General features: G+C 39.2%; 840 protein-coding genes, 35 tRNA genes, 5 rRNA genes, 1 other RNA gene, 23 pseudogenes, 2 CRISPR repeat arrays, 7 riboswitches and 4 other annotated features (2 of these 917 running past the window's edge). Of the genes and pseudogenes, 670 read left to right on the top strand and 234 right to left on the bottom strand.

The genetic code is table 11. The features are described from left to right. The 8 genes and pseudogenes from NSU19_RS01670 to NSU19_RS01705 all read left to right on the top strand — a co-directional run. Nucleotides 1-506, top strand: the 3' portion of a protein-coding gene (locus tag NSU19_RS01670) for a MetQ/NlpA family ABC transporter substrate-binding protein (protein WP_063386546.1). Its footprint begins 385 nt before the window's first position; only the last 506 of its 891 coding nucleotides appear in the window; its start codon lies off the left edge, out of view; its stop codon occupies nucleotides 504-506. Nucleotides 507-614: 108 nt separating this feature from the next. Further along, nucleotides 615-1,397: pseudogene (locus NSU19_RS01675) on the top strand (NtaA/DmoA family FMN-dependent monooxygenase); the annotation flags it as partial. Nucleotides 1,398-1,537: 140 nt separating this feature from the next. Then, nucleotides 1,538-2,653 (top strand): IS4 family transposase, encoded by a 1,116-nt coding sequence (locus NSU19_RS01680; RefSeq protein WP_339193778.1) that lies wholly within the window; start codon nucleotides 1,538-1,540, stop codon nucleotides 2,651-2,653. Nucleotides 2,654-2,796: 143 nt separating this feature from the next. Then, nucleotides 2,797-3,396 (top strand): LLM class flavin-dependent oxidoreductase, encoded by a 600-nt coding sequence (locus tag NSU19_RS01685; RefSeq protein WP_339198415.1) that lies wholly within the window; start codon nucleotides 2,797-2,799, stop codon nucleotides 3,394-3,396. Nucleotides 3,397-3,444: 48 nt separating this feature from the next. After that, entirely contained in the window at nucleotides 3,445-4,437 is a 993-nt protein-coding gene (locus NSU19_RS01690; protein WP_339198417.1) for an aldo/keto reductase, read from the top strand. Between the two features lie 360 nt (nucleotides 4,438-4,797). Then, nucleotides 4,798-6,057, top strand: a complete 1,260-nt coding sequence (locus NSU19_RS01695) for an acyl-CoA dehydrogenase family protein (RefSeq protein WP_339198420.1) — start codon at nucleotides 4,798-4,800, stop codon at nucleotides 6,055-6,057. A 42-nt stretch (nucleotides 6,058-6,099) separates the two neighbouring features. Then, nucleotides 6,100-7,314, top strand: a complete 1,215-nt coding sequence (locus tag NSU19_RS01700; protein ID WP_063388388.1) for an acyl-CoA dehydrogenase family protein — start codon at nucleotides 6,100-6,102, stop codon at nucleotides 7,312-7,314. Nucleotides 7,315-7,929: 615 nt separating this feature from the next. Then, nucleotides 7,930-8,952: an LLM class flavin-dependent oxidoreductase gene (locus NSU19_RS01705; RefSeq protein WP_063388387.1), complete on the top strand. Its 1,023-nt coding sequence runs from the start codon at nucleotides 7,930-7,932 to the stop codon at nucleotides 8,950-8,952. A gap of 719 nt (nucleotides 8,953-9,671) precedes the next feature. On the opposite strand, the gene NSU19_RS01710 is transcribed toward NSU19_RS01705, so the two are convergent. The 7 genes from NSU19_RS01710 to NSU19_RS01740 all read right to left on the bottom strand — a co-directional run bounded on the left by NSU19_RS01710 (nucleotide 9,672) and on the right by NSU19_RS01740 (nucleotide 15,837). Then, nucleotides 9,672-10,505, bottom strand: coding sequence for an extradiol ring-cleavage dioxygenase (locus NSU19_RS01710; RefSeq protein WP_327863782.1), 834 nt, complete (start codon nucleotides 10,503-10,505; stop codon nucleotides 9,672-9,674). 22 nt (nucleotides 10,506-10,527) lie between these two features. Then, complete coding sequence (locus NSU19_RS01715; RefSeq protein WP_066247150.1) at nucleotides 10,528-10,719, bottom strand: 4-oxalocrotonate tautomerase; 192 nt, start codon at nucleotides 10,717-10,719, stop codon at nucleotides 10,528-10,530. A gap of 42 nt (nucleotides 10,720-10,761) precedes the next feature. Then, a complete protein-coding gene (locus tag NSU19_RS01720; protein ID WP_339198423.1) occupies nucleotides 10,762-11,547 on the bottom strand; it encodes a fumarylacetoacetate hydrolase family protein in 786 nt (261 codons plus the stop codon). Between the two features lie 14 nt (nucleotides 11,548-11,561). Then, nucleotides 11,562-12,587, bottom strand: coding sequence for a 4-hydroxy-2-oxovalerate aldolase (gene dmpG / locus NSU19_RS01725; RefSeq protein ID WP_232515727.1), 1,026 nt, complete (start codon nucleotides 12,585-12,587; stop codon nucleotides 11,562-11,564). A gap of 13 nt (nucleotides 12,588-12,600) precedes the next feature. Continuing rightward, nucleotides 12,601-13,485 (bottom strand): acetaldehyde dehydrogenase (acetylating), encoded by an 885-nt coding sequence (locus NSU19_RS01730; protein ID WP_063388382.1) that lies wholly within the window; start codon nucleotides 13,483-13,485, stop codon nucleotides 12,601-12,603. 20 nt (nucleotides 13,486-13,505) lie between these two features. Beyond that, complete coding sequence (locus NSU19_RS01735) at nucleotides 13,506-14,291, bottom strand: 2-keto-4-pentenoate hydratase (protein ID WP_117017461.1); 786 nt, start codon at nucleotides 14,289-14,291, stop codon at nucleotides 13,506-13,508. Between the two features lie 85 nt (nucleotides 14,292-14,376). Beyond that, nucleotides 14,377-15,837, bottom strand: coding sequence for an aldehyde dehydrogenase (locus NSU19_RS01740; protein ID WP_063388380.1), 1,461 nt, complete (start codon nucleotides 15,835-15,837; stop codon nucleotides 14,377-14,379). Between the two features lie 211 nt (nucleotides 15,838-16,048). Here NSU19_RS01740 and NSU19_RS01745 point away from each other — a divergent pair, with 211 nt between their 5' ends. Next, nucleotides 16,049-16,828 carry an IclR family transcriptional regulator gene (locus tag NSU19_RS01745; protein ID WP_311066782.1) on the top strand — a complete coding sequence of 260 codons (780 nt, stop codon included), beginning with the start codon at nucleotides 16,049-16,051 and terminating at the stop codon, nucleotides 16,826-16,828. Nucleotides 16,829-16,848: 20 nt separating this feature from the next. Beyond that, nucleotides 16,849-17,787, top strand: a complete 939-nt coding sequence (locus NSU19_RS01750) for an amidohydrolase family protein (protein ID WP_117017460.1) — start codon at nucleotides 16,849-16,851, stop codon at nucleotides 17,785-17,787. Between the two features lie 190 nt (nucleotides 17,788-17,977). Here the strand turns inward: NSU19_RS01750 and NSU19_RS01755 are convergent, their stop codons facing one another. Next, nucleotides 17,978-18,745 (bottom strand): inositol monophosphatase, encoded by a 768-nt coding sequence (locus NSU19_RS01755; protein ID WP_066247136.1) that lies wholly within the window; start codon nucleotides 18,743-18,745, stop codon nucleotides 17,978-17,980. 316 nt (nucleotides 18,746-19,061) lie between these two features. Here NSU19_RS01755 and NSU19_RS01760 point away from each other — a divergent pair, with 316 nt between their 5' ends. From NSU19_RS01760 to NSU19_RS01775, 4 genes are all read left to right on the top strand, one after another. Beyond that, the gene (locus NSU19_RS01760) at nucleotides 19,062-19,778 is read left to right on the top strand and encodes a FadR/GntR family transcriptional regulator (protein ID WP_063388391.1); all 717 of its coding nucleotides are present in this window, start codon (nucleotides 19,062-19,064) and stop codon (nucleotides 19,776-19,778) included. Between the two features lie 19 nt (nucleotides 19,779-19,797). Then, entirely contained in the window at nucleotides 19,798-21,006 is a 1,209-nt protein-coding gene (locus tag NSU19_RS01765) for a CoA transferase (protein WP_066247132.1), read from the top strand. Then, nucleotides 21,007-21,957, top strand: coding sequence for a hydroxymethylglutaryl-CoA lyase (locus NSU19_RS01770; protein ID WP_339198425.1), 951 nt, complete (start codon nucleotides 21,007-21,009; stop codon nucleotides 21,955-21,957). A 157-nt stretch (nucleotides 21,958-22,114) separates the two neighbouring features. After that, nucleotides 22,115-22,501: a hypothetical protein gene (locus NSU19_RS01775; protein WP_339198428.1), complete on the top strand. Its 387-nt coding sequence runs from the start codon at nucleotides 22,115-22,117 to the stop codon at nucleotides 22,499-22,501. A 182-nt stretch (nucleotides 22,502-22,683) separates the two neighbouring features. On the opposite strand, the gene NSU19_RS01780 is transcribed toward NSU19_RS01775, so the two are convergent. From NSU19_RS01780 to NSU19_RS01810, 7 genes are all read right to left on the bottom strand, one after another. After that, the gene (locus NSU19_RS01780; RefSeq protein ID WP_066247125.1) at nucleotides 22,684-23,619 is read right to left on the bottom strand and encodes a response regulator; all 936 of its coding nucleotides are present in this window, start codon (nucleotides 23,617-23,619) and stop codon (nucleotides 22,684-22,686) included. A gap of 31 nt (nucleotides 23,620-23,650) precedes the next feature. Beyond that, a complete protein-coding gene (locus tag NSU19_RS01785; protein WP_339198430.1) occupies nucleotides 23,651-24,916 on the bottom strand; it encodes an ATP-binding protein in 1,266 nt (421 codons plus the stop codon). Nucleotides 24,917-24,977: 61 nt separating this feature from the next. Further along, nucleotides 24,978-25,628 carry an amino acid ABC transporter permease gene (locus NSU19_RS01790; RefSeq protein WP_339198432.1) on the bottom strand — a complete coding sequence of 217 codons (651 nt, stop codon included), beginning with the start codon at nucleotides 25,626-25,628 and terminating at the stop codon, nucleotides 24,978-24,980. A gap of 122 nt (nucleotides 25,629-25,750) precedes the next feature. After that, nucleotides 25,751-26,404, bottom strand: coding sequence for an amino acid ABC transporter permease (locus tag NSU19_RS01795; protein ID WP_339198434.1), 654 nt, complete (start codon nucleotides 26,402-26,404; stop codon nucleotides 25,751-25,753). A 63-nt stretch (nucleotides 26,405-26,467) separates the two neighbouring features. Next, nucleotides 26,468-27,334, bottom strand: a complete 867-nt coding sequence (locus tag NSU19_RS01800; RefSeq protein WP_066247116.1) for a glutamate ABC transporter substrate-binding protein — start codon at nucleotides 27,332-27,334, stop codon at nucleotides 26,468-26,470. A 21-nt stretch (nucleotides 27,335-27,355) separates the two neighbouring features. After that, entirely contained in the window at nucleotides 27,356-28,084 is a 729-nt protein-coding gene (locus NSU19_RS01805; RefSeq protein WP_066247113.1) for an amino acid ABC transporter ATP-binding protein, read from the bottom strand. Between the two features lie 1,803 nt (nucleotides 28,085-29,887). Continuing rightward, nucleotides 29,888-30,067, bottom strand: a complete 180-nt coding sequence (locus tag NSU19_RS01810; RefSeq protein ID WP_063388738.1) for an SE1832 family protein — start codon at nucleotides 30,065-30,067, stop codon at nucleotides 29,888-29,890. Nucleotides 30,068-30,289: 222 nt separating this feature from the next. On the opposite strand from NSU19_RS01810, the gene NSU19_RS01815 reads away from it, so the two are divergent. The 3 genes from NSU19_RS01815 to NSU19_RS01825 all read left to right on the top strand — a co-directional run bounded on the left by NSU19_RS01815 (nucleotide 30,290) and on the right by NSU19_RS01825 (nucleotide 32,546). Then, nucleotides 30,290-30,493, top strand: a complete 204-nt coding sequence (locus tag NSU19_RS01815; protein WP_063388739.1) for a hypothetical protein — start codon at nucleotides 30,290-30,292, stop codon at nucleotides 30,491-30,493. Between the two features lie 93 nt (nucleotides 30,494-30,586). Further along, nucleotides 30,587-31,447 (top strand): fructosamine kinase family protein, encoded by an 861-nt coding sequence (locus NSU19_RS01820; RefSeq protein WP_339194019.1) that lies wholly within the window; start codon nucleotides 30,587-30,589, stop codon nucleotides 31,445-31,447. 574 nt (nucleotides 31,448-32,021) lie between these two features. Then, the gene (locus NSU19_RS01825; RefSeq protein WP_066247109.1) at nucleotides 32,022-32,546 is read left to right on the top strand and encodes a type 1 glutamine amidotransferase domain-containing protein; all 525 of its coding nucleotides are present in this window, start codon (nucleotides 32,022-32,024) and stop codon (nucleotides 32,544-32,546) included. 120 nt (nucleotides 32,547-32,666) lie between these two features. Here NSU19_RS01825 and NSU19_RS01830 read toward each other — a convergent pair. Next, nucleotides 32,667-34,016: pseudogene (locus tag NSU19_RS01830) on the bottom strand (peptide MFS transporter); the annotation flags it as partial. A gap of 102 nt (nucleotides 34,017-34,118) precedes the next feature. Between NSU19_RS01830 and NSU19_RS01835 the strand changes: the two are divergent. Further along, a complete protein-coding gene (locus NSU19_RS01835; protein WP_339196453.1) occupies nucleotides 34,119-34,997 on the top strand; it encodes an IS982 family transposase in 879 nt (292 codons plus the stop codon). Between the two features lie 20 nt (nucleotides 34,998-35,017). Here NSU19_RS01835 and NSU19_RS01840 read toward each other — a convergent pair whose 3' ends face one another. The 3 genes from NSU19_RS01840 to NSU19_RS01850 form a co-directional block, all read right to left on the bottom strand. Then, entirely contained in the window at nucleotides 35,018-35,167 is a 150-nt protein-coding gene (locus NSU19_RS01840) for a hypothetical protein (RefSeq protein ID WP_339200066.1), read from the bottom strand. Between the two features lie 288 nt (nucleotides 35,168-35,455). After that, on the bottom strand, nucleotides 35,456-36,448 hold the full coding sequence (locus NSU19_RS01845) for an LLM class flavin-dependent oxidoreductase (protein WP_339198437.1): 993 nt from the start codon (nucleotides 36,446-36,448) through the stop codon (nucleotides 35,456-35,458). 24 nt (nucleotides 36,449-36,472) lie between these two features. Then, nucleotides 36,473-37,117, bottom strand: a complete 645-nt coding sequence (locus NSU19_RS01850) for an SDR family oxidoreductase (protein WP_339198439.1) — start codon at nucleotides 37,115-37,117, stop codon at nucleotides 36,473-36,475. 163 nt (nucleotides 37,118-37,280) lie between these two features. Between NSU19_RS01850 and NSU19_RS01855 the strand changes: the two genes are divergently transcribed. After that, complete coding sequence (locus NSU19_RS01855; protein ID WP_339198441.1) at nucleotides 37,281-38,480, top strand: MFS transporter; 1,200 nt, start codon at nucleotides 37,281-37,283, stop codon at nucleotides 38,478-38,480. A gap of 298 nt (nucleotides 38,481-38,778) precedes the next feature. Here NSU19_RS01855 and NSU19_RS01860 read toward each other — a convergent pair whose 3' ends face one another. From NSU19_RS01860 to NSU19_RS01870, 3 genes and pseudogenes are all read right to left on the bottom strand, one after another. Then, complete coding sequence (locus NSU19_RS01860; RefSeq protein ID WP_094244976.1) at nucleotides 38,779-39,009, bottom strand: hypothetical protein; 231 nt, start codon at nucleotides 39,007-39,009, stop codon at nucleotides 38,779-38,781. Between the two features lie 123 nt (nucleotides 39,010-39,132). After that, nucleotides 39,133-39,417, bottom strand: a complete 285-nt coding sequence (locus NSU19_RS01865) for a hypothetical protein (protein ID WP_066247103.1) — start codon at nucleotides 39,415-39,417, stop codon at nucleotides 39,133-39,135. Nucleotides 39,418-40,059: 642 nt separating this feature from the next. Next, nucleotides 40,060-41,425: pseudogene (locus NSU19_RS01870) on the bottom strand (ISLre2 family transposase). A gap of 288 nt (nucleotides 41,426-41,713) precedes the next feature. Here NSU19_RS01870 and NSU19_RS01875 point away from each other — a divergent pair. The 13 genes from NSU19_RS01875 to NSU19_RS01935 all read left to right on the top strand — a co-directional run bounded on the left by NSU19_RS01875 (nucleotide 41,714) and on the right by NSU19_RS01935 (nucleotide 57,368). Then, nucleotides 41,714-42,937 carry an MFS transporter gene (locus NSU19_RS01875; protein ID WP_339198444.1) on the top strand — a complete coding sequence of 408 codons (1,224 nt, stop codon included), beginning with the start codon at nucleotides 41,714-41,716 and terminating at the stop codon, nucleotides 42,935-42,937. 194 nt (nucleotides 42,938-43,131) lie between these two features. Beyond that, nucleotides 43,132-44,253 carry a sn-glycerol-3-phosphate ABC transporter ATP-binding protein UgpC gene (ugpC, locus tag NSU19_RS01880; protein WP_094244978.1) on the top strand — a complete coding sequence of 374 codons (1,122 nt, stop codon included), beginning with the start codon at nucleotides 43,132-43,134 and terminating at the stop codon, nucleotides 44,251-44,253. Nucleotides 44,254-44,315: 62 nt separating this feature from the next. Next, complete coding sequence (locus tag NSU19_RS01885) at nucleotides 44,316-45,176, top strand: sugar ABC transporter permease (protein WP_339199941.1); 861 nt, start codon at nucleotides 44,316-44,318, stop codon at nucleotides 45,174-45,176. Further along, on the top strand, nucleotides 45,173-45,985 hold the full coding sequence (locus NSU19_RS01890) for a carbohydrate ABC transporter permease (protein WP_094244980.1): 813 nt from the start codon (nucleotides 45,173-45,175) through the stop codon (nucleotides 45,983-45,985). The genes NSU19_RS01885 and NSU19_RS01890 overlap by 4 nt, the downstream gene beginning before the upstream one ends. 16 nt (nucleotides 45,986-46,001) lie before the next feature. Continuing rightward, on the top strand, nucleotides 46,002-47,351 hold the full coding sequence (locus NSU19_RS01895; protein WP_339198448.1) for an ABC transporter substrate-binding protein: 1,350 nt from the start codon (nucleotides 46,002-46,004) through the stop codon (nucleotides 47,349-47,351). 50 nt (nucleotides 47,352-47,401) lie between these two features. Then, on the top strand, nucleotides 47,402-48,145 hold the full coding sequence (locus tag NSU19_RS01900; protein WP_198318557.1) for a glycerophosphodiester phosphodiesterase: 744 nt from the start codon (nucleotides 47,402-47,404) through the stop codon (nucleotides 48,143-48,145). Between the two features lie 630 nt (nucleotides 48,146-48,775). Beyond that, nucleotides 48,776-50,035: a group II intron reverse transcriptase/maturase gene (gene ltrA / locus NSU19_RS01905; RefSeq protein ID WP_339199942.1), complete on the top strand. Its 1,260-nt coding sequence runs from the start codon at nucleotides 48,776-48,778 to the stop codon at nucleotides 50,033-50,035. 450 nt (nucleotides 50,036-50,485) lie between these two features. After that, complete coding sequence (locus NSU19_RS01910) at nucleotides 50,486-51,184, top strand: response regulator transcription factor (RefSeq protein WP_063388212.1); 699 nt, start codon at nucleotides 50,486-50,488, stop codon at nucleotides 51,182-51,184. Then, on the top strand, nucleotides 51,174-52,583 hold the full coding sequence (locus tag NSU19_RS01915) for a HAMP domain-containing sensor histidine kinase (protein WP_339194025.1): 1,410 nt from the start codon (nucleotides 51,174-51,176) through the stop codon (nucleotides 52,581-52,583). The genes NSU19_RS01910 and NSU19_RS01915 overlap by 11 nt, the downstream gene beginning before the upstream one ends. A 29-nt stretch (nucleotides 52,584-52,612) precedes the next feature. Beyond that, nucleotides 52,613-53,476 (top strand): VOC family protein, encoded by an 864-nt coding sequence (locus NSU19_RS01920; RefSeq protein ID WP_339198451.1) that lies wholly within the window; start codon nucleotides 52,613-52,615, stop codon nucleotides 53,474-53,476. A gap of 124 nt (nucleotides 53,477-53,600) precedes the next feature. Next, a complete protein-coding gene (locus NSU19_RS01925) occupies nucleotides 53,601-54,797 on the top strand; it encodes a Ger(x)C family spore germination protein (RefSeq protein ID WP_339198453.1) in 1,197 nt (398 codons plus the stop codon). A 26-nt stretch (nucleotides 54,798-54,823) separates the two neighbouring features. Further along, nucleotides 54,824-55,960 carry a GerAB/ArcD/ProY family transporter gene (locus tag NSU19_RS01930; RefSeq protein WP_327873190.1) on the top strand — a complete coding sequence of 379 codons (1,137 nt, stop codon included), beginning with the start codon at nucleotides 54,824-54,826 and terminating at the stop codon, nucleotides 55,958-55,960. Beyond that, on the top strand, nucleotides 55,953-57,368 hold the full coding sequence (locus NSU19_RS01935; RefSeq protein WP_144596851.1) for an FMN-binding glutamate synthase family protein: 1,416 nt from the start codon (nucleotides 55,953-55,955) through the stop codon (nucleotides 57,366-57,368). Before NSU19_RS01930 ends, NSU19_RS01935 begins: the two co-directional genes overlap by 8 nt. A 6-nt stretch (nucleotides 57,369-57,374) precedes the next feature. On the opposite strand, the gene NSU19_RS01940 is transcribed toward NSU19_RS01935, so the two are convergent. Next, nucleotides 57,375-57,854: a ferritin-like domain-containing protein gene (locus tag NSU19_RS01940; protein WP_066247086.1), complete on the bottom strand. Its 480-nt coding sequence runs from the start codon at nucleotides 57,852-57,854 to the stop codon at nucleotides 57,375-57,377. Nucleotides 57,855-58,042: 188 nt separating this feature from the next. After that, nucleotides 58,043-58,292 (top strand) — a binding site (T-box leader). Between the two features lie 54 nt (nucleotides 58,293-58,346). Further along, nucleotides 58,347-58,599 (top strand) — a binding site (T-box leader). 185 nt (nucleotides 58,600-58,784) lie between these two features. On the opposite strand from NSU19_RS01940, the gene NSU19_RS01945 reads away from it, so the two are divergent. Both NSU19_RS01945 and NSU19_RS01950 read left to right on the top strand, forming a co-directional pair. Then, nucleotides 58,785-59,855, top strand: a complete 1,071-nt coding sequence (locus tag NSU19_RS01945) for a branched-chain amino acid aminotransferase (protein WP_063388219.1) — start codon at nucleotides 58,785-58,787, stop codon at nucleotides 59,853-59,855. Between the two features lie 141 nt (nucleotides 59,856-59,996). Beyond that, nucleotides 59,997-60,791 carry an HAD-IA family hydrolase gene (locus NSU19_RS01950; protein ID WP_339199943.1) on the top strand — a complete coding sequence of 265 codons (795 nt, stop codon included), beginning with the start codon at nucleotides 59,997-59,999 and terminating at the stop codon, nucleotides 60,789-60,791. Between the two features lie 223 nt (nucleotides 60,792-61,014). Here the strand turns inward: NSU19_RS01950 and NSU19_RS01955 are convergent, their stop codons facing one another. After that, nucleotides 61,015-61,335, bottom strand: coding sequence for a thioredoxin family protein (locus tag NSU19_RS01955; protein ID WP_063388220.1), 321 nt, complete (start codon nucleotides 61,333-61,335; stop codon nucleotides 61,015-61,017). A gap of 160 nt (nucleotides 61,336-61,495) precedes the next feature. Between NSU19_RS01955 and NSU19_RS01960 the strand changes: the two genes are divergently transcribed. After that, entirely contained in the window at nucleotides 61,496-62,593 is a 1,098-nt protein-coding gene (locus NSU19_RS01960; protein ID WP_339198457.1) for a D-alanine--D-alanine ligase, read from the top strand. Between the two features lie 56 nt (nucleotides 62,594-62,649). Further along, nucleotides 62,650-64,014, top strand: coding sequence for a UDP-N-acetylmuramoyl-tripeptide--D-alanyl-D-alanine ligase (gene murF, locus NSU19_RS01965; protein ID WP_339198460.1), 1,365 nt, complete (start codon nucleotides 62,650-62,652; stop codon nucleotides 64,012-64,014). Between the two features lie 63 nt (nucleotides 64,015-64,077). Here the strand turns inward: murF and tnpB (NSU19_RS01970) are convergent, their stop codons facing one another. Further along, entirely contained in the window at nucleotides 64,078-65,199 is a 1,122-nt protein-coding gene (gene tnpB, locus NSU19_RS01970; RefSeq protein WP_339198463.1) for an IS200/IS605 family element RNA-guided endonuclease TnpB, read from the bottom strand. 88 nt (nucleotides 65,200-65,287) lie between these two features. Between tnpB (NSU19_RS01970) and NSU19_RS01975 the strand changes: the two genes are divergently transcribed. The 4 genes from NSU19_RS01975 to NSU19_RS01990 all read left to right on the top strand — a co-directional run bounded on the left by NSU19_RS01975 (nucleotide 65,288) and on the right by NSU19_RS01990 (nucleotide 69,215). Beyond that, nucleotides 65,288-65,431, top strand: coding sequence for a ribbon-helix-helix domain-containing protein (locus NSU19_RS01975; protein ID WP_339198465.1), 144 nt, complete (start codon nucleotides 65,288-65,290; stop codon nucleotides 65,429-65,431). 371 nt (nucleotides 65,432-65,802) lie between these two features. Further along, a complete protein-coding gene (locus NSU19_RS01980) occupies nucleotides 65,803-67,182 on the top strand; it encodes a DEAD/DEAH box helicase (protein WP_063388241.1) in 1,380 nt (459 codons plus the stop codon). Nucleotides 67,183-67,318: 136 nt separating this feature from the next. Further along, nucleotides 67,319-67,798 (top strand): PH domain-containing protein, encoded by a 480-nt coding sequence (locus NSU19_RS01985; RefSeq protein ID WP_063388223.1) that lies wholly within the window; start codon nucleotides 67,319-67,321, stop codon nucleotides 67,796-67,798. After that, nucleotides 67,788-69,215 carry a PH domain-containing protein gene (locus NSU19_RS01990; RefSeq protein WP_063388224.1) on the top strand — a complete coding sequence of 476 codons (1,428 nt, stop codon included), beginning with the start codon at nucleotides 67,788-67,790 and terminating at the stop codon, nucleotides 69,213-69,215. Before NSU19_RS01985 ends, NSU19_RS01990 begins: the two co-directional genes overlap by 11 nt. Before the next feature lie 40 nt (nucleotides 69,216-69,255). On the opposite strand, the gene NSU19_RS01995 is transcribed toward NSU19_RS01990, so the two are convergent. Next, entirely contained in the window at nucleotides 69,256-69,972 is a 717-nt protein-coding gene (locus tag NSU19_RS01995; RefSeq protein ID WP_339194041.1) for a rhomboid family intramembrane serine protease, read from the bottom strand. Nucleotides 69,973-70,069: 97 nt separating this feature from the next. Here NSU19_RS01995 and acpS point away from each other — a divergent pair, with 97 nt between their 5' ends. The 5 genes from acpS to ndoA all read left to right on the top strand — a co-directional run bounded on the left by acpS (nucleotide 70,070) and on the right by ndoA (nucleotide 73,624). Continuing rightward, on the top strand, nucleotides 70,070-70,432 hold the full coding sequence (gene acpS, locus NSU19_RS02000) for a holo-ACP synthase (RefSeq protein WP_063388226.1): 363 nt from the start codon (nucleotides 70,070-70,072) through the stop codon (nucleotides 70,430-70,432). A 123-nt stretch (nucleotides 70,433-70,555) separates the two neighbouring features. Beyond that, nucleotides 70,556-71,572 carry an outer membrane lipoprotein carrier protein LolA gene (locus NSU19_RS02005; protein WP_165381955.1) on the top strand — a complete coding sequence of 339 codons (1,017 nt, stop codon included), beginning with the start codon at nucleotides 70,556-70,558 and terminating at the stop codon, nucleotides 71,570-71,572. 113 nt (nucleotides 71,573-71,685) lie between these two features. Next, nucleotides 71,686-72,840 (top strand): alanine racemase, encoded by a 1,155-nt coding sequence (gene alr, locus NSU19_RS02010; protein ID WP_144596845.1) that lies wholly within the window; start codon nucleotides 71,686-71,688, stop codon nucleotides 72,838-72,840. A gap of 147 nt (nucleotides 72,841-72,987) precedes the next feature. Then, nucleotides 72,988-73,269, top strand: a complete 282-nt coding sequence (locus tag NSU19_RS02015; RefSeq protein WP_063388229.1) for a hypothetical protein — start codon at nucleotides 72,988-72,990, stop codon at nucleotides 73,267-73,269. Nucleotides 73,270-73,273: 4 nt separating this feature from the next. Next, nucleotides 73,274-73,624, top strand: coding sequence for a type II toxin-antitoxin system endoribonuclease NdoA (ndoA, locus tag NSU19_RS02020; protein ID WP_063388230.1), 351 nt, complete (start codon nucleotides 73,274-73,276; stop codon nucleotides 73,622-73,624). A gap of 510 nt (nucleotides 73,625-74,134) precedes the next feature. Here ndoA and NSU19_RS02025 read toward each other — a convergent pair. Further along, the gene (locus NSU19_RS02025) at nucleotides 74,135-75,244 is read right to left on the bottom strand and encodes an IS4 family transposase (protein WP_144596560.1); all 1,110 of its coding nucleotides are present in this window, start codon (nucleotides 75,242-75,244) and stop codon (nucleotides 74,135-74,137) included. A gap of 254 nt (nucleotides 75,245-75,498) precedes the next feature. Between NSU19_RS02025 and NSU19_RS02030 the strand changes: the two genes are divergently transcribed. The 10 genes from NSU19_RS02030 (at nucleotide 75,499) to NSU19_RS02075 (ending at nucleotide 83,870) form a co-directional block, all read left to right on the top strand. Further along, on the top strand, nucleotides 75,499-76,680 hold the full coding sequence (locus NSU19_RS02030; RefSeq protein ID WP_339197155.1) for an IS701 family transposase: 1,182 nt from the start codon (nucleotides 75,499-75,501) through the stop codon (nucleotides 76,678-76,680). Between the two features lie 163 nt (nucleotides 76,681-76,843). Then, nucleotides 76,844-77,620 carry an STAS domain-containing protein gene (locus tag NSU19_RS02035; RefSeq protein WP_235600452.1) on the top strand — a complete coding sequence of 259 codons (777 nt, stop codon included), beginning with the start codon at nucleotides 76,844-76,846 and terminating at the stop codon, nucleotides 77,618-77,620. Further along, nucleotides 77,620-77,982: an STAS domain-containing protein gene (locus tag NSU19_RS02040; RefSeq protein WP_063388242.1), complete on the top strand. Its 363-nt coding sequence runs from the start codon at nucleotides 77,620-77,622 to the stop codon at nucleotides 77,980-77,982. Before NSU19_RS02035 ends, NSU19_RS02040 begins: the two co-directional genes overlap by 1 nt. A gap of 1 nt (nucleotide 77,983) precedes the next feature. Continuing rightward, nucleotides 77,984-78,385: an anti-sigma regulatory factor gene (locus NSU19_RS02045; protein ID WP_063388232.1), complete on the top strand. Its 402-nt coding sequence runs from the start codon at nucleotides 77,984-77,986 to the stop codon at nucleotides 78,383-78,385. 9 nt (nucleotides 78,386-78,394) lie between these two features. Then, complete coding sequence (locus tag NSU19_RS02050) at nucleotides 78,395-79,402, top strand: PP2C family protein-serine/threonine phosphatase (RefSeq protein ID WP_066247065.1); 1,008 nt, start codon at nucleotides 78,395-78,397, stop codon at nucleotides 79,400-79,402. A gap of 60 nt (nucleotides 79,403-79,462) precedes the next feature. After that, the gene (locus NSU19_RS02055; protein ID WP_339194049.1) at nucleotides 79,463-79,786 is read left to right on the top strand and encodes an anti-sigma factor antagonist; all 324 of its coding nucleotides are present in this window, start codon (nucleotides 79,463-79,465) and stop codon (nucleotides 79,784-79,786) included. Beyond that, nucleotides 79,786-80,268, top strand: a complete 483-nt coding sequence (gene rsbW / locus NSU19_RS02060; protein WP_063388235.1) for an anti-sigma B factor RsbW — start codon at nucleotides 79,786-79,788, stop codon at nucleotides 80,266-80,268. Before NSU19_RS02055 ends, rsbW begins: the two co-directional genes overlap by 1 nt. Next, nucleotides 80,234-81,016: an RNA polymerase sigma factor SigB gene (sigB, locus tag NSU19_RS02065; protein ID WP_339198467.1), complete on the top strand. Its 783-nt coding sequence runs from the start codon at nucleotides 80,234-80,236 to the stop codon at nucleotides 81,014-81,016. The genes rsbW and sigB overlap by 35 nt, the downstream gene beginning before the upstream one ends. After that, a complete protein-coding gene (locus tag NSU19_RS02070) occupies nucleotides 81,016-81,615 on the top strand; it encodes a PP2C family serine/threonine-protein phosphatase (protein WP_066247059.1) in 600 nt (199 codons plus the stop codon). Before sigB ends, NSU19_RS02070 begins: the two co-directional genes overlap by 1 nt. Nucleotides 81,616-81,713: 98 nt before the next feature. Further along, nucleotides 81,714-83,870, top strand: coding sequence for a Tex family protein (locus NSU19_RS02075; protein WP_066247056.1), 2,157 nt, complete (start codon nucleotides 81,714-81,716; stop codon nucleotides 83,868-83,870). Nucleotides 83,871-84,012: 142 nt separating this feature from the next. Here NSU19_RS02075 and cmpA read toward each other — a convergent pair whose 3' ends face one another. After that, nucleotides 84,013-84,126: a cortex morphogenetic protein CmpA gene (gene cmpA / locus NSU19_RS02080; RefSeq protein WP_094245000.1), complete on the bottom strand. Its 114-nt coding sequence runs from the start codon at nucleotides 84,124-84,126 to the stop codon at nucleotides 84,013-84,015. A 169-nt stretch (nucleotides 84,127-84,295) separates the two neighbouring features. Here cmpA and NSU19_RS02085 point away from each other — a divergent pair. Further along, nucleotides 84,296-84,622 (top strand): annotated as a pseudogene (locus tag NSU19_RS02085) (SprT family protein); the annotation flags it as partial. Between the two features lie 15 nt (nucleotides 84,623-84,637). On the opposite strand, the gene NSU19_RS02090 reads toward NSU19_RS02085, so the two are convergent. Further along, on the bottom strand, nucleotides 84,638-85,999 hold the full coding sequence (locus NSU19_RS02090; RefSeq protein ID WP_087960047.1) for a transposase: 1,362 nt from the start codon (nucleotides 85,997-85,999) through the stop codon (nucleotides 84,638-84,640). 173 nt (nucleotides 86,000-86,172) lie between these two features. Between NSU19_RS02090 and NSU19_RS02095 the strand changes: the two are divergent. The 21 genes and pseudogenes from NSU19_RS02095 to tsaD all read left to right on the top strand — a co-directional run. Continuing rightward, nucleotides 86,173-86,286 (top strand): annotated as a pseudogene (locus NSU19_RS02095) (zinc ribbon domain-containing protein); the annotation flags it as partial. 134 nt (nucleotides 86,287-86,420) lie between these two features. After that, nucleotides 86,421-86,495: transfer RNA gene (locus tag NSU19_RS02100), tRNA-Asn, on the top strand. A 4-nt stretch (nucleotides 86,496-86,499) separates the two neighbouring features. Further along, nucleotides 86,500-86,590: transfer RNA gene (locus NSU19_RS02105), tRNA-Ser, on the top strand. Between the two features lie 8 nt (nucleotides 86,591-86,598). Continuing rightward, nucleotides 86,599-86,670, top strand: a tRNA-Glu gene (locus NSU19_RS02110). A gap of 119 nt (nucleotides 86,671-86,789) precedes the next feature. After that, a tRNA-Gln gene (locus NSU19_RS02115) sits at nucleotides 86,790-86,864 on the top strand. Nucleotides 86,865-87,031: 167 nt separating this feature from the next. Continuing rightward, nucleotides 87,032-87,107 (top strand) — tRNA-Lys (locus NSU19_RS02120). Between the two features lie 6 nt (nucleotides 87,108-87,113). Continuing rightward, nucleotides 87,114-87,195: transfer RNA gene (locus NSU19_RS02125), tRNA-Leu, on the top strand. A gap of 5 nt (nucleotides 87,196-87,200) precedes the next feature. Then, nucleotides 87,201-87,286: transfer RNA gene (locus NSU19_RS02130), tRNA-Leu, on the top strand. A 53-nt stretch (nucleotides 87,287-87,339) separates the two neighbouring features. Beyond that, nucleotides 87,340-87,416, top strand: a tRNA-Arg gene (locus NSU19_RS02135). Nucleotides 87,417-87,419: 3 nt separating this feature from the next. Beyond that, nucleotides 87,420-87,493 (top strand) — tRNA-Pro (locus NSU19_RS02140). Between the two features lie 210 nt (nucleotides 87,494-87,703). Further along, nucleotides 87,704-87,777, top strand: a tRNA-Gly gene (locus NSU19_RS02145). A gap of 74 nt (nucleotides 87,778-87,851) precedes the next feature. After that, nucleotides 87,852-89,405 (top strand): 16S ribosomal RNA (locus tag NSU19_RS02150). 138 nt (nucleotides 89,406-89,543) lie between these two features. Beyond that, nucleotides 89,544-92,513, top strand: a 23S ribosomal RNA gene (locus tag NSU19_RS02155). A 139-nt stretch (nucleotides 92,514-92,652) separates the two neighbouring features. Continuing rightward, nucleotides 92,653-92,768, top strand: a 5S ribosomal RNA gene (rrf, locus tag NSU19_RS02160). The 16S, 23S and 5S rRNA genes sit together here with 12 tRNA genes alongside, the layout of an rRNA operon. Before the next feature lie 31 nt (nucleotides 92,769-92,799). Next, nucleotides 92,800-92,876: transfer RNA gene (locus NSU19_RS02165), tRNA-Met, on the top strand. A gap of 2 nt (nucleotides 92,877-92,878) precedes the next feature. Then, nucleotides 92,879-92,954 (top strand) — tRNA-Asp (locus NSU19_RS02170). A 152-nt stretch (nucleotides 92,955-93,106) separates the two neighbouring features. Then, nucleotides 93,107-94,114 (top strand): thiamine-phosphate kinase, encoded by a 1,008-nt coding sequence (gene thiL, locus NSU19_RS02175; RefSeq protein WP_063388678.1) that lies wholly within the window; start codon nucleotides 93,107-93,109, stop codon nucleotides 94,112-94,114. Then, on the top strand, nucleotides 94,101-94,577 hold the full coding sequence (gene tsaE, locus NSU19_RS02180) for a tRNA (adenosine(37)-N6)-threonylcarbamoyltransferase complex ATPase subunit type 1 TsaE (RefSeq protein ID WP_130158243.1): 477 nt from the start codon (nucleotides 94,101-94,103) through the stop codon (nucleotides 94,575-94,577). The genes thiL and tsaE overlap by 14 nt, the downstream gene beginning before the upstream one ends. Beyond that, nucleotides 94,558-95,253, top strand: coding sequence for a tRNA (adenosine(37)-N6)-threonylcarbamoyltransferase complex dimerization subunit type 1 TsaB (tsaB, locus tag NSU19_RS02185; protein WP_066248096.1), 696 nt, complete (start codon nucleotides 94,558-94,560; stop codon nucleotides 95,251-95,253). The genes tsaE and tsaB overlap by 20 nt, the downstream gene beginning before the upstream one ends. Next, the gene (gene rimI, locus NSU19_RS02190; RefSeq protein WP_063388681.1) at nucleotides 95,223-95,702 is read left to right on the top strand and encodes a ribosomal protein S18-alanine N-acetyltransferase; all 480 of its coding nucleotides are present in this window, start codon (nucleotides 95,223-95,225) and stop codon (nucleotides 95,700-95,702) included. The genes tsaB and rimI overlap by 31 nt, the downstream gene beginning before the upstream one ends. Further along, nucleotides 95,702-96,721, top strand: a complete 1,020-nt coding sequence (tsaD, locus tag NSU19_RS02195; protein WP_130158245.1) for a tRNA (adenosine(37)-N6)-threonylcarbamoyltransferase complex transferase subunit TsaD — start codon at nucleotides 95,702-95,704, stop codon at nucleotides 96,719-96,721. The genes rimI and tsaD overlap by 1 nt, the downstream gene beginning before the upstream one ends. A 274-nt stretch (nucleotides 96,722-96,995) precedes the next feature. On the opposite strand, the gene NSU19_RS02200 is transcribed toward tsaD, so the two are convergent. Continuing rightward, a complete protein-coding gene (locus NSU19_RS02200; RefSeq protein WP_144598516.1) occupies nucleotides 96,996-98,918 on the bottom strand; it encodes an ABC-F family ATP-binding cassette domain-containing protein in 1,923 nt (640 codons plus the stop codon). A 311-nt stretch (nucleotides 98,919-99,229) separates the two neighbouring features. Here NSU19_RS02200 and NSU19_RS02205 point away from each other — a divergent pair, with 311 nt between their 5' ends. The 3 genes from NSU19_RS02205 to tatC are packed head-to-tail and all read left to right on the top strand — an operon-like array spanning nucleotide 99,230 to nucleotide 100,828. Next, entirely contained in the window at nucleotides 99,230-99,871 is a 642-nt protein-coding gene (locus tag NSU19_RS02205; RefSeq protein ID WP_063388684.1) for a redox-sensing transcriptional repressor Rex, read from the top strand. Nucleotides 99,872-99,885: 14 nt separating this feature from the next. Beyond that, nucleotides 99,886-100,059 (top strand): twin-arginine translocase TatA/TatE family subunit, encoded by a 174-nt coding sequence (locus NSU19_RS02210; protein ID WP_063388685.1) that lies wholly within the window; start codon nucleotides 99,886-99,888, stop codon nucleotides 100,057-100,059. Between the two features lie 22 nt (nucleotides 100,060-100,081). After that, nucleotides 100,082-100,828: a twin-arginine translocase subunit TatC gene (gene tatC, locus NSU19_RS02215; RefSeq protein ID WP_130158248.1), complete on the top strand. Its 747-nt coding sequence runs from the start codon at nucleotides 100,082-100,084 to the stop codon at nucleotides 100,826-100,828. A gap of 92 nt (nucleotides 100,829-100,920) precedes the next feature. Here the strand turns inward: tatC and NSU19_RS02220 are convergent, their stop codons facing one another. Both NSU19_RS02220 and NSU19_RS02225 read right to left on the bottom strand, forming a co-directional pair. Then, nucleotides 100,921-101,124: a YdiK family protein gene (locus NSU19_RS02220; protein WP_063388687.1), complete on the bottom strand. Its 204-nt coding sequence runs from the start codon at nucleotides 101,122-101,124 to the stop codon at nucleotides 100,921-100,923. A 4-nt stretch (nucleotides 101,125-101,128) separates the two neighbouring features. Next, complete coding sequence (locus tag NSU19_RS02225; RefSeq protein ID WP_339198474.1) at nucleotides 101,129-101,860, bottom strand: type II CAAX endopeptidase family protein; 732 nt, start codon at nucleotides 101,858-101,860, stop codon at nucleotides 101,129-101,131. A gap of 248 nt (nucleotides 101,861-102,108) precedes the next feature. Between NSU19_RS02225 and groES the strand changes: the two genes are divergently transcribed. From groES to NSU19_RS02265, 8 genes are all read left to right on the top strand, one after another. Next, on the top strand, nucleotides 102,109-102,393 hold the full coding sequence (gene groES, locus NSU19_RS02230) for a co-chaperone GroES (protein WP_063388689.1): 285 nt from the start codon (nucleotides 102,109-102,111) through the stop codon (nucleotides 102,391-102,393). A 53-nt stretch (nucleotides 102,394-102,446) separates the two neighbouring features. Further along, nucleotides 102,447-104,069, top strand: coding sequence for a chaperonin GroEL (gene groL / locus NSU19_RS02235; RefSeq protein WP_063388690.1), 1,623 nt, complete (start codon nucleotides 102,447-102,449; stop codon nucleotides 104,067-104,069). A gap of 189 nt (nucleotides 104,070-104,258) precedes the next feature. Next, on the top strand, nucleotides 104,259-104,558 hold the full coding sequence (locus tag NSU19_RS02240; RefSeq protein ID WP_339194060.1) for a hypothetical protein: 300 nt from the start codon (nucleotides 104,259-104,261) through the stop codon (nucleotides 104,556-104,558). 21 nt (nucleotides 104,559-104,579) lie between these two features. Further along, a complete protein-coding gene (locus tag NSU19_RS02245; RefSeq protein WP_339198477.1) occupies nucleotides 104,580-104,867 on the top strand; it encodes a hypothetical protein in 288 nt (95 codons plus the stop codon). A 301-nt stretch (nucleotides 104,868-105,168) separates the two neighbouring features. Next, nucleotides 105,169-105,243, top strand: a tRNA-OTHER gene (locus NSU19_RS02250). Between the two features lie 96 nt (nucleotides 105,244-105,339). Next, on the top strand, nucleotides 105,340-105,507 hold the full coding sequence (locus NSU19_RS02255; protein ID WP_339194063.1) for a hypothetical protein: 168 nt from the start codon (nucleotides 105,340-105,342) through the stop codon (nucleotides 105,505-105,507). 67 nt (nucleotides 105,508-105,574) lie between these two features. Continuing rightward, the gene (locus NSU19_RS02260) at nucleotides 105,575-105,883 is read left to right on the top strand and encodes a type II toxin-antitoxin system PemK/MazF family toxin (RefSeq protein WP_339195643.1); all 309 of its coding nucleotides are present in this window, start codon (nucleotides 105,575-105,577) and stop codon (nucleotides 105,881-105,883) included. Between the two features lie 460 nt (nucleotides 105,884-106,343). Next, nucleotides 106,344-106,766: a hypothetical protein gene (locus tag NSU19_RS02265; protein WP_339198480.1), complete on the top strand. Its 423-nt coding sequence runs from the start codon at nucleotides 106,344-106,346 to the stop codon at nucleotides 106,764-106,766. 44 nt (nucleotides 106,767-106,810) lie between these two features. Here NSU19_RS02265 and NSU19_RS02270 read toward each other — a convergent pair whose 3' ends face one another. From NSU19_RS02270 to NSU19_RS02285, 4 genes are all read right to left on the bottom strand, one after another. Continuing rightward, nucleotides 106,811-108,388, bottom strand: coding sequence for an IS66 family transposase (locus NSU19_RS02270; RefSeq protein ID WP_094245431.1), 1,578 nt, complete (start codon nucleotides 108,386-108,388; stop codon nucleotides 106,811-106,813). A gap of 61 nt (nucleotides 108,389-108,449) precedes the next feature. Continuing rightward, nucleotides 108,450-108,806 carry an IS66 family insertion sequence element accessory protein TnpB gene (tnpB, locus tag NSU19_RS02275; RefSeq protein ID WP_003352857.1) on the bottom strand — a complete coding sequence of 119 codons (357 nt, stop codon included), beginning with the start codon at nucleotides 108,804-108,806 and terminating at the stop codon, nucleotides 108,450-108,452. Next, complete coding sequence (locus NSU19_RS02280) at nucleotides 108,800-109,120, bottom strand: hypothetical protein (protein WP_003352856.1); 321 nt, start codon at nucleotides 109,118-109,120, stop codon at nucleotides 108,800-108,802. The genes tnpB (NSU19_RS02275) and NSU19_RS02280 overlap by 7 nt, the downstream gene beginning before the upstream one ends. An 80-nt stretch (nucleotides 109,121-109,200) precedes the next feature. Next, nucleotides 109,201-109,461, bottom strand: a complete 261-nt coding sequence (locus tag NSU19_RS02285) for a hypothetical protein (protein ID WP_339198482.1) — start codon at nucleotides 109,459-109,461, stop codon at nucleotides 109,201-109,203. A gap of 517 nt (nucleotides 109,462-109,978) precedes the next feature. Here NSU19_RS02285 and NSU19_RS02290 point away from each other — a divergent pair. Continuing rightward, nucleotides 109,979-110,290, top strand: a complete 312-nt coding sequence (locus NSU19_RS02290) for a transposase (RefSeq protein WP_339194083.1) — start codon at nucleotides 109,979-109,981, stop codon at nucleotides 110,288-110,290. 95 nt (nucleotides 110,291-110,385) lie between these two features. Further along, entirely contained in the window at nucleotides 110,386-110,517 is a 132-nt protein-coding gene (locus tag NSU19_RS02295; protein WP_257790163.1) for a hypothetical protein, read from the top strand. 1,038 nt (nucleotides 110,518-111,555) lie between these two features. Here the strand turns inward: NSU19_RS02295 and NSU19_RS02300 are convergent. Further along, nucleotides 111,556-112,383, bottom strand: coding sequence for a sugar phosphate isomerase/epimerase family protein (locus tag NSU19_RS02300; protein ID WP_094245009.1), 828 nt, complete (start codon nucleotides 112,381-112,383; stop codon nucleotides 111,556-111,558). A gap of 791 nt (nucleotides 112,384-113,174) precedes the next feature. Between NSU19_RS02300 and NSU19_RS02305 the strand changes: the two genes are divergently transcribed. The 8 genes from NSU19_RS02305 (at nucleotide 113,175) to NSU19_RS02340 (ending at nucleotide 121,921) form a co-directional block, all read left to right on the top strand. Then, a complete protein-coding gene (locus NSU19_RS02305) occupies nucleotides 113,175-114,272 on the top strand; it encodes a hypothetical protein (RefSeq protein ID WP_339198485.1) in 1,098 nt (365 codons plus the stop codon). Next, nucleotides 114,184-115,353: an ISL3 family transposase gene (locus NSU19_RS02310; RefSeq protein ID WP_021292746.1), complete on the top strand. Its 1,170-nt coding sequence runs from the start codon at nucleotides 114,184-114,186 to the stop codon at nucleotides 115,351-115,353. Before NSU19_RS02305 ends, NSU19_RS02310 begins: the two co-directional genes overlap by 89 nt. 40 nt (nucleotides 115,354-115,393) lie before the next feature. Beyond that, nucleotides 115,394-116,104: a M48 family metallopeptidase gene (locus tag NSU19_RS02315; protein ID WP_339198488.1), complete on the top strand. Its 711-nt coding sequence runs from the start codon at nucleotides 115,394-115,396 to the stop codon at nucleotides 116,102-116,104. 1,093 nt (nucleotides 116,105-117,197) lie between these two features. Then, on the top strand, nucleotides 117,198-117,329 hold the full coding sequence (locus NSU19_RS02320) for a hypothetical protein (protein ID WP_232515647.1): 132 nt from the start codon (nucleotides 117,198-117,200) through the stop codon (nucleotides 117,327-117,329). 125 nt (nucleotides 117,330-117,454) lie between these two features. Continuing rightward, a complete protein-coding gene (locus NSU19_RS02325) occupies nucleotides 117,455-119,131 on the top strand; it encodes a hypothetical protein (protein ID WP_339198491.1) in 1,677 nt (558 codons plus the stop codon). Further along, a complete protein-coding gene (locus NSU19_RS02330; protein ID WP_339198495.1) occupies nucleotides 119,124-119,849 on the top strand; it encodes an ABC transporter ATP-binding protein in 726 nt (241 codons plus the stop codon). Before NSU19_RS02325 ends, NSU19_RS02330 begins: the two co-directional genes overlap by 8 nt. Continuing rightward, a complete protein-coding gene (locus NSU19_RS02335; protein ID WP_327856894.1) occupies nucleotides 119,846-120,400 on the top strand; it encodes a stage II sporulation protein M in 555 nt (184 codons plus the stop codon). Before NSU19_RS02330 ends, NSU19_RS02335 begins: the two co-directional genes overlap by 4 nt. 870 nt (nucleotides 120,401-121,270) lie before the next feature. Next, the gene (locus NSU19_RS02340) at nucleotides 121,271-121,921 is read left to right on the top strand and encodes a cupin domain-containing protein (RefSeq protein ID WP_063387638.1); all 651 of its coding nucleotides are present in this window, start codon (nucleotides 121,271-121,273) and stop codon (nucleotides 121,919-121,921) included. Nucleotides 121,922-122,366: 445 nt separating this feature from the next. Here NSU19_RS02340 and NSU19_RS02345 read toward each other — a convergent pair whose 3' ends face one another. Further along, the gene (locus NSU19_RS02345) at nucleotides 122,367-122,507 is read right to left on the bottom strand and encodes a hypothetical protein (RefSeq protein WP_339198498.1); all 141 of its coding nucleotides are present in this window, start codon (nucleotides 122,505-122,507) and stop codon (nucleotides 122,367-122,369) included. A gap of 230 nt (nucleotides 122,508-122,737) precedes the next feature. Then, nucleotides 122,738-123,502: a DeoR/GlpR family DNA-binding transcription regulator gene (locus NSU19_RS02350; RefSeq protein WP_063387636.1), complete on the bottom strand. Its 765-nt coding sequence runs from the start codon at nucleotides 123,500-123,502 to the stop codon at nucleotides 122,738-122,740. A 311-nt stretch (nucleotides 123,503-123,813) separates the two neighbouring features. Between NSU19_RS02350 and iolA the strand changes: the two genes are divergently transcribed. From iolA to NSU19_RS02420, 14 genes are all read left to right on the top strand, one after another. Further along, nucleotides 123,814-125,277: a methylmalonate-semialdehyde dehydrogenase gene (iolA, locus tag NSU19_RS02355; protein ID WP_063387635.1), complete on the top strand. Its 1,464-nt coding sequence runs from the start codon at nucleotides 123,814-123,816 to the stop codon at nucleotides 125,275-125,277. 177 nt (nucleotides 125,278-125,454) lie between these two features. Beyond that, nucleotides 125,455-126,270 (top strand): 5-deoxy-glucuronate isomerase, encoded by an 816-nt coding sequence (gene iolB, locus NSU19_RS02360; protein ID WP_094245021.1) that lies wholly within the window; start codon nucleotides 125,455-125,457, stop codon nucleotides 126,268-126,270. Between the two features lie 26 nt (nucleotides 126,271-126,296). Beyond that, complete coding sequence (iolC, locus tag NSU19_RS02365) at nucleotides 126,297-127,274, top strand: 5-dehydro-2-deoxygluconokinase (protein WP_117017316.1); 978 nt, start codon at nucleotides 126,297-126,299, stop codon at nucleotides 127,272-127,274. Nucleotides 127,275-127,299: 25 nt separating this feature from the next. After that, nucleotides 127,300-129,210, top strand: a complete 1,911-nt coding sequence (iolD, locus tag NSU19_RS02370; protein ID WP_066248127.1) for a 3D-(3,5/4)-trihydroxycyclohexane-1,2-dione acylhydrolase (decyclizing) — start codon at nucleotides 127,300-127,302, stop codon at nucleotides 129,208-129,210. A gap of 15 nt (nucleotides 129,211-129,225) precedes the next feature. Continuing rightward, entirely contained in the window at nucleotides 129,226-130,119 is an 894-nt protein-coding gene (gene iolE, locus NSU19_RS02375) for a myo-inosose-2 dehydratase (protein ID WP_339198503.1), read from the top strand. Between the two features lie 157 nt (nucleotides 130,120-130,276). Next, the gene (locus NSU19_RS02380) at nucleotides 130,277-131,275 is read left to right on the top strand and encodes a Gfo/Idh/MocA family oxidoreductase (protein WP_339198506.1); all 999 of its coding nucleotides are present in this window, start codon (nucleotides 130,277-130,279) and stop codon (nucleotides 131,273-131,275) included. 13 nt (nucleotides 131,276-131,288) lie between these two features. Next, nucleotides 131,289-132,308: an inositol 2-dehydrogenase gene (gene iolG / locus NSU19_RS02385; RefSeq protein WP_094245025.1), complete on the top strand. Its 1,020-nt coding sequence runs from the start codon at nucleotides 131,289-131,291 to the stop codon at nucleotides 132,306-132,308. A gap of 102 nt (nucleotides 132,309-132,410) precedes the next feature. Beyond that, complete coding sequence (locus tag NSU19_RS02390; protein ID WP_063387651.1) at nucleotides 132,411-133,895, top strand: sugar ABC transporter ATP-binding protein; 1,485 nt, start codon at nucleotides 132,411-132,413, stop codon at nucleotides 133,893-133,895. Continuing rightward, nucleotides 133,895-134,887, top strand: coding sequence for an ABC transporter permease (locus tag NSU19_RS02395; RefSeq protein WP_339198509.1), 993 nt, complete (start codon nucleotides 133,895-133,897; stop codon nucleotides 134,885-134,887). Before NSU19_RS02390 ends, NSU19_RS02395 begins: the two co-directional genes overlap by 1 nt. 60 nt (nucleotides 134,888-134,947) lie before the next feature. After that, nucleotides 134,948-135,934 carry a sugar ABC transporter substrate-binding protein gene (locus tag NSU19_RS02400; RefSeq protein WP_063387627.1) on the top strand — a complete coding sequence of 329 codons (987 nt, stop codon included), beginning with the start codon at nucleotides 134,948-134,950 and terminating at the stop codon, nucleotides 135,932-135,934. A gap of 210 nt (nucleotides 135,935-136,144) precedes the next feature. Then, the gene (gene iolG / locus NSU19_RS02405) at nucleotides 136,145-137,143 is read left to right on the top strand and encodes an inositol 2-dehydrogenase (protein WP_063387650.1); all 999 of its coding nucleotides are present in this window, start codon (nucleotides 136,145-136,147) and stop codon (nucleotides 137,141-137,143) included. A gap of 117 nt (nucleotides 137,144-137,260) precedes the next feature. Then, complete coding sequence (locus NSU19_RS02410) at nucleotides 137,261-138,127, top strand: class II fructose-bisphosphate aldolase (protein ID WP_339198512.1); 867 nt, start codon at nucleotides 137,261-137,263, stop codon at nucleotides 138,125-138,127. 787 nt (nucleotides 138,128-138,914) lie between these two features. Further along, complete coding sequence (locus NSU19_RS02415) at nucleotides 138,915-139,427, top strand: DUF3231 family protein (protein ID WP_311066814.1); 513 nt, start codon at nucleotides 138,915-138,917, stop codon at nucleotides 139,425-139,427. Nucleotides 139,428-139,756: 329 nt separating this feature from the next. Beyond that, nucleotides 139,757-139,999 (top strand): WGxxGxxG family protein, encoded by a 243-nt coding sequence (locus tag NSU19_RS02420; RefSeq protein WP_130158037.1) that lies wholly within the window; start codon nucleotides 139,757-139,759, stop codon nucleotides 139,997-139,999. A 522-nt stretch (nucleotides 140,000-140,521) separates the two neighbouring features. Here the strand turns inward: NSU19_RS02420 and NSU19_RS02425 are convergent. Together NSU19_RS02425 and NSU19_RS02430 are read right to left on the bottom strand one after the other, a co-directional pair. Next, a pseudogene (locus NSU19_RS02425) lies at nucleotides 140,522-141,664 on the bottom strand (IS3 family transposase). Nucleotides 141,665-141,700: 36 nt separating this feature from the next. Beyond that, entirely contained in the window at nucleotides 141,701-142,798 is a 1,098-nt protein-coding gene (locus NSU19_RS02430; protein ID WP_339198515.1) for a transposase, read from the bottom strand. 1,176 nt (nucleotides 142,799-143,974) lie between these two features. Between NSU19_RS02430 and NSU19_RS02435 the strand changes: the two are divergent. Beyond that, nucleotides 143,975-144,136: pseudogene (locus tag NSU19_RS02435) on the top strand (ATP-binding protein); the annotation flags it as partial. A 180-nt stretch (nucleotides 144,137-144,316) separates the two neighbouring features. On the opposite strand, the gene NSU19_RS02440 reads toward NSU19_RS02435, so the two are convergent. From NSU19_RS02440 to NSU19_RS02450, 3 genes are all read right to left on the bottom strand, one after another. Beyond that, complete coding sequence (locus tag NSU19_RS02440; protein WP_339198518.1) at nucleotides 144,317-144,715, bottom strand: DUF4064 domain-containing protein; 399 nt, start codon at nucleotides 144,713-144,715, stop codon at nucleotides 144,317-144,319. Nucleotides 144,716-144,874: 159 nt separating this feature from the next. Next, nucleotides 144,875-145,822 carry an ABC transporter permease subunit gene (locus tag NSU19_RS02445; protein ID WP_339198521.1) on the bottom strand — a complete coding sequence of 316 codons (948 nt, stop codon included), beginning with the start codon at nucleotides 145,820-145,822 and terminating at the stop codon, nucleotides 144,875-144,877. Between the two features lie 14 nt (nucleotides 145,823-145,836). Continuing rightward, a complete protein-coding gene (locus tag NSU19_RS02450; protein WP_339198525.1) occupies nucleotides 145,837-146,760 on the bottom strand; it encodes an ABC transporter ATP-binding protein in 924 nt (307 codons plus the stop codon). A 1,546-nt stretch (nucleotides 146,761-148,306) separates the two neighbouring features. Between NSU19_RS02450 and NSU19_RS02455 the strand changes: the two genes are divergently transcribed. Continuing rightward, entirely contained in the window at nucleotides 148,307-148,450 is a 144-nt protein-coding gene (locus NSU19_RS02455; protein WP_339199944.1) for an aureocin A53 family class IId bacteriocin, read from the top strand. Between the two features lie 287 nt (nucleotides 148,451-148,737). Here NSU19_RS02455 and NSU19_RS02460 read toward each other — a convergent pair whose 3' ends face one another. The 3 genes from NSU19_RS02460 to NSU19_RS02470 all read right to left on the bottom strand — a co-directional run bounded on the left by NSU19_RS02460 (nucleotide 148,738) and on the right by NSU19_RS02470 (nucleotide 149,738). Next, nucleotides 148,738-149,022 carry a hypothetical protein gene (locus NSU19_RS02460; RefSeq protein WP_339198529.1) on the bottom strand — a complete coding sequence of 95 codons (285 nt, stop codon included), beginning with the start codon at nucleotides 149,020-149,022 and terminating at the stop codon, nucleotides 148,738-148,740. Nucleotides 149,023-149,024: 2 nt separating this feature from the next. Further along, nucleotides 149,025-149,327, bottom strand: coding sequence for a DUF2089 family protein (locus NSU19_RS02465; RefSeq protein WP_013401959.1), 303 nt, complete (start codon nucleotides 149,325-149,327; stop codon nucleotides 149,025-149,027). A gap of 231 nt (nucleotides 149,328-149,558) precedes the next feature. Beyond that, a complete protein-coding gene (locus tag NSU19_RS02470) occupies nucleotides 149,559-149,738 on the bottom strand; it encodes a zinc ribbon domain-containing protein (RefSeq protein WP_339198533.1) in 180 nt (59 codons plus the stop codon). 156 nt (nucleotides 149,739-149,894) lie between these two features. Here NSU19_RS02470 and NSU19_RS02475 point away from each other — a divergent pair, with 156 nt between their 5' ends. Then, nucleotides 149,895-151,256 (top strand): transposase, encoded by a 1,362-nt coding sequence (locus tag NSU19_RS02475; protein WP_094245809.1) that lies wholly within the window; start codon nucleotides 149,895-149,897, stop codon nucleotides 151,254-151,256. Between the two features lie 60 nt (nucleotides 151,257-151,316). Here the strand turns inward: NSU19_RS02475 and NSU19_RS02480 are convergent, their stop codons facing one another. The 5 genes from NSU19_RS02480 to NSU19_RS02500 form a co-directional block, all read right to left on the bottom strand. Continuing rightward, the gene (locus NSU19_RS02480; RefSeq protein WP_157404848.1) at nucleotides 151,317-151,871 is read right to left on the bottom strand and encodes a hypothetical protein; all 555 of its coding nucleotides are present in this window, start codon (nucleotides 151,869-151,871) and stop codon (nucleotides 151,317-151,319) included. A gap of 25 nt (nucleotides 151,872-151,896) precedes the next feature. Continuing rightward, the gene (locus NSU19_RS02485; protein ID WP_152642860.1) at nucleotides 151,897-152,901 is read right to left on the bottom strand and encodes a transposase; all 1,005 of its coding nucleotides are present in this window, start codon (nucleotides 152,899-152,901) and stop codon (nucleotides 151,897-151,899) included. Between the two features lie 789 nt (nucleotides 152,902-153,690). After that, on the bottom strand, nucleotides 153,691-154,995 hold the full coding sequence (locus NSU19_RS02490) for a (Fe-S)-binding protein (RefSeq protein ID WP_066248135.1): 1,305 nt from the start codon (nucleotides 154,993-154,995) through the stop codon (nucleotides 153,691-153,693). Nucleotide 154,996: 1 nt separating this feature from the next. Beyond that, entirely contained in the window at nucleotides 154,997-156,406 is a 1,410-nt protein-coding gene (locus NSU19_RS02495) for an FAD-linked oxidase C-terminal domain-containing protein (RefSeq protein WP_339198541.1), read from the bottom strand. 24 nt (nucleotides 156,407-156,430) lie between these two features. Beyond that, on the bottom strand, nucleotides 156,431-157,138 hold the full coding sequence (locus tag NSU19_RS02500; protein WP_063387623.1) for a FadR/GntR family transcriptional regulator: 708 nt from the start codon (nucleotides 157,136-157,138) through the stop codon (nucleotides 156,431-156,433). Between the two features lie 458 nt (nucleotides 157,139-157,596). Between NSU19_RS02500 and NSU19_RS02505 the strand changes: the two genes are divergently transcribed. From NSU19_RS02505 to NSU19_RS02520, 4 genes and pseudogenes are all read left to right on the top strand, one after another. Next, nucleotides 157,597-158,325 carry an MFS transporter gene (locus tag NSU19_RS02505; RefSeq protein WP_339198543.1) on the top strand — a complete coding sequence of 243 codons (729 nt, stop codon included), beginning with the start codon at nucleotides 157,597-157,599 and terminating at the stop codon, nucleotides 158,323-158,325. 20 nt (nucleotides 158,326-158,345) lie between these two features. Next, a complete protein-coding gene (locus NSU19_RS02510) occupies nucleotides 158,346-158,918 on the top strand; it encodes an MFS transporter (protein WP_339198546.1) in 573 nt (190 codons plus the stop codon). A gap of 155 nt (nucleotides 158,919-159,073) precedes the next feature. Continuing rightward, nucleotides 159,074-159,232, top strand: a pseudogene (locus tag NSU19_RS02515) (IS5/IS1182 family transposase); the annotation flags it as partial. A 5-nt stretch (nucleotides 159,233-159,237) separates the two neighbouring features. Then, a pseudogene (locus tag NSU19_RS02520) lies at nucleotides 159,238-159,417 on the top strand (aldehyde dehydrogenase family protein); the annotation flags it as partial. A 368-nt stretch (nucleotides 159,418-159,785) separates the two neighbouring features. Here NSU19_RS02520 and hypF read toward each other — a convergent pair. From hypF to NSU19_RS02600, 16 genes are all read right to left on the bottom strand, one after another. Next, on the bottom strand, nucleotides 159,786-162,047 hold the full coding sequence (gene hypF, locus NSU19_RS02525) for a carbamoyltransferase HypF (protein WP_339198549.1): 2,262 nt from the start codon (nucleotides 162,045-162,047) through the stop codon (nucleotides 159,786-159,788). A 262-nt stretch (nucleotides 162,048-162,309) separates the two neighbouring features. Beyond that, complete coding sequence (locus tag NSU19_RS02530) at nucleotides 162,310-162,567, bottom strand: Uxx-star family glutaredoxin-like (seleno)protein (protein ID WP_242513756.1); 258 nt, start codon at nucleotides 162,565-162,567, stop codon at nucleotides 162,310-162,312. Between the two features lie 49 nt (nucleotides 162,568-162,616). Further along, nucleotides 162,617-163,651: a hydrogenase expression/formation protein HypE gene (hypE, locus tag NSU19_RS02535; protein WP_063387618.1), complete on the bottom strand. Its 1,035-nt coding sequence runs from the start codon at nucleotides 163,649-163,651 to the stop codon at nucleotides 162,617-162,619. 169 nt (nucleotides 163,652-163,820) lie between these two features. Further along, nucleotides 163,821-164,942 carry a hydrogenase formation protein HypD gene (hypD, locus tag NSU19_RS02540; RefSeq protein ID WP_327856903.1) on the bottom strand — a complete coding sequence of 374 codons (1,122 nt, stop codon included), beginning with the start codon at nucleotides 164,940-164,942 and terminating at the stop codon, nucleotides 163,821-163,823. A 131-nt stretch (nucleotides 164,943-165,073) separates the two neighbouring features. Beyond that, nucleotides 165,074-165,355, bottom strand: a complete 282-nt coding sequence (locus tag NSU19_RS02545) for a HypC/HybG/HupF family hydrogenase formation chaperone (RefSeq protein ID WP_063387617.1) — start codon at nucleotides 165,353-165,355, stop codon at nucleotides 165,074-165,076. A gap of 119 nt (nucleotides 165,356-165,474) precedes the next feature. Next, on the bottom strand, nucleotides 165,475-166,575 hold the full coding sequence (locus NSU19_RS02550; protein WP_339194115.1) for an NHL repeat-containing protein: 1,101 nt from the start codon (nucleotides 166,573-166,575) through the stop codon (nucleotides 165,475-165,477). Beyond that, nucleotides 166,557-167,408, bottom strand: a complete 852-nt coding sequence (locus NSU19_RS02555; RefSeq protein ID WP_339198553.1) for a NifU family protein — start codon at nucleotides 167,406-167,408, stop codon at nucleotides 166,557-166,559. The genes NSU19_RS02550 and NSU19_RS02555 overlap by 19 nt, the downstream gene beginning before the upstream one ends. Nucleotides 167,409-167,410: 2 nt before the next feature. Then, on the bottom strand, nucleotides 167,411-167,788 hold the full coding sequence (locus NSU19_RS02560; protein ID WP_063387614.1) for a hypothetical protein: 378 nt from the start codon (nucleotides 167,786-167,788) through the stop codon (nucleotides 167,411-167,413). Between the two features lie 26 nt (nucleotides 167,789-167,814). Next, nucleotides 167,815-169,170, bottom strand: a complete 1,356-nt coding sequence (locus NSU19_RS02565; RefSeq protein ID WP_339198557.1) for a tetratricopeptide repeat protein — start codon at nucleotides 169,168-169,170, stop codon at nucleotides 167,815-167,817. An 80-nt stretch (nucleotides 169,171-169,250) separates the two neighbouring features. Next, entirely contained in the window at nucleotides 169,251-169,553 is a 303-nt protein-coding gene (locus NSU19_RS02570) for a hypothetical protein (protein ID WP_063387613.1), read from the bottom strand. Next, nucleotides 169,543-170,013 carry a hydrogenase maturation protease gene (locus NSU19_RS02575; protein ID WP_339198560.1) on the bottom strand — a complete coding sequence of 157 codons (471 nt, stop codon included), beginning with the start codon at nucleotides 170,011-170,013 and terminating at the stop codon, nucleotides 169,543-169,545. The genes NSU19_RS02570 and NSU19_RS02575 overlap by 11 nt, the downstream gene beginning before the upstream one ends. 150 nt (nucleotides 170,014-170,163) lie before the next feature. After that, nucleotides 170,164-171,798 (bottom strand): nickel-dependent hydrogenase large subunit, encoded by a 1,635-nt coding sequence (locus NSU19_RS02580; RefSeq protein WP_066248150.1) that lies wholly within the window; start codon nucleotides 171,796-171,798, stop codon nucleotides 170,164-170,166. Nucleotides 171,799-172,698: 900 nt separating this feature from the next. After that, on the bottom strand, nucleotides 172,699-173,859 hold the full coding sequence (locus NSU19_RS02585) for a hydrogenase (protein ID WP_339194123.1): 1,161 nt from the start codon (nucleotides 173,857-173,859) through the stop codon (nucleotides 172,699-172,701). Nucleotides 173,860-173,901: 42 nt separating this feature from the next. Next, on the bottom strand, nucleotides 173,902-174,597 hold the full coding sequence (gene hypB / locus NSU19_RS02590; RefSeq protein ID WP_063387610.1) for a hydrogenase nickel incorporation protein HypB: 696 nt from the start codon (nucleotides 174,595-174,597) through the stop codon (nucleotides 173,902-173,904). Continuing rightward, complete coding sequence (gene hypA / locus NSU19_RS02595) at nucleotides 174,590-174,946, bottom strand: hydrogenase maturation nickel metallochaperone HypA (protein WP_063387609.1); 357 nt, start codon at nucleotides 174,944-174,946, stop codon at nucleotides 174,590-174,592. The genes hypB and hypA overlap by 8 nt, the downstream gene beginning before the upstream one ends. Continuing rightward, the gene (locus NSU19_RS02600; RefSeq protein ID WP_339198563.1) at nucleotides 174,939-175,466 is read right to left on the bottom strand and encodes a DUF1641 domain-containing protein; all 528 of its coding nucleotides are present in this window, start codon (nucleotides 175,464-175,466) and stop codon (nucleotides 174,939-174,941) included. The genes hypA and NSU19_RS02600 overlap by 8 nt, the downstream gene beginning before the upstream one ends. 491 nt (nucleotides 175,467-175,957) lie before the next feature. Between NSU19_RS02600 and NSU19_RS02605 the strand changes: the two genes are divergently transcribed. The 15 genes from NSU19_RS02605 (at nucleotide 175,958) to NSU19_RS02675 (ending at nucleotide 188,867) form a co-directional block, all read left to right on the top strand. Beyond that, nucleotides 175,958-176,011: a hypothetical protein gene (locus tag NSU19_RS02605; protein WP_339199945.1), complete on the top strand. Its 54-nt coding sequence runs from the start codon at nucleotides 175,958-175,960 to the stop codon at nucleotides 176,009-176,011. Nucleotides 176,012-176,224: 213 nt separating this feature from the next. After that, complete coding sequence (locus NSU19_RS02610; protein WP_066248152.1) at nucleotides 176,225-176,926, top strand: GntR family transcriptional regulator; 702 nt, start codon at nucleotides 176,225-176,227, stop codon at nucleotides 176,924-176,926. Nucleotides 176,927-177,847: 921 nt separating this feature from the next. Then, nucleotides 177,848-178,270 (top strand): phosphonate C-P lyase system protein PhnG, encoded by a 423-nt coding sequence (phnG, locus tag NSU19_RS02615; protein WP_063387918.1) that lies wholly within the window; start codon nucleotides 177,848-177,850, stop codon nucleotides 178,268-178,270. Nucleotides 178,271-178,286: 16 nt separating this feature from the next. Then, complete coding sequence (phnH, locus tag NSU19_RS02620) at nucleotides 178,287-178,886, top strand: phosphonate C-P lyase system protein PhnH (RefSeq protein ID WP_339198566.1); 600 nt, start codon at nucleotides 178,287-178,289, stop codon at nucleotides 178,884-178,886. Next, on the top strand, nucleotides 178,886-179,992 hold the full coding sequence (locus NSU19_RS02625; RefSeq protein WP_063387916.1) for a carbon-phosphorus lyase complex subunit PhnI: 1,107 nt from the start codon (nucleotides 178,886-178,888) through the stop codon (nucleotides 179,990-179,992). Before phnH ends, NSU19_RS02625 begins: the two co-directional genes overlap by 1 nt. A gap of 15 nt (nucleotides 179,993-180,007) precedes the next feature. Further along, nucleotides 180,008-180,871 carry an alpha-D-ribose 1-methylphosphonate 5-phosphate C-P-lyase PhnJ gene (locus NSU19_RS02630; RefSeq protein WP_063387915.1) on the top strand — a complete coding sequence of 288 codons (864 nt, stop codon included), beginning with the start codon at nucleotides 180,008-180,010 and terminating at the stop codon, nucleotides 180,869-180,871. Then, nucleotides 180,864-181,709: an ATP-binding cassette domain-containing protein gene (locus NSU19_RS02635; RefSeq protein WP_327847870.1), complete on the top strand. Its 846-nt coding sequence runs from the start codon at nucleotides 180,864-180,866 to the stop codon at nucleotides 181,707-181,709. Before NSU19_RS02630 ends, NSU19_RS02635 begins: the two co-directional genes overlap by 8 nt. Before the next feature lie 36 nt (nucleotides 181,710-181,745). Further along, a complete protein-coding gene (gene phnM / locus NSU19_RS02640) occupies nucleotides 181,746-182,924 on the top strand; it encodes a phosphonate metabolism protein PhnM (protein WP_339198571.1) in 1,179 nt (392 codons plus the stop codon). 22 nt (nucleotides 182,925-182,946) lie between these two features. After that, a complete protein-coding gene (locus tag NSU19_RS02645) occupies nucleotides 182,947-183,597 on the top strand; it encodes a DapH/DapD/GlmU-related protein (protein ID WP_339198575.1) in 651 nt (216 codons plus the stop codon). Next, complete coding sequence (locus NSU19_RS02650) at nucleotides 183,575-184,303, top strand: ATP-binding cassette domain-containing protein (protein ID WP_339198578.1); 729 nt, start codon at nucleotides 183,575-183,577, stop codon at nucleotides 184,301-184,303. Before NSU19_RS02645 ends, NSU19_RS02650 begins: the two co-directional genes overlap by 23 nt. Before the next feature lie 111 nt (nucleotides 184,304-184,414). Then, nucleotides 184,415-185,470, top strand: coding sequence for a phosphate/phosphite/phosphonate ABC transporter substrate-binding protein (phnD, locus tag NSU19_RS02655; RefSeq protein ID WP_130156532.1), 1,056 nt, complete (start codon nucleotides 184,415-184,417; stop codon nucleotides 185,468-185,470). Nucleotides 185,471-185,491: 21 nt separating this feature from the next. Next, nucleotides 185,492-186,256, top strand: coding sequence for a phosphonate ABC transporter ATP-binding protein (phnC, locus tag NSU19_RS02660; RefSeq protein WP_339198581.1), 765 nt, complete (start codon nucleotides 185,492-185,494; stop codon nucleotides 186,254-186,256). 14 nt (nucleotides 186,257-186,270) lie between these two features. After that, nucleotides 186,271-187,056, top strand: coding sequence for a phosphate/phosphonate ABC transporter permease (locus NSU19_RS02665; RefSeq protein ID WP_339198584.1), 786 nt, complete (start codon nucleotides 186,271-186,273; stop codon nucleotides 187,054-187,056). A 54-nt stretch (nucleotides 187,057-187,110) separates the two neighbouring features. Further along, nucleotides 187,111-187,962: an ABC transporter permease subunit gene (locus tag NSU19_RS02670; protein WP_339199946.1), complete on the top strand. Its 852-nt coding sequence runs from the start codon at nucleotides 187,111-187,113 to the stop codon at nucleotides 187,960-187,962. A gap of 38 nt (nucleotides 187,963-188,000) precedes the next feature. Next, nucleotides 188,001-188,867, top strand: a complete 867-nt coding sequence (locus tag NSU19_RS02675; RefSeq protein WP_339198586.1) for a PHP domain-containing protein — start codon at nucleotides 188,001-188,003, stop codon at nucleotides 188,865-188,867. 236 nt (nucleotides 188,868-189,103) lie between these two features. Here NSU19_RS02675 and NSU19_RS02680 read toward each other — a convergent pair whose 3' ends face one another. Further along, complete coding sequence (locus NSU19_RS02680; protein WP_339198589.1) at nucleotides 189,104-189,280, bottom strand: hypothetical protein; 177 nt, start codon at nucleotides 189,278-189,280, stop codon at nucleotides 189,104-189,106. A 491-nt stretch (nucleotides 189,281-189,771) separates the two neighbouring features. On the opposite strand from NSU19_RS02680, the gene NSU19_RS02685 reads away from it, so the two are divergent. The 4 genes from NSU19_RS02685 (at nucleotide 189,772) to NSU19_RS02700 (ending at nucleotide 192,935) form a co-directional block, all read left to right on the top strand. Next, nucleotides 189,772-191,397, top strand: a complete 1,626-nt coding sequence (locus NSU19_RS02685) for a hypothetical protein (protein ID WP_162877050.1) — start codon at nucleotides 189,772-189,774, stop codon at nucleotides 191,395-191,397. Next, nucleotides 191,394-192,098: an ABC transporter ATP-binding protein gene (locus NSU19_RS02690; protein WP_063387905.1), complete on the top strand. Its 705-nt coding sequence runs from the start codon at nucleotides 191,394-191,396 to the stop codon at nucleotides 192,096-192,098. Before NSU19_RS02685 ends, NSU19_RS02690 begins: the two co-directional genes overlap by 4 nt. A 72-nt stretch (nucleotides 192,099-192,170) precedes the next feature. After that, a complete protein-coding gene (locus NSU19_RS02695) occupies nucleotides 192,171-192,623 on the top strand; it encodes a stage II sporulation protein M (RefSeq protein WP_339198592.1) in 453 nt (150 codons plus the stop codon). A gap of 15 nt (nucleotides 192,624-192,638) precedes the next feature. Beyond that, nucleotides 192,639-192,935, top strand: a complete 297-nt coding sequence (locus NSU19_RS02700; RefSeq protein ID WP_063387903.1) for a hypothetical protein — start codon at nucleotides 192,639-192,641, stop codon at nucleotides 192,933-192,935. Between the two features lie 555 nt (nucleotides 192,936-193,490). Here the strand turns inward: NSU19_RS02700 and NSU19_RS02705 are convergent. Continuing rightward, nucleotides 193,491-194,696 carry a serine hydrolase domain-containing protein gene (locus tag NSU19_RS02705; RefSeq protein ID WP_066248177.1) on the bottom strand — a complete coding sequence of 402 codons (1,206 nt, stop codon included), beginning with the start codon at nucleotides 194,694-194,696 and terminating at the stop codon, nucleotides 193,491-193,493. Nucleotides 194,697-195,491: 795 nt separating this feature from the next. Here NSU19_RS02705 and NSU19_RS02710 point away from each other — a divergent pair. From NSU19_RS02710 to NSU19_RS02755, 10 genes are all read left to right on the top strand, one after another. Then, the gene (locus NSU19_RS02710) at nucleotides 195,492-196,286 is read left to right on the top strand and encodes a sugar phosphate isomerase/epimerase family protein (protein ID WP_066248178.1); all 795 of its coding nucleotides are present in this window, start codon (nucleotides 195,492-195,494) and stop codon (nucleotides 196,284-196,286) included. Continuing rightward, nucleotides 196,283-197,098, top strand: coding sequence for a 5'/3'-nucleotidase SurE (surE, locus tag NSU19_RS02715; protein ID WP_066248180.1), 816 nt, complete (start codon nucleotides 196,283-196,285; stop codon nucleotides 197,096-197,098). The genes NSU19_RS02710 and surE overlap by 4 nt, the downstream gene beginning before the upstream one ends. Next, nucleotides 197,091-198,134 carry an ABC transporter substrate-binding protein gene (locus NSU19_RS02720; protein ID WP_117017240.1) on the top strand — a complete coding sequence of 348 codons (1,044 nt, stop codon included), beginning with the start codon at nucleotides 197,091-197,093 and terminating at the stop codon, nucleotides 198,132-198,134. Before surE ends, NSU19_RS02720 begins: the two co-directional genes overlap by 8 nt. Before the next feature lie 17 nt (nucleotides 198,135-198,151). Beyond that, on the top strand, nucleotides 198,152-199,903 hold the full coding sequence (locus tag NSU19_RS02725; protein ID WP_339198595.1) for an iron ABC transporter permease: 1,752 nt from the start codon (nucleotides 198,152-198,154) through the stop codon (nucleotides 199,901-199,903). Beyond that, complete coding sequence (locus tag NSU19_RS02730; RefSeq protein WP_339198598.1) at nucleotides 199,890-200,960, top strand: ABC transporter ATP-binding protein; 1,071 nt, start codon at nucleotides 199,890-199,892, stop codon at nucleotides 200,958-200,960. The genes NSU19_RS02725 and NSU19_RS02730 overlap by 14 nt, the downstream gene beginning before the upstream one ends. Nucleotides 200,961-201,133: 173 nt before the next feature. Beyond that, complete coding sequence (locus tag NSU19_RS02735; protein WP_339198600.1) at nucleotides 201,134-201,526, top strand: hypothetical protein; 393 nt, start codon at nucleotides 201,134-201,136, stop codon at nucleotides 201,524-201,526. 785 nt (nucleotides 201,527-202,311) lie between these two features. Then, nucleotides 202,312-204,075: a hypothetical protein gene (locus NSU19_RS02740; RefSeq protein WP_339198603.1), complete on the top strand. Its 1,764-nt coding sequence runs from the start codon at nucleotides 202,312-202,314 to the stop codon at nucleotides 204,073-204,075. Nucleotides 204,076-204,511: 436 nt separating this feature from the next. Further along, nucleotides 204,512-205,183: an ABC transporter ATP-binding protein gene (locus NSU19_RS02745; RefSeq protein ID WP_339198606.1), complete on the top strand. Its 672-nt coding sequence runs from the start codon at nucleotides 204,512-204,514 to the stop codon at nucleotides 205,181-205,183. Continuing rightward, nucleotides 205,180-205,341 (top strand): hypothetical protein, encoded by a 162-nt coding sequence (locus NSU19_RS02750; RefSeq protein ID WP_162877049.1) that lies wholly within the window; start codon nucleotides 205,180-205,182, stop codon nucleotides 205,339-205,341. Before NSU19_RS02745 ends, NSU19_RS02750 begins: the two co-directional genes overlap by 4 nt. 243 nt (nucleotides 205,342-205,584) lie before the next feature. Then, nucleotides 205,585-205,893, top strand: coding sequence for a hypothetical protein (locus NSU19_RS02755; protein ID WP_339198609.1), 309 nt, complete (start codon nucleotides 205,585-205,587; stop codon nucleotides 205,891-205,893). A gap of 496 nt (nucleotides 205,894-206,389) precedes the next feature. On the opposite strand, the gene NSU19_RS02760 is transcribed toward NSU19_RS02755, so the two are convergent. Continuing rightward, on the bottom strand, nucleotides 206,390-207,325 hold the full coding sequence (locus tag NSU19_RS02760; protein ID WP_063387891.1) for an EamA family transporter: 936 nt from the start codon (nucleotides 207,323-207,325) through the stop codon (nucleotides 206,390-206,392). A 125-nt stretch (nucleotides 207,326-207,450) separates the two neighbouring features. On the opposite strand from NSU19_RS02760, the gene NSU19_RS02765 reads away from it, so the two are divergent. Then, on the top strand, nucleotides 207,451-208,905 hold the full coding sequence (locus NSU19_RS02765; protein ID WP_339198614.1) for a PLP-dependent aminotransferase family protein: 1,455 nt from the start codon (nucleotides 207,451-207,453) through the stop codon (nucleotides 208,903-208,905). Between the two features lie 55 nt (nucleotides 208,906-208,960). Here the strand turns inward: NSU19_RS02765 and NSU19_RS02770 are convergent, their stop codons facing one another. Next, nucleotides 208,961-209,863 (bottom strand): AEC family transporter, encoded by a 903-nt coding sequence (locus tag NSU19_RS02770; protein WP_063387889.1) that lies wholly within the window; start codon nucleotides 209,861-209,863, stop codon nucleotides 208,961-208,963. 653 nt (nucleotides 209,864-210,516) lie between these two features. Here NSU19_RS02770 and NSU19_RS02775 point away from each other — a divergent pair. Then, nucleotides 210,517-210,974: pseudogene (locus NSU19_RS02775) on the top strand (XdhC family protein). A 155-nt stretch (nucleotides 210,975-211,129) separates the two neighbouring features. Further along, a complete protein-coding gene (locus tag NSU19_RS02780; protein ID WP_339198617.1) occupies nucleotides 211,130-212,176 on the top strand; it encodes a molybdopterin cofactor-binding domain-containing protein in 1,047 nt (348 codons plus the stop codon). Here NSU19_RS02780 and NSU19_RS02785 read toward each other — a convergent pair. The 8 genes and pseudogenes from NSU19_RS02785 to NSU19_RS02820 form a co-directional block, all read right to left on the bottom strand. Then, nucleotides 212,164-212,304, bottom strand: coding sequence for a hypothetical protein (locus NSU19_RS02785; protein WP_212967284.1), 141 nt, complete (start codon nucleotides 212,302-212,304; stop codon nucleotides 212,164-212,166). The two genes, NSU19_RS02780 and NSU19_RS02785, sit on opposite strands and share 13 nt — an antisense overlap. Before the next feature lie 38 nt (nucleotides 212,305-212,342). Next, nucleotides 212,343-212,823 (bottom strand): annotated as a pseudogene (locus NSU19_RS02790) (ISL3 family transposase); the annotation flags it as partial. Between the two features lie 22 nt (nucleotides 212,824-212,845). Beyond that, nucleotides 212,846-213,715: a VanY-A/VanY-F/VanY-M family D-Ala-D-Ala carboxypeptidase gene (vanY, locus tag NSU19_RS02795; RefSeq protein ID WP_339198620.1), complete on the bottom strand. Its 870-nt coding sequence runs from the start codon at nucleotides 213,713-213,715 to the stop codon at nucleotides 212,846-212,848. Nucleotides 213,716-213,804: 89 nt separating this feature from the next. Further along, nucleotides 213,805-214,941: a HAMP domain-containing sensor histidine kinase gene (locus NSU19_RS02800; RefSeq protein WP_306068156.1), complete on the bottom strand. Its 1,137-nt coding sequence runs from the start codon at nucleotides 214,939-214,941 to the stop codon at nucleotides 213,805-213,807. After that, nucleotides 214,934-215,629, bottom strand: a complete 696-nt coding sequence (vanR, locus tag NSU19_RS02805; protein WP_212967287.1) for a vancomycin resistance response regulator transcription factor, VanR-F/VanR-M family — start codon at nucleotides 215,627-215,629, stop codon at nucleotides 214,934-214,936. Before vanR ends, NSU19_RS02800 begins: the two co-directional genes overlap by 8 nt. A gap of 254 nt (nucleotides 215,630-215,883) precedes the next feature. Continuing rightward, on the bottom strand, nucleotides 215,884-216,645 hold the full coding sequence (locus NSU19_RS02810) for a metallophosphoesterase (protein WP_339198627.1): 762 nt from the start codon (nucleotides 216,643-216,645) through the stop codon (nucleotides 215,884-215,886). Nucleotides 216,646-216,911: 266 nt separating this feature from the next. Further along, a complete protein-coding gene (locus NSU19_RS02815) occupies nucleotides 216,912-218,075 on the bottom strand; it encodes an MFS transporter (RefSeq protein ID WP_339198630.1) in 1,164 nt (387 codons plus the stop codon). A 94-nt stretch (nucleotides 218,076-218,169) separates the two neighbouring features. Next, nucleotides 218,170-218,472 carry a metalloregulator ArsR/SmtB family transcription factor gene (locus NSU19_RS02820; protein WP_339199948.1) on the bottom strand — a complete coding sequence of 101 codons (303 nt, stop codon included), beginning with the start codon at nucleotides 218,470-218,472 and terminating at the stop codon, nucleotides 218,170-218,172. A gap of 241 nt (nucleotides 218,473-218,713) precedes the next feature. On the opposite strand from NSU19_RS02820, the gene NSU19_RS02825 reads away from it, so the two are divergent. The 18 genes from NSU19_RS02825 (at nucleotide 218,714) to NSU19_RS02910 (ending at nucleotide 237,843) form a co-directional block, all read left to right on the top strand. After that, nucleotides 218,714-220,183, top strand: coding sequence for a molybdopterin cofactor-binding domain-containing protein (locus NSU19_RS02825; RefSeq protein ID WP_339198634.1), 1,470 nt, complete (start codon nucleotides 218,714-218,716; stop codon nucleotides 220,181-220,183). After that, nucleotides 220,170-220,982 carry an N-acyl homoserine lactonase family protein gene (locus NSU19_RS02830; RefSeq protein WP_339198637.1) on the top strand — a complete coding sequence of 271 codons (813 nt, stop codon included), beginning with the start codon at nucleotides 220,170-220,172 and terminating at the stop codon, nucleotides 220,980-220,982. The genes NSU19_RS02825 and NSU19_RS02830 overlap by 14 nt, the downstream gene beginning before the upstream one ends. After that, complete coding sequence (locus NSU19_RS02835; RefSeq protein WP_339198640.1) at nucleotides 220,972-221,358, top strand: VOC family protein; 387 nt, start codon at nucleotides 220,972-220,974, stop codon at nucleotides 221,356-221,358. Before NSU19_RS02830 ends, NSU19_RS02835 begins: the two co-directional genes overlap by 11 nt. 20 nt (nucleotides 221,359-221,378) lie before the next feature. Beyond that, nucleotides 221,379-222,320, top strand: a complete 942-nt coding sequence (locus NSU19_RS02840; protein ID WP_063386355.1) for a xanthine dehydrogenase family protein subunit M — start codon at nucleotides 221,379-221,381, stop codon at nucleotides 222,318-222,320. Between the two features lie 605 nt (nucleotides 222,321-222,925). After that, on the top strand, nucleotides 222,926-223,426 hold the full coding sequence (locus NSU19_RS02845; protein WP_063386354.1) for a (2Fe-2S)-binding protein: 501 nt from the start codon (nucleotides 222,926-222,928) through the stop codon (nucleotides 223,424-223,426). A gap of 246 nt (nucleotides 223,427-223,672) precedes the next feature. Next, nucleotides 223,673-224,671, top strand: a complete 999-nt coding sequence (locus NSU19_RS02850; RefSeq protein ID WP_144597185.1) for a thiamine pyrophosphate-dependent dehydrogenase E1 component subunit alpha — start codon at nucleotides 223,673-223,675, stop codon at nucleotides 224,669-224,671. Then, nucleotides 224,661-225,662, top strand: coding sequence for an alpha-ketoacid dehydrogenase subunit beta (locus NSU19_RS02855; RefSeq protein WP_339198644.1), 1,002 nt, complete (start codon nucleotides 224,661-224,663; stop codon nucleotides 225,660-225,662). The genes NSU19_RS02850 and NSU19_RS02855 overlap by 11 nt, the downstream gene beginning before the upstream one ends. 100 nt (nucleotides 225,663-225,762) lie before the next feature. Then, a complete protein-coding gene (locus NSU19_RS02860; protein WP_339198647.1) occupies nucleotides 225,763-226,974 on the top strand; it encodes a dihydrolipoamide acetyltransferase family protein in 1,212 nt (403 codons plus the stop codon). 543 nt (nucleotides 226,975-227,517) lie between these two features. Then, nucleotides 227,518-228,531, top strand: coding sequence for a GTP 3',8-cyclase MoaA (gene moaA, locus NSU19_RS02865; protein ID WP_094246421.1), 1,014 nt, complete (start codon nucleotides 227,518-227,520; stop codon nucleotides 228,529-228,531). Between the two features lie 146 nt (nucleotides 228,532-228,677). Next, entirely contained in the window at nucleotides 228,678-229,943 is a 1,266-nt protein-coding gene (gene glp, locus NSU19_RS02870) for a gephyrin-like molybdotransferase Glp (protein WP_066246947.1), read from the top strand. A gap of 24 nt (nucleotides 229,944-229,967) precedes the next feature. Continuing rightward, nucleotides 229,968-230,591, top strand: a complete 624-nt coding sequence (locus NSU19_RS02875; protein WP_082829357.1) for a nucleotidyltransferase family protein — start codon at nucleotides 229,968-229,970, stop codon at nucleotides 230,589-230,591. A gap of 921 nt (nucleotides 230,592-231,512) precedes the next feature. Next, complete coding sequence (locus tag NSU19_RS02880; RefSeq protein WP_339198650.1) at nucleotides 231,513-232,457, top strand: zinc ABC transporter substrate-binding protein; 945 nt, start codon at nucleotides 231,513-231,515, stop codon at nucleotides 232,455-232,457. Between the two features lies 1 nt (nucleotide 232,458). Then, nucleotides 232,459-233,220 (top strand): metal ABC transporter ATP-binding protein, encoded by a 762-nt coding sequence (locus tag NSU19_RS02885; protein ID WP_063386349.1) that lies wholly within the window; start codon nucleotides 232,459-232,461, stop codon nucleotides 233,218-233,220. Then, on the top strand, nucleotides 233,198-234,118 hold the full coding sequence (locus NSU19_RS02890; RefSeq protein ID WP_066246943.1) for an iron chelate uptake ABC transporter family permease subunit: 921 nt from the start codon (nucleotides 233,198-233,200) through the stop codon (nucleotides 234,116-234,118). Before NSU19_RS02885 ends, NSU19_RS02890 begins: the two co-directional genes overlap by 23 nt. A 2-nt stretch (nucleotides 234,119-234,120) precedes the next feature. Beyond that, nucleotides 234,121-235,008, top strand: a complete 888-nt coding sequence (locus tag NSU19_RS02895) for a metal ABC transporter permease (protein WP_066246941.1) — start codon at nucleotides 234,121-234,123, stop codon at nucleotides 235,006-235,008. Nucleotides 235,009-235,120: 112 nt separating this feature from the next. Further along, a complete protein-coding gene (gene mntR, locus NSU19_RS02900) occupies nucleotides 235,121-235,558 on the top strand; it encodes a transcriptional regulator MntR (RefSeq protein WP_063386346.1) in 438 nt (145 codons plus the stop codon). Nucleotides 235,559-235,790: 232 nt separating this feature from the next. Then, the gene (locus NSU19_RS02905; RefSeq protein WP_339198653.1) at nucleotides 235,791-237,200 is read left to right on the top strand and encodes a processed acidic surface protein; all 1,410 of its coding nucleotides are present in this window, start codon (nucleotides 235,791-235,793) and stop codon (nucleotides 237,198-237,200) included. 1 nt (nucleotide 237,201) lies between these two features. Further along, on the top strand, nucleotides 237,202-237,843 hold the full coding sequence (locus tag NSU19_RS02910; RefSeq protein WP_232515652.1) for a class D sortase: 642 nt from the start codon (nucleotides 237,202-237,204) through the stop codon (nucleotides 237,841-237,843). 338 nt (nucleotides 237,844-238,181) lie between these two features. On the opposite strand, the gene NSU19_RS02915 is transcribed toward NSU19_RS02910, so the two are convergent. Beyond that, nucleotides 238,182-239,558 (bottom strand): amino acid permease, encoded by a 1,377-nt coding sequence (locus NSU19_RS02915; protein ID WP_339199949.1) that lies wholly within the window; start codon nucleotides 239,556-239,558, stop codon nucleotides 238,182-238,184. Nucleotides 239,559-240,093: 535 nt separating this feature from the next. Here NSU19_RS02915 and NSU19_RS02920 point away from each other — a divergent pair. From NSU19_RS02920 to NSU19_RS02940, 5 genes are all read left to right on the top strand, one after another. Next, the gene (locus NSU19_RS02920) at nucleotides 240,094-242,523 is read left to right on the top strand and encodes a PBP1A family penicillin-binding protein (RefSeq protein WP_339198656.1); all 2,430 of its coding nucleotides are present in this window, start codon (nucleotides 240,094-240,096) and stop codon (nucleotides 242,521-242,523) included. A gap of 426 nt (nucleotides 242,524-242,949) precedes the next feature. Beyond that, nucleotides 242,950-243,534, top strand: a complete 585-nt coding sequence (locus NSU19_RS02925; RefSeq protein ID WP_094245059.1) for a CalY family protein — start codon at nucleotides 242,950-242,952, stop codon at nucleotides 243,532-243,534. Nucleotides 243,535-243,663: 129 nt separating this feature from the next. After that, nucleotides 243,664-244,470 (top strand): hypothetical protein, encoded by an 807-nt coding sequence (locus NSU19_RS02930; RefSeq protein WP_232515655.1) that lies wholly within the window; start codon nucleotides 243,664-243,666, stop codon nucleotides 244,468-244,470. A 63-nt stretch (nucleotides 244,471-244,533) separates the two neighbouring features. Continuing rightward, the gene (locus NSU19_RS02935; protein WP_094245061.1) at nucleotides 244,534-245,121 is read left to right on the top strand and encodes a signal peptidase I; all 588 of its coding nucleotides are present in this window, start codon (nucleotides 244,534-244,536) and stop codon (nucleotides 245,119-245,121) included. Between the two features lie 12 nt (nucleotides 245,122-245,133). Then, complete coding sequence (locus NSU19_RS02940; RefSeq protein ID WP_094245062.1) at nucleotides 245,134-245,766, top strand: LPXTG cell wall anchor domain-containing protein; 633 nt, start codon at nucleotides 245,134-245,136, stop codon at nucleotides 245,764-245,766. Between the two features lie 229 nt (nucleotides 245,767-245,995). On the opposite strand, the gene NSU19_RS02945 is transcribed toward NSU19_RS02940, so the two are convergent. The 4 genes and pseudogenes from NSU19_RS02945 to NSU19_RS02960 all read right to left on the bottom strand — a co-directional run bounded on the left by NSU19_RS02945 (nucleotide 245,996) and on the right by NSU19_RS02960 (nucleotide 248,483). After that, a complete protein-coding gene (locus tag NSU19_RS02945) occupies nucleotides 245,996-246,343 on the bottom strand; it encodes a helix-turn-helix domain-containing protein (protein ID WP_094246424.1) in 348 nt (115 codons plus the stop codon). A gap of 87 nt (nucleotides 246,344-246,430) precedes the next feature. After that, nucleotides 246,431-246,544 (bottom strand): annotated as a pseudogene (locus NSU19_RS02950) (transposase); the annotation flags it as partial. A 244-nt stretch (nucleotides 246,545-246,788) separates the two neighbouring features. Then, nucleotides 246,789-247,028: a transposase gene (locus NSU19_RS02955; RefSeq protein WP_158640164.1), complete on the bottom strand. Its 240-nt coding sequence runs from the start codon at nucleotides 247,026-247,028 to the stop codon at nucleotides 246,789-246,791. A 1,107-nt stretch (nucleotides 247,029-248,135) separates the two neighbouring features. After that, the gene (locus NSU19_RS02960) at nucleotides 248,136-248,483 is read right to left on the bottom strand and encodes a hypothetical protein (protein ID WP_063386339.1); all 348 of its coding nucleotides are present in this window, start codon (nucleotides 248,481-248,483) and stop codon (nucleotides 248,136-248,138) included. 335 nt (nucleotides 248,484-248,818) lie between these two features. On the opposite strand from NSU19_RS02960, the gene NSU19_RS02965 reads away from it, so the two are divergent. From NSU19_RS02965 to NSU19_RS03030, 14 genes are all read left to right on the top strand, one after another. Further along, nucleotides 248,819-250,066 carry an SAF domain-containing protein gene (locus NSU19_RS02965; RefSeq protein WP_094245066.1) on the top strand — a complete coding sequence of 416 codons (1,248 nt, stop codon included), beginning with the start codon at nucleotides 248,819-248,821 and terminating at the stop codon, nucleotides 250,064-250,066. 36 nt (nucleotides 250,067-250,102) lie between these two features. Continuing rightward, the gene (locus NSU19_RS02970) at nucleotides 250,103-250,528 is read left to right on the top strand and encodes a transcriptional regulator GutM (RefSeq protein WP_339198660.1); all 426 of its coding nucleotides are present in this window, start codon (nucleotides 250,103-250,105) and stop codon (nucleotides 250,526-250,528) included. A 25-nt stretch (nucleotides 250,529-250,553) separates the two neighbouring features. Continuing rightward, nucleotides 250,554-251,081, top strand: coding sequence for a PTS glucitol/sorbitol transporter subunit IIC (locus NSU19_RS02975; protein WP_066246929.1), 528 nt, complete (start codon nucleotides 250,554-250,556; stop codon nucleotides 251,079-251,081). A 51-nt stretch (nucleotides 251,082-251,132) separates the two neighbouring features. After that, nucleotides 251,133-252,167, top strand: a complete 1,035-nt coding sequence (locus NSU19_RS02980; RefSeq protein ID WP_327848374.1) for a PTS glucitol/sorbitol transporter subunit IIB — start codon at nucleotides 251,133-251,135, stop codon at nucleotides 252,165-252,167. Between the two features lie 28 nt (nucleotides 252,168-252,195). Then, on the top strand, nucleotides 252,196-252,555 hold the full coding sequence (locus tag NSU19_RS02985) for a PTS glucitol/sorbitol transporter subunit IIA (protein WP_063386335.1): 360 nt from the start codon (nucleotides 252,196-252,198) through the stop codon (nucleotides 252,553-252,555). A 68-nt stretch (nucleotides 252,556-252,623) separates the two neighbouring features. Then, complete coding sequence (locus NSU19_RS02990; protein WP_232515658.1) at nucleotides 252,624-253,547, top strand: sugar-binding transcriptional regulator; 924 nt, start codon at nucleotides 252,624-252,626, stop codon at nucleotides 253,545-253,547. A 356-nt stretch (nucleotides 253,548-253,903) separates the two neighbouring features. Next, nucleotides 253,904-254,884 (top strand): pyruvate dehydrogenase (acetyl-transferring) E1 component subunit alpha, encoded by a 981-nt coding sequence (gene pdhA / locus NSU19_RS02995; RefSeq protein ID WP_339198662.1) that lies wholly within the window; start codon nucleotides 253,904-253,906, stop codon nucleotides 254,882-254,884. A 20-nt stretch (nucleotides 254,885-254,904) separates the two neighbouring features. Then, complete coding sequence (locus tag NSU19_RS03000; RefSeq protein ID WP_339198665.1) at nucleotides 254,905-255,888, top strand: alpha-ketoacid dehydrogenase subunit beta; 984 nt, start codon at nucleotides 254,905-254,907, stop codon at nucleotides 255,886-255,888. A gap of 16 nt (nucleotides 255,889-255,904) precedes the next feature. Continuing rightward, nucleotides 255,905-257,236 (top strand): dihydrolipoamide acetyltransferase family protein, encoded by a 1,332-nt coding sequence (locus tag NSU19_RS03005; protein ID WP_339198667.1) that lies wholly within the window; start codon nucleotides 255,905-255,907, stop codon nucleotides 257,234-257,236. Between the two features lie 14 nt (nucleotides 257,237-257,250). Beyond that, on the top strand, nucleotides 257,251-258,633 hold the full coding sequence (gene lpdA / locus NSU19_RS03010) for a dihydrolipoyl dehydrogenase (protein ID WP_327848379.1): 1,383 nt from the start codon (nucleotides 257,251-257,253) through the stop codon (nucleotides 258,631-258,633). A gap of 219 nt (nucleotides 258,634-258,852) precedes the next feature. After that, a complete protein-coding gene (locus NSU19_RS03015; protein ID WP_339198670.1) occupies nucleotides 258,853-259,800 on the top strand; it encodes a sugar-binding transcriptional regulator in 948 nt (315 codons plus the stop codon). Between the two features lie 180 nt (nucleotides 259,801-259,980). Beyond that, nucleotides 259,981-260,448, top strand: coding sequence for a PTS sugar transporter subunit IIA (locus NSU19_RS03020; RefSeq protein WP_339198672.1), 468 nt, complete (start codon nucleotides 259,981-259,983; stop codon nucleotides 260,446-260,448). A gap of 38 nt (nucleotides 260,449-260,486) precedes the next feature. Continuing rightward, complete coding sequence (locus NSU19_RS03025; RefSeq protein ID WP_063386328.1) at nucleotides 260,487-260,762, top strand: PTS sugar transporter subunit IIB; 276 nt, start codon at nucleotides 260,487-260,489, stop codon at nucleotides 260,760-260,762. Nucleotides 260,763-260,783: 21 nt separating this feature from the next. Beyond that, on the top strand, nucleotides 260,784-262,109 hold the full coding sequence (locus NSU19_RS03030; protein WP_063386327.1) for a PTS transporter subunit IIC: 1,326 nt from the start codon (nucleotides 260,784-260,786) through the stop codon (nucleotides 262,107-262,109). A 623-nt stretch (nucleotides 262,110-262,732) separates the two neighbouring features. Here the strand turns inward: NSU19_RS03030 and NSU19_RS03035 are convergent. Beyond that, on the bottom strand, nucleotides 262,733-263,383 hold the full coding sequence (locus tag NSU19_RS03035; RefSeq protein ID WP_066247030.1) for a response regulator: 651 nt from the start codon (nucleotides 263,381-263,383) through the stop codon (nucleotides 262,733-262,735). Nucleotides 263,384-263,446: 63 nt separating this feature from the next. Beyond that, the gene (locus NSU19_RS03040; RefSeq protein ID WP_130157762.1) at nucleotides 263,447-265,024 is read right to left on the bottom strand and encodes a sensor histidine kinase; all 1,578 of its coding nucleotides are present in this window, start codon (nucleotides 265,022-265,024) and stop codon (nucleotides 263,447-263,449) included. 133 nt (nucleotides 265,025-265,157) lie between these two features. On the opposite strand from NSU19_RS03040, the gene NSU19_RS03045 reads away from it, so the two are divergent. The 3 genes from NSU19_RS03045 (at nucleotide 265,158) to manA (ending at nucleotide 269,334) form a co-directional block, all read left to right on the top strand. Continuing rightward, nucleotides 265,158-266,207, top strand: a complete 1,050-nt coding sequence (locus tag NSU19_RS03045) for a DctP family TRAP transporter solute-binding subunit (RefSeq protein ID WP_339198676.1) — start codon at nucleotides 265,158-265,160, stop codon at nucleotides 266,205-266,207. A 704-nt stretch (nucleotides 266,208-266,911) separates the two neighbouring features. After that, nucleotides 266,912-268,198, top strand: a complete 1,287-nt coding sequence (locus NSU19_RS03050; protein WP_066246904.1) for a dicarboxylate/amino acid:cation symporter — start codon at nucleotides 266,912-266,914, stop codon at nucleotides 268,196-268,198. Between the two features lie 185 nt (nucleotides 268,199-268,383). Continuing rightward, nucleotides 268,384-269,334, top strand: a complete 951-nt coding sequence (manA, locus tag NSU19_RS03055; protein ID WP_066247027.1) for a mannose-6-phosphate isomerase, class I — start codon at nucleotides 268,384-268,386, stop codon at nucleotides 269,332-269,334. A 101-nt stretch (nucleotides 269,335-269,435) separates the two neighbouring features. Here the strand turns inward: manA and NSU19_RS03060 are convergent, their stop codons facing one another. Next, nucleotides 269,436-270,296 carry an alpha/beta hydrolase gene (locus NSU19_RS03060; protein WP_339198678.1) on the bottom strand — a complete coding sequence of 287 codons (861 nt, stop codon included), beginning with the start codon at nucleotides 270,294-270,296 and terminating at the stop codon, nucleotides 269,436-269,438. Between the two features lie 197 nt (nucleotides 270,297-270,493). Between NSU19_RS03060 and NSU19_RS03065 the strand changes: the two genes are divergently transcribed. After that, on the top strand, nucleotides 270,494-271,024 hold the full coding sequence (locus NSU19_RS03065; protein ID WP_339198680.1) for a competence protein ComK: 531 nt from the start codon (nucleotides 270,494-270,496) through the stop codon (nucleotides 271,022-271,024). Nucleotides 271,025-271,119: 95 nt separating this feature from the next. Here NSU19_RS03065 and NSU19_RS03070 read toward each other — a convergent pair whose 3' ends face one another. Continuing rightward, nucleotides 271,120-272,070, bottom strand: coding sequence for a LytR family transcriptional regulator (locus tag NSU19_RS03070; RefSeq protein WP_063386321.1), 951 nt, complete (start codon nucleotides 272,068-272,070; stop codon nucleotides 271,120-271,122). 193 nt (nucleotides 272,071-272,263) lie between these two features. Here NSU19_RS03070 and NSU19_RS03075 point away from each other — a divergent pair, with 193 nt between their 5' ends. The 15 genes from NSU19_RS03075 to NSU19_RS03145 all read left to right on the top strand — a co-directional run bounded on the left by NSU19_RS03075 (nucleotide 272,264) and on the right by NSU19_RS03145 (nucleotide 291,350). Beyond that, complete coding sequence (locus tag NSU19_RS03075) at nucleotides 272,264-273,055, top strand: SGNH/GDSL hydrolase family protein (RefSeq protein ID WP_339198682.1); 792 nt, start codon at nucleotides 272,264-272,266, stop codon at nucleotides 273,053-273,055. A 721-nt stretch (nucleotides 273,056-273,776) separates the two neighbouring features. Further along, nucleotides 273,777-274,931: a UDP-N-acetylglucosamine 2-epimerase (non-hydrolyzing) gene (gene wecB / locus NSU19_RS03080; RefSeq protein WP_339198684.1), complete on the top strand. Its 1,155-nt coding sequence runs from the start codon at nucleotides 273,777-273,779 to the stop codon at nucleotides 274,929-274,931. A 172-nt stretch (nucleotides 274,932-275,103) separates the two neighbouring features. Continuing rightward, nucleotides 275,104-276,387 (top strand): nucleotide sugar dehydrogenase, encoded by a 1,284-nt coding sequence (locus tag NSU19_RS03085; RefSeq protein ID WP_094245076.1) that lies wholly within the window; start codon nucleotides 275,104-275,106, stop codon nucleotides 276,385-276,387. Between the two features lie 10 nt (nucleotides 276,388-276,397). Further along, nucleotides 276,398-277,105 carry a WecB/TagA/CpsF family glycosyltransferase gene (locus tag NSU19_RS03090; RefSeq protein WP_094245077.1) on the top strand — a complete coding sequence of 236 codons (708 nt, stop codon included), beginning with the start codon at nucleotides 276,398-276,400 and terminating at the stop codon, nucleotides 277,103-277,105. A 149-nt stretch (nucleotides 277,106-277,254) separates the two neighbouring features. Further along, nucleotides 277,255-278,631, top strand: coding sequence for an O-antigen ligase family protein (locus NSU19_RS03095; protein ID WP_339198687.1), 1,377 nt, complete (start codon nucleotides 277,255-277,257; stop codon nucleotides 278,629-278,631). Between the two features lie 171 nt (nucleotides 278,632-278,802). Then, the gene (locus NSU19_RS03100) at nucleotides 278,803-279,489 is read left to right on the top strand and encodes a glycosyltransferase family 2 protein (protein WP_094245079.1); all 687 of its coding nucleotides are present in this window, start codon (nucleotides 278,803-278,805) and stop codon (nucleotides 279,487-279,489) included. 11 nt (nucleotides 279,490-279,500) lie between these two features. Next, on the top strand, nucleotides 279,501-279,863 hold the full coding sequence (locus tag NSU19_RS03105; protein WP_094245080.1) for a DUF2304 domain-containing protein: 363 nt from the start codon (nucleotides 279,501-279,503) through the stop codon (nucleotides 279,861-279,863). Continuing rightward, complete coding sequence (locus tag NSU19_RS03110) at nucleotides 279,860-280,231, top strand: EamA family transporter (protein ID WP_094245081.1); 372 nt, start codon at nucleotides 279,860-279,862, stop codon at nucleotides 280,229-280,231. The genes NSU19_RS03105 and NSU19_RS03110 overlap by 4 nt, the downstream gene beginning before the upstream one ends. A gap of 18 nt (nucleotides 280,232-280,249) precedes the next feature. Further along, entirely contained in the window at nucleotides 280,250-281,524 is a 1,275-nt protein-coding gene (locus NSU19_RS03115) for a glycosyltransferase family 39 protein (RefSeq protein WP_339198690.1), read from the top strand. Nucleotides 281,525-281,611: 87 nt separating this feature from the next. Continuing rightward, on the top strand, nucleotides 281,612-284,881 hold the full coding sequence (locus tag NSU19_RS03120; RefSeq protein WP_339198692.1) for an N-acetylglucosaminidase: 3,270 nt from the start codon (nucleotides 281,612-281,614) through the stop codon (nucleotides 284,879-284,881). 475 nt (nucleotides 284,882-285,356) lie between these two features. Beyond that, a complete protein-coding gene (gene murJ, locus NSU19_RS03125; protein ID WP_339198695.1) occupies nucleotides 285,357-286,868 on the top strand; it encodes a murein biosynthesis integral membrane protein MurJ in 1,512 nt (503 codons plus the stop codon). A gap of 132 nt (nucleotides 286,869-287,000) precedes the next feature. Continuing rightward, nucleotides 287,001-288,086, top strand: a complete 1,086-nt coding sequence (locus NSU19_RS03130) for an MraY family glycosyltransferase (protein WP_339198698.1) — start codon at nucleotides 287,001-287,003, stop codon at nucleotides 288,084-288,086. A gap of 56 nt (nucleotides 288,087-288,142) precedes the next feature. Further along, the gene (locus NSU19_RS03135; protein ID WP_339198701.1) at nucleotides 288,143-289,270 is read left to right on the top strand and encodes a glycosyltransferase family 4 protein; all 1,128 of its coding nucleotides are present in this window, start codon (nucleotides 288,143-288,145) and stop codon (nucleotides 289,268-289,270) included. Next, nucleotides 289,257-290,141, top strand: a complete 885-nt coding sequence (galU, locus tag NSU19_RS03140) for a UTP--glucose-1-phosphate uridylyltransferase GalU (RefSeq protein WP_339198703.1) — start codon at nucleotides 289,257-289,259, stop codon at nucleotides 290,139-290,141. Before NSU19_RS03135 ends, galU begins: the two co-directional genes overlap by 14 nt. A 96-nt stretch (nucleotides 290,142-290,237) precedes the next feature. Then, nucleotides 290,238-291,350, top strand: a complete 1,113-nt coding sequence (locus NSU19_RS03145) for an MraY family glycosyltransferase (protein ID WP_339198706.1) — start codon at nucleotides 290,238-290,240, stop codon at nucleotides 291,348-291,350. Nucleotides 291,351-291,472: 122 nt separating this feature from the next. On the opposite strand, the gene NSU19_RS03150 is transcribed toward NSU19_RS03145, so the two are convergent. Further along, nucleotides 291,473-292,456, bottom strand: a complete 984-nt coding sequence (locus NSU19_RS03150) for an LCP family protein (RefSeq protein ID WP_339198709.1) — start codon at nucleotides 292,454-292,456, stop codon at nucleotides 291,473-291,475. A 23-nt stretch (nucleotides 292,457-292,479) separates the two neighbouring features. Continuing rightward, the gene (locus tag NSU19_RS03155; RefSeq protein ID WP_339198711.1) at nucleotides 292,480-293,118 is read right to left on the bottom strand and encodes a YigZ family protein; all 639 of its coding nucleotides are present in this window, start codon (nucleotides 293,116-293,118) and stop codon (nucleotides 292,480-292,482) included. A 169-nt stretch (nucleotides 293,119-293,287) separates the two neighbouring features. On the opposite strand from NSU19_RS03155, the gene NSU19_RS03160 reads away from it, so the two are divergent. The 20 genes and pseudogenes from NSU19_RS03160 (at nucleotide 293,288) to NSU19_RS03255 (ending at nucleotide 309,042) form a co-directional block, all read left to right on the top strand. Beyond that, complete coding sequence (locus NSU19_RS03160; protein ID WP_339198714.1) at nucleotides 293,288-294,445, top strand: ATP-binding protein; 1,158 nt, start codon at nucleotides 293,288-293,290, stop codon at nucleotides 294,443-294,445. A gap of 68 nt (nucleotides 294,446-294,513) precedes the next feature. Next, nucleotides 294,514-295,191, top strand: coding sequence for a response regulator transcription factor (locus NSU19_RS03165; RefSeq protein WP_063386301.1), 678 nt, complete (start codon nucleotides 294,514-294,516; stop codon nucleotides 295,189-295,191). A 695-nt stretch (nucleotides 295,192-295,886) separates the two neighbouring features. Continuing rightward, nucleotides 295,887-296,726 (top strand): DegV family protein, encoded by an 840-nt coding sequence (locus NSU19_RS03170; protein WP_063386367.1) that lies wholly within the window; start codon nucleotides 295,887-295,889, stop codon nucleotides 296,724-296,726. A gap of 300 nt (nucleotides 296,727-297,026) precedes the next feature. Continuing rightward, complete coding sequence (locus NSU19_RS03175) at nucleotides 297,027-298,403, top strand: DEAD/DEAH box helicase (RefSeq protein WP_339198718.1); 1,377 nt, start codon at nucleotides 297,027-297,029, stop codon at nucleotides 298,401-298,403. Between the two features lie 138 nt (nucleotides 298,404-298,541). Then, nucleotides 298,542-298,817 (top strand): annotated as a pseudogene (locus NSU19_RS03180) (late competence development ComFB family protein). After that, nucleotides 298,817-299,515, top strand: a complete 699-nt coding sequence (locus NSU19_RS03185) for a ComF family protein (RefSeq protein ID WP_314736872.1) — start codon at nucleotides 298,817-298,819, stop codon at nucleotides 299,513-299,515. Before NSU19_RS03180 ends, NSU19_RS03185 begins: the two are co-directional and overlap by 1 nt. A 65-nt stretch (nucleotides 299,516-299,580) precedes the next feature. Continuing rightward, a complete protein-coding gene (locus NSU19_RS03190) occupies nucleotides 299,581-300,003 on the top strand; it encodes a TIGR03826 family flagellar region protein (RefSeq protein WP_094245094.1) in 423 nt (140 codons plus the stop codon). A gap of 90 nt (nucleotides 300,004-300,093) precedes the next feature. Beyond that, the gene (flgM, locus tag NSU19_RS03195; protein ID WP_063386297.1) at nucleotides 300,094-300,363 is read left to right on the top strand and encodes a flagellar biosynthesis anti-sigma factor FlgM; all 270 of its coding nucleotides are present in this window, start codon (nucleotides 300,094-300,096) and stop codon (nucleotides 300,361-300,363) included. 241 nt (nucleotides 300,364-300,604) lie between these two features. Next, nucleotides 300,605-301,084 carry a flagellar protein FlgN gene (locus tag NSU19_RS03200; protein WP_158640168.1) on the top strand — a complete coding sequence of 160 codons (480 nt, stop codon included), beginning with the start codon at nucleotides 300,605-300,607 and terminating at the stop codon, nucleotides 301,082-301,084. 14 nt (nucleotides 301,085-301,098) lie between these two features. Next, on the top strand, nucleotides 301,099-302,604 hold the full coding sequence (gene flgK, locus NSU19_RS03205; protein WP_339198723.1) for a flagellar hook-associated protein FlgK: 1,506 nt from the start codon (nucleotides 301,099-301,101) through the stop codon (nucleotides 302,602-302,604). Between the two features lie 170 nt (nucleotides 302,605-302,774). Next, the gene (gene flgL, locus NSU19_RS03210) at nucleotides 302,775-303,647 is read left to right on the top strand and encodes a flagellar hook-associated protein FlgL (protein ID WP_339198726.1); all 873 of its coding nucleotides are present in this window, start codon (nucleotides 302,775-302,777) and stop codon (nucleotides 303,645-303,647) included. Between the two features lie 294 nt (nucleotides 303,648-303,941). Next, the gene (locus tag NSU19_RS03215; protein WP_339198728.1) at nucleotides 303,942-304,532 is read left to right on the top strand and encodes a DUF6470 family protein; all 591 of its coding nucleotides are present in this window, start codon (nucleotides 303,942-303,944) and stop codon (nucleotides 304,530-304,532) included. Nucleotides 304,533-304,545: 13 nt separating this feature from the next. Beyond that, nucleotides 304,546-304,980 (top strand): flagellar assembly protein FliW, encoded by a 435-nt coding sequence (fliW, locus tag NSU19_RS03220; RefSeq protein ID WP_339194229.1) that lies wholly within the window; start codon nucleotides 304,546-304,548, stop codon nucleotides 304,978-304,980. Between the two features lie 4 nt (nucleotides 304,981-304,984). Further along, on the top strand, nucleotides 304,985-305,227 hold the full coding sequence (csrA, locus tag NSU19_RS03225) for a carbon storage regulator CsrA (RefSeq protein WP_339198730.1): 243 nt from the start codon (nucleotides 304,985-304,987) through the stop codon (nucleotides 305,225-305,227). 195 nt (nucleotides 305,228-305,422) lie between these two features. Beyond that, nucleotides 305,423-306,151, top strand: a complete 729-nt coding sequence (locus tag NSU19_RS03230; RefSeq protein ID WP_339198732.1) for a flagellin — start codon at nucleotides 305,423-305,425, stop codon at nucleotides 306,149-306,151. A 353-nt stretch (nucleotides 306,152-306,504) separates the two neighbouring features. Next, nucleotides 306,505-306,618 (top strand): annotated as a pseudogene (locus NSU19_RS03235) (flagellin); the annotation flags it as partial. 333 nt (nucleotides 306,619-306,951) lie between these two features. Then, nucleotides 306,952-307,116: a hypothetical protein gene (locus NSU19_RS03240; RefSeq protein WP_339198734.1), complete on the top strand. Its 165-nt coding sequence runs from the start codon at nucleotides 306,952-306,954 to the stop codon at nucleotides 307,114-307,116. A gap of 331 nt (nucleotides 307,117-307,447) precedes the next feature. Next, nucleotides 307,448-307,675 (top strand): group II intron maturase-specific domain-containing protein, encoded by a 228-nt coding sequence (locus tag NSU19_RS03245; protein ID WP_327847939.1) that lies wholly within the window; start codon nucleotides 307,448-307,450, stop codon nucleotides 307,673-307,675. A gap of 183 nt (nucleotides 307,676-307,858) precedes the next feature. After that, a complete protein-coding gene (locus NSU19_RS03250; RefSeq protein ID WP_327847940.1) occupies nucleotides 307,859-308,215 on the top strand; it encodes a hypothetical protein in 357 nt (118 codons plus the stop codon). After that, a complete protein-coding gene (locus NSU19_RS03255; RefSeq protein WP_327847941.1) occupies nucleotides 308,203-309,042 on the top strand; it encodes a hypothetical protein in 840 nt (279 codons plus the stop codon). Before NSU19_RS03250 ends, NSU19_RS03255 begins: the two co-directional genes overlap by 13 nt. Before the next feature lie 10 nt (nucleotides 309,043-309,052). On the opposite strand, the gene NSU19_RS03260 is transcribed toward NSU19_RS03255, so the two are convergent. Both NSU19_RS03260 and NSU19_RS03265 read right to left on the bottom strand, forming a co-directional pair. Further along, the gene (locus tag NSU19_RS03260; RefSeq protein ID WP_327847942.1) at nucleotides 309,053-309,268 is read right to left on the bottom strand and encodes a hypothetical protein; all 216 of its coding nucleotides are present in this window, start codon (nucleotides 309,266-309,268) and stop codon (nucleotides 309,053-309,055) included. A gap of 517 nt (nucleotides 309,269-309,785) precedes the next feature. Next, nucleotides 309,786-310,703 carry an endonuclease gene (locus NSU19_RS03265; RefSeq protein ID WP_327847943.1) on the bottom strand — a complete coding sequence of 306 codons (918 nt, stop codon included), beginning with the start codon at nucleotides 310,701-310,703 and terminating at the stop codon, nucleotides 309,786-309,788. Nucleotides 310,704-310,952: 249 nt separating this feature from the next. Between NSU19_RS03265 and NSU19_RS03270 the strand changes: the two genes are divergently transcribed. The 14 genes from NSU19_RS03270 to NSU19_RS03335 all read left to right on the top strand — a co-directional run bounded on the left by NSU19_RS03270 (nucleotide 310,953) and on the right by NSU19_RS03335 (nucleotide 324,202). Further along, the gene (locus NSU19_RS03270) at nucleotides 310,953-311,531 is read left to right on the top strand and encodes a hypothetical protein (RefSeq protein WP_339198737.1); all 579 of its coding nucleotides are present in this window, start codon (nucleotides 310,953-310,955) and stop codon (nucleotides 311,529-311,531) included. Then, nucleotides 311,521-313,395: a 6-hydroxymethylpterin diphosphokinase MptE-like protein gene (locus NSU19_RS03275; protein ID WP_339198739.1), complete on the top strand. Its 1,875-nt coding sequence runs from the start codon at nucleotides 311,521-311,523 to the stop codon at nucleotides 313,393-313,395. Before NSU19_RS03270 ends, NSU19_RS03275 begins: the two co-directional genes overlap by 11 nt. After that, nucleotides 313,379-314,389, top strand: coding sequence for an NAD-dependent 4,6-dehydratase LegB (locus NSU19_RS03280; RefSeq protein ID WP_339198741.1), 1,011 nt, complete (start codon nucleotides 313,379-313,381; stop codon nucleotides 314,387-314,389). Before NSU19_RS03275 ends, NSU19_RS03280 begins: the two co-directional genes overlap by 17 nt. Next, entirely contained in the window at nucleotides 314,386-315,546 is a 1,161-nt protein-coding gene (locus NSU19_RS03285; protein ID WP_339198743.1) for a LegC family aminotransferase, read from the top strand. Before NSU19_RS03280 ends, NSU19_RS03285 begins: the two co-directional genes overlap by 4 nt. Nucleotides 315,547-315,580: 34 nt before the next feature. Next, on the top strand, nucleotides 315,581-316,255 hold the full coding sequence (locus tag NSU19_RS03290) for a class I SAM-dependent methyltransferase (RefSeq protein ID WP_339198745.1): 675 nt from the start codon (nucleotides 315,581-315,583) through the stop codon (nucleotides 316,253-316,255). A 107-nt stretch (nucleotides 316,256-316,362) separates the two neighbouring features. Further along, nucleotides 316,363-317,403: an ATP-grasp domain-containing protein gene (locus NSU19_RS03295; RefSeq protein WP_339198747.1), complete on the top strand. Its 1,041-nt coding sequence runs from the start codon at nucleotides 316,363-316,365 to the stop codon at nucleotides 317,401-317,403. Nucleotides 317,404-317,423: 20 nt separating this feature from the next. Next, nucleotides 317,424-318,320, top strand: coding sequence for an ATP-grasp domain-containing protein (locus NSU19_RS03300; protein ID WP_339198749.1), 897 nt, complete (start codon nucleotides 317,424-317,426; stop codon nucleotides 318,318-318,320). Further along, a complete protein-coding gene (locus NSU19_RS03305) occupies nucleotides 318,298-318,945 on the top strand; it encodes an HAD hydrolase-like protein (protein WP_339198751.1) in 648 nt (215 codons plus the stop codon). Before NSU19_RS03300 ends, NSU19_RS03305 begins: the two co-directional genes overlap by 23 nt. After that, entirely contained in the window at nucleotides 318,946-320,106 is a 1,161-nt protein-coding gene (gene neuC / locus NSU19_RS03310) for a UDP-N-acetylglucosamine 2-epimerase (RefSeq protein ID WP_339198754.1), read from the top strand. Next, the gene (locus tag NSU19_RS03315; RefSeq protein ID WP_339198757.1) at nucleotides 320,106-320,768 is read left to right on the top strand and encodes a PIG-L family deacetylase; all 663 of its coding nucleotides are present in this window, start codon (nucleotides 320,106-320,108) and stop codon (nucleotides 320,766-320,768) included. Before neuC ends, NSU19_RS03315 begins: the two co-directional genes overlap by 1 nt. A gap of 2 nt (nucleotides 320,769-320,770) precedes the next feature. Next, nucleotides 320,771-321,841 (top strand): N-acetylneuraminate synthase, encoded by a 1,071-nt coding sequence (neuB, locus tag NSU19_RS03320; protein WP_339198759.1) that lies wholly within the window; start codon nucleotides 320,771-320,773, stop codon nucleotides 321,839-321,841. Then, nucleotides 321,841-322,473, top strand: a complete 633-nt coding sequence (locus NSU19_RS03325) for an acetyltransferase (RefSeq protein ID WP_339198761.1) — start codon at nucleotides 321,841-321,843, stop codon at nucleotides 322,471-322,473. The genes neuB and NSU19_RS03325 overlap by 1 nt, the downstream gene beginning before the upstream one ends. Next, nucleotides 322,470-323,519 carry a nucleotidyltransferase family protein gene (locus tag NSU19_RS03330; RefSeq protein WP_339198763.1) on the top strand — a complete coding sequence of 350 codons (1,050 nt, stop codon included), beginning with the start codon at nucleotides 322,470-322,472 and terminating at the stop codon, nucleotides 323,517-323,519. The genes NSU19_RS03325 and NSU19_RS03330 overlap by 4 nt, the downstream gene beginning before the upstream one ends. After that, a complete protein-coding gene (locus tag NSU19_RS03335) occupies nucleotides 323,516-324,202 on the top strand; it encodes an acylneuraminate cytidylyltransferase family protein (RefSeq protein WP_339198766.1) in 687 nt (228 codons plus the stop codon). Before NSU19_RS03330 ends, NSU19_RS03335 begins: the two co-directional genes overlap by 4 nt. 634 nt (nucleotides 324,203-324,836) lie before the next feature. On the opposite strand, the gene NSU19_RS03340 is transcribed toward NSU19_RS03335, so the two are convergent. Continuing rightward, the gene (locus NSU19_RS03340) at nucleotides 324,837-325,829 is read right to left on the bottom strand and encodes an acryloyl-CoA reductase (protein ID WP_339198768.1); all 993 of its coding nucleotides are present in this window, start codon (nucleotides 325,827-325,829) and stop codon (nucleotides 324,837-324,839) included. Between the two features lie 131 nt (nucleotides 325,830-325,960). Between NSU19_RS03340 and NSU19_RS03345 the strand changes: the two genes are divergently transcribed. The 4 genes from NSU19_RS03345 (at nucleotide 325,961) to NSU19_RS03360 (ending at nucleotide 329,973) form a co-directional block, all read left to right on the top strand. Beyond that, a complete protein-coding gene (locus NSU19_RS03345) occupies nucleotides 325,961-326,548 on the top strand; it encodes a TetR/AcrR family transcriptional regulator (protein ID WP_339198771.1) in 588 nt (195 codons plus the stop codon). Nucleotides 326,549-326,803: 255 nt separating this feature from the next. Next, nucleotides 326,804-327,544, top strand: a complete 741-nt coding sequence (locus NSU19_RS03350; protein WP_339198775.1) for a YkgJ family cysteine cluster protein — start codon at nucleotides 326,804-326,806, stop codon at nucleotides 327,542-327,544. Nucleotides 327,545-327,938: 394 nt separating this feature from the next. Continuing rightward, nucleotides 327,939-328,466: a TetR/AcrR family transcriptional regulator gene (locus NSU19_RS03355; protein WP_339198777.1), complete on the top strand. Its 528-nt coding sequence runs from the start codon at nucleotides 327,939-327,941 to the stop codon at nucleotides 328,464-328,466. A 625-nt stretch (nucleotides 328,467-329,091) separates the two neighbouring features. After that, nucleotides 329,092-329,973, top strand: a complete 882-nt coding sequence (locus NSU19_RS03360; RefSeq protein WP_339198780.1) for a LysM peptidoglycan-binding domain-containing protein — start codon at nucleotides 329,092-329,094, stop codon at nucleotides 329,971-329,973. Nucleotides 329,974-330,123: 150 nt separating this feature from the next. On the opposite strand, the gene NSU19_RS03365 is transcribed toward NSU19_RS03360, so the two are convergent. Further along, nucleotides 330,124-330,429, bottom strand: a complete 306-nt coding sequence (locus NSU19_RS03365) for a hypothetical protein (RefSeq protein ID WP_339198783.1) — start codon at nucleotides 330,427-330,429, stop codon at nucleotides 330,124-330,126. Nucleotides 330,430-330,847: 418 nt separating this feature from the next. After that, entirely contained in the window at nucleotides 330,848-331,486 is a 639-nt protein-coding gene (locus NSU19_RS03370; protein ID WP_339198785.1) for a Bax inhibitor-1/YccA family protein, read from the bottom strand. 262 nt (nucleotides 331,487-331,748) lie between these two features. Here NSU19_RS03370 and NSU19_RS03375 point away from each other — a divergent pair, with 262 nt between their 5' ends. From NSU19_RS03375 to NSU19_RS03385, 3 genes and pseudogenes are all read left to right on the top strand, one after another. Next, nucleotides 331,749-332,459 carry an iron-containing alcohol dehydrogenase gene (locus NSU19_RS03375; RefSeq protein ID WP_339199952.1) on the top strand — a complete coding sequence of 237 codons (711 nt, stop codon included), beginning with the start codon at nucleotides 331,749-331,751 and terminating at the stop codon, nucleotides 332,457-332,459. Nucleotides 332,460-332,479: 20 nt separating this feature from the next. Continuing rightward, nucleotides 332,480-333,880: pseudogene (locus tag NSU19_RS03380) on the top strand (hypothetical protein). Continuing rightward, a complete protein-coding gene (locus tag NSU19_RS03385) occupies nucleotides 333,877-335,316 on the top strand; it encodes an NAD-dependent succinate-semialdehyde dehydrogenase (RefSeq protein WP_339198787.1) in 1,440 nt (479 codons plus the stop codon). The pseudogene NSU19_RS03380 and the gene NSU19_RS03385 overlap by 4 nt, the downstream one beginning before the upstream one ends. Nucleotides 335,317-336,035: 719 nt before the next feature. Here the strand turns inward: NSU19_RS03385 and NSU19_RS03390 are convergent. Further along, complete coding sequence (locus tag NSU19_RS03390) at nucleotides 336,036-337,214, bottom strand: MFS transporter (protein WP_339198790.1); 1,179 nt, start codon at nucleotides 337,212-337,214, stop codon at nucleotides 336,036-336,038. 209 nt (nucleotides 337,215-337,423) lie between these two features. On the opposite strand from NSU19_RS03390, the gene NSU19_RS03395 reads away from it, so the two are divergent. The 15 genes from NSU19_RS03395 (at nucleotide 337,424) to atzF (ending at nucleotide 359,363) form a co-directional block, all read left to right on the top strand. Continuing rightward, complete coding sequence (locus NSU19_RS03395; RefSeq protein ID WP_339198793.1) at nucleotides 337,424-337,648, top strand: hypothetical protein; 225 nt, start codon at nucleotides 337,424-337,426, stop codon at nucleotides 337,646-337,648. Nucleotides 337,649-337,818: 170 nt separating this feature from the next. Next, complete coding sequence (locus tag NSU19_RS03400) at nucleotides 337,819-338,811, top strand: Gfo/Idh/MocA family oxidoreductase (protein ID WP_339198796.1); 993 nt, start codon at nucleotides 337,819-337,821, stop codon at nucleotides 338,809-338,811. A 593-nt stretch (nucleotides 338,812-339,404) separates the two neighbouring features. Continuing rightward, complete coding sequence (ltrA, locus tag NSU19_RS03405) at nucleotides 339,405-340,664, top strand: group II intron reverse transcriptase/maturase (protein WP_339199954.1); 1,260 nt, start codon at nucleotides 339,405-339,407, stop codon at nucleotides 340,662-340,664. Nucleotides 340,665-340,994: 330 nt separating this feature from the next. Beyond that, complete coding sequence (locus tag NSU19_RS03410) at nucleotides 340,995-341,825, top strand: PRD domain-containing protein (protein ID WP_063389270.1); 831 nt, start codon at nucleotides 340,995-340,997, stop codon at nucleotides 341,823-341,825. Nucleotides 341,826-342,081: 256 nt separating this feature from the next. Beyond that, on the top strand, nucleotides 342,082-343,545 hold the full coding sequence (gene ascB / locus NSU19_RS03415) for a 6-phospho-beta-glucosidase (protein WP_063389269.1): 1,464 nt from the start codon (nucleotides 342,082-342,084) through the stop codon (nucleotides 343,543-343,545). A 56-nt stretch (nucleotides 343,546-343,601) separates the two neighbouring features. Further along, nucleotides 343,602-345,014 (top strand): glycoside hydrolase family 1 protein, encoded by a 1,413-nt coding sequence (locus tag NSU19_RS03420; protein WP_144598069.1) that lies wholly within the window; start codon nucleotides 343,602-343,604, stop codon nucleotides 345,012-345,014. Nucleotides 345,015-345,189: 175 nt separating this feature from the next. Next, nucleotides 345,190-347,127: a beta-glucoside-specific PTS transporter subunit IIABC gene (locus NSU19_RS03425; RefSeq protein WP_327847968.1), complete on the top strand. Its 1,938-nt coding sequence runs from the start codon at nucleotides 345,190-345,192 to the stop codon at nucleotides 347,125-347,127. Between the two features lie 349 nt (nucleotides 347,128-347,476). Next, a riboswitch (guanidine-I (ykkC/yxkD leader) is annotated at nucleotides 347,477-347,607 on the top strand. A 140-nt stretch (nucleotides 347,608-347,747) separates the two neighbouring features. Next, on the top strand, nucleotides 347,748-348,773 hold the full coding sequence (locus NSU19_RS03430) for an ABC transporter substrate-binding protein (RefSeq protein ID WP_066247003.1): 1,026 nt from the start codon (nucleotides 347,748-347,750) through the stop codon (nucleotides 348,771-348,773). Between the two features lie 13 nt (nucleotides 348,774-348,786). Next, on the top strand, nucleotides 348,787-349,605 hold the full coding sequence (locus NSU19_RS03435; protein WP_063389266.1) for an ABC transporter permease: 819 nt from the start codon (nucleotides 348,787-348,789) through the stop codon (nucleotides 349,603-349,605). After that, the gene (locus NSU19_RS03440) at nucleotides 349,606-350,400 is read left to right on the top strand and encodes an ABC transporter ATP-binding protein (protein ID WP_186439255.1); all 795 of its coding nucleotides are present in this window, start codon (nucleotides 349,606-349,608) and stop codon (nucleotides 350,398-350,400) included. 34 nt (nucleotides 350,401-350,434) lie between these two features. Continuing rightward, the gene (locus tag NSU19_RS03445; protein ID WP_339198801.1) at nucleotides 350,435-352,126 is read left to right on the top strand and encodes a methyl-accepting chemotaxis protein; all 1,692 of its coding nucleotides are present in this window, start codon (nucleotides 350,435-350,437) and stop codon (nucleotides 352,124-352,126) included. Nucleotides 352,127-352,262: 136 nt separating this feature from the next. Continuing rightward, a riboswitch (guanidine-I (ykkC/yxkD leader) is annotated at nucleotides 352,263-352,385 on the top strand. A 62-nt stretch (nucleotides 352,386-352,447) separates the two neighbouring features. Continuing rightward, nucleotides 352,448-353,161: an urea amidolyase associated protein UAAP1 gene (locus NSU19_RS03450; protein WP_063389264.1), complete on the top strand. Its 714-nt coding sequence runs from the start codon at nucleotides 352,448-352,450 to the stop codon at nucleotides 353,159-353,161. Between the two features lie 100 nt (nucleotides 353,162-353,261). Then, nucleotides 353,262-353,912 (top strand): urea amidolyase associated protein UAAP2, encoded by a 651-nt coding sequence (locus tag NSU19_RS03455; RefSeq protein WP_339198804.1) that lies wholly within the window; start codon nucleotides 353,262-353,264, stop codon nucleotides 353,910-353,912. Between the two features lie 43 nt (nucleotides 353,913-353,955). Further along, nucleotides 353,956-357,594: an urea carboxylase gene (gene uca / locus NSU19_RS03460; RefSeq protein WP_311066877.1), complete on the top strand. Its 3,639-nt coding sequence runs from the start codon at nucleotides 353,956-353,958 to the stop codon at nucleotides 357,592-357,594. Continuing rightward, complete coding sequence (gene atzF / locus NSU19_RS03465) at nucleotides 357,591-359,363, top strand: allophanate hydrolase (RefSeq protein ID WP_144598064.1); 1,773 nt, start codon at nucleotides 357,591-357,593, stop codon at nucleotides 359,361-359,363. Before uca ends, atzF begins: the two co-directional genes overlap by 4 nt. Nucleotides 359,364-359,713: 350 nt before the next feature. Here atzF and NSU19_RS03470 read toward each other — a convergent pair whose 3' ends face one another. Further along, nucleotides 359,714-360,883 carry an ISL3 family transposase gene (locus tag NSU19_RS03470; RefSeq protein ID WP_021292746.1) on the bottom strand — a complete coding sequence of 390 codons (1,170 nt, stop codon included), beginning with the start codon at nucleotides 360,881-360,883 and terminating at the stop codon, nucleotides 359,714-359,716. A 447-nt stretch (nucleotides 360,884-361,330) separates the two neighbouring features. On the opposite strand from NSU19_RS03470, the gene NSU19_RS03475 reads away from it, so the two are divergent. The 6 genes from NSU19_RS03475 to NSU19_RS03500 all read left to right on the top strand — a co-directional run bounded on the left by NSU19_RS03475 (nucleotide 361,331) and on the right by NSU19_RS03500 (nucleotide 366,157). Then, complete coding sequence (locus NSU19_RS03475; RefSeq protein WP_130156700.1) at nucleotides 361,331-361,879, top strand: SAR2788 family putative toxin; 549 nt, start codon at nucleotides 361,331-361,333, stop codon at nucleotides 361,877-361,879. A 28-nt stretch (nucleotides 361,880-361,907) separates the two neighbouring features. Beyond that, complete coding sequence (locus NSU19_RS03480; RefSeq protein WP_144598063.1) at nucleotides 361,908-362,426, top strand: hypothetical protein; 519 nt, start codon at nucleotides 361,908-361,910, stop codon at nucleotides 362,424-362,426. Between the two features lie 278 nt (nucleotides 362,427-362,704). Next, nucleotides 362,705-363,223 carry a hypothetical protein gene (locus NSU19_RS03485; RefSeq protein ID WP_144598062.1) on the top strand — a complete coding sequence of 173 codons (519 nt, stop codon included), beginning with the start codon at nucleotides 362,705-362,707 and terminating at the stop codon, nucleotides 363,221-363,223. Nucleotides 363,224-363,353: 130 nt separating this feature from the next. After that, a complete protein-coding gene (locus NSU19_RS03490; RefSeq protein WP_063389257.1) occupies nucleotides 363,354-363,671 on the top strand; it encodes a hypothetical protein in 318 nt (105 codons plus the stop codon). A gap of 340 nt (nucleotides 363,672-364,011) precedes the next feature. Then, on the top strand, nucleotides 364,012-364,911 hold the full coding sequence (locus NSU19_RS03495; protein WP_144598061.1) for an ABC transporter ATP-binding protein: 900 nt from the start codon (nucleotides 364,012-364,014) through the stop codon (nucleotides 364,909-364,911). Continuing rightward, entirely contained in the window at nucleotides 364,904-366,157 is a 1,254-nt protein-coding gene (locus tag NSU19_RS03500) for an ABC transporter permease (RefSeq protein ID WP_063389255.1), read from the top strand. Before NSU19_RS03495 ends, NSU19_RS03500 begins: the two co-directional genes overlap by 8 nt. Nucleotides 366,158-366,424: 267 nt before the next feature. On the opposite strand, the gene NSU19_RS03505 is transcribed toward NSU19_RS03500, so the two are convergent. Both NSU19_RS03505 and NSU19_RS03510 read right to left on the bottom strand, forming a co-directional pair. After that, on the bottom strand, nucleotides 366,425-368,050 hold the full coding sequence (locus tag NSU19_RS03505) for a methyl-accepting chemotaxis protein (protein WP_094245152.1): 1,626 nt from the start codon (nucleotides 368,048-368,050) through the stop codon (nucleotides 366,425-366,427). 257 nt (nucleotides 368,051-368,307) lie between these two features. Beyond that, entirely contained in the window at nucleotides 368,308-368,478 is a 171-nt protein-coding gene (locus NSU19_RS03510) for a hypothetical protein (RefSeq protein WP_158640191.1), read from the bottom strand. 292 nt (nucleotides 368,479-368,770) lie between these two features. Here NSU19_RS03510 and NSU19_RS03515 point away from each other — a divergent pair, with 292 nt between their 5' ends. From NSU19_RS03515 to NSU19_RS03570, 12 genes are all read left to right on the top strand, one after another. Next, nucleotides 368,771-370,840, top strand: coding sequence for a bifunctional aldolase/short-chain dehydrogenase (locus NSU19_RS03515; RefSeq protein ID WP_144598060.1), 2,070 nt, complete (start codon nucleotides 368,771-368,773; stop codon nucleotides 370,838-370,840). 417 nt (nucleotides 370,841-371,257) lie between these two features. After that, nucleotides 371,258-372,028, top strand: a complete 771-nt coding sequence (locus NSU19_RS03520) for a DeoR/GlpR family DNA-binding transcription regulator (RefSeq protein ID WP_130156710.1) — start codon at nucleotides 371,258-371,260, stop codon at nucleotides 372,026-372,028. Between the two features lie 126 nt (nucleotides 372,029-372,154). Next, complete coding sequence (locus NSU19_RS03525) at nucleotides 372,155-372,583, top strand: RbsD/FucU family protein (protein ID WP_063389250.1); 429 nt, start codon at nucleotides 372,155-372,157, stop codon at nucleotides 372,581-372,583. 66 nt (nucleotides 372,584-372,649) lie between these two features. Beyond that, on the top strand, nucleotides 372,650-374,179 hold the full coding sequence (gene xylB, locus NSU19_RS03530) for a xylulokinase (RefSeq protein WP_144598059.1): 1,530 nt from the start codon (nucleotides 372,650-372,652) through the stop codon (nucleotides 374,177-374,179). A gap of 35 nt (nucleotides 374,180-374,214) precedes the next feature. Further along, nucleotides 374,215-374,883, top strand: coding sequence for a transaldolase family protein (locus NSU19_RS03535; protein ID WP_066246789.1), 669 nt, complete (start codon nucleotides 374,215-374,217; stop codon nucleotides 374,881-374,883). A 60-nt stretch (nucleotides 374,884-374,943) separates the two neighbouring features. Then, the gene (locus tag NSU19_RS03540; protein WP_063389248.1) at nucleotides 374,944-376,449 is read left to right on the top strand and encodes a sugar ABC transporter ATP-binding protein; all 1,506 of its coding nucleotides are present in this window, start codon (nucleotides 374,944-374,946) and stop codon (nucleotides 376,447-376,449) included. 67 nt (nucleotides 376,450-376,516) lie between these two features. Further along, nucleotides 376,517-377,515 carry an ABC transporter permease gene (locus NSU19_RS03545; protein ID WP_063389247.1) on the top strand — a complete coding sequence of 333 codons (999 nt, stop codon included), beginning with the start codon at nucleotides 376,517-376,519 and terminating at the stop codon, nucleotides 377,513-377,515. A 104-nt stretch (nucleotides 377,516-377,619) separates the two neighbouring features. Continuing rightward, on the top strand, nucleotides 377,620-378,576 hold the full coding sequence (locus NSU19_RS03550; RefSeq protein ID WP_339199955.1) for an ABC transporter substrate-binding protein: 957 nt from the start codon (nucleotides 377,620-377,622) through the stop codon (nucleotides 378,574-378,576). Nucleotides 378,577-378,722: 146 nt separating this feature from the next. Then, nucleotides 378,723-379,373 carry a class II aldolase/adducin family protein gene (locus NSU19_RS03555; RefSeq protein ID WP_063389246.1) on the top strand — a complete coding sequence of 217 codons (651 nt, stop codon included), beginning with the start codon at nucleotides 378,723-378,725 and terminating at the stop codon, nucleotides 379,371-379,373. 30 nt (nucleotides 379,374-379,403) lie between these two features. Beyond that, complete coding sequence (locus NSU19_RS03560) at nucleotides 379,404-380,876, top strand: rhamnulokinase family protein (RefSeq protein ID WP_063389245.1); 1,473 nt, start codon at nucleotides 379,404-379,406, stop codon at nucleotides 380,874-380,876. Between the two features lie 23 nt (nucleotides 380,877-380,899). Then, the gene (locus NSU19_RS03565; RefSeq protein ID WP_063389244.1) at nucleotides 380,900-382,687 is read left to right on the top strand and encodes an L-fucose isomerase; all 1,788 of its coding nucleotides are present in this window, start codon (nucleotides 380,900-380,902) and stop codon (nucleotides 382,685-382,687) included. 25 nt (nucleotides 382,688-382,712) lie between these two features. Beyond that, nucleotides 382,713-384,362, top strand: coding sequence for a ribulokinase (locus tag NSU19_RS03570; RefSeq protein ID WP_130156712.1), 1,650 nt, complete (start codon nucleotides 382,713-382,715; stop codon nucleotides 384,360-384,362). A 287-nt stretch (nucleotides 384,363-384,649) separates the two neighbouring features. Here NSU19_RS03570 and NSU19_RS03575 read toward each other — a convergent pair whose 3' ends face one another. From NSU19_RS03575 to NSU19_RS03585, 3 genes are read right to left on the bottom strand one after another with little or no spacing between them, the layout of a single operon-like run. Continuing rightward, entirely contained in the window at nucleotides 384,650-385,831 is a 1,182-nt protein-coding gene (locus NSU19_RS03575) for an acetyl-CoA C-acetyltransferase (protein ID WP_063389242.1), read from the bottom strand. After that, nucleotides 385,832-386,485, bottom strand: a complete 654-nt coding sequence (locus NSU19_RS03580; RefSeq protein ID WP_063389241.1) for a CoA transferase subunit B — start codon at nucleotides 386,483-386,485, stop codon at nucleotides 385,832-385,834. It abuts the gene before it with no gap. 17 nt (nucleotides 386,486-386,502) lie between these two features. Continuing rightward, nucleotides 386,503-387,204, bottom strand: coding sequence for a CoA transferase subunit A (locus tag NSU19_RS03585; RefSeq protein ID WP_130156714.1), 702 nt, complete (start codon nucleotides 387,202-387,204; stop codon nucleotides 386,503-386,505). Nucleotides 387,205-387,314: 110 nt separating this feature from the next. Here NSU19_RS03585 and NSU19_RS03590 point away from each other — a divergent pair, with 110 nt between their 5' ends. The 7 genes from NSU19_RS03590 to NSU19_RS03620 all read left to right on the top strand — a co-directional run bounded on the left by NSU19_RS03590 (nucleotide 387,315) and on the right by NSU19_RS03620 (nucleotide 398,452). Continuing rightward, nucleotides 387,315-388,196 carry a LysR family transcriptional regulator gene (locus tag NSU19_RS03590; RefSeq protein ID WP_063389239.1) on the top strand — a complete coding sequence of 294 codons (882 nt, stop codon included), beginning with the start codon at nucleotides 387,315-387,317 and terminating at the stop codon, nucleotides 388,194-388,196. A gap of 553 nt (nucleotides 388,197-388,749) precedes the next feature. Continuing rightward, the gene (locus NSU19_RS03595; RefSeq protein WP_063389238.1) at nucleotides 388,750-390,897 is read left to right on the top strand and encodes a hydantoinase/oxoprolinase family protein; all 2,148 of its coding nucleotides are present in this window, start codon (nucleotides 388,750-388,752) and stop codon (nucleotides 390,895-390,897) included. Between the two features lie 22 nt (nucleotides 390,898-390,919). Beyond that, nucleotides 390,920-393,199, top strand: a complete 2,280-nt coding sequence (locus NSU19_RS03600) for a hydantoinase B/oxoprolinase family protein (protein WP_339198811.1) — start codon at nucleotides 390,920-390,922, stop codon at nucleotides 393,197-393,199. A 4-nt stretch (nucleotides 393,200-393,203) separates the two neighbouring features. Next, entirely contained in the window at nucleotides 393,204-393,704 is a 501-nt protein-coding gene (locus NSU19_RS03605; RefSeq protein WP_063389236.1) for an acetone carboxylase subunit gamma, read from the top strand. 518 nt (nucleotides 393,705-394,222) lie between these two features. Then, complete coding sequence (locus NSU19_RS03610) at nucleotides 394,223-396,211, top strand: sigma-54-dependent Fis family transcriptional regulator (protein WP_339198815.1); 1,989 nt, start codon at nucleotides 394,223-394,225, stop codon at nucleotides 396,209-396,211. A 232-nt stretch (nucleotides 396,212-396,443) separates the two neighbouring features. Then, entirely contained in the window at nucleotides 396,444-396,872 is a 429-nt protein-coding gene (locus NSU19_RS03615) for a DUF2935 domain-containing protein (RefSeq protein WP_339195668.1), read from the top strand. Between the two features lie 467 nt (nucleotides 396,873-397,339). Continuing rightward, complete coding sequence (locus NSU19_RS03620; protein WP_339198818.1) at nucleotides 397,340-398,452, top strand: sensor histidine kinase; 1,113 nt, start codon at nucleotides 397,340-397,342, stop codon at nucleotides 398,450-398,452. A gap of 127 nt (nucleotides 398,453-398,579) precedes the next feature. Here the strand turns inward: NSU19_RS03620 and NSU19_RS03625 are convergent, their stop codons facing one another. Continuing rightward, complete coding sequence (locus NSU19_RS03625; protein ID WP_027725928.1) at nucleotides 398,580-399,809, bottom strand: IS110 family transposase; 1,230 nt, start codon at nucleotides 399,807-399,809, stop codon at nucleotides 398,580-398,582. A gap of 432 nt (nucleotides 399,810-400,241) precedes the next feature. On the opposite strand from NSU19_RS03625, the gene NSU19_RS03630 reads away from it, so the two are divergent. The 4 genes from NSU19_RS03630 to NSU19_RS03645 all read left to right on the top strand — a co-directional run bounded on the left by NSU19_RS03630 (nucleotide 400,242) and on the right by NSU19_RS03645 (nucleotide 404,473). Next, entirely contained in the window at nucleotides 400,242-400,877 is a 636-nt protein-coding gene (locus NSU19_RS03630) for a response regulator transcription factor (protein WP_339199957.1), read from the top strand. Nucleotides 400,878-401,149: 272 nt separating this feature from the next. After that, nucleotides 401,150-402,082, top strand: a complete 933-nt coding sequence (locus NSU19_RS03635; protein ID WP_063389232.1) for an ABC transporter ATP-binding protein — start codon at nucleotides 401,150-401,152, stop codon at nucleotides 402,080-402,082. Nucleotides 402,083-402,095: 13 nt separating this feature from the next. Continuing rightward, on the top strand, nucleotides 402,096-403,361 hold the full coding sequence (locus tag NSU19_RS03640; protein ID WP_339198821.1) for an ABC transporter permease: 1,266 nt from the start codon (nucleotides 402,096-402,098) through the stop codon (nucleotides 403,359-403,361). Next, nucleotides 403,358-404,473, top strand: coding sequence for an ABC transporter permease (locus NSU19_RS03645; RefSeq protein WP_339198824.1), 1,116 nt, complete (start codon nucleotides 403,358-403,360; stop codon nucleotides 404,471-404,473). The genes NSU19_RS03640 and NSU19_RS03645 overlap by 4 nt, the downstream gene beginning before the upstream one ends. A 40-nt stretch (nucleotides 404,474-404,513) precedes the next feature. Here NSU19_RS03645 and NSU19_RS03650 read toward each other — a convergent pair whose 3' ends face one another. After that, nucleotides 404,514-406,211 (bottom strand): ABC transporter ATP-binding protein, encoded by a 1,698-nt coding sequence (locus tag NSU19_RS03650; RefSeq protein WP_339199959.1) that lies wholly within the window; start codon nucleotides 406,209-406,211, stop codon nucleotides 404,514-404,516. Between the two features lie 534 nt (nucleotides 406,212-406,745). Here NSU19_RS03650 and rraA point away from each other — a divergent pair. The 3 genes and pseudogenes from rraA (at nucleotide 406,746) to NSU19_RS03665 (ending at nucleotide 411,082) form a co-directional block, all read left to right on the top strand. Then, nucleotides 406,746-407,234, top strand: coding sequence for a ribonuclease E activity regulator RraA (gene rraA, locus NSU19_RS03655; RefSeq protein ID WP_066248830.1), 489 nt, complete (start codon nucleotides 406,746-406,748; stop codon nucleotides 407,232-407,234). A gap of 946 nt (nucleotides 407,235-408,180) precedes the next feature. Then, a pseudogene (locus NSU19_RS03660) lies at nucleotides 408,181-409,401 on the top strand (transposase). A 76-nt stretch (nucleotides 409,402-409,477) separates the two neighbouring features. Then, complete coding sequence (locus NSU19_RS03665) at nucleotides 409,478-411,082, top strand: MFS transporter (protein ID WP_066248868.1); 1,605 nt, start codon at nucleotides 409,478-409,480, stop codon at nucleotides 411,080-411,082. Between the two features lie 183 nt (nucleotides 411,083-411,265). Here NSU19_RS03665 and NSU19_RS03670 read toward each other — a convergent pair. Further along, nucleotides 411,266-412,144 (bottom strand): annotated as a pseudogene (locus NSU19_RS03670) (IS982 family transposase). 267 nt (nucleotides 412,145-412,411) lie between these two features. On the opposite strand from NSU19_RS03670, the gene NSU19_RS03675 reads away from it, so the two are divergent. Further along, nucleotides 412,412-414,190 carry an IS1182 family transposase gene (locus tag NSU19_RS03675; RefSeq protein WP_339198828.1) on the top strand — a complete coding sequence of 593 codons (1,779 nt, stop codon included), beginning with the start codon at nucleotides 412,412-412,414 and terminating at the stop codon, nucleotides 414,188-414,190. 623 nt (nucleotides 414,191-414,813) lie between these two features. On the opposite strand, the gene NSU19_RS03680 is transcribed toward NSU19_RS03675, so the two are convergent. Then, nucleotides 414,814-415,272 (bottom strand): ferritin-like domain-containing protein, encoded by a 459-nt coding sequence (locus NSU19_RS03680; RefSeq protein WP_339198830.1) that lies wholly within the window; start codon nucleotides 415,270-415,272, stop codon nucleotides 414,814-414,816. Between the two features lie 334 nt (nucleotides 415,273-415,606). On the opposite strand from NSU19_RS03680, the gene NSU19_RS03685 reads away from it, so the two are divergent. From NSU19_RS03685 to NSU19_RS03705, 5 genes are all read left to right on the top strand, one after another. After that, complete coding sequence (locus NSU19_RS03685) at nucleotides 415,607-416,146, top strand: O-acetyl-ADP-ribose deacetylase (protein ID WP_339198833.1); 540 nt, start codon at nucleotides 415,607-415,609, stop codon at nucleotides 416,144-416,146. A gap of 353 nt (nucleotides 416,147-416,499) precedes the next feature. Further along, nucleotides 416,500-417,210: an AAA family ATPase gene (locus tag NSU19_RS03690; RefSeq protein ID WP_339198836.1), complete on the top strand. Its 711-nt coding sequence runs from the start codon at nucleotides 416,500-416,502 to the stop codon at nucleotides 417,208-417,210. A 92-nt stretch (nucleotides 417,211-417,302) separates the two neighbouring features. Next, nucleotides 417,303-417,776 carry a Cys-tRNA(Pro) deacylase gene (gene ybaK / locus NSU19_RS03695; RefSeq protein ID WP_066248834.1) on the top strand — a complete coding sequence of 158 codons (474 nt, stop codon included), beginning with the start codon at nucleotides 417,303-417,305 and terminating at the stop codon, nucleotides 417,774-417,776. A 148-nt stretch (nucleotides 417,777-417,924) separates the two neighbouring features. Next, entirely contained in the window at nucleotides 417,925-418,215 is a 291-nt protein-coding gene (locus NSU19_RS03700; RefSeq protein WP_339198839.1) for a polyhydroxyalkanoate synthesis regulator, read from the top strand. Between the two features lie 45 nt (nucleotides 418,216-418,260). After that, nucleotides 418,261-419,940, top strand: a complete 1,680-nt coding sequence (locus NSU19_RS03705) for an AarF/UbiB family protein (protein WP_144597365.1) — start codon at nucleotides 418,261-418,263, stop codon at nucleotides 419,938-419,940. Between the two features lie 223 nt (nucleotides 419,941-420,163). Here the strand turns inward: NSU19_RS03705 and NSU19_RS03710 are convergent, their stop codons facing one another. Next, nucleotides 420,164-420,970 carry a glycosyltransferase family 8 protein gene (locus NSU19_RS03710; RefSeq protein WP_066248838.1) on the bottom strand — a complete coding sequence of 269 codons (807 nt, stop codon included), beginning with the start codon at nucleotides 420,968-420,970 and terminating at the stop codon, nucleotides 420,164-420,166. A gap of 201 nt (nucleotides 420,971-421,171) precedes the next feature. On the opposite strand from NSU19_RS03710, the gene NSU19_RS03715 reads away from it, so the two are divergent. The 7 genes from NSU19_RS03715 (at nucleotide 421,172) to NSU19_RS03745 (ending at nucleotide 432,005) form a co-directional block, all read left to right on the top strand. After that, entirely contained in the window at nucleotides 421,172-423,391 is a 2,220-nt protein-coding gene (locus tag NSU19_RS03715) for a helix-turn-helix domain-containing protein (RefSeq protein ID WP_130158384.1), read from the top strand. Between the two features lie 142 nt (nucleotides 423,392-423,533). Beyond that, the gene (locus tag NSU19_RS03720; RefSeq protein ID WP_063389218.1) at nucleotides 423,534-424,388 is read left to right on the top strand and encodes a 3-hydroxyacyl-CoA dehydrogenase family protein; all 855 of its coding nucleotides are present in this window, start codon (nucleotides 423,534-423,536) and stop codon (nucleotides 424,386-424,388) included. Nucleotides 424,389-424,410: 22 nt separating this feature from the next. Then, nucleotides 424,411-425,190, top strand: coding sequence for an enoyl-CoA hydratase-related protein (locus tag NSU19_RS03725; protein ID WP_063389217.1), 780 nt, complete (start codon nucleotides 424,411-424,413; stop codon nucleotides 425,188-425,190). 149 nt (nucleotides 425,191-425,339) lie between these two features. Next, complete coding sequence (locus NSU19_RS03730) at nucleotides 425,340-426,893, top strand: class I adenylate-forming enzyme family protein (RefSeq protein WP_130158388.1); 1,554 nt, start codon at nucleotides 425,340-425,342, stop codon at nucleotides 426,891-426,893. 808 nt (nucleotides 426,894-427,701) lie between these two features. After that, entirely contained in the window at nucleotides 427,702-429,420 is a 1,719-nt protein-coding gene (locus tag NSU19_RS03735; RefSeq protein ID WP_339198844.1) for an acyl-CoA dehydrogenase family protein, read from the top strand. A gap of 755 nt (nucleotides 429,421-430,175) precedes the next feature. Then, a complete protein-coding gene (locus NSU19_RS03740; RefSeq protein WP_066248852.1) occupies nucleotides 430,176-431,399 on the top strand; it encodes an NAD(P)/FAD-dependent oxidoreductase in 1,224 nt (407 codons plus the stop codon). Between the two features lie 33 nt (nucleotides 431,400-431,432). After that, nucleotides 431,433-432,005, top strand: coding sequence for a hypothetical protein (locus tag NSU19_RS03745; protein ID WP_339194334.1), 573 nt, complete (start codon nucleotides 431,433-431,435; stop codon nucleotides 432,003-432,005). Between the two features lie 283 nt (nucleotides 432,006-432,288). On the opposite strand, the gene NSU19_RS03750 is transcribed toward NSU19_RS03745, so the two are convergent. The 3 genes from NSU19_RS03750 to NSU19_RS03760 form a co-directional block, all read right to left on the bottom strand. After that, nucleotides 432,289-433,557 carry an AMP-binding protein gene (locus NSU19_RS03750; protein WP_339198847.1) on the bottom strand — a complete coding sequence of 423 codons (1,269 nt, stop codon included), beginning with the start codon at nucleotides 433,555-433,557 and terminating at the stop codon, nucleotides 432,289-432,291. A gap of 118 nt (nucleotides 433,558-433,675) precedes the next feature. Beyond that, nucleotides 433,676-434,446, bottom strand: coding sequence for an IclR family transcriptional regulator (locus NSU19_RS03755; protein ID WP_339198850.1), 771 nt, complete (start codon nucleotides 434,444-434,446; stop codon nucleotides 433,676-433,678). 14 nt (nucleotides 434,447-434,460) lie between these two features. After that, nucleotides 434,461-435,261, bottom strand: a complete 801-nt coding sequence (locus tag NSU19_RS03760) for an IclR family transcriptional regulator (RefSeq protein WP_063389209.1) — start codon at nucleotides 435,259-435,261, stop codon at nucleotides 434,461-434,463. A 138-nt stretch (nucleotides 435,262-435,399) separates the two neighbouring features. Between NSU19_RS03760 and NSU19_RS03765 the strand changes: the two genes are divergently transcribed. The 18 genes from NSU19_RS03765 (at nucleotide 435,400) to NSU19_RS03850 (ending at nucleotide 454,769) form a co-directional block, all read left to right on the top strand. Further along, nucleotides 435,400-436,350 carry a fumarylacetoacetate hydrolase family protein gene (locus NSU19_RS03765; protein WP_339198853.1) on the top strand — a complete coding sequence of 317 codons (951 nt, stop codon included), beginning with the start codon at nucleotides 435,400-435,402 and terminating at the stop codon, nucleotides 436,348-436,350. Next, a complete protein-coding gene (locus tag NSU19_RS03770) occupies nucleotides 436,347-436,826 on the top strand; it encodes a DinB family protein (protein ID WP_066248864.1) in 480 nt (159 codons plus the stop codon). The genes NSU19_RS03765 and NSU19_RS03770 overlap by 4 nt, the downstream gene beginning before the upstream one ends. A gap of 24 nt (nucleotides 436,827-436,850) precedes the next feature. Continuing rightward, nucleotides 436,851-437,963, top strand: coding sequence for a cupin domain-containing protein (locus tag NSU19_RS03775; RefSeq protein WP_063389206.1), 1,113 nt, complete (start codon nucleotides 436,851-436,853; stop codon nucleotides 437,961-437,963). A gap of 235 nt (nucleotides 437,964-438,198) precedes the next feature. Beyond that, the gene (locus NSU19_RS03780; protein ID WP_339198856.1) at nucleotides 438,199-438,474 is read left to right on the top strand and encodes a reverse transcriptase domain-containing protein; all 276 of its coding nucleotides are present in this window, start codon (nucleotides 438,199-438,201) and stop codon (nucleotides 438,472-438,474) included. 63 nt (nucleotides 438,475-438,537) lie between these two features. Next, nucleotides 438,538-438,765 carry a group II intron maturase-specific domain-containing protein gene (locus NSU19_RS03785; protein WP_066249848.1) on the top strand — a complete coding sequence of 76 codons (228 nt, stop codon included), beginning with the start codon at nucleotides 438,538-438,540 and terminating at the stop codon, nucleotides 438,763-438,765. 363 nt (nucleotides 438,766-439,128) lie between these two features. Further along, entirely contained in the window at nucleotides 439,129-439,473 is a 345-nt protein-coding gene (gene flaG / locus NSU19_RS03790) for a flagellar protein FlaG (protein WP_063389205.1), read from the top strand. Between the two features lie 15 nt (nucleotides 439,474-439,488). Next, entirely contained in the window at nucleotides 439,489-440,967 is a 1,479-nt protein-coding gene (locus NSU19_RS03795; protein WP_339198859.1) for a flagellar hook-associated protein 2, read from the top strand. Nucleotides 440,968-441,023: 56 nt separating this feature from the next. Further along, nucleotides 441,024-441,425 (top strand): flagellar export chaperone FliS, encoded by a 402-nt coding sequence (fliS, locus tag NSU19_RS03800; protein WP_063389203.1) that lies wholly within the window; start codon nucleotides 441,024-441,026, stop codon nucleotides 441,423-441,425. Continuing rightward, a complete protein-coding gene (locus NSU19_RS03805) occupies nucleotides 441,425-441,778 on the top strand; it encodes a hypothetical protein (protein WP_066249842.1) in 354 nt (117 codons plus the stop codon). Before fliS ends, NSU19_RS03805 begins: the two co-directional genes overlap by 1 nt. Nucleotides 441,779-441,953: 175 nt before the next feature. Then, a complete protein-coding gene (gene raiA / locus NSU19_RS03810; RefSeq protein ID WP_063389201.1) occupies nucleotides 441,954-442,505 on the top strand; it encodes a ribosome-associated translation inhibitor RaiA in 552 nt (183 codons plus the stop codon). A 189-nt stretch (nucleotides 442,506-442,694) separates the two neighbouring features. After that, nucleotides 442,695-445,205 (top strand): preprotein translocase subunit SecA, encoded by a 2,511-nt coding sequence (gene secA / locus NSU19_RS03815; protein WP_063389200.1) that lies wholly within the window; start codon nucleotides 442,695-442,697, stop codon nucleotides 445,203-445,205. A 137-nt stretch (nucleotides 445,206-445,342) separates the two neighbouring features. Then, a protein-coding gene (gene prfB / locus NSU19_RS03820; RefSeq protein WP_130158800.1) for a peptide chain release factor 2 occupies nucleotides 445,343-446,444 on the top strand; the annotation gives its coding sequence in 2 pieces (ribosomal slippage) (nucleotides 445,343-445,414 and nucleotides 445,416-446,444; 1,101 coding nt in all). 359 nt (nucleotides 446,445-446,803) lie between these two features. Continuing rightward, nucleotides 446,804-447,136 carry a cytochrome c551 gene (cccB, locus tag NSU19_RS03825; RefSeq protein ID WP_063389198.1) on the top strand — a complete coding sequence of 111 codons (333 nt, stop codon included), beginning with the start codon at nucleotides 446,804-446,806 and terminating at the stop codon, nucleotides 447,134-447,136. Between the two features lie 314 nt (nucleotides 447,137-447,450). Beyond that, nucleotides 447,451-448,137, top strand: coding sequence for a cell division ATP-binding protein FtsE (gene ftsE, locus NSU19_RS03830; RefSeq protein ID WP_094245188.1), 687 nt, complete (start codon nucleotides 447,451-447,453; stop codon nucleotides 448,135-448,137). Continuing rightward, on the top strand, nucleotides 448,130-449,020 hold the full coding sequence (gene ftsX, locus NSU19_RS03835) for a permease-like cell division protein FtsX (RefSeq protein WP_339198864.1): 891 nt from the start codon (nucleotides 448,130-448,132) through the stop codon (nucleotides 449,018-449,020). Before ftsE ends, ftsX begins: the two co-directional genes overlap by 8 nt. A gap of 72 nt (nucleotides 449,021-449,092) precedes the next feature. Then, nucleotides 449,093-450,430 (top strand): peptidoglycan DD-metalloendopeptidase family protein, encoded by a 1,338-nt coding sequence (locus NSU19_RS03840; protein WP_339198868.1) that lies wholly within the window; start codon nucleotides 449,093-449,095, stop codon nucleotides 450,428-450,430. 501 nt (nucleotides 450,431-450,931) lie between these two features. Continuing rightward, complete coding sequence (locus tag NSU19_RS03845) at nucleotides 450,932-452,377, top strand: S41 family peptidase (protein ID WP_339198871.1); 1,446 nt, start codon at nucleotides 450,932-450,934, stop codon at nucleotides 452,375-452,377. Nucleotides 452,378-453,578: 1,201 nt separating this feature from the next. Beyond that, nucleotides 453,579-454,769, top strand: a complete 1,191-nt coding sequence (locus tag NSU19_RS03850) for a PDZ domain-containing protein (protein WP_339198873.1) — start codon at nucleotides 453,579-453,581, stop codon at nucleotides 454,767-454,769. A 316-nt stretch (nucleotides 454,770-455,085) separates the two neighbouring features. Here the strand turns inward: NSU19_RS03850 and NSU19_RS03855 are convergent, their stop codons facing one another. From NSU19_RS03855 to NSU19_RS03875, 5 genes are all read right to left on the bottom strand, one after another. After that, entirely contained in the window at nucleotides 455,086-456,132 is a 1,047-nt protein-coding gene (locus NSU19_RS03855) for an NAD(P)/FAD-dependent oxidoreductase (RefSeq protein ID WP_339198875.1), read from the bottom strand. Between the two features lie 21 nt (nucleotides 456,133-456,153). Further along, nucleotides 456,154-457,065, bottom strand: coding sequence for a cation diffusion facilitator family transporter (locus NSU19_RS03860; RefSeq protein WP_339198878.1), 912 nt, complete (start codon nucleotides 457,063-457,065; stop codon nucleotides 456,154-456,156). Between the two features lie 14 nt (nucleotides 457,066-457,079). Continuing rightward, nucleotides 457,080-457,388 carry a metalloregulator ArsR/SmtB family transcription factor gene (locus NSU19_RS03865; protein ID WP_063389190.1) on the bottom strand — a complete coding sequence of 103 codons (309 nt, stop codon included), beginning with the start codon at nucleotides 457,386-457,388 and terminating at the stop codon, nucleotides 457,080-457,082. Nucleotides 457,389-458,049: 661 nt separating this feature from the next. Next, complete coding sequence (chrA, locus tag NSU19_RS03870) at nucleotides 458,050-459,222, bottom strand: chromate efflux transporter (RefSeq protein WP_339198881.1); 1,173 nt, start codon at nucleotides 459,220-459,222, stop codon at nucleotides 458,050-458,052. A 1-nt stretch (nucleotide 459,223) separates the two neighbouring features. After that, nucleotides 459,224-459,544 carry a PadR family transcriptional regulator gene (locus NSU19_RS03875; protein WP_063389188.1) on the bottom strand — a complete coding sequence of 107 codons (321 nt, stop codon included), beginning with the start codon at nucleotides 459,542-459,544 and terminating at the stop codon, nucleotides 459,224-459,226. Nucleotides 459,545-459,750: 206 nt separating this feature from the next. On the opposite strand from NSU19_RS03875, the gene NSU19_RS03880 reads away from it, so the two are divergent. The 6 genes from NSU19_RS03880 to uvrA all read left to right on the top strand — a co-directional run bounded on the left by NSU19_RS03880 (nucleotide 459,751) and on the right by uvrA (nucleotide 469,228). Then, nucleotides 459,751-461,829, top strand: coding sequence for a heavy metal translocating P-type ATPase (locus NSU19_RS03880; RefSeq protein ID WP_339198883.1), 2,079 nt, complete (start codon nucleotides 459,751-459,753; stop codon nucleotides 461,827-461,829). A 146-nt stretch (nucleotides 461,830-461,975) separates the two neighbouring features. Continuing rightward, nucleotides 461,976-462,863: an ROK family protein gene (locus NSU19_RS03885; protein WP_339198885.1), complete on the top strand. Its 888-nt coding sequence runs from the start codon at nucleotides 461,976-461,978 to the stop codon at nucleotides 462,861-462,863. Nucleotides 462,864-463,349: 486 nt separating this feature from the next. Continuing rightward, nucleotides 463,350-463,520, top strand: a complete 171-nt coding sequence (locus NSU19_RS03890) for a hypothetical protein (RefSeq protein ID WP_311066897.1) — start codon at nucleotides 463,350-463,352, stop codon at nucleotides 463,518-463,520. A gap of 486 nt (nucleotides 463,521-464,006) precedes the next feature. Beyond that, nucleotides 464,007-464,237, top strand: coding sequence for a DUF2198 family protein (locus tag NSU19_RS03895; RefSeq protein WP_063389185.1), 231 nt, complete (start codon nucleotides 464,007-464,009; stop codon nucleotides 464,235-464,237). A gap of 125 nt (nucleotides 464,238-464,362) precedes the next feature. Then, complete coding sequence (uvrB, locus tag NSU19_RS03900) at nucleotides 464,363-466,345, top strand: excinuclease ABC subunit UvrB (RefSeq protein WP_094245199.1); 1,983 nt, start codon at nucleotides 464,363-464,365, stop codon at nucleotides 466,343-466,345. A 6-nt stretch (nucleotides 466,346-466,351) separates the two neighbouring features. After that, on the top strand, nucleotides 466,352-469,228 hold the full coding sequence (uvrA, locus tag NSU19_RS03905) for an excinuclease ABC subunit UvrA (protein ID WP_339198887.1): 2,877 nt from the start codon (nucleotides 466,352-466,354) through the stop codon (nucleotides 469,226-469,228). A 1,083-nt stretch (nucleotides 469,229-470,311) separates the two neighbouring features. Here uvrA and NSU19_RS03910 read toward each other — a convergent pair. After that, nucleotides 470,312-471,475, bottom strand: coding sequence for an acyl-CoA dehydrogenase family protein (locus tag NSU19_RS03910; protein WP_339194354.1), 1,164 nt, complete (start codon nucleotides 471,473-471,475; stop codon nucleotides 470,312-470,314). 237 nt (nucleotides 471,476-471,712) lie between these two features. Between NSU19_RS03910 and NSU19_RS03915 the strand changes: the two are divergent. The 4 genes and pseudogenes from NSU19_RS03915 (at nucleotide 471,713) to NSU19_RS03930 (ending at nucleotide 474,825) form a co-directional block, all read left to right on the top strand. Beyond that, nucleotides 471,713-472,367 (top strand): annotated as a pseudogene (locus tag NSU19_RS03915) (amino acid ABC transporter ATP-binding protein). Nucleotides 472,368-472,430: 63 nt separating this feature from the next. Further along, entirely contained in the window at nucleotides 472,431-473,285 is an 855-nt protein-coding gene (locus NSU19_RS03920) for an amino acid ABC transporter substrate-binding protein (RefSeq protein ID WP_094245202.1), read from the top strand. An 86-nt stretch (nucleotides 473,286-473,371) separates the two neighbouring features. Then, nucleotides 473,372-474,070, top strand: coding sequence for an amino acid ABC transporter permease (locus NSU19_RS03925; protein ID WP_339199961.1), 699 nt, complete (start codon nucleotides 473,372-473,374; stop codon nucleotides 474,068-474,070). Nucleotides 474,071-474,096: 26 nt separating this feature from the next. Next, on the top strand, nucleotides 474,097-474,825 hold the full coding sequence (locus NSU19_RS03930) for an amino acid ABC transporter permease (RefSeq protein ID WP_339198890.1): 729 nt from the start codon (nucleotides 474,097-474,099) through the stop codon (nucleotides 474,823-474,825). Between the two features lie 703 nt (nucleotides 474,826-475,528). Here NSU19_RS03930 and sda read toward each other — a convergent pair. Next, nucleotides 475,529-475,684: a sporulation histidine kinase inhibitor Sda gene (sda, locus tag NSU19_RS03935; RefSeq protein WP_094245206.1), complete on the bottom strand. Its 156-nt coding sequence runs from the start codon at nucleotides 475,682-475,684 to the stop codon at nucleotides 475,529-475,531. 237 nt (nucleotides 475,685-475,921) lie between these two features. Between sda and NSU19_RS03940 the strand changes: the two genes are divergently transcribed. From NSU19_RS03940 to NSU19_RS04045, 22 genes are all read left to right on the top strand, one after another. Beyond that, nucleotides 475,922-476,281 carry a phage holin family protein gene (locus NSU19_RS03940; RefSeq protein ID WP_063389178.1) on the top strand — a complete coding sequence of 120 codons (360 nt, stop codon included), beginning with the start codon at nucleotides 475,922-475,924 and terminating at the stop codon, nucleotides 476,279-476,281. A 63-nt stretch (nucleotides 476,282-476,344) separates the two neighbouring features. Continuing rightward, the gene (locus tag NSU19_RS03945; RefSeq protein ID WP_066249048.1) at nucleotides 476,345-477,262 is read left to right on the top strand and encodes a metallophosphoesterase; all 918 of its coding nucleotides are present in this window, start codon (nucleotides 476,345-476,347) and stop codon (nucleotides 477,260-477,262) included. 138 nt (nucleotides 477,263-477,400) lie between these two features. Next, nucleotides 477,401-478,336 carry an HPr(Ser) kinase/phosphatase gene (gene hprK, locus NSU19_RS03950; RefSeq protein WP_066249051.1) on the top strand — a complete coding sequence of 312 codons (936 nt, stop codon included), beginning with the start codon at nucleotides 477,401-477,403 and terminating at the stop codon, nucleotides 478,334-478,336. Between the two features lie 25 nt (nucleotides 478,337-478,361). Continuing rightward, nucleotides 478,362-479,171: a prolipoprotein diacylglyceryl transferase gene (gene lgt / locus NSU19_RS03955; RefSeq protein WP_339194359.1), complete on the top strand. Its 810-nt coding sequence runs from the start codon at nucleotides 478,362-478,364 to the stop codon at nucleotides 479,169-479,171. Nucleotides 479,172-479,197: 26 nt separating this feature from the next. Next, nucleotides 479,198-480,142, top strand: coding sequence for a nucleoside recognition domain-containing protein (locus tag NSU19_RS03960; RefSeq protein WP_339194360.1), 945 nt, complete (start codon nucleotides 479,198-479,200; stop codon nucleotides 480,140-480,142). Next, nucleotides 480,132-480,770, top strand: a complete 639-nt coding sequence (ppaX, locus tag NSU19_RS03965) for a pyrophosphatase PpaX (RefSeq protein WP_339194361.1) — start codon at nucleotides 480,132-480,134, stop codon at nucleotides 480,768-480,770. The genes NSU19_RS03960 and ppaX overlap by 11 nt, the downstream gene beginning before the upstream one ends. Before the next feature lie 5 nt (nucleotides 480,771-480,775). Beyond that, nucleotides 480,776-481,282 carry an acyltransferase gene (locus NSU19_RS03970; RefSeq protein ID WP_066249061.1) on the top strand — a complete coding sequence of 169 codons (507 nt, stop codon included), beginning with the start codon at nucleotides 480,776-480,778 and terminating at the stop codon, nucleotides 481,280-481,282. 176 nt (nucleotides 481,283-481,458) lie between these two features. Then, nucleotides 481,459-482,631, top strand: coding sequence for an ATP phosphoribosyltransferase regulatory subunit (locus tag NSU19_RS03975; protein ID WP_327856540.1), 1,173 nt, complete (start codon nucleotides 481,459-481,461; stop codon nucleotides 482,629-482,631). Further along, nucleotides 482,628-483,275 (top strand): ATP phosphoribosyltransferase, encoded by a 648-nt coding sequence (gene hisG / locus NSU19_RS03980; protein ID WP_186439300.1) that lies wholly within the window; start codon nucleotides 482,628-482,630, stop codon nucleotides 483,273-483,275. Before NSU19_RS03975 ends, hisG begins: the two co-directional genes overlap by 4 nt. Next, the gene (gene hisD / locus NSU19_RS03985) at nucleotides 483,272-484,567 is read left to right on the top strand and encodes a histidinol dehydrogenase (RefSeq protein ID WP_339198893.1); all 1,296 of its coding nucleotides are present in this window, start codon (nucleotides 483,272-483,274) and stop codon (nucleotides 484,565-484,567) included. The genes hisG and hisD overlap by 4 nt, the downstream gene beginning before the upstream one ends. Beyond that, nucleotides 484,560-485,147, top strand: coding sequence for an imidazoleglycerol-phosphate dehydratase HisB (gene hisB, locus NSU19_RS03990; protein ID WP_063389171.1), 588 nt, complete (start codon nucleotides 484,560-484,562; stop codon nucleotides 485,145-485,147). The genes hisD and hisB overlap by 8 nt, the downstream gene beginning before the upstream one ends. Nucleotides 485,148-485,149: 2 nt before the next feature. After that, the gene (hisH, locus tag NSU19_RS03995) at nucleotides 485,150-485,761 is read left to right on the top strand and encodes an imidazole glycerol phosphate synthase subunit HisH (RefSeq protein ID WP_063389170.1); all 612 of its coding nucleotides are present in this window, start codon (nucleotides 485,150-485,152) and stop codon (nucleotides 485,759-485,761) included. A gap of 4 nt (nucleotides 485,762-485,765) precedes the next feature. Continuing rightward, nucleotides 485,766-486,503: a 1-(5-phosphoribosyl)-5-[(5-phosphoribosylamino)methylideneamino]imidazole-4-carboxamide isomerase gene (gene hisA / locus NSU19_RS04000; RefSeq protein WP_063389169.1), complete on the top strand. Its 738-nt coding sequence runs from the start codon at nucleotides 485,766-485,768 to the stop codon at nucleotides 486,501-486,503. Continuing rightward, on the top strand, nucleotides 486,500-487,258 hold the full coding sequence (hisF, locus tag NSU19_RS04005) for an imidazole glycerol phosphate synthase subunit HisF (protein WP_339198896.1): 759 nt from the start codon (nucleotides 486,500-486,502) through the stop codon (nucleotides 487,256-487,258). Before hisA ends, hisF begins: the two co-directional genes overlap by 4 nt. Next, nucleotides 487,255-487,872, top strand: coding sequence for a bifunctional phosphoribosyl-AMP cyclohydrolase/phosphoribosyl-ATP diphosphatase HisIE (gene hisIE, locus NSU19_RS04010; protein WP_063389167.1), 618 nt, complete (start codon nucleotides 487,255-487,257; stop codon nucleotides 487,870-487,872). The genes hisF and hisIE overlap by 4 nt, the downstream gene beginning before the upstream one ends. A gap of 81 nt (nucleotides 487,873-487,953) precedes the next feature. Continuing rightward, complete coding sequence (locus tag NSU19_RS04015) at nucleotides 487,954-489,384, top strand: tetratricopeptide repeat protein (protein ID WP_063389166.1); 1,431 nt, start codon at nucleotides 487,954-487,956, stop codon at nucleotides 489,382-489,384. A 99-nt stretch (nucleotides 489,385-489,483) separates the two neighbouring features. Beyond that, the gene (gene trxB, locus NSU19_RS04020; protein WP_063389165.1) at nucleotides 489,484-490,431 is read left to right on the top strand and encodes a thioredoxin-disulfide reductase; all 948 of its coding nucleotides are present in this window, start codon (nucleotides 489,484-489,486) and stop codon (nucleotides 490,429-490,431) included. 289 nt (nucleotides 490,432-490,720) lie between these two features. After that, nucleotides 490,721-491,179 (top strand): 8-oxo-dGTP diphosphatase, encoded by a 459-nt coding sequence (locus NSU19_RS04025; protein ID WP_063389164.1) that lies wholly within the window; start codon nucleotides 490,721-490,723, stop codon nucleotides 491,177-491,179. A gap of 207 nt (nucleotides 491,180-491,386) precedes the next feature. Continuing rightward, nucleotides 491,387-492,271 (top strand): RNase adapter RapZ, encoded by an 885-nt coding sequence (gene rapZ / locus NSU19_RS04030; protein ID WP_186439301.1) that lies wholly within the window; start codon nucleotides 491,387-491,389, stop codon nucleotides 492,269-492,271. A 2-nt stretch (nucleotides 492,272-492,273) separates the two neighbouring features. Then, nucleotides 492,274-493,230, top strand: coding sequence for a YvcK family protein (locus tag NSU19_RS04035; protein WP_063389163.1), 957 nt, complete (start codon nucleotides 492,274-492,276; stop codon nucleotides 493,228-493,230). Nucleotides 493,231-493,253: 23 nt separating this feature from the next. After that, a complete protein-coding gene (gene whiA, locus NSU19_RS04040; RefSeq protein ID WP_063389162.1) occupies nucleotides 493,254-494,204 on the top strand; it encodes a DNA-binding protein WhiA in 951 nt (316 codons plus the stop codon). A 26-nt stretch (nucleotides 494,205-494,230) separates the two neighbouring features. After that, nucleotides 494,231-494,488: an HPr family phosphocarrier protein gene (locus tag NSU19_RS04045; protein ID WP_063389161.1), complete on the top strand. Its 258-nt coding sequence runs from the start codon at nucleotides 494,231-494,233 to the stop codon at nucleotides 494,486-494,488. 706 nt (nucleotides 494,489-495,194) lie between these two features. Here NSU19_RS04045 and clpP read toward each other — a convergent pair. Then, nucleotides 495,195-495,773: an ATP-dependent Clp endopeptidase proteolytic subunit ClpP gene (gene clpP, locus NSU19_RS04050; protein ID WP_063389160.1), complete on the bottom strand. Its 579-nt coding sequence runs from the start codon at nucleotides 495,771-495,773 to the stop codon at nucleotides 495,195-495,197. Between the two features lie 263 nt (nucleotides 495,774-496,036). On the opposite strand from clpP, the gene NSU19_RS04055 reads away from it, so the two are divergent. The 5 genes from NSU19_RS04055 (at nucleotide 496,037) to NSU19_RS04075 (ending at nucleotide 501,206) form a co-directional block, all read left to right on the top strand. Beyond that, nucleotides 496,037-496,112 (top strand) — tRNA-Arg (locus NSU19_RS04055). A gap of 1,017 nt (nucleotides 496,113-497,129) precedes the next feature. After that, nucleotides 497,130-497,774 carry a LytTR family DNA-binding domain-containing protein gene (locus NSU19_RS04060; protein ID WP_066249117.1) on the top strand — a complete coding sequence of 215 codons (645 nt, stop codon included), beginning with the start codon at nucleotides 497,130-497,132 and terminating at the stop codon, nucleotides 497,772-497,774. Nucleotides 497,775-497,915: 141 nt separating this feature from the next. Continuing rightward, nucleotides 497,916-498,314, top strand: a complete 399-nt coding sequence (tnpA, locus tag NSU19_RS04065; protein WP_094245197.1) for an IS200/IS605 family transposase — start codon at nucleotides 497,916-497,918, stop codon at nucleotides 498,312-498,314. Nucleotides 498,315-498,325: 11 nt separating this feature from the next. Continuing rightward, nucleotides 498,326-499,438, top strand: a complete 1,113-nt coding sequence (locus tag NSU19_RS04070) for an RNA-guided endonuclease TnpB family protein (RefSeq protein WP_003353586.1) — start codon at nucleotides 498,326-498,328, stop codon at nucleotides 499,436-499,438. Nucleotides 499,439-499,691: 253 nt separating this feature from the next. Then, complete coding sequence (locus NSU19_RS04075; protein ID WP_339198902.1) at nucleotides 499,692-501,206, top strand: acetyl-CoA hydrolase/transferase family protein; 1,515 nt, start codon at nucleotides 499,692-499,694, stop codon at nucleotides 501,204-501,206. Nucleotides 501,207-502,254: 1,048 nt separating this feature from the next. Here NSU19_RS04075 and NSU19_RS04080 read toward each other — a convergent pair. Beyond that, complete coding sequence (locus NSU19_RS04080) at nucleotides 502,255-503,382, bottom strand: glycerate kinase (RefSeq protein WP_339198905.1); 1,128 nt, start codon at nucleotides 503,380-503,382, stop codon at nucleotides 502,255-502,257. Between the two features lies 1 nt (nucleotide 503,383). Then, nucleotides 503,384-504,214: a MurR/RpiR family transcriptional regulator gene (locus NSU19_RS04085; protein ID WP_339198907.1), complete on the bottom strand. Its 831-nt coding sequence runs from the start codon at nucleotides 504,212-504,214 to the stop codon at nucleotides 503,384-503,386. A 157-nt stretch (nucleotides 504,215-504,371) separates the two neighbouring features. Here NSU19_RS04085 and NSU19_RS04090 point away from each other — a divergent pair, with 157 nt between their 5' ends. The 15 genes and pseudogenes from NSU19_RS04090 to NSU19_RS04160 form a co-directional block, all read left to right on the top strand. Then, on the top strand, nucleotides 504,372-505,697 hold the full coding sequence (locus NSU19_RS04090; RefSeq protein ID WP_339198910.1) for a 6-phospho-alpha-glucosidase: 1,326 nt from the start codon (nucleotides 504,372-504,374) through the stop codon (nucleotides 505,695-505,697). A gap of 96 nt (nucleotides 505,698-505,793) precedes the next feature. Further along, nucleotides 505,794-507,854, top strand: coding sequence for a glucose-specific PTS transporter subunit IIBC (gene ptsG, locus NSU19_RS04095; RefSeq protein WP_339198913.1), 2,061 nt, complete (start codon nucleotides 505,794-505,796; stop codon nucleotides 507,852-507,854). 440 nt (nucleotides 507,855-508,294) lie between these two features. Then, a complete protein-coding gene (locus NSU19_RS04100) occupies nucleotides 508,295-509,410 on the top strand; it encodes an IS4 family transposase (protein WP_339198915.1) in 1,116 nt (371 codons plus the stop codon). Between the two features lie 982 nt (nucleotides 509,411-510,392). Further along, on the top strand, nucleotides 510,393-511,517 hold the full coding sequence (locus tag NSU19_RS04105; RefSeq protein ID WP_339198918.1) for an IS4 family transposase: 1,125 nt from the start codon (nucleotides 510,393-510,395) through the stop codon (nucleotides 511,515-511,517). 254 nt (nucleotides 511,518-511,771) lie between these two features. Then, nucleotides 511,772-513,742 (top strand): TIGR02556 family CRISPR-associated protein, encoded by a 1,971-nt coding sequence (locus NSU19_RS04110; RefSeq protein WP_339198920.1) that lies wholly within the window; start codon nucleotides 511,772-511,774, stop codon nucleotides 513,740-513,742. A 184-nt stretch (nucleotides 513,743-513,926) separates the two neighbouring features. Further along, nucleotides 513,927-514,865: a type I-B CRISPR-associated protein Cas7/Csh2 gene (gene cas7b, locus NSU19_RS04115; protein WP_339198922.1), complete on the top strand. Its 939-nt coding sequence runs from the start codon at nucleotides 513,927-513,929 to the stop codon at nucleotides 514,863-514,865. 15 nt (nucleotides 514,866-514,880) lie between these two features. Further along, complete coding sequence (cas5b, locus tag NSU19_RS04120) at nucleotides 514,881-515,615, top strand: type I-B CRISPR-associated protein Cas5b (RefSeq protein WP_339198925.1); 735 nt, start codon at nucleotides 514,881-514,883, stop codon at nucleotides 515,613-515,615. Between the two features lie 45 nt (nucleotides 515,616-515,660). After that, entirely contained in the window at nucleotides 515,661-518,144 is a 2,484-nt protein-coding gene (cas3, locus tag NSU19_RS04125) for a CRISPR-associated helicase Cas3' (protein WP_339198927.1), read from the top strand. Continuing rightward, nucleotides 518,132-518,644: a CRISPR-associated protein Cas4 gene (gene cas4, locus NSU19_RS04130; protein ID WP_339198929.1), complete on the top strand. Its 513-nt coding sequence runs from the start codon at nucleotides 518,132-518,134 to the stop codon at nucleotides 518,642-518,644. Before cas3 ends, cas4 begins: the two co-directional genes overlap by 13 nt. Further along, the gene (gene cas1b, locus NSU19_RS04135; protein WP_339198931.1) at nucleotides 518,644-519,651 is read left to right on the top strand and encodes a type I-B CRISPR-associated endonuclease Cas1b; all 1,008 of its coding nucleotides are present in this window, start codon (nucleotides 518,644-518,646) and stop codon (nucleotides 519,649-519,651) included. The genes cas4 and cas1b overlap by 1 nt, the downstream gene beginning before the upstream one ends. An 8-nt stretch (nucleotides 519,652-519,659) precedes the next feature. Then, on the top strand, nucleotides 519,660-519,923 hold the full coding sequence (cas2, locus tag NSU19_RS04140) for a CRISPR-associated endonuclease Cas2 (protein ID WP_144597293.1): 264 nt from the start codon (nucleotides 519,660-519,662) through the stop codon (nucleotides 519,921-519,923). 9 nt (nucleotides 519,924-519,932) lie between these two features. Then, nucleotides 519,933-520,679 carry a CRISPR-associated endoribonuclease Cas6 gene (cas6, locus tag NSU19_RS04145; RefSeq protein ID WP_339198934.1) on the top strand — a complete coding sequence of 249 codons (747 nt, stop codon included), beginning with the start codon at nucleotides 519,933-519,935 and terminating at the stop codon, nucleotides 520,677-520,679. Nucleotides 520,680-520,878: 199 nt separating this feature from the next. Then, nucleotides 520,879-521,304: direct repeats of the CRISPR family, unit length 28 nt; unit sequence GTTTTTATCTTAACTATGAGGGATTGAA. Between the two features lie 618 nt (nucleotides 521,305-521,922). Beyond that, nucleotides 521,923-522,243 (top strand): hypothetical protein, encoded by a 321-nt coding sequence (locus NSU19_RS04150; RefSeq protein WP_003352856.1) that lies wholly within the window; start codon nucleotides 521,923-521,925, stop codon nucleotides 522,241-522,243. After that, complete coding sequence (gene tnpB, locus NSU19_RS04155) at nucleotides 522,237-522,593, top strand: IS66 family insertion sequence element accessory protein TnpB (protein ID WP_003352857.1); 357 nt, start codon at nucleotides 522,237-522,239, stop codon at nucleotides 522,591-522,593. The genes NSU19_RS04150 and tnpB (NSU19_RS04155) overlap by 7 nt, the downstream gene beginning before the upstream one ends. A gap of 61 nt (nucleotides 522,594-522,654) precedes the next feature. After that, nucleotides 522,655-523,566: pseudogene (locus NSU19_RS04160) on the top strand (IS66 family transposase); the annotation flags it as partial. Here the strand turns inward: NSU19_RS04160 and NSU19_RS04165 are convergent. Beyond that, nucleotides 523,512-525,329 (bottom strand): IS1182 family transposase, encoded by a 1,818-nt coding sequence (locus NSU19_RS04165; protein ID WP_339198936.1) that lies wholly within the window; start codon nucleotides 525,327-525,329, stop codon nucleotides 523,512-523,514. The pseudogene NSU19_RS04160 and the gene NSU19_RS04165 overlap by 55 nt on opposite strands. Nucleotides 525,330-525,462: 133 nt before the next feature. Between NSU19_RS04165 and NSU19_RS04170 the strand changes: the two are divergent. From NSU19_RS04170 to NSU19_RS04180, 3 genes and pseudogenes are all read left to right on the top strand, one after another. Further along, nucleotides 525,463-526,101 (top strand): annotated as a pseudogene (locus tag NSU19_RS04170) (IS66 family transposase); the annotation flags it as partial. A 247-nt stretch (nucleotides 526,102-526,348) separates the two neighbouring features. Continuing rightward, nucleotides 526,349-527,218: a DUF4097 domain-containing protein gene (locus tag NSU19_RS04175; RefSeq protein WP_339198938.1), complete on the top strand. Its 870-nt coding sequence runs from the start codon at nucleotides 526,349-526,351 to the stop codon at nucleotides 527,216-527,218. 425 nt (nucleotides 527,219-527,643) lie between these two features. Further along, nucleotides 527,644-528,522, top strand: coding sequence for an IS982 family transposase (locus NSU19_RS04180; RefSeq protein WP_339196453.1), 879 nt, complete (start codon nucleotides 527,644-527,646; stop codon nucleotides 528,520-528,522). A gap of 176 nt (nucleotides 528,523-528,698) precedes the next feature. On the opposite strand, the gene NSU19_RS04185 is transcribed toward NSU19_RS04180, so the two are convergent. Beyond that, complete coding sequence (locus NSU19_RS04185) at nucleotides 528,699-530,060, bottom strand: transposase (protein WP_087960047.1); 1,362 nt, start codon at nucleotides 530,058-530,060, stop codon at nucleotides 528,699-528,701. A gap of 623 nt (nucleotides 530,061-530,683) precedes the next feature. On the opposite strand from NSU19_RS04185, the gene NSU19_RS04190 reads away from it, so the two are divergent. From NSU19_RS04190 to NSU19_RS04280, 19 genes are all read left to right on the top strand, one after another. Beyond that, the gene (locus tag NSU19_RS04190; protein ID WP_094245809.1) at nucleotides 530,684-532,045 is read left to right on the top strand and encodes a transposase; all 1,362 of its coding nucleotides are present in this window, start codon (nucleotides 530,684-530,686) and stop codon (nucleotides 532,043-532,045) included. A gap of 79 nt (nucleotides 532,046-532,124) precedes the next feature. Then, entirely contained in the window at nucleotides 532,125-533,024 is a 900-nt protein-coding gene (gene cmr1, locus NSU19_RS04195) for a type III-B CRISPR module RAMP protein Cmr1 (RefSeq protein ID WP_063386983.1), read from the top strand. Continuing rightward, nucleotides 533,021-534,679, top strand: coding sequence for a type III-B CRISPR-associated protein Cas10/Cmr2 (gene cas10 / locus NSU19_RS04200; RefSeq protein WP_339198940.1), 1,659 nt, complete (start codon nucleotides 533,021-533,023; stop codon nucleotides 534,677-534,679). The genes cmr1 and cas10 overlap by 4 nt, the downstream gene beginning before the upstream one ends. After that, nucleotides 534,651-535,790 (top strand): type III-B CRISPR module-associated Cmr3 family protein, encoded by a 1,140-nt coding sequence (locus NSU19_RS04205; RefSeq protein WP_339198942.1) that lies wholly within the window; start codon nucleotides 534,651-534,653, stop codon nucleotides 535,788-535,790. Before cas10 ends, NSU19_RS04205 begins: the two co-directional genes overlap by 29 nt. Further along, nucleotides 535,778-536,677 carry a type III-B CRISPR module RAMP protein Cmr4 gene (gene cmr4 / locus NSU19_RS04210; RefSeq protein WP_339198945.1) on the top strand — a complete coding sequence of 300 codons (900 nt, stop codon included), beginning with the start codon at nucleotides 535,778-535,780 and terminating at the stop codon, nucleotides 536,675-536,677. Before NSU19_RS04205 ends, cmr4 begins: the two co-directional genes overlap by 13 nt. A 13-nt stretch (nucleotides 536,678-536,690) precedes the next feature. Then, nucleotides 536,691-537,032, top strand: a complete 342-nt coding sequence (cmr5, locus tag NSU19_RS04215) for a type III-B CRISPR module-associated protein Cmr5 (RefSeq protein ID WP_339198947.1) — start codon at nucleotides 536,691-536,693, stop codon at nucleotides 537,030-537,032. Between the two features lie 63 nt (nucleotides 537,033-537,095). Next, nucleotides 537,096-538,256 carry a type III-B CRISPR module RAMP protein Cmr6 gene (cmr6, locus tag NSU19_RS04220; protein WP_339198950.1) on the top strand — a complete coding sequence of 387 codons (1,161 nt, stop codon included), beginning with the start codon at nucleotides 537,096-537,098 and terminating at the stop codon, nucleotides 538,254-538,256. A 940-nt stretch (nucleotides 538,257-539,196) separates the two neighbouring features. Continuing rightward, a complete protein-coding gene (locus NSU19_RS04225) occupies nucleotides 539,197-540,309 on the top strand; it encodes an extracellular solute-binding protein (protein WP_339198952.1) in 1,113 nt (370 codons plus the stop codon). Further along, nucleotides 540,299-541,135 carry an alkaline phosphatase family protein gene (locus NSU19_RS04230; protein WP_339194445.1) on the top strand — a complete coding sequence of 279 codons (837 nt, stop codon included), beginning with the start codon at nucleotides 540,299-540,301 and terminating at the stop codon, nucleotides 541,133-541,135. Before NSU19_RS04225 ends, NSU19_RS04230 begins: the two co-directional genes overlap by 11 nt. A 97-nt stretch (nucleotides 541,136-541,232) precedes the next feature. Then, on the top strand, nucleotides 541,233-542,087 hold the full coding sequence (locus tag NSU19_RS04235) for an ABC transporter permease subunit (protein WP_339194447.1): 855 nt from the start codon (nucleotides 541,233-541,235) through the stop codon (nucleotides 542,085-542,087). Next, nucleotides 542,084-542,950, top strand: a complete 867-nt coding sequence (locus NSU19_RS04240) for an ABC transporter permease subunit (RefSeq protein WP_063386972.1) — start codon at nucleotides 542,084-542,086, stop codon at nucleotides 542,948-542,950. Before NSU19_RS04235 ends, NSU19_RS04240 begins: the two co-directional genes overlap by 4 nt. Next, the gene (locus NSU19_RS04245) at nucleotides 542,947-543,966 is read left to right on the top strand and encodes an ABC transporter ATP-binding protein (protein WP_339198955.1); all 1,020 of its coding nucleotides are present in this window, start codon (nucleotides 542,947-542,949) and stop codon (nucleotides 543,964-543,966) included. The genes NSU19_RS04240 and NSU19_RS04245 overlap by 4 nt, the downstream gene beginning before the upstream one ends. 18 nt (nucleotides 543,967-543,984) lie before the next feature. Next, the gene (locus tag NSU19_RS04250; RefSeq protein WP_339194451.1) at nucleotides 543,985-544,770 is read left to right on the top strand and encodes a DeoR/GlpR family DNA-binding transcription regulator; all 786 of its coding nucleotides are present in this window, start codon (nucleotides 543,985-543,987) and stop codon (nucleotides 544,768-544,770) included. A 21-nt stretch (nucleotides 544,771-544,791) separates the two neighbouring features. Next, on the top strand, nucleotides 544,792-545,793 hold the full coding sequence (locus NSU19_RS04255) for a histidinol phosphate phosphatase domain-containing protein (RefSeq protein WP_339198957.1): 1,002 nt from the start codon (nucleotides 544,792-544,794) through the stop codon (nucleotides 545,791-545,793). A gap of 276 nt (nucleotides 545,794-546,069) precedes the next feature. Beyond that, a CRISPR array of direct repeats spans nucleotides 546,070-546,702; the repeat unit is 30 nt; unit sequence GTTTTTATCTTAACTATGAGGAATTGAAAC. A gap of 323 nt (nucleotides 546,703-547,025) precedes the next feature. Then, nucleotides 547,026-547,154, top strand: coding sequence for a hypothetical protein (locus NSU19_RS04260; protein WP_339198959.1), 129 nt, complete (start codon nucleotides 547,026-547,028; stop codon nucleotides 547,152-547,154). Nucleotides 547,155-547,862: 708 nt separating this feature from the next. Continuing rightward, nucleotides 547,863-549,287, top strand: coding sequence for an 8-oxoguanine deaminase (locus NSU19_RS04265; RefSeq protein WP_339194456.1), 1,425 nt, complete (start codon nucleotides 547,863-547,865; stop codon nucleotides 549,285-549,287). A gap of 17 nt (nucleotides 549,288-549,304) precedes the next feature. Further along, on the top strand, nucleotides 549,305-550,087 hold the full coding sequence (locus NSU19_RS04270; protein ID WP_066249138.1) for an ABC transporter ATP-binding protein: 783 nt from the start codon (nucleotides 549,305-549,307) through the stop codon (nucleotides 550,085-550,087). Next, nucleotides 550,088-550,948 (top strand): ABC transporter permease, encoded by an 861-nt coding sequence (locus NSU19_RS04275; RefSeq protein WP_063386965.1) that lies wholly within the window; start codon nucleotides 550,088-550,090, stop codon nucleotides 550,946-550,948. A gap of 151 nt (nucleotides 550,949-551,099) precedes the next feature. Next, the gene (locus NSU19_RS04280) at nucleotides 551,100-552,131 is read left to right on the top strand and encodes an ABC transporter substrate-binding protein (RefSeq protein WP_339198961.1); all 1,032 of its coding nucleotides are present in this window, start codon (nucleotides 551,100-551,102) and stop codon (nucleotides 552,129-552,131) included. 135 nt (nucleotides 552,132-552,266) lie between these two features. Here the strand turns inward: NSU19_RS04280 and yvfG are convergent, their stop codons facing one another. After that, the gene (yvfG, locus tag NSU19_RS04285; protein WP_063386963.1) at nucleotides 552,267-552,482 is read right to left on the bottom strand and encodes a protein YvfG; all 216 of its coding nucleotides are present in this window, start codon (nucleotides 552,480-552,482) and stop codon (nucleotides 552,267-552,269) included. A 74-nt stretch (nucleotides 552,483-552,556) separates the two neighbouring features. On the opposite strand from yvfG, the gene rpoN reads away from it, so the two are divergent. From rpoN to ssrA, 14 genes are all read left to right on the top strand, one after another. Then, nucleotides 552,557-553,861: an RNA polymerase factor sigma-54 gene (rpoN, locus tag NSU19_RS04290; RefSeq protein WP_144597284.1), complete on the top strand. Its 1,305-nt coding sequence runs from the start codon at nucleotides 552,557-552,559 to the stop codon at nucleotides 553,859-553,861. Between the two features lie 15 nt (nucleotides 553,862-553,876). Beyond that, a complete protein-coding gene (locus NSU19_RS04295) occupies nucleotides 553,877-554,128 on the top strand; it encodes a glutaredoxin family protein (RefSeq protein WP_063386962.1) in 252 nt (83 codons plus the stop codon). Between the two features lie 124 nt (nucleotides 554,129-554,252). Next, nucleotides 554,253-555,275 (top strand): sugar-binding transcriptional regulator, encoded by a 1,023-nt coding sequence (locus NSU19_RS04300; protein WP_339198963.1) that lies wholly within the window; start codon nucleotides 554,253-554,255, stop codon nucleotides 555,273-555,275. A gap of 49 nt (nucleotides 555,276-555,324) precedes the next feature. After that, complete coding sequence (gene gap / locus NSU19_RS04305) at nucleotides 555,325-556,332, top strand: type I glyceraldehyde-3-phosphate dehydrogenase (protein WP_063386960.1); 1,008 nt, start codon at nucleotides 555,325-555,327, stop codon at nucleotides 556,330-556,332. Nucleotides 556,333-556,478: 146 nt separating this feature from the next. After that, complete coding sequence (locus NSU19_RS04310; RefSeq protein ID WP_094245232.1) at nucleotides 556,479-557,663, top strand: phosphoglycerate kinase; 1,185 nt, start codon at nucleotides 556,479-556,481, stop codon at nucleotides 557,661-557,663. A gap of 34 nt (nucleotides 557,664-557,697) precedes the next feature. Continuing rightward, on the top strand, nucleotides 557,698-558,459 hold the full coding sequence (tpiA, locus tag NSU19_RS04315) for a triose-phosphate isomerase (RefSeq protein WP_066249154.1): 762 nt from the start codon (nucleotides 557,698-557,700) through the stop codon (nucleotides 558,457-558,459). Further along, a complete protein-coding gene (gpmI, locus tag NSU19_RS04320; RefSeq protein ID WP_339198966.1) occupies nucleotides 558,452-559,987 on the top strand; it encodes a 2,3-bisphosphoglycerate-independent phosphoglycerate mutase in 1,536 nt (511 codons plus the stop codon). Before tpiA ends, gpmI begins: the two co-directional genes overlap by 8 nt. Before the next feature lie 19 nt (nucleotides 559,988-560,006). Next, on the top strand, nucleotides 560,007-561,299 hold the full coding sequence (gene eno / locus NSU19_RS04325; RefSeq protein ID WP_066249160.1) for a phosphopyruvate hydratase: 1,293 nt from the start codon (nucleotides 560,007-560,009) through the stop codon (nucleotides 561,297-561,299). Between the two features lie 255 nt (nucleotides 561,300-561,554). Beyond that, nucleotides 561,555-562,058 carry a YjdF family protein gene (locus NSU19_RS04330; RefSeq protein WP_339198968.1) on the top strand — a complete coding sequence of 168 codons (504 nt, stop codon included), beginning with the start codon at nucleotides 561,555-561,557 and terminating at the stop codon, nucleotides 562,056-562,058. A gap of 40 nt (nucleotides 562,059-562,098) precedes the next feature. Next, nucleotides 562,099-562,332: a preprotein translocase subunit SecG gene (secG, locus tag NSU19_RS04335; RefSeq protein WP_063386955.1), complete on the top strand. Its 234-nt coding sequence runs from the start codon at nucleotides 562,099-562,101 to the stop codon at nucleotides 562,330-562,332. Nucleotides 562,333-562,486: 154 nt separating this feature from the next. Next, nucleotides 562,487-563,233, top strand: coding sequence for a carboxylesterase (locus NSU19_RS04340; RefSeq protein ID WP_066249166.1), 747 nt, complete (start codon nucleotides 562,487-562,489; stop codon nucleotides 563,231-563,233). Between the two features lie 30 nt (nucleotides 563,234-563,263). Then, nucleotides 563,264-565,546 (top strand): ribonuclease R, encoded by a 2,283-nt coding sequence (gene rnr, locus NSU19_RS04345; RefSeq protein WP_339199962.1) that lies wholly within the window; start codon nucleotides 563,264-563,266, stop codon nucleotides 565,544-565,546. A 135-nt stretch (nucleotides 565,547-565,681) separates the two neighbouring features. Further along, nucleotides 565,682-566,155 (top strand): SsrA-binding protein SmpB, encoded by a 474-nt coding sequence (gene smpB / locus NSU19_RS04350; protein WP_063386953.1) that lies wholly within the window; start codon nucleotides 565,682-565,684, stop codon nucleotides 566,153-566,155. Between the two features lie 109 nt (nucleotides 566,156-566,264). Beyond that, nucleotides 566,265-566,595: a transfer-messenger RNA gene (ssrA, locus tag NSU19_RS04355) on the top strand. Nucleotides 566,596-567,009: 414 nt separating this feature from the next. Here the strand turns inward: ssrA and NSU19_RS04360 are convergent. Together NSU19_RS04360 and purU are read right to left on the bottom strand one after the other, a co-directional pair. Continuing rightward, complete coding sequence (locus tag NSU19_RS04360) at nucleotides 567,010-567,282, bottom strand: phosphoethanolamine transferase CptA (protein WP_232515686.1); 273 nt, start codon at nucleotides 567,280-567,282, stop codon at nucleotides 567,010-567,012. Between the two features lie 95 nt (nucleotides 567,283-567,377). Next, entirely contained in the window at nucleotides 567,378-568,277 is a 900-nt protein-coding gene (purU, locus tag NSU19_RS04365) for a formyltetrahydrofolate deformylase (protein ID WP_063386952.1), read from the bottom strand. Nucleotides 568,278-568,492: 215 nt separating this feature from the next. Between purU and NSU19_RS04370 the strand changes: the two genes are divergently transcribed. The 3 genes from NSU19_RS04370 to NSU19_RS04380 all read left to right on the top strand — a co-directional run bounded on the left by NSU19_RS04370 (nucleotide 568,493) and on the right by NSU19_RS04380 (nucleotide 571,699). After that, the gene (locus tag NSU19_RS04370) at nucleotides 568,493-568,810 is read left to right on the top strand and encodes a MerR family transcriptional regulator (RefSeq protein ID WP_063386951.1); all 318 of its coding nucleotides are present in this window, start codon (nucleotides 568,493-568,495) and stop codon (nucleotides 568,808-568,810) included. A 144-nt stretch (nucleotides 568,811-568,954) separates the two neighbouring features. Then, complete coding sequence (gene fumC / locus NSU19_RS04375) at nucleotides 568,955-570,334, top strand: class II fumarate hydratase (RefSeq protein WP_130156803.1); 1,380 nt, start codon at nucleotides 568,955-568,957, stop codon at nucleotides 570,332-570,334. A 603-nt stretch (nucleotides 570,335-570,937) separates the two neighbouring features. After that, nucleotides 570,938-571,699 carry a FixH family protein gene (locus NSU19_RS04380; RefSeq protein ID WP_339198971.1) on the top strand — a complete coding sequence of 254 codons (762 nt, stop codon included), beginning with the start codon at nucleotides 570,938-570,940 and terminating at the stop codon, nucleotides 571,697-571,699. Between the two features lie 508 nt (nucleotides 571,700-572,207). Here NSU19_RS04380 and NSU19_RS04385 read toward each other — a convergent pair. Further along, complete coding sequence (locus tag NSU19_RS04385; protein ID WP_339198974.1) at nucleotides 572,208-573,200, bottom strand: iron-siderophore ABC transporter substrate-binding protein; 993 nt, start codon at nucleotides 573,198-573,200, stop codon at nucleotides 572,208-572,210. Nucleotides 573,201-573,361: 161 nt separating this feature from the next. Here NSU19_RS04385 and NSU19_RS04390 point away from each other — a divergent pair, with 161 nt between their 5' ends. From NSU19_RS04390 to NSU19_RS04410, 5 genes are read left to right on the top strand one after another with little or no spacing between them, the layout of a single operon-like run. Next, a complete protein-coding gene (locus NSU19_RS04390; protein ID WP_339198976.1) occupies nucleotides 573,362-574,363 on the top strand; it encodes an iron ABC transporter permease in 1,002 nt (333 codons plus the stop codon). Beyond that, complete coding sequence (locus NSU19_RS04395; RefSeq protein ID WP_130156797.1) at nucleotides 574,360-575,412, top strand: iron ABC transporter permease; 1,053 nt, start codon at nucleotides 574,360-574,362, stop codon at nucleotides 575,410-575,412. The genes NSU19_RS04390 and NSU19_RS04395 overlap by 4 nt, the downstream gene beginning before the upstream one ends. Before the next feature lie 11 nt (nucleotides 575,413-575,423). Further along, complete coding sequence (locus NSU19_RS04400) at nucleotides 575,424-576,245, top strand: ABC transporter ATP-binding protein (RefSeq protein ID WP_063386944.1); 822 nt, start codon at nucleotides 575,424-575,426, stop codon at nucleotides 576,243-576,245. Beyond that, nucleotides 576,233-576,997, top strand: a complete 765-nt coding sequence (locus NSU19_RS04405) for an IucA/IucC family C-terminal-domain containing protein (protein WP_082829501.1) — start codon at nucleotides 576,233-576,235, stop codon at nucleotides 576,995-576,997. The genes NSU19_RS04400 and NSU19_RS04405 overlap by 13 nt, the downstream gene beginning before the upstream one ends. 15 nt (nucleotides 576,998-577,012) lie before the next feature. Then, a complete protein-coding gene (locus NSU19_RS04410; RefSeq protein ID WP_063386943.1) occupies nucleotides 577,013-577,264 on the top strand; it encodes a DUF2573 family protein in 252 nt (83 codons plus the stop codon). Nucleotides 577,265-577,625: 361 nt separating this feature from the next. Here NSU19_RS04410 and NSU19_RS04415 read toward each other — a convergent pair whose 3' ends face one another. Together NSU19_RS04415 and NSU19_RS04420 are read right to left on the bottom strand one after the other, a co-directional pair. Beyond that, on the bottom strand, nucleotides 577,626-577,976 hold the full coding sequence (locus tag NSU19_RS04415) for a spore coat protein (protein WP_063386942.1): 351 nt from the start codon (nucleotides 577,974-577,976) through the stop codon (nucleotides 577,626-577,628). 14 nt (nucleotides 577,977-577,990) lie between these two features. After that, on the bottom strand, nucleotides 577,991-578,254 hold the full coding sequence (locus NSU19_RS04420; RefSeq protein WP_198318588.1) for a hypothetical protein: 264 nt from the start codon (nucleotides 578,252-578,254) through the stop codon (nucleotides 577,991-577,993). Between the two features lie 172 nt (nucleotides 578,255-578,426). Between NSU19_RS04420 and NSU19_RS04425 the strand changes: the two genes are divergently transcribed. The 16 genes from NSU19_RS04425 to sufB all read left to right on the top strand — a co-directional run bounded on the left by NSU19_RS04425 (nucleotide 578,427) and on the right by sufB (nucleotide 595,193). Then, complete coding sequence (locus NSU19_RS04425; protein WP_339198980.1) at nucleotides 578,427-580,808, top strand: 3-hydroxyacyl-CoA dehydrogenase NAD-binding domain-containing protein; 2,382 nt, start codon at nucleotides 578,427-578,429, stop codon at nucleotides 580,806-580,808. Between the two features lie 18 nt (nucleotides 580,809-580,826). Next, complete coding sequence (locus tag NSU19_RS04430; RefSeq protein ID WP_339198982.1) at nucleotides 580,827-582,002, top strand: acetyl-CoA C-acetyltransferase; 1,176 nt, start codon at nucleotides 580,827-580,829, stop codon at nucleotides 582,000-582,002. A gap of 133 nt (nucleotides 582,003-582,135) precedes the next feature. Next, nucleotides 582,136-583,875 (top strand): acyl-CoA dehydrogenase family protein, encoded by a 1,740-nt coding sequence (locus NSU19_RS04435; protein WP_339199964.1) that lies wholly within the window; start codon nucleotides 582,136-582,138, stop codon nucleotides 583,873-583,875. Nucleotides 583,876-584,094: 219 nt separating this feature from the next. Further along, nucleotides 584,095-584,454: an arsenate reductase family protein gene (locus tag NSU19_RS04440; protein ID WP_066249190.1), complete on the top strand. Its 360-nt coding sequence runs from the start codon at nucleotides 584,095-584,097 to the stop codon at nucleotides 584,452-584,454. A 63-nt stretch (nucleotides 584,455-584,517) separates the two neighbouring features. After that, on the top strand, nucleotides 584,518-584,901 hold the full coding sequence (gene gcvH / locus NSU19_RS04445) for a glycine cleavage system protein GcvH (protein WP_063386938.1): 384 nt from the start codon (nucleotides 584,518-584,520) through the stop codon (nucleotides 584,899-584,901). A gap of 149 nt (nucleotides 584,902-585,050) precedes the next feature. Then, on the top strand, nucleotides 585,051-585,401 hold the full coding sequence (locus tag NSU19_RS04450) for a toprim domain-containing protein (protein WP_063386937.1): 351 nt from the start codon (nucleotides 585,051-585,053) through the stop codon (nucleotides 585,399-585,401). A 16-nt stretch (nucleotides 585,402-585,417) separates the two neighbouring features. Continuing rightward, the gene (locus NSU19_RS04455) at nucleotides 585,418-585,729 is read left to right on the top strand and encodes a thioredoxin family protein (RefSeq protein ID WP_339198986.1); all 312 of its coding nucleotides are present in this window, start codon (nucleotides 585,418-585,420) and stop codon (nucleotides 585,727-585,729) included. A gap of 114 nt (nucleotides 585,730-585,843) precedes the next feature. Continuing rightward, nucleotides 585,844-586,158, top strand: coding sequence for an SCP2 sterol-binding domain-containing protein (locus NSU19_RS04460; protein ID WP_339194480.1), 315 nt, complete (start codon nucleotides 585,844-585,846; stop codon nucleotides 586,156-586,158). 265 nt (nucleotides 586,159-586,423) lie between these two features. Further along, nucleotides 586,424-587,449 carry a methionine ABC transporter ATP-binding protein gene (locus NSU19_RS04465; RefSeq protein ID WP_063386934.1) on the top strand — a complete coding sequence of 342 codons (1,026 nt, stop codon included), beginning with the start codon at nucleotides 586,424-586,426 and terminating at the stop codon, nucleotides 587,447-587,449. After that, entirely contained in the window at nucleotides 587,442-588,110 is a 669-nt protein-coding gene (locus NSU19_RS04470) for a methionine ABC transporter permease (RefSeq protein WP_066249196.1), read from the top strand. The genes NSU19_RS04465 and NSU19_RS04470 overlap by 8 nt, the downstream gene beginning before the upstream one ends. Nucleotides 588,111-588,128: 18 nt before the next feature. Beyond that, the gene (locus NSU19_RS04475) at nucleotides 588,129-588,974 is read left to right on the top strand and encodes a MetQ/NlpA family ABC transporter substrate-binding protein (protein WP_094245247.1); all 846 of its coding nucleotides are present in this window, start codon (nucleotides 588,129-588,131) and stop codon (nucleotides 588,972-588,974) included. 1,032 nt (nucleotides 588,975-590,006) lie between these two features. Beyond that, nucleotides 590,007-590,792, top strand: coding sequence for a Fe-S cluster assembly ATPase SufC (gene sufC / locus NSU19_RS04480; RefSeq protein ID WP_063386930.1), 786 nt, complete (start codon nucleotides 590,007-590,009; stop codon nucleotides 590,790-590,792). 17 nt (nucleotides 590,793-590,809) lie between these two features. Further along, nucleotides 590,810-592,120 carry a Fe-S cluster assembly protein SufD gene (gene sufD, locus NSU19_RS04485; protein ID WP_066249201.1) on the top strand — a complete coding sequence of 437 codons (1,311 nt, stop codon included), beginning with the start codon at nucleotides 590,810-590,812 and terminating at the stop codon, nucleotides 592,118-592,120. Then, nucleotides 592,120-593,340 carry a cysteine desulfurase gene (locus tag NSU19_RS04490; protein WP_339194488.1) on the top strand — a complete coding sequence of 407 codons (1,221 nt, stop codon included), beginning with the start codon at nucleotides 592,120-592,122 and terminating at the stop codon, nucleotides 593,338-593,340. Before sufD ends, NSU19_RS04490 begins: the two co-directional genes overlap by 1 nt. Further along, the gene (sufU, locus tag NSU19_RS04495; protein ID WP_063386927.1) at nucleotides 593,330-593,764 is read left to right on the top strand and encodes a Fe-S cluster assembly sulfur transfer protein SufU; all 435 of its coding nucleotides are present in this window, start codon (nucleotides 593,330-593,332) and stop codon (nucleotides 593,762-593,764) included. The genes NSU19_RS04490 and sufU overlap by 11 nt, the downstream gene beginning before the upstream one ends. Nucleotides 593,765-593,795: 31 nt before the next feature. Next, nucleotides 593,796-595,193 carry a Fe-S cluster assembly protein SufB gene (gene sufB, locus NSU19_RS04500; protein WP_063386926.1) on the top strand — a complete coding sequence of 466 codons (1,398 nt, stop codon included), beginning with the start codon at nucleotides 593,796-593,798 and terminating at the stop codon, nucleotides 595,191-595,193. A gap of 1,202 nt (nucleotides 595,194-596,395) precedes the next feature. Here sufB and NSU19_RS04505 read toward each other — a convergent pair. Next, a complete protein-coding gene (locus NSU19_RS04505) occupies nucleotides 596,396-596,581 on the bottom strand; it encodes a hypothetical protein (RefSeq protein WP_339198991.1) in 186 nt (61 codons plus the stop codon). Between the two features lie 471 nt (nucleotides 596,582-597,052). On the opposite strand from NSU19_RS04505, the gene NSU19_RS04510 reads away from it, so the two are divergent. The 3 genes from NSU19_RS04510 to NSU19_RS04520 are packed head-to-tail and all read left to right on the top strand — an operon-like array spanning nucleotide 597,053 to nucleotide 599,711. Beyond that, nucleotides 597,053-597,943, top strand: a complete 891-nt coding sequence (locus NSU19_RS04510) for a DUF72 domain-containing protein (protein WP_063387097.1) — start codon at nucleotides 597,053-597,055, stop codon at nucleotides 597,941-597,943. Continuing rightward, entirely contained in the window at nucleotides 597,936-599,345 is a 1,410-nt protein-coding gene (locus NSU19_RS04515; protein ID WP_339198994.1) for a bifunctional UDP-sugar hydrolase/5'-nucleotidase, read from the top strand. The genes NSU19_RS04510 and NSU19_RS04515 overlap by 8 nt, the downstream gene beginning before the upstream one ends. 57 nt (nucleotides 599,346-599,402) lie before the next feature. Next, nucleotides 599,403-599,711: a DUF1805 domain-containing protein gene (locus tag NSU19_RS04520; RefSeq protein ID WP_063387095.1), complete on the top strand. Its 309-nt coding sequence runs from the start codon at nucleotides 599,403-599,405 to the stop codon at nucleotides 599,709-599,711. A gap of 252 nt (nucleotides 599,712-599,963) precedes the next feature. Here the strand turns inward: NSU19_RS04520 and NSU19_RS04525 are convergent, their stop codons facing one another. Then, complete coding sequence (locus NSU19_RS04525; protein ID WP_130157080.1) at nucleotides 599,964-600,941, bottom strand: M23 family metallopeptidase; 978 nt, start codon at nucleotides 600,939-600,941, stop codon at nucleotides 599,964-599,966. Between the two features lie 196 nt (nucleotides 600,942-601,137). Here NSU19_RS04525 and lipA point away from each other — a divergent pair, with 196 nt between their 5' ends. Then, nucleotides 601,138-602,034: a lipoyl synthase gene (gene lipA / locus NSU19_RS04530; protein WP_063387093.1), complete on the top strand. Its 897-nt coding sequence runs from the start codon at nucleotides 601,138-601,140 to the stop codon at nucleotides 602,032-602,034. Between the two features lie 93 nt (nucleotides 602,035-602,127). On the opposite strand, the gene NSU19_RS04535 is transcribed toward lipA, so the two are convergent. Next, nucleotides 602,128-602,760, bottom strand: coding sequence for a YhcN/YlaJ family sporulation lipoprotein (locus tag NSU19_RS04535; protein ID WP_094245251.1), 633 nt, complete (start codon nucleotides 602,758-602,760; stop codon nucleotides 602,128-602,130). Between the two features lie 114 nt (nucleotides 602,761-602,874). Here NSU19_RS04535 and NSU19_RS04540 point away from each other — a divergent pair, with 114 nt between their 5' ends. Beyond that, nucleotides 602,875-603,150, top strand: coding sequence for a YutD family protein (locus tag NSU19_RS04540; protein WP_063387091.1), 276 nt, complete (start codon nucleotides 602,875-602,877; stop codon nucleotides 603,148-603,150). A gap of 62 nt (nucleotides 603,151-603,212) precedes the next feature. Here the strand turns inward: NSU19_RS04540 and NSU19_RS04545 are convergent, their stop codons facing one another. Together NSU19_RS04545 and NSU19_RS04550 are read right to left on the bottom strand one after the other, a co-directional pair. Then, nucleotides 603,213-603,494, bottom strand: coding sequence for a hypothetical protein (locus NSU19_RS04545; protein WP_063387090.1), 282 nt, complete (start codon nucleotides 603,492-603,494; stop codon nucleotides 603,213-603,215). A gap of 58 nt (nucleotides 603,495-603,552) precedes the next feature. Then, a complete protein-coding gene (locus NSU19_RS04550; RefSeq protein ID WP_063387089.1) occupies nucleotides 603,553-603,819 on the bottom strand; it encodes a DUF3055 domain-containing protein in 267 nt (88 codons plus the stop codon). A gap of 583 nt (nucleotides 603,820-604,402) precedes the next feature. Between NSU19_RS04550 and NSU19_RS04555 the strand changes: the two genes are divergently transcribed. Together NSU19_RS04555 and NSU19_RS04560 are read left to right on the top strand one after the other, a co-directional pair. Then, the gene (locus NSU19_RS04555) at nucleotides 604,403-604,840 is read left to right on the top strand and encodes a DUF86 domain-containing protein (RefSeq protein ID WP_094245252.1); all 438 of its coding nucleotides are present in this window, start codon (nucleotides 604,403-604,405) and stop codon (nucleotides 604,838-604,840) included. Nucleotides 604,841-604,866: 26 nt separating this feature from the next. After that, a complete protein-coding gene (locus NSU19_RS04560) occupies nucleotides 604,867-605,634 on the top strand; it encodes a TIGR01457 family HAD-type hydrolase (protein WP_339198996.1) in 768 nt (255 codons plus the stop codon). 50 nt (nucleotides 605,635-605,684) lie between these two features. Here NSU19_RS04560 and NSU19_RS04565 read toward each other — a convergent pair whose 3' ends face one another. Continuing rightward, the gene (locus tag NSU19_RS04565; RefSeq protein WP_063387086.1) at nucleotides 605,685-606,167 is read right to left on the bottom strand and encodes a phosphatidylglycerophosphatase A; all 483 of its coding nucleotides are present in this window, start codon (nucleotides 606,165-606,167) and stop codon (nucleotides 605,685-605,687) included. A gap of 213 nt (nucleotides 606,168-606,380) precedes the next feature. Here NSU19_RS04565 and yutH point away from each other — a divergent pair, with 213 nt between their 5' ends. From yutH to thrB, 5 genes are all read left to right on the top strand, one after another. Beyond that, nucleotides 606,381-607,364, top strand: coding sequence for a spore coat putative kinase YutH (gene yutH / locus NSU19_RS04570; RefSeq protein WP_339198999.1), 984 nt, complete (start codon nucleotides 606,381-606,383; stop codon nucleotides 607,362-607,364). 138 nt (nucleotides 607,365-607,502) lie between these two features. Further along, a complete protein-coding gene (locus tag NSU19_RS04575; RefSeq protein WP_066249221.1) occupies nucleotides 607,503-608,462 on the top strand; it encodes a D-glycerate dehydrogenase in 960 nt (319 codons plus the stop codon). A gap of 147 nt (nucleotides 608,463-608,609) precedes the next feature. Then, nucleotides 608,610-609,908 (top strand): homoserine dehydrogenase, encoded by a 1,299-nt coding sequence (locus NSU19_RS04580; RefSeq protein ID WP_186439305.1) that lies wholly within the window; start codon nucleotides 608,610-608,612, stop codon nucleotides 609,906-609,908. After that, nucleotides 609,905-610,966 (top strand): threonine synthase, encoded by a 1,062-nt coding sequence (gene thrC / locus NSU19_RS04585; protein WP_339199001.1) that lies wholly within the window; start codon nucleotides 609,905-609,907, stop codon nucleotides 610,964-610,966. The genes NSU19_RS04580 and thrC overlap by 4 nt, the downstream gene beginning before the upstream one ends. Beyond that, on the top strand, nucleotides 610,963-611,883 hold the full coding sequence (gene thrB, locus NSU19_RS04590; protein WP_063387081.1) for a homoserine kinase: 921 nt from the start codon (nucleotides 610,963-610,965) through the stop codon (nucleotides 611,881-611,883). The genes thrC and thrB overlap by 4 nt, the downstream gene beginning before the upstream one ends. A 33-nt stretch (nucleotides 611,884-611,916) precedes the next feature. On the opposite strand, the gene NSU19_RS04595 is transcribed toward thrB, so the two are convergent. Further along, nucleotides 611,917-612,177: a NifU family protein gene (locus NSU19_RS04595; protein ID WP_232515736.1), complete on the bottom strand. Its 261-nt coding sequence runs from the start codon at nucleotides 612,175-612,177 to the stop codon at nucleotides 611,917-611,919. 124 nt (nucleotides 612,178-612,301) lie between these two features. Here NSU19_RS04595 and NSU19_RS04600 point away from each other — a divergent pair, with 124 nt between their 5' ends. Continuing rightward, the gene (locus NSU19_RS04600; RefSeq protein ID WP_066249224.1) at nucleotides 612,302-612,625 is read left to right on the top strand and encodes a YuzD family protein; all 324 of its coding nucleotides are present in this window, start codon (nucleotides 612,302-612,304) and stop codon (nucleotides 612,623-612,625) included. A gap of 212 nt (nucleotides 612,626-612,837) precedes the next feature. On the opposite strand, the gene NSU19_RS04605 is transcribed toward NSU19_RS04600, so the two are convergent. Further along, nucleotides 612,838-613,908, bottom strand: coding sequence for an NAD(P)/FAD-dependent oxidoreductase (locus NSU19_RS04605; protein WP_117016971.1), 1,071 nt, complete (start codon nucleotides 613,906-613,908; stop codon nucleotides 612,838-612,840). Nucleotides 613,909-614,131: 223 nt separating this feature from the next. Between NSU19_RS04605 and NSU19_RS04610 the strand changes: the two genes are divergently transcribed. The 3 genes from NSU19_RS04610 (at nucleotide 614,132) to NSU19_RS04620 (ending at nucleotide 616,018) form a co-directional block, all read left to right on the top strand. Continuing rightward, nucleotides 614,132-614,368 carry a YuzB family protein gene (locus tag NSU19_RS04610; RefSeq protein ID WP_094245256.1) on the top strand — a complete coding sequence of 79 codons (237 nt, stop codon included), beginning with the start codon at nucleotides 614,132-614,134 and terminating at the stop codon, nucleotides 614,366-614,368. A gap of 351 nt (nucleotides 614,369-614,719) precedes the next feature. Further along, nucleotides 614,720-615,592: a diaminopimelate epimerase gene (gene dapF, locus NSU19_RS04615; protein WP_066249227.1), complete on the top strand. Its 873-nt coding sequence runs from the start codon at nucleotides 614,720-614,722 to the stop codon at nucleotides 615,590-615,592. Nucleotides 615,593-615,655: 63 nt separating this feature from the next. After that, nucleotides 615,656-616,018: an iron-sulfur cluster assembly accessory protein gene (locus NSU19_RS04620; protein WP_063387075.1), complete on the top strand. Its 363-nt coding sequence runs from the start codon at nucleotides 615,656-615,658 to the stop codon at nucleotides 616,016-616,018. Nucleotides 616,019-616,782: 764 nt separating this feature from the next. Here the strand turns inward: NSU19_RS04620 and NSU19_RS04625 are convergent. Beyond that, entirely contained in the window at nucleotides 616,783-617,775 is a 993-nt protein-coding gene (locus NSU19_RS04625; RefSeq protein ID WP_063387074.1) for an NAD(P)/FAD-dependent oxidoreductase, read from the bottom strand. Between the two features lie 284 nt (nucleotides 617,776-618,059). Between NSU19_RS04625 and NSU19_RS04630 the strand changes: the two genes are divergently transcribed. The 4 genes from NSU19_RS04630 (at nucleotide 618,060) to NSU19_RS04645 (ending at nucleotide 622,850) form a co-directional block, all read left to right on the top strand. Next, a complete protein-coding gene (locus NSU19_RS04630) occupies nucleotides 618,060-619,283 on the top strand; it encodes an NAD(P)/FAD-dependent oxidoreductase (protein WP_186439306.1) in 1,224 nt (407 codons plus the stop codon). An 826-nt stretch (nucleotides 619,284-620,109) separates the two neighbouring features. Continuing rightward, the gene (locus tag NSU19_RS04635) at nucleotides 620,110-620,427 is read left to right on the top strand and encodes a YuiB family protein (RefSeq protein WP_063387105.1); all 318 of its coding nucleotides are present in this window, start codon (nucleotides 620,110-620,112) and stop codon (nucleotides 620,425-620,427) included. 221 nt (nucleotides 620,428-620,648) lie between these two features. Next, complete coding sequence (locus NSU19_RS04640) at nucleotides 620,649-621,266, top strand: 3D domain-containing protein (protein WP_063387072.1); 618 nt, start codon at nucleotides 620,649-620,651, stop codon at nucleotides 621,264-621,266. Between the two features lie 90 nt (nucleotides 621,267-621,356). Next, a complete protein-coding gene (locus NSU19_RS04645) occupies nucleotides 621,357-622,850 on the top strand; it encodes a leucyl aminopeptidase (protein WP_339199003.1) in 1,494 nt (497 codons plus the stop codon). 427 nt (nucleotides 622,851-623,277) lie between these two features. Here NSU19_RS04645 and ald read toward each other — a convergent pair whose 3' ends face one another. Further along, nucleotides 623,278-624,420: an alanine dehydrogenase gene (gene ald / locus NSU19_RS04650; RefSeq protein ID WP_063387070.1), complete on the bottom strand. Its 1,143-nt coding sequence runs from the start codon at nucleotides 624,418-624,420 to the stop codon at nucleotides 623,278-623,280. 278 nt (nucleotides 624,421-624,698) lie between these two features. Here ald and NSU19_RS04655 point away from each other — a divergent pair, with 278 nt between their 5' ends. The 3 genes from NSU19_RS04655 (at nucleotide 624,699) to NSU19_RS04665 (ending at nucleotide 625,839) form a co-directional block, all read left to right on the top strand. After that, nucleotides 624,699-625,229, top strand: coding sequence for an HD domain-containing protein (locus NSU19_RS04655; RefSeq protein ID WP_339199005.1), 531 nt, complete (start codon nucleotides 624,699-624,701; stop codon nucleotides 625,227-625,229). Between the two features lie 63 nt (nucleotides 625,230-625,292). Continuing rightward, nucleotides 625,293-625,511, top strand: coding sequence for a spore germination protein (locus NSU19_RS04660; protein ID WP_063387068.1), 219 nt, complete (start codon nucleotides 625,293-625,295; stop codon nucleotides 625,509-625,511). Nucleotides 625,512-625,590: 79 nt separating this feature from the next. Then, nucleotides 625,591-625,839, top strand: coding sequence for a YueH family protein (locus NSU19_RS04665; protein ID WP_327873263.1), 249 nt, complete (start codon nucleotides 625,591-625,593; stop codon nucleotides 625,837-625,839). Between the two features lie 49 nt (nucleotides 625,840-625,888). On the opposite strand, the gene NSU19_RS04670 is transcribed toward NSU19_RS04665, so the two are convergent. Continuing rightward, a complete protein-coding gene (locus tag NSU19_RS04670) occupies nucleotides 625,889-626,128 on the bottom strand; it encodes a helix-turn-helix transcriptional regulator (protein WP_232515690.1) in 240 nt (79 codons plus the stop codon). A 337-nt stretch (nucleotides 626,129-626,465) separates the two neighbouring features. On the opposite strand from NSU19_RS04670, the gene NSU19_RS04675 reads away from it, so the two are divergent. The 5 genes from NSU19_RS04675 (at nucleotide 626,466) to NSU19_RS04695 (ending at nucleotide 630,894) form a co-directional block, all read left to right on the top strand. Further along, the gene (locus NSU19_RS04675; RefSeq protein ID WP_063387066.1) at nucleotides 626,466-626,606 is read left to right on the top strand and encodes a DegQ family regulator; all 141 of its coding nucleotides are present in this window, start codon (nucleotides 626,466-626,468) and stop codon (nucleotides 626,604-626,606) included. Between the two features lie 117 nt (nucleotides 626,607-626,723). Then, the gene (locus NSU19_RS04680) at nucleotides 626,724-627,656 is read left to right on the top strand and encodes a polyprenyl synthetase family protein (protein WP_339199008.1); all 933 of its coding nucleotides are present in this window, start codon (nucleotides 626,724-626,726) and stop codon (nucleotides 627,654-627,656) included. Nucleotides 627,657-627,672: 16 nt separating this feature from the next. After that, nucleotides 627,673-627,846: a competence pheromone ComX gene (gene comX / locus NSU19_RS04685; protein ID WP_327873262.1), complete on the top strand. Its 174-nt coding sequence runs from the start codon at nucleotides 627,673-627,675 to the stop codon at nucleotides 627,844-627,846. 18 nt (nucleotides 627,847-627,864) lie between these two features. Further along, the gene (locus NSU19_RS04690; RefSeq protein ID WP_339199010.1) at nucleotides 627,865-630,189 is read left to right on the top strand and encodes a histidine kinase; all 2,325 of its coding nucleotides are present in this window, start codon (nucleotides 627,865-627,867) and stop codon (nucleotides 630,187-630,189) included. A gap of 66 nt (nucleotides 630,190-630,255) precedes the next feature. Further along, nucleotides 630,256-630,894, top strand: a complete 639-nt coding sequence (locus NSU19_RS04695) for a response regulator transcription factor (protein WP_066249242.1) — start codon at nucleotides 630,256-630,258, stop codon at nucleotides 630,892-630,894. A 42-nt stretch (nucleotides 630,895-630,936) separates the two neighbouring features. Here NSU19_RS04695 and mnhG read toward each other — a convergent pair whose 3' ends face one another. The 7 genes from mnhG to NSU19_RS04730 are packed head-to-tail and all read right to left on the bottom strand — an operon-like array spanning nucleotide 630,937 to nucleotide 636,700. Further along, nucleotides 630,937-631,302 carry a monovalent cation/H(+) antiporter subunit G gene (mnhG, locus tag NSU19_RS04700; RefSeq protein ID WP_063387064.1) on the bottom strand — a complete coding sequence of 122 codons (366 nt, stop codon included), beginning with the start codon at nucleotides 631,300-631,302 and terminating at the stop codon, nucleotides 630,937-630,939. After that, a complete protein-coding gene (locus tag NSU19_RS04705; protein WP_066249245.1) occupies nucleotides 631,283-631,570 on the bottom strand; it encodes a Na(+)/H(+) antiporter subunit F1 in 288 nt (95 codons plus the stop codon). The genes mnhG and NSU19_RS04705 overlap by 20 nt, the downstream gene beginning before the upstream one ends. Continuing rightward, on the bottom strand, nucleotides 631,570-632,046 hold the full coding sequence (locus NSU19_RS04710) for a Na+/H+ antiporter subunit E (protein ID WP_339194515.1): 477 nt from the start codon (nucleotides 632,044-632,046) through the stop codon (nucleotides 631,570-631,572). Before NSU19_RS04710 ends, NSU19_RS04705 begins: the two co-directional genes overlap by 1 nt. Before the next feature lie 5 nt (nucleotides 632,047-632,051). Then, a complete protein-coding gene (locus NSU19_RS04715) occupies nucleotides 632,052-633,536 on the bottom strand; it encodes a Na+/H+ antiporter subunit D (RefSeq protein WP_339199013.1) in 1,485 nt (494 codons plus the stop codon). Beyond that, nucleotides 633,533-633,871, bottom strand: a complete 339-nt coding sequence (locus NSU19_RS04720; RefSeq protein ID WP_144597768.1) for a Na(+)/H(+) antiporter subunit C — start codon at nucleotides 633,869-633,871, stop codon at nucleotides 633,533-633,535. The genes NSU19_RS04715 and NSU19_RS04720 overlap by 4 nt, the downstream gene beginning before the upstream one ends. After that, nucleotides 633,871-634,308: a Na(+)/H(+) antiporter subunit B gene (locus tag NSU19_RS04725; protein WP_339199016.1), complete on the bottom strand. Its 438-nt coding sequence runs from the start codon at nucleotides 634,306-634,308 to the stop codon at nucleotides 633,871-633,873. Before NSU19_RS04725 ends, NSU19_RS04720 begins: the two co-directional genes overlap by 1 nt. Further along, nucleotides 634,280-636,700 (bottom strand): Na+/H+ antiporter subunit A, encoded by a 2,421-nt coding sequence (locus NSU19_RS04730; RefSeq protein ID WP_339199019.1) that lies wholly within the window; start codon nucleotides 636,698-636,700, stop codon nucleotides 634,280-634,282. Before NSU19_RS04730 ends, NSU19_RS04725 begins: the two co-directional genes overlap by 29 nt. Before the next feature lie 173 nt (nucleotides 636,701-636,873). Between NSU19_RS04730 and NSU19_RS04735 the strand changes: the two genes are divergently transcribed. Further along, nucleotides 636,874-637,071, top strand: coding sequence for a hypothetical protein (locus NSU19_RS04735; protein WP_339199023.1), 198 nt, complete (start codon nucleotides 636,874-636,876; stop codon nucleotides 637,069-637,071). Between the two features lie 134 nt (nucleotides 637,072-637,205). Here NSU19_RS04735 and NSU19_RS04740 read toward each other — a convergent pair whose 3' ends face one another. Next, nucleotides 637,206-637,607: a thiol-disulfide oxidoreductase DCC family protein gene (locus tag NSU19_RS04740; RefSeq protein WP_339199025.1), complete on the bottom strand. Its 402-nt coding sequence runs from the start codon at nucleotides 637,605-637,607 to the stop codon at nucleotides 637,206-637,208. 146 nt (nucleotides 637,608-637,753) lie between these two features. Here NSU19_RS04740 and kapD point away from each other — a divergent pair, with 146 nt between their 5' ends. Then, complete coding sequence (gene kapD, locus NSU19_RS04745; RefSeq protein ID WP_063387101.1) at nucleotides 637,754-638,374, top strand: 3'-5' exonuclease KapD; 621 nt, start codon at nucleotides 637,754-637,756, stop codon at nucleotides 638,372-638,374. Between the two features lie 30 nt (nucleotides 638,375-638,404). Here the strand turns inward: kapD and NSU19_RS04750 are convergent, their stop codons facing one another. After that, the gene (locus tag NSU19_RS04750) at nucleotides 638,405-638,788 is read right to left on the bottom strand and encodes a kinase-associated lipoprotein B (RefSeq protein WP_063387055.1); all 384 of its coding nucleotides are present in this window, start codon (nucleotides 638,786-638,788) and stop codon (nucleotides 638,405-638,407) included. A gap of 127 nt (nucleotides 638,789-638,915) precedes the next feature. Between NSU19_RS04750 and NSU19_RS04755 the strand changes: the two genes are divergently transcribed. After that, complete coding sequence (locus NSU19_RS04755; protein WP_063387054.1) at nucleotides 638,916-639,113, top strand: hypothetical protein; 198 nt, start codon at nucleotides 638,916-638,918, stop codon at nucleotides 639,111-639,113. Nucleotides 639,114-639,142: 29 nt separating this feature from the next. Here NSU19_RS04755 and NSU19_RS04760 read toward each other — a convergent pair whose 3' ends face one another. Then, a complete protein-coding gene (locus tag NSU19_RS04760; RefSeq protein WP_063387053.1) occupies nucleotides 639,143-640,309 on the bottom strand; it encodes a MalY/PatB family protein in 1,167 nt (388 codons plus the stop codon). A 75-nt stretch (nucleotides 640,310-640,384) separates the two neighbouring features. On the opposite strand from NSU19_RS04760, the gene NSU19_RS04765 reads away from it, so the two are divergent. Continuing rightward, nucleotides 640,385-640,648, top strand: a complete 264-nt coding sequence (locus tag NSU19_RS04765) for a DUF1871 family protein (protein ID WP_063387052.1) — start codon at nucleotides 640,385-640,387, stop codon at nucleotides 640,646-640,648. 14 nt (nucleotides 640,649-640,662) lie between these two features. Here NSU19_RS04765 and NSU19_RS04770 read toward each other — a convergent pair whose 3' ends face one another. Then, nucleotides 640,663-641,463 carry an alpha/beta hydrolase gene (locus NSU19_RS04770; RefSeq protein ID WP_063387100.1) on the bottom strand — a complete coding sequence of 267 codons (801 nt, stop codon included), beginning with the start codon at nucleotides 641,461-641,463 and terminating at the stop codon, nucleotides 640,663-640,665. Nucleotides 641,464-641,622: 159 nt separating this feature from the next. On the opposite strand from NSU19_RS04770, the gene NSU19_RS04775 reads away from it, so the two are divergent. From NSU19_RS04775 to yugI, 3 genes are all read left to right on the top strand, one after another. Then, complete coding sequence (locus NSU19_RS04775; RefSeq protein ID WP_063387051.1) at nucleotides 641,623-642,123, top strand: Lrp/AsnC family transcriptional regulator; 501 nt, start codon at nucleotides 641,623-641,625, stop codon at nucleotides 642,121-642,123. Further along, complete coding sequence (locus NSU19_RS04780; RefSeq protein WP_186439307.1) at nucleotides 642,120-643,289, top strand: aminotransferase; 1,170 nt, start codon at nucleotides 642,120-642,122, stop codon at nucleotides 643,287-643,289. The genes NSU19_RS04775 and NSU19_RS04780 overlap by 4 nt, the downstream gene beginning before the upstream one ends. Nucleotides 643,290-643,417: 128 nt before the next feature. Continuing rightward, a complete protein-coding gene (yugI, locus tag NSU19_RS04785; protein WP_063387050.1) occupies nucleotides 643,418-643,783 on the top strand; it encodes a S1 domain-containing post-transcriptional regulator GSP13 in 366 nt (121 codons plus the stop codon). 334 nt (nucleotides 643,784-644,117) lie between these two features. On the opposite strand, the gene NSU19_RS04790 is transcribed toward yugI, so the two are convergent. Beyond that, nucleotides 644,118-644,351 (bottom strand): DUF378 domain-containing protein, encoded by a 234-nt coding sequence (locus NSU19_RS04790; protein WP_063387049.1) that lies wholly within the window; start codon nucleotides 644,349-644,351, stop codon nucleotides 644,118-644,120. Nucleotides 644,352-644,530: 179 nt separating this feature from the next. Between NSU19_RS04790 and NSU19_RS04795 the strand changes: the two genes are divergently transcribed. Both NSU19_RS04795 and NSU19_RS04800 read left to right on the top strand, forming a co-directional pair. Continuing rightward, nucleotides 644,531-645,880, top strand: coding sequence for a glucose-6-phosphate isomerase (locus tag NSU19_RS04795; RefSeq protein WP_063387048.1), 1,350 nt, complete (start codon nucleotides 644,531-644,533; stop codon nucleotides 645,878-645,880). Nucleotides 645,881-646,393: 513 nt separating this feature from the next. Beyond that, nucleotides 646,394-646,795, top strand: coding sequence for a YugN-like family protein (locus NSU19_RS04800; protein ID WP_339199028.1), 402 nt, complete (start codon nucleotides 646,394-646,396; stop codon nucleotides 646,793-646,795). Here NSU19_RS04800 and NSU19_RS04805 read toward each other — a convergent pair. Next, the gene (locus NSU19_RS04805) at nucleotides 646,792-647,787 is read right to left on the bottom strand and encodes a potassium channel family protein (protein ID WP_066249275.1); all 996 of its coding nucleotides are present in this window, start codon (nucleotides 647,785-647,787) and stop codon (nucleotides 646,792-646,794) included. The two genes, NSU19_RS04800 and NSU19_RS04805, sit on opposite strands and share 4 nt — an antisense overlap. Beyond that, nucleotides 647,784-648,038 carry a hypothetical protein gene (locus NSU19_RS04810; RefSeq protein WP_063387045.1) on the bottom strand — a complete coding sequence of 85 codons (255 nt, stop codon included), beginning with the start codon at nucleotides 648,036-648,038 and terminating at the stop codon, nucleotides 647,784-647,786. The genes NSU19_RS04805 and NSU19_RS04810 overlap by 4 nt, the downstream gene beginning before the upstream one ends. A 263-nt stretch (nucleotides 648,039-648,301) precedes the next feature. Between NSU19_RS04810 and NSU19_RS04815 the strand changes: the two genes are divergently transcribed. Then, entirely contained in the window at nucleotides 648,302-648,985 is a 684-nt protein-coding gene (locus tag NSU19_RS04815) for a zinc metallopeptidase (RefSeq protein ID WP_063387044.1), read from the top strand. Nucleotides 648,986-649,065: 80 nt separating this feature from the next. After that, the gene (locus NSU19_RS04820; protein WP_063387043.1) at nucleotides 649,066-649,467 is read left to right on the top strand and encodes a secondary thiamine-phosphate synthase enzyme YjbQ; all 402 of its coding nucleotides are present in this window, start codon (nucleotides 649,066-649,068) and stop codon (nucleotides 649,465-649,467) included. A 7-nt stretch (nucleotides 649,468-649,474) separates the two neighbouring features. Here the strand turns inward: NSU19_RS04820 and NSU19_RS04825 are convergent, their stop codons facing one another. Then, complete coding sequence (locus NSU19_RS04825) at nucleotides 649,475-650,278, bottom strand: protein-glutamine gamma-glutamyltransferase (protein ID WP_063387042.1); 804 nt, start codon at nucleotides 650,276-650,278, stop codon at nucleotides 649,475-649,477. A gap of 236 nt (nucleotides 650,279-650,514) precedes the next feature. Beyond that, nucleotides 650,515-652,182: an IS1634 family transposase gene (locus tag NSU19_RS04830; RefSeq protein WP_044899596.1), complete on the bottom strand. Its 1,668-nt coding sequence runs from the start codon at nucleotides 652,180-652,182 to the stop codon at nucleotides 650,515-650,517. Nucleotides 652,183-652,415: 233 nt separating this feature from the next. Between NSU19_RS04830 and NSU19_RS04835 the strand changes: the two genes are divergently transcribed. After that, a tRNA-Ala gene (locus NSU19_RS04835) sits at nucleotides 652,416-652,488 on the top strand. Nucleotides 652,489-652,625: 137 nt separating this feature from the next. Here NSU19_RS04835 and NSU19_RS04840 read toward each other — a convergent pair. Then, entirely contained in the window at nucleotides 652,626-652,814 is a 189-nt protein-coding gene (locus tag NSU19_RS04840) for a hypothetical protein (protein WP_063387041.1), read from the bottom strand. Nucleotides 652,815-653,470: 656 nt separating this feature from the next. Here NSU19_RS04840 and NSU19_RS04845 point away from each other — a divergent pair. From NSU19_RS04845 to NSU19_RS04945, 21 genes are all read left to right on the top strand, one after another. Beyond that, nucleotides 653,471-655,024: ribosomal RNA gene (locus NSU19_RS04845) — 16S ribosomal RNA — on the top strand. A 138-nt stretch (nucleotides 655,025-655,162) separates the two neighbouring features. Continuing rightward, a 23S ribosomal RNA gene (locus NSU19_RS04850) occupies nucleotides 655,163-658,096 on the top strand. Nucleotides 658,097-658,192: 96 nt separating this feature from the next. Continuing rightward, a tRNA-Val gene (locus NSU19_RS04855) sits at nucleotides 658,193-658,268 on the top strand. 159 nt (nucleotides 658,269-658,427) lie between these two features. Continuing rightward, nucleotides 658,428-658,500, top strand: a tRNA-Thr gene (locus NSU19_RS04860). 176 nt (nucleotides 658,501-658,676) lie between these two features. Further along, nucleotides 658,677-658,752, top strand: a tRNA-Lys gene (locus tag NSU19_RS04865). Nucleotides 658,753-658,759: 7 nt separating this feature from the next. After that, nucleotides 658,760-658,841: transfer RNA gene (locus tag NSU19_RS04870), tRNA-Leu, on the top strand. A gap of 6 nt (nucleotides 658,842-658,847) precedes the next feature. Beyond that, a tRNA-Gly gene (locus NSU19_RS04875) sits at nucleotides 658,848-658,919 on the top strand. Nucleotides 658,920-658,926: 7 nt separating this feature from the next. Continuing rightward, nucleotides 658,927-659,015, top strand: a tRNA-Leu gene (locus NSU19_RS04880). Between the two features lie 5 nt (nucleotides 659,016-659,020). Continuing rightward, a tRNA-Arg gene (locus NSU19_RS04885) sits at nucleotides 659,021-659,097 on the top strand. Nucleotides 659,098-659,100: 3 nt separating this feature from the next. Continuing rightward, nucleotides 659,101-659,177, top strand: a tRNA-Pro gene (locus tag NSU19_RS04890). An 11-nt stretch (nucleotides 659,178-659,188) separates the two neighbouring features. Beyond that, a tRNA-Ala gene (locus NSU19_RS04895) sits at nucleotides 659,189-659,261 on the top strand. Nucleotides 659,262-659,271: 10 nt separating this feature from the next. Further along, nucleotides 659,272-659,345: transfer RNA gene (locus NSU19_RS04900), tRNA-Met, on the top strand. Nucleotides 659,346-659,351: 6 nt separating this feature from the next. Further along, nucleotides 659,352-659,428: transfer RNA gene (locus NSU19_RS04905), tRNA-Ile, on the top strand. A gap of 12 nt (nucleotides 659,429-659,440) precedes the next feature. Beyond that, nucleotides 659,441-659,530 (top strand) — tRNA-Ser (locus NSU19_RS04910). 10 nt (nucleotides 659,531-659,540) lie between these two features. Next, nucleotides 659,541-659,617: transfer RNA gene (locus NSU19_RS04915), tRNA-Met, on the top strand. Between the two features lie 2 nt (nucleotides 659,618-659,619). Further along, nucleotides 659,620-659,695 (top strand) — tRNA-Asp (locus NSU19_RS04920). Nucleotides 659,696-659,806: 111 nt separating this feature from the next. Continuing rightward, nucleotides 659,807-659,879 (top strand) — tRNA-Phe (locus NSU19_RS04925). 17 nt (nucleotides 659,880-659,896) lie between these two features. Further along, nucleotides 659,897-659,972 (top strand) — tRNA-His (locus tag NSU19_RS04930). Nucleotides 659,973-660,200: 228 nt separating this feature from the next. Further along, nucleotides 660,201-660,271, top strand: a tRNA-Gly gene (locus NSU19_RS04935). A gap of 6 nt (nucleotides 660,272-660,277) precedes the next feature. Then, nucleotides 660,278-660,351, top strand: a tRNA-Ile gene (locus tag NSU19_RS04940). A gap of 99 nt (nucleotides 660,352-660,450) precedes the next feature. Continuing rightward, nucleotides 660,451-660,522: transfer RNA gene (locus NSU19_RS04945), tRNA-Asn, on the top strand. Nucleotides 660,523-660,732: 210 nt separating this feature from the next. Here the strand turns inward: NSU19_RS04945 and NSU19_RS04950 are convergent. Further along, complete coding sequence (locus tag NSU19_RS04950; protein WP_327848797.1) at nucleotides 660,733-661,581, bottom strand: methyl-accepting chemotaxis protein; 849 nt, start codon at nucleotides 661,579-661,581, stop codon at nucleotides 660,733-660,735. 221 nt (nucleotides 661,582-661,802) lie between these two features. Then, nucleotides 661,803-663,053, bottom strand: coding sequence for an IS4 family transposase (locus NSU19_RS04955; protein ID WP_339192832.1), 1,251 nt, complete (start codon nucleotides 663,051-663,053; stop codon nucleotides 661,803-661,805). A 216-nt stretch (nucleotides 663,054-663,269) separates the two neighbouring features. On the opposite strand from NSU19_RS04955, the gene NSU19_RS04960 reads away from it, so the two are divergent. The 4 genes from NSU19_RS04960 (at nucleotide 663,270) to NSU19_RS04975 (ending at nucleotide 667,412) form a co-directional block, all read left to right on the top strand. Beyond that, nucleotides 663,270-664,439: an ISL3 family transposase gene (locus NSU19_RS04960; protein WP_021292746.1), complete on the top strand. Its 1,170-nt coding sequence runs from the start codon at nucleotides 663,270-663,272 to the stop codon at nucleotides 664,437-664,439. A 201-nt stretch (nucleotides 664,440-664,640) separates the two neighbouring features. Beyond that, on the top strand, nucleotides 664,641-665,399 hold the full coding sequence (locus NSU19_RS04965) for a glucose 1-dehydrogenase (protein ID WP_339199031.1): 759 nt from the start codon (nucleotides 664,641-664,643) through the stop codon (nucleotides 665,397-665,399). A 173-nt stretch (nucleotides 665,400-665,572) separates the two neighbouring features. Continuing rightward, nucleotides 665,573-666,433, top strand: coding sequence for a transposase (locus NSU19_RS04970; protein WP_339199033.1), 861 nt, complete (start codon nucleotides 665,573-665,575; stop codon nucleotides 666,431-666,433). A gap of 70 nt (nucleotides 666,434-666,503) precedes the next feature. Beyond that, nucleotides 666,504-667,412, top strand: coding sequence for a transposase (locus tag NSU19_RS04975; RefSeq protein ID WP_339199035.1), 909 nt, complete (start codon nucleotides 666,504-666,506; stop codon nucleotides 667,410-667,412). On the opposite strand, the gene NSU19_RS04980 is transcribed toward NSU19_RS04975, so the two are convergent. Then, on the bottom strand, nucleotides 667,377-668,129 hold the full coding sequence (locus NSU19_RS04980; protein WP_339194539.1) for a TraR/DksA C4-type zinc finger protein: 753 nt from the start codon (nucleotides 668,127-668,129) through the stop codon (nucleotides 667,377-667,379). The genes NSU19_RS04975 and NSU19_RS04980 overlap by 36 nt on opposite strands. Before the next feature lie 373 nt (nucleotides 668,130-668,502). Then, complete coding sequence (locus NSU19_RS04985; RefSeq protein ID WP_063386558.1) at nucleotides 668,503-669,444, bottom strand: 1,4-dihydroxy-2-naphthoate polyprenyltransferase; 942 nt, start codon at nucleotides 669,442-669,444, stop codon at nucleotides 668,503-668,505. A 240-nt stretch (nucleotides 669,445-669,684) separates the two neighbouring features. On the opposite strand from NSU19_RS04985, the gene NSU19_RS04990 reads away from it, so the two are divergent. The 5 genes from NSU19_RS04990 (at nucleotide 669,685) to NSU19_RS05010 (ending at nucleotide 675,997) form a co-directional block, all read left to right on the top strand. Next, nucleotides 669,685-671,106, top strand: a complete 1,422-nt coding sequence (locus tag NSU19_RS04990; protein ID WP_327855785.1) for an isochorismate synthase — start codon at nucleotides 669,685-669,687, stop codon at nucleotides 671,104-671,106. Next, nucleotides 671,096-672,826: a 2-succinyl-5-enolpyruvyl-6-hydroxy-3-cyclohexene-1-carboxylic-acid synthase gene (gene menD, locus NSU19_RS04995; RefSeq protein ID WP_339199037.1), complete on the top strand. Its 1,731-nt coding sequence runs from the start codon at nucleotides 671,096-671,098 to the stop codon at nucleotides 672,824-672,826. The genes NSU19_RS04990 and menD overlap by 11 nt, the downstream gene beginning before the upstream one ends. After that, on the top strand, nucleotides 672,826-673,644 hold the full coding sequence (menH, locus tag NSU19_RS05000; RefSeq protein ID WP_339199039.1) for a 2-succinyl-6-hydroxy-2,4-cyclohexadiene-1-carboxylate synthase: 819 nt from the start codon (nucleotides 672,826-672,828) through the stop codon (nucleotides 673,642-673,644). Before menD ends, menH begins: the two co-directional genes overlap by 1 nt. Before the next feature lie 12 nt (nucleotides 673,645-673,656). Then, entirely contained in the window at nucleotides 673,657-674,475 is an 819-nt protein-coding gene (gene menB / locus NSU19_RS05005; protein ID WP_063386561.1) for a 1,4-dihydroxy-2-naphthoyl-CoA synthase, read from the top strand. 67 nt (nucleotides 674,476-674,542) lie between these two features. Beyond that, nucleotides 674,543-675,997, top strand: a complete 1,455-nt coding sequence (locus NSU19_RS05010) for an o-succinylbenzoate--CoA ligase (RefSeq protein WP_339199041.1) — start codon at nucleotides 674,543-674,545, stop codon at nucleotides 675,995-675,997. 7 nt (nucleotides 675,998-676,004) lie between these two features. On the opposite strand, the gene NSU19_RS05015 is transcribed toward NSU19_RS05010, so the two are convergent. Together NSU19_RS05015 and yidD are read right to left on the bottom strand one after the other, a co-directional pair. Next, nucleotides 676,005-676,193 carry a hypothetical protein gene (locus NSU19_RS05015; RefSeq protein ID WP_063386563.1) on the bottom strand — a complete coding sequence of 63 codons (189 nt, stop codon included), beginning with the start codon at nucleotides 676,191-676,193 and terminating at the stop codon, nucleotides 676,005-676,007. 58 nt (nucleotides 676,194-676,251) lie between these two features. Beyond that, a complete protein-coding gene (yidD, locus tag NSU19_RS05020) occupies nucleotides 676,252-676,497 on the bottom strand; it encodes a membrane protein insertion efficiency factor YidD (RefSeq protein WP_063386564.1) in 246 nt (81 codons plus the stop codon). Nucleotides 676,498-676,603: 106 nt separating this feature from the next. On the opposite strand from yidD, the gene NSU19_RS05025 reads away from it, so the two are divergent. The 4 genes from NSU19_RS05025 (at nucleotide 676,604) to ytkD (ending at nucleotide 678,577) form a co-directional block, all read left to right on the top strand. After that, nucleotides 676,604-677,077 (top strand): S-ribosylhomocysteine lyase, encoded by a 474-nt coding sequence (locus NSU19_RS05025; protein ID WP_063386565.1) that lies wholly within the window; start codon nucleotides 676,604-676,606, stop codon nucleotides 677,075-677,077. A 96-nt stretch (nucleotides 677,078-677,173) separates the two neighbouring features. Beyond that, a complete protein-coding gene (locus NSU19_RS05030; RefSeq protein WP_063386566.1) occupies nucleotides 677,174-677,617 on the top strand; it encodes a Dps family protein in 444 nt (147 codons plus the stop codon). 94 nt (nucleotides 677,618-677,711) lie between these two features. Then, the gene (locus NSU19_RS05035; protein WP_063386567.1) at nucleotides 677,712-678,038 is read left to right on the top strand and encodes a hypothetical protein; all 327 of its coding nucleotides are present in this window, start codon (nucleotides 677,712-677,714) and stop codon (nucleotides 678,036-678,038) included. Nucleotides 678,039-678,103: 65 nt separating this feature from the next. Continuing rightward, entirely contained in the window at nucleotides 678,104-678,577 is a 474-nt protein-coding gene (ytkD, locus tag NSU19_RS05040; RefSeq protein ID WP_094245279.1) for an RNA deprotection pyrophosphohydrolase, read from the top strand. A gap of 161 nt (nucleotides 678,578-678,738) precedes the next feature. Here the strand turns inward: ytkD and NSU19_RS05045 are convergent, their stop codons facing one another. Genes NSU19_RS05045 through NSU19_RS05055 form a run of 3 tightly spaced genes read right to left on the bottom strand, consistent with a single transcriptional unit; the run spans nucleotide 678,739 to nucleotide 681,330 of the window. Next, complete coding sequence (locus tag NSU19_RS05045; RefSeq protein ID WP_240326839.1) at nucleotides 678,739-679,545, bottom strand: ABC transporter permease; 807 nt, start codon at nucleotides 679,543-679,545, stop codon at nucleotides 678,739-678,741. After that, complete coding sequence (locus NSU19_RS05050; protein WP_066249444.1) at nucleotides 679,523-680,302, bottom strand: ABC transporter ATP-binding protein; 780 nt, start codon at nucleotides 680,300-680,302, stop codon at nucleotides 679,523-679,525. Before NSU19_RS05050 ends, NSU19_RS05045 begins: the two co-directional genes overlap by 23 nt. Before the next feature lie 44 nt (nucleotides 680,303-680,346). Continuing rightward, nucleotides 680,347-681,330, bottom strand: coding sequence for an ABC transporter substrate-binding protein (locus tag NSU19_RS05055; RefSeq protein ID WP_339199044.1), 984 nt, complete (start codon nucleotides 681,328-681,330; stop codon nucleotides 680,347-680,349). 119 nt (nucleotides 681,331-681,449) lie between these two features. Between NSU19_RS05055 and NSU19_RS05060 the strand changes: the two genes are divergently transcribed. The 4 genes from NSU19_RS05060 (at nucleotide 681,450) to NSU19_RS05075 (ending at nucleotide 683,616) form a co-directional block, all read left to right on the top strand. After that, complete coding sequence (locus NSU19_RS05060) at nucleotides 681,450-682,232, top strand: prolyl oligopeptidase family serine peptidase (protein ID WP_066249449.1); 783 nt, start codon at nucleotides 681,450-681,452, stop codon at nucleotides 682,230-682,232. A gap of 64 nt (nucleotides 682,233-682,296) precedes the next feature. After that, nucleotides 682,297-682,539 carry a DUF2584 domain-containing protein gene (locus NSU19_RS05065; protein WP_063386573.1) on the top strand — a complete coding sequence of 81 codons (243 nt, stop codon included), beginning with the start codon at nucleotides 682,297-682,299 and terminating at the stop codon, nucleotides 682,537-682,539. Between the two features lie 402 nt (nucleotides 682,540-682,941). Next, a complete protein-coding gene (locus tag NSU19_RS05070; RefSeq protein WP_157727914.1) occupies nucleotides 682,942-683,097 on the top strand; it encodes a hypothetical protein in 156 nt (51 codons plus the stop codon). A gap of 285 nt (nucleotides 683,098-683,382) precedes the next feature. After that, the gene (locus NSU19_RS05075; RefSeq protein ID WP_339199046.1) at nucleotides 683,383-683,616 is read left to right on the top strand and encodes a DDE-type integrase/transposase/recombinase; all 234 of its coding nucleotides are present in this window, start codon (nucleotides 683,383-683,385) and stop codon (nucleotides 683,614-683,616) included. A 222-nt stretch (nucleotides 683,617-683,838) separates the two neighbouring features. On the opposite strand, the gene pckA is transcribed toward NSU19_RS05075, so the two are convergent. Continuing rightward, complete coding sequence (gene pckA / locus NSU19_RS05080) at nucleotides 683,839-685,428, bottom strand: phosphoenolpyruvate carboxykinase (ATP) (protein ID WP_063386648.1); 1,590 nt, start codon at nucleotides 685,426-685,428, stop codon at nucleotides 683,839-683,841. A 268-nt stretch (nucleotides 685,429-685,696) separates the two neighbouring features. Next, nucleotides 685,697-685,888, top strand: a riboswitch (SAM riboswitch). Nucleotides 685,889-686,093: 205 nt separating this feature from the next. Here pckA and metK point away from each other — a divergent pair. Further along, nucleotides 686,094-687,299: a methionine adenosyltransferase gene (gene metK, locus NSU19_RS05085; RefSeq protein WP_063386575.1), complete on the top strand. Its 1,206-nt coding sequence runs from the start codon at nucleotides 686,094-686,096 to the stop codon at nucleotides 687,297-687,299. Between the two features lie 690 nt (nucleotides 687,300-687,989). On the opposite strand, the gene NSU19_RS05090 is transcribed toward metK, so the two are convergent. Then, nucleotides 687,990-688,520 (bottom strand): phosphatase PAP2 family protein, encoded by a 531-nt coding sequence (locus NSU19_RS05090; RefSeq protein ID WP_066249451.1) that lies wholly within the window; start codon nucleotides 688,518-688,520, stop codon nucleotides 687,990-687,992. Nucleotides 688,521-688,692: 172 nt separating this feature from the next. Beyond that, nucleotides 688,693-689,220 (bottom strand): gamma carbonic anhydrase family protein, encoded by a 528-nt coding sequence (locus tag NSU19_RS05095; RefSeq protein ID WP_094245285.1) that lies wholly within the window; start codon nucleotides 689,218-689,220, stop codon nucleotides 688,693-688,695. Between the two features lie 68 nt (nucleotides 689,221-689,288). On the opposite strand from NSU19_RS05095, the gene NSU19_RS05100 reads away from it, so the two are divergent. Continuing rightward, the gene (locus tag NSU19_RS05100) at nucleotides 689,289-690,068 is read left to right on the top strand and encodes an alpha/beta hydrolase (RefSeq protein ID WP_339199049.1); all 780 of its coding nucleotides are present in this window, start codon (nucleotides 689,289-689,291) and stop codon (nucleotides 690,066-690,068) included. Between the two features lie 36 nt (nucleotides 690,069-690,104). Next, complete coding sequence (locus tag NSU19_RS05105) at nucleotides 690,105-691,184, top strand: tetraprenyl-beta-curcumene synthase family protein (RefSeq protein ID WP_063386578.1); 1,080 nt, start codon at nucleotides 690,105-690,107, stop codon at nucleotides 691,182-691,184. 660 nt (nucleotides 691,185-691,844) lie between these two features. On the opposite strand, the gene NSU19_RS05110 is transcribed toward NSU19_RS05105, so the two are convergent. Then, nucleotides 691,845-692,432 (bottom strand): class I SAM-dependent methyltransferase, encoded by a 588-nt coding sequence (locus NSU19_RS05110; protein ID WP_094245288.1) that lies wholly within the window; start codon nucleotides 692,430-692,432, stop codon nucleotides 691,845-691,847. Next, nucleotides 692,429-693,394 carry a TIGR01212 family radical SAM protein gene (locus NSU19_RS05115; RefSeq protein WP_339199052.1) on the bottom strand — a complete coding sequence of 322 codons (966 nt, stop codon included), beginning with the start codon at nucleotides 693,392-693,394 and terminating at the stop codon, nucleotides 692,429-692,431. Before NSU19_RS05115 ends, NSU19_RS05110 begins: the two co-directional genes overlap by 4 nt. Before the next feature lie 43 nt (nucleotides 693,395-693,437). Between NSU19_RS05115 and NSU19_RS05120 the strand changes: the two genes are divergently transcribed. The 8 genes from NSU19_RS05120 (at nucleotide 693,438) to NSU19_RS05155 (ending at nucleotide 701,594) form a co-directional block, all read left to right on the top strand. Beyond that, complete coding sequence (locus NSU19_RS05120) at nucleotides 693,438-693,563, top strand: hypothetical protein (RefSeq protein ID WP_339194565.1); 126 nt, start codon at nucleotides 693,438-693,440, stop codon at nucleotides 693,561-693,563. Beyond that, nucleotides 693,553-693,816 carry a YtzC family protein gene (locus NSU19_RS05125; protein WP_063386581.1) on the top strand — a complete coding sequence of 88 codons (264 nt, stop codon included), beginning with the start codon at nucleotides 693,553-693,555 and terminating at the stop codon, nucleotides 693,814-693,816. Before NSU19_RS05120 ends, NSU19_RS05125 begins: the two co-directional genes overlap by 11 nt. Before the next feature lie 452 nt (nucleotides 693,817-694,268). Beyond that, nucleotides 694,269-694,658 carry a GntR family transcriptional regulator gene (locus NSU19_RS05130; RefSeq protein ID WP_339199055.1) on the top strand — a complete coding sequence of 130 codons (390 nt, stop codon included), beginning with the start codon at nucleotides 694,269-694,271 and terminating at the stop codon, nucleotides 694,656-694,658. Between the two features lie 474 nt (nucleotides 694,659-695,132). Further along, complete coding sequence (locus tag NSU19_RS05135; protein WP_063386583.1) at nucleotides 695,133-696,284, top strand: diglucosyl diacylglycerol synthase; 1,152 nt, start codon at nucleotides 695,133-695,135, stop codon at nucleotides 696,282-696,284. Nucleotides 696,285-696,373: 89 nt separating this feature from the next. Further along, nucleotides 696,374-696,594: a binding site (T-box leader), on the top strand. Between the two features lie 67 nt (nucleotides 696,595-696,661). Continuing rightward, nucleotides 696,662-699,076: a leucine--tRNA ligase gene (gene leuS, locus NSU19_RS05140; RefSeq protein WP_063386584.1), complete on the top strand. Its 2,415-nt coding sequence runs from the start codon at nucleotides 696,662-696,664 to the stop codon at nucleotides 699,074-699,076. Nucleotides 699,077-699,106: 30 nt separating this feature from the next. Beyond that, nucleotides 699,107-699,427, top strand: a complete 321-nt coding sequence (locus NSU19_RS05145) for a rhodanese-like domain-containing protein (RefSeq protein WP_063386585.1) — start codon at nucleotides 699,107-699,109, stop codon at nucleotides 699,425-699,427. An 854-nt stretch (nucleotides 699,428-700,281) separates the two neighbouring features. Next, the gene (locus NSU19_RS05150; protein WP_063386586.1) at nucleotides 700,282-700,467 is read left to right on the top strand and encodes a sporulation protein Cse60; all 186 of its coding nucleotides are present in this window, start codon (nucleotides 700,282-700,284) and stop codon (nucleotides 700,465-700,467) included. Nucleotides 700,468-700,967: 500 nt separating this feature from the next. Next, complete coding sequence (locus tag NSU19_RS05155) at nucleotides 700,968-701,594, top strand: NAD(P)-binding protein (RefSeq protein WP_327855807.1); 627 nt, start codon at nucleotides 700,968-700,970, stop codon at nucleotides 701,592-701,594. A gap of 55 nt (nucleotides 701,595-701,649) precedes the next feature. On the opposite strand, the gene NSU19_RS05160 is transcribed toward NSU19_RS05155, so the two are convergent. After that, nucleotides 701,650-702,933, bottom strand: a complete 1,284-nt coding sequence (locus NSU19_RS05160) for an NAD(P)/FAD-dependent oxidoreductase (protein WP_339199058.1) — start codon at nucleotides 702,931-702,933, stop codon at nucleotides 701,650-701,652. Between the two features lie 208 nt (nucleotides 702,934-703,141). Between NSU19_RS05160 and NSU19_RS05165 the strand changes: the two genes are divergently transcribed. Continuing rightward, a complete protein-coding gene (locus NSU19_RS05165; protein ID WP_066249479.1) occupies nucleotides 703,142-704,755 on the top strand; it encodes a polysaccharide biosynthesis protein in 1,614 nt (537 codons plus the stop codon). 5 nt (nucleotides 704,756-704,760) lie between these two features. Then, a complete protein-coding gene (locus tag NSU19_RS05170) occupies nucleotides 704,761-705,507 on the top strand; it encodes a pseudouridine synthase (RefSeq protein ID WP_339199061.1) in 747 nt (248 codons plus the stop codon). Between the two features lie 179 nt (nucleotides 705,508-705,686). On the opposite strand, the gene NSU19_RS05175 is transcribed toward NSU19_RS05170, so the two are convergent. Together NSU19_RS05175 and NSU19_RS05180 are read right to left on the bottom strand one after the other, a co-directional pair. Then, the gene (locus tag NSU19_RS05175; RefSeq protein WP_327855809.1) at nucleotides 705,687-705,908 is read right to left on the bottom strand and encodes a DeoR family transcriptional regulator; all 222 of its coding nucleotides are present in this window, start codon (nucleotides 705,906-705,908) and stop codon (nucleotides 705,687-705,689) included. A 335-nt stretch (nucleotides 705,909-706,243) separates the two neighbouring features. Next, complete coding sequence (locus NSU19_RS05180; protein WP_339199064.1) at nucleotides 706,244-706,396, bottom strand: hypothetical protein; 153 nt, start codon at nucleotides 706,394-706,396, stop codon at nucleotides 706,244-706,246. Nucleotides 706,397-707,387: 991 nt separating this feature from the next. Between NSU19_RS05180 and NSU19_RS05185 the strand changes: the two genes are divergently transcribed. Continuing rightward, nucleotides 707,388-708,641: a Glu/Leu/Phe/Val dehydrogenase gene (locus NSU19_RS05185; protein WP_339199965.1), complete on the top strand. Its 1,254-nt coding sequence runs from the start codon at nucleotides 707,388-707,390 to the stop codon at nucleotides 708,639-708,641. Nucleotides 708,642-708,832: 191 nt separating this feature from the next. Here the strand turns inward: NSU19_RS05185 and NSU19_RS05190 are convergent, their stop codons facing one another. Further along, a complete protein-coding gene (locus NSU19_RS05190) occupies nucleotides 708,833-710,083 on the bottom strand; it encodes an IS4 family transposase (RefSeq protein WP_094244900.1) in 1,251 nt (416 codons plus the stop codon). A gap of 128 nt (nucleotides 710,084-710,211) precedes the next feature. On the opposite strand from NSU19_RS05190, the gene NSU19_RS05195 reads away from it, so the two are divergent. The 9 genes from NSU19_RS05195 to nhaC all read left to right on the top strand — a co-directional run bounded on the left by NSU19_RS05195 (nucleotide 710,212) and on the right by nhaC (nucleotide 722,675). Continuing rightward, entirely contained in the window at nucleotides 710,212-710,493 is a 282-nt protein-coding gene (locus tag NSU19_RS05195) for an SAV0927 family protein (protein WP_339199067.1), read from the top strand. A 17-nt stretch (nucleotides 710,494-710,510) separates the two neighbouring features. Continuing rightward, nucleotides 710,511-710,765, top strand: a complete 255-nt coding sequence (locus NSU19_RS05200) for a hypothetical protein (protein ID WP_082830222.1) — start codon at nucleotides 710,511-710,513, stop codon at nucleotides 710,763-710,765. A 205-nt stretch (nucleotides 710,766-710,970) separates the two neighbouring features. Continuing rightward, a complete protein-coding gene (locus NSU19_RS05205) occupies nucleotides 710,971-713,109 on the top strand; it encodes a sigma 54-interacting transcriptional regulator (protein WP_327855813.1) in 2,139 nt (712 codons plus the stop codon). Nucleotides 713,110-713,327: 218 nt separating this feature from the next. Next, a complete protein-coding gene (locus tag NSU19_RS05210) occupies nucleotides 713,328-714,800 on the top strand; it encodes an aldehyde dehydrogenase family protein (protein ID WP_130157134.1) in 1,473 nt (490 codons plus the stop codon). 24 nt (nucleotides 714,801-714,824) lie between these two features. After that, nucleotides 714,825-716,195, top strand: a complete 1,371-nt coding sequence (locus tag NSU19_RS05215) for a putrescine aminotransferase (RefSeq protein WP_339199072.1) — start codon at nucleotides 714,825-714,827, stop codon at nucleotides 716,193-716,195. A 112-nt stretch (nucleotides 716,196-716,307) separates the two neighbouring features. Next, nucleotides 716,308-717,657 (top strand): 4-aminobutyrate--2-oxoglutarate transaminase, encoded by a 1,350-nt coding sequence (gene gabT / locus NSU19_RS05220; RefSeq protein ID WP_130157138.1) that lies wholly within the window; start codon nucleotides 716,308-716,310, stop codon nucleotides 717,655-717,657. 22 nt (nucleotides 717,658-717,679) lie between these two features. Next, on the top strand, nucleotides 717,680-719,116 hold the full coding sequence (locus NSU19_RS05225; protein WP_339199967.1) for an NAD-dependent succinate-semialdehyde dehydrogenase: 1,437 nt from the start codon (nucleotides 717,680-717,682) through the stop codon (nucleotides 719,114-719,116). A 122-nt stretch (nucleotides 719,117-719,238) separates the two neighbouring features. After that, a complete protein-coding gene (locus NSU19_RS05230; RefSeq protein WP_339199075.1) occupies nucleotides 719,239-720,969 on the top strand; it encodes a methyl-accepting chemotaxis protein in 1,731 nt (576 codons plus the stop codon). A 275-nt stretch (nucleotides 720,970-721,244) separates the two neighbouring features. Next, on the top strand, nucleotides 721,245-722,675 hold the full coding sequence (gene nhaC, locus NSU19_RS05235; RefSeq protein WP_339199078.1) for a Na+/H+ antiporter NhaC: 1,431 nt from the start codon (nucleotides 721,245-721,247) through the stop codon (nucleotides 722,673-722,675). A 437-nt stretch (nucleotides 722,676-723,112) separates the two neighbouring features. Here nhaC and NSU19_RS05240 read toward each other — a convergent pair whose 3' ends face one another. Then, entirely contained in the window at nucleotides 723,113-724,414 is a 1,302-nt protein-coding gene (locus NSU19_RS05240; RefSeq protein ID WP_063386600.1) for an NCS2 family permease, read from the bottom strand. Between the two features lie 160 nt (nucleotides 724,415-724,574). Between NSU19_RS05240 and pepV the strand changes: the two genes are divergently transcribed. Continuing rightward, nucleotides 724,575-725,969 (top strand): dipeptidase PepV, encoded by a 1,395-nt coding sequence (gene pepV / locus NSU19_RS05245; protein WP_327855817.1) that lies wholly within the window; start codon nucleotides 724,575-724,577, stop codon nucleotides 725,967-725,969. 7 nt (nucleotides 725,970-725,976) lie between these two features. Here the strand turns inward: pepV and NSU19_RS05250 are convergent, their stop codons facing one another. The 3 genes from NSU19_RS05250 to cysK all read right to left on the bottom strand — a co-directional run bounded on the left by NSU19_RS05250 (nucleotide 725,977) and on the right by cysK (nucleotide 727,769). Continuing rightward, on the bottom strand, nucleotides 725,977-726,291 hold the full coding sequence (locus NSU19_RS05250) for a multidrug efflux SMR transporter (protein ID WP_130157144.1): 315 nt from the start codon (nucleotides 726,289-726,291) through the stop codon (nucleotides 725,977-725,979). Continuing rightward, complete coding sequence (locus tag NSU19_RS05255; RefSeq protein WP_130157146.1) at nucleotides 726,288-726,626, bottom strand: multidrug efflux SMR transporter; 339 nt, start codon at nucleotides 726,624-726,626, stop codon at nucleotides 726,288-726,290. Before NSU19_RS05255 ends, NSU19_RS05250 begins: the two co-directional genes overlap by 4 nt. A 57-nt stretch (nucleotides 726,627-726,683) precedes the next feature. Beyond that, nucleotides 726,684-726,784, bottom strand: a riboswitch (guanidine-I (ykkC/yxkD leader). 52 nt (nucleotides 726,785-726,836) lie between these two features. After that, nucleotides 726,837-727,769 (bottom strand): cysteine synthase A, encoded by a 933-nt coding sequence (cysK, locus tag NSU19_RS05260; RefSeq protein ID WP_063386604.1) that lies wholly within the window; start codon nucleotides 727,767-727,769, stop codon nucleotides 726,837-726,839. A gap of 126 nt (nucleotides 727,770-727,895) precedes the next feature. On the opposite strand from cysK, the gene thpR reads away from it, so the two are divergent. The 5 genes from thpR to NSU19_RS05285 all read left to right on the top strand — a co-directional run bounded on the left by thpR (nucleotide 727,896) and on the right by NSU19_RS05285 (nucleotide 731,330). Further along, nucleotides 727,896-728,450 (top strand): RNA 2',3'-cyclic phosphodiesterase, encoded by a 555-nt coding sequence (gene thpR, locus NSU19_RS05265; RefSeq protein WP_063386605.1) that lies wholly within the window; start codon nucleotides 727,896-727,898, stop codon nucleotides 728,448-728,450. A 24-nt stretch (nucleotides 728,451-728,474) separates the two neighbouring features. Continuing rightward, nucleotides 728,475-728,852: a CidA/LrgA family protein gene (locus NSU19_RS05270; RefSeq protein WP_311067008.1), complete on the top strand. Its 378-nt coding sequence runs from the start codon at nucleotides 728,475-728,477 to the stop codon at nucleotides 728,850-728,852. Between the two features lie 9 nt (nucleotides 728,853-728,861). After that, nucleotides 728,862-729,548, top strand: a complete 687-nt coding sequence (locus NSU19_RS05275; RefSeq protein ID WP_186439324.1) for an LrgB family protein — start codon at nucleotides 728,862-728,864, stop codon at nucleotides 729,546-729,548. A 24-nt stretch (nucleotides 729,549-729,572) separates the two neighbouring features. Further along, complete coding sequence (locus NSU19_RS05280) at nucleotides 729,573-730,337, top strand: NERD domain-containing protein (protein WP_339199081.1); 765 nt, start codon at nucleotides 729,573-729,575, stop codon at nucleotides 730,335-730,337. Between the two features lie 198 nt (nucleotides 730,338-730,535). Further along, nucleotides 730,536-731,330 carry a phosphotransferase family protein gene (locus NSU19_RS05285; RefSeq protein WP_082829584.1) on the top strand — a complete coding sequence of 265 codons (795 nt, stop codon included), beginning with the start codon at nucleotides 730,536-730,538 and terminating at the stop codon, nucleotides 731,328-731,330. On the opposite strand, the gene NSU19_RS05290 is transcribed toward NSU19_RS05285, so the two are convergent. Beyond that, a complete protein-coding gene (locus NSU19_RS05290) occupies nucleotides 731,314-731,592 on the bottom strand; it encodes a YtzH-like family protein (RefSeq protein WP_339194616.1) in 279 nt (92 codons plus the stop codon). The genes NSU19_RS05285 and NSU19_RS05290 overlap by 17 nt on opposite strands. Before the next feature lie 118 nt (nucleotides 731,593-731,710). Here NSU19_RS05290 and trmB point away from each other — a divergent pair, with 118 nt between their 5' ends. Continuing rightward, complete coding sequence (gene trmB, locus NSU19_RS05295) at nucleotides 731,711-732,352, top strand: tRNA (guanosine(46)-N7)-methyltransferase TrmB (protein ID WP_339194619.1); 642 nt, start codon at nucleotides 731,711-731,713, stop codon at nucleotides 732,350-732,352. A 119-nt stretch (nucleotides 732,353-732,471) separates the two neighbouring features. Here the strand turns inward: trmB and NSU19_RS05300 are convergent, their stop codons facing one another. Together NSU19_RS05300 and NSU19_RS05305 are read right to left on the bottom strand one after the other, a co-directional pair. Next, the gene (locus NSU19_RS05300; protein WP_339194622.1) at nucleotides 732,472-733,254 is read right to left on the bottom strand and encodes an arginase family protein; all 783 of its coding nucleotides are present in this window, start codon (nucleotides 733,252-733,254) and stop codon (nucleotides 732,472-732,474) included. A gap of 49 nt (nucleotides 733,255-733,303) precedes the next feature. Continuing rightward, nucleotides 733,304-733,618: a PepSY domain-containing protein gene (locus NSU19_RS05305; RefSeq protein ID WP_063386612.1), complete on the bottom strand. Its 315-nt coding sequence runs from the start codon at nucleotides 733,616-733,618 to the stop codon at nucleotides 733,304-733,306. A gap of 145 nt (nucleotides 733,619-733,763) precedes the next feature. Here NSU19_RS05305 and NSU19_RS05310 point away from each other — a divergent pair, with 145 nt between their 5' ends. From NSU19_RS05310 to ytpR, 5 genes are all read left to right on the top strand, one after another. Next, a complete protein-coding gene (locus NSU19_RS05310; protein ID WP_063386613.1) occupies nucleotides 733,764-734,837 on the top strand; it encodes a M42 family metallopeptidase in 1,074 nt (357 codons plus the stop codon). A gap of 24 nt (nucleotides 734,838-734,861) precedes the next feature. Beyond that, complete coding sequence (locus NSU19_RS05315; RefSeq protein ID WP_327855821.1) at nucleotides 734,862-735,383, top strand: DUF84 family protein; 522 nt, start codon at nucleotides 734,862-734,864, stop codon at nucleotides 735,381-735,383. A gap of 91 nt (nucleotides 735,384-735,474) precedes the next feature. Continuing rightward, nucleotides 735,475-735,792 carry a thioredoxin family protein gene (locus NSU19_RS05320; RefSeq protein WP_063386615.1) on the top strand — a complete coding sequence of 106 codons (318 nt, stop codon included), beginning with the start codon at nucleotides 735,475-735,477 and terminating at the stop codon, nucleotides 735,790-735,792. A 33-nt stretch (nucleotides 735,793-735,825) separates the two neighbouring features. Next, nucleotides 735,826-736,644: a DUF1444 domain-containing protein gene (locus NSU19_RS05325; RefSeq protein ID WP_063386616.1), complete on the top strand. Its 819-nt coding sequence runs from the start codon at nucleotides 735,826-735,828 to the stop codon at nucleotides 736,642-736,644. Then, nucleotides 736,641-737,246 carry a YtpR family tRNA-binding protein gene (gene ytpR / locus NSU19_RS05330; protein WP_063386617.1) on the top strand — a complete coding sequence of 202 codons (606 nt, stop codon included), beginning with the start codon at nucleotides 736,641-736,643 and terminating at the stop codon, nucleotides 737,244-737,246. The genes NSU19_RS05325 and ytpR overlap by 4 nt, the downstream gene beginning before the upstream one ends. Nucleotides 737,247-737,387: 141 nt before the next feature. On the opposite strand, the gene NSU19_RS05335 is transcribed toward ytpR, so the two are convergent. Then, the gene (locus NSU19_RS05335; protein ID WP_339192838.1) at nucleotides 737,388-738,590 is read right to left on the bottom strand and encodes a transposase; all 1,203 of its coding nucleotides are present in this window, start codon (nucleotides 738,588-738,590) and stop codon (nucleotides 737,388-737,390) included. A 234-nt stretch (nucleotides 738,591-738,824) separates the two neighbouring features. Continuing rightward, a complete protein-coding gene (locus tag NSU19_RS05340) occupies nucleotides 738,825-740,276 on the bottom strand; it encodes an AbgT family transporter (protein ID WP_339194629.1) in 1,452 nt (483 codons plus the stop codon). Between the two features lie 388 nt (nucleotides 740,277-740,664). Between NSU19_RS05340 and aceB the strand changes: the two genes are divergently transcribed. Both aceB and aceA read left to right on the top strand, forming a co-directional pair. Beyond that, on the top strand, nucleotides 740,665-742,257 hold the full coding sequence (gene aceB, locus NSU19_RS05345; RefSeq protein ID WP_063386618.1) for a malate synthase A: 1,593 nt from the start codon (nucleotides 740,665-740,667) through the stop codon (nucleotides 742,255-742,257). Nucleotides 742,258-742,286: 29 nt separating this feature from the next. Continuing rightward, entirely contained in the window at nucleotides 742,287-743,570 is a 1,284-nt protein-coding gene (aceA, locus tag NSU19_RS05350; protein ID WP_339194632.1) for an isocitrate lyase, read from the top strand. A gap of 68 nt (nucleotides 743,571-743,638) precedes the next feature. Here aceA and NSU19_RS05355 read toward each other — a convergent pair whose 3' ends face one another. After that, a complete protein-coding gene (locus NSU19_RS05355) occupies nucleotides 743,639-743,860 on the bottom strand; it encodes an IDEAL domain-containing protein (protein WP_063386620.1) in 222 nt (73 codons plus the stop codon). A 224-nt stretch (nucleotides 743,861-744,084) separates the two neighbouring features. On the opposite strand from NSU19_RS05355, the gene NSU19_RS05360 reads away from it, so the two are divergent. Further along, the gene (locus NSU19_RS05360) at nucleotides 744,085-744,663 is read left to right on the top strand and encodes a competence protein ComK (RefSeq protein WP_339199085.1); all 579 of its coding nucleotides are present in this window, start codon (nucleotides 744,085-744,087) and stop codon (nucleotides 744,661-744,663) included. A gap of 181 nt (nucleotides 744,664-744,844) precedes the next feature. Here the strand turns inward: NSU19_RS05360 and NSU19_RS05365 are convergent, their stop codons facing one another. Further along, nucleotides 744,845-745,225 (bottom strand): hypothetical protein, encoded by a 381-nt coding sequence (locus tag NSU19_RS05365; protein ID WP_063386621.1) that lies wholly within the window; start codon nucleotides 745,223-745,225, stop codon nucleotides 744,845-744,847. 153 nt (nucleotides 745,226-745,378) lie between these two features. Here NSU19_RS05365 and NSU19_RS05370 point away from each other — a divergent pair, with 153 nt between their 5' ends. The 6 genes from NSU19_RS05370 to NSU19_RS05395 all read left to right on the top strand — a co-directional run bounded on the left by NSU19_RS05370 (nucleotide 745,379) and on the right by NSU19_RS05395 (nucleotide 758,511). Further along, entirely contained in the window at nucleotides 745,379-745,996 is a 618-nt protein-coding gene (locus NSU19_RS05370; protein WP_063386622.1) for a TVP38/TMEM64 family protein, read from the top strand. 10 nt (nucleotides 745,997-746,006) lie between these two features. Then, nucleotides 746,007-746,513 carry a signal peptidase I gene (gene lepB, locus NSU19_RS05375; protein WP_063386623.1) on the top strand — a complete coding sequence of 169 codons (507 nt, stop codon included), beginning with the start codon at nucleotides 746,007-746,009 and terminating at the stop codon, nucleotides 746,511-746,513. Nucleotides 746,514-746,671: 158 nt separating this feature from the next. Beyond that, nucleotides 746,672-750,175, top strand: coding sequence for a helicase-exonuclease AddAB subunit AddB (gene addB / locus NSU19_RS05380; RefSeq protein WP_339194637.1), 3,504 nt, complete (start codon nucleotides 746,672-746,674; stop codon nucleotides 750,173-750,175). Then, nucleotides 750,165-753,896 carry a helicase-exonuclease AddAB subunit AddA gene (gene addA, locus NSU19_RS05385; protein ID WP_339194641.1) on the top strand — a complete coding sequence of 1,244 codons (3,732 nt, stop codon included), beginning with the start codon at nucleotides 750,165-750,167 and terminating at the stop codon, nucleotides 753,894-753,896. Before addB ends, addA begins: the two co-directional genes overlap by 11 nt. 29 nt (nucleotides 753,897-753,925) lie before the next feature. Further along, a complete protein-coding gene (locus tag NSU19_RS05390) occupies nucleotides 753,926-755,107 on the top strand; it encodes an exonuclease SbcCD subunit D (RefSeq protein WP_339199087.1) in 1,182 nt (393 codons plus the stop codon). Beyond that, nucleotides 755,104-758,511 carry an SMC family ATPase gene (locus NSU19_RS05395; RefSeq protein WP_339199089.1) on the top strand — a complete coding sequence of 1,136 codons (3,408 nt, stop codon included), beginning with the start codon at nucleotides 755,104-755,106 and terminating at the stop codon, nucleotides 758,509-758,511. Before NSU19_RS05390 ends, NSU19_RS05395 begins: the two co-directional genes overlap by 4 nt. Nucleotides 758,512-759,351: 840 nt before the next feature. Here the strand turns inward: NSU19_RS05395 and NSU19_RS05400 are convergent. From NSU19_RS05400 to NSU19_RS05425, 6 genes are all read right to left on the bottom strand, one after another. After that, the gene (locus NSU19_RS05400) at nucleotides 759,352-759,570 is read right to left on the bottom strand and encodes a spore germination protein (protein ID WP_063386628.1); all 219 of its coding nucleotides are present in this window, start codon (nucleotides 759,568-759,570) and stop codon (nucleotides 759,352-759,354) included. An 89-nt stretch (nucleotides 759,571-759,659) separates the two neighbouring features. Continuing rightward, nucleotides 759,660-760,052, bottom strand: coding sequence for a spore germination protein GerPE (locus NSU19_RS05405; RefSeq protein ID WP_339199091.1), 393 nt, complete (start codon nucleotides 760,050-760,052; stop codon nucleotides 759,660-759,662). Between the two features lie 5 nt (nucleotides 760,053-760,057). Beyond that, nucleotides 760,058-760,234, bottom strand: coding sequence for a spore gernimation protein GerPD (locus NSU19_RS05410; RefSeq protein ID WP_339199093.1), 177 nt, complete (start codon nucleotides 760,232-760,234; stop codon nucleotides 760,058-760,060). Next, nucleotides 760,231-760,854, bottom strand: coding sequence for a spore germination protein GerPC (gerPC, locus tag NSU19_RS05415; protein WP_339199095.1), 624 nt, complete (start codon nucleotides 760,852-760,854; stop codon nucleotides 760,231-760,233). Before gerPC ends, NSU19_RS05410 begins: the two co-directional genes overlap by 4 nt. A gap of 69 nt (nucleotides 760,855-760,923) precedes the next feature. Next, nucleotides 760,924-761,133, bottom strand: a complete 210-nt coding sequence (locus NSU19_RS05420; protein WP_063386632.1) for a spore germination protein GerPB — start codon at nucleotides 761,131-761,133, stop codon at nucleotides 760,924-760,926. A gap of 11 nt (nucleotides 761,134-761,144) precedes the next feature. Continuing rightward, nucleotides 761,145-761,366: a spore germination protein gene (locus NSU19_RS05425; protein ID WP_063386633.1), complete on the bottom strand. Its 222-nt coding sequence runs from the start codon at nucleotides 761,364-761,366 to the stop codon at nucleotides 761,145-761,147. A gap of 426 nt (nucleotides 761,367-761,792) precedes the next feature. Here NSU19_RS05425 and NSU19_RS05430 point away from each other — a divergent pair, with 426 nt between their 5' ends. The 15 genes from NSU19_RS05430 (at nucleotide 761,793) to NSU19_RS05500 (ending at nucleotide 774,778) form a co-directional block, all read left to right on the top strand. Further along, nucleotides 761,793-762,245 (top strand): Rrf2 family transcriptional regulator, encoded by a 453-nt coding sequence (locus tag NSU19_RS05430; RefSeq protein WP_339199097.1) that lies wholly within the window; start codon nucleotides 761,793-761,795, stop codon nucleotides 762,243-762,245. Beyond that, nucleotides 762,226-762,405 (top strand): YezD family protein, encoded by a 180-nt coding sequence (locus tag NSU19_RS05435; protein WP_094245314.1) that lies wholly within the window; start codon nucleotides 762,226-762,228, stop codon nucleotides 762,403-762,405. Before NSU19_RS05430 ends, NSU19_RS05435 begins: the two co-directional genes overlap by 20 nt. 139 nt (nucleotides 762,406-762,544) lie before the next feature. Beyond that, entirely contained in the window at nucleotides 762,545-763,612 is a 1,068-nt protein-coding gene (locus NSU19_RS05440) for a sulfate ABC transporter substrate-binding protein (protein WP_339199100.1), read from the top strand. A gap of 87 nt (nucleotides 763,613-763,699) precedes the next feature. Then, complete coding sequence (cysT, locus tag NSU19_RS05445; protein WP_235600405.1) at nucleotides 763,700-764,485, top strand: sulfate ABC transporter permease subunit CysT; 786 nt, start codon at nucleotides 763,700-763,702, stop codon at nucleotides 764,483-764,485. Nucleotides 764,486-764,511: 26 nt separating this feature from the next. Further along, a complete protein-coding gene (cysW, locus tag NSU19_RS05450; protein ID WP_094246455.1) occupies nucleotides 764,512-765,366 on the top strand; it encodes a sulfate ABC transporter permease subunit CysW in 855 nt (284 codons plus the stop codon). Between the two features lie 12 nt (nucleotides 765,367-765,378). Beyond that, nucleotides 765,379-766,449, top strand: a complete 1,071-nt coding sequence (locus tag NSU19_RS05455; RefSeq protein ID WP_063386638.1) for a sulfate/molybdate ABC transporter ATP-binding protein — start codon at nucleotides 765,379-765,381, stop codon at nucleotides 766,447-766,449. Nucleotides 766,450-766,554: 105 nt separating this feature from the next. Next, the gene (locus tag NSU19_RS05460; protein WP_066250610.1) at nucleotides 766,555-767,565 is read left to right on the top strand and encodes a sulfonate ABC transporter substrate-binding protein; all 1,011 of its coding nucleotides are present in this window, start codon (nucleotides 766,555-766,557) and stop codon (nucleotides 767,563-767,565) included. Between the two features lie 136 nt (nucleotides 767,566-767,701). Continuing rightward, nucleotides 767,702-768,850 (top strand): FMNH2-dependent alkanesulfonate monooxygenase, encoded by a 1,149-nt coding sequence (gene ssuD, locus NSU19_RS05465; RefSeq protein WP_066250608.1) that lies wholly within the window; start codon nucleotides 767,702-767,704, stop codon nucleotides 768,848-768,850. Beyond that, on the top strand, nucleotides 768,847-769,632 hold the full coding sequence (ssuC, locus tag NSU19_RS05470; protein ID WP_066250605.1) for an aliphatic sulfonate ABC transporter permease SsuC: 786 nt from the start codon (nucleotides 768,847-768,849) through the stop codon (nucleotides 769,630-769,632). The genes ssuD and ssuC overlap by 4 nt, the downstream gene beginning before the upstream one ends. A 17-nt stretch (nucleotides 769,633-769,649) precedes the next feature. Then, nucleotides 769,650-770,417 (top strand): ATP-binding cassette domain-containing protein, encoded by a 768-nt coding sequence (locus NSU19_RS05475; RefSeq protein ID WP_339194667.1) that lies wholly within the window; start codon nucleotides 769,650-769,652, stop codon nucleotides 770,415-770,417. A gap of 49 nt (nucleotides 770,418-770,466) precedes the next feature. After that, a complete protein-coding gene (locus tag NSU19_RS05480; protein WP_186439323.1) occupies nucleotides 770,467-771,465 on the top strand; it encodes an aliphatic sulfonate ABC transporter substrate-binding protein in 999 nt (332 codons plus the stop codon). A 292-nt stretch (nucleotides 771,466-771,757) separates the two neighbouring features. Then, nucleotides 771,758-772,591, top strand: a complete 834-nt coding sequence (locus NSU19_RS05485; RefSeq protein ID WP_311067021.1) for a radical SAM protein — start codon at nucleotides 771,758-771,760, stop codon at nucleotides 772,589-772,591. Further along, entirely contained in the window at nucleotides 772,588-773,361 is a 774-nt protein-coding gene (locus NSU19_RS05490) for a TatD family hydrolase (RefSeq protein WP_339199103.1), read from the top strand. Before NSU19_RS05485 ends, NSU19_RS05490 begins: the two co-directional genes overlap by 4 nt. Before the next feature lie 3 nt (nucleotides 773,362-773,364). Further along, entirely contained in the window at nucleotides 773,365-774,273 is a 909-nt protein-coding gene (locus NSU19_RS05495) for a fumarylacetoacetate hydrolase family protein (RefSeq protein ID WP_339199106.1), read from the top strand. Between the two features lie 163 nt (nucleotides 774,274-774,436). Continuing rightward, nucleotides 774,437-774,778: a YisL family protein gene (locus NSU19_RS05500; protein WP_063386645.1), complete on the top strand. Its 342-nt coding sequence runs from the start codon at nucleotides 774,437-774,439 to the stop codon at nucleotides 774,776-774,778. A 796-nt stretch (nucleotides 774,779-775,574) separates the two neighbouring features. Here NSU19_RS05500 and NSU19_RS05505 read toward each other — a convergent pair. After that, complete coding sequence (locus NSU19_RS05505) at nucleotides 775,575-776,108, bottom strand: DUF2777 family protein (RefSeq protein ID WP_066250595.1); 534 nt, start codon at nucleotides 776,106-776,108, stop codon at nucleotides 775,575-775,577. A 137-nt stretch (nucleotides 776,109-776,245) separates the two neighbouring features. On the opposite strand from NSU19_RS05505, the gene asnB reads away from it, so the two are divergent. The 3 genes from asnB to NSU19_RS05520 all read left to right on the top strand — a co-directional run bounded on the left by asnB (nucleotide 776,246) and on the right by NSU19_RS05520 (nucleotide 781,236). After that, a complete protein-coding gene (asnB, locus tag NSU19_RS05510; protein ID WP_339199108.1) occupies nucleotides 776,246-778,090 on the top strand; it encodes an asparagine synthase (glutamine-hydrolyzing) in 1,845 nt (614 codons plus the stop codon). A 799-nt stretch (nucleotides 778,091-778,889) separates the two neighbouring features. Beyond that, the gene (locus NSU19_RS05515; protein ID WP_063387036.1) at nucleotides 778,890-780,320 is read left to right on the top strand and encodes an alpha-amylase family glycosyl hydrolase; all 1,431 of its coding nucleotides are present in this window, start codon (nucleotides 778,890-778,892) and stop codon (nucleotides 780,318-780,320) included. Nucleotides 780,321-780,792: 472 nt separating this feature from the next. After that, nucleotides 780,793-781,236 carry a DUF1284 domain-containing protein gene (locus tag NSU19_RS05520; RefSeq protein ID WP_066250588.1) on the top strand — a complete coding sequence of 148 codons (444 nt, stop codon included), beginning with the start codon at nucleotides 780,793-780,795 and terminating at the stop codon, nucleotides 781,234-781,236. Nucleotides 781,237-781,946: 710 nt separating this feature from the next. Here the strand turns inward: NSU19_RS05520 and NSU19_RS05525 are convergent. Then, nucleotides 781,947-783,002, bottom strand: a complete 1,056-nt coding sequence (locus NSU19_RS05525; RefSeq protein ID WP_066251560.1) for a lactonase family protein — start codon at nucleotides 783,000-783,002, stop codon at nucleotides 781,947-781,949. A gap of 171 nt (nucleotides 783,003-783,173) precedes the next feature. Between NSU19_RS05525 and NSU19_RS05530 the strand changes: the two genes are divergently transcribed. The 6 genes from NSU19_RS05530 (at nucleotide 783,174) to NSU19_RS05555 (ending at nucleotide 794,676) form a co-directional block, all read left to right on the top strand. Beyond that, nucleotides 783,174-788,648, top strand: coding sequence for a lamin tail domain-containing protein (locus tag NSU19_RS05530; protein ID WP_339199112.1), 5,475 nt, complete (start codon nucleotides 783,174-783,176; stop codon nucleotides 788,646-788,648). Nucleotides 788,649-788,759: 111 nt separating this feature from the next. Continuing rightward, nucleotides 788,760-789,941 (top strand): IS701 family transposase, encoded by a 1,182-nt coding sequence (locus NSU19_RS05535; RefSeq protein ID WP_339197155.1) that lies wholly within the window; start codon nucleotides 788,760-788,762, stop codon nucleotides 789,939-789,941. 550 nt (nucleotides 789,942-790,491) lie between these two features. Further along, nucleotides 790,492-791,661 (top strand): ISL3 family transposase, encoded by a 1,170-nt coding sequence (locus NSU19_RS05540; protein ID WP_021292746.1) that lies wholly within the window; start codon nucleotides 790,492-790,494, stop codon nucleotides 791,659-791,661. Between the two features lie 288 nt (nucleotides 791,662-791,949). Next, nucleotides 791,950-792,747 (top strand): ABC transporter ATP-binding protein, encoded by a 798-nt coding sequence (locus NSU19_RS05545; RefSeq protein WP_066248413.1) that lies wholly within the window; start codon nucleotides 791,950-791,952, stop codon nucleotides 792,745-792,747. Further along, nucleotides 792,695-794,089: a hypothetical protein gene (locus tag NSU19_RS05550; RefSeq protein ID WP_339199114.1), complete on the top strand. Its 1,395-nt coding sequence runs from the start codon at nucleotides 792,695-792,697 to the stop codon at nucleotides 794,087-794,089. The genes NSU19_RS05545 and NSU19_RS05550 overlap by 53 nt, the downstream gene beginning before the upstream one ends. A gap of 314 nt (nucleotides 794,090-794,403) precedes the next feature. After that, on the top strand, nucleotides 794,404-794,676 hold the full coding sequence (locus NSU19_RS05555; protein ID WP_130158587.1) for a hypothetical protein: 273 nt from the start codon (nucleotides 794,404-794,406) through the stop codon (nucleotides 794,674-794,676). 319 nt (nucleotides 794,677-794,995) lie between these two features. On the opposite strand, the gene NSU19_RS05560 is transcribed toward NSU19_RS05555, so the two are convergent. Beyond that, nucleotides 794,996-795,865, bottom strand: a complete 870-nt coding sequence (locus tag NSU19_RS05560; RefSeq protein WP_066248403.1) for an SDR family oxidoreductase — start codon at nucleotides 795,863-795,865, stop codon at nucleotides 794,996-794,998. Nucleotides 795,866-796,060: 195 nt separating this feature from the next. On the opposite strand from NSU19_RS05560, the gene NSU19_RS05565 reads away from it, so the two are divergent. The 3 genes from NSU19_RS05565 (at nucleotide 796,061) to NSU19_RS05575 (ending at nucleotide 798,077) form a co-directional block, all read left to right on the top strand. After that, on the top strand, nucleotides 796,061-796,285 hold the full coding sequence (locus NSU19_RS05565) for a hypothetical protein (protein WP_339199117.1): 225 nt from the start codon (nucleotides 796,061-796,063) through the stop codon (nucleotides 796,283-796,285). A gap of 97 nt (nucleotides 796,286-796,382) precedes the next feature. Beyond that, nucleotides 796,383-797,498: an IS4 family transposase gene (locus NSU19_RS05570; RefSeq protein ID WP_094245572.1), complete on the top strand. Its 1,116-nt coding sequence runs from the start codon at nucleotides 796,383-796,385 to the stop codon at nucleotides 797,496-797,498. Nucleotides 797,499-797,798: 300 nt separating this feature from the next. Continuing rightward, the gene (locus NSU19_RS05575; protein WP_339199120.1) at nucleotides 797,799-798,077 is read left to right on the top strand and encodes a GH36 C-terminal domain-containing protein; all 279 of its coding nucleotides are present in this window, start codon (nucleotides 797,799-797,801) and stop codon (nucleotides 798,075-798,077) included. Nucleotides 798,078-798,276: 199 nt separating this feature from the next. On the opposite strand, the gene NSU19_RS05580 is transcribed toward NSU19_RS05575, so the two are convergent. After that, nucleotides 798,277-799,947, bottom strand: coding sequence for an ABC transporter ATP-binding protein (locus NSU19_RS05580; protein WP_327855894.1), 1,671 nt, complete (start codon nucleotides 799,945-799,947; stop codon nucleotides 798,277-798,279). A gap of 378 nt (nucleotides 799,948-800,325) precedes the next feature. Continuing rightward, nucleotides 800,326-800,493 carry a hypothetical protein gene (locus tag NSU19_RS05585; RefSeq protein ID WP_339199123.1) on the bottom strand — a complete coding sequence of 56 codons (168 nt, stop codon included), beginning with the start codon at nucleotides 800,491-800,493 and terminating at the stop codon, nucleotides 800,326-800,328. A gap of 146 nt (nucleotides 800,494-800,639) precedes the next feature. Between NSU19_RS05585 and NSU19_RS05590 the strand changes: the two are divergent. Both NSU19_RS05590 and NSU19_RS05595 read left to right on the top strand, forming a co-directional pair. After that, a pseudogene (locus NSU19_RS05590) lies at nucleotides 800,640-801,167 on the top strand (ATP-binding cassette domain-containing protein); the annotation flags it as partial. Between the two features lie 291 nt (nucleotides 801,168-801,458). Next, nucleotides 801,459-801,737: a hypothetical protein gene (locus NSU19_RS05595; protein WP_261308741.1), complete on the top strand. Its 279-nt coding sequence runs from the start codon at nucleotides 801,459-801,461 to the stop codon at nucleotides 801,735-801,737. A 234-nt stretch (nucleotides 801,738-801,971) separates the two neighbouring features. On the opposite strand, the gene metH is transcribed toward NSU19_RS05595, so the two are convergent. The 8 genes from metH to NSU19_RS05635 all read right to left on the bottom strand — a co-directional run bounded on the left by metH (nucleotide 801,972) and on the right by NSU19_RS05635 (nucleotide 811,274). Beyond that, a complete protein-coding gene (gene metH / locus NSU19_RS05600) occupies nucleotides 801,972-805,394 on the bottom strand; it encodes a methionine synthase (protein ID WP_144596634.1) in 3,423 nt (1,140 codons plus the stop codon). Further along, nucleotides 805,387-807,246 (bottom strand): bifunctional homocysteine S-methyltransferase/methylenetetrahydrofolate reductase, encoded by a 1,860-nt coding sequence (locus NSU19_RS05605; RefSeq protein ID WP_339199126.1) that lies wholly within the window; start codon nucleotides 807,244-807,246, stop codon nucleotides 805,387-805,389. Before NSU19_RS05605 ends, metH begins: the two co-directional genes overlap by 8 nt. Before the next feature lie 108 nt (nucleotides 807,247-807,354). Then, a riboswitch (SAM riboswitch) is annotated at nucleotides 807,355-807,476 on the bottom strand. Nucleotides 807,477-807,577: 101 nt separating this feature from the next. Further along, a complete protein-coding gene (locus tag NSU19_RS05610) occupies nucleotides 807,578-808,069 on the bottom strand; it encodes a YajQ family cyclic di-GMP-binding protein (protein ID WP_063387028.1) in 492 nt (163 codons plus the stop codon). A 144-nt stretch (nucleotides 808,070-808,213) separates the two neighbouring features. Next, nucleotides 808,214-808,492 carry an HPr family phosphocarrier protein gene (locus NSU19_RS05615; RefSeq protein ID WP_063387027.1) on the bottom strand — a complete coding sequence of 93 codons (279 nt, stop codon included), beginning with the start codon at nucleotides 808,490-808,492 and terminating at the stop codon, nucleotides 808,214-808,216. A 342-nt stretch (nucleotides 808,493-808,834) separates the two neighbouring features. Further along, nucleotides 808,835-808,966 (bottom strand): DUF3941 domain-containing protein, encoded by a 132-nt coding sequence (locus NSU19_RS05620; protein ID WP_082829462.1) that lies wholly within the window; start codon nucleotides 808,964-808,966, stop codon nucleotides 808,835-808,837. Nucleotides 808,967-808,997: 31 nt separating this feature from the next. Further along, on the bottom strand, nucleotides 808,998-809,876 hold the full coding sequence (locus tag NSU19_RS05625) for a DegV family protein (RefSeq protein ID WP_339199128.1): 879 nt from the start codon (nucleotides 809,874-809,876) through the stop codon (nucleotides 808,998-809,000). Nucleotides 809,877-810,191: 315 nt separating this feature from the next. Continuing rightward, nucleotides 810,192-810,332 (bottom strand): hypothetical protein, encoded by a 141-nt coding sequence (locus NSU19_RS05630; protein ID WP_063387024.1) that lies wholly within the window; start codon nucleotides 810,330-810,332, stop codon nucleotides 810,192-810,194. A 132-nt stretch (nucleotides 810,333-810,464) separates the two neighbouring features. Continuing rightward, nucleotides 810,465-811,274, bottom strand: a complete 810-nt coding sequence (locus NSU19_RS05635) for a Cof-type HAD-IIB family hydrolase (RefSeq protein ID WP_339199131.1) — start codon at nucleotides 811,272-811,274, stop codon at nucleotides 810,465-810,467. Between the two features lie 129 nt (nucleotides 811,275-811,403). Between NSU19_RS05635 and NSU19_RS05640 the strand changes: the two genes are divergently transcribed. The 11 genes from NSU19_RS05640 (at nucleotide 811,404) to clpB (ending at nucleotide 825,458) form a co-directional block, all read left to right on the top strand. Next, the gene (locus tag NSU19_RS05640; RefSeq protein WP_066248429.1) at nucleotides 811,404-812,153 is read left to right on the top strand and encodes an alpha/beta fold hydrolase; all 750 of its coding nucleotides are present in this window, start codon (nucleotides 811,404-811,406) and stop codon (nucleotides 812,151-812,153) included. Nucleotides 812,154-812,219: 66 nt separating this feature from the next. Next, complete coding sequence (locus tag NSU19_RS05645) at nucleotides 812,220-812,528, top strand: metal-sulfur cluster assembly factor (protein WP_063387022.1); 309 nt, start codon at nucleotides 812,220-812,222, stop codon at nucleotides 812,526-812,528. A gap of 328 nt (nucleotides 812,529-812,856) precedes the next feature. Then, on the top strand, nucleotides 812,857-813,894 hold the full coding sequence (argC, locus tag NSU19_RS05650) for an N-acetyl-gamma-glutamyl-phosphate reductase (protein ID WP_130158453.1): 1,038 nt from the start codon (nucleotides 812,857-812,859) through the stop codon (nucleotides 813,892-813,894). 18 nt (nucleotides 813,895-813,912) lie between these two features. Continuing rightward, nucleotides 813,913-815,133: a bifunctional ornithine acetyltransferase/N-acetylglutamate synthase gene (gene argJ, locus NSU19_RS05655; protein ID WP_339199133.1), complete on the top strand. Its 1,221-nt coding sequence runs from the start codon at nucleotides 813,913-813,915 to the stop codon at nucleotides 815,131-815,133. Continuing rightward, complete coding sequence (argB, locus tag NSU19_RS05660) at nucleotides 815,096-815,908, top strand: acetylglutamate kinase (protein WP_327856678.1); 813 nt, start codon at nucleotides 815,096-815,098, stop codon at nucleotides 815,906-815,908. Before argJ ends, argB begins: the two co-directional genes overlap by 38 nt. After that, a complete protein-coding gene (locus NSU19_RS05665) occupies nucleotides 815,905-817,062 on the top strand; it encodes an acetylornithine transaminase (RefSeq protein ID WP_066248379.1) in 1,158 nt (385 codons plus the stop codon). Before argB ends, NSU19_RS05665 begins: the two co-directional genes overlap by 4 nt. 57 nt (nucleotides 817,063-817,119) lie before the next feature. Further along, on the top strand, nucleotides 817,120-818,184 hold the full coding sequence (locus tag NSU19_RS05670) for a carbamoyl phosphate synthase small subunit (protein ID WP_063387018.1): 1,065 nt from the start codon (nucleotides 817,120-817,122) through the stop codon (nucleotides 818,182-818,184). Then, entirely contained in the window at nucleotides 818,177-821,254 is a 3,078-nt protein-coding gene (locus tag NSU19_RS05675) for a carbamoyl phosphate synthase large subunit (RefSeq protein ID WP_339199136.1), read from the top strand. The genes NSU19_RS05670 and NSU19_RS05675 overlap by 8 nt, the downstream gene beginning before the upstream one ends. Continuing rightward, the gene (gene argF / locus NSU19_RS05680) at nucleotides 821,251-822,171 is read left to right on the top strand and encodes an ornithine carbamoyltransferase (protein WP_339199139.1); all 921 of its coding nucleotides are present in this window, start codon (nucleotides 821,251-821,253) and stop codon (nucleotides 822,169-822,171) included. The genes NSU19_RS05675 and argF overlap by 4 nt, the downstream gene beginning before the upstream one ends. Before the next feature lie 358 nt (nucleotides 822,172-822,529). After that, a complete protein-coding gene (locus NSU19_RS05685) occupies nucleotides 822,530-822,709 on the top strand; it encodes a YjzC family protein (protein ID WP_063387015.1) in 180 nt (59 codons plus the stop codon). A gap of 109 nt (nucleotides 822,710-822,818) precedes the next feature. After that, the gene (gene clpB / locus NSU19_RS05690; protein WP_339199142.1) at nucleotides 822,819-825,458 is read left to right on the top strand and encodes an ATP-dependent chaperone ClpB; all 2,640 of its coding nucleotides are present in this window, start codon (nucleotides 822,819-822,821) and stop codon (nucleotides 825,456-825,458) included. A gap of 540 nt (nucleotides 825,459-825,998) precedes the next feature. On the opposite strand, the gene NSU19_RS05695 is transcribed toward clpB, so the two are convergent. Continuing rightward, entirely contained in the window at nucleotides 825,999-826,181 is a 183-nt protein-coding gene (locus NSU19_RS05695; protein WP_063387013.1) for a YjzD family protein, read from the bottom strand. 146 nt (nucleotides 826,182-826,327) lie between these two features. Between NSU19_RS05695 and NSU19_RS05700 the strand changes: the two genes are divergently transcribed. The 3 genes from NSU19_RS05700 (at nucleotide 826,328) to NSU19_RS05710 (ending at nucleotide 829,278) form a co-directional block, all read left to right on the top strand. Next, complete coding sequence (locus tag NSU19_RS05700; protein WP_311067038.1) at nucleotides 826,328-827,065, top strand: hypothetical protein; 738 nt, start codon at nucleotides 826,328-826,330, stop codon at nucleotides 827,063-827,065. Nucleotides 827,066-827,204: 139 nt separating this feature from the next. Further along, entirely contained in the window at nucleotides 827,205-828,053 is an 849-nt protein-coding gene (locus NSU19_RS05705; RefSeq protein ID WP_327873811.1) for a hypothetical protein, read from the top strand. Between the two features lie 274 nt (nucleotides 828,054-828,327). After that, the gene (locus NSU19_RS05710) at nucleotides 828,328-829,278 is read left to right on the top strand and encodes a BMP family ABC transporter substrate-binding protein (protein ID WP_339199146.1); all 951 of its coding nucleotides are present in this window, start codon (nucleotides 828,328-828,330) and stop codon (nucleotides 829,276-829,278) included. Between the two features lie 55 nt (nucleotides 829,279-829,333). Here NSU19_RS05710 and NSU19_RS05715 read toward each other — a convergent pair whose 3' ends face one another. Next, entirely contained in the window at nucleotides 829,334-829,606 is a 273-nt protein-coding gene (locus tag NSU19_RS05715; RefSeq protein WP_063387009.1) for a hypothetical protein, read from the bottom strand. Nucleotides 829,607-829,819: 213 nt separating this feature from the next. Here NSU19_RS05715 and NSU19_RS05720 point away from each other — a divergent pair, with 213 nt between their 5' ends. The 5 genes from NSU19_RS05720 (at nucleotide 829,820) to NSU19_RS05740 (ending at nucleotide 836,246) form a co-directional block, all read left to right on the top strand. After that, nucleotides 829,820-830,752: a beta-ketoacyl-ACP synthase III gene (locus tag NSU19_RS05720; protein ID WP_063387008.1), complete on the top strand. Its 933-nt coding sequence runs from the start codon at nucleotides 829,820-829,822 to the stop codon at nucleotides 830,750-830,752. 69 nt (nucleotides 830,753-830,821) lie between these two features. Continuing rightward, nucleotides 830,822-832,066 carry a beta-ketoacyl-ACP synthase II gene (gene fabF / locus NSU19_RS05725; protein WP_063387007.1) on the top strand — a complete coding sequence of 415 codons (1,245 nt, stop codon included), beginning with the start codon at nucleotides 830,822-830,824 and terminating at the stop codon, nucleotides 832,064-832,066. 773 nt (nucleotides 832,067-832,839) lie between these two features. Then, on the top strand, nucleotides 832,840-833,619 hold the full coding sequence (locus NSU19_RS05730) for a DUF2268 domain-containing protein (RefSeq protein ID WP_063387006.1): 780 nt from the start codon (nucleotides 832,840-832,842) through the stop codon (nucleotides 833,617-833,619). A gap of 91 nt (nucleotides 833,620-833,710) precedes the next feature. Next, on the top strand, nucleotides 833,711-835,357 hold the full coding sequence (locus NSU19_RS05735) for a peptide-binding protein (RefSeq protein ID WP_339199150.1): 1,647 nt from the start codon (nucleotides 833,711-833,713) through the stop codon (nucleotides 835,355-835,357). A gap of 136 nt (nucleotides 835,358-835,493) precedes the next feature. Next, the gene (locus tag NSU19_RS05740) at nucleotides 835,494-836,246 is read left to right on the top strand and encodes a YjbA family protein (protein WP_066248356.1); all 753 of its coding nucleotides are present in this window, start codon (nucleotides 835,494-835,496) and stop codon (nucleotides 836,244-836,246) included. Between the two features lie 114 nt (nucleotides 836,247-836,360). Here the strand turns inward: NSU19_RS05740 and trpS are convergent, their stop codons facing one another. Then, a complete protein-coding gene (trpS, locus tag NSU19_RS05745; RefSeq protein ID WP_066248353.1) occupies nucleotides 836,361-837,353 on the bottom strand; it encodes a tryptophan--tRNA ligase in 993 nt (330 codons plus the stop codon). A 47-nt stretch (nucleotides 837,354-837,400) separates the two neighbouring features. Next, nucleotides 837,401-837,619 (bottom strand) — a binding site (T-box leader). Between the two features lie 340 nt (nucleotides 837,620-837,959). Between trpS and spxA the strand changes: the two genes are divergently transcribed. Further along, nucleotides 837,960-838,355: a transcriptional regulator SpxA gene (spxA, locus tag NSU19_RS05750; protein WP_063387002.1), complete on the top strand. Its 396-nt coding sequence runs from the start codon at nucleotides 837,960-837,962 to the stop codon at nucleotides 838,353-838,355. Nucleotides 838,356-838,405: 50 nt separating this feature from the next. Here the strand turns inward: spxA and NSU19_RS05755 are convergent, their stop codons facing one another. Further along, on the bottom strand, nucleotides 838,406-839,062 hold the full coding sequence (locus tag NSU19_RS05755) for a TerC family protein (protein ID WP_144596613.1): 657 nt from the start codon (nucleotides 839,060-839,062) through the stop codon (nucleotides 838,406-838,408). 268 nt (nucleotides 839,063-839,330) lie between these two features. Here NSU19_RS05755 and mecA point away from each other — a divergent pair, with 268 nt between their 5' ends. From mecA to pepF, 4 genes are all read left to right on the top strand, one after another. Continuing rightward, nucleotides 839,331-839,993: an adaptor protein MecA gene (mecA, locus tag NSU19_RS05760; protein WP_144596611.1), complete on the top strand. Its 663-nt coding sequence runs from the start codon at nucleotides 839,331-839,333 to the stop codon at nucleotides 839,991-839,993. 118 nt (nucleotides 839,994-840,111) lie between these two features. Further along, nucleotides 840,112-841,623 carry a cardiolipin synthase gene (gene cls / locus NSU19_RS05765; RefSeq protein WP_339199154.1) on the top strand — a complete coding sequence of 504 codons (1,512 nt, stop codon included), beginning with the start codon at nucleotides 840,112-840,114 and terminating at the stop codon, nucleotides 841,621-841,623. A gap of 289 nt (nucleotides 841,624-841,912) precedes the next feature. After that, the gene (locus NSU19_RS05770; protein ID WP_339199157.1) at nucleotides 841,913-843,106 is read left to right on the top strand and encodes a competence protein CoiA family protein; all 1,194 of its coding nucleotides are present in this window, start codon (nucleotides 841,913-841,915) and stop codon (nucleotides 843,104-843,106) included. Nucleotides 843,107-843,189: 83 nt separating this feature from the next. Beyond that, nucleotides 843,190-845,007: an oligoendopeptidase F gene (gene pepF, locus NSU19_RS05775; RefSeq protein ID WP_144596605.1), complete on the top strand. Its 1,818-nt coding sequence runs from the start codon at nucleotides 843,190-843,192 to the stop codon at nucleotides 845,005-845,007. Nucleotides 845,008-845,177: 170 nt separating this feature from the next. On the opposite strand, the gene NSU19_RS05780 is transcribed toward pepF, so the two are convergent. The 6 genes from NSU19_RS05780 to NSU19_RS05805 form a co-directional block, all read right to left on the bottom strand. After that, nucleotides 845,178-845,351, bottom strand: a complete 174-nt coding sequence (locus NSU19_RS05780; protein WP_339199160.1) for a hypothetical protein — start codon at nucleotides 845,349-845,351, stop codon at nucleotides 845,178-845,180. A gap of 173 nt (nucleotides 845,352-845,524) precedes the next feature. Continuing rightward, entirely contained in the window at nucleotides 845,525-845,755 is a 231-nt protein-coding gene (locus NSU19_RS05785) for a hypothetical protein (protein ID WP_339199163.1), read from the bottom strand. Continuing rightward, nucleotides 845,724-846,584: a ClpXP adapter SpxH family protein gene (locus tag NSU19_RS05790; protein ID WP_311067325.1), complete on the bottom strand. Its 861-nt coding sequence runs from the start codon at nucleotides 846,582-846,584 to the stop codon at nucleotides 845,724-845,726. Before NSU19_RS05790 ends, NSU19_RS05785 begins: the two co-directional genes overlap by 32 nt. A gap of 13 nt (nucleotides 846,585-846,597) precedes the next feature. Further along, nucleotides 846,598-847,008, bottom strand: a complete 411-nt coding sequence (locus tag NSU19_RS05795) for a hypothetical protein (RefSeq protein WP_339199165.1) — start codon at nucleotides 847,006-847,008, stop codon at nucleotides 846,598-846,600. A 297-nt stretch (nucleotides 847,009-847,305) separates the two neighbouring features. Further along, nucleotides 847,306-847,908 (bottom strand): lytic transglycosylase domain-containing protein, encoded by a 603-nt coding sequence (locus NSU19_RS05800; protein ID WP_339199168.1) that lies wholly within the window; start codon nucleotides 847,906-847,908, stop codon nucleotides 847,306-847,308. Beyond that, entirely contained in the window at nucleotides 847,908-848,498 is a 591-nt protein-coding gene (locus NSU19_RS05805; protein WP_144596603.1) for a CYTH domain-containing protein, read from the bottom strand. Before NSU19_RS05805 ends, NSU19_RS05800 begins: the two co-directional genes overlap by 1 nt. A 112-nt stretch (nucleotides 848,499-848,610) precedes the next feature. Here NSU19_RS05805 and NSU19_RS05810 point away from each other — a divergent pair, with 112 nt between their 5' ends. From NSU19_RS05810 to NSU19_RS05880, 15 genes are all read left to right on the top strand, one after another. Further along, a complete protein-coding gene (locus tag NSU19_RS05810; RefSeq protein ID WP_130157355.1) occupies nucleotides 848,611-848,979 on the top strand; it encodes a hypothetical protein in 369 nt (122 codons plus the stop codon). A gap of 12 nt (nucleotides 848,980-848,991) precedes the next feature. Further along, nucleotides 848,992-849,621, top strand: coding sequence for a GTP pyrophosphokinase family protein (locus NSU19_RS05815; protein ID WP_339199171.1), 630 nt, complete (start codon nucleotides 848,992-848,994; stop codon nucleotides 849,619-849,621). 20 nt (nucleotides 849,622-849,641) lie between these two features. After that, nucleotides 849,642-850,436, top strand: coding sequence for an NAD kinase (locus NSU19_RS05820; RefSeq protein WP_066248330.1), 795 nt, complete (start codon nucleotides 849,642-849,644; stop codon nucleotides 850,434-850,436). Between the two features lie 15 nt (nucleotides 850,437-850,451). After that, the gene (locus NSU19_RS05825) at nucleotides 850,452-851,351 is read left to right on the top strand and encodes an RluA family pseudouridine synthase (protein WP_339199174.1); all 900 of its coding nucleotides are present in this window, start codon (nucleotides 850,452-850,454) and stop codon (nucleotides 851,349-851,351) included. Between the two features lie 104 nt (nucleotides 851,352-851,455). Next, entirely contained in the window at nucleotides 851,456-852,820 is a 1,365-nt protein-coding gene (mgtE, locus tag NSU19_RS05830; protein ID WP_311067044.1) for a magnesium transporter, read from the top strand. 25 nt (nucleotides 852,821-852,845) lie between these two features. Next, the gene (locus NSU19_RS05835; RefSeq protein WP_311067045.1) at nucleotides 852,846-854,699 is read left to right on the top strand and encodes a monovalent cation:proton antiporter family protein; all 1,854 of its coding nucleotides are present in this window, start codon (nucleotides 852,846-852,848) and stop codon (nucleotides 854,697-854,699) included. A 54-nt stretch (nucleotides 854,700-854,753) separates the two neighbouring features. Then, nucleotides 854,754-854,862: riboswitch (TPP riboswitch) on the top strand. A 139-nt stretch (nucleotides 854,863-855,001) separates the two neighbouring features. Continuing rightward, nucleotides 855,002-855,601, top strand: coding sequence for a thiazole tautomerase TenI (gene tenI / locus NSU19_RS05840; protein ID WP_311067046.1), 600 nt, complete (start codon nucleotides 855,002-855,004; stop codon nucleotides 855,599-855,601). A 1-nt stretch (nucleotide 855,602) separates the two neighbouring features. Next, a complete protein-coding gene (thiO, locus tag NSU19_RS05845; protein WP_339199178.1) occupies nucleotides 855,603-856,715 on the top strand; it encodes a glycine oxidase ThiO in 1,113 nt (370 codons plus the stop codon). A 7-nt stretch (nucleotides 856,716-856,722) separates the two neighbouring features. Continuing rightward, nucleotides 856,723-856,926 (top strand): sulfur carrier protein ThiS, encoded by a 204-nt coding sequence (thiS, locus tag NSU19_RS05850; RefSeq protein ID WP_339199181.1) that lies wholly within the window; start codon nucleotides 856,723-856,725, stop codon nucleotides 856,924-856,926. A gap of 6 nt (nucleotides 856,927-856,932) precedes the next feature. Continuing rightward, the gene (locus tag NSU19_RS05855; RefSeq protein WP_066248317.1) at nucleotides 856,933-857,700 is read left to right on the top strand and encodes a thiazole synthase; all 768 of its coding nucleotides are present in this window, start codon (nucleotides 856,933-856,935) and stop codon (nucleotides 857,698-857,700) included. After that, a complete protein-coding gene (locus NSU19_RS05860) occupies nucleotides 857,697-858,710 on the top strand; it encodes a ThiF family adenylyltransferase (protein ID WP_311067326.1) in 1,014 nt (337 codons plus the stop codon). Before NSU19_RS05855 ends, NSU19_RS05860 begins: the two co-directional genes overlap by 4 nt. Before the next feature lie 14 nt (nucleotides 858,711-858,724). Further along, complete coding sequence (gene thiD / locus NSU19_RS05865; RefSeq protein WP_339199183.1) at nucleotides 858,725-859,537, top strand: bifunctional hydroxymethylpyrimidine kinase/phosphomethylpyrimidine kinase; 813 nt, start codon at nucleotides 858,725-858,727, stop codon at nucleotides 859,535-859,537. 98 nt (nucleotides 859,538-859,635) lie between these two features. Further along, complete coding sequence (gene fabI, locus NSU19_RS05870) at nucleotides 859,636-860,412, top strand: enoyl-ACP reductase FabI (RefSeq protein ID WP_339199186.1); 777 nt, start codon at nucleotides 859,636-859,638, stop codon at nucleotides 860,410-860,412. Nucleotides 860,413-860,691: 279 nt separating this feature from the next. Continuing rightward, entirely contained in the window at nucleotides 860,692-861,078 is a 387-nt protein-coding gene (locus NSU19_RS05875) for a CotO family spore coat protein (protein WP_339194752.1), read from the top strand. A 94-nt stretch (nucleotides 861,079-861,172) separates the two neighbouring features. Further along, nucleotides 861,173-861,514, top strand: a complete 342-nt coding sequence (locus NSU19_RS05880; RefSeq protein WP_339199969.1) for a DUF1360 domain-containing protein — start codon at nucleotides 861,173-861,175, stop codon at nucleotides 861,512-861,514. A 205-nt stretch (nucleotides 861,515-861,719) separates the two neighbouring features. On the opposite strand, the gene NSU19_RS05885 is transcribed toward NSU19_RS05880, so the two are convergent. Continuing rightward, on the bottom strand, nucleotides 861,720-862,949 hold the full coding sequence (locus NSU19_RS05885) for an IS110 family transposase (protein WP_027725928.1): 1,230 nt from the start codon (nucleotides 862,947-862,949) through the stop codon (nucleotides 861,720-861,722). 434 nt (nucleotides 862,950-863,383) lie between these two features. Between NSU19_RS05885 and NSU19_RS05890 the strand changes: the two genes are divergently transcribed. Further along, a complete protein-coding gene (locus tag NSU19_RS05890) occupies nucleotides 863,384-864,115 on the top strand; it encodes a sugar nucleotidyltransferase (RefSeq protein ID WP_339199188.1) in 732 nt (243 codons plus the stop codon). Nucleotides 864,116-864,119: 4 nt separating this feature from the next. Then, entirely contained in the window at nucleotides 864,120-865,415 is a 1,296-nt protein-coding gene (locus NSU19_RS05895) for a glycosyltransferase (RefSeq protein WP_339199192.1), read from the top strand. 294 nt (nucleotides 865,416-865,709) lie between these two features. Here the strand turns inward: NSU19_RS05895 and NSU19_RS05900 are convergent, their stop codons facing one another. The 3 genes from NSU19_RS05900 to NSU19_RS05910 form a co-directional block, all read right to left on the bottom strand. Next, on the bottom strand, nucleotides 865,710-865,907 hold the full coding sequence (locus NSU19_RS05900) for a hypothetical protein (protein ID WP_339199195.1): 198 nt from the start codon (nucleotides 865,905-865,907) through the stop codon (nucleotides 865,710-865,712). Between the two features lie 27 nt (nucleotides 865,908-865,934). Beyond that, complete coding sequence (locus tag NSU19_RS05905; RefSeq protein WP_339199198.1) at nucleotides 865,935-866,099, bottom strand: hypothetical protein; 165 nt, start codon at nucleotides 866,097-866,099, stop codon at nucleotides 865,935-865,937. A 124-nt stretch (nucleotides 866,100-866,223) separates the two neighbouring features. Continuing rightward, nucleotides 866,224-867,303 (bottom strand): glycosyltransferase family 4 protein, encoded by a 1,080-nt coding sequence (locus NSU19_RS05910; protein WP_339199201.1) that lies wholly within the window; start codon nucleotides 867,301-867,303, stop codon nucleotides 866,224-866,226. Between the two features lie 258 nt (nucleotides 867,304-867,561). Between NSU19_RS05910 and NSU19_RS05915 the strand changes: the two genes are divergently transcribed. Then, nucleotides 867,562-868,566 (top strand): sugar phosphate nucleotidyltransferase, encoded by a 1,005-nt coding sequence (locus tag NSU19_RS05915; RefSeq protein ID WP_339199971.1) that lies wholly within the window; start codon nucleotides 867,562-867,564, stop codon nucleotides 868,564-868,566. Continuing rightward, nucleotides 868,563-869,678 carry a glycosyltransferase family 1 protein gene (locus tag NSU19_RS05920; protein ID WP_339199204.1) on the top strand — a complete coding sequence of 372 codons (1,116 nt, stop codon included), beginning with the start codon at nucleotides 868,563-868,565 and terminating at the stop codon, nucleotides 869,676-869,678. Before NSU19_RS05915 ends, NSU19_RS05920 begins: the two co-directional genes overlap by 4 nt. Here NSU19_RS05920 and NSU19_RS05925 read toward each other — a convergent pair. From NSU19_RS05925 to NSU19_RS05935, 3 genes and pseudogenes are all read right to left on the bottom strand, one after another. Beyond that, nucleotides 869,672-870,619 (bottom strand): GDP-L-fucose synthase, encoded by a 948-nt coding sequence (locus NSU19_RS05925; protein ID WP_327862821.1) that lies wholly within the window; start codon nucleotides 870,617-870,619, stop codon nucleotides 869,672-869,674. The genes NSU19_RS05920 and NSU19_RS05925 overlap by 7 nt on opposite strands. Next, nucleotides 870,616-871,839 carry a glycosyltransferase family 2 protein gene (locus NSU19_RS05930; protein WP_339199208.1) on the bottom strand — a complete coding sequence of 408 codons (1,224 nt, stop codon included), beginning with the start codon at nucleotides 871,837-871,839 and terminating at the stop codon, nucleotides 870,616-870,618. The genes NSU19_RS05925 and NSU19_RS05930 overlap by 4 nt, the downstream gene beginning before the upstream one ends. A 563-nt stretch (nucleotides 871,840-872,402) precedes the next feature. Continuing rightward, nucleotides 872,403-872,780 (bottom strand): annotated as a pseudogene (locus NSU19_RS05935) (transposase); the annotation flags it as partial. 246 nt (nucleotides 872,781-873,026) lie between these two features. Here NSU19_RS05935 and gmd point away from each other — a divergent pair. Genes gmd through NSU19_RS05975 form a run of 8 tightly spaced genes read left to right on the top strand, consistent with a single transcriptional unit; the run spans nucleotide 873,027 to nucleotide 881,507 of the window. Further along, nucleotides 873,027-874,007, top strand: coding sequence for a GDP-mannose 4,6-dehydratase (gmd, locus tag NSU19_RS05940; RefSeq protein ID WP_327862823.1), 981 nt, complete (start codon nucleotides 873,027-873,029; stop codon nucleotides 874,005-874,007). A 5-nt stretch (nucleotides 874,008-874,012) separates the two neighbouring features. Further along, the gene (locus tag NSU19_RS05945) at nucleotides 874,013-874,651 is read left to right on the top strand and encodes an acetyltransferase (protein ID WP_339199211.1); all 639 of its coding nucleotides are present in this window, start codon (nucleotides 874,013-874,015) and stop codon (nucleotides 874,649-874,651) included. A 41-nt stretch (nucleotides 874,652-874,692) separates the two neighbouring features. After that, entirely contained in the window at nucleotides 874,693-875,808 is a 1,116-nt protein-coding gene (locus tag NSU19_RS05950; RefSeq protein WP_339199214.1) for a DegT/DnrJ/EryC1/StrS family aminotransferase, read from the top strand. 6 nt (nucleotides 875,809-875,814) lie between these two features. After that, nucleotides 875,815-876,852 carry a glycosyltransferase family 4 protein gene (locus NSU19_RS05955; RefSeq protein ID WP_327862826.1) on the top strand — a complete coding sequence of 346 codons (1,038 nt, stop codon included), beginning with the start codon at nucleotides 875,815-875,817 and terminating at the stop codon, nucleotides 876,850-876,852. Then, entirely contained in the window at nucleotides 876,849-877,349 is a 501-nt protein-coding gene (locus tag NSU19_RS05960; protein ID WP_339199217.1) for a hypothetical protein, read from the top strand. The genes NSU19_RS05955 and NSU19_RS05960 overlap by 4 nt, the downstream gene beginning before the upstream one ends. A 34-nt stretch (nucleotides 877,350-877,383) precedes the next feature. Beyond that, nucleotides 877,384-879,018, top strand: a complete 1,635-nt coding sequence (locus tag NSU19_RS05965) for a hypothetical protein (protein ID WP_339199219.1) — start codon at nucleotides 877,384-877,386, stop codon at nucleotides 879,016-879,018. 21 nt (nucleotides 879,019-879,039) lie between these two features. Continuing rightward, nucleotides 879,040-879,744: a sulfotransferase family 2 domain-containing protein gene (locus NSU19_RS05970; protein ID WP_339199221.1), complete on the top strand. Its 705-nt coding sequence runs from the start codon at nucleotides 879,040-879,042 to the stop codon at nucleotides 879,742-879,744. Nucleotides 879,745-879,770: 26 nt separating this feature from the next. After that, nucleotides 879,771-881,507: a DUF4214 domain-containing protein gene (locus tag NSU19_RS05975; protein ID WP_339199224.1), complete on the top strand. Its 1,737-nt coding sequence runs from the start codon at nucleotides 879,771-879,773 to the stop codon at nucleotides 881,505-881,507. Nucleotides 881,508-881,554: 47 nt separating this feature from the next. On the opposite strand, the gene NSU19_RS05980 is transcribed toward NSU19_RS05975, so the two are convergent. Next, entirely contained in the window at nucleotides 881,555-882,328 is a 774-nt protein-coding gene (locus tag NSU19_RS05980) for a sulfotransferase family 2 domain-containing protein (RefSeq protein ID WP_339199227.1), read from the bottom strand. 179 nt (nucleotides 882,329-882,507) lie between these two features. Between NSU19_RS05980 and rfbC the strand changes: the two genes are divergently transcribed. Genes rfbC through rfbD form a run of 3 tightly spaced genes read left to right on the top strand, consistent with a single transcriptional unit; the run spans nucleotide 882,508 to nucleotide 884,896 of the window. Then, complete coding sequence (gene rfbC / locus NSU19_RS05985; protein ID WP_327862832.1) at nucleotides 882,508-883,071, top strand: dTDP-4-dehydrorhamnose 3,5-epimerase; 564 nt, start codon at nucleotides 882,508-882,510, stop codon at nucleotides 883,069-883,071. After that, the gene (gene rfbB, locus NSU19_RS05990) at nucleotides 883,068-884,048 is read left to right on the top strand and encodes a dTDP-glucose 4,6-dehydratase (RefSeq protein ID WP_339199230.1); all 981 of its coding nucleotides are present in this window, start codon (nucleotides 883,068-883,070) and stop codon (nucleotides 884,046-884,048) included. Before rfbC ends, rfbB begins: the two co-directional genes overlap by 4 nt. Beyond that, nucleotides 884,045-884,896, top strand: a complete 852-nt coding sequence (rfbD, locus tag NSU19_RS05995; protein WP_327862834.1) for a dTDP-4-dehydrorhamnose reductase — start codon at nucleotides 884,045-884,047, stop codon at nucleotides 884,894-884,896. Before rfbB ends, rfbD begins: the two co-directional genes overlap by 4 nt. A 130-nt stretch (nucleotides 884,897-885,026) precedes the next feature. Here rfbD and NSU19_RS06000 read toward each other — a convergent pair whose 3' ends face one another. From NSU19_RS06000 to NSU19_RS06015, 4 genes are all read right to left on the bottom strand, one after another. Beyond that, entirely contained in the window at nucleotides 885,027-885,773 is a 747-nt protein-coding gene (locus NSU19_RS06000) for a sulfotransferase family 2 domain-containing protein (RefSeq protein WP_339199232.1), read from the bottom strand. 83 nt (nucleotides 885,774-885,856) lie between these two features. Next, nucleotides 885,857-886,828 carry a glycosyltransferase gene (locus tag NSU19_RS06005; protein WP_339199234.1) on the bottom strand — a complete coding sequence of 324 codons (972 nt, stop codon included), beginning with the start codon at nucleotides 886,826-886,828 and terminating at the stop codon, nucleotides 885,857-885,859. A gap of 17 nt (nucleotides 886,829-886,845) precedes the next feature. Continuing rightward, nucleotides 886,846-887,883, bottom strand: a complete 1,038-nt coding sequence (locus NSU19_RS06010) for a hypothetical protein (protein WP_339199236.1) — start codon at nucleotides 887,881-887,883, stop codon at nucleotides 886,846-886,848. A gap of 397 nt (nucleotides 887,884-888,280) precedes the next feature. Further along, nucleotides 888,281-889,000 (bottom strand): hypothetical protein, encoded by a 720-nt coding sequence (locus tag NSU19_RS06015; RefSeq protein WP_339199238.1) that lies wholly within the window; start codon nucleotides 888,998-889,000, stop codon nucleotides 888,281-888,283. 272 nt (nucleotides 889,001-889,272) lie between these two features. On the opposite strand from NSU19_RS06015, the gene NSU19_RS06020 reads away from it, so the two are divergent. From NSU19_RS06020 to NSU19_RS06040, 5 genes are all read left to right on the top strand, one after another. Next, nucleotides 889,273-889,740: a hypothetical protein gene (locus NSU19_RS06020; protein ID WP_327862839.1), complete on the top strand. Its 468-nt coding sequence runs from the start codon at nucleotides 889,273-889,275 to the stop codon at nucleotides 889,738-889,740. 76 nt (nucleotides 889,741-889,816) lie between these two features. Continuing rightward, nucleotides 889,817-889,969: a hypothetical protein gene (locus NSU19_RS06025; protein ID WP_327862840.1), complete on the top strand. Its 153-nt coding sequence runs from the start codon at nucleotides 889,817-889,819 to the stop codon at nucleotides 889,967-889,969. Between the two features lie 10 nt (nucleotides 889,970-889,979). After that, nucleotides 889,980-890,156 (top strand): hypothetical protein, encoded by a 177-nt coding sequence (locus NSU19_RS06030; protein WP_339199241.1) that lies wholly within the window; start codon nucleotides 889,980-889,982, stop codon nucleotides 890,154-890,156. 135 nt (nucleotides 890,157-890,291) lie between these two features. After that, on the top strand, nucleotides 890,292-890,432 hold the full coding sequence (locus NSU19_RS06035; RefSeq protein WP_327862842.1) for a YjcZ family sporulation protein: 141 nt from the start codon (nucleotides 890,292-890,294) through the stop codon (nucleotides 890,430-890,432). Between the two features lie 169 nt (nucleotides 890,433-890,601). Next, the gene (locus NSU19_RS06040) at nucleotides 890,602-890,859 is read left to right on the top strand and encodes a stage VI sporulation protein F (RefSeq protein WP_327862843.1); all 258 of its coding nucleotides are present in this window, start codon (nucleotides 890,602-890,604) and stop codon (nucleotides 890,857-890,859) included. A gap of 332 nt (nucleotides 890,860-891,191) precedes the next feature. On the opposite strand, the gene NSU19_RS06045 is transcribed toward NSU19_RS06040, so the two are convergent. The 5 genes from NSU19_RS06045 to NSU19_RS06065 all read right to left on the bottom strand — a co-directional run bounded on the left by NSU19_RS06045 (nucleotide 891,192) and on the right by NSU19_RS06065 (nucleotide 894,581). Next, nucleotides 891,192-891,659: a hypothetical protein gene (locus tag NSU19_RS06045; protein WP_339199244.1), complete on the bottom strand. Its 468-nt coding sequence runs from the start codon at nucleotides 891,657-891,659 to the stop codon at nucleotides 891,192-891,194. Between the two features lie 284 nt (nucleotides 891,660-891,943). Beyond that, nucleotides 891,944-892,618 (bottom strand): DUF421 domain-containing protein, encoded by a 675-nt coding sequence (locus NSU19_RS06050; RefSeq protein ID WP_339199246.1) that lies wholly within the window; start codon nucleotides 892,616-892,618, stop codon nucleotides 891,944-891,946. A gap of 217 nt (nucleotides 892,619-892,835) precedes the next feature. Next, nucleotides 892,836-893,270, bottom strand: a complete 435-nt coding sequence (locus tag NSU19_RS06055; protein ID WP_339199249.1) for a GNAT family N-acetyltransferase — start codon at nucleotides 893,268-893,270, stop codon at nucleotides 892,836-892,838. Continuing rightward, complete coding sequence (locus NSU19_RS06060) at nucleotides 893,270-893,788, bottom strand: YjcG family protein (protein WP_094245364.1); 519 nt, start codon at nucleotides 893,786-893,788, stop codon at nucleotides 893,270-893,272. Before NSU19_RS06060 ends, NSU19_RS06055 begins: the two co-directional genes overlap by 1 nt. A gap of 61 nt (nucleotides 893,789-893,849) precedes the next feature. Next, nucleotides 893,850-894,581 carry an alpha/beta hydrolase-fold protein gene (locus NSU19_RS06065; RefSeq protein ID WP_339199251.1) on the bottom strand — a complete coding sequence of 244 codons (732 nt, stop codon included), beginning with the start codon at nucleotides 894,579-894,581 and terminating at the stop codon, nucleotides 893,850-893,852. A gap of 174 nt (nucleotides 894,582-894,755) precedes the next feature. Between NSU19_RS06065 and NSU19_RS06070 the strand changes: the two genes are divergently transcribed. The 8 genes from NSU19_RS06070 to NSU19_RS06105 all read left to right on the top strand — a co-directional run bounded on the left by NSU19_RS06070 (nucleotide 894,756) and on the right by NSU19_RS06105 (nucleotide 904,801). Then, on the top strand, nucleotides 894,756-895,541 hold the full coding sequence (locus tag NSU19_RS06070; RefSeq protein WP_063387523.1) for an ABC transporter ATP-binding protein: 786 nt from the start codon (nucleotides 894,756-894,758) through the stop codon (nucleotides 895,539-895,541). Next, entirely contained in the window at nucleotides 895,525-896,283 is a 759-nt protein-coding gene (locus NSU19_RS06075; RefSeq protein ID WP_094245366.1) for an ABC transporter permease, read from the top strand. The genes NSU19_RS06070 and NSU19_RS06075 overlap by 17 nt, the downstream gene beginning before the upstream one ends. A 17-nt stretch (nucleotides 896,284-896,300) precedes the next feature. Further along, nucleotides 896,301-897,311 carry an aliphatic sulfonate ABC transporter substrate-binding protein gene (locus tag NSU19_RS06080; RefSeq protein WP_339199254.1) on the top strand — a complete coding sequence of 337 codons (1,011 nt, stop codon included), beginning with the start codon at nucleotides 896,301-896,303 and terminating at the stop codon, nucleotides 897,309-897,311. A gap of 1,233 nt (nucleotides 897,312-898,544) precedes the next feature. Continuing rightward, a riboswitch (SAM riboswitch) is annotated at nucleotides 898,545-898,682 on the top strand. A gap of 116 nt (nucleotides 898,683-898,798) precedes the next feature. Continuing rightward, nucleotides 898,799-899,914 (top strand): methionine biosynthesis PLP-dependent protein, encoded by a 1,116-nt coding sequence (locus NSU19_RS06085; protein WP_339199257.1) that lies wholly within the window; start codon nucleotides 898,799-898,801, stop codon nucleotides 899,912-899,914. Beyond that, the gene (metC, locus tag NSU19_RS06090) at nucleotides 899,907-901,070 is read left to right on the top strand and encodes a cystathionine beta-lyase (protein WP_339199259.1); all 1,164 of its coding nucleotides are present in this window, start codon (nucleotides 899,907-899,909) and stop codon (nucleotides 901,068-901,070) included. The genes NSU19_RS06085 and metC overlap by 8 nt, the downstream gene beginning before the upstream one ends. A 168-nt stretch (nucleotides 901,071-901,238) precedes the next feature. After that, on the top strand, nucleotides 901,239-902,246 hold the full coding sequence (locus NSU19_RS06095; RefSeq protein WP_339199261.1) for a TAXI family TRAP transporter solute-binding subunit: 1,008 nt from the start codon (nucleotides 901,239-901,241) through the stop codon (nucleotides 902,244-902,246). Between the two features lie 73 nt (nucleotides 902,247-902,319). Beyond that, the gene (locus NSU19_RS06100; RefSeq protein ID WP_063387530.1) at nucleotides 902,320-902,838 is read left to right on the top strand and encodes a DUF1850 domain-containing protein; all 519 of its coding nucleotides are present in this window, start codon (nucleotides 902,320-902,322) and stop codon (nucleotides 902,836-902,838) included. A gap of 37 nt (nucleotides 902,839-902,875) precedes the next feature. Beyond that, nucleotides 902,876-904,801, top strand: coding sequence for a TRAP transporter permease (locus NSU19_RS06105; protein WP_339199972.1), 1,926 nt, complete (start codon nucleotides 902,876-902,878; stop codon nucleotides 904,799-904,801). Nucleotides 904,802-905,609: 808 nt separating this feature from the next. On the opposite strand, the gene NSU19_RS06110 is transcribed toward NSU19_RS06105, so the two are convergent. After that, nucleotides 905,610-905,682 (bottom strand) — tRNA-Val (locus tag NSU19_RS06110). Between the two features lie 466 nt (nucleotides 905,683-906,148). Here NSU19_RS06110 and moaA (NSU19_RS06115) point away from each other — a divergent pair. The 14 genes from moaA (NSU19_RS06115) to NSU19_RS06180 all read left to right on the top strand — a co-directional run bounded on the left by moaA (NSU19_RS06115) (nucleotide 906,149) and on the right by NSU19_RS06180 (nucleotide 922,220). Beyond that, nucleotides 906,149-907,168 carry a GTP 3',8-cyclase MoaA gene (gene moaA, locus NSU19_RS06115; RefSeq protein WP_339199265.1) on the top strand — a complete coding sequence of 340 codons (1,020 nt, stop codon included), beginning with the start codon at nucleotides 906,149-906,151 and terminating at the stop codon, nucleotides 907,166-907,168. Nucleotides 907,169-907,315: 147 nt separating this feature from the next. After that, entirely contained in the window at nucleotides 907,316-908,068 is a 753-nt protein-coding gene (locus tag NSU19_RS06120) for a helix-turn-helix domain-containing protein (protein WP_339199267.1), read from the top strand. Nucleotides 908,069-908,079: 11 nt separating this feature from the next. Next, a complete protein-coding gene (locus NSU19_RS06125) occupies nucleotides 908,080-909,168 on the top strand; it encodes an XdhC/CoxI family protein (RefSeq protein WP_339199269.1) in 1,089 nt (362 codons plus the stop codon). A gap of 537 nt (nucleotides 909,169-909,705) precedes the next feature. Next, a complete protein-coding gene (locus tag NSU19_RS06130; RefSeq protein ID WP_339199271.1) occupies nucleotides 909,706-912,123 on the top strand; it encodes a xanthine dehydrogenase family protein molybdopterin-binding subunit in 2,418 nt (805 codons plus the stop codon). Further along, a complete protein-coding gene (locus NSU19_RS06135) occupies nucleotides 912,120-912,575 on the top strand; it encodes a carbon monoxide dehydrogenase subunit G (RefSeq protein ID WP_144596576.1) in 456 nt (151 codons plus the stop codon). Before NSU19_RS06130 ends, NSU19_RS06135 begins: the two co-directional genes overlap by 4 nt. Nucleotides 912,576-913,183: 608 nt before the next feature. After that, nucleotides 913,184-914,071: a xanthine dehydrogenase family protein subunit M gene (locus NSU19_RS06140; RefSeq protein WP_339199273.1), complete on the top strand. Its 888-nt coding sequence runs from the start codon at nucleotides 913,184-913,186 to the stop codon at nucleotides 914,069-914,071. Further along, complete coding sequence (locus NSU19_RS06145) at nucleotides 914,058-914,549, top strand: (2Fe-2S)-binding protein (RefSeq protein ID WP_063387539.1); 492 nt, start codon at nucleotides 914,058-914,060, stop codon at nucleotides 914,547-914,549. The genes NSU19_RS06140 and NSU19_RS06145 overlap by 14 nt, the downstream gene beginning before the upstream one ends. A 7-nt stretch (nucleotides 914,550-914,556) precedes the next feature. Continuing rightward, nucleotides 914,557-916,116 carry an AMP-binding protein gene (locus NSU19_RS06150; RefSeq protein WP_339199275.1) on the top strand — a complete coding sequence of 520 codons (1,560 nt, stop codon included), beginning with the start codon at nucleotides 914,557-914,559 and terminating at the stop codon, nucleotides 916,114-916,116. Nucleotides 916,117-916,146: 30 nt separating this feature from the next. Then, on the top strand, nucleotides 916,147-916,935 hold the full coding sequence (locus NSU19_RS06155) for an enoyl-CoA hydratase-related protein (RefSeq protein ID WP_327847675.1): 789 nt from the start codon (nucleotides 916,147-916,149) through the stop codon (nucleotides 916,933-916,935). Between the two features lie 91 nt (nucleotides 916,936-917,026). Further along, nucleotides 917,027-918,364, top strand: coding sequence for an MFS transporter (locus tag NSU19_RS06160; RefSeq protein ID WP_311067059.1), 1,338 nt, complete (start codon nucleotides 917,027-917,029; stop codon nucleotides 918,362-918,364). 1,917 nt (nucleotides 918,365-920,281) lie between these two features. Then, on the top strand, nucleotides 920,282-920,680 hold the full coding sequence (locus NSU19_RS06165) for a hypothetical protein (protein WP_339199277.1): 399 nt from the start codon (nucleotides 920,282-920,284) through the stop codon (nucleotides 920,678-920,680). 522 nt (nucleotides 920,681-921,202) lie between these two features. Continuing rightward, a complete protein-coding gene (locus tag NSU19_RS06170; RefSeq protein ID WP_232515499.1) occupies nucleotides 921,203-921,346 on the top strand; it encodes a hypothetical protein in 144 nt (47 codons plus the stop codon). Next, complete coding sequence (locus NSU19_RS06175; RefSeq protein WP_232515741.1) at nucleotides 921,288-921,437, top strand: TetR/AcrR family transcriptional regulator; 150 nt, start codon at nucleotides 921,288-921,290, stop codon at nucleotides 921,435-921,437. Before NSU19_RS06170 ends, NSU19_RS06175 begins: the two co-directional genes overlap by 59 nt. A 204-nt stretch (nucleotides 921,438-921,641) precedes the next feature. After that, nucleotides 921,642-922,220 carry an HXXEE domain-containing protein gene (locus NSU19_RS06180; RefSeq protein ID WP_198318514.1) on the top strand — a complete coding sequence of 193 codons (579 nt, stop codon included), beginning with the start codon at nucleotides 921,642-921,644 and terminating at the stop codon, nucleotides 922,218-922,220. Between the two features lie 267 nt (nucleotides 922,221-922,487). On the opposite strand, the pseudogene NSU19_RS06185 reads toward NSU19_RS06180, so the two are convergent. Further along, nucleotides 922,488-922,746: pseudogene (locus NSU19_RS06185) on the bottom strand (multicopper oxidase domain-containing protein) (its annotated part continues 335 nt past the right edge of the window); the annotation flags it as partial.

Here is a 922,746-nt window from a genome sequence, read left to right on the forward strand (position 1 = left end):
TCCCAAATGGTTCAAAAATTGCGGTTCCAAATGATCCGGCTAATTTAGGAAGAGGGCTAAAGGTTCTGCAGCAAGCTGGATTAATTGAGTTAAGGGAAGATGTCGGTCTTTATCCAACAGTAAAAGATATCGTTAAAAATCCAAAAAATATTGAAATAGTAGAAGTCGTTGCCCAACAGACTCCTAGAGTGCTGCCTGATGTAGCCGCATCTATTATTAATGGCGGAATAGCTGGTCAAGCCGGCTACACTTTAGCAGATGCCATTTTTCATGATGATCCAAACAGCAAAGATACACTGCCGTATGTTAACGTTTTTGCCACTTTAGAAAAGAATAAAGACAATGAGGCATATAAGACCATTGCGGAAATTTATCAGACAGAAGAAGTAGCTAAAGCAGTAGAAGAAGATACGAAGGGTGCAAGCATTGTCACAAAGGTGCCAGTACCAGAACTGCAAAAAGAATTAGATCGCTTAGTTGAAAATATAAAACAAGGCAAAGAATAACATAAGAAAGGAATTGTTTATTTGCGAGCAAGGCTGCATTTGAATTTGTTGACAATCGACTGATAGAATCGGAATTTGTACTTTTGAAAAGATGCTGGAGTGAGAAATATGGCAAAGCAGATAATATTAAATCTTTTTGATATGGCAGGAGCTATGCATAATTCTCACGGATTATGGAAGCATCCTCAAAATAAACGCCATCTTTATTATAATGATCTACATTATTGGATTGAGTTAGGAAAATTGTTGGAAAAAGGGAAGTTTGACACCATTTTCTTTGCAGATGTAGCAGGAGTGTATGATGTCTATCAAAATAGTAAAGATGCTGCGATTCGAGACGGCGTTCAAGTTCCGTTAAATGATCCGGCCTTTATTGTACCAGCGGTGGCAGCTGTTACAGAGCATTTGTCATTTGTAGTAACGGTCAGCACAACGTATGAACATCCGTTTTCAAATGCACGTCGTTTCTCCACATTAGATCACTTTACAAACGGCAGAATTGGCTGGAATGTTGTCACCTCATATTTGCCAAATGCTGCGCAAAACTACGGCCATAAAGAAATTGTTAAACATGACGAGCGTTATGATATTGCCGATGAATTTATGGAGGTTTCCTATAAGCTTTGGGAAGGCAGCTGGGAGGAGCATGCGTTTGTTGGCGATGCAGAAAATGAAATTTTATTTGATCCCGAAAAGGTTCATGAAATAAACCATAAAGGGCGGTATTTCAGCGTAAAAGGCCCGCATTTAACATATCCTTCTGCACAGCGGACACCTGTTATTTTTCAGGCAGGTTCTTCTGAACGCGGCAGAGATTTCGCCGCCAAGCATGCAGAGTGTGTGTTTGTTGGCGGGTCGACGCCCGAAAAATTAAGATTTTATATTCAAGATCACTAGCATTGCAGTAATTAAATCTGATGATTCAAAATACTAAGAATGTTCAATTTTTTATTGATTTCGAAACAAAAAAATCCTTTACAATGGAAGTACAGGTGGTTCCTGCCCAAATCCAATCGTAAAGGATAACCATTATGGACAAGAATACACTAATTTCATCATTTGGTAAATGGGTTTCACCCATAAATATTCAAAAACTTAGCGAACAAGTCAAAGAATTGAAACAGGACTATTACACAAAAAAGCTGACAACAGAAGCCTATATTAAACTTTTATTGGTAGCCCAGCTGCTCGAATTTAAGAGCTTAGAGGAAATGAGTGATGCACTTGTAGACGAAGATCTTCAAAAAGCACTCGGATTTGAATCGATAAGTGCCTCTCAGCTATCCCGAAAAAACAATCAGATCAACCCACTAATTCTTGCAAATTTGTTCTTGGATCTTGTTTGGAAAATTCAACGGCACCATTATCAAAACGGAAAGAATATGCCACTGAAAATCATTGATTCAAGTACACTCCCGTTGAATTTGACCCATTATAAATGGGCAAAATTCCGGAAAACAAAAGCTGGTGTAAAGCTACACTTACGGCTCGTTTTCATGGATAAAGACACCGTCTATCCTGAAAAAGCAGTGATTACGACAGCAAAAGAACATGACCGAAATCAACTCGAAGTCCTAGTGGATGATCAAGAAGCCATGTATGTGTTTGACCGCGGTTATGTGGACTATGAACGTTTTGATCGGATGACAGATGATGGCTATTTCTTCGTTTCAAGACTGAAGAAAAACGCAGTCATTCGTGAAGTCTATACATTTTCACTTCCTGATGATTGTCACGTTCTATCCGATAAAATGGTCTACATTGGTACCACACAAAATCGTACTGAAAATGTCTTTCGTCTACTAGAAGTTATGGACACAAAAGGGAACTTACTTCGTTTCATCACCAACCGATTTGATTTAAAACCAGAAGAGATAAGTGATATTTACCGATCTCGCTGGGCTATTGAACTCTTTTTCAAATGGCTCAAGCAACACGTAGAAATTAAGCACTTTTATGGAATGAGTGAAACAGCTATTCAAAATCAAATTTTCTTAGCCCTGATCACGTATTGCTTACATGTTCTCATTCAATTGGAGATGAAAAGTAAGAAATCCCTACTTCGAATTACTCGTTGGTTAAAGAGAGCTCTGTGGAAACCAGCTTATGTTTGGTTGCGAAAATTTGATGGGCGAGCCAGTCCATAATCTCCCTTTTGTCGTTGTCGCTCTGGTTTAACTGTATATATTTACCAAATGGGCAGTGCCACCTTTCTTTAGGTTTTGTCTTTTTGGCACAAATTCACAAAAAATAATTAACAGAAAATTCTAACTATATTTATGCAATGCTAATGATTCAAGATATTAAAGAACGGGCTGAAAAATACGGACGGAATCCTGATAATATTAAAGCATTTACGTTTTTAAATGTCATTGTGGCAGAAACGACAGAAGAAGCTGAATTAAAATATGAGGAATACAATCGATTGTGGAGTGCTGAAGCGGCAAAAGCTCAATATAGCGGTTCAACAGGCTATGATTTATCTAAATATGAAGATAAAGACGCCTTTTTTGAATATAAGCATACGGAACATGGTCAGTCTCGAGCTGCTTCATTAACGAAAGATGCGCCAAGAAAATTAACTGTTCGAGAAGTGTTAAACAAGTTTGAAACGATCGGAAGGAGTAATGTATTAGTCGGCAATCCCGTTGAAATAGCTGACAGCATTCAATTCCAGATCGAACAAACTGGAATCGACGGGTATAATCTTGCACATCTTATAACGCCTCGAAGCATTGAAGAGTTCATTCATTTCGTTGTTCCGGAGCTGCAAAAACGTGGAATCTATAAAAAAGAATACGAGAAAGGAACACTGAGGGAGAAGCTGTTTGGTACAGGGAAAAAGCTGCTGCCAGATGATCATACAGGTGCAAAATATCGGAATTTTTAACAAATTTAAAGTTTGCTTCTCCTTCAGCTCATAATGTTGGAGGTAATAATGGAATTTCGTACAGTTGGAAGGACAGGCATTCATGTTTCAAATTTATGCTTTGGAACAATGTCATTCGGCGGCATTGCAGATGAAGAAACTTCCATTATGATGTATAAGCAATGTCGAGAAGCCGGGATAAACTTTTTTGATACAGCAAATGTTTATAATGATGGACGTGCTGAAGAAATTCTTGGAAAGTGTATTGCCGGTCATCGAGATGAGATTGTTTTAACCTCTAAAGCAGGCTTGCCTACAGGCAAAGATTTAAATAGCGGCGGTTTATCGAGAAGAAATCTTTTTTTATCAGTTGAACAAAGTTTAAAAAGATTGGGCACTGATCGGATTGAATTTTATTTTGTTCATCTGTTTGACGAGTATACAGATATTGAAGAAATCGTTAGAGCTTTAGATGATTTACAAAAACAAGGGAAGATTTTATTCCCCGCTGTAAGTAACTGGGCTGCCTGGCAAATTGCAAAAGCTCTAGGAATATCTGAAAGAAAACAGCTAGCACGATTTGAGTTAATTCAACCGATGTATAATCTCGTAAAACGGCAAGCGGAGGTAGAAATTTTTCCGTTAGCTCAATCAGAGCAATTAGGTGCCATAACTTACAGTCCGCTCGGCGGAGGCTTATTAACCGGAAAATATAACAGTACAAACAAGCCGGAGCAAGGAAGATTAGTAGAACAAAAGAATTATGAGAAAAGATATAGTCATCAGTATTATTTTACTGTTGCACATCAATTTACGGAGCTGGCGAAACAATTTGGATATCATCCTGCTTCTTTAGCAGTTTCATGGGTATTACATCATCCTGCTGTAACTGCTCCAATTATAGGAGCGCGTAATCCGGAACAACTGGCCCTATCGATTGCTGGGGCAGAAATCCCTTTAACTGCCAGTGAAAGAGAACAGATATCCGCATTGTCAGATGAGCCTCCATTACCAACGGATCATAGTCCAGATGAGGATTTATTTAGCAAATATAGAAAGTAATCCAGAGGAAACGGTGCTAGTGTTTTAAAAATCTAGCATAAGAATCGATTTCACACTTTGACAAATTTGAAATCAGAGAATGGTTATGCTGTCTTTTCCTTTAATGGCAATTTGTGAAAAGCTGTTGGAGCAATCTTTTCTTACGGGATGGTGGACTTAAGTATTCTAATGATGAACATCAGAGCTTGGTAAATGGACATCCATTTCCTGAATCAAAACAATCGTGGTGTAAGCTGCGGTGTAAAACAAACGGATTGATGAAACAGTTGAACGTTTGAACTTTCACATTATTTTTTGCGGTAATACAGCGAAAAAGATGTGGTTGGTAAATTTAAAAAACAAAACAGGAGTGTTTGATGAATGTCAAGCCAAAAACCATTAAATCAAAGGATTAACTTCAAAAATAAAGATGAATCAAATTCTCTAACTTTTACCAGCCCAGTAAAAGTTGATTCACCAGAATTAGAATACTTAATTGCTGCAATTGCAGAAGATGCTGAAAAACGCAGAAGTACTGGGAGTAAAGATCATCCATATTATGCCTTTGATTTAATCCGAAAATCTCGATTGGGTGCATTGCGATTACCTGTTGAACTTGGCGGCAGCGGTGCAAGTATTCGTGATCTTTTTCAAAGTTTAATACGTTTAGCGGAAGCTGATCCAGATGTCGCACACAGCCTTCGTTCACACTTTTCCCAAGTGGAGAAATTTTTGCTGCTTACGGATGAAAAACTCCGTGAAAAGTGGCTGCAAAGAGTAGCCAATGGAGAAATCATCGGCAATGCTTCTGCTGAAATTTCATCAAATAATGCTGGAAATTTGGTTTTTGAAACAACTTTATCACCGGATGGTGAAGGCTTCCTATTGAATGGCAAAAAATACTTTAGTACCGGCACACTGTATGCAGACTGGGTAGTTGTTACGGCATCAACTCATGAAGGAAGGCCTGCATCGGTAATAATTCCGACAAATCGTGAAGGTGTCATCATTGAAGATGACTGGGACGGCATCGGACAAAAATGGACAGGAAGCGGTACTACACGTCTTCACAATGTGTATGTCAATCAAGATGAAATTACATATATTGATGGCTCCAAAACGCCTTTCAACTCTTTTCTGCAGCTCTATTTGCATGGAGTGATAGCGGGCATCTTGCGGAATGTGGTGACAGACGCTAAAGCTTTAGTTCATGGAAGATCACGGACATTCAGTTTTGCTGCTGCGGATACACCTCGACAAGATCCGCAACTTCAGCATGTCATTGGACAGCTCTCAAGCAGCGCGTTTACCGCAGAAACTATTGTCCTAGCTGCCGCAGATGCAATTGATGCTGCTCTGAAAACAGCAGTTAATGGAGTGATCGATTATTCTCTGAGCCATGAAGCTTCCCTGCGAGCTGCACAGGCCAAGGTTATAATAGATCAACTTGCCTTACAGGCCTCGACGCTTCTTTTCGAGGTTGGAGGGGCATCCGCAACGAGACAATCAAAACATCTTGACCGTCACTGGCGTAATATTCGCACTCTTGCTTCACATAATCCAACAGTTTACAAAGCTAGAGCTATTGGCGACTACGTTGTGAACGGTACAGATCTTCCAATAAGAGAGGTTTACTTTTAAGGATGTTTTAAAAATTTTATATATAAAAAGGAGCGTTTAAAAATGAGTAACTATGAAACAATTAACAAAAAGTATTCAAGAGCATTTATTGAGGAAATTAGGGAGAAAGTTAAGCCAATTATTGAAGAAGTCATTAAACCAAGTGCTGAACGAATTGACAAGAGTGGGGAGTTCCCGCGTGAAAGTTTGTTAGCCCTTGCGAAAGAAGGATGGAATTCAGTAACATTTTCTGAAAAATGGGGAGGATTAGATTTAGGATATTTAGGATTTTCCATCGTGGCTGAAGAAATCGGGAAAGTTGATGCGTCAACAGCTTTAGTATATGCTATGCATGTTGGAGCAGCACAAGTAATTGTTTTATATGGAAACGATGATCAAAAGAAACGGTGGCTGCTCCCTATCAGAGATGGTGCGATCGGAACCTTTGCTGTTAGTGAAAAAGCTACAAGAGGTCATGTATGGTTTAGCTTAAGCCAGGCTGAGCGCGATGGCAGCGATTATATCATTAATGCTGAAAAATCCTTTACGACAAGCGGAGGCCAAGCAGATTTTTATATTTTGCAAACGAGAACACCTGATTCTGACGACCCTAGTAACATTAGCTTCTTTATCGTTGACGGCCATAATGACGGTATAGTTGCAAAGCCATGGAATGCATTAGGTGTAAGAGGAAGCCACAGTGGTCCAATTACGTTTAACAATATAAAAGTAAGCGGCCGCGATCTAGTGGGATACGAAGGGTTAGGAAGAGAAATCATGGATGAAGGCGCAAACCCTATTTATATACTGGGTATTGCATCTGTTTGGCTCGGTGTTGCCCAAGGTGCACTAGAACTGGCTGTTAAACATGTTAAGAATGCAGTTAACAAAGGATTTAATAATAGTTTGGCTGACCATCAAGTCATTCGTGAAAAATTGGCAGAAGTGAAAATAAGAATTGCAGGTTTAAAAGCATGGCAGATAGATTTAGCAAGACATTATGATGAATTGCTGGCAGAAGGGCAACCTATAAGCTCATTGGCATCCGAAGTCATAGAATTTAAAGTGAAAGCATCCGAAACAGCAGATTTTGCTGCACGAATTGCGATGGATGTAGCGGGCGGTTATGGCTATATTGAAGGACCTTTTGAACGGCTTTACCGCGATGCCCGGGCAGGAATCCCGATGGCTCCATCTAATAATATCGCCCGCGACCAAGTGGCAAAAATTTTATTAGAATTGCCGTTGAATCTTTGGAATGAGAATGAAAGAAAATAAACCAAACCAGCAATGCATTTTTATTTGGAGTCTGAAATCTGTAAGAACTTTACTGCCTATTTAGGATAATGATGAATGGATGAATCGGTAGGTCAATTGTCTGTAACGCTGTTAGAATAATTATGAATTAATGAATAAATGACCAATTGCTCAAAAAATCTGTTGTTTTTTACAATGTTTTAAAGACTTATTTTGCCAAACTTTAAAAACTCTAGATATAACCATTTCGATGAACTATATGAATAAGCCTCACACTTCTTTTTTATAGTAGGTGTGAGGTTTTATTTTGTGAAAAATAGAGGACATTCGCAATTTTAAGTGGCTGATCATTTACAAGGGAAGTAGACGAGAGTTTTGCCTGTCAGGGAAGCGTATAACAAACAACATTTCAACTTTAAAACAGAAGAAGCATTGGAAAACTGAAAGCGCGAGACTTAAAAGTTTTTTTTCAACGTTTATGGGAAAAGACAGATTTTCACGTTAGACTTCAATGAAACATAAAAAATCAAAAAGCATTTTTCACTGTGAGAAGTTGTGCGGCAGGCAAATTCCTTGTAATACCATTGAACAGTTTTTTACAATCCTTATAAGGAGAGTTTAAAAGGAGTTGAAAAAATGACGAATTCTCAGAAAAAAAGATTGGAAGAGATTGAATTCTCAGTTTTGGATTTGGCTCCTGTTTTATTAGGGAAAACGCCGGCTGACACATTCAAAAACAGTTTAGACCTTGCGCAAAATGTTGAACGATTTGGATATAAACGTTATTGGCTTGCAGAGCACCATAATATGGAGGGCATCGCAAGCTCAGCTACTTCTGTATTAATAGGCTATATTGCAGGAGGTACGAAAACGATTCGTGTAGGATCTGGAGGCGTCATGCTTCCGAACCATGCTCCTCTTGTGATTGCTGAACAATTCGGGACATTAGAGTCGTTGTATCCAGGTCGAATTGATTTAGGGATAGGACGTGCTCCTGGAACAGATCAGGTGACATCCATGGCATTGCGAAGAAATTTACATGGGTCAGTATCAGAATTTCCAAACGACGTCCAAGAACTCATCAATTATTTTGCTCCGAAAGAGAAGCGGAAAGGATATGTACGCGCAGTTCCTGGTGAGGGATTAAATGTTCCTGTTTGGCTGCTTGGATCAAGTACGTATAGCGCTCAGCTTGCAGCAAAGCTTGGACTTCCTTTTGGGTTTGCAAGCCATTTTGCACCGAATCACTTATATGAAGCACTGAAAATATATCGTGACCAGTTCCAGCCGTCAGAACATTTGAAGGAGCCGTATGCGTTGGCGTGTGTGAATGTCGTGGCAGCAGATACCGATGAAGAGGCGAAGTATCTTGCAACCAGCTTGTATCAAATGTTTTTGGGCGTGATCCGAGGAACTTCTAGATTGTTGCAGCCTCCTGTTGAAAGCATGGATGGAGAATGGAATGAATTTGAAAAAGAAGCGGTACGCCATCAGCTTTATTTTTCGTTTGTTGGATCTAAGCAAACAATAAAAGAGAAGCTTCAAAAATTTTTGGATGACACTCAGGTAGACGAAATAATGGTTGTTTCATATATATACGACCATTCGGCTCGCGTGCATTCGTACCGTATTTTATCTGAGATAAAGAATGAAATGTAGTTCTTTTATTTTAAATATGTTATTTTCGGTAACTATCAATACTGTTTAACTTTTTCAGTTCGGGAAGAGATCTGAGAGCGGCAGACTCCTTTTTCAGAAATGTTATTTATGCTGTCATAAAAGCAACGATGTTTATGAATTGCGGATTCTCGAAACAGGCTATCAGCTTTGCTGACAGCTTGCTATTATTTCTCTGATAGCAGATATTTGATGTAGTTATAACTTTTCTGAAATGGGCTGCCCGATGAGTTCCTAAAATGAAGGATTTTGGAGCAATACTACTGTGAAGGACAAAAAAATCCTGTCCTTCATAGAGGCATGAAGTCAACTAGAAGCAATTGTATGTGCTGAATGTCTGTCATAAAACTTTTGAAGAACGAATTCAGAAAGAGAGCATAAGAAAAGTCCTTCATAGACTTCTGAAGGATATAAACAAGATAGAAAAAATGACCTGTCCGATAAGTTCCTAAAATGAAGGGGCTCCAAAAAGTCAGTTAATCCTGACTTTTTGGACAGCCCCGCAACATTTTTTATATGATGCGATTTTAAGAGAATTGCTGAAACTAGGCAAAAAAAGATGCCATTTCAGGGAATATTCCAATTCTAATAGCCTTATATAATAACAGTAAACGCTTACAAAACAGGAGGTTCAAAATATTTTTTTTCAAAACGTTGTTGTTTTTTAAACGACGGCATGTTTCTTTATTATTGATTGAATGTTAGTTCTTAACTTTTGGGGCTGCCGGCTGACTTACTTTCTCAAATGTGATCAGTGCGTTCCAGCTGCCGGAAGATTGGCCGTCTGCCCAATATTTCGGTTGGTCATCGTCTTCAAGCATGCTTAATAGCATGGCGAGATGTCTTCCTCCTGATTCTACCTTTGCCAGACGGGCGTATTGAGGAAGCATTTGATAGGCTGCATCATATTCTTTGTTTACTATATAACTAATGAATTGTTTATCTAGTGCATGTTCTGAAGCGGTCGGTTTATTGTGTCTGCCGCGGACTAAATTGTGGGAAAGTGCGCCGCTTGAAACAAATACAATTTTCTTTTCGCTTTCTTTTAATACTTTTGCAATCAGCTGTCCCCATTTATACGTTTCATCTAAAGTGGCAGCCATCGTCACGGACAAATTCACAACAGGTATGTCTTCATTCGGCACAAGGTATCTAAGAGGCACAACCGTTCCGTAATCCCAAACATAGTAAGGGTCGTCTATTCCTACAACTTGCAGTCCAGCATCTTGACCGATTTTTACTAGTTCATCACCAAGCTGTTTATCTCCGGGATATTCATATGGAACATCACGAATTAAATCAGGACATTCAAAAGCGGTTAAAATGCCCTTATGGACAGGAGTGCAATCAACATAATGGAAAAAAGTCGACGGCCAATGGCAGGAAACAAGAACGATGGCATCCGGTTTTAAATCATAAATTGTCTTTGACATCTTTTGCATCTCAATGGCCATATCCTTTTGAAAGTCGGGGACTTGGTCAAAATGGCACATGCTTGGCACATGAGGCGCTAACAAAGCCAGCTCAATCGTCATAGCTACTTCTCCTCCTTTAAAATTATTTTCTTACTTCAGATGCGGGTTTGCCCGCAATTCCCCAATGGGTTTTTGGCACCTCTGTCACTAAAACGCGGATGTTTTCTTTTGGTGAATCGAGCGTTTCCGATACAGTATTTGTTATATTTTGAATTAACTCCTTTATTTTCTCTGGCGGCCTGCCCTCCATGATTTGAATAGTAACAAAAGGCATGTCATCCCTCCTATCAGGTAAGAAATTTTTTTCTTCCGCTATTTAAACAACATGGAAGCTTGCTTCGCCCAATCCGTCAAATTTTCCTGTGACATAGTCGCCTTTGTTTATCAAGACGGCGCTCGTGATTCCTCCTGTTAGAATAACATCACCTGCACGCAGCTTTTGTCCTTTTCGTGATAACATATTGGCAAGCAGAGCGACGGAATGGGCAGGATGGCCAAGCACAGCGGCTCCGGCTCCTAACTCTTTTATTTCGCCGTTTATGGAAAGAGTCGATCCAACTAAATCAAGTTCTAATCCTTCCGGCTTTTTCAAAGACGTTCCGAATACAACCCGGGATGTTGACGCATTGTCAGCGATTACATCAGGAAGCGTAAAATCAAAATTTTCATATCGGCTGTCGATGATCTCAAGAGCCGGCATCACGTATTCTGTTTTCGCAAGCACCTGTGCACCATTGACACCAGGTCCTTCAATATCTTCTTTTAATACAAAAGCGATTTCCGCCTCCACTTTTGGGTGGATTAAGTCATGAAAAGGCAATGCTCCGCCGTTATTGATCACCATATAATCGAATACATAGCCGTAAATAGGCTCATTGACCTTCATTTGCTTCATCTTAGCAAAACTTGTCAAACCCATTTTTGGACCGATGATACGGTGACCTTCATTTATTTTCATATTGACAATCTCTTGTTGAATGGCGTAGGCTTCTTCGACGGACAAATCCGGTTTTAATGAGGCCGTTACCTTTTTTACTTCACGTTTTTCCTTTTCCGCTGTTACTAAGTAGTCAGCAATTTTTTTTATATCTGCGCCAGCCATTTGCTGCATCCTCCTTAAGTATGTGCCGTTTGTTTTTGTTTTGAAATTTCAGCAGCTACATCAATAATCATATCCTCTTGACCGCCAACAACCTTTCTTTTGCCAAGCTCAACTAATATGTCGCGCGAATCAATTCCGAATTTTTTGCTGGCAGCTTGTGCATGCAACAGGAAGCTTGAATATACTCCAGCATATCCGAGTATTAGTCCATCTTTTGTAATTTCTTGCGGCTTTTCCAAAATGGGGGCTACTATGTTTTCGGCTACGTCCATAATTTTGTATAAATCGATTCCGGTGTTGATTCCTAAACGGTTGAGCACCGCGATTAATACTTCCGTTTGAGTGTTGCCTGCACCGGCGCCTAAGCAGCGGATGCTTCCGTCAATCCGCGTCGCTCCTTCTTCAATGGCTGCTAATGTATTGGCCATTGCTAGGGAAAGATTGTTATGGCCATGGAATCCGATTTCAATTGACAAGCTGTTTTTTAAAGCTTGAATCCTTTCTTTTACTTCATGCGGCAGAAAAGCGCCAGCTGAATCGACAACGTATACAACATCAGCTCCATAGCTCTCCATAAGCTTTGCTTGCTCAACCAGTTTTTCTGTTGGAACCATATGGGCCATCATCAAAAAACCGACAGTTTCCAATCCTAATTCTTTTGCGAAAGCAATATGCTGTGCTGAAATATCCGCTTCTGTTACATGAGTGGCGATTCTCGCCATTTTTACCCCCAGCTGTGCAGCTTGTTTTAATTCTTTCATTGTCCCGATTCCCGGCAAAAGCAAAACAGCAATTTTGGCATTCGTGACAGTAGATACAGCGGCTTCGATCAATTCCATTTCATTTGTTAAAGAAAGTCCGTATTGCAGAGATGAGCCACCTAAACCGTCTCCGTGCGAAACTTCAATATAAGGTACATTGGCATCATCCAACCCTTTTGCGACGGCTACGACTTGATCCACAGTATATTGATGTCGAATCGCGTGGCTGCCGTCTCTTAAAGCGACTTCAGTAATCAGTATGTTACGTTCTCCCACGATATTCACTCCTTCCTTAAACATTCACTTTAGAAGTAATATTTTTCGCCCATTCCTCCGCCACTTTCACTGCTGCGGCTGTCATGATATCCAAATTGCCTGAATAAGTCGGCAAATAGTCTCCAGCGCCTTCCACTTCGATAAAAACTGTTATTTTATTTCCGTCAAAGAGAGGTTCTTGTCTTAAGCGATAGCCCGGTACATAAGATTGGACTACTTCCACCATATCTTTGACGGATTGAGTAATCTTTTTTTGATCGACAAAATCATTTTCTACAAGGCAATATATCGTATCTCTCATCATAATCGGCGGTTCAGCAGGGTTTAAAATAATGATAGCCTTCCCTTTTTTAGCGCCGCCGATTTCCTCGATTCCGCGCGCTGTCGTTTCGGTAAACTCGTCAATATTTGCTCTAGTTCCGGGACCGGCGCTTTTGCTTGATATCGTTGCCACAATTTCTGCATATTTGACAGGCTGAACTTTGTTGATGGCATGAACGATCGGAATCGTCGCTTGGCCTCCGCATGTAATTAAATTAATGTTGTCGGCATCCAAATGTTTATCAATATTTACAGGAGGTATGACAGACGGACCGACGGCAGCAGGTGTTAAGTCAAGAACTTTTTTCCCTGCTTGCTTCAGCAATTTTGCATGGCGTATATGAGCTTTTGCGGAGGTGGCATCAAATAGAATATCCGCTAGATCGGGATTTTCTAAAAAACCTTTAATGCCGGTATCAATCGTGTAATATCCGAAATCTTTTGCTTTTTTTAATCCGTCCGATGAGGGGTCAATTCCGATGACCGTTGTAAGCTCCAACACATCTGATCGACGGATTTTGTACATTAAATCTGTTCCGATGTTGCCGGACCCTAAAATTCCAACCTTTACTTTATTCATAAAATTCTCCTTTCAATCTATTATTCTGTAAATGATACCGTTACATGCCCGAGATGAGCGAACCGCGCCGTAAAGACGTCTCCAGCTTGTGCATCAGCGGCTCTGGATAGAGCGCCTGATAAAATGATTTCTCCGGGACGTAAAGAAATATCAAAATCAGCCAGCCTGTTGGCGAGCCATGCGACACAGTTTGCCGGATTGCCTAATGCTGCTGCGCCGACACCGGTATTGACTAGTTCCCCGTTTTTTGTCAAGCTCATTCCAATTAATTCGAGATCAACATTTTCTATTTTTTCCGGTTTTCCTCCCAATAAGAAATATCCGGATGAAGCGTTGTCGGCAATGGTGTCAGCCAGCTTGATTTTCCAATCTTTAATGCGGCTGTCGACAATTTCTAATGCCGGAACAATATAGTCAGTTGCTAAGATCACGTCTAAAGCGGTTACGTTTGGACCTTTAAGCTCCTTTTTTAAAATGAAGGCAATTTCAGCTTCTACTCGCGGCTGCAAAACTTTTTTCATGGAAATGCTTCCGCCGTTTTCAACGACCATGTAATCTAATAAATGTCCATAGTCCGGTTCATCGACTCCAAGCAGCTTTTGCATTGCTAAAGATGTTAAGCCGATTTTTTTTCCGACAATTTTTTGACCTTGATCGACCTTTCTTTTTATATTTTCCAGTTGTATAAGATAAGCTTCTTCGGCAGTCAGATTCGGATCAACGGCAGTAAGAGGATCTGTCGCCCTGTTTAAAGCTTCAGCTTCCTGCAGTTGATTGGCAAAGTTGGCAATTTTCGTTGTTAACATTTTTTCCTTCCTTTCTCATTCAGACAGAATGATTTGGTAAGCAGGCTATTTTAACATACTCCTTATGTTTCAACGGCACCTGAAATTATAGCTTTATCGTTATGTTTGAAAGCTCTGTATAAAAATCTAAGCTGTGCATGCCGCCCGTTCTGCCAATTCCGCTGTGCTTCATTCCTCCAAACGGCGTTCGTAAATCACGCAGGAACCAGGTGTTGACCCAAATGATGCCTGCTTCAATTTGATGTGCCACCCTGTGTGCACGCCGTAAATTATTTGTCCAAATAGTTGCGCTTAATCCGTAATGTGTATCATTGGCTTGGGCTATAACTTCCTCCTCCATGTCAAACGGAGAGACAGTTACAACTGGGCCGAATATTTCTTCCCGTACGCAGCGGGAATTTCGATCCAAACCAGTTATGATTGTAGGTTCGAGATAATAACCCTTATCTAATCCGTCTGGACGCTTTCCGCCTGTTAAAATTTCTGCCCCATCTTGCTTGGCTATGTCGATGTAGCTGTTGACGCGTTCGTAATGTTCCTTGCTTACGAGTGCGCCGACATCTGTGCCATTTTCAAATGGATCGCCAATCTTTAATTCTTTTGTTTTCTTTACAAATTTTTCTAAAAACTCTTCGTAAGCTGGGCGCTCTACATAAATTCTTGAACCGCAAAGACAAACTTCGCCTTGGTTAATAAAGCTTGATTTGATGGTAGTTTCAATGACTTCATCTAAATCTGAATCGGCAAAAATAATGTTTGGATTCTTGCCGCCCAATTCATATGAAAGTTTTTTCAAGGAATTAGATGCTGCTTTCATAATGGCTGCTCCTGTACCGGGTTCACCGATAAAGGAAATGGCGTCAATGTCAGGATGTTCGGCAATTGCTGCCCCAGCGGAGTTTGGACCGAAGCCATGAACAAGGTTGACAACTCCGTCCGGAACACCGGCCTCTTTGCAAATTTCCATTAATGCAGTAGCGGTTAAAGGAGTCCACTCTGCAGGTTTAATAACAGCTGTGTTGCCCATTCCTAAACATGGAGCCAGCTTCCAAGTCAATAATAAAAGAGGTAAATTCCAAGGCTTGATAATTCCCACTACTCCGACTGGGCGTCTGTGTGCATAATGAATGGCCTGATCATCTTGCTGATAAGCTTCATTCGTAATCGAAATGATGTAGTCAGCGAAGAAGTGGAAGTTATAGGCAGCACGGGGAATGTCAATTTTTTTTGCAAGAGATAGCGGTTTTCCTGTATCCAATGATTCCAATCGTGCCAGCTCATCCTGTCTTTCTTGGATTAAATCGCCAATGCGCCGCAAAATTTTTGAACGCTCCGTTAATGTTATGTTTTTCCAAGGGCCGTTCAAAGCCCTTTTGGCAGCGGAAACGGCATAGTCGACTTCTTTTTTTCCTCCTTCAGCGACTGTTCCGATTACTTCCTCAGTTGCAGGATTAATATTGTCAAAGGTCCTTTTGTTATCGGATTCAACAAATTGTCCGTTAATAAAATGCAAGCAGTTAATCGTTCCGTTTGAGTTGATTGGCATGATTCACCCTCCCGAATATCATCATAAATTTCAACTGTGACTTTAATGGTAGTTTCCCTATGTTGCACTTTCAACTTCTAAATTGCTATATATGCAACAAATATAAAAATTTTTAAAAATATCGAAATATTTAATTTTTTACTTTTCAGTTGTTCATATATTTGATATATTCTCGTATAAAGAAAATTGATGTAGAGGGGGAGGGTGTACATTGAATGGAAAAGACGAGAAAAATCAGCTTTCTTCCATCAAAAATGCGCTGAAAATATTGAAAAGCTTTACAATGGAAGAGCCAGAAAAAAAAATAAGCGATTTATCCAATTCTCTAGGATTAAATAAAAGCACAGTCAGCAGGACAATGAAGACGTTGGCAAGTGAAGGATTTGTTTATAAAGATTCAGAAACGAAGAAATACAGATTGGGATTATCCATTTTATCTTTAAGCGGCGTGCTATTCAGCAATATGGATATTTACAGAGAATCGCAGCCTGTACTAAATAAACTGGTCGAAGCAACCGGTGAAACTGCCCATATTTCTGTATTGGACAATTTAGAAGTTGTTTATTTGCAAAAAGTAGAGTGCAATCACCCCGTAAGATTTTTAACCCATATCGGGAGACGCAATCCGCCTTATTGCACGAGCTCTGGAAAAGTTTTAATTGCATTTTCGGAAAATGAAACGGTCGAAAAAATTATATCTAAAGGGTTAAAGCGTTTTGCTAAAAATACGATTACGGATCCTGAGAAGCTGAGAGATCATTTAAAAAAAGTAAGGGAGAATGGGTATGCCGTTAGCATTGAAGAATTGTCCGAGGGAGTTAATTCCATTGCCGCCCCGATTTATGATTATACCGGAAAGGTTATTGCAGCACTTTCTGTAGTCGGTCCAAAACAACGAATCAATTCTTACAAGCTTAAGGCGATGGCGAAACAAGTGATCGCAGCAAGCAAGGAAATTTCTGAAAGAATGGGGTATTTGAATTTTTCATAATTTGGTGGGAGAGTGGAGAGATGTATGATTTTCATACACATTTCATCCCTGAAGGCGTGATGGAATGGGTAAAAGAACATAAAGAAACTATTCATGCTGAATGGGTGAAAAAAGAAAAGGATAAGGAAGAGTTTTTGATTGTTAATCAAAAATGGGGATTTGAATTAAAAAAATCTTTTTTAGATTTAACCCTTTTTTTAAACGAACAATTGAAAGCGGGAGTTCATCATTCCGTCATTTCACCGATACCGCAGCTTTTTATGTACGAGTTTCCGGAAGAAATCACTGCTGAACTATCCGGCGTGTATAATGATTCATTAGCGCGGCTTGTGCAATCGTTCCCGGAAAAATTGTCTGCGCTGGCAACGGTTCCGTTAAATAACCCGGATAAAGCTGCACAAATCTTGACAGATGCGATGGGAAAAGGGTTAAAAGGAGCCATTATCGGTCCTGGGGCAGCTAATCATATGCTGTCAGATGAATTTTTTATCCCATTTTTTGAAGAAGCCGATCGGTTGAAAGCGATTGTTTTCATTCATCCGTTATTGAGCGAAGATCCTCGCTTGAAAAGAAGAATGATGCCAAATTTAATCGGTGTTCCGTGGGAAACAACGATTTGTGCTACAGATCTTTTATTAAGCGGATTGATTGATCGATTTCCAAATGTGAAAATATTATTTGCCCATGGCGGAGGATTTTTGCCTTACCAAATCGGCAGAATAGAAAAAGGATACGAAGAATGGGAAGCGGTTTCAAAAAATTTAACATCCTCTCCGAAAGAATACTTAAAGCGTTTTTGGTATGACAATGTTTTGTGGGAGCAAGCAAGCATTGACTATTTAGTGCGAATAGTGGGAGAAGATCGAGTAGTGCCTGGCTCCGATTTTCCGTTCGACCTTTCTGTCTGGCCTCCAAATGAAAAGCATTGCAAAGGGGCAAGTTCATTAATAGATTTTTAAAAGCTTTTCGTCTTTTAAGCCAGCAGGCTGGACAATCAATCGCTAAATGATTTATCTTTTGAATCATCGTTCCGGTTTTTGTTAGCAAAACGTTATTTCACGAACGGGCCCAGCATCATGAAAACGGAAATGTCGTTGTATTATATGGCAGCAGAAAAGCATAAAAGCAGTCTAGACTTGCGGACTGCTTTTATGCCGTTGTGTGCTGAACAGGCAGTAAAGGTGCTATCTCGTCTATTATTTTTTGATCAGCAATGACAGTATAATTTCCGATCGTTTGTATAGCTCCGCCCGCTTCGCACACAAGCAGCTGTCCAGCAGCAATATCATAAAAATTAGGCTTATAGTAGACTGCGATATCAAGTTTGCCGCAAGCAATGTAGGCTAAAGTGACAGCAGCTGTTCCGATCATTCTGACTCGGTAAACGTCGTTTACAATGTTTTCAAGCAATGAAATGCGCTCTTTATTCGTTTGTTTATTGGCGTCCTTTGCAAAATCGCCAATGGAAATAAAAGCTTCCGCCAGGCTGGCATTTCGAATGTTTATAGCATTTCCATTTAAATAGGCTCCTTCTCCCTTTGCTGCCCAATACGTTTCCCCAAAAGCAGGCAATGATATAGCAGAGACGACTGGATCATTTTGATAGGTTAGGGCGATGGAAACTCCGTAAAGCGGAACGCCGAAGCTGTAGTTGATGGTCCCGTCAATAGGGTCAATCACCCATTCAAATTCATCCTTTCCCCCAATGCTGCCGGCTTCCTCACTGAATATGCGGTGATCAGGATATGTCTCCTGAATGCGATCAATGATCAGCTTTTCAGCTTTCAAATCCATTTCAGTCACAAAATCTTTTGCTGACTTTAATGTTTGCTGCCCAGCTTTTCCTGCATACGGCCGAATCAATTCACCGGCCTCTTTAGCTAACTTTATCGCAAAAGGCAAATATTGCTTATACATTGCGTTCCTCCTTCGGAAAAATGAATCACGGATTGATTGCTATTAATTAATCATAATATATTTCAAGAAATTTAGGAATAGATGGAATGTTAACACACACTTGCTTTAGAAGTGTAATGAAACGTTTCCACATGAGAAATGAAATGCCTTGGATAAGAAAAATCATCTTACATCTTGCATTGAACGCTTTTCTCTTCATATCTTACGGTGTTTTACATGTTCGATGGTGCAGCAGCTTGACGATTTAATGACAGAATATTATAATTTTAATAAAATTGGACTGCCCAACAGCCCAAAAAATGAAAGGAACATGTTTATGAAATCCAATATATTTAATGAGCTCACCAATACGAGAGTTTACGAAAAAATTGTTGATCAAATTAAGCAACTGATAGAAGAAGGAAAACTAAAACCAAATGACCGCCTGCCTCCGGAGCGTGAATTGGCGAAAATTCTCGGGTGCAGCAGGACTTCTTTGCGGGAAGCATGCAGAGTTTTAGAATCGGAAGGAATCATTATTTCAAAACCAGGCGGCGGACGGTTCGTTCAAAAAGTCGATCAAAGCTTGATTCTGAAATATCAGATCAACCCTATTGATGTACTCGAAAAAACAACAGTGATTCAATTTTTGGAGGCCCGGGAAGCATTGGAGCCAAAAATTGCTGAAATAGCATGCGAAAGGGCAACGAAAGAAGATATAGAAAAGATGGAAAAGGCATTGAAATTAATGGAAGAAAAGTTAAAAAATCCGGAAGAGGAAATAGATGCAGACAGCAACTTTCATTTATCTCTCGCCCAAGCGACACATAATTTTGTGTTCATCTCATTTATGGATACGAATTTGAATTTATACCGCCAAGTGCGAAAGCAAACGTTGCAGTCGCAAGCGCGTTATTCTGAATCTTTTTTTGAACATGAAGCGATTTTGGAAGCCGTGAAACAGAAAGATAAAGCAAAAGCATCGGAAGCGATGAAAGTCCATTTAAGCAATTTGCGAAGCAATGTATTAGGCATGCTGCCAGAGAAAAATTAATGTTTTGGAGGGGGATACGATGGAAAAAGGAAAATATGGTCCGTTAACAGGAGTAAATATTTTGGATATATCGACTATGATCGCTGCTCCTTTTGGGGCAACACTGTTAGCTGACCTTGGCGCCGAAGTGACGAAAATTGAATTGCCCAATAAAGGTGATACTTTGCGGACTGTAGGCCCTTGGAAGGGGAATGAGCCGCTCAGATGGCCAGGGCTTGCCCGCAACAAAAAATCAGTTACTTTAGATATACGGAAAGAAGAAGGAAAAGAAATTTTAAAAAAACTTATAAAAAATACGGATATTTTAATTGAAAACTTTCGCCCCGGTACTCTTGAAAAGTGGGGGCTAGGGTATGAAGAATTGAAAAAAGCAAATCCTAAATTGATTATGGTTCGAATCTCCGGCTACGGTCAAACAGGACCGTATCGCGAAAAAGCCGGGTTCGGAACTCCGTGCACCGCTTTCAGCGGCCATACTTATATCCAAGGGTATCCGGACAGACCGCCTGTCAGTCCATCTTATTCATTGCTTGATTATATCACTGGTGTATATACTGCATTTGCTGCGGTCAGTGCATTATATTACCGTGATAAAACTGATGATCCAGAAGGGCAAGTAGTCGAAATGGGATTATATGAATCGATTTTCCGAATGCTCGAATTTTTAGTAGCTGAATATGACCAAAACGGTATAGTAAGAGAAAGAACACCCGGGTTGGCCGGACATTCAAGTCCAGCAGGAACATATGAAACGAAGGATGGAAAATATGTTGTTCTTGTTTGCAGTACTGATTCAACTTTTAATCGGCTTGCAGAAGCAATGGAACGAACAGATATGCTTGAGGATGAACGTTATTATACAAATTCACAACGTTTAAAACATGACGATGAAGTACAAAAGATTGTCTCTGACTGGATACGCCAGTTTACGCTGAAGGAGCTGCAGGAAAAATTGGATTTGTACGGTGTGCCTGTCAGTCCGATTTTAAGTATTAAAGATATTTTTGAAAATGAACATTATCAAGCTAGGAAAAACATAGTAGAAGTTGAGCATCCTCGGCTTGGAAAAGTAAAAGTGCCGGGCGTCGTTCCTAATTTTTCAAAAACTCCTGGAACCATTCGTTACCGCGCTCCTGAGCTTGGAGAGCATAATGAAGAAATATTAGGCGGAAAATTAGGGTTATCAAAACAGGAGCTTGCCGAGTTAAAAGAGAAAGGAGTCATTTAAATGAGTGATGTCATGTTTCCTGCAAGGGTCATCATTTGCGAAGTTGCGCCGCGCGACGGGTTTCAATCAGAGGATCAATGGATTCCGACTGAACAAAAAATAAAAATTATCCGTGCGCTTGCGAACACAGGAGTTCAATCGATAGAAGTGACATCGTTCGTTCATCCAAAAGCAATTCCGCAGTTGAAAGACGCCGAGGAAGTTGTGAAAGGGATAGAAGATTTAACGCATATTAAATTTCGGGCTTTAGTGCCAAATGTAAAAGGGGCCCAAAGAGCAATTGCGGCTGGAATAAAGAAATTGAAGCTTATGCTCTCGGCAACAGATTCGCATAGTTTATCAAATGCAAACTGCCTTGTGGAAGAAGCGCAAAGAGGATTTGAACCTATTGTCGATTTGGCGCAAAAACATAATGTTGAAGTAGGAGGATCAATTTCCGTTGCATTTGGATGTCCATACGAAGGAAAAGTGCCTTTAGAAAAAATAGTAACAATTGTAGATCGATATAAGAAAATGGGGATAACTGAAGTTTCGCTTGCTGACACGACAGGAATGGCTAATCCAAAACAAGTCTATCAATATCTTGGCGTATTAAAAAAGGAATTTCCTCACATGACTTTCTCCATGCACTTCCATAATACGCGCGGAATGGCGTTGGCGAATGTGGTTGCCGCTTTGCTGCAAGGTGTCATCCATTTTGACAGTTCTGTCGCAGGTCTCGGCGGATGCCCATATGCACCAGGAGCAACGGGTAACATTGCAACAGAGGATTTAGTTCATTCACTAGAAGAGATGGGGATTGAGACTGGAATTCATTTAGATCGCATAATTGACGTTGCAAAAGATGTAAGAAACATGCTCGGTCATGATGGAGGAAGCTACATGCTTCAGGCAGGACCTTGTTCGAAATTGAGTCCAAAACCAACTGCTCAGGAAAAATTAGAAAAGTAAAATGATTGGTATGGAAAACATGTTTTTAGATCGATCTAATAAGATCGATCAATTTTTTGCCGTCAAAAAAAGAGCCAGTTGAAATGCGTAAACCCAATCTGTTAGGCATGAATAAAGAGTCGTAGCAGGGCAGAAAAGTGACAGGAGCTAAAGGTGGTTGTTGAAAACGAAAGAGCAAGAAACTCGAATGGTGAATTGGAAAACTCTGGCGATGACTCATTCGCTGTATCAAGGAGAACGTGGAATTCTGGGCAAGATCCCTGCCGCAACGTTCCTTGACAACATGATCATTTGTCCGGGAAGACGACCGACAGGAAGACTTGCCGGATTTACCTGCCACGTCAAGCCATCAGATCCATGTTTCTATCAAAGAGGGAAATTTACAAAAAAATTTGGACTTAACCGATTGTTACATTACCGATTGTTACATTATATGTTATCGAAGGCTTTCCACATAAAAATCCCTTCCATGAGCTTTCTTTTTTCGGTCAACTATAAAGGGTATCATATCATTCGTGCGGTGGTTCAGTTTTTTATTGTGTAGTAGACATAGTATGATGATCATTGCTTTCTTACAACTTTATATTCGGCGGATCATTTCCCTTATAAAAGAAAGGATTAAGATATAACATGTGTCAACAGATTGCCGGGAATAGATTCCAATTCATCGGTGGAGGTGGACAAGAGATGCTGATGAAAAATAATTTTTACTATATATGTAAGAAACTAGTGAAAATTCATTTCTTCTTTTGTCTCTAAATAAAGTGCAGTTATAAATTTTTTTATGCTCAATCGGCATTTTGTTGTCTTTTCTCCATTTTTTAGTTCCTCCATTCGTTGGCGGATTTCTTCAAAATCAAATAAACGAGGGGCGTAATGTTCGAAATTAGGATTTGTATAATCAGTTAATCCAATTGAAGCTAAATTGGTGAATGTTTGTAAAACTATTCGGCGAATACGCTGTTCCATGGCACGCAATTCCTTTTGTAGAGATTCTTCATCAAAATGATTGCCAGATTGCAGCAAAATTTGTTTGTATAAGTCTTTTAATTGAGGAAGGTCGTGTATATTTTTTCCATTCTGTTCTCGAGCCTCTAGCCATTTTATTACTGCTAATATGTCAGAAGTTCCCGTCTCGCCAGCAATGCCTAAAGTGAGAAGGAGATGGCAAGCTTTTTCCTCAATCGAATGCTTTGCAGAATATGTAGAAGCTTTTAAAAATGTTTGCTGATCTTTATCTTTATCATCCATTACTTCTAATAAATTGCGAATAGATATAAGTGAAGAAGATAAGGCAAGATGGTTGGCAACTCGTTTTAAAACGGAAACAACTTCGTATTTGTTAATAGGTTTTTGAATGTATGTGTCGACACCCTGCAAGTATGCTTCACCGACCATTTCTTTATTTTCAACTTGAGAAATCATAATAAAGGGACCGGTGAATCCTTCGCTTCTCAATTTTTTCATTGTTTGAATGCCGTCTAGTCGAGGCATCAATAGATCAATTAGAATAACATCCACATTTTTGAGTTGATCGATTGAAACATTAATCCCATCATCTGCTTGTCCGATAACTTTTCCAAGCCCGCTGTCTGTTATTATTTTTTCCAACATTCTTCTAACAACAGGATCGTCTTCAATTAGGAAGAAGCGAAGGTACATCATGTTCCCCCCTTTCTTTATTATGGAATACCTATGTAAGCGTTTTAAACAGCTGATCTTTTGGTATCGTTACTATAAATTGAGTAGGTGGTCCTTTTTCATTTGATAATTGTATTGAACCATTTAAATTTTGTACAATTTTTTGGGCGTGTGTCAAACCGATTCCTGTTGATGGATTCCCGTTTTTGTCAAATTTTGTTGTAAATCCGGGTTCAAAAATCCAGTCTTGATCTTCCTCGGATATACCAATACCGGAGTCGGTTACGAAAAATTTTATGTTATGATTATCTTCCACTACACGCAGTTCAACCCAACCTGAATGATGTATTGCTTCGACTGCGTTTGAAACAAGGTTGTTTAATACAGATAGAAGAGCATATACATGGTTAGTACATGAGTCAATATCACATTTTTTTTGGAATTGAATTGGCTTTTCTAAAGCTTCTGCATATTTTTGATTAGTTTTAATAACTAAATCGCAAATATCTGTAATGGAAATATGAAGGTTTAGTTGCTCTTGACTCATTAGTTTAGATAATCCTGCCAAAATCTTTTGTGAATCTTTTTTCACTTCATGAACATGTTCAGCAATATAAAGGGCTGTACTTGCCTCTTTATTTTCTAATTCCATTAAACGCATATATAGTTGATAGCTTTTTCTAGTAATATCTTCTAGATGGCTCATTGATTTCCGCAAAAAAAATGTTTCTTCATAAAGGCTTGTATTGATCATAACGAGACGTTCGAGTTCATGTTGTCGCGCTTCGCTTATGGCTTTTAATTGAGAAAAATTTAAAATATTGTAAAGCCCTACTGCGCAAAAACTTCTTAAAATCCCAAATAAAAGTAGCATCCAAATAGTTTCTAACGTGAGGGTAAATTGTTCTTGTATTAGTATGCGAAAAGATAATTCCACCATATTAGATGAAAAATCAATGCATGCTCCAATGATTCCTACACGAATGGGAGTTTTTAAATATTTTTGAATTTTTGTAACATAAACGAGTAAAGTAAAATTAAAATAGTAAAAGGCAGCGGGTAAATGGATAAAGAAACTGTCGATCCAAAAGACTCGCCCTAATATAAGATCGATCATCATCCGAAACAGCAAAACAAAAATGCCAGTACTAAATCCAGTTACAAGGATAGGAGCAGATCGAAAAGATAGTAATCCAAAGAAGAAAATTGCACTTCCTAATGAAAATCGAAAAAAATTATCAAAAGGATTGATTTTCATTTCTCCCAGAAGTGCAGTAGTGAAAACAAGGACAACAAGTGTCCAAAGGCGGTTATTCATCGCATTCTCCCTCATAGACAATTATAATACCATTATGGCCAGAAACCTACGAAACGTCTATTTAGATATATTTGTTTTCCAACCGTCTTGAAACTAATGATAATAAATAATTTACAGTAAAATACATGAGAGCAACTAAAATAAAGATCGGAATGACATAGTTGATATTTTTGCCATTAATGATTTGTGCATGATTCATTAATTCTGGTAAAGAGATCACGACAGCAAAAGAAGTATCCTTTAGTAGTGAAATGAATTGACTGACAATTGGCGGAACCATCCGGCGTAAAGCTTGCGGCAGTATAATATACCATAAAGTTTGCAAATAATTTAATCCAGAAGAACGAGCAGCTTCTATTTGACCTTTTTCAATGGAATTTAATCCACTTCGAACAATTTCTGACAACATAGTAGATTCAAAAACTACTAATGCTAAAATGGCAGCGGCCATTTTATCTAATTTTAACCCTATTTCTGGAAGAGCAAAAAACGTAAAGAAAATAATTAATAATAACGGTAAGTTTCGAATCGTTTCCACCCAAACGGCCAGTAGGTGACTAATGACCGGAACTTTTGTGTAACGCAATACACCGATCATGATGCCGAATATAAAACTAAGGGAAATGGATATAAAAGCAACAAGTAGGGTGACAGAAAATCCTTTCAAAAGAAATATGATATGACTGGGTGAATAAGCACCAATAAAATCCATTTTGTTTTCCCCTCCCTCTATAATTTCTCCCAATTCTTTAACACCTATAGATTCTTAACCTCATGTTAGTGGATACAAATTGAATTTATTCAATATATTTACATGGTAGAGGGCTATCCTCTTTATCTATTTTTTGCTAGTCTGCGTTCAAGAAAACTGACACTTAAGCTTAAAGGAATAGTTAACAGCAAGTAAAACATAGCAACAAAAATATATACATCAAATGTTACGAATGTTTCAGAAGATATTAAATCACCGAAATACATGAGATCTAAGCCAGCAATTACACCGAGTACAGACGAGTTTTTCACAAGATTAAGAAATTGATTTCCTAATGGAGGGATAACAATTTTAATTGCTTGTGGCAAAATAATATACCACATCGTTTGTACGTATGTTAAACCGGAAGAACGGGCAGCTTCCATTTGACCTTTCGGTACTGCTTGAATACCTGCACGTATCGACTCGGCGATAAATGCGGCTGTATAAGTTGTAAGACCTAGTGTTCCTGCCAAAAAAGAATTAATGCGTAACCCCAAAGCGGAAGGAGCGAAAAAGAATACAAATACTATTAACATCAACGGGATGTTTCGGATAAATTCCACGTACATCGTGCCAAGCCAATTGAGTGGTCGAAAGGGAGCTATACGGAAAATAGCGATAATTGTTCCTACAACTAAGCTTGCAATCATAGCGAATACACTAGCTTTTATTGTATAAAAAAAGCCTTCTATATACATATCCCAATGATCAATGAGTATGGAAAAATTCAACAAATATAATCACTCCTTTCAGGAAGAAACAGATGAGGGTGAAAAACCGCTCATCTGTTTATCAAATTATTTTTCATTTTTTGGTACGTCTCCGATCCATTTCTCATAAATTTTGTCATATTCACCGTTTTCTTTAATTTCTTTTAAATATTCATTAATTGTATTTACAAATTCTGTATCACCTTTGCGGACAGCAATTCCATAAGGTTCTTCTGTAAATGTTTCATCAACGACTCGGAAATTAGGATCTTGCTTTGCCATTCCTAGTAATAAAGCATTATCTGTTGTCAAAGCATCTCCTTGACCAGCTTTTAAAGCAGTAAAGGCTTCAGCATAATTTTCAAATTCTAATACAGTTGCTTCTGGTGCTTTTTCACGAATATTTTGAGCGGAAGTAGATCCTTTTGCCGTTAAAACGGTTACACCTTTTTTGACGTCAGAAATACCGTTGATTTTGCTGTCTTTCTTCACAAGTAAAGATTGTCCGGCCATAAAATAAACATCTGAAAAATCTACTTCTTTTTTGCGCTCTTCCGATATAGTCATTGTGGCAATGATACAGTCGATATCGCCATTGTTTAAAAGAGGAATTCGGGTTTTAGAAGTTACTTCTTTCAGTTCGATTTTATTTTCATCTCCTAATATTTTTTTAGCTAAACCTTTAGCAATATCGATATCAAACCCTTCCACCTTTCCGGTTTTAGGATCTTTAAGTCCGAAAAGATTTAAATCATATTTTACGCCGACAATCAATTTGTCCCTTTCTTTTATTTTTTCTAACGTATTTTGATTGTCGGAAGAATTTTCTGTTTTTTCTTGTTCTGCAGTAGTATTAGTAGTAGTTTTTCCGCCGCAGGCTGACAAAATAGATATACATAAAATAGAAATTAAAGAAATGGAAAGTATTTTCTTACAGAATGATCGAAAGCTCATATATAACATCCCCCTTCATATTTAATGATTTAATATTCTGTTTAGGAAATTTTTTGCTCTTTCTTCTTTTGGATTGGAGAAAAATTCTTCAGGTGTTGAAACCTCTAATATTTTCCCTTGATCAATAAACACAATTCGGTCTGCAACTTCTCGGGCAAAACCCATTTCGTGTGTTACAACCACCATGGTCATCCCTTCTTTCGCCAGCTTTTTCATGACGTCTAACACTTCTCCGATTGTTTCTGGATCCAGTGCAGAAGTTGGTTCATCAAACAACATGATTTTTGGTTTCATTGCAAGACCACGGGCAATTGCAACACGCTGTTGTTGTCCTCCGGATAGAGAGGATGGATAGGAATTTGCCTTATCAGGTATTCCTACTTTTTCTAAATAGTACATTGCAGTTCTTTCAGCCTCTTCTTTTGCAATTCCTAGCACTTTTATAGGAGCCAACGTAATGTTTTGTAGGACGGTTTTGTGAGGATAAAGATGAAAATGTTGAAATACCATCCCGATGTTGCGGCGTAATTTATTTATATCTGTTTTTTTGTCATGAACTTTTACATTATCTACTATTAATTCTCCACTAGAAATTGTTTCAAGCCTGTTAATACAACGAACGAGTGTACTTTTCCCGGATCCTGAAGGACCGATAATGACGACAACTTCCCCTTGTTTAATATGCAGATTGATATTTTGCAGAACATGGAATTTTCCGTAATGTTTATTTACTTCATGGAAAATGATCATTAATCAACCCCCTCCTTTCTATATGTAAATAATTTTTAAAATATTTAACAAATTTTAAATTAATATTAAATTAAATCTACGAAAATCTACAAAAAATTACAAAAACCAAATAAAAAACCTTGTCATATTTTTTTACAAAAGTAGAGAATGGTATAAATGGGTATACTGTTAAAAAATTTTATGTAATGCGGGGCAGATACAATATTTCTGAATGAGTTTGGAATTGATAGGGAACCGATTTCCTTTGCAGGAGACTGTCTAGAAAGTCAAATTCCAAAAATATTAACGTTTTAACCCATAAAAAAGAGGCATCAATAAGCAGTAAACACAATTAATCTGCCATATATGATTAATTGTTATGTTCTTCGAATTTTCGCTGGAGGGCTTCCTGCGCTTCTGCAAATCTTCGTAACTTTTCGTTCTGCTAAAAGTTTGAAAGGTCAAATATAATGCTTTTTCAGCGGATTCTTAACTGCTTAAACTGTTCATCGGCTTTAGACGTTTCCGAATCTCCTTGATCGCTCGTTGGATGGTATTTATCGTGTACATCACACTTCGATTACTGCTTAGGTTCATGAAGGCGAGACTCAAGATCGGGCTTCTCTTTTAAAATTTACTCAATTATTCCGATGCAAACTGCCGAAACAACTTCCATGCGTTTTCTTTACCCGGAGATCGATTAGACTGATGCCCTTTTGGTGCTAAGAACGAAACTCGGAATTTCAAACGCGAATTTCCCTTTTATAAACATTATACGGGCTCGCTTTAGGAAGCGATCATCAAGACACGGGAAATTAGCATGTGGATGGAAAGTCCCTATTCTCCTGACGATCAGTTGTATGACCAGAAAGAGAGGACATCAAAAATGGAGCAACCGTCCACTATCCAAGCGTTATGCTGTTTTATATTTGGACTACGACGGTTGAAAAAAGTCATTTATGTAGTGTTAGGAGTAAACGAAAAAGGATATCGCAAAATTTTGGATTTTTTCGTAGGTGGACAAAATTCTGTAAAACCTTTACACAAGAGGTGTCAAGAAGTGCTTTAAGCGTATTCGATGATTGCCAGGACTGGAGGAGCGCTTTATCCGAAAGGCGACGTACAGCGTTGTGTCGTTCACATTGTCTGTCATACTCTTAGCCGTGTAAATTAGAAATAAAAAAGGATCTGGAGATGAAAGTATATGGATTTCGTTACATATGGGATGTGTCCACCTGTTCGATTTGATCTCATCCAGCAATCAGTTCTAATTTTTTTTGATTTATCACATCATTGTGATTTAGAAAAAATGAAAGCATTTATGAAATCCTAAAAAAATGATCGCAACAAACATAAATGCTTTATCAATAATATGAAACCGATCGGCTTTTAGGACCACTTCTTCCCGTATAGATTTGGACGGCGCTTTTTAAGCAAATCGACTTGTGCTTTCTTCTTCTAAATTTTTAAATTGCATGTGTTTTCATACTTCCCGCCGATCGTAAAAACGCATCAAAAAGCCTCTACATTTTTTCATTTCTTAAATTTTGCGTATGCCGCTTAATTCCAAAGTGTTCATGAAGTTGCCGATAAGGGAGCCTCCTTTCATTTCAAACGAACGATTCACGCTTCAGATCTTCTGAATATGAGTTACATGTTTGATTTTTCACCATAAAAAATCCCCTCTCCGGCAGACTCCTAAGAACACTTTTTTTACTTTCCACCTGGAGGGGATAAAACCACACAGAACCTTCTTTTTTCCCATCCAATGGATCAATGAAAATGATTATGAAAGGAAACGGACAGCGGAATTTGATCTTGGTGTTAACGCTGCTTGTTCAGTGCCGTTCTAAGATTGGCCAACTCGTTTTCAATTTCCGTAAGCTGCTGTTCCGCTTTTTCTATATTTCCTCCGACTGATTCAAGCTTTTCGATGTCCCCTTGAATGCGGATATAGTCAGATTTTAATTCGGCGATTCTTTGTTCAATTTCTTGTTTTGTCATCCAATATTCACTCCAATGTATCTGATTTCCTTTTTACCATTTTATCATGAATGTCGGAATGACACCTTACACGATATGAGTGATTCCAACTAAAAATGTATGAGAAGTAACTATTATTTATGAAAGAGTCGAAAATATAATTATTTTTTCCGAAATAAAATAAGGAGAATTTTTGCGCCGTCTCTTTTAAGGGGTTTTTGGAAAAGGAGTAGGAAAAGGAGAATGAAAAATGTTTTGGTGCTGATGGAAAAAAATTTTGACCGAATCTACAAAAACTTTAACGATTTGTGCACAATGTTTGAAGAAAATCATCATTTAGACTACCAATCTTTTGAAACATATCAACAATTACGGAGAAAATTAATAGAAGATGTAAAAGCTCTTGAATATTTTATTGTTGGAACAATGAAATCTAAAGAAAAATAACTTTTCAATTAATAAAGGCTGCTTTGTTGATTTCGTTGCAAAAGATATATGATTTATGAAAAGATAAGTAAAAAAAGAAAAAGAGGAGGCAGGATGAAAAAAATTATAGCGGAAGCATTAAGGGCTGCTGGAGATTTTGGAGTAATCGAAAACATTCGGAAAGTAAGCGGAGGTGATATTAACGAAAGCTATTTTGTACAGACAGAAAACCAAACGTATTTTTTAAAGTACAATTTAGAAGCTCCCGAAGATTTTTTCCGTCTGGAAGCGGAAGGGCTTCAACTGATTAGGGATACTAACACCGTGCGCGTACCGAAGGTGTTTGCTTACTCCGAGAATTCCAACGAGGGATTTTTGATCATGGAATGGGTGAACGGTAATAAAGATGATAATACAGAAAAGCTGTTAGGCCAAAAGCTGGCAGCTTTACACAAAAGCCATTTTGTATATCACGGATATTCGAAAAATACATATATTGGAACGCTGCCTCAAAGAAACCGCCTTATGTCATCTTGGCTTGAATACTATCGGGACTACCGTTTAAGCGGACAAATGGAAATAGGAATCAAGAAAAATTATATACGTGGTGAACGTGGAAAAAGATTGGAAACTCTCCTTAATCGCTTGCATGAATGGATTCCAGCAAACGTGGAGGCTTCTCTTTTACACGGCGATTTATGGGGAGGGAATTGGATAGTTGGACCGAATGGGGAACCATTTTTAATTGATCCGTCCGTAATGTATGGAGATCGCCATTTTGAAATTGCCTTTACCGAATTATTTGGCGGCTTTTCCCAAGATTTTTACCGCTCATATGAAGAATATTACCCTCTTTCCGAAAGATATGAGGAAATCAAGCCTTTGTACCAGCTTTATTATTTGCTTGTCCATCTGAATTTGTTTGGGGAATCATATGGTGGAGCAGTAGACCGCATATTAAAAATGTATGTTTAAAAAAGATGAGGACTGAGAACCGTTAGTTTTTTCGGTTTAGACAACTGTTTCCCTTCGTTTTAAAGAGCTTGCAGCTCCCTAATTGTGCAAACGATCAAATGTTTTCTTCCAGAAAGAAAAGGATAGTTGTCGTCCCTCCCCGAAATTCTTATTTAAAAGCCCGCTCTTCTCAAATAAATTTATAAACGAACGTTTTCATTTTCTAATTCAACTGTAATGTCAAAGCTTCGCTGCCCGGCGCATTCGGTTTATTAGCTGAAAGAGGTTGGAATACTGAACTCAGCATCAAAATGCAAGGACTTGAAGCTGACAGCATTTCTATATTGAAGACAAATGAAACAGGCTTAATAGCTTGCTTGGTCCATTTTGTCTTGGTTGATTCGATTTATCTGAAAAATTCCGCCTCTAAACGCCGATGAAGGCAGCCGAATTGCGAGACTGCTGATTTTGGCAATCATATTTATTGTTAAACAAACGTTTGATTAGTAATATAGGTAATTGATAATAATATATGAAGCAAATAAATGTTTCCACAAAATTTTTTATGATAATCTAAAATAAAGGAGTTGATCACATGGCAAAAGTAGCTACTCTTATTACAGACTTGTTCGAAGACAGTGAGTTCACAAGTCCTGCAGAAGCATTTCAATCAGCAGGTCATGAAGTGGTCACAATTGAAAAAGAAGCTGGCAAAAAAGTTAAAGGAAAAAAAGGTGAAGCGGAAGTTAAAATTGACTATTCGATTGATGATGTAAAACCGGACGATTTTGATGCACTTCTTTTGCCGGGAGGTTTCTCGCCGGACATTTTGCGTGCGGATGACCGTTTTGTTTCTTTTGTAAAAGCTATGATGGATGCGAAAAAACCGGTATTTGCTATTTGTCATGGACCTCAGCTGCTAATTTCGGCAAAAGCATTGGAAGGTCGGGATGCAACTGGCTATAAATCAATTCGCGTAGATATGGAGTATGCAGGCGCCAACTATCATGACGAAGAAGTTGTCGTGTGCCAAAACCAATTGGTTACAAGCCGCACACCTGCTGACTTAGAAGCATTTAATAGAGAATCATTGAAGCTTTTGGATAAAGTATCAAAGTAAGCGGAGAGAAATTCAAAATTTTTTGCTGAGTGATTTTGGCAAAAACAAACTTCATATATGGCAAAAAACCTGCCTGTTTATGTTTGAACAGGCAGGTTTTTATCATGCAGCAAGACTTTATTATAGAACATCTTTCATCAAACGTTTAATCATAGGTGCCATGAAGAATAAAATAAGGCCAAGAATAATTGAAATCATGCCGATAATGCCAAAATAAACAATTTCTGTTTCAACTGTGTAGTATTTTACAAGCTGGGCATTAATGGCTTGAGCGGCTGCACTAGTTAAAAACCATAGGCTCATTGTTTGCGCTGAAAAAGCCGCTGGAGCAAGCTTTGTAGTTGCTGAAAGTCCTACTGGGGACAAGCACAGCTCTCCGATTACAACAAGGAAGAAGCTAAGTACGAGCCATAAAGGGCTAACTAATGACTCAGTACCGTTTACATAAGCAGGAATGATCATAACTAGAAATGATAGACCGCCAAAAATAAGTCCGAATGCAAACTTGCTCGGTGTTGATGGCTGACGCTTTCCAAGCTTCACCCAAAACCATGCAAAAACCGGCGCCAAAAAGATGATAAATAAAGGGTTCAATGATTGAAACCATGATGAGTGCAGTTCAAGTCCTGCATAGGATAATTGGGTGCGCTTATCTGCATAAGTGGCCAAAATAATAGCCCCTTGTTCTTGAATAGCCCAAAAAACTACTGCGGCAATAAAGAGCGGAATGTAAGCAATTACACGCGAACGCTCCACTTCTGTTGTTTTAGGACTCCGGTACATAAATATAAAATAACATGCAGGTATTACAATTCCGAGGATGCTGACAATCATAGTAAAGCTATTTATAGTCAAAAGTCCTGCAGGGATGGTGACAGCTAAAAAGGCGATAATTACTAAAGCGCCGATGCCGAAAATAGTGAATACTTTTTTTCGTTCTTCCGGTTGTAACGGGTTAGGCACCTGTGTTCCGGCGAGACCAAGGTTTTTCTTTTTTGTCAGGACAAATGTCAAAAGCCCGAAAAACATACCAATAGCAGCAAGAGCAAAGCCAAGATGAAAATTATATCCTTGTCCTAAAGTTCCAACAATAATGGGAGCTAAAAATCCACCTAAATTAATACCCATGTAAAAAATACTAAACCCTGAATCGCGGCGGGCATCGTTATCTGCATAAAGATCGCCGACAACACTTGATACATTCGGCTTTAAAAGTCCAGTACCAAGAACAATCAGCGTCATGGAAATGAATAAAGCTTCAATATTTCCAGGGAAGGATAAGACGATATGGCCGAGCATGATTAAAATTCCGCCGTAAAAAACAGTTTTGCTTGTCCCTAACAGGCGGTCTGCAATCCATCCTCCAATCGTTCCCGACATATACACAAGAGAACCGTAGATCGCCATAATCGATGCAGCGGTAGCTTCATCTATTCCCAAACCACCTTTAGAAACTTCATAATACATATAACCTGTGGTGCTAGATAAAGATCACAGGATATAAAAATAGCCCTTGCATGGAAAATTCCTTTAAAATGAAAGTGCTACCAAACATTTAAAAGGAGAAGTCCCATGCAAGAGCACTTTCATTTTACAACAGACGAAGCGAAAATTCAAAAACAATATGCAGCGATTTTGTTCTTTGTATCTGGACAATTGTCTTTGATTCAGATGTATTTACAACGCCGAAATCACCATTTGTTGAAGCAAGAAGATGAAGTCATCATCGCCGTCCATGTTCTTGGAAAGTTGTTAGGTTTTACATCCGAACGAGCTTGGCACCGATTTGTGATCGGAAACTTATTTTCGAAAGATTTATTTCCTGAACGTTCTCGATATAACCGCCGTTGTCGAAATCTTGGCTTTGCCGTCAAATGGATACGATATCAACTAGCCAAACGTGGGCAACATCACGCTTATGCGGTAGTGGATAGCTTACCTATTGAACTCTGCCACCACGCACGAATGTATCGCGTCAAACGGTTTCAAGGAATCGCAGATATCGGGTATTGTGCATCCAAAAAGATGGCTTACTATGGGTTTAAGCTTCATCTCCAGATCACTGACCAAGCGCTTCCGATGGGATATGTCGTCACCGAAGCATCCTGTCACGACCGGACAGCTGCGGAAACCGTGATGGCCCAACTTCCTCATCCGTATACACTTGGTGACAAAGGATATGTGAGCCAAGACTTGCAAAAGAAGCTGTATGATGAATACAAGATCACTTTTTGGACGCCCGTTCGGAAAAACCAGAAAATCCATCAATCGAAAGCATGGAAACGATGGATGAAACGAAAACGCAAAATCGTCGAAACCGCGTTCTCGGTTTTAGTGGATTCATTTCGGATCACGAAAATTCGCGCCAATTCGATCTCTGGATTTGAAACGGCGCTTGATGCCATTTTGTTGGCCTATTCGCTCGTTGTTCTTGGGCTAGTTGAGCGTTGACGCTCAACTAGCACCATGGGTTAATACATATAATAAAGAAGTATTGCTCTCATTCCGTAATAGGAAAAACGTTCCCAAAACTCCGTAAAAAACAGCGTAAATAATCCTTTTGGATGTCCGAAAAAACCTTTTTGCGGAAGGCTTTGGACAATCTGCTCCTTTGTTATCATAAAAAATAAACCTCCATTATTTTTATATAATTTTTAAGATGTTTTGAATTGTCCAAAAATAAAAAAATAACCGTACCACCGCTCTTTAAATAATATTTTAATATAATTAAAACGTCAACTATTAAAGGTATAAAATTATATATATATAATATTTAAAACAGTTGTAAGTTAGGGAATTTTTAAAAAAAGGGGAGGATACAATATGAAATTGGTGATTGGCAAAAGAAAAAATCGGTTCCCATATAGGTTAAACCGATTTTATCCATGGTCATATTGATTATATTAACGTTAAGATTTCTTTCTATTTATTTCCTCTGCTATCAATTGATACGATTTTGTGCGTTCTTCATAGCTTCCAGTTATTGTTATGATCATCATTTCATCTGCTTCATACCAATTTTTTAATTCATATAAACGGTGAACGACAAATTTTGGATCGCCAATGATCATATTCTTTTGAAACTGTTGAAACTCATCTGAATTCAGCAATTGCTGCTTTGCTTCTTCTTTTAAAGGAAAATCAAGTGTTTTTCCTTTATGATGCTGAAGATTCCATAAAAAGCTGCTGAAGGTGATTTGCTCCGCTTTTTCGTTAGTTTCAGCGCATATTGCCGAGACTGTGACAATTGTCTTTGGCTGCTGCTTTCTTTTTTTCTGAAATTGGTTTTTATATGTTTGAATAATTTGCCGCCCGTCTTCATTGCTCATAAATTGGCCAAATGCATAGGAAACGCCGTTTTCAGCTGCTAAAAAGGCGCTCTTTATGCTTGTGCCAAGGATCCAAGGTTCAGGAGGAATATTTGGCAAAGGAGAGGCTGAGATGCTTGAAAATAATTCATTTTTTGGATAGTCATTATATAAAAAATGAAGCAGCTCTTGAACGGTTTTCGGCATGTTTTTTACATTTTCGAGATAATTGCCGGATAACGCAATACTTGATTGAGCGTCTCCTCCGGGGGCCCGCCCGATCCCAAGATCAATGCGGTTAGGAAATAATGTTGCCAGCATATTAAACATTTCCGCAACTTTATACGGCTTATAGTGGGGGAGAAGCGTTGCGCCTGACCCGATGCGAATCGATTTTGTTTTTGCCCCTATAACTGGGAGCATAATTTCTGGAGCGGAGCAGGCAAGTCCGGAAAGATTGTGATGCTCCGCAATCCAGTAGCGGGTATAGCCTAGTTTTTCCGCCAATACGGCCAGTTGAATGGATTGCTCCAACGCCTCTTTTGCTGTTGAGTTGTTCAAAATCGGTGCTTGGTCTAAAATGCTAACCTGCATTATTCGCCAACCTTTCTTCGTATATTAAAAATTTTTTAATGCTTCGCGAATCGGGGTGTTTCCTGAGACTAGGTCAAATGAGCGACGAAAAGTGTTTTTCTCCATTATTGATGCAAAAATAACCGAAGCCACATCTTCTCTTGGAATGGCGGCTCTTTCAAGATTTTCGGCAATTTTTATTTTTCCGGTTCCTTTCTCATCCAACAGCGCCCCCGGCCGGACAATTGTATAGTTTAAACGGCTTTGGACAAGGAAACGGTCGGCATAATGCTTGGCAACATAATAATGTTTAATCTTTTCGTTCCAATTTTGTCTATTATGGGCTTGCAGAGCGCTGACCATTATAAACCGTTGAACGCCTGTCTTTTCTGCTGCTTCAATTGTTTTTACGGCACCGTCTAGATCTACTAAAAGAGTTTTATCTGCACCTGTATGTCCGCCTGAACCTGCGGTAAAGACGATCCCTTCCGCACCTTTGATCGCCTCGGCAATCTGATCGACTGTGCCTTCCAAATCAGCTAAAACCGTCTTGACTCCGATCGAGTCAAAATATTCTTTTTGGTTTTCGTTGCGGATCATTGCTTTCACTGTGTGCTCGTTGCTTTCTTTTAATAACTGAACAAGAATTTTTCCGATTTTTCCATTGGCGCCAACTACAACAATTTCCATAAACGGACTCTCCTTTCAAACATCGTTTATTAACATTATTCCAGAAGCTGGCTGTTTTCTCAAATGATCGATACATGGTATGTGGTTGATTTTCCCATCGATGGGGATTAGTATATTAATAATTGACTTTTAAGATGTTCAAGGGGGTAAAGGAGGGGTGAGTATGGAACGCTATACGGTAAGGGCAGAAAAAGAAATTTCTAGTAAAAAAATGCTCTTGATAGTTGGAATCATCTTTGCTGCTTTTAATTTGCGTCCTGCTATTACTTCGGTCGGACCGCTCATCGGTTATATTCGTGAAGATCTCGGAATCTCCAACGGGGTTGCGGGTTTACTAACGACTATCCCGTTAATCGTTTTTGCGGTTCTTTCGCCATTAGCTCCGAAATTTGCAAGCCGATATGGAAATGAAACGGCGATTTTTGCCGGGTTAGTCGTGCTTCTTGCAGGAATGATTATTCGAACATTCGGAGCGATGATCGGTCTGCTTTTAGGAACTGTATTGATTGGAGTAGGCATTGCCATTGGAAATGTGCTTCTTCCGGGTATTGTAAAAGAACGGTTCCCGGATAAAATCGGACTGATGACAAGCGTTTATTCAACAGCTATGGGTATGCTTGCAGGGATCGCTTCCGGTTTAGCAATTCCGTTGTCGGAAGGATTAAAATTTGGATGGAAAAATGCCTTATTATTTTGGGCAATTTTAGCAATTGTGGCGATATGTTTATGGTTTCCATTAATTAGTGGAAAACAGAGATCCGCGAAACCGCCAATTGAACATATTTCAAATGGTTTTTTGCTCCGGTCGCCGCTGGCATGGCAAGTCACATTTTTTATGGGTCTTCAATCGTTCTTATTTTATAGTATGGTTGCATGGCTCCCTGAAATTTTGCAGGCGGACGGATTAAGTGCTTCAACAGCTGGTTGGATGCTGTTTCTTGTGCAAATTGCTGGCTTGCCGGCAACATTTGTCGCTCCGGCACTGTCGGACAAATATGCAGATCAAAGGCGAATTGTAGCGGTTTTAGGAGCTATTTATTTAGCAGGTCTCGTTGGATTATTGTATGGCGGGCCTCTTTTACTGATTGTCTTTTGGATTATTTTAATCGGTATTGGACAAGGGGCAAGCATTGGGCTCGTATTAGCGCTATTTGGTTTAAGAACAAGAAGCTCCGAGCAAGCTTCCGCTTTATCGGGAATGGCGCAATCAATTGGTTATTTGCTTGCTGCTTTTGGGCCCATTTTAATTGGCGTTTTGTATGACAAAACTCATTCGTGGGTGGTGCCCATTTTATTGTTTATTGCTGTCTGTGTTTTGATGATCATTGCTGGATTGAATGCCGGACGAAATAAGTATGTGTAAAAAGAAACTAAATAAAAAGCCGGGGCAGTTCAAAGTCGTTTTTTCGGCTTATTGACTGCCCCTTTTAATGTTTTAGAAACGTTGATATATCGGTGTTTATGATTGTTTGTTTTCAATGGGGAATTGACTTTTTGGACAACCCCAAGCTTTTTATTGTATTTGGAAGGTTCCATTTGATAAATGAATGTTCACATCGGCGATGGATGCAATGTTTAAGAAGGGCTGTCAAGAAAGTCAGTGAAAAACGATTTTCTTGACAGCACCATTCCAGCTTGTTGATAGTGATTAATAATATTGATTATTCTTCCTCATAATTAACACCTATTGTAACCTCTTTATTTTCAATTGAAAAGTTTACATTCCATCTAGGATGTATTTTAACTTTATTATCTTCATCAAGTTCTAGGACCCCGTGTATTTCATCATTATTTTTAGAAATGAAAATAACTTGCTTTGTTTCTTCATTTACATAAACATTAATTGATTCATGATAATTAAGTGTAAAACCGTTAAAAGTCATTTTCTTCATAAACTAAATCTACTCCTATTCTTTATTTGGATAACACTTTCCCATTTTTATCTAAAGAAGCTATTCTTTTTCCATCTTTCTTTAATTTCCATACACGTCCACCATGTCCTGCTGTATCTTTTTCTACTGACCACTTCCCATTTTTAAAAGTACCAGAATTTTAGTTAGAGGTGTATTCCCGTGTTTATCTTTAAAAGAACCTAATTTCACTTTTCCGTTTGAATCTAACAATGATTGTGGTATTCCATAATTAGAAGCAATTACTCTTTTAGGATCATTAAAATAGTTAGAAATAGTTTTATAGAGCCAACTTCCAGCCTTAATAGTAACCCCACCAACTACTATTGCACCAGTCGCTAGTAATGCAACTTGACCAACACCAGGAACAAAATAAATAGCAGGAGCCAATGCAAAGAAAGGTTAAATAGAAGAACCACCATTACCATCACTTAAAACAACAATCTCAGGTGATTTTAAATACTCCTCAAATTCCTCTGGACTATAAAATTTTCCATCTATCAAAACACCATCTTCCAAACTTCAAAATTAGGAATATCTTGGTTATAAATGATCTCCTCATCTTTAAATTGAGAAGCTTTTAGAGTAGATATACCTGCAGTTCCTACAGATGAAAAAATTAAAGCAAAACTAAAATACATTTCATGCGGTTCATATCAAACGTTGCCTTTCAATTTTTGGTTCTTAAAATGTTTAAACAGGTAGAGAAATCACATATCCGATAAAAAACAGCATTGTTAAAAATATTTTTGATTTTCCAACCTTTTTAGCTGTTCTATAAAATCCCCCCTTTAAACTTCCAATTTTATGTAGGTTTTTAGCGATTGGGATACATTTCCATTAATGTTATTATAGTATTATGTTGTTTTCAACCCCTCTATATAACATGAGTCAGTCAAGACTTTGTGGGAACTTTTTGATTCGCTGAAAAAAGAAGTAAGTCATAGGTTAGCGAACCATTTTTTTGAATCATCCGTAAGCGCTTTTGGACTCTCATCTCTTGCCATGACGGACGAATATGTATACCTTTTTTTACCATCCCTTGAATTCAGACAGGGCATGATAGATCGGAGTCCCGGACGATTGCTGTAAATATGGCTTGTTTCCGCGTTACCTCTGGAAGAAGACGGCGGATGCGTTGTTTCGCCTTGTTCACGATCGTCTGTTTGGTAGATGCCGTTTCCTCCGCCGGATGCGACGATTCTTCTCCTAAACGATGTCCGAAAAGACGAATCCCATCCATCCGGGCAATCATTGCCTTGAAAAACGCCCTGAGTCCCTTGTCTGTCCAACTGCGGCGGTATTTCACCCGATATGCCAGCTGGCTCATCACGCTTTCAGCCCTCCCCATCGGATACATGCCCGTTGTGTCCACTCCTTGCTCCTTCAGCCATTCCCGGTAATCACGGATGCATCCCGGCATCGATTCGATCCGGTGGATCAAGGCAGCCAGCTGTTGTTCTTTCGCTTCGTCCCCCAGCGTGCCGAGGGCGCTGTTCAGTTCCACAAGCAGCTTCTCTTCATCCTGCTTCGCCAGCTTTTGCCGAATCGCCTGCCACCGTGGATGGCCCGAGAGGCATTGGCGCAACTCACGCGCCACGTGGAATCGATCCAATTGGAAGCAGACCCGTCCTTTGAAATACTCCCGGCACGCGGTAATCCATGGAGCGCCGTCCCCGTTGATGACAAGAAGATCCCGACACGGATCATAGGCATATTCGTTCATCAAAAATTCCTCGAAGCCTTCCCACACCTCCCCCTTGCCCTCATGGACGTAATGGCGCTGATTCACGAATTCGATCCGTGAGCCGTTGCGCTTCCACCCTTCGTGAACGGTCAGGATTTTGTCTTCCTTGGCCCGTTTTCCCTTCCCTTGGCGAGAGACAAACAGTCCATCGGCCTCCACAAACAGCACCCGTCCATATCGCTGGTCAACCGGGCAGTGCAGCGGAACTTCAGCCTCGAGCACCAACTGGCGGATCGCCTCATGGCTCATCACCGGATACCCGACCATCTGGGCAAGCGTATGAGCCGCTTTGCGATAGGAAGAGCACTCCACAGCCAATCCCACCGCCGTTTCTTCTAGACAAGGGCTGATTGACTGCGATCCATCAAACGCTAAAAAGGAATCAAGCAAAAACGTGTAACGGTTTTGTTCTCGGTCTAAATAGTAGTTTCGCTCAAAGGTAACTTCGCCAAACAAGGTTTGAATCGTGGTGCGTCGTTTGTCTTTCAAGTGGTACCGGCGCTTGTCCCGGGTTTCCGCCAATTGTCGGTCGATGTCCTCCAACAAAGCCGTAAACAGCTCGGTGAAGGCGTTTTGCAAGGCTCGAAACAAATCAAGTTCGATCTCTTTCCATGTCAACGAATTTGTGGTAAGATGTTGTTGAATATTCATGGGACTCTCTCCTCCTGTTTGTGGTGTGGTCAATGAACATCTTACCAGGGAGAGAGTCCTTTTTTCATGTTTCCTGCTTGGGATCCTACCGCGCTTTGCTTGGTGGCCCCGATGAGGGGGATTGCGAACCTACGTTCCCAACCCCCTCATCGGGGAATTCTAAGAATTTCTCCCACAAACATTTTACTCACACGGTTTTGTTTGTTTTATTGATTTTTTTGGTGATGGGGGATTAGTATATAAATATTGGTTGTTAAGGCAGGCTAAAGGAAATAAGGGGGGATTTTGATGGAGCACAATGCGTTGGAAAGTGCAAAAGCAATACATGCCCGGAATACGTTTTTCATTATCGGCATCATCCTTGTTGCGTTTAATTTGCGTCCGGCCATTACATCGGTGGGGCCGCTCGTCGGTTCTATTCGGGATGATCTAGGAATTACCAATGGGGCGGCAGGCCTTTTGACGACAATTCCGCTCATTGCATTTGCTGTTCTTTCGCCTCTTGCTCCGAAGATGGGAAATCGATACGGCAATGAAGCAGCTGTCTTTGGCGGGCTAGTTGTACTTTTTGCTGGGATGATTGTCAGATCCTTTGGTTCTACCGTTGGATTATTTTTAGGGACTGTTATGATCGGGATTGGTATTGCTGTTAGCAATGTCCTCCTGCCGGGGATTGTAAAAAAGAAATTCCCAGAAAGAGTTGGTTTGATGACAAGTGTTTATTCAACGGCGATGGGGATGCTGGCAGGCACTGCTTCAGGATTGAGCATTCCACTGTCGGAAGGTTTGGGGCTAGGATGGAGGAACGCTTTGCTTTTTTGGGCAGTATTGGCTATTTTGGCTTTATTTTTATGGCTTCCTCAAATACATTGGAAAGAAGGCCGTGCGCCTCGGCAAACTGGAAACGCAGCAGGTGGATTTTTGCTGCGCTCGCCTCTCGCTTGGCAGGTCACTTTTTTTATGGGGTTTCAATCATTTTTGTTTTATAGTTCCATTGCGTGGATTCCGGAAATTTTACAGGCGGATGGGCTGAATGCTGCAACTGCCGGCTGGATGTTATTTCTTATGCAGATTGCCGGTTTGCCTGCCACCTTTATGGCTCCGGCGCTTGCTGACAAGTTTGCAGATCAAAGATGGATTGTAGCCGTTTTAGGAGTGGTTTATATAGTTGGTTTGATTGGTCTGTTAAATGGAGGCGGTATTTTTTGGATCATCTTATGGATGACTTTCATTGGCATTGGCCAAGGAGCGAGCGTCGGGCTGGCTTTGGCTTTTTTCGGTCTTAGAACGAGAAGCGCCGAACATGCATCTGCATTGTCGGGGATGGCTCAGTCAATCGGTTATTTGCTGGCTGCTTTCGGCCCTATTTTGTTTGGCTTTTTGTATGATCAGACCCATTCTTGGACGATGACCATCATTTCATTTATTGCCGCTTGTGTTTTGATGACGGCGTTCGGTTTAGGAGCCGGGCGAAATAAATATGTTGAAATGGAAGCAGATGAACGGGAATGAAAGCGGATGTTGATTGCCGCTTTTTTTTTGTTGAAAAAATGTTTTTTACAAAAGATTCAAAGCAATTTTACAATTTTCCAATCTTTATTAACATTTCGTTAAAAGTTTCCGCTTAAAATGAAATGTATGGAATCCATGTAATTCCCTGTAAAAAAAGGTGGATTCGGCATGTTTCGCAGAAAGGAGATTCCGAAATGAAAAAAGTGGATTTACTCAATGTTTCAAAATCATACGACGGCCATCACTACGTCATTCACGAGATCTCTGTGTCAATCGAAACCGGAGAATTTTTTGTTCTTGTAGGGCCTTCCGGTTGTGGGAAAAGCACGATGTTAAGGATGATTGCAGGATTAGAAAATATATCCGAAGGTGAAATTTGGATAGAGGGGAGAAAGGCCAATCATTTGCTTCCTCATGAACGTGACATTTCAATGGTGTTTCAAAACTATGCGCTGTTTCCCCATTTAACTGTCGAAAAAAACATTCGCTTCGGCTTGCATACAAAGAAAATCAGCAAGCAAGAACAAAAAAGAAGATGCCAAGAAGCGGCTGAAATGCTTGGTTTGACGGAATTATTAGACCGCAAACCTCGCGAACTTTCCGGGGGACAGAGGCAGCGTGTTGCTTTAGCGAGAGCGATTGTCACGCAATCTTCAATTTGTTTAATGGATGAACCTTTGTCAAACCTTGATGCGAAGCTAAGAGCAAAAATGCGTTCGGAAATACGGCAAATCCAGCGGCAATTAGGCATTACGATGATTTATGTTACACACGACCAAATCGAAGCCATGACCATGGCCGACCGCATGATGGTTTTAAATAAGGGGGAAATCCAGCAAATCGGAAGGCCGCTTGATATTTATAATCGGCCTGCCAACACATTTGTCGCCTCCTTTATCGGTTCTCCCCCGATGAATCTTGCGAAGGTGAAGTTTGAAGGGAATGTGCTGATTTTTGAAGATGGGCGAGCCTTTGCCATTTCTGAAAAAGTGAGCAAAACTGTAAAAGAAAAAGATTTGCTGATCGGTATTCGGCCTGAAGCGATCCGATTGGCTCGAAACGGAGAAAATGCCCTAGTGGTCACAACAGTCAATAGTGAAATATTAGGTACTGAAACTTTTATTTCCTTTCAAATGGCAAATGTTCAGTGGGTGGCTCGTTGGAATGGGCAATGGAACATACCAATTGGCAAGAAAATACCAATTGTTGTCAATGAACAAGACATTTTTCTTTTTAGTGCAAAAAATGGCCAACGATTATATTCATCTCCACAAGAAAAAAGTTCATTTTCTTTGGAGGAGGAGATACTGCTATGAAAGCTGAGACAGAGCTGCCGGTAAAGGTTGAAGAAAAAGAAAAAGGGCGGCGGACATTGCCGATGTTTGTCCAAGGAGCACTTTATTTGTCGCCCTCGCTCGTGCTGTTTTCCATTTTTTTGTTTTATCCGATGGCTAGAACAATCTATTTGAGCTTGTTTTTGACCGATGGACAAGGAGAGCCGATCCGTTTTGTCGGGTTCGAAAATTTCACTTATTTATTCCAGTCGCCAAGCTTTCAAAATAGTATAAAAGCTACCGTCTTATTTGTTCTTTATACGGTGCCTGCGGGCATTTTGCTCGCTCTGTTTTTAGCAATTATTGCAAACGAAAAGTTAAAGGGGATCGGTTTTTTCCGAACAATTTTCTCTTCGACAATGGGGATGAGTGTCGCAGCGTCTTCTGTCATCTGGATGTTTATGTATAACCCGGCGATCGGCCTATTCAATCAAATTGTTCAAGTTTTTGGGCTTTCTGAAACGCAATGGCTGCTGGATCCGAAATATGCGCTGTTGGCCGTTTCGGCAGCAACGATTTGGATGAATACCGGTTTTGCTTTTCTTGTGCTGCTGGGAGGCCTGCAAAACATCGATCAACAATTATACGAGTATGCCAAAATTGCTGGTGTCGGCTATTTTTATCAATTAAGGAAGATTACTCTTCCGCTGTTGTCGCCCACTTTGTTTTTCATCATTACGGTTTCGCTGATCAATGCGTTCCAAACCTTTGGGCAGATCGATATGTTAACAAAAGGCGGACCGATTGAAACAACCAATGTGATTGTTTATTCCATTTACAAAGATGCTTTTATAAATCATAATATCGGCTCTGCAAGTGCTCAGGCGGTGCTGTTGTTCTTTGCCATTTTGCTAGTCACATTGCTGCAATTTAAGATTGGCGAGAAGAAGGTGCATTACCAATGAGAACGGCCAAAACCATCATTTTATACATCCTTTTGATCATGTCAGCGGCGGTTATGGTTTTTCCGATCTTTTATGCATTTATGATCAGCTTTATGGAAGGAAGAGAAGTTTTAGGAGGACGCATTATACCGCAATCTTTTACATTTGATAATTACATGTCCGCTTTTGAACGAGTGCCGCTTCTGCGTTATTTGTGGAACAGCTTTATCGTTTCGCTGGCGATCATGGTGGGCCAATTAGTTGTGTCAAGTTTAGCTGCGTTTGCTTTTGCTTTTTTGACGTTTCGTGGAAGAGATTTTCTGTTTTTCCTTTTTATCTCCACGATGATGATTCCATGGGAAGCAACGATGGTTCCGAATTTTATGACCGTGCAAAAATTGGGGTGGCTTAATACATATACAGGTTTGACCGTTCCATTTTTTGCTCTCGCATTTGGGACATTTTTGCTTCGGCAGCATTTCAAAACGATTCCAATCGAATTGTATGAAGCGTCACTGGTGGCCGGCATTTCCCGTTTTCGTTTTTTTTGGAGCGTCGTTCTTCCGGTTTCCAAAACTAGTTTAGTAACCTTAGGGATTTACAGCTTTTTAACGGCTTGGAATATGTATTTGTGGCCGCTTCTTGTGACAAACAATGATTCGGTCCGAACGGTGCAAATTGGTCTGAAGCAAATGCAGTCGCAAGAAATTTCTACTGAATGGGGGGTGGTTATGGCAGCTGTGGTCATCGTTATTTTGCCGACGTTAATTCTGCTGTTTGCTGGACAAAAAAGGTTGCAAAGCGGGTTGACACAGGGCGCAATTAAATAAGGGAGGTTGTCCAATTATGAAAAAACCAATGATGCTGCTTTTCTTTTGCCTACTGCTTTTTTTAAGTGCATGTTCAAGTTCCAACCAACCATCCAGTTCTGAAGCAAATGGGGAAAAGCAAAATCAGTCCGATGGAGAAAAAACGGAAGTAATTTTTTGGCATGCGATGGGTGGTGAATTAGAGCCTGTTCTCAATGAAATCGTGGACGAATTTAATAAAAAGCAGGAGAATATTGAAGTAAAGCCGATTTTTCAAGGTTCATATGAAGAAGCGCTGACAAAGTTTAATACTGTCGCAGGTACGAAAGATGCCCCTGCCATAATGCAAATTTTTGAAGTGGGGACGAAGTATATGATCGATAGCGGAAAAATACAACCGGTGCAAAAATTCATTGATGAGGAGAATTATGATACTTCCCAATGGGAAAAAAACATTTCAAACTATTATTCGGTTGGCGGAGTGCAATATTCGATGCCGTTTAATTCTTCAACCCCCGTATTGATTTACAATAAAGATGTCTTTAAAGAAGCCGGTTTGGATCCAGAAAAGCCGCCAATGACATACAGCGAGTTGAAAGACGCAGCCAAAAAATTGACGAAAGGCCAAGAACGCTACGGCTTTTCCATTTTAAATTACGGCTGGTTTTTTGAGGAGCTTTTAGCAGTTCAAGGCGGGCATTTCGTTGACCAAGAAAACGGACGCGAGGGCAATGCACAGAAAGCGGTTTTTAATAGTGAAGAAGGTTTAAGAGTTTTTGAATTGATAGCCGACATGTACAAAGAAGGTACATATTATAATGTTGGAACAAACTGGGATGATATCCGCGCCGCCTTTCAGTCAGGCAAAATCGCCATGTATTTGGATTCCTCCGCCGGCGTGAAAGCAATTGTAGACAACGCCCCATTTAATGTTGGCGTTTCATATTTGCCGGTGCCGGATAATGTTGAAAGACAAGGCGTCATTATTGGCGGGGCATCTATTTGGATGTCTGCGGGCATTGAGGAAGAAACACAAAAAGCGGCATGGGAATTTATGAAATATTTAACAACACCGGAAGTACAAGCAAAATGGCATGTAGAATCTGGTTATTTTGCAATCAATCCAAAAGCGTATGAAGAAGATATTGTGAAACAAGAATGGGAAAAATATCCGCAATTAAAAGTGACGGTTGACCAGCTTCATGATACAAAGCCAACGGCCGCTACTCAAGGTGCGCTTATTTCCGTATTTCCTGAAGCGCGGCAAAAGATTGTAACCGCAATGGAAAACATTTATCAAGGCATGGATCCGAAACAGGCTCTTGACCGGGCCGCCCAAGAAGTGGATCGTGCGTTGGAAGTTGCAAACAAAAAACAGGAAAATTAACATGCAGCGCGAAATGTTTTATAGATTTGTAGTTTTAAGGAGAGATGAAAATGGGTGAAACGATGCATATTTATGCTCATCGCGGGTTTAGCGGCAAATATCCTGAAAACACGATGGCTGCTTTCCGTGCAGCAGCCGAATTAAAAGTGGAGGGCATCGAATTGGACGTGCAGATGACAAAAGATGGTGAAGTTGTAGTGATTCATGATGAGCGAGTGGACAGAACGACAAACGGGACAGGTTTTGTGAAAGATTATACGTATCAAGAACTAAGCCGATTTGATGCAGGAAGCTGGTTTCACCCGGATTTTTCAAACGAAATGGTTCCGAGATTGGGAGAAGTTTTGCGGTTTATTTCGTCAATCGGCGATCCGATAACGGTAAACATCGAACTGAAAAACAGTCTGTTTCGCTATTTGAATTTAGAGGAAAATGTATTGCATGAGGTTTATCGCTATTCTTTGCAGGATCGCATTATTATTTCATCATTTTGCTACGAAAGTTTGGAAAAGGTTCGAAGTTTAGACGAGAACATTTCTTTAGCTTTTCTAATACAAGGCATCAAAAGAAATGCCGTTGAGAAAGCGAAAGCCATTCATGCGGACATCCATTGCCAAAAATCTTTTGCCTTAAGTAAATATGGAAAAGAAGCTGTCAATGAAGGATGCCGTTTAAGGGTTTACACTGTCAATCATGTAAAAGACTATATCCCCTTGAAGGAGGCCAATGTGTCTGCCATTATCACAGATGTTCCGGATGCATTTATAAGCCTTGTAAATGAAGGGGCTGTCTGAAAAAAGACCATTTTCGTATCATATGTTTCCAAATAAAAGGCCCAAGAATGTAGATATAACAACATTCTTGGGTTTTGTGTGCGCCCGGCATGGGTGTAATCTATAGGGTGAAAGTCCCGAGCTGCGAAGGCAGAAGTAGCAGTTAGCTTAACGCAAGGGTGTCCGTGGCGACGCGGAATCTGAAGGAAGCGAGCGGCAAACTTCCGGTCTGAGGAACACGAACTTCATATGAGGCTAGGTATCACTGGGTGAGTTTGCACAACAAAACAAAGCCCTTTCTGCCGAAGGTGATACAGAGTAAATGAAGCAGATGGATGGAAGGAAAGATTACACTCTTACCCGGGGAGGTCTGGCTGGCACGCCAAGTAACCTTGGTAACCTATCTAGTGATAGATAGCTGAACAGTCAGAAGTCAGCAGAAGTCATAGTACTCTTTCAAGCTCGAGATGGAAGAGGAAGGACTGAACAATTAAGGAGAACGAATCGCTAGGCGTTCATCTTCTGTGTGGAAGCAGACAATCCGATAGGACTTACTTGAAGGAGGAAGTGGTGAATCCCACGGGGGACTTCAAGAGGGTGGAGCAGAAGATGGCACAAATAGAAGAATTCGTTCACGTGGAGAGGATATCAATGTTGATGGAAATGATTTTGTCACGGGAAAATCTCCTGGCGGCACTGAAACGAGTCGAACAGAATAAAGGAAGTCACGGAGTAGATGGCATGTCCGTAAAAGACCTACGAAAACACCTCTACGAAAATTGGGACTCCATTCGACAGTCGTTGAGAGAAGGAACCTACAAGCCCTTACCCGTCCGTCGAGTCGAAATCCCGAAACCGAACGGTGGAGTAAGACTTCTAGGGATCCCTACCGTGACGGATCGTTTCATCCAACAAGCGATTGCCCAAGTGTTGACGAAAATCTTTGATCCGACCTTCTCGAACCATAGCTATGGTTTCCGCCCAGGCAGAAGGGGACATGATGCGGTTAGGGAAGCAAAGGGTTATATCAAAGAAGGATATCGTTGGGTAGTCGATATAGACCTAGAGAAATTCTTTGACAAGGTGAATCACGACAAACTGATGGGGATCTTGGCGAAAACGATCAAAGATCGAATTCTACTGAAGGTAATTCGCCGGTATCTTCAATCAGGCGTGATGATCAATGGAGTGGTAATGGAAACGGACATGGGAACGCCTCAAGGCGGCCCGCTTAGTCCACTTTTATCAAACGTCATGCTTCATGAATTGGATAAGGAGCTTGAGAAACGAGGACATAAGTTTGTTCGGTATGCGGATGACTGTAACATCTATGTGAAAACAAAGAAAGCAGGAATTCATGTCATGAATTCCATTACGAACTTTATCGAGAAGGAGTTAAAGCTCAAGGTAAATAAAGAGAAATCGGCGGTAGACCGTCCTTGGAAACGGAAGTTTCTCGGTTTCAGCTTCACACTCAATAAGACTCCAAAGGTACGGATTGCGAACGAAAGTGTGAAACGTTTGAAGAACAAGATCCGTGAAATTACATCAAGGTCGAAACCGTATCCAATGGAGAAAAGGATTGAGAAACTGAACAAGTATTTAATGGGATGGTGCGGATATTTTGCCTTGGCAGAAACACCAAGTAAGTTCAAAGAATTTGATGAATGGATTAGACGAAGGCTTCGGATGTGTTTGTGGAAAGAATGGAAAACCCCGAAAACAAGAATTCGGAAACTCAGAGGATTAGGGGTTCCAAGCCATAAAGCATTCGAATGGGGCAATACACGCAAGAAATATTGGCGGATTGCCTGCAGTCCCATTCTACACAAAACCCTCGACAACTCCTATTGGAAGCGTCGAGGGTTAAGAAGTCTATTCGAAAGATATCAAGCACTACGTCATACTTAATTGAACCGCCGTATACCGAACGGTACGTACGGTGGTGTGAGAGGTCGGGGGTTAGTCACCCCCTCCTACTCGATTTTTTATGATTAGGCTGAAACCCCATTTTTCAGGTTCAGCTTTTAGTTGAAAATGCCGCATATGCAATGGTTGCAATGGCCGGATCGTACGTCGCCAAGACTTTGAAAGGACAAGTACACATATATGATGGGAAAAATGATAATTTTAAAGGCTTTTGCCTTTTGGACGATATGCTCAACAGCGCCTTTAAAAAATTCATTTATCCTCTCCCTCCGTTGCTGTTTTTCATGAGTAAGCTTATCTAAAACAGATGAACAAATTATGACAAACTGTTATGGAAAAATTAATTTATCGGAACAGAGGCTGCGGCGGTTGATTCTGATTACCGGCTCGTTTATTTTGAAAATAGAGATTGTTTTTGCGGGAGGATAACGAATGAAAATATTGGTGATTGAAGATAATGAAAGCGTCTGTTCGATGCTAAATATGTTTTTTATAAAGGAAGGGATTGAAGGGGAATTTGTCCATGATGGACTTGAAGGCTACCAATCCGCTAAGAGTGGCAATTGGGACTTGCTCATCATCGATTGGATGCTTCCCGGAATGGATGGAGTCACGCTTTGCAGAAAATTAAGAGAAGAAGAACACTCCGTTCCGATCATCATGCTGACCGCTAAAGACAGTGAATCCGATCAAGTGATCGGACTTGAAATGGGAGCCGATGATTATGTCACGAAACCGTTTAGCCCGATTGCACTAATGGCGAGAATAAAGGCAGTGGCGAGAAGATATAACAAGCAAGAACCTCGTCAAAAAAACATTGTGACAACCAAACACTTTAAAGTGGACAAAGATGCAAGAGAAGCGTATTTTAAAGGACAATCGATTAATAACCTAACTCCAAAAGAGTTTGACCTCCTTTATCATTTTCTCACACATCCGCGCCAAGTATTTACGAGAGAGCAGTTGCTGGAAAGTATATGGGGGTATCAATTTTACGGGGATGAAAGAACAGTTGATGTCCACATGAAAAGGCTGAGAAAGAAGCTCGGGCCTGAAGCGCAAAACTTCCTTCACACGGTTTGGGGGGTGGGATATAAATTCGACGAATCGGTGAAGCACGATGAAACTTAAATATATGTATCAGCTGCTTATTAGCCATATAGGAGTTTTAGTCATTGCATTCTTGATTTTGAGCTTTTCCTTTGCAAAATATGTTGAAAACTATGTTTATCAAAATAAAGTAGAAGAATTGATTGCCTACGGCCAAAACATTTTACATGATTATAGCCGCGATAATTGGGGCGGAAACCGGATTTTGGATCAATACCGGCAGGTGCTGAGGACACGAAATATTATGTTCAGTGTGTTTAATCAACAAGGCGAAATTTTTTATCCGGAAGCTGGCTTTTTCCCGCGGTTCACAATGTCAGAAAAAGAATGGGAGAGTTTGGAGGATGGCAAAATTGTCGTGGTCAAGCAAGATTTAAAACGGTTTGATCAGGCGGTATCCTTCGTTTCTTTGCCATTCATCGTGAACGGGGAGCTGATGGGAGGAGTTCTCCTAGTTTCGCCGATAAGCGGTTCAAGAGAGACCATCAGCGACATTAATCAGTTTTTATTTTATACAATTTTAATTTCGTTGACGGTTTCATTTTTGCTAAGCGGTCTTTTATCGAAGCTGCATGTTCGGAGAATTCAGAGGATTCGTGAAGCAACGTCAATGGTGTCATCTGGAAACTATGACGTCCAGGTGAATGCCTCCAAAATCGATGAAATTGGTGAACTGGCAAGCGACTTTAATGAAATGGTAAAAAAGCTTAAAGCTTCTCAGGAGGAAATAAACAGGCTTGAAAAAAGAAGGAGACAGTTTATTGCAGATGTTTCTCATGAGTTGAAAACTCCTCTTACAACGATCAGCGGTGTCATTGAAGGATTAAAAAGCGATATGATTCCTGAAGAAGAAAAAGAAAGAGGCATTCAATTAGTAAGCCAAGAGGCAAAAAGGCTGATTCGGCTAGTTAATGAAAATTTGGACTATGAAAAAATTCGGTCGAATCAAGTAAAGCTAAATATAGAACCTATACAGTTAATTGATGTGTTTGAAATTGTGAAGGAACAGCTTCTTTCACAAGCTGAGGAGAAAAATAACATTATGATCATTGAAGCGGATGAAAATGAAATCATTTATGCTGATTATGATCGCCTCATTCAAATTTTGATCAATATTGTTAAAAATAGCATTCAGTTTACACAAAACGGAAAAATATTTTTGCGTGGGAAACCTGGATATAAGGAAACAATCATTGAAATCGAAGATACCGGGATCGGAATGGACGAAAAAGAAATTGAAAACATTTGGCAGAGATTTTACAAAGCAGATCTGTCAAGAACAAACAATAAATACGGGGAATTCGGGTTAGGACTCTCAATTGTGAAGCAGTTAGTGCTCCTGCATCAAGGAGAAATCAACGTGACAAGTAAAAAAGGCAAAGGAACGAAATTTGAGATTAAACTGCCTGTCAAAAGCTAAAGAATCTTGTAGAAGGGATTGGATAATACATGGAGCTTGAATTTCATCGTTCGCCCAATAAATATATCGGGGGAGTATCGATCAAAGTGGAGGATCTTAAGAGATCTATTGCGTTTTACCACAATTTATTGGGGTTTAAAATATTAGAGCAAAAGGAAAATAAAGTCGTTTTTTCTGCTGATGGAAAGAAGCCGCTATTGATTGTCGAACAACCGGATAATGTCATAAGAAAACAAGTCCGGACGACAGGGTTATATCATTTTGCCATTTTATTGCCGGAAAGGAAAGATTTAGCTAATGCCCTTTATCATCTCATTCAAATGAACTATCCGCTGCAGGGTGCTTCCGATCATTTGGTCAGTGAAGCGGTCTATTTGGCAGACCCGGATGGAAACGGCATTGAAATTTATGCTGATCGAAAGTCGGCGAATGGGGAATGGAATCAAAATCAAGTTGTGATGGACACGATTCCGTTAGATATAAACGATTTATTTTCTGAAAGAGATCCAGAGGGCTGGCAAGGGATGCCTGAAGCAACCATTATTGGTCATGTTCATTTGCATGTTGCCTATTTAGATGAAGCAGAACAATTTTATTGTAAAGGCCTCGGTTTTCAAATGACATCAAAATATGGATCTCATGCATTATTTATTTCTAGCGGCAAATACCATCACCATATTGCGTTAAATACTTGGAACGGTATAGGGGCTCCAAAGCCTCCTGAGAATAGTGTCGGGCTTAAATGGTTCACAATCATTTTGCCGAATAAGGAAGAAAAAGATCAGGTGATCAAGAGATTAAAAGAAATAAATGCACGTATAACTGAAAAAGATGGAAAAATATACACGATCGATCCTTCCGGAAATCAAATTGAAATAACGACAGCTCATTAAAAATCGATCATGAACATGGACGCATTGGCGTCTTTTTTTTTGTGCAAATTTTTCTTGCATTAAGAATAAAAAAACGAAAAATGCAAATATTAACAAGAAATAAAAATGCTGGAGTTAAGCAAAAATGAAATTCAAAAAGATGCTTTTATTTGCTGTTGTTTTGTTGTTGTTATCCGGCTGCTGGAACCGAAGAGAATTAAACACGATTGCCATTCAAGTGGGTTTAGGGATCGATAAAGAAGGAGACCAGTATGTGGTGACCTCGCAAATAGTAAACCCTAGTCAAATTGCCATGCTGATGAGTAAAGGGGATAAAACTCCTGTTATGACTTATCAAGAGAAAGGTCACACCATCATTGAAGCTATACGGCGAATGACCACTGCTGTTCCAAGGAGAATTTACTCGTCTCATTTGCGGATTTTAGTAATCGGTGAGGAATTAGCAAAAGAGGGAATTGGGGAGGTGCTTGATCTTTTGTCACGCGATCATGAAATGAGAACAGATTTTTATATAACTGTTGCAAAGGATGCCAAGGCAGGGGATATTTTAAAAGTTTTAACAGCGTTAGAAGATATCCCGGCGAACCAGCTTTTTAATTCTCTTGAATTATCAGATAAGCAATGGGCGCCGACAATATCTGTAACTCTTGATCAATTGTTATCGGATTTAAGCAGCGAAGGGATCGAAGTGAAACTGACAGGAATATCAGTAGAAGGCAATCAGCAAGTCGGTGAAACGAAAGCCAATTATGAACAAATTGACCCTGAAGCAAAATTAAAATTTAAAGGAATCGCTTTGTTTCACCAAGACCGATTAATAGGCTGGCTGGATGAACAACAGAGCAGAGGACTTCATTATATTATCGGCAAAGTGCATCGGACGATCGAAGAAATTTCATGCAAGAATGACGGAAAGATAAGCATTGACATTTTTTCTGCAAAAAGCCAGCTAAAAACAAAAATGCATAAAGGCAATCCCGTTGGTGAAGTTCATATAGAGGCTCAAGGAAATGTAGCGGATGTACAATGCAAGCATCTCACAATAACAAATACAAAAACGATAAGAAAGATAGAAAAAAAGACGGAAGAAGAAATAAAACAAGAAGTTGAAAAAGTTCTTTCGAATGTTCAGCAAGATTACCGAGTCGATGCTTTCGGTTTTGGAAAAGCGTTGTATCGGGACGATTATAAAAATTGGAAAAAAATAAAAAAACATTGGAAGGAAACGTTCACTGAACTTCCAATAAAAACTACTGTTGATGTCAAAATACGAAGAACAGGCACGATCAACAATCCTCCGCTTCACAAGCTGGAGGATTGAGAGCAGGGAAATGGAAGGAATTTTATATGGAAAAAGCAAAAATCGATGGGTTACAGATGTTTTCATTTATGTTTTTGTTTCAATTTGGAAGTCTGATTGTCACAGGGCTAGGATTGGAAGTAAAGCAAAATAATTGGATCGCCGTGTTAGTTGTTTCCGGAATTAACATTCTCCTTATTTTAATGATTTACGGTCCAATTTATAATCGTTTTCCAAACCTAACCTTGACAGGAATATTTTTGGAAAACACAGGGAAAATTGTTGGTACAGTGCTTTCAATCATATATAATTTTTATTTTATCTTAATCGCCGGCTTTATATTGCGGGATACTGGGGATAACATCATTAAATATCTTTTGCCTGAAACGCCTCTTGAAGTTGTTTTATTGATTGGAGTTTTACTTATTTCTTATTCATGCTTTTTAGGAATTGAAGTGTTCGCAAGAGTTGCCCAGCTGCTTTTCTTTATCATGATCACTCTAGGGATAATGGGAAATTTTTTAGTGTTTGCCTCCGGAATTGTTGATCCGATACATCTTTTGCCAATTTTAGAAGATGGCTTATTTCCTTTAATCAAAGCGGTGTTTCCGTCTATCATTTCTTATAGCGAAATGGTTGTCTTTTTCATGATACTTCCATACTTAAACAAACCTCAGAACGGTGTGCGAATTGAAACGTTATCGGTTTTATTCAGCGGTTTGGCCGTCTCATGGACTTTTGCATTAACTATTGCAGTGCTTGGGGTGTACGGAACGGAATTAGCCGATCTTCCTTTGCTTGATACAGCCCAAAAAATCAATGTCGGCGACTTTTTTCAGAGAATGGATCCGATTGTCATTTTAACTTTATTTATCGGCCTTTTCATAAAATTAAATATTTTTTTTTATGCAGGAGTTGTAGGAATGGCGGAGCTGTTTAAAAAACAAAAGCACCAGCCTTTTATACTACCTGCAGCGATTATGATTTTTGTCATTGCAATTGTAAGTGCGGAAAATGAGATCGAGAAAAAAGAACTTTTAAAGGAAAAGCTTCCATTGTTCATTGAGCTGCCGATTTTAATTATTATTCCTTGTATATTGCTGGTGATCATAGCCATTCGCGGCAAACGGCAAAAAAGAAAGCATCTACAACCATATTCAAAAGGATCGATGAAGGATGAATGAATTTTTGGTAATAGGTGCATTATTATTAAGTCCCCTTCTGACATATGTGATCGTGTTATTAACTATTCGCCCTCTTATTAAAAAGGCTGTTTCATCATTTACAAAAATTCTCATGGGTGATCCTTATGCGGAAAATGTCTGGGAAATGGTCAGTGCCTTTATGCGGATAAGCCCAAGGATTGTCGTTGAGAACAGCTTGAGGGCTGCAGAAGGGAAAATTATTGACCGCCCGTTTGGTAGCCCGCGAAAATTTCTAAACTTTGACGGACTTGTTTTTTCACCCGCTCAGCTCGCTGTTTTTCCAGCAAAAGAGGACGCAAAAGTGGAAATGAAAACGGTTATTGGTCCCTTGGCCAAAAAACCTCTCACAATTGATATACCTGTTTTGCTTGGCGGGATGGCATATGGTCTTGGCGTAAGCGAACAAGTTCGAATTGCCCAAGCCTGGGGAACAGCCGTTGTCGGAACAGCCTGTAACATCGGTGAAGGGGGATTTTTACAAGAGGAACGTGAACGGGCAAAGCATTTGATCGTTCAATACCACACTGCGAATTGGGGGAAAAATGCAGATGTATTAAAACAGGCAGATGCTGTGGAAATCCATATTGGGCAAGGAGCTTCAGCTGCTGTCCCGGCAAGAATTTCACCTGAATTTTTGCAAGGAAAAGCCCGTGATATATTAGGTTTAAAACCGGATGAGACCGCAGTTATTCCAAGAAGATTCAATGAATGGAACAGTCCGAACGATTTAAGAAAGGTTGTAAAAGAATTAAAACAACTCACTGGAGGAGTCCCGATCGGAATCAAAATTTGTGCAAGCAACAGGCTTGAAGAAGATATTGAATACGGACTTTTGGCAGGTGTGGATTTTATTTCGATTGATGGCGGTCAGGCAGGTACAAAAGGATCGGCGCCGATCATACAAGATGATTTCGGATTGCCGACGATTTATGCATTGACTAGGGCTGTCCACTATATAACAAAAAGAGAAATGAAAGGAAAAGTGAGCTTATTGATTGGCGGCGGAATCAATACACCCGGGGATGCATTGAAGGCTTTGGCGCTTGGAGCAGACGCTGTTTATATAGGAACTGCTGCTTTATGGGCAATGACGCATACACAGGTCGTAAAAACAATACCATTTGAGCCACCGACGGTATTGGCCTTTTATAGCGGAAGAATGGCGGATCAATTTAATAAAGAGGAGGCAGCATATTATTTATCTAATTTTTTAACGTCATTTTCGGAAGAAATACAGGTCGCTGTCAAAGGTTTAGGGAAAACAAATGTTCATGATGTGAACAAAAGTGATCTTGTCGCACTTGATGAAACAACAAGTAAAATTACAAAAGTCCCTTTAGCATTTGATCCAAATGAGACCGCTCATATGACTGGAAGCAAAAATTGATTTCGACTATTTCTTGTTTAGTACGTGGCTAAATCTTAACGCATGTTCAATTTCATCAGTCATGGCTCTAAAGAAAGCATCTCGAATCATTGGATCTTGTGTAGATAAATAATTATCGCGGTATGTCTCATATGCTTCCAATTCTTGTTCATAAGCGATCCGCAGACCTTCTTGGAAATTTCGGAATCGAGTTATTTTTGTTTGATAAACCGGTTTTTTTCCTGTTAATGTTTGATAAAGCTGCGTGAATGTTCGTAAATGTATTTTTTCGTCTTCTAGTGCATGTTCAATTGCCTGTCTCTGTTCAGAAGTTTCCGCCGCCTTTGCCAATCTTGTGTAAAAATCAATAGCACTTGCTTCAGAAGAAATTCCGTTTAAGATAGCCTTCAGTATATTGTCAATGGAGCTGTTGTTTCTATTTTGTCTAATGAAGCTGTGGTCGTAAACTGGATAATAGTAGTTTACATAATGTGTATTAGCATACATGCAAATATCCCACCTTTCATTTTTCTTATGTCAGTTTATTCAGATATAGAGAAAAAGTGATGAATTGGGTGAAATCGAGACGTGTCGGAAACAAATTTTTGTTAAAAACTAAATTCTTATTGACTTAAAACGAAAGAGGTTATATAATCATTTTCAAAATTATTTACTAAATAAATTATTTTCAGATAAGAAAAGCAAAGAAAAGGAGCAGTAAAAGAGGCCGGTGGCGCATAGAGAGCTGACCCGCAGGCTGAAAGGTCAGTCGTTCACCACTCTTTGAAGGTCACCTTGGAGCTTTGTTTTAGAAATAGCGCAAGCTAAAGTATAAAGCAACGGTTCTTCCGTTATCAAGAAAAGTCATGTACGTGACTTGCTGAGTCTGTATTTCGCGAGGAATACAGAAAAGTTGAGTGGTACCGCGAAAAACTCGCCTCAACAATCCAATATTTCTTTTTGGATTGGGGCGAGTTTTTATTTTGATAATTTCATATGAAAAAGGTGAGGAAAAGGAGCAGTAGAAGAGAGCGATGACGTATTAGAGAGCTGACCCATAGGCTGAAAGGCCAGCCGTTATCTCTCTTTGAAGATCGCCTTGGAGCCTTGTTTTAGAAATGGCTTTTTGCCAAAGTATAAAACAACGGATCTTCCGTTACGAAGAAAGTCATCTATGTGTGACTTGCTGAGTCTGTATTCTGTGAGGAATACAGAGAAGCTGGGTGGTACCGCGAAGCATCTCGCCCCAGCAATCAACCGATGTTTTATGCGTTGGTGATTGCTGGGGCATGTTTTTTTAATTGGCTATGTCGCCATGCTGCCCGCTAAAAGAAAAGCCCGATTTAGCCAATCAAGCATTCAATAAAAATTGGCAACCAAATAGGTCTAGTCAGCAGCGCACAATAAAATTAAAATAATGAGAAAGGATGGATGAACATGAATCAAGTTATTGAATTTATTAAATCGGACCGGTTAAAAGAGAAGCCTGATCTTGAGTCGTTAGGATTTGGAAAACATTTTACAGACCACATGTTTATATTGGATTATAATAAGGTGCAAGGGTGGCATTCCCCTCGTATAGTGCCGTTTGAACCGTTGGTGCTCTCGCCGTCAGCAATGGTATTTCATTACGGGCAAGCAATTTTTGAAGGGCTGAAAGCTTATAAAACGAATGACGGTCGCACATTGTTATTCAGACCGGATAAAAATATAGAGCGATTGAACCGCTCTTGCGAACGAATGTGTATTCCGCCCATTGACCCTGATTTAGTATTGGAAGCCATTGTGCGGCTTGTTGAAGTGGAAAGAGATTGGATTCCAAATAAAGAAGGCACTTCTTTATATATCAGACCGTTCATCATTGCAACGGAACCATATTTAGGAGTTAGACCAGCAAGCGAATACAAGTTTATGATTATCCTGTCGCCAGTTGGAGCTTACTATTCAGGCCGTCAGCTCGTTCCTGTAAAAATTTATGTTGAAGATGAATATGTTCGCGCTGTACCGGGAGGAGTTGGTCATGTTAAAACATCCGGAAACTATGCCGCTAGCTTATACGCCCAAAAAAAAGCGGAGGAATTAGGATACGATCAGGTGCTCTGGCTCGATGGAAAAGAAAATAAATATGTAGAAGAAGTTGGAAGCATGAACATTTTCTTCAAAATCAACGGTGAAGTGTACACGCCAAAATTAAACGGAAGCATTTTGAGCGGTATAACAAGAGACTCCGTTATCCAGCTAGTGAAAGATTGGGGAGTACCGGTGCATGAAGAACGCATTTCAATAGAAGATATCTTCAATGCCTACAAAAACGGGGAATTGGAAGAAGTTTTCGGAACAGGAACAGCAGCGGTAATTTCGCCGGTCGGAGAGCTGAAATGGAATGAGCATAAAATGCTATTGAATAATTCTGAAACAGGCGAGTTTTCTAAAAAGCTTTATGAAACGATCACGAACATTCAATACGGAAAAGCGGAAGACAAGTTCGGCTGGACGAAAGAGGTATAATTCAATTTTATATTGATTTCAAATAAAATTTATTAAGGTGCCATCCATCTTTATTTGCTTTCGAATCAGAAATATTGGCAGTGTCAAAAAATTGTTTTTAGGTAAGAATGGAACAGAATATGGAGAGGAGATAGATGATTGATTAAAGCTGTTTTTTTTGACTTAGATGATACACTTCTTTGGGATGAAAAAAGCGTCAGCGACACATTCCAATATGTTTGCACCACAGCCGAAGAACAATACGGGGTTGATTCAAAACAGCTTGAGGAAGCGGTTCGTCAAGAAGCGAGAAAATTGTATGAATCTTATGAAACATATCCATTTACAAAAATGATTGGCATCAATCCGTTTGAAGGCCTTTGGGCAAATTTTAGCGAAATCGTGCACGAACAGTTTGGGAAGCTTAATCAATTGGCGCCTGTTTACAGAAAAGATGCTTGGACGAACGGTTTGAAGGCGGTCGGTATAGATGATGCTGAATTCGGGGAAAAGCTGGCTGAGCTTTTTCATGCAGAACGGCGCAAAAGACCGCTCGTATATGAAGATACATTTGAAGTATTAGAACAGCTGAAACAAAACTATCGTTTGCTTCTTTTAACAAACGGGGATCCAAGCCTGCAAAAAGAAAAGATTGCTAGTGTTTCTGCTCTCTCATCGTATTTTGAGCATATTGTCATTTCAGGTGAGTTCGGCAAAGGTAAGCCTGATCCGTCAATTTTTGAACACGCACTAAACTTAATGGGTGTTCAAAGCAATGAAGTGGTAATGGTTGGAGACAAACTGAGCACTGACATACTTGGGGCATCACGGACAAATATCCGGTCTGTTTGGATAAATCGAAAGCAGTTGGAGCTTAGCGGAGATGTCACTCCAGACTATGAAATCAGCCAATTAAGAGATTTATTGACGGTTTTAGAGGATTTAAAAAAGGAATAGAAATACTTTGATAGGAAAAGAATGAGGCTGGACTGGATGAAAAAACATCCGAAGTCCAGTTTTTTTAGATTCGTGCTTTTTATGAAAGGGCTGTCTTAGAAAATCAAATCGCCATTGAAAACAAAAAATCATAAACACCGATATATCAACGTTTCTAAAACATTCATGGGGGCGTCAATAAGCCGTAAAAACGACTTATTAGACACCCCCAGCGGCTTTTTCTTTATTTAAGATGCGAGCCTAAAAATTCTTTCACTTCCTCAGGTGTTTTTGCGTATGCGCTGTGCAGATGAGCGATTTTTTCGTTGTTTTTAAAAATTAAAATGCTTGGAATTCCCATTACTTGATATTTTTCAGCTAGGTCGGGGAATTGATCTTTATTGATCTCATACCATTCATATTGACCGTATTCTTCTAAAATGTCGCCGATAAACATGTCCATTCTTTTGCAATCAGGGCACCAATCGGCAAAAAACTTGATGATGGTTTCTTGATTGCTCTGAATCACTTGTTCAAACTGTTCTGCTGTCTCTATTGGCTTCATTGGATAACCCCTCCTTCCTTCGTATTTATTTTAATTCATGGTAAAGAAGAAGTGAATTTTTTTCTCCCGCAAATAAATTGTTCGGCAATGATAACAAAAACAACCTATATAATGATAAAATAAAACAGATGATTTTTTTCAAAACGGGAGGAAAAAATAAATGGCAATCAAACTGGCGCTTGTATATGGGGGCAAATCTGCCGAGCATCAAGTATCATTACAAACAGCTCGGGCAGTAATAAACGCTCTCGATAAAAATAAATTTGACATACATCCAATTTACATTACGGAGCAAGGGCAATGGGTAAAAGGAAAGCAATTGAACGGTCCAGTTGAAAGAGTAGAAGACTTGAAGTTTCTAGCGGGAAATTCCGAAGCTGGAGAAAAAGGTGAACATTTGCCGGTACCTTTCAGTCAAGAGCTATTTAACGCTCCAGGAAGCGCTGATCCAGTCCATGTCGTATTTCCGCTATTGCATGGACCGAATGGTGAAGATGGAACGATACAAGGAATGCTGGAATTGCTGAATATACCTTATGTTGGGAATGGAGTTTTGGCTTCAGCAGCGGGAATGGATAAAATCATTATGAAAAATTTATTTGCCCAAGCAGGACTTGCTCAGGCAAAGTACGTTTGGTTTACGAGCAAAGACTGGGAAAAAGATAAAGAGAAGGTTTTTCAAAAAGTCGAGGAGCAGCTCGGGTATCCTTGCTTTGTAAAGCCAGCCAACCTCGGCTCAAGCGTAGGTATCAGCAAGGCAAAAGATCGGCAATCGCTCATTCAATCTATTGAAGAAGCGTTTCTGTATGATCGGAAGCTGATTATTGAAGAAAGTATTGATGGAAGGGAAGTTGAAATCGGAGTAATTGGAAATGACGAACCGATCTGCTCTGTTGTTGGGGAAATTGCTCCGAAAAAAGAGTTTTACGATTATAAAGCGAAATATGAAGACGGAGATACGGAGCTCATTATTCCAGCTGACATAACGGAAGAGCAATATGAACAAATCAAGAAAATGGCGCTGAAAGCATTTAAAGCTATCGATGGTTCTGGACTTGTTCGGGCAGACTTTTTCTTGAGAAAAGACGGAACACCGTTGATCAATGAAGTGAACACAATGCCTGGATTTACGCCGTTTAGCATGTTCCCTCTTTTATGGAAGCACAGCGGCATCGATTATCCGGCGTTGATTGAAAAATTGGTTCAGCTTGGAATCGAGCGATATGAACTAAAACAGAGAATCAAGTATACTATTTAAAGATCGTTCTTAGGGCGGCTGTGTAAAGCCGCCTTTTGAAAGGAGAACAAAAAAGCATGATAAAACGGCAATTATCAGCAATTAAGCAGATGGCAAACAACGCAGAATTAAAAGAGGAATTTGAGAAGATTACCATCGAAGGAGTAACGACTGATTCGCGGAATGTCCGTAAAGGAAACTTATTTGTACCCATTATTGGCGAAAAGTTTAATGGACATGACTTTGTCGAGAAAGCGTTCGAAAATGGTGCTCATGCCTCCTTATGGTCTAGATCAGTCCCGAATCCGCCGCAAGACAAACCATTGATCATTGTCGACGATACCTTGGCAGCATTGCAGCAGATTGCTTCTCACTATTTGTTGGCAGTAAACCCAAAAGTAGTAGGGATTACAGGCTCTAATGGCAAAACAACGACAAAAGATATGATCGCATCGGTTGTGGGCACTCGGTATCGCGTGCATAAAACGAAAGGGAATTTCAACAACCATATCGGTCTGCCTTTAACAATATTAGATATGCCTGAAGATACAGAAGTGGCCGTATTAGAAATGGGCATGAATGCTAAGGGAGAAATTGAATTATTATCATCAATTGCACGTCCTGATATAGCCGTCATTACCAATATCGGCGATGCTCATTTACAAGATTTAGGCTCTCGTGAAGGGATTGCGGAAGCAAAGCTTGAAATTATAAAGGGTTTAAAAGAGAATGGAACGCTCATTTATCATGGTGATGAGCCTTTGTTAAAAAAAGACTATTCATGTCAAACCGTAACGTTTGGAGAAAATAAAAACAATAATCTTTTTCCGACATCAATGGAGCTGTTGGGTGAAGGAACACGGTTTCGCGCCAATATAGCTGAACAGCCTTTTTTTATCCCTGTTTTAGGCCGTCACAATGTTTTAAACGCATTGGCAGCGATCGCTGTTGGAGAACTGCTAAAGATCGGACTGGATCGTATTGAAAAAGGGCTTCGCGATTTGAAAATAACAAACATGAGACTTGAATTGATTCAAACGAAGAACGGTCTGTCCATCATAAATGATGCATATAACGCGAATCCTACAGCGATGAAAGCAGCCATTGATCTAGTCCATGGTCTAAAAGGATATTCGCAAAAAATTCTTGTCTTAGGGGATATGCTGGAGCTTGGCGAAAGAGAAGTTGAACTTCATCAAGAAGTAGGAATGATGCTGTCTGATCAAGAAATTGATCACCTCTTTACATTTGGAAAACTCGGAAAAGAAATTGCCGTTGGTGCAAAGAAAGTTATAGATGAAAGAAAAATTCATGTGTTTTTTGACAAAGATGAACTCATTCATGAATTAAAGAAAGCTCTAGGCTCAAAAGATCTTGTGTTAGTGAAAGCGTCCAGAGGAATGAAGCTGGAAGATGTTGTTCATGCATTAATGAAAGATTGAACTACCACTAGGCTAAAGCCGCAGTGGATTCTTAGGTAGAAGGTTCTAACGAACCTTAATTTACTAAGCTATCCCCGTAGTTCCTACGGTTAGAAGCCTTATGGCTTCATTTTTGATATTGATACTTGCGTTAATATCTCGGTCATGATGGGTATAACAATTAGGGCACTCCCATTCACGCAACGCAAGATTTTTAACGTCTTTGTTTTGGTAGCCACAACACGAACAAAGCTGACTAGATGGAAAATTTTTCGCCACCGTTACAACTTGCTTTCCGTACCACTTTGCTTTGTACTCTAACATGGTTCTGAACTGTGACCATGATATTTCACTGATTGCCTTTGCAGGATTACCATTTTTAAGCATATTACTAACAGACAAATTTTCTATCCCGATAATGTCGTGGTTTTTGACAATCTCGGTTGAAATTTTGTCTAAATAATCCTTACGAGTATTGGCAATCTTTTCATGGATGCGAGCAACTTTAATTCGTTGCTTATTCCAATTAGAACTACCTTTCTTACGTCTTGAAAGAATACGTTGTGCTTTTGCTAATTTCTTTTCTAGCTTACGAAACCATTTAGGGTTTGTATATTTTGTTCCATCAGAAAGAATAGCGAAGTCCTTTAAGCCAACATCTATGCCAACGGCTGAACCTGTTTTCGGCAACTCTTGTACTTCTGTTTCAACCAAAATGGACACAAAGTATTTGCCACTTGGATTTCGTCTAACAGTCGCACTAAGAATACGACCTTCTACTTCTCGACTTTTGGCAAACTTAACAAGACCAAGTTTAGGTAGCTTAATTTTGTTATCTATAATGGCTATATTTCCGTTTGTATACTTAGTCGTGTAAGATTGAACCTTATTCTTCTTAGACTTGAAACGTGGTTTATCGTTTTGTTTCTTGAAAAAACGATTGTACGCATCCACAAGGTTTTTGAGTGATGATTGAAGAGCGATGCTGTCTACTTCTTTTAACCACACTAATTCCTTTTTTAGTTGTGTTAATTGAGAAGAACAAGCGTTATAAGTTAATCCTTTACCTGTTTCCTTGTAAATATCATTCCATTTTGCTAAAAAATGATTAAATACAAATCGACAGCAACCAAATGTTTTATTAATTAATATTTCTTGTTCTTTGTTTGGGTAGATTCTAAATTTATACACCTTATTTATCATCATTGATTTTCACCTCCCTGTTTGTGTATTATTATAATATACATTGATTATATCATGTATTATTTTAATACACAATGGGGGTTTTAAAAAAATGTCGCAAGTTTTGAATATGCGTTATCCAAAAGAGTTACTGAAACGAATTGACGAATTCAAAGAAAAGAAAGGTTTTACAACTCGTACCCAAACAATTATTTATCTCATTCAATATGCACTCGAACAGTTGGACAAAAATTAGGGCTTACATCCCCTAACCTAAAGGTATAGGGGTTTTACGCCCACCTTATAAAATAAAATAAAACATCATTTTGCTTGTGCTTTTGTTTTTATGCTTTTTTATCTATAGTGCGGTAAGTTGAAATAGATTGATGGAAATGGTATGATAACACCTGCGGTGAATGGATAAAAATCCCTATGCGTACTTTCCAGCAAAAATCGGAGTTTACACTATTCTCACGACTATGATAAGCTTACAGTTTCTAGAAAATACGCACAAGAGCCTTTTTATCCAGCAGCGCTTAATAAAAGTCTTAAAGGAGTTTGGAAAAATTGACAAATTTGTTTCACCAGTTCGGGTTGAGTCCGGAGCTGTTAAAATCAATAAAAAGAATGGGCTTTGAAGAAGCGACTCCCATTCAAATGCAGGCGATCCCTTTAGGCTTGAACAATAAAGACATCATTGGACAAGCGCAAACAGGGACAGGAAAAACAGCAGCTTTTGGCATCCCTTTAGTAGAAAAAATTAATGTTCATGATTCAGCTGTTCAAGCGATTGTGATAGCCCCAACACGGGAACTTGCTATACAAGTATCAGAAGAGTTATATAAAATCGGCTATGATAAACGGACAAGAGTATTGCCGATTTACGGAGGCCAGGACATTTCCAGGCAGATTCGGGCTTTGAAGAAGCCTCCCCACATCATTGTTGGAACACCTGGAAGGTTATTGGATCACATACGGCGCAATACGCTGCGGCTTGATTCTGTGCACACTGTCGTTTTAGATGAAGCGGATGAAATGCTCAACATGGGGTTTATTGATGATATTGAGCACATTCTTTCAAATATTCCTAGGGAGCGTCAAACCCTTCTATTTTCTGCGACAATGCCTGGTCCAATTAAATCAATTGCAGAACGCTTTATGAAAAATCCGACTCATGTCCGTGTAAAAGCGAAAGAAGTAACGGTTCCAAATGTGCAGCAATATTATTTAGAAGTGCCTGAAAAACAAAAATTTGACGTTTTGACAAGACTTCTTGATCTGCAATCACCGGAGCTTGCGATTGTGTTTGGCAGGACAAAGCGCCGAGTGGACGAACTTTCTGAAGCATTAAATGTCCGCGGCTATTCAGCAGAAGGAATTCATGGCGATTTAAGCCAAGCGAAACGCTTATCTGTTTTGAACAAATTTAAAAATGGAGCCATTGATGTACTTGTTGCAACAGACGTAGCAGCCAGAGGGCTTGATATATCTGGTATCACCCATATATATAATTTTGATGTACCTCAAGACCCTGAAAGCTATGTGCATAGAATTGGAAGAACAGGACGGGCTGGGAAGTCAGGAAAAGCGATGACGTTTATAACCGCAAGGGAACGCGGTATTTTGGAAACCATTGAGCATACAACAAAAAGAAAAATGGATCGAATGCGTCCTCCTACTTTAGATGAAGCACTAGTAGGAAAACAAAAAATGACGGTCGAAAAAATTTGCTCTGTAGTGGAAACTGAAAATTTAGATCAGTATAAAAATTTTGCTGCGGAGCTATTGGAAAAATATGATTCCGTCCCATTGCTTGCAGCAGCTATTAAAATGTTAACGAAGGAGCCGGATACGACACCTGTAAAATTGACGGAGGAACCTCCTCTCCCTATGAAGAAAGAAAAAAGCAGAAATAAACGAAAGCTTGATTTAAAAAACAAACGGGTTGGACGGAAACGCTCCTTTCATTCAGCAAGATCGACAAAAGGATCGGCTAGCCCAAAATAATTGGAATGAAAAAGAATAATCAGACATGGAAAAAGAGGCATTCCAAAACTTGGAGCTGCCTCCTTTTTATATATTTGAAACTTTTTGCCTAAATGAAACGTAATTTTTTACAGAAGGAGACAAGGGAGGGAAAAACTTGCGGCGCGAACCACAAAATCGCATTAGTCCTAAAGCTGTTACTGTATGGAAGATCACTGCGGCTATTTGGAGCATCGTTGAGTTGCTGGTGATCATAGGCATATCTTTATTGATATTTTTTTTCAACTGGCCGAAATGGATTATTCCTATATTGGCAATTATTTGGTTGGTGTCTTCTATTTGTTCCATTTTCATTTTTCCAAATATTCGGTTGAAAATATGGCGATATGAAGTTCATGAGAATGAACTGGATTTGCAGCATGGATTGTTTACAGTTACCCGTGTGCTTGTTCCAATGGTGAGAGTTCAGCATGTAGATACCTCACAAGGACCGATTTTAAGAAAATATAACTTGGCGACTGTAACTATTTCCACTGCAGCAACGGTTCACGAGATTCCTGCCCTGGAAATGGAAGAAGCGGATCAGCTTCGCGATTATATCTCGAAATTGGCACGGGAGGCGAAGGATGATGTATGATCAGAAAAGATTGCATCCCGTAGCTGTTTTAGTGAAAATTGCGAAGGCGATTAAAGAAATTATAGTAACGAATATTTTCTTGTTTGTCACAAACATAGGAAACATCCGGTCGTTTTTATTGATCGGAACGATTCTAGCACTTATACTCACGATCATTTCCAGTGTGTTAAATTGGTTGAAATTTACTTATCGCATTGAAGAAAATGAATTTCGTGTTGAGCAGGGCGTTTTTTTAAAAAAAAATCGATATATACCGATTGAAAGAATTCAATCCATAAATGTAACCGCCGGTTTCATCCAGCGCCTCTTCGGTGTAGTGAAGCTTGAAATCGAAACAGCGGGCGGCATGGGCGAAGCAGAGGTTGAACTTAGCGCCATACGGAAAGAAGAGGCAGAACAGATTCGGACAATCATCAAGGAGCAAAAAAGACAAATAGCACAAGGAGAAGCAGAGCAAGACAAACTGGAAGAAGGAAGGGTTCTTTACAAAATAAGCTTTAACGAACTGCTTATTACTGCAGCAACTTCAAGCGGCTTAGGGGTTGCTCTGTCAATCGTAGCCTTTTTAAGCCAATTTGATGAAATTATTCCGTACGAAAAAATATTTGACAAGCTGGAATGGATTGTCCATGCAAGTGTGACGATGATTGTCATCTTATGTTTGATTGGTTTGATCATTGCGTGGATTATAAGCTTTATCGGGGTTTTACTCCAGTACGGAGATTTTACAGTTCGAGAAGAAGCCGGACAAATTATTATTTCAAGTGGCATTTTTGAAAAAAAACAGATTTCTATACCAATAGATCGTATTCAAGCAATTAAAGTAACAGAAAATTGGCTGCGCCAGCCTTTTGGATATGCAACTGTACATATTGAATCGGCGGGAGGAGGAAGTGACAAGGATGTCGAGACCATTTTGTTTCCGTTAATTCGGAAGAAACAAGTTAAAGAAAAGGTTGAAAGCTTTTTCCATTTGACGATAAACGAGACACTGCACCCGGTTCCGCGGCGTGCGCTGTCCAGATTTTTGCTCCGTATGCTGATTTTATCACTTCTCATAGCCGTCCCTTTATGCTTGTTTTTTAAACCATGGGGCTACTTATCACTTATTCTCATTCCTTTTGCACTGGTGCTCGGATATTTTCAATATAAAGATACAGGTTGGTATTTAAATGGAAAAGAATTGACGCTGTCTTTCCGCGTGTTGAATAAGACAACCGTCTTTTTCGAAAAAAAGCGGATTCAATCATTGGAATTGAAACAATCCTATTTTCAGAGACAAAAAGATCTGACTTCTGTTCAGTGCAGTATTATTTCCAAGTCTACTGGAAGCTTTTTTGCTGTTAAAAACCTCGAGGAAAAGGACGGAATGGAAATTTATAAATGGTTTTCAAGAAGAAGTGAAGGACAAGTTTAGAAGCTCCCATCTCTCATGTGGATGGGAGTGATTTAAATTTTTACAACACATATAAAATAGCCGCAAGTATAAAAACGAAAACAAAAATCCATATCGACCATTTTTTGAAAAATAATTTCATTCCTTCCTGCCGAACCGGTTGATGATAATACGTATAATGAATGAAGCTTGGTTTTTTGCGGACAAACACTTTACCTAGCAAAAATCCAGCCAGAAGTCCTGTTACATGTGCAACTACATTGATATGGGCATCAATAAAGGACAGTACGAGAGCTATGGCTGTAACCGTTAAGATCATTTGAGAGTTTTTTTGATCCATATATTCCTTTCGGAAAAAACAGATGAACATGTACGTGCCCAAAATGCCAAAAATCGCCCCTGAAGCTCCTGCATGAGAATAATCCATTGGCATGATCAAATAGGTTGCAATGTTGGCTATAATGCCTGATGCACTGTAAATGACCAGAAAATAAATTGACTTTACCATTCGTTCCAGCGGCGGGGCAAAAATAACAAGTGTGATTGTATTAAACAAAAGATGGGAAAAGCTAGTATGCAAAAAAATTGGTGTAATGAGCCGCCACCATTCCCCTGAATGAACCCCTGCATTGTATCCGGTTAAAAAAGAAAATAGAAGCGTAAATATTGGGAAAGAAAGTTTCATCATAATCCATAACACAACATGTATGCAGCTTATGATCGTGACAGCAGGATAAAGGCGAATAAAAGTGTGAAGGCTTTCTGTTCTGCGAAACATGTGAATTCTCCTTTTCAACAGGACAAGTATTCTATAATCATTTGTATGATTTTCAATTTATAAATAGTACAGTAGAAAATTAAAGGGATGTGATGGTGTGATCGTTGGGATTGGACTTGATATCGTTGAAATGGACAGGATGAAAGATATTATGGAGCGGAGATCCAACATTATTGACAGAATCTTATCGTTTCGCGAAAAGGAAATCTTTAATAAATTGCGGGATTCAAGACAATTGGAGTTTTTGGCAGGCAGATTTGCCGCTAAAGAAGCATTTAGCAAAGCATTAGGGACAGGAATCGGAAAGACAGTGGGCTTTTTAGATATTGAAATTTTACATGATGAAAAAGGGAAACCGATCATTGTGCAAAATATTACATCAGACCGGGTGTTTGTGACAATCACTCATTCAAAAAATTTTGCTGCTGCGCAAGTAATCATTGAAAGCCTGTCAAGCTAGTCTGCATATTTGCTGACCTTGCCTCATATAGTTGTAATGCGGTAGGGGAGACAAGTCAGAAATTGTTCACTGACTCTTCAAAACTTCCTAGTGACGCTAATTGAGGCAAAGGGGTTGAAAAATTTGACGAGAGGCGTAAAGCTCGTGATTGTCTGTCTGCTTTTTGTGGGATTAATATCTGCATGTGGCGTAAAATCAAAAGAAGACGTTTCAAGTGCATTGAACAAAAAAATTGAAGAATTAAAAGGCTATAAGGTGAACGCCAAAATGACGATCAAAACAGCGGAAGAGCCGCATGTGTATGAAGTGGAAATTTGGCACAAAAAGCCCCATTATTATCGAGTGCTATTAAAAAATGATGACAGGGATCAAAGCCAAATTATTTTAAGAAATGATGATGGGGTATTTGTTCTGACTCCTGCTTTGAACAAAAGCTTCCGTTTCCAAAGCAATTGGCCGCAAAATTCGAGTCAAGCTTACCTGTATGAATCGCTTGTCCAAGATATATTGAAGGATAAAGAAGCGAAATTCGAAGTCGGGGAAAAGAACTATGTATTTGAAACAAAAACCAATTATCAAAACAATCAAATGCTCCCATACCAAAAAATTGCATTTCATAAGAAAAATTTGACACCTTCATATGTGAAAGTGATGGATGTTGATCGGAATGCGCTTGTTTCTGTTGAATTTTCCAATTTTGAATCGAATCCAAAATTTGATAAAAATGCCTTTGAAATAGAAAAAACGATGTCCAATGCCCAAGTGGATATTCCTGTTTTGGCTCAATCAGCGAACAAACAATTTGCTGTTCTTTATCCGCTTAAGGAAGACTTGCCGGAAGGTGTCGATCTCGTCCAAGAAAAAGAGCTGAATACAGATAGCGGAAAACGAGTAGTATTAACTTACGGAGGCGAAAAATCATTTACTCTTATTGAGGAGCTTGCGGAAGTTTCACCAGTTACCTCTTCAGAATTTGTCAGCGGAGAGCTGGTCGATTTAGGGTTTGCAGTTGGAGCGCTGACCGACAATTCTTTAACATGGACATATAATGGTGTGGATTATATGCTCGCTTCAAACGAACTGACGCAAGAAGAAATGATTGCAGTTGCTCGTTCTGTACAAAGCCAATCAGGGAAGTAGTAAAATTGAGCGGCAAAAGAAACGATCTTCTGCCGCCTTTTTTATGTACTATTGTTTAAAAAGAAACAGTGATATAAAATAAACAAAACGATATCGTTGGAGATGAAATTAAGATGCAGAACTATTTCCGAGATACATGGGCAGAAATTAATTTAGATCATATTGAAGCGAACATTCATGGATTAAAGGAACATTTGCCGAATGAAACTGAAATTATTGCTGTTGTGAAAGCTAATGCTTATGGTCATGGAGATGTGGAAGTTGCCCAAGCAGCATTGTCAGCAGGTGCTGCTAAATTAGCAGTCGCTTTTCTAGATGAAGCATTGAAATTGAGACAAGCAGGAATAAAGGCCCCTATCCTCGTTTTAGGAGCGGTAAGACCAGAAGATGTTACAGTTGCAGGAGAAAATGGGATAAGTGTGACTGCCTATTCAGCTGAATGGCTGGAAAGTGCTGGGAAATATTTAGGGAAAACATCAGTCAACATCCACTTGAAATTAGACACAGGTATGGGACGGATCGGAATAAGAGATAAAAAAGAACTCGAACAAGCCATTTCGCTCATAAAGGGACAGCAGTTATGTCGATTAGAAGGTATATTCACTCATTTTGCCACAGCAGACGAACACGATACAGCATATTTTGAACAGCAATATGAACGTTTCCTGGAATTATTGCAAATCGTGGATACAGACGGTTTGATTATTCATTGTGCTAACAGTGCTGCGACTCTTCGCTTTCCAACAAAAACTTTTAATGCGGTTCGCTTTGGCATTTCCATGTATGGTTTGGCGCCGTCGGAATTTATCAAAAGCACGCTGCCTTTTCCGTTATATGAAGCCTTTTCTTTACACTCAAAGATTGTTCATATTAAAAAAATAAAAAAAGGGGAAAAAGTAAGTTACGGAGCAACATACGCAGCGAAAGAGGAGGAATGGATTGGTACGGTTCCAATCGGTTATGCTGATGGATGGATTCGAAAATTGACTGGTTCGGAAGTTCTTGTCGATGGAAGGCGCGTTCCTATTATCGGGCGCATTTGCATGGATCAACTGATGATTAAGCTTCCGGAAAAAAAACCTGTCGGGACAAAAGTGACACTTATCGGTTCACAAGGCAATGACATGATTTCAGTCGATGAAGTGGCCAAACGGCTGGAAACGATTAATTATGAAATTCCATGCATGATCAATTGGCGGGTTCCTCGGATTTATATAAGAAATGGTGGCAAAACAAACGTAAGAAATCCTCTGCTTACTGAAAAATGAAGAAACTTGAATAAAATATTCATATCAATGCCGATAATATTGAAGAAATTATTTGAAAAATGGCTTTGCTTCAACGAATATAAATGTTAATATTAATATTGGAATAAAATGATTTCGGCTTTGTAGGAACGGTGGAGGTGTATTTTGGTGTCTGAATCCAGCTCAACAACGGAAATTATTGTTCGATTGCCACAAGCACTTGTTTCTGAATTAGATGGAATCGTGAAACAGGAAAACGGAAACAGAAGTGAATTTATTTATCAAGCAATGAAAATGTATTTGAGAGAGCGTAAAAAACGCCAAATTCGCGAGTCAATGAGACGCGGTTATATGGAAATGGCGAAGATCAATCTAAATATTGCATCGGAGGCTTTTCTGGCAGAGTATGAGGCTGAACACACCGTTGAACGCTTAGTTAGCGGGGGGTAATCTTTTGATTGTTAAACGCGGCGACGTTTATTTTGCTGATTTATCCCCTGTAGTTGGTTCAGAGCAAGGCGGCGTTCGTCCAGTTTTAATTATCCAAAATGATATAGGGAATCGTTTTAGTCCAACGGTGATCGTAGCCGCTATTACAGCACAAATTCAAAAAGCAAAATTGCCGACTCATGTTGAAATTGATGCGAAAAAATATGGATTTGAACGGGATTCGGTCATTTTGCTTGAGCAGATTAGAACGATTGATAAACAACGGTTAACGGATAAAATTACCCATCTTGATGATGAAATGATGGATAAAGTGGACGATGCCTTACAAATCAGTTTAGGCCTGATCGATTTCTAATATTTTTTACGTATATTTCAACGATCTTTTCAAAAGGACTGCCTGCAGGTAGAATGTTTAAAATAAATAAGATTGAAAAAATGTCCACAGTTGCGAAACTGTGGTATTTTTGATTTTTGCGCAAAAATGAACAGACGTGCTGACAAGCTGCATTCGCTTTTTTAAACGACGAAGCATTTAAAAACAGCATCTTCCATAGTCGAGAAGCGAAAGGAAGATTTGCCGCATTCCCTTTATAAAATAGCTGTAAGCAATGCATGCGACAGCATTAGCAGATATTGTGGAAGAAAAATGATAAAAACGGGAACATATCTATAATTTTTTTTTATTTTTCTACAGTAGCGTTGCATAAAAAATAAAAACATTTTATGCAGAATTTTCTGAATAAAATATTTTATAATAAACGAAAAACAAGGCAGTAACCAACTAAAGGTGATCACTATCCATTTGGTAATAAATGTATTTGTTTTATTGTTACATGGCTACTGCGCTTCGCCGACTTTTTTCAACTCATTCCCGTTGAATTCGTTCCACCCACACGGTACTTGGTTTCCAAAGAAAAACGCGAAGCCAACGATAAATCTGGGTGAGAGAATGTTTCGATTTCATTTCAAGTTGAATAAGAATGAGTAAACAGTAAGAAATCAGAGCTAAGTAAACCTGATTTTCTACAGCTTCTGGACTCGTTCCATAAAGATGTTTGAGTGTTAAACGTTGCTTAATCCACTTAAAAAATAGTTCAATGGCCCATCGAGAACGATAGATATCACCAAGTTCTTCTGGATCTAGGTCGAATCGGTTCGTAATGATTCGAATTCGATTCCCGTCCGAATCGAATGTTTCGATTAATCGAAAGACATTTTCCGTTCGTTTTTGTGGTGTCCCAATGACCACCATCGAATCAGATAAAATAGAGGAATTGGATGGGACAGAGAACGATTCAAGAAATCGAACATAGGCATTCTTTTTCAGACGGGAGGCGAAAAAGAGGCCTTTATCACAGTAATAATCGAACTTTTCGTAGTCTACATAACCACGATCAAACACGTACATGGCATCTGTTTCGTCGATCAGTTGTTCCATTTGTGTTCGATCATTGTTCCCTGCTGGGGTCATGACCATTTTTTCCGGATAAACCGTATCTTCATTGACAAACACCAGTCGTAAATGAACCTTAATTCCCGACTTCGTTTTGCGAAACGTAGCCCATTGATATTTTTTCAGATTCAGTGAAATGGTCGTAGAATCCACGATTTTTAAGCCACTCACCTGACTGGAGGAATTCGTGGACATCTGGCGGATTTGATTCACTAAATCCAGAAAGATTTCTGCGAGCAATTCGGGTTTTACTTGGCGATGTTTTCGAGAAAGTTGTGAAGCACTAATAGATGTCAATCCTAATTCTCGCTGAAAATCATCCAGTAACGCATCATCGGCGATGGCGCGCAGTCCTTCTCGTTGTTGAAGTTGAGCATGCAAAAACAAAAGTAAATACGCTTTTGTGGTTAATTTTTTCGTATATTTATCTTGTTTCATCTCTTCAATTCTTTGTGTAAATTTAACAGAATTGAGAGGAGTGACCCATTTACCAAATGAAGAAAATAGTGTATCCTTGTCCATAGGCTTCATCCTTTATATTGGATTTGGACAGGGACCACCTGTACCATCCATTATAAAGGATTTTTTTATGGACTTTTTTCAATTCGGAATTTTCGAATTAAATTAATGCAACGCTAGTGATTTTTCTATAAAACAGTAGATGAGCAAAATCACTAACATAAATTTACATCGAAACAAAAAAGGAGACATGAACCCGATTCCTTGGTTAGAATAGATGTGCCAACAAACCATTCACACAAGGAGGTTCATGTCTCATGAATAGATTAGCACATCATCAAGGAATCCACAAGTTTTTCACGATGTTGGGGTTGGCACTTTATTTTTCAAAACCTGTCATGAAGCATCTCGTTCATATCGTGGATGCGATGATCACGAAAGGCTTTTCTGGAACGTTGACCGATCTTCATCATTGGAGCTTTCACCCCAATCATCGAACGACACTCAGCCATTTTTTCACGAAAAGCCCTTGGGATGAAGAGACGCTGCTTGGCAAACTCCAGCAATGGATGCTTCATCGTGTCGAACGGATCGCCAAACAGAAAAATCAACCCCTTTTTGTTTCGATCGATGATACGATTTGCCAAAAAATCAAGCCTTCGTCACGGGCAACGCACGCCATTCAAGGGTGTGATTGGCACTATTCTCACACAGAGAAAAAGTCGATCTGGGGACATTCTCTTGTTTGGCTCATGGTTCATACGATGACCCAGGCTTTTCCCTTTGCGTTCCGCCTCTACGACAAGGCGGCTGGGAAAAGCAAGGGGGAACTCGCGATCGAGATGCTTTCTTCTTTGGATGTACGCCGTCCCGTTTATGTGCTGATGGATTCGTGGTATCCATCGCAAGCGCTCGTGGAAGCCTGTCTGAAAAAAGGATTTCACGTCATCGCGATGCTCAAAACGAACCGGATTCTCTATCCGAAAGGCATCGCCATCCAAGCCAAACAGTTTGCCCGCTATATCGAACCGAACGACACCCATCTCGTCACGGTGGGAGAAGAGCGTTATCGCGTGTATCGCTACGAGGGATCGCTGAAAGGTCTCGATGATGCCGTTGTGTTGTTGGCTTGGAAAGCCGATCAGCCGATGACACCCGAACATCTTCACTGCGTCTTGAGCACCGACCGGGAGCTAAGCGATGAAGAGATCTTGCGCTACTATGCCCAACGTTGGTCGATCGAATGCTTTTTTCGACAAGCGAAAGACCAGCTGAAGCTCGATGGGTACCGTGTTCGTCATCGTCGGGCGGTGAAACGGTATTGGATCTTGGTGCAACTCGCTTATGTGTACAGTATGGTCGAGTCCAACCGGGATTTCTCTACTGGGCTTGATCTTCTCCGAACGAAGAAAGGGCATAGTCTCGTCGAGTTCATTTACCATGCAGCGAAGCAAGATATTCCCATTGATGTTGTCAAAAAACAGCTCCATGTGGCATAAGGGGTACCCTGTTTGTCTCTTTTGGTATGGTAATTATTGTTATGAAAATTGCTCATCTACAGTATAAAAGTTGAAAAGGCAAAGTTTTTGAAAGGAGACATGCAACATGTCACTGAAAATTTCTGAAATAGTTGAATTTATCCGAATGCATCGAGACGAGATTATGAAGGATTGGATTGATCGCTTCAACAAGGCTGATGCCCAATCAATTTCCGCTGAGTCTGATCAAATTGATCAAGCAATTGCTGCAGAATATGTGAATATTCTCATCGAATGGAGCAAAAACAAAGAAGATGAATTTTCTGGAAAAATTCATGAATTTTCAAAACGGATTGTCCAGCTTGACTGGCCAATGGACAAAATTGCTCAATGCTTACATACTTTTGAAAAAATATTATTTGCTAAATTGCTTGAGAAACAAATACCGGGTGATCCGCTTGAATTATTATCGGAGATAGAGAAAGTTACCTCACCGGTTAATCGGGAAGTATTTCTGCAATATACCTCTTCATATGAAAGAACCATTAATCTCCAAAAAATGGCTCTGCAAGAATTGTCTGCGCCGTTGATTCCGGTTTTTGATAGCATCACTGTTATGCCATTGATTGGAACGATTGATACGGACCGTGCCAAAAGAATTATGGAAAATTTATTAAAAGGGGTCGTTAAATATCGTTCTGAAGTGGTGCTGATTGATATAACCGGTGTGCCTGTTGTGGATACGATGGTAGCCCATCACATTATACAAGCTGCAGAAGCAGTTCGTCTTGTAGGAGCAAAAAGTTTGCTTGTCGGCATTCGCCCTGAAATTGCGCAAACGATAGTGAATCTAGGCATTGATTTAAGTCAAATTACGACGAAAAATACCCTTCAAAAAGGCATCGAAGCTGCGCTTGAAATGACCAATCGAAAAATTGTTTCAATGGGTGAACGCAGATGATGAAAACGTCGAAAATACCTATTTTAAAACTGTATAATAATCTATTAATTTCAATACAGTGGGAGCTGGACGACAAAACAGCGATGCAATTTCAGGAAGATTTATTAAAGAAAATTCATGAAACAGGAGCAACAGGTGTTGTCATTGATTTAACTTCCGTTGATGTCATTGATTCATTTATCGCCAAGATTTTAGGGGACTGTGTCAACATGTCTAAGTTAATGGGGGCGACGGTCGTATTGACAGGTATTCAGCCTGCTGTGGCTATTACGCTGATCGAATTAGGCATTGAACTGGAAGATATTCATACTGCGCTTGACTTGGAAAAAGGGCTGGAATTGCTTAAGGAGCTGGAGGATTAGAATGGATGGCCAATCCTGTGTAATGATTATGAACGAATGGGATATTGTGGCTGCCCGCCAATTGGGTCGTCATGCTGCGAAAGAACTTGGATTCGGCGCAGTGGACCAAGCCCGGATTACCACCGCAATATCAGAATTAGCAAGGAACATTTATCATTATGCAAATGGTGGGAAAATTTACATCGATAAAATTGAAGAAAAAGAAAAAAAAGGAATTAAAATTACCGCCTCTGATCATGGGCCGGGAATTCCTGATATTCGCAAGGCAATGGAGGATGGATTTACGACGTCAGGAGGACTTGGGGCTGGATTGCCTGGTGTTAAGCGCTTAATGGACGAATTTTATATCGACTCAAAGACAGGCGAAGGGACCGTTGTACAAGTGGTGAAATGGCTTCGTTAGGAGGATTTTATGGCGTTTGATGATGATATTCAAATGAAATATAAAGAGATGTTAGCAAATTACATTCAAGAACTGACCGAACAAGCTTTATATGAAGGGCAGCGCTTCAGTTGGAAAGCAATTGAACATAAAATACCGCCTGAGGAAATCATCAACATCCATTTAAAAGTTTTAAAAGAATTATTTCCAGACATACCAAAAAAGATTTTAGATTCCTTTGACTTTTTATTGGAGGTAATGGTTGGTTATGGTCTGGCTTATCAAGAACATCAATTTTTGAGGGGCAGGCAGCTTGAGCTGAAATCCGAAATTGAAATTGCAGCAAACGTACAGCAGGCACTGCTGCAAACAAATATTCCAAAAGTCGAAGAATTGGACATAGGGGTCATCAGCGTTCCTGCCAAAATTATGAACGGAGATTATTACCAGTTTGCAGAACATGAAAACACAATGAGCGTTGCGATTGCGGATGTCATAGGCAAAGGCATACCTGCAGCATTGTGTATATCAATGATTAAATATGCGATGGACAGCCTCCTGGAATCAAGGCAAAATCCGAGCTACATATTAGAAAATTTAAATAGAGTTGTTGAACAAAACATCGATGTCAATATGTTTATTACCATGTTTTTTGGTAAGTACGATTTTCGGACGAATAAGATTACATATGCATCTGCAGGACATGAACCGGGCTTTTATTATTGCGCCAGCGAGGATCACTTTTATGACCTTCAATCAAAAGGGCTTGTTTTAGGTGTTGACCGGCAAGTGAAATATGAGCAATATGAATTAAATCTTTTCCAAAACGATATGATTATTCTTTTGTCAGATGGAGTAACTGAAACAAGAACGAAGGAAGGATTTATTGATAGAGCTGCAGTGACGAGCGCCATCCGAGCTCATTTACATTTGCCTGCTCAACAAATAGTAGAAAATATTTATAAAGATTTTGAGAAAATGCAAGGTTTTCAATTGCGGGATGATTTCACCTTAATCATTATGAAAAAAAATGTTTAAACGGCTTCGAAAAAGGGTATAAGTGAATGGATGATTTTGTCTTTTATGAGGGGGATCAGAATGAATCTTGAAATTGATATTAAAAAGGAAAAAAAGGTTTCGTATGTGCATCTAAAAGGAGAGATTGATGCCTATACTGCGCCAGCGCTAAAAAATAAACTTGCGCCCATTTCTGAGGAAAGCGAACCTTTTATTGAAGTCAACCTAAAAGATGTTGAATATATGGACTCAACCGGATTAGGAGTTTTTGTCGGATTGTTGAAAACGGTCAGAAAACAAGGCGGAAAGCTGAAATTGACAAATTTGTCGCCGCGGCTGGAGCGCTTATTTCATATTACCGGTTTGGACAGCATCATCGAGATTTCAAGAAAAGGTGAGGATTAATGGATAAATGTATTGATTACATTGAAATGAAAATACCTGCGAAAACTGAGTATATAGGGATTGTCAGATTGACTCTATCCGGTATCGCCAATAGAATGGGGTACACATATGATGACATTGAAGATTTAAAGATTGCCGTCAGTGAAGCGTGTACAAATGCGGTGCAGCATGCCTACGGTCATAATGAAAACGGTGAAGTGAGAATCGGCTTCAGCTTGTTTGAAAATCGATTAGAGATCACTGTTTCAGACGATGGAAAAAATTTCGATTTATCAAAAATGAAAGAAAACACCGGGCCTTATTCTCCTTCCATGCCGATTGAAAAATTGAGCGAGGGCGGTTTAGGTTTGTTTCTAATTAAAACGCTAATGGATGAAGTGACAATCGATATGAACTCAGGAGTAACTGTCAAGATGTCCAAGCTTTTAAATGAGGAGCGAATGAGAAATGAACAAACCTCATGGTCAAAAACGAAGCAATAACGAAATCCATGAACTCATTCGTCAAGTTCAGGAAAATAAAGATGAAAAAGCACAAGAACAAATTATTGAACTTTATCAGCCAATTGTTGTTGCACTGGCAAAAAAGTACTCAAGTTCGAAAATGTATCAGGAGGATTTGGTACAGGTCGGGATGATAGGTTTATTGGGAGCGATTGATCGCTTCGACCCAACAGTTGGGAAATCATTTGATGCGTTTGTTGTTCCAACGATTATTGGAGAAATCAAACGCTATCTTCGGGATAAAACGTGGAGCGTCCATGTGCCCCGCAGAATGAAAGAACTTGGACCAAAAATAAATGCAGCGGTGGAGCAGTTGACGAGTCAGCTGGAGCGCTCTCCGAAGGTCAAGGAAATAGCAGAATATTTAGGAGCAGCTGAGGAAGAAGTTTTGGAAGCTATGGAAATGGTCAAAAACTATCATACGCTTTCTGTTGATCACTCAATAGAAGCTGGACCGGATGGAACCGCGGTCACCATTTTAGATCTTGTCGGACAAAAAGACGAGGGCTTTGAACGCATTCTTCAAAAACTGACTATTGAAAACATTATGCACGTTTTAACTGAGAGAGAAAAAGAAATTATTCTACATTCTTTTTATCATAACCGCAGTCAAAAAGAAATAGGTGAAATTTTAGGTATCTCCCAAATGCATGTTTCCAGACTATTGCGCCAAGCATTAAAAAAATTAAAAAAAGCTGTTCACGCTGATCCAATGGAGATAGGGTAATGATTCAATATCAAGAAACTGAACATATTCAATTTTTGACATGTCAGGTTGGAAAAGTAGGCAGTGCTTATTGTGGAGACAGTTTTTTCACCTGTACGGACGAGCATAGATTTGTTTGTGTTGTCGCAGATGGGTTGGGAAGTGGACAAGCTGCGCGTGAATCATCTGAAATCATATGCCAAACGGTGAAGCAATACCAGCAGGAAACTGTACATGAGATTTTTAAACAGTGCCATAAGAAATTAAAAGGTAAAAGAGGCGCGACAGCCGGAATATTAAAGGTGGATTTCGTAGACAAAACTATTACATACGGCTCGGTAGGAAACGTTCGTTTCATCTTATATTTGCCTTCTGGGGAATACATTTATCCAATTCCAACCGCTGGATATTTACCTGGTAAAATGAAGAAATATCGCATCCGCACTTTTTCATATGAAAAAGGGTCAAAATTTATTATTCACACTGATGGCCTTTATGCTTCAAACATTAAAACGGCGTTAAAAGATCATTCTTCTATTCACGAGATTGCGAAAGGCTTCAATAAATTTCTTTCCGATCGGACAGATGATTTAACTTATATAATCGGGCAGCTTTTTTAATTGTTGGGACAATCGGATGGATAACGGTTGTCTTTTTATGTTGAAAAAATTTTTGATAAAATGTTTATGTAGATGGAAATAGTAGTGGAGGCTAAAGAATGTTAAATAATGAGAAAATTTTTCAAATGTTAAGCAGCGAATTATCAATATCCACCAAACAAATTCAAAATGTCATTGCATTGCTTGAAGACGGCAACACCGTTCCTTTTATTGCGCGGTACAGAAAAGAACAAACAGGCGCTTTAAATGAAGTGGAAATACGAAACATTAGTGAACGCTGGCAATACATACAAAACCTTGAAAAAAGAAAAGAAGAAGTTATTCGGTTAATTGAGGAACAAGGAAAACTAACAGAATCTTTGCGAAATGAAATACTGGCGGCTGAAAAATTGCAGCAAGTTGAAGACTTGTATCGGCCATACCGGCAAAAAAGAAGAACGAAAGCAACGATTGCAAAAGAAAGAGGGCTTGAGCCTTTAGCCAAATGGATATATTCCTTGCCGCTAGCGGGATCGATTGAAGAAGAAGCCGAAAAATACATCAATGAAGAGAAAGAAATCCATACGGTTGAAGATGCTCTCTCTGGTGCAAAAGATATTATTGCAGAATGGATTTCAGACGATCCGAATTATCGGCAATGGATAAGGGAGCAAACGTTGAAAGAAGGTATGGTCGTCTCAACGTGTAAAGACGAAGAAAAAGATGAGAAAAAAGTATTCGAAATGTATTACCAATATGAAGAACCGATCAAAAAAATCGTTCCCCATCGTGTTTTGGCGTTAAACAGAGGGGAGAAGGAAGGGATTTTAAGGGTGGCAATCGAGCCGCCGACAGAACAAATAGTAGCCTATTTGAAGAAAAAAGTTGTTTCGGATCAAAGGACAATTGCTGCTGATATTTTAATTGAAACGTTGGAGGATGCGTATAGACGGCTCATACAGCCTTCGATTGAGCGGGAGATTAGAAAAGAATTGACTGAAAAAGCTGAAGATCAGGCCATTCGTGTTTTTTCCGAAAATTTAAGAAAACTGCTCCTTCAACCTCCATTAAAAGGAACGATCGTTTTAGGAATCGACCCGGCTTACCGTACAGGATGCAAGCTTGCGGCAGTCGATGAAACTGGAAAAGTTCTTTATATTGATGTGATTTATCCTCATCCGCCAAAAAATGAAATAGAAAAATCAAAACAAAAGCTGATCGATATTATTCAACGCTTCCAAATTGAAGTAATCGCTATCGGCAATGGAACAGCTTCAAGAGAAACAGAACAATTTGTTGCAGATGTAATAAAAGAATTAAAAGAAGATATTTATTATTTAATTGTTAACGAGGCGGGAGCAAGTGTTTATTCAGCTTCTGATTTAGCCCGGGAAGAGTTCCCAGATCTTGAAGTCGAAGAACGCAGCGCAGTATCCATTGCTAGAAGGCTTCAAGATCCGCTTGCTGAATTGGTGAAAATTGATCCTAAATCAATCGGTGTTGGTCAATACCAGCATGATGTATCCCAAAAGAAATTGCATGACTCTTTAACGTTTGTTGTGGAAACAGTTGTCAACCAAGTCGGTGTCAACGTAAATACTGCTTCGCCGTCTCTGTTGCAATACGTATCTGGATTATCAAAAACAGTGGCTCATAATATTGTGAAACGGAGAGAAGAAATTGGAAAATTTGTGAATCGCAACGATTTAAAATCCATCCCACGGCTTGGGGAGAAAACGTATGAGCAATGTATCGGCTTTTTAAGAATATTGGACGGCGACGATCCGCTTGACAGGACGAGCATTCATCCTGAAAGCTATGAAGACGCTAGAAAACTGCTGTCAAGCCTTTCATTGACAGTCGATGATATCGGTACAGAACTGTTGAAAGATAAAATCAGATCGCTGAATATTCAAGAAACTTCAAAAGCCTTGCATATTGGCGAATATACATTGAAGGATATATGCGATGCTTTAATGAGACCGGAGCGCGATCCTCGTGATGAAGTTCCAAAACCTCTTTTGAAAAAAGATGTGCTGCAGCTTGAAGACTTGAAAGAAGGAATGGAGCTGCAAGGAACGGTTCGAAACGTAGTAGACTTTGGTGTATTTGTTGATATCGGCGTTAAACAGGATGGACTTGTGCACATTTCAAAATTAAGCAAACAATATGTAAAGCATCCTTTGGACGTTGTTTCGGTTGGGGACATCGTGACAGTCTGGGTGGAAAAAGTTGATGTTGATAAAGGAAGAGTCGCTTTAACAATGGTTAAATAAATAACAACAGAAATCACGGCTGTCGGCAAAGTCGACAGCTGATTTTTTATCAACCTTATATTGCATGCTGATGGAAGCAAACAACGATCTATCAACCAAAAAATTTTGAAAAAAGTTAGTCTGTTCTTTGAGAGCTGTTGAATTATGAGCAATGCTTTTTTCTATAGAAATACCAGCATTGATTTAATAACTTGATTTGATAAACGTTTTTTTCATAATATGCTTTCTTCATTTGATTTATAAGCCAATTCGGCATTGGTTAATACCTCCTTGGATGTATTGTTCTTTTTGGCTTGCCATTTTATGGTCAAGAAAAAAAGCATATGCTAAAATAAAATATGTGAGTCCGATTAGATGTAGTAATATTTATTGTATGCGTTAAGTTGTTGTCCTGTTCAACATGTTTTTAAAGTAGGTGCAGTACATTGAATGATGACCAGCTTCAAAAACTTGTGGAGCAAATTTCACTATCCTTTTTTGGGAAAAAATTTGTTCACAAAGCGTATTTTAATCACCGTCTTCGAACAACAGGCGGAAGATATTTATTAAACAGCCATGATATTGAAGTGAATAAAAAATATTATGAACAATACGGAATGGACGAATTAATAGGGATTATTAAGCATGAACTTTGCCACTACCATCTTCATATCGAAGGAAAAGGTTTTCGGCATCGGGACTCTGACTTTAAAATGCTTTTAAAAAAAGTAGGTGCACCTAGATTTTGCACACCATTAAGAGAAAAAAATAAAAATAATATTATTTACTCAACTTTCGCACACAGAAATATTTAAGCATTGCTTGATATAATTAGGTATAGTGGCCAACCATTTATTCATTTGATTTTTAAAGATGTCCATGTTCAAAGAAACCTCGGCTTCCGCCAAAGTTTGGAAAAGGTCAATAAGTGATTGAAGGGCAGTAATAAAATCTATGTCTTTTACATCTTCGCAAAGGATGTAAAAAAGGTTGCCAATCGTCTTAGGATCCTCCTCTTTTCGCATTTGCCAAGCAATGAGAATATATCGTGTAAAAACAATGGTTGTATGGCTAATTAACATGTCGTAGGAACGTCCCTGGAATTCTTTCTCTAAATTTAAAAGGGATTTATTGCATTTGAAGAAGACTTCAATGTCCCAACGCATGCCGTAAATACGAATGATCTCTTCATTTTCTAATGTTGTATCTGTGCTGAGAATGGCAAGCCATTCGCTCCGTTTATTACGGTTTCGTACAAATAGAATTTTTACTGGAATTCCATTGTCTAAAGTAGCATAAACGGATCCGCGAATGTCTTTTTTACCCATGTGAGGTTTTGCCAATTTGTAAAGTTGATTCAGTGTGAAACGTTCACCATTGTAAACGTATCGCTGCTTTAATTGCTTCACCAAGCCAATGACAAATAACCCTTTGTTCGTAATCTTCTCAATTAAAGGCGCTTGTGTAAACCAGGAATCCATGAGAACATAGTCAGCTATAATCCCTTTTTCAAGCGCATGATCAAGTAAAGCTGAAGCCACGTCCGGTTTTGATTTCAGAGCTTCCTGGCGACGCTTATAGCCAGATGTTCGTTTATCAATATTGGTATTGATTTCTTGCAGGCGATTTTCCTTTTTCGGTGAACTTAGAAGAGCAAAATCAACGGGAATAAAAGTAAAACTATCGGTCCAGCCAAGGGTAAGCATTTGAAACCCTTTCAAGTACTGATGGGTAGAGTGATCAAAAACCTTAGCCAACAGTTCAACCGACTTACTACGGTTTCTTGAAAAGACAGAATCATCAATCACAAAAGCTGTGACACGATCTTTTGAAGTTAATGGTTGAAGCAGACGGATCATTTCACTGCTTAATGAAAGCAGAAACTTTCTCCAATGATAGGTTGGTGTATTTAAAAAGCGATAGACTGTATCCTTTCCGGGCAGATCCTGAGATCGTTTACTCATAAAAGCACGAAACCAGTTCTTATATTGGAAGACTAAAAGAAAAATCAGTTTGAAAACAGTAAGACAAGAATACCCGGAAAGTTTCGTAATATTCGCTTTTCTTAAATGATATCCAATATTTAATTCGGAAAATCCTTGTTTAATTTCTTTTGGTAATTGCGCAAAGTAGTCTTTATTCGTTATCATAGTGGTGACACCTTTCTTTTGGATTTGGTTTCGTCACCAATATTTTACCAAAAGAATAGGTGTCTTTCTTTATGTTTTAAAAAATGTCAAATGATAATTTTGTACTTCCCAAGACCATTTACATCAAGCATTTAAACAAGATTTTGGACTGCGAAAGCTGAGTTATTTATATTTATAAATGCCTATCATGTATGAGCACTTTTATTCGCCGTAGAAAAATGAACCCAGAACGATATTTATGCGGAAAGTGCGGAGGAAAAATTCAATTTTATAAAAATAATGGTTGACGGAAAGGAGAAAGATATGATAAAGTATAAAAGCCGTCGCTAATTGGATGGTAGCGAAAAACAATATATAATGAACTGTTGACAAAATTATAAATGCTCATTACAATGGTTACAGTCGTCAATTTTTTCTTCATTCCGCAGTAGCTCAGTGGTAGAGCATTCGGCTGTTAACCGAACGGTCGCAGGTTCGAATCCTGCCTGCGGAGCCAATTTGGAGAAGTACCCAAGTGGCTGAAGGGGCTCCCCTGCTAAGGGAGTAGGTCGTGTAAGCGGCGCGAGGGTTCAAATCCCTCCTTCTCCGCCATGAAAAATGGCCCGTTGGTCAAGTGGTTAAGACACCGCCCTTTCACGGCGGTAACACGGGTTCGAATCCCGTACGGGTCATTCATATTCGCTGAAATAGGAAGTTGAAAAACTTCCTATTTCTAACTTTAAAAAATCCAAACCAAAAAGTCTTTACATAGCGTTCAAAAAATGTTACAATAAATTTTGTGACTTTTTGATGGGCTATAGCCAAGCGGTAAGGCAACGGACTTTGACTCCGTGATGCGCTGGTTCGAATCCAGCTAGCCCAGCCACTTATTATAAAAATAATAAGAGCCATTAGCTCAGTCGGTAGAGCAACGAGCAAGGCTTCGTTGAATAAGCAGCGAGTTGTCCCGACGCATCCAGCACCTTGAGAAAGCTGGAAGAGGAAGGGACATCTGACCGACTTTAAAACAGATTAGAAGAAATTACTTTTTATGAGCCATTAGCTCAGTCGGTAGAGCATCTGACTTTTAATCAGAGGGTCGGAGGTTCGAATCCTCCATGGCTCACCATTTAATGCGGGTGTGGCGGAATTGGCAGACGCACTAGACTTAGGATCTAGCGCCTTACGGCGTGGGGGTTCAAGTCCCTCCACCCGCATATTCGCGGTAGTGGCGGAATGGCAGACGCGCTAGGTTGAGGGCCTAGTGGGGGCGACCCCGTGGAGGTTCGAGTCCTCTCTACCGCACCAAAAAAGTGTTGACATCATATTTTAAGTGAGTTACAATAAAAAACCTGTGGAATGCGCCCGTAGCTCAATTGGATAGAGCGTTTGACTACGGATCAAAAGGTTAGGGGTTCGACTCCTCTCGGGCGCGCCATATCGGGAAGTAGCTCAGCTTGGTAGAGCACATGGTTTGGGACCATGGGGTCGCAGGTTCGAATCCTGTCTTCCCGATTTTGATCAATAAAGGCTTAAAAGCAAAATTGCATGAATAAATTAAGATATGCGGGTGTAGTTTAGTGGTAAAACCTCAGCCACGAGCGACACTTCAATGAATAATCTGCGAGTTGCCTCGACGCATTTACATCCTCGAACAATGCTGGAAGAGGAAGAGGCATGGAAAATGCGTGTTTATCATCTAAATAGAAAAACAAATATTTTCGCGCGGGTGTAGTTTAGTGGTAAAACCTCAGCCTTCCAAGCTGATGTCGTGGGTTCGATTCCCATCACCCGCTCCAAAATGATCTTTGAAAACTGAACAAAACGAAAAGCGTGCCTGTTGATTCTGACAAGAGCATTTGGTGACAAACTTTTTTTGGAGAGTTTGATCCTGGCTCAGGACGAACGCTGGCGGCGTGCCTAATACATGCAAGTCGAGCGGACCGAAGGGAGCTTGCTCCTTTAGGTTAGCGGCGGACGGGTGAGTAACACGTGGGCAACCTGCCCTGCAGACTGGGATAACTTCGGGAAACCGGAGCTAATACCGGATAACACCGAAAACCGCATGGTTTTCGGTTGAAAGGCGGCTTTTAGCTGTCACTGCAGGATGGGCCCGCGGCGCATTAGCTAGTTGGTGAGGTAACGGCTCACCAAGGCGACGATGCGTAGCCGACCTGAGAGGGTGACCGGCCACACTGGGACTGAGACACGGCCCAGACTCCTACGGGAGGCAGCAGTAGGGAATCTTCCGCAATGGACGAAAGTCTGACGGAGCAACGCCGCGTGAGCGAAGAAGGTCTTCGGATCGTAAAGCTCTGTTGTCAGGGAAGAACAAGTGCCGTTCGAACAGGGCGGTACCTTGACGGTACCTGACGAGGAAGCCACGGCTAACTACGTGCCAGCAGCCGCGGTAATACGTAGGTGGCAAGCGTTGTCCGGAATTATTGGGCGTAAAGCGCGCGCAGGCGGTTCCTTAAGTCTGATGTGAAATCTCGCGGCTCAACCGCGAGCGGCCATTGGAAACTGGGGAACTTGAGTGCAGGAGAGGGGAGCGGAATTCCACGTGTAGCGGTGAAATGCGTAGAGATGTGGAGGAACACCAGTGGCGAAGGCGGCTCTCTGGCCTGTAACTGACGCTGAGGCGCGAAAGCGTGGGGAGCGAACAGGATTAGATACCCTGGTAGTCCACGCCGTAAACGATGAGTGCTAAGTGTTAGAGGGTATCCACCCTTTAGTGCTGCAGCAAACGCATTAAGCACTCCGCCTGGGGAGTACGGCCGCAAGGCTGAAACTCAAAGGAATTGACGGGGACCCGCACAAGCGGTGGAGCATGTGGTTTAATTCGAAGCAACGCGAAGAACCTTACCAGGTCTTGACATCCCCTGACAACCCTAGAGATAGGGCGTTCCCCTTTCGGGGACAGGGTGACAGGTGGTGCATGGTTGTCGTCAGCTCGTGTCGTGAGATGTTGGGTTAAGTCCCGCAACGAGCGCAACCCTTGACCTTAGTTGCCAGCATTCAGTTGGGCACTCTAAGGTGACTGCCGGCTAAAAGTCGGAGGAAGGTGGGGATGACGTCAAATCATCATGCCCCTTATGACCTGGGCTACACACGTGCTACAATGGGTGGTACAAAGGGCAGCGAAACCGCGAGGTGGAGCGAATCCCAAAAAACCACTCTCAGTTCGGATTGCAGGCTGCAACTCGCCTGCATGAAGCCGGAATCGCTAGTAATCGCGGATCAGCATGCCGCGGTGAATACGTTCCCGGGTCTTGTACACACCGCCCGTCACACCACGAGAGTTTGTAACACCCGAAGTCGGTGGGGTAACCCTTACGGGAGCCAGCCGCCGAAGGTGGGACAAATGATTGGGGTGAAGTCGTAACAAGGTAGCCGTATCGGAAGGTGCGGCTGGATCACCTCCTTTCTAAGGATATATACATTGAAATAGGGTGCGCTTTTCCGTTTTGTTTAGTTTTGAAGGATCATATCCTTCTTGATTGTTCTTTGAAAACTGGATAACGGAAAGACATTCACGAATAGATCGCTCATGTTAGGAAGAAACGGTTAAGTTAGAAAGGGCGCACGGTGGATGCCTTGGCACTAGGAGCCGATGAAGGACGGGACAAACACCGAAATGCTTCGGGGAGCTGTAAGTAAGCGTCGATCCGGAGATGTCCGAATGGGGGAACCCACTGCCCGTAATGGGGCAGTATCCATACCTGAATCCATAGGGTATGGAGGGCAACCCGGGGAACTGAAACATCTAAGTACCCGGAGGAAGAGAAAGCAACAGCGATTCCCTGAGTAGCGGCGAGCGAAACGGGAACAGCCCAAACCAAGAGGCGTGCCTCTTGGGGTTGTAGGACACTCGATTAAGGAGTGACAAAGGAACGGGGTAGACGAAGAGGTCTGGAAAGGCCCGTCAGAGAAGGTAACAACCCTGTAGTCGAAACTCCGTTCCCTCCCGAGTGGATCCTGAGTACGGCGGGACACGTGAAATCCCGTCGGAAGCAGGGAGGACCATCTCCCAAGGCTAAATACTCCCTAGTGACCGATAGTGAACCAGTACCGTGAGGGAAAGGTGAAAAGCACCCCGGGAGGGGAGTGAAAGAGAACCTGAAACCGTGTGCCTACAAGTAGTCAGAGCCCTATTCCCACCCACAAAAGCAGGCTTTTGCGGGGACCCGGGATGGGTGATGGCGTGCCTTTTGTAGAATGAACCGGCGAGTTGCGATTTCGTGCAAGGTTAAGCCGAAAGGCGGAGCCGCAGCGAAAGCGAGTCTGAAGAGGGCGAAATAGTACGAGGTCGCAGACCCGAAACCAGGTGATCTACCCATGTCCAGGGTGAAGGCAAGGTAACACTTGCTGGAGGCCCGAACCCACGCACGTTGAAAAGTGCGGGGATGAGGTGTGGGTAGGGGTGAAATGCCAATCGAACTTGGAGATAGCTGGTTCTCTCCGAAATAGCTTTAGGGCTAGCCTCAAGGGAAGAGTCTTGGAGGTAGAGCACTGATTGGACGAGGGGCCCCCATCGGGTTACCGAATTCAGTCAAACTCCGAATGCCAATGACTTATCCTTGGGAGTCAGACTGCGAGTGATAAGATCCGTGGTCAAAAGGGAAACAGCCCAGACCGCCAGCTAAGGTCCCAAAGTATACGTTAAGTGGAAAAGGATGTGGAGCTGCTTAGACAACCAGGATGTTGGCTTAGAAGCAGCCACCATTTAAAGAGTGCGTAATAGCTCACTGGTCGAGTGGCTCTGCGCCGAAAATGTACCGGGGCTAAACGTATCACCGAAGCTGCGGGTTGACACCGTTGGTGTCAGCGGTAGGAGAGCGTTCTAAGGGCATCGAAGCCGGACCGGAAGGACCGGTGGAGCGCTTAGAAGTGAGAATGCCGGTATGAGTAGCGAAAGAGGGGTGAGAATCCCCTCCGCCGAAAGCCTAAGGTTTCCTGAGGAAGGCTCGTCCGCTCAGGGTTAGTCGGGACCTAAGCCGAGGCCGAAAGGCGTAGGTGATGGACAACAGGTTGATATTCCTGTACCACCTCCTCACCGTTTGAGCAATGGGGGGACGCAGGAGGATAGGGCAAGCGCGCGGCTGGATGTGCGCGTCCAAGCAGTTAGGGCTGGCAAGCAGGCAAATCCGCTTGCCGTGTGCTTGAGCTGTGATGGCGAGGGAAAGGAAGTACCGAAGTTCCCGATTCCACACTGCCAAGAAAAGCCTCTAGCGAGGTGAGAGGTGCCCGTACCGCAAACCGACACAGGTAGGCGAGGAGAGAATCCTAAGGTGAGCGAGAGAACTCTCGTTAAGGAACTCGGCAAAATGACCCCGTAACTTCGGGAGAAGGGGTGCTCATCAAGGTGATAAGCCATGATGAGCCGCAGTGAAAAGGCCCAGGCGACTGTTTAGCAAAAACACAGGTCTCTGCGAAACCGTAAGGTGAAGTATAGGGGCTGACGCCTGCCCGGTGCTGGAAGGTTAAGGGGAGCGCTTAAGCTGTAGCTGAAGGTGCGAACCGAAGCCCCAGTAAACGGCGGCCGTAACTATAACGGTCCTAAGGTAGCGAAATTCCTTGTCGGGTAAGTTCCGACCCGCACGAAAGGCGTAACGATCTGGGCACTGTCTCAACGAGAGACTCGGTGAAATTATAGTACCTGTGAAGATGCAGGTTACCCGCGACAGGACGGAAAGACCCCGTGGAGCTTTACTGCAGCCTGATATTGAATGTGGGTACAGCTTGTACAGGATAGGTAGGAGCCAGAGACGCGTGAGCGCCAGCTTGCGCTGAGGCGACGGTGGGATACTACCCTGGCTGTACTGACATTCTAACCCGCGCCCCTGATCGGGGCGGGAGACAGTGTCAGGTGGGCAGTTTGACTGGGGCGGTCGCCTCCTAAAAGGTAACGGAGGCGCCCAAAGGTTCCCTCAGAATGGTTGGAAATCATTCGGAGAGTGCAAAGGCAGAAGGGAGCTTGACTGCGAGACCTACAAGTCGAGCAGGGACGAAAGTCGGGCTTAGTGATCCGGTGGTTCCGCATGGAAGGGCCATCGCTCAACGGATAAAAGCTACCCCGGGGATAACAGGCTGATCTCCCCCAAGAGTCCACATCGACGGGGAGGTTTGGCACCTCGATGTCGGCTCATCGCATCCTGGGGCTGTAGTCGGTCCCAAGGGTTGGGCTGTTCGCCCATTAAAGCGGTACGCGAGCTGGGTTCAGAACGTCGTGAGACAGTTCGGTCCCTATCCGTCGCGGGCGCAGGAAATTTGAGAGGAGCTGTCCTTAGTACGAGAGGACCGGGATGGACGCACCGCTGGTGTACCAGTTGTCCCGCCAGGGGCACCGCTGGGTAGCTATGTGCGGAAGGGATAAGCGCTGAAAGCATCTAAGCGTGAAGCCCCCCTCAAGATGAGATTTCCCATCGCTAAACGCGAGTAAGATCCCTTGAAGATGACGAGGTAGATAGGTCCGAGGTGGAAGCGTGGTGACACGTGGAGCTGACGGATACTAATCGATCGAGGACTTAACCAAGAAAGAGCATCTATTCGTGAAGGAACCGTTATCTAGTTTTGAAAGAATGATATTCAAAAAAGTGTTGACAACTGCGATCAAAAAGTTATAATAGTAGTTGTCCATCGAACTGAATGGAACAATGAATAGAAAAAAATTGCTTGGTGGCAATGGCGAAGAGGTCACACCCGTTCCCATCCCGAACACGGAAGTTAAGCTCTTCAGCGCCGATGGTAGTGAGGGTTTGTCCCTTGCGAGAGTAGGACGCTGCCAGGCAATTCATTTGAATATAAGCTTTCTAAATTATCGCGGGGTGGAGCAGTCCGGTAGCTCGTCGGGCTCATAACCCGAAGGTCGCAGGTTCAAATCCTGCCCCCGCAACCAATGGTCCCGTAGTGTAGCGGTTAACATGCCTGCCTGTCACGCAGGAGATCGCGGGTTCGATTCCCGTCGGGACCGCCATTACAACAATATACGAACAACTAACGAAACGTTCAACGTTTCGTTTTTTTATTTTATGAATATCTTGGATAAGCTAAACATATGCGGTAAACTATACAAGAGGATTGAATTGGATTCTTTAGGAGAGCATCTTTTAAAGAAAGAGGTTTTATATGTCAATTCAGGATGAATTTGAGTTTATCCGAAGTATTCGGCCAGCACATTATTTTCATGAAGGCCTTGTTGTCGGAATAGGTGACGATGCCGCAGTTTACACACCGAATAAAGGTTTTCAGCAAATAGTCTGCACAGACACAATGGTCGAAGGGGTTCATTTTTTACGTAAAACAATGGAGCCTTTTGATATCGGCTTTAAATGTTTGGCAGTGAACATTAGTGATATTGCCGCAATGGGCGGGATTCCAAAGTATTTTTTAGTTTCCATTGCGATTCCCTCTCGATGGCACGAGAAAGACTTACAATCTATATACAAAGGAATGGCAGATGCCGCAGAAAAATATAAAGTGGATTTAATCGGTGGAGATACTGTTTCTATTGCTGATCACCTTGTCATCACCGTCACCTTGATTGGAGAAGTTGAACGCGGGAAAGCCCAATTGAGAAGCTCAGCAAGACCGGGGGATGTGGTTTTTGTTACGGGTACTCTGGGGGATTCAGCTGCTGGATTGCACCTTCTATTAAACGATGAGTTCAATTTGCCGGAGGACGATTATCAATATTTAGTATCTCGCCATAGACGTCCGAAGCCGCAAGTAAAAGCGGGCAGGATTATTTCTGAAGTGGATCGGGCGAGCCTTAATGATATTAGTGACGGTATTGCAAGCGAATTGAATGAGATAGCTGACATGAGCAACGTACAAATCGTCGTACATAAAGATCTTCTTCCATTAAGTGATTCAATACAATTATTGCCGTTAGAAAAGCAATTTGAGTGGGCTATCACTGGAGGAGAAGATTTTGAACTGGTAGGAACGACTTCTAAACATTCCTTTGAAGTATTGAAAAAAAAATGCGAGCAAGAAGGAATACGCATAACGAAGATCGGAGAAGTATTTGAAGGCAGCCCATCGGTTTATTTGCAAGAAAAAAATATTCGCAAACGGCTATTAAGCAAAGGCTACAATCATTTTAAAAAAGGTGATTCATTTGGATCAATTTGAAATAAAAACAACAAATCCTGAAGAGACAGGGAATATGGCGATGAAGCTGGCTCAGCACTTACAAGCGGGCGATGTGATTACGCTTGAAGGAGATCTTGGAGCAGGCAAAACTACATTTGTGAAAGGACTGGCAAAAGGTTTGGGCATTGGCAGAACAGTGAGCAGTCCTACTTTTACAATCATGAAGGAGTATACAGACGGCAGACTGCCGCTTTATCATATGGACGTTTATCGGATTGAAAATAGCGATGAGGATTTAGGGTTTGATGAGTTTTTTGATGGAGACGGTGTAACAGTTGTAGAGTGGGCGCATTATATAGAAGATCAACTGCCGGAGGAAAGACTGGATGTATTCATCCGTTACATTCAGGACAATACAAGATCTCTAATTTTTAGGCCGAAGGGAAAAAGATATATTAAGCTGTGTAAGGAGTTTTTTACTGATGACGGTATTAGCGATTGATACATCAAACGACTGTTTAGGCATTGCGTTAGTAGACGAAACTAAAATTATTGGCGAATATATGACGAACTTGAAAAAAAACCATTCTGTTCGTGCAATGCCGGCAGTTGATTATCTTTTGAAAGAGTGCCACGTTCAGCCCAGCGACTTAACAAAGATTGTGGTTGCCCAAGGTCCTGGCTCTTATACTGGTGTGCGAATCGGTGTAACAATTGCTAAGACGCTTGCATGGGCTAGAAACATTCCTTTAACGGGCGTTTCCAGTCTTGAAGTGCTTGCGCTGAACGGGCGTTTTTTTGACGGATTGATTTGCCCTTTATTTGATGCAAGAAGAGGACGAGTTTATACCGGGCTGTATGAATTTAAAGAAAACATACTTTGTGTGAAAGAAGACAGAAATATTCTGCTAGAAGATTGGTTGAATGAAATAAAACAGCTCAAAAAGCGGGTGCTCTTTTTAGGGAATGATGTTTCTCTTCATTTAGATCTGATCAAAGAAATAATGGGTGAGTTGGCAGTCATCGGGGATCCGTCATTGCACCAGCCGCGTCCGGGATTGCTAGGTTTGCTGGGAATGACTAGAGAAGCAGTCAATGTTCATCAGTTTGTGCCAAATTATTTAAGGTTAGCAGAGGCGGAAGCGAAATGGATCGAGCAGCAAAAAACGTCAACATGATTAATAATCAAGTAAATGTTCGAAAAATGACAGTTGAAGATATACATCGTGTTTATGAAATCGAACAGCTGTCATTTTCGGTTCCTTGGACAAAGGAATCATTTTATCGGGAATTGGTCCATAACCATTTTGCTACTTATTTAGTAATAGAATATGAAGGAAAAGTTGTAGGTTATTGCGGTTTATGGGTGATTGTTGATGATGGGCAGATTACCAATATTGCTATTTCTCCAGCGTATCGGGGAAAAAAGCTGGGAGAGACCCTGCTTAGAAGCGTTTTAAACGTAGCAAAAGAAAAAGGAGCCAAAACCGTTACATTAGAAGTCCGAGTTTCGAATACTGTTGCGCAATCATTATATAAGAAATTGAATTTTGAACCAATCGGAATCCGGGAAAACTATTATACGGATAACCAAGAAGATGCGATATTAATGCAGGTGAATTTATAATGAAAGATCGATTAATTTTAGGAATTGAAACAAGCTGTGATGAAACAGCAGCTGCCATTGTGAAAAACGGAAAAGAAATTGTTGCACAAGTCGTTGCTTCCCAAATTGAAAGCCATAAACGTTTTGGCGGAGTCGTTCCAGAAATCGCTTCACGCCATCATGTCGAGCAAATTACTCTCGTATTAGAAGAAACGTTAAAACAGGCGAATCTTTCGTATCACGATTTGAACGCCATAGCCGTGACAGAAGGACCGGGGCTGGTTGGTGCATTATTGATTGGAGTCAATGCCGCAAAGGCTTTAGCTTTTGCGTATGATCTTCCACTAATCGGAGTACATCATATTGCAGGACACATTTATGCGAACCGTCTTGTGAAAGAATTTTCTTTCCCGCTGATTGCATTAGTTGTTTCCGGCGGCCATACAGAGCTTGTCTATATGAAGGAGCACGGTTGTTTTGAGGTGATTGGGGAAACACTTGATGATGCAGCAGGAGAGGCTTATGATAAAGTAGCGCGAACATTAAACCTGCCTTATCCGGGCGGGCCTCATATCGACAGGCTAGCACATGAAGGAACTGCTTCCATTGATTTGCCGCGAGCATGGCTTGAAGAAGGCTCGTTTCATTTTAGTTTCAGCGGGCTGAAGTCAGCGGTGATTAACACTCTTCATAACGCGGCGCAAAGAGGGATCACGATAGATCCGAAAGATATGGCTGCAAGTTTTCAGCAAAGTGTTGTAGAAGTTTTAGTGGAAAAAACTGTTCGTGCCAGTGAGAAGTATCAAGCTAAGCAAGTTCTTTTATCAGGCGGAGTAGCGGCGAATAAAGGATTAAGAACTGCTATGGAGGAAGCATTCAAAAAGAAAAAAGGGATCGACCTCGTCATTCCACCATTGTCCTTATGCACAGATAATGCGGCCATGATTGCAGCTTTCGCTGATGTACTTTATGAAAAAGGAATTTTCGGTGATTATCGTATGAATGCTCATCCTGGATTGGAATTAACGTCATATATATAGAGGCAAAATAGGGTCGAATGAACAGCGGCCCTATTTTTTTGTTTTAACCACAGGTTATCCACAAAGAAAAGCTTCATTTTGGATAAATAAGACGAAACATTGAAATAGAAGAAGAAAAAACAAGGTGAAACATGTGGATAACTAAAGGGGTTTGTTGTGGATAATGTGAACAAATAAGAAAAATATTATAAGGTAAGGAACTAATGATGTGGATAACTGTTTGAGAGAAACATGCTGAAGGAAACAAAATAAATAAAAAACCGGCATGAGCCGGTTATTCAGAAAGAAGTGATTCCCATTCCTCCATCAGTTGATCTAGTTGTTCCGTTAACATGACATTTTGATCATGAAGTTTTTGAGCTTTTTCATGATCTTGGTATATATTTGGATCGCAAAGCATTTCATTGTTTTCAGCGATCGCTTCTTCAATTTCTGCTATTTTGTTTTCAAGTTCTTCAATGCGGCGCTGTCTTTGCCGTTCCTTTTTTTTCAATATTTTTTCTTGTTCATAAGATAATTTTCCTTGTTTTTGCTCTTTGGTTTCGATAGTTGGTTCTTTCAACTGTTCAAGCTCGATCATCTCCGCTTTTTTTGCAATGTAATAATCATAGTCCCCGATATATTCGGCAATGCCTTCTGTGGATAATTCAAAAATTTTGGTCGCGATTTTGTTGATAAAATAACGATCATGCGAAACAAACAAGATTGTTCCAGGAAAATTTATCAGAGCGTTTTCCAATACTTCTTTGCTGTCGAGATCCAGATGATTCGTAGGTTCATCCATGATGAGAAAGTTAGCTTTTTTTAGCATTAATTTCGCTAAAGCGAGCCGAGCTTTTTCTCCTCCGCTTAAAGACGAGACGGTTTTCAGCACTTCATCTCCGGAAAAAAGAAAATTCCCTAAAACCGTTCGGATTTCTTTTTCTGTTTTTTCGGGATAGTCATCCCACAATTCATCTAAAACCCGTTTAGATGAAGACAAATCCGCTTGTTCCTGGTCATAATATCCGATTTGGACATTAGATCCAAACTGAATTTTTCCGCTCAGCGGCTTTAAGCGGTTGATGATCGTTTTTAATAAGGTAGATTTTCCAACTCCGTTTGGCCCTATTAAGGCAATTGAGTCCTTCCTGTTGATCGAAAAGTTAATATTTTTCACGATCGGAGTTTTTTGATCGTAGGAAAGGGACAAATCAATGGCTTTTAACACGTCATTGCCGCTTTGCTTTTCGATTTCGAAGGAAAAGCTGGCTGACTTCTCGTCCCCAGCGGGTCTGTCCAGTATTTCCATTTTCTCAAGCATTTTCCTTCTGCTTTGCGCACGTTTCGTTGTCGATGCTCTTGCTAAGTTTCGTTGAATAAAATCTTTCATCCGCGCGATTTCTTCTTGCTGTTTTTCAAATTGTTTTAATTCCCTTTCGTACGCTTCCGCTTTTTGTTTTAAATAAGCGCTGTAATTCCCAACATACTTCGTACAAACTGTTCGTGATATTTCATAAACAGTGTTGACAACGCGATCTAAAAAGTACCGGTCGTGGGAAACAATTAGAACCGCTCCATTATAATGCTGTAAATATTGTTCGAGCCAGTTTAATGTTTCCATGTCAAGATGGTTTGTCGGCTCGTCGAGTATGAGCAGATCCGGTTTTTTCAACAGGAGCTTTCCGAGTGCTAACCGGGTTTTTTGTCCTCCGCTCAAAACCGAAATTTTAGTTGAATAGTCGTAATCAGCAAACCCTAATCCATGCAGCACAGAACGGATATCCGCCTCATATTGATATCCGCCATTTTCTTTATATAAATGTTGGAGTGAATCATATTCCTTCATTAAGCTTTGCAAAGCATGAGAATCTCCAGCTGAGGAGATAGCTGCCATTTTTTGTTCAATATTTCGCAGCTCAGCTTCGATGTTCCGCAGCTCTTCAAAAACGGTTAGCATTTCATCCCATATCGACTTAGTTGATTCTAATCCTGTGTTTTGTGCCAGATAGCCGATTGTTAAATCTTTTGGCTTCACAATTTCACCAGAATCAAAGGGCATTTCACCGGCAATGATTTTCAATAATGTTGATTTTCCGGCTCCATTGCGGCCTACAACGGCGATTTTATCTCCTGTTTGGATTTCCAGCTTAATATTCGATAAAATAAGGTCAGCACCATAATATTTTGTGATTTTGTTTAACTGCAATAAAATCATCCATAGTTCACCTCAATCTTTGCTAGAATAAGTGTAGCCTATATATTTGACTGCAGGCAACTGACCTGATGAACAAAAGGACAAGAAATTGTAACAATCGTTCAAAAGACACGAATAAAAAAATAGTGTATAGTTTTTATATAAGGAGAGTTTGGAGAAAAAACAAATAAAAAGAAATGTAGACGGAGAAGAAGATCAGGATGGAAGCGTTATCAGTCTGATATTGTTTCATACAGGCGAGCAGCCGCTTGCTAGAAAACATAGCTAAAAACAAAATTAGTCAGGTTGTTTTGGATTGCGAGGGATGAGCATTGAATCAAGATCAATCTAAGATACCGCAAGCAACTGCAAAAAGATTACCTCTATATTATCGGTTTTTGCAAAATTTACATGCCTCGGGAAAACAACGTGTTTCCTCTCAAGAACTGAGTGAAGCAGTAAAAGTAGATTCTGCGACAATTAGAAGGGACTTTTCATATTTCGGAGCGCTGGGCAAAAAAGGTTATGGATATAATGTCAATTATTTGTTATCATTTTTTAGAAAGACGCTTGACCAAGATGAGTTGACCAAAGTTGCCCTCATTGGCGTCGGAAATTTGGGAACAGCTTTTTTAAATTACAATTTTACAAAAAATAACAACACACAAATTGTTATTGCATTTGACATTAATAAACGAAAAGTAGGAATGAAAATTGGTGGAGTTCCAATTTATCATTTGGATCAGCTAGAAAGTGAATTGCCTGATGATGTGCCTGTTGCGATATTAACGGTCCCGGCAACCGCCGCTCAAGGAATAACGGATCGGTTAGTGGAAAAAGGCATAAAAGGCATTTTAAATTTTACGCCGGCTCGCTTAAATGTTCCGGATAAAATTCGGATTCATCATATCGATCTATCTGTTGAACTTCAGGCTCTTGCATATTTTTTAAAACATTATTCGAATGAAGATTGAAGGAGCGATATTAAATGCCAACAATTGGAATTGGAAGCTTGCTGTTGATTGTATTTGCAGCTCTGCTTGTTTTCGGGCCGAAAAAACTTCCTGAGCTTGGAAAAGCTATAGGAGAATCATTAAAGGAGTTTAAAAGTGCCACGAAGGGCTTAGCAGACGATGATGAAGAAAACAAGAAAAATGAATAGCAAGAAGAATGGATGAATAATGATGAGCGAAAAAAAAATGTCCGTGTTGGAGCATATAGCGGAGCTTAGAAAACGGCTGATTATTGTAGTCGTTTTCTTTTTCGTTGCTATGATTACTGGCTTTTTCATAGCGAAGCCAATTATTGTTTTTTTACAGCAAACTGATGAAGCAAAGCAATTCGCCTTAAATGCTTTTCGTCCTGCAGATCCATTGATCGTTTATATGCAGTTTACATTTATTATTGCTTTAATTCTAACTTTCCCTGTTTTATTGTACCAGCTTTGGGCGTTTATCAGCCCAGGACTGTATGAAAAAGAAAGGCGGGTCACATTAAGCTATATACCGTTGTCGGTTGCTTTATTTCTTTTAGGTATAAGCTTCTCTTATTTTATTTTGTTTCCTTTTGTCATCGATTTTATGGGGCGGCTTTCCAATGATTTAAACATTCAACAAATGATAGGAATAAATGAATACTTTCGTTTCCTGCTGCAGTTAACATTGCCTTTCGGACTGTTGTTTCAGCTTCCCGTTGTCATTATGTTTTTAACAAGACTCGGGATCATCAATCCGGCGTTTTTGGTAAAGGTTAGAAAATATGCGTATTTTGTATTGCTTGTTATCGCAGCGATCATTACGCCGCCTGAAATTGTGTCGCATTTAATGGTCACGATTCCGCTATTCATTTTGTATGAAATAAGTATCATTGTTTCAAGATTTGCTTACAAAAAAGCACAGTCTTCTCAAATAAAAGAATCAGATCAAAAGTAAAACCGATGGGCTGTTATAAACATATCCCTGTCAAGTAGACAGTATAGGCTTTTTTCCTACTGTCTACACAAGAGGGATAATATCATTACACCTCATCGGTTGTTTTTTGCTTTCCGAATTTTATATGAGAAAGTGAACATGCGGATGGAAACAGCAAAATCAAACGTGGCTAAAATCATTAAAATCATATTTGTAGCTGTCCACATACCATTTTCAGCATGATGAATTGCTAAATATGTAAATAGAACTCCCATGATAAAATAGAAGAGTCCCATGGAAACGGGATGAAAATTCATAATCTTAGCTGCCTCCAATAATGATTTGTATTTGTTCCATTTGCTTCATCATGTTTTCAATCTCATCATGATAAATTGTTTGAATGATGACTACGATTGTATTCATCATTGTATGGGCAAAAATAGGGACTAATATGCGTTTTGTTTTATAATATAAAAAAGCGAACGTAAATCCCATTGCTGTATAACGCAATAAAAGTTCAGGCTCCCCATGCACGATGCCGAATAATAGCGAACTGACAAGCGCGCCGATCCAAAAATTCGTTTTTTGATAAATCACCCCGAAAATAATTTTTCGGAAGATAATTTCTTCAAGAATCGGTCCTATTATTGATGTGACAATAATCAAATAAGGCGTTGCTTCAATTAAATCCATAATAACTTGAGTATTTTCCGACATCGGATTAACTTTAAGTACATATATTTCAATATTGCCAACGATTGTTTGAATGAAAAAAGCTAAAAAAACTCCGAAAACAGCCCATATGGCAGATTCGCCGAAAGAAGCTTTTTCAATCCGGACATTATTTTTTCGTTCATGACGAAGGAGAAATAAAATAATGACAAACGCAGCAGTAAAACTTGTAATCGACCAATATGCTTGCGCTTGAAAAAGTCCTGCATTGAGATTTCCATCGACGCCAACACCCAGTTCATAAAAAAGGGGAACTCCAATATAGGATGAGAGCTGCATAATGATGTACGTAATGATGATCCACCAATATTGCTTTTTCACGAATAGTTCTCCTTTATAAAAGATTCATATGACTATTTTAACACACAATGGTTTTAAGAAAGAAAAACAATTTTGACAAGGTAAGCACTTAATGGAGGATGTTAAAATTTTTTTAAAAGAGACTTGAAAAATAGAGGAGGTTTCTTTAATATAATAATTGGTGTTAGCACTCGATAGCAATGAGTGCTAATAATGAATAAGGAATAAATTTTGAAAATCTCAAAAGATATTTGAGGAGGTTGTTTCCCTTGTTAAAGCCATTAGGTGATCGCGTTGTAATTGAACTTGTTGAAACAGAAGAAAAAACAGCAAGCGGCATCGTATTGCCTGACACAGCTAAAGAAAAACCTCAAGAAGGTAAAGTAGTAGCAGTTGGTACTGGTCGTGTATTAGACAGCGGTGAACGTGTTGCAGTTGAAGTTGCTGTTGGCGATCGCATTATCTTCTCAAAATACGCCGGCACAGAAGTAAAATATGACGGCAAAGAATACTTAATTTTGCGTGAAAGCGACATTTTGGCTGTGATCGGCTAATAGAGACAGCCCAATATCATAGACAATTTAAATTTTGAGGAGGTTTTCGCAACATGGCAAAAGAAATTAAATTCAGTGAAGAAGCACGTCGTGCAATGCTGCGTGGTGTGGATAAATTAGCAGATGCGGTTAAAGTTACTTTAGGACCAAAAGGCCGTAACGTTGTTCTTGAGAAAAAATTCGGTTCTCCGTTAATTACAAACGATGGCGTTACGATTGCAAAAGAAATTGAATTAGAAGATCCATTTGAAAACATGGGTGCAAAATTAGTTGCAGAAGTTGCTAGCAAAACAAACGATGTTGCTGGGGACGGTACAACTACTGCAACAGTTTTAGCTCAAGCAATGATCCGCGAAGGACTTAAAAACGTAACAGCTGGCGCAAACCCAATGGGTGTGCGTAAAGGAATTGAAAAAGCAGTTGCTACAGCTGTTGAAGAATTAAAAGCAATTTCTAAACCAATTGAAGGAAAAGAATCAATTGCTCAAGTTGCTGCTATTTCTGCTGCGGATGATGAAGTAGGTAAATTAATTGCTGAAGCAATGGAACGTGTTGGTAACGATGGCGTTATCACTATTGAAGAATCTAAAGGTTTCACTACTGAGCTTGACGTTGTAGAAGGAATGCAGTTTGACCGCGGATATGCTTCTCCATACATGGTAACAGATTCTGATAAAATGGAAGCTGTTCTTGAAAATCCATACATTTTAATTACTGACAAGAAAATCTCTAACATCCAAGAAATCTTGCCAGTTCTTGAGCAAGTTGTACAACAAGGCAAACCTTTATTAATCATTGCTGAAGATGTTGAAGGCGAAGCTTTAGCAACATTAGTTGTGAACAAACTTCGCGGTACATTTAATGCTGTAGCTGTAAAAGCTCCTGGATTCGGTGACCGCCGCAAAGCAATGTTAGAAGATATCGCCATTTTAACAGATGGTGAAGTTATTACAGAAGATTTAGGTTTAGATCTTAAGAGCGCTACTATTTCTCAATTAGGCCGCGCTGCAAAAGTTGTTGTAACGAAAGAAACAACTACAATTGTTGAAGGCGCAGGCGCAAGCGACAAAATTGCAGCTCGCGTAAATCAAATTAAAGCTCAATTGGAAGAAACAACTTCTGAATTTGATAAAGAAAAACTTCAAGAGCGCTTAGCAAAATTAGCTGGCGGCGTAGCAGTTATCAAAGTTGGTGCCGCTACTGAAACAGAATTGAAAGAACGTAAACTTCGCATCGAAGACGCTCTTAACTCCACTCGTGCAGCAGTGGAAGAAGGAATTGTCTCCGGTGGTGGTACAGCTCTAGTTAACGTTTACAAAAAAGTTGCTGAAATTGAAGCAGAAGGCGACGTTCAAACTGGTGTAAACATCGTTCTTCGCGCTTTAGAAGAGCCAGTTCGCCAAATCGCTCACAACGCTGGTTTAGAAGGCTCTGTTATCGTTGAACGCTTGAAAAAAGAAGAAGTTGGAATCGGCTTTAACGCTGCTACAGGCGAATGGGTGAACATGATCGAAGCTGGTATCGTTGACCCAACAAAAGTAACTCGTTCTGCTCTTCAAAACGCAGCATCCGTTGCCGCTATGTTCTTAACAACTGAAGCAGTTGTTGCTGACAAACCAGAAGAAAACAAAGGTAACGGCAACCCAGGCATGCCTGACATGGGCGGAATGATGTAATAATTGCAGTGAACTAGTCACAGAAACAAATATATTCAATCGTAAGGACTACTTCCTATAAAAAGGAGGTAGTCCTTTTTTGTTGCTCAAATTTGCATATCAAGATTTTTTAGAAGATCGGAAATTCAAAAACACAACAAAAGCGAACATAAGAAATTATGAAACGCTTCTAGGTGAATTTATCAACTATTGATTGATGGTCAATATGCTTATAAGGAAGAAGAACTTTTTAAGCCGAATGAGGATATTTTAAAGAAATTTAATTATGATGAAAAAGCTGCACATGCCTACATAGACGAACAATGGAAAAAGAATGTGATTGAGTTTTTTAATGATAAACCTGAATATGCGGAAATGTATATGCATTACATAATTAATTTTAGGCAGTATAAAGAAGTTCCTTTTGATGATGATTTTTACCGTTATTGTACTTTGAAGTTGTTGCAGCAAGGCGATTGGATAGAGTTTGAGATTAAGAAGGTAATATAATCAATTAGAAAGGTGAATTGAATGAAAAAAATTGAAATTCCTAGTTTATTTAAATGTACTAAATGTGGTTTAAAAATCCCGTATGAGAAAGCTGGAGAAATGGAATGTGGACAGTGTTCGTTTGAGGATTGGGAGAATGGCTTTAAGGATAAACATGCTGTTTTTAGTGATTATTGTGATGCCGGGCAAGAAATATTTGATACATACGAGGAAGCAAAGGCAGAATTTGAACGAAGAAAAAATGATGAAAACGAAAATGGTGTAGATGTTTGCTTATGCAAGGTAATTGAAGAATATCATGCTAAGTGAAAGGGAATAAATCAAATGTTTAAAATGATAGATCACAAAAAGTTATCACAGCTATTATTTCTTTGATGTGGTGTACTGTATTTGCGGCTTTAGCGTGTGGAATTGCTTGGTTGATTGAAACGCTATTTAAAGTAAATGTTAATTATTATGTAGCTGGTGGAATTGGCGTGTTTATTTATGTGTTATTGTTTTTGATTGCGTTGAACCAATATTTGTTTATGAAGAAATTTAGTAATGAGATTGAAAAGAATTGGTGATGAAAACTACATTCTGGGAATGTGGTTTTTTATTTTTTCTTTTTGGACTCGTAGCTCAACGGTTAGAGCAGCCAGTTTGAATACTGTGCGGTTTGCAGGTTCGAATCCTGCCGAGTTCACCGTAAAATGTGTTTTCTCTTGTCGAAGTTACTAGGAAATTCCTCCTATCATTCTCGAAATATGGTAAAATATAGAGAAGATTGGAGGATGATAGAATGAGTATTGAAGAAAAAATGTCAAAACTTGTTAAGGAAGTTCAAGATCTAAAACCAAAAATGAAAGAAGAATACTTTCCTAAAGCAGAGGGGATTATAAAAAATATACCTATTGAATGCTCATTACATGAATTAGCAATTCAAAATCAAAAAAAAAAGAAATGCTAATCCTAATAAAATTCATCCTATTCAAGTTAAACGAGGTCAAATTTACAATGCTCTAATTGGAGAGAATATAGGTAGCGAACTCTGTGAAAATCATTTGGTCTTAATATTACAAAACGACACCGGAAATATGTTTGCTGATACCGTTAATGTATTAACGATTAAAGGTGATGGAAATAATATTAACGAAACGTTTCATGTCAAACTCACTAATAATGATATGTATTATGGCAAACTAGATAAAGATCCATCTAGAATAAATGTTACAGAAATACTAACAATTGATAAAGCTCGATTAGATAAAAGAGTAGGTAAGATAAAAAATGAATTATTCAAAGAAATAAATAAAAAAGTAAAAAATCAATTAGGTTTAAAATAAATCTATTGACAAACCCTTATATAATACTTTAAAATGGACTCATAAAATTTATTTAGCCTTAAACAAGGCAAATGGCTCAATCTTTTGAGTTTTGTTAGGGGGAGAAATTGTCTTCCCCAATTTCATTTAATAATCATATTTTTGTCAACAGTGCATAAAATATTTACACCATTTCAAAAAATTATTTAGTCACTTTAGTGACAATAGGCTTCCAAATGGAAGTTTTGTGTATCTTTGAAATGGGGCAGGAGTTTTGTCTCCTGCTTTTATCAGTCATTAAAGACCTCCTCAATAACCATATGGAGGTCTTTTTCGTTGTAAATTTTTTAAAAAAGAAGGAATTTTGTAATGCCCTATTGAATTATGCTAACGTATAATTCAATAGTTAATCAAAAAATTAATAAAAATTGTGTATAAGCATCCTTTTTTCAGGGTGCTTTTTTTATTTGGAGGGAAGAAGATGATAAAAGCCAGTGATTTGTTTGAAATAAAGACGGAAACAGTAAGTGAATCTGATTATAGTGTAACATTTGCTCATTATATAAAGCTAAAAGGAACAGATGAATGGCAGTACATTGGAGCAGTACAGTATTTTGCCAATGGCGATATTGATTTAGTGGTGATGCAATTTATCAGGAGGGAAGAAAATGAACGAAATAAAAATAAAGTAAGAAAATGTTACTTGAAATACTTTCTTAAATTAAATGAGAATCATTTGTTAATATTAAGAGTTCTTCGTGATATTTGTATTGCTAATGATTATAACCTTCGTCAAATTGTATCAGTACATGAAGATTATCGAAATAATAAAAAAGAATATGATTACCTTCATAAGAAGGGTTATATCGACCTTTATTGTGATACTGTGAATGAATCAAAGTAAGCGTAAAATAATCCCCACCTTTTAATGATAGGGATTAAATACTATTATTGTGATAAGTTATTAAAAACCCGACAATTCAAAGGAATTGTTTTGGACCAAGGAAGTAGTTGATCAAGCTCATCCATATTGCTTATATCCATATTGGGAAGCCTTTCAAATAAGTAGCGAAGATAATAAAATGGATTTAATTTATTCTCTTTTGCTGTCTCCACAATACTGTAAATGATTGAGCTGGCCTTAGCTCCTTTCGGAGTATTGCTAAAAATCCAGTTCTTCCTTCCGATCACAAATGGTTTAATGGATCGTTCACTTCGATTATTATCGATTTCTAATCGTCCATCCTCTAAAAATGCCACGAGTTTTTCCCATTGGTTGAGGCAGTATGTAATGGCTTGACCTAATAGACTCTTTGGTAAAACATTGCTTTTCTCTGTTTTTAGCCATGCTGAAAAAGCCTCCAACAATGGTTGGCTGTGTTTAAGTCGTTTTTTATATCGTTCTTCTGGTGTACATTCTTTCAAATCACGCTCGATGGCAAATAGCTGATTACAGAAATTGAGTCCTTCCCGAGCTGTGACTGCTGAATGACGTTTGGATTCAGGAAGTACGTTTAAAGCCTCATCGAACTTTCTGCGGGCATGAGCCCAACATCCAACTAATGTTACGCCGGATACCTTATGGTATCCTGCATATCCATCGACATGCAGGTATCCTTTAAACCCTTTTAGGAATTCTTTGGCATGTTCTCCTGCTCTAGTTTCCTGATAGTCATAAAGGACAAGTGGTGGATCCTCTCTTCCAGTCCGATAAAGCCACATGTAAGATTTCGATGTGCTTGACCTTCCAGGTTCATGTAAAACCTGAACAGTTGTTTCATCCGCATGTAGAATGTCTTTAGAGAGGAGATGCTCTTTCATTCGTTGATAAATTGGCGCAAGCCATTTTTCGGCACCATAAAGCATCCAATTGGCCATGGTTTGCCTGGATAAGATCACACCTAATCGTTTGAACTGTTGTTCTTGGCGATATAGAGGTAGCCCCTCTACATATTTTTGATTCATAATATATGCCATGCTTGACGGTGAAGCTAAACTTTTTGGATACACAGATTTTGGGGCAGGTGCTGTAACGATTGGTGTCTCTATTTCATTACGCTCACAATGACGGCATCCATAGACATATCGAACGTGTTTTAAAACTTTGACTTGAGCCGGAATAATCACTAATTCTTGTCGTACTTCTGTGCTCATTTCGTGTGTTTTTTCACCGCAACACGAACAGACCTGCTCTTCTTCGGGTAAACGATATTCAATCGTTTCCATAGGCAGGTTTTCAAACGTAGCTTGACGTTGACCACGTTTCTTTTTACGACGATATGTAATTGTTTCAACAGTTGGCTCTTCGGCTTTTACATTAGACTCTACCTCTGCTTCATTGAATAAAGGTAGTTCTAATTGATTAGGATTTGTTTTTTCGCTTGAAGAGCCAAATTTTCGTTTTTGACTAAGACGATACTGTTCTTCATACCATTGTAATTTCGCCGTCAATTCAACGATTTGCTGTTGAAGTTTTTCAATTAATTCAAATGGGTTTTGGTTAGGATTCTTTAAATTTTTCATCATGTAGTAATAATTCGACGGTTTTAGCTATTTTCCTCCAAGGTTTTTGTTAAAAGTAAAAAATTCATATAACTGTTCTAGCCTTTACTTCTGGGTGTGCTTTCTTTTGCTCCATTGCAAGACCATCCAATAACCAGCGTAATTGCCGATAACTAATTTGTATCGTTCCAGTGTCATTTTCATTTGGCCATTGAAATTTTCCTTTTTCCAATCGACGATAATAAAGCCAAAAACCATTATAGTCCCAGTGAAGAATTTTTAATTTATCTCGCTTTCGATTACAGAACACAAAATAGCTTGATGAAAAGGGATCTAAATCAAATCCCTCTTTCACCAAAGCAGCTAATCCATCAATGGATTTTCTCAAATCAGTACTTCCTTTTGCCAAGTAAACTCGTTCAGCTCTTGTACCAACTAACATGTTGATTTCAACGTCCTAACCACTTCTGAAAGAAAGGCCGGATCGAAACCAGGTTTTACTTCAATTGAAATCCCACTAATTTCAATCCGTAATGAATTTTCAACTGTTTGTGAATGATCTTCTAGGGTAACGGATGCCCATTTTGTAGACTTTCCTTGATTTTTTATTGGATTTTCAATTTTTCTTAACCAGTATTTAAACTGGTGAATACTCCATTGATTTTCCTTGCACCAGTTTACTTGAGTTTGACCGCTTTTACGATAGTCAGCGATTCGTTGTTCCCAAACCTTTCGTAATTCAGGATTCTTAGGCATAAAAAAACCTCCTTCAATTTCATCTTGAGGAGATTATCTCATGAAATTAGCACATCAAGAAGGTGTGCAAGATTTGACGCTTACTTTTCTGCAAACTTTTCTATAAGTTTGAAAAGCTTTGCTTTGTTTTTTAGTACAGCTCTAATAGCATCTTTGACAGGATTTTCAATGAGTAATTGAATCTTTGATGGTTGATTATCTATAGTATAAACAACAGATGAAGCTATTCCAGTGGGATTGGTATCATTTTCTTTAGTTTGAGGTGACTGGACAAAAGAAGTAGAGGCAGGGGCTAAAGAAGCAGTTACTATGAATCCTTTAGCTAGTCTATTGATGCTCATTTCCTCCCCTAATTAGTCGTATAATTAGTAGCAAACCAATGACCATGTATTTAGGTTACAACCTGTAATTGTTTGCTTTAGTATAAATTCCCACCTCCTCCTTGTTATCATTCTATCAACAGGAAAAATATAGGTGAATAGGAAAAAGGAACAATATTTATTTACATAATTTACACTCTTAAAAAAGTTCAAAAAGTGTAATTGCGGATAATAATGTATTTGTCATATCGGAGAAGTTTTAAGTATTAATAACAGAAACCATGTAAAAAACATAAAGATAACTTTTTAGAAAAAGTTTTCTAAGTGAAAAAACAATTACAGTAGAGGGAAAGATGGTAAAAGCCTTTTGCATCAATAAAATTATCTTTTTAAGGGTAAAACAGATAACAAAAAGGTAGCTAAATCCTTCTCTTAGCAGATAAGGAGAATTTACAATACCTATTTAGCCCCTAAATGAACTTGGACAATAAGAGTAAAAAATAATATACTGCTTAATGTACCAAGGAGGCTAAACAACATGACACGAACCAAACACTCCAAGGAGTTTAAATTACAAGTCATCAAAGAGGCACAGGAGACAGGCAATAACAGCCTTGTTGCCCGCCGTTATGAACTGAATTCCAACATGGTATCCCGTTGGGTGCGGGAATATAAAGATGGCAAATATGGTGATGTTGATGTCACTGTTTTGCCGGGCCTTGACCCGAAAGAAATATCCAAGGAAAATGAAAAGCTCAAAATATTGCTTGGTGAAAAAGACCTTGAAATCGCGATCTTACGCGACATGATAAAAAAGAAAAACCCTCACTTGCTGAAAAAATTGAAGTAGCCGACAACTGGATCCAAAAAGGCTATTCCATTTCCAAGGTGCTAAAGATTATAGGGATTGCTCGTTCCACCTACTATTATCAAAAGAGCTACCGAGTGGAAGAGAAAAAAGTGAGTGAGGGGCGTCCGGCACCAGGTTATTCCTTCACAGAAGACGGGCGAAAAGTATCAGACGAACAAATCAAAGAATTCCTGCTGGAGGAAATTGCAGGCGATGGCTTCAACTAGCAGGCATAATGCTTCTTTTTCGCGATATCCATGCCAACGACGAGCGTTTGATCGGTGACTTGATTAATCTTCTTGTTTGAGATAGAATTCATGTATAGTCCTCCTTGGTATCCAAATTAGGGGTCAATTCATCCGATTGACACCCCCGAATCATACCAAGAGGGCTTTTTTTATTCAAGTCCCCGAAAAAACTTCTAACAGGAATGCTCCTTTTATAGATTTATAAATAATCTTTACTTCGCTATTTCTTACTAATACGCAATAAATATGCATTAACTATTGTCATTATATGCCTTTATCGTAATCATCACAATATCTGTGCCAGAATACCTTAACCGTTTGACTTCTTCCTCTAACTCTTATATATGCTTGTTTTTAGCAACGATAAGGACATCTTTGCTTGCATCTGTCATTTCCCGTTTTAACTTGCATTCAGTATTGATATTTACTTATGTAAAAAAATAATAGATAGAGCATACACAAAATACCATGTAGCCTATCTATTATCATAGTTTAGATAAGAAATTCTGGATCGTTTTTTGATAATTTAGTTTTTTCAGAAGAAAGTTTGTTTAATAGTGATATGGAAGATTACAAAATACTTAAAAATACAGAAATTTGAATCAAATTTCAAAACGTATTGATTTATGTGGCTGCTTAAGCGGAGTGAATAACCAAATGGCGCTTTCGACGAAATCCATTGCTTTTAGTTAGCCCGCAAACGCTGTTCATTTGATTCCTATAAACTTGGTATGGAGTCCGTTTGAAAAACAAAAACATCCCCTTCCTGTATAACATTCATTTCTATATTCAGGCATGAGCTTTTGCAAAGAGGGGCAGGTGATAGGACTTTGCACGGCATACAGACCAGTCTATCACCACACCCGCCCCACAGGTTGAATATGATGCCACTGTACAAGGCTTTGATTGTATAAAAACTCAATGATTCACAAGTGATTTCAAAAGGTCTAAACAGGGATTAAAATGTTTTTGAAATCATATCAATCGAAATAAAACGACTTCTGTCAGGAGATTTCTTTATACTTGAACTTTCATTTCATCCCATTGTTTTAGTTGTCTTAAAGATTCTTTATAGTAATTGACCACCACATCTAAATAGTTTCCATGCTTAATCGGCGTAAATGGATTGGGTCCTTCTGCGACCATTTCCATTATAATCGGTCCTTTGAAACCAATTTCATCTAAAGCTTTTATTTGACCTCTAATATCAGAGTGTCCGTTACCTATAGCTTGCCTATTGGAATCAGCGACATGATAAACACCCAGCTTATTCCCTGCGTCCTTGATTGCCTGAATTGGACAAGCCTCCTCAATATTCATATGATATGCATCTAATAATATATAAAGGTTGTCGCTTTTTACTTCATTAATTAATGAAATCGCTTCCTTTGCTGTTAAGATTTGATGGTTCTCATACCGATTGAGTACTTCAAATACAACTTGAAGGCCAACTTCCTCCGCTTTATTTACAATCTCCTTCGTACTAGCTACAAGCAAATCCCAGTCTTTTGTTAAATCTCCGCATCCATGTATTTTCCCAACATCACCATGTAAGCAGATTCTGTTGGCGCCTAAATTTTTCGCCCAACTGATTAGGTCTAAAAAATATTGTACGGCACTAGCTCGAATATTTTCATCAGAACTGGAAATGTCTACATTTTCAGGTGTTACGGACAATACCTTCAAGTCATATTTTTTTAAAATCGCTGCTAACTCTTCCGGAGATTGTGACAAATCCCCTTGGACCTCCACTCCGTCAACACCAATCTCCTTGGATATTTTACATTTCTCTTCAAAATCTATATCTCCAAACGTCCATAAACAAAGACCATAATCTCTTTTCATATTATTTTCCCTCCGGCAAGTAGTAATTTATACAATTCTATTATTTATAGATTGTATCAAAATCTGAAATATTCTGAATACTATAAGTTGTAAGATTTTGAATCTGTTAAGCTTTCACAGATTCAATACTAGTTATTGCAATTTTGTTGAAACGGATCTAGTCCTATTATCTTAATTTTTCTTAGTTTTACAGTTGGCGGATCAAATATAATAGTAATTTCCGATTCAGAATCTATAACTTTAATTCCTTCTTCCATTCATTGTTTTGCAGCTTCAAACAGGTAAGTCCTCAGCTTGTTCTTTCTTCATTTACAAGATAGTCTAATTCTTCTTATATCAGATTTTCTGCTTCTTCCGGCCTATTATTTCATCTTTCTTTCCAATAGTTCATATTTCCTGTTTTACATGTAATAAAATTTACAATTAACCCTATATATGGTAATTGATAAATAAAGGGCATGTAAAAAAATTGTCGTCTCTTCATCATTTTCTGTAAACAATATCTTTTGCCACACTTGTTTTAATTACAGGAGAAGTATTTGAACCGGTAGGACTGCGGGTTCTGGTTCCAAATCTAGATCATGATGTGGCTGTTGCTCTTCTTAATCAAGTTGAGCCTTTTTTAATATGGCAGTTTGTTTTATTGTATTTTGGTGTTAAAGCATTATTGAAATCTGAAAGACGGGTTGCTCCTTTACTTATTGTAAGTATTATCTTTGTAGCAAACTTGACATTAAAAACAATTCCATCGATTATGACAAGTTTCCTATAAATTAAGGAGAGTAGTTATTATGAAAAAAAGAATGCTCATATTTTTATTGGTCACGGCGTTTTTTACAGTTTCGGTTATTATGGTTGAGTTAAGTATCCGTTCAGCTGTTTTATCGCCATTTATTCTTCTCGATTCAAAAAAAAATGTAGGAGTCCAGAAGCTTTTAACTGGCTATTCCATATACCAAGGGGACTATCTTTTAAATATTGAAAATACTGAAGAAGACTCTACCAATCGTCCGCTCGCTTTTCATATTGGACCTATTGATTATCAATTTATCAAAGTCAATACAGAAAACATTATCTTACCTGCTGGAGAAGAGCTGACTGTTATGACGAGAAGAGGGGTTGAACCGTCTTTTAGTAAGGAAGTGACGATTCAGTCTAGTAAGAGGAAATTTTTTTTTAATGAATATACAATACGTGCTGCAAAAAATGATGGATCATTCTCCATCCAATTGAAGACGGAGTTTAGTAAAACTCTTACTTTTTTGATATATGGTTGTTCATTTTTATTGCCTTTTCTTTTGGCATTGTTTATTAACAAGGTTCTTCCATGGCGCAATCTTTTTACATTGTTTGTTCCGTTTATCTTAGCTGGAATCCTTCCATTGATATTAAACTATCATTTTTCGATGGGTTACGCACTACTTTTAACAAAATCATACATTTGGAGCATTTTGTTATGTATCTTTCTCCCGACGTTTTTATCAGTTTCATTGACAACTGCTATATACCAATGGACGATAAAAAGTGATGAGGATATTGAAGGAGAGTCTGAAATGGAGGAATCAGATTTCCTTGAATTTTCAAAAAGGGAAAAAGTTATAATTTTTGTACTCACCATAGGAAGTCTTGCTTACTTTTTCTCATTTTTCCTTTTTCCACTATCCCTATATGTAAAAATTGTGGCTCTTCACCACAAAATGTACTTGACAATCAGGTTGTTTTCTGATCAAGGGTACAAAAAATGCGAAATTTCCTGTATGGTAAAGGTGACCAAACCATCAACCATGGAGGAAATTTCGCATGCAATCTCAGTTTATCAAAGATTTGATCACTTTACCAGGCTTTCTTATTCATGGAGAACGAAAAGAGGGAGAACGATGGATTTTTGAACTTTCCCTCCCTCCTCATTGTCCGATCTGCCCGACTTGCTTCGGACGGACAACCAAAATATCATCGAAACGAAAACAATGGATTCATGGCTATACAAATACGGTCGGTTTATTTTGGATTGAACTTCCCATAGAAAGACGGCGTTGCCAAGCCTGTTTTCTGACGTTCACCGTTTCTTATCCGGGACTTCCGTCTCACAGTATCGCGACGGAATCGTTTCAACATTGGGTCGCCCAGTTATGCATCGGAAAAACGATTCAAGAAGTCGCTCGCTTGTTACAACTCGCCTATACGACAGTAGAACGCTGGTTTTATCAATATGCCCCGGCTCTTTTACCAACATCGAATCCTACAGTAGTATGTGTGGATGAATTCGCTTTCCGAAAGGGACATGATTACGGAGTAGCGGTGATGGATACACAGACTCGGAATGTCCTTTCCATTGCTTCTGGAAAAAATGAAGAAGCCATTGTGGAGGCGCTTCAACCCGTCGCCTCCAAAGTGAAGTATGTTGTCAGCGACTTGGCTCCTGCCATGAGAAAAGCCATTGAAAAGGTATGTCCAAAAGCCATCCATGTTCTTGACCACTTCCATGTGATTCAGTTATTCACCGATGCACTGGAACGTTGTCGCAAATACCTTGCCAAAGGCGGAACCAAACATGGAAGCGTTCGCCGCGTGTGCCGATTGTTAAGCCAACGTCCAGAAAAATTAACAGAAGAAGAGAGACAGGAAGTTCGACAATGGTGCCAAGAAAGTGCTTATTTACGTGATGTCTATCAAGCACTTCAACATTTCCGTTACGTATCCAAAAGCCAAACAAGAAAGCAAGCCGAAACTCGTTTGACCCAATGGTTTGACCGGTACCTTTTTAGCGACTGTGCCGCCGTACGCAGTATTGCCAAGGCACTCATCACCCGAAGAGACGCAGTGCTTTCTTGCATCGTTTTTTCTTACTCAAATGGTCCAATGGAAGGAATCAACAACAAAATAAAATTGATCAAAAGGCGAGGATATGGGTATCGAAATATCCAGCGTTTTACTTTGCGTGTCCGTCTAGAGACCTCTATCACATTTTAACGTAAAAATCAAGTACATCTTTTGGTGATGAACCAAAATTGTGGACAAATGGTATTTATTTGCTGCTTGGTATTTATCGTTAACCCTTATTATAATGCTAGTTTATACTGTAATACATCGTTTCATGGGGAACTATGAAAATGTGGGATTCACCGAGCAATTTTACTCTTTGAAAAAAACGATAGAAGCTGCATGTAGTATAAACGTTAACCTATTTACGAAGAAAGAGTCCGAGAATGAGACGAATGCTTGGGTGTATAGTACTCCTTTTGCATCTAAAAAAAGCATTAACATTTACATGACAGAAGGTTTGATAAAAAAATTTACTTTAGATGAGGTAAAGGCAGTGTTATTTCACGAAATTGGACATATCAAACGAAAGCATGGTCGTTGGATACTGTTTATTACTTTTGGAGTAGCGACGCTTATTAGTTTGCTGATGTTCTTTACTAGAAAAATTATGCTAGGATTTGGATGGGGACAGTATATCCTTATTTTTCCAGTTGGTATAATCGCTTTAATAGGGCTCACAGAATGGCTTCCGAATAAAATTAGTAAAATGTTTGAACACCAAGCAGATGAATTTGCTGTAAGGCAATTGGGGAATAAGGAGTTATATATTCAAACATTAATGAAGTTAGAGCGAATCAGTGAAAAAGAGAATGACGAGTTTGACTTCAAAAGGAAAGAGTGGAAAGAAACTCATCCATCCTTCCAAAAAAGAATTAACTTTATCAAGGACTTGGTATGAACGTGAAAAATATATTTCGACTTAAGGCGTTTGGTATGGCATTTTTGGAAAGAAATCGAGATGTTTTTTTACTTTCACTTTTAATTGTTTTAATAAGTTTTTTGGACCAATGATTTATTTGCAGTTAACTGATGTAAGAGAAGCAACAGACATGGAACAGGAGGCTGTAGTAATAGTTTCAGAAAACCTCGATGATGAGGAGCTTACGTGGCAGTCTATATTTTTTCATAATTTCATGATTTTATTGCCAGCATGTATTGGTGTGTTTTCATTTGGTTTCGTTTCTTTTTGGTATATCCTTTTACAAGGATATTTATTAAGTACTAGTAGGGGCTGTCTTTGAAAGTCAAATCGCCATTGAAAACAAAAAATCATAAACACCGATATATTAACGTTTCTAAAGCATTAATGGGGGCGTCATAAGCCGTAAAAACGACTTATTAAACACCCCCATTCTCTTTTTGGTTTGTATTTAAATATACAATTTTTCATGGTGTTTTTGAAATCCTAGCAATTATACTTGTTGGGGCATTCGCACTAAAGCCTGCAGTAGTGACTTTTAAGTGCATTATATTAAAAAAGCCCTTTTTCCAAAAAAGAGATTTTAAAGATATGTCTATACTGTTTGTGCTCTATGTATTTTTTCTTTTCTTGGCAGCGTTAAATTGAAGGTCTTATAACAACAAGGCTTTGAGATGGGGACTTATATGAAAAAAATTTGGCTTATATGGAACAATCGGACACGGTTAACTATTAATAAAATTGTGTACCAGGATGAAAGCATGATAATAGTTAGTAGTTCCTATTTTACAAGTGTTATATGGAATTTAATTTACAATCAACCCTATATATGGTAATCTAGGGGGTTGAAGGGATTTGTATAAAATTGCTAATTTAGGAGATAGTAACAATGAAGCAATGTGTAGACCTGAAAAAAATTGTGATTTTAGGATTACTTGCTAGTCTTTTAACTTTTGCATTAGGTTAAATGGCAGCTCAAGTTACTACTGAAATAGGAACTGTAAATTCATCTTTCGCATGATTAGCTACTAAACTCGGAATTAAACAGGCTACAGCAGGGCTTATTATTGATTTGGTTTCTGGAGGTTCAACTCTTTGGTCGATTGTTGCGGCAGTAGCTGGACTTAGCGGCGCAATTGGAGGTATTACTGCAATTAAAGCCGTTATTCAAAATTCAGGAAGAAAATATGCTATTGCTTGGTAATTAAAGCTGAAAGAGTACAAGCACAAGCTGCGGAAATCCGGCAAAACTTGTATTCGCAGCTAATACTAAAATTAACAAGCCCCCTCTTTTTTCTGTTTACCTAGTCAGGAGGTGCCAGTTAAATAATGTTTACTAGTAATTCTGTCTTTTCTTTTTTAGATAAAATGATCAATATAATAAAATATAACAGAAAATCTGCTCTGCGAAAATTTTTAGCAGACTGGCAGCTGGATAAAATTGATCTTAGAAAGATATATAGATGGATTACACTCATTATGATTTTTATTATGAGTGCTTTGTTTTTTTTCACAGTATTTTTAACTGGTTATATCATCAAAGATCTAGATGCAAATACATGGTTAAATGTCTTTTTGAGCTTTGTAATATTTCTTGCTTTCTTCAACTCATTAAGTTTCTTTAATAAAAAATCTTCTGTTTTTTATTATGACACGACAAAAATGTTGTCTCAATTAAAAAGTTATAGAGTGTTGCAAGTCATTGCTTCTATTTATGGTGACTCATTGAAAAATACAGTGATAATGTGGTTCGTTTTGTTAATGCCTGTAGTTTTAGGGATACATATAAATTACCCAAGTTTTGAGCTGAAATTTTTGATTTACTATTTTCCGCTATTTAGTCTATTAAGTTTAATAATGACTATGTTTTTTTCATACTTCCGCTTTTTGTTTGCCCATTTTTTTTATATACAATCACTGCGTTTATTAAATCGCTTTTTTCTATTTATAGTCGTTGGGCTCTTATTTTTTTTATTACCCTTCACGATCGCTTCACTGTTATTCAATTCACAAAAATTTGGAATTAAATTAGCAAATATTGTGATAAAATATCAGTCTTTTTTAATGGAACTCGGTCTGCCTAAGGACATATATAATCTCGAGTTTCATAAACTTTTCATCGTTTTTCTTTTCATGCTATTCATAGCTGGTGTATTCACTTTGATATGGATCAAAACATTAAATCATTTAGATTTAATACCTTATTACCAAATTCGTACCCGTAAAAGCTCTATATCTGATAAAGATAAGTTCATAAATACGAATAAATATTTTTTTGTAAAAGACATACTTCATATTAAGCGTGTTAGTTCATGGTTTATTGGGCATATAGGAAAAACTATATTAGGCTTGCTAGTATTTATCGGAATCGCCTTGCCAGTCGTACAACATTTTATTGATTCAACATCACCGTTGTTTTTTTTATCCATTATAACAGTATTTGCTTTTGCCATATTTCAAATTGTTGGCGACTCACTAAAAATGATATTAGCGATTGATACAGAGGCCAAGAATATACACTTGCTTGTTTATACCAAATATACAATGTGGGATATTGTCAAAGAAAAATGGTATATATATTTTATTTTTACATTTCTAGTCACTTTTTTCGTCGTCTTATTATCTTCTGTTTTTATAAATGTAAATATTTTTCTGTATGCTTTATCAATCACTATTATGCTCACCTATGGTGGACTGAGTGGTTTATTTCAAATATTCTCAACAGCGTTATACCCACGGATAAATTGGGAGCATCCCTATGAAATTGGTGAATCCCATAAAGCTAATTTTATAGAAAGCATTTTAAATAATGGTCTAACTTATCTATACACGGTTTTCATAGGAGGATTACTGATCGCAGATCAATTTTTCGGATTAAAATTAAACACTGTGGTTGCATGTATTCTTATATTAATTCTCGTTGCTTTTTTCTTTTGCGCTTATGCCATCGTTGCTGCGTATACTAAACAAATTTCAGTCAGGGAGGTTTTCTTAAAAAATGATTAAGGTGAAAAATTTATCTAAAAGATATGATGAAAATATCGTTTTAGATAACCTTAATTTCCAAGTGGATACGGGTTGTATCTATGGGATTGTTGGTACGAATGGTGTTGGGAAAACTACCTTTCTACGTATCCTTGCAGGTTTATCCAAACCAGATCATGGTGAAATATACATTGATAACATAAAACGTGTTGGTAATAATAGTAATAAAAAAATAAGTTTTGTTCCTGATTCCGCTTCTTTATATGAATATTTAAGCGGGGAAGAATATCTTTTGTTCTTTGCATCTATTTTAGATGTTCCGAAAGAGTTGCGAAAAGATAAAGTTTCTTATTTACTTGACCTCTTCAATTTAACATCAGCAAAAGATGAATTGATTAAGACATATAGCCACGGAATGAAACAAAAGGTATCTATTGCATCAGCATTATTGAACGATCCAGATATATTATTATTAGATGAACCTTTGACAGGAATCGATTTAATCAATTCACATATTATAAGACAACATATAAAAAAGTTTGTAAAAGCAGATAAAACAGTTATTCTAACGACACATTTACTTGAATTGGCACATTCTCTATGCGATAAAATAGGGATTTTACATAAAGGTAAAATTGTCGAGGAATTTTCAACCAATAAATTAAGTCTCGATTCAATAGAAAAGCGTATTACATCAGTTTACTTAGGTAAAAATTCTGGAGAAATGATGAGCAAATGAATTTTCAGGGAAGGGGTATAAAAGATGTTGTTCGTAAGCTTGTATCGAATAACAAAATATTGTTTGTCATTTCTTTACTTTTATTTTTTGGGGGGATGGCAGGGGGGTATTTGTTTAGAATAGATGCAGTAAGAGGAGACTTAAACTATATACAGGCTTCTGATGTAGAAAACTTACTTTTTAATAATATAAAGGCATCACTAGTTATTGCTTCAGGATTACTTTCTCTTGGTATTTCTACTGTTATATTTTTGATAACTAATGGGTTAATAGTCGGTTCCTCTATTCAGCAGCAATTGGAGCTTGGATTGTCTATTTCAAGTATTTTTGTAAAGCTAATCCCGCATGGAATATTTGAGATACCTGCGATATTAATAAGTGGAATCATTGGATTAAAAGGCGTATCAATTATTATTGAATATTTCCGTACTTCTTTAAGTGCAAAACAGCTAATAAAACAGACGTTATTTGAAATAGCCCTATTAACCAGTATAATATTAATTTTCCTTACATTGGCAGCAATAATAGAATGGTATATAACCCCATTATAATATTGGAGGTCATGTCATGAGTGCAAAATTTGCAAATTTTCTATCAACTGCCCTTTTTTTCTTAGCATTGATCGTTATAGTACTAACTAAAAATCTATATTTAGGTTTATTCCCCTTAATTTTGTCTATGTTTATTCTTACTTGGCAATTAGAAGGAAAGATAAACAATAAAATGTTAAAATTCCTTTTTTTGGGCTTTGAATTACTGTTTCTTTTTATACTCTCATTTTTTTTAATTTATCATCTTCTTACGAGGGGGATATAAATGAATATTATTCATAAACCAAGTATCAAGTTGGTATGGTTTGGAATATTGGTAAATTAGTTATTGTTTAACATTTTATTTTTTACAATTAGGAAGTACTCTTCTTTCAAACAGAATGCTGAATTTATAACCATTGACCAAGGAAGGCTTAGGCAGTATGTGATTTGCTTATCCCAAAAAGTATAGTCTTACATTGGTCAGTTGTGCAACTATTTTCGAATTAAAACAAAGTCATTATTGTTTTCAAAAATGATTTTGACTGAAAAATAACTGGCCAAATCACAAAATAGAGATGACGTTGATATTGAGCTGCCTGATGTTTTTGCAACGATAAAAGTTCAACTATTTCGCTCCGATTAATGTGTACGTCTTCATGATCCTGCATAGATAGCGAATCGGTCAGGGGGAAAATTGCCTTTGGCTGCGAGAAAGCTCAAGGAAGTTTCGGCATATTACCCTTTCTGGAAAAGATTATCCCTAATTTTTTATATCGCCCATATTTTAGGTACAGGGAGATCTTTGGCTTTTTTATTTAGGTACTTGCACTACTAATACGTGTCTGCATAGATTATGGTGAAATATTTAAACACAAAGGATGAGTGCACATGGTTGCATATTTGGATTACACATCACCTAAAACGCAATTCACCTTCGATGTCAACAAGAGTAGATCGTTCACAAAGGATAAACACAACTTTATAAATATCTTGGGAATTAAACAGTTAAACACATTAGAAAACATATCTTTATTGGATATTTTTTTAAGCAAAAATAATGTTATAGAACCTCACTATCATCAAAATGCAGCTGAGCTGGTCTATTGTATTTCCGGTGCTGCCACTGTCTCGATGTTGAACCCATTTACAAAACAAATTCATAACTATCCAATTAAGCCGGGGCAGGTGGTAAATATTCCGCAAGCATGGTGGCATTACGAAGTAGCAACCAAGGATAATACACACCTTCTGGCAATATTTGATGCCCCGACTCCTGAGGTGATTTTAGGTTCAGATATCTTAAAGCTTACTCCGTCAAATATCATGGCGCATACTTATTGCCTGAATGAACAGGAATGGAAGAAAACTATAGCTCCTATTCAACCGAACACATTTATCGGCCCACATAAAAACTGTAAACGTAAGAAATATGAAAATGATCAAACTAGATCGACCCGCCAAAATCCAAATTATATCCATCATTATCATCATTACCCTTATAATTACCCATTCGCATCTTATAGTCCCAGCCTTTCCTAAGGCAGAACCTTTAAAGGAGGTATTTTTCCTTTGATAGGTTTTGTTTTGAGAATTTACTGAAAATTCCAGTCGTATGATACAGTTCCTGATTATAGAAATCTTATGGCAATTCTCTTTTTTTGTTGAAACCATCTCTTAGATAAGGAAAAGGTGGTTGGAAACATTGCTTCGTAAGCTGTTAGGGTATAATCACTGGAAGAATGTTTCAGGAAGAACTATGCTAAGCAAATATGCGGCGGTGAGCGACATGTGGTGTAACTCCTCAACTCATGAATTCGTTTCGCAAATATTCTTAAACCCTTGGGCAATCCAGTAAAGTAAAAGGATTTGTCCAAGGGTTTTATGTTTGCCGAAGGAGGTTTTCATGATTTGCCTTAAAAATCTTTATACATACTTTGCAACAGTTAGTTCCCAAAACGAAAAAAAGGCGGGGGTTTTTGCATAACTAAGTTGATTTTTGATCAAGCGGTGTTGAAGGGAGGGCTTCTCTGTTTGCAAATTGTCCAATTGTAACCGCAGGTTTAAATCCTTTTTGCCAATTGGTTCGACCAGCAGCTTGAAAATAGAATAATCGAATGGCTTTCACTCTGTTGTGTCCGTTAAAATAAAAACATTTACACTTATCTACTGAATGAATCAATTACTTCCTGTTCCATAGAACAGCAGGAACGATTTCGAAAATCTATTAAAATATGTCTCCATCGTTAAAAGGTGAACAAGCTTGAGGAAGTCATGATGAGAACAAGGATTCAGTCACCTCAAAAACAATTTGACAAAAGAAAAAGCTGCTAGCCGCTTGTCAACGATGTTTTATGTTTAATTTTCATTATCAGCAATGACAAGCTGGATATTGTGTTTTTTGGCAAATTCCTGGTATTGCTCGCTCGGAGCAGTGTCCGTAATAATATAATCAACCTCATCAAGACGGCAATAAGTCATTAAAGCGTATTTATCAAATTTATCATGATCTACCAATAAATAAACTTGTTCACTTCTTTTGACAATTGTTTGTTTTATTTCGCTTTCAAGCGGGGAAGAGTTCGTTACGCCATTTGAAATGGAGATGCCGGTTGATGCCATGAAAGCTTTATTAATATTGTAGCTTTGTAATATATCCATATTTTTGAGACTGACGAACGATTTCGTTTTACGTTCAAATACTCCACCTGTTGTCAGAACGTTTAAGTTTGGATAAGGGTACGAATTTATAATAAAGTCCAAGTTGTTTGTGATGATCGTAACCTGTTTTGTTTGCAAATATTCCACCATTTCCAATGTTGTTGTTCCCGAATCAATATAAATAATATCGCCGTCCTCAACATATTTTGCGGCTGCTTTGGCAACGGCTTTTTTCTGCTTTTGATTGCGGGTTTGTCTGACCGTAAATGATTCTAATGTTGTATGATTAACAGCAACTCCTCCGTACACCTTTTTGATCGTTCCCCGTTCAACTAATTGTTGAACATCGCGCCGGATGGTGTTTTTTGACACATTGAATTCCTTAACAAGTTCGTCCAACGAAACGGTTTGATGTTCAAAAACATATTTTTCTATTTGTTCTATTCGTTTAGATTTTAACATGTGGATCCCTCTTGCTTTCTTTAGTTTTCACTGGCTAATATTTGAAACAAATTATAAAGTTAACCAAAACTTAACCATCAACGTTAATTATATCTATATTACCCTATAAGTTCAATAATAATGAAGATTTAGCCGATTAGTCGCAGAAATATTTTTAAATTTTTGTTGACTGAAAACGCTTTTAATATTATCATAAAAATCGAGATATAACCAAAATATAACTAATATATAACAATAATATCATCAATTTTTTAAAAAACATACCAACTATTTATGATCAACTAGTGTTGATGAATTAAGGGGGACAGAAAATGTCTAACGCATTAAAATTAAAAAATTACATTAATGGCGAATGGGTTGAAAGTAAAGCAACAAAATATGAAGATGTTTACAATCCTGCTACAAAAGAAGTAATTGGCCAAGTTCCGCTTTCTACAAAAGAGGAAGTGGATGAAGCTGTAGAAGTTGCCAAAAAAGCTTTTGAGGAATGGAAAAACGTCCCTGTTCCTCGCCGTGCAAGAATTCTATTTAATTTTCAGCAGCTGTTAATAAAGCATAGGGAAGAATTAGCGCGGATCATTACGATTGAAAATGGAAAAAGTTATTCTGAAGCATTAGGAGAAGTTCAGCGCGGAATAGAAAATGTAGAGTTTGCGGCAGGAGCGCCTACTTTAATGATGGGGGATTCCTTATCAACGATTGCGACTGATATTGAGGCGACCAATTACCGCTATCCGATCGGCGTGGTCGGCGGGATTACTCCGTTTAACTTCCCGATGATGGTGCCTTGCTGGATGTTCCCAATGGCAATAGCGCTTGGCAATACTTTTATATTAAAACCATCTGAAAGAACACCGCTCTTAATCGAAAAATTAGTCAACTTGTTTACAGAAGCGGGTCTTCCAAAAGGTGTATTAAATGTGGTAAATGGAGCGCATGATGTTGTCAATGGAATTTTGGATCATCCGGATATCAAAGCGATTTCGTTCGTTGGCTCCAAACCGGTTGGCGAATACGTTTATAAACGGGCTAGTGAAAATTTAAAACGTGTTCAGGCGTTGACTGGAGCGAAAAACCATACGATTGTGTTAAAGGATGCCAACTTGGATGATGCTGTTACCAACATTATTTCTTCAGCATTCGGATCAGCAGGAGAACGATGCATGGCATGTTCAGTTGTGACGGTGGAAGAAGAAATTGCTGATCAATTTATCGCCAAGTTAAAAGAAGAAACAGAAAATATTAAAATGGGCAACGGCCTTGATGACGGTGTCTTGCTAGGACCGGTCATCCGAGAAGAAAATAAAAAACGCACGATCCGTTATATTGAAAAGGGTGTTGAAGAAGGCGCAACCTTGGTATGTGACGGACGCAATCGCGCAACAGACGACGGGTTTTTTATCGGACCTACGATTTTTGACAATGTTACAACCGATATGACCATTTGGAAAGATGAAATTTTTGCACCTGTCTTATCGATCATTCGGGTGAAACATTTAAAAGAAGCGATCGAAATTGCAAATAGATCTGAGTTTGCCAACGGCGCATGTATTTTTACAACGAACGCTCAAGCCATTCGCTATTTCCGCGAAAATATTGATGCAGGTATGTTAGGCGTTAACTTAGGAGTGCCGGCTCCAATGGCGTTTTTCCCGTTCTCCGGATGGAAGTCTTCGTTCTTTGGAACATTGCACGCCAACGGAAAAGACAGCGTTGATTTTTATACGCGCAAAAAGGTTGTCACAGCTCGCTATAAAACGCCAAGTTTTGAATAATAGATTGGTAATGTGATAGAAGATTCATCCTTCAGGCTCATTATTAGCTTCATGAGCCTGAAAATGAATCGGAAAAGAGAGCGCAACGGCTTTGTCAAAAGCTTTAAGAAAACAATTGTTTTTTCGGTTTTTTTCCTTTAAGAAAAAGAAAACCGCCGCCATGTGAGGGAGGTATATATGAGTCATTTGCTGCGAAAACCGAACAAGAAAGAAATCGAAAAGGGAGTAATGGTTGTTCATGAAGTAACATCAGAAAACTCTCCTTTGGAATATGTGGGATTTAAAGTCATCGATTTAGATCCGAACGCAAAATATTCGGAATTATTAGGAAACCAAGAATGCTGCATCGTCGCCTTAACGGGAAAAATTAATGTTTCAGTCGGTGATGAAAATTTCGAAAATTTAGGCACGCGGGAAAGTGTTTTTGAAAAGATCCCGACGGACAGCGTATATGTTTCCAATCAGCGCCATTTTGAGGTTGAAGGAGTAACAAAAGCGCGCGTTGCCTTATGCTATTCCCCGTCTGAACGTCAGCTGCCTACGAAATGGATTAAAGCAGAAAATGTAGGAATCGAGCATAGGGGGATACTTAACAATAAACGTTTTGTCCACAATATTTTGCCTGATTCAGATCCAAGTGCGAATAGTCTTTTAGTGGTGGAAGTGTTTACGGAAAGCGGCAATTGGTCAAGCTATCCTCCGCATAAGCATGACCGTGATAACTTGCCAAATGAGTCGCTATTGGAAGAGACCTATTATCATGAAATGGATCCGCCTCAAGGATTCGTTTTTCAGCGAGTTTATACGGACGATCGTTCACTAGATGAAACGATGACAGTTGAAAACGGCGATGTTGTCATCGTGCCGAAAGGATATCATCCGGTCGGCGTACCAGACGGTTATACCTCTTATTATTTAAATGTTATGGCAGGCCCGAAACGGATTTGGAAATTTTACAATGACCCTGATCATGAATGGATATTGAAACGTTAAAAAATACAAGGAGCTGTTTATCAAAGATGAGATATGATTTCAATACCGACAGAGAATTTGACATCATTGCAATTGGCCGTGCATGCATTGATTTAAACGCTGTGGAATACAACCGTCCGATGGAAGAAACGATGACTTTTACAAAATATGTTGGAGGCTCTCCGGCTAATATCGCCATTGGCTGTTCAAAATTAGGGCTGAAGGCTGGATTCATCGGAAAAATTTCAGACGATCAGCATGGCCGTTTTATTGAGCAGTATATGCGCAATGTTGGGGTTGACACATCCCATATGGTCGTTGATCAGGAGGGGCATAAAGCCGGATTGACTTTTACAGAAATTAAAAGTCCGGAAGACTGCAGCATCTTAATGTATCGTGAAAATGTAGCAGACCTCTATTTGAAACCGTCCGAGGTAGATGAGGAATATATCAAAAGATCCAAAATTTTGCTTGTTTCCGGTACGGCGCTATCTAAAAGCCCTTCGAGAGAAGCTGTTTTGAAAGCGATCTCTCTGGCGAAAAAACATGATGTGAAAGTCATATTTGAATTGGATTATCGCCCGTACACTTGGACATCTACTGATGAAACTTCTGTTTATTATTCATTGGTGGCGGAAAAGGCAGACGTTGTGATCGGCACCCGCGACGAATACGATATCATGGAAGGAACAAAAGACGGGAAAAACGAAGAGACCGTTCGCTATTTGTTTCAGCATTCGCCGGACCTGATTATCATTAAGCATGGCGTTGAAGGCTCTTATGCGTATGCGAAATCAGGTGAAACATTTCAAGCGAATGCTTATCGGACAAAAGTATTAAAAACGTTCGGTGCAGGGGATGCATACGCTTCAGCCTTCTTGTATGCGCTAATTACAGGCAAGGACATTGAGACGGCTTTAAAATACGGGAGCGCCTCAGCAGCTATTGTCGTCAGCAGACACAGCTCTTCTGATGCAATGCCGAAAGCAGAAGAAATCGAACAACTCATTGCCGAAAGATCATAATTGAATACGATCAGGGGTGAAAAAGATGGGAACTATCCGGTTGACAACAGCTCAAGCTTTAATCAAATTTTTGAACCAACAATACATTCACGTTGACGGTAAAGAATTTCCCTTTGTGGAAGGAATCTTCAATGTGTTCGGACATGGCAATGTTTTAGGAATTGGTCAGGCGCTTGAGCAAGATCCCGGCCATTTAAAAGTAATTCAAGGGAAAAATGAACAAGGAATGGCGCATGCAGCCATTGCTTACAGCAAACAAATGCTTCGGCAAAAAATATTTGCCGTCACCACGTCGGTTGGACCGGGGTCGGCCAACTTGGTCGCGGCAGCGGGTACAGCTCTTTCCAATAATATTCCCGTCCTTCTGCTCCCTGCAGATACGTTTGCTACCCGCCAGCCTGATCCTGTTTTGCAGCAAGTGGAACATGAATATAGTACGGCGGTGACAACCAATGATGCGCTCAAGCCCGTATCAAGATATTGGGATCGGATCACACGCCCTGAACAGTTGATGTCAAGTTTAATCAGAGCTTTTGAAGTGATGACAGATCCGGCCAAAGCGGGTCCTGCGACCATCTGCATTTCGCAAGATGCCGAAGGGGAAGCGTTTGATTTTGATGAGAAATTTTTTGAAAAACGGGTGCACTATCTTGACCGCAAATTGCCGACCGATCGAGAGCTAAAGGGAGCTGCAGAATTAATAAAATCAAGCAAAAAACCACTTATCATTGTGGGCGGCGGTGCAAAATATTCCCAAGCGAGGGATATTTTAATCAAGCTTTCCGAGAAGCATGATATTCCGCTTGTCGAAACGCAAGCCGGAAAATCGACAGTCGAATCAACATTTAAAAATAATTTGGGCGGAATCGGAGTAACCGGAACATTAGCTGCCAATAAAGCGGCTAAAGAAGCGGATTTGATTATTGGAGTGGGAACAAGATATACAGATTTTACAACTTCGTCGAAAACAGCGTTCAATTTTGAACAGGCAAAGTTTTTGAACATTAATGTCAGCCGTTTGCAGGCCTATAAAATGGATGGTTTTCAAGTAGTCGCAGATGCCAAAACAACTTTGGAGCTGTTATTCCCGCTGTTGGACGGGTATAAAAGCGAATTCGGAGATCAAATTGTCGAATTAAAAGAGGAGTGGCTGAGAGAGCGCGACCGTTTAAGCAAGATAGTGTTTGACAGGGAAAACTTTACACCGGAAATAAAAGATCAGTTTTCCCAAGAAGTGCTGAATGAATATGCAGATGCGTTAAATACAGAATTGGCGCAAACCACTGCATTATTGGCGATTAATGAAGCGGTTTCGCCTGACAGTATCATCATCGGTTCAGCTGGTTCATTGCCTGGAGATCTTCAACGCTTATGGCATTCAACAGAACCTAACACATACCATATGGAATACGGGTATTCGTGTATGGGATATGAAGTGTCGGGTGCTTTAGGAATCAAGCTTGCGCAGCCTGACAAAGAAGTTTATGCCATGGTCGGCGACGGCAGCTTCCTCATGCTGCATTCTGAATTGGTTACAGCCATTCAATATAATCATAAAATTAATATTTTGCTGTTTGACAACTCAGGATTTGGCTGTATTAGCAACCTGCAAATGGGCAATGGAATGGGAAGCTATTATTGCGAATTCCGAACACATGACAATCAAATTATGAACATTGATTATGCAAAAGTGGCTGAAGGCTACGGAGCCAAAACTTACCGTGCCAATACAGTCGAAGAATTGAAAGCAGCATTAGAAGATGCCAAGAAACAAAATGTATCTACTTTAATAGAAATGAAAGTGCTTCCAAAGACCATGACAAATGGCTATGAAAGCTGGTGGCATGTCGGGGTTGCGGAAGTCTCTGAAAAGGAAAGTGTGCAAAAAGCATTTAAAGAAAAACAAGAAAATTTAAAAACTGCCAAACAATATTAAAGAAGGAGACAAACAATGGGAGAGCAAGACATCTTATGGGGAATTTCGCCGATCGGCTGGAGAAATGATGATATACCGGAAATCGGAGCTGAAAATACGTTGCAGCACCTTTTAAGCGACATTGTTGTCGCAGGTTTTGAAGGCACCGAAGTTGGCGGCTTTTTCCCTGAGCCGAAAGTGTTAAACAAGGAATTGGAGCTGCGAAACTTAAAAATAGCAGGACGGTGGTTTAGCAGTTTTATTATCCGCGACGGCATAGAAGAAGCTAAACGGGCTTTCCATCAGCATTGTCAATACTTGTATGAAGTTCATGCAGATGTGGCAGTAGTTTCTGAGCAGACTTACAGCATTCAAGGTACCGATAAAAATGTTTTTTCCGAAAAGCCGCACTTTACAGATGCCGAGTGGACCCAATTATGCGAAGGCCTGAACGAACTGGGAAAAATCGCTGTGCAGTACGGTTTGAAATTAGTTTATCACCATCATATGGGAACGGGGGTTCAAACCCTTCCGGAGATTGATCGGTTAATGGAAAACACTGATGCAAACTACGTGCACCTGCTCTATGACACAGGCCACATCTATGTTTCCGATGAAGATTGCCAGCAGCTATTAAACAAGCATATTGACCGCATAAAACACGTGCACTTTAAAGATGTAAGAAAAAAGATAATGGAGGAGTGCAAAAAAGAAGGAAAATCATTCATGAATTCCTTCTTAAGCGGAATCTTTACGGTACCAGGGGATGGCTGCATTGATTTTACCGTACTTTATCAAAAACTATTGGACCATCAATACAAAGGATGGATTATCGTTGAAGCCGAACAAGATCCGTCAATAGCCCATCCATTGGAATACGCTTTAATTGCTCGTAAGTATATAAATGAAAAATTATTAAACAACTCTTAAGCAGGGCATGGGGGATGAAACAAACAACAGTTTCGCTCTTTAAAAAAATGTCACCCGTTAATCGAAACAATCGATTCGTAACTTTGATTGTAATGGGATGGTGGGCGGTCATGATTTTACCTTTGCCGTTCAGAAAATTTTGTGAAAGGTGATCAAAATGGAAAAAGTAAAGTGGGGAATTATGAGTGCAGCTAATATTGCTTACGAGCAGCTTCTTCCTGCCCTGAGACAATCCTCTCGTTCCGAAGTTGTAGCGATTGCGAGCAGAAGCAAAGAAAAAGTCGCCCGATTCAATATTCCAAAGGTTTATAGTGATTACGATCAATTGTTAGAAGATGAATCGATAGATGTAGTTTATATTCCTCTTCCAAATGCCCTGCACGCCGAATGGGCAATAAAAGCTGCACAGAAGGGAAAGCATATTTTAGTAGAAAAGCCTGCAGCTGTTAGTACGAAAGAATTATTGAAGGTAAAGGAAGCTGTAGAGCAAAACAACGTAATTTTTATGGAAGCCTTTATGTATCAATTCCATAAACAACATGCACGTGTAAAGGATTTATTGGCTTCGGGGATGATCGGAAGCATATTGCATGTAAAATCACATTTTTCTTGGAGTTTGCAAGACCGGGATGATATTCGTTTAAACCCCGCATTAGGCGGAGGAGCTATGTGGGATGTCGGGTGTTACGGAGTTCATGCGATGAGCCAGATCATCGGAATAAAACCAGAGAAAGTTGTTATGTTGGGGGAAGTTGACCCTGAACATAAAGTGGATATGTTATCAACTTGTATTTTTGTAGATGAGTTTGGAAGAACAGCCGAAATTACCGCCAGCATGAAGCTGCCATTTATTAATCGGTATGAAATTATAGGAGAGCGCGGAACCATTTTAGTAGATTCCTCTTTTCGGCCTGATGTGTCATCAGATCAAAAGGGCAAAGTAATTGTAAAAGATGACAATAACGAAATAATACTGTTTGAAACATATAAAGATAATCAGTATTTCAATCAAGTGGAGCATGTAAATGATTGCATTATCAACGGAAAACAACCAGTTTATGGAATCCGAAATTCTATTCAAGTTATTCATTATATAGAAAAAGGTTATGAATCTTTGCGCAATCAATCCGTAGTAGCAAGTCTAAATAAATTTTAGGAAGGTAATGAAAATGAACAGAAAAATTCGCTGTGCAGTGATCGGGCTGGGACGTCTTGGATATTGGCATGCCGTAAACGTTAAGACAAAAATCCAATCCGCCGAACTAGTATACATTTGTGATAGAAATGAAGAGCTTGCCAAAAAAGTTTCCATAGAATTAGATGTTCCTAACTTCACTACAAATCCAAGTGATATTTTTTCCAATGATCGGATTGAGGCTGTTATCATTGCTTCTCCTACGAGTACGCATTTTGAACTGTTGAAGGAAGCAGCTTTTAGCAATAAAGCAGTTTTTGTTGAAAAACCGCTTGTCAGCAATTTAGACGAAGCGAAAGAAATTTTTGCAATAATGAAGCGGCATAACACAATTTGTCAGGTCGGCTTTATGAGACGGTTCGATCCAGCATACGCTGAAGCCAAAAAAAGAATTTTAAGAGGAGATATCGGAAAACCAATTTATTTTCGGGGAATTTCCCGCGATCCAGCATCGCCTCCTGAAGAATTTATAAAAAATAGCGGCGGTATATTTATTGATATGGCCATTCATGATTTTGACATTGCAAGGTATTTAATGGAATCAGACGTTGAAGCAGTATCAGCTCACGGCAAAGTTTTAAAATATCCGTTTATGTCCAAATATCAAGATGTGGATCAATCTCTCTGTTATTTAGAATTTGAATCGGGAGCCGTTGGTGACGTTGAATCCAGCAGAAATGCCCATTATGGCTATGATATACGTGCGGAAGTAATAGGTACGGAAGGAACGATTTTTATTGGCGGCTTGCGTCAACATAACATTCAAGTTTTGACCAGTTCTGGCGCAGTTCATGATATTGTTCAAGATTTTCCGACTAGATTTAAAGACGCCTATTATCTCGAGCTGGAAGACTTTTTCAATGCTTTACTAGAGGGGTATCAACCTAAAGTAACTGTTGAAGATGGAGTAAAAGCTCAAGAAATTGCTGTTGCGGCACAAGAATCGTTTTTTAAGCAAGAAAAAGTTTCCTTGAAAACATCTAAAATATTATGATTTTGTCTTCAGAATAGCTGTTGATTCTCTTAATAGATTAGTTCCTATACGCAGAGAAAGGAGGAAAAAACATTGGCTAGTGCTGAAGGAAGCTTACTGGTGATGAAGGGCATTAAAAAAAGCTTTTCAAATAATCATGTTTTGAAGGGCATTGATTTTGAAGTGAAACCTGGGGAAGTTCATGTGCTGTTAGGTGAAAATGGGGCTGGTAAATCAACGTTGATTAAAATTTTGACGGGAGCCTATCAAAAAGATGAAGGAGAAATTTATTGGGAAGGCCAGCCGGTTCAAATCAGCTCACCTTTGGATGCCATGCAACTTGGAATAGCAACGATATACCAAGAACTAAACGTGATTCCAGAGCTGAAAGTCTATGAAAATATATTTTTAGGCCGGGAAATTAAAGGGAATGGAAAATTTTCATTTATCAACCACAAACAAATGAAAGAAAGCGCGAAGCAATTTTTGCAGATGCTTGGACAAGATCCAGCTATTGCAGAGCAGCCGCTCGGTTACTTAGGAATAGGTCAGCAGCAGCTAGTCGAAATTGCGAAAGCTCTTACTTTAGATGCGAAATTAATTATCATGGACGAACCAACAGCGAGTTTGAGCCAGTCGGAGGTAGAACAGTTATATAAAACGGTTGAACAATTAAAAGAAAAAGGAATTGCTATCATATTTATTTCTCATAGACTTGAAGAAATTAAACGAATTGGCGATCGAATCACTATTTTAAGAGACGGCTTTAAAATCGATACACTTCCAGTAAAGACAACGAGCACGGATCATTGGATTGAACTGATGGTAGGTAGAACTCTTGAAGAAAAATATCCAAAACAAACCTTTACGTTAGGGGAAGAAGGCTTTCGAGTCGAAGATTTAAAAGTTAGCGGCTTTAAAGAACCTGTCAGCTTTAGTATTCGCCGCGGCGAAATTGTCGGTATTTCCGGACTTGTTGGTGCCGGCAGAACGGAGCTGGCAAGAGCCATTTTTGGTGCAGATAAAAAGGAAAAAGGGAAGATCTATGTTGACGGAAAATTAGTCGACATTAAATCACCTAGGGACGCCATCTCTGCCGGAATAGCCTTTATTACAGAGGATAGAAAAAGTGAAGGTTTGCTGCTGGATCAACCGTTATACATGAACATTGTCCTTGCTAATATGGATAACTTTAGAAAAAAGAGCAAATTAATAGATTTGAAAAAAATCAAGCAGGGAGCCATGGACTATGTAAAAGAATTGAAAATCCGCCCGGGAAATATTGAACTGAATGCAAGAAAGCTGAGCGGAGGAAACCAGCAAAAAGTCGTTATAGCCAAATGGCTTTGTACAAAAGCGAAAGTCTTTATATTTGATGAACCGACACGTGGTATCGACGTTGGCGCTAAAGTGGAAGTATATCGGTTGATGAATCAATTAGTTGAAAATGGAGCCATCGTTTTAATGATTTCATCTGATTTGCCGGAAATTTTGGGAATGTGCGATCGCGTACTGGTGATGTCTGAAGGAAAAATAACAGCAGACTTTCCTATTAATGAAGCTTCGCAAGAGAAGATCATGAAAGCGGCTACAGGAGGGAGTAATTGATGAGAGAGTTAGCGGTGAACAGCTCGGAAACGAATGTTGAAAAGAAATCTGTCAAGCATTATCTTAGTAAGTTTGGCGCTCTGATCGGGCTTATCATTTTATGTACAGTTCTCACGATTCTATCGGATAAGTTTTTAACCATCAACAACATCATGAATATCGCCAGACAGTCATCCATTAATGCATTGTTGGCTTTAGGGATGCTCTTGCCGATTTTGACTGCAGGTATCGACTTATCGGTCGGATCCATTTTAGCTATTTCAATCATGTTAATGGGGATTGTTTCCGTTAATATGGGCATGCATCCCATTTTAGGAATTCTTGTATGCTTATTAGTTGGGTGTTTTTTTGGATGGTTAAACGGAATATTGCTGACAAAGCTTAAATTGCCTCATCCGTTTATTTCTACTCTTGGAACAATGAACATAGCACGTGGTTTAGCGCTGATTGTAACAGCAGCTGCACCAATTGCCGGATTTCCGTATTTAATTCAATTTTTGGGGAGAGAATTTGTCGGTCCAATTCCTGTGAGCTTTTTGCTAGTTATCGTGATGTATTTCATTTTCCATATATTTTTAACTAGAACAAAAACCGGAAGATATATTTATGCAATTGGAGGAAATAAAGAAGCAGCTCATTTATCTGGAATCAATGTTGATCGTGTTCTTGTCATTGTTTATACAATCAGTGGTTTTATGGCATCGCTGGCAGGATTAGTTATGGTAGGAAGAGTAAATTCTGCCTTCCCGCTTGCAGGTTTATCATATGAGTTGGATGCCATTGCAGCGGTAATTATTGGCGGAGCAAGCTTTTTTGGTGGAGTTGGAACAGTTTGGGGAACTCTGATAGGAGCTTTAATTATTGCTGTGTTGAGAAATGGCCTTAACTTATTGAATGTTTCAGCCGATTTTCAAATGGCAGTCATAGGATTTGTTATTATAGCGGCTGTTTATGTAGATGTGATTAGACAGAGAAAAAGCAAGAAAGACTAACTTTTTTAAAAATAGTGTTAATATTTAAAATTTATTTATAAATTCAAGGGGGATGATTTTATGAAAAAATGGGTGAAATCTTTAGGTGTTGTAGCAATGGCTGCTAGCATGATTATTGCATCCGGATGTGGGGGTGAAAAATCTTCAGGGGGAAGTAGTGAGAAAGAAGGCAACGATTTAGAAGGAAAAACAATATCAGTCGTTTTAAAAACGTTAAGCAGCCCATATTGGAAATATGTAGAGGCTGGTGCGAAAGCAGCTGGAAAAGAATTGGGTGTTGAAGTAAATGTTGTAGGACCAGCTTCAGAGTCTCAAGTGATCGAACAAGTAAATATGATTGAGGACCAAATCAATCAATCGCCGGGGGCATTAGTTGTTTCGCCAACTCAGCCTTCAACTGTTGTTCCTTCACTAGAACAGGCTACACAACAGGGCATTCCTGTATTGCTCATTGATACAGACGCAGAACTGAAAGATAAAACAACATTTATTGGAACAGAAAACTTCACAGCTGGTCAGGAAGCTGGAAAATTGCTTGCATCAATGTTGAATAAAGGGGATGAAGTAGCTCTTATTAGCGGTGCTCTTGGGAACACTGCAACAGATGAGCGTATAAAAGGAGCCAAAAAAGCTTTAGAAGATGCTGGGATGAAAGTAGTAGCTGAACAACCGGCAGATAGTGATAAATCAAAAGCGATGTCAGTAATGGAGAATATATTACAGAACAATAAAAATATTAAAGGTGTATTTGCTGCAAACGATGATATGGCACTTGGAGTGCTCCGGGCAGTTGAAGCTAAAGGAATGAAAATCCCGGTCATTGGCACAGACGGTACAGTTGAAGCTGTTGAATCGATTATAGCCGGAAAATTAGCCGGAACAATTGCTCAAAGCCCTTATGACATGGGATATTTAGGAGTTGAAAATGCAATTAAAGCTATAAAAGGTGAAAAAGTTGAAAAAAGAATTGACAGCGGCATTGATGTCATCACAAAAGAAAATGCGCAAGAAAAATTAGAATTCTTGAAAAGCATTACGAAAGAATAAATTTTTGTTAACTGATGAAAAGATGGTTGTTCGCAACAACAAGTCTGTCGGACACGTAAAAGCATTAAATAGCTCGAGCTTCTTTAGCTCGAGCTCATTAATATAATGATCCTTTATTTACTTAAATAAAAAACTTTTAATGATGAGCAAGCAGATTTCATCATGCCAAATGATGGTCATTTTCTTGGTGAAAATGGAGGAGATCGGAACATGATAAACATTGGAATTATTGGAGCAGGGAGAATCGGGCGGCTGCATGCAGAAAACATGCAGCATATACCAAATGTAAAGATTAAAGGAATATCGGATGTAATGATTGCTCAAATGGAAGATTGGGCAAAAGAAAAGAACATTTCAATAGTTACGGATAATTATGAGGATCTTTTACGTGATCCGGAAATCCATGCCATTTTTGTTTGCTCTCCAACTACTACGCATGCCGAAATTATTAAAAAGGCTGCGGCGGCCGGTAAGCATATCTTTTGTGAAAAACCGGTTAGTTTTTCAGTTGAAGAAACAGTAGAGGTAATTAATGAAGTTGAAAAGGCTGGCGTCAAATTTCAAGTAGGATTTAACAGACGCTTTGATCCGAATTTTAAAAGGCTACACGATCTTGTTCAACAAGGACAAATTGGAACACCTCATATTTTAAAAATTACTTCAAGGGATCCAAAACCGCCAACCATTGATTACGTGCGGACTTCAGGCGGTTTATTTATGGATATGATGATCCACGATTTCGATATGGCTCGTTATATTGTAAACAGTGAAGTAGTTGAAGTTTTTGCTCAAGGAGCCGTTTTAATAGATTCAGAAATTGGCAAAGCCGGTGATATCGACACGGCAGTTGTAACACTAAAATTTGAAAATGGTGCATTAGGTGTCATTGATAATAGCAGACAGGCCGTTTATGGATATGATCAGAGAGTAGAAATTTTTGGAGATAAAGGGGCGGCAACTGCTGATAATTGCCGGCCGACAACAGTTGAATTATCAACATCTGACCATGTTGTGAAGGATAAACCGCTCTATTTCTTTCTTGAACGTTATTCTGAAGCCTATATTGAAGAAGTTAAGCAATTTGTTCATGCTTGCATGGATAATGAATCTGTTTTGTGCAGTGGATTTGATGGCTTGCAAGCACAAAGAATTGCCAAAGCTGCGCAAGAGTCATTTGAAAAAGGAGTACCGGTGAAAGTCGAGTTTTAACAAACCATTTAAGAAAAAAATTCGTTGTTTTTCATTGAAGATCTTGTATAGAAAACGTAATAGCAAGTACAGATTTTCCCTAGAAAATAGTCGGTATAGGAAAAGGATGATGAATAAATGCCTTTAGTGACAATGCGAGAGATTTTCGCAAGTGCAGAAGAGGATAATTTTGGAATCGGTGCATTTAGTGTTGCAAATATGGAAATGGTTATGGGGGCGATCCAAGCGGCAGAGGAATTAAGATCGCCCATTATATTGCAAATTGCCGAAGTTCGTTTGAAGCATTCTCCACTTCATTTAATCGGCCCATTAATGGTTGAAGCTGCGAAACAATCTGTTGTCCCAGTAGCAGTTCATTTTGATCACGGTTTAACTTATGAAAAAATCAAGCAGGCACTTGATATCGGCTTTACATCTGTCATGTATGATGGATCACATTTACCTTTAAAAGAAAATATAGAAAAGACAAAAGAAATTGTTAAACTGGCGAACTTCTACGGTGCAACCGTTGAAGCTGAGATTGGAAGAGTCGGAGGAAGCGAAGATGGGTCAGAAGATATCGAAATAACTATTACAGGGGTTGAAGAAGCTGAGAAATTTGCTGAAGAAACAAAAGTAGATGCATTAGCAATTGCAATCGGGAACGCCCACGGCGTATATAAAGGTGAACCAAATTTGCGGTTTGACCGTTTGAAGGAAATTGATGATCGAGTTGAAATACCGCTTGTATTGCACGGTGGATCGGGAATCGAAGAGAATGATTTTAAAGAATGCATTAAGTTAGGAATTAGAAAAATTAATGTTGCTACTTCAACCTTCAACAATGTTATCAATCATATAAATAAAAATGTCCAATCTTCTTGCTATACAGATTATTTTGTGTTTCATCAAGATGTTATCCGTGCCGCATATGAAAATGTCAAATACCATATTGAGATTTTCGGAAGCTCCAATCGAATAGAAAAATTGATGCAAAAAATATAGTTTTCTGTACGCTTATTCCCAAAAGATTTATTCCTGCCGGGGAATCGAAAAGCTCATCCAAGAAAATATGGAGAAACTGGCAAATTTTCTTTACCCAAGCCGAAAGCAGTCATTGCGGATGCAGGATATGGCGGTGAAGAAAACTATATGCAGTTGGTGTTGAGAAAGAGCCTCGATTTGATTTTCTGATTTCTTATGGCACCTACGTACAAGAACAACACACAAATACAAAAAGACATCAAAATTGCGAAAAACTGGACGTATTGTGAGCAAGATAATTGTTTTATCTGCCCAAATGGAAGGAAAGTTGCGTTTAAAAAATACCAAAACAAAAAGGACCCGTCTGGTTATGAACAAAGCTTCAAAATCTATGAATGTGAAGACTGTAGTCATTGCCCTCTAAAATCAAAATGCACGAAAGTGAAAGGGAACTGTAAAATTATTACAATAAAAGGATATGTAGGGTGCATGTAATAAAATTGACCACTTTTTTTGAGAACTGGTCTATAGAATAAGTGAGGACTACTTCCTTACTAAGAAGAAAGGAGGTAGTCCTTTTTTGTAGTCAAATTTCCTATCGAGAAGTACTGTTAGAAGGATTGAAAATTTAACTAAATTTGATGATCTAATCAATGCATTACACAAACTTCTTTGTTCATCCTTCGTACAAAATTCCAATAACATAATAAGTTTTTTTAAAACTTCACTTTCCTTTGCATAATTGTATTTCAATCAATCCATATTATCTAAAGAATGGTGATATATGAATTTTGTTAGGAGGTTTATTATGGGAATTTTAAGCGGTAATCCAAAAGAAGAGCCAATGCACTACGGAGAAATATTTGGCGTATGGTCGTATTTACAAACGGCTAAAGGATTTGTTGCAGGATATCAAACATTGCTCAACCACACAGGCGATAAGGATTTAAAACGTTTTATAGAGGATAGCATCGAAAACGTTTTAAAACCGGAAATACAAGAAATAGAAAACTTGTTAAAAGAAAATGGAATAGCACTTCCGCCATCACCCCCAGAACGGCCAAAAGCATGTTTGGAAGATATTCCAGTTGGTGCGAGATTTGCCGACCCGGAAATAGCTGCAATGCTTAGCAAAGATATTTCTGCTGGTTTAGTGGCATGCAGTACAATTATAGGAGAGTGCATCAGGGAAGATATTGCTTTAATGTTTGGTCAATTTCACGTAAAAAAAGCGCAATATGGTGCTAAATTGCTTAGAATAAACAAAGAAAAAGGCTGGCTAGTTCCACCGCCGCTCAACGTGAAAAGTTCGGATTGCTAAATATGGAAAAGCTTGCGATGCCGCAAGCTTTTACTTTTTAAAAATCGTCTTTTGTATGCCAACCATTCATCACGTTTGTGGAATAACAGTAAATCCCCAATCCCTGCCTTAAAACATTTGATAATAGCTCCCCTTCTTTTATAGAAGATATATACCTTGTAATTGCATTCATTTCTCTTTTTTTACCATCTATTTTTTCTTTAACGCACTCGTTTATTGAATTGAATAGGTTTAAAAATGACGCCCTAAACGGCTTCTATATCTAAAGAATAATTGTTCTTTTGATGGACATATTAAATGTTAACAATTATTAAAAGGAGGTGAAAACCATGTTAAAAAAAATTCTCCATTCATTTTGCGCTCTATCAGTTGCGTTGATGCTTTTTGGGATAGTTGCCTACGCTGAAAATGACAGCATAGACGTCAATAACAACACAAACAAAATTACTCAAATGGCTCAAAATACAGATGTTGATAATAGCGATGATAATGAAGATACAGATTGGGGATGGATTGGTTTAGTTGGTCTTGCAGGACTGTTAGGGTTAAGAAGAAATGACAGAAGAGATTAGACCCAATATATTTATTACTCAACTTTCGCACACAGAAATATTTAAGCATTGCTTGATATAATTAGGTATAGTGGCCAACCATTTATTCATTTGATTTTTAAAGATGTCCATGTTCAAAGAAACCTCGGCTTCCGCCAAAGTTTGGAAAAGGTCAATAAGTGATTGAAGGGCAGTAATAAAATCTATGTCTTTTACATCTTCGCAAAGGATGTAAAAAAGGTTGCCAATCGTCTTAGGATCCTCCTCTTTTCGCATTTGCCAAGCAATGAGAATATATCGTGTAAAAACAATGGTTGTATGGCTAATTGTAATGCACCCCTTTGTCAAGACACAAATTGATAATATTTAAGTTATCCATTCTCTCCTTTCGCTATGAATGTGGTGCGTGTGCAAAAAAGGCTTGACATGGAGCCTCTACGGGCACGATTTTTTGCGCTGGAGCGATGGACAGATAACATCGCATGGCTAAAACAGCCTATCATGCCCGTCTCTCCATATAAAGCCTCTCATCACGTTCGATGGTTAGGATGCTTGAACCATCTTAGGTTGCTTGTACACTGTTGCTGGCGTCAAATAGTCCAAGGATTGGTGAGGTCGGTCTGTATTATAGAACGTAACATAGCGTCGAATGCCTTTTCGCAACTCTTTAGGATTCTCGAATTCATTGAGATAGATACATTCATACTTTAAAGCTCTAAAGAATCGTTCCGTACGACTATTGTCTGTTGCTCGTCCTTTGCCATCCATTGATACCTGGATGCCATACTCTTTCAACAGCCCGAGATAGTCAGCGTTTGTAAAATGGCTGCCCTGGTCACTATTGATGATGGCCGGCTTACCATGACGCAATGCCCGCTTCAGACAGTCGATGACAAATCCTTTCTCCAGCGTACTAGATAACTCGTAATCGATCACTTTGCGGCTGAACCAGTCGATGATGGTAAACAGGTACATAAAGCCCCGTCCCATACGAAGGTAGGTGATATCCACTCCCCATACATGGTTCGGACGGGTGATCTCCCATCCACGGAGCAGGTAAGGTCGGCAGTACTTGGCATGTAGCCTCTTACTAAGGTTGGGTTTAGGGTAAATAGCTTACCCATAAGGCGCATGAGACGGCGTACGCGTTTACGATTCACATCAAATCCTTTCTCACGAAGTTTCGCAGTCATGCGCCTGTAGCCAAAGTAGGGATGAGCTGTATAAAGCATATCCATTTCGTGCATGAGCATGATGTTTTCTGAGCTTTCTGTTTGCCCCTTTGATTGGCGATACACGCTAGTACGATGAATACCTAATAACTGTGCCTGACGCTTGATGCTGATCGATGGGTGATTGAATTCGACCATAGCCTTTCGTTCGTCAACAGACTTATTTGAGCCCAGATTTTTTTTTCAGCCAGTCAACTTCAACCGTTAACTGACCTACCAATTTCTCTAAATTTTCTTGTTTGGCCTCATATTCTTTACGGATTTTATCCACTTCGCTTGAGCCTTTTTCAAAGACCATCGAGGATCGTTCTAGAAATTCTGCTTTCCAACGACTGACCATGACTGGGCTTAATTCATATTTGGCGGCTATTTCATTGACGGTTTGCTCTTCACGCAACACCTCAAGAACCACCTTAGCTTTAAATTCTGCGGTATATCGGTTTCTTTTTTTCATGGTATCATTATAACTTATTTATCACGCTCATGTGTCTCACCTTATGGGAGCATTATAAATTAACATGTCGTAGGAACGTCCCTGGAATTCTTTCTCTAAATTTAAAAGGGATTTATTGCATTTGAAGAAGACTTCAATGTCCCAACGCATGCCGTAAATACGAATGATCTCTTCATTTTCTAATGTTGTATCTGTGCTGAGAATGGCAAGCCATTCGCTCCGTTTATTACGGTTTCGTACAAATAGAATTTTTACTGGAATTCCATTGTCTAAAGTAGCATAAACGGATCCGCGAATGTCTTTTTTACCCATGTGAGGTTTTGCCAATTTGTAAAGTTGATTCAGTGTGAAACGTTCACCATTGTAAACGTATCGCTGCTTTAATTGCTTCACCAAGCCAATGACAAATAACCCTTTGTTCGTAATCTTCTCAATTAAAGGCGCTTGTGTAAACCAGGAATCCATGAGAACATAGTCAGCTATAATCCCTTTTTCAAGCGCATGATCAAGTAAAGCTGAAGCCACGTCCGGTTTTGATTTCAGAGCTTCCTGGCGACGCTTATAGCCAGATGTTCGTTTATCAATATTGGTATTGATTTCTTGCAGGCGATTTTCCTTTTTCGGTGAACTTAGAAGAGCAAAATCAACGGGAATAAAAGTAAAACTATCGGTCCAGCCAAGGGTAAGCATTTGAAACCCTTTCAAGTACTGATGGGTAGAGTGATCAAAAACCTTAGCCAACAGTTCAACCGACTTACTACGGTTTCTTGAAAAGACAGAATCATCAATCACAAAAGCTGTGACACGATCTTTTGAAGTTAATGGTTGAAGCAGACGGATCATTTCACTGCTTAATGAAAGCAGAAACTTTCTCCAATGATAGGTTGGTGTATTTAAAAAGCGATAGACTGTATCCTTTCCGGGCAGATCCTGAGATCGTTTACTCATAAAAGCACGAAACCAGTTCTTATATTGGAAGACTAAAAGAAAAATCAGTTTGAAAACAGTAAGACAAGAATACCCGGAAAGTTTCGTAATATTCGCTTTTCTTAAATGATATCCAATATTTAATTCGGAAAATCCTTGTTTAATTTCTTTTGGTAATTGCGCAAAGTAGTCTTTATTCGTTATCATAGTGGTGACACCTTTCTTTTGGATTTGGTTTCGTCACCAATATTTTACCAAAAGAATAGGTGTCTTTCTTTATGTTTTAAAAAATGTCAAATGATAATTTTGTACTTCCCAAAACCATTTACATCAAGCATTTAAACAAGATTTTGGACTGCGAAAGCTGAGTATTTAATAAATGTTATTTCATTTCTTATTTTTTTGATTTTTTTTATATTTCTTGATAGTAACCATTACTTATTCTTCTATGTATGGATTTTTTTCGGGCAATGAATTTAATATTTTCGTTAATAAATTTTTACTAAATTCCAATTACGAGGAATATAACATTCCCTTAAAAAATAAGAAAAGACCAAATAGCTAAAAAAACCAATTGATCTTTTGTGTATAAATTTTACAAAACAAAGAAGAAGTAAACACAAGAAAGCGCAAAAGACATAGGGGAACAATGTCAGAAGGATCTAAGGTGTTATGATTTATCCTGACACTATTTATCAGTAAATCCCTTCTTTTTAAAAAGAAATTTGTTAACTATTTCTAGTCAATCTGGTTTTCTTTGATTCATATATGAATCCATTATACTTATAATTAATAATCGTTATTAATTATTTTTACAAGTGCATTATCATTAGTAGATACAAGACCTATAATTTGAAATAGATCCGTTTATTTCCATTCTCGTCTATGAAGACAATATTAAAATTCCTTTCCCTTCTTTCCTTAAGTTCCTTCCTTATAAAATTTAGAGGTATAAACCAACTCACAGAGCCGTAGAAATAAATAAAACTGTAGTTCCCCCATAAATCAGGTTGTCGGTGAACAAATAAATTAACAATCCAGCGAATGGACCAGTTATGTTAAACAAAGTAAGAGCTATCATATTCCAAATTCTATCGTTTTGATTTTTTGCCAAGATTACAACATGATCGTATAGAAATAAGTAGAATCGGTGAAATAAAACGCCACTGCTAATAAACACTGCAGCAAATGATAAAAAATAGGAAGCTGGGGTAAATTTTAAGGTAATATAATTGATTGGATAAAACATTACGGAACAAATAAAACAAAAAATAATTGACCACACCACATAAACAGTACAGAAATAAAGCGTTTATTTGAATTAATTTTTTCTTGTACATTTACTGAATTGTATTCTTCTGCATTTTGCAATTTGAATCACCTCTCTTTATTACATCTAACTTAGAATTTAGTCAATGGAACCGGATCTTTACAGATTCTCGATTAACAGCAGCGTTAGTGGACAGGCTAATTCATCACGCCCATATCATCTCTTTTCATGGCGAGAGCTATAGACTGTCCCACGCATTGTCGAAAAGGAATTAAATGGGTGGCAAACCTCTGCATTTTTAATTGCATTTCTCTGCACTTTTCTATTGCAAAATACATTATATGACTCTAAATTATTAATATTTTTATTATAATTTTGTCATTTCTTCAATAACAAAGAGTAGAAATAGTCAGTATAATGAAATTAGAGAGGGGAATATGTATGTTTAAAGCTACTCATCCTGTCACTTGAGGAGGCTTTCGAACAAAACACATAAGTCCAGCAATGAAATAAAAGATACCAGGAATAATACCAATCCCCGCTGTAATAATTGCAACCAAGACAGCTGTCACAATGAAGATAGTACCAGCTCCTTTTGGGCGTTTATTCCCTTTAATCGTGAAAATTGCTATAATACCTAATATGATCGCAAGAATGGATGCGATTATAAACATTGTTCCCCCTGTGCTCATTATCTTAACCACTGTTTCCAAATCATCCGCCCCATTGCTTGAAAATTCTTTAAGAAATTCTTCGTTATTTCGTAGAAAGAACATAAGCCCACCTAAAGCTATCACTAGTCCGTACGACAAAATCCCTAAAATAGCCAATATTACCTCTACTATTCTTTTCATTGATACTTTATCTCCCTTACTATTTACAAAATGTTATCCAACAAGTTACTAAAAATGCTACTCAACACTACAATAGAATATGTTATATAAAATACGTGAAGATCATGAATACAAGCATTGACATCATATCAAGGTTTACCGATTTGAACCTAAATTATTTTATATGCTAATATCCCTTTTTTGAAAAAAGGTAAATGTTATCAACAAGAATATAGTGTAGTACACCGCCAAAATGATTAAGGACATTGGCAATGTTACGTCTTGGAGTATTTTTTCTTGTAGAGCATAAACTGTTAGATCCAAGTGTGGAAAGATTAAAAATTTTGCCCAGGTATATTTTTCTGCTAATAACACAATCATACCGCCAATAGTTGAGGATAGGAACAAAACAAATATTCCGATACCCACGGCCAATGCTTGGCTTTTAAACAAGGTAGATAACATGAAAGCAATCGTTATGATAATCAATAGACTTGGAATATAATACATGACCTTTAAAAAGAATTGTGTCCCCACAACAGCTAACTTTTGTTGGCCATCAAGAGTGGTTTCAAAGATTTTTGCGTTAAAATCCCCGCTCCCGAAAAGAATCAAGCCTACAATATATCCTGATATAATAAGAACAATCAATAACACTATAGAATAGAGTAATACTGAGATATACTTAGACAGAAGGATGACCCATCTTTGATGGGGTCTAATTAATAGCTGTTTGATTGTCCCTTCGGCAAATTCTGATGATACACTTGCACTGCCTACAATAACTGCAAACAGAGTGACCAACATTGTCATGCCTATCACAGTTCCATTCATAAAATGCCAATTACTTACTGCATTTGGATTTATATTTTCATCAAGATAGCGTTGCTTTTGCTCTATTTGCTCCATAATCCATTCCTTATCTTCATTTGGAGCAGCTTCCAAATCCTTTTTTAATTGGTTCAATTCGGTTTGAGTTTCCTCGCGCCAATTATCGCTCGGTTCCCCATATATTTTTTGTTGAATGATGCCTCCAATGACTACAGCTAAAATCAGAATCAAGATGTATATCCAACTAGCCTTTTTCGCAAAAATCTTCACCATCTCATTTTTAATTAGAGAAAACACTAGTCTTTACCCTCCTACTTACCTTTGCCGGTTAATTCTAAGAAACGATCCTCAAGCGTTGTAGTTACTAGATTGATTCTATATACATTGACATTATTCTTCACTAATAGCTGATTAACTACTGCAATTGTCTCTTTGTCTATGTTAATTGAAAACTGTTGGTCACCTACTATTTTTAATTCATCGGTCAACTTATTTTCTTGGAGAAGCTGAACTGCTGTTTCTACATCACTAACCTCAAACACCACATTTTGTAATGATTGATCTTGTTCATTATGTAAGTCCATAGAAGAAACATGAATTAGTTTTCCTTGTTTAATAATGGCAAATCGGTCACACATTAATTGCATTTCTGATAATAAATGAGAGGATACGATAACAGAGATTCCCTCTTTCGTTAAAGAGCGCAAATAATCCCTGAATTCTCTAATCCCCTGAGGATCAAGTCCATTTGTTGGTTCATCCAGTATTAATAAAGATGGATTATGCAATAAAGCTTGTGCTAATCCTAATCGTTGCCGCATTCCAAGTGAATATGTCTTTACCTTTTGGTGAATAACTTGTTCAAGACCTACTACCCTTATTACTTCTTGAATACGTTCCTCAGTGACTTTGTGTCTTGCCATGTTTGCATAGTGCTTTAGATTTTTATATCCGTTCATATATTTATAGAATTCTGGATTCTCTACAATCGCTCCAATTTCACTCATTGCTTCTTTAAATTGCTCATCTAAATTGTAGCCATTCACATACACACTGCCCTTCGTGCGCCCTATCAAGCCCACGATCATCCGTATAATCGTCGTTTTTCCGGCACCATTAGGGCCAAGCAACCCAAATATTTCACCTTTTTCAACGGCGAAACTAACATCATCGACAATCACTTTATTTTTTACTTTTTTCGTTAAAGATCGAACTTCTAGGGCTTTTACTGCCATGTACTCTCTCCCTCTTTCTGCAAATTCCATACTATCAGTCACGATTTTTGACTCTAAAAGGTTACTTACTATTAAATTCTGAAGCATTCATGTTTCACATATCTTCCAATAATTTAAAAGAAGGTTTTAACAAAAGGAGCTACTTTAGATGTTTAAATAGCCTAGAGAAGCAAGCTCATTCCTTTTCTTTAGCTTCACGCATCTTACTAAGTAATAAAAGTAATAAAGGTAATAAAGGTACAACGATAAGTCTAATCATAAACACTTGCGTTTCTCCATGTCTCAAATCGGAGAAATACCCCCACACAATGGATATAATTAGTCCAAAATTATCGGCGGTAGTGCCGATTTCAAAAATACCCTCTCCTTTCCTAATGATTTACCAGTTCTCTAACTAGAGGTAGTACCCATAACGGAGTGACATCTCTTTCCATATCCCCCTTACTAAATTATATTAAACTAAAATTTAATTTTATTCAATTTTTTTTGAACAAAAATAAAATTTATATACCGAATTCATCCTTAGTTTTATTACTTTCTGTACCTTATATCCATTTAAATAAAGACACCTATAAAGCTATTAAGTGTCAATTATCAACCGGCTTTAATTATGAAGTTAACAAGGCAGTTGTCTGAGATTACTTTATAAAACCTCATATGATTTCAATGGTTGTCCTTATTTGCATACCATTGATAATAACGAATTGCTATATCATTAGGAATATCTGAAATTTTCAATACTTGAATTGATTTAGAACGTGTTGAAATTTCGAGACATTCGCTGTAATAGTGATTCCGTCACTTTTAACTCTTAAATTTCATTCGGGTTGTTATAAATAATTTTGTAGAAAAAGATCCAGTTTGAATTTGGATAAAGGAACAACATAGATTGTAGCAACTATACAAACCATTTAATAGTTGTGAAGTATTAATAAGAACAAACAAAGCCACTTATATATACCAGAAATTTGGCCAGAAGTAGAAATTAATCGCTGCAGCTATGATCCAAATATAGCTAGTAATACCGGACGATTTAAAAAAATTTGACAAATTTAATCCAAACACAAGTATACAAATTTCTACAAATCGATTTTATTAACAATAAGGTCGTTTAAAAATGAAGTGTACTACGGATATTTTTCTGGAAGCTTCGTTCCTTCTATAAAGTTGTATCATTTTGTTTATTCTGCACACCATAAACAGGTAATAATAGGAAAATAAAGTTGTTAAAAATATGATTTATCCAGCTTGATCTTCGTTTTTTCTGTTTGTTAAAGACGTTGGTGTTTAATAGATATTAATTAAAAAATAGGGCGCCCTTGTTCAAAACACATTAATATTGAATTTACACTTAACATTATAGAAAAAGTATATTTTTTATTAAATTATTTTACAAATTCAGATAATTTTTGTAAAAAATAAAATAAATGTAAAAACAATATAAAAACAGTAAAAAATCAGAACATTCTATAGACATTTTTTGTAATATATGTTATACCTAATTTCAACAATATTATATAAAATTGGAAATAAAGAGTAAAAATGGATACTTTTTTTGAAAATCGTTGCTCAATTAAGTTCTAAAGCTGCGAAATGGGCTTGGGATAACAAAGATAAAGTGTTAAAGTGGATCAGAGGTGGTATGGCAATTGACTGGATCATTGATAAAATTAATAACATTGTTGGTTAATACTTAATGTATCATTTTATTACTACATCATATAGATTTTGTTCTAGTCCAATTGTTAGGTTGGGATAGGATAGGATAGGATAGGAGAATATTTCAGAATATTTCCTACTCTGTAAGAACCTGAAAGAAAGGGCTACTGCCCTTTCTTTCTTTAATAAGTAATATGCCTTAATTCCTCTTTTTGTTTAACACTAATTGCTCATTCTATTCTGCTCTACCCTAGTAATGTTTTGATCTCATTAAATCATCCTTTAAAAATATACAAGTTTTTGTTACTATCTTTATTTTTATAGATCCCTTGCTTTTATTTTATCTAGTTCTTTCTTTCTTTTCCTAGATAAAGATTCTCTCCCACTAACCCATCCTGATACAAGAAGCACTGTTCCTCCTAATAATGCAAGTATCGCTTCCCCAGATCTTACAGGAAATATATTATTCAGATATCCGTATACAAAAAATCCAATATAAAGCAAGGGTAATATTGCACCTAAGAGCACATGCCCTCTTTTAGAAATTAAATATTGAAAAACTAAAACTAAAACAGCTATCGAGAATTGTAAAATATGTTCCATTTTTATTCTCCCTTTTCCTTTTCCCTTTTGTATTTATCAATAATAATTTTTGCAACATCTAAACTTATACGCTCATCAATGACGAGATTTTTAATCATGTTTACAAATTCGACGTCTTCTTCCTTGCTATGCAATTCGATTTTTTTTATCAATCTGTCTAACATCGTACGTACAGTAGGATAAGATACTTTATAATCGCGCGCCATAGCTTTCAATGATCCAGAATTCAAAATAAACTTTCTTATAAACTCTAATGATTCTTTATCTAGAGATAGTACCCATGATGGAATTTCATCTCTTTCCATATAACCACCCCTTTTAATTATATTAATTCATTTTTTAATTTTATTCAATAATTTTTAAATAAAAATAAATTAATATACCAATTTTTTAAACGATTAACATTCGGTATTTTTATATTCAGTGAACTATCCTCCACCTACGCTTCGTTTAGAAGGAAGACTTCTCGGATAATCTTATCTAACGATACGATATGGAGACAGAACTATCAAGCCGGTACCATGCTCTATATAGGATTATGCTAATAACCGCAATCTTTCCTTTTTGATGTTGAGTGCATTATCCCAATCTCTATCAGCTACAAAACCGCATTTGCATTGGAATGTACGTTCAAATGGGCAACGAATCTTTGACGCTACCACAACAAGAGGTTTGACAAAAATATAGCAAATTACTTTAAAACTCAACTTTCTCACAGTAAATTGGATTTCTAAGCCTTACGGTTAATGGGTTTGTTGGTTGTTTCGAATACTTCTTGACATAAAAATTTGCAAAAAAAAACACCTCAACTTTTGGTATAGTTTAATTGTCCAGAAAAAACATTACCAAAAGCAGGTGAGGTGTCTCTTATTATGATAACGAATAACAGACTGAACAATCAACTACCAAAAGAAGTAAAAGCTATATTTGATGAACTTGAAATCTTAAAATATTTAAGGAAAGTGGGAATTAACAAGGGTTTCGGTTATTCCTGCGCCTATTTATTCCAGCTAGTTTTTAGTTTAGTTTTTGAAGGCAAAAATTTGTTTCGACTTCTTCAAAGTAAAAAAGCTAAAGATTTGCCGGAAAAAAACGCTATTTATCGCTTCTTAAATAACCCTCAATACAATTGGCGCAGGTTTTTACTTGTTTTGAGTACTTTCACCATTATGAAGGTAAGTAGTTTAACGAGACACGACCGTCCGAAAGTGCTGATCGTGGACGACTCATCTTATGAACGAAATCGCAGTAAAAAGGTTGAACTGCTTGCTCGCTGTTTCGATCATTCTTCTCAAAAAATGCGTTATTACAAAGGATTTCGTATGCTTACACTCGGCTGGTCAGATGGTGCTACATTTTTGCCTATTGATTTTGCTTTATTAAGCTCTACGAATTCCCAAATCAATGGGATTGATAACCGAATCGATAAGCGTACATCCGGTTATAAGCGGCGTGTCGAAGCTTTACAAAAAGCGCCGGAAGTTATTCCCAATATGATTAAACGGGCACTTTCTCAAGGAATCGATGCCTCATACGTTTTAATGGATACATGGTTTACCCAACAGCCTTTGATCAAGTCCATTGTGGATCAAGGGTTGGATGTTATTGGAATGGTGAAGGATACAAAACAAAGATATCAAGTGAACGGTGAATGGGTGAGCCTAAAAAAACTATACCAAACAGCTAAACCATCACAACATCAAAAGGGTATTTTGCGCTCTATTCACACAACGATGGCAAATGGCGTACCTGTTAAAGTGGTATTTGTCCGTAATCGTAATAAAAAGAGACAGTGGCTAGCTATTTTGAGTACAGACTGTACTTTATCGGATCAAGAAATCATTCGTATTTATGGGATACGTTGGGATATTGAAGTATTCTTCAAAACAGTCAAATCCTTATTGAAACTCCAAAAAGAGTTCCAAGGAAGATCTTATGATTCCATGATCAGCCATACCACTATTGTGTTTACAAGGTACATTGTTTTGTCTTGGCAAAACCGAGTAAGTACAGATTATCGAACATTAGGCGGCATTTTTTATGAACTTTGTGATGAAATCGATGAACTAGATTGGGCCTTTGCACTTCAACTACTCATTGAAATTCTTGAAGATGCACTTCAAAATGTAAATCAAAAGATTAAAAAATTCATCGAAAGTCAATTACGTAAATGGATTGTAGTTTTGCCTAATTATATCAAGGCTTATTTACCAAAATTGAGCTGCGAAAGTTGAGTTTATTAAAAATCAATAAATGTTTTTTTTTTTCTTAGACGGCACAACCAACACAATAAATTAGTTGTGCCTTTTCCATTTCTCTTCAATAGTGTTTAAATATTCATTTGGTTCTTTTTTGAATCTTCTTTGTTTTATATGCTCGCCAATACGTTGTTCCCATTTATTCGCTTCAGTTTTATATGCTGAATAATTAACATTTTTTATCATTTGTAGCCCTTCCTGTTCATTAGAGACATTTTCTACAAATACAATGTTTTCACCGTGTCGGATAATATATCGATTCCAAGTCCGACTACCAGTGATTCTTCGGTGTTTTTGCTTTATTCTTCTAAAAAAGAGTTCTAAATCATTATTCGTTCTCGGTATAAGTGGATAATCATAAAAGGTGAAAAGTCCTTTCCAAAATCCTTTACTATACTTTAATAGGTTCTCTACAAACGGTTGATCTTCTTTCCGATTGAGCTCTTTTTCCATTTGGTTTAAATATTGCTTCAATCTGTTTTCGACCCAAAAACTTGTTTTATTCTCAGAAGGTTCCATAATGGTGGCAATCCTTTTAAATCGTGTATCCCAACGTTTTACGAGTTGATAATCTTCCTTATAGTTATCCACATTTCTGACTATTCTGAACAACTTTTCAAGTAGAGGAGTCCCCTTTTTTATCCAGGCATTTTTCAATCGAATCTTTAATCGCATTCGTTCGTTCAAAAACACAAGTGCCTGGTAATTCGAATGGTGGCTTACCATCTTCTAGAAGAACGGATCGAATAGCCGCAATATAGTCACTTGCTACCTCTTCTTCTATGTTTTTAGATGGAGAATTTTCAATTTTTCTTTCAACTTCCCTTATTCCCCTTAGCTTCTTTTTGATATTCGTTTTTAGTTTTCTATCTTTTTCAACTAATGGTTTGGCTATGTCTTTAAAGTAATGAAACTGACAATATTGATACGGAATATCTGGAGCTATTTGTTCAATTGCTAAACGAATGGATTGTTGCCCATCACTGATAAAACCTTGGATTGGATAACCCCAGTCTAAAATGGGTTGAATAATACCTATCAGTTCTTGAGAAGCACTGCTTTTTAAATTATGTGCAGCTAAAATAGTACCACTAAGAACTTCACGGATGACATACAATGTTTCGTTACCTTTTTCGGGTTGGACACCATCAATAGATAAGACAAGTCCTCCATGTTCTTTCACAATATTTTCTAATGTCTCTTTCATATTTTCTTTAACGCTTGCCCGCAGTAATAACGCATATCTTTCATAAAGTTTCTGTACTTGCCTCTCAGAAATTTTCACTTCTTTTTCCGATAATATAGTAGCTATCTCAGATCGAGTCTTATGTTCTTTAAACCGTAAATATCCGATATATGCGATGACATCCATTCCATAAGTAATGTGCTTCATACTTAATTGTTCGGCTTCAGCTGAACGATATACGGTGTCATTAGAACAGGAGTTATTCTCACATCGGTATCCTAGATTTATGATTTTAAATTCACCTTTTAGGGTAGAAATTGTTTTTCTCCAAACAGGGTGACAGTATACTAATTTATTACCACATTCTGGACAATTAGTTATCTCGGGTCTAAAGTATTTTGATTCGATTGGATTTAATCTATTTTTGGTACGCATAAATAATCACCAACTTAAATAAAATTCAGGTCTATTATAACCTAAATTTAATGTTGGTGTTATTTATTCCGTCTAAGTTTTTTTTTTTTTTTTTTTTTTTTTTTTTTTTTTTTTTTTTTTTTTTTTTTTTTTTTTTTTTTTTTTTTTTGATCTTTTTTAAATATTTCGAGAAATAAAAATTGGTCCGGTTTAGTTTGTTACCAAACTAGGGATTCTTTGGCTGAGAATGGCAATATCAAGGTGTTTATGACTTCGAATTAATCGTACTTGGCTGTTCTCGGATATGCGGAATTTACAAACCTATATGAATAAACAGAAACATTAATAAAACGTCATATAAAGCTTCATTTTCTTATTTTTACAGACAGATTCTCAATGGAAATACGAAAAACGTTGCTCTGAAACATCGTCCAATTCAATGTAACTGGACACATTTTGGAGATTTTCAGCGTGAAGAAAATCCGATTGTATTAGCGGATCGAATTCTTTTCCGGCTGACTTGATTACATCGGCTAACAATCAAAAGGGTTATTTGAACTTGAGGCTGGCTATAATCTTTCCTTTCCATCCGTGTGTCGGAGCAGGCAAAATAGATGATCGATGGAAATTATCGAAAAAAGAATGAAGGTGGAAGAAGTTGATTAAAAAGGAATTAAATGATAAGTGAAAACTTTTAAAAAACGCACCTGAAAAAAAGATGGAAGTTTTCCTTTCAGGTGCGGAATGTCATTTTTAATGCTTCCATCAAATGTACAATAAACACGTATCCATCATAAGTGTAAGCAAAATTTATGAAATTCCGGCAGCTTCGGCCAAATATTCGACTAGATGCAATGCCCGCACAGAATCAGACAGTTTTTCGCGTTCGATACCAAGCTTCATCTGTATGAGACATCCTGGGTTGGTCGTAATCACGACTGATGCTCCGGTCGCTTTCGTATGCTTCATTTTCTCATCAAGGATGTCCATTGAGGCATCATAGTTAATAATATTATAGATTCCTGCTGAACCGCAGCACATGTTTGCTTGCTCCATCTCAACAAAATTAATTCCTGAAATACTTTTTAGAAGGTTTAAAGGCTCCTCAGTCACTTTTTGAACATTGGTCATATGACACGAAGGCTGATATGTGACTCGTTCTTCCGGATTTGACCGAAGATTAGGCAGTCCGCCGCAAGCGACTAGCACTTGGCTGATATCTCTTGATTTTGCAGTGAACGCAGCCGCTCTATCAGCCCATTCTGGATCATCTGCGAGCAGGTGGTCATATTCATGCAGCATAGCTCCGCATCCTCCGGCATTATTCACAATAAAATCAACGTTCTCTTGTTCAAATGCGGCGATGTTTTGTTTTGCGAGACGCTTGGCTTCCTCTATTTCACCAGAGTGCGCATGCAGTGCGCCGCAGCATGTCTGATTAGGGATGACAATGACATCACAACCCGCTTCTGCAAGCAGCTGTACAGACAACCGGTTGATGCGATGGAACATAGCATCCATGATACATCCGGTGAAAAATGCAACTGTATATTTTTTTTCACCTTTTGCTTTCGCTTTGGAAGGAGCTTGTTTACGCTCTGCTGGTGAAACTGCCTGAGACATTGTCGCTTCGAATTCACCTAAATGATAAGGCAGCTTTTTCATAATACCAGTTTTGCGCATCGCTTTTTGCAATCCGCTTTTCTCATAAAGCCAAAACGTATTGCCGATCACATTCATGGCTGTTTTACTAGGGAATACGTTCTGAAACATTGTCTTTCTCAGCAGACGAACAGGAGCTTTAAATTTCTTGCGTTTCACAAGTGCAGCCCTTGCTGATTCAAGGATGGAACCATATTCCACTCCAGTCGGACAAGCCGTTTCACAAGCCCGGCATCCAAGGCATAAATCCAACGGCTCTTCAAGCACTGATAGATCCGTGATTTTTCCTTCGCCAACCATTTTGACTAAATTAATACGTCCGCGCGGTGAATGTGTTTCTATTCGCGTAGTTACATATGTCGGGCAGACGGGCAGACAATAACCGCACTGTACACAGCTGTTCGTTTTATTATATTGAAATTCTTCCCTTAGTTCTTCAAGAGATTCTTTCATGTTAACTCAACTCCAATTTCTGCCCCTTTTCGGGGAAAATTTTTCCTGGATTCATGATGTTATTTGGATCCCAAACTTTTTTAATCCGCTTCATCATATCCAGACCGACTGGTCCTAATTCCATTTCCATAAAAGGAGCCTTCATAGTTCCGATGCCGTGTTCGCCTGAAAGCGTTCCGCCAAGTTCAACTGCTGCTGTGAAAATTTCAGCGACAGCTTGTTCTACGCGGCGCATTTCTTCTTTGTCGTTTTTGTCGCAAATAATGTTTGGATGCAGGTTGCCATCACCTGCGTGACCGAATACGACGAGGTGAATATTATATTTATCTCGAATTTCCTGCAATCTTGCGCACATTTGAGGTATTTTGCTTCGTGGTACGGTGGTATCTTCTGAAATTTTGGTCGGTTTTATACGTACGATAGCCGGAGATACCAGCTTTCGAGCTTTCCAGATCTCCGCTTTTTCCGCTTCATTTTTTGGAATGCGAACAGCTCTTGCTCCGACAAGATAACATAGTTCCGCTGCTTGTTTGATCTCATCCTTTAAAGCTAAAGGATGGCCGTCGAGCTCAATGAGAATAATCGCTTCTGCATCTACAGGCAGGCCTAAAGGCTCGTAATTTTCGACCGCCACAATCGAAGCTTGATCCATTAACTCCATTTTGGCAGGCAAAATACCTGACGATAAAATTTTTGAAATGGCGCTTCCCGCATCAACAAGGCTGTCAAATACCGCCATAATGGTTTCGGAAGCGGGCGGCTTTGGAAGAAGGCGCAAAATTGCTTTTGTAATGATGCCTAAGGTTCCTTCTGATCCGACAATGAGTTTTGTTAAATCATAACCGGTTACATTTTTTACAGTGCGTCCGCCAGTATGAATGATTTCACCCTCAGGAGTGATAACCTCCAAACCAATCACATAATCTTTCGTTACTCCGTATTTTAATCCTCTTGGACCTCCAGAGTTCTCAGCTAAATTTCCGCCAATAGTAGACACATGTGAACTGCTTGGATCTGGAGGATACATTAATCCTTTTTTCTCGGCTGCTTTGTGAATATCCGCTGTTAATACTCCCGGGGATACAACGGCGATTAAGTCTTCTTCATGAATTTCAAGTACATCATCTAATACCGATAAATCCAATACCATACCGCCTTTGACAGGCAGCGGGCCGCCGCTTAATGATGTGGCCTGACCGCGAGGATAAACTGGGATCTTCTCGCGATTGGCAAGCTTCACAAGGGATGCTAATTCTTCCACGCTCTTTGTTTGAATGACCACATCCGGCAGAAATGTTCCGAAAGAGCCGTCAAATGAATAGCTGAAACGGTCGCTCTCATCAATGAGTACTTTACCGGTTTTAACTATTGATTTAATCTCTTCAATATGACTCGGTGTAACTACCTTCATATGAATCTCTCACTTTCCAATTTTCTATATCGTATAATCTCTTAAAAGCAGACTTAATTTTTTCTCAGCATTTTTTAAATGGATGAGACATTGGATTTTGGCGAGGTCCGGTTCTTCTGCTTCGATTGCTTGTAAAATATTGTAATGTTCTTGATATACAGCTTTTCGTTTTTGTTTTAACTCCACGTTAGGTCGCAACGTAATCTTTAATGTTTTTTCATAAAGAGAGGATAGATTTTCAAGTGTTTGAATTAAAACTGGATTATGTGTAGCCAAAATAATCGAACGATGGAATTCGATATCGGCCTCTGTTGAAATGTCTCCTTCTTCTAAAGATTCATTTTCCATTGTTTTTAAAATTCGTTTCATTTGCTCTAGCTGTTCAGGTGTACGTCGGAGTGCTGCTAAATATGCTGCTTCCGGCTCCAAAATTTTTCTCATTTCAAATAAATATTTAATGCTGTCCACATCATCGCTCTCAATTCGAATACGCTGTAATAATGATGAATTTGTTGATTCTTCTACATAACTCCCGCCGCCTTGACGCGAGGAAATGACACCTGCTGCACGCAGCATACTTAAAGCCTCGCGAATAGGTACTCTACTTACACCGAATTGAGCAGCCAACTCCATTTCTGTCGGCAGCTTAGAGCCTGGTGGAAATTTTCCGATTTCAATTTGTTTCAATAATTCACGAGATATCATTTGCGAAACTTTTTCTTTTTTGGCCATGACTCCCTCTCCTTTCGTAGTTCTAAAATAGGAATGGACGAAAATTGTATAACAAATTTATTAATTTATATAACAAATTTATAATAATTTTTCAGTAATTTTTTTGAATTTTTAATTTACAACACACTATTTTATGATTATAATAATCAAAAAAAATAAAAAACACAAGATATACAGTGAAATTTGTATTACTAATTTGTATTACAAATAACAAATTATTAGAACATGTTATTTACATTAGGATCCAACACAAGATGGGGAACCTTTATATTAGCCTGAAAATGTAAACACTTACATTTTTATAAGATTTTTGGCCTTCAGCCTGTGAAATTTAAGATGTGTTGATTCCTAATTGTAAATAAAGCGAAGTAATTTCGTTTCAATAATTTTCGGAACATTTACTTCATTCAATCTATACAGTTTTTTCTATATTCATTTTAAATTTAGGGGGAGTGGGTATGATGAATGACGCAGTGTCTTTGGAAAAGCAAACAGTGCGAAAAGTAACAAGGAGGATTATTCCATTTGTATTTTTCCTTTATATTATTTCGTATTTGGACCGGGCTAACATTGGTTATGCCGCTTTGGAGATGAATGATGCCCTTGGTTTGACCAGCCAGGTTTTCGGTCTGGCAACTGGTATATTCTTTATCGGCTATTTTCTTTTTGAAGTACCAAGTAATATTTTGATGGAGAAGTTTGGCGCCCGTGTCTGGATTGCGCGAATCCTCATTACATGGGGAATTATATCGATGGCGACTGGGTTTGTACAGGAAGCAAGTCATCTTTACATTATTAGATTTTTGCTCGGTGTTGCAGAAGCTGGCTTTTTCCCGGGAATTGTTTTGTACTTAACATATTGGTTTCGGGCAAAAGATCACGCAAAAACCATTGCCATGTTAATGAGTGCGATTCCTGTATCATATATTATCGGTGCTCCACTTTCGACATGGATTATGGACAACATTCATTGGTTCAATGTTGAAGGCTGGCGCTGGATGTTTTTAATTGAAGGTGCTCCGGCTGTGATTTTTGGGATCGTGACCCTATTTTATTTAGCGGATAAACCAGAGGATGCAAAATGGCTCACCGAAGAAGAAAAGAATTGGCTAATTGCTGAATTGGAAAAGGAAAGAGTAAAAGAAGCAGATGGCAAAAAGGTTCTGCAAAGCATAGCGGACATATAGAAGCTCTTCGTGATGCAAAAGTGTGGTACTTTGCCATTATTTATTTTGTTTATATTGCCGGTACTCTTGGTGTCAGTTACTGGATGCCGCAAATTATTGATGGAATGTCAGCGTCTTTATCTAATACACAAATTGGTCTAATTGCTACCATTCCTTATATTGTTGCTACTATTGCCATGAACTGGTGGTCAGCCCGCTCTGACCGCAAAGGAGAAAGATGGCTTCATGCTGCCTTGCCGCTCTTGGTAGGGGCAATAACATTGATAGGCGCTGGAGTAACACTCCAACCTGTATTGGGCATGTTATTCATCACTTTATCACTTACAGGCATGTATTGTTATAAAGGTCCTTTTTGGGCGCTGCCTACAACAATGCTTAATCCAGCAAAAGCAGCTGTTGGGATAGCTGTAGTAAATTCGATTGGCAATCTTGGCGGTTTTATCGGTCCATATGCAGTAGGAGCATTGAAAGATTTGACGGGAGGAACAAGTGCCGGGTTGTATTTCTTAAGCGGCTTACTTGTGTTTGCTTTCTTTATGTTACTTGTCAAACGAGAAAAACCTAGAGCTGACATCCAAAAACAAGCAGTATAAGTGATGTCTGGCACTGCTCGAAGAGGAAAAGGACAAGGGAGAAAATTCCTTATCCTCAGGCTGTCGAGAAACTTCGACAGCCATTATTTTTATTTATAATCTTTATCAGTTTACCGTGTTAATTTATTATAATATTAGTTAGGAGGATAATAACCATGTGAACTACAAATAAAGAGAGTCAAAATGAATATAAATTTGTTGTATTGAGGAACTTGTACCGGAAGATCACCTTTTACGAAAAATAGATCAATACATATATCACTGAAAAGGTTAAGGATTTGTATTGCCCGGATAACGGAAGACCTTCTATTGAGTCTGTTCTCGGTCCGTTAGAGTTTCGGAAGCATTGGAATTTGGCATCGTCGGTTTGAACGATTCGATTTCTGCTGTCGCCCAAGCGCCATTTGGAGGCGTGAAAGAGAGCGGAATAGGCCGAGAAGGGGGACACCATGGAATAGACGAATATTTAGAAGTTAAGTATATTTCGATGGGTGTTTAAACGGTTCTAATGCAAAAGGAAGACAAATAGATAAGAAGCAGATTCATCCGTTTAGGGCAGCAGCCTGGACAGCTTTCCTGCACATTTTTGGCATAGCAGACCTTGATGAATCTGCTTTTTTATTCATTTTTACAAATTGGACGGAAAAGGAATTTTCCTTATTTAAGTGCAGTCGCCGAAAGATGTCTTGTAAAAAATTTTTAATAGACGATGCGAAGAATGAAACATAAATTGATGTGGGGTCATACTTGGGCTTCCTCGAATTCGAGTCAGCGGTCTACAATACATTGAATGGAAAAATGAATGTAGAACAATTAAAACATAGCAAGTGATAGACCAATATTTACAGCTTTTGAAGCAATAACGACTCATAAATTCGAATGCGCTGCAGCTGCAAGCGCTGCCTGCCCGAGACTAATGCCGCCGTCGTTAGGCGGAACTTCTTCACCGACCCAGATATGCATATCGCTTTCAAAAAATAACTCTTTCAAATCAGCTAACAAAAGCGAATTTTGAAATACGCCGCCGGACAACACAACAGTGTCAATTTCATAGGCTGCTCCTAAAGAACGAACACTTCTAAATATGCCTTCTGCGACGCTTCGATGAAATGCGCGAGCAATCACCGCTGCATCTTTTCCTTTTAGACGGTCTTCTGCCATTTCCTTTAAAAAAGGACGGTAGTCTAGCTCTTTTCCATTCCACGGGAAAGAATATACCTTCTCTAATGGAGCTGTACGTGCTAAATGCTCCAGCCAAATGGCTGCCTGTCCTTCAAAAGAGATAGGACCGGTAAATCCTAAAAGGGCCGCTGCTGCATCAAACAAACGGCCGACGGACGTTGTTGGAAAGGTGCGCAATTGTTTCTCTACCATCTTCACTGCCGTGAAAAATCGTTCAGGAAACGAAAGCTGCTTGCCGACATTTATTGCCCATTTCGGATCATCCACAAAGAAACCAGCCAGCGCTTGAAGCGGCATGCGTGCCGCCGCATCTCCGCCAGGAAGCATGGCGTAACGAAGATGTCCGCGCCGTTTTAGACCTTCCGCAGCGCTTCCGACAAACAGCTCGCCGCCCCAGATCGCTCCATCGTCGCCAAAACCTGTTCCATCAAACGTCACTCCGATCACCCGTTTGTCCAATGCATTTCGCTCCGCCAGCACGGACGCCACATGAGCGCGGTGGTGCTGGATGCCAATATGTTGATAAGCTTCTAGATTGTGGGCAAAGGCGGTAGATTGGTAGTCGGGATGAAGATCGTACGCCACAATCGTTTCTTGCAATCGAACATCATACATCGACAAAAGATCATGGACCGTTTGCTCAAATGACATATATGCTTCGTATTTCATTAAATCTCCTAAATGTTGGCTCATGATCGCCTGTCCGTTGACCACTAATGTAATGGTATTTTTTAGGTCAGCTCCAACCGCAAGAACAGGCCGATCACTGGGCAATTGGGCAGCAGGAAGCGGCGCATACCCCCGCGCCCGCCGAAGTACAGTAGGGCCAAATGGGCTGACGCGAACGACGGAATCATCGACGCGGCGGGCAATAGGGCGCTCCCCAATAAGCCATGCGTCCGCGATGCCTTCAAGTGCCTTGATCGCTTCTTCATCATCATAGATGATCGGTTCACTGGAACGGTTAGCACTTGTCATTACAAGCACTTCTGGTGCGTCGAAATGAAACAGCAAATGATGGAGAGGGGTGTATGGAAGCATTACTCCTAAATCGGAATTATCAGGAGCTACTCCCGGCAGCAATCGGCGAGCCCGTGCCAACACGATGGGTCGGGCGGAAGATGTAAGGAGATTTTCTTCTTCCGCACATATATCGATAAACGCCCTTGCTGTCTCGAGATCTTTTACCATTAAGGCAAACGGCTTTTCCCCGCGTCGTTTCCGCCTTCTAAGCTCCCATACCGCTTCTTCGTTTTCAGCATCACACGCCAAAAGATAGCCGCCAAGCCCCTTGATCGCAACGATGCGCCCAGAACGAAGGAGCTCGGCCGTTTTTTTGATCGCTTTTTCATCACCATGTATTTCTCCATCCTGTCCCTGCACATGATAATGAGGACCGCAATCGGGGCAAGCAGTTGGCTGCGCATGAAACCGTCGATCCGCCGGATCATAATATTCCGCTGAACAAGCCGGACACATAGACCACATATGCATTGTCGTATAAGGCCGGTCATACGGCAGCCGCTCAATGACCGTATATCGTGGACCGCAATCCGTGCAATTGATGTATGGATAAAGGAATCGGCGGTTAGCTGGATCAAACAATTCTGACAAGCATTTCGGACAAACCGCAAGATCAGCAGGAATTTGCACTGTCGGCCGATTATGGAGCGTGCTGGCCAAAATTTCGAAATCAGCTGCTTCTTGTAAAGGCGCATCTTTAATTTCCAAATTGGTTATTTTAGCTGAGGAAGGGTATCGATCTGTAATGTCTTGAACAAATTGTTGAATGGCATCTGCGTCCCCTTCCACATGAATCTCCACGCCGCTTTCTCCATTGCGCACCCATCCGCTGAGCTTCCACCGCTTTGCTTTACGAAAGACAAAAGGACGAAAACCGACCCCTTGCACAACACCATATATTAGAATACGCTGCGCTATTTTCATGATGAATCACCTGCTTTCGTTATAAAACGGGAGATTTTGGAGCTTTCAAACAGATAAATAGAGCTCAGTGGACCGTCCGAACTTTGAATAAGAAAACATTGTCCGTTGAACTTAATGCGCTGGCATTTAGCTTTATTCTCGCATTCTGAACTGAAGGCGTATACATAACAGAACCTTTCATGCCGACATATTCCACTTTCCTAGAGATGTATCCGTTTATTTTGCATGTATCTTACCTAAAGAGAAGAGAGGGGGCGCCCGTTTAAGATAACGGCTTCTCCTCCTTTGCGGACGGCAATGCAACCATGCATCCGCGGCCGGAAACTCCTATTTGAATGACCTGCCCGTCTTCTACTAAGACTGGAACAGTACCTCCTCCCGTCAAAACAACAAGCTGCTTTAATGCCGCTTTGTCTTCTTCGACATCATACTCGACAAATTCTTTTCCGTCCCATAATAAACTTTCCCGCAATTCCTTCGTGTAAGGACATCCTTTCGCACCATAAAGCTCCAGCATCATTTCTCATCCTCCAAAGAGATGATTTATTATTAAGCATTTTCATGATTGATTAACAGATGCGAGGCAACGGATCGCCAATCAGCATATCGATCAAGCGTGTACCTCCATATTGAGAACGTGCTAAAACTGCTTTTTTTGGCTCTGCTTGTATTTCACCAATGCGCTTCGCATTCTCCCCGCCCGGCATGCTTCTAAGTGTTTTTAATGCGATATCGGCATATTCAGGCGAAATGACGGCAAGAAACTGCCCTTCATTGGCAATATGAAGGGGATCCAATCCTAAAATTTCGCAGGCACCGCGCACTGCCGGGCGAACTGGAATTGCCTCTTCATCGAGTATAACAGCTACTTGAGCGTCTCTTGCCAATTCGTTTAATGCCGTAGCTACACCGCCTCGGGTTGGATCGCGCAGCCATCTAAGCCCCGGCGCCGCCGCCTCAATAAGTGCCGATACGAACGGCCAAACCGCCCGAGTATCGGAAGTAAGGTCAGCTTCTAAATCCAACTCCCCTCTAGCCAAGAGAACGGTAATCCCATGATCACCAATTGCACCAGACAAAATGACATGATCACCCGGTTGAACGTTTCTGGACGAAAGAGAAACGCGCGGATCGGTAAGGCCGATACCGGCTGTCGTGATGTACAGACCGTCCGCTTTTCCGTGCTCCACTACTTTCGTATCTCCCCCGACCACAGGCACTCCGACACGTTGAGCTGCCTTGGCGATAGCCGCCACCTCCCGTTCCAACTCCGACGTTGTCAATCCCGCTTCGATAATAAGTGTTGTCACCAAAGCCAACGGCTTTGCTCCTCCCATCGCCAAGTCGTTTATAGTCCCATTGACGGCAAGTTCGCCGATAGATCCCCCTGGGAAGACGAGTGGATTGACAACAAAGCTGTCTGCAGTAAACGCCAATCGGCTCCCATTTGCCTCAACATATGCCGCATCATTTAATTCTGCTGGCTTGTCCCCCATCATATAGGGAACCAACAGTCCTTCGATCAGTCTTCTGCTGGCTTTCCCGCCAGCGCCATGAGCCAATTCGATATAAGAATCAGTAAAATTCACTTTGGCTGTCTTCATGCTTGTTCCTTCCTTTCTTCCTGATGCAACGATTAATTAAGAAGTTCAGTGAGAGTCTCCCAAATCATATAACGTCTGAAAGTAAGCTGATGAACCCTGCCACTGCCCGAAATCGAAACGCATTGTATTTCACCTAACAGGGAAACAATCTATATAATTTCCTCTTTTTTTATTCACCCACTGCTTCTTGCAAATGAACGTAATGATAATAGGCGGCGCATGCCCCTTCTGACGACACCATAAGAGCTCCCACCGGATGTTCCGGAGTGCATTCTTTGCCAAACAGCTGACATTGATGCGGCTTCAATATACCTTTTAATACTTGTCCGCAAGGCGCCATTTGCGGATCACTCACACGAGCTCCCTCGACTTGGAAACGAACTTCCGCATCCCACTTGGCGAATTCAGGCCGCAATTTGAGCGCAGACTGCTGAATAGCCCCAAGTCCCCTCCATTCAAAAAGAGAGCGGACTTCAAAAACTTCTTTCATTACATCAAGTGCAGACATATTTCCTTCGTAAGGAACGACGCGGCTATATTGATTTTCTACTTCAAACCGCCCCTCGCGCATTTGTTTTACAAGCATGAGGATCGATTGCAGTAAATCGAGCGGTTCAAAACCGGAGATAATTATCGGTTTTTGGTATTTTTTTGCGATGCTTTCATAAGGACGGGCGCCGATTACAGATGAAACATGACCAGGTCCGATAAACCCATCAATGCGCATATCCGGAGAATCCAATATTGCCTGCATTGCCGGTATAATTAGGACGTGATTGGAAAATACAGAGAAATTGGGCACATCCAATTCACGTGCGCGCATGAGCGTCAATGCTGTTGATGGGGCGGTAGTTTCAAAGCCAATCGCGAACAGCACAACTTGCCGGTCAGGATTCTTCATCGCTATGTTTAAAGCATCTAAAGGGGAGTACACCATACGTATATCAGCCCCTTTAGCTTTTAGTTCGAGAGGCGTTCCATGTTTCCCGGGAACGCGCATTACATCACCGAATGCGGTAAAAATGACGTCCTGCTGCTTGGCAATCGAAAGTCCATTGTCCATACGTCCCATTGGAAGAATACAGACAGGGCATCCCGGTCCATGGACAAGCTCAATGTTTTCAGGCAGCAGATTCTGCAATCCAAATCGAAAAATCGAAAAGGTATGTCCTCCGCAAACCTCCATAAAACGATAGTGATAATCTGGATCGACGAGACGGTGGATTTCTTCCGATATTTTGCGGATTAATTCCGGATTGCGAAACTCGTCAACATATTTCATCGTCGTCATTAAACTGCACCTCCTAAAATTAGATCAACAACGACTGCCTGCATGCATATCGTCTTTTTCGGAACGGGTTTTGATTGACCAATCATATGCCTTTTGTTGCCTTAAGTCTCCAGCGCTGTGTATTAACATGTTTAAACTTTTTCGTTATCAAATTGGTAACCTTGTACTTCCTCGATCGCTTCATCCGATTCATTTAACATGCTTAGCAAATTCAATTGTTCATTTGCTTGTTCTTCACTGATTTTGCTCATCGCAAATCCCACATGAATAAGCACCCAATCTCCAAGAAGGAGATGTTCATTTTTTAATAAGTCAATGTTAATTTTGCGGCGCACACCGCAAACATTCACCACAGCATAATGGCGGTCACCATCTAACATTTCTACAATTTGGCCTGGAATAGCTAAACACATGGATGAATCGCTCCCCCCGATTTGCAATAAATGTGAAAATTTAGATATGTTATTGTCCGTAAAGAAAACTAGAAGTTCATTCGAACACTGAAACTTTTGTTAGAGATTCTTTAGAACAATCATGTAAATTTAAGGCGCCAAATGATGACGCGGTTATTTCCTGAATCAGCAATTGCCAGACGATTTTGATGACACCAAATCCCGTACGGCCAGCAAAGTGAATCCCTTGTTACGGCTTTCCAGCGATTTTCTCCCATTCCTTCGAAATCTGCTTGGCCAATAACATACGAAGCAGGATGATACGCTCCTTTTCGCGGCGACTCAGTAAAAAGAAGGATGCGGTTGTTTGCCGTGTCAGCCACCGCTAGCAAATTGTCGTATTGTGCGATCCCGTAAGGAAACCGGAAGCGCCGGGGTCCTTGCGGTACATGGGGAAGTTCAAATGACTGAGTAAAATCTTGTTGACCGAGAACTAACTCAGCTGGGCGGTCCGTCTCTGGAGGCGGCGTATAACCAAGAATGCGGTGATTGCCCGCATCAGCAACGTATAACGTATTTCCGTCGCCGGCAAGAGCGTGAGGCCAGCGATACGTATCCGTTCCTACGCCTTTTCCCCTATTCTCACTGTTTACATAACCATTCGGTTGACCAAGAATGACATCAGGAACACGCCCATCTTCCGGTAAACCTTTCCATCCTAAAACTCGGCGATTCCCCGTATCCGCTACATAAAACCATTCATCAATGTATGCAAAATTATATGGCCAATAAAATCCAGTCGGACTAACTTTTCCTCCTCGATTCGGGGATGTCCCTGACAGATCCTCTTGTCCCAAGACATAATCGGGAGGCTGGTTATTTATTTTCGGCAATGTTTCCCAAATGAGCAGACGATGGTGCCAAGCATCTGCGACAAATAGCTTTCCTTCAATGACCGCAACGCCAGTTGGGAGATGAAACAGTTTTGGTCCTTCTGTTTCAAAATCAGGCTGACCTAACACGATGTCAGCTGGCGCATGATCATTTTCCGGCCAACTGTACCAAATGAGTACGCGATGGTTGCCGCTGTCGGCCGCTACTACAATATCATCGTCTACATATACTCCCCTTGGTGCATAAAGATGAATCCTGTTTGGATGGGCAGGGGGCAGCACAAGACCGCCTGGGGCCGATCCCCCTAACCACCGTTCGGGATATGCGGTTAACTTAATCGTATCCATATTTTTTCATCCTCTACCCGAACTGGAAAGGGTTCTAGCTGCACGTGAGGTGCCGTCATGCATTCCCCGGTGGATAAATCAAAACGGAAGCCGTGCCATGGACAAGTAATAATAGAGTTGTCCACCAGTCCTCCGTCAAGAGACATCCCCATATGAGGGCATTGATTGCGAAATGCCATTACTTTTCCTTCTGAGCGAACCAGCAAAACATCGAGCTCCTCATGCGAAAAGCGAACAGGACTCCCTTCTTCCAGTTCCGAAGCGGATGGACCTTGCACCCATCCGTTTTGTTCTAAATTTCCAGTATCATTCATAGCGTGAAATGGCATGTAGCCGGAGGTCACTTCCTCTTCGACCATGACAACATGTTCAATTTCTGGAACGCGGGCTTTAATTGCTTCCTCAATCCCATTTTTCAACGTCATAGCGGATAGCGAGCAACCGGAACAAGCTCCTTGAAGGCGGACATAAACTGTATTTCCTTCCACTTTAACTAGCTCCACGCCACCTCCGTGGGAACGCATATAAGGACGCACTTCTTCTAACGCGGCGGCGGTACGGGTAAATAAATCTTGTTTAATGATTCCGTGCATCAAAAACATCGCATAAATAGAAGGGTCTTCTGCAGCTTTCAGCAGCAATTCTTTTCCCGCCTCCGTTTCACGAAACGTGCGAACGAGCTTTCTAAGAGCATGTTCGTGAAAGGCTTCAATGGCTTTTTTCAATTCCATTGCTTTCATCCGGGCGTCTTCTGGCAGACCCTTTATTGAGTCCAGCACGCGATCCACCCGTCCAGCCAAAGCTTGAAAATCCTCTTCCTGCTGAACTTTCATGATCACTCACCTCCAAAAGCCAATGTTTGCTCTAGAGCTTCTTCGGTTTTCCGATACAATAAAGCGGCAAATGTTTGTTTGGCCATCTCCTGCAGCATTTCTTCAACCGTATTACGGTCAACAATGTTAGTAAAATCATTGACGCGATGATTGGCTAAAGCCTGCAAAATGAGGCAAGAGCCCGCTGGATTATCAAGAAGGGCATCGCGAAAGAAAGCGTCCACAAATTCGTTCAGCCAAATTCCCTCACTTTGAGGATTTGCGCGAAGCCGTTCCAGCGCTTTTTGAGCTCCTTCATTGCGCTGGATGATACGTTCACAAAAGCGGTCAACCGCCATACCCAACAAAAGATTAAAGTATTGCTGTTCGTGGGGATTCATGCTATCCTTCCTCTCTTTCGCACATTTTACTGTTCCATTTTTTCATTGACTGCTGCTTGTTTCCGCTTAAGGGCAATTTCCGCTAATACGTCTTCGATGGCACTCGCTGCCTCATGCTCTCCATATTTACGAAACAATTGACTGGCCTCTTCCAACCGAGGTACCGCTCGGGAAAACGCACCTAGATGTGCCAACGCATTCCCTTGATTAGCTAAAACGCGGGCATATGCTATTGGATCGTCTTTAGAGCGGCGTACTTCGAGCACATCTTCATAAAGAGCTACTGCTTCCCAAAGATTATCTTCAAGATGAGAGGATTTTACATGTTGCAGCGCATTGGCTAGATTGACCGTGGCGCTTGCCCAAAGCTCCGGGTGTTTATCTTTTTTAAAAATGCGTAAAGACTCTCTTAATGACTGGATCGCTGTCGCTGTGCGCAAATAGGCGCTGCGGTCTAAAGACGGAATGGCTAAATACGCTAAAGCAAGATTCATATGAACGGTAGCATACTCTTCTGGATAAGTGACTTTCCGATATACTTTCAGTGCTTCATGATAACATCTGACTGCTTCTAGAAGAGAACCTTTCCGTCCATCGGCGCCAGTTTGATGTACTGTGCCTAATTGAAACCACAGTTCAGCCCTTGCTTCCTGAAAGGAAGACGTTTCTAAAAGAGAGAGGGCTTTCCGGTATCCTTCTACTGTCTCCTTCCCGCAATCACCAAGCATTTGTTTTGTCGCCGCATATTCCGCGTAAAGGCGAGCGGAAAAAACTGGTGACACGTTTTCTACTGTAGCGGCGGCTTCAGAAAGTAGCGAAAGCCCAGTCGGCCAATCTTTTCGTTGAAACGCGTCGTACGCTTGAGTTGCCAATAAAAACGCCCGTATTTCTCCTGACGTATCGCCAAGCGGTGGGGGAGTTTCATACAGTTTCAGGCGCCACGCCGCTGCGTCCAAAAGCAAGGAGAAATCGTCTGGGAGCATTTCTTTGGCTAAAGTGTATGTATATGTTTGTGGATCCAAAATAAAACGGTTATAAGCAGCTTCCGGTCCTTCCGGCAATAATGTTAGCACCTCGTCTTCGCTTTTTCCCTCAATCGCCGCAGCAAAAAAACGCCAGTTCTCCGGCCAACGATCAGGAAAATGTCCGCGGAGAAGAAGGGATATGAATTGATCTGCATTTGGAACAGGTGGTAGAAGAAAAAAACCTGCCGCTCCAGGAAAAACACCGATTGGCTGTGGCTGCAGCACTGTTATTCCCCCTTTTAAAAACTGTAATTGGAAAGACAACGAAACCTCTAAATAACTAAGATCGGCATGTTCTAACGTACTAACGATTATTGTGCAATTACTCACTCTCGTTTCATTTAGTATGGATATCATCTTATCGTCCTGTCGGCCAGGTCCAAAATTTTTCTTCATCATGACCATTCAAGTCAAGGGATGAAGCGGCTTATATACTTTTACTTCTCCGACATCGCACAGGAACAAAAAAGTGGCATGCGAAGCGCTCCATATCGTTCATCCCATACAGCGTCACGAATTCCCGGCTGCACACCTTCAGGCAAAATTTCTTGGACAAACATGCTTCGATCTCCACGAGAATTGCGCAGTTTTAACAGTAATCCGCCCGCTCCCAAATGACTTACCGGCATCACCCACAGTTCTTCGTCACGTATTAAAACGATGGCTGTTCCTGTAGGGAACCGCACCGTTTCTTCGGCGGGAATATGAAGATAGCCAGTTGGTGTCAGTTCAAGCTTCACTTTTTTTCCCTCCTAAGCGATGAAGCAGCTCATCCGCTAAACGATCTAAGGCATTGTCCACCGTTGGAGACAATCCAAATCCGTACGATATGTTTTCGGCTTCGATCAGGAAAACGGTCACTTTCTTCGGGAAGCGGCTTTTTAAAAGCCATCGGCCTAAGGCAATCGCATGATCCCAGCGGAAATCGTGAAGATTAACATCTTTTAGCGGAGGAGTTTCCACCTCTTCACCTGGAATTTCAAAAATCGTGCCCGGTTCATCTCCTGATTTACAGGCATCTACTAGAATCAGTTCCTCTGCATCCCCGATTTGAAAAGCTACATCCATGCCAGCAGTTCCGCCATCAGCCAAACGGACTCCCGGTGGGACCCCATGTTCCCACAATTTGCGGATCAACATGGGTCCCGCCCCATCATCACTTCGCAGCAAATTGCCACATCCAATAATCATAACGTTCATACAAAATTCCTCCTTCTGCAGGCGTACCGTTCCCATTACCATTCTTTGTCTGTTTTACTCGACTATTAGTTTTACAGTTGTATATGAAATGTCTGCTGATATGCTTGCACTGCAGAAAAACACGTCACTTAAAGTTGCATATTAGAGATATCAGCATATATTTATCACTTTATATTTGGCTAACTCTTTATGCGACTTGGCATCATAAGCATGAACGGTGCAAACAAGGCATGAATCATAGCTTTGGGCAATATGAGCCAATTCGACCGGATCTTCAGGATTCTTAATAGGTACGCCGATCATCGCTGTTTCGATAGGTCCGCGCTGACCGTGACGATCACGCGGTCCAATGTTCCATGCTGTCGGAGTGACGACTTGATAATTTTCAATTTTTCCATCTTTAATTTGAATCCAGTCAGCCAAAGCGCCGCGGGCTGCTTCCGTAGCTCCGAATCCGCGTCCTTCAGGCAATTCTTTCGGCTTGATGTAAAATTTTTCGTTTAAATCGATTTGCTTCAACCACTTCTTCATGCGCAAATAATATTTCGCGGCTTCGTGAAGGCGAGCCAACACACGCACCATCGAACTTGGCCCGATTTCTTTAATCAAGTTCAAAAAGAGAGGATCATAATCTTGCCACTCCTCAGCACCAGAGCGGCCAGCAATTACTTGGCGGGCCAACGGACCTACCTCCAGAGGAGTTTCTCCGATGCCTGGAATATCATACCGCGGTGCTTTAGCAAACGTATATTTTCCTTCTTTTTGCCCTTCGATTGGATCCACCGGATCGGTTACTCCTTCAAATGGGTGGTAAGAACCGCTGCCGCGATAGAAAGAATGGGTATGATCCTCGCGTATCCGTGCTTGATCAAAATCATGGAAATTTTCCCCATCAAATATTCCCGAACGGGAAACCAGCGCTGCGTTGCGTCCTTCAATCGTCGGATAGCGGTATTGCTGCGGGTTAAAAAAGCTTCCAGTGGCTAAATAGCGGCCCGGCCCCGCTCCGTATTTGTCCAATCCGATTTCCATGCTATAGCGAATGAATAAGCCAAGATCAGAATTGCGATGCTCCGGCTTCTCATCCAGCCATGCAAGAACATCGTCCCAAGTCTTGTTTTCCAGCCAGCGTTCAGCGGAACAGCCAAGAAGAACTTTCTCCAGCCAGTTTTCCCGATAATATTCCAAAATCGAGATAGAGCGAGTAATATCGGACAATGTCGGCGAGCTGACAACGCCTCCCGGAACCATGAAGCTGGAATGCGGCCATTGTCCGCCAAAGATCGCGTAAATTTCCACCGGCTTAGCTGAAACAGTGACGCCAATCTCATAATGCTCTCCCTCAAAAGGAGCCCAACGGCGAACCACTTCATCGTACAGCTTAGAAGAAGCGTAATGTCGATGAGTTAAACCAATTGCGAACAAAGCATAAAACCAACGCGGAATGCTTTGAATCGTTTCCGCCGCTTGAGCAATATTGCGGATGAGCGTAGCATTCGGCGGTACTTCCGTCCCCCAAGCCGTATCGAGCGCATAAACTGCTTTCGTTAGATGGCTGCCGCCGCAAATGCCGCAGATCCGAGGAGTAACAATCAAACCGGCCTGCGGATCTTTTCCTTTTAAAATCATCTCGAAACCGCGGAACATCGTTGCTTCCGTCCAAGCATCTACAACAACGCCATCATCAATGGCTACTTTTACATCCAAATCTCCTTCTACACGACCGAGGGAATGTACTTTAATTTCCAGTTTGTTTGTTTTTACAATAGCCTCTTGCTTTTTCATGTTCTTTAGGCACCTCGTTTCTAAAATGGTTTCCATTAAAAGATATCCGAATCGCAGTAAATGGAAATCGCCGATTTCAAACATACAAAATAACTTTCTTCATGCCTTTGTGTAGACGAGACGGTCACTTTTACCGTTAAGCAACATCAACAAACGGCTTATTCGTGCTTCACTCATATCCGGTTCCACTTCATCTTGATGACAAAAGTTGCGAATTTCGTTAATATCACGGAACAAGCTTCACGTCTTTGTGGAGATGTCACTTTTTCCGTTAAGCAACATCAACAAACGGCTTATTGGTGCTTCGCTCATATCCGGTTCCCACTAGATGCTGATGACAAAAGTCGTGATTTTCGTTAATGATCACGGAAAGCTTCACGTCTTTGTGTAGATAGTCACTTTTTCCGTTAAGTAAGATCACAAACGGTTTATTGGTGCTTCGCTCATATCCGGTTCCACTTCATCCTGATGACAAAAGTTGCGAATTTCGTTAATATCACGGAACAAGCTTCACGTCTTTGTGGAGATGTCACTTTTTCCGTTAAGCAACATCAACAAACGGCTTATTGGTGCTTCGCTCATATCCGGTTCCCACTAGATGCTGATGACAAAAGTCGTGATTTTCGTTAATGATCACGGAAAGCTTCACGTCTTTGTGTAGATAGTCACTTTTTCCGTTAAGTAAGATCACAAACGGTTTATTGGTGCTTCGCTCATATCCGGTTCCACTTCATCCTGATGACAAAAGTTGCGAATTTTGTTAATGATCACGGAACAAGCTTCACGTCTTTGTGGAGATGTCACTTTTTCCGTTAAGTAACATCACAAACGGTTTATTGGTGCTTCACTCATATCTGATTCCACTTCATCTTGATGACAAAAATCCGAATTTCGTTAATATCACGGAACAAACATATCTTCTTTCGCCCATTTCGGCGCCACAGCACGTGCCAATGCCGCATTCACAGAGTAGCTGAGCGGATCGGTGCCTTGTGGTACTTCTTTTGGAATTGAGCCGAGAACTTTTTGCGTTTTAAAAACTGTTCCAGGTGCTAGGTCAAAGAACGGGAACTGAGGCTCCGTACAGCCAATACAAGGCATTCCTGCCCGAGTTTTGGAAGATTGACGGTTCCAAAGAATGCGGTTGCATGGCGAATGAGTCATTGGACCTCGACAGCCTTGCTCATAAAAGAGACATCCTTTTCGCGTACCTTGTCCGAACTCTTCCACCGGCTCTTTCCACTCGAAATACTGCACACGCGTACAGCCCGTTTGGGTAAACGTTTTAAAGAACGTTTGCGGACGTTGAAGATCGTCTAAAACAACATCTTCCAAACGGCCAGTAGCAATGGCTACAAGAATTTGCGTCACCCAGTCGGGATGAGCCGGACAACCAGGAATGTTAATGACTGGGAGTCCACCTTTCGAACGGAACTGTGTACCAAGAAATCCCCCGCGTTCTTCTTTCATATATTGAAGACCAATCGATTCAGACGGATTCGGTTTTGTCGCCGGAATTCCACCCCAGCACGCACAATCACCGATTGCGACAACGTATTGCGCTTTATGGGCGAAATCCCAAATCCAGTTTTTTTTCGGACGGTCCATAAGCATATCATAGTGCCCTGTTCCGTCAGGTCCCTGAATAATTGTCCCTTCTACCACCAAGATATCCAGTGGGATTTCGTCATTGAGAATTTGCTCATAAAGGCGGCGAACTTGCTCACCGAACTCCATCGACAAAGAATGGTGATACAAAATGTTAATGCCAAAATCGGTTACTAAATCAATGACCGTTGGCTCTTCCGCATTTAAAAATGATTGAGTGTTTCCATTGCACGCACCGCCGTGCATCCAAAGGAGATTCACCATTTTCTCCACCTCCAAAAAGTTTTGGGCAAGATTTTTCAATTTCAATACCTTTGCGCAACGAAAGTCAGAAGGTTCTGATATTTTAAAATACATCTTCGTATAGACGCTCTCCTGTTTAGATGTCTCACTGGTGTTTGGCGACTTGTCGGCTTGATTCAAATCGTTTTCTATTTCAACCAAACGACTCAAAATCATAGTCTTTCGCAGCGTTCTATTCATCTAAAATTTTGCTTATAGAGAGCCGGACGAATGAATAAATGCTGATTTATCCGCTTCCAGCTGTGAAATCCATTCGTCAATTCCTTCTCCTGTGCGAGCAGAAACTTCGTGAATGCGAATGCCTGGGCGCACCTCATTCAATGCTTCATAAAATCGTTTTCGCTGAAAATCTACCGCTTCCGCTAAATCAATTTTTGTGATAATCGCCGTATCAGCACTGTTGACAATAGTCGGATATTTTACCGGTTTATCCTCGCCCTCTGTCACGGAAAAAAGAACTACACGCTGGTTTTCTCCCAAGTCATAACTTGCGGGACAGACGAGATTTCCAACATTTTCGATAAAAAGGAAATCAAATGTTTCCAACTCCCAATCTTGCAACGTTCGCTCAATCATTTCCGCTTCCAGATGGCAAACTGTGCCAGTAGTAATTTGACGCACTTTTGCTCCACTTTGCCGCAAGCGGTCCGCGTCGTTTTCAGTTGCTAAATCGCCAACTAAAGCGGCTGTTCGATAGCGTTTGCCAAGGCGGGTAAGCACTTCTGTAAGCAGCGTCGTTTTTCCCGCTCCAGGACTGGAAACGAGATTGACGACATAAACGCCCACATTTTGAAACCGCTTTCTTAATTCTCTAGCAAGGAGATCATTTTTCTTCAAAACATTCTGGCGAATTTCAACAATTCGAGGATTTAAGGTCAAATCATGCATTTTCTTCTCCACCTTCCAATGCGTACAATTCCATCTCTCTTCCCGCAAGGACTTGGCCAGTTTTTGTGCCGCACGTAGGACAGCGCATAGGAAGCGGTTCAGGCAAAATCCGTTCTTCTTGGCAGTTGGGACAGAAAATGGTCACGGGGACATCTTCAATAATAAGTTTAGCCCCTTCCAACGAAGTTCCCTGAACAACCACATCAAAAGAAAATTCTAAGGCTTCTTTTACGACACCTGATAATACTCCAAGCTTTAAAAACAGCGCTTTAACTTTCTTTATTCCCGAATTTTCCGCCGCTTCTGCCGCCAATTCAACTAAGCTTTGGGCAATAGACAACTCATGCATCGCTGATCTCCTTCGATAAGTTTCGTGCAAAATTAAGGACGAAATTAAGTGCAGGCTGTACTTCCGGATCGCTTAATGTCCGCATCAGACCAATAATTCCCACACGTTTCGTTCCCGTTTCCGCTGCTTCTTTAGAGGCTTGATACAATGAACGCGACACCTTTCCAATTACTTGCACCGAGCGCACGTCCAAAACATCGGACTTGAACAGCTCTTGGATTTGCGGAGAATCGAGGAATTCTTGCATTTTATGCAACGCGGTTAAAGCATTCTCAAAACGCGTAACATATTCTGGTCTAGATATGCCTTGTCGCAAAAGAACGACAAGTTCATTGATCGAATCAGCAAATTCCGGTCCGCGTTGAAGAAAATTTTCCAGCATATCCAAAAGGAACGTTACATTCTCCAGCTTATCAAGCAAGTGGATTAGCTGCTCCATCGTTCGCGGATCTGAAAGCTTTTCAACCAACAAGTGATCAATGGACGTCTCCATAACCGCTCCTTTCCCAGCTTCCCCCATTTTGATTCCTCCTTCTTGATTTTTACAGAAAAAAGTGTGTCATTTTGGGAATATTGTTGTCTTTTTTTGCTAGCTGTTAAAATAATAATACAACAATTCAGAATTTTTTAACACTATATTTTATAAAAACTATTTTAAGTTTTTGCTTCTTCGCTAATAGAATTATTCGTTGATCATACAGGATATGAATAGGTGAACGAAATGAAAAACTATCAAGTAAAGTTGTTTCAAGAATCGTGGCAAGTTGTGGAATAAAATGATGAAAACTGATCAATACCTTTACCGATAAGGGTTAACTAGAATAGGTTTAGTAAAGAGTTTGAAAATTTTAGTATTTTTTGATTCATATTTTCCAAAACCGATCCGGCTCTACACAAGAAACAGAAAGGAATTTTATGGAACTGGGATGGAAGGAACGTATTTCAACTTGATTTAAACGTTCTTAATGCTTTCCAGGAGGTTTTACACATTGCGTTTGCAAGCTTCTAGAAGTGTTTCACATAAGTCAGCCGTCGATTAGCAAGCATCTTCGCAAATTAGATTAATATAATGCAGCAAAACTTTATTTATCAGTATCTAAAGCAAACTAGCAGATGGATCCTCTATAGGCTATAAAATGGGCTTGGACAGTTCCAGTTACATAAACTATACTGAATGTAACCAATAGAAAGTGTAGCAAAAAATATTTTTCAAAGCGCAGTTTTTGAGCTGCCGTGTGAAAAAATAGCAGGTCAATTTCAAAGCGGGGTAGAATGCAGATGGCAGAAGAAATGGAGATCATTGATAAAATCATATCAGATATTCATTCTGGCAGGTATGAAGCCAATGATAAATTACCATCCGAAAATGAGCTTGCTGACTATTTTAACGTTCCGCGAATGACAATCCGCAAAGTATACGAAAGGCTTCAGGAGATGGGATATATTTATTCAAGACAAGGAAAGGGCAGCTATGTAAAAGATCGGCAAATGCAGATTCCGCTTGTTCTTTCCGGGGATGAAAGCTTCAGCAGGAAAATGATTAGACTTGGGCACCATTTCCGATCGAAAAACATTTTTTGCGAAGAAATCGGCTATAATAAAGCAATCTTTCATTCTCTCGGTGTTGAGGAAACGGATCGAGTATTTAAAATAGGCAGGCTGCGCATTGTCAATAATCGACCAATTGCCTTGCATATTTCCTACGTGGCGAAATCCGTATTTGATGATATTGATTTGTACGGCAAGGAAATCACGTCCATGTTTGATTATTATCAAAAGAAAGGCTTCACTGAATTTGAATCGAAGTCAAGCGTGTTAAAGGTTTTATTTCCGACTAAATTCTTATGGGAAATTCTTGAATGCACGAGCTTAATTCCGCTTTTAGTGTTGGAGACAGGATGTATCGATAAAAAAACCGGAACGGTGCTTGAACATACAGAAATTTTTTATCGGAGTGATTGCTTTAACTTTGTTATATAAAAAACTTTTGCTTTCGGGTATGTCCGATAAGTCCCTAAAATCCAACAAGTAGAGGAAAACATGCGTTTTTCTCTGCTTGTTTTTATATGCTTTCGATTTTGGATTGAAAGCAGCAGAGAGATTCATTCAAGGAATCTCTCTTTTTTTGTGCGCCCGGCATGTATATGAACTATAGGGTGTAAGTCCCGAACCCCGAAGACAGAAGTAGAGGTTAGCCAAGAGCAAGGGTGTCCGTGGTGACGCGGAATCTGAAGGAAGCTGGAGGCAAAACACCGGTCCGAGGAACACGAACCTCATATAAGGCTAGGTATGATTGAGTGAGTTTGCAAAACAAAACAAAGCTCTTTCTGTCGAAGGTCATATCGAGTAAATGAGGCGGATAGATGGTGTGAAAGTGCATGTACTTACCCGGGGAGGTCTGGTGGATATGTGAAGTACGCTTCATAACCTACTTAGTGATAAGTAGCTGAACCGTCAGAAGTCAGCAGAGGTCATAGTATTAGTTGGTCTAGAACAACTAAGAAGGACCGAACAATTAAGAGAGAATAGCCCTTGGCATTCAGTGAGTCATGATGAACACAGAAAACGTAGTACCTCACTTGAGGGAGGAAGCGGTGAATCCCGTGGGAGACCTCTTGGAGGGTGGAGTGACCACTGGCATAAAGAGAACAGCTATTCACGGAAGTTATGAAAACTTGCGTCAATTATCTTAATTGAACCGCCGTATACGGAACCGTACGTACGGTGGTGTGAGAGGACGGGAGTTAATCGCTCCCTCCTACTCGATTGTGCTCATTAACATTTTCTTAAAAATGCGTTTGCAAAAAATTAATAGAATTTACTTTTTTTTAAATTTTTTCTACTTGGCAACAAGATATGCTTAAATCAACGGAAGCAAAAAATCATGATGGAGGGGCGGAAATGGAAAGAAGGCGAAGAACAGAAATTTTAATCAACGGAAATAAGAACGTTGCCGCCACATTGGCACAACAAATTTTAGCTAAGTATGAGGTAAAAACGATTGAAAAGCCGAACAACGGTTTAGTAATGGTAAAAGTTCGGGAAACGGCAAAGAACAGTTTGTTCTACTTAGGAGAAGTTTTTGTAACAGAATGTAAAGTGGAAATTAGCGGGTATATCGGCATCGGCATATTAAAAGGACATGAGCCGGAATTAGCATACCATTTGGCTGTGGTCGATGCAGCTTACAATGCACAATTGCCAGAAACGGAACGATGGAATGAAGTTTTGTTGAAGGAGGAAGCAGCAATTCATGAGCAAAGAAAGAACTCCTTCATGAAAATTTTGAAGACAAAAGTAAATTTTGAAACGATGGATGTTTAAAAGGAGCAGAGGTTGAATGAAATTAGATTTTATTCACGATATTCAACGTGCATATCGAAAAGTTGTCGATTCCATGTCTAGGCCCGGATTGATAACAAATTTAAAAGATGAAGCGGCCAAAGTAGATCTTGAGGCTGGCTGTTTTCCCTCGACACTTGTTCTGGCTGCAATGCTTCTAGATACTGAAGTGACCTTTAAGGTAGTTTCCGAGAAGGAAGAAGAGACAACTCGCTGGATAAACCAACTAACCTATGCAAAAGCTGATGCAGCAGAACGCGCTGATTTCGTTTTTGTACTTTATGACAAAGCTGAAGATGAACTTGGGCAAATATTACAGCGAGTAAAAACCGGCAGTCTCATCGATCCCCATGATTCAGCAACCATTATTGTTGAGGCAGATGCTGTTACGGATGGATGCGATTTCAAATTAACAGGTCCGGGCATTGAAGAAGCAAATTATGTAAATGTTTCAGTAAATGGGAATTGGATGGAAGTTCGACAGCAACAAAACGCTGAATTTCCAATGGGGGTTGATTTAATTTTTGTGGACAAAAATCATCATCTCTTATGTCTGCCAAGGACGACGCAAATTTTATCAGAAGGGAGGAAGCTTTGATGGGATATGTGGCAGTGAAAGGCGGAACAATTGCCATTGAGGAGTCGATTAAACGGCTGAAATATGAGCGGTTAAAAAAAGGAGTTGTTCTTGACATTGGCAGAATTGAAGCTGGCCTGCGGGGATTGATTGATCAGGTGATGTCAGAGAGCAGTCTATATGACGAAACCCTTGCGGCGCTAGCGATCAAACATGCTGAAGGCAATCTTGAAGAAGCGGTTTTTCTGCTTCGTGCATATCGATCCACTTTACCGCGCAAGCATTATTCGCAAATAGTTAATACAAAGGACATGAGTATCGAAAGAAGGATTTCAGCTAGTTTTAAAGATATACCAGGCGGCCAAATTTTAGGAGCTACAACTGACTACACTCATCGTTTGCTCGACTTTGACCTCATGGAGGAAACAGATGAAGATGCAGTAAATTGGCTTTCGGCCTATGAGAAGGAAATGCTCGATGAAGTGGATGAAAAACATTTTGGCAAACTGCCAAAAGTAAGTGATTACTTAAGAAAAGAAGGTTTGTTCTCGGAGTGTGTAATGGACAATACAGAGCCTGATGATGTAACGAGAAAAAGCTTGACGTTTCCTTCCACCCGCAGTCAGCGTCTCCAAGTTTTAACAAGAGGCCAGACAGGGGCGGTGACTTCATTAGCTTATGCCGTCATTCGCGGATATGGAAGTCTTCATCCAACAGTAGGTGAACTGCGTGTCGGCTATTTGCCGGTTTACATCGATAGCCCTTTTCATTCATTTAATAGAGAAGACGATGCTTATTATATTGGGGAAATTAAAGCAACCGAAGTCGAAATGTTAATTCCGGAAACAGTTGAGATCGGGGACGGGAAAAAGGAAATTAAGTTTGAAATCGGATATGGTCTTTGCTTTGGTCAAAATGAAACGAAAGCAATCGCAATGGGAATTTTAGACAATAGTTTGGAGAAAGGAAATAGGGACTATCCGACAGGAGACGAGGAATTTGTCCTTTATCATATTGATTCGGTTGAATCCACCGGGTTTATTTCACATTTGAAGCTGCCTCACTATGTCACTTTCCAATCGAAGCTTGATATTGTACGCAAATCAAAAAGCAAGCAAGAAATGTAAAAAGGAGAGGAATTCATGCAAATCCATTATAATTTTGCTTTTTTCGATGAAGGTTCCAAACGGGAAATTCGAAGAGCCACATTAAAAGCAATTGCCATTCCGGGCTATCAAGTTCCATTTGCATCAAGAGAAATGCCGATTGCACGCGGCTGGGGAACAGGTGGACTGCAATTAACCCTTTCTCTCATTGGCAAAGATGATGTTTTAAAAGTAATCGACCAAGGCTCTGATGAATCCGTTAATGCGGTAAACATTAAAAAATTGGTGATGAAAACGGCGGGCATTAAAACGACGGAGGAGACGCAAGAAGCAACGATCATTCAATCAAGACATCGAATTCCAGAAATTCCTCTTACAGAAGGCCAGATACTTGTATTACAAGTACCACTGCCTGAACCGCTGCGCGATTATGAACCGAGCGAATATAATACGAAAAGGCTTCATGCGGAGAAAGAATACAGCGGCGCATGGCTGATGCTTTTTGAACAAATCATGAAATACGGGCATATGGCTTCGGATTTTGATCATCCTGTGATGGTGGAAAATCGGTATGTCATGGCGCCGAGTCCTATACCAAGGTTTGATAATCCGAAAATGCACTATTCAAAGGCATTAATTTTGCTTGGAGCCGGTCGTGAAAAGAAGATATACGCTGTACCACCATACACGAAAGTCGTTTCACTTGCGTTTGACGATTATCCGTTTGAAGTGGAGAGCTTTGAAGATAAACATTGCAGACTGTGCGGCGCTACGGGAGTATATTTGGATGAATTGTTTAATGAGGAAACAGGTGAAACCTATTACCAATGCAATGATACAAGCTATTGTTTATCAAGATTAAATGAGCAATCAGAATCAAGAGGTGTTCAACATGGATGATTTAAGCAATCCAGTATTATCGGTCAAAAAGTTAAACAAACAATTCGGACCTGGATGCAGCCAATGCGGAAAGGCGGATTCCGCCGTTTTGGTGAAAAACTTTTGCCCTGTCTGCGGTACGGTATATGTTTGCCGTGATATTTCGTTTGATCTCTATCCCGGTGAAGTATTAGGCATTGTAGGTGAAAGCGGCAGCGGTAAATCAACATTAATGAGACAGCTATATTTTGATCAAGAGGCCACAAGCGGTGAAGTGTATATCCGATTTTATCATGATGGAAAAAAAAACGTATTAAACGAGTCCTCCCAACAAAAACGGTACATTCGCAACCATCTGATGGGGAAAGTTTACCAAAATCCGCTTCTCGGCTTGCGCATGAACTTTTCCTCCATCGGCAATATTGCTGAAAAATTAATTGCGGCAGGGAACAGGAATGTTGGACAGATGGTGTTAAGAGGACAAGTGCTGCTTGAGGAGGTAAACATTCCGCTATTTAGGATGAAGGAGGAGCCCCAAAAATTTTCGGGGGGCATGCAGCAAAGAGTTCAAATCGCCAAAGCATTGTCGAATAATCCGCCGATTCTTCTTCTCGATGAAGTAACGACCGGTCTTGATTTGTCCGTTCAAGCAAATGTTTTAGATTTGATACGGAATTTACAGAGGGAACTGAAGATAAGCATGATCGTTGTTTCCCATGATTTAGGCGTTATCAGAATGCTTGCAGACAGAACGTTCGTCATGCTGGAAGGAAAAATTATCGAGCAAGGGTTGACCGATCAAATTTTGGAAGATCCACAGCATCCTTATACACAGCAGCTCGTCCATTCATTATTATGATCAATTTTTTGGACTTGTGAGAATGGAGGAAAAAACGTGTATCTCATAACAAACGGAAGAATTATAACGGAAGAAACCATTCTCGATGGTTACGATCTTCTTATTGAAGGAGATAAAATTAGCAAAATTGATGGCAAAGGGAAAATCGCTTGGAAGGAAGGAATGGAAGTAATCGATGCGGCGGGCGGATATGTCTCTCCTGGGTTTATCGATCTTCATTCTGACTATATTGAACATATGGCAGCACCAAGACCGACATCGTTAATGAATTTTCATTTAAGTCTTCGCGAAGCGGAAAAAGAATTAATCACCCATGGGATTACAACAATATTTCATTCACTTTCTATTTATAAAAGCTCGGAATTTTCACATAAACCGATCCGTGAGCCGGAAAATGTCCGGAAATTTATTGAAATGATCCACCAAACTCATCATACAAAGCATTTAATACGACATCGGTTCCATGCACGGTTTGAAATTGACAGCATCGAAGAAGTTGAAAACTTAAAATCGTACATTGCTGAGTGCAAGGTGCACTTAATTTCGTTTATGGATCATACCCCTGGTCAAGGACAATATAGAGATTTAGAAATTTACAGAAAAACGATAAAAGGCTACCAAGAGCTCAGTGATGAAGAGATTGATAGAGTCATTACAAAACATCAGCATAAGGAAAAATTAACACTTGAGGGAATAAAGGAAATTGCAACGCTGGCACAACAAAAAGGTATTGCTATCGCTTCTCATGACGATGACACGTTGGAAAAACTTGAGCTTGTGCAAAGCTTTGGGGCTTCGATCAGTGAATTTCCAATCACCTTGGAAATTGCTAAAAATGCGAAAAAGAAAGGAATGCTGACGGTAGCCGGGGCTCCGAACGTTCTTTTGGGAGGGTCCCACAGCGGAAATTTATCTGCACAAGAAGCCATTCAACACGGGTGTATCGATATTTTATGTAGTGACTATTATCCTCCATCGCTGCTTCATGCTGTTTTTAAAATGAGCGAAAAAAGCGATATCGACCTAGTCGAAATGTTTAAGCTTGTGACGATTAACCCGGCCAAAGCTGTCAAACTGGATGATCAAATTGGATCAATTAAGGAAGGAAAAAAAGCGGATATAGTCATCATCGAAAAAATAGACTTAGATTTTCCGGTTATCACGTCTTGTTTTGTGGACGGCCGTTTAATCTTGAAAACAAATTATAGAATTTAAAGATGATGGAAAGGGAGTTTCTATGATCGAGAAAAAGCTGTCAAAAAAACCTTATATCCATGAACATTGCCAGTTGTTTCATACAGAATTAGGTGAATACACAGAAATAGGGGCTCACAATTATTTAGAAAATGTAAAAATGGGGGATTTTTCTTATACAGGGCAGTTTTGCATCCTGCAAAATGTTGAAGTTGGAAAATTTTCCAATATTGCTGCGATGGTGCGAATCGGTCCAACCGCTCACCCGATGAATCGCCCTACTTTGCACCATATTACGTATCGGAGAAAAATGTATGGAGTTGATATTCATGACGATGAAGCGTTTTTATCATGGCGTAAAGCACAAATCACCTATATCGGCCATGACACATGGATTGGCCATGGGGCCATCATCATGCCTGGTGTAAAAATCGGCAATGGTGCAGTAGTCGGCAGCGGAGCTATTGTGACAAAGGATGTAGAGCCTTATACAATCGTTGCTGGAATACCAGCCAAACCGTTAAGGCGCCGATTTGATGAGCAAACGGTTAAACGATTGGAACAAATCAAGTGGTGGGATTGGTCGTATGAAACGTTGAAAGAACGAATCGACGACTTGTCTCAACATATTGAAACATTTCTAGATAAGTATGAGGGAAGAAGGGAATTCAGTGGAAAACATTTTAACGGTTGAGAATCTGTCCAAAACATTTCGATTGCACAACGTAAACAAGGAAATCCACGCAATTAACAAGATTAGCTTTGTTGTAAAAGAAGGAGAATTTGTCGGTATTACCGGTAAAAGCGGCAGCGGAAAATCAACCATTTTAAAATGCATCTACCGCACGTATTTGCCTGAAAGTGGAGACATCTGGTACAACTCAAAAAAGTTTGGCCTAATCAATTTGCGAGAAGCGACGGAAAGAGAAATGATTTATTTACGAAAGCATGAGATCGGATACGTATCACAGTTTTTAAATGCTTTGCCTCGTATAACGGCCAGGGAAATAGTCAAACAAGCGATATTAGAAATGGGGCATAACGATAAGTATGCGGAGGAAGAGACAGAAAAAATATTGACGCATTTTGAACTGGATCCTCAGCTTTGGGATAGTTATGTTGCTACTTTTTCCGGAGGTGAAAAACTGCGGTTGAACATCGCTAGAGCAATGGTAAAGCGTCCGAGACTACTTTTATTGGATGAACCGACGGCAAGTTTAGATGATGAATCGAAGGAAAAAGTAAGAGTATTGATGGAGCAGCTCGTTCGCGAAGGGACAACAATGCTGGGAATTTTTCATGATTTGTTGTTCATGCAAAACTTATGTGATGTAGAATACCGAATGTTGGACGGGGAAATCATCAAGTATTCTGAAAAAAATCCCTTTACAAAACATTAAAAATTCTTTAGTAATTCAACGATATGAATTAACAGTTCCTTTACATTCATCCTTTATATTCAATTATAAATGGAAAAATAATCTATTTTGAAAGGAAAAGGGGTAATGAATATGAAAAAAATGTTGAGGTTTATGAGCATCGCTTTCATCTTGGTCATCTTTTTATCAGGTTGTTCATCATCAGCAGGAACAGAAAGCGATTCCGCTCAAAAAAGCGGCGACGATACGCTTACAATTGCATGGTACCCGAATGAATCCGGCGAAGATTTGAAAGCGGCACGTGACGAAATCGCTAAGTTGATTGAAGAAGCAACTGGAAAGAAAGTCGAGCATAAGACGACAACTGATTACATTATTGCCATTGAGGCGATTGCAAACGGAAATGCTGATTTAGCGTTTATGGGTGCACAGGGATACATAGAGGCTCATGACAAAAATGAAAAAGTGCTTCCTCTCGTCGTTCCGAGCGGTGAATCCGGCACACTTGATGATGCCATGTACTACAGCTGGCTTGCCGTAAATAAAGGGGATGAAGACGAGTACAAAAGCGGCTCCGGGTTTTCCATTGATAATATAGCTGGAAAGAAATTTTCATTTGTGTCTAACAGCTCCACATCAGGCTTTAAAGTTCCATCGACCGAAATCGTTTCGTACTTTAGCCAAAAGGAAGAGTACAAAGATTTAACTGTTGACGACTTATTAGAAGGCGGCGAGGGCAAGTTTTTCAGCGAAGTGCAATATGGAGGCTCTCATCAAGGGTCTGCGGTTAACTTACTGTCTGGAAAAGTAGATGTAGCAGCATTTTGCGACACATGTGTGAACAACTATATTGAATTAGTTGACGGTGAGCAAAATAAACCGGGAGCGGTATATAAAGTCAAAAAAGATGCTGCTGAGCCGTTTCATACTGTGCCTGGAAAGGAATTTGTCTTAATTTCAGTCACACCGGTATTGAATGCTCCGTTTGTTGTCAATACGGAAACCGTATCTGAAGAAGATCGCAAAAAGCTTGTGGAAGCTTTTGTTTCTGATGAAGTAGCCAACAATACGAAGATTTTCGTGCCGGAGGATTCTGATTTTAGCGGTTTGTTTACGAAAAAAGCTAATGAGCGTTTCGTTGAAGTAGAGGATTCTTGGTTTGATCCGATCAGAGAATTGTCTAAATAAGGATTTGGTGAGGGATAAACGATGACAGCCATTTTAACATTAAATAACGTGTCAAAACGTTATGGAACCAATACAATGGCGATTCAAGACATGAACTTTTCTGTAAAAGAAGGGGAATTCGTTTCGATCATTGGTCCATCGGGGGCGGGGAAATCAACCCTCCTCCGGTGTATTAACCGCATGATCGAAGCGTCTAGCGGTGAAATCATATTTGATGGTGTCGACATTTTAAAGCTTGGCAAAAAAAGCTTAAGAAAAGTGAGAGCAACCATTGGAATGGTCTTTCAGCATTACAATCTTGTCACTAGATTAAGCGTAATTGAAAACGTGCTCCACGGCAGGCTCGGCTATAAGTCAACTTTGGCAGGAGCATTCGGTTTATACAGCGAGGAGGAGAAAAAGCAGGCGGTTCATATTCTCGGATTGTTGGGGCTGGAGGATCAAGTGTATAAACGGTGTGATCAGCTAAGCGGCGGACAAAAACAGCGCGTCGGAATTGCCAGAGCCTTAATTCAAAATCCGAGAATGCTATTGTGTGATGAGCCGATTGCCTCTTTAGATCCGAACTCTGCCAAAATCATCATGGATCATTTAAAAAATATTTCTTCTACACTCGGAATTACTTGTATTGTCAACCTGCACCAAGTCGATGTCGCTTTGAAGTACTCTGATCGAATTATCGGTATTAATAATGGAAAGAAAGTGTACGATGGTCCTCCGAAAGAAATAACGGAAGATATTGTTCGCAATATTTATGGCTCTGAAGTAAAGAATCTGATTCTTTAATGTAGGTGAAGATCATGCAAGCAGATATCTTTGTAAAAAGAAGAAGAAGCTTCTCCTTATTTTTTTTATTGTTAATTGTGTTAACGTATCTTTCTATGTTTATAACCGATTTTCAGCTTGTGAAAGGACTCGCCTCTGTCGCAAAGGCAGTAGAGTGGGGAGTGACAAATTTTTTTCCTGATGCAAAAGCGATGGAAAAGCTTCCGGATATTTTAAGTAAATTACAAGAAACAGTTTTAATATCAGTCGCTTCCACGACAACTGCAGCTATTTTTGCTACTTTTTTCGCAATATGTGGTTCGAAGACGACGAAAGTGAATGGTTTATTAAGTGCAATAAGCAGAGGAATTGCAACTGTTTCTCGTAATATTCCGGTAGCTGCATGGGCATTGATTCTGCTCTTTTCTTTTGGACAAAGCTCCATTACCGGATTTTTTGCTTTGTTCTTCGCCTCCTTTGGTTTTTTAACGCGAGCATTTATAGAAACGATCGATGAAGTTAGCAATAGTTCCGTTGAAGCATTGCGTGCAACCGGCGCCCAATTTTTTCCGATCATCTTCCAGTCGGTCATTCCATCCAGCCTTCCCCAGATGATCAGTTGGGTATTATTTGAAATTGAAACGAATATTCGCAGCGCGACTTTAGTTGGAGTTTTAACCGGTACAGGAATTGGTTTTTCTTTTGACTTGTATTATAAAAGCTCCAATTATAGTGCAGCGAGTTTGGTTGTCATGACTATCGTACTGACGGTATTTGTCATTGAATATCTTTCGAATTTGATAAGAAGGGTCATTTTATAACGATGAATGAAAATTTAAGGAAGAAAGGGTGATGATATGAATAATGAATGGTTGATGAAAACTGGAAGCACTCTGAAAGACAGCGGAAAATTAACGCATTCTTCGAGAATAAAAGTGAAACCGTTGACGAAGCAGGCAATTGCCATCCGGCTGACATTGACAGCATTATTCGTTATTACTGTTTATGGCTTTACCGTGTTTGATTATGGCGATACAAATTTCATGTCTGGATTAAAAGAAACGTTTGCGAATTTTAAAACAATGTTTTTCGAAGCAAGCTTTTCGCGTTTAACTATAACAGAAGCAATCTATCAAGTGTTGATAACTTTGGGGCTTGCTTTTTTGACGACAGTGTTCGGAGCTGTTATTGCACTTTTTCTAGGGCTGTTGGCAGCACAAAACTTATCAAATAAAGTTGTTTCCAATAGCATTAAAGCTTTTGTCGCATTTATTCGCGCCGTTCCTACTGTTTTGTGGGTGCTGATTTTCTCCGTTGCTGCTGGTCTGGGAAGTGTTGCAGCTGTTATTGGCATGACGTTTCACTCCATTGGCTATTTGATTAAAGCATATTCTGAATCATTCGAAGAGCTGGATGAAGGTGTGATCGAAGCATTAAAGGGCTGCGGGGCCAATTGGTGGCAAATTGTGTTTCAGACGGTAATCCCCTCGTCAATGACATATTTAATTTCTTGGACGTTTATGAGATTTGAGATTAACTTTTCCGTTGCCGTTGCGATGGGTGCTGCCGCAGGAGCAGGCGGGATCGGATTTGATTTGTTTATGGCGAGCGGATTTTATTTTGATTTAAGGGAAATTGGAATGATTACTTACTTCATTCTTGTTTTAGCGATCATTTTCGAATTTGTTTCGACAAGAATGAAGGTAAATTTGCGTGAAACTCATTAATTATTTTATAAAAACAGTGAAAGCAGGTGTTGACCGTAATGATTGATTTACATTGTCATTCAAATATATCAGATGGCTCAATGAGTCTATTTGAAGTAATTTCTCTTGCGAAAGAAAAAGGAATCACCCATTTGGCAATTACGGACCATGATACGACAAAAGGATTAAAGGAAGCGAAATATATAGGAGAGCAGCTCGGAGTAACCATTATTCCAGGGATCGAGATTTCGGCTTATGACTATAAAAGACAACGGAGAGCCCATATTTTAGGCTTTTTTGTGGAACCGCATCACGAAGCGATTGAAAACCTGTGCAGCCCGCTGTTAAAGATGAGACACCTAGCATCATATGAAATGACGAAAAGAATTATGAAAGCAGGTTTTAACATTTCATGGGAAGAAGTAGAACAATTCGCCAAAGACGGCACAGGGGTATACAAACAGCATATTATGCATGCTTTAATAAACAAAGGATACGCTGACAAAATCTATGGCGATCTATATGATAAGCTTTTTTCAAAAGGCGGGGAAGGAAAGCCGCAAGGATTAGCGCACATACCTATACAGTATGTCGATGTGGAAGATGCGATTGTTGCCATCCGCGAGGCGGGCGGTCTGCCGGTACTTGCCCATCCAAAACAATTCAACAATTTTGATGCAATCCCCGAGTGGGTTGAGATTGGCTTAGAAGGCATCGAAGCAGTTCACCCTTTGCATGGACCTAAGGACGAAGAACTTGTCAAATATTATGCGGACCAATTCGAGCTGATCGAAACAGGAGGATCTGATTTTCACGGCTTTTATGGAAATTTTGAACTAGGCAGCAAAGATGCCGGAATGGTTCGATATGAAAAACTTCTCGAACGCTATCAAAAGCTATGTGAAAGCAAGAAAACATTATCGTAAATGTAAGAAGCTCTCAACTTTCATTTTTTTTGGAGCCAAGTTAGGAATATAATTCGGGCATAAAACGCTTCTCTTTTCAATAATAATATGTTCCGTCATTAACAGTGGGAAACAGATGAATATTAAATTGATTCTTTATTTCGGCGATTATTTTAACAACAATTTACAGCCTTTTGCCTTCCGATTATTATCGTTTTGAACGGATAAAGGACTTACATATAAAAAAAGTCCTTTATTCAATTTCTTTTCTCCCTTTTCATTTTTCCTGCCAAATTGCAGCGTGCAAGAGCTCCCTCAGCAATGAGAACAATAACTGCGGCTTTTTTGACAATTTTTACTTTTTTGCCTATCATTAGGCTTTCGGCTTTTCGGTTTGGAAGATAGAATACAGAAACTGACAACTTATTAAACATTCCGTTTTGCGTTCATCCTTCAATTATGATTTTCTGTAAGGGCTTCAACAAAATTACTGGTAAAAGAATCTCATGTTAAAGAGAAGCTCTGTCAATCTATTCCCCCTCATCTTTCAGCGCTTGAAGCTACTTCAACGGCAAAAGGCAACCTGCTCCAGTTCACTTTTTGTAACTCTCTCATGTAATCGTCAAATCATCTCTGTAAAATGGACGCTTATTAAAAAAGCGCGAGCATTTCCCCTAAAATAAAATTTATCAGAATATGGGATTTTTTCTATTATTTATGATATATTCAATTTAGATAAAGAATGGGCTCGAAATGGTAAATTAAAAAAATCGAGTGATGGCGAAATAAGTTTTTGCCATCGCCCTAGATTTTAAATTCAGGGGGCAGTATGTTAAAGTCTAATCTATTTTATTCGAATTTCAAGTTAAATTTTAGACGCTATGTCAATAGATTTCTTTTTTTCTTTCCGTTTGGGGAAAATTTATTGAATCAAAAAATATTACTAGTTTTATTTGTTTTCATTTTTGGAGTATACAATTTTATCCTATATCATTTAGTAGAACTGATCATTCCTTATTTTTCTCAAGCAGCTGTTTTGTTAGTCAATTTGCTAGTATTATGGAATTTAATCAGCAATCTTCGTTCTTCTCATGATATTTTGCAAAGGTTTGTCTATCCGGAAGATTTTCTCTTACTATACTCCGTGAAAACAGATCCAAATGATATATTATTGGTAAGATTTTTTACGCAAATCATTTTCAAGTCACTGTTTTCGACTCTTTTCTTTTTATATCCAATCCTGTTCTACGTTTTAAATTTTGCAGAAGAATCAATAACTTCTAGGCTATTGTTATTTGTATCTTTTCCATTTTATGTTCTTTTTTTAATTGGGGTCATCAGTTTTTATTCTTCAGGATTATACATAATATATTCAAAGTTTTTGCATGTTGTTTTTCAGTCAGCTGTGAAAAGTGTACTTTCTTTTGTTTTTGTTATGCTGCTATCATTTCTGTCTACGACTGTATTTGGCTGGTTAGGCTTTAGCTACTTTTATGAGGAAAACTTTATAGAATCAATCATTCATTCTATTTCTAGATTCAATCTTGATGTGATTTTGACTGGTTATGTGCTGCCTACTAATTGGTTATTTAATACACTAATGGAAGTAGATTACTTTATCTATTATCAACCATTGTTGTTAATTATTGGAATAATTCTAATTTATATTTCGTTTCTTATTGTAAATAAATATTTAGACGTAAAAGATATGTCGCAGCTTTCCAATGAAAAAACAAATGTCAAAATAATAAAAAACAGATCTTTTCATAACTTTATTGATAGAAAACTAAAAAAGCTTTTATCAAGGAAAGTTTTGGCGGTTATGAAAAAAGATTTCATCGCTTTCACTCGAGCGAATTTTTTAATAAAAAAGAGGTTTTATTTATCTATCTATATGCTGGCTTCCGAAATCGGAATATTGTTCGGGTTAGGAATGATGCAAAATTGGTTTGAATTCCCGGCTCTTTTCGTAATATATCCGATCATCTTTGCAGTTTCATTAAATGTCTCGTTTTTAGGAGACGGATTATTAGGGATTACATCAGCTGATGCTGAAAGGGAGAACTTGCTTTTATATAAAGGGTCAGGCTCTTCTTTGAACCAGTTAGTCGTAAGCAAGGCGATTTTACATGTTATTCCTATTTTGATTGTCATGAACGTTTTATTTATATGTGTTGTCTCGTTATTTCATCTGAAACTAAGTACTGTCATTATGATATTTGTCCTTGTAAATACTACCGCTATTATCATCAGCAGTGCTCAAATTATTGGAACGTTTTTGTATCCGCGTCTGGATTGGGAACATATTGAAGATGTTGGCTCTTCCGTTAAAGCTTCTGTTTTTGAACACACGATTCTTGGAATTGTTTTAATATTAAATTTAGAAATATATGGACTGTTAGGGGTTCTTTACTGGAAAAACTACATCAGCAGCATTCTTTTTAATGTGTTGGCAATCTTAGGTTCTTTCTTGCTATTCATAAGCTTTTTTATATTCTTTTACTTTTGGATTAAACGAGTCGGTACTTCTCATTGGGAGATGAGCAGATGATTATAAAAGATGTTTCGAAAAGGTATAAGGAGTATGATGTATTAAAATCAATTAATATTACATTAAAAAGAGGAGAAATATATGGATTATTAGGGCCAAACGGTGCTGGGAAGTCCACTTTGCTTAAATGTATAATCGGATTGGTCACTCCAGACTCTGGAAAAATATTTATTGATGGTAAGACAATTGATGATGATCGATCTGAATTTTTACAATATATAGGTTATGTGCCGGACACACCTTTTATTTATAATTATCTTACTCCAAAGGAATATTTAGATTTTATAGCTGATCTGCAGCAAGTACCCGATTCGCAAAAAACTGACCGTATTCAAATGTTGTTAAAAAATTTTTCACTAAAAGATAAGGAAAATGAAATGATTTCAACTCTTTCCTTTGGTATGAAGCATAAGCTGTCTGTTGCCGGTGCTATCATTCATGAACCAGATGTGCTTTTACTAGATGAGCCGCTAAGCTCATTTGATCCTCCGACAACAATGTTTATGAAAAAGTTTTTAAGGGAATACGCAGATAGTGGAAAAATTATTTTCATGTCTACTCATTTAGTGCATGTTGCTCAAAATCTATGCGATCGTGTAGGAGTTTTAATCAATGGGGAAATATTAAAGGAATACACGAACATGAAAAACATAATAAATTTCGAAAATATGATTATTAACGATATGGAAGAGATTGGTTAAATAAAAAACGTTCTACTGCGAAATAAGCGGGTTTTATCAGTAGCGTTTATAATATACGTGATTGGAATTATCATGGGTACTTTTTTTAGCAATATCTTACCTGTAGAAAGACAGGAACCAAATGTTGGGCGTACTATATTTGATTATTTTATACATAACGTACTTGCGGATGTTTTCATAAGCTTTACTATATTTACGTTTGGAATTTTTACTGCTGCTTTATTACTAGTCAATGGTTTTTTAGTTGGTGTATCTATCATGCACAGTCTTCAACATGGGAACGATCTAATTTATATTGTAACAGCCCTAGTTCCACATGGTATATTTGAGATTCCTGCTATGATTATTGCGGGTTCTATTGGGTTTAAACTGATTGATGCGGTCATTGCCAAAATTAGGGGAGAATCAAATTCCGTTTTTTTAAAGGACATCTTTACATTCTTTTTTCTAATGATCATTTTGACATTTATCGCTGCCGTTGTAGAGGCTAAGATCACTCCATATTTAATGGCCCAACTTTCATGAGGAGGTGTAAAGCATATGCTATGGGAAAAACTAAACTTAGAAAAATTGCTGAATGATTCGAATAATGGGTCAGATGATGAAGAAAATGAAAAAAGCACATGGTTTATACCCGTTTTTTACGTTTCCATATTATTAGCTTTATGTATAGCATTTATTGAGATAAAACTCATTTTAATCACTCTGTTTGCTCCTGCCATTATCGTCATAATGTGGAAGCCGCCGTTTAAAAATAAAAAAAGGCTCTTCCGAATTATATCATTCATATATCTTTTATTTCTAACTATAGTTACGATATGGTGGTTCCAAGGTTGAATTTCTAACGAAAGTTGTAAAGATTGTATCTTTTGATGCTTACGAATTTTCATTTCATCTAATATATTGAAGTCTAATTCGCGATTTTGATAGAAATATACATTTCTGACAGATTTCGCCGCAGCCATAATGTAAAAGACAATAAAGGCTGTTCGAAGCACAAACAGGGGCTGTCCAGCAAGTCAAAATCCACTGAAATCGAAGCATCATAAGCGTCGATATATCAACGTTTCTAAAACATTAAAGGGGCGTCTATAAGCCGGAAAATCGACTTATTAGACAGCCCCTTAAAAATTTGTTTCAGTTTGCTGGATAGGCAAAAAGATTGGCCCGGAAAATCTCCGATATTCAATGATTGATATTGATAAATGCAGTACAATAAAGGATTCTTAAAGAAAGCGCTATCGAATATATTTCTAACAAACTCTTAAGCTATGGCGTCCGCCGCTGAAGTGTATGTTAGAAAGAAAATACTTTATATGATCATCCATCCGCACTTTGTGACATTATACGGAGTAAGCGGGGGAGTCATCTGTATAGTCTCCATTCCCTAGATCAAGTCGTAATCTGACCGAACCGTTTCAACGTACTATAGACTGCTGACTCGAATTCGAGGAAGCCTAAGTATGAACCCACATCTTGGAACGGAAATATTTGCGTAGCCCAATATCCGCCAATCCCGTTTTTGTGATCAATCCAGTAAAACAGGTTAGCCAATCCCGACCACATCAATTGGCCTGCTGGACGACCTGTAGGGGTAGGTTCATCGTTTACCTGGAATGTATAAGACCACGACTTTTGTACGCCGGGGTAGAACTCGCCGTCATTAGCCAGCGTTGGATCGGACGAAATCCATCCGCCGCTCTTCAATTCCCCAAGTCCGTTTTGAGACATTTGCGCGACTGTTTCTGGTTTGAGTACACCCGCACCGTCATTCAGAATCATTCGGATAAACTTCGTGTATTCGCCAATGCTCGCATACAAACCATGTCCTCCCATATCCATTTCTGGAGATTGCGGGAGAATAAGCTCAGGTTTTGGTGTGAGTTGACCATCCTGACTGCGGCTGTGGATGGTTGCGCGGCGTTCCATCATCGAAGGTGATAACGTGAAACCGATGTCGGACATGCCGAGTGGGGCAAAAATACGCTCTGCCATCACTTCGCCCAGTCGTTTACCGGATACGGCTTCAACAACTTTACCAACCCAGTCGATGTTGACGCCATAGTTCCAGCGTTCACCTGGCTCGAATAGAAGCACGCTCTTTACAGAATCAAATGTACTAGTGAGAATGGAAGGTACTCCCTTTGCTTCACGGTATTTTCGATCTTCATGACTGAAGAACTCGTAGCCGAAGCCGGCAGTGTGAAGCATCAACATGTTGATCGTAACGTCGGTTTTTGCTTCCCTTAGTTTTGGCTGCCCGTCTTTGTCAAACCCTTCGAGAACTGGAATCTCGGCAATCTCAGGTACATACTTCTTGACCGGATCGTCGAGACTGACTTTTCCTTCCTCGACCAATTTCATCAATGCCGTACCGGTGATGGCCTTCGTGGTCGAAAAAAGAGCGAACACTGTATCGGTGGTCATCGGTGTTTTCTTTCCGAGATCGCGTACACCGGCTGCCCCCTCATAGATGTTTCCGTCCCGGTCAGTTACCATTGCAACTACACCAGGGGCTCCTCCAGCCCTGCCTACAGCGGTATCCAACACCTTGTCAAGAGTTTCCTTGAGAGCATCCTTTACTGCTTGTCTTGTCATATCTTTACCCCCTTTAAGCGCTTACAATTTTAATTATTTAAATAATTTTCTGTATTTTCAAAACAAACTATATCACGCTCAAACAGAGCCTGTCAAATTTTATTGTGTTGAGCGCTTTTTCATTGTCTTTTTTGAAGTTGTATCAGCAGCGAATTCAGCATTGAAGGCTAAGTTCAAGTACTACAACCGAAGAGGCAGAGAATTTTTAGATTCCACTGTCGGCAAGGATTTTCGCATTGAACGAAATGTCCTTTAGCGTCCTCAAAAGGGGGCATATAAAATATTTTGCGATTATTTCCGGGATCAATCTCATTTGGAAAAACAAACTGAATTTTTTCATCTGTGTGGGAAACTGCTAGTAAACTCGGAAAATATCACGTCCGCAATGATTTTTATAATATGACAACACATGTGATATCTAAACAAAAAAGAGTGTATTTAGCAAAGAATATGAATAAATCGTAAAAAATTTACAAACAATTTACATTCTAAGTTGGGAATGATGCATAATTGCGATTTGAAGCCGCTTTTTCATTTCTTATTTTTATTTTTTCATTTACAGAATGTTTACAAAAGTTCAAACCGCCTTTAAGTGTTCCTTAACAAATCTTTTCTAAACTTAAGATAGATGAAAAGGAAGTGGACATACATATTCCAATTGCTTGTCAGAATCAATTGTTGATTCAGGAGGAAGTGATTTTCATGGACTTAACTCACGAAATCTTTCTCTAATCGGCAATGTAAAAATGAATCTCTCCATTTCATTAAAAAATAAGAAAGGAGGAAATCAGTTCGATGAATATACGCTTTGCTTCTACACTTGCATGGGCATTTCCGGTTGAGGAAGTGATTAGGCTGGCAAAAGAGTTAAAATTTGTCGGTGTTGAGGTTTGGGCAGAGCATGTGTGGAAATATGAAAGCATGCCTAAACGAATCCGGCAGGTCAAAGAAGAAACAAACATGCAACTGACGATGCACGCAGCAAGCTGGGATTTAAACTTAAGCTCTCTAAATAATGGCATTCGCAAGCAGTCCGTTCATGAAATTATTCGATCTATTGAGCTGGCTTCACAAATTGGGGCTGATAATATTACATTTCATCCAGGAAAGCTGACTCTTGCGGATTCAGACGTTTCTATCCATGAAGAGCTTTTGTTCGAATCAATGGAAGAACTTGATCGAAAAGCTAGACAAGAAGGACTCACGTTATCGTTAGAAATGATGGAATGGAAGGCGAAAGAGTTTATTATTAAACCAGCCGCCGTAAAAAAAGTGATTGTACCTTTTTTCCCGCAAATTCAAACGACATTTGATGTCGCCCACATTCCATTACACGCAGACATTTTTTCTATCTGGAATGAAATGCCGGAGGTAAACAAAATTCATATTAGTGATGCAACAAAAGAAATTCTTCATTTACCGTTAGGTGACGGTGATATCGGAGAAGAAATATTAAACAAATTTTTAACTATCGAGAATATTCCAGTAATTATTGAAGGGTTTGATGCTTCAAAAGATTTGATGGTGTTAAAGAAAAATGTACTGTATATAAAACGGAACGGAAATCGATTGAAGGAGGTCGTCCGTTGAGAATTTTAGTTACAAACGATGACGGAATTTTTGCGCCAGGAGTCGAAGCACTTGTAGAAGTTCTTCAGCATTTTGGTGAAGTTTATGTCGTTTGTCCTGACCAAGAGCGAAGCGCAGTCGGCCATTCCATTACTCTCAGAACACCATTAAAAGTGAAACCTGTGGAAATATTCTCTGGAACGAAAGGGGCATGGGCCGTAAACGGTACTCCGGCCGATTGCGTCAAACTTGGGATGGAAGTACTGTTAAAGACTCCGCCTGATATTTTGTTTTCAGGTATTAATCTTGGTCCGAATTTAGGAAGGGATTTATATTACTCTGGTACATTGGCAGGTGCGGTTGAGGCTTCTCTTTACAACGTTCCAGCCGTATCAGTATCGTTGAACGAATTTGATGAAGCGAAGGTAAATTATTTAAAAACAAAACAGCTTTTGTATAAAGCGGTTGAAATTATTTTACAAAACCGAATTCCTAAAGGAGTTTTTTTAAACATCAATTTACCGAATATTCCGATTTATCTTTGTAAAGGTGTTGAGGTAGTTCCTTTAGATTTGACAGTTTCCCGTTATCGATACGTAGGGCTAAACGATCCGCACGGTCAAGTATATTTTTGGTTAAAGGATGAATTAAACCAATTAGTAAACCTCAACGAAAACAGTGATTATTTAAAGCTAAAGGAAGGTTATATTACCGTTTCACCTGTGGAGTTTCCCGTTCATCACAAACGGAAAATGGAACAGATTGAACGCTGGTTTCGAAAATGCTCTTTAAATTTCTTAAAAGAGGGTAAGGAGGAACATTCCAATGCGTAAATGGTTGTCCGCTTTCACTATATTCACATTACTTTTTGTATTAGCTGCCTGTGGCAGCAGCAATAATGCCTCATCAAGCAATGATGTAGAAACGCAGTCAGAACAAAAGAAGGAAGTCTCAGGGGAACTTAATTTCTATACTTCACAGCCTGATGAAGATGCTCAAAGATTAGTGACAGCTTTTAATGAAAAATATCCTGATGTAAAAGTCAATACTTTCCGGTCAGGAACGGAAGAAGTGATTGCAAAATTACAAGCTGAAAAAGAAGCTGGAAACATTCAAGCAGATGTTTTGCTTGTTGCAGACGCTGTAACGTTTGAAAGTTTAAAAAATGACGATCTTTTACTTTCTTACAAATCAAAAGAAGCAGAACAAATTCCGGGTCAGTTTATTGACAGCGACGACATGTACACAGGCACAAAAGTGATGGCAACTGTTCTTGCAGTGAACACAAATAGTGTGCAAAACATACCTGATAGCTGGAATGTATTGACGGAAAGCGACGCAAAAGGAAAAGCAATTATGCCAAGCCCGTTTTATTCAGGAGCAGCTGCATACAATCTTGGAGTGTTTACAAGACAAAACGATTTAGGATGGGATTTCTTCAAGCGTTTAAAAGAAAACGGAATGGCTGTTACGAAAGGGAATGGCGGTGTGTTAAAATCGGTTGCTTCAGGGGAAAAGCCATACGGAATCGTTGTTGATTATCTCGCTGCGCGAGCCAAAAAAGAAGGTTCACCTGTAGAATTCATCTATCCGAAAGAAGGCGTTCCTGTCATTACTGAACCGATCGGTATTATGAAGGATACAAAAAATGAAGAAGCAGCTAAAGCTTTCGTAGATTTCGTTTTATCAGAAGAAGGACAAAAATTAGCAGCTGAACTTGGATATACACCGATTCGCCAAGACGTTAATGCTCCAGAGGGATTAAAAACGATTGATGAGTTGAACGTACTGAATGCAGACATATCTGAGCTTTATCAATCTCGTGAAGAAGATAAAGCAAAATTTGGTGAAATATTTGGTCAACAATAATTAAAGGAGAGAGGACGATGTTTCCTGGTAAAGAGCAAACAAAAGGGATGACGAGGAGCACGTCCTCGTTTTCTCGTTTCTTCCCATTGAAAAACTTGTGGATGGGTTTCGGGTTTTTACTGATTATTTTATTTTTTATAGTTCCCGTTTTTCGCCTTATCTTATTAAGTTTAACAGAAGAGGGTGCCGTCTCACTTTCGAATTACTCAGAAGTGCTGAAAGAAGAACAAACATGGATCACTGTGAAAAATACGCTTTATATCGTCATCGGTTCTACTTTGGTTTCACTTATTTTAGGGATTGCGATGGCATGGGTTATCGCCTATTTAAACATTAGCGGGAAAAAATGGATGCAGCTGTTTATCTTTCTTCCGTTTATTATTCCTTCATACATTACAACACTTGCATGGGTTCAGTTTTTTAGCGGCAATGGACCAATTGCAGCTGTTCTTCATATGCTTCCAGGAGATTGGAAGCTGCCAAACTTGTATAGCATAGGTGGAATCATTTTTATTTTAGGTTTGTCTCATTATCCGCTTGTATATTTACTAACGGTGGAAGTGTTTAGAAAAATTCCTCTGGAGCTTGAGCAAGCGGCACAAACATGCGGTGCTAAAAGAGGAACTATTATTCGTAAGGTCATCCTTCCGCTAGCATTGCCCGGGATTTGCAGCGGCGGAATGCTCGCTTTTTTATCAAATCTTGATAACTTTGGGATCCCTGCTTTTTTAGGTATCCCGGCAAACATTCGTGTGCTAAGTACGTATATTTACGAAGAAGTCGTCGGATTTGGACCGGCTGCCTTTGCAAGAGCGGCCGTTCTATCGATTTTGTTGGGAGCAATTGCTTTAATCGGACTGTCTATTCAATGGCTTCTTTTAAGGCGAAGCCGTGTAATTGAAACGGTCAAACGGGATAAAGAACCTCGCATTCATTTATCGTTGACGTGGAAGCGTTTGATCGAAATAGCCGTTTGGGCACTTTTGTTGTTCACGAGTTTCGTTCCGTTCGTTTCAATGGGTACGACATCATTAATAAAAGCTTACGGGCTCCCTTTTCAATTAGAAAATTTATCACTGGAAAACTATCGATACATTCTATTCTCTGATCCAAAAACAATGTCAGCGATCAGCAACAGCATGAAGCTTGCGATCTTAACGACAATTGTCTCATTGATTGTCGGAACGGCCATTGCGTATCTTCGCTATAAATCACCAAATAGATGGACAAAGTTAGTGGAGCTGTTTGTAACGATACCTTACGCACTGCCGGGGACTGTCTTTGCTCTCAGTATGATCTTTTCATGGATGCAGCCGTTGCCAGGATGGAACCCGGGTATCTACGGCTCCATTTGGATTTTAATTATTGCCTACATTACAAGATTTATAATTTTACAGGTTAGGGGAAGCTACACGGCGCTGACACAGGTAGAGCCTTCCATTGAAGAAGCTGCTCGTACGTCAGGGGCTAAACCTTTGGTCAAATGGCGGCGAATTCTCATGCCGCTTCTTTTACCGGGTATCATTGGCGGAGCCTTGTTGGTCTTTTTAACCTCTTTGACCGAACTGACGGTTTCCAGCCTTCTATGGTCTACAGGAGCCGAAACGGTGGGAGTTGTTATTTTTAACTACGAACAGGCTGGATATACCACTTATTCCACAGCATTTTCAAGTTTAATTGTTTTAGGAATTTTGTTCGGCAGTTTTTTGTTTATCAGCCTTGAAAAAGTTTGGAGACGAAAGGTGTTGAAACAAAATGATTCGGCTTGATGGGATTTCAAAAGCATATGGGGATGTCACAGCTTTGCATTCCATTGATTTAACAATCAAGGATGGAGAATTTATCGCCATTTTGGGACCTTCTGGTTGTGGAAAGACTACATTATTAAAATTACTGGCCGGTTTTATGAAACCGACAAGCGGAACCATTACGATAAATGATACTGTTGTTGCTTCAGCGGAAGCCGTCCTCCCGCCGGAAAAAAGGAACATAGGGATGGTTTTTCAATCGTTTGCCTTATGGCCGCATATGACAGTATATGAGCATGTTCAATTTCCTTTAATGCATCATTCGTTTGCTCCAAAGGCTGATAAGGAGCAGCGGGAGGAGAGAGTGAAAAATGTTTTACGAATGGTTGGGTTAGAGTCGCTAGCCCAACGATATCCTCATGAACTTTCCGGTGGACAAAAACAGCGGGTGTCTTTAGCACGTGCAATTGCGCCAGAACCAGGTCTTTTATTAATGGATGAGCCTCTCAGTGCTTTAGATGCTGAACTTCGAATGGAAATGAGAAAGGAGATTCAACACATTCATCGTCACACAAATGCTTCCATTGTATATGTTACCCATGATCAAAGCGAAGCATTTGCGATGGCAGATCGAATTGTCGTAATGAATCATGGGAAAATTGAACAAATTGACCGGCCGGAAATGATTTTTACAAGGCCGGAGACAGAATTTGTTGCAACTTTTGTAGGCAAATGCAATTTAATTCAAGGTAAATGGGAGGAAAAAATGTTTATTCCGAAGCCATTTCCTAATGAAAAATGGCCGGATATAGGAGTATCTATTAATTTGAAAAAAAAGGGTCTATATCCTGTCCGTCCGGATCAATGGGCGCTGTCTAAAGCAAAAGAAGGTTCTTCGCATGGGGTGGTAAAATTTGTTCAATATCAAGGAAAAGAAATGTATTACATCGTACAAGTAGGTGAAGAAGAATGGACGGTACATGAATTGATTCAACATACTTCTCGCTTTCAAGTTGGAGATCCGGTCAATCTCGTTCTTCAGAATACTGTAATAAAAAAAGAAGCAGTTCTTGTATAACATAAATGATTCAAAGGTTCTGTGTAAACTTGATTGTATTGATGGAGATTGAGTTTGGTCTAATCTGCTTGAAAGTACCCTCTCAAATGAGATGGGTGCTTTTTTGTCATTTTTATAGATTTAAAATTTTATATATTTAGAATAGATCATAAAAATGGAATAGGATGGAAGACATGAAGTCAAAAAAAGTAGTAGTGTTATCGTTGTGCGGTTTATTTCTGCTTGTCAGTCTATTTTTAAACAGTGAAGAAAATGTCAGGCAAAAAGATCAAGAGTCAACTAATGAAGCTAGTAATGGGAAGAGTAATGAATCGAATCTTTCTTCAACGAATACAGGACAACAAAATGAAGAAACAGCTGAAAACAATGAAGATGAATTATCTCTCTTTATTTCTCGTTATCATGATGTATTTAACCAACTAACGAATCGTGTTCAGTATCAAAATATCGATTGGGAAAAATTTCAGGAGCTAGGAAATGATTTGATCGGAGAAATAAATAACATCTTATCCAAAGATGTTTCTTCAGAATATGAAATCTCTAGAAAAAGGAAGAATATCTCTTAAATTGTGGAAAATTTGTTTTTGTATAAGTTGTTAAGACGAAATTTGAATGAATTTACTTTAGAGTCTGTCTATTAAAGAATCGGCTCTACTTTTGTCTTAATAAAGTTATATAGAGGCATTTTTTGACCTATAATGAAAAGACATATAATAAAAAAGATTCCTTGTCCTTCATTATTTCCTATCAGATATAATGCTGCCTCGTAAGCGGAATGATACCCTTCCGTGACTACAAAATCATCTGCGATAGTAATAAGATCCCTACCAAGCCAAGCAGGATAGAAGTTCATACTTGCCTGATCTGTGGGTTAGAGTGTTGAAAAAAATTTAAAAACTTGAGTGAAAGTTTTGTGAATAAAATTTACAAAGATGTATTGATAGTGGTCTGAATATATCTTAAACTTAGGTGGTAATAAAAAGTATTTTAGTAAGTAATTTACTGTTAATGGCTAAAAGAAATAAAACAAGCTGTCTTTTCTTTTAGTGTGCTTTAGCAGTCGGCTTTTTAACGTTTGCACTGTGCTCACTCTCTTCAGCGTTTCCAGCTGCAGATCGTGAAAGTGTAGCGGCGGTTGTCTTAAACGTTGTTGAAGCTGGCGGAGCTATTACTGCAATCGTTTCTATTCCAACAGCAGTTGGTTCAGCGGACGTTCATAGAGCGCTGCAGCAGGTTAAGCAGCAATTCGTTAATATCTTAAAGAAGGAGAAATCAAGAAAAGTGATTATCGCTTGAAAGTCAAACTATTTTTCGATGAAGAATTTTCATACTTTGAAATACAGGTGAGAGAATGTTAATAAAGCTATTATCACTTATGCTATCGATTCGAATGGAACAGCAATATTCTGCTGTCATCGAATTCATTATTAAAAAAGCGCCCTTTTTAAGAAAACTTAGTTCAAAACAGTATATGATGTTTTCTTTTATTCTTGATATTTTGCTTGCCTTCGTCATCGTATCCGTTTTGTACAAATGGCTATACTCCCAGCAATATCGCCAGCAATGGGAGAGTGGTTTCATTGTCTTTTTTCTTCTTTATTCAATTTTTAAGGGAGCCGGAGCTTATCGAAGAACTCATATTCCACCGTTTATGGATCTTATTCAGGCTGCTCCAGTCTCGTTCAAATCAATACATATCACATTTATTGCTTTAGAGCTGGTATGGAGCATTTTTACAAATTCCAGCCTATTTTTTGTTTATATTTTATTTCAATCACGAATTGCGGAATCATTAGATGCTTTATTCTGGATGAAGCAGTTGAATATTTTGCTGCTGGGCGCTCTGTTGTTTATGACGAGCAATAAACTTGCAGGTGCCTATATTCATAACATTGTAGTAAAAAAAATAGGGTGGTTCCGTTTTGTATTTTTCGCCGCTGTCTCAACTGCTTTTTTTATGCTGGGGCGCGTTCTTGTGTCAGGTCTTCTAGTCCCTATTTTCAAAACATTTAAGGATAATTTTCCATCCTTTTTGGCTGCAGCTGAAGATACAGCTTGGGTCAATCTATCTCAGCAGCTGATCAATCTATATGGGAATAAAATAAACTCCTTTCAAAAGAGTTTATTTTCAGACGGCTCTTTATATTTGCAGATTGAACATTTTATTGGGACTCCATGGATGTTAGGGCCTCTGATTTTCCTTCTAGTTGGCGTACTTTCCTTGCCTGTTAAAATGATCCCAACTGAAGATCATGGAGAGATTAAGAGATTTCGTGACTTTTTTCACTTCTATCTACAGCTGCTGCATTGGGTACGTTCTATTATATTGCCGAAGAATGCACTGATTTATAAAGATCTACAAATCATACGTGAAAAAAGATGGCTGCTCTCAAAAGAATTTTTTAATTATATGGTCTTATCTTACGAAGCTTTTTTTTATATAGGTTTCTTTACTGCATGTATGTCAGCAGCAGGGAACACGGCTCTCCAAATACAGCTATTATTTACATTGAACTTGATGGTTTTGGCTAACCAAGCAATGGAAATGAGAATGTTGACTCCTTCTTTTTTTTCTTTTAGCACTGAAAAAAGAAACATATGGATGTATCAACTATCATTTTCTTCGTTAACTGAATTCTTTTGGGCAAAATTGAAATTGTTTTATTGCCTATATTTAATTCCATCTTTCTTTTTGACGATAGGGAATATAATGATTCTTACGTATTTCCAAATAGCTGATCTCAGGATGATCATTCCTTTTATTGGAATAACTATCTCTTTTTTCGTTTTTCCATTTATTCAATTATACTTGTTTCCATTTATCACTAAGTTTCATTTTATTCATGAATACGAGATTGGAACAACAGAAGAAGAGGAAAGCATAGTAAATAACGGCCAAGCTTTTATGAGGAACTTTCTCGTCATGCCTTTTATTTATTACTTGCTCGCATCACTATTTATTGGTGTATTGAGTGAGGCGGCAGGTGTTGTCAACTACATATCTGTCCTATATTTTATGATAGTTTCAGCCATTTGCCTAATTGTTTGTAAGAACACAATGAAAAAAGGAATTGACCATGTTGAAAAAGTTAAAATCCTTTCTATTACTGAATAAGTGATTGCCTCGCTGGGATTGATTTATTTCTTGTTTTTGAAATCGCTGCTATATACTCGCAATGAGCGCATCCAAATTTATAACTAGGAAACAACTTTTCTTTTGCAGTTATTTTTATGTTAGAGAGCTATCAATGCTTGGAATTGGTTCGTTGACTTGATGGAAGATGACCGCAGTCACTTTGTTTTACAACGATTCTCATAGGGAAATCACGACTTATATGCCGCTGTCATGTAGGACTTACCTTTTTCTCACACAGTGCTTGAAATACCGGGACTATTTATTTTTTCAGTCAAAAGTACTTATCCCTTTATCTGATATTTCTGCTTTATTACGGAATAGTTTCTTACGCTAAAAGGAAGCAGAATAGGGGCTGTGGCGATTGTCTCGCTTTATCGGATTATAAACTGTTTGTTGATTATTGGAGGATTTCTATATGGTTAAGCTTCAAGTTTCACAACTGGCTTTTCAGTATGAACAAACTGCAGAAAAAGGAGCATTGCTGGAAAATGTTTCTTTTCAATTACATGCAGGAGACCGAGCATGTATCATCGGAAAAAACGGCAGCGGCAAATCAACTTTGCTAAGGCTAATAGCGGGATTAATCCAACCGGATTCAGGAAATATTTTACTAAATGAAAAGTATAAGCCTGGAACAGATCGTTTTAAAGAAGCAATGGCCTATATTCCTGATAAACCACTTGTTTATGATGCATTAACTGGATTTGAAAATAAGGAGCTTATTCTTTCACTTTGGAGGATCAAAAAAGAAAAAAGAGCTGCATATGAAGAAAAATTCCAAGAGCTTTGTGAACAGTTTGATCTGACACATGCTTTGCAAAAGCCGGTCAAACATTACTCTCTAGGCATGAAATATAAACTATTCCTTATTAGTATGTTAGCAAGATCACCTGAGTTGATTATTTTGGATGAACCTTTTACTTCATTAGACGAGGCCTCACAAAAGCAGTCAATCATGATGCTGAAAGAAGCGTTCAAGGAACAATGCCTTTTATTTACAAGTCACCAGCGATATATTTATGCCGAATTAGGCAGCCGATTTTTTCTGCTTGAAAACAGACAGCTAAAGGAGATGAACCTCATATGAAAACTTATTCTCTCATTATGATCGCAATCAGTTTAGTCATGATTTTGGCAGTATTCGTGCTGAAAATAACAGCATTGCTTGTCGGAAAAATTCTTCTAGCTGTTGCTGCTGCTTTTTTGGTCTCCTCACTGATTCGTTTAATAAGTCTCAAAAAATAAAACCTGCCGACAGACAGCATTTCGGAAATTTGTACAGAAACAGGTGAAGTTTTTTGAAGGCACTGCGGATTGCCTCCCGGATTCAACAGTGAAATCTTACAGAACTAAAGCAGATGGCAGAATCGAGGAAAAGAAATTGTTCGTTAAATAATCAAACAGAGGGGAAGACAGAAAAACATTTTTGTTTTAAAATATTAAAACCAAGTATATAATGAAGAAAAGATGTTAAAGGGGCGTGAATACATGAAAAAAATCGTTGCCCTGACAATTTTTATTTTTATAAGTATTACCTGTTTATACATTTCTAGTGATCGTTCCAGTCATACTATAAATGCTGTACACGAAATTAGCGCCATCGATCATTTGGCAGAAAATTTTGCTCCGATTGATGGACCAGATATAGGAAAAGACTCTTGGGTTGATATTGCCAGTTACATTTTTATAGCGTTAAGCACCACTTATTTCTGCTATTGCTTTGTGCAATCTGTCAAAAGACGGTTTTTGCTGAATCCCGTCTTTTACGAATCGAATTATGTGGTCTCACCTGCTTGAATGAATCATAAACAAATCATTCAAAGGAGGATGAGTACCATGATATGGTTACGTATGTTATTAACAGCATTTTTTTCAATTACAGCTCTCTCTTTATTGTCTTATCAAGGATTGGAAATTTTCAACGCGTTTACTGACTTTTTTAGAAAAAATTAATGGATTGAAGAGGGTTAAAAAGAACTCTCCTTTCCTATCAGCTTGCGGAGAAAGAAGTATTTTTTCTCTGCAAGCTTTTTTATTGTTGATAATAGCCCACTGTACACATAGATAAGTCGTCGTTCTTTCATTTGCCGCAACGTGGCCGATCTGAAAAAAATCAAGTAATGGGTAAATTTAAAACATATTAAGAGAGCTGTGCAAAAGAATCCGGCCAGCTTGTCCTCTGAATGAGAGAGGCAAGCTGGCCTCATTTTTTTAAATCGCTATGGATGAAATGGCACACTGAAAATTTTTGTCGCAGGGATTTAACGGCTTTTTTTGAAATATTCCAGAGTTTTCAATCAAAATTTTTTGAAGCGGTCCTGTGAAACAGCGCTCCCTTTTTCCAATACTCATAAAAAGTTGATCGATTAGTTAAAAATACACCAAATAAAATCAAGAAGGCGCCGATCAGCGTAATGGGTTTCATGATTTCATTTAATATTATGTAGCCGGCGATTAGCGCGACAAGAGGCGAAATGTAAAGCCAAGTTGACGGAAAAACCGGATTTGTTTTTGAAACAAGCCAATAATACAGCCCGTGGCCGACGATGGAGCCGATGATGATTAAATAGAGCAGTGATAACACCGTTTCATAGCTTGCCAGCAGCAGCCATTTGCCTTGTTCGCCCGTTAAAAAGGATACAGCCAATAAGAAAATGCCGCCGTAAAACATTTGTACGGCATTTGAAAGAAACGGCGAGATATCCGGATGTTTGCTTGTAAACATTTTTGCCCGAACTGTCCCAAGTCCATAAAACCACTCGCTTAATATAATCATAAAGCAAGCCAAAACCCACATGCCGGAGACAGGCAAAGAGAATCCCGGTGAAGAGATCAAAAAGACGCCTATTAAAGCAGCTGCCATCCCTGCTAATTGTTCTTTTTTGATCGGTTGTTTATTCTCTCTTGCCTGATGGAGCAGCACCATCATCGGGCCTGTTGCAGATAATACAGCAGCTAGTCCGGACGGGATGAATTGCTCAGCCCAATATAATGAAGCAAAAGTGATAAAAGTTAAGCAAAAACCGTTAAACACGAGCGAAGAGGAAAATAAAACGGTTTTCAATCGATAGTTCCGCATTTTAAAGACGGCCATCATAATCACCCCAGCGGCAAAAAATCGCATTCCCGCTGAAAAAAACGGCGGTGCCCCTGCTTCAATTCCGATTTTGATAGCTAAAAAAGTTGTTCCAAAAATTAAGCATATAAAACAGTAATTCAAAATAACCACGACGAATAACTCCTTTTTGTTAAGTTTTTTGATATTATAACGACAACGGTATATAACAGTACAATGCACTGTATAACAGTTATGCGCTTTTATCTTTTGTCTTCTATGTAATGGGAGGGGAGACAATGCAATTATCGATTAATAAAAAATTAAGCACCCCATATTATGAACAAATCAGCAGGCAAATCGAAGAACGGATTCAATCGGGCATGCTTCTTCACGGTGAAAGGCTTCCTTCTTTAAGATCGTTAGCAAATGAACTTAATGTAAGCTTTCTGACGGTGCAAAAAGCCTACAAACTGCTGGAATTGAAAGGATATATACAGATTCAGCAAGGTAAAGGTGTTTTTGTTGCAGCGGGAAAGAAAAAATCATATGAAAAGCACTCTGAATCTTTCGGCTGGCAGCATCAGATGAAGATGAATGGAACAAGATCACAATATCTCGCCTATCGTGAAAAAGAGATTTATGACTTTTCCCAAGCAGTCGTTTATCCAAGGCTGCTTCCATCTCACTTCCTTGTTCAAGAAATGAAAAAAATATTGGAGCAGCATCCCCTTGTGTTGTCGACATATGGTCCTATTGAAGGAGATGAAGAATTAAGGTATGAAATTGCCAATTACTTATTTAACTTCCATCACTTATCTGTTAAACACGACAAAATGATCATTACAAGCGGTGCACAGCAAGGAATTGACTTAGTGGCGCAAACTTTGTTAAGTCCAGGGGATGTTGTGATGGTTGAAAGCCCTTGTTATGGTGCGGCCATTGATGTGTTTGTCAATAAAGGATTTCAAGTCGTATCGATTGGAGTTGATGAAGAGGGACTGAAAGTGGATGAATTGGAGGATAAATTGCAGGTGCATCAACCAAAACTATTATATGTAAACCCAACCTTTCAAAATCCTACTGGAACATGCATGCCGGAAAAGAGCCGCAAGCAATTGGTAGAACTAGCAGAAATGTACCATTTTTTAATTTTAGAAGACGATTCGTTCAGCGAAGTTTCATTTGACAATATTACGGTGCCAAAGCCAATAAAATTCTTTGATAAAAACGGTCACGTCATTTACCTTAAAGGATTTAGCAAAACAATTGCGCCTGGCATTCGCATTGCGGCTGTCATTGTGGATGGGGTTTTATTCGACTGGTTGTACGGCACGAAAACGACGATGGATATCGGAAGCCCGCTCTTACCGCAAAAAGCGTTGCTTCCCATTTTGCGAACGGAGCGGATGAAAAATCATATGGAAAAACTAAAAATTGCACTTGAATTAAGAAGAAATACGGTTCTTGACGCATTCAAAAATTTAGAGGAAGTAATGATTTATAAACCAAAAGGCGGATTGAATGCCTGGATTAAACTTCCATCCATGATTCAGCCAATAAAATTGCAAGAAGCAGCTCGGAAAAATAAGATTTCTTATTTGCCCGGAAGCGCCTGTTTTCTTCATGAACCGAAACAACATTATATTCGCATCAGCTATTCTTATTTGAGCGAGCATGATTTGCAAGTCGGTATCGAAAAGCTGGTGGACATTTTGCAAAATATGATGGCAAATTATAAAAAAGAGATGTGACACATTTGACGCATTTGAGCTGCCGTTCATGTAATGCTGCTCGCTCGTTTCTTTTTTAAGAGAGCAGCGCAAGCAAGAGCGGCACTGTAGCAATGCTGGCCAGCGTGGTGGTTAATGTGCTGAATGAAACTAAATCTGGTTCTGTTTGAAATTGAACAGCAAACATTGTCGTGTTGGCTGCAGTAGGCATAGATGCAAGAATGATTAAAATTTTTGCAAGCAAGTCTTCAAGCGGAAGACAAAGAATAATACCAATTGAAATAATAGGCGATATGATCATGCGAATGATAAAGATGGAAGCGACGTCGCCAGCTTTTACACTTTTTAGCTGGATGTTGGCGAGCTGCATTCCGAGAATGACCATAATGGTCGGAATCGTTGCATCGGCAATCAAACCGACAGGCTGCATGATGAAATCAGGCACCGGAACATGCAGGATTTGAAGCAAAATGCCGGCAGCTGAACCGTATAAAACGGGCATTTTCACTATTTTCATAAGGGCGCTTTTTATGCTGCTGTCTTCTTTGCTGCCAATGGCAGCGTAGTAAAGACCGATCGTATTCATTAAAAAGGACTGGATAACCATCATGATGACTGCATAATCAAAAGCAGTTTGACCAAAAACAAACAATATAATTGGGGCCCCATAGTTGCCGCTATTCATGAAAACAGCTGATAACATCATGGCAGACTCTATCGATTGCGGCAATTTTTTTAATTTACTTACAATTTTTACGATAACCATTAATATGAAACATAAAAGCAAGCAAAATATAAGAATATAAAAATAATCAAGTGTAATTTTGTTTGTATAAAATGTCCGGAAGACAAGAAACGGATACATTAAGTATGTCGTCATGACCGAAATAGATTTAATGTCAAAGCCAATTGTTTTTTGCCCTACATATCCGACTGCAAAAATGATAAAAGCCGGCAATACAATCAGTACAAATTCCATAACCTTTTCACCACTCTGCGTAAAATGAACAAACAATAGAGCATTGAGCAGATGCCCAATGCTTTATCACGTAAAGTTAAAGCTGAAATATGAAAGCACGCCAATTCTTTTTTAGATAGTTGCAAAGTTCAAATCGGCTGCCACCTTGCCTGTTCCGTCCATATTCTTCTTACACAAAAGGATAAAATACCATTCTTCCTAAAAATACCCAAAACATTTGAAAGCCCAATTGTTGAGATCACTGTATTAAATTGGTATAAGCAACATCTATTTCAAATAATAAAGCAAAAGCCCAGTTATTAGCAACAAATTTAAAGATTCACAGAAGAAAGCCGAATAAAATGTAAAAGTTATATTGGTAAGGAAAATGAAAAACAACTTTATTTTTTGTCTCATCACCATATTCTGTGATGTTCACACAATTCCGGCAATAAGTTAGCGAGATTGATACTCAATCTAGAGTAGCTCCTTCGCTGGACAATAATGAATTACATCAATTCGTCTGCGATTTTTCGAAAAATCTATTACAAAGTACAAATCCAAAATCGGAAACAAAAACATTCACCTTATCAAACGGAGAAAAAGTCGATGTATTTTTTGATGTAAATATTCCTCCGATTGAATTAATCATTTTTGGTGCGGGTCATGATGCCATTCCTTTAGCAGAGTTTAGTGTTAGATTAGGATTTAATACAACCGTAGTCGATCCAAGATCAGCCTATCTAACAGAAGCTCGTTTTCAGGTGCGAAAAGAATTTTAGCAGATGCAAGCTCAATTCCCGAAAAGGTAAAAGTCAGTTCCAAATCGTATGTGGTCATTATGAACCATCATTTGGAACGAGATATAAATGTTCTGAAACATATACTTCATACGGATGCAAGGTATATTGGGATTTTAGGTCCGCGTTCTAGATGCCAAAAAATATTTAAAGCTCTTCAAATAGACGACATTGACCAATATGATCACATATTTAATCCCGTTGGATTAGATATTGGTTCGGAGTCTCCTCAGGAAATAGCGTTAAGTATTCTTGCTGAAATCATTGCTTTTCGAAACAAGCGTGCGGGCGGATTTTTGCGTAAGAAAAAAGACCGTCAGTTAGTATCATGAGCAACTCATAAATAAAATAATCATTTTAATATTCCTAATATTCCCAATATTCAAAATAGTTATCCCTCTTTAAGGAGGTGATTGCAAGGATTACAAGGACAAATGATCCTAATCAAAAAATAATTAAGAAATAAAAAAACAGAGGAGGCGACAAAATGGTTACTGTAAAAAAAGGTTTAGGTGTAAGTTTGAAGCGTAAAGAAGACATAAGACTTTTGACTGGTAATGGACAATTTACCGATGATATTGAAAAACCAGGCATGTTACATTTGGCCATTGTACGGAGTCCTCATGCTCATGCACGTATTGTAAATATTGATGCAAGCAAAGCGAAAAAACTGCCTGGAGTAGTAGCTGTTCTAACGGGAGAAGAGGCACTTCAATATTCAGGACCACTTGTACCGACGATCAATATATTTAACAAAGTACCAGAAGTGTATGCGATTGCCTATAAAAAGGTTCGCTATGTCGGTGAGCCAGTGGCCGTTATTGCTGCCGAAGACCGATATATTGCTGAAGATGCAGTCGATCTTATTGAAGTAGAATATGAGGTTTTACCAGCTGTTGTGACGATTGAAGATGCACTGGAGCCAAAGGCGCTTCTTTATGAAGAATGGGGCGATAATAAACAATTAGAATCGAGAACCACTATCGGTGATATAGACGATGCATTTGCCAATTCGGAATATGTCCTTGAAGAAACCATTACACATAACCGCTACACCGGAACTCCGATGGAGTCTCGTGTATGTATTGCCGAATATAATCCTGGATCTAAAAAGATGACAGTTACATGCTCGACACAGGCACCTTCTCAAGTACGTACGCTGATTGCCCAGACATTGCAAATGCCTGAGCATAATATACGAGTTATTGCCCCGGATGTTGGCGGCGGTTATGGCACAAAGTTGCAGGCAAATGCAGAAATCATTGCTTGTATCATGGCGCGCATGCTTGGCAAGCCGGTTAAATGGACGGAAGACAGAGTAGAGAATATTCTAACTGGAGTTCATTCTAGAGACTATACTTGCACGGTGAAAATTGGGTTCGACAAAGATTTTCGCATCACAGGACTTCAAGCGAAGCTGATTGGAAATATTGGGCCTGAACCCAATCGTCTCAAAACACGAACAAATCAATATTTGCGGGGGCATTTGATGTTTTTGACTACGTGTTTGACTACGTTTAATTATAATTCTTGAACACTTAAACCTTTAAACGCTCGTCCTAATGCTATTTCACCGATTTGTTTAATTGTGTTCCTTCCATCATTCATCGTATAGAATTTAACCCCTTTAATTTTTACATCTTCTGTTTCATCCTCAAACATGATTTCAGCTTCATGTTCATTTCGGCTTTCAGAGCCTACCTAACGCTATCCAAGGCTTGATTAGCCATACGGACAACGTGAAATTTATATACAACCACTTTAGCTTGTGGAAGAACGGTATATACTGCATCTTTATAAGGTTTCCACATATCCATTGTGACGTATTCAATGTAAAGTCTGTCTCCTATCTCTGTAAGGCGTTGAATGACTGTTTCCTTGTTACGATTAGGCTTAATATCGAAAATGGTTCTACGCTCTACGTTGGTCAATACAAGACGAGGTTTACGGATGATATATATTTCATCAATCCCAAGCCATTTAGGAGTCTCAAATTGGTATTGTCGTGGGCAAATCCATGATTAGTTGCTTTCGTGAGTCATGTTTGTAAAGTTTGTCAAATCCACATTCTGGACAACGTTCGGGTGGATCTATTGCTTCCACTTTAAACATCATATCGGTTTCATTTTCCTGCGATGGTTCAATTGCTTTAAGGTCTGGTAGAAATAATAGATCCGTCATTTTGTTTGTCCTTTTCTGTCCTTTAGTCGTACATAGTCACAATTATTCCATCCATATTGTCACCTGAAATCTTATACTCTTGATTTTTCGGTATATGAATAGTCATGTTTTCGGAAAACGAATGATAAGAAACGGTATATTTTTTACCATCAAATTCAGCAGTAACTTTCTTTTTCTCTTTGAGATAATCCAAATACTCTTCTAAAACAAAATTCTTTTCCTTCATAATCACGCTATGAGGTAAACCAACATAGCGAATATGCCAAGGTTCGTATTGAATTCCCGTAATGTCCGTTTTATCCTCTGGATAACGTAAAATGAATCCGTATTTCCAAGCATTTTTTTCTATCCATTCTCCTTCAGGTGCTTTATCCATCGTCGTTTGAGTAGTTCCTACATCAAGCGCTAACCCCATATTATGTTCGCTATATCCGGCAGGCAAAGCAACATCAGGGCCCAATTCTTCATAAAGTTTCCTTTGCTCATCTAAGGTTCGATAGCCACTAGTAATCCAAAAATTATCAACTCCCTCTTTTTCTGCGGCAGCAATCATTTCCGAAAATTCATGTGCTATATCCTCTGACAAATAAATATTGTTATATAACAATCCATATCCCTTCACCAATTCATTGTGTGTAAAAAGGTTCACGACATCTGTTTTAATACCTTCTTGGCGAACAGGATATTCACTATTGACCAAAAGCAGATTACCTTGATAGATTTGTTCTTCTGTAATCTTTATTGTTTGGATATTATCAAAATCCTCTCCTTTATCATTTTCCTGTTGAATATCTTCTCGTACTTCTACTTTTGGTTCAAAAAAAGAGCCATTAATTATGAAAACAAAACACAAGCCCACTATAAATAAAATTAAAAATCCCCACTTCTTCATTTTTAGCTTCCTCCTAATTCTTCCTTGTTTAAAAGAATAGCTAAAACTTTTTAAAAAAAGAGTGGGGTAAATCTTAAATTTTTCTTAAATCAAGTATTTGAATTTATTCCATCTCCATTATTTCTTAATGTTTGACTTCCCTTTGGTAAACGGACTTCAAAAACTGTCTGAGTTACACTACTTTCAACAGTAATTGAACCGTTGTGTTGCTCCACAATATTCTTCGCAATAAACAATCCAAGACCAGCGCTATTTTTGTTTTGAGTTCTTGCTTTGTCTCCAGTATAGAGCATATCAAATAGATGCGGGAGGTCCTCCGGAGGAATACGATCACCATAATTCACAACTTGTACAACAACTTCCTCCGACTCAATAAAGCCGTTAATGTCTACAAACTGACCGTCGTAACCATACCGAGTCGCATTCATCAAAAGATTTTCAAACACACGTGCTAAAAGCTCTCCGTCACCGATAATAGGTAAGTAGGGAGGCAAGTTCATTCGAGCGGTCAAATTATTTTTCGTGAAGACAGGATATAATTCTTCTTTCAATTGATGAAGGAGGTCACTTAAATTAATGTACTTTTGTTCAATTGGCAACATGCCATAGTTCATTCTCGTTATTTCGAATAATTCATCAATTAGACTTTCTAAACGTTGAGATTTAGTAAAAGCAATTGTCAAAAAATGTTTGACTTGTTCCTCCGTCAAATTCTCATCATTAAGGATTAAATCTAAATAACCTAATACGGAAGTGAGCGGTGTACGCAGATCATGAGCTAAATTTACGACTAACTGATTTTTACTGCTTTCCGAAAATTCCCCTTTTTCAATGGCCTGTTTCAATATTTCACTAGCCAAATTAATATCTTGCGCAATATCCCTAAATTCGTCATTTGAATGAATTTCAACACGGTGACTAAAGTTGCCATTAGCGAGATGATGAATACCGTTTGAAATCTTATTAAAGTAGGTCAAATAGCGCCTAGTGAGTAAAAAGAAGAACAATATCGAAAGTGGGATAAAAATTAGTAAAAAAAAGTTAATGTCCCCAATTTGTCTAATGATTTGGCGAAAATGGGCTAACGGACTTTCATAATCAACTACAGTGTAATAAAAAAATTGAAGGACTTTATAAATGATATACGTGATTGTACCCGAGAGAAACATACTTAAGCCAAATGTTATAATCATTTTTGCACGAAAACTTCTTGAGAATTTAGCCATTGAATGTATACCCAACGCCCCACACAGTTTTAATCCATTTGTTTGTTCGTTTATTTTCTCTAAGCTTTTTCCTTATTGTACGAACATGGACCATAACGGTATTACCGCCCTCAAAGTATGCTTCGCCCCACACCTGCTGAAAAATATCTTCTACACTGTAAACCTTCTTTGGATGACTAGCCAGTAAATACAAAATATCAAACTCCTTTGGTGTCAGCTCAATGTTTTCACCATATAGAGTAACCGTGCGTTGATCAAGGGAAATCACTAGTCCACCAAATTCCAAGTTCGTATTATTATCATTTTGGGGATGATTCAGCTTTATAAAGCGTCGTAACTGAGCATTTACCCGAGCAACCAATTCAATAGGGGTGAAAGGTTTTGTTATATAATCATCAGCTCCAATTACAAGCCCTTGTACTTTATCAAAATCAGAAGTTTTGGCACTTACAAAAATGATAGGCATATTATATTGTTCGCGAATACGACGAGTTACCTCATATCCATCCATTTTCGGCATCATAATATCCAAAATCAGCAACTCAAATGCCTGATTCTCCACAACACGAACTGCCTCTTGTCCATCTGATACTTTAACAACATGGTACCCTTCTTTTTCTAAATGGAACGCAATAAGATCAGCAATTTCCTCATCATCTTCAGCAATTAATATCGAAATATCTCTCATCTTCCCACTCCCTCTATATACTTCGTTTTTCTTCAAAATGCTCCTGTTTTCTTAGAATTGCTCAAACTTCGTTTTTTGAATGTATTTGTGGACAGAGCTTATGCAAAGAGTGCAGAATATTCAAACGGGGTTTAATCCATCCTAACAGCCAAATTGTGAACATTTGGTTGAAAAAAGATATGACCTTGCCCTATTCTCCACACAACTTATGGTCGCTCACCCTCCCATGTATCACGGGATGCGGTGAGACGCCGTTACACGTGATGCACCGTTATTTCGCTTCGGATTAAAAACCGGAAGTTAAAACCCGTTTGCCCGATGCCTTTAGAGATGTAGTACGTTCCGTACGCATTATGGTGCAAGCCTTTGTAAATCCCCATCGCCGGAAGCGGACCCATCGGCTTCAGTTTAAACAGAAACGGAATGTTAAACTGTTTTCCGTGAAAGTGGCCGGCCATTAAGTAATCAAACCGTCGGTTGATTGTCAACACGACATTCGGATCGTGGGTGATGACAACATTCGGTAAATCGCTGTCAACATTCCGAAACGATTGGTCCACATCACTGTGGCCGCTCACGAAATCGTCAATGCCGATCAAGGTGAACTCGTCAAGTCGAACCGATTCGTTTCGAAGCACTTGAATGCCGTATCTTTCAATTTGCTTTACTAAATTTCCCACGGAAGGCTGCTTATAGTCGTGGTTACCCAGTACCGCGTACGTCGGCCGTCCGCTTCCCTGAAACACCTCCAAGTATTTTTTCAATCGCGGCATCTGTTTTGCTTTTTTAGTAAAGTCACCGGTTAAAAAAATGAAGTCGGGATCTTCCCTTTGAATGATGTGCCTCAGTTTCTCCTGGCTGATTCTTAACCGTTCAACGTGAAAATCGCTAATTTGCAACACCTTTTTATTTAACCCGATCGGATGGCGCACGCGCTCAATTTTTAGCCACTGCGTCGGGAGAATGAACAAACAGTAAAATAACAGAATGACGATAACAAGTAAAAGGTATGACATGAGGGCTTCTTATCTCCCAACAGGATTAGGATGAGGTTCTCTAGTTAAATTATACCCACCCTAGCCTTTCGTCAAGACGGCCGAGCACGAATATCGTATGTACCAAGATATTTCCGGGCCGTATGCCGCCTTCATCCCGAACCGGGTTTACTGTTATAATACGCCGACAAAATATTTTTTCCTTCTCTTTTTGTTACGACGACGAAAAAGGCCATCCTGGACGGACAGCCCTTCCTGTGTCAATTATCGGAATACTCCCCGACAACTTACCGGCCGGCACTCAATCGCAGCTTCAACAACCACACGACCACGATCGCAATAACGACGCCAACCATCCCGACCCATGTAATGGATGACAGAGACACCCGGTCGACCACAACACCTCCGATTGCGGCGCCCGCAGCCATGGACAACTGCATCATGGATTGGTTCAGGCTCAGCATGATGCCGGAATAATTCGGTTCAATCCTAACGAGATTGGCTTGCTGCGTCGGGCCGGAGGACCATGCCGCGAACGACCACAAGATCAGGAGGATCACGACCGACAGCCACGATTGCATGTTGGCCGCGGTCAGCGAGAGGAGAATCAGCGCGATGACGTGCAGGAGCATCCCCCATGACAGCGTCGGGAATACCCCCCATTTATCCGTGCTGAAACCACCGAATTTGGATCCGATCAAGCTGGCGATGCCGAATGCGAGCAGCACGCCGCTCAGCATCTCTTCTCCCAACCCGGCAACCTCCAGCAAATACGGCGAAATGTAGGTGTAGGCGATTGAGTATCCGCCAAGCCAGAAAAAGGTGATCGCAAGCCCCAACGCCACATTTTCGTTTTTCAAGAAGGCAAGTTGCCGGGACAACGGCATCGGTTTATCCCCCTGAACCCGAGGGATGCTGGCGTACAGAACGATCATGGCCGCCAGACCGGCCAGTGCCAGCAGACCGAAAACAGCTCGCCACCCGAATTGGGCTGCAACGACGCGTCCGAGAGGCACGCCGATAATCAGGGAAGCCGTAAAGCCCATCACTACAGTGGCAATCGCGCTGCCTTGTTTGCCAGGGGCGGCAATTTTCGCGGCAATGTCCAAAGCGGTGACGACAGTCATTCCCGCGCCCAGCGCCATGATGACCCGAGCTGCGAGAAACGATGTATAGCCGGGCAAAGCGTAGGAAAGCACATTTCCCAATACGAAGACGCCAAGTGCCCACACCAGCAGTTTCTGTCGTTCCGACTTGGCCGTGAGCGCCATTAGGATCGGGGTGCCGATGGCGTACACAAAAGAAAAAATCGTGATGAGCTGCCCTGCTGAAGTAACGGAAATTTTCATGGTATCCGAGATCATATCCAGGATACCGGAAATAATGTACTCGGATGTCCCCACTAAAAATGAAACCAGTGCCAATAAATAAACTCTCCACGTGCTGGACAATGCATTCCACTCCTTTTTATATATACATATCCCGATATGTCGATTTAATGGGTCAAATAAATACTGAATACGTGTGAGGTATTCAGTCCGCTATTCAAAGATTCTGATTCAAGAAATTTGCCAATTCCTTTATTTTCTCTTCATTCCGTTTGTAGTACGTGTATTTGCCGATCCGGTTGGTTTGAATCAGTCCGGCCCGCTGCAGAATGGACAAATACTGCGAAACCGTCGACTGTGTCATATTCAACTTATCCGTCACCTGACTGACACACACCCCGATTTCCCGCATATCCACTCCTTCTTGGGGCACAAAATGTGTCTCAGGCTCCTTCAGCCATTGCAAAATCTGCAGCCTCGACTCGTTAGACAACGCCTTGAACACTTCAATCAGATCCATACCATTTATTATATCTACATTTCTCGATATGTCAAGTATGTTAGATCCAGCAATGTTAAATGTTTCAGCCCATTCTTTTCTAAACTCGCCATTAGCAACTTTCAAGCTATGTAAATCTGTAGAAACGACAACATTTTGACTACGTTTAAATGAAATGTATTGACATTCCATGAAAAAGAAAAAGTGCCAAATTCCTTTCATATCAAGGATTTTGACACTTGATGAAAATCAGTGAAACGATATGGTGGAGCATATTGGGGTTGATGGAACTTGCCATGCACCGGGAACCCCTGCTCTATCGGTTGCAGGTGCTTATTTTCCAGGTCCATATAAAGTGCCTGTTTATGACGTAGAAATCATTGGGGTCGTTTCAAATAAAGCGCCTTATGGTGCGCACCGCGGATATGGAAAGGATATTGCCAATTATCCTATTGAGCGGATGATGGATATAGCAGCTCGAAAACTTGGTATATCACCAGAAGAATTAAGACGTCGCAACTTTATAAAGAAAGACGAATTTCCTTATCAACAAATTTCTGGACCGCTTTATGATAGCGGAGATTTTGATAAACTTATGGATCTCGTAATGGATAAAATTGATTATCAAAACTTTAAAAAGAAACAATTAGAGCTTCGTAAACAAGGCAAGTACATTGGACTTGGAATCGCCGCTATGCTTGAGCCGTCTGGCGCTGCTGTCTTTAATGGCATATTTAATGGTTATCAGGCAGCAACTGTACGAATGACGCCTGAAGGACATTTCCAAGTATTAACCAGCCATCAGAACATAGGTCAAGGGGTTGAAACAACGATTCCACAAGTTGTTTCACAAGTTATGGATGTAGATATAGACGATATTCGATTTGTTTATGGAGATACGGATATTACGCCGTACGGATTAGGTCCATTTTCTTCCAGAGGTGCAACGTATACTGTTTCTGCCGTATATGAAGCTGCCAAGATGTTAAAGGAGAAGCTTTTAAAAATTGCCGTTTATCTGCTTAAGGAAGATCCGGAAAATCTTGAAATGGCAAATGGAACAGTAAGGGTTAAAGGGACGACAAATCCGGAAGCAGCCATCAGTTTAAAAGAAATCGGCAATAAAGTTTATCTATGGCCGGGACCTTATGCGACAGTGCCGGAAGGAATAGATTGCAATTTAGAAGCAACCTATACATGGACGAGTAAAGTAGTGAAGTGGGAGCCTGATGAACACGGGCGAGTCAATCTTTATACGACACATCCGACAGGAGTCTTTGTTGCTCTAGTAGAGGTTGACATTAAAACCGGGCTTGTGAAAGTAGACAAATTCGTTGTTTCCCATGATTGCGGCACAATTATCAATCCTATGATTGCAGATGGACAAATTGCCGGCGGCATCGCACATGGAATTGGCGGCGTGCTGTTAGAAGACCTTGCATATGACAGCAACGGATTCATGACAAACCCTGATTTTCAGCATTACTTATGTCCAACTGCAATGGATGTATCAGACATCGAAACCATTCACATGCAATCCCCATCACCTTTTACACCGCTTGGTACAAAAGGAATGGGAGAAGGCGGAACGATTCCGTCTCCAGCAGCAGTAGCGAATGCGGTAGAAGACGCTTTATCACCTTTTGGTGTAATTGTAAAAGATTTACCAATTACTCCTGAACGAGTTTTAGAATGGATTAAGCAAGGGGAAATGCAAAATGTCAAATCATAATTGGGAAATATACCCATTGGTGCTTGGAGAAGCAGATGTATCAAAGGTATTAGATACATTTTGGTCGCTGAGCCGTGACAAATCGATGGTAACGGTGCCGATTTTAGCCTGGCTTTTAGTTCCGACATTTAAGGAAGAGCCAATTTTAGTTGACACCGGTTTTCGAGATGCTGAACGCTGCCAGACCGTCCATGGCTTAGGTCCTCATCGGACAAAACCTGAATGGAGCCTTCGCACCCAATTGAAGAACCATGGCTTTACAGCTGAAGAGATAAAAAAAGTAATCCTAACTCACCTTCATTATGATCATGCAGGAGGATGCGCCGAATTTCCGAATGCAAAATTCATCGTCCAACGCACTGAATTGCAGGCTGCTGCGGCACCGATGGTTTCTTCACAGCTGGAAATAGGGGGAGGAGCGTTATTTTACGATAGAAAAGACATTGCAGAATTAATCGACCCTTTATGGCCTCAAGTTCATTTGATCGAAGGGGATACAGAAATTGCTCCTGGAGTGAAATGTGTCTTATTCCAAAACACTCATACGCCAGGCAGCCAAGCAGTTTATGTCCAAACGGAATTCGGCACCGCCGTTATTCTTGGAGACATTGCCAGAAATGTTGAATTAAATATTAATCAAGAAATTCCACCTGGATTATTTTACGATTTAGAGGCTACCTATCGAGCGATGATTCGAATTAAGAATGAGGCTGATATTGTTCTTCCTAGTCATGATTATGAAGTAGTAAAAAAATATAGGAACGGACTAAAAGAAGGGACGTCAGTTCATGAAAATTAAAGGAATTGAACGAGTGGCATTGCAGGTAAAAGACATCGATCAATCGATCACATTTTTTTCGAAGCTCTTCGGAACAACTTTTCAGCGGCAAAATGTGCAAATAAACGATTCCGTGATAAAAGTGGCTTTTTCTCCGCTAGGAATTGAACTTTTAGAAGAGACAGATTTAGAGAAAGAATCATTGAGAAGCTTTCACCTTCGTGTGGAGAACATACAAGACGTTCATCCTGCTGTTTTGGAAGCTGGAGGTGAGATTCTCGCGCACTTTACAGTGGGAGAAATGGAACATATGATTGTGAAAATTGGAGATTTTCGAATTGTATTTGTATCTTACGAAGGTAATGATTCTTTGAAAGCGTTATCTTCCGGAAAATGATAGGTTAGGGGGAAGAATGAATGAAACCAGTTCCATTTGAATATGTGGCTGTTAAAAGTGTAAATGAAGCGATAACCGCACTCGAAAAGTACGGAGACAATACAGTCATCATCGCTGGAGGACAAAGTCTGATGCAGGAAATGAATTTAAGGCAGGCTCGTCCTTCATGTTTGGTTGATATAAATGGGATCACAGATCTTGATTATATTGAAGAAACGGGTGATGCCATTAAAATCGGGGCATTAACAAGGCACCGCACCGTTGAAAAGTCTGAAATTGTAAAACGAAATTGTCCTTTGCTTCAGGAAGCCGTTACCCATATTGCGCATTTCCAGATCCGCAATCGAGGTACGATAGGAGGAAGCCTGAGACAAAATCCGCCAGGCGCTGAATACGGAGTCGTTGCTCGTGTGTTAAATGCTCAGTTTGTCATTGCCGGTCCTGATGGCAAACGCGTACTTTCCGGAGAAGAGTTTTTCGTCAGCCACTTTAAAACAGCAGTGAAGCAAAATGAAATCATTGTCGAAATCATATTCCCAAAATTAACAAAAGATACGGGATATGGATTTTTGGAAGTAACAAGAAGACATGGACATATTCCCATTGTTTCAGCAGCGGCGACTCTTCAGTTAAATGAAGATGACACGGTGAAAGATGCGCAGGTAGCTTTAGGGAATGTCAGCCCTCAAGGTGTCCCTTACAAAGTGCAATCTGTTTCACAATTGATTGGGAAACCATTTACTCAGGAAATTCTTGATCAACTAGCAAACGATATAAAGAATGAAGTCAATCCAGATCCTGAAGCAGATGCAAAAGCTGGCTATACATTGCAGCTTTCGAGAATTATGGGACGCCGTGTTTCTGAAATTTCCAGTGCTGAGTATCGAAAAGAAGCGTCATCCGTATTGAGTATTCGGGCTTTACAAAAGGCATACCAACAAATTAAAGGAACATTTCAGTAATGAAGAAAAATAAAAAGTCCCCTTGGTTTTGATAAGGGTTTGAGGCCGTTTCCCTAACGAAAAAACCAAAGAGGACTCACTTGTATTATAACTCGATGAAAAAATTAAGCAAATGACACTAGTAACAGTCATTACCTGCATTCATCTTTTCCGAAAAGAGCTCGAGATAATCGCTGCTCGTTTCATTTTCGAAAATTCAATCATTGACTTTGAACCATTGAAGAAAGGTCATTTGTAGGTGTTGAATCAGACAAAATGACCGCTATAAAAGGCTTGATCATACCGAGAGCCGGCGGTCTTCTTTTTACGAATGCTGTCACCACCGATCGCTGCGGCTTTAATTCGGAATACAGACGAATTTTTGTAAGTGTACGGAGAACATGTTCGCCTTCACTCGCGGTTACACCGAATGGTCCCAATAGAAGCGACCATGAGACAAATGTAAATTCAAGGGGGTTATAACGGGATGTTTCACTTCCTCATAGATAAGAAAACATCCCTTTACCCATATTTCTTCATATAGCATTTGTGCGGGGTTTGAAAAGTTTTAAAGAAAATGTGAGGAAACAATAAATAAATAATGAAAAGTAGGGGGAGGAATTTACATGATAGATAAAACTACTCGCAAAAAAATCACGGTCACTGTCAATGGAACGGTATATGAGCGTGAAGTGAATGTTCGGACATTACTAAGTGACTTTCTCCGGAGAGAATTAGGTTTAACGGGAACACATGTTGGTTGTGAACAGGGGGTATGCGGCGCTTGTACGATATTGGTGGACGGTCAGGCAGTCCGTTCCTGTTTGCTGTTAGCGGTTCAAGCAGATAATCGCTCCATTACCACCATTGAAGGAATAGGAACGCCTGATCACCTTCATCCGATTCAGGAGGCTTTTTGGGAAAATCATGGTTTGCAGTGCGGGTTCTGTACTCCAGGATTTGTGATATCTGTTTACGAATTTTTAAAAGAAAATCCTGATCCATCCGATGAAGAAATTCGTGAAGCGTTGTCCGGTAATTTGTGCCGTTGTACAGGATATCAAGGAATTATTAAATCGGTAAAAGCAGCTGCAGAAAAATTAAAACAATCGGAATTGGCTGGTTAAATAAATAATCAGGGGCTGTTCTGATGAGTTCCTAAAATGAAGGGGCTCCAAAAAGTCAGTTAACCCTGACTTTTTAGACAGCCCCGTAGTTTTTCAAACGACTAGGAAAATCGCTTCTGCTTTAGATGAGATTGTGACTCATTCTTAAAGACTATCTATGTTCGTAATTGACTTTAACCATAATAAAATCAAGATTCTAGCAAAAGCATATCTGTATGGTGATGGAATACAAGGAGGTTTATGGAAATGCAAGAGCTGCTTCAAACGTACCACTTAAATGAAAACAATTTCAATTGGGATAAAAACTGGTTCATACAAGCATGGCGGATTATGAACACGATACGTGTATTTGAAGAAAAAAGCATTCAAATTTACAAAAAAGGACTCATGGGTGGATCACTTCACTCATCTATTGGCCAAGAAGCTGTAGCAGCTGGAGTTTGTATGAATTTGAAAAAAGACGATTATATTTCCATTACGTATCGGGGGCGTGGTCAAGCATTAGCAAAAGGGGCCGATCCTTTTCAATTATTTTCCGAAATTTTAGGGAAGAAGACAGGCTATTGCAAAGGAAAAGGGGGCCCTATGCATATTACATCTCAAGAGCTTGGGATATTAGTAGCGAATGGCATCGTCGGTGCAGGTATTCCAATTGCTGTCGGAGCAGGTTTATCCATCAAAACGTTGAAAAAGAATCAAGTTTCTGTTGCGTTTTTCGGAGATGGGGCGACAAACCAAGGAGCATTTCATGAAGCTCTAAATTTGGCTGCGATCTATAAACTGCCGGTCGTTTTCGTTTGCGAAAACAATCTATATTCAGAAATGACGCCAATTAAAAATGCTGTATTAAATGAGCATTTAGCAGAAAGAGGACTGGCCTATCGCATTCCGTCGATCATCGTGAATGGAAATGATGTGCGAGCTGTATATGAGGTTGCAAAACAAGCTGTGGAACGGGCGCGTTCAGGTGAAGGGCCTACCTTTATAGAAGCCAAAACTTATAGATTGTTAGGACATATGATCGGTGATGCGGAGACGTACCGAACAAAAGAAGAAGTGGAGGAATGGAGACAAAAAGAACCGATCAGATATTTTCGGGATGTATGCTTAAAACAAAATGTATTGAACGAAAAAGAATTAGATGAAATACAACAACAAGTCATACAAGAAATTGACATTGCATATGAACGTGCGATGAAATCTGAAGAACCTGAAATGGAGGAGATCTTTAATGATGTCTACTAATAGAATCACCAGTTATGCCCAAGCAATCAATGAAGCTCTTAAAGAAGAAATGGCATTAGATGATAGAGTAATCCTTTTAGGGGAAGATATTGGTTCATATGGCGGCGTTTTTAAGGTGACAAAAGGTTTGTTTGATGAATTCGGAAAAGAACGAGTCATCGATACACCTATCTCTGAAACCGGATTTATCGGAGCAGGAGTTGGGGCAGCGATGACGGGGTTAAAGCCGATCATTGAGATTATGTGGATTGATTTTTCGCTAGTAGCGATGGATCAAATTATTAATCAGGCAGCGAAAATGGCCTATATGTCTGGAGGACAAACGAGCGTTCCAATGGTAATACGTACACAAGGCGGCGGGGGAAGAGGAAATGGCGCCCAGCACTCGCAAAGCCTTGAAACATTATTTGCACATATTCCGGGGCTCAAAGTCGTTGCACCTTCTACCCCTTATGATGCGAAAGGATTATTGAAAGCATCCATCCGGGAAGGAAGTCCGGTCATATTTATTGAACATAAAATGTTTTACTCTCAAAAAGGAGAAGTTCCGGAAGAGGAATACACGATTCCTTTAGGAAAGGCGGATATTAAAAGGTCTGGAAAGGATGTTACGATTGTTACGCTGTCAAGAATGGTACAGTTTTCGCTTGAAGCTGCAAAAGAATTAGAAAAAGAAGGAATCGATGCTGAAGTAATTGATTTGCGTACTCTTGTTCCTCTAGATATAGAAACAGTTAAGGAGTCAGTAAAAAAGACGAACCGAGTAGTTGTTGTGCATGAAGCGACTCGTTCTTACGGCTGGGGAGCTGAAATTGCTGCCAGAATTCAAGAGGAGGCTTTTGATGATCTGGATGCACCGGTACAACGAGTGGGGGCGGAAGATGTTCCTGTTCCATATAACTTAAATTTAGAAAAAGAAATGCTCCCACAAACGAAAGATATCATTCAAGGAGTAAAAAAATCTTTGTATTTACAAATGGAAACAGTGTAATGGTACAGTACAACAATTATTTGAAAGCATTTTGATAAATAATTGCAATTTATATACACAAAAAGATGCTATCTATGTGTTATGACGAAGGAGGAAAAAAGTGCGGCAGGAAATTGTACTTCCTAAATTGGATTCATCAATGGAAGAGGCTCGTATAGTTTCATGGGAAGTCAAAATTGGTGATATCATTAAAATAGATGACCCAATTTTAATTGTAGAAACTGAAAAATCCAGTCTTGAGGTTGAATCAGAAGTAGAGGGAACGTTAGAAGAAATTGTTGTGGATGAGGGTGAAACTGTACCAGTAGGAACTGTTCTTGCATATGTATCGAGTGGTAAACATTCCACCGAACAAAAAGGCAGCTCCGATCATAATCCTGTAAAAGAAGAGAACATCTCACCAGGAAAGACTGAAAGAATCCGAGTTTCTCCAGCAGCTAGAAGACTTGCAAAGCAGCGCGGAGTAGATCTAACCAAAATTAAAGGCTCGGGACCAAGGGGAAGAGTGATTCTGAAAGATGTGGCGGAAGCAGCTGCAAATGTAGTGAATCAAAGTGTTAAAACAGAAAATAAAGTCATAGCATCGATACATGCTAAAGGGAAAAGGGTTAACCTTACAAGTATGAGAAAAACGATTGCGCAGCGAATGACCGCAAGCTTTATGAATGTTCCTCAATTCCAAATCAAGAAAAGAGTCGATGTATCATCCATTGTGCAATTGCGGCAGGCAGTAGTTTCAAGCATTGAACATTCGGCAGGCGTTCGTTTATCATTTAATGATTTTCTCATACAGGCGGTGGCTTTAACATTGAAGAAATTCCCGAGGGTAAATGCCTCATTCATAGATTCTGAAGGAGATCCTTATATTTTGGAGCATGAAGATATTAATATTGGTCTAGCGGTTGCTATTGATGACGGTTTAGTTGTTCCCGTCATCCATCAGGCAGATCAATTGTCCTTAATCGAGATTGCAGAAAAAAGAACAGAATTGGTTGAAAAAGCGAGAAAAGGCTTATTGAAGCCTGAAGAAATGCGTGGAGGAACTTTCACAATCTCCAATCTTGGCTCAGTTGGAGTTGACGAGTTTGTGGCAATCGTAAATCCTCCTGAAACCGGCATCTTAGCAGTTGGAAATATAATAGAACAGCCTGTTTTAACGAATCGTCATGAAACTTTGATAAAGCCGATGATCACATTAAATGCTTCATATGATCATCGTACAATTGATGGCGCCTACGGTGGAAGATTTCTCGCTCAATTATGTGATCAGCTGCAATCAGGTCAATGGAATATCTTTTCAACAGTAAAATAATGAAATCATTAGGAAGAAAAGGACTTATTTTTATCATGCTTATAACGTTGCCATGATGAGCATTCGAACATTAAAACAATTTTTTCGGAGAAGGACATAAAGCAAAGCTTTTAATCATGCTATCTTTGACACTGATCTGAGGAGCAGGAGATGGTGCACATCGAAAATATTGTCTGAAGATTTAGAATGACTAGACATAATTTTCAACTTGATAGAAACATATAATAGGATTTCCGGCCATCTCCTTTTTATAAACCAAGGTCAGCAGGTTTTATAAGCAGTACCGGAGGCAGTACCAGAGTATCACTCGTTTTTGAAAATAAGCTTGCTTGAAAAATTGAAACAAATGACGGAGTTTTAGATGGAGTCTTCTCCATCCTCCGCCATTTATATTTTTAGGCGGTAACTAAAAAACAAGTGAGAACTGATTCATCATCGCCTATATCAAAAAGTTTCGAAAATTCAGAACAACTTGAAATTTTCATGAGAAGCTTTTTCTCCAAAATAATGTTAGCATGATAGGAGAGTGTAAAAATGGGCAATATGAACAAAATAACCGATACCCTTCAGCGTCCTCTCCGTGATTTGCGCATTTCAGTTACTGATCGGTGTAATTTTCGCTGCCGCTATTGTATGCCAGCGGAGATTTTTGGTCCTTATTTTCAATTTCTCAAAAATGATCAGTTGCTCAGTTTTGAGGAAATAACTCGACTGGCTCGCATTTTTGCCTCACTTGGCGTCGAGAAAATTCGCCTATCAGGGGGAGAGCCGTTGCTGCGCAAAGAGCTGCCGAAGTTAATTGAAATGCTCGGTTCTATAGAGGGTATTTCTGACATTGCTTTGACTACGAACGGTTCTCTTCTTGCCAAACATGCGAAAGCGTTAAAGGACGCTGGTCTTCACCGTGTCAACGTTAGTTTGGACAGCTTAGATGATAAAGTTTTTCGCCAAATGAACGGCGGCCGCTGTGACGTCAAAACAGTTCTTGAAGGGATTGAAGCGGCCGCAAAGGCAGGTATGAAGGTGAAAGTGAATATGGTTGTACAAAAGGGGATCAATGATCAGGACATTGTGCCCATGGCGCGTCACTTCCGCGGGACCGGACATGTTTTACGCTTTATTGAATTTATGGATGTAGGAAATAGCAACGGCTGGAATCTTACACAAGTGGTATCTAAGCAAGAAATTTTCGAACGTGTGAACGCTGAAATGCCGTTAGAACCAATCCCGTCCAATTATTTTGGAGAAGTAGCCTCTCGTTATCGCTATCGCGGCACAAATGAGGAAATAGGCATTATTTCTTCCGTAACGGACTCTTTTTGTTCCACGTGCACAAGAGCTCGACTCTCAGCGGACGGCAATCTTTACACCTGTCTATTTGCCTCGCAAGGGACAGATTTGCGGGCGCAGCTCCGCAGCGGGGCAAAGGATGAAGAAATTAGGAATCTCATTCAGGATGTTTGGAGCCGTCGAGCTGATCGTTACTCTGAAGAAAGATTTAACAATACAACGATGCCGAACAAAAAGAAGATAGAGATGTACTATATTGGAGGATAAAACAGAGCGGGGGGAGAAAAGAACATATATTTCAGCTAATCGCTATGATAACAACGAAATTGTCGGTCGATTGAAGGGACAAAAGAACGTATTTTTCAACTAATGAAAGGCGCAGGATCATTTCAAAATATACAGGTGGTGATTGCATGTTATATATCCCGAATTCTTCCCCTATCCCATTTGAAGAAGCACAACGTCTTATTCTCTCTGTGATACGTCCCCTTCCGGTTATTACCATACCTCTGTCTAAAGCTCTTGGGTACTATCTAGCGGAAACGGTAAGGGCTGATCACGATGTCCCTATGTTTGACCGTTCCACTGTAGACGGTTACGCTCTGCGTGCGGAGGATGTGATCAATGCCAGCGCTTCTGACCCGGTAAAGCTGAAGGTTTTGGAAGAGATTCCCGCTGGATATTTACCTCAACAAAAAATTACCCAAGGTACGGCCAGCCGCATTATGACGGGAGCACCTATCCCCGAAGGTGCAAACGCAGTCGTTATGGTAGAGAAAACTGAGAATGCAATGGAAGATAGCGAAAGCGTTTTGGTTTATCAATCGGTTAAAATTGGCGATGCTATTGCCAAAAAGGGACAAGATGTTGAAGAAGGGAAGGACGTCCTCACACAAGGGACGCTTTTAGGACCAATTGAACTGGGTCTGCTCGCTACATTCGGGATTGCATCTGTTGCGGTTTATGCGAAGCCTAAGGTTGGTATTCTTTCAACGGGAAGTGAATTATTAAACGTAGATGAGCCGATCGTCCCTGGAAAGCTTCGTGACAGTAACGGCGTAATGCTGGCCGGTCAAGTGAGTCAAGCAGGAGGTGAACCGGTTTATTTCGGGATTGCCCCGGACAAAGTAGAAGAGCTAGAAAAAAAGATGCTAGAGATTCTACAGCAGGTGGACATTTTAGTAACAAGCGGAGGCGTGTCCATGGGCGAATATGACTTCCTTGGAAAGGTATTTGAAAAAATTAATGCGAAAGTGATATTCTGGAAAACATTAGCTCGCCCTGGAATGCCAGTTTTGTGCGGAGTATGGCAGGATAAGCCGATTTTTGCTTTGGCAGGAAATCCAGCTTCGTCTTACGTCAATGCACATCTTTATGTGCTGCCTGCTATACGCTATATGAGCGGTTCTAAGGATCCGCTGCCGAAACGGGTAACGGTTGTATGTGACGAGGCAATTGAAGGGAAGCAAATGCTTCACACCCGGTTTTTACGAGGATTAACGTACGTTTCCCCAACCGGTGAACTAAGAGTGAAAATATCAAAGAAACAAGCTTCTAATGTTCTGTCCAGCTTTCTGGAAAGCAATTGTCTCGTTAAAGTGCCTGGGGGAAAAGGATTTAATGCAGGTGAGAAAGCGGAAGTGTATTTGCTGGGTGCGGTTGAGGAATTGAGACAGTGACAATGAGTCTGGGGGAGAGATGGTTTGAAAAAGGTTGGAGCAATTATTTTAGCAGCCGGAATGTCAAAACGGATGGGAAAACCTAAGCTGTTATTATCTCTAGGTGGGAAGCCATTATTTCGCTACTCTGTGAACACCGCTACCGCAGCTGGCTTAAAACCAATTGTATTGGTGGGCGGCAAACATATCGAAGAGCTGCGCAAACACACATCTGATTTAACAGAAATAGAAATCATTGAGAATCGGGATTATGAATCCGGCATGGCTTCCTCTCTTAAAGCAGGGATTCAGGCTTTAAAGGGACGAACGGATGCAGTCTTCGTATTTTTGGCAGACCAGCCCTTTGTACCTCCAATAGTTATAACTAAACTACTAGAATCTTATGATCAATATCGAAAAGAAGGTGTCCGCATTTTCCGCCCTAAGTATAATAATGTGCTTGGACACCCTGTATTGTTTGATACTGAATTATTTGATGAATTTGAGCAAATTCAAGGTGATGAGGGAGGAAAATCAATTGTCCAAAAACATTATTCCAGCTTAATGGCTGTACCGTTTGAAAATTCAGAATGGGGATTTGACATTGACACCACAGAGGATCTGCTCAAACTAAAAAGGATTGCGCCAAAATATATTAAACAAAAATAGGGATAACAATAGATTCATTGTTGTCCCTTTTTAAATTTGTGTAACGGTCGTTGTACTTGAAGAAGTGCGTGGTCTTTTTCAATCAAGAATTTCCCGGTTCAACAAGATTGACCGAGACTTTAGAAAATTTATTGCAGGAGTCCCATATTGAAATCGATAAACAAACAGCTCTGATGGGATCTATATATAATTCGTATCTTAATAAGGCTCTTTATGATTGTTGAGAAAATTGTATCTTAGTTATCCGGTATTAGAAATAACAAGCAAATCCTTCCTTGATCATCATTCATTAGGACACTTGTGCGAGTGTTCCTCATCTCTTTGCACCGCTGAGTACGAATGCGGTTCTTCCATTTCGTTTTAATTTCTCCCGTTCATTCAGATGGTTTATACTTGACAGTTTCTCAAAAATGGTATTAAATTTGCATTAAGGAAAAATATATGCAATAACAACAAAATTTAAACTCAATAAAATAAATATGTGTGAAGGAATTTTTTTAACATAAAGTTTGCCCTTAGGCAATATTTATAACTATGGTAAAAAAGTAGGTGAAGGAATGGAAAAAATTCTTATTTGTGCAACATGAAGCCGGCAACTTTCTGTAAAGTATTAAGCCAAACGGTAAGCTGAATGGCGAAGCTGAAACAAATCAACTAGCGAAATGAAATTCATGTCTGTAAGTGTTTTGGCATTTATTCATTGATTGCGTTTTTTCAGTTTTGTTTCTTCTCAGGAATAAAAACAAATTGAGGTTACATATAGGAGTTTTCTATAAAAAACGGACAATGTTTGATTCCTGAATTCACAATTTGCCAGAATGGTTGTCGATATTTAATAGAAATCGTTCGCCAATAAACTAGAGAGATGGGCTGACTTAAAAATCAAATCAATTCATAAAAATAAAAGGAGAGTGCGAAAAAATGAAAAATGTTATGAAAAAAATGGGGTGCTTATTCTTAATTAGTGCCTTGCTGGTGTTAAGCGCGTGTAGTTCTGGACAAGAAGCATCCAAACGATCAAAAGATGGAAAAATTAATGTCGTCACAACGATTGCACAAATTGGCGAGCCGTTGTCTGTAATCGGCGGCGATCGTTTAAATGTCAAAAGTTTAATGGGGCCGTCTGTAGACCCTCATTTGTATAAGGCTACTCAAAGTGATATGGAAACTCTTGAAGAAGCAGATATCATTTTTTACAACGGATTGCATTTGGAAGCGAACATGGTTGAAATATTTGAAAAGATCTCTGAATCAAAACCTGTTCTTGCAGTCGGTGAAACCATTCCTGAAGAATCTCTTTTAAAGGATGAAAAAGGGGTAGTTGATCCTCATATTTGGTTTGATCTGAACCTTTGGCAGCAGGCATTGGATGCTGCGGTTGAACAATTAAAAGAATTCTCTCCGGAAGACGCAGATTATTTTGAAGAAAATAAAAAGAAATATTTTGCTAGATTAGCTGATTTGAAAAAAGAAGCCGAAAAGCTTGCGGACATTCCAGAAAGTCAAAGAGTTCTTGTCACAGCGCATGATGCTTTCGGATATTTCGGACGAATGCACGGCATTAAAGTAGTTGGTCTTCAAGGACTTAGCACTGATTCCGAAATCGGTATTACAGATATTCAAGATACGATTGACATTATTAAAAAGTACAAAGTTCCTGCCGTATTTATCGAATCAAGTATTAATGAAAAATCGATCAAGGCTGTCATAGAAGGAGCGAAAAGTGAAGGAATTAACGTTACATTAGGCGGGGAGCTTTACTCTGATGCAATGGGTGAGGAAGGAACAGAAGAAGGAACTTATATAGGAATGTATCGCCATAATATCAATACGATTTATGAAGCATTAAGCGAAGGAGGAAAATAGCATGGCTGAAGCAGTGCTTCAAGTAGAGAATCTGTCCGCTTCCTATCGAAAAAATACAGTGCTCTTCGATGTGAATTTTGTAGTGCAGGCTGGTTCGCTAGTGGGAATCGTCGGTCCGAACGGTGCTGGAAAGTCGACGCTTTTAAAAACAATATTAAATCTTCACCCTTCCTTAACGGGATCAGTGAAATTTTTTGGATTGCCATTCAACAAGGTCCAAAAAAGGATCGGTTATGTACCACAGCGAGGTTCGGTCGATTGGGACTTTCCAACAAACGCATTGGATGTTGTCACTATGGGACTATATGGGCAAATCGGATGGCTGAAGCGGCCATCCCGATTGCATAAACAAAAAGCATTCGAGGCCTTGGAAAAATTAGGGATGGCTGATTACGCTGACCGTCAGATAAGCCAGCTTTCTGGCGGTCAACAGCAGCGTGTGTTTTTAGCACGCGCATTAGTGCAAAATGCCGACTTGTATTTTATGGACGAACCGCTGGCTGGTGTTGATGCAGCAACAGAACGCGCTATTATGACATTGCTGAAAGAATTAAAAGCTTTAGGAAAAACGGTCATGGTCGTGCACCATGATTTGCAAACAGTAGAAGATTATTTTGACCATGTTCTTTTATTAAATCGCACCGTCATTCAGTACGGAAAAACGAAGCAAATTTTTACTAGAGAAAATATTTCGCGAACTTATGGAGGAGACTTGCGCTGGTTGAGAGAGGAGAGTCTTCATGTTCACAATCCTATTAAATAGCAACACACAATGGGTGTTATTTAGCACGATGATTTTTGGGATTGCTGCTGGAACAATGGGCTGTTTAGCCTATTGGAAGCGGCAAAGCTTAATGAGCGATGCCTTAGCTCATGCAGCATTGCCCGGTGTTGTGATCGCCTTTCTTCTACTTGGAGAAAAAAACTTATTTGTCATGATCATTGGAGCATCCATCAGCGCTTTGATTGGAGCATCATTTATCCAATGGATACGTTCATCAACTAGAATTTCGGCAGATACGGCGATGGGAATGGTGCTGTCTATTTTTTTTGGCTTAGGAATCATGCTCCTGACAGTTGTGAATCGGACGTCAGGCGGAAATCAGAGCGGTTTGGACAGTTTTATTTTCGGTCAGGCCGCCTCGATGGTCAGATCAGATGTCACTACAATGTTAATCCTAGCTTTGGCGGTTATTTTGATTGTATTCATTGCATTTAAAGAATGGAAAATATATCTTTTCGATCCGGAATTTGCAAAAGGATTAGGACTGTCACTTAAATGGATGAACGGATTATATACAACGATTCTTGTCACAACGATTGTCATCGGGATTCAAGCTGTAGGAGTTATTTTAATTGCCGCCCTGCTGATTATCCCGTCAGTAAGTGCCCGCTATTGGACACAGTCTTTTCAACGGATGATTATCATATCAGCACTGTTTGGGGGAGCGGCTGGAGCATTAGGAACATTCATCAGTGCATTGGGAAGAGGATGGCCTACAGGACCTTTTATCGTCATTGTGGCGTCCGCACTGTTTTTCTTATCGCTTTTCTTTGGCAAAGAGAAAGGGATTCTGGTCAAGTATTTACAATTGAAAATGCAAAAAAGATTAGTGAATATTCATACCAGTAAGGCCTTAAGAACAAAAGGGGTAGAATGACCATGACTTATCATGCTATGTGGATTATCGTAACTGCTTCTTTAGTAGGGCTGTCCTGCGGCTTAATAGGTGTATTTCTGATACTCAGGAAAATGGCGATGATGGCTGATGCAATTAGTCATACGGTTCTGTTAGGAATTGTCATCGCTTTTATTATTACACGTGAATTAAGCGGAACTCATATGCTCATTGGTGCTATATTTGCAGGACTATTGACAGCTTTTTTAGTGCAGTGGCTTCATTCTTTAGACGTTCAGCAAGATGCAGCAATAGGAATTGTGTTTACGACGATGTTTGCTATTGGCGTTATTTTAATAGCGACTTCTGTAGGAAATGCACATTTAGATGTTCAACATGCTTTAATGGGGGAAATCACCTTTATACCTTGGAATAAAATTTCACTTCCTCTAATTGGCGAGGTTCCGAAGGCTACAGCATTGCTGGCTCTCGTTTTGTTTGTTGTTTTATTTGTTCTTGTCGCTTTTTATAAAGAATGGAAAATCACTTCATTTGATCCTGCGCTTGCTGCCAGCTTAGGGATTCCTGTTTTACTCATGCATTATGTATTCTTATGCTTAGTATCGATCACGACAGTTGCTTCTTTTGATGCGGTCGGAGCAATTATGGTCGTTGCGATGTTAATTACTCCAGCTGCCTCGGCTTATCTTTGGACAGATAGACTTTCTATTATGCTAGTATTAAGCGGATTATTTGGCGTAATATCTGCTGTAGCGGGCTATTATATAGCAGCTTGGGTCGACACTTCTATTTCTGGCTCAATGGCATTTGCCACAGGATTAGTGTTTTTCATAAGCTTTTTGTTTTCTCCGAAACATGGATGGATTGCGAGATATTTGCGATTGCATAAAACTGTAAAAAAGACAGGATGAAAATCGGCTATTAAATTGTCTTTCATAACGGTTGATCTCCTCCATACGCTTGTCTTATGGTGCTTTTATATAGTAAACTTTGTATGATGAAGATATTAATGGAGGATAACCAATGCCAACCCCGAGTATGGAAGACTATATTGAACAAATATATTTGCTAATTGAAAATAAAGGCTATGCGAGAGTGTCGGATATAGCAGAAGCGTTATCTGTACACCCTTCTTCCGTTACAAAAATGGTGCAGAAGCTCGACAAGGATGACTACTTAGTTTACGAAAAATATAGAGGGTTCGTCTTAACGCCGAAAGGAAAAAAAATCGGAAAACGCCTCGTCTACCGGCATGATCTGTTAGAGCAATTTTTGCGGATTATTGGCGTCAAAGAAGAAAACATCTATCGCGACGTGGAAGGAATTGAGCACCATTTGAGCTGGGATGCTATTGACCGAATAGGGGATCTGATTCAATTTTTTGAAAAAGATAAAAGTCGAATCATAGAATTGCAGCAATTGCAAAATTTGAATGAAGAAAATGAAGAAAACGACTTCTAACATTAAACGGGGCTGTCCAGAAAGTCAAATCCCTATTGAAAACCAAAAATCATTAACATCGATATTTCATAAAAGGGGGCCGTCAATAAGCCGAAAAAACGACTTATTAGACAGCCCCACTTTTTTTGTGCATGTAAAAATTTTTGTAAAAATTGTAAAAATTTTGTTGATTGATTCGTTATTCCTATTTATAATTTTCTCAAGAGATATAAAAAAAGAGGAAAAGAGGATTATGATGAAAAAATGGGGATTCATATTACTAGCTTTTATTTTGTGGATAGGAGTGATGCCAAAGCCGTCATCAGCTGCACAACAAGCATCTTTTGAGAAAGAACTGAATCAATATTTAGAGGAAGTAAGTAAACAAAGAGGTTTCAAAGTTACAAGAGAACATATCGAATTTTCGTTAGCTCAATATGAAGAAAAGATCGAAAATTTTGATTCTGTTGAAGAACTTCGTGATTTTTTAGGAGAGGTCATTCAAAAAGATTTAAGCAATTTAACCGAAATATATGACGAATTTAATTTAAATGAAGCCAGTTTGCGCCAGCTGCTTCAAGAACACGGTGAAGATCTAGATGAGTATGTGTTTGTAGAAAATTTGTATGATGCCGTCATGCTTTACATAGAGCGTGATCCAAATTTTGATAAAAATTTGCAAGACTATTTGGCGAAAATTAGTAGTATTAGAGGATTTCCTGTGACGATTGACTATATTAATAGATCTTTGAGTTTATATGAGAGAAAACTGGAAGACTTTAAAACCGTTAAAAGTTTAGAAAGATTTTTAGGAGAAGTTATTAAAAAGGATTTAAGCAATTTATCCTATATTTATGATGAATATGATTTAAATGAAAAGGAGTTGCGCCAGCTGCTTCAAGAACACGGAAAAAAATTGGAGGATTACGTTTTTCTAGATGATTTGGAAGAGGATGTTATAACATTTTTAAGTGAAGAATGGGATGCTGGTGTAGAAGACGAGCTCCTTTACGATTTATTAACGGTTTTTGAGCAGGAATACGGATTGACAAAAGAAGAAATCGAGCGGTTAAAGAACCATTTGCGATCAATTGAAGAGCATCTTATGAAAGAAGAGACAATTATAGCTTTGTTGGACTTGGCGGATCGGATGATGGCTTTTGAAGGGTTTGATGAAGCGACAGAGCTTACAAAGAGCCAAATCGAGGAGTTAATTTCGATTTTTAAAGATTTTCAACGTATTTTTAAAATTAAAGTTACATTTTCCCTTGTAAAAGATGGGTCTGAAAAGGAGCTTTCGCTGTTTGATCTATTTAACTTGAAAGAATTGATCAATGCAAAATTGAAAATCAACATATACAGTGAAAGTGGAGAATTTTTGGCTGATCTCCTCATTACCGGAGAAATCGTTGATTCAGATACGTTACATCGAACTGGGCAAACGATTCGTCACGGCGCTCAAGAAGCCAAAAGTGTGAAACAAGAGAAAAACGTTTCGCAAAAAATAGAAAAAAAGCTAAAAGCTGTAAAGGACAATGAGCATAAAACAGTAAAAGGTGCAAAATTGCCGAAAACAGATTCCGGCTATGGCGTGAATGCTATTGTAGGATTGTTCATTGTTTTAGCGGGATTTTTAATTTTTAGGCAAGCAAGGAAGGTTTAATATGCTGGAAACTACAAAAAGAAGCAGCCGAAACAAGCGGTTGTTTCTTCTTTTCTTTGCATCAATGATTATATTAGCCGGCCTATGGTTTTCAGCCGCAAACAGCTATAAACTTTTCAAAGGAATGCTACTGCCTGAGACCCATTCTGAAACGAAACAGAAGGCGGAAGCTGCACAGCCGGCCCCAGAAAAAAATACGAAGGCAGAAAAGGTTTTATATCCGACACGACCTAAAATTGGGGAGCAAATAGGAGAGCTGTTTATTCCAAAACTAAATGCAGTACTTCCGATATACCATGGAACGAACGAAGAAGAGCTTGAAAAAGGGGTCGGTCATTTTGCAGGAAGCGTATTGCCAGGAGAGGCAGACAATTCGGTTCTTTCCGGTCATCGCGACACCGTGTTTCGTAGGCTAGGGGAAGTAGGAAAAGGAGACGAGTTAATCGTCACAACTTCAGCTGGAGAATTTACTTATAAAATCTATAAGGTTCGGATCGTTGATAAAGACGACCGGACCGTGATCGTTCCGAAACCGAGGGCTACGTTAACTGTCAGTACATGTTATCCGTTTCATTTTATCGGCTCCGCGCCGGAACGATACGTGCTCGTAGCATATCTTGTTTCCGAGAAGTTGAAAAAATAATCTGTTATCTTGACCTATCATAATGTTTCCTATTCCCGTCTTCCGGTGGGAAAACTATCATAAAAAACATACTAAGATTAGTAGGGGCTGTCTTAGAAAGTCAAAATCCACTGAAAACAAAACATCATAAGCATTGATATATCAGCGTTTCTAAAACATTAATGGGGGCGTCTATAAGCCGTAAAAACGACTTATTAGACACCCCCGTTTATAATCAACTGTCTGACAGGGGAAGGTTTACCTTTGGACAGCCCCCCTAGAATTTGTTATCATGTGCATCTTTCAAGACACTGCATTTTTTTGACAGAGTTACGAATGAGTCTTTTAATGTCCTTATTTTACGGACTTTCTACCATATCCTTGTTATTTTTATCGCTTTTTTCTTTTCTGTTTTTATTCATAAAAGAAAATATGGTGAGCAGTGCTAAGATGACAAGGCAAACAGTAGAACCGATCATATTTTTCTTATTAAAGATAAAAGAGAAAAAGATGACCAATAATGAAACGGTGGCTACTATCGTTGTGTATGGGAACCATTTTACTTGGAAATATGGTTTCTCCTTATACTGAGAACGAAGCTTTAGCTGAGCCAGACAAATGCTTGTCCATAATAAAATAATCGTAAAACCAGGTATCGTCATTAAATAGCTGATGACTCGGTCTGGAGTCATATAAGCTAAAAATACCCCGAATAAAATACAGATAGCCGTAACGGTAATACAGTTGATCGGTATTCCTTGTTTGGAAATCTTTAAAAATCTTTTTGGCGCTTCACCGCTTTGAGCCATGGAATATAATGTTCTGGAAGTTGCGTAAATCCCTGAGTTCGCCGCTGATAAAACAGCAGTAATAAGGACAAAATTCATAATATGAGCGGCTCCAGGAAGACCTGTGATGCTCAATACTTGGACAAATGGACTGTCTTCCCCTGTCACTTGATTCCACGGCATTAAACCACAAATAATAAGAATAGGAAGCATATAAAAGAGAATAACTCTCCACATCGTTCCTTTAATGACTTTTGGCAAAACCTTTTCTGCATCTTTTGTTTCTGTGACCGCAACACCGATTAACTCAGCCCCGCCGTATGAAAACATGACGACTAAAAAGGCGCTTAACATTCCTCCAATTCCATAAGGAAAGAACCCGCCGTGTGCCGTGTAGTTAGAAAAAGGATCATCAATATTGCTCGGAATAATTCCAAACAAAATGCCAAAGCCTAATAAAATGAAAGCGATTAATGCGAAAATTTTAATTCCTGCAAACCAAAACTCAATTTCACCATAGTACTTTACTTGAAACAAATTCATTCCAACGATTAAAACCATACAAAGGAGACTTAAAAGCCATAACGGTACGGTTGGAAACCAATATTTCAGAAAGCTTCCTGCTGCTAAAATTTCAACAACGGTGACAACAATCCAATTGATCCAATAAAGCCATCCTACAATAAAGGATATATGGAAGCCAAAAGCTTTATAAACAAGATGCTGAACGTTTAAGTTAGGATAAACAATCGCCATCTCAGCCAGTGCCGTCATGACAATAAATAATAAAAGGCCTCCTAATAAGTAAGCTATTACAACACTTGGGCCGGCAATATTTAATGTATCTGAGCTCCCTTTAAAAATTCCTGTTCCAATCATGCCTGCTAGCGCAATAAACTGAACATGTCGAGGTAATAACCCTTTTTTTAATGTTTGATCTTTTTCCATGGTGTTCATGCCTTTCTGTCCATTATGAAAAATATACTAGAATAACTGGCAGCATACTTTTTTACTTAATCGCTTTTCAGGTTTTACGCTTTTCTGCGTTTAAGTAAAAAAATAAATATGTTTCTAGTATATAATATTCTTTCGATTCATCAAAGAATAATGAAAAAACTCATTGCTATAAAACTGTTACAATTTATGGTAAATAGCAATACTCTTGAACTTCGAAGATATTTACGGAGCAAAGATAAGGTCGATTCTTCCTCTATTTAGTAGGAACTTATTACGATCTGTTCGATAAAACACTTCCTAAATGAAGAGGAATGTTATGAAGGTTCGCAAATCTTTTTCAAAACAGGGGTACTATTCTAAAAAGTGTTTTATTTTAAGAGTAGTTCAAATAAGTGTTATAATTTTTTTGTAAAAAAAATTGTCTGTTGCCGACAAATTCCACCACAAAAATCTTCTCGTCATCCGTATAATCTTAATCGTGTATTATTTATAGATTACCTTCTATACAGGTTAGGAGGAGACGGAAATGGGAGATCAATATCAGACGCGTATGGAGAAACGTCAAAAAAAGAAATCAGCTTCTAAAAAATCTCCGCTCATAAAAATCATGACAGCCTTTATTCTTGCGATTATCGTAATGATGACTGCTGGCGGTATCGTGGTATTGTCTTACATTATAAGCGCCCCTGCACTAGACCCGAAATTACTGAAAGATCCGTTATCCTCAACCGTTTATGATATGTATAATGAAAAAGTGCGAGATATTTCAGGAAGCGAACATCGGAAAATCATCAAAATCGAAAATATACCGAAAAATGTACAAAATGCGTTTATCGCAACAGAAGATGTGCGGTTTTTTGAGCATAATGGAATCGATTTTAAACGAATCGCAGGTGCAACCGTTGCGAATGTAAAAGAAGGATTCGGCGCTGAAGGCGGAAGTACGATTACCCAGCAGGTAGTCAAAAATTCATTCTTAACGCCTGAAAAAACGCTCAAGCGAAAAATACAAGAAGCTTACTTGGCTGTTCAGTTGGAACGACGCTACTCAAAAGAAGACATTCTTGAAATGTATTTAAATAAAGTGTATTTCGGTCAAGGAGCATACGGGGTTGCGACAGCGGCAGAAACATATTTTAACAAATCCGTGAAAAAGCTGACGATTAGTGAAGCGGCGCTGTTGGCGGGGCTGCCGCAAAGACCGAGCGAATACGATCCATTTAAAAATCCGGATTTAGCTGAAAAAAGAAGAAATATAGTATTGTCGTTAATGAGGAAGCATGGCTTTATTACCGAAAAAGAAGAGCAAGATGCGAAAGCGATCCCGGTTGAGAAATTATTAAAGAAGAAAAAAGAAGGGCCGAAATATCAAGCGTTTATCGATCAAGTCATCAAAGATATTGTTGATGCCGGAATATCGGAAAAGGATATCTATACGGGCGGTTTAAAAATTTATACAACCCTTGATCCGGATGCTCAAAAATTTACAGAAAAAGTGCTGACAACTGATCAATACATTTATTATCCAGACGATCAGTTCCGGGCAGGAGTCGTGCTACTTGATACACAGACTGGCGCTGTCAGGGCAATTGGCGGAAACCGCAACTCAGATCAAGAAGTACAAAGAGGTTTTAACTACGCAACACAAACGAAAAGACAGCCAGGTTCGACGATTAAGCCGATCTTGGATTACGGCCCGGGAATCGAACATTTCAAATGGTCTACATATAAACAGTTCATTGACGAGCCGCTCACCATCCATGGCAAAGAAATCAAAAACTGGGACGGTCAATATCGCGGCAGTATATCGATGCGAAAAGCGTTACAATGGTCTTACAATATACCGGCTGTAAAAGCATTTTTGGAGGTAGGGGAAGACCGGGCAAAAGAATTTGCGGAAAAACTCGGAATCCCGCTCGATCAGATCTATCCTTCATATGCGATCGGAGGCTTTAATAAAGGTGTGTCCCCGCTTCAATTGGCTGGGGCGTATGCCGCTTTTGGAAATGAGGGCGTTTATCATAAGCCTTTTACGGTAAGGAAAGTCGTCTATCCAAACGGTAAAGAAATCGATCTTTCTTCCAAACCGGTGAAGGCGATGAGCGACTATACCGCCTACATGATGACCGATATGTTGAAAACCGTCGTGAAAGAAGGAACAGGGCGACTGGCGAACATCCCAGGACTTCCACTAGCAGGAAAAACAGGAACAACCAACTTGCCGGAAAATATACGAGGAGATGGAACATCTGATGCCTGGTTTGTCGGCTACACGACTCGTTATGCGGCTGCGGTTTGGACGGGATACGACCAGACGACTCAGGAAACGTATGTGACAAACGAGAAGGCGAAGATTTCAAGACTTATTTTTAAAGAAATCATGTCTCACGTTTCTGAAAAAATAGAAACACCTGATTTTGAAAAACCGGACAGCGTCGTCGAAAGAGTGGTTGGCGGCCGAACTGAATTATTTGTAAGGGGAACTCCAATCCCAGCAATTCCAAAACAAAAAGAAAAGGATAAAAAAGAGGATCAAAAACAGGATCAAGTAAAAGATAATGAACAGGAGCAAAAACAAGAAGAGGAAAATCAGGAGCCAAAAGAAGAGAACAATCAAAATGACATGGATAAAGAGCAGCAAGAAAATTCTGAGGACAACAAAGAGCAGCCTGAAGATAATAAAGAAATAGAGCAGCCAAATCAGCCTCCTGCCAATGAACAGCCGCAACCACAACCGCCAGCTAACAACGGCAGCGACCAAGGAAACGGCCAAAAACCATCAGGAGGAAATAACGGAACTGACGGATCAAATAATAGTGGAAACGGCGGCTCGAATAGCAACGGGAATGGCAGCGGATCAAGCAGTAATAATGGTCCAGGAAAAGGAGCCGGCACAACCAATCCGAACGGAAAATCACAATCTGAAAAGCAATCAACGGATAACGGCAGTCCATAAACAAAAGGGCTGAAAAAACATACTAACAATAGTAGTGCAGACCACGGCCATGGTTTGTGCTGCTATTTTTTTTTATAGATTCTACGTGAATTATTGAGGTGCCCTTGCAACGCGCCTCGTATGAAAGTTAGATCGCAAGCTGCGTTTATAATCCTTTTCTTGAATTGTTTGATTATCAGAATGGGAAATGAGCCTTAAAAATTAGTAAATAACCTTTTACTGATATACTTCTAATTTAATAGTTTTATTCAAGAGATAACTGCATTATTCTAACAATTCATTATAAAGAACGATTTATTTGTAAAAAAAAATAAAAATATTTTTAAAAAAGGGGTTTACAACATGATAGAGTTCAATTATATTTAAGTTGTGTTCGTTATAAAGAACGCAGTCTTAATTATATTTCTTATGAGGAGGATCTAAAAAATGGGTATTAAACAAAAGTTGGGAATGGGTGTAGCAACTGCGGCTTTAGGTTTATCTTTAATCGGGGGAGGTACATATGCCTACTTTAATGATGTTGAAACCTCCAATAACACATTTGCAGCAGGTACATTAGATTTAACTCTTGATCCGCAAACAATTATTAATGTCAACAACTTAAAGCCTGGGGATTGGATGGAGCGTGAATTCACATTAAAGAACAGCGGAAGTTTGGGTATTTCTAAAGTTCTTCTTGAGACAGATTATACTGTAACGGATGCGAAAAATGACAATAACGGCGATGATTTCGGCAATCATATTAAGGTGCAAATTTTAAAGAATGTGAGCAATAAGGAAGTTATTGTTTATGAAAAAACGTTGGCACAGCTTAAAAATCTAAAGCCGGATTTAGTGCAGGATGAATGGCTCTGGTGGAATATTGGCGGTTTAGATCCAAATGAAACGGATAAGTTCAAAGTTAAATTCGTCTTTGTAGACAACAATCAAGATCAAAATCGTTTCCAAGGCGATTCTTTAAAACTAACTTGGAAATTTGACGCGAAGCAAGAAGCAGGTGAAGCAAGATAGCTATCAATATAGGGGAGAAGGCGGGGAACTGCCAACTTCCCTTGATTGCTAAAAGTTGAAACGGTGGTGAGAGAAATTCGGTACTCACGAGTAAAAAAATTTGGGCAAAAGAAAATGCATTTGATAATAATGTTCAAAATCGTCGCAATTTGTTACTTTCTTTTCATAACATTCAACTTTGCTAGTTCCTACACCGGGGCCAGTTTTAATAAAACAGTAGCCATAACCGGTTTTCTTGCTGCAACAATTCCTGAAGAGGACAAATCCATTCTGCTGCGCTTTGTGGACGATAAAGACAAGGTCATTCAATCGTGCGGGAAAGTTCGAATATCTTCTGTTGCTCAAAATGAAGGGGATGATTTAGCGGAAGCATTGCATTATGAAATATATTTCATTGCTCAAGGAGATCCAATGAATGGAGAAAAAATAAGTCAAGGAAAGATTCCAGCATTAAAAAGTAAGAGTCAATTCCAATTAGCATACAATGCCGAAAAACCTGGAAATTATAAATTTAACGTTTTAATGAATACAAATGATGATGTTTGGAGCAAAAACATTCAAGTAATTTGCAAAAAGAACGAACAACTTGATCAACCTGCGAATGACTCAGATCAAAACCTTAATGAAGATAAGGCAGCTCAACCATCCGAACATTCGAAACAAGAACAAAAACAACTTCCAGTGGAAGAACCTATACGGGAAAATAATGGGAAAGAAAACGAAGTAAAGAAAGAGCAATCCAACGAAACGTTAATGAAAGAAAATGAGAATCAAGAAAATCATTCAAAAGATGAAATGAAAGAAAATGGAGCGCAACAAATAGAACAGAATAAAACCGAAACAAAATCAAATGACATTCACCTGAAAGAACAGCAATCAGCAAAACAAGAACAAGTTTCAAATGCTTTAGAGCAAAACGAACCACCTTTACAGTAAAGTGATTACAATTATTTCATTACGTTTTGTGTCTTGAGCAAAGCGAAAGGAATGGGTAAAAAAATGAAAAAAGTTGTTAAATGGATCAGCAACACGATATCGGTCATGCTGCTGGCTTCATTAATCATCATGTTATTCACAGTCATTTCGTCAAAAGCTTCAGGCGGGGAGCCTAAATTTTTCGGACATCAATTAAAAATTGTTCTTTCAGGATCAATGGAACCTAGTATACAGACTGGTTCCGTGATCGTTGTAAAACCTGAAAAAGAAACGGAAAAATACAAAGAAGGCGACATCATTACATTTCAAGCAGATGAAAACGTGTTTGTAACACATAGAATTATAAAGGTTGTCAAAAATGGCAATGAAGTTATGTACCAGACAAAAGGGGATAATAATGAGGAAGCAGATTCCGAACTTGTGTTAAGTAAAAATGTTGTTGCTAAATATACAGGCATTACCATCCCATATATTGGCTATTTTATGAATTTCGCCAATTCTAAACAAGGAAGCGTTATTCTTTTAATCATACCAGGCATTATTCTGTTCAGCTACTCATTAATCAGCATTTTTCGGGCACTTGCAGAAATTGATAAAAATTTGAAGCAATCAACTGCAAAAGAAGACTTCAACCATTCTCAAAATCAATAATGGAGGAAATACATGGTCAAATCAATTGGACGATGTTTCATATGTTTTTTATTTGTCTGGCTCATAATGCAAGTTCAAAATTTCAGCGCTGAAACACAAATAGGTATCGCTTTAAAAAATCTTCATTCAAACCATATGCTATTTCAAGTAGAAAACATGAAACCAGGCGATTGGGCTGAAAGAACGGTCATTATCGAGAATGTTGAAAATGCTGATATACAATATAATACTTTAATTGAAAATATAAAAGGATCAAAAAAATTATTTGATGCTTTAACTTTAGAGGTTAAAGATGGTCAAAAAAATCTTTTGTTTAAAGGATTGTTAAAAGATTTTAAAGGTTTTACACCGCGAAATATCCAAAGTTCCAAAGAAGACCAGTTGACATTTTTAATCACATTTCCTGAACAGTTAGGAAATGAATATCAAGGGTTAGAAACTTCTTTTAAAATTGTTTTTCAGGCAAATTCTTCTTTAGGCAGTATTCAAACGTATGGCAGCGGGAATAATGAAGGTTTACTTTTGCCAAATACTGCGACAAACTTTTATGCATTTATTCTTGTTGGGATAATGTTTTTCGCGATGGGAGCCATTTTTTTCTTTCAAAAACGAAATAAACATAAAGATCAGCTTCATGAGTTATGAAGCGCTTGGAGGAAGCGGTGTACAAAAAATATTGTCCTAATTGTCTGCGTTTTTCATATAGCAGCTGCTCTGAAAGAAAATGGTTGTGCCCATCATGTCGTTCTGATCTTACTTCCATGGAAGGAATATTCTGTCGCAATGTATTAAAATATTCTGCCGCCCTTGCGGAATATAAGCAAAAAAATCATAACCGAAGAGAGGTTCATTTTTCTAAACAAATATAAAAATTTTAGTTAACATTTAGATCTTTCTTTTCCTGTAATTTCCATTTTTTTGTAAATTCTAAAAACTGACGGAATTCTTCTTTCGATACTCCGGAATTCATTGCTTCCTGTACTAATAACATCCATTCAGGATCAAGAACATTCGTATTTTCTTCATTTTCCCCATTTATTAATGTATTAACAGGAACATCTAAAACGGATGATATTTTTTCCAAGAAATGGACAGAGGGGTTTGATTGAAGATTCCGTTCGATAGAACTTAAATAAGATTTTGCCACCCCTGCTTGTTCAGCCAGTTCAGATAGCGTAAGACCTTTGTTTTTTCTAAGCTGCTTTATGCGATCACCAATCATCATGATCATTTCACCTTCCTTTAACGGTTCTATGTCAATTATTGGGTGTACTTGATGTGAAGAGCACCTCTTTTATATGTATGAAAGTTAGATAAGTGAGCATAATATCTTATTTCTGAGTCGATCAAAGTTGCGAATACCATAAGAAATTCGTTTCATCACTTTAATTTTATTGTCAATCCCTTCTAAATAACCGTTGGTGTAGGGATAAATAAATGAATGGATAATTTCTTTTTCCCAGCTTTTAAAGATTCGTTTCTCATTCAGTCCCGATTTATCAATAGCTTAATACAGCAGTTCTAAGTTTGACCTTGCATTTCGCTCATTATTTTGTGTCATCTATTTTTTAAAGACTTCTATCACTTGGTAAGCTTTCCTTAAATCGGGGGCAACTCTAAATAATATTGAGAGTTCCTGTTTACGTGTGATGAGCTTTTTTTTCGATTTATGGAAGAGAAACCGCAACTTTTTCATCGAGTTTCGATCTTTGTCTTGGTTCGAGTGCCCAAAAGTTTTGGCGCGCATAATGGAATTGATCCACGATGATAATCGAATTTTGAAAGAGTTGTTGGGCCAAAATTTTATACGGCTGCCACATATCCATGACTACCATTTGAATACGATAAATCGGTAAAGAGCGAAAATAATCTTTTAACTTGGACCAACTTTCAGTCTTGAATGACATCCAATACCTTGTAGCCTTGAGGGTCACCAATGACACATTGATATGTTCCTTTTTCGGTTGTCCACTTGATCTCATCAAGGGCTAAAATTCGTGGTAATGAGTGGCTTTCATAAGTATCATAACGGTCAAAATATCGAATAACCGTTGAGTATCATCATCCAATATCTTTAGACACTTCCTTAAAATTGGCCGTTCTCCTTTTGATAAGAAGAGCTTGAAGGATAAATTTCGTATGACGCTGATAACGCCCTAAAAGGCATATAATTCAAAGAAACGTTTTCCGCAAGATGTACATTTATAACGACGCTTTTTCAGAATGAGGTACGCATACATTCCACGAAACTTGATATCTCGAATCTTCTGCAGACATAATCATGAATGGATCTTGCCTCTTCCAGCATTGAGGGCCATGTTGATAACAAGGTTTGGTTTCGAGAAAAATTCAAGGTGCGTATCTGTCTCCACAATCTTTGACGCCATTACATTTTCCAATCCAATCAGCTCTGGGATGCAAATAGTCTTGCATTTACGAAGTCTCCTTTTTAATGAGGTTTTGCCACTTTCATTATAAAAGAGAGCATTTCGTAAATGCTTTTTTATTTTTTAAGAAATTTCTTCTACCTCAACATTTGGTATAGAACCCTTTTAACCCAAATGTTTGTTTTTATTTAGAAACAACATAATCGCAATTAAAAAAAGTAAACGTAAAAGTCCAATTTTAAATCAAATTCATTTGCAAATGCATGAAAATACAAAATATTAATAAGGGAAAGCTCCATTCCGAAGAAATGACTAGAAAACATGTTTCCCCTATTCAGAATCATTTTACATCACTAAGTCGAACCATGTCTACTTATGCCGAATAAATCTTTGGCTATTCATACTTATTATATTCTCTTCTAAAAGCTGCTACCCCTTTTTTATTAATTCAAAATTAACGTTTTCTGCTCGTCAAGCTAAATGGGGGAAAATGGAGAAAAATTTCGTTGAAATTGCCGTATTGCTTTTTTATTAACTACCGGCAATTAATCGGCATAAATCCAGGTAAAGAGGCTGTAAACATTTAAGGGATTCGGAGATTTAAACTGCATGGAAAGCCGAAAAAAGCTACTTTTTCCGTTTTTGCTTCTCTTTAAATGTTTTAAAAACATCTCGTGTCTGCTTCATATATTTATAAATGCTGTAAGGCTTTTTTATGATCCGGATCGGAAGGGAAAGCAAAAATTTACTGAGGTCATTCCGGTATTCCTCTGTAATCTCAGCCGGTTTATGAACAATTTTTTCATACACCTCATGGTAAAATTCGTTTAATAAATCAATTTTTATTTCAACTGTGTGATGGCAGTTTGCACATTCTATCCTTGAAATTTTATCGTTAATGTAAGTAATGATATGATCTTGCTCCTCATTGCAATGAATGCAAAACAACGTTGCTTCCATTTCTTTTATTTCCATGTTTCTTCACCTCTTTTTATGAAGGATGAAATTCCCAAGATCTTTCTCTACACTAAGTATATTATTCAAACCTGCATTCATTTCCTTCTATAAAAATGTTTCCAACGCCAACAATTGATAAAACATCTTCGACGATTTAAATCATTATAACCAAATTTTAATATGTATTTCAAAGTATAAAAAGTTTGAAAAATACTTTCAAGAATTTATTGACTTTTTAAACATCTGGAATATAATAATGATTACAAACGATTAACAAATGTTATAAGTCGTAACAAATGTTACAGGAAACGTGCACATACGACGAAAAAAATTGCCTAGAAGGAGCTGGAAACATGTCTATTTATCAAGAATTGCTTTCACGGGAACGTGACGGCCAGCCAATTAAAGTAGGTGTTGTTGGTGCAGGTCAAATGGGATTCGGTCTGATTTCCCAAATCTCACGCATACCTGGCATGGAAGTCAGAGGGATTTGTGATGTCAATATTGAAGCGGCAGAAAGAGCTAGCAGCTATTATCAATCGAAATTAACGAAAAAACATCCTGTTCTTGTCAGCAGTGATTACCGAAAAGTGATTCAATCTGATGAAGTAGAAGTCATTGTAGATGCTACAGGGGTTCCTGAAGTTGGTGCAAACATTTCACTGGAAGCATTAAGATCTAGAAAACATTTAGTACTGCTTAACGTTGAAGTAGATATTACAATTGGATCAATTATGCACAATTTGTTTACATCAGCCGGATTAGTTTATACAGGATCTGCGGGAGATGAACCGGCAGCAACGCTTGAACTGTATGAGTTTGCGAAGACAATGGGTCTTGAAGTGCTTGTTGCTGGGAAAGGGAAAAACAACCCGTTCATACCAAACGCCAATCCGGATACATGCAAGGAAGAAGCTGCTCAAAAACATATGAGCGCCCATATGCTTGCAGCGTTCCAAGACGGCACAAAAACAATGGCTGAAATGAATTTATTAAGCAACGCTACAGGTCTCATTCCAGATAAAATTGGTATGCACGGCGTGGAAGCAAATTTGGAAACGGTTGCCGACAAGTTGAATTTACAAGAAAACGGCGGTGTTTTAAGTCAATTCGGAGTAGTTGAATATGTAAACGGATTAGCACCGGGCGTGTTTGTCATTGTGAAAAGCGAATTAGAACCTGTAGATGCAGAATTAAGATATTTGAAAGTTGGCAAAGGTCCTCATTACGTTCTTTACCGGCCTTATCATCTAGCAAGTTTAGAAACTCCTATTACGATTGCAAAAGCAGTATTGCACCACGATACATCGATTCATCCATTAGGGGCGCCAGTTTCAGAAACAGTCGCTGTTGCCAAGCGCGATATTCAAGCAGGAGAAGCCATTGATGGCATCGGCGGCTACTCTGTAAGAGGCGTGCTTGAAACTCATCAAGAGATGAAGAAAAATTCACACATCCCGATCGGTTTAATCAGTGGAAACATTGTTGCAAAACGTTCCATTAAACAAGGTCAATTTTTAACATTGGATGATGTCGAGTTAGATCCATCTACAACCGTTTGGAAATTAAGATCTCTTCAAGATCATCTTTTTTCTAACTAAAAATGCATTTGTGCGGCGCAAAGGGGGTGATTCTTTTTGAAGCTTGCAATCATTTTATCCATGATTTTGCTCATTCAATATGTGGCGACAATTATACAAGTCAGACATTATAAAAAATATGTTGACAAAATTGTAAGCCATTACAAGGGTAAAGAAGGGTATTTTTTGTACTCAGGCATGAATCGGCGAAAATTTAGTCCCGGCGCTATGGCAATGATTGTAGTGAACAAAGATTATGTTATAGAAGATTGCTATATTCTAAAAGGTATTTCAGTTTTCTCAAAGTTTAAAAAATATGAAAAATACATTGGCCATCATGTAGCTGAAATTTTGGATGATCACCATGAATTCACAGAAAATGCTGCAGGAAGGAAGAGGAAAATCCCTTCATTTTTGGCGGCTTTATCAATGGCGGCCGAAAATGCTATCGTTTCCATTTCAAAGAAAAAGCTTTCAATATAAAATGTGCTGAAAGGAGAAGTGAAAGATGGAATGGTTGAAATGGATTGGTGAACATTTTATCGGAATGTTCCAGGCTGGCGGAGAAACGTTTATGGGTATGTTTACAGGCATTATCCCGACTTTGGTTGTTTTGCTTACATTTACTTATGCAGTTATTAAATTTATTGGTGAAGAGCGGGTTAATAGAGCGATACAATTTGCTTCGAAGTATATGCTGTTACGATATACTGTCATGCCGATATTATCAGTATTGCTGTTAACAAACCCGATGTGTTATACGTTCGGACGCTTTTTGCCAGAAAAGCAAAAACCGGCGTTTTATGATTCAGCTGTATCGTTTGTTCATCCGGTGACGGCGTTGTTCCCGTATGCAAACGCAGGAGAATTATTTGTCTATTTAGGAATAGCCAACGGAATAAAAGAAGCCGGCTATTCTATGTCAGAGCTTGCTGTCCGTTATTTTCTCGTAGGGATCGTAGTTATTTTATTGCGCGGAATTATTACGGAATATATAACAAAATTTTTGGCGCGCAGAATGGAAGCGAAATCTTAAATTTTGGACAAAGATGAAAGCGAGTTCAAATTTTAAAGAGGAGGAGAACATATGTCAAAACGAGCTGTTTTTGTTGCAAAAGGTTCTGGCGGCTGGGGAAAAGGTTTGCGCATTGAGCCAAAAGGAAAGAAACAAAAAGTTGTATCTATTACAGGCGGCGGCATCCATCCTGTGGCAGCGAGAATAGCCGAATTAACTGGTACAGAGGCTGTAGATGGTTTTAAAAATTCAGTTCCGGAAGATGAAATGATGTGTGTCGTGATTGACTGCGGCGGAACAGCCAGAATTGGTTTGTATCCTATGAAAAGGATCCCAACCGTTGATATTCTCCCGTCTTCACCTTCTGGTCCTTTGGCAAAACATATTACTGAAGATATTTTTGTGTCGGGTGTTACTGTGAAGGATATTTATCTTGCGGACGAAGCAGAAGAACAAAACATTCAGACGGATGCTTCGGAAACGGAGCAGCAAGAAGACAGTCCAAAATTCAATGTGAAGGATAAGGAAGCATTTAAAGCTCAATACGAACAAGTAAAAAAGGAACACCGTGAAAACAATGAAAATATATTAATGAAGTTTTCAAGAGGAATAGGAAAAGTAACTGGTACTTTTTATCAGGCGGGACGCGATTCTGTTGATATGCTGATTAAAAATATTATTCCATTTATGGCTTTTGTCAGTATGTTAATAGGTATAATTAATTATACGGGAATCGGTGATTTGATCGCTAATACTCTTTCTCCTCTTGCCAGTTCTTTATGGGGATTGATCGTCATCGTTATCGTATGTACAATCCCGATTCTGTCACCGGTGTTAGGTCCTGGAGCTGTTATTGCGCAAGTCATTGGGGTATTAATTGGAAGCCAAATTGCAGCGGGCAACATTCCGCCTCAATTTGCTTTGCCGGCTCTATTTGCCATTAATGGCCAAGTGGGTGCGGATTTTGTCCCTGTCGGTTTGTCTCTTGGAGAAGCGAAGCCAGAAACGATTCAATACGGTGTGCCAGCTGTATTGTATAGCCGTTTAATCACAGGAGTTCTTGCAGTTTTAATCGCATATGCCGCAAGCATCGGCATGTATCAATAATGAATAGGATTTCAAGGAGGATCATAAGATGTCGAAAACGATTATTCGTGAAATCGGTACTCTAGTCCCATCATTTGAAGAAGAAAAAGTTTTAATTCTCTTTGGGCCTAATGCTCCTCAAGAGCTTAGAGAAGTATCTGTTATTCATGAATTTGAAGGCGATGTGTCGGATGAGCCGCTTGTTGAGGGCGGAAAAATTATATGGGGCGATCAAGAATATTTCATCACAGCAGTCGGCTCGGCAGCAAACAAAAATTTAAAGGAATTAGGCCATATTTCGATCTATTTTTCCAAACCAAATGAACATGTGCTTCCAGGAGCTGTTTTTGTCGAGCCTTTTACTTTCCCACATATCGAAGTTGGAAAAGAAATTCGCTTTGAAAAATAACAATTTTCTTTCTGTTACCATTATAATTTAATACGAACCTAGATTTTATAGAAAGAAGTGGGGAATTATTGGAAGATAGAAGGCTGCTTGTGAAAATTTCTCATATGTATTATGCGGAAGGAGCTACACAATCAGAAATCGCAAAAGTGTTCGGTGTAAGCCGGTCGCTGATCTCAAAATATTTATCAAAAGCAAGAGAATTGGGAATTGTTGAAATTAAAATTCATGACGGCTCCCATCATCCTCTCATGAATATAGAAGCAAGAATTGAAAAAAAATATGGACTTCGGGAAGTCATTTGCGTTCCGAATCTAGGAAACGGACCGGATTTGGAAAATATCGGGGAATATGCGAGCAAATATTTATTAAGGATATTGAAAGACGGACAAATTGTCGGGGTTTCTTCTGGCACGACATTGCTTTCTGTTGCGAAGCAGATGCCAGCTAACCTTAATTATTCCTCCACGACCTTTGTTCCGATTGTAGGAGGAATGGGGGATGAACGGGTAGATATACATGCCAATGTTCTTGTTTCGATGTTTGCTGAAAAATTGAAGGCAAATTATAAGCTTCTCCATGCCCCTGTGATGGCTGACAGCAAAAAAGATAAGGAATTGTTTATGACCCAAACATCTATACAAAGCATTTTTAACCTTGCCGAAAAAGCGGATATCATCCTTGTAGGAATCGGCGGTTCACCTAAACACTCAACCATTACGAGATCAGAGCTGGGAAAAAAGTATAGACAATATTTTAATGAACTCGATGCTGTTGGCGATATTTGCTATAAGTTTATCGATGAAAACGGAAGCGCCCCTTCAAATATTTGGAATGATAAAATCATTTCTTTTAATATTGAAAAATTAAAAGAAATTCCGTTTGTGATTGGAGTGGCAGCAGGACTGGAAAAAGTCGATGCGATCAAAGCCGTTTTAAAAGGGAAGTTAATAAATGTGTTAATTACAGATGAAAAAACAGCGGAAATGCTTTGACCTTAAAAAAGTTAATCATGTGTGTAAACAGGGGGATGTCCGATAAGTCCCTAAATAAACCAAGCAGAGAAAAGCAAACCGTTTTCTCTGCTTGATTTCTTATGCTTTCTATTTTGTCTGAAAGTAGCTTGGCTGCCATAACACAAATATGGCAGTCATTTTTTTGCATAATACATGGTTGGAAGCTAGACGATCTTTAGTTTCTCAAAAGGAAAGAAGCTTAAACACTTTCACTACTTGAAGGCTCTGATAAAGAAATAAGTTTTCATAGATATTCCTTGACTATTTTCGGAAAAAACTCTATATTTATTACAAAAGTAACTATAAAGAACAAATGTAAAGGAGAGGTGGAAGAAATGAGTAATCATGCACTTCCAGCATTTATAACGGATGAAAGATTAGTTGAATTGTATAAACAAATGTGGCTGATTCGATATTTTGATGAAAAAGTCGACCAATTTTTTGCAAAAGGGATGATTCATGGAACGACTCACCTTTGTGTAGGACAAGAAGCAACAGCAGCAGGATCAATTGCCGTTTTGCAAGAGAAAGATAAAATTACCAGCACGCACAGGGGTCACGGCCATTGCATTGCTAAAGGTGCAACAGTCGATAGAATGATGGCCGAACTGTTTGGCAAAGTGACCGGATACTGTAAAGGGAAAGGCGGTTCCATGCACATTGCAGATGTGGAGAAAGGAAACCTAGGGGCAAATGGAATTGTCGGCGGCGGCATACCACTGGCAGTCGGTGCGGCATTAACTTCAAAGATGAAAAATGAAGGATATGTTGTATTGTGCTTCTTCGGAGATGGTGCAGCAAATGAAGGAAGCTTCCATGAATCGCTAAACCTTGCTTCCATTTGGGATCTTCCAGTTGTGTTCTTTTGTGAGAACAACCAATACGGAATGAGCGGATCTGTGAAAGAAATGTTCAATATTGAAAATATAGCGGATCGTGCACAAGCATACGGTATTCCAGGAAAAGTAATCGATGGGAACGACATGCTTGAAGTGATGAATACTGTTCATGAAGCGGTTGAACATGCCAGATCAGGGAAAGGTCCTGTGCTGATTGAAGCAAAAACATACCGATGGAAAGGCCACTCAAAAAGCGATGCCAAAAAATACCGCACTCGTGAAGAAGAGCAAGAGTGGAGAAAAAAAGATCCGATCAAACGGTTTAAAGAGTACTTGCTTGAAAAAGGAGTATTAACAGAAGAAAAGGCTGAACAGCTGAGAGAAGAAGCTTTCCAGGAAATTGAAGACGCTGTTACATTTGCGGAAAACAGTCCAGAACCGTCTGTTGATACATTGCTTGAAGACGTTTATGCGTAAATTTAAGGAGGGGAAAAGCGATGAGAGAGATCACTTATTTAGAAGCAGTTCGAGAAGCAATGAGTCAAGAAATGAGAAAAAATGAAGATGTTTATATATTAGGCGAGGATATCGGGGTTTACGGCGGTGCATTTGGTGTCACGCGGGGGATGATCGAGGAATTTGGACCGGAACGTGTGAGAAATACGCCAATTTCTGAAGCGGCAATCGCTGGTGCGGCGATCGGATCAGCACTGACAGGCATGCGGCCGATTTTGGAGCTTCAATTTTCAGATTTCATCACAATCGCTATGGATCAGCTTGTGAACCAAGCTGCAAAGCTCCGGTACATGTTTGGAGGGAAAGGGAAAGTTCCGATGGTTGTAAGAACTCCTGCCGGATCAGGTACAGGCGCAGCTGCCCAGCATTCTCAAAGTTTGGAAGCTTGGATGGCGCATATTCCGGGGCTGAAGGTCGTACAGCCGTCAACAGCTTACGATGCAAAAGGATTATTAAAAGCGGCGATTGACGATGATAATCCAGTTATTTTCTACGAACACAAACTCCTTTACAAAACAAAAAGCCACGTTCCAGAAGAACAATACTCGATTCCATTAGGAAAAGCGGATATTAAACGGGAAGGCAAAGATGTGACGATTGTTGCAACAGCGATTATGGTGCATAAAGCATTAGAAGCGGCAAAAGAGCTTGAAAAAGAAGGAATTGACGTCGAAATTGTCGATCCAAGAACGCTTGTCCCGCTGGATGAAGAAACGATCGTCGAATCTGTGAAAAAGACAGGTAGAGTTGTAGTCGTCCATGAAGCTGTAAAACGCGGAGGATATGGCGGTGAAATCGCTAGTGTCATTGCAGAGAGCGAGGCCTTCGATTATCTCGATGCCCCAATCAAACGTCTTGGCGGGCTGCCTGTCCCTATTCCTTATAATCCGAATCTAGAAAAAGCAGCTGTCCCGCAAGTACCGGATATTATAAAAGCAGTAAAAGAAACGGTTCAATTTAAATAAAAAGGGGGGAGAACCGATGGCAAAAGAAATTTTTATGCCGAAGCTGAGCAGTACGATGGAAGTCGGCACACTCCTTCAATGGTTTAAAGAAGAAGGAGAGTCCGTTGATATCGGCGAACCGTTATTTGAGATAATGACCGATAAAATCAATATTGAAGTTGAGGCATATGACAGAGGAATATTGTTGAAAAAATATTTCCAACCGGATGACCAAATTCCGGTCAATCAAGTGATCGGATATATCGGCGAACCGGGGGAAAAGGTTCCTGACGAGCCGCCGGCTTTATCAGAGGAATCAAACGAACAATCCGTTGAAAAGACTGAACAGTCTGAAACAAACGAAGACGCTGTCGAAGTAAAAAGCAATGAGAATGGTAAGGTACGAGCCACACCTGCCGCAAGACGTTTAGCAAAAGAAGCGCAAGTGGATCTTCGAAACATTGTAGGAAGCGGGCCAAAAGGACGCATACACCTTAAAGATGTGAAGCAATATTTAGAAACAGAAAAGGCACAACCGAAAGCATCGCCGCTAGCAAGAAAAATTGCAGAGCATGAGAATATAGACTTGAAGGCGCTTCAAGGCTCAGGTGCAGGAGGCAAGGTGATGAAACAGGATGTTATCAACGCCATTCAAGCATCAAGTCAGAAAGCTCAGCAGCCTGAAGTCCGGAAGAAACTATCCGGATTGCGGAAAGTGGTTGCCGACAGAATGGTGCAAAGCGCATTTACTGCTCCACATGTTACATTGGCCAGCGATATTGATATGACAAAAGCAATCGAAATGAGAACAGCGCTTCTTCCGGTTGTCGAAAAACAAACTGGATTCCGTTTAACTTATACAGACATTATTATCAAAGCAGTCGGTACAGCTTTATCACGATTCCCTGAAGTGAACGTTCATTTGGAGCATGATGAAATCATTTATAAAAATGAAGTTAATGTTGGAGTGGCAGTTGCGGTAAAAGACGGTTTAATGGTGCCGGTAATTAAACAAGTTGAGCAGAAAGGATTGGCCGCTATTTGTGCAGAAGCAAAAGATTTAAGCAAACGTGCAAGGGAACAAAAACTCCGGCCTGACGAGCTTAAAGGCTCTACCTTTACGATCAGCAATCTCGGCATGTATCCGATAGATGTATTTACACCGATTATTAATCAGCCGGAAATAGCCATTTTAGGTGTTGGTAGAACCCAAGAAAAAACTGTAGTAGTCAACGGGGAAATCGTCATTCGGCCGATGATGACAGCCAGCCTGTCTTTTGATCACCGTGTAATAGATGGAGCACCTGCTGCAGAATTTTTGGCTGAAGTAAAACGCATTCTTGAAAACCCGTATGAAATGATCTTATAAGGAGGGGGCTCAATTTGACAAAATCGTATGATATTGCAGTAATTGGCGGTGGACCAGGAGGCTACATGGCAGCACTTCATGCAGCTCGGTTTGGAAAAAAAGTAATGCTAGTCGAAAAAGATTTTTTGGGCGGCACATGTTTAAATAGAGGCTGCATCCCTTCCAAAACATGGTTGAAAAACGCTGAAATTATTGAGGCAATTGAATTATCAAGAGAATGGGGAATTCAAACGGACAACATCACGATTTCATTAGACAAAATGAAAAAGCGCAAAGACGAAGTCATCTCCCGTCTCAGAAACGGTGTTATGTTTTTGTTAAAGCAAGGAAAAATTGATGTATATGAGGCAGAAGGCTTTGTAGAAGAAGGAAATATTGTAAAAGTAGTTTCGGATAAAAAAGAGGAACGTGTTCAAGCAGACAAAATTATTGTGGCAACCGGTTCATCCCCTTCCGTTCCCCCAATAGATGGACTGGACTCTGCGTCTTTTTATACAAGCGATACCATTTTTGATATTGAAAAAATACCAAGCTCCCTAACCATAATTGGCGGCGGAGTCATTGGGGTGGAGTTAGCGACTATTTTTTCCAGTCTAAAAACAAATGTAACGATCATTGAAATGGCCGGACGGATTATCCCAACTGAAGATGCTGACGCCTCCAAAGCGCTTGCTAAATCGCTGCAGAAAAAAGGAGTCCAAATTTTAACAGATGCGAAAGTAACAAGCGTGAAACAAAACGGAGACAAAACCATTGTCGAATGTCTAAATGAAAAAGGCGAATCGGTATCGGTAGAAGGGGAGGCGCTTTTAGTAAGCGTTGGAAGAAAACCTAATTTATCTGCCGTTCAGGCATTAAAGCTAGAACAAAACGGGCCTTTTATTAAAGTAAACGAAAAAATGGAAACGAGCTATCCGAATATTTATGCTGTCGGCGATGTCATAGGAGGATATCAGCTGGCGCATGCGGCATATATGGAAGGAATTGTTGCCGCATCGAACGCAGCAGGCTGTGAACGGAAAATGGATGAAAAAGTTGTTCCCAGGTGCATTTTTACGCTTCCAGAAGTAGCTAGTGTTGGCTTGACAGAAGAGGAGGCCGAGCGCAAAGGGCTGCAAGTAAAGGCTGAAAGATTTGATCTTGCCGGAAATGGAAAAGCGCTTGTTTCTGGCGACACATCAGGATTTATAAAAATAGTGTATGATGAAAAATATGGAGAAATAATTGGAGTCACAATGGTTGGCCCACACGTGACCGAAATGATTTCAGAAGCTTCCTCTTTCATATCCCTGGAAGGCACTGTAGAAGAACTAGCCAATATGATCCATCCTCACCCAACCATATCTGAATCATTTTTTGACGTCGCCAGAAACATTATAGACAAAAGTAAAAAATAATAGCGCGATGTAAAAAGGGCTTATTTACAATTGTTATACTAATTAACATTTAGTAAAACAAATTTGTAAATAAGCTCTTATTTTTTTCCTTTATAAAAGAGTAAGTTTATTCGTTTGAAAACAGAAGCTTTTTATTCATCTCATGAAATGTTTATTATAGAATTATATAAGTAATCAGATGGATCAAATGATATTGAGAAAAAAAGAAGAGGTGACGAAATGTTAACGTGGGATGAAAAAAGACAACTTGTTAAAGTGGCCACTTTATATTATATGGAAGGTTGGACGCAAGAACAAATAGCGAAAAAAATAGGAGTGTCAAGACCGATTATTTCAAAAATGCTGCAACGAGCTAAAGAAGCAGGAATTATAGAAATATTTATTAAAGATGAAAGCGCCCATACAGTTGAACTGGAGCAAAAATTGGAGAAACATTACAGATTGAAGGATGCCATTGTCGTACCTACAGTAGGATTAACACCTGATATGATTAAGCAAGCTGTAGCACGTGCGGGCGCATATTATCTTTCCAAAAATTTAAAATCGGTGAAAAGGTTAGGTATTTCATGGGGGACTACGCTCGCAGAACTTGTGAAAGAATTTCCTTATATTCGAAAAGAAGATTTAAAAATTATTCCACTTGAAGGGGGGATGGGAAGAAAATTTGTCGAAATTCATGCAAACCAACTTGCTCATGAATTGGCTAAAAAGATGAATTGCACTTGTCTTTATTTATATGCCCCAGCGATTGTGGAGACAGAAGAATTAAAGGAAAGATTATTAGCAATGCCAGATATCGAAGCAGTGCTTGAAGAAGGACGGAATATAGATATGGCGGTTATTGGGATCGGCAACCCGCATAAATCATCCACGCTGCGTAAGCTAGGTTATTTAGAAGATAATGATTTGCATTATTTACGGAAGCTTGGTGTAGTTGGTGATATAGGATTTCGCTTTTTTGATGAAAGTGGGAATGTCATTATTAATTCATTTACAAACAAAGTCATTGGAGTTTCGTTAAACGAATTAAAGAAGGTTGACCAAGTGATTGCTGTTGTTGAAGGAATTCATAAACTTGAAAGTATAAAAGGTGCACTAAACGGGGGCTTCATCAATGTTTTAATTATTGATGAACAGACTGCTGCAGCTATTGTTGAAAATTGGTAAACAATTTGATGAAAAAATTTTTTAAAAACATCTCAATCATGAATTTCATTTTATATATTGACAAAAGAAAGCGATTACAAATATAATTAAAACAAAAGTAACAAAAAAGAACAAATGTAAATAGTCAGAATTTATTTTTTTATACAATTGGGTTTCTGACCTAATTAGGAGGAAAGATTCATGAATTCCTTTGAAAAAATTATTCAAGAAAATTGTGTTTTGTTAAATATTGAAGCAAATGATCAAAATGACATTCTTTCGAAACTCTCTGATACTTTGTATAAACATGGTTTTGTTAAGGATACCTTTAAAAATGCAGTTTTAGAGAGGGAAGCCCAATTTCCGACTGGATTGCCATTAACTTCAGTTGGTGTTGCAATTCCGCATACAGATGCTCATCATGTTGCTCGAACTGCCATAGGAGTTGCAATTTTAAAGAAGCCTGTAGAGTTTTCAGTAATGGGAAGCCCTGGTGATAAAGTACATGCTTCAATTATTTTGATGCTTGCGATGGACGATGGTAAAAAACAAATAGAACTCCTTCAAAGATTAATGGAATTTTTTCAAAAAGAAGAAAAACTACTTGCTTTAAAAGAAATGAAAAGCGAGAAAGAAATCGCTGCATATTTGGAATCTCAAATATTTTAAAAATAAACAATTTTTTAATATTAAAAGGAGGAATAAAAATGAAAAAAGTACTTGTCATTTGTGGGACTGGGGTTGCAACATCAACAATGGTGATGAATAAACTGAAGGAATTTTTTGAAGAAAAACAAATAAATGTTCAACTTCATCAATCAAAAGTGTCGGATGTTCTGTCAACAGGAAATGATTATGATGTCATCGTATCTACGACCGTTGTTCCACCAAGCATTAAAACAAAGGTTGTTAATGCCGTTCCTTTACTAACAGGTGTAGGAAAGGAGAAGGTATTTAACGATATATTAGAAGCATTAAAATAATTAATGAAGGGATGGGAGTATATGGATTTCATCCAAAAAATTGTTGATTTAGGACCTACAGTCGTATTGCCTATCATCATTTTTCTATTTGGTCTAGTATTAAAAATGAAGCCGGGGCGTGCATTTCGGGCAGGTTTAACTGTTGGAATTGGATTTATTGGTATTAATTTAATTATCGGTCTGCTCATGGACAATTTAGGACCTGCAGCAAAAGATATGGTGGAAAGACTGGGTATTGATTTAAGCATTATTGATGTTGGTTGGCCGGCTACTTCTGCCATTGCCTTTGGATCAACTGTAGGCGCATTGGCAATACCAATCGGATTAACTGTCAATTTAATTTTACTAATTGTAGGTTTGACAAAAACATTGAATATTGATTTGTGGAATTTATGGCATATTGCATTCACTGGCGCGCTTGTCAGTATTATGACCGACAGCTTTACAATGGGGATTGTAACAGCCGCTGTACATGCAATCGTCCTTTTAGTCCTTGCTGATATGTCTCAAAAACATGTAGAGCAATTTTATGGATATCCTAACATATCTTTTCCTCATGGAACGTCAACGCCGTATATTTTATTTGCTTGGCCTTTAGAAAAGCTATTCAACATTATTCCTGGATTAAAAAATTTAAAAGCTGATCCTGAATCAATTCAAAAAAGATTGGGAATTTTAGGTGAATCGACAGTATTAGGGCTTATATTAGGTCTTATTATCGGAATTTTGGCAGGATGGAATGTTAAAGAGGTGTTGAATTTAGGAGTATCAACTGCAGCTGTTATGCTTCTTTTACCGCGGATGGTATCCATTTTAATGGAAGGCCTTGCACCAGTTTCTGAATCTGCCAGTGAATTTGTAAAATCAAAATTTCCTGGCAGAGAAGTATTTATAGGGATGGACAGTGCTTTGGCAGTAGGACATCCAGCAGCGATCGCTTCATCTTTGATCATGGTGCCTATTGTATTGTTACTGGCAATTATTGTTCCTGGTAACAAAGTATTGCCGTTTGGCGACTTGGCAACAATACCATTCATCGTGAGTATGATGGTTCCGATTTTCCGAGGGAACGTTGTTCGAACAGTTGTAGCAAGTACGATTGCATTAGGTTTTGGTCTATTGTTGGCAACATATATTTCACCACTTTTCACACAAGCAGCAAAAAATGTAGGGTTTTCTTTCCCGGAAGGAGCGAACTCAATATCATCGCTTGTTGACGGAGCGGTTCCAACGACTGCCATCTTTTTATTCGGTGCAAAATTAGGGTATATTGGTTTGATCATTATTGCATTAATTGCTTTAGCAACAGCTTATTATATAAATAAAAGACCAAATAAAATAAACTAATAGTTTTATAGAATTGGACTAATCCTTTGTTTCTACAGCAAACTAAAAATTTAATTTGATTGAACATGGCTCCAACTCTCAAATCATTAAGTTTTGAAGTTGGAGTTTTTTTGATTTTGCTGAAATATTTTGCCGATTTAAAACGTCGACGCTTACTTAAAAAAATCACGTGTCTTTGTTTAGCATGGGGCATTTTGTAACGGATCATTACAAGGCAGTTATTCCACTAAAAAAGTGGGGTAAAAAATTTAAAAGCAAAGTTGAAAATGGTAATGGCGAAGGAACAGATAAAGAGCGGACAATAGGTTGAAGGAAAGCAAGGGAGGAGGAGCAAAAGTTGAAAATTCAACGCATTGAAAGGCAAAGTCGGCGAAAAATTCTGAACTCGTTTTTAGAATAATCGTTGTTTATTGAGAACTCATAATGTAGGTTCGAAAGCCTTTCTATGTCCCGATTAAAAAAGAAAATGTCCGTAAGAGAAAATTGACACCATTAGTATTCAACGTGCGATGACTGTTCCCCTGATAAAGCCAACATAGCATTTATTTGTCCTAGCAATTTAAAAATGAGAAAAGTGGTCCAGCTCAATGATTTTTTCGTTTGTTTTTCACCTCTAGCCAAGCTTAATCAGAATGAAACATATATCGATTGACAGGTCTTCCGATGCTGCCATACTGAACATGGATTGAGACTTTTTTGATTTTCGCCAGGTAGTCTAAATATCTTCGTGCAGTAACGCGTGCAATACCGATTCCTTCCGCAACTTCTTCAGCGGAAATCGGTTCTTTTTGATTTTGGAGGAAACGGATGATCTTATCAAGTGTTACTTGGTTCAACCCTTTAGGCAGGTCTGGATCCTCTGGCTTGTTCTTGAATTTATTGTTTAACAACATAGTGTCTACATCTTTTTGCGTTAATTTTTCTTTTTCCTTCAGCTGGCTATGATAAAGCAAATAGTTTTTTAATGATTGTTGGAGCCGTTCAAATTTAAACGGTTTCATAATGTAGTCAAAAGCGCCGTTTTGCAGGACACGGCGAACAGTTTCCATATCTCTCGCAGCGGTAATCGCAATGACATCTACGGAATGACCCTCTGACCGGATTTGCTTAAGCGTTTCTAATCCATCCTGATTAGGCATGTAAATATCTATAATAACTAGTTCAGGTTTCAATTCTCGAACAAGCTCTATGCCTTCTTTTCCGTTCCCTGCGATTCCAATCACAGTAAAGCCGTCGACTTTTTGGATAAATTGTTTATTCACCTCTTGAACCATGGGATCATCTTCAATCAACAATACACTAATTTTTTTGTTCAAATTTTTTGCCCCCTTTGTTTTTTACATATCAAATGTGATGATAAATGTAGTTCCCATACCTTTTTGCGACTCAACATGAATGTGACCGTTTGCTCGGTCAACAATTTGTTTGACCAGATATAAGCCTATTCCATGATTTTGCTTGTTTTTTGTGGAAAAACCCTTTTCAAAAATGTTCGGTAATACAGAATCGTCTATGCCAGGACCGTTATCTTCAACTAATATCGTGCAAATTTCTTTATTTTGATCGATGCTGACGAATATTTCTTTGTCAGGATCAGTCGACTCTTGAAAGGCATCAAAAGCATTTTCAATTAAATTCCCAATGATGATCACCAGGTCGTTATGATCGATATTTTTTGGAAATCGCTCCAAATGGCTGTTTCTGTCAATGACTACTTTAATTCCGAGCTCTTTGCCCCGGCTGATTTTGCTGAGTAAAAGGCCCGATATGCTTTCATCTTTAATATGTTCAGTTAAAAAGTTTGTCAGCTCTTCTTGCTCTTCCGTTATTTTGAATACATATTCTAACGCTTTTTCTTTATGTCCAAGCTGAATGAGACCTGCTATCGTGTGCAATTTGTTCATATGTTCATGATTTTGAACACGAAGCGCGTGGACAAAAGCTTTCACTCCGGTTAATTCTTCCGCAAGCTTTTTGATTTCAGTTCGATCCTGGAAAATGGCGACAGCTCCGACCGTTTCGTTATTCACTCTGATCGGGATGCGATTGCTTAAAATGCTTAGATTCCTTACCTGCAATTCTTTGTTATAAATAGGACGGTCAATTACTAATATTTCCGGGAGTCGGGTGTCGGAAATAACGTCGCGAATCGGCTTTCCGATCACATCTCCTTCAATGCCCATCATTTGTTTGGCACGGTCATTAAAAATAGTTATACGTTCATTTTTATCAATGGCAATGACTCCTTCGTGCATAGCATTAAATGTTTCAGTTCGTTCAACTAGCATTTTAGCTATTTCAAAAGGCTCCAAGTGAAACATCTGCTTTTTTATATGTCTTGCCAGGAGCCAGGCCCCCAAACCGCCTAATAGTAAGACAAGAAAAGAAATCGAAAAAATTTGCGATTTTAAATTTGCAAGCAGCTCATATAAGCTTGGAAGCTTATAGGCTGCGATGACGACTCCAACTTGTTTATGTTCTTTATTCATGACAGGTACAAAGGCGCGGATAACAGTGCCGATTTCTCCATTTGCTTTTGACGTATATGTGTGTTCGGCAAAGGCAGGACCTTCATCTTCTCCTTCCGATTTTGTTCCGATTAACGATTTGACCGGATGGGAAAGGCGGGTACGATCCATATCGAGCACAACAATATATTCTGTTCCGTTAATGATTTGAAGACGTTCAATCATCGAAGGAATCAGCTGGCGATCTTTCAAGCTTCCATTGAGCCCGTTTCTGACTTCAGGCAGCGCCGCAACCGTCCTCGCAGCTAATATAGATTGCTGTTTAAGCTCTTCTTCTTTTTGGTTTAAATATTCGTTTACAATAAATAATCCTCCGAAAAAAAGCGATAAAAAGACAATAATAAAAATTAAACCTGTTATTTTCCATATGATTGGTAATCGCTTCATAAGGCAACCTCTTTTAGCTAAACGTTCATACTTGCTTTATTTTATCACAGATTTGCTTTCCTTTACTTTAGAGAAAGAGCATGCTTGGTATAATTTATGTTAAAATGATCAAAAACAAATGGTGTGATGAATCATGAAGAAAAAAATCGTGAGGTATTTGGCTATAGTATGTGCCGGGTTAGCCTTTGCGTTATTTTCCTATAATATCATTATACAATCTCAAAATGATCCACCGGTTTACGATGATGAGCAAGAGGGGCTAAAAGAGCAAATTAAAATCTATTTCAGCCATGTAGTGGCGGAGGATACGCCAAAAGGCTTGGCTGCACAAAGGTTTGCAGATTTGGTCGAGGAAAAGACGAAGGGCCGAGTAAAAGTGATTGTGTTTCCAAACGGTTCATTATATTCAGATAAAGATGAAATAGAAGCTTTAAGAAAAGGCAAAGTGCAAATGATTGCTCCTTCCTATTCAAACGTGGCAAAATTGGTTCCGGAATGGGAAGTGTTAGATTTACCGTTTATTTTTCAAAACGATGATAATGTTGAAAGGGTTTTAACAGGAAAAATTGGCGAAGAGCTGCTCAGTATGTTAGAACCGAAAGGATTTAAAGGACTGGCTTTTTGGGGAAATGGATTCAAACAAATGGTAAATAGTCAAATGTTTATGAAAAATCCGGATGATTTCAAAGACCAAAGATTTCGGATCATGCCTAATAAAGTCATAAAAAAACAATTTAACATGTTAGGAGCGGAACCGATTGCCCTCTCATTTGATCAAGTTTATGAATCATTAGAAGAGGAAGCATTTGACGGACAAGAAAACACAATTTCGAATATTTATTCAAAAAGATTTTATCAATTTCATCCGTATGTAACAATTAGCAATCACGGTTATTTAGGATATGTCGTAATGGTCAATGAAACATTTTGGAATCAGCTACCTAAAGACGTTCAAAAACAAATTATGAAAGCAATAGAAGAAACGACAGCTTGGAATATGAAGCAATCGAAACAGCAAAATATAAGACAGCTTGAAGAAATGAGGCAAAATCCAAATATACATATTCATACGTTAACGGAAAAAGAGCGAAAGAAATGGCAGGAACGATTTGTGCCGCTTTACCAAGAATATGAAGCGAAATATGGAAAGCTATTAAAAGAAATAAGAAATGCAGCAAGCTGAACTAGCCATTGTTTCAGCAAAAAATGGACTGTCCGCGAGGCGGCAGTCTTTTTTTATGGAATTTGAGAGAAAAAAAAGAGGTGTTATATTCGCCGCTCTCATCCATTTTTACGCATGATACACCACAAGAAATAGTCCAACGAGCATTCGGTGGAAAGATGTAAGATAAAGTACATGGACATCACAGCGGCTGAACTTTCTTTACAGGAATGGCTGAAATAAAACCTTTCAGCTTATCGGCAGTAACTATTTGAAACGAATGAATGATTCTAAGAAACTCGATCTCATGGTTTATCGCCCGTTGTGTTTTGATTTTTTTTTGGGTTACAAATGGACAATCGGTTATGAAAATGGTCATCGTTGGAGTTACGACTGAAGCATGAGAGTCGTTGGGCAGTAGTTAACCAGCTCTGTTAAGGAAGGAGAACAAGCCGTTTACGTTTCTTTGGAGTGACAAGCTCGTTAGACTTTAAGCGGGAGTAGTTGAAAAGCAAAAATGAATCTATTAAGAGTTTCTGCTTCTGTTTCCCAGAATGACTAGGGAGGTGCTGATCCTTTCTCATTTTTGGCCATTCAAATTAATTTTGAGACCAAAAAGAACAAAAAGATTAATAAAACCATAATATTAAAACTTTTTGAACATTCTATTAACATAAATGTACGGACGTTTGAAAACGTTATCAAAGGGGAAAGGAGAGAGATAGATGCGAATAAACTTTAAAAACCTGACTGTACAAGTTATTATCGGTATCATTTTAGGGATTACAGTTGGATTTTTATTCCCTGAGTTCGGGGCGAAATTAAAGATTTTGGCAGATATTTTTATTAAACTAGTGAAAATGGTGATTGCACCAATTGTATTTTTCACCGTTGTCATCGGCATCGGATCGATGGGTGATCTGAAAAAAGTAGGCAGGATCGGCGGGAAAGCTCTGATCTATTTTGAAATTGTTACGACGATTGCTCTTGCTATCGGGATCTTTGTTGTAAACATTATGAAGCCAGGTGAGGGCTTTAACACCGATAGTGTGCAAGGAAGCGATATTTCTCAATATACGAAACAAGCAGAGGAAACAAGTCACGGTGCTTTAGACTTTATCATGAGCATTGTGCCAGAAAATGCAGTGGGAGCGCTCGCAAACGGAGAACTCTTGCCGATTTTATTCTTCGCAGTCCTTTTCGGATTAGCAGCGGCAAGACTAGGGGAAAAAGCAAAACCTGTCATCAATTTGTTTGAACAATTGACAAATATCTTTTTTGGCATCGTAAATATGGTTATGAAAATTTCACCGATTGCAGCTTTTGGTGCAATGGCCTATACAATCGGAAATTTCGGTCTGGGATCGCTTGTGTCTTTAGGAAAATTAATGGCCTCTGTCTACATGACGATGTTCTTATTTATCGTGATCGTGTTGGGACTGATCACAAAATTTTACGGGTTCAGCATTTTAAAATTTATCGCATATATAAAGGAAGAAATATTGCTTGTGTTAGGAACTTCCTCCTCTGAATCCGCATTGCCAAAATTGATGGAAAAGCTTGAGAAGTACGGATGTTCTAAGTCTGTTGTTGGTCTTGTTGTTCCGACTGGGTATTCTTTTAACCTAGATGGAACGTCGATTTATTTGTCAATGGCGGCTATCTTTATTGCACAGGCATATGGGATCGATTTAACCATTTGGCAAGAACTGACTCTACTTGGAATTTTAATGCTGACTTCAAAGGGCGCTGCAGGTGTGACTGGTTCCGGATTTATTACATTAGCCGCTACTTTGGCTGCATTTCCAATGGTTCCGGTTGAAGGAATTGCACTTCTCATCGGTGTTGACCGATTTATGTCAGAAGCCCGTGCGATTACGAATTTAATTGGAAACGGTGTCGCAACAGTTGTTGTGTCAAAAATGGAAGGAGAGTTTCATCCGGAAAAAGCTTCTCAAGAAGAGCAGGTTTCCAGTCAGGCGACTGGCACTGTATATGCTAACGAACAGTGATTCGAAAATTTGATAACAAATCAAAAAGAAAAGGATGTTGATAGAATTCGGCATCCTTTTCTGTTTTGATATTGAAGGTTTCTCTTCAGCGAGCTCTGTATAAAAAATGAAAAAAGGTGAAAAAATTTCAAGAACTGCTTAATATAAATAATGGGGAAATTATTGCAGAAAGGGAGTGGAACAAGGTGGTGCAGTCTCCAATTTTTTTAAAGCCTGTTTTTAAAGATCGAATTTGGGGTGGAACAAACCTTCGCACTCATTTTCATTACAAAATTCCAACGGAGACAACAGGAGAATGCTGGGCGATTTCTGCCCATCCGCATGGTCAAAGCATTGTAGCAGAAGGAAAGTTTAAAGGAAAAACATTGGGTGAATTATGGGACAACCATCGAGAATTGTTCGGCGGAATAAAAGGGGATCGATTTCCTCTCTTAACGAAAATTCTTGATGCAAACAACGATTTGTCCGTGCAAGTGCATCCAGATGATGAATATGCAAAAAAGCACGAAAATGGTGAATTAGGAAAAACGGAGTGCTGGTATATCATTGACTGCTCAGAAAATGCGGAAATCATTTACGGTCATCATGCCAAAACGAAAGAAGAGCTCGTATCCATGATTCAAAGCGGAAAATGGGATCAATTGCTGAGAAGAGTAAAAATAAAACCGGGCGACTTCTTTTATGTTCCGAGCGGCACCATCCACGCCATCTGCAAAGGAACGCTCATCCTTGAAACGCAGCAAAGTTCTGATACGACTTACAGAGTGTATGATTACGACCGTGTAGATGCAAACGGAAATAAAAGAGAATTGCATTTGAAACAAGCGATAGAGGTGGCGACTGTTCCTCATAAAGATTACACGATTGAACGTTCTGTGGAAGTAAAGGAAGGAGCAACGATTACCACATTTATCAAAAACGAATTTTTTTCAGTTTACAAATGGGAGATTGACGGCGAAGGGAAGTTTGTTCAAAATCATCCGTTCCTTCTTGCAAGCGTGATTGAGGGAGACGGGGAGCTTACTCATGATGGCCGTTCATACACATTAAAAAAAGGGGCTCATTTTATTTTGCCGAACCAAACAGGCGATTTCGCAATAAAAGGAAAATGTGTTCTCATTGTATCTCATGTATAAAACATTTATCCCGACTCTTCTTCCTCCTTTTAAAGGGGAAAGAAGAGTCGGGGTTTTTTATTTGAAAAAGGTCATTCGGTTGAAGAAATACTTTCCCCAACTCAATTGTACCCCCATAGAAATTCGCCGATATACTTGTCCACTTTCGGATGCTCATGAAGACCGCTGTGTGTGGCAAGTTTATCTTTAACAATGATTTCATGATAATTTTCTAACGGAACAATATTTCTAGCGCTGAGAGCGCTCTGGATGGAGACAACTCCATCACTGTCTTTATACTCGGGATTGATCCCTGCGATATTGAGAACTTTCGTTTTTTTAGAAAATTGATCCCGGTTGTTCAATATTTCTAGTAAAGCATGAGAATCTGGTTTTAAATCAATGATTGCTTTACCTGTATTTAGCTTATGGTAAGATTCCTGTTCTATTCCTTGAAACGGGCTGCCTATGACCACCATTTTGCGGACAATCGGGTAATCCTTCAAGTTGTTCGTGTCCTCGACATATTTTGTCGAAACGAGTCCTCCCATCGAATGAGCCACAATGTATAGCTCGTCTACCGAATAGTTTTCTTTTAATAAGCGCATTGCCTTTTTCAGAGAATTTGCCGTTTCCTCAATACTTGTGCGGTTTTCCTCAAAAACAATTTGTATAAAAGGATTTTTTAAGTTTTGTGGGATTGTTCCGGAAATATGGACAATGCCCATGCGATCAACTCGAATGACCATTGATTTTGTTCCCCAGCGGTAATCATATTCAAAACGATGCAGCATATGTTGGAACGAGCGCATTGTTCCTTTATAGCCATGGACAAAGATGGTCGGAATTTGAGGTTCAATGCTTGCAAAAGAGTCGTTTGAATCGACATGCTTCGAGCGCCACGTAATAAAAAAAACGCTTAAAAGAAAAAATGTAAATAAAAAAATTGATGCCATTCGCCCCATCATCGATTTTTTTCTCACGATAAGTTCACCTCGTAATGATAATATTATACTAATTTTTTGGTTTTATCATGGAATTTTTTTCTTTTTTTACAAAAAAAGTTTAGAAATTTACCAAATTTTCTTGAAATTCGTGTATAATATACATCGAAAGAACTAGTAAAAAAGTCTAATGTCATGCAAGGATTGTCAAATAGTGAAGAAAAAGGGGTGAAAGAGTGGAGCAGGTCAAAAATTATATTTTAACTTGTGACACGCTAGCATTGCTTCCTTATTTTAATACGTATGGAGAATGTTGGACAATTGTTATTGAGAAGTATGAAAAGTATCTTGTGAAAGAGAGGCCGAAAGACCTTTTGGCAGAGAGCTGCAACTATTATGGTGTGTCTCTTAAAGGCATCATAGACGCAGCTAAGAAAATCCTGCCGCGCCAGCGCATGCTTCCTGTATGCATTCCTGCCCTTGATCTTTGTTTTTTCCCTACTAAATCAATGGAGCATTTAGACTGCCAATGGATTGCGCATTCGGCTATTCGACATGTCGTTTCAAAAGGAAAGCATTCAACAATCGTTTTAATCAATCATGAGAAAGTCGTTGTGGAGAAGCATATGAGTATCATTTACAACAAAATGAAAAGTGCGTCTCATATCAATGATACATATAAGAGAAGGATCAATGAGGGGAAGGAATACCATTCCTTTATTTTATATGAGAAGCCATCTTGTTATGATTGTAAACGAAAATCATAATGCTGCTGAATGATTCTCGGTTTGCGGGGATTTTTATTATAAGTGCGGCAGTTCTTATAAAAATGCGGTCGAATGGTGAACTGCCGCACTATTTTTTATTTTTCAGCGGTTTCCTTTTTTAATTCCAAATGTTTTTTCAGCTCGTTGGAAAGGGAAAGACGTTCATCTTCAGGCACAATATAGTAGTAAATGCCGTTAATTTTTTTTCCGCTCCCTTTTATTTGATGCTGAATGACATTTTTTCGGGCATCTTTGTAATTTTCTTGAATTGCCCACATTTCATCAAATGTAAGATTTGTTTTTACATTGTTTTCAATGACTTTAAACATTTCTCCAAATTTTGTAATGGATGTAATGCTTGCTCCCTTTTCAATAACCGCCTCAATAATTTGCCGCTGCCTTTCCTGGCGTCCGAAATCGCCCCTTGGATCATCATATCGCATTCTTGAATACGCAAGAGCTTTTTTGCCATCCAAGTGAATGGTTCCTTTTTCAAAATGGTAGCCCTCGTAAGTGAAATCTAAATCATTTTCAACCGTCACACCGCCGACTGCATCGACAATATCGCGAAAGCTTTCCATATTCACTTTGACAAAATAATCAACCGGCACATCTAAGAAATTTTCAACCGTTTTAATAGCCATTTCTGTTCCGCCGAAAGCGTAGGCGTGGTTAATTTTGTCTTGAATGCCTTTTCCGACAATTTCTGTTCTTGTATCGCGGGGAATGCTGACCATTTCCATTGACTGTTCTTTTGGATTGACTGTCATCAAAATGAGCGAATCAGACCGTCCTCGGTCTCCTTTTCTTTCATCAACACCCATCAGCAATATGGAAATAGGATCGCGATTTTTAAAGTTGACTTTCTGATCGCGTTTGTCTGATTTATCCCGCCCGATGTTTTCTTGAATGTTGGCAATGGTCGATTGTGCTTTGTTCCAAATGTAAAAGGCATAGGATCCCGTGGCAATAATGAAAACTCCAATGACTGATAACAAAATCCAGAGCCATTTCTTTCTCTTTTTTCTCTGTCTATCTGATCTCATAATTTCATCCCTCATTACTAAATTTATCTAATCTGATTATAAGTTTCCAATTCTATTAAGACAATATATTTGTGAGGAAAATATTTTCGTATACACTTGTCAACACCGCTTGAAAAAATGAATTGACAGCATGGAACGGCAGGTCATTTTCCGCTATAATAAAGTGAGAAATTTGTCGTTTGGAGGATTATCTGTGAAAAAAAGGATTATTGTTAGTAATGTTGTCGTTTTATGTATAGCATCAATTATTGTCGGCCATTTTTACTGGAAACAAAAAATTTCAAAACCGACAGCTGCTTCTGTGGAATCGTCTGCAGAAAATATAAAGGAAGACAATAGTAAACAAAATGATACGCGAGAGGACTACGTCAAAAATTTACCGGAGGATGTTCAGGAAAAAATCAAAACAGCTTTAAAAGAAGAGAAACAATTGAACTTTGTAATTTGGGGATCTGAATCAGTTCCTTCCGATCAAAATGGGTGGCCGGAAAAACTGAAAAAGGAGCTTCTTTCTGCATATGGAGATGAGCTCTTTAACATCTCGATTGTTTCCGATGCCGAGGAGACAACGCATAGTGTATTGAATAAAAAATTATATAAAAAAATTGCAGACAAAAAGCCTGACATCCTCCTTTTCGAGCCGTTTATTTTGAATGATAACGGCGTTGTCGGCATTGACAATACTCTAAGCAACATTACGGACATCTTGCGGAAAATTCAAGAAGCAAATCCTGACGTATCGATTATGCTGCAGCCTGCACACCCGCTCTTTGGTGCAAAATTTTATCCTAAGGAAGTAGATGCGCTCAAACAATATGCCGAAGAAAACCATTTTGCATATTTAAACCATTGGGAAAATTGGCCGGATAAGGAAGACGAGCAATTGAAGCAATACGTTACAGAAGACCGATCCAAACCGAGCGAAAAAGGAAATCAGGTATGGGGAGAGTATTTAATCAACTATTTTGTTGCCGCGGATGAATGATAAATTTTTTTGGAAGGAAGTATATAATATAACATATTCCGGGAAATAGTGATTTTGTCGATTTTTTTGTTGAGAATGGTAGCTTAGACAAAGATCAACGTCAAGGCAAAATGTTGTCATTTTTTGGCTATTGTTTCCATAGTGTTGCTAGCTGTCGGTTCATAATATATGAAACAATAGTGAGGATTGTGCTAAATAAAAAAAGCTTCATCCCTGTCTACTGTCGATTTAGGCACATTTTTTTTGCGGCAACTAAGACATAGTCAAAAGAAATACTGCCAATTGCGATTGTTGAAAAGCATTCCATAGAAGCTGGCTGCCTTTGAATTCTTATCGCCATATGCAGAGAAAAACGAGAGGTTGGAGAACGTTTTTAAATTTGTATAGAAAAATATAGGATTTGCTCCAAATTGTGCGACAGATCCTAAGCTTCGCCAATGAGTCGAAAGGGTCGACTTTATGAATCAAATTTATGAATCAAAACATTTATCGGCAGCGAGATGTTCGCTATTCTGCTAGAGCATCACCGACTAACTTGGTTACCCTGAGGCAATTGTATCCTTTATTCTAAGCCGAGATGAACTAAAGGAGGACTTTTTGGAATATTCGATTAGAAAACGGAAATATTAGGTAAAAAATAAGGGGAATCTCAAGAAATTTACAAATCAGTTTTATTAAAAATGTTAAGATATATTATGTTCGAAAAAAATTTGTGAAGGTGATGTTCTTGAAAAAAATTAAAGTAATGACGATTTTTGGAACTAGACCTGAAGCAATAAAAATGTCTCCGTTAGTGCTGGAACTCAAAAAACATACAGACAAAATCGAGTCATTTGTAACCGTTACGGCACAACATCGCCAAATGCTTGATCAAGTATTGGATGTTTTCGGTATCGTTCCGGATTATGATTTGAATATTATGAGGGATCGGCAAACGTTAGTTGATATTACGACAAGAGGATTAGAAGGCTTAGATGGCATAATGAAAAAAGTAAAGCCTGACATTGTTCTTGTTCATGGAGATACCACGACAACATTTATTGCTAGTTTAGCTGCGTTTTATAACCAGATTGCCGTTGGCCATGTGGAGGCGGGGCTTCGCACTAATAATAAATTTTCTCCATTTCCAGAGGAAATGAACCGCCAATTAACAGGAATTTTGGCGGATTTGCATTTTGCTCCCACTAAGAAAGCATTTGAAAATTTAATAAAAGAGAATAAGCCGAAAGATTCGATTTTTATAACAGGCAATACGGCAATAGATGCTTTAAAAACAACAGTAACAGATGATTATCACCACGAAATTTTTGATAAAATTGGAAATGACCGAATGATACTGCTTACTGCACACCGACGCGAAAATTTAGGGCATCCGATGAGAAGTATGTTCCGGGCCATTAAAAGATTAGTAAAAGAATTTGCTGATATCCAGGTTGTTTACCCTGTTCACCTTAATCCGGCTGTTCGCGAGGTAGCAGATGAAATTCTCGGAAATGACAGCAGGATTCATTTAATTGAACCACTGGGAGTTTTGGACTTTCACAATTTTGCCGCCCGTTCTCACATTATCTTGACAGATTCCGGTGGCGTACAAGAAGAAGCTCCTTCTTTAGGCGTGCCTGTTTTGGTTCTCCGCGATACGACTGAACGACCTGAAGGAATTGAAGCAGGCACATTGAAACTAGCAGGCACTGATGAAGAGCAAATCTATCAATTAGCCAAACAGCTCCTAACAGACGAGAAGGTATACCGACAAATGTCACAAGCATCCAATCCTTACGGAGACGGCAAAGCATCAGAACGGATTGTGCAGGGGATTTTGTATCATTTTGGGGTAAGTTCAGTAAAACCAGTGTTGTTTAACCATAATACTTGAGCTGTTGAATTTTGACAGCTCTTGTTGACTTTTAATGGCTTTTGTCATATAAAAAGGTTGTATTTTTTAAAATCCTTTTACAAAAAAAATTTAGCCTATCTTCTTTAAGCAATATTCGATATAATAACTGATAGTGTGAATTCTGTCTGATTACAAAGGAGTTTTTAAGATTATGGAGAAAAAAATATGCGTTATTGGATTGGGTTATATTGGATTACCAACAGCTGTTATGTTTGCCAACCATGGATTAAGGGTTCATGGGGTGGATATAAATGAACATGCTGTCAAATCAATAAAAAATAAACAACTTCATATAGAAGAAAATGGATTACAGGAACGTCTAAACAAAGCAATCGATGATGGCAATTTTACAGTATCTACAAAACCTGAACAAGCTGACATTTTTATTATTGCTGTCCCTTCTCCGATCAACCAAGATAAGACTGCGAATCTTTCTTACGTCAGCCAAGCAACAGATTCAATCGTTCCGTACTTACAAAAAGGAAATTTAGTTATTTTAGAATCCACTGTTCCACCAAGGACTGTTGAAGACGTTATGTTGCCGATATTGCAAAAAAGCGGCTTGAAAATTGGTGAAGAATTATTTGTATCTCACTCTCCGGAACGTGTCATACCAGGTAAAGTATTCGAGGAATTAGTTCAAAATGATCGTATTGTAGGAGGAATTAATGAAAAATCTAGTCAATTGACAAAGGAATTATATCAAGTTTTTGTAAAAGGAACGATTCATACGACAGATGCAACAACTGCCGAAATGGTAAAAGTGATTGAAAATACGTATCGAGATGTAAATATTGCTTTTGCAAACGAATTGGCTAAAATTAGTGAAAATATTGGAGTCAATGTATGGGAGGCAATTAAGTTAGCAAATTTCCATCCTCGAGTCAATATTCATTTTCCTGGTCCCGGTGTTGGGGGACATTGTATAGCAGTTGATCCATGGTTTCTTGTTGAACTTCAGCCTGATGTTGCGAAAATGATTCATCTTGCTAGAACGATCAACGATGGTATGCCAGCATATACGGCAAATAAAGTTAAGAGATTATTCGAAGAAAAAGGAATTTCTCATGGTCGTGTTGCAGTGCTAGGTCTTGCGTTTAAAGGAAATATAGATGATATGAGAGAAAGTCCTTCTATTGAAGTGATCAATCACTTAGAAAAACTAAGTATTGATTACACAGCATATGACCCGCATATTAAAGAAAACAAGATTGAACGTCAAACACAAAGTCTATCTGAAGCTTTGGATCATTCCGATCTCATTTTGATTTTGACTGATCATAATGAATTCAAAGAATTAGATCCAAATAATATTGAGAGAATCCGATCTAAAATCATTTTCGATACAAAAAACTGCATAAATCGTTTAACATGGGAAAAGGCCGGTTTTACAGTGGTAACATTAGGGGATTCTAAAAACTTTCCTCGTATTTAAAGGTGATATTATGAAGGAAAAGATACTCGGGATTGATGTTTCTTCGTTAAATTATGAAGAATTAACATCATCATTAATACGAGATATCGAGGAAAAAAGAAAAGCTTTTATTGTTGCGATTAATCCAGAGAAAATTATGAAAGCACAAGTTGACGACCAATTAAAAGAATTGTTGAATAAGGCGACATACCAAATCCCCGATGGAATAGGTGTGATTATAGCGTCTAAAATAAGGGGAGGAAACATTCGCTCTCGTGTTACTGGGATTGATTTAATGTTAAAGATTTGTGAGGCAGCGGCAAAGCATAATAAAAAAATCTTTCTATATGGAGCAAAACCAGGAATTGCTGAAAAAGCAAAAGAAGAGCTTATCAAACAATTTCCAGGGTTGAACATTGTTGGTGTACTGCATGGCTATGAAAAAGATACCGACATTATTCGCAGGACAATTAACGAAGCTAAACCAGATATAATATTTGTCGCTTTAGGAAGCCCACGGCAGGAATATTGGATCATTGAAAATATGAACTCCCTTCACCCTTTTGTTTTTCAAGGAGTTGGAGGTTCTTTTGATGTCATTTCCGGAAATCTTAAAAGAGCTCCAGAAATTTTTCAAAAATTAGGGTTGGAATGGTTTTACAGATTAATAAAAGAACCTTGGAGATGGAAAAGGCAATTAATATTACCGAAGTTTTTGATTAAAGCACTAAAAAAATAACTGTTGTTTTATTTCAGTTTTTAGCAGATGCCTTTTCTCCAACAAAATATATTATTGTTGGGAAAAGGCATTTCTCATGAACTTATTCCATTTCAGTTAATTAAGATAGAAATAACTTTTGAACGGATCAAGCAACAGGAGGATGTGTAGTGAATAAGCGTTTATATTCATTTTCGTCAAAGTTTGAGTGGTTTTTGATATTTTTTATAATTTTACAGCCAGTTATCGATTTAATGACATCTTTTTCAATATTTATTTTTCATATCGATTTAACTTTCGGGGTATTCATTCGTTTTGGTGTGATGTTTCTCATTTTGTTATATATCTTGTGGGTTCCCCTGGATAAATCTAAGAAAAAAATATTATTTTATTTATTTCTGTTCGGGTTTGTTTTAATAATTGGTTTAATAAATAATATGTTGGTTAAAGACCCTTTTCATTTGTTCTCAGAGTTAAGAAATATTGCAAAAATTGCATATGTTCCCATTATTTTATTTGGTTACTTAATTGTTATAAAAAAGTTAAAAGAGCAAGAGAATATTCAAAAAACAATTCAAAGGAATATTTTTATTTCCATGAATATTGTATCTTTGGTAATGATAATAGCATCCATTACAAGTACTGGTATAAAAAGTTATGAGAGCGAAAAACTTGGACACCAAGGATGGTTTTTTGCAGGCAACGAAATTGGTGCTATTATGGCGATATGCTTTGCAGTGGTGGTGTATTACGCTGTTCAAAACACAAAATCGTGGAAAACTATTTATTACTGGATTCCTGTATGTATGTTGATATTTTCTCAGTTAGCAGTCGGAACAAAAGTTGGGTATGGTTCCGTCTTCATCATTTTAGTGATTGCATTTTTCATTTATTTGATTGAACGGATTAGATTTAGACATGATTCGGTTTTGGCAAAAAAATTTAGTGTAAATTTAGTGGTGAATTCTGTAGTATTAGTGTTATTTCTACTATTGACCCCATACACACCTGTTGCACATAATATGAATATCCACTTATCATGGGTTGGATTGGATCAACAACAAGCTGATTTTAATAATGATAATAAAACAGAAGAATCCAAAAACGAAATAGAAAAAGAAAGGGAAAAAGCAGTAGAAAATGTTTTATTAAGCGGGAGAGAGCACTTTTTAGCACAACATAAAAAATATTTTGCTGAAGCTCCATTATCTCAAAAGCTTTTCGGAATGGGATATGGTGGGAATTATCAAAAAGAAGGAAAAACAGTTGAAATGGACTTTTTTGATATATTTTTTTCTATAGGAATTATTGGATTTGCTTTGTACATTGCTCCATTTTTATATCTTGCTTATAAAATCGTTACATACTTTTTTAAAAATGTTAAAGAAAACTTTAATCATGAAGTGGTTTTATTTGGTTCTGCCGTTATTTTAGGTCTTGGCATCGCCTATACTGCGGGTCATGTTTTAACAGCACCGGCGGTGAGTATTTATTTAGGTGTGCTTATTGTATACTTATATTGTACTTTAGTTTTTAAAACTACATAATTACAGTTAACGGCCTCTTAAAAATTTTTACCTATCCCAAGTGGATAGGTTTTTTAAAAGAAGTATGAAATATTTTAGAATACATTGGAGAGGGTATTAAAAATAAGATATAATATCTTGGAATAATAGGTATTTGTCTTATCCTATTTATTTTGAAAGGAGTTTATTAAAATGAGCAAAGTCCTCATAATTATTCCTGCATATAATGAGGAAGACTCAATATATAATACAGTAAAAAAACTGGTTGAAACTTGTAAGTATGATTATGTGGTAATAAATGATGGATCAACTGATGGAACAAGGAGAATTTTAGAGGAAAATAATTTAAATTATATTGATTTGCCGATTAATCTTGGAATTGGTGGAGCGATGCAAACGGGTTATAAATATGCTCTTAAACACGGTTATGAATATGCAATCCAATTAGATGCAGATGGACAACATGATCCTGACGATCTTGAAAAATTAGTAGCGGAGATAGAACGATCGCAATATGATATGGTAATTGGTTCAAGATTTATTGAGAAAACTAACTATAAAGGATCTTTAATGAGAAGAATAGGGATATTGTATTTTTATTACTTATTACTTTTTATATCAAGAATAAAAATTACAGATCCAACATCAGGGTATAGAATTGTAAATAGGAAGATTATAAAAGAATTTTCAAAATATTATCCTGTTGACTATCCTGAAGTAGAGGTACTTGTAAAGTTGGCACAAAAAAAATATCGAATAAAAGAAATAAAAGTAGAAATGAAAAACCGCCAAGGAGGAAGATCATCGATCACACCCTTAAAATCATTATATTACATGACAAAAGTTACGTTTATTTCATTAATTCGTTCAGTTTTTTAGGGAGGGTAGTCATGGATATTGTCCAAGTTATAGCATTAATATTTGCTTTGCTTTTTTTTATGCAAGTTATATTCTTTACTAGCAGAAATAAACTTCAAGATAAACAAGCATTTTTGTGGATCGTTTTTGGTATTATTTCATTATTGATTGCGTTATTCCTTCCAAGTATTAATAAGTTTGCCCATTATATTGGAATATCTTATATGCCAGCATTGATTTTTATGGTTGCTTTTTTAGTAATTTTAAATTTACTTATTTATCAGACGACTGTCATTTCAAGTCAACAAGAAAAGTTAAAAAATGTTATTCAAGAACTAGCTTTTCTTAAAAAGCAAATAAAAGATTATATTAAAGATAAGGAAGATAAGAAATGACTTTGGTAAACTTCATATTGATATTAGGAAATACATTGATTTTAGTTACTGGTCAATTTTTATGGAAATACGGCATGGAAAATCAAACACTTAGCTTTTCTCTACTTTCCATTTTAAAGGTAATATTTTCCCCTTTTGTATTTTCTGGACTTGCAATGTATGGTATTGCAACAATATTATGGCTATATATATTATCGAAAGTTCCGCTCAGCGTTGCATATCCCTTTCAAAGTATCGCATATATACTTGCTGTTTTTGGTGCCCACTTTGTTTTTAATGAAACAATCACCTTCCAAAAAGTTTTAGGTTGTTTGTTAATTATGGCGGGAGTTTCGATAATAGGTTTGTCTCCCAACAGTAATACTTAAAATTAGGAGGATATTCTCTTGAGTATAAATAATCAATTACTTCAATTAGTTAGGAAACATTATTCAATAATTATTATATTGCTTTTGGCCTTAGTTTTAAGATTGTTTGCTCTTTATGAATATGGATTGAATCTAACATTAAATAGCGATGATGTAGGGTATACAAAAAGTGCAAGAGTTCTTATACAGACAGGGATGCTAACATACCATCAAATTGGAGAACCCACTGTTCATATTATGCCTGGTCAATCTTTTTTATTAGCATTAGTATTTTTAATTTTTGGATTTGAAGAGGTAGGTTTATATGCAGCGAGGGTTGTAATATCTTTGTTCGGCATAACCAGTATTTTATTTGTATATCTAATTGGTAAATATGTTTTTAATAAATGTACAGGACTTATAGCCGCTTTTTTACTTGCGATATTCGTTCCTCAAATTTTGACAGATAACCTTTTGTTAACCGAATCACCTTTTATGGCAGGAATGTATGTTTTATTATATTGTTCTCTTAAACTGGCTAATGAACGCAAATGGTCTTACTTCTTTGGAGTTATCTTTTCTTATTTATTTTGTCTCATGTTTAGACCAACAATTGCACTGTATCCCTTAGTTTTATTAATATACCTATTATTAAAAAAATACCCTTTAAAAATGATGTTAAAACAATTTCTTATTGCTTTAGTTTTGCTTCTCATTGTATTAGGACCTTGGTGGATTAGAAATTATATTCATTACCATGAATTTATACCACTTAGTGGTGGAACAGGAAATCCTCTCTTACTGGGAACTTATCAAGGGTCGGGATATAGATATGGCGAACCCTATGATGACGTAATTAAAAAAATTAACAAAGAACACCCAAACATTTCTGCATATGAAAACATGAACTTACAAAAAGAAGCAGCCATTGATAGAATTAAATTATGGTGGAAAAGTGATCCAAAATCATTTCTTAGAAGCTATACAATTGATAAAACAATTAAACAATGGAATACATCATTTTATTGGAAAGAAATTTTTGGGGTTAAAATTGAGTTAATGCAGAAAATTCATAAACTAACGATGGTACTTGCAACAATATCTATGACTTTATCCATATTTTTATACAAAAGATCTCTATCAGAAAATGTTCTTCTATTTGGAATACTCGCTTATTTTACTGTTCTTAATAATATATTTTTTGCATTTGATCGGTATAACCAACCGTTAATGTCAATCTGGTTTTTATTTATTGGATCTATTATCTCCTATTTTTCACAAAAAACTAAAAGTATATTCAGGCTTAGAAGTTAAAATAAAATATAGATATTCTATTAGCAGTTTACTAGCTAGGTATATTATTTTTGTAGTAAATAATTTAGTTGAAGGAGGAACAAATATATGTATAAAAGGTTAGGAGCACTTTTCTGCAGTTTAATAATCCTTCTTAGCGTTTTGCCAATAAATATCGGAAAAGCTGTAACGAAAGAATTTTATAGAGTAAGTATAACATCTGAAAAAGCCCCAGTATATTCATTAGATGATGAAAAAATTGTAGGATACTTATATGGAGGTTTTGAATTTTACTCAAATAAAATTGTGGACGATAAAATTATATTCAATATGAATAATAAACAGTTTTATATTAAATTAGAATCTGTAAATTATCAATTGGAAGAAAATGAAAATGTGTCAACGGTACCAGAAAATTTGGATTTACCTCAATACAAAGTACTAACTGATCAAACACCTGTTTTCTTAACAGAATCCTCTGGCAAACAAGTTGGTATTTTATCTAATGGTTTTATCATTCAACCCATTCAAGAAAATGATACACAAGTTATTTTTTCTATAGGAAATCAATTGGTACAGATTTCTAAAAATAATCTAGAGATTTTAGCAAATAATGTGGAGAGTCCACAAATAAACGAAAAAGAAAATTTAAACTCTGGTGAAAGTAGTGATATTCAAAAGGAAATAACCTCAGATGTTCAGATTAATTCTGAAAACAATCAACAAACCGCAATACAAAATTCTAACGAAAATTTACAAGTTGAAAATAACCCAATAATGGAAAAAAAATTATTAATGAATAGCAACTCACATAAATTTTTTAAAGTAAAATATGATAACACACCTGTTTATCAAAATAATAAAATAATTACATATTTAAAGAAAGATCAAGAATATCAAAGAGTGGCTGATTCGGGTAATTGGTACAAAGTAAAAATAGGATCAGGTTATGGATATGTTTGGAAAGAAGCTACTTTGCCAAGTACGGGGTCAACAATACAAAATCTTAATAAGTTGAAAATATCAAACAATTATATTATCACTTTAGATAATACAATTGTTTATGACACTTCTAGTGGAAAAAGGGTTCCTTTTGCTGAAATTTCTGCGAACACAAAATATCCGATAATAGGAGGGTATAATAAATATGCAAATTGGTATGAGGTAGACATACTCGGTAGAATTGGGTATATTATGAAGACCTCTGCTCGAGTAGATTTCTCTAATGATATGGAATATTTTAGAGTTAAATATGGGGGCACACCTATTTTTGTGAATCACGAAAATGGTTCTCAGGAAGTTGTACATTTGTATCAAGGTCAAGTTTTCAAAAGAGTCTCAGACTATGGAAATTGGCATATGGTAAAAGTGGCAGATGGATATGGATATGTTTGGGAGGCAGCAACTGAACCTGCGGACGACAGTTCCATTAAAAATAAAAATAATGGGTTAAAAATAAGTGAGAATAAATTTAAAGCTCTTGATGATTTAGTTGTTTACGATACATCTTCAGGAAAAAGAGTACCGTTTGCTACAATTAAGAAGGGTGCTATATATCCGATATTGGGTGACTATAAAAAATATGCCAATTGGTATCAAGTAGATATAGATGGAAGAATTGGCTTTGTTAATAAATCAAATACTGAACTTCAATTTAGTAATTCAACAAAATATTTTGAGGTCATTGCAGATAATTTGCCTGTATATGCACCGGGAACATCTAATGTGTTTGTTTATCTAAAAAAAGGTGAAAAATTTGAACGAGTTCAGGACTCTGGTAATTGGCATTTAGTCAAAGTAGGGGATAAATATGGTTATGTGTGGAAGCAATCCACAAAACCAACGACATCAACAAATATTACAAATTTGAATAATGGGCAAGTTTCAAACAGTAGAGCTTTTAAGGCGTTACAAGATGTTAAAGTTATAGATACCTCTACGAGCTCTCGGAAGACTTTTGCTGTCTTAAACAAAGGCGTAGTATATCCGGTTATACAAGAGTATGAAAATTGGTATAAAGTCGATGTTATGGGTAGAATAGGGTATGTAAATAAGAGTGGTACGCAAAGAACCTTTGCTAACTCAGACCGTTATTTTCAGGTAATAAGAGATAATGTTTATGCAGTAAGTTCAAATGGCACGGAAATTATTAAGCTCTCAAAAAATGAAATTTACCCACGAGTAAAAGATGATGGTAATTGGCACAAGGTAAAGATTAATAATGAGTATGCCTATGTTTGGAAAGATAGCACACAATCAATAATGAATCCAAATGTAAAAGATTTAAATAGTGTTTATAAAATTCCAAATAGAAAGTTTACTACAAATAATACTACACAAATCTTTGATAGCAACCGAAATGTAATTGGTGAACTAAAGGGCAATCAGGCGTACAATTTTATTGATATTGTTGGAAGATGGTTTAAGGTAGATGTTTTAGGTCGAATAGGTTATGTCTATATGCCAGCAACATCAAGCATTCTGTCGTACTATGACATGAGTTTAGATGAGATGTTGAATATACAAATGAGAGTTAGCCCGCAAACTCAAATTGTAAATCATGGATATGTACATGAAAATTATATTCATTTAATGAATAATGGAAATACAGGAATCGTAATCGCAAATGCATTGAATGTTCGAACAACACCATCCATCAATGGACAAAGCAATAGTTGCGGGCAACTGCAAAAAGGTGACACAATTGAAATCATTGGTAAAGTTGGGGAATGGTACAAAATTAAATATTCAAAATCCTGTGGAGGATGGAAAGATGCAGACAGAGAAGATGTATTGTATTTCTTAAATCCTGATAACTTTTTAAACTATAATGGATCCGAAATATTTCAGTTTTTAAAATTATCTCAATACACTGGGCTTACAGCTGATGAAATCAATAACAAAATTTTAAAAGGTAAAGGAATTTTAGAAGGTAAAGGACAGGCATTTGTTACTGCTGCACAAAAATACAATATAAATGAAATTTATTTAGTTGCTCATGCTTTACATGAGACTGGAAATGGAACATCCAGATTGGCAAATGGAGTACAAATTAATGGAAAAACAGTTTATAACATGTATGGAATAGGAGCAAAGGATTCCTGTCCAATAACGTGTGGTGCTGAATATGCTTTTCAAAAAGGTTGGACAGATCCTGAGAAAGCTATTATTGGTGGTGCTGCTTTTATTGGGGAAGGTTATATTCATAATGGCCAAGATACGTTATATAAAATGAGATGGAATCCAGACAATCCTGGAACTCATCAATATGCAACAGATATCCGTTGGGCTATATTGCAAGCAAATAGTTATATAGGAAAATATTATAGTTTACTTGACAAGTATATCTTGTATTTAGATATTCCAGTATTCAAATGAGTTTTAGATTAACCACCCTCCTTTTAAATAGAATAATACTTTACTTTTTATTGAAGTTTATTAGGATTTAGCGTTTGTGTTTGTAAATGTAATTGCTATAATTCTTTTAAAAAATGTCAGGTTAATATTATAAAATATTTGGATATGGTTGATATATTTATAAGCTTACAACAATTAAAATAATATTTTCATGGAAATCTCTTGACTTAAAATTGCGTAAAGAGTAATTTTAATCAAGAGATTTTTTCTTTTTTAAAAAAAGAACAGTCAAAAAGAAGATAATGTAGGCTGTCTGAATTGATAGGAGCCACTAGAAATAAATTTGAATTTATATTTGACGTGTTACAAATAGTTATACACAATGTCATGATTTATTTTTATTCTTTTTAGCGAAATATATCTGGAAGTTTAAGATCCTTTTGGGACAAAACCTTTAAGGATAATTTACTGATGAATAACTAAAGGAAGTGAAATAATGTCTAAATTTAAACTTGCTAGCATATTATTTTTTATTTCTACACTTTTTCTTAAATTTTCAAGTATGTTTCGCGATATCGTCATTGCCCATCAATTTGGGGCAGGCGATATTGTTGGAGCTTATAATGCAGCTATGACCATTCCTAATACATTTATTTTATTTATGCTATCTGGCATGAAGGATGCGTTTGTCCCTTCGTATTTGAAATATGATAAGCAAAATCAGGGGTTTTCACATTTAACGAATATCGTAAAAGGGACATTTTATATAGGATTATTGATTTCACTTGCAGGTGCGGCATTTTCGCCGTGGCTTATCCATTTATTGTTTCCCACATTTAGAGATGATATTGAACAATTGGCTATTTGGACATCCATTATGTATTTTTTTTCTATTTTTTTAGTTGGAATTAATGCAGTTTTTGAAGGATATTTTGATGCAAAGGGGAAATACTCGTTTTCAACTTTTTCGCAGACTGTCGTTGTTTTAAGCACCATTGGAAGTACGCTTTTTTTAAGCAAACTGATAGGCGGCTATTCGATTGCTTTAGGGTATTTAGTCGGTACAATTATTTCGTTTTTAATTAAGTTTTTTTACTTTGGTCCGCGAAAATTTATAAATTGGCGTCAAAAATTGAATATAAAAGAAGTGAACACTTTTTATCTTATCTTCATCCCAGTAGGAATAACAATAATGGTTGGACAAATAAATTTAAATATTAGCAACTTTTATGCAGGAATGTTTGGGGCGGATGCTATTTCATATTTAAATTATGCTTTTCGTTTAGTAAGTATTCCTCAAGCAATTTTTGGAGTAACGGTAGCGACGATTATTTATCCAATTATTGCAAAGGCACGCACGAATAATGATATGGAATTATTTAAGACTGGAATGGAAAAAGGCTTGTCTATCATGTTCCTTTTTTTGGCTCCTACTGTTTCGGGAATGATGTTAATGATGGAAGAGATCATACAGATTGTTTATCAACGAGGGGCATTTGATGGTGCAGCAACGGTAGCAACATCAGAGGTTGCTTACTATTATGTGGGTTCGGTTCTTTTTTACAGCATTCAGGTTATTATTGCAAAGGGGTTTTATACCCTTGATAAAGGGAATTTAATAATGAGGATTGGAATTTTGTCTATTTTGCTAAATATAGTGTTTAATTTTGTTTTTTCAAGTTGGATAGGCTATAAAGGATTAGCATTATCAACTTCAGTCGTTGGCTTTATTTATACCTTTATTGCATTTTTTATTTTAAATAAACACATTGGTTGGCTTTCCGTTAGAAAAATTGGTAAGGAATACGTTAAAATCATTTTTTCCTGCATTGTCATGATAGTTGTTTTATGGATAATTAAACATCTTTTTGAACAATTTCATGTATTTTTATATGTAACGACTTTAACAATTATTGGAGCGGGCATTTATTTTATTATGCTATGGGCATTAAAAACAACATCCTTATATGATATCGTTGCAATGAGGTCAAGTAATAAAAAACAATAATCTATAAAATGAAAATCAAAAGAATACTTTTCTTTTTATCAATAAAACGATATAATGATAAGGGTTTAAAAATTTCATACAGTTAGGAAATAGCTAATGTACTTTATTATTTCCCTTGTGAGGTGTAACTTGATGTCTCCTTACATGACAACATTCTTAATAACATTTATAGTTAGTACGATTTCGGTACCGTTTGTAATTAAATTTGCACGTAATATTGGAGCTGTAGATATACCTGATAATAGAAAAGTCCATAAGAAAGCTGTCCCAAGAATTGGCGGGATTTCAATTTATATTGCTTTTTTAACAGGTTTTATCTATATTTCGACTTTAATAGATTTGAACATTAGTATTATCGTTGCCGCAACAATAATCATGATAACTGGGTTTATTGATGATAAATTACAAATAAAACCTTGGCAAAAATTGGTTGGCCAAACATTGGCAGCAGTAATTGTTTTAGCAGACGGCCTTTCTATAAAATATCTAACTGTTCCTTTTTTAGATCAGAGTATACCAGTTAATATATGGGTAGCTCTAATTGTATCATTTATTTGGATGATTGGTGTTACAAATGCGGTTAACCTGATTGATGGTTTAGATGGTTTGGCTTCAGGTGTTTCAATTATTGCAGCTAGTGCCATTTTCGTTATGGCATTAATTATGAATGAAACAAATGTTGCTTTCTTATCAATTGCTCTAATCGGGTCAACCTTAGGATTCTTAATATTTAATTTTCATCCAGCCAAAATTTTTATGGGAGACACAGGGTCATTATTACTCGGTTTTTTATTATCGGTTCTTTCTATTATTGGGTTTAAGCAAGTGACGTTTGTTACTTTCATTATTCCGATGGTAATACTTGCTGTTCCTTTAACAGATACAACAATAGCCATAATTCGTAGGAAACTTCAAAATAAAAAAATTATGGATGCCGACAAAAATCATTTGCACCATCGATTGTTAGATGCTGGTTTTACTCATCGAAAGGCTGTTCTTTTTATATACTCTATTTCACTTTTTTTCGGAGTTTCAGCAATTCTTTTATATAAGGCAAATTTATTTGCTTCCATTATTATTTTTATTTTAATATTACTTATTATTGAATTATTAATTGAAGGTTTTGAATTAATAAGTAAAAATTATAAACCTTTACTAAGTTTATATAAAAAGTTAAATAGTAAGAAAATAGGCATTGAAAATGACAAAAACGCTTGATGAGAATTAAGCGTTTTTGTTTTATAACTCTATTATAAGTTTGTGAGGTCTGTTTTATGAGAATACATTTAATTGCCAATATGTATCCTAGTAAAATTGCTCCAAATTACGGTGTGTTTGTAAAAAATACTGAGGAAATTTTGGTGGGAGCAGGTTTTAATGTTGACAAAACAGTTTTATTAAAAGAAAAAAATAGACTAATAAAGCTAGTTAAGTATTTTTTTTATTTTTCAAAAATTATTTTAAAAGGTTTAACAAAAAAGTATGATATTACATATGTGCATTATGCTTCACATAATGCACTTCCAATTTTATTTCTAAAGCTATTTAAAAAAGACCTTGTTATTTTCACAAATGTTCATGGCAGTGACGTAGTACCTGAAGTGCCGTCTCAAAAAAAATACCAACCTTATGTAGATAAGCTGTTGAATATATCTAATATAGTGATAACACCAAGTAAGTACTATCAGGATTTAGTGAGAAGCAAATATAACTTGCGGAACCGGATTGAAGTGTTTCCCTCCGGAGGGGTGAACAGTAAAACTTTTTATAAGCGAGAGGATAAACAAACAGCACTAAAAGAACTTATGCTGGATATAGACACTCATTATATTGGATATGTTAGCAGATTAGATGTGGGAAAAGGTTGGGACATTTTATTAACATCGTTAAAGAAATTGAAAGATGAAAATTTTTTGTTAAAAAATAAAATTAAGGTCATTATGGTGGGGGATGGGAAGGATAAGGAACGGTTTGTAAAGATGGTGTCTGATTATGAATTAAATGATGTCATTATCCATTACCCTTTACTGCCTCAAGAGAAACTAAATGCAATATATAATGCGATAGATGTTTTCTGTTTTCCGACTACAAGAAAAGGAGAAAGCTTGGGACTTGTCGGTTTGGAAGCAATGGCTTGCGGAGCTCCTGTCATTGGTAGTGCCATTGGAGGATTGTTGGATTATATTATAGACGGTGAAAACGGCCTACTGTTTCAAGCTGGTTCGTCTGAAGATCTATATAAAAAGATTAAATTTTTTTATTCAATGCCAGAAAATGAAAGAAGAACGATGAGTTATAAAGCCATATTTAAAGCGAATGAATATAAGGTAGAAAATATTAAACATAAATTAATTAATATTTTTCTTTCTTTTAGAGGAGGCACCTTATATGAAGAAGGTTAAGAAAGCTGTAATCCCAGCAGCAGGTTTTGGTACGCGTTTTTTACCAGCTACAAAAGCCCAGCCAAAAGAAATGCTGCCAATTGTAGATAAACCGACTATTCAATATATAATTGAGGAAGCGATTGAGTCTGGAATTGAAGACATCATTATTGTTACAGGAAGAAATAAAAGGGCAATTGAAGACCACTTTGACTATTCAATTGAACTTGAAATGGAGCTGAAAGAAAAAGGAAAATTTGAACTATTAGAACAAGTGCAGAAGATTTCCAATATGGTTAACATTCATTATATTAGACAAAAGAAACCGTTAGGATTAGGTCATGCAGTAAATTGCGCAAGAAGTTTTATTGTAAATGAACCTTTTGCAGTCCTTCTAGGGGATGACATTGTTAAGAATGGAGTCCCTTGTTTGAAGCAGCTTTTAGATGTATATAATGAATTCCAATGTTCAGTCATTGGTACAAAAAAAGTGCCTGAGGAAGATTTGCACAAATACGGAGTAATTAAACCTAAAGATGTATATATAAGCGAAACCTTAGTGGAAGTGGAAGATATGGTAGAAAAACCAAGGGAAAATGCACCTTCTAATATTGCTGTAATGGGGAGATATGTATTTGAACCTGAGATTTTTGATTATCTTGAAAATTTAGATATTGGCTACGGAGGGGAAATTCAACTTACAGACGCGATAAAGAAATTGGCTCAGGAGAAAAAAGTTTTGGCATATGCATTTGAGGGAAAAAGATATGATGTTGGCGATAAATTTGGTTTTATAAAAGCCACAATAGATTTTGCACTTGAAAGAGAAGATTTAAGTGAACAGCTAAAACAATATTTAAGAATGCTTTACAACGAAGGAAAGTTGAACTAACGCGAAAGGAGCTGTCCCAAAGTCAGGAGAACTGACTTATGAGGCAGCTCTTTTTTTATAGTAATTATTTAATGAAATGGTCGACATGTTCTTTGAATGGCAAGTATTACTTTTGGAAAAAATAAAAACAAACTAATATTAGAGGTATTCACAATGGTATTGCTAATGAAGTTAATTTTAATATTTTTAATTTCAGTAATTTTGACTCCCTTTGTCATAAAATTTGCTTTTGCTATTGGGGCTGTGGACATTCCTAAATCAAGAAAAGTACATTCAAAAATTATGCCTCGATTGGGTGGATTGTCGATCGCTATTTCGGTTTATATCGGGATTTTTCTATTTACACCTGAAAGTGTTTATCTAAAGGGATTTTTAATTGGCTCTTTTTTTATAATGATTACAGGTGTTTTTGATGATCTTTTTGAATTAAATTGGAAGTGGAAGCTTTCAGGTCAAGTGGTGGCTGCATTATGTGTGGTCTTGAGCGGACTGCATTTAAAATTTATTCACATACCTTTTATTGGACAAGTAAATATAGGTTGGTGGGGGATTCCAATTTCTTTTTTGTGGATTTTAATTGTTACGAACTCAATAAATCTGATAGACGGATTGGACGGTTTAGCTGCGGGAGTTTCAATAATTGTATTATCAACAATTGTTTATTTAAGCATGCCCGGATTATCTTTTGTTGTTCAAATTGCTTTAATAACCATTTTTGCTACTTTAGGTTTTCTTGTTTTCAATTTTTATCCAGCGAAAATATTCATGGGAGATACTGGAGCTCTTTTTCTTGGTTTTGTGATTTCTTTATTGTCATTATTGGAATTTAAAAACGTCACTGTTTTTTCATTGCTAATTCCCGCCTTAATCCTTGGGGTGCCGTTATCTGACACTTTTTTCGCCATTGTGAGAAGAATAATGAACAAAAAATCAATTTCTATGGCAGATAAATCCCATTTGCATCATAGTATTTTAAAGTTTGGTTTCTCGCATCTTCAGACTGTTCTAATAATTTACTTAATCAGTTTCCTGTTTAGTCTGGCAGCAATAGTTTTTTCTAGAAGTGCCATGTGGCTGTCAATTTTTATTATTTTTCTTATGTTGTTTTTTATTGAAATTCTCGGAGAAATACTTGAACTACATGGAAGAAATTTTAAACCGCTAACAAATTTAATGAAAAAGATCACATATGCATTTAAACAGAAATAACCAGACTATATAGCTCATTAAAATGAGGATTATTGTGTAAAGCCTATTAGAGCCATGTAGTTTTCAAATTTTAAATGTTTTTCATTCGGTCATAAAGAAAACCCATGGCTCGTTTTTAGAAACTAACGCAATTTACTGCTGTTAATGGAAAAATCTCTTTTATATTCCAAATGATTTCTCAACTCCGTTGAAACTTCTTCCAAAGAATCCTCTTCCAGTTGGTAATAGTAAGTCCCATTGATTGGATTGTCATACCCGTCAATCGTTAAGGATTCAATGCTGCTGATGGAACCGGCGTATTTTTGCAACGCCAAGATATTGCCAATGCTGAAATTGGTTGTTAAGTTTTTCCCTAAAGAATCGATGATGTCGTCATATTTCGTTATGGCTGATAAAGAGGAGCTCTTTTCAATGATTGCTTTTATTACCTCTTGCTGCCGCTTGCCTCTTCCGATATCGCCTAATGGATCTTTTTTGCGCATTCGGACATATGCTAAAGCTTCTTCGCCATTTAACGTTTGTACACCTTTCTTAATATGAATGGCGTTCTTTCGCCCTTTGCTATCTTGCTCAGTAAATTCTCTGTCGCTGTTCACTTCAACTCCGCCAAGAGCATCTACAATATCAATAAAAGCGTTAAAATTTAATTCAACATAATAATCGACGGGAATATCAAGCAAATTTTCCACAGTCTCAACAGTTAAGTCTTTTCCGCCGAAGGCATGTGCATGTGTGATTTTGTCTCGGTTGTGACCGGGAATTTTCACTCTTGAATCTCTAGGGATGCTGACCATTTTGATTGATTTTTCATCTTTATTAAATGATGCCAGGATCAAGGCGTCAGAGCGGCTTTTCTTTTCCCCGGGACGCGCATCGACTCCGATGAACAATACCGAAAAATTATCTTTTTTCGGATCAACTGGTTGTTCTCTTAATTCAGATTTTCTTCCTCTCTCTAGATCTTCCTGTGCTAGAAAAGAAACATTAGCTAATTTGATCGATAGATAAACGGCGTAACCGCCAGCAATTAAAAACAGGATTAAAAATAAACAGCCAAAGGCTCTTAATTTTTTTTTCTTTTTCTTTTTTCTCGTTCTTCTATTCATGTCTAACTCCTTATTTTTTAAATTTAGTTTTGAACCTTCTCCTCCAAATATACTAAGTCGCCTTCTTTGATCACACATTTCCCATTGGTGAGATCGGTCATCCAGTCTTTGAAGCTTTGAACCTGGCCTTCTTCAACATATGTTTCAACTTCCACATGATCGGAATAATAGATGTCCTTCAGCTTATAGACAGACGAGCGCAATTCGTTTTCGATTTTGCCGAGAAAGCTGTAATCAAACGTAGTGCGAATAATTTTCATTAGCTTGCGTTCGATGATGCCAACGTGGTCAATGGCTTCTGAAACAGCTTTTCCGTATGCACGGATCAGCCCGCCGGCGCCGAGTTTAATCCCGCCGAAGTAACGGGTGACAACAACGACAGTGTCTTTTAGTTGTTTCTTTTTCAACACTTCAAGCATCGGCACTCCTGCTGTTCCGCTTGGCTCTCCGTCGTCGTTCGCTTTTTGAATTTGGTCATGCTCTCCAATTAAATATGCGGAGCAGTTATGTGTGGCATCCCAATGTTTTTTTTTGATTGTATCAATAAACTCTTGAGCTTCTTTCTCAGTTTTGGCACGATTAATATAGCAGATAAAACGTGATTTTTGAATCACGATTTCATGCTCTCCAAAGCCAGCTACGGTATAATAGGAGGAAAGCAATTGTGTATCACCTCCGAAGAAACAAAACGGCATAACTTTTTTTGACAAAAATCGACTTTTTTTATAAAAAAACACTCACATTAGAATATTATAAAACGACAAAATTTTTACTTCAATTATGAACTGATAAAGTTTTTGTAACAACTTTTTTATAATGGAGGAAAAGGCTGTGAACTCCAAAAAAATAGATTCTGCTGTAATAGACGATATTTTAAATAAAATGATCGAAACCGTCCAAGCAAGCAAAGATCAAATCTTTGAAATCGGTGAAAAATCCCGCACAGAGTATGAGAAAATAGTAGAAGAATTGGAAGAAGTGAAAGAGCAAGTAAGTGAGGTGATAGAGCAAACCGATAAGCTGACGATTCAATCGAAAATCGCACGGCAGCGCCTCGTGGAAGTCAGCCGCAACTTCAACAAGTTTTCAGAACAAGATATTTTGAATGCCTATGAAAAAGCGCAAAATATTCAAATTGAACTGGCCATGCTCCAAGAAAAAGAAAAACAATTAAGAAAACGGCGGGATGAATTGGATCGCCGGCTTTTATCATTAAAAGAAATGATCGAACGAGCAGAGGTCATAGTAGGTCAAATTACTGTTGTACTGCAATATTTAAACCAAGATTTGCGGCAGGTTGGCGATTTGTTGGAAGATGCAAAGAAAAAACAAGCCTTTGGCTTAAGAATTATAGAAGCGCAGGAAGAAGAACGGAAACGGGTGTCACGTGAAATACATGACGGACCAGCTCAAATGCTTGCAAATGTTTTGATGCGCTCTGATCTGATTGAACGAGTTTTTCGGGAAAAAGGGACTGCAGAAGGGTTTCAGGAAGTTCAAAATTTGAAAATAATGGTGAGAAATGCGTTATCTGAGGTTCGGCGCATTATATACGACTTAAGACCTATGGCTTTGGATGATTTAGGTCTCATTCCAACACTTAGAAAGTACCTTTCTACTATTCAAGAATATGAAAAAGACATAAAAATCAATTTTCAAAACATCAGTGATGTGGAAGAAAAACGGCTTCCGGCGAAATTTGAAGTGGCCTTGTTCCGGTTAGTTCAAGAATCTGTAACGAACGCTTTGAAGCATGCGGAAGCAAAGCAAATTGACGTTAAATTTGAAGTCCGTCCAAACCAAGTAAATGTTGCAATAAAAGACGACGGCAAAGGCTTTGATATAAAGAAAGTGTTTAAAGAAAAAAAGGAGTCATTCGGTTTAATGGGAATGAAAGAACGAGTGGAGCTGTTGAATGGGAAAATGGCAGTCCATTCTGCACCCGGAAAAGGAACGTTCATTATTATTCAATTGCCTACTAATCTATGAAATAGAGAAATGGTCTGATTGACTTCATGCATACATCACTGAAAAAATAATAATGGGGAGGATTGTAAATGAATAATCAAGTTAAAATTGTCATAATAGATGACCATGCGCTGTTTCGAGAAGGTATAAAACGTATTCTTGATTTTGAGCCTAATTTTGAAGTGGTTGCGGAAGCTTATGACGGCAGTGAAGCTTTAACTGTTGTTGAAAGCTATATGCCGGATGTTGTCATTATGGATATTAATATGCCTGGTGTAAATGGCGTTGAAGCTACTAAGCAGCTGGTTAATTCATATCCAGATACGAAGGTTATTATATTATCGATCCACGATGATGAAAATTATGTGATACATGCTTTGAAGACCGGAGCGAGAGGATATTTATTGAAGGAAATGGATGCTGACACTTTAGTAGAAGCAGTTAAAATCGTGGCAGAGGGAGGAAGCTATTTACATCCAAAAGTAACTCACAATCTAGTCAATGAGTTCCGCCGTCTGTCATCAGCCAATAATGGACAAATTCCAGCTACAGTCCGGCGCCCTCTTCATATTTTAACACGACGTGAGTGTGAAGTTTTGCAAATGCTTGCTGATGGAAAAAGCAATAGAAGAATCGGTGAAACGCTGTTCATTAGCGAAAAAACGGTGAAAAACCATGTCAGCAACATTTTGCAAAAATTAAATTGCAACGATCGAACACAAGCAGTAGTTCTTGCCATTAAAAACGGCTGGGTGGAAGTTAAGTAAAGTTACATATTTTCCATGGCGATTAATTTTGAACGATTTGAATCGTCAAACCGTGAAAGTGAGATTGATTTCTAAATACCAATTTTGCTCGGTGTATCTATATTGTTTTTTCCGACTTGGCTGATTGTCCAGCGATGATAAATGAATTCAATTGCATTTCTTCATTACGGCTGGAAACATAATATCATTTGGCAACTTGTCAATCTATTCGGATCCTGACCAGAGAAATGTTTTGATCAGAAGCTACGAGAATGAATCATAGGAAGCATTACATTCAACGTTCCGGTTTTGTAGAATCAACTTAGGTGAAAATGTATCAACAGGAAGCATAACGGCCTCTTCAAATAACTACAGGCGCTGGGAAGAGGCCGGTTTGCTCAGAAACAAGAAAAAATGCAGCAAAATTGGTAACCGCAATTGGAATCCACATAAAAGCTCCGTTTAAGCTGCTCAAAAATCCTTTAAAAAGGTGTAGACCTCATAAGAATAACCTCAACGAAAATCGTAATGAGCCGATCGACAAAACGAAATCCGCATAAATGGCAGTATAAAGACTTTGAAACAGCTAAAAAATATTTTTCATCCTCTTGCAGTTTCATGGAAATCCGGCAAAGTTAATGATAAAAGCTTGCTTTTTTTATAAAATAGTTTTATAAAGGAGAGAATGAAATTATTAAAAGGAAAGGAAAAACATGATGCAAATTGCGATTGTAACAGATAGTACTGCTTACATTCCTGAAGAAGTTCGAAAGAGGCATGGCATACATATGATTCCTCTTAGCGTTATTTTTGGAGACGAGTCTTATCGTGAAGAGATAGATATGACAGCAGAGAGTTTTTGGGAAGAAATAAAGCGCCAGAAAGAGCTGCCTACGACTTCTCAGCCGCCAGTTGGTGAATTTGTCGAGTTGTTTGAAAGCTTATCGAAAGAATATGATGCAGTCATCAGCATTCATCTTTCAAGCGGTATCAGCGGCACTTACAATGGTGCTGTCACAGCAGGTCAAATGGTAGACGGCATTAAGGTATATCCTTACGATTCGGAAATAAGCTGTATGGCTCAGGGATTCTATGCAATTGAAGCAGCGAAAATGGCAAAGGAAGGGAAAAAACCGGAAGAGATCATCGCTCGCCTTGATGAAATTAAAAAATCAATGGATGCTTATTTTATGGTGGACGATCTTTCTCATCTTCAGCGCGGCGGACGATTAACCGGAGCTCAAGCTTTAATAGGGAACCTGCTGCAACTGAAGCCTCTTCTTCATTTTGTTGATAAAGTGATCGTGCCGTATGAAAAAATTCGTACGCGCAAAAAAGCAATCCAACGTATCTATCAATTATTTGACGAAGCTGCAAGCAAACATCCGGTGCGGGCGGCTGTCATTCATGCCAACAGGCCGGAGGATGCCAAAAAAATGAAAGAGGAGCTCGAAAGTAAATATCCAAATTCTGAATTTATTATCAGCTATTTTGGCGCTGTCATTGGAACTCATCTAGGAGAGGGAGCTATGGGTCTCTGCTGGTATAAAAAGTAATTGCAAGAAAACGTTAAACCCATTGTGAAAAATGGCTGTATCCATCCTCTTAAAAGAACTTCCCCTTCAAAACGAGAAAAGGTGCGATTCACCAAAAAATGGAACGGTGTCTGACCATCTGAAGGTGCAAAAAGCACCTTTTATTTTTTACAGAAATGAAGGATATAAATGATTCATCTAGCATCTTTCATTTGGACGAAAAGCAATAAGATCAATTGATTAAATATATTGATTTTCCAGAAATTATAAGGTAAAAATAATAGTAAGAAACAATATGGTATGTACAAGCGGAGGTTTTATATGCATGATCATGATCTCCAAAAACATCTTCTCGGAAGACATCTCCTTTCAAATGAGCTCCCGTTTTCAATGGATGCCGTTCAAAATGCCCCCTTCGTTGAAATAGAACAAGGTGTTGTGAAAAAATCCGGTATTTTTTATTGCAATCGATGTGGAAATGATCAACCCTTTTTATTTGCAGGCTTTGACTGTGCAAGGTGCAAAAAGTTTTGTCATTATTGCCGGAACTGTATCATGATGGGGCGAGTAAGTGAATGCTCAAAGCTTGTTAGTTTTCCAAGACGAGAGAAGGAGGAAAAACATTCGATCCAATCGGATCAAACAAACTTTTTGCAATGGGATGGTGAACTGTCTCCGGCGCAAAAAAGAGCATCTGACCGGATTGCGGAGTCCGTTTTGCAGCGTACAGACTGTCTCATTTGGGCAGTTTGCGGAGCAGGAAAAACAGAGGTGCTGTTTGCCGGCATAAACACAGCTTTGCAGAAAGGGCTATTTGTTTGCATTGCTGCACCGCGTACGGATGTTGTTTTGGAGCTTGGACCGCGTTTGAAAAACGTTTTTCCGAGCATCGATGTGGCAGTGCTTTACGGAGGAAGCGAAGATCGTTTGAAGCTGAGCCCAATTACCATTTCAACGACTCATCAGCTTCTTCGGTATAAAGAAGCCTTTGACGTGGTGATACTTGACGAAGTGGATGCTTTTCCATATTCTGTAGATCCTGCTTTGCAATTTGCGGTTGAAAAAGCACGCAAACGAAACAGTTCCCTTATTTATTTAACTGCGACTCCCTCCTCAGCAATTAAGCGGCATTTTAAGCCTTCCGAAATTGTGAAAATCCCTGCTCGATACCATGGTTATCCCCTACCTGTTCCTGAATTCAAATGGTGCGGCAATTGGAAAAAAAGATTGGAGAAAGGAAAGCTGCCGAAAAATATCATCACATGGGCAGCCGAACATTTGCAAAAGGAAAGACAAGCTTTTCTATTTGTACCGGAAATCAAAGTGCTTCATGATGTCGTTCCATTACTAAAAAAATTGAATTCAGCGGTTGAAGGAGTACATGCCGAAGATCCCCAAAGGAAAGAAAAGGTTCTGGCATTTCGAAATGGCCGGATTCCGATCATTGTCACAACTACCATTTTGGAAAGGGGTGTAACAGTTCCTGGAACTGATGCAGCTGTTTTAGGAGCAGAAGAAACCATTTTTACAGAAAGTGCCCTTGTTCAAATATCCGGCCGTGTTGGACGGAGCATGAACAATCCAACAGGCTCCATTATCTTTTTCCATTATGGCAAAACAAATGAAATGATTGCAGCGAAACACCATATTCTTGCTATGAATCGGGAAGCGGCAAAGGAAGATTTGTTAAAGTGTTAGTATTTAGAAAATAAAGGAAACGATACAGAATGTGTAAAGTTGGAAAGATCTTTTCAATTTTGGATGAAAAAAGAAATTTCTTTTTCCAGTATGATCCAATATAATACAGATTAGAGATCATATATTTGGGGTGAGGACATGATAGTAAACGCTCTGGAAAAAATTATGGAAGAATTGCTAGATGAATATATTGACCAATTTCATATGGAATGCACGTGCCCAACTTGCCGCAATGATGTTTTAGCTCTAGTGTTAAATAGAGTTCAGCCCCGTTATGTAACGAGTGAAGATAAAATTACATATGTAAGAGCGGAATTTTTTGATCGGTAGCAAATGACATCTCTTCTTGTCAGCCTGGCAGAATGCGCAAGAATTGTTTCAGAAAACCCACGATGTGATAATAGGAAGGCTTGATGCGAAATATGGGAAGATGTCTTTATTGTTTTAAAAGTATAGATGTCCGCTTGACTTGGAGACGGCTTTTTTTCCTCGAAAAAGATCCTGTTTTATGCGAAGAATGCTCCAGCAAGCTAAACGTTATATCAGGCCCCATTTGTCCAATGTGCGGGAGGCAAAGCGAAAAAGCCGAGTATTGTACTGATTGCGCGGCTTGGGAAAAACATCCTGACTATCATGGAGTGATAAAGAAAAACCGCTCTGTTTTTCAATATAATGAATTTATGAAAGAAGTGCTTGCTAGGTTTAAATTCCGCGGGGATGCGATATTGGTGCAGATGTTTTCCGAACCTTTTGTGAAAGCATTTCGCCATCACTTCGACAAATCGATGATTCTCGTTCCCATCCCATTAGGTGAAGAAAGGCTTTTGGAACGCGGGTTTAATCAAGCAAAATTATTGGCCCAGCTCCTTCAGCTTCCGATTATTGAGCCTTTGCGCAAAACAGATGCAGCAAAACAATCAAAAAAATCACGGATCGACCGAATGAAGACGAAAAATATGTTTACTGTAACAGATCCAAAACAAGTACATGGTCAACATATTGTTATCATCGATGACATTTACACAACAGGCGCAACGGTACGCCAAGCTGCAAAGCAGCTGATGAACGCTGGTGCGAAAAGTGTCGAATCATTTACGCTTGTCCGCAGCTAAATGACAAATCCGTTTTTCCGATATAAAATAATAATAATAGGAAGATTTTTGAAAGGTGGATTTTTATGGGGGAATTAGCAAACTGCCCAAAATGTGGTTCCTTGTTTGTCAAAACGCGGCTTCGTTCAATATGTGATGCTTGCTACCAAGAGGAAGAAAAGGCATTTGAAACAGTATATAACTTTTTGAGAAAAAAGGAAAACCGCAGATCGACCATTACTGAAGTTGTGGAAAAAACAGGAGTGGAAGAGGACTTAATACTGAAGTTTATTCATCAAGGACGCATTCAACTGGCGAACTTCCCGAACCTTGGTTATCCTTGTTCACGGTGCGGCACACTTATTCGCGAGGGAAAACTTTGTGTTTCTTGCAAAAAGGAAATACAGTCTCAAATTGAGCAAATGGAAAGAGAAGAGCAGTTTCAGGAGGAGAAAGAGAAGATGCAAACATACTACGCTATCCAACCGAAAAATAATGAAAAACGTTAACAAATCCCTCTATCGATCCGATAATGAATATAGAGATAGATTTCCAGCTGAAACAATCGTTCCATTAGAGCAGGAAAGGAGGCGGTGTCCATGAAGATTCACAGCTATCGGTCATCAAACGTTAATCCTTATCAAAAGCAAATGGATGCCAGCAAGCAGATGAAAGTGGAAGTCCAAAAAGATAGAGTGGAAATATCCAAGCAGGCAAAACAGCTTCAGCAGACGAGCGGTTTTGATCTTCAGCGCCAAGAAAAAGTGCAGGCGATAAAAAAAGAAATTGAAAGCGGGACTTACAAAATCGCCCCAGACCTGATCGCGAAAAGCATGATCCAATTTTATAAGAAAAAAAATGAAGAATAAATTGTGTCAATCCGTTTCGGTTTTTGATTTGGTTGCGTACGAAGCAGCCTGTTTCGATTTTTGATTTGGAACAGAATGAAAATGTGCTGGACAACTATATTGTACATTTCTGCATTTTTAGCATCTTCATCTTTACAACAATAAATTATTTTTCATGTCCGGCTTTGGATCACCTTGTCAATGTTCGGAACGAAGCACCGGTAAATATGATTGTATTGAATTTTGCGGGGAGGACGTTTTCGTGTCTCTTGCCAATTTAATTAACGTTTTAGAAAAGCAGTTAATCATTCATGAACAATTGTATAATTTGGCAGTAAAAAAAACGGATTTGCTGAAAAAAGATGATGTTAATCAATTAATGCAGCTTTTAAAGGAAGAGCAGAAATATGTGATGCAGCTTGAAAATGCTGAAAAGGAACGGATCAAAGCAGCGGCTTGCTTTTTAGAAAGAGAAGACGATTTAACGATTTCCGCCTGTATTGAAAAAGCAGAAAATGAGGATAAAGAACGGTTGAAAAATCTAAAAGAAAAATTGACAAACGTATTGGCTAATTTGAAAAACGCGAATTTTGTCAATCAACAACTGGCATTGCAAGCATTGCAGGTTGTGAATTTAACGCTTGATCTTTTCATGCCGGAGGAAGCATCGCCGAATTACACGAATCCGAATCAAGAATCGAAGCAATCGAAACGGCGTTCATGGTTTGATTCAAAAATTTAACGGGGGAATTCGCAATGGTATCAACATTTTTTGGACTGGAAGCGGCTAGAAGCGGATTGTATGCCGCACAAAGCGCTTTATATACAATTGGACATAATGTGGCAAATGCCGAGACACCTGGATATTCGCGGCAGAGGGTAAACCTTGTGCAAAAGCAAGCGTATCCGACACCAGGTCGTTTTCGAGCTGATATCCCTGGGCAGTTTGGAACAGGGGTGGATACACAAACAGTGCAGCGGATCCGCGACCGCTATCTTGATGTACAATATCGCGGCGAAAATTCTAAGCTTGGCTACTGGAGCTCTAGATTCAACGCATTATCGAGAATGGAAGATGTGATGAACGAGCTGAACGAGACAGGCTTGAACGAAACGATGGATAGCTTTTGGCAATCGCTGCAAGATTTGGCGGCCAACCCTTCCAACCTGGGTGCCCGCTCTGTTGTCCTTGAGCGCGGAAGAGCTGTTACAGAAACGTTCAATTATTTGGCGGAATCATTAAAGCATAATCAGAAAGATTTACGCAACGAACTCGATGTCGCAACAACGAAGATCAACTCTTTGCTTGAGCAAATCAACCAAATTAACAAACAAATCGGCGAAGTAGAACCGAATGGTTATTTGCCAAACGATTTGTATGATGAGCGCGATCGATTATTGGATGAGCTTTCTTCTTATATTGATATTAAAGTGACGCCGGTTGAAAGCGGAGGCAACGCTTTGAAAGTAGCCGAAGGAAAAGTAACTGTCGAGCTTGCTGGCTTCGAACCGCCAATCACCCTTGTCGACGGAAATAGATACAAAGTAAGACAATTTAGCCTCAATGAATCCAAGACGAACGGTCTTATCGAATCTATTTCTGTTGGTGGAAGAACGATAGGGGCAGACGATTTTGTTGAAAATTTAAACATCAATGGAAGTTTAAAAGGCTTAATCGAGGCGCACGGCTATACGAACATAGGCAGCACGATTGAACGCGGCATCTATCCTAGCATGATGTCAGATTTAGATCAAATGGCATATGATTTTGCGAACGCATTTAACACTGTCCACAGAAACGGATGGAGCCTTGAGGACATAAACAACGGCGTTCAAACACAGCGCGATTTCTTTGATCTCGGAGGTTTAAGCTCTCCTAAAGGCGCTGCGGCTGCCATTAAAGTATCGGATGATATGAATCGCGATCGAATTGCAGCTTCTGCTACAGGAGAAATCGGCGACGGCCAAAATGCGCTGAAGCTTGCTGAAGTAAAAAATACTTCATTTCAAAGTTATTTTGAAGCTGTTATCGGCGAAATGGCTGTTATGACACAAGAAGCGGAGCGGATGAAGGAAAATTCAGAAACCTTAGTTTCATCTGTTGAACAACGCCGCAAATCCGTCAGCTCCGTTTCATTAGACGAAGAAATGACAAACATGATCCAATTCCAGCATATGTACAACGCCGCAGCAAGAATGATCACTTTGCAGGATGAAATTTTAGACCGAATTATAAACGGCATGGGACTGGTCGGGAGATAAAGTAAAATTGACTGTTGAATAACCATAGTGGAAAATGAAAGCAAAAATTGTCGGGTTCAGAATGTATGAAATGAAATAAGGCGATGAAGTGCAAATCATATAAGAAATGTACTATTTGCACGTTATGAATTCATACAAAAAATTTATTTAATGAAAGAGAGGTGCAGCATATGCGTGTCACTCAATCGATGCTTGCGCAAAACTCACTCCGCCATTTAAGTAAAAGCTATGAGCTGCTGGGAAAATATCAAGATCAGATGTTGACAAGAAAAAAAATCACCCGCCCGTCCCAAGATCCCGTTGTAGCAATGAAAGGATTGTACTATCGGACAAACTTAAAGGAAGTTGAACAATATAAACGAAATTTATCAGAGGCTTACCTTTGGATCGAAAATTCTGAAGCGGGATTAGAACAGGCCAACCAAGGGCTGCAACGAATACGCGAGCTTTTGATTCGCGCAAAAAACGGTACAAATTCAGAAGACGAACGTGATGCGGTTGCCCGCGAATTGAAACAAATTAAAGACGACCTTGTTGCTGTCGCCAACACACAAGTGGCCGGCCGCTATATTTTTAATGGAACGAAAACAGACTCAGCGCCTGTCAGCGGCGACCCGCCTGTCGTTAATAACAACAATGAACCGTTTAAAATCGAGCTTTCAAAAAACATTCAAATCCAAGTGAATATAACGCCTGACAATGTCTTTAACCAAGCATTGTTTGATACAATTCAAGACATTCAAAATGCTTTGGAAAACAACGACACAACGAACTTGGACAGCCTGCTCGGCCAGCTTGATGGCCATATTGATGCTCTTAACGCTGAATGGGCTGAGCTTGGCGCTCGTTACAATCGGATCGAGCAGATGGAAAACCGCATCGGTCAACAGGAAGTAATCTCTACTAAAATTTTGTCGGATAATGAAGATGCCGACATCGAACGGGTCATTATCGACTTGAAAGAGCAAGAAAGCGCGCACAGAGCAGCGCTTGCTGTCAGCGCCCGCATCATTCAGCCGAACTTAGTTGATTTTTTGCGATAATGTGAGAGAAAGGACCTGCATAAAGGTCCTTTTTGTTCATCGTTATGACTTTGTTTTTGCCCCATGTTTTCCTGCTTCTAAAGGGTTCACAGTTTTTATCGAAGAAATTTCAATTCCCGGCTAATTAGATTTTGCATTGTTCTTAGTATATAGTTTGTTCCTATCATTGAGGAATTTTAATTGTATCGTAATAGTTGAAACCCAATAAAAATTGTTTGTTGGTTTGCACCAACGGAGTTAAGATGAGAATTTCTTTTCTGTTTAAAACTTATGTTGTCAGTCGAGGTGAGAGGAATGCTTCTGCCGCAAATTAGAATGGAAAGCCAAATGGCGAAAATTGCGATCAACACTACTCCTGGAAATCAGTCAATCAAACAGCCGAAAGCGGATATCGATTTACAGCCGGCGAAAGTAGCGATGGAAATCAACCGCACTCCTGGAAAATTGACAATCGATCAAACGAAAGCGTGGGAAGATCGAAATTTAGCTGACACGTTCCGTTTCATTGAAAAAATAGCTGAGGAAGGCTATCAAGCTTGGCTTGAAGGTATTGCCCGCCTCGCCGAGCAAGGAGATGAACTGATGAAAATTGAAAACGGCGGCAGCCCGCTGGCTGATCAAGCGAAAGAAAACAGCGAATCCCCGATGTATGAAGTGAATGTCGGCTGCATTCCATCATTGTTCAGTGTGAAATTTGATTACGAACCAAGCAAGCTTGATATTAATTGGCATTTGAAAAAAGCTGAATTTCGTGCCATTCCCAATAAGCCGATCATTCATTACGACCGTGGCAGAGTCGATATAAAAATCGCCCAATACCAAAAGTTAAAAATCGACTTTGCCAACCTCACCTTTAAAGGACCAAACTTTGAAATGAACATATAAAGGTTGTGAGAACATGAGACTTAAGACAAAATATCATGGTGAAATAGAAGCCGCAAGCGACAGCATCATCCAATTTCCATCGGGCATTCCGGGGTTTTTAGATGAAAAGGAATTTGTGCTTTTGCCATTTGGCGCCGAATCGCCATTTTTTATTTTGCAATCGGTCAACACAAAGGAACTTGCTTTTGTCATGACTATTCCTTTTTTATTTTTCAAAGACTATGCTATTGACTTAGACGATGCCACGATTGAGCAGCTGGAAATCGAGTCGGAACAAGATGTCGCTGTCTATGTAATTTTAACGTTAGAAGACCCGTTCGAAAACACAACCGCCAATCTGCTTGCACCAATCATCATCAACCAGAAAAACAAACGGGCCAAGCAAGTGATTTTAACAGGCACTACTTATAAAACGAAGCATCCACTTATGGAACAGAAGGAGGTGTGAAGCCGTGCTCATTTTAACAAGAAAGCTGAACGAATCCATCATTATCGGCGACAACATCGAAATAACCATCACCGCCATCGAAGGCGATCAAGTCAAACTCGGCATTAAAGCTCCAAAACAAATCGACATCCACCGAAAGGAAATATACGACACCATTCAAACAGAAAACAGCGCGGCTTCCCGCACCGACCTTGACCTGTTAAAACATTTTCAAGAAAAGCTCAACAAAAATAAACCTGAGGTTTGAGCTGGAAAACCGTAACCAAACAAGGATGTTCAACCATTTTATTTTTCTATTAAAAAAGTCCCGTTTTTTCTTTAAACCCTATTAAACATCAAAAAAACAATCCGATATAAAACATGAAAAGAGCAGCGGCGGCCGACGCGGCTCTTTTCATACCACATGGACGTGGAAAAATAACAATTCAAGGAGGAAAAAATCATGAGAATTAACCACAACATCTCGGCGTTAAACACTTACCGCCAACTTTCATTTAACAACACACAAACTGCGAAAAACCTTGAAAAGCTTTCTTCCGGCTACCGCATCAACCGCGCTGGCGACGATGCAGCAGGTCTTGCGATCTCTGAAAAAATGCGCGGCCAAATCCGCGGACTGGAAATGGCATCTAAAAACGCACAAGACGGTATTTCTTTAATTCAAACGGCTGAAGGAGCTTTAAACGAAACTCATTCCATCCTTCAACGTATGCGTGAATTAGCTGTGCAATCAGCAAACGATACAAATACAGATACAGACCGTGCCGAACTTCAAAAAGAAGTAGATCAATTAATTGAAGAAATTGATCGCATTGCTAAAACAACTCAATTCAACACTAAAAATTTGTTGGATGGTTCATTGTCAAATGCAGGTAGTGGACTGATTTTCCATATTGGTGCAAATTCTGGGCAAAATGTAGAACTAACAATTGCTAACATGAAAGCTAGTGGAATAGGGGTTAGCGGTTTAAAAATTAATACTCAATCTGGTGCAGATGCTGCAATCACCATTATTGATAATGCAATTAATACAGTTTCTTCAGAACGTGCAAAACTTGGTGCAATGCAAAACCGCTTAGAGCATACTATCAACAACTTAGGCGCTTCTGCTGAAAACTTAACTGCTGCTGAATCTCGTATTCGCGACGTAGATTATGCCTTAGCTGCCTAAGCAGTGACAGGCACAGTCGTCCTAGCTGGAAACGGCTAGGAGTATCACCGGGTGAATTGCTGGAAACCCCTTAGAGCCTTTGGCGCCACAACGTAGCTGGAAACGGCATGCGTGATGGCTTGAAAAGTCAAAGGATTGGGCAACCGAGCAGCCAAGCTCCTGTCTCGAAAGAGTGGAGAAGGTTCAACGACTAGGACATACCGCCTAAGGCGAATGCTATGGCGATGAAGTCCGTAGGATGTACAGGATTCTTCCATCGTCCTGTATCAATCCGAAGTGCCCGGCCCCTAACTAGCGTTAAGCTAGCGGGTGAAGAGATAGTCTAGTCATTTGTGAAAGCAAATGTTCGCACGATGGCGAAAGAAATGATGGAATTCACGAAGAACAACATCCTTTCTCAAGCAGCGCAAGCGATGCTGGCTCAAGCAAATCAACTTCCACAAGGCGTATTACAATTGCTTCGTTAATTTTCTATTACTTAAGAGAGGCTCTAGTTTTCTAGAGTCTCTTTTATATTCAGCGTACTCAGCTAAGCTGTTATCTGCTAGTTGGTGCAAGTCCAACCCGAATTCCAACGGTAAAAGACCGAGTTGTACAGATGGCAACGAAAATGGTCATGGAACCCATCTTTGAAGCAGACTTCCAAGACTGTTCATATGGGTTTAGACCGAAAAGAAATGCTCATCAAGCCATCGCAAGGATTCGAAAACTGTGTAGGAAGCAATACTGGGTAGTAGATGTGGATATTAAAAGGGTAATTTGACAACATCAATCAAGAAAAACTGATGAAGTTAGTGGAAATGAGAATCAGTGACCGCCGAGTGTTGAAACTGATTCGGAAATGGCTGAAAGCGGGGGTAATGGAAGATGGACAGTTTCATAACACCGAAAAGGGTACCCCGCAGGGCGGAGTCATTTCGCCTCTTTTAGCGAGCAGCTACCTGCATTATATGGACACGATATGAAAGAAGAAGTTCCTACACTTAGGAGAACTGGTGCGATACGCAGATGATTTCGTGATCATGTGTCGTACGAAAAACGAGGCGCTGGAGAGCATTCAAGTACTAAAAGCCATCATGAAGAAATTCGACCTTGAAATCAACACAGAGATCCAAACTGGTCAACCTATGGGACGACACAAACGGATTTGACTTTCTAGATCTACACCATCGGAAATTTCCTGTGATGAACAAGGGTGGCTCGAAAGTTTATGTCATGCCTCACATTCCAAGTAAGAAAGCCAAGAAGATGAAAATGAAGATTAAGGAATATACGAGTCCAAGGAACAAGCGATTTATGGACATCAAAGAACTGGTGAAAGGGCTCAATCGAATTTTACAAGGATTTAAGAATTACTACAGTATTTCGGCCATCGCCAAGAAGTGGCTAAATAAAGTGGACTGGAATGTATTAGAAAGACTTACTCTGTACTGGAATAAGAAGAAGACCCAAAGGAAGAAACATGCGAGAATGAAAGAAGTTATAAAATTAACGCAAGGCTTATTAGTGAAATTAGCAAGTTAGACAAGAACGAAAGCCAAAGGAAGAAGAACGTCGGAAAACCGTATGAGGGAAAACCTCACGTACGGTTTGATGAGGGGAAGCTGAGAGCAAAAGAGACAGCATAGGCTGTCCCTTTGAAAACAGTTTTCTATTCTACTTGTTGAATAAAGAAAACTGTGATTTAACATTTTCGGGAGTGGTTATGTGCTAGTCTATTGTGAATCTAAAAATGACAATGGGTTAGTAATCTTTGACGTATATTCATTGGATGATTTAAGGGAATGGTGGGAATCTCGTGGTTTTTCCGTTCCGTGGAATGAAGAAGATAGTCGAAGTTTAATAGAATTGGAAAATGTGAAATGGGTTAAGCAAAAATGTCCGAGAGAAGGAAAATGGTATGAACTACCTGAAGAATTTTGGGGAAATTTCAAATATGACTTAAAAAAATTTAACTTTCATTCTAAAGATAGATTCCTTTTATTTCGTATATCGGCGAAATACATAAGTGAACAAGAAGTGGATTTTGTACAATATAGGGTGTATAAAGAATGGAAGATTTGAAAGATTTTTTTTCACAAATTTCTTGGAGTGAAGAAGCTAAATTAATTGTATGGGATGTGGGACACGGAAATTGGAATGAGGTACGTGTTGGAAATAATAGGATATTTTTTGATATTGGAGCTGATAAATATTATAGATTATCAGATAAACAAAATTTAATTGAAAAGATTGCCATTAAGGAAGATGATGTGATTTTTATCATAATTAGTCATTGGGATGTAGACCATTATCAATCGTTACTGTTTTTTCAAAATGAAACTTGTCAAAAGATAGCGGGAATTATTGCGCCGGAGTTCATACCGCATACGAACACTGCCAGAATGGTGGTAAATTATATTGAGCAGCATCATATAAAATTTTTTCGTATTTCCGGTTTTCATAAATCAAGTAAAGAGGTAGAACTAAATTGTATTTACGATTCACAATATTTGAAATTATATAGATCTAGATCAAAGAAAATTTCATCACGAAACTTAGATAGTATTGTCCTATTTGTTAAAGGGAATAATGTAGATATTCTTTTTACTGGTGATCAACAATATCATAAGCTTTATCAATATATTTTATCAACAAATGTTCATGACAAAGAAAATAAAAAATTAATATTGATCGTTCCGCACCATGGTGGAAACAGTGGTAAACTTAAGCCAGATGATTGGGAAAAGTTTAATTATGAAAAAATTATTCTTTCTTATAGTGACCGAAATCATTATTGTCATCCGAAATCAGCAGTTATGGACAACTTAAAGCAAATAGATAAGCAAAATGGGGAAAATATTTGTGAAACGAATGGGAAAAATATTTGTGAGAATTTAAAAATTTTTTGATTTAGATAGTTTATGGAAAAAGATGATTTTTCGTGGAATCACAATCTCGGTCTTTATGCATTCCGATGATACAGCCTAATTTCGCCTCTGTCAAAACGGTTTCGTATCGATGACCTTTTCGTACAGACACCTCATCGAAACTTAAAACCAGTTCATCCTTATCTAAAGCTTCATGAATTTGTTTTTGATGAAGGGCAGCTTTTTCTTGAGCGACCGAGTAGTACATTCTCTCTAAGGTCGAATACGGAATCTTGTTTTCGACTTACATCTTGTATAGTTGTATCCTGACATAATTCAAACAAGTATTCACGATACTTATTCGTTTGGTGTTTATTAGGTTGAATCGACTCATAAGGCTCCGAGAATATCGATTGACAATTTTGGCATTGATATCGTTTGACCAGCACAAATAAATACACAGAATGATTGAGAATAGGAAGATTACGAACCTTTCTTGTCCTCCTGTCATGGACATAAGAAGTCATACATCTACAATAAGGACAACGTTCCTCATGACACTTTTTTTGAACATGAACAAAATATTGATTGGAGAAAGAAAGTTGTTTAATCACTTCAAATTCTGGCAATTCTAGTGATATAGAAAGCACTTACAAAACCTCCTTATGTTTGTGTGGTAGCTAAAATTATTGCCAGGTTTTTGTAAGTGTTTTCTTCTTTTTTGCCAAAATCACAAAAAGTGGTGATGAATCACAATTTAAAAGCGAATTTTTAACTAGATTTTTTTAGTTTGAGATAGAAAAGCATAGAAAAATTATTGTACTTATATTCCATCCAGTTTTGGATTTGACCAACTGCAAATATTTCCAATGTCTTGATTCAATCCTTATTTGATATGGTTTTTGTGGAGCATTTTCCAAAAATATATGAACATGCTGGCGGTAAAAGGATAAATAACCCTCCCTTGTTTCAATTATTTTATATAATTGAGGTAGCAAATTTAATTGTTTGTTAATTTCATCTGTAGGCCTTTTCAGATCAATGTTTTCGGTTAAATAAATAGTCGTTCTTTTTGCACCATTATGTTTATAAATAATAGGTATTTGGAGAATTTTTCTGTTCATTGATTGGTGGAGATAAGGATTTATTAGCTGTTGAAAATAAATAATTTGTGCTTGATCATACAATACGAGACGATTTTGCTTATCAAGAGAGAAAACGAGTGAAAATTTGTACTCCAGCAACTTGATCAACTGCTTGTTTTCTTCATTTCTAAAATTATCTGTTGAGAGAACTATCTTTCTAGGAATATGATTTTCTGTTTTTAAATAGCCGTCATCTTGATACCACCATGCGAGCGCTTCCTCATTTAAATACATATGCAAAAATGGAAAAGGAATCCGTTTGATCCGATTTTTATACCATATTTTTTCAAGTTCCGTAATTTTTTCTGCAGTTTTTGATTGAACAATGTAACATTCAGTGAAGCCCCTTTTGATTCTTTTATCTTTTACAAATTTATACTTTGGTTCATTTAACGGAATATATTCTTTTAGAGATTGAAAGCAATGCCAAGCCCATTGTTTATCATGGATATTATGGACAAATTGAAACCTAGGCTTTCGTCCCTCTTGTTTTGTAAGACAACCATCACCTAATAATTTTCCGCATAAACGAGATAAAAAGTTATTTTGTGAGCTCACTTTTAATCACCTTAAACAAAACATATGTTCGTATATATTGTAACATAAATTGATAATAGTTGCCAAAGTTTACTGCTAAGATTTTGAGAAATATATGCATAAATAACTGAGTTAAATTCTGCTTTTAAGCTTAATAAAAAATTTAGGGATTACATGGTTTATTCTTATTACGTATTGTATTCTATATTTATATTTTGTTGGATTTTGTCGATATAATATATAAGAAACCATCAGTTGAGGAGTAGCGCGATGAATATTATTTTTCAAGATAAAGTGTTAAAAATTAACGGAGATAATCTTGATGAGCTCGAAAAGTTTATGAAACACGTAAATGCAAGATTAAATGAAAACGGGCTTGTTTTTAGCCATTTTCTTGTTAACGGTACGCCATTTTATTCTGATATACAAGATTTAATAAATGAATACGGCAATCAGGAGGTTCCTGTTGAAATAGTTGGAATCACTGAACGTGAATGGATGTTAGAATTGAAACATGAAGGCTATCAATATATTGAAAGGGCAGAACAGGTTTTAATACAGCTGTCGGAAAAATTGTACGCAGGAGAAAACACGGGGGACATATGGCAGCAATTTGTCCATCTTTCCGAAGGACTTAATTATTTGTACCAAATTTTTTCCCAATCCAAATTGGGCGAAAAACATGAAAACATTGTCGCCGGAATAAGATCCGTATCTGAGCAGCTCCTTCAAGCAATGGAAAATCTAGATTTTACCCTTATAGCGGATTTTATTCAATTTGAACTTTTACCGTTATTTGCACAAATGAAAGAGATATTAAAAGCAGAGGACGATTCAAATGCTAATTGATAATCGAATCATTTTGCGGGAAAAAGCGAAAAATGTTTTAGAACGGTTAGATGAATTAAACGAATCAGAGAATGTAAAATTAATTGAGGCGAAAAACGGACAAAAAACGCTGCAAATCAAAACAAACAACCAAAAGCAATTTATTCACAGTGCTTATAATCCTGAAAAAGAAACAGCTGTTTTCGTTGAAAAAATAAAAACAAAATTAGAAGAGAGGGAGCCGATCATTTTTATCGGTTTTGGGCTTGGATATCATATTGAAGCTATAGCAGAAGCGTTTTCGCCTTCTTGGTTTTCTATTATTGAATTTAACCCTTCCATATTAAATAAATCACTTAATGTCATAAATTTAAAAAAGAAAAAAGTCTATTCAAATATCAAACATTTACATTTAATTGAAAAAGAAGAACACATTTTACCAGCGATATTACAAGATGTCAACGATGTAAACACCCCCCCGCAAATCATTGTGTTACCTAGCTATGAAAGAATTTTTAAAGAAGAAGTCAATCGATATTTCACTGCATTTCAACAATATTTAAAAGAGAAAAAAAATCGTTTTATCACGACGATCAGCTTCCAAAAACGCTGGACGTATAATAGTTTAAAAAATTTCCCGTATTTATTAAAAACGCCAAACATATTAACCGATTTTGATACATCTTTGTTTGAAAACAAACCTGCTATTTTAGTTTCTGCAGGACCGTCTTTAAATGAAGAAATTAACAACCTAAAAAAAATTAAAAAAGATCGTTCTGCTTATATTTTCTCTGTCGGCTCTGCGATCAATGCATTAATTGAACATGATATATATCCGGATGCAGCATTTACATACGACCCTACTGAAAAGAATCAGTTCGTTTTCCAAAAAATAAAAGAAAAAGGAATCACAGATATTCCGATCGTTTTCGGTTCCAGTGTTGGATTTGAAACATTGGAAAATTACCCGGGGAAAATGGTGCATTTTATTACAAGTCAAGATTATATTTCAGCACATATCATCAAACATAACGAATATGATCATATCGATATTGCAGTTGACTCTCCATCCATCGCAATTATTACTTTACAATTGCTAAATCATTTAAATTTTAATCCTATTATTTTAGTGGGGCAAAATTTTTCCTATCAGCAAAATAAACGTTATGCATCAGGAATTGAGTATGATTTTGTGAAAAATGAATTAAACGAAAAAGAAATAGAGAATGCATTTGAAATCGAATCAGTTGACGGAGGCAAAGTTCTCACAAATGACGGATTTGTCCGGATGAAAACAAGTATGGAACTTATTTTATCGGGGATGAAAGATAAGACAGTTTATAATACGACTAAAAATGGAGCAAAAATCAAGCATACGATTTATAAAGAATTAACATCCATTATCCAAGAACTGCCCCAAAATATTGTAATGAATCATTGGCTGTCAGATCAAAAACCTAATTACAATCTCAAATATATAAAAGAACAATGGCAGCAGTTGATTGCGGATGCGGAACAAATAGAAGGAAAAATAAAAGAAATTAATAGCTTCATAAATAAAATAGAAGAAATGGTCAATGCAAGAAAATTGAATAAGCTGCACCGTTTATTTAAAGAAGTGGATGAAAAAACAAATGAAGTGTTAAAAACATTATTTTACAAAGCATTTCTTCGGCCAATGACACAATTTGAATATGAATTGGCATCAAAGGAAATAACCGCTGTCCGAGACAGCTCTGATCTCATTCACAAATCAAACGTGATTGTGAAGGAATATAGACGCCTAATCGCTGAGTGGGTTGTATCGTATCGGTTGGTGGCGGTGGATATTTCTAAAATATATGAACAAATATTGGGGATAAAAGGAAATGGAGAGGAGGGGTAAAGTGGAAAAGATTTTAGTTACTGGTGCTGATGGTTTTATCGGTTCTCATTTAACGGAAGAATTGGTTCGGCAAGGCTATAATGTAAAAGCTTTTGTTTATTACAACTCTTTTAATTCATGGGGATGGTTAGATCATTCGCCATTAAAAAACGAGTTTGAAGTGTTTGCGGGAGATATACGTGATCCGCATGGTGTAAAAGAGGCGATGAAAGGATGCGATGTCGTCTTACATTTAGCATCTTTAATCGCAATTCCTTATTCTTATCATTCACCTGATACATATGTCGATACGAATATTAAGGGGACATTAAACGTCCTACAAGCAGCACGTGAATTAAATATTCAAAAAGTTGTTCATACATCCACAAGTGAAGTGTATGGGACGGCACAATATGTGCCAATTGATGAAAATCATCCGCTTCAAGGCCAGTCTCCGTATTCTGCTTCTAAAATTGGGGCAGACCAAATGGCAATCGCTTTTTACCGTTCGTTTGAAACGCCTGTTGCGATTGTTCGTCCTTTTAATACATATGGTCCAAGACAATCGGCAAGAGCGGTTATCCCGACGATTATTACACAACTTGCATCTGGTAAGCGAAAAATCAAGCTTGGTTCTCTTCATCCGACACGTGATTTTAATTATGTAAAAGATACAGTAAATGGTTTTATTTCTGTTATGAAGCATGATGAATCGATTGGTGAAGTTATTAATATCGGCAGCAACTTCGAAATATCGATTGGTGAAACCGCAAAGCTTATTGCTGAAATCATGGGCGTCGATATTGAAATTGAAACAGCTGATGTTCGGATTCGCCCGGAAAAAAGTGAAGTAGAAAGATTGTGGGCGGACAATTCGAAGGCCAAAGCTTTACTGGGCTGGGAGCCTAAATATGGTGGAAAAGAAGGATTTAAAAGAGGCTTAAAAGAAACAATTGAATGGTTTACAGATGAAAGAAACCTATCCCAATATAAGGCAGATGTGTATAACATATGAGCGATGTTTTATTAGAATTAGCTAAAAAAATTAAAAACATGTGTCCAGAGAAAGATTTTATACCGCTGCATGAACCAATGTTCATAGGAAATGAAAAAAAGTATGTAGCTGATTGTATTGAGACAGGCTGGGTATCTTCTGTAGGGAAATATGTAGACGAATTTGAACGATTATTAGCGGAGTTTACTGGTGTAAAAAGAGCGGTTGCTGTTGTGAACGGAACCGCCGCCCTTCATATTGCTTTAAAGATTGTTGGGATTCAGCCAAATGATGAAGTGTTAATTCCTTCGTTAACCTTTGTGGCAACTGGGAATGCAGTTGTTTATTGTGGGGCTATTCCACATTTTGTGGATGTTTCGAAAACAACATTAGGTATTGACCCATTCAAGCTTGAAGATTATTTGAAAGATATAGCGATAGTAAAAAATAATGTTTGTGTAAATAAACAAACTGGTAAGATTATTCGAGCGATTGTTCCAATGCATACATTTGGCCATCCTGTTGATTTAGATCCATTGTTAGATATATGTGAACAATGGAATATAATCATGGTTGAAGATGCCGCGGAATCGTTAGGTTCCTATTATAAAGGCATTCATACGGGGAATTTCGGAAAAGCTTCTGCCATGAGTTTTAATGGCAACAAAATTATTACAACCGGTGGTGGAGGAGCAATTTTGACGAATGATGAGAAACTGGCAGATTATGCGAAGCATCTTACTACTACTGCCAAACTCCCTCATCGCTGGAAATATGAACATGATGAAATAGGCTATAATTATCGTATGCCAAATATAAATGCAGCATTAGGATGTGCACAACTTGAACAGTTAGAAGATTTTATTGAAAAGAAGCGTCAACTTGTTAACAAATATGAGCAACTGATAGAAGATTGTGATGGAATTCAACTATTCAAAGAGCCTGAGTTTGCCAAAAGTAATTACTGGCTGCAAACATTAATTTTTGATGAAAAAATGTATGATATAAATCAAGTTCTGGAAGCGTTAAATAACCATAACGTGATGTCAAGACCTGTATGGAAACCGTTACATCTTTTGAATCCTTTTCAAAACTGTCCAAAAGCTGATTTATCGGTAACAGAACAATTACAGTATCAAATTGTGAATGTTCCTAGTAGTAATTACCTTGGTGTATAAAAAAATAAAAAGTAGAAAAGGGGTTGTTTTTAACATGTCAAATATTAATGTTGAAACATGGAATAATATTTATGCTCAATCAAGAAGTTTATTAACTTATCCTGATGAAACAGTTGTGAGCTTTTTAACAAGAAACCAGGAAAAGTTAAGAGGTGGAAAAGGAATTGATATAGGGTGTGGTGCAGGTCGACATACTTTTTTAATGAATCAATTTGGCATAGAAGCATTAGGTATAGATAGCTCGGAAGCTGCGATAAAATATGCAAATGCAAAAGCAAAATCGTTGAATTTACAAAATATAACTTTTAAAAACGTGTTGGTTCAAGACCTTGAAATTGTTGAGAGCAGTTATGATATTGTTATAGTTTGGGGTGTACTTCATTACCTTGAAGAAGAAGATCGTAATACACTTTTAGATAAAATATATAAGATGTTGAAAAATGACGGATTGCTTCTTTGTACATTACGTTCAATTGAAGATACAAGAGCACGTAGTGGTAAGAAAATTGGTGAGAATCGTTACTTGGTAAACTATTTCGATGTAGAAACAAATAGCCCAAAACAAACAGCCATGTCTTTTTGGAATGAAGATGAAGTTAAAGAATTACTTCATAACTATAAAAATGTGTCAATTGGTCATAGAAGCGTAGAACCAATTGGAAAGTTAGGTACTAAATCTTCACATTGGCTTGTTGCTGCAACGAAATAAAGGGGGCGAGGAAGATCGGTCATATCATTTCAGTAGGTACAGGAAAAAACCAACTCCCTCTAATTAAAGAAATAAAGAATAGAGGATTCAATGTAGTAGGTTTTGATTTGAACGAAGACTCTATTGGGAAAAAATATTGTGATTTTTTTAAGAACATTAGTACTTGGAATTACAGTGATGCAATAGAATGGTTAAAAGACTTGGGATTATCATATCTTGGTGTCGGATGTTTTTCATATGGAAATGCCCTAGTTACTCAACAGAAAATTGCAAATTATTTCGATTTACCGGGAAAACTTCCAGAGGAGTTAGTTAATCTGAATAATAAAGTTTATTTAAGGAAAATGTTAAGAGCTAATCATTTAAGTACTCTCAATGAAATAGTTATCAAGGACAAATGTGATTTCCAAGTTGAAAAAGATAGATTATACATTGTAAAACCATTAGTAGGTGGATCCAGTAGTGATATTAAAGTATATAACAATAAAATAGAAGGTGATAAATATAATGAGAGCTATATGCTTCAAGAATATATTAGTGGAAAAGAATATAGGATTTCATTGATTATTCAAGATTCCAAAATTAAATTTTATAAATTAATGAACAAAGAAAATCTTCCGGCAACATTTTTTACTTCGAGATTCTCAAGAGTAAATATAGAAGAGTATAAAGAAATTGAATTGTTTTTAAAAAAATTCCTTACAATATTTAATATTAAAAATGCTATCATGAAAATTGATTTAATTAAAGATAAACAAAGAAATGAAATTATTGAATTAGATTTTGGTATTCCAGGAGATTATTTTGAAACCTATATATCCAAATACTTTTATAATTACGATTATGTAGGAAATTATATAAACTTTATATTGGGGTTACCAGTACAAGAAGATAACGTTAATCATGAAGGCAAATATTCATACTTCGATTATATTTATAACATTTCTAGTAACCCTTTCACTATAGATTATTCCTTAATTGAAAAAAAATTAAGTAAATATATTAAAGATTTTGGAATAATACAAACCAAAAATGATGGAGATATAATTGGTTTTCCAAAAAGTAATTTAGATAATATTTGCGCGGTGTTACATAATGAACAAAATTTAGATATAAAGTCTATTCATGAACTTTTTTTTAGTAACTAAATTTTTTAGGAGTTTTGAACATGAAGATTTTAACAGAAGCTTCTGGAAGCCTTGTTTCCGCATATTTAATTAAGGCGATAAAAGAATTAGGTTATATATCTGTAGCGTCAGATATTACTACTGAATGTTTTTCTAAATATCTTGCGGATGAATATCTTGTAATGCCTAACAAGAATGATAGGCATCTTTGGGAAAAAACTTTTAAACTTATTAAAGAAAATAACATTAATATAGTTATCCCTTCATTAGATGAGACTTTATTAGCATGGAGTGAACGTAAAGAGTATTTTAGAAGGCATAATGTTCATGTAATTTTATCTGATTCAGATGTTATTAGGGTATTCCAAGATAAATGGTTAACATATAAATTCTTCAGAGAAAATAATATCCCTACTCCAAGAACAAGTTTAAAACAAGAGTTTTCTTTAATAAAACCTCGTTTTGGAAGGGGAAGTGTAGGTATCTATAAAACCTCAAAAAAAATAAATATGGATGGTAATATTTCGCAGGAGTATATAAATGGTACTGAATATACAGTCGATGTTTTTTGTGACAAAAACTCGAATCCGGTTTATATAGTTCCAAGAAAACGGTTAAACGTTAAAGATGGGAAGTCTACAGCGGGGATTGTAGTGAAACATGAAAAAATTATTAATTATGTGAAAACAATTTGTTCAGCAACTAAATTTATAGGTCCTATTAATATTCAGTGCATTGAAACTACAGATGGGGAAATTAAGTTTATTGAGGTAAATCCTCGAATAGCAGGTGGAATGGCTTTAGGATTTGCGGCAACGGAAAACTGGATTAAACTAATAGTTGATCATTTTGTTTATGGTAAAGAAATAAAACCAGTTCCAGTAAAGTATGGGTTAAAAATGATGAGGTACTATAATGAGATATTTACCTTTGAATAAAATTCAATTCGATCAATACTCTGTGGTTGGATTTGATATGGATGGTACGCTTTATGATGAAGAAATCTTCATTAGACAAGTATATGCAAGTATAGCAAAATATTTAAGTGATATCCTATCGGATAGTTATGAATTCATATACTCTTGGATGATAGAAAGATGGAAAGCGAAAGGAAGTAGTTATCCGTTCATTTTTTCTGAGGTTATTGAACAAGTTGGACTAAAGGCTTCAGAAGAATTAATTAATGACTGCTTAAATATATATAGAAATTTTAAACCAATTTTAAGGTTAAATAAAAATGTAGAAAAATTTTTAAATGAAATTTCAAAAGAGCATCAATTATTTTTAATCACAGATGGCAATTTTAAGTTACAAAAAGAAAAATTTAATTCATTGAAGCTGGAAAACTGGTTTAGGGAAGAAAATGTGGTGTTTACCGGAAAATTGGGGAGAGAGTTTTATAAACCTAGTATTCGAGCAATAGAATACATTAAATGTTTAAGAAATATTACTAAACCAGTTTTATATTTTGGTGATAGAAATATTGATGAGCAATTTGCTCTTAATGCGCAATTTGATTTTGTTAAAGTTGAAAACTTTAATTACTTTTGGGATGTGAACTAAATGAAAAAAAGAAAAATTGTTGCTGTAACTGGAATTCGTTCCGATTATGACTTAATGACTCCAGTATATCGTGAAATAGATAAGCATCCCCTTTTAGATTTAGAATTAATAGTGACTGGTGCTCATTTATCTGATGCATATGGTTATACGGTAAGAGAGATTGAGAAGGATGGATTTAAAATTGCTGAAAGAATTGAGAGTTTAATTAATGGAGATTTAGCATCTTCGAGAGTAAAAGGTCTTGCAATCCAGCTGCAAGGAATGGTCCAAACTATTGATCGCATTCAACCTGATATATTATTAGTACTTGGCGATAGGGAAGAGTCTATTACTACAGCTTTAATTGGGAGTTATATGAACATTCCGGTAGCACATGTAGCTGGAGGAGATAAAGTCATAGGTAATGTAGATGATCAAGTTAGACATGCGGTCAGTAAGCTTGCACATATTCATTTTACTACCAATAAAGAAAGTGCAGAAAGATTAAAGAAGCTAGGTGAAGAACCTTTTCGAATTTTTAACGTAGGAAACCCTGGTTTAGATAGAATTAAAGATGTTCCAGTATTGTCGCGTAAAGAACTATCACATAGATTGAATTTTGAAATTAATGATAATGAACCATTATTGGTAGTTATTCAGCACGTAATTTCAACTGAAATTGAATATGCTTATAATCAAATGAAGACCACAATGGAAGCAATTAATGAATTAGGTTATAAAGCCATTATTAGCTACCCAAATTCGGATGCAGGCGGCCAACAAATGATTAAAGCTATTAATGAATTCACTCATAAACCTTTTATACATATTCAAAAAAATATACCTAGGCTAGAATTTATTAATATTTTGCGTGAAGCATCATGTTTAGTTGGTAATTCTAGTGCGGGAATATTAGAAGCACCGTTTTTAAAACTACCTGTCGTAAATATTGGAAATAGGCAGAAGGGACGTCTTCATGCCGACAATGTTCAGTTCGTTAATCATGATAAACAAGAAATTATTAATGCAATAAAAAAAGCTTTGTTTGATACAGAGTATAGAAAACAAGTTGCTAATTGTATCAACCCATATGGTGATGGGAATGCGGCTAAGAAAATTGTTGATATTCTTGCAACAATTCCACTGGATAAAAAGTTACTCATAAAGGAGATTACATATTGATGAAAAAAGTTATTATAGTCACTCCACATCCTGATGATGAAACTCTTGGGTGTGGAGGTACAATACTACGTCATAAAAAAGAAGGCGATCAAGTTTGTTGGTTAATTGTGACGAAAATGGGCGATGAATTTGAACTTAGTAGACGCACGAAAAGAAATGAAGAAATTGAACAAGTAAAAGAAATGTATGGTTTTGATGAAGTTTTTCAATTGAATTTTGATGCTGGTACTTTAGACTTTATTCCATTAGGAAATATCATTAATGAAATTAGTCAATGTTTTAACAGATTCCAACCCAATATAGTGTATTTGCCTTATAGAAGTGATATTCATAGCGACCATAAAATCGTTTTTGATGCTACAGTAGCTTGTACAAAATGGTTTCGCTACCCATTTGTCAATAAAGTTTTAGTTTATGAAACATTGTCGGAATCGGATTTTACTATCAATCCAGATTCTAACCATTTCCGTCCTAATGTTTTTGTAGACATTGCACCATATTTAGAAAAGAAAATCGAAATTATGAAAGTATATGAATCAGAACTTAGTGAACATCCATTTCCTCGTAGTGTAAAAGCAATAAAATCGTTAGCATATTTACGAGGAGCGGCAGCTGGCTACGAGGCAGCAGAGGCTTTTATGCTTTTAAAAGAGAGGTTATAGGTATGTCGAAAACACTTATAATTGCTGAAGCGGGAGTTAATCACAACGGTTCCTTAACCTTGGCATTTCAACTCGTTGATGCCGCAGAAAAAGCCGGTGCGAATGCGATTAAGTTTCAAACTTTTAAAACTGAACATTTGGTCACAAAATCAGCGCAGCAGGCAGAATATCAAAAAAAGAATATTGGAAAATCCTTATCACAATATGAAATGCTGAAAAAACTGGAGTTAAGTTATGCGGACTTTAAACAGCTAAAACAATATTGTGATGAAAAAGGTATTATGTTTTTATCTACACCTTTCGATTTAGAAAGTGTAGATTTTTTAATTAAAGAATTGAAATTGAATATTATAAAAATACCATCAGGTGAAATTACGAATGCCCCTTATTTACATAAAATTGCATTGCATGGTGTCGATGTGATTTTATCGACAGGAATGGCTACAAAGGAAGAAATTCATCATGCACTAGCGTTTTTAGCTTACGGTTTTGCGAAAAAAACGGATGTTTCATTTGATAAAGTAAAACGTTTTTATCAAACAGATGAGGCCAAAATGATACTGCAAGAAAAAGTAAGCATTTTACATTGTACAACTGAATATCCGACACCATACGAAGATGTACATTTGAATGCAATGGATGATATGGAAAAAGAATTTCATCTTTCGATTGGATTATCGGATCATACAGAAGGAATTTTCGTTCCGATTGCCGCTGTTGCCAAAGGGGCAAAAATCATTGAAAAACATTTTACATTAGATAAGAGATTGCCAGGCCCTGATCATAAAGCATCATTAGATCCACATGAATTAAAAGAAATGATTCAATCGATCCGAATCATTGAAAAAGCTCTTGGTGAAAAGAAAAAAAAACCGACACAGACAGAGCTGAAAAATAAAGAAGTGGCTAGAAAAAGTTTAGTTGCGGCTAAATCAATTAAAAAAGGAGAACTATTTACCTTTGATAATCTAACGGTGAAGCGGCCTGGAACTGGAATTGAACCATACTATTATTGGGATTATATAGGACAAAAAGCAGGGCAAGATTATGAAGAAGATGAGGTTATAAAGTAATGGGCTTAAAACCAGTGATTATTATTGGAAATGGTGGACATGCGAGAGTATTGGTTGACATTCTATTACTGCAGAAAAGAGAGATAATAGGTTATACAGCACCTACAGAAGAAAATAATCGATACAATGTCACTTATTTAGGTAAAGACGAAGAAATATTAAAATATCATCCGCAAGAAATTGAATTGGTTAATGCTCTTGGTTCTGTGTCTGATACGAAGCTCCGAGCAAATATTTTCAACATCTTTAAATCAAAAGGTTATAAGTTTTCTACGATCATTCATCCTTCAGCGATTATTTCAGATACGGTTATATTAGGTGAAGGCGTGCAAATAATGGCAGGTGTCGTTATTCAACCATTTGCTAAAATTGACGATAATACTATTGTAAACACCTCAACTTGTATAGACCATGACTGCTTTATAGACAAACATTGCCATATTGCTCCTGGTTGTGTCTTATCTGGCGGTATAAAAATTGGAGAAAGTACCCATATCGGAACGGGTGCAAAAATTATTCAAAACATCTCAATTGGAAAGAATGTGCTAGTCGGAGCAGGTTCATTGGTTTTAAGAGATATTGGCGATAATAGGAAAGTTTATGGTAGTCCTGCTAAGGAAGTGAGTAAATGAGAGACTGGAAAGAATTGTTAGTATCTCCTTTTACATCTATTATCGAAACGATGAAAAATATTGACCAAACCGCTGCACAAATTGCTTTAGTAGTGGATGATGATTTCCGACTTTTAGGTACAGTGACAGATGGAGATATAAGAAGAGGGATTTTAAAAGGTATTTCACTTGATGACCGAGTATCAAAAGTTATGAATAGAAATCCGATTACAATGAGAAAGGGAGCATCGAAGCAGGCAATTAAAAGGTTGTTTCAAGAAAAAAAACTACGTCAGCTTCCAATTTTGAATCAAAACAATCAAGTAGTAGATGTCATTTTCTCGGATGTATTATTGGATTCAGTTTCTTTTGATAATTGGGTTGTCTTAATGGCAGGGGGATTAGGAACCCGCCTTCGTCCTTTGACAGAAACCATACCAAAGCCGATGTTAATAGTCGGCACAAAGCCGATTTTGCAAACGATATTAGAAAGTTTTATTGAACATGGATTTCATCGGTTTTACTTTTCCGTCAATTATAAGCGTGAAGTAATTAAAGAATATTTTGGTTATGGTTTGGAATGGGGAGTAAGCATCCAGTACCTTGATGAAGATCAAAGACTAGGTACTGCTGGCGCGCTTTCTCTTTTTACTGAGAAGCCGACAAAGCCTATTATTGTTATGAATGGAGATATTTTGACAAAAGTAAATTTTCAGCAGCTTCTACAATTCCATGAAGAAAATGATTCTATCGCAACAATGTGTGTAAGAGAGTATCAGCATCAAGTACCTTATGGAGTAGTGCGAACTGAAGGAACAAGGCTTTGTTCGATTGAAGAAAAACCGATTGAACGCTATTTTGTTAATGCGGGAATATACATACTGAACCCTGAAGTATTGGATTTAATACCCAAAAATGAATATTTTGATATGCCTTCTTTGTTTGAATTACTAATAAAACTCCAAAAGAAAGTAAATGTCTTTCCTGTTCGAGAATATTGGTTAGATATTGGAAAAATGCCGGATTTTGAAAAAGCTAACCTGGAGTTTGCGGAGGTCTTTAAATGATTAATGGTAAAAAAATTTTGGCTATTATCCCTGCACGGGGTGGTTCAAAAGGAATTCCGAAAAAAAATATCAAACCTCTTAAAGGAAAACCGTTAATTGCGTGGACAATAGGTGAAGCAAAAAAGTCTCGCTTTTTAGATAAAATGATTGTTTCCACTGACGATGAAGAAATTATGAATGTTGCAAAAGAATGGGAAGCCGAAGTTCCGTTTTTAAGGCCTTCAGAATTGGCTAAAGATGAAACACCTGGGATCGCTCCGGTGCTGCATGCATTAGAATATTTTTCAGATTATGAATATGTTGTCGTCTTGCAGCCAACATCGCCATTAAGAATAGCAGAAGATATTGATCAAGCTATTTATTTATGCGAAAAAAATAAAAGTAATTTTTGTGTGTCTGTTGCTGAAAGTAAAATTATACCAGATTGGATGTTTCGTATAAATAATCGAGGAATATTAGAACCTTTAAATAGTAATAGAGAAATTCCTTATCAAAGACAAAAAACTAAAAAAACTTATGTTCTTAATGGAGCAGTATATGTGGGAAGAACAGAGACATTGATAAAAACACATTCCTTTTTAACACCAGAAACTATCCCATATATAATGCCTAGCAACCGTTCTATAGATATAGATGATATGGATGATTTTTTGTATTGCGAGTATTTATTAGAAAAACGTTAAAGTAAATAATAATCCTATTAATATAATGAATGTATTATTTTCTTGAAAACCCTCGCTCACTGGCAAGGGTTTTCTCTAAAGTTTGACAAAGAGGATCACTCGGATTTTACATCGCAATATACAAGCTATTCCATTCAATCTCGCAGTATTTCAATCTCATTGCCCCCAATGTCTATCCTTTTGATTAAGCCCGTATCGAGTTATTTCACATCATTTAAAGATAGAAGAAGTAAATCATATGAAATATCTAGATACCACTCTGCCTTAATAAATTTGCAATTCTTCAAAGGAAAATAGACTTTCTTGTAGAATATACAAAGTGACTTCCTCCTTGTGGATTTTTGTGGTTTGGTCACTTCAAAATTCTACAAATAAGGGGTGAAGTCCTTTTTTATGCTTTAGAAAACCTTATGGCTCTTGGGTTGAAAAATGTACAAAATGCTCATCTAAAAAAAGCTGCGGATTAGTTGCTGGTAATGAGTTGCAAACTTTTTTTAAGAACTGTTGACAGACAAAAAGCTCGGCATATGCTGAGCTTTTTGTCATCAATTCACTAAAAAATTTTTTTAAATACCGATTTCCCGTTTCAAAAAGGGAACTATTTTCAATCAAAACCCAGAAAGTGCTGCGAGTATTATGAGATCTTTACAACCGTTCTGCCGCGCAGTTTGCCTTTTAGAATGTTCGATAATGCGTCAGGAAGCTGATCGAGTGTGATTTCTTGCGCAATAGATTCTAGTAATTTATCAGGTTTTAAATCAGCGGCCATTCGCTCCCAAATTTGTTTTCGCAATTCCATTTGGCAATAGACCGAATCGATGCCAAGCAGGTTGACTCCTCGCAAAATAAATGGGAAGACAGTCGTTGGAACGTCGCTGCCTCCAGTTAGCCCACTGACTGCTACAGAGCCGTTGTATTGAATTCTGCTAAGGATTGCGGCAAGGGTTTTCCCGCCTACAGGGTCAACGGCTGCTGCCCAATATTGTTTATCTAACGGACGGATCTGTTCTGGACAAACTTCTTCGCGAGAAAGGATTTCTTTTGCGCCAAGCTCGCGTAAATATTCATGTTCTGTTTCTTTGCCTGTACTTGCGACAACATGATAGTTTCGTTTTGTCAACATGGAAACTGCGATGCTTCCGACTCCGCCGGTTGCTCCTGTAACGAGTACTTTTCCTTTTTCAGGAGTTAATCCATTTTCTTCTAAACTATGGACAGACAATGCCGCCGTAAAACCAGCTGTTCCTAAAGCCATAGCTTCTTTTAGCGTCAATCCTTTTGGAAGAGGGACAATCCAATCTGCAGGAATGCGGGCGTATTCGCTGTAGCCTCCGTAATGCGACACGCCGATTTCATAGCTTGTTGCAATAACTTCGTCTCCCTCTTTAAAGCGCGGATCTTTAGAAGAAACAACAGTGCCGGCTAGATCGATACCTGGTACGAACGGATACGATTTTACAATTTTCCCATTGGGAATGGAAGCTAATCCATCTTTATAATTGACACTGGAATAAGCAACTTTTATGACGACATCTCCTTCTGGAAGGTCATTCATGGAAATGGTTTGTACTTTCACTGAAAAATCTGTCTCCGTTTTGTTCACTACTAACGCTTTGAAGTGGTCCACTCGACATCCCCCTTATTGTTTTTCATATTCTTGCTTTTACGATAACAAAATTATTCTGACCGGTCAAAATATTTTTATCGTCAAAAATTCATGTATAATATCGTTATGACCGAAGTTCGAGGGGTGTTTTTATGAAGAAAAAAGCAGAAGAAAGGCGAGAACAAATTTTAAGGGCTGCTTTTCAAGCTGTTTCAGATAAAGGGTACGAAACGGTAACATTGCAGGATATTGCTGATTATGCAGGTGTAAGCAAAGGGGTTACGAATTATTACTTTGAAAATAAAGAGGATGTTTTTTTTAGCTTGCTGGAATGGGTGACGGATCGCATTTATCAACATGAGTATAAAGCGGTTAGTAAGCAGACAGCAGCGATAAATAAATTAGAGGCTTATATCCATTCTGTTTTTATCGATCCAAAAAAGAATAAAAAATTTTACAAAGTGTACCTTGATTTTATGGCACAAGCGAGCCGAAATCCACAATATAGGCTAATAAATCTCAAGTTTTACGAAAACTGCTGGAAAATCGGCCGCGACATTGTTGCTCTTGGTCAAAAGGAAGGAACGTTTTCAGCTGACATTGATGTCGATACAGCTTCCAAAATGATTCGCTCGATCATCGATGGATGTCTCATTCAGTGGTTAATGCGTGATGAAGATCACCTTCATGAGTTTTATAAGAAAACTTGCTATGAGCTAATTTTAAAATATTTAAAATAAGGAAAGTCTTTTGGGAATGATCTCCTGAAAATAGACATATTCCAGCGCTCAGCACCTGAAAGTACTTGAGACAAACTGGGACTGTAACGAATGTTAAAATTATCGAATCATTTGTAGAAAGCGGCTGATTGGAAGCGGTTTGACGGCTAAAGGTGCATTTTGGTTGCTGAAATTTTAAAAGATGTACCTGATGGATTTTTTGCAGGCGATGATTTACGATATTGAAAAGACATTGTTGCAAGGAGTCGAAGTCTTTTGGATAATCGATTAACCTACGAAGACATGATGAAAATCTGTGAAACAATTAATAAACATTATATTCCGGATGAGCAGCTGTTTTATGACACGATTGATCATATTTTAGAAAACTCAGAAAACGAAAGTGCTTCCGAAATTATTCTAGAAACATTTACAACGCTTTTAAAATTAATAGATTCCCAAATTCAAGAAATTGAAACAAAAGTGAATATACAACCTTCCTGTTTTAAAGGCTGTGCTTATTGTTGTTATTTTCCGATTATCACCACTCGCTTGGAAGCCAAATTAATTTTGCAATATATTCAAAGCCTGCCAAAGGAACAAAAGCAAGATATTTTTGGACATTTGTTCAATTATTTCGAATCGAAAAAGGAACAACTGGAAAAAGTATGTTCCATCGATTTTCATGAAGATCCTCAATTTAAATTCAAGTACATTTCTGAACAAGTAAGCTGTCCATTTTTAGATCGGTCGTCCAATACTTGCAAAGTTTACGAGGTCAGACCGACTCCGTGCCGCACGTATTTAAATTATTGCCATCCGAATGTGTGTGCGCAATCTTTAATGCCTCGGGAAACCTTCAGCTACGAATTTTTGCATGAATTTTATATGACGGCATTAAATGAGGTGCTTCAAGAGTTTTTATATGAAGATGAAGACTTAGGAATCACCTTTCCAGATGATGTATTTCATATCGATTATTTACCGAAGCTGTTAAAAGAAGAGCTGTACAAATAAGTCTTGAAAAAAAGAAGTCAGATTTTGGACAAATTCAGCTTAGAGAATTTTCTTCATGCTTTGGTGAAAAAATGAAATAGAATTTAGTAAATATGGTAAAAAAACAGAAGGAGCTGTCCAGAAAGTCAAATCCCTATTGAAAACAAAAAATCATAAACATCGATGATATATCAACGTTTCTAAAACATAAAAGGGGCCGTCAATAAGCCGAAAAAACGCTTATTAGACAGCCCCATTCTTGAAGAAAGATTTTTCTTGATTTTTTTCACACTTTCTGTGAATATAAAATAAAAATATTCACATAAACATAAAGAAGGTGATTCGATGCCCACGTAAATTTCGTGAGGAAGAAAAGGAAACGATACGTCAAACATTATTAGAAGCAGCCAAAGCAATGTTTCGTCAATACGGGATACAAAAAACAACTGTTGCGGCTTTGACTGAAGCTGCTGGCATTTCACAAGGAGCGTTTTATTTATTTTTCCCCTCCAAAGAAGCGTTGTTTTATGAAGTGTTTCAAATGGAGGAACGAAAATTAAGAGAAATGCTTCTAGTTGAGTGGACAGAGAAGCCGTTAACGCAAGAACGATTGGCAGATTTGTTAGTACAAGCTGTAAAGTTGATCGAACAAGAACCGATTTTGCGCTTGATGATTGATCGAAAAGAATATGAACTTTTAATGCGGAAGTTACCGCCGGAATATGCTGACCAGCATACGACAGAGGATGAAGATGCACTTGTGCCTCTTATTGAAAAATGGCAAGACGAAGGAGTTATGGTAAAAGAAAACCCACGTACAATCGTCGCGGTCATACGCAGCTTCTTTTTGCAGCTTTTGTACCGCGATGAGATAGGGGAGAAGTTTGCCGAAGCGTTAGTGCTTCAAGCGAAATGGCTGGCGAAAGGATTGGTGGAGGAATGATTGAGATCAAACAATTAACCTACACATACCCAAAACAAGCGAAAACGGCATTAAAGGGATTTAACTTTGAAGTCAAGGAAGGGGAAATCGGCCTTTTGAAATAGACATGAATCTCCTAGCAAAAATGGAGGTTCATGTCTTTCGTTATTTTACCAGAGATATCCATGATGATGGCACTGAGTCGGTTGGTCTGAGCACCGTCTCCTTGTTTTTCTAGAATGGTGTATAACGATTGGTTTTCGAGATTTTATGACATATAGATCGGTTTGGATAAAGATCGACTGTCCAAGCAATGTAGATCAAGAATGATAAGCTATCAATTCATGTCTGAAAATCCCTCCATATATAACACCAAATTTATTTGAGGACTGGATGAAATAGCAGTGAAGTGAGGTTTAAGCGAAAATATGGCAAGGATTATATTTTGCCTGAGCAATCAGAAGAGAAGGAATTATGCACTGGTGTAACAGTAACTGAAGTGAAAAATGCCTAAATATTAGTATGAAATTTTACATTTTTTTCTTCTTTGAAAAGCAACTGTTATCTATTTAATATCTTTTTGCAAAGCTATTGTTACATAAAATTGCTATGATGTCGTTGTAGGGAAAAGGAGGGATTTTTCATCATGAAAAAAACAATCATTGCTTTTACAGCTGCAGTAGCGACTACGCTTCCATTTGTAGGTCAAGCTTCTGCTGAAACATATAAGGTAAAACAAGGTGATTCTCTTTGGGAAATCTCTAAAGAATATAATGTATCAGTAGCAGATATAAAAGAATGGAACGGCTTAACGACTGAAACGATTTATCCAAATCAAGAATTAGTTGTAAGTGAAAAAATAAAATATACAATCAAATCTGGAGATACGTTAAGCAGTATTGCCGATCAATTCGGTGTGACCGTTTCGTCACTAAAATCTGCGAATAACTTAACATCCGATTTAATTTTTGCTGGTGATGTTTTAATAATTGATCAAGCAGCGAAAGAGGAACGTACAGTAGAAAAGAAAGTGAACAAACCAGTCGTACAGCAAGAAACAACGACGAATGATAAAAACACAGCATCTGCAAATAAAACCAGTACATATGCTGCGAATGAAAAGAGTTTAAAAAATGAAGAAGCAACGTCTTCTTCACCTAAAGAGGAAAACAGCTCTAATCAAACTGTCAGCAAGCAAGAAGTTCAAGCGAGAGAAACTGCAACGAAAGCTCAAGAAGATAACGGAGCGAAAGATGCTGGCGAAACGATTACAATGGAAGCTACCGCATATTCTTTAGTAGGAAATAAAACAGCAAATGGAACTGTATTAACAAAAGACTCAAAAGTTGTATCTGTAGATCCAAGTGTTATACCGTTAGGAAGCAAAGTATATATAGAAGGATACGGGACATATACTGCTGCTGATACGGGCAGTGCAATCCGCGGCAAAAAAATTGATATCCATATGCCTACTGAACAAGATGCGATCCAATTCGGACGTAAGCAAGTAAAAGTAACAATTAAATAACTAGATAATACGGGTGCCGAAAGCTTCTTTTTGGCGCCCTTTTTATTTTTTGATTATTACGTTTTGTCAAAAAGGCTAAAGATGCAGAAACTGAAGGTGAAAAGGAAAGGAAAAAATATTGCAGCGATTTTTGGAAGATGAGAACTTAAGCTATAATTGTCTAAGCTTTTTTTCATGCTTCAATGTTTTGCTGGACACGAAGTCGAGGGTTTCTTGTGCGTCTGTTAATTCAGCGCGAATCCCTTCCAATTTTTTCTCTAAGCGTGTAAAGCGTTCATCCACGTTTTTTCTAAAAGATTGCAAATCGTTTTCCAGTTTGTCCATTCTTGATTCCAATTTGTCCATTCTTGCCTCTAAGCCATCCATTCTTTTTTCAAGATGATCAAATCTTGAGTCAATGTGCTCAGAATGCTCTTTCAGCGCCTGCAAAATTGTTTTTAATGCAACGTCTTCCATACGAAAAGGGCTGCCTCCTTTCTTTTAACTATATTTTTTATTATAAAAGATTATAGGTAAAAATGTAAGTTGGAATAATTCTGGAAAATACTCAAATCGGGTATTTGTCAAAAAGAGTTGATTACAGCAAATTTCAGCTGCACGTAACCAGTCAGCCGTACAGGGCAAACGCATTTGAAGCTTGCTGTGAAACGTCGGCAAAAAGAACAAACATGCTGAAATATTAGGCTTGTTGCAAGGACAAAAAAGGTGAGCAGCAAGCAAAAGTAAAATGGCCAAAAAAGGAACCATAAAAGCTTTCCTAACGAGTGAAAAGAAGAACCCGCACTAGATGTTTCTGAAATAAAAATTGAGCCGGTTCTACAAATTTTCAAATACCGGAAATTTTTGCAAGCAGCTTTCTTTTTTTAGCTCTCCTTCAATCTTTTGAAGAAAGAATGCCAAAGATTCGTAAAATTTGAATGAACAGGTTGATGAAGTCTAAATATAGATTTAGGGCTATTAACGGCACTTCTTCTGGATGAACACCGTAATGCTTCATTCGATTAAAGTCATATAATACGTAGCCGCTGAAAATTAATACTCCTATGAAGGAAAATGCGAGCATGCCGCCTGAGTTCAACGGCCAAAAAAGATTAAGAACATAAATGATCAGAAAAGCGAGCAGGGCAGAAAATAACATTCCGCCAAGAAATGAGAAATCTCGTCTTGTTGCAGTTGCATATACAGCTAATCCAGTAAAAACAGCGGTTGTGGCGGCTAGTGCCATAATGACCGCGTGCGCGCCAATTGTTGAAACATAATGCGAGATCATTGGATAGGCTGTAATCCCTGAAATAAACGTAAAACTATATAGAAATGTATAAGAAATAGCTTTTTTTCCGCGCAAAAAGAATGCAAAAATAATCATGCCAAGTTCAATTATGGCAAGAGGCAAAAACAGTGATGGCGGCACATATATTCCCGCTGCCATTCCTAGCATGGCGATAGCCAAAGAAACGGCAAACGCCTTTAAAACACTGGGCATTTGACTTCTATTCGTAGCGTGTGTATACATAGTTTCCCCCGCAAATTTGATCTTCGATATGACGGTTAATGTTTTATTCTTTTGATATAATTTACGATTAACTTTATGCAAGGATTCATTTTTTTTAATTCAAGTCTTTGCAAATTCGATTTTATTTAAACAATGTTCATTTTTTTGCATCCTTTAGAAGCGGGAAGTTAGAAATCAACTATTCTACTGGACTCGACCTTTCTCAGGGCTGCCGTTAATAGCCATTCCGACAACTGCCGGAACAGGTTCCGAAGTTACGAATATTTCAATCTTGTCGGATACGAAAGAGCAGGTGAAAAAAGGGATTGTCAGTCCGTACTTATTACCTGATGTCGCAATTGTTTCGCCGATCATGACCATTACGTGCCCTCCTAGCGTGACAGCAGCAAGCGGAGTGGATGCATTGGTTCATGCTGTGGAAGCATATATTTCGAAGTTTGCTTCTCCGATTACGGATGCACTGGCAATTGGTGCGATGAAACTTATTTCCACCCATTTACCGAAAGCGTATTCAAACCCGGAAAACATTGAATCACGTGAGGCGATGATTACAGCGAGTCTCATGGCGGGATTAGCTTTTGGTAATGCAGGCGTTGGAGCAGTGCACGCTCTCGCTTATCCTCTTGGAGGACGTTTTCATATAGCACACGGTGTAAGCAACTCCTTGCTGCTTCCATACGTCATGAAATGGAACAAAATAGCTTGTTTAGAAAGATTCCGTGATATCGCAGAAGCGTTAGGAGAAAAAGTAGATCATCTAAACGATGATCAAGCGGCTGATGCAGCGATTGAAGCGATGATCCGGATATGCCGCTATGTGGAAATTCCGCAATCTTTGCGTGAATTTAATATTCCGGAATCCGCGATTTCTGAAATGGCTGAGGAAGCTTTAAAGCAAACGCGGCTTCTGCGCAATAATCCTCGAAAATTAAGCAAAAAAGATATTGAACAAATATACCGTGCTGCCTATTGATAGGAGGGAAAATCATGATCATGAAATGGAAAAATCGTCCGCACGGCGCTGAAACGCCATATATCCCTGCAGGTCCCTTTAAAATACGGCTGCCGTTTATTCATTATCGGTTTGAATGGCCCGATTATGTGCAGGGTTTGCTCATGTGTGCGGTAGACCTTGGGGCTATTACTCTTTTAGCGGATCATTTAGGGATGCCGTTTGAAGTGGCTCTCGCTGTTGTTGTATTGAATGGACTTTTATATTTACTGCATCATCTGCTTGGTGACCCGGTCATTCCAGGTTGGGTCACTCCCGCGATTCCATTGATTGTTTTGTTTGTTAAATAATTTCCAGAAGGTGAGGACCGAATATATGCACTCATTGCATTTCAGTTGACTCTTGGAATTTTATCCATCATTTTAGGAGTAACGGGACTTGCCAGCAAAGTGGTGCGTTTAGTGCCTGACGCCATTAAATCAGGTATTATACTGGGGGCCGGAATTGGAGCTGTCGTATCGATTTTTGAAGCTGGAGGAAAGTTTGAATTATTCCCGATTACGATCACAATTTGCATTGGCTTTGCGTTTTATCTAATATTCTCTAAACATTTCGAAAAATTAAAGCAAAAAAACAAAGGCTGGGCTTTGTTGGGGAATTTAGGGATTTTACCTGCTATTTTGCTAGCTGTTTTCGTAGCGCCTCTTGTTGGAGAAGCGAAATGGCCGGACATTCAATGGGGCTTCAGTAAACCAGACTTCGCCACACTTTGGGCGGAATATACGGTATTTGGCCTGGGCTTCCCTGCGTTATCGTTTTTCGTGAAGGCAGTCCCTGCTGTTTTTGCAACGTATTTAGTTGTGTTTGGAGATGTGCTGAAAACGAAAGCTCTCCTTTCTGAATCTGATGTCATACGTACGGATGAAAAAGTTGATTACAATCCGAACCGCGCCCACTTAATATTTGGTGGCCGAAACATTCTAATGAGCATGATCGGCCCTGATATTACGATGTGCGGTCCGATGTGGACTGCTATGCAAGTGGTCGTGATCGAGCGGTTTAAAAAAGGTAAAGAAGCGATGCATTCGTTTTTCGGTGGAGCAGGATCGTTCCGTTGGGGTACAAATACTGGATTATTTTTGCTGCCTATAGTAAGTTTAGTACAACCGATACTTGGAGTTTCTTTAGCTTTGACATTGTTGGTGCAAGGTTATGTAAGCGTTCGTATCGGTGTCATGCATTTCCGCAGCCAGCGTGATCTTGGAATTGCGGGGATTGTTGGTGCAATCCTCGTCATAAAAGGAGCAACAATGGCTTTTGCTGCCGGCATCCTTTTATGCATCCTGCTGTATGGGAAAGATTTTCTGCGCGGAGAAAACGACCGCATATTTACGCACCACTCGAATGAAGAAAAAGAAAGAGAGGAGATTCAAGCAGTATGAAAGAACAACCATTGACAAAAGGGCTGTATCTTAACGGAGAATTTGTTCAGTTGGATGACAATTTTGTCGTTCAAAACCCTGCCACTTTTGAAACAGTCGGTTATGTGCCGAACGGAACCGCCAAGGAAGCAAAGCTGGCTGTCGATGCAGCTCACGAAGCTTTTAAAACTTGGTCAAAAACGACAGCCTATGAACGAGCAGAATTGCTGGAAAAATGGTATAAGCTCATAAATGATCGGCTGGAAGTGTTGGCATCCACGATGACAATCGAGCAGGGAAAACCGCTTGCCGAGGCGAAAGGGGAAATGCAATATGCTAACAGCTTTGTGAAATGGTTTGCAGAAGAAGCGAAACGGATTTATGGAGAAACGATTCCGGCATCTGTTCATTCGAAAAGAATTATCGTTCAAAAACAACCTGTTGGAGTCGTTGCTGCCATAACTCCTTGGAACTTTCCGGCGGCGATGATTACACGGAAAGTCGCCCCTGCCCTTGCAGCTGGATGCACAGTTGTCATAAAACCGGCTGAACAAACACCGCTTACAGCACTTTTATTAGCAGAATGTGCTCATGAAGCAGGTTTTCCAGCAGGTGTCATCAATGTCATAACGACTGAAAAACCAGCTGAAGTCGTTGATGTTTGGATGGAAGATTCACGCGTTAAGAAGGTTACTTTTACAGGGTCTACTCCAGTTGGAAAGCTGTTAATGAGGAAAGCAGCGGATACTGTAAAAAAAGTATCGCTTGAACTTGGAGGCTTGGCACCTTTTATCATAACAGAAGATGCAAATATTCAAGAAGCTGTAAAAGGCGTTGTGCAATCAAAATTCAGAAATGCCGGTCAAACGTGTGTATGCGCCAACCGGATTTATGTCCATAAGTCAATTAAGGAGCCGTTTTTAAAAGCATTTCATGAGGCTGTTTTAACACTGCAAGTAGGGAATGGCCTTGACGAGAAGGTAGACATTGGACCGCTTATTGACGAAAATGCAGTCAAAAAAGTTCAACATCAATTAGAAGATGCAGTCGAAAAAGGCGCGAAACTCCATGAAGGACCTTCCGTGAATATGGACAAAGGATATTTTATGAAGCCGGTTGTAATCTCTGATGTAACAGATGATATGTTGTGCATGCAGGAAGAAACATTTGGTCCATTGGCACCGGTCAGCACATATTCAGATGATGAAGAAGTTATCCAACGTGCAAATGGTACACCATTTGGTTTGGCTGCGTATGTTTACACCCAATCTCTCAAAAAGGCTGTTTGGTTTTCTGAAAATCTAGAATACGGCATTGTCGGAATCAATGACGGCCTTCCGTCTGTCGCCCAAGCACCTTTTGGCGGAATGAAAGAGAGCGGCCTTGGAAGAGAAGGAAGCCACTACGGGCTGGACGAATTCCTAGAAATTAAGTTCGTTTCTCTTCAATTAATATAATTTTGGATATCCAAAAAAGTGTGGAAAGAGGGTAAAAACACCCTCTTCCATGCTTTTAGCTACAATAGAAAAATCGTAATCTAACACTTTTTCATAAACTCATTCATTGACTAATCCATTTTAACTGACAGCCTTCCGAATTTTCTATCAAGTTTTGTTTGCTGACTTAACAATATGAATTTTAGCTATCACAATTGACAGTTCATAAGGGTTCCACATATCAATTGCTACAAGTTTTATATATCAAGTAAGATTTGAAAGAAATCGAACAATTTCATCTTGTTCGATTGTATTTTCGATGACTATTTTCATTGCTTCCAACTTGCTAATTTTGATTATTTGAAAAGCCCCTGCTTCTTTTACCTTCATTGTCACCTATTACATCTCTGCGTTAGCAACTATAAGGTGTTACGCAACGTAAAAGTCAATAGAAAAAGATGTTATTTTCTGGAGCTTTTTTAAAGATGAAAGTTGCCATATTTTTATTTTGAAAAGTGGCATTTTTTGAGGGGTTTTACGTGAAATGGGCTGTGTAAAACAGTGGACAGTTTACAGGAATTCCATGCAATTTTCTGCTTGTGACATGCTGATCTATCTCTAATTTTTATGGGAATTTGCACGATTATCCGAACACCATAAATTTTTTCTTAAAAAAACGCTCAGCTCTTCCTATAGGCTAAGCGTTTTTTTCTGCACTAATCTATTATACTTTCTGACGGTTAAAGACGTTTCTCAGCATACCGAATAAAAGGTAAGCTTGATAGCAATAAAGTCGCGATAAACAAGATGACTCCCGCCCAATGGAAATGAATCCAAAAATAGCCCCCAAATGTACCAACTAAGCTTGATCCCAAATAATAGAATAAAAGATATAAAGAAGATGCTTGAGCTTTATTCTTATCCGCCCGTTCTCCAATCCAAGCGCTGGCAATGGAATGACAGCCGAAAAAACCATATGTAAATAGTGAAATGCCGATAATTTTCACCAATACTGGCGGAAAAAGAGTCAATATGGCTCCGGAAATAGTCAAAGCGACGGCAAAAATTAGCGTGGCTGAATGGCCGTGTTCATCAGCTTTTTTGCCTAAAAATACAGAGCTGAAGCTTCCGAAAATGTAGACGATGAAAAGGAAGCCAAGCAATGATTGGCTGAATGAATAAGGAGGCTCGCTCAGCAAATAGCCAATATAATTGTATAATGTCACAAAGCTTCCCATAAATAAAAAGCCCAAAAAAATGAGAGATAAAAGCGGCTTATTTTTTAAGTGTACAGTATATGCCTTTATAACAGCTTCTATATTAAACGGCTTTTTTTCGCTATTCTTTGGTGTCGGTAGAATAATAGCAAAGACGATGCTTAAAATAAGAGCTAGCGCTCCGATGGAAAATAAAGCGGTCCTCCATGAAAAAAAATCTGTCAACAAGCCAGTGATTATTCGGCCGGCCATTCCGCCGATGCTTGTTCCGCTTATATACAATCCCATCACTTTGCCAATTGCAGTTGGATGAAACTCTTCTGCTACATACGCCATAGCGAGAGAGGGGATGCCTGCTGAAGAAATTCCAAGCAGTGTTCGGAATACAACAAGCAAAGGAAAATTTGGGCTCATAGCAATAAACATAGAGAGCATGGAAGTAAGCAGCATCGAGATGATCATGATTTTCTTTTTTCCAAGAACATCTGACAAACTAGCAGCTACCAGCATCATAAAAGCCAGTGTTCCGGTTGAAGCCGATACGGTTAAACTGGCTGATGCGGCAGAGATATGAAATTCTTTTGAGAAAACAGGCAGTAAAGGCTGTGTTGTATACAAAATGGAAAAGGTGACAAACCCGCCGAAAAAAAGAGCTATGCTGGCCTTTACATATTCTGGACTGTTCATTTTTATGTATACCAATTGGACTCGCCTCTTTCCATTATTTCCAAATATACTATACATCTAATAAGCTAAACTGTCTAATGCAACGAATGTAGTAGAGGCGAATGACAATGAACGATAATCTGTACGAAATCACTTTTAAGGGCCGACTAGTCGAAAAAAACACAAAAATTCAATCATAAACAAAAATTTAAATCTAGCAACATTCCTCTTTCAAAAACTTGCAAATGTCAAAGCCTACATTCCTTCGGCAACCGGGTGATTTGCCGTATTTGCTGCTGAAGGAATTTGAGCACCGATTCCTTTATGTGTTCACACAACCAAGGGAAAACATTTTATGCGATGGTTCCAATTGGTCGTTGGCAAAAATATTGCAAGTACAAACAAACATCTTCAAACATAAAAAGTTAGCAGGCGGACAATGTTCCGTGACAGTGGCAGCAGAGTTTTGAATTCTTGTGGAGGAAGCTGCTGAAAAGTTATATGGACGATGTGTGAAAATGTGGTAAAATATAAAAAAGCGTTTTCAAAATCAAAAAATATTAATGTAAAATCAAAAGAATTTCAAAAATAATTGACAAGATTATGTTTTTTCAAAATTGATCTGGAGGGGATTTAGAAATTGAAGAAAACTCGTTGGGGAATAATAAGCACAGCACAAATCGCTAAAAAGCAGTTGATTCCTGCGGTTCAAAGATCTAAAAATGCTGTTGTGGCGGCGATAGCAAGCCGATCCGATAAAGTGATCGGGGTGGCTGATGAATTAAATATTCCGAAAGCCTATAAAAGTTATGAAGACTTGCTAAAGGATCCAGATATCGATGTTGTATACATACCGCTGCCTAACCATTTGCACAAAGAATGGATTGTGAAGGCAGCTGAAGCAGGAAAACATGTATTATGTGAAAAGCCAGCAACGCTGACAGCTGAGGAGGCGAAAGAAGCGGCAGCCGTTTGTGAAAAAAACAATGTGAAGTTTATGGAAGCGTTTATGTACCAATTTCACCCACAGCATCAAAGAGTTCGAGACATCATCGCATCAGGTGAAATTGGCGATGTGAAATTAATGAGAGCCAACTTTTCGTTTTATTTGGATCCTGCTTCGCAAAATATTCGTTTAAATTCTGATATGGGCGGCGGCAGTATTTATGATATTGGCTGCTATTGTATTCATTCGATTCGAAATATTATTCAAGCCGAACCGGCTGAAGTGAGAGTAGATGCTGAAATAGATCCTGTTCATCGCGTTGATACGACGGCTGTCGGATATATGGAGCTTGACAATGGAGTCAAAGCCGTTTTTGACTGCAGTTTTAACGCGAGTTTTTCAAATGTTTATGAAGTGGTCGGAACGAAAGGTTCTATTCGCGTTCCAAGAGCCTATCGACCTGACCGCCAAGGAGGAGAAGGCTTAATCATTGTTGAAAAAGAAAATGAAAAGAGAATCGAAAGCATTGTAGCGGATCAATACGCTCTTCAAGTTGAGCATTTTTCAGATGCGGTGCTGCATGGAAAAAATCCTTCCTACACAAGCGAAAATATGATCCAAAATATGACTGTAATCGAAGCTTGCTATGAATCGATCAAACATGGAAAAAAGATTTCGCTCAAATAAAATGACAAAACGGCGGGGCATGTGTTCTCGCCGTTATTTTTGTGCGCCCGGCATGTACATGAACTATAGGGTGTAAGTCCCGAACCCCGAAGACAGAAGTAGAGGTTAGCCAAGAGCAAGGGTGTCCGTGGCGACGCGGAATCTGAAGGAAGCGAGCGGCAAACTTCCGGTCTGAGGAACACGAACTTCATATGAGGCTAGGTATCACTGGGTGAGTTTGCACAACAAAACAAAGCCCTTTCTGCCGAAGGTGATACAGAGTAAATGAAGCAGATGGATGGAAGGAAAGATTACACTCTTACCCGGGGAGGTCTGGCTGGCACGCCAAGTAACCTTGGTAACCTATCTAGTGATAGATAGCTGAACAGTCAGAAGTCAGCAGAAGTCATAGTACTCTTTCAAGCTCGAGATGGAAGAGGAAGGACTGAACAATTAAGGAGAACGAATCGCTAGGCGTTCATCTTCTGTGTGGAAGCAGACAATCCGATAGGACTTACTTGAAGGAGGAAGTGGTGAATCCCACGGGGGACTTCAAGAGGGTGGAGCAGAAGATGGCACAAATAGAAGAATTCGTTCACGTGGAGAGGATATCAATGTTGATGGAAATGATTTTGTCACGGGAAAATCTCCTGGCGGCACTGAAACGAGTCGAACAGAATAAAGGAAGTCACGGAGTAGATGGCATGTCCGTAAAAGACCTACGAAAACACCTCTACGAAAATTGGGACTCCATTCGACAGTCGTTGAGAGAAGGAACCTACAAGCCCTTACCCGTCCGTCGAGTCGAAATCCCGAAACCGAACGGTGGAGTAAGACTTCTAGGGATCCCTACCGTGACGGATCGTTTCATCCAACAAGCGATTGCCCAAGTGTTGACGAAAATCTTTGATCCGACCTTCTCGAACCATAGCTATGGTTTCCGCCCAGGCAGAAGGGGACATGATGCGGTTAGGGAAGCAAAGGGTTATATCAAAGAAGGATATCGTTGGGTAGTCGATATAGACCTAGAGAAATTCTTTGACAAGGTGAATCACGACAAACTGATGGGGATCTTGGCGAAAACGATCAAAGATCGAATTCTACTGAAGGTAATTCGCCGGTATCTTCAATCAGGCGTGATGATCAATGGAGTGGTAATGGAAACGGACATGGGAACGCCTCAAGGCGGCCCGCTTAGTCCACTTTTATCAAACGTCATGCTTCATGAATTGGATAAGGAGCTTGAGAAACGTGGACATAAGTTTGTTCGGTATGCGGATGACTGTAACATCTATGTGAAAACAAAGAAAGCAGGAATTCGTGTCATGAATTCCATTACGAACTTTATCGAGAAGGAGTTAAAGCTCAAGGTAAATAAAGAGAAATCGGCGGTAGACCGTCCTTGGAAACGGAAGTTTCTCGGTTTCAGCTTCACACTCAATAAGACTCCAAAGGTACGGATTGCGAACGAAAGTGTGAAACGTTTGAAGAACAAGATCCGTGAAATTACATCAAGGTCGAAACCGTATCCAATGGAGAAAAGGATTGAGAAACTGAACAAGTATTTAATGGGATGGTGCGGATATTTTGCCTTGGCAGAAACACCAAGTAAGTTCAAAGAATTTGATGAATGGATTAGACGAAGGCTTCGGATGTGTTTGTGGAAAGAATGGAAAACCCCGAAAACAAGAATTCGGAAACTCAGAGGATTAGGGGTTCCAAGCCATAAAGCATTCGAATGGGGCAATACACGCAAGAAATATTGGCGGATTGCCTGCAGTCCCATTCTACACAAAACCCTCGACAACTCCTATTGGAAGCGTCGAGGGTTAAGAAGTCTATTCGAAAGATATCAAGCACTACGTCATACTTAATTGAACCGCCGTATACCGAACGGTACGTACGGTGGTGTGAGAGGTCGGGGGTTAGTCACCCCCTCCTACTCGATTATCATTTTGACCAATAGAAAGCGTACTGGACAGAAGTGAATTCACCTCCCCTTATCGTCGGGCTGTACCCAACGCATGATGGCGGACTCTTACTATGAAAAAAAACGAAAATCTGCTTTAGCAATCGAATTTTTGTATTGACAAATCCTAATAAATCGTAAATTCTCTTAATTAAGGACTTCTTTCATAAATAATATCGAGTGCATTTTGCAATATATAGGTATAATAGCATCAAACCAAAGGCAGGGGGTACGCGTGAAAATCGCAAAAGTGATTAATAATAACGTGATCAGCGTTATACAAGATGATCAAGAGCTGGTCATCATGGGACGAGGGATTGCCTTTAAGAAAAGACCTGGCGATGAGGTTGATGAAGACAGAATTGAAAAGATTTTTAAATTGGAAAATCAGGATATGGCCAGTAAATTTAAATCGCTATTGTACGAGGTTCCGATGGAATATGTAAAAGTAACGGAGGAAATGATACAATACGCGAAAAATAAACTTGGCAAAAAACTGAATGATATTATTTATATATCGCTGACAGACCATATTAATTTCGCCATAGAACGGCAAAAACAAGGGATAAAGATTGTGAATCCATTACTTTGGGAAATCAAGCGGATATATAAAGATGAATTTCAAATCGCTTTGGAAGCACTGAAAATGATTAAAGACAAATTGGCGATTGAACTGCCTGAAGATGAAGCCGGTTTCATTGCGATGCATTTCGTCAATGCTGAGCTGAATGAAGAAATGACGGATGTCGCCAATATGACAAAGATTATTCAAGATATACTGAATATTGTAAAATACCATTTTAAAATTGAGCTTGACGAGGATTCATTAAATTATTTCCGTTTCCTTACCCACTTGAAATTTTTCGCGCAACGGCTCATAAACAACATGCTGCTGAAGAGCGACGATGATGAATTGTATGAAATCGTAAAAAATAAGCATCCGGAAGCTTATGCCTGCACGAAAAAAATAAAAGATTATATTCAAAAGGTGCATGGCCATGAAATAACTTCGGAAGAAAAACTATATTTGACAATTCATATTGATCGAGTCGTGAATCGTAATTAAACAAAATCTCAGCTTCTCGTAAAAATTTTTAAATGAACTGTTGACAGGAAATGAAAGCGTATGCTAATTTGTAAATAACAACCGAATAGAAACCATTTCATTTAGGATTGTTACTGGTCATGCAGGCAAAACCTAAATTGTTTCGTCATTTTTATGGCGGGCAATTTAGGTTTTTTTATTTTCTTGATCGTATAAGCGCTTTGCGACAGGATAAAGTTGGAAATTTTTTTAATAATAACGAGAGGGTGAATGAACAATGGGCCATTTCGAAGCGAAATTCCCGGAAAACTTTCTCTGGGGCGGCGCAACTGCTGCCAACCAATTAGAAGGTGCTTTTGATGCAGATGGAAAAGGTCTTTCTACTGCCGATATGGTGGCTTATGTACCAAAAGAAAAACGTGGTAAAAACGGACATTCATTAGATGTGACAAGTGCAGAAATCGAGGAAATCTTAAGCGGAGCAGCATCAGATAAAATTTTCCCGAAACGTTTCGGAATCGATTTTTATCATCGCTATAAGGAAGACATCGCCTTATTTGCAGAAATGGGGTTTAAAGTATTCCGTTTATCCATTTCTTGGCCGCGTATCTTCCCGAATGGGGATGAGACCGAACCAAATGAAGCAGGATTAGCCTTTTATGACAAAGTGTTTGACGAACTGGCGAAATATAATATTGAGCCGCTTGTTACACTTTCCCACTACGAAATGCCGCTCGGGCTTGTGCAAAAGTACGGCGGCTGGACGAATCGCAAGGTGATAGATTTCTTTGTTCACTACGCTGAAACCGTATTTAAACGGTATAAAAACAAGGTGAAATATTGGCTGACATTTAATGAAATCAATATGATTACTTTCAGTCCGTACACCGGCGGCGGCATTTTAACCGATCGGGTTGAAAATGTAAAACAAGCTGCCTTCCAAGGGGTACACCACCAATTTGTAGCAAGTGCACTAGCTGTTAAAGCATGCCACGAAATCATTCCGGATGCAAAAATCGGCTGTATGCTGGCTAGATTGGAAGTATATCCGGAAACATGCAACCCGGACGATGTACTTAAAGCATTAAAAGAAGATCAGCTGAACTTATTTTTCACAGATGTTCAAGTTCGCGGCGCATACCCAAGTTATATGAAACGCTATTTTGCAGAAAATAATATTCACATTGAAAAACTTCCAGGCGATGATGCCATTTTAAAACAATATACAGTGGATTTCCTTTCGTTCAGCTACTATATGACACTTGTAGCCAGCACGAAGGATGATGCTGAAGAAGTTTCAGGCAATTTAATCGGCGGTGTGAAAAACCCTTATCTTGAATCATCTGATTGGGGTTGGCAAATTGATCCGGTCGGCTTGCGGATTACGTTAAATAAATTGTATGACCGCTATCAAGTTCCTTTATTTATAGTGGAAAACGGATTAGGGGCCTACGACAAGGTTGAGGAAGACGGCAGCATCCATGACGATTACCGAATCGACTATTTGCGCAAACATATTGAGCAAATGAAAGAAGCGATTGGCGACGGTGTTGAATTAATGGGGTATACAACTTGGGGGCCTATTGACTTAGTAAGCGCATCTACCTCAGAAATGAGCAAACGGTATGGTTTTATTTATGTCGATCAAGATGACTTCGGCAACGGAACATTGAAACGCCTCCGGAAGGACAGCTTCTATTGGTATAAAAAAGTAATCGAAACGAATGGAGAAGAATTGTAAAAACGATTGCGATGTCGAAATCACTCTGTTTAAAAATGAAATGGGAGGTAGTAAGCATGAAACACGAGCGGCGCAAGCCTTTTCCAAACGATTTTTTTTGGGGAGGTTCCACATCAGCCTATCAAGTGGAAGGCGCATGGAATGAAGACGGAAAGGGACCTTCCGTTATCGATATGGCCAAATACCCCGAAGGCACAACTGATTTTAAAGTAGCCAGCGATCATTACCACCGTTACAAAGAAGATATTGCTCTGTTTGCTGAAATGGGCTTTAAAGCATATCGTTTTTCGATTGCCTGGACACGCATTTATCCTAATGGCGACGGAGAGGTAAATCGAAAAGGGATAGAGTTCTACGATCAACTTATCAATGAAATCAGAAAGCATGGAATTGAACCGATTGTGACGATTTATCATTTTGATTTGCCTTATGCATTACAGGAAAAAGGCGGCTGGTCCAATCGTGCAACGATTGATGCATATGAAAATTATTGCAAAACATTATTCGAGCATTTTGGCGATCGGGTAAAATATTGGCTGACGATTAATGAACAAAATATGATGATCCTTCATGGCGAAGCGATCGGGACCGTTGATCCGAACTTAAAAAATCCAAAAAAAGAATTGTATCAACAAAATCATCATATGTTTGTCGCTCAGGCGAAGGCAATGGCGTTATGCCATCAAATGCTGCCTGATGCAAAAATCGGACCGGCGCCGAATATTGTGACGATTTATCCGGCAAGCTCAAAACCTGAAGATGTTTTAGCTGCCAATAATTACGCAGCCATCCGCAATTGGCTGTATTTGGATATGGCTGTATATGGGCGCTATAACAATATTGCCTGGGCTTACTTGGAGGAAAAGGGATATACTCCAACAATTCTTGAAGGCGATATGGAAATTTTACAAAATGCCAAGCCGGATTTTATTGCTTTTAACTATTATACTTCGCAAACAGTAGCAGCAAGCGAAGGAAATGAAGAAGATGTGAACCAAACAGGAGATCAGCATATTACGGTTGGGGAACCGGGAGTTTATAAAGGAGCCTCCAATCCGCATTTAAAGAAAAATGAATTTGGCTGGGAAATTGATCCAGTCGGGTTTCGGACAACATTAAGAGAAATATATGACCGCTATCATTTGCCATTGATTGTTACGGAAAATGGATTAGGCGCCATCGATCAATTGGAAGAAGGCGATGTTATAAACGACACATACCGAATTGAATTTTTAAGAAACCATATCGAACAAATGCAATTAGCGATTAGTGACGGTGTTGAAGTGTTCGGTTTTTGTCCTTGGTCAGCTATTGATCTCGTCAGCACGCATCAAGGTATAAGCAAACGCTACGGTTTTATTTACGTTAACCGTGATGAGTTTGATTTAAAAGATTTGCGCCGAATTCGAAAACAAAGCTTTTATTGGTATAAGCAAGTCATCTCATCGAATGGAGCCAATTTAGATTAGAAAGAGTAAATTCGACAATTGCATAATTTTTTCGGGAAGCTGTCAAAAATCAGGAAGGAATGTTACCATCCGGGCATAACCTGAACTGATTTGAACAATACAGTGCGTTTATTCGTGCGCGTTCAAATTGGTTCAGGTTTTTTATATATCAAATATATTTTTGGGAGGGTCAATCATGAAATATGAGCAATTGGCTAAAGACATTATCGAAAATGTCGGCGGTAAAGAAAACGTTATAAGTGTTGTTCACTGTATTACAAGATTGCGCTTTCAATTAAAGGACGAAGGGAAAGCGAACACAGAAGTGTTAAAAAACATGGACGGAGTCGTCACCGTTATGAAAAGCGGCGGACAATATCAAGTTGTCATCGGCAATCATGTGCCTGATGTATATAAGGCGGTCGTTGCTATTGGCGGGTTTGAAGCTGCAAAGCCTGTCGATACGGAAGCGGGAAAAAAGGATAAAAATTTATTCAACCGCTTTATTGACATTATTTCGGGAATTTTTGCACCAACTCTCGGCGTTCTAGCTGCAACAGGAATGATTAAAGGTTTTGCCGCTCTTTTCGCATCACTAGGCTGGATAACAGATAAATCAGGAACTTATCAAATTTTATATGCAATTGGCGATTCGTTATTTTACTTCTTCCCGATCTTTCTTGGTTATACGGCCAGCAAAAAATTCGGCGGCAACACATTCATCGGTATGGCGATCGGGGCGTCATTGGTTTATCCGACACTATCTAATCTTACTAGCGGAAAAGCGCTTTACACTTTGTTTTCAGGCACGATGTTTGAGTCGCCTATTTATATTACATTTCTTGGCATTCCGGTCATTTTAATGACGTATTCATCTTCCGTTATTCCGATTATTTTGGCTGCTTATTTTAGTGCAAAGGTGGAAAATTGGTTTAAGAAAGTTATTCCTGATGTCGTGAAAACATTTTTAGTTCCTTTTTTTACACTGATTATCATAGTTCCTTTAACATTTTTATTGATTGGACCAATTGCAACTTGGGCAGGAAAGCTTCTAGGTCAACTAACAGTTGCCATCAATGATTTATCGCCAATTATCGCAGGGCTGCTTCTTGGCGGGTTCTGGCAAGTATTTGTTATTTTCGGTCTTCATTGGGGGCTTGTATCGATTGCCATCAACAATATGAGCACAATGGGAGCGGATCCTATTTTAGCGATGGCATTTGCTCCTTCTTTTGCACAAATAGGTGCTGTACTTGCCGTAATGGTGAAAACGAAACAGCAAAAATTGAAAACGCTTAGTGTTCCTGCATTTATTTCCGGAGTTTTCGGGGTTACAGAACCGGCGATTTATGGTGTTACGCTTCCGCTCAAAAAACCGTTTATTATCAGCTGTATTGCTGCGGCAATTGGCGGAGGACTCATAGGAGTATTTGATTCAAAAATGTATATGCTGGGAGGTCTCGGAATTTTTGGTATTCCATCCTTTATCAGTCCGACTGAAGGCATTACGTTTGGTTTATGGGGCACTTTAATTGCCATTACCGTTGCCTTTATCCTTGGTTTTATCCTCACTTTCCTTTTTGGATTCAGTCAAAAATCGGCAGCAGAAGCAGATCGGCAATCCCAACAAGCAACAGCTGAGGCTGACGCGGAAGAAGAATTATTAGGTAAAAAAGAAATTATTTTCAGCCCGTTTAACGGCGAAGTAAAGCCGTTATCAGACATCAAGGATGCAGCATTTTCATCCGGGGCCCTCGGCGCGGGCGTAGCCATTGAGCCTTCGGAAGGAAAATTAGTAGCGCCTGTATCCGGCACAGTAACGACTCTTTTTCCTACGAAACATGCAATTGGAATAACATCTGATCAAGGTGCGGAAATTTTGATTCATATTGGCATGAATACCGTTCAATTGGAAGGGAAATTTTTCACTGCTCATACAACTCAAGGCGCCCGTGTAGAGAAAGGACAGCTGCTCATTGAATTTGACATAAATGGAATTCAGTCGGCGGGCTTTGATTTGGCGACACCGGTTGTTATAACCAACACTAGTCACTACAAAGAAATAAATGAAACGAAAGAAAAACAAATCAAAATTGGCGAACCTTTATTGACGCTTATAAATGACTCGGAATGATTTTCACAAGAAAAAAGCATCTGCTGATTAAGGGCAGATGCTTTTTTTAAGAAGATTTTGAACGTTTTGCAGCTTTTCATGCTGTTTTTTTGAAAAAATATAATTCTTTTATGTAATAATAGTTTCCGTAATATGCGAATATTTTGAGAAATTATGTTAGAAAATATTACATATTTATTGCAGATATAGTCATATAAACTATAATTCTTAATAAATAAAAAATCCCCCTAAAGAGTTTGTAGTGATCTCTCATTCTCTGTCAACCGGAAAAAGAAGGTGAAAAGCTGACATTTGCCAGCGTATCTTGGAATGATGAAAAGTGAATATCGTTCCCCGAAATAAGTGGGAAATCAAAGCTGTCTAGGGTTCCGTTGCTGGCAGGCTGTATCACCGCCGGTAAGTCTGGTCCGAGAGAGAGCGTATAGAAGCTGCGTTTGATTGCAACTTCTATATACACGGAAGGATAAAAGCCTGGGAGATCTATTCTCTCTGGCTTTTATTTTTTTAAAGCTGAAAATTTAAAAATCTGGGGAGGGGGATATAACAGAATTTCTTTAAGCACTATTTTGAAATACCTAATTTCAAAAAGAGATGAAAAATATAAAGCCGAGGTGAAAGACATGAAGAAAAAGAAGTTTCCACTACTTGTTCTTTCTATCATTTTTTGCTTGTTGTTGTCTGCTTGCGGAAGCAAATCTGCAAATGAAACTTCTGGCGGCAATAAAAGCAAGAAAGAACCGATTAAGATTGGTTTCAGCGCCTTGCCGAGCTGGTATTTATGGCATCTCGTAGAAAAAAAGGGTTTTTTCGAAAAACATGGAGTGGATGTCGAATTGGTTTGGTTTCCAGTATATGCTGATTCCCTTTCTGCATTAAATACGGGAGAAATTGATGGAAACAGCCAAGCTTTGCTTGATTCGATCTCCCCTTTAGAAAAAGGAATTGATTTAAAAGCGGTATTTATTACAGACAATTCACTTGGCGGCGATGGGCTTGTTGCTTCAAATGATATTCGCTCGGTTAAAGACTTAAAAGGGAAGAAAGTTGGTACGGAAATAGGTACGATTGAACACTTTTTTCTGCTCACGGCATTGCATGAAGCGGGATTAAAGGAGTCCGATGTGAAATTTACAAACTTATCTGTTCAAGATGCGGGAAATTCATTTATAGCTGGAAAATTGGATGCAGCCGGTTTGTGGGAGCCTTTTTTAAGCATGGCAGTGAATAAGGGAAAAGGACATAAGTTGGTGACATCCGCTGATTTTCCGGGCTTGATTTCCGACTTATTCGTTGTAAGGGGAGATGTTGCGAAAGAGAGGAAAGAGGACGTGCAAAAAATCGTAGCAGCATGGTTTGATGCGGTTGACTATCTTTCGCAAAATTACGATCAATCGATTCAACTAATAGCGGACGAGGCGGGAATTTCAAAAGAAGAGCTGGATGTAGGGATGAAAGGATTCAAGCTGTTTTCTCCTGAAGAAAGCTTGAACGCTTTTAAAGAGGGAGATAACTATCAATCTTTTTATTACACAGCTGAAAAAAATGCTGAATTTTTAAAAGAGTTAGGGTTTATTAAAGACATTCCTGATTTTAGCAGCTTCGTTGACACCTCATTTATAAAAGCGGAAATTGAACGGGCAAAGTAAGGAGGATTAATGGATGGAGCTTCAAAAAGGAAAAAGGCATCAATGGACATTATTCAAAATACGCGAGGATATTCCGAAAAAATGGTATTTTACTGGGGTATCAGCTGCTTTTATCTTGTTATTGCTCATTTGGATTTTGCTGAGCAATTTAAAACTTGTGGATGAAGTATTTCTTCCGACTCCCGCAGCTGTTGTGGGCTCTTTCTTTGCTGCCCTTTCAAGTCCGGAGTATTGGGGAGAAATCGGGATTAGCGTCTACAGAGTTTTTATGGGGTTTTTACTGGCATGTCTGTTAGGGATTCCGCTCGGAATATTGGCTGGCACTTTTAAGCTTGCAGAATCGGTTATTTTGCCCGTCTCTGAGTTTATCAGGTATATGCCGGCAGCCGCTTTTATTCCACTTATTATGGTTTGGGCAGGAATTGGGGAGACAGCAAAAATTTTAGTGATTTTTATCGGAAGCTTTTTTCAGCTCGTTTTAATGGTGGCAGATGACACAAACCGGATTCATAAAGACCTACTTTATGCCTCCTATACTCTTGGAGCAAACCGCTGGCAAGTCATCTCAAAGGTTATCATCCCTGCAATGCTTCCGAAATTAATGACAACTATGCGGCTGATTATGGGATGGGCTTGGACGTATTTAGTTGTAGCAGAGCTGGTGGCGGCAAACAACGGTCTTGGATATTCGATTATGAAAGCGCAGCGTTTCATGGATACCGAGTCCATCTTTGTCGGAATCATTGTTATCGGGCTGTTGGGACTTATTATTGACAGATGCTTTGCCTACATTAATAAAAAATTATTTCCATGGGCGGAAGGAGGAAATTAAATGTTGAATGCTATCAAAGCTGAAAAAAATCTTCGCCAAGAGAAGATTGAAATAAACATTCAAAATTTGTCGAAAGTGTATAAAACGAATAATGGCTCCTTTCAAGCGCTGGAGAATGTTTCTTTGTACGTAAAAAATGAAGAATTTGTTTCCATTCTTGGACCGTCGGGATGCGGTAAGTCGACCATTTTGAGAATTTTGGCAGGTTTGGAGGAGCCGACATCAGGCAGTGTGCAAGTATCCGGTGAAGAAGTGAAAGGACCAAGTGCGAAACGAGGTATGGTCTTTCAGTCTTATACGTTGTTTCCTTGGTTGACAGTAAGAGAAAACATAGAGTTTGGCCTCAAGCTAAAAGGAATGAAACAAAAAGAGCGTAAAGAAATTTCCGATCGATATTTAGAGCTGGTAGGACTGGAAAGATTTGCGGATTCCTACGGCAAAGAATTGTCCGGCGGCATGAAACAACGTGTGGCTATTGCAAGATCGTTGGCCAATAATCCGGAAGTGTTATTAATGGATGAACCTTTTGGAGCGCTTGATGCACAAACAAAGCAATCCATGCAGCAATTATTGTTGGATATTTGGAAGAAGGAAAAAACAACCATTGTGTTTATAACGCACGACATCGATGAAGCCTTATTCTTATCCCAGCGAATATATGTCATGGAAGCAAGACCGGGGAGAATTCTCGAAGAGATTGATGCGGATTTGCAATTATTTCAAGATGGGGAGCTTGTGGATGTAGAGAAATTTATGAATGTAAAAAAACATATCATTTCTTTATTAAAGCATTAGTAAAAAAAATACAGAAGGATCGGAAGGGCTGTTGATGATGAAGATACGAAACAAACTGCTCCTTAGCTTTGGAACCGTTTTGCTAATTGTCCTGCTCGCCTTTCTTATTGTTTACTCTACTTTGCAGGACGTTTCCAAATCCTATTTTAATTTAGCAAATACCGATATGAAAAAATTGCAGCTTGCCCACCAGATTCAATTTGAAGACCTTGCGTTAACAGATGCGGTCAGAGGGGTGATTATCGAACCGGATAATACGGCCGAAAGGGAAAAGTACAATCAGTTTGCAAAGCAAATTGATCAACATATTAAAGAAGTGACTCCGATGCTGGATGATTCCAGGACGAAAAAAATTTTCCACGATCTAAATATAAATAATCAAAAATTAGTTGAATTAGAAACGCAGATGATGGAATTGGCCGGGGAAGACCGCCAAAAAACGCTTGCTATTTTTCATGGTGAATATGCGGATATTCGCGCTATTTTTAGTTCCAAACTGGAAGAATTCAAACAAATTGAGACAGAACGGATAACCAAGAAAATTGCGGAAGATGAAAAATTAATAAGAAAAAAAATCATGGCGGGTGCAGCGGCATTTATCACAGCACTGTTTGCAGGAATTTTAATTGCAATATTTATTTCTAAAAGAACCACCCGGCCATTGTGGAAAATTGCAAATAAATTAGAGGAATTGGCGCGAAATAAAGGAGATTTAACAGCTAGAATCCATATCACGAATAAAGATGAAATTGGAAAGCTGGCCACGGCATTTAATAGAATGCTGGAGAACCTGCAAAAAATGATGCTAAAAATAAAGGAAACGACAGATGAAGTTTCCGCTTCAGCACTCGAGCTTTCTGAAGGTACTAAAAACTTTGCGGAAAGTACAGAACAGATCACGATGGCAGTTCAAGACATTGCTTCCGGAGCCGGTGATCAAGGGGACATGGCGGATGAAAGCTCACATGCGGTGAATAATATTGCCAATGAAATTCAAAAAATTGCATCGTCATCTTCTTTCGCAGCAGAATCGGCCTTGACCACATCGAAAATCGCAGAAGAAGGAAACAAATCAATTGTCAAAGCAGTCAAGCAGATGGAATTTTTACAAAAATCCGTTGATGAAGCGTTTATTAAGATTGAGGAACTTGGCAAGCTTACCGACGAGATAAAAAAAATATCAGATGTCATGGCAAATATAGCGGAGCAGACGAATTTATTGGCTCTAAATGCTGCAATTGAGGCGGCGCGTGCAGGGGAACAAGGCAAGGGTTTTGCTGTTGTAGCAACGGAAGTTCGAAACTTGGCGGAAGAGTCAAAACAATCTGCAATTCAAATAAATGAAATGATACAGCATGTCCTCTCCATTGCTGCTGCCGCCGTGGAGAATATCGATAAAGGAAGGAGCGATCTAAAAGAGGGTAAAAGGGTTGTTGATGATGCTGGGCGCGCTTTCCATAAAATTTTAACATCAGTTGAGAAAGTAACATGTCAAATACAAGAGGTTTCCTCATCTGTCCAGCAAATGTCAACAGGAGCTGATCAAGTTGCTGTTTCTATCGGACAATTGGCTGACATCGCCAAAAAATCATCAGCTCATTCACAAAATGTGGCAGCCTCAACGGAAGAACAACTGGCTGCAATTGAAGAATTTACAGCAACGGCAGAAAATCTCTCAAATGTAGCAAAAAAACTGAGAAACATGATCGGGGAATTTAATGTTTAACATTGTTTTTATCTATTTCCAGCATTCATTGTAAGTTTCATGTTATATTATCTAACAAAATCATTGAACAATGCTGCACTCCTTTCTATATTAATCTTAAATAAAAATTTCATAAAGGTTCCTGATCGATAGGAACAAAAAAGCTGTCTAGGGTTCCGCTGCTGCTTAAGTTTGCAGCAGGTCTGGTCCGAGAGAGAGCGTATAGAAAGCATCAAAAGATGTCTTTCTATAAACACGGAAGGATAAAAGCCTGGGAGATTTCCCTAGGCTTTTATTTTTTTACAACGATCATTAAGAAAAGTCTCAAGGGAGGTATTTTGGATGACTAAAATTTTCAGCAAAACGATCGTACCTGGAGGAAAATGGTCAGGAAAAATTGGAAAAGGAAAGCTTATTCGTTTTACAGCCTTGGAGGCTGGAGCCAATCTTTCACTTATGATGTATCATGCACATGATCTTTCAGAGCGTTATAACATGCCGGATACATTAAAAGCCCAGCACACATTTCACTTGACAAAGGGAAACGTATTGATGAGCGATAACGGCCGAGTATTGGCCAGCATCACTAGCGACAGCCTTGGCTGGCACGACACTGTTTCAGGCTATACCACAAGGGAAGGAACAGATGAGAAATATGGAAAAACAAGCTATCAAGAATTAAGAAATGACTGGCTCAGAAGCGGAGAAGAGAACTTTGCCATGGAACTTGTAAGAAACGGGCTCAGCCTGCGCGACATGGCTCCTGTCGTCAATCTGTTTTCAAAAGTGAAAACCGACGACAAAGGCAACCTTACCTATTGTTTGGATCATTGCAAAAAAAATGACACAGTAACATTAAGAACAGAAATGGATATTTTGCTGATTGTATCTAATACACCAAACCCGCTTGATCCAAGAACCAACTATCCGTCCGTTCCGGTGGCAATGGAAATGCTTCCGGCAGAGCCTGTCGATTTGAACGATTATTGTGTAAATTATCGTCCTGAAAACCGCCGGGCATTTGAAAATACTTGGGAATATTATGCGCTTTTATAGCATTGGGCAGGAAATTGTTTGAGTACCCAGGCTGATGCCTTTAAAGATCAACATTATAGAAAATACCGATTTAAAAATACGATATGGGGAGGAAAGGAACATGGAAAATATTAAAAAAGTAGAAAGTCCTCGAAAAGAAGAAAATGCAATCTATAACAAAATCATCCCTGCCGGTGAAGGCTGGATGCATGAACTAAAGCCAGGGCAAGTTCTAAGAATTGTCGACTTGGAAGGAAACCAAGCAGTAGATACATTGTTTTACGATGCAGATAATCCGGACGATCATTACAGTGTAACAGCCACCATTACAGGACAGAAAAATATTTACTTAACAACAGGTTCGGTGCTTCGTTCTGAATCAGGAAATGAATTGCTGAAGATTGTAGCGGATACATGCGGGCGGCACGATACATTAGGCGGTGCTTGCTCAGCACAAAGCAATACCGTCCGATATGCACATGATAAATTGCATATGCACAATTGCCGCGACACGTTTATGCTGCAGTTGTCGAAATATGGGGAGCGTTTTACAAAAAGGGATCTGGCTCCAAATATTAACTTCTTCATGAATGTTCCGGTTACAGAAGATGGTCATTTAGAATTTGCTGATGGAATCTCTTATGCCGGAAGTTATGTGGAATTATTATCCCTTCGGCGGACATTGGTGCTGATCAGCAACTGCCCGCAATTAAACAATCCTTGCAATGCTTACAATCCAACAAAAATACAAGTGCTGATTTGGGATAAATAAACAGAATCAACTAGGATACGGATGCGTCAGGGGGGAGAACAAAATGTTTAAAAAAATTCTGATTGCCAATCGCGGGGCAATAGCCGTCCGGATTGAACGGACGCTTCGCAAGCTTGGAATTCTATCGGTTGCTATATATACAAAGGCGGATCAAGACAGTTTACATGTAGACGAAGCAGATGAAGCTATTTTAATAGGAGAAGGCCCGGTCAAAGACAGCTATTTGAATGGAAATTTAATCATAAAAGCTGCCATTGAGTCAGGAGCCGATGCCATTCATCCCGGATATGGATTTTTAAGTGAAAACGCAGATTTTGCCCGCTTGTGCGAACAAAATGGAATTACGTTTATCGGACCTTCACCTGAACAGATGGAGATATTCGGATTAAAGCATTCTGCCAGAGAAATTGCAAAAAAAGCCAATGTTCCTTTATTGCCGGGAACGGACCTCATCACCGATTTGGATGAGGCGGTAAAACAAGCTGAACATATTGGTTATCCAATTATTTTAAAAAGCACGGCAGGAGGCGGAGGCATCGGAATGCGCGTTTGCGAAAATGAACAGCATTTGCGCTCGGCATTTGAGGCGGTACGTCGTCTTGCTGAAACAAATTTTAAAAATAAAGGCGTTTTCCTGGAGAAATATATCGCTAGAGCACGCCATATAGAAGTTCAAATTTTTGGAAATCGATTTGGTGAAGTGGTAGCTTTAGGCGAACGAGACTGCTCTATTCAGCGCCGCAATCAAAAAGTTGTGGAAGAAAGTCCGGCCCCTCTTTTGTCCCAGGAAGTCAGAAAAGGAATGTTCGCAGCCGCCATCCGATTGGCGGAAGAAGTTGGATACCGGAGTGCAGGCACCGTTGAGTTTTTATATGATCCTGAAACAAGCTCCTTTTACTTTCTTGAAGTGAATACAAGACTTCAAGTGGAGCATGGTGTAACAGAAGAGGTCTTTGGCATCGATCTTGTTGAATGGATGATACGTGAAGCAGCAGATGATCTGCATGAATTGCATTCCTTGGTTAAAGAGCCGAAAGGGCATAGCATTCAAGCGCGTATTTATGCGGAAGATTGTTTGCATGAGTTTCGGCCGAGCGCCGGACAGATTGATGAGGCAAAATTTCCTAAAACAGCTCGAACGGAAACGTGGGTAAGAAACGGAATCACGGTTACGACTCTTTATGATCCAATGCTGGCGAAAGTGATTGTTCGTGGAAAAAACAGGGAAGAGGCGATCGGAAAACTCATACAAGCGCTAAACGAAACGAAATTGTACGGTATTACAACCAATCTCCACTACTTGAAAGCTTTATTGAAGGAAAAGGATTTTATAAAAGGAAATGTATACACCCGTTTATTAAACCATTTTCAACCTAGAGAACATGCACTGGAAGTATTGGACGGAGGAATTCAAACAACTGTTCAGGATTGGCCCGGACGCATTAAATATTGGAGCGTAGGTGTGCCGCCTTCCGGTCCAATGGACCAGCTCTCGTTCCGGATTGGAAATAAACTTCTCGGGAACAGAGAAGGCGCCCCTGGTCTTGAAATGACATTGCTCGGGGGATCTTATCGTTTTCGAGATGATATATGGTTTTGTATTACAGGTGCCGATATGCAGGCTAAGCTTGACGATCAGCCCGTGCCGATGTATGAACCTGTTTTGGCAAAAAAGAACCAAGTATTATCATTTGGTGAAGCGAAAAGGGGAATGCGGACTTATTTATTAGTAGCAGGCGGTTTTGACATGCCTGAAGTTTTAGGAAGCTCCTCCACATTTACGCTCGGCGGATTCGGCGGCCATGGCGGACGCGCCTTGCGCACTGGCGATGTGCTTTTGGTCAACCGGGGGGCTGTTGTCAAAAAAACGAAGGGGCTTCCAGCTGAATATAGACCGATCATGACGAATAAATGGACGATAGGCGTCATTCCGGGCCCTCATTGTACAAGCGAATTTTTGCAGCCGGATTATTTGCAGCAATTAACTGAAACAGAATGGGAAGTGCATTTTAACAGTTCGCGCACAGGCGTCCGGTTAATGGGCCCAGCGCCGAAATGGGCAAGAGAAGACGGCGGAGATGCAGGTTTGCATCCATCAAATATTCATGATAACGCTTATGCAGTGGGATCGCTTGATCTAACAGGCGATATGCCGATTTTACTGGGACCTGATGGACCTAGTTTAGGAGGATTTGTCTGCCCAGTTACGACGGCTTCAGCTGAGTTTTGGAAAATTGGGCAATTGCATCCGGGCGATATCGTCAAGTTTCATTTGTTGTCATTGGAAGAAGCGGCGGAACTTCGAAAAAAACAAGAAATGTTTATGCAAAAAATTGAAAATGGCAGTTTGTACGGATTTCAACCTTCTCAACTTCCTGCCATTAATCCAAAAATTACAGCCGACGATTCAATTTTGGCTCAAGAACAAACATCTCGAAACATTCCAATTACGATTCGTTCAAGCGGCGACGAAAATTTGCTGATTGAGTACGGTTCAATGGATTTAGACCTGCTGTATCGGTTTCAAGTACATGCTTTAATGCAAGCGATACAACAAAAAGGCAACATCCCTTTCCTTGATTTAACGCCGGGCATTCGGTCTTTGCAAGTGCACATTGACCCATCGAAAATGTCCGTTCGCGAGGCTTGTCAAAAAATTTTAGAAATTGATCGCGAGCTTCCGCCGCTGGAATCGATAAAAGTCCCTTCACGTATTGTTCGGCTGCCTCTTTCCTGGGATGATCCGGCTACTCAATTGGCCATTGAACGCTACCAGAAAAACGTCCGTTCCGATGCTCCGTGGTGTCCGAGTAATTTGGAATTCATCAGGCGCATAAATGGCTTAAAAAGCATTGATGATGTAAAGAAAATTGTATTTGATGCAAAATATCTTGTTTTAGGATTAGGTGACGTCTATCTTGGCGCTCCAGTAGCCATTCCAATTGATCCTCGGCACCGTTTAGTCACAACAAAATATAACCCTGCCCGGACTTGGACGCCTGAAAATGCGGTAGGAATTGGCGGTTCGTATTTATGTGTATATGGAATGGAAGGTCCTGGAGGCTATCAATTTGTCGGCCGGACGATTCAAATGTGGAATAAATTCCGGACAACGAAGAGTTTTGAACAAGGAAAACCTTGGCTATTGCGGTTTTTCGATCAAATTCAGTTTTACCCAGTAGATGCGGAACAGTTGCTGCAATTGCGGGAAGATTTTCTTAGAGGAAGGTTTGAAGTGGAAATAACAGAAACAGCGTTTGATCTTGGCGAATATTTAAAATTCTTGGATTCGATCAAAGATAGTGCCGAAACTTTCCGCATGCGGCAGCAGGAAGCTTTTCAAGCAGAGCGAGAACGGTGGAAGCAGCTAGGATTGGCGGAATATATATCAGAGCATGAACCAATGAAAGAAGGGCAAGAGGAAAATATCCCTCCAGGTGCTGAGGTTGTTCGTTCTTCCATGCCCGGAAGTGTATGGAAAGTTCTTGTGTCTCCTGGACAGCAAGTTAAGAAAGGCGATGTTCTGATGATTGAAGAAAGCATGAAAATGGAGTTTCCGCAGCTGGCCCCGTGCGATGGACAAATAGTAAATGTTTACGTGAAACCAGGGGACGAGGTGCAATCAGGACAATTGATTGTCAGCATTTTAAAGCAGAAAGAACGAGAGGAGGTTCTCAAATGAAATCGGTCAAACATTTTCCTCAACCTTTGACGATTGCGCGGTTGAGAGAGATGTACCTTAACAATGAATTGACTCCCGAAGAAGTAGTCGTTGAAATCATTCATCGAGTTAAACAAGATGAGGATATGAATATATGGATTACCCCTCCGGCAATGGAAAGAATTCAGCCTTATCTAGACAGGCTTGCTTCACTGGATCGGAAAAGCTTGCCATTATGGGGAATTCCATTTGCTATTAAAGACAACATTGATTTAGCCGGGGTTCCGACAACTGCAGCTTGCCCCCAATATGCTTATATACCAGAAAAAAGCGCAACAGTGGTTGAGCGGTTAATTGCAGCAGGTGCAATCCCATTAGGAAAAACAAATTTAGATCAGTTTGCCACTGGGCTTGTCGGTACAAGAAGTCCTTATGGAGAAACGAAAAATGCCTTAAAAGAAGAACTGATCAGCGGGGGATCAAGCTCTGGATCTGCGGTGGCCGTTGCACGAGGCCATGCAGCGTTTGCACTCGGAACGGACACTGCTGGGTCCGGACGAGTGCCGGCAGCCTTAAATCGCTTAGTCGGATTTAAGCCGAGCAGGGGAGCCTGGCCGACCGCTGGAGTAGTTCCGGCTTGCGCAAGCCTTGATTGTGTGACAGTTTTTGCGCACAATTTGCAGGATGCATTGGAAGTTGATCGAATTGTGCGCGGCGAGGATGAAACAGATCCTTGGTCACGCTATTTCCCGAACGTATCGCCGAAAAGTCCGAGCAAAATTTGTTTGCCGAAACAACCGCTTTCGTTTTTTGGCCCATTTCGTGAAGGATATAGGAATGCATGGATGAAAACGATGAAAAGATTGGAACGTTTGCGTCTTCCGATTGAGTATATCGATTATGATTTGTTTTCCGAAGCGGCATCTCTTCTTTATGAAGGTCCTTGGGTGGCGGAAAGATGGGCGGATTTAGGTGATTTTGTGAAAGCAAATACAGAAGATGTGTTTTCCGTTACGGAAAAAGTCCTTTCTTCCGGAGCTTCTCCTGATCATACGGCAGCATCAGCTTTTCAAGCGATGCACAGGATCCAATCAATCAAGCATAAAGTGAAAAAATTGTTAAAAGATGCAGTATTAGTTTTGCCTACTTGTGGCGGTACTTGGACGCGCGAACAAGTTAGGCTCGATCCGATTCGCACAAATAACGAAATGGGAAAATACACCAATCACTGTAATCTTTTGGATCTGTCGGCAATCGCCATTCCGGCAGAGGATGCGGAAGCAAATGTTCCTTTTGGCATGACGATGTTTTCGCTGGCAGAACAGGAAGGATTGATATTCGGACTTGCTTCTCAATTTTTAGGAGAGATTCTAACAGAAAATTTTCAACCGCAAAAAAATACGACTTTTGTTGCCGTCTGCGGTTTGCATATGAGAGGGTTTCCGCTCGAAAATGAAATGCATCAATTCGGCGGCAAATTCGTATGTGAAGCAACAACTGCTCCTAATTACCGGCTGTATAAGCTGCCTACGGATCCTGCCAAACCTGGGCTTATCAAAACAAACCACAATGGCGCCTCCATTCAATTGGAGATATGGGAAATGCCATTAGCTTCATTTGGTGCTTTTACAGCATCTATTCCAGAACCTTTAAGTATAGGAACAGTAGAACTGATCAACGGAAACAAAGTGCCGGGCTTTCTTTGTGAAGCGTATATAGCCAATCAAGCGGAGGATATTACAGCTTTTGGAGGATGGCGTTCCTATTGCCTGAAAGAACTCAATTCATAATACAAAAGCCGTCAAACATGTTGGCGGCTTTTTCACGTTCAAGCGCAAAATTCTAATTTTAAGAGATTGACAGGATGGAGTGACTGAACTATTTAGATAAAATCGACGTGTACGTACAGTGTATTAGGAGACAGAAAGTTAGCTGCATACTTCTGTTTTGTTTATTTTTTAAACTGTAACATACGACTTTTACCTCTGCTGGTTACTTGAATATTGAAAATACCAATGTATCAATTCATTTCCAAATTGCTTGAAAAAATAGTATTTCCTCTTATTTAGATTTATTACATAAAATTTTAAAATATTGTATTTAAATGGTTCATCACCAAAAGATGTACTTGATTTTTACGTTAAAATGTGATAGAGGTCTCTAGACGGACACGCAAAGTAAAACGCTGGATATTTCGATACCCATATCCTCGCCTTTTGATCAATTTTATTTTGTTGTTGATTCCTTCCATTGGACCATTTGAGTAAGAAAAAACGATGCAAGAAAGCACTGCGTCTCTTCGGGTGATGAGTGCCTTGGCAATACTGCGTACGGCGGCACAGTCGCTAAAAAGGTACCGGTCAAACCATTGGGTCAAACGAGTTTCGGCTTGCTTTCTTGTTTGGCTTTTGGATACGTAACGGAAATGTTGAAGTGCTTGATAGACATCACGTAAATAAGCACTTTCTTGGCACCATTGTCGAACTTCCTGTCTCTCTTCTTCTGTTAATTTTTCTGGACGTTGGCTTAACAATCGGCACACGCGGCGAACGCTTCCATGTTTGGTTCCGCCTTTGGCAAGGTATTTGCGACAACGTTCCAGTGCATCGGTGAATAACTGAATCACATGGAAGTGGTCAAGAACATGGATGGCTTTTGGACATACCTTTTCAATGGCTTTTCTCATGGCAGGAGCCAAGTCGCTGACAACATACTTCACTTTGGAGGCGACGGGTTGAAGCGCCTCCACAATGGCTTCTTCATTTTTTCCAGAAGCAATGGAAAGGACATTCCGAGTCTGTGTGTCCATCACCGCTACTCCGTAATCATGTCCCTTTCGGAAAGCGAATTCATCCACACATACTACTGTAGGATTCGATGTTGGTAAAAGAGCCGGGGCATATTGATAAAACCAGCGTTCTACTGTCGTATAGGCGAGTTGTAACAAGCGAGCGACTTCTTGAATCGTTTTTCCGATGCATAACTGGGCGACCCAATGTTGAAACGATTCCGTCGCGATACTGTGAGACGGAAGTCCCGGATAAGAAACGGTGAACGTCAGAAAACAGGCTTGGCAACGCCGTCTTTCTATGGGAAGTTCAATCCAAAATAAACCGACCGTATTTGTATAGCCATGAATCCATTGTTTTCGTTTCGATGATATTTTGGTTGTCCGTCCGAAGCAAGTCGGGCAGATCGGACAATGAGGAGGGAGGGAAAGTTCAAAAATCCATCGTTCTCCCTCTTTTCGTTCTCCATGAATAAGAAAGCCTGGTAAAGTGATCAAATCTTTGATAAACTGAGATTGCATGCGAAATTTCCTCCATGGTTGATGGTTTGGTCACCTTTACCATACAGGAAATTTCGCATTTTTTGTACCCTTGATCAGAAAACAACCTGATTGTCAAGTACATTTTGTGGTGAAGAGCCATTTAAATTCCAATTTTGGTAAAATTACTATATAGTAAAAATAACTAGGAGGTGTGGGAATTTATAAAAATTAAGAAAACTATTTTTTTTATAATATTCTTCATCTTCTTAGCTTCATGCAATCATCAATTATCCTATGATCAAAAAATTGATTGTAATCAGAATTGGGCTCTATGCTCCATACAGAAGGAATATGCTGATCCTAACTCTTTAACAGACACACCTATAAAAATTGCCATTATTGATAGTGGAATTGATGAAGAAAAGGCTCGTGTCAAAGTATCAAAAAGGTTCAACGAGAAAAATAATCAAATAGATTCATACGGACATGGTACAGCGGTTGCTAGTATCATTAGAGAATGGAGAAATCATTACTCAACATTTTGATGTAGTGTTGCAAGAAATTGACGGCACCGATTTTATTGCAACACTCATTGATCAAGATACTGGAGAATCTTACCAGATCAATACCATTGATGCTCAAGCTTCGGTTCTGCCGGCGGTTATAATCGGAGTAGTTGCAAAACATGGAATCAAGTATGCCATAAAAAAATTTGGAAAAAAACTTATCGTTAAGTCGATAAAAAGCTCTAAAGCCGTTCTTAACACATTTGCAAAGGCAGCCGTTAAAGCAGCAAAAAGTAAAGTTTCCAAATTCAATGTAAGTAATAAGCATTTAAAAAATGCTGGAGGTAATTTTTCTAAATTCAATACTACTGATAAAAGCCAAATACGTAATTGGGTTAAAGAAGGATTAAATTCTAAGAACGCATCTTATTCTTTAAATCCAGAGGAAGAAAAAAAGAATGCGGATTTGTCATTTGTAGTTATAGCGGACCTTGGTAAAGTAATAGGTACAAAAGGTCAGAAAAAATAAAAATTGTAGTAGGGTGGGATGGTGAAATATGGACAGCATATCCAATCAATTAGAGTTTGTCTATCACTTTACAACCGATGAATCTTACATTCCTAAAAAGTGGAAAAAAGATTCTGCTATCGTACTTAGAGTTGATGGAGATTTTGACATAAAAGTAGATGGAATCTCCTATTTCCGAGATGATATCGCATTGTTGGAGTTTTATTTATACCTAGAGAGATGGCTCGCCATTATCGAAAGTGGCAAATATGATATCCCGGAATTTCATTATTATACTCTTGAAATTGACGAAGATGAGCCGTTAATTTCAATCATCCCTTTTGACAATAACGATAAGGCTCGACTCACATCTATTTGGAGAAAGGAACCGTTTGATCCTGTATTTAAGATGGATTATATAGTGAACCAATTGACAGAATTACGCGATCAATTAAAAAAAGATATCGAGGCACATTATAACATTTCAGTAGAACCGTTTATTGATAAATTTCCGATAAAAGCTTTAGCAGTTGTAGACAAAAAAAAGGGTAAGACGAAATGGCTTTAGTCATTGAACGTTACTTGTTAAAGACTATGTCAATGTTTGTAGTTGATAACATTTCTTGGGGCTGCCTATTATTTTTGAAGCCCCATTTATTTTTTCAAAAAGTGTCCGAATTATGCTAATTCAACACTACTGATAAAAGCCAAGTACGCAATCGAATGAAAAGGATTCAATTCTATAAATCCAGAGGTAGAAACAAAGAATGCTGATTTATCATTGTAGTGATAACCACTCGGTAAAACATAGGTACGAAAGAGTAATAGGGGATGGGATGGTGAAATATGGACAGCATATCCAGTCAAATAGAATTTGTCTATCACTTTACAACCGATGAATCTTATATTCCTAAAAAGTTGAAAAAGAATGCTGCCATTGTGCTTAGAGTTAGTGGAGATTTTGACATAAAAGTAGATGGAATCTCCTATTTCCGAGATGATATCGCATTGTTGGAGTTTTATTTATACCTAGAGAGATGGCTCGCCATTATCGAAAGTGACAAATATGATATCCCGGAATTTCATTATTATACTCTTGAAATTGACGAAGATGAGCCGTTGATTTCAATCATCCCTTTTGACAATAACGATAAGGCTCGACTCACATCTATTTGGAGAAAGGAACCGTTTGATCCTGTATTTAAGATGGATTATATAGTGAACCAATTGACAGAATTACGCGATCAATTAAAAAAAGATATCGAGGCACATTATAGTATTTCAGTAGAACCGTTTATTGATAAATTTCCCATTAGAGCTTTAGCTGTCATCGATAAAAAGAGAGGCAAGAAGAAATGGTTTTAGTATTCTGTAAAAAATTAGGGATACAAATCCTTTAGAGTATAGGAACAGTAGAACTGATCAACGGAAACAAAGTGTCGGGCTTTCTTTTGGAAGGCGTATATCGCCAATCGATTCGAGGATATTACAGATTTTGGAGGATGGCGTTCCTATTGCCGAAAAGAAGCCGAATCATAATGGCAAAAGTGGCTGTCAAAGTAGTCGATTTTTTCGGCTTATAGGTGCCCTTTCAATATTCAATGTTTATGTTTTTCGTTTCCAAAAGATTTTGGCTTTCTGGACAACTGCTTTTCCTATGTTTCCCTATCTTGATCATGTCCTTCGGGAATCTTATGAAGGACTTTTTCTATGCACGCCATTTTCATTCTGTCCTTCAAAAGTTATGACGGACATTCAGTATATGCAATTTCCTTTTTTTGGATTCCATCACCTCCATGAAGGACGTTTATAAATTTTATTAGATTATTTTTGTCCTTCACAGTTGTATTTCTTTAAAATCCATCTCAGTTCGGATTCTAAAATCAAATCAGTGAACCTTTAAGTAATAAAAAAAGGTTTCTGCCTTTTTGTTCATCTCAACATTTATTAAATGGAGAGATGCTTCCAAAAGTTTGAACAACTTTTGTGAAGCATCCTCCTGTTTTAATTATGTGGTTTAAATATTTTTAACATAGTTTTCATGTCATCATTGTCACTAACGATGTTTCACTTGTGAGTTAGACAGAAATTTAAAACGATACTGAACTTTTTTCTTGTTTGATCCGTATTAAAAGATGAGAGGAGGAAAATACATGACGTTGAAGCTAGAGCAAGTGACGAAAAAATTTGGCGATTTCACCGCTGTGGATAAGCTGTCTTTATCCATTCCGGAAAAAGAAATGTTTGGTTTTTTAGGGGCAAACGGTGCCGGAAAAACGACAACATTTCGCATGATTTTAGGGCTGCTGGCACCAACTGAAGGAACCATTACATGGAATGGAGAAAAAATTGATTATAGCACGAGCCCGTATATCGGATATTTGCCCGAAGAGCGGGGATTGTACCCGAAATTAAAGGTAAAGGATCAGATTGTCTATTTAGCCAGATTAAGAGGGATGAACAAAAAAGATGCGCTGAAGGAGCTGGCAAATTGGCTCGAACGGTTTAAAGTGCCGGAGTACGCTGAAAAAAAAGTCGAAGAGCTGTCGAAAGGAAACCAGCAAAAAATTCAATTTATTGCTGCTGTCATACATAAACCGAAGCTGCTCATCTTGGATGAACCGTTTAGCGGATTGGATCCGGTCAATGTTGAGCAATTGAAAGAGGCTGTCATTGATTTGAAAAATGCCGGTACATCCATTGTGTTTTCCAGCCATCGGATGGAGCACGTTGAGGAATTATGTGAACATTTATGCATATTACATAGGGGAAGCCCTGTAGTTCATGGGTCGCTCAAAGAAATTAAACGTTCCTTTGGCAAAAAAAATCTCGTGATTCATGCGGATTTTGATCTCAATTTCTTGAAGGATTTCCCAGGTGTCGTAAAAGCCAAGACAACAGTTGAAGGGATTCAATTGCAAATTGAAAGAGAAGAGACCGCACAACAATTGTTACAGGAGATTGTCGATAAAGGATTTATTCGCAAATTCCAAATAGAAGAGCCTTCATTACATGATATTTTTATAGAGAAAGTGGGTGCGGCCTATGCATAACTTTTGGACTGTTTTGTTCCACACTTATTTTACCAAACTAAGATCGAAGCAATTTATCATTTCCACGGTTATTACATTGCTTATTATTCTAGTTTTGGGAAACATATCAAAAATTATTGATTTTTTTAATTCTGGTGAAAATCAAGAACGCCTTGCAGTCATTGATCAATCAAATTCTTTATTTGAACCGTTTAAAAAGCAATTAAAAGAAGTTAATCCGGACATTCAATTGCAAAAAACTAATGCTTCCGAAGAAGAGCTGAAAAAGAATGTATTAAATGATGAGATCAAAGGGTATCTCGTTTTATCTTTAAATGATGAAAACCGGCCGATGGCGGTATATAAAGCAGCGTCTCTTGCAGACTCAACCGTTCCAAACGATTTGCAATATGCCCTCCAACAAGTGAGCATGGTATGGACAGCAGGTCAATTGAAATTGACGCAAGAGGAACTGATGAAGCTGAATGCGCCAGTATCTTTTGAAATGGAAGCGTTGAATGCCAACGCAAAAACGGTGGAAGAATTGAATCAAGCGAGAGGTCTCGTATATGTACTTTTATTTGTAATATATTTTGCAGTGATCATGTATGCAAATATGATTGCGATGGAGGTAGCAGTAGAAAAATCTTCTAGAGTGATGGAAATTTTAATTTCCAGTGTTCCTCCTATTACACAAATGTTTGCGAAAATTTTAGGTGTTGCTCTATTGAGTTTAACGCAGCTTGCCTTATGGCTTATTGTCGGCTACGTTTCCATTAAACAAAATTTAGAATCGATGGATGGAGGATTTTTCTCTTTCTTTGGATTCCAAAACACGTCGTTGTCGACCATTCTATATGCAGTCATTTTCTTTATTTTAGGCTATTTATTATATGCGACGATGGCTGCCTTTCTAGGCTCGCTGGTCAGTCGTATAGAAGATGTTCAGCAGTTGATCACTCCGATGATTTTAACGGTTGTGGCGGGCTTTATGCTAGCGATATTTGGTTTGAGCAATCCGGAAGCTTCCTATGTTACGATCACATCATACATTCCGCCGTTTACCCCGATGCTGATGTTTTTGCGGGTTGGAATGCTGGATCTTCCAATTTGGGAGCCGCTTTTAGGAATCGGTTTATTAATAGCATCCATTGCTATATTAGCTGTCTTCGGGGCAAGAGTTTACAAAGGCGGCGTATTGATGTACGGAAAATCCAATGCGCTTAAAGATATTAAAAAAGCTTTGCAGCTATCGAAAAATAAATAAAGAAGACATTACGCAAAATGGTTTTCTTTTGATTTTGAGCAGATAATAATAAACGTAGCAAGCAGCCCGATTCCTGTATACTAGGAGTTTGGCTGCTTAATTTTTTGGAAGCTTTGATAATGATGAAAATGAGTCAATTTCTGCGCAGTATTTTTTCTCAACTACCGAAGTTGGGGGAGCTCCCTTTTTCATTATTCCTGCAAATATTCGCTTCTTGACGATGTGATTTTTAATAGTAAAGAGAAAACCCCCAGTCAATCAAGACATTTATTGTAATTGAAAGCGGTTTAAAATTTTTTGAAGATGTATGACAGCATCGGAAAGAATAACCGATTCCTTTGCAAGCTCATGGATCCCTTCAATATGTTCCTCCAATGCTGCCGTTGTTTCGTTGACTGTGTTGGTGAAATCATGTGCGATTAAGTTTACATTTTCTATTAAACCTTTTAAATTGTTGCCGTTTTCACGAATGTTTATGACGTTTTCTCGATTATGCTTTAACAGAGAATGAATGTCTGAAAACATTCGCTTAAATGTCTGCATGCTTTCTTTTGTTCCAGATATAGACAAGGAAGCTTGATCAACACTTTCTTCATTTTTTTTGACGGCAGTAACGGCATGAGCTAAATCATTTCTCGTTTCTTCCAACGAAGATAAAATTTTAGCCGCAAAAGAATTTGTATCATCTGCCAGTTTGCTCACTTCTGCAGCTACAATCGCAAAGCCTTTTCCAGATTCACCTGCTCTCGCTGCTTCAATGGAAGCATTTAATGCTAAAAGGTTCGTTTGCTTGGCAATTGCTGTGATCGCAGAAGCCATTTCCATCGCTTGATCCGCTTTTTTGGATACCATTTGGATGAGAGAAGTTGCCTTTTTCGTGTCATTTTCAATATTTAGCATAAGCTGTTCCGTTTTTTCAATCATTTGTTGCCCTTCATCTGCTGAACGCATCGTTGATTGAGCGTATTCAACAACACGTTCAATTTCCGATCCCATATTTGATACACCTTCTATCATCGAATTTGCCAGTTCGCTAACTTTTTTAAACGAATCGGTCTGCTGTTTGGAGCCTTCGCGGAACACTTCCATTGTTGCAGCAACTTCATCAAAAATTTCCGATAAGCGATTCGCTTCTTTTTTTTGATCTTGACTGACCTTCTTGACAGTTTTGACGGCATTGGCAAACTCGCTTAAAATCGACCGGATTCCAAAAATAATTTTATTGATTTCATAACCTATTTGATGAAACTCATTGCGTTTGCCGACAATATCTACTTCGACATGAAGGTTGCCTGATGATACAGTACGAGTGACGTTATACCATTGTCTAAGATTAGAAGTGAACGAGCGGTAAACAAAGAAGCTGTTTACTGCACTGGCGCAAATAGTTACGAAAAATAAAATAATTGCTTGACGAAAAGATAATTGCATAAATAAAGCTGTCATGAGGCAAAGAAAGCTTGGCAAAAACGATAGCATGGCAAAATTCATTTGCAAATACGGGCGATGAATGAGTCTTCCTAACCGGATATTATAACGTTTTCCAGTACTGTCTGTAACGAGCGGACAGCTCGCATCAACAAGAATTTCTCCTGTATCACGGATATACAGCTGCAAAAGCGGTTCTTTTGTTGTAGCGGCTTTTTTGCCGACCTCATCCGAAAATACTCTTCCTTCACGAAGGCGATTGGTATGTAGCGGAGAATATCCTGTTTCATCTACGACCAAAAAATATTCGTCTTGGTCCAGCCTTTCATCGAACGTTTTTCGAATTTTGTCGAGCTGTTCGGTTAGCGGAAGCTGAGGATCTAGCTGTTTCTTAATGATATCGCTTACATGCACGACTTTTTTGAGTGCTTGTTGAGCAGCTTTTTTCTTTATTAAACGGCTCATACTTCTCCCTCCCCTTACTACAAATGTATACCCCATTTACAGAATTTTCAATAATTATTTGTTAAAAATTTAATTTCTAGTAAAAAAGGAACAAATGTTCTATTTTTATAGATTCAAAATTTAGTATTTGATATAATGAAAATGCAATAGAACGGTAGACTCAAGGGTGGTTGGCATTTACCCCGTACAGAAAGGGGGTGTGCCGATGACAGTATTCGAAGCGTTAATGTTTGCGATCAGTTTTTCAAGCCTTATAATTACAATGCTGTCAAATCCGCAAAAAAAATAATCCACCCTTGAGTTGATAGCAGTGGTGGATTATTTTTTACCTGCTGCCTGATCCCCTTGAAGGGAACCGTCTGTTGCAGGGCCAAAGGTGTCGCAGCACCTTTGGTCGTCTGGTTGTTGATGCAATTTTTCAACTTCATTATACATTATTCCCCTCGTCTTGTAAAAGAGAGCAACTATATGATCCTGCCTGATTATATTCCCTTCATATTTTGATCCCTTTTTTTTATGTTGATTTACCTTTTATTTTTCCCTTGATTGAAAAATCCCAAAATAATAGACGTGAAATCAACAAGTAAACAATATACATTTCAAACCTTAGCTATAAATAAAATATTCAAAACAAAAAAACAAAAATAAAAAAATATATTCAATAATAAACAATCATATGTTATATTTAAAATAAATAAAAACAAAAATGGAGGTCAACAGATGGTCAAAAGTTTGTGGGATTCAGAAAAAGCTAAGAAATTGTCGGAAGGTTTAGAACAGTTAGTCTACCGTTCCAATTTAATCGGAGCTGATCGCGCTGTATGCAACTGGGGCGGAGGCAACACTTCAATGAAAACAATTGAAAGCGATTTCCGCGGCCGTGAAATTGAAGTCATGTGGGTAAAAGGAAGCGGTTCAGATTTAGCGACAATGAAAGCGCACAATTTTACAGGACTTAAATTGGACGATATCCGCCCGCTTATAGAACGAGATGAAATGTCCGACGAAGAAATGGTAGCTTATTTATCTCATTGCATGATTGATCACAAGCATCCACGCCCTTCGATTGAAACTTTGCTGCACGCATTTCTTCCGTTCAAGCATGTTGATCACACGCATCCTGATGCGATTATCAGCATTTGCTGTGCGGACAACGGAAAGCAAATTGCTGAGGAGATTTACGGCAACCGATTTGTTTGGGTGCCTTACGTGCGTCCTGGATTTACGCTTTCCAAAATGATTGCTGAAGGCGTGAAAAACAACCCGAATGCAGAGTTAGTGTTGATGGAAAAACACGGCTTAGTCACATGGGGCGATACTTCAGAGGAATGCTATGCAAAAACGATTTCTATTATTAATGAAGCAGAAAACTATATAAAAGAGCGAATCGATGAAGAAAAAGCATTTGGCGGATTAAAATATAAAGCCCTTTCCAAAGATGAAAGAAAAGAAATCCTAGCGGAAATACTGCCAGTTATTCGTGGTGCTGTAAGCGATGAAAGAAAAATGATTTTAACTTGGGATGACGGAGAGGATGTTCTTCAGTTTGTTAACAGTCGAAACGCAAAAGAACTTTCTCAAATAGGCGCAGCATGCCCTGATCATTTAGTTCACACGAAGCGGGTTCCTTTATACATCGAATGGGATCCGCAAACAGAAAATAAAGAGCAATTAAAGGAAAAAATAAAAGAAGGAGTTTCCAATTATAAAAAAGACTACAAAGCTTATTTTGAGCGGAACAAAAACGAAGGGGACAAAATGTTTGAAGCTGCCCCTAGAGTAATCTTAATTCCTGGTATTGGAATGGTGAATACAGGGAAAAACGAAAAAATGTCAAGGATCAGCGGAGCTCTTTATCATCGCGCCATCGCTGTCATGAAAGGGACAGATGCGATCGGGAAGTTCGTCTCATTAAACGAAAATGAGTCTTATAATGTAGAATATTGGCCGCTTGAGCTCTACAAATTAACGCTTGCTCCGCCAGAAGCAGAATTTTCGCGCAAAGTGGCTTTTGTCACAGGCGGTGCAGGAGGAATTGGCAGTGCGACGTGCCGACGTCTAGCCAGCGAAGGCGCACATGTTGTTATCGCTGATTTAAACATCGAAGGAGCAGAGGAAAAAGCTAAAGAAATTAACGAAAAATATGGCGAAAATCGTGCAATTGCCGTCAAAATGGACGTAACAAAAGAGGAAGAAGTGCAAGCTGCCTTTAAAGAAGCTGCCCTTGCCTTCGGCGGAGTCGATATTATTGTCAACAACGCTGGACTTGCTACATCCAGTCCGTTCGATGAAACAACTTTGCAAGAATGGAATTTAAATATGAACGTTCTTGGTACAGGATACTTTTTAGTAGCTCGCGAAGCGTTTAAACAAATGAAGACGCAAGGTATTGGCGGGAATATGGTATTTGTTGGCTCGAAAAATTCAATTTATGCTGGAAAGAATGCGGCTGCTTACAGTGCTGCAAAGGCGCTTGAAACTCATTTGGCAAGATGTATTGCTGCTGAAGGCGGCCAATACGGAATACGTGTAAACTCCGTTCTTCCGGATGCCGTTCTTCAAGGCTCTGCAATATGGGATTCCAAGTGGCGTGAAGAGCGTGCAAGAGCTTATGGAATTTCACCGGATGAATTAGAAGATTATTATAAAAAACGAACAACATTATTAGTAAATGTGTATCCTGAAGACATTGCAGAGGCGATTGCATTTTTTGCATCTTCTAAAGCTGAAAAAACAACCGGATGCATGATCACAGTTGACGGCGGTGTTCCAGCGGCATTTACTAGATAATCTTTCAACAATACAAAAGAGCAATAGCCTATTGGCCATTGCTCTTCATGAAAATTCTCCACATAACAGTTATCGGTTATTATAACGAATTCGTGAATAAGAAAGATTTAAACATTGCAGCAGGTCATCCCCCTTCAACAACGTACGGAGACTTAACCATCAGGAGGCTTTCGGAAAGCGGAAAAGGGCATAAAAACCTTTTCCGCTTAAAAATAATAGATGCGCTGTGAGAAAACTGCTTTGAGCCTGATGCGCTAAAAATATTGGTGACAATGATTTAATGATTCATTTTATTTATAATGTGGTATATTATTTTCTGGCAGTGCTTGAAATCTTTAGGACATATTGTGGTAATGTGGTATATTATTTTCTGATAACTATTGAAAAACTTTTGAACATATTGGGGGGACGTGCAAGGTGCTTGTAGCCGAAAGACATAGGAAAATAGTTGAAATCGTTAACAAAAAATTAAGTGTACGAGTAGCGGAGCTTAGCAAAATGTTTTCAGTCACGGAGGAGACGATACGAAGAGATTTAGAAAAGCTGGAAAAGGAAGGGAGGCTTCTGCGCAGCCACGGGGGAGCGGTCAGCATTGAAAGAGACCAGCAGCTCGAATTGTCCTATTTAGAACGTGAAGTCACAAATGCCAAAGAAAAAAAAGCAATCGCTGCAGAAGCAGTTAAGCTCATACAGCCAGGAGACCAGATTGTTTTAGATGCAAGTTCGACGGCATGGTATATGGCAAAGGAACTGCCGAATGTACCACTAACAGTTATAACAAATTCCATTAGAGTAGCAATTGAATTAAGTGTCAAAGATCAAATAAAGGTAATGTCAACCGGCGGAATGCTCTCTTCAAAATCATTATCGTATATTGGTCCTCTCGCAGAACGATCTTTGGAAACATACCATGTCAATAAAGCTTTCCTATCCTGCAAAGGTGTGCATCTTGAAGGCGGTCTCAGCGATTCGAATGAATGGCAAGCATTAATAAAAAAGCAAATGATGGAGATAGCAGATAAAACCATTTTACTAGTTGACTCCAGCAAGTTTGGCGTTCGGACGTTCGCTTTAATCAATCATATTGAGAAAGTGGACGAAATTATTACAGATTCCAATATCCATCCAGCATATAAAAAAGAGTTTGAAGGAAAAAACACAAAAATCACAATCGTTCCTTTATCGTAAAAGGAGTCAAATTGTTTCAAAATAAAACAAAAAAAACAAAAAATTTTTTATAATAACACTCTTTATTTTTTTTGGTATATTTGATAATATAAAAACAAACAAAAATAAACAAAGGTTGTGTAAGCGTTGTTAAAAGGTATTCCAAAGAATCTTTCTCCTGAGCTGTTAAAAATTTTGATGGAAATGGGCCATGGTGACGAAATTGTCATTGCAGACGGGAATTTTCCGGCAGCAAATTTTGCTCAAAGATTGGTTCGAGCTGACGGACATGGTGTTCCTGAGCTGTTGGATTCTATCTTAGATTTGTTTCCGTTGGATACTTTTGTGGATAAACCGGTGGCTCTCATGCAAGTAGTAAACCAAAATGAAAGCAAACCGGCCATTTGGGACGAATATAAAAAACTTCTGGAGAAAAAATGTTCCGAACCATGGGATATAGAATTTATGGAGAGATTCAGCTTTTATGAAAGAGCCAAAAATGCTTATGCAATTATCGCAACGAGCGAGAGTGCGCTTTATGCCAATATCATTTTAAAAAAAGGTGTCATTTCATAATAGATTTCATTGGGAAACTAGTACATTTTCCGTTCAAGATGGAAGCGATAGGATGGTGGAGACAATATGGTGCAAAAATTTATTCTTGCTCATGATCTTGGGACAAGCGGAAATAAATCCACATTAATATCGCCGGACGGTGAAATCATAGCTCATACTACCTATCAATATTCCACCATTTTTTTGAAGCAGCATTGGGTTGAACAAAATCCGAATGATTGGTGGGATGCCGTGGCAAATGCATCAAAACAACTTATTTCAGAAGCAAAAATTGATCCGAAACAAATTGCATGCATTACGTTCAGCGGCCAGATGATGGGGGCTGTCCCAGTCAATCATAAAGGAGAAGCTGTAAGAAATGCAATTATTTGGGCTGATATGCGTTCGGCGCAAAAAACAGAAGCAATTGCAGAAAAGATAGGAATGAAAGAACACTATGAAATTACTGGAAACAGATTATCCCCATCCTATTCTGCAGCAAAAATTAATTGGATTCAAGAAAATGAACCAGCTGTTCATAAAGAAACATTTAAATATTTACAAGCAAAAGATTATATAATTGCTAAACTAACGGGTAAATTTGCCACCGACTATTCTGATGCAAGCGGCACGAATCTATTAAATATTAAAAAGAAAGAGTGGTCGGAAGAATTAATAAAATTATGGCAAATTGATGATGAAAAATTGCCTGAGATTTTGCCTTCAACAGCGGTTGTTGGTGAAGTTCATTCAAAGGCGGCGGAAGAAACAGGTCTGATGCCTGGTACACCTGTTGTAATGGGCGGTGCAGATGGGTGCTGTGCTGCATTAGGTGCAGGTGCGATTGATGAGGGAGATATTTTTAATTACATTGGCTCTTCTTCCTGGATCTCATTTTCGTCATCTCGTCCAGTTTTTGATCAAGAAATGCGGACATTCAATTTTATCCATTTGGATGAAAATAAATATATTCCCATCGGAACGATGCAAGCAGCAGGGACTTCCTTTCAATGGTTAAGAGACATACTGTTTCAAGACGTTTTGAAAACGGATGCAGCGAAGAATATTTATGAAATGATGAATGAAGAAGCTGAAAGCTCACCAATCGGCTCCAATCAATTGATTTTTCTTCCGTATTTAATGGGGGAGCGGTCTCCTTGGTGGAATCCAAACGCAAAAGGCAGTTTCATAGGATTGACGATCAATCATAAACGATCTGATTTGATTCGTGCTGTTTTGGAAGGGATTTCAATGAATTTAAAACTTATTTTCGATGCTCTGCAAGAAAATTATGATCGGCCATTTCAAGACATATGGCTGTTTGGAGGCGGAGCGAAAAGCAGAATATGGCGGCAAATGCTGGCTGATCTTTTCGGTGTTACCATCCGTATACCGAAAATTTTGGATGAAACGACCTCAATGGGCGCTGCGGTTGCAGGCGGTGTAGGAGTAGGCCTTCTGAAAGATTTGACAGCAGCGAAAGCTTGGTGTGTTGAAGCTGAATCATTTGAACCAGATCAACACAACCATCAATCTTATCAAACAGCTTTGAAAGCGTTTGAACAAGTTTATAAACAAGTGGAGCCGATTTTTAATCAATGGAACGGGGTTGAATAAATGTACAAACAATTGTGCGAGAAAGGGGGAAAATCATGGACATTTATTTAGACACCGCAAATGAACAAGAAATAGAATTTGCTTCAAAATATGGATTTTTAGCAGGGATTACAACAAATCCAAGCATTATTTCAAGAGAAAATAGAGAGTTTCGGCAAATTATTGTGGATATTTCCTCCAAAATTAATGGAGAAGTCTGGTGCCAGGTAACAGGAGAAACAGCTGAAGAAATGATCCTTGAAGGGAGAGAAATGTCCACATGGGGAAAAGATATTGTCATTAAACTCCCGATGACTGAAGAAGGATTATCCGCAGCTTATCAATTGAAACAGGAAGGCATAAAGGTGAATATGACTCTTATTTATACACTGCCTCAAGTTGTATTAGCTGCCAAAGCAGGGGTGGATTTTATAAGCCCTTACATCGGAAGAATGGATGATCATGCGATTGACGGGCTGCAATTTATTAAAGAGGCAAAAGAAATTATTCATCAAATGCATGCGGAAACGAAAGTTATTGGAGCAAGCATCCGAAATCCGCAGGTTGTCGTTGATCTTGCAAAATCAGGCGCAGATGCTGTAACGATGCCATTTTATATTTTTAAGAAAATGTTTGCGTCAGATCTTACAAATATCGGGTTAAAAGGGTTTTTAAATGATTGGAAGCAATATCAATCCGCGAAAAAATCTGAAAAATCTTATTAATGTAAAAGTGGAACAAAAATTCAGGACGGATAATGACAGTTACGTAAAGTAGGTGATAGGATGTCAGCTCAATTATTAAGAATGGAAGGGATAAGCAAAAGTTTTCCTGGAGTAAAGGCATTATCAAAAGTTCGACTGGATTTAAATTATGGGGAAGTTCTAGCATTAGTTGGCGAAAATGGTGCTGGAAAATCGACTTTAATGAAAATTTTGTCTGGAGTCTATCAAAAAGATGAAGGTGAAATCTACTTAGAAGGCAACAAAGTTGAAATTCCTAATGCGAAAGCAGCACAGGAAATGGGCATTAGCATTATACACCAAGAACTAAATTTAATGCCTGATTTAACGGTTGCCCAAAACATTTTTATTGGCAGGGAGCCTCGCACCGGATTTAATTTCTTTTTGAAGGAAAAGGAATTGAATGAAAAAACAGCAGAGTTGCTTGAGAAACTCAATATTAATTTAAATCCTAAAGAAACAGTATCAGATTTAACAGTGGCAAAGCAGCAGATGGTGGAGATTGTGAAAGCGTTATCTTACAATGCGAAAATTATCGTGATGGACGAACCAACTGCCGCTTTGACGGAATCTGAAATTAAAACATTATTTGATTTAATTGAAAATTTGAAAAACAAAGGTGTTGGCATCATTTATATTTCACACAGAATGGAAGAATTGAAAGTCATTTCTGACCGAATAACAGTCATGCGCGACGGTCAATACATCGACACGTTATATACGAAAGATACAGATATGAAAAAGGTTATTTCGTTAATGGTAGGCCGTCACATCCAGGATGAATCTCGCCCTACAACGACGGTTTCAAAAGAGGCTGAAACAGTCCTGGAAGTGAAAAACTTATCGACCAAAAACTTTTTAGAAAATATCAGCTTTACTTTGAAAAAAGGAGAAATTTTAGGCTTTGCCGGTTTAATGGGAGCTGGACGCACAGAAGTAGCAAGAGCCATTTTCGGTGCTGACAAAATCGATGAAGGGCAAATTTTTATCAATGGAAAAGAAGTGAAAATCAATAAGCCTGAAGATGCAGTAAAGCACGGAATCGCCTATTTGTCTGAGGACAGAAAGCGATATGGCTTAATGCTTGAAATGGACGTGAATTCGAATATTTTAATTTCTTCACTGAGCAATTATGTGAATTGGCTGACCTTTGTCAATGACTCAAAAGGATATGTAACATCAGAAGAGTATGTAAAGTCGCTGAAAATTAAAACGCCAAGCATCAAACAGCTAGCGAAGAATTTATCGGGAGGAAACCAGCAAAAAATTGTCATTGCCAAATGGCTTGCTAAAAACTGCGACATTTTAATCTTTGATGAACCTACACGCGGAATTGATGTTGGGGCGAAAACTGAAATATATCAGCTGCTAAATGAACTGGCTCAGCAAGGAAAATCCATTATTATGATTTCTTCCGAATTACCGGAAATATTAAGAATGAGCCATCGAATCATCGTCATGTGTGAAGGAAGAATCACCGGAGAGTTGACAAACGAAGAAGCATCTCAAGAAAAGATTATGGATTATGCAACACGAACTAGATCATAAATTGTAAGTTCGATTGAAGTGTCCTTTATGTCAAAAGGATTTGGAATACAAAACGAGGAGGATCAATATGAGTACAGGAACTGCACCTAACACAGAGACAAAAAAGAGTGGAAATCTATTAAAATCCAATGCACTGCAACAAATATTGGCATTTGCTAGTTTAATTGTACTTATTCTGTTTTTTACCATTTCCTCCGATAACTTTTTAAATTGGACTAATATTACTGGGATATTATTATCAACGACAGTTATCGGAATCATGGCGTTAGGAACTACATTTGTTATTATGACTGGAGGAATTGACCTTTCCATTGGTACAGGAATGACGCTATGTGCTGTTATGACAGGGGTATTTATCGTCTTTTGGGATTTGCCAATTATAGTCGGCATTTTAGGCGGAATTTTGACTGGTGCATTAATGGGATTTATAAGCGGATTCAGTGTTTCAAAATTAAAAATTCCTCCATTTATTGCAACATTGGCGATGATGATGATCGCGAAAGGATTAGCACTTGTTATTTCAGATGCAACTCCAATTTATTTTAGTGATAAACCTAGCTTCAGTGAAATTGCATTAGGTTCAATTATACCAGGATTTAATTTGCCTAACGGTGTCCTAATTTTCATTATTATGGCAATTATTGCAGGAATTTTATTAACGAAATCTATTTTTGGCCGCTTTACAACTTCTATTGGAAGCAATGAAGAAGCGACAAGATTATCCGGTATCAATACGGATAAATGGAAAATCATCATTTACACGGTTGCAGGTGTGTTTACAGGAATAGCAGGAGTTTTAATGGCTTCAAGGCTTAATTCAGCACAGCCTGCTTTGGGAGCCGGGTATGAGTTGGAAGCAATTGCAGCTGTCGTTATCGGGGGGACTTCGTTAAGTGGTGGTAAAGGAACTATTTTAGGAACAGTTATTGGGGCTCTTATTATGAGCGTATTAACAAACGGTTTGAGAATTATGTCAATCCCTCAAGAATGGCAGACAGTTGTTGTTGGATTTGTCATTTTGGTTGCAGTTTATATCGATATTATCCGTCGAGGCAAAAGCAGTTAAATTCCGTTTTTTATCTCTAGTTACAAACTAGAGTTAAAAAATAAAAAAATTATAAGGGGGAAAATTCAGTGAAGAAATGGTTGTTAACTCTATGCGGTATTTTAATGTTGTCGCTCATTTTGTCAGCATGCGGAAGCTCCTCGAAAAACGAGAGCGAAGGAAGCTCTGAATCCGCAGGAGGCGACAGTGGAAAACCCTATATCGCTATTGTCTCTAAAGGATTCCAGCATCAATTCTGGCAAGCTGTTAAAAAAGGTGCTGAACAAGCAGCAAAAGAGTTTGACGTAGAAATTACGTTTGAAGGTCCAGAAAGTGAATCTCAAGTCGACAAACAAATTGAAATGTTAAGAACAGCTATTGATAAAAAGCCGGATGCAATTGGTTTTGCTGCTCTAGACAGCCAAGCATCAATTCCTTTATTAAAAGAAGCTGATGAAAAAGGTATTCCGATTATTGCATTTGACTCAGGGGTTGACAGCGATATTCCTTTGGCAACTGCATCTACAGATAACAAAGCTGCTGCAGCGTTAGCGGCAGACAAAATGGCTGAAAAAATTGGAGGCAAAGGAAAAGTTGCGCTAATTGTTCATGACCAAACAAGTATAACTGGTGTTAACCGCCGAGATGGATTTGTTGAGAGAATAAAAGAAAAATATCCAGATATTGAAATTGTCGACATTCAATATGGCGGCGGTGACCAATTAAAATCTACAGACTTAGCGAAAGCAATCATCCAAGCGCACCCTGACTTAAAAGGGATCTATGGTGCCAACGAAGGTTCAGCGATCGGTGCAATTAATGCAGTAAAAGAAATGAATAAACAAGGCAAAATTGTTGTCATCGGCTTTGACTCTGGTAAACAGCAAATTGAAGCGATTAAAGACGGTACAATGGCAGGAGCCATTACACAAAATCCGGTCGGTATCGGCTATGAAACAGTAAAAGCTGCTGTTCAAGCAATCAATGGCGAGAAAGTAGAAAAGGTTATTGACACAGGATTCTATTGGTATGACAAAACCAATCTTGATAATGAAGAAATTAAATCTGCCATTTACGAATAATAACCTGAAAGCTGGGGATGCATTTTGCAGCCCCAGTTATACAAATACTTGAAGGGGAAAAAGATTAACCAGCTCATAAAAACAGGGTGAAACGAAACTTAAAAATTGTTTTCAAGATGATAAACATATACTAGAGGTGGAATTTAATGTCAGCAGTAATCGGAGAACTAAAAAAATATGCACATAAAATTGTAGATGCTGGTTTAGTTGTTGGAGCCGGTGGAAATCTCAGCATGCGTGATGGTGAATATATGTACATTTCACCAAGCGGCTTTGATTTAAAGGAGATTGAAGATGATCAATGGGTTAAAGTAAAAATTGACACTGGAGAAGTTTTTGGAGATTTAAAACCTTCCTCCGAATTGCTCATGCATTTAGAATGCTTTCGGCGAAATCCAGAAATCAATGCAGTGTTGCATGCGCATCCTAGCTACTCTGTTGGAGTCTCTAGTGCAGGGAAAGATATCCCAATGCTTTTCCCCGATTTTCCTGCAATGGTAAAGAAAGTTTCCTACTTAGATTATATTATTCCTACAACCAATCTTTTAGCAGAAGCTGTTGGAGAAGTCATCCATGACAGCGATGTCATTGTGATGAGGAATCATGGGGTGCTCACAGTCGGCAAAACGATGAAAGAAGCATTTTTTTATATGCAGTTAACCGAAGAATCAGCAAAAGTATTTACCATCGCTTCAACTGTCGGTACTCCGAGAATTTTAACGGAACAAGAGTGCGAAGATTTACGAAATTTATCATCCGAAAAGTATCGGGCCAGTCTGTTAAAGAAGAAGTCATAAACAGGCTTATTTTACGGGAGTGCGTATGACATGAAAAGAGTACTAGCTTTTGATTTGGGTGCTTCGAATGGTCGATTAATACTCGGAGAATATGAAAATAAAAAATTAAACATAACAGAAATTCACCGTTTTCAAAATAACCCCATCACGATCGGAGATCATTTGCATTGGGATTTAAACTACTTATTTACTGAAATGAAAAAAGGAATAAAAAAATTTGTCGAGGTTTATGGAAAAAGGATCGATGGAATTGGTTTTGATACGTGGGGAGTAGATTTCGGTCTCATTTCTGAGGAAGGAGATCTATTAGAAAACCCGTATTCTTATCGGGATACACATACCGTTCTCTTTATGGATGAAGTCCATGAGAAGATAGATAAGAAAAAACTTTTTCAAATGACTGGCGTAGAGCCAGCTGCCATCAATACGCTTTATCAGCTGTATGCGATTTTGAAAACAAGGCCTGAGCTAATAGAAAAGGCAAAATATATATTAATGACACCGAGTCTGTTCGCCTATTTGTTTACAGGTGAAATCAAAAATGAATTTACAATCTCGTCGACTTCTCAACTATTAAATTGGGAAAAAAAAGATTGGGATGAGACGATTTTAAATAAGCTGTTTGCAGATAAGGTGAATTTTGCACCTCTGGCAGAAACGAATCGCATTTTGGCCAAAACGAAAGCATCTATTAATAAGGAATTAGGGATCGATCCGGCCAATGTCATCGCGGTTCCAGGACACGATACAGCTTGTGCTTTAGGTGCCATGCCGATTCAAAATGATCAAACAAGCTGTTTTATGAGCTGCGGAACATGGGTGCTGATCGGTGTGACGGTTGAAAAGCCGGTTGTTTCAGATGAAGCTTATGAATGGGGCTTCACAAATGAAGGAACATTTGACGGGAAGTTCCGTTTGCAAAAAAACAATACCGGCTTATGGTTTATTCAACAGTGTAAAAAAGAATGGAACGATAATGGCGAAGGCATCTCCTATGAAGAAGAAAGCCGGCTGATAGAAGAAGCAGAACCGTTCCGTTCTTTTATAAATCCAAATGATCCATCGTTTTTTAACCCGCCAAGCATGCTGAAAGCTATTCAAGATTATTGTCAAAAAACTTTACAGCCTATTCCGGAAACGAAAGGGCAATTTTTGAGATGTATATTGGAAAGCTTAGCTTTTCAATACCGTTTCGTGATCGAACGGCTGGAAAATTTAATCCATCATAACATCCGGTCGATTCATATGGGAGGCGGGGGAATACAAAACAAATGGTTTTGTCGATTTATTGCTGGCGCCGCAAAGCGTACCGTTTATGCAGGGCCGGTGGAAGCCAGCGCAATCGGCAATATGCTTTCTCAATTAATTGCCCTTGGAGAAATTGCAGACTTAGAAGAAGCAAGAAAAATTGTTACCAACTCCTTTAGCTTTAAAACATATGAACCCGAAAACTGTGATCATTGGGAAAAACATTATAAATCATTTCTAGCAATCATTAAATAAATAACATACAGGAGGAATGAAAGATGGCAAAAGATCCACGATATGTAGGAAATCTACCAAAGATAGGAATACGCCCGACGATCGACGGCAGAAGAAAAGGAGTTCGTGAATCATTAGAAGAAACAACAATGAACATGGCAAAAGCTGTAGCTAAATTACTGGAGGAAAATGTTTTTTATTATAATGGACAGCCAGTGGAATGTGTGATTGCAGATACATGTATTGGAGGAGTAAAAGAAGCGGCAGAAGCAGCTGAAAAGTTTGCAAGAGAAGGCGTTGGCGTTTCGATTACTGTTACTCCATGCTGGTGCTATGGAACTGAAACAATGGATATGGATCCTCACATTCCGAAAGCAGTTTGGGGATTCAATGGAACAGAAAGACCTGGCGCAGTCTATTTAGCTGCTGTTCTAGCAGGTTATAACCAAAAAGGACTTCCTGCCTTTGGAATTTACGGTAAGGATGTTCAAGATGCAGGAGATACGAATATACCTGAAGATGTAAAAGAGAAGCTCATTCGTTTTGCAAAAGCAGGACTGGCTGTTGCTATGATGAAGGGTAAATCTTATCTCTCCATTGGATCTGTATCAATGGGAATTGCAGGAAGTGTTGTGCAAGAAGACTTTTTCCAAAACTATCTTGGAATGAGAAATGAATATGTTGATATGAGCGAATTCGTGCGCAGAATTGAACTGGAAATTTACGATAAAGAGGAATATGAAAGAGCCTTAAAATGGGTGAAGGAAAACTGTAAAGTTGGTCCGGACAACAATCGCGACGGCTTTAAAAGAACAGAAGAGCAGAAGGAAAAAGATTGGGAAATCAGCGTAAAAATGGCTCTTATCGCACGCGACTTAATGGTTGGCAATAAAAAATTAGAAGAAATGGGATATGGAGAAGAAGCTCTAGGAAGAAACGCCATTGTTGCTGGTTTCCAAGGACAGCGTCAATGGACCGACTATTTCCCAAATGGAGATTTTATGGAAACGATTTTAAATTCATCTTTTGACTGGAACGGAAAAAGAGCGCCATATATTTTTGCAACGGAAAATGATAACTTGAACGGCATTTCCATGTTGTTCGGCTACCTTTTAACTAATACGGCGCAAATTTTTGCCGACGTGAGAACTTATTGGAGTCCGGAGGCTGTCAAGCGGGTAACTGGCTATACTCTTGAAGGGAGAGCGGCAAACGGAATCATCCATTTAATTAATTCTGGAGCGGCTGCATTGGATGGAACAGGAGAACAAACAAAAGACGGCAAACCAGTTATTAAACCATACTACGAATTGACAGATGAAGATATTAAAAAATGCTTGGAAGCAACACAATTTAGACCTGCTTCAACTGAATACTTCAGAGGCGGCGGATATTCAACTGACTTTTTAACAAAAGGCGGCATGCCTGTAACGATTTCGCGCTTAAATATTGTTAAAGGGCTGGGTCCTGTTCTGCAAATTGCAGAAGGATATACGGTTGATTTGCCGGAAGAAGTTCATGACGTGCTTGACAAACGGACCGATCCAACTTGGCCTACCACTTGGTTTGTTCCGAATCTAACCGGAGAAGGTGCATTTAAAGATGTTTACTCGGTTATGAATAACTGGGGAGCCAACCATTGTTCCATCAGCTATGGTCATATTGGAGCCGATTTAATCACGCTGGCATCCATTCTTCGCATTCCGGTAAATATGCACAATGTACCTGAGGAAAAAATATTCAGACCAGATGCTTGGAGCATGTTTGGAACAAAAGATCTTGAAGGCGCTGATTACAGAGCATGTAAAAACTTTGGGCCGATCTATAAATAACAAGTAACAAAGGAACGGGATGCTTATGAAAAAATACGCAATCGGAGTAGATTTTGGGACTGAATCTGGAAGAGTTGTCTTAGTAGATGTTGCAACTGGTGAGGTTGCTGGTACTCATTCCACACAATATAAACATGGAGTCATAACGGAAACTCTTCCTCATAAGCAGAAGAAGCTGAAAAACAGTACAGCTCTTCAGCACCCGCAAGATTATTTAGATGTGCTGGAAACGTCCATCCCGAGAGTGTTAGAGGATTCCGGGGTGAGCAAAGATGATATCGTCGGCATAGGAATTGATTTTACATCCTGTACAATTCTGCCTGTCGATGAACAATTAACACCATTATGTTTTCAGGAAAAATGGAAAGATGAGCCGCATGCATGGGTAAAATTATGGAAACATCATGCAGCGCAGCCAGAAGCAGATACAATTAATCAATTAGCAAGCGAGTCGAATGAAGAATGGTTAAAGCGTTATGGTGGAAAAATTTCGTCAGAATGGATGCTGCCGAAAATATTAGAAATTATACATGATCGTGAGGAGCTCTATCATGAAGCGGCATTGTTCCTTGAAGCAGCTGATTGGCTGACGTCGCTGATGGTCGGTGAAGTGAAACGAAATAGCTGTTCTGCCGGCTATAAAGGAATGTGGCATAAACAGGAAGGCTATGTAAGAAAAGAATTTTTAAAAAGACTTCATCCATTGATGGAAAATATTTATGAAACAAAACTGTCGGGTGAAGTGGTTCCGATCGGCAGCAAGGCTGGCGAGCTGACGGAAGAGTTTGCAGCAAAAATTGGACTAAAACCAAAAACACCGGTTGCCATTGGAATTATAGATGCTCATGCTGCTGTTCCAGGTGCAGGAGTTACCGCACCTGGAAGCATGGTTATGGTTATGGGAACCTCCACCTGTCATATGCTGTTAAGCACAAAAGAAGAGTTTGTCGAAGGAATCAGCGGAGTCGTCGAAGATGGAATAATCCCTGGCTACTACGGATATGAGGCAGGCCAGGCTGCTGTTGGCGACATTTTTGCATGGTTTGTCAAAGAGCTTGTGCCGGGTTATGTCGAAAGAGAAGCGGAGGCCAAAAATCTATCTATTCATCAATATTTGGAACAAAAAGCCAGCACATTGCCTCCAGGATCAAAAGGATTGCTGGCATTGGATTGGCATAATGGAAATAGAACTCCGTTAGTTGATGCCAATTTGTCAGGTTTATTAGTCGGTCTTACGCTGAATACAAAACCTGAAGAAATTTACCGTGCATTAATTGAATCAACAGCATTCGGGACACGCTTGATCATTGAAAGCTTTGAGAATGCAGGAATCGAAATTAATGAATTGGTTGCATGCGGCGGACTGCCTCATCAAAATGAAATGCTCATGCAAATATATGCAGATGTAACGGCAAGACCAATCAAGATCGCATCTAACAAAATCACATCAGCCATCGGAGCTGCAATGTTCGGAGCTGTTGCTGCAGGATCAAAACTAGGTGGATACGATACGATCGAAGAAGCAGCAGCAAATATGGCCAAATTAAAAGACAAAGTTTTTTATCCGAAACAGGATCACGTAGAAAAATATAATTTGTATTATGAAGAGTATAAAAAATTGGTAAACTATTTCGGCCGCGGAACGAACAATGTGATGAAAAAAATAAAAAATTAATACAAAATACGGGGGTGTCTAATAAGTCGCTTTTACGGCTTATTGATGCCCCCTTTAATGTTTTGAAACGTTGATATATCGATGTTTATGATTTTTTGCTTTCAATGGGGCCTGATTTTATGGAGGCTTCTTTTTTTTTGCACTGGCGCACAAAACTACTGATGCTAAATGTTTTAATAGAATCAAAGCTTGATGCAAAATGGCGATTATGTTTCTATTAAATCAATATAATAATTAGTTTGGTCAAATTCACTCTTTTTGTTTATAGGTTTCAAATTATATCCATTTTATTTTACTTCAATCATCACGGCATCTCCCTGACCGCTTCCAGAACAGATCGCTGCGATTCCAATCCCTCCTCCGCGACGGCGTAATTCGTACGCTAGTGTCAAAAGAATACGCGCGCCGCTTGCGCCGATTGGGTGACCAAGGGCAACAGCACCGCCATTTACATTCACTTTTTCCGGATCGATTCCCGCAATTTTTATACTAGCGAGTGCAACGACTGCGAATGCTTCATTAATTTCGAACAAGTCGATATCATCGACAGATTTCCCCGTCTTTTTCAATAGCTCAAGAATGACAAGGCCCGGTGTTATTGGAAAATTTTCTGCTTCAACCGCAACTTCTGCATGGCCAATGATGGTTGCAAGAACGTTTTTACCTTCTCTTTTTGCCCGTTCATCGCTCATCAGTACAAGCGCTGCAGCTCCATCATTAATTCCAGGTGCGTTGCCGGCTGTAATCGTTCCATCTTTGTCAAATACAGGAGGTAATGTTGCCAGAATCTCTTTCGTTGTGTCTTTTCGCGGTGATTCATCTTTATAAATGACAAGCGGGCTGCCTTTACGCTGTGGAATTTCAACCGCTGCAATCTCTTCTGCCATCTTGCCTTCTTCGATTGCTGCAATTGCTCTTTTATGGCTTCTCACAGCCCAATTGTCCTGTTCTTCACGCGATATTTCATACTCTTTCGCAATTTTGTTTCCGTACGTCCCCATATGAACACCAGTAAAACTGCATGACAGGCCATCATGAATCATTAAATCAACCATCTGTGCATTACCCATTCTTAACCCCCATCTTGCGTTCTTCAATGCATATGGAGCGTTTGACATTGACTCCATGCCGCCTGCCAAAATGATTTCTTCGTCGCCTGCCCGAATGATTTGATCAGCCATTGTTACACTGCGAAGACCGGATGCACAAACTTTATTCACTGTTTCTGTTTTAATGCTCCAAGGAATACCTGCTTCACGTGCTGCCTGGCGCGACGGGATCTGTCCCTGTCCAGCCTGAAGAACATTTCCGAAAATGACTTCATTCACATCTTCAGGCTTTACTTCTGCTCGCATTAAAGCCTCTTTCATCGAAATACCGCCAAGCTGTGATGCTGTTAATTGAGCAAGCGATCCGTTAAATTTTCCAATCGGGGTACGCGCTCCTTCTAAAATAACTGTCTTTACCATTTAATTCACCTCCGAAAGTTCAGGAGAAACTGTGAATTTTGCCTCTGTTTTTGCTATCACTTCATCAACTGAAACACCATCCATTGTTTCAATCAGCACCATCCCTTGATCTGTAAAGTCAAACACGGCTAAATCGGTAATCAATCGATGGACGACGCCTTTTCCAGTAAGTGGAAGTGTACATTCTTTCTTCACTTTCGATTCCCCGCTCTTGTTCAAATGTTCCATAATGACGATGACACGTTTCGCACCGTTTACAAGATCCATTGCTCCGCCCATACCTTTGACCATTTTTCCTGGAATCATCCAATTGGCTAAATCGCCGTTCTCTGAAACTTCCATACCTCCTAAAATAGCAAGATCAATATGTCCTCCACGAACCATTGCAAATGATTCGGCACTGTCAAAAAATGAAGCGCCGAGCACTGTAGTAATCGTTTCTTTACCAGCGTTAATCAAATCGGGATCTTCCTCCCCTTCAACCGGATAAGGTCCAATGCCAAGCAGCCCATTTTCTGAATGTAATAAGATGTTGAAATTGGACGGAATCTCATTGGCAATAAGTGTTGGCATTCCGATGCCAAGATTGACAATCATTCCGTTTTCAATTTCCTTTACCGCACGCTTAACAATCTTTAATCGATTGTTAGACATCCTGATCACTCCTTCTTTTATTTAGTAACCACTGTTCTCCGCTCAATGCGTTTTTTATAATTCGTTCCTACCAGTAAGCGTTGAACATAAATACATGGTGTGTGAATTTCGTCCGGATCAAGTTCACCAGGTTCAACAATTTGTTCCACTTCCGCTATGGTGATTTTACCTGCCATTGCGGCAAGCGGATTAAAATTTCGCGCTGTTTTCCGATACACAAGATTCCCATAAGTATCAGCCTTCCACGCTTTTACAAAAGCAAAATCTGCAACGATGGCTTCCTCTAGCAAATATGTTTTTCCGTTGAACTCTCTTTCTTCTTTTCCTTTTGCGATCGGCGTTCCGACACCTGTTGCGGTATAAAAAGCCGGAATTCCTGCTCCGCCTGCTCTCATTCGTTCTGCAAGAGTACCTTGTGGTATAAGTTCTACTTCTAAATCGCCGCTTAAAAATTGCTGTTCAAAAATTTTATTTTCCCCGACGTAGGAAGCGACCATTTTTTTGATTTGTTTATTTTTGAGTAGAAGACCAAGTCCCCAATCATCGACACCACAATTGTTGCTGTAAATAGTCAAATTCTTTGTCCCCTTGTCACGTAAAGCTTGAATAGTCTTTTCTGGAATTCCGCACAACCCAAATCCGCCTACAACAATGGATGCACCGTCTTGAATGTCTGAAACCGCTTCCGAAAATGAATTCATGATTTTGTTCATGAACATCTCCTCCTTTCTTTGTCTTATGTAAGAGTTTACATTCCCATTATCTATAAGTAAAATAGATAAAAAGAATACAATTTATTCCAATAGTGAATAAATAAGGGGGGAGTATGGTGGAATTTCGTGATATTCAATCTTTCATTGATGTTGCCAATCATAACAGCTTTACAAAGGCTGCTGAATATTCCTACTTATCACAGCCTTCATTGAGCAAAGCCGTTAAAAAGCTTGAAGCTGAGCTGCATGTTGAACTGATCGAAAGGTCAACTCGTCATCTCCGTTTGACAGATGCAGGTCAAATTGTATATCAGCAAGGAAAAAAATTGATTGAAACGTTGGAAGAAATGAAAATGTTATTAGATGAACTTTCTAATCTTGCGACTGGAGAGATTAAGATGGGGGTTCCGCCGCTCATTGGAACTTTGTTTTTTCCTTCTATTGCAAGAATGTTTCATCAAAACTATCCGAATGTGAAACTTGAACTTATAGAGCTTGGGGCAAAGGTCATCGAACAATTAGTGGAAGAAGGAGAGATTGACATTGGCATAGTTGTACTGCCTGTAGACGAATCCGTTTTTCATATTCATCCGTTTATTACAGAAGAATTTGTCTTGTTTATTCATCGTGACCACCCAATTGCACAAAAACAAACAGTTTCAGTACATGAATTAAAAGATGAACCGTTTATATTGTTTTCGAAAAACTTCAAACTCCACGATTACATCATCAACACATGTAAAAATGCAGGCTTTACTCCAATTGTTTCATATGAAAGCTCGCAATGGGATTTAATTCTTGAGCTTGTTTCATCAAAACTAGGTATTACTTTAATGCCGAAAATGATTTTTCATAAACAGAACAGCCCCAACATCACGATTGTTCCGCTTAAAGATCCGCCTCTTCTTTGGAGACTCGGCATCATTACGAGAAAAGGCAGATATCACTCATTTGCTTTAAAAAAATTGCTGGAAATGCTTAAAGAAAATCCATTATGATTTTTCAAACGTATTTATCGTTTCGATAATGGGGACTTTCATCAAAGTATCAACTGTTTCCAACTAAAATTTCAGAACATTCAAACTTGTTTTTTACATTGAAACAAAATGAAACTGCAGTTATTGTTCATCAAATTTTCCATCATAAAATTAGGACGGTACAATAGTGGCTTTGTCATTCAAGTCGTCTTTGTTGTCCCTTGGAAAATTCCTTGTCGTTATTTTTATGTTTACTAGACTAAAAGATGGTCTATTTTTTTACAAAAAATCTCTTGATCGAGCTTAAGCTGTCTGTCGAATTGTATGGAGCAAGCAACAAAATTCTATGGGCGAATTGCAACAAATTCTTTTTTAAGCTGTATTGTTGTACGAAAAAATTGTAGCGAAACAGTGTAGCGATTCGCTACAATTCATCATTCTCTTTCACCATTCTCTAATTTTCGAAAGCCTTTTCTCCCCTTAATTTTTTGATGATTTTTAATATTGGCACGAATGTTGCAAAGTAAAAAGTGAAAACAAAATCAATTTTTGAAAAAAGAAAGGAGAGAAATGGATGGAAGCAGTAACAACTCGCAATGCACAAATACTTGCTATCGATGCAGGGGGAACGATGACAGATACCTTCATTATTGACGACAATGGTGAATTTGTCGTCGGAAAAGCACAATCCACACCTGAAGATGAATCAATTGGTCTTCTCAACTCTGCAAGGGATGCACTAACTTACTGGAACACAACAGTAGAAGAAGAATTTCCTAAATTGCTTGCGGGTGTCTACTCCGGAACAGCGATGCTGAATCGTCTCGTGTCAAGGAAAGGACGCCGCGTCGGTCTGATCGTTAATAAAGGGATGGAGGATTTCCATCGAATGGGCCGGGCGATCCAGGCTTACCTAGGATATTCTTATTCAGACCGTTTACACTTGAATACTCATCGTTACGATCCTCCACTTGTACCGAGAGAATTGACAAGAGGCGTAACAGAAAGAGTCGATTTATTTGGAAACGTTGTCATTCCACTTTATGAACATGAAGTGGAACCAGCAGTATTGGACCTTCTGGAACAGGATGTCGAAGCAATTGTGATCAGTTTGCTTCATTCTTACAAATATCCGCAGCATGAACGAAAAATTAGGGATATTGCAAAGGAAGTCATGAAGAAAGTCGGAAAAGAAGTGCCTGTGTTTGCATCGGTTGATTATTACCCTGTTAGAAAAGAGTCTCACCGCACAAATACAACCATTATAGAAGCATATGCAGCAGACCCGTCTCGGGAGACATTGTCGAAAATTGATAACATGTTAAGAAATCACGGGGCAAAATTTGATCTTCGGGTCATGGCCAGCCACGGTGGAACGATAAGTACGCGTGCAAATGAACTGGCAAGAACGCTCGTTTCAGGTCCGATTGGGGGAGTAGTTGGCGCGAAATATCTCGGTGAACAACTCGGTATTCGCAATATTGCATGCTCGGATATCGGCGGAACAAGTTTTGATATGGCTCTTATTACTCAAGGGGATTTGAGTATTAATACAAGCCCAGATATGGCAAGGCTTGTACTATCATTACCGCTTGTTTCCATGGATACTGTTGGAGCTGGGGCAGGCAGCTTTGTGCGAGTGGATCCGAACTTCAAATCATTAACACTTGGACCGGACAGCGCAGGTTCGAGAGTCGGCGTTTGTTATCCGGAGGGCGGCATAGAAACGGTAACAGTAACCGACTGCCACGTTGTTCTTGGACTAATCAACCCGGATAATTTCCTTGGCGGCGAGGTTAAGCTATATCCGGAAAGAGCTTATGAAGCATTGAAGAAGCAGGTCGCCGATCCACTCGGATTATCTGTTGAAGACGCAGCATACGGTGTTATCGATCTGCTTGAGTCGCAACTGCGCAATTACCTTGAATCTATGATCCTTGGAAAAGGGTATTCGCCATCTCAATATGTATGCTTCTCTTATGGAGGCGGCGGTCCGCTTCATACTGCCGGCTACACAAAAGGTCTTGGCTTTGAAGATGTTCTAGTACCGGCGTGGGCAGCTGGATTTTCTGCTTTTGGCTGCGGTGCGGCAGACTTTGAATACCGCTATGATAAAACACTTGATATCAATGTAAACAACGGAGATGAAGACAGCAGTAAGCTGAAGGCAGGTAAAGAATTGCAGGATGCTTGGGATGAACTAATCGAAAAAGTGGCAGCTGAATTTGAGAAAAATAACTTTAAACGACAAGATGTGAGTTTCCGTCTTTATTTCCGCATGCAGTACCAAGGTCAGTTAAACGACCTTGAAATTGAATCGCCGATTCAAAAGTTTAAGGATATTAACGACTGGGAAGAGCTTGTCAAAGCATTCGAAGAAACGTATGCGAGAATTTACGCAAAAGCGGCCAAATCGCCTGAACTCGGTTACAGCATCACAGGAGCAATCGTACGCGGTATTGTTGAAGTGGCAAAGCCGAAAATTCCTGAGGAGCCTTTATCTGGAGAAACTCCGCCGTCAGAAGCGTTTCTTGGCCAGCGTGATGTGTATTGGAAGGGCGAGTGGATCAAAGCAAACATTTGGGAAATGGAAAAATTGAAGCCAGGGAACAAAATCGGTGCATTTTCAATTTTAGAATCTCCAGCCACAACGTTTGTGATTCCGCCTGGTTTTGAAACATATCTTGATGAGCATCGCATTTTCCACTTAAAAGAACTTTAAGGAAAAAGGAGGGTATTTTTTCATGACGATTACTGAAAAAACAATACAAAGCCAGAAAAATATTGGTTGGCACGGAAAAACACTCAAGCAAATGCGCAAAGAAATTGATGAAATCAGCCGAGAGACAGGACATTACGCAGGTTTAAAAACATTGCCATTAAAAGAGTCATATCCAATCCGCTATGAAAAGATCTTTTCAAAATTGCGGGGAGGAGTTGTGCATGCAAGGGAAACGGCCAAAAGAGTGGCGGCCTCCCCGATTGTTGAGCAAGAAGGGGAATTATGCTTTACTTTATACACTCCTGAAGGAGATTCGATTGTAACTTCTACTGGAATTATCATTCACGTCGGGACGATGGGCGCAGCGATTAAATACATGATTAAAAACGATTATGAAGAGAATCCGGGAATTGAAGACGGAGATATTTTCTGTAACAATGATTGCCAGATCGGAAATGTGCACCCATGTGACGTTCATACAATTGTTCCAATCTTTTACGAGGGCGAGCTGATAGGCTGGGTTGGCGGAGTTACCCACGTAATTGATGTTGGGGCGACTGCACCAGGAAGTATGACCGTTGGACCAGTTAGCCGTTACGATGACGGTTATCAAGTGGCCTGCCGTAAAATCGGTAAAAACGATACGCTCTTAAAAGATTGGCTTATTGAAAGCCAGCGTTCTGTCCGAACAACAAAGTACTGGCTTCTTGATGAACGGACTCGCGTTGCCGGCTGCCATATGATCAGAGACCTTGTCCTTGATATTGTCAAGGAGGAAGGTGTCGACACTTATAAACAATTTATTCGCGAGGTAATTGAGGATGGACGGCGCGGTTTTGTCAATCAAGTAAAAACGTTGCTGATTCCGGGTAAATACCGCCAAGTTTCATTTGTGGACGTACCGTATAAAAACCTAGATGTTCCTCCTTACGCTCGTGTAAACACGATTATGCATGCTCCAACAGAACTGACTGTTCACAAAGATGGCAAGTTCCAAATCGACTTTGAAGGCGTTAACAGATGGGGATGGCACAGCTACAATGCTACACCTGTTTCGATTACGAGCGGAATATGGGTCATGATGTCGCAAACGCTCATCCCGAACGATCGGGTTAATGATGGCGCTTATTATGCGAGCCAGTTCGACTTGCCTTACGGTTCATGGCTAAATCCGGACGATATTCGGACCGCTCACAGCTATGCATGGCACTTCCTTGTATCTGCATGGAGTCCATTATGGCGTGCACTTAGCCGCAACTACTTTGCACGCGGGTATTTAGAAGAAGTTAACGCCGGAAATGCCAACACTTCTAACTGGCTGCAAGGAGGAGGATATAACCAATTTAACGAAAATCATGCCGTTAACAGCTTCGAATCAGCAGCCGAAGGGGTCGGAGCAAGTGCGGTAAGAGACGGTATTAACCATGCGGCAGCCATCTGGAACCCTGAAGGTGATATGGGAGATATGGAAATTTGGGAGCTCGCAGAACCGCTTCTTTATTTGGGACGAAGCATAAAACCAAATACAGCAGGGTATGGAAAATACCGGGGAGGCAGCGGCTACGAGACTTTGCGGATGGTATATGGTGCAAAAGACTGGACGATGTTCTTTATGGGAAATGGCTTTATGTCAAGTGACTGCGGTTTAATGGGAGGCTATCCAGCAGCATCAGGATACCGTTTTGAAGCACATGGAACGAATTTGAAAGAACGGATCGAAAAAAGACTGCCTATTCCTACAGGGGGAGACAGTGATCCAGATAATCCAGAATACGATACTTTAATGGAAGCAAAGGAAATTATCCGTGATAAGCAATCCATTACAACAGAAACAATTTTTGAAAATTACGATCTGTATTTAAATTACCTTCGTGGGGGTCCTGGTTTTGGGGATCCGCTTGAGCGCAAGCCGAAAATGATTGAGGATGATTTAAATGAAGGACTGCTGCTGCCGCGTTATGCAGAAAGCGTTTACGGAGCAGTTGTCAGCAAAAATGAAAAAGGCAAGTATATCGTTGATGAAAAAGCGACAGAAAAACGCCGCAAAAAAATAAGAAAAGAGCGTCTAAAGCGCGGGGTTCCTGTAAAAGAATGGATGGAGCAGGAGAGACAAAAAATTCTAAACAAAGAAGCGGCTGTGCAGGTTCGTCATATGTATGCCGGCAGCTTTGCCTTAAGTGAAAAATTTGCGAATGAGTTTAAACAGTTCTGGAATCTGCCGACAGAATGGCATTTATCAGAAGATGAGTTAGGTGTACCAACCTTTGGAGCAAAAATAAATCATCAGAAAAAAACGGGGTGAGAACATGGCACAATATGATCGTAAGACGATTGAAGAGCTGATCGACGGAACAATTGATTTTTACAAATTAAAAGAAATGCTTTCAAATTTTAAGGATACTGACCGATTTGATAAATATATCAGCATTTTGCAGGAAAGAGTTCCATGGGATGATCCAATTCTATTGCCGGCTGGACTTCACCTTTATATCGTTTTGAAGCCAGATGGCAAACGAGTCGTAAAGTGTGATTGCGGACATGAATTTTGTGAGGCAAGTGACAACTGGAAACTTCATGCGCTTATATACGTTCGTGATACAGAGGAAAAAATGGTGGAGCTGTATCCGAAACTGCTTGCTCCAGATCCGGAGTGGCAGGTTATACGTGAATACTATTGCCCAAATTGTGCAAGTCAACTGGAGGTAGAAGCTGTAACACCTTGGTATCCAATCTTAAAAGATTTTGAACCAGATATTGATGCATTTTACAATGAATGGCTGAAGCGTCCGATACCTCAAGTGAAATAAATCATCAATCAGGAGTTCGTTTCTGACTAAAGGCTGACACAATCGAACAGCAAGTGGATAACCTAGTGTTTTCATCACAAAGGTTATCCACTTTTATTTAAAGCAGTTTTAAAAAAACTATAGAAAGTTGACACATTATTTCATTTTTAGAGAGAATACCATAAAGAAACAGAATTTTTTACGACAAGCAGTTCAAAACGTATTGCTCAAAATTAATCTGTCGCATGCACACTTGAGCAAATGCGTTAAACATTTGACATCGTTTTGATAAAGCGATGGTGAACGCATGAATTTGATTCAAAAGATTAAAAATGCGAATCTAGACACTTGATATCTTCGAGTAAATACGTTAATAATTGTGGTAACACTTGTCACTTCCTTGCTTATCATCACTGGTGTGTAATTCCTTAAGAACTACGGGGGTGGTAAGTTTTTTGCTTTTAAAGCCCCGAATAAAGAATTTTTATAATCTATTTTCGAAAAATTTTGATAATATGTTCAAGAGGAGGGGGGAGTACATGGGCAATCCATATATATCTATTTTCTCTACGCACAACTTGCCAGATAAAAAAAGAGATTTGGAAACTTTATGGGAAATGTTTGTGGAAAGATCGTGGGAAGATAAAATATCGGGCAAAATACGAAAAAATGTTTTAGATTCTTGGAGCCGCTGTCAGGAAACTGGAGTTGACCCGATGCAATTGCAAACGAAGGCAGCTTTAACAGAATACGAATTAAATCATCTGTTAAAAGGATCTGAGCTATATCAAATTGCGAAACCGATTATTGATAATTTATTTTATAAGTTGAAAGGTACTCGGTATCTTATCACACTGACAGATGAAAACGGTTGCATAATTTATTTGAAAGGTGAACCGTATGTTTTGCGGGAAGCGGAAAAAATGAATTTCACAGTTGGCATGGACTGGAGCGAAAATGCAGCAGGTACAAATGCGATTGGAACGTGTATCGTCACCCAAAATCCCATTCAAATTTTTTCTGCAGAACACTTTTGTCAAGGATGTCATCCATGGACATGTTCTTCAGCTCCTATCATTCATCCCTTCACAAAAGAGGTCATCGGTGTCATCGATTTTACAGGATTTTGGGAAGATGCTCAGCCTCATACACTTGGTTTAGCTGTATCCACTGCACAAGTGATTGAAAAACAGCTTGCATACGTCTATATGAAAGTGAATAACTATTTAATAGATTATTTTTTTCAATGTGCAAATAAATGGAAAAATGATCATATTCTAGTACTGAACCATGCCTTTTATGTTGTGAAGAGCAGTGAAAAGCTAATGGAATTATTTAACCTGAAACATGCAGGAGATTTGACGGTAAATCCTGATTTTCATCCTTTAATAAATGAGATGAAAAGGATGTCCAAATTCTCTGCGAAAAACGATATTTCCAGCGATTTGATGGTTCGAGATTTCAAGGTTTTAGCAATCGAGCCGATTCATTTTAAAGGGGAAGTTGCTGGATATATGGTCGTGTTGAAGGATAACAAAAAGGTATTCCGTACCACTGCGCGATACATTCTCAAGGATGAACCATGGAACGATATTATTGGGACATCGGATGCATTGTTAACAGCACTAAACAAATGTTATAAAGCTGCTCCTTCAAATGTTCCGATTCTTCTGTTGGGAGAAAGCGGTACAGGAAAGGAAAAAATTGCAAAATCAATACATCAATCCAGTCAGAGAAGAGACAAACCTTTTTTAGCAATAAACTGTGGCGCAATTCCGAAAGAATTGATTGGAAGTGAACTGTTCGGTTACGAAAGTGGAACTTTTACCGGAGGTTCGAAAGAAGGGAAGAAAGGAAAATTTGAGGAAGCAAACGAAGGAACCTTGTTTTTAGATGAAATCGGCGAGATGCCGCTAGATCTGCAAGTCCATTTGCTTAGGGTGCTGCAAGAAAAGGAGATTATGAGGCTGGGTTCATCTCAAACGATTCCAATCAATGTGAGAATTATTGCTGCAACGAATAAGAACTTATATGCCTTGTGTAAACAAGGGCTTTTTCGCGAAGACTTATTTTTTAGACTTAACGTTGTTACGGTTAATATTCCTCCTCTTCGTGAGCGAAGGGAAGATATTCCTCTGATTGCTGATTATTTCTTAAAAAAATTTGCAAAAAAGTATGCGAGAGAATCCCTTTCCATTGCGCAAGAAACTTTAAATTACTTTTTAGAATATTCGTGGCCCGGCAACATAAGAGAAATGCAAAATGTCATTGAGTATGCCGTCATATTTAGTGATTCTCCTGTTATTAGGATAGAAGACTTACCGGCATACTTTATTGAAAACAGAATGAGCCTCTCCATCAATAACCAGCTTAAAGATTTATCTTTAATTGAAATCGAAGAGCAAAAAGTGCTTGTCAGGCTTTTAGAGGAAACAGGCTGGAATTTATCAGCTGTCGCCAAAAAAATGAATATTGCCAGGTCCACTCTTTATCGGAAGTTAAAAAAATATCAGCTAAAACAAACATAAGCCGATTTTCTCGCGTAAATCCAATCATATTCACTAAACTCTTCACATGTCATCACATCTCAAATTTTTTAAAACAAAAAAATGCCTAGGCAAGGCGCTTTTTTTACGGTGTCATAGTTAATAGAAGCTAGTGTGTTGAAAAATAAAAAGATCCTCAAGCAAAATGAGCTATCATACCTTATCCATTCCTTCCATACAATTGAAATGAACGACGATCATGGGAGGATGGATGATGCAATTTTATTACGGTCAGCAAATGCCGCTTCGCATATTGGATGAAGCGGAGTTTTGGAAGCATCAAGAGGAAGAGCATACTGTTGTGATCCGAGAGCTTGTGGCAAATTTAGAGCAAAACTATGTAGATGCTTTGTTAAATTGGGAAGAAGAATTGTCGAAGACGCATCAAAAGGTTGTGCGCTATATTGAGTCTGTCATACGCTCCCCTTACTATATTCCAGCAAAGCTTTATCAACGAGTATTGAATTTGGTGTCATTTTGCTTAAAGCAAAGTCTCGATTTTATTAAATTATGCCGGCAAATTAAAACGGAAAGCGCTGCTGTTCGAAAAAATCCGACCGCCAAAGTTGTTTTGGACCATATTATTCGTGAATCAGAATATTTTGTCGGCATAGCGCAAGTGCTGTTGTATGGCAGCAAGTAAATTTTCAAGGGAATTCCTTTTTTGAAGGAGTTTCCTTTTTGTTTTCCTGGATTTTATTATTATATCTACGATGTGTAATTTAGAGAGTATGAGAATATTTTTACATACTCTAAGGAGTATGGAATACTAGTAAGAAAAAATTTTATTTATAAAAACCGCTGGAATATTGATTTTATACGGTTTTTACATTAACTAATTAGATATAGGAATAGTTATTGTTAGTTATAGGATTTAGTTAAAGACATCGGTTAGATTAAACCGGTGTCTTTAATTATAGAGGTTGTTATTTAGAAATGTTGGATTCTAAAATCACAGGGTAATTATTTTGGAGAGAATAAGGGAGAAGTTCAGTATTTTAATTAATTGGTACATGATTTGAGAAATGTCCGACATTTCTTTTGAAAAGCCGTTGACATTCTTTTATAGTTTCAGTAGGTTGATAGTAGATTACAAAGGGTGGGATGTCAGTGAAGGCTTTTTTATTCAGAGTGTTCGTTTTTGCTGTTTTATGGACGTACTTTTTATTTTCAGCTTTTTTGGATCATTCAGCACATCTCACCTTATTGGTATTTTTAAGTGCTTGTACAATTGGCTGCTATTTTTTTCTGCCTGTTGTCAAAAATACTCTTCTGTTGTACATCATCGTGGATCTTTTCATTTTGTCAGCGGGATGGCTTCAGTCTGCTGCAGGCAATCATGCCTCTCTTTTATTAATTTTATATCTTTATGTCGAAGCAATTTTTCAGCTAAAAAAACAGCCCTTTCGTCTGTTTGCCGTCATTCATGTTTCTGTTTCGATCCTGATCGCCTTATTCCTTCCTAATCCTTTTGAATGGCTGACGGTGTTTGCTATATTTACTTTCATTTCTGTTGTTTTAAATGAATATATCTTTGAAAGGAAGGAACAAAGGGAGCTGTATGAACAACTATTAGGAGAATATAGAGGATTAAAGCGTATCAGCTATGAAAACGAGCGGTCGGCCAGATTGGAAGAACGAACGAGAATTGCCCGTGATATTCATGATTCTGTCGGGCATAAATTAACGGCATTGCTGATGCAGCTTGAGATGCTTTCGATCAAAGAGAAAAGGAAGGAATATGAAGAATTAAAATCTTTAGTTCGCGAAAGTTTAGAGGAAACGAGACATGCAGTTAGGGCGCTAAAAATGGATGAAAGTGAAGGGATTTCGTCAGTGCTTCAGCTCATTCGTAAGCTGGAATCGGAAAGTCATATTATGGTGCATTTTACGACGAAGCAAGGGGTTTTGTCGGCCCGTCTTACTAATCAGCAAAATGTCGTTTTGTACCGAGTCATCCAAGAGGCGCTAACGAATGCGATGCGGCATGCGCAATCAAGGGAAGTGTATATCATACTAGGAAAAAATGCGATCGGTGACTTGGAATTTACGATAAAAAACCGGATATCGGATGCCAAACCGTTTCAAAAAGGCTTCGGTTTAACGAATATGAAAGAGCGTGTGAAAGAAGCTGGAGGAAGCTTGAACATATTTCAAACAAATGATGAGTTTGTTGTTCATGGGACTTTGCCAATAAAGTCCTGCGGTAATATGTCAAGGTGAAAAATCATAGAAATTGGAAATTCCCTTGTCCGATGATCCGAAAAAAGGCAATACTGAAGAAACCCAGTATTGGTACATGTAATAAACTGGGTCTAAAGGTTGATATTGGTATACCAGATCGATCCTCTTATCGATCTTCCCCCTTTCTTGGCGTGTAGATTTGACCGTTGCGTAGCAGCGCATCGATCACACGCACGAGTTTTCTAGCGGTGAGGACGAGGGCTCGTTTATGTTGGTGTTTGGGCACTTCCTCATACTTCTTCCGGTAGTACGCACGAAACGTCGCATCATGCCGTTGCACCGAGTTGGCAGCCTCCACTAGGTAGTAACGGAGATAGCGATTGCCGGAACGAATGAGGGAGGTGTCCTCGGCTTGAAAACGGCCCGATTGGTGCTTGGACCATGTCAAGCCGGCATATTTTGCCAAGGCGGCCTGGTTGTGAAACCGCTCGATTTGCCCGATTTCGGCCAGGATGCCTGCGGTATAAACCGGTCCGATGCCTGGGATGGTTTGCAGTGTGTTCGGAATGCCTTCAAGATGGCGGGTAATGGCTTTATCGAGCTCTTTGAGCTGCGATTGCAGGCTGCGGATTGATTGAATCGACAGCCCTAACAGCAAGTCGATGGAATCCTCGACACACTTGGACAACCGATACGACGAACGGGCCGCCTTTTGAATCGACTTGGCGATGCATTCCGGATCGGCAAAGCGATTGCGCCCTTTTTGGCGCAGGAAGTCGGCCAACTGCTTGACATCCATTTGGCAGATGTCATCGAGGCTCCACGACTCAAGCAGCAGTTCGAGAATGGCATGTCCGAAGATCGAACTGTCCACCTCTTGGGTAAAGGAACTGCATTTGTAAAACAAGTGCTGGAGAAAATACTGTTTCTCACGGGTTAACTGGTGGACGAGATGATATCGCATGCGTGTCAGTCGCTGAAGCGCGAGAAACTGCTCCTTGAGGACAGCCGTCATCTTCAGACGGCCGAAGCGAAGCCGATCCGCAATGATCCAAGCATCGATGTCATCCGTTTTCTCCAAGTCGACATAGGCTTCTTTAAACTTGCGAATGAGCTTTGGATTGATCGTAAACACCTTGACGTTCCAAGCCTGCAAGGCCTCCTGCTGGTGGAAAAACATAGCTGGATGCCAACTGTAGACCGAGGTGGCTTCCATCCCGATCAGAATTTCGGTTGGCTTTCGCTTGTTAGCCCACAGGAGGATTTGATCCCGAAGGAAGGTGGCGCCCAGAAGATGATTATCCACTTTGAAGCGTGCGCACGTATTTCCTTCATGATCCATAATGCAGGTGGCTAAGTCGCGTGAGCTCACGTCGATCCCGACGTAGAGTTTCATGAGATCACCTCCTATTGTTGTAGGATCGAGGGGTAGGACTCTTCGGGATGCCCCCGGATCGCGCCTGTTGACCAGTCACCCTCGCATATGAGAACTCACGTTGGACCATGGGCTGCCCTGGAAGCTGCTCCTTCCAGCATGGGGAAAACCAACGGGAACAGCCTGCGGGTTAGACGTCCAAACAGGGGCCGAGGAGACAGACTTTACAAGTAGTCAAAGCTACAGGAGTGAGAAGAGTATCCCCGATGATCCTAAGACCATTATCCAGGAACATTGCGAAAAGTCCAACCCCGGTACGCTCAACCCTTTGTGGGAGGGGCGCGCCCCTCCCACAAAGGCAACCACCCAAGATATGCGATTGTCAAGGAGCGTATCGGACTGGAAATTCGATAAAAAAACTTTCTGAAACTTAGTATACGAGGAGTATGAATGATGACCATCCGTATTTTACTTGTTGAAGATCAAGCCATTGTCCGCCAGGGCTTGAAAATGATGATCGAACAGGACGAGCAATTAAAAGTAGTCGCGGAAGCTGATCATGGGTTAAAAGCAATCGAAATAATGGAAAAGACAATTGTAGACCTGATTTTAATGGATATTCGCATGCCAGTTATGAACGGAGTAGAAGCGACTAAAAAAATAAAAGAGCGGTGGCCTGATGCGAAAATTCTTATTTTAACAACGTTTAATGATGAGGAATATGCCGTACAGACGTTGAAGGATGGGGCAAGCGGTTTTTTGCTGAAGACATCTGAACCGGCAAAGCTGATTGATGCGATACATAGCTGTATGAAAGGCGGAATGTCCATTCATGAAGATGTAGCGGCAAAAATGGTCCCGAAGCTGCTGGAAAAGCCAAAAAAAGAGATGGTGAACGTTCCTTTAACACCGCGTGAGCTGGCGATTGTGAAGCTTGTCGGCGAAGGAAAAACGAACAAAGAAATTGCGTCTGACCTTCATTTGTCCATCGGAACTGTCAAAAACCATATGACGCAAATTTTAAATAAGCTTGGGCTGCGGGATAGAACACAGCTCGCTATTTATGCCATTAAACATGATATTTGCTAGCTGTTTGATTAGGATCGGCTATTTAGGCCGGTCTTTTTTTGTATTGAAATAATGCCGTGAAATTTTAAAGCTCTATGTTAATGAAGCGTTCATAATTGAAAAATGTTTGCTTCGACTCGGAATGTTTGCTGATTTTCAGCGCTATTCCTAGAGACTTTGTAAATGTATGACCTAAGTCATAGTTTTTCAGTGAAAAGAGTGACTGCAGATAGTATGTGAGAAAGTGCGGACGCTGTAATATACAAATAGAACGTTGAGAGGGAGGATAAAAAATGCTGGAAGCTGTTGAAATAACGAAAAGGTTTAAACAAACGCATGCTGTAAACGGTGTGAATTTATTTTTGGAAAGAGGGGAAATCATCGGGCTTTTGGGGCCAAACGGCGCCGGCAAATCGACCACCATTTCAATTATTTCTACTCTGATTCCGCCGACAAGCGGTGATGTTCGTTTGAATAACGAAAGTGTCATCAAAAGGCCGGAAAAGCTCAGAAAAATTTTAGGGGTTGTACCGCAAGAAATTGCATTATATCCCGATTTATCAGCGCGGGAAAATTTGCTGTTTTTCGGCAAAATTTATCGGCTGTCAGGTTCGCAATTAAAACAGAAGGTAGAGGAAGTTTTGGAAATGATCGGTTTAACGGATCGCCAGCATGATCTTGTTAAAAATTTTTCAGGCGGAATGAAGAGAAGATTGAACATCGGGGCTGCCTTGCTGCACGAACCTGAATTGATCATTATGGATGAACCGACAGTCGGCATTGATCCGCAATCAAGAAATTATATTTTGGAAACGGTCAAAAGGTTAAATAAGGAGAAAAAAATGACCGTATTGTACACGAGCCATTATATGGAGGAAGTCGAATTTTTATGCAATCGCATTTACATTATGGATAAAGGGAATATTTTGGCGGCCGGTACTAAAGAGGAGATAAAAAATATTTTATCGGCAGAAAACACAATCCAAATTACTGTCGAGCGCGTGAACGATTCATTTATTCAAGCGCTGCGTGATCATCCGGTTGTCAATCGCGTGACTGTGCAAGATCGGGTAATTACCGTATTAACGCCAAAGGAAGCGAATGCTTTTTCCATATTGTTCAAAATTGCTGAGGAAACAAACACAATGTTGACATCTATCGAGATTAAAACACCTACTTTGGAAGATGTGTTTCTTCATTTAACTGGAAGAGCATTACGAAATTAAAAGGGTGATGATCATGATTGGACAATTTATTAAGAAACAATTTTTAATAATGATCCGCAATAAGCAGGAATTGCTTCTTCTATTAGTAATGCCGTTCACTCTTATATCTATTTTAGGTTTTGCGCTCACAAGTGTAATGGACAGCAAAAAAATGGATATTCAAGCGAAAGTAGCGATTGTCGAACATGGCAATGAACAAGAGGACTTCGAAAAATTCGCCAACGACGTAAAAAACGTGCAAATGCCGGATGAGGAAAAGGAATTTCTATTAAAACAAGTGGAAAAAATGATGCCTATTTCCATTTTAAAACAAGAAATTTTAGGCTCAAAAGGGCTGGAACCGTATATACAAATGGCAGAGTTTCAGCCTTCTGAATTGGAGGAAATTCGTGAAAATGACAAATATACAGTCATTGTTGAAGTGCCGGAGCATTTTTCATACACGTTGTTAAACCATTTAATATTTGGCGAGAAAACGAAGCCGAAGCTTAGTATATATGTCAACGAAGGCAAAGAAATTACAGCCCAATTTGTTCAAGAGCTCATCACTGAATTTCAAGAGCAATATTCTTTGATTTCTAAACTGGATCAGGCTGGCTTAAACGAATCACTTGAACTGCCTGTCGCAAAAGTAAAGGGAGAAATGGAAACCGTGACAAAACGGGAGCCAATTAATTCTTTTACTTATTATACAGTCGGCATAAGCGTTATGTTTGTGTTGCATCTGGCCTCGTATATTTCGTCTCATGCTTTGCAAGAAAAACAGTCGAACGCATTCCATCGTTTGTTGCTTGCCAATGTACCGAAAAATTTATACATGGCTGCTATTTTCATAACTTCCTTGATCATTGCCTTTTTTCAGCTCTCCTTGTTATATGCTTTAGCAGCCGTTTTTTACAGTGTCAAGTGGCCGGATCTCGTCTCGTTTATCATTGTTACGCTTGCTCTTTGTGTGGCAGTCGGAGGAATAGGAACCTTTTTAACATCATTGAGCTATCGAATAAATTCAGATAATGTTTCCATTTTCTTCTCAAGCGGAGTCGTTTCTATTTTGGCTTTTCTTGGCGGCAGCTATTTCCCGGTTTCGCAAATGTCGGAATTTATGCACAAATTGGGGGATATGACGCCAAATGGAGCCGGCATGACAGCTTATTTAAAAATTTTGCAAGGCTATGATCTGTCGCAATTTATTTGGACTGTCATATACTTATGTCTTTTCGGTTTTGTTATGTTCGTATTGAGCTTGCTAGTTTTCCCAAAAAGGGGTGAAATGGCGTGATCGGAGTTTTGACAGCAAAGCTGCGTCTTTTTATCCGGAAGCCTTGGCTATTTTTAATGGTGTCGATCCTTTCTGTCGTTTTTGCTATGCTCATCAGTTCCGTAAACAAACAGACTATAGTTGTCCCAGTATACAGCGCACTGCCTGAAAGTGAAGTGAAGGAAATCATTCGCTCTCTTGAGCAGTATAATCTATTTTCGTTTAAAAGGATGAAAAAAGAGGAAGTTGAAAAGCTGGTTGGCGAAGGTAAGGCGGAAGCAGGTGTGGAGCTTAAAAAGGACGATTTCCGCATAATCGTTGCTTCCAATACCCCCAATAGCTATTTGGTTCAGCAAACGGTTCAAAAAGTTTACGCAAAAGCATTACAATCCAAGTCGATCATCGATCAGGTGAAGGAAAAACAAGGAGAATCAAGCGCAAAGCAAGTGGCAAAATCGCTTGCGGAAGCGAAAAACGATCCGGTGTTTACCGTAGAGACAAAACATTTCCGTGCGGATGAAACTGTTATCATCAACAGCAAAATGCAATCGATTTTCGGCAGTGTCTTATTTTTTGTCATTTATACGATTGCGTACAACGTTTTCAATATATTAATGGAAAAGCGAAACGGCATTTGGGATCGAATGATTTTGTCGCCGGTCAAAAAATGGGAGATGTATGCCGGAAATTTAATTTACAGTTTTGCAACCGGCTATATTCAGGTGGCGCTTATTTTTGCAGTCTTTCACTTTGTGTTTGATGTAGATTTCAGCGATAAATTTTGCTTTGTGCTCGTATTGCTCATCCCTTATGTACTGGCAATTGTCGCAATATCAATTTTTATAGTAGGAATTGTCAATAATGAGCAGCAGTTTCATGCGGTGCTTCCGCTTGTTTCTGTCAGCATGGCGATGCTCGGAGGAGCTTATTGGCCGCTGGAAATTGTTTCTTCGGATGCACTTCTCTTGCTTTCAAAATTTGTCCCCGTTACGTATGGAATGGACCTGTTAAAAGGGGCGGTAGTTTACGGCTACTCATTCAGCGATTTGCTCTATCCGATGAGCATCCTATTCTTGATGGCTGTTGTGTTCATGGGGTTAGGGATCAACATTATGGAGCGGAAACGGGCTTAAGCGGTCAGCTTCCATTTGTAAATTATATGCGGCTCCCGCCTTAATCGTTGGCGGGAGCAAAATTTTGCATTTGTCGGCTGACAAGCTTTTGATACAACGGATGGGACTGCAACAGCTCATTATGTGTTCCCTGACCGGTAATTTTACCATTTTCGAGGACGATGATTAAATCTGCATTAATAATAGTTGAAAGTCGATGGGCGATGACAAATGTTGTACGATTTTTCATAAGATGAAGGAGAGCGTTTTGCACTTTTTGCTCGGAGTTGCTGTCTAAATTGGATGTAGCTTCATCCAGCAGAAGAATTTTTGGATTTCTCAACAGTGCCCTCGCGATGGCAATGCGCTGACGCTGCCCACCGGATAGCTTGATCCCTCTTTCGCCGACTTCCGTTTCATAGCCGTCTTGCATTTGTTCGATGAATTCATCTACATTAGCCAATTGCGCGGCTTTTCTCACTTCTTCTTCGCTGACTGTACGATTTAGCCCGTAGCAAATATTTTCACGAATCGTGCCAGACATAATCGGGCTTTCTTGAGAAACGTAACCGATCTGTTGGCGCCACTCAAAAAGCGGAAATTCGCGAATGTCGGTATTCCCTAATTTTATTGCCCCGTTTGTTGGCTGATAGAACCGTTCAATAAGGGAAAAAATAGTTGTTTTACCAGCACCGCTTGGTCCGACGATCGCGACGGTTTGGCCGGGCTTCACTTCAAAATGAACGTTTTGCAAAATCGTTTTTCCTTTTTCATAAGCAAACGAGATGTTTTGAAACACGATTGGTTTATGAACATCAATTCTTGTATTTCCATTATTATGTTCTGTTTCTGTATTCAAAAGCTGCTGAATTCGTTCTGTCGCACCCATTGCCTTTTGGAAAGCTGTAAAAAATCCTGCCATTTGGCTAAAAGGTACAATAATTTGCACCATATATATTATGATGGCAACGAGCGAACCTGCGGATAATTCCCCTCTGGCAACACGAATTCCTCCATAGCCGATAATGACGACTAACACCGCCATAATAATCGTTGTCATTAAAGGTGAAATAATCGCTTGGATTTTTGCTTCCTTCAAGCCGAATCGGAACAACTGCTGAATTTTTTGATTTCCGTTTTGTTTTTCGACAGGTTCGGCAATGTTTGATTTTACCAACCGGATATCGCTCAGCACGCGGCCTAGATTGCCGCTGAAAGTGGCCATTTCGTCTTGGGTTTGCATGGAAATTTTATAGATTTTCTGTCCAAGTGGAAGAACCAATACGATAGCAAGCGGTACAAAAATAAACAGAATGAGCGTCATTTTCCAATCAATGATAATTAAAATAGCGACAGCCCCTAAGACCGTAACAATTCCTGAAACGAAATTAGCTAAATGCTCGGTCACGAGCGACTTTACTGTATAAGTGTCCTGTGTTATGCGGCTCATCAATTCTCCAGATTCATGGCGGTCAAAATAAGGTATCGGCAAATACAGCACATGGTTCCAAAGCTTTGAACGGATTTTTGCCACAATATATTCGCCAATATAAGACATAAGATAATAGGAGAAGCCTGATGTAGTTGACTGAAGAATAAAAACTGCAATCAATAAAAAGATTAAATGAGTTTCAATACTTGAAGTTGAAAAACGATCAATCAAATCCCGTGTAAAGATCGGAACGACTAATCCTGTAGCTGCTTCCAAAAGACTTAATGCGATTGCCGCAACAAAAATCCAGAAAGGAGGGTTAGCCATTTTTATCAACTTTTTAAAATTTTGCCATGAAGTTTGATTTTTTTCAAAATTCTCCACAACGAATCTCTCCTTTACGTTCGGGCCATTTTGAATCAGGATTGCTGGATAGCTTCTCTCCTTCTTAGTTTTATCTTAAAACCTGACGTAACGTTAGAATCAATATATTTTTTGAAAAAATTGATTTAAATTTTGAAATTGTATGGAAAGGAAGAATTGCGGCTGTCTAAGTGGAACAGATTTGACGGCTCAGTCCTTTTCATATCATTAAAACGGTTACATGAAGCCCGCCTCTAAGCAAGTGGGAGGGGGGAGTTCATCGAAATATTTTAAAGAAAGAATTAATGAATCACTAAGTGCAATAGAGAAGAGTTTGGCTTTGTGTTGCGCCGGCTAGTATCCAGCAAGCCCGGCCAAACAACGAAAAGCGAGCGCGAATCTTGACCTTTGATTATTTTTTCAATTTGAAAGGGTTTTGCTTCTTGGTTGTCAAAATATATTTTTGTATCAATCATAGATGGGAAAGGAGAATTCATCATGAAAACTGCTGATTTATGCGATCAATATTTAGAAAAGCTTCAAGTTTGTAAATTGCCGCTTATCAGTTATGGGGGAAAAAAGAAATTTTCAGGTCCAATTGCAACGGTTGAAGTGTTTGAAGATAATGTGCTAGTTCGTCAAGCTCTAGAAACGATCCCAAAAGGTTCAGTTCTTGTTGTGGATGGAAAAGGTTCACGAAACTGCGCGCTTTTAGGAGATCGTTTAGCTCAGATTGCATGTGAACGTGAATTATCTGGCGTGATTATAAATGGATGTATACGCGACTCCGCTGAAATTGCGACGATGCCGATTGGGGTAAAGGCACTCGGCACCTGTCCGGTTAAAAGTAAAAAAGAAGGGAAAGGAAGCCGTGATGTCGCACTTGAATTTGGTGAAGTGCGCTGGACCCCAAATGCGTATGTGTATGCTGACAATGATGGCATTGTTGTTTCGGAGGAGTCCCTAAATATCGATTCATTTGATTGATTCGCATACCGTCATTATGTAGGAATCATAGTAAAGGTACGCATAAGTGATAAGCAGTCAAATGATACAGAATACAAATTGAAAAAAATGTTTTTTTCTAAATACATGCGTGTACAGCAGCATACATAATAACAACAGTTCAGCAATGTAAGATTTATGGATATAAGTCAGATTTTTGAACACAAATTTTTTCATGAAGTTCCTGTCCGTATAAGTGTGGTAAGGCAGTGACACTCGACAATGAGCCTCTGCGGGCGTGATTCTTCTGTCAAGAAGGAGATGTGTAAAACATCGGCAGGCAATCATGTCCGTTGCTCCAGTAAAGTTGCTGTAATCTCCATTCTATTTAATGTATATTAAATGTACGTTTTTTATTGGTATTGACGATTTAAAAAAGAAATAAAAGATTTTCGGGTCGTTTTTACTGTAGAAGCGGAAAAACAAATTGACAAAAAATTCAATGTAACTAAGACATTTTCCATAAAAAGGGGTGTGATATACAAAATTACTCCTCAGAGCTGAAGGATTTCTACTTCACTTGATATGACGGGTACTAGCCCGTTCGCAACTTTATTATAGAGAGTAAAGGCATATATCCTTATTTGGTAAGCCCAAAATGCTTCAAATAGTCGAGAAGAGAATACTGGTGAGATGGCACATACATTCTAAAAAGAACATTGTAATTACTGTTTGAGGAAAGAATATACAAACTAGGGGGAAACAGAAGAAATTGAAACCATTTATGTACTTTTCGTAGTAGATTAATAGGGTAACTTGACAAGCTCTTTTATCGATTGTTACAGTTTATTCATAAAATATCAAAGCAGTGTGCTAGTAATTTTACTTTTTACTGTAGATGGGCAAATGAACTACATAATCTGTAGGTGAGCAAATTATCTAACAAATATTTACATCCAAATAAGAAAATAGGCATGCCCCCGCCTCCTTGGTTAAAATAGATGTGCCAACAAACCATTTATACAAGAAGGTTCATGTCTTATGAATAGATTAGCACATTGGCACTTTATTTATTAAAAACCTATCATGAAGCATTCCGTTCATCTTGAAGATGCGATGATTATGAAAGGCTTTCTAAAACATTTACTGATCACTACCTGGGAACTTTCACCGAATCATCGCTCGACACTTAGCCATTTTTCTCAAAAAAACCTGGAATGAAGAGACATTACTTCGCAAACTCAGTATCAGTAGGGGATGCTTCATCGCATTGAACGCATTGCTAAACATGAAAATCAATCCATTTTTGTTTCGCTCGACGATACAATTTGGCAAAAAAAAACAAATCCTTCGTCACGGACAAAGCATATCATTCAAGGATGTTGATTGGAATGATTCTCACGCCGATAAATAGTTAATCTGGGTACATTCTCTCGCTTGGCTCACGGTTCATGTGATGACTCAAGACTTTCTCTTTCGTGTTTCGCCCCTACGACAATACGGCTGGGGAAAAAAGTGGAAACTTGCGGTTGAAATGCCTTCTTCTTTGGATGTGAACCGTCCCGTTTATGTGCTAATGGACTCTTGGTATCAATCTCAAACGCTCATGGAAGCTTGCTTGAAAAAAAGATTCCACGTGATTGCAACGCTCAAGACCAATCGTTTTTTATCCAAAAGACATGGCGGTTCAGGCAAAGGAGTTTGACCACTCTCTTTGAAAGACACTCATCTCGTCCATGGTGGGAGAAGAACGTTATCGCGTTGACCGCTACGAAGGGGCGCACAAAAGTATCAGATATGCCGTGGTGCTACTCTGCTTAAAAAGACGATCAACCATGACGCTTGACAATCTTCATTGCGTTTTGAGTACCGATCGAAAGCTATGTAACAAAGACATCTTTGCGCTACTATGTCGACGTTGGTCGATCGATTCTTTTTCCATCAAGCGAAAGACCACTAAGCCCGATGGGTACCGTATTAGCAGGCGTTGGGCGGTGAAACGGTATTGGATTCTAGTTTTATTAGTTTATGTGTACAGTATGACGAGAAATCCAACAGCGACTTTAACTAGAAGGGACGCATCTTTGTCGAGTTTATTTATCAGAAAACAAAGCAAGATACTCCCAAAAAAACAGTTTCATATAGCAAAAGGGATACTTGTTTGTTGTTTTTTTTAGATGACAATTGTTGTGTAATTTACATGGCGTAACTATAGTTATTTATTGTATTTTTAAAGTAAGGGAGTGACTTATTTGAAAGAAAAAGCATCTAGCCAAACATGGGCAATGATATTATTTACAATTGGCGTGTTTATGGCTGCTTTAGATAATGGAATCATTAGTGCTGCACTGACAACGATTAACAATTCGTTCGAAGTTTCTGCTAATTGGGGGGCATGGGGAGTTACCCTTTATACATTAGGATTAGCTATCAGTGTCCCGATCATCGGAAAAATATCGGATCGATATGGACGAAAAAAATTATTTATTGTTGAAATTGCTTTGTTTGGTTTGGGATCTTTACTTGTTGCTTTAAGCCCAAATTTTATTTTTTATTTAAGTGCTCGATTCTTACAGGCTCTTGGTGGAGGGGGAATCTTCATTATCGGTAGTTCACATGTACTAAGTACGATGCCGGTTGAAAAACAAGGAAAAGCCCTTGGAATGTTGGGTGGAATGAATGGGATTGCCGCCGTTTTGGGACCGAATATTGGCAGCATGTTATTAGATTTAACAGGTAAATGGCATGTATTATTTTTTATCAATGTCCCGATAGCGATATTTTTAATTATCTTTGGATGGGTAAAATTAGAAGAAACGAAAGACCCGGAAACTGGGCGTCTCGATTTGTTCGGAACGGTTTTACTATCTCTTTCCGTTTTAGGAATCATGTATGGATTGACGAATATCGAAGGTGTCGAATTTGTAGACAGCTTGTTGAGCCCAAATGTGTATGGTTTTATTTTATCGGGGATTGTTCTTTTCATTGCTTTGATTTTTCATGAAAGCAAACTCGAAAGAAATGGCGGCGACCCTGTTCTTCCTTATCGTTTGTTAAAACAACCTACGTACCTTTTAACTTTATTAATAGGGACTTTCTCTGGGGCGTTGCTGGCAGCCATGATTTTTATCCCGGCATTTACAGAACAAGTGCTCGGGATTGCGTCAGAAAATTCCGGGTATTGGTTAACACCCCTTGCAATAATGGCGGGAATCGGTGCATCTATGGGTGGAGCATTCGTTGATAAAAGAGGACCAATTTCAGCGGTGATATTATCGGGAATCATAACTTCCATCGGTTTTCTCTTGTTCCCGACATGGATTGATTCAAAATGGCAGTTCATTATTTCTTCGTCGGTTGCAGGTTTGGGAATGGGAATACTTCTCGGTGCCCCGTTAAATATTTTAGCGACAGAAACGCTGAAGTCGGATAAAGGTTCCGCACTTTCTACCTTATCGTTAAGCCGACAAATCGGTATGACCCTCGCTCCAACGATCTACGCAGGTTTCATCGCTAGGGGATTCAATCACATTCCCGAGTTATTTAAATCCCATTTTCCTATTATACTAAAGGAAAAGATAGGAGGGACGAGTTTAAGTTCGGAAGCCATGAAGGAGTTTTACCAACTATCTCAACAATTTGGTACGTCATCTGGGGAATTTTCCGAAAATCAGATGCTGGGAATCATCAATCAAGTCAAAGATCCAGGGTTAAAAGAAGTGATCCAATCGAGTGTCGATCAAATCACCTTAATGGCAGCACAAGATGGTTACAATGGACTCTTTTATTCTGCCGTAACCTTAGCGATCATGACAATTTTCGTTACTTTGATCCTAATTCCCATTCGCAAAAGAAAACTTGGGGAGACAAAGCAAGTTCATTCTTCATAAGCAGTTGATCATGTTTAAAGATGTTCACTTTTCATAAAGAATGAAGATCACCGGGAGGAGAAATGAAATTCGGTTAGTTAAGATGGTTTACATTTATCCGTTGGCTTTTACCTCCTAAATTCTTGCAAAAGAGAAATAACCTACAAAAATGTATATGACATTACCCATGGTGCTAGTTGAGCGTCAACGCTCAACTAGCCCAAGAACAACGAGCGAATAGGCCAATAAAATGGCATCAAGCGCCGTTTCAAATCCAGAGATCGAATTGGCGCGAATTTTCGTGATCCGAAATGAATCCACTAAAACCGAGAACGCGGTTTCGACGATTTTGCGTTTTCACTTCATCCATTGTTTCCATTCTTTTGATTGCACCACACGTTGATTTTTTCGGGCAGGCGTCCAAAAAGCGATCTTGTATTCATCGTACAGCTTCTTTTGCAGGGCTTGGCTCACATATCCTTTGTCGCCAAGTGTATACGGATGAGGAAGTTGAGTCATCACTGTTTCCGCAGCTGTCCGATCGTGGCAGGATGCCTCGGTCAGGACATATCCCATCGGAAGCGCTTGGTCGGTAATCTGAAGATGAAGCTTAAACCCATAGTAAACCATCTTTTTGGATGCACAATACCCAATATCTGCGATTCCTTGAAATCGTTTGACGCGATACATTCGTGCGTGGTGGCAGAGTTCAATGGGTAAGCTGTCCACTACCGCATAAGCGTGATGTTGTCCACGTTTGGCGAGTTGGTGACGAATCCATTTGATCGCCCAACGCAAAGAACGGCATCGACGGTTGTATCGAGAGCGCTCTAGGAACTTTTCCTTGGTGAACAGGTTTCCAATGACAAATCGATGCCAAGCCCGTTCCGAAGTAAAACCCAGCAATTTTCCAAGAACGTGAATGGCGATGATAACCTCATCCTCTTGCTTCAACAAATGACGATTTCGACGTTGCAAATACATCTGAATACAAGACAGTTGTGCTGATACAACGAATAAGATCGCGGTATATTGCTTTTGAATTTTTGCTTGGTTTATTGTAAAATGAAAGTGCTCTTGCATGGAACTTCTCCTTTTGAATGTTTGTTCGCACTTTCATTTTAAAGGAGATCCTCATGCAAGGGCTGTTTTTATGTCTCGAGATTTTATCTAGCACCACGGGTATATGACATTATCATTGTACACACATTTTGGGGCTGTCCAAAAAGTCAGGGTAACTGACTTTTTGGAGCCCCTCATTTTTTCACTTTTTAAAAAAAATGCACAAAAAAATCGTCCTTTCTAGTAAAATGAAGTTACCACACAACATTACAGAAAGGACGATTTTTTATGAGCAATCAAATGATTACTCGTGAAAATTATAACACACAAATGACACTTCCTCTAGATGGAAAAGAAGAAAAAACTCCTGCCAAAAGAAATTTAGCCCCTACTTTCAAACCATATGACAACCGTCAAGTTCAAATGATTTATGATATTGAATCTCTTATACCCGAACATCACGTGGCACGTGTCGTGGACGAAATGGTGGAGGCGATACCAGATAAACAATTGTTTTCTCATTATAAAGGCGGCGGCAGAAGTTCCTATCATCCCAAAATGATGCTGAAAATCATTCTGTATGCTTATTCTCAAAAGGTTTATTCCTGCCGAGGAATCGAAAAACTCGTTAAAGAAAATATTCCTGCCATGTGGCTTTCAGCGATGCAACAACCAGATTTTCGCACCATTAATGAGTTCCGAGGGGAACGGATGAAAGCTTTCATGGATGAGCTCTTTGAAGTCATGATTCTCAAATTGATAAAAGAACATTACATCACGATGGAAAACTACTTTTTGGATGGCACTAAGATCGAAGCCAATGCCAATAAGTATTCTTTTGTGTGGAAAAAATCCACTTTGAAATTCGAAGAGAAATTAAAAGAAAAAATCCAAGAAACACTAAAGCACATTCATGAATTAACCCAATTAGAAGCCGGAACAGGGCAAAAGGAAAGCGATCAACATACAGAGATCACCGAACAAAACCTGGAGGAAATCGCAAAAGAAATAGAAGAAAAAGTTGAAACGCTAACGGAAGAAATCGAAAAGGAGACCGATACATCCATTCGGAAAGAGAAGCGAAAAAAACGCAGTCAATTAAAGAAATCGGTGAAACAAATTCGTGAAGATTTCCTGCCCCGAATGGCAAGATACAAGGAACAAAAGGAAATGTTCGGTGACCGTAACAGCTACTCGAAAACAGACAAAGACGCAACCTTCATGCGCATGAAAGAAGACCATATGAAAAACGGTCAGCTCAAGCCCGGATACAACGTGCAAATGGGGACAGAGAATCAGTTTATCTTGTTTTATACCATTCATCAACGACCGACCGATACACGTTGCTTTATCCCACATATGGAGAAGCTAGCCTCCAGTTCATTACCGATGCCCCAAACAGTTATTGCGGATGCAGGCTATGGTAGTGAAGAAAACTATGTATATGCAGTTGGTGATGAGAAAGAGCCCCGGTTTGAGTTTCTAATTCCTTATGGGAGCTATGTAAAAGAACAAACACGTACATACAAAAAAGACATTAAAAATGCCAAAAACTGGACCTATTGTGAAGAGGATGATTGTTTTATTTGCCCGAATGGAAGGAGAGTAACGTTTAAAAAATACCAAAACAAAAAGAATCCATCTGGCTATGAACAAAGCTTCAAAATATACGAATGTGAAGATTGTACCGATTGCCCATTGAAAGCGAAATGCACAAAAGCGAAAGGCAACCGACAAGTTCACTGGAATCCCATCTTCGAAGAAATGAAAGCAAAGGCCAAAACAGCCCTTGAATGTGAAGAGAAAGCCGCTATCTACGCTCGACGCAAAGTCGAGGCAGAAAGTGTGTTCGGTCACATCAAGGGCAATCGGTCGTTCCGCAGATTTTCTTTGCGGGGCCTCGACAAGGTACATGTTGAGTTTGGGATTGTGGCATTAGCCCACAACTTCCTGAAAGTAGCCGGCATCCGCCAGCTACTTTCAGATAAAAATCGAAAAAATATAAAAGCAAGTGGAGAGAAACGAATTGTTTTTCTCCACTTGCTTGTGCGCCCGGCATGGGTGTAATCTATAGGGTGAAAGTCCCGAGCTGCGAAGGCAGAAGTAGCAGTTAGCTTAACGCAAGGGTGTCCGTGGTGACGCGGAATCTGAAGGAAGCGAGCGGCAAACTTCCGGTCTGAGGAACACGAACTTCATATGAGGCTAGGTATCACTGGGTGAGTTTGCAAGACAAAACAAAGCCCTTTCTGCCGAAGGTGATACAGAGTAAATGAAGCAGATGGATGGAAGGAAAGATTACACTCTTACCCGGGGAGGTCTGGCTGGCACGCCAAGTAACCTTGGTAACCTATCTAGTGATAGATAGCTGAACCGTCAGAAGTCAGCAGAGGTCATAGTATTAGTTGGTCTAGAACAACTAAGAAGGACCGAACAATTAAGAGAGAATAGCCCTTGGCATTCAGTGAGTCATGATGAACACAGAAAACGTAGTACCTCACTTGAGGGAGGAAGCGGTGAATCCCGTGGGAGATCTCTTGGAGGGTGGAGTGACCACTGGCATAAAGAGAACAGCTATTCACGGAAGTTATAAAGACTTGCGTCAATTATCTTAATTGAACCGCCGTATACGGAACCGTACGTACGGTGGTGTGAGAGGACGGGAGTTAATCGCTCCCTCCTACTCGATCATTTTAGGGACTTATCGGACAGCCCCTTTTTTTTTGTATGTCATGTAAAGCCTGATTCAAAAGGTCAAGATGTTTTATGTTTTTATCTAAAATTTGTTGAACAAGTCTGTAGCTTTGGTCATCTAAAGTTCCATTTACAATGTTCTGTGATATTTCAATACCACGTTTTTCACCAGCTAGTGCATCTTTTACTATATGGTCCGGTTCATTGTTGTGGTCTGTTAACATTTTAAATATCTCCATACTTTTCCCTTTGATTCCAGGATGATCAACTGGTTTTCCGCCAAGATCTTGTATTCTTTTCGTTATCTCCATCGCATGTTGCTGATGATTTTGCTGTAACTGTTGTAACAGTAATTTAAGTTCCGGTTGCTTAGCACGATTTATATATTCATTATAAGCGTGAATTGCCATATAATTTCCTTTTAAAAATTCATTTAAACTGTTTATAGCACGTCTCACTTCATGTCCTCCGCAATTTATTTTTAAAAGTATTTATAGTTTGATTTGTGTGGTAAAAAAATATGCAAGCTTTATTGTAACAGTTGGTCTTATATGTATTTTCCGATTTATATTTGTTATGATAAGACAAAGAAGAAATGGTTGTATGATGTCAATATGAAAACTCCTAAAGGTCGCACAATTGAGACATCATTGAATTGTTCAAATTCGTTCAAAAAACGATCGTGGATATAACACAATAAGGTTTAAAGTATCGTCTAATAGGGTTTCCGTAACTAGGAGCTGACTGTCAGTATACAAATTCATATTTGTATAAAAACGGAGGTTGATATTAATGAAAATCGTTATTAACGATACTGAATTGGAGGTAATAAAAGGCGATATTACAAAGTGTACTGTTGACGCGATTGTTAATGCGGCTAACAACGGACTTTGGGGAGGCGGGGGTGTCGACGGCGCGATCCATAGGGCAGGCGGGCCGGAGATTATGGAGGAATGCAAAAAGATCAGAGAAAGAACAGGAGGATGTCCGACCGGGGAAGCAGTTATTACTACTGCAGGAAATTTGCCCGCCAAATACGTTATTCATACTGTCGGACCAGTATGGAAAGGCGGAGCCTATCAAGAAAGGGAGCTGCTAAGAAATTGCTACATAAACTCCTTAAAGCTTGCGGAAGAGCATTTCGTGAAAACGATCGCATTTCCAAATATCAGTACTGGTGTTTATCGTTTTCCAAAGCATGAAGCGGCCCAAATTGCTTTAGAGACCGTTAAGGAGTGTATTCAAAATCAATTCATCCGAAGCATTCAATCAATATTGTTCGTTTGTTTTGATGACGAAAATTATCATATTTACAAGACGATGATCAGATAGGAAAAAACTCTTTTTCGAATCAATGGCCACCATACAAAAATCATTTATTCGTTGGCGAGCTTTAATTGTAAACAATAAGTTTTTGCGACATATTTATCAAAAACTAAGAAAATATGCAGCGTTGAGACGAAAATATCCATCGCCCGTTTCGTTTATAATGAAACTTTTTCAATGAATGCAGAAATTTCGAAGTCGGAATACAACATTTGATGATTTTCAAAGCGATCAACTTCAAAGGTCGCAATATTCCAAAAAATTTTTTCCATAAAACATCAAGCAATCGGCAGTTGTTTATTTTATGTGAAACGTGCACAGTGAATATGAAAATACGAACGACTTTGGAGATGAATTCAATGTATTTGAAAAGCCTCGAAATTTTAAGAAATAAAGATATTGATTTAAATAGCTACCCGTTTTCGATTCCTGCAATAAAAAATTTAAAATCCATTTCGTTTCGTTCCAATATTACTTTTTTTGTCGGGGAAAACGGTTCCGGAAAATCAACGCTCCTTGAGGCAATAGCTTATCAGTGTGGCTTTAATACAGCCGGAGGAGGCAAAAACAATAATTTTCATGTAGATGCTTCCGATGCGGCCCTTGGGGAATACATACGGCTGTCATGGATGCCAAAAGTGACGAACGGGTTTTTTTTGCGAGCTGAGACCTTTTATCATTTTGCGTCGTATCTCGATACAATTCCTGAAAGTCTCCCTTATTATGGAGGCCGTTCTCTTCACAAACAGTCGCACGGGGAAGCTTTTCTCTCACTTTTAACAAATCGTTTTGGAAAAAAAGCGATCTATCTGTTGGATGAGCCTGAAGCAGCACTTTCACCTGCTAGACAGCTGACTTTATTAAGAATCATAAAAGATTTGGAAAACGATGCGCAGTTTATTATTTCTACTCATTCTCCCATTTTACTCGGCTATCCAAATGCCCGAATCTTAAATTTTGATGAACATCCGCTAAAGGAAGTAAAATATGAAGAAACTATGCATTATATTATTACTAGGCGGTTTCTCGAAAATAGAAAAAAGGTGTTAAGTGAACTGTTTAACGATTGAGACACAACAGCCTGTGTTGGAGATGCCGTCCATTTATATTTTTCATCACATCACTCACCCTAAAATATTCTGCTTTTGGAGAGGTATAAACAATGAACACAAAAACAAACGCAATGCGAATTCTTGATAAAGAAAAAATACAATACAACGTGATTACTTACGATGTCCAAAAGGGGAAGGTTGATGGGATTTCTGTTGCACAAATGATTGGCAGAAGCCCTGAATCAGTATATAAAACATTAGTTGCTAAGAGCAGCGCCGGCAACATTTATGTATTTGTCATCCCTGTTGAGGCAGAATTAGATTTAAAAAAAGCTGCGAAAATAACAGGAGAGAAAAAAATCGAAATGCTGCCAGTAAAAGATTTACAAAAATGGACAGGCTATATCCGCGGAGGCTGTTCGCCGATCGGCATGAAGAAACATTACCCGACGATTATCGATTCAACTGCATTGGAACACGAGCATATTATTGTCAGCGGGGGCAAAATCGGCGTGCAAATGGAGCTCAGCGTCAAAGATTTGCAGCAAGTAACAGAAGCGAAGCTGGAAGATGTGACGAAATAACAAAAATAGCCGAATTTTATAAGATGTGGTTGTTGTTTTACACTTCGAAAAGAAAGTGAAGGAATTTTACTGAATAAAATAGAAGATTAAGGTGATAACAAGGATAAAGCCTCGTGTTGAAATTCGAAAGAAATGGAGGGCAAGCATAATGGATTTATTCAAAAAGGGATTGGCGTTCGGACTTGGTTTAGCTGTAGCAAGCAAAGAACAAGTGAAAAAGTTTGTAGATGAACTCGTGAAAAAAGGCGAGATATCGATTGAAGAATCAAAAGAAGTTTTTAACCAGCTAATCAAGCGCGGTGAAGAAGAAAAAACTGAACTGCAGCGTCTTGTTCGAGAGCAAGTGGCTCAGGTGATCAACAAACTAGATATAGCAACGAAAGAGGATATCCGAGCACTGGAAGAAAAGATTCGCAAATTGGAAAAGGAAGATGAGTAAAAGAGGACCTGTTAAAAGGTCCTTTGTTGTTGAGGAGGCGGTAAAGTGGTTGGAAAAAGGATGCGGCATATTGGCCGTTATCGGGATATCGCGTCTGCTTTAATTCGCAATGGATTTGGATTCGTCGTAGAGGAAATGGGTATTTCGCAATTTCTTTCTTTGCCGCAAAAAGCTTTTTTTGGCAGAAAAACTGAGCATCATTCCAAAACGATAGGTGAACGGGTAAGGCTTGTATTGGAAGAATTAGGCCCGACATTTATAAAATTAGGTCAAATTGCGAGCACCCGTCCTGATTTGCTGCCGGAGGAGATTATTAGTGAATTGGAAAAATTGCAGGATCGAGTTCCGCCTTTTTCTTTTGATGAGGTTCGTGAGATTGTTCAATCAGAATTGGGCGGTGAAATAGAAAAAATTTTTCGGCACTTTGATCATGCTCCGTTAGCTGCTGCTTCAATAGGACAAGTTCATCAAGCCGTTTTGCATTCGGGTGAAAAAGTGGCTATAAAAATTCAACGCCCTCATATTTCGAATGTGATTGAAACGGACTTAGAAATTCTTCAAGATTTAGCGGTATTAGCGGAGCATAGGCTAAAATGGGCTGCAAAGTATCAGGTCAGGGACATGATTGAAGAGTTTTCAAAGGCTCTTCGTGCTGAGCTCGATTATACCATTGAAGCCCGAAATGCAGACAAATTTTCTAAACAGAGTGCAAATGAACAAGCTGTCTACATTCCGAAAGTGTTTTGGGAGTACTCGACGAAAAGAGTATTAACAATGGAATATGTAGAAGGAATTAAACTAAATGAGATTGAAAAACTAAAAACAAATGGATACCATTTGGATCATATTACAGAAATTTTATCAAAAGAAATTTTCCGGCAAATATTTATAGATGGTTTTTTTCATGCCGATCCCCATCCTGGAAATGTCATCATTAAGCAGGGCGGAATCATTGCCTTCATTGATTTCGGAATGACCGGCCGGCTTACATCGGACATGAAGCATCATTTCTCATCATTAGTGATTTCTTTAATGAGGCAGAGTACGGATGGCGTCATGAAAGCCATTTTGCGCATGGGCATCGTTCCTGAAGATATCGATTTAAAGCAATTGAGAGCGGACATCGAAGATTTACGGGAAAAGTATTACGGTGTTCCGTTACACCAAGTCAGCATCGGTGAAGCTGTGAACGACCTTTTTCGAGCAGCTTTCAAACATTCCATCAAAATCCCTTCTGATTTAACACTATTAGGAAAAACGCTTTTGACGGTTGAAGGCGTGGTCGAAAAATTGAATCCAGATTTTAGAATTATCGATGTTGCTGAGCCTTTTGGTCGCCGGCTGGCAAAGGAGCGCTTGCATCCGAAGTATATCGCTGAAAATGCATGGAAACACGTAACAGATTATACAGAACTGCTAATGGATTTTCCAGCTTATGTAGCAGAGATCGCTTCTTTAATGAAGCGGGGCAGACTCCGCCATGAGATCACGATTCCGGAATTAGATCTTTTTCTGAAAAAACTTGACCGCATCAGCAATCGGTTATCGTTCAGCATCGTGCTATTGGCATTCAGTATTATTATGGTAGGGATTATTATTGGTTCTTCAATGGGAAGGCAATCAACACTGCTTTGGAAAATTCCAGCGATTGAAATCGGTTTTGGCGTAGCAACGCTCATGTTTTTGTGGCTGTTATTTTCCATTTTTAAGTCAGGAAAGTTTTAGTCAAAAAGAGCCGTCCAGAAAGTCAAATCCCCATTGAAAACAAAAAATCATTAACGTCGATATATCAACGTTTTCTAAAACATTAATTCATATCTCCAAAAGAATTTAAAAAAGTACTTGACTAAATGTAAGAAAGGGGTGTCAATAAGCCGAAAAAACGACTTATTAGACAAGCCCCTTTTATTAACGCGGAGATGTGATGATAAATGTTTTTTGCCGCTCTTTATAGTATTTCGTACTTTTTATAAAAAGCTCCCAGCTCTCCTTTATAGTTTTTTTGCCAAGGCTTGTCTTTCCCGCAATAATGGATAAAAACAGTATTCTCTTTTATCCACTCCATCCCATGCTTTGCATTTGGAAGCAATTTAATAATTTCATAATATCTTGCATCATAATTGTATCGATAACAATCAACAGGTTTAATTTTATCCCAGTATAAAGCATTGAGCACATCTTGATCAGGAAGGACAAGCTTTAAACGGTTTTCATTAATAAATGCATAGATATCTTCCAATTTCACTTCTTTCCGAATCCGTTCCAAATTCATAAGCAAAACGCCCGTATTAAAATATCCTTTCGCATTCGGGGTTTTAAGCCTTAATTTATTAAAAAGGTTGGCAACTTTTGTAGAATGTGTATGTTCAGAAGCAATAAACAAGCAATTTTCAAAATCACTATAGTAAAAATCTTTGATGGGATTGATTACAACGATGTCGGGATCAAGGTACAGAATTCGGTCTAAATCGTCGGGCAAAAATTGATGGGAAGCTAATCGATAATACATTTCTGATGTATAATGGCGAAAAACGGGTGCATCTTCAAAGAGCTTAGGGTCTACGTATATTGGATATAAACTTTGGTTATGACGTTTTACAAATTGATCCAATTCGTGTAAATCTTGATCGGAAATATTTGAATACATGATATATATCGAAAATTTTTCTTCAATATTATTTTGGAATAATGAATTTAACATAACTTTCAGCGGGGGAATATAATTTGAATTCAGTGTGACAAGAATATTGATCATTTGTACCATCCTCGCAAAAGATCGTAGCAAAATTTTTAAAAGCGTGGATAAAGCCACAGCTATTTAACAAATTACCATCAACGTTTTCATTTTTCAAATAAAATTTGTACGCAGCATTTGTTTTTGTTTAAATTGAATTATAGCATGTTTTTCATTTTTTGAAATATTGACACAAGCTTCTTCAAAAAGGAGGAGTCCTCTTTGACAGAATCAAAACGGGAAAAATTAATGAGAAAGATTGAAAATCATTTGCGAAAAACGGCTAGACATCTAGTGAAAATTGATACGGAGGAAGAGGCATTGCAATTTTTGGCTGATTCCTTCCGCTCCCAGTTTTCATGTGATTTTGTCGGCATCATTTTACAAGAGGGAGAGGAGCTGAGTTTGAAAGTTTGGAGCGGAGATTTGCAGAAAATAACGGAATCCTTTCCGCTGCAGGTTCAAAACTGTTCGCCGAATCTCCTTCACCAAAGCTTAACATATGATAAAGCAGAGCAAGCAGGCGACTGTCAGTTTACCAATTTAATGAAAAAAGAAAAAGTAAAAACGTGGTTTACAGTTCCTCTCAAAGACGATATGAGCAGCTTGGGCTTTTGCATTATTGCCTATCTTGACTACGTACCTCTGTTGGATATGAAGGCACATTTTGATGAATTCGGCAAAGATGTAGCTGTTGCAATTGCAATGGCAAAACAAAAAGAAGCACAAATTAAAAAAATCGAAGGGATCGAGTGGATCAGCAAAAATTTGTCGCTTGATGTGCCGCTTGAAAAAAATATTGAAACACTTGTGGAACGCGCCGGAAAAGGAACTAATGCAAGGATGGCTTGTATTTATTTATATAACGAAAAAGAAAATCATTTTATTTTTCAGCCTCCATCCTATGGTCCATTTGAAAAACCGGAACGGATTAATATTGAAACAAATTATGTTTTAAAGGAATACTTTCCGTTTTTGGATACTCCAGGCGGGTCTGAACTGACCGTTCCATTAATATTTGATTTGAAAACAATCGGTGTGCTTCATGTAGAAGAGAAACAAAAGGGAGTTTTTAATGAAGATGATTTGGAGATATTAAAGCTGCTTTCCAATCATATTGCCGCTATTTTGGAAAATGCCCGTTTATATAAAAACGAAAAGGAGCATAAAGAACGTCTTTACTTTCTGCTTGATTATCAGCACGCCCTCGTGAAAGAAACAGTTGAACATGACAATTTTGACGGTATTACGTCTGCTTTAAGAAGTCTTTTTTCCAAATCCGTCCTTTTGTTCGACCGTTTTATGAGGCCGATTTCTTGTTCCTTCCATCATTATGATTTATCAAATAAAGATGTAGAAAGGCTGATGGGCAGCGGAAATAAAGAGAGATTGATAGAAAACGGAAGGAAACTCCACATCCAATTGGATGACGGGGAAGAGCTTCATTTCCGGCTGTGGAAGGTGAACGGCGGAGGAAATTTGCTTGGGTTTTTGGCTGTCGAAATTGGCGAAAATGACATGGATGAATTTGATCAGCTGACAATTGATTTGGCAAGAAATATTTGTTCGATCCAATTTATCAAGCAGAAGCTTGTTTTGGATACAAAAGAGCAGGTAAAGGATAGTTTTGTCAGCAAATTGCTTGTGGAACGTATAGAGGATCAAGAGCGGATTTTACAATATGCGAATTTATTCCAATGGAACTTATTTCATCAGCACCGATTAGCGGTGTTGTCGATTTTATTAGATGAGAAGGAAACGGAAAACAGTAATTTGCTTGTTCAACAATCTAAAAAAACATTGATTTGGGACCAGTTGAAAACACAAATTTCCCGTTTCAGCAAAGAAATTATCATGGCGACAAACGATGGAAACTATATATTGATTGTTCCGGTAAAAGAAGAAGGCAAGCATCCAAAAAACTATTGGAAAGTATTTTATAGAAATATAAAAAATTGGGTTCGAGAAGGCAATATTGAATGCCAAGTATTCATGGGGATCGGCGGTAAAACTGAAAATTTAAATGATTATTATATTAGCTATCAGCAGGCTATCCAAGCTTTGAATGTCGTGTTTCACAGGTTTCGCCACAAAGGGTTTGCTTTGTTTGAGGAATTGGGTGCTTACACTATTTTACATCATTTAGATAATAAAGAAGCGGTGGAATTTTTCATCAAAAGGCATCTTGAACCGTTATTGAATTATTCGGAAGGGAAAAGTATGGATTTATTCCATACGCTGCGAGCGTTCCTTTATAACAACGGAAATATTAAAAATTCGGCAGAAGAGCTGTTTATTCATCGAAGCTCCCTTCTTTATCGTCTTGAAAAGATTGAATCGCTGCTGGAAATTGATTTAAATGATGCTGATCATCGATTTAATATGATGATGGCTTATAAGCTTTATGACCTGTATTATTCAAAAACAACTGAAAGAATATAAAAGCGCCACAGCGTTTTTTCCACAAAATTGTTGATAGAAGAGAAGCTTTTTCCGTATTTTGTAGGTGTTTATTTCATTTTATATTTTCTATAATAATTTACAGAATATTAATAAAGTTATGTTTTTAAAAGGAGTTGTGACTATGACGATATCTAAAGTCGGGGTAGTTGGAGCAGGCTCGATGGGAAGCGGCATCGCCAATTTGGCCGCCATTTCAGGATTTCAAGTTATCTTGCATGATGTCGAACAAAAATTTCTTGATAACGGCTTATCAAGAATAAATAAATTTATGGAAAAAAGCGTTGCAAAAGGAAAAATGACCGAAGAGCAAAAAAAGGAAGTTTTGGAACGAATTCAAGTTACGACAAATTTGGAGGATTTTAAACAGGCTGATATTGTGATTGAAGCTGTTATAGAAGATTTGGAAGTGAAAAAAAGCGTTTTCGCGAAATTGGATCAAATTACATCTGACCATGTGATTTTGGCAACAAATACTTCTTCCATGTCCATAACAGAGATTGCGTCTGCAACGAACAGGCCGGAACGCGTCGCAGGAATGCATTTCTTCAATCCTGCGCAGATCATGAAATTAGTGGAAGTTGTTCGAGGATATAAAACAAGCGATGAAACAGTAGTAGAACTGAAGGAATTTGCGAAAAAGCTGAATAAAGAGCCGGTGGAAGTGAAAAAAGACACTCCAGGATTTATTGTCAACCGTATTATGATTCCGCAATTTATTGAAGCGATTAAGCTGCTCGAAGAAGGGGTAGCTACAGCGGAAGATATTGATAAAGCGGTTACGCTCGGGCTGAACTATCCTATGGGGCCGTTCACACTTCAAGATTTTGCCGGTGTTGATATCGGCTACTACGTAATGGAATATATGAAAAATGAGTTTAATGATAACCGCTTCGCACCTCCAATGCTTCTAAAGCAATTAGTAAGAGCAGGAAGACTTGGAAGGAAAACAGGAGCCGGTTTTTACGACTATGACTAATCATGAGAATGGGGGACTGAAGATGAGCTTGGAATTTTTAACATGCGATATTGAACAGCATGTAGCAGTTGTCACCATCAACCGCCCGCCTGTCAACCCGCTGAATTCAAAAGTATTTAAAGAGCTTGTAACCATTTTTAACGAGCTGGAAGAAAACAGCCAAGTAAGAGTCATTATTTTAACAGGCAGCGGTGAAAAAGCATTTGTTGCCGGAGCAGATATTAACGAAATGGCTGATCTCGATCTTGTTGGCATGATGAATATGAACCGTGTGTCAAGGGAAGCTTTTTCAAAAATTGAAAACGCATCCAAACCTGTCATTGCTGCCATTAACGGTCTTGCTTTAGGCGGAGGCTTAGAGCTTGCATTGGCTTGTGACCTGCGGATTTGCTCGGAAAAAGCTAAATTTGCTTTCCCTGAAGTCGGTCTTGGCATTATTCCTGGCGGCGGAGGCACCCAGCGTCTGCAAAAAATTGTCGGTCAAGGCATTGCTAAAGAATTACTTTATTTTGGCGACATGTTTGATGCTAACAGAGCGTTGGAGCTTCATATAGTGAACAAAGTTGTACCTGGCGAAGAACTGCTGGCAACTGCCAAACAATGGGCAGAAAAGCTAGCCCAAAAACCGCCTGTAGCTCTTCGTATGCTGAAAATAGCTGTCAATGCTGGCAGCAATGCTGATCTGGAAACAGGATTGACCCTTGAAGCATCTAGTTTTGCCAATGCCTTTTCAACTGAAGATCGAAAAGAAGGATTGAAAGCGTTTGTAGAAAAGCGCAAGCCGGTTTACGTTGGAAAATAATAAAAGCGATACAACCGACTTAATGTAGAAAATATAGAAAAAGTCATCGAACAAATCATGTATTTCACGAAGTGTCCGATATGAAATGACTCAGGATGCTTCGTGTCTTACATGTTTTGAATATTTGCGTAAGAGGAGATGGCGAAGCAATGAACAATTATTTGTTTTCGGTGTACGAGTTGGTAGAACATACGGTGAAAGCCTATAAAGATAAAGAAGTGCTCTATGACCTGAAAAACAGATTGACCTATGGCGAATTTTTTCAAGAAGCTAACCGGCTGGCTGCGGGTTTGAAAAAGCTGGGGATCAACAAGGGAGATCGAGTCGCTGTTTGCTTGCCAAACTGGAACGAAACAGCCGTTATTTTTGTAGCAGCGGCCAAAATAGGTGCAATTCTAGTTCCGTTTAATCCGAAGTATAAGCATCACGAAGTGGAATACATTCTCAAAAATTCGGAGCCAAAAGTGTTGTTTGTAACGGAACAGTTTGATGAAAACATTGGATTTAAGCAAGCGTTCCAAGTTGTAAAAACTTTGATTTCTGTTCGTTTTGAACATCCTGATCTATTATCCTATCAAGAAGTAGCGTCTTCCGCGTCAGAAGATGCTCCAGCTGAAAAGCTTGATGTCAACAACGATTTGTTTTGTTTATTGTATACATCAGGAACGACAGGCATTCCGAAAGGTGTAATGATTAGCCATCGCGCCATTGTTCAATCAGCTAATATTATGGCTAAAACGATTAGATGTACTGAAAAAGATGTGTTTATCGTTCCTGCTCCTTTATTCCATATTTTTGGAATGGCCGTCAATTTGTTTTGTGCGATCTCTTGCGGCGCAAGAATCATTTTGCAAGAGAAATATCATCCGAAGGAAACATTAAAATTAATTGAACAGGAAAAAGTGACGATCAAACAAGGAGTTCCCGCCATGTTTATAAAAGAATTAGAACAAGAAGATTTTGAAGATTATGACCTTTCTTCATTGCGAGCGGGTATTGTCGGGGCATCACCTATTCCACCAAACAAAGTGAAAGAAATTCGGGAGCGGATGGGAATAAACTTGTGCCAATCATACGGAATTACCGAAACAGGATCTGTTACTGCGACTGACTATGATGAACAGGATGAACGAGTGATATTGGAAACTGTAGGAAAACCGATCGAAGGTGTAAAGCTGAAAATTGTAGACGAAAATCGGCAGGAGCTCCCTCCAGGCGAAGTTGGTGAAATTGCCATCCACAGCTTTGGCACCATGAAAGGGTATTACAAAATGAAGGAACAAACAGAGCAGGTTTTGGATAAAGAAGGATGGTTTTATACGGGAGATCTCGGAGTGTTGGATGAAAAAGGAAACCTTCGTTTCGTCGGGCGAAAAAAAGAAATGATCATTCGTGGAGGCTTCAACATTTATCCGCAGGAAGTCGAGGCAGTTTTAACTAAACACCCTCAAGTTGTCGAAGCAGCTGTCATAGGCTTGCCTGATGAAGTAATGGGCGAATCAGTTTGTGCTGTTATAAAGCTGAAAAAAGGCGCAGCTTGCACAGAGGAAGAATTAAAAGAGTTTGTTAAAGCGCAAATGGCATCATACAAAGTTCCAAACAAAATTATTTTCACAGAAGATTTTCCTGTCACAGCGAGCGGTAAAATTCAAAAGGTAAGACTGAAAGACCAAGTGATGGAAAAATTTAATTTCAATGCGTAAATGGTTCGATGAAAAGAAGAGTTTAAGAACAGCTTATCGGCTGAAACATTGAAACTCCGGCGATGATTTGGAAAATATCGGGATATCTTATGAAGTAAGCATCAATTCCATATAATGTTTCCTGTTGGTTTCTTTACACTGCCGGCCGGCATTATTTATGTAACTCGTCGTAACGGACAGTTTTGCCATGGTATTGAAGTCATTCATGCGTTTGATGTTCATGTGCGATTTGGAAGCTGGTTTATTGACTGAATAATTGAGTTAGAATTTCCGAAAATTCAGATAAAATAACAATATCTCAAATCTATTATTTTTACTTCCAATCTTTTGAAATTTGAAAACGATTGCAAAAAATGTTCATAAGCGTTTGATGATTGTGCATGCTCATTTGATTTCATTTGCGAGATCCGGATTTTCTTAATCTTTTGGCGGCTCCCTGCTTCTATTCTTGTCTTTTTTCGATATTGCAGCAGCAATTACTTACCTTCCATATAATTTGTCGTCTCTTGATGAGCTTTTCAGCCGTTATTTCGGCTGACTCCGCCTCTTTTTTTGGACGCAAAGGAAAAGTGATGTATGATTTGGAATTTCCCGCTATTCTTTCGTGCCTTTAGCTTTTGTTCTTTCCATTATGTATGTGATGCCATTATGTTTTGCGCTTCCATTCAGCAAGCTTATACAGATGCCGGTGGTTATGGGGACTGTTTTCAGCTTATTGGTGCAAATGCACTTTTCTTGTTTTTGCTCTAATAACAGGTGAAGCAGCTTTGGTAGAAAAATGAATGGTAAAAAATAGAGGTGTTATAAAATGGAACAATTTTCAAGCAACCCTTTTTTGAAAAAAGTGATTTCTTTAGATGATATATTTACACCGGAGAATTTTACTGAAGAACATCGCATGATAGCTAGCACTGCATCAGCCTATGTGGAACAAGAAGTTTTGCCTGTTTTGCCGGAAATAGAAAAACAACAATTTGATCAATCGATTGAGCTCTTAAGAAAAGCAGGAGAATTAGGTCTATTAGGATCAGATGTGCCTGAAGAATACGGAGGGCTTGATTTAGACAAAATCAGCTCGGTTATCATCATGGAGGAAATTGGAAAGACGAGATCTTTTTCAACAACATTTGGAGGGCAAATTGGAATTGGCTCCCTTCCGATTGTGTATTATGGAACAGACGAACAAAAGGAAAAATATTTGCCTTACGTAGTTAGCGGCGAAAAAATTGGTGCGTATGCATTGACAGAACCGTCGGCAGGAACGGATGCCTTAAGTATCAAAACGTCAGCACGATTGTCTGATGACGGCAAATACTATTTAATTAATGGCGAAAAACAATTTATTACTAATGCATCTTTTGCAGATTTCTTTATTTTGTACGCGAAAGTGGACGGTGAGAAGTTCACCGCCTTTATTGTCGATAAAAACAGTGAAGGGATTACAATAGGACCGGAAGAAAAGAAAATGGGTTTAAAAGGCTCTTCAACAACACCGGTCATTTTGGAGGATGTAAAAGTTCCGGTTGAAAATGTATTAGGGGAAATTAGCAGGGGACATTTGATTGCGTTTAACATTTTGAATAACGGCCGCCATAAAATATCAGCGGCAAGCCTCGGCATGGCAAAAAGAGCATTGGAGCTCGCCGTTCAGCATGTAACAGAGCGGAAACAATTTAATCGGCTGCTGTCGCAATTTCCGTTAATTCAAGAAAAAATAGCCGACATAGCTGCAAAAATATTTACGATTGAAAGCATGGTATATCGTTCTGCCGGCGAGTTGGATCGGGGATATCAGTACTGTAAAGAAAATAATATTCCGTATAGAGATATTTTAAAGCAATTTGCAGTGGAAGCTTCGATCAACAAGGTGTTTGCCTCCGAAGCGCTGGATATCATTGTGGATGAAGCGCTGCAAATGCATGGCGGATACGGTTATATTTCCGAATATGAAGTGGAGCACCTTTACCGCGATTCAAGGATTAACAGAATATTTGAAGGAACAAACGAGATTAACCGGATGATTATTGCCCAAACACTGCTGCAATCAAAAGCGGAATGGACGGATTTCAGAAAGCTTGATGAAGGTCCATCTGAAGAAATGGCGCAGGAGTGGGAGCTGCTGTCCAACTTGAGAAGGCTCGCGGGACAAGCGATGGAAATGATTTTACAGTCATCTGAAAATTATAAGGAAGAACAAGAAATTTTAGCATGGTTGGCAAATTTGGCTATTTCGATTTATGCAATTGAAAGCAATTTATTTCGAGTGGAAAAATTACTTGCAAATAAAGCTCAGAAAAAAATAAAAGAAAAGAAACTATTGGCAAAAATTTTCGCATATGAGGCATCTAGTAAAATTGTGTCGGAAATGTTCAAGTTCAGTGTGTTACACGATGAACAAATAAAGCAGCAAAAAGAAAAATTATTTAAAACGATTCAATCAAGCAACAATGATTTTGTTCATGATAAACGATTGATAGCATCTGCCGTTATATCTGCCGGAAATTATTCAGGCATTCACAAGCTATAATCGATTTTTTCTTACGTGGAAGTCCGATAAGTTCCAAAAATAATTCAAGTAGGGCTGTTCAGGAAGTCAATTCTCCATTGAAAACAAAAATCATAAGATCATATATAACGTTTCTAAAACATTTAAGGGGGCGTCATAAGCCGAAAAAACGACTTATTTGACAGCCCCCTTAATATATTTCGATTTTTGTTTGAAGGGGCTGTCCAAAAAGTCAGGGTTAACTGACTTTTTGGAGCCCCTTCATTTTAGGGACTTATCGGACAGACCATTTTTTCTATCTGTTTATATCCTTCAGATGTCTTATGAAGGACTTTTCTTATGCTCTCTTTTTTAATTACGTTCTCCAAACGTTTTATGACGAACATTCAGCACATACAATTGCTTCTTGTTGAACTTCATTACCTCTAGAAGGACATTTACAAATTTTATTCGATTATTTTGTCCTTCACAGTAGTATTTCTCCCAAATCCTTCATTTTAGGAACTCATCGGACAGCCCTTTTCAGCATGTATGAGCTGATGCCGCAATCCCAAACTCAACATATACCTTATCGAGCTCCCGCAAAGAAAATCTGGCACCTTGCAGACGCGAGGGGCATTCAATTTAAAAAAATAACAAAGGTATTTTATTTGTCTCGCATAGAGGAACAAATGAGTGACGAATAAAGAAAAAATGCCATTATAATAGAATCATAGTAAGCGTTTCCATCAATCAATCAATCCATCCATTTCATTTATGTAAAGGAGAGATATGTCATGAGCAACAAGCGTACAGTTGTCGTTGTAGGCGCCGGTCCAGTTGGCCTTGTAGCAGGATTGGCACTTAAAAAAAGAGGAATTTCTTCTGTCGTGATTGAAGCAGAGCCGAAAGGGCGGCCAAGACCTGGAAGCCGAGCAATTTATATTCATAACGCAACGTTGAAGCTGCTTGAAAGCATTGATGAAGGACTTGGTTTTGAAATTGCGAGAAATGGTGTTGTCTGGCCGATAAAACGCACGATTTATAAAGGGAAAGAAGTGTACGTAAGAAATTACGGTGTGACGGATACTAGTGATCCGACAAAGCTTCCGCCATTTACGTCATTACATCAAAATCATATTGAATCGATTATATATGATTATTGTGAAAAAGCCGGCGTTGAATTTGTATGGGATACCCCTGTGAAAGAAGTGATTTCAGAAGAAGACGGCATTAAAGTGGTGACAGAAAAAGGGGATGTTTGGGAAGCGGAATATGTGATTGGTTGTGACGGCGCTCGTTCTGTCGTCCGTGAAACAGCAGGATTAAAATTTGAAGGGCCAAGAACAAAAGATACATTTCTTGTCGTTGATGTTGAAGAAGATGAAAACGATCCGCTGCCGCTTGAAAGGGTTTTCCACTATCAGCATCCGGCAATGGGCGGGCGGAATGTGATGTTTGTACCGTTCAAAGGCGGGTGGAGAATCGACCTTCAACTGCTGGAAGACGATAATCCAGATGAATATTCGGAAGTGGAAGGAGTAAAAAAATGGCTTCCGAAAGTTATGGATCCTAAATATGCAGAACGGATTACGTGGGTATCATCATACAGATTTCATCAAGTTGTCGCCAATTCATATACAGACGAAAAACGAAGAGTTCTGTTGGCAGGAGAAGCTGCCCACTTATTTGCACCATTTGGTGCTAGAGGGCTGAATTCGGGGGTTCCTGATGCTTTAATTGCTGTTAAAGGAATTGAAAAGGCTCTTGATGCTTCAAGCGAAGAGAAAAGACGCGAAGCGATTGAAAAAGCGGCAAATGAACGGAGAATTGCAGGCTTGTGGAATCGCAACAGCTCTTCGACTGCATTGCATCACCTGCAAGGAAATTCTCCAGAAATGAATTTAAAAAGGGAAATTGCAGCATCTTTAACAGCCATTGTGCCGAAATTAGGAAGATGGCTTGATGAAGGTCCTTATGGCCCAAAATTTGGTCCGCCTGAATTAACAACAAAATATTAATCGCTTTTGATTTTATATAAAGGGGTGGAAAACATGTCAATTACGCTCATTGAGAACCATGCTTCATATGATTTCAAGCATGAACGAGTCAATCAAATGGCGGATCGTCTGCTAAACATTAACTGGTACCAGCATGTCGGAACAATTCATGATGACGTCCAGAATAAAGCAGAAAAATTTTTGCAATCACTGAATATAGAAAATTGCGAAATTAAGTGGATTTCAAAAGATGAAATTGGAAATATATACGATACCATTCGGTTAACTAACAGCTCTTTATGGGAAGCATTGAAGGTGCTGCCTGACAGGCTGAAAGAGAAAATTGATCAATCCGGACAAGAGGAAATTTTGAACGAAATCGTCTATCATTTGCCGGAAGCTGTATTTCATGAAGTCTATAAAGGTGCCTTCAAAACATTTTCAGATGAATCATTCATTCGGTTTTTAGTTGGCCATGCCATGTACATCAGCTTGTTGGCATGCGCATGGGAATTGGTTGCAAATATAAACGAATGGGGAGAAAATCCATTTGCCTATTTAGTTGATATTTTAGAAATGGGACATATTCCATTAGGTTCAAACAACCAAACATTTTATATAATGTAGGGGTTCCATATGTGTGCGGCAGCCATATTTTCGTGCGAAAAGCATGTAAAGGAATCGCTGAAGCTGTTAGATGCACCGCATGTCATAATATTAAGTCATTACACGAAAAAGAAATGCAAGTTTTGTCAGAAAAAAGCCGTTTTTAAGTTTGAAGAATAAAATTATGCAAAATAGCAGCCTTGTCTTCTTACAAATGAAGCAAGGCTGCTTTATTTTTTGGAGATAAGAAAATCTTCATCCTTTTCTAGTTGTGCGGAAAACGTTTTCAAAAATATATATGTGTTTATCTTTTTTTTCGATTGTCCACAACTCTTCTTGCTTTCATTGTAAAGCGAGGCAGCTCGTTGTCTGGAACTTTTTCAACTTGAATTCTTAAACCGACTCGTTCTCTTAATTTTGTTGCGAGGATAGGCACGATTTGTTCAGAATCGGATTCAATTTCCACTTTGATTTGATCCATTTCATTTTCTGTGTAGTACACGATGCGAAATTCTTTCACTTCTTTGAATTCGCGAATAATGGATTCAATGGAAGACGGGTAAATGTTAATGCCCCGTATTATGACCATATCGTCTGCGCGGCCGAGAATTCCTCCAGGGAAAAATTGATAAGAATTGCCGCATTCACATTGCTGATCAGACCGGATCACGATATCGCCTGTCCGATAGCGAATAACCGGATAGCTTTCTCTTCCTAAATTGGTTAATACTAATTCTCCTTTTTCACCAACTTCCACCGGCTCCAACGTGTTAGGATTGATCACTTCTACAATAAACTCCGATTCATTGACATGAATCCCTTTTTGTTCTGAACAAGAATAACCGTATGCTCCCATTTCTGTCATGCCTACGTGGTCATATAAAACGGCTCCCCACAAACTTTCAATTTGCTTTCGTGTAGAAGGGACAGAGGCTCCAGGTTCACCAGCCGTAATGATTTTTTGGACAGGGCCATTTTTAATATCAATGCCGTTTTCTTCCGCTACTTCCGCCAGATGTAAAGCGTAGCTTGGAGTACAGACTAGTACTGTTGCTCTGTTTTCTATCATGCTTCTCAATCGCTCAATCGAAGTTTGGCTGCCGGATGAAATCGAAAGGGCACCTAATCGTTTTGCTCCTTCAAATGCAGCCCAAAATCCAATAAAAGGACCGAACGAAAAGGCGAAAAATACTCTGTCTTTTTTCGTAACTCCGCTGGAGCGATAAACTTCCAGCCAGCATGTTTCCCACCATTCAAAGCTTTTTTTTGTATCTAAAATTTTCAGCGGTTTCCCTGAAGTGCCGGAAGTTTGATGGTATCTTACATATTCCTCTAAAGGGTATGAATGGTTTTTGCCGTATGGAGGATGATTGTTTTGATCATCGACCAATTCCTTTTTCATTGTGAAAGGAAGCTTTTTCATTTCTTCCAAAGATTGCAGCGGAAGCTTTAAACCGGCAAGTTTTTCTTTATAAAATTCATTATGATTCAAAACAAAATGTAACAATCGATTCAGTTTTTGCAATTGCAGCGACCTAAGTTCGTTTTCTTGTGTTTGTACTGTATGAACCATGAATATTCCTCCCTTTTAGACTTGTAGCTAGTTTCTTATCATAGTCAGAAAAGAAAGAAAAAGGAATATTCTAGTTCTTTTATACAAAACAAAAAATTCAAAATTTTAAAAAATGTACTCATTTTCCGTCGATATAACCTAAATGCTCTGATATGCTTTTAGCTGCTTGCGTAATATGTTCAATAAAGACTGGAAACCGATCATCTGTCATTCTGGCAGTTGAGCCAATCATGGACAGTGAAGACACCACTTTGCCGGAATAATCGCGAATTGGTGCTGCGATCCCGACATACCCGACATAAAATTGGTCTTTTGATATGGCAAATCCTTGTTTTTTAATTTTTTTTAACTCATTTTTTAAAATGTCTGGATCGGTGATCGTATAGGGAGTGTATGCATATAATTTTTTCGACAAAACTTTTTCAATTGTTCGTTTGTTTTGATAAGCCAGAATGCATAACCCTTCACTTGTGCAATGAATCGGATTTTTCCGCCCTATATATGTTAACAGCCGATCGGGCTGGCTGCTTTCAATTCGGAACAAATACACTACTTGATCCTCTTCCAGAAGACAAATATGGGCGGATTCATTTAATGTGTGAACAAGCCTTTTTACAATGGGCAGCGCTTCTTTGTACAACTCATGATTGCTGAAAATCACGCCTCCTAATGTTAGAATCGAAAGGCCTAATCGATACTTGTTTGTCCGGGGATTTTTTGATAAAAATCCTTCCTTTACAAGCAATGAAACAAGGCGATGGGCGCTGCTTTTGGAAATATTTAATTTTTTTGATATTTCGGTAATCCCTAGCTCTTTTTGTTTATGTGTAAAAAGACGCAGAATTTTCATTGCGTTCTTCACAGATGACAGCAAATATTTTTCGCTCATGTTAGTCCTCCAGTCTAGTCGTCATTGCCGAACAATTGCTTCGTTTTTCTCTGTTTTATTAATTCAGAAATTCTTTCTCCCGCATTCACCACTTTTTTTATAAGCTGCTTGATGTTAATGGAATTGATTCGCTTCGTAGAGCCGGTAATGTTCACTGCTGCAACCACTTTATTATGTTCATTAAAAATGGGCGCACCGATTCCGATGATCCCTTTTTGGAACTCTTGATTGCAAACGGCGTAGCCTTCTTTTTTTATTTTCAAAAGCTTTTCTTTTAATTGCTCGGGTGAAGTGATCGTGTTCGGACCGTATTTTTTGAAGGGCTGCGAGCAAATTTTCTCGATTACTTCTTCGTCTTCAAAGGCTAAAATGGCTTGACCGGGACTTGTGCAGTAGACAGGATTCCTTCTGCCGATATGGGTATATTCTTTTTTTGAAGGATACGTGCATTCAATTTTTTGCAAATAAATAATTTCGGTGCCTTCTAATATGGAAATGTGCGAATTTTCGCCTGTCTCCTCTGTTAAAACATTTAGAACCGGCGTCGCCTCATTTAAAATTTTCAATTGGGAGCTAACGATGCTTGTTAATGTCAAGATCGAAGCACCTAAACTGTAATGGTTTGTGTTTATATCTTTGTATACAAATCCTTCGCTGGCTAAGCTTGTTAAAAGTCTGTGGGCAGTGCTTTTTCCGATATTTAGCTTTTCGGCTATTTCTGACACACCCAGTTCCGGTTCGTCCATTGAAAAGCTTTTCAAAATTTTTAAAGCGTTTTCAACGGAAGAAATTCTTTTTTTATTTTGAGAAGCCATCCATATCACCTGTAAAAAATTTTTTGATTGATGAGGAAATCCATTTTTGTTCTGTATATAAGAAAAATAATGTATTTTTAGATTTTTTTCAATATTAAGATGGTAACAAGACCATAATCAATGAAAGGGGTTTCAATAGTGAAACTGATCACGTTTACAGAACAAGGCGTCACACGCATCGGTGCAATTGAGGATGGAAAAGTGATTGATCTGCATGCCGCATTTGAAAAAAAGCTGGAATCGGAAGGGAAATTGCGCTTCAAACAAATTGCTGAGGCGTATGTGCCGGCAGATATGAACGGATTTTTGCAAGGCGGAAAGGAAAGCTTGGACTATGCAAAAGAAGCAGTTGCATTTGCTTTAAAACATGAAAAATATAAAGGAAAGCAGCTTGTGTTTTCCAAAGAAGATGTAAAAGTGGAAGCACCAGTGCCATCGCCGGGGAAAATGATTTGCGTAGGCCATAACTACAGGGAGCATATTTTGGAAATGGGAAGAGAGATTCCTCCATATCCTGTAGTTTTTGCGAAATTCGCGAATACTGTCATCGGACCGGAGGATGACATTCCTCATTATCCAATTTCCGATCAGCTGGATTATGAAGCTGAGTTTGCTTTTGTGATTGGAAAACGGGCGCGCAATGTTTCCCAAGCAGAAGCATTGGATTATGTTGCAGGCTATACAATTGTGAATGATGTGACTTACCGGGATCTTCAACGCCGTACGCTGCAATGGCTTCAAGGCAAGACAGTGGATGGAAGCGCTCCGATGGGGCCGTGGTTAGTAACAACCGATGAGCTGTCAGATCCTTCTGGGCTGGAAGTAGTCTTAACGGTTAACGGTGAAGAACGTCAGCGTTCTAACACGAAAAATCTTGTCTTTTCCGTACAGTACTTGGTTGAATTTCTATCTGGACTTATGAAACTTGAGCCGGGAGATGTCATTTTGACAGGAACTCCAGGAGGTGTTGGTGTAGCGAGAGACCCTCAAGTATTTTTAAAAGATGGAGATGTTGTCCGCATCGAGATAGACGGCATCGGTGCATTAGAAAATAAAGTGAAAAAAGTGATGGGGGAGATCAGCGAATGACTAATATGAACGAAGCGATTGAAAGCATAAAACAATCCATTGACCAAATGATTGAAACTACAAAAAGTCTTTCAGAAGAGACCATTCGTTGGAATCCATCAGAAGAAGAATGGTCCATCATGCAAATTCTTTGCCATGTTGAAGAAGCGATTCCATACTGGTTAAACGAAATTGAGCGGCTGCTTGAGTCGCCGGGTGCAGAATGGGGAAGAGGACTTACGGATGAAAACAGGCTTGCTGCTGTTGCTAATACAGAAAAACGTGAAGTTTCAGACGTGCTAAACAAGCTTGAAAACGTAAAAGATCAAGTGGAAAAAGTGTTGAGCAAGCTGTCAGAAGAAGATTTAAAATCAGAGGCTCCGAGCCGCAATCCTCGTTTCGGAACAAAACCGATGTCTTTTATTGTCGACCACCTGCTTGTCGAACATGCAAGCAAGCATTATAGCCAAATTCAACGTAATTTATCAAAGCTTTAAAAGAATAGAGGAGGTTAGTTCATCATGGCGGAAAAAAATGAGTTTTTTAAAAGTAAAATTGTCCGAGATTTCACAAAAGATATTGAGCAATACCATCTAGGACCGCTTTGGGATGCTATTCCAGATTTAATGCATCGCCAGCCAACTCCGCAAGCTGAAGCGTATCTTTGGAAATGGAAAACCCTTTATAAAAAATTGATGGAAGCAACTGAAATTTTTACTCCTGAGCGCGGCGGAGAAAGACGGGCGATTTATTTTCAAAATCCTGGATTGACTTATCGAAAGCCTTGGGGATGGGCATCAACAACACAAACGCTTTATGCTGCCGTACAATTAATTCTTCCCGGTGAAGTAGCGCCTTCGCATCGCCATTCGCAAAGTGCGCTGCGCTTTATCAGTCAAGGAAAAGGCGCTTATACAATTGTGCAAGGCGAGCGGATTTTTATGGAGGAAGGCGATTATCTCATTACTCCGAAAGGGCTTTGGCATGGTCATGGACATCCGGGTGATGAGCCGATGATTTGGATGGACTGCCTTGATATTCCAACTATCTATTCGATTGGCGGCACGTTCTTTGATCCTTATCCAGACGGAATTGAACAACCGAAAGTTCCTGATAATTACTCATCGCAAAGATATGAAGGCGGCATGGTTCGTCCAATTTCTGACCGTGAACCAAAAATCGCTCCGTTAGGGTCTTATAAATGGAAGCAGACTGAAGCAGCTATTCAAGGTTTAAAACGCTTTGATCCAGATCCGTACGATGGATATGCGGTTGAATATATCAATCCTTCAACAGGCAAACAAGCCAATCCGACGATTTCCGCTTGGATGCAATTGCTTCCAAAAGGGTTTCATTCAAAAGCTCACCGTCATACGCACTCAACTATTTACCATGTCTATAAGGGATCTGGGTACAGTATTATCAACGGTGTGCGCTTTGATTGGGAAAGCGGCGATTTCTTCGTTGTTCCGAATTGGGCGTGGCATGAGCATGTTGCCGAAAAAGATTCTTACCTGTTCTCTGCGAATGATTTGCCGATTATGGAAAGATTTGATGTGGAACGTGAAGAAGCTTATGAAGAAAATAATGGATTCCAACAAGTGACCGATGAATTTCAACCTGTATTCGTTTAAACTTAGCAAGCATAATGGAGCAGTTGACGGTCCAAATTAAAACTGAACCTTTTGACGAGGTTTAAAAACCCCTTTTTCACAAAGCTATTGTTGAAAAAGGGGTTTTGTTTTTTAGCGCGCCCAGCTAAGGTGTAATGGAAGATGGACAGTTTCATAACACCGAAAAGGGTACCCCGCAGGGCGGAGTCATTTCGCCTCTTTTAGCGAACAGCTACCTGCATTATATGGAAACGATATGAAAGAAGAAGTTCCACACTTAGGAGAACTGGTGCGATACGCAGATGATTTCGTGATCATGTGTCGCACGAAAAACGAGGCGCTGGAGAGCATTCAAGTACTAAAAGCCATCATGAAGAAACTCGACCTTGAAATCAACACAGAGAAATCCAAACTGGTCAGCCTATGGGACGACACAAACGGATTTGACTTTCTAGATCTACACCATCGGAAATTTCCTGTGATGAACAAGGGTGGCTCGAAAGTTTATGTCATGTCTCACATTTCCAAGTAAGAAAGCCATGAAGAAAATGAAAATGAATTTAAGGAATATACGAGTCCAAGGAACAAGCGATTTATGGACATCAAAGAACTGGTGAAAGGGCTCAATCGAATTTTACAAGGATTTAAGAATTACTACAGTATTTCGTCCATCGCCAAGAAGTGGCTAAATAAAGTGGACTGGTATGTATTAGAAAGACTTACTCTGTACTGGAATAAGAAGAAGAACCAAAGGAAGAAACATGCGAGAATGAAAGAAGTTATAAAATTAACACAAGGCTTATTAGTGAAATTAGCAAGTTAGACAAGAACGAAAGCCAAAGGAAGAACGTCGGAAAGCCGTATGAGGGAAAACCTCACGTACGGTTTGATGAGGGGAAGCTGAGAGCAAAAGAGACAGCATAGGCTGTCCCTTTGAAAACAGTTTTCTACTCTACTAGTAAATTGGAAGCCTTCCCCATCTTAAACGACCTAAGCTTTTAGAAGAATAAAAAATGGTTGTGTGGATTTTAAGCAGCCCTTCAGCTTACCGATTTCATAAACTCAATATTTTAAAAATTAAGAAATCATTTCAATAAAGTTATGAATGTTTTGTCAAAAGATGCTAAAACAAGGCAATTTTTTACCGATAAATAAAATAGCAAGAATTCCTCGGAGGAGAAGGAATATGGGAATACAAAAGATAACCGGTGTTAATAATAATGCTTTTTTGCAGGATATGCAAGGAAAAGAGGAAAAATTGTCAATGCCTGAAAACCAGCAGCCTGTCCAAGAAGAAGAAAAAAAAGCTAAAGTTACGCTGGAGGAAGCAATTGAGGATTTGAACAATTTTTTGAAGCCGATTAAAACATCGATTCAATTTGTACTTCATGAAGAACTGAAAGAATATTTTGTACAAGTTGTCAATGTAGAGACGAACGAAGTCATCAGGGAAATTCCTCCGAAAAAAATGCTTGATATATATGCGGCAATGGCAGAGCTGATGGGATTAATCGTGGATCGGAAAATTTAACTAGGGGTGGAAACAATGCGAATTGTCGGTTTGGCAAGCGGAATGGACATTGACGCTCTCGTAAAAGATTTAATGAAGGCGGAAAGAATTCCGCTCGATAAAATGGTCCAACAAAAGCAAATTTTTGAATGGCAGCGCGACAGCTACAGGGAAATCAACAAGCTGTTGGACGAATTGGACAGATTGATTTTTGACGGCGTATACAGACTGTCGAATTTCCGGCAAAAAAAAGTGACGAGCTCTGATGAGTCAGCTGTTGTGGCAAAGGCAATCAACGCTTCAGCTAATACGTCAACAGCGATTGAAGTCCAACAATTGGCTAAGGCTGCCACATATAGTGCAGCAACGTTAAATAAATTTACATCTGGTGCAAGAACGCTAAAATTTGAAGTGACCGATCCAGGTTCAACAGAAACGAGAGAAGTGACGATTAATATTGGTGAAAATGATACGCTTGATGATGTTATCTACAAAATCAACAGCTCAAATCTAGGCGTTACGGGGATGAAATTAAAGGATTCATCTGGTGTGGAAAGGCTCGTTTTAACGAATAATAAAACAGGTGAAGGCGGAACGATTAAAGCTGCCGATAGTGAAACATTTGATTTTTTGCAAAGCCTAGGTTTTTCACTTAATAAAACAACGTTTAACCTAATCCCCGAAACTGCGGGTCAAAATGCAAAAGTTAAAATCAACGGCTACGAAACTGTCCAAACATCTAATACATTTACGATTGCGGGGATTGAATATACAATTAAAAATGTAACGACAAGTCCTGTTACGATTTCTACATCAACAGATGTTGATGCAATTCTCGATACTATTGTAAAATTTGTTAATAAATATAATGAAGTGATTGAAAAGATTAATGGCAAATTAACAGAAGAGCGCTTCCGGAATTTTCCTCCTCTAACGGATGAACAAAAAGAGGAAATGACGGAAAAGCAAATCGAGCTGTGGGAAGAAAAAGCGAAAAGCGGCCTTCTTCGCGGCGATGCGATTTTAACAAGCGGTCTTAATCAAATGCGGTTGGATTTATATTCTCCTGTCGCCGGAGATGCTTTGAAAGGGTTTAAGCAGCTTACGGATATTGGGATTTCAACAACAGCCAATTATTTGGACCGAGGCAAACTTACAATTGATGAAAATAAACTCCGGGAAAAAATTCAGGAAAATCCAGAAGCGATCTATAAACTATTTATGTCTGACGGCGAATCTTACAATGATAAAGGGATTGCCCGCCGTCTCCGCGATTCTTTGAAAGGTATGATGACAAAAATCAAAGACAAAGCGGGAACGTCTTTGTCTACAAATGACCAGTTTACGATTGGAAAAAACTTAAAAGATTTGGATAATCGAATCAATGCCTTTCAAGATCGGCTTATACAAATCGAATCAAGATATTATCGGCAATTTACGGCAATGGAACAGGCGATTCAGCGGGCGAACCAACAGTCAGCGTATTTGATGCAATTATTTGGAGGCGGCGCTTAATCGTCTGCCTTTACTATTTACTTTTTAATGGATATGATATCTGAGGAGTGTCTTAAATGGCAATGAACAATCCTTATCAATCTTATTTGGAAAACAGCGTACAAACTGCATCACCGGGTGAACTCACGTTAATGCTTTATAACGGGTGTTTAAAATTTTTAAAGCTTGCGAAAAAAGCAATAGAAGAAAAATCTATCCAACAAAAAAACGAAAATTTGCAAAAAGCACAAAGAATCATTTGTGAACTAATGGCCACGCTAAATATGGATATTGAGATTTCTAAAAATATGTACGCACTGTATGAGTACATGAATCGACGGCTTGTTGAGGCCAATTTTAAAAACGATGTCACCATTATTGAAGAAGTGGAAGGATATGTGACAGAGTTCAGAGATACGTGGAAAGAAGTAATCCAAATCAACCGGAAACAGCGGCATAGTGAAGGCGGACAAGCGTAATGGACGAAGTGGAAAAATTGTTGGAAATAACGGAAGAGTTAGTGGAATTGACAAAACGGTCTAAAGATCAACATCGCGACCGTGATCAAGTGATACAAAAAATAGAAGACTTGCTAGCAAAACGGGAGGAGTTAACAAAAAGCATGAATCCTCCCTTCACGCCCAAGGAGAAAGAAGCAGGAAGAAAAATTATCCAATTGAATCAAATTCTTGTTGAGCAGCTTAAACTAATAAAACAAGAGATACAACATGATATCGTCAAGATGAAAGCCCAGAAAGAGATGACAAAAAAATATATGAACTCTTATGCGAATGCCACTATTGATGGCATTTTTTATGATAAGAAAAAATAGCAATATATGTACAAAAAGACACGATCATGTAGCGATGGATGAAAGTGTGAAAATCGTTTTCCCCGCTCATCAGCATTCATAAAATGTTCACGATTTTTTTTATTTTGTGAAAGGAAAAACGAACGAAACATCGAACTATATATATATCCCTTAATAAAAGGAGGAGCAGCTCAATATGAAATACAACATTAGAGGGGAAAACATTGAAGTAACTCCAGCATTAAGAGAATATGTACAAAAAAAATTATCTAAACTTGAACGTTATTTTGATAATGGAGTACAAGCCGATGCAAATGTGAATTTAAAATATTATAATGACAAAGAATCTAAAATTGAAGTAACGATTCCAATGACACATTTAGTGATGCGTGCTGAGGAATATCATGAAGATATGTATGCTGCGATTGATCTTGTCGTTGATAAGCTTGAACGTCAGATCCGCAAGCATAAAACAAGAGTAAACCGGAAGCTTCGTGAACAACAAGTTGATGCTAAATATTTCATCAATGCGGAAACGAATGATGACACTGATGTGAATGAAGAGGATATCGAACTTGTAAGAACAAAACGGTTCAATTTAAAGCCGATGGATACTGAGGAAGCTATTTTGCAAATGAACATGCTCGGCCATAACTTCTTTGTTTTTACGAACTCTGATACAAATAGAACAAATGTTGTCTACCGCAGAAAAGACGGCCGCTATGGATTAATTGAACCAAATGAGTAAAATTTATTATATATAAAAAAGTGCAGCCTACCTTGGCTGTACTTTTTTTACCTTCAAGCAAATAAAATGTAGACAAATGGGACGGGTTTATGGAAAGACTTTCACACAGCAAAAGTTGTACGCTTGGAAAAGCAGTGATAAAATTTAAAAGAAACTAAAATAATTAAAATAAATTAAGGAGCGTTAAAGATGCTTGGACTTTTAAATAAAGTGTTTGATCCGAATAAACGCACTTTAGCTCGTTATGAAAAAATAGCTGAAAAAATAAATGCTCTCGGTCCAGATATGAGAAAGCTTTCTGATTTGGAATTGAGGTCAAAAACAGCTGAGTTTGCGGAACGGCTTGAAAAGGGAGAAACACTCGATGATCTGCTTGTGGAAGCCTATGCAGTTGTAAGAGAAGCCGCTCACAGAGTGCTCGGCCTGTATCCATATAAAGTACAGCTTATGGGAGCTATTGCCCTTCACGAAGGCAATATTGCGGAAATGAAGACAGGTGAAGGGAAAACATTAACCTCAACGATGCCTGTTTACTTAAATGCGTTGACGCGGAAAGGCGTTCACGTCGTTACCGTCAATGAATATTTGGCAAGCCGGGACGCAAAAGAAATGGGCAAAATTTTTGAATTTCTCGGCATGACTGTTGGTTTAAATTTAAACGGTATGTCAAAAGAGGAGAAAAAGGCTGCTTACGAAGCTGATATCACCTATTCAACAAATAACGAACTTGGGTTTGATTATTTGCGCGACAATATGGTTTTATACAAGGAACAAAAAGTGCAGCGCCCTCTGCATTTTGCGGTAATCGATGAGGTAGACTCCATTTTAATTGATGAAGCAAGAACTCCGCTTATTATTTCTGGACAAGCACAAAAATCCACCAAACTGTATATTCAGGCAAATGCTTTTGTCAGAACGCTTCAAAAGGATAAAGATTATACTTATGATGAAAAAACGAAATCCGTTCAACTTACAGAAGAAGGGATTGAAAAAGCGGAGCGTGCTTTCCATATTGATAATTTGTTCGATTTAAAAAACGTCACACTAAACCATCATATCAGCAATGCGCTGAAAGCCCACGTCGTCATGCATAAAGACGTTGATTATGTTGTTGAAGACGGACAAGTGATCATTGTAGACCAATTTACCGGACGGTTAATGAAAGGCCGCCGTTACAGCGACGGTTTGCATCAGGCAATCGAAGCGAAAGAAGGCCTTGAAATTCAAAATGAAAGCATGACGTTGGCAACGATCACGTTCCAAAACTATTTCCGAATGTATGAAAAGCTGGCGGGAATGACAGGTACTGCGAAAACAGAAGAAGAAGAATTTCGCAACATTTATAACATGCAGGTTATTACCATCCCGACAAACAAGCCGGTTATCCGCGAAGATCGTCCGGACCTCGTTTACCGTACAATGGAGGGGAAATTTAAAGCGGTTGTAGAAGACATCGTTCAGCGGCACATGATTGGTCAGCCTGTTCTAGTAGGTACAGTCGCGGTTGAAACATCTGAATTGCTTTCTAATATGCTTAAGAAGCGGGGAATTCCGCACAATGTGTTGAATGCAAAAAACCATGCAAAGGAAGCAGAAATTATTGAACAAGCCGGACAAAAGAATGCTGTGACGATCGCGACAAATATGGCCGGACGGGGAACGGATATAAAGCTCGGCGAAGGCGTAAAAGAGTTGGGTGGATTAGCTGTCATCGGCACAGAACGCCATGAATCCCGAAGAATTGACAATCAGCTGAGAGGACGTTCTGGACGTCAAGGAGACCCGGGTGTTACGCAGTTTTATTTGTCAATGGAAGATGAACTGATGCGCCGATTCGGTTCAGAAAGTATGATGAGCATGATGGATCGGCTTGGAATGGACGATTCCCAGCCGATTCAAAGCAAAATGATTACCCGTGCTGTGGAATCGGCGCAAAAACGGGTGGAAGGAAACAACTTTGATGCGCGGAAGCAGCTTCTTCAATATGATGATGTGCTCCGTCAGCAGCGTGAAATTATTTATAAACAAAGAGATGAAGTGCTTGAATCTGAAAATCTGCGAGAAAATGTTGAAGACATGATTCAACAAACGATTACCCGTGTTGTACAGTCATTTACGCCTGAAGAAGAGCTTCCAGAAGACTGGAACCTTGAAGGACTAGTCGACTGGGTAAAAGCCAATATTTTGGATGAAGCAGATGACTTTAATGTAAATGACCTTCGCGGAAAAGAATCGGATGAAATTATTGATATCATTTGGGAAAAAGCGAAGAAGCGTTATGATGAGAAGGAAGCTGCTTTTGGCGAGGAAAACATGCGTGAATTTGAACGAGTCATTGTACTCCGCGCCGTTGATACAAAATGGATGGATCACATCGATGCAATGGATCATCTTCGCCAAGGTATTCATTTACGTGCATACGGACAAACCGATCCGCTTCGTGAATATCAATTGGAAGGCTACACAATGTTTGAAAATATGATTGCGTCCATCCAAGAAGAGGTTACAAAATATATAATGAAAGCTGAAATTCAAAACAATTTGGAACGTCAGGAAGTGGCGGTCGGCGAAGCCGTGCAGCCGAAAGAAGGAGACGCCCAGACGAAAAAGAAACCTGTCAGAAAAGCAAAAGAGGTTGGCCGCAACGAGCCATGTCCGTGCGGAAGCGGCAAAAAATACAAACATTGTTGCGGAAGATAACGATTTTAAATAGAATGGGTGTGGCGAGATGTCAGTCTCGCCTGTCCCATAAATTTTTTAATTAATGTATAAGTGGACAAAGCGAATCTGCAAAAATATAGTATACTGTGCAAAAAATTTTTAGAGGTGATGGACTAATGGATTTAGTAGAAATTCGGAATGAACTGGAGAAAATGGCTAAACGATTAGCGGATTTTAGGGGGTCTCTTTGACTTAGAAGAGAAGGAAGCACGCATAAAAAAATTAGAGGAGCAAATGGCTGCGCCAAATTTTTGGGATGACCAGCAAGCAGCTCAGAAGGTAATTAATGAAGCAAACGCCTTAAAAGATCTTGTCGGAGAATTTAACCATTTAAATGAATCATATGAAAATCTTCAAGTAACTTACGAGCTTATTAAAGAAGAGCCGGATGATGATTTGCAAAGAGAGCTTGAATCCGAATTGAAAAAATTAACGAAGGAATTGAATAATTTTGAATTACAGCTTCTTTTAAATGAGCCTTACGATAAAAACAACGCGATTTTAGAGCTTCATCCGGGAGCAGGAGGGACGGAATCTCAGGACTGGGCATCTATGCTCCTGCGAATGTATACGAGATGGGCGGAAAAGAAAGGATTTAAAGTTGAAACGATCGATTATCTTCCGGGTGATGAAGCAGGAATAAAAAGTGTAACGCTGTTAATTAAAGGACACAATGCATACGGTTATTTAAAAGCGGAAAAAGGAGTCCATCGGTTAGTGCGCATTTCTCCTTTTGATGCATCAGGCCGCCGCCATACTTCCTTTGTTTCCTGTGAAGTGATGCCAGAATTTAATGATGAAATCGATATTGAAATTAGAAGCGAGGATTTGAAAATTGACACGTACCGTTCAAGCGGTGCGGGAGGGCAGCACGTAAATACGACCGACTCGGCGGTACGGATTACACACTTGCCAACTGGAATTGTCGTGACATGTCAAACGGAGCGCTCTCAAATTAAAAACAGAGAACGAGCAATGAAAATGTTAAAATCTAAGCTATACCAATTAAAAATTGAAGAGCAGGAAAAAGAATTAGCGGAAATTCGAGGAGAGCAAAAGGAAATTGGCTGGGGTAGCCAAATCCGTTCTTATGTCTTCCATCCATATTCATTGGTGAAAGATCACCGGACAAATGTCGAAATCGGCAACGTCCAAGCTGTAATGGATGGGGAAATTGATGCATTTATTGATGCATATTTAAGAGCAAAATTGTCTTAAGGCTGTTATGAAAAGGATGATGACGCGTTTACAAAAGATGAGCGAATAGAACTGTGATGCGGAAAAATGACGAAGAAAAACTGCCCTAAATTCCATTTGATTAGAGAACTTGTGGGGCTGTCCAGAAAGTCAAAATCCATTGAAACGAAACATCATAAACATTGATATATCAACATTTAAAACATTAAAGGGGCGTCTATAAGGCGTAAAAACGACTTATTAGACACCCTTTTTCTTTTTTATCAATATTCAAGTTATTTTCACAGGATTGTCAAATGTTGGTCAATTTGTTTCAGATTGAAACCTCAATAATTAGGTTATAATATCTTCGAGACTAATTGGCGAAGGGGGATTTCGCAGTGAAAAAGTTCTTGATCTTAGTATTTGGTCTTTCACTCGTATTAGCTGCATGCGGGGGCGGCGGGAATGACCAAGAAAGCGGAACAAATGGCGGAACAGATCAAGCTGAGAATACTGCATCTGCAGAAGATCTGATAAAACAAAATTGTACAAGCTGCCATGGACAAAATCTTGAAGGTGCTTCCGGTCCGAGTTTACAGAAAGTTGGAAGCAAATATAGCAAAGATGAAATAAAAGATATTATTTTAAACGGCAAAGGCGCTATGCCAAAAGGTTTATTGAACGATAGCGAAGCAGATGTTGTCGCTGAGTGGCTTGCAGGACAAAAGTAACATAAGAAGCGAGGGGACATGATCACCCTCGCTTTTTTATGCTATAGAAAAAAATAGCAGATAATAGAAAATTTTGTAGTTTTTTTTACAAGAATTTTAAAAATTTTCCCTCGAAATATGATATTGAAACAAAAATGTAATATGAAAAAGTCTATTTTTGACGAAAAATGATGTTATAATGTTTTTTGTGGGAAGGATGTAAGATTTGTTTTCTGCTTCATAATTAATAGACGAATAGAAAATAACATTAGTTTCAAGTTATAAAAATTTTTTTGACTAAGTACTGAAATAATTCAATGACTTCAGGTGATAGCATGATCGAAATGAAGGATGTTTATAAAACCTATTCGAATGGTGTTTTGGCCATTAACGGTATTTCAATAAAAATCAATCAAGGCGAATTTGTATACATCGTAGGTCCTAGCGGTGCTGGAAAATCGACATTTATCAAATTGATGTATCGGGAAGAAAAGCCTACAAAAGGCAGTATTGTCATAAACGGTATACAACTAGAAAACCTTAAAGAAAAAGAAGTGCCGTATTTGCGGAGAAATATCGGGGTTGTCTTTCAAGATTTTAAATTATTGCCGAAATTGACTGTTTATGAGAATGTTGCCTTCGCTTTGGAAGTGATCGGGGAAAATCCGAAGAACATTAAAAAGAGAGTGTTAAATGTGCTCGATCTTGTGCAATTGAAGCATAAGGCACGTTTCTTCCCTGACGAATTGTCTGGCGGTGAACAGCAGCGCGTATCAATTGCTAGATCCATTGTAAACAATCCGCCTGTTGTAATAGCTGACGAGCCGACAGGAAATTTGGACCCTGAAACCTCTTGGGAGATTATGAGATTGCTAGAGGAGATCAACAATCGGGGCACAACGGTGTTAATGGCAACACACAATAAAGTGATTGTGAACACGATTCGAAAGCGGGTTATCGCTATTGAGGACGGCAAAATTGTGCGTGATGAGGCGAGAGGGGAGTATGGTCTTTATGAATAAAACTCTCGGTCGTCATTTGCGGGAGGCGATAAAAAGTCTTGGGCGAAACGCTTGGATGTCCATAGCCTCTATATCAGCCGTAACAGTGACCCTTCTTTTGGTCGGTACGTTTTTGGTTATTATGATGAATTTAAATAATATTGCCAGCAACATTGAAGAAGATGTTGAAATAACCGTGCTAATTGACAGGACAGCAGATCAAAACGCTCAAAACCAACTTGAATCGAAACTAAAAAATCTAGAAAAAGTGGAGAACGTCCAATTTTCTTCCAAAGACCAGGAGCTGGAAAAATTAATTAAAAGCTTCGGTGAAAAAGGAAAGTCATTCAAGCTATTTGAACAGGATAATCCTTTAAACGATGTTTTCATCGTCAAAACGAAAGTTCCCGAAGATACTCCAGTTGTAGCGGAAGAAATTAAAAAAATGCGCTTTGTCGAAGATGTTCAATATGCAGAAGACACTGTAAAAAAATTGTTTGAAGTTCTCAACGTTTCAAGAAATATCGGTATAGTGTTGATCATCGGGCTTGTGTTTACTGCGATGTTTTTAATCTCAAACACTATAAAAATCACTATATTTGCCCGCAGACGAGAAATAGAAATTATGAAACTTGTTGGTGCAACAAACTGGTTTATACGCTGGCCGTTCTTTTTAGAAGGTTTGTTTTTAGGAGCGCTGGGAGCTGTCATACCAATTACAGTTTTAGTTGTCAGCTACAATAGCTTAGTAAATATTGCCGTTCCTTATATTCAAGGTTCTTTTGTTGAGTTGTTGCCATTTTCTCCTTTTGTTTTTCAAATATCGGCTATCTTATTGTTAATCGGCGTCTTAATCGGCATATGGGGAAGCTTAATGTCTGTTCGAAAGTTTTTGAAAGTGTAGTTTATCTTAGGCAGCTCTTGCCATACCAGATCGAATTGATTGAAAACATGAATTAAGAGGAGGAACCGGATTGTGAAAAAGAGAATAGTGACATTAAGTCTTACAGCTATATTGGGGACAAGCGGGGTATTTGTACCGCTGAGCAAAAGCGCTTATGCGTCATCCTTTGAGGAGAAAAAAGCAAGAATTCAAAATGAGCGGTCAAATGTTCAGTCGAATATAGAAAGCAAGAAAAGTGAAGTAAAAGAATTAGAGACAAAACAAAATCAACTTAATCAAGAGATTAAAAAGTTAGATGAAAAATTGCTGGATACTGGTGAAAAAATCGAAGAGAAAGAGAATGAAATCAAGAAAACTAAAGCTGAAATTGAACAGTTGAAAAAACAAATTGCTGAAGTAAAAAAACGGATTGAAAAGCGGAATGAACTGTTAAAAGAACGGGCAAAATCCTTGCAGGAAGCCGGAGGTACAATCAGCTATCTCGACGTTATCTTAGGTGCGAAAAGCTTCAATGATTTTGTAACTCGTATAAGCGCTGTTACAACGATCGTTGATGCGGATCAAAAAATTATTGAAGAGCATGAAAGAGATATGAAACTGAAAGAGGAAGCGGAGGCTAAATTAAACAAACAGCTGTCCTCTTTGGAAGAAGCTTTATCTGAATTGGCTTCATTGAAACAAGAGCTAGATAAGCAAATTGATGAAAAAGATAAATTGTTGGGGCAATTGGAAGCGGAACATGGCCAGGCAATGGATCAATTAGAAGATTTGGTACATCAAGATGCTATGCTGGCAAAGCAGCAAAAAATGATTGAACAACAGCAGCAAGAATATTTAAAAAGACTAGAAGAAGAAAAGGCTAGACAGGCTCAAGCTTCACAATCTGCTTCTAAATCAAGCGATAAAACTGCTGCTTCAAGTGATAAAACTGCTGCTTCAAGCGATGGCGGATCTTCACCAGAACCATCTGTATCATCAGCTGCAGGAAGCGGATCTTTTATCTGGCCGGCTTCAGGTGTTCTTACCTCTAAAATGGGGATGAGATGGGGCAGGTTACATGCAGGAATTGATATTGCAAAACGAGGAACGGTTCCAGTTTACGCTTCTGCTGGCGGCACGGTTAGTTATGCTGGACAAATGAGCGGCTACGGTAATGTGATTATGATCATCCATAATATTAACGGTAAAACGTATACTACACTTTACGGGCATTTGAGAAGCATTAACGTTTCAAATGGTCAAAAAGTGAGCCAAGGTCAGTTTATTGGATATATGGGAAATTCAGGAAATGTGTATCCGAAACCAACTAAGAATAACCCACAGGCAGGCCAACATTTACATTTTGAAGTACATAACGGAACATGGCGAGGCAAATCCAGCGCGATCAATCCTTTAAGCGTTCTTCCATAAAAATTTATTAACAATGCACAATAAGCTCTCAAGGGAAGAAGAGTTTGTTGTGCATTGTTATTTTTTTTATAAATTGCAAAACAGTTTTCTTCTGATCGTGTTTCATCGATGCAAAAAATAGAGGAAACGGGAGATTACATCAAGCTTCAATGGATTGATTTTCACAATAATTCTTTTTCATGTAGTGATAGATAATTACAAAAAATATAGTTACTCCTCCCGTATGATTATGCCGGTGTAGGCAGTTTGCTTGACTAAAGAAAAGGAAAGCGTTTTTATGAGAACAAAACACCTTACCCATTTTCAAAGCAAAGATGATCGTTGGCTGATTTTTTCTGTTTTCTTGATGGAACTTGACTAGAAGCGGTCAAATTCTTGTCAAAGGGCGGTATATTAAGTTTTTTGAATTGCTTTTCCTTTTCCTGTAATCCGCACATGATTTGTACAAGCTTTGCATACGCTATAAATAATTCGGATTGTTGGAAAGGAAGGCAAAAACATATGAAACAAATAATAAAATTGATTACAGTGTTTTGGATCGTGACCAGTTCCATCGTCGTTTTGGATGTGCACGGTCATGCTGAAAATAATGAATCGCTGGAAAATAAAACAATTGCTGCATCTGCGCAAAGTTCAGATGAAACCATTCCAGGATTGGAGAAATTTATAAAAACGTATGAATTAATTTCTGAAAAATATGTCCATCCAGTCGACAAAAAACGTCTCCTAGAAGGTGCCATTCAAGGGATGCTATCTTCTTTAGGCGATCCATACTCAGTCTATATGGATAAGGAAACTGTTAGACAATTTACAGAGTCCCTTGATTCTTCATTTGAAGGAATCGGTGCCGAAATCGGTATGAACAACGGCAAAATAACCATTATTTCACCATTTAAAAATTCGCCGGCGGAAAAAGCGGGCTTAAAGCCAAATGATGAAATTGTGAAAATTGATGGTAAAACAGTTTCCAGTTCAGATCTTCATGAAGCAGTACTGAAAATCAGAGGAGAAAAAGGAACAATCGTCAAACTTACGATACGCCGCCCTGGAAGTAAAGATTTATTGTTTTTTGAAGTAAAGCGGGATGAGATTCCGATTGAAACAGTGTTCAGCTCCGAAATCAATAAAAATGGGAAGCGGTTAGGTGTCTTGCATATTACTTCATTTTCTGAAAGGACAGCTGATGACTTTAAACAAAAGCTAAAAATGTTAGAAAAAAAGAAAATTAACGGTTTAGTCATCGATGTTCGCGGCAATCCGGGGGGATATTTGCAGGCTGTAGAGCAAATTTTGCATCAGCTCGTTCCTAATCATGCACCATATATTCAAATAGAAAAGAGAGACGGAAAAAGGGAGATGTATTATTCAACATTAAAAGAAAAGAAGCATTATCCTATTGCCGTCTTAATTGACAACGGCAGCGCATCTGCTTCGGAAATTTTGGCAGCTGCGTTGAAAGAAGCGGGGGGTTATACCATTGTCGGCGAAAAATCCTTTGGAAAGGGAACAGTTCAGCAAACAATACCGCTGGATGATGGAAGCAACATAAAGCTGACGTTATACAAATGGTTGACTCCTAAGGGAAATTGGATTCATGAAAAAGGTGTGGAACCAACGGTAAAAATATCGCAGCCGGATTATTTTAAAGCTGGACCGCTCGATATTTATCAGCCATTAAAGAAAGAGATGAATAATGAACAAGTTCGCATTGCACAAATATTATTATCAGGATTAGGTTATGATCCTGGGAGAAAAGACGGTTATTTCAGTTTAGAAACCGAGCTGGCTGTAAAGGCGTTTCAAAAAATGAACGGTTTATCCGTGACGGGGAAAGTGGATCAAAAAACAGCTATAAAAATGAATGAATTGATCACAAAAGAAACTCGTTCAAAACAAAATGACTTGCAGCTGCAAACTGCCATTTCACTATTAGCACGATCTTCTTAAGTATTGAAAAAATACGGCAGTTTTTCTGTTGCATTTTGTTTAAGGGGCTGTCTAATAAGTCGTTTTTACGGCTTATTGACGCTCGCTTTAATGTTTTAGAAACGTTGATATATCGATGTTTATGATTTTTTGTTTTCAATAGGGATTTCACTTTATGGACAGCCTCTAAATGAGATTTCGCTTCCTTGTGCAGGCTTTTCAGTTGAGAAAATTTCTGCTTTCATATCGTAGTGAAATTTACAATTATTTATGCATACAGAGGATGGACGCAGCTTTATGACAATATGGCTGCGTTTTCTTGTGCGCCCGGCATGGGTGTAATCTATAGGGTGAAAGTCCCGAGCTGCGAAGGCAGAAGTAGCAGTTAGCTTAACGCAAGGGTGTCCGTGGTGACGCGGAATCTGAAGGAAGCGAGCGGCAAACTTCCGGTCTGAGGAACACGAACTTCATATGAGGCTAGGTATCACTGGGTGAGTTTGCAAGACAAAACAAAGCCCTTTCTGCCGAAGGTGATACAGAGTAAATGAAGCAGATGGATGGAAGGAAAGATTACACTCTTACCCGGGGAGGTCTGGCTGGCACGCCAAGTAACCTTGGTAACCTATCTAGTGATAGATAGCTGAACCGTCAGAAGTCAGCAGAGGTCATAGTATTAGTTGGTCTAGAACAACTAAGAAGGACCGAACAATTAAGAGAGAATAGCCCTTGGCATTCAGTGAGTCATGATGAACACAGAAAACGTAGTACCTCACTTGAGGGAGGAAGCGGTGAATCCCGTGGGAGATCTCTTGGAGGGTGGAGTGACCACTGGCATAAAGAGAACAGCTATTCACGGAAGTTATAAAGACTTGCGTCAATTATCTTAATTGAACCGCCGTATACGGAACCGTACGTACGGTGGTGTGAGAGGACGGGGGTTAGTCACCCCCTCCTACTCGATTTAAATCATTGGGAAGTGACAGAGCGGCATTGTTAAGTGGCTGTTTCCTTGCTCAATTTTTTGATCAATTTGCTGCAAGTTTGATTCATTCAGCTTTTTAGAAAAAAGCGGTATGAAGCCAAAAAAGCCGCTGCTCCATGAATTTGGTCAATCGGCCTTTTTACCTATTTCCAGTTTTTTATATGACGTTCTAGCTTCTTTTTTAAAAGATTTGATAAAATAGAGGAAAGTCTCATATGATTCGTAAAAGGGGTGGGCCGTTTGGTTGGACAATGGCTTTTAGAATTGCTTTTCAGCATAGGCCGTTTTTTCTTGCATCCGCTTTTGTATTTCTTTCTCATTTTTTCCTTTTTAAATGGATATTGGCGGGTTAGAAGAGAACGAAAATCTTTTCATGTGCGCGTATATGATGTGTTTGACGATATTCGTTTTACTTATACGAAGGGAATTATCGCTGGCCTTATCCTTTCTGTTCTTTTCATGCTTCTAGGACTGTGGATTCCATTCGGAACACTCGTTTTATTGACTATTTGGCTGCTGGCTGTTAGTTTAACTTTTCAGCCGCGTTTTTTGTCATCAACGATCTCATTGGGCGGAACGATTTTTTTAACAGCTTTATTAAATGGAGTGGCAGATCAATCTCCTTGGATCGATGAATTTTTTGTGAGCCTTGATAAAACAAACTACAGCGTCTTGTCGCTATTTTTGAGCTTTTTGCTTATTTGTGAAGGGATTCTCATCTATCGAACAGCACATTACCATACATCCCCATTTATCATAAAAAGCAAGAGAGGAATGCCGATTGGGAATCATGTAGCGAACAGAACATGGATGATTCCGTTAATGCTTTTAGTTCCAGGCGGTTCATTGGAATCTCCTTTTTCTTGGTGGCCAATTATTTCTTTAAATGGTGAACCATTTATGCTCGTGATGATTCCGTATTTTGTCGGTTTTTATCAAAGAATTCAAGGGTCTTTGCCAAAGGAAAGCATTCAAGTAACAGGCCGGCGCATTTCGATTCTTGGAATTATTTCTCTTGTTGTTGCTGCTGCTTCGTTGTGGGCTCCATTTCTGTCGTTTGTTGCCGCGGCTCTTGCATTGATAGGAAAGGGATTAATAACTGTAAAACAAAGGATGAATGATAATTCGGCCGCTTTTTATTTCTCGAAACAAGATTATGGACTGGTCGTATTAGGCACGCTTCCTCAATCCCCGGGAGAGAAAATGGGAATAAAAGCGGGAGAAGTTATAACAAAGGTGAATGGAAAAAATGTAAAAACAACGTACGAATTTTACGAAGCGCTGCAGATAAGCAGGACGCATTGTAAGTTGGAGGTACTAGGACATAACAAAGAAATCCGTTTTGTCCAACGCGCCTTATACGAAGGGGAGCATCATGAACTCGGCTTGCTCTTTGTGCAAGGTGAGAAGTGGAAGTCAGAAGCCTCTTAACCGGTATGAATGGTTCATAATCAACCGGAATAGCGACATAATTTTTAGGGATAGGCCATAATTCTTCGGAATGAGTTTCATTTTTTTTCCGGAACGATAAAGGTATATTTTCTCTATCACATCAAACCACTTAGTCAATGATTGGCTAAGTGGTTTTTTACGTCAAAAAATGTTATAGCTAGCAGAATTAGGCTCGAGAAATTATTGTACAAAGGAACTGACATTGTTCAATAATATTTGAAGCCTTTCAGTAAATATGTCTAATCATGAAAATAGCCGCGGCTAGAAAAACTTTAGCTAAACATTGCAAGCACCTTCAATGGTTTAAAATATCATTTATCAAGTACTCTGCATCGGCGCCCACCCCTCCGATAAGAGCGGAGCCTCTCCGATATTGCCAAGGCAATCCTAAGAAGTACAATCCTTTCACAGGAGTAACCCCTCGTTGGTGAACGGGCTTTCCTCTATGATCTAAAACATTAGGAATTTGTATCCAGCTGTAATCAAAATAAAATCCGGTTGCCCAAATGACATTTTGAACTTGAATTTGACTGTTATCTGCAAAAGAGATAACATCTCCTGAAACACTCTCTGTTTTAGGCTTCATTTTTATTTTGCCTTCTTGTAATAAATGTTTCAGCTCTTTACCGAAAATAGGATCGCTTTGTTTACTGATCAACCTGCCTAACGGGCTATTGATATGGACGTCTAATAAACCTATTTTTTGAAACCACCAGAAAATACTTTTCCCCATAATTTCAAGTGGGAGAAATCTCATTTTATGACCTACTGATAAATAAACTTCTCTGTCTTCGGACAATTCAACTGCAATTTGCGCTTCAGAATTTCCTGCACCGACTACTAAAACAGAGCCATCTTGCAATTGAGATGGATTCAAATAGCCGGATGTATGCACTTGATACACTTGATCGTATAAGCTTTCGGCAAATGGTGGAAGATAAGGCTTTTGAAAAGGCCCTGTTGCTATAACCACTTTATTTGCCATATATCTCCTATGGTTGGTTGTCACTTTAAAAATCTCATTTTCTTTTTGAAGAGAAATGACTTCTGTATTCAGATGAATAGGTAATTCGAATTTTTGAGCATAATCCTCTAAATAATCGGCTATTTCATCCTTAGTTGGATATCCGTCCGGGTCACCCTTTAAGACCATTCCTGGCAAGGAGCTAAACGATCGAGGGGTAAAAAGCACTAAAGAATCGTAACGATTTCTCCAAACATCTCCGATTCGATTTTCCTTGCCGACAATGGCAAATAATATATCGTGTTGCTTTAGATAATACCCCATCGCTAATCCTGCTTGGCCAGCACCGATTACAAGAACATCAACATTTTGTCCCATTTCAATCAACTCCGAAAAAAGCTAGACTTTCATTTTTCCATGATGGATTTGAGAGGTTTCAATTTGAATGGTTGTATGCAAAATCTTAAATTTTTCTTCAATCATGTGAATGGCAGCTTGTAACACTTTTTGACTGTCATGATGATCTTCAATTAAAATATGGCAGCTTAGTGAATCTAAACCTGATGTAATCGTCCAAATATGCAGGTCGTGAACATCCTTCACACCTTCAATACTTTTTAAGGCTTTCTTCACTTCATTTTGATCAATGGTAACGGGCGTTCCTTCCATCAAAATGTGTATGCTATGCTTCAAAACTCCCCAAGCGCCTTTTAATATTAATAAAGCAACTAAAATGGAAATAATAGGGTCTGCTATATACCAGCCAAAGAGCCACATGATGAATCCTGCAGCAATGGCTCCGACAGAGCCTAAAGCATCGCCGATAACGTGAAGATAAGCGCTGCGAACATTGACATTATGTTTCACATCACCTTTTCTCATTAACACCCAGGCGCTTAAAAGATTAGCAAAAAGACCAATAGACGCAATCAACATCATCGAGCCGCTTGCTACAGTCGGCGGATTGAAAAAACGCTGAACAGCTTCCCAAATGATAAATCCAGCGATAACAAACAAGGTAACTCCATTAAACAAAGCGGCTAAAATTTCAAAACGATAAAAGCCATACGTTTTATTTGGGGAGGCTGGTTTGGCCGCAAACCATATAGCAATTAGGCTAAGAGCAAGCGAACTGGCGTCACTAAGCATATGTCCAGAGTCAGAAAGAAGGGCCAGACTGTTTGTCATTAACCCCCCGAAAAACTCTAACAGCAAAATTCCAACAGTAATGAGCAGTGCAATTATAAGTCCTTTTTTATTGTTTTCCCTGTTAAAGTCGTGATGGTCGTGAGAGTGGTGATGGCTGTTCATGGTCAAATGCCTCCTTACTGATGTTCAGAATGATCAATGGCTTGTTTTAATAATGAAAAAACGTGTTCGTCATTACAGGAGTAAATCAGTGTTTTTCCTTCACGGCGATACTTAATAAGTCTAAGATTTCGCAATATACTAAGCTGATGGGAAACTGCTGATTGAGACATTTCCAACACTTCGGCAATATGATTTACGCTGCACTCTTCTTGTGATAACAAATAAAGAATTTTAATTCGAGTAGGGTCGGCTAACACCTTAAATATTTGCGATATATGTTCAATTGTTTCAGGTTTTAAGAAAGAATGATCTTCCGTCTTCATTCATAATTCCCTCGTTCTTTTATTATATATGAGCATATGTTCATATTTTATTGTATTTTGCATTCTGTATTTTGTCAAGTTTAGGAAATCTGTTTAACAGTACATAATGAGGAGGGAACCTTTCAGATTGGAAATACGGTCAACTAGTTCTGAGGCATTTTCAGTGGGCTTAAGAAATCTAAGAGCTCGTTAAAAGTGACAATAGCAATGAGATAAATGAAGCAGTTTTTAAAAGATGATTGCTTCAAAGTAGATTGCAGCTGGAGAGAATTTCTAAATTGATCGTATAAGGACATTTCAGGGTACTTGCGAGCAATCATTGAGAAGTCGATTCAGTTATCTTTTTGAGAAGCTGCCAAGCATGGAAATTGAGCATTTCAATATGTTTATTTTAATTATTGACTAGCAGAAGATAACCTCTCGTTCTTGAACAGCCTTGCCTAAACGTTAACTTGGTTAATTCACGCTGTCGGCTAGCCTTCATACAGGAACAGGTGAAGCCGGGCATGAATAGCAGCTTCTGCCAGATCAAAAAATGTCGGAAAAGGGCATACTTTGTCCGGTTTAGCCGTAAAGGAATCCCTCTTATGGTAGACAGGTCTACATAAGAGGGATCATATCAAATGAAACCTGAAGGATCTTTGTGTCAGCAGATCTAATTTTACAAGAACAAGCCGCCAATGGCGCCCGTTAAGACGATAATCCATGGAGCTATCCTCCAATAAGCGAGCATACTGAATAAAATTGCAGCAAAAGCGAAATCAATCGGACGATTAATGGAGCTTATCCAGATCGGATCATAAAAAGCGGCAATTAAAATTCCGACGACAGCAGCTTGTATGCCCATTAACGCACCATTAATCTTTGAATTGCTTCGAAGCTTTCCCCAAAACGGTAATGTACCAAAAATGAGCAGAATTGCCGGAAGAAAGATGGCGCAAGTTGCAACGAATCCCCCAGCCCATCCATTCATGACCGCTCCAATATAAGAAGCAAATGTAAACAAAGGACCAGGAACTGCCTGTGCTGCTCCGTAACCAGCCAAAAATTCTTTTTCTGTTAACATTCCTGTTGGAATAAATTCCTGTTCAAGCAGCGGGAGCACCACATGTCCTCCCCCAAATACGAGAGATCCAGAGCGGTAAAAGCTGTCGAACAAGCCGATCCAGTAAGAAGAAGTCCACACTTTTAATAAAGGAAGGAAAAGGAGAAGCCCGAAAAATAACAATAAACAGCTTGCGGCAAATCGTGTTGAAATCGGCACCTGCAACGAAGTCTGGGTATCTTCTTCTACTTTTGTATATAATAAAAATCCAATAAAAGCCGCTAGCAACATGACGACAACTTGGGAAAAAGCATGTTGCCATAATAAAGTAACGACTAGCGCGCCTAATGCGATGGCTTTTCTCCCTAGGTCAGGGGCAAGTTTTTGTGCCATTCCAATAACAGCATGGGCGACTACAACAGCAGCAACAATCTTTAAGCCGTGAATCCAGCCGGCATCAACAATATGTAACTCTTTAAGAATAAGAGCAAAGATCATCAGTGCGATTGCAGACGGAAACGTAAAGCCGATAAAGGCGCAAAGTCCGCCTAATATTCCTCCCCGCATGAGACCGATGCCGACCCCGGCTTGGCTGCTGGCAGGTCCGGGTAAAAAATGGCATAAAGCAACCAAATCTGCATAGCTCTTTTCATCCAACCATTTTCTTCTCCGAATATATTCTTCATGAAAATATCCTAAATGGGCGATTGGCCCCCCAAATGAGGTCAATCCAAGCTTTGTGGAAATGGCAAATATCTCGAACAGCGTTTTCCATTTTGATTCCTTCATGTTATCCCCCACCTTCATTATGTATTTCTTTAAAAAGCTCGTACGCTTTCGTCCGGGCTTCTTTCAGAACGGCTTTCCCTTTCTGTGTAGTTGTATAATATTTTCGTATTTTTCCTTCTACATTTTGTTCTGTTTTTTCTAACAGTCCGTCCTTTTCCATTGCGTGGAGAATCGGATAAAGAGTCCCTGCACTTATGTTGTAGCCATGACTTTTCAGTTCCTCAAGCATCCACAAGCCGAATATAGGATGTTCGCTTGCATGATGTAAAATATGAATATGTATAAAACCGAGAAAAAGCTTGCGCAACACTTTATCTTCCATTTTTACCCCCCATTTTGAGAATCGATATCGAATTTCGATAACATTAATATTGTAAGGTTATTCATATGTACATGTCAAAATTATATTTACGAAAATATTTGACAATTGAATTGTCTTTTCATAAAATGGACATATAAAATATGAACACTTATTCATATAAACACATATACTGCAATGTGTACTCTATTTCATTGGAGGATTAGAGAATGATTCAGTATCGGGTAAAGGGATTGTCTTGTGCAAATTGCGCAAAGAATCTGGAAGAGGAAATCCAAAAGCTTGAATATGGAGAAAATGCAAAATTAAATTTTCAATCTAGCAAACTGTATGTCAATGAAGAAATTAATATTGCGAAAGTCAAAAAAATTTTAGCATCGGATGGGGCCTATATTGAGGAAGAAAATAAACATGAAGATACACATTCTTATTTATTGTGGCTCGTTTTGCTCTCGGTTTTAGCTTTTATAGCTGCTGTTGTGTTCGAAAAAACATTATCACAATCCGCCGCTGTTACAATGTATATAATTGCTACGGTGATCAGCGGATATAAAACATTTTTGAAAGGGGCCAAAAACCTCGTTCGATTGAAATTTAATATTGACACCCTTATGACAATTGCTTTGATTGGAGCTTTTGGCATTGGAGAGTGGAAGGAAGGTGCTGTTGTTGCCATTTTATTTGGAGTGAACGAATATTTAGAGGGCTTGGGAATGGAAAAGGCCCGTCGTTCTATCGAATCGCTTTTAGAAGTTGCGCCGAATGAAGCTACGATTGTTATAGATGGCCAGGAAAAGAAAGTTTCCATTCATGACATCAAGGCAGGGGATATTGTTCTTGTCAAAGCCGGTGAAAAAATTCCATCGGATGGGATAGTGGTGGAAGGGAAAAGCTCAGTTAATGAAGCGGCCATTACTGGAGAATCTCTCCCTGTTGAAAAGGAAGCAAAAGATGAAGTGTTTGGCGGAAGCATTAATAATGAAGGAATTTTGAAAGTTCGGATAACAAAGCCTTACGAAGAATCGTCTCTAGCGAAAATTTTGCATTTAGTTGAAGAAGCGCAGGAAACAAAAACGCCGACTGAGCAATTCATTAATAAGTTTGCGAAATATTATACTCCTTTGATCATGCTTATCTCTCTTGTCGTTATTTTTATTCCGCCGCTTTTCTTAGGAGTTGATTGGAGAACATCTTTATATCAAGGATTGGCAGTGTTAATTGTCGGCTGTCCATGTGCATTAGTTTTATCCTCTCCCATTGCTATCGTTTCAGGAATCACGAGAAATGCACGCAAAGGCATTCTTGTAAAAGGCGGGGTTTATTTAGAGCAATTAGGGAAAATTGGAATAATAGCTTTTGATAAAACAGGAACACTGACAAAAGGGGAGCCCTATGTAGAGAAGTTTGTAGAATATGATCCTTCTTTTTGGAGCATCATCGGATCAATTGAAAAATCCTCTACTCATCCGATCGCTAAAGCCATTATGAAAAAAATAGATGAGTTAAACGTTTCCCTTTTGGAGGCTCACTCCGTTGTTGCAACATCAGGTGAGGGAATAAAAGCGGAGATAGACGGGAAGGAATACCGTGTCGGCAATGAAAAAACGATTCAACATCTTTCGCTCAGCGAAAATGTAAAGGAAGACATAAAGGCCTTTAAACAGGAAGGACTAACAATCGTTTTGGTTTCAGATGACAAAAACGTTCTCGGTATGGTCGGTATAGCGGATGAAATTCGACAGGAAAGCAGCCAGGTGATCCGCATGCTTCACCGAACAGGTGTGAAGAGAACTGTCATGTTGACAGGAGACCACGAAAAAACTGCTGAAAAAGTGGCGAAAAAGGTTGGTTTAAGTGAATATTTTGCAAACCTTCTGCCGGAAGAAAAGGTGGAAAAGGTAAAAGAGCTGTCTCTCTCAGGAAAAACGGCAATGATCGGAGATGGTATTAATGATGCGCCTGCGCTCGCAGCTGCTGATTTAGGCATTGCAATGGGAAAAGGAACAGACAGCGCAATTGAAACGGCTGATATCGTTTTAATGCAAGATCATTTAGGAAAGCTGCCTGAAGCTATTTCAACCGCCAAAAAAGTTAATAGAATCATCAAGTTAAACATCGGGATTGCTCTAGGTTTAAAAGCCGCTGCACTGCTGCTGACGATTCCAGGCTGGCTTACGCTTTGGATAGCCATTCTGTCTGATATGGGGGCGACTGTTTTAGTGACCCTCATTAGTTTAACGATTTTATGGGAACGAAATAAAAAACTTCTAAATGAGGCTTTCAGCTAATGGCTGATCGCCTTTTTTTCTTGCATTTTTTAATATTTCTCTTCCATAAACATATGACATTTATTATAATCTTATTAATTTGACAACCTGCCGCTAATGAAAAATTGGACATAACATTATGGACAAAATCATGGGAGGAATTGTGCATGCTTTTAGGTGCAATTGAAGCGGGCGGAACAAAATTTGTCTGTGGAATTGGAGATGAAAACGGAAATATCATCGAGCGGACTTCTTTTCCGACGACAACGCCTGATGAAGTACTTGAACAAGTGGTCAAATTTTTTCGGGATAAAGATATTAAAGCGCTTGGAATTGGCTCATTCGGTCCGATTGATTTAGATCGCACAAGCGAAACATTCGGATACATAACATCTACTCCGAAGCTACAGTGGGCGAATATAAATCTTGTCGGAACGATAAAAAAAGAATTCCCTATTCCAATTGGCTTTGATACCGACGTCAATGCAGCAGCGCTGGGGGAAATGAAATGGGGGGCTGCGAAAGGTCTGAATAGCTGCATTTATATGACGATCGGTACCGGGATCGGAGTCAGTGCCATCTCTGAAGGACATCTAGTACACGGGCTAATCCATCCGGAAATGGGGCATATGCTTGTTCGGCGCCATCCTGAAGATTCGTTTGCCGGCAATTGTCCGTATCACAAAGATTGCTTGGAAGGAATGGCATCCGGTCCAGCAATAGAAAAACGCTGGGGAAAAAAGGGGCAAGAATTAGAAAAAAATGAGAAAGTATGGGATTTGGAAGCGTACTATATTGCACAAGGAATTGCCAACCTTATACTCGTTTTATCGCCTAAAAAAATAATAATTGGCGGCGGAGTCGCCAAACAAAAGCAATTGTTCCCCCTTATACATCAAAATGTTCAAGCTTTATTAAACGGTTATGTTCGCCATGAAGTGGTGCTAGAAAACATTGCAGATTATATTGTTCCGCCCGGATTAGGGGATAATGCGGGACTTTGCGGAGCAATCGGTTTAGCATATGAGGCGTTTTTGGAGAATAATCAAAAATAAAGCTCAAGAACATTTATCGGCAAATAATCGTTACAGATAACCCAAGCCATAAAATAAAATCAGGCATACAAAAAATGTGTACAAGAAAAGGAAACTTTCAAGAATGCAGTTAAGAACCAAAAAGAATTAGATAAAGCTAAAACTAATGCTAAAGAGAATTGATCCAAGATATTGCTCGGTGACCTAACAGCTCTTTATGTTACAGCTGAGATGATTAAGTTTAGGTGGCTGGAAGCATTCATTTTTTGATAAGTGGAGTTCAGGAGTATTGCAATGTATATGCTGAAACAAAACGAATATTGAAAAATATTTTTTAATCTTTAAACAATTATTAAACATCTCTACATTTAGAGGGAGAATCAATTAAATTATATATCTTAAAAAAGACAAATTAGACTTAGGGATTTAGAAATTTATTTATTATTTAAAAACAGTATGTCTATGGGATATCTTATTATCGGGGATTAAGAAGACCTTTATAAATACATGAATGAAGAGGATATTCAACAATTTCAAAATGTAATAAAAATCTATGTATTGTCAGATGAACAGTTAAATGAAGAAGATGCAGATATTTTTAGAGAGTTTGCAATGGATTTAGTTGATGGTAAAGATTTTTGTGCATTAATACTGGATTTTCATGTAAATGGAGAATAGTTTGAAAATCTACCACTAGATCTTAAGGTGGAAGATTATCAAAAAATATTACATGCAGTAAATTCTGAATACGATATTTCATATGTAAATTTAGATCATTTGTTTTATCTATCTCAAGATTAAGAAAGAGTATCCAATAGTGAAAAAAGGCGGCTATTGGATGCTTTTTTATATGCTTAGGGTAGTCTTAGGGGGTGACCGTAAGAAAAAAGTAAATATAGTATAAAAGTTGCTTTTATAAAGGCGAATTTTTTAGCCTATGAGCTTCATTATTGCATTTAAATATAATCATAAAGCCGTTTATTTTGACTTCATCGATTTCAACTATTTCCCCTGTATCCTAGGTTTTCTGACCGCTATACATCGCATCATTTTTTATTCTTTGCATTGGCTTATTTTTCCCTTCTCTTTTGTGGTTTTGCTTGAAAGCTTTTTGAGGGCTTCAATATAATAAATGTATAACCGTTGACGAAAAGAGGTTTTTTTATGATCAAGCTTGTGTTTGCCGCATTCGCCCCTTTTTTGCTTGTCTTATTTTTCACAAGAGTTACATATAGTCATGTCGTTGGGACATTGTTGACGGCTGGTTTATTAATTGCCTCTTATTTTGCAGGTCATATGGATACTATTTATATCGCCATTTTGGATGTAGCCAGCTTAGCAGCTGGTTTTATCGCTGCCAGAAGCATGAAAAAGGATAAGAAAACATCTACTTAAACCTGTTCAACACGATTGACAGGTTTTTATTGTCTATGAAAATCAAACGTCAGTTCGTATTTTTGGTGATTCAGCCTGATTATATGTTAAAATAAAATATAAGTTTCTGAATTGGAGGATGTTCCATGGATCGGTTTGAATTAGTTTCAAATTACCAGCCTCAAGGAGATCAGCCGAAAGCTATCAAAGAGCTGGTGGAGGGAATCAGGCAAGGAAAAAAACATCAGACATTGTTAGGTGCAACTGGAACTGGCAAAACGTTTACGATATCCAATGTGATTAAAGAAGTGAACAAACCGACGCTGGTTATTGCCCATAATAAAACGCTTGCCGGACAGCTGTATAGCGAGTTTAAAGAATTTTTCCCGAACAATGCAGTTGAATATTTTGTCAGCTATTATGACTATTATCAGCCGGAAGCGTATGTTCCGCAAACAGATACGTATATTGAAAAAGATGCGAGCATTAATGATGAAATTGATAAATTAAGACATTCGGCCACCTCTGCATTGTTTGAACGGAAAGATGTTATTATTATCGCAAGCGTTTCTTGCATATATGGTTTAGGTTCGCCAGAAGAATATCGTGAGCTGGTCGTTAGTCTTCGCACAGGAATGGAAATCGAGCGCAATGACTTGCTGCGCCGTTTAGTGGATGTGCAGTATGAAAGAAATGATGTAGATTTTCGCAGGGGAACTTTTCGCGTGCGCGGGGATGTAGTGGAAATTTTCCCTGCTTCGCGCGATGAACATTGTATCCGCGTGGAATTTTTCGGAGATGAAATCGACCGTATCCGTGAAGTTGATGCGCTGACAGGCGAAATTATTGGAGAGCGGGAGCATGTAGCGATTTTCCCGGCATCACACTTTGTGACAAGAGAAGAAAAAATGAAAATTGCCATTGCTAATATTGAAAAGGAGCTTGAGGAACGGCTGCATGAACTGCGGGAGAATGGAAAGCTTTTGGAAGCGCAACGGCTCGAGCAACGGACAAGATATGATTTAGAAATGATGCGGGAGATGGGCTTTTGCTCCGGGATTGAAAACTACTCCCGTCATCTTACATTAAGACCGCCCGGTTCGACTCCTTATACGCTTTTAGATTATTTTGGAGATGATTTTTTGATCGTCATTGACGAGTCGCATGTGACGATTCCGCAAATCCGTGGGATGTACAACGGCGACCAGGCGAGAAAACAAGTGCTTGTCGATCATGGATTCCGTTTGCCTTCAGCACTTGACAACCGTCCGTTAAAATTTGAGGAATTTGAAAAGCATATGAAACATGTCATTTATGTTTCTGCCACCCCTGGGCCGTATGAGCTGGAGCATACGCCGGTTGTTGTTGAACAGATTATCCGCCCGACTGGACTTTTAGATCCAACCATTGACGTCCGACCTGTTGAAGGGCAAATAGACGATTTAATCGGCGAAATTCAAAAGCGGGTTAAACGGAATGAGCGGGTGCTTGTGACCACATTAACGAAAAAAATGGCGGAAGATTTAACGGATTATTTGCGGGAAATCGGGATTAAGGTGACATATCTCCATTCCGAAATTAAAACGCTCGAGCGCATTGAAATTATCCGCGACCTGCGCCTTGGCAAACATGAAGTGTTGGTCGGGATCAATTTGCTCAGGGAAGGGCTTGATATTCCGGAGGTCTCTCTCGTTGCAATTTTGGATGCAGATAAAGAAGGATTTCTTCGTTCGGAACGTTCTCTTATTCAAACAATCGGACGGGCGGCTCGGAACGCAAACGGGCATGTCATTATGTATGCTGATACAATCACAAAATCGATGGAAATCGCCATAAACGAAACAAAACGGCGTCGTGCGATTCAAGAGGAATATAACCGTCAACATGGCATTACGCCAAAAACGATTCAAAAAGATATTCGCGATGTAATTAGGGCGACATATGCAGCGGAAGAGGAAGCAGAATATAAAACGGAAAAGGCTGTGAAGCTGAACAAAATGTCGAAAAAAGATCGAGAACAACTGATAGCCCGTATGGAAAAAGAAATGAAAGAAGCTGCAAAAGCATTAGATTTCGAAAGAGCTGCTGAACTGCGCGATCTAATTTTGGAGATGAAAGCGGAAGGATGATTGGATATGGCAATGGATAAAATTGTTGTAAAAGGTGCACGCGCTCATAATTTAAAAAACATTGATGTCACGATTCCAAGAGACAAGCTTGTCGTTGTAACAGGTTTATCGGGATCGGGCAAATCTTCTTTAGCATTTGATACAATTTATGCAGAGGGACAGCGGCGATATGTGGAGTCTTTATCTGCCTATGCCCGCCAATTTTTAGGACAAATGGATAAACCTGATGTCGATGCGATCGAAGGCTTATCGCCGGCCATTTCGATTGATCAAAAAACGACAAGCAGAAATCCGCGTTCAACGGTCGGAACGGTGACAGAAATTTATGACTACCTACGGCTTCTTTTTGCCCGTGTCGGGCGGCCGACATGTCCGGTGCATGGGATAGAAATTTCTTCGCAAACAATCGAACAGATGGTTGACCGGATTATGGAGTATCCGGAACGGACAAGACTGCAGGTTCTTGCTCCTATTGTGTCTGGAAAAAAAGGAATGCATGTGAAAACATTGGAGGAAATAAAAAAGCAAGGGTTTGTCCGCGTGCGGATTGACGGAGAAATGATGGAGCTTACCGATGATATTTCTCTTGAAAAAAATAAAAAACATTCCATCGATGTCGTTGTGGATCGGCTGATCGTGAAAGAGGGGATTATAAGCCGGTTGACCGATTCGATTGAAACAGCTTTAAAATTAGGTGATGGAAAAGTCATAATTGACATCATCGATGGCGAAGAGCTGCTTTTCAGTGAACATCATGCCTGCCCGATTTGCGGTTTTTCGATTGGAGAGCTTGAACCGCGGATGTTTTCCTTTAACAGCCCATACGGAGCTTGTCATGCTTGTGACGGCTTAGGTTCAAAACTAGAGGTGGATTTGGATCTCGTTATTCCAAATAAAAACTTGACATTAAAGGAACACGCAATTGCACCGTGGGAGCCGACAAGCTCTCAATATTATCCGCAGCTTCTTCAAGCGGTTTGCAACCATTACGGTATTGATATGGACATTCCGGTTAAAGATATACCGAAACATCTGCTCGATAAAATTTTATTTGGAAGCGGCGGGGAAAAAATTTATTTTCGCTATGAGAACGATTTCGGGCAAATCCGGGAAGGCTATGTAGAATTTGAAGGTGTGGTCCGCAATATAGAACGGCGCTATAAAGAAACGACATCTGATTTCATACGCGAACAAATGGAAAAATATATGACGAATCAGCCGTGCCCGACATGCAAAGGGCATCGACTGAAAAAGGAAAGTCTGGCTGTTCTTATTAACGGACGCCATATCGGACAAGTCACTCAATTGTCTATTCGTGAAGCCTATCAGTTTTTTGACCAATTGGCATTGACAGAAAAAGAAATGAAAATTGCCAATTTGATTTTAAGAGAAATAAAAGAACGGCTGAATTTTTTAATTGAGGTAGGTCTTGATTATTTAACATTAAGCAGATCAGCCGGTACGCTCTCTGGTGGAGAAGCTCAAAGAATCCGTCTTGCCACGCAAATCGGATCAAGACTGACTGGAGTACTTTATATATTGGACGAGCCGTCTATCGGTTTGCATCAACGGGACAATGACAGGCTGATCCGTGCTCTCCAAAATATGCGGGATATCGGCAATACGTTGATTGTAGTTGAACATGATGAAGATACGATGCTTGCAGCTGATTATTTGATCGATATTGGGCCGGGAGCTGGCGTGCACGGCGGTCAAGTTGTAGCTGCGGGTACACCAAAAGAAGTGATGAATGATGACCGTTCGCTTACAGGACAATATTTGTCAGGGAAAAAGTTCATTCCATTGCCGGTCGAAAGAAGAAAACCGGATGGTAGGTATATTGAAATAAAAGGAGCAAGCGAGAACAATTTAAAAAATGTAAATGTCAAATTTCCTTTAGGTGTATTTTTGGCAGTAACAGGTGTATCTGGTTCGGGGAAAAGTACGTTAGTCAATGAAATATTGCAAAAAGGCTTGGCGCAAAAGCTGAATAACAGTAAAACAAAACCCGGTGCCTATAAAGAAATGAAAGGGATTGAACATCTAGATAAGGTCATCAGCATTGACCAATCTCCGATTGGAAGAACGCCGCGTTCAAATCCAGCTACGTATACCGGCGTATTTGACGATATTCGCGATGTGTTTGCAGCGACGAATGAAGCGAAAGTAAGAGGCTATAAAAAAGGACGCTTCAGTTTTAATGTGAAGGGCGGCCGCTGTGAAGCATGCCGAGGCGATGGAATCATTAAAATTGAAATGCATTTTCTTCCAGATGTATATGTTCCGTGTGAAGTATGCCACGGAAAAAGATATAACCGGGAAACTCTTGAAGTCACATATAAAGGAAAAAATATTGCGGATATTTTAGAAATGACTGTGGAAGACGCACTTCAGTTCTTTGAAAATATTCCAAAAATCAAACGGAAGCTGCAAACCATTTACGATGTAGGACTTGGTTATATGAAACTTGGTCAGCCGGCTACGACAATGTCCGGAGGGGAAGCACAACGGATAAAGCTTGCTTCAGAGCTGCATCGCAGATCTACTGGAAGATCGCTGTATATTTTAGATGAACCGACAACAGGGCTGCATGTTGACGATATTGCAAGGCTCTTGAAGGTTTTGCATCGGCTTGTTGAAAACGGAGATACGGTTCTTGTAATTGAGCATAACCTAGATGTGATTAAATCCGCTGACTATATCATCGACCTTGGACCAGAAGGCGGGGACGGCGGAGGAACAATCATTGCAACGGGTACCCCTGAAGAAGTGGCAGAAGCGAAAAAGTCTTATACAGGAAAATATTTAAAACCGATTTTGGATCGGGATCGGGAGAGAATGAAAAATTTAATTTTGAAAAAAGAGGCAGCGGCAAACAGTTAAATAGGCTGTTGCCAGTCTCTTTTAAATGACGAAGAGTGTTCCTGAAACGGATGGTTTTATTCCGTCGGTTTTCAGGAGATGAGTTGTAGATTTTTACTAGCCCTTTCAGCGAAAAATCGAGGAAATACTGATTTTCTTTGATATATGAACATACTTTCCCCTTTTCGCATAAAACAGAGTTGAGCCCTTTGTGTGACAAAGGGCTCTTTTTTGTGCGCCCGGCATGGGTGTAATCTATAGGGTGAAAGTCCCGAGCTGCGAAGGCAGAAGTAGCAGTTAGCTTAACGCAAGGGTGTCCGTGGTGACGCGGAATCTGAAGGAAGCGAGCGGCAAACTTTGGGTCTCTCGGAACACGAACTTCATATGAGGCTAGGTATCACTGGGTGAGTTTGCAAGACAAAACAAAGCCCTTTCTGCCGAAGGTGATACAGAGTAAATGAAGCAGATGGATGGAAGGAAAGATTACACTCTTACCCGGGGAGGTCTGGCTGGCACGCCAAGTAACCTTGGTAACCTATCTAGTGATAGATAGCTGAACAGTCAGAAGTCAGCAGAGGTCATAGTATTAGTTGGTCTAGAACAACTAAGAAGGACCGAACAATTAAGAGAGAATAGCCCTTGGCATTCAGTGAGTCATGATGAACACAGAAAACGTAGTACCTCACTTGAGGGAGGAAGCGGTGAATCCCGTGGGAGATCTCTTGGAGGGTGGAGTGACCACTGGCATAAAGAGAACAGCTATTCACGGAAGTTATAAAGACTTGCGTCAATTATCTTAATTGAACCGCCGTATACGGAACCGTACGTACGGTGGTGTGAGAGGACGGGAGTTAATCGCTCCCTCCTACTCGATTATAAACTGATGTTTCTCCTTTCATTCATTCAAATTCATAATTTTGAAGACTCTATGAATCGGATTTTCTGGCGTCTTAGTTATTGTGCTCACGATGTCTACAATTACCGAATATATTGAATATCTTTGATGCATTGCTAATTCATAAAAAAGCTGACCCAAAAAAATATTTGACGCCTTGGATCAGCTTTTTTAAAATCAGTCCCTGTGAAAAGAAGGCATTATATAAATTATTTATTTTCCATTTCTTGAATGGCTGTTTGAGCCAATTTAGAAATTGTCATATCATCCATTGGCGGATTGTGAAGCCCTGCTCTCACATCACGATAATACCGCTGCAGCGGATTTGACAGTTGAAGGCTTTTTGCTCCAACTAGTCTCATCGCTTTATCGACAATGTTGATAGCTGAGTTCGTCACAATATGCTTCGCAACACTAAGCTCGTTTGTAATGTATGGACGGCGTGCTTCATCATCATAAATTTCCGCTACGCTATACAAGAAATGTCTAGCTTTCATTAATTCTAAGTCAATCTGACCGATTAAATTTTGTACATTTGGCAATTGGCTAATGGTTCCATTTATACTATTTGGAGAATATTCTGTCGCAAATTTCACTGCATAATCACGCGCCGCCTGTGCAATACCTAAATAACAAGCGGGAATATGCAGAATCCAACCATTTATTGTATTTCCTCTCGGTCCATGGTTTAGCTCTACAAAATTTTCTTCTGCTACTTCAACGTTATCTAACACAAGATCGTGACTTTCTGTTCCTCTCATGGCGATAACGTCCCAATTTTTTTCAATTGATAATCCCTTTGCTTCTCGTTCAATTAAGAAAAATCCAATTCCTTCCTTTTCTTCAACCCATGCAGATACAAGAAAATGTGTCAGCACAGGTGACATAGTAGTATATGTCTTTCTGCCCGAAATAATCCACTTGCCATCTCTTTTCACTGCTTCCGTTTCAGGGCGCCCGCCGCGGGTTGGACTGCCTGTTTTTGCTTCACTAACTGCTCTGTTCACCAAAGCGCCGTTTAAAATTTCTTTTGCAAAAGAGGCAAGCTTTTCTTCCCTCCAAAGTTTTTTCTCATACAACTCCCCAACGACGCCCAGATGCCAACCGATGGCTAGGCCTGTAGCACCATCAAAGCTAGCAATGGTTTCTTGGAATAGAACTAGATCTGTAACACCAATGCCGCCGCCTCCGTATTCTTTTGGCAGCGAGAGCTTCGTATACCCCATATTGACAAGCGCTTGGATATTTTCTTTTGGAAACTTTGTCTTTTCATCGCTTTCCCTAGAATGACTTTTAAACGACTTTTCATGCTTTAACAGCTTTTCGATCCACAATCTTTGCGCATCCGTTTTCACAAATAATTTTTTTGACACGTTCCACACTTCCTTAAGCAAACTCTGTTCAGATTAATATTTTAATAGGTTCAATGAACTATTAAATTTACGAACATTTTCCATTATAACAATTTAATTCATACTTTACAACTAGGAATAGTTGTGTTATAGTTTAGATTATTCAATTAACCCAATGTTTTGATATTTTTGATAATAAAGAGAGGTGATTCGTATAATCGAATTAAAGGACATTCAAAAAAGCTTTAAAAAAATTCAATTCTTAAAGGAATTGATGTAAAAGTAAACAAAGGGGATGTCCTAGTTATTATCGATTCAAGCGGATCTGGGAGAATCACCCTTCTTCGATGTATGAATGATTTAGAAAGACCTGACGGGGGTACTATTACTATTGATGTGTTTTCCGTGGAAGGAAAACATGCGTCAAAAAAAGTCATTTTAACGCTAAGACGAAAGACCGCAATGGTTTTTCAGCATAATAATTTATTTAAAAAATAAGACGGTGCTGGAAAACGTAATGGAAGGTCTTATCGTTGCAAAGAAAATGAAAGCTGCCGAAGCGCGTAAAATTGGCATTGATTTACTTAAAAAAGTTGGCCTGGAAGAGAAAATGAATGACTATCCTAGCCAGCTGTCCGGCGGTCAACAGCAGCGTGTTGGTATAGCGCGACACTTGCTTTAAACCCTTCCGTCATTTTATTTGATGAACCTACTTCTTGCGCTCGATCCTGAGATGGTTGGAGAGGTTCTGTCGATTATTAAAAAAATTGCCGATGAAGGCAAAACAATGGTGATCGTAACTCATGAGGTAGCGAATCGTGCTGTGTTCATGGCGGGCGGCGCCATTATTGAACAGGGACCGCCTCAAGAAATATTAGTTCATCCAAAGCATGAGCGTACAAAACTATTTTAAAAAAGGCTTCTTATAGAGCCTGAATATACTATTTTAAAATTTACATGGGGGGAAAATTACTGCATGAAACGTAAACGTATTTGGACAAAATTCTTTTTATTCATTTTATCTATTTTCGTCATCGCTGGTTGTTCGAACAGTGAAAGTAAAGAAACTGATGACGGCAAAAAAGTGATTAAAGTGGCATTAAGTGATGAAGTAAATCCACCATTTTTATATACGGATGATCAAAATAAACCTATCGGTTATGATATGGATTATTTAGCGGAAATTGAAAAGAAATTGCCAGAATACAAGTTTGAGTATACGTTTGGAGAAGAAGAATCGAATTTAATCGGGGTTGACACAGGAAAATTCGATTTTGCGATTAACTGGTTTTTCAAAAATCCGGAAAGAGAACAGAAATTCCTTTATCCAGAACATGAGTATGGATACTCTTTAACTGTATTAGTGACGAAATCAGATCGAAATGATATTAAATCGTTAGATGATATGGTTGATAAAAAACTCGCTCCAATGGCGCCAAGCGGTGGACTTCGTGCTATTTTAAACGGGTACAATGAAAAGAACCCAGATAATCCGATCGAGATTGAAAGTATGGAAAATCCATCAGCAGCAGATAACTTAAAACGTGTTGCTGAAGGAAAAGCAGATGCTGTTTTTTTGAACAAAACTACATTTGATGCTCTTCAAAAAGAGCTAAAGTTGGATTTGAAAATAGGTGGTATCGTTTCGAAAGAGCCGGTTTATATTGTTTATAACAAAAAACATAAAGAACTAGCTGAGAAAATTGACAAAGCAACTGCTGAATTGATTGAAGACGGTACGCTTCCGAAACTAGCTGAGAAATGGTTTGGTGTAGACTTTTTCAAAGACCTTGACTATATTAAAAAAGAAGGATTCCAATACGAGAAATAATCAAAAACCGTATTGAATGATTAATTAATCATTCAATACGGTATATTTAAATTCGTATATATTTCTTAATGAAGGTGGTGAGCAAAATTAACACGAGTTTACAAGATTGGGTAGATTTATTTTTGAAAGTGTTAGATAAGCTCCCTCTAACATTGTTCATGCTGGTCACATCTTTATTTTTCGCTTTAATTTTAGGTGTTATTATCGCGATTATTCGAATCCAAAAACCGCCTATCCTTTATGGAATTGCAACATTTTACTTGTCATTCACACGTTGTACTCCGTTATTAGTTCAGCTGTTTCTTGTCTATTTCGGACTGCCTCAATTATTGCTAGTTTTTAATATTGATATTAATAGTTGGAACAGACTTGTTTTTGTTATTATTACATTCTCATTTCATACAGCAGCTTATTTATCAGAAGTTATCCGTTCAGCTTACTTAGCTGTCGGCACGGAGCAATTAGAAGCAGCATACAGCGTTGGCATGACGTATACACAAGCTCTAAGGAGAATTATTTTGCCTCAAGCTTTTGTCATTTCATTGCCTAATTTAGGCAATAATATTATTGAATTGTTAAAAGATACATCACTTGCCTTTTCGATCGGTATTATTGATATTATGGGGCAAGTTCGAATTATCTTAGGGAATAATCATGGTATGGGAATGTTTGAGATTTATGTCGTGATCTCTCTTGTATATTGGGGTACTTGTATCCTCATTGAAGGTATTATCGGCTATGCCGAAAAAGTGTTTAAAAAAGGTCGAGTTAGTTTATCTAAGTAATTTTTTGCTAAGGATCGTGATAACTCGTGGCAACAACTATTGATGTTAAATTTGCTTTAGAGCAAGTGCCTGAAGTGTTAAAAGGTGTGCCAGTGACATTGACGATTGCCATTGTTGCGATGGTGCTTGGACTTGTATTCGGGCTGCTTATTGCTCTTTGCAGAATATATAAAGTTCCTGTACTAAATCAATTGTCCATCGTTTATATTTCTTTTATTCGGGGAACACCGTTAGTTGTCCAATTGTACGTCTTTTTCTACGGTGTTCCGGTATTGTTTGATTTTCTTAATCATCATTTCGGATTGAATTTAAATGCGGATGAAGTTCCGACGATGATTTATGCATTAATTGCTTATACAATCAATACAGCTGCTTATGAGGCAGAAATATTCCGCGCATCGATCAATGCAGTAAACGCTGGACAAATGGAAGCTGCGTACTCAGTCGGCATGACAACTGCACAAGGATTATATCGAATCGTCCTGCCTCAAGCATTCGTTGTGGCTTTTCCGAATTTAGGCAATACGTTTATTGGACTGATCAAAGCAACATCTTTAGCTTTTGCTGTAAAAGTCGTAGAAATTTTAGCCATTACAAGAATTATAGCAAATAATGGATATAAATTTTTAGAAATGTATTTAGTTGCATCGATCATCTACTGGATTATTTGTTGGGTATGTGAAGTCATATTTGCCAAACTCGAAAAGAAAATGAGCCGTTATGAAAAACGGATGGATCTAAAAACAACTGCATAATTGGATGGAATTTTCCTAATTTACGGAAATATTAAAAAAACACCAAATGACATTGAACCAATTGAAAAAAAGAAGCCCCACATGTGTAAATATTGCACTTTGTGGGGTCTTTTTACAAAAAAATTAGGTCGAGATAATTAATTGTTTTAAATTTATCCATTGATCGCTTCATGGCTTTTCGGACTAGTTGCCACACTATTTAAATTTTCGGTTGTCCTTCAGTTTCTTTTATAGATGAAGATACGATTTGGTGAAATTTTTCCTATATAAAGTCATGAATTGTGCTACGAACAAAGTGTGGACTAATATGATACAGCAGTGCGCGTTTCGTGATAATTGCTTGGTGGACAAATGAAAAATTCGCAGCTTTTGTACAAAAGCTGCGTTCATTGCAAATGCCAGTTTCCACCTAATTGCACACAATTTGTGCTAATGAATAAATGAAAACATATTTCTCTAGCAAAAAATTAAATTTATTTAGCATGAAAAAATGCCCTGACATCGTTCGAGAAAGGAGAACGGCCTTTTTCTTACATTGTGTCATAACGTATGAAGGGCTGTCCATAAGTCAGTTTTCTGCTTATGTAACAACCCCTTTCAGAAAAAATTATATAAACGATCATGAAACATCCATTCCAATTCAAGAAAAATTCGTTTTACAAAATAACGAAAAAATGGTATAATTTTCTCCGTGAGTTTAATTTTATTGTACATTTATGTTAGGAGAGGAAAGGACAATTCCTCTTCTAACAATTTCTTCTTCTAATAAAACGATAAACTCTTCACTAGCCTCGATTTGAATGGCTTCATAATAGGCTTTCATTAACAGGTAATCAGATAAAAGATACAATGAGTTCATTTGAACTGCTGCCCCTCCTTTCTGTTAAAATAAACAAACGTTTACGTCAGGACAGAAAGACGAGTCGTCTAGGGCAAGCAAAATATGAAAATTCAGAAAATATAAAGCCTATCAACTCCTTTCCCATTTGTGTAAAGAATGTTACCAGAATAGTGAAAAAATGTCAATCTGTTTCATACTTTCACATAGAAAGTGTTATAATAATTTGTAAATAGAAAGTGAAAAGGACGAATTTCGATGTTTATTAGATGGTTGACAAGCATTTTATTAAATGCACTGATTTTGATTGTTGTAGCTGGGTTCTTTGATTCGTTTTATTTAAGCGGAGTTGGAGCGGCTATTGTAGCTAGTATGATTTTGTCAGTGTTAAATGTTTTTGTGAAGCCGTTTCTAATATTATTGACATTGCCGATTACGGTTTTTACTCTCGGAACATTTTTATTTGTCATCAATGCAGTTACGTTGATGATTGCCCAGGCAATAATGGGAGATGCCTTTAATATTGATGGCTTTGGAACTGCCCTCCTCGCCTCCATCTTCATTTCATTTTTGAATCTGCTCATTCAATTGGTGTTTATGAACCGTTTTAAAGACTAATGAAAAAGATTTTTTCATTCATATCTCCTATCGTTTCGGGAATGATACGAATAGGTGATATAAATGAAAAAAATCTTTCCTCTTATTATTTTTGTTTTCATGATTTTATCTCCCGCATTTCCTAGCTTTGAGCTTGCAGCTTCGCCAAATGATTCAAACGTCTACACGATCGTATGGCTTTCAGACACTCAATACTATTCGGAAAAATACCCTCATATTTTTCGTAATCAAATGGACTGGATTGTGCAAAATCGTGATAATTGGAATATACAATATGTTGTTCATACCGGTGATATTGTCAACCGTGCGGAAAAGAAACAGCAGTGGGTTCAAGCAGACCGCATGTTCCGAAAACTGGAACAGGTGTCTATTCCTTATGGAGTGCTTGCGGGCAATCACGATTTAGTAAAAGGAAAATCATATAAAATGTTTCATCAATATTTTGGAAAAGATCGTTTTTTCACGAAGCCTTATTACGGTGGGGGATATCGGAATAATCGAGGGCATTACGATTTAATTACGCTCGGACATCAACATTTTCTTTTTTTGTATATCGGCTGGCATGTTGACAAAGACAGCATCAGCTGGATGAACGAAGTCTTAAAACGTCATTCAGACCGAACAGCAATCATAGCTGTCCATAAATATTTGCATAAAAATGGAAAACGAACGCTGGTTGGAAATCGTATATTTCGCAATATCGTCAAAAAGAATCCAAATGTAAAAATCGTTTTGAGCGGCCATTATGATGACAGTGAGTTATTAAAAACAAAAATTGATGATGATCATGATGGGACTCCTGATCGGATTGTTTATGAATTATTGGCGGACTATCAGGGGGCTCCTGAAGGAGGAGAAGGCTTTTTACGCTTGCTCCATTATTTTCCGAGTCGCTCCAAATTTTATGTCCGTGCATATTCACCTTATTCCAACAAGCATTTTTTTTTCCCTCCTAAAAAAGAAGAGTTTTGGATTGAATAGCCGTATCTTTCGCTCCGATGCCCTTGTCTCTGCTTTTAAGCAATGAATGTCTTTGATGAAAGATGTTTGTTGCCAAAAAGAAAAGTGCTACAATAAAAAGATGAAAAAAGTTTTTTAAGTCTAAGGAGGAAAGACTTCGTGTCGAAAGTACGTACAAAAGATATTATCGAAAAATTCCAACTTGAATTGATCAGCGGAGAAGAGGGAATCAGCCGGCCCATTATTACAAGTGATCTTTCCAGACCTGGTCTTGAAATGGCTGGTTATTTTACATATTATCCGAAAGAGCGTATACAGCTGCTGGGAAGAACGGAGCTTACGTTTTTTGCAAAATTGACGCCTGAAGAAAAGAAAAGTCGGATGGAACAGCTATGTACGGATGTAACACCGGCAATCATTGTGTCAAGAGAGATGGAGGCTCCGCCGGAATTAATTGAGGCATCTGAAAAATCAAATGTTCCAGTGCTGCGCTCACCATTAAAAACGACCCGCTTGTCAAGCCGCTTAACCAATTTTTTGGAAAGCAAGCTTGCTCCAACGACAGCTGTACATGGAGTGCTTGTTGATATTTACGGGGTGGGTGTTTTAATTACAGGAAAAAGCGGGGTCGGCAAAAGTGAAACTGCTCTTGAACTGGTGAAAAGAGGACATCGCTTGATTGCAGATGACTGTGTTGAAATTCGTCAGGAGGATCGGGATACATTAGTCGGCAGTGCGCCGGAATTGATCCGCCATCTTTTAGAGATCCGCGGTCTTGGAATCATTGATGTGATGACATTGTTTGGTGCAGGAGCCGTCCGCAGTCATAAGCGAATTTCTCTTGTTATCGATTTGGAATTATGGGATCCGAACAAACAATACGACCGTTTAGGACTCGATGAAGAGAAAATGAAAATTTTGGATGCGGAACTGACAAAATTAACAATTCCTGTCCGTCCTGGAAGAAACTTGGCTGTTATTATTGAAGTTGCGGCAATGAATTTCCGGTTAAAAAGAATGGGATTCAATGCGGCGGAACAATTTACAAATAAATTGGCGGATGTTATCGAAGATGGAGATCACGATGATTTTTAATTGATGAAATAGGAGAGATGAGAGAATGAAAGAGGCAATTCAGCCCATTGATCCAATCGCATTTCAGCTAGGGCCATTACAAGTTCATTGGTACGGGATCATTATAGGAATCGGCGCATTGCTCGGCCTATATTTGGCGATGCGTGAAGGGGAGAGAAGAGGTCTTCATAAAGATATATTTGTCGATCTTGCATTATTTGCTATTCCTATTGCGATTATATGTGCCAGAACTTATTATGTCATTTTTCAATGGGAATATTATTCTGAAAATCTTTCGGAAATCCCTAAAATTTGGCATGGTGGCCTTGCCATTCACGGCGGGTTAATCGGTGCTGTGGCAACCGGGATTGTGTATGCAAAAGTAAAAAAACTATCTTTCTGGCAACTGGCTGATATAGCTGCACCGAGTATTATTTTAGGGCAGGCGATCGGCAGATGGGGGAATTTTATTAACCAGGAAGCTCATGGAGGACCTGTTTCAAGAGAATTTTTGGAAAATCTCCACTTGCCTGAATTTATCATTAATCAAATGTATATAAATGGACAATATTATCACCCGACTTTTTTATATGAATCCATTTGGAATCTCGCTGGGTTCATCATTTTAATTTTGCTAAGAAGGTTTAATTTGCGGCGTGGAGAGCTGTTTTTATCATATGTTATTTGGTATTCGATCGGGCGATTTTTTATCGAAGTCATGAGAACTGATAGTTTGATGCTTACGGAAACGGTAAAAATGGCACGGGTCATTTCGATTTTACTTATTCTTAGTGCAATTGCTCTTATAATTTACCGGAGACTAAAAAAAGTAGAAAGATATTTAGATGAATATTGATAAATTGCTGGAATGAAGGTGAAACTTTGAAACAAACATTGAAAAAAGGATTACAAACAGGATTGGAAACAACGTGGACTCTCGGTAAAGTCATTTTCCCTGTAACGTTGATTGTTTCATTTTTACAACATACTCCTTTGATTGATTGGATGGTTCATTTTATAACGCCGGTCATGAAGGTGATCGGGTTAAATGGAGATGCTGCTATCCCCCTTGTGATTGGGAATTTTCTTAACTTGTATGCGGCGATTGGAGCCATTTTGTCCATTGATTTTACGGTAAAAGAAGTCTTTATTTTGGCAGTCATGCTGTCATTTTCCCACAACTTATTAATCGAAACGACTGTAGCAAGCAAAGTCGGTGTGAAACTGTGGATCATCTTGTCCGTCCGGCTCGGACTGGCATTTTTTTCGGCTTTTATCATCAATCTTTTTTGGGACGGCGGTGGAGAAAAAGCTCAATACGGATTTATATCTCAACAAGATGCCGTGCCTTCAGACTGGGGAATGATCTTACTTGAAGGGCTTGAAAAAGCGGCAATGGGAGTCATTCAGCTTGCGGCCATCGTCATCCCGCTAATGATTGCCATTCAATTTATGAAAGATTTAGGCTGGGTCGACACTTTCTCAAAAAAGATGGAGCCGGTAACCGAAATGCTGGGAATGAAGAAGAACACTTCGACAACGCTTGCGGCAGGATTAATTTTCGGGCTTGCCTACGGGGCTGGCGTGATGCTGCAAGCAGTAAAAGAAGATGGAGTGGAGCATCGCGATTTAACGCTGGCGTTTATATTCCTCGTTGCCTGCCATGCTGTGATAGAAGACACATTGATTTTTGTTCCGATCGTCGGTTCAGTTTGGCCGCTTTTACTCATCCGGCTGTTCGCAGCCATTCTTTTAACGATGATTATCGGTTTTGTCTGGAAAAAACAAGCACATATCGGGAAAAGGGGAACGGTTTATGAACATTGACACCGTATTGTTTGATTTGGACGGCACGTTAATAAACACAAATGAATTAATTATTGAATCGTTTTTACATACGCTAAACTATTATTATCCGGGCAAATATCAACGGGAAGATATACTTCCTTTCATCGGGCCTCCGCTTATTGACACATTTCAACGTATTAACCCTGAAAAAGCGGAGGAAATGGTCCGAAGATATCGGGAGTTTAATCATGCCCAGCATGATCTGCTTGTGAAGGAATATGATCATGTGCACGAAACGGTTCGAGCTTTAAAAGAAAAGGGATTGAAACTGGGCATTGTGACAACGAAAATTCGCGACACTGTTATGATGGGGCTGAAATTAACGGAAATGGATTCATTTTTTGACGCAATTATCACACTGGATGATGTACAGCATGCGAAGCCTCATCCTGAGCCTGTCTTGTCCGCTCTTAAATTGCTCGGTTCCGATCCGTCTAATGCATTAATGGTGGGAGATAACCTTCATGATATAGAGGCGGGAAAAAATGCAGGAACATTAACGGCAGGAGTTGCTTGGAGCATAAAAGGGAGAGAGTATATAGAATCGTTAAAGCCAGATTTTGTGCTGGACAAAATGAGTGATTTATTGAACATTGTGATGGAGTGAAGATTGTGAGAAGAACGGATAAATTTCCTGTTGAAGGCGCAAACTCCCTTTGGCAGGTGTACAAGACGGTTTCTTTTTGGAAAGTTGTCAAAAATGTCATCGTGATTCTTATCGCGCGCTACACTCCATTTATGTCTATCAAAAACTGGCTTTACCGCACATTTCTTGGCATGAAAATCGGACAGCAAACATCGTTTGCATTTATGGTTATGGTAGATATTTTGTTCCCGGAAAAAATTAAAGTTGGGCGCAATTCTATTATCGGATACAACACGACGATTTTAGCACATGAATATTTAATTGATGAATATCGCATCGGCGAAGTGGAAATTGGAGATGAAGTCATGATCGGAGCAAACACGACTATTTTGCCTGGTGTGAAAATTGGAAATCGAGCTATCGTTTCTGCCGGCACTGTAGTTCATAAAGATGTTCCGGAAGGCTCTTTTGCAGGAGGAAATCCAATGCAAATCATCTACACAAAAGAAGAAATGGAAAAAAGAAAGCGGTAAGCGTCATCAATTTTTTCGCTTACCGCTTTTTGATTAAGCAGGATTGAGCGAAAGTGAAATAAAGGCGCTTTGTGAAAGAAGTTTACATCAAAAACTTATTGATTATAAATCTTTATTTTGGTAGTATGGTAACATATTAGCGGATTAAAGTGAATGCGCCATGGAGGTGTCAGTGAGTGTTTATGTTTGAAAAGCCCTTAGGAATGCGGGATACATTGCCGGGCTTATATGTCATAAAAGAAAGCGTTCGTAAAAAAATGATGAATGTGATTGAAAGCTGGGGTTATCAATTTTTGGAGACTCCAACGTTGGAATTTTATGAAACGGTAGGAGTTCAGTCGGCGATACAAGAGCAGCAATTATTTAAACTTCTTGACAGGCAGGGGCATACGCTCGTTTTAAGACCAGATATGACAGCTCCCATTGCACGAATTGCGGCTTCCAAGCTGATGAAAGAAAGCTTGCCGTTAAGGCTCGCTTATTCTGCAAATGTGTTTCGTGCACAGCAGCATGAAGGCGGCAGACCGGCAGAATTTGAACAAATTGGCATTGAGCTGATTGGCGATGGAACGATTAGTGCTGATGCGGAAGCGATCGCTCTAATGATATATGCCTTAAAAAATACTGGCCTTAAAGATTTTAAAATTTCCATTGGGCATATCGGATTTATCAATGCTTTGTTCGGAGAAATTTTAGGGAAGGAAGAACGGGCGGAGAAGCTGCGCCGCTATTTATATGAAAAGAACTTTGTCGGATACCGCGAGCATGTGAAAAGATTATCTCTCTCTACCATTGACAAAGAACGCCTTTTAAGAGTCATTGATTTAAAAGGAGGAATTGAGAAGGCAGATGAAGCTTCAAGCCTTGTTGCTTGTGACAGCGGGAAGAAAGCGCTGGAAGATTTAAAACAGCTCCTTATCCAATTAAGAGCTTATGAAGTGGATCAATATATCAAATTGGAACTGAATATCGTCAGCCACATGAGTTATTACACAAGCGTGATTTTTGAATTATATGCGAACGGTGTTGGACTTCCGATCGGAAACGGCGGGCGCTATGACCATCTTTTAGAAAAATTTGAACGTCCTGCCCCGGCGACAGGCTTTGGCATACGGTTAGATAATTTGCTGGAAGCTCTGGGGGATTTAAATTTGAATAAAGATCGCTATTGCATCATATTCAGCAGAGAGAATCGACAAGAAGCTTTTCGGTATGCCAATAAGCTGCGAAAAGAAGGAAAACAGGTTGTCATGCAAGATATTTCCGGTATCGATCAAATCGACAGGTTTACAGGTCAATTTACAGATATTTATTATTTCCTCGGAAAACCAGGAAAGGTGAGAGAGTGATGAGCATGTTAACGATTGCGATGCCGAAAGGGCGAATTTTTTCAGAAGCTGTCGAACTATTAAGAAAATCAGGCTACAAGCTGCCAGACGAATTTGATGAATCAAGAAAACTAATTTTGACCGTGCCGGAAGAAAATATTCGCTTTATTTTAGCGAAGCCGATGGATGTCGGAACATATGTAGAGCATGGTGTTGCAGATGTTGGGATCGCCGGAAAGGATGTCATGATGGAAGAAGAGCGGGATGTTTTTGAAGTGCTTGATTTGAAAATTAGCAAATGTCATCTGGCTGTAGCCGGACTGCCTGATACGAAAATGAATGACATCGCTCCAAAGGTGGCGACAAAATATCCAAATGTGGCTTCTAAATATTTTCGAGAGCAAGGGGAGCAGGTCGAAATCATTCATTTGAATGGATCGATCGAGCTGGCGCCATTGATTGGACTGGCTGACAGAATTGTCGATATTGTTTCGACGGGAAGAACGTTAAAAGAAAACGGATTAGTAGAATTTGAACATATTGCTGATATCACTTCAAGACTCATTGTCAATCCCGTCAGCTATCGGATGAAGGACAAGCCGATCGACATGCTTGTGGAGCGGCTTGCCAAAACAGTGGAAGAAGGAAAGGAGGATTCGGATTGAAAATTATTCACATCACTAAGGATCAAAAGCTTTCCTTGAAAAGATCGATTGACGCTGGAACAGAGGAGCAGCGCAAAATTGTGAAGGAAATTATTGAACGAGTCAAAAAGGAAGGCGATCAGGCGCTATACGAATATACGAAACGTTTTGATGGGGCAGATCTTCAATCTTTGCGCGTATCAAAAGAAGAAATTAGTCGAGCGTACGAAGCGGTAGATAAAGAATTCATTGACATTGTTCAAGAAGCAGCAGAAAATATCTTTCATTTTCATGAAAAACAAAAGAAAGAATCATGGTTTTATTTCGATGAAAAAGGAACAATGCTCGGTCAGAAATTAACGCCGCTAGATGCTGTCGGCGTTTATGTTCCCGGGGGCACAGCTGCCTATCCTTCTTCTGTTTTAATGAATATCATGCCGGCTAAAGTGGCTGGTGTAGGCAGAATCGTGCTCGTTTCTCCTCCAGATCAAAATGGGAGCCTGCCGGCGGAAGTGCTGGTGGCAGCCAATGAAGCTGGCGTATCGGAAATATATAAAGCTGGCGGTGCCCAAGCAATTGCCGCTCTAGCTTACGGTACAGAAACAATCGAACCGGTCGACAAAATTGTCGGTCCTGGCAATATATTCGTCGCTCTTGCAAAGCGGGAGGTATTTGGAACAGTTGATATCGATATGATCGCCGGGCCAAGTGAAATTGTCGTCTTAGCTGATGAAACGGCTGTTCCGCATGAAGTTGCGGCCGATTTATTATCGCAAGCAGAGCATGACAGGCTGGCAACCAGCATCCTTGTTACGCCTTCTATAAAATTAGCAAAGGAAGTTCAAAAGGAAGTTGCGGCACAATTGGCCGAATTGCCGCGAAAAGATATCGCCGCTGCTTCGATCGAACAGTTCGGTGCTATTTATATAACGGATTCAATCGAGGAAGCGGTTGGGATAGTCAACCAACTGGCACCTGAGCATTTGGAGGTATTAACGGAAAACCCGACGGGTGTTCTGCCAAAAATTAAACATGCAGGAGCCATCTTTTTAGGGAGATATAGCAGTGAACCTGTAGGCGATTATTTCGCAGGTCCCAATCACGTTTTGCCGACAAACGGAACAGCGCGTTTTTCCAGCCCGCTTAACGTGGATGACTTTATGAAAAAGTCAAGCATCATTTCATACAGTGAAGAAGCATTCCGTGCACATGCTTCAAAAATTGCAAAGTTTGCAAGATATGAAGGATTAGAGGCGCATGCAAGAGCAATTGAAGCTCGACTAGAAAAAAGAGGAAGTGATCGAAATGAATAGAACCGCCACAATATCTCGAAAAACGAACGAAACGAATATTCAGCTGTCATTTTCAATAGATGGTGAAGGCCGTGCAGATCTAAAAACTGGAGTTCCTTTTTTAACTCATATGCTTGATCTGTTCACAAGGCATGGCCATTTTGATTTAAAGATTGAGGCAGAAGGCGACATTGACATTGATGATCACCATACGACAGAGGATATTGGCATTTGTTTGGGACAGGCGATTCAACAAGCACTAGGCGATAAAAAAGGAATTAAACGGTACGGTCATGCCTTTGTCCCAATGGATGACTCTTTAGCGCAGGTTGTTATTGATTTAAGCAACCGACCGCATTTTGAAATGCGTGGAGAATTGCCGAAGGGGAAAGTAGGAACATTTGATACGGAGCTTGTTCATGAATTTTTATGGAAGCTGGCGCTTGAAGCCCGGATGAACCTGCATGTAATCATTCACTATGGAATGAATACCCATCATATGATTGAAGCTGTATTTAAAGCGTTGGGGAGAGCTCTTGATGAAGCGACTATGATCGACCCCAGAGTCAAAGGGGTTCCATCAACGAAGGGGATGTTGTAAAAATGATTGGCGTGATCGACTATGGCATGGGGAATTTATACAGCGTCTCGAAAGCCTTGGAACGCATGAATGCAGAATATTTTGTATCAAGTGATTTAAACGAGCTTGAAAAGGCAACAGCTTATATATTGCCAGGAGTAGGCGCATTCAAAGACGCGATGGCTATTTTAACGGAAACAAAAACAGATAAATTTTTGAAGGACGAAGTGCAAAAGGGAAAGGCTTTATTAGGTATTTGTCTTGGCATGCAGCTTTTGTTCAACGAAAGCGAAGAACACGGCTGGACTGAAGGACTCGGCTTTTTAAACGGCCAAGTAAAAAGAATTCCAGGAGAAAATGTAAAAGTCCCGCATATGGGATGGAATAAGCTGGCTTTTCAACGAGATCATCCTCTTATAACTGGTCTTCAAGAAGATTACGTATACTTTGTCCATTCTTATTATGCGGTCGTAAACGATCCGGACGTTGTGGTCGCTAGCGCTTCATACGGTGTGACGGTTCCGGCTATTGTAGGAAGTGGAAATGTATTCGGCTGCCAGTTTCATCCGGAAAAAAGCGGCAAGCTGGGACTAGCCATCTTGAAAAACTATTTAACTTTTGTATCAAGGATGTGAGCTAATGATGAGTTTTACTATTTTTCCTGCCATTGATTTGCGCGGAGGGAAATGCGTCCGGCTGCTTCAAGGCGATTACAATAAAGAAACGGTTTACGGAGATTCACCGTTTGCTGTCGCCGAGTCGTTTGTAAAGGAAGGTGCTGACTGGATTCATATGGTAGATTTGGATGGGGCAAAAGACGGAGTCCGCGTGAACCATCAACATGTTTTGAAAGTGGCAAAAGAGCTAAAAGTAAAGGTACAAGTTGGCGGCGGCATTCGCACAGAAAAAGATGTATACGAATATTTGGAAAACGGCATTTCCAGGGTTATTTTAGGCAGTTCTGCCGTTTCAAACAGGTCATTTGTTGAAAAAATGCTGGCTGAATACGGCGGCCGAATCGCAATCGGTATCGATGCGAAAAATGGCTATGTATCAACAGAAGGCTGGCTGAATACGTCCGAAGTTAAAGCGGTTGATCTTGGAAAAGAACTGGCGAAAAGCGGTGCAGAAACATTTATTTTTACTGATATTGCAACAGATGGAATGCTCTCGGGACCAAATGTCAAGGCGATTGTGGAAATGGCAAAAGCAACTGGAAAAACAGTCATCGCTTCCGGAGGGGTAAGCTCCATTGATGATTTGAAAAAGTTAAAGCAATATGAACAGGATGGAGTGAAAGGCGCTATTGTCGGAAAAGCGCTTTATACGAAAAAGTTCAGCCTCCGCGATGCTATCCATGAGGTGAATGGGCTATGATTACGAAACGCATCATTCCTTGTCTAGATGTTAAGGACGGACGTGTCGTCAAAGGCGTGCAATTTGTCCAGTTGAAAGATGCGGGCGATCCAGTGGAGCTAGCGAAATTTTATGATGAAGAAGGAGCAGATGAGCTTGTCTTCTTAGATATTTCCGCATCTCATGAAGGCAGAAAAACGATGATTGATGTTGTCGAACGAGTAGCAGCAACATTAGCCATTCCCTTTACGGTCGGAGGCGGAATCAACTCTTTGGAAGATATGAAAAAAATTTTGCGTGCTGGTGCGGATAAAGTTTCCATTAACACTTCTGCTGTATTAAACCCTTCGCTGATTATGGAGGGAGCTGATTACTTTGGCAGCCAGTGCATTGTGGTAGCGATTGACGCAAAATACGATCCGCAGCTCGGAAGCCACCGCGTCTATACGCACGGGGGACGAAAAGCGACCGAATGGGAAGTCGTGGCGTGGGCAAAGGAAGCTGTAAAAAGAGGTGCTGGCGAGATTTTGCTGACTAGCATGGATCAGGATGGAGAAAAATCCGGCTTTGATATTGACTTAACCAAAAAAGTAAGCGAGGCAGTTCCCGTCCCAGTCATTGCATCCGGCGGCGCCGGTAATGCTGAGCATTTTCTTGAAGTTTTTCGCGTTGCCCGAGCGGATGCAGCGCTGGCAGCTTCCATTTTCCATTACAAAGAAACATCAGTCAAAGAAGTAAAAAGATTTTTGCAAAAAGAAGGGGTGAATATACGGTGAACATAGCAGAACTCAAATTCGATGAAAATGGACTTATTCCTGCGGTTGTTCAAGATGCTGTTAGCAAAGAAGTGTTAACAGTAGCTTATATGAACGAAGAGTCGCTAAAAAAAACGTTGGAAACGAAGGAAACATGGTTTTACAGCCGTTCTCGCCAAAAACTTTGGCATAAAGGAGAAACGTCCGGCAATACACAAACTGTTCAAGAGATACGCTATGACTGTGACAAGGACGCGCTTGTCGTGCTGGTAATCCCGAATGGTCCGGCCTGCCATACAGGACAATACAGCTGTTTTTCAAAAGAAAGTGGCGGCCAGGTGGACGGTAGCCGTTTTGATATTATTAACAAGCTGGAGGCCGTCATTGCTGAGCGTGAAGCTGAGCGTCCGGAAGGCTCTTATACTACCTATTTGTTTGAAAAAGGCTTGGACAAAATTTTAAAAAAGGTTGGAGAAGAAGCTTCAGAGGTCATTATTGCAGCAAAAAACCGCAGCCATGATGAGCTGAAATGGGAAGCCGCGGATTTATTATTTCATTTGCTTGTTCTGCTGCGCGAGCAAAAGCTTCCGCTCGATGAAGTATTGACAGTTTTAAAAGAAAGACATGAAAAATAATCGCGAGTAAAAATAGGTTTTTCCTATTTATAAGATATGGTATACTATCCCTCGGCAAATAAAGTGAAATGGAGGGTTTGAGTGGGAAACCGTAAAGTAAAAAAAGACGAAGATTCAAAAATTGTTTCGTTTTTCCAAGACAGTGCAACGTTTTATCGCTGGGGATTAAAGGCTTATCAAAAAGGCGATTTGCAGTCGGCTTCAAAATTCGTCAAGCGGGCAGTAGATCTGGATCCGTATAACGAAGAAATGATTTGCAGGCTGGCCAGCATTTATACCGAATTAGGAAAGTTTCAAAAATCAAACGAACTATTAACATATATTATTGAACATATTCACCCTCATTCGGTAGAATGCTATTATTTTCTTGCAAATAATTATGCTCATCTCGGCTTGTTTCACGAAGCTTATAAACATGCAATGATATATAAGGAAAAGGCGCCGCAAGGCATATTTTCCGTAGAAAACAGCGATCTTCTTGAAATGATCGAAATGGAAGAAGAGGCTGAGCATTCGGATGATCTAATCGTGAAGCAAGAAAAAGCGCGCTCTTTGCTTGAAAATGGACAGTTTCAAGAATCTATTTCCATTTTAAAAGAGATTATAACTGATTACCCAGAGTTTTGGTCCGCTTATAACAATTTGGCGCTTGCCTATTTTTACCTTGGGGAAGTGGAAAAAGCGAAGGACATGATTTCCCTCGTGCTCCGGAAAAATCCAGGGAATTTGCATGCTTTATGCAATTTGCTTGTATTTTTTTATTATGAAGGTGATGAAACGAGCATAAGCATGCTAGTTGAAAAACTAAAAAGGGTTTATCCGCTTGTTTCGGAGCACCAATATAAACTGGGGGCGACGTTTGCACTCATCGGCTTTTATCCTCATGCATTCAAGAGGCTCCATGCCTTGTATCGAAAGGGATTTGAGGGGGATGACACGTTTTATTATTGGCTCGCATACTCTTCTTATTTTATAGGACACTATGACTTTGCTAAAAAAATATGGAAGAAGGTTCTGTATTTAAATCCGCGGAAGGAAGGCTCTGAACCGTGGAATATGAAAGGGCTAAACGAAATGGAAAATCAAGTCCCGGAGCGGCTGCTCTCTATCTATTTCGCAATGAAAATGGATGAACGAGCATATTTAGTAAATGAACAGGAGTTTGAAACTCGTCTTGAAAGAGAAGCTGTTCAATATGCTTTAAGCGTTTTAAATGGCAAAAGGCCGACAGGTTTTCATGCTGTTCATTTCGCTTTCCATGTGGCCGATAGTTTAATGGACAAAACGTTAGAAGGAAAAGAATTGGTTTTATTTTGGTTTCGGCTTTTCAAAAATGCCTTTAAGTTCGACATAAAATTTCGCAATGTCAACGCATGGTCAGCAGCTGTCTATTATTTATGGATGAAACAGATAGGAAAAAACATCACACAAGATGGTGCGGCAAATCATTTTAACATCAGCAAAGCTACGCTGTCTAAATACGTGCGCGTCGCAAAAAAATTGAAAATGTGAGCAAATAAATAGCACGAGACATTTATTTTATATAGGATATGTTGTAGGGAATAATAATTTTGTATTATTTATTGGATCATATGATGAGGAGTGAGTCTCGTGTCTGAAGAAAAAATTTATGATTGTATCATTGCCGGAGCAGGACCTGCAGGATTGACAGCTGCTGTTTACACATCCCGCGCCAACCTTTCTACTTTAATGATAGAAAGAGGCGTGCCTGGAGGACAAATGGCCAATACGGAAGATGTTGAAAACTATCCTGGATTTGATCATATTTTAGGTCCAGAGCTATCAAATAAAATGTTTGAACATGCTAAAAAATTTGGTGCTGAATACGAATATGGAGATGTGAAGGAAATTGTCGATGAAGGCGAATATAAAATCGTCAAAACAGGCAACAAAGAATATAAAGCAAGAGCAGTGATTATCGCTACAGGGGCCGAATATAAAAAGCTCGGCGTGCCTGGAGAGAAAGAACTGGGCGGACGAGGCGTCTCTTATTGTGCTGTATGCGACGGAGCATTCTTTAAAGGAAAAGATTTGATTGTTGTCGGCGGCGGAGACTCTGCTGTCGAGGAAGGAGTTTATTTAACCCGCTTTGCGAACAGTGTGACAATCGTTCATCGCCGCGATCAATTGCGCGCCCAAAAAATATTGCAGCAGCGCGCCTTTGATAATGAAAAGATTGATTTTATTTGGAATCATACAGTAAAAGAAATTCATGAAGTCGACGGGAAGGTTGGCAAAGTCACGCTCGTAAATACGATAACAAATGAAGAAACAGAAAAAGAGATAGACGGTGTATTTGTATACATTGGCATGGTGCCGCTGTCCAAACCTTTTGAAAATCTCGGAATTACGAATGAAGCAGGATATATTGAAACAAATGAAAACATGGAAACGAAAATTCCCGGCATCTTTGCGGCAGGAGATATTCGGGAAAAATCTTTGCGGCAAATTGTAACTGCAACTGGTGACGGAAGCATTGCTGCCCAAAGTGCTCAACATTATATTGAAGAATTAAAAGAGAAATTAAAAAATGCCTAAAATTGTTAACAAAATCGTAACTATGATTTAATTGTGCTGTAACATCAATGAAATAAAATTCAGTTACTATAAAAGTAGTAATTGACCCCCTTTTATAATATATACTTTTGAGCATGGGCAACCCTTCCCATGCTCCTTTTTTTATTGCACCTTTTCTTTTGAAACCTTTAAAAGAGAAAAAACGTATGATAAAGTAGGAAAGCATGCGCATTGAGACACTATAGCATTTAATTGTATAATAAAAGGAATAAATATTTTTTATGTACCGCAACCTAGGGGTGAACTTGCTTTGCAAAGGGTTACAAATTGTGTTCTTGTTCATGAAGGTCAGCTGCTCTTGCTTCAAAAACCGCGCCGGAATTGGTGGGTAGCCCCTGGAGGGAAAATGGAGCAAGGGGAATCGATAAAAGAATCTGTTGTAAGAGAATTTAGAGAAGAAACTGGAATTTATTTAATAAATCCAAAAATTAAAGGGATTTTCACGATCATTGTCAAAGATGGAGATAAGGTTGTTCAAGAATGGATGATGTTTACATTTTTCGCAACACAATTTAACGGGGAAAATGTTTTGGAAACTGAGGAAGGAAAGCTGAAATGGCACTCGATTGATGAAATTAAACAGTTGCCGATGGCTGCGGGCGACTACCACATTATTGAATATATGATTAAAGGGTCAGGAATCATGTATGGAACATTCATCTATACACCTGATTATGAGCTTTTGTCTTATCGGCTCGATCCACAATAAAGAAAACTTCAGCTGCAAGAAAATCGAAGCCAAGGTTCAGAGAAGAGGATATACATGCCAGTTTCAAAATTTCCGCTAAATAAATTTATGATTTGACTCTTCTCATCCTTGATCAAAAAGCTATCAGATCAAAAAAATAAATCCCGATATTTCCTATTCAACATCTGTTACTGAATATTTTTCTTTTGAAAAAACGGGGGGCTTTGAATGATGAGTGAAACTTCAAATATTAAGATGGTTATTATTACGGGGATGTCCGGGGCAGGTAAGACGGTTGCGATTCAAAGCTTTGAAGATCTTGGATATTTTTGCGTCGATAATCTTCCACCTACTCTTTTGTCCAAGTTTCTAGAGCTTATGAAAGAATCGAGAACGAAAATGAACAAAGTAGCTGTAGTTATGGATTTGAGGGGAAGGGAATTTTTTGAATCTTTCCATCAGGCAATTGAAGAAATCAATGATATCCCGTGGATCGCACCGCAAATTTTGTTTCTTGATGCACATGATCAAGTATTAGTTAACCGGTATAAAGAGACGAGAAGAACCCATCCATTAGCTCCAAAAGGTCTTCCGCTTGAGGGGATCCGCCTTGAACGGGAAATGCTGGAGGAATTAAAGGGACGTGCGCAAATTGTATATGATACATCCAACTTAAAGCCAAGAGAATTAAGAGAAAAAATTTTAAAACAGTTCGCAGAAAATGGCGATCAAACCTTTACGTTGAACGTTTTATCATTTGGATTTAAATATGGTTTGCCGATCGACGCGGACTTAGTGTTTGACGTGAGATTTTTGCCCAACCCGTATTATATTGATCATATGCGCCCTAAGACGGGGCTTGACGAAGAAGTTTCATCATATGTTTTAAAATGGACAGAGACATCTAAATTTTTAGAGAAGCTGACAGATTTACTCTCATTTATGATCCCTCATTTTCAAAGAGAAGGAAAAAGTCAAGTGGTCATTGCAATCGGTTGCACTGGCGGACAGCATCGCTCGGTGACTCTGGCTGAATATTTAGGGGATTTTTTCCGCAAAAACTACAAAGTGCATGTATCCCATCGTGATATTGAAAGGAGAAACTATCGATAACTATGGATAAAAAGAAAATCGTCATTATTGGAGGAGGAACCGGATTATCTGTTCTGCTTCGAGGCTTAAAGCTGCTCCCTTTTGATATCACGGCCATTGTAACAGTTGCAGATGATGGCGGCAGCTCCGGTAGACTTCGTGATGAACTGAACATTCCCCCGCCGGGCGACATTCGCAACGTGTTAGCTGCTCTTTCCGATGTGGAACCGCTAATCGAGGAACTTTTCCAGCATCGTTTTAAAAAAGGGAACGATTTGACTGGCCATTCTCTCGGCAATTTAATACTTGCAGCGATGACCAATATCACCGGCGACTTTATGCACGCCATTCGGGAAATGAGTAAAGTATTAAATGTTCGCGGTACTGTTTTGCCTGCAGCGAACCAGAGCGTTGTATTAAATGCGGAGATGGAAGATGGATCTGTTGTGAAAGGGGAATCGAAAATCCCTTTTTCAGGAAAAAAAATTAAAAAGGTGTTTTTAACCCCGAAAAATGTAAAACCTCTTCAAGAAACGATCGATGTCATCAGACAGGCACATATGATCATTTTAGGGCCTGGAAGTCTTTATACAAGCATTTTACCGAATTTGCTCGTTCCGAAAATTGGCGAGGAGGTTTGCAAGTCCTCGGCCAAAAAAATATATATATGCAATGTCATGACTCAGCCAGGGGAGACGCTAAACTATACAGCGAGCGATCATGTGAAGGCTCTTTACGATCATTTAAACTGTCCGTTTATTGATGTGATCCTCGTGAACAACGGATCTATTCCCGAATACATACAAAAACGCTACGCGAAAGAATCAGCTTTTCCTGTCCAAGTCGATGCAGAGGCGCTAAAAGATATGGGACTTCGAGTAGTGCAGGACAACATGGTCTCCTTCGATCAACATGTTATTCGACATGATACGAATAAAGTGGCAAACATCTTAAAAAATTTGCTTCTGGAAGAAACGTAATCGGAAAGGGCGGTAATGGAAACATGTCGTTTGCTTCAGAGACGAAAAAAGAATTGACAACACTGGAAGTAAAACAATGTTGTTTAAAAGCAGAGTTGTCCGCGCTCATCCGAATGAACGGAACTGTGTCATTTTCCAACCGGGAATTGCTTTTGGATGTGCAGACTGAAAACGCAGCGATTGCAAGACGCATTTACATGCTGATCAAAAAAAAATATGACGTTCCGATCAAGCTGCTTGTACGAAAAAAGATGCGATTAAAAAAGAATAACGTCTATATTGTTAGAATGAATGAACAAGTAAAAGAGATTTTGGAGGATTTGCGAATTTTAGGCAAGGATTTTATGTATAACCATCAAATCTCTTTAGACCTTGTGAAAAAAAAGTGCTGCAAGCGGTCGTATATGCGCGGTGCGTTTTTAGCGGGCGGATCTGTCAACAACCCGGAAACTTCTTCATACCATTTGGAAATCTCGTCGTTATATAAGGAACATAACGATTCGCTATGCAGCTTGATGAATACGTTTTATTTAAATGCAAAAACACTGGAACGGAAAAAAGGATATATTACATACTTAAAGGAAGCTGAAAAAATTGGGGAATTTTTGACATTGATCGGTGCCCATCAAGCTCTACTGCGTTTTGAAGATGTCCGAATCGTTCGTGATATGAGAAATTCAGTGAACCGCCTTGTCAATTGCGAAACAGCAAATTTAAATAAAACCATTGGAGCTGCTTTACGGCAGGTAGAAAATATAAAATTCATTGATGAAAAGATCGGATTAAGCGCCTTACCTGAAAAGCTGAGGGAAATTGCAGAATTACGGGTTATGTATCAAGATGTGACATTGAAGGAACTAGGTGAAATGGTGTCCAGCGGGAAAATCAGCAAATCGGGAATCAACCACCGATTAAGAAAAATCGATGAAATCGCTGAAAAATTGCGGGCTGGCAAAACGATTTCATTTAAATAAATTTTTAAGAAGAGAGGGATTATAATATGGTTGAGAAAAAAGTGGAAGTTCGGTTAAAAACCGGTTTGCAGGCACGACCGGCTGCATTGTTTGTTCAGGAAGCCAACAGGTTTTCATCTGACATTTTTATCGAAAAAGACGGGAAGAAAGTAAACGCCAAAAGCATCATGGGGTTGATGAGCTTAGCTATTAACAGCGGCTCTGAGATCACATTGATCGCAGAAGGAAACGATGAGGAAGAAGCATTAGAAGCGCTTATCAACTACATTCAAAATGAAAATTAATGTGAACAAACAAAAAAATTGCCACAAAATTCATCAATGGATGGATATTGCCTCTCTTGTGGGAGAAAGCAGGAAACAACCGCTGTCAGCCACAAGAGGGCTTTATTTTTGCTAAAACTGATATGAAGACGAAATGGCTTCGGGTGCGTTAATAGAAAAGTTGTGATAAATCTTATGTTGGGAGAGAGCTTCGTGAAGGTTCTTAACTGGAACTTTTGGATTCAAAGCATTGCGAAAGAGCGGGGCGAATCCGAGCAATATATTTGGTGTAAGTACTATTTTTTCATAAATCTGCGATCAACATTCAAGAAAAAACAAACGTGCTTTGATATGGTTCGAATGACTTACAGCTGAATGGATAAAGAGAGATTCTAGCCCTTTATAACATGAAAAAATCGAGTATAACACTTGTTTTTGCCAGCAGGTGTCCAGAAAAAACTTCAGCAAAATACGGTTTACACAGGCTCTCCGAAAGCATATTTAATCCTTCATCCGGCTCGATCCGCATTTTGGGCTTAGATTAAAGCAATGTCGGCAGTTAACGGCCTGACGATTCCGGTCAAAAAGTTAAATGAGGAGCTGCTGTCAAGATCATTCTTGACATTTGCTCCTCATTCAAATGCGTGAAGGTATGAAGCAGCGGTTTATTTTTATACTGTCTGCTTGATATGTTTAAATTTTTTTGTCTTCCTATTTGAGGCAGCTTTTATTTTGTTAAAACTTTGTCAATCAACCCATATTCTTTTGCACGTTCAGCTGACATAAAATTGTCGCGGTCCGTATCACGTTCAATTACTTCAAGAGGCTGGCCAGTGTTTTCAGATAAAATTCTGTTCAATTTATCTCTTAAAGAGAGAATTCGTCTAGCTGCAATATCAATGTCAGTTGCCTGACCTTGCGCGCCTCCTAACGGTTGATGGATCATTACTTCACTATTCGGAAGGGCAAAACGTTTTCCTTTTGCACCTGCCGCCAATAAGAATGCTCCCATGGAAGCAGCCATTCCTATACACATCGTGGATACATCAGGTTTAATAAATTGCATCGTATCATAAATCGCCATGCCAGCAGTAATTGATCCGCCCGGGCTGTTAATGTAAAGGGAAATATCTTTTTCAGGATCCTCCGCTGCCAAGAAAAGAAGCTGAGCAACGATGGAGTTTGCAACATGATCATCAATTGGCGTACCAAGGATAATAATGCGGTCTTTTAACAATCTTGAATAAATATCGTAAGCACGTTCACCACGGTTTGTCTGTTCAATAACAGTCGGTATTAAATTCATTATGTTTCCTCCCTCGCATCAAAGTTAAAGTCATTTCTATTCCATCATACATAAAAGGTCAATAAAGGTCAAACAAAAAACTTTTATATATAATTATTTATAAGATCAATACATGTACCATCATACCCTCATTTTTTATTTTTCAAACAACGATGAAAAATGAATTTTTCAAAACAATTTTGACACGATGGATAATAAGCAAAATTTATTCTTGCATATACTGTTCGGTTCGATTATAATATAATTCGTGACATTTGAAAAATGCGCTCGTAGCTCAGTTGGATAGAGCGGTGGTTTCCGGTACCACGTCCGTCGGGGGTTCGAGTCCCTCCGAGCGCGTAAGCCTAGAGCAACAAGGGTTTAGAAGTCGTTCAACGGACGGGAACTACCGAAAAACGGACAACGTATTTTCGTAAGGTTTCCGTCCTACTGAATCAAAGAGACAAAGAGACCGCGTGCCTCCAAAATGAAAAATTTTGGAGGTTTTTATTATGCGAAAAAGGCTAGAAGGGTAGTTTCAAGACATCTGATTGTAGATGTAATCTCGATTCTATGACGGTTGCAGAAGGATTAAAACACGCTAAGATCATTTACAAAACGGAAGCTATCCAGGACGAACGAGTACCGATTATTGAAGTTCTTGAAAAAATTTTATAGATGTTGTCGGTTTTAGAGATCTTACTACTGACCAAATTAGACGGTACATTAATACGTCATCTGTAACCGTGGATATTCTTTTCGGTGCTATTAAATCGATTTATAGAAAGCTACATAAATACGGTATTATTTGAAGAAAGTCTCGTCAAAAATGCCAAAATTAATAAGGATAAACAACGAATCTTTGTGCTTACAGACACGCAAGTAAAGAGGCTATGAAACGTCAAAGATATAAGTATTTACGTGATTTCGTGACTATGGTGCTATTAAACTAATGGTAGAGTGAGAACAAAGGGCAAACTAAGTTGAATAATCAGAAATTTCAGGTATTTTTAGATAACGGTATTATTATGTTACTGGGACCAAAAACAATAGCCGTAAAAGCCGGATTGTTCCAATGACTAAAGAAGTATGTAAACTACTTGATAGAAGAAATTCGAGGATACTTCGGTAACATTTCATATGTTTTCGTTAATCAATATAGTGAAAAGTTAAAAAGAAGGAAACATCAGAAAAATATTCAAACTAAAAGACGAATGTTGCGTAAGTCTTACACTGTTTAAGACATACATTTATCGTAACCTATTTGAAAAAGGTGACGATATTCATCGCACTCGATAAGAACTATGCCAAAAAGGGTGAAAAAAATGTAAAATATTAATATCTTGAAGATTTATAGATCACGAAGGGTGTTGAAGAATGGAACGTATTTCAGTAGTTTCCATTTTAGATGTTATTGGTGAATTGTTTTCTGATGAAGTTTCGATTGCTGTTTCCAATACAAAGGAATATATCTATTACCGGCCGAGCAAACGGATTGATTTGAAAATCAGACCGGGAGACTTGGTGAGAAAAGGAACGATTGCGTATAAAGCTTTGCACACCAAACAAAAGGTTTCTGAGTTTATTAACCGCGATGTGTTTGGCGTTCCTTATCACGGGATGGCTGTGCCGTTTTTTTGGGAAGGAAAGCTTGAGGGATGCGTCACTGCGATTTTTCCTGCTTTGACGGATGGAAAATCTGTTGTGACCGTCAAAACTGATGATGGATGGGTTCCTATTCCTTTTTCGAAAGTTGCGTATTTAGAAGCAAAAGATAAAAAGACCTATGTGTACACTGAAGGATGCTCAGGAACGCATAAATACTCTCTCCAGGAATTTGAATACTTGCTTCCAAAGGACTATTTTATTCGCTGTCATCGGGCTTTTATTGTGAATGTCAACCATATTAAGGAAATCTACCCTGATGCACATTCAACTTTTTTGCTGTTGATGAATAACGGTGATAAAATTCCTGTCAGTCAGTCCTACTCCAGTTATTTTCGAAAATTGCTTGGATTTTAACGGATTTCCGAAAGAAGTCTCCCATCCTCAAGGAATGTGCAGGGCGTAGCCCAATGAGTAGGTGGGAGATGAATTTCGGTTGGCTTTAGCCAAAGGTTTTGATATAATCAGTCTTATATATAAAAAAGGATTGATATATCAATGAAATTGGATAGTAATAATCATTCAGTGTTCCTATTACATTATCATCTTGTATTAGTTGTAAAGTATCGCAGAGAAGTGTTCACCGATGAAATATCTGATTTTGCAAAAGATATGTTCATTGAGATCGGAAAAAAATACAACATTACTTTGACAGAGTGGAATCATGATAAGGATCATATCCACATCCTATTCAAAGCACATCCTAATTCTGAATTATCGAAGTTCATCAATACTTATAAGAGTGCAAGTTCTCGACTGATAAAGAAAAACTTTCCTCATATCCGAAAAAGACTATGGAAAGAGATGTTTTGGTCAAGAAGCTTTTGCCTGCTTACAACAGGCGGTGCACCAATAGAAGTCATAAAAAAATACATTGAAAATCAAGGTCAGAAGTGAGGTGATTTGATATGGCCAAACAAAACAAAGCCTTCAAATTTCGTTTGTATCCGAATAAAGAACAGAAAATCCAATTAGCCAAAACATTTGGTTGTGTTCGCTTTGTCTACAATAAGATGCTGGAAGAACGTAAGGAAACGTATGAGAAATTCAAAAACGATAAAGAAACGCTTAAACAACAAGCATTCCCGACACCAGCGAAATACAAAGATGAATTTCCATTCCTAAAAGAAGTGGATTCTTTAGCTTTAGCAAACGCACAGATCAATTTGCAAAATGCTTATAAGAACTTTTTTGAAGGTCGTGCGGAGTTTCCTAAATTCAAAAGCAAGAAAAATAAACAATCTTACACAACCAATATGGTCAACGGCAATATTAAGCTAGAAAATGGTCATATCAAACTACCAAAAATCAAAAAGCCAATGAAAATGAACCGACATAGAGAAATACCTGCTGATTATAAAATCAAATCTTGTACTATTTCTAAAACAAAGACAGGTAAATATTATATTTCGATTTTGACAGAATACGAGAAAGATATTCAGTCAGTAAAGATTCAAAAAGTAGTTGGCTTAGATTTTGCTATGGACGGTCTATATGTCGAGAGTGAACAGGGTGAGAAAGCCAATTACCCACGGTACTATCGACAAGCATTAGACAAACTGGCAAAAGCACAACGAATTCTTTCTCGCAGAAAAAAAGGTTCTGCACGTTGGGAAAAACAACGTTTGAAAGTAGCAAAGTTACAAGAGAAAATTGCCAATCAACGCAAGAATTTTCTTCACCATAAATCAAAAGAATTAGCATCAACCTATGACGCAGTTATCATTGAGGACTTAGACATGAAAGGAATGTCTCAAGCCCTCAATTTTGGAAAAAGTGTTCATGATAATGGCTGGGGTATGTTCACTACTTTCTTAGAATACAAGCTAAAAGAACAAGGGAAACAACTTGTAAAAATCGATAAGTGGTTCCCTTCTACTAAGAAATGTTCTTGTTGTGGCAAGGAAAAAGAAATGCCATTATCTAAACGTGTATATGAATGTTCTTGCGGTTTTGTATTAGATCGTGATCACAATTCAGCAATCAATATCAAAAATGAAGGATTACGCATATTAGCATAAAGAATAATAACTTTCGGAACGAGAGGGTTAGCTCGGTCAATTTCCCGTCAATAGATAGGATTACCCGAGAAGCCCCCACTTCAAGCGACCCGCAAGAGTGGTAAGTGGAGGGTAGTTCACAAAATCGTTCTGTTTTAGTATAGAAATTAAGTTGTTTATCTGAATTTTCGGTCACTTATCCCCAAAACCTTGCCCCATTAACTTTTATCGGTAAAATAAATTTTAAATTCATTAAAGGGGAGATGATGGGGAAATGGACAATAAATTGGAAAGGATTGAAGATTTGCGTTTGCGCGATCGAATAGTCACAGCTGATGAAGCCGCATCATGGATCAAAGACGGGATGACTTTAGGGTTAAGCGGATTTACACGCGCGGGTGATGCGAAAGCGGTTCCATATGCGTTGGTAAAACGTGCAGAGCGAGAATCGTTTAAAGTAAATGTGTATACAGGAGCCTCTTTAGGTTCTGATATCGATAAAATGTTCACTGAAGCTGGCATTTTAGGCAAGAGGCTTCCTTTTCAGGCAGATCCTACGATGAGAAAAGGAATCAATCGGGGAGAATTTTTATTTGTCGATCAGCATTTGTCCCATACTGCTGAATTAGTGCGCTCAAATGTTATGTATCCAATCGATTTTGCAATTTTGGAAGCGGTTTCTATTACAAGAGATGGAATGGTTATTCCGACAACCTCCATTGGAAACTCGTTGACATTTGCCCAGCACGCAAAATCGATCATTATAGAGATTAATATGGCACAGCCTGCAGACTTAGTAGGAGTGCATGATTTGTATGAACCGGAGAAACAAGGGGAAAGAAAACCAATTCCGCTGACAAAATCGAATGATCGAATCGGTACGATCGGAATACCGATTGATATCGAGAAAGTAAAAGGAATTGTATTTACCAATCAGCTGGATTCACCGTCGACAATTGTGCCTCCGGATGAAGAAACAGTCATTATGGCGCAGCATTTGATAGAGTTTTTGCGTAAAGAAATTAAAGCCGGCCGGTTAACGGAACGTTTGGCCCCGCTGCAGTCAGGCATCGGTTCCGTCGCCAATGCAGTTCTTCATGGCTTGCTGGATTCAGAATTTGAGGATTTAGAGGTGTATTCTGAAGTATTGCAGGATGCAGTCTTTGATTTGATAGATGCGGGCAAAGTCCGTTTTGCCTCTTGTTGTTCGATTACCCTTTCAGAGCCGAAAATGAAGGACGTTTTCTCGAATTTTAAGAAATACCGCGACCGTTTAGTGCTGAGACCGCAGGAAATTTCCAACCATCCTGAAATTATTCGCCGGCTCGGTTTGATTTCCATTAACACAGCATTGGAAGTGGACATCTACGGCAACGTCAATTCAACCCACGTACTTGGAACGAAAATGATGAACGGCATTGGCGGATCCGGTGATTTTGCAAGAAATGCCCGCCTGGCGATTTTTGTGACAAAATCAATAGCGAAAGACGGAAACATATCAAGTATTGTTCCTTTTGTCTCCCATGTTGACCATACGGAGCATGACGTCGATGTCATCGTCACCGAGCAAGGGTATGCGGATCTCCGGGGCTTGGCGCCAAGAGAGCGTGTGGAACTGATTATCGAACGCTGCACCCATCCGATGTATCGCGACCAGCTTCGTGAATATTATCAGGAAGCTCTTGCAAGAGGAGGGCATACACCACATGTTTTAGAAAAAGCTCTTTCATGGCATATAAATTTTGCTAAAAACGGAACGATGCGTGAAGAGATTGCACATAGCGTTTAATCGGATGACAATTTATTCGTGCATTTTCTAGACATGCGAAGAGATCGGCATAGCTTGATCAAAGAAGGAATTTATCAACTAGAGATCAATTTTGTGGATATCACACAACAAATGTTTTCACCCCCTTAGCGTTAAAAGCACTAAACGAATGGACTTATTAATTGATACTGTACTGAAAAATTTAATAAAACATAAATTCGAGTTGAAGGCAGAAAACGATTGTTTTTGCGAAAATCATCATACAGAACGGATAGTGAGCGCTTTGATCAACTGTTTTCTGAGAATAAGGACGGATTTGCAATGGTTATTGATTACAGCGTCAACTGGTATCTAATGTTAATCGATCATTTTTCTGACGCAAATTGCTGTATCAGCCGATAAACTCGATACTGAAGTCGATATTCCGGAAGTCGTCAATCTCGTGTTTTTTCAAGAAAGGACGTTCGACATCAAATTTTTGGCAAATAATTCGGTTCAGAACACGCTTATATAAAGACTTACTAGGATTGGAGAAGTTAATACGCATTCACCTTTTTGGCAATTTTGAGTTTTTCTGCGAAAATCCAAAAGGAATGGAAGGAAATAGTTTAACGGAACGGTTGTTTAACATCGAAGTCGAAATCATTAAAGAACTTTAGCATTTGCAGCACCAAGAAGAAAAGTATATGGGTTAAAAACGGAGTTATGGAATAAAAGTTGAAAGAACCGTTTAAACGTGCAGGAAGCATTATAGACTTGTTTAAAGACAACATGGATGATCGTGAGGAAAATGATCTGTATTCGATAATTTAACACAAAATTGTGAAGATATTGTCGGTGCTTAATGGAATACATCTATTATTCTTTTACCTTCATTACAAAAGAGGCATCTTAGATGTTGAACAAGATCTTAGATGCCTCTCTAATGTGGAAATTTGGAGATTTGCCGGTCAACCTTCTAGATAAAATTGAGATGGAATAAGGGGAAAGTTATTTTTGCAGTATTCAACATAAAAATCCGAAAAAAAATTTCCCCATCTGGATTATAAAAGCGAAAACCTGGATCCGATTATATCTTCAAAGAGTGAATAAGATGCATCACTTGCTTCGTCTGATTGTACAATAGCTGTTTTGCCTGATCCATACATTCCTCAATCGTCAATGGTTTAGTAATAATCGAAAAGACTCCGTGAAATTTGCTGCGGAGCACATCCAAATTGCCTGCAAGCGAGCCGGATATTAATATCGTTGGAACTCCGTATATTTGAGCGAGATCAGCGATATAGCCGGGCGCTTTTCCGTATAATGTTTGTTCATCGCTTTGTCCTTCTCCTGTAATGACAAGATCCGCCTGCTCTATTGCTTCCTTCAAGTTCGAAGCTTCTGCTACAAGCTCAGCACCGGATATAAGCTTTGCGCCTAGTACAAGGAATGCAAATCCCAAGCCTCCTGCTGCCCCTGCACCTTTCACGTTATTGAAGACTTTTCCTTGCTGCTTCTCAATAAGAGCAGCAAATCGGGCCAATGCTTCGTCGTAAATCGGTATTTGTTTGCTGCTGGCACCTTTTTGCGGTCCGTAAACTGCGCTGGCACCTTTTTCACCACATAGCGGATTGTCCACATCACAAGCAACCTTTATTGTAATATGTTCCAATCTCGGATCCAAACGGTCGAAACTTACTTGATTGACCTCCAATAAATCTTTTCCGAAAATCCCCGCTTCTTTTCCTTCTTTATCCCAAGCTTTCATGCCAAGCGCCTGTAAAAAGCCAAGGCCCCCATCATTTGTAGCACTGCCGCCAAGCCCGATAATAAACGATTTACAGCCTTTATCCAATGCATCTTTCATCACTTCGCCAAGTCCGAAAGTAGTGGTCACATCCGGGTTTCGTTGTGAAGGAGGCACTTGGACAAGCCCAGCGATATTGGCAACTTCAATAGCAGCCGTATTATTTTCGAGGATGGCATAATATGTTTTTATTTTTTTGCCCAAGGGGCCTGTACAGGTTACCTCAATGCGATCCCCGGCTGAAGAGGCTAACAATGCATCGACTGTTCCTTCTCCACCGTCAGCCATTGGCTTTGTTCTTACTGTATCACCATAATGAAGGTCAAGTATTGCTTGTTTCATAATATTTGCTGCTTGAGAAGAGGTCAGACTCCCTTTAAAAGAATCAGGTGCTACGACAATATTCATTTTAGCTGCCTCCTTTGTTTGTCTGATATCCTTCCGAATTTTTAAAAACGATAGAGTAAACGAGATAAATGGAATTAATTACACTCAGCATATTGATTTCTTCCAAAATAGGTGATTTAAAGGATTCTAGTTTGCAGCTGCTCACTTTGATGATTTGTTTCGCATTCTGTGCTAAATAGCCTTTTTCATTGCCTGTAATCGCAACGATAGGAATGCCTCTCTTCTTTAATACCTTTACTAGCTGAACGATAAATCTTGTTTCTCCGGAAAAAGAAATGACAACGGCTAAATCTCTGGGCGTAAGTGATTCTGCTTCGGAAATTTGATTTTCATGGTTGCTGTACGCAGTAGCATATTTGCCCAGACGAATAAATTTGAATTGTGCATTTCTTGCAATGAGATGCGAAAATGTTACCCCAAAAAAAGCAACTTTTTTTGAGTGATGGATTTCGTGAACAACTTGAATGATTTCCTTTGAGCGGAGAAATTGCTCTGTTTGCTTCAGAGAAGCATGTAATTCGTCATAATATTCGTTTATTTGTTTTAGATTAAATTTCGTTTTAAGGTTTTGATAGTCTACTTCGGTATCATTAAATTCAATAAATGATCTGGCATATTCTTTAAGCTCTTTAAACGTAATATTTTCAAAGCGCTGACAAAATCGGGTGATCGTTGCAGGTGATGTATGGCACGCTTCAGCTAATTCATAAATGGACATTTTCGGGATTTTTTCCACATTCCTCAAAATATATTCGGCAATAATGATTTCTGATTTTGTTTGGTCTGTTGAAGATTCAATGAAGTTTAATAATTTAGCCATAAAGTTGTACATCGAATCACTCCGGATTTCATATTTATTGTATGCTCTATTATAAATGACCATGAAAAAAGTTTCATAAAATGAAATTTTTCCTGTCTTTGTTTTTTCGTTCGTTAAGATATCGGTAGAAGCAGTTACATGAAAAATTACTACCAGGAGCTGAAACACAATGAAAAAATTCAATGTACTTATTGTTGGCGGGGGGAGTACTTGGACGCCAGGGCTTTTAAAAGCAATTTGCTCGCGTCAAGATACTTTCCCGATCAACCGATTGGTCATGTATGATATCAATTACGAACGCCAAAAAATAATTGGCGAATTTGCGAAAGTGCTCTTTAAAGAAGAGTACCCTGACATTCATTTTAGCTATACAACAGATAAAGAGGAAGCATTCACGGAAGATATCGATTTTGTTTTTGTGCAAATGCGTACTGGCGGCTATGAAATGCGTGAAAAAGACGAAAAGATCCCGTTGAAACTAGGGGTTATCGGTCAGGAAACATGTGGGCCGGGCGGTTTTGCTTACGGTATGAGATCGATCCGCGATATGATTCAATTGGTCAAGGATGTCAGAAGCAAAACGAAAGACGCATGGATTTTAAACTACACAAATCCTGCTGCTATCGTTGCGATTGCGTTACAGCAAATGTTTCCTGATGATAAAAGAATCCTCAATATTTGCGACCAGCCTGAAAACTTGCTTCGTTCGTACGGCCGTTTATTAAATATGAATGAACGTGATTTTGATCCTGTATACTTCGGATTAAATCACTTTGGCTGGTTTACTCATTTATATGATCCGCAAGGCAATGACAAATTGCCTGAGTTAAGGGAAATGATTTTGAAAAACGGCTTCCGTCCGGCTGACTACGAGCAAAGGGATAAATCATGGCTCGAAACGTATGCCATGGTGCAGCAAATGGTGCGAGATTTTCCGGACTATTTGCCGAATACGTATTTACAGTATTATTTATATCCAGATAAAGTGCTGAAAAAATTGAATCCGGATTTTACGCGTGCAAATGAAGTACAAGCCGGAAGAGAGAAACGCGTATTTGAAGATTGTGTGCGCGTTGCTGAAACAGGAACCGCAAAAGATTCCAACGTAGTAGCAAATGATGCGCATGGCGAGTTTATCTTAATTGTTGCAGAATCCATTGCATACAACAAAGGCGACAATTTTATTGTCATTTTGAAAAATGATGGAATCATCAGCAATTTGCCGGATGATGCGATGGTTGAAGTGGCTGCAAGTATAACCTCAAACGGGCCTAGACCATACGCAGTTGGAGAAATTCCAACATTCTATAAAGGATTGATTGAAGGGCAATATGCGTATGAAAAACTTACTGTGGAAGCATATATGGAAGGCTCATACGCCAAAGCGCTGCAAGCTTTAACTTTAAATCGTACAGTGGTATCTGCAGCAAAAGCAAGAGAGGTATTGGATGCCTTAGTCGAAGCCAATAAAGAATACTGGCCGGAATTGCGATAATAACTTGTCCGTGCAGGGAGCCGTTATGACTCCCTGCTTGAAAAATAGCTGGAATGTATCCGCTTTCTATATCTTATCTAGGAGGGGAGCTATGAAATGAAGAAGGTATTTAACTTTGATTTCTTTCAGAGAATTGGCAAAACTTTTATGGTTATAATTTCTTTGCTTCCTGCAGCCGGTTTATTGTTGGGAATCGGTACAACGTTACAATCTCCATATTTAATCGAATATTTGCCTTTTTTAGATTTAGGATTTTGGAAAACGATTTCTGATTTAATGAAGGGTGCAGGAAAAGCGATATTTGGGAACTTAGGTGTTTTGTTCGCTATCGGTATAGCGGGGAGCTGGACCGGTGGAAAAGCGGCAGCCTCCTTATCAGCTCTTGTTGGTTATTTAGTTATGCATACCGTTATCGGGATTGTCCTTGGAATCACGCCGGAAAACGTATCGGAACCAGGGCGTGTACTTGAGTTAGGGATCCCGACACTTCAAATCGGTGTTTTTGGCGGTATCATCATCGGGTTTGTAGCAGCAGTTCTTTATGAAAAATATCATGATTTCAAAATGCCGGAAATGCTATCCTTTTTCGGCGGTTCACGATTTGTTCCTATTATAACAGCAGGTTATTCAATCATTATTGCACTGATTTTGGCCTTTGTTTGGCCGCATGTACAAGACGGCATTTATGCACTTGGAACTGCCTTATCTGGAGAAAATACGCCGCCACTTTACATGTTCATTTATGGACTAGTAGAACGTGCCCTTATTCCGTTTGGATTGCATCATATTTTCTATATCCCAATTCGTTTTTCGGAAGTTGGCGGAACGTATACAACACTTGCTGGATCTGTCGTTTCCGGGGATACGGCAATGTATATGGCTCAGCTTGCGGATAAACAAGTAAATGATGCCGTTGAAATAACAGCAGGAAGATTTATGGCAGGGAAATTCCCGTTTGTTCTGTTTGGTCTGCCAGCGGTAGCGTTAGCAATGTATCACATGGCAAAACCGAAAAACAAAAAAGCTGTAGCAGGCTTATTATTGACTGCTGCGGGAACAGCATTTTTTACAGGAATTACAGAGCCGCTTGAATTCACGTTCTTGTTCGTAGCGCCATTATTATACGTTTTCCACACATTAATGGCAGGGCTGTCATTTATGCTGATGTATGTTTTAGATGTGAATGTTGGATATGCCGGCGGATCCGGAATCATTGATTTTATCTTATTTGGTATATTACCTGGTGTTGGAGAGCCATGGTGGTATGTCATTATCGTTGGTCTGGCAATGGCTGTTGTTTACTACGTTGTATTCAGATGGGCTATTAAAAAGTGGGATCTTCTTACACCAGGACGCGGAGATGAAGATTCGAACAGACTTTATACTAGAAAAGATTACGAAGAAAAAACAAATAGAAAAAGTGATGAATCTGTTGTCAATCAAAAAGCGTATGAAGTCTTAGCAGCACTTGGCGGAAAAGAAAATATCAATAATCTTGATGCATGTATTACACGTTTAAGAGTAGGTGTAAAAAACAAAGGCGCTGTTAATAAAGAAAAACTGAAAGCTCTTGGTGCTTCAGGCGTATTGGAGGTAGGAAATGGAGTTCAAGCAATATTTGGACCTACTTCAGACACGTTAAAAAATCAAATTTTAGATATCATGAATCAGGAAACAAACGAATATAAAGAAGAATCAACTATTAGTTTCGTAGCGCCATTATCAGGAAAGGTTGTTTCATTGGAAGAAGTGCCTGATGAAGTTTTCTCTCAAAAAATGATGGGCGACGGCATTGCTGTTCAACCAACAAGCGGAGATGTCTATTCCCCGGTTGACGGTGAAATCGTCGATGTATTCCCAACCAAGCACGCCATTACACTTCGTTCAGATGAAGGAGCAGAGCTGTTGATTCATTTAGGACTAGAAACAGTGAACTTAAAAGGAGAAGGCTTTGAAATAAAAGTTTCACCTAAAGACAAAATCAAAAAAGGAGATCTTATCGCACAATTCGCCATTGATCAAATTGGCGAAAAAGGGTACAACACCATTACTCCTATTATTTTACTGAACGGAGATCAGTTTAAAATCGACCATAGTAGTTATCCATCCAGCGTAGTTGGAGGAAAAGACGTATTAATCAAGGCTCAGAAAGGATAAGATCGATCATCCATGGAGATAACAGTACGGTACTATACACAAAAAACAATGATGACAACGATATGGAATAATGAGACATCCGTATTTCCGCAACGTACCTAGGTTTATAGAAACGATTTTTAATACATGTCTTTTTCAAATAAGATTGGGCGTACTTTCATCTTCTCAAAATAAAAGGTTTGAAAACACATGGGTATTCAGTTATAATAGGTACCATTTTATTTCCCAATCCTACTGCATGTGCGTCATATTGTTAGTATGCGATTGGCTTGTTAAAATATTTCATTTAATATATAATAACACTAGCATTGCAGTAATTAAATCTGATGATTCAAAATACTAAGAATGTTCAATTTTTTATTGATTTCGAAACAAAAAAATCCTTTACAATGGAAGTACAGGTGGTTCCTGTCCAAATCCAATCGTAAAGGATAAGCGTTATGGACAAGAATACACTAATTTCATCATTTGGTAAATGGGTTTCACCCATAAATATTCAAAAACTTAGCGAACAAGTCAAAGAATTGAAACAGGACTATTACACAAAAAAGCTGACAACAGAAGCCTATATTAAACTTTTATTGGTAGCCCAGCTGCTCGAATTTAAGAGCTTAGAGGAAATGAGTGATGCACTTGTAGACGAAGATCTTCAAAAAGCACTCGGATTTGAATCGATAAGTGCCTCTCAGCTATCCCGAAAAAACAATCAGATCCACCCACTAATTCTTGCAAGTTTGTTCTTGGATCTTGTTTGGAAAATTCAACGGTACCATTATCAAAACGGAAAGAATATGCCACTGAAAATCATTGATTCAAGTACACTCCCGTTGAATTTGACCCATTATAAATGGGCAAAATTCCGGAAAACAAAAGCTGGTGTAAAGCTACACTTACGGCTCGTTTTCATGGATAAAGACACCGTCTATCCTGAAAAAGCAGTGATTACGACAGCAAAAGAACATGACCGAAATCAACTCGAAGTCCTAGTGGATGATCAAGAAGCCATGTATGTGTTTGACCGCGGTTATGTGGACTATGAACGTTTTGATCGGATGACAGATGATGGCTATTTCTTCGTTTCAAGACTGAAGAAAAACGCAGTCATTCGTGAAGTCTATACATTTTCACTTCCTGATGATTGTCACGTTCTATCCGATAAAATGGTCTACATTGGTACCACACAAAATCGTACTGAAAATGTCTTTCGTCTACTAGAAGTTATGGACACAAAAGGGAACTTACTTCGTTTCATCACCAACCGATTTGATTTAAAACCAGAAGAGATAAGTGATATTTACCGATCTCGCTGGGCTATTGAACTCTTTTTCAAATGGCTCAAGCAACACGTAGAAATTAAGCACTTTTATGGAATGAGTGAAACAGCTATTCAAAATCAAATTTTCTTAGCCCTGATCACGTATTGCTTACATGTTCTCATTCAATTGGAGATGAAAAGTAAGAAATCCCTACTTCGAATTACTCGTTGGTTAAAGAGAGCTCTGTGGAAACCAGCTTATGTTTGGTTGCGAAAATTTGATGGGCGAGCCAGTCCATAATCTCCCTTTTGTCGTTGTCGCTCTGGTTTAACTGTATATATTTACCAAATGGGCAGTGCCACCTTTCTTTAGGTTTTGTCTTTTTGGCACAAATTCACAAAAGCTAATTAACAGAAAATTCTAACTATATTTATGCAATGCTAATGATATAATAAATATTATAGTTATCATTTTCCATATCTTAGCTTATTAAAGCATTGAAACATTGATAATGTAATTATTATCTTACCTACTTAGGACTAAATATAATTTTCATAGCAAAGATGATGTATAAAAATTTTTGTGTCAAGCATTTGGCTAGACCAAATTTATGATTCATATAAGCAGTATTCAGAGTGTGATGTACACGACCAATACCATGGAGTAAACGATCAAGTAGTATCCAAGATTTGAGAAATAGGTAAGGTGAAAGTTAAGAGGATTTGTCGAAGCACAGAAGGCCCTTCAACGTATGTATGTTTGAAGAATATTTTAATCATAAAGGAATAAGGAAATTTTCTCTTCTCACATAAAGACTGAATATTCAGTCTTTTTTTTAGGTGAAACATATCTCTATTGATTCCAAATCGTTTCAGAGATATCTTATTTTTATAAATAACAAAAAATTCTTGACATTAATTTTCTGAATAAATAAAATTTAATTGATAATGTAATTATATAAAAAATGAGGAGGTGTAAAAATATTTGAAAGAACAATTGTTAATGTGTCGACTATATCAATTATAGAAGAGGGAAATGGTGTAAGGAAAATATCGAAAAAATTTACTTACATGAAGAAATAAAAAAGGATGATTGGATATTTAGAAGACATTAAGCCAGTTTAGGAAATTATTTGTATTTTTGAACACACTAGCGTCGCATTAAAATTATACAATTCGATTAATATTACAGAATATTCTGTTAGTAAACTTCTCCATAAAAAAATCCTTTATAATGGTTTGGTGGTAGTAACCTATCCAAATCCAATATAAAGGAGCATAGCATGAATAAGTTTACACGAAAAACATCTTTTGAACAATGGTTTTCACCGATTAATTCTTCATTATTTACAGAATTAGTGGAAAGCCATCAATTAAATCGCTATACCAAGAAGCTTTATATGGCTTCTTTTGTGAAACTCCTTTTATATGCAGGGCTTCATGAAACAGAGAGTTTGCGTGCATTAAGCGATGCGGTCTTCTCCGAAGAATTACAGCGAGCAACAGGATTACAATCGATTAGCTTTTCACAGTTAGGAAGACGAATCAATGTGATTCCAACCGTTTTCTTTCAAACGATTTTTCTCGATTTAGTGGAACAAATTCATCAGAAAACTCATTTTCAAACGCGAAGAAAAATGACAAGGCCACTCAAAATCATTGATTCGAGTACGTTACCTCTGAATTTGACCAACCATAAGTGGGCCGAGTTTCGAAAAACAAAGTCAGGTGTCAAGTTACACTTGCGCCTGGTTTTCATGGAAAAAGGGTACTCATATCCGGACAAAGCAGTTTTGACGAACGCCATTGAACACGATCGAGGTCAACTAGAGGTATTTATTGATGACAAAGAATGCCTGTACGTGTTTGACCGTGGTTACTTAGATTATGAACGTTTTGATCGTATGACAGATGATGGCTATTTCTTTGTTTCACGATTACGGAAAAACGCTGTAGTTCGTGTATTGGAGACCTTTTCTCTGCCGAAAAATTCATCTGTTTTGTCTGATGAAATGGTGGTCATTGGCACCACACAAAATCGTTCTGAGAATGCGTTCCGTTTACTGAAATTGGTTGATACAAAAGGAAACACACTGCATTTACTCACAAATCGTTTCGACATAAGTGCAGATGAAATAGCAGAAATCTATAAATCGCGCTGGGCGATTGAATTGTTTTTCAAATGGATGAAACAACATTTAAACATTAAAAAGTTCTATGGACACAGTGAACAAGCAGTACACAACCAAGTGTACATGGCGATGATTGTGTATTGCTTAAATGTATTAGCACAGCTGAATACGAATAGCCATCGTAGTTATTTACAAATAAGTCGCTATTTAAAAGCAGCTTTATGGAAATCTGCACACATTTGGTTACGAAAAATAAAAGGGAAGAGTGTCCCGTAAGGTTGAGTTGTCGTTGTCTCATTCGTCTTAGGTTATAGGTAAAAAATGGATGTTTACTACCTTTATTATGGTGTTTTCACTTTTTACCAATTTCATGAAAAAATATAGACTGAAAATTCAAAATTTATTTAAGCGACACTAGTGTTTTGAACAAAATGTTAAATTATACAAAAAATATTGAAATAAAAGATGGTATTGGTAGAATTTAAATGGATTGTAAAAATTTATATTCCTCTTTAAAGGAGGTGCAGACGGTGATAAAAACGATTTACACCCTTGGAAATAAGTATTTAATCGAAGAAAAACCAGCTGTTATTCAAGCAATAACGCTGCCTATTGCAAGATCATATGATTCAACTAAATATGTAATCATTGTCGACTTTTCTATTAAAGATAAAAAAGTCAAAATAACGCCAAAAGAAATAAGCGAATCTACCTCATTAGAGTTGCTATGGATTGGTACAGCGGATGGAGCAGCGAGCCCACAATGGTTTGGAACGGTGAGCAATGTCGAATATTTGCTTAGTCAAACAATTACAAATCTTCTCGAACGTTGGAATCAAGAGGATTCCTATTATTCTCTTTTAAAGAGAGCACAAGATGTTTTTTTCTTGGATCTTGGCGCGGCCAAAAAATCAGATGAACGATACCGCTATGTTTTTAATCCAGCATATGTTGGCGGCGAATTGACGGAAAAAGAGGCGAAAAAAGCGGTTAAGGAAGCAGCGAAGCAGTTTCAAGCTTTTATTGAAAAAGAAGCCAATGTTAGCATCAAAGATGTCCTCTTGTATTCCCTTGCCATTAACGGACAGCTCGCAGTTTCGCAGCCAGAATATGAACGGCTTGTTATTGCAGAGAAACTAAGTGTATTTGAAGAGTCGAAAAAGGGAGTATGCGCCCTTACAAACAAAGAAGACTTTGTGACAGGAGAAACGACAAAACTGAAATTTAACTACTACATAAACGATAAAATCAGCTTTGCGAGCGACCTTGAGAAAAAATCATTCGTTAAAAACTTATCCATCAGCAAAGATGCCTATCAAGCGATTATGGCAGGAGAAGCGTACATTCTCCGCAACTTCAATACTCGTTTCAGCGGCCTTCCTTGTTATATCATCCCAGACTTTTTATATGATGTGCCGTTTGAAGATGCTCCGCTTCAAGATATTAGCAAACGCATTAACCAGTTTGTTCGAACTGTAAAAACAGTCGAAACGGCAGAAGCATTGCATCGAGACGTAGAAGACTACAAAGAATTTGAAGATCAAATGGACAACCATATTTCGCTACATTTTCTTTTTTACACAAAAGCGCAGTCAGCTTTAAAGGTGAATAAACTGTTATCCGATGTTCCTCTCACTCATTTGCGCCGACTAGGTTACGAGATGCGAAAAGCAGGGGAAATAGGACAACACTTTTTTGGCAATGAAAAATTCAATCTCGGCTTGGAATCGATCTATTACTTAATTCCGATGCGGGTTCAACGTGGGGAAAACTTTGAAAAACGTAAAATTTTGCAAGTATATGAGTCGCTATTAATAAATAAAACGCTTTCATACCAATGGTTGATCACGCAATTTGTGCAGCTTGCCAAAGTGCATATGTATGCTAACTATAACCTTTATCAATATAGTAACGACAAGGAAGAATCCAATGATTTTCGATTAGTGAATGCGATGGTGCGAGCGCAATTGTTCTTAAAAATGCTGCAAAACCTTAACTTAATTAAGGAGGAAAGGGAGATGACAAAGATTACATATGATTTGCCTGATGCCGATATGGTCGAGTATATGGAAACCATGAATTATAATGTCGCGCAAAGTTCTTTATTTTTGCTTGGCTATTTAATCGCGAGAATTGGTTCTGCGCAAGTCGGCAAAGCAAATGAACGAGCAGAAGCGCTCGGACAAGCCCGGGGTGGCAGAACAGCAAACAAGCCGATTTTATCGAAGATTAATTATCATGGCATGAACAAGCAAAAACTGATGATGCTTTCAAGCGAAGTATTTGAAAAGCTGAGACAACTTAAAATCGCTTCCTTACAAAATGAAGCTGTTTATGCGGAACATAAACGTCTCTTTGATTCAGCATTGCAGGGAAAATGGAATTTATCCGATCGTGAAAGCGTTTTTTATTTGTTATCTGGCTACGCATATGGCACAAAGCGGATTTTAAACAGCATCAAAAAGGATAATTCCGACCCTGATTTTGAAAATGAAAAATAAAGTATTACGAATGGAAAGGAAGAAGAGATTCCCCAAATACTGCGAAAAGTCCAATCCTGTATAAGATAAGATGGGGGGAGCTCTTCCTTCCAAATAGTAAACAATTGGTCAAGGCATTTGGATAAACTGCAAAATCTCTTAAAAAATCATTTCTAACATTAATTATATACGAGGAGGAATGAAAATGAATAATAGCGATATTTTATTCCTTTACGATGCGAAGTTAACAAATCCAAACGGCGATATTGACGAAGAAAATCGTCCGCGTATGGATTATGAACGTTCATTAAACTTAGTGAGTGATGTGCGTTTAAAACGATATATTCGCGATTATTTGGAACAGCTCGGAAACGAAATTTTTGTAGGTAAAGTCGATGGAGAAACGGTCAATGCGACAGAACGTATTAAGCGTTTATTTGAGAAAAAGTATGATGGAAAAGTGAACCTTAATAAACTATCAAAAGAGGAACAAAACTGGATGCTTGAGCAATTTACTGATGTCCGCATGTTCGGTGCGACAATGCCGATTAAATCGGAGGATAAAGGAAGCTCCATGACGTTTACTGGTCCGATTCAGTTTAACTGGGGCTACTCGTTAAATAAAGTCACGCTTGTCGAATCGGCAAGTATTACCTCGCATTTCGGTTCCGATGATAAAAATGACGGCGGTAATATCGGCAAAGACTATCGTGTCTATTATTCATTTTTGGCGTTTCATGGCATCATAAGCGGTCATCGCGCGGTGCATACGAGATTGACCAAAGAAGATGTCCGTTTATTTGATCAAGCGGTTGTTAAAGCGATTCCATTGAGCGCAACACGTAGCAAAGTCGGACAATACCCTCGTCTTTACTTACGTGTAGAATATCATTCTCCTGAATTTATTACCGGCGATTTGCGAGATTTGGTGAGTTTAGAGGAAACAGAAGGGCTGCGCAGCATTTCCGAAGTTAATTTGCATGTTGATGCACTTGTGAATAAACTTTTGGAAGTAAATGGTGAAATTGCCCGCATCCATTACTGGCAAGATTCTAATTTATTGTTGAATTATGAAGGACAAAAAGGGATGCTAACAGCTCTTGTTCCATCCGAGTTGGCGGATAAACTCGTTCCTGTATTGTGAAAAAGGGTGACGTTTATGAAGATACTTATTTTTGACCTTATCGGGAAGATGGGACATTTCCGAAAAATCGATACGAACTCATCTTCGCTTTCGTACTCTTTTCCGCCGCGAACAACGATTGTTGGCATACTCGCTGGTATTTTAGGAATGGAGCGCGACAGTTATTATGAAGTGTTTTCACCGAATCAATGCCAAATTGCGCTATCTGTTCGCACGCCGATTCGCAAAGTGATGCAAACAGTCAATTATATGTTTGTGAAGTCAAAAGCCCATTTAAACAATAGTGGAGGACATACGCAAATTCCCCTTGAGTTAGTACTTCCCGGGGGAGAAGAAGCCAATGTGCGGTACCGCATTTATTTTTCCCACTCTGACCGATCTATCTATGAAAGCGTGAGGGGAAGAATCCAATCAAGCCGATATGTTTATCCGCCGTATTTAGGGCTTTCTGAATTACTTGGGCAGTTAAACTGGGTTGCCGAAGCAGAGGGAACGGTAATGGAAAGTCGTGATGCGGTGCCGATCCATTCTGTTGTGCGAATTCCTAATTTGCGTGAGCGATCGATCCAATTTTCAAAGGAAACTCGCTTTTTAAAAGAATTTATGACACGCCAGTTTACAAATGAGCGGATGATTCAAGAAACAGACTATTACTTATTTGAACGAGCGCGGCAATTAGTGGCTATTCCGGCTGTACCGTATGTATCCGTTGCTTATGGGGGAGAAAAAGAAAACATTTTATGGATGTAAGGCAGCGGTGACCTCATCGCTGCTTTATTTCTAGGGGTGAAGCATATGTATTTGTCTCATAATAATCCAGAGAAAAAATTGACTGTACATTTAAAGGAAGTATACAAATATTTGCAAGATATGCTTAAGCATGTGCCGTTGTCTAAGGGAGATCGGGCGACGCTTGAATATATAGGAAAAATTGTTGCGGTGTCACACGATTTCGGTAAATATTTATCATACTTTCAGGATTATTTGCAAACAGGTGAAGCAAGGGGAGATTTACATCATCATTCCTTTATTTCTGCCGTGTTTACCGCTCATCTTTTGCGCCATCCGGTGAACTTAAATGCTTCTTGGTTTGAATTTGCCCCGCTATTAGGCTACTTCGTCGTTATGCACCATCATGGGAATTTGCGCGATATTTCTTTAGATGTAACAAAATCGCGCCATATTGCAGAAAATACCGTGCAAGATTCATTATATTACCGAGTCATTACATTAAAACAGCAAATCGATGATATAAAGAACCATGCTTCTGCGATTGTGGAAGATTTATCTCCTTTATGGGATGAACTGTCCATTCCATTGTCTCTTTCAGAAGAACTGCACAGCTTCCTTCAAAATTATGAAAAAGCGTTCGACGAGGTATACCGCCAATATTATTTGATCGATAAACGAAGAAAACAAGAATTGACGAGGAAACTTTATTATTATGTGCTATTGCTATATTCTGTGCTTATTGATGCGGATAAATTATCGGCGGCTAACATCGAACGGAAACCGCGTGTTCACATTCCAGCTCATCTTGTCGACCAGTACCGCGAAGCGAATTTTGATGTGAACGTGACAGAGGGGACGAACGGGTGGCGCAATCGGATGTACAACGTAGTGATGGAACGAATAGAGGGGCTTTTTAAAACAAAACCAGAACAGCGATTGTTCACATTAACGGCGCCGACTGGAGCGGGAAAAACGCTGCTGTCGCTTTCGGTTGCTTTAAAATGGCGCGAGCAAGCAGAAAGGCAGTATGGCTATACCCCAAAAATTATTTACGCTCTGCCGTTTACAAGCGTTATCGATCAAAATGAAAAAGTAGTCCGTGATTTGTTAAGCCAGTTGGATGATTTTCATGCAAATGAGCAGCGGTATTTAGTTAAGCATCACCACTTATCTGCGTTTCAATACAAAACTGAAAACGAGGAACTGCCTCTCCGCAAAGCATTGTTGCTGACGGAAAGCTGGGAGGCAGAGCTGATTGTCACGACATTTGTGCAATTGTTTTATACACTGATTGGCTATGAAAACCGCGCGTTAAAAAAATTCCATCAAATTGCCGGAAGCATTATCATTCTCGACGAAATTCAAAACGTGCCGATGGAATATTGGCCTTTGTTGCGTTCCGTGTTGTACAAAATGGCAGAATTGTTTTCCTGCAAAATTTTGTTGTTAACAGCAACGCAGCCGCTTATTTTCCCCGAAGGTGAAACGGTTGAACTTTTGGAATCGGAAATGGTAAAGCCAATTGACTTTTTTAAAGAAATGGAACGGGTCGAGCTTCATTGGCTAGGAGGGGATAAAGGCGCATACAGTCCCGCAGAATGGATGGAACTGTTTCAAAACCGTTTTGAAGATGGAAAAACTTATTTGGCGATTTTTAACACAATTAAAACATCGATTGAAATTTATGAAGGGATAAAAGAATGGCTAAAAGAACGCAGTTATGACGTAATCTACCTTTCTACAAATATTGTGCCTTGTGAGCGGAAATGCTGCATTGAACAAATAAGACAGCTTTTAAAAGAGAAGAAGAAAGTTGTTGTTATTTCAACGCAAGTTGTCGAAGCAGGAGTCGATGTTGATTTTGACGTGGTGTATCGCGACTTAGGACCTATTGATTCCATTGTCCAAGCGGCGGGACGCTGCAATCGTAACGGAAAGTTACATGGACTTGGTAAGGTGTATATAACGCCAATTGAGCGAGATGGAAAGTTAGAATCACAATATGTGTATAAGGGTGTTCATACAAATATAGCGAAGGAAGTGCTACCGAAAACACCGGTATCTGAGCATCAATTTTTTGATATCATTATGCAATATTTTACTGAAATGCGCGGCAAAAAATCGTTCGATGCTTCCGATGGGATTATAAGTGCGATGGAAGAACTAAAATTTGATGCAAAAGATAAGTCGGGAAGCAAAAATAAGCCCAAATATGTATCGGAATTTCAATTGATTGAAAACGCGCATCAAGCAGTGGATGTGTTTGTCGAAGTAGATGATCAAGCGATGGACATTTGGCAGCAATATATTCAGCAGGTGATTGAGGAGAAAGACTTAGAAACTCGGTTTGAAAACTATTTGCGTTTGAAAAAAGACGTGCGCCAATATGTCATTTCCGCTCCGATTAAACTTGTAAAGAATCTGGATCGGGATTTATACGAAAAAACGAAAATGATTCATTTATCCAACGATATACTAAACCAATATTACAACAGCGAATATGGACTGATTCGCTCAAGCGAGATGGTGAATGCATGGACTATGTAATGGATGTAAATGGAACACATATTTGGTACTACTTCATCTGCAAGCGCGAGGTTTGGCTGATTACACATCAGATCGCCGCCGACCAAGAGGATGATAACCTCGAAATTGGCCGTTTTATCTCGGAAACAAGCTATCAGCGTCAGAAGAAAGAAATGCTGATCGGCAATATTAAAGTGGACCGCATTCGCCGCGAAGGGGATACGCTTGTTGTCGGTGAAGTAAAAAAATCATCCACATACGAAAAAAGTGCCTATTACCAATTATTGTTTTATCTTGACACATTGCGAAAAATGGGAATTGAGGCAAAAGGGGAGCTTTTATTTCCAAAAGAAAAGAAAGTAACGAAAGTGGAATGGACAGAAGAAGGAAAACGGGTATTGGAAGAGGCGATAGCTGAAATTCGCCGCATCGCCCGTTTGCCTGTACCGCCAGAGCCAAAGAAAATAGGATTTTGCCGAAGCTGTGCCTATCGTGAATATTGTTTTGCGGAGGAATCATGATGAAAAAGACGCTCTATATTTTTCAAAGCGGCGAACTAAGTCGCGAAGACAACAGTATTTGTTTTGAGACAACTGAGCGTAAACGGAAGCTTCCTGTTGAAGATATCAATGATATTTATATTTTTGGAGAAGTGAATGCAACGAAGAAGTTTTTAGAACTGATGGCACAAAAAAATATCTGCATTCACTATTTTAATCATTACGGCTATTACACGGGAACGTTTTATCCGCGCGAGCATTTAAATGCGGGTCACGTCATTTTAAAACAGGCCGAAGCGTATTTGAATCCAGAAAAACGTCTTGCTTTAGCGCGAAAATTCATTGAAGGTTCGATCGGGCAAATGATACAAGTGCTGAAATATTATCAAAACCGTGTTAAAACCAATAACGAGAAGTTTAAGGAGATGATTTTGGATTTCCAATCAAGCCGGGCGAAACTGGAACAATGGACAAGCGTCGAGGAAATGATGTCAACAGAAGGGCATGTACGCGAGAAATATTACAGCATGTTTGATGATATTTTAAATCATAACCGAGACTTTTTGTTTGAAAAGCGCTCGAAGCGGCCGCCGCTCAATCGTTTAAACGCAATGATTAGTTTCGGGAATCAGATTTGCTATACAACGGTGCTAAGTGAAATCTACAAAACGTATTTAGACCCGCGTATCGGGTTTTTGCACGCGACTAATTTTAGAAGATTTTCTTTAAACCTAGATGTTGCGGAAATTTTTAAACCGATTATGGTCGATCGCCTCATTTTTACTCTTGTAAATAAAAAGATGATTACGAAAAAAGATTTTGACAAACATATGGAAGGAATTTTGTTATCGGAGGAGGGGCGGAGAAAATTTATCGAGGAATTGGACAAGCGCATGAAAACAACAGTCAATCACAGGCATCTTGGTAAGTCTGTCTCATACCGTCGTCTCATTCGTCTCGAGCTTTATAAAATTCAAAAGCATCTTCTCGGCGAAAAAGAATATGAGCCGTATCGCTCGTTATGGTAGGTGTTGCTATGTTTGTGATACTAGTCTATGATTTTGATAAAAAACGTGTCGCGAAAGCGTTAAAGATCGCAAGGAAATATTTATATTGGGTGCAAAACTCGGTGTTGGAAGGGGAAATTTCCGAAGCAAACTATGTAAAGTTAAAAATGGAGCTGGCGAACATCATGGATCCCGATACAGATTCTGTAGTGTTTTATACGTTTCGCACGCAAAAATATTCGAAGCGGGAAGAGATGGGATTACGCAAAGGTGGAGAAGACAACATTTTATAGGAGGAACAGATGAGGCTTACGATTCGATTTAGACCAAAAAATGGAACCCTTATATTACCTATCAACTATGAAGAAGTGTTGCAAGGATTTTTATACCGCTCCATTCAAGATTTTGACCTTGCGGATTTTTTGCATAACGTTGGATATAAGAAGGAAAAGCGGCGGTTTAAAATGTTTACATTTAGCCGTTTGTATGGAACATACCGCATTCATCGTCATGAGAAAAAAATCGAGTTTTTTGACCAAGTAACATGGTATGTTTCTTCTATGTTAGATTCGCTTATTGTGGATTTAGCGAGAAACTATTTATTGAAAGAACAATTCATGTTAAACGGACAGCCGATTCATATCGAGGAGACAGTGGTAAAACCATTAAAGATCGCGGAAAAACATACTTATCAAATTCGTATGCTATCGCCACTTACGGTTTATAGCACTTATGAAAACCGATACGGTGAAAAGCGAACGCATTTTTTCTCGCCGTTTGATCTTGTTTTTTCAGATATGGTAGAGAAAAATTTTTGCAATAAGTTTCAAGCCTATTTTCAAGAACAGCCAACAGAGAGAGTAACTATTAAGCCGATAAAAGTAACGGAAAAAGATAAAGTTGTTACAGTGTTTAAAGAGTTTCGTATCAATGCATGGAATGGAACTTACGAAATTCAAGCTCCGCCTTCTTATTTGAAATTTATGTATGACGTCGGCATCGGGGCCAAAAATTCACAAGGATTCGGTATGTTTGAAATCATAGAATAGTTTTCTTTCTTTGTCGTCGATCCTCAATAGCGCACTAATCCCAGGGGATCGACGACACTTCATTTTTCAGAGTAACGATATAAAAAATACAGAAAATACAAGGAAAACAAAGAATTGATAAAATTGACTGTTTACGCTAAAATGAAAATAACAAAATTTCCATTATTATCAAAACCTTGCACCATCAATGATTTTTGGGGTTTTTATCTTAACTATGAGGGATTGAAACTGTTTGTGGCACAAAAAATTGAAAACGAGGAGGATTGTTTTTATCTTAACTATGAGGGATTGAAACAGTAATTCTTTTTAATATATTCTTTTTCATTAACGCTTGTTTTTATCTTAACTATGAGGGATTGAAACCTTCAAAACGTCCAGTTTCGTCAAGAAAGATGTCTTCGTTTTTATCTTAACTATGAGGGATTGAAACGAAATGGTTTCTAACAGCTTGTCAATTTTTGTTGGGTTTTTATCTTAACTATGAGGGATTGAAACAATAATACTGTAAAGCATCGCATCATTGAAAACGCGTTTTTATCTTAACTATGAGGGATTGAAACGCTTGCGAATGGTACGCAGTAGCAGAAGGAACAAGGTTTTTATCTTAACTATGAGGGATTGAATACATTTTACATTGACAGTGTTCTGACTCCAGCGCAACATGTTGATTCTTCTGGATTTTAATGACCAGGATGATGATGGAATTTTGCTTGACATCCTGTAGGAAAGTACTAATAGTCGAAAAATGGGAGTACAATATCACTTGGCTTTAGACGCATCAAGACCATATTTTTTATTGTACGGATTAGAAACTTACGGTATACGGGGTCTTCCCTCATTACATTCACGTAGTGGGGGACAGGCCCCATAATCATTTCATCATAAATAAGTCTCAAGACTTAGTTGAATATACATTTGAGGTCCATTTTGGAAAATCACTTTTCTCTGTATTCTAAGGAAGAAAAAAGTAATTGAATTTGTTTTTCCTTTAAATTCATTTAATCAATCCAGCTTGAAGTTTTTGGATAATAGCTGTTTATGAGGCTAAAAATCTTCTCTAAAATAAGAATGCGAAAAGGTTGTGGATTTGGAGAGTCATTGCTTTTTTTGTATTTGTTTAGGCGAACTTCTTGCACTAGGGATTTGTTAATGAAGCTAGGTAAGCGTCAAATCTTGCACACCTTCTTGATGTGCTAATTTCATGAGATAATCTCCTCAAGATGAAATTGAAGGAGGTTTTTTTATGCCTAAGAATCCTGAATTACGAAAGGTTTGGGAACAACGAATCGCTGACTATCGTAAAAGCGGTCAAACTCAAGTAAACTGGTGCAAGGAAAATCAATGGAGTATTCACCAGTTTAAATACTGGTTAAGAAAAATTGAAAATCCAATAAAAAATCAAGGAAAGTCTACAAAATGGGCATCCGTTACCCTAGAAGATCATTCACAAACAGTTGAAAATTCATTACGGATTGAAATTAGTGGGATTTCAATTGAAGTAAAACCTGGTTTCGATCCGGCCTTTCTTTCAGAAGTGGTTAGGACGTTGAAATCAACATGTTAGTTGGTACAAGAGCTGAACGAGTTTACTTGGCAAAAGGAAGTACTGATTTGAGAAAATCCATTGATGGATTAGCTGCTTTGGTGAAAGAGGGATTTGATTTAGATCCCTTTTCATCAAGCTATTTTGTGTTCTGTAATCGAAAGCGAGATAAATTAAAAATTCTTCACTGGGACTATAATGGTTTTTGGCTTTATTATCGTCGATTGGAAAAAGGAAAATTTCAATGGCCAAATGAAAATGACACTGGAACGATACAAATTAGTTATCGGCAATTACGCTGGTTATTGGATGGTCTTGCAATGGAGCAAAAGAAAGCACACCCAGAAGTAAAGGCTAGAACAGTTATATGAATTTTTTACTTTTAACAAAAACCTTGGAGGAAAATAGCTAAAACCGTCGAATTATTACTACATGATGAAAAATTTAAAGAATCCTAACCAAAACCCATTTGAATTAATTGAAAAACTTCAACAGCAAATCGTTGAATTGACGGCGAAATTACAATGGTATGAAGAACAGTATCGTCTTAGTCAAAAACGAAAATTTGGCTCTTCAAGCGAAAAAACAAATCCTAATCAATTAGAACTACCTTTATTCAATGAAGCAGAGGTAGAGTCTAATGTAAAAGCCGAAGAGCCAACTGTTGAAACAATTACATATCGTCGTAAAAAGAAACGTGGTCAACGTCAAGCTACGTTTGAAAACCTGCCTATGGAAACGATTGAATATCGTTTACCCGAAGAAGAGCAGGTCTGTTCGTGTTGCGGTGAAAAAACACACGAAATGAGCACAGAAGTACGACAAGAATTAGTGATTATTCCGGCTCAAGTCAAAGTTTTAAAACACGTTCGATATGTCTATGGATGCCGTCATTGTGAGCGTAATGAAATAGAGACACCAATCGTTACAGCACCTGCCCCAAAATCTGTGTATCCAAAAAGTTTAGCTTCACCGTCAAGCATGGCATATATTATGAATCAAAAATATGTAGAGGGGCTACCTCTATATCGCCAAGAACAACAGTTCAAACGATTAGGTGTGATCTTATCCAGGCAAACCATGGCCAATTGGATGCTTTATGGTGCCGAAAAATGGCTTGCGCCAATTTATCAACGAATGAAAGAGCATCTCCTCTCTAAAGACATTCTACATGCGGATGAAACAACTGTTCAGGTTTTACATGAACCTGGAAGGTCAAGCACATCGAAATCTTACATGTGGCTTTATCGGACTGGAAGAGAGGATCCACCACTTGTCCTTTATGACTATCAGGAAACTAGAGCAGGAGAACATGCCAAAGAATTCCTAAAAGGGTTTAAAGGATAGGGCTTGTCTAAAAAGTCCATAAAAACAGAGCGAATGGAGAAAACAATGAGTTTTTCCATTCGCTCTGTTTCCTTATTTTTGAAATTGGTTTGGGAATTTGCGGCCCATTTCAGTATGTTGTGGGCCATTGCCACAATCCCGAATTCTGTTCGGACTTTATGAAGCCCCCGTAACAGAAATCGAGTGAAACGCAAATTGCCCTTGATGTTACCGAACACACTTTCGACATCCACTTTACGCTTCGCATAAAGAGCTGCCTTTTGTTCGTCACCAAGAGCTGCTTTGGCTTTCGCTTTCATTTCTTCATAAATCGTGTTCCAATATACTCGACGATTTCCTTTGGCTTTCGTACACCCATTCTTCAACGGGCAATCCGTACAATCTTCACACTCGTACACTTTCAAATCTTGTATGTATCCAGATGCATTTTTTCTTTTTTGATAATACTTGAATACGACTTTCCGATTGTTCGGACAGATAAAGCAATCGTCTTCTTCGATGTATTTCCAGTTTTGTACTTTTGATAAATCCTTTTTAAACTTTTTACTTTGTTCCTTCAAATAGGTTTGGTATGGGGCTAATAATTCAAAACGAGGTTCTTTTTCTTCGCCAATCGCATATAAATAGTTTTCTTCACTCGCATATCCTGCATCGGCAATGACATACTTGAGTTTCTTTTCCTTCGGCATCGATTCCAATAACTTTTCCATAAATGGTTGGAAACAGCGAGTATCTCCTGGATTTTGATAAATTTCAAATCCCACGATAAATTGATGTTGTGTGGCGAGTTGAACATTATAACCCGCCTTGAGTTGGCCGTTTTTCATATGGTCCTCTTTCATTCGCATAAAAGTGGCCTCATGGTCGGTTTTCGAGTAGCTATTTCGTTCACCTAGAATCTGTTTTTGTACTTTGTATTTTCGTAATCGTGGAAGATAATCCGTTTGAATCGTTTTCAGTTGTTTGGTGAGTTGGGATTTTTTAGAGCGAAGTTCTTTTTTTCTTTCTTTGTCTTCTTCCTGTTTATAATCTTTTTCCAAAGCTTCTATTCTCTCAGAAAGTTGTGCCGATGATTTTTCTAATTCTTCTTCTAATTGTTCTTCTTTTAATTCCTCCAAGGCGATTTGGTGCGCTTCTTGTAGAAACGATTGAATTTTGGCTCGTAGTTTCTGATCATATTTTTCTACGGATTTTCGCCATACAAACGTATATTTGTTGGCATTCGCTTCTATTTTCGTACCATCCACAAAAATATGGTCGAGGTCGATAAGTCCTTGTTCTACTAGTTGAAGGACAAATTGTTCAAATACAGAATCCATCATGTTTGACATACGAACACTACGAAAATCATTTATTGTGCGATGGTCAGGGGTTTGCAATCCCGCCAACCACATCATCGGAAGATTTTCTTTCACCATTTGCGCTATTTTCCGACTTGAATAAACATTTTGAGTGTACGCATATAAAATCACTTTCAATAACATTTTAGGGTGATAGGGTGCACGACCCCCACCAACATAATGAGTATACAACACTTCATCCGGAATCGATTCCACCATTTCATCCACTAAACGGGCGACATGATTTTCAGGAATATACATTTCGATATCTAAAATGCTCATGACTTGACGATTGCAATAAGGTTGGAAAACTAGTTTTTTGCGTTTCTTATTCTTTTGAACCTCTATTTTTTGAATACCCTCTAGAGTCATTTCTAATTGCGTGTTATAATTTTCTTGAATAGTCATTTGATTATTCATAAGAAATCGTCCTTTCTGTAGAATGTTTTTTGGTCAATTTCATTCTATAAAAAAGGACGATTTTTTTGTACCCTAAAAACAGAAAAAAGGGCTGAGCCCAAGGTCGATTCAATCGACTTTTCGGACAGCCCCATACCATAAGGTATCCGGCGTAACATTAGTTGGATGTTGGGCTCATGCCCGCAGAAAGTTCGATGAGGCTTTAAACGTACTTCCTGAATCCAAACGTCATTCAGCAGTCACAGCTCGGGAAGGACTCAATTTCTGTAATCAGCTATTTGCCATCGAGCGTGATTTGAAAGAATGTACACCAGAAGAACGATATAAAAAACGACTTAAACACAGCCAACCATTGTTGGAGGCTTTTTCAGCATGGCTAAAAACAGAGAAAAGCAATGTTTTACCAAAGAGTCTATTAGGTCAAGCCATTACATACTGCCTCAACCAATGGGAAAAACTCGTGGCATTTTTAGAGGATGGACGATTAGAAATCGATAATAATCGAAGTGAACGATCCATTAAACCATTTGTGATCGGAAGGAAGAACTGGATTTTTAGCAATACTCCGAAAGGAGCTAAGGCCAGCTCAATCATTTACAGTATTGTGGAGACAGCAAAAGAGAATAAATTAAATCCATTTTATTATCTTCGCTACTTATTTGAAAGGCTTCCCAATATGGATATAAGCAATATGGATGAGCTTGATCAACTACTTCCTTGGTCCAAAACAATTCCTTTGAATTGTCGGGTTTTTAATAACTTATCACAATAATAGTATTTAATCCCTATCATTAAAAGGTGGGGATTATTTTACGCTTACGAAGCTAGTACGTTTCATTGACATTTTAAATGAAAATTGTAAATATATGGAATAAAACTATGTAAAATTCTAGTCAAAATATTTTGTATACAAGGGGAGGATCGGTGCTACTTTGTTGCCCCTTGCTGAGCGGAGTGCTAAAGGATAAACAAATCAAGTGATAAAGCTGCGAAAAATTTTTGGGAAGGAAGGGAAAACATTGAAAAGATTTTTTGCGATTCTGTTGGGTATCATCGGATTCATTGGTTTATATATTATCTTTTTGAATCCAATCAATTTTAGTTGGTGGCCTTTAGGAAATCAAAGAACCCAGTCCGTTACATCAGAGGGAATTGAAATGATTGAAATTGATGCCTCAGGTGTTAGCACAACGATTATTCCGGAAAATCGAGAAGATTTAAAAGCTGATTTAGATGGAAAGGGAAAGCTGATTGTTAAACAGCATGGAGACAAAGTAAAAGTAAGTGCGAAACAGAAATGGAAATGGTTTGGGTGGTTGTTTCATAACAAGGCAAGATTGAATATTTACATCCCTGAAGATTATGATCGAAACATGGCTATAAATCTTGGCTCCGGGAATTTGAATTTCTCTGGCCTTTCAAAAAATGAACCGATGAAACTAGATGAATTAATATTAGATATAGGCTCGGGAAACGTCAACCTGAAGAATGTATCGGTTAAACATTTTGAGCATGATAGTTCATCGGGGAATGTCGATATAGACTCATTAACGACAGAAACAGGATCATTTGATATTAGTCCTGGAAACCTCAAAGTAAAGCATTATATCGGAGCTATTGAGGCTGAGCTATCATCTGGAAATTTAAATATACAAATGGATGAATTAACAGATTCAGTTGATATTGAAGTAAGTTCAGGAGTGGTGGATCTTAATCTTCCGACTGATGCTGACTTTACTTTAAACGGAAAGACAAACAGCGGCAATATAACATGTGATTTTCCGCTAACTAGCAAAAAAATAGATAATAAAAACATCAAAGGTACCCATGGGTCCGGTGAACATCCTATCGACGTAAGCGTATCAAGCGGCAACATTAAAATTTATTAAAATGATGTGAAAAAGCGTTCATTGATTAACTAGGGAAGCAAGAATGATGTCTATCTCTTTAATAAAATACTTAACAAGTGCCGCACTCTTAAAATATTAAAAGTCAATAGAAAAAGGAAGCAGCCTAAACCTTCTATATTCGTGTTTTAGGCTGCTTTTTAAATAAAATTTCTCTTTTTATCTTTGAATAGCTGAGCATTTATTCGCATATTTTATTAGTCATTCCAAGGATTTTAGGAAATTAGATGCAGGTATTTTATTTACTTATAGGCTGAACCAAAAGAAAAGGTCAGACTCGTTAACAAAAACAAATATAGTTAAGAACCTGTGGTGCTAGATAAAGATCACAGGATATAAAAATAGCCCTTGCATGGAAAATTCCTTTAAAATGAAAGTGCTACCAAACATTTAAAAGGAGAAGTCCCATGCAAGAGCACTTTCATTTTACAACAGACGAAGCGAAAATTCAAAAACAATATGCAGCGATTTTGTTCTTTGTATCTGGACAATTGTCTTTGATTCAGATGTATTTACAACGCCGAAATCACCATTTGTTGAAGCAAGAAGATGAAGTCATCATCGCCGTCCATGTTCTTGGAAAGTTGTTAGGTTTTACATCCGAACGAGCTTGGCACCGATTTGTGATCGGAAACTTATTTTCGAAAGATTTATTTCCTGAACGTTCTCGATATAACCGCCGTTGTCGAAATCTTGGCTTTGCCGTCAAATGGATACGATATCAACTAGCCAAACGTGGGCAACATCACGCTTATGCGGTAGTGGATAGCTTACCTATTGAACTCTGCCACCACGCACGAATGTATCGCGTCAAACGGTTTCAAGGAATCGCAGATATCGGGTATTGTGCATCCAAAAAGATGGCTTACTATGGGTTTAAGCTTCATCTCCAGATCACTGACCAAGCGCTTCCGATGGGATATGTCGTCACCGAAGCATCCTGTCACGACCGGACAGCTGCGGAAACCGTGATGGCCCAACTTCCTCATCCGTATACACTTGGTGACAAAGGATATGTGAGCCAAGACTTGCAAAAGAAGCTGTATGATGAATACAAGATCACTTTTTGGACGCCCGTTCGGAAAAACCAGAAAATCCATCAATCGAAAGCATGGAAACGATGGATGAAACGAAAACGCAAAATCGTCGAAACCGCGTTCTCGGTTTTAGTGGATTCATTTCGGATCACGAAAATTCGCGCCAATTCGATCTCTGGATTTGAAACGGCGCTTGATGCCATTTTGTTGGCCTATTCGCTCGTTGTTCTTGGGCTAGTTGAGCGTTGACGCTCAACTAGCACCATGGGTAGTTAAGAGTTAAGATATAAAATAAGTTCAATGGACTATATATGGGGAAATGCATGTAATTTCAGATGTTTATGGGGTAACCTTTTTTGTGTTTGTTTTTGATTTTGTTATTGATGGATGATTATGTAATAAATTAAAATATATATATAAATTACTCAACTTTCGCACACAGAAATATTTAAGCATTGCTTGATATAATTAGGTATAGTGGCCAACCATTTATTCATTTGATTTTTAAAGATGTCCATGTTCAAAGAAACCTCGGCTTCCGCCAAAGTTTGGAAAAGGTCAATAAGTGATTGAAGGGCAGTAATAAAATCTATGTCTTTTACATCTTCGCAAAGGATGTAAAAAAGGTTGCCAATCGTCTTAGGATCCTCCTCTTTTCGCATTTGCCAAGCAATGAGAATATATCGTGTAAAAACAATGGTTGTATGGCTAATTAACATGTCGTAGGAACGTCCCTGGAATTCTTTCTCTAAATTTAAAAGGGATTTATTGCATTTGAAGAAGACTTCAATGTCCCAACGCATGCCGTAAATACGAATGATCTCTTCATTTTCTAATGTTGTATCTGTGCTGAGAATGGCAAGCCATTCGCTCCGTTTATTACGGTTTCGTACAAATAGAATTTTTACTGGAATTCCATTGTCTAAAGTAGCATAAACGGATCCGCGAATGTCTTTTTTACCCATGTGAGGTTTTGCCAATTTGTAAAGTTGATTCAGTGTGAAACGTTCACCATTGTAAACGTATCGCTGCTTTAATTGCTTCACCAAGCCAATGACAAATAACCCTTTGTTCGTAATCTTCTCAATTAAAGGCGCTTGTGTAAACCAGGAATCCATGAGAACATAGTCAGCTATAATCCCTTTTTCAAGCGCATGATCAAGTAAAGCTGAAGCCACGTCCGGTTTTGATTTCAGAGCTTCCTGGCGACGCTTATAGCCAGATGTTCGTTTATCAATATTGGTATTGATTTCTTGCAGGCGATTTTCCTTTTTCGGTGAACTTAGAAGAGCAAAATCAACGGGAATAAAAGTAAAACTATCGGTCCAGCCAAGGGTAAGCATTTGAAACCCTTTCAAGTACTGATGGGTAGAGTGATCAAAAACCTTAGCCAACAGTTCAACCGACTTACTACGGTTTCTTGAAAAGACAGAATCATCAATCACAAAAGCTGTGACACGATCTTTTGAAGTTAATGGTTGAAGCAGACGGATCATTTCACTGCTTAATGAAAGCAGAAACTTTCTCCAATGATAGGTTGGTGTATTTAAAAAGCGATAGACTGTATCCTTTCCGGGCAGATCCTGAGATCGTTTACTCATAAAAGCACGAAACCAGTTCTTATATTGGAAGACTAAAAGAAAAATCAGTTTGAAAACAGTAAGACAAGAATACCCGGAAAGTTTCGTAATATTCGCTTTTCTTAAATGATATCCAATATTTAATTCGGAAAATCCTTGTTTAATTTCTTTTGGTAATTGCGCAAAGTAGTCTTTATTCGTTATCATAGTGGTGACACCTTTCTTTTGGATTTGGTTTCGTCACCAATATTTTACCAAAAGAATAGGTGTCTTTCTTTATGTTTTAAAAAATGTCAAATGATAATTTTGTACTTCCCAAAACCATTTACATCAAGCATTTAAACAAGATTTTGGACTGCGAAAGCTGAGTAAATTACTAAATTTGAACAAAGCTGGGAACTGGAATGGGAGCATTGTACCATATTTGTGTAATGGAGTGCGGAGTTCCTTGATTCGCATTTTATTGGAGCGAATTCCGAAGGATAACTGGCGTGTCCGAGATATAAGTTTTGTTGATGAGATGATTAGTAAACTTCATCCTAATCGTGAATGGTTAAAACCATATAACGTCATTACCGAATATTGTAATGATATTAATCAATCATGCAGGAACTAGTACAAATGCTCGTGAGAGATTGGTTTATTATCTAAAAGTTTAGAACTCAACTTTCTCACAGTAAATTGGATTTCTAAGCCTTACGGTTAATGGGTTTGTTGGTTGTTTCGAATACTTCTTGACATAAAAATTTGCAAAAAAAACACCTCAACTTTTGGTATAGTTTAATTGTCCAGAAAAAACATTACCAAAAGCAGGTGAGGTGTCTCTTATTATGATAACGAATAACAGACTGAACAATCAACTACCAAAAGAAGTAAAAGCTATATTTGATGAACTTGAAATCTTAAAATATTTAAGGAAAGTGGGAATTAACAAGGGTTTCGGTTATTCCTGCGCCTATTTATTCCAGCTAGTTTTTAGTTTAGTTTTTGAAGGCAAAAATTTGTTTCGACTTCTTCAAAGTAAAAAAGCTAAAGATTTGCCGGAAAAAAACGCTATTTATCGCTTCTTAAATAACCCTCAATACAATTGGCGCAGGTTTTTACTTGTTTTGAGTACTTTCACCATTATGAAGGTAAGTAGTTTAACGAGACACGACCGTCCGAAAGTGCTGATCGTGGACGACTCATCTTATGAACGAAATCGCAGTAAAAAGGTTGAACTGCTTGCTCGCTGTTTCGATCATTCTTCTCAAAAAATGCGTTATTACAAAGGATTTCGTATGCTTACACTCGGCTGGTCAGATGGTGCTACATTTTTGCCTATTGATTTTGCTTTATTAAGCTCTACGAATTCCCAAATCAATGGGATTGATAACCGAATCGATAAGCGTACATCCGGTTATAAGCGGCGTGTCGAAGCTTTACAAAAAGCGCCGGAAGTTATTCCCAATATGATTAAACGGGCACTTTCTCAAGGAATCGATGCCTCATACGTTTTAATGGATACATGGTTTACCCAACAGCCTTTGATCAAGTCCATTGTGGATCAAGGGTTGGATGTTATTGGAATGGTGAAGGATACAAAACAAAGATATCAAGTGAACGGTGAATGGGTGAGCCTAAAAAAACTATACCAAACAGCTAAACCATCACAACATCAAAAGGGTATTTTGCGCTCTATTCACACAACGATGGCAAATGGCGTACCTGTTAAAGTGGTATTTGTCCGTAATCGTAATAAAAAGAGACAGTGGCTAGCTATTTTGAGTACAGACTGTACTTTATCGGATCAAGAAATCATTCGTATTTATGGGATACGTTGGGATATTGAAGTATTCTTCAAAACAGTCAAATCCTTATTGAAACTCCAAAAAGAGTTCCAAGGAAGATCTTATGATTCCATGATCAGCCATACCACTATTGTGTTTACAAGGTACATTGTTTTGTCTTGGCAAAACCGAGTAAGTACAGATTATCGAACATTAGGCGGCATTTTTTATGAACTTTGTGATGAAATCGATGAACTAGATTGGGCCTTTGCACTTCAACTACTCATTGAAATTCTTGAAGATGCACTTCAAAATGTAAATCAAAAGATTAAAAAATTCATCGAAAGTCAATTACGTAAATGGATTGTAGTTTTGCCTAATTATATCAAGGCTTATTTACCAAAATTGAGCTGCGAAAGTTGAGTTTAGAAGAATTAAAGGCATTGTTCAAAAAAATGTCGGAACTTTCAAAAGAAAATAGAATGTAAAGGAGTTAGAAACGATGAGCCGCGATTTGTCGATTCATGCATCAGCGGTTGTTCAAAAAAATTTTTCGTTCACGTTCGTCACCCCAATGGTCATGCATGGAGCAAAACGAAAAGAAATAGCGGAATTTCGGATTCCTTCGGTAAGAGGAATATTACGTTATTGGTGGAGGACATTACAAGACGAAACGAGTCCCGAATTTCTATTGGAAAAAGAAGAAGCAATATTTGGGGGTACAACGAACCAACAAAAATCACGTGTATCATTCATTCTCCAGCAACCCATAACTGGATATAAGTCGGAGAATGTATTGCCGCATAAGACTAGTCCTGTTTCCCTTAAGAGTATTGAGGCAAACAAAACTGCAATAATAACCATGCAAACATTGCACAAGCATAATGAACACTTTAAATTATATGATTTATATTTTCAGTATATATTGCATCTTGCGGGAATGGGACAGCGGGCAAGACGGGGATTTGGTGCATGTCAATGGGAAGAGCATAAGTGGGGAAACAAAGAAATGTTTACGGCTTCTCTAAAGCAGATATTGGAACAATTAGGTGTTGCTCAGAAGTTTGAGTTTTCGATCAGTGGGGATGGTATGTTGAAGAGGAAGAAATCAGCAACTACGCCTCATCCTGTATTATCCGCTGTATGGATTGGTGAAGGTAAGTCAACGCCTCATGAAGTGTTGAAAATGTTTGGTGAAGCGTCACATAGAGCGAATCGATATGGCAATTTAGGTTCTGTGAAAGAGCGGTTTGCTTCCCCATTATGGTGTACGGTAAGGAAAATTGGAGATTTGTATTATCCGATTGTGACAGAAGTACAAGCAAAGGACGAAAGATATACAAACTCCAAATATGAACGTGATCGTGCGGAGTTTTTACGTGTAATTGGGGTGAGTGTATGAGCAATCAACATTTAGTCGTTTTTACGGTAGGTCCTGTTCAATCATTTATCGCATCAGCAAGAAAAACCGAAGATTTTTGGAGCGGAAGTTATATATTATCACACATTATCCGCGAAGCGATGAAAATGTTATCAGAGTTAGATCCGGAGTGTGAATTTATATTTCCGAAAAATATCCAAGAAACAGATATAAAATCACGTCATATCGCCTCAATGCCAAACCGTTTCACAGCTATTGTTCATAAAGATGCGCAAGGTGCAGCGGCTATTCTTCAAGAAACGGAAGGGCATGTACGTAAAGTGTTTTATGAATTGTGCACTTTTGCGATTCACTCAGTTTTTCCATCCCTTGATGAACAAGAAAAAATGATTTTGAAGGAAAAAGCAGTTAAGCAAATTGACGTGTTTTTCGAAGTGTATTGGGTGATTGAACCCTATGATTCTACCATTAATTTTCAAGAAGTAAGAGAAAGAGCGGAAAAACGTTTAGGGGCATTAAAAAACGATAAACACTACCCGGGGTTTGTGCAGTACGGATTAACATGCAGTGTATGTAAGGAACGGGAAGCATTATGCCTTGAGAATATAGGATTGGAAGATAAATATGGGGATATGAAACGAAAGTTAGTGGGAACGTGGAAAAAGCGTTCAGAAGCATATAAAGTTTCTAAGAACGCTGAGGATAAGGAACAGAAAGCAGGACGAATAAAAGACAACGAATTTTTATGTGGAATTTGTCTTGGCAAACGTACAGCGTGGGATTATTTTACAGATAAATTAGGGAATAAGCAGGTCTTCCACCGCTTCCAGTCCGTTTTGGATATCGGTGAAGGAGATTATTATGCTATTCTTCTGATGGACGGAGATAATATGGGGAAATGGTTTTCTGGGGAAAACAAGGAAGACTACAGTCGGGTTAGCGAGCGATTAGCTCATTTTTCCCAACGAGTAGTGCCTAAGATTGTCGAGCGGGATTACAAAGGGCGCCTTGTTTATGCCGGCGGCGACGATGTGCTCGCATTTTTGCCTGTGGAGGAAGCATTGCGTGTTGCTCAAAAGCTACGTTTTGCATTCAGTCATCCAGAACATGGGCTGGGAGAAAAGGCAACAGCATCGATCGGATTGATCATTGGACATAAGAAAGCCCCTTTGCAAAGTTTGCTAAACAACGTTCGCCAATTGGAGAAAAAGGCGAAAGGGTATGTCAATCCTGAAACAAATGCAAAGAAAAATGCATTGGCTTTGGCCGTGCATACGCGCTCAGGCGAGATTTCTGTAGCGATACTACCTTGGGAAATTGAAACATCACGGACAGTGAAGCTGCTACAAGATATTATTTCATTGTTACTAAACGATTTATCTTCGACATTTATTTTTCATTTTTCCAATGCTTTCTTTCCACTGCTGTACGAAAATGAAGATTACCGAAAATTGGAGAATCGTGAGATGATGCAAGTGGAATTGCATCGTTTATTAAAACGCTCTGTAAAAGAGGGGAGAAAAGTCGAATCGTTGGATCAGCATGTAGAAACATTGCTAAAGTTACATAACGTCTCTAAATCAAGTTATGATTTCTTAAGTTTATTGAAAATGCTGACATTCTTTAAGAAATCGGAGGGAAAAAAGAATGAAAAAGCTGACGTTAAAACCGGTTGATACTTTTTTCTTTAAAAATCATCAAGTAACTGAAGCTGGAAACGATACGGTGATGGACGGCATTTTCCCTCCAAGACCAAACACCATTTATGGTGCATTGCGGGGAGCATTTATTCACGAGCACGCCACGTTTGAAGAGTTTTCACAACAACGAAATGATAAGTTAAAAAAGTGGATGGGGACACCAAACGAAACTGGAGACTTTCAGATTACTTATTGTGGGATGGAGTACAACAATATTTTATTTCTTCCGCTTCCTTTAGATTATCAAGTGGTAGAAGAGGACGAAAAAACGATTGCATATCCTCTTCAATTAAAAAAAGATACGCAATTTTCTTCACAACCTGGAGAGTGGAGATTATTTTCTAACCGAACCGAAAAATCGAAAAGTTCAAGTCATCAATTTGTCCCTATTCAGCATTGGAAAGAAGGGGTTCTTCATCATCAGCCTATTTGCCATTTGTCTCACGCTGCTCAGATAGTGTCGAGCGAAGAAAAATTAGGAATTGCACTTAATTACCAAGAGAGAAGGGCAGAAGAGCACTATTTGTACCGAATGGTCAAATGGAGATTTAAAGAAGAAGGAGCCTTTGTCGTCTACACTTCTTCTAGTCCTGATTTTTCGTCTGTTAAATTTGCGCGCATTGGCGGAGAAAATCGTCCGTGGATTGTCAAACAGAACGAAGAAGTTTTCTCTCTTTGGACCGAGGAAGAGCTGCAAAAATTGTCTGAGCAAATTAAGCAGACTAACATCGCTAAAATCATTTTATTAGCACCGGCGATTTGGGTGAATGGGTCACGACCTGGAAGTTTTGATAGTGAACACATTTTATTGCCAAATGGGCTTAGAGTGAAATTATTAGCTGCTGCCATTGGTCGGCCAGAACTGTACGGCGGATGGGATATTGCCAACCATCGACCAAAACCAAGGAAGCCGATGGTTCCCGCTGGTTCCGTGCTCTATATTAAAGTACAGGAGGGACAGATCACAGAACTGCTTTCACTCGCAAACGGCTTACATTTGACCGATGAAGGTGCACATGAAGGATTTGGTTTTGCAGTAATTACTAGCGGAAAACGAATGGAGGAGGAATTGTCATGTATTCGTTAGTTCGTCCATTTTTATTACATGCCATCACGTCTGTTCACGCAGGAAGTGGAAGTGAAATCGGTCTTGTAGATTTACCGATTCAGCGGGAAAAACATACAGGATTTCCAAAAATCGAAAGCTCTTCTTTAAAAGGGGCGCTTCGCTATACAATAGAGACGTCTTTAAATCAAGATGAAAAGAAAAAAATGAAGCTGGAAAAATTAGAACTAATTTTTGGCTCAAATAAGAAAGAACAGAACAATAACGATACACAATCAAGCGCAATTGCTCTAAGTGATGCAAGAATATTAATGTTCCCGGTGAAATCGATGCGCGGTATATTTGCTTGGATTACATGTCCTCAAGTATTGAAACGGTTTAATGATGAAATATTGCTTCACAAATTGAACGTTGAGCCCCTTGTCGTACCAGAAGCTAAAACAGTATCTTCTGAACGATTAATTGTGGCTAACGATCATATCGTTTTAGAAGAATATAATTTCTCAGTAAAAATTACCGACGAGGCAAAAACGCTCGCGGAACAACTATCAGCTTTAGTGAAGAAAGAGCTTTACACGGAATTGCGCGATCGGATCGTCGTATTAGAAGATGACGATTTTGCGGATTTTGTGAAATTATCTACTGAAATTAATGCGCGTATTAAAATCAACCAAGAAACTGGTACAGTTGATAACGGAGCGCTTTGGTATGAAGAAAATGTTCCACCAGAAACGATTTTCTACAGTTTTCTCTACATTGGTCAAATTCGCGGTAACGGGGTAGAAGGCTTAAAATCAGCTGAAGACGTGGAGAAATTTTTAGTGGAGGAAGGACATTTCCCTGATGTCTTCCAACTTGGCGGGAACAGCACACTTGGCCGTGGAATGCTCCGGAGAATTTGGGTGTAAAGGAGGAAACAATATGGCAGTAGAACGTGTTGGCATTGAAAACGGACGAGCATCGTTTGCCTTTGAAAGCGTAAAGAAAGCTTTCCAAGACAATAAAGTAAACTTCGAAAGCTACCGTTCATATGTAAAAAAAATGCCCTCTCTCATTCAAGTAAATGGATTAGGACAAGCATTAGCTTTTTGTTATCAAAAAAAGAAGGAATACCGTGTGATTTATGACCAATTACATACATGGTTAAGGGGACAGTATAAACAATATTTCCAAGAACAAAATAAAGAATTTGTAGAAGTTGTCATAGGGCTAAAAAGCTCGGATTATCGCGTGCTGACGATGGAAGTACTTGCTCTATTTTAAACTGGTTGCGAAAATTTGCCGATGGCATGGCAGAACAGAAACAGCAGTAAAGGAGAGGATAACATGCTGTTTCACCCAATAGATACGAAAGAAGCTTTTAACCCGGCGAATAAAAGTGAAATTGCTCATTTGTGGTATCACGTTCATTACGATCAATTCACTCTGAATGAAAGAAATAAAAAGGGCAAATACGTTCCAAAGAAAGAGTTTGATTCTATTCCCATTCGTCGTGAGCTGATGAAAATCGCAGAAAATACCATACAACAACAAAAAAGAGCGCTTGTTGATTTATCAAGCTATTATCACATACGACAGTTAAAAGCAAAACCGATTGCCCGCATTGTCCATGGATTAGGAGGAGGGCATGTTCGCGAAACATCGCTGACGCTCCACCCTGTGTATGGAATTCCGTACATTCCAGCTTCGAGTCTAAAAGGAGTTGTAAGAAATTGGTTTATCCAAACGTATTGTGATGGGAATGAAAACCAATTAGCTTTACATCCAAAAGGTTCGCTTGTGTTTGGAACACAGGAGCAGCGAGGAATGGTTCAGTTTCACGATATTTTCTTAACGAATGATTTAAGGATTGAACCGGATATATTAACTGTTCATTTCAAGGATTATTATAGTGGTAGAAAGGCGGCAACCGATGATCAAAGACCGAATCCGGTAACATTTTTATCAGTGACTGTTTCCGATGTGGATATATATGTAACCTCTAACAAATATGACGATTCGTCAAGTGAGGAATTGTTAAAGGAGGCAGCAAACTGGACAGCTCAGGCTTTGTCAGAATTAGGAATTGGTTCAAAAACATCATCAGGGTATGGTTATTTTACCAATATTGAAGACGTGACTGAAACAGAGTTTTTACAGTATGTAGAAATGCGGAAACTGGAAAGAGAAAAACAAAAAATAATAGAGATAGAACAAAAACAAAAGGAGGAAGAGGAAAAACGTCGAAAAGAAGAGGAATCTCGTCTAGCTGAGATGTCTGACGAGGAAAGATTAGTTTTCCTAATTGAAAGATTAACAAATAGCTCCGTTGACGAAGAAAAGAGCAAAACAGAGCTATACAACGAAGTGATAGAACAAAAAAATCAGCAGGCGGCACAAGCGTTAAAAGCATATTGGCAACGTATCGGCCAATGGAAAGTGAAAAAGCAAAAGAAAAAACAATACGAAAAAGTACAGGCTATTAAACAACTATTAAATGAGAGATGAAAATTTGTTGTCGACCTCCAACCGTGCAAAAATCAGGAGGATCGACAACACTTTATTTTTTAGCGTAACGAGGCAAAACCCAAAGAAAACAAACACGAAACAATAATTGATAAAATTTACTATTCACTTAAAATAATTCAAATGAAACAAAACTGAGTAAACTTCCTTCTCTTTATGATTTTAATAATTTGCGAAAACGCCCTAATTTCCAAAAGGAATCATCTAGATAATCGAATAAACTATGGAAAAAGGATAATAAAAATAAAGAGTGTTATTCAAAACAATTGACATTTTGTTTATAAAACGTTAAGAAAAGATTAATTTTACTTTTACTCATAAAGTAGTTTCTTTATCAAATATTGAGGTGGGATTTCATTACACTCAACTTTATTATCTAACACCATATTTATATAGAACAAATCAAGTATTATATGTTTGAAGGATGTTAAGAAAAAATTTGTGCATCAAAACGTGAAGACCTTTGCAAAAGAAAATACCAGCCTTTTAGCGATTAAAAAAAACGATTTCCGACTGATATTCTATCTGGAAGATTACTTTGTGTTTGGTCTGTATTTGTTTGAACACAGCAATAACGTGCTTCTCAAATGAATTTGAGAAGCTTTTTTTTATGCTTAGAAATTTTTTTCATGAAATTGTACTGCAATGGAAGTTTAAAAGAGATTTATGAAATTGATTTTTCTTGTATAGATAAAATTTTTATTTTCGAAAGTTGGAAAAACTTTCATCAAGATTCTTAGTTCAACTCTCGTTTGGTAGGAATATGAATTAAAAAAATTCTTCTTGTTTCATTTAGAAACTTGTATAAGTTAACAAAATATTAATGTTGAATTTATATGTGATTTACATTCTATTTTTATACTGAAATCATAAACAATCAACAAAAAGCAAAAACAATTCACATTAAAAGGAGAAGTGAATGATGGGGAAAAATCATTTTGGGAAAGCTGGCAAGTCATTACAAGTCTGTATTTTAGGGTTAAGTTTATTAGGTTTGGCAGCTTGTGGAGGCGGCGGAAGTGAATCTTCTTCCAAAGAAATCGATACTGAATCACTTACTCTTGATGAAATTGTTGAAAAAGCTAAACAGGAAGGTGAAGTGAATAGTGTCGGAATGCCGGATACTTGGGCAAACTGGAAAGAAACATGGCAAGAACTTTCAGAGGAGTATGGGTTAAAGCATACAGATACAGATATGTCCAGTGCTGAAGAAATAGCTAAATTTGAAGCAGAAAAAGATAATGCGACAGCAGATATTGGTGATGTAGGCATCTCATTTGGGCCTGTAGCGGAGGAGAAAGAATTAACACTTCCTTATAAAACTTCCTATTGGGATGAAATACCTGATTGGGCGAAGGATGACAATGGTGATTGGGTTGTTGGCTATCAAGGAACCATTGCTTTTTTAACAAATAAAGAGCTTGTAAAAAATCCTCCAAAATCTTGGAATGATCTATTAGAAGGTGATTACAAAGTAACAGTCGGTGATGTTCAGAGAGCCACACAAGCGCAAATGTCCATTTTGGCAGCGGCAATGGCACTTGGTGGTAATGAATCGAATATTCAACCTGGTATTGATTTCTTCGCGAAACTTGCAAAACAAGGACGTCTTAGTTTAACGGACCCTTCCCCGGCCATGATTGAAAAAGGGGAAGTGGAAGTAGCGATTCTTTGGGACTTTAATGCTCTTAATTATGCTGATCAAATTAACCGTGAACAATTTGACATTACTATTCCAGAAGAAGGTTCTGTTGTCAGTGGGTATGCAACGATTATTAATAAATATGCAAAACACCCTCATGCCGCAATGCTGACAAGAGAGTATATATTAAGTGATGAAGGTCAAATTAATTTAGCAAAAGGATATGCACGACCAATTCGTAAAGTCGAACTGCCTTCAGAAGTAGCTGAAAAAATGATACCAGAAGAACAGTACAAAAATGCAAAACCAGTTGAAGACCATAAAGTGTGGGAAGAAACAGCAAAAAAATTGCCGCAAATATGGCAAGAAGAGGTGCAAGTACATGTCAAATAAAGTAATCGTCGTCGTTGTAGACGGAATGCGGTATGACAAAGCATATGATGCACTCGGATATTTACAGCACCTCGTTGAAATAAAACAAGCGGCATTATATAAAGTGAAATCGGAACTGCCAAGTTTATCTCGGCCATTATATGAAGTTTTATTGACTGGGACACCTGCTTCTACAAACGGTATAACAACTAACCAGACAGTTCGCTTATCGAAGCAAAAAAGTCTGTTTCACTTAACAAAAGAACACGGTCTTCGTAATGCCGCAGCGGCTTACTATTGGGTAAGCGAGCTTTATAATCGAGCACCATTTGATTTTGTAGAAGATCGTTTCCAAATGGATGAAACAAAACCTATTCAATATGGAATTTTTTATTGGGAAGATGATTATCCTGATTCTCATTTAATGGTTGATGCAGAATATTTAAGAAGAAAATATATGCCCGATTTTTTATACATTCATCCTATGGGTGTTGATTTAAAAGGTGAACAATTTGGAGCGGAATCTAAAGAATATCGGGAACAAATTTTAAAAGTAGGCAGTTTGCTAGCTCAAACTGTACCGATTTGGCGACAGGAAGGGTATCAAATTTTAATTACATCTGATCATGGAATGAGTGAAACAGGAAATCATGGTGGCACAACATCCTGTGAAAGGGATGTACCGCTATTTGTCATAAGCGAGAAAATAGAAGCTGGTGTGTATGATGAAGTGATTCCACAACTAGCCTTTGCGCCGCTTGTTTGTCAATTGCTGGGGATTGAACCTTCAGAAGAAATGATTTCATATCAAATGCCAGGACTAAAAAATAAAAAAGTTTTCAATTAATTCGACAGCCTTTGCATTTAGTTCATCAAATAAAATCGATCTAGCTTTATTGCTAGATCGATTTTAAAGGCGGAACAAACTAAAGGAGCGAAAATCCTTGAGAAAATTAAAGAAACAAAAATTATTTTTGTTGGTTTTGCTTTTGCCATTTGTTTTGCTTGTCATCAGTTTTGAGTTTTGGCCATTATTTGCTATGATTCATAACAGTTTTTTGGCGGATGATGGTAAAACACCTTCAATGATTCAATATTTTACAGTGTTTCATAGCTCTTATTATTTACAAGCTGTTCAAAACAGTGTTTTGATTTCGTTATTTTCATCAGTTGTCTCTATAATCATTGCAATTATAACGGCCTATTCCATTACCCGTTTTTCGAGAAAAATTCAAGATCGCATGCTGATGATTACAAATATGACATCAAATTTCGAAGGTATTCCGCTTGCTTTTTCCTACATTATTTTATTAGGGACTAACGGGTTATTTACACTTCTTTTTGCTGAACTTGGTTTAGATTTATTTGCCGAATTTAACTTATACTCATGGTCAGGTCTCATACTTGTCTATATTTATTTCCAAATTCCATTAGCAATTATGTTATTATATCCCGCTTATAAAGGGATACAAAAACAATGGATGGAGGCAGCATCTTTGTTAGGCGCAACAAATGTCCGCTTTTGGCTCCATATCGGCATTCCTTATTTGCTGCCTAGTATTGTTGGGACATTAAGCATTTTGTTTGCCAATGCTATGGGAGCCTATGCAACAGCTTATGCTCTTGTGGGAAACAATTATAATTTACTGTCGCTGCAAATTGCATCACTTGTTGCAAGTGATGTTGCATTAAAGCCGCAGTTAGGCAGCGCGCTTGGTGTTCTTTTAGCGGTAACAATGCTTGCTGCAATGTGGATTAATAACCGCATGATGCGGCGGATAAGGAGAGATTTATCTTGAAATTCAATAAAATTTTCCATAAAACTGTTCTTGTTGTTTTAGTTATTTATTTGCTCCTGCCGCTTGCAGCTACTTTGATATTTTCAATTGCAGGCAAGTGGGATCATACGTTATTACCGGAGAGTATTACTTTTAAGTGGTATGGAGAATTATTTAGTGATGAACGTTTTTATCAGGCTTTGCTTCGATCCCTATTTCTCATACTAGTCACAGTGGCGATAAGCAACATCATAATGCTCCCGACAATATTTATTGTTGCGGTTTATTTTAGAAGATTTGAAAGAATTCTTCAAGCTGTAGCGATGCTTCCGTACGGAATTCCGCCTATTGTAGGAGCAGTAGGATTGATTAAAGTATATTCCAGCGGTCCATTGCAAATCTCTGGTACACCATGGCTTTTAGTCGGTGCTTATTTCGTGATTACAATGCCGTACATGTATCAAGGTATTCGGAACAGCTTGCAAACAATTAATGCTCAAGAATTAGTCAGTGCAGCTGAATTGTTGGGGGCGACCAAGTTTCAAGCATTTCAAAAAATTGTAGTGCCAAACATCTTGTCAGGAATTTTCGTTTCGACCTTGCTTTCCATTGCATTATTGTTTGGTGAATTTGTATTAGCGAACTTGCTTGTTGGCGGACGGTTTGAAACGATCCAAATTTATCTTTATCAAAAGTTAAATAAAAGCGGGCATACAGCAAGTGCAATTGTTATTACATATTATGTCATTATTTTACTATTAACATGGATTATTTTAAAACTTAAAAAACGGCCGATGCAATTTCAGTCAGTATTTGGAAAACGGAAGCAGCTGATTTTAGTTGGTGAAAAAACAAAAGGATTTTTAAAGGGTGAACATAAATGAGCTACTTAATAATTGATCAGGTGACGAAGCGTTATCAGCAGCAAACGGTTTTAAATAAAATTTCTTTATCGCTTAGACAAGGAGAGTTCGCTACTTTACTCGGACAAAGTGGTTGTGGTAAAAGCACTTTATTAAGATCTATAGCAGGATTGGTCGATATTGATGAAGGAGCTATTCATGTAGATGGAAAAAATATTACAAATATGGAACCGCGTAATCGGGAAATTGGGATGGTCTTTCAATCATATGCCCTTTTTCCTAACATGACCGTTTTTGACAATATTGCATTCGGTTTAAAGATGAAAAAGAAGAAAAACATTAAAAATCGTGTGCAACGTATGATTGAGATGATGGATTTAATCGGTAAGGAAGATTCCTACCCTCATCAGCTTTCTGGAGGACAGCAGCAGCGAGTTGCACTTGCACGAAGTCTTATTTTAGAGCCGAAAGTATTGCTTTTAGATGAACCATTAAGTGCATTAGATGCGAAAATTCGAAGAAATTTGCAGCTAGAATTAAAAAAAATTCAAAGGGAGTTTCAGATTACCACTATATTTGTGACACATGATCAGGAAGAAGCGATGACAATGTCCGATACAATTTATATTATGAACGAAGGAAGCATTGTTCAATCTGGCATTCCAAGTGAAATTTATACCTCACCAGTTAATTCATTTGTGGCTAAATTTATTGGAAATTATAATGTTTTGCAAATGGATCAATTTCAGAAGATGATTCAAACAGAAGAGCTTGCTACTGAAGGACAAGAAGTGGCTATTCGGCCAGAAGTTATCGATTTAGTTGAGATAACAGCAGATGTGCCAAATATTGAAGAAAAATGGATTGTTCAAGGGACAGTTCAGGATGTTTCGATGATAGGCAATGTAATTAGGTACGAAATGAACGTCAATGGAGTTTTAGTGAAAGTAGATTATCTCCATTCTCGTGAACATTTCTTTAAACAAGGAGAAAATCTTCATCTAATCATTCCAAAATCGGAATGCATTGTGTTTTAAAGGAGGAAGTTTTAGTTAATGTCCATACTTCCAGAGGAAAGAAAAAATGCCATACTTCAAGAATTAGATCGAACCGGAAAAGTAAAGGTCATTGATTTTGCCGAGCAATTTCAAGTTTCTCAAGAAACAATCCGCCGGGATTTAATGATTTTAGAAGAAAAAGGACTATTAAAGCGAGTATATGGCGGGGCAGTAAAAAAATCTTATCAAGGAACAGAGCCTCCATTTGTACAGAGAAAAATAGTGAACCAAGAAGCGAAAATAAAAATTGGAAAAGCAGCGGCCATGCTTATTTCAGATGGCGACACAATTGTGATCGATGTTGGAACAACCGCATTAGAATTGGCAAGATCTATTGAAAATAAAAAAGAAATAACAATCTTAACAAATTCTTTGCCAGTTTCCTCAGTTTTAACTGATCTATTAAACCAAAAAATGTTTTCTGGAGAAGTATTGTTATTAGGCGGCCAACTAAATCCAAAGCAGCAGTCAGTAGGCGGAAGATTAACTGAAAAAATGTTAAGTCAATTTCATATTGATAAGGCCTTCATTTCAGCAGGAGGAGTTTCTATAGATGGCGGCGTAAGTGACTATGATTTGACAGAAACGTCTGTCTCTCAAGAAATGATACATGTGTCAAAAGAAATTATTTTACTTGTTGATCATTCAAAAATTGGTGTCGATGCTTTTTGTAAAATTTGTCCTCTTGAAAAAGTAGATGTGATTGTTTGTGATCAACCTATCCCAAAAGGGTGGAAAAATCATAAAAAAACAAATGGTATTAACTGGATTACTGCAGACTAATAAATCTGAAAGGATTTTATGATGAAAGTAGACTACCACGTTCATTTAGAAGAAGGACCATATTCATTAAATTGGTGGAATCGAACTGTTCGAGCGATTGAACAGTTTTGGAAAATCCCATATGATCCTCATTCTAAAGAATGGCTTATGGGAACAGCGAGAATTATGAATTATCGAATGGAACAAGGGGCATTTTCTTCATTTTGGCTAGATTTTTATTTAAAACAAGCAAAAAAAATCGGGTTAAAGGAAGTGGGAATAGTTGATCATCTATATCGATTTAAAGAAATGAAATCCTTTTATAAGAAATATATTTATTTAGAAAATGATCGACTTGGCACATTGCAAAATAATTGGTTGGATATAGTTTCATGTGTCTCAATCGAGCAGTTTGCCAAGTTGATAGAAAATGAAAAGCGAAAATGGGAAGCAGAGGGCGTTCGATTAAAGTTTGGGATTGAAGCAGATTTCTTTCCTGGGTGTGAAGAGGACCTTGTAGAGATATTATCTCAATATCAGTGGGATTATGTAATAGGTTCTGTTCATTTTTATAAAGGATGGGGATTTGATAACCCAGATACTAAAGAGTATTTTCACCATTTTGATTTAAATGTTCTTTATGAGGAACATTTTAAAGTTATTGAACAAGCCATTTCTTCAAAACTGTTTGATATTGTAGGGCACCTTGATAATTTAAAAGTATATGGATTTCGGCCAAATGAAGAAGATCTGAAAGGCTATTACCGCCGTATTGCACAAAGCTTAAAAGAAAATGATACGGCAACTGAAATCAATACAGGACTTGCTTACCGCTATCCGATTAATGAGATGTGTCCAAGTCCTGAATTTTTAAAAATTTTATCTCAATATGAAGTACCTATAACTATGTCTTCTGATGCTCATTTTCCAGATGATGTAGGCAATTTATTAGATGAAGCGAGAGAATTGTTAAAATCAATCGGCATTAAGAAAATAGCAACATTTGAGAAAAGGAAAAGAATTGAAATTGATTTAGACAAGTAGTACGGGAAAACTTATGATATTATAAACTGTTTTCAACTATGTACGAAAGAGATGGAAACTTGCAATTATAACGGAACCTCTTAAAAATTGTCGTCGACCTCCAATCGTGCAAAAATCCCGGGGGATCGACGACAATTTCTTTTTTAGAGTAACGATGCAAAATCTGCAGAAAATAAACGAAAAACAAAGAATTGATAAAAATTCCTGTTTACGCTAAAATTGAAATAACAAAATTTCCATTATTATCAAAACCTTGCACCATCAATGATTTTTGGGGTTTTTATCTTAACTATGAGGAATTGAAACAGAAAAATGGAAACAAATTAACCGAAAGTTTAACCGTTTTTATCTTAACTATGAGGAATTGAAACCCGCAGGAAAGATTCTTAATCATCGCAATGTATCTCAGTTTTTATCTTAACTATGAGGAATTGAAACAAGCTCCGCCTTTTCCTCGCCGATATACGGGCATATGTTTTTATCTTAACTATGAGGAATTGAAACGAGATGACCTTTCTCGCCTCTTCATTTTGTGCAATAAACAGTTTTTATCTTAACTATGAGGAATTGAAACTCGCCGAGAATTTGACCAAGAAGTGCAAACTCCTTCGTTTTTATCTTAACTATGAGGAATTGAAACTTCGATACATAACATGCACCAAACGCTTGATGACTTCGTTTTTATCTTAACTATGAGGAATTGAAACTATAGTATATAGTCGCTATTATTTATATACGTTATTAACGTTTTTATCTTAACTATGAGGAATTGAAACCAATATTTCGCAGCGACTAAATGGAATGATATGCCAGTTTTTATCTTAACTATGAGGAATTGAAACTGTATCAGACCGCAAGAAAAGCTGAAGCAACTCTCCGTTTTTTATCTTATCCATAAGATTTGAAACAATAATCTCGATATCACACGATAAAAGAGTAAGAAAATCATGGACAAATAGATGGAAAGTTTTTTTGTACAGTAAATAATCCACCTGCAGGAGGGCTTCCTGGTAATCCGTATGGTTGTAGGTACGTTACGATACCCAGCATTTGATGATGAAGAATTAAGCGAAAAAGTTGAATGTAAACCGTTTAATAGCATTGTTGAAGTGAAAGAATTTTTCTAAATCAGTTTATTAGGGCGAAGAAGAAATATTTTTGGATAAAGAAGCGACTTTTAAAATAAAGCAGATTATAGTGATCACAATTTTTTATGTGAGATGGTCAAGAAAATGAAAGAGGATAGTAAAGAACCTGTTGTTATTAATAAAAATAAACCTGTTGATGATCAAAAAAAACAAAATGAAGATACAAGATCTGATCGTTTTTCATGGAAGATAGATGATGTTGAATTCTATTAATTTTTCAAAAATTGGCGCTCCTTTTAGGAGTGCTTTTTATTTTACCTGAGAGAGGATGTAATGTGTATAAGGGAAAAACGCATACAAGATTACGACGAAGACACAAGGGTATCTGACTGTTACGGCGCCGATCATTCGTCCTGGCGTATTCCCTTATATGTGATCGGGTAAAATGGTTCTGATGGAAGCCGAGTTTGCAGGAGGAAATCTTTTCGGACAAAACAATTCAGGCAAAGCCGGTTACTGATGGCGGCCATCCGAATGAACCAGTCACATTGCAAAATTTCAACCGGCATGCAAAAGGGATTTCACTACGGATGAAGAGTACAAGATTTAAATCTGGTCATCTCTTTTACTGTCACATTCGGATTCATTCAACATTGCCTGTTCGTTTGGAAGTCCCCTATATATAACGGTTGCCGAAAAATTTTTATTTAGCTCAGTTGAAAAACTGGGCTTTTTATTTCCTAAATATGGAAACAAATCCACTCCCCCATATACCGCTCCTCTTAAAAAAACGTCATTTATGTCAGAATATATAACATAAATACGTAATTTTTTTGGTTAAAATACACAAAATCACATTAAAAATTGTGAATATTCGCTAATGTTAAATAGCTGAAAAGAATATATAATAAATACACATTACGTATTGTGTTATAAAAATTAACATAAAAGGGATTGATCGTATTATAAAGGGGTGAATGAATGAAGACGTTGTTCATAAAAAATGCCAAAAATATTATTACTATGGATGAAAATCGAACGGAATACCCAGGCGGCAGCATGTATGTTGTCGGTCAAGAGATTAAAGCGATTGGCTATGATTTACCTTGTGAGTCAGCGGATATTGTCATTGATGCGCGCGGAAAAATTGTTTATCCGGGGTTAATCAATACGCATCATCATTTGTATCAGACTTTCACCCGCAATATCCCTTGGGTGCAAAATGTTGAGCTGTTTGATTGGCTAATCGCTTTGTACGATATTTGGCGCCATCTAAGGCCGGAAGATGTGTATTTAAGTGCTGTTGTCGGATTAGGTGAGTTACTTAAAAGCGGTTGTACGGCATCAGCTGACCATTTTTACGTTTTTCCGAATGGAGTCAGCTGTGAATTAATTGATGAGGAAATACGGGCAGCACGTGAGATCGGAATTCGTTTTTACCCAACTAGAGGCTCTATGAGTTTAGGACGATCAAAAGGGGGATTGCCGCCAGATGAAATCGTTCAACCGGAGGATGTTATTCTTCGAGATACCATGAGAATTATTGAAACCTATCATGATCCTAGTAAATTTTCGATGCTGCGGGTAGGTGTTGCACCTTGTTCACCATTTTCGGTTAGCAAAGACTTGCTGCGTGAATCAGCGGATTTAGCACGCAGTTATGGCGTTCGGATGCATACCCATTTGGCGGAAACGATCGATGAAGAGGATTTTTGCAGAGAAAAGTTTGGCATGCGTCCTTTCGAACTAATGGAAGAAACAGGTTGGGTCGGCGAAGACGTGTGGTATGCGCATGGAATCTGGTTTGATGACAAAGAAATTGCCAAGCTGGGTGCTTGTGGCTGCGGAGTTGCTCATTGTCCGAGCAGCAATATGAAAATGGCTTCCGGAACGATGCGAATTATGGACATGCTGCAGGCAGGGGTAAAAGTGGGATTTGGTGTTGATGGTTCAGCTTCTAATGATTCCTCCAATCTATTATTAGATTTAAAAATTATGAACCTGCTCCATAATCTTCAGCATGGAACGACAGCGCTAAGTGCTGAAGATTGTTTGTCGATTGCGACGAGAGGTTCAGCTAAAGTGCTTGGCTGGGAAGATGCCATTGGTTCATTGGAAGTCGGCAAGGCTGCTGATATGTTTATGATTGATACGAATCGATTAGAATTTGCTGGTGCGCTTTTCAACGATACGGCACTTCCGATTCTAGCGGGCACACCGACAGTCGATATGACTATCGTTGGCGGACAGATTGTTGTAGATAAAGGGCGTCTTGTCAATATCGATGAAGAATCATTTGCCATGCGGGCGCAAAAAGCTGCTGAAAGAATGCTGGAAACGGCTCTTGAGCATACAAAAGTCAATTATAAAAAACCAAGAATAAGAAACTCAGCTATTCTAACTTAGATAAGGGGGGATAAGCAGTGGAAGCAATTCGAAACGAGATTGTCGCATTTCATCATGTTAGTAAGATTTACAATACCGGCACAGTCGCTTTAAGCCAATTCCATTTTTCCATCACAGAAGGGGAATTTATAAGCTTCCTCGGCCCGTCTGGCTGCGGGAAATCAACGGCATTAAGAATGGTGGCAGGTTTAGGCGAAGCTACTGAGGGCAAGGTAGAGGTATTTGGGCAAAACCCGAAAGAAGTTATAAAAAATACAAATGATGTTGCTTTTGTATTCCAAGATGCCAATTTGCTTCCATGGAGAACGGTGCTGGAAAATGTGATGCTGCCTTTAGAATTAAGGGGTTCGGATAAAAAAAGCCGCAAAGAGGATGCGATCAAAGTATTGGAGATGGTTGGACTAAAGGATCATATAAAGTCATATCCTAGGCAGTTGTCAGGCGGAATGAGAATGAGGGTGTCTATAGCTCGAGCGTTGGCTGCAAAACCTAAATTGCTGTTAATGGATGAACCGTTTGCTGCATTAGACGAGATTACAAGACAGACCTTGCAGACGGAGCTGCTTGAAATATGGAAAAGGGAGAAAATGACAATTTTGTTCGTTACTCATAATGTATTTGAAGCTGTCTATCTTTCTACTAGAATTGCAGTGTTGTCAGCTCGGCCCGGACGATTATCATCTATCATCGATGTCGATCTTCCTTATCCGAGGGAGCGGACAGATGAACGGTTTACAGAATATGTCGATATTTCCTCGCAAAGTCTTGAGAATAGTTCAACCCGAAGGGAGTTGGTATAAATGTCTGTACAAACAGCAACCACTCAAACGAAGGAAATTGTCGCTCAATCAAATAATACTGGCAAACTGAAAATATGGAGCAAATCAAAATGGAAGATTATTGGTCCGATTGCTGCGCTTGTTGTTTTTCTTTCTTTATGGCAGTTTGTACCGATTATGGTTGGCGTGCAGCCGTTTATACTTCCAAAACCGACGGACGTCCTTCAAGCGGCGGTTGAAGATTGGGAGTTATTATGGCCAGCCATACAAATAACGGTGGCTGAATCTGTGATCGGATTTGTAATAAGCGCCATCATTGGAATTGGCTTTGCGGTTTTATTAGCAAGCTCAAAAATTTTAGAAATAAGCATTTACCCGTATGCGGTTATTTTACAAACGATACCGGTTGTAGCTGTTGCACCGATCGTTGTTATCTGGTTCGGCTCGGGCTTCAATTCGATTGTGATGATTTCATTTTTAATCGGATTTTTTCCGATTATTTCAAATACGTTAATGGGATTGAATTCAGTCGATAAAAATATGAGCGAATTATTTACTTTATATAATGCGTCAAAATGGCAAAAAATGTGGAAGCTCCGAATTCCGGCTGCTATGCCTTACATGATGACCGGCTTAAAAATATCCAGCACGCTATCGATCGTTGGAGCTATTACGGGTGAATATATAGCTGGAATTGGCGGAGGAAAAGGCGGTTTAGGGTATGCCATTACGGTAGCAGCCGTTCAATTAAAAACACCATATTTATTTGCTTGTGGAATTGCCGCTGCTATTTTTGGGATTGTCTTTTACTTACTCGTAAGTTTGTTTTCTCATTTCATGCTGAGATCATGGCACGAATCCGCGATGAAGGGAGAAAAATAAAAAATTTGATCAAAAATTAAGTTGACATAATCACTATTGCTTACAAGAGCTGAATTCAATTTGCTAATTTTTTTTGCATAAAAATGGTTTGCTTGCGTTAGGGAACGAGCTTTATTGAGTTTCAAAAAAGTGCAAAAAGGGGGAAAAAGAATTGGAAGCATGGCGTAAAGCAAGTTTTCTATTAATCGGGATTATATTCATGCTCTTCCTCACCGCCTGCGGCGGACAAGAGTCGAGCAGCTCAACAAACGAGGGAGACAGCGCTTCGAATGAAGAGAAAAAAGACTTAAAAGATGTAAAAATTGTATTAAATTGGTTTCCGAAGGCGCAGCATGGCGGTTTGTATGCAGCACAAGAAAACGGATTGTTTGAAAAAAACGGTTTAAAAGTCACGATCGAACCGGGCGGGCCGCAAGTCTCGTCTATTCAAATGGTTGCATCTGGAAGTGCTGACTTTGGGCTTGCACATGCTGACCAAATGGTTATTGCTAGAAATCAAGGAATTGAATTAGTCGCTGTAGCTGCTGCCATGCAAGGAAGCCCGCAGGCATTAATGTTCCATAAAGGAAAGGGAATTGACGATTTTGATGAATTAAATGGAAGAAAAGTATATATACAGCCTGGTATTACGTATTGGGACTTTTTGAAATCTAAATATAATTTAAGTAATGTACAAGAATTGGCTTATACAGGACAGCATTCGAATTTTATTAGCGATCCCAATTCTGTAAGCCAAGCCTTTGTGACTTCAGAGCCGTTTTTCTTAAAAAAAGATGGAGTAGATGTAGAAACGAAGCTCATATCTGATGCAGGTTATAATCCTTATAACGTTGTGTTATATGTTACAAAAGACTATTTAGAAAAAAATAAAGAAACTGTCAAAGCATTTGTGGATGCTTTTGTCGAAGGATGGTATTTATACAAAGATTCTTACGAAGAGATTAATAAAGTGATTCAGAAAGACAACGCTGATATGGAATTAGAATCATTAAAATTTGAAGCCGAAACACAAGTGGATTTTGTATATGGAGGAGATAGAGCAGAGCATGGAGTCGGATATATGACGGAAGAACGCTGGGCAACATTAATTAAACAATTGCACGATCTTGGTTTATTAGAAAAAGCATTTGATGCAAAGGAAATTTTTACGACAGAATATTTGCCAAAACATGAATCGAAATAAAAACGAAAACGAAAGCTGGGCAGCTTATATTTGCTCAGTTTTTTGTATTAACCAAAAGCTTTACTGCAAAAAAAGAAATCGGCTTATATGCCGACTTCAAAAACTGATCTCATACATTAAAATTTAAAAGTTCTTTTATTCCTCGTTTTTTACTTGATTATATGCTTGATCAAGATTTTGCAGTCTTTTCAATATTTCAGCATTTTTGGTTAGCTGGTCGTAAATTAAAGTTGAGACGACAGATCGGTAGTAGCTGTTCATGGCATCAATCTTTGAAGATTTTTCTTTATTCATTTCAATGTACTGTTTAAAGTTTTCTTTAAAATAGGAAACAGAAAAAAGCTGTGTCATTTTCGTTCCTCCAAAATTTTAGATTCTTTTTTTAAATTCTTCATGTAAAATAGAACTAAAGGGGGGGAGTTCTGATGCATATAAAAATGGACTTAGTCCAAAACCAATCCTTGAGATTGGCGATGACGAAAGAGCTGAAGCAAGCCATTGGGCTTTTGCAATATTCTACAATCGATTTAGTATCTTACTTGAGGGAAATTACGCTTGAAAACCCCTTTGTGGAATTGGAAGAATCCCATCCAACGATATTTTATCATAATCAAAGAAAGCAGCAGAGGGCAAACAAGGAGGATGGCCGCTGGATCGAAAATATGCCGAAAAAAGGGATGGGGCTAAAAGATCATTTGCGAAATCAGCTCGTAGAATTTCGTTTTACCGAAAACGAACGGCGTGCTATTCATATTTTAATCGATGCAGTGGACTCAAATGGTTATATGTCAGAAGACTTATCCCGCCTATCGGAAAAGTTCCAAATTTCGATCGATCTTTTGGAAAAACAGCTGTCTGTACTGCAATCATTAGATCCAATTGGCGTCGGGGCACGTTCGCTTCAAGAATGCTTGCTTTTGCAGGCTAAAGAAATCGAGGAAAAACCTGAAGGCTCCGAGTTCGTGTTAAAAGAGCATTTTCATCTGTTTGCCACAAAAGCTTGGAAGGATCTTTCCAAAAAGACAGGTCTGTCGCTGAATGCTCTTCAGCAAATTTTCGATTTTGTTCAAACATTGAATCCAAGACCTGGTCTGCAATTTGATGAGGAAACCCCGAATTATATCATCCCTGATTTAATGATTGAAGAGCGAAATGGAGATTGGATTGTATATTATAATGAAGATCTTTTGCCGCAAATTAAAATCAATCGGGACTATGAACCGATTGTACAAACAGAAAAAGATGTAAAATCTTATGTACAGACTAAACTCCATCAAGGACGCTGGCTGTTAAAATCGCTTGAGCAGCGGAAGGAAACGCTTGTCAAAGTTATGCAGGAAATTATACGATTTCAGAAAGACTTTTTCTATTTGAAAAACAACGTTTTGAAACCGCTAACATTAAAAGATATCGCTGATTCTCTTAACATTCACGAGTCGACTGTAAGCAGAGCGGTCAATGATAAATTTGTTCAAACTCCTTTCGGCTTATATGAGTTGAAATATTTTTTCACTAACAAAGTGGGAGAAGAAGATACATCAAGTGCGAATGTTAAACAGGTCATTCAGCAATTAATTGATCAAGAAAATAAGCAAAGACCGCTTTCAGATCAAAAAATTGCCAACCTGTTGAAAGAGAATTATAATATGAATGTTTCGAGAAGAACAGTGGCCAAATACCGCGATCAGCTCAATATCCCTTCGTCCAATTTGCGAAAAAGATATAATTAGAAAGGAATTGGATTCGTGAATCAAGTGGTTCTTTATACGAAGCAAACATGTCCATTATGTGATGAAGCAAAGGAATTGCTGTATAAGCTGCAAGCTGAAATACCCTTTGATCTGAAAGAAAAAGATATTTATCAAGATGACCGGCTGCTGGAAAAATATCAACTAATGATTCCAGTGATTGAAGTGAATGGAAAGATTGTTATTTTTGGGAAAATTGAAGAAAATTCTTTAAGAAAACGTTTGCTGGAACTTGTTTCTGTTGATTAACATTTGCGCTCCTGCTAAAATAATATATGTAGCAAGGGGTGAATTTTTTTGCTATAATTGGGACATAATTTGTCTTACAGGGACAAAAAAAGTCCCGGAAAGAAAGAGCTGAAGGGTCTTGAAAATGAAATCATTAATTGAAGCTCAAAAAAAATTATTGCCTGATCTTCTCCAAACTATGCAAAAGCGCTATCAAATTTTGCAGTCCATTCGACTGATGCAGCCTGTAGGAAGACGAAGCTTGTCAAACAATTTAGGCATCAGTGAAAGAATTCTGCGTGGAGAAGTGCAATTTTTAAAAGAACAAAATTTAATTCATATTCACCCCTCGGGAATGACCTTAACGAAAGAAGGGGATGATCTTCTTTCATCATTGGAAGAAATGATGAAAGATGTTTTAGGTTTAACTTTTTTGGAAACTACATTAAAAGAGAAGCTTCATTTAGATGAAGTGATTGTTGTTTCAGGTGACAGCGACCATTCGCCCCTCGTGAAAAAAGAAATGGGAAGAGCTTGTGCACAATGCATCATGAATCATTTGCAGGATGACGAGGTTGTTGCTGTGGCAGGCGGCACAACGCTGGCAGCTGTTGCTGAAATGATGATTCCGTTAGGTCATCGCCGAAATGTTTTATTTGTCCCTGCAAGAGGCGGACTAGGGGAAAATGTTGAAAACCAGGCGAATACGATTTGCGCCAAAATAGCTGAACGTGCACATGGGAAATACAGGCTGCTCCATGTTCCTGACCAGCTAAGCAAGGAAGCATATGAATCCATTATCGAAGAACCGGAAATAAAAGACCTTTTAAAAATTATACGTTCAGCGAAAATGCTTGTTCATGGCATCGGGGATGCTCAAACAATGGCGGAGCGAAGAAAGACTCCGAAGGAAGATTTCGAAAAAATTAAAAAAGGAAAAGCAGTAGGCGAAGCTTTCGGTTATTACTTCAACCAAAAAGGTGAAGTCGTCCATAAAGTTCAAACGGTTGGAATGCAGCTGGAGGACTTAAAAAACATACGAAATGTGATCGCGGTTGCTGGAGGAGCCTCTAAAGCAAAAGCGATCAAAGCGTATATGAATCAATCATTAGCCACGATTTTAGTAACTGACGAAGTGGCAGCTAAAGAGTTATTAAGGGAACTGTAAAGCTCCCTCAATATAAACATCATTCCTAAAATTGAAGGAGGACTTAAAGATGGCAGTGAAAATTGGTATTAATGGTTTTGGTCGTATTGGACGCAATGTATTCCGCGCAGCATTAAAAAATCCTGAAGTAGAAGTAGTAGCAGTAAACGATTTAACAGATGCAAACATGCTTGCACATCTTTTACAATACGATTCTGTTCATGGAAAACTCGATGTGGAAGTCGGGGTAAACGGAAATAACTTGGTCGTGGATGGAAAAGAAATTCAAGTATTATCCGAGCGCGATCCAGCTCAATTAGGCTGGGGAGACCTTGGCGTTGACATTGTAGTAGAATCTACTGGTCGCTTCACGAACCGTCAAGATGCAGCAAAACACCTTGAAGCAGGTGCGAAAAAAGTAATCATTTCTGCGCCGGCTAAAGAAGAAGATATCACAATTGTTATGGGCGTAAACGAAGACAAATATGATCCAAGCAATCATCATGTCATTTCCAATGCTTCATGTACAACAAACTGCTTAGCTCCGTTTGCAAAAGTTTTGCATGAAAAATTTGGCATTGTTCGAGGCATGATGACAACTGTGCACGCTTATACAAATGACCAACAAATTTTAGACTTGCCTCACAAAGATTACCGCCGCGCTCGCGCTGCAGCAGAATCTATCATACCGACAACAACTGGTGCGGCTAAAGCAGTTGCGCTCGTATTGCCTGAATTAAAAGGAAAACTTAACGGTATGGCAATGCGTGTTCCGACACCAAATGTGTCCATCGTTGACTTAGTGGCTGAGCTTGAAAAAGACGTAACAGTGGAAGAAGTAAATGCTGCGCTTAAAGAAGCAGCTGAAGGAGAATTGAAAGGTATTTTAGCGTACAGCGAGGAGCCGCTTGTATCCAGAGACTATAATGGTGATACTCATTCTTCTACGATTGATGCGCTTTCTACTATGGTGCTTGAAAACCGCATGGTGAAAGTTGTTTCTTGGTACGATAACGAAACAGGATACTCAAACCGCGTGGTAGATTTGGCGGCTTACATTGCAAAACAAGGTTTATAATCTTTAAATACGGACTTGTAGCTTGCCTGTTTAAAAAGCTATAATGAAAAGCGGGAAGGGGAAGGGGACGTTTACATTCCCCTTTCCCTTTCAACATGTAGGAAGAATTTTTTCCTGATCGTTATTGTGAAGGAGGAGCTTGAGCCATGAACAAAAAAACGATAAAAGATGTCGATGTGAAAGGGAAAACGGTATTTTGCCGAGTTGATTTTAATGTACCGATGCAGGATGGCAAAATAACCGATGATACACGCATTCGAGCTGCACTCCCAACGATCCAATACTTGGCGGATCAAGGAGCGAAAGTATTGCTTGCCAGCCACCTTGGCAGACCAAAAGGACAGGTTGTGGAAGAGCTTCGATTGACGCCTGTAGCGCAGCGTTTAGAAGAACTGTTAGGCAAAAAGGTGGTCAAAGTAGATGAAGCTTATGGTGCGGCTGTAAAAGCGGAAGTAGACAAGTTAAACAATGGCGACATTCTCGTTCTGGAAAATGTACGCTTTTATCCTGGCGAAGAAAAAAATGATCCTGAGCTAGCTAAAGCTTTTGCTGAATTGGCTGATCTATATGTTAACGATGCCTTTGGCGCCGCTCACCGCGCACATGCATCCACCGCAGGCATTGCGGAATATTTACCATCTGTTGCAGGATTTTTAATGGAAAAAGAAATCAATGTTTTATCTAAAGCGCTTGATAATCCTGACCGCCCATTTACAGCGATTATCGGGGGTGCAAAAGTAAAAGATAAAATCGGAGTTATCGAAAATTTATTGGAACGTGTAGATAATTTGATTATCGGTGGAGGACTTGCTTATACGTTTGTAAAAGCGCTGGGTCACGAAATCGGCAAGTCTCTGCTTGAAGAAGATAAAATAGAACTGGCAAAATCGTTTATGGAACGTGCCAAAGAAAAGGGCGTTCGCTTTTATATGCCTGTAGATGTTGTGGTAGCAGATGATTTTTCAAATGATGCCAATACAAAAGTAGTGGATATTGACAGCATTCCGGCTGATTGGGAAGCACTTGACATTGGACCTAAAACGGCTGAAATTTATGCGGATGTCATTCAACAATCAAAGCTTGTTGTTTGGAACGGACCGATGGGCGTTTTTGAAATGGATGCTTTTGCAAAGGGAACAAAAGCTGTAGCGGAAAGCTTGGCGAAAGCAGAACATACTTATACGGTCATCGGCGGCGGTGATTCAGCAGCAGCAGTAGAAAAATTCGGCCTTGCGGATAAAATGAACCACATCTCAACCGGAGGCGGAGCATCTTTAGAGTTCATGGAAGGAAAGAAACTTCCGGGAGTTCAAATATTGGAAGACAAATAACCACAACCATTTCCGTAAAAAGGAAGGTGTAAAGATGAGAAAGCCGATTATTGCAGGGAATTGGAAAATGCATAAGACGTTGGAAGAAGCAAAAAGCTTTGTAAAGGAAGTTAAATCACTCGTTCCCCCACAGGATAAAGTTGATTCCGTTATATGTGCACCTGCCTTATTTTTAGGTCAGCTTGTGGAATTGGCTGAAGGCTCTGAACTAAAAATTGGCGCTCAAAATATGCATTTTGAAGAAAGCGGAGCTTATACAGGGGAAATCAGCCCTGTTGCATTGGCGGATATCGGTGTTGATTATGTGATCATTGGACACTCCGAACGCCGGGAAATGTTTGCCGAAACAGACGAAACCGTGAACAAAAAAGTATTGGCAGCTTTCAAACACGAATTAACTCCGATCGTATGTGTAGGCGAATCATTAGCTGAGCGTGAAGCTGGAAAAACGAATGAAATTGTTGGCGATCAAGTCAAAAAAGCGTTGGCTGGAGTCGATGCGTCGGCTGTGAAAAACATCGTGATTGCTTATGAGCCGATTTGGGCGATTGGCACAGGAAAATCGTCTTCTCCGGAGGATGCCAATGAAGTATGTGCCCATATTCGGGGTGTAATTGCCGATATTTATTCCGATGATGTTGCAAACGAAGTTCGCATTCAATATGGCGGCAGTGTTAAACCGGAAAATATTAAAGATTTTCTAAACCAGCCGGAAATTGACGGAGCATTAGTCGGAGGCGCAAGCCTAGAACCACGCTCTTTCTTGCAGCTATTGGAGGCAGGCCAAAATGAGTAAAAAGCCAGTAGCGTTAATTATATTAGACGGTTTTGCTCTGCGTGACGAAGTGAAAGGAAATGCTGTGGCTCAAGCGAACAAGCCGAATTTTGATCGATTTTGGAATACATACCCGCATGCAACGTTAAAAGCATGTGGAGAAGCTGTCGGCTTGCCGGAAGGTCAAATGGGAAATTCTGAAGTTGGACATTTAAACATCGGTGCAGGCAGAATTGTATACCAAAGTTTGACACGCGTTAACATAGCGATTCGTGAAGGCGAATTTTTTGAAAATGAAACATTTCTTTCAGCTATGAACCACGTGAAAGAAAAAGGAACGAACCTTCACATTTTCGGCTTATTATCGGATGGCGGTGTTCACAGCCACATTAACCACTTATTCGCCTTGTTAAAATTGGCGAAAGATCAGCAAGTGAAAAATGTGTTCATTCATGGATTTTTGGACGGACGCGATGTTGGTCCGCAAACGGCGAAGCAATATATTGATGAGCTGAATGAAAAAATCAATGAATACGGAGTAGGACAGATCGCAACGATTTCAGGCCGCTATTACTCGATGGACAGAGATAAAAGATGGGATCGAGTAGAAAAAGCATACAGAGCGATGGTGTATGGCGAAGGGCCAGCTTACAAAAACGCATACGAATGTATTGAAGATTCTTATGCACACGGGATTTATGATGAGTTTGTCATCCCTTCTGTTATGACAAAAGAAGACGGCAGTCCTGTTGCAACCATTCAAGATGATGACGCGGTTATTTTCTATAATTTCCGTCCGGATCGCGCTATTCAAATTTCGAATACATTCACAAATGAAGATTTCCGTTCCTTTGATAGGGGACCGAAACATCCAAAACGTTTATTCTTCGTTTGTTTGACGCATTTTAGCGAAACGGTGAAAGGATATGTTGCCTTCAAGCCGGTTAACTTGGACAACACAATTGGCGAAGTCATTTCCCAAGCCGGATTGAGGCAGCTGCGCATAGCAGAAACAGAAAAATATCCGCATGTTACGTTCTTTATGAGCGGAGGCCGGGAAGAGAAGTTTCCTGGCGAAGAACGGATTTTAATTGATTCACCGAAGGTAGCCACGTATGATTTAAAACCGGAAATGAGCGCATATGAAGTAACTGATGCGCTTTTAAAAGAAATTGAGGCTGACAAGCATGATGCGATCATATTGAATTTTGCCAATCCGGACATGGTCGGTCACTCCGGCAAACTTGAGCCAACGATAAAGGCAGTCGAAGCGGTTGATGAATGTCTCGGAAAAGTGGTGGATTTGATTCTCGAAAAAGGCGGAACAGCTATTATAACTGCTGACCACGGAAATGCGGACGAAGTCGTCACACTTGACGGAAAACCGCAAACCGCACATACGACAAATCCAGTGCCGGTTATTATAACGAAAAAAGGAATCGAATTGAGAGAAGACGGAATTTTAGGTGATTTGGCACCAACGATGCTCGAGCTGCTCGGGCTGGAAAAACCGAAAGAAATGACAGGGAAAAGTCTTATTAAATCATAAATAAAGGAGATGAAGCAATATGCCAGCTATTACTGATGTTTATGCACGTGAAGTGCTTGATTCAAGAGGAAATCCGACAGTTGAAGTAGAGGTGTATACAGAATCAGGTGCATTTGGACGGGCGCTTGTACCTAGCGGTGCATCCACAGGTGAGTACGAGGCTGTTGAATTGCGTGACGGTGATAAAGAACGCTACCTTGGAAAAGGGGTTTTAACAGCAGTTAAAAACGTGAACGAAATTATTGCCCCAGAACTGTTAGGCTTTGATGTGACGGAACAAAATGCCATCGATCAACTATTAATTGAACTTGACGGAACAGAAAATAAAGGAAAGCTGGGAGCAAACGCAATTTTAGGTGTTTCTATGGCCGTTGCTCGTGCTGCAGCTGATTATTTAGGTGTTCCGCTGTATCAATATCTCGGTGGCTTCAATGCGAAAACTCTTCCTGTGCCGATGATGAACATTTTAAACGGCGGCGCTCATGCAGACAACAATGTTGATATTCAAGAATTCATGATTATGCCGGTCGGCGCGGAAAGCTTCCGGGAAGCACTGCGGATGGGAGCGGAAATTTTCCATTCATTAAAATCTGTATTAAAAGGAAAAGGATATAATACAGCTGTTGGTGATGAAGGCGGATTCGCTCCAAATTTACAATCAAATGAAGAAGCTTTGCAAACTATTATCGAAGCAATTGAAAAAGCCGGCTACAAACCTGGCGAACAAGTTAAGCTTGCGATGGATGTTGCTTCTTCTGAACTGTTTAATAAAGAAGACGGCAAGTACCACCTAGAAGGAGAAGGCGTTGTAAAAACGTCGGAAGAAATGGTGCAATGGTATGAAGAGCTTGTCTCCAAATATCCGATCATTTCGATTGAAGACGGACTTGATGAGAACGACTGGGAAGGCCATAAACTGTTAACAGAACGTTTAGGCGGAAAAGTTCAGCTTGTCGGAGACGATTTATTTGTAACAAATACAAAAAAATTAGCGGAAGGCATTGAAAAAGGAGTCGGCAACTCTATTCTGATTAAAGTTAACCAAATCGGAACGTTAACAGAAACGTTTGATGCGATCGAAATGGCAAAACGCGCCGGCTATACAGCGGTCATCTCCCATCGCTCAGGCGAGACGGAAGACAGCACCATTGCAGACATTGCTGTGGCAACAAACGCAGGCCAAATTAAAACAGGCGCACCTTCCCGCACGGACCGCGTTGCGAAATACAATCAATTGCTTCGCATCGAAGATCAACTTGGCGATACTGCAGTTTACCAAGGAATTAAATCTTTCTATAACTTGAAAAAATAACACTATCTATGAAAAGGTCTAACCGAGTTATTTGGTTAGACCTTTTTTAATTAAAGCTCAAAGCACACAAAATCATAACCTAGACGGTGTGTAAATACTTTCTTATTACCAATAAACAACATATAATAAAAACATAGACAGCGTAAAAACACAGTCCCGGTTGGTAGTCCGGGCGCACTCCGAAAGAGTGTCAGTATCCTTCCCCTCCTTGGGATGTCCATCGCTGTCGTTACGTTTTACAAGGAGGGACCTTTCATGAAGTTGACGGTTTTTTACGATGGACAATTCTGGATCGGTGTGGTTGAGCAAAAGGAAGGTGAAGCTATAAAAGCGGTTCGCTACGTATTTGGTTCAGAGCCAAAAGATGATGAAGTTTTGGCATTTGTGAATGGTCCGATGCTATCGTTACTGCACAAGTGCCGCACAACAACCGCCGTGCCGCTTGAAATGAAAAAGCGCAAAAATCCGAAGCGACTGCAACGTGAAGCTGCAAAGGAAATGAAAACAAGGCCGCTTTCCACATATGCACAAACAGCCCTTCAGCTAGAATTGGAGCATCGTAAAAAAGAGAGAAAAGTTTTGCGCAAGGAGCTTTCGCGAAGCTCTCATCAAGCGAAAAAGAGAGTTAAAGCGTTTAAAAGCGAAGGCAAAACATCGTGGAAGGTAATACAGAGTTGGATGTCTTGCTTCAAGACATCCGCTTTCGTATTTTCTGAATGGATACGCTATTGTGTAATGAGCCAATTTATGATACATTAAAACTATTGTAATGTGCGTTTTTTTAGGAGGTGGAGTGGACATGCATACTCTGCTTGTCATACTATTAGCAATTGTATCTATTGCGCTGATCGCTGTGGTGATACTGCAGTCTGGAAAAAGTGCTGGATTATCTGGAGCCATTTCCGGCGGTGCTGAACAGCTTTTTGGGAAGCAAAAAGCGCGTGGAATAGATTTAATCTTACATCGTATTACAATCGTTCTTTCTGTGTTATTTTTTGTTTTAGCAATTGCTGTTTCATGGTTTGGATTATAATAGCTAGAAAGGTCTGTCAAACAGGCCTTTTTTCTATGGGAAAATAAAGCTGTTGAATGAATAATGTTTTTGGTATATAATGGAATTTAAACTTTTTTCATACTACAATTCGTTGTAAAAAATAAAGAATTTAAAAAGAGAAGGAGATTTTAAAATGAAAGTTTTACCGCCAAAACCTTTTACGTTTGAAGGTGGGAATCGTGCTGTACTGCTGCTTCACGGCTTTACTGGAAATTCAGCAGATGTGCGGATACTTGGGCGTTTTTTGCAAGATAAAGGGTATACTTGTCATGCCCCTCAATATAAAGGCCATGGGGTTCCTCCGGAAGAATTGGTTCATACCGGTCCCGATGACTGGTGGCAAGATGTGATGGGCGGCTACGAACATCTGAAAGACTTAGGTTTTAAAGAAATTGCAGTTGCCGGTTTGTCTCTTGGAGGAGTTTTTTCTTTAAAACTGGGATACACTGTACCTGTAAAAGGAATTATTCCAATGTGCGCCCCGATGTATATTAAAAGCGAAGAAACGATGTATAAAGGGATTTTAAAATATGCCCGCAAATATAAACAATTTGAAGGAAAGCCGGAAGAACAGATTGAGGCGGAAATGGAAGAGTTTCAAAAAACACCAATGAAAACGTTGAAAGCTCTGCAGCGTTTGATTTCTGATGTGAGAGAAAATGTCGATATGATTTATGCCCCGACATTTGTGGTTCAGGCGCGGCACGATGAAATGATCAATCCGGATAGTGCAAATATTATTTATAACGAAGTAAGCTCAAATATAAAAAAAATCAAATGGTATGAAGAATCGTCGCATGTTATTACGCTTGACAAGCAGCGAGATGAACTGCATCAGGACGTCTATGAATTTTTAGAGAGCCTTGATTGGCAGGAGTAAAAGGAGGTTATCGTATTGGCAGAACCCGATATGCAATTAGCTGAAAGGCTTCTTTCTTTTATGAAGGAAGAGGCTTATAAACCTTTGACTGTGGAGGAATTAGAAGAAGCTTTTCAGCTAGAGGACGCAGACGAATTTAAAAAGCTGATTATTACTTTAAATAAGATGGAAGAAAAAGGCCTCATTGTGCGGACGAGAGCAAATCGATACGGTGTTCCAGAAAAAATGAATTTGATCCGCGGAACACTGGTCGGACATGCCCGCGGATTTGCTTTCGTTGAACCGGATGAACCAGGTTTTGATGACGTGTTCATTCCGCCCGGCGAGCTGAATCATGCGATGCATGGAGACAAAGTTCTTGTGCGGCTAAGCCCGAAAACAAGCGGGGCGAGACAGGAAGGCACGGTCATACGCATTTTGGAAAGAGGAATAACGGAAATTGTCGGAACATTTACGGAAAGCAAAAACTTCGGATTTGTCATACCTGACGACAAAAAGATTGTCAACGACATTTTTATTCCGAAAAATGCATCAAATGGGGCAGTTGAAGGTCATAAAGTAATTGTCCGACTCACGTCATATCCTGAAGGACGAATGAGTGCAGAAGGAGAAGTCGTACAAATTTTAGGCCATAAAAATGATCCTGGCGTCGATATTTTATCAATCATTCATAAGCATCAGCTGCCATTGAGCTTTCCAGATGATGTATTAAAGCAAGCAAACGAAACACCTGATGAGATTAAGAGCGAGGAAATCAAGAACAGACGAGACCTTCGCAACGAATTAATCATTACCATTGATGGTGAAGATGCAAAAGATTTGGATGATGCCGTAACAGTAACAAAGTTAAATAACGGCTGCTATAAGCTTGGCGTGCATATCGCAGATGTCAGTTATTATGTAAAAGAAGGAACTCCGATTGACAGAGAGGCATTTGCACGCGGGACAAGCGTATATTTAGTTGATCGCGTCATTCCGATGATACCGCATCGTTTATCAAACGGAATTTGTTCGCTGAATCCGAAGGTGGATCGTCTGACATTATCGTGCGAAATGATTGTGGATGAATATGGGAACGTAGTTCAGCATGATATTTTTCAAAGTATTATTCGCTCCGCTGAGCGGATGACTTATTCAAATGTCAATAAAATTTTGATTGAAAAGGATGAACAGCTTCGGGAAAAATATCAAGAAATTGTCCCCATGCTGGAGGATATGGCTGAGCTTGCGTCGATTTTACGGAAAAAAAGAATGCTGCGCGGAGCTATCGATTTTGATTTTAAGGAAGCGAAAGTTTTGGTGGATGAGAAAGGCAAACCGTATGATGTCATTATTCGGGAACGATCTGTAGCGGAACGGTTAATTGAAGAATTTATGCTGCTTGCAAATGAAACAGTAGCAGAACATTTTCACTGGTTAAATGTACCGTTTATATATCGAATTCACGAAAAACCGAATGAGGAAAAACTAAGACGTTTCTTGGAGTTTATTACAAATTTTGGTTATGTAGTGAAGGGGACAGGAAACAATATTCATCCGCGCGCTTTGCAGCAAATTTTAGATGAAGTACGGGGAAAACCTGAAGAAATGGTGATTTCAACTGTCATGCTTCGGTCTATGAAGCAAGCGAAATATCATCCGGAAAGCGTCGGGCATTTCGGATTGTCGACCGAATTTTACACCCATTTTACTTCCCCGATTCGCCGTTATCCTGATTTGATAGTTCATCGACTCATTCGCAAATATTTGCTTGAAGGGAAAATAGACGAAAAGACACAGATGAAATGGGCATCAATTTTGCCGGAAATTGCAGAACATTCTTCTAATATGGAACGGCGGGCTGTTGATGCGGAGCGTGAAACGGATGATTTGAAAAAAGCAGAATTTATGCTGGATAAGATTGGGGAAGAATTTGATGGAATCATCAGTTCTGTCACAAACTTCGGCATGTTTGTCGAGCTCCCGAATACTGTTGAAGGTCTCGTTCATGTAAGCTATATGACGGATGATTACTACCATTATGATGAACGTCATTATGCGATGATCGGTGAAAGAACGGGAAATGTTTACCGCATCGGCGATGAAATTACCGTCCGCGTTGTGAATGTTGATAAAGAGGAACGATCCATCGATTTTGAAATTGTCGGTATGAGAAAAAAACGAAAAAAATCAACACGGCCTGAAACGGTGAAGGTGATTAAGAGCAAACATCAGGAAGAAGAGGAAGAATGGTCAACGAGACCGCCGAAATCAAAAAAGAAAAAGTTTTATAAAAACGTATCGAAAAAGAAGCGGAAGAAGAAAAAGCGTTAAAGCGAGGCCAGATGTCTAAAAAAACAAACTTATTGAAACAGCAAAATTTCACTTAGAAAGAATCTTGATTGAGGCGAAAATGTTCATTTGCTATAATTATCTTTACCCCTAATTTTCACGAAAGGGTGACAGAGAATGTCAAAGGGAGAAGGGAAACTGATTGCCCAAAATAAAAAGGCGCACCACGACTATTTTATTGAAGAAACGTATGAAGCTGGGATCGTCCTCCAGGGAACAGAAATTAAATCGATTCGCGCCGGCCGCGCCAATTTAAAAGATGCGTTCGCAAGAGTGGAAAAAGGGGAAGTTTTTCTTCATAACATGCATATCAGCCCGTATGAGCAGGGAAATCGATACAACCATGAGCCGTTAAGAACGAGAAAGCTTCTTTTGCATCGAAGAGAAATCAATAAGCTGATCGGGGCCACAAAAGAACAGGGCTATTCATTAGTTCCGCTGAAGCTTTACATTAAAAATGGATTTGCGAAAGTGCTTATCGGGCTAGGAAAAGGGAAAAAGAAATACGATAAGCGGGAGGATTTAAAACGAAAAGAAGCGAAAAGAGAAATTGAACGGGCATTTCAACAAAAACAAAAAGGGATCTATTAATGATAACAATAAATGACAATTGAAAAATATATTGTTTTTGTTATAATAATATATGTCGTTGCCAGTTGAATATATTTCTCAAGCACTAGCTCGAATAAAACGGGGACGTTTTGGATTCGACAGGGATAGATCGAGCTTAAGCTGCGAGCCGGAGGGATCGTCTCCGTCATCAACGTCGCCTAAAGATAACTGGCAAACAAAACAACTACGCTTTAGCTGCTTAATGCTAAAGGCTCCTTTCTTCCATCGCCCATGTGGAGGAAAAGGGGTTCAACTTAAGTGGGCTACGCCCGATTCCGCCGTCTGAGGAAGAGGGAAGAGACGAATCAGACTAGCTGTCCGGATGCCTGCCGACAGGCTAAGGAACAGTGAAATGTTAAATATGTCGGATACGCTCGTAGATGCTTAAGTGGCGATATCTCTGGACGTGGGTTCGATTAGGAAATAGTCGCCTTGTGTGGCAACACACAAGTGAAAATCCGGCTTAATCGGTGAAACCTAAGTCGTTTCTGCGATATGGCAACACCGAGCGGTATGTGGAGCAATCCAACAGCCGTGTATCGACTCATAGGCTGCCTTCAAGGTAGTACTAGGATGCGAAATTCTGCCGTACGGCAAATCTAAATTTCGCATAACACGCCGGAGGACCTGTTTAGGTTCAAGATATAGTCAGTGCCATTGCGAAAGCATGGATCAGCACGTCCCACCGTCTCCATTATAGAAAGACGTTTCCCGTGATTTTTATAAAATTAACAATGAAATAAAAGAAATCGGCAAACATGCTGGTTTCTTTTATTTACATGCTTTGCTAAAGGAAAGGGTTTCAGTTCAAAGCTGAGGCCCTTTTTTTCTTATTATTGTGCAGCTTTCAATACTTTTTGAGCGAGAAAATAGGCTGTTGTAGCAATAAGCAATGATATAAGCAATGGTATGGAAGAAGGCTCGCCGAACACTACCTCTTGACTAAGACTGCCCGTTTTGGCAGAAAAATTTGGCGTGTAAAAAGCAGTTAAAACAGTACCCGATAGTATTTGAAATACCGTATAGAGCAATAGAAAACGAATGATAAAAACAAAATATTTTTTCAAAAATGATCCCGCATTTTTTGTATTTAAGTATACCATCATTTTCTTTTTTGCCACATCCTTGTTAATTGAATTTATCAATAGAGCTCTTATTGAAAAAAAGCGCACATGCTGTGAAAAGCAAGTGCGCTTTTTGATTAAAAGACAATCGTTTTGTTTCCGTGAACAATGATGCGGTCTTCCAAATGCAATTGTACAGCGCGGGCGAGAACGTCGCGTTCAATCGTTCTTCCGACCCTTTTTAAATCTTCAACATTGTACCGATGGCTGACCTCTTTAACCCCTTGTTCAATAATTGGTCCTTCGTCCAAATCTTCCGTCACATAATGGGAAGTGGCTCCAATAATTTTGACTCCGCGTTCATATGCGCGCTCATACGGTCTTGCACCGACAAATGCAGGCAAGAACGAATGATGAATGTTAATAATTCGATGCCGGTAATGCTTGATGAAATCTGGAGATAAAATTTGCATATAACGGGCGAGAACGACGAAATCAATATTATATTTCTTCAACAGTTCAAGCTGCTGCTTTTCCGCTTCCGGCTTATTGTCTTTATTGACCGGTATGTAATAATACGGAATTCCAAGCGATTCAACTGGTTCACGCAAATCTGGATGGTTGCTGATTACCAAAGGTATTTCGCAAAAAAAATCGCCTGATTGATAACGCCAAAGAAGATCGAGAAGGCAATGATCTTGTTTCGATACGAAAATCGCCATTCGCTTTAATTGGTTCATATATGAAAATTGCCATTTCATTTGCAATTCTTTTCCGATCGGCTCAAAGTCTTTTTCAAGCTCGCCTTTTTTGCGTTCTATATCCGGCAATTCAAATTCAACGCGCATAAAAAAAGTGCCGCCTGAAGGATCTGTTGAATATTGATCTGATTGGACGATATTGGCGCCGTGTTCATATAAAACTTTAGAAATTTTTGCAACAATTCCTGGCTGGTCGTTGCATGTAATAAGAAGACGTGCGCGATCTTTATATTGATGTAAAAAAGATTCAAGATTCGTTTGTTTCGTATGTAACATAAACCTTTCCTCCAACCCAAATGTGATCTGTACAAAGGATACTAATAGTTTGCTTTCTTGTCAATTTGAACAAGGAAAAAAATATTTATAAGTATTCAATGTAAGAAAATCTTACAATAAAAATTAAAAAATACGAAAAAAAATTGTATAATAAAGTTAATGGCTGAAAATGTTATAAATTTTAACGTAATAACGTTATAAAAGGAGGTATAACAATGTCAGAATCATATAAGGATAAAAAAGTCATTACGATCGGTATCGTTAGTGAACTAACAGGGCTATCACCAAGAAAAATACGATATTATGAAGAAAGAAAATTAATTTTTCCCGAAAGAACGAAACAAGGAACGAGAAAATATTCCTTTTCAGATATTGAAACATTAATGGAAATTGCAGATAAAATCGAAGACGGCGTTCAAACGTTTGAAATTAGAAAAGAAATGCTGAAAAAAGAAAGAGATAAAATGCTCGAAGATAAGAAAAAAATGATTCAAGGCCAGCTGAATGCACACTTCAAAATAAGAAAACAATAGTTCAGGGCGGTTAAAACCGCTTTTTTTTTATGATTTAATAAAGTTCTTCATTTTTATAAAAAATTATCAGAGTTTTTTTGCTTTTAACAAAATATTAGAGGTATATTTAAAATAGATGATTATTTAAAAAGGAGGAAGAAGAAAATGGACTATCGTATAGAAAGAGATACGCTGGGAGAAGTAAAAGTTCCCAAAGACCGCTACTGGGGTGCACAGACGGAACGGAGCAGAAACAATTTTAAAATCGGTACTGAAACGATGCCGATTGAAGTCATTCGTGCATTTGCCATTTTAAAAAGAGGTGCAGCGATCGTTAATGAAAAATTAGGAAAGCTGCCAAAAGAGAAAAAAGATGCGATCGTTCATGTTTGCGATGAAATTATAGAAGGGAAGCTTGATGAGCATTTCCCGCTCGTAGTATGGCAAACCGGAAGCGGAACGCAGTCGAACATGAATGTCAATGAAGTGATTTCGTTTAAAGGAAATGAATACTTGAAAGAAAATGGGTTTGAATCATTAAAAATTCATCCAAATGATGATGTGAATATGGGACAAAGCTCAAACGACACATTCCCTACAGCAATGCATATTGCTGGTGTCATAGCGATAAAAAACAAGCTGTTGCCGGCAATTGATTTGTTGACAGAGACGCTCGATAAGAAATCTAAGCAGTTTGAGAATCTTGTGAAAATTGGCCGCACCCACTTGCAGGATGCAACACCGCTCACGCTTGGACAGGAAATCAGCGGATGGGTACATATGCTGAGAAAAAGCAGAAAAATGATTGTCGAAGCAATGGATAACTTGAGAGATTTGGCGATCGGCGGAACAGCAGTCGGAACAGGAATTAATACGGATCCTCAGTTTGGACAGCTTGTAGCAGATGAAATAAGCAAGCAAACGAATGAATCATTCCGTTCCTCTGAAAACAAATTCCATGCGCTAACTAGCCATGATGAAATCGTTCATGCACACGGAGCGCTAAAAGCCTTGGCAGCTGATCTTATGAAAATTGCAAATGATGTTAGATGGCTGGCAAGCGGTCCAAGATGCGGAATTGGCGAGATCACGATACCAGCAAATGAGCCCGGAAGCTCCATTATGCCGGGAAAAGTGAATCCGACGCAAAGCGAAGCATTAACGATGGTAGCAGTCCAAGTCATGGGAAATGATGCAGCGATCGGTTTTGCCGCAAGCCAAGGAAATTTTGAATTAAATGTTTTCAAACCGGTTATTATTTATAACTTTTTACAATCGATCCGGCTTTTATCGGATAGTATAATTTCCTTCAACGACCGCTGTGCTGTGGGAATTGAAGCAAACAAAGAAGTGATTGATAAATATGTACAAGACTCGCTCATGCTCGTAACTGCTTTAAATCCTCATATTGGATACGAAAATGCAGCGAAAATTGCAAAGCTTGCATATGAAAAACGATTGACTTTAAAGGAGGCAGCTGTTCAACTGAACCTTCTGTCAGCCGAAGAATTTGACCGCATTGTCCAGCCGGAGAAAATGGTGTAACAGAAAACATTGAATTTTTGCTGGGAGATGAAAATATATACCGATACTCACTACTTGATACGATCCCTCTTGTCTAGATAGAAAGAAAAAAACCTATACTGTCTATGAACTGCACCCCTTAAAGTAGATGTTGAAAAATCCCTATTTGGTCAACACTGCTTTAAGAGGTGATTTTTTATGGCAAGAAAAGGACAAAAGTTCATAAACTATTCAGTTGAGTTTAAACTCTTAGCAGTTAAAAAATATCTTCGAAGACAGTGCTTCTTTCTTCAGCTTACAGACCTACTGAGTTATATGGGGAGGAATTGTCAGATGATTTCTTTAACAGTGATTCCTTCTACAACTATTCTGTAAGCCGCTGAATATGGGGAATTTTTAATACTGTCTATTTGATCTTTGATCGGGATATGATCAATTTGTGCGTCCGGTTTTCTTTTTTATATTCAATGCTGCCATGTGCAAAACCCAGTATTCTTCCACATAAAAATTTCATGAATCCTACACAAAATATTCACCTTTGCAATGTTGCAATATGTATGTATAAAATTTATTCTTTATATAATAGTTCTCAACTAATTTTTTATTGAGGAAAGGAGATTTATTGTGAAAAAAATCTTTATATTGGTTGCAGCCGTTTTCCTTCTTGCAGCTTGCGGTCAAAATGAAACGAAACAAGAGAACAGCGGAGAAAGTGCCGAAGTTCATCCGCTCGAAGTCAATTTGAAAGTGCCGGACCATGCGAATATTCATGAAAAAGTTTCGTTGACTGCTGAAGTGAGCTACGGAGGAGAAGCGGTTGAAGATGCTGATGAAGTAAAATTTGAAATATGGAAAGAAGGAGAAAAAGAAGAAAGTAAAATGATAGAAGCAAAACATGAAAAAGACGGCCAATATACGATTGAACACACATTTGATGAAAATGGAGTTTTTTTTGTTCAATCACACGTTACGGCGAAAAATCAGCATAATATGCCCAAAAAACAAATTGTGATTGGTGAACTACATAAAGGTGGAGCTTCAACGGGAGAAAACGAAGAAACCGCAAATCATACTCATGAACATTCTCAAGGATCTGTAGACATCCAATTGGAGCTGCCGACAAATGTAAAGGCGAATGCGGAAACATTGATTCAAACAAAAATTCAAGCAGAAAACGCTCCGTTGCTAAACGCAAACGTCCGTTATGAAATTTGGAAGGACGGTTCTGATAAGCATGATTGGGTAGATGCTGCAGGAGACGAGAAAGGTACTTATGAAGCGAAATATACATTTTCTTCCTCAGGAACTTATCAAATCCAAGTTCATGTCAACAATGATGAAGGACTACATGAGCATGTCACGAAGAAGGTAACGGTTCAAAAATAAAGATCGGATATTGTTTATGGTAGAAAAGAATTGAGAAAGAATCGCTGAAAAAGTGTATATGTATGGACAAAAATAAGAGCGGGGAAAGAAATCAATTAAGTCGTGGCGAACTAATTGAACGGCAGGAACCAGATATGTTCGAAGCACGTAACGTCGATACGTATGAATAGATTAATTAAAAACATGAAAAGCCGCCCTTCCCTTAAAAAGAGAATGTATGGCAAAAGAATTTTAAACGAAATAATTGATTGGCATTGAATACGAAAAAGAATTCCTTTTTATAAATGAATGAAGATTCGTCCAGTATAACTTGTTCGAACATAAGTTAAATAACAAATGCAAAGTAGTCTTATAAACCAAAATAAAGCGAAAATTTAGTTAAACGAAACAAAAGTGCATAAAAGCTGAACAACCTTACTCCAATGAATTTTGAAGTAAGGTTGCTTTGGCTTTATTCATATTGCTGATTTTCAAGTAAGAAAAAATTATCTTTTCGACCATCTCAATTTTATTGAGTTAACAATTTTTCTAAGTCGTCCAGCATATGGTTTGCAGCAAGCACACCGCCGGCTGTGTTCCAAATAGCGTCGTCAACTTTGTAAGCTTTTCCGTTTTTAACAGCATTTAAGTTTTTCCAAAGTGGATCGTTTGTCCATTCTTTTTCTGCTTGCAAAGCTTCTTTGTCTCCTTGCGGTGCATAGGTGAAATAGAAGATGATGTCACCGTCCATTTCCGGAATTTGTTCTTTTCCGACTTCAACTGCCAAATCTCCTAATTTATTTGCATCTGTAAACAATTTTTCTTGCTGAGCAGGACGTTTAAATCCAATTTGATCGAAAATCACACCAGAAAATGAATCTTTCCAATATATTCTCGTTACACCAGCCATGAATCGAACAACTGAAACTTCTTGATTCACTTGATCTCCTAATTTTTGTTTTACTTCTTCTACATGATTATTAAATTCATCTAATACTTTCTGTCCTTCTTCTTCCCGATCGATGGCTTTTGCATAAAGCTTAAAGTTTTCCTGCCAGTCGCCTCTTAATGTTACCGAAAAAACTGTTGGCGCTATTTGATTGAGCTTGTCGTAGATTGCTTCTTGGCGAAGCTTATTGCCTATAATTAAGTCAGGCTGAAGAGCTGCAATTTTTTCGACATTGACTTCACTTTCTGTGCCAACGACTTCAACATCTTTCATTTCATCTTTAATATGATCGTACCAAGGATCGCCAAGCCAAGATTGAACGGCTCCGACTGGTTTTAATCCCATTGCTAAAAGTGCTTCAGTTCCTTCATTCGTTAATACGACGACACGTTCAGGTTTTTTTGGAATTTCAGCTGTTCCCATTGCATGCTCAACTTTGTATGATTGACTTTCAGTTGAGCTTTCTTTCTTTTCTTTTGAAGCTTCTTTACTGTCCCCGTTGCCGCAAGCAGTAATAACTGCTAGTACGAGTATGGCAACGATGGAAAATAATAATTTTGATATTTTTTTCATTATGTAACCCCCTAAAATGTAGTTGAAAATGATTTTCAATTCCTTAATAATAGTAATCAGTGAGAAATAAAAAGTCAATAATTAATTGAAAATGATTTTCACATTCAAAATGATTTGGTACAATTGGTTCAGAAGTTCGACTTGTTAGGAGAGACGTGAAGTTGTCATTATCTAGTAATCGTAAAGCAATCTTACTTTTTCTTTCCTTTTTGCTTCTATTATTCTGCATGTGTGCAAGTATTGTATATGGATATACGGATACAAGCTGGAAGATGGCATGGGATGCTTTTTTTCATTTTAATGGTTCCAATGAACATATTATTATACAAAATGTTCGACTTCCTCGATCCGTCATAGCGAGTGTAGTCGGCGCTTGTCTTGCTTTATCCGGTGCATTGATGCAAGCTATTACGAAAAATCCTCTTGCATCGCCAAGCGTTTTTGGCATCAATGCCGGTGCAGGATTTTTTATTGTTCTAGCTTTTTCCTTATTTTCTGTAAACAGCTTACAAGCGTTTACTTGGATTGCTTTTGCAGGCGCAGCTTTTGCTGCCATGCTTGTGTACATGATCAGCTCATTGGGCGGTGATGGATTGACGCCTGTAAAGCTTACTTTGGCAGGAGCGGCCGTTGCGGCACTTTTTTCTTCCCTTACGCAAGGTTTGTTAGTTTTAAATGAAGCAGCGTTGGATCAAGTATTATTTTGGCTTGCAGGATCTGTGCAAGGCCGCAAAATGGAGGTAATGACAGCTGTTCTTCCATATATTTTGATTGGATTAGTTATTTGTACATTTATCGCCTCTAAATTAAACGTCTTAGTAATGGGAGAAGAAGTGGCGAAAAGTTTAGGACTAAAAGTAGGGACAGTGAAGTTTTTTGCAGCCTGTGCTGTCATATTTTTTGCGGGCGGTGCAGTTGCGGCGGCTGGTCCTATTGCATTCATCGGCGTAGTCGTGCCCCATATTGCAAAGTATGTGGCCGGAAATGATTACAGATGGATTTTGCCGTTCTGTGCAGTATTTGGTGGGATTTTGTTAGTAGCAGCAGATATTGGCGCCCGTTTCATTGTCATGCCTGAAGAAGTCCCTGTAGGGGTCATGACGGCGATAATTGGAACCCCATTTTTTGTTTATATTGCAAGGAAGGGGGTTCGTGCATCATGAAAAAATATGTTTCGCTTCGGATCGGAAATGTCATTTCATTTTTAATTGATAAAAAAGCCTTTTTCCTTTCGTTCGTTTTCTTTCTTGCGTCGTTTTTCGTAATCCTTGTCAGTGCAAGTGTAGGCGAAGTGATGATCAGCCCTGCCCAAGTTTTTCAAACAATTTTTGGAATAGGGGATGGAACGAACGAGCTTGTTATTAAACAATTTAGGCTTCCGAGAATTCTTATTTCCCTTTTGGTCGGCATGTGTTTGGCTGTTGCGGGCGGAATTTTGCAAAATTTAGTTCGAAACCCTTTAGCATCCCCTGACATTATCGGAATTACCGGCGGTGCTTCGGCAGCGGTTGTACTATTTTTAATGCTGTTTTCCGATAAGAATCATTCTTTAACTGTAAGCATTCATTGGATGCCTTTGGCAGCTTTCATAGGAGCAGCCGTTACAGGCATTTGTGTTTATTTATTGTCGTGGAAAAACGGTGTGACTGCAATCAGGCTTGTGTTGGTCGGCATTGGAATCTCCTTTTTAACTAAAGCATTAACGACTTTGTTAATGATAAAAGGGCCTATTTACCAAGCATCCCAAGCAAATATTTGGATAACCGGCTCAGTTTATGCAGCAAACTGGTCTCAAGTAAAGATTTTGTTTCCAGCAACTATCATTCTTCTCTTGATAACGGTTGTTACTGTACGAACGATCAATATTCAAAGTTTTGGCGATGAGATCGCAATCGGTATGGGAAACCGGGTACAATTAACCCGCTTTTTCCTCTTATTTCTAGGAACCGCTTTGACTGCTGTTGCTGTCGCTTTTGGAGGAGGGATAGGGTTTGTAGGTCTTATTGCTCCTCACATTGCAAGAAAGCTTGTCGGTTCAAGCTTTGGTTTGATGCTGCCGATTTCAGCCTTTGTCGGGGCACTCATTGTTATGCTTTCTGATTTATTGGGAAAAACAATCTTTTTGCCGCATGAAATTCCAGCTGGTGTGTTTACTTCAGCAATCGGGGCTCCTTATTTTATTTACTTGTTAATGAAGCACAGAAATATTTAGGAGGTGATGGCATGCATAGATTGTATACTCATGAGTTAACTTTTGCTTATGGACAGAATATGATTATTGAAGATCTTAATCTTACTATTCCAACGGGAGAAATTACTGTATTAATTGGAAGCAACGGTTGCGGAAAGTCGACCTTATTAAAATCTTTGGCAAGAATTTTAAAGCCAGCAGGCGGTTCAGTACTCTTGGAAGGAAAGGACATTGCCGAGCTACCGACAAAGGAAGTGGCAAAAAAACTGGCTATACTTCCGCAAGGGCCTGAAGCCCCAGAAGGATTAACTGTTTTGCAGCTTGTTAAACAAGGACGGTATCCTTATCAAAATTGGCTGAACCAATGGTCCAAGGAAGATGAAGAATTAGTTTTTCGAGCGCTTGAAGCAACTAGAATGAGTGAATTGGCAGAACGAACAGTGGACTCTTTATCAGGAGGGCAAAAACAGCGTGCATGGATCGCCATGACTTTGGCGCAAAATACAGATATTATTCTTTTCGACGAGCCAACAACTTATTTAGATATAACACATCAAATTGAAATACTCGATTTATTATTTGAATTGAATATGAAAGAGAAAAGAACGATCATCATGGTTCTTCACGATTTAAATTTAGCCTGCCGTTATGCTCATCATATCGTCGTATTAAAGGATAAAAACATTTATAAACAAGGAAAACCGGAAGATGTAATGAATGTACAACTGGTCAAAGATGTTTTTGAAATGGATTGCAAAATTATTCGCGATCCGATTTTTGGAACACCGCTATGTATTCCGTTCGGAAAAGGGAGAAATATTAATAAAGTAGGGATGCAGGCATGGGAAAGTTGACGTTCGATGAAATAAAGGTGCTGTCAAAATTTCGATATTCAGAAGCAAAACGTGCAACCGATTCATCAATTGACATGGAGGAACTGCTAAAACCGGAAAAACTGCAGCTGTTTTTAAAAAATATTCAGCCTAAATTTAATGCACCTCTTTATGTAGCCGGGTCAATGTTTATTAAAAGATATGCTTTTTTAGCCGCTTTAGCTCTTTATACCATGACAATGTTTGATAAAGCTTTAAAAGTGGATATAAAAAATCTTGTCCTGATCACTGATGACGAAGATCCGCTTTGGCTGCCGGGCTTTTATTTCAAATCGAACGAAGTCACAATTGCTCCCCAAGAAAGAAAAAAATGGCGGGATGAAATGTTAACCTTATTATTTAAAGAAAACATCACCCGTCTTTTACAGGTTGTCTCAACAGAGGCAAAAATTTCAAAATGGATTCTTTGGGAAAATGTTGCGATCTATATATTTTGGATGTATGAAACATTGCTCAATGAAAAGCAGCATGAAGATAAACATGAAAAAATAAAAGAAGATTTTATTTATTGCGTGAAGGAAGCAAAAGGTGAATTGTTTGGGGATTTTAATCGGAACCCTTTAAAAAAATTTTTTGGTCCTAAGACATATTCTGATCAATATGATGATTATATTCGAAAAAGAAAAACATGCTGCCTGTTTTATTTGACAGACGATGAAGGGAAAAAGTGCAGAACATGCCCGAATGTTAGTGAATGTACAATAAAAAAGTAATTGGAGAGATTAAAAATGGATAACCAGTTTCAAGCTCAGATTGATGCGCTTGTTGAAAAGTATACCGAACTCTTGCTTGGAAAATCGTCTCCTGAATTAAAAGAAAAAGTGAAAATTTGGGTGTTGTATACGTACATGGCAAAATCGATGCCGCCGCTAGTGAAACATTGGAATGAAAAATTTCCAGAAGCAAAAGAACAAATGAAAGCTATTATTAATGAAATAAAAGAATTAAATGAACAGCATAGAAATAATAAAAAACGTTGATCTAAATTTGAAGTTGTCCTCCTTATAAGCAGCAGGAGGATTTTTTATGCGGACAGAATAGTATCATTCAAAATAACTTTAAGGTTTCATAGCATTGACGTTGGACGAAACAATGGAATGCTGATAAAGGTTAAAATTTTTTTGTGCTAAAGCAAAATGCTTCTTACTTTAAAAACAGCAGATAAATAGTTATCATATAGAACGGAATGAGCATTCGATCGCCTATTCAGTAATCGATTGGGAATAACATTTCAACCCGTAAAGAAATAAAACCTTACTCCGCTTGTTTACCGGAATAAGGCTGCTTTAACTCTTTATTTGCTGTCTGCTCGAATGGGGTCAGACACTTTTAAGTTCATTTTTATTGAATGTTTTGATTGTAAGGAGATTGCTGTTGCAAATAATTAGCATATTGCTGATAGCTTTGTTGTATTTTTTGGTTGTCGCACGCCTCAAGGGAATACCATCCATTTTTAAACATGACATTAAATAACTGCCGCTGGCATTTTTGCGTTTCGTCGCAAATCATTTGAATATTTTCGTATAAAACGGTGTGGCTAAGCTCATTCAAAGCTGTGCTATAACCTTGTGTCATATATTTTTCAGTTGCAAGCAAGTCATTTATAAAGTCGCGGTCGTTCATTTGCGGGCTTTTTTGAACTGTTGTTTCCGGATTGCTGATTTTCGTGTTGTTTGATTGCTGGGCTTGCATAATAAATCTCCTTTCTACTGCATTTGTGGATTGCCATTTAATTGATTTAATATCTGCTGATAGTGGCGATGATGCATTTCTCCTACCTTTTCCAACTCAGCTTTAATTTCAGGAATTTGGCATTGTGAAGCAAAAAAATGTGCTTTTTTCATCGCAATTAAATTCCATGACATCATATCTGTTAAATATAGTTGATCTTTTACAGAAATAATTTGCGGCGGTTCGTTATAAACTTGATTTTGCTGCATATTTTGCATATTGGTTGGCATTTGATTCATCATAAAAGCCCCCTTTTTCAAAAATGTACAAATTTAATATCCCACAATTTTTAAAGAGTTATGCAAAAATTTTTTAACAGGAATATTGAACAAAAATTTTAAATATTTTATACTTTAGTAAAACAGAAAAAAATGAATGAATGTTCATTCAAATGAAAGGGGATTTGAAATTGTGCGTCAAATAAAAAAAGCTGCAGTACTCGGATCAGGAGTGATGGGATCCCAAATTGCAGCACATTTAGCGAATGTCGGGATTCATGTATTACTCCTGGATATTGTACCGACAGAACTAACGGCAGAAGAAAAACAGCAAGGATTGACGCTGAAAGATCCAATCGTTCGAAACCGTTATGCTCAAAAGGCCGTGCAAAGACTGCAGAAGCAGACTCCTGCTCCATTGACTGCAAAAGAAAATATAGAGCGAATTGAGATCGGGAATTTTGATGATGACATTGAGAAAATTGCTGAAGCTGATTGGGTGATTGAAGCAGTTGTGGAAAGGCTCGATATTAAACAGAAAGTTTTTGAAAAAGTGGATAAATGGCGGCGGCCAGGCAGCATTATCAGCACAAACACGTCTGGAGTTTCCGTTCATTCGATGTCAGAAAACCGCTCAGAAGATTTCCGCAAACATTTTTTAGGCACTCACTTTTTTAACCCGCCACGCTATTTGAAGCTGCTCGAAATTATTCCAACAAAAGATACTGACGAACAAGTTGTAGCATTTATGAAGAGATTTGGTGAAGATGTTCTTGGCAAAGGGGTTGTTTGCGCAAAGGATACACCGAATTTCATTGCCAATCGCATTGGAACATATGGTTTTCTTGTAACCGTACGTGAAATGCTGAAAGGGAATTATTCTGTCGGAGAAGTTGATTCCGTGACAGGGCCTTTGATCGGCAGACCAAAAAGCGCCACATTCCACACACTTGATGTAGTCGGTTTAGACACGTTTTTTCATGTCGTAAACAACGTATATGAAAGAGTGGATGGCGAAGAAAAAGAAATTTTTCGTGTCCCGGATTTTATGAAGAAAATGCATGAAAACGGCTGGATTGGGTCAAAAGCCGGGCAAGGATTCTACAAAAAAACGGGCAAAGATATTTTAGAATTAAATGTAAATACGATGGAATATGAAAATAGAAAAAAACTTCGTGCCGATTCTATCGAAATAGCGAGACGTGAAAAAGGCACCGGGGAGAAGTTAAAAGCAGTTGTTTATTCGAACGACCGTGCAGGCACTCTTATTTGGAAAATTCTTATTCCAACGCTCCTTTATTCCGCAGAACAGCTGGACAGCATTGCCGAAACGATCGTTGACATTGACCAAGCGATGAAGTGGGGATTTGGCTGGGAGCTTGGACCGTTTGAAATGTGGGATGCAATCGGGATAAAACGATCGGTTGAAATCATTGAACAGCAGGGCGGAACAGTGCCAGTATGGGTCAAGCAAATGCTGAAGGATGGAAATGAAACGTTTTATAAGCAAAGCGAAGGCGCCACTTATTTTTATCATCGGGGCGAGTACAGACTGCTGCAAACAAATATGAAACAAATTCATGTGCAATCGTTGAAAAATGGAAAATCAATCATTAAAGAAAATAACGGGGCAAGCTTAATCGATATCGGCGATGATATCGCACTGCTCGAGTTTCATTCGAAAAACAATGCGATCGGCTATGATATTGTGCAAATGATCGATTTTGCCATCGACGAAGTTGATAAAAATTATAAAGGGCTAGTCATCGGCAATGAAGGAAAACACTTTTGTGTAGGCGCAAACCTTGCGTTTATGTTAATGGAGGCGCAGGATGAAAATTATTTTGAAATTGAGCTGATGATAAGAAAGTTCCAGCAAGCGATGATGAAAATTAAATATAGTCCGAAGCCGGTTGTAGCGGCCCCTTTTCATATGACATTGGGAGGCGGCGCGGAAGTATGTTTGCCTGCCTCAAGCATTCAAGCAGCTATGGAAACTTACATTGGCCTAGTTGAAACAGGTGTTGGACTGATCCCGGGCGGGGGAGGAAACAAAGAACTGTATATAAAAATTCTTGACCAAATCGGCAATGATATTGAAATTGATTTGCAAAAGGTCGCAAATAAAACATTTGAAACGATCGCCATGGCTAAGGTGTCCAAATCCGCACAGGAAGCGCAGCAAAACGGGTTTCTTCAACCGACAGACGCCATAACCATCAATAAAGATCACCTGCTGTATGATGCGAAGCAAAAAGCGCTGTTTTTATATGAAAGCGGATACCGTCCTCCTGTCCGCAAAAAAATTCCGGTAGTTGGCGAGACCGGATATGCCGCCATGATATTAGGGGCACAAAATCTTTATTTATCGGGATACGCTTCGGAGCACGATGTAAAGATTGCTAAAAAATTAGCCTATGTGATTGCGGGAGGCAAGCTTCCATACAGGACAAAGGTAGATGAACAATATTTGCTCGATTTGGAACGGGAAGCATTTTTAAGTTTAATAGGTGAACCGAAAACACAAGCCAGGATGCAGCACATGCTGTTAAAAGGAAAACCGCTGCGCAACTGACAGAAAGGAGTTAGAAAAATGAGGGAAGCTGTCATTGTCGCTGGTGCTAGGACACCGGTTGGAAAAGCAAAAAAAGGGGCATTAGCCAACATACGACCGGATGATTTAGGAGCATTAGTAGTAAAGGAAACATTGAAGCGGGCCGGAAGCTATGACGGACATATTGATGATGTCATTATTGGTTGTGCTATGCCTGAGGCAGAACAAGGCTTAAACATTGCAAGAAATATCGCGGCGCTGGCAGGGCTCCCCTATACAGTGCCGGGAATAACCATTAACAGGTTTTGTTCTTCAGGGCTGCAGGCTATTGCTTATGCAGCTGAACGGATCATGCTTGGGCATGCGGAAGTCATTATCGCAGGAGGAACAGAATCAATGAGTCTTGTTCCAATGACTGGAAATGTATTGCGGCCAAATGCAAAGCTTGCCGAGGAAGCGCCTGAATATTACATGAGCATGGGACATACAGCCGAGCAGGTCGCACAAAAATACAATATCAGTCGAGAGGAACAAGATGAATTTGCTGCGCGGAGCCACCAAAAAGCAGCATTAGCAATTCAAAACGAAGCATTTGCTGAAGAAATCGTTCCTGTAGAAATCACGAACCGAACAGTTGATGCTAATAACAAGCTGCAGGAGAAAAAAACAATATTTCGCCAAGATGAAGGGGTTCGACCAGAAACAACAAAAGAGGTTCTTTCATTTTTAAAACCGGTATTTGCAGTAAACGGATCTGTAACGGCGGGAAATTCTTCGCAAATGAGCGACGGAGCGGCTGCCGTTATGGTAATGGATCGAAAAAAAGCGGAAGAGCTTCAGCTAAAGCCGCTGGCCAAATTCCGTTCTTTTGCTGTAGGAGGAGTGCCGCCTGAAGTGATGGGAATAGGCCCTGTCGTTGCGGTGCCAAAAGCGCTTGAATTAGCGGGTCTTGAACTTTCCGATATTGGACTCATTGAATTAAACGAAGCATTTGCTTCACAAGCGATTCAAGTAATTAGAGAACTCAAATTAGACGAAGAGAAAGTAAACGTAAACGGAGGTGCCATAGCTCTTGGACATCCTCTTGGATGTACAGGTGCAAAATTGACATTAACTCTTATCCACGAAATGAGAAGAAGAAATGAACAATTTGGATTGGTGACGATGTGTATCGGCGGAGGAATGGGTGCAGCGGGAGTTTTCGAGCTTCTATAAAAAACCAAAAGGTTAGGTTTTCTACACATGATGGAAAATGACATGGAGTCTTCGAACTTATTTATGAATCCAAAAGGGGGAATATTGGGTGGCAAACAAAACAGAGGCCTATATAAAGGGCGGAAGCTTCATCATGGAAGAAATTCCTTTTGATCGGATCTTCACGCCGGAAGACTGTACAGAAGAACATAAAATGATTGCGAAAACAGCTGAAGATTTTGTCCTGAACGAGGTTGTTCCTTTTATTGACCGTCTTGAAAACCATGAATTTGATATTTCGGTGAAATTGCTGAAGCAAGCTGGCGAACTTGGTCTGCTCGCAGCAGATATTCCAGAAGAATATTCCGGACTAGGTCTTGATAAAGTAAGCTCTGCTCTTATTGCAGAACAATTTTCCCGCGCAGGGGGCTTCTCAATTACATTTGGAGCCCATGTAGGCATCGGCTCGCTTCCAATTGTATTGTTTGGAAATGAAGAACAGAAGAAAAAATATTTGCCCAGCCTTGCAGTCGGTGAAAAAATCGCTGCATATGCATTAACGGAACCAGGATCAGGATCAGATGCTCTTGGTGCAAAAACTACAGCGAAGCTAAATGAGGCAGGAACACATTATATTTTAAACGGAGAAAAACAATGGATCACAAATTCAGCTTTTGCAGATGTTTTTATCGTGTATGCAAAGGTGGACGGCAAACATTTCACAGCATTTATTGTTGAAAGAGATTTTCCGGGTGTTTCAACAGGTCCTGAGGAAAAGAAAATGGGGATCAAAAGCTCTTCAACAAGGACATTGATCTTAGACAACGTTTTAGTGCCAAAAGAAAATGTTTTAGGGGAAATCGGCAAAGGGCATAAAATTGCCTTCAATATTTTAAATATCGGACGATACAAATTAGCCGTCGGGGCAATCGGAGCCTGCAAGCGCATCATCGAATTGTCGGTCAAATATGCGGTGCAAAGGAAACAATTTGGACGGCCGATAGCCCAATTTCCGTTAATCCAAGAAAAGTTGGCCAATATGGCGCTGAAGCTTTATGCAATGGAAAGCTCAGTCTATCGAACGGTTGGATTGTTTGATGACCGGATGAGTTATTTAACACCTGAAGAGCAAAAGGATGGAAATGCTGTTGCCCAATCAATTGCTGAATATGCGATCGAATGCTCATTAAACAAAGTATTCGGTTCTGAAACGCTTGATTATATAGCGGATGAAGGAGTTCAAATTCATGGCGGATACGGATACATGGCGGAATATGAAGTGGAAAGGGCCTATCGCGACTCCAGAATTAACCGCATTTTTGAAGGAACGAATGAAATCAACCGCTTGCTTGTTCCGGGAATGTTTTTGAAAAAAGCAATGAAAGGGGAGCTACCTCTTCTTCAAAAATCACAAAGCCTTCAAAAAGAACTGTTGACATGGATGCCGGAAGAAATCGGCGATGGCGTATTGGAGCAAGAAAAATATTTGTTGAAACAAGCGAAAAGAGTGACGCTTTTGCTGGCAGGTGCTGCAGCTCAAAAATTTGGCCAATCCTTGCAGCAGGAACAAGAGATTCTTGCAAATATCGCGGATGCGGTAAATAACGTTTATGCGATGGAATCCGCTATTTTGCGCACAGAAAAGGCCATTGTGAACTCAGGAGAAGAAAAGAATAAACAGAAGCTTCTTTATACACAAGTGTTTGTGCAAGAAGCGTTTCAGGAATTAGAGGCGAATGCAAAAGAAACGATTGTTGCGATCGAGGAAGGAGACGACTTGCGGATTCTTCTCTCTGCTCTAAAAAAATTGATGCGACAAATCCCTGTAAATGTCATTAAGAAAAAACGCCAAATTGCAGCTAGAGTGATTGAAGAGGAAAAATATATAGTATAACTGCGGGACTTAGGGGTGTCTAATAAGTCGTTTTTACGGCTAATTGACGCCCCCTTTAATGTTTTAGAAACGTTGATATATTGGGGTTTATAATTTTTTGTTTTCAATGGGGATTTGACTTTCTGGACAGCTCCAAAAATTTATTGATCAAGTTATTATGTTTGTCCAAATCGGATATGATAAAATATTATTGGTGTTGTATGAAGGAGGTGAGAAGGAATGGCTTTAACAATGTACTGGTATCCGAAGTGCGGAACTTGCAGAAAAGCGAAAAAATGGCTGGAAGATCACGGAATTGATTTTCGTGAAATACATATCGTGGAAAATCCTCCTTCTAAAGAAGAGTTAAAATCCTTTTATGAAAAGAGCGGATTGGAGTTAAAAAAGTTTTTTAACACGAGCGGTCAAAAATATCGTCAATTAGGTTTAAAAGAAAAAGTAAAAACAGCAACAGATGAGGAGCTCTTTGATTTGCTCGCATCAGACGGTATGCTCATTAAGCGGCCGATTGTTACCGATGGGGAAAAGGTGACCGTTGGCTTTAAAGAAGAGGAATTTGAGAAGATTTGGGGAAATTAAATTTAGAAAAGATTCTATTTAAATAGAATTCTTATATAAAAATGATAATTGGAGGGAATGACATTGAATACACCAAAAGAATTGCGTTATTCTGAAGAGCATGAATGGGTAAAGGTGGAAGGTGACAAAGTAAGAATTGGGATCACTGATTTTGCGCAGTCTGAACTCGGTGACATCGTATTTGTTGAACTTCCAGAAGTTGGAGATGAAATAGTCGCTGACGAACCTTTCGGAAGCGTTGAATCAGTGAAAACAGTTTCTGAGCTTTATGCCCCTATCAGCGGAAAAGTTGTTGAAGTGAATGAGGAATTGGATGACAATCCTGAATATGTAAATGAATCTCCTTATGAAAAGGCTTGGATGATTGTTGTTGAACCAAATGACATTCAAGATGTTGAAAAATTAATGACAGCTGAAGAATATGAAGAAATGGTAAAAGAAGACTAATATGAAACCCCCGTCTCCCTTTGAGAAGGGGGTTTCCTTTTCTTTATAAATGGAAAAGTACGGACAATCAAAGTATTTTGTGTGAAGGAATCAACCACTTCATTTAGAATAAGTATATATCAAAAAGCATCTATAAGCAGGTGATAACAATGGCACTGATAGAGATTGAGAAAGTTATCATTGTTGAAGGAAAGTCTGATAAGAAAAAAGTAGAGAAAATTATTAATGAACCTGCTGAGATTATTTGTACAAATGGCACGTTAAGCTTGTCCAAGCTCGATGAATTGGCGGAAAGCTTATTTTTCAAGGATGTTTATATTTTAGTCGATGCGGATGAAGCAGGAGAAAAATTGAGAAAACAAATTAAGCGGGAGCTTCCGGAAGCCAACCATTTATATATAGACAAAATGTACCGTCAAGTTGCATCCGCACCTGAACAGCATATTGCCGCCGTTTTGCTGAGAGCAAATATTGATGTACATGCAAGATATTTATCATAAATGTGGAGTGTGTTCAATGATTGAAATAACAAAAGAGCAATTAGATGCGATTAGCGATGAAGAGCAAACCATTATATTTTTATATACACCTTTTTGCGGGACGTGTAAATTAGCTAAAAGCATGCTGGAAATTGTAGAAAAAATCATTCCTTCCATAAACATATATACGAAAGATTTGAATTATATCCCTGAATTTGCTAAAAAATGGAAAATTGAAAGTGTTCCATGTTTATTGATCTTTGAAAAAGGACAAATTGCCGAAAAAATATATGCGTTTCATTCTATTGACTATTTATATCAAAAGTTAAAAAGTTTTTCTACCATATAATTATATTTCCTGAGAAATATGTCAGTTTTTTCTAGAAAGCGTCGACAACTCCCAGCAGGAAGAAGGAAAGCTAGAAAGAATGAGTAAAATAAAATATTTGCTGGGGGGTTGTCAATGTTTGATTTTTTATTAGAAAAGGCAAATGATCATCATTTTTTAAAGCCTTTATTTCCGGCACATCCTATGTTTATTGCTTTTGAGTATGGCCAAAGCATTTATTGTTATCAATTGGATTTGGAAGGATTAAGACGAGTTGATGGAAATATCGAATCCATTGATGTAAAAATTATAGGAAATGAAGAGCAAATGGAAGAGCTCATTACAGGCCAGCTAAAGCTCCAACAACTAATGAAATTGAAAGCAGTAAAAGTTGAGGGGAGATTTCGGGATATTTTAAGATTAGAATCTGTCTTGTCTTTATTGGCCTAACAGGTTAAAATAGAGTAAAGATATCGGAAAAGAATATATTGACACAATGTTTGTTGAATGGTACAATCTCTCCCAGTTAGTTTGTATTGTTTAAAATAATGTTTTAATAGAAAAATAGCGGGTGCACATGTACAATAAAGCTTTGTCTACAATTGCGTTGAAAAAAAGGAAGGTCAATTGAATGTAATCGTGCCTTTCTGCAGCTGTGCAGGAAGGCTTTTAGTATTAAACCGAAGCTGCTGCATGTGTGAAAGAAGGTGTAAACTTGATTTCTCTCAACGGTGTTACAAAAATTTATCATACGAATCATAGCCAAGTAAAAGCTGTCGATCAAGTTGATCTTCAAATCCAGAGCGGAGAAATTTTTGGGATCATCGGATACAGCGGTGCTGGGAAGAGTACATTAATACGCTTGTTAAATGGTCTTGAAAAGCCGACAAATGGGACAGTTGAAGTGGCGGGAAAAAGAATAGACCAAATTAAAGGAAAAGAACTGAGATCCGCCAGAAAAGAGATTAGTATGATCTTTCAGCATTTTAATCTATTGTGGTCAAGAACAGTGCGGGAGAACATCGCTTTTCCATTAGAAATTGCCGGCATGAAGAAAAGCGATCGGCTCAAAAGAGTTGATGAACTTATTAAACTAGTAGGTTTAGAAGGAAAAGAAGATGCATATCCCTCGCAATTGAGCGGAGGACAAAAACAAAGAGTCGGCATTGCAAGAGCTCTTGCGAACAATCCGAAAGTTCTTTTGTGCGATGAGGCGACTTCTGCTTTAGACCCTCAAACGACTGATTCCATCCTAGATTTGCTTGTAGATATTAACAAGCGATTAGGTTTAACGATTGTTTTGATCACCCATGAAATGCATGTAATTCGAAAAATTTGTCATAGAGTGGCTGTGATGGAAAACGGGAAGATTGTTGAACATGGTGATGTGTTGACGGTTTTCCGAAATCCGAAGGCTAACATTACAAAACGATTTGTTAAACAAGTTACAGAACCTGATGAAACAATGGAAACGATTGATTACCTGCTTGAAAAGTACAAGCATGGAAAGGTTGTCAAACTTACCTTTGTAGGAGACAGAGCGGAGCAGCCTATGATTTCAAAAATCATTAAAGAGTTCGATGTAGAGGTTAATATTTTGCAAGGGAAAATTTCACAAACTCAAAGTGGATCCTACGGGACGTTAATCATCCATTTTGATGGAGATGAAACTACAGTTGAACAAGCCATTGAATTTATTCGCAATCAACAAGTGGAGCTGGAGGTGATTGCGAATGTTTGAGACATTGTTGCCAAATGTAAAATGGGACAAAGTCATTGATGCAACTTATGAAACGGTTTATATGACAGCTGTTTCTGTATTTGCTACATTTTTTCTCGGAATTATTTTAGGTCTTTTATTGTTTTTAACGTCAAAGGGGAACATGTGGGAAAATCGGTTTATCCACTCGTTTGTTGCAGCAGTTGTCAATGTATTCCGTTCAATTCCCTTCATTATTTTGATCATTTTGCTGCTTCCTTTTACAAAAGCAATCGTTGGTACCATTTTAGGGGCTAATGCTGCACTTCCTGCACTCATCATTGGTGCTGCGCCTTTTTATGGAAGGATGGTGGAAATTGCACTGAGGGAAGTTGACAAGGGGGTGATTGAAGCTGCAAAATCGATGGGAGCTACAATGAGCACAATTATTTTCAAGGTACTGCTTCCAGAATCGATGCCTGCTTTAGTTTCAGGAATAACTGTCACAGCAATTGCGTTGGTAGGTTATACAGCCATGGCAGGCGCCATTGGTGCCGGTGGTCTTGGAAACCTTGCCTATTTAGAAGGATTTCAGCGTAATCATAGTGATGTAACATTTGTTGCAACTGTACTCATATTGATTATTGTATTTATCATCCAATTGATCGGCGATATGATTACAAGAGCAATTGATAAGCGTTAAACGAAGGAGGAGAATAATATGAAAAAATGGCTTTTAGCGACTGTTTTAGGTGCGACGATGATATTTGCTTCTGCTTGCGGAGGTGGAAGTAATCAGGGAGGCAGCTCCGGCGGCTCTGACAATGAGAAAAATGAAGTAATTAAAGTTGGCGCATCTCCTGTTCCACATGCAGAAATTTTAGAGGAAGCAAAACCGCTTCTTGAGAAAAAAGGATATAAATTGGAAATTGAAGAATTCACTGATTATGTATTGCCGAATAAAGCTTTAGCGGAAAAGGATATTGATGCAAACTACTTCCAGCATATCCCTTACCTTGAAGCACAGAAACAAGAACATGGATATGATTTTGTCAATGCCGGCGGAATTCATATTGAGCCAATTGGCGTATATTCAAAAAAATATAAATCTTTAGAGGAGCTTCCGAATGGAGCTACTATTATCATGAGTAACTCAGTTGCTGACCATGGACGCATGCTGTCAATGCTGGAGGAAAAAGGTTTAATTAAGCTGAAAGATGGCGTTGATAAAACGAAAGCGACAGTTGATGACATAGCAGAAAACAAAAAGAATTTGAAATTCAAAACAGACATCGAAGCGCCAATGTTGACGAAAGCTTATGAAAACAATGAAGGCGACGCTGTATTAATTAACGGGAACTTTGCTCTGGATGCAGGACTTGACCCATCAAAAGATGCCATTGCTCTTGAATCGCCAAAAGACAATCCGTATGTAAACGTCATTGCTGTCCGCAGTGAAGATAAAGACTCTGAAAAAATTAAAGCTCTTGTAGAAGTGTTACAATCAGATGAAATTAAAGAATTTATTCAAACAAATTATCAAGGCTCCGTTATTCCTGCTGAATAATCAATTGGGAAGCTGTGCATATTTACGCGCAGCTTCTTTTTTTGGATCAAGCTGAGCTGGTATTGTTTGGACAAAATTTCATTTGAGAAAAAACGTACGAACTTAGGTGAAATTTATGCCGCCAAAAAAGCAAATAGAAAGTGCTGTTCATTTCAATTAAGCGCTTCAGCAGAACATAAGAAAGGGAATGGGGCATTTACTCAACATAATTTTACAATTGCTTGTTTCAAAAAGGTTGAGCTATCAATAGCATGAAAGATCAGTGTCAAATGCAAGATGAATATTGTATTTTTTCTCTCCAGCGGGAATGCAGCCGAAAGGAAATATATGAAGCAGCAGGATTTGCACCAGCTTTCGAAGAAGGACTTGTGATGAGCTTAGCGGCCGCATTTAGAACGGAATGTTTTGCATGAAAAACAAATAAAGATGTAATTTTCAGTATTTTGGAGCATTTGTAAGATTGAACCTTTAATCCTTTCTCATTGGCTTAAAATGGGTTTTAAGCTGTTTTAATCAGCGATACAGCAGGTTGCTTGCAAGCTGTAATCATTGCTAACATTAAATTGTATAAAAAATGAAAGGATTGGTTCATTATTTATTTAAACCAAGAAATGATAGACATTAAATTTACGTCTGAAATGGAAAAAGCAATGCATCAATTTCACGGAATGGGATATAACGAATATAGGAGAACACATAAGAAGCGAATGAAGGTTGAAAGAAAAAGAGAACGAAATTACCGCAGCAGCCAAATTGTAACAGCTAATCTGAAAGGGAAATTGTTTTTGTCTACGCTAAACTAAATCAGCCAGTCGGCAAAGACTGGTTTTTCTTTTTATTGAATACATACAACAAGTTTGTTTGAATGATACTAAGATGACTATATACTTTGTTCCTAAAAATTTGGTAATATGAATAATGTTGTGAGATATTAAAAGGTTGTATTCACTTTTAATTTGTTATAAAATAATAATGAGAATAAATTGAGAATGATATTAATATTTGACCTATAGATTAATGGAGGTATTGGTTATGTCAGGATCTACATTAACGATTAAAGATTTGCATGTTTCCGTAGAAGGGAAAGAAATTTTAAAAGGTGTGAACCTTGAAATAAAAGGCGGAGAAATTCATGCGATCATGGGGCCGAACGGAACAGGAAAATCAACTCTTTCCTCCGCGATCATGGGACATCCAAAATATGAAGTGACACAAGGATCCATAACCCTCGACGGACAAGATGTGCTTGAGATGGAAGTAGATGAGCGTGCGCGTGCAGGACTTTTTCTTGCCATGCAATATCCAAGTGAGATCAGCGGAGTCACAAATGCTGATTTCTTGCGTTCAGCTATCAACGCCCGCCGAGGCGAAGGCAACGAAATTTCTTTAATGAAATTTATTCGCAAAATGGATGAAAAAATGGAATTTCTTGAAATGGATCAAGGGATGGCGCAGCGATATTTAAATGAAGGATTCTCGGGCGGTGAGAAAAAACGGAATGAAATACTTCAATTAATGATGCTTGAGCCTAAGATTGCCATCTTGGACGAAATCGATTCAGGCTTAGATATTGATGCGTTGAAAATTGTTTCCAAAGGTATCAACGAAATGCGGAGCCCTGAGTTTGGCTGCCTGATTATTACACACTATCAACGTCTGTTAAACTATATTACACCAGATTTTGTTCATGTTATGATGCAAGGAAGAATCGTGAAATCCGGCGGAGCAGAACTAGCTCAGCGTCTTGAAGCAGAAGGATATGACTGGATTAAAAAGGAATTAGGCATCGAAGACGAAACAGTAGGGCAAGAAGCGTAAGCGTTAGGAGGATCAAAATGACTGTAGAAACGAAACTACCGTTTGACCAGAAATATATAGAAAATTTCTCCAAACAGTTAGGAGAACCGGACTGGCTGAAAGATCTTCGCTTGCTTGCTCTTGCAAAAGCTGAAGAGCTTCCATTGCCAAAGCCGGATAAAACAAAAATCGACAAATGGAATTTCTCACAGTTTTCTAAACATGTCGTTTCCAGCAGCACTCTATCTTCTCTTGATGAGCTGCCGGAAGAAGTAAAAACGCTTATTGAGGCAGATGAAGAACATAAAAATCTCTATATACAACGTGACAATACGCCTGCTTTTTTGACAGTCTCTGAAGATTTGAAAGAAAAAGGAGTTATTTTTACTGACATTCACACGGCTGCAAAGGAACACGGAGACTTGCTTCAGCAATATTTTATGAAAGATGGAGTAAAAATTGATGAACATCGGCTGACAGCTTTGCACGCAGCCTATTTGAACGGCGGGGTCTTTGTGTATGTGCCGAAAAATGTAGAAGTGGAAAAGCCTCTTCAGGCGGTTTTTATACATGAAAACCCTGAAGCCAATTTGTTTAATCATGTGATCATCGTTGCGGATGATAATAGTTCTGTTACGTATGTCGAAAACTACATCTCGACCACCGAAACAGAGGGTGCTGTGTTTAATTTAATTACCGAAGTTATCGCCAATACTAATGCGAAAGTTTCCTACGGTGCGGTTGACAATCTGACTGAAAACATCACAACATATGTGAACCGCCGCGGGGTTGCTGGACGCGATGCAAAAATTCTTTGGGCATTAGGATTAATGAATGACGGCAATACGATTTCTGAAAACACAACAAATCTTGTCGGAGACGGTTCTATAGGCGATACAAAAACAGTTGTTGTTGGGAGAGGAAGCCAAATTCAAAACTTTACGACGAAGGTCGTTCACTTTGGCAAACATACCGAAGGCAACATTTTAAAACATGGTGTTATGAAAGACAGTGCGACGTCCATTTTTAACGGCATCGGCAAAATTGAGCACGGTGCATCGAAATCAAATGCTGAGCAGGAATCCCGCGTTTTAATGTTAAGTGAAAAGGCAAGAGGAGACGCAAATCCGATTTTGCTTATTGATGAAGATGATGTTGTCGCCGGCCATGCCGCATCTGTGGGACGTGTTGACCCGATTCAGCTCTATTATTTAATGAGCAGAGGAATTTCAAAATCGGAGGCTGAGCGATTAATTATTCATGGATTTTTAGATCCTGTTGTAAGACAAATGCCGATTGAAAGTGTAAAAAACCAATTGACAGAGGTTATTGAAAGGAAAGTTCGGTAATGGATATTAAAGAAATTCGCAAACAGTTCCCGATCCTTAGTCAAAAGGTCAACGGCCGCGATTTAGTTTATTTGGATAATGCTGCAACATCGCAAAAGCCAAATGTCGTCATTGATGCAATCACAAAATACTACCGCGAGTACAATTCAAATGTGCATCGCGGTGTTCATACACTTGGTACAAAAGCTACAGATGCCTATGAAGGTTCACGGGAAAGAGTTCGTCAATTTATTAACGCAAAATCCGTCCAGGAAATTATTTTTACACGGGGAACAACAACAGGACTAAATATGGTGGCACAGAGCTATGGAAAGGCCAATTTAAATGAAGGCGATGAAATTGTCATTACGTACATGGAGCATCATGCCAATTTAATTCCATGGCAGCAAGTTGCAAAAGAAACAGGAGCTACGTTAAAATATATACCACTAAAAGAAGACGGAACTATCTCGTTAAGTGATGTTCGAAATACGATTACAGCCAATACGAAAATTGTTTCGATTGCGCTCGTATCCAATGTTCTTGGCACGATCAATCCAGTAAAAGAAATAGGCGAAATTGCTCATCAAAACGGAGCTGTTCTTGTCGTAGATGCTGCTCAAGGAGCACCACATATGAAAATTGATGTTCAAGATTTAAATTGTGATTTTCTTGCTTTCTCGGGACATAAAATGTGTGCTCCGACAGGAATCGGTGTTCTATACGGAAAAAAAGAGCTGCTCGAAAATATGGAACCGGTTGAAACCGGCGGAGAGATGATTGATTTTGTCGGTTTATATGAATCTACATGGAAGGAGCTCCCATGGAAATTTGAAGCTGGTACACCAATTATTGCCGGAGCAGTTGGATTAGCCGCAGCAATTGACTTTTTAGAAGAAATTGGACTTGAGAATATTTTCAATCATGAACATAGACTTGCCCAATATGCATTGGAGCAATGCTCAAATATTGAAGGCATGACAATTTACGGACCGAAAGAACGGGCTGGGCTCGTTACCTTCAACCTCGAAGGCATTCATCCTCACGACGTGGCAACTGTTCTGGATGCGGAAGGTATTGCGATCCGAGCCGGGCACCATTGCGCCCAGCCATTGATGAAATGCTTAGAAGTATCAGCGACAGCACGGGCGAGCTTTTATCTATATAATACTGAAGAAGAAATTGATTTATTCATTCGCGCAATTCAAAAAACAAAGGAGTATTTCGGCAATGTCATTTGATAATCTTGACACATTGTATCGTCAAGTCATTATGGATCACTATAAAAATCCTAGAAATAAAGGCTCTCTTCAAGACAGCGTTACGGTTGACATGAACAATCCAACCTGCGGTGATAGAATTCATTTGACAATGAAAATTGAGGATGGAAAAGTCATCGATGCGAAGTTTGAAGGGGAAGGCTGCTCCATTTCGATGTCATCGGCATCCATGATGACCGAAGCGATCAAAGGACAAACGATTGAAAATGCTCTTAAGCTTTCTAAAATCTTCTCCGATATGATGCAAGGCAAGGAATACGATGATGATATTGATTTAGGAGATATTGAAGCATTGCAAGGCGTTTCAAAATTTCCAGCTCGAATCAAATGTGCAACGCTTGCCTGGAAAGCGATGGAAAAAGGTGTGCGATCTGAAGTCGAGTGATAAAATTTAAATTAGATTGGAGTGAGAAAGTATGGCGAAAAAAATGCCTGAAATAGGCGATTATAAGTATGGCTTTGTCGATAAAGACGTTTCTATATACCGTGCAGAACGCGGATTGACAAGAGAAATTGTTGAACAAATTTCGAAAATGAAAAATGAGCCTGAGTGGATGCTGCAATTCCGCTTGAAAGCTTTAGACCATTTTTATAAAATGCCAATGCCTCAATGGGGCGGCGATTTGTCTGCTTTAGATTTCGATGAAATTACTTATTACGTAAAACCTTCTGAACACTCAGGACGTTCTTGGGATGAAGTTCCAGAAGAAATTAAACGCACTTTTGATAAGCTCGGAATTCCTGAAGCGGAACAAAAATATTTAGCAGGTGTTTCTGCCCAATACGAATCAGAAGTTGTGTATCACAATATGAAAGAAGACCTTGAAAAAATGGGCATCATTTTTAAAGATACAGACAGCGCCTTAAAAGAAAACGAGGACATCTTTAAAAAATATTGGGCGACGGTCGTTCCGCCGACTGATAACAAATTTGCCGCTTTAAACTCTGCAGTTTGGTCAGGGGGTTCCTTTATTTACGTTCCGCCTGGTGTAAAAGTTGATACGCCTTTGCAAGCATATTTCCGAATTAATTCAGAAAACATGGGACAATTTGAACGGACGTTAATTATAGTTGATGAAGGTGCCCACGTTCATTATGTTGAAGGATGTACGGCGCCTGTCTACACAACTAACTCGCTGCACAGTGCTGTTGTAGAAATCATTGTGAAAAAGGGAGCCTATTGCCGCTATACAACGATTCAAAACTGGGCAAACAATGTGTATAACTTAGTAACGAAACGTGCGGTTTGTGAAGAAAATGCAACAATGGAATGGATTGACGGAAACATCGGTTCGAAATTAACTATGAAATATCCTGCAGTCGTATTGAAAGGTGAAGGTGCACGGGGCATGACATTGTCCATTGCCCTTGCTGGTAAAGGTCAACATCAAGATGCAGGAGCGAAAATGCTTCATTTAGCGCCGAATACTTCATCTACGATTGTTTCGAAATCGATCTCGAAACAAGGTGGAAAAGTAACGTACCGAGGTATTGTCCATTTTGGTCGGAAAGCAGATGGGGCACGTGCAAACATTGAATGCGACACATTAATCATGGATAACCAATCAACTTCCGACACGATTCCATATAATGAAATCCTAAACGATAATATATCTTTGGAACATGAAGCAAAAGTATCGAAAGTATCTGAAGAGCAGCTGTTTTATCTCATGAGCCGCGGCATTTCTGAAGAGGAAGCAACCGAAATGATCGTTATGGGATTCATTGAACCATTCACAAAAGAGCTGCCAATGGAATACGCCGTTGAAATGAACCGCCTCATCAAGTTTGAAATGGAAGGAAGTATTGGATAATCCTTATAATACTAAGGGGGTGTCTAATAAGTCGTTTTTATGGCTTATTGACGCCCCCATTAATGTTTTAGAAAAGTTGATATATCGGTGTTTATAATTTTTTGTTTTCAATGGGGATTTGAGGACAGACCCACAATTCACCCACAAAAATTAGATATTCATGTTTGTATACCGTTAATACAACTCCAGTGCCTCGTCTCAATTTTCTTGGTCACATGGAGATATGTGTCAGCGGTTATTTTTATACTTTAGTATCTTAATCTTTCGCTCCAGCTAAAGGAGAGCATCATGTAAAGAAAAAACAGGGAGTTTGCATGTTTGCACACTTCTGTGGCGGTCACAAGCAGGAAACGTCACTCACCGGACTATTTCTAATAGTTTACATTGCATAACAGCTTTTCTCCAATGCCAATAGTGGCTGTGAGAAAGAAGAATCAGAAGGCTTTAAAATTTCGCTTGCCCCTCTCCTCTAGAACACCATAAATGATGACTTACGTTTTTCTATGAGGCTTGAACATCTTCTCATACCAAAATAAAACCGAGCCGCAAATCATTGCAAGGAGAATAAAAGATAACAAGAAAAATAATGGATTGATAAAACCAAATGCTATATTATTTGCAGTAATTTCATCTCCTAATAAAAATTCATCATATTAGGAGTATAAGATGTTGGCCAAATATAACTGTTCCTAAAATATATAATTATGGAGTACAAGAGAAACAATCACGGCTTCTTTCACGATCTTCAACACAACCACCTCAATACATATGTATTGCGCGTCATTTTCTGAAGCCGCATCCTTTTTAATGAGATCCTTTCATAAAGAAGAAGCAAACTCATTTATACGATCAAAATATATTTAGCCCCTAAGCGATAATTTACCTATTAAAATCCCATGTCCATTCCCAAAACTTACTACCTTGGGCTACTATAAAGTAATCAAACCATTTTTCAAAAGTCAGGTTTAGAAACCCAAACGGATCGTCCAAACTTCCGCCGTTGTCAAGCCAATAAAGATATCCTTTTCTTTCGGGAGCTAAAGCTATAATGAGCCGGCAGCCATCGTAGCCATATCCAATAGGAAACCAATCTGGAGGATAATCAATATATTGATAATCCTCTAGTATCTCTTCGACAGATAATAATTGCAGTCCACCTCCGTTTTCAGGATCATCAAATAATGTAGCACCATTACATATTTTCAGAAAGTCTTCATAGTCACAGGAATATTAAAAGGCAGCTTCTTGATTTCTTCTTCTGTTGCAGGGGGATTGAAACGAAATTGTAGTTTTCCTAAAAATCCTTCTTCATTTTGAACAACCAGCATATTCTTTTCATCTAGTCTTTTATTCAAAGCATCTAAAGTTATTTTGATTCGTACTGACATGTTGTGGCTATCACTCCTTTTATCATTCATCCAACAAGGACTAACAATCTTTCTGTGGAAATCCTTTTACAGTTGTATGAGGTTACTAAAATTGTAGAATACGGTGTATTTTATCATTTGGCCAAACTGTGCTCTTATATGTTTATTATACCATTTTCTGTAATTTTTCTATCTGAAGTAGTCCAATTGGCAGCATCAGCTTTTTCAAGTTGTAAATGATGAATCTGTGAATTATTTCCTGATCATAGATCCTTATAACATCTTTACTTTACCTGTTTTTTCGATCAGCAACTGTACAGGATGAGATATTTGAACTTTTTTGTTGCAAAACTCTTTATTTTTATTGTTGTTATAAATACAATGTCCAAAAATACTGCCAGCCTTTTATAACAAAAAAATGCTTAAATCGTGAATCTTTTTCGATGCTGTATTATGATGAGTATATAAAGACTACATTGATAGGAGTAAGAAATGATTTACATAGGCTTGACAGGTTGGGGAGATCATGATTCTCTCTATCCATCCGGAACATCATCGAATGATAAATTAACGATTTATGCAGGACATTTTCCTGTTGTTGAGGTCGATTCCACTTTTTATTCGATACAGCCTGAGAAAAACGTTCGAAAATGGGTGAACGAGACGCCCAAAAATTTTCAATTCATTGTAAAGGCGTATAAAGGAATGACTGGACACGAAACAGGCTTAGGATCTTTCGAAAGCCGCTCAGAAATGTTCGCTGCTTTTTATAAAATGATTCAGCCCTTTCAAGAAGCGAATAAATTGGCAATGGTTCTTTTTCAATTTCCCCCTTGGTTTCACTGCAAAAGAGAAAATGTTGATTTCTTGCGATGGTGCAAAGAGCAAATGAAGGATGCCCCTTGTGCACTAGAATTTCGCCACCGCTCCTGGTTCCTTCCTACATATTATGAAAAAACGCTTCAATTCATGGAGAAGGAAGGGTGGATTCACACCATTTGTGATGAGCCGCAGGCAGGGGAAAATTCAGTTCCGACCGTATTATATTGCACGAATAGAGAAAAGACCTTGGTAAGATTTCATGGACGAAATGTTCATGGATGGCTGAGGCCAAAAGAAGGGAATTGGCGTGAAGTACGATATTTATATAGATATAATGAACAAGAGCTTGATGAATGGAAAGGACACATAAAAATGCTGAAAAAGCAAACTAAAGATCTCTATCTCATTTTCAACAACAACTCGGGCGGAGACGCGGCGGACAATGGAAAAGAACTGATGAAAAAGTTAGGAATTACATATCATGATTTAGCGCCAAGGCAGCTTGATTTATTTGAGTGTTTTGAAAAGTATCCCACTGAAGGAGAGAGCGACTTTGATTGAGACGGTTCATATATATCATACGAATGATCTGCACAGTCATTTTGAAAATTGGCCGAAAATCGTTCATTATCTAAAAACAAAAAAACATATTCATAAAAGTAAAAACGAAACTGTTTTTTTATTCGATATCGGCGATCACGTCGATCGCTTTCACCCAATTACTGAAGCGACCGGGGGAGTCGCAAATGTTGAGCTGCTGAATCATTTAACTCCAGATGCAATAACGATTGGAAATAATGAAGGAATTACTCTTCCTTTTGAAGCATTGGATCGGCTGTATAATCATGCACAATTCCCGGTCATTGTGTCTAATTTATTTTACTTAGACGGTACTAGACCAAAATGGGCAAAGCCTTATGTGATTAAACATTTACAAAATGGAGTCCGAATCGGTATTTTAGGCGTAACGGTTTGCTTTGAGCAATTTTACCGTCAGTTAGGGTGGATGATAACAGAACCGATGGCAAATATAAAAGAAACATTGGAGGAAATCCGGGGCAAAGCAGATGTTATCATTCTTTTATCACACCTTGGAATATCCGATGATGAATGGATTGCTCAACAATTTCCTGATATCGATGTTATATTAGGAGCCCATACACATCATGTGCTTGATCGTGGAAAGCTTGTAGGCAATACGCTTTTGGCGGGAGCAGGAAAGTTTGGACAGTGGCTTGGACATATTGAACTTAAGATCGACTCTGCTCAAAAGAAGCTGGTAAATAAAAAAGCGGAGATTATTGAAACGAAAACGATTGAAAAAGAAGATGTTTTTACCATAAAGTGGCTTGATCAAAAAAAAGTTGAAAGTGCTCAAAAACTTAACGAAGTTGTTGTGGAATTAAAAGAAGAATTACGGATTGATTGGTTTTCAGATTCACCATTTGCAAAGCTGTTGGCTTCCGCTTTAAAAGAATGGTGCGATGGGGAAGTTTCCATGGTGAATGCCGGAGTATTGCTTGAATCGCTTCCGAAAGGACTCGTCACAAAAGGCGATTTGCACCGGATTTGTCCTCATCCGATTAATCCTTGTAAAATCATGGTTCAAGGCGATCAATTAAAAGAAGTTATTTTACAAGCACGGACAAAAGAAATGGAGCAATTGAAGCTTAAAGGATTAGGCTTCAGAGGCAAAGTAATGGGGCGTATGGTTTTTGACGGCATTGAAACGGTCATGGAAACGTTGGAAGATGGCAAGGAACATGTGAAAAAGATCTTTGTAAATGGAAAACATCTTGATCAAAATCATGTGTATGCAGTGGCAACTATTGATATGTTTACATTAGGTCCATTATATCCGCAATTAAGCCGTGTAAAGAATAAAATATACTTCATGCCTGAATTGCTAAGAGATGTACTTGCTTGGAAATTATCGAAACAGTTCCTGCAAATCCATCAATAAATTTTTGTCAACATCTCCTTTCCTTTCATAAAGTGAAGTAGGGAAGGAGGGTATTTTATGGTATCTGTATCGCCGGTTAAAATTGGTGATCATCAATTTACCGCCATTACCATTCAGCTGCCAAAAACGAATTTCATGGCTGTTACAGCCGAAAAAGGTTATATTATGTGCGGTGCGCTTGATGTAGCCTTATTGAATGAAAAATTAAAAGAGAGAAAAATTATTGCCGGCCGCGCTGTCGGAGTGAGGACAATTGAGCAGCTTCTTGAAGCCCCATTGGAATCAGTCACAACAGAAGCGGAGGCAATTGGCATTAAAGCAGGGATGACAGGCAAAGAAGCACTATTGAAAATGGTAGAAAAATAAAAAACAACCATTATCTTTTTATAAAAGAATGATTATTGCTCATCTATAGTGTACAGATGAAAGAAGTTTCCAAAACGTACCATCTATGAATTTAAATAAGATGTATTCCTTAATGGATTTTTTTTCAACAGACATGAAAAAGTATTTTCTATCATTTGATCAGCGATAAAGTCGCAAGTAATTGCCATTCAGTCGAGTAAAAAACATAAAATTGATTCATAAAGAGCCCGTTCCTGAGTTGGTGCGGGCTCTTTATTTTTTTTCTTTTTGCCATTCAAGCCGTTCCCATAGTTTTAAATGCGGATAAGGGTCAAAAGACCACTCGGTTTTACCGTTGTCTTTATACATCCCGTAATGCAAGTGCGGCGGGAATTTGCCAGATGTTCCTGGAGGGCCGTAGCCGCTGCTTCCGACAGAACCGATGATTTGCCCCGGTTTTACGATTTGTCCAACGTGAATGTCTTTGGCAAAGCCGTTTAAATGTGCAAAATAATGGTACGTATTCTGAATGTCCCGAATACCGATTCTCCAACCCCCATAGCGATTCCAGCCTTTCATTTCGACAATTCCGTAGCAAGTGGAACGAACCGGTACGCCATAATGTGCAAATATATCTGTGCCTTCATGAATTCTCCGGCCGCCCCAGCCGCGCGCATCTCCCCATGTATCACGGTAGCTGTAATCAGTTCTGACGGGAAGAGGAAAAGCATGCTCGTTTAATTGCAGATGCCCGAAATGTTTGAACAATTTCATATGACCTAAAATAATTCCGACCGTTTTATCACGGTGATAATAAGACCATAAACCAATTTTTAAATTTTCTATATCATTACCATATTTTGATAAAAAATGTGCAAAACTATATAAGACATCTTCATCATGATCCATTTGCGCTTTGCCGTCGCCGTTTCCATCCATTCCGATTCCCCCGAATAGCTGAATGCTAACCGGATTTTGGTCGTTCAGATTCGGATTAGCTGTCCCAGCCCATTTATCAGGAGGAATGTAAATGCCAATAACTCCTTTTTGTTTTGGGATATCATTTTTTATTTTTCTGACGTTTCGTTCGTATTGGTCGCACGCAGCCAATACATACCAAGGAATCTGGGTGATGGCTTCCACCTTTTTATACAGGCTCATTCGCAAATGATTTATTTGTTGTTCAGTTAATTGACTGGACGCATTGGCATGGCTGGAAAATAAAGATAAAAGTGCAGCCAATAATAACATTTTTCTGAGAACCACAATTGATAAACTCCTTTCCATCATGTCATGTCTTAGTGTAAGAAAAAAGTAAAGTTTCAATGGCTGGAAATTGAAGGAATATAAAATTCCTTTTTCTTGTCCAATATCTTTCATTATGTTAAATTGACTATAGTGTATCATCTTTATTTTTTTAATGATTACATATTGGAGATGATGAAAAATGGCTCAAAAAGAAGAAAGTTTACGAAAACCTGAATGGCTTAAAATAAAATTAAATACAAACGAGAATTACACAGGGTTAAAAAAATTGATGCGCGAGCAAAAGCTTCATACGGTTTGTGAAGAAGCGAAATGCCCCAATATTCATGAATGCTGGGCAGTGAGAAGAACGGCAACATTTATGATTTTAGGAAGCGTTTGTACACGCGCATGCCGCTTCTGTGCAGTGAAAACAGGACTGCCAACCGAGCTTGATTGGCAAGAGCCGGAGCGTGTAGCGGATTCCGTCCGCATTATGAACTTAAAGCATGTTGTCATCACTGCAGTTGCCCGTGATGATTTGAAAGATGGCGGAGCAGCCGTTTTTGCTGAAACGGTTCGTGCTGTGCGCAAAAAAAATCCATTTACTACAATAGAAGTTCTTCCATCTGACATGGGCGGAGTGTACGAAAATTTAAAAACATTAATGGACGCTAAACCTGATATTTTAAACCATAATATTGAAACTGTTCGGCGCTTAACCCCAAGGGTTCGCGCTCGTGCAACCTATGAACGTTCTTTGGAGTTTTTGCGGAGAGCAAAAGAAATCAATCCGGATATTCCGACAAAATCAAGCATTATGATCGGGCTTGGGGAAACGAAAGAAGAAATTATCGAAGCGATGGATGACCTTCGTGCAAATCATGTTGACATCATCACAATCGGACAATATTTGCAGCCTACGAAAAAACATTTAAAAGTTCAAAAATTTTACCATCCAGATGAATTTGCAGAATTAAAAGAAATTGCTTTGTCAAAAGGATTCAGCCATTGCGAGGCAGGTCCGTTAGTCCGTTCGTCTTATCATGCTGATGAACAAGTAAATGAGGCAGCCAAACAGCGGCAGGCAAAAGCTTAAAGCCACAGAGCCGTCAAGAATTTCTTGACGGCCCGTTTTAATAAAAATAGGTAAATAACCTCTAAAAAATTCACCTATGCATCAACGTTTATTTCATTGATCTTTTATGTCGTGATCAATACTTTCGTTCATTTCTCCGAATCCTTCGCCATTTGCATTTTCACCAGCATTCAATTTTCTTCCTTGGGGAGACTTTAACATGCGCTGAATGGTCTGGTTTAAATTGCGGTTAATATTTGGAGACTCTCCATCAAGAGTGCTGTATGATTCGATTTCTTTAAACAGATTAGGATTATCGGTTACATAAATATGAAAATAACGCGGAACAATGGATGCAGCTGTCTTTTTCACTTGGTCAGCTGTTTCAAATTTGTTGTTTGAATCGGTTTTATACGCTATAAGAACTTCTTCATCTGTTACGAGCGTAGCAGCATCATGAACATTTGGAAGCTGGACGGCAAGCCTTCCGATTACGTCTGCTAATTGTTCCCGATTGATGACAGGAGTTTTTACTGTGGCTTTCTCTATTCCGGCTGTTGGACTTTTTTGATGCCGGACATATCCAAAGCTGTCTGAATCTTTATTGCTGTTATAATTATCATTTCTTTCTGCCACGTTTACCGTATTCCCGTTTTCATTATATAGACCTTTTCCTTCTTGATCATATTGGCACCCGCTGGCTGCAAGCGCAGCTATGATAAAAGGAGTAAAAAGCCTTTTTTTCATTTCAGCACCTCCTTATAATTTTAGGATTGCCGCTTTTAAAAAATTGTTGTCAGGCAATTGATGGAGGGAAATCATTTGTTTATGATAAACATATGGAAGAGGGTGAATTTGTAAATGATCACAATTTTTAATCAAACATACGAGCTTATAAAAGATTTTAAAAATGGTTTTAATGAAGAGGCTTTTAAAGCAAGGTACAGTGAAATTTTAAACAAATATGATTATATTGTCGGCGATTGGGGATATAGCCAATTGCGGCTGAGAGGATTTTTTGATGATCAAAACCAAAAAGCAACACATGATACGAAAATCAGCTCATTAGATGAATATTTGTATGAATATTGCAATTTCGGCTGTGCTTATTTTGTATTAAAGAAAATAAAAAAATAAACGCCAGATGCAAAAACATCTGGGTGTGAAAAAGTAATCAGGACGGCATACAGCCGTCCTGATTACTTTATTTCATACGGGTCTTCTTCATTTTTATCAGGTTCATCATGAGGAGGATGACTGCCCGGAAATTGTCTCGGCAAATTCTGATGCAAGGATTTGAATTCATAGTTAAAACTGCTATATGGACGCTGACCTTCTTCCCAAGGTGTGCTTTTATTCTCCACAGGTTCATCCTTTCCCCGCGGAGCTCCGTAGGCGCCTTCCGGCATATCCTCCGGGATAATATAGTTTCGCATTGTTTCCACTACTGAAAAATCAGTATATTCATTTTGTTTGTCCATTTTGTTCACCTGTCCATGATTTTACCATTATCGTTCCTCATGGAAGGTAATTTATACATTAGACGATCTCATATAAAAACTCCCGAAGCTCTTTTGCGTCTTCATCATTTAATTGATAAACATCTTCTAAATACCCCGGTTCTTTAAGATCATCTTCCCCAATGATCGCAAACCGGTTGCTTTGCAAATTTAGTACAAGATATTTTCCGTAATAGCGGTCCGATTGAATAATGGCTAAATCAAAGCGTTGATTTTCTCCCATAAAGCTAACAAATCTTGTTTTTGTCTCGACGGTTTCATCATACAAAAAAAAGCGTTCGGCCATGGTTCATTACCTCCGTTTCTTATAATTGCATTGTAGCATAAGATGATGCATTCACAACGATTTATCGCAAATTTGTGAGAAAACTTACCTCTGTTTCGATTCGCATAGCGATTTTTCTGTTGAAATAGAAGCAAAATAACACAATTTTTTTATCAGCCCGCACATCTGCTGCCAATCAGCCATGATTTCTGTATCGAATGGGAAGTTAATTGGAGAAACATATCATGAATCGGCACGAAAGTCATATTCAAAATCCTCCTCTGCTTGTCATGAAAAATCGTCATCTGTAAAAGCAATTTTTTGTGCGCGTTTAGGAATTTCTTTACTAAATTGAAAAAATCTAAGCGGATCCTACCCGGCATGCAAGATGTATCAAACCGCGGAAAGCTTGCGCCTGCTCAATCACGAAATCCAAATTTTAGAAACATCAGCTCTGTTTGCCAAAATCGATCCGTCTAACGAGAGGATTTTAGTGCTCTGCTTTAAAAAACTCAAAAGTGTGTAAAGTAGTAGGTAGTTCAAATGGCCGAGTATGGTAAAATAAAAAACGGATACAAAAACCTTAAGAAAGGAAAGAAATCATATGTATTTTGTGGACAGAAAAAAGATTGAAGATACTGTAAAATTTGTAGAAGATCTTGTATCCATGTTTGAAGGACATCAACAGTGGGAGTCTGATGTTGAAAAAAAAGCGTTGGAGCGGATTGCCCAATTGTTGATTGAGGCGATTTTAGATATCGGAAACGGAATTATTGACGGTTTTATTATGCGGGACCCGGGAAGCTATGAAGACATTATTGACATTTTAGAAGATGAATCTGTCGTTGACAGCAGGGATGCGGAAGGATTAAAGAAATTAATTTCCTACAGAAAAATGCTCGTTCAAGATTATTTAAACATACGGCATGAAGAACTGTATGATTCAATATCAACCCATTTACAAGTTTTGAGAAATTTTTGCCATCGTGTTCGAACCTACTTGGAAGATGAACTTGGACCAGTTACAGCTTTTAAGCCGTAATGGATTGATTGAAGGAGTGAAAAAAATTGAAGAAATATAAAGGATATTTCATCGATTTAGACGGCACCATGTATCGGGGTACAGAAAAAATTGAAGAAGCTGAAGAATTTGTTAAAAAACTGAAGGAAAAAGGAATTTCGTACTTATTTATGACAAACAATTCTTCTAAAACCCCGAAGCAAGTAGCTGAAAAACTAATCAGTCTCGGCATTCCGGCGGAAGAGCATCAAATTTTAACTTCAAGCATTGCCACAGCCAACTTTATTTGGGAAAGAAAACAAAATGCTTCTATATATGTAATCGGTGAAGAGGGGCTGCGAAAGGCCTTGGAGGAAAAAGGTTTTCGCTTCGTCGATGAAAATCCGGATTTTGTCGTTGTGGGTATTGACCGAAACATCAATTATGAAAAGCTTGCCAAGGCCTGTTTAGCGGTTCGCGCAGGTGCAACATTTATTTCAACAAACGGGGATACTGCTCTGCCGACTGAGCGAGGACTGCTTCCAGGCAATGGCGCCATTACATCGGTCATTTCAGTATCTACAAATGTTCAGCCGATTTTTATCGGAAAACCTGAAAAAATTATTGTAGAGCAAGGGCTGAAAATGCTGAAAACGAAAAAAGAAGAAACGCTTCTTGTCGGAGATAATTACGAGACGGATATTAAGGCAGGTATCCAATCAGGGATGGACACCCTTCTTGTGCATACAGGCGTAACAACGAAAGAACACTTAAAACACAAAGAAATACAACCGACTTATATAGTGAATAACCTTTCGGAATGGCATGTGCTATGATGAAGCCTTTTTCTTTTCCAGCTGATTTCACAATAGGTGCTCCGCTGCCCCTACTGTGAATCAGTGGATCGATGGGCGAGCCGGCTTGAAGCTGCCGCTGCAATGGCTCCGACAATATCATCTAGAAAAGTATGACACTTACCTGTGCTTTTATCGTTTAAATGAGCAAGTATACCAGGCTTTTGTTTATCGATATAGCCATAGTTCGTAAACCCGATTGATCCGTAAATATTCACAATGGAAAATGCAAGAATTTCATCAATTCCATATAATCCTTCATCCGATTGGATGATCGATTGAAGAGGCTCCTGTAAACCCCCCTTTTCTGCTAGAACATCTAATTGAATTCCAGTTAAAATGGCATTTTGAACCTCTCTTTTCGAAAGAACTCTTTCCACGTTTTGCAAACAGTCTTCCTTTGTTAAGTTCGGATAATATTGCTGCTGTAAAAAATAGACGAGCTCTGCGATGTCATCCGGTGTAACTCCTCTATCTTTCAGCCATTTTCTTGCAGTTTGCTCTATTTTATCCATGTCGTTCACCCTATCTTTTACAAGTATATGAAAGTGCTGAAATCGGCTGTGACGCCGATTTCAATAAATTCTTGCTTAAATTTTCAAAAAGCATCAACATCTTTTTTATATTGTATACACAAAAGCTTTTCTACATGTTATAGTTTATGGCATTTTTTCATTATTTATATTGGGGTGTTTTTTTGAAAAATGGATTTATAGGGGGAATTAGGAATGAAAGAGCTTTTAAAAAAGCATTATGGAATAGATGTACTCGACTTTTTTTCAATTGGGCAATGGCAGGGGTTTAAAACAAAAAGAAATATCGGTTTTATTGCTGCTGTTTCACATATTGACCATAAGGAGCTTTATGAACTGTATGAAATGAGTCGTTATCTCCTTATGACAAACGAGAGAAAAGCTGCTTCGTTTTTATTAACTGTAAATGGGGATCTTACGGCAGAACATAATGGAACGCGCTACGCTGTGTTTCAAATACCTCATCAAACAAAGCGGCTTAATATAACTTCTCTCGGAAAAGAGCTGTCATTTTTTCACGAAGTTGGCAGAAGGCTGCCTTTTACTCCCGTTCATTCGAATCGAATTGGGCAATGGAGAAATTTATGGGCAAGGCGGATCGATCAAATGGAGCAATTTTGGAGTATTCAAATTGCTTCAAAGCCTCATCACGCCTTTGACAAGCTATTTATTGAATCCTTTCCATATTATTTAGGCTTAGGTGAAAATGCCATCCAATATTTAGCGGATACTGAGCTTGATGATCGACCATTGCCGGTTGATTCCGGCACCATATGTCATCAACGTTTTACGAGAGAAACATGGGAAAACGCATTTTCATTGCCTATTGATTTCGTTTTTGATCATGGAGCAAGAGATATTGCTGAATGTTTAAGGTATGATTTTCTGACAGGAAGGCAAACAATTGATGAGCTTTTTTTGGCAGAATACGACCGAGTGTCTCCGTTATCCTCTTTTTTTTGGCGGTTAGTTTTTAGCAGGCTTTTGTTTCCTGTTCATTATTTTGAATGTGTTGAAAACTATTATCTTGCAGAGGAAGAAGAAAGGGATTCTCTGCAATTTCAAATGGAAAAAATTTTGCAAACATCTTCGCAATATGAGCAATTTTTATCTTCGTTTTCATCTATGATATATTTGAGGAAAAAGCAAATTGTCTTGCCGGCTTTGACATGGTTATAAAAGGTTCAGTCGCATTTTGTTGTGGTATCATAAAAAAGAAAGCAGCTAAAATCTTGCAGCTGTTTCGAACAAAGCATTGATTTTGTCATATCAATTCAAAACAATAGCTATTTATTAGAAGAAGGAGAAGATGAATCAGTGACCCAATATATTTTTGTAACAAGAAAACTGCCAGAAAACCTATTGGATCCTCTTCGTTCCATCGGAGTTGTCGACATGTGGGAGCAGGATTCTCCATGTCCGAGGTCTGTATTATTGGAAAAGGCAAAAAAAGCTGATGCTCTGCTTACAATGCTGTCAGACCGGGTGGATGAAGAACTGCTTCAAAAAGCCAAAAAATTAAAAATCGTTGCTAATTTAGCAGTCGGGTATGACAATATCGATCTCGAAGCGTCGAAAAAGTACGGCGTGACTGTAACTAATACACCGGATGTACTAACAGATACGACTGCCGATTTAACCTTTGCTTTGTTAATGGCAGCGGCAAGAAGATTGGTTGAAGCTGCGGAGTATGTAAAAGAAGGAAAATGGACAGGGTGGTCTCCATTTTTGTTGGCAGGAAGCGATATCCATCATAAAACGATTGGGATCGTTGGGATGGGGAAAATTGGAGAAGCTGTTGCGAGACGGGCAAAAGGATTTGATATGGAAATTTTGTATCATAATCGTTCAAAGAAACCGGAAGTGGAAAAAGAGCTTGGAGCGAAATACTGCACATTTGATGAATTGCTAGAGAAAGCCGATTTTGTCGTTAATTTAACACCATTAACAAATGAAACGAAAAACTTGTTTGACGAGGAAGCCTTTAAAAAAATGAAAACAAGTGCAATATTTGTTAATGCTGGCAGAGGAGCATCTGTTGATGAAAACGCTTTGTATAATGCTCTAAAAACTGGTGAAATCGCTGGTTGTGGATTGGATGTGTTTAAAGAAGAACCGATTGATTCCAATCATCCGCTTTTATCATTGAAACAAGTTGTAGCACTTCCGCATATCGGCAGCGCGAGTCGGGAAACCCGCATAAAAATGATCGAACTTTGCGTCGAAAATATTCAACGTGTGTTAACGGGCGAGAAACCGAAAACAGCCGTTGTTTAAACGCCCAAAAAGCGTTTACATATGCGGATGATGAAAATTTCTCTTGTAAAATCAGTCATTGAAATTTATAATGTCTTATAAAACAGTTAATGTCTTTTTACGGCAGACAATTGTCTATTATAAATAAACATAAGGGAGATGAATTGGTTGGAATCAATCTCAGTAGGACTGCTCGGTTTAGGCACCGTTGGTAGCGGAGTAGTAAAAATCATTGAAGACCACCAGGATAAGCTCATTCATTTAATCGGGTGCCCGGTGAAAGTAAAAAAAATTCTTGTTCAAAATACAAATAAAAAAAGAGACGTTCATGTAGAACCTTCCCAATTAACGACAAATGTTCATGAGGTAATAGAAGATCCGGATATTGACGTCATTATTGAGGTCATGGGGGGAATTGAGCAGACACGGGAATATTTGCTTGAAGCATTAAATCGGAAGAAGCATGTTGTGACGGCAAATAAAGATTTGATGGCAGTGTACGGAACTGAGTTGCTCAAAAAAGCGACGGATAACGGCTGCGATCTTTTTTATGAAGCAAGTGTCGCAGGCGGCATCCCGATTCTGCGTACATTGGTAGATGGATTGGCGTCAGACCGGATTACAAAAATGATGGGGATTGTTAACGGAACGACAAACTTTATTTTAACGAAAATGTCAAAATACGGAACCCCTTATGAAGAAGTGCTGAAGGAAGCGCAAAGATTAGGATATGCAGAAGCTGATCCGACTTCTGATGTAGAAGGCTTGGATGCAGCGAGAAAGATGGCGATTTTGGCAAGACTTGGATTTTCTATGGAAGTAGATTTAGAAGATGTGGAAGTAAAAGGGATAACGGATATTACACAAGAAGATATTGATTACAGTAAACGGCTCGGCTATACGATGAAATTAATCGGCATCGCCCATCGAAGCGGTGATAAAATTGAAGTTAGTGTACAGCCTGCACTGCTGCCCGATCATCATCCGTTAGCTTCCGTCCAAGATGAATATAATGCGGTTTATGTGTACGGCGAAGCAGTAGGGGAAACAATGTTTTACGGTCCTGGCGCAGGAAGCTTGCCAACTGCAACCGCTGTTGTTTCGGATTTAGTAGGCGTATTGAAAAACATGCGTCTAGGTGTAAATGGAAGAAGCGCCGTAGCCCCGCAATATCAGAAACAATTGAAGGCACCTGAAGAAATTTTTGCCCAATACTTTTTACGAATTCACGTAGAAGATCAAGTTGGAGCTTTTTCAAAAATTACATCCCTCTTTTCAGACAGAGGTGTAAGCTTTGAGAAAATTCTCCAATTACCTCTGAAAAATAAAGATTTAGCGGAAATTGTCATCGTTACCCATAAAGCATCGAAAAAAGATTTTGAGGAAATTTTAATGGAGCTCCGAGATTTGCAAGTTGTTAAGGAAGTTAAAAGTACGTATCGAGTAGAAGGGAACGGCTTATTATGAAATGGAATGGACTAATTGCAAAATATAAAGAATTTTTGCCAGTAACGGACAAAACACCGATGCTGACATTGAACGAAGGTAATACTCCTCTCATTCATTTAGAAAAATTATCTGAAAAATTAGGCGTTGAGCTGTATGTGAAAACAGAAGGAGCGAATCCTACCGGTTCATTTAAAGACCGCGGTATGGTGATGGCAGTTGCAAAATCGGTGGAAGAAGGAAGCACAACTATAATGTGCGCTTCAACTGGAAATACGTCTGCAGCTGCTTCCGCATATGCGGCACGTGCAGGATTGCGTTCCATTGTTGTTATACCGAACGGAAAAATCGCTTTTGGAAAGCTTGCCCAAGCAGTTATGTACGGCGCAGAAATTTTTGCAATTGAAGGAAACTTCGATGATGCCTTAAAAATGGTTCGTGAAATTTGTGAAGAGCTGCCAATTACTCTTGTCAATTCTGTAAATCCTTACCGAATTGAAGGGCAAAAAACAGCGGCGTTTGAAATTTGTGAACAGCTGGGAAAAGCTCCGGATTATTTGGCGATTCCGGTTGGAAATGCTGGAAACATTACAGCATATTGGAAAGGATTTAAAGAGTTTAATGAGCGGCACCAAACAGGGCTTCCAAAAATGCACGGTTTTGAAGCGGAAGGCGCCGCAGCCATTGTAAAAAATCAAGTGATTGAAAATCCGGAAACAGTGGCAACTGCCATTCGAATTGGAAACCCAGCAAGCTGGGAATTTGCTGTCAATGCTGCCAATGAATCAGGCGGAAAGATCGATATGGTAACAGATGAAGAAATTTTGGATGCTTATCAATTAATTGCAAGAACGGAAGGCGTTTTTGCTGAACCTGCTTCAAGTGCATCTATTGCAGGAGTGATGAAAGATGTAAATTCGGGGAAAATCCCGAAAGGAAGCACAGTTGTAGCAGTATTGACCGGCAACGGATTAAAAGATCCGAATACTGCGATCGATGTGTCATCCATCCAGCCGATCGTGCTGCCTAATGAAAAGAAAGCTGTGATGGACCATCTCAAGGGAGATGGGCATGTATGAAAGAAGGAGACATGTTAAAAATTCAAGTTCCCGGAAGTACAGCCAATCTTGGCCCCGGTTTTGATTCTGTAGGGCTCGCTTTAAACCGCTATTTAACACTAGCCGTTACATTTGCGGAAAATTGGACATTTAAGCCGGTAAGTGAAGAAGTAGCAAACGTACCGGAAGGGAAAGAGAATTTAATTTATAAAGTCGCTTCCAAGCTAGCAGAAAAACATAGTGTTAATCTTCCTGCATGTTATGTGGAAATTTCAAGTGATATTCCGATGACAAGAGGACTCGGAAGCAGCGCGGCCGCCATTGCAGCAGGGATTGAGCTTTGCGATCGTGTTTGTAAACTGAATTTGAGCGATGAAGAAAAAATTCATTTTGCCAGCAAGTTTGAGGGACATCCGGATAATGCCGGAGCTTCTATAGTAGGCGGTCTAGTGGTCGGCTATTTAACAGATGACCACACATATTTTGTAAAAGTGGATAATCTGGATGTGGATATTATCGCGGTTATTCCGCCATATTATTTATATACGAAGGATTCTAGAGGCGTTTTGCCGAAGACATTTAAATTTCAGCAGTCGGTGAAAGCCAGTGCGATCAGCAATGTGCTTGTTGGGAGCATCATGAATAATAATTGGGAATTGGCAGGCCAAATGATGGAAATGGACATATTCCATCAACCGTATAGGGAAAGTCTAGTTCCTGAACTGTCAGCTGTTCGAAAGATAGGAAAAGAGCACGGTGTGTACGGGACTGTATTGAGCGGTGCAGGTCCAACGATATTGTGTTTTGCTCCAAAAGGCATGAGACACTCATTGCGTCCTAAACTAAAAGAGGCTTTTCCTCATTGTGAAGTAACACAGCTAGAAATTGATTATGAAGGGACAAAGTCTTGGTTTACTCATATTGAAAGCTTGATATAAAGAAACAAACCGGCTTTTCGCCGGTTTGTTTCATTAAAATACTTGTTCTACTTCTACGATGCCTGGAACTTCTTCCAGCAGAGCCCGCTCAATACCTGCTTTCAAAGTAATGGTAGAACTTGGGCAGCTCCCGCACGCACCTAAAAGGCGCAATTTCACAATGCCCTCTTCAACATCAACTAATTCGCAGTCTCCGCCGTCACGAAGCAAAAACGGGCGCAGCTTATCTAAAACTTCCTGTACTTGTTCTTTTATTTGAACATCTGACATACTATCGACTCCTTTCTTATCCATCATTATATTCAAAATGAGCGATAAAATCTATTTGTAAGTTTCAAATTCATTGTATCACATTTTTTTTAAATCTAATATGGATAATCTAGGAGATCATCATTTTATTAAATAGGAGAGAACAAACATGAGAAAACCGGTAGAAATTTGCGTTTATGGTGCAGAAAACTTATGTCCAAGCTGTGTAAATTCGCCTTCAGCAAAAGATACATTTGAATGGCTGGAAGCAGCACTGACTAGAAAATATCCAGATCAGCCATTTGACATCACATATATTGATATATATTGTCCTCCGGAAGATGAAGAGAAAAAGAAAATAGCCGATCAAATCGTGAAGGAAGAATATTTTTATCCCCTTGTTGTCATAAATGGAGTGGTAGTAGGAGAAGGAAATCCAAAGATAAAAAGGATTTTTCAAGAGATGGAAAAACATGGTTACCAACCTGTGTAAGAAAGAGTTTACTCGTCATCCAGAACTGTGAAAGAAAAAGTGCATTGTCGATTTCTTCAAGCCAAAAGAACAGATTCGCTAAAAAAAAAAAACGCTGCTTCGTTTTTTTGCATGCAAAATAATAGACAACTGTATTTCTCTTGATTTATATTTTCCAGTGAAAGAGTTCCGGAAAAAGAGAAGCCGGACGTACAAATGAACGCCCGGTTTTCTCATGCTCCACTATGATATTTATAAATCCAAAGAATTCCTGATTTTAAAAGACGTGGCACACGTCCAGTGAGTGCGCGATCTCCTACCATCCCAAAACCTGATTTTTTTCCGAGAGAACCGAGAACGCCTTTTAATTTGAACGGCGGCAGTTCCTCTGGAAGAGGTTCGTTGTTCCATTTTTTGAGCAATACTTGTACAATTTGTTCAGCCTGTGCTTCGGCAAGTTGAGCACTTGGTGCGTAAGGAAGGCTTGCACAGTCTCCAACAACATACACATGTTCATCTTGAGGAAGATGATGGTATTTTGTTAAAATAACCCGTCCTTGCCGGTCTTTTTCAACATTCAATTTCCTTACGACATAATTCGGTTGAATTCCTGCGGTCCAAACGACAACATCACAAGGAATCGGTTCATCATGGTTATAAACCATATTTGGCTCAACTTTTGTAATATTGGCGCTGTTGATTACTTCAACCCCGTGCTCTTCAAACCATGTTTGGACATATTTGCTTAATCGTTCCGGGAAGTTTGATAAGATCACTTTTCCGCGGTCAAACAGCTTGATTTTTAAATCGGATCTGCTTTCACGCAGTTCGCTTGCCAATTCAACGCCGCTCAATCCGGCTCCAACTATGCAGACTGTTGCACCTGCTCCTAAATTGTTCAGCTTTTGATACGTTTCACGTGATTGATCGATTGTTTGAATGCTGCAAGTATATTTGTCAGCACCCGGAACATTATGATATTTGTCTTCACATCCTAATCCGATGATAAGTTCATCATACGTGATTGGAGATTGATCTTTTAAATGTACAAGCTTTTGTTCAAGGTCAATGTCCGTGACTTCACCGTAATGAACGTTCAATTTCGGGTGTTCTGGAAAGGCCACGCGCACATGCTGATCTGAAATCGTTCCCGCAGCCAGCGCATAGTATTCCGTTTTTAAACAATGATAAGGGTTTTTATCCACTAATGTTATTTCGACACCATCCGGCAAGTTATTGGGAAGCAGCTTGTGAAGAATTCTCATGCCGCCATAGCCGCCTCCGAGGAGCAGTAACTTTCTCATCGCGATTCCCCTTTTCCCTGCAAATGTTTACCCCAAAACTGTGACAATCGTAACAAATGCCACTAAAAGTATAACGAATTTATGTATAAATCACAACATACTTAAGGAAAAATAGCACAATTGTTATGGCAAAATGTTAAATGAACCTTGAAGTTCAATGCTTTGACAATGAAGAAAAAAAGCATTATGATAGGCTACTGAGTATAGAAGGAGGACAATTCACGTGAAACCAATTATAGAGTTTTGTGTCAGCAACTTAGCAAACGGTTCACAAAAAGCATTAGAACAATTAGAAAAAGATCCTAATTTAGATATAGTTGAATACAGCTGCCTAGGGTATTGCGGCCAATGCTACGAATCGCTTTTTGCCCTCGTAAACGGAGAAGCGGTAGAAGGGGAAACGGCAGAAGAGCTAGTGAAAAATATTTATCAATTTTTAGAAGAAAATCCAATGTTTTAATAGAAAATAAAAGTGAATGATAAAATTAAAAGGGAGACAAGCTTTTGATTCTCCTTATTTTGATCCTGTCTCTAAATATTTCATTCGAGGTATGAGAGCATATTATAAAATGTAAGTATGAATCTCAATATTGTTTCTCAGTACGACGCTTGCCTTTGCGGATGAGTCTTTTTTTTACGTATGAGCAAGGTGTTTGAAGCGGCAGGCTGATGATATAAAAAATAAAAGCCCCTCTTATATTTCCCGAGGAGCTTTTATTTATATATGAAAACGGGGGATATTTTTATTGTCAACAAATTTTGAACGTTTTATACTTATAAAAACAAATTTTTTGTTGTTTTGGAGGAAAAAATGGAAACTTTTCAATTTACAAAAATGCATGGATTAGGAAACAGTTATATTTATGTAAATGGATTCGAAGAAACGCTTCCGGAGCATCTCCTGCCAGATATTGCGCGAAAAGTTGCGAACGTTCATACCGGCATCGGTTCAGATGGGCTAATATTAATTCTTCCATCTGAACGTGCGAATGTGAAAATGAGAATTTTCAACAGTGACGGTTCAGAAGGAAAAAACTGTGGAAACGGTTTGCGCTGTGTCGCAAAATATGTTTATGAGCATAACATAGTAAAAGAGAAAAAGTTTTTGATCGAAACACTTTCTGGCTTGGTTGAAGCCGAAGTCCATGAAGAAAATGGACGAGTATCAAGCGTCACAATTGATATGGGTCACCCTAAGCTGTTAAAAAAGGAAATACCGATGGCCGGAAACGGAGATGAAACAGCTATTGGTGAAATCATGGAATTTAACGGCTCGAAATATGAAGTCACAGCGGTTTCGATGGGAAATCCACACATCATCTTTTTTGTAGACGATATTGAGAAAGCTCCATTAACAACATTGGGACCGATTGTCGAAAAAGATGCAAGATTTCCAGAAGGGGTAAATGTAGAATTTGTCGAAATCGTCAACGACCATGAGCTTCATTTTCGAGTATGGGAAAGAGGTTCAGGTGTCACACAAGCTTGCGGCACCGGAGCATGTGCGGCAGTGGTCGCATCCGTATTAAACGAGCAAACAACAAGAGGCAAAGAAACAGTTGTCCATCTTGCCGGCGGCGATTTATTTATTAAATGGACTGACGAGGGGAACATTTTGATGAAAGGACCTGCTGAAACGGTTTGCACGGGGACCTATTATTATGAATCCGGTTCAGAAATTTGAGAGTTTTTTTCTGAAAAGGTATACTAAAAGTGACTCAAAAATTAATGAAAAGGAGGATGGGTCATGTCTGAAATTGTTATGCTTACCGAAGCGGCAGCTTTTCAAATAAAAGATATGATGAGAGAAAATGAAGAAGAAGGCGCCTATTTGCGTATTGGTGTGAAAGGCGGCGGCTGCACTGGACTTTCATACGGCATCGGGTTTGAACAAGAAAAACAAGAAGATGATCACGAATTTGAACAATTCGGCATTCGGATTTTAGTGGATAAAGACAGCGCCCCTATATTAAAGGGAACAAAGATTGATTATAAACAATCAATGCTTGGTGGAGGATTCACGATAGACAACCCTAATGCGATTGCGTCTTGCGGCTGCGGCGCCTCCTTTAGAACTGCAACACACGCTGGAACACCGGAAGAGTGCTAAAAAAGATTCTTTCCTGAAGCCAAGCATAATGATCGCTTTATTCCTTAACTTTTTCTATACTCACAATAAAATATATCCTAATAAAGTGGAATCCAAAAAAAAGTCTGCTTTATTAGGATATTTTTATGGGAAAAACGGCTAAATGCAACTTATTAAAAGTGATAGAGAATTAAATGAGGATATTTGCAGATCACAGATTTTCATCATGGAAGACCGTGCGAAAGACTATATGAATCACCGATGAAAGTTGAAAAAAGATAGGGCTGTCCGTTGAGTTCCTAAAATGAAGGATTTTGGAGCTACTGTGAAGGATAAAAATAAAGGAATAAAATTTGTAAATGTCCTTCATAGAGGCAATGAAGTCCAACAAAAGCAATTGTATGTGCTGAATGTCCGTCATAAAACTTTTGAAGACTAATTCAGAAAGAGAGCATAAGAAAAGTCCTTCATAAAACTTCTGAAGGATGTAAACAAAGGAAAAATAGTCTGTCCGATTGATGCAGTCTGGTTTCTTTAGAAAAGTACTTGACAAAAAGGCTGTCTCAAAAGGTCATAAAAAATGACCTTTTACGAGACAGCCTTTATTCTTTCCAATAAAATTTACTTTTGCTTATTATTCCCGCTGTAAGGGGGCTGTTCAGAAAGGCAGATCCCCATTGAAAAACAAAAAATCATAAGTCCTGGTATTTCAACGTTTCTAAAACATGAAAGAGGGTGTCAAAAAGCCGAAAAAACGACTTATTAGACACCCACATCTTTTTTCATCAATTAAACATACTTGTGCTGTGCATTGGCTGAACTTTTGCGCTTGGGTCAATATAAGCTTTGGCATTGTTTACAGCTGTTGGACCTTCGCCAAACCCAGTCGCAATTAATTTTATTTTTCCTTCATAAGTACAGATGTCTCCGGCAGCATAAATTCCCGGAATATTTGTTTCCATTTTTGAGTTAACAACAATCGAATTTTTCTCAATTTCCAGCCCCCAGTTTTTGATAGGGCCTAAAGAGGAAACGAAGCCAAAATTGACAATTACTTCATCTACATCAATAATCTCTTTCCGATCTCCTTTTGCTTCTTCGACTACGACTTGTTCAATTCGATCCTTGCCGATAAGCTCAACAGGAACAAAAGGTGTTAATATATTTGCTTTAGAATTTTTTAATTGATTTACGCTATGCTCGTGCGCGCGAAATTTATCTCTTCGATGGACAACCGTTACTTTTTCTGCAATAGGCTCAAGCATTAACGCCCAGTCAACAGCTGAGTCGCCGCCTCCAAACAGGACGACCTTTTTGCCTGCAAAATAGTTTAAATCTTCTACAAAATAGTGCAGGTTTTTCCCTTCAAATTGCTCAGCATTTTCCAGCTGAAGTTTACGTGGTTGAAATGCGCCGTTTCCGGCAGTGATGATAATCGTTTTTGAATAATGTATTTCTGAATTTGTCGTTAACTTAAATGTCCCGTCACTTTGTTTTTCAACTTCCTGAACTTCCTGTTCAAGGCAGACGGTTGGATTGAATAAGGCAATTTGTTCTTTTAAATTATTGACTAATTCTTGAGCTCTAATTTTTGGAAACCCCGCTACATCATATATGTATTTTTCAGGATAAAGCGCTGTCAATTGCCCTCCTAATTGTGGAAGGCTTTCAATAATTTTAACGGAAGCCTGCCTCATTCCTCCGTAAAAAGCTGTGAACATCCCGACAGGTCCCCCGCCAATAATCGTTATATCGTAGACTTTGCTGTCCTCTTTCACAGACGATTCCCCCTCTTGTTAATCTTTATTAATCATATCATAAAAAAAAGATTGTAAAAATACAAAAATTCTGTCATTTAAAGATTTATAAAGTTGATCATTTAGCTTAAAAATAAACTTGAAAAGTTGGACACAAACGGATATCATGACTATAGGTAAAAAGATGTTAAATTTTATTGACAATTTTGCCCTTATAATTTTTTGTCCAATAACGTGAATATTTTCACAAATTATGTGAAAAGTGAGTCTAGAATTGACCGCTTTAAAAATTACGGAAAAGGTTGGTGTGTCTTGTGAGAAATCCTAAAGTTGTTATTTTAGGTGCCGGTTATGGAGGATTAATGACCGTAACACGTCTACAAAAAATGGTGAGTGTGAACGAGGCTGATATTACACTTGTCAATAAGCATGATTATCATTATGAAACAACATGGCTGCATGAAGCATCTGCAGGCACCCTTCATCATGACCGATGCCGCTATCCAATTAAAGATGTAATTGATACAAACAAAGTAAACTTTGTGCAAGATTCTGTAAAATTAATTAAAACAGATGAGAAAAAAGTCATTCTTGAAAATGGCGAGCTTAACTATGATTACTTAGTAGTCGCTCTTGGGGCTCATCCGGAAACGTTTGGAATCCAAGGGTTAAAAGAATACGCTTTCACAATTTCCAACATTAATTCTGCTAGACAAATTAGAGAGCATATTGAATATCAATTTGCTACATACAATACAGAAGAAGAAAAAGATGATACACGTCTAACCATTGTAGTCGGAGGTGCAGGATTCACTGGAATTGAGTTTTTAGGCGAACTTGCCAACCGTGTTCCTGAGCTTTGCCGAGAGTATGATATTGACCCTAAAAAAGTCCGTATTATTTGTGTGGAAGCAGCACCGACAGCACTTCCAGGTTTCGATCCTGAACTTGTGGAGTACGCAGTCAATCAACTGCAGCGCAAAGGTGTTGAGTTTAGAATCGGCACAGCGATAAAAGAATGTACTGAACAAGGAATTATTGTTGGGAAAGACGATCAAACAGAAGAAATAAAAGCAGGCACTGTTATTTGGGCGGCTGGTGTGCGCGGAAACAGTGTAATTGAAGAATCTGGTTTTGAGGCAATGCGGGGCCGCGTAAAAGTAGAGAAAGACTTGCGCGCACCAGGACATGATGATGTGTTTATTATTGGAGACTGTTCATTAATTATTAATGAGGAAATCAATCGTCCATATCCGCCGACAGCGCAAATTGCAATGCAGCAGGGAGAAGTTTGCGCGAGAAATTTAGCTGCATTAATTCGCGGTAAAAAAGAACTCGAACCATTTAAGCCAGATATTAAAGGAACTGTTGCTTCTCTAGGAGAAGATGATGCAGTAGGTATTGCGTTAGGCAAAAAAATGGTCGGTACAAAAGCATCCTTCATGAAGAAAATGATTGATAACCGCGCGTTATATATGGTTGGCGGAGCAGGTCTCGTGTTGAAAAAAGGAAAATTCAAATTTTTTTAAGCTGAAGAAAAGAGCAAAGGCTTAAGGGCTTTTGCTCTTTTAAAATAATGTTTTATAAACATGAACAGCTTTTGTAATTTCTTTTAAAGCAGGAAAGTAAAATGTTTGGAGAAGGAGCCGCTCTGTATTTATTGAATTTTCGTAGTAATAAGCTTTTAAACAAATTAAATTAAAGAGCTCGCTATGCTGATTGCGATTAGAGGGTTCGATTCAGCATAAAATCGCCATGCTGATCTGCAATTATATAGTAGCCTGATGTAATTGGTCTGTAGGACAGCTATACCCGATATTTCCTTCAAAGTTCTTCGTTTTATTCTCAAGTTCTTGTGCTTCTTTTGTTTGTTTACACCGTCTTTTTTGTGCTTGAAGGAATGAAAGTTCTCTCTTAAATGTTGAAGCCAAATCCCTCTTTATGGTACTAGCACAAAAGCATCTCACATGAGTAAAAAACAGACAAAGCACTGTACATTAGGACAATCTTTCTTAAAGGTGATTTTTGGCATTTTAAAACATTTGGGGAAACTTCCAGTTTTTTTGTATAAATTTTGAACTGCTCAAAGGTTGGAGAGCCTACTGAGAACCTTTTTGTGTGCATGTCAAACTTGCTTTGCTGATTTATGCCGATTAAATTAAATCTTGTACTTGATATATTGGAATAAATAGGTTAATAATTAAGGTAACAATTTATCGATTTGCTGCTTTAAAGGTTTGGCACATGTAAGAAGATCTGGCAAATTAACAAAGGCTGGTCAAGTTTTATCCTTATTAAACCACATAAAAACTTTTAATAATAATACGACAGTTTTCTGAGGGTGAGGTCACGATGATGAACATACCGGTGCTGTTGATTTCCATGCTGCTGTTCTTAGTTTTATTTTTTGGAATCGGTTTTTTATTAAATATGCTTTTAAGAATGTCATGGATAATGGCGATACTTTATCCGTTAGTATGTATTTTTTTAATTGATGAAGTGAATTTTTTTGATTATTTCAAATCACCTAGCCGATCATTTTCTCTGTTGGGTGAAAAAATCGCCTCTCTTGCCGTAGCAGACATTCTCATTTTAGGAAGCGGGATGGTAGGTGCGATCCTATCAGGGATTGTCATTCGAATGCTTCGAGCAAGAGGATATCAAATGTTTTAAGCTTTTCCGTATAATCGGAAGGCTTTTTTTTATGTAAAAAAAAAACGCTTTTTTTTTAAAACAATGTTATTTGAGTGCCTACATTTTATTTTTAATTTATCGGAAAATTTATACATGTCGGAACGTATTGAAAAATACGCTCCTTTCAAAAGCTCCTCCAACGTATATTTTGTTTGCGATTTGGAAACAAATAGACGGTGAGAGGAGTGAAATTAGAAAAAATGAAGAGTATAAAAATGTGGACTAGAAGAATTATGATGAGTCTGTTGTTTATTGGGGCGTTTTTAACAACTTTTGAAACCATTTCAGGTGTGAAAGCAGATGAACTGACAAAATGGGTGATCAAACAATATAATCAAAGAGAAAATTCCCAACAAGCCGTTGCAAAAAATATTAATCATGCAAATCAAGGACAGACGATGGAAAAATCCATTGATTTATCAAAGTATCCAAAAAAAACAGTTGTGGCTACCGGATATACAGCCGGATATGAGTCGACAGGAAAACATCCTGGCCACCCTGAATATGGAATTACTTATTCAGGTGTTAAAGTAAAAAGGGATCATTTTTCCACTATAGCAGCAGATTTAAACGTTTTTCCGATCGGAACGATACTTTATGTACCCGGATATGGCTACGGAGTTGTTGCAGATAAAGGTGCTGCGATTAAAGGCAATCGGCTTGATTTGTATTATGAAACAGTAGAAGATGTTTACAATCAGTGGGGAAAGAAAAAAGTGGATGTTTATTTAGTTAAAAAAGGAAACGGAACGCTAACAGAAGAGGAATTAAAAAAATTAAACGAAAATAAAACGATGGAAGTTTTTAGACAACGGTAGCTTATCCCACAGGGATGGGCTTTATTTTTTGGTTTGAAAATAAAGCAAAGTTCTATTCGACCTCGTATAATAATTGAAGGAGGTGGAAAAATGTTTAAAGTACTAGACGGTTTAGAAGGGGAAAGTTTAATTGTTGGCCTTTTTAAGCAAAACGGAAATTTGTCAAAAGCTTTGCAGGAGCTGGATAAAAAATTGAACAATCAACTCACCAAGCTTATAAAATCAGGTGAAATTTCTTCTGCGAAAAACAGTGTCGCAAAACTATATACATTCGATGCTGAAAACGTAAAACGAATTTATTTTGTCGGGCTTGGGAAAGAAAAAGAATTCACGTTCCAAAAGGCAATGGAAGCTTTTGGGCATGCGTTTCAAGCTGTTCAACAAGATCAGAAAAAGATTATAAGCGTACAGCTTTCTACCTTTATTGGAGGAGATGTGGAAGAGGTAGATGCAGCTCATGCACTAGCGGAAGCGTTTGCCCTTTCTACATACAAAATAAAAAACTATAAACAACGATCAAGCAGCAGCGAATCAAGCATTGAAGCTGTTCATGTTTTGACAGATGCAGATAAAGCGAAAATAAACGCAGCCTTAACTGCCGGTTATGTTTATGGAAGAGGAACAAATTCGGCAAGAACTCTTGTGAACATGCCTTCAAATTTATTAACTGCGACAGAACTCGCGAATTATTCCATCGAACTGGCCAAAAAATATTCTTTTGAGATCGAAATCCTTGAAAAAAAGGATATGGAGGAAATGGGCATGGGGGGGATATTGGCGGTAAATAAAGGCTCCAGTGAACCCCCTAAAATGATTGTGTTAAAATACCAAGGAAAAAAGATTTGGGACGATGCGATTGGTTTAGTCGGCAAGGGAATTACTTACGATACTGGGGGCTACTCGTTAAAACCTAGAGATGGGTTAGTAAACATGAAGACTGATATGGCAGGAGCAGCAGCCGTTTTAGGAGCGATGGAAATTATCGGTGAAATAAAACCGAAACAAAATGTTGTAGCCGTTATTCCGGCTACTGACAACATGATTGGCAGCAGAGCGATGAAACCGGATGATGTCATCGTGTCATTAAGCGGAAAAACAATTGAAATTTTAAATACAGATGCTGAAGGGCGTTTAGCTCTTGCAGATGGCATCACTTATGCAAAGCAGCATGGAGCGAAATACATTATCGATGTTGCCACTTTAACCGGTGGAGTTATTGTTGCTCTCGGAAAGCACACAACAGGTGCGATGACGAACAACGAAAAACTGTATGATCAGCTTTTGAAAGCGTCTGTTGAATGTAATGAAAGAATATGGAGATTGCCAATTTTTGAAGATGACCGCGAGCGGGTAAAAAACAGTAAAATGGCGGATTTGAATAATTCCCCTGGCCGGGAAGGACATGCGATAATGGGCGGTGCTTTTTTAGCAGAATTTGCTGAAGATACGCCGTGGGTTCATTTAGACATTGCCGGGACATCCACTACTGCTAAGAAAGGCCCTCTAGGACCTGAAGGAGCAACTGGTGTGATGACTCGAACATTGGCGGCCTTTGTGGAAAAATTCGTGCCGATTAAATCATGATGGAGTCATCCATCATTCGGTTGAACTATTGCAGATTAGGCTTTATGTCAGAAATGTTATTGCTGTTTCAGTTTTTCGGCAGGAGCCGCAATTCAATATAGGAGAGAGACGGAATCTATTTTGTAAAAAAGATGACCGCCATTCAGTATACTTGAAAATCGTGGATTGATTTCTTTCTGACATGTATGTTGTCGGAAGCAACACCAAATTAGGATAATGTGTCGGCACATTCTGACTTAACAAATTGCTGCACATTTATCCTGATTTGGTCTGTATTGTGCACGATTAGCCCAGTACTTAACATGTCTATAAGTGCGCATTTTTTATTGCTTTTCAAAAGAGAGCGAAGGCTTTTTTTGCATTTTTGATAATAGATTCGGCAAGAACTGTTTTCCTTCTTGTAAGGTAAGTCGAAAATATATGTGTATTATGTGGCAGAATTCATATTTGCGAACTCTTTTTCAAAAACTTTTTCTACAGGAACATAATTGTACCCAAGATCGCGGGCGACTGCCTCATACGTTATTTCTTTGTTGGCAACGTTGACACCTAATTTGATCGCTTCGTTTTTGGCGATTACTTCTACTAACCCTTTGTTGGCTATTTGCAATGCATATGGAATGGTCGAATTAGTAAGGGCGAACGTAGATGTTCTCGGAACTGCTCCCGGCATATTCGCAACTGCGTAATGAAGGACCCCGTGCTTTACATATGTCGGATTGTCATGAGTGGTGACATGATCGCTCGTTTCAAAAATCCCGCCCTGGTCAATGGCAACATCAACGATGACTGATCCAGGTTTCATCGATTTTACCATTTCTTCAGTCACAAGCTTTGGCGCTTTTGCACCGGGGATTAAGACAGCACCGATGACTAGATCCGCTTCTTTTACTGCTTCGAAAATATTATAGGAGTTAGACATGAGCGTTTGAATGTCGTTGCCAAAAAGATCATCTAATTCCCGAAGACGCTTAGGACTTACGTCAAGGATGGTTACATGAGCTCCTAAACCGATAGCCATTTTTGCAGCATTTGTACCGACTACCCCGCCGCCGATGATGACGACCTTGCCGCGTTCAACGCCTGGAACACCGGATAATAGAATACCTTTTCCGCCGTACGGTTTTTGTAAAAATTGCGTTCCAACCAGTGTTGCCATACGACCGGCCACTTCGCTCATCGGTGTTAACAGGGGTAACGAATGACCGTCAGAAACTGTTTCGTAAGCGACCGCAATCACACCGGATTCCTTCAACTCTTTTGTCAGTTCAGGATTAGCTGCAAGGTGCAAGTAAGTAAACAGAATAAGACCATCACGGAAATATTTATATTCTTCTTGAAGCGGCTCCTTGACCTTCAACACCATATCTGCTTCCCAAACCTTGCTTGTATCATGAAGAATTTCGGCGCCTGCTTGAATATATTCTTCATCATGAATTCCGCTTCCAAGACCTGCACTTTCTTCTACGAGTACACGGTGACCTGCCTTGACTAATGAAACAACTCCAGCTGGTGTAATGGCTACACGATTTTCGTTATTTTTAATTTCCCGCGGTACACCAATTATCATTGCAATCCCTCCAGTATAGTATAATTTCGTTTTAATATTCCATATGTACCAACAATGAATCGGAATTTTCATGTACCTGTCCATTTTATTGTTTCTTTTCCTGCTGGCAATCATTCATTGAATTTTTTGTTTTTATATCATATGCAAATCGGTGTATGTTTGTCTGCAGCTTTCAGCGAAACCGCCAGTATATTTGCATAAATTTATAAAATCCACTTCCGTTGCGAAAATTTCGAACATATGGTATCTTATACAGAAATATTTAGGAGGGATGAGCTGTGAAAAGGGTCACTTTAATGGAAATATTCACTCATCCAATTACACAAAAATATTTAAAACGATCTGGCATTGCTCACGCGATTAAAACGGCTGATCATGCTTTTCGTCTTGCGATAGCATTCAATGTAAATCCCGATCTTGCGACAAAGGCGGCTCTATTGCATGATATTGGCCATTATGAATGGTACACGGACGGTAAATGGGATTATGAAAAATATCAAAAAAATGATATTCATGCAATAAAAGGAGCGAACAGAGCGCATAAACTGCTGATAAGGCTTGGGGAAAAGCCTGAAGCAGCCAAGCAAATTGCTTTAGCTATTCTCCTTCATACGGATTCGTATTTGCCTGATGGTAATTTAAAGCAAAATCCTCTTCAGCGCATAGTTCGGCTTGCTGATGAATTGGATGAAGAACCAGGCGGAATGCATCATTACCGTCAAATTGACGAAAAGCTGGCTTTAAAGAAAATTAGGACTCTAGATAAAAAAGTTGAAAAGTACTATTCTCAGTTAAAATCCATTGTATAAGCGAACAATTTAGGCGTTTGATCATACAATACTATAAACAAACAATGGAAGTGGTGGTTTCGTTTGCCTTCTTTTGTAGGTCCAATTGAGATTAATGAAGTCGACTCAGGAATCATAAAAGTGGGTGACAGCTTTTCTATTTCTCCTAAGGCGAGTTTAAAATCTGCGCTTGGTTCAGGAGCTTTAAATGTTGGAGACTATGTAAAAACATTTGACGTTCGCAGCAAAACGAATGAACATTCGAAAAGTTTCTTTGATCAACCGATAATAGGGAATAGGTAAAATATTTTGCAAAACCTGAGATTGATTTTTCTTTCAACTCAGGTATTTTTTTATATAGAGGGAAAAAAGGAGTGAAACAATGAAAGTACGAAAGGCAAATATAATACATAACGATGAAGAGATCAGAAACGTCTATATTTATGAAAACAAAAAAGAGGAGTATATATTAGTTGCTGTACCGCAGCTTGAATGGTCCAAGATCATTAAATATGAAGAAATCAATGACAAAACAAGAGAACATTTACAAAATTCTATTGCAAAAAGATCGAATGAGAACATTGCCATTTCACTTTCTTCGAAAATTACTCAATGGATACAGGAAATGTAAATTTTCAAGAGGATTTGAGAAACATGTAACCTCTGCTGTCAGACGGAGGTTACATTAGATTGCTTTCTTTTCTCTCTACTAATTCTATGACATCATGTATGTCGACTTGTAATACGGAGCAAATTTTTGCAAGCTTATCTAGAGGAAGGCGCTTCGTTTTGTTGTGGCACATTTCCCATACAAGCGTATGGCGAATATCAGCTTGACGGGCAAGTTCTCGTTTGGTCATTCTTTTTTGTTTCAATAAATTGTCCAATTTAATATGTATAACATATTCTTTTTTTTCCACTATGTTCACCCTTATTTGTCATATCTTCTCGGGATTTAGAAAATATTCTATCAATGTTCTTTCGTTCATTCAACCCTCTTTTATCAAAATTTTCCTTCTTTTTTATATGAATTTAACAAATGGGGGAAAGAAGGAGTCCTTCTGTTATAAAAATCATGATCATGCAATCTTTATAACAAGTTTGCCATACATCGCAAAAAGACATATACAATCACATTGCGTGTTTTTCGGTATCACGCATAAAACTTCAAATTAGTTTTTCGGTGAAAAATGATCGAAAATTCTATAAAATAAATATGAAAGATCGAAAAAGATCTTTTCAAGGGAGTGTGATACTTTGAATCATCAAGAAATTGAAAAAATCAACAAGATCTTCTTAATGCTTGAAAGGGAGTTAGACGAAACGAAAAAGGCGCTTGATAATATCAATAAGAGCATTGACAAATACGATAAATATCAATATACGAAAATTGTATAATGAGGCGACGACCAAATTTGGTCGCCTTTTTTATGATAATATATATAATTTATAGTATAATAATTGCAAAACATCCATAGATTTCAAGCTGAATATAAATCAGATCAAAAGGAGGGGATGGCATTAAAAAGTGAGTTATTATTAAACAAAGTTCAAGTGGCAATGTTTATGAAGGATGCGGTCGACAGGTCTGTAGACTGGCTTTATTTGCGGAATCTTTTGCATCGTTTTATCGAATCTAAACAAACATTTCCTTTTGCAGAGCTTTGTTATTTGCATGCGAACGTATTCAACAGCGAAAATGATGAAGAAGAATTGTACAAGCTTATGGCAGCTGTTGAATTGCTCGTCCTAGCTTTTGATATGTTTGATGATTTGGAGGATCTGGACAACTTTACAGAACCGTGGATGGATATTGATAGAGGGGAAGCGATTAACAGCTCATCCTTTCTTTATACGTTAAGTTTATCGCATATCCATTCGCTGTCATCACCTTATCGTTCTGAGATCCTTGGTCTGTTTCTTGAATATGCTTTGCAGGCTATGAAAGGCCAGCATATTGATTTGGCAAATGCCGTGAAGACAGAAAAAGAATGTTTGCAAATGATGAGATGGAAATCAGGTTCCCTTACAGCTCTTGCAGCTGAAGCGGGTGTCATGTTTGCATGCGGGAAAAGATACGAGGAAGTTAAGGAATACGGGCACCAAGTAGGGATTGCCGGCCAGATTGAGAATGATTATAAAGGATTGTTTACTCAGCATAAACAGGACAGGAAGTTTTTGAAGCCGTCACTGGCATTACTTTATTTGCAAAGGAAATTTAATCAAACAAGCGTGGATATTTTACAATATGTGCACAGCGGAAAAGACTTCGACGAATACTTTGGAAGCATTGTAGCTTTTAAAGAAAAGCTGTTGGAAGCGGGAGTCACCCAATATTTAAATGTGATGAAACACATCGCGCTTAAGAAGGCTGAAACTTATATAAAAAAACTTCCGCTGCCTGCTGAAAAATTGGATGAACTATTAACAAATTTAATCAAAAAATAAAAAAGGAGAGATCAATATGCAAGAAATCGTAAATTTCTTAATCGAAAACCCTGATGTTTTGGAGAAAGTCGTGAATGGACAAGCTAGTTTGATTGGAGTTGAAGATTCTGATGAACTTTTAGGCATTATTACTGGACTTACAGACAGTTTAAAATTGTCGCAGCCTGCTTCATTTATATTTTGGAAATAGTTTAAAGGGTGAAAATATTTGGTTTTTAATAAGATAAAAATCGTTGATTATGGATATAAACTTGCAGTATTTATAAGCTCGCTGTTTTTCATTGTTTATATTTTTCAAATCAACCTCTCGTACCCTTATTTAGGAACAAGCATTGAAAAATCAAAGGGTCAATATTATATTACAAATATTGACCCGAAAGCTTGGGCTGATCGAGCAGGACTAAAAATTGGGGATCAAGTATTAGAACTAAATGGAGTGCCTTCTGAAAAGTTTTTTAGGGAGAGCAGTTTTTTTGTTTATCAAGAAGTAAAGAATTTAACAATCAAACGGGCAGATGGCAGTATATTTAAAATAAACGTTGAGGAAACATCATTAGATCTTCAAACATTTTTCATGATGATAATACCAATTATTCTTTTTCTTCTATCTATGTATTGCAGTTTTTTTGTCTATAGATCAAGTAAAAAATTAAAAATTTTATCCCCTTATTTATTGAAATTTTTTCTATTATGTGTATCTCTTTCCTATTTATTTGCAACCAGTTCTGCCCGGGGAGACACTTTTTCCCAATATATGGTTGTTTTGTTTTTTACTTTGACTCCGGTTATATATCTGCATTTTTTGTATCATTATTTTTATGAACATGGACAAGAATTATTTAATAAAAAAGTAATTATTTTTGGGTATTTTCTTGTAATTGTAAACTTTTTAATTGAATACATAAATAAACAACCGATAGACTTAGATATTAATTATAATTCGAAAGTGTTGAATCTAATCACTTTTCTCTTTTTATTGTTAATATCGTTTATAGTGAAAATAAAAGGAATGAGAAAACTTAAACTTTCCGAGATATCTTTTACGATTAGAAATTTAATTATTACAAATGTACTTGCTTTTGCACCTTTTGTCCTATTATATGTCATTCCGTCTATCATTTTAAAAGATGTTTTGTTCTCACCAGTGTTCCTGTCTTCATTTATGTTGTTAGTACCTTTTTCCCTTGTGTATCAGTTTCTATCATCAAAGATATATGATATTGAGTTTATTCTAGGCAGAGTCAGATATTATGCTCTCCTTTCCATTTTGCCGACTATCTTTTTAGTGGCTTTTATCATACTGCTAAAAGAACATAATCCCAAAATTTACCCTATTCAACTTTCAATTATTATATATATATTATTGATATTTGTTTTTTATTTTAAAGAAATAATTGACTTCCGCTTCCGGTTTAAGCGGTTTTCGGAAAAATATAATTATCAGGACAGCATTTTGAAGTATACGTCAAGGATCCGGAAAGCAGGCAGTTTAAAACAGATGATGGCTGAGTTAAAATCGACCATTTTAGAGGTTTTGAAGGTCAGCCGTGCATATTGCCTTGTTGTTCATGAGAGTGGACGGATCGAAATGGTTGATGATGATGGGGATGGCGGTCTTTTAGAAATTGCCCCATACGAAAAAGATATTTTAAATGCTGTGACAGAAATAGGAAAAATTGTTGAACTTGATAAAGGGTTTGTGTTAACTGTCGGTGAAACGAATAGACGGAAATATGTTATTATTTGCCTTTCTGTCATTAAAACGCCTAAACTGACCCGTGATGAAATTTCTTGGCTGAATTCCCTTGCTTTTTATACGAATGTAACTGTAGAAAACTTTTTGAAAATAGAAGAATTGATGGAAAGGCTTGAAAAAGCGGAAGAGGGAAACAGCAATCCTGCATGGCTCAAAAAACTGCTGTTTGCAATTGAAGAGAAGCAGCGCTCCAATTTGGCGAAAGATTTGCATGATTCTGTGCTGCAAGATTTGATTTCGTTAAAAAGGCAATGTGAATTGGTTCTGGAGGAATCTGGACAATATCCTGCTGCTACGATCGAAAAAATTCAGAGCATGAATCAAAACATTCTTGATATCATTCATATGACGAGGGAAACGTGTCAAGAGCTGCGTCCGCAAATTTTATATGACTTGGGACTCGTCAAGGCGGTATCAAAGCTGGTAGCGCAATACGAAGAACAGTGTAATTTTCAAATCCGCTTTAATACGGGGAATTTTAACAAGCAGCTTGATATAAACATGCAGCTTAATTTGTACCGGATCATTCAGGAGCTTTTATCAAATGCGCGCAAGCATTCGAATGCGAAGCAAATATTAATTATGCTCGTCAATATAAGAGAAAAAATTGTATTGCACTATGAAGATGATGGCGTAGGCATCGATGAAGAACTGTTGTATGCGAAAACAGAAAGCATGGGATTGTCCGGAATTAGAGAGAGGGTAAAAGCTTTGGATGGTGAAATGAAGATTGAGACTTCTCCGGGAAATGGATTTCGGGTCTTAATTGAAATTTAATCACATTCTTGACTTGGCTTTTGCCAAGTCATTTTACTGTAGATTTTGTCTAAAGAGGTGGAAAACATGATTCGTATTTTAGTGATTGACGATCATCCTGCTGTGAGAGAAGGGACAAAAGCGATATTGGAAACGGATTCTGAAGTTGAAGTGGATTGTCTGGAGCCTCCTTATACGGCTGAACTTATGAAGAAAATCGATTTTTTGCAATATGATGCAGTTCTTATGGATATGAATTTAGGTGACGTCAACGGGATTGAACTGGCAAAGCAAATAACATCCCAAGAACACCAATGCAAAGTCCTTCTTTATACTGGATATGATGTCAATGATTATATGGAAGAAGCGATTTCCTTAGGCATTCATGGAGTAATCAGCAAGACGGAGTCAAAAGAGAAAATATTATCTCACATTCGCCATGCGTTGCTTGGTGAGATTATTCTATCATTTGATTACGTAAAAAAATTGATTGAACGACAGACATTAAAGTCGCCATCTATGAAAGAAGCAAATGAGCCTTTAACAGATAGGGAAAAAATGATTTTAATGGAAGTCGAAAGAGGGTTAACAAATCAAGAAATAGCAGATAAGCTGCATTTAAGCAAAAGATCGATTGAATATAGTCTGACTTCCATTTTTAATAAGCTGCACGTCAGCTCTCGGACAGAAGCCGTATTAATTGCGAAGTCAGAAGGCATTCTTTAAATAAGGAGTCCCGTCCAATTTGATTGCTAAAAAAGATAAGGCTCATGAATGAACCTTATCCTTTGCTTTCTTTTTTTCTTTTAACTCATCAATTTTGCTGTTTTCCCATAGTTTCACTTTTGTATGGTAAGCTGCGCGGCTGATTAAATGTCCTGCTACAGGCGATGTTAAAAATATAAACAGGATTCCCAGCAAAACTCTTCCATTCATATGGTCTTCAAGCACCCAAAAATATAAGAACACCCCTAGTAAAATAGAGAGCACACCTAATGTCGCGCTTTTGGAAGCCGCATGGTTTCTCGTATATACATCTGGTAGCCTCAACACACCAATGGCGGAAATTAGGCTGAAAAAGGCTCCTTGGAGAATGAGATATCCGATCACAAACTTACTGATTGTTTCGATCATTTTCGATAATTTCTCCTTTCTCCAAGAATTTAGCAATCGATACCGTGCCGATAAAAGCTAAAATTCCAATTAATAAAATAATGTCCAAAAAAGCGCTTGTATCTAAAACAATCGACATGATCGCTGTGATCCCGACTAAGTTAATGCCGATCGCATCTAATGATATGGCGCGGTCTGGAACGGATGGGCCTTTGATGAGCCGAATCATCAATAAGAGAGAGGAAGCAGCGATAAGAGCCAAAGAAATCCAAATAATAAATTCAAACATTAACGGCTCACCTCCTTAATAGCTTTCTCAAAACTGCTTTTTATATCTTTTCTTGCTTGTTCGACATTCGCTATATCCACAGAATGGATATAAAGCGTTTTATTATCATCGGAAATATCAATAACAAATGTTCCTGGTGTTAAAGTAATGAGATTGGATAGAATCGTAATTTCCCAATCTTTTTCCAATTCTGTTTCAAAGGCAAAAATTCCAGGCTCCATTTTCAATTTTGGCGACAAAACGATTTTTAAAACAGCAATATTTGCAAGGACAAGCTCCTTCAAAAAGATGAATATGAGCTTTATGACAGCGGCAATATTGTACAGATAAAATCGTCTTGGAAAAAAACGGCGCAGCGCGAAAAGAATGATAATACCTAAAAGATATCCGATAAAAAATGTGATGAATGAGTAGTCATCCTGCAAAAGCATCCATGTAATGGCAATTATAAAATTTAACAGTATTTGAAAGGCCATGTGATCTACTCCTTTAATACGGCTTCAATATAAAGATCAGGAGAAAGAAGAACCTGTTCTGCCTGTTTGATGTATGAAGAGATAAATTCTGTGCCAAGCCCGTAAAATAATGAGAGAGCAAGTAAGAAAGCAGCTGGAACGTAAAGACTTTTTACTTGACTGGTTTCCCGAACTTGCGGAATTTTTTCCTCTCCCCAAAAACCGTTAATAAATATTTTCATCACAGAATATAGGACTAAAAGGCTTGAAAGCAAGACTACGAAAGCTAATACAAATTCACCTTGCTCAAATCCCCCTTGGACTATTTTCAGTTTCCCGATAAAACCGCTTAATGGTGGAATGCCGGCTAAAGCTAATGCGGCGATAAAAAACATCCACCCAAGTGTTGGGTATTTTTTTATTAGTCCACTGAATTTTTCAAGGTTTGTTGTTCCAGTGATCGAAAAGACGATTCCGACCAAAAGGAACAGCAACCCTTTAATAATCATATCATGGATCATGTAATAAACAGATCCCTCTAAACCTGATTCGGTCATTGTGGACACTCCAAATAAAATGACACCAACGCCTGTCAAAATGTTGTATATCACGATCTGTTTAATATCCGAGAAGCTAATGGCGCCAATAACGCCAAATATGATCGTAAGCACCGCCAGCCATGCGATAAACGTATGAGTAAATGCAATGTCCTGCAAAAATATAAGCGTAAACACTCTTGTGATCGAATAGACTCCAACTTTTGTCAAAAGAGCACCAAACAGGGCCGTAACAGCTGCTGGCGGTGCCTGATAGGAGCCGGGCATCCAGAAAAAAAGCGGGAAAATGGCTCCTTTTAATCCGAATACAATTAAATACATGATGGAGATGGCCGCGATGATGCCGGATGAGCCTAATTCTGCGACTCGCAGGCTCAAGTCAGCCATGTTTAATGTACCTGTTACAGCATATAGAAATGCAACGGATATGACAAATAAAGCGGATGAAATAACATTTACTAAAATGTATTTAATAGTTTCTCTTAATTGCGGCTTTGAATTTCCGTGAACAATTAAAAAATAAGAAGACATGAGCATAACTTCATAGAACACAAACAGATTGAAAAGATCTCCTGTCAGAAAAGCACCGGACACTCCGGTCAATAAAAACATGACACCGGAATAGTAGAAAAATTTGCTTCGATTATAATCTACTATTTTGTAGGAAAATAGCAAACAGGCAAAAACAATAATGTTTGCCGTTAAAACAAGCAGAATCGCGTACATATCGGCTACAAGAACAATCCCAAACGGCGCTTTCCAATCCCCGACTTCAAGGGAAATGATTCCGTTTGTATGAACATAGTGAACAAGGAAAACGGAAATGCCGATATTTATAACGGAAGAAACAGCGCTTAAATATTTTTGCACTTTTTCTTGTTTATTGAAAAAAATAAGCAATACTGCAGTTATCATAGGAATAATTATCGGTAAAATAATGATATTGTTATTCATTTCTGATCATTTCCCCTCAATTGATCCATATCGTCTGTTCCAAGTTCTTGATAAGATCTGTAGGCTAACACTAAAAAGAAGGCTGTTACTCCAAAGCTAATGACAATTGCAGTTAATATAAGTGCTTGCGGCAAAGGGTCTACATAAGAAGCTGCGTGTTCATCTAGCAGCGGAACAGTTCCTCTTTTCAGTCCCCCCATCGTTAAAATGAGGAGATGAGCTCCGTGACTCAAAAGACCTGTTCCAATAATGATCCGCAATAAACTCTTTGAAAGCATTAAATATGTAGCTGTCATAAACAAAATTCCTGCAACAATGGAAGTTACAATCTCCATTATTCCGTCTCTCCAATCGTTTGAATAATCGTCATTGTCACGCCAACAACAACAAAATATACACCGAGATCAAAAATGACAGCAGTCGCAAGATGCGTATCGCCTAAAACCGGTATGTGAAGGTGACCATGTGTATGAGAAAGGAATGGAACTCCGAAAAGAAAGGAGCCGATCCCCGATAAAATCGCAATCAATAATCCGAACGCCGCCACTTTAACATAATTAATGGGCAAAATCGCTTTCACGGTTTTGACATCAAAAGCGATCAATAATAAAACGATTGCTCCTGATGTGATGAGCCCGCCGATAAACCCGCCTCCAGGGGCATTATGGCCAGCGAAAAATAAATGGAACGAAAAAATGATCACGATAAAAAGCACGATTTTTGTAATTGTTTGCAAAATAAGATCATTCGTTTTTAAACCCGTTTTCTTCAACGTCTTTCCCTCCTGTGCGAAGGCGAATCATACTGTAGACAGCAAGCGCTGCGATTGCCAAAACAGTTATTTCAAACAGCGTGTCAAAGCCGCGGAAATCGACTAGTATAACGTTGACGACATTGTATCCGCCGCCCAAGCTATAGCTCGTTTCCAGAAAGTATTCCGCGATCGTTTTTCCAGTGCGTTCGCTGCTTGCGGAAATGGCCAGCAGCGTTACAATCCCCCCGACGCCTGCTGAAATTATAAAATTCACTAGGCGGAATCTTCGAGTTTTATCTTTTTTCTGCAGCTCAGGTAAGAAATAAAAAGCAAGCAAAAACAAGGCAGTTGATACCGTTTCAATAACTAGCTGCGTTAAGGCTAAATCCGGCGCTCTAAATAAAACGAAAAACAGTGCGAGTGAATACCCGACGGAGCTAAGTGCAATAATGGCTGTCAATCTGGATCTTGCCAAAACAGCTGTGATTGAACCGGCTATCATAACAATCGACAGGATCAATTCATAAATTCCGACAGGTGCAGCATCATCCGCAGCAAAAGAGATTGATTGCTTGATGATCATTGTCGCTCCAACTGCCATGATCATAAATGCAAAAATATAGACGAGATAGTCTCGAATAAATCCAGTCATATAAAAGCTTGTCAGCCGGTTGGAAGTTTTGCCTGCCGTTTTTAAAGAATGATCATATAATTGATTGAGCGTCATCCTTTTCGGCTGCAGATCGTAAACTCTTTTCCATTTTGACGCTGTCAAGTATAGGAATATTCCAAGTATCACTACGCCAACTGTCATCCAAAATTCCGCAGTAAAGCCGTGCCAATGTGAAATATGAATGTGAAAATGTTCTCCATCCTTCAACACGCTAGGCATGACAGATTTCATTGCCGGTTCGATTAAGCTGTAAGCAAGCAAGTTTGGAAAAAATCCAAAAATAACAACAAGGGATGCCAGCACAATAGGCGGAATCAGCATTCCGATCGGCGCCTCGTGGGGCTTTTTAGGCAGATTTTCCAGCTGCAATTTTCCAGCAAATGTTTTAAAAACAAACATCATGCTGTAAATAAATGTAAAAATACTGCCGATCCATGCGAGCACTGGAAGTAAAAACCCCCATGTTTCTGTTTGAAATACATCCATGTTCAATACTCGAATCATACCGGTAAAAAACATTTCCTTGCTTAAAAATCCATTAAATGGTGGAAGACCTGCCATAGAAAACGCGCCGATTAAACCGATCGTAAAGGTAATGGGCATAAGGGACATGAGTCCGCCAAGCTTTCTAATATCTCGAGTGCCTGTCTCATGATCAACAATGCCTGCAACCATAAATAGGCTGCCTTTAAATGTCGCATGGTTAATCAAATGGAAAATCGCTGCTAAAATCGCAACTGAATAAAATTCAAAATGATCAAACAAGAGGGCGGCGGAGCCGACACCTAAAAGGGACATAATCATGCCGAGCTGGCTGACAGTTGAAAAGGCTAACATCGCTTTTAAATCTGTTTGTTTCACCGCATGGAAGGATCCCCAGAATAAGGTGAAAATTCCGAAAAGTGAAACGATCCAAAACCATTCGGCACTTCCTGCAAATACAGGTGTGAATCGAGCAACTAAATAAATGCCTGCTTTCACCATCGTTGCTGAGTGGAGATACGCACTGACTGGCGTTGGCGCTTCCATCGCATCAGGCAGCCAAATGTAAAAAGGAAATTGGGCGGATTTTGTAAATGCTCCCAATAAGAGCAGAATAAGGGCTGGGATAAATAATCCATTGTCGGCGATACTGCTGCTTTGGGCAATTGTTTCACGAATGCTGAATGTTCCAGTCATGATGTAGAGCAATATAAATCCGCCAAGCATGGAAAACCCGCCGAAAACAGTAATAAGCATCGATTTTAGCGCCCCGTAACGTGATCTTTCCCGATAATGCCAATAGCCAATTAATAGAAAAGAAGAAAAGCTGGTAATTTCCCAAAAAGTATATAAAACAATAGTATTATCAGTTAAGACTACTCCAAGCATTGACCCCATAAACATCAACAAATAAACGTAAAACGCATTCAGCTGTTCTTTTTCCTTCGACAAATAGTAAATCGAATAAAGAACAACGAGAGATCCGATACCGGTAATGAGCAAAGCAAACAGAAGGCTGAGTCCGTCCACATAAACAGCAAAATCAATTCCTAATGATGGAATCCATTTAACAGTTTGTACGATACCTTCTTTATACTTAACTCCCGGCAAAAATTGAAGAAAAAATATGAATAAACATATAGGAAGGGGAAGCACAAACCATCCAGTATGTATTTTCCGAAATGTCTTATATAGGAATGGTACCATGAAAGCAAATAGAAATGGAAATAATATAGCCCAATGCAGAAATGTCATGTAAACCCTCCTTATCCAATGTTTTGGACTAGCTGTATTTTATTGTTCTCAATATTTTTTGCATATATAGCATTTTAAATTTCAAGTTCATAAGACCACAAATATCGTATCAAAAAAATCATAAAATGTATATTTTTTTGTGAAATTTCCCACCTTGAAAATGAGGTGGTATGATGGCAAAAAAGGTAATGACAGCCGTTTTAGTTTTTATCTTATTATTCAGCATTTCATGGTATTTGCATGAACAAACGAAACAGACGTATGTACATCCATCATATGAGTGGACGCCAATCAATACTTTTTCCAAAAATATGAAGGGAGAAACGTTTGCACCAAGAGAATACATTCGTGTCATCAATTACTTAGAATGAAATGCCAAAAATATTTAAGAAAATACAAGTAAAATCGAGTTTTTTAAAGGAAATTGGCGATTGCCCAGTTTTTTTCTTTATTTACAGGAAGAAAAATTTATGAGATGAACAGGAAGTTTTAAAATTTCCTCGGATTATTGTAAAAAACGTTTTTTTATGTTTTCACTAGGAAGGATGCATTTGTTTTTTTGACCGAACCATTTATATCGGTTTTTAGCAATGATCTGATAAAAAAAATCGCGAATTGGTTTCGGGATGATGATGAATCCGTAAAATATTTTCAAAAGCCCGCTTAAGTGTTTGGCGATATGTAAAGCAGCAGTGGATTTTGTATAATAGCGATTCCCATCCGATAATACGAGCGAGTCAAAAGATTCAGTCGAAAGGCCGAATTGCTGTAATAATTCCTTTCCCTTGCTTGATTGCAGCGGTGCGAATATAAAAATTTCATCTGGATCGTGCGAAATGATGAAATTTACGGTCGAATCGCAAAAATTGCACATGCCGTCGAAAAGAATGATTTTTTTTGTCTTCATCGATATTCACTCCTTTCTTCTATTTTATAATAAAAAATTCATAAAAAATTTTTTATTTTCCGAAATGGAAGATATTTATTCTTGTTAAATGATATAATGAAGTAACGGTGTTTTCGGAGCAGTGATTCATAAGGGGGGAGGATAACGTGGAGGCCAAGAAGCAGTTATTTATTGATTTTGAATTTACAATGGCTGAGAACAAAATGAATCCGGAAGGCTTTTTTCCGGAAATTATCGAAGCGGGTGTCGTAAAGGTAGAAAGGGGAAAAATTAAAGAGACGTTTTCCACATTTGTAAAACCTAGATTTTTTCCAAAATTAACAGAACGATGTAAGCGTTTTTTGGAAATTACCCAAGAACAAGTTGATAACGGTCTATCGTTTTCCGAATTGGTTCATCTTCTTCGCAAGCTTTCTTTTGGGGAAGAAACAATGATCGTGACATGGGGCAACATGGACATGAAAGTTCTTCGCCATAATTGCAAAGAGCATGGACTGCCATTTCCAATAGCAGGTACGGAGATCGATTTATCAATGGAATATAAAAAATTTTTTGGCGACCGCAATCAAACAGGATTGTGGAAAGCTGTGGAGGAATACGGCAAAAAAGGAATCGGCAAGCATCATCGTGCACTTGACGATGCGTTAACAACTTTTAATATTTTTAAGCTGATTGAAAAAGATAAGCAATATCTTTTGAAACCAAAGCCGTTGACAATTGGTGAACGAATAGATTTAACAAAATTATGGCAAAAGCAAGCGACATGAAAAGGCCAGCTGCAATTTGTAGTGGCCTTTTCATAATGCTTTAAAATATTCTCTCTCTAATCGATTCAAGTTTTCAAGAGAACGCAATGCCCAATCGCTTCCATCTTCCTCAAGCTCCTTCTTTAAAGCAGCGGAAGCTTCTTTCAGAGAAGTTTCGTAATCAGGAATTTCCCCGTTATAATGGTGAACCATTTTTTTTGGAATATTTGCTTGTTCATTGAAGGAAAGTGCTTTGCGTTCATGAAAGAACGGAACATCAGCTTGTTTCGGCTGGTGCAAATCCCCTTGCATCGGATGTTTTAAAACCGCTTTTACTCTTACTAAATAATGATTCTCCCGAATTTCGGTAACTTCCCCGATATATTTACCGGTTTTATAAATGCCTGTAACGATATCCCCGACTTTTATGTCCAAAGTTTTCCCCTCCAGCAATTGTAATGTTTTCACCTATTGTACACTTTTATTTTCAGAGCAGATGGCATGATAAAGCAAAATTTTGCTATAGTAAAAGATAGAATGGATTTGAAAGGTCGTGATGATCATGGAATGGCTTCTAAATTTTATTCTATATTTTCCGGAAAATAAAATTGAATATTTATATGGTTTTTTGCAAATGGTTCCGTTTATCATTTTAGCTGTAGTTGCGATCATTTTTTTTAAAAAAATATCCCGCAAGGAAGAAGAAAAAGCGAATGAGCTGCTGAAAAAGCTTTCAGAAAATGAGAAAAAAAGAAGCTGAAACCGGGAGGCGATGCCTCCCAACGAATGTTAAGAAAGAGCCGTTTTTAGTCTCTTTAATCCATCTAGGACCATCTGCCGCGGACAGCCGATATTCATCCGCACAAAACCTTCTCCAGCCTTGCCGTATTTACTGCCCAGTTCCAATGCTAATTTTCCTTTTTCAAGCAGCTGTTTTTTTAATTGTTGTTCAGTCATATTTAATGAACGGCAATCAAGCCAAATTAAATACGTAGAATCAGGATGGATTACGTTTATACTTTTTAAATGCTCCCCAATATATTGTTCGACAAGTTTTACGTTTTCTTCAAGGTAAAGGAGAAGTGAATCCAGCCATTCATGTCCGTTATTGTAGGCTGCTTCCATTGCCGTAATGCCAAAAATATTTAAAGAAAAATGCCCCTGCTTTCTTTTCACTTGTTTAAATTTACCTAATATTTTCCTATCAGGAATGATCACTGCCGAAGCTTGAAGGCCGGCAAGATTAAATGTTTTGCTTGGCGCAATAGCTGTAATGGAATTTTGAGCAAATGATTCACTGATGGAAGCAAAAGGAGTGTGCTTATTGCCGAACAGCAAAATATCTGAATGAATTTCATCTGAAAAAACAAACACGCCGTTTTCTAAGCACAATTCGCCGATTTTTGCAAGCTCCTCTTTTGTCCATACTCTTCCGCTCGGGTTTTGCGGGTTGCAAAGAATCAGCATTTTGACGGATGGATCTGCCAGCTTTTCCGCCAAATCTTCAAAATCGATAGAATAACGCCCGTCTTTTAAAACTAATTCATTCTCCACAACAATGCGTTTATTATACTTCACCATGTCAAAAAAAGGCTTGTATACCGGGGGCTGAATCACAATCCGATCCCCCTCTTCCGTTAATGCTTGGATGGCTATGCTCATTGCTTCCACTACGCCTGAACAAAAATCAAGTGAATCGGCTGAAATTTCCCATCCATGTCTTGTTTTTAGCCAATTTTGAACCGATTTTTTTGTTTTGGAGGCGACGCCAGTATAGCCGTACACACCGTGTTCGACTCGTTCTTTCAAAGCCGCTATGACCGCATCGGGAGATTTGAAATCCATATCAGCTACCCACATTGGCAAAACATCTTCATGTCCGAACAATTCTTTTGTGAAATCCCATTTGTAAGATTGTGTTCCTTTTCTTTTTATTACTTGATCAAAATCACTCATCTTCTCACCTCAATACCAATGTATATGTGCTAAAATACAATTGCAAACATTTTGTACCAATTTGGGGGAAGCGATATGGAACAAAAAGAGGCAAATTTATTTATGATTGAACTGTTAAGTGAATGGGATCCGCTCCAACTGGGCAATGATGCTTACGAACTGGAAATAGTTGATTGCATTCAAGCCGTTCATACAATTGATCACCCTTTACAGTTGGCTAGGAAGATTCAGTCAATTTACGAATTCTCTTTTGAAGAGGTTATACCTTTAAAGGAATGTGAAAAAATCGCCAAAAAACTATTGGCGATTAAAAAAAATGCGTCATGCCAATTATTGTAAAAACACTTACCTATTTAGCCGAAACAAAAATCAAAAATGTGATTACTAACATGATATGGCCGCTCTTCAGGCACTAAATGGCCTGTTTGTTTGAAGGAGACAAAACGAGAGATGGGCAAATCTTTCTGAAGCTGGTATCCGACTTCGATTGGAACGATTTTATCTTCTTCCCCCCATACTAATAAGCATGGAATTTCAATCGTTTTTAAGTCTTGTGAGGAAAGATCTCCTTCACGTTCACGAATCATTCGGGTCAATGCTCTGAAAATTTTATCGTCATAAAACGGTTCGCTATATCCGTATATCATGTCTTCGTTAATGAGCGATTGGTCGTGCACGACACTGCATAAGCTTTTCCATACGCCTTGCCTGATAAATTGTCTTTTAACGTAAAGGTAAAAATACGGGAGATATGAACAAAATATGAGAGAGGAAGGCATCTTTTGCATATAACCAGAGCTGCAAATGAGCACAATTTTTTTAAACAAATCAGGTTTTTGCTTAGCTGCATATAAAGAAATTTGTCCGCCCATGGAATGGCCGACAATTACAGCCTGTTTGATTTGCAGACGTTCTAAAAGCTCTATAACCGCTTTTGCCATGTTGTGATAGGAATAGAAAAACTTCGTTGCTTTTTCGGATTTCCCAAATGGGGGAAGATCAATGGCTATAATGGAAAAGTGCTTTTTTAATAAAGGGATTAATTTTCTGTAGCTGAAGGTGGAGGATAAAAATCCATGAATCAGCACTATCGTATCTGTTTGTTGTGGATGATGATAATATTCGTAATATATATTTGTTCCTAATATTTTCATCTTGTGATGGATTTCCTTTAGCAATGCTTATTTCTCCTTTCAGTAATTTTGTACCGTTAGTTTATCCATCAATTTAAAAAATTTTCTGGCATAGTGATGTAAAAATTCTGGAACGTGATATAATTATCTGAAGATTCCATTTTAGGGGGATTTACAAAAATGAAATTGACTGAAAAGGAAACAGAAATTTTAGAAATTTTGGAGGAAGACAGCCGATTAACACCTGAAACAATTGCGAAAATGATTGGACTTTCTGAGGAAGAGACAAAGAAATTGATTTCAGGTTTAGAAGAGAAAAAAATCATCGTGAATTATGCGACAACCATTGATTGGAAAAAGGTAGACGGACATGAAGGCGTAACAGCCATGATCGATGTAAAGGTGGCTCCAAAAAGAGGCGTAGGGTTTGATGAAATTGCTGAACGCATTTATCGATTTAACGAGGTTAAATCGGTTTATTTAATGTCAGGCGCTTATGATCTTTCTGTCGTGATTGAAGGAAAAACAATGAATGATATAGCCCGTTTTGTATCGGAGAAGCTGTCAACGCTTGAATCCGTTTTATCTACAACAACACATTTTATTTTGAAAAAATATAAACATGACGGAATCATTTTTGATCACGAAGATAAAGATAAAAGAATCGTGGTGTCACCATGAAAATGAAGACGTTAAATTCATATTTATCAGAAACTGTCATAAATATGAAGCCATCAGGCATCCGCAAGTTTTTTGACCTGGCTGCCAATATGGAAGGCGTTATTTCACTTGGTGTAGGAGAGCCTGATTTTGTCACTCCATGGAATGTACGCGAAGCCTGCATTCTTTCCTTGGAACAAGGATTTACGTCTTATACAGCAAACGCTGGATTGTATGAGCTTCGCGAAAAAATCAGCGAGTATTTGTTCAAACGTTTTGATTTACAGTACGATCCGGCTGAAGAAATTATTGTAACAGTTGGTGCGAGTCAAGCGATCGATATAGCTTTCCGGTCTATTATTAATAGCGGGGATGAAGTATTAATAATAGAACCTTGCTTTGTTTCATATGCGCCTCTGGTCACTCTCGCGGGAGGGAAGCCTGTCAGCGTATCTACCTTTGGAGAAGAAGAATTTAAAGTCAATCCGGAAATTTTGGAAAAATATATTACAAGTAAGACAAAAGCCATTATGATTTGTACGCCAAACAACCCGACAGGAACGGTTTTATCGAAGAAAGAGCTGGAAGCAGTTGCACAAATTGCTAAGCGATATGACTTGCTGGTAGTGGCTGATGAGATTTATGCTGAGCTCTGTTATGAAGATGAATATGTAAGCATGCCGAGTATTGAAGGTATGAAGGAACGGACAATTCTTATTTCCGGCTTTTCTAAAGGCTTTGCCATGACAGGGTGGCGGCTTGGGTATATAGCTGCTGACCGAGTTTTTGCGCGTGCAATGTTGAAGGTTCATCAATATTCGATCATGTGCGCGCCGACAATGGCCCAATACGCTGCATTAGAAGCATTGGAAAATGATGAAGATGTTTTATATATGCGGAAAAGCTATCAAAGAAGAAGAAACTACATTGTTCAGTCGTTAAATGAAGCCGGTTTATTTTGCCATATGCCGGGCGGTGCCTTTTATGCTTTTCCAAGCATTAAAAGCACCGGATTGTCTTCCGAGGAATTTGCGGAGAGACTGCTTTTAGAAGAAAAAGTAGCAGTAGTCCCCGGCAATGTTTTTGGCCAAAGCGGCGAAGGATATATTCGTTGTTCATACGCATCATCTATGGAGCAGCTTCAAGAAGCGATGAAAAGGATCAAACGATTTGTACAATCTTTATAATGTTTTTATTGCCTGGCCTAATATGAGGCCAGGTTTTTTTATTTATTTTTGCTCAAATGAGTACATTGTGTTATAATTGATCACCGCATATTCGTTTTAAGCAGAAATTATGAATTAGGAGTGTTTAAATGGCTAATCAATATCCTATCGGGGCTGTTTTAGTTGGTAAAGTGACAGGAATCCAGCCGTACGGTGCATTTGTAGCATTGGATGAAGAAACGCAAGGTCTAGTGCATATTTCGGAAATTGCCCACGGATATGTAAAAGATGTCCGGGATTACTTAAAGATCGGCGATGAAGTAAATGTAAAAATTCTTTCTGTTGATCATGAATCGGGAAAGATCAGCTTATCCATTAAGGCAGTGGAAGAAAAATCAAAACCAATTGCTAAACAAAAAACAGAAAACGAAGCGTCAAGAGGCTTTAACACATTGCGTGAAAAGCTGCAGGAATGGATTGAACAATCAAAACACGAAAATATTATAAAAAAATAAAGACATACGCATCACGGTCATGGCGGAATTTTACGGAAACGTTATTGTAGAACACGAATTTGCTTTTTAATACTTATTCGTGTTACAAAGACTGCTATCGAACTTTGCCCGGACATTCTTTTAAAGATTTATCGAATGTCATTTCGGTTATAGAAGTTCGAAAAGTGGCAATCCTTCAAGCTGCGCTAATGAAAAAAAACCGGCAATTATGCCGGTTTATTTGAACCCTACTTTTCGGTTCGATTTTAGAAAAAAATTATAGAAGGTTTTTTTACAGAAAATTATGTCGATTTTTAAGCTCCGAATTTTGATCTCATTGAAATGCTTGTTGTCTTTATCTTGTTTCCGTCTTAGGCTCATTACGGGCAAATTCTGCATCAGGTTTAAATAAGAGAGCAAGATTAATGAGACCGGCAATACCGACTATACCATAAATGATTCTAGATAAAGCAGCATTTTGGCCGCCAAAAATAGCTGCCACAAGATCAAATTGAAAAAATCCGATAAGACCCCAGTTCAGGGCTCCGATTATTGTAAAAAGCAGTGCAATCCGCTGTAAAGTGCTCATGTTGCTACCTCCTTTAAGTTGAATTTTTCCTTATTAACTTGTATCAAAATGAAAAATTTATACATCTGATAGCAGGAATAATGAGCCTGTTCTGTTTATTGTTTTCTTGATTTCGACAAATATTTTCGATAAAGTGGAAGACATGGCAGATAAATTTTTAGAGATGGAGGAATTGGTTTATGGCACATGTACGTTTTGATTACTCTAAAGCTTTATCTTTTTTTAGTGAGCAAGAATTTACATATTATCAAGATTTTGTAAAGGTTGCCCATCATTCCTTGCATGAAAAATCAGGTCAAGGAAGTGATTTTTTAGGCTGGATCGATTTGCCGCAAGATTATGACAAGGAGGAATTTGCACGGATTCAACAATGTGCCGAAAAAATCCGTTCGGATTCTGATGTATTGCTTGTCATCGGAATCGGAGGTTCTTATTTAGGTGCTCGAGCTGCAATTGAAATGTTGAACCATTCATTTTTTAATGCTCTTTCAAAAAGCCAAAGAAAAGCGCCGCAAATTATTTTTGTCGGAAACAATATAAGTTCTACATATATCCAAGATGTTATTGATTTTATAAAAGAAAAAGATTTTTCCATTAATGTCATTTCTAAATCTGGAACAACGACAGAACCAGCGATAGCGTTCCGAATTTTCCGCAAATTATTAGAGGATAAATATGGAAGAGAAGAAGCGAAAAAACGTATTTATGCTACGACAGATAAAGCGCGCGGAGCCCTCAAAACACTCGCAAATGAAGAAGGATATGAATCATTTATTATCCCGGATGATGTCGGCGGACGATATTCTGTTCTAACTGCTGTCGGGCTTCTTCCGATTGCGGTAAGCGGAGTGGATATTGAAGAGATTATGAAGGGCGCTCAAGATGCAAGAAGAGATTTTTCTTCTTCCGAGCTAATGGAGAATCCAGCTTACCAGTATGCCGTTGCGCGCAATATTCTTTATAATAAAGGGAAAACAATTGAAATGCTCATCAATTATGAGCCGGCTCTTCAATATTTTGCGGAATGGTGGAAGCAGCTTTTCGGGGAAAGTGAAGGAAAAGATTTGAAAGGTATTTTCCCTGCTTCAGCCAACTTTTCGACAGATCTGCATTCGTTAGGACAATATGTGCAAGAAGGGCGCCGGGACATATTTGAAACGATCTTACATGTAGAGAAGGTACGGCATGACATAACGATTGAAGAAGATGAAAGCAACCTAGACGGATTAAATTATTTAGCCGGAAAATCTGTTGATTTTGTCAATAAAAAAGCATTTGAAGGGACTCTCTTAGCTCATACTGACGGGGGCGTACCGAACCTCATTGTTTCCATTCCTGAATTAAACGCTTATACATTCGGATATCTCGTTTATTTCTTTGAAAAAGCTTGTGCAATGAGCGGTTATTTACTTGGCGTTAACCCGTTTGACCAGCCAGGCGTAGAAGCATACAAAATCAACATGTTCGCTCTTTTAGGCAAACCGGGCTTTGAAGAGAAAAAAGCTGAGCTTGAAAAACGCTTGAAATAAAAGGGAATCATGTAAAAAAGAACGGCAATTTGTTGCTGAATTTTCCTTTGCCAAGCAGACAGAATTTGATTAAGCAGCAGCTGTAGCTATTTCTAGCTACAGCTGTTTTATTTTTGTCTATCTGCTGCCCGCTTCCGACAATTGGAATGCAATGTTGCTCTTTTATTCCTTTATTTAGAAAAATAAATACACAATTTGCTCTTCATCGCAATATTTTTGACTGTCACGTTATATCCCTTCCATTAACAGAAGCCCTTTAACTTTTATCTGTCCGCTGTAAGAGCGTGGAGAATATTATTGGAAAGAGGGATCCGCATAGTTAGAGCAAAATTCGAAATAAAAAACCAATTTTTTAACTTAAAATAATGACTTTCCATCAAACGAAAAATTCGCTCGAATATTTGCCGAATGCAAAAATCGCCATTTTCCATAAAGCTTGAAGAGCATCTTTCATGACTACTTTTTCACCATTGGGTAAACATAATAAAAAATGAGCAGGAAGGTGTTTAAGTTATGATTGAAATTTCTTCATCTTTGGAAGGAAAACAATATCCTTTATACGATTTAGAACTGGAATTAAAACAGTTAGGATACACAATTGGAGGGAATTGGGATTATGATCACGGTTATTTTGATTATCTGATGGATGATGACGACGGATACCACTTTTTAAGAATACCGTTTCGTGCTGTCGACGGGCAATTGGATGCACATAATGCAACGGTAAAACTCGGCCGGCCTTTTATTTTAACCCACAAATATAAAGAGGGACTTGACGATCATGCGGCAATTGGAAACTTCCAAGCCTCCTTTAATCAGTTTTCCGAACCGGCGGAAAAAGATGCCGATGTTTTAGAGCCTTATGTTCAATTAGGAGAGACACTAATTCAAGAGCTTGAAAGAAGATTAAATTAGTTTTTTAAAGCTATTAAACAATCGTGTTGAACGACTGTAAAATTGTGGGGAGGGTTTAGAAAAATCTCTTCCCCTCTTTTGATGCCAAAAAGAATGATGCCATTGGAAAACAGGTCATTATGTAATTGCTGAAAATTTTTCCCGATGTCCTGGTCTGTTGGAGATTCAATTGTTAAGCGGGCGCCGTATGCTTTCCCGAGTTCTAATATAACATTCGAAAATCCATTCTGAAATAAGAAGCTATTTAAAAAGACTTGACCAACCACCTGGAAAGATTGAATAATCTCATCAGCTCCCGCCCGTTTGGCATTCAATGTTTGTGTTTTTGTCATCATTTCGCAAATGGTGTACACGGACGGATTTGACGCTTTTACCGTAATTAATACTAAAATCGTGAGCATGTCGGCTTCCAATTCGTTTCTATGTTGATCAGCTGTTATGAAGACAGCTTTTGCCTCTTTAATGTTTGCTTTATTTAAAATTTGATCATCGGCAGGATTTCCTTTAATAAAGTGTATGTTTTCATCAATATAAGGTGCCTCAGATAATGTTTGGTCGATAAGAACAATAGGGCAGTAAAATTTTATAATACGCAGTGTTTCAATAATCTCCTTTGTTTTTTCATTCCAGCCAATTAATAAAAAATGGTTTTTCCCTTTGAAAGGAATTTCCCCGTCAATATAGGCATTTTGCCTTTTTACAGCAGCAGCTGATAAATTCGTAAAATAGGATGTTAAAAATGCTACTCCGGTCAAAATTAGTATCATTCCAAATGTACGTCCCAAAAAAGTTTTTGGAACGAAATCGCCATAACCGGTTGTAGACATTGTTACAAGAGCCCACCATATGCCTTCAAAAGGTGTAGGAAACTCCTTCGGTTCTATGTAAGAAATCATCGTGCCAAACAAAATTAAAATCATTAACACAATAACAGACATTCGGATAAAAACCGGCCACCTTAAATATTGAATCCAAAGCTTTGTCGATTTCATGATTTACTTCCTTTCGTTTCGGCAAGAAAAGAGAAAATTTCTGTAATAATTGTATTGATTTTTTTGGAAACGGCCTCTTTTCCGTATGCATCGACCGCGCGTTTAATCGCCTTGATGGTTTGATCTTCAAATTCTATAATGCTTACATCTTCTTCTGATTCATTGTACAGCTCGATAAATACATCTAACGCATCGTTCATGTTATCAATTGCGGTACTCAGTTGTTTTTTCTCTTCATTATTAAGTTTCATCTCAACACCCCTGTATTAGTATGTGCAAATTCTTTTTTGAAAATGAAACTTTTCGTATACAAATGCGTATGAATATGTTGGACAGCTGAATTCATAATTATGGGGTGATTTTACAGTAAAGCTGAATGAAATGGTTCATGTCATCGTAGAATAGTAAAGACATGTGTCAGTTCTTTTACATTGATACAAAATTCTGTACAAATTCCTTCAAAAATTGTTATATTATTGTTAACTATAAAAAATAGAACGGGAGGTTTTTCAAAATGCTTTTTCATCCGATGGACATTCTGGTGTTCATTGCCTTCGGAATATCTATTTGGGCGCAATTCCGTGTGAAAGGGAATTTTGCTAAGTATTCCGATGTGATCGCTTCGAGTCATTTAACAGGGGCAGAAGTTGCGCGGAGAATTTTGGATCAAAACGGACTTTATGACGTTCCAGTCGAGCCTGTTCACGGGCAGCTGACAGACCACTACGATCCAATTCATCGGGTTGTGCGGTTATCAGAGCCGGTTTATTACGGAAATTCGATTGCGGCCGTCTCCGTCGCGGCGCATGAGTGCGGACACGCAATTCAACATAAAGAACGGTATGGTGCTCTTGTGTTAAGACATAAAATGTTTCCAGTTGTCAATCTTACATCGGGAATTGCTCCGATTTTGCTTATTGCCGGGTTTTTATTACAAAGCTTAAACTTGTTAGGGCTTGGGATTATCTTTTTCTCCGCTGCAGTTGCATTTCAGTTGATCACATTGCCTGTTGAGTTTAATGCGAGCTCTAGAGCAAAAGCTATTTTAGTAAGCGACGGCTTTATCCGAAACGAAGAAGAGCACGGAGTCAATAAAGTATTAAATGCAGCAGCTTTAACGTATGTTGCGGCAGCTTTAATATCTCTATTTGAACTTCTGAAATTCGTGATGATTTTCTTCCAATCTCAAGAAGAATAAAAATTGGAAAAGGGGCTTATTCGTATAATAGGCCCCTTGTCATTTTAGAAAAAGCGCAAGGCTAAGAGGCGGTGTTTATCATGTTAAAAAAATTTATATTACAGACGAGCCGGCGTGATGAAATGATTGACATTACAATGTCAATTCAACAGTTTGTACATGAATCAGCCGTTTCAGAAGGGATAGTTGTGGTATACTGTCCGCACACGACAGCAGGCATTACGATCAATGAAAATGCTGATCCTGACGTAAAGCGGGATATGATTCGCCGTTTCGATGAGCTGTACCCATGGGAGAATCCGCTTGACCGGCATTTTGAAGGGAATACTGCTGCTCATATGAAAGCAAGTACTGTCGGAGCATCCCAGCACGTTATCATCTTGGAAGGAAATTTGCTGCTTGGGACATGGCAAGGCATTTATTTTTGCGAGTTTGACGGACCTAGAAAACGGACATATTATGCAAAAATTTTAAAAGGATAGGTTTTAGTTAAAATGTATAAAAAGTTTGCCCGATTCTAGCCGAAATTCGTTTATTTTTATTTTCACGAATATAGTTTTGATAAGTTGATAGGTACTTGTAATTCGGTCTTGTAACTTGATCTTTTAAATAAGCCGATTCAACCGCTTGTCTTTTTCGATATCGATTTAACGTTTCGATGACGCCTTTTGCATCACGAATTCCGATTCCGTGACCGTAATACAGATTATTGCCGAGATGAATCGCATTTACCCCCCGCCACTGTGGTGTTTCCGGGTTAAAATCCGGGTTGTTGAAATAAACGCAGTCTCCTGGGACAAAATCAGTCGTAACGGTCGTTCGGACTCCGAGGTCTTTGTCGTAATGCCAGTCATATAAAACAAGATCTGCAAATAAATAATTAAAAGCTTTTTCCCCTATTGAATCAAGAGCAGCTTTATAGAACACAATGACTATAGCTGTTGCACATTCAAATGCATATTTATTTCCATTTATAAAAATGTCCTCTATTCCTTTTGCCGGAGTCACATCTTTTTTTAACAAAAACGCCCCTTTACTGCTCAGCTGCCAGAAGCGATCATGACAGTATGAATTTTCAAATGTCGCAAATTGCGCTTTGCTTTTTAAAAGGTCGAGCGAAGCTTCGATCGTTTTTCTCCTGAATAAAATTTCAAACTTTAATTCATTTAAGGATTCATAGCGATAAACTTTGTGGCTGTTTGCCATCCAATCAATAATTTCCCGATCTTTTGCATCTGAAAAAAATTCTTTTAATTCATTAGCTGTAATAGGCCTATTTTGAATTGCAATCATTTATCGTTCCCCCCTCTGTAGCCATCGTATGATTTTGATAAGTAATTGGTCCATGTAAATTCTGATATATCTTTGAAAAGAGCGTTACCGCATCAACTTTTTTACAGGAGAAAAACCTCTTATGAAATTTCGTCATTTGTATAACCCGAGTTCGACAGTCACTAGGCAAACAAAATGCCTCTCATCCCTTGATACCAAAGGGACGAGAGGCATTTGGGCATACGTTGGGCGTGTATCTAGGTGCGAGGATGAATGCCTAGAATCTTCGGAGGAGGCTCCAGCCCTAGAGCCGCAAAGAATTGAGCCTGTTTGGCCGTCAGTTCGGTTCGTTGATAAAGGTCACCGTTTTTTGAAGAAAAATGTCCAAGCATGAGACGTTCGCATTCGTCCCTTACGTTCGGCCACGATTCATAGGTTCGAATCTCCACGATCCGAACTAACAAGAGAGCAAGCCAACTGAGCAGCACATGCGCCCGAATGCGGTCTTCCAAGCGATGATACATAGGCCGCAATTCCAATGTAGACTTCAATGTTCGGAAGGCCTGCTCAATATCCACCAGCTGCTTATACCCGATGGCGACATCTTCGGCAGACAAGGTGTCATCGGATGTCCGGATGAGATATTTGCCGTCGTACTTTTCCGCGTCACGAACCGCTTGCTTGTCGATGCGAAGGGTTCCGTCCTTCAACTGGCGCAAGTATTTTCCGTAGGACGAATGGGAACGCAACCGGCAGGTCGCCTTATGATGGGCTTCGTTTGGGAGTTGGCGAAGCCCTTCTAACTCCTCTTTCAGCGATTCAAGCAGCTTTTCTCGCTCCTTGCGTTGGCGTTCGGCTTCGCTGGGATTGTACACGAGAACATAGCGCTGACGCGCTTCTCCGTCGCCGACGATGATTTCTTTGATGTGCAAATTCTCGTCCACTTCATGATAACGTCCGCGACGACTTAAGGCCTCTTCGACGGCGGCTTTGCCGGATCGCATTTTTTCGCCGACAATGTAGTGTCCGCCGGCCTGTTGCAAGATTCGCAAATTCTCTTCAGAGGAAAAGCCGCGGTCCATGACGCTGATCACACGTCCAAGCTTCCAGCCAATCAAGTCTTGTTTCACCTGTTTGATGACCGTCATGTCCATCGTATTGCCAGGCCATACCCAAGCGCGAATCGGGATTCCTTCCCGGGTGACAGCCAGCCCAATGACGATTTGAACCAAGTCTGGGCGTTTGTCTTTCGAGAATCCTTGTTTTCGAAGCGATTCTCCTTCCGGTGTTTCAGAGGGATCCACTTCGAAGTACGACGAAGTCGTATCGAAGTAAATCAAGTCGACTTCCAAATTCAATAAATCGGCCACAGCATGGAACACTTGACGTTCCAATTCCGGCTGCACGGCCAACAGTTCATCCATCGCCCGGTACAACTGGTGGCTGGCGGCTTGAGAAAGGTGAGGGATATACACGTCTTTCTCCACCCACTCCTCCATCGCCAACTTGCTTGACGGATGAAGGGCGCGATTCGCCACCATGGCAAAAATCAGCCGTTCCAGCGAAATCTGGTGATGTCGGGAGGTAAACAAGGAGTGGAGAATCTCTCCCAACCCCAGTTGTCTCCAGAGCTGATCCAAGAGCCAGACGCCGCCGAGGTGTTTGCATGACTGGAATTGAAAGTCATCGGAAGCTTCTCCTGTCAACGTTTCGACTTCCCAAGCCTGCTCAGGAGAAAGGAATCGCGAAATGCTTTTGGCCAGACGTTCCAAGACGGCGCGATCCACTTCATCTTCGCGCCCGAATGAATAAATCACCTTCGCTTTCGCATATTTGGCCTTTGGATCCCATTCATTGTGAGCAAGCTGGAGATAAGCAACGGTTGTTCCATCCTTGTTTTTGCGTGTGACTCGTCGTATGTACATGCCTATATTATAACGTATAAAATTTATTTTTAAAAGGAAAAATTAATAAATCGTGTGCCTATGAAATTCGGCGTTTTTTCCTAGGATCCGCATTACGAAACCCTTGATATAACAGCATTTTGGTCATTTCCATTTGCCTAAAATGACCTCAAAACTGTCGAACTCGGGTATAAATTTATACTTGTATTGGAAAAATCATCACGCTATAATATTGTCTGTGACAAATGAAAAACGGGGCATTAGCTCAGTTGGGAGAGCGTCGTGCTGGCAGCGCGAAGGTCAGGGGTTCGAGCCCCCTATGCTCCATTTAAAAAACCCTTGTTGACCAAGGGTTTTATTATTTCTTCATAAAAAAATGAGTTTTTTGTGATAATATTCGTCTTCAATGAAAAGATGAAGGAAAAAGCTTTTCCGTAAAGATTGTATAAATCTACTGATTGAATTTATAAATATATTTTGTGATAAAAAAAGTTTGTAAAAAATGCAAATATAAATCCGAGTGGAAACGAAAAAATGACGGACCAACCGTTCACTTTTCCGTTTTCTTCGCTTATTCTTATAGCTTCTTTATATCCATATGCAAAATGGAAAATGGATAAAAAATAAGCAATAATTAAGAAAGCCAGATCCATTTTTATCCCTCCCGCTTTTGTCTCTCTAAATTTTATATATTCATGCTTGTCCATTTTTAATACAAAAAAATAAATGCTATGGCTGCATCAGCATTCTGCTTTTATTTGTACTTGGCTGCATCGCGTCTTTTTTTAAGTTGAGGAAACTATTGTCTCGATCGATAAATTGCTTCACAGTGTCATGTTTCAATCCGGTGAAATCGTGTTTATGAAAACGGTGATGCTGACAAATGCTTGACATCGATTTTCCTTTGGCTCGTTAGATAGAAATTTTAGCGGATCACAAACAGTAAGAGGTGCTTAACAATGCGTTTGTTTGTGGTAAAATATGTTCTAACAGATAATTATTTGAATGAGTATGCTTTCGTCTACTAAATCAATTTTTGTCTAACGACTATCAAAAATAAATCTTTTTTTATAAAAATTTATATTGCAATTAGTGGTTAATGGTGATAGAATATCAAATGTCGTTAAGATCAATGAGACATTAGTCATGAATAAAAAATTACTTTTAAAAAAAACTCTTGACATTTTGCTCTGAATAGTTGTATATTGAAAAAGTCGCTGTAAAAATACAGCGGAAAATGATCTTTGAAAACTGAACAAAACGAAAAGCGTGCCTGTTGATTCTGACAAGAGCATTTGGTGACAAACTTTTTTTGGAGAGTTTGATCCTGGCTCAGGACGAACGCTGGCGGCGTGCCTAATACATGCAAGTCGAGCGGACCGAAGGGAGCTTGCTCCTTTAGGTTAGCGGCGGACGGGTGAGTAACACGTGGGCAACCTGCCCTGCAGACTGGGATAACTTCGGGAAACCGGAGCTAATACCGGATAACACCGAAAACCGCATGGTTTTCGGTTGAAAGGCGGCTTTTAGCTGTCACTGCAGGATGGGCCCGCGGCGCATTAGCTAGTTGGTGAGGTAACGGCTCACCAAGGCGACGATGCGTAGCCGACCTGAGAGGGTGACCGGCCACACTGGGACTGAGACACGGCCCAGACTCCTACGGGAGGCAGCAGTAGGGAATCTTCCGCAATGGACGAAAGTCTGACGGAGCAACGCCGCGTGAGCGAAGAAGGTCTTCGGATCGTAAAGCTCTGTTGTCAGGGAAGAACAAGTGCCGTTCGAACAGGGCGGTACCTTGACGGTACCTGACGAGGAAGCCACGGCTAACTACGTGCCAGCAGCCGCGGTAATACGTAGGTGGCAAGCGTTGTCCGGAATTATTGGGCGTAAAGCGCGCGCAGGCGGTTCCTTAAGTCTGATGTGAAATCTCGCGGCTCAACCGCGAGCGGCCATTGGAAACTGGGGAACTTGAGTGCAGGAGAGGGGAGCGGAATTCCACGTGTAGCGGTGAAATGCGTAGAGATGTGGAGGAACACCAGTGGCGAAGGCGGCTCTCTGGCCTGTAACTGACGCTGAGGCGCGAAAGCGTGGGGAGCGAACAGGATTAGATACCCTGGTAGTCCACGCCGTAAACGATGAGTGCTAAGTGTTAGAGGGTATCCACCCTTTAGTGCTGCAGCAAACGCATTAAGCACTCCGCCTGGGGAGTACGGCCGCAAGGCTGAAACTCAAAGGAATTGACGGGGACCCGCACAAGCGGTGGAGCATGTGGTTTAATTCGAAGCAACGCGAAGAACCTTACCAGGTCTTGACATCCCCTGACAACCCTAGAGATAGGGCGTTCCCCTTTCGGGGACAGGGTGACAGGTGGTGCATGGTTGTCGTCAGCTCGTGTCGTGAGATGTTGGGTTAAGTCCCGCAACGAGCGCAACCCTTGACCTTAGTTGCCAGCATTCAGTTGGGCACTCTAAGGTGACTGCCGGCTAAAAGTCGGAGGAAGGTGGGGATGACGTCAAATCATCATGCCCCTTATGACCTGGGCTACACACGTGCTACAATGGGTGGTACAAAGGGCAGCGAAACCGCGAGGTGGAGCGAATCCCAAAAAACCACTCTCAGTTCGGATTGCAGGCTGCAACTCGCCTGCATGAAGCCGGAATCGCTAGTAATCGCGGATCAGCATGCCGCGGTGAATACGTTCCCGGGTCTTGTACACACCGCCCGTCACACCACGAGAGTTTGTAACACCCGAAGTCGGTGGGGTAACCCTTACGGGAGCCAGCCGCCGAAGGTGGGACAAATGATTGGGGTGAAGTCGTAACAAGGTAGCCGTATCGGAAGGTGCGGCTGGATCACCTCCTTTCTAAGGATATATACATTGAAATAGGGTGCGCTTTTCCGTTTTGTTTAGTTTTGAAGGATCATATCCTTCTTGATTGTTCTTTGAAAACTGGATAACGGAAAGACATTCACGAATAGATCGCTCATGTTAGGAAGAAACGGTTAAGTTAGAAAGGGCGCACGGTGGATGCCTTGGCACTAGGAGCCGATGAAGGACGGGACAAACACCGAAATGCTTCGGGGAGCTGTAAGTAAGCGTCGATCCGGAGATGTCCGAATGGGGGAACCCACTGCCCGTAATGGGGCAGTATCCATACCTGAATCCATAGGGTATGGAGGGCAACCCGGGGAACTGAAACATCTAAGTACCCGGAGGAAGAGAAAGCAACAGCGATTCCCTGAGTAGCGGCGAGCGAAACGGGAACAGCCCAAACCAAGAGGCGTGCCTCTTGGGGTTGTAGGACACTCGATTAAGGAGTGACAAAGGAACGGGGTAGACGAAGAGGTCTGGAAAGGCCCGTCAGAGAAGGTAACAACCCTGTAGTCGAAACTCCGTTCCCTCCCGAGTGGATCCTGAGTACGGCGGGACACGTGAAATCCCGTCGGAAGCAGGGAGGACCATCTCCCAAGGCTAAATACTCCCTAGTGACCGATAGTGAACCAGTACCGTGAGGGAAAGGTGAAAAGCACCCCGGGAGGGGAGTGAAAGAGAACCTGAAACCGTGTGCCTACAAGTAGTCAGAGCCCATTAACGGGTGATGGCGTGCCTTTTGTAGAATGAACCGGCGAGTTGCGATTTCGTGCAAGGTTAAGCCGAAAGGCGGAGCCGCAGCGAAAGCGAGTCTGAAGAGGGCGAAATAGTACGAGGTCGCAGACCCGAAACCAGGTGATCTACCCATGTCCAGGGTGAAGGCAAGGTAACACTTGCTGGAGGCCCGAACCCACGCACGTTGAAAAGTGCGGGGATGAGGTGTGGGTAGGGGTGAAATGCCAATCGAACTTGGAGATAGCTGGTTCTCTCCGAAATAGCTTTAGGGCTAGCCTCAAGGGAAGAGTCTTGGAGGTAGAGCACTGATTGGACGAGGGGCCCCCATCGGGTTACCGAATTCAGTCAAACTCCGAATGCCAATGACTTATCCTTGGGAGTCAGACTGCGAGTGATAAGATCCGTGGTCAAAAGGGAAACAGCCCAGACCGCCAGCTAAGGTCCCAAAGTATACGTTAAGTGGAAAAGGATGTGGAGCTGCTTAGACAACCAGGATGTTGGCTTAGAAGCAGCCACCATTTAAAGAGTGCGTAATAGCTCACTGGTCGAGTGGCTCTGCGCCGAAAATGTACCGGGGCTAAACGTATCACCGAAGCTGCGGGTTGACACCGTTGGTGTCAGCGGTAGGAGAGCGTTCTAAGGGCATCGAAGCCGGACCGGAAGGACCGGTGGAGCGCTTAGAAGTGAGAATGCCGGTATGAGTAGCGAAAGAGGGGTGAGAATCCCCTCCGCCGAAAGCCTAAGGTTTCCTGAGGAAGGCTCGTCCGCTCAGGGTTAGTCGGGACCTAAGCCGAGGCCGAAAGGCGTAGGTGATGGACAACAGGTTGATATTCCTGTACCACCTCCTCACCGTTTGAGCAATGGGGGGACGCAGGAGGATAGGGTAAGCGCGCGGCTGGATGTGCGCGTCCAAGCAGTTAGGGCTGGCAAGCAGGCAAATCCGCTTGCCGTGTGCTTGAGCTGTGATGGCGAGGGAAAGGAAGTACCGAAGTTCCCGATTCCACACTGCCAAGAAAAGCCTCTAGCGAGGTGAGAGGTGCCCGTACCGCAAACCGACACAGGTAGGCGAGGAGAGAATCCTAAGGTGAGCGAGAGAACTCTCGTTAAGGAACTCGGCAAAATGACCCCGTAACTTCGGGAGAAGGGGTGCTCATCAAGGTGATAAGCCATGATGAGCCGCAGTGAAAAGGCCCAGGCGACTGTTTAGCAAAAACACAGGTCTCTGCGAAACCGTAAGGTGAAGTATAGGGGCTGACGCCTGCCCGGTGCTGGAAGGTTAAGGGGAGCGCTTAAGCTGTAGCTGAAGGTGCGAACCGAAGCCCCAGTAAACGGCGGCCGTAACTATAACGGTCCTAAGGTAGCGAAATTCCTTGTCGGGTAAGTTCCGACCCGCACGAAAGGCGTAACGATCTGGGCACTGTCTCAACGAGAGACTCGGTGAAATTATAGTACCTGTGAAGATGCAGGTTACCCGCGACAGGACGGAAAGACCCCGTGGAGCTTTACTGCAGCCTGATATTGAATGTGGGTACAGCTTGTACAGGATAGGTAGGAGCCAGAGACGCGTGAGCGCCAGCTTGCGCTGAGGCGACGGTGGGATACTACCCTGGCTGTACTGACATTCTAACCCGCGCCCCTGATCGGGGCGGGAGACAGTGTCAGGTGGGCAGTTTGACTGGGGCGGTCGCCTCCTAAAAGGTAACGGAGGCGCCCAAAGGTTCCCTCAGAATGGTTGGAAATCATTCGGAGAGTGCAAAGGCAGAAGGGAGCTTGACTGCGAGACCTACAAGTCGAGCAGGGACGAAAGTCGGGCTTAGTGATCCGGTGGTTCCGCATGGAAGGGCCATCGCTCAACGGATAAAAGCTACCCCGGGGATAACAGGCTGATCTCCCCCAAGAGTCCACATCGACGGGGAGGTTTGGCACCTCGATGTCGGCTCATCGCATCCTGGGGCTGTAGTCGGTCCCAAGGGTTGGGCTGTTCGCCCATTAAAGCGGTACGCGAGCTGGGTTCAGAACGTCGTGAGACAGTTCGGTCCCTATCCGTCGCGGGCGCAGGAAATTTGAGAGGAGCTGTCCTTAGTACGAGAGGACCGGGATGGACGCACCGCTGGTGTACCAGTTGTCCCGCCAGGGGCACCGCTGGGTAGCTATGTGCGGAAGGGATAAGCGCTGAAAGCATCTAAGCGTGAAGCCCCCCTCAAGATGAGATTTCCCATCGCTAAACGCGAGTAAGATCCCTTGAAGATGACGAGGTAGATAGGTCCGAGGTGGAAGCGTGGTGACACGTGGAGCTGACGGATACTAATCGATCGAGGACTTAACCAAGAAAGAGCATCTATTCGTGAAGGAACCGTTATCTAGTTTTGAAAGAATTATGGGCTTTTATTTACTTTGCATATGTCCTCTGGTGATTTTTGAATTGGAGGATTAGCTCAGCTGGGAGAGCACTTGCCTTACAAGCAAGGGGTCGGCGGTTCGATCCCGTCATCCTCCACCATACAGTATATCGATTCAGCTCAATTGGCAAAGCACGGTCGAGATATCGTCTTTCATGCTGCTTCATCGTACCAATTGAACTTTTCCTTGGACAAGATTTCTAAGATTGGAACGACGATCAAATGAAGCAAGACTGATTATTGATTGTTGTATTCATCATGCCGGTGTAGCTCAATTGGCAGAGCAACTGAATCGTAATCAGTAGGTTGGGGGTTCGATTCCTCTCGCCGGCATCATTAAAGGTGTTGCATATTGAGCAGGAGCTTTTAGATTAGTCGTCAGAGTAACGAGCAATGCTTCGACGAACAATCAGAGAGTTGTCCCGACGCATCCAACATCCTCGAAAAGACTGGCAGAGGAAGGGGCATATGACAAATGAAAAATGGATTGGGAGAAAAAAATTTTTTATGAGCCATTAGCTCAGTCGGTAGAGCATCTGACTTTTAATCAGAGGGTCGGAGGTTCGAATCCTCCATGGCTCACCATTTTGACGCGGGTGTGGCGGAATTGGCAGACGCACTAGACTTAGGATCTAGCGCCTTACGGCGTGGGGGTTCAAGTCCCTCCACCCGCATCATATGCGGAAGTAGTTCAGTGGTAGAACACCACCTTGCCAAGGTGGGGGTCGCGGGTTCGAATCCCGTCTTCCGCTTTTCTGTGCCGGGGTGGCGGAATTGGCAGACGCACAGGACTTAAAATCCTGCGGTAGGTGACTACCGTACCGGTTCAAGTCCGGTCCTCGGCACCATATTTGCGCCCGTAGCTCAATTGGATAGAGCGTTTGACTACGGATCAAAAGGTTAGGGGTTCGACTCCTCTCGGGCGCGCCATATCGGGAAGTAGCTCAGCTTGGTAGAGCACATGGTTTGGGACCATGGGGTCGCAGGTTCGAATCCTGTCTTCCCGACCAGGGAATTTAAAGGGGCCTTAGCTCAGCTGGGAGAGCGCCTGCTTTGCACGCAGGAGGTCAGCGGTTCGATCCCGCTAGGCTCCATATTTAATTTGGCGGTGTAGCTCAGCTGGCTAGAGCGTACGGTTCATACCCGTGAGGTCGGGGGTTCGATCCCCTCCACCGCCATTTTTCGGACCTTTAGCTCAGCTGGTCAGAGCAGACGGCTCATAACCGTCCGGTCGCAGGTTCGAATCCTGCAAGGTCCACCATCTTTATTATATGGAGGAGTACCCAAGTCTGGCTGAAGGGGTCGGTCTTGAAAACCGAGAGGCGGGTCAAACCGCGCGGGGGTTCGAATCCCTCCTCCTCCGTCATTATTATCGCGGGGTGGAGCAGTCCGGTAGCTCGTCGGGCTCATAACCCGAAGGTCGCAGGTTCAAATCCTGCCCCCGCAACCAATGGTCCCGTAGTGTAGCGGTTAACATGCCTGCCTGTCACGCAGGAGATCGCGGGTTCGATTCCCGTCGGGACCGCCATTAATTATTGATTCAACAGCTGTATGAGGAATTTTTTCAAGTACAGCAGATTGTGTCAATGAATTCTTTCTTTAATGATGGATTGTACATAATTTTTTATCGGAGTTTTACGGCTCGGTAGCTCAGTCGGTAGAGCAAAGGACTGAAAATCCTTGTGTCGGCGGTTCGATTCCGTCCCGAGCCATTGTTTTATTAATTGCGGCGACTGTGGCGAAGTGGTTAACGCACCAGATTGTGGCTCTGGCATTCGTGGGTTCGATTCCCATCAGTCGCCCCATTTGCCTATAGTAGAGATAGATAATATGGCATTGAAAGTAAGTATTTATTTCTATTATCAGCTTATTATGCGGGTGTAGTTTAGTGGTAAAACCTCAGCCACGAGCGACACTTCAATGAATAATCTGCGAGTTGCCTCGACGCATTTACATCCTCGAACAATGCTGGAAGAGGAAGAGGCATGGAAAATGCGTGTTTATCATTTAAATAGAAAAATAAATATTTTCGCGCGGGTGTAGTTTAGTGGTAAAACCTCAGCCTTCCAAGCTGATGTCGTGGGTTCGATTCCCATCACCCGCTTAATATGGGCTTGTAGCTCAGCTGGTTAGAGCGCACGCCTGATAAGCGTGAGGTCGGTGGTTCAAGTCCACTCAGGCCCATTGCTATTTTTTTAGCAGCTTAGTTGGGCAATTGACATTGTTGCAATTGTCAGTCAAAAGCTGCTCTATTTGGCAAAATGCTTTAAATTTTTTTTATATTCCGCAGTAGCTCAGTGGTAGAGCATTCGGCTGTTAACCGAACGGTCGCAGGTTCGAATCCTGCCTGCGGAGTCAGTATGTATAAGTACTCAAGTGGATGAAGAGGCTCCTGCTAAGGGTGTAGGTCGTGTTTAGCGGAGCGAGGGCTCAAATCCCTCCTTCTCTGCCATTTGTTGTCTATATATATAGAATTGGAAATAGATCGTTTCATTTTCATTGATGATAAAAGCGTTGCAATACTTGCAACGCTTTTTGTATTTGTTAAGAAAAGTGAATTCCTTTTTATTGTTTGATTTCCATATCTTCATCGTATCCCATTATAGTTTTCATGAATTCTTTTAATTTATGGGAAACTCGATTTAAATTTTCTAAATCTGCCATTAGTTCCGTGATTAGTTGTGCTTCTTCTTGTGAAGATTGGGATATTTCGTTAAAATCATTTTCCATTCGCTTCATGTATTCTTGAATGCTGTCTAATGTTTGTTCAATATTTACTGTTTCTTCCTTCGTATTTGTAGACAATTTGCGTATTTCATTTGCCACTACGCCAAATCCAGCACCGGCAGCGCCAACGCGAGCAGCTTCTATCGCTGCGTTTAAGCCTAAAAGATTTGTTTGATCACTAATCTCTTTTATGATTTTCGTTATGTTGCCGACTTTGTCGGAATGTTCAGTTGCTTTTTTCACAATTTGCGTTATTTCATCAGCAGTTGCTGACAGTTCTTCAGAATGAGCCACAATTTGCTGTATTTTATCTAATAATGAGTGGGAAAAGCTTTCTATTTCATCAATAATGGTTTTTAAATAATGCTGCTTTTTAGTGCTGATGGCCGCATTTATTGCAGCGATCACATTGCCGTTTTCATCTTTTATAGGCACGGATATGCTATCAAACGGTATGCCAAATTCTTCTTCGGGGACTTTGACGACAACCGGCTTTTCCCTGTCAACCATCTGAAAGTTCAAATACTTCGGCGGCAATGGATCACCGGGTTGATGACCAAAGTCTAAATCTTTGCTGGGAGAATAAAATAAATATTTTTCATGATCAAAGACTGTGATCATAATATCCTCTCGCAAAACTTGTTTAAAAATTGGAATGGATTGAATAATTGCTTGGACGATATCCAAATCGTGTACCTCCTTGTATGCTTGAACATGGTCTTTTTTATTCACATTTTTATTATCGGCTGATCAGTAGCGTTGCATAAAAAAATTTAATGTTTGTCAAGCTCAATAAAAATTCCAGTTATTTCATGTAACTGAATATTCAGACATACAATCTTTCTAAGCAAGCTTAAAAGGACAATGACGTCTTAATCGGCAGTCCATTTCCACAATTTGGTAATATATTACAGAAACATTGGATCATAAACTAAATCGTCTAGGTGTTCCACCTCCCCTTCTTCAAATTGGTACACGATGGTTTCAAAATCTTTTTCCCAATGGTATTTTTTCCGACCGTTGGACGTTCGAATTGGCTTTTTAAAAAGGGAGCGAACAAAACAGTCAAAACCTTTAAAAAGCAGATTCTGTAAAGTTCGCTTGATCTCTAATAAAGGACCATCGTGATTCACTTTTAATTGGAGCATGGCCTGTAAGCAATAGGTGATTAGGGCGATCCAAATTTGATTGTAAACGGCATTTTGACTTTTTCCATAAAATCTTTTTATCTTAAGGTGCTGTTTCATCCATTTAAAGAAGGTCTCTATCTTCCAGCGATATCGGTATAAATCTGCAATCTCTTCCGCAGAAAGATCAAAGCAATTGGTTATGATGATCACGGGATTCCCTTCGCTGTCGACCGTTTCGATCAATCGGAGAGGATGAGTCATTTTGGTATGATTACGGTCATTTCCTAAAATGACAATCTGATCCCTATAAATCAAACGTTCTGGATTGGGAATCCGTTCCGATAAAACTTCAATCTCTGCGTTCTTTTTAAGCCGGGTAATGAATCGCACCCCTTCTCGGCATAAGCGGTCGAACTGTTTGTAATCGACATACCCTCGATCAAACAAGTAAATCGCATTTGGATCGATTTCAATGAGTTCGTCCATCTGTGTGCGATCGGCATGTTTCGCGGGTAAGATAATCCCTTGATCCGGAACAGTGATATCCTTCGTTACAACAACCTTTAAATGGAGTCGAACACCAGCCTTTGTCTTACGAAAAGTTGCCCATGGATATTGGCTCAAACTCATGCTCATCGTGGTAGAATCAATGACCAGAAGACGACCAATGTTTCGGATGATCGGGGCATTTTTCATTTGCCCTTGGATCTTTAAGACCAGATATTTAAATACTTTTTCAAACAGTTGAGGGGATAATTGGCCTAATTTGCGAGAAAGTTGCGAAGTACTAATTGCATCAAATTCCAGATATGTCTGCAACTCTTCCTTGTCTTTCAAATGTTTGGCCAATTTTGTTAAGCTTTCCAATTCGTTTAACTGAGCGATGATACAAAGTTGTAAAAACTTATACGCCGTTAATTTTTTAATGTATTTGTCAACGTCAATCACATTAATTAGTTTTGAAAAAGTTATTGGATCGATCTCTTTAAATAGTTCATTTATTGTGGATTCTGTGGTATTCTTATCCATAATGGTTTCTCCTTATTCTTAGGATTTGGATAGGACTGCCAATCCTAATTATAAGGAGTTTTTTTATATCCAAAAAGATGAAATTTAACATAAAATTGGCTCTTCACCACAAAATGTACTTGACAATCAGGTTGTTTTCTGATCAAGGGTACAAAAAATGCGAAATTTCCTGTATGGTAAAGGTGACCAAACCATCAACCATGGAGGAAATTTCGCATGCAATCTCAGTTTATCAAAGATTTGATCACTTTACCAGGCTTTCTTATTCATGGAGAACGAAAAGAGGGAGAACGATGGATTTTTGAACTTTCCCTCCCTCCTCATTGTCCGATCTGCCCGACTTGCTTCGGACGGACAACCAAAATATCATCGAAACGAAAACAATGGATTCATGGCTATACAAATACGGTCGGTTTATTTTGGATTGAACTTCCCATAGAAAGACGGCGTTGCCAAGCCTGTTTTCTGACGTTCACCGTTTCTTATCCGGGACTTCCGTCTCACAGTATCGCGACGGAATCGTTTCAACATTGGGTCGCCCAGTTATGCATCGGAAAAACGATTCAAGAAGTCGCTCGCTTGTTACAACTCGCCTATACGACAGTAGAACGCTGGTTTTATCAATATGCCCCGGCTCTTTTACCAACATCGAATCCTACAGTAGTATGTGTGGATGAATTCGCTTTCCGAAAGGGACATGATTACGGAGTAGCGGTGATGGACACACAGACTCGGAATGTCCTTTCCATTGCTTCTGGAAAAAATGAAGAAGCCATTGTGGAGGCGCTTCAACCCGTCGCCTCCAAAGTGAAGTATGTTGTCAGCGACTTGGCTCCTGCCATGAGAAAAGCCATTGAAAAGGTATGTCCAAAAGCCATCCATGTTCTTGACCACTTCCATGTGATTCAGTTATTCACCGATGCACTGGAACGTTGTCGCAAATACCTTGCCAAAGGCGGAACCAAACATGGAAGCGTTCGCCGCGTGTGCCGATTGTTAAGCCAACGTCCAGAAAAATTAACAGAAGAAGAGAGACAGGAAGTTCGACAATGGTGCCAAGAAAGTGCTTATTTACGTGATGTCTATCAAGCACTTCAACATTTCCGTTACGTATCCAAAAGCCAAACAAGAAAGCAAGCCGAAACTCGTTTGACCCAATGGTTTGACCGGTACCTTTTTAGCGACTGTGCCGCCGTACGCAGTATTGCCAAGGCACTCATCACCCGAAGAGACGCAGTGCTTTCTTGCATCGTTTTTTCTTACTCAAATGGTCCAATGGAAGGAATCAACAACAAAATAAAATTGATCAAAAGGCGAGGATATGGGTATCGAAATATCCAGCGTTTTACTTTGCGTGTCCGTCTAGAGACCTCTATCACATTTTAACGTAAAAATCAAGTACATCTTTTGGTGATGAACCATAAAATTGGGCTTGACAAATTAAAATTAACTTAATGCAATGCTACTGTCGGCTGATATATTTTTATTTTAATTTTTAAATAAGTAATCTTTTGATGACGTCAAATATGGTGTATACTTTATGCATGTAAACAATTTTTTGAAATTTGATAAAGGAGGTATATAAAAATGGCAAATTTTGAAGGCAAATCTGCGATTGTCACTGGCGGCGGCAGCGGAATTGGGCGTGAAGTTTGTTTATTGTTGGCCAGCAAGGGGGCTTTTGTATCTGTAGTCGATTTGTCAGAAGAAAACGGCATGGAAACGGTTCGCCAGATTGAAGAAAAAGGTGGAAAAGCTATCTTTGTTCAAGCGGATGTCAGCAAAGTTGAGGATGTGAAACGATACATAGAGGAAACAAAAAAAGCATTCGGAAAAATCGATATGTTCTTTAACAACGCCGGCGTTGAGGGAGCAGTTGCGCCTATAGCTGAGTATCCGGATGATGCTTTTGAGAAAGTAATCAATATCAATTTAAAAGGAGCTTTTTATGGCTTGAAATATGTTATTCAAGCTATGCTTGAAAATGGTGGAGGTTCCATCGTTAATACAGCGTCCAACGCAGGACTTGTAGGAAGTCCAGGGGTCGGCCCTTATGCTGCTACAAAACACGGAGTGATTGGGCTGACAAAAACGGCGACCGGCGAATATGCGGATAAAAATATTCGGATTAATGCTATTGCGCCTGGACCGACCGCTACGAATATGATGGAACGGTTTACAAAAGGATCAAAAGAAGCAGAAGCTGCCATTAAAGAGGGGATTCCTGCCAAGCGCTACGGCACACCAAAAGAAGTCGCAAATCTTGTCGTTTTCCTGCTTGGAGATGATGCGGAGATTATTAATGGAGCTGTGTATCCGATTGACGGCGGCTTGACAGCATTATAATTTAAAACTGAAATTTTATTTTATAATTGTGTGCAAAGGGGGGCTGTCCAAAAAGTCAGGGTAACTGACTTTTTGGAGCCCCTCATTTTTTCACTTTAAAAAAATGCACAAAAAAATCGTCCTTTCTAGTAAAATGAAGTTACCACACAACATTACAGAAAGGACGATTTTTTATGAGCAATCAAATGATTACTCCTGAAAATTATAACACACAAATGACACTTCCTCTAGATGGAAAAGAAGAAAAAACTCCTGCCAAAAGAAATTTAGCCCCTACTTTCAAACCATATGACAACCGTCAAGTTCAAATGATTTATGATATTGAATCGCTCATACCCGAACATCACGTGGCACGTGTCGTGGACGAAATGGAGGCGATACCAGATAAACAATTGTTTTCTCATTATAAAGGCGGCGGCAGAAGTTCCTATCATCCCAAAATGATGCTGAAAATCATTCTGTATGCTTATTCTCAAAAGGTTTATTCTTGTCGAGGAATCGAAAAACTCGTTAAAGAAAATATTCCTGCCATGTGGCTTTCAGCGATGCAACAACCAGATTTCCGGACAATCAACGAATTCCGAGGCGGACGGATGAAGGTCCTAATGGATGAGTTATTTGAAGCGATGATTCTGAAGTTGATTGAAGAAAATTACATCACGATGGAAAACTACTTTTTGGATGGTACTAAAATTGAAGCCAATGCCAATAAGTATTCTTTCGTGTGGAAAAAATCAACCTCGAAATTTGAAGCGAAGGTAAGAGAAAAAATTCAAGAAACACTTCAGTACATTCAAGAATTAACCCAATTAGAAGCAGGAACAGCACAAAAAGAGGCGAAAGAAGATCCAGAAATCACGGAACAGAACTTGGAAGCCATCGCTCAAAAATTAGAAGAAAAAAGTCGAAATCCTAACAGAGGAAATCGAACAGGAATCCGATACAAAAGTTCGGAAGGAAAAACGAACAGAACGCAAGAAATGGAAAAAACCTTTAAAACTGATTCGAGAAAATTTTTTACCTCGACTAGCTAAATACAAGGAGCAGAATGAAATCTTTGGCGATCGTAACAGCTATTCAAAAACGGATAAAGACGCAACCTTCATGCGCATGAAAGAAGACCATATGAAAAACGGTCAGCTCAAGCCCGGATACAACGTGCAAATGGGGACAGAGAATCAGTTTATCTTGTTTTATACCATTCATCAACGACCGACCGATACACGTTGCTTTATCCCACATATGGAGAAGCTAGCCTCCACTTCATTACCGATGCCCCAAACAGTTATTGCGGATGCAGGCTATGGTAGTGAAGAAAACTATGTATATGCAGTTGGTGATGAGAAAGAGCCCCGGTTTGAGTTTCTAATTCCTTATGGGAGCTATGTAAAAGAACAAACACGTACATACAAAAAAGACATTAAAAATGCCAAAAACTGGACCTATTGTGAAGAGGATGATTGTTTTATTTGCCCGAATGGAAGGAGAGTAACGTTTAAAAAATACCAAAACAAAAAGAATCCATCTGGCTATGAACAAAGCTTCAAAATATACGAATGTGAAGATTGTACCGATTGCCCATTGAAAGCGAAATGCACAAAAGCGAAAGGCAACCGACAAGTTCACTGGAATCCCATCTTCGAAGAAATGAAAGCAAAGGCCAAAACAGCCCTTGAATGTGAAGAGAAAGCCGCTATCTACGCTCGACGCAAAGTCGAGGCAGAAAGTGTGTTCGGTCACATCAAGGGCAATCGGTCGTTCCGCAGATTTTCTTTGCGGGGCCTCGACAAGGTACATGTTGAGTTTGGGATTGTGGCATTAGCCCACAACTTCCTGAAAGTAGCCGGCATCCGCCAGCTACTTTCAGATAAAAATCGAAAAAATATAAAAGCAAGTGGAGAGAAACGCATTGTTTTTCTCCACTTGCTTCATTTTAGGGACTTATCGGACAGGCCCTTTTTTTGTCTTCTTGTAATTTTAATCATTTTTCGTATATGGTTCTTTTTCTGTTAATGGAAGATCTCCCCATAAAACTGTTAAATCCTCTTCATCAAGCATTTTTTCATATCGTTTATGTTCATGTGACGGATAGACGTTTACGTTTTTTCCCTCAATATCTGTATAAATGAAGTTTTCAATATCTTCAATATATCCAATTTCATCATCGGAATTATACATATCTCCGTACGATAACGGTGGAGTTCTTACATCTTGCGGTGTTTCTGACGTTCCGTATTCGATAACATCTTGAAAATAATCATACGGTTCAGTAACAGCGGTATTTTCATGGTCGATTTGAGAGGATCCGTGAAAAGTCGCATCAAGTATTTCTTCCTCTACAGGTCTTTCATGAGAAATCGTTTGAACTAGAGTATGTTCTTTGCATGTTTTGGCTGTCGGTATAGCTTTGAGACGGTCTTCATCAATTTTTTTTCCGCAGACGGAACAAGTACCGTAAGTGCCCTCATGAATTCTTTCTAATGCTTCAACGATCTCTTCATATTCTTTTTCTAAATGTTTATTTAATGCTAAATCTTTTTCTCTTTCATACAGTTCGGTCGCATCGTCTCCGGGGTGATTGTCGTAGCTGGAAAGCTCTCCAGTTGATTCATGGTCCAGCCCTTTTTCCAATTGAAAATGATCGTTATTATCCCAACGTTTTTCAATCTCATTTTTCATGAATATTAATTGCTTTTGAAATTCCTTTAATTTTTTTTCGTCCATGTCCATATGAAAGACACCTTCTTTTTTAGAATCTAAAGCTATTTTGGACGAAAAGGAATAAATTATAACTTTAAAATCATGAAAAAAATTCACCTTTGCAGCCATAAATTTCATCATCATTTTAAAACATGTCAGGAAAGGATTGCTGCTTCCACGCCTTTTTTAACGCTATGCTTTGAAGCTGATGGCACTTGAAAGGCTACCACAACATCATTCGGCTGAGAAACAGGCTGGCTATCCGATAAAGAGGCTGTGACCTATCGAGATGTTTTTTCAGGACAAAATATTTGCTCAGCATATTGAAATTGCGAGTGGATGATACAGAACAAATTTCACAGTAAAGCTTAATAAAAAACACGATAGTAAACATACTATCGTGTTACTGAGATATGATGGTGCTTATGAGCAAACCTGCAGCAAGCAAAAAGCCTAATAAAGTGTTTGTTTGCGATGTTGCTTTCATGGCCGGCATCATTTCAATAGGCTTTGTTTTGCCGACAAATCGCTTCACCGCCTGAATAGCTTTTGGAATGCTAAGAAAAGCTAGAATAGACCACCATGTGGAATAATCAAAAATGATCATAATAAAAATGAGACAGTAAGAAACAATAAACATAATTGCTAAAAATCGAATTGCATTCTGGCGGCCAAGCAAAATTGCTAATGTTTTTCTTCCGTTTTCCTTATCGCCGTCTAAGTCTCTTATGTTATTCGCAAGCATGATGGCGCCGATCGTGATCGCAATCGGGATCGAATGAATGAAAGCTGTTGAAGTTAGATAACCTGTCTGAATAAAAAAGGAAATAAGGATAATAACGACTCCCATAAATAAACCTGAAGCTAGCTCGCCAAACGGCGTGTAAGCGATTGGATATGGACCTCCAGTATATAAGTATCCTACTGCCATACAAATTGAACCGACTAATGCCAACCACCAGCTTGACTGGAGACAAATGTAAATTCCCAATAGGATAGAGACAACAATACATGTGATTGCTAAATTTAAAACGGTTTGGGGCTTGAAGCCATTTCGGACAATTGCTCCTCCAATTCCGACAGATTCTTCTGTATCAAGACCTCGTTTATAATCGAAATATTCATTAAATAAGTTTGTGGCTGTTTGAATTAACAACGAGGCAGTAAGCATTGTAAGAAAAAGTCCAATATGAATGGGTCCTACTTGCAGTGCCAAAAGAGTTCCGACAATCACGGGGACAAATGCTGCAGTTAATGTATGGGGTCTTAAAAGCATCCACCAAGCCCGAAACCCTCGTTCAGCTTTTATAATGGGTACATTATGTGACTCCGTTTTAGGATGCATAATATGTTCTCTCCTTTATTTCATTCTGAAAACGAAAGCTATTCCCCACAACCTAGTCTAGAAAAATGTCGAAAGAGTGTCAATTGTTTTTCATTGGAATAAATGCTCAAGCCCCATCAAAGAGCTGAGCAGTTTGTTTGCTTGTTGTTTTGCATTGCGTCATTCTATAATATAGTTGACATAAATTTTGAACAGGTGTATCTTAATATAAGCTATTTTTCGGTTATGGAGGGATCATCTTTGGTTTCAATTCCATGTTCAGATACATTGAGGGATAAAGTTGCGAATGCTGTCAATCATGCCAAAAAATATTCCCATCCAATCATTTTAAGTTATGTATTTGAAATCAAGGAGAAAGATCCGCTCCAGATTTTCTCAAGCTTTCAATCGGCTTATGCAGGGAAAAGATTTTATTGGGCGACACCTGATCGTACATTTATCCTTTGTGGAATTGGTGTTGAGCTCGAATTGACGACAGACAAAAAATTTTCCAACCGTTTTTTTGACATTTATTCAAAGTGGAAAGATTGGAAAGAGCATATACAAATTGAAGGCGCCCATCCGATTGGAACGGGTCCGCTTCTTTTTGGGGGTTTTTCTTTTGACCCTTTAAAAAATGCGAATTCTTCAAAATGGAAACCGTTTCATGAAGCACGATTCACTTTACCTTCTTTCATGATTACAAAAATTGGCCGTCACACACTTGCTACTATAAACAGGTTAATTCAATCAACTGATGATATAAATGAAATTATAAATCATTTCAATACATATGAATACACCTTAAAGAAAAAAAATGAAGACACAAATTCTTTTTTGAATTTTACCATCAAAAAAGAAAGTTTGTTTTATAAAAAAGAGTGGATGGCAGCTGTTGAAAAAGCAACAGAACAAATAAAACAAAACCGTTTTGAGAAAGTCGTATTGGCAAGGGAAATGCTGCTGGAGTTTGAGGGATCGATTGATATACATTATGTTTTATCAATGTTAAATGAACATCAGCCTAATTGTTATTTATTTGTTGTTGAAAATGAAGGAAAAACGTTCGTTGGTGCAACTCCTGAGCGGCTTGTAAGCAAGAGAGACCAAAAGGTCCAGTCTGCATGTGTAGCAGGATCAATTAAAAGAGGAAAAACAGTGGAGGCAGACGAAGAATACGCTCAGATGCTGCTTTCAGATACAAAAAACATTCATGAACATCAAATTGTTGTCAAAGCGATCGAAAAAGTGTTCCGTGAATATTGCCAAGAAGTGCAACTACAAAACAATCCAACGATTTTAAAAACGCCGAATATTCAACATTTGTATACACCTGTTGAAGGAACCGTAAAAAAAGGTTTTACGTTGATTGATTTTGTAGAAAAATTGCATCCGACCCCTGCGCTTGGCGGCTATCCGAAAGATGCTGCTCTAGCATTTATTCGCAATGAAGAACCTTTAGAGAGAGGCTGGTATGCTGCTCCGGTTGGATGGATGGATGATCAGGACAACGGAGAATTTGTCGTTGCGATCCGTTCAGGTCTGCTGGATGAGCAAAAAGCTTATTTGTATGCAGGATGCGGGATTGTTGGAGATTCGAAGCCGGAAGAGGAATACAGGGAGACAGAAATCAAATTTGGACCTATGCAGCATGCATTAGGGGGAAAACTGAATGAAAAATAAAAATCTATCTGACTATGTCATTGCATTTGTAAATGGATTAATTACAAAAGGTATTTCTGAAGTTGTGATTAGCCCAGGTTCACGATCTACCCCGCTTGCGATCACATTTGCAGAGCATCCGAAAATACATACTTATATTAATATTGATGAACGATCTGCAGGTTTTTTTGCTCTTGGATTGGCTAAAAAACAAAGAAAACCAATTGCTTTGCTTTGCACATCAGGAACAGCTGCAGCAAACTATTATCCAGCTATCATAGAAGCCCATTATTCACGCATCCCTCTTGTGATTTTAACGGCTGACAGACCTCATGAGCTGCGGGATATTGGAGCTCCACAAGCAATTGATCAAATTCATCTGTATTCGAACTATGTGAAATGGTTTGTTGATTGCGCTCTTCCTGAAAGCAGTCAAACGATGCTGTTATATATAAAAAATATCGCTCAACGGGCGGTCCAAACTGCAAATGAAAATCCGAAAGGACCAGTCCATATCAACTTACCTTTCCGAGAGCCGCTTTTGCCCGATCTATCGAAAATCCATCAATTGCAGAAGTCTCTTCATATTGAGCCAGTGGTGGAAATAAAAAAGCTGGTCGAACATGAGCAAATTGAACGGATTGTGGATGAAATCGATTCAAGCGAGAAAGGACTTATTGTATGCGGGGAATTACATAACAAAGAGTTTCGTGAACAAGTTTTGGCACTAGCAGAGAAATTGAAATTCCCGATATTAGCGGATCCGTTGTCCAATTTACGCTTTGGCGAACATTCTAAACATTATATTATTGATTGTTATGATTCCATTTTAAAAACGATGGGAAAGAAAGCGTATCTGAAACCTGATGTCGTCCTTCGTTTTGGTGCAATGCCCGTCTCAAAACCGCTGTTTCTATTGTTAAGAGACCATCCTGAAATAAAGCAAATTGTGGTTGATGGTGATGGCGGTTATCGCGATCCTACTTTATCAGCAGAACATGTTCACAGTGATGAAGCCTATTTATGTGAAATGCTGATCAAAAAATGTAAAGATAAACAGGAAACATCCTGGTGTAAAAAATGGAAACAAGTAAACAATCTCTTTCGAGAATATTTGTCAACGCCGGTCATTGAGGAAGATTCTTTATTTGAAGGAACGGTATATGTCGAATTGCAAAAATTGCTCCCGGATCGCTGCAATGTATTTGTAGGAAACAGCATGCCGATTCGAGATGTCGACACGTTTTTCCATAACAGTGATAAAAATATTACGGTTTATGCCAACCGGGGAGCGAACGGAATTGACGGAGTCGTTTCGACAGCCCTTGGGGTTTCTGCAGCTAGTCATGAAAAAACTATTTTAATCATAGGGGATTTATCATTTTATCATGATTTAAATGGACTCCTTGCTGCAAAACAAAATAAATTGAACTTAACTGTTTTATTAATTAATAATAACGGCGGCGGCATTTTTTCATTTTTGCCGCAGGCGGATGAAAAGACGCATTTTGAACAATTGTTTGGCACCCCGACCAATTTAGATTTTCAATATGCAGCCAGCTTATATAGTGCACATTATAAAAAAATTTCCACTTGGGAAGAATTCAGAAGCGAGTTTCAATTCTGCATGAATAGAGATGGATTAAATATTATTGAAATCCCGACCAATCGACATACACGAGTCAACGAACAGAGAAAATGGCTTCGTTCTGTTTCCTGGGAAATAGAAAGGATGTTATGATGGGAAAATTGGCCGTTCGAAATGTGAATTATTGGGCTGAAACGTTTGGAAAGGGGGAGCCACTTGTTCTCCTTCATGGTTTTACAGGAAGCGGAGAAACCTGGGGATTTTTGAAAAATAGTTTAAAAAAATACCAGCTAGTACTTATCGACATCATCGGCCATGGTCAAACAGATTCGCCTGAAAATCCTGAAAGATATCGGATGGAAGAAGCAGTTGAAGATCTAAAAGAAATATTGCTTTCATTAAATATTCGAAAAGCGCATGTGCTCGGGTATTCAATGGGCGGAAGATTGGCATTGAGCTTTGCAATGAGACAGCCGGAATTTGTGAAGACTTTAATATTGGAAAGCAGTTCTCCTGGATTAAAAACTGAAAAGGAACGAGAGACGAGAAGGCTGCAGGACGAACGACTTGCCCAAATGATTTTGGACGAAGGGATTGCGGCATTTGTCCAACATTGGGAAAATATCCCTTTGTTTTTAACGCAAAAGTCTCTCCCGCCTGCCGTCAAGGACAAAATAAGAAAGGACCGGCTGAAAAATAATGCAATTGGATTGGCAAACAGTTTAAAAGGAATGGGAACTGGCGTTCAACCATCATGGTGGGGAGCATTAAAAAGTTTCAACATCCCTACATTATTAATTTGTGGTGAAAGGGATCTTAAGTTTTGCAAAATTATGAAAGAAATGAACCAATTGATTCCTTGCTCTGAATTAAAGATCGTGCCGCAAGTCGGACATGCAGTTCATGTGGAACAGTCAAAATTTTTTGGTAAAATAATATATGAGTTTCTCCAACATTTTTCTACATATTAAAGGAGGATAAAAATGGGATTTCCTTGGGTAAAAGAACGAGAATATGATGAAATCATTTATGAAACGTACAATGGGATAGCAAAAATTACGATGAATCGTCCTCATGTACATAATGCATTCACACCAAAAACGGTCGCGGAAATGATCGATGCTTTTTCCTATGCGCGGGACGATGATAAAATTGGTGTAATTATTTTGACAGGTGCTGGTGATAAAGCGTTTTGCTCAGGCGGAGATCAAAAAGTGCGGGGGCATGGCGGATACGTCGGGGATGATAAAATTCCTAGATTAAACGTTTTGGATTTGCAACGGCTTATTCGGGTGATTCCAAAACCGGTTATTGCGATGGTGAACGGATATGCAATTGGAGGAGGACATGTTCTGCATGTCGTGTGTGATTTAACGATCGCATCAGAGAATGCAATTTTCGGACAAACAGGCCCAAAAGTTGGAAGCTTTGATGCAGGATATGGAGTGGGACTGCTTGCCCGGCTTGTTGGTACGAAAAGAGCTCGTGAAATATGGTATTTATGCCGTCAATATAATGCGCAGGAAGCTTATGAGATGGGCTTAGTCAACAAAGTTGTCCCATTAGAGCAGCTTGAAGAGGAAACTGTCAAATGGTGTGAAGAAATTTTGGAAAAAAGCCCAACTGCTATTCGCTTCTTGAAAGCTGCATTTAATGCAGATACAGATGGTCTCGCCGGTCTCCAACAATTTGCGGGGGATGCGACATTATTGTATTATACAACAGATGAAGCGAAAGAAGGACGAGATGCATTTAAAGAGAAAAGAAAACCTGATTTCAAACAATTCCCGCGTTTCCCATAAAAAGAACAAGCAGCTTGATGGCGATGCATCGAGCTGCTTTATTGTGCAATAATCGAGGTGTCGAGACATGAGTGCAAATCGAAATGAAACACCGAATTGGCTTAAACAGCGAGCTTTTTTGACTCCGGACCGATTGGCCATTCGTTATGAGGGGAAAAATTATTCATTTTTGGACTTGCATCAGCTTGTTGAAAAAAGAGCAAGACAGCTGCATCAAATAGATATCAAGCGTGGAGATACAGTCGGGCTTTTAATGAAAAACAGCTTAGAAATGGTCATTAATATTCATGCTTTAATGTATCTCGGTGCAGTCAATGTTCTTTTGAATACTAGACTAACAGCTGAAGAATTATTATGGCAAATAAATGATGCGAATATAAAATGCGTTATCTGTGATGATGAATTATCGGTTCATTTTCCCGGTAAAAAAGTTATGACATTATCAGAGTTGAAGCTTTGTGATGAAAAGGAAGCAGCATTAGATGACAGCTTTATTTTAGATGACGTGGCAACGATTATGTATACGTCTGGAACAACAGGAAAACCGAAAGGAGTTCAGCAAACATTTGGGAATCATTGGTGGAGTGCGATCGGTTCTGTGCTGAATCTTGGACTGAAGGACGGCGATTGCTGGCTTTTGGCAGTTCCTCTTTTTCATATAAGCGGACTGTCAATTTTGATGCGCAGCGTCATTTATGGAATCGGAATTGTTCTCCATTCTTCATTTTCAGCGAAAGAAGCAAACAGAGCGATCAAAAATGAAGGAGTTACGATTGCTTCCGTCGTTACGGCCATGCTGAATGACATGCTGCAGGAATTAGGAAGTGACACGTATCCGAAATCGTTTCGCTGCATGCTTTTAGGAGGAGGTCCTGCCCCGCGGCCGATTCTTGAACAATGCCGTGAAAAAGAAATTCCCGTTTTTCAAACATATGGGATGACGGAAACGTGTTCGCAAATTGCCACATTAGCCCCTGAATTTTGCTTTTCAAAACTCGGATCTGCGGGAAAACCGTTGTTTCCAGCTCAAATTCGGATCGTAGCAGACGGCAGGGCCTGCTCCCCTAATGAAGAGGGAGAAATTGTAGTAAAAGGACCGAATGTTACACCGGGGTATTTACATCGTCCAGACGCAACAAACGAAGCTATACGTGACGGCTGGTTTTATACTGGAGATTTAGGCTATCTGGATGAAGAAGGATTTTTATATGTATTGGACCGCCGATCCGATTTAATTGTTTCGGGAGGAGAAAACATTTATCCGGCGGAGGTTGAAGCAGTTATTTTGTCGCATCCTTCCGTAAAAGATGTAGGAGTGGTAGGAAAAGAAAATAAAAAATGGGGAAAAGTTCCCCATGCTTTTGTCGTCCGAAGCGAAGAGGTGTCTGAAGAAGAATTAAGGCAATTTTGTTTGAAAAAGCTGGCAAAATACAAAGTTCCAAAAGGATTTACATTTGTTGAATCTCTGCCACGAAATGCATCTAAAAAGCTGCTCAGGAGAAAACTAAAAGAATGGCTGTAGTTTTTGGCTATTCATGATCGACAGTTAAAATATCATATTGGCTAATATGCAATAAGTGGTGGATTTCGTTTGGCAAATGTTCGAACGAGCCGTATTCATAGCTCCACAAATTTAAAAAAGAACAAACAGAAGAATGGAACGTCTCTTCTGTTGCATTATTCACTTCATGTTTAAATTGAGCGATCATATTTTCCATATCTTTTGCTCCCCTTTAGCTTTATTTGATAATTGTAGTATTTTGCATTATTTTTCATTTATTCACTCGTTTTTTTATTTATATCTTTTTCAATTTCCGGGACAGGGTCAAATCCTCCCGGGTGAAACGGGTGGCATTTCAAGATTCGTTTTACTGTCAGAAAGCCGCCTTTGACAGCTCCGAAACGCTTCACTGCTTCAAGCCCGTATTCAGAGCATGTTGGGTAAAAGCGGCACGAAGGCGGCTTTAACGGGGAGATAAAGATTTGATAAAAACGGATAAGGGCGATCATGACAGATTTCACAGCAAGCACCTCTTTTTTCTGGAATCTTGACAACATTTTAACATAAATGTATGTTATAAAATTTTGTGTTAAAATGGAAACTAAGAAAATGTAAGGAGTGATGGGAATGCCTTCAGTGGAGAGTTTTGAACTGGATCATACAAAAGTGCAAGCACCGTATGTCAGACATTGCGGAGTACATAAAGTCGGCACGGATGGAGTAGTTAACAAATTTGATATCCGCTTCTGCCAGCCGAATAAGCAGGCAATGAAACCGGATGCTATTCACACATTGGAGCATCTTCTGGCATTTACAATTCGCAAATATGCGGAAAAATATGATCACTTTGATATCATTGATATTTCTCCAATGGGGTGTCAAACAGGCTTTTATTTAGTCGTTAGCGGGGAACCGACCGTAAAAGAAATCATTGATTTATTGGAAGAGACAATGAAAGATGCTGTAGAGCAGACAGAAGTGCCTGCCGCAAACGAACTGCAATGCGGCCAAGCGAAGCTTCATGATTTAGAAGGCGCCAAAAAGCTCATGGAATATTGGCTAAAGCATAGTAAAGAGGATTTGGAAAAAGTGTTCAGCTAACAGCTACACGCAATGATGCAACTTTTTTTATAGTTTTAAGAGTGCAAAAAAGGGGTACTGTATAACTAAAAGATTAAATAAAAAGGAGATGGGATTATGTCTAAACAAGATTTATTTCAAATCGTAAATAAACAAATTGCGGATTGGACGGTACTTTATGTAAAATTACATAACTTTCATTGGAATGTAAAAGGAGACCAATTTTTCGTTCTCCATGAAAAGTTTGAAGAGCTGTACAATGAAGCTGCTGGTTATATTGACGAATTAGCGGAAAGACTTTTAGCTTTGGGCGCTAAACCTGTTGCTACGATTAGAGAAAGCCTAGAAATCTCCTCTATTAAAGAAGCAGAAGGCGTTGAAACTGCAGAACAAATGGTGCAGGCAGTTGTTGACGACTTTTCCGCCATCATTCAAGATTTGGACAAAGGAATCAAAGTTGCTGAAGAAGTGAATGACGAAGCAACTGGTGACATGCTTCTCGATATTAAAGTGAATCTTGAAAAACATAACTGGATGTTAAAGTCATTCCTTGGAAAATAATTATATCCTTCCTCTTTTGGCTGCGTTAGGCAGCCTTTTTTTATAAATATTTTTCTTTGATAAGGCAATACTTAAAAAGAGGAGGGGGATATAAATGTCCGAAAATCCAAAAAAAACCTATTATATATCAGTAGCTAGCGGTGAGATTTCCCAAAGCAGAGAAGCATCTCCGTGGGATTTTCAAATTTCTGCCAATGATGAGGAAATTACGGAGTTACGGGAGTATTTCGATCAGATTCATTCTACCAGCTGGCAAAATTTCTTCCGGGCGCATGTTCCGTATATACAGTATCATTATGACAAGGAAAATGATGCGATTGATGCTTTAACAAAAAAAGTATATGAATTCATTTATAAGCATGGCGACGAAGAAGCTAGAAAACATATTGCTTCAATGGGTCTTATGCATAATCAAGAATAAGTTATACAATCCTCTTTTCCATATGTTATGATGAAAACAGATAAATGGGAGTAGAGGGATTGATTATGTTTTATTTTAAAGATTTTTACGGCAATGATGTATACCTGTCTTTCCGTCAACACCCTTTTTCTGTTTACCCGAAGCATGTCTGGGTCATCTGCCGATATGAAAACAAATGGCTTTTAACTTTACATGAAGACCGGGGCTACGAGTTTCCAGGAGGAAAAGTCGAGAACGGCGAAAAGCCGGTTGAAGCTGCTGTCCGGGAAGTGAGGGAAGAAACGGGAGGAATTGTCCAAGATATCGTATATATTGGGCAATATAAGGTTATAGGAAAAGAGAAAACGATTGTGAAAAATATTTATTATGCGGAAATTGAGAGGCTCGAAAAACAGAGCACGTATTTTGAAACGTTAGGTCCAGTCCTGCTTGCGGACTTGCCTGAAAAAATTGAGGACGATCATCGCTTTAGCTTTATTATGAAAGATGATGTTCTAAAACGCAGCTTGGACAAAATTTATGCCGATTACATAAAATAGCTTTTAAATTCCTGAAAGTCGGTTTAGAAATTGTTTAAGGGGGTGTCTAGTAAGTCGTTTTTACGGCTTATTGACGCCCCCATTAATGTGTTAGAAACGTTGATATATCGGTGTTTATGATTTTTTGTTTTCAATGGCGATTTGACTTTTTTGACAGCCTCTTATTGGCTTTTGATTAATGTTTTTTCAATTAGTTCGACAATTTTGTACATGATCGTTGCAAAGATGGCAATGATAACTAGGCTTAACAGCACAAGGGTAAAATTAAAAACTTGGAACCCGTAAATAATCATATAGCCTAATCCTTTAGCTGAAACGAGAAATTCTCCGACGATCACACCCACCCAGGATAACCCGACATTGACTTTCAAAGTAGAAATAATGGTTGGAAAAGATGACGGCAGGATCGCCTCTCTGAACACGTGCTTTTTGCCTGCCCCAAATGTTTGCAGCACTTTTATATAATTCGGATCCACTTCTTTAAAGGAAGTATAGACTACAATTGTAGTAATAATAACCGAAATGATTGTTCCCATCGCGATAATTGAGGTAAATCCGGGCCCAAGTACAACGATGAAAATCGGCCCAAGAGCTACTTTCGGCATTGCGTTTAAAACCACTAAATACGGATCTAATATTTTAGACAGCCTTGGAAACCACCATAATAGAGCAGCAAGTAATGTCCCGAATAATGTCCCAAAAATAAACCCCAAGACCGTTTCAAAAAGCGTCACGTTCAAATTGGCAAGTAATGTACCGTCCTGCAGTTTTTCAACAAATAAGTGAAAAATTTTTGTCGGCGAACTGAATATGAGCGGGTCTATCCATTTTTGGCTGGATGACACCTCCCATATGAGAAAAAAAGAAATAAAAATTAAGATTTGATAAAAGGTAATCCATTTCTTTTCCTTATTCAATCTTTGCAAATATTGTTTATGGAGGAGATCAATTGTTGTTGTTTGTTTCAAGCTGATCTAACTCCTTCCAGATTAAGTCAAAAAGTGAAGTATACGTTGGATGCTGCCTTGTTTTAAACGGGGATGTATCCCGCAATTCTTTTGGGACAGTAAATATTTTGGCAATTTTGCCAGGCCTTTTGGATAGCAGGACAATCCGATCGCTCATGGCGATTGCTTCCCCAATATCATGCGTGACTAGAATGGCTGTTTTTTTAAAATCCTTTAATGTTTGAAAGACTAAGTCTTCAAGCTTTAATTTCGTTTGATAATCGAGGGCGGAAAAAGGTTCATCCAATAGCAGCATTTTCGGATCTGTAGAAAGAGTGCGGACTAAAGCGGCTCTTTGTCTCATTCCGCCTGATAATTGATTCGGATATAGCTTTTCTACATTTTCGAGACCCATTTGGTGCAGAAGCTGAAATGTCCGCTTTTTCTCATTTTCATTCAGTTTGTTCAATAATTTTAATCCAATTAAAATATTTTCCTCTATCGTTTTCCATGGAAATAAATAATCTTGTTGCAGCATATAACCGACAGACGGTGTTGCGGAAGATATTTGCTTTCCGTTCAAAATAACTTGCCCTTCTGTCGGTTTCATGATACCGGCAATGATGGAAAGCAGCGTTGTTTTGCCGCAGCCGCTAGGACCTAGAAAGGATATAAATTCCCCTTCCTCTACTTCCAAATGGATGTCCTCCAAAGCAGTCGTTGCCGATTTTTTTGTAAAATAAGTATGGCTGACATGATCGATCGTTAAAAATGACAATCTCCTCCCCCCTTGTCGATAAATTTACTCCTTTTGAAACAACATTATTTTGCCACTTCGTTTGCTATGGACGTGTTGACTAATAGTTCATAATCAATTTTCTCCGGCAGTTCTCCTGCTTCTTCCATAATTTTTTGCAAATTGTTCCATTCGTCCTCATCTAACAGCGGGGTTTTTGCATAGGATCCTTGGCTTTTATAACGGTCAATGGAAGATATTAAAATATCGATCGGCGTATCTTTAAATTGCGGCGCTATCGTTTCGGCAATTGTTTCGGCGTCATGTTCTTCCACCCATTTTTGCGCTTTGTAGAGAGCTTTTGTGAATTTTTTCACCGTTTTATCATTTTTCTTAATATAGCTTTCTTTTGCCATAAATGTTGTATAAGGAACTTTGCCCGATTCCTTGCCGAAGGATGCGATAATGTGACCTTTTCCTTCTTTTTCAAAAATACTTGCGGTTGGCTCAAACAGCTGAACATATTCGCCTGTGCCGGAAGCAAAAGCATTTGCAATATTCGCAAAGTCGATGTTTTGGATAAGGTTTAAATCTTGATGCGGATCGATGCTATGCTTTTTCAGCACAAATTCCCCTACCATTTGCGGCATGCCGCCTTTACGCTGTCCTAAAAAAGTGCTTCCTTTTAAATCTTCCCATTGAAAATCATCCAACTTGGCTCTGGAGACAAGGAAAGTGCCGTCCGTTTCGGTCAGCTGGGCGAAGTTAATGACTGGGTCATTTGCTTCTTGGGCATATACGTAAATGGACGTTTCCGAACCGACAAGACCGATATCAGCGCCGTTTGATAAAATGGCGGTCATTGTTTTATCTCCGCCCCAAGTAGTTTTTAATTCTACGTCCAGTCCTTCTTCTTTGAAAAATTCTTTTTCAATGGCTACGTACAATGGTGCGTAAAAAACAGAATGAGTGACTTCCGCCAGCCGAATTTTTTCCACTCCTCCGCCGCAGGCTGAAAGAGGTATGATGAAAAGGATCACCAATACGATGGAAGCAAGCCTTTTTTTCATGTGAAATCCTCCCTAATGATGTTCATATTAAAGGAAAAATGTTTAAATATATTTATCTAGGATAAAGTATGAAAAAAAAATATAATGTGTGATTGCCTACCTAAATGGAGGTTGAAAAGATGCTGAGAAACGGAGAAATAGTTGACAAACAAATTTTCCCATCACCGAACCCTTCGATTAAGCTTTCCATCGTGACATATATTTCTGAAGGACTAAAAGTGAAAGGTCTGTTAGCAGAGCCTGTTCAAGAAGGTGTTTATGATGGCTTTTTATATTTGCGCGGAGGGATTAAAAATGTTGGTATGGTTCGGGCAGGAAGAATTATACAATTTGCATCAAAAGGCTTTATCGTGATGGCTCCCTTTTATCGAGGAAATTTAGGAGGAGAAGGGAATGAAGATTTTGCGGGGAATGATCGTTTTGATGCGGTCAATGCATTCTATTTGTTGATGAAACATCCGCAAGTGAATCCGGATCGCATTCACGTTTTTGGCTTTTCAAGGGGAGGAGTCATGGCCTTGCTTACTGGGATTATATGCTCAAATGTTCGATCTGTTGTAAGCTGGGGCGGGGTGTCTGATATGTTTTTAACTTATGAGGAGAGAAAGGACTTAAGAAGGATGATGAAAAGAGTTATTGGAGGGACACCGAAGAAATATCCTGACCGCTATAAATGGCGGACACCGTTGTATTACCTTGAAAAAATGCAAGCACCCGTTTTAATCATTCATGGGGGAAAAGATGAAAACGTGTCAATTGAACATGCATATCGATTGGAAAGAAGGCTGAAAGAATTGGGAAAGCAAGTGGACAGCTGGTATTTCCAACATTTTAGTCATCATTTTCCGCCTCGGCATAACCGGATGGTTTTAGAACGAATGATAAAATGGATGAAAAATTGACCATTATATTTTTCATATGATACATACTAAAAAATGATCGATCAAATGAAAGGGGATTGGAGAAATGGGCATGCCGCTTGAATTAAATACGATGATTATTACAAAAGGGAAGGAAAAGCGGATAGAGGAAAACGTATTTCAGCTTGTCAAAGATGGCTATCGCCTTTATCCTATGAATATTCCTTTGGAAGTTCGAAAAACGTTGATAAGCGATCCTACAGGAACAGCTGAAATTATTAAATTGGAATGGGCTGATAACAAAACCGTGCTTACTTATAATCTCACTTCATTGTACTCAACCAATTAACCGTCACCATATTTCCGTTCATTTGCTGAACGGATTGTGGAAGGAGGAATTTGCTTAATTTTTTCGAGTACGGCTTCCATTTGTCTTATCATAAAAAATCGCGTAACCCCTTTTTCATAAAAGTTCGTTGAAAAAGGGGTTTTCGTCTAAAAATCTGCGTTGCCGATTTGTTTTGCCAAACCACATAAAAATATTAAAAGGCTATCGACAAAGTGATATGCTCCCCTTAAGGTAGACAGATTAAAATATAAAAAATCTGTTTTACCTTAGGGGGAGTTTTTCTATGTATAAGCAATATACAACAGAGCTCAAACTTGAAGTTTTACTTGCATATGAAAACCGAGAATGTACTATTCAAGAGCTTTGTAAAAGGTATCAAATTACTAAATATTCTTTAAGGCAATGGATAAAGACAAACGAGGAAGAAAAAAAGAAGAAGCAGAGTTATCTCCAGAAGAGAAAATGAAACTGGAGATGAAAAAGTTAGAAAGAGAAAATGAGCGCTTACGTGCGGAGAATCTATTTTTAAAAAAGTTAGAGGAAATCGAAAGGAGGTGAAAGTAAACCAAATCCGTTTTGAAGACAAGTATATCGCAATCCGGGAACTTCATGAGAAAGAAAACTAAGCATAATCTTATATGTGAAATCGCCGGTATTTCACGAGCTGCTTACTATAAGTGGTTAAAACGTTTTCCCTCAACATGTTGCAGAAAATATATTGAATCGTGAATTTACAGCGGAAAAGCCAAGTGAAAAATGGGTAGCTGATGTCACAGAATTAAAATAGGTTCATCAAAGAGAGCCTATTTAAGTGCTATTCTTGATCTATATGATGGATCAATTGTGAGCGATGTTTTAGGACATTCCAATCATCATCATCTTGTATTCAAAACGTTGGATCAAGCCACCGTACTTTTAAAAGGAGAGCATCCACTTATTCATAGTGACCGTGGGTTCCAATATACCTCTCATGGTTTTAAACGTAGGATAGACCAAGCAGAGATGACACAAAGTATGTCAATAGTAGGTAGATGTATTGATAATGGGCCAATGGTATCTTTTTGGGGAACGCTTTAAATGCGAGAAGTATTATTTACATAAGTATCAGACATTTAAAGAATTAGCTCTTGCGATGGATGAGTACAACCGCTTTTATCATTATGAAAGGTATCAAAAAAATTAAGCGGCTTTAGCCCCATGGAATATAGAGCTAAAGCCGCTTAGGTATATTTTTATTATTTCTACAGTCTACTTGACAGGGGGCAGTTCAAAGCCGGTAGCCGAAAGTAAGTAATTTTTTTATATGATTGGACCGCCAAGTTCTTCAATTTCCTTCGGAACGTTCGAGAATTTTTTGAAGTTCTCTTTGAATGCTTTTGCTAATTCATACGCTTTTTGTTCATAAGCGTTTTTATCACTCCATGTTTTAATAGGCTGTAAAACTTCATCAGGCACTCCTGGAACATGAGCAGGAATCGCCAGCCCGAAAATAGGGTCTTTTACAGTTTCCACCTCATCGAGTTCGCCTTCCAATGCTGCCTGAACCATGGCTCTTGTATAAGCAAGTTTAATTCGTTTTCCTACTCCGTATTCTCCGCCGGTCCACCCTGTATTGACTAAAAATACTTTCACATCGTGTTCTTCGATTTTTCTTCCGAGCATTTCAGAGTATCTTGTAGCTGGAAGCGGAAGAAATGGTGCGCCAAAGCATGTGGAGAACGTTGTTTTAGGGGAAGTAATACCCCTTTCCGTTCCAGCAAGCTTGCTCGTATAACCGCTTAAGAAATGATACATAGCCTGTTCTTTCGTTAATTTGCTTATTGGCGGCAGAACACCGAACGCATCAGCTGTTAAAAAAATAATAGTGTTAGGGTGACCCGCAATGCTCGGTTTAGCAATATTGTCAATCGCTTCAATTGGATAAGCCGCACGGGTGTTTTCTGTTAATAAGGAGTTGTCATAATCAGGAATTCGTGTCGATTCATCAACCACAACGTTTTCCAAAACGGAACCGAATCGAATAGCGTTATAAATTTGAGGTTCTTTTTCTTCAGACAAGCCGATGCATTTTGCATAACAGCCGCCTTCAATATTAAAAATACCAGATGAAGACCAGCCGTGTTCATCATCACCAATTAATCGGCGTTTTGGATCGGCGGAAAGTGTTGTTTTGCCTGTTCCCGATAAACCGAAAAAGAGCGCGACATCGCCTTCTTGACCGACATTGGCGGAGCAGTGCATTGAAAATATATCTCTTTCTGGAAGCAGGAAGTTCATGACGGAAAAGATAGACTTTTTCATCTCGCCTGCATATTCAGTTCCGCCGATCAGGATTATTCTCTTTTCAAAAGAAATAATGATAAATGCTTCTGAGTTCGTTCCATCCACAGCTGGATCTGCTTTAAAGGAAGGAGCGGAAACAATTGTAAACGGATTTTTATGCTCCTTTAAATCGTCTTGGCTTTTCGGACGGATAAACAGTTGGCGAGCAAATAAATTTTGCCACGCCAATTCATTGACCACTTGAATTGGAAGACGATATTTTTTGTCAGCTCCGGCAAATCCGTTAAAAACATAAATTTCATCTCTATTTTTTAAATATTGTATGACTTTTAAGTACAGTTTTTCAAAAACTTCTGATGAAATTGGCTTGTTGACGGGTCCCCAATCAATTAAATGCTTGACAGAATCTTCTTCAACGATGAATTTATCTTCTGGTGACCGGCCGGTATATTTGCCTGTTGTAACCGAAACTGCACCTGTATTTGTTAAAAAACCTTCTTTCCTAGCTAAAACTTTTTCTACAAGCCGTGCGACTGGTAAATTATGATATGCATTTGGTCCGCTGATCAACGAAGCTAATTCATTTGATACATCTACAATATTCATATACATACCATCCTTTTTTTGCATATTTGAAATGGTTTTATAGAAATAGTATAACACATTCGCAAAAATAATCCATCCTATTTATCGATTTCTGAAAATAATGTTTTTACTATATATTTTGCCTTCATTTTTGGGCATCATACGAATCATGATTGATCAGCTGATACTGAAATAATGGATATCAGATGATTTGGAAAATTACAGAGAAGCTTTATTTATTGTTGACAAGTACTTTTTTGCTCCTGTATGATATACATTTGAACGGATACTCTTATCCCGAGTTGGCGGAGGGACAGGCCCTATGAAGCCCAGCAACCGGCTCGTTGAAAGAAGACAGTAGAATATGGCTTTCAAAATCCCGGTATTCTATGGACATACAACATGATGCGAAAGAATTCCATATTCATAGACGAGCAATGGTGCTAACCTGATGCAAGGTTATATCCTTGAACGATAAGAGTGAAAGGCAATGATGTTTATAACAACCTTTCCTCTGGCAGGGAAGGTTTTTTCTATGTATAAGAGAAATCTCGTTTAGCCAAGTTTTTCTTATCGTACGCAATTTTGATATGTTTACAATAGTGGCGAGGGAATGAGTTCCGTGTCAATGTCAAGGAGTGTAGCACTCCATAAACATCATTTTAAGTTTGAGGAGGATGCAGTAAATGACAAAAAAGCGCCGTCTGTTTACATCTGAATCCGTAACGGAAGGGCATCCGGACAAAATTTGCGACCAAATTTCAGATGCGATTTTAGATGCCATTTTAGAAAAAGATCCGAACGCACGTGTAGCTTGCGAAACATCTGTCACAACCGGACTTGTATTAGTCAGTGGAGAAATTACGACAAGCACGTATGTGGATATACCAAAAATTGTGCGAGAAACGGTCAAAGAGATCGGCTATACGAGAGCTAAATACGGTTTTGATGCTGAAACTTGTGCTGTTTTAACATCAATTGATGAGCAATCACCCGATATTGCTGCAGGGGTGGATAAAGCTTTAGAAGCGCGAGAAGGACAAATGACTGATGAAGAAATTGAAGCGATTGGCGCTGGAGATCAAGGGTTAATGTTCGGTTTTGCATGCAATGAAACGAAGGAATTAATGCCTCTCCCGATTTCCATTGCCCATAAGCTTTCACGCCGGCTTACAGAAGTTAGAAAAAGCGAAGAAATTCCTTATTTGCGTCCGGACGGAAAGACGCAAGTTACGGTAGAATATGATGAAAATGAACAGCCGGTTAGAATTGACACAATTGTCATATCGACTCAACACCATCCGGAGGCAACTTTAGAACAAATTAAGCAGGATATTAAAGAAAAAGTAATTGATCCGGTTGTTCCAAAAGAACTGATCGATGAAGAAACAAAATATTTCATCAACCCTACCGGACGTTTCGTTATTGGCGGACCACAAGGAGATGCAGGATTAACGGGACGAAAAATCATTGTCGATACTTACGGAGGCTATGCGCGCCATGGCGGAGGAGCTTTCTCAGGAAAAGATCCGACGAAGGTAGACCGATCTGCAGCTTATGCGGCTCGTTATGTAGCGAAAAATATTGTCGCAGCCGGACTTGCAGACAAATGCGAGGTTCAGCTGGCCTATGCAATTGGTGTAGCGAAACCTGTCTCTATTTCTGTTGATACGTTCGGTACTGGCAAAGTAAGCGAAGATGTTTTAGTTGAATTAATTCGCAATAACTTTGATTTGCGCCCAGCTGGCATTATAAAAATGCTTGACTTGCGCCGCCCGATTTACAAACAGACAGCTGCTTACGGTCATTTCGGACGCAACGATCTAGATTTGCCATGGGAACGCACAGATAAAGCGGAAGCTTTGCGCGAACAGGCTCATCAATATTTGTAAAATAAAAAAGGTGTCCAATGCGATGCATGCATTAGACACCTTTTTGCTTGTGCGCCCGGCATGGGTGTAATCTATAGGGTGAAAGTCCCGAGCTGCGAAGGCAGAAGTAGCAGTTAGCTTAACGCAAGGGTGTCCGTGGTGACGCGGAATCTGAAGGAAGCGAGCGGCAAACTTTGGGTCTCTCGGAACACGAACTTCATATGAGGCTAGGTATCACTGGGTGAGTTTGCAAGACAAAACAAAGCCCTTTCTGCCGAAGGTGATACAGAGTAAATGAAGCAGATGGATGGAAGGAAAGATTACACTCTTACCCGGGGAGGTCTGGCTGGCACGCCAAGTAACCTTGGTAACCTATCTAGTGATAGATAGCTGAACCGTCAGAAGTCAGCAGAGGTCATAGTATTAGTTGGTCTAGAACAACTAAGAAGGACCGAACAATTAAGAGAGAATAGCCCTTGGCATTCAGTGAGTCATGATGAACACAGAAAACGTAGTACCTCACTTGAGGGAGGAAGCGGTGAATCCCGTGGGAGATCTCTTGGAGGGTGGAGTGACCACTGGCATAAAGAGAACAGCTATTCACGGAAGTTATAAAGACTTGCGTCAATTATCTTAATTGAACCGCCGTATACGGAACCGTACGTACGGTGGTGTGAGAGGACGGGAGTTAATCGCTCCCTCCTACTCGATTTATGGTCCGAATGCGACAAAACAGATGGTGCCTGCTGAAGCTCCTAGAACTATTCCCGCCAGCACATCTGAAGGGTAGTGTAGGCCAAGAAAAATTCTTGATAGTGCCACACTGAATGCGAGAGGAAGCAAAATCCATGTTAAGGCTGGAAAAAAGAGCAAAAATGGTGTTGCCACTGAAAATACAGCTGTCGTATGTCCAGAAGGAAATGAATGGTCAGTTAACGGATTTTCTAACACTTTTGTTTCAAATAATGTAAGATAAGGCCGTCTGCGTGGATAAATTCTTTTCACAATGAAAACCGGAATATGACTGAAAAAAAGAGCAGCTGAACTTGCCAAGGCAACAGTTTTTACAGGTTCATTAAAAAATAACATCAGCATTAAACATGTTGCAATTGAAAAAACAGCCCCTCCTAAATGAGTAATATACCGAAAATAAACATTCAGTCCTTTTCGTTCAAAATGCGAATTAATCAGTTTGAACAACTTGCACTCAAATTGGTAAAGCTGATTCAGCAGTCTGCCCATGTTAAAGTTCCTCTTTTCAAAAAGCAAAAATTCTTATAAAAAATTTTCTCTCATATTTATGTAAACTTCAACAAATCTAATAAAAATTTTACAAAATTTTAAAAATGCATGAAGCTGCCCGGTAAAGAATGACATTTGAAAGAGAAAGTTTTAAAATGTTTTTATAAGCAATTTATATGTTGTTCATACGAGCAATATTTTTATAATATTGAGCTTTTTCGATATACTCGCGACGGATGCGCTCCATATCTTGAAGATCTTCTTCTGTTAATTCTCTAATCACTTTGGCGGGTCTTCCGAATGCTAAAGTTTTCTCAGGTATCTTTTTGCCTGGCGGGACAAGACTGCCTGCACCGACAAAAGCGCCTTTTCCGATTTCTGCTCCATCCAGAATAATCGAACCCATTCCAATTAGAGCTCCTTTCCGCACAATCGCACTATGGAGCAGAACTTGATGGCCGACGGTTACATCATCTTCAATAATTAACGGTTTATTTGGGCTCTGGTGCAGACAGCATTGGTCTTGAATATTGACCCGATTTCCAATAATAGTTGGGGCGACGTCACCGCGAATAACCGTCTGAAACCAAATGCTTGATTCATCTCCTATTTGAACATCGCCGGTGATTGTGACAAAATCAGCTATATAAGCCGAATCGCTAATTATAGGTTTTTTGTCTTTATATGGATAAATAACCATGGGAACCATCCTTTTCTTTTTTTCATATTATAACAAATTTTCCGTCATGTTCGGAAAGGAGTTAATTTATGTGGAAATGGGTAAGTTCTAGTCCTAAAGCTGTGATTGTCATCATTCATGGAGCTTTAGAACATCATGGACGTTACAAATGGCTGATAAAAAAGTGGCAAACAAACGGGTACCATGTTGTCATGGGGGATTTGCCAGGACAAGGAAATTCATCCTCCAGACGGGGACATGTCCAATCGTTTGATGAATATATTGATGAAGTTGACCGTTGGATCAGGGAGGCTCAATCTTTCCAATTGCCGCTTTTTTTGCTGGGGCATAGCATGGGCGGTTTAATAGCCATACGTACGCTGCAGAGAAATAAAATTCCGTTAAACGGGGTCATTTTATCTTCGCCATGTTTAGGAATTTTGCAAAAACCGAGTAAAGCGCTCGATCTTTTGGCAAAAGGATTAAATATTTTCGCGCCTAGGGTACGCTTTGATTCCGGTTTGACAGTTGAGATGGCAACGAGAAATAAGGAAATTCAAGACATAAACAGAAACGACTCCCTTTACGTAAGAAAAGTTTCTGTGCGCTGGTACAGAGAGCTTCTTCATGCTATTGAACTAGCATTTCAGCAGCTTCCGCAGTTTCCAGATGTCCCTCTTTTCGTCATGCAGGGAGGAGAAGACAAAATTGTTGATAAATCAGCAGTTCAAAAATGGTATAGTCAGTTGAATCTCACGAAAAAGAGCTATAAAGAATGGGAAGGACTATATCACGAAATTTTTAATGAACCGGAAAGAGAACTTGTTTTTCAAGATGCGTTGAGATTTACAGAAAGCCATTTAACATAAACACTGGAATTTTACAATGAAGAGGTGAGTTGATCTTTGAGTATACCTGAACACCCTATCAGCCTTATGTCAAGAGTTTATAGGGAAATTCTTCCGACCGTCCATTATTACTTAGATGGGTGGAAAAAAAAGGCTGAGGAAATACCGAATCCTGAATTGAGAAAGCAGGCGCTTGCAAGCATAAATACGAAGGCATTTCATTGCGAAGGAGGAAGCATTTTAGCGCTTTTGTCGAACTCTCATATAGAGGAATGCATAGAGTTTATCGTTGCTTATCAAACGATTAGCGATTACTTGGATAATTTATGCGACAGAAGCACTTCTTTTGATCCGGAAGATTTCCGCATGCTGCACCAATCAATGAAGGACGCACTGTCGATTCATGCAGAATTAAAAAATTACTACCAATTTCGTGAGGACCAAGATGACGGCGGATATTTAAAAGAGCTTGTCATGACATGCCAAAGAATGCTGAGCCAATTGGAGAACTATCCGGTTATAGCTGGCTATTTGATGGAGCTTTGCGAATATTATTGTGAACTGCAAGTACATAAGCATGTAATAGAAGAGGAAAGAGTGCCAAGGCTAGTACAGTGGTTCGAACAATATAAATCTTCCCTCCCGGATATGCGGTGGTATGAATTTTCTGCCTGCGCTGGATCGACATTGGGCATTTTTTGTTTAGTCGCCTATGCATTTCAGCCCAGCTTTAACGAAGCGATTGCCAAAAAAATTAAAGACGGTTACTTTCCATATGTGCAAGGGCTTCACATTTTATTGGATTACTTTATTGATCAAGAGGAGGATCAATTGGAGGGCGATTTAAATTTTTGCAGTTTTTATGAAAGCACATCAGAAATGATGGAACGATTAGCTCATTTTGTACATGAAGCGGACAAAAATTTAAAAGGTATTCCGAACGAAAATTTTCATAAATTAATTAACCGCGGATTGCTCGGCATTTATTTATCTGATGACAAAGTATTAGTACATAAAGATTTAGGAAAGCTGGCTAAAAAATTAATAAAAAAAGGAGGAACAACCTCCGTTTTCTTTTATGTGAATGCTAGGGCATATCGAACGTTCCGAAAATGGAATTTGATTAAATCTTCTTGATGGATAAAGCTAGCCGGGATATTATTCCCGGCTATTTTGCTTGTGCGCCCGGCATGGGTGTAATCTATAGGGTGAAAGTCCCGAGCTGCGAAGGCAGAAGTAGCAGTTAGCTTAACGCAAGGGTGTCCGTGGTGACGCGGAATCTGAAGGAAGCGAGCGGCAAACTTTGGGTCTCTCGGAACACGAACTTCATATGAGGCTAGGTATCACTGGGTGAGTTTGCAAGACAAAACAAAGCCCTTTCTGCCGAAGGTGATACAGAGTAAATGAAGCAGATGGATGGAAGGAAAGATTACACTCTTACCCGGGGAGGTCTGGCTGGCACGCCAAGTAACCTTGGTAACCTATCTAGTGATAGATAGCTGAACAGTCAGAAGTCAGCAGAGGTCATAGTATTAGTTGGTCTAGAACAACTAAGAAGGACCGAACAATTAAGAGAGAATAGCCCTTGGCATTCAGTGAGTCATGATGAACACAGAAAACGTAGTACCTCACTTGAGGGAGGAAGCGGTGAATCCCGTGGGAGATCTCTTGGAGGGTGGAGTGACCACTGGCATAAAGAGAACAGCTATTCACGGAAGTTATAAAGACTTGCGTCAATTATCTTAATTGAACCGCCGTATACGGAACCGTACGTACGGTGGTGTGAGAGGACGGGAGTTAATCGCTCCCTCCTACTCGATTTTCGATTGCTACAATAAACGGAGGGGAATTTTTTTGGTTTAAAAACCGGTATTCAAGTACATGAGCAGTATGTTGATCGATTTGTTCGGCAAATTTAAGAAGCTCATCTCTCTCACGTTTTCCTTCCGGATGGCCGTGATAAACGACCAGCACGATCATTCCACCGGGTCTTAGTATGGATAAAAGCTGCTTTACTGCTTCAATAGTTGATTCTGGTTTTGTCACAATGTTTTTTTGGCCACCGGGCAAATAACCGAGATTAAACATCGCACCGGCGATATGATTGTGATGTTTTTTCGGAATCGTATTGAAAATGTCATCATGGCTGGAATGAAACAAAGTAACACGGTCGATTAAACCGGATTCCTTCAACCGTTTTTTTGTCTCTTCAAGCGCTTGTTTTTGAATATCATATCCAAACACATGACCTTGTTCGCCAACGAGTTGTGCTAAAAAGACGGTATCATGACCGTTCCCGACTGTTGCATCAATAACGATATCGCCGTTTTGGACAGCGGAAGCCATCAATTTTTTTGCAAATGGAAGAATGCGAATGAGGTTCATTTTGACATCACTCGATCTTTTGTATAATACTTCCCTTGGTAGCTGTTTCGTTTTTCGAGTTCGGCATCAATGGCATTCAGCACTTCCCATTTGTTAACGCTCCACATCGGCCCTATCATTAAATCGATCGGACCGTCGCCTGTAATGCGATGAACGATCATTTCGGGAGGCAGTACCTCTAGCTGATCGCAAACTAATTGTACATATTCATCAAAGGATAAAAAGCGCACCATCCCTTTTTCATATTGCTTAACCATCGGTGTACCTTTTAACAAATGGAGCAGATGAATTTTAATTCCTTGAACATCCAGCTTAGCAACTTCTTTTGCAGTTTTCATCATCATATCGTACGTTTCAAGCGGAAGACCGTTTATGATGTGTGTGCAAACTCGGATTCCGTGCTTTCTGAGCTTGTTAACTCCTTCCACATAACATTCATAATCGTGCGCACGGTTAATTAAATCAGCGGTCCGCTGGTGAACGGTTTGCAATCCTAATTCAACCCAAAGATATGTCCTCTCATTTAATTCCGCCAAATAATCAACAACATCGTCAGGCAAACAGTCAGGCCTTGTAGCAATGGACAAACCGACAACTCCTTCGAGACCTAATACCGTTTCATATTTCTCACGAAGAACTTCCACGGGTGCATGAGTGTTTGTAAATGCCTGAAAGTAAGCAATATACTTTCCGTTTTTCCATTTCTCATGCATTTTGCTTCTAATGTCGTGAAATTGCGTAACAAGATCATCAGCTCTGTTTCCGGCAAAATCGCCCGACCCTGCGGCACTGCAAAACGTACACCCGCCATGTGCTACCGTACCGTCGCGGTTTGGACAGTCAAATCCTCCGTCTAAAGCAACTTTAAACACTTTATCTCCAAATGTATTTCGTAAATGGTAATTCCATGTATGATACCGTTTGTTGTCATTCGTATACGGAAATGGATTGTGGTTCGCCAATTCCTACTCCTCCTGTTTCGATATACTATCAAGACATTTTACCATGATTGCCAAACCAATCTCAAATAAGAATTTACCAGCTTTTTTCATGATGGAGCTTGCAGAAATAGCGAAAAATACAGTTGATGAAGAAATTCTTCATCAAGGAGGGGATTTGTTTGGCTACTAGACAATCCGTGGAAGAGTGCATTCAACATTGCCAGCAAGCATTGGAATATGCAAATGAGCAATATATTGAAGGGCTGAAACAGGAGCATTACAATGATGAAGAATATACAAATGCACAGCAAAAGCTTCAAGATGCGCTTGCAGAAGTGGAAAAACTCAGTTTAAGCGCAAATGACCAGCAGCGGGAGCAGCTTCACCGCATGCGCCTTCAACTGCAGCACCTTCAAAATGAGATGATTTTGCTCGATCATTAAAATTCCAGGGCAAAGCCTGATTGTAGGCTTGCCCTTTAATTGCAATTATGATTTTTCATTTATTCTTTAGCCGATTTGATCTTATATATAAATTTGCATAAGGAAAGAATGGTTTTTGGAATAAAAACGAAAATATAGAATAAAAATATCTTTCAACAGATTGCGCTATTACCGATATAAAAGCTCGGCTCAATGCGAATGAACGATTACATTTTAAAACAAAATCGGGATCAGTTTGTTGAAATCAGCCAAACTTCTAGCAAAAGCTGTTATACGACTATGTACATCATAATTTTTCCCTAAGATCAAGAGCCCCGAACGAGTGAAATCATTCAGTGTTTTTTATATGCGGAATCAGAAATGTTGATTGCATCTTTTCTGTATTATGTGTACTATATAATGTAGTACACATAATACAAAAGAGTCCTTTTTGTAAGAAAGAAGGGTATTTGATGTTTGAAATTGACCCGAGAAGTGCCACTCCGATATATGAGCAGATCATAAAAAAAATGAAAGAACTATGTATCAAAGGTGTGTTAAAGCCTGGCGATAAACTGCCCTCTGTAAGAGAGATGTCTTCCATGATTATCGCTAATCCTAACACGGTTTCAAAGGCTTATAAAGAGCTGGAAAGAGAAGGCTTGATTGAAACGCTGAGAGGACGGGGGACATTTGTATCGAAAATGGTGCAGAAAAAGCTGGATGAAGAGAAAATTGAAATAATTAAAGAGGAGCTGCGGCAAATTATGATCGACGCATTTTATGCAGGAATCAGCTTTGAACAAATATACCAATGGATGAAAGACATGAAAAACGAATTTGCCAATGCTTTTCATAAATAAAGTTTAGCAAAGAAAAAGTATTTGAATCTCTGCAGCGTGAGTTTCAGCTTGTTTGGCTAAAACGGTTCAGAAAAGATAAAGGAAAAACTTTGTTCGGAGGGCATATCTTATTCTTCTCGGTGTTATTCATGCAGCTTTGGCTGCCCATTAGCTAGGTAAAAAATCCCCGGAAAAACGGCATAAATTCAATTAAACCAATGCGTATCGGTAAGATTCTTGTATGAACCATGCGAGTAAACGGGCAGAATTATTTTTTGTTGGACATTAAAAAATCCCAATCCATATATTTGTCATTTTAGCTATTGCAACCAACAAAAAACGAAAATTTCCAGTGAAATGTAAATGTAATAAAATAATAAAGGATTCTTAATTTTTTTCTCCTAAAATTATAAAAGGAAATATACATTTAAAGTGAAACTATTTTGATTTTAGTTCGTTCTAATTGTTGAGCTGCTTTAAGTTGAGGTGAATAAAATGTTAAAAGACCCAAAGATATTAATATTAACGGCAAATTACGGAAACGGTCATATCCAAGTTGCTAAAACATTGGAGCAGTCTTTGCATAAGATGGGAATCAACAACGTAAAAGTTTCTGATTTAATTAGCGAGTCTCATCCAATTATGGCGGAAATTACAAGATATTTATATTTGAAAAGTTTTTCCATCGGTAAGCAATTTTATCGGTTATTTTATTATAGTGTGGACAAAATGTCTAACAAACGCATTATGAATTTGTATTTGAAGCTTGGACACCGCAAATTGAATCAGCTAGTAAGGGAGATAAATCCTGACATCATCATTAATACATTTCCTATTTCCGTTGTGCCTGAATATCGCACGCGGACAGGCGTGTTCATCCCGACATTTAATGTGCTGACCGATTTTTGTCTTCACCGAGTATGGGTTCATAAAAACATTGATAAATATTATGTTTCGTGCGACGATGTGAAGGAAAAACTGACAATGCTCAACATCCATCCAGCGCTTGTCAAAGTAACCGGAATTCCTATTCGGCCGCAGTTTGAAGAAAAAATGGAAACGATCGATTTATATAAAAAATACAATTTGGATCCGAACAAGAAAACTTTGTTAATTGCTACAGGCGCTCATGGAGTTTTAAAAAATGTAAAAGATTTGTGTGAATCATTTTTTACACGAGATGACATGCAAATAGTCGTTGTATGCGGAAATAACCAATCGCTGAAAGATGAGCTTGAACCGCTTCAGTATATTCACCCGGATCGAATAAAAGTTTTTGGCTATGTCGAAAGAATCGATGAGCTCTTTCGCATTTGTTCCTGCATGATAACAAAGCCTGGAGGGATTACTCTCAGCGAGGCGGCCGCATTAAAAGTTCCGCTTATTCTCTATAAACCTGTTCCGGGGCAGGAAAGGGAGAATGCCGATTTGTTTGCAGCAAAAGGGGCGGCGGTTGTCATCAATAAGCTTGAAAAAGTTCAAGAGACGGTCAATGATTTATTTAACCACCCTGAAAAAATGGAAAAAATGAAAATGAGCATTGCTGAATTATATAGACCAAACGCTGCTGACACAATCTTGCAGGACATTTTAAATGAAGCAGAAATGCTGCTTGATTCAAGCTTGAAAGGGTCTGTCAATTATTAATTATTAGACTGAAATCCAAATTTTTCGACATTGACTTGCATGAACTCATAAAATTCATTAAAATAACAATATGATAAGTGGATGAAAAAGCAAGAACGGTGAAAAGGATCAGTAGTGGATAAAGGCGTCTAGAGAGTTGACGGAAGGTGAAAGTCAATCGTTGTTTATTCACGAACTCCCCTTTGAGTTGCGGGTGTGAAATGTATTCCGGTACAGACTAATGCCCGACGTGTTTCCACGTTACGGAACAGAGTGAGTGCATTTGCGCTAATTTGGGTGGTACCGCGGGAAATTGTCTCTCGTCCCTTCGTCGTGGGGATGGGAGTTTTTTTATTATTTGACGCTTATACATATATATAGCAAAGGAGGATTTTTACATGTCTTACAACCATCGTGAGATTGAGAAAAAATGGCAAGATTATTGGCTAAAAAACAAAACATTTAAAACAGAGGATGATTCCGATAAACCGAAGTTTTATGCATTGGATATGTTTCCGTATCCTTCGGGAGCTGGTCTTCATGTAGGACATCCTGAAGGTTATACAGCAACCGACATTTTGGCGCGAATGAAACGGATGCAAGGATACAATGTTCTCCATCCGATGGGATGGGATGCATTTGGACTTCCGGCTGAGCAATATGCTTTAGATACCGGCAACGATCCTGCGGAATTTACGAAAAAAAATATTGATAATTTTCGCAGACAAATTCAATCACTAGGATTTTCCTATGATTGGGATCGGGAAGTAAATACAACTGATCCGGAATATTACAAATGGACGCAATGGATCTTCTTAAAACTTTATGAAAAAGGACTTGCTTACATTGATGAAGTGCCCGTCAACTGGTGCCCAGCACTCGGAACTGTTCTTGCAAATGAAGAGGTCATCGACGGAAAAAGCGAACGGGGAGGACATCCTGTTGAACGCCGTCCGATGAAACAATGGGTGTTAAAAATCACCGCATATGCTGACAGGCTGCTGGAAGATTTAGAAGAGCTTGATTGGCCGGAAAGCATAAAGGAAATGCAGCGAAATTGGATCGGCCGGTCGGAAGGTGCGGAAGTTCATTTTACAGTCGATGGAACTGATAAAACCTTTACTGTTTTTACTACTCGTCCAGATACGCTTTTCGGTGCTACGTATACAGTGCTTGCGCCTGAACATCCGCTTGTGAAAGAAATTACAACCGAGGAACAAAAAGAAGCGGTGGAAGCCTATTTAGATCAAATTAAAAGTAAAAGCGATCTCGAAAGAACGGACTTGGCGAAGGAAAAAACAGGCGTGTTTACCGGAGCCTATGCTGTAAATCCTGCCAATGGAGAAAGATTGCCGATTTGGATTGCCGATTATGTTTTAATGAGCTATGGTACAGGTGCGATCATGGCCGTGCCTGCCCACGATGAACGGGACTATGAATTTGCGAAAAAATTTGACCTGCCGATTAAAGAGGTTGTCGCTGGAGGAAACATCGAACAAGAAGCTTATACAGGAGACGGCGAGCATGTAAATTCCGACTTTTTGAACGGATTGAATAAAGAAGAAGCAATTGAAGCGATGATCAAATGGCTGGAGGAAAACAAAAAAGGACAAAGAAAAGTGACATACCGTCTCCGAGACTGGTTGTTCAGCCGTCAACGTTATTGGGGTGAACCGATTCCGATCATCCATTGGGAAGACGGCACGATCACAGCTGTTCCTGAAGAGGAGCTGCCGTTAGTGCTTCCGGAAACAGATGAAATTAGACCTTCGGGAACCGGTGAGTCACCTTTAGCGAATATTGAGGATTGGGTGAATGTCGTTGACCCGAAAACAGGCAAAAAAGGGCGGCGCGAAACAAACACAATGCCTCAATGGGCGGGAAGCTGCTGGTACTATTTGCGCTATATTGACCCGCACAATTCAGAACAATTAGCTGATCCTGAAAAATTGAAAAAATGGCTGCCTGTGGACATTTATATCGGCGGGGCTGAGCATGCTGTTTTACACTTGCTGTATGCACGTTTCTGGCATAAATTTTTATACGATATCGGAGTAGTTCCGACGAAAGAACCGTTCCAAAAATTGTTTAACCAAGGAATGATCCTCGGCGAAAACAATGAAAAGATGAGCAAATCAAAAGGAAATGTCGTCAATCCTGATGAAATCGTTGAAAGCCACGGAGCGGATACTCTCCGTTTATATGAAATGTTCATGGGTCCGCTTGATGCATCCATTGCATGGTCAACAAAAGGACTCGACGGCGCAAGAAGATTTTTAGATCGTGTATGGCGGCTGTTTGTAATGGAAAATGGCGAGTTGAATCCGAAAATCGTCGATGAACCTTCTCAAGAGCTTGAACGCATTTATCACCAAACAGTGAAAAAGGTAACGGAGGATTATGAAAATCTGCATTTTAACACAGCTATTTCGCAACTGATGGTATTTATTAATGAAGCTTATAAAGCGACAATTCTTCCGAAAGAATATATGGAAGGCTTTGTAAAGCTTTTATCGCCGGTTGCTCCGCATATTTGCGAAGAGCTTTGGGAAAAACTCGGCCATTCTGAAACGATTGCTTATGAATCGTGGCCGGCATGGGATGAATCAAAGCTTGTCGAAGATGAAGTGGAAATTGTCATTCAAATCAACGGAAAAGTGCGGGCAAAGCTGCTTGTACCAAACGATGCTTCTAAAGAGGAAATGGAAAAAATCGCGATGGATGATGAAAAAATAAAAGAACAGCTTGAAGGCAAAACCGTTCGTAAAGTGATTGCTGTTCCTGGCAAGCTTGTCAACATCGTAGCCAATTAAGCTTGAATATCAATGAAAGGATGGCCATTCATGGTAAAAGAAATCACACCAAATGATCTCAAAACGAAGCTTGAAAACGGCGAAACATTAGACATTATTGATGTCCGCGAGGAAGAAGAAGTAGAAGAAGGCATGATTCCACAAGCAAAACATATTCCGATGGGAGAAATCCCGGACCGCATTGAAGAATTTGATAAAGAAAAGGAATATATTTTCGTCTGCCGCTCAGGAAGAAGAAGTGAAAATGTTTGTTTATATTTACAGGATCTTGGTTTTAATGTCATCAATATGGTTGGCGGAATGCTCGAATGGACAGGGGAAACTAAACCGAAGAGCGAGATAAAAAAATAAGTGGAAAAAACCGCGCTTATGTAGGCGCGGTTTTTCCTGTGCGCCCGGCATGGGTGTAATCTATAGGGTGAAAGTCCCGAGCTGCGAAGGCAGAAGTAGCAGTTAGCTTAACGCAAGGGTGTCCGTGGTGACGCGGAATCTGAAGGAAGCGAGCGGCAAACTTTGGGTCTCTCGGAACACGAACTTCATATGAGGCTAGGTATCACTGGGTGAGTTTGCAAGACAAAACAAAGCCCTTTCTGCCGAAGGTGATACAGAGTAAATGAAGCAGATGGATGGAAGGAAAGATTACACTCTTACCCGGGGAGGTCTGGCTGGCACGCCAAGTAACCTTGGTAACCTATCTAGTGATAGATAGCTGAACCGTCAGAAGTCAGCAGAGGTCATAGTATTAGTTGGTCTAGAACAACTAAGAAGGACCGAACAATTAAGAGAGAATAGCCCTTGGCATTCAGTGAGTCATGATGAACACAGAAAACGTAGTACCTCACTTGAGGGAGGAAGCGGTGAATCCCGTGGGAGATCTCTTGGAGGGTGGAGTGACCACTGGCATAAAGAGAACAGCTATTCACGGAAGTTATAAAGACTTGCGTCAATTATCTTAATTGAACCGCCGTATACGGAACCGTACGTACGGTGGTGTGAGAGGACGGGAGTTAATCGCTCCCTCCTACTCGATTATAAAGGAAGATTAGCGTGGCAAAACAGTAAACCATACCGCATGTAATACCCTCAAAATCCCCATAAAAACTGCCGACATGAGCAAATCTTTTCCCTTTATTAAAAGTGTCATATTTGTACAAGCATAAAAGTATATTGGAAGCAACGAGATAAATAAAGGGAGTGTGAAGAAATTGAGCTATAAAGTCGCCATTTTTGACGAAGAGCATGAAAAAGATTTAGAAGAGGAAGTGAACGCTTTTTTAACTGCGCTTCCAAGTCAAAAATATATCGACATAAAATATCATGTAGCGGTAACATGCGATCAAAAAGGTGAACAAATTTACTGTTTTTCAGCGATGATTATTTACAAAGAATAAGAAGACTTTCACATTAATAATGAAAAGTCTATTATATTTAGTAAGAATGTAAACAGAATTAAACGTGAAGCGCAGGTTGATTGTAATTTTAGAGAATCTTCGTCAATGCATCAATATTCGCATGCGCTCCAAGCAGTTGCTATGCCCAGAGGATCTTGAAAGCTTATAAGCACTGATCCAGATAGGAAACACTTTATAAATTGTACCTGATGTGAGAAAGTCGAATAAAACTGAAATGATCGCCGTCGTTTTGCAGGATGGAAGACGGACTAACTCATGAAAAAGCTTTTTAAAGCAAGCTTTAGACCCGTTTGAAAATCCTTGTTTATGGGGAATCTAGGTCTTTTTTTATTGGAAAAAAGATTTCAATGCCGTTCCGAAGCGACCGCACGAAAAAAAGGATGGACAATTTTTTTAAGTTATCCTAGAACCTTTTGAAAGGAAAAAACGCTTCGCATCAACCAGAAATTGTAAGCGCTAAGACAAAAAAGGGTGATCATATGTACTACAGTGCGATGTTGAATATAAAAGGAAAAAAGACAGTCGTTGTCGGCGGAGGGAAGGTAGCGGAAAGAAAAATAAAAGCTTTGCTCGATGCATGTGCTGATATAACGGTTGTCAGTCCCGATCTATCAGATCATCTTCTTCGAATGCATCAAGAAAAAAAAATATCGTGGAAACAAAAAACGTTTGAAAAAGACGATGTAAACGGTGCGTTTCTAGTCATTGCGGCAACGAATGAAAGGGAAGTTAATGAGCAGGTCTACCAGTCATGTGAAGCACATCAGCTGATCAATGTAGTGGATGCACCTGAAAAAAGCAATATCATTATGCCGGCAACATTTAAAAGGGGCGATTTAATCATCAGTGTATCAACGAGCGGGAAAGTTCCGGGGCTCGCCAGAAAATTAAAAAATAATTTGGCAGAGCAGTTTGATGAACATTTTGCTGACTATGTTGAATTTTTAAAGGAAGGTCGAAAACGTGTCTTAGAAGAAATCAACGACCCAGAGCAAAAAAGGATGGTTTTACATCAATTATTAGACAAGAGCTTTTTAGAAGCTTCAAATGAAGAACGGCATAAGCAGCTGGAAATGCTTTTGAATGCGAACAGGTCTAGCGAATAGCTAAACCGGATCGTGGGATGAACGATTTGTGCAAAAAAAGAGGCGCCCCCAAAAGTCAGCTGCCCTGACTTATCGGTTCGCCCTTTTCTACGTAACGGCTTGCGTACAAGCCTGCTAGCCGTCCTGTTACGAGCGCAGCCGTGATGTTGTAGCCGCCCGTGTAGCCGTGAATATCCAATATTTCGCCGCAAAAATAAAGCCCATTCATTAGTTTAGAGGCCATCGTCTTTGGATCGATTTCCTTTATAGAAACGCCTCCGCCGGTCACAAACGCTTTTTCGATTGGGAGCGTGCCGTTTGCTTCGAAGCGGAAATCTTTCACTAAGCGGACAAATTGGCGCAGCTTATCTTTTGAAAGCTGGGAATATGTCATCGAATGATCGATTTCGGATTCCTCCAGCAAAAATAGCAAATATCGTTCAGGCAAGAGACCTTTTAATACATTTTTAACAGCCTTTTTCGGTTCGTCTTTCAATTTAAGCAAAATATGCTGAAAAAGACTTTCTTCATTTTCAGTAGGAAAAGCGTCAATTGACAACGTCACCGTTTTTTCTTTTTTCAATTGTTTTACAACAAATTGGCTGCATCTTAGTGCAGCTGGACCTGATACGCCAAAATGGGTAAAAATAAAATCCATTTTGTGCGTAATAATTGGTCTGTCCTTTTGATTCAACACACTTAAAGCCGCATCTCTTAACGACAGGCCTTGCAATTGTTTTGTTCGGATAAACGGTTCATTCGAAGTAATCGGCACTTCAGTTGGAAATAATTCCGTCACAGTATGACCGGCTTTTTTTGCCCACACGTATCCGTCTCCAGTACTTCCGGTATGAGGGACAGATTTTCCTCCGACAGCAACGACAACAGCTTTGGCAGGAATAAAGGTTTTATTTTTTAACCAGATTCCTTTTACTCTGCTTTCACTATATTCGATGTTTTCAACCGGATGATTTGTTTTAATTGTAACGTTCAGCCTTTTCAGTTCGGAAAGTAGCGCATTGACTACGTCTTGAGCTCTGTTTGATACTGGAAACATCCGGCCATGGTCTTCCTCTTTTAAACGAACTCCAAGGTTTTCGAAAAAGCGTATAATGTCTTCATTATTAAATTGCGAAAAAGCGCCATACAAAAATCGTCCGTTGCCGGGAATATTTTTGATAATTTCTTCAATTGACCGGCGATTTGTTACATTGCACCGTCCGCCACCGGAGATCGCCAGCTTTCTTCCTAATTTTTCTCCTTTATCGACTAACAGCACGTTCGCTCCGTTTTCAGCGGCGGCGATGGCGGCCATCAATCCAGATGGTCCCCCTCCAATTACTGCTACATCATAATTCATATTCTCACAACCTTTAAGAAGTTGATGTTGCTTGTCCAATTTATTCGTACTTTTAGATTAATCCTAGTTTCGTCTACATCCTAGTCTTATATCATTATAAAAAGATGAATTTTTGAATTCAATGAGTGATGACTATATCTTAGTTCCTAGTGAATGTGGTAAAATGTTATAGTTGAAAATTTTTGTTAGAAACAATGGTGAGCAAAAGATGTCGGATAAATTATTAAGAGGGACGTTTATTTTAACATTAGGTACATATATTTCAAGGATTTTAGGAATGATTTATGTCATTCCGTTTTTCGCGTTGGTTGGAGAAACGGGAAGTGCTTTGTATCAATATGGATATGTTCCGTATACGATTTTTTTAAGCATTGCGACAATGGGATTTCCTATGGCCATTTCAAAATTTGTCGCAAAATATAATTCCATTGGTGATTACGAGACAAGCCGCAGAATGTTTCGATCTGGGATGCTGTTTATGCTTCTTGGAGGAATTTTCACTTGTTTTATTTTATTTGTGACTGCGCCTTTCTTTGCGGAACACCAGCTTGGCCAACAGGAGCTGCAAGGTGTGACAGTTGAGGATGTCACATATGTTATACGAATGGTCAGCCTTGCGCTTATAGTTGTTCCGATCATGAGTTTAATACGAGGTTTTTTTCAAGGGCATCAGTCGATGGGCCCGACGTCCGTTTCCCAAGTAATAGAACAGCTAGTGCGCATCATTTTTTTGCTTGTTTCCAGCTATATCATTTTAAAAGTATTACATGGCGATATCATTACAGCGGTGGGTTATGCGACATTTGCCGCCTTTGTTGGCGCCATCGGCGGGCTGTTCGTCCTTTTTTTGTATTGGATGAAAAGAAAAAATTCCTTATTGGCGATGCAGGAGAACAAAATTGAACCTTCCGGCATTTCCACGAAGCAAATGTTTCTCGAGGTGTTCAGGTATGCCGGTCCGTTTGTATTTGTCGGACTAGCTATTCCTTTATATCAATTTGTCGATTCTTTTACGTTTAATAAAGCTATGATTCAGGCGGGAGAAGGCGAAAGAGCGCAAGAATTATATGCCATGGTCAATTTTTTAGTGAATAAAATTGTCATGATTCCTGTTTCTTTAGCAACTGCTTTTGGCTTAACGCTCGTGCCGGCCATTACAAATGCGTTCACGAATCAAAACTTTCCGTTTGTTAGAAGACAAATTGACCAAGCGTTTCAAACATTAATGTTTCTCGTTCTCCCTGCATCCATTGGGATCATTATTCTTTCCGAACCAATCTACATGTTTTTTTATAATGACAATGAAACAGGTGCGAGCATTTTAGCTGCCTATGCACCGATCGCTTTGCTTTTTTCTTATTTCACTGTTTCAGCCGCCATTTTGCAGGGGATTAATAAACAAAAATTGGCTGTCATCAGCCTTGCATTCGGTCTTCTGCTAAAAATTTGTTTAAACAGCTGGCTTATCACGCAGTTTGGTGCATACGGTTCGATTATGGCAACTGCGATCGGGTTTCTTGGCTCGCTCATATACGGATTAATGATGATTCGCCGTCATACAGGCTACTCGTATAAAAGATTTTGGAAAAGAACAATATTTACGGGAATTTTGGTCATCTGTATGTCAATTGTCGTTGTAGCGTTTTCCTCTCTCTTCACTGTCTTTTTTGATTACCATGCAAGTAAAACAAATGCCGCCATCATGGTTGGAATTGCTGCATTATTAGGAGCAGGCTCGTATTTTTGGCTGGCTAAGCAATCAGGATTCCTAAAAGTTATTTTTGGAACTAGATTTTTAAGTAAGAGGAAGGAAAGGGGGTAGATAATATGCGTATTGATAAACTATTAGCACATGCTGGCTACGGCAGCAGAAAAGAAGTAAAAAAGCTGCTAAAGGAACGGGCCGTTCATGTTAATGGAGAAGTGGTGACGGATCCGAAAACAAATGTCGACCCGAATAAACAAGAAATCATCATTAACGGTGAACAGGTGTTGTACAAAGAACATGTTTATTTCATGATGAACAAGCCAGCTGGTTTTTTATCTGCTACAGAAGACAACGTCCAAAAGACTGTGGTCGATTTGCTTGATCTGGAAGATCTTCGCTATAATCCCTTTCCTGTCGGCAGGCTTGACAAAGATACCGAAGGGCTATTGCTGTTAACATCGGACGGACAGCTTGCCCATCAATTAACATCGCCCAAGAAAAATGTTCCTAAAAAATATTTTGCGGAAGTTATTGGTCTAGTGGCAGAGGAAGATGTCGAGCGGTTCAAAGCAGGTGTAAAACTTGATGACGGTTATGTTACAAAGCCTGCCTTGCTTGAAATTATTAAGGCAGACGACATTTCTGAAGTTTTTGTCACCATAACGGAGGGGAAATACCATCAAATTAAGCGGATGTTTTCTGCTGTCGGAAAAAAAGTGAAATATTTAAAACGAATCCAAATGGGAACGCTTGAACTAGATCAAACATTGCAAACAGGGGAATATCGAGAACTGACAAAAGAAGAATTAGAACAACTGCGATCGATTCAAGGGCAGCCGGGCGATTCAGCCGATTTTCCTTTGTAGTTTGAAAAACGTTCAAATTGAACTTCCGTTTTTTAAAAAGGCGGACAAACTGGCGCCGAAAAAGGTGGAAATTGCTTGCAACAGCAGACAAAAAGGGGCTGAGACCAAAAGTTATGTAACTTTTGGATCAGCCCCATATATGTATGTGAACGAATAACCAAATTTTCTTTTTTTAGTAGCTAGGATGACATCTTGACCTTCTTGCTAGTTGTTGCCCATTTTCCTCTTGCAGGACTGTGCACTAAATCGTTATATGCTAACACGTTTAAATCCCTCTGAATCGTTCTGGGGGTAATACCAAATTCATCGACAAGCTCTTGAGTTGTTACTGTACCCCTTTCATGAATGAACATGTAGACGGATTTGATTCGGGTTAGCATACGGTTTGTTGAAGGTTTCAAAAAACCACTCCCTATCATTTAATGCATCGAAATCACAAACCTACATACTCTTCAATGTCCATGCATTAGATGTCAAACTCCTAAAGTGGTACAATTCCATTATACACAATTTACATGTAAACTTTCCAGTGTGTTCATAAAATTCACATAATATTTACAATACTTACCTCTCATAGGCCGATTTAACAGCTTGAACTGACCCCAGTCGAATAGACAAATAGTGAAGAGATGATTCCTTCAACCGGTAAAAAAGGTTCCATTGGTGATTAGAAAGCTTGATGAATGCAAAAAAACCCACCGTTGGAGTTTTCAAAAATCTACAAATTATCTTTTTCTTAAATACCTTTGTTAAGCAATTCAGATGCAAACAATAAAACGATGCCTAAATAGATGAAAGGCAAATCCTTGCCGCCAAAATCGATAAGCAATGAAAAAACGATGTGAAATACAAGGACAATGCCTAAAGAAATATTAAAAATCTTATGCATGAAAATCACTCCAATGTTGATACATTAGTATCTTTTTTCATTTTACCACCCCTTCTTTTTTAAGAGAGACGCAAAATCTATTGAAAAATTCCGAAAAATACTTATTTCTTACATCATTATTTTGTCTTTTCTACGTTTTTTTAGATGTTGGCGATTTTTTAAGAAATTTTCTAAAAGAAAGCGTCTATTGTAGTCAGATAAAGCAATTATGAAAACCGAAACCTTTTGTTCAAGAATTTTGCTTTGCCCGTTTATATGTTATTGGGTGACGAAAGGTTTTTGATTTTTTAACTATTTATTACTAAATAGGAAAACCCGTTCTCATCGTTTGTTTTCGTACAAAGTCTGCTTTTTTCTGCACTTTCCTCAGACCGTTTCCTCCGGCAGCTGAAATGGCGGTGCCTTCAAATTGAGCAATTATCGTTATCACCGCCATCAAACACATAAATTCCTTCATATTTGCATTTCTTAGTAACTCAAAATGGCTTGTCTTTATGAGCTTCCCTTAATGTAATTTCAAAATTGTTCCAGAAGGACGATACGATAGTAAAGGTGCTGCGGTTTTTTCGTGCTCTTTTTCACTCGATCGATTTTGCGGAGTTCGTTTTGATGGACCAATGCTATGAGCTTATAAATTTTTAAATTGTTGATCCTGCCTAGAACGAATCAAAAGCAAGTCTGCAAACATGTTTTCAATTTCATCCTATTTACGCAATGACGGAAATGCGGAAGGCAGCCCCCAACTATTATCACTTTTAGGACACTCTATTTGGTGCATAGGAAATTATGCAATTCCGAATAAGTTATTCAAATTCTATTTTTTATCACTTTCTATTATGAATTTGATTTCCTTTGTAACTGTGTAAAATGACGTTTTCTAAACTAAATGGCCTATTGGCACGAGTCTTGCATTTTCATAGTTACAAAGAAAAAAAGAGGTGTTATCATGTCAACTTCAACGGCTGAACCAAAAAATAACAATCAATCAAATATGGAACAGGAGGAGCAAAATCCCCTTATCGAATTTCAGTCTGTGTTGCGGGAAGCAATCGATATTCTCAATTATTCGGAGGAGACATTCAACTTCTTGAAAGAACCTATGAGGTTTTTGGAAGTGACGATTCCTGTTCGGATGGACAATGGGTCTATTAAAGTTTTCAAAGGATATCGTGCTCAGCATAACGATGCATGCGGACCAACGAAGGGAGGTATTCGTTTCCATCAGGATGTTACAGCAGATGAAGTAAAAGCGCTCTCCGGTTGGATGAGCATGAAATGCGGAATCAACGGACTTCCATACGGGGGAGCAAAGGGCGGGGTTGTTTGCAATCCCCTTGAGATGAGTTTACGCGAACTGGAAGCATTGAGTAGAGGATATGTACGAGCCGTCAGCCAAATTGTGGGACCTACAAAAGACATACCAGCTCCTGACATGTATACGAATGCGCAGATCATGGCATGGATGCTTGATGAATATGATCATATCCGGGAGTTTGACAATCCCAGCTTCATTACCGGAAAACCGATTGCACTTGGCGGATCGCTGGGCAGGGAGACGGCTACATCAAAAGGACTGCTGTATATCCTTCAGCTTGTCAGCGAGCTTAAAAATATCCCGATAGAAGGAATGAGAGTTATTGTTCAAGGATTCGGAAATGTAGGAGGATACTTGGCGAAATATTTGCATGAGTTAGGTGCCAAGGTCGTCGGTGTTTCCGATGTGTTAGGCGGAATCTATGACGAAAACGGTCTCGATATACCTTATTTGTTAGATCGCAGAGATTCTTATGGAGTCGTCAGCAATCTGTTTGATCATACCATTTCCAACCAGGAACTGCTTGAGAAAGAATGCGACGTCCTTGTCCCGGCTGCAACCGGTGGACAAATTACAAAGAAAAATGCGGGCAGGCTGAATTGTAAAGTTGTTGTGGAAGCAGCTAACGGGCCGACAACAAAAGAAGGGGCACAAATTCTCGAAGATCGGGGAATTCTAGTTGTTCCCGACATATTGGCAAACTCCGGCGGGGTGGTCGTTTCTTATTTTGAATGGTGCCAAAATAATCAAGGATACTACTGGACGGTTGAAGAAGTGGATAGAAAGCTGAAACAAAAAATGAACGAAAGTTTCAATAAAGTCTATAAAACAATGAAATGTTACGGTGTGGACATGAAAGTCGCGGCTTATATAGAGGGCGTACGGAGCATAATAGAAGCGTCACGTCTTCGCGGCTGGATTACAGTGTAAAGGGGAGGATAAATTGGATATTTTATTAGAAGATCAGTAGCGTTGCATAAAAAAATTTAATGTTTGTCAAGCTCAATAAAAATTCCAGTTATTTCATGTAACTGAATATTCAGACATACAATCTTTCTAAGCAAGCTTAAAAGGACAATGACGTCTTAATCGGCAGTCCATTTCCACAATTTGGTAATATATTACAGAAACATTGGATCATAAACTAAATCGTCTAGGTGTTCCACCTCCCCTTCTTCAAATTGGTACACGATGGTTTCAAAATCTTTTTCCCAATGGTATTTTTTCCGACCGTTGGACGTTCGAATTGGCTTTTTAAAAAGGGAGCGAACAAAACAGTCAAAACCTTTAAAAAGCAGATTCTGTAAAGTTCGCTTGATCTCTAATAAAGGACCATCGTGATTCACTTTTAATTGGAGCATGGCCTGTAAGCAATAGGTGATTAGGGCGATCCAAATTTGATTGTAAACGGCATTTTGACTTTTTCCATAAAATCTTTTTATCTTAAGGTGCTGTTTCATCCATTTAAAGAAGGTCTCTATCTTCCAGCGATATCGGTATAAATCTGCAATCTCTTCCGCAGAAAGATCAAAGCAATTGGTTATGATGATCACGGGATTCCCTTCGCTGTCGACCGTTTCGATCAATCGGAGAGGATGAGTCATTTTGGTATGATTACGGTCATTTCCTAAAATGACAATCTGATCCCTATAAATCAAACGTTCTGGATTGGGAATCCGTTCCGATAAAACTTCAATCTCTGCGTTCTTTTTAAGCCGGGTAATGAATCGCACCCCTTCTCGGCATAAGCGGTCGAACTGTTTGTAATCGACATACCCTCGATCAAACAAGTAAATCGCATTTGGATCGATTTCAATGAGTTCGTCCATCTGTGTGCGATCGGCATGTTTCGCGGGTAAGATAATCCCTTGATCCGGAACAGTGATATCCTTCGTTACAACAACCTTTAAATGGAGTCGAACACCAGCCTTTGTCTTACGAAAAGTTGCCCATGGATATTGGCTCAAACTCATGCTCATCGTGGTAGAATCAATGACCAGAAGACGACCAATGTTTCGGATGATCGGGGCATTTTTCATTTGCCCTTGGATCTTTAAGACCAGATATTTAAATACTTTTTCAAACAGTTGAGGGGATAATTGGCCTAATTTGCGAGAAAGTTGCGAAGTACTAATTGCATCAAATTCCAGATATGTCTGCAACTCTTCCTTGTCTTTCAAATGTTTGGCCAATTTTGTTAAGCTTTCCAATTCATTTAACTGAGCGATGATACAAAGTTGTAAAAACTTATACACCGTTAATTTTTTAATGTATTTGTCAACGTCAATCACATTAATTAGTTTTGAAAAAGTTATTGGATCGATCTCTTTAAATAGTTCATTTATTGTGGATTCTGTGGTATTCTTATCCATAATGGTTTCTCCTTATTCTTAGGATTTGGATAGGACTGCCAATCCTAATTATAAGGAGTTTTTTTATATCCAAAAAGATGAAATTTAACATAAAATTGGGCTTGACAAATTAAAATTAACTTAATGCAATGCTACTGTTAGAAGATAGGGAAAATCAAACGATTTATTTTTACTGCATCGCTTCCAATAACTACCGTTATGATTTGGCAGTGATTTTCTCCAATCAGTTCTTTGGCAAAGCGATGGTCATGTCTTTGCAGACGGAAAGATTTATGCTCATGTGTAAAGAAGATATCGATAAAGAGGAAATCTGGGCAGATAAATTGGGAATTCATTGTACGGATACAGAGCAATGCAAAGACTTTTTTCGGACGATTTTGACGAATCACCACCTGGCGGAACAATATTGAGCGGAAGGAGGGGGAAAATGATCGTTACCCGTGAATACGTAATGAGTTCTTGGAACGGAGTAGTTGAAGAAGTAGCCATCCAAGTGGATGAAAAGATTTATGAGTGGGAAAAGCTGTTTACGATCAGAACTGATGATGGAGAGCAGAAAACGGTCGCTGTAGGTATTTGCGGGAAAGTAGAATCCATAGAGGTACAAAAGGGAGACAGAGTTGTTCCGGGAATGGTTCTTGCTTTTGTCGTCGAGGAAATTTACGCAAGAGCCGCAGATTAACTTTGAATCAATCACTATTTTTAAATGCAGGACGGTTCGGGTTCGTGATGTTGAGGGGATGATAACATCTCCTCTTTTCCATTTCGTGCTGTTTTCTTAAGTCGGTTCAAATGATTAGTCGGTTCTCCGTCTTCTATAAAAGAAAAAAATCCTAAAAAACAATCATTTGGTGATAAAATAATAGTAAAAAGAAAGGGAGAGGCTTATGTTTTCGCTATCAGGAGACAAAATCAGGCCGATCGTTTCCCTCGACCTTGATGGAATGGATGATGGGTTTTTCCATTGCAAGAAAGAAAATTGTCCCGATCCGTTCCTTTTTTTAAAAAAAAGAAATGAATTGGTTGCCTATATCCGGATCAAGGATTTGCTGTCAAAAACAAATAAGGATGGAAAAATACCGGTAAGTGTTATAGAAGAATGTTCGGTTCCGCTTGACAATATTCCAAAGCTTTCATCTTCTGTGTCCATCCCCGACATTTTCCAAATTATCGGAGAACCGATTGCGATCATTAAAAATGCTGAAGGAAACTATACCGGTTACATCAAAAGGGAAGATGCGCTTGCGGAATTGTTTAAGCATGATGGCGTGAAAAGCTTTGATCTGTTAAAGATCATATTGACTTCCATTCCGATGGGTATTTTTGTGGTTGATCGGGAAAAAAACATCATCCAGTGCAATGACTCAGGGCTGAAGATGATCAGAATGAAATCGGAAGATGTACTCGGAAAGAAAGCTGAACAAATATTTAATGGAGATCATATCAACCGGGTATTTTCGACCGGAGACACAATTTTGAATCAGATCCAAATTTCGGACCATGTAGGGGTTCTCGTCGATTACAGCCCGATCATTGATTACAACGATGAAGTGGAAGGAATAATCATCATTGTCCAAGACTTGCCCATGGTTGAAGAAATGGCCATGGAAATAGAGCATATCAAAAACTTAAACAAAGATTTGAATGCGATCCTCTCAACAATTTATGATGAAATCCTCGTTGTGAATAATAAAGGAGAGCTCATCCGCTACAGTGAAAGCTTTATTCCTGATTTTTGGGGAGTGCAACTGAAGGACATACTTGGGAAAAATCTGGTGGAGCTTGAGAACAAGGGCTTATTCAAGCCTTCAGTAACCCGCCTTGTATTGGAGAAAAAGAAAAAGGTATCCATCGTTCAGGAAACAAACTCTGGGAAGAAAATTTTAGCAGTCGGTAATCCTGTATTTGATGAAAATGGAGAGATTGACCGGATCATCATTGCTTCAAGAGACATTACCGAAACAACAAAACTAAAAACGGAACTAAGGGAAATGAAAAAAATTACCGATCAATACAAGCAGGAATTGGACTCCTTCAAAACAAAGGACCGGCTCTCAAAAAAGCTGATTTACTGCAGTTCGAAAATGGAAAGAATCATGGATCAGGTAATGAAAGTATCGGAATTTTCCTCCACCGTTTTGATCTATGGAGAATCAGGTGTAGGAAAAGAAGTCATTGCCCAGGCGATCCATCAATTGGGAAAACGGTCAAACCATCCTTTTTTGAGGCTGAATTGCGGCGCTATTCCGGAGAATTTGCTTGAAAGTGAGCTTTTTGGGTATGTAAGAGGGTCATTTACCGGTGCGGATAAAAACGGAAAAGTAGGGTATTTCCAACAAGCGGACAAAGGGATTTTGTTTCTCGATGAAATCGGGGAAATGCCCATGAGCTTACAGGTGAAACTTCTGAGGGTTTTACAGGAGCAGGAGGTCGTGCCAATCGGCAGTACCGTCCCCATTCCCATTGATGTGCAGATCATTGCTGCAACGAACAGGAATCTGGAGAAAATGGTGGAAGAGGGGAAGTTCCGCGAAGACCTTTATTACCGCCTGAATGTCATCCCAATCCGGGTGCCGCCTTTAAGGGAACGCCCAGAGGATATTCCGCTTCTTGCCTTTCACTTTCTGCAACAGTTTAATGAGAGGTATAACAGAAATTTCCACCTTTCTCCAGACGCTCTCAATCTCCTGGAAGTATACTCGTGGCCCGGAAACGTACGGGAGCTGCAAAACGTGATTGAAAGATTGGCCGTTTCCACTGACAATGATACGATTGATGCCAAAGATGTCGACCGCATCCTTTCATCGAATATCCATTTCAAACGGGAAAAACCTGTCATCTCACGGGTGATGCCGTTGCAGGAAGCCCTTGATTATGTGGAGGAACAGCTGATTTTGCTTGCGATGAAACAGTACAAAACGACGACGAAAGCTGCAAAGGCTTTAAGAGTAAGCCAGTCTTCGGTGAGCAGAAAATATCAAAAAATTTTAAAAGAACGAGAAAAGGAAAGCCAATTAAAAAGTTAACTATGACGCGAGAAAGAAAATCTCATATGCACAAATAGATAAAAGTATGCAAAACTGCATACTTTTTTCTTTTTTCAATAAATTGATTAATTCTTCTGATTGAGCAATTTTCGATAAATCTTATGCCACATCACCAATTGGATCGCTCATTGCTTCGGGAATGAGTTTTGGCATGGTTCTTGCAAAATAAAAAATAGAAAACAAGGAGGGGTGTATAGATGTTTGATTTAAAAATGTATATCAACGGAGAATGGATTGATTCCAAAACAAAGAACAAAAGGGATATTTATAATCCGGCTACTGGTGAAGTAATCGCCCAAGCAGCGGAAGGAACGGTGGAAGACGCCCGGGAAGCGATCAAAGTGGCGAAGGAAGCCTTTGAAAGCGGTATCTGGTCTGATGTTCCTGCTGCAGAGAGGGCAACTTACCTTTATAAAATTGCCGACAAAATTGATGAAAATGCTGAAGAACTTGCCCGCCTCGAAACGATGGACAATGGGAAGCCTCTAAGGGAAGCTAGATTTGATATGGCCGATGCGGCAAATTGCTTCCGCTACTATGCAGGGCTCATCACGAAGCCGGAAGGAGTCACTTACCAGGTTTCAGATCCGGCTCAAGCCCTTGTAGTTAAAGAGCCAGTAGGCGTTTGCGGCTTGATCGTTCCGTGGAACTATCCGATGCTCATGAGTGTTTGGAAAATTGCTCCTGCCCTCGCTGCAGGGAACACAATCGTTTATAAGCCATCGGAAGTTACTCCCGTTACACCGACAAAGCTTTTCGAAATAATTGAAGAAGTGGGGATACCAAAAGGAGTTGCCAATATGGTTATGGGACCAGGAGCAACTGTTGGGAATGAAATCGCAGAAAGCAAGGATGTGGACCTTGTGTCCTTTACCGGAGGAACAAAAACGGGAAGAAGTATCATGAAGGCTGCTGCAGGAAATATTAAGAAGCTTTCTCTTGAGCTTGGTGGAAAGTCGCCGAACATCATTTTTGCAGATGCCGACTTTGAGGTAGCCGTTGATTATGCCCTGTTTGGAATCTTTTGCGGAACAGGACAAGTATGTGCTGCCGGATCGAGAATTTTGGTTGAAGAAAGCATTTACGACAAGTTTGTTGACCGTTTCGTCGAAAGGGCGAAAAAGATCAAAGTGGGTCCTGGAGACGACCCAAATACGGAAATGGGGCCTCTTGTCAGCCAGGAGCATATGGAAAAAGTATTGAGATACATTGAACTCGGCAAACAGGAAGGGGCAAAGCTTGTTTGCGGTGGAAACCGCATCACTGAAAACGGCTTGGATAAAGGATACTTTGTTGAACCAACTGTTTTTGTCGATGTGACAAATGACATGAAAATTGTTCAGGACGAAATTTTTGGACCTGTTGTCGTCATTCAAAAGTTTAAAGATGAACAGGAAGCGATACAGTTTGCCAATGCCACAGATTATGGCCTTGCGGGTGCAGTTTTCACAGTAGATGGTGCAAAGGCGCTTCGTGTGATCAAAAAAGTCCGTGCCGGGATTACGTGGATCAATATGTACCATAATACGTACAACGAGGCTCCTTGGGGAGGTTATAAGCAAAGCGGGATAGGACGCGCTCTCGGCACTTACGGACTTGACACCTATCAGGAGACAAAACAAATCAATATAAATCTTCAAGTTGAACCAATCAGATGGTTTTCAAACTAAACTAAAAAAGCAGGGGGATTAAAAATGAATGTGAATGTAGAGCAAAAAAAGACAGGGTTGGAAGATATTAGATTATATATTAAACAGGTATTGGATTTAATAGAGAAAGAGAATATTACGGAAGAAGAAGCACAATGGGTAACGAGGGAAACCGTTGACGGCTTTCGCGAATACGTTAATCCTGGCTTTTTGGAATATCGGAAAACAGTGACAAAGGATCAGCAGTTTGCTGCAGTGGAGTGGTCCGACTCTGGTTCCTGTTTTACTGATGTAACAGGCAAAAAGTATATCGACTGTCTTGGCGGATTTGGGATATATAACGTTGGTCACCGCAACCCGAAAGTGATCAAAGCGGTTAAAGATCAATTGAATCGCCAGGCGCTTCATAGCCAGGATTTGCTCGATCCACTTCGTGCCATGCTGGCAAAAATTTTAGCCCATATTACGCCAGGGGACTTGAAGTATGCATTTTTCACCAATAGCGGTACTGAAAGTGTGGAAGCTGCACTGAAACTAGCAAAAATGTACAGCGACCGTTCGACGATCATTTCAACGACAAAAGCATTCCATGGAAAAAGCTTGGGATCTTTGTCCGGAACGGCGAAAGGCGTATTCCGTAAACCTTTCTTGCCGCTTGTTTCCGGTTTCCGTCACATTCCATTCGGTGACATCGATATGATGAGAAAAACATTTGAAACTTGTGCCCTTGTTGGGGAAGATGTAGGGGCAGTGATTTTAGAGCCAATTCAGGGAGAAGGAGGAATCAATATCCCGCCGGAGGGATACCTCAAACAAGTTAGAGAATTGTGTGATGAATACGATGCCATTCTTATTTTTGATGAAGTGCAGACGGGAATGGGCCGTACTGGCAAAATGTTTGCAGCTGAATTGTTTGATGTTGTTCCAGATATCATTTGTTTAGCGAAAGCCTTTGGCGGAGGAGTAATGCCTGCAGGGGCAGTTGTAGCAAAAGAGAAGGTATTCAAGAACTGGTTTAAAGACCCGTTTGTCCATACAACCACTTTCGGCGGAAACCCCATTGCTTGTGCAGCAGCGATCGCAACAATTGATATTTTATTGGAAGAAAAACTTCCTGAAAGAGCTGCCGAAGTTGGAGAATATTTTATTAATGGATTGCGAGAGGCTGCAAAGGGCCATGAAGATAAAATTCTGGATATCCGCGGAAAAGGTTTAATGATCGGAGTCGAGTTCCACAAAGATGAAATTGGTTATGAAGTATCTAAAGGAATGTTTGATAACGGGGTGCTTGTCGCCGGAACTCTCGTAAACTCAAAAACGATCCGTATCGAGCCGCCTTTAACCATCAGCTATGAAGAGGTAGATACAGTTATTCAAACATTCAAAAAAGTATTAGAAACGGTAAAAGTACAATAATTTCTTGAGGTTAACAACGGTTTAGAACATGTGCTTTGTCGGATTCGAAAAAAGGAGGATTATCCTCCTTTTTTCGGTCATAATGAAATTTATATATGAAGGAGAATGAAGCATGGGAAAATATGCAAAAGTGAATACGGCCGTACCTGGACCGAAATCTCAAGCTCTATTGGAAAAAAGGAAGAAATACGTTCCAAAAGGAATCTCAAATGGCTGCCTAGCCTTTGCAAAGAACGCAAAAGGAGCTTTGATTGAAGACATTGACGGAAACACTTTCATCGATTTTGCCGGCGCAATCGGAACTATAAATGTGGGACACTCCCATCCGAAAGTGGTAAAAGCGATCCAGGAGCAGGCAGAAAATTTCATCCATACAGGATTTAATGTTTTTTTATATGATTCTTACATTGAGCTTGCCGAAAAACTAATAGAACTTGCACCGGGAGATTTCCCGAAGCAAGCAGCATTTTTTAACAGCGGGGCAGAGGCTGTTGAAAACGCGGTGAAAATCGCACGCAAATATACGAAGAGGCAGGGGATTATCTCTTTTACAAGGGGATTTCACGGCCGTACCTTGATGACGATGACAATGACAAGCAAAGTGAAGCCGTACAAATACGAATTCGGCCCCTTTGCTCCGGAAGTGTACCGTGCTCCTTATCCTTATATTTATCGCAGACCTGACGGAATGAAGGAAGAACAGTACAGCCAATATGTGATCGAGCAATTTGAAAACTTCCTTATCACCGATGTAGATCCAAATACAATCGCCGCTGTTGTTATGGAACCTGTTCAAGGGGAGGGGGGCTTTATCATCCCTGATAAAGCTTTTGTTCAAAGAGTCAGGGAGCTGTGCAGCCAATACGGAATTTTGTTCGTCGCTGACGAGATCCAAACAGGATTTGGCAGAACGGGTCGTTATTTTGCCATCGATCATTTTGATGTTGTTCCAGATTTGATTACGATTTCCAAGTCGTTGGCAGCAGGAGTTCCGATCAGCGGTGTAATCGGAAGGGCAGAAATTATGGATGCTGCTTCACCCGGGGAAATCGGCGGCACGTATGCTGGAAGCCCGTTAGGCTGTAAAGCAGCATTAGCCGTATTGGATATTATCGAGTCTGAAAACTTAAACAGCCGGGCGCAGGAAATTGGCAAAAAAATTATGGATAAATTCAACGAGCTTGAAAGCCGTTTTGAACAAGTGGACGGCAGCCGTGGACTTGGGGCAATGTGCGCCTTCGAAATCGTCAAGGATAAAAAGAGCAAAGCCCCGGATAAGGAAGCAGTTGGCCGGATTATTGAAGAAGCGCAAAATCGCGGCCTCTTGTTGCTTAGCGCCGGTATATATAGTAATGTAATCCGCATTTTAGTTCCGTTAGTCATTACTGATGAACAATTGGAGGAAGGGTTAACTATACTGGAGCAATCGATTGAGACTGTACTGGAAAAACAGCATGTTTAAAGAGGTGAAACGAATGGAAGCAGTGAAATCGTACAAGATGTACATTGATGGAAATTGGGTTGACAGCGACACAGGGGAAACGATTGATGTGGTGAATCCCGCGACTTGTAAAACGATTGCCACCATTCCTAAAGCAGGAACGGCTGAAGCCGTCCGAGCAGTAGATGCGGCTTTCCGCACTTTTCCATCCTGGGCGAAAAAGACCGCTGAAGAGCGGGGAAAATTATTGATGAAATGGTACTATCTGATCGATGAGCAAAAAGAAGAAATTGGCCGGATCATGACGATGGAACAGGGAAAGCCGTTACAAGAAGCCATCGGGGAAGTAAATTATGCAAACAGCTTCATTTCCTGGTATGCGGAAGAAGGAAAAAGAGTGTACGGGGAAACAATTCCTGCTTCCTTTAGGAATAAACGGATTCTCGTCCGCAAAGAACCGGTTGGCGTGATTGTAGCAATTACCCCGTGGAATTTCCCGGCAGCAATGATCACCCGGAAAATCGGACCGGCGTTGGCAGCAGGATGCACAGCAGTCGTTAAGCCAGCCACCCAAACACCTCTTACAGCCTTGAAACTTATGGAATTAGCGGAGCAGGCAGGAATTCCAAAAGGAGTCATCAATGTTGTCACTGGAAAATCAGGTGCAATCGGTGATGCGTGGCTAAAAGATGCTAGGGTAAGAAAAATTACCTTTACCGGTTCCACTGAAGTGGGGAAAGTCTTGATGAGAGGGGCAGCAGACACCGTAAAAAAAATCTCCCTTGAGCTGGGCGGAAACGCCCCATTTATCGTAATGGACGATGCAAATCTTAAGAAGGCGGCGAAGGCTCTTGTTGCTTCAAAATTTAGAAACGCTGGGCAAACATGTATTTGCACAAATCGTATTTACGTTCAAGAATCTGTTGTAGATCAATTTGTTGAATTTTTTAAGGAAGAGCTCAGCCAATTAAAAGTGGGAAATGGACTAGAAGAAGGAGTAGACCTCGGACCTCTCATCGATCAAAATGCTGTACAAAAAATGGAACAGCTCCTTGATGACGCGTTGCATAAAGGGGCAAAGGTGGTGTACGTCGGGGAAAAACCTGCTTCCAATAACGGGTTCTTCTATCCGCCTACGATTGTTACAAACGTTTCTGATGAAATGACATGTGTTTCGGAAGAAATTTTCGGTCCTCTTGCTCCGATCATCACGTTTAAGACGGAAGAAGAAGTGATCACTCGTGCGAACGATACGGCTTACGGGTTATCGGCGTATGTTTTTACAGAAAATCTGAACCGAGCAATTCGAATCAGTGAAGCACTTGAATACGGAATTGTCGGGTTGAACGACGGACTGCCTTCCACCGCCCAGGCGCCATTCGGAGGCTACAAAGAGAGCGGATTGGGCAGGGAAGGCGGACATTACGGAATCGAAGAGTTTCTTGAGACAAAATATATTTCCATTGCCTTTGATGAATGATCGATGTCCTTTAGGAAGAAAGTTGGAGATTCTCTCCAATTTTCTTCGTTTTATCATACTCCACTTTTAAATGATGCAATATTCAAAAAAACATATATCCTTATTAGGAAGGTTTGAAGGCTGTGAAAAAAATATCGATTTCAAGAAAATTTTCCATTGCTATTTCCATTGGTCTCCTGCTGTTTACCCTTGCAACCATTGCCCTTATATTTACCATCATTAACCACAGTACAGGGAAATCCGTATCTAGGTTCGCCGTCCAAATATCTGAAAACATCGCCAGTCATATGAATTTGGAAGACTATGAAACATTTTTAGAGGATCGGACCCAATCGGACCTGTATTGGCAATTGCGGAACGAACTTAATGATTTCCGTGAAAAAATCGGAGCTCTTTATGTGTATACAGTGGAGCTGAATGAAGAGGAAGATATCGTTCTCATGATTGACGGGCAGCCCGAAGGATCAGATGTGGCATCAGAAATTGGGGAGATTATGGAATCGGTTGATATAAGCCCCATACTGAAGGGAGAATCCGTCAGCACAGGTATTGTCGATGACCCTGAGTATGGCCGGTACGTATCCGCTTATGCCCCGTTAAAAAATAAGGAAGGAGAAATATTAGGAGCGATCGGGGTAGATCTTGCAGTAGAACAGGTAGATGGGATCACAAAAGAAGTTATTTTCGATGTTCTCCCAATTGTTGTTGCAGGCTCTATAGTTATTTTCTTTCTTTTTAACAGTGCGGTATTGATATACGTCCGTCGTACCATCCGCCCGCTTACATATCTGGAAAAAGCGGCAAAGCAGTTGGAAGAAGGCAATATTATAGAAGCGGAACAAACGCTGCAAACGGATATAAAATCAAGGGATGAAATCGGCTCTCTTTATCGAACTTTTAAGCAAATGATTGTAATGATAAAACAAATCATAAGGGATATTTCCTTGAACGCTGAGCAGCTGTCATCTTCTTCCGAGCAATTATCAGGCAGCACGGATGAATCGGTCAGGGCGTCAGAAGAAGTGGCTAATGCGATTGAAACAGTTGCCGTCAGTGCGAGCGAAGAAATTGCATCGATGGAAGCAGCGGCCGATAAACTGAACGAAATTTCCGAACATACGTATCAGATCGTTTCGATTGCTGAAGAAACGAAAAAAGTGACAGATGAAGCATATCGTGACATCATCGATGGCGGAAAAATTGTCAACAATACAGTCGAGCAAATAAACCTCATCAAAAATTCGGTGGCGCAATCAAATCTTTCTTTGCAAGCTCTTCATAATAAGGCAAAGAAAATTGGTGACATTGTTTCCGTCATACGGACGATCACGGAGCAAACAAATTTGCTTGCCTTGAATGCCTCTATTGAAGCTGCCAGGGCCGGAGAATACGGAAAAGGATTCGCTGTTGTGGCCGAGGAGGTTAGGAAGCTTGCGGAAGAATCGGAAAAATCGGCAAAACAGATCGAACAATTAATTTATCAAACCCAAAAGGAAAGTGAAGAGACCGTCTCTTCAATGGAAAAAGTCAATGAAAATGTGGAAAGAGGAATTTCGATAACGAAAGCGACGGAGAAAAAATTTAATTTAATCAATGAAAAAATTGAAGTGATCGTATCAAAAATTGAACAAATCTCGTATGAAGCCGCAAAAGTGTTAAAAAAACTTCAGGCAGTGTCCGAGTCGGCAAAAGTCTTGACCAAATCAGTAAATGAAAATGCAAATGCTTACAATGTTGTCTCCACCTCAACTGAGGAACAGCTTGCCATCATAGAGGAAATTTCCGCAGCAAGCAGTTCTTTGGCTGAAATGTCAGAGTCATTGCTGGAAATCGTGCGAAAATTTAGAATATGAAACCAATCGAAACAAGGGAGTTTACTGTCTTATTTTGCGACCAGTAAGCCTCCTTTTCCATACTTGAATTTATGAATCAGATTAACAAAATGAAAGATTCCGTTTGCACGAACCTTACCAATCAAATATGCACAAATGAATATTGCATGCAAGATTGTATAACTTCTTGGATTGAAGTACACATAAAAATACAAAATTTAAGAAAATTATCATTTGGCATAATAATTGCATTCTTAAGTTTATAGAAGATTAAAAAATAGGAAAGAGGTATGCCAATGAAAGAAAAGAAAACGCCTTCATTATTCGTCGCCTTAATTCCGATCGTTTCGATGGTTGTCATTTTATTCGTCGGGCTGTTCGTATTTGAGGCCGACGCCCATATCCCGCTGTTGTTGAGTGCTGTTGTTGCAGCAATAGTGGCCAAGTATCTAGGATATGAATGGAGGGAACTGGAGAAAGGGATCATCAGTTCCGTTTCCTTATCTTTACAGGCCCTCATCATATTGATGATCATCGGGACCATCATTGCAACATGGCTTGCTGCGGGAATCGTTCCGACGATGATTTACTACGGATTGGAATTTCTATCTCCCACTTACTTTTTGCCGATTGCAGCCGTCATATGCAGCATTGTCGCTCTTGCATCGGGAAATGCGTGGACCGCTGCCGGAACGATTGGGATTGCCATCATGGGTGTGGGGATCGGTTTAGGGATTAACCCGGCCATGGTTGCTGGAGCAGTCGTTTCTGGTTGTTATTTTGGTGATAAGATCTCTCCTTTATCTGAAACGACAAATATGGCCCCCGGAATAACGGGTGTGCAATTGTTTGATCATATCCGCCATATGCTTTATACGACTATCCCGGGGCTGATCATTGCAGTTATTATTTACTTCTTTATCGGGCTTGCTAATAAAGGGAACGGAGCAGGGTCAAATGAAATTGAAGTATTGCAGCAGCAATTGAGCGATTTGTTTGTCATTAGCCCATGGCTTCTTCTTGTGCCAGTGATTGTGCTTGGCATGATTGCAGCAAAAACTCCGGCAATTCCCGGACTGGTCATTGGCTCCATCATGGGTGCAATTGTTGCAATTTTCGTACAGGGTGTGCCTGTTTCAGACATTTTTAGTATTGCGGTTTATGGGTTTTCGAAGGAAACAGGAAACGAAGTCCTTGACAATTTATTGAATAACGGCGGTACAGAAGCAATGATGTATACGGTTTCATTAGTTATGATCGCCATGAGTTTCGGGGGAATTTTAGAAACAAGCGGAGTGCTGCAGACAATCGTCGATTCTTTGCTGAAACTGGCAAAATCAACTGGAAGCTTAATTACAGCAACGGTTGCTACTTGTGTAACGGCAAATGTTGTTGCCTGTGACCAATATTTATCAATTTTAATTCCGGGAAGGATGTATTTGACTGCTTATAAAAAACGGGGGCTGCATGCAAAAAATTTATCGAGGACATTGGAGGATGCAGGGACGATGACCTCTCCCCTCGTTCCATGGAACACTTGCGGGGCCTTTATGTCTGCGACTTTGGGAGTAGCTACATTAAGCTATGCACCGTATGCAATTTTGAATATTATCAGTCCGTTGATCGCCATCATTTATGCTTTCGTCGGTTTCAAGATTGAGAAGCTACCTGCTGAAGAAATGAAAAAAATCGAGTTAGACGAAAAAGGTGTAAATGTACAAGCATAATTGGATTGTTATTTAAAATAAGAAAAGGGACGTTTATGGACGTTCCTTTTCTTGTTCACCTACACCTCATACCGTTACGATCATGATGATATTTTGAACTATGGCTGCCAAAAAAGTCGTTTGTACGGATTATTGACAATCCAATCGACGTTTATGACTTAATAGGACTTGAATTTCTAGATAAACCCTTATGATGATTAATGCTCCACAAATTTAATAGTTCGTTCCAACTATATAGAGGTGCAGCCTGCGTCCAATCTTAATACATAGAAAGACACTTTAGAATGGATGACATGCATAGAAAAACTCCCCTTAAGGCAAAACAGATTGCTCTACCTTAAGGGGTGCATATCAGCTTAGAGAGGCATCTCCAATTTCAAAAGCCCGATATCCATTTTTTATTTTTAATAGATTTTCCTTTTGGGAAAGCCTCTTAATTAATGACCTCCCAGGAAAAAGAGCTGGATGAAAAATAGTACGGCGAAAATGTACAAAAATGGATGAACCTCTTTCCATTTTCCTTTCATGACTTTCATGAGAGGATAAGAGATAAATCCGAGCGCAATTCCAGTTGCAATACTTGATGTAAGCGGCATGCTTAAAATGACTAAAAAGGCTGGAAATGCTTCATCTATTTCTTTCCAATTAATTTCGGCAATTGAGCCCATCATTAAGCTTCCAACTATAATTAACGCAGGTGCTGTAATCGCTGAAATGCCGGACACAGCAGCAACGATCGGACTGAAAAATGCAGCAACACCAAACAATACGGCAACGGTTAAAGTTGTCAATCCAGTTCTACCGCCAGCAGCTACTCCTGAAGAAGACTCAATGTAAGCACTCGTCGGAGTTGTTCCGAGCATAGCGCCTGCTGTTGCTGCTATTGAGTCAGCTAGAAGGGCTTTGCGTGCGTTCGGCATTTCATCCCCTTTCATTAAACCTGCTTGTTTGGCAACACCGATCATTGTTCCAGTTGTGTCAAAAATGGTCACTAATAAAAAGGAAAAGACGACTGCAAATAAACCATGTTGAATCACATCCCCAATTGCATCAATCGGGTTGGCGATTATAATGCCTTCCGGCAGTTTTGGAATTGAAACAATTCCTTGGTCAAACGATAATTGTCCGGTAAAAAATGCGATGATACCGGTACAAATCATTCCGATAAAAAGTGCACCATGAACATTCAAGCTCATTAAGATAAGAGTTATAGCAAGGCCGACAAGAGCGAGAACGACGGAAGGAGAATGCAGATCCCCAAGAGTCACTAAATTTTGCGGATGATCGGTGATCAGCCCGGTCAATCTTAGTCCGATAAACGCAATAAATAAACCGATGCCGGCGGTAATTCCATTTTTTAAATTGCTTGGAATGGCTTCGATTATTTGTTTACGAAACGGAGTTAGCGAAAGAATAATAAACAGGATGCCTGCAAGAAATACTGCTGAAAAGGCAATTTCATAATTAACTTTTTCCGCCCCAACAACAGTATAGGCAAAATATGCGTTCATTCCCATACCTGGAGCGATCGCTATCGGATAATTTGCCGAAAGCGCCATCCATAAAGTACCGATGATCGTGGCAACAACTGTCGCTGTAAACACTTGATCAAACGGAACGCCTGCTTCCGATAAGATAATTGGGTTGACAACAACGATATATACCATTGTTAAAAAGGTGGTTAAACCGGCAATAATTTCAGTTTTAACATTTGTTCCGTGTTCTTTTAGTTTAAACATATGATACCTCCAATTAAATACGAACATTTTATAAAAACATATATATAATATTCGTTTTTTGACTTTTTTGCAAGAAGACAACCACATTTTTTTTGCTGAAAAAAAAGAGAATCTTTATGTTACACTTAAATAATAAGAGAAAGAAAGGATCGAACGTATCATGAACTGGATGGATGAAGTGTTAAAAAGAAAAGAAGAAATTATTTTAGAAACACAAAAATTTCTACAAATCAAAAGTGTGCTCGATGAAAAAACAAAACAAATTGGAGCACCGTTTGGCAAAGGAATTAAGCAAGCGTTAGAACATCTTTTGCAAAAAGGGGAAAAAGACGGGTTTCAAGTCAAAAATTTAGACGGATATGCCGGTCATATTGAAATGGGAAAAGGAAAGGAAATCGTCGGCGTCCTCTGCCATGTTGATGTCGTGCCAGAAGGGGACGGCTGGTCATTTGATCCTTACGGCGCAACGATCCATGATGGGAAAATATATGCCCGCGGTGCGTTGGATGATAAAGGGCCGACGATGGCAGTATACTACGCCATGAAAATTGTAAAAGAATTAGGTCTTCCGTTATCTAAGCGGGTGAGAATGATCATTGGCACTGATGAAGAAAGTGACTGGCGCTGTGTCGATCATTACTTTAAGCATGAAGAAATGCCTGACATCGGATTTGCGCCAGATGCTGATTTTCCAATTATTCATGCAGAAAAAGGGATAATCGATGCAGTGTTTTCGGTGAACAGCGTGAATAAACATGCAGCAGGAAAATATGTGTTAAAAAGCTTTTCTTCCGGCAGACGGTTTAACATGGTTCCTGATTTTGCGAAAGCTGTGCTTGGAAATGTCCAAAATTTCTCAGAGGTTGAAAAAAGCTTTAAGCAATTTTTATCAGCATCACAATTAAAAGGTCGAATGTATCAAAATGAAGAAGGTGCAGTCGCCGAGCTTGAAGGGATATCCGCTCATGCGATGGAACCTGATAACGGAAAAAATGCCGGGATTTATTTGGCGAATTTTTTGTCAGCATTGCCGCTGGATGGCGAAGGAAAAGGCTTTGTTGATTGGATTAATCGTTATTTTTATCAAGATACAAGAGGGAAAAAGCTGGATATCTCAACACAAGATGAAGTAAGCGGTGAGTTAACGGTGAATGTCGGAATTATTCATTACGAAAAGGGGAAAGAGAAAACCGTTAGCATTAATATCCGCTATCCTGTAACAAAAAAAGGGAGCGAGATTAAAGAAAAACTAGAAAAAATAGCTGGTTGCCAGCTTATTCACTTTTCCGATTCAGCTCCCCATTACGTAGAACAAAATCATCCGCTTATTCAAACATTGAAAAAAGTGTATGAAGAGCAAACAGGGCAAAAAGCGGAGCTCATCTCCATCGGCGGCGGCACTTATGCCAGATCTCTCAAGGCAGGAATCGCCTTTGGTCCGTTGTTTCCGGGAAGGGAAGACATCGCCCATCAAAAAGACGAATACATTTATATCGAAGACCTGTTAAAAGCGACAGCCATCTACGCTCAAGCGATTTATGAATTAGCCAAATAAGTGTCCTTTAGTCTACTAGCTTCAGCCCAATAACAGAAACGATAATTAAGGCGATAAATGTTATTCTCCATTTGTCTTTCGGTTCATCGAATACATACATGCCGACGAGCGTGCTGCCGACAGTGCCGATACCTGTCCAGACTGCATAGGCAATGCTCATCGGAATTTCATTCATCGAAAGCGATAAAAAATATAAGCTTAAAATAAATCCGCCAATTAGCATAAAGAAGGATGAGAAGCTTGGCGACGAGTTCACTTTTGTTAATCCTGTTACGCCGATGACTTCGCAGCATCCTGCAATAATTAAAAATATCCAGCTCAAGATTTGTCACCTTCTTTTGCTTCCAATTTGCTTGTTTGATATTTCAGCCCGATGATTCCGCAAATTAGCGACAAAATAAATACCATTTTCATCGGGCTGAAATGGGCGTCGAATAAAATAATCTCACATAAAATTGTTCCTAAAGTGCCGAGTCCGACAAATATTGTATATACCGTTCCTGTCGGCAATTTTTTAGTTAAATAAAGAAGCAGCAAAAAACTTATGCAAATAGAGATCACGGTTAGCATCCATTCCAAAACATTGTCTGAGTGCTTTAAGCCGATGACCCACGCCACTTCAAAAATAGCCGAAACAACGATTAAAAACCAATTCATAAACAAATTCCTCCTTTCCATCACAATCAAAAAAGCCTGCGAGAAACCATAAGGTCATTCTCCCAGGCTTTTATCCTTCCGTGTACACAGCAATTTGTGCGTTTTCTCTCGGACCAGTCCAAGCGAACGGCACTTGCGGAACCCTAGAAAACTTTACATAATTAGATTCAATTATCTCACAGAAACAGCAAGAAGGCAATTTATAATCGGTTATTCAAATAAGAACAAATCGCTTGATAAATAGCGTTCGCCTGTATCAGCCGTCATGCACACGACAACATCATCAGGAGATAATCTTTTTGCAACTTGAATTGCGGCAAAACATGCAGCACCTGATGAAGGTCCCACTAATATAGCTTCTTCCTTGGCGAGTCTGCGGGTGATTTCGTACGCTTCATCGTCCTTCACTTTGTGTATTTCATCATAAATGTTCGTGTTTAATGTTTTAGGGATAAAGCCAGGACTTGTTCCGACAAGTTTATGCTTGCCAGGACTGCCCCCGGATAAAACAGGTGACCCAGCAGGCTCGACAACGTGAATGGTCATCTCAGGAAAATATTTTTTTAACGTTTCTCCCGTGCCGGTGATTGTTCCTCCTGTTCCAGACGTTGCAACAAAAGCGGAAAGCGGTTTTCCTATTTCTTTCATTGCTTCGACAATTTCTAAAGCTGTTGTTTTCCGGTGGGCATCTGGGTTGGCAGGGTTTTCAAACTGCATCGGTATGAAGCTGTTCGGTATTTCCTTTACCAGTTCTTGCGCCTTTTTAATCGCACCGGGCATTTTCTCGTCCCCAGGCGTTAATACAACTTCAGCTCCGTATGCTTTCAGCAAATTGATCCGTTCTTCTGTCATGGTGTCCGGCATGACAATAATTGCCCGATATCCTTTGGCGGCCGCATTCATGGCGAGCCCAATGCCAGTGTTGCCGCTTGTCGGTTCAATAATTGTAGCTCCCGGTTTTAACAAACCTTGTTTTTCAGCTTCTACGATCATATTATAAGCAGCTCTGTCCTTAACGCTGCGGGTAGGATTAAAATACTCAAGCTTTACATAAATATCTGCGCCGTTTTTCGGGCTAATTCTGTTTAATTTGACTAATGGAGTTTCTCCTATTAAATCAGCGATATTATGAACTACGCGCATTCAAAACACTTCCTTTTGATATAGTCCATCCATATCATATCATAATTTATACGGACAGAAAAACTCGGATATACAAAGAATGCGCAGTTTTTGCTACAATATGTTCGAAAGTGAGGATAGAAAAAAATGCAAAAACATTATTTTCTTGCATTGGATGTTCCGATTGAAACGGCAAAAAGTATTACAAAATGGATATCAGCGAATCAAGATCGGTGGCACTTTTCGCGTTACGTCCATCCTTTTGACTATCATGTAACATTAGTGTTTTTAGGGAATGTTGATGCAAAGAGGCTTGCTTTGCTGTCAGAAAGCTTGCTTGAGCCCTGCCGGAAAATTCCGTCTTTTTCACTTGAACTTTCAGAGGCAGGAATTTTTGGGAAACGGGAACATCCGCGAATTTTATGGGTAGGCGTGAAAGAAAACGAGTTATTATACCAGTTGCGAAATGAAGTTTATAATACGTGCAAAGCTTTCGATTTCTCTTTAGATGAACGTCCGTTTAGACCTCATATTACTGTCGCCAGAAAATGGGAAGGACAGCTTTCATTTTCCTTGGAGGAGAAAAGCGCCCCATATTTGTTAAACGAACATTTTCATGTGGGTTCTGTTACTTTATTCCAAACGAATATTGACCAAACGCCTAAATATGAAGCGATCAAACAAATTCCTCTTGGAGGATAATGAGAGGAGTAAGGGGTAAAAAAATTGAAAATATTTAATTTGATATGGCAAATAGGTTTGTTGTATGTCATTTATGTTATTGGCACGTTCCTTCAAAAATTGTTTCATTTAATGATTCCAGGAAGCATTATAGGCATGTTGATTCTTTTCGCTCTTTTGCATTACGAGCCTTTTCAAAATTTAGTGAAAGACGGATGCTCTTTTTTAGTCAAGCATCTTGCCCTTTTATTTATTCCTGCGACAGTTGGGGTGATGGAATATTTTTCGCTGTTCCAATCAAAAGGTATCTTGACAGTATTCATTGTCATTATTAGCACGGTGCTGGTGATGTCCATTTCATCTTTCGTCAGCCAGATGACCGCTGCCAAAAAAAAAGCAGGCTGCTGGGCAGAATGGGAGTGATCAAAGCTTATGAAAATAATAGTCTCCATCTTAATGATACTTGCTACAGTGCTGATTTATTGGCTAATGGTTAAATTGTACAATAAAATCCATATTCCATTATTAGTTCCGATTGCCACTTCAACATTTGTCATCATTAGTTTATTGATTACATTTCATATTTCGTATCATACGTACATGTATGGAGGAAAATGGATTGATGAGCTTCTAGGCCCTGCCGTAGTCGCGCTGGCATTCCCGCTGTACAAGCATCGATCAACATTGAAAAAGTACGCTGTATCAATTGTTTTGAGCGTTGTCGTCGGCACGATTATCGGGCTGTGTTCAGGAATTATGATGGCTGTTTTATTCGGAATAGATAAGGAACTGATTCTTTCGCTTGCACCCAAATCGGTCACTTCGCCGGTAGCTATGGATATCACAGACATAATTGGAGGTAATCCTACCCTTGCTGCAGTTTATGTCATGATAGCAGGAATATTTGGTGCGATGTTTGGACCTTATTTATTGAAATTACTTCGCATACATCATCCAATTGCTATTGGGATCGGATATGGTACAGCTTCCCACGGAATTGGCACAGCGAGGGCAGCAGAATACGGCAGTCTGGAAGGAGCAATCGGTTCGATTTCGATGACGTTAAGCGCTATATTTGCTTCCATTATCTGCCCGTACGTTGTTCAGCTATTTTTGTAGAGATAAAGAGGAGATGACGCGATCTTGGCTCAGTTGATTAAAATGGAGGATTATATATCAAGGTATGAAATAGATCTAAATCGTTATGCCAATCAATTTATCCGCTTGAAAAAACAACAGTGGGAAGTAATTAAAAAAAGGTTTGAGAGTATCCAATTTGCTCATTCAACCTTAGATAGTGAAAAACAATTGTTTTTAGATCGGATTTTCAACTCCCAGCTTGTATGGGCAAGCTCTACCATTCGGGAAATTTCCCCGATGGATGAAGCTTTTGAAAAGGATTCGCTGCTCAAATATTTTTTGCAGCGGTTTCCTGACACTTATTTTGTCATGTATTATCCGGTTTTTCTTATTAAAAAAGCCTCTGTCCAAGGAGAAATTATCATCATTCGGCCAACAGATATCGTATGCCTTACCGCATTAGAATATAAAGAAAACAACGTATTAATCGGTACAAAACAGAAATTTTGGCTGAAACGGGACGATCAAGGCGAGAAAAAAATATTATCTCCCATTATCGGATTGGAGCGGACAGCAAATATAGTAAAACAGATTTTATCAAATGCGGAGGTTAACTTTCCAATTCGAAAAATATTATTAAACAGAACGGGATATATACATGCTTCAGAGCTGCCGGCAGATATTGAAATAATTGATGTGAGAAGCTACGACGACTGGTTTCAAAATATGCGGCGCCAGCCTTCTCCTTTTAAAAATATGCAACTAAAAGCTGTAAAGGCTCTTTTAGCATCATGTGCAACAAATGCGGTAAAACGATTTAATGAATGAATTTTTTGAAAATGTTCGATTACATGTTGTTCTTTATGGAAGTATGAGGGTATGTTTTTACTTTTTCTTGACGAAAAAGACTGTTAGAAGATAAAATTTATAATGGATAGCTATTGGAAACATCTCATTCAATTCAATAGCTGTCTTTTTTATTGCGCAGGGTGAATCTACTAACGAAATGTGGGCTTGAAATTGAAGGTGAATTGGTTGGAAGACGTATTAGGTAGCGATTGGGAAATATCTCCGGCAGGAGGAGCGACAGGAGAAGCCTTTTATGCTGAAAAAAATGGAAAAAAACTGTTCTTAAAACGCAATTCTTCGCCGTTTTTAGCTGTTTTGTCAGCGGAAGGAATTGTTCCTAAGCTCGTTTGGACGAAAAGAATGGAAAACGGTGATGTGATTACGGCGCAGCATTGGCTAAACGGGCGCGGTTTAAAACCGAAAGATATGAAAAACGAGCACGTTGCGGAGCTCCTAAAGAAAATCCATCGGTCGTATGAACTACTTGATATGTTAAAACGTTTAGGAAAAGAGCCGCTCTCGCCTGAAACGCTGCTCGAAAATGTAAAAAAAGCAGCGAATTTGGAGCTTTTGGAGCTTCCGGTTATTCGACAAGCACTATGTTATTTGGAACAAAACGTGACAGAGGTGCAGCATAAAGAAGCTGTTGTTTGCCATTGTGATATTCATCATAACAACTGGCTTTTATCTGAGGACAACCAATTGTATTTAATCGATTGGGATGGAGCAATGATTGCCGATCCGGCGATTGATTTAGGAATGCTGTTATATACTTACATTCATGAAAGTGAATGGGATGAATGGCTGAAAAAATACGGAGCTGATTTAACGGACGATTTAAAAGTTCGCATGCATTGGTATATGTTAGCTCAAGTCATTTTGTCCATCTCTTTTTTGAGAAAGAAAAACAATGAAAAAGAAATGGCGGAGCAGCTGGAATTTTTAAATGCTTTGCTTAGGAAAGGGCATTGATATCCTCAAGCCATTGAGTCAACTGCCCTTGATGTGAGGCGATAAAATCGGTTATATCGCTGGAATTTTTCCCGTTTTTGCAATAAGTATATATTGTTTCAAGCGATTGCTTTAACTGATCATTAACTTCAGCATTGGCCATTAATGACCGAATGAGGCGCTCTAATTGCTCATATTCCGCTACTGATCCGCAGCATTCACTTTCATGTTCAGATAAAATATCTTTCAGAAGCATCAGTTGATCACGATAATTCAATTGCATTCATTCTCACCCCATTTCTTTATTGATTAGAATATACATCATTTCGATTTCTATACAATAAAGAGCCGTTCAGTATACGGCTCTTTTGACATAGTAAAAAAATAAACAGAGGTGGAATATGCGTTTAAGAAATAAGCCTTGGGCCGGAGATTTTTTAAGAAATCATCCCCAATTTGTTATACAGCAGCCTTTTGAATGGAAAGGGAAATGGAACGATTTGTTCGGGAATGAGCATCCCGTTCATATAGAAGTCGGCACCGGCAAAGGACAGTTTATTGTCGGTATGGGGAAGCAAAATCCGCATATTAATTATATCGGCATTGAGCTTCAGGAAAGCGTCCTCGTCTCGGCTTTAAAAAAATTAAAAGAAGAGGAACTTCCGAATGTAAAGCTTATGAACATAAATGCGAGCCAGTTAGCTGAAATTTTTGCGAAAGGCGAGGTTGAGCGAATCTATTTAAATTTTTCAGATCCTTGGCCAAAAAAACGCCATGCGAAGCGGCGCTTGACACATCATTCCTTTCTTTCCATTTTTGAGAGCATTTTAGCTGATGAAGGTGAAATTCATTTTAAAACGGATAACCAAAGGCTGTTTGAATATTCGCTTGTCAGTTTTTCCGAATACGGATTTTTATTGAAATGGGTAAGTTTAGATCTTCACCAAAGTGATTTTACAGACAATGTAATGACGGAATACGAAGAGAAATTTTCCAAAAAAGGACAAAAGATTTATAGGGCGGAAGTGAAATTGCGAAAGTGAAAATTCGGTAAAGACAAACATCCCTGCACGATAGTGTGCGGGATGTTTTTTTGATAAAAAATGGAATTTTCGAGGGATGAATCTTCTGCACTCTTCAGTCTTTTACTTAAGCAAAAACTTTAGGGGAATTGATTTGTTTCGTACACGTGAGGATTCCGTAAGCACATTTTTAAAATGTTCAGATTTATCGTTTCATTTTTATTCATCATTCGATCTTCGAGAAAAGAGAAAGCCAGTCTTTTACGCGGCGCCTCGCCGCAAACATCGAGGCCGATCACTTTTTTTTCATTTAATATTGTCCGCAAATAAAAAAGCAATGTCGCAGCACTCATTGTACCTTGGTCCCAGTTTGTCACCGCCTCCCCTTTTTTTAAAACATCTTTGTCGATGCTAATATAAACAAAATCATTTTGTATTTGTTGAATTTGTTGTAAAATATACGGATGATTTTCAGGTGTATACGGGATGACCTTGACTTTTTCTATTTCTTGTTTTTCTGTCCATTTTGGACCGATGATAATGGCTTTTGTTAAAAAAGGATTGTCTTTTAGCGCAAAAGATAACCATGAGCCGCAAGAAATTGGCATGTTCCTCCCGATTGCAGAATCGTCTAAGTCTGTATGATGGTCAAATAGAAGAAGGGTAAACGGAAGTTTTATTTCATTCAACAGGAGATATGTAACATAGTGATAATCGCCGCTGCCGATGAACGTAATTCCTTTTTGCTTGCGGCTCAACAGCTTTCTTTTTATTACTTTTAACGATTGTCCGTCACAAAACAGCCGGGTTCCTTCTAAATCAGTGAAATCAATGCATTCGTGAGAATACGATTGTAATTTTCTTTGATAATGGTATGTTTCATCAAAATGTAAAATCGTCACACCTTTTTTAACAATCCCCATTTTTTTCACTCCCCAAAGAGACAAAGAAATTTGTTTTCTCTGTTTCTTGTTAAGAGGAAAGCTGATTTACATGTAAAATGGTTCCGCTCGATGCATCGACAATAACTTCAAACTGTTCAGTTTTCCCTTTATAAAAACGGCTGATTCCTGCCTCATACACTTTATAAGATATATCATTTTTTTCATAATCTTGCGGGATGGTGTAAATCCAGGATCCGTTGATCGGGCCTTTTTGTTTAAAAGCTTTTTTCACCGATTCAAGTGCTTTTTCCGGCGAAAGAAACGGCTTTTTATATTCGTTTTTTAATACATATCCGACGGCAATCCCTGCTGCGAAGCCGATCAGGAAATTTTTCCATTTCACAATCTTCCCTCCTTAAACAATTTACTATTAGTATAACGCAGTTTTGTTACATTTGTGGAATATACATTCATCATTCGCTAAAATAAGTTTATACATATTTTGTGTACGTGATGGTCTAAATTAAGCTAAAGAAGGGGATATAAACATGAACAACGAAACGTTGGATTTATTTAAAACATTAACAGAGCTGCCGGGTGCATCAGGCAATGAACACGCTGTTCGCTCATTTATGCGCAAAGAGCTAGAAAAATATGCAGATGAGATCGTTCAAGACAAACTCGGCAGCATTTTTGGAGTGAAAAAAGGCAGTGAGGATGGACCAACTATAATGGTTGCAGGCCATATGGACGAGGTAGGCTTTATGGTCACATCTATTACAGAAAATGGAATGATCCGCTTTCAACCGCTGGGAGGATGGTGGAGTCAGGTTTTGCTGGCGCAGCGCGTGCAAATTATAACTGAACGCGGTCCGGTGATCGGCGTGATCGCATCCATCCCTCCGCATTTGCTCAATGAGGAAGTTCGGAAAAAGCCGATGGAGATTAAAAATATGCTGATTGATATCGGCGCTGATAATCGCTCAGATGCGGAAGCCATAGGAATCAAGCCAGGACAGCAAATTGTTCCGGTCTGCCCGTTTACGCCGATGGCTAATTCGAAAAAAATTTTGGCAAAAGCTTGGGACAACAGGTATGGATGCGGGCTGGCCATTGAGCTGTTGAAAGAAGTGAAAGATGAAACATTGCCAAACGTTTTGTATTCTGGAGCGACTGTCCAGGAAGAAGTAGGGTTAAGGGGAGCGCAAACGGCCGCCAATTTGATTAAGCCGGACATCTTTTTTGCATTGGATGCGAGTCCTGCCAACGACATGAGCGGGGACAAAAACGAATTTGGTCAGCTTGGAAAAGGAGTTCTGCTGAGAATTTATGATCGGACAATGGTCACTCATCGGGGAATGCGGGAATTTATTCTTGACACAGCTGAAACAAACAATATTCCATATCAATATTTTACATCCCAAGGCGGAACAGATGCAGGCCGAGTACATATTTCTGGCAGCGGTGTGCCTTCAGCGGTAATCGGAATATGCGCCCGATATATTCATACTCATGCTTCGATGATCCATGTCGATGATTATTTAGCAGCAAAAGAATTGCTTGTGAAGCTCATAAAAGCTTGCGATCGATCCACTGTTGAAAAAATTAAGCAAAACGTTTAACATAAAACATTCCGGAGGGCAAAAATGAATGTCGCAATCGGATCGAAAAACCTGGCGAAAATCAATGCGGTGAAGGAGACCTTTTCTCTTTTGGAAGAGAAGAACATGGAATTCATCTCAGTTGATGTTCCATCCGGGGTTTCAACACAGCCATTTTCCGATGAGGAAACATTGCAGGGGGCATTAAATCGGGCAAAAAATGTCTTTGAAAAAGTTAAACCGGATCTTTCGGTTGGTCTTGAGGGGGGTGTGGATGTTACACCTCGCGGATTGTTTTTATGCAATTGGGGTGCATTAATTGATAAAGATGGAAATGAATATATTGCTGGAGGGGCGAGAATCCCGCTCCCGAATGAATTTCTTGAGCCTTTGAAAAAAGGCTTGGAGCTTGGAGATGTAATGGATGCATATGCGAAAAAAAGAAATGTGAGACATCGAGAAGGAGCAATCGGAATCTTTACAAACGGCTTTATCGACCGGAAAGAAATGTTTGCACATATCATGAAGCTGTTAATAGGACAATATCAATTTTCCAAAAAAAATTAACTTTGATCGGCTCAGGCATGCGAGTTAGTAGCTTTTTTTGCTGAGATTTGTTACGATGCCAATGAAAAAAGATAAAAGGAGACTTTTAGAGATGGAAAACATTCAATCTGTTGATCATTTTTGGGAGCTTACGAAAGGAAAAAATGCTTTATTTGTATTTTCGGCTGATTGGTGTCCAGATTGCGGGTTTATTAAGCCGCATCTTCCTGAATTGGAAAAGGAGAATCCGCAGTTCGCATTTTATTATGTCGATCGGGATGAATATATCGATTTATGCGCAGAATTAAATGTTTTTGGCATCCCAAGCTTTATCGCATTTAACGAGGGAAAAGAGATCGGACGCTTCGTCAGCAAAGATCGGAAAACAAAAGAGGAAGTTCAGCAATTTTTAGATGGCTTAAATCTTTAATATAAAGAAAATAAAAAGGAGATGATCAGCCTTATGAATTCTGAACAAATGGTCGAATTGTTAAAAGAGAAGTTAAATGATTACTCATTTCACTTTTCATTTAATCGAAAAAAGGATACGTTAAGAATCGAAGATCCAGAATTGAAAAAAGGGCTGACACTCTCCTTGCCAGGTATTATTTCAAAATGGAACGAAAAAAAAGAAAAAGCGATTGATGAATTCGTTTATTACATAACCGAGTCTCTCTCAGCTATGAAAAATGAAGGTGCATTAAGCGGCAAGGAAAAACAGATTTATCCTGTCATTCGCTCAACTTCCTTTCCGGTTGAGTCGAATGGCGTTCCTCTTATTTTTGAGGATCATACTGCTGAGACCCGAATTTATTATGCCCTTGATCTCGGAAATTCGTATCGCCTAATTGATGAACAGATGATGAAGAAGGAGAATTGGACGCGCCAGCAATTGAAGGAAATGGCTGCCTTTAATTTGCGTTCATTGCCGACAAAAGTAAAAGAAGATAAGGTCGCAGGCAATGTTTTTTATTTTTTTAATTCAAATGACGGCTACGATGCCAGCAGGATTTTAAATGAGTCAATTTTAAAAGAATATGAATCAAAAGTTCAAGGGGATATGACTGTCAGCGTCCCTCATCAAGACGTGCTGATCATAGGCGACATTCGAAATGAAACGGGTTATGACGTGCTGGCACAGCTGACGATGAGCTTTTTTACAAATGGGAGGGTGCCGATTACGGCTTTATCCTTTATTTATGAAAACAAAAAGCTCGAACCGATCTTTATTTTGGCAAAAAACCGCAGAAAACTGACGAAAGGAGACGATGACAAGCAATGAATGTATTTTACAATAAAGAAGGAATCGGCGATGTACTCATCATCTCTTTAAAAGATATACCGTATGAACAGAAGCGGTTTGAAAGAAAAGGAGATGTTGTAAAAATATTTGATGCTGAAACTAATGAAACAGCAGGCTTCAACATTTTTCAGGCAACTTCTTATTTTTCGCTTGACGGAAACGGCCAATTAGATGTAACGGCAGAAATGGTGGAAAAGATCAATCAAACAATTGCGCAAAACGGTTTTTCAGATAAGCTGGAGGCGGATTTATCACCGAAATTTGTCGTTGGCCATGTATTGGAAAAAGAAAAGCATCCGAACGCTGACAAATTAAGTGTATGCAAAGTCGATGTGGGGGATGAAGTGCTTCAAATTGTTTGCGGGGCACCGAATGTTGCGGCTGGACAAAAAGTTGTTGTTGCAAAGGTAGGAGCGGTTATGCCAAGCGGAATGGTGATAAAAGAAGCTGAACTAAGAGGCATTTCCTCGAGCGGCATGATCTGTTCGGCAAAAGAATTAAACCTGCCCAATGCACCAAAAGAAAAAGGGATTCTTGTATTGGAAGATAGTCGAAAGCCAGGGGAGCCGTTTTTTAAGTGAGCATTTTGCAAAATTAGATTTTTTGGATAAAAGTATAAAAAATAAAGCACTCGGCAAATAGCTACCAGCATGTTATTTTACAAAATATTACAATAATCTTGTTTTCGGGCATACCTACAGAATTTTTCACATTGAATTTTTTTAAGCGGCTTTCTTCCCTTTATTTTCCTTTGCCATCGCTAGCGCTGAAACAAGTAATACAATAGCGTTCAGGTAAATATGGGTCTTTACTTTTTCAATTCCCCATACATGTAGGGAGTTCGCCGTAAGGTAGCTTTTCATTCTTGAATTACAGCGTTCTACACTTGTCCTCTCGTTGTAAAGCTCTTTCCAACGTTTTGTATCACGGTGCGGATTGGAATATCGGCGCACATCCTTTTTGATGTCGACTTTTACCACCATTCCATAGTTGGAAGATGAACAGGCTGCCATTCCTAATGGGCAATCCACTTTGCCGGTTGCGTGAGGACATCTGAACTTGAGCTGGTCCTTATCAGCTCCCCAATAAGTCATTTCATAACCCATGGAACAACGCGGAGTTCCATTGGAAGAAATCCCTTCAGGAGGCTCTTTTTCGTTGCGCAAATTGAGCGGGATAATGGCTTGCGCTCCAATGTTTTTGGCTGATTCATAGTTTTTTAGTTGGTCATATCCGCCATCCATGATCAGAAATTCAATTTTGGATTTGGTACGCTCTGCCACTTGCTCTATTAATTCTGGTGCGACTTCTCCATCGTTCACATGGGCAGGGGTTACTTTTATGGCTATTGGCAGTTCGCTTGCGGTATCGACTGAAAGATGCATCTTATAGCCAAACCAGGTAATTTTATTGCCGAAGGAATCATATTTTGCGCCCCAATTGGCATTACCCGTTTGTTCACTACGCTTTTTGGGCTGTTTCTTTTCATAGGCATCAATGGCGGCACTGTCGATGGCCTGGTGGCTGCCGTCAATTATTCCTTCCTCCTGAGCTAACTGTACCAAGTCAAGGAAGATCTTTTCAGCCAGCTTTTTTTTGGTAAGTGCCGCAAAAACCCGGCTGAGAGTGGAGATAGACGGTGCGGGGCGATCAATCGATAAACCGCATTGATAACGGAAACGAAGGTCTTTATCCAATCGATGATGAAGGGCGGTAAAGGTGTCGATGCCTTCGAGTGGGGCAGCGATGAGAGCCCTTAGAATCCCTTCTCTGGAATGACCGTCAGCCCCTCGGGGTGAAGAACTTCTCAACTGTTTAGCATAAGGGCGTAAATCAAGCGAGCTAAAAAAGATAGGTAATTTCTCTTTTGACTCTAATTTTTGCAGTTCTTCAAAGGAAAATAGGCTTTCTTGTAGAATATACAAAGTGACTTCCTCCTTTTGAATTTTTGTGGTTTCGTCACTTCAAAAATTCTACATTTTAGGGGTGAAGTCCTTTTTTATGTCTTTGAAATCCTTATGGCTCTTGGGTCAAAAAATATGCAAAATGCTCAAGTAAAAATGCGATAAAATTTCAAAAAAACACGCGGAAAACATTTTGTTTGCCGCGTGTTTTTTATATGATGATTTATTAATTTTTGACTCATTTTAAATCATGATTCAACCGTTCCACTGAATGAAATGAGCGGTGATCAGGAAAATAGCAGATAATCCAAACCAAATTAAAAATAATGGTACATAAAAGCGAACCCATTTTTGCCATGAAACTCCAGCTAGTGCTAGTGCAGCCATAAAATATCCTGAAGTTGGAAATAATATGTTGCCTAGCCCGTCTCCAAATTGGTAGGCCAAAACAGCTGTTTGTCTCGTAACTCCGATTAAATCAGAAAGCGGAGCTAAAATCGGCATAGTAACTAATGCTTGTCCGCTGCCTGACGGAATTAAAAAGCTAAATAGCATTTGGACAATAAACATCCCGATGACACTAAATGTTCCTGGTATTTCGCCTACTATCGTTCCTAGTGTATGGACAATGGTGTCCATTATTTGTCCGTCTTCCATAACTACTGATACTGCTCTGGCAATACCAACAATGATTGCCCCAACTAAAACTTCACGAAAACCGTCATTAAATGCTTCGCAAATATCGTTTAATGTTAATCCAGCGATCAGACCTACAACCACACCCATTATAATGAACAGTCCAGCCATTTCTAACATAAACCAGCCTTGAGTTAAAACACCGTACACTAATAAGACAAAAAAGGATAACAAGGCAAAAGAAGCAGCTTTTTGTTTTTTATTCATTTCATTCCTTTTGGATACAGATTGATTGAAGTACATATTCCTTTTAGCATGATCGTCTTTATATACTAAGCTTGCTTCAGGATTCTTTTTAACTTTTTTAGCATATTGCATAATGTAAATCATTCCTGCTAAAACAAAGACAACGAAAGCCGCTATGCGAAATTCTATACCTGAGTATATTGGAAGTCCTGCAATTTTTTGACCTAAACCAGTATTAATCGGGTTAAGAAAGCCTGTCATAAAACCAGCAGTAGTTGCAACTAAAGCAACCGCCGCCGCCACCATTGAATCAAATCCTAAAGCAATAAATAGGGGGAGAATTACAGGTATATAAACTAAACTAAGTTCTTGCGTTCCAATTAAACTGCATATAATTGCGAATACAGTCATTAAAACTGGAATTAACACAATACCATTGGAAGCAAATGTTTTTGCTAGTTTCTCTACTCCTATTTCTATAAGTCCTGTTTTTCGAATAACGGCAAATGTACCGCCGATGATCAAAGTGAAAAAAACGACATCACTTGCTGCAACTAATCCTTTTGGGACTGCCATCATAAATTCAACAGGACTTACAGGTGCTGCTTCAACAAAATCAAATGAGTTTGGATCAATCGTTGTTCTTCCTTCAGGTCCTGGAATACGTTCATAAACGCCAGCAGGTACAAAATAAGTAGCGGCTGTAGCAAGAATTATTAAAACAAACAATATGACATAAATATGAGGCATTCTTAATTTCTTTTTCTCCAATTGTGGTTTTTGATTAATAAAAGCTGCATTTTTTACACCTTTTTCAGCTTCCATTTTTTATCCCTCCTCCTCTGTTTGTGACACTTTATGTTCGTTTTTATAACATAATAATTTGTGGTAGCTATTCTGTCATTGGTTATTTTCACTGAAAATCAACTATTTTTTTGTAAAATCTATTAAATTTTACAATTATTTTAATTTGAAAAACGAAATCATGTTATAAAAAATAACATAAAATTATTTAAGTTTTCAAAAAGTGCTGATTGAGATAGAGGTATGGATCGGATGTACGAGCGAAAAAGGGAAGTTAATAAAAACTTATTGAATGTGATAAGAAAACGAAAACAACGAATTTTCAAAAAAGTCTTCCAATCTGTATTAATCTGTTATATATTAAAAATGTAATTTAAAAACTGTTTTATAACAAGGTAGGTGAGGAAACGTGAAGGCTAGTGCAGCATCTAGGCTGGAAGTGAAGGGAACTCTTCTGCCTTCTTACAGGGAGATTTTAACGAACGAAGCCCTTCAGTTCGTTGAAAAGCTTGAACAAACATTTGGTTCAAGAAGAATCGAGCTGCTTGAACTGAGGAAAGAACGGGAAAGGCGAATTAATGAAGGGGAGAAGCCGTCGTTTTTAAAGGAGACGGAACATATTCGAAAAGGGGACTGGACGATACCGCCTGTTCCAAAAGATTTGCAGGATCGCAGAGTTGAAATTACTGGACCTGTCGACCGGAAAATGATTATCAATGCCTTAAATTCAGGCGCAAAAGTTTTTATGGCGGACTTTGAAGATGCCACATCACCGACTTGGGAAAATATTGTGGAAGGACAAATTCACTTAAGGGATGCGGTCAACAAAACGATTGAATATGTGAATGAAAACGGAAAGGTATATAAGCTGAATGAAGAAACGGCAACGCTGATCGTGCGGCCGAGAGGACTCCATCTAGAAGAAAAACATGTCCTATTGGACGGAAAACGGATTTCAGGCAGTCTGTTTGATTTTGGCCTTTATTTCTTCCACAATGCAAAAGAACTGATCAAAAGAGGAAGCGGACCTTACTTTTATTTGCCGAAGCTGGAAAGCCACTTAGAAGCCAGATGGTGGAACGATGTTTTCTGTTTCGCGCAAGATGAATTGGGGGTAAAGCGGGGGACGATTAAAGCGACCGTTCTGATTGAAACGATATTGGCCGCGTTTGAAATGGACGAAATATTATACGAGCTGAAAGAGCATTCAGCTGGATTGAATTGCGGCAGATGGGATTATATTTTCAGCTATCTGAAAAAATTCCGAAACGATCAAAACGTCATTTTACCTGATCGGGCGCAAGTAACGATGACGGTTCCGTTTATGAGGGCGTATTCTCTGCTCGCGATTAAAACGTGCCATCGCCGGAACGTTCATGCCATTGGAGGAATGGCAGCGCAAATTCCGGTTAAAGATGATCCGGTGAAAAATGAAGAGGCGTTCCAAAAAGTGCGCGCTGATAAAGAGCGGGAAGCGAAAGATGGACACGATGGCACATGGGTGGCACATCCTGCGCTTGTACCGGTTGCCAAAGAAATTTTTGACCAATATATGAAACAACCTAACCAGATTGATAAACAGCTAGATGTTGAGATTTCAGCAGAACAGCTTCTTGAAGTCCCGGAAGGAACAATTACAGAGCAAGGATTAAGAACGAACATTGATGTCGGCATTCGTTATCTTGCATCATGGCTTTCTGGAAGAGGAGCTGCACCTATCCACAATTTGATGGAGGATGCTGCAACGGCAGAAATTTCAAGGGCACAGGTATGGCAATGGATTCGTCATCCAAAGGGGGTGTTGGAGGACGGACGGAAGGTTACAATAGAGCTTTATGAAAAAATTAAGCAGGAAGAGCTGGAAAAAATAAAACAAGAGTTTGGTGAAGAAGCCTATCAAAAAGGGCGTTTTGATGAAGCGGCGAAATTGTTTGATGAGCTTGTGAGAAATGATGAATTCGTAGATTTTCTGACGCTTCCAGGCTATGAAAGATTAAATTAAAAAATATTTCAAAAAAGGGGAGAGAAAAGATGACATTACAAGAAAAAGCGAGACAATTGCAAGAAAGCTGGGAGAAAGATGAACGCTGGAAAGGGATTACACGCCCTTATTCGGCTGAAGATGTGTTGAAGCTTAGAGGTTCCATTGAAATCGAATATACTCTTGCCAGAAGAGGAGCAGAAAAATTTTGGAATTTAATGAAAACTGAGGAATACGTAAATGCCCTCGGAGCTTTGACAGGAAATCAAGCTGTCCAACAAGTAAAAGCCGGATTAAAAGCAATTTACTTAAGCGGCTGGCAAGTGGCAGCAGATGCTAATCTTGCGGGGCAAATGTATCCGGATCAAAGCTTGTATCCTGCTAACAGTGTGCCGCATGTCGTAAAGCGGATTAATCAAGCTTTGCAGCGGGCAGATCAGATCCATCATATGGAAGGGGATCATTCAATTGATTGGTTCGTTCCAATTGTTGCGGATGCTGAAGCTGGATTTGGCGGTCAGTTGAACGTTTTTGAATTGATGAAGGCGATGATTGAAGCAGGAGCAGCTGCTGTTCACTTCGAGGATCAATTGTCTTCTGAGAAAAAATGCGGCCATTTAGGCGGAAAAGTTTTGCTCCCGACACAAACAGCTATTCGCAATTTGATTGCTGCAAGACTGGCTGCTGATGTGATGAATGTTCCGACTGTTATCATTGCTCGTACTGATGCCAATGCGGCTGATTTGATCACAAGCGACATCGATGACAGGGATAAAGAGTTTATTACTGGGGAACGGACACAGGAAGGATTTTTCCGCACTCGCGCTGGTCTTGATCAAGCAATTGCTAGAGGTTTGGCATATGCGCCATACGCAGACATGATTTGGTGTGAAACATCTGAACCTAATTTGGAAGAAGCACGGAAGTTTGCTGAGGCTATTCATAAAGAATTCCCAGGCAAGTTATTGGCATATAACTGCTCACCTTCCTTTAATTGGAAGAAAAAGCTTGATGACGATACTATCGCACGTTTCCAAAAGGAAATTGCTTCTTACGGCTACAAGTTCCAATTCGTTACTTTAGCTGGATTCCATGCATTGAATTACAGCATGTTTGAACTTGCACGCAAGTATAAAGATCATGGAATGGCTGCCTACTCTGAACTTCAGCAAGCCGAATTTAGAAGCGAACAGTATGGTTATACAGCAACACGGCATCAGAGGGAGGTTGGAACTGGTTATTTTGATGAGGTTGCCCAAGTGATTACTGGAGGTACTTCTTCTACAACCGCTTTAAAAGGGTCTACGGAAGCTGAACAATTTACCACAGCTTAATTGACTGGCCATAATCATTACCTTCACATAGATTGAGCCAATCCTCTGGGATTGGCTTTTTTTATCATTTAACGCACCCATTTCGCATATTCTTTGGATAGCTCCATAAATTTTTCTCTATCTTTTCGGTCCAGAGCATCATTAATTTTGTCTTCCAGCATTTTTTTTCGATGATTGAACCATGCTTCGTCCAGAATCATTTGGATGTATACATCCATCATGAAGTTTTCTGGATTTTCCTTCACAGAACGGGTCTTCATCAGTTCGGAATAAGATTTCCGGTTTTCCATAACCCATCACCTCTGATGCCTTTTTTATATTATATGGATTTCGGAAGGAAAAATCAACTTATAATTTGTAATTTTTAGAAAAATTATATTAACAATAACATCTTACCTTGATCTAATGCTTTGTATTTAAAAAAATTTAAAAAAATATAGAAATTTTGGAATTTTTATGATAGATTTGAATCAGTGAAAAAGAACTATTATATAGAAAAAATTAGGAGGTAAGAATGCTGGTGAGTACGAAGCAGTTTGAGGCAGAAAAATGTATTGTAAATGGGGAAACAATGGCAATTTTGCCTTTTAGAAAAGAACATCACTTGTACGCTAAAATTTTGGAAACTAGCGGAGAGCGCATAGTACCTATTCGACCTGTTTATGTTATTGATCAAAGCTGCCGTTATTATGGTTCAAGCTTTAAAGGAAGAGTTGAAGGATCAAAAGGGCTGCTTGGCATAACAAAAAAGCTTCCGATTGTCATTGATCCTGCCAATTCCCTTTATTTTTTTCCTACTCATTCACCCGCAAGGCATCAGTGCGCCTGGTTTTCCCATTCCCACATTTCCCGCTTTATGAAAACAGATTCGAATTGTACGGAAGTCATATTCCGTAACGGTCAGAAAATAGTTGCTGACATATCTCCATCTTCTTTTTCCCATCAATTTTATAAAACGGCACATCTTCGAACGATTATCTCTTCAAGAATTGAGCAGGAGCAGCGCCGCATGAACACAATCCTTTTTCCGAAGGAGCAGCATGCATATATTTATGAACAGCTCGTTCGCGAATTCAGAAAAGAAGATGGATAAGCTTTATCTTCCGGCACGCAAGCTGTCAATTTGCGTGCTTTTTTCCGTGTTAGAAAATGGGGGAGATTTCATTTTTTCTGTTATAAGGGGACAGGCATTCAACGGGCGAAACAAATAGTCCTGTTCCCTCATCTTCTGTAGCGAACGGTTTGGCCGTTGTCTTTCTTTTAAGATAAAAAGTCTAAGAGGTTGGAATGCCAGATTTTTTTTCAGTTTTAAACAAATAATGTTCAATCAGTTCATTTACTTTATTTCGGATTCTTGGATTGAAGTAGCTGTGGTGTTCTTCGTAGCCGTTATAGTAGAAAGTGTACGTTGTGAATGCTTCATCCTGTTTGGCTTTTAAAACTTTCACCTTTTGTCTGCGCAATTCTTTGCGAACCTCTGCCAAATCTTTTTGTACAAGCTTTAACGCCTCTTCAATTAGATGCAAATAAGGATCTTTCAGCTTGAATGGACTTTTTTTTACGACATTCATGTCTTTGTTCAGCACCGTAGCAGTCATCGGTAAGTAGATCGACTGTTCAATCAAATGGCGAATGTCGGTTGGTATTTTCGACATAGGGAATACCTCGCTTCAAAAGGAACGTATGTTCTGTTTTTTATTATAAAACAGGAAAATAAATCATTTCAATTAATTTTTTTCGGCAAAATTTTTCAACTTATGCTCAAAAGGTGTAAAATAAAAGGAGATGTTGAAGTAAGGAGTTAAGATATGGATGTCATTGCATTTTTCGATTCCATTACATTAGAAGATGTTGAACGATTCTTTAAAGAATACCGAGCGCTCGGACCTCTTCCAGGGATTCTGCTTCCGATGCTTGAGGCTTTTTTTCCGTTCTTGCCTCTTATTCTGTTTGTAATTGCGAACGCTAATTCATTTGGACTTTGGTTCGGCTTTTTGTACTCGTGGATCGGTTCATCGGCAGGCGCATTGCTCGTGTTTTTTTTAGTGCGAAAGTTTGGCCGGAAGCGTTTTTTAAATTTTTTAAGCAGACATGAAAAAGTAAGACGAATGATGAACTGGGTCGAACGGCACGGCTTTGCTCCTTTATTTTTAATGCTCTGTTTCCCTTTTACGCCTTCTGCGCTTGTAAATGTAGTAGCCGGTCTTTCCAAAATCAATGTGTGGCAGTTTGCGCTCGCTGTTTTATCAGGGAAGCTCGTGATGATTTTTATGCTTAGCTTATCAGGGTATGATTTACGGGAGCTGATTGAAGAGCCCGTCCGGTTGATCATTGTGTTTGTTGTGATGGCGCTCATGTGGTTTATCGGAAAAAGGATTGAGCAGCGTTTAAATGTTTCGTTAATTAAACGAAAAGATAAAAAGTAGGTGAAGAGCCGTGAGGAAAAAACGAGTTATTGCGGGAATCGTCACTTCAGCTCTTTTATCAACCGTTTTAATTAAAAATATTGCGTTTGCCGCGTACACTGTTGATGGCGTATCGATGCAGCCCACCTTAAAAGAAGGCCATCATTTTTATATAAATAAATTGACGAATCGGTTTAATAAAATTGAACGGTTTGACATTGTCGTGTTTCAGATGCCCGGCGAAAAGCAAGTTTTGGTTAAAAGGGTCATCGGCCTTCCAGGAGAAAAAATTGAATATCGAAACGACAAATTATATGTGAATGGGAAATATGTACCGGAACCATTTTTAAAGAAAAATAAAGAAAAAGTATATGGAAATCCGATCACAGGGAATTTTACATTAAAAGAAATAACTGGAAAAGAAGCGGTGCCGGAAAAATGTATTTTTGTCATTGGCGACAATCGGTTAAACAGCAGGGACAGCCGGCATTTTGGCTTTGTTCATGAAAAAAATGTGATCGGAGAGGTAAAACCGTAAACGATGATTCCTATTAGTTGGAAATTCGGATTGTCCGAATCAATGGATTTTCAAAACCATTTACAGTAAAATAAATGTATTCATAAACACGAAATCAGAATGGGACAAGAAAATTGTCCCATTTTCCGTTTGGATGCCTTCTGAAGGGGGGAGATTTCATGGGTATTAAGTTTTTGGTCGGTTCATCCGGCACAGGAAAAACGACGGCAATCTTAAACAAAATTAGGGAAAAATTAAAAGAAGATCCGTATAATGGAAAACCTATTTTGTTTCTTGTTCCAGATCAAATGACTTTTCAAATGGAATATGAACTGATGAAAACTCCGGAATTAGGAGGAATCATTAGAGCACAAGTATTGAGCTTCAACCGTTTGGCGTGGAGGGTGCTGCAGGAGGAAGGAGGCATCAGCCGTACCTTTATTTCCCAAACAGGCATGAACATGTTTCTTCGAAAAATCATCGAAGAAAAAAAGCACGAATTTAAAGTGTTTTCCAAAGCCAGTGAAAAAAAAGGCTTTATTGAGCATATCGAACAGATGATTACAGAAATGAAAAGATATATCATCAGTCCAGATATGCTGGATGATCAAGTAAAAAAATTAGCGGAAAGCCATGATCATAGAGAGCGGATTCTTTCCGATAAATTGAAAGATTTGGCGGGCATCTATCGTTCCGTGGAAAAATTATTTGCTGATAAATACATAGATTCAGAGGATTATTTGCAGCTTCTTTCAGAGAAGATTTATGAATCAAGCTACATGGACGGAGCGGAAATTTATATCGACGGCTTTCACAATTTTACGCCTCAAGAATTGCAAGTAATCGAATCGATGATGAAAACAGCTTCTTCTATAACAATTGCTCTCACATTGGATAAACCGCCTGAAGAGGCCGTTGCCGACGAGCTTCATTTATTTTACATGACGGCTGAAACCTTTTCTTTGCTGAAAAAAATGGCTGAACGAAATAATATTTCCATTGATGAAGTAGCATATATGACTGACCGGAAACGTTTTATTGAAGAGCCGTCACTTGTTCATCTAGAAAAAATGTACTCTTCCCATACTCCCGAACCTTTTCACGGAGACAGCGCGATTGTATTTATGCAAGCGGTGAATAGACGCGCCGAAATTGAAGGGATTGCTAGAGAAATTATCCGCCTCGTTCGGGATGAGGGAGTGCGATTTCGGGAGATTGCACTGCTTATTAGAAACATGTCCGATTACAGAGATTTGCTGGAGCAATTGTTTCAAGATTACGAGATTCCTTTTTTTATAGATGAAAAAAGCTCAATGACATATCATCCGCTGATCGAATTTATCCGCTCGAGCTTGGAAGTCATAACCGGAAACTGGCGGTATGAAGCTGTTTTCAGAACGATTAAAACAGAATTTCTTTACCCGCTAGATGCCGATAAAGCCGAAATGAGAAAAGAAATGGATCAATTAGAAAATTATGTGCTTGCCTATGGTATTCAAGGGAAAAAATGGACGGATCAAGCCGGCTGGACGTACAGGAAGTACCATTCATTCTATGACAACGACAAAAAGACAGATGAAGAAGAGGAAATAGAAAAACGGATCAATCAATTACGGAAGCTGATTGTGGAGCCTCTGCAAGCATTGGAAAATAAGATGAAACGCGCCAAAACCGGCAGGGATATGGCCGAAGCGCTATATATGTATTTAGAACAAACAAAAGTGCCTGATAAGCTGGAGCTTCTTCGTCTAGATGCGGAAAATGGAGGGAACTTGATTGAAGCAAGGGAGCATGATCAAGTTTGGAATGCTGTGATAGAGCTATTGGATGAATTTGTAGAAATTATGGGCGATCAGGAAATTTCCATTCATTTGTTTAGGGAAATGGTCGAAACCGGAATGGAATCGATGAAATTTTCTCTCGTTCCGCCGGCCATTGACCAAGTGATTGTCGCAACACTTGACCGGTCACGTTTATATGGCATTAAGACGGCATTTATTGCAGGAGCAAATGACGGAGTGCTTCCGGCAAAACCGGTGGAAGACGGGGTTTTAACAGATGATGAAAGAGAGCTTCTATATCATAATGGGGTGAAGCTAGCGCCGACAGCTCGAAGAAAATTGCTGGATGAAAATTTTTTGATTTATTTAGCGCTCACGTCTGCTAAGCAAAAGCTGTATTTATCGTATTCTTTGGCGGATGAAGAAGGAAAAGCGCTCATGCCGTCTATTATTGTCAAACGGTTAAAAGAAATATTTCCAGATGCTAAGGAAATGATCTCTCTTAATGAACCGGAAAGTGAGGAGGCGGAAGAACAGCTTTCTTTTATTGTCAGTCCGAATGTTTCTTTGTCTGTTTTAACTTCAAAATTGCAAAATTGGAAAAAGCAGTATCCTCTCCATGAGCTGTGGTGGGATGTTTACAATTACTTTGTATATGATCAAGAATGGAGCAGCAAAGCGAAAAAGGCGATTGCCAGCCTGTTTTATTCAAATACAGAAAGACCTTTATCCGAAGAGGTAAGCAGAAAATTATATGGACGGAAAATACAAGGAAGCGTTTCAAGGATGGAGCGGTTTCGGGCATGTCCTTTTGCCCACTTTGCTTCTCACGGCTTAAAGTTAAAAGAACGGGAGTATTACAGATTGGAAGCGCCGGATATCGGCCAATTGTTCCATGCGGCATTAAAGCTGATGGCAGACCGGCTTCAAAGCATGAAAGTAGAATGGCGCGAATTAACAAAGGAGAACTGCGAAAGACTTGCTCATGATGCAGTCGAACAGCTGGCGCCGAAGCTGCAAAAAGAAATTTTAATGAGCACAAACCGCCACTATTATATTAAACGCAAGCTTCAAAATATTGTTGCCCGCGCATCAAAGGTTTTAAGCGAACATGCAAAAGCAAGCGGTTTTGTCCCAATTGGTTTAGAAATATCATTTGATGAAAAAAGCAAGCTCCCCCCGTTCCGATTTAAGCTTGAAAACGGATGTACGTTGGAGGTCGTCGGAAGGATAGACCGAGTGGATAAAGCGGAAAGTTCGAAAGGTCTTTTGCTTCGCATCGTCGATTTTAAATCGAGCGACAAAACATTAAATTTGGCAGAAGTGTATTACGGCATTGCGCTGCAGATGCTCACTTACTTGGATGTTGTCATTTCCAATTCTCAATCTTGGCTTGGCGTAGAAGCGACTCCAGCAGGGGTGCTGTATTTCCATATTCATGATCCGTTCATACAGTCCCCAGATTTATTAACGGATGATGAAATAGAAGAAGAAATTTTGAAGAAATTTAAAATGAAAGGCTTGCTGCTTGGAGACGAAGAAACGGTGCGGTTAATGGATCAAAAATTGGAAAGCGGCTATTCCAAAATCGTTCAAGCCGGCATAAAGAAAACCGGGGAATTTTATGCAAATTCTCAAATCGCCAGCGAGGAAGAATTTCATGCATTACGCTCGTATATCCGGCGCGAATTTAAGCGGATCGGTACGGAAATAACAGACGGAAATATTTCCATTGCGCCATATAAAATGAAAGAGAAAACGCCTTGCACCTTTTGTTCCTTTAAATCGGTCTGTCAATTTGATGAATCGATTGAAACGAACCGTTTTCGCATATTGAAAAGCTTAAAAGGGGAAGAAGTGCTGCAAAAGGTAAGGGAGAAGGTGGATTCAGATGAAGAATGAGCTGAAAAAGTTAGAAAAAGGCCAATGGACCGATGAACAATGGAAAGCGATTGTTGCCGACGGACAAGATATATTAGTGGCGGCTGCTGCCGGATCAGGGAAAACGGCCGTTCTAGTTGAGCGGATTATTCGCAAGCTGACCGACAATCAGCATCCTGTAGATGTGGACCGGCTGTTAATCGTAACGTTTACAAACGCTGCGGCTGCAGAAATGCGCAGCAGAATTGGCGAAGCGCTGGCAAAGGCTTTGCGAAAACAGCCTTCTTCCCTCCATCTGCGCCGCCAATTAACCCTTTTAAACAAAGCGCAAATATCAACATTGCATTCTTTTTGCCTGCAAGTCGTTCGCAAATTTTATTACAAAATTGATATTGATCCCGGTTTTCGAATAGCGGACGAAACAGAAATGGAACTGTTAATGGAAGATTGCATGGATGAATTGTTAGAAGAAGAATACGGAATGGAGCATAATGAACTATTTTTCGAATTAGTTGACAAATATACAGGCGATCGCTCAGATGATGAAATCAAAAAAATTATTAGATCCATTTATGAATTTGCTAGATCTAATCCATTCCCGGAAAAATGGCTTGATGAAATGGTGCAAATGTATGACATAGAACAAGCTGAATCATACGAGGACTTGCCGTTTTTTCAATATTTACGGAAGGATATAGCGATACAGCTTTCCGGAATAAAGGATTTGTTAGCGAGAGCTCTCGACATTACGAAATTGCCGGGCGGCCCTTCTCCAAGGGCTGAAAATTTACTCGATGACATGAAGCAGGTGGAAAACATTATAAACGCTTCATCGTGGCAGGAGCTTGCCGAGCAAATGAGAGCTTTTCAACCGACACGCGCCAAGGCATGCAGGGGAGAAGAATATCGAAAAGAGCTCATTGATGAAGTGACGGAAATGAGAAAGAAAGCGACAAAGGAAATAGAGAAATTAAAAAATGAGCTTTTCTCTAGGGATATTCAAAACCAGCTGCTTGATTTGAAAAAAATGAAGCGCACAATGATTTGTTTAGCCGACTTGGTGAAAAAATTTGCTGTCCGGCTGGAAGCAATGAAAAAAGAAAAAGGAATTGTCGATTTTTCGGATCTTGAGCATTATTGTTTACAAATATTAACAGAAAAAGATGAGAAGGGAAATGTTGTTCCGAGTGATGCTGCTTTGTTTTTCAAACGACAATTTCAAGAAGTATTAGTGGATGAATACCAAGATACCAACTTGGTGCAGGAAGCGATTTTAAAGCTGGTGTCAAAAGATCATGAAGCGGAAGGAAATCTATTTATGGTCGGCGATGTAAAACAATCCATTTATCGTTTCCGGCTGGCTGAACCGTTATTGTTTTTGGCGAAATATAAACGGTTTACCTCCAGCGGAACGAATTCCGGCTTGCGCATCGATTTAGCTAAAAATTTCCGCAGCCGAAAAGAAGTTTTGGACGCCACAAATTTTCTTTTCAAACAATTGATGGGAGAGACTGTAGGCGAAGTTGTTTATGATGAGGCAGCAGAATTGAAGCTTGGCGCACGTTATCCAGAGAACAGTAGAATGAATACAGAGCTCCTCCTAATAGACCGCCGGAAGGAGGAATTAGCAGAAAAAGAAGAAATAATGATTGAATTTGATGAAGAAGAATTGGAAACGGTGCAGCTTGAAGCCCGCCTTATGGCGAAAAAAATAAAAGAGCTTATTCAGGAAGGCTTTCCTGTTTACGACCGAAAACTTGATCGTACGAGACCTGTCACATACAGAGATATTGTGATCCTGCTTCGTTCGATGCCTTGGGCGCCGCAAATCATGGAAGAGTTTAAGCAGCAAGGTATTCCGGTGTATGCGAATTTATCAACAGGATATTTTGAAGCAACAGAAGTGGCCATTATGCTTTCGCTTTTAAAAATTATCGACAATCCTTATCAAGATATTCCGCTCGCTTCTGTGCTGCGTTCGCCGATTGTCGGCTTAAGCGGAAATGAACTTGCCATCATCCGTCTTTATAAGAAAAACGGTCCGTATTTCGATGCACTTGAATCATTTTTGCAGCAAGAAAAAGCCCATCATAGCGAGCTTTATCAAAAAGTAAGCGAATTTGTCAGCCGGCTCAATCAATGGCGGAACTTGGCGAGAAAAAGCTCCGTTTCGAATTTAATTTGGCAATTGTACCGTGATACCCGCTTTTTTGATTTTGCAGGCGGAATGCCCGGCGGAAAGCAGCGGCAGGCCAATTTAAGGGCATTATATGACAGAGCAAGGCAATATGAGGAAACGTCCTTTCGGGGATTGTTCCGATTCCTGCGGTTTATTGAAAGAATGCAGGAACGGGGCGATGATTTAGGAGCAGCAAGATCTTTAGGAGAACAGGAAGATGTTGTCCGAATTATGACGATTCATTCAAGCAAGGGGCTTGAATTTCCGATTGTTTTCTGTGCAGGTTTATCTAAACGATTTAATATGAAAGATTTGACCAAAAAATATTTGCTCGATAAAGAATTAGGGTTTGCCTCGCTGTTTATCGATGAAAAAAAGCGGATTGTGTATCCTACTCTTCCTTATGTAGCTGTAAAAAAGAAATTGAGGATGGAAATGCTTTCGGAAGAGCTTAGGGTATTGTATGTGGCTTTGACAAGAGCAAAGGAAAAGCTGTTTTTAATCGGCACAGTGAAAGACGGAGAAAAAAAGTTTAAAGAATGGGAGCAATCATTCACTCACCGCGAATGGCTGCTTCCAGATTACGATCGTTTAAAGGCAGTATGTTATTTAGATTGGATCGGTCCTGCTGTCATCCGTCATAAAGATGCGGCAATTTTACGAGAAGAAGAAAGAGAAGCAGCGGATGAAATCTTCTCTTATCCGGTGAAATTGCAAATTGATGTGATTCCTGAAGAAAAATTAAAAGAGCAAAATGAGCAGGCAGCGGTTATGATGGATGAAAAAATGGACGCTTTGAGAAATTTCGTTCCTGTTCAGTCAACAAGTAGTTTCGCCAACCAAGTGCAAAATCAGTTGTCCTGGAGCTATCCTTTTTCAGATGCAGCCTCTCTCCGGTCGAAGCAATCGGTGACGGAAATCAAAAGAAGACTTCAATTTTCGGATGAATACAGCGACATTTCCATAAAGAAGAAAATACAAGGGAATTCCTCGTACAAGCGTCCGAAATTTATGCAGGCAAAATCTCTTACAGCAGCAGAAAAAGGAACGGCCATGCACACAGTGATGCAGCATTTGCCATTGGGTGAAGACTTGACGGAACAAACGATTCGACAAACCGTGCATTCTCTCGTGAAAAAAGAAATATTAACGGAGGAGCAGGTGGAAGCGGTCAATGTAGAAGGAATTGTGCAATTTTTTGAATCACCGCTAGGTAGACGCCTAAAAGGCGCAAAAAAAATTTTTCGCGAGATCCCTTTCAATTTGGCAGTGCCGGCGAACGAAATTTACGAAAAAGGAAGTTCTCTCAATACTGAAACGGTCATCGTTCAAGGTGTGATCGACTGCCTTTTTGAAGATGACGATGGGCTCGTTCTGTTAGATTACAAAACGGATGCGGTAAAGGATCGTTTTCCATCCATTGAAAAGGCAAAGCCGGTGCTTGCTTCTCGATATGAATTTCAAATTGACTTGTATGCAAAGGCGGTAGAGTCAATCTTAAAAAGACGAGTCGATGATCGGTATTTATTCTTTTTTGATGCAGGGCTCATCATAAAATTATAGATTTGCAGACTATTTTAGAGGTGAGGCAATTGAGAATCTTGCATACGGCGGATTGGCATCTCGGAAAAACGCTTGAAGGTCGGAGCAGGCTAAAAGAGCAGGCACAGTTTCTTGATGAACTGTATGAAATTGTTGTAAAGGAGAAAATTGATGTCATTTTGATGGCAGGAGACGTTTTTGATACGGTGAATCCTCCGGCAGGAGCAGAAAAGCTGTTTTATGAAAGTATTTCAAGACTTTCTGATAGAGGAAAAAGACGTGTTATCATCATTTCCGGAAATCATGACAGTCCGGAACGATTGCAAGCAGCAGCTCCGCTGGCAAAGGAGCAGGCGATCGAGCTGATCGGCTACCCAAGAGGCGATGTTTTAACGGTTGAAGTTCCGCGGACAAATGAAACAATGAAGCTGGCGGCGCTTGCTTATCCGTCGGAAGCAAGGCTGAATGAACTGCTTTCAAACGAATATGATGAACTCTTATTGAGAGAGCATTACGATGAAAAAATTCGCGGCTTGTTTGCAATGATGAGCAGAGAGTTTGAACCTCATACGGTGAATATTGCCATGAGCCATCTTTATGTAGCCGGAGGCAGCACAACAGATTCGGAGAGACCGATTGAAGTCGGCGGAGCGTATACAGTTCGAGCCACAAGTCTCCCGGAAAAAGCGCAATATGTCGCATTGGGGCATCTTCATCGGCCGCAAAATGTTAAAAAGTCCAATGTGCCGGCAAGATATTCCGGATCGCCGCTTGCCTATAGCTTTTCTGAGGCAGGTTATACGAAGTCTGTCACAGTGATCGATGCAAAACCCGGCGAGAACGCGGTTGTCTCCGAAATTTATTTGTCGAGCGGAAAACCGCTTGTGAAATGGAAAGCAACTGGCGGTCTTCTTCAAGTTCACCAGTGGCTTGAAGAAGGAAGAGACAAAAACGCATGGATTGATCTTGAAATTTTTTTGACCGACAGCCTTTCATTAGAAGAAATTCATCGGTTGAGAAAATGGCACGACGGCTTTATTCACATCCGGCCGATTTTTGAAAAAGAAACCGAAAAGATCCAACAAGAAAGAAGAGAAAATCTCCCGATTGATGAAATGTTTAAACGTTTTTACAAAAAACAAACTGGCGGCGCCGAGCCGGAGGCAGAGCTCATTGAACTGTTTATGACATTGCTCTCTGAAGACTTAAAAGAGGAAGGAGCACAGTCATGAAGCCGATAAAACTTTCTTTAGCTGGACTGAATAGCTATCGAAAGATGCAGACGGTCGATTTTGAAACATTATGCGACGGCGGTGTCTTCGGAATATTTGGTCCGACTGGCAGTGGAAAATCAACGATATTGGATGCCATTACGTTAGCGCTTTATGGAAAAGTAGAGCGAGCGGCCAATAATACGCAAGGGATAATGAACCATGCGGAAGATCAATTATATGTCAGTTTTACATTTGAGCTTGAAGATGGCCGATCAAAAAAACGATACACTGTTGAACGAACGTTTAAGCGGGTGGATAATGTCAGGATCAACACAAGGCTGTGCCGGCTTCTCGAAATAGGAGAAGAAACGGTCGTTTTGGCAGATAAAACAAATGATGTAAATGACAAGATTTACGAGCTTTTAGGGCTGACGATAGAGGATTTTACCCGCGCCGTTGTCCTTCCGCAAGGGAAGTTTGCTGAATTTCTTTCTTTAAAAGGCTCGGAAAGAAGGAAAATGTTTGAACGATTGTTCAACTTGGAACGATTCGGCGACCAATTAAATAAAAAGCTGAAAAAACGTCTTTTGGAATCAAGACAGCAATTCGCTGAATTGTCAGCGGAACAAGCAGGTCTTGGCGATGCCTCGAAAGAAGCCGTTTTAGAGGCAGAAAAAACGTTCATACGCTGTGATACAGTGCTGAAAGAACGGGAAAAGCAGCTGGATGAGGCAGCAAAAGAATTTGAGCGGATTCAGACAATCTGGAATTTGCAGACGGAAAAAACGACTTATGAGAAAAAACGACAGGAGCTTGAGCAAGAAAAGGAGCGGTTTCAAGAAATCGAAGAAAAGCTGAAAAAAGCGGAGCAAGCGGAGATGCTGAAACCATATGCGGAAGCAGTGCTCGAGCATTTAGCGGAAAAGGACCGTTTTGAAAAAGAAACAGAGCATTGGCAGCAGGAAGAGAAAAAGCTAGCAAGCCTTTATAAAGAAAAAAAGGAAGCTTTTGAAGCGATTCGTGCCAAAAAAGCTGTTGAAGAGCCGGAGCTTTTAACAAAACGTGAACGATTGAAACAGCTTATCTCATTGGATGCAGAAATCAAAGAGGATGAAGCATCGTTTGTAAAGCTGAAAGAAGACTATGAAGCATTGAAAACGAGGCTGCATGAAAAACAGCATACAGAGAGAAAGACGAGCGAATTATTAAATAGGGCGTTAGAGAAGCAGCAGGCTTTAAAACAGCAGGCGAAAGAAGAAACAGTTTCAAGAGAATTCCGGGAAAAAATCCAAAAAGCATATCAACAGAAGCTGAAAATCATGCAGCTTATGAAAGACGAATATGAATTAAAAAGCAAAAAGCAAAAGAAAGAAGACCAGCTTAACGAATGGCGGGAAAAGGCTGACGAGTCCGCCCGCAAAAAGAGTGAATTAAACGAACGCCTGGCAGGTAATTTCAATCAATTACAAAAAGTTTATGATCGTTTATGCAGCCAAATGCGGGAGCATGAATTTTTTAAAGAAAAAGTAAAGGATGATTTACAGGCTGCAAAAAGTCAGCTTGAAGAAGAAAGAACAAATCAGGCGGCAGCTTTGATTTCCGAGCAGTTGACGGAGGGGGAGCCTTGCCCTGTCTGCGGCTCCACACATCATCCGGCCCCGAACAGACATTTTTCGATTGAACGTTTAAAAAAATTAGAAGAAACAACGCAGCAGCTAGAACGAATTTTCAAAGAATGTGATCAAACCGAACAGCTGTATTCCTCGCTGAAGCAAAAGCTGCAGGAGCTGTCTGAAGATTTACAAGCGGAACAGTCATTCCTTGCCGGAGTGAAAGAAATAGCGTCGGCTAATGAAGAGCCGATCATTACGATGGACGATAAGCCTCATGATCTTTTGGCATATGACAAATTTAAAATCGAATGGAAAGCTTTGAACCAAGATTACTTAGAAATAAAAGACGCAATAAGAAAAACAATAGCAGACATTCGTGAAGTCAACCATATTACAGCAAAAATAGAACCGTTGCTGGATGCTGGGGAAAAAGACTTATCCGAAATCATGCTACAATTGCAAAATGTAATAGAGCAGCTGGAAGAAGAAAAAAGAAAGTGGGATTTAGAGTTTGCTGATCTCGATATGGATCAAATCGAGATGTATGTAAAGGAAATTAGTAAAAAAGACTCGCTCGTTGAACAGCTGCACGAACGAATTGAAAAAAGCGTCAGCTTTATTCAAGAAAAAGAACAGGAAATCGAGCGGTTAAGGGAAGAAATACTCAATCTTTCCACTCAATTAGCTGCCAAAAAAGGAGAAATGGACAGGCAGGCAGAACTGATAGCCGATAAACAGAAAAGGCTCACAGCGCAAAGAGCTGCAAAGGAAAACCTTTTAACAGAACTTAAGAGGATCGATCTTGCCCTTGAACAGCTAAAAAGGGATGAACAAGCAGCTTATGATATTTTCCAAAAAACGGCAAATGAATATCAAAAAGCTGAAAGTCAGCTCCATACCGCCAAACAGCAATTGACAAGCTGTATAAGCAAGCTTGAAAAAGCGGAAAAAAATTGGAACGACCGAAAACAGCAGACTCCTTTTGCAAATGTGCATGAAGTGAGAAATTCCGTTTTGCAGGAAGAAGAAAAACTGGCTATGCAAACGAGTCTAGATCAATATAAAAAAGAAATGGAGCATGTAGCATCTGCAATTGAACGTCTGGAAGAAAAATTAGGCGGAACTGTTCTTAAGCAGGAAACATGGGAAGAAACGAAAAAATGCTTAGAAGAAGCTAGAAAGCAAGTAAACGAAGCAATGGAACAAAGAGGCGCGGCGGCAAAGCATTTGCAGCTGTTAAAGGAAAAACATGAACGATATGTGGAAATAGAAAAAGAGAAAGAAGAGTTGCAGCTTCTTCTTAATCGGTTAGAAAAACTTCAAGCCGTCCTGAAAGGGAATAGTTTTGTCGAATACATGGCTGAGGAACAGCTTCAACAAATAAGCTTTGATGCTTCACAGCGGCTTGGGGAATTGACAAGACAAAGATATGCGATTGAAGTCGATTCAGAAGGCGGTTTTATCATGCGTGACGATGCAAATGGCGGAGTAAAACGACCTGTTTCGACATTATCTGGCGGAGAAACATTTTTAACTTCTTTAGCCTTAGCTTTGTCGTTGTCCACCCAAATTCAGCTTCGCGGAAAATATCCGCTTCAGTTTTTTTTCCTTGATGAAGGGTTTGGAACGCTTGATGCAGAGCTTCTCGATACGGTTGTATCGGCTTTGGAAAAACTGCAATCGCAAAATTTATCCGTTGGCGTAATCAGTCACGTGCAGGAGCTAAGGGAACGATTGCCTAAGCGGCTGATCATTGAGCCAGCTGAACCTTCCGGAAATGGAACGACCGTGCGAATCGAAACGATTTAATTACATGAAGCAAGGATATTTCTGACCTAGTATGCCGTTACCAGTTAACAGCAAGTATTACATTCTCTAAAGGATCTTAACCGCTCAACATGACGGGGCTGTCTAATAAGTCGATTTTCCGGCTTATAGACGCCCCGTTAATGTTTTAGAAACGTTGATATATCAATGTTTATGATGTTTCGTTTTCAATGGATTTTGACTTTCTAAGACAACCCATACTAATCTTAGTATGTTTTGATTGCTGTGCTCATCCGTACTTTTTTAACCGTTTTTCATTGTTTTGACAAGATGTATGCTGCTTCAGCATTCTCCAAATAAGCGAAAAAAGCAGGTTCGATGGTGACGCCTGCTGCATCATGCACAAATCGTTTCAGCATTTCCAAATAAGCTTAAAAACAGGAGAACGGTACCATCTGCAATTTACCCCGTTTTGAAATAGGGTGAGTAAAAGTTTACCGTCAAAAAAATAAGACTATGAAAAGGCGAGTCTTATAAAATATCAAATTCCTCTTTTACAACGGGATGAAAATCACTTTACGAAATTAACTGAATTGTATGTTAATGTTGTGAGTGCGAATGCTTTCTAACTGTATAACAGTCCATGAAAAAACTAATGCAGGTTTTCAGCTTCTTTGAACCGATTCATAGTTTCACTCTATTTGTGCATCATGAGGACATCCACATTCCTAAAAAGAGTCTTTTGATCTGAAATGCAAGACAATGCGCTTTTTTTATTGAGCAGGACAACAAATTGAATGTCCTGCTCGCAAATAGTGTTTCTGGATCATAATATAAATCCAATCGTTATTTTTCACTAAGTCTTTTTAACGAACCAGGCGGCTATGCATTTGCCGTCTGGTTTTGATCATTTACGTCTGGATCGATTCCGTTTGTTATGCTGAGACCGTTGTTATTAATATGAAAATCGCCTGTGCAGCTGCTTCCAGAGCCGCTGATGGATTTTGATGCTGATTTTGGAGATAAATAAAAGGAATCTCCGAAATTCACAACTCCTCCTGAAACGGAATTAATTTTTATCGGTCCGACAATCGCTGGCATGAGGAACATCCTTTTCCTTGTTGTCTCATAAATCACATGCGTAGAGAAAATCTATTGTTCAGGGATCAATATGTTTTGTCCTGTTGAAATTACCGTTGTTTTTTGTCGCCATCAACGTTTTTAGACAATTGTCGAATATGTTTTATTCGTGCTTCCGCGCATATTTCTTCGGCTGCTCCAAAGTTCACGATGCTTGAAGATGAGATGCCCAAAATTTTTACGTGATCGACATATATGTTCGGAGAATTGTTTGAATATGCGCTGGAAAATTGTTCGTCAAAGGAAGGTTGAGGAATGGATTCGCGGAAAAGCTGATAGGAGCGAAACGACCCTTCCTTTGTATTAAATTTTTCATAGTCCCGCTGAACTGCCAGAACATTCGTTTTAGGGGTAATTTTTTTCGCGTCACCGATTTGGAATACGGAACAGATGTCTACTGAGTGTATATACGCCACTCTTATGTTCGAAAATCTTTTTAACAAATACATTAATCTAATGACAAAGGAACAAATGGACCGATGATTAATGATTCAGGTGGCGTATCAAAAATGGAAGAAAGAGAGATTTTATCCGCATCCCCTATTAAAAAAACTGATGAACTTGAAACCCCTATGATTCTCACCATGCTCACATGCAAACCGTTATTGATGACGGTAAAATTCATGACAATTCGTCGCCTTTCTTTTTATTGGGGAAATGTTTAAAAAAATGATCGATCGATTGATCAATATCTTTTTTTACTTTTTCTTCAATCCATTGTATTTTTTCTTTTATATCTGTTTGCTCATGGAGACGGAGTCTTTGTATATAATAAGTAATTCTTCCTTCAATTTGTTTTCTAATGTCTTCTATGATGAGTGCTTTATATGTTTCATCTAATTCATATTCATAGTTTTTAGCAAAGTCTTCAATCTTTTTCGGACATTCTTCTTGTAAATAACTATGAATGCTTTCAGCACATTGTTCGAATATTTGCTGTTTTAATTCGTGATGAACATCATCGACGTTTAGTTCTTCATTTTTTACGGAAAATTGCTCAATTGCTTCCTGATCAGCAGGATTTAAGCCGATATTCAAGACTCCTTCGAGCGTTTCAATTTTCAATTGGTCAAATTTGTACTCAACTTTTTCAATATTTGTATATGGCTTGTTTTTGAGCTCTTCCATTTGTTCTTCAAGGTAAAGAAAACCTTTTTCCAGATGGTCGATTCTTTTGCTTTGGGAATGGAGATATTGTTCCAATTTTAGAATATATTGCAATAATGATTGTATAGTGTAATTCATGATGTTCTCCCCACCTTTATCTGCATTCGTTACCATATTTATATTCTTTTCCAAATGAAAGGTGAATCGCTATGAAATGCTTGGTGGACGGAGAGGCACAATGACTCCGTTTCCCTGGCCGGACGGAGCGGGAGCCGGTTCAGTAAATTGTCCTGTGTTGTATAAATTCGACAGCGGTTTTATGATTCCGGCGCTGCCGATTTGAAACACGGATGAATTGGCGATCGTTCCGATACGTATAAATTGTATGTGAATCGATTGTTGAATATAAAAATTCATATAACCACCCTCTAAGCATTTAACACTTGCGGCTGATCAACGAGATCACTGTCAAACGTATTCGTAATGCTGTTTTGGTTAAATACGTAAAGACCGTCGCCTGTATTGAAGGAACCAGCCCCTGCGAATGTTTTCACTTCACTGTATGGCGAAATGTTTACGACGTCTCCGACATGAACGACACTGGCCGTCCCGACGCTATTTACCTTCATAGCACCAACAATTGCAGGCATCGTTTTCCATTCCTTTACCTTAAAAGTTGTTTAGCTATATTAAGTGTATGTCATGTCTTGAAAACTGTGATAAACGTTTAGAGTCGCATTTTTGTATACCTCAATATTTCACAAAATAACTATGCAAAATTCGTGGTGCTTTTAGCACATTTACACAAAAATTTCATAAAATAATCGCATCCGAAAAAATTTTTGCCCGAAGAGCATGGTGACTTTTCTTGTTTTCAAATTGTTTTTCATTTATCAAGGAAAAATAATGGAAAAAAGTTCAAAAAAATTATTATTCTTACTTGACATATAGGATTAATACGATTAAAATGTAACTCAATATTATTTTCTTAAACTATCAAAAAGTTTTTGTTGTGAAAATCCCTACCGTTTTAGTCGAGATTAATCTAGTAAACTTTCAGGGGAAGGGGGCATTTGGTGAAGGTTTCAAGCAGAGGTGAGTATGCGTTACGTGCTTTGCTTGTACTTGGACAGCAACAGGGAAGAATTTATCCGATCAATGAAATCGCCAAACAAACACTGGTTACGGTCAAATACTTGGAACAAATCTTGCTCCAATTAAGAAAGTTGGGATATGTGCACAGTAAAAGGGGTATACAAGGAGGCTATATGCTCCGTTTATCGCCGACTGACATTAACATAGGAGAGGTTATCCGGCAAATTGAAGGTCCTTTATCTCCAATGGGGTGTGCCAGTACGACGGCTTATGTGCCGTGTCCATTGGAAGATAAGTGTTTATTAAAGCCGCTTTGGACGGTTGTACGTGACACAATTGCCCGCGTTCTTGAACAAACAACTTTAGATGATTTATTGAATAAAAGAATTACAACGGGAATTGGAGGGGAGAGCTTTGTTAAAAACGAAAATTGATCAGGAGTGGATTGAAAGAATTATACGTTCACTAGAAGATTTGGAATACGGATCAGTGCAAATTATTGTACATGACTCAAGAATTACACAAATCGAAAAATTGGAAAAATTCCGTTATCCTTTAGAACGAAAGGATAGCCATAACAAAGGGGCTAAGTGAACATATAAAACAATATCATAAAGAGGTCGTCGATCGGTCCACCGAAGACTCCCTATGTCTTTTCAATATTCCCGGATCGAGGAAGTTTTTTTATTTATAACACCGCCACCGAAACATAGCGGAAAGGGAGATGAATTTTATGAATATTACAAATAAACGCAAGTCAAAAGGACTATTTTTTCTATTATCTGTTATTACAAGTGTAGCTCTTGTTTTAAGTGCTTGTGGTTCAAAAAATGAAAGTGCCAGCTCCAGCTCAGAGGGAGATAAAAAGGCAGTCGAGTTATTAAACGTTTCTTATGACCCTACACGTGAGCTTTACCAAGACTTTAATAAAGCTTTCGCAAGCTATTGGAAAGAAAAAACTGGTCAAGAGGTTACGATAAAGCAATCACATGGCGGATCTGGCAAGCAGGCGCGGTCTGTTATCGATGGTTTGGAGGCAGATGTTGTAACGTTAGCGCTGGCTTATGATATTGACGCCATTGCAGATACTGGATTGATCGAAAAAAATTGGCAACAAAGATTGGATAAAAACAGTTCTCCTTACACGTCCACTATTGTGTTTCTAGTACGCAAAGGAAATCCGAAAGGTATTAAAGATTGGGACGATCTTGTCAGATCTGATGTTTCGATTATAACCCCCAATCCAAAAACATCGGGTGGAGCGCGCTGGAATTATTTAGCTGCATGGGGATACGCATTGAAAAAATATGGCGGCGATGAAGAGAAGGCAAAAGAATTTGTTGCGAAAATATATAAAAATGTTCCAGTATTAGATTCCGGGGCAAGGGGTGCTACAACAACATTTGTCGAAAGAAAAATCGGTGATGTTCTTCTTGCTTGGGAAAATGAAGCTTTTCTAGCCATCAATGAATTAGGAAAGGATCAATTTGAGATTGTTGTACCTTCTGTAAGCATTTTAGCAGAACCTCCTGTTGCTGTTGTAGACAAGGTGGTTGATAAGAAAGGAACGCGCGAAGTAGCTGAAGAGTATTTGAAATATTTGTACACGGAAGAAGGACAGGAATTGGCAGCGAAGCATTATTATCGTCCAACATTGCCAAAAGTCGCTGAAAAATATAAAGATACATTCCAGCAATTGGAACTCTTTACAGTTGACGAACTGTTTGGGGGCTGGAGAGAGGCTCAGAAAAAACATTTTGACGACGGCGGTATTTTCGATCAAATTTATCAGCCGAAATAATGATTTGTTCCGATGAATGGAGGATTGGAAGTGGCCAAAACAAAACAACAGCACAGAAAAGGGGTTATTCCAGGTTGGGGACTCACGATGGGCTTTACGCTAACTTATCTTAGTTTAATAGTGTTGATCCCCTTGTCCGTTATCTTTTTAAAAGCCTCAACACTCAGCTGGGAGCAATTTTGGCAAATCGTCACAACTGACAGGGTGGCAGCCTCGCTTCGTTTATCTTTTGTTTCTTCATTTATTGCCGCTGCCATCAATTTAGTTTTTGGTCTTTTGCTTACTTGGGTGTTAGTGAAATATGATTTCCCAGGGAAAAGAATTATCGACGGATTAATCGATTTGCCGTTTGCTCTCCCAACTGCAGTAGCGGGAATTTCTTTAACAGCTGTTTATGCCCCGACAGGCGTTATTGGACAGTATTTGGACCGCTTCGGTATTGAGGCTGTTTATACCCCGCTCGGTGTCGTAATTGCTTTAACGTTTATCGGATTGCCGTTTGTTGTGCGGTCTATCCAGCCTATTTTGCATGATTTAGATCAGCAGTACGAAGAAGCGGCAGCTGTTTTAGGTGCAAACCGTTGGCAAACGTTTTGGAAAGTGATTTTGCCATCACTTGTTCCTGCGATGTTCACCGGGTTTTCGCTCGCATTTGCGCGGGCGTTAGGCGAATACGGATCAGTCGTTTTCATTTCCGGCAATATGCCAATGAAAACGGAGATCGCCCCTCTTTTGATCGTCACCAAATTGGAACAGTACGATTATGAGGGGGCAACAGCGATTGCCGCTATTGTATTGATTATCTCTTTTTTCCTGCTTTTTCTTATAAATTATTTGCAATGGAGAACGAGTCGAAAATATTTTATTCATTAAGTCACTAAGGAGATGTTATGCCTCAAATGGGTACTAAAACGAAGAAACAGCCTCTTGTCGGTGTTCATACAGAATCTGCGTGGATTCGTTTTATATTGACGGGAACGGCTCTATTATTTGTTGGTTTTTTTCTCATTATCCCGCTAATTACTGTTTTTACAGAAGCTTTGAAAAACGGTTTAGAAGTTTATTTTGCTTCGGTTACAGAACCGGATGCTCAATCAGCGATCCGTCTTACACTTTTGACCGCAGCAATAGTAGTGCCATTAAATTTTATTTTTGGTATTGCTGCTGCATGGTGTATCACAAAGTTTCAGTTTCCCGGGAAAACCTGGCTCATCACGCTTATTGATTTGCCGTTTTCTGTATCGCCCGTTATCGCTGGTTTAAGCTTTGTTTTATTGTTTGGTGCACAAGGTTTGTTAGCGCCGGTTTTAGATTCGCTCGGATTGAAAATAATCTTTGCTGTCCCAGGCATAATTTTGGCTACTTTATTTGTAACTTTTCCGTTTGTAGCCCGCGAGTTAATACCGGTCATGCAGGCAAAGGGGAGTGAACAGGAGGAAGCCGCTTTATCTTTAGGTGCCAGCGGATGGAAAACATTTTTATTCGTGACGCTTCCAAACGTCAAATGGGGAATTTTATACGGCGTCATCCTGTGCAATGCGAGAGCAATGGGTGAATTTGGAGCCGTTTCTGTTGTGTCAGGGCATATACGAGGAATGACAAATACGATCCCGCTCCATGTAGAAATTTTATATAATGAGTACCAATTTACTGCTGCATTCGCAGTCGCTTCCCTTTTAGCTATGTTGGCGATCGTTACATTAATTGTTAAAGGGGTGCTTGAATGGAAGGGTGTAGTTGATGGAAAAGGGTAAGGAGTGTGCATCATGGATATCAATGTGAAGCAAATTTCTAAAAATTATGGCTCATTTCAAGCATTAAAAGAAGTAAATTTAACAATACCGTCAGGGAAGATTACCGCTTTGTTAGGTCCATCCGGTTCAGGGAAAACTACGTTGCTGCGGATGATTGCCGGATTGGAAATGCCTGATAGCGGAAGCATCTATTTTGGCGACCATGATTATACGACAAAAACGGTCCGTGAAAGAAATGTCGGTTTTGTTTTTCAACATTACGCTTTATTTCATCATATGAACGTTTTTGAGAATATTGCATTCGGACTTAAAGTGCGTCCGCGAAAAGACAGACCGTCCAAACAAGACGTCCAACGAAAAGTAAATGAATTGCTTCATTTAGTCCAATTAAATGGTCTTGATCGCCGTTACCCGGCTCAATTATCAGGCGGACAGAGGCAGAGAGTTGCATTAGCTAGAGCGTTAGCAGTGGAGCCGAACGTGCTTCTGCTTGATGAGCCGTTTGGAGCTCTTGATGCAAAAGTGCGTCAAGAATTGCGGAGATGGTTGCGGCAGTTGCATGAACAATTACATGTAACAACTGTTTTTGTTACGCATGACCAAGAAGAGGCCTTAGAGGTTGCTGATCAAGTGGTAATCTTAAATAATGGACAAATTGAGCAAGTCGGAACACCGGATGAAGTATATCAACATCCAAAAACGAAATTCGTGTATCAGTTTCTAGGGCGTGTTAATGTTTTTCATGCTGAAGTGAACGATGGTCGCCTACATATCGGAGAAGCATTATTTGCTGCACCTGATGAAAACATTCAAACGAAAAAAATGATCGGGTATATTCGTCCTCATGAAGTGCGAATAACTCGACATAATGATAATCAAAAATCAATTCAAGTAAAGGTTCGCCGCATCCAATCTTATGGCCCGATTGTCCGTTTGGAATTGGAAAGATTGAAAACGAATGATCTGATCGAAGTGGACTTGAGTGTTGAACAGGCGAATCAACTGAACGTGAAAAATGATGAGATTCTTTATGCTGACTTGGAAAAAATAAAGTTTTTTTCAGATTCTCCATCCGTAGAATGAATAAATAATGTCGCCAAGATCATTATCACTCGAAAAGCCTGCATTTCAAAAAGAATGTAAATAAATTTGACTAATAGTTTTTATAAGGACAAAGGGGGTAGCAAAATGAGGAGAAAAAATCAAAAATCTTTGCTTGCCTTGCTTTTAATCATGATTGTTAGTTTATTTGCTGTTATATCCGGCTGCTCAGGAGAAGAAAAGAATGTGAAAAGCGCCGGTGAATCTCAAGAAACAAAAGATAAAGAGGAAAAGGTAGTTAGAATCGGATATCAAAAATACGGGACATTAAACATCTTAAAGAAACAAGGAACGCTGGATAAAGCGTTAAAAAGTCACGGATATTCTGTCGAATGGATTCAATTTCCGGCAGGTCCGCAGCTTTTGGAAGGATTAAATGTCGGCAGCATTGATATCGGGCATACTGGCGAAGCGCCGCCGATCTTTGCACAAGCGGCAGGCACTGATTTAGTTTATGTTGGTCATGAGCCAGAAAGCCCTCTTTCAGAAGCTATTCTTGTTCCAAAAGATTCACCCATCCGCACTGTTCAGGATTTAAAAGGTAAAAAGGTTGCGCTCAACAAAGGCTCAAACGTCCATTACTTGCTCGTAAAAGCTTTGGAAAAAGCGGGGCTGACCATAAATGATATTGAACCTAAATATCTCGTACCGGGAGATGCAAGAGCAGCCTTTGAACAAGGAAGTGTGGATGCATGGGTCATTTGGGATCCTTTCTTTGCTGTTGCTGAAACGGAGACAGGCGCCAGAGTTTTGGCAGACGGAAAGGATTTAGTGAAAAATAGAGAGTTTTATTTAGCGAGCAGAAAGTTTGCCGAAAATCATAAAGAGGTTATCGATCTGTTATTGGAAGAAATCAATAAAACAGATCAATGGGCTAAAAGTGCTCCAAAAGAAGTTGCAGAACTATTGTCACCTGAATTGGGAATTGATGTTGCTTCGCTTGAAAAAGCAGCTAAAAGAAGAACATATGGTGTTCAGAAAATAAGCGAACAAGTTCTAAATGATCAGCAGGTAATAGCAGATACTTTTCATCAATTAAAATTAATTCCTGAAAAAATCAATGTAAAAGAAGCAGCTTTGGAGGAAACAAACAACTAAATGAAAACAATAGCGAACCGACCAGACAACTGGAGGCTCCTACTTAGCAGAAGCATGCTAAGAAAGGGGCCTTTTTGCGCATTTAAAACCTTGAATGACAGATGAAAATCTAAAAACGAAATGGGTGGAGTGAAAAATGAACATTTTTTGGTTTATTCCAACACATGGTGACGGGCATTATTTAGGTACTACCATTGGAGGACGTACAACCGATTTGTCTTATTTCAAACAAATTGCCCAAGCAGCGGATCGCCTTGGTTACAGCGGGGTGCTGATTCCAACTGGAAGATCTTGCGAAGATGCTTGGATTATTGCCTCTGCCTTAATTCCCGTTACGGAAAACTTACGGTTTCTTGTGGCAGTTCGGCCGGGGTTGATGGCTCCTTCCGCTGCTGCAAGGATGGCCTCGACATTTGACAGAATTTCAAATGGACGATTGCTAGTAAACGTTGTAACCGGCGGTGATCCGGTGGAGCTGAAGGGTGATGGAATTTTTTATTCACATGATGAAAGATATGAAGTGACTGACGAATTTTTGACAATTTGGCGAAAGCTGCTTGCAAATGAAAAAGTCGATTTCACAGGTCGTTATTTGCAGGTGGAAGGAGGAGACCTTTTGTTCCCGCCAGTGCAAAAACCATATCCGCCTGTCTTTTTCGGCGGTTCATCATTGGCTGGCCAGCAAGTAGCGGCAAAGCATGCAGATGTATATTTAACATGGGGAGAGCCGCCGAAACAGGTTGCTGAAAAACTGAATCAGGTGAAAAAGCTGGCAGAGGAACAAGGAAGAACCGTGCGCTTCGGCATTCGCTTGCATATCATCGTCCGTGAAACGGATGAAGAAGCATGGCAAGCCGCCGAACGGTTAATCAAATATGTGGATGATGAAACGGTCGCTCAGGCACAAAAGGTTTTTGACCGTTTTGATTCAGTAGGGCAGCGCAGGATGTCAGATCTTGTGAAAAGAGACCGCAAGTCGCTTGAAATCAGCCCGAATTTATGGTCAGGAATCGGTCTTGTGCGCGGCGGAGCAGGTACGGCGCTAGTCGGCAGTCCGGAAACAATTGCAGAAAGGATGAAGGAATATGCTGATCTCGGCATCGAGACATTTATTTTATCCGGCTATCCTCATTTAGAGGAAGCATATAGAACAGCTGAACTGTTGTTTCCTCACTTGCCGATAAGCCATGTTCAAAGAAACAGTGAACCACAACCGTTTGGACCATTTGGAGAAATTATTGCCAACAACAGTTTACCAGCAGAAATGGAGAGAATCAGAAAATGAAAAAGTCGTTGTTTTCCGATCAAGTAAAAAAACAATTAATCCCATGGCTTTTGCCTATATTGATTTTAATCATTTGGCAATTGTTATCCTCTAAAGGGATTCTTTCAACAAAAATTCTTCCAGTGCCGTCAGACGTTGTGATGGCAGGAGTGGAGCTCATTCGTTCTGGTGAATTGTTTCAGCATTTGCTGATCAGCTTTAAACGAGCCATAATCGGTTTTTTGATTGGAGGAAGCATTGGCTTGTTTCTCGGCCTTATTAACGGGCTGTTTCCGATCGCAGATAGAATTTTCGATACAACGATTCAAATGGTGCGGAATATTCCTCACCTGGCCATGATTCCTCTTGTCATCCTTTGGTTTGGAATTGGGGAGGAAGCCAAAGTATTTTTAGTAGCAGCTGGAGTGTTGTTCCCGATTTATGTGAATACACTTCATGGCATTCGGTCAGTAGATCAAGGGTTGATTGAAATGGGACGGGTATATGGACTTCGTTCCTGGCTTCTCTTTTGGCAAGTGGTGTTGCCTGGCGCCCTCCCGTCTATTTTAGTCGGAGTTCGATATGCACTGGGGATCATGTGGCTGACGTTAATTGTTGCTGAAACAATTTCCGCAGATTCTGGTATCGGATATATGGCCATGAATGCGAGAGAATTTATGCAAACAGATGTAGTGCTGCTCAGCATTCTTCTATATGCATTATTTGGAAAAATCGCGGATTCAATGGCAAAATGGCTTGAAAGAAAATGCTTAAATTGGAATCCAAATTATCAAAACTTGTAGAGAATGGGGGGGAAAATGTGGAATCTCCAACTTTTGGAACTTATCTGCAAATCAATGGTGTAGAGAAACACTTCGGAAATCAGCACGTTCTGCGCGGAATTGATCTTGAGGTGCAGCCTGGCGAGTTTGTAGCGATCATCGGCCGAAGCGGCTGCGGAAAAAGCACGCTGCTTCGTTTAATTGCCGGATTAGATGAGCCGACAGCTGGTGAGATCAAGGCTAACAGTAAATTGATGAAGGGATTAAATCCAGAGGTTCGCATTATGTTCCAAGATGCCAGACTTTTGCCTTGGAAACGCGTAATTCAAAATGTAGCGATTGGCATGAAAAAAGAAGATTTACCTAAAGCGGAGTTAGCTCTAAAGCAGGTTGGACTGATCGACAGGGCAAAAGAATGGCCTCACGTTTTATCAGGAGGACAAAAACAACGGGTGGCACTTGCAAGAGCATTAGCCAGCAAGCCAAGACTGTTGTTATTGGATGAACCATTAGGTGCGTTAGATGCTTTAACACGCATTGAAATGCAGCGTTTGATTGAACGATTATGGAAGGAGCAAGGATTTACAGCTTTGCTGATTACACATGATGTGGAAGAAGCGGTAGCAATGGCAGATCGAGTGGTGTTGATAGAGGATGGAAAAATTGCGATGGATACACCGATTAAATTTCCTCGTCCTAGGCAGCGCGGTAATGCCGCATTTGCAGCCCTCGTCGAAAAGATTTTGCGCCGCGTAATGGGCGAGGAAGAAAACACACCAGCTGTCTATGCAAGGCAATCAACGTAATAATCTTAATAATTATATAAAAAAATATTCATTAAAGGGGGATTTACTAATGAAAATTATCAGAAAAAGTATGTTTTTAAGTTTGATTTTCCTTTTAGTGCTTTGGATTTCAGGCTGCGGCAGCAAGGAGGAGGCAAATGAGACCTCCAATGCGGAAAAATCAAATGCCAAAGCGGAAGAGGAGACATTACCAGACGAACTTAGAATTGGCTATCAAAAATCATCTATTTTGCTTTTCTTAAAGGAAAAAGGCAGCTTAGAAAAAATTTTGGCTGAAAAAGGAGTTAAAGTCACATGGCATGAATTTCAATCAGGACCGCCATTATTAGAGGCGTTGAATGCAGGAAAAATTGATGTAGGATATGTAGGCGGAGCACCTGCTGTACTTGCAGGGGCCGTTTCAGATTCTGAATTAGCCTATCTTGCCTATGAACCGGAAGTATATCGGGCGATTGTTGTTCCAAAAGATTCACCTATTCAAAAGATAGAAGATTTAAAAGGGAAGAAGGTTGCTTTTGGTAAAGGATCAAGCGCACATTATTTGCTCCTTACTGCTTTAGAGAGTGTAGGGCTGACTTTGAATGATATTACTCCTGTCTATTTACAGCCTTCAGATGCTAGAGGAGCTTTTGAACGCGGCAATGTGGATGCATGGGTGATTTGGGATCCATATCTTGCGGACGCAGAAGAAAGTGGAGGTGCTAGAATCATTGCCGATGCAAAAGGACTCCCGCGTCAATATGGATTTATCGTAGGAAGACGCGATTATTTTCAAGAAAATCGTGAACTTCGAAATCTAGTGATCAGTGAATTAGAGAAGGTTCACAAAGAGATTCAAGCAGACAAACAAGGGGCTGCCGAAAACTTTTCACAGAAAACAGGCATTTCGAAAGATGTATGGAAACAAACTTTGGAAAGAAGAGAATATGGAGTATTTGACATCACACCTGAAGTGGTGGATGCCCAACAGAAGCTTGCAGATACTTTTTTAGAGGCAGGATTGATAAACGAGAAAATAAATGTGCAAGATGCTGTTCTTTCAGATTAACGAAGCAAGAAAGTGGTCATTTCATGCTTTATAAGTTATAATGACCCTGAAACGGAATGTTCAAAAGAAAGATCCATGCGATATCGATTGACAAGCGCAAATAGTTGTCCTTTTACAAATGGAGGTGTTTATCCCTCCATTTGTTTTTGTGGAGAACAGTTGTCCTTATCTTCACGGAAGCGGTAATGGCCGGTTTGCAAGCGGGCTGTCTGTGAACCTTGAGGCCGTTTTCTTTTCAAAATTTTTTTCATTGAATGAAATAATCTTTTCGCTGCGGGAAAGGATGTAATGAATGGAAATTACCCGTAAAAATCCAAACTCGTTTTTAACGAAAACAAACGGCTATTTGCAAGGGTATTCGTACAGTTTAAATCCGTATGTCGGCTGTTCATACGGCTGCCATTATTGTTATGTACAAAAGCTTCCAGTCGCATTGTTTAAGAAAAAAGAGTGGGGAACATGGGTTGAAATAAAGGATGAAAAGCCAAACCAATTTTTAGGCGAATTGAAGCGGGCCAAGAAGAAAGGGAAAGTGACGATTTTCATGTCATCCTCAACAGACCCTTACCAGCCGCTGGAAGCGAAGGAATTACGAACAAGAAGGCTCCTTGAAGTGATAGCAGAAATGCCTCCGGACTTTTTATTTGTCCAGACGAGAAGCCCGCTTGTCACTAGAGATATTGATATCTTTCAAAAATTGGGGGATCGGGTGCTTGTCAGCATTACCGTTGAAACGGACAGAGATGATGTGCGCAAAATTTTTTCTCCAAAGGCGCCGCCGATTCAAGCTAGGATCAATGCGCTTAAAAAACTAAATGAAGAGAACATTCCGTCACAGGCGGCAGTTTCTCCTGTACTGCCTTTTTCTCCTAATTTTACGAATCTATTACGGAATGCGACGAAACGAGTCTGTTTAGATGATTTCTTTTTAGGAGATGGAAGCGGCGGAAGACGATCACAGGCGCTCGGTTTGTCAAAGCTTTTTTCGCAAATTGGAGAAGAAGAATGGTTTTCCCCTGAAAACATCGAATATGTGAAAGACTTATTTTTACATGTGTTTGCGAAAGATCAGCTGTTCATTTCTAGGCAAGGCTTCATTCCGCCCGATGGGAGTCATGAAGAATGATCGATTCTCATATTCATTTGGATCAATACGATCCAAAAACTATTGATGAGCAAATCAAAAAGTGGCAGGAAGCGGGCATTACTCATGTTGTGGCCGTTTCAACCGATTTAACATCCGCCTATAAAACGCTTGAATTGAAGCAGAAACATGAAGATTTTATTATAGCAGCTGCCGGCTTTCACCCTGAACAGGAGATTCTTGAAGAACGGGAGCTTGAAGAGCTTCTATCGCTGATTCGAACAGAGAGGGCGATTTCAGCTGTCGGGGAAATTGGTTTGCCGTATTATGAAAAAGAGCGATTATTTGCAAAGTATTCGGAACAAACTTATATAGATGTCTTGAAGGAATTTTTGAAAATCAGCGTTGAACATTCACTGCCAGTTGCCTTGCATGCAGTTCATGAAGATGCGGAAAAAGTTTTACATCTTTTGCAAAAACATCAAGTGAAAAAAGCGCATTTTCATTGGCTTAAAGCGGCATCATCTGTAGTGAAGGAAATTTGTAAACAACACTATTATATTTCTGTGACTCCGGAAGTTTGCTACCGCCTGCGCGATCAGCAGCTTGCTGAACAAGTTCCGATGGATCAGCTGCTTATTGAGACGGACGGCCCTTGGCGGTATGGGGGAGCGTTTAAAAATGTTGACACAACCCCGTTATTTTTAAAGGAAATTTGCCGCAAATTGGCGAATATTAAAAAGAGGCCGCGTGAAGATATTGTGCGCACAACTGCAAATAATGCGAAAAAACTTTATCTTAATTGGGGGTAGAACATGAAGCTTGTCACTGCAAATATTCACGACAGAACGTTTATCGGACTAATTTTTAACGAAGATTCGGTTATTGATATTCAAAAAGCGGAACTGAAGCTTTATGAATCGGAAATATCGCCTGCATCGCTGCAAGCGTGCATTGAAATGGGTGAAAAATTTGTCCGCCATATTGAAGCATTACAGGAATGGGTTGCGAAGGAAAAAGAAAGGGAGACATATGTCTATCCGCTGTCAGCTGTTAAACTCCAAGCACCGATTCCACGGCCGAAGAAAAACATTATGTGCGTCGGTAAAAACTACCGTGACCATGTTGCGGAAATGGGAAGCGAAAGTGATATTCCTTCCGATTTGATTCTGTTTTCCAAACCTTCAACTTCCGTTATTGCTCATGAAGGAGAAATTGATCCTCATCTTTATTTAACCGACGAACTTGATTATGAAGGGGAACTTGCAGTTGTCATTGGGAAAAAAGGAAAACAAATTCGCGAAGAAGAAGCCTATGACTACGTTTTTGGATATACGATCATCAATGATGTCACAGCAAGAGATTTGCAAGCTCGCCACAAACAATATTTTTTAGGAAAAAGCTTGGATACATCATGCCCGATGGGACCGTATATTGTACATAAATCGGCTGTTTCGAATCCACAGCATCTGTCTATCGAGACGAAAGTTAATGGCGAAATTCGGCAGCAAGCCAATACAAGTCAAATGATTTTCCCGATTAAACGGATCATTTCCATCATTTCTCAAGGCATGACTCTTGAACCGGGAGATATCATTGCAACAGGTACACCTGCGGGAGTCGGAAAAGGCTTCAATCCGCCGAAATTATTAAAGCCTGGCGACACTGTCGAAATTACGGTAGAAGGAATTGGCACGTTGAGAAATAAAGTCAAGGAAATTTAATAGCGAAAGGACGGGCAAGAGTGAGCCCCTTTAATCTTTCGTTTTAGTGCGTCTTTGTCAATTTAGTGAAATCATTTTATTTATCATAGTAATTGCTATGTTTTTGGATGATCATTTGATATGATGAATGTGGACTTGCAAGTATAGATGGGGGAGGGCATTTATGACACATTTGCATATTACATCATGGGTCATTTTGCTGATTTTGTTTTTCATTGCGTTTGCCAAACCTTCAAAAGGTTTGCATATGGCTGTGCGAATCTTTTATTTAATCGTGTTGGCAACTGGACTTGAATTAATTTTCCGCTATAATGTGTTCAGCATGGCCAACTATGTAGGGGAATATGTCGCTAAAATTTTCCTTGCCATTGTTTTGATCGGGCTTATGGAAATGGTTTTGGGCAAAAAGAAGAGAAACGAATCGTCCAAAGGCATTTGGATCGGCTTTTGGATTGTGCTGATTCTCGTCATTTTGCTTGGATTTAGACTGCCTCTTACTTTTTAAAAAATATGTTGATGCAAAAATATAGGAGCGTATTTCGCAGGGGCTGTCTTAGAAAGTCAAATCGCCATTGAAAACAAAAAATCATAAACACCGATATATATCAACGTTTCTAAAACATTAATGGGGGCGTCAATAAGCCGTAAAAACGACTTATTAGACACCCCCCTATTATTTTTCTTTCTTGTCTTTGACAAGAAAAACCAGCCTTAAAAAAACATCCAAATCCTATAATTATTAGAATTATATGGCCTATATTTTATATCATCAATGGTTAATGAAAATAAAAAAGCTCCAAGCAAAATAAATGGAATAGCTAATAACCACCCCAAATTATGAAACTCCCCTTATCTCGTTTTTTATTAAGGCTTGAATATTAATTCGATATGAGTTCATTGAAACCTTGCTAATCGCCAAAAAGTTGGACGAAATTCCATGATTGGAAAAAAGTTTCAATGCAGGCGATGCTTACGTTTACTTTCTTTTTGTAAATATCCTAATGTTTTAGGTTCATATTTTTGTTTTTATAAACATTTTTCTGTAGCGCAGTCTACATTGATGTTGGGCAGCCGGTCTGTTTCGCCCATCATTGAATAAATACTTAGCCACAGGATGACAATTCGAACGAATAGCATCTTTTTGAATATCCAGCATGATCAGGCTGCAGCTGTTTTTTATGTGTCTCCTTAAAAAATTTAAATGACTATTTCTGCACTCTCCCTATCAATTGCAAAGCTTTCATTACTCCGACTGTCTTAAAAGTACTTTTTAACTAAATCCTTTTTTCCTTGAATTGCAGTTATGAAATAGAGCTGACAAAGCTTCGTTCCCCTGTGCTTACAGTGAATTCAAACAGGTCTTTTTGTTTGTCTCCCCGATGGAAAAAATGCTGAACCGCACAAAGAGAATCCGTATTATCAAATATAAAAACAGAAGCGCCTTTCATCGGTTTGTTTCCATGGTGATACAACAATTGATTGTGGCAGTAGATGATGTCATAAACGGAAAAGGATAAAGCATTTAAATGGTGTACAAACATTATAAAGCTTTCATCATCCAATTCATTTAAAAAACAATGAAATGCATAGGGGAATGTCTTCTTGATTCGAATTTTTCCGCCTGACCGCAAGTATTCTTCCTTATTATGTCCAATATCAACCCATCGGCCGTTTTTCAAAAGTTCAATGTGCTGATCGTTTAAATCATCAAGAGAAATCTGTTCATCATCTTCATCATCGATCAAAATCGGTTTTGCTTGAAGCATTTCAACGGTTGCAGTCCGAAAACTCCTTTTTTGTTTATGGAGAAGGTCATTTTTTACGTCCGAAAACAATATGAACACCTCAATACTTTTTATTGATTGTTTTAGACAAAATGCTTTCTTTTTATACAAATGGGCAGGTAACATTGAACTTTTTTTGCATACAATAGCTACATCTTTCATGTTATAGATAGTGGGGTGATAAGCATATGTGTGGAATTGCTGGCTGGGTAAATTTTCAACAATCACTTTTCCAAAATACTGAAATAATGGAAGACATGATTGATACGTTAAGCAAAAGAGGGCCTGATGATACAAATATTTGGGGAAAGAAGCACGTATTGTTCGGGCATAAAAGACTTGTTGTCATTGACCCGGAATGCGGTCGACAGCCGATGACAAAACAAAAAGAAGATAATTCCTACACGATTTGTTATAACGGCGAGCTATACAATACGGAAGATATTCGCAAAGAATTATTGAAAAAAGGCTATACGTTTCGCGGCCACTCAGATACGGAAGTTCTTTTAGCTTCATACATGGAGTGGAAAGAAGAATGTGTGCACCATTTAAACGGAATTTATGCTTTTGCCGTTTGGGATTCAGCAGATGAAAAATTATTTATAGCACGCGACCGTCTTGGCGTTAAACCGCTCTTTTTTTATGAAAACAACGGTAATTTTCTGTTCGCTTCTGAAATAAAAGCCCTTTTAGCCAACCCTGAAGTCGATGCTTTGCTCGATCAGGAAGGGCTGCAAGAAATTATGGCGCTGGGGCCGTCGAGATCTCCCGGTTCAGGCGTTTTTAAAGGAATCGAAGAGCTTAGACCCGCCCATGCCCTAAGTTTTAATCGAGATGGCTTAAAAATATGGAGGTATTGGAACGTTAAAAGCCATCCGCATGAGGATTCTTTTGAAGAAACGGTCGAAAAAGTGCGTGAATTACTAATAGATGCCGTCACAAGACAGCTTGTCAGCGATGTTCCGCTATGCACGTTTTTATCGGGAGGATTGGATTCGAGCGCCATTACAGCGATTGCCGCCAGGACATTTGAAAAGGAAGGAAAGGGGCATCTTCATACTTATTCAATTGATTACGAAGGGAATTCTGAGTATTTTCAACAAAGCGAGTTTCAGCCGAATGCTGATGCCTACTGGATTCATTTAATGAAGGAATCTTTTCAAACCATTCATCACGAATGTATCATGACACAGGAAGAGCTTGTCTCATATTTGCAGGAAGCAGTTGAAGTCCGTGATCTTCCGGGGATGGCGGACGTCGATTCTTCACTTCTTTGGTTTTGCCGGCAAATTAATAAGGACTTTGTCGTGAGCTTGTCGGGAGAATGTGCGGACGAAATTTTCGGCGGATATCCGTGGTTTTATCGTCCTGAGGAATTGGCAAGAGAAGGATTTCCGTGGATTCGTTCATTAGATGAGCGGATCAAGCTGCTCCGGAACGATTGGCAAAAAAAGCTGAATATAAAAGAATATGCTTTAAGGCAATATGAAAAAACGATTGAAGAAACACCTGTTTTAGATGGAGAACCTGAAACGGAAAGAAAAAGGCGGGAGCTTTTTTACTTAAATATGATATGGTTTATGACAACATTGCTTGACCGAAAGGATCGCATGAGCATGGGGGCATCGCTTGAAGTGCGCGTTCCGTTTGCAGATCACCGGCTTGTCGAATACGTCTGGAATATTCCGTGGGAATGGAAACGATATGGCGATCGGGAAAAAGGCCTATTACGGAAAAGCTTAGAAGATCTTTTGCCGAAGGAGGTTGTCTACAGGAAAAAAAGCCCGTATCCGAAAACACATCATCCGAAATATACGAAGCTTGTAAAAGAACAGCTTGAAAACGTATTGGCCATGAAAGACTCCATATTGCACGAGCTTTTCGATGGGAATGCATTAAATAAATTAGTAGAGACAGACGGTGGATCTTTTCAACGCCCATGGTACGGACAGCTGATGACGGGACCGCAGCTGTTAGCCTATCTTTGGCAAATTCACATTTGGTTTGAAAAGTACCGGATTAATATCATTTGATGAATTTAGGGAAAATGAGGCTGTCTTAGAAAGTCAAATCGCCTTGAAAACAAAAAATCATAAACACCGATATATCAACGTTTCTAACACATTAATAGGGGCGTCAATAAGCCGTAAAAACGACTTATTAGACACCCCCTTGCTTTTTATAATAAAGAAGGACAAACATGTTCAGCATGTTATAATGTTTTTTATAATGAAATTCAAAAATGATCTGCAAGGGGAGCGGGAGGGGAGAGATATATAAACATTTTGTAGAAACTGAATGATTCATCGGTAGAAAAAAGATTTTTATGAAAATGATGAACGTTTTCAAAAAATTTTCTAATGTCTAGGAATCAAGCAGGGAGAGAAGCTTACAATAAGATCCGAATTTGGCCTGGTACGTTTCATGTTGTAAGAGAATAGTTCAAGAAGATATGAATGAAAAATTAACTGACCTAACTTTTTGAATACGTTGACGAACTGTTTGATCGTGGCGCAATCCAGGCAAAATGATGTAGGTAACGCAATGATTTCAAACATGTAAACTTATTTTTCAGTTAGCATGGAAGGAATAAAGGCTCTTTCAAATGAAACTGGGATAAGCCAGCGAGTGATTCGCGAGGCTTATAAAGAAAAACTCATCGGAAAAGGGGATAAATCCCATCAAACATTACATACATTCGATGAGAAGATTGACAGCAAACCAAAACAGATGCAACACCGCTTGCCGATTTTGCGGAAGAGTTGAAGCGGCGAACTTAGATGAATTGAGCGACAAGCATGGATTTTGCTGACATAAGGAGGATTTTGACGAGTGAAAAAAGGATTGATCTTCATTTTGTGTGTTTCATTGCTTTTTTGTTTTTCAGCGACTGCTAGCGCTGTAAACTTGCAGGATGAGTCAATTTATCACGTAGCAGTTGACCGCTTTTACAATGGAACGACGGCCAATGACGGCGAAAGAAAGGGCGGTCTTGAACATTTTCTTGGGGGTGACTTGCAAGGGGTGATCAAAAAGCTGGATTACATAAAAGGAATGGGCTTTACAATCGTTTCATTATCACCAATATTTCAAAATGAGGCAAACGGCTTTCATGGGAAATGGGTGAAAGACTTTAAAAAAGTGGACGAGCATTTTGGAACAATGCAGGATTTAAAACAGCTGACAAAGGAAGCACATAAACGTGATCTAAAGGTCATGATAGATTTTGTTTTCGAAACAGGACCGAACCACCCTTGGCTGTCTGATCCAGCTAAAAAAGAATGGTTTGTTGAAGGAAGTACGACATTCGATGTTTCTCGCCCCGACGTTCAAGCATTTATAATCGATGTCGCTAAATGGTGGATCAAACAAAGTGATATTGACGGGTATCGGTTGATTGACGCGAATCGAACTGAACCTCAATTTTTAAAAAAAATGGCTGAAGAAGTTAAGTCTGTCAAAAAAGATTTCGTTTTAGTGGCAGATATTGGCGGGGGTGATCCGAATACATATCAAAACAGTGGAATCGATGCCGTGATGAATACCTATTTTGCGAAAAATGTGCAAAAATCATTTTCGAATGTGGATGAACCGCTTTCAGGATTGGACGGGTTTACGCAATCCAATCTGCCTGTCGTTTCGTTTTTAGATGACGAGGATATCGTTCGTTTTACAAGAAAAGCTGTTGAGAATGAAGCGTTTCCAGTGACAAGATTAAAACTTGCCTTGACGTATTTATATACTTTACCGGCTGTTCCTTTTGTTTATTACGGGACGGAGATTGCATTGGATGGCGGAAATGGAGCAGTCAATTATCGGATGATGGATTTTCGCACGAGCACCGAAATAGTCGAGTACATAACAAATTTAGCCGACATTCGCAAAATCCTGCCTTCTCTCCGAACAGGGCAATATCATTTGTTGTATGAAAAGGACGGCATGCTCGTTTATCAATTAAAAAGCGGTGATGAAACATCCATTATTGCCATTAACAACACATCGCAAACAAAAAGCGTAACGATCGGATTTCGATATTTGCCGGATAATCACGAATTGAGAGGGTATTTAAAAGGGGGAAGCATAAAAAGTTCAAAGGACGGATACACGATCACTTTGGAACGGGAAACATCGGAGATTTTTAAACTGGACGAACAAAAAGGCGCGAGCATCCCTTTTATTTCCATTTTGGTCGGAGTCCCAGTTTTGTTTATCCTTTTCTTATATGCCGCATATAAAAAAGGGAAGGGAAAACAGCCGTCGTAAAATGCAAAATAAAAAGCTGATCCCTTAAAGGTGCAAAAAAAGGACAAACTCGTCTTGATTTGCCATTTTTAAGCTGCTTCTATGTACACATAGGCTTTAAACAGGAATTTTTCAACTGAAAGCTTCGGAGCGGAAAGTTCGCCTATCACATCTTCCTTTTCATATTGAGATGTTAGAAAAGAAGCCTAATTCTTCCTTTTTGAACGCAAAAAAGCCCCTTCCTCATATCAAGACGCTGGAAAAGGAGCGGCTCCATTTAAAGTGGGTAAAACAATATTGATCAATAGATAACAGATTAGGAAAGAGGGCTTCTTATCAATAGCTTGTGAATTTGGAACAAGCTTTTGCTCGCTTTTTCGTTGTGACGCTTGTATTTTAATTTTAAAGGATGCAATGTTTTTTCACGTTTATGTTGTAGGCTGGTGCTTTTTCTCATAAGATGGGAGTAATAGAAAAAGGGGAGGAGAAATGTATGAAGCCGCTTCGCTTACGGGGGCATCATTTATTATGTGTGCACGGATTTCGCGGAATGGGATATAGTCCATCGTTTGTAGAGAAGATGTGGGAAGTAGTTACAAAAATTCGTGATGAAGAGCAAGACTTTCCCATTCAAGTCGTCTCTGCACTTGATGATGCGTGCATGGCATGTCCGCACCATGGAGAATCGACGTGCCAAGCGGATCCGAATTCAAATGAGCATGTGATTTCCATGGATCAAAAAGTAATCCGCCATTTAGGCATTGAAGAAAATGGGATTTACTTAAAATCGGAATTAATGGGGCTCACGGCCCAAAAAGTAGTCCCTGACGACTTAGATTACTTATGTGCGAATTGCTCCTGGCTTCCGCACGGTGTATGCAAAGAAGGCATCGCCAATGTCCGTAACGGGAATATTGCGCAAAAGGAAGCTAAGTAGCTTTTTACAGTTTTCGTCACTGCCAAATCTGTCAGTGTAGCTGATTGCGGCTTTTCAAAATTATTGGTGCATATTGGCGCAATCTTGTTGAAATTTTGTACTCTTTTTCGTCTTCGTCATCTTTTACATAATCCAAGTATTAGCGAAACCATGTTGAGATTTTGCCCCTGTTAAGCAGGAAATAACCTCTTCGTGGAAATAGCCGAGCGACAATTCGGCTATTCTAATTTTAAACACGGAGGCTATACTTCTTCACTATAATACTGCAAGCTTTGTAGAAAGCTGTTTCCGTTTCTTTTCTATAGGAATCATGAATGAAGATGTCATAAAGGTTTGCAGCATTTGTTGTCCGATGGATCATAAGCGGTCAGCTTAAAAGAAGGGTGCTTCCATGACGATTTTTCTTTCGAGCTCGGGAACTGGATTAATATGTTGGAGGAAAACTAGATTGTTTGAAACGCTCTGTATTGGACGACGATAAGATTTGAATTAATAAGTTGGAGGCAAACGGATTGAGCAGCACTTCACCGTTTTTATACTCTTTCACTAGGGATTCGCACTGTGATCGAAGTTGACCAACACCAATAGGCTCCTAAATTAAAAACTGATGGAAGGTGCCATTTTTATAAAAATTTGAAAGGCTCGTCTTGTTTTAAAACAAGACGAGCCTTCTTTTCGTAAAGGTGAAAATAGATTGCAAAGACATTTTTTTAGCCTTGATGAAGAAATTTCACGCAAACCGGATCAGGCACGGAAATTTCTGATGGCAAGCGTGTCAATTTGCCGGTTTCAGGATCGCGTTCAAATAAGACGGCGTTGCTTGATTCTTGGTTTGTGGCGATCACAAATCTTTCTGTCGGATCGAGGACAAAGTCTCTTGGCCAATGGCCGCCGGTGCTTGTCCATTCAACAAATTCAAGCTTGCCCCCATCATTTTCTACCTTGAAAACAGCAATGCTGTCATGGCCGCGGTTAGCAGCATAAACGAACTTGCCGTCGGAAGAAATGTGAATGGCGCTGCCTTGGCTGTTTTCTGCGAAATCTTCCGGAATTGCTGGGATGTATTGCAGCTCTTGAAAGCTTCCTTCATCTGCATTATAAGAAAGAACGATCACTTCATTGCTTAATTCCGTCATCACGTAAGCGAATTTTCCGTTTGGATGAAAGACGATATGGCGAGGGCCGCTTCCAGGTTTAACAGAAAGGCTGCTCACCTTCTTTAAAACACCTTGATCACAAGAGTAGGTAATAATTTGGTCAATTCCTAAATCAACAGCTACAACATACTTTTCATCTGGTGTAAACCCCGAATAGTGAGCGTGCGGTTTTTCTTGCCTTTCAAGATTAGGGCCTGAACCTGTATGTTCTGCAACGCTTGCCGCTGGATTTGCGCTTTTGTCTTCATTCAGCAAGTAAGCCTCGATCGTTCCGCGATGGTAATTAGCGGTGACGACGAAATGGTTTGCTTTGTTGACGCTGACGTGGCACGGAGAAGGTCCTTCCGTCACTTGCTGGTTGATGCTTTGCAGATCGCCTGTTTGTTCGTCAATGGAAAAAACAGCAAGCCCCCCTGAATTTCCGTCTTTAACAACCGAATATAAATTTTGATTGTCTTTGGAAATCGCGACATATGTCGGATTGTCAAGCTCTGCTGCTACTTTAGCTTCACTAAGCTCTTTTTTCTCAGTGTCCAATGTAAATTTGTAAATGCCTTTGCTTTCACCTTTCGTATATGTACCGATATAACCGATGAATGGATTTGCCACGAAACATGCTCCTTTCAAATATACTTTTCTAGAATTATATCATGGAAATTCTCCTATTTTTCTATTTTAAACTGAACGAAAATTAGACAAAAATTTACAAATAATTAAAATCAACTAAATATTTCGATATTACAATAATTGAGGTTAGAAAATTTTAGGGAGGAGTTTTATTTGAGAAAAAGAAAGAGACGCTCTATGCTGGCTGGAGCTTCCGCTGTTTTGCTTGTTCTTGTTTCCGTGTTAACACCGATACATACGTATGCAACAGCAACAGTTGCAGGAGACGCCGAGCAGCAGATGGAGGAACAAACGAAATCAACGGATAAACCAAATCAAGAACAACCGCTTCATCAAAATGACAGCGAGCCAAATGTTGAAGAAAACAACTCTCAGCAAAACGAAGTTCAACAGGACAAAAGTGATGAAAGACAGCCTGATGCAGCAAATGAAGAAGTGAAAGAACCTGCAAAAGGAGGGGATCATCCATCTTCTCCGGTTAATGAAAGTGAACAAAAGCAGCAAAAACCAGAACAGCAAGATACTGATACAGTTCCCGAAACTTCAAAACAAGAACCAGAAGCAAATTCACAAACTACCCCCCAACTTGAACAGCAAGCTGTAACACTGCCACTGGAAATTGTTCATCAGCCACCGGCAGTCATTCAAAAAGGCCGGCCGCTTAAAATTGATGCGGAAGGAAAAGACCTTGCAGAGTTGACATTGTTTTATCGTACAGCTCCGGGTATGCTTGTGAAAAGCATGAAAATGGAGAAAATAAATGATACAACCTTTACGGCAACTGTACCAGAAAGCGACTTATGGTCTTATACTTTTTCTTATTGGTTTGAAGGGAAAAATGAGACAGAAACAACAAGACTTCCAATAAATTCTTCTGAAACATTTTCAGTAGCTATTCAACAAGATGCGGAACCGGATTATCAAAAAGTTCCGAAAATCTTAATCACCGAACTGGCTCCAGACACGTCAAATGTCGGAAGTGCTGACGGATATGAATTTATTGAGCTTTACAACAATACTAACAAGCCGATTGAATTGCGAAATTATGAACTTCATTATCAATATCCGGGTACAGCAAAAGCCGATCAAGTTTTTCAATTTTCGGACAATCAAGTAATAGCTCCGCAAAAAACTTTCATTCTCTGGGTGAAAAATAGTTCTAATCAATCTTTAAGATTGGAAGATTTTAATCAATTTTACGGAACGGATTTGAAAGAAAGCGAAGTCCAAGCCTTGCCATTTGAAGGAATGGCTAACAGCGGCGTCCGGGCATTAGCTGTTTATTCCAAGGACGGTTCATTAGTATCTGCAGCAGCATATAATGACGGAACAGATGATGTAGAAAGAGATAAAGGAATTATTTACCAATTTACGGAAGGGACGGCAATGAAAAAAATTGGCTTAAGTGAAAAAGCCAATCCGGGTGCATTGATCGAAGGGCAAGTGCCGAAGACACCTGTCGCCATTGAAGAGCCTGATGACAAAGAAGCTCCTGTCATTACACATCAGCCAATAGCAGAATGGGAAAGCGAGGAGCCATTAATTGTAAAAGCTACAGTCACTGATAATAAACAAGTCCGTTATGTCACATTATTTTATAAATTGACGGAAAATGGAGCATACAAATCCCTTCAAATGACTGAAAACGGAAATCAAAATGAATATAGGGCGGCGATTCCCAGTGCAGGCATGTGGGGAAGCGAACTCCTATATTACATAGAGGCATCAGATGGAACAAACACGGTTAAAACCGAGGAATACCATGTTCAACTTAAAGCTCCCAATGTTGATTATCAAAAAGTGCCAAAACTTCTCATCACTGAAGTAGTTCCGGACAGCGCCAATATAAACGGATTGGACGGTTATGAATTTATTGAAATTTATAATAATACTAATCAAACCATTGACTTTAAAGATTATAAGATTCGCTATCGCTATCCACAGGAAGGAGCAGAATCCGATCTCATTTGGGGACCTCCTAATGATGATCAATCACTGCAAATTCCTTCAGGTGGGACGCTTGTATTTTGGATCATCAATCAAGGGAATGCCTCGTTGACTGTTGAAGATTTTAACAAACATTACGGTGTTTCGTTAGAAGAGAACAAAAACATTGTGAAAATTTATAATAACGGGATGGCCAACAGCAGTGCGAGATCATTGGTAATTGCCACAAACAGCGGAAAAGAAATTTCTGTTGCTCATTACAACGATCAAGTAAATGTTGATGATACAAAAGCGGACAAAGGGATTTTATACAAATATCCTGCAGATGGAAGCAATATAATGCAAAAAATTAGTGCCGGCGTGGAGGCGGCAACACCCGGATCGGTAAAAGACGGACAGACTCCGAAAGGGAAAGTAACGGTTCCAGCCGATTCAATGGCGCCAACTATTGAAAATTTAACAAATACTGAAAAAGCCATGGAAACGGATAATATTTTCATCAAAGCGGAAGTAAAAGATAATATCGAAGTCAAAACCGTTTCTTTATACTACCGGACAAAACTACAAGAACCATTTAAAAAAGTGAATTTAGAAGAAAACTATAATTCGAGATTATATGAACATACGATTTATTCGCCTGAATTAATTGGGAAAAATATAGTTGAGTATTACTTTGTCGCTGGCGATGGGACGAATATCCAAGAGTCTCCTCATTTTACGGTTCAAATTGAAAGTGCAAATAAGAAGCAGGGCTTGCGGTTAAACGTAGAAAACGGGCAAATTGTTTCCAAAGAAACCGTTGTGAAGGCAACAGGCGATCTTACACCTGAGGAGCTTTCCTTATACATTGACGGAACAAAACAAACAAACACATTCCGTACAATTGAATCCGACGTTTATTTTGCCTTTGATGTTCGGAAAACGAATCTTTATTTTCAAAACGGTGTGACGATCGGTAATGACATTTTGCGGATTTTCGATGACACCATTAATCAATATACAACAATTACGGTTCCGGTTTCGCCGGAAAGGCTGAAAATCGGGGAAGACTTATCAATTGCGATTAGGGCAGGCACAAAGGTCAGTCCATTTGATGAAACATCTGAAGAAAATCGAGATGATTTTTATGTAAAAAATGTGCGATTAGTTTTATCTGACGGCACAGCTCTATACAGCAGCGAGTATCAAGAACCCGAACAGGAGATTTCCGTCGGCGACAGTGCCGGATTAAGCCCGGTTGTCGAATTTACGTTCAATATTCCGGATGAAAAATTTACTTCCCTCGGTTACTTATGGAACAGCGAAAATGAAGAAGATGGCGAGCATGAAGTGAAAGCAGTTGACCAAAAGGGGAATGAAGTGAAATCGACAGTTATTGTCGATAACACAATGCCAATCATTAAACCAACTATTGAGGAAGGAAAAAAATATAAAGGACCTTTTGTTATTGATGCTGAAATTCAAGATAAATGGAGTAAAATTAGATCGATCACTGCCAAATTAGATGATCAATATATCGATCTTCCATTTGCAGCTTCGTCAGCACAGCTTCAATCAGGCAAACATCAACTTGTCATTACAGCTATTGATGAGGCAGGCAATGAAGGCAAAAGCGAAGTCACTTTCTATACAGTGGACGAACATCCGCTCTTACCTGATTTTTCCGAAACAGATGAGGATGCTTTAAGTGCTAAATTGTCCGTAAGGGTGGCGGATCCGACAATGGACGATCTTGATGTATCTTTCTTTCAAGCTTTTCAGTATAAAGCATCAGATGAAGAACATGTAGATATTTTGCAAAATGCATCTGATACAGAACCGCCTGCTGGATTTCAAGTTGAAGGCGAAAAAGTTCTTTCGAAAGATGAACGCAGGAAGTTGGAAAACGCAGATGGCGAGGCGCTTGCAACAACATCAACTGAGCAGTTTCCGTATCATCGCTTCAACGTTACCGTTGATCAAAAAGTTGATGAAAATGATGAAATAGAACTTATTTGGAACGGTTCTTCATTGCCGGGACGAAAAGTGACGATGTATGCCTGGAACAATATGGAAAATAAATGGAAGGAAGTTGCTTCACAAACTGCCGGTGAAGAAAGATTTCAATTGAAAGGGAGCGTAATTGCGAAAGACTATGTGAAAAACCAAAAGGTGAGCGTGATCGTTCAAGACCAAATCGCGCAAACTATAGATTATGATTATACGTTTGTATGGATGAGCGATACGCAATATTATTCGGAAAGCTATCCACACATTTATCAAAAGCAAGTCGAATGGATTCGAGATCAAAAAGATAATCTCAATATTCAGTATGTATTTCATACAGGTGATCTAGTCGATGAAGCAGATGATCACAATCAATGGGCAGTGGCCGATCAAGCTATGAAAGTGCTAGATGATGCAGGAATCAGATATGGAGTTCTAGCCGGCAATCATGATGTTGGCCATAAAGACGGAAACTACAACAATTATTATCAATATTTCGGCGAAAATCGGTTTGCAGGTCGTGACTATTATGGAGGTTCTTATAAAAATAACCGCGGTCATTATGATTTAATTTCGGCGAACGGTAATGATTATATTATGGTGTATATGGGCTGGGGCGTTTCGGATGAAGATTTGGACTGGGTGAATTCGGTGCTTGAAAAGTATCCCGATCGGAAAGCAATTTTAGCATTCCATGAATATTTACTAGTCAGCGGAAACCGTAGCCCGATTGGAAATCAAATTTTTGAAAAAGTTGTTAAACCAAATAAAAATGTGATGGCGGTATTATGCGGACATTATCATGACAGCGAGACATTAGTCGATGAGATTGATGATAACGGAGATGGAGCGCCTGATCGAAAAGTTTATCAAATACTTGCGGATTATCAAGGCGGTCCAGAGGGCGGCCAGGGCTATATCCGTTTGCTGCACTTCAATACAGATACGAATCAAATTTATGTAAAAACATATTCGCCTTATTTAGACGACTACAACTTTTACGATCCGGAACAGTATCCAGGAAAAGATGAATTTATCATTGAAACCGATTTACAACCGCAAGAGAAAAAAGTAGCAACAGATTCTTTTGTTGTCAACGTCTATACCGACAGCTTGATCGGCAAAGTCGAAAACGTTCCGAGTGGCGAAGTGGCCTCTGTCATGTGGCATGATTTAGAGCCAAACCAAGTGTATTATTGGTACACGGAAGCGGAAGATCAATTTGGCGGTAAAACGCGCTCATCGATTTGGTCTTTCCAAACGAAAGAAGGTGAAATTATTCCAAATCCGGCTGATCCGGGAGAAGGCGGAAATGATCCAGAAAAAGACAACAGGGATAAAGGTGGTCAAGACGATAAAACACCTTCCGAAGGCGGCAGCAAAGAACATAAAACACCTTCCGAAAGCGGCGGCCAAGAAAAAGATCAAGATCATTCGGGTAACGAAGTTCATCCTGAAAACGAAAATCATAATGGAAACAACGGTAGCGGATCAGGCGGCACAAATAATCCTTCTGGTACGGATGGAACTACGGATGGAACGAAATTTGAACAGGTGAGTGAGAATCAAGCTTCGGCATCACTTCCGGATACAGCAACGTACGTGTATCGCTGGCTGCTGATAGGCATGCTGCTGATAGCAATGGGAATGATGCTGAAGATTCGTCACCGCAAAGCTATTTACAACAGTAGATGAGCAAAATCACTAACATAAATTTACATCGAAACAAAAAAGGAGACATGAACCCGATTCCTTGGTTAGAATAGATGTGCCAACAAACCATTCACACAAGGAGGTTCATGTCTCATGAATAGATTAGCACATCATCAAGGAATCCACAAGTTTTTCACGATGTTGGGGTTGGCACTTTATTTTTCAAAACCTGTCATGAAGCATCTCGTTCATATCGTGGATGCGATGATCACGAAAGGCTTTTCTGGAACGTTGACCGATCTTCATCATTGGAGCTTTCACCCCAATCATCGAACGACACTCAGCCATTTTTTCACGAAAAGCCCTTGGGATGAAGAGACGCTGCTTGGCAAACTCCAGCAATGGATGCTTCATCGTGTCGAACGGATCGCCAAACAGAAAAATCAACCCCTTTTTGTTTCGATCGATGATACGATTTGCCAAAAAATCAAGCCTTCGTCACGGGCAACGCACGCCATTCAAGGGTGTGATTGGCACTATTCTCACACAGAGAAAAAGTCGATCTGGGGACATTCTCTTGTTTGGCTCATGGTTCATACGATGACCCAGGCTTTTCCCTTTGCGTTCCGCCTCTACGACAAGGCGGCTGGGAAAAGCAAGGGGGAACTCGCGATCGAGATGCTTTCTTCTTTGGATGTACGCCGTCCCGTTTATGTGCTGATGGATTCGTGGTATCCATCGCAAGCGCTCGTGGAAGCCTGTCTGAAAAAAGGATTTCACGTCATCGCGATGCTCAAAACGAACCGGATTCTCTATCCGAAAGGCATCGCCATCCAAGCCAAACAGTTTGCCCGCTATATCGAACCGAACGACACCCATCTCGTCACGGTGGGAGAAGAGCGTTATCGCGTGTATCGCTACGAGGGATCGCTGAAAGGTCTCGATGATGCCGTTGTGTTGTTGGCTTGGAAAGCCGATCAGCCGATGACACCCGAACATCTTCACTGCGTCTTGAGCACCGACCGGGAGCTAAGCGATGAAGAGATCTTGCGCTACTATGCCCAACGTTGGTCGATCGAATGCTTTTTTCGACAAGCGAAAGACCAGCTGAAGCTCGATGGGTACCGTGTTCGTCATCGTCGGGCGGTGAAACGGTATTGGATCTTGGTGCAACTCGCTTATGTGTACAGTATGGTCGAGTCCAACCGGGATTTCTCTACTGGGCTTGATCTTCTCCGAACGAAGAAAGGGCATAGTCTCGTCGAGTTCATTTACCATGCAGCGAAGCAAGATATTCCCATTGATGTTGTCAAAAAACAGCTCCATGTGGCATAAGGGGTACCCTGTTTGTCTCTTTTGGTATGGTAATTATTGTTATGAAAATTGCTCATCTACAGTTACAAATAAAATAGGAACCCCCCAAAGCACATGTGCTTTGGGGGGTTCTTGGTGCGCCCGACATGGGTGTAATCTCTAGGATGAAAGTCCCGAGCTCTGAAGGCAGAAGCAGCATTTAGCTTAACGCAAGGGGTGTCCGTGGTGGCACGGATTCTGATGGAAGCGGGCGGCAAACTTTGGGTCTCTTGCCTGAATAGTCAGCCGTCCTATGATTTTTTCCATTAAAAAATGACCATTTGAAAACTTCTTCTATATCTATTATGAAAAAACAATTTCTATAAAGTTTGTAAATGATCGGAAATTAAAATTGACAAAAAGAAAAAAGTATTGGTAAAATTACCAATGAATTGGAAAATTATATATAATATGGCTCTTCACCACAAAATGTACTTGACAATCAGGTTGTTTTCTGATCAAGGGTACAAAAAATGCGAAATTTCCTGTATGGTAAAGGTGACCAAACCATCAACCATGGAGGAAATTTCGCATGCAATCTCAGTTTATCAAAGATTTGATCACTTTACCAGGCTTTCTTATTCATGGAGAACGAAAAGAGGGAGAACGATGGATTTTTGAACTTTCCCTCCCTCCTCATTGTCCGATCTGCCCGACTTGCTTCGGACGGACAACCAAAATATCATCGAAACGAAAACAATGGATTCATGGCTATACAAATACGGTCGGTTTATTTTGGATTGAACTTCCCATAGAAAGACGGCGTTGCCAAGCCTGTTTTCTGACGTTCACCGTTTCTTATCCGGGACTTCCGTCTCACAGTATCGCGACGGAATCGTTTCAACATTGGGTCGCCCAGTTATGCATCGGAAAAACGATTCAAGAAGTCGCTCGCTTGTTACAACTCGCCTATACGACAGTAGAACGCTGGTTTTATCAATATGCCCCGGCTCTTTTACCAACATCGAATCCTACAGTAGTATGTGTGGATGAATTCGCTTTCCGAAAGGGACATGATTACGGAGTAGCGGTGATGGACACACAGACTCGGAATGTCCTTTCCATTGCTTCTGGAAAAAATGAAGAAGCCATTGTGGAGGCGCTTCAACCCGTCGCCTCCAAAGTGAAGTATGTTGTCAGCGACTTGGCTCCTGCCATGAGAAAAGCCATTGAAAAGGTATGTCCAAAAGCCATCCATGTTCTTGACCACTTCCATGTGATTCAGTTATTCACCGATGCACTGGAACGTTGTCGCAAATACCTTGCCAAAGGCGGAACCAAACATGGAAGCGTTCGCCGCGTGTGCCGATTGTTAAGCCAACGTCCAGAAAAATTAACAGAAGAAGAGAGACAGGAAGTTCGACAATGGTGCCAAGAAAGTGCTTATTTACGTGATGTCTATCAAGCACTTCAACATTTCCGTTACGTATCCAAAAGCCAAACAAGAAAGCAAGCCGAAACTCGTTTGACCCAATGGTTTGACCGGTACCTTTTTAGCGACTGTGCCGCCGTACGCAGTATTGCCAAGGCACTCATCACCCGAAGAGACGCAGTGCTTTCTTGCATCGTTTTTTCTTACTCAAATGGTCCAATGGAAGGAATCAACAACAAAATAAAATTGATCAAAAGGCGAGGATATGGGTATCGAAATATCCAGCGTTTTACTTTGCGTGTCCGTCTAGAGACCTCTATCACATTTTAACGTAAAAATCAAGTACATCTTTTGGTGATGAACCTATAATATTCAAAAGAATGAAAGTGAAGTTTATAGTTTACAAAGAAAATAGATTTTTCCATTATTCATCGGGATAAGCAGTGGTTTTAGCACAAGTATCTTTATACAAAATAAAAGAACTATTTTCAGTTATTGTTGATCGCTGGACAGTGCATTTACGTGAAGAAAAAAGGATAGAAAACATGATCCCGTTTTCTCTCTTTCGATCTATCATAATTGAATGTTTCCAATCAACTGCAAAGCGGGGAATATAGAATGCTGTCATTATATATTCAACACAAGAGACACGGTGATGAATTTGAGCTGAAAAATATAGAAGTGACCATCATGCCTTCTCAAATCACATTATTATTAGGTCATAATGGGGCGGGGAAAACAACCATTATTAAATCACTCTTTGGATTAATGGATTATGTCGGTACTTTATCCGTAAATAACAAAAAGATTGATTTGAATGTTTCTGAAGATGTGGATTATTTGAAGAAAAATGTTTCCTATATTTCAGATGAGATTGCTCTTTTCGATTATTTGACGCCGAAAGAATACTTCTCTTTAATCGAAAACTCATTTAAACATCAGGTAGACCATCAGTTATTAGAAAAGCTTATAAAAATTTTTGAACTTGAAAGGTATCTGCATATACCGATAAGCAATTTATCTCATGGCAATAAGAAAAAAACACAAATTGTTTCACAGCTTTTTAAAGGAAGTGAATTTGTCATCTTTGACGAGCCGACGAACGGGCTGGATCCCGATATGGTCATTATCTTGCGGAAAACTCTTCATTTTTTAAAAACAAAAGGCATCGGGATTTTATTGTCCACCCATCACCTTAGTTTTGGGGAAGAATTGTACGACAAGGTTATTTTGCTTCGAAACGGAAAAGTAAAATTAAATTGTACGCGGGATCAAGTATTTGAGCAGTTTGGCAGAATGTCTTTGGAAGAAATATATGAAGAGGCAAACAAGGATTATTACTTGAAAGCAGAGGAGATTTTAAATGCCCCCGATGTTCGAGATAATAGCGAGGATCGAGATTCCGAAACAGGTTAAAAAAGCAAAAAATATCTTTTTGAACTACCCGACTCATTTATTGGCAGTTGTTTTAGGAGCGATTCTCCTTTATGTCGTATATGCCTTAATTTTATTTCAATATTTGGATTTCATTCCATTGAATAAGACAGACGCTTTTGATTCAATTTTGGTGTTCAGCATCTTATTGGCGTGTTTCCTTATGATATTTTCCAGAGAAAAGTTAAAAAGAAAGGAGTATGCCTTTTTCTTTTTAAACACTTCTATTAATGCGGGTCAATTTGTTGCGGGAAGCTATTTTTTGTTATATGTCTTTTTTAACATCTTCATTTTTTTCGCATTTTTGCCTTTGCTCATTTCTTTTTATATAAAACATATTCAAATACATATCTTTCATATTTTTCTAGTTCTTCTTTTGTTGTTTATTATTTTTTGGTTCATCCTGTTTATTTGGATTTTATCCTCTTTGATTGTCGGAAAATGGCTGGGCAGACATAAAGATGGACTTTATTTCAAATCATTATTATTTATGTCCATCATATGGGGGCTGCATTTTGTTTCTAAACATATGGCGGAGCGTATAGGAAATTTCGGCTTTCTGTTTTGGATCGGTTGTTTGGTCGCTCTTTTAATATTATGGATAGGGATAAAAAATTTATCGGGAAGGTATTTATTTGGTTTATTTCAGCAAAGCCATACAGGTAATTATCCTAAAAAAATAAAAAGCAAGGAATTTAAGCTTAATCATTACGTTATTCATTTTGTATTGGAAGCAATCTATTATTTTCGAAATCGACTTTTTGCGGAAATGGCTCTTATGTTCTCGATTCTCTATGCTCTCACCATAGGGGTTTATATTTTCTCGGATGCAATGACCTTTGCCATTGTATATTCATTTATTATGAATTTAGGTTTAAAAGAACTTATGATTGTTTTGCCTTTATGTATTGGGATGCATTTTAGGCAATATAATCTTTCCATATTTATGATCAATGCACCGGCTTCCGTCTATTTTTTTCCGAGAATATTCATGGCAATAGCAGTAAATTTTATGATTTATTTTTTATTTGTAGTTTTAAATTGTTTTATATTAAATCAAGATTTTCTTCCGCAATTAACCGGAATTTTTTCTATTTTTTTCGTTACAATGCTCTCAACCTTTGCCGGATTTATAGCGAGAATTCATGACGGGAATAAGGCTGTAGCGTTAATTATAATCCTTGTCATTGTGGCAATCATTGATTCTTTTTTACATTATTTCATTTCGCAAAGTTATTATATTGATTTTATATATGTTGCAGGCGGGATTTTTCTATACTTGATTTCTCAAAATATTTTTTTAAGAAGGCCTGTTTTCAAATGATAAAAGTGCTATTAGCAGTCTGGCCTCCAATTTTTCATGAGACGGGATATATCGCAATGAATTATAAAGAGGGGATGAAAAATATTGGACTTCGGCAAATAATCAATTTGAAGTATTTTTATGTAATATATTTCAATTCTGAAATAAATTTGTGCATTTGCTCCAATGGCAGTGTCGATAGTATGAATAAATATGACTGACAGCTTTTTTGTGAAGATGTTATTTTTAACATCGTTATGTAATTTGCTCTTTTTGTCCTCAAATGGCCTGATGAAAAAAATTGTAAAAGCAATAGAAGAAATGAGGAAGATGTTATGACAACTTTCTTTAGAGCGCTTATGGGCGGAATCAGTTTAGTTTTTCTGTACGCTTTAATAGTTCTAATAACCCCTTTTATTATTCGGTTATCCGGCATCACCCACATTGAATCAAGTCCGAAGATTCTGAACCTTCCCTTATATGTCATCAAAATAGAGGGAAGTAAATTTGTAGCGGAAGCGACCTGGTTAGGCTTAATTCTTTCACTTGTAGCAGGCACGGCTTTTTATTACTTGGTTCATTTCTTTACAAGAAACAGATCCCGTTAATTCATAGAAGGAGCCGCTGAAGAGAGGGGCTTGTAAAAAATTTTGCTTATTTTTCACGACATACCGTCAAGCAAAATATTGAATGCCACGAAATTTTCTTCTTTACTTTGGATTTGAAAGCGATTGATGCAGTCTGTAGAATTTTCTAGGAATTAACAATCCAGGGAATTCATTTATCAGCACCTGACAGGAGCGAACATGTATCGATGACTTTGTTTAGCATATTGATCTGGCCATGTGGATATTGCTCTCAGATATGCCAGAGCTATTTACAAATAGAAAAGCCCCAAAGTATTGGATTTTGGGGCCTTTTTGCAGATTAACCATTTACGATCGTGCCGCCGTTTACGTGGAGAATTTGCCCTGTCATATAAGTAGAATCGTCACTTGCTAAATATACATAAGCAGGCGCAACTTCCATCGGCTGTCCGGGCCGCTTCATCGCTGTGTTGGAGCCAAAAGAAGCTACTTTTGTACGATCAAAAGTAGAAGGGATGAGCGGTGTCCAAATGGGTCCTGGCGCTACACCGTTGACTCGAATGCCTTTAGGGGCCAATGATAAAGCAAGCGAACGGGTAAATGACGCAATGGCGCCTTTAGTTGCCGAATAATCAATGAGCTGTTCATTTCCATGATAGGCTGTAACAGATGTCGTATTTATGATCGTGCTGCCTGTCTTCATATGGGGAAGAACAGCCTTTGTCATGAAAAAGAACGAAAAAATATTGGTCCGAAACGTTCGTTCAAGCTGTTCTGCTGTAATGAATTCAATTCCTTGCTGCGGATGCTGCTCGGCTGCGTTGTTTACTAAAATATCCACTTTTCCAAATTGATCTTTTGCTCCTTTCACCGCTTGCTGGCAAAATGCTTCGTCGCCGAGATCGCCGGCTATTAAATGACATTTGCGCCCGAGCTGTTCAACATACCCTTTTGTTTCCTTTGCATCTTCATGCTCATTTAAGTAAATGATGGCCACATCGGCACCTTCTTTGGCAAACAGCACCGCAACCGCCCTCCCGATGCCGCTGTCGCCGCCGGTAATGACCGCTGTCTTTCCTGCAAGCTTTCCGCTGCCTTGATAAGAAGGATCATCAAAGATTGGTCTTGGATTCATAAACGATTCAATCCCCGGCTGCACATTTTGCTGTTGAGGCGGAAGTGTATTAGGCTGATTTTGCTGCTGAACCATAAAAACCTCCTCCTAAAACAAGTAAGTATATAGTTAGTATGGGAAGTTGGCGGGATAATAAACAAAAATTGATTATCGGTATATTTTAGAAAAAAATGATTTTTCAAAAATCTATTGATACTACAATCTGTTTTATGGTTATATTTAGGTGAAGTAACAGTATTTGGTTATAAAATAAAATGGAGAATATTTGATATGACATTTGGAAAAAGCGAACCGTTAATAACAAAATGGCTTTTGGGTGATGAAATGTTAATAATAAAGTGGCTTAAATGGAAATTAATGATAAGATGGAGAAATAAATCGGAGAATATAAAACTGATCCCTGATAAATATTTAGAAGGAAAGACATTATTTTTATTGAGTATCTTAAAAATCACTAGCATTGCAGTAATTAAATCTGATGATTCAAAATACTAAGAATGTTCAATTTTTTATTGATTTCGAAACAAAAAAATCCTTTACAATGGAAGTACAGGTGGTTCCTGCCCAAATCCAATCGTAAAGGATAACCATTATGGACAAGAATACACTAATTTCATCATTTGGTAAATGGGTTTCACCCATAAATATTCAAAAACTTAGCGAACAAGTCAAAGAATTGAAACAGGACTATTACACAAAAAAGCTGACAACAGAAGCCTATATTAAACTTTTATTGGTAGCCCAGCTGCTCGAATTTAAGAGCTTAGAGGAAATGAGTGATGCACTTGTAGACGAAGATCTTCAAAAAGCACTCGGATTTGAATCGATAAGTGCCTCTCAGCTATCCCGAAAAAACAATCAGATCCACCCACTCATTCTTGCAAATTTGTTCTTGGATCTTGTTTGGAAAATTCAACGGTACCATTATCAAAACGGAAAGAATATGCCACTGAAAATCATTGATTCAAGTACACTCCCGTTGAATTTGACCCATTATAAATGGGCAAAATTCCGGAAAACAAAAGCTGGTGTAAAGCTACACTTACGGCTCGTTTTCATGGATAAAGACACCGTCTATCCTGAAAAAGCAGTGATTACGACAGCAAAAGAACATGACCGAAATCAACTCGAAGTCCTAGTGGATGATCAAGAAGCCATGTATGTGTTTGACCGCGGTTATGTGGACTATGAACGTTTTGATCGGATGACAGATGATGGCTATTTCTTCGTTTCAAGACTGAAGAAAAACGCAGTCATTCGTGAAGTCTATACATTTTCACTTCCTGATGATTGTCACGTTCTATCCGATAAAATGGTCTACATTGGTACCACACAAAATCGTACTGAAAATGTCTTTCGTCTACTAGAAGTTATGGACACAAAAGGGAACTTACTTCGTTTCATCACCAACCGATTTGATTTAAAACCAGAAGAGATAAGTGATATTTACCGATCTCGCTGGGCTATTGAACTCTTTTTCAAATGGCTCAAGCAACACGTAGAAATTAAGCACTTTTATGGAATGAGTGAAACAGCTATTCAAAATCAAATTTTCTTAGCCCTGATCACGTATTGCTTACATGTTCTCATTCAATTGGAGATGAAAAGTAAGAAATCCCTACTTCGAATTACTCGTTGGTTAAAGAGAGCTCTGTGGAAACCAGCTTATGTTTGGTTGCGAAAATTTGATGGGCGAGCCAGTCCATAATCTCCCTTTTGTCGTTGTCGCTCTGGTTTAACTGTATATATTTACCAAATGGGCAGTGCCACCTTTCTTTAGGTTTTGTCTTTTTGGCACAAATTCACAAAAAATAATTAACAGAAAATTCTAACTATATTTATGCAATGCTAATGCTTAAAAATATACTTATTTTTTCGATGAATCTCATCATTTTATATATTCTTTTTCAACTAATATCGCGAGATTATATCGAATAAAGATCATCGCAAATGGATTCAAAAAGGAACATTTTACCGCTTAATAAGCCCATTTGACGGGGACGGAAATGTGACGGCATGTATGGTTGTTTCAGAAGATCAAAAAGAAGCGTTTGTAGGTTACTACCAAGTGCTGGCAAAACCAAATCACGGATATTCCCGCATTCTGTTAAAAGGGTTAAATGGCGATTTTGAATATGAAATAAAAGGAGTCGAAAACACATTTTTCGGCAATGAACTGATGAACGTCGGCATTCAGCTGACGAACGATATCTTTGATGCCCGCTTCGGGGTCAATGAATCGGGCGATTTTTCTTCAAAACTCTTTAAGCTCAAAGCAAAAGAATGATAGAAACCGGGGCGCCTGCCTCGTTTTTTTCATCAGAGCCTCAAATACTTCCCCTTACACCCAGAAGGAGTGATGGATTTTTCCCGCAGGCTGGGGCATGGATCGGGGAAGAGTCAAATTACCCAAAGTGCACAAAATCCGGGCAATTTGCAAAATGCGAACGGTATTTACGGATTTTAGGTTGAAGTCATGAGTTTTGCTAATTGGCAGCGATTGTTGCTTCGCCTTGTGGATGATCATGTAAGTGAATGATTTTGTTGCATACTGTGTCAAAATCATTGCTATGGTCTATAATGATAAAAATGGAATTTGATGAGCCGCTTTCAATTAATTTCTTTATCTTTTCTTTACCGCTAAAATCCATATGAGAAATTGCTTCATCAAACATAATGATGTTTGCCCCTTTTAAAAGGGCTCTGGCAATAGCAATTCTTTGAATTTGGCCTCCTGATAAATTTTTTCCGTTTTCCCCAACTAATGTATTTTCTTTATCAGGCAATTTTTCTATAATATCATCTAAACCAGTCGTTCTCAGCACTTCCATATAAGTATTCGAATCAACGTTTTCTACACCATATTTAATATTGTTTTCAATTGTATCGTTAAATAAATATATTTTTTGCGATACGATGCCAATGTTTTTCCGAAGCGATTTTTTATCTATGTCATCAATCGGTATTCCATTTATAAGAACTTGTCCTTTTCCTTTTTGCACATTATATAATCCCATTAATATTCTAAGTATTGTTGTTTTGCCGGTTCCATTTTTCCCCTTTATTAAAAGCTTATCAGCAGGGGCTAGCGAAAAACTTACATTATTCAAGATATATGGCTGGTCTTCTTTATATCTAAAAGATACACCTTTAAACTCAATGCTCTTAATATCATTTATTTTGACTTTATTCTGTTCCTCGTCTTCTCCTATTTGTTCAATAAATATATGGAGCCTTTTTAAACTTACTAATGCCGGCTGGATCGTTAGAACAGTAGCCGATATATTTTGAATTGGCGAATACAGTCTGGGAAGATAGTTCATAAATACCATATATCCGCCTATTGTCATACTATTTATTATGACATCTTTTCCACCCATAACGATTAATAAAACAGAGGACAGTGAACCAACCAAAACAATTAATTCCATACCAATTGAATAAAAGATTGATTGTTTAATATTGGCATCCACTAGATCTTTAGCTGCTGAATTGATTTTTTCTGTTTCTTTATCCTCTACCGAGAGATTTTTGACTTCTTCGATACCCTGTACTGACTGCTGTATTTTGTTGTTTAAAACGGCACTTTTTTCAGCTGTTTCAGTAGATATATGAAATATTGAAGACAAGAATTTGTTTGAAATGATGTAATATGCCGGCATTAGCAGACATAAAATTAATGTTAATTTGAAATTGATTGCTGCCAGAATAATAAGGGTAGCAAACAGTTCAAAAAAACTTAGCAAAATTTTAAATGTGTTGGCAGAAAACAATCCCCCTATATTATTTACCTCATTTAATCTTGATGTAATATATCCGCTGGGGTAAAAATTGAAAAACTCCATAGGCAGTTTCAGCAGTCTTGTTGATATATTTTGCCGAAGATTCAACACTATATTCTGGCTTACTTTTGTAAAAACTACATTGGAAAAATAGTTGAGCATACTCTTAATTACATATATTAATGCAAGTATTGCACTGAATAAAAGAACATAGTGATAATCTTTTTTTGCTATTCCAAAATCAAAAATATTCTTAATGATTAATCCTGGAAGTACAGTGATTGCAGAAAGAACAACTAATAAAAGAAAAGCTATGGACAAGCTCTTTTTAAATTCTTTTAAATAGCTAAACAATAATTTTACGCTGTTGTTCATATATATCGCCCCGGTTTAGTTAGTAGAGGTAACCGTTGATTTTTCTATTTTATTGCAATAGACCATTCCATCAATCCTTTTGGATTTAAAATAATCTAGCGCACGGCAATCAAAGCAAAATAAATTTCTCTCACAATTTGAACAATGTTGAATTTTCATTCCATACGTTTATTTGAAAAAATCTTTGAATAAAAATAATGATCAGAGTAAATACAATATTTGCATCTGAAATTGCAAGCATCGGTAACAATTAAGCATAGATGCGATATTCCCTCTGTCAGTAATTTTTCTTTAATAAATTGTTCAGTGATTTTAGGCAATTGAAAATCTGATTGAAAGAGGTTATATTTTACAATTTTATGAAGCAATTCATTTAGATTATTTTTTTTTGAAGTCTTCTTCATGAATGGTGTCACCTATCTTAATTCCCGACAAAAAGTTTTTTTCTGATTTATTTGCTGGAATAACTATTCTCGTACTGTTGTCATAGCAATAATTACCTTTTTTGGTATCAAATAATAATGGTTCAGTTAAAAATTTAATCATTTCACTTCTTCCTTTCTATTTTAACGTTAACCCTGTTGCAACCATCTTAGGGGAAGAAATTGAAGAGGCTTCTCTACCAAAAATTATAAATGATGAACTCCATTAATTTACAGAAAAATTTTACATATTTTTGAATTTTTCCAACTATATGGGAGGCTATTAAAAAGGTCAATCTGACAGGGCATGAAAACAAGAAAATGATGGAATGATCCGGCGGAATGAGAAAATGGGTGGGAATCGCACAGCTGTTAATGAGAAAGCCGTCGATCTTAATTTTTGATGAACCGACAGCGGGATTGGACATTGAAGAGCGGATTCGCTTCCGCAATTTGCTAATAAACCTTGGTTTGGAGCATACCGTCATCATTTCGTCGCATATTGTCGAAGATATTGAGTTTTTATGGACAAAGATCGGTGTTTTAAAAAGCGGAAACGTCCTATTCGAAGGAACGCCAGCCGAGCTGAAAGCCCATGCGGAAAGATATGTATGGGAATATCGTGTCTCGCCGAATGAATTGGATACCATCATGGCGGAAAATGAAGTGATTCAGCTTCTCGAAGAGGGAGACGGCGTGAATGTACGGGTGTTTGCGAAAAAAGAGGAAGAAGGGGCGAAACAAGTCGCACCAAGACTAATTGATCGATATTTAGCCGTTGTTAGGGGTGTGAACTAAAATGAGAGATTATTTAGAAAGCATTTATGCACCTTTGTATTTGACCGAAAGACGATGGGGCTCACTTTTTTTGTCCCTGCTGTGATGTTTAGCTTATCTCTGTTGCTTATTCTGTTTGTTCCAAGAGAGGAAGATGATATTCACAGTAATATCATTATTATTCAAGGTGTTTTTATACCGTTTACTTGCTGGTGCCTTATGTATCGGCTGAGTGAAATGTATGAAGAAGGGGCGCATGAAACGTTAGTTCCATATTACTAAAAACGGTTTGGGATGGATTTCTTCCAGTACTTGATTGTCAATATTATCGGGGTTTTTCATTTATGTACCGCTTTTGTGATGAAATACGGGATGACTTCGTTATCTGGTCTTAACGTGATTCATTTTATGATTTTAGTATTATTCTATATGCTTTTTGGCACATCACTTATCGTGCTGATTAAAAACATTGAGATTTCTCTAACGATTATCATGATTTACACGGTTTTAGAAGTGCTTACGTTAGGAGAATTTATCCATGGCCGCACATCTTTCTATTCGATCCGCCTGTTTGGGATCCATTTTTATTGAGAAAATGGTTATTTTTGTCGATAACCGTTATCGTGCTAATGTTTATAACAGTTGTTTTCATTCAGCGGGCGGATAGGAAGCCGCAATAGGCTATTTTAATACAATTTATTCAAGCTTATGGTTAGGAAAAGCTTTGAGGCGATTTAATAAAAAATGGATAACGAAGTGCTAAACGAGCACTTCGTTATCCATATGCATCCGAAAATAGCTTGCCCTTAACGGCGAGACGAAATATTAAAGGACATTAAAATATCGAGCTTCAGGGTGTGAGACGACGAAGGCAGAGACGGATGCTTCCGGTTCCATCATAAAGCCTTCCGTCAGCTGGATGCCGATTTTTTCAGGCTTTAACAGCTTAAACAGCTTCGCTTGATCTTCTAAGTCTGGACAAGCCGGATAGCCAAATGAATAGCGCTGACCTTGGTATTTTGCTGCAAACCGTTCCTGCATTGTGAAGTCAAGCGGATCCGGGAAGCCCCATCGGTCGCGGATCAGCTGGTGCGTCCGCTCTGCAAGACCTTCTGCCAGCTCCAGCGCCAATGCTTGAATCGCATGGCTCCGGAAAAATTCACCGCTTTCTTTAAACTGCATGGCGATGCTGCGAATGTCTTTTCCAGCAGTTACGGCAAACAGGGCGATATAATCATGCGGTGTTTCATCTGACCGTTCGCTTACATAGTCGGCAATGCATAAAAACGGCGGCTTTTCCTGCCGAGGGAATGTAAACGTCTCAATGATTTTATCTTTTGCAGCCGGATCTAAAATGTGAATGGAGTTTCCTTCGCGATAGGCCGGGAAAAATTGATAAATAGCAGATGGACGGAACCAGCCATATTCTTTCCCTAAACGCAGCAATTCATCTATTTCATTTTTTAGTTCTACCGCTTTTTCCTGTTTTTCCAGAAGCATCTGTTTGACATTGCCTTTTAATCCGAGATGGTGTCCTAAAAGCATTTGCATGTTCACATACGGGACGACTTGGGCAATATCAATGTTTTGAATAATGTGTGGATTGCAGTCAGCTGGATGATATACGGTCGGTTTGGACACAGATGATTTTTTTTCAATGATCATAACAGGTTTGCTGCTTTTCTGTCTATTCTGTTTTTCCTCAACTGCGACCGTTCTTTTCTCAAGGAAAGCATCCGGGTTTTCTCTCAGCTTATTGGCAAGCGACAGCCCGTCCATTGCATCTTTCGCATATAACACAGGACCGTCATATTCCGGTGAAATTTTTTGATCGGTAAATTTGCGTGATAATGCAGCACCGCCGACTAAAATCGGAATCGAAATGTTGGCTGTTTTTAAGTCTTGTGCTGTTAACACCATTTGCTGGGCTGATTTGACGAGCAGTCCGGAAAGACCGATAATATCAGGCTTTTCATTATTGACCGCTTCAATCAGCTGCTGCGGCGCAACTTTAATGCCTAAATCAACGACGCGGTAGCCGTTGTTGGAAAGAATAATGTCAACTAAATTTTTGCCGATGTCATGGACGTCGCCCTTGACTGTAGCTAAAATGACTTTTCCTTTGCCGCTGTCATCTTTTTTTTCCATATACGGTTCTAAAAAGGCGACAGATGCTTTCATCACTTCCGCACTTTGAAGCACTTCAGCAACAATCAGCTGATTGTCGTTAAACAGTTCGCCGACAATTTCCATTCCTTTCATTAACGGCCCGTTGATGATATCGAGAGGATCATCATATTTTTCTAGTGCCAGCTGCAAGTCTTCGATTAATCCTTGCTTTGTTCCTTCCACAACGTATTGTGCGAGCCGTTCCTCCAAGGTTAATTCCGTTTTCGGCTTTTTTTCCTCTTTCTTTTTGTCGCGGTAAAAGTTCGTAAATTGTGCGAGCGTCTGATCATTTGTTTCAAATAATAAGTTTTCTGCCAACTTCCGCTCTTCCTCAGGGATCGAAGCGTACCGTTCTAATTTTTCCGTATTGACGATCGCATAATCGAGCCCTGCCTGTGTGCAATGGTATAAAAAAACGGCGTTTAATATTTCTCTGCCGACCGGCGGAAGCCCGAAAGAAACATTGCTGATCCCGAGAATAGTTAAACAGCCGGGAAGATGTTCTTTAATTAAACGGATCCCTTCGATCGTTTCTTGGGCAGATCCGATATATTGCTCATCACCTGTGCCGACAGGGAAGACGAGTGGGTCAAAAATAATGTCGCTTGGACTTATACCGTGTTGATTGACTAAAATGTCATAAGACCGCTTGGCAATCTCCAGCTTTCGCTCCGCAGTCAGAGCCATTCCGTCTTCATCGATTGTTCCGACGACAACAGCTGCACCGAATTGTTTCACAAGCGGGAGAACTTCTTCAAACCGTTCTAAGCCGTCCTCTAAATTGATCGAGTTGATGATCGCTTTCCCTTGTGAGTATTCGAGCGCTTTTCTGATGACATTGGCGTCGGTTGAGTCAATGACAAGCGGCGCTTTTACTTTTTTTACAACCTCGCGGATGAAGTTTTCCATATCTTCAAGCTCGTTTCGGTCCGGATCTGCGAGACAGACATCGATGACGTGGGCGCCGTTTTTCACTTGAGCGCGGGCGATCTCCGCTGCTTCTTCAAATTTTCCTTCCGCAATGAGACGCTTGAATTTACGCGAACCGATGACGTTTGTGCGTTCACCGACAAACAGCGGGCGCATTGATTCATCATAGCGAAGGGGCTCGATGCCTGATACCGTATGTTGATTTTGCTTTTTGACGATTTTTCGCGGTTTTAAGCCTTCCATTGCCTCCCTTATTGCGCGAATATGTTCGGGAGTTGTTCCGCAGCAGCCGCCGACCATATTAAGCCAGCCTCTTTCTGCAAACCCTCTGATTTTTTTGGCTAAAGATTCCGGTGATTCGTGGTAGCGTCCTTCTTCATCAGGCAGTCCGGCATTCGGATAACAGCTGACAGCGGTATTGGCGATTTCAGACAATGTGCGGATGTGATCGGTCATGAATTCCGGGCCTGTCGCACAGTTTAAGCCAACGGCAATTGGATTCATATGTTCAGCTGAAATGTAAAACGCTTCAATATCTTGACCGGCAAGAGTTGTTCCCATCGGTTCTATCGTTCCGGACAGAATGATCGGCACTTCTTTCTTGAGCTTTTGAAAAGCTCGTTGAATTCCTAAGTAACCCGCTTTTACATTGAGCATATCTTGGCTTGTCTCAAGCAGAAGTACATCAACGCCCCCCTCTAACAGTCCTTCCGCTTGAACTTGATAAGCTTCTGCCAATTGTTGGAATGTGACGCCGCCTGTAACGGAGAGCGTTTTAGTCGTTGGCCCCATTGATCCTGCCACAAAACGAGGCCAATCCGGTGTTGAATATTTTTCTGCAGCGCGCTTTGCAATCTCAGCTGCTTTTTTATTTATTTCAAAAGCAAGGTGCCCCAAGTTATATTCCTCGAGGACGATGCTTGTACCGCCAAACGTATTTGTCTCGATAATATCAGCGCCTGCTTCAAGGTACGCTTCATGAATACGGACAATCGTTTCAGGGGAAGTGATGTTTAAATATTCGTTGCATCCTTCATATTCTTCACCGCCAAAATCTTTCGCAGATAATTCTGCAGCTTGAATCATTGTTCCCATGGCTCCGTCTAGTATTAAAATTTTTTTCTCCAGCTGTTCCTTTATGTTATACATGGGAAATCTTCCTTTCTCGTTTTGCCTTTTCTTTTTCATGAATGTATTCCGTCAGCTCGACTGTCATCTCATAATGCAAAAACGGAGTGATTAAGTAAATGCCGTTAAACAGGTCAAATGCTGCGTCAATAAGCGATTTTGCAATGGCAAGTCCTTCTCGTTTTCCCTTTTCTTTATCATTGCCTGCTTTTTGCATCTGTTCGCGAATCGAATCGGACAATTTAATGCCTGGCACTTCGTTATGAATAAATTCAGCATTGCGGCTGCTTATTAACGGCATAATCCCGAGATATATCGGAACATTCAGATGTTTTGTTGCTTCATATACTTCTTCGATCAGCTTCTCCGAGTAGAGCGGCTGCGTAATAAAATAATCGGCTCCACAGCTGATTTTTTTCTCAAGTCTCTGAACTGCGCGATCAAGATGTCTTACGTTCGGGTTGAAGGCGGCGGCAACAGTAAAGTTTGTTTTTTGACCAAGTGATTTTCCGGAGTATGACAAACCTTCATTAAATTGCTTAATTAAACTGATTAAATCAAACGATGATAAATCATAGACAGAGGTTGCACCCGGAAAATCACCGATTTTGGACGGGTCGCCGGTGACCGCTAAAATATCGTGCAGGCCAAGCGTATGCAGCCCCATTAAATGGGATTGAATGCCGATTAAATTTCTGTCACGACATGTTAAATGAACGAGCGGGCGAAGCTGGAAACGGCTTTTCACAATTTTTGCGCAAGCAACATTGCTGATTCTTGGTGTAGCAAGGGAATTATCCGCAAGCGTAATTGCATCAATCCCCGCTTTTTTCAACGCTTTTGCTCCTGTTAAAAATTTTTCCAAGCCGAGCGTTTTCGGCGGGTCCAATTCTACAATCACTGAGCGTCTGTTTTTTGCAATATCTGGGAGAGGAGTTTCTTGACTTTCTTTCATAGGTAAAACATGAATTGGAACATTTCGTTCTTTTACTTCTTTCTCTGTGACAGGAGGGAGGTTTGATACCGCTTCAGCCATTGCCCGAATATGTTTCGGCGCGGTTCCGCAGCATCCGCCGAGAAGCCGGACACCTTGTTTTCGGAATTGAAGAGCCGCTTCATAAAAATAGTGTTCATCTGATTCATAAACTAATCTTCCGTTTTCATACCTTGGCAGGCTGCCGTTTGGAAAAGCGGATAAAAAGGCATGTTCAAACAGCGGCACTTCTTCCAGAGATTGCAGCATATGATAAGGGCCTAAACGGCAATTGAGGCCGACAATATCTGCACCAAGTTCTTCAAGCATTTTCAAACCGTCTGCCAATCTTGTTCCATTTTGAAAGACGCCTTGTTCGTGCAAAGAAACATTTGTGATAATGGGCAAATCCGTTTCTTTTCTAGCTATTTGCAAAACGGTTTTCAGTTCTTCCAAGTCGTAATAGGTTTCTAAAATAATGCCATCTACGTTTTCGGATAAAAGGACATGAAGCTGCTCACGAAAATTTTCGGCAATGTCAGATAGCGTGAAGGCGCTTTTTTGAAACGAACGGATGCCGCCGATTGTTCCGATGACATACCCTTTGTTTTCCGCTTTTTGTAACGCCCTCTTTGCAAGTTCAACCCCTTTTTGGTTGATGATCTTTATATCATCTTCCAGCCCATATCTGGCAAGCTTTATGCGATTGGCGCCGTATGTATTTGTTTGAATAACAGTTGCGCCTGCGTCTAAATAGGCTGAATGAATCCGTTCTATTTCTTCCGGTTTTGAAACGTTTAGCTCATCAAAGCATCTGTCTATTCCGAATGAGTATAGTAGAGTCCCCATTGCTCCGTCGGCAATTAATATATGATTCTGTAAATCTTGTAAAAGCCCCATAAAAAGTCCTCCAATCAAATGAAATAGGCGCCTGCAAGGAGGCGAACACCTATATAAAAAAGAAAAGCCTTCTAAGAAGAAGACTTTTTCTTGAACAATTTCCCCTTCTTCTTATCTTCCGAGCGCAAATTTACGCATCGCTGGATTTAGCACCTTGGTACCCAAAGTTTTTGGGTAATCCGGTTGCTGAAGGTTCATCGGGCCAGTCCCTCCGCTTCTCTTGATAAGAACGCTTTACCGTATGAAATTTTAAAACAACGGATTAATCCTAATTTAACGAATTTTATCAAAATAATCAATATAAAATTTCAATTTTGTGAACAGGGCAAAGCTAGCGAAAATTAATAAATTGTACGTCGATCGGCAAGTCGGCGCTTTTCACAGCTGCAATCACTTTTTGCAAATCGTCCTTGCTTTTGCCGCTTACCCGGACTTGGTCGTCTTGAATTTGGCTTTTTACTTTTAGCCCGGTATTTTTGATCAGCGCATTGATCTTTTTCCCGTTTTCTTTGTCAATTCCGTTGACAAGTTTGGCTCTTTGTCTGACAGTGCCTCCTGAAGCCTTTTCGATTTTCCCGTACTGAATATTCTTGGTTGCGACACCGCGTTTAATCATTTTGCTTACTAATACATCTTTTAGTTGATTCAGCTTATATTCATCGTCAGAGATTAGCACAAGCTCATCTTTTTCTAGGGATATATCGCTTTTAGATCCTTTGAAATCATATCTGTTTACAATTTCTTTTTTCGCCATTTGAATGGAATTGTTCACTTCGGCAATATCCACTTTTGAGACGATGTCAAATGAATTCTCCTTAGCCAACTTTTTACCTCCAATAACGTTATTTACATTCATTATAGTGAATGTCGTTCAGTTGAACAACTCTTTTAGGGGTTCCTCGCAAATTAAATGAAAAAACCGTTACTTAAAGCAACGGCAAGGAAATTAATATCTGCTTAAATGCAATTAAGCTAAAGATGTCGCTTTAGAACATTTAGGGGAAAGAAAGTCTTGTAAGTTTTTTACTGCTTCGAGCGAATCTTCTCCTTCAGCGCTGATGACTACATGACCTTCTAAAAAGGCGGAAAAACCGAGCATGCTTAAAACGCTTTTCGCATTTAATTGGAGCTTTTTTGTTTGGAATAAAATGTAGCTGTTAAATTTAATCGCTTCATGGACAAGGGAAATGACATATTCCGGCTCCATCTCTTTTGTAAGATACACGGAAATTTCATGTTTCTTCATTGTGCCACCTCTTGTATACTTATTTTACAATATCTTACATTAATAAAGGATAGATTCCCACATGTTTGTCATTTCCTCTTACATATAAAAAAATGACCTCCGCTTTTGAATATGGAAACGTTTTGGATTTCTCTGTTTTTTAATGAAATGAATGGCCTAATCAAATTGAAAGTTATTGCCCCGCCCATGTTTTATTAGACAAAAATGAAAACAAAAGCTAGAGAAAAGATGCATACTGTAAGATAAGAAAGCGTCTTTTTCTTTCAGAACGTCCGGATAGAAGAGGTGGAAGACTCGCCTTTAGAGATATTTCAAAAAAAGAAAAAGCCCGACAGGCGGGCATTATAAATGATCCGTTTTCTTTGAGTATTGCCGTTTTCCAAGCTCTCGATTTTTTTCCTTCAATAGATTTTTTTCGTGTCGTTTTGCATTGTTGTCTACAGCTTTTTTATCATTATCGCTTGTTTTGGACATTCAGGAAGCTCCTTTCCATACTGTTATATACTTATGATTTCCATGAAGCTTCTTGAATATGTTTATTTAGAAAAAATACAGCAAGGGTGCCGGGGCCAGAGTGTGCACCAATGACAGCACCGATCGTATGGATGATCATTTCTTTTGGATGAAACGTTTCTTCAATTAATTGTTTTAATTCGAGAGCTGCTTCTTCATCATCACCATGGCTGATGGCGATTGTCTGTTCACTCAATCCGTCTCCACGCTCTTCCATCAGCTCAAGAATTCTCCGGTAAAGCTTCTTTTTCCCGCGGATTTTTTCCAGCGGGATCAGCTTTCCTTCTTCGACATGCAAAAGCGGCTTGATATTAAGCAGTCCGCCAACAAACGCAGATGTTTTGCTGATTCTCCCGCCGCGAGCCAAATATTCCAGGCGATCAACTGTAAAAATGTGCTCCATATGACTGCAATACTCTTTTACTGCATTTGCCATTTGTTCTAAATCAAGTCCTTGTTTTGCTAATTGAATGGTGTAGCGGACAGCAAGTCCATACCCAAGTGAAGCACATTTCGAATCGATAATTTGCAGTTTCCAATTCGGATATTTTTCAAGCAATTGCTGCTGAACCATAACGGCAGTTTGATATGTACCGGACAATTCGGAAGAAAAGGCAATATACAGCGCCGGCTGATTGTCTTTCGCCAGCTTTTCAAATTGATTGGTGATTGTTTCCGGTGATGCTTGTGATGTTTTAGCAACGTTTCCAGCTCTCATATAGTCGTAAACTTCTTTCGGTTTGATTGTCAATTGATCCTCATAGTCCTTCTCGCCAAGGTGGACACGAAGAGGGATGAAAGAAACGCCTTGATCGTTTAAAAAAGAGACAGGCAGATCACAAGCACTATCAGCGATAATGTGAATATTCATTAATCACACCTACTTTTTTTCATTTACATATAGTCTATCTTGATCACAAATAGAAAACAATACAATTTGTGCAAACTGAAAATTTAAAAAAGAAGGACAAAAAAAGAAAAAATGGACGAAACAAGAGGAGCTCGTTTCGTCCATTTCATATTTATTCCTTGTTCAAAATGTGCCGTACAATCGGCATTCTGGATGGTGTTATGCCTGCTCGATTTTTTCTCGATGCAGATGCTGTACAAAGATTGGTCTGTTCAAATTCGATCTGTTCATTATAAAAACAGCCCTTAAAAGGATTCGAAAATGAACGGAAGGGCATTATCCTTCGAAGCTTGCTTCGTTATTGACTCTTGCTTCTGATTCGGCAAACGTCATACGGTATGGAAACTTTTCATCATGTTTTTTGACAGCACCTTTTCCTTGCTCAATGAATCGTTTCGATTTATTCCGTTTGCCCAAGTTGGAATCCCCCTTTTGATCATTGACGAAATGAGTTCGTCAATTATAGGGTATCCCTTTTTAAACATCTAAATCCTTGTCAATTGTTGTGAGGTGTAAAAAGATAATCGAACTTTTGGACTTTTGCAAAGATTAAAGGGACAGCAATTCCTTTAAAAATTTTGCAACTCCGTCTTCTTCATTTGTCAGCGTAATTTCATCAGCAATCTCTTTGAGCGGCTCAATTCCGTTTCCCATTGCAACGCCTAATCCCGCATATTCGATCATTTCCAAATCATTGTCTTCGTCGCCAAAAGCGATAATTTGCTTTCGAGGGATATTGTAAAATTCGGCGATTTTTTGCAATCCGACTGCTTTATTAATGCCTGCTCGGATAATTTCAATAACATGCCACGGGTGAGCCCAGCTTCTGTGGTCTACAACTTCCGCATGAACTTCATTTAAATAATGGCGAATCCGCTTGACATTTTCTTCATCTGAATGGATTAACATGCTTGTGACATCGCGATTTAAAACAGCTTTTAAGTTGCCGATTTCAATTTTCGGATTTCCTATACTGAAAATATCCAACCATTGTTCATTATGGTAATGAAAATAAACATGATCAAGCACTTCTGCTAAAATGTTATGGACTTGATGCTGTTCGGCGATTTCTACAATTTCTTTTACAACAGATACATCAAGGGTTGTATGATGAAATCCCCAGGATTCATCCAGCGGATGATGGACAAAGGCCCCGTTAAAATTGACAATCGGGGTTTTTAAATTTAATTCTTCGTAATACATTTTGCTCGAGCGGAACGGCCTTCCTGTTGAAATGCATATGATATGCCCTTCTTCTTGTGCTTTTTGCAAAACATTTTTTGTAAAAGGAGAAATCGTTTTGTCATCTTTCAGCAATGTGCCGTCTAAATCCAATGCGATTAAATGTTTTTTGGCCATAATCTCTCCTCATTTTTTGTTTTTATTTAGTGTATCTTTTTTCCATCTTTTTTGTCCATATGTTAAACTAATTTTAGCAAAAAAATAATGAAAGGAGCATCCTAATTGAAGGTCATTGTTGAGCATACGATGGCGGACAATATCCCTGTACTGCATGTATGCAAAGAAGATTTTATAAAAGATGAGCTGCCGCTTGTTGTGTTTATCCATGGATTTACGAGCGCAAAAGAGCATAATTTGCACATTGCCTATCTTTTGGCGGAAAAAGGTTTGCGAGTAGTATTGCCTGATGCGAAATTTCACGGAGAGAGGGATGAGAATCTTTCAGAGGCTGACTTAAATTTAAATTTTTGGAATATTGTTATCAGTTCTGTTAAAGAGCTCGAAAAAATAAAAAATTATTTTTTTGAAAAAGAATTGATTGACGGGAAAAATATAGGGGTAGCGGGAACTTCCATGGGCGGTGTTGCTACACTTGGAGCGCTCACTCAATATCCGTGGATCAAAGCTGCTGTCAGTTTAATGGGCAGCCCAAATTATCAGGAATTTTTCAAATATCTTGTGGACTCCTATCAAAAAGCAGGCTATACCTTTCCGTTGTCTGAAGAAGAAATTCAGCAGCAATTCGATGCATTGTATGAGTATGATTTATCCGTACATAAAGAAGCGTTATGCAACCGCCCCCTTTTGTTTTGGCACGGGATGAAGGATCAAGTTGTACCATTCGCTCCTACTTATCAATTTTATGAAGAGATAAAGCCGTTGTATGCTGACAATCCGGAACATTTGGCATTTATTGCGGAAAAGGATGCAGGGCATAAGGTGTCTCGAAAAGGGGTGCTAGAAACGGTTGAATGGTTTGTACGGCATTTGAGGTAGAAAATTTTTAATGTGACATTAACTTCGATATAATGTAATTAACGAATATAAGAGGAGTGGATCGAAATGGATGAAGCGCTGAAGGAAAATATAATGGGTGCTCTTGAACAAGTTATTGACCCAGAACTCGGCATTGACATTGTCAATTTAGGATTAATATATGATTTGGAACTGAACGATGAAGGAGTCCTCAAAGTAACTATGACATTGACGGCAATGGGATGCCCCCTTGCTGGAACAATTGTTCAACAAGTAAAAGCTGCGCTTGACGGAATTCCGGAAATCAAAGATGTCGATGTCAACATCGTTTGGAATCCACCTTGGACGAAGGACCGCATGTCCAGATACGCAAAAATTGCCTTGGGTATTCAATAAAAACTTGTGCAGACTGGCGGAAAAGGCCAGTCTTTTTTTTATGCAAATGTTTTATCAATTTGGCTGCAAGTGTCATTATGTTTTTATTTTCGTCTTTATCGCTTCTTTTGTTTATCTCTCACCATAATGGAGCTTTTATCCCGAAACATAATTTGCATTTTTTCTTCAGCATGGCATATCCGGATAATTTGCAAGGGATTCCCTGCTCTCTACTACATTAAGAATCCTTGTTTTTGAACAGAAAAATTATAAATATACAATTGATTTTATTTTTATACAGTATTATAATGGTAACTAATTTAACGGAATGAATTGAAGGTGATTGAGGTTGAATATAGGAATTATCGGGGCAACAGGATATGGCGGTGTGGAACTTTATCGAATTTTAGCCAATCATCGGTATGTCGAAAACATTCATTTATATACATCTTCAGCAGAAAAAAAGAGCTATATTGACGAATATCCGCATTTATCCCATATAAAAGAAAATGAACTAAAACCGCTAGAGCCGGATCAAATAAAAGAAGAAAATGATGTTGTTTTTCTTGCGACGCCGTCGGGGATATCGGCTTCACTGACGCCGGAATTGCTTGACGATCAATTGAAAATCATCGACTTATCAGGCGATTTAAGGTTAAAAAACAGTAATGATTATGAAAAATGGTATAAAAAAGCACCAGCGCCTGAAATGCTTTTGCAGAAAGCGGTATACGGCTTGACAGAGCTGTATCGTGAGGATATTAAGAACGCTAAAATTTTGGCGAATCCTGGATGTTATCCAACTGCAACCTTGCTTGGCCTAGCACCGCTTGTGCGGGAAAAAATCGTCAAAGAGAACTCGATCATTGTTGATGCAAAATCGGGTGTTTCAGGTGCAGGTCGGAACGCGTCGCTTGCTACAAGCTTTGTTGAAATACAAGATAATTTCAAAATTTATAAAGTACATCAGCATCAGCATATACCGGAAATTGAACAGGAGCTTCATAAGTGGGACGAGAAAGTCGGCTTCATTTCGTTCAGCACCCACTTAGTGCCGATGACAAGAGGGATTATGGCGACAATGTATATTGAATTATTAGAAGAATGGAATACTTCAAAATTAGTAGATTTATATGAATCGTTTTATAAACATTCACCATTTGTGAGAGTGCGTACAAACGGAACGTTCCCAAGCACAAAGGAAGTGTTCGGCTCGAATTATTGCGATATCGGTCTTGCATTTGATCAAAGAACAAGTCGGTTGACAGTCGTATCTGTCATTGACAATTTGATGAAAGGCGCTGCAGGGCAGGCAGTGCAAAATTTCAACATTATGTCAGGATTCCAAGAAAATGAAGGACTAAACTTTTTGCCAGTATATCCATAACATCAAGGAGGACTTCTAGTGACAACCAAAATAAGAAAAATAGACAACGGTTCAATTACAACACCGAAAGGCTTTTATGCAGGCGGCTATGAAGCGCACATCCGCTACACTCATAAAAAAGACATCGGCATCATTTATAGTGACGTTTCAGCAACAGCTGCAGCTGTTTACACACAAAACGTTGTGCAAGCTGCCCCAATTTTTGTGACAAAAGAGAGCATTGCAAAGGAAAACAAAATTCAAGCGGTGATTGTCAACAGCGGCAACGCCAATGCCTGTACAGGCGAAAAAGGTTTAAGCGATGCATACGCAATGCGGAAATGGACAGCTGAAAAGCTTGGAATTGCAGATCATCTTGTGGCTGTCGCTTCAACAGGAGTGATTGGCGAATATTTAAACATGGAAAAAGTCCAAGAGGGGATCAACAATATTGAATATGAACGTTCATCAGCAGGAGCCAAAAGCTTTGCCGAGGCTATTTTGACAACAGATACGTGTGAAAAGACTGCCTGCTATCAATTTGAAATCGAGGGAAAACAGGTGACCATCGGCGGAGCAGCAAAAGGATCGGGGATGATTCATCCCAACATGGCGACAATGCTCGGGTTTTTGACGACAGATGCGAATATCAATGAAAAATCGCTGCAGCAAGCTTTTCGAGAAGTTATCGATGAAACGTTTAATCAAATAACCGTTGACGGCGATACATCAACAAATGATATGGTGCTTGTTTTAGCAAACGGAAAAGCTGAACACTCAATGCTGACGGAAGAGCATCCAGATTGGCCTGTTTTTAAAGAGGCGTTGAGAAAAGTAAGCGAAGATTTAGCAAAGCAAATTGCCAGAGACGGTGAAGGCGCGACAAAATTGATTGAAGTTTCTGTTAATGGGGCTAAATCAAAGCAGGAAGCGAACATCATTGCCAAGACGATTGTCGGATCCTCCCTCGTCAAAACTGCAATATATGGAAAAGATGCGAACTGGGGAAGAATCTTGTGCGCCGCCGGCTACAGCGGAGCGGAATTCGATCCGAATCAAATGGAAGTGTATCTCGGCCATATCTTATTATTTAAAAACGGATTGCCGGCTTCATTTTCGGAACAAGAAGCGATCCAATATTTGGATCAGGAAATCGTAGAAATCAAGGTAATGTTAAATAATGGTGAAGCACAAGGAAAAGCATGGGGATGTGATTTAACATATGAGTATGTCAAAATCAATGCAAGTTACCGGACATGATAAACCGATTGTTGTCATTAAGCTTGGCGGCAGCATGCTGGAACAGCTGTCAGAAAGCTTTTTAGACAGCATAAAAGAACTGTTAACTACGAAACGGGTCATTATCGTCCACGGCGGAGGACCGGACATTAACAATATGTTGACAAAATTAAATGTAAAAAGCGAGTTTTACAACGGCATGCGTAAAACGACAAAAGAAGTGCTTGAAATTGCAGAAATGGTTCTTTCAGGAAAAATTAACAAACAGCTTACGGCTCTGTTGACACAAAAAAATGTGAAAGCGATCGGCCTTTCAGGCACTGATGGTCAGCTAATTGTCTCGTCATTTTTAGATGAAGAAAATCTTGGCTTTGTCGGCAAAGTCGAGCAGATTAATGATGAACTATTGCGTTCGCTGCTAATTCTTGACTATGTTCCAGTCATTGCCCCGATCGGCATAACGGCGGATGGGCAAAAATTAAATATCAACGCAGATCTGGCTGCTAGTGCAATTGCTGAAAAAATAAATGCGGAACAGCTGCTGTTTGTGACAAATGTTCCGGGAATTTTACATGACGGCAAGCTTATTGAAGAAGCGACGGAAACGATGATCGAAAAACTCATTGAACAGAAGGTTATTTACGGCGGGATGATTCCGAAAGTACAGGCGGCTTTAGATGCGCTTTCTGATCAGCTTGAGCATGTGATGATTGTGAGCGGCAACGACCGTATTTTTAAGGAAGGGAAAATGATCGGGACGAAAATTACGAAAAAACGAGAGGTCGTGGTCAAATGAGTTATTTATTTCCAACCTATGCGAAGTGGGATGTGGCGATTGAAAAAGCAGAAGGAAGCTATGCATATGATGCAAACGGAAAAAAATATTTAGATTTTATTTCCGGAATTGCTGTATGCAACCTGGGTCATTGTCCGAAACAAGTGGCGGATGCCATCACTGAACAGCTGCAAAAGGTATGGCATACTTCTAATCTTTTTCATATCCCCCTTCAAGAAGAGGTTGCCAAGCAATTGGTGGAGCATTCAAGCGGAGATGCCGTATTTTTTGCGAACAGCGGTGCCGAAGCGAATGAAGCCGCCATTAAACTGGCTAGAAAACATACCGGCAAACATAAAATCATTACATTTTACCAGTCTTTTCACGGCAGAACATTTGCGACTATGACGGCTACTGCTCAAGAAAAAGTACATAAAGGGTTCGGTCCTCTCATTCCTACGTTCGAATATCTTCCTTACAATGATGCAGCTGCGGTGAAAAACATTCATGATGAGGATATAGCTGCTTTTATGCTGGAAGTGGTTCAGGGCGAGGGAGGAGTTATTCCTGCAACGAAGGAATTTTTACAGGCGGTAGAAGAAAAGTGCAGCGAGATCGGCGCATTATTCATCGTCGATGAGGTGCAAACTGGAATCGGACGCACCGGAAAAGCATTCGGCTACCAGCATTACGGCATTTCTCCGGATATTATCACTGTCGCCAAAGGATTGGGAAGCGGATTTCCTGTCGGAGCCATGATCGGAAAACAAGAATTGATCGAAAGTTTTTCACCGGGAACACACGGTTCAACGTTCGGCGGGAATTATTTGGCTATGGCAGCTGCGAAAGCAACTTTGGAAACTGTTTTTCAGCCAAGCTTTTTGCAAAGCGTTCAGGAAAAAGGTCAGCGGCTGTTCGAAGGTCTATCAGAACTCTTGAGAGATGTGCCTACTGTAAAAAAAGTGCGGGGTAAAGGATTGCTGCTTGGAATTGAGCTGGATATTGAGGTCAATAAAGTGCTTGCTTCTTTAAGAGAAGAAGGACTTCTAGCACTTTCAGCTGGATCCAATGTGTTACGGCTTCTTCCTCCGCTCACTGTTTCGAATGAAGAAATTGATTTAGGACTGGGCATTATTGCTTCTGTTTTGAAAAAAGAAAAAATCTTCTCTTCCTAAAAGAGGAGAATTTTCTTGCAAATTGTTGTATAAATATACATCAAAGAGGTGTTCAATATGCAAGGTTATCTTGTATTAGAAGATGGAACAGTTTTTGAAGGCAAGATGGATGAAATCGTGTCTCCTGTTAAAGGGGAACTCGTTTTTTATACAGGAATGACAGGATATCAAGAGGTGTTGACAGATCCTTCCTACAAAGATCAAATCGTCGTTTTTACGTATCCGCTTATTGGCAATTACGGTATCAATGATCAAGATTTTGAAAGCAAAAAGCCGCAGGTGAAAGGGGTCATCCTTTTTCAGCTGACTGAACACTATTCCCATTATAAAGCGAACCGTTCATTAAAAGACTATTTACAAAAATGGAATATTCCTTATTTAACAAATGTTGACACGAGAGCTGTTGTCAAACAAATCCGATCAAAAGGGACATTGCATGCGGTCATTTCAAAAGACAAACAATACGACTCTCAGGATAAGCTCTCCGATTTTCCGATTCGCGACGTTTCTGCAAGCGAAATCGAAACGTTTGGCAATGGTGCGACACACATTGCGTTAATTGATTTTGGATTTAAAAAATCGATTTTGAATTCTTTGCTGAAAAGAGGCTGTAAAGTTTCAGTCGTTCCGTTTCATCAAATGGAAAAAGTGTTTGAAATCAAGCCGCATGGCATCGTGCTGTCGAACGGACCGGGCGATCCAAAGCAAATGAAAAATTATTTTTCTACATTAAACCAATTGATGAAGCAATATCCGACGCTCGGGATTTGTTTAGGGAATCAGCTGATTGCCCTGTCGTTTGGCGGGAATACAACAAAGCTCAGATTCGGGCACCGCGGAGCAAACCATCCGGTAATTGATCAAAAAACAGGAAACGTATTTATTACATCACAAAACCACAGCTATGTGGTGGATAAAAAAAGCTTGGAAAAAACACCTCTTAAATTGCGATATACAAATGTCAATGACGGCTCAGTTGAAGGGCTTGAGCATGAAAAATTGAAAGTCATGTCTGTTCAATTTCATCCGGAAGCCCATCCAGGACCGGAAGATGCTAGTTTTATTTTTGATGAATTTTTAGACACATATGTAGCAGCAGGGAGAGAAAAAGTCTATGCCTAAAGATACATCATTAAACAAAATACTAGTGATCGGTTCAGGTCCGATCATTATCGGCCAAGCGGCGGAATTTGACTATTCTGGGACACAGGGATGCTTGGCGTTAAAAGAAGAAGGATTTGAAGTTGTACTTGTTAACAACAATCCTGCAACGATTATGACCGATACGAAAATTGCCGATGCGGTCTATTCAGAGCCGCTTACGGTGGAAAGCATTGAAAAAATAATTGCAAAAGAACGTCCAGACGGCCTTTTGGCAACATTGGGGGGGCAGACGGCTTTAAATCTAGCTGTGGAGCTTGATCAGGCAGGGATTTTGCAAAAATACGGCTTGAAACTGCTCGGAACCTCGATCGAATCGATTCAAAAAGGGGAGGACCGGGAGCTGTTTCGAAAGCTGATGATTGATTTGAACGAGCCGATCCCGGAAAGCAAAATTGTGGAGGATGTTCCGTCCGCCCTTCAATTTGCTGATGAAATTGGTTTTCCGATTATCATTCGTCCGGCTTATACGCTTGGCGGCAAAGGCGGAGGCATCGCCTACAACCGAGAAGAGTTTATTTCCATTGTCACAAATGGACTTAAAATGAGCCCAATCAATCAAGTGCTTGTGGAAAGAAGCATTGCCGGATTTAAGGAAATCGAATATGAAGTGATGCGCGATGCAAAAGGTACTTGTATTACCGTCTGCAATATGGAAAACATTGATCCAGTCGGAATTCATACCGGGGATTCGATCGTTGTTGCCCCATCTCAAACATTAACAGATGAAGAATATCAAATGCTCCGGCAGGCGGCTTTGAAAATCATCGATGCATTAAAGGTGGTCGGGGGCTGCAATATTCAGTTTGCACTTGACCCTGAAAGCAAGCAATATTACGTGATTGAGGTCAACCCTAGGGTAAGTCGCTCTTCCGCACTTGCTTCGAAAGCGACCGGTTACCCAATTGCCAGAATGGCTGCAAAGCTAGCTGTTGGCTACTCATTAGCGGAGCTGAAGAACCCGTTAACGATGTCGACATATGCCAGCTTTGAACCTGCACTTGACTATGTAGTTGTCAAATTTCCGCGCTGGCCGTTTGATAAATTTACAAAAGCAGATCGGAAGCTTGGAACAAAGATGAAAGCAACCGGCGAAGTGATGGCGATCGAACGGACGATGGAAGCCGCTCTGCAAAAAGCTGCGGAATCGTTGGAATTAAATAATATCGGCATTTATTTGCCTAAGCTTGTGAAAGAAGATACGTCAGCTCTTATTAACCGCCTCCAGCATGCAGATGATGAACGCTTTTTCATCTTAATGGAGCTGTTAAGAAGAGGAGTTTCTATAAATGAGCTTCACAGCCAGACAAAAATTGACTATTATTTCTTGCATGTTTTCAACCATCTAATTGAACTTGAAGGAAAAGCGAAAAAAGAAAAGCTGTCTCCAAGCCTTTTAAAAGAACTGAAATTTTTCGGCTTTTCCGACCGTTCGATTTCATATTGGCAAAAGACAGAAGAAAAAGAAATCCGAAAGCTCCGCAAAGAGTGGGGGATTAAAGCCATATTCAAAATGGTTGATACATGTGCCGCAGAATTTGAAGCGAGAACAAATTATTTCTATTCTACGTACGTTTTCGGTGAAAACGAAGCTGTCTCCACAAGCGGAAAGAAGAAGGCGCTTGTCATTGGTTCCGGCCCGATTCGCATCGGACAGGGAGTTGAGTTTGACTACAGTGCTGTTCACTGCATTCAAACATTGCAAAAGCTTGGATATGACGCGATCATGATCAACAATAATCCTGAGACGGTCAGCACTGATTATGAAACAGCGGATCGATTATATTTTGAGCCGTTAACAGTAGAACATATATTAAATGTTGTTGAAAATGAAAACATTGACGTAACGCTCGTCCAATTTGGCGGCCAGACGGCGATCAACTTAGCGGAGAAGCTTGAAAAAGCAGGCGTGAAGCTGCTTGGTACAACTTCTGAGCTTCTGGACATATTGGAGGATCGAGAAAGATTTTATCAGCTATTAGACGAAACGAATATCCCGCACATTCAAGGAGCAATGGCACATACAAAAGAGGAGGCGATATCGGAAGCGAAAAAGCTGCGGTATCCGATCCTGTTAAGACCTTCATATGTTATTGGCGGAAAAGGCATGGTGAAGGTAAAAAATCAAGAAGAGCTGCTTTCGTTAGTGGAGCAGACGGACGAAAATCATTTTCCTCTTCTTTTAGATGAATTCCTTTTTGGTCAGGAAGCGGAGGTTGATTTAATAGCTGACGGGAAAAATGTGTTTATTCCGGGATTTATGGAGCATATCGAGCCCGCTGGTGTTCATTCTGGCGATAGTTATGCGATTTTTCCAGCTGTGTCGTTGTCAAAAGAAATAAAAGAAAAAATGACCGACTATGCGGAAAGAATGGTTCAACATTTGCAATATAAAGGCATTATGAACATTCAATTTTTAATTGATGGTCAGGACGTTTATGTGCTGGAAGTGAATCCGCGTGCGAGCCGGACTGTGCCGATCGTCAGCAAAGTTGCCGGAGTGCCGTTAGTAGATCTTGCGACAACCATTTTAACCGGAAAAATGTTAACTGACTTACATCCTCAAATAGCAGCCCATGAATATGTGGCTATTAAATATCCGGTATTTTCAACGCACGCCCATTCAGATGTCGATATGAAACTAGGTCCGGAAATGAAATCGACGGGCGAAGGAATGTGTGTCGGCAAATCTGTGGAGGAAGCGATGCGGAAGGTATTCGATCATTTATTTCCAATTCATTCGGACGGTATTTTTGTGGATGGAGATAAGAAAGATGATGTACTCGATTATATAAAACCGGTAACGGATAATTTTGAAAGTTGGCTTGAGAAAAAAGAAGCGGTGCTTTATTATAATCCGGAAGAAAACGATCAGGCAAAGGCAAGACGACAAAAAGCGCTTGAACGAGGAATTATGGTATTGACGGAAGAAGCATCATTTCAGGCATTTTTAAGTGCACTAACAGTTAGCAAATACACGCCTATTTCTTTACATGAACTGTCAGAAAAAGGAGTCGAAATGAGTTTATGAGCACACTTAAAGGTCGTAACGTTTTAAAGCTGCTTGATTTTACATCAGAAGAAATTCAATATTTGCTCGAGGAAGCATTGAAATTAAAGCAAAATCCGCTATCAAACGTCCTTCATGGGAAAACGCTGGCGATGATTTTCGAAAAATCATCCACTCGAACTCGTGTCTCCTTTGAAGTAGGAATGCTGCAATTAGGGGGACATGCGCTTGCCCTTTCTTCAAAAGAGCTTCAGCTCGGGCGCGGTGAGACAATCGCTGATACAGCGAGAGTATTGTCGCGATATGTGGATGCCATTCTTCTCCGCACAACTGACCACAATCGGGTCAAAGAGCTTGCCGAATATGCAACTGTCCCTGTCATCAATGGTTTGTGCGACTTGTACCATCCTTGCCAAGCGTTAGCTGATTTATTGACAATTTATGAGCTGAAAGGCAAATTTTCAGGCGTAAAAGTCGTTTATGTTGGCGACGGCAACAATGTAGCCCACTCCCTTATGGTTGGCTGCGCAAAAGTTGGCGCTCATTTTACGATCGCAGCCCCAGAAGGCTATGAGCCAAATGAAATCATTTTGAAACAGGCGAAAGAAATTGCTGGCGAAACGGGCGGGAAAGTCGAATTAATTCATAATCCAGACGAAGCGGTTCAGGATGCTGATATTATTTATACGGACGTTTGGGTCAGCATGGGGCAGGAAGAAGAAACAGAAGCAAGAATGAAAGCATTTAAACCGTTTCAAGTAAATCAATCCTTGCTGGCAAAAGCAAAACGAGATGCAAGCTTCCTTCACTGCCTGCCGGCTGCGCGCGGTTTGGAAGTGACAGATGAAGTGATGGACGGAAGCCAATCAGCGGTATTTTTGCAGGCCGAAAACCGCCTTCATGCGCAAAAAGCAATTTTAAAAGAAATTATGGCTTAACAAGATCTTTCGTTGATAAAGCAGGATGATCTCCTGCTTTTTTCTTTTGAAACCGGGGCGAAAGGTTTTACTCTACTGCATATATATCCAGACAAAAAAGAACGACAGGTGAGACGATTTTGGGAATAATTGTAAATAATGATTCTCGCAGAAACAGTAAAAAGAGCTTTTGATCCAGCATTCGGTGCTTGAACGCTTAAACGATTTTTTCAAAAGGATGCCATATGCAGTGAGTTCGATTTTGGGCGTTGAGTAAAGTTTCGAAGTACATCACATAATGAAAATTATCAAAGGTGTTTCTGTCTATACATGAAAAATCTTCTGATAGCCAACAATAATGTCCAAGGAGGGATGATTCATGGGTCAAAATCGTCAATTCAGGCCTGGTCAAAAAGCACCTAACAACGGAATTTACATCGAAGTCGGCGAGACCGGATCGATGGTGGTCGATCCCAAAAAGGTTGAACTCAAAGCAGGAGATCGATTCCCCGAAACATCCAACCATAATCGGGTTTGGACCTATAAGCGCAAGCCGTAATATTTCGAACAACGCTAAGCCATTCGGAAAACGAATGGCTTTACTTGATTTATAAAGAAGTTATAATAAAATTAAAGGTCAAAAAAAGTCAAAATAGGGGCGTTTCGGTATGGATGTAAATCTATTCACGGAGAAGCTGCAAAAAGGTCTGGTAGAAGCTCAAAAAATCGCAAAAGAACATGAACATCAAGAAGTGGATGAATTTCATATTTTACTTGCTTTTCTGCGGCAGTCTGACGGGATTTTTCCAAGAATTTTAGAAAAGCTTAAATGTCCTGTACAACAAATTGAGTCAGCGATCAACGAGTATTTACAAAAAAAGCCGAAAATATCTGTTCACGGAAACGGTGAGGTAAGTATTTATATTTCCCGTACTCTTTCAGAAGCTTTTGCAAAAGCGGACGAAATAAGGAAAGATTTTCAAGATGATTATTTATCAGTTGAACATATTATATTGGCATTTACCGAATCGAGCTCAAAAGAAGTGAGAGAGCTTTTTCAGCAATATCACTTAACAAAAGCTGCCATATTGAAAGTGTTAAAGGAAATAAGGGGGAATGCTCGGGTGACATCACCTAATCCAGAAAGCACTTATGAAGTATTGGAGAAATACGGCCGTGATTTAGTTAAAGAGGTGAAAGAAGGAAAAATTGACCCTGTCATTGGCCGTGATCAAGAAATTCGGCGCGTGATCCGAATTTTATCAAGAAAAACGAAAAACAACCCGGTGTTAATCGGTGAACCAGGGGTTGGAAAAACAGCGATCGTGGAAGGATTAGCCCATCGGATTGTACGAAAAGATGTACCGGAGGGATTAAAAGATAAAACAATATTTGCTTTAGATATGAGCTCGCTCATTGCGGGAGCCAAGTTTCGCGGAGAATTTGAAGAAAGATTAAAAGCTGTTTTGCAAGAAATTAAAAAGAGCGATGGACGGATTATTTTATTTATTGATGAATTGCACACAATAGTCGGGGCCGGCAAAACAGAAGGAGCGATGGATGCCGGCAACATGTTAAAGCCGATGCTTGCGAGAGGTGAGCTGCACTGCATAGGAGCAACGACACTTGATGAACATCGCAAGTATATTGAAAAAGATCCGGCGCTTGAGCGGCGTTTTCAACAGGTGCTTGTGAGCGAACCGTCTGTGGAAGACACGATTTCTATTTTACGAGGACTAAAAGAACGGTTTGAAATCCATCATGGAGTCAAAATTCATGATTCGGCGATTGTAGCTGCGAGTGAGCTCTCGCACCGCTATATTACAGAACGCTTCCTGCCTGATAAAGCGATTGATTTAATCGATGAAGCATGCGCGATGATCCGCACGGAAATAGATTCAATGCCGACAGAACTTGATGAAGTGACGAGAAGGATTATGCAGCTTGAAATTGAAGAGGCTGCATTGAAAAAAGAAACGGATGACATCAGCCGAATCAGATTGGAAGAGTTGCAAAAGGAACTTGCAAATTTAAAAGAGAAAGCAAATGAAATGAAGGCGAAATGGCAGCTTGAAGTCGAAGGTATTCAACAGCTTAGAAGCTTGAGGGAAGAGCTGGAAAAAGCACGCAGAGATTTAGCTGATGCTGAAAATGAATACGATTTAAACAAAGCGGCTGAGCTGCGCCATGGAAAAATTCCGGCGCTGGAAAAACAAATCAAACAGCTGGAAGAAGAAATGAAGCAGAAAGAGGAAAACAAGATGCTTCGCGAGGAAGTAACAGAAGAGGAAATTGCCGGTATTGTGTCAAGATGGACTGGCATTCCGGTAGCAAAGCTTGTACAAGGGGAAAGAGAAAAGCTTCTGAAGCTTGAACAAATATTAAAAGAAAGGGTCATCGGGCAAGACGATGCAGTTGAATTAGTATCGGATGCAGTTTTGCGTGCGCGGGCAGGCATAAAAGATCCGAACAGGCCGATCGGCTCCTTCCTCTTTTTAGGTCCGACAGGGGTCGGGAAAACGGAGCTGGCGAAAGCATTGGCAGAAGCGCTTTTTGACAGCGAGGACGAAATAGTCCGCATTGATATGTCGGAGTATATGGAAAAACATTCTGTCTCAAGGCTGATCGGCGCACCTCCGGGTTATGTCGGATATGAAGAAGGAGGACAGCTGACGGAAAAAGTTCGGAGACATCCGTACTCGGTTATATTACTGGACGAAATCGAAAAGGCTCACCCAGAAGTGTTTAACATATTGCTGCAAATGCTTGATGACGGCAGGGTGACCGATTCGAAAGGAAGAACAGTTGATTTTAAAAATACAGTGATCATTATGACATCCAACATCGGTTCTCAGCATTTGCTCTCCGGTTTAAATGATGAGGGGGAAATAACAGACGAAGCGAAAAAGAAAGTTCTTGATGAGCTCTCCATGCATTTCCGGCCAGAATTTTTAAACCGGATTGATGACACGATCCTGTTCAAGCCTTTAACAATGAACGAAGTAAAAGGAATAGTAGAAAAACTTTTAAAAGAGCTTCAAGCGCGCCTATCCCATAAACAACTTACACTAAAGATTACAGATGAAGCGAAGGAATTCATTGCAAAAAGAGGATTTGATCCTGTATTTGGCGCACGGCCGCTGAAACGGTTTATTCAAAAGCATGTAGAGACAAAACTTGCGAAAGCGGTTATTGCTGGAACCGTTCATGATCGTGACCAAGTTCTGTTAGGGGTAGAAAATGAAGAAATTGTTATAAAAACGGATTTGCATGCTCATGAGAAGAGCGGAGCAGCAAAATTAGAATAGCTATAAATGGATATTAAAACCCTTCTCAATCGAGGAGGGTTCTTTTTTTTGTGCGGACCATGTAGACATAGGAAACTGTGTCCTGGCGGCGGGGAATCTGATTCGGAGACTAAAAACAGGGCGAGATTCCTATCAGGCTAGTTTCATGGGGAGATTGCACAGCTAAGCAAGCCTGATTCTGCCTAAAAGACTAGAAAACTATAATTGGAAAAGTGTAGTGATTTATAAGTTTTTCCGCCAATCTTAGTTGTGCTGACGTATACGTAACAGCTTCATGTAAATTTGCTAGGCTGAAATCTTAATTATACTGACGTATATGTTAACTGGTAAGGGTCTGTCCAAAGACAAATCTCCATTGAAAACAAAAAATCACAGGGGATGTCTTAAGCCCAAAAATGACTTATTAGACTATCCCCTTTTTTTGAATTTGTCTATATTATGGCGTAACAAGTGAGGCTTCGCCGATAGCAGCAGGCATCTAATCGCTGATTTTCGTTTTAAATAAAAAGAAATTGGCAATTCGCCAATTTCGACAAATTCTTAATGCTCTTCTGAAGGTTCAGCCGGAATTAACTCCCCAATTATAAAGAGAAGTACGGTAAAAACAACAGAGATTATAATTGCTGTTGAAAAATGGAATGCAGAGCCTGTCATGGAAGAAACAACATAGCTGGCCATGTTGACAAGCAAAAACGTCCAAAAAAATGTTGCGAAATATCTCATTATCTTCACCTCGTTTATTCCTGTCTTTACTTATATTATCATACAACATTTTTCATGAAAACGGTTGTTTCGCGATTTTTTTGCGAGCCTTTTTGACATTTCGTACATACATTATAAAAGGTCATCGATGGAAAGGTGGTGGGCAAATGGAAGGTGTTTCGGAAAGATTTTTTCAAATTGAAAACGAGTGGAATGTCATTCATCTTCCGGAAAAGCCGAACGGATTCGGCATCTTGATCATTGGCGATCGAACCCATTTTGTTGAAAATGGTTCAAGCTACTGGTTGGAGCATTACGGGCGGCGTCAGCTGATCAATACGTTAAAAAGCTGCGGATATACATTGTTTCATTCCAATCTTTACGGACGCCATTGGGGCAGCTCTCACGCCGTTTTGTTGGCAAAACAGCTTTATCATCTTGTCATGAAACAAGAAATTTTAAATAAAAAAATCCATATACTGTCTGAAGGTATAGGAGCACTCGTTGCGCTGCAGTTGATGGAAGAGATGCCAAATTCCATCCGTTCATCGGTGATGATCAATCCTTGTTTGGACATAAAAGCCCAAATAGCGGAAGAGAAAAAGAATAAATTTTTTTACAAACAAATGATAAAAGAACTATCAAAAGCTTACCAATTAGATGAAAAAGCTGTCACCCATTATCCCTTTGTCCGTATACAAGACTTTGTATCAAAAATACCTGTAGGCATCTGGCAGAAAATGAACGGGGGAAGCTATTCCTATAAAATTCATGGAAAAAAATATGAGGAATGGAGAAAGCAGCTGAAAGCTCCAATTCAATTCACATTTTATTTCCAGGAAAATATAAATCGGATCCATGATATGATAAGAAGTTTTTACAAAGAGCATGAAAGAATCTTATAGAAAAGGAATTGAGGACTGGGCGAAAATGCTCAATAAGTGAGCAGGCTGCCCCCTTTTTGTTTGAAAAGGGCATTGGACTAATCTCTTCTTTTTTCGCATACGATACAATAATAGTTTTTTCATAAAGGAGGTTTTCAAAATGTCAACTGCCTTAAAGCAGTGTAAACATATTTTAATTGTTGGGGTTCATCAATTTGAAGGCTTTCATATATGTTCAAAACTGGTAGAGGAAGGATTACTAGTCGATGGAGTGGTAATCGTTCCTAAAAATCCGTTGCAAAAAAAAATATGCGAAGAAGAAATGATGTGGCTCGGGCGGAACGCACATTTTCATTTATTGGAAGAAGACAGCTGGATAGAGGATGCTTCCAAAAAGCAATATGATTTGATTTATTATTGTCAAACAGATCATCAACCGATAGACGATGAAGCTGAAAAACACCGATTGGAAAAAACGGTCGAAATCGCATCCCTCAAGCAGACTCCGATTATTTTTATATTTTCTCTTGAAGGAGAAAATCCGCAGGAAGATAGGGATGAAGAAATTGACAGCTGGATGCAGCAAATAGGACAAAAATGGACTTTCCCTTATTTATTTGTTTATCTTCCAACCGTTTTCGGACCTTGGCAGCCGCTAGGCCATTGGATTTCGAACAGTTTGTTGGAATGTACAGGCATCAGCCGTTCCAAGACGAATGCGAATGAAAAAATTGTCATTCGCGACATTCTTCATATTGATGAAATAGTTCCGGTGTTAACAGAATTTGACGAAGATTTGTTTGCGAAAAAAACAATTTACTTGATTTCCGACGACAAAGAGCGCATCAAGAAGGTGATGAGCTTTTTTGACATTTTTCATTACATTTACAAGCCTATATCGAAAAGCGAACATCATTTAGTTGTTCCAAAGACGGTCGAAAACATTGAAAAGAGTTTGCAAGAATTAAAAGATTTTTTCCTGCACAATACACGCAGACTTTATACCTAAATATAAAATTTCTTTACTTCATTGACGGCGTATAGCAAAATAAAAGAGGAATGAAGTGAAACGTGAAAATTTTAGTACTAAATATACATCGTGTTAAAGAGGAAGCTTCCTAGAGAAACGCCTCATAAGCTATATTTCGTGACAATCAAATTGACCGTAAATTCAAAAGATCGTTTTGAACTTAGCTGAGATCGATATGTAATCATTTCGATTATTGAGAAACCTCACCATTTCAATGATGATGCAGTTCACTGGTTTAAAGGAGTTGCTTGGTATGTATAAAAAAATGTTTGTGATCATTTTTATTTTATTATTTCTCGTTGGCTGCGGACAAGCATCAGAAAAAGGAAAACTGAAAAAGGTGGGTTTGCTCGTTCCTGAAACGATTAATGATCAAGTTTGGGGGACAAAAGGGTATAAAGGGCTGTTAAAAATTCAGTCTGAGCTGAATGTAGATGTTTTTTATAAAGAAGGAATGAATTCCGAAGCGGCGGTGAGGGAGGCGGTCGAAGAATTTCACGGAAAGGGAGTTAATTTAATTATCGGGCACGGTCACGAATATGAGGGTTTTTTTAGAGATTTGCTGGATCTATATCCAGATATTCATTTCGTTTTTTTTAATGGTGATGCAAAAGGCCCGAATGCCACAAGTTTAAATTTTGAGGCGCATGCCATGGGCTTTTTCGCAGGAATGGTGGCAGCACATATGACAAAAACAAACGAAATCGGAATTATTGCCGCTTTTGAGTGGCAGCCTGAAGTGGAGGGGTTTTATCAAGGGGCGCAATTTGAAAATCCAAACGTAACCATTCACATTGAATATGTCCAAGGGTTTGATCATATTGACTTGGCGCTTGAGAAGCTCGATAAGCTTGTCGCAGAAAATGTAGATGTTGTTTATCCGGCAGGCGACAGATACAACGTGCCAGTGATCGAAAAAGTGAAGGAAAAAGGAATATATTCAATTGGCTTTGTTTCAGATCAAAGTGATTTGGGCGAACAAATGGTTTTAACAAGCACAGTACAGCATGTGGATGAGTTGTATTTATTAGTCGCAAAAAAATTTATAAAAGGCGAACTGGAAAGCGGGAATTTATATTTTGATTTTCAAGATGGTGTGATTGATTTAGGGAAGTTCAGCCCTCTAGTAGATAAAGAATTTAAAAATAAAGTTTTAAAATATGTGGAAGAATATAAGAAAACAGGGAAATTGCCTAACGAATAATGCTATGGTGAGATAAATAAAATAAAAATTTTGGGGGATGGTTGAATTCATCCCCTTAATTTTTAAATAGTTTTTTAATTTGATTGACGAACGGCTTTATTTCTTTAATAATTGGCTTCAGCTCAGATAATTTTGTCACAATATCATCGACTTGCTCAAAAATTTTTTGATAGTCTGATTGCTCGTTTTGCTCGTTTTTTTCGGAAGTTTTTTCGGAATGAACCGGAAGCTGCCGGCCGAACATAAATTGGGTAAAAAAATCGGGTTCTGGTGCTTCTGCTTTCTCTTTTTCATCTTCCTGCCGCTCGTTTACGTTTTCATCACTCATTCCCGTTTCACCTTCCGTTCTTTTTTCCTTTTCATCCTATTTTATGAAACAAAACTGAGTAAGGAATAGACGATTAGCTCAATCTATCAGTCAAAAACAAGAAAACCTGTAGTTAACTGTTATGAAGCATATTGCTATAAGTAGAAAAATAATATAAAATTAGTACCAAGTCATAACATTTGATAATAATTTTTTGTGAAGGAGATGTTCTTGATGAGAGCTGGGATCATCGGGATAGGCCGTTATATACCGGAAAAAGTTGTGACTAACTATGATTTAGAAAAAATCATGGATACGTCTGATGAATGGATTCGAACAAGAACCGGCATTGAAGAGCGGAGAATTGCTTCAGATGATATGAAAACATCGGATTTGGGCGCAAGAGCGGCATTAGAGGCCATTGAAGATGCAAAAATTTCCCCGGAAGAAATCGATATGATTATAGTTGCGACCGCAACACCTGATCAATCCTTTCCATCAGTTGCCTGTGTTCTGCAGGAAAGACTTGGTGCAAAACGGGCTGCTGCTTTGGACATAAGCGCCGCATGTTCAGGTTTTATTTATGCGATGGCAACGGCAGAGCAGTTTATACAAACAGGAGCTTATAAAAAAATTCTTGTCGTTGGAGCCGAAAAGCTTTCGAAAATTACGGATTGGAATGACCGTTCAACAGGTGTTTTATTTGGGGATGGTGCCGGGGCGGTTGTTTTAGGAGAGGTAAGTGATGACAGAGGGATTCTCTCATTTGAGCTAGGAGCGGACGGAAGCGGCGGCAAGCATTTATATGAAAAAGGCCATATTGTGATGAACGGGCGTGAAGTATTTAAATTTGCTGTGCGGCAGATGGGAGAATCAAGCATTAATGTATTGGAAAAAGCGGGATTAACGAAAGAAGATGTTGACTTTCTCATTCCGCATCAAGCAAATATCCGCATTATGGAAGCCGCCAGACAACGGCTTGAATTGCCGGAGGAGAAAATGTCCAAGACGATTCACAAGTACGGGAATACTTCCGCAGCATCAATACCAATTTCTTTATACGAAGAAGTAAAAGCTGGTAAAATAAAAGATGGTGATCTTATTGTGATGGTCGGCTTCGGCGGAGGTTTAACATGGGGAGCCATTGCATTAAGATGGGGACAGTAAAATCATTCAATCAAAAATAAAAATGCTTTTTTTCCGTCATACAAACCGAAAAAGGCGAGGTGTAATGATATGGAAAAACGTAGAGTAGTTGTAACAGGCATCGGTGCTGTGACACCGATTGGATTGGATGCGAAAACAAGCTGGGAAAATGCTTTGAAAGGTGTATCAGGCATTGGAGAATTGACGAGAGTCGATAAAGACATATTTCCTGTCAAAGTTTCCGCCGAAATAAACGATTTTAAACCTGAAGATTTTATGGATCGGAAAGAAGCGAGGAAAATGGATCGCTTCACACAATTTGCATTAGCCGCCTCGTTGATGGCGCTTGAAGATTCAGGTTTAAAAATAAATAATGAAAACCGTGAACGGGTAGGTGTTTGGATCGGTTCAGGCATAGGCGGAATGGAGACGTATGAACAGCAATTCGAAACTTTTCTGGAAAAAGGTCCGAGACGTGTAAGTCCTTTCTTTGTTCCGATGATGATTCCTGATATGGCAGCCGGACAGGTGTCCATAGCGATCGGCGCGAAAGGTCCAAATTCATGTACAGTCACTGCCTGTGCAACAGGATCAAATTCAATCGGCGATGCCTTTAAAGTAATTCAACGTGGCGATGCCGATGTGATGATTACGGGCGGAACAGAAGCGCCGCTGACCAAGATGGCTTTTGCAGGTTTCAGTGCAGCAAAAGCGTTGTCGACAAATCCTGATCCGAAAACTGCTAGCCGTCCTTTTGACAAAAACCGCGATGGCTTTGTCATGGGAGAAGGTGCAGGAATACTTGTTCTTGAAGAGCTGGAACATGCTTTAAAACGAGGAGCAAACATTTATGCAGAAATCGTCGGCTATGGATCAACAGGCGATGCCTATCACATTACACAACCGGCTCCTGGCGGAGAAGGCGGAGCACGTGCAATGAAAATGGCAATTCAAGATGCAGGCTTAAAACCGGAAGATATCGATTATATTAATGCCCATGGAACAAGCACCGAATATAATGATAAATTTGAAACATCGGCGATTAAAGAAGTTTTTGGCAGCCATGCTTATCAATTAACCGTCAGCTCGACAAAATCGATGACAGGTCATCTCCTTGGAGCAGCAGGAGGAGTTGAAGCCATTTTCACCATTTTAGCAGTGAAAGAAAATATAATTCCTCCGACAATTAATTATGAAACACCTGATCCTGACTGTGACTTGGATTATGCTGTTAATCAGGCTAAACAAAAAACAGTTCGGGCGGCGCTCAGCAATTCCCTTGGTTTCGGAGGACATAACGCCACGCTCGTTTTCAAGAAATTTGAAGAAGCCTGATGTCAACATATAGGAAATTAAGGATTATATGAAACCGTTATTGCCTAAACAGGCAGTAGCGGTTTTTCTTGTGCGCCCGGCATGGGTGTAATCTATAGGGTGAAAGTCCCGAGCTGCGAAGGCAGAAGTAGCAGTTAGCTTAACGCAAGGGTGTCCGTGGTGACGCGGAATCTGAAGGAAGCGAGCGGCAAACTTTGGGTCTCTCGGAACACGAACTTCATATGAGGCTAGGTATCACTGGGTGAGTTTGCAAGACAAAACAAAGCCCTTTCTGCCGAAGGTGATACAGAGTAAATGAAGCAGATGGATGGAAGGAAAGATTACACTCTTACCCGGGGAGGTCTGGCTGGCACGCCAAGTAACCTTGGTAACCTATCTAGTGATAGATAGCTGAACAGTCAGAAGTCAGCAGAGGTCATAGTATTAGTTGGTCTAGAACAACTAAGAAGGACCGAACAATTAAGAGAGAATAGCCCTTGGCATTCAGTGAGTCATGATGAACACAGAAAACGTAGTACCTCACTTGAGGGAGGAAGCGGTGAATCCCGTGGGAGATCTCTTGGAGGGTGGAGTGACCACTGGCATAAAGAGAACAGCTATTCACGGAAGTTATAAAGACTTGCGTCAATTATCTTAATTGAACCGCCGTATACGGAACCGTACGTACGGTGGTGTGAGAGGACGGGAGTTAATCGCTCCCTCCTACTCGATTTTAAAAAAATTCAAACATCTTTCTTTTCTAATGAATAGTGTAGAAAAGGAGGTGCGAAGATTTGGGAGTTATTGACACAAAAAACTGGTTGAAGGAAAGCCGGAATCCAATCGAGCTTTGTGAAAAGCTAGAGAAATATTTTCACCATTTACAAGCGGAGGAAATCCATCACTACCTGTCACAATACGGCATGCTTCGAACTGGCTATGAACATTGGCTTGTTAAGGCTGATGATTCGAATATTTGGACAAAAGCAAATAACATTTTTTTGAAGTTAAAGAAAAGATGGAACGGTCCAGATGTCCCTATTTTTATTTTTCCTGTTGAAGAGCGAAAAAGTTTTTTTGGGAGAGATTTTAAAGGTCGTTCGGGGTTGTCTTTTCAGGATAAAATGTTTTTATTTTTATCGCCGGATGTAAAAAATGATGAGCTCATTGCGCTATTGATTCACGAATATCATCATATTTGCAGGCTTAGGAAAAATCCGAAGCACGAAAAAGACTATACGCTTCTTGATGCGATTATTTTGGAAGGTTTGGCGGAGCATACGGTTTACAGAACGATAGGTGAGCAGCATGTAACAAATTGGGTGAAAAAATATTCGAAGAGACAACTATACAGCTGGTGGAAAAATTTAATTGTTCCGAATCAAGACATAAAATGGGACCATCCGTTATTCGATCAGCTTTTGTTCGGAAAAGGCTTTTATCCGACCATGCTTGGATACGCAATTGGATATGATATCGTACAAACGTTTTATAAACAAAAACCGTTTTCAACAAAAGAAAGCTTTTATTTGCCTGCCGAACAATTCGTGGAAAGCTATGAAACAAAGGAATAGGTTCCTTTGTTTCTATATTTATTAATAATTTGGACAGACTGTGAATATGAATAAAAAATAGAACGAAACTTCCAATGATGGGGGAATGGATTTGGCACGATTAAAACGACCATGGCTGTATATATCGATTCTCTTGTTTTTATTGCTTCTACATGGCTGCTCAAGTCTGGATTATAATAGAAAGCCGCAACCAACGGTTAAGGAGATAAAGGAGGAAGAGCTCGATCCGCTGATTGTTCCGGAAACATTTATAATCGGTTCAACTGAATCGCCGCAGCTTTTTAATCCTTTGTATTCTCTAGATGAATCAAGCTCGCAGTTAGAAGGGATGCTTTTTGATGGACTGGTGACAGTTGATGAGCAGCTGCGGCCGAAACCGCATCTGGCTGAAAAGATTCAGCAATCAGAGAATAGACTTGAATATACGGTCACCATTCGGCGCGGGGTCAAATTTCATGACGGAAAAGAATTAACGGCGGATGATGTTGTTTTTACTTACAGCATTCCTTTAAGCCCTGATTATAATGGCGAAAGAAGTTCAGACTTTGAAATGATTGAAAGCATTGAAAAGCTTGATAAGTATACAGTGAAATTCCGTTTAAGAGAAAAAGACGCCTCCTTTCTTCCAGTCACATTATCATACGGCATATTGCCGAAGCATTTGTTGAAAAATGTACAGGTTGCAAAATTAAAGGAGCATAAGTTTAATACATCACAGCCTGTGGGCACTGGGCCTTTTCGGTTCGTAAAATGGGAAAAGAATGGATTCGTAGAGCTGGCCGCAAATGAACATTATTTTTTAGGGAAGCCTCGAATCAAATCAATCAAGTATAAAATTGTTCATAACCAGGAAGCTCTTTACGAACAGCTGAAAAACGGCGAGGTTCATTACGCCCCTGAAATAGAACTAACCAATGTAAAAAAAATAAAAAGGTTAAGAGGATTGGACGTTCAATCGAACATTTCCCATTCTTATGTGTTTATCGGCTGGAATGAAAAAAACGAACTTTTTCAAGATAAAAAAGTAAGGCAAGCCTTGACGATGGCGATCAACCGCAAAGCGATCGTTCGCAAGATTTTGCACAGACAAGGAAAGGAAGCACATATTCCAGAAACGCCTATTGCTTCTATTTTTACCGACGAAATTCAAACATTAAAGTATAACCGGAGAGAAGCAAAAAAGCTGCTGAAAGAAGCGGGATGGGAAGATACGGACAGGGACGGCATACTGGATCGAGAAGGAAAAGATTTCTCGTTTACGTTAAAAACGAACAAAGGAAATGTTGTTCGCGAAAAAGTTGCGTTGCTCGTGCAAAAACAATTGAAAGAGATCGGAATTGACGTGAAAACGGAGTTTTGGGAATGGGAAGATTTAATTAAGCAAATTTCACCGCCGAATTGGGATTACGATGCGTTGATTTTAGAATGGTCGTTATCTAAATTTCCGAATCATTTTGATATTTTCCATTCCAGTCAGAGAGAATATGGATTGAACTTTGTTTGGTGGGAAAACGAACAGGCCGACCTGCTGTTGTCTAAATCTAGAAAAATAATGGACGAAAGCGAACGAAAACAAATTTACAAGGAGATATTTCAAATTATCGAGGATGAACAGCCATATACAGTTTTATACTATCCGAAGGAATTTCGGGCGTTGCCTGAACGGTTAAACGGCTATATTTTTCATCCGAAAAATTACTTTTATAAAGTGCATGAATGGTCCTTTTCTGAAAGCTGACAGGCCTGAAATCCGCATTGATCAAAAGTGGAATACGTAATGATGAAAAGTTTTTTGGGCAATGAAAAATTTGGAATAAAAACCTTCTCCACTGACCATAATGATGACAAACAGTCTTGTAGTAAGGGGGCTAATTATGCTGAATTTGTACGATGTTTGGGTAAACTGGTTTGAAGGAGAAGAAAATGGTTATAATGTTTGTCATTTTCATGAATGGAGAAAGGATGATAAGGTTGAACTGTTAGACCAAGTACCGCTGATTAAAGTGAGTAAAGAACTTTATGATTATATTGAAAATGACTTAAAAGAACTGCCTGAAAAACTTTTAAAGGATGTTTACCAGAAGGCATACGCCCGGAAAAACCATGAGAGAATTCAGCTAGATTATTGCTTTGTTGTTTCGGATGGCAACGGCATTTTAGCAGTAGATACGATCGGATATACGACGCCAATTCGCAAAAGCCGGCTTATCCCAAGACAAGAGCAGCTTGTATATGACATGGTGAAGGATTTAGAGCCGGAATCATACGAGTTCTCACAAACAAATGACAAAGACAAAAAAGATTATCATCTTTTATCCCTTGCACCTGAATATATGCACGGATTAACCCGCAAAGAAAGACAGCTGAAACAGCTTTTGTTTATGGCTCTTGATCAATTGCAATCGACAAAAAATACGGCGGAAATGAAATATTGGTATACGGAATGGAATCCGTACATGTATGGTCAAATTCAATCACTCGGTTTTGAGGAAATTTGGACTATGCTTTATGAGGAAGCGATTGTCGGATGGTCCCAAAAGCATGAACAATTATGCGAACGATTAATAAAAGGGCAGCCTTTCTTTGAAAAGCTTTGGGAAATGGAGCAAGAACCGAAAGTAAATTAAGGAAGAGGGCACTATATCAGCCGCCCTCTTTTTATCGAACATATTTTTTTAAGCTAGTATATTTGTTTTGTTTAATCAGCTCCATCATCAATCGTCATTCGTTCGCTAGCGCTTTTATTTTCGTTTTTTTCTTCCCAATCCCATTGCATTCTCCATTTTTTTCAACATTTTGGATGCTACTTTGTTTGCTTCCTCCCGGCCTCTGTCTAAAATGTCATCAAGTTCATCAGAATCAATGAGCTCATAATATTTTTCCTGAATCGGCTTTAAAGTGTTAATGACGACTTCTGCCAAATCCGCTTTAAATTCACCATAGCCTTTTCCTTCGTATTTTGTTTCCAACTCGGCAATTGACACGCCAGCTAAAATTGAATAAATAGATAAAAGGTTGGAGATGCCAGGTTTGTTCTCTTTATCATAACGAACCACTCCGTCTGAATCAGTCACAGCGCTTTTAATTTTCTTTTCAATTTTTTTTGGATCATCGAGAAGGGAAATAAACGATTTTTCATTCGCATCGGATTTGCTCATTTTTTTCGTCGGATCTTGAAGCGACATAATCCGAGCACCGACTTTTGGAATGCGGACTTCTGGAATTTTAAAAATGTCTGCATATTTTTTGTTGAATCTTTCGGCTAAATCCCTTGTCAATTCCAAATGTTGTTTTTGATCCTCGCCGACTGGAACAAGGTCCGTGTTGTACAAAAGAATATCGGCGGCCATTAAAGGCGGATAAGTTAACAGTCCTGCTGAAACAGCTTCTTTCCCTTTAGATTTATCTTTAAATTGTGTCATTCTTTCAAGCTCGCCAATATAAGAAACGCATTGAAGCATCCATCCTGCCTGCGCGTGAGCGGGCACCTCCGATTGAATGAAAAGGGTGGATTTTTCCGGATCGATGCCGACTGCTAAATATAATGCAGCAAGGCTCTTAATGTTTTTTCTTAATTGAAGTCTGTCTTGCGGAACAGTTATGGCATGCTGATCGACAATGCAAAAATAGCATTTATATTCATGCTGGAGCTCTACAAATTGTCTCATTGCTCCGATATAGTTTCCGAGTGTTAACGTGCCGCTAGGCTGAATTCCCGAAAAGATCGTTTTCATGTGCAAACTCCTCCTGATTTTTATATATAAAAAAGCCCATCCGTCCGTATAGGGACGAATGGACCGCGGTGCCACCCTAATTATTTCACAAACATTCATGTGAAATCACTTTTCGTCTTTTAACGCAAGACAAAAACGCCGCAGCTTACTGATTTCAGCTGAGAGCTCAAAAGTCCATTTCCATACCGGACAGTGTTTGTTTCCACCAGCCACAAACTCTCTGAAAACTGTTTTCGGCATGTACTTCTCTTTCTCATCGCCTATGTATTCATTTACAGATGATTATAAAAAAATTGTGTATTCTTTGCAACTTCTCAGCGTCTTTCTGAAAAAATTTCTTTTTCATGTTTGATCGAACCAAAAAAGGGGAAAAGAAGAGTAGAGAAAGAAAAGAGGTGTTAATTGAGAAAATGGCCTTGAAAATGATCATCATTCACCGGTTGTAACATTTTTGTTATAATTTGAGAAATAAAAACATATAGGCGAAGTTGCTTTTTTATAGTATAATAATCAATACAAATTACTTTTTTAAATTTATTTTAATGTGAGATTGGCATAGTTTTTATATATACACTTATATTTTTCTCGAAAAGGAGAGTGATTGGCATGGTAATATTGTATACATCTCCGAGCTGCACATCTTGTAGAAAAGCAAAATCTTGGTTGGAAAAGCATCAGATTGAATATAGAGAGCGGAACATTTTTTCCGAGCCTTTAACGATCGAAGAAATTAAAGAAATTCTTCGTATGACAGAAGACGGAACAGATGAAATTATTTCCACTCGTTCAAAGGTTTTTCAAAAATTGAAGGTTGATGTTGAATCGCTTCCTTTGCAGGAGCTGTATGATATTATCCGGAAAAACCCTGGAATTTTGCGCCGCCCGATTTTGATTGATGAAAAACGTCTTCAAGTCGGTTATAACGAGGATGAAATACGACGCTTTCTGCCAAGAAAAATTCGCACCTACCAGCTGAGAGAAGCTCAGAGAATGGCAAATTAAAAGGGAATGATGCCTTCCGTACGCAAAGCAAAATAGATTGCGGAAGGCTGTTATTTTTTTGTTATGTTGTAAAAAAGGGCAAAGAAAAGGATGAGACAAGCTGTGAAATAAGGGAGAGTTTGTGCAACAGCTTCAGTTTTCAACAGAGGGGTCATTTTTTCATCCGTTGCCATCATTTTACCTGCTGTATAAGCTAATATTCCTCCGCCCCCGTAAATGAGCAAAGGAAATCGGGACATGCCAGACATGATGAATCTGCTTCCCCAAATAATGATCGGAATGGATATAAGAAGACCTGTTATGACAAGAAAGATATTTCCTCCAGCTGCTCCAGCAACCGCAATGACATTGTCAAATCCCATAAAAAGGTCAGCCAAAACAATCGTTTGGATGGCTTTCCACAATGAGCGGTGGCTTTTCACGGAAGTATGCTCACCTTCATTTCCTGTCAATAATAAAAAGGCAATATACATTAAAAATAATCCGCCAAAAAACTGTAAAAAAGGAATGTTCAATAAATGGACAGCCAGTACCGTTAACAAAATTCGGCTGAGTATCGCGAGCATTGTTCCAAATAAAATACCTTTCCTCCGCTGATTTTCCGGCAAATTGCGGCATGCCAGCGCAATGACAATGGCATTATCTCCTCCTAATATGAGGTCAATGCCAATGATAAGGAATAAAGATGTGAAAAATTGTTCATCCATCAGTCAACCTCTTTTCAAATTATGGCTCGTACAATATATATGAAAAACGAAGTATTTTATGCGTTAATAGGTAAATAACGGTTTTTTTCAAAATCAAGGCTTTTTTTATTTCTTTATGAAGTGATTTATCATACAATAGAATTAGAATTGAACAACTTGGTGCTCGCGATGAAAATTTGGAAATTTTAAATTAGGAAGGAAAAGTGCAACGAATTCGGGGGTTTATTGTCCCTTCCAAAAATTTTAAAAAGAAGGGAAGGTTGTTCAAATGGAAATCGAACGCATTAATGAAAACACAGTAAAATTTTATATTTCATATGTTGACATAGAGGAACGAGGATTTGACCGGGAAGAAATCTGGTATAACAGAGAAAGAAGCGAAGAGCTGTTTTGGGAAATGATGGATGAAATTAATGATGAAGAAGACTTTCCGCTTGAAGGACCGTTATGGATTCAAGTTCATGCTAATGACAAAGGGCTTGAAGTCATTGTTACAAAAGCTCAGCTGTCAAAAGACGGACAAAAGCTGGAGCTTCCGGTAGTCGATGAAAAATTTAGGGAAATCCCGGTTGATGAAAATATAGAATCTTTGTTGGACAAACATTTTAATATGTCTGAACGATCTGCCTCAGATGAGAAAGATGAAACGGCGCAATTGCAATTTGTCATAAAGTTTCAGGACTTTGAAGACGTTATTTCGTTAGCATCCCATCGTTTGGACGGATTTTTGAATAGCTTATATGTATTTGAACAAAAATATTATTTATTCGTTGAATTTTCGGATAAAGACGATGAACAAATTGAAAATTTGCTCAGCATTATGCTTGAATACGGCCAGGAATCAAGGATGACAATTCACCGTCTTGAAGAATACGGAAAGCTGATTATGAAGGACAATGCCTTGGAACAAATCGAAACGCACTTTTCTTAAATTGCCGATTTCATGTTCGAAATCGGTCTTTTTTACTTAAGGAACGCTTAATATCTCAGATCAAATGAGATATGTCCAAATCGAGAGATAAGAAATATCGATTGCCTGGAGGAAGCTTATGAGAAAATTTCTGCAAGTAATCGTTTTTGCCATTGGTCTAGCCGTCATCTTATATTTAACAAAGAACATCTGGGAGGAATGGTTTTTAGGAGCCGTTTCCATTTTGTTCACATTATCCATCATTTTTATCGGTTTTGTCATTTTCTTAGAGAACCGCCACCCGACTCAAACGCTTACTTGGCTTGTTGTTTTAGGAGGATTTCCATTAATAGGCTTCTTCTTTTACATATTTTTTGGAAGAAATGTCCGGAAGCATCGTCTTTTTAAGAAAAAAGCTTTAATAGATGAGCAAGCTTATGCCCAATTTGAAACCAGCTTTCATACTTATGAAGATAAAATTAAATTCATGAGAAATCACCAGCGCCTTTTATTTAAGCTTGCCCATAAGCTTGGCCGCAGTCCGATTTCTTTTCGGACAAATACAAAGGTGCTGACGAACGGCATTGAAACATTTGACCATATTTTTCGAGAGCTTCAAAAAGCGGAAGATCATATTCATCTTGAGTACTATATTGTTCGGCATGATGTGATTGGACAAAAATTAAAAAAGCTGTTGATCGAAAAAGCGAAAAATGGTGTAGAGGTTCGATTTTTATACGATGCAGTTGGCAGCTGGAAGCTGTCCAAAAAATATAGGAAAGAGCTCCTCGAAGCCGGGGTTGAAATGGTTCCATTTTTGCCTGTAAAGCTTCCATTTTTGTCTAACCATATTAACTTTCGCAATCATCGTAAAATTATTGTGATTGACGGAAAAGTCGGCTTTGTCGGAGGTTTAAATATAGGAGATGAATATTTGGGAAGAAATCCGTATTTCGGCTTTTGGCGGGATACGCATATGATGCTCGAAGGGGAAGGAGTACGGACGCTCAATCTTATTTTTTTACAGGATTGGTATTATATGACTGGGCAGAAGCTACTTACCGATCGATATTTGCTGCCTCATTTTCAAATGGACGATAAAGAAGGAGGCGTTCAGCTAATCGCCGGCGGTCCTGATAATAAGTGGGAGGTCATTAAAAGCTTGTTCTTTTCGATGATCGTTTCCGCAAAAAATTCGATATGGATCGCCTCTCCGTATTTTATTCCTGACGAGGATATAAAATCCGCTTTAAAGATTGCTGCGCTGAGCGGCATTGACGTTCGTCTCCTCGTTCCGAAAAGGCCTGACAAACGGATTGTATTTTATGCGTCGCGATCTTATTTTCCGGAGCTTTTAGAAGCCGGGGTTAAAGTGTACGAATATGAAAAAGGGTTTATGCACAGCAAAATCATTATTGTTGATGGCGAACTGGCATCGATCGGTACGGCGAATATGGATATGAGAAGTTTTCATTTGAATTTTGAAGTAAATGCTTTTTTATACCGAACGGACAGCATTGAAACGCTTGTAGAGGATTATATTCGAGACATTGAAAATTCAAGTGTCATCGACCTTGAACAATTCAAAAAACGCCCGCTATATATAAAGCTGTTTGAATCAACGTCGCGGCTTTTGTCTCCTTTATTATAAAACACCGTTTTTGATACAGCGGTGTTTTTTTTAGGATAAAGCTCTATTTGAGCGGATTTCACAACACCACGGGTGAATTGCCGACCGTCACGATGTAAAATGGCGAACCTTTATTGAAACGAATGAAGCAACATCTAACTTCCGCCTCTTTAGCGGCAAGCATGCGTTTTTGAAAAAAGTATATTTTTACATGAAGTGTTTCTGGCATCTTTTAAAACTTATGAAAAACGCTGCTTTTGAAAGGATTTTTTTCCCTTTTGTCGAATGTTTCTATTTGTGAAAGGAAGTGATGATTTATATGCTTGTTGCCCTTTTGCGAAACGGCGAAAAAGTAAATGTCGCCGCCCCGTACTGGTCGACAGAAAGGCTTCTAAAACTGAAAGAAGAGCAATCCTTTTTTTGTCCGGCTTGCAAGGAGCCGGTAAAATTAAAAATTGGCAAAATCAAAATTCCTCATTTTGCCCACTTAACGGCCTCTTGTCGGGCTGATTCGGAAGCGGAAAGCACGTACCATTTGAACGGAAAAAAGCAATTGTATGTTTGGTTGAAAAGGCAGCGGTTAGCTGCGGAAGTGGAAAAATTTATACCTTCTATTGCACAACGAGCGGATCTGTTTGTATCTTTTCAGCATAAACGGTATGCGATTGAATACCAATGCTCTAATATTCCCCCTGATCAGGTGATAAAACGGACAAATGGCTACAAAAAAGAACGAATTAAACCGATTTGGATATTAGGCTGGAAACAAATGAAGCAAGTCGGTGAACATCAATATCGACTGACTCCTTTTCTGTGTCAGTTTCTTCATTCCCCGCAAAACGATCATCCTTTTATCATCAATTATTGCTCAGATAAGAAAACCTTCATCTTTTTTTCCCATCTGATTCCGTTTTCTAAACAGAATATTTTTGCCGCATCTGCTATGATCTCCCCAGAGTCGTTTTTCTTTCGAGATTGTTTGCAAGGAAAGAGCCTGGCGGCAAACGGTTTATGGAAGCATTGGCTGAAGAAAATAAGTCAATATCGCTTAAAGCCGCTGTTTCAAAAGACGAACGAAGAGCGAAAGCTGCAAAAAAAGGTTTACGAAACAGTTGGCTTATCTTTATCGCAGCTGCCAGTTGAAGTTTTTATCCCTTTAAAAAGCGGTTATATGGTTGATGAGGCGGTCTATATTTGGCAATGCTCAGTTTTATTATTTATTGAAACATTACGCGCCGATGAAGTATTTCACGCAGAAAAGCTAGTTTGGCACCTTAAGAAAATAGGGATGAAAGAAAGAAGCTGTAGCGTAAAAACGGATTTAAAAAAGCCGATTATAGAATATTTAACGACTCTTTCCCATTTAAAATTTTTGCAGCCAATCGGTCCATATTCGTTTCGAAAAACATCATCTCCTTTTCATTTGGAGGCGATGGAAAAGCGTGAACAACGTCTTGGACATTATTTGGACAAGGAAGGTATGTTTTTTTCTGCTGTAGAATAATATAAGCATAGTGATTTATTGCGTTTTGAAAAAAATTTCAATATGATGGAAACAGACTGATTTTTTTAAAGGGGGAATCGAGAATGGGCAATGAAACAGCTGTCAAAAGGCTGCCAAAACGGGAAGAAATCCCTGTTGAGTATACTTGGCGGCTAGAAGATATTTTTGCTTCTGATGATGAATGGGAAAAAGAATTTGAAGAAGTAAAGCAGCTAATTCCAAAAATCGGTGAATATAGAGGAAAATTAGGTCAATCCTCCGATCTGTTATATGAGGCGCTCTCTTATCAAGATTCCGTGATGGAGAGGCTTGGAAAGCTTTATACATATGCCCATATGCGCTACGATCAAGATACAACTAATTCTTTTTATCAAGGATTGAATGACCGGGCAGCAAATCTTTATACACAAGCTTCCAGCCTCTCATCCTATATCGTTCCGGAAATACTATCCATTGAAGAAGAAAAGCTTCAGCAATTTTTGAAAGAAAATGATCAATTGAAGCTTTATGCACATGCCTTGGACGAAATCAACCGGCAAAGACCGCACGTGCTCGATGCGGAGCAAGAGGCTATTTTAGCTCAAGCTGCGGAAGCCCTGAGCACTGCCTCCAATACGTTTGGAAAATTAAATAATGCGGACTTGGAATTTCCAGCAATTAAGGATGAAAATGGAGAAGAAGTGGAAATCACTCACGGCCGTTATATCCAGTTTTTGGAGAGTGAAAATAGACGAGTCCGTCGCGATGCGTTCCAGGCATTATACGCAACATATGGAAAATTTAAAAATACGTTTGCCAGCACATTAAGCGGAGCTGTTAAGAAAAATAATTTTTATGCGAAGGTGCGGAAATATGAGAATGCCCGCCAGGCTGCACTAAGCGCCAACAACATTCCCGAGGAAGTCTACGACAATTTAGTAAAAACGATCAATGAACATTTGCCGCTGCTCCATCGTTATGTCGATTTGCGGAAAAAAGCGCTGAAGCTTGATGAACTTCATATGTATGATCTTTATACGCCGCTTGTACAAAACGTCGATTTGAAAATCACGTATGAAGAAGCGAAAGACATCGTATTGAAGGGGCTTGCTCCATTAGGTGAAGAATATGTCGGCATTTTACAAGAAGGCTTTGAAAACAGATGGATTGACGTTAAGGAGAATAAAGGGAAACGAAGCGGAGCTTACTCCTCTGGCGCCTATGGAACAAATCCATATATTTTGCTGAATTGGCAAGATAATGTGAACAATTTATTCACACTTGTTCACGAGCTTGGCCATTCGGTGCACAGCTACTATACAAGAAAAACACAGCCGTATCCGTACGGAGATTATTCTATTTTTGTCGCGGAAGTGGCTTCTACATGCAATGAAAACTTGTTAAATGAATATTTGCTCAACACGATCGATGATGAAAAGAAACGTTTATACTTGCTGAATCATTTCCTTGAGGGGTTTAGAGGAACGGTATTCCGGCAAACGATGTTTGCTGAGTTTGAACATTATATCCATTTGAAGGCGCAAAACGGAGAGCCGCTCACACCGGAATTTTTGACGCAAACGTATTATGAGTTAAACAAAAAATATTTTGGTGACAACATTGTGGTCGATGAAGAAATTGGCTTAGAATGGGCAAGAATTCCGCATTTTTATTACAATTTTTACGTTTATCAATACGCAACAGGCTTTAGTGCTGCAAGCGCCTTGAGCAAGCAGATTTTATCGGAAGGAGAAACTGCCGTTGAAAGGTACATTAATTTCTTGAAAGCGGGAAGCTCTGATTATCCGATTAATGTGCTGAAAAAAGCAGGGGTCGATATGACATCAACCAAGCCGATTGAAGATGCATGCAAAGTATTTGAAGAAAAGCTGACGGAGATGGAGGAGCTGCTGTTAAAGTAAAGTGAAAGAAAACAGGAGCATCATCTGAATCCAAAAAATTAGTGGCATGAGTTCGATCTGGAACTGGACTCATGCCTTTTTTGTTTCCGGTTATATAAAAACTGCACATCCAATTATCAGTTGTATCTACTAATTGAGATGCAGTTCATCATCCCGTCCTCTTTTTTATCTTAAAATCCGCGGAACGTTTTTCGATGGTTAAACAGAAGAAACGATATGAAAAGAGAAATAAAAAGCAGGGGGGCAGAAACGAAAATCGGTGCGAGATTCATCAATCCTAACAGATTATAAAAAAAAGAGAAGATGACGAGCAGCAGGCTGATTATGAGCCAAAATGTTTTCACAATTTTTCCCTCCTACACATGTTCTAAAACGAGGAAAAAGATTTTGTATATTGTATGCAGTTTGCCCATTCTTCATGTTTTGTGACAAATTTGTGAATTGTTGTTTTCCCCTCTTGCAAACTGAAAAAGGAATTTGTTATATTAAAAACGTGAAATTGATCACAAACAAACATTTACCCCTTTGTTTGACCGTGAAAAATTTCTCCCATCCCCTTTGTTGTCATAAGACAAAAAAGAAACCACAAACGTTTGTTTGTGGTTTCTTTTTTTAATTGTTTAATAAAGATAAAGCGCTTACATTTTTGGTTAAAAACGCTCCCCATCAGCATAGAAGCCGATGGAGAACGTTTCGTTGAATTAAACCCCTCAATCTCACTGCCCGATATAGCGCCAAAAAGTTCCATATTTCACAGGCACCCGCTCAACTAGTTGCTTTAAAAGCAGTCTTTTCATTTCACGTTCCGTTTCTTCATCAGTCATATTATACACAACGGAGATCTCTTTTGTTGCGACAAATTTATAATGCTTTAAAAAAATCTCTATTGGCGGCACTTGAGACGGCTTCGGTTTATCTCCGACAAGCTCGCAAAGAATATCAACATATGTTTCATAAGGATATAATCCGGTAATTTTTAATCCTTCCTTCTCTTCACGGCAATGAAAAAAGACAAGGGAAGGAATTTCATGCACGTCCATTTCTTCTGTAATTTTATAATCGCATTGAAGTGCTTTTCTTGCACTTTCGGAATATAAGTCCCTCTCAAATTCATTGACATCAAGGCCGACATTTTTAGCAATTTGTATGAGAACGTTTTGATCAGAGACATTTTGCTTTTCTAAAAAAACAACTTCCTGTAAGTGCCGCAAGAAACGGATGCCCGCTTTTCTCCCTTGAAGCTCCGCTGCTTTTAAAGCAAGGGAAGCTCTGTAGGGTGATGATATAGGGTTTTCAAGCCAAAGGTTGCCGTCACATGACATGCCGGTTCTGCTCGCTATCTTCTCCCATGATTGGGCAATTGTTTTCGGTTTCCGCCGTTTTGTTAAGTTTAAATTAGCAAGCTTTCCGCAAACAATATGGCGCAATGAGAAAAGCCTGCCGTATTCGATTTGCAGTTTTTTGATAAACGGTTCAAGCGCCCAGCATTCAGGGCATAGCGGATCAATAAACATATAAATCTCGATCGGCTTTTTAGGATGGCTGTGACAATGAGAAAAGAAGTGAGCAGCATTCACTTCGTCTTTTTTGTCAGGTTTCAACTGAATACTCCTCCTGATCTTCGTCTTTCGAATTAATCATGTGATGGGCGGTCACCACAAGCCGATCGTAGAAAAACTCTCGTATTTCCCCGTCAAGTCCGACCTCGTCCATTGCTTTTCGCATACATGAGAGCCATGCTTCTGCTCTCCTCGGCGTAATCGGGAATGGAAGATGGCGGGCTCTGAGCATCGGATGTCCGTGTTCTTTTGTGTAAAGTGGCGGACCACCTAAAAACTGTGTCATAAATTGTTTCTGCTTTCTGGCAGTTTCCGTTAAATCCTCCGGGAAAATAGGTTTTAAAAGAGGATGTTTTTTAACAATTTTATAAAAAGCATCGATTAGAGCGTGAAGTTTCTTTTCTCCAATCGCGTCATATGGAGTTAAGGGTGGTTTTGTCATGGTGATAGCTCCTTTGGAATCATTCGTTAATAATGATGTTACATTTATTTTATCAACATAACTTATTTATCTCAAACGAATCGCTTTGAAGGAGTTGGCTGAGGCAATGCAAACAAAAGGATAAATAGCGAAAGCGGGAGCTATTTCCGCAAATATGTTGTGCTTGCTGTGAAATGAACATAGAAGGACTTGCGGCTTGAAGCGCAGCTATCGAAGATTAGCCGAAATCGATTGGATAACAAATATTTCCAACTACTTTTAATGAAAAAGAAAAAGGTGCTGTTTGTTTGCACCTTTTTACGCAAAATATTTTTGAGTAATTTTATTTACATAGTTTTGCGTTTCTTTAAATGGCGGGATGCCTCCATATTTGTCGACATTTCCCGGACCGGCGTTGTATGCAGCCAGCGCCAATTTTACATTACCGTTATATCGGTTTAAAAGCTGTTTTAAATATTTTGTGCCGCCCTCGATATTTTGCACAGGATCAAACGGATTTTTTACACCGAGCGCTTTTGCTGTAGAAGGCATGAGCTGCATATAGCCGGCAGCTCCTTTAGGACTGACGGCATTTGCCTTGAAGCTTGACTCCTGTTGAATCACAGCTCTGATTAATTTGGCATCGACGCCGTATTTTTGAGCCATCTGCTGAATGATTTCATTTAGATCAGCGGAAACCTGTTTCTGTTCATTTGTTTTTTTGGCAGATTGGGAGGAAGACAGTGAAATATTCTCTTTGGCCGTTTCAGATTGTACATCTTGTTCGATGAAGGCATTTAAAACATCCTGAAAGTTCAGCGAAATTGCTGCATCTTTTGTTTGCGGCCCATCGGATTGGCCTGACAAAAGACGAAGGACTTCAAGCTCAAACAGAACATTGAAATTATAGTTTGTATTCATCACAAATTCTCCTTTGAAAATTTTGCGGAATAAAACCGCTTTATTTTATTTTCTGTTTGACGGATCGGGATGTTGTGTTTGTTTAAAATCTCCAAAAATTGCTGCTTTCCTTCCTTTTCATCCTCTGCCTCAAATTCGATTTCAAAATCCTCTCTATTTTCATATCGGCTATGATCGAGAACAATTTCACCATTTTTATATTTTTTTGTTGCCCGGCTTGTAATGAGCGAACCGAAACAAAGAAGGCTTTCGGGCTTGATTTCAAGCTGTTTGATTTTTTCGACCACTGATCCCTCCTTCGGAAAGACCGACTCATGAATGGCTGAAACTGCTTCTTGATCGGTTAAAAACTGGTGTGTTTCCAGCAATCCGACATGATAAGGCTCCTTTAATGTCAAAACATATTGATCCTTCTTTTTGCGAATTCTTAAAGCGGCGCCATGATTTTTCAACGCAAAACATTTTGTGTCAAAATAATAGTTTTCCTGTTCGGCAAAATCTTTTTCGGTCAATTGAAAAAAATCAGCTAAGCGGTGGAATTCTTCTTTTGTAAGCAGGTTTTTAAATTCTATCTCAAGCTCTTGAACCATCGGGCATTCCTCTCTATGATTAATATCAAAATAAGGTAATGTTGTTATTAATATGATACAATAAAATATACACGAGATGAACTTGAAATGTTTGATTGGAAGGGTGAACAGCATGAAAAAAAGAATTAAAGTGCTGGCGGTTAGCAAAACGGAAGGCAAATTGCTGCTCGAAACGGAGCATGTCCATGATGCAGGGAATCTCGCAGCAAAAGGACAGATGCTGGTAGATTCAGACCAATTTTCTTTTATATACATATTGGATAATGGCGAAGACTTTCTTTACATAGATTTATCATCGGATATTTGGCCTCATTTAAAAGAAGCCAAAAATGAAGAGCTTCCTGTTTATGCTAAAGTGGGAGAAAAAGAAATTTTGCTTACCCAATTTCACGAGGAGCTCGAGTTTTTGCTTGAAAATATAAAGGGAAACGCAAATTACGGCGAGGAGATGGAAAAAATGGTGGAAAGCGTGTTTTATTAGGAGGGGGGCTTTATGAACTACAAGGAATGGGAGCAATTTTTAGCGCCTTATAAGCAGGCAGTGGAAGAATTAAAGGTCAAATTAAAAGGGATTCGTTCCCAATTTGAACTAAGAGGAGAACATTCTCCAATTGAGTTCGTGACAGGCAGGGTAAAACCTGTGCCGAGCATTTTAGATAAAGCGAAGCGAAAACAAATTCCCCTTGATAAAATAGAAGAAGAAATGCAGGACATTGCCGGGCTCCGAATGATGTGCCAATTTGTCGGCGACATTCAATTGGTTGTTCAAATGCTAAGAGATCGGCATGATTTGGAAATTGTGGAAGAAAGGGACTACATAACCCGGAATAAAGAAAGCGGCTACCGTTCATACCATGTTGTGGCCCGCTACCCGGTTCAATCGTTCGAAGGATTGAAAAAGGTTTTGATCGAAATTCAAATTCGTACGCTTGCCATGAATTTTTGGGCGACGATTGAGCATTCTTTAAATTACAAATATAGCGGGAACATACCTGAACAGATTAAAATCCGCTTGCAGCGCGCTGCTGAAGCTGCTTACCGGCTGGATGAGGAAATGTCGCAAATACGGGGAGAAATTCAAGAAGCGCAGGCGATATTTTCACGCAAAACAGAAACAACATAAAAAAGGAGAATGATACTTAAATGAGGTTTTCGATCACATCAAAAGGTGATGAAACATCTAATGCTTTGGCGCAAAAAATCAGAACCTATTTGCTCGATTTCGAGTTTCAATATGATGAAGATCAGCCGGATATCGTGATTTCCGTCGGGGGAGACGGAACATTGCTTTATGCATTTCATCGATATAATAAACGATTGGATAAAACAGCGTTTATAGGAGTTCATACGGGGCATTTAGGATTTTATGCCGACTGGCTCCCGAATGAAATTGAAAAAATGGTGATTGCAATTGCTAAAACACCGTTTCAGATCGTTGAATATCCATTGCTTGAAGTGGTGGTCCGGCATAATGGCGGGAGTGAAGCCTCCTACCTTGCGCTAAATGAATGCACAGTGAAAAGCATTGAAGGGACTCTCGTCATGAATATAGAAATTAAAGGGCTTCTCTTTGAAACATTTCGAGGAGATGGGTTGTGTATTTCAACACCGACAGGAAGCACCGCCTACAATAAAGCGCTTGGCGGTGCTCTCATTCATCCTTCACTGCGGGCTATTCAATTAACAGAAATGGCTTCCATAAACAACAGGGTGTTCCGGACAATCGGCTCGCCGTTAATTTTGCCTGACCACCATACGTGTATGCTAAAGCCTGTCAATGATGTTGATTTTCAAATTACAATCGATCATTTAACACTTCTTCACAAAAACGTCAGGTCCATCCAATGCCGGGTCGCACAGGAAAAGGTAAGGTTTGCGAGATTTCGGCCTTTCCCATTTTGGAAGCGGGTCCGGGACTCGTTTATTGGCGACAGATAAAGGAAAGAGAAAAACATGGGGACATTTCAGCTTCATTGGGACATCAAAAAAGAACATCATGGCTGGCTGCTTAGAGAATTTTTGCGGGAGCATCATATTTCTAAATCCGCTTTAACAGATATTAAATTTAACGGTGGAAAAATTGTCGTTAACGGGAACGAAAAAAATGTCCGATACGTCTTACAAGAAGGCGATCAAGTAACCGTCCATTTTCCGGAAGAAAAGAGAAGCCAGTCGCTCATTCCAGAGAACATACCATTGAACATTGTTTATGAAGACGATTATTGCCTTATTGTAAATAAACCGGCGTTTTTGTCCACCATTCCGTCTAGAGAGCATCCGTCAGGAAGTCTTGCGAACGGGCTTTTACACTATTATGATCAACAGCGGCAAAATCTTACGGTGCATATCGTCAATCGGCTTGACCGGGATACATCCGGGCTGCTTCTTGTAGCCAAACATCGCTACAGCCATTTTCTTTTTTCAAAGGAACAGCAAAAAGGAGCGGTAAAACGGACATACATCGCAATTGTCCATGGAAGGATCAGCGAAGACGAAGGCACCATCGATGCGCCAATTGCAAGAAAGGACGATAGCATCATCGAGAGAACTGTCAGGGAGGATGGGAAAAAAGCTATTACGCATTTTCGGGTCATAAGCCGCTTTTCTGACAAAACGGTTGTTGAGGTAAAGCCTGTAACTGGTAGAACTCATCAAATTCGTCTACATATGTCCTATATAGGTCATCCGCTTTTAGGAGATTCGCTTTATGGTGGACAAAAAGAAGAAATTGACCGCCATGCCCTCCACAGTCAGTCGCTGTCCTTCTATCATCCCGTTTTGCATAAAAATTTGACGTATACTTGCAAGCTTCCTCCTGATATGGAAAAAATAATTAAGCATGCGCGCCTGTAAGTGCATGCTTTTGTTATGAAAAAATGTACGACAAAATCAGATAGATTTGTTAATATAGTAAAACACAAAACTTTTCGATATTTTTCCGGAAAGGAGGAGATTTTATGCAGCCTAAAACAGATGCACCGGAATACAGACAGTTGATGATTGACAAGCTGAGAGAGAACAATGTAGAGGAATTCCGTTCGCTGTTTTTTGAGCTACATCCATATGATCAGGCAAAATTTTTTCTAAAACTTGACCAGCCGGATAGAATGCTTTTATATCAAATTCTATCTCCGGAAGAAATGGCGAATGTTTTTGAAAATATAAGGGATGATAAAAACCGCTACAAATCGCTGCTTGAGGAAATGCATCCGGCATTTGCCGCCAAAATGATGGAATACATGTACGCCGATGATGCGGCAGATGTATTAAGTGAGCTGACAAAAGAGAAAATTTCCAGCTATTTAACCATCATGGACGCTCAAACTGCCAAAAGCATAAGCGAACTTCTTGATTATGAACAATTTACCGCAGGAAGTATTATGACAACCGAGTTCGTTGCCATTAATGCCAATTATACGGTGCAGTCAACGATGGACTTGCTGCGGAAAGAAGCTCCTGATGCGGAAACAATATATTATTTATATGTGATTGACGAAGAGAAACATCTTGTTGGCGTCCTGTCGTTAAGAGATTTAATTGTTCATGAAGACGATACTTTGATTGCTGACATTATGAAAAAGAAAGTCTACTCGGTATCTGTGGCGGATGATCAGGAAGAAGTAGCAAGAAAGATGAAGGACTACAATTTTTTGGCTCTTCCGGTTGTTGATTTTCAACATCGTCTTGTTGGAATTATAACTGTTGATGATATTATTGATGTGCTGGACGAAGAGGCTTCTGACGATTATTCGAAACTGGCCGCTGTCTCGGATGTAGATTCATATGATCCGAATGCTGTTTCTGCTGCCAAAAAAAGATTGCCATGGCTTATTATTCTCCTATTTTTAGGAATGTTCACCGCCGGCCTAATCGGCCAGTTTGAAGAAACGTTGAACAAAGTGGCAACTTTAGCGCTCTTTATACCATTAATTGCAGGGATGGCTGGAAATACAGGAACACAAGCTCTCGCTGTTGCCGTAAGAAGAATTGCAACAGGCGAAGGCACTTCCGAACGCGTGTGGAAAATTATTCTCAAAGAAGCTGGAACCGGCTTGATTACCGGAACAGTATGCGGAATTGTTGTTGCACTGACAATTTTTATTTGGAAGCAGAAATTTTTCTTAGGACTGCTAGTGGGTCTTTCCATATTGTCAACGCTGACTGTTGCGACAATTGCCGGGGCGTTTGTTCCTCTTGTCATGCACAGGCTTCGTATTGACCCGGCTGTGGCCTCCGGTCCATTTATTACAACGATTAATGATATGATCAGCATTTTGATTTATTTTGGCATGGCGACACTATTTATGAACTATTTGCTCTAACAAAATTAGCTAAAGGAGGCGCAATATGGAATCACATGCAGTAACCTCTCTTGTCATCGTGTTGGTAGGCGCTTTTTTAACCCCGATTTTGCTGCATCGGTTCAAACTGGCATTCATTCCTGTCGTCGTTGCGGAAATTATTGTCGGATTAATCATCGGGAAAACGGGATTTAATTTAGTGCAAGAAGATGTATGGCTGTCAACTCTCTCAACGCTGGGATTTATATTTCTCATGTTTTTAAGCGGGCTTGAGATTGATTTCACCATTTTCTCCAAAGAGAAGAAAAAAGAAGAAAAGCTGTCCAACGGAAAAAAAGCTCCTCATACTTTTTTGGTTGCGTCAATTGTTTTTCTTGGCATTTTCGTTGTTTCATTACTTTTATCGTATTTGTTAATGTGGATGGGATTTATCCGCAATGCCTTTTTCATGACGTTAGTGATTTCAACGATTTCTTTAGGAGTAGTAGTGCCGACGCTGAAAGACGAGCAAATTATGAAAACAACCATCGGCCAAATTATTTTGCTGGTGGCTGTCATAGCCGACCTTGTCACCATGATTTTGCTGGCGGTTTTTGTCTCCTTAAACAGCGAAGGAGAAAGCAATACGTGGCTTCTGCTTCTTTTGTTTGCAGCAGGCGTACTGCTTTACTTCATTGGCAAAAGGTTTAAAAGTCGATCCTTTATTAAATCGATGTCAAAAGGAACGGTTCAAATTGGAACAAGGGCGGTTTTTACGTTAATTCTCGCACTTGTAGGTTTATCGGAAACGCTTGGGGCAGAAAATATTTTAGGCGCCTTCCTTGCGGGAGTTTTAGTCTCGCTTTTATCGCCTAATTCAGACTTGGTGCAAAAGCTAGATTCGTTTGGCTACGGTTTTTTAATCCCGATCTTTTTTGTCATGATAGGGGTGGAATTGGATTTATGGGAATTGATCAAAGATCCGAACCTTCTTTTGTTAATTCCTTTGTTATTTCTCGCCCTCTTGATCTCAAAGTTTATTCCCGTTTTTGTGCTGAGAAAATGGTATGATACGAATACAACGATTGCGGCGGCGTTCTTGTTGACTGCTACTTTATCATTAGTTATTGCGGCAGCTGAAATTGGACAGCGAATCGAACTGATTGATAAGCAAATGGCTGACGCACTAATAGTAGTTGCCGTGTTAACAAGCATTATCACGCCGATAGGATTTAAAAAATTATTCCCTAAAAAAATGGCGGTGCAGCCTAAAAAGAAAATTGCTTTTATTGGTGCAAATCAAATGACCCTTCCAGTCACAAGAGAATTGGACAAAAATTTGTATGAAGCAACCGTATATCATACACAGCAAGACAAAATTGAAAACGGGACTGCTCAATCGGTGTTTAAAATTGAAGAATTGAAAGACTATTCGATAGAATCATTGAATGAACACCACATAATGGAAGCTGATATAGTAATAGTGGCTACTGGGGATGAAGAAAGAAATGCGGAAATTGCGACATATGCAAAAGAATGCGGCGTAGAACAGGTCATCGCCTCCATTTCTTCCCCGGAGTTGGATCAAGCATTAAAAGAAAAGGGGATCAGCGTATTTTCCGTCATGCTGTCAACAAAAACGCTGCTCAGGGCTTTGATCGAATCGCCTGGCGTTATGCGGATCTTAACAAACCAAGACAACTCTCTTTATCAAATTAATATGAATAACCGAAAATATGATGGAATGAAGCTTCGATACTTTCCGTTTACAGGAGATTGTATCTTTGTCCGGATTTTTCGAGGTGAAGATTCCATTGTGCCTCACGGCGATACCGAATTGAAAAAAGGGGACCGCTTGATTGTAACGGGTTCCCGCAAATATGTAAATGAGTTAAAAGATGAGCTGGAATTTAGCAAATAATATTTGCAAACAAAACAAATTGTGATAGCATGAAATTAGTATGAAAATTTAATAAGCATCCACTAGGGGAGCCTTTGGAAAGGCTGAGATTAAAGTGTTGACTTTAAGACCCTTTGAACCTGATCTGGATGATGCCAGCGTAGGGAAGTGGGAATTTGAAACATATGTCTGATATTCCATTACCACTTTCCAGCAAGGAAGGTGGTTTTTTATTGTTTCCAGTCTCACCACTGGACAGCTGCTTTCCAGTTTTGAACCTTGAAAGACGAGTGTGAGCGTCTTTCTCATGAAAGGAATGTACAATGTTGGAACTTCATGCCGTAACAGACGGAACAAAACCGGTCAACGAGCTAATACGCATAATTTTGTCCATATCAGATCATGTTGATTACGTTCATATACGAGAAAAAAATAAAAGACCATGTGAGATCATTCATCTTGTAGAACAGCTTTTGGCAAACGGGATAAGGAGAGAACAGCTTGTTATCAACGATCGGCTCGATGTTGCGCTCCTAACAGGCGTTCAAAATGTTCATCTTCCGGGAACCGGCCTGCCGGTAAAAAAAGTGAAAAGCGCTTTTCCGCAAATAAAAGCCGGTGTCAGCGTCCATTCATTAGATGAAGCGGTAAAAGCAGAAAAAGACGGAGCAGACTATTGTTTTTTCGGAAACGTTTTTGAAACGAACAGTAAAAAAGGACTTCCGGCAAAGGGAACAGATTTGCTTAGGAAAATCGTTGGACACGTCAATATTCCTATTATCGCCATCGGTGGGATCACGCCTGATAATATGCAAAAGGTTTTAGAAAAAAAAGCAAGCGGTATTGCCGTTATGTCCTATATCTTTTCTTCGAAAGATCCAGAGAGCGCTGCCAAACTTTTCAGGAAAGGGGAAGCTTTTTAAAATGAACGTTTTTGATGTTGGAATCATCGGGGGAGGGGTCATCGGCCAAGGGATCGCCTATGAGCTATCAAAAGCAGGGCTGAAGACCGCCGTGTTTGAAAGCGGCGAAATCGGAGGTAAAGCGACATCCGCTGCAGCAGGAATGCTGGGTGCCCATTCTGAAAATGAAAAAAGAGACATATTTTTTGAGCTATGCTTAGAGAGCCGAAATTTATATCCGAGCCTTGCAAAAGAATTATTGGAGCAATCTGGTGTGGATATTGAGCTTGTGCAGGAAGGCATGTATCGGCTTGCATTTACTGAGGAAGAAGGCCGCTTTCTGCAATCGCTCGCAGATGAGAATGAACTAGAATGGCATTCAAGGGAAAACGTACTGGCAAATGAGCCACATGTTTCTGAAGACATTGCGGGAGCTCTTTGGCTTAAACATGACGGCCAAGTGAAAGGTTCATCTGTTTGCTGCGCATATGCGAAAGGCGCTAGAAAATATGGTGCATCCATTTTTGAACAATGTCCTGTTTTCGATGTGATTAAAGAGGGAAAAGCATACAAGCTTGTCACTTCCCAAGGAGTTTTTATATGTGGAAAAGTCGTCGTTTCAAGCGGAGTTTGGAGTGGCTTTTTCTTAGAAAAGTTGGGGTTGAAAAATCCAATGAAGCCCGTTAAAGGAGAATGCTTAGCCGTAAAACCGAAAAAACTAGTGATCAACAAAACAGTGTTTTACGAGCACTGTTATATCGTACCGAAAAAAGACGGCACCGTTATTATTGGAGCAACTTCTTATGAAAACGACTGGGATACGAATCCAACAGTCAAAGGAGTATCCGAATTAATGATCAAGGTTCAGAAAATGATGCCAGAAATCGGGTCTGAACCGGTCGTTAGTGCTTGGTCGTCGCTCAGGCCGCAAACAGCTGACGGCTGGCCGTATTTTGCCGAGCACCCGGAGCATGAGGGAATCTTTTTTGCGACCGGTCATTATCGAAACGGCATTCTTCTAGCGCCGATTACAAGCTTGATCGTAAAAGACATGATTTTGAAAACGAATCAATATGAGCGTTATGTTCATAGCTTTTCTTTAAACCGATTGCTTTCTGATGCGAAAGGGAGGTGATGAAACGGTGAAACTTCGCATCAACGGCCAGCAGATGGAAGTGGAGAATAGTGTTCGAAGCATTGAAGATTTGCTGAACTTTTTTCAATTACAGGAAAGAATTGTTGTCGTTGAACGAAATGGTGAAATTGTTTCAAAAGAACAATACAGCTTCCAGACATTACATGATGGTGATCAAATTGAAATTGTCCATTTTGTTGGAGGGGGATGATGATTCATGTTAAAAATAGGAGATAAAACATTTCAGTCGAGATTAATGTTAGGAACTGGAAAATATCCGTCTTTTGAGATACAAAAAGAAGCGGTGGAGGCCTCAGGTGCTGAAATTTTGACATTTGCCGTCAGAAGAATGAATATTTACGAGCCTTCTCAGCCAAATTTTTTAGAAATGTTGGATTTATCGAAATATACGCTTCTGCCGAACACGGCCGGGGCAAAAACTGCGGAGGAAGCAGTCAGAATCGCTAAACTTGCTAAAGCATCAGGATTATGTGATATGATTAAGGTGGAAGTAATTGGAGATGATAAAACGCTTCTCCCTGATCCGATTGAAACATTGAAGGCATCAGAGATGTTATTGGATGAAGGGTTTATTGTTCTTCCATACACTTCAGACGATGTTGTTCTGGCGAAGAAGCTTGAAGAATTAGGGGTTCATGCCATCATGCCGGGAGCATCTCCGATCGGATCAGGCCAAGGAATTGTCAATCCTCTCAATCTATCATTTATTATTGAGCAAGCCAATATTCCAGTCATTGTTGATGCCGGAATCGGTTCGCCGGCAGATTGCGCACTCGCCATGGAGATGGGAGCAGATGGAATCTTATTAAATACAGCTGTTTCCGGTGCAAAAGATCCTGTGAAAATGGCGAAGGCAATGAAACTGGCGATTGAAGCAGGAAGACTTGGATATGAAGCAGGACGCATTCCGAAAAAACGGTATGCACAAGCAAGCAGTCCAACGGAAGGAATGTTAACGACATAATGGAACGATATTCTCGCCAAATCTTGTTTTCTCCTATTGGAGAAGAGGGACAAAAAAAATTGCTGAAAAGCCATGTGCTCATTGTTGGAGCTGGGGCACTCGGCTGCGCAAGCGCTGAAATGTTAGCCCGTGCTGGAATCGGTAAAATAACCATCATTGACCGTGATTATGTCGATTGGAGCAATCTCGGGCGTCAACAGCTGTATACAGAAGAGGATGCGAAACAAAAGCTGCCAAAAGCGGTTGCTGCCAAAAAACATTTGCAGGAAATCAATTCGAACATTTCGATTGAAGCGATTGTGGGCGATTTCTCAATTGATTTTATTGAACATGTAAAGGATGTAGACCTTATCATCGATGGAACTGACAATTTTGAAACGAGATTTTTCATCAATGATTTAGCAATGAAGCACGAAATACCTTGGATCTATGGGGCAGTAGTGAGAAGTTATGGAATGACCGTTTCCATCGTTCCGAAACAAACACCATGCCTCCATTGTATGCTCCAAGCGATTCCGTCTGACGGAATGACGTGCGATACAGTTGGCGTGATCAGCCCGGCGGTGCAAATCGTCGCCTCTTATCAAACAGCAGAGGCACTGAAATATTTAGTCAGCGGAGAGGTGTCCAAGCAGTTAGTTTCATTTGATGTTTGGACAAGGGAGCATTCTGCAGTGGACATGACAAAATTAAAAAAGGCCGACTGCCCATCGTGCGGACATCACCCGACATATCCATATTTGTCGGTTGAAAATGGATTAAAAACAGCGGTTTTGTGCGGAAGGAATACCGTACAAATACGTCCGCAGCAAAAACAGAAGATTTCGCTATCAGAAATTACCAATCGTTTGCGTCCGATCGTGAAAGACTTAAAGGGAAATGCTTATTTAATATCCTTTCAGGCGGATGATTTCCGCGTCGTGCTTTTTCAAGACGGAAGAGCATTAATTCACGGCACTAAGGAAGAAGAGAAAGCAAAAGCTATTTATCAACGTTACTTCGGAGCTTAAATGGAGGTGTGTTTATGACCATCGGAAAAGCGTTGACGATTGCCGGGTCCGATTCAGGGGGAGGCGCGGGAATTCAGGCAGATTTGAAAACTTTTCAAGAGTTGGATGTATACGGAATGAGCGTAATCACGGCCGTTACATCTCAAAACACATTAGGTGTTCATGGTGTCTACCCTGTTCCGGCTGAAGGGGTGATCAGTCAGCTTGATGCAATTGCTGAAGATTTATCGCCAGATGCGGTCAAAACAGGAATGCTTTTTAATCAAGAAATCATCCAAATCGTCTCAAATAAAGTTCAAAAGCATGGATGGGAAAAAATTGTCGTTGATCCAGTAATGATTGCAAAAGGCGGACATCCATTACTTGAAGAGTCTGCCATCAACGCGCTCATCAACGACTTAATTCCGATTTCGTTTATTGTGACGCCGAACATCCCGGAAGCGGAAGCGATCACGGGCATCGAGATAAAATCGTTTGATGATCGGAAAGAAGCTGCGAAAAAAATTTGCCAAATGGGAGCAAAGCATGTGATCATAAAGGGAGGACATCAGCCGTCGGGCGGCGAAATCATTGATTTGTTGTTTGACGGGCATGATTTTTATGAATTTAAAGGCAACTATGTCAACACAAAGCACACGCACGGAACAGGCTGCACTTTTTCTGCTGCGCTGACAGCTGAGCTCGCCAAAGGAAAAGAAGTCATTGAAGCCGTAAAAACTGCAAAAGAGTTCATCCATCTTGCTGTAGAAAATGCTCTAGGCATCGGAGGCGGCCACGGTCCGACCAATCATTGGGCATATAAAAGAAATTTAGCTGCTTCTAAATAACATAAGCCGGACATATATGTTCTGGCTTTTTTCTCTTTTGTCCTTTATAATTATGATCAGGTATTAATAACTTGTAATAATGTTTAGGAGGATTTTCCATGAAATTGAATTTGGAAGGCCGAAACATTGTGGTCATGGGTGTTGCTAACAAGCGAAGCATTGCTTGGGGAATTGCCCGCTCTTTGCATGAAGCGGGAGCAAGATTGATCTTTACATATGTGGGCGAAAGAATGGAAAAATCGGTTCGAGAGCTCGTAGATTCGTTAGGACGGGAAGATTATCTCGTGTTGCCTTGTGATGTAACGAAGGATGAAGAAATCGAGCAGTGCTTTGAAAAAATTAAAAACGAAGTTGGTGTGATTCACGGTATCGCTCATTGTATCGCCTTTGCGAATAAGGAAGAGCTGAGCGGTGAATATTTGAACACAACAAGAGACGGCTTCCTGTTGGCCCACAACATCAGTTCTTATTCTTTAACGGCGGTTGCGAAAACAGCCCGTCCTTTGATGACAGAAGGCGGAAGCATTGTTACATTAACTTACTTGGGCGGTGAGCGAGTCGTTCAAAACTACAACGTAATGGGAGTTGCGAAAGCGTCATTGGATGCTAGCGTGAAATATTTGGCGAACGATCTAGGTAAAGAAAATATTCGCGTCAATGCCATTTCCGCTGGTCCGATTCGTACGCTTTCGGCAAAAGGTATCAGTGATTTTAATTCAATTCTGAAGGAAATAGAAGAACGTGCTCCGCTGCGCCGAACCACAACACAAGAAGAAGTTGGAGACACGGCGTTGTTCCTGTTCAGCGATCTTTCCCGCGGCATAACAGGTGAAACGATTCATGTTGATTCAGGTTTTCATATTTTAGGTTATTAAGTTAGCTAAAAAAGATTAATCTGTGTGCGTGGCTCGCACAAGATTAATCTTTTTTTATGGCAGGATAAAATGAAATTTTGCTGTCAGCTTCAAGGTGCCACTATTTCAAGCCGTGAAGCTTGGATTTATTGTTGATGTTCTGTTACGACTTTTTGTGTCAATGTGCAGCGATTTTCAAATGCTCTTTTGTCATAAGAAAAAGTTAGATTTCCGTCATGATTTCATTCTATCGTGTCATAAAATAATGAGAGAAATCATATTAGAGGGTGGCGATCAAACTTGATTAAAAAAGAAAAATTAGAACCTTTGATGTATATTGTCCAGCCGAATATAAAAAAACCTGAAGTGACCATGCAGTCGACGTTATTAAAAAAAATTGCAAATAATTCTAAGCAAGCGGTAAAGAGCTCATGGACGAAGGAAGAAATTTATAAAAGAAGAAGAGAATTGGCAAATATGACGATTCATGAAAAGATTGATTTCTTTTCAAGTCTTCCGGAGCATGTGTATAAAAACGTATGTGAAATTAAAACAGTAGAGAAAACATACAAAGGAATTATTTTGTCAAAGGAAAACGATGTCGTTCAAATCCGTACATTTGATCAAAATGAACCTTTGAAAATAAAATCGAAAAGTATTTTAGACATAAAAGTGTTAGGGAATTAAAATGGAGAACTCGGTTATGCCGGGTTTTTTAATTTTATTTGAACGCTTTAAATATTCAAAACATATGTTGGTGAAGGAAAGGAGAATTGATTCCATGGAGTGGTATTGGTTTTCATTTGTTCTCACTGCATTGGCATCTTTTCGATTAACGAGAATTATAGTGTTTGATAAAATCGCTTCATTTTTGCGGGCTCCTTTTTTAACAATTGTGGAGGAAAAAGGGGAGACAGGAGAAACCGTTTCTTTTTTCAGACCGAAAGGAAAAGGACTTCGATTGTGGATCGGTGAGCTTTTAAGCTGTTATTGGTGCACAGGAATATGGTGTGCCGCCATTTTATTTTTTGGAAATGAATATTTATACGCCATTTTCCATCCAATTACGGTCATATTAGCGATCTCAGGTTTGGCTGGAATTATTGAACATTTGCTTGATTAGCGCCATTTGAAATGAACTGTTTACCGGAATATCTCCGGGAATTGCATCGTAAAGTCCTGCGGTAATATGTCAAGGTGAAAAATCATAGAAATTGGAAATTCCCTTGTCCGATGATCCGAAAAAAGGCAATACTGAAGAAACCCAGTATTAGTACATGTAATAAACTGGGTCTAAAGGTTGATATTGGTATACCAGATCGATCCTCTTATCGATCTTCCCCCTTTCTTGGCGTGTAGATTTGACCGTTGCGTAGCAGCGCATCGATCACACGCACGAGTTTTCTAGCGGTGAGGACGAGGGCTCGTTTATGTTGGTGTTTGGGCACTTCCTCATACTTCTTCCGGTAGTACGCACGAAACGTCGCATCATGCCGTTGTACCGAGTTGGCAGCCTCCACTAGGTAGTAACGGAGATAGCGATTGCCGGAACGAATGAGGGAGGTGTCCTCGGCTTGAAAACGGCCCGATTGGTGCTTGGACCATGTCAAGCCGGCATATTTTGCCAAGGCGGCCTGATTGTGAAACCGCTCGATTTGCCCGATTTCGGCCAGGATGCCTGCGGTATAAACCGGTCCGATGCCTGGGATGGTTTGCAGTGTGTTCGGAATGCCTTCAAGATGGCGGGTAATGGCTTTATCGAGCTCTTTGAGCTGCGATTGCAGGCTGCGGATTGATTGAATCGACAGCCCTAACAGCAAGTCGATGGAATCCTCGACACACTTGGACAACCGATACGACGAACGGGCCGCCTTTTGAATCGACTTGGCGATGCATTCCGGATCGGCAAAGCGATTGCGCCCTTTTTGGCGCAGGAAGTCGGCCAACTGCTTGACATCCATTTGGCAGATGTCATCGAGGCTCCACGACTCAAGCAGCAGTTCGAGAATGGCATGTCCGAAGATCGAACTGTCCACCTCTTGGGTAAAGGAACTGCATTTGTAAAACAAGTGCTGGAGAAAATACTGTTTCTCACGGGTTAACTGGTGGACGAGATGATATCGCATGCGTGTCAGTCGCTGAAGCGCGAGAAACTGCTCCTTGAGGACAGCCGTCATCTTCAGACGGCCGAAGCGAAGCCGATCCGCAATGATCCAAGCATCGATGTCATCCGTTTTCTCCAAGTCGACATAGGCTTCTTTAAACTTGCGAATGAGCTTTGGATTGATCGTAAACACCTTGACGTTCCAAGCCTGCAAGGCCTCCTGCTGGTGGAAAAACATAGCTGGATGCCAACTGTAGACCGAGGTGGCTTCCATCCCGATCAGAATTTCGGTTGGCTTTCGCTTGTTAGCCCACAGGAGGATTTGATCCCGAAGGAAGGTGGCGCCCAGAAGATGATTATCCACTTTGAAGCGTGCGCACGTATTTCCTTCATGATCCATAATGCAGGTGGCTAAGTCGCGTGAGCTCACGTCGATCCCGACGTAGAGTTTCATGAGATCACCTCCTATTGTTGTAGGATCGAGGGGTAGGACTCTTCGGGATGCCCCCGGATCGCGCCTGTTGACCAGTCACCCTCGCATATGAGAACTCACGTTGGACCATGGGCTGCCCTGGAAGCTGCTCCTTCCAGCATGGGGAAAACCAACGGGAACAGCCTGCGGGTTAGACGTCCAAACAGGGGCCGGGGAGACAGACTTTACAAGTAGTCGAAGCTACAGGAGTGAGAAGAGTATCCCCGATGATCCTAAGACCATTATCCAGGAACATTGCGAAAAGTCCAACCCCGGTACGCTGAACCCTTTGTGGGAGGGGCGCGCCCCTCCCACAAAGGTAACCACCCAAGATATGCGATTGTCAAGGAGCGTATCGGACTGGAAATTCGATAAAAAAACTTTCTGAAACTTAGTATACGAGGAAGTGAAAGGTTTTGAAAGGCGTCATTTTGGCAGGAGGAAAAGGGACGAGATTGAAACCATTTACGAATGTAATCAATAAACATTTACTTCCGGTTGGAAAATTCCCAATGATATGCTGGCCGATTTCAAGGTTGAAAGAAGCAGGAATTAAAGATATTTTAATTGTTACTAATGAAGAACATCTACCACAGTTTTTCAAAATTATTGGAAATGGAGAAAGTTTAAATGTAAATATCCAATATACGATTCAAAAGGAGCCAAATGGAATTGGAGATGGTGTTAGAAAGGCTGAATTTTTTACGAATGGCGATCCATTTGTGCTTTTGCTGGGGGATAACATTTTTGAAATGAATTTAAGCTCATTTTTGAAATCTTTTGAAAAGAGCGGGAATGAAGCTCATCTCTTTTTAAAAGAAGTGGATGAGCCGTCGAGATATGGCGTTGCTTTTTTGGATAAAGAAAAAAAGGAAATCACGGATTTAGTCGAAAAACCGACCTGCAGCAAGTCCAATTTATGCATTACAGGCATTTACTTGTATAAACCGGTTGTTTTTCACGTGCTCAACGAGATCAAGCCGTCTTTAAGAGGAGAATATGAAATTACAGATGTAAACCGAAAATTTTTGGAAAAAGGAACGATCGGTTTTTCCTATGTGGAAGGGTTTTGGTCAGATGCTGGCACGTATGAATCATGGGTGGATGCCAATCTATTTGCTTTTCATCAAATAAATAGCAAGGTGTGAGATGATGAAGCCGAAGGTTTCCATCATTTTAACGAGCTATAACAAGCCGGATACGGTTCATCTAGCGATTGAAAGCGTGCTTGCCCAAAAATATGACAATTGGGAGCTATTGATCATGGACGATCATTCCAATGATAAGACAAAAAGAATTATAAAAGGCTTTTTGCAAGATTCACGAATTCAATATTTTGACAGCGGCATTCGAGATGAGGATCGACATAAAACAACACGTTACGCAACATTGATTAATGAGGCGTTGGAAAAAGTATCCGGCGACTACATTTCTTATTTAACAGATGACGACATATATTTGCCGGAACGGCTTTCTGAAATGACAACTATTTTAAATAACAGTCCATCTTATGGTGTTGTCTATTCAAAACAGCTTGTCCGAAAAATTGATCAAAGCGGAAGAACCGTGTATGAAAAAGTGCGGGAAACAAACGGGATATTAACAAAACCTCAAAATCTTGTTGATCATTGTTCGGTGATGCATCGAGCTTCACTGTTGCCGCTCATACTGGCGAAATACGGTTCATATTGGGACGATTCGCCTGAATATTGGCATAACGGTGATGCTGCTTTTTGGGCCCGTTTGGCAGAATGGTCACCATTTTATCCTATTCCAAAAGTTTTGGATATATGTTTAAAAACACCTGATTCATTTCAAGAATTGAACGCATTCATGCCGAAAGAATTGCCGACTGGGCTGGTTGTCCTCTCAACAAATGAAAACACATTTTTAATTGACGGAAACATAAGGCGGAAAATCGATGAGGCAGTCTTTCGAATGTTAAAATATGATCGAAAACAGCTGGTAAAAGTACATGATCCATTGCTTTATCAATATCGTGAAGGGGCCCCTATTGAAAAATCTGTTTTTTCCAATGCCAAATTGTTTCCAAATTATCGTTTCATTAAATGTGGGAAAAGTATTTTTTATACAGAAGGGGGATGCGCCAGGCCGATTGAGTCGGCCGATGCTTTGCGGAGATTAAAGGCAGACTTAAAAGATTTCATTCTTGTAGCGCCTGACATGTTGGAAGATTTTCAAATTGGCAAGCCTATTTCGAGAACATTTGATCAAAAAAACCCGATTCCGGAAGGAAAATTGTTTTTGTATAAACGGCATTTTTTTATTAGTGGAAATGGTGAACTTAAACCAATGGAAGCAAAGGTCCTCCGTAAATTAAAATACGACAAATCGCTTGCCATTCCATTAAGCAAATATGAATTTGCTTCATTTCCCAAAGGCGAATCATTAAAATGGGAAGTTGTCCGCTGGAAAGATAAGAATTGAGAAGCAATTTGAACTAAAATGTTTATAGTTTCAAACATTAAAGAGGGGCTGTCCAGAAAGTCAAAATCCATTGAAAACGACATAAGCATTGATATATCAACGTTTCTAAAACATTAAAGGGGCGTCTATAAGCCGGAAAATCGACTTATTATTAGACAGCCCCTGTGTTTAATTTTAAGGAAAAATATTTCGGCATTCTTTATCCAAAAATTGTGGAAGAAACCGGAATTTTTGACAGGATCAGCTCGTTTTTTTCCGGTTTCTTACACCTGAAAGACTTGGTCAGCGCCTTTCTTATAGATGCATGCTTTCAATTGCAGCAATGGTGTATGGATTTCGGCATTCTCTAAGCGCTTCTCTACACTCGCGCCGTTCGCTTCGACAGATGCTTAATGGTTCCCTGCATTGGCGCAGTTCGTTTCTGATCTCCCTTAACGTTGCTCTTTCCTGCCGTAATTCATTTCGGCATTGAATCAGTTCAGGACTCGGCAATTCTTTCACCCTCCTATTTAAAATAGTTTACATTTCTTCTCTGCATTCTCGTAATTCTTCTCTGCACTGTGCTAATTCTTCTCTACAATCGATTAGCTTTTGCCGGCATTCAAGTAGTTTATTTCTTGTTTGCTGCTGCGATAAACGTGTTTGTTCTAATTTTTCCCGGCACTCTTCTACAGTTTGTGGCAAAGCATACCCCTCCTATTTATAAAATTAGGAAGTGCGCTCAGATGGAACTTCCTAATACTATACGTATATTCAAAGTCGATCAAAAAGTATAGTCATTTATAATTATTAATTAATTTTCACAAGCCTATTCTTTTTGTTTATACCCAAGATGTTTAAGCATTTTGATAAAAGATTCACCATATTTTTCAAGTGAAAATTCGTGTTGAATTAAATTCAGACCGTTTTGAACCAATTTTGAACGGAGAGGTGCATTAGTTAACATATCCTTTGCTTCTAAAACCGCTTTTTGAAGGCGGTTTTTTGGGATGATTTTTCCTGTCCGATTATGAATGACAAAGCTTTTCACTCCGTCTGAATCTGTACATAGAACGGGACATTGGCAGCTCATCGCTTCCAACGGAGCATATCCGAATCCTTCTAACAGCGATGTTGAGCAAAAAAAGCCTCCTGATTTTGCGATTTTAGAGTAATAGATTGGCATTTCACCATGGGGGATATTTGCGAACATTTTTACATGCTCTGTTAGCTCGAGACGTTTCAGCCACCTTGCGAACTGTTTTCTTTGTTCATCCATGCTTAAAGTGGGGTCCTCAAACATCCATAATTCAATGTCAAATTGTTGATTTAACAAATGTCTCCCAAGGCGGAGAAAAAGTTTCCAATTTTTGTTCTCCTCTATTCTGCCTACCCACCCTATAATCCTTTTTTGAGGAGCTTCCACTTCTTTTTTGGAGAATAACTTCGTATCGATGCCGTTATGAAAGCTATAAAGCTGTTTATCCGGAAAAGCTTTCTTTATTTTTGTAATTAAGTGGGATGTGTTGGGGGATAAAATGGCAGCGGCATGTTCTTCAACGAACGGTTTAGCTTTTTTTAACAGTTGATCGATTTCTGTTCCAAACCCTTGAATGTCATATACGATCTTGCCGTTAAAGCCTAGTTTTCTAATTTTTGACAAAAAAAGGTAGTCTGCACAAACAAAAATCAAGTCGTATTTTTCTATTTCAAATATCCGCTTAATCTCTTGTTCATCATTGGTGACAAACGCTGTCATTCCGCTTGCCTCTATATTTTTCCATCCGGAACCTTTTGTTAAATATAATGCATGGCTTTCGACCCCGTATTTTTTTAAAGCGGCAAAACGTTGACGATTCAACGTTTCGACGCCGCTTCCCGCAATATAAAAAGTAAACAATATTTTCATGCGAGATACGCCCTTTCTATTTCATAAAATTCTTAAAAAAAGAAAATGTAAATATTTAAAAATCCGCTGTTCTCCATCGCCAATGTCTGTTCTTATATATAATTTTATGAAAAACGGCATGATACTTGCTCTATCACTTTAAGGATTCCTTCTTTCAGCGCCTAAATCTGTTTATTCAAGGCGGTTTATTCAAACAAAAATCTATGCCTTGCGTAAAATACTGTGAAACTCGAAACGAGGTGTTGCTTTTTGAAAGTCGTGATAATGGCTGGAGGACAAGGTACAAGATTTTGGCCTTGGAGTACAAAGGAAAAACCTAAGCAATTTCTTCCGCTCACCAAACAGGATGAAACGATGCTAGAGCAAACATATAAACGTTTTTCCGGGCAGATGCCGGTTGAAAATATATATATTATTACTACAGCACAATATAAAAATTTGATAAAAGATCAATTGGGCATCTCTGATGAACAGATCCTCATCGAACCCGCCCAAAGAGATACTGGACCATGCATGGCTTTTTGCGCTCGAACATTTTTAAAAAAACAGGATGATGAAGTATTTGCTGCTGTACCTGCAGATCACTATATTCCAGATGCTAATGAGCTGTTAAAGGCTTTGAAAGCTGCCGAAAAAATAGCTTGCAGGTCTAATACGATCGTGACGCTTGGCATAAAACCGGATAGGCCGGAAACGGGTTATGGCTACATTCAATGCGTGAAGAAAGAGGATTCGGTATTCAGGGCGAAAGCATTTATTGAAAAACCTTCCTACGCTCTGGCAAAAACGTTGTATCAAATGGATCATGTTTTTTGGAACAGCGGCATTTTTATTTGGAAACCATCGACCATTGCGTACTATATGGAAAAGTTTCAACCTGAATTGTGGGAGCCGTTTACGAAAGACGATGAGCATGTCCAAAAAGTGTATAAGTCCTTGCCGAAAATTTCAGTTGATTATGCCATTTTAGAGAAAGCGGACAACATTTACACAATTTCTGTTGACTTACAGTGGAATGATGTAGGGAAATGGAGTTCATTGGAACATTTTTACTCCTCATCAGAGGAAGAAAACATTTTGATAGGGCAAGTCACAGCCAGTGATGTAAAAAATTGTCTTGTAAAAGTCGATCAAAAGCATGCGTTATTGATTGGAATTCAAGATTTGATTGTCGCTTCAACAAAAGATGGTCTCTTAATTTGTCATAAATCAAAAGAACATGAAATCAAAAGGTTGTTAAAGGAACGAGATGACGGAACATGAAAATTGCGGTAAACATGATTCAATTTTGGTCAGGAAAAATGGGCGGGATGGAGCAGTTTGCTGCCAATTTAATAGAGGGAATGTCTAGAACATCTGAGCATGAATTTTATCTGTTTCTGAACGAATTTCAGATGCATTTGTTCAACATCGAAGGATGTAATGTAAAAAAATTGAGCGTTTCCATGAACAATTCTACGGAAAAACAGTTGAAGACTTGGATTGATCAATTAAACATTGATGTTTTATTGTGCCCATTGTTTACAAGGTTTCCAAAAGTTGTTCACATTCCGGTTTGTGTTTTAATTCCCGATGTTCAGCATGAATATTTTCCGGAGTTTTTTCAACAAAGTGAAAGGGAAAAACGCAATCGCGATATAAAAGATGCCCTCGAACATGCCGACCGCATTATAACGATTTCAGATTTTTCTAAACGGACAATAATCGAAAAATTCGAAGTAAATAAAAAAGAAATAGATGTCATTTATGGAGATGCTCCGAAAGAGTTTCAGCAGCCTATCAGGAAACAAAAAATCGAACGCATCAAAAAAAAATATCAGCTTCCGGTTGAATTCGGTCTATATCCAGCCAATTTCTGGCCTCATAAAAACCATCTGAATCTGCTGAAGGCGTTATCCGTTGCAAAAAAATACCACAACTATTCAATATCCATTGTTTTTACAGGTTATGAAAAAGCTGATCTTCAACAGTTTGACAAAATCCAAAGTCTCGTTCAAAAGCTGCAATTAGACGAACAAATCTCCTTTTTAGGATATGTGCCGAAAAAAGATATACCGTATATGTATCATCTCGCTAGTTTCCTCATCTATCCTTCTCTTTTTGAAGGATTTGGCATTCCGTTAGTTGAAGCGATGAAAACCGGTACCCCCATCGCCGCAGCAAACGCCGGGAGCATACCGGAAATCGTCCAATCAGCGGGACTTTTGTTCAATCCGTATGATCCGAACGATATAGCAGATAAACTCGTGAAAATAATGGATGTAAAGATAAGAAAAAAGGTGATTGCGAAAGGAAAAGTCCGCTCAAAAAATTTTTCATGGGATAAAAGCGGTCAAAAATTGCTTGAAATCTTTCATCAAATAAAAAATCATTGATTGGTGAAGTCCCTATGTTTTCGGTACCATTCAATCGTTTGCTGCAAACCTGTTTTTAAATCGGTTTTGGCTGAAAAGCCAAATTTTTCTTTTGCCAAACGGATATCCAACTTCCTGCGGGGCTGTCCGTCCGGTTTCGTTTCATCCCATAAGATGTCTCCTTCAAACTCCGTCAACTCTTTAATTAAATGAGCGAGCGCTTTAATAGATATTTCTTTCCCTGTTCCGATATTGACAGGCAGTCCCTCGTCATAAAGTTCCGTCGCCAATACAATTGCACATGCAGCATCTTTCACATAAAGAAATTCTCTCGTTGCATGGCCGGAGCCCCATAAAACAATGTGTTCGCTTCCTAGTTCTTTTGCATCCAAACATTTGCGGATGATTGCGGGAATGACGTGGGATGTTTCTAAATCGAAATTGTCCCATGGACCGTATAAATTGACAGGGATTAAAAAGATGGAATTAAAACCAAATTGCTTTCGGTAACTTTGAGCTTGTACAAGCAGTGCTTTCTTCGCTATGCCGTAAGGTGCATTTGTCTCTTCAGGATAGCCGTTCCATAAGTCTTTTTCTTGAAAGGGAACGGGTGCAAGCCTAGGATAAGAACAGACTGTGCCGACAGTGACAAACTTTTTTACGCCGAACCTTCTTGCTTGTTCCATTAATTGAACACCCATAATTAAATTGTCATAAAAAAACGTTGCCGGTTTTTTTTGATTGGCTCCAATGCCGCCGACAACAGCTGCTAAATGAATGACAATGTCTGTTTTGAAATCTTTGAACATATTGATAATGTCGCTTTCTTTTCGTAAATCGTAGTCGCGGCTTCTTGGAATAAAGATATTTTGGCATCCTCGTTCTTTCAGGCAGCTGACAACATGTTTTCCAAGAAAACCAGATCCTCCAGTCACAATGATCTTTAATTCTTTTATGTTCATGTATTTTCATCCTTTTCTTGAAAGTGTGCATCAGGAAAATGTTGATGAACCCACTTCGTTATTTCACGAGCTCCTTTTTCAAAATTTTGGTAAAATTCCCATTCCTTTTTGGATAGAGGAAGGAGATGGTCCAGCCGAAAAATTGTTTCTCCTGCGTAATACTGGTCATGAGGCCGTTTCAATTTCACTTCAATTATCTCCCTGTTTTTTATGAAAAGAGGAATCACAAGTTCAAAAGATCCTTTTCGAATAGTTGAATGATAAACCGTTTTTCCATTGTGGACAATCTCAATGCGGCATGTGCGAAATTTTTTTAATTCACCTTTAAATAAAATGGCTTGAACAGGCTCTGAAGGATTGGAATTGATCGTCGCGGAAAAACTTGGAAGGTAATCTACCTTCTTTGACAAATGTACTTTTGAACTTTTTCCAAGCAGCGAATATTTTTTAAATAAATACAGAAATTGGTAAGACCCTTTGTGCCGGAAATGGTTGAGAAAAAAAAGAATCCATTGTTTGGACACTGCCCCAAAATGCTGTTTGAGCGTTTCGATAATTTCAGGAAAGCCGGCATCAAACAGTTTCGCACCTGTTTTGCTGTTTGCATAAAATCGGGTGTTTGCTAAATATTTATTTAGAAACCCAAACGTTTCTTTCCTTTTTGCCATTCGAATCCATAAATCGTAATCCATGCAAAAATCAAGATGTTCATTGACCCCGCCGGCACGATCGAAAGCTGTTTTTTTGATAAATGCTGCCGGCTGGCATATGAAACAAGAATGAAATAATTGATTCATAGTAAAAGGACGAACAGGATAGGAGCGGATGATTTCGTTTTTTTCATTTATAATAAACGCTTTTCCATACACAACTGTCCACTCTGGATGTTGCTCAAATGCTTTCACTGCGTTTGAAACAGCATTCTGGCAATACGTGTCATCGGAGTTCAGCCAGCCGATGATGTCCCCTTTAGCCAAATTCAGCCCTTTATTGATTGCCTCTGACTGTCCATTATCCGGCTCAGAAATATACCGAAATCGCAAGTCTGTTTGGCGGTATTTTTCTAAAATGTCAAGAGTTCCATCCGTTGAACCGCCATCAATGACAATGTGTTCCAATGAGAAATAATCTTGAGACAGCACGCTTTGTATTGTGTCTTCGATAAAATGAGCTTGATTGAGAGATGGAGTGATAATGGTAACATGGGGAACTGTTTGCATCATGTACCTCCTCAAAAAAATTTAAGATCATAAAAAGCCTATCTATATATATGGGTGAACTTCTTCATATGTGAGAGATGGAAATATGGTCAAGTCCAAATTATTGTGTAAATTCCCCTTTGATGTTTTTTGCAAAATAAAAGTGCAGAGAATTGCAAAATCCTTATGCAGTGATATGCAATGGGGCTTTACATGGAGGAGGAGCCATGATAACCTTTTTTGGTTTTGCCAAAACTGTTGAAGCTGGCGCTTGGCTAAAGAATCATGGCTACAGAGGATCCATGTCAAGCCCTTGATGGATAGATCACATATATGTATATTTATTCAAAATTTTGATAAAGATATACTGCAACACTCTGTATTTTTTTTCTTGCAGAAAACACCTTTGATAGAAAACATGGACCTGATGGCTTGACGTATAGAAGGTAAGTCCGGCAAGTCTCCCAGCCGGTCGCCTTCCCGGACAAACAATCATGTTGTCAAGGAACAGACGTGCCAAGGAGTTTTGCGGCATATCTCGCTTCGCTCCGATATTCCATGTTCTCCTTGACACAGCGAAGGGGTTATCCTACTCTCTTGATCGCCGAAGCCTTCTGATTCACCGATCGAGCTTCTTGCTCTTTCATTTTCCGCCACTGCCAATATTCGGACATATCCAAGTATTTACGTCCGGACATCCATTTTTCGTCAATTTCGATCAACACGGCACCAACGAGGAGGTACACCGATTCCCAGTTCGGAAAGATGCGAATCACCCGTTCTCTACGGCGGATTTCTTCGTTCAGCCGTTCTACCCAGTTGGTCGTGCGCAGGTGCCGCCGCTAATGGTCCAGTTAGTCCAATGCAGCTGTGGCGTCTTCAAATCCTTCTTCGAGGATCTGCATGGCTTTTGGCACTTTTTCCTCCCATTTGGCCAGCACTTGTTCCAATAGCAGCCATGCCCCGTGCAAAAGTTCATCATTTCCAGTAATATGATTTTGAGCCATTGTTGTATTCCTCCTTATGTGTAGTGTTTTGTCCACAGTTTATTCTACCAAAGGGGAAACAACATGGCTCTTTTTCTATTTCCTTTTTACACAATTATATGGACATAACTGAAAATAGGCTGATCATTTATACGCTTTTCTTTTTAAAACATATATTGTTAGCACGTAGAAATGGCTTTTGATATGGATGGGGATGATAACTTGAAAAAAGCGTTGATTACCGGTATAACTGGGCAGGACGGATCTTATTTAGCCGAGTTTTTGCTGAAGAAAGGATATAAAGTATATGGATTAAAAAGGAGAAGTGCAACGCCAAATCACCAAAATATTGAACATATCGAAAAAGAAATTGACATGATTCCCGGTGATGTACAAGACTTATATTCTCTTATTCATGCAATGAAGATTGCCCGGCCTGATGAAGTCTACAATTTAGCTGCTCAATCATTTGTCGGCGATTCATGGCACCAGCCGTTTTTTACAGGCAGTGTGACTGCACTGGGTGTCGTAAACATGCTTGAAGCTGTAAGGAACGTAAACCCAAACGCAAAATTTTATCAAGCCTCAAGCAGCGAAATGTATGGGAAAGTGGCTGAAGTACCGCAAACGGAAACAACCCCTTTTTATCCAAGGAGTCCTTATGCTGCTGCAAAAGCATACGGTCATTGGATTACTGTTAATTATCGGGAAAGCTATTCTCTTTTTGCCTGTTCAGGCATTTTATTTAATCACGAGTCGCCAAGGAGAGGCCTTGAATTTGTTACACGAAAAATATCAGATGGGGTGGCGAAAATTAAACTGGGCTTGGAAAAAGAACTAAGGCTTGGGAATTTGGAGTCCAAAAGGGACTGGGGATTTGCCGGTGACTATGTGGAAGCAATGTGGCTGATGCTTCAGCAGGAAAAACCTGATGACTATGTCATCGCCACCGGAGAAACCCATACAGTAAAAGAATTTGTCAATATTGCCTTCAATCATGTCGGTCTTGATTGGCGAGAATTTGTCATCCAAGATCCAAAATTTTTCCGGCCTGCTGAAGTCGATTTGCTGCTTGGCGATGCGACAAAAGCGAAGAAAAAGCTCAACTGGAAACCGAGAGTATCTTTTGAAGAGCTGGTAAAAATGATGGTTGACTATGATTTAGAAAAATATTCATCACAGTTAAAAAAAGTTAATAGGTGAAGTCCATGAAAACAAAAATCGTGATCATTGGTGCTGGAGGTCATGCGAAGGTCATTATTGATATGCTAAAAAGCAGCAGCCAATTTGAGATAGCCGGCTGCACAGCCCCATCGAAAACAGAGTCCAACGTGCAAGGAGTGCCCGTAATAGGTGATGACAGCATCCTTCCCGGACTCCTTAAAAAAGGCATCCAGAATGCGTTTGTTGCCATCGGAGACAATAAAAAGAGGAGAGAAGCATTCGAACAGCTATCCTTATTAGGATTTCAGCACCTGAATGTCATCAGCCCGTTTTCTTATATAGCTCCGACTGTCAAGATGGGCAAAGGGGTTGCGGTAATGCCTGGGGCGGTGATAAATGCAGATGCAGTTATTGGTGATAATGCCATTATCAATACTGGTGCAACAGTTGATCACGATGCTGTCATCGAAAGCCACACCCATATAGCACCTGGATCGAATGTTGCTGGAAATGTACATGTTGGAGAAGGGGCGTTCATCGGAACTGGAAGCAAAGTGATTCCAAATGTGAAAATTGGAAGATGGTCGGTTATTGGAGCCGGAGCTGTGGTCATTCGGCAAATACCTGATTATAAAAAGGCTGCCGGCGTACCGGCAAGGATATTCAAAGAAAACAAGCCTTGACACAAAAATCAGGGATGAATGAATGTAGAAAGGTGAACAACATGAGCAATCGTTATAACATTTCGTTAGCACACCCGCTTTTGAACGGGAATGAAAAAAAATACGTATTGGACTGCCTTGAATCAACATGGATTTCTTCGGTTGGAAAATATGTCGATGAATTTGAAAAGAAATTCGCTGAATTTTGCGGAACAAAATACGCCATCACATGTGCCAACGGGACTGTTGCCCTGCACCTTGCTTTACTGGCATGCGGCATAAAACCAGGAGATGAGGTGATTGTTCCGACATTAACGTATATCGCATCAGCCAATGCTGTTTCATATTGCGGAGCCTCCCCTGTATTTGTTGACAGCGAGGAGAAAACATGGAATATCGATCCGGAAAAAATGGAAGAAAAAATTACCGATCGCACGAAAGCAATTATGGTCGTTCACTTATACGGACACCCGGTTAATATGGAGCAAGTAATGAAACTTGCTGAAAAATATAATTTGTATGTTATCGAAGATGCAGCTGAAGCACATGGTGCCGAATACAAGGGAGAGAAAGTTGGAGCAATCGGACATATAGGCTGTTTCAGTTTTTTTGGCAATAAAATAATTACAACGGGAGAAGGAGGCATGATTACGACAAATGATAATAAGTTGGATGAGAAAATCCGATTGCTTCGAAATCAAGGAATGGATCCAACAAAAAAATATTGGTTTCCTGTCATCGGCTACAACTACCGCATGACAAATCTTCAAGCCGCTGTCGGCCTCGGGCAGCTTGAGAACATTCAATTTCATTTAAAGAAACGCCGCACCGTTGCCACTTTATATGACCACTATTTAAAACCGCTGGGAAAATTTATTGAAACTCCAAAGGAACAAAGTTGGGCCCGTCATTCATTTTGGATGTATTCGATTTTGCTGAAAAACCGCTCAAAAGTAGATCGAGACCAGTTTATGAATCTCTTGAGAAATGATGGAATCGAGACGAGGCCAATTTTTTATCCAATGCATACATTGCCGCCATATCAAGAGACGGAAGGCCGTTTTCCAATTGCTGAAAACATTGCGCGGCGGGGAGTGAATTTGCCAACTCATGCTCTCTTAACAGAAGAAGAAATTCAATATATAGCAGAACGTATTTTATACCATTGCAAAGGATAAAAGATGATGAAGATATTAATCGGAAGCACGTATGTACCTTATGTGAGGGGCGGCGCAACGTTCATAGCTGATTGGCTAAAGGCAAAGCTAGAAGAGTATGGCCATCAAACGGAAATGTTAAAAATACCTTTTCTCTCTTACTACCCGACGATGCTTCAGCAAATGAAAGCAATTCGTTCTTTTCCAATAAGCGAAAATATAGATCGGTTTATTGCCATCAGACCTCCAAGCTATTTGGTGAAGCATCCGCAGAAAGTGATCTGGTTTATCCATCATCATCGAGGGGCTTACGATTTTTGGGGAACCCGCTATCAAGATATTCCGAATACTGATAGCGGAAGGAATATTAGAAACAGAATGATAGAAGCGGACAATTTGGCCTTTTCGGAAGCAAAAAAAATCTTTGCTAACTCGCATACCGTCAAGAACCGCTTAAAAACATTTAATCATATTGATGCTGAAGTGCTCTATCCTCCTTTATATGATCCTGATGCATTTTATTGCGATAAGTACGGTGATTTTCTTTTTTATCCGAGCCGAATCGTTCATCATAAAAGGCAGCAATTAGCCATAAAAGCCATGAAATACACTAGGTCAGGTGTAAAGCTCATTATTGCAGGAAAAACCGAATCAAAAGAAATGGCATTTCTTTTAGAACAAATGATCGAAAAGAATGGCTTAGCAAACAAAGTTTGGATTCTAAATAGATGGATCACGGAACAGGAGAAAATTGCATTAATGGCAAAAGCGCTCTCCTGCTTATATATCCCATATCAAGAGGATTCTTACGGATATCCCTCTTTAGAAGCCTATTACTCTCGAAAACCTGTTATTACTTGTACTGATTCCGGCGGCACACTCGAACTGATTGAACATGAAGAAAACGGACTCGTGTCACAACCGGATCCGAAAGAACTTGCCAAATGTTTTGATAGACTTTATTTCAGCAGGAAACTGGCTAAAAAGCTCGGTGAAGCAGGATATGAAAAATTGAAATCAATGGACATTTCTTGGAACCATGTTGTTCGGAGGTTATTGAGTTGAGAATCGCTGTTGTGAAAAACTTTATACCTTTCCAAAAAGATTGTATAGACGAATTAGCCAGGAAGTTAGTAAACAAAATAAGTCAATTCGGACATCAAACGGAAATTATCCACATCCCTTTTGATTGGACAGATTCAAAAGCTTTGATTGACCACGTGAAGTCGATCAGGCTGCTTCATCTTCAATGTTTTTTTGATCAAATTATTGCACTTGAAATTCCGGCCTGTTTCGTCGATCATTCGAGCAAAACATGGTGGCTTATGAACACCAGTTCTTTTTTTCAGGAGTTGGAAAAAAAGAATTTAAAGCCGCGTATGATCGATAAAGTGATTCACTTTGGAGCAAGATCAATTGCTGATGTTTCAGCCATTTATACACCGTCGATTAAAGATCGTGAATTCATCCAGAGACATTGGAAGAAAGACTGTGAAATATTGTCACATCCTTTATCTGAACATAAATGCTGGGACAAAGTCATCGAGAAACTCATCTGTTGATGTGAAGAAAAGACCGAATTTTGGAGGTGTCAGAATGATTGCACCAAGGATTTATTGGCTTTGCACTCATCAAACGCTGCGATATGAGGAAATTCCGTTGTTAATTGAGGCCGGCGCCGAAGTCATTCCATGTTTGGGAGACCGGTTTTGGTTAAAATTTGACAGCCGCTACGATGATGAAACAGACCGGCTTTATCCGCATTGGAGGAAGTCATGCACGCTTCCCACCAATATTGTGGAACAGATTAGAAGAATAAACATATTAGGAAAAAAAGGAAATTTGTCAACAGAAGAAGCAAAACTGATCAATCAATGGATCGATTGCATATTTGTTTCAAACTACCCAGAAATTTTGCAAAATATTAGCAAATGGTTTCATGGATACATTGTATTCCGTGTTTTTGGCCATGGAGATTATACAACTTATACGGAGCAAATGAACCGTCTTCATGTAGATATCGGTCAAATCACTGCATCCGAACGATATGTTTGGTGCCCGATATTACATTCTTTAGATGATCGGGAAGATAAGAGAATCATCAAAAATAAATTTTATTTAAATGCATTTGTATCAAAAGAAAGGCTTGAATTTGCATGGAAAGGTCCATTTTCCAAACCATATGTAAGCACGACGATTTCCTATTTGGACAGTAATCCTGCAGCAAGGGGGATTTTCGAAAATTTTATAAATGAATTTCAAGAGATTCCATTCGTTGTTCTTGGAAAAAATTCTAAAAATGCAGTTAAAGGCATATCCGACAAAATTCTTGGCCATTTGGACGATTTGTCATTTTATTCGAAAATTACAGAAAGCCGGATTTTCGTTTATTTCGGTTTAGGCTCCAACTACCATTTGCATTACACTCCGATTGAAGCGATTGAAATGGGAGTGCCAGTCGTTTTTCTTGAAAAATCAGGTCTGGCTCAAGAAGCACGCGATCACGGTATAAACGACAATGAACTGAAAAAAATCGGCATGTGTGCAAATCCAAAAGAAATAAAACAGTTTGTCTTGAGCAAAATGAACAATATTCAAGCTTTGCAAAACCTTGCGAACGATCAATCGAACGTATTTGGAAAAATATTCAGCCGCCAAGCAGCATTAACTAGAACGAAAATATTTTTCCGCCGCATAAGGCCGTACATTCGGGAACGTCGAAAAGAAGAGCGTGCACAAACAACGATTGCCAATCTATCAAAAAATACCTTATTCCGAAGTCCTGATATTCAAACGGATTTGCCGGTCATAATGGGGCAACGGACAGTTTTCAGTATGGAGAACATCAGCGGAACAACGGGAAAAATGATTTACGACCACAAAGGCGAATTTATTGCGAAGAGGGCTGAAAAAGGTTCAGATCCGGTTGGAATGTTGATAGGACAATATATTCAGAAGATGTCCCCTGGCAGGTATTCTTTTTCTCTTGAATTGATCAGTGGACAATCGTTTCCTTCATCTGTTGGAGTTTTTTCGATCGGAGTTTGGAATCCAGAGTTTCAATTGATTAGATCAACCGCTGTTTCCAATTTAAAGCAAGGAAAAAATATTGTTGCGTTTTCTGCGGAAATATCGCAACAAACAGCTGAACTATTGAAGGAAATTAGGTTTGTCTGGAATGGAAATCATACGTTTGAGTTAAAGAATTTAATCGTCGAAAAACTGGATTAATCTGAGGAAAGGGTGAGCAAAGTGAATGGAAATGAACTTCTTATTTTTCTTCACATCCCAAAAACAGGCGGTACGACTTTAACAAAAGTGATCGAACAACAATATCAAAACAATTTTCATTATGAAAAAGGGGATTTATCTAAACTAAAAATGGATCTGGATCGAGCTGAGACAATTTTAGGTCATCTGCCTTTTGGCGCGCATCGTTATGTATCTAAAAAATGCACTTATATCACAATGTTGAGAGAACCGGTTGAACACGTGACTTCATGGTTTTATTACCGCTATAAAAGCCCCTACCTCGACCCTTATGACGGCAGTTTTGAAGATTATTTAAACGATGACATATTCAATTTGACCTATAGCAATTTGCAAACCCGTTTTATTTGTGGGGATGATCCTCCAAGTTTTGAAAAAGCGAAAATGATTTTAACAACTTATTTTTCTGTCGTGGGCATTACGGAACTTTTTGCCGAGTCACTGTTTTTTATGAAAAAGAAGTTTCATTGGCAAGAAGTCTTTGTGGAAAAAAGTAATGTCAACCGCAATCGGCCTTTAAGAGAACACTTGCCAAAATCGACGATTGAAATAATATGTAAAAAAAATGAAATTGATTTAAAAGTGTACAATTTTGCTAAAAATAAGCTTTTAAAAAAAATAGCAGGGCTAGATGATCAAACGAAGCGTGAGCTCAATCAATTTAAAAGAAATTTTGCATCCATTTGAATTTGGATGGAAGGAGATGCCGTCAAATGAATTTTGCCGAATTGCGAAAAAGAAACAAACAATTACAAAAAATGTATGGCCATTGCGACAAGACGGTTGTGCATTTTTTGTCAAAAGTGCTTCAGCTGGATGGAAATGACTTCGTTTGGGAGCTATACAGACAAATACTTGAGCGGGAGCCGGAAAAAGATAGTTTGCAGGCTCTTGCTACACAGGCTTCTAGTAGTCACAAAAAGTTTGCAATAATTCTAAAAATGATGCAAAGCAAAGAGGCTAAAAAATTATATGCAAACAATCAATTGAAAAACAACGAACAAACAGTATTAAAATTTATAAGAGAGTGTCTGTTTACCCAAAATGAAGACTTCATACTTAAAATCTATGAACATTTTCTTCTTCGCAAGCCAAGACAAGAAGAATGGAATGATCAAATTCAGCGGCTTCAACAAGGCATTTCCCGAATCAAAATCATCTTTCGTCTCATCTATTCAGAAGAATTTCGAAAGCTTTTAATGGCTCTTGCTTTCGCTTCCAAAGTCCGGCCAGAAAGAGAACATCTTCATAAAGGAAGGAGCAAGGTGGAAAAATCATTTTCGAACAATGTAACAATAGGAGTATTTCTCTGTTACTCTATAAAGATTCACAATTTTGACGGCGAAGGGATTGGGCGTTTTGTCATAAGACTTCTTGAAGGAATGTTAAAAAACAACGGCCGTATTAAAACAATAATAGCAATAGAGGCGCTTAATTATGGCGTAATCCAACAGGCGTTTCAAACTTTGTTAAAAGTATTTCCTGCACAAATAAAGTTGATTCAATTTGATACAATTGGCTGGCTGAACGAAAACGTAATGGTTGATGGCTGGATCGTCCCATACGCCGGGATGAAACAGGCAGCTGATTTAAAACAGCCGATGATTCTCTGTCTGCATGATCTTGTTTACACACATTTTCAAGGTATGTATAAACAAAATAAAATCTTTTACGATCAATTTCATGAAACTGTAAAAAAGGTAGCAGAGAAAGCTAAAAAAATTGTATTTCATTCCGAATTTATCAGAAATCATGAAGGGCTGCATGTGCTAAAACTGCCTATTGAGAAAACGTGCGTAATCAGACTTGCTGCGCCGAGGGAGGAGTACAGCTCATCCGCTGTAACAACGGAAGAAGCATTTAGGAACAAATATAAACTGTATGGAAATTATATGACATATCCAACAGTGTTTCGCTGGCATAAAAATATAGAAAGGCTTATTGAAGCGTTTTTGCGATTTAGTAAAAATTATCCAGAAGCCGATCTGAAATTTGTTTTCACTGATCATTATGTAAACAGCCCTTTAGCTGGAAAGATAAAAGATATTTTGCAGAAGGAGCAAGTAGCGGACTTCAGAAACCGGATTATTTTTTTAGGTAGGCTGCCGTGGACTGATATTTCCCTTCTATATAAATATGCCATTGGCACAGTTGTTCCAACGCTTTTTGAAGGCAGCTGCCCGTTTCAAATGCTGGAATCATTACTTATGGGGACTCCTGTTGCTGTCAGCAATATGGAAGTGGTAAAAGAGATAGTTCATGATTTGAACGATTTTGTCCCATTTAATCCTTATCAAATAGAAGAGATTGAACGGGCGCTCTTCAACTTGTGGAAACAGCACAATTATCTCCTGCCAAAACAATTGGCGGCCTTTCGCTCAACTTTGGAGCGAACGTGGTCAGATGTATCAAGCGAATATTTGGCATTGATGCATGAACTCATAGGTTAAAGCTCGCTAATTTCTCTGAACTCTCATCTCCGTTTCCCTCTGCTATATTAATGTAATTGTTTATACTCGTTTATTTTTTTCTTAAAAATTTTCAAATGTTTTTTTGTCAAAAAATCTAAAGAGGAAATTCGATCGGTTAATCGCTGTTTGGCAAATTCATAAAGTTTTATATCTGTTCTATTGTTTTCTTTGATTTTTTCAATTGTTTCCTGGGAAATTTCATGTTTTGCGGGTCTTTTTTTTGTGACATTTGCTTTCGTATAAAGCGTGTTCGCCCATTGAAATTGTTTCATCAACAAAAATAAAGATTCATCAAACATGTCCGTAATGCCGACAACGGAAAAATGTGTTTCTAAATTTTTTTTTGCCTGTTCAAAATCTTCTTCTGATAGAGGAGAACCAAACTTTCCCCCTAAAATGTAATGAGTTTGCAAATTTTGATTCATTGGTGATTCCTGATATTCTTCCAAACTCATCTTTGAAACTTTTAAATGAGAATTATGCCAGGGAATGCTTCGGATAAAATAATACTCTGAAATGATCCGATCAACCGGATCTCTTAACAGTGTAATATAAGTGCTTGGCTGCTTGAAAACATGATGAACTCCGAAAGGCATGTGACCTTGCAAGCACTTGACATCTTTTTCAGCTATCTCCTGAAGCCGTGTTTCCAATTGTTGATGGTCTAAGTATACGTCGAAAACATTACTTCTCGGGTAATTTTTTTTGATGATTTTTTTTAATGTTGTTCCGCCGGTTTTCGGCATATGAAGATGAATTACTAAAGGGGCTTTTTTTTGAATATGAATCATTGTTCCCATTTTCATCCGCCTTTTTTACAATTTTTTATCATTTGCTGTTTTATATATAATTACAATATTTTTAGCAATGTATGAAAGTTCTAGGTTGTTCCTTTAATTTCTTTCTCTTTTAAGAGGCGGATGCAGTTCATGAAACCGTTGATGCGTTCATAAAATGAAGATATGGGGAGGAACGCGCAATGAATGTCATAAACACGATGTTCCCGGATGTCTTTCTGTTTGAACCAGACGTTTTTCTAGATGAACGTGGATATTTTATGGAAGCATTTAACGAAAAAACGCTGCAAAAGCTTGGATTTTCTTTCAAATTTGTCCAAGATAACCATTCTTTTTCCAACTCTTCTGGAGTTTTGCGTGGTCTGCACTATCAGCTTTCTGAAAAAGCGCAAACAAAGCTGATTCGCGTCATTAAGGGAGCTATTTGGGATGTGGTCGTTGATCTTAGAAAAGGATCGCCGACTTTCAAAAAGTGGGAAGGATTTATTTTATCAGAGAATAACAAAAGACAGCTTCTTGTACCGAAAGGCTTTGCCCACGGTTTTTGCACCATCGTCAAAGAAACAGAAGTAATCTATAAAGTGGATGAATTTTATTCACCGGAATTCGACCGCGGAATTTGTTGGAATGATGATGAACTTCAAATCAGCTGGCCTGTTCAAAAACCGATTCTTTCGGTAAAAGATGCAAGTCTTCCTCCGCTTCGTGAGGCAGAAAACGATTTTGTCTGGAGGAGTTGGCCGTGAACATTCTTGTTACAGGCGGATGCGGCTTCATCGGAAGTCATTTTATTCGCCGGATGATCGCGCGATATGCCGATTATAAGCTGGTGAATCTTGATTTATTGACTTATGCGGGGGATTTGGAAAACTTAGGAAATATTAAAGCGCATCAAAACTATATGTTTATTCAAGGCGATATTCAGGATCGGAAGCTCGTCCGACAAATCATTGAATCTGAACAAATTGACGCCATTGTCAACTTTGCCGCCGAATCCCATGTAGACTTAAGCATTCGCGAGCCGGAAGTTTTCGTCCGTACAAATGTGCTTGGAACGCAAACTCTTCTGGAAGCTGCAAAAGATTTCAGTATACAAAAGTTTGTCCAAATATCTACCGACGAAGTATACGGATCCCTTACTAAATTCGGCTGTTTTACGGAAGATTCGCCGCTGAAACCGAACAACCCGTATTCTGCAAGCAAAGCAGGAGCTGATCTTCTTGTGCGATCCTATTATAAAACGTACGGGTTAAACGTTAATATTTCAAGATCATCCAACAACTACGGCCCTTTTCAATATCCAGAAAAGCTGATTCCGCTAATTATTACAAACGCATTGGAGGGAAAGAGGCTGCCGATTTATGGAACCGGAGAAAACATCCGGGACTGGATATATGTAGAAGATCATGTTGCAGCTATTGATTTGATACTTCATAAAGGAAAGCCGGGAGAAATATATAATGTCGGCGGCCGAAATGAACGTACAAACAATGAAATCGCCAAGCTAATTTTGGAGCAATTGAATTTATCTGATGAATGGATCGAGTATGTGCAGGATCGTCCGGGGCACGATTTCAGATACGCGGTCAATCCTGAGAAAATTGAGAAAGAGCTTGGATGGAGGCCGAACCGCTTATTCAGGGATGGTTTAAAGAAAACGATTCAATGGTATGTGGAGCATGAATCGTGGTGGAAGCCGCTAAAAAAAGGTGAGAAGGGATGAAAATTGTTGTTACGGGAGGCAAAGGGCTGTTAGGGACAGACTTGACACAAATTATAAAACAGAAAGGGTATGAAGTTTTTTCTTTTGGCAAAGCAGAACTAGATGTTACGAATTTTGACAAAGTTTATAAAGCATTTCAAGAGGCTGAACCTGATGTTGTCATTCATGCGGCTGCCTTCACGAATGTAGATTTGGCGGAAAGAGAGCAGGATCTAGCTTATTTGATCAACGGAATAGGTACGCGAAACGTTGCGGTATTGAGCGAAAAAGTCGGAGCGAAGCTGATGTTTATCAGCACAGATTACGTTTTTGATGGGGAAAAGAATCGCCCTTACAACGAATTCGATGTTCCAAAACCGCTCAATATATACGGACATTCAAAACTGCTAGCAGAAACATTTGTCAAACAGTTCCATTCAAAATGGTTTATTGTCCGAACGTCATGGCTGTTTGGCGAAAAAGGGTTAAATTTTGTCAAGACGATGATCAAATTGGCGAAAGAAAAGAAAAACATTCAAGTTGTAAATGATCAAATCGGTTCGCCAACATACACGAAAGATCTTTCCGAAAAATTGATCGAGCTTATGGTTACGGAAAAATACGGGGTGTACCATATTTCTAATGCCGGAGAATGTTCATGGTTTCAATTTGCCAATCAAATTTTAAACGAAGCAGGCTACACAGATATCAAAATCATCCCTTGCACAACAAAAGAAATAAATAGACAAGCAAAACGTCCGCATTATTCCGTCCTTGACAATTTTGCTTTAAGACTAAATGGATTTGCCGGCCTGCGTTCGTGGGAAGAGGCTTTGAAGGAGTATATGGTGAACAATAGGGGACATTAACGAAACAAGGGGCTGTCCAGAAAGTCAAATCCCCATTGAAAACAAAAAATCATAACACCGATATATCAACGTTTCTAATACATTAAAGGGGGCATCAATAAGCCGTAAAAATGACTTATTAGACACCCCCTCAAGTTTGTTTCTTCAAATATTTGTTCAATTCTTGTTTTTCTTTAGCTGTAAGCTCATCCAGCATCTTCTCCAATTTTTCTTTTGCTTTACTATAAAGGGCAAGATCCAACTGATTTTTTGACTCAATGAGCTGGATCAAAGAATCGTCAAGATCACTTTTTTTCGGTCTGTTATTAGTTTGATTTACCTTTTGATAAGAAATATTTTTCCAACCTAAATGTTTTTTCATTAAAAAAATCGATTCGTTAAATTTTTCCGTAACGCCGACAACTGAAAAAAACTGCTCCATATTTTTTAGCGCAAGCTTTAAGTCAGGAATTTTTTTACCGGACATAAATCTCGTTTGGTGGTTGTTTACCGGAACATGAAATTCAGGATGTTTTTCTTGGACAAACTGTTCGAAGGTGACTTTTTTCGCCAATTGGTGCAATCGATTTTGCGGGCGTTCTAAGATAAAATAATAAGTGGAAATAACCCGTTCAACAGGATCTCTTAGCATGGAGATATACGTAAAGGACCGCTTTTGTATATGCTGATGAATTCCAAACCGATTGTGTCCATAGAGAGCCTTTATTTGTGTGTTATCCGCCTGTTTCATTTGTTGATTAAGATCGAGATCAGATCGAATAAGCATAATTTCTTTCAGACGGTATTGTTGTTCCATCAGTTTTCTAATAGTAAGTCCTCCGGTTTTTGGAATATGCATGAAAATAACGAGCGGAAGCCTCATGTGTTTTTTATACATTTGCTCACTCTCCTTAAAGTATCTATACTTTATGTTTTATGCATTTGAAGAGTGAATGTGTTTCTTAGAAAAAAATACATCAATTACTCATTTTTTCCAGAAATCGAGTCAATCATTTGTTTCAATCTGTTTTCAAATGAATCACGGCTTTTGGCGGTTTTTTGTGCATTTCGGCCGATTCGTTCCCGTTTCTGCTTGTTTTTCATATAACGATCTATTTTTTGTACGGCTTCTTGAAAGTCAGAAAAAATGCAAATTTCTTCTTCTTCCATAAAAAAATCTTCCAAGTCATCGCTTTTTTCAGCAATTTGAAAAGCTCCGCACGCTGCAAGATCAAACGTCCGATTGTTCAATGATCGAAATGGTATGAAGTCAAGCGTGTCATTATGGGAATCGTTGATGGGCCTTAAAGTGTTGACATTGATCTCCGCGCTGTTGTAATAGGATGAAGCGATGCCGGGAGAAACCCAACCGTAATGGACAGATACCCGTTTTTGTTGATGTTTCGAAAGATTTAATTTCCATAATCCAACTAGTTTTAGTCGGTAAGGCGTTTCCTTGATCAGAAGCTCCGCGAGTTTTTTTCGGTTCTCATACGGGTAGCCGATGATGCAAATATCGCTTTTAAAAAGAGGTGCCGCTTGTTTTGGATAAAATGTAGAAAAATCTGTTCCAAGCGGCAAATAAAAGGCGTTTTGAATTCCCTGTTTTTGATACCAGCCGGCGCTAAATCGGTCAACAGTAAAAACAAAGTCAAACCAAAAAGCATATTGTATTGTTTTTTTTAAATAGTAAGGATCTTCTGTCAGCCAAACCGTGGCAGGAACGTTTCTTTTTTTCATAAGTTTTAGTTTTTGCAGCGGAATTTTGTCGCCAATCATTGTTAAAGCAAGGTCTGGCTGAAATTTAAGTAGCAATTCTGTAAGCTTTTGAATCGGCTCTAAAGGGTGGTGAACGACAAATGGAATGGACAGTTTGTTAAAGGCGCGAAAAAGGGATCGGTCAAAAAACGTGTAGATTCCTTTATGGCCAGATGGAATGTAGAGAATTTTCATTAAAACATGACCGCCTTTTAATTTATAATAATTTTGTTTTCAAATGGAATGCCGTTTTTCTTTTCCTGGCAATATACAAAACCTTCAATGACTAGCGCTTCATCGAAATCATCTAAAGGGAAAACAATGTGAAATCCTTCAAAGGAAATTTTTTCGTATGGTTCGATCGCCATTTTTTCACTAGGTTTTAGCCAGTATTCCCCTTTTTCTTGAATTTGTTTTCGCCATTCAGGGTGCAAATACTTCCATTCCATGGAAGAATCAGTTTTATAGTTGAAATCATTTTCGTTTTGTTTTTTTGTTGTAATAATTTTTCCGCTGAATTGAACATGTTGATGAGGGTGGATTTTAATGCATAATACAGGATGGTGCAAAGTTTGTTCTGTAATGTTTTCTATCTCGGCATGGCCAAGAATCGTTACCGGATCACCGTTTTCATGAGGAAGAACAATCGAGTGTATAAAACGAGCGCGAATCGGGTCGTCCATAAAGGCGGTGTTTTCCTTTCCTACCGCATCAACCTCTTTTTGTTCAACGTGTTTCTCGTATAGTGATTGGAATAAAAATTGAGAAGTATTTAAAAGTTCATTTCGTTCAGCTGTCAATAAATCGATGCGAAATTGTTCTTTTTCAAGCCTTTTATCTAGTTGTGTAATCAATCGTTCTTTTTCCAACAATAGTTGATTGATCTTTTCGTCAGAAGATTGCTTTTCTTTTAATAGGTTAGTAACTGCTGCTTTTAACAGTTTTAATAGGTCGTTTCGTTCCTCTTCAACAATGGAAAGCTGCATGTTCATCTTCTCAGCATTTTTTTCAGCTTCTTTCAATTTGGATTGAACGTATTGGATTTCTTGTTCAAATTGTTCTTTTGCGATGCGATATTGTTCGCCGGTTCGGATGACTGCTTTGTAATATTCTGTTTTCTCCCGTTCTTGAAGAAGTTTATTCTGAACGCTTGCCAATTCGTGTTTGTATTTCGAAATTTCGGACTTATAGTGGATAAGCTGCTGCTGAAGTTGTAAATAATCCTGTTTGCCCCGTTTTGTTTTGTTCATTGAATCGCCTCCTCGGACAAATAAATATTTTGCTTTTTTCTTGAAAATAGAAAACAGTTATTAGCCATTTCTTTCAAAAAGAAGCGCTTTTAAAACATAATTGTAACAGGATATAAATGGAAGAAATTAGTCATTCTATCTGATTTTGACCAAGCCTGCAGTTGATTCTGATCATTGGTTTAAATCCCATATGTATACGGAATTTGGCGCATAAGCGGTTCAAAATCCGTATAAAGGGACGAAAACTTTCGAAAGCGCTGTTCTCGTTTAAGTTTCAACAAAACCATCTTTGAAAGAACAGTTTTTCTATACATATGTATGTTCACTTCTTTAAACACTTTCCCGGAAAAATGAGAGGAAAAATAAAAAGGGGAGGACATCCCCTTTTCCAGTTGATTTAGACATCCAAGTCGTAGTCGTCACCAGGGAAAATTTCCGGACATTGCGGCGGAACTTGCACGGCCGAACATGTAAGAGTTGTAGGCAGTTCGCGACGGGGTTTGCAAAATTTCCCTTCCACCTCAAGCTTCACTTGGGCTTCCATTTGCACATCTAGACAAATCATGATGGAAATATCTAGTTGGCTGAATGATGTATTATCACAAATCATGTTCGCGTCGCTTTCAAAAAAGGAAACATGGCTGTTTAATGTTGTGCCGGGTGGTGCGCAAAGGAAGAAGGTTTGAACCGTTGCAAATGGAATAGCATCTGACACACAAGTGACAGATCCTTGCAAATCGGAGAGAGTAACGACAATATACCCTCTGATGAGCACTCTTACTTTTTGAAGGGTAATTTTTCCATCCCTTGGCAAATGAACGACTACTGATTGACGACCTTGCGGCTGAACAATTTCTGTCACTGATATAGCGTTTGGAGAATTTGGATCAACGGGATTTCCTAAACTGTCTGACAAGTAGCAATTGACATTTACAGGCCCATCATCATACAGCGCACACGGATCTTCCGATGTACCTGTCACTCCTTCGCAATCAAAACCGATGGATGATAAATCTCTAAAGCTTAACTGAGGAAGATCAATTTGACGGCTCACCCAGTCATAAACTTTCGGAACGCGAATACATAATCTTTCTGTATCATGTCCCAAATGGCTCATGCTGTTACCTCCTAATCATTCTGATTTCCAAAACCTTCTTAGGTGTCGGACTACTGTATATTATGAGCAAACTGGTTAAATGTGCAGTGACAGGAGCGGAAATTTTGAATTTGTTTTGCTAAAAAAATCCCTTTCTTTGAAGCAATGAGAGAGAATCTCTATATTTGCCTATACGCACATGTCAATATACAAAAGTCATATGCATCTTTTTCCTGGGCTTTTGTCAACATTTTTCATTTGAGCTCATACATTTACAGTAAGGGGTGAGGAAGATGGCGCAAATAAATAAAGAATTTTTGCAGCGGATGAGAGCGGAACTTTCGTTTTATAAAGAAAAAGCAAAAGAATCGATAGAATTAGAAATATTATTGCAGGAAAAAGAACGGGAACTTGAAAAAATCATCAAAGAAAACGAGAAGCTAAAGGAAACGATCGAACAGCACCGCCAAAGCAATGATCGAAATCATGAGTGGGAGGAACAAAAAAAACTTTTAGAAAAAATCGAGGCGTTAAAAAAGCAATTAGCTGAAAAAAATCACCATCCGTATGAATATGAAAAAAAGGCTGATGAAAAGAAGCAGGGAGATTGGTTTTTCCGAAATTTAAAAGAAACGAAAGCTATTCAAGGAAGAGTTGAACCTCATGAGTGGAAAGAATATTTTATAAAAGAAAAAAACGAAAAGAACAACCAAAGAGAATTTCATTTTTTGATGATGGATGATGCGGCCAAAAACGATTAGAAGGAACACAGATCAACCTTATTCTTCATAGAATGGAATAAGGTTCTTATTTTTTGGAAGAAAGGGGAGAAGCACATTGAAAAAAAACGTAAAGGTTTATTCCGGTTCAATGGCAAAAGGAGATGTTTTTAAAAAGAAGATGATGAAAAAGAAAGCTTACCCATCCGACATAAAAATTTACAACTCATCGAGTTCCGGTGGCTGCGGCTGTGGGAAAAAAGGATTTTAAAAAGGGAAAGATGAACAAGCTAGAAAAGGAATTCGTCAAATGGATAGAAGGTATATACGAAGACCATGACAAAGTTCAGCAAAAATGTTTAAGCTGGATGATGAAAAAAGACGGTGAGCTTTTAGACCTTGAAAAAACGGCGGTAAAATTTGAAAAAGAGATCGAAAACATGGAAAAACATATTTAAAAGGGAAACGAAAAGTGAACCAAAACAGGTTGAAACCTCACTAAAAAATCCGCACTTGCCCATCTTGTGTGTCCACTCCAAATGAGGAACTGCTTCATACTGTATAGTGATGAATAAAGGAGGAGGTGCAGAAAAATGGGCTTTGGTTGCGGATATGGAGGATACGGCGGATACAGCTATCCTTATAGCGGCGGTTTTCATAACAACAGCTTTGTGCTAATCGTCGTTTTATTCATCTTGTTGATTATCGTCGGTTGTTCCTGTTTTAAATATTAATCTGTAAGTCTTTTACAAAACTAATGGTGAGTGCTGGTCACGGATGGATGTCCGCCTTTTAGAAGGCGGACTATACTTTTTCCTCATCACGTTTTCATTTCATTTTCATAAAATATTAAAGCCTGTTATACAGGACATTTCGACAATTTAGGAGGGGACGAATTTCAGAATGGATCATATTTTTAAAAATATTGAGAAAAAAACCGGCGTCAATATGAAAGATGTGTTTGAACTGGCCAATTCCTTGCAAAATTCCAATTTCAACGATGAAGCAACCGTCAGAAAAGTGATCAAGCGGGTTGCACAATTGGCAAATCGGCCGGTTTCAAGAGAATTAGAAAATAAAATTGTCAATGCGATTGTAAATGGAAAAGAGAATATGGATTTTAACACCATCGCCAATATGCTGGACAATAAGAAAAAATAGCGCGTCAGCGGGAGTACTCCCGCTGACGGTTTTATAGCAGCATTGGTTATAAAACCCCACAAGAGCTAGAGGACTACATTCGGCGTACTGCCTAATGGCTATCTTAAGATTGTGCACCCGCTTTACATGGAGTGGCGGGCATGATGGCCTTGTTTGGCGATGCCGATTGTTTTACACTTCTGCTTTATGGCAGCATGGAAGGAAAAGAGAAAATAGGGCAGCTTTTTTCCATCCAGACTTCTGCCAATTAAGATAGCAGAGCTGTTCAGCCAACAGCAGATTATGCGAAACGAAAACTGCGAAACAAATGTTAGAATGGATGAAAAATATTCTTAGACGGCTAAGACTGGCCGTATGAAATCCATAAGTTCTTGAGATGCGCTGCTCTTTAAATTGTGAGCTGCCAAAATCGTACCGCTCAGGACCTCTCGAATCACGTATAAGGTTTCATTTCCTTTTTCAGGTTGAACTCCATCAATAAACAATATGATCCCGCCATGTTCATTGACCACTTTTTGGAGATCATCCTTTACAGTCTCTTTGACATTGGCTCGAAGTAATAAAGCATAACGTTCATAAAGTTTCTGTACTTGACGGTCTGAGATTTTTACTTTCTTCTCTTTCAAAATAGAAGCCATTTCTGTTCGTGCTTTATGTTCTTTAAAGCGTAAATGGCCAATATATGCAATGACATCCATACCATAAGTAATGTGCTTCATACTTAAATGTTCAGCTTGTGCCGAACGATAAACTGTTGTGTTAGAACAAGATGGGTTTTCACAGCGATATCCCATATTCACGATCTTGAATTCACCATCTAAAGTGGAAATGGTTTTCTCCAAACTGGATGGCAATATGTAAGTTTTTCACCACAATCGGAGCAATGAGTGATTTCAGGACGAAAATACTTTGTATCTATAGGAGTTAATCGGTTTTTTGTACGCATAAATAAACATCAACCATTAAGATTTATAAGTCAATTATAACTTAAATCTCAACTTAGTGTTATTTATTCCATCTAAGAAAATATTTCAATTTCCAGCAAAAGCACATACATGAGTTTCATGATATGCTTCGAAACAAGCTAAAATTTTTGGACAAATAATCCGTTGTTTTGATCCCATTCCGCGTAAAAAACATCTTTCGCGTCTTCCACACTGTAAGCGAGAAGCTGCTGCTGAAGCCATTTTTCATCGAAACCTGCTTCCTTTAAATTTTCACTAACCACTTCGCCGTCCATAATAATCGTGTAGGGTATGGTAGCAGGCGAAGATAAAAGATTTAAATCCCTTCGGGTCGGCTTATCAAATTCCGATTTTTTCAATACGCTGATTGTGCCGTCCGTTTCAAGAATTGCGTATTCCACTTCACGGACCGAAAAAGCTCCTTTTGCTCTTAGCAAATGTTGAAGCTGGTTCATATCAAGCTTGTTTTTTTTCAGCTGATCCCGTAAAATTTTTCCTTTGTGGATGACCATTGACGGAGCGCCCTCCAGTATTCCTCGGGTTCTTCTCCATTTTTGTGTGATGAATTCCAACAAATAGATTAACATTCCCCATATCACGACCGTAAATAATATTTTTTCAATCCCCATTTTCACATCATAAACAGCATTGCCAACCAGCTCGCCTAAAACGAGTGCAGAAATAAAATCGAACGTCGTGATTTGCGTAATTTGTGTTTTACCTAGTATTTTTGTCAGAAGAAAAAGGGCAAAGAATCCGAAAATCAGTTCAGTGGCAATTCCTACAAATTCCATTCCCATCACCTTTGCTAAGATCGGTAATGGTTAGGTTGTCCCAACTGCCAAAATTCATGTACATTTTTTAAAAACTATGGGAAGGTGTGCGGCGGAGAAAATGGTGAAACATTCAAATTGATCTGAATGTAATGAAGGGATTTTTAACCTCTTTTTCACGCTTTCTGACCCTTCAAAATGAAAGACCGCAATTCGCGGCCTCGTTTGTTTTTCAGCTTTATGAATGTGGATGTAACGTTTTTTCCATCGTGACATGAGGAATGCCCGCATCCATAAAAATATCGGAAACGGTTTGATATCCATGCTTTTTATAAAAATTTTCCGCTTGTGTTTGAGCGTTTAATTTTATTTTCTTTAATCCTTTTTCGGCCGCGAGTTTTTCAAGTGTTTCCAAAATGATATTTCCCGCTCCTTTTCCTCGGTATTGTGGCAGAACACAAATTCTCTCAAGCTTTCCGGTGTCGCCAATAACACGAAACCTGCCGGCTCCTACAGGCTGATTGTCGTCATAAAGCACGACATGCTCGGCAAAGTCTTCATATTCATCGAGCTCAATTTCAATTGGAACGTTTTGCTCCTCTACAAACACTTTTTTTCTAACATAAAAAGCATCATTTCGTTGTTTTTCATTAATAGCTTTGACTGCCTTCATCAATCTCGTCCTTCTCCAAGCAGGAATGTTTCATAAACAGTCCATGAGCCGTTTTCTAATTGATACAAAATATGGAATCGGTCAATCGTTTCCTCATGTTGAATTTTTAACATTTTTAAACGGCCGAGAACGTCAGAATGTTCATCATCCGATAAATTTTGTCCAATTGTAATGTGAGGTACGAAAGCGTATTCAGGCTTCTCTTTAAATTTTCCTTGATGGAGAAGCTCATGCAATTTTGTTAATTCCGGATTTGGTTCAACTTTTAAATAAATAACGTTATTGACAGGAGCAAATGAACTGAATTTGTAGACAGAGAGTTTAAAAGGCTTCACTTGTTTCGCAATTTTCCTAAGTTCTTTCACAATATCGCCAATTTCTTTTTCGTCAGCTTCAAACGGTGCCTTCAATGTTAAATGAGGAGGGACAAGCGCATAATGCGGATCGTAACGTTTTCTATATGAGTTGGCAATGTCTTGCAACTTTTTTGAAGGAAATAACACAATTCCGTACTTCATTTTTTTGGCCTCCTTGATATTTACTCGTATTCTTTATTATAACAACTTAAAGAATCAATTTTCATGATACAGCAAACATTTTTTTTAATATGTCTTTCAGCAGCGGCTGCCAATATGTCCAGCGGTGATCGCCGTCAAATTCTTCATAAATGCATTCGAATCCTTTATGTTCCATTCGTTCATGAAGTTTTTGATTGATTGTGTAAAAATCTATTATTTTCCCATCGGTCGTTTTTACGCTCGTTTCCTGTTTCCCGATTTGATGATAAATAGATAATAAAGAAGGCTGTGAAAAAGCATCGATCGCTTCTAACACCTTTTCATCCACATATGGTGATTGCATAATCACTTTTCCAAATGTATGCGGATAATACAGCGCTGCCATAAGTGAAACGGTTGCAGCCAGAGAATCACCGATAAGCGCACGGCCTCTTCCTAATGGCAAAAGTGGAAAACGTTCTTCTAAAACAGGAATTAATTCATGAGCTAAAAATCGGATATAGCTGTTGAACTGGCTTCCATCGGGATGATATTTTCTTCTTCGATCTTGAATGTCTTTATAAGGAATGCCGACGACGATCAAATCTTCAATCGTTTGCTGCTCTGTTAATTCCTCAACAAAACGCGCGATCCTTCCCAGTTTAAAGTAGTCTCCACCATCTTGGGCGATGAGAAGATGATGATGAGATAATGGAGAAAAAGAAGTCGGCAAAAATATGAGCAAAGAAACTTCTTCCCCCAGCTCTTTGCTAAAAAATGTTTCTTCTTTAATAGGTGCGACTTTTTGGGCCATACCAATTCCTCCAAAATGACTAATTACCAGTTAGGCTGGACTTCTCATTATTTTATCACTCTTTTGAAAAGTCTCCAACAAATAAAAAGGTTGACAAAATAAAAAATGCTTATATAATGATAACGACTAATCCGATAAGATAGGTAAGAATGATCATATACTGGGGGAATTACTTTGTCTGTCCAAATTGCGCATATTTCAAAAACATTTCAACATCATGGCGTCTCCCAAACGGTTCTTGACCAAATTGATTTGACTGTGCAGAAAGGAGAATTTGTTTCTATTCTTGGTCCTTCTGGCTGCGGGAAGTCAACCTTATTATCGATTGTTGCCGGGTTAACAGCCCCCACATCGGGAAAAGTGCTGGTAAACGGGAAGGAAGTAAAGGGACCTGGAAGCGACCGGGGAGTAGTGTTCCAACAGGCAGCCCTTTTTCCATGGCTGACAGTTGAGGAAAATGTCATGTTTCCGCTGAAGAAAAAAATGCCGAAGGAAGAAGCGAAAAAAAAGGCGTACGAATATTTGGCCATGGTTCAATTAAGCCAATATGCCAAGCATTCTCCGCACGAGCTTTCCGGCGGCATGCAGCAGCGCGTATCGATCGCAAGAGCTTTGGCGATGGATCCTGAGGTGCTCTTAATGGATGAGCCGTTCGGAGCGTTGGATGAGCAGACGAGATCACGCCTGCACGAAGTGTTGGAAAAAATTTGGATCGATACGAAAAAAACAATTCTTTTTGTTACGCACAGCATCCAAGAGTCGTTAAAATTATCGGACCGTATTATCGTCATGGGTACAAGGCCTGGGAGAATTATTGATGAAATAGAAGTGTCTTTTCCGAGACCACGTGATGAATTTAGAAAGCAGCTTGCTGAATATGAAGAGCGCATTCAAAAGCTGTTGAAGTCAGAAATTGATAAAGTAGTGAAAGAGGAAGAAAGTTATGCAGCAGGTCGTTAAACGAATCATTTTTTATGCAGCCGCACTGGGTATATGGGAAGCAATCGTCAAGTTGTTAAATATTAAGGCTGTCGTCTTTCCGGCTCCGAGCGATATTTTTCAGGCATTGTGGAACGGTTTTGCTGATCTAACTCTTGTTTATGATTTGCTGGCAAGTTTTCAGCGGCTGGCAATCGGGCTTGTGATTGCACTTATTCTTGGAACAGTGTTAGGCGTCGTTTTTGCAAAATCGAAAGTAATTGATGATACCATTGGCTCTTTAATTTTGCCGTTGCAAAGCGTGCCGAGCATCGTTTGGCTGCCTCTAGCCATCATCTGGTTCGGTTTAAATGAAAAAGCGATCATTTTTATTGTCGTGCTCGGTGGAACGCTTGTGATGACATTGAATATGCGGACAGGGATTAAAAGCGTTCCTCCAATATATACAAATGCGGCAAGGACAATGGATTACAGCGGATTTTCTCTGTTTACACACGTGATTTTTCCAGCAGCCATCCCGCATGCAGTAACTGGTGCAAGGCTTGCTTGGGCGTTTGGGTGGAGAGGCCTGATGGGTAGCGAACTGTTAAGCACCGGCCCGGGTTTAGGCTATACGTTAAAATTCGCATCAGATTTTGGCGATATGGCGTTAGTGATGGGCATTATATTTATCATTGCCTTAATTGGAATTTTAGTAGATTTAGTTTTTTTCAGCAGAATTGAAAAGAAAGTGATGAAAAAATGGGGATTGCTTGAACAATAAAGGAGGAAGTTGAGATTATGAAGAGAAAAAGTTTGTTGCTATCATTTATCTCCTTGCTGCTGATCGGTATTTTATCTGCCTGCGGAGCCGGTGGAGGAAATGAAGCATCAGGGAAAGAAGAAAGCGGAAAAAATAAAGTAGTTATCGGCTATTTTCCAAACATTGACCATGTTCCGGCGATGATTGCGAAGGAAAAGGGCTACTATGAAGAAGCGCTTGGGGATCAAGTAGAGATTGAATATAAAACTTTTCCGGATGGCGGCGCTTTTATGACAGCGTTGAAAACAGGCGAAATTGATGCAGGGCTTGTTGGTCCAGCTCCTGTCATGAATAACTATTCTAATGGTGCAGATGTGAAAATTATTGCTGGTGCGTCATCTGGGGGCACTGTCGTCGTGGCAAGCAAAAAAAGCGGAATCGAAAGCTTAGATGATATTCATAATAAAACATTCATTACTCCTGGTGTCGGCTGCACTCACGATGTCCAATTTGAAACGTATTTGCAAGATTACGACATTGCTTCATCAAGAATCGGCGGCACATTAAAGCATACAACCGGAAACCCGGCTCAATATCAAGCTTTCTTTGAATCGGGAAAAGTGGATTTAGCCGCTGTGCCTGAGCCTTGGGCTTCATTATTAATAAAAGATGGAGCGAAAGTGATTGTCGATACGAAAGACATCGCCTATGGCACTACACTCCCGAACACTGTTTTAGTGACAAGCAACAAATTTATTAAAGAAAATAAAGATTTAGTTCAAAATATCGTCAAAGCTCACAAAAAAGCTGTCGACTTCATCAACGAAAACAAAGAGGAAGCACGCGATATTGCCATTCAATCAATTAAAGATATAACAAATCAAGAGCTTGACCCAGAAATTATTGACAGTGCTTGGGAACGTGTCCGCTATACAACCGAAGTGGATGAAAAAGTTCTTCAAGACTTTTCCAACTCTTCTTACGACTTGAAATTTTTAAAAGAAAAACCGAATCTTAAAGGTCTTGTGGATACAAGCTTTTTGAATTAAGCAATCACCCCCTATACAGAAGATTTTTGAAACTATGCGGCTTCTGGATAGGGGGCTTATTTTTCCATTTTTTGTTGATGTTCATTCAAGATGAAGCAATTGCTAAAACAGGGCTTATCCCGAAAGTTGTTTATGACTATGCCTGTATATTGGGATTCCGCTGTTGCGAGAGCTTTTATCTAATTCGCTCGACTAAGCTCCCATTTTTTAACATTGTTTGCCATTACTTAATGGCTATATGAATTTCAATTTCTCCATTTGGGCTTTAGGCTGTATTTTTCAAGCACGCTCTATTAAACCAGTTTCTTCTTGCTTCCAAATCTTACTCCAAGTTTTAAACATGCCTTGTTCGTCCGTTTTATCTACTTGAAAAACTTTATTTTCATGTTCCTCGGGATTTCAATTAAAAGCTTCCCCATTATTTTCTTCAATTGCAATGCTTAATAAATAATCTCCTCTGTAGTCGCTTTCATAATCATAATAAATTCCGTACACATTGTTTTGATGATGTTCCAGTTTTTAGAAAGCGTTTTCCTACATAGTTTTGATTTGCCCCATCATTTGCTCGTCATGAAAATTATTGGTTCGAATGCTGTCGATTATATACAGCATCATAAACAGTCTTTCCTTTCCATAATATTGATAAAAAAGAGAAGGCGCATCAGTAAAGAATGTTCAGCAAATTTTCCAACGGCATCGTTTATGTTCATCTTTTTTGCTTTCCAGCTTCACCTGCAAAACAAATATCGCATCTTCGTTCTCCGTTCAGCTGCTATATGGAATACGGGTTCGTTTGACAGAAGTTGGCGAAAAATTTATCAAACGATTAGTTTGCCAATTCAATCGTTTCATTCTCTGTTTATTAAATTCTCTTAAAATTTTCCAATTCCTCTAAAGAAGATCACCTCGTTCACAATTTTTCTTAAAAATACGACAGCTTCCGAATTGGATATTTGCATTTTAAAATCAATTCAAAATTTAGGAAGCCTCAGGGAAAATAAAACCGCTTTTATTGAAATGATGGAGGATTAAAGGTGATCCATACAAAAAAATTTCCCTTTTGGCTTTCGCAAAAAAACATTTCAAGAATCGACGGGTTATTTAAAGAATGTTCTTATTTTTCTTTAGTTTTACTGAAAATAAATCAAAATTATCGGAATTGTTGGCAGGAAACGTCTTGAATTTTTTTTAAAACTGAGGTAAAGTTATACCTATCAAAAGTTCATATCGGAATTCTTATCGAGAGAGGCGGAGGGAACTGGCCCGAAGAAGTCTCAGCAACCGGTACAAGGACGGCGGCATGATAACCTTTGTACCAAGGTGCTAAATCCAGCAAGCATTTTGCCGTAAGATATGCTTGGAAGATAAGAAGGAGCCAAACAATAAACGCCTTCTTCTTATGAAGAGGGCGTTTTATTTTTCAAGCCTCCTCTACAGGCAATGAAAGCAGCACATTTTTACTAACTAAAAAAGGAGGAAAGTCAAAGATGAATATTGAAACAGTTTTGGCCCAATTAGGAAATCGAAGTGAAGCTCTTACAGGAACAGTAAGCGCACCCATTTATTTGTCCACAGCCTACCGGCATAAAGGAATAGGTGAATCAACAGGTTATGATTACACTCGGACAAAAAATCCAACGAGAGAGCTTGTCGAGGACGGCATAGCCAAATTGGAGGGAGCCGATCAAGGATTTGCATTTTCTTCCGGAATGGCAGCGATTCAGACGATTATGGCTTTATTTAAAAGTGGAGATGAACTGATCGTTTCAAAAGATTTATATGGCGGGACATACCGCTTGTTTGAAGAAGAGTGGCGAAAATACGGTCTTTCCTTCCACTATGACGATTTTACGTCTCGCGAATATACGGAATCATTAATAAACGAAAATACTAAAGCGATTTTTCTAGAAACGCCCACTAATCCGCTTATGCAGGAAACATCGATTTCCTCATTGGCGGAATTGGCCCGGAAGCACAATTTGCTGCTGATCGTTGACAATACGTTCTACACGCCTGTTTTGCAGCGTCCGATTGAAGAAGGAGCGCATATCGTGATTCACAGCGCAACGAAATATTTAGGCGGTCACAACGATGTCCTTGCCGGCCTGGTCTGTGCAAAAGGGAAAGAAATTTGCGAAAAATTAGCCATGCATCAAAATGCAATTGGTGCGGTATTATCTCCTTTTGATTCGTGGCTGCTGCTTAGAGGAATGAAAACTTTATCATTGAGAATGGCCAAACATCAGGAAAATGCAAGGGAGCTGGCGGCATATTTAAAAGAGCTTCCTGAAATTGATGATGTATTATATCCTGGCAGAGGCGGAATGCTTTCCTTCCGTGTGAAAAAAGAAGAATGGGTCAACCCGTTTTTGCAGAATCTGAAATTAATCTGTTTTGCGGAAAGCCTTGGAGGGGTAGAAAGCTTTATAACGTATCCAGCTACCCAAACACATGCGGACATTCCGGAAGAAATCCGAATTCAAAACGGTGTATGCAACCGGCTTCTCCGTTTTTCTGTAGGGATTGAAAGCGTGGAGGATTTGAAGGAAGATCTCAAGCAGGCATTGCAAGCAGCTGCGAAAGGGGATTTACTAAATGCATGACCAATGGAGCTTTCAAACAAAATTGATTCATAATAAACATAAGGTTGACCCGACAACCGGTGCTGTCAGCGTGGCGATTCAGCAAGCGTCAACGTTTCATCAGCAAACATTGGATGAATCTCCTGAATTTGACTACAGCCGTTCAGGAAATCCAACACGAAAAGCGTTGGAAGAGGCGATTGCCGAACTGGAAGGCGGAGTGAGAGGCTTTGCGTTTGCTTCTGGGATGGCCGCTATATCAACAGCTTTTCTTTTACTTTCTTCCGGTGATCATGTTTTGGTCACAGAAGATGTGTACGGCGGAACATACCGGATCGTTGCCGATGTTTTATCGCGCTTTGGCATTGAATATACGTTTGTCGATATGACGGACCTTGATGCCGTAAAAGCAAATATACGTCCGAACACAAAAGTGATTTACATTGAAACGCCCTCGAATCCGCTGTTAAAAGTGACGGACATTCGAGCAATTGTGCAGCTTGCAAAAGAAAATGGCTGTTTAACATTTGTTGATAATACATTTATGACTCCGGCTTTGCAAAGGCCTCTCGATTTAGGGGCCGATATTGTTTTACATAGTGCAACAAAATTTTTGGCAGGTCATAGCGACTGTTTGGCAGGACTGGCAGTTGTGAAAGATGAAAAGCTTGGCGAAGCGCTTTACAAACTTCAAAATGCCTTCGGCGCTGTTCTCGGCCCGCATGATTGCTGGCTTGTATTAAGAGGGTTAAAAACACTTCATGTGCGGCTGGATCAATCCGTCAAAACAGCTTCTCAATTAGCAGAATTTTTGAAAAAGCACCCTGCCATTAAAAAAGTGTACTATCCAAGTCTTCACGATCACCCAGGGTCAGATATTCATTTGCGGCAAAGTGTCAACGGTGGAGCGGTTTTATCGTTTGAACTAGAAGATGAAAAAGCGGTCAAGATTCTTGCTGATCATGTTCAGCTGCCTGTTTTTGCAGTCAGCCTTGGTGCAGTTGAATCGATCTTGTCGTATCCAGCTAAAATGTCCCATGCCGCGATGCCGAAAGAAGAACGGATCAAAAGAGGGATAACCGATGGTCTTCTTCGATTAAGCGTAGGGCTAGAAAATTTTGAAGACTTAAAAAATGATTTGGAGTCTGGTCTTTCTACTGTTTTGGCCTATCAATAAATTTTTTCTTACCTTAATAGAAGACAGGGAGATGTCGAATACCGACAATTCCTGTCTTTTTTTTATGTTGATAATCTAGCTGACATATTATCCCACATTTTTTCATTTGTTCTTTAATATGATAGTAATGCACCCAAAGTCAAACGAATTTAAAAAGGGGGAGTATCAATGATCAAATGGCGAAGCGGACTTATATTCTTAACAGCTCTTCTTTTCATAATGATCATTTCTGCGTGTGGAAATAACAGCGAAGGAGGAAGCAGCAAAAGTGATGGCTCCAATCAAAGCGGGGAAAAGGCAGGAAGCAAGACGTTAAGCATTTTAACCGGAGGCACAGGAGGAACTTATTACCCGCTCGGCGGATCGATGGCGCAAATTATTTCGGAAGAAACGGACTTTAATGCAAATGCACAATCTTCAGGAGCATCTGCAGAAAATATGCAAGCGCTAAAAAATGGTGAAGCTGATATTGCGTTCTCGCAAACTGATATTGCTGCTTATGCATTAAACGGTGAATTGATGTTCAAAGACAATAAAGTCGACAATGTTAAAGCAATTGGGACTTTATATCCGGAGACGGTACAAATTATTACAACAAAAGGTAGCGGCATTAATTCTGTTGAAGATTTGAAAGGCAAGTCGGTTTCCGTTGGTGCCCCTGGGTCTGGAGTGAATGCAAACGCACAGCAAATTTTAGAAATTCATGGATTAAGCTTTGATGATATTAAAGCGCAAAGCTTATCTTTTGACGAATCAACGGACGGCATTCAATCCGGGAGCATAGACGCTGCATTCATTACTGCAGGGACACCGACGGCTGCAGTTGAATCGCTCTCAGCACAAAAAGAAATTAAAGTAATTCCGATTGCCGATGACAAAATCAAACAATTGATCGAAAAATATCCTTACTATGCTGAAGATACAGTACCAAAGGGGACATATAAAATTCCTGAGGACGTAAAAACAGTCGCTGTAAAAGCGATGCTGGTCGTCCGCGGCGAATTGGATGAAGATGCCGTATACAATATTACAAAAGCGATTTTTGAAAATACAAATAAAATTACTCACGCAAAAGGCAAATTAATCAAAGCGGAGGCAGCCCTTGATGGAATAGGCAATTTGCCGCTTCATCCAGGGGCTGAAACGTATTTTTCAGAAAAAGGAATCCAGCCATAACGCATCAAAGATAGGCCGTTTTAAACGGTCTATCGATTTCATTTATGTAACTCCATTTTAGGCGGGGATTTTCATGAGAGCTAGGATGAAAGCTTTGTTCATCTGTCTTCCCCTTTTTATGACAATCAACGTTTTTTTATTTTTCCTTCCTATTGTAAATGCCATCGCTTTTTATCATGAAGATCAGAATGACTTATTAGGTTATCTGCCTGTCCGTGATGATGACTTGTTTCAAATTCAGTACACTCATTCCATCCATCTTACGGATGTGAAGGAGACATATACATTACGCAATAATAAAATCATTCAGACAGAACTTGAGTATGAAAATTTTGCTGTTGGAATGCCTTCTAATGTGGAAGGGGAGGGGAAATTTTTAGAAAAGGATGGAAAATTTTTTATAAAAAACATGGAGCGAGAATTTTCCTATATTGATTTGAGAATTGGACAAGTACAGGCCGATCACCGAATTGTTTATCAAGGTATTAGCTACAAATTGGCGGATTTTTTTGGACCCGGATCATGGGTAAGAATAAAACCGGCAAAAATCAGTATTTGGCAGCAGGTGAAAGGAGTGAATATTCGTGAGTAAAGAGAAATTTGACGTACTGTCAGAAGAAGAGCAGCAAATGCTGATGGAAAAATATGATCCTGAAGCCGGGACGAGGAAACTAAAAGGAGTGTTGGGCGGCATCGCATTTGCCGGATTATTGGCATTTTCGCTGTTTCAGTTGTATACATCAATTTTCGGTGTTTTTACAGCGCAAATCCAGCGCTCTGTCCATCTCGGTTTTGCGCTTGCTTTGATTTTTCTTTTGTTTCCGGCTAATCGAAAAAAGAGGAAAGAATATAAATTTCAAGTGGCCTGGTATGATATCATCCTTGCGCTTTTGAGCGTTGTCGTGGGGGCGTATTGGCCGCTGTTTATTAACGATATTGTCATGAGAGTAGGGATGCTTACAGAAACGGATTTTTATATTGGCATCATCGCTATTTTGCTAGTTTTAGAGGCAACGCGCCGTGCAGTGGGTTTGCCGATCACCATCATCGCTCTTCTTTTTTTAGCGTACGCTTATTTCGGTCCTTATATGCCGGATTTCCTTCAACACAGCGGACTTAGTTTTGATCGGATTGTGCAAACGATGTTTTTTACGACGGAAGGAATACTCGGAACCCCGCTTGGAGTGTCATCAACCTTTATCTTTTTGTTTCTCCTTTTCGGCTCCTTTTTAATTAGAACTGGGATTGGTCAATATTTTAATGATTTGGCCGTTGCCGTTGCAGGGCGCAGAATTGGCGGTCCTGCAAAAGTAGCTATTTTTTCCAGCGCTCTTCAAGGAACGATCAGCGGAAGCTCAGTTGCCAATGTCGTCACATCCGGCGCGTTTACCATCCCGATGATGAAAAAGCTTGGTTATAACAAAGATTTTGCAGGAGCGGTGGAGGCTTCTTCATCTACAGGCGGTCAGTTAATGCCGCCGATAATGGGGGCAGCTGCGTTTTTAATGGTTGAATTTATCGGAAACGGCATTACGTATTGGGACATTGCCAAAGCGGCAGCTATTCCGGCTATTCTATATTTTGCAGGGATTTGGATCATGACTCATTTTGAAGCAAAGCGAATCGGTTTAAGAGGCTTGTCAAAAGAAGAAATGCCGAATCGGAAAGAAATTTTGAAAAAACTGCATTTGTTAGCCCCGATCGTTGTTATTATTATTTTGCTAATGTCAGGAGTGACCGTTACACATGCTGCCATTTATTCGATAGTCATTTCGATTGTCGCTGGATTTTTAAATCGTGAGAATCGGATGACATTTAAGGATATTGTATTAGCGCTCGTCGACGGCGCCCGTACAGCGTTAGGGGTTGCGGCAGCAACAGCCGCTGCTGGAATTATTGTCGGCGTTGTGACGAAAACCGGGCTTGGTTTGAAGCTTGCCAACGGGCTGCTTGATATCGCCGGGGGCAATCTCATTCCGACATTAATGCTGACGATGATAGCTTCGTTGATTCTTGGAATGGGTTCGCCGACTACAGCGAACTATGTTATTACTTCAACGATTGCTGCACCAGCGATTATTTTGTTGGGGGTACCTGATCTGTCTGCACATTTATTTGTGTTTTACTTCGGGATTATTGCCGACATTACACCGCCAGTTGCTCTTGCAGCCTTTGCCGCAGCCGGTGTATCAGGAGGAGAACCGATCCGAACGGGAATTCACTCTTCAAAATTGGCAATCGCCGCCTTTATCATTCCGTATATTTTCGTTTTGTCTCCGCAAATGTTAATGATTGATACGACATGGCTTGGAATTTTATGGGTAGTCTTTACGGCGTTTTGCGGAATGATCGCAATTGGAGCCGGGATGATCGGATATTGGATGAGAAAAATGCATTTGATTGAACGAATTGCCGCGGTCGTGGCCGGGCTGTTGCTGATTTATCCAGAACGTTTTTCAGACATAACAGGTCTCATCATTTTCATCGCATTATATGCGTTTCAATATATATGGAAATACGGAGCTGATCAAAAAGTGAAAGGTGAAAGCATATAAAGAAGACAGGTTGTTATGAAGAATCGATCCAATGATTAGAACATGATTCTACAGATGGATCATTGAGACGCAGAATAAACGCGGAGAGCCATTCACATTGGAACGAACAAAATCAGGATGAAAGTCGGGGAGCTTGAAAGAGATGTGTTGGAATCGATCCATAAATTTGCAGAAGACGTTCTCCAAAAGGATGATATGATTCAGCTTGTTTTGTTATGCGAAAAATAAAACTGGTTTTTTGACAGGCTGAATTGCTTGTAAAAATGAAAAAGGGGCAAACAAAATTGAAAATACAGCAAGCTTCTAAAAATCTTTTGGGGAACGGCTGCTCGTGTGTAAGCGGTTGATAGCGGGACAGTTTTATATCATAAATAAAAAAAGAGCCTGCAGAAAACTTATTTTTCCGTTTTAGACTGCATGATTTGAAATGCGAGTTTTGTTGGTTCATAACGATCATTTTATAGCATGATTTTTTCCAATTGTTGAGTATGCAAACTTTCTATCAATCCAGTAAGATCGTCCCTTTTCGGTACGAACATTGTGAGTCCGATTTATTTTTGTGCTGCAAAATTCAAAATGTTGTTTAAGAAAAACCGCTTTATGTCACGAATAGGGGGGAAATGGAGCGGCATATCAACCTAGACGGCAAAATGAAATCCGATAGAAAACGAAAATTTAAGTTAAATAGTCTGTTGAATAAACCTGATATTTTAATGTTTCGCCGTTAAAAAGTCGACAAAAAAAAGAGAAAAAGAAAACGCGATTCTTGTATTTCACAAGAACCACGTCATACTAAGGTTTTTAATGATGATTCCGACTGGGCTCGAACCAGCGACCTCCACCCTGTCAAGGTGGCGCTCTCCCTGCTGAGCTACGGAATCATATTAACAAAACAGATGAATTTCTAATGCGTTTTTTTGACAATATCTATTGTAATGTTGTTAAAAAAATATGTCAAGCCATAATATGCAAGTTTTTTTACTTGCTGTAGTTTTTAATCATTGATAAGCTCTTCTGGTCTTAGAATCTAAATTGATAAAAGAAAGTGCTTTTAATAGAAGCACAAAATGTTGAGAATTATAAATTATACGAAACGACCAACCGGATTACCGGCGGTTTTTGTTTCTGATTGACGACAAAGTGTAACAGTAGTTATTTTTTCGTTTTATCTAAATAATCTGTAAGGAGTCCTCTTTGTTATACAAAATGATAGGAAAGAAAAACGAAAAACAGGAGTGTCCTTTTGCCATTTATGCAATATTTTTGAAATCGTTTTAATAATTTGATAGGATAACATTTATAATATCGATCATTTTTGAAAATCCTTATAAAGGAATGTGATAAAAAATGAAAAAAGACCAAGTCTTGGATCAGAGGCACCGCCCTTTGCGCGATTTGCGTATTTCTGTAACCGACCGATGTAATTTCCGGTGCACGTATTGTATGCCGAAAGAGATATTCGGAGACGATTATCAATTCCTTCCGAAGGATCACTTGTTGACGTTTGAAGAAATTGCCCGGCTCACGAAAATTTTTGTTGAGCTTGGCGTGAAGAAAATTAAGCTGACGGGAGGCGAACCGCTTCTTCGAAAGGATGTATATAAACTAATTGCCATGCTTTCAAAAATTGAAGGAATTCATGATATTGGTTTGACAACAAACGGCGTGTATTTAAAAAAGTATGGCTCAAAATTGTATGAAGCAGGTCTTCGCCGATTGAACATCAGCCTTGATGCAATTGATGACGATACGTTTCGCCGTCTAAATGGACGAAATATATCAGCAAAAACGGTCTTGGCAAATATTGATTATGCTGTATCGATCGGATTTTCGGTTAAAGTAAATATGGTTGTACAAAAAGGAGTAAATGATCACCAAATTTTGCCGATGACGGAATACTTTAAAAACAAGGGGATTCCATTAAGATTTATTGAATTTATGGATGTAGGCAATACAAACGGCTGGAATATGAAAGATGTCTTGATAAAAAAAGATATTGTAAAGATGATTAGTTCTGTTTATTCCATTGAACCAATTGATGAAAACTACTTTGGAGAGGTAGCCAAGAGATATCGTCATCAAGACACAGGTTCAGAAATCGGATTTATTACATCAGTATCAGAACCATTTTGTTCAAGCTGTACGAGGGCGCGTATTTCATCAGACGGAAAGCTGTACACTTGTTTATATGCCCACGAAGGATTTGATTTACGGGATTTCATTCGTTCAGGAAAAAGTCCAGAAGAAATCAAAATGGCTATTGAACGTGTTTGGCAAAATCGTAAAGATCAATATTCTGTTGAACGTACAGAAAACAAAGGTATGTTGAACAAAAATAAAATTGAGATGTCATATATAGGAGGATAAACAATCGGCGTTTGGTGATGAAATGCTGATTGTTTTTTATTTTTTTTAGAAAATTCGAAAGAGAAAAAAATTAAAATTGAAATCGCAAAATTTTTAAACCATTAAAATACATTTTTATCTAATATATAGAAGCAAGGAGGGGAGCAATTGGCTGATGTATTAATTGTTGATAATGATAAATCTGCTCGGAAGGATTTAAAGTCAATTATTGAAGATAGTAAATTCAGCTTTCTTTCCATTTATGAAGCAAGTACATCTCAACGAGGTATGATCCTTTTAAAGCAAAATCGACCGACTATACTCATTGTGGATATCTCCTTGCCAGATATAGACGGTATTAAATTAGGGAGATCAGCGTTGCAACTGTATCCAGATTTGCCCGTGATTGTTGTGACTCAGTTAAAAATGTTCGAGTTTGTTCAGGAAGCGATCAACTCAGGTTTTTCAGCTTATTTGTTGAAACCGCTTTCCAAAAATGAACTGCTTGATACATTTGAGCGGATTTTGCCCCAAGGATTAAATAAAGAAATTAATCAAACCATCAATGGTAAAAGTCATTTTTCCTCTGACTTAAAAAATCCGATCGAAAGTGCCATTCAGTTTATTCAAATGAATTATGGCTATGCTCTTACTCTAAAAGAAGTAGCAAATCAAGTATATTTAAGTCCATCTTATTTCAGCCGATTGTTTAAAGAAGAAGTTGGTATGACATTTGTGGAATATTTATCGTTTGTTAGAGTTCAAAAAGCTAAAACGCTGCTTAGAGTTTCGAGTCTTCCGATTGAAATTATCGCTAACAATACCGGTTTTTCAAATGCAAGCTATTTTGCAACCGCTTTTAAAAAAATGGTTGGGAAGACGCCAAGAGAGTATCGGGAGCAGTTTCATTTTGAAGAATAGGAGGTGAAGTCGTGATTACGATTAAAAAGGAATTGGAACGCTGCAAAAAGGAAGGGTTATCAGGTGTTATTGGAACCATTATTTCTACAAAAGGATCTACCTACCAAAAGACAGGGGCAAAATGCTTCGTATCAGAAGATCGAAAGCTAACAGGTCTTTTAAGCGGAGGCTGCGTCGAAGCAGATATTGTGGAACATGCTGTAAAAGTGCTCGAAACGGGAAAACCGGCAGTTCTCCACTATGATTTTTACGGAGAAGAGGATATTGTTTGGGGACTTGGTGTCGGCTGTAATGGAAAAATGAACATTTTTTTACAACCATATCTGCCAAAAAAGCAGCCTGAAAGGACAGAAGTGATTGATCAATATTTTTCACAATCCCTCCAAAAACAATTACACGCTGTCACGATCGTGAATGCGAAAGATGAAAATCTTCAAGGAAAAATGTGGATCCTAGACCCTTTGCAAAGTAATGACGACTCACTTATTACCGTTTCTGAAATTGCTCATGATTATCAAGATCGGAAAAACAATTTAAAAAATGAAATGGTTTATTTAGGTGGTGAAAAAGAATTGTACGTATATTATGAATCATTAAGTCCACCACCACACTTAAAGATTTTTGGCGCAGGTCCTGATGCCATTCCGCTTGTCAAAATGGCGAAAAGCTTGAAATGGATTGTGACTGTTCTTGACCATCGTCCTACTTATTGCAATGAAAATAATTTTCCTGATGCTGATTTTATCCAAGTTTATCCTAAAGGGTCTGTTCCTGACGTTTCGTTTAATGAAAACACATATGTCATTATAATGACACACAATTTTTTGCACGATCAAGAAATATTAGAATCCATCATTCATTCAAATGCGGCTTACATTGGCCTTTTAGGTCCGAAAAAAAGAACTGCCCAATTAATTGAAAGCAGCCAAACTCTAAAGGCTCATCCTTCTATTCGGCAAATTCATAGTCCTATCGGTCTTGATATTGGAGCGAAAACACCGGAAGAAATTGCCTTTAGTATTTTGGCTGAAATTATGACGGTGTACAGAGGCGGAACAGGAAAGAAATTATCAGAGCTGGCGGCAATGGCTTATTCCTAAAAAAGATACATCAGTCATAAAGGTAAAAAAACATATTTTGTTGTGTTGTCAGCTGCAGTTTTTTTAAAGCGGATGGTCAAACACAATCTATTAATACCATCTATTGGAAAGGTATTAACCAAAATACCGTGGATGTAAGTAAAAAATCTCAGTTAAGCGGTAGTGTTGCTGTCTTAACTCGGAACTGAAGTTTCTGTGAAATAAGTAAACCGATTGGTTTTGGGTGATATTACCAATCAAGGTTGATTACGTTGCTAAAAATAAGATTAAAAAATGCATCTGACAAGACTGACACCATTGTTGCGTTATTGTGCTGTGATTCAATGCTATGAAAGAAATGGGAACCTGTTTATTGTTCAAGCAAAATATCGAATTAAAAAGGTCATCCAGTTCTTTTTAAGTTTTCTTACTTCTTTAAAAGGATGAGATAAAGGGCAAAAATTCGTAATGATATTTGTTTTGCTGCGATCGCAATATCCTCAAGTTAGTGAGTCACCACAAAATTATGAGAGATTTCTTCGGAAGGAGGTAAGTTAAATGAGTAAAGTGATTGGGAAAAGAGTGACGCGTGTTGAAGATGCTAGATTATTGACTGGTCAGGGAAAATATATTGATGACATCGGTACCCCGCCGAATACTGGTCATGTGGCCATTTTAAGGAGCCCTTATCCGCATGCCAAAATTGTGTCTATCGATTATTCGGAAGCCTTAGAAATTCCTGGAGTAAAGGGTGTTGTAACAGGTAAGGATGTACATCCTCTATTAAATCCTTTTAGTGTTGGCGTCAGTGCTCCAGTACACTATTATCCAATTGCCATTGATAAAGTTCGTTTTGTAGGTGAGCCAGTAGCAGTTGTCGTGGCAAAAAACCGATATATTGCGGAGGATGCGTTAGAAAAAATTAAGGTGAAATATGAAAATCTTGAACCAATTGTAGATATTGAACGTGCACTCGAAAAAGGAGCACCTATTTTACATGAAAATGTTGGTTCAAATATCGCTAATCATCGAACTTTTCATTATGGAGATGTAGAGAAGGCTTTTGAGCAGGCTGACAAAATCATCAAGCATCGTTTTCAATTTCCGAAATATTCTGCAACGCCAGTTGAAACATACGGCATTATTGCACAATACGAGGATAGCTCTGATAGTTATACGGTTCACGCAAACTTTCACGGACCGTTTGTGCTTCATTCGATTATGGCAGGTGCATTAAAAATTCCAAGCAATCGGTTGCGGATTATTATACCAAAAGATATTGGCGGCAGTTATGGAATTAAGGCAGGAATATTCCCGTATATCGTTCTTTGTTCCGTTGTAAGCCGTCTCGTAGGCTGTCCAGTGAAATGGATCGAGGACAGGCAGGAGCATTTAGCAGCTAGTTCAAGCTGTACGGATCGAGTCACATATATTGAAGCAGCAGTAAAAAATGACGGAAAAATACTCGGATTAAAAATGAAAATGATTGACAATGTTGGTGCATATATCCGGGCACCAGAGCCGGCATGTCTGTACCGGAATCATGCTAACACAACCGGTGCCTATGATATTCCCAACTTAATGATTGATGCGTATGCCGTTATGACGAATAAATTGCCAACAGGGCTTATACGCGGATATGGGGGACAAGAAACGTATTTCCCTCTTGAACGGATCATGCAAATCATTTCAGATGAATTAAAATTAGAGCCAGCTGAAGTGATCAGACGGAATTTAATTAAAAAAGAACAATTTCCATACAGAACGGCATCTGGTGGAGTGTATGACAGCGGCGACTATGAAAAAGCATTTGACCTGCTATTAAAAATCGGTAAATATGATGAATTCAGAAAAAAACAAGCTGAAGCACGCAAGATGGGAAAGCTTCTTGGTGTTGGCCTCGCTGTTATCGTTGAACCATCCGGTTCGAATATGGGATACATTACGATCGCCTTAACTCCAGAGGAAAGAAAAGCAGGATTGCCGAAATCTGGTTGTTCAGAAGCGGCGACGATTTCGATGGATCCTATGGGAAATGTGAATGTGCGCATTAGTACAACACCGTCCGGACAAGGGCATGAAACGGTCGCTAGCCAAATCGTATCGGAAATTCTCGGAATTCCGCATGACAAAATTAATGTTGTAGCTGAACTTGATACAGCAACAAGTGCATGGTCCATTGCTTCTGGAAGCTATTCCAGCCGGTTTGCGTCACTCGGATCAAGTGCAGTGTACTACGCAGCACATAAGGTAAAAAATAAGCTTATCAAAATTGCCGCACATTTTTTAAAAGCTAAGGAAGAAGATTTAACAATTGAAAAAGGCAATATTGTTTCCAAAACCGATCCATCTAAATCTATTTCTGTAAAAAGGGTTGTTGGATCAGCCCATTGGAATCCGCTTTCTTTACCAGAAGGGATGGAGCCTGGAATTTATGAAACAGCCTATTATACAGCCCAGGCTGAACCGCCGGATGATCAGGATTTAATTAATTCATCGGTTACGTATGGATTTGTTGCAGATTTAGTGACAGTTGAAATTGATCCAGAGACGGGTGACATTCACATTCTTGATTATTTCACGGTTCACGATGCAGGAAAACTATTAAATCCGCTTATTGTCGATGGACAAATATTGGGAGGCCTGGTCCATGGGCTTGGCGGCGCCATGTATGAAGAGCTCGTCTACGATGAAAAAGGTCAGTTTTTAACTGGATCGTTTATGGATTATTTATGTCCAACAGCGCCTGAAGTACCAAATGTAACGATCAAACATATCGAGACGCCGTCACCACTTACACCATTAGGCGCTAAAGGTCTTGGAGAAGGAAATACAATGAGTGCACCTGTTGTCATTGCAAATGCAGTAAATGATGCGTTGAAGCCATATGGTGTGACGATTGATTCATTACCAGTAACACCAAATAAAGTATGGAACATTTTGAATCAGTCTAAAAAACAGGAGGTTTCATCATGAACGGAAAAGGGAGCGTAACATTAAATGCAGGAATTGAAAAAGCATGGGAAGTGCTGCTGGACCCAGAGGCATTAAAAAATTGCATTATGGGCTGTAAAAAATTAGAGCCTGTCAATGAAAACAAATATGAAGCGGAAGTATCTATTGGAATTGCAGCTGTGAAAGGAAAATATGAATCAACCATTGAAATTGCTGATGTTCAAAAACCGAACCATTATAAGCTCATTGTAAAAGGGGAAGGCGGACCAGGAAGTGTTGAAGCAGCAGGAGTTGTTGATCTTGTTCCAATTGACGATAACAAGACGGAATTGAACTATACGTATGAAGCGGAAGTTGGCGGAAAAGTGGCAATGGTTGGGCAAAGAATGCTAAATGGTGTAGCTAAATTAATCATTCAGGACTTCTTTAAAAAGTTTAATAAAGAACTAGCGAAAAGCGAACAATCTATTTAAATAGAGAAAATACTAGTCAAGCACAAAAATCAAAGGAATTGGAAATTCCAAATTTTTTGAATGGCTTTATCCAATTCTTTGAACTGCTAGATCATACTGTGAGTGGACGCAATGAAAAGGTCGATTGAGTCTTCTGCACCGATAAGAAAATCTGGCTGCCTTTTGAATGGAGTTTGCTACATTTAGCATCATTAAAGCGATTTTTGCCCTTTTCCTGAAAATAACCCTTTTCATGTAAGGATCTGTGGAAAGGACTATTCGGGATGTCCCCAGTCCACTTGTTGATCAATCACGAGAACTTGCTCTAATCCATGCTGTCTGGAAGCTGTCATATTCAGCATTGGTGGCAAGAGGGAACAAGATTGCGGGTTAGAAGTTCGAGCAAGAGCTAGAGAAACAGACTTTATAAGTAGTCATAGCTGATGGATTTCTCCCAATGATCCTTAATACTACTATCTAGGGGCATCACGAAAAGTCTACCCCTAAAATGGAACTTTTTCAGATAGTGCCAGTTAGCAACACTATCTGAAAAAGTTATCAAAGAATCTAACTGGAAAATGCCTCTCTCTAAAGAGGATTCTAAAAATACTAAACGAGGAGGGGAGTATATGAAACCCGTAAAATTTGATTATTATTCCCCGAAAACAGTTGATGAAGCTTTAACACTTTTAGAAGAAGCAGGATTTGACGGGAAAATCATTGCCGGTGGTCAAAGTCTTGTACCAATAATGAACATGAGACTATCATCGCCAGAATGTTTAATTGACATTAATCAGCTTCATGATTTGCAATTTATTGAGTTTGATAGTGACAAAGTTAAAATTGGTGCGTTAACGAGGCAGGCGGAAGTTGAAAGTTCAGATGTAGTTCAGAAGCATTTAGGGCTTCTAAGTGAAGCGGTTCCCTTTATTGGGCACGTTCAAACGAGAAATCGGGGAACATTTGGGGGAAGTCTTGTTCATGCTGACCCAACAGCTGAAATTCCTCTTTCATTGATGGCGCTCGGAGGGACCCTTCATATTGCTTCTAAAGAAGAGGTGCGAGAAGTAAACGTCGAGGATTTCTTTATTACTTATTTAACAACTGACATAATGCCAAATGAGATGCTGACGGAAATTCACATTCCTATAGAACAAGAAAGAAATGGATATTCATTTTATGAAATTTCTCGTCGTCACGGTGATTTTGCACTCGTTGCCTCTGCTTGTCAATTAACGATTGATCATTTAGATCGCATTACAAATGTAAGACTTGTATTAGGCGGTGTTGAAGCAACGCCATTGTTAATAGAAGGGGCAAACGAATGGATGAAAGGAGAGGTTTTATCTGACTCCCTTCTCCAAAAAGTCGAGGATATAGTGGATGAAATGGTAGATCCAGAGTCAGATATACACGCAACTGCTGAATATAGAAGACATCTTTCGAAAAAATTGGCAGTGCGTACGGTGAAATCAGCCTACGAACGAGCAAGAGGTGAAACTAATGAGTGTTCATGAAATCGAAGTGACCATCAACGGAAAAAAATATAAAGAACAAGTTGAGTCAAGATTGCTGTTAAGTGATTTTTTACGAGAAACGTGCGGTCTCACTGGCACGCATGTCGGCTGTGAACATGGTGTGTGCGGAGCTTGCACGATCCATTTAAATGGTTCAGCTGTTCGAAGCTGCCTCATATTTGCGGTTCAAGTGGATGGGCAGGAGATCACGACAGTAGAAGGTTTGGGAGAAGACGGTCAATTAACTCCATTACAAAAAAACTTCATTGAATGTCACGGCCTTCAGTGCGGGTTCTGTACACCTGGAATCTTAATGTCAGCAACTGACTATTTACAAAAAAATCCGAATCCTTCCGTTCAAGAAATAAAAGAAATGCTATCAGGACATTTATGCCGATGCACGGGTTATGTTGGAATTATAGAAGCAATTCAAAAAACAGTTGAAGAAAATAGTAATCATGCTCGGGTGGAAAGGTGATGATGATATGAACCTTTTAACTCTTTTTGAATTTGCTGTTGAGCGTCATCCAAATCGACTTGCTGTTGTAGAAGGAGACAGAAGGTATACGTACAGGCAATATCATAACGAAGTGGAAAAAGTCGCTGCTTCACTTCAAAAAATCGGCATTAAACAGCATGACCGCGTTATGATCCTTTTAAAAAATCGTCTTGAAAATACGGTGATTTATTGGGCACTGCAAAAAATTGGAGCCGTTTACACTCCAATTAATTTTCGGCTTTCGGTGAAAGAAGTTGAGTATTGTGTCAATGATGCAGAGGCTGCTGCTGTCATATACGAAAGCGTAAGCCAAGAATCCGTGCTGAAAGCAAATCTGCACCAAAAACCGATACTTATTGGGTTCGGCGAAGTAGAAGGAGCTGATATCTACTATGATGAGCTTGTTGAAAGAAGTCCTGGCAGCTTGGAAAAGCCAACGATAGATGATAACGATATCGCTCTTATGCTTTATACGTCCGGAACAACAGGAAAACCGAAAGGAGTTCCTCGAACGCACAAAAATGAATATAGTGCAGCGCTAGCCCATATTATTCAAAACCAATATCAAGATGGGGAAAGTACATTAGGGACAATGCCGCTTTATCACACAATGGGAATGCGCTCCCTTCTATCTATTATGTTTTTAAATGGAAAATATGTTATTCTGCCTGATTTTGATGCAAAGGAAGCGTTGGAATTAATAGAACGTGAAGAAATTACATGCCTTTACTTAGTACCTACGTTATATCACGATATGTTAAATCACGCTGAATTTCATCATTTCGATTTGTCTAAGTTGAAAAAAATTGGTTATGCAGGCGCTTCTATGACAACAGCTTTAACAGAAAAATGTATTGAGATGTTAAAGCCTGAAGTGTTTGTGAACCATTTTGGCAGCACTGAAATTTACACATTTACAATAAACCATAATGTGAAGGAAAAACCAGGATGTGCCGGTAAGCCAGGCTTTCATCAGAGTATCCGCATTGTTAAGGCAGATCCTGATGGCAATGCAACTCCAGAGGATGTAGTGGAAAAAGGAGAACTGGGAGAAATCATTGTCAATATTGAATCACCAGAAAGCTTTAAAGGCTACTGGAATAGACCAGATGCTACAAAAAAAGCCATTCGGGATGGATGGTATTTTACTGGAGACCTTGGCAAATTAGATGAGGATGGAGATTTATATGTCGTCGGACGTGTCGATGATATGATTATTTCCGGCGGAGAAAATATACATCCTCTTGAAGTAGAAGATGTTTTAGCCAAGCATCCGAAAGTGCATGAAGTTGCTGTAATTGGTGAAGAAGATGAGCGCTGGGGCCAAGTTGTTTCTGCCTATGTCGTACCAAAAGATCCGTCACTTACCATACAGGAACTTGACGATTATTGTAAAAATAATACAAAACTTTCAAACTTTAAACGTCCAAGAAAATATGTATTTATTCAAGAAGTACCGAAAAGCCCTGTTGGGAAAATTCTCCGTCGTAAACTCAAAACGGGAGAATTTGAACTATATATAAATGAAAGTGAAAAAATCGTTTAATTTTTTCAAAAAAGAAAGGGGAACCAAAACATGGAAGCAGTAAAACAATATGATCACATTCGAGTTGAAAAAAATCCGGAAAAAAAGACGGCAACAATTGTTTTCGACCGTCCAGAAAAAATGAATTATATTAGCATGCTAGCTCGCTCGCAATTTCCAGAAATTTTTGATGAGTTAAATAAAGACGATGATGTTCGCGTCATCATTATTAAAGGTGAAGGAGATAAGGCATTTAGTGCAGGAGGGAATATCCCTGAATTTTTGGAAGTGCATCAAGAAGAATTATCACATCTTGCTGTAAACGTTGCAGCACCAGAACGTTCTCCAAAGCCTGTCATTGCTCAGCTTCAAGGCTATACGTTTGGAGTCGGTTTTGAAATTGCTATGGCATGTGATTTTCGAATTGCAGCAGACGACACATTATTAGCACTGCCTGAGATGAATCTTGGTATGATTCCAGGAAGCGGCGGAACACAAAGGGTGGCCAAAGCAGTAGGATTAACTCGCGCAAAAGACATGATTATGCGTGCACGAAGAATTCCTGCTGAGGAAGCGTATCAATGGGGCCTTATTACAAAGGTTGTTCCAAAGGAAGAACTAGAAAGCGCTGTCGATTCACTCGTTGAAGAGCTTGTAAACTTCTCTCCGCTTGCATTAAAAGTATGTAAACAAGTGCTCAATGCAGCCGAAGAAACACCGCTTAGTGCAGGAATTGAAATAGAAGGAAAAGCCTATGGATTGCTTCGCACTACAGAAGATTTCAAAGAAGGAGTCGAAGCATTCGTCGAAAAAAGAAAGCCGAATTTTAAAGGCAAATAAGACGGAAACTTCGGGAAACGGCTAGCTCGCCGTTTCCTAAAGTTAAAATTTACTGAAAATTAAAAATTTTTCAAAAGAAAGGTGGAGTAGTATGAATGGTAATATGGAGACAACCGTTCAGCAAACTTCAGCATTGGAAGCATCGACTAGTAGAAAGCAAATGATAATAGCCGTTATGGCGTCTCTGTTGGGTTGGTCGTTGGATTTGTATGATCTCTTTATTCTTCTCTATGTTGCACCTGAGTTAGGAAAGTTGTTTTTCCCGACAGATAAACCGACACTTTCATTGGCCGCTGTGTATGCTTCTTTTGCAGTTACACTATTTTTGCGTCCTCTCGGCTCAGCGCTTTTTGGTGCCTATGCTGATCGCCATGGGAGGAAGCGAGCAATGGTTGTGGCCGTGTCTGGTGTAGGGATTTCTACCGCCCTGTTTGGAGCGTTGCCAACAGTGCTTCAAATCGGTGCCGCTGCATCAATCATCTTTATTATTCTTCGTTTAATCCAAGGTGTATTTGTCGGAGGAGTTGTTGCCTCCACCCATACAATTGGGACGGAATCCGTACCGGAGAAATGGCGCGGCTTGATGTCCGGCCTTGTCGGCGGGGGCGGTGCTGCTCTTGGTGCATTGCTGGCCTCCATTGTATATTTTGTTTTGTCAAATATTTTTTCTGGGCCGGAATTCAGCGAATGGGGCTGGCGCTTTATGTTCTTTACCGGCATATTGAGCTCTGTTCTCGGACTGTTCGTATTCAAGAAGCTTGAGGAGTCACCGTTATGGGTGCAGCATAAGAAGGAGCAAGAAACGAAACCGGAACATCAGCAGTCTCCGGTGAAAACGGTGTTCACTAAATATTTGTCAGTTTTATTAATTAATTTAATGATTGTAATCGGCGGCGGCTCAGCCTATTACCTAACTTGCGGGTATTTGCCTACCTTTTTAAAAGTAATTAATGATATCCCGCAGACCGAATCCTCAATTATTCTTATGGTAAGCAGTATTTCTGCACTGGTTGCTGCTGTTGTTCTCGGTCATTTGAGCACTATTATAGGTAGAAAGAAAACATTCATTTTACTAGGCATCGTAAATCTGTTTGCTCTTCCGTATTTGTATACAGAATTGGCACACGCTCAAAATCTGACAATGATTACGCTCTTTGCAATGGGGTTGTCGTTTTTAGGGAATGGCTCATATGCTCCCGTGCTGATCTTTTTAAATGAACGTTTTCCTACATCTATTCGTTCGACGGGTACTGGACTGTCCTGGAATATGGGATTTGCTGTAGGCGGGATGATGCCGACTTTGGTAACAGTGGTCAGCGGTCAAACGTCGAATATTCCATCGTCCTTGGGGTATTTCTTTATTGCTCTCTTCATTTTGTATCTGTTGGGCAGCTTCATCATACCAGAAACAAAAGGGAATTTTAAATAAACAGCGAATCAATCGGAAGTCAACAAAGCTTACGAAAACAGCCTTTAAAAACAACATACAGGATAGGAAAAAGATCTGTTTTGAACAAGCCTATCGTACGATTGCTTTGAGACCTCCTTCTTAAAAATGTTCAAAAAGAAGGAGGTTAATTGATTTTATCCATAAATATTTACTCTACTTTATCATATTTTTCATGTTCCGAACTTATTCATTGCAACGCGAAACATATCGATCCCATTATTTTTAAATTCAGCTTAACAGCAAAGTCCGCGTTTGATCCTAATTATTTTGTTCGAACTTTCGATAATATTTGCTTAACCTTCTTTTTAACAAATCCTTTTGACTTATAAAAAATATCTTTTTCATGCTATTATTACTCTTTTCATCTAAAGATCGGCATTGATCATTCTTGATTATTTGCAATATTCCTCTTTTTCATCTTAATACATACACTTATTATTTATTATATGCCGACAATAAGTGAAATTTCTGCCTTTATTTTCACACATAATATCCAAACATTTCACTCATGAAAACATGATACACTCCATGGATTTGTAACAGGTTACATCAGTGTAAAATAAAAGCTATTCTCTAAAAGATTGTTGTTATCAATCATAGAGAAATATATATCATATGGTAAAATAAAGTAAAAAGGGGTAGTTTCAATGGGATTGCCAAAATGTTGTAAATGTAACTATCCATTTAGTTGGAGAAACATATTTCGTGCTTCGTTCAAATTTAGCCAAGAAATAAAGTGCCCTAAGTGTGGAACAAAAATGTATCCAACAATGAAATCAAGACAAAAAATGGGTATAGTAACTTTTGTACCATTGGTCATATCTTTTGCATTACAGGTATTTGGGCTTCCATTCAAGTTTACTATGTTGATATTTTTGTTGTTGTCAGTTTTGGGTATGATATTGCTGCCATTTTTATATTCGTTTGTCGATCATGAGGAGCCCTTTTGGTGAAAAAGGACGTATTGTTAAAGCTGATGATAAAAGGGTTTTTACGTAATCTTGATGATAGGGAGGAGTTTTATGGAGAATATTAGTGTGTAAAGTTTTTAGCTTCTCATCTTAATTCAATAATCCCGATTTTTCATCAAAAGGACGTCAGAACCGGTACCCCCGTATCGTCTGAAAAAAATCCCCGCATATAACTATAGTGTCAATGAGAGAAGCTGTCGTTTACGATTACGAGAAGAATTTTTTTGTTCAAAGAGATATATAAAAGAGGAATGAATATTTTCTAATAATATAAGGAAATTGAGGATCGAAAACAGTTCAGAAATCAATTCAATCTCTCAATTGCTCCTTCGAAATGAAAGAAAAAATGAGAAAGTAGGTTGGATCTATTTAAGCGATGCCTTTCAAAAACGAAAGAGGGTTTTTCCAAAATTTCTATTTTTATTGAGGAAGACGAAAAGACATTCGGACTGTTATCGAGGACATCGTTTGATCTCTACCGATTAGTAAGAGCAAAAAAGGATAGAAACGCAAAGTACGTTATGAGAAAAATCTCTACTCAACATCTTCTGAACTTGCGCAAAAAAAGTATGGTTAAAGATTACAAATAATCATTTGATTGTATTAAATGATCAGTAAACGAAACATCGTTGTTAAATTATGAAACGCAACAAAAGATAATCATCCGAAAATGGAAAAATCAGCGAAAATTATTCTGAATTATGTGATAGATTCTTAATAAATCAACAAAAAGTATCTATAACCGCTCTTGCGAATGTAGAGAGTGTCGAACTTTCTCCATTTGAGCGAAACATTGCATAAAGTGTTTTTAAACATCATACTCCAATTACCATGTGAATACATGAAAGTTGATGCGATTTATATCGAAATGACCGCAATATGGTATAATAATAGTTATATTTAAAATGAAGAAAGGAGCATACCGATGGCTGAAATTACAAATGAAATGATTTTGCAAGCGATTAAAGAACTGGCTGAGCAGCTAAAAAACCATTCAGAAGAAACGAATAACCGGTTTGAACAAATTGACCAACGATTTGAGCAGATTGATCGACGGTTTGAACAAATTGATCAACGGTTTGAGCAGATTGATCGACGGTTTGAACAAATTGACCAACGATTTGAACAAACCGATCAGCAGTTTGAACAAACGAAGCAGCAATTGGTCGAAATCAATGAGCGGCTCGACCAAGTTGAACAAAAGATCGAGGAGATGGACAAACAGCTCACTGATGTAGCAAACGGTCAAAAAATTCTTGTGGAAGATTTGTTTGAAAATAAGAAAGAAATCAAGCGAGTCAAAAATATTTTAAACATATATTAACCGCATTGATCTATTAAGCGTTTCTTTTTGGACAAAACCGTTAGATAAAAACAAAATGATGTCTGAAATTAGCTTTTCGCCTCCCTGTTTTCTTCAAAATAATGTCAAACTTCTTCGCTGTTTTTATTTAGCTTTATTCGTTCCTATTATTATCCAATTAATACTATCCCCGTTTTTAACACATAATCCCCGCAATAGGATCTGGCTTGTGCTGTCTACAGTGTGAGAAAAAAGACGCAACAAAGGACAAATCCCCATTCAAAAAACAGCGGCTGTCTCATCGGTTTAACGGCCATTGCGGCAGCCTCGTTATGCTTTCACCTTATTGATTAATTTTTATTATAAATGCAATAATTTTTTCTATCAGCGAAAGCAAAGATTGACATTAGCTTTAAGCGCCTCAGGCTTTTTACTTTCGGTACTTTCCATTCTTCCCTGTTTTGAAAATCTATTTACAACAAAGCAAATTTTTCCTATAATTATAACTAACTAATTAGTTAGTTATAAAAAAGGAGATTCTTGTTGGCTGTAAAAAAAGGCGAAGAGAGTATGAGAAAGTTATTTCAAATGCCTGAAGAGCTTTTTTCGGAAAAAGGGTTTTCAAAGTATCAAAAGGAGCGAATTTGTTGCAAAAACAGGCTTAACGCAAGCTTTATTTTACTTTAATTTCAAGAGTAAGGAAGATATCTTTCAACAAATATTTCAAAATTTTGATCAACAGTTAATAAAACTAAGGGATGTTGGAAAAATCTGTTGAACTATCGCTATCGGATGTCAAAGTTTTGTAAGATTGATATGTTCAATAACAAGCGATTCGGAATTGTAAAAGAAAAAATTGACACATGGGTGGCGCCAGAGTCAATTGTTACTATTACATCGATATTTATTAACAGGAGAAAAAGTAAAGTAGGACAGATGTTTTTGGGCGGAATTCAAAATCGTTCGAAAAGCGGTGATTGAAATGGTATTAGATTGGTTGGATTCTCAACTTCATTTGATTAGCGTGCTTTGGTTATTTCCCATTTTGTTTATGTTTCATGATTTCGAAGAGATTCTTACGGTGGAGAAGTGGACCAAACAGAACAAGGAACAAGTTCTTGCGGTTTTACCTAAATCAATACGAAAATATTTTTATAGCAGCTTTCAGATGACAACTGTTCAATTTGCGTACGATGTATTTTGGATTTTCCTTACCATTACAACAGCAACATGTTTAGCCGTCATTTTCTCTTTTTACTATATTTTTTTAATGTTACTGTTTATCTTTTTTGCCCATGTGTTCACACATTTAGGGCAAGCACTCTACCTAAGGAAATACACTCCTGGTGTAATCACTTCCATCATTCTAGTGTTGCCCTATTCTTCATATACCTACTATCGATTGCTGAAAGAACAAGTCATAAGCGGAACAGATATATTGTGGAGTACTATTGGAGCTTTCATCATCGTGCCAATATTATTTCTGTTTCTGGTGAATGAAAGAAATAAAGCTACAAAAAAAATTGAGGAAGATGGTGCCGACAAGAATTTTTTGTTGTAAGATAGATTTGAAGTTACACGATTAACTGTAGGCGGGTAACTTTCATATAAATATACCCCAAAATGTGCAGAGTATTTTATCGAAAAACTTAAGAAAGATCAAATTAATACAATTGTTGTACAGGAAATCGAACAGGAATCCGAACCAAAAGTTCGGAAGGAAAAACGGACAGAACGCAAGAAATGGAAAAAAAACTTTAAAACTGATTCAAGAAAATTTTTTACCTCGACTAGCCCAATACAAGGAACAGGATGAAATCTTTGGCGACACAAGTGTATAATCTCGATCTACTTTTTCCTCGTTCTTAGGTTCTACGATTAATGTACCGTATAATCCCTTGTCCACTTGTTTCGCGCTTTCTTGATGGGAATGATACCAATACGTTCCTGGTACAGTAGCTGTAAATTCATACGTAAAGGTTTCGCCCGGTTTGACTGCATCCATTGTGATCCCCGGAATTCCGTCCTTACTATTTGGAAAAGGGTAGCCATGCCAATGAATCGTAACCTGTTCCGGTAATTCATTT

Origin of the sequence: Aeribacillus sp. FSL k6-2211 (genome assembly GCF_037966125.1) — a bacterium.
GTDB classification, from domain to species: domain Bacteria; phylum Bacillota; class Bacilli; order Bacillales; family Aeribacillaceae; genus Aeribacillus; species Aeribacillus composti.

Coding starts and splice junctions, on each gene's coding strand:
- NSU19_RS05180 (WP_339199064.1), bottom strand. CDS start 706,396: ATGCATAAGATTTTTAATATTTCTTTAGGCATTGTCCTTGTATTTCAC.
- NSU19_RS02835 (WP_339198640.1), top strand. CDS start 220,972: ATGAAAATTAAAGGAATTGAACGAGTGGCATTGCAGGTAAAAGACATC.
- NSU19_RS05215 (WP_339199072.1), top strand. CDS start 714,825: ATGAATGTGAATGTAGAGCAAAAAAAGACAGGGTTGGAAGATATTAGA.
- NSU19_RS05555 (WP_130158587.1), top strand. CDS start 794,404: ATGACAACTTTCTTTAGAGCGCTTATGGGCGGAATCAGTTTAGTTTTT.
- NSU19_RS05895 (WP_339199192.1), top strand. CDS start 864,120: ATGAAGCCGAAGGTTTCCATCATTTTAACGAGCTATAACAAGCCGGAT.
- NSU19_RS05135 (WP_063386583.1), top strand. CDS start 695,133: ATGTTAAAAGACCCAAAGATATTAATATTAACGGCAAATTACGGAAAC.
- NSU19_RS02070 (WP_066247059.1), top strand. CDS start 81,016: ATGATTCAATATCAAGAAACTGAACATATTCAATTTTTGACATGTCAG.
- NSU19_RS03890 (WP_311066897.1), top strand. CDS start 463,350: ATGAATGAAGAGGATATTCAACAATTTCAAAATGTAATAAAAATCTAT.
- NSU19_RS01940 (WP_066247086.1), bottom strand. CDS start 57,854: ATGTATGCTAATACACATTATGTAAACTACTATTATCCAGTTTACGAC.
- hisA (WP_063389169.1), top strand. CDS start 485,766: ATGATGAGTTTTACTATTTTTCCTGCCATTGATTTGCGCGGAGGGAAA.
- NSU19_RS04330 (WP_339198968.1), top strand. CDS start 561,555: ATGAAGTTGACGGTTTTTTACGATGGACAATTCTGGATCGGTGTGGTT.
- NSU19_RS05310 (WP_063386613.1), top strand. CDS start 733,764: ATGAACAACGAAACGTTGGATTTATTTAAAACATTAACAGAGCTGCCG.
- NSU19_RS04955 (WP_339192832.1), bottom strand. CDS start 663,053: ATGGATAAGAATACCACAGAATCCACAATAAATGAACTATTTAAAGAG.
- NSU19_RS01945 (WP_063388219.1), top strand. CDS start 58,785: ATGAATCAAGTTATTGAATTTATTAAATCGGACCGGTTAAAAGAGAAG.
- thpR (WP_063386605.1), top strand. CDS start 727,896: ATGCAAAAACATTATTTTCTTGCATTGGATGTTCCGATTGAAACGGCA.
- NSU19_RS01935 (WP_144596851.1), top strand. CDS start 55,953: ATGAATGAATTTTTGGTAATAGGTGCATTATTATTAAGTCCCCTTCTG.
- NSU19_RS02770 (WP_063387889.1), bottom strand. CDS start 209,863: ATGGAATTTGTACTGATTGTATTGCCGGCTTTTATCATTTTTGCAGTC.
- NSU19_RS01955 (WP_063388220.1), bottom strand. CDS start 61,335: ATGAAGCCAATAGAGACAGCAGAACAGTTTGAACAAGTGATTCAGAGC.
- NSU19_RS03940 (WP_063389178.1), top strand. CDS start 475,922: ATGTTTATTAGATGGTTGACAAGCATTTTATTAAATGCACTGATTTTG.
- NSU19_RS02895 (WP_066246941.1), top strand. CDS start 234,121: ATGACTTATCATGCTATGTGGATTATCGTAACTGCTTCTTTAGTAGGG.
- NSU19_RS03445 (WP_339198801.1), top strand. CDS start 350,435: ATGATGAAGATACGAAACAAACTGCTCCTTAGCTTTGGAACCGTTTTG.
- tsaD (WP_130158245.1), top strand. CDS start 95,702: ATGAAAGATCGATTAATTTTAGGAATTGAAACAAGCTGTGATGAAACA.
- NSU19_RS02390 (WP_063387651.1), top strand. CDS start 132,411: ATGAAGGGCATTAAAAAAAGCTTTTCAAATAATCATGTTTTGAAGGGC.
- NSU19_RS03420 (WP_144598069.1), top strand. CDS start 343,602: ATGAAACACGAGCGGCGCAAGCCTTTTCCAAACGATTTTTTTTGGGGA.
- NSU19_RS03020 (WP_339198672.1), top strand. CDS start 259,981: ATGAATTCCTTTGAAAAAATTATTCAAGAAAATTGTGTTTTGTTAAAT.
- NSU19_RS05315 (WP_327855821.1), top strand. CDS start 734,862: ATGAATGTCGCAATCGGATCGAAAAACCTGGCGAAAATCAATGCGGTG.
- NSU19_RS03860 (WP_339198878.1), bottom strand. CDS start 457,065: ATGAACAGCCATCACCACTCTCACGACCATCACGACTTTAACAGGGAA.
- NSU19_RS02305 (WP_339198485.1), top strand. CDS start 113,175: ATGAAAAAAAGAATGCTCATATTTTTATTGGTCACGGCGTTTTTTACA.
- NSU19_RS05945 (WP_339199211.1), top strand. CDS start 874,013: ATGAAAACAAAAATCGTGATCATTGGTGCTGGAGGTCATGCGAAGGTC.
- NSU19_RS02930 (WP_232515655.1), top strand. CDS start 243,664: ATGTTCAAAATCGTCGCAATTTGTTACTTTCTTTTCATAACATTCAAC.
- sufB (WP_063386926.1), top strand. CDS start 593,796: ATGGCGAAAAAAATGCCTGAAATAGGCGATTATAAGTATGGCTTTGTC.
- NSU19_RS04080 (WP_339198905.1), bottom strand. CDS start 503,382: ATGAATATTGTCGTAGCACCTGATTCTTTTAAAGGGAGTCTGACCTCT.
- NSU19_RS03600 (WP_339198811.1), top strand. CDS start 390,920: ATGACGATTACTGAAAAAACAATACAAAGCCAGAAAAATATTGGTTGG.
- NSU19_RS02825 (WP_339198634.1), top strand. CDS start 218,714: ATGGTGGAGCATATTGGGGTTGATGGAACTTGCCATGCACCGGGAACC.
- iolB (WP_094245021.1), top strand. CDS start 125,455: ATGAGTCATTTGCTGCGAAAACCGAACAAGAAAGAAATCGAAAAGGGA.
- NSU19_RS05325 (WP_063386616.1), top strand. CDS start 735,826: ATGAATTCTGAACAAATGGTCGAATTGTTAAAAGAGAAGTTAAATGAT.
- NSU19_RS03745 (WP_339194334.1), top strand. CDS start 431,433: ATGTCAATTACGCTCATTGAGAACCATGCTTCATATGATTTCAAGCAT.
- NSU19_RS03545 (WP_063389247.1), top strand. CDS start 376,517: ATGAGTACAGGAACTGCACCTAACACAGAGACAAAAAAGAGTGGAAAT.
- NSU19_RS02530 (WP_242513756.1), bottom strand. CDS start 162,567: ATGATGCTGGAGCTTTATGGTGCGAAAGGATGTCCTTACACGAAGGAA.
- iolG (WP_094245025.1), top strand. CDS start 131,289: ATGAACAGAAAAATTCGCTGTGCAGTGATCGGGCTGGGACGTCTTGGA.
- NSU19_RS02845 (WP_063386354.1), top strand. CDS start 222,926: ATGATAGATAAAACTACTCGCAAAAAAATCACGGTCACTGTCAATGGA.
- NSU19_RS02025 (WP_144596560.1), bottom strand. CDS start 75,244: ATGGACAAGGATACACTATTTTCTTCATTTGGTAAATGGGTCACTCCT.
- NSU19_RS04230 (WP_339194445.1), top strand. CDS start 540,299: ATGTCAAATAAAGTAATCGTCGTCGTTGTAGACGGAATGCGGTATGAC.
- NSU19_RS03795 (WP_339198859.1), top strand. CDS start 439,489: ATGCGAATTGTCGGTTTGGCAAGCGGAATGGACATTGACGCTCTCGTA.
- NSU19_RS06135 (WP_144596576.1), top strand. CDS start 912,120: ATGAACGGAAAAGGGAGCGTAACATTAAATGCAGGAATTGAAAAAGCA.
- NSU19_RS04405 (WP_082829501.1), top strand. CDS start 576,233: ATGGGAAAGTTGACGTTCGATGAAATAAAGGTGCTGTCAAAATTTCGA.
- NSU19_RS02785 (WP_212967284.1), bottom strand. CDS start 212,304: ATGTTTGAGGATGAAACAGAAGATGTAAAAATTAAAGGGGTTAAATTC.
- NSU19_RS05925 (WP_327862821.1), bottom strand. CDS start 870,619: ATGAACATAAAAGAATTAAAGATCATTGTGACTGGAGGATCTGGTTTT.
- gabT (WP_130157138.1), top strand. CDS start 716,308: ATGGGAAAATATGCAAAAGTGAATACGGCCGTACCTGGACCGAAATCT.
- trmB (WP_339194619.1), top strand. CDS start 731,711: ATGCGTTTAAGAAATAAGCCTTGGGCCGGAGATTTTTTAAGAAATCAT.
- NSU19_RS03345 (WP_339198771.1), top strand. CDS start 325,961: ATGAAGAAAAAAGCAGAAGAAAGGCGAGAACAAATTTTAAGGGCTGCT.
- phnD (WP_130156532.1), top strand. CDS start 184,415: ATGAAAAAAATGTTGAGGTTTATGAGCATCGCTTTCATCTTGGTCATC.
- NSU19_RS04760 (WP_063387053.1), bottom strand. CDS start 640,309: ATGAGTGATTTTGATCAAGTAATAAAAAGAAAAGGAACACAATCTTAC.
- pepV (WP_327855817.1), top strand. CDS start 724,575: ATGAACTGGATGGATGAAGTGTTAAAAAGAAAAGAAGAAATTATTTTA.
- NSU19_RS05110 (WP_094245288.1), bottom strand. CDS start 692,432: ATGAACCTCATTCGCATTCTTCCATTTGCAAAAAAATTGATGGCTTCC.
- NSU19_RS01855 (WP_339198441.1), top strand. CDS start 37,281: ATGGAACGCTATACGGTAAGGGCAGAAAAAGAAATTTCTAGTAAAAAA.
- NSU19_RS03290 (WP_339198745.1), top strand. CDS start 315,581: ATGTCAAATATTAATGTTGAAACATGGAATAATATTTATGCTCAATCA.
- NSU19_RS03360 (WP_339198780.1), top strand. CDS start 329,092: ATGAAAAAAACAATCATTGCTTTTACAGCTGCAGTAGCGACTACGCTT.
- NSU19_RS05410 (WP_339199093.1), bottom strand. CDS start 760,234: ATGAATTTTACCGTCATCAATAACGGTTTGCATGTGAGCATGGTGAGA.
- sufC (WP_063386930.1), top strand. CDS start 590,007: ATGTCAGGATCTACATTAACGATTAAAGATTTGCATGTTTCCGTAGAA.
- NSU19_RS03480 (WP_144598063.1), top strand. CDS start 361,908: ATGGACAGCATATCCAATCAATTAGAGTTTGTCTATCACTTTACAACC.
- NSU19_RS02725 (WP_339198595.1), top strand. CDS start 198,152: ATGTTTCCTGGTAAAGAGCAAACAAAAGGGATGACGAGGAGCACGTCC.
- NSU19_RS02035 (WP_235600452.1), top strand. CDS start 76,844: ATGAAGGATTGGATTGATCGCTTCAACAAGGCTGATGCCCAATCAATT.
- NSU19_RS02820 (WP_339199948.1), bottom strand. CDS start 218,472: ATGGATCTGATTGAAGTGTTCAAGGCGTTGTCTAACGAGTCGAGGCTG.
- NSU19_RS03650 (WP_339199959.1), bottom strand. CDS start 406,211: ATGGCTAACCCTCCTTTCTGGATTTTTGTTGCGGCAATCGCATTAAGT.
- murF (WP_339198460.1), top strand. CDS start 62,650: ATGATAAAACGGCAATTATCAGCAATTAAGCAGATGGCAAACAACGCA.
- NSU19_RS04720 (WP_144597768.1), bottom strand. CDS start 633,871: ATGGAGATTGTAACTTCCATTGTTGCAGGAATTTTGTTTATGACAGCT.
- uvrB (WP_094245199.1), top strand. CDS start 464,363: ATGGATCGGTTTGAATTAGTTTCAAATTACCAGCCTCAAGGAGATCAG.
- NSU19_RS01770 (WP_339198425.1), top strand. CDS start 21,007: ATGAGTGATGTCATGTTTCCTGCAAGGGTCATCATTTGCGAAGTTGCG.
- hisF (WP_339198896.1), top strand. CDS start 486,500: ATGATTACGAAACGCATCATTCCTTGTCTAGATGTTAAGGACGGACGT.
- NSU19_RS01810 (WP_063388738.1), bottom strand. CDS start 30,067: ATGACAAAACAAGAAATTGAACAAAGAATCGCCGAATTAAAATCTGAC.
- NSU19_RS03760 (WP_063389209.1), bottom strand. CDS start 435,261: ATGGCTTCTCAAAATAAAAAAAGAATTTCTTCCGTTGAAAACGCTTTA.
- NSU19_RS02055 (WP_339194049.1), top strand. CDS start 79,463: ATGAATCTTGAAATTGATATTAAAAAGGAAAAAAAGGTTTCGTATGTG.
- iolD (WP_066248127.1), top strand. CDS start 127,300: ATGGGAACTATCCGGTTGACAACAGCTCAAGCTTTAATCAAATTTTTG.
- vanY (WP_339198620.1), bottom strand. CDS start 213,715: ATGAAGAAGTGGGGATTTTTAATTTTATTTATAGTGGGCTTGTGTTTT.
- cysT (WP_235600405.1), top strand. CDS start 763,700: ATGGGCTTTACGCTAACTTATCTTAGTTTAATAGTGTTGATCCCCTTG.
- NSU19_RS02810 (WP_339198627.1), bottom strand. CDS start 216,645: ATGTCATACCTTTTACTTGTTATCGTCATTCTGTTATTTTACTGTTTG.
- NSU19_RS03255 (WP_327847941.1), top strand. CDS start 308,203: ATGGAAGATTTGAAAGATTTTTTTTCACAAATTTCTTGGAGTGAAGAA.
- NSU19_RS05495 (WP_339199106.1), top strand. CDS start 773,365: ATGAAGCTTGTCACTGCAAATATTCACGACAGAACGTTTATCGGACTA.
- fliS (WP_063389203.1), top strand. CDS start 441,024: ATGGCAATGAACAATCCTTATCAATCTTATTTGGAAAACAGCGTACAA.
- NSU19_RS04105 (WP_339198918.1), top strand. CDS start 510,393: ATGAATAAGTTTACACGAAAAACATCTTTTGAACAATGGTTTTCACCG.
- cysK (WP_063386604.1), bottom strand. CDS start 727,769: ATGCGCGTAGTTCATAATATCGCTGATTTAATAGGAGAAACTCCATTA.
- cas2 (WP_144597293.1), top strand. CDS start 519,660: ATGTTTGTGATACTAGTCTATGATTTTGATAAAAAACGTGTCGCGAAA.
- NSU19_RS04070 (WP_003353586.1), top strand. CDS start 498,326: ATGGCCAAACAAAACAAAGCCTTCAAATTTCGTTTGTATCCGAATAAA.
- NSU19_RS03750 (WP_339198847.1), bottom strand. CDS start 433,557: ATGGTTCATACAGTACAAACACAAGAAAACGAACTTAGGTCGCTGCAA.
- NSU19_RS01920 (WP_339198451.1), top strand. CDS start 52,613: ATGGAGCTTGAATTTCATCGTTCGCCCAATAAATATATCGGGGGAGTA.
- NSU19_RS02440 (WP_339198518.1), bottom strand. CDS start 144,715: ATGAAAAGAATAGTAGAGGTAATATTGGCTATTTTAGGGATTTTGTCG.
- NSU19_RS05355 (WP_063386620.1), bottom strand. CDS start 743,860: ATGGAAAACCGGAAATCTTATTCCGAACTGATGAAGACCCGTTCTGTG.
- NSU19_RS03505 (WP_094245152.1), bottom strand. CDS start 368,050: ATGAGCCGTTTAATAAAGAAAAAAGCTGCTCAACAAGCACTCAAAAAA.
- addB (WP_339194637.1), top strand. CDS start 746,672: ATGGGTATTAAGTTTTTGGTCGGTTCATCCGGCACAGGAAAAACGACG.
- NSU19_RS06105 (WP_339199972.1), top strand. CDS start 902,876: ATGCTGATGGAAAAATATGATCCTGAAGCCGGGACGAGGAAACTAAAA.
- hypB (WP_063387610.1), bottom strand. CDS start 174,597: ATGCATGATTTGACCTTAAATCCTCGAATTGTTGAAATTCGCCAGAAT.
- smpB (WP_063386953.1), top strand. CDS start 565,682: ATGTCAAAGGGAGAAGGGAAACTGATTGCCCAAAATAAAAAGGCGCAC.
- NSU19_RS02645 (WP_339198575.1), top strand. CDS start 182,947: ATGATCGAGAAAAAGCTGTCAAAAAAACCTTATATCCATGAACATTGC.
- NSU19_RS01790 (WP_339198432.1), bottom strand. CDS start 25,628: ATGGATTTTATTGGTGCTTATTCACCCAGTCATATCATATTTCTTTTG.
- NSU19_RS05910 (WP_339199201.1), bottom strand. CDS start 867,303: ATGAAAATATTGTTTACTTTTTATATTGCGGGAAGCGGCGTCGAAACG.
- NSU19_RS03470 (WP_021292746.1), bottom strand. CDS start 360,883: ATGCAATCTCAGTTTATCAAAGATTTGATCACTTTACCAGGCTTTCTT.
- tnpB (WP_003352857.1), top strand. CDS start 522,237: ATGTTAGTTGGTACAAGAGCTGAACGAGTTTACTTGGCAAAAGGAAGT.
- NSU19_RS02340 (WP_063387638.1), top strand. CDS start 121,271: ATGGTTGCATATTTGGATTACACATCACCTAAAACGCAATTCACCTTC.
- NSU19_RS01860 (WP_094244976.1), bottom strand. CDS start 39,009: ATGAAGAAAATGACTTTTAACGGTTTTACACTTAATTATCATGAATCA.
- NSU19_RS05810 (WP_130157355.1), top strand. CDS start 848,611: ATGAAAAAAAGAATTAAAGTGCTGGCGGTTAGCAAAACGGAAGGCAAA.
- NSU19_RS05035 (WP_063386567.1), top strand. CDS start 677,712: ATGTCCGAAAATCCAAAAAAAACCTATTATATATCAGTAGCTAGCGGT.
- NSU19_RS01685 (WP_339198415.1), top strand. CDS start 2,797: ATGATTCAAGATATTAAAGAACGGGCTGAAAAATACGGACGGAATCCT.
- NSU19_RS05715 (WP_063387009.1), bottom strand. CDS start 829,606: ATGAGTGATGAAAACGTAAACGAGCGGCAGGAAGATGAAAAAGAGAAA.
- NSU19_RS04960 (WP_021292746.1), top strand. CDS start 663,270: ATGCAATCTCAGTTTATCAAAGATTTGATCACTTTACCAGGCTTTCTT.
- NSU19_RS01690 (WP_339198417.1), top strand. CDS start 3,445: ATGGAATTTCGTACAGTTGGAAGGACAGGCATTCATGTTTCAAATTTA.
- NSU19_RS04370 (WP_063386951.1), top strand. CDS start 568,493: ATGTCAGAATCATATAAGGATAAAAAAGTCATTACGATCGGTATCGTT.
- NSU19_RS05240 (WP_063386600.1), bottom strand. CDS start 724,414: ATGTTTAAACTAAAAGAACACGGAACAAATGTTAAAACTGAAATTATT.
- metH (WP_144596634.1), bottom strand. CDS start 805,394: ATGTATAACATAAAGGAACAGCTGGAGAAAAAAATTTTAATACTAGAC.
- yvfG (WP_063386963.1), bottom strand. CDS start 552,482: ATGACACAGCTTTTTTCTGTTTCCTATTTTAAAGAAAACTTTAAACAG.
- NSU19_RS05200 (WP_082830222.1), top strand. CDS start 710,511: ATGATCGTTACCCGTGAATACGTAATGAGTTCTTGGAACGGAGTAGTT.
- NSU19_RS01895 (WP_339198448.1), top strand. CDS start 46,002: ATGAAAAAACCAATGATGCTGCTTTTCTTTTGCCTACTGCTTTTTTTA.
- galU (WP_339198703.1), top strand. CDS start 289,257: ATGAAGAAGGTTAAGAAAGCTGTAATCCCAGCAGCAGGTTTTGGTACG.
- sda (WP_094245206.1), bottom strand. CDS start 475,684: ATGAACTCATTGTATCTTTTATCTGATTACCTGTTAATGAAAGCCTAT.
- NSU19_RS06035 (WP_327862842.1), top strand. CDS start 890,292: ATGGGCTTTGGTTGCGGATATGGAGGATACGGCGGATACAGCTATCCT.
- NSU19_RS04710 (WP_339194515.1), bottom strand. CDS start 632,046: ATGGCCTTTCAAATACTGTTAAATTTTATAATTGCCATTACATGGATG.
- NSU19_RS02280 (WP_003352856.1), bottom strand. CDS start 109,120: ATGCCTAAGAATCCTGAATTACGAAAGGTTTGGGAACAACGAATCGCT.
- NSU19_RS02415 (WP_311066814.1), top strand. CDS start 138,915: ATGGGAATTTTAAGCGGTAATCCAAAAGAAGAGCCAATGCACTACGGA.
- NSU19_RS04540 (WP_063387091.1), top strand. CDS start 602,875: ATGATCACAATTTTTAATCAAACATACGAGCTTATAAAAGATTTTAAA.
- NSU19_RS03780 (WP_339198856.1), top strand. CDS start 438,199: ATGAAAGAAGAAGTTCCACACTTAGGAGAACTGGTGCGATACGCAGAT.
- NSU19_RS05195 (WP_339199067.1), top strand. CDS start 710,212: ATGCTACTGTTAGAAGATAGGGAAAATCAAACGATTTATTTTTACTGC.
- phnH (WP_339198566.1), top strand. CDS start 178,287: ATGAAATTAGATTTTATTCACGATATTCAACGTGCATATCGAAAAGTT.
- addA (WP_339194641.1), top strand. CDS start 750,165: ATGAAGAATGAGCTGAAAAAGTTAGAAAAAGGCCAATGGACCGATGAA.
- NSU19_RS03920 (WP_094245202.1), top strand. CDS start 472,431: ATGAAACGTAAACGTATTTGGACAAAATTCTTTTTATTCATTTTATCT.
- NSU19_RS04245 (WP_339198955.1), top strand. CDS start 542,947: ATGAGCTACTTAATAATTGATCAGGTGACGAAGCGTTATCAGCAGCAA.
- NSU19_RS03395 (WP_339198793.1), top strand. CDS start 337,424: ATGTCAAAGCCTACATTCCTTCGGCAACCGGGTGATTTGCCGTATTTG.
- NSU19_RS02720 (WP_117017240.1), top strand. CDS start 197,091: ATGCGTAAATGGTTGTCCGCTTTCACTATATTCACATTACTTTTTGTA.
- NSU19_RS04645 (WP_339199003.1), top strand. CDS start 621,357: ATGTTTAAAGTACTAGACGGTTTAGAAGGGGAAAGTTTAATTGTTGGC.
- NSU19_RS05365 (WP_063386621.1), bottom strand. CDS start 745,225: ATGTCGAAAATACCAACCGACATTCGCCATTTGATTGAACAGTCGATC.
- NSU19_RS05920 (WP_339199204.1), top strand. CDS start 868,563: ATGAAAATTGCGGTAAACATGATTCAATTTTGGTCAGGAAAAATGGGC.
- NSU19_RS04395 (WP_130156797.1), top strand. CDS start 574,360: ATGAAAAAATATGTTTCGCTTCGGATCGGAAATGTCATTTCATTTTTA.
- NSU19_RS03575 (WP_063389242.1), bottom strand. CDS start 385,831: ATGGTAAAGACAGTTATTTTAGAAGGAGCGCGTACCCCGATTGGAAAA.
- NSU19_RS04400 (WP_063386944.1), top strand. CDS start 575,424: ATGCATAGATTGTATACTCATGAGTTAACTTTTGCTTATGGACAGAAT.
- NSU19_RS03595 (WP_063389238.1), top strand. CDS start 388,750: ATGGAAGCAGTAACAACTCGCAATGCACAAATACTTGCTATCGATGCA.
- NSU19_RS02475 (WP_094245809.1), top strand. CDS start 149,895: ATGATAACGAATAACAGACTGAACAATCAACTACCAAAAGAAGTAAAA.
- NSU19_RS05440 (WP_339199100.1), top strand. CDS start 762,545: ATGAATATTACAAATAAACGCAAGTCAAAAGGACTATTTTTTCTATTA.
- NSU19_RS02040 (WP_063388242.1), top strand. CDS start 77,620: ATGAAAACGTCGAAAATACCTATTTTAAAACTGTATAATAATCTATTA.
- NSU19_RS05370 (WP_063386622.1), top strand. CDS start 745,379: ATGGATGTCATTGCATTTTTCGATTCCATTACATTAGAAGATGTTGAA.
- NSU19_RS03675 (WP_339198828.1), top strand. CDS start 412,412: ATGAGCAATCAAATGATTACTCGTGAAAATTATAACACACAAATGACA.
- leuS (WP_063386584.1), top strand. CDS start 696,662: ATGTCTTACAACCATCGTGAGATTGAGAAAAAATGGCAAGATTATTGG.
- lgt (WP_339194359.1), top strand. CDS start 478,362: ATGAAAGAGGCAATTCAGCCCATTGATCCAATCGCATTTCAGCTAGGG.
- NSU19_RS05160 (WP_339199058.1), bottom strand. CDS start 702,933: ATGAATTATGATGTAGCAGTAATTGGAGGGGGACCATCTGGATTGATG.
- NSU19_RS02800 (WP_306068156.1), bottom strand. CDS start 214,941: ATGGCTAAATTCTCAAGAAGTTTTCGTGCAAAAATGATTATAACATTT.
- NSU19_RS02840 (WP_063386355.1), top strand. CDS start 221,379: ATGAAACCAGTTCCATTTGAATATGTGGCTGTTAAAAGTGTAAATGAA.
- NSU19_RS01995 (WP_339194041.1), bottom strand. CDS start 69,972: ATGTTTCGCAGAACAGAAAGCCTTCACACTTTTATTCGCCTTTATCCT.
- NSU19_RS03245 (WP_327847939.1), top strand. CDS start 307,448: ATGGACATCAAAGAACTGGTGAAAGGGCTCAATCGAATTTTACAAGGA.
- ytkD (WP_094245279.1), top strand. CDS start 678,104: ATGTTTTATTTTAAAGATTTTTACGGCAATGATGTATACCTGTCTTTC.
- phnG (WP_063387918.1), top strand. CDS start 177,848: ATGGAAAGAAGGCGAAGAACAGAAATTTTAATCAACGGAAATAAGAAC.
- uvrA (WP_339198887.1), top strand. CDS start 466,352: ATGGCAATGGATAAAATTGTTGTAAAAGGTGCACGCGCTCATAATTTA.
- NSU19_RS02670 (WP_339199946.1), top strand. CDS start 187,111: ATGAAAACTGGAAGCACTCTGAAAGACAGCGGAAAATTAACGCATTCT.
- NSU19_RS04075 (WP_339198902.1), top strand. CDS start 499,692: ATGGACAATAAATTGGAAAGGATTGAAGATTTGCGTTTGCGCGATCGA.
- NSU19_RS03895 (WP_063389185.1), top strand. CDS start 464,007: ATGATCAAGCTTGTGTTTGCCGCATTCGCCCCTTTTTTGCTTGTCTTA.
- NSU19_RS02965 (WP_094245066.1), top strand. CDS start 248,819: ATGTCTATTTATCAAGAATTGCTTTCACGGGAACGTGACGGCCAGCCA.
- NSU19_RS04340 (WP_066249166.1), top strand. CDS start 562,487: ATGAAAGTTTTACCGCCAAAACCTTTTACGTTTGAAGGTGGGAATCGT.
- NSU19_RS02960 (WP_063386339.1), bottom strand. CDS start 248,483: ATGGAAATAAAAGAAATGGAAGCAACGTTGTTTTGCATTCATTGCAAT.
- NSU19_RS02830 (WP_339198637.1), top strand. CDS start 220,170: ATGTCAAATCATAATTGGGAAATATACCCATTGGTGCTTGGAGAAGCA.
- NSU19_RS02555 (WP_339198553.1), bottom strand. CDS start 167,408: ATGAAAGTTCAGCAGGAAGAGGATTTTCAAGCTTTGGCTGGACGGGTG.
- NSU19_RS06100 (WP_063387530.1), top strand. CDS start 902,320: ATGAGAGCTAGGATGAAAGCTTTGTTCATCTGTCTTCCCCTTTTTATG.
- NSU19_RS02980 (WP_327848374.1), top strand. CDS start 251,133: ATGTCAAAACGAGCTGTTTTTGTTGCAAAAGGTTCTGGCGGCTGGGGA.
- NSU19_RS04035 (WP_063389163.1), top strand. CDS start 492,274: ATGGATAAAAAGAAAATCGTCATTATTGGAGGAGGAACCGGATTATCT.
- NSU19_RS01890 (WP_094244980.1), top strand. CDS start 45,173: ATGAGAACGGCCAAAACCATCATTTTATACATCCTTTTGATCATGTCA.
- NSU19_RS05170 (WP_339199061.1), top strand. CDS start 704,761: ATGCGTATTGATAAACTATTAGCACATGCTGGCTACGGCAGCAGAAAA.
- NSU19_RS05805 (WP_144596603.1), bottom strand. CDS start 848,498: ATGGTTCAAGAGCTTGAGATAGAATTTAAAAACCTGCTTACAAAAGAA.
- flgK (WP_339198723.1), top strand. CDS start 301,099: ATGGTATCAACATTTTTTGGACTGGAAGCGGCTAGAAGCGGATTGTAT.
- NSU19_RS04730 (WP_339199019.1), bottom strand. CDS start 636,700: ATGACATTTCTGCATTGGGCTATATTATTTCCATTTCTATTTGCTTTC.
- gerPC (WP_339199095.1), bottom strand. CDS start 760,854: ATGAATTACACTATACAATCATTATTGCAATATATTCTAAAATTGGAA.
- NSU19_RS02500 (WP_063387623.1), bottom strand. CDS start 157,138: ATGGCCAAAAAAGAAAAAGTTTCGCAAATGATATCTCGTGAATTATTG.
- NSU19_RS03630 (WP_339199957.1), top strand. CDS start 400,242: ATGACCATCCGTATTTTACTTGTTGAAGATCAAGCCATTGTCCGCCAG.
- NSU19_RS03230 (WP_339198732.1), top strand. CDS start 305,423: ATGAGAATTAACCACAACATCTCGGCGTTAAACACTTACCGCCAACTT.
- cas10 (WP_339198940.1), top strand. CDS start 533,021: ATGAGCAATCAACATTTAGTCGTTTTTACGGTAGGTCCTGTTCAATCA.
- ltrA (WP_339199942.1), top strand. CDS start 48,776: ATGTTGATGGAAATGATTTTGTCACGGGAAAATCTCCTGGCGGCACTG.
- NSU19_RS03045 (WP_339198676.1), top strand. CDS start 265,158: ATGAAGAAAAAAATCGTGAGGTATTTGGCTATAGTATGTGCCGGGTTA.
- NSU19_RS01960 (WP_339198457.1), top strand. CDS start 61,496: ATGGCAATCAAACTGGCGCTTGTATATGGGGGCAAATCTGCCGAGCAT.
- NSU19_RS03805 (WP_066249842.1), top strand. CDS start 441,425: ATGGACGAAGTGGAAAAATTGTTGGAAATAACGGAAGAGTTAGTGGAA.
- asnB (WP_339199108.1), top strand. CDS start 776,246: ATGTGTGGAATTGCTGGCTGGGTAAATTTTCAACAATCACTTTTCCAA.
- NSU19_RS03110 (WP_094245081.1), top strand. CDS start 279,860: ATGACTTTGGTAAACTTCATATTGATATTAGGAAATACATTGATTTTA.
- NSU19_RS03165 (WP_063386301.1), top strand. CDS start 294,514: ATGAATAATCAAGTTAAAATTGTCATAATAGATGACCATGCGCTGTTT.
- NSU19_RS04085 (WP_339198907.1), bottom strand. CDS start 504,214: ATGTACAACTTTATGGCTAAATTATTAAACTTCATTGAATCTTCAACA.
- fumC (WP_130156803.1), top strand. CDS start 568,955: ATGGACTATCGTATAGAAAGAGATACGCTGGGAGAAGTAAAAGTTCCC.
- NSU19_RS04450 (WP_063386937.1), top strand. CDS start 585,051: ATGGCACTGATAGAGATTGAGAAAGTTATCATTGTTGAAGGAAAGTCT.
- ltrA (WP_339199954.1), top strand. CDS start 339,405: ATGTTGATGGAAATGATTTTGTCACGGGAAAATCTCCTGGCGGCACTG.
- phnC (WP_339198581.1), top strand. CDS start 185,492: ATGACAGCCATTTTAACATTAAATAACGTGTCAAAACGTTATGGAACC.
- NSU19_RS01740 (WP_063388380.1), bottom strand. CDS start 15,837: ATGCCAATCAACTCAAACGGAACGATTAACTGCTTGCATTTTATTAAC.
- menH (WP_339199039.1), top strand. CDS start 672,826: ATGGGAAAATTGGCCGTTCGAAATGTGAATTATTGGGCTGAAACGTTT.
- ftsX (WP_339198864.1), top strand. CDS start 448,130: ATGAATAAAACTCTCGGTCGTCATTTGCGGGAGGCGATAAAAAGTCTT.
- sufD (WP_066249201.1), top strand. CDS start 590,810: ATGACTGTAGAAACGAAACTACCGTTTGACCAGAAATATATAGAAAAT.
- NSU19_RS02300 (WP_094245009.1), bottom strand. CDS start 112,383: ATGAAAAGAGATTATGGTCTTTGTTTATGGACGTTTGGAGATATAGAT.
- iolC (WP_117017316.1), top strand. CDS start 126,297: ATGAGATATGATTTCAATACCGACAGAGAATTTGACATCATTGCAATT.
- NSU19_RS02705 (WP_066248177.1), bottom strand. CDS start 194,696: ATGACAAGACAAGCAGTAAAGGATGCTCTCAAGGAAACTCTTGACAAG.
- NSU19_RS05535 (WP_339197155.1), top strand. CDS start 788,760: ATGAATAGATTAGCACATCATCAAGGAATCCACAAGTTTTTCACGATG.
- NSU19_RS05090 (WP_066249451.1), bottom strand. CDS start 688,520: ATGGGCAGACTGCTGAATCAGCTTTACCAATTTGAGTGCAAGTTGTTC.
- NSU19_RS05120 (WP_339194565.1), top strand. CDS start 693,438: ATGATTGCCAAACCAATCTCAAATAAGAATTTACCAGCTTTTTTCATG.
- NSU19_RS04680 (WP_339199008.1), top strand. CDS start 626,724: ATGGCATTAAAAAGTGAGTTATTATTAAACAAAGTTCAAGTGGCAATG.
- NSU19_RS03560 (WP_063389245.1), top strand. CDS start 379,404: ATGAAAAGAGTACTAGCTTTTGATTTGGGTGCTTCGAATGGTCGATTA.
- xylB (WP_144598059.1), top strand. CDS start 372,650: ATGGTGCAAAAATTTATTCTTGCTCATGATCTTGGGACAAGCGGAAAT.
- NSU19_RS01845 (WP_339198437.1), bottom strand. CDS start 36,448: ATGCAGGTTAGCATTTTAGACCAAGCACCGATTTTGAACAACTCAACA.
- NSU19_RS02310 (WP_021292746.1), top strand. CDS start 114,184: ATGCAATCTCAGTTTATCAAAGATTTGATCACTTTACCAGGCTTTCTT.
- NSU19_RS03425 (WP_327847968.1), top strand. CDS start 345,190: ATGAAATATGAGCAATTGGCTAAAGACATTATCGAAAATGTCGGCGGT.
- sigB (WP_339198467.1), top strand. CDS start 80,234: ATGAACAAACCTCATGGTCAAAAACGAAGCAATAACGAAATCCATGAA.
- fabI (WP_339199186.1), top strand. CDS start 859,636: ATGAAATTGAATTTGGAAGGCCGAAACATTGTGGTCATGGGTGTTGCT.
- NSU19_RS05825 (WP_339199174.1), top strand. CDS start 850,452: ATGGGGACATTTCAGCTTCATTGGGACATCAAAAAAGAACATCATGGC.
- rraA (WP_066248830.1), top strand. CDS start 406,746: ATGAAAACTGCTGATTTATGCGATCAATATTTAGAAAAGCTTCAAGTT.
- NSU19_RS04970 (WP_339199033.1), top strand. CDS start 665,573: ATGAGCAATCAAATGATTACTCCTGAAAATTATAACACACAAATGACA.
- NSU19_RS02200 (WP_144598516.1), bottom strand. CDS start 98,918: ATGATTTTATTGCAGTTAAACAAAATCACAAAATATTATGGTGCTGAC.
- NSU19_RS02920 (WP_339198656.1), top strand. CDS start 240,094: ATGGGAGATCAATATCAGACGCGTATGGAGAAACGTCAAAAAAAGAAA.
- menD (WP_339199037.1), top strand. CDS start 671,096: ATGAAAAATAAAAATCTATCTGACTATGTCATTGCATTTGTAAATGGA.
- NSU19_RS04185 (WP_087960047.1), bottom strand. CDS start 530,060: ATGATAACGAATAAAGACTACTTTGCGCAATTACCAAAAGAAATTAAA.
- thiD (WP_339199183.1), top strand. CDS start 858,725: ATGACCATCGGAAAAGCGTTGACGATTGCCGGGTCCGATTCAGGGGGA.
- yugI (WP_063387050.1), top strand. CDS start 643,418: ATGGCTAATCAATATCCTATCGGGGCTGTTTTAGTTGGTAAAGTGACA.
- NSU19_RS03040 (WP_130157762.1), bottom strand. CDS start 265,024: ATGAAGCGATTACCAATCATATGGAAAATAACAGGTTTAATTTTTATT.
- NSU19_RS03885 (WP_339198885.1), top strand. CDS start 461,976: ATGCTTTTAGGTGCAATTGAAGCGGGCGGAACAAAATTTGTCTGTGGA.
- aceA (WP_339194632.1), top strand. CDS start 742,287: ATGACATTACAAGAAAAAGCGAGACAATTGCAAGAAAGCTGGGAGAAA.
- NSU19_RS02450 (WP_339198525.1), bottom strand. CDS start 146,760: ATGGCAGTAAAAGCCCTAGAAGTTCGATCTTTAACGAAAAAAGTAAAA.
- rfbC (WP_327862832.1), top strand. CDS start 882,508: ATGAATGTCATAAACACGATGTTCCCGGATGTCTTTCTGTTTGAACCA.
- NSU19_RS03175 (WP_339198718.1), top strand. CDS start 297,027: ATGCATGATCATGATCTCCAAAAACATCTTCTCGGAAGACATCTCCTT.
- NSU19_RS03555 (WP_063389246.1), top strand. CDS start 378,723: ATGTCAGCAGTAATCGGAGAACTAAAAAAATATGCACATAAAATTGTA.
- cas5b (WP_339198925.1), top strand. CDS start 514,881: ATGAAGATACTTATTTTTGACCTTATCGGGAAGATGGGACATTTCCGA.
- NSU19_RS05130 (WP_339199055.1), top strand. CDS start 694,269: ATGTTTGAAATTGACCCGAGAAGTGCCACTCCGATATATGAGCAGATC.
- NSU19_RS03270 (WP_339198737.1), top strand. CDS start 310,953: ATGAATATTATTTTTCAAGATAAAGTGTTAAAAATTAACGGAGATAAT.
- cas4 (WP_339198929.1), top strand. CDS start 518,132: ATGGACTATGTAATGGATGTAAATGGAACACATATTTGGTACTACTTC.
- NSU19_RS02490 (WP_066248135.1), bottom strand. CDS start 154,995: ATGAAAGAATCTCTTGAAGAACTAAGGGAAGAATTTCAATATAATAAA.
- NSU19_RS03260 (WP_327847942.1), bottom strand. CDS start 309,268: ATGTACTACTCGGTCGCTCAAGAAAAAGCTGCCCTTCATCAAAAACAA.
- NSU19_RS02395 (WP_339198509.1), top strand. CDS start 133,895: ATGAGAGAGTTAGCGGTGAACAGCTCGGAAACGAATGTTGAAAAGAAA.
- NSU19_RS05820 (WP_066248330.1), top strand. CDS start 849,642: ATGAGGTTTTCGATCACATCAAAAGGTGATGAAACATCTAATGCTTTG.
- NSU19_RS03070 (WP_063386321.1), bottom strand. CDS start 272,070: ATGAGATCAGATAGACAGAGAAAAAAGAGAAAGAAATGGCTCTGGATT.
- NSU19_RS03720 (WP_063389218.1), top strand. CDS start 423,534: ATGACGATATCTAAAGTCGGGGTAGTTGGAGCAGGCTCGATGGGAAGC.
- NSU19_RS06155 (WP_327847675.1), top strand. CDS start 916,147: ATGGAAGCAGTAAAACAATATGATCACATTCGAGTTGAAAAAAATCCG.
- cysW (WP_094246455.1), top strand. CDS start 764,512: ATGGGTACTAAAACGAAGAAACAGCCTCTTGTCGGTGTTCATACAGAA.
- NSU19_RS02695 (WP_339198592.1), top strand. CDS start 192,171: ATGGGTACTTTTTTTAGCAATATCTTACCTGTAGAAAGACAGGAACCA.
- ald (WP_063387070.1), bottom strand. CDS start 624,420: ATGATAATTGGTGTACCGCGGGAAATTAAAAATAACGAAAATCGTGTA.
- NSU19_RS01760 (WP_063388391.1), top strand. CDS start 19,062: ATGAAATCCAATATATTTAATGAGCTCACCAATACGAGAGTTTACGAA.
- NSU19_RS02545 (WP_063387617.1), bottom strand. CDS start 165,355: ATGTGTTTAGCTATTCCAGGCCAAATTGTAGAAATGTTAGATGGTGAC.
- NSU19_RS03145 (WP_339198706.1), top strand. CDS start 290,238: ATGGCAAGTATTACTTTTGGAAAAAATAAAAACAAACTAATATTAGAG.
- NSU19_RS03690 (WP_339198836.1), top strand. CDS start 416,500: ATGTATTTGAAAAGCCTCGAAATTTTAAGAAATAAAGATATTGATTTA.
- NSU19_RS05155 (WP_327855807.1), top strand. CDS start 700,968: ATGTACTACAGTGCGATGTTGAATATAAAAGGAAAAAAGACAGTCGTT.
- NSU19_RS06145 (WP_063387539.1), top strand. CDS start 914,058: ATGAGTGTTCATGAAATCGAAGTGACCATCAACGGAAAAAAATATAAA.
- NSU19_RS04310 (WP_094245232.1), top strand. CDS start 556,479: ATGAACAAAAAAACGATAAAAGATGTCGATGTGAAAGGGAAAACGGTA.
- NSU19_RS03025 (WP_063386328.1), top strand. CDS start 260,487: ATGAAAAAAGTACTTGTCATTTGTGGGACTGGGGTTGCAACATCAACA.
- NSU19_RS05645 (WP_063387022.1), top strand. CDS start 812,220: ATGGATGAAGCGCTGAAGGAAAATATAATGGGTGCTCTTGAACAAGTT.
- rapZ (WP_186439301.1), top strand. CDS start 491,387: ATGATGAGTGAAACTTCAAATATTAAGATGGTTATTATTACGGGGATG.
- NSU19_RS06020 (WP_327862839.1), top strand. CDS start 889,273: ATGGCGCAAATAAATAAAGAATTTTTGCAGCGGATGAGAGCGGAACTT.
- NSU19_RS03550 (WP_339199955.1), top strand. CDS start 377,620: ATGTTGTCGCTCATTTTGTCAGCATGCGGAAGCTCCTCGAAAAACGAG.
- NSU19_RS05100 (WP_339199049.1), top strand. CDS start 689,289: ATGTGGAAATGGGTAAGTTCTAGTCCTAAAGCTGTGATTGTCATCATT.
- NSU19_RS05455 (WP_063386638.1), top strand. CDS start 765,379: ATGGATATCAATGTGAAGCAAATTTCTAAAAATTATGGCTCATTTCAA.
- NSU19_RS01765 (WP_066247132.1), top strand. CDS start 19,798: ATGGAAAAAGGAAAATATGGTCCGTTAACAGGAGTAAATATTTTGGAT.
- clpB (WP_339199142.1), top strand. CDS start 822,819: ATGGATGTAAATCTATTCACGGAGAAGCTGCAAAAAGGTCTGGTAGAA.
- NSU19_RS04275 (WP_063386965.1), top strand. CDS start 550,088: ATGTCTGTACAAACAGCAACCACTCAAACGAAGGAAATTGTCGCTCAA.
- NSU19_RS01680 (WP_339193778.1), top strand. CDS start 1,538: ATGGACAAGAATACACTAATTTCATCATTTGGTAAATGGGTTTCACCC.
- NSU19_RS04755 (WP_063387054.1), top strand. CDS start 638,916: ATGGAATGGCTTCTAAATTTTATTCTATATTTTCCGGAAAATAAAATT.
- NSU19_RS01750 (WP_117017460.1), top strand. CDS start 16,849: ATGTATGATTTTCATACACATTTCATCCCTGAAGGCGTGATGGAATGG.
- NSU19_RS01915 (WP_339194025.1), top strand. CDS start 51,174: ATGAAACTTAAATATATGTATCAGCTGCTTATTAGCCATATAGGAGTT.
- thrB (WP_063387081.1), top strand. CDS start 610,963: ATGAAAGAAGGAGACATGTTAAAAATTCAAGTTCCCGGAAGTACAGCC.
- NSU19_RS04430 (WP_339198982.1), top strand. CDS start 580,827: ATGAGGGAAGCTGTCATTGTCGCTGGTGCTAGGACACCGGTTGGAAAA.
- tsaB (WP_066248096.1), top strand. CDS start 94,558: ATGACGGTATTAGCGATTGATACATCAAACGACTGTTTAGGCATTGCG.
- ascB (WP_063389269.1), top strand. CDS start 342,082: ATGGGCCATTTCGAAGCGAAATTCCCGGAAAACTTTCTCTGGGGCGGC.
- NSU19_RS01825 (WP_066247109.1), top strand. CDS start 32,022: ATGGCAAAAGTAGCTACTCTTATTACAGACTTGTTCGAAGACAGTGAG.
- cmr4 (WP_339198945.1), top strand. CDS start 535,778: ATGTATTCGTTAGTTCGTCCATTTTTATTACATGCCATCACGTCTGTT.
- NSU19_RS03755 (WP_339198850.1), bottom strand. CDS start 434,446: ATGAGCGAAAAATATTTGCTGTCATCTGTGAAGAACGCAATGAAAATT.
- NSU19_RS05490 (WP_339199103.1), top strand. CDS start 772,588: ATGATCGATTCTCATATTCATTTGGATCAATACGATCCAAAAACTATT.
- NSU19_RS02740 (WP_339198603.1), top strand. CDS start 202,312: ATGTTAATAAAGCTATTATCACTTATGCTATCGATTCGAATGGAACAG.
- hypF (WP_339198549.1), bottom strand. CDS start 162,047: ATGAAAATAGCGCAGCGTATTCTAATATATGGTGTTGTGCAAGGGGTC.
- glp (WP_066246947.1), top strand. CDS start 228,678: ATGTTATATATCCCGAATTCTTCCCCTATCCCATTTGAAGAAGCACAA.
- murJ (WP_339198695.1), top strand. CDS start 285,357: ATGTCTAAATTTAAACTTGCTAGCATATTATTTTTTATTTCTACACTT.
- NSU19_RS05625 (WP_339199128.1), bottom strand. CDS start 809,876: ATGAATATTCACATTATCGCTGATAGTGCTTGTGATCTGCCTGTCTCT.
- moaA (WP_094246421.1), top strand. CDS start 227,518: ATGAACAAAATAACCGATACCCTTCAGCGTCCTCTCCGTGATTTGCGC.
- NSU19_RS03035 (WP_066247030.1), bottom strand. CDS start 263,383: ATGGTTCAAGAGGTGAATAAACAATTTATCCAAAAAGTCGACGGCTTT.
- yutH (WP_339198999.1), top strand. CDS start 606,381: ATGAAAGAGCTTTTAAAAAAGCATTATGGAATAGATGTACTCGACTTT.
- NSU19_RS05705 (WP_327873811.1), top strand. CDS start 827,205: ATGTCAACTGCCTTAAAGCAGTGTAAACATATTTTAATTGTTGGGGTT.
- NSU19_RS04775 (WP_063387051.1), top strand. CDS start 641,623: ATGAAATTGACTGAAAAGGAAACAGAAATTTTAGAAATTTTGGAGGAA.
- NSU19_RS04100 (WP_339198915.1), top strand. CDS start 508,295: ATGGACAAGAATACACTAATTTCATCATTTGGTAAATGGGTTTCACCC.
- NSU19_RS05025 (WP_063386565.1), top strand. CDS start 676,604: ATGCCTTCAGTGGAGAGTTTTGAACTGGATCATACAAAAGTGCAAGCA.
- NSU19_RS02090 (WP_087960047.1), bottom strand. CDS start 85,999: ATGATAACGAATAAAGACTACTTTGCGCAATTACCAAAAGAAATTAAA.
- NSU19_RS04225 (WP_339198952.1), top strand. CDS start 539,197: ATGGGGAAAAATCATTTTGGGAAAGCTGGCAAGTCATTACAAGTCTGT.
- NSU19_RS05640 (WP_066248429.1), top strand. CDS start 811,404: ATGGCGGACAATATCCCTGTACTGCATGTATGCAAAGAAGATTTTATA.
- NSU19_RS06165 (WP_339199277.1), top strand. CDS start 920,282: ATGGCTGAAATTACAAATGAAATGATTTTGCAAGCGATTAAAGAACTG.
- NSU19_RS02630 (WP_063387915.1), top strand. CDS start 180,008: ATGCAAATCCATTATAATTTTGCTTTTTTCGATGAAGGTTCCAAACGG.
- NSU19_RS05065 (WP_063386573.1), top strand. CDS start 682,297: ATGGGCATGCCGCTTGAATTAAATACGATGATTATTACAAAAGGGAAG.
- tenI (WP_311067046.1), top strand. CDS start 855,002: ATGTTGGAACTTCATGCCGTAACAGACGGAACAAAACCGGTCAACGAG.
- NSU19_RS02350 (WP_063387636.1), bottom strand. CDS start 123,502: ATGTTAAAATCTAAACGAATAGAACAAATAGAAAAATATGTTTTTGAA.
- NSU19_RS05145 (WP_063386585.1), top strand. CDS start 699,107: ATGGTAAAAGAAATCACACCAAATGATCTCAAAACGAAGCTTGAAAAC.
- NSU19_RS05420 (WP_063386632.1), bottom strand. CDS start 761,133: ATGAATTTTTATATTCAACAATCGATTCACATACAATTTATACGTATC.
- NSU19_RS03610 (WP_339198815.1), top strand. CDS start 394,223: ATGGGCAATCCATATATATCTATTTTCTCTACGCACAACTTGCCAGAT.
- NSU19_RS06075 (WP_094245366.1), top strand. CDS start 895,525: ATGCAGCAGGTCGTTAAACGAATCATTTTTTATGCAGCCGCACTGGGT.
- NSU19_RS05955 (WP_327862826.1), top strand. CDS start 875,815: ATGAAGATATTAATCGGAAGCACGTATGTACCTTATGTGAGGGGCGGC.
- NSU19_RS05320 (WP_063386615.1), top strand. CDS start 735,475: ATGGAAAACATTCAATCTGTTGATCATTTTTGGGAGCTTACGAAAGGA.
- cas1b (WP_339198931.1), top strand. CDS start 518,644: ATGAAAAAGACGCTCTATATTTTTCAAAGCGGCGAACTAAGTCGCGAA.
- NSU19_RS04810 (WP_063387045.1), bottom strand. CDS start 648,038: ATGAAACTTAATAATGAAGAGAAAAAACAACTGAGTACCGCAATTGAT.
- rfbD (WP_327862834.1), top strand. CDS start 884,045: ATGAAAATTGTTGTTACGGGAGGCAAAGGGCTGTTAGGGACAGACTTG.
- NSU19_RS02420 (WP_130158037.1), top strand. CDS start 139,757: ATGTTAAAAAAAATTCTCCATTCATTTTGCGCTCTATCAGTTGCGTTG.
- neuC (WP_339198754.1), top strand. CDS start 318,946: ATGAAAAAAAGAAAAATTGTTGCTGTAACTGGAATTCGTTCCGATTAT.
- hypA (WP_063387609.1), bottom strand. CDS start 174,946: ATGCATGAGTTGTCTATTGCCCAAAGCTTAGTTGAATTGGCGGCAGAA.
- rnr (WP_339199962.1), top strand. CDS start 563,264: ATGCAATTAGCTGAAAGGCTTCTTTCTTTTATGAAGGAAGAGGCTTAT.
- NSU19_RS02880 (WP_339198650.1), top strand. CDS start 231,513: ATGAAAAATGTTATGAAAAAAATGGGGTGCTTATTCTTAATTAGTGCC.
- NSU19_RS02255 (WP_339194063.1), top strand. CDS start 105,340: ATGAGTATTGAAGAAAAAATGTCAAAACTTGTTAAGGAAGTTCAAGAT.
- NSU19_RS05815 (WP_339199171.1), top strand. CDS start 848,992: ATGAACTACAAGGAATGGGAGCAATTTTTAGCGCCTTATAAGCAGGCA.
- hisB (WP_063389171.1), top strand. CDS start 484,560: ATGAATAGAACCGCCACAATATCTCGAAAAACGAACGAAACGAATATT.
- NSU19_RS02665 (WP_339198584.1), top strand. CDS start 186,271: ATGCAAGCAGATATCTTTGTAAAAAGAAGAAGAAGCTTCTCCTTATTT.
- NSU19_RS05400 (WP_063386628.1), bottom strand. CDS start 759,570: ATGCCAGCGATTGTCGGACCGATAAAAATTAATTCCGTTTCAGGAGGA.
- NSU19_RS03355 (WP_339198777.1), top strand. CDS start 327,939: ATGTTTCGTCAATACGGGATACAAAAAACAACTGTTGCGGCTTTGACT.
- NSU19_RS04255 (WP_339198957.1), top strand. CDS start 544,792: ATGAAAGTAGACTACCACGTTCATTTAGAAGAAGGACCATATTCATTA.
- NSU19_RS02700 (WP_063387903.1), top strand. CDS start 192,639: ATGCTATGGGAAAAACTAAACTTAGAAAAATTGCTGAATGATTCGAAT.
- NSU19_RS05685 (WP_063387015.1), top strand. CDS start 822,530: ATGGGTCAAAATCGTCAATTCAGGCCTGGTCAAAAAGCACCTAACAAC.
- NSU19_RS02045 (WP_063388232.1), top strand. CDS start 77,984: ATGGATGGCCAATCCTGTGTAATGATTATGAACGAATGGGATATTGTG.
- NSU19_RS01710 (WP_327863782.1), bottom strand. CDS start 10,505: ATGACGATTGAGCTGGCTTTGTTAGCGCCTCATGTGCCAAGCATGTGC.
- alr (WP_144596845.1), top strand. CDS start 71,686: ATGCAGAACTATTTCCGAGATACATGGGCAGAAATTAATTTAGATCAT.
- ybaK (WP_066248834.1), top strand. CDS start 417,303: ATGAACACAAAAACAAACGCAATGCGAATTCTTGATAAAGAAAAAATA.
- NSU19_RS05360 (WP_339199085.1), top strand. CDS start 744,085: ATGCTGGTGAGTACGAAGCAGTTTGAGGCAGAAAAATGTATTGTAAAT.
- NSU19_RS04840 (WP_063387041.1), bottom strand. CDS start 652,814: ATGGATCTGGCTTTCTTAATTATTGCTTATTTTTTATCCATTTTCCAT.
- atzF (WP_144598064.1), top strand. CDS start 357,591: ATGAAATCGGTCAAACATTTTCCTCAACCTTTGACGATTGCGCGGTTG.
- tnpB (WP_003352857.1), bottom strand. CDS start 108,806: ATGTTAGTTGGTACAAGAGCTGAACGAGTTTACTTGGCAAAAGGAAGT.
- NSU19_RS02915 (WP_339199949.1), bottom strand. CDS start 239,558: ATGGAAAAAGATCAAACATTAAAAAAAGGGTTATTACCTCGACATGTT.
- NSU19_RS06160 (WP_311067059.1), top strand. CDS start 917,027: ATGAATGGTAATATGGAGACAACCGTTCAGCAAACTTCAGCATTGGAA.
- NSU19_RS05185 (WP_339199965.1), top strand. CDS start 707,388: ATGGAACAGGAGGAGCAAAATCCCCTTATCGAATTTCAGTCTGTGTTG.
- NSU19_RS02410 (WP_339198512.1), top strand. CDS start 137,261: ATGCCTTTAGTGACAATGCGAGAGATTTTCGCAAGTGCAGAAGAGGAT.
- NSU19_RS03370 (WP_339198785.1), bottom strand. CDS start 331,486: ATGTATACACACGCTACGAATAGAAGTCAAATGCCCAGTGTTTTAAAG.
- NSU19_RS03700 (WP_339198839.1), top strand. CDS start 417,925: ATGGATTTATTCAAAAAGGGATTGGCGTTCGGACTTGGTTTAGCTGTA.
- NSU19_RS02460 (WP_339198529.1), bottom strand. CDS start 149,022: ATGGAACATATTTTACAATTCTCGATAGCTGTTTTAGTTTTAGTTTTT.
- lipA (WP_063387093.1), top strand. CDS start 601,138: ATGGCTCAAAAAGAAGAAAGTTTACGAAAACCTGAATGGCTTAAAATA.
- NSU19_RS03540 (WP_063389248.1), top strand. CDS start 374,944: ATGTCAGCTCAATTATTAAGAATGGAAGGGATAAGCAAAAGTTTTCCT.
- NSU19_RS03475 (WP_130156700.1), top strand. CDS start 361,331: ATGGTACAGCGGTTGCTAGTATCATTAGAGAATGGAGAAATCATTACT.
- tnpB (WP_339198463.1), bottom strand. CDS start 65,199: ATGATGATAAATAAGGTGTATAAATTTAGAATCTACCCAAACAAAGAA.
- NSU19_RS04975 (WP_339199035.1), top strand. CDS start 666,504: ATGCGCATGAAAGAAGACCATATGAAAAACGGTCAGCTCAAGCCCGGA.
- NSU19_RS02245 (WP_339198477.1), top strand. CDS start 104,580: ATGAAAAAAATTGAAATTCCTAGTTTATTTAAATGTACTAAATGTGGT.
- NSU19_RS06010 (WP_339199236.1), bottom strand. CDS start 887,883: ATGAACAAAACAAAACGGGGCAAACAGGATTATTTACAACTTCAGCAG.
- NSU19_RS05585 (WP_339199123.1), bottom strand. CDS start 800,493: ATGATTAAATTTTTAACTGAACCATTATTATTTGATACCAAAAAAGGT.
- NSU19_RS05615 (WP_063387027.1), bottom strand. CDS start 808,492: ATGAAGAAACATGAAATTTCCGTGTATCTTACAAAAGAGATGGAGCCG.
- NSU19_RS05395 (WP_339199089.1), top strand. CDS start 755,104: ATGAAGCCGATAAAACTTTCTTTAGCTGGACTGAATAGCTATCGAAAG.
- NSU19_RS05425 (WP_063386633.1), bottom strand. CDS start 761,366: ATGCCTGCAATTGTTGGTGCTATGAAGGTAAATAGCGTCGGGACGGCC.
- NSU19_RS02565 (WP_339198557.1), bottom strand. CDS start 169,170: ATGATATCCATACTAAATGAAACGAGAGTGAGTAATTGCACAATAATC.
- eno (WP_066249160.1), top strand. CDS start 560,007: ATGCCAGCTATTACTGATGTTTATGCACGTGAAGTGCTTGATTCAAGA.
- NSU19_RS04250 (WP_339194451.1), top strand. CDS start 543,985: ATGTCCATACTTCCAGAGGAAAGAAAAAATGCCATACTTCAAGAATTA.
- NSU19_RS05965 (WP_339199219.1), top strand. CDS start 877,384: ATGATTGCACCAAGGATTTATTGGCTTTGCACTCATCAAACGCTGCGA.
- NSU19_RS05835 (WP_311067045.1), top strand. CDS start 852,846: ATGGAATCACATGCAGTAACCTCTCTTGTCATCGTGTTGGTAGGCGCT.
- cmr5 (WP_339198947.1), top strand. CDS start 536,691: ATGGCAGTAGAACGTGTTGGCATTGAAAACGGACGAGCATCGTTTGCC.
- NSU19_RS02285 (WP_339198482.1), bottom strand. CDS start 109,461: ATGAGCATCAATAGACTAGCTAAAGGATTCATAGTAACTGCTTCTTTA.
- metK (WP_063386575.1), top strand. CDS start 686,094: ATGACAAAAAAGCGCCGTCTGTTTACATCTGAATCCGTAACGGAAGGG.
- NSU19_RS01840 (WP_339200066.1), bottom strand. CDS start 35,167: ATGATAACAAAGGAGCAGATTGTCCAAAGCCTTCCGCAAAAAGGTTTT.
- NSU19_RS01885 (WP_339199941.1), top strand. CDS start 44,316: ATGTTTGTCCAAGGAGCACTTTATTTGTCGCCCTCGCTCGTGCTGTTT.
- NSU19_RS03105 (WP_094245080.1), top strand. CDS start 279,501: ATGGATATTGTCCAAGTTATAGCATTAATATTTGCTTTGCTTTTTTTT.
- NSU19_RS02265 (WP_339198480.1), top strand. CDS start 106,344: ATGATAAAAGCCAGTGATTTGTTTGAAATAAAGACGGAAACAGTAAGT.
- NSU19_RS03640 (WP_339198821.1), top strand. CDS start 402,096: ATGATTGGACAATTTATTAAGAAACAATTTTTAATAATGATCCGCAAT.
- NSU19_RS04985 (WP_063386558.1), bottom strand. CDS start 669,444: ATGCATCCTAAAACGGAGTCACATAATGTACCCATTATAAAAGCTGAA.
- NSU19_RS04205 (WP_339198942.1), top strand. CDS start 534,651: ATGAAAAAGCTGACGTTAAAACCGGTTGATACTTTTTTCTTTAAAAAT.
- NSU19_RS06040 (WP_327862843.1), top strand. CDS start 890,602: ATGGATCATATTTTTAAAAATATTGAGAAAAAAACCGGCGTCAATATG.
- NSU19_RS03435 (WP_063389266.1), top strand. CDS start 348,787: ATGGAGCTTCAAAAAGGAAAAAGGCATCAATGGACATTATTCAAAATA.
- NSU19_RS03625 (WP_027725928.1), bottom strand. CDS start 399,809: ATGAAACTCTACGTCGGGATCGACGTGAGCTCACGCGACTTAGCCACC.
- NSU19_RS04830 (WP_044899596.1), bottom strand. CDS start 652,182: ATGTACATACGACGAGTCACACGCAAAAACAAGGATGGAACAACCGTT.
- NSU19_RS03775 (WP_063389206.1), top strand. CDS start 436,851: ATGGCGGAAAAAAATGAGTTTTTTAAAAGTAAAATTGTCCGAGATTTC.
- NSU19_RS06095 (WP_339199261.1), top strand. CDS start 901,239: ATGATCAAATGGCGAAGCGGACTTATATTCTTAACAGCTCTTCTTTTC.
- NSU19_RS04045 (WP_063389161.1), top strand. CDS start 494,231: ATGGTTGAGAAAAAAGTGGAAGTTCGGTTAAAAACCGGTTTGCAGGCA.
- NSU19_RS03685 (WP_339198833.1), top strand. CDS start 415,607: ATGAAAATCGTTATTAACGATACTGAATTGGAGGTAATAAAAGGCGAT.
- NSU19_RS01705 (WP_063388387.1), top strand. CDS start 7,930: ATGACGAATTCTCAGAAAAAAAGATTGGAAGAGATTGAATTCTCAGTT.
- NSU19_RS04410 (WP_063386943.1), top strand. CDS start 577,013: ATGGATAACCAGTTTCAAGCTCAGATTGATGCGCTTGTTGAAAAGTAT.
- iolA (WP_063387635.1), top strand. CDS start 123,814: ATGTCTAACGCATTAAAATTAAAAAATTACATTAATGGCGAATGGGTT.
- NSU19_RS02220 (WP_063388687.1), bottom strand. CDS start 101,124: ATGAATTTTCATCCCGTTTCCATGGGACTCTTCTATTTTATCATGGGA.
- NSU19_RS03665 (WP_066248868.1), top strand. CDS start 409,478: ATGATATTATTTACAATTGGCGTGTTTATGGCTGCTTTAGATAATGGA.
- NSU19_RS03050 (WP_066246904.1), top strand. CDS start 266,912: ATGCGAATAAACTTTAAAAACCTGACTGTACAAGTTATTATCGGTATC.
- NSU19_RS01990 (WP_063388224.1), top strand. CDS start 67,788: ATGATGTATGATCAGAAAAGATTGCATCCCGTAGCTGTTTTAGTGAAA.
- NSU19_RS02575 (WP_339198560.1), bottom strand. CDS start 170,013: ATGAACGTTATGATTATTGGATGTGGCAATTTGCTGCGAAGTGATGAT.
- NSU19_RS01930 (WP_327873190.1), top strand. CDS start 54,824: ATGGAAAAAGCAAAAATCGATGGGTTACAGATGTTTTCATTTATGTTT.
- NSU19_RS02850 (WP_144597185.1), top strand. CDS start 223,673: ATGCAAGAGCTGCTTCAAACGTACCACTTAAATGAAAACAATTTCAAT.
- NSU19_RS06060 (WP_094245364.1), bottom strand. CDS start 893,788: ATGAAGTACGGAATTGTGTTATTTCCTTCAAAAAAGTTGCAAGACATT.
- NSU19_RS05665 (WP_066248379.1), top strand. CDS start 815,905: ATGAGTTATTTATTTCCAACCTATGCGAAGTGGGATGTGGCGATTGAA.
- NSU19_RS04415 (WP_063386942.1), bottom strand. CDS start 577,976: ATGCAAGCCCAGCAATCAAACAACACGAAAATCAGCAATCCGGAAACA.
- NSU19_RS04565 (WP_063387086.1), bottom strand. CDS start 606,167: ATGGATAAAATAGAGCAAACTGCAAGAAAATGGCTGAAAGATAGAGGA.
- NSU19_RS04535 (WP_094245251.1), bottom strand. CDS start 602,760: ATGAAAAAAAGGCTTTTTACTCCTTTTATCATAGCTGCGCTTGCAGCC.
- NSU19_RS04665 (WP_327873263.1), top strand. CDS start 625,591: ATGAAAGTACGAAAGGCAAATATAATACATAACGATGAAGAGATCAGA.
- NSU19_RS04470 (WP_066249196.1), top strand. CDS start 587,442: ATGTTTGAGACATTGTTGCCAAATGTAAAATGGGACAAAGTCATTGAT.
- NSU19_RS03120 (WP_339198692.1), top strand. CDS start 281,612: ATGTATAAAAGGTTAGGAGCACTTTTCTGCAGTTTAATAATCCTTCTT.
- NSU19_RS02270 (WP_094245431.1), bottom strand. CDS start 108,388: ATGATGAAAAATTTAAAGAATCCTAACCAAAACCCATTTGAATTAATT.
- NSU19_RS03855 (WP_339198875.1), bottom strand. CDS start 456,132: ATGGGACAAAATGTTGATGTTCTTGTAATCGGTGCTGGCCAAGCAGGA.
- NSU19_RS06005 (WP_339199234.1), bottom strand. CDS start 886,828: ATGAAAATTCTCTACATTCCATCTGGCCATAAAGGAATCTACACGTTT.
- NSU19_RS04460 (WP_339194480.1), top strand. CDS start 585,844: ATGTTTGATTTTTTATTAGAAAAGGCAAATGATCATCATTTTTTAAAG.
- NSU19_RS04360 (WP_232515686.1), bottom strand. CDS start 567,282: ATGATGGTATACTTAAATACAAAAAATGCGGGATCATTTTTGAAAAAA.
- NSU19_RS03710 (WP_066248838.1), bottom strand. CDS start 420,970: ATGATCAATATTCTTGTCACACTGAATTCAAATTATATTCCCCCGCTG.
- NSU19_RS06015 (WP_339199238.1), bottom strand. CDS start 889,000: ATGAGCCATTTGGGACATGATACAGAAAGATTATGTATTCGCGTTCCG.
- fliW (WP_339194229.1), top strand. CDS start 304,546: ATGAGACTTAAGACAAAATATCATGGTGAAATAGAAGCCGCAAGCGAC.
- NSU19_RS03740 (WP_066248852.1), top strand. CDS start 430,176: ATGAGCAACAAGCGTACAGTTGTCGTTGTAGGCGCCGGTCCAGTTGGC.
- metC (WP_339199259.1), top strand. CDS start 899,907: ATGCATGACCAATGGAGCTTTCAAACAAAATTGATTCATAATAAACAT.
- NSU19_RS04825 (WP_063387042.1), bottom strand. CDS start 650,278: ATGATTGCAATTCAAAATAGGCCTATTACAGCTAATGAATTAAAAGAA.
- NSU19_RS04705 (WP_066249245.1), bottom strand. CDS start 631,570: ATGTTTGAATTTATTATTTGGATTTCTTTGGCTCTTATCGCTGCTTCC.
- NSU19_RS01695 (WP_339198420.1), top strand. CDS start 4,798: ATGTCAAGCCAAAAACCATTAAATCAAAGGATTAACTTCAAAAATAAA.
- dapF (WP_066249227.1), top strand. CDS start 614,720: ATGGAAACTTTTCAATTTACAAAAATGCATGGATTAGGAAACAGTTAT.
- hisH (WP_063389170.1), top strand. CDS start 485,150: ATGATTGGCGTGATCGACTATGGCATGGGGAATTTATACAGCGTCTCG.
- NSU19_RS02885 (WP_063386349.1), top strand. CDS start 232,459: ATGGCTGAAGCAGTGCTTCAAGTAGAGAATCTGTCCGCTTCCTATCGA.
- chrA (WP_339198881.1), bottom strand. CDS start 459,222: ATGAAGGAATCAAAATGGAAAACGCTGTTCGAGATATTTGCCATTTCC.
- NSU19_RS01875 (WP_339198444.1), top strand. CDS start 41,714: ATGGAGCACAATGCGTTGGAAAGTGCAAAAGCAATACATGCCCGGAAT.
- NSU19_RS04815 (WP_063387044.1), top strand. CDS start 648,302: ATGCTTTTTCATCCGATGGACATTCTGGTGTTCATTGCCTTCGGAATA.
- moaA (WP_339199265.1), top strand. CDS start 906,149: ATGAAAAAAGACCAAGTCTTGGATCAGAGGCACCGCCCTTTGCGCGAT.
- flgL (WP_339198726.1), top strand. CDS start 302,775: ATGCGTGTCACTCAATCGATGCTTGCGCAAAACTCACTCCGCCATTTA.
- NSU19_RS04550 (WP_063387089.1), bottom strand. CDS start 603,819: ATGGCCGAACGCTTTTTTTTGTATGATGAAACCGTCGAGACAAAAACA.
- tatC (WP_130158248.1), top strand. CDS start 100,082: ATGAGCGAAAAAAAAATGTCCGTGTTGGAGCATATAGCGGAGCTTAGA.
- NSU19_RS01800 (WP_066247116.1), bottom strand. CDS start 27,334: ATGAGCTTTCGATCATTCTGTAAGAAAATACTTTCCATTTCTTTAATT.
- NSU19_RS05770 (WP_339199157.1), top strand. CDS start 841,913: ATGATTTATATGCTTGTTGCCCTTTTGCGAAACGGCGAAAAAGTAAAT.
- NSU19_RS02910 (WP_232515652.1), top strand. CDS start 237,202: ATGCTGGAAACTACAAAAAGAAGCAGCCGAAACAAGCGGTTGTTTCTT.
- trpS (WP_066248353.1), bottom strand. CDS start 837,353: ATGAAAACGATCTTTTCGGGAATTCAGCCTAGCGGCACGTTAACACTC.
- NSU19_RS03385 (WP_339198787.1), top strand. CDS start 333,877: ATGAAAGAACAACCATTGACAAAAGGGCTGTATCTTAACGGAGAATTT.
- NSU19_RS03100 (WP_094245079.1), top strand. CDS start 278,803: ATGAGCAAAGTCCTCATAATTATTCCTGCATATAATGAGGAAGACTCA.
- cmpA (WP_094245000.1), bottom strand. CDS start 84,126: ATGCCGAATTGGCTTATAAATCAAATGAAGAAAGCATATTATGAAAAA.
- NSU19_RS04435 (WP_339199964.1), top strand. CDS start 582,136: ATGGAAGAAATTCCTTTTGATCGGATCTTCACGCCGGAAGACTGTACA.
- NSU19_RS05885 (WP_027725928.1), bottom strand. CDS start 862,949: ATGAAACTCTACGTCGGGATCGACGTGAGCTCACGCGACTTAGCCACC.
- NSU19_RS02050 (WP_066247065.1), top strand. CDS start 78,395: ATGGCGTTTGATGATGATATTCAAATGAAATATAAAGAGATGTTAGCA.
- argF (WP_339199139.1), top strand. CDS start 821,251: ATGAGCACACTTAAAGGTCGTAACGTTTTAAAGCTGCTTGATTTTACA.
- NSU19_RS02610 (WP_066248152.1), top strand. CDS start 176,225: ATGGCAGAAGAAATGGAGATCATTGATAAAATCATATCAGATATTCAT.
- NSU19_RS05980 (WP_339199227.1), bottom strand. CDS start 882,328: ATGGGAACAATGATTCATATTCAAAAAAAAGCCCCTTTAGTAATTCAT.
- NSU19_RS04300 (WP_339198963.1), top strand. CDS start 554,253: ATGAAATCATTAATTGAAGCTCAAAAAAAATTATTGCCTGATCTTCTC.
- NSU19_RS01835 (WP_339196453.1), top strand. CDS start 34,119: ATGCAAGAGCACTTTCATTTTACAACAGACGAAGCGAAAATTCAAAAA.
- iolE (WP_339198503.1), top strand. CDS start 129,226: ATGGGAGAGCAAGACATCTTATGGGGAATTTCGCCGATCGGCTGGAGA.
- ptsG (WP_339198913.1), top strand. CDS start 505,794: ATGAAGAAGGTATTTAACTTTGATTTCTTTCAGAGAATTGGCAAAACT.
- NSU19_RS03365 (WP_339198783.1), bottom strand. CDS start 330,429: ATGGAAGACGTTGCATTAAAAACAATTTTGCAGGCGCTGAAAGAGCAT.
- NSU19_RS05710 (WP_339199146.1), top strand. CDS start 828,328: ATGTATAAAAAAATGTTTGTGATCATTTTTATTTTATTATTTCTCGTT.
- NSU19_RS03015 (WP_339198670.1), top strand. CDS start 258,853: ATGTTAACGTGGGATGAAAAAAGACAACTTGTTAAAGTGGCCACTTTA.
- pckA (WP_063386648.1), bottom strand. CDS start 685,428: ATGAATATTGTAGATGTATCAAATGAATTAGCTTCGTTGATCAGCGGA.
- NSU19_RS03085 (WP_094245076.1), top strand. CDS start 275,104: ATGGAGAAAAAAATATGCGTTATTGGATTGGGTTATATTGGATTACCA.
- NSU19_RS01900 (WP_198318557.1), top strand. CDS start 47,402: ATGGGTGAAACGATGCATATTTATGCTCATCGCGGGTTTAGCGGCAAA.
- NSU19_RS01815 (WP_063388739.1), top strand. CDS start 30,290: ATGAAAAATGTTTTGGTGCTGATGGAAAAAAATTTTGACCGAATCTAC.
- NSU19_RS01850 (WP_339198439.1), bottom strand. CDS start 37,117: ATGGAAATTGTTGTAGTTGGCGCCAATGGAAAAATCGGAAAAATTCTT.
- NSU19_RS04640 (WP_063387072.1), top strand. CDS start 620,649: ATGAAGAGTATAAAAATGTGGACTAGAAGAATTATGATGAGTCTGTTG.
- NSU19_RS02560 (WP_063387614.1), bottom strand. CDS start 167,788: ATGAATCCCCACGAACAGCAATACTTTAATCTTTTGTTGGGTATGGCG.
- NSU19_RS05055 (WP_339199044.1), bottom strand. CDS start 681,330: ATGAAAAAAAGGCTTGCTTCCATCGTATTGGTGATCCTTTTCATCATA.
- NSU19_RS06050 (WP_339199246.1), bottom strand. CDS start 892,618: ATGGAATTTGTAGGAATTGCCACTGAACTGATTTTCGGATTCTTTGCC.
- NSU19_RS05580 (WP_327855894.1), bottom strand. CDS start 799,947: ATGAACAACAGCGTAAAATTATTGTTTAGCTATTTAAAAGAATTTAAA.
- NSU19_RS02335 (WP_327856894.1), top strand. CDS start 119,846: ATGAATTTTCAGGGAAGGGGTATAAAAGATGTTGTTCGTAAGCTTGTA.
- NSU19_RS03000 (WP_339198665.1), top strand. CDS start 254,905: ATGAGAGAGATCACTTATTTAGAAGCAGTTCGAGAAGCAATGAGTCAA.
- NSU19_RS02680 (WP_339198589.1), bottom strand. CDS start 189,280: ATGTTTAATAAGTTGTCAGTTTCTGTATTCTATCTTCCAAACCGAAAA.
- flgM (WP_063386297.1), top strand. CDS start 300,094: ATGAAGATTCACAGCTATCGGTCATCAAACGTTAATCCTTATCAAAAG.
- NSU19_RS03130 (WP_339198698.1), top strand. CDS start 287,001: ATGTCTCCTTACATGACAACATTCTTAATAACATTTATAGTTAGTACG.
- tpiA (WP_066249154.1), top strand. CDS start 557,698: ATGAGAAAGCCGATTATTGCAGGGAATTGGAAAATGCATAAGACGTTG.
- NSU19_RS04490 (WP_339194488.1), top strand. CDS start 592,120: ATGGATATTAAAGAAATTCGCAAACAGTTCCCGATCCTTAGTCAAAAG.
- NSU19_RS03730 (WP_130158388.1), top strand. CDS start 425,340: ATGAACAATTATTTGTTTTCGGTGTACGAGTTGGTAGAACATACGGTG.
- NSU19_RS05855 (WP_066248317.1), top strand. CDS start 856,933: ATGTTAAAAATAGGAGATAAAACATTTCAGTCGAGATTAATGTTAGGA.
- tnpA (WP_094245197.1), top strand. CDS start 497,916: ATGAAATTGGATAGTAATAATCATTCAGTGTTCCTATTACATTATCAT.
- hypE (WP_063387618.1), bottom strand. CDS start 163,651: ATGAAGACAGCCAAAGTGAATTTTACTGATTCTTATATCGAATTGGCT.
- NSU19_RS01720 (WP_339198423.1), bottom strand. CDS start 11,547: ATGGCTGGCGCAGATATAAAAAAAATTGCTGACTACTTAGTAACAGCG.
- NSU19_RS03300 (WP_339198749.1), top strand. CDS start 317,424: ATGAAGATTTTAACAGAAGCTTCTGGAAGCCTTGTTTCCGCATATTTA.
- NSU19_RS02945 (WP_094246424.1), bottom strand. CDS start 246,343: ATGATTGGTGATCGCATAAAGCAGCTTAGAAAAAACAAAGGTCTTACG.
- NSU19_RS01910 (WP_063388212.1), top strand. CDS start 50,486: ATGAAAATATTGGTGATTGAAGATAATGAAAGCGTCTGTTCGATGCTA.
- NSU19_RS02765 (WP_339198614.1), top strand. CDS start 207,451: ATGCAATTATCGATTAATAAAAAATTAAGCACCCCATATTATGAACAA.
- NSU19_RS03510 (WP_158640191.1), bottom strand. CDS start 368,478: ATGAAGTTGAAAAATTGCATCAACAACCAGACGACCAAAGGTGCTGCG.
- NSU19_RS02580 (WP_066248150.1), bottom strand. CDS start 171,798: ATGAAAAAGCAAGAGGCTATTGTAAAAACAAACAAACTGGAAATTAAA.
- whiA (WP_063389162.1), top strand. CDS start 493,254: ATGTCGTTTGCTTCAGAGACGAAAAAAGAATTGACAACACTGGAAGTA.
- ssuD (WP_066250608.1), top strand. CDS start 767,702: ATGAACATTTTTTGGTTTATTCCAACACATGGTGACGGGCATTATTTA.
- NSU19_RS03725 (WP_063389217.1), top strand. CDS start 424,411: ATGAGCTTGGAATTTTTAACATGCGATATTGAACAGCATGTAGCAGTT.
- NSU19_RS02465 (WP_013401959.1), bottom strand. CDS start 149,327: ATGGAAAGAGATGAAATTCCATCATGGGTACTATCTCTAGATAAAGAA.
- NSU19_RS03215 (WP_339198728.1), top strand. CDS start 303,942: ATGCTTCTGCCGCAAATTAGAATGGAAAGCCAAATGGCGAAAATTGCG.
- NSU19_RS02780 (WP_339198617.1), top strand. CDS start 211,130: ATGGTTACTGTAAAAAAAGGTTTAGGTGTAAGTTTGAAGCGTAAAGAA.
- NSU19_RS04260 (WP_339198959.1), top strand. CDS start 547,026: ATGAAAGAGGATAGTAAAGAACCTGTTGTTATTAATAAAAATAAACCT.
- NSU19_RS05565 (WP_339199117.1), top strand. CDS start 796,061: ATGACATTTGGAAAAAGCGAACCGTTAATAACAAAATGGCTTTTGGGT.
- NSU19_RS01730 (WP_063388382.1), bottom strand. CDS start 13,485: ATGAATAAAGTAAAGGTTGGAATTTTAGGGTCCGGCAACATCGGAACA.
- NSU19_RS06055 (WP_339199249.1), bottom strand. CDS start 893,270: ATGAAGGCAGTCAAAGCTATTAATGAAAAACAACGAAATGATGCTTTT.
- NSU19_RS04165 (WP_339198936.1), bottom strand. CDS start 525,329: ATGAATAATCAAATGACTATTCAAGAAAATTATAACACGCAATTAGAA.
- NSU19_RS05800 (WP_339199168.1), bottom strand. CDS start 847,908: ATGAATACAAACTATAATTTCAATGTTCTGTTTGAGCTTGAAGTCCTT.
- NSU19_RS04735 (WP_339199023.1), top strand. CDS start 636,874: ATGGCAAAAAAGGTAATGACAGCCGTTTTAGTTTTTATCTTATTATTC.
- NSU19_RS03945 (WP_066249048.1), top strand. CDS start 476,345: ATGAAAAAAATCTTTCCTCTTATTATTTTTGTTTTCATGATTTTATCT.
- NSU19_RS02550 (WP_339194115.1), bottom strand. CDS start 166,575: ATGGATACGATTAAGTTAACCGCATATCCCGAACGGTGGTTAGGGGGA.
- cas7b (WP_339198922.1), top strand. CDS start 513,927: ATGAATAATAGCGATATTTTATTCCTTTACGATGCGAAGTTAACAAAT.
- NSU19_RS02330 (WP_339198495.1), top strand. CDS start 119,124: ATGATTAAGGTGAAAAATTTATCTAAAAGATATGATGAAAATATCGTT.
- NSU19_RS05550 (WP_339199114.1), top strand. CDS start 792,695: ATGCCCCCGATGTTCGAGATAATAGCGAGGATCGAGATTCCGAAACAG.
- NSU19_RS03565 (WP_063389244.1), top strand. CDS start 380,900: ATGGCAAAAGATCCACGATATGTAGGAAATCTACCAAAGATAGGAATA.
- NSU19_RS05560 (WP_066248403.1), bottom strand. CDS start 795,865: ATGGTTCAGCAGCAAAATCAGCCTAATACACTTCCGCCTCAACAGCAA.
- NSU19_RS01785 (WP_339198430.1), bottom strand. CDS start 24,916: ATGAATAACCGCCTTTGGACACTTGTTGTCCTTGTTTTCACTACTGCA.
- NSU19_RS04265 (WP_339194456.1), top strand. CDS start 547,863: ATGAAGACGTTGTTCATAAAAAATGCCAAAAATATTATTACTATGGAT.
- NSU19_RS03450 (WP_063389264.1), top strand. CDS start 352,448: ATGACTAAAATTTTCAGCAAAACGATCGTACCTGGAGGAAAATGGTCA.
- rimI (WP_063388681.1), top strand. CDS start 95,223: ATGGATCGAGCAGCAAAAAACGTCAACATGATTAATAATCAAGTAAAT.
- NSU19_RS05290 (WP_339194616.1), bottom strand. CDS start 731,592: ATGCAATTGAATTATCGTGATCAACTGATGCTTCTGAAAGATATTTTA.
- secA (WP_063389200.1), top strand. CDS start 442,695: ATGCTTGGACTTTTAAATAAAGTGTTTGATCCGAATAAACGCACTTTA.
- NSU19_RS05720 (WP_063387008.1), top strand. CDS start 829,820: ATGAGAGCTGGGATCATCGGGATAGGCCGTTATATACCGGAAAAAGTT.
- spxA (WP_063387002.1), top strand. CDS start 837,960: ATGGTAATATTGTATACATCTCCGAGCTGCACATCTTGTAGAAAAGCA.
- NSU19_RS03315 (WP_339198757.1), top strand. CDS start 320,106: ATGAAAAAAGTTATTATAGTCACTCCACATCCTGATGATGAAACTCTT.
- NSU19_RS01980 (WP_063388241.1), top strand. CDS start 65,803: ATGGGCTTTGAAGAAGCGACTCCCATTCAAATGCAGGCGATCCCTTTA.
- NSU19_RS02505 (WP_339198543.1), top strand. CDS start 157,597: ATGATGAATGACGCAGTGTCTTTGGAAAAGCAAACAGTGCGAAAAGTA.
- NSU19_RS01700 (WP_063388388.1), top strand. CDS start 6,100: ATGAGTAACTATGAAACAATTAACAAAAAGTATTCAAGAGCATTTATT.
- NSU19_RS02935 (WP_094245061.1), top strand. CDS start 244,534: ATGAAAAAAGTTGTTAAATGGATCAGCAACACGATATCGGTCATGCTG.
- NSU19_RS03135 (WP_339198701.1), top strand. CDS start 288,143: ATGAGAATACATTTAATTGCCAATATGTATCCTAGTAAAATTGCTCCA.
- cls (WP_339199154.1), top strand. CDS start 840,112: ATGAGAAAATTTCTGCAAGTAATCGTTTTTGCCATTGGTCTAGCCGTC.
- NSU19_RS05700 (WP_311067038.1), top strand. CDS start 826,328: ATGGAAGGTGTTTCGGAAAGATTTTTTCAAATTGAAAACGAGTGGAAT.
- NSU19_RS02325 (WP_339198491.1), top strand. CDS start 117,455: ATGTTTACTAGTAATTCTGTCTTTTCTTTTTTAGATAAAATGATCAAT.
- neuB (WP_339198759.1), top strand. CDS start 320,771: ATGTCGAAAACACTTATAATTGCTGAAGCGGGAGTTAATCACAACGGT.
- NSU19_RS05605 (WP_339199126.1), bottom strand. CDS start 807,246: ATGGGGCTTTTACAAGATTTACAGAATCATATATTAATTGCCGACGGA.
- NSU19_RS03515 (WP_144598060.1), top strand. CDS start 368,771: ATGGTCAAAAGTTTGTGGGATTCAGAAAAAGCTAAGAAATTGTCGGAA.
- clpP (WP_063389160.1), bottom strand. CDS start 495,773: ATGAATTTAATACCGACTGTTATTGAACAGACAAACCGTGGTGAACGT.
- pepF (WP_144596605.1), top strand. CDS start 843,190: ATGGGCAATGAAACAGCTGTCAAAAGGCTGCCAAAACGGGAAGAAATC.
- NSU19_RS03455 (WP_339198804.1), top strand. CDS start 353,262: ATGGAAAATATTAAAAAAGTAGAAAGTCCTCGAAAAGAAGAAAATGCA.
- NSU19_RS01805 (WP_066247113.1), bottom strand. CDS start 28,084: ATGATCATTTTCCATGAAGTAAATAAACATTACGGAAAATTCCATGTT.
- NSU19_RS05545 (WP_066248413.1), top strand. CDS start 791,950: ATGCTGTCATTATATATTCAACACAAGAGACACGGTGATGAATTTGAG.
- NSU19_RS04740 (WP_339199025.1), bottom strand. CDS start 637,607: ATGAAGACAAAAAAAATCATTCTTTTCGACGGCATGTGCAATTTTTGC.
- NSU19_RS05670 (WP_063387018.1), top strand. CDS start 817,120: ATGCAAGGTTATCTTGTATTAGAAGATGGAACAGTTTTTGAAGGCAAG.
- NSU19_RS03580 (WP_063389241.1), bottom strand. CDS start 386,485: ATGTCTAACAATCGATTAAAGATTGTTAAGCGTGCGGTAAAGGAAATT.
- NSU19_RS02905 (WP_339198653.1), top strand. CDS start 235,791: ATGATGAAAAAATGGGGATTCATATTACTAGCTTTTATTTTGTGGATA.
- NSU19_RS06150 (WP_339199275.1), top strand. CDS start 914,557: ATGAACCTTTTAACTCTTTTTGAATTTGCTGTTGAGCGTCATCCAAAT.
- nhaC (WP_339199078.1), top strand. CDS start 721,245: ATGAAAGAAAAGAAAACGCCTTCATTATTCGTCGCCTTAATTCCGATC.
- NSU19_RS04980 (WP_339194539.1), bottom strand. CDS start 668,129: ATGGACATGGACGAAAAAAAATTAAAGGAATTTCAAAAGCAATTAATA.
- NSU19_RS04440 (WP_066249190.1), top strand. CDS start 584,095: ATGGCTTTAACAATGTACTGGTATCCGAAGTGCGGAACTTGCAGAAAA.
- NSU19_RS04805 (WP_066249275.1), bottom strand. CDS start 647,787: ATGAAATCGACAAAGCTTTGGATTCAATATTTAAGGTGGCCGGTTTTT.
- NSU19_RS02675 (WP_339198586.1), top strand. CDS start 188,001: ATGATTGATTTACATTGTCATTCAAATATATCAGATGGCTCAATGAGT.
- NSU19_RS01735 (WP_117017461.1), bottom strand. CDS start 14,291: ATGTTAACAACGAAAATTGCCAACTTTGCCAATCAACTGCAGGAAGCT.
- NSU19_RS05205 (WP_327855813.1), top strand. CDS start 710,971: ATGTTTTCGCTATCAGGAGACAAAATCAGGCCGATCGTTTCCCTCGAC.
- NSU19_RS05570 (WP_094245572.1), top strand. CDS start 796,383: ATGGACAAGAATACACTAATTTCATCATTTGGTAAATGGGTTTCACCC.
- sufU (WP_063386927.1), top strand. CDS start 593,330: ATGTCATTTGATAATCTTGACACATTGTATCGTCAAGTCATTATGGAT.
- NSU19_RS03330 (WP_339198763.1), top strand. CDS start 322,470: ATGAGAGACTGGAAAGAATTGTTAGTATCTCCTTTTACATCTATTATC.
- NSU19_RS03635 (WP_063389232.1), top strand. CDS start 401,150: ATGCTGGAAGCTGTTGAAATAACGAAAAGGTTTAAACAAACGCATGCT.
- mnhG (WP_063387064.1), bottom strand. CDS start 631,302: ATGATCGAAACAATCAGTAAGTTTGTGATCGGATATCTCATTCTCCAA.
- NSU19_RS03335 (WP_339198766.1), top strand. CDS start 323,516: ATGATTAATGGTAAAAAAATTTTGGCTATTATCCCTGCACGGGGTGGT.
- NSU19_RS05950 (WP_339199214.1), top strand. CDS start 874,693: ATGAGCAATCGTTATAACATTTCGTTAGCACACCCGCTTTTGAACGGG.
- NSU19_RS05060 (WP_066249449.1), top strand. CDS start 681,450: ATGCTGAGAAACGGAGAAATAGTTGACAAACAAATTTTCCCATCACCG.
- NSU19_RS05015 (WP_063386563.1), bottom strand. CDS start 676,193: ATGGAAAATATGATCGCTCAATTTAAACATGAAGTGAATAATGCAACA.
- gap (WP_063386960.1), top strand. CDS start 555,325: ATGGCAGTGAAAATTGGTATTAATGGTTTTGGTCGTATTGGACGCAAT.
- NSU19_RS05675 (WP_339199136.1), top strand. CDS start 818,177: ATGCCTAAAGATACATCATTAAACAAAATACTAGTGATCGGTTCAGGT.
- NSU19_RS04695 (WP_066249242.1), top strand. CDS start 630,256: ATGATTCGTATTTTAGTGATTGACGATCATCCTGCTGTGAGAGAAGGG.
- NSU19_RS04965 (WP_339199031.1), top strand. CDS start 664,641: ATGGCAAATTTTGAAGGCAAATCTGCGATTGTCACTGGCGGCGGCAGC.
- NSU19_RS04180 (WP_339196453.1), top strand. CDS start 527,644: ATGCAAGAGCACTTTCATTTTACAACAGACGAAGCGAAAATTCAAAAA.
- secG (WP_063386955.1), top strand. CDS start 562,099: ATGCATACTCTGCTTGTCATACTATTAGCAATTGTATCTATTGCGCTG.
- NSU19_RS01975 (WP_339198465.1), top strand. CDS start 65,288: ATGTCGCAAGTTTTGAATATGCGTTATCCAAAAGAGTTACTGAAACGA.
- cmr6 (WP_339198950.1), top strand. CDS start 537,096: ATGCTGTTTCACCCAATAGATACGAAAGAAGCTTTTAACCCGGCGAAT.
- NSU19_RS06065 (WP_339199251.1), bottom strand. CDS start 894,581: ATGGCCCAAAAAGTCGCACCTATTAAAGAAGAAACATTTTTTAGCAAA.
- NSU19_RS04060 (WP_066249117.1), top strand. CDS start 497,130: ATGGAACGTATTTCAGTAGTTTCCATTTTAGATGTTATTGGTGAATTG.
- NSU19_RS02975 (WP_066246929.1), top strand. CDS start 250,554: ATGGAATGGTTGAAATGGATTGGTGAACATTTTATCGGAATGTTCCAG.
- NSU19_RS05255 (WP_130157146.1), bottom strand. CDS start 726,626: ATGAATTGGTTTTTAATCGTTGTTTCGGCTATTTTTGAAGTGGCGTGG.
- NSU19_RS05635 (WP_339199131.1), bottom strand. CDS start 811,274: ATGGCCAAAAAACATTTAATCGCATTGGATTTAGACGGCACATTGCTG.
- NSU19_RS03275 (WP_339198739.1), top strand. CDS start 311,521: ATGCTAATTGATAATCGAATCATTTTGCGGGAAAAAGCGAAAAATGTT.
- NSU19_RS03570 (WP_130156712.1), top strand. CDS start 382,713: ATGAAAAAATACGCAATCGGAGTAGATTTTGGGACTGAATCTGGAAGA.
- NSU19_RS05480 (WP_186439323.1), top strand. CDS start 770,467: ATGAAAATTATCAGAAAAAGTATGTTTTTAAGTTTGATTTTCCTTTTA.
- wecB (WP_339198684.1), top strand. CDS start 273,777: ATGTTCTTGAAAAAAATTAAAGTAATGACGATTTTTGGAACTAGACCT.
- NSU19_RS01780 (WP_066247125.1), bottom strand. CDS start 23,619: ATGTACCTTCGCTTCTTCCTAATTGAAGACGATCCTGTTGTTAGAAGA.
- NSU19_RS02745 (WP_339198606.1), top strand. CDS start 204,512: ATGGTTAAGCTTCAAGTTTCACAACTGGCTTTTCAGTATGAACAAACT.
- mecA (WP_144596611.1), top strand. CDS start 839,331: ATGGAAATCGAACGCATTAATGAAAACACAGTAAAATTTTATATTTCA.
- NSU19_RS04420 (WP_198318588.1), bottom strand. CDS start 578,254: ATGAATCAAATGCCAACCAATATGCAAAATATGCAGCAAAATCAAGTT.
- NSU19_RS05540 (WP_021292746.1), top strand. CDS start 790,492: ATGCAATCTCAGTTTATCAAAGATTTGATCACTTTACCAGGCTTTCTT.
- NSU19_RS01755 (WP_066247136.1), bottom strand. CDS start 18,745: ATGTATAAGCAATATTTGCCTTTTGCGATAAAGTTAGCTAAAGAGGCC.
- raiA (WP_063389201.1), top strand. CDS start 441,954: ATGAAATACAACATTAGAGGGGAAAACATTGAAGTAACTCCAGCATTA.
- hypD (WP_327856903.1), bottom strand. CDS start 164,942: ATGACGACGATGAAATATGTTGACGAGTTTCGCAATCCGGAATTAATC.
- NSU19_RS05880 (WP_339199969.1), top strand. CDS start 861,173: ATGGAGTGGTATTGGTTTTCATTTGTTCTCACTGCATTGGCATCTTTT.
- argB (WP_327856678.1), top strand. CDS start 815,096: ATGAGTATGTCAAAATCAATGCAAGTTACCGGACATGATAAACCGATT.
- NSU19_RS03605 (WP_063389236.1), top strand. CDS start 393,204: ATGGCACAATATGATCGTAAGACGATTGAAGAGCTGATCGACGGAACA.
- NSU19_RS02485 (WP_152642860.1), bottom strand. CDS start 152,901: ATGCGTACCAAAAATAGATTAAATCCAATCGAATCAAAATACTTTAGA.
- NSU19_RS04600 (WP_066249224.1), top strand. CDS start 612,302: ATGAGAAAACCGGTAGAAATTTGCGTTTATGGTGCAGAAAACTTATGT.
- NSU19_RS04525 (WP_130157080.1), bottom strand. CDS start 600,941: ATGTTATTATTGGCTGCACTTTTATCTTTATTTTCCAGCCATGCCAAT.
- comX (WP_327873262.1), top strand. CDS start 627,673: ATGCAAGAAATCGTAAATTTCTTAATCGAAAACCCTGATGTTTTGGAG.
- NSU19_RS02755 (WP_339198609.1), top strand. CDS start 205,585: ATGAAAAAAATCGTTGCCCTGACAATTTTTATTTTTATAAGTATTACC.
- vanR (WP_212967287.1), bottom strand. CDS start 215,629: ATGAGAGATATTTCGATATTAATTGCTGAAGATGATGAGGAAATTGCT.
- NSU19_RS03875 (WP_063389188.1), bottom strand. CDS start 459,544: ATGGAAGATAAAGTGTTGCGCAAGCTTTTTCTCGGTTTTATACATATT.
- NSU19_RS04150 (WP_003352856.1), top strand. CDS start 521,923: ATGCCTAAGAATCCTGAATTACGAAAGGTTTGGGAACAACGAATCGCT.
- NSU19_RS05975 (WP_339199224.1), top strand. CDS start 879,771: ATGAATTTTGCCGAATTGCGAAAAAGAAACAAACAATTACAAAAAATG.
- NSU19_RS04620 (WP_063387075.1), top strand. CDS start 615,656: ATGTCTGAAATTGTTATGCTTACCGAAGCGGCAGCTTTTCAAATAAAA.
- mgtE (WP_311067044.1), top strand. CDS start 851,456: ATGCAGCCTAAAACAGATGCACCGGAATACAGACAGTTGATGATTGAC.
- NSU19_RS01925 (WP_339198453.1), top strand. CDS start 53,601: ATGAAATTCAAAAAGATGCTTTTATTTGCTGTTGTTTTGTTGTTGTTA.
- NSU19_RS03500 (WP_063389255.1), top strand. CDS start 364,904: ATGCATAACTTTTGGACTGTTTTGTTCCACACTTATTTTACCAAACTA.
- NSU19_RS04545 (WP_063387090.1), bottom strand. CDS start 603,494: ATGGACAAACAAAATGAATATACTGATTTTTCAGTAGTGGAAACAATG.
- NSU19_RS02635 (WP_327847870.1), top strand. CDS start 180,864: ATGGATGATTTAAGCAATCCAGTATTATCGGTCAAAAAGTTAAACAAA.
- NSU19_RS02925 (WP_094245059.1), top strand. CDS start 242,950: ATGGGTATTAAACAAAAGTTGGGAATGGGTGTAGCAACTGCGGCTTTA.
- NSU19_RS03280 (WP_339198741.1), top strand. CDS start 313,379: ATGGAGAGGAGGGGTAAAGTGGAAAAGATTTTAGTTACTGGTGCTGAT.
- NSU19_RS03185 (WP_314736872.1), top strand. CDS start 298,817: ATGCGAAATATGGGAAGATGTCTTTATTGTTTTAAAAGTATAGATGTC.
- iolG (WP_063387650.1), top strand. CDS start 136,145: ATGATAAACATTGGAATTATTGGAGCAGGGAGAATCGGGCGGCTGCAT.
- NSU19_RS02625 (WP_063387916.1), top strand. CDS start 178,886: ATGGGATATGTGGCAGTGAAAGGCGGAACAATTGCCATTGAGGAGTCG.
- fabF (WP_063387007.1), top strand. CDS start 830,822: ATGGAAAAACGTAGAGTAGTTGTAACAGGCATCGGTGCTGTGACACCG.
- NSU19_RS04800 (WP_339199028.1), top strand. CDS start 646,394: ATGATTGAAATTTCTTCATCTTTGGAAGGAAAACAATATCCTTTATAC.
- NSU19_RS04510 (WP_063387097.1), top strand. CDS start 597,053: ATGATTTACATAGGCTTGACAGGTTGGGGAGATCATGATTCTCTCTAT.
- cmr1 (WP_063386983.1), top strand. CDS start 532,125: ATGAGCCGCGATTTGTCGATTCATGCATCAGCGGTTGTTCAAAAAAAT.
- NSU19_RS06180 (WP_198318514.1), top strand. CDS start 921,642: ATGGTATTAGATTGGTTGGATTCTCAACTTCATTTGATTAGCGTGCTT.
- NSU19_RS02030 (WP_339197155.1), top strand. CDS start 75,499: ATGAATAGATTAGCACATCATCAAGGAATCCACAAGTTTTTCACGATG.
- NSU19_RS02890 (WP_066246943.1), top strand. CDS start 233,198: ATGTTCACAATCCTATTAAATAGCAACACACAATGGGTGTTATTTAGC.
- NSU19_RS03535 (WP_066246789.1), top strand. CDS start 374,215: ATGGACATTTATTTAGACACCGCAAATGAACAAGAAATAGAATTTGCT.
- NSU19_RS03880 (WP_339198883.1), top strand. CDS start 459,751: ATGATTCAGTATCGGGTAAAGGGATTGTCTTGTGCAAATTGCGCAAAG.
- NSU19_RS02210 (WP_063388685.1), top strand. CDS start 99,886: ATGCCAACAATTGGAATTGGAAGCTTGCTGTTGATTGTATTTGCAGCT.
- NSU19_RS06080 (WP_339199254.1), top strand. CDS start 896,301: ATGAAGAGAAAAAGTTTGTTGCTATCATTTATCTCCTTGCTGCTGATC.
- NSU19_RS03735 (WP_339198844.1), top strand. CDS start 427,702: ATGGAACAATTTTCAAGCAACCCTTTTTTGAAAAAAGTGATTTCTTTA.
- NSU19_RS03440 (WP_186439255.1), top strand. CDS start 349,606: ATGTTGAATGCTATCAAAGCTGAAAAAAATCTTCGCCAAGAGAAGATT.
- NSU19_RS03150 (WP_339198709.1), bottom strand. CDS start 292,456: ATGAATAGAAGAACGAGAAAAAAGAAAAAGAAAAAAAAATTAAGAGCC.
- NSU19_RS03430 (WP_066247003.1), top strand. CDS start 347,748: ATGAAGAAAAAGAAGTTTCCACTACTTGTTCTTTCTATCATTTTTTGC.
- ytpR (WP_063386617.1), top strand. CDS start 736,641: ATGAATGTATTTTACAATAAAGAAGGAATCGGCGATGTACTCATCATC.
- NSU19_RS04790 (WP_063387049.1), bottom strand. CDS start 644,351: ATGAGCACTTTACAGCGGATTGCACTGCTTTTTACAATAATCGGAGCC.
- NSU19_RS02855 (WP_339198644.1), top strand. CDS start 224,661: ATGTCTACTAATAGAATCACCAGTTATGCCCAAGCAATCAATGAAGCT.
- NSU19_RS03325 (WP_339198761.1), top strand. CDS start 321,841: ATGGGCTTAAAACCAGTGATTATTATTGGAAATGGTGGACATGCGAGA.
- NSU19_RS03305 (WP_339198751.1), top strand. CDS start 318,298: ATGAGATATTTACCTTTGAATAAAATTCAATTCGATCAATACTCTGTG.
- NSU19_RS03285 (WP_339198743.1), top strand. CDS start 314,386: ATGAGCGATGTTTTATTAGAATTAGCTAAAAAAATTAAAAACATGTGT.
- gpmI (WP_339198966.1), top strand. CDS start 558,452: ATGAGTAAAAAGCCAGTAGCGTTAATTATATTAGACGGTTTTGCTCTG.
- NSU19_RS04190 (WP_094245809.1), top strand. CDS start 530,684: ATGATAACGAATAACAGACTGAACAATCAACTACCAAAAGAAGTAAAA.
- purU (WP_063386952.1), bottom strand. CDS start 568,277: ATGTTACATACGAAACAAACGAATCTTGAATCTTTTTTACATCAATAT.
- NSU19_RS04795 (WP_063387048.1), top strand. CDS start 644,531: ATGGCACATGTACGTTTTGATTACTCTAAAGCTTTATCTTTTTTTAGT.
- NSU19_RS05210 (WP_130157134.1), top strand. CDS start 713,328: ATGTTTGATTTAAAAATGTATATCAACGGAGAATGGATTGATTCCAAA.
- NSU19_RS04385 (WP_339198974.1), bottom strand. CDS start 573,200: ATGAAAAAAATATCAAAATTATTATTTTCCATCGTTGCCATACTCGTA.
- NSU19_RS02380 (WP_339198506.1), top strand. CDS start 130,277: ATGGAAAAAGTAAAGTGGGGAATTATGAGTGCAGCTAATATTGCTTAC.
- NSU19_RS02600 (WP_339198563.1), bottom strand. CDS start 175,466: ATGGGGGAAGCTGGGAAAGGAGCGGTTATGGAGACGTCCATTGATCAC.
- NSU19_RS05070 (WP_157727914.1), top strand. CDS start 682,942: ATGGATAAAGACAAACGAGGAAGAAAAAAAGAAGAAGCAGAGTTATCT.
- NSU19_RS03865 (WP_063389190.1), bottom strand. CDS start 457,388: ATGAAGACGGAAGATCATTCTTTCTTAAAACCTGAAACAATTGAACAT.
- NSU19_RS05795 (WP_339199165.1), bottom strand. CDS start 847,008: ATGACAAAACCACCCTTAACTCCATATGACGCGATTGGAGAAAAGAAA.
- NSU19_RS03845 (WP_339198871.1), top strand. CDS start 450,932: ATGAAACAAATAATAAAATTGATTACAGTGTTTTGGATCGTGACCAGT.
- NSU19_RS05275 (WP_186439324.1), top strand. CDS start 728,862: ATGAAAATAATAGTCTCCATCTTAATGATACTTGCTACAGTGCTGATT.
- groL (WP_063388690.1), top strand. CDS start 102,447: ATGGCAAAAGAAATTAAATTCAGTGAAGAAGCACGTCGTGCAATGCTG.
- ugpC (WP_094244978.1), top strand. CDS start 43,132: ATGAAAAAAGTGGATTTACTCAATGTTTCAAAATCATACGACGGCCAT.
- NSU19_RS05340 (WP_339194629.1), bottom strand. CDS start 740,276: ATGGAAGCTGAAAAAGGTGTAAAAAATGCAGCTTTTATTAATCAAAAA.
- NSU19_RS04770 (WP_063387100.1), bottom strand. CDS start 641,463: ATGAAAATATTAGGAACAAATATATATTACGAATATTATCATCATCCA.
- NSU19_RS05755 (WP_144596613.1), bottom strand. CDS start 839,062: ATGGATGAACAATTTTTCACATCTTTATTCCTTATCATTGGCATTGAC.
- NSU19_RS05165 (WP_066249479.1), top strand. CDS start 703,142: ATGTCGGATAAATTATTAAGAGGGACGTTTATTTTAACATTAGGTACA.
- NSU19_RS03030 (WP_063386327.1), top strand. CDS start 260,784: ATGGATTTCATCCAAAAAATTGTTGATTTAGGACCTACAGTCGTATTG.
- NSU19_RS04715 (WP_339199013.1), bottom strand. CDS start 633,536: ATGAATAACAATATCATTATTTTACCGATAATTATTCCTATGATAACT.
- mntR (WP_063386346.1), top strand. CDS start 235,121: ATGCCAACCCCGAGTATGGAAGACTATATTGAACAAATATATTTGCTA.
- cas6 (WP_339198934.1), top strand. CDS start 519,933: ATGAGGCTTACGATTCGATTTAGACCAAAAAATGGAACCCTTATATTA.
- NSU19_RS05095 (WP_094245285.1), bottom strand. CDS start 689,220: ATGGTTATTTATCCATATAAAGACAAAAAACCTATAATTAGCGATTCG.
- NSU19_RS06085 (WP_339199257.1), top strand. CDS start 898,799: ATGAATATTGAAACAGTTTTGGCCCAATTAGGAAATCGAAGTGAAGCT.
- NSU19_RS03785 (WP_066249848.1), top strand. CDS start 438,538: ATGGACATCAAAGAACTGGTGAAAGGGCTCAATCGAATTTTACAAGGA.
- ftsE (WP_094245188.1), top strand. CDS start 447,451: ATGATCGAAATGAAGGATGTTTATAAAACCTATTCGAATGGTGTTTTG.
- NSU19_RS04765 (WP_063387052.1), top strand. CDS start 640,385: ATGGAACAAAAAGAGGCAAATTTATTTATGATTGAACTGTTAAGTGAA.
- NSU19_RS01715 (WP_066247150.1), bottom strand. CDS start 10,719: ATGCCTTTTGTTACTATTCAAATCATGGAGGGCAGGCCGCCAGAGAAA.
- NSU19_RS04605 (WP_117016971.1), bottom strand. CDS start 613,908: ATGAGAAAGTTACTGCTCCTCGGAGGCGGCTATGGCGGCATGAGAATT.
- NSU19_RS01820 (WP_339194019.1), top strand. CDS start 30,587: ATGAAAAAAATTATAGCGGAAGCATTAAGGGCTGCTGGAGATTTTGGA.
- NSU19_RS05190 (WP_094244900.1), bottom strand. CDS start 710,083: ATGGATAAGAATACCACAGAATCCACAATAAATGAACTATTTAAAGAG.
- NSU19_RS05930 (WP_339199208.1), bottom strand. CDS start 871,839: ATGCAAACAGTTCCCCATGTTACCATTATCACTCCATCTCTCAATCAA.
- NSU19_RS05620 (WP_082829462.1), bottom strand. CDS start 808,966: ATGTCCAAAACAAGCGATAATGATAAAAAAGCTGTAGACAACAATGCA.
- NSU19_RS02985 (WP_063386335.1), top strand. CDS start 252,196: ATGTCGAAAACGATTATTCGTGAAATCGGTACTCTAGTCCCATCATTT.
- NSU19_RS02290 (WP_339194083.1), top strand. CDS start 109,979: ATGACACGAACCAAACACTCCAAGGAGTTTAAATTACAAGTCATCAAA.
- NSU19_RS04520 (WP_063387095.1), top strand. CDS start 599,403: ATGGTATCTGTATCGCCGGTTAAAATTGGTGATCATCAATTTACCGCC.
- NSU19_RS05460 (WP_066250610.1), top strand. CDS start 766,555: ATGAGGAGAAAAAATCAAAAATCTTTGCTTGCCTTGCTTTTAATCATG.
- NSU19_RS05300 (WP_339194622.1), bottom strand. CDS start 733,254: ATGGGGATTGTTAAAAAAGGTGTGACGATTTTACATTTTGATGAAACA.
- cas3 (WP_339198927.1), top strand. CDS start 515,661: ATGTATTTGTCTCATAATAATCCAGAGAAAAAATTGACTGTACATTTA.
- NSU19_RS04780 (WP_186439307.1), top strand. CDS start 642,120: ATGAAAATGAAGACGTTAAATTCATATTTATCAGAAACTGTCATAAAT.
- NSU19_RS06140 (WP_339199273.1), top strand. CDS start 913,184: ATGAAACCCGTAAAATTTGATTATTATTCCCCGAAAACAGTTGATGAA.
- NSU19_RS02690 (WP_063387905.1), top strand. CDS start 191,394: ATGATTATAAAAGATGTTTCGAAAAGGTATAAGGAGTATGATGTATTA.
- NSU19_RS05520 (WP_066250588.1), top strand. CDS start 780,793: ATGAAGCCGCTTCGCTTACGGGGGCATCATTTATTATGTGTGCACGGA.
- NSU19_RS03090 (WP_094245077.1), top strand. CDS start 276,398: ATGAAGGAAAAGATACTCGGGATTGATGTTTCTTCGTTAAATTATGAA.
- NSU19_RS05500 (WP_063386645.1), top strand. CDS start 774,437: ATGACACATTTGCATATTACATCATGGGTCATTTTGCTGATTTTGTTT.
- ssuC (WP_066250605.1), top strand. CDS start 768,847: ATGAAAAAGTCGTTGTTTTCCGATCAAGTAAAAAAACAATTAATCCCA.
- NSU19_RS04635 (WP_063387105.1), top strand. CDS start 620,110: ATGAACATACCGGTGCTGTTGATTTCCATGCTGCTGTTCTTAGTTTTA.
- NSU19_RS05010 (WP_339199041.1), top strand. CDS start 674,543: ATGAGTGCAAATCGAAATGAAACACCGAATTGGCTTAAACAGCGAGCT.
- NSU19_RS02400 (WP_063387627.1), top strand. CDS start 134,948: ATGAAAAAATGGGTGAAATCTTTAGGTGTTGTAGCAATGGCTGCTAGC.
- NSU19_RS03615 (WP_339195668.1), top strand. CDS start 396,444: ATGCAATTTTATTACGGTCAGCAAATGCCGCTTCGCATATTGGATGAA.
- NSU19_RS04555 (WP_094245252.1), top strand. CDS start 604,403: ATGTATTTTGTGGACAGAAAAAAGATTGAAGATACTGTAAAATTTGTA.
- NSU19_RS02430 (WP_339198515.1), bottom strand. CDS start 142,798: ATGATAACGAATAAAGACTACTTTGCGCAATTACCAAAAGAAATTAAA.
- NSU19_RS03495 (WP_144598061.1), top strand. CDS start 364,012: ATGACGTTGAAGCTAGAGCAAGTGACGAAAAAATTTGGCGATTTCACC.
- NSU19_RS02750 (WP_162877049.1), top strand. CDS start 205,180: ATGAAAACTTATTCTCTCATTATGATCGCAATCAGTTTAGTCATGATT.
- rsbW (WP_063388235.1), top strand. CDS start 79,786: ATGGATAAATGTATTGATTACATTGAAATGAAAATACCTGCGAAAACT.
- NSU19_RS03005 (WP_339198667.1), top strand. CDS start 255,905: ATGGCAAAAGAAATTTTTATGCCGAAGCTGAGCAGTACGATGGAAGTC.
- NSU19_RS02955 (WP_158640164.1), bottom strand. CDS start 247,028: ATGTCATTCAAGACTGAAAGTTGGTCCAAGTTAAAAGATTATTTTCGC.
- NSU19_RS04475 (WP_094245247.1), top strand. CDS start 588,129: ATGAAAAAATGGCTTTTAGCGACTGTTTTAGGTGCGACGATGATATTT.
- flaG (WP_063389205.1), top strand. CDS start 439,129: ATGGGAATACAAAAGATAACCGGTGTTAATAATAATGCTTTTTTGCAG.
- NSU19_RS02495 (WP_339198541.1), bottom strand. CDS start 156,406: ATGAAGGTAGTTACACCGAGTCATATTGAAGAGATTAAATCAATAGTT.
- uca (WP_311066877.1), top strand. CDS start 353,956: ATGTTTAAAAAAATTCTGATTGCCAATCGCGGGGCAATAGCCGTCCGG.
- NSU19_RS04090 (WP_339198910.1), top strand. CDS start 504,372: ATGAAAAAATTCAATGTACTTATTGTTGGCGGGGGGAGTACTTGGACG.
- rpoN (WP_144597284.1), top strand. CDS start 552,557: ATGCATATAAAAATGGACTTAGTCCAAAACCAATCCTTGAGATTGGCG.
- thiL (WP_063388678.1), top strand. CDS start 93,107: ATGTCAATTCAGGATGAATTTGAGTTTATCCGAAGTATTCGGCCAGCA.
- NSU19_RS02075 (WP_066247056.1), top strand. CDS start 81,714: ATGTTAAATAATGAGAAAATTTTTCAAATGTTAAGCAGCGAATTATCA.
- NSU19_RS05030 (WP_063386566.1), top strand. CDS start 677,174: ATGTCTAAACAAGATTTATTTCAAATCGTAAATAAACAAATTGCGGAT.
- pdhA (WP_339198662.1), top strand. CDS start 253,904: ATGAGTAATCATGCACTTCCAGCATTTATAACGGATGAAAGATTAGTT.
- NSU19_RS03190 (WP_094245094.1), top strand. CDS start 299,581: ATGGGGGAATTAGCAAACTGCCCAAAATGTGGTTCCTTGTTTGTCAAA.
- NSU19_RS06130 (WP_339199271.1), top strand. CDS start 909,706: ATGAGTAAAGTGATTGGGAAAAGAGTGACGCGTGTTGAAGATGCTAGA.
- NSU19_RS02735 (WP_339198600.1), top strand. CDS start 201,134: ATGAAGTCAAAAAAAGTAGTAGTGTTATCGTTGTGCGGTTTATTTCTG.
- NSU19_RS02710 (WP_066248178.1), top strand. CDS start 195,492: ATGAATATACGCTTTGCTTCTACACTTGCATGGGCATTTCCGGTTGAG.
- NSU19_RS04595 (WP_232515736.1), bottom strand. CDS start 612,177: ATGGATAAGAAAGGAGTCGATAGTATGTCAGATGTTCAAATAAAAGAA.
- NSU19_RS06000 (WP_339199232.1), bottom strand. CDS start 885,773: ATGTATAAAAAACACATGAGGCTTCCGCTCGTTATTTTCATGCATATT.
- NSU19_RS05740 (WP_066248356.1), top strand. CDS start 835,494: ATGCTGAATTTGTACGATGTTTGGGTAAACTGGTTTGAAGGAGAAGAA.
- NSU19_RS06030 (WP_339199241.1), top strand. CDS start 889,980: ATGAACAAGCTAGAAAAGGAATTCGTCAAATGGATAGAAGGTATATAC.
- thiO (WP_339199178.1), top strand. CDS start 855,603: ATGAACGTTTTTGATGTTGGAATCATCGGGGGAGGGGTCATCGGCCAA.
- ppaX (WP_339194361.1), top strand. CDS start 480,132: ATGAACATTGACACCGTATTGTTTGATTTGGACGGCACGTTAATAAAC.
- NSU19_RS03585 (WP_130156714.1), bottom strand. CDS start 387,204: ATGTTCATGAACAAAATCATGAATTCATTTTCGGAAGCGGTTTCAGAC.
- NSU19_RS05485 (WP_311067021.1), top strand. CDS start 771,758: ATGGAAATTACCCGTAAAAATCCAAACTCGTTTTTAACGAAAACAAAC.
- NSU19_RS02940 (WP_094245062.1), top strand. CDS start 245,134: ATGGTCAAATCAATTGGACGATGTTTCATATGTTTTTTATTTGTCTGG.
- NSU19_RS03170 (WP_063386367.1), top strand. CDS start 295,887: ATGCAAATTGCGATTGTAACAGATAGTACTGCTTACATTCCTGAAGAA.
- NSU19_RS02730 (WP_339198598.1), top strand. CDS start 199,890: ATGATTCGGCTTGATGGGATTTCAAAAGCATATGGGGATGTCACAGCT.
- thrC (WP_339199001.1), top strand. CDS start 609,905: ATGAAATGGAATGGACTAATTGCAAAATATAAAGAATTTTTGCCAGTA.
- NSU19_RS05785 (WP_339199163.1), bottom strand. CDS start 845,755: ATGGAACTTTTTGGCGCTATATCGGGCAGTGAGATTGAGGGGTTTAAT.
- NSU19_RS03770 (WP_066248864.1), top strand. CDS start 436,347: ATGACTAATATGAACGAAGCGATTGAAAGCATAAAACAATCCATTGAC.
- NSU19_RS04455 (WP_339198986.1), top strand. CDS start 585,418: ATGATTGAAATAACAAAAGAGCAATTAGATGCGATTAGCGATGAAGAG.
- NSU19_RS04505 (WP_339198991.1), bottom strand. CDS start 596,581: ATGTCAGTACGAATCAAAATAACTTTAGATGCTTTGAATAAAAGACTA.
- NSU19_RS04820 (WP_063387043.1), top strand. CDS start 649,066: ATGTTAAAAAAATTTATATTACAGACGAGCCGGCGTGATGAAATGATT.
- NSU19_RS03240 (WP_339198734.1), top strand. CDS start 306,952: ATGAGAATCAGTGACCGCCGAGTGTTGAAACTGATTCGGAAATGGCTG.
- NSU19_RS03485 (WP_144598062.1), top strand. CDS start 362,705: ATGGACAGCATATCCAGTCAAATAGAATTTGTCTATCACTTTACAACC.
- menB (WP_063386561.1), top strand. CDS start 673,657: ATGGGATTTCCTTGGGTAAAAGAACGAGAATATGATGAAATCATTTAT.
- NSU19_RS05695 (WP_063387013.1), bottom strand. CDS start 826,181: ATGAGATATTTCGCAACATTTTTTTGGACGTTTTTGCTTGTCAACATG.